The sequence below is a fragment of the Clostridium carboxidivorans P7 genome (assembly GCF_001038625.1).
Classification (GTDB): domain Bacteria; phylum Bacillota; class Clostridia; order Clostridiales; family Clostridiaceae; genus Clostridium_AM; species Clostridium_AM carboxidivorans.
In genome coordinates, this window is the sequence record NZ_CP011803.1 from 3,919,466 (window position 1) to 4,842,211 (window position 922,746).

Annotated in this window: 819 protein-coding genes, 54 tRNA genes, 21 rRNA genes, 1 other RNA gene, 8 pseudogenes, 5 riboswitches and 11 other annotated features (1 of these 919 running past the window's edge); of the genes and pseudogenes, 305 read left to right on the plus strand and 598 right to left on the minus strand. The window is 30.5% G+C overall.

What is annotated here, in order from left to right; genetic code table 11:
- Nucleotides 1-133: 133 nt before the first annotated feature.
- The 8 genes from pheT to ytxC all read right to left on the minus strand — a co-directional run bounded on the left by pheT (nt 134) and on the right by ytxC (nt 9,922).
- The gene (pheT, locus tag Ccar_RS17410; RefSeq protein WP_007061861.1) at nt 134-2,515 is read right to left on the minus strand and encodes a phenylalanine--tRNA ligase subunit beta; all 2,382 of its coding nucleotides are present in this window, start codon (nt 2,513-2,515) and stop codon (nt 134-136) included.
- Between the two features lie 50 nt (nt 2,516-2,565).
- Entirely contained in the window at nt 2,566-3,585 is a 1,020-nt protein-coding gene (gene pheS, locus Ccar_RS17415) for a phenylalanine--tRNA ligase subunit alpha (RefSeq protein WP_007061860.1), read from the minus strand.
- A gap of 121 nt (nt 3,586-3,706) precedes the next feature.
- Nucleotides 3,707-3,936: a binding site (T-box leader), on the minus strand.
- Nucleotides 3,937-4,004: 68 nt separating this feature from the next.
- Nucleotides 4,005-4,787 (minus strand): TrmH family RNA methyltransferase, encoded by a 783-nt coding sequence (locus Ccar_RS17420; RefSeq protein ID WP_007061859.1) that lies wholly within the window; start codon nt 4,785-4,787, stop codon nt 4,005-4,007.
- 131 nt (nt 4,788-4,918) lie between these two features.
- Complete coding sequence (rplT, locus tag Ccar_RS17425) at nt 4,919-5,278, minus strand: 50S ribosomal protein L20 (RefSeq protein WP_007061858.1); 360 nt, start codon at nt 5,276-5,278, stop codon at nt 4,919-4,921.
- Nucleotides 5,279-5,305: 27 nt separating this feature from the next.
- The gene (rpmI, locus tag Ccar_RS17430; protein WP_007061857.1) at nt 5,306-5,503 is read right to left on the minus strand and encodes a 50S ribosomal protein L35; all 198 of its coding nucleotides are present in this window, start codon (nt 5,501-5,503) and stop codon (nt 5,306-5,308) included.
- Between the two features lie 19 nt (nt 5,504-5,522).
- The gene (gene infC, locus Ccar_RS17435; RefSeq protein ID WP_034826338.1) at nt 5,523-6,044 is read right to left on the minus strand and encodes a translation initiation factor IF-3; all 522 of its coding nucleotides are present in this window, start codon (nt 6,042-6,044) and stop codon (nt 5,523-5,525) included.
- 31 nt (nt 6,045-6,075) lie between these two features.
- Nucleotides 6,076-6,187: a sequence feature (ribosomal protein L20 leader region), on the minus strand.
- Between the two features lie 43 nt (nt 6,188-6,230).
- Nucleotides 6,231-8,147 (minus strand): threonine--tRNA ligase, encoded by a 1,917-nt coding sequence (gene thrS / locus Ccar_RS17440; protein WP_048030315.1) that lies wholly within the window; start codon nt 8,145-8,147, stop codon nt 6,231-6,233.
- A gap of 72 nt (nt 8,148-8,219) precedes the next feature.
- Nucleotides 8,220-8,505, minus strand: a binding site (T-box leader).
- Between the two features lie 141 nt (nt 8,506-8,646).
- Nucleotides 8,647-8,917, minus strand: a binding site (T-box leader).
- 105 nt (nt 8,918-9,022) lie between these two features.
- On the minus strand, nt 9,023-9,922 hold the full coding sequence (gene ytxC, locus Ccar_RS17445) for a putative sporulation protein YtxC (RefSeq protein ID WP_034826325.1): 900 nt from the start codon (nt 9,920-9,922) through the stop codon (nt 9,023-9,025).
- A 426-nt stretch (nt 9,923-10,348) separates the two neighbouring features.
- Here ytxC and Ccar_RS17450 point away from each other — a divergent pair, with 426 nt between their 5' ends.
- Both Ccar_RS17450 and Ccar_RS17455 read left to right on the plus strand, forming a co-directional pair.
- Nucleotides 10,349-11,104, plus strand: a complete 756-nt coding sequence (locus Ccar_RS17450) for a DUF6873 family GME fold protein (protein ID WP_007062978.1) — start codon at nt 10,349-10,351, stop codon at nt 11,102-11,104.
- The gene (locus Ccar_RS17455) at nt 11,064-11,534 is read left to right on the plus strand and encodes a hypothetical protein (RefSeq protein ID WP_007062977.1); all 471 of its coding nucleotides are present in this window, start codon (nt 11,064-11,066) and stop codon (nt 11,532-11,534) included. Before Ccar_RS17450 ends, Ccar_RS17455 begins: the two co-directional genes overlap by 41 nt.
- Before the next feature lie 96 nt (nt 11,535-11,630).
- Here Ccar_RS17455 and Ccar_RS17460 read toward each other — a convergent pair whose 3' ends face one another.
- The 11 genes from Ccar_RS17460 to Ccar_RS17510 form a co-directional block, all read right to left on the minus strand.
- Nucleotides 11,631-12,332, minus strand: a complete 702-nt coding sequence (locus Ccar_RS17460) for a B3/B4 domain-containing protein (RefSeq protein ID WP_007062976.1) — start codon at nt 12,330-12,332, stop codon at nt 11,631-11,633.
- A 93-nt stretch (nt 12,333-12,425) separates the two neighbouring features.
- Nucleotides 12,426-13,247 (minus strand): MerR family transcriptional regulator, encoded by an 822-nt coding sequence (locus tag Ccar_RS17465; RefSeq protein WP_007064857.1) that lies wholly within the window; start codon nt 13,245-13,247, stop codon nt 12,426-12,428.
- 140 nt (nt 13,248-13,387) lie between these two features.
- A tRNA-Cys gene (locus tag Ccar_RS17470) sits at nt 13,388-13,461 on the minus strand.
- Nucleotides 13,462-13,465: 4 nt separating this feature from the next.
- Nucleotides 13,466-13,540, minus strand: a tRNA-Gly gene (locus Ccar_RS17475).
- Between the two features lie 15 nt (nt 13,541-13,555).
- Nucleotides 13,556-13,631: transfer RNA gene (locus Ccar_RS17480), tRNA-Phe, on the minus strand.
- 5 nt (nt 13,632-13,636) lie between these two features.
- A tRNA-Asp gene (locus tag Ccar_RS17485) sits at nt 13,637-13,713 on the minus strand.
- Nucleotides 13,714-13,718: 5 nt separating this feature from the next.
- Nucleotides 13,719-13,794 (minus strand) — tRNA-Val (locus tag Ccar_RS17490).
- 95 nt (nt 13,795-13,889) lie between these two features.
- On the minus strand, nt 13,890-14,774 hold the full coding sequence (gene hslO / locus Ccar_RS17495; protein WP_007062973.1) for an Hsp33 family molecular chaperone HslO: 885 nt from the start codon (nt 14,772-14,774) through the stop codon (nt 13,890-13,892).
- A gap of 3 nt (nt 14,775-14,777) precedes the next feature.
- On the minus strand, nt 14,778-15,533 hold the full coding sequence (locus Ccar_RS17500; protein ID WP_007062972.1) for a class I SAM-dependent DNA methyltransferase: 756 nt from the start codon (nt 15,531-15,533) through the stop codon (nt 14,778-14,780).
- 107 nt (nt 15,534-15,640) lie between these two features.
- On the minus strand, nt 15,641-15,892 hold the full coding sequence (locus tag Ccar_RS17505) for an alpha/beta-type small acid-soluble spore protein (RefSeq protein WP_007062971.1): 252 nt from the start codon (nt 15,890-15,892) through the stop codon (nt 15,641-15,643).
- 81 nt (nt 15,893-15,973) lie between these two features.
- Nucleotides 15,974-17,677 carry a peptide ABC transporter substrate-binding protein gene (locus Ccar_RS17510; protein ID WP_007062970.1) on the minus strand — a complete coding sequence of 568 codons (1,704 nt, stop codon included), beginning with the start codon at nt 17,675-17,677 and terminating at the stop codon, nt 15,974-15,976.
- 359 nt (nt 17,678-18,036) lie between these two features.
- Here Ccar_RS17510 and Ccar_RS17515 point away from each other — a divergent pair, with 359 nt between their 5' ends.
- From Ccar_RS17515 to dapB, 3 genes are read left to right on the plus strand one after another with little or no spacing between them, the layout of a single operon-like run.
- Nucleotides 18,037-19,032, plus strand: a complete 996-nt coding sequence (locus tag Ccar_RS17515) for an aspartate-semialdehyde dehydrogenase (protein WP_048030317.1) — start codon at nt 18,037-18,039, stop codon at nt 19,030-19,032.
- Nucleotides 19,033-19,079: 47 nt separating this feature from the next.
- Nucleotides 19,080-19,961 (plus strand): 4-hydroxy-tetrahydrodipicolinate synthase, encoded by an 882-nt coding sequence (gene dapA / locus Ccar_RS17520; RefSeq protein WP_007062967.1) that lies wholly within the window; start codon nt 19,080-19,082, stop codon nt 19,959-19,961.
- Between the two features lie 12 nt (nt 19,962-19,973).
- On the plus strand, nt 19,974-20,720 hold the full coding sequence (gene dapB, locus Ccar_RS17525; RefSeq protein WP_007062966.1) for a 4-hydroxy-tetrahydrodipicolinate reductase: 747 nt from the start codon (nt 19,974-19,976) through the stop codon (nt 20,718-20,720).
- A gap of 40 nt (nt 20,721-20,760) precedes the next feature.
- Here dapB and Ccar_RS17530 read toward each other — a convergent pair whose 3' ends face one another.
- From Ccar_RS17530 to Ccar_RS17610, 17 genes are all read right to left on the minus strand, one after another.
- Nucleotides 20,761-21,543 carry a gamma-glutamyl-gamma-aminobutyrate hydrolase family protein gene (locus Ccar_RS17530; RefSeq protein WP_007062965.1) on the minus strand — a complete coding sequence of 261 codons (783 nt, stop codon included), beginning with the start codon at nt 21,541-21,543 and terminating at the stop codon, nt 20,761-20,763.
- Between the two features lie 320 nt (nt 21,544-21,863).
- A complete protein-coding gene (locus Ccar_RS17535; RefSeq protein ID WP_048030319.1) occupies nt 21,864-23,273 on the minus strand; it encodes an amino acid permease in 1,410 nt (469 codons plus the stop codon).
- An 82-nt stretch (nt 23,274-23,355) separates the two neighbouring features.
- Nucleotides 23,356-24,141 (minus strand): gamma-glutamyl-gamma-aminobutyrate hydrolase family protein, encoded by a 786-nt coding sequence (locus Ccar_RS17540; protein ID WP_007062963.1) that lies wholly within the window; start codon nt 24,139-24,141, stop codon nt 23,356-23,358.
- A gap of 298 nt (nt 24,142-24,439) precedes the next feature.
- Nucleotides 24,440-26,173 (minus strand): sigma-54 interaction domain-containing protein, encoded by a 1,734-nt coding sequence (locus Ccar_RS17545; RefSeq protein ID WP_007064854.1) that lies wholly within the window; start codon nt 26,171-26,173, stop codon nt 24,440-24,442.
- Nucleotides 26,174-26,331: 158 nt separating this feature from the next.
- On the minus strand, nt 26,332-27,573 hold the full coding sequence (locus Ccar_RS17550) for a methylaspartate ammonia-lyase (RefSeq protein WP_007062961.1): 1,242 nt from the start codon (nt 27,571-27,573) through the stop codon (nt 26,332-26,334).
- A gap of 49 nt (nt 27,574-27,622) precedes the next feature.
- Nucleotides 27,623-29,074: a methylaspartate mutase subunit E gene (locus Ccar_RS17555; protein ID WP_007062960.1), complete on the minus strand. Its 1,452-nt coding sequence runs from the start codon at nt 29,072-29,074 to the stop codon at nt 27,623-27,625.
- Nucleotides 29,075-29,140: 66 nt separating this feature from the next.
- Entirely contained in the window at nt 29,141-29,551 is a 411-nt protein-coding gene (gene glmS, locus Ccar_RS17560) for a methylaspartate mutase subunit S (protein ID WP_007062959.1), read from the minus strand.
- Between the two features lie 589 nt (nt 29,552-30,140).
- Nucleotides 30,141-31,292 (minus strand): pyridoxal phosphate-dependent aminotransferase, encoded by a 1,152-nt coding sequence (locus Ccar_RS17565; protein ID WP_007062958.1) that lies wholly within the window; start codon nt 31,290-31,292, stop codon nt 30,141-30,143.
- A gap of 268 nt (nt 31,293-31,560) precedes the next feature.
- Nucleotides 31,561-31,677: ribosomal RNA gene (rrf, locus tag Ccar_RS17570) — 5S ribosomal RNA — on the minus strand.
- Between the two features lie 55 nt (nt 31,678-31,732).
- A 23S ribosomal RNA gene (locus Ccar_RS17575) occupies nt 31,733-34,631 on the minus strand.
- 222 nt (nt 34,632-34,853) lie between these two features.
- Nucleotides 34,854-36,365: ribosomal RNA gene (locus tag Ccar_RS17580) — 16S ribosomal RNA — on the minus strand.
- A gap of 663 nt (nt 36,366-37,028) precedes the next feature.
- Nucleotides 37,029-37,103, minus strand: a tRNA-Asn gene (locus Ccar_RS17585).
- A 7-nt stretch (nt 37,104-37,110) separates the two neighbouring features.
- Nucleotides 37,111-37,227, minus strand: a 5S ribosomal RNA gene (gene rrf / locus Ccar_RS17590).
- A gap of 55 nt (nt 37,228-37,282) precedes the next feature.
- Nucleotides 37,283-40,181, minus strand: a 23S ribosomal RNA gene (locus Ccar_RS17595).
- 222 nt (nt 40,182-40,403) lie between these two features.
- Nucleotides 40,404-41,915: ribosomal RNA gene (locus Ccar_RS17600) — 16S ribosomal RNA — on the minus strand.
- A 672-nt stretch (nt 41,916-42,587) separates the two neighbouring features.
- A complete protein-coding gene (locus Ccar_RS17605; protein WP_007060631.1) occupies nt 42,588-43,868 on the minus strand; it encodes an FAD-dependent oxidoreductase in 1,281 nt (426 codons plus the stop codon).
- A gap of 57 nt (nt 43,869-43,925) precedes the next feature.
- A complete protein-coding gene (locus tag Ccar_RS17610) occupies nt 43,926-44,828 on the minus strand; it encodes a sulfide/dihydroorotate dehydrogenase-like FAD/NAD-binding protein (protein ID WP_007060630.1) in 903 nt (300 codons plus the stop codon).
- Nucleotides 44,829-44,852: 24 nt separating this feature from the next.
- Here Ccar_RS17610 and Ccar_RS17615 point away from each other — a divergent pair, with 24 nt between their 5' ends.
- Nucleotides 44,853-45,329: a helix-turn-helix transcriptional regulator gene (locus Ccar_RS17615; protein ID WP_007060629.1), complete on the plus strand. Its 477-nt coding sequence runs from the start codon at nt 44,853-44,855 to the stop codon at nt 45,327-45,329.
- A 221-nt stretch (nt 45,330-45,550) separates the two neighbouring features.
- On the opposite strand, the gene Ccar_RS17620 is transcribed toward Ccar_RS17615, so the two are convergent.
- The 8 genes from Ccar_RS17620 to Ccar_RS17655 all read right to left on the minus strand — a co-directional run bounded on the left by Ccar_RS17620 (nt 45,551) and on the right by Ccar_RS17655 (nt 53,534).
- Nucleotides 45,551-46,312: a DUF438 domain-containing protein gene (locus tag Ccar_RS17620; protein ID WP_007060628.1), complete on the minus strand. Its 762-nt coding sequence runs from the start codon at nt 46,310-46,312 to the stop codon at nt 45,551-45,553.
- 16 nt (nt 46,313-46,328) lie between these two features.
- Nucleotides 46,329-47,042 (minus strand): iron-sulfur cluster repair di-iron protein, encoded by a 714-nt coding sequence (gene ric, locus Ccar_RS17625; RefSeq protein ID WP_007060627.1) that lies wholly within the window; start codon nt 47,040-47,042, stop codon nt 46,329-46,331.
- Between the two features lie 341 nt (nt 47,043-47,383).
- Nucleotides 47,384-48,097: a Crp/Fnr family transcriptional regulator gene (locus Ccar_RS17630; RefSeq protein WP_007060626.1), complete on the minus strand. Its 714-nt coding sequence runs from the start codon at nt 48,095-48,097 to the stop codon at nt 47,384-47,386.
- Nucleotides 48,098-48,254: 157 nt separating this feature from the next.
- Entirely contained in the window at nt 48,255-49,958 is a 1,704-nt protein-coding gene (hcp, locus tag Ccar_RS17635) for a hydroxylamine reductase (protein ID WP_007060625.1), read from the minus strand.
- Nucleotides 49,959-50,312: 354 nt separating this feature from the next.
- Nucleotides 50,313-51,272, minus strand: coding sequence for a methyl-accepting chemotaxis protein (locus Ccar_RS17640; RefSeq protein ID WP_007060623.1), 960 nt, complete (start codon nt 51,270-51,272; stop codon nt 50,313-50,315).
- Nucleotides 51,273-51,584: 312 nt separating this feature from the next.
- Entirely contained in the window at nt 51,585-52,223 is a 639-nt protein-coding gene (locus Ccar_RS17645; RefSeq protein WP_007060622.1) for an MBL fold metallo-hydrolase, read from the minus strand.
- Nucleotides 52,224-52,277: 54 nt separating this feature from the next.
- Complete coding sequence (locus tag Ccar_RS17650) at nt 52,278-52,511, minus strand: DUF2249 domain-containing protein (protein WP_007060621.1); 234 nt, start codon at nt 52,509-52,511, stop codon at nt 52,278-52,280.
- A 132-nt stretch (nt 52,512-52,643) separates the two neighbouring features.
- Nucleotides 52,644-53,534 carry a LysR family transcriptional regulator gene (locus Ccar_RS17655; RefSeq protein WP_007060620.1) on the minus strand — a complete coding sequence of 297 codons (891 nt, stop codon included), beginning with the start codon at nt 53,532-53,534 and terminating at the stop codon, nt 52,644-52,646.
- A 149-nt stretch (nt 53,535-53,683) separates the two neighbouring features.
- Between Ccar_RS17655 and megL the strand changes: the two genes are divergently transcribed.
- From megL to Ccar_RS17665, 3 genes are all read left to right on the plus strand, one after another.
- A complete protein-coding gene (megL, locus tag Ccar_RS17660) occupies nt 53,684-54,877 on the plus strand; it encodes a methionine gamma-lyase (RefSeq protein WP_416100837.1) in 1,194 nt (397 codons plus the stop codon).
- 95 nt (nt 54,878-54,972) lie between these two features.
- Nucleotides 54,973-55,101, plus strand: a complete 129-nt coding sequence (locus tag Ccar_RS26455) for a hypothetical protein (protein WP_237737299.1) — start codon at nt 54,973-54,975, stop codon at nt 55,099-55,101.
- An 8-nt stretch (nt 55,102-55,109) separates the two neighbouring features.
- Complete coding sequence (locus Ccar_RS17665) at nt 55,110-55,571, plus strand: nitrite reductase (RefSeq protein ID WP_007060618.1); 462 nt, start codon at nt 55,110-55,112, stop codon at nt 55,569-55,571.
- A 155-nt stretch (nt 55,572-55,726) separates the two neighbouring features.
- Here Ccar_RS17665 and Ccar_RS17670 read toward each other — a convergent pair whose 3' ends face one another.
- The 10 genes and pseudogenes from Ccar_RS17670 to Ccar_RS17715 form a co-directional block, all read right to left on the minus strand.
- A complete protein-coding gene (locus tag Ccar_RS17670; protein ID WP_007060617.1) occupies nt 55,727-56,143 on the minus strand; it encodes a flavodoxin in 417 nt (138 codons plus the stop codon).
- Nucleotides 56,144-56,333: 190 nt separating this feature from the next.
- Nucleotides 56,334-56,669 (minus strand): aldehyde dehydrogenase family protein, encoded by a 336-nt coding sequence (locus tag Ccar_RS17675; protein ID WP_007060616.1) that lies wholly within the window; start codon nt 56,667-56,669, stop codon nt 56,334-56,336.
- Nucleotides 56,670-56,928: 259 nt separating this feature from the next.
- Nucleotides 56,929-57,399, minus strand: a pseudogene (locus Ccar_RS26460) (hydroxylamine reductase); the annotation flags it as partial.
- Between the two features lie 114 nt (nt 57,400-57,513).
- A complete protein-coding gene (locus tag Ccar_RS17685; protein WP_007060614.1) occupies nt 57,514-59,100 on the minus strand; it encodes an AAA family ATPase in 1,587 nt (528 codons plus the stop codon).
- 276 nt (nt 59,101-59,376) lie between these two features.
- Nucleotides 59,377-59,652: a hypothetical protein gene (locus tag Ccar_RS17690; RefSeq protein ID WP_007060613.1), complete on the minus strand. Its 276-nt coding sequence runs from the start codon at nt 59,650-59,652 to the stop codon at nt 59,377-59,379.
- Nucleotides 59,653-60,296: 644 nt separating this feature from the next.
- Nucleotides 60,297-61,892, minus strand: a complete 1,596-nt coding sequence (locus tag Ccar_RS17695; RefSeq protein WP_007060612.1) for a YfjI family protein — start codon at nt 61,890-61,892, stop codon at nt 60,297-60,299.
- Nucleotides 61,862-62,473 carry a CHC2 zinc finger domain-containing protein gene (locus Ccar_RS17700; RefSeq protein ID WP_007060611.1) on the minus strand — a complete coding sequence of 204 codons (612 nt, stop codon included), beginning with the start codon at nt 62,471-62,473 and terminating at the stop codon, nt 61,862-61,864. The genes Ccar_RS17695 and Ccar_RS17700 overlap by 31 nt, the downstream gene beginning before the upstream one ends.
- A gap of 813 nt (nt 62,474-63,286) precedes the next feature.
- Complete coding sequence (locus Ccar_RS17705; RefSeq protein ID WP_007060610.1) at nt 63,287-64,231, minus strand: GTPase; 945 nt, start codon at nt 64,229-64,231, stop codon at nt 63,287-63,289.
- A 17-nt stretch (nt 64,232-64,248) separates the two neighbouring features.
- Nucleotides 64,249-64,857: a GTPase family protein gene (locus tag Ccar_RS17710; RefSeq protein WP_198138394.1), complete on the minus strand. Its 609-nt coding sequence runs from the start codon at nt 64,855-64,857 to the stop codon at nt 64,249-64,251.
- Between the two features lie 76 nt (nt 64,858-64,933).
- The gene (locus Ccar_RS17715; protein WP_007060608.1) at nt 64,934-65,950 is read right to left on the minus strand and encodes a GTPase family protein; all 1,017 of its coding nucleotides are present in this window, start codon (nt 65,948-65,950) and stop codon (nt 64,934-64,936) included.
- 154 nt (nt 65,951-66,104) lie between these two features.
- Here Ccar_RS17715 and Ccar_RS17720 point away from each other — a divergent pair, with 154 nt between their 5' ends.
- Nucleotides 66,105-67,097: a radical SAM protein gene (locus Ccar_RS17720; RefSeq protein WP_007064421.1), complete on the plus strand. Its 993-nt coding sequence runs from the start codon at nt 66,105-66,107 to the stop codon at nt 67,095-67,097.
- Nucleotides 67,098-67,295: 198 nt separating this feature from the next.
- Here the strand turns inward: Ccar_RS17720 and Ccar_RS17725 are convergent, their stop codons facing one another.
- Together Ccar_RS17725 and Ccar_RS17730 are read right to left on the minus strand one after the other, a co-directional pair.
- Nucleotides 67,296-67,898 carry a hypothetical protein gene (locus Ccar_RS17725; protein ID WP_035774558.1) on the minus strand — a complete coding sequence of 201 codons (603 nt, stop codon included), beginning with the start codon at nt 67,896-67,898 and terminating at the stop codon, nt 67,296-67,298.
- 46 nt (nt 67,899-67,944) lie between these two features.
- Nucleotides 67,945-68,646 (minus strand): hypothetical protein, encoded by a 702-nt coding sequence (locus tag Ccar_RS17730; RefSeq protein WP_007060605.1) that lies wholly within the window; start codon nt 68,644-68,646, stop codon nt 67,945-67,947.
- A gap of 321 nt (nt 68,647-68,967) precedes the next feature.
- On the opposite strand from Ccar_RS17730, the gene Ccar_RS17735 reads away from it, so the two are divergent.
- A complete protein-coding gene (locus Ccar_RS17735; RefSeq protein ID WP_007060604.1) occupies nt 68,968-69,174 on the plus strand; it encodes a hypothetical protein in 207 nt (68 codons plus the stop codon).
- Between the two features lie 29 nt (nt 69,175-69,203).
- The gene (locus Ccar_RS17740) at nt 69,204-69,797 is read left to right on the plus strand and encodes a hypothetical protein (RefSeq protein ID WP_007060603.1); all 594 of its coding nucleotides are present in this window, start codon (nt 69,204-69,206) and stop codon (nt 69,795-69,797) included.
- A gap of 270 nt (nt 69,798-70,067) precedes the next feature.
- Here Ccar_RS17740 and Ccar_RS17745 read toward each other — a convergent pair whose 3' ends face one another.
- The 12 genes from Ccar_RS17745 to Ccar_RS17805 all read right to left on the minus strand — a co-directional run bounded on the left by Ccar_RS17745 (nt 70,068) and on the right by Ccar_RS17805 (nt 81,537).
- Nucleotides 70,068-71,435 carry an Ig-like domain-containing protein gene (locus Ccar_RS17745; protein ID WP_237737295.1) on the minus strand — a complete coding sequence of 456 codons (1,368 nt, stop codon included), beginning with the start codon at nt 71,433-71,435 and terminating at the stop codon, nt 70,068-70,070.
- Nucleotides 71,436-71,743: 308 nt separating this feature from the next.
- The gene (locus tag Ccar_RS17750; RefSeq protein WP_007060601.1) at nt 71,744-71,974 is read right to left on the minus strand and encodes a hypothetical protein; all 231 of its coding nucleotides are present in this window, start codon (nt 71,972-71,974) and stop codon (nt 71,744-71,746) included.
- A 657-nt stretch (nt 71,975-72,631) separates the two neighbouring features.
- Entirely contained in the window at nt 72,632-73,543 is a 912-nt protein-coding gene (locus Ccar_RS27460) for a hypothetical protein (RefSeq protein WP_007064418.1), read from the minus strand.
- 18 nt (nt 73,544-73,561) lie between these two features.
- The gene (locus Ccar_RS17770) at nt 73,562-73,936 is read right to left on the minus strand and encodes a hypothetical protein (RefSeq protein ID WP_007060598.1); all 375 of its coding nucleotides are present in this window, start codon (nt 73,934-73,936) and stop codon (nt 73,562-73,564) included.
- 12 nt (nt 73,937-73,948) lie between these two features.
- The gene (locus tag Ccar_RS17775) at nt 73,949-74,731 is read right to left on the minus strand and encodes a M48 family metallopeptidase (RefSeq protein ID WP_007060597.1); all 783 of its coding nucleotides are present in this window, start codon (nt 74,729-74,731) and stop codon (nt 73,949-73,951) included.
- A 9-nt stretch (nt 74,732-74,740) separates the two neighbouring features.
- Nucleotides 74,741-74,998, minus strand: a complete 258-nt coding sequence (locus Ccar_RS17780) for a hypothetical protein (protein WP_007060596.1) — start codon at nt 74,996-74,998, stop codon at nt 74,741-74,743.
- Between the two features lie 2 nt (nt 74,999-75,000).
- Complete coding sequence (locus Ccar_RS17785; protein WP_237737294.1) at nt 75,001-75,642, minus strand: hypothetical protein; 642 nt, start codon at nt 75,640-75,642, stop codon at nt 75,001-75,003.
- The gene (locus Ccar_RS17790) at nt 75,626-76,813 is read right to left on the minus strand and encodes an ATP-binding protein (protein ID WP_007060594.1); all 1,188 of its coding nucleotides are present in this window, start codon (nt 76,811-76,813) and stop codon (nt 75,626-75,628) included. Before Ccar_RS17790 ends, Ccar_RS17785 begins: the two co-directional genes overlap by 17 nt.
- Before the next feature lie 596 nt (nt 76,814-77,409).
- Entirely contained in the window at nt 77,410-78,174 is a 765-nt protein-coding gene (locus Ccar_RS17795; protein ID WP_007060593.1) for a tetratricopeptide repeat protein, read from the minus strand.
- A 738-nt stretch (nt 78,175-78,912) separates the two neighbouring features.
- Nucleotides 78,913-80,592: a hypothetical protein gene (locus tag Ccar_RS17800; RefSeq protein ID WP_007064415.1), complete on the minus strand. Its 1,680-nt coding sequence runs from the start codon at nt 80,590-80,592 to the stop codon at nt 78,913-78,915.
- A gap of 221 nt (nt 80,593-80,813) precedes the next feature.
- Nucleotides 80,814-80,939 carry a hypothetical protein gene (locus tag Ccar_RS27645; protein WP_007060591.1) on the minus strand — a complete coding sequence of 42 codons (126 nt, stop codon included), beginning with the start codon at nt 80,937-80,939 and terminating at the stop codon, nt 80,814-80,816.
- Complete coding sequence (locus Ccar_RS17805; protein WP_007060590.1) at nt 80,932-81,537, minus strand: recombinase family protein; 606 nt, start codon at nt 81,535-81,537, stop codon at nt 80,932-80,934. Before Ccar_RS17805 ends, Ccar_RS27645 begins: the two co-directional genes overlap by 8 nt.
- Before the next feature lie 302 nt (nt 81,538-81,839).
- On the opposite strand from Ccar_RS17805, the gene Ccar_RS17810 reads away from it, so the two are divergent.
- Complete coding sequence (locus Ccar_RS17810; protein ID WP_007060589.1) at nt 81,840-82,499, plus strand: Rha family transcriptional regulator; 660 nt, start codon at nt 81,840-81,842, stop codon at nt 82,497-82,499.
- Nucleotides 82,500-82,696: 197 nt separating this feature from the next.
- On the opposite strand, the gene Ccar_RS17815 is transcribed toward Ccar_RS17810, so the two are convergent.
- The 13 genes from Ccar_RS17815 to Ccar_RS17870 form a co-directional block, all read right to left on the minus strand.
- A complete protein-coding gene (locus Ccar_RS17815; protein WP_007064414.1) occupies nt 82,697-83,914 on the minus strand; it encodes a hypothetical protein in 1,218 nt (405 codons plus the stop codon).
- A 67-nt stretch (nt 83,915-83,981) separates the two neighbouring features.
- Nucleotides 83,982-86,924 carry a type III restriction-modification system endonuclease gene (locus tag Ccar_RS17820; protein ID WP_007060587.1) on the minus strand — a complete coding sequence of 981 codons (2,943 nt, stop codon included), beginning with the start codon at nt 86,922-86,924 and terminating at the stop codon, nt 83,982-83,984.
- 13 nt (nt 86,925-86,937) lie between these two features.
- A complete protein-coding gene (locus Ccar_RS17825) occupies nt 86,938-88,890 on the minus strand; it encodes a site-specific DNA-methyltransferase (RefSeq protein WP_007064413.1) in 1,953 nt (650 codons plus the stop codon).
- A gap of 23 nt (nt 88,891-88,913) precedes the next feature.
- Nucleotides 88,914-89,672 (minus strand): DUF4391 domain-containing protein, encoded by a 759-nt coding sequence (locus Ccar_RS17830; protein ID WP_007060584.1) that lies wholly within the window; start codon nt 89,670-89,672, stop codon nt 88,914-88,916.
- An 8-nt stretch (nt 89,673-89,680) separates the two neighbouring features.
- Nucleotides 89,681-92,935, minus strand: a complete 3,255-nt coding sequence (locus Ccar_RS17835; RefSeq protein WP_007060583.1) for a helicase-related protein — start codon at nt 92,933-92,935, stop codon at nt 89,681-89,683.
- A 452-nt stretch (nt 92,936-93,387) separates the two neighbouring features.
- The gene (locus Ccar_RS17840) at nt 93,388-94,149 is read right to left on the minus strand and encodes an HD domain-containing protein (RefSeq protein WP_007060582.1); all 762 of its coding nucleotides are present in this window, start codon (nt 94,147-94,149) and stop codon (nt 93,388-93,390) included.
- A gap of 24 nt (nt 94,150-94,173) precedes the next feature.
- Entirely contained in the window at nt 94,174-94,530 is a 357-nt protein-coding gene (locus Ccar_RS17845) for a cyclic-phosphate processing receiver domain-containing protein (protein WP_007060581.1), read from the minus strand.
- A gap of 268 nt (nt 94,531-94,798) precedes the next feature.
- The gene (locus tag Ccar_RS17850) at nt 94,799-95,275 is read right to left on the minus strand and encodes a hypothetical protein (RefSeq protein WP_007060580.1); all 477 of its coding nucleotides are present in this window, start codon (nt 95,273-95,275) and stop codon (nt 94,799-94,801) included.
- Nucleotides 95,253-95,786: a hypothetical protein gene (locus tag Ccar_RS17855; RefSeq protein ID WP_007060579.1), complete on the minus strand. Its 534-nt coding sequence runs from the start codon at nt 95,784-95,786 to the stop codon at nt 95,253-95,255. Before Ccar_RS17855 ends, Ccar_RS17850 begins: the two co-directional genes overlap by 23 nt.
- A gap of 411 nt (nt 95,787-96,197) precedes the next feature.
- Entirely contained in the window at nt 96,198-96,344 is a 147-nt protein-coding gene (locus Ccar_RS26870; protein ID WP_169823847.1) for a hypothetical protein, read from the minus strand.
- A gap of 64 nt (nt 96,345-96,408) precedes the next feature.
- A complete protein-coding gene (locus Ccar_RS17860; RefSeq protein WP_007060578.1) occupies nt 96,409-96,828 on the minus strand; it encodes a hypothetical protein in 420 nt (139 codons plus the stop codon).
- A gap of 1,024 nt (nt 96,829-97,852) precedes the next feature.
- Complete coding sequence (locus tag Ccar_RS17865; protein WP_007060577.1) at nt 97,853-98,701, minus strand: methyl-accepting chemotaxis protein; 849 nt, start codon at nt 98,699-98,701, stop codon at nt 97,853-97,855.
- 318 nt (nt 98,702-99,019) lie between these two features.
- Entirely contained in the window at nt 99,020-100,822 is a 1,803-nt protein-coding gene (locus tag Ccar_RS17870; protein ID WP_053075350.1) for a GAF domain-containing sensor histidine kinase, read from the minus strand.
- Nucleotides 100,823-101,115: 293 nt separating this feature from the next.
- On the opposite strand from Ccar_RS17870, the gene Ccar_RS17875 reads away from it, so the two are divergent.
- Nucleotides 101,116-101,487 carry a hypothetical protein gene (locus Ccar_RS17875; RefSeq protein ID WP_007064281.1) on the plus strand — a complete coding sequence of 124 codons (372 nt, stop codon included), beginning with the start codon at nt 101,116-101,118 and terminating at the stop codon, nt 101,485-101,487.
- Nucleotides 101,488-102,172: 685 nt separating this feature from the next.
- Nucleotides 102,173-102,406, plus strand: coding sequence for a hypothetical protein (locus Ccar_RS17880; protein WP_007064282.1), 234 nt, complete (start codon nt 102,173-102,175; stop codon nt 102,404-102,406).
- A 288-nt stretch (nt 102,407-102,694) separates the two neighbouring features.
- Here Ccar_RS17880 and hcp (Ccar_RS17885) read toward each other — a convergent pair whose 3' ends face one another.
- A complete protein-coding gene (gene hcp / locus Ccar_RS17885; protein ID WP_007064407.1) occupies nt 102,695-104,323 on the minus strand; it encodes a hydroxylamine reductase in 1,629 nt (542 codons plus the stop codon).
- A gap of 50 nt (nt 104,324-104,373) precedes the next feature.
- A pseudogene (locus Ccar_RS27465) lies at nt 104,374-104,532 on the minus strand (rubredoxin).
- 376 nt (nt 104,533-104,908) lie between these two features.
- On the opposite strand from Ccar_RS27465, the gene Ccar_RS17890 reads away from it, so the two are divergent.
- Nucleotides 104,909-105,286: a desulfoferrodoxin gene (locus tag Ccar_RS17890; RefSeq protein WP_007063178.1), complete on the plus strand. Its 378-nt coding sequence runs from the start codon at nt 104,909-104,911 to the stop codon at nt 105,284-105,286.
- Nucleotides 105,287-105,370: 84 nt separating this feature from the next.
- Entirely contained in the window at nt 105,371-105,904 is a 534-nt protein-coding gene (rbr, locus tag Ccar_RS17895) for a rubrerythrin (protein WP_007063177.1), read from the plus strand.
- A gap of 195 nt (nt 105,905-106,099) precedes the next feature.
- On the opposite strand, the gene Ccar_RS17900 is transcribed toward rbr, so the two are convergent.
- The 3 genes from Ccar_RS17900 to Ccar_RS17905 form a co-directional block, all read right to left on the minus strand.
- Nucleotides 106,100-106,624: a hypothetical protein gene (locus tag Ccar_RS17900; RefSeq protein ID WP_007063176.1), complete on the minus strand. Its 525-nt coding sequence runs from the start codon at nt 106,622-106,624 to the stop codon at nt 106,100-106,102.
- Nucleotides 106,608-106,781 carry a hypothetical protein gene (locus Ccar_RS26875; protein WP_156184591.1) on the minus strand — a complete coding sequence of 58 codons (174 nt, stop codon included), beginning with the start codon at nt 106,779-106,781 and terminating at the stop codon, nt 106,608-106,610. Before Ccar_RS26875 ends, Ccar_RS17900 begins: the two co-directional genes overlap by 17 nt.
- A 222-nt stretch (nt 106,782-107,003) precedes the next feature.
- Nucleotides 107,004-108,050 (minus strand): PocR ligand-binding domain-containing protein, encoded by a 1,047-nt coding sequence (locus Ccar_RS17905; RefSeq protein ID WP_007063174.1) that lies wholly within the window; start codon nt 108,048-108,050, stop codon nt 107,004-107,006.
- A gap of 744 nt (nt 108,051-108,794) precedes the next feature.
- On the opposite strand from Ccar_RS17905, the pseudogene Ccar_RS27735 reads away from it, so the two are divergent.
- Nucleotides 108,795-109,520: pseudogene (locus Ccar_RS27735) on the plus strand (IS701 family transposase); the annotation flags it as partial.
- 256 nt (nt 109,521-109,776) lie between these two features.
- On the opposite strand, the gene Ccar_RS17910 reads toward Ccar_RS27735, so the two are convergent.
- Entirely contained in the window at nt 109,777-110,088 is a 312-nt protein-coding gene (locus Ccar_RS17910; protein ID WP_007063173.1) for a cupin domain-containing protein, read from the minus strand.
- A 209-nt stretch (nt 110,089-110,297) separates the two neighbouring features.
- Between Ccar_RS17910 and Ccar_RS17915 the strand changes: the two genes are divergently transcribed.
- The 7 genes from Ccar_RS17915 (at nt 110,298) to Ccar_RS17945 (ending at nt 116,318) form a co-directional block, all read left to right on the plus strand.
- Entirely contained in the window at nt 110,298-111,512 is a 1,215-nt protein-coding gene (locus tag Ccar_RS17915) for an NAD(P)/FAD-dependent oxidoreductase (RefSeq protein ID WP_007063172.1), read from the plus strand.
- A gap of 13 nt (nt 111,513-111,525) precedes the next feature.
- The gene (locus Ccar_RS17920) at nt 111,526-111,744 is read left to right on the plus strand and encodes a YuzB family protein (protein ID WP_007063171.1); all 219 of its coding nucleotides are present in this window, start codon (nt 111,526-111,528) and stop codon (nt 111,742-111,744) included.
- A gap of 81 nt (nt 111,745-111,825) precedes the next feature.
- The gene (gene hcp, locus Ccar_RS17925; protein ID WP_007063170.1) at nt 111,826-113,478 is read left to right on the plus strand and encodes a hydroxylamine reductase; all 1,653 of its coding nucleotides are present in this window, start codon (nt 111,826-111,828) and stop codon (nt 113,476-113,478) included.
- A gap of 537 nt (nt 113,479-114,015) precedes the next feature.
- Nucleotides 114,016-114,669 carry a (Fe-S)-binding protein gene (locus Ccar_RS17930; protein WP_007063169.1) on the plus strand — a complete coding sequence of 218 codons (654 nt, stop codon included), beginning with the start codon at nt 114,016-114,018 and terminating at the stop codon, nt 114,667-114,669.
- Nucleotides 114,670-114,683: 14 nt separating this feature from the next.
- Entirely contained in the window at nt 114,684-115,253 is a 570-nt protein-coding gene (locus Ccar_RS17935; RefSeq protein ID WP_007063168.1) for a bifunctional transcriptional activator/DNA repair enzyme AdaA, read from the plus strand.
- The gene (locus Ccar_RS17940; protein ID WP_179945253.1) at nt 115,250-115,696 is read left to right on the plus strand and encodes a methylated-DNA--[protein]-cysteine S-methyltransferase; all 447 of its coding nucleotides are present in this window, start codon (nt 115,250-115,252) and stop codon (nt 115,694-115,696) included. Before Ccar_RS17935 ends, Ccar_RS17940 begins: the two co-directional genes overlap by 4 nt.
- A gap of 19 nt (nt 115,697-115,715) precedes the next feature.
- Nucleotides 115,716-116,318 carry a DNA-3-methyladenine glycosylase family protein gene (locus Ccar_RS17945; RefSeq protein ID WP_007063166.1) on the plus strand — a complete coding sequence of 201 codons (603 nt, stop codon included), beginning with the start codon at nt 115,716-115,718 and terminating at the stop codon, nt 116,316-116,318.
- A 352-nt stretch (nt 116,319-116,670) separates the two neighbouring features.
- Here Ccar_RS17945 and Ccar_RS17950 read toward each other — a convergent pair whose 3' ends face one another.
- The 5 genes from Ccar_RS17950 to Ccar_RS17965 form a co-directional block, all read right to left on the minus strand.
- On the minus strand, nt 116,671-117,534 hold the full coding sequence (locus Ccar_RS17950) for an ATP-binding protein (RefSeq protein ID WP_237737293.1): 864 nt from the start codon (nt 117,532-117,534) through the stop codon (nt 116,671-116,673).
- Entirely contained in the window at nt 117,470-118,282 is an 813-nt protein-coding gene (locus Ccar_RS27470) for a helix-turn-helix domain-containing protein (protein ID WP_048030324.1), read from the minus strand. Before Ccar_RS27470 ends, Ccar_RS17950 begins: the two co-directional genes overlap by 65 nt.
- Nucleotides 118,283-118,304: 22 nt before the next feature.
- Entirely contained in the window at nt 118,305-118,835 is a 531-nt protein-coding gene (locus Ccar_RS17960) for a helix-turn-helix domain-containing protein (protein WP_007063161.1), read from the minus strand.
- 144 nt (nt 118,836-118,979) lie between these two features.
- A complete protein-coding gene (locus Ccar_RS27100; protein ID WP_007063160.1) occupies nt 118,980-119,138 on the minus strand; it encodes a hypothetical protein in 159 nt (52 codons plus the stop codon).
- Nucleotides 119,139-119,188: 50 nt separating this feature from the next.
- On the minus strand, nt 119,189-119,425 hold the full coding sequence (locus tag Ccar_RS17965) for a helix-turn-helix transcriptional regulator (RefSeq protein ID WP_007063159.1): 237 nt from the start codon (nt 119,423-119,425) through the stop codon (nt 119,189-119,191).
- A gap of 181 nt (nt 119,426-119,606) precedes the next feature.
- Between Ccar_RS17965 and Ccar_RS26475 the strand changes: the two genes are divergently transcribed.
- The 3 genes from Ccar_RS26475 (at nt 119,607) to dapD (ending at nt 122,756) form a co-directional block, all read left to right on the plus strand.
- Nucleotides 119,607-120,029, plus strand: a complete 423-nt coding sequence (locus Ccar_RS26475; RefSeq protein WP_082141610.1) for a helix-turn-helix domain-containing protein — start codon at nt 119,607-119,609, stop codon at nt 120,027-120,029.
- A 155-nt stretch (nt 120,030-120,184) separates the two neighbouring features.
- Nucleotides 120,185-121,789 carry a recombinase family protein gene (locus Ccar_RS17980; RefSeq protein ID WP_007063156.1) on the plus strand — a complete coding sequence of 535 codons (1,605 nt, stop codon included), beginning with the start codon at nt 120,185-120,187 and terminating at the stop codon, nt 121,787-121,789.
- Nucleotides 121,790-122,045: 256 nt separating this feature from the next.
- Nucleotides 122,046-122,756, plus strand: a complete 711-nt coding sequence (gene dapD, locus Ccar_RS17985; RefSeq protein ID WP_007064400.1) for a 2,3,4,5-tetrahydropyridine-2,6-dicarboxylate N-acetyltransferase — start codon at nt 122,046-122,048, stop codon at nt 122,754-122,756.
- 40 nt (nt 122,757-122,796) lie between these two features.
- On the opposite strand, the gene Ccar_RS17990 is transcribed toward dapD, so the two are convergent.
- Complete coding sequence (locus Ccar_RS17990) at nt 122,797-123,492, minus strand: single-stranded DNA-binding protein (RefSeq protein ID WP_007064292.1); 696 nt, start codon at nt 123,490-123,492, stop codon at nt 122,797-122,799.
- Nucleotides 123,493-123,712: 220 nt separating this feature from the next.
- Complete coding sequence (gene pdaB / locus Ccar_RS17995; protein ID WP_048030327.1) at nt 123,713-124,465, minus strand: polysaccharide deacetylase family sporulation protein PdaB; 753 nt, start codon at nt 124,463-124,465, stop codon at nt 123,713-123,715.
- Between the two features lie 203 nt (nt 124,466-124,668).
- Between pdaB and Ccar_RS18000 the strand changes: the two genes are divergently transcribed.
- Nucleotides 124,669-125,193 (plus strand): DUF4364 family protein, encoded by a 525-nt coding sequence (locus Ccar_RS18000; protein WP_007063103.1) that lies wholly within the window; start codon nt 124,669-124,671, stop codon nt 125,191-125,193.
- 7 nt (nt 125,194-125,200) lie between these two features.
- On the opposite strand, the gene Ccar_RS18005 is transcribed toward Ccar_RS18000, so the two are convergent.
- Complete coding sequence (locus Ccar_RS18005; RefSeq protein ID WP_007063102.1) at nt 125,201-126,088, minus strand: YncE family protein; 888 nt, start codon at nt 126,086-126,088, stop codon at nt 125,201-125,203.
- Nucleotides 126,089-126,218: 130 nt separating this feature from the next.
- Here Ccar_RS18005 and Ccar_RS18010 point away from each other — a divergent pair, with 130 nt between their 5' ends.
- On the plus strand, nt 126,219-126,461 hold the full coding sequence (locus Ccar_RS18010) for a TIGR03905 family TSCPD domain-containing protein (RefSeq protein WP_007063101.1): 243 nt from the start codon (nt 126,219-126,221) through the stop codon (nt 126,459-126,461).
- A 55-nt stretch (nt 126,462-126,516) separates the two neighbouring features.
- Here the strand turns inward: Ccar_RS18010 and Ccar_RS18015 are convergent, their stop codons facing one another.
- The 7 genes and pseudogenes from Ccar_RS18015 to Ccar_RS18035 form a co-directional block, all read right to left on the minus strand.
- Nucleotides 126,517-127,860 carry a bifunctional folylpolyglutamate synthase/dihydrofolate synthase gene (locus Ccar_RS18015; RefSeq protein ID WP_007063100.1) on the minus strand — a complete coding sequence of 448 codons (1,344 nt, stop codon included), beginning with the start codon at nt 127,858-127,860 and terminating at the stop codon, nt 126,517-126,519.
- A 182-nt stretch (nt 127,861-128,042) separates the two neighbouring features.
- Entirely contained in the window at nt 128,043-130,691 is a 2,649-nt protein-coding gene (locus Ccar_RS18020) for a valine--tRNA ligase (RefSeq protein WP_007063099.1), read from the minus strand.
- Between the two features lie 22 nt (nt 130,692-130,713).
- A pseudogene (locus tag Ccar_RS27740) lies at nt 130,714-130,782 on the minus strand (GNAT family N-acetyltransferase); the annotation flags it as partial.
- Nucleotides 130,783-130,902 (minus strand): hypothetical protein, encoded by a 120-nt coding sequence (locus Ccar_RS18025; RefSeq protein ID WP_007063098.1) that lies wholly within the window; start codon nt 130,900-130,902, stop codon nt 130,783-130,785. It lies immediately after the preceding pseudogene.
- Between the two features lie 64 nt (nt 130,903-130,966).
- Nucleotides 130,967-131,184, minus strand: a binding site (T-box leader).
- Nucleotides 131,185-131,249: 65 nt separating this feature from the next.
- The gene (locus Ccar_RS27650; protein WP_007063097.1) at nt 131,250-131,381 is read right to left on the minus strand and encodes a hypothetical protein; all 132 of its coding nucleotides are present in this window, start codon (nt 131,379-131,381) and stop codon (nt 131,250-131,252) included.
- A 126-nt stretch (nt 131,382-131,507) separates the two neighbouring features.
- Nucleotides 131,508-133,475, minus strand: a complete 1,968-nt coding sequence (locus Ccar_RS18030) for a glucose PTS transporter subunit IIA (protein WP_237737298.1) — start codon at nt 133,473-133,475, stop codon at nt 131,508-131,510.
- A gap of 246 nt (nt 133,476-133,721) precedes the next feature.
- Entirely contained in the window at nt 133,722-134,549 is an 828-nt protein-coding gene (locus Ccar_RS18035) for a PRD domain-containing protein (protein WP_007063095.1), read from the minus strand.
- A gap of 210 nt (nt 134,550-134,759) precedes the next feature.
- Between Ccar_RS18035 and Ccar_RS18040 the strand changes: the two genes are divergently transcribed.
- Complete coding sequence (locus tag Ccar_RS18040) at nt 134,760-135,779, plus strand: ABC transporter substrate-binding protein (protein ID WP_007063094.1); 1,020 nt, start codon at nt 134,760-134,762, stop codon at nt 135,777-135,779.
- Between the two features lie 187 nt (nt 135,780-135,966).
- Entirely contained in the window at nt 135,967-136,320 is a 354-nt protein-coding gene (locus tag Ccar_RS18045; protein ID WP_029162839.1) for a tetratricopeptide repeat protein, read from the plus strand.
- Nucleotides 136,321-136,406: 86 nt separating this feature from the next.
- On the opposite strand, the gene Ccar_RS18050 is transcribed toward Ccar_RS18045, so the two are convergent.
- The 4 genes from Ccar_RS18050 to Ccar_RS18065 form a co-directional block, all read right to left on the minus strand.
- Nucleotides 136,407-137,258 (minus strand): polysaccharide deacetylase family protein, encoded by an 852-nt coding sequence (locus Ccar_RS18050; RefSeq protein WP_007063092.1) that lies wholly within the window; start codon nt 137,256-137,258, stop codon nt 136,407-136,409.
- A 71-nt stretch (nt 137,259-137,329) separates the two neighbouring features.
- On the minus strand, nt 137,330-138,517 hold the full coding sequence (locus tag Ccar_RS18055; RefSeq protein WP_007063091.1) for a transglutaminase-like domain-containing protein: 1,188 nt from the start codon (nt 138,515-138,517) through the stop codon (nt 137,330-137,332).
- Between the two features lie 98 nt (nt 138,518-138,615).
- Nucleotides 138,616-139,482 (minus strand): recombination regulator RecX, encoded by an 867-nt coding sequence (recX, locus tag Ccar_RS18060; RefSeq protein WP_007064396.1) that lies wholly within the window; start codon nt 139,480-139,482, stop codon nt 138,616-138,618.
- A 12-nt stretch (nt 139,483-139,494) separates the two neighbouring features.
- A complete protein-coding gene (locus Ccar_RS18065; protein ID WP_007064395.1) occupies nt 139,495-140,727 on the minus strand; it encodes a M16 family metallopeptidase in 1,233 nt (410 codons plus the stop codon).
- A gap of 174 nt (nt 140,728-140,901) precedes the next feature.
- Here Ccar_RS18065 and Ccar_RS18070 point away from each other — a divergent pair, with 174 nt between their 5' ends.
- The 3 genes from Ccar_RS18070 (at nt 140,902) to Ccar_RS18080 (ending at nt 144,017) form a co-directional block, all read left to right on the plus strand.
- Nucleotides 140,902-142,485, plus strand: coding sequence for a DEAD/DEAH box helicase (locus Ccar_RS18070; RefSeq protein WP_007063086.1), 1,584 nt, complete (start codon nt 140,902-140,904; stop codon nt 142,483-142,485).
- A 189-nt stretch (nt 142,486-142,674) separates the two neighbouring features.
- Nucleotides 142,675-143,268, plus strand: a complete 594-nt coding sequence (locus Ccar_RS18075) for a flavin reductase family protein (protein WP_007063085.1) — start codon at nt 142,675-142,677, stop codon at nt 143,266-143,268.
- A gap of 47 nt (nt 143,269-143,315) precedes the next feature.
- Nucleotides 143,316-144,017, plus strand: coding sequence for a L,D-transpeptidase family protein (locus Ccar_RS18080; protein ID WP_007063084.1), 702 nt, complete (start codon nt 143,316-143,318; stop codon nt 144,015-144,017).
- Between the two features lie 87 nt (nt 144,018-144,104).
- Here Ccar_RS18080 and pflB read toward each other — a convergent pair whose 3' ends face one another.
- The 3 genes from pflB to Ccar_RS18095 form a co-directional block, all read right to left on the minus strand.
- Nucleotides 144,105-146,354, minus strand: a complete 2,250-nt coding sequence (gene pflB, locus Ccar_RS18085) for a formate C-acetyltransferase (protein WP_048030331.1) — start codon at nt 146,352-146,354, stop codon at nt 144,105-144,107.
- A gap of 75 nt (nt 146,355-146,429) precedes the next feature.
- Nucleotides 146,430-146,513, minus strand: a riboswitch (ZMP/ZTP riboswitch).
- A gap of 132 nt (nt 146,514-146,645) precedes the next feature.
- Nucleotides 146,646-146,990 carry a cupin domain-containing protein gene (locus tag Ccar_RS18090; protein ID WP_007062722.1) on the minus strand — a complete coding sequence of 115 codons (345 nt, stop codon included), beginning with the start codon at nt 146,988-146,990 and terminating at the stop codon, nt 146,646-146,648.
- Between the two features lie 142 nt (nt 146,991-147,132).
- On the minus strand, nt 147,133-148,665 hold the full coding sequence (locus Ccar_RS18095) for a transglutaminase domain-containing protein (protein WP_007062721.1): 1,533 nt from the start codon (nt 148,663-148,665) through the stop codon (nt 147,133-147,135).
- A 316-nt stretch (nt 148,666-148,981) separates the two neighbouring features.
- Between Ccar_RS18095 and Ccar_RS18100 the strand changes: the two genes are divergently transcribed.
- The 5 genes from Ccar_RS18100 (at nt 148,982) to Ccar_RS18120 (ending at nt 153,228) form a co-directional block, all read left to right on the plus strand.
- A complete protein-coding gene (locus tag Ccar_RS18100; RefSeq protein WP_007062720.1) occupies nt 148,982-149,167 on the plus strand; it encodes a hypothetical protein in 186 nt (61 codons plus the stop codon).
- A 70-nt stretch (nt 149,168-149,237) separates the two neighbouring features.
- Nucleotides 149,238-149,888 (plus strand): hypothetical protein, encoded by a 651-nt coding sequence (locus Ccar_RS18105; RefSeq protein ID WP_007062719.1) that lies wholly within the window; start codon nt 149,238-149,240, stop codon nt 149,886-149,888.
- 5 nt (nt 149,889-149,893) lie between these two features.
- The gene (locus tag Ccar_RS18110; protein WP_007062718.1) at nt 149,894-150,202 is read left to right on the plus strand and encodes a hypothetical protein; all 309 of its coding nucleotides are present in this window, start codon (nt 149,894-149,896) and stop codon (nt 150,200-150,202) included.
- Nucleotides 150,203-150,231: 29 nt separating this feature from the next.
- Nucleotides 150,232-152,679, plus strand: coding sequence for a glutathionylspermidine synthase family protein (locus tag Ccar_RS18115; protein WP_034825567.1), 2,448 nt, complete (start codon nt 150,232-150,234; stop codon nt 152,677-152,679).
- Nucleotides 152,680-152,700: 21 nt separating this feature from the next.
- Complete coding sequence (locus tag Ccar_RS18120) at nt 152,701-153,228, plus strand: hypothetical protein (protein WP_007062715.1); 528 nt, start codon at nt 152,701-152,703, stop codon at nt 153,226-153,228.
- A gap of 35 nt (nt 153,229-153,263) precedes the next feature.
- On the opposite strand, the gene Ccar_RS18125 is transcribed toward Ccar_RS18120, so the two are convergent.
- Nucleotides 153,264-154,112, minus strand: a complete 849-nt coding sequence (locus tag Ccar_RS18125; RefSeq protein WP_007062714.1) for a YitT family protein — start codon at nt 154,110-154,112, stop codon at nt 153,264-153,266.
- 284 nt (nt 154,113-154,396) lie between these two features.
- Between Ccar_RS18125 and Ccar_RS18130 the strand changes: the two genes are divergently transcribed.
- Genes Ccar_RS18130 through Ccar_RS18145 form a run of 4 tightly spaced genes read left to right on the plus strand, consistent with a single transcriptional unit; the run spans nt 154,397 to nt 158,112 of the window.
- Nucleotides 154,397-155,071, plus strand: coding sequence for a TetR/AcrR family transcriptional regulator (locus Ccar_RS18130; RefSeq protein WP_007062713.1), 675 nt, complete (start codon nt 154,397-154,399; stop codon nt 155,069-155,071).
- Between the two features lie 19 nt (nt 155,072-155,090).
- Nucleotides 155,091-156,206 carry an HlyD family secretion protein gene (locus tag Ccar_RS18135; protein WP_007064385.1) on the plus strand — a complete coding sequence of 372 codons (1,116 nt, stop codon included), beginning with the start codon at nt 155,091-155,093 and terminating at the stop codon, nt 156,204-156,206.
- 13 nt (nt 156,207-156,219) lie between these two features.
- Complete coding sequence (locus tag Ccar_RS18140; RefSeq protein WP_007062711.1) at nt 156,220-156,993, plus strand: ABC transporter ATP-binding protein; 774 nt, start codon at nt 156,220-156,222, stop codon at nt 156,991-156,993.
- Nucleotides 156,994-157,008: 15 nt separating this feature from the next.
- Complete coding sequence (locus Ccar_RS18145; protein ID WP_007062710.1) at nt 157,009-158,112, plus strand: ABC transporter permease; 1,104 nt, start codon at nt 157,009-157,011, stop codon at nt 158,110-158,112.
- Nucleotides 158,113-158,153: 41 nt separating this feature from the next.
- Here the strand turns inward: Ccar_RS18145 and greA (Ccar_RS18150) are convergent, their stop codons facing one another.
- From greA (Ccar_RS18150) to Ccar_RS18160, 3 genes are all read right to left on the minus strand, one after another.
- Nucleotides 158,154-158,621, minus strand: a complete 468-nt coding sequence (greA, locus tag Ccar_RS18150) for a transcription elongation factor GreA (protein ID WP_007062709.1) — start codon at nt 158,619-158,621, stop codon at nt 158,154-158,156.
- A gap of 117 nt (nt 158,622-158,738) precedes the next feature.
- Entirely contained in the window at nt 158,739-159,395 is a 657-nt protein-coding gene (locus tag Ccar_RS18155; RefSeq protein ID WP_007062708.1) for a peptidylprolyl isomerase, read from the minus strand.
- 348 nt (nt 159,396-159,743) lie between these two features.
- Complete coding sequence (locus Ccar_RS18160) at nt 159,744-161,582, minus strand: APC family permease (protein WP_007062707.1); 1,839 nt, start codon at nt 161,580-161,582, stop codon at nt 159,744-159,746.
- A gap of 223 nt (nt 161,583-161,805) precedes the next feature.
- Here Ccar_RS18160 and Ccar_RS18165 point away from each other — a divergent pair, with 223 nt between their 5' ends.
- Nucleotides 161,806-162,708, plus strand: a complete 903-nt coding sequence (locus Ccar_RS18165; RefSeq protein ID WP_007062706.1) for a cation diffusion facilitator family transporter — start codon at nt 161,806-161,808, stop codon at nt 162,706-162,708.
- Between the two features lie 76 nt (nt 162,709-162,784).
- Here Ccar_RS18165 and Ccar_RS18170 read toward each other — a convergent pair whose 3' ends face one another.
- From Ccar_RS18170 to Ccar_RS18200, 7 genes are all read right to left on the minus strand, one after another.
- Nucleotides 162,785-162,979, minus strand: a complete 195-nt coding sequence (locus tag Ccar_RS18170) for a DUF1858 domain-containing protein (protein WP_007062705.1) — start codon at nt 162,977-162,979, stop codon at nt 162,785-162,787.
- A gap of 117 nt (nt 162,980-163,096) precedes the next feature.
- Nucleotides 163,097-164,140: an FAD:protein FMN transferase gene (locus Ccar_RS18175; RefSeq protein WP_007062704.1), complete on the minus strand. Its 1,044-nt coding sequence runs from the start codon at nt 164,138-164,140 to the stop codon at nt 163,097-163,099.
- A 340-nt stretch (nt 164,141-164,480) separates the two neighbouring features.
- A complete protein-coding gene (gene cobU / locus Ccar_RS18180; protein WP_007062703.1) occupies nt 164,481-165,029 on the minus strand; it encodes a bifunctional adenosylcobinamide kinase/adenosylcobinamide-phosphate guanylyltransferase in 549 nt (182 codons plus the stop codon).
- A gap of 15 nt (nt 165,030-165,044) precedes the next feature.
- Complete coding sequence (cobS, locus tag Ccar_RS18185; RefSeq protein ID WP_007062702.1) at nt 165,045-165,803, minus strand: adenosylcobinamide-GDP ribazoletransferase; 759 nt, start codon at nt 165,801-165,803, stop codon at nt 165,045-165,047.
- A gap of 81 nt (nt 165,804-165,884) precedes the next feature.
- Nucleotides 165,885-166,472, minus strand: a complete 588-nt coding sequence (cobC, locus tag Ccar_RS18190; protein WP_007064382.1) for an alpha-ribazole phosphatase — start codon at nt 166,470-166,472, stop codon at nt 165,885-165,887.
- A gap of 142 nt (nt 166,473-166,614) precedes the next feature.
- Nucleotides 166,615-167,919, minus strand: a complete 1,305-nt coding sequence (locus tag Ccar_RS18195) for an APC family permease (RefSeq protein ID WP_007062700.1) — start codon at nt 167,917-167,919, stop codon at nt 166,615-166,617.
- Nucleotides 167,920-168,262: 343 nt separating this feature from the next.
- On the minus strand, nt 168,263-169,612 hold the full coding sequence (locus tag Ccar_RS18200) for a DUF2334 domain-containing protein (protein WP_007062699.1): 1,350 nt from the start codon (nt 169,610-169,612) through the stop codon (nt 168,263-168,265).
- Nucleotides 169,613-169,845: 233 nt separating this feature from the next.
- On the opposite strand from Ccar_RS18200, the gene perR reads away from it, so the two are divergent.
- A complete protein-coding gene (gene perR / locus Ccar_RS18205) occupies nt 169,846-170,256 on the plus strand; it encodes a transcriptional regulator PerR (protein WP_007064381.1) in 411 nt (136 codons plus the stop codon).
- A 103-nt stretch (nt 170,257-170,359) separates the two neighbouring features.
- Here the strand turns inward: perR and Ccar_RS18210 are convergent, their stop codons facing one another.
- Nucleotides 170,360-171,598 (minus strand): ABC transporter substrate-binding protein, encoded by a 1,239-nt coding sequence (locus tag Ccar_RS18210; protein WP_048030334.1) that lies wholly within the window; start codon nt 171,596-171,598, stop codon nt 170,360-170,362.
- A gap of 133 nt (nt 171,599-171,731) precedes the next feature.
- Here Ccar_RS18210 and Ccar_RS18215 point away from each other — a divergent pair, with 133 nt between their 5' ends.
- Nucleotides 171,732-172,664, plus strand: a complete 933-nt coding sequence (locus Ccar_RS18215) for a hypothetical protein (RefSeq protein WP_007064094.1) — start codon at nt 171,732-171,734, stop codon at nt 172,662-172,664.
- Between the two features lie 163 nt (nt 172,665-172,827).
- Here Ccar_RS18215 and Ccar_RS18220 read toward each other — a convergent pair whose 3' ends face one another.
- From Ccar_RS18220 to Ccar_RS18430, 43 genes are all read right to left on the minus strand, one after another.
- Nucleotides 172,828-173,781, minus strand: coding sequence for a helix-turn-helix transcriptional regulator (locus Ccar_RS18220; RefSeq protein ID WP_007064095.1), 954 nt, complete (start codon nt 173,779-173,781; stop codon nt 172,828-172,830).
- 189 nt (nt 173,782-173,970) lie between these two features.
- On the minus strand, nt 173,971-174,738 hold the full coding sequence (locus Ccar_RS18225) for a CPBP family intramembrane glutamic endopeptidase (RefSeq protein WP_007064096.1): 768 nt from the start codon (nt 174,736-174,738) through the stop codon (nt 173,971-173,973).
- Between the two features lie 41 nt (nt 174,739-174,779).
- Nucleotides 174,780-175,367 (minus strand): ribosome biogenesis GTP-binding protein YihA/YsxC, encoded by a 588-nt coding sequence (gene yihA, locus Ccar_RS18230; RefSeq protein ID WP_007064097.1) that lies wholly within the window; start codon nt 175,365-175,367, stop codon nt 174,780-174,782.
- A gap of 14 nt (nt 175,368-175,381) precedes the next feature.
- Nucleotides 175,382-177,703, minus strand: coding sequence for an endopeptidase La (lon, locus tag Ccar_RS18235; protein WP_007064098.1), 2,322 nt, complete (start codon nt 177,701-177,703; stop codon nt 175,382-175,384).
- 224 nt (nt 177,704-177,927) lie between these two features.
- A complete protein-coding gene (gene lonB, locus Ccar_RS18240; RefSeq protein WP_034825555.1) occupies nt 177,928-179,607 on the minus strand; it encodes an ATP-dependent protease LonB in 1,680 nt (559 codons plus the stop codon).
- Between the two features lie 215 nt (nt 179,608-179,822).
- Nucleotides 179,823-181,112, minus strand: a complete 1,290-nt coding sequence (gene clpX / locus Ccar_RS18245) for an ATP-dependent Clp protease ATP-binding subunit ClpX (RefSeq protein ID WP_007064378.1) — start codon at nt 181,110-181,112, stop codon at nt 179,823-179,825.
- A 20-nt stretch (nt 181,113-181,132) separates the two neighbouring features.
- Nucleotides 181,133-181,717: an ATP-dependent Clp endopeptidase proteolytic subunit ClpP gene (gene clpP, locus Ccar_RS18250; protein WP_007064191.1), complete on the minus strand. Its 585-nt coding sequence runs from the start codon at nt 181,715-181,717 to the stop codon at nt 181,133-181,135.
- A gap of 108 nt (nt 181,718-181,825) precedes the next feature.
- Nucleotides 181,826-183,118: a trigger factor gene (tig, locus tag Ccar_RS18255; protein ID WP_048030336.1), complete on the minus strand. Its 1,293-nt coding sequence runs from the start codon at nt 183,116-183,118 to the stop codon at nt 181,826-181,828.
- Nucleotides 183,119-183,290: 172 nt separating this feature from the next.
- Nucleotides 183,291-184,073 carry a sugar phosphate isomerase/epimerase family protein gene (locus Ccar_RS18260; protein ID WP_007064315.1) on the minus strand — a complete coding sequence of 261 codons (783 nt, stop codon included), beginning with the start codon at nt 184,071-184,073 and terminating at the stop codon, nt 183,291-183,293.
- A 14-nt stretch (nt 184,074-184,087) separates the two neighbouring features.
- Nucleotides 184,088-184,861 (minus strand): hypothetical protein, encoded by a 774-nt coding sequence (locus Ccar_RS18265; RefSeq protein ID WP_048030337.1) that lies wholly within the window; start codon nt 184,859-184,861, stop codon nt 184,088-184,090.
- Nucleotides 184,862-185,062: 201 nt separating this feature from the next.
- Nucleotides 185,063-188,251 (minus strand): carbamoyl-phosphate synthase (glutamine-hydrolyzing) large subunit, encoded by a 3,189-nt coding sequence (gene carB, locus Ccar_RS18270; RefSeq protein ID WP_007064376.1) that lies wholly within the window; start codon nt 188,249-188,251, stop codon nt 185,063-185,065.
- Between the two features lie 31 nt (nt 188,252-188,282).
- The gene (gene carA, locus Ccar_RS18275; RefSeq protein WP_007063824.1) at nt 188,283-189,344 is read right to left on the minus strand and encodes a glutamine-hydrolyzing carbamoyl-phosphate synthase small subunit; all 1,062 of its coding nucleotides are present in this window, start codon (nt 189,342-189,344) and stop codon (nt 188,283-188,285) included.
- Nucleotides 189,345-189,687: 343 nt separating this feature from the next.
- Nucleotides 189,688-190,269: an orotate phosphoribosyltransferase gene (pyrE, locus tag Ccar_RS18280; protein WP_007063823.1), complete on the minus strand. Its 582-nt coding sequence runs from the start codon at nt 190,267-190,269 to the stop codon at nt 189,688-189,690.
- A 27-nt stretch (nt 190,270-190,296) separates the two neighbouring features.
- Nucleotides 190,297-191,190 (minus strand): dihydroorotate dehydrogenase, encoded by an 894-nt coding sequence (locus Ccar_RS18285; RefSeq protein ID WP_007063822.1) that lies wholly within the window; start codon nt 191,188-191,190, stop codon nt 190,297-190,299.
- 34 nt (nt 191,191-191,224) lie between these two features.
- Complete coding sequence (locus tag Ccar_RS18290) at nt 191,225-191,965, minus strand: dihydroorotate dehydrogenase electron transfer subunit (protein ID WP_007063821.1); 741 nt, start codon at nt 191,963-191,965, stop codon at nt 191,225-191,227.
- Between the two features lie 41 nt (nt 191,966-192,006).
- Nucleotides 192,007-192,879 (minus strand): orotidine-5'-phosphate decarboxylase, encoded by an 873-nt coding sequence (gene pyrF / locus Ccar_RS18295; protein WP_007063820.1) that lies wholly within the window; start codon nt 192,877-192,879, stop codon nt 192,007-192,009.
- A gap of 48 nt (nt 192,880-192,927) precedes the next feature.
- On the minus strand, nt 192,928-194,112 hold the full coding sequence (locus Ccar_RS18300) for a dihydroorotase (RefSeq protein ID WP_007063819.1): 1,185 nt from the start codon (nt 194,110-194,112) through the stop codon (nt 192,928-192,930).
- 232 nt (nt 194,113-194,344) lie between these two features.
- Nucleotides 194,345-194,776, minus strand: coding sequence for an aspartate carbamoyltransferase regulatory subunit (locus Ccar_RS18305; RefSeq protein WP_007063818.1), 432 nt, complete (start codon nt 194,774-194,776; stop codon nt 194,345-194,347).
- Nucleotides 194,777-194,796: 20 nt separating this feature from the next.
- A complete protein-coding gene (gene pyrB, locus Ccar_RS18310) occupies nt 194,797-195,717 on the minus strand; it encodes an aspartate carbamoyltransferase (protein ID WP_007063817.1) in 921 nt (306 codons plus the stop codon).
- Between the two features lie 223 nt (nt 195,718-195,940).
- The gene (locus Ccar_RS18315; RefSeq protein ID WP_007063816.1) at nt 195,941-196,699 is read right to left on the minus strand and encodes an acyl-CoA dehydratase activase; all 759 of its coding nucleotides are present in this window, start codon (nt 196,697-196,699) and stop codon (nt 195,941-195,943) included.
- Between the two features lie 71 nt (nt 196,700-196,770).
- Complete coding sequence (locus Ccar_RS18320; RefSeq protein WP_048030338.1) at nt 196,771-197,022, minus strand: putative Se/S carrier protein; 252 nt, start codon at nt 197,020-197,022, stop codon at nt 196,771-196,773.
- Between the two features lie 16 nt (nt 197,023-197,038).
- Nucleotides 197,039-198,298 carry a double-cubane-cluster-containing anaerobic reductase gene (locus Ccar_RS18325; RefSeq protein WP_007064163.1) on the minus strand — a complete coding sequence of 420 codons (1,260 nt, stop codon included), beginning with the start codon at nt 198,296-198,298 and terminating at the stop codon, nt 197,039-197,041.
- A 115-nt stretch (nt 198,299-198,413) separates the two neighbouring features.
- Complete coding sequence (locus tag Ccar_RS18330; RefSeq protein ID WP_007064162.1) at nt 198,414-199,562, minus strand: double-cubane-cluster-containing anaerobic reductase; 1,149 nt, start codon at nt 199,560-199,562, stop codon at nt 198,414-198,416.
- Between the two features lie 282 nt (nt 199,563-199,844).
- A complete protein-coding gene (gene ilvA / locus Ccar_RS18335; RefSeq protein WP_007064161.1) occupies nt 199,845-201,059 on the minus strand; it encodes a threonine ammonia-lyase in 1,215 nt (404 codons plus the stop codon).
- Between the two features lie 1,390 nt (nt 201,060-202,449).
- Nucleotides 202,450-202,526, minus strand: a tRNA-Arg gene (locus Ccar_RS18340).
- An 82-nt stretch (nt 202,527-202,608) separates the two neighbouring features.
- Nucleotides 202,609-202,682, minus strand: a tRNA-Gly gene (locus Ccar_RS18345).
- Nucleotides 202,683-202,687: 5 nt separating this feature from the next.
- A tRNA-Gly gene (locus Ccar_RS18350) sits at nt 202,688-202,762 on the minus strand.
- 18 nt (nt 202,763-202,780) lie between these two features.
- Nucleotides 202,781-202,864 (minus strand) — tRNA-Leu (locus tag Ccar_RS18355).
- A gap of 80 nt (nt 202,865-202,944) precedes the next feature.
- Nucleotides 202,945-203,020, minus strand: a tRNA-Lys gene (locus tag Ccar_RS18360).
- Nucleotides 203,021-203,035: 15 nt separating this feature from the next.
- Nucleotides 203,036-203,111: transfer RNA gene (locus Ccar_RS18365), tRNA-His, on the minus strand.
- Between the two features lie 10 nt (nt 203,112-203,121).
- Nucleotides 203,122-203,197, minus strand: a tRNA-Lys gene (locus tag Ccar_RS18370).
- Nucleotides 203,198-203,204: 7 nt separating this feature from the next.
- Nucleotides 203,205-203,281: transfer RNA gene (locus Ccar_RS18375), tRNA-Arg, on the minus strand.
- 7 nt (nt 203,282-203,288) lie between these two features.
- Nucleotides 203,289-203,362, minus strand: a tRNA-Gly gene (locus tag Ccar_RS18380).
- A gap of 18 nt (nt 203,363-203,380) precedes the next feature.
- Nucleotides 203,381-203,456 (minus strand) — tRNA-Pro (locus tag Ccar_RS18385).
- 9 nt (nt 203,457-203,465) lie between these two features.
- Nucleotides 203,466-203,541, minus strand: a tRNA-Lys gene (locus Ccar_RS18390).
- Between the two features lie 6 nt (nt 203,542-203,547).
- Nucleotides 203,548-203,624 (minus strand) — tRNA-Arg (locus Ccar_RS18395).
- 5 nt (nt 203,625-203,629) lie between these two features.
- Nucleotides 203,630-203,703, minus strand: a tRNA-Gly gene (locus tag Ccar_RS18400).
- Between the two features lie 50 nt (nt 203,704-203,753).
- Nucleotides 203,754-203,829 (minus strand) — tRNA-Pro (locus Ccar_RS18405).
- Between the two features lie 39 nt (nt 203,830-203,868).
- A tRNA-Pro gene (locus Ccar_RS18410) sits at nt 203,869-203,944 on the minus strand.
- Nucleotides 203,945-204,066: 122 nt separating this feature from the next.
- A complete protein-coding gene (locus Ccar_RS18415) occupies nt 204,067-204,537 on the minus strand; it encodes a metallophosphoesterase (RefSeq protein ID WP_007064105.1) in 471 nt (156 codons plus the stop codon).
- A 3-nt stretch (nt 204,538-204,540) separates the two neighbouring features.
- Nucleotides 204,541-205,146 carry an XTP/dITP diphosphatase gene (locus tag Ccar_RS18420; protein WP_007064104.1) on the minus strand — a complete coding sequence of 202 codons (606 nt, stop codon included), beginning with the start codon at nt 205,144-205,146 and terminating at the stop codon, nt 204,541-204,543.
- Nucleotides 205,143-205,892 (minus strand): ribonuclease PH, encoded by a 750-nt coding sequence (gene rph, locus Ccar_RS18425; RefSeq protein WP_007064103.1) that lies wholly within the window; start codon nt 205,890-205,892, stop codon nt 205,143-205,145. The genes Ccar_RS18420 and rph overlap by 4 nt, the downstream gene beginning before the upstream one ends.
- 46 nt (nt 205,893-205,938) lie before the next feature.
- The gene (locus tag Ccar_RS18430; protein ID WP_007064102.1) at nt 205,939-206,928 is read right to left on the minus strand and encodes an AIR synthase family protein; all 990 of its coding nucleotides are present in this window, start codon (nt 206,926-206,928) and stop codon (nt 205,939-205,941) included.
- Nucleotides 206,929-207,014: 86 nt separating this feature from the next.
- On the opposite strand from Ccar_RS18430, the gene Ccar_RS18435 reads away from it, so the two are divergent.
- Nucleotides 207,015-208,412 carry a hypothetical protein gene (locus Ccar_RS18435; RefSeq protein WP_237737292.1) on the plus strand — a complete coding sequence of 466 codons (1,398 nt, stop codon included), beginning with the start codon at nt 207,015-207,017 and terminating at the stop codon, nt 208,410-208,412.
- 123 nt (nt 208,413-208,535) lie between these two features.
- Here Ccar_RS18435 and Ccar_RS18440 read toward each other — a convergent pair whose 3' ends face one another.
- The 9 genes from Ccar_RS18440 to Ccar_RS18480 all read right to left on the minus strand — a co-directional run bounded on the left by Ccar_RS18440 (nt 208,536) and on the right by Ccar_RS18480 (nt 219,892).
- Entirely contained in the window at nt 208,536-210,137 is a 1,602-nt protein-coding gene (locus tag Ccar_RS18440) for a peptide ABC transporter substrate-binding protein (RefSeq protein ID WP_007064100.1), read from the minus strand.
- Nucleotides 210,138-210,236: 99 nt separating this feature from the next.
- Complete coding sequence (locus tag Ccar_RS18445; protein WP_007062273.1) at nt 210,237-210,662, minus strand: hypothetical protein; 426 nt, start codon at nt 210,660-210,662, stop codon at nt 210,237-210,239.
- A 184-nt stretch (nt 210,663-210,846) separates the two neighbouring features.
- On the minus strand, nt 210,847-211,116 hold the full coding sequence (locus Ccar_RS18450; protein WP_007062272.1) for a hypothetical protein: 270 nt from the start codon (nt 211,114-211,116) through the stop codon (nt 210,847-210,849).
- 105 nt (nt 211,117-211,221) lie between these two features.
- Nucleotides 211,222-213,231 carry an NAD-dependent DNA ligase LigA gene (ligA, locus tag Ccar_RS18455; RefSeq protein ID WP_007062271.1) on the minus strand — a complete coding sequence of 670 codons (2,010 nt, stop codon included), beginning with the start codon at nt 213,229-213,231 and terminating at the stop codon, nt 211,222-211,224.
- A gap of 17 nt (nt 213,232-213,248) precedes the next feature.
- Nucleotides 213,249-215,513, minus strand: coding sequence for a DNA helicase PcrA (pcrA, locus tag Ccar_RS18460; protein ID WP_007062270.1), 2,265 nt, complete (start codon nt 215,511-215,513; stop codon nt 213,249-213,251).
- A gap of 128 nt (nt 215,514-215,641) precedes the next feature.
- Complete coding sequence (locus Ccar_RS18465; protein ID WP_007062269.1) at nt 215,642-215,953, minus strand: YerC/YecD family TrpR-related protein; 312 nt, start codon at nt 215,951-215,953, stop codon at nt 215,642-215,644.
- Nucleotides 215,954-216,330: 377 nt separating this feature from the next.
- The gene (locus Ccar_RS18470; RefSeq protein ID WP_007062268.1) at nt 216,331-217,047 is read right to left on the minus strand and encodes a pseudouridine synthase; all 717 of its coding nucleotides are present in this window, start codon (nt 217,045-217,047) and stop codon (nt 216,331-216,333) included.
- 93 nt (nt 217,048-217,140) lie between these two features.
- A complete protein-coding gene (locus tag Ccar_RS18475; RefSeq protein ID WP_007062267.1) occupies nt 217,141-217,800 on the minus strand; it encodes a lytic transglycosylase domain-containing protein in 660 nt (219 codons plus the stop codon).
- A gap of 88 nt (nt 217,801-217,888) precedes the next feature.
- A complete protein-coding gene (locus Ccar_RS18480) occupies nt 217,889-219,892 on the minus strand; it encodes a triple tyrosine motif-containing protein (RefSeq protein WP_007062266.1) in 2,004 nt (667 codons plus the stop codon).
- A 150-nt stretch (nt 219,893-220,042) separates the two neighbouring features.
- Here Ccar_RS18480 and Ccar_RS27105 point away from each other — a divergent pair, with 150 nt between their 5' ends.
- Nucleotides 220,043-220,213, plus strand: a complete 171-nt coding sequence (locus Ccar_RS27105) for a hypothetical protein (protein ID WP_007062265.1) — start codon at nt 220,043-220,045, stop codon at nt 220,211-220,213.
- A 31-nt stretch (nt 220,214-220,244) separates the two neighbouring features.
- Here Ccar_RS27105 and Ccar_RS18485 read toward each other — a convergent pair whose 3' ends face one another.
- From Ccar_RS18485 to Ccar_RS18555, 16 genes are all read right to left on the minus strand, one after another.
- Nucleotides 220,245-220,697, minus strand: coding sequence for a YaiI/YqxD family protein (locus Ccar_RS18485; RefSeq protein ID WP_007062264.1), 453 nt, complete (start codon nt 220,695-220,697; stop codon nt 220,245-220,247).
- Nucleotides 220,698-221,063: 366 nt separating this feature from the next.
- A complete protein-coding gene (locus Ccar_RS18490) occupies nt 221,064-222,413 on the minus strand; it encodes a glucose-6-phosphate isomerase (RefSeq protein ID WP_007062263.1) in 1,350 nt (449 codons plus the stop codon).
- 217 nt (nt 222,414-222,630) lie between these two features.
- Nucleotides 222,631-223,677, minus strand: coding sequence for a PocR ligand-binding domain-containing protein (locus Ccar_RS18495; protein WP_007062262.1), 1,047 nt, complete (start codon nt 223,675-223,677; stop codon nt 222,631-222,633).
- 308 nt (nt 223,678-223,985) lie between these two features.
- Entirely contained in the window at nt 223,986-224,747 is a 762-nt protein-coding gene (locus Ccar_RS18500; RefSeq protein ID WP_007062261.1) for a prepilin peptidase, read from the minus strand.
- A 308-nt stretch (nt 224,748-225,055) separates the two neighbouring features.
- Complete coding sequence (gene speD, locus Ccar_RS18505) at nt 225,056-225,871, minus strand: adenosylmethionine decarboxylase (protein WP_416100836.1); 816 nt, start codon at nt 225,869-225,871, stop codon at nt 225,056-225,058.
- Between the two features lie 47 nt (nt 225,872-225,918).
- Nucleotides 225,919-226,791, minus strand: coding sequence for a polyamine aminopropyltransferase (speE, locus tag Ccar_RS18510; protein WP_007062259.1), 873 nt, complete (start codon nt 226,789-226,791; stop codon nt 225,919-225,921).
- A 148-nt stretch (nt 226,792-226,939) separates the two neighbouring features.
- Nucleotides 226,940-227,095 (minus strand): hypothetical protein, encoded by a 156-nt coding sequence (locus tag Ccar_RS27110; RefSeq protein WP_007062258.1) that lies wholly within the window; start codon nt 227,093-227,095, stop codon nt 226,940-226,942.
- A 106-nt stretch (nt 227,096-227,201) separates the two neighbouring features.
- Complete coding sequence (locus tag Ccar_RS18515; RefSeq protein WP_007062257.1) at nt 227,202-228,317, minus strand: hypothetical protein; 1,116 nt, start codon at nt 228,315-228,317, stop codon at nt 227,202-227,204.
- A 4-nt stretch (nt 228,318-228,321) separates the two neighbouring features.
- Entirely contained in the window at nt 228,322-229,548 is a 1,227-nt protein-coding gene (locus tag Ccar_RS18520; RefSeq protein ID WP_007062256.1) for an ABC transporter permease, read from the minus strand.
- Between the two features lie 2 nt (nt 229,549-229,550).
- On the minus strand, nt 229,551-230,414 hold the full coding sequence (locus tag Ccar_RS18525) for an ATP-binding cassette domain-containing protein (protein WP_007062255.1): 864 nt from the start codon (nt 230,412-230,414) through the stop codon (nt 229,551-229,553).
- A gap of 386 nt (nt 230,415-230,800) precedes the next feature.
- Nucleotides 230,801-231,910 (minus strand): sensor histidine kinase, encoded by a 1,110-nt coding sequence (locus Ccar_RS18530; protein WP_007062254.1) that lies wholly within the window; start codon nt 231,908-231,910, stop codon nt 230,801-230,803.
- Complete coding sequence (locus tag Ccar_RS18535) at nt 231,900-232,589, minus strand: response regulator transcription factor (RefSeq protein WP_007062253.1); 690 nt, start codon at nt 232,587-232,589, stop codon at nt 231,900-231,902. Before Ccar_RS18535 ends, Ccar_RS18530 begins: the two co-directional genes overlap by 11 nt.
- Nucleotides 232,590-233,113: 524 nt before the next feature.
- Entirely contained in the window at nt 233,114-233,491 is a 378-nt protein-coding gene (locus tag Ccar_RS18540; RefSeq protein WP_007062252.1) for a RidA family protein, read from the minus strand.
- On the minus strand, nt 233,491-234,693 hold the full coding sequence (locus Ccar_RS18545) for a MalY/PatB family protein (protein WP_007064372.1): 1,203 nt from the start codon (nt 234,691-234,693) through the stop codon (nt 233,491-233,493). Before Ccar_RS18545 ends, Ccar_RS18540 begins: the two co-directional genes overlap by 1 nt.
- Nucleotides 234,683-235,987, minus strand: a complete 1,305-nt coding sequence (locus Ccar_RS18550) for an APC family permease (protein ID WP_007062249.1) — start codon at nt 235,985-235,987, stop codon at nt 234,683-234,685. The genes Ccar_RS18545 and Ccar_RS18550 overlap by 11 nt, the downstream gene beginning before the upstream one ends.
- Before the next feature lie 12 nt (nt 235,988-235,999).
- Nucleotides 236,000-237,184, minus strand: a complete 1,185-nt coding sequence (locus tag Ccar_RS18555; RefSeq protein WP_007062248.1) for a M20 metallopeptidase family protein — start codon at nt 237,182-237,184, stop codon at nt 236,000-236,002.
- A 214-nt stretch (nt 237,185-237,398) separates the two neighbouring features.
- Between Ccar_RS18555 and Ccar_RS18560 the strand changes: the two genes are divergently transcribed.
- Nucleotides 237,399-238,121, plus strand: a complete 723-nt coding sequence (locus Ccar_RS18560; protein ID WP_007062247.1) for a helix-turn-helix domain-containing protein — start codon at nt 237,399-237,401, stop codon at nt 238,119-238,121.
- 484 nt (nt 238,122-238,605) lie between these two features.
- On the opposite strand, the gene guaA is transcribed toward Ccar_RS18560, so the two are convergent.
- Both guaA and guaB read right to left on the minus strand, forming a co-directional pair.
- Nucleotides 238,606-240,138 carry a glutamine-hydrolyzing GMP synthase gene (gene guaA / locus Ccar_RS18565; RefSeq protein WP_007062246.1) on the minus strand — a complete coding sequence of 511 codons (1,533 nt, stop codon included), beginning with the start codon at nt 240,136-240,138 and terminating at the stop codon, nt 238,606-238,608.
- Nucleotides 240,139-240,215: 77 nt separating this feature from the next.
- Nucleotides 240,216-241,670 (minus strand): IMP dehydrogenase, encoded by a 1,455-nt coding sequence (gene guaB / locus Ccar_RS18570; RefSeq protein WP_007062245.1) that lies wholly within the window; start codon nt 241,668-241,670, stop codon nt 240,216-240,218.
- 118 nt (nt 241,671-241,788) lie between these two features.
- Nucleotides 241,789-241,886, minus strand: a riboswitch (purine riboswitch).
- Between the two features lie 541 nt (nt 241,887-242,427).
- Here guaB and Ccar_RS18575 point away from each other — a divergent pair.
- Entirely contained in the window at nt 242,428-243,165 is a 738-nt protein-coding gene (locus Ccar_RS18575; protein WP_007061536.1) for a tRNA 2-thiocytidine biosynthesis TtcA family protein, read from the plus strand.
- Between the two features lie 67 nt (nt 243,166-243,232).
- Here the strand turns inward: Ccar_RS18575 and groL are convergent, their stop codons facing one another.
- Nucleotides 243,233-244,864: a chaperonin GroEL gene (gene groL / locus Ccar_RS18580; RefSeq protein WP_007061535.1), complete on the minus strand. Its 1,632-nt coding sequence runs from the start codon at nt 244,862-244,864 to the stop codon at nt 243,233-243,235.
- A 19-nt stretch (nt 244,865-244,883) separates the two neighbouring features.
- The gene (groES, locus tag Ccar_RS18585) at nt 244,884-245,168 is read right to left on the minus strand and encodes a co-chaperone GroES (protein ID WP_007061534.1); all 285 of its coding nucleotides are present in this window, start codon (nt 245,166-245,168) and stop codon (nt 244,884-244,886) included.
- A gap of 365 nt (nt 245,169-245,533) precedes the next feature.
- On the opposite strand from groES, the gene Ccar_RS18590 reads away from it, so the two are divergent.
- A complete protein-coding gene (locus Ccar_RS18590) occupies nt 245,534-246,169 on the plus strand; it encodes a TIGR01906 family membrane protein (RefSeq protein ID WP_007061533.1) in 636 nt (211 codons plus the stop codon).
- Nucleotides 246,170-246,180: 11 nt separating this feature from the next.
- Here Ccar_RS18590 and Ccar_RS18595 read toward each other — a convergent pair whose 3' ends face one another.
- The 11 genes from Ccar_RS18595 to Ccar_RS18645 form a co-directional block, all read right to left on the minus strand.
- Nucleotides 246,181-246,906: a TVP38/TMEM64 family protein gene (locus tag Ccar_RS18595; RefSeq protein ID WP_007061532.1), complete on the minus strand. Its 726-nt coding sequence runs from the start codon at nt 246,904-246,906 to the stop codon at nt 246,181-246,183.
- A 130-nt stretch (nt 246,907-247,036) separates the two neighbouring features.
- Nucleotides 247,037-248,524, minus strand: coding sequence for a 4Fe-4S dicluster domain-containing protein (locus Ccar_RS18600; protein WP_007064371.1), 1,488 nt, complete (start codon nt 248,522-248,524; stop codon nt 247,037-247,039).
- Nucleotides 248,525-248,926: 402 nt separating this feature from the next.
- Nucleotides 248,927-249,844 (minus strand): DNA-3-methyladenine glycosylase family protein, encoded by a 918-nt coding sequence (locus Ccar_RS18605; RefSeq protein WP_007061529.1) that lies wholly within the window; start codon nt 249,842-249,844, stop codon nt 248,927-248,929.
- 496 nt (nt 249,845-250,340) lie between these two features.
- Nucleotides 250,341-250,754 (minus strand): C-GCAxxG-C-C family (seleno)protein, encoded by a 414-nt coding sequence (locus Ccar_RS18610; protein WP_007061528.1) that lies wholly within the window; start codon nt 250,752-250,754, stop codon nt 250,341-250,343.
- A gap of 157 nt (nt 250,755-250,911) precedes the next feature.
- Complete coding sequence (locus Ccar_RS18615; protein ID WP_007061527.1) at nt 250,912-254,505, minus strand: FAD-dependent oxidoreductase; 3,594 nt, start codon at nt 254,503-254,505, stop codon at nt 250,912-250,914.
- 20 nt (nt 254,506-254,525) lie between these two features.
- Nucleotides 254,526-256,280 carry an NADH-quinone oxidoreductase subunit NuoF gene (locus Ccar_RS18620; RefSeq protein WP_007061526.1) on the minus strand — a complete coding sequence of 585 codons (1,755 nt, stop codon included), beginning with the start codon at nt 256,278-256,280 and terminating at the stop codon, nt 254,526-254,528.
- A gap of 1 nt (nt 256,281) precedes the next feature.
- A complete protein-coding gene (locus tag Ccar_RS18625) occupies nt 256,282-256,782 on the minus strand; it encodes an NADH-quinone oxidoreductase subunit NuoE family protein (RefSeq protein ID WP_007061525.1) in 501 nt (166 codons plus the stop codon).
- A 91-nt stretch (nt 256,783-256,873) separates the two neighbouring features.
- Nucleotides 256,874-257,764, minus strand: a complete 891-nt coding sequence (locus tag Ccar_RS18630; protein WP_007064370.1) for a sulfide/dihydroorotate dehydrogenase-like FAD/NAD-binding protein — start codon at nt 257,762-257,764, stop codon at nt 256,874-256,876.
- 253 nt (nt 257,765-258,017) lie between these two features.
- Nucleotides 258,018-259,406, minus strand: a complete 1,389-nt coding sequence (gene gltA / locus Ccar_RS18635) for an NADPH-dependent glutamate synthase (protein WP_007061522.1) — start codon at nt 259,404-259,406, stop codon at nt 258,018-258,020.
- Nucleotides 259,406-260,296: a sulfide/dihydroorotate dehydrogenase-like FAD/NAD-binding protein gene (locus Ccar_RS18640; protein WP_007061521.1), complete on the minus strand. Its 891-nt coding sequence runs from the start codon at nt 260,294-260,296 to the stop codon at nt 259,406-259,408. Before Ccar_RS18640 ends, gltA begins: the two co-directional genes overlap by 1 nt.
- Nucleotides 260,297-260,683: 387 nt before the next feature.
- Nucleotides 260,684-261,328, minus strand: a complete 645-nt coding sequence (locus tag Ccar_RS18645) for a redox-sensing transcriptional repressor Rex (protein ID WP_007061520.1) — start codon at nt 261,326-261,328, stop codon at nt 260,684-260,686.
- 328 nt (nt 261,329-261,656) lie between these two features.
- On the opposite strand from Ccar_RS18645, the gene Ccar_RS18650 reads away from it, so the two are divergent.
- Nucleotides 261,657-263,570, plus strand: a complete 1,914-nt coding sequence (locus Ccar_RS18650) for an ABC-F family ATP-binding cassette domain-containing protein (protein WP_007061519.1) — start codon at nt 261,657-261,659, stop codon at nt 263,568-263,570.
- A 24-nt stretch (nt 263,571-263,594) separates the two neighbouring features.
- On the opposite strand, the gene Ccar_RS18655 is transcribed toward Ccar_RS18650, so the two are convergent.
- From Ccar_RS18655 to Ccar_RS18670, 4 genes are all read right to left on the minus strand, one after another.
- Complete coding sequence (locus Ccar_RS18655) at nt 263,595-264,074, minus strand: response regulator (protein ID WP_007061518.1); 480 nt, start codon at nt 264,072-264,074, stop codon at nt 263,595-263,597.
- Nucleotides 264,075-264,225: 151 nt separating this feature from the next.
- Nucleotides 264,226-264,516, minus strand: coding sequence for a thiamine-binding protein (locus Ccar_RS18660; RefSeq protein ID WP_007061517.1), 291 nt, complete (start codon nt 264,514-264,516; stop codon nt 264,226-264,228).
- Nucleotides 264,517-264,627: 111 nt separating this feature from the next.
- Nucleotides 264,628-265,398, minus strand: coding sequence for a LytR/AlgR family response regulator transcription factor (locus Ccar_RS18665; RefSeq protein WP_007061516.1), 771 nt, complete (start codon nt 265,396-265,398; stop codon nt 264,628-264,630).
- Nucleotides 265,391-267,037, minus strand: a complete 1,647-nt coding sequence (locus tag Ccar_RS18670) for a LytS/YhcK type 5TM receptor domain-containing protein (RefSeq protein ID WP_007061515.1) — start codon at nt 267,035-267,037, stop codon at nt 265,391-265,393. The genes Ccar_RS18665 and Ccar_RS18670 overlap by 8 nt, the downstream gene beginning before the upstream one ends.
- Nucleotides 267,038-267,324: 287 nt before the next feature.
- Here Ccar_RS18670 and Ccar_RS18675 point away from each other — a divergent pair, with 287 nt between their 5' ends.
- On the plus strand, nt 267,325-269,106 hold the full coding sequence (locus Ccar_RS18675) for a carbon starvation CstA family protein (protein ID WP_007061514.1): 1,782 nt from the start codon (nt 267,325-267,327) through the stop codon (nt 269,104-269,106).
- Nucleotides 269,107-269,169: 63 nt separating this feature from the next.
- On the opposite strand, the gene Ccar_RS18680 is transcribed toward Ccar_RS18675, so the two are convergent.
- The 10 genes from Ccar_RS18680 to tsaD all read right to left on the minus strand — a co-directional run bounded on the left by Ccar_RS18680 (nt 269,170) and on the right by tsaD (nt 285,367).
- On the minus strand, nt 269,170-270,102 hold the full coding sequence (locus Ccar_RS18680) for an ABC transporter permease (protein ID WP_007061513.1): 933 nt from the start codon (nt 270,100-270,102) through the stop codon (nt 269,170-269,172).
- Nucleotides 270,095-271,189 (minus strand): ABC transporter permease, encoded by a 1,095-nt coding sequence (locus Ccar_RS18685; protein WP_007064367.1) that lies wholly within the window; start codon nt 271,187-271,189, stop codon nt 270,095-270,097. Before Ccar_RS18685 ends, Ccar_RS18680 begins: the two co-directional genes overlap by 8 nt.
- Complete coding sequence (locus Ccar_RS18690) at nt 271,182-272,720, minus strand: ABC transporter ATP-binding protein (RefSeq protein ID WP_007061510.1); 1,539 nt, start codon at nt 272,718-272,720, stop codon at nt 271,182-271,184. Before Ccar_RS18690 ends, Ccar_RS18685 begins: the two co-directional genes overlap by 8 nt.
- 90 nt (nt 272,721-272,810) lie before the next feature.
- Nucleotides 272,811-273,629 carry a purine-nucleoside phosphorylase gene (locus Ccar_RS18695; protein WP_007061509.1) on the minus strand — a complete coding sequence of 273 codons (819 nt, stop codon included), beginning with the start codon at nt 273,627-273,629 and terminating at the stop codon, nt 272,811-272,813.
- Nucleotides 273,630-273,817: 188 nt separating this feature from the next.
- Entirely contained in the window at nt 273,818-274,840 is a 1,023-nt protein-coding gene (locus Ccar_RS18700; protein WP_007064366.1) for a LacI family DNA-binding transcriptional regulator, read from the minus strand.
- A gap of 309 nt (nt 274,841-275,149) precedes the next feature.
- On the minus strand, nt 275,150-278,077 hold the full coding sequence (locus Ccar_RS18705; protein WP_007061507.1) for an insulinase family protein: 2,928 nt from the start codon (nt 278,075-278,077) through the stop codon (nt 275,150-275,152).
- 22 nt (nt 278,078-278,099) lie between these two features.
- Nucleotides 278,100-278,954: a patatin-like phospholipase family protein gene (locus tag Ccar_RS18710; protein WP_007061506.1), complete on the minus strand. Its 855-nt coding sequence runs from the start codon at nt 278,952-278,954 to the stop codon at nt 278,100-278,102.
- Between the two features lie 150 nt (nt 278,955-279,104).
- Complete coding sequence (locus Ccar_RS18715) at nt 279,105-280,214, minus strand: M20 metallopeptidase family protein (RefSeq protein WP_007061505.1); 1,110 nt, start codon at nt 280,212-280,214, stop codon at nt 279,105-279,107.
- Between the two features lie 61 nt (nt 280,215-280,275).
- A complete protein-coding gene (locus Ccar_RS18720) occupies nt 280,276-283,716 on the minus strand; it encodes a pyruvate carboxylase (protein ID WP_007061504.1) in 3,441 nt (1,146 codons plus the stop codon).
- A gap of 625 nt (nt 283,717-284,341) precedes the next feature.
- Nucleotides 284,342-285,367 (minus strand): tRNA (adenosine(37)-N6)-threonylcarbamoyltransferase complex transferase subunit TsaD, encoded by a 1,026-nt coding sequence (gene tsaD / locus Ccar_RS18725; RefSeq protein WP_007061852.1) that lies wholly within the window; start codon nt 285,365-285,367, stop codon nt 284,342-284,344.
- A gap of 454 nt (nt 285,368-285,821) precedes the next feature.
- Here tsaD and Ccar_RS18730 point away from each other — a divergent pair, with 454 nt between their 5' ends.
- Nucleotides 285,822-286,412 (plus strand): DUF1836 domain-containing protein, encoded by a 591-nt coding sequence (locus Ccar_RS18730; RefSeq protein ID WP_007061851.1) that lies wholly within the window; start codon nt 285,822-285,824, stop codon nt 286,410-286,412.
- A 16-nt stretch (nt 286,413-286,428) separates the two neighbouring features.
- On the opposite strand, the gene Ccar_RS18735 is transcribed toward Ccar_RS18730, so the two are convergent.
- The 25 genes from Ccar_RS18735 to Ccar_RS18855 form a co-directional block, all read right to left on the minus strand.
- Nucleotides 286,429-287,061: a RusA family crossover junction endodeoxyribonuclease gene (locus tag Ccar_RS18735; protein WP_007061850.1), complete on the minus strand. Its 633-nt coding sequence runs from the start codon at nt 287,059-287,061 to the stop codon at nt 286,429-286,431.
- Nucleotides 287,062-287,561: 500 nt separating this feature from the next.
- Nucleotides 287,562-287,930, minus strand: coding sequence for a DUF1667 domain-containing protein (locus Ccar_RS18740; protein WP_007061849.1), 369 nt, complete (start codon nt 287,928-287,930; stop codon nt 287,562-287,564).
- Between the two features lie 4 nt (nt 287,931-287,934).
- Complete coding sequence (locus Ccar_RS18745; RefSeq protein ID WP_007061848.1) at nt 287,935-289,194, minus strand: NAD(P)/FAD-dependent oxidoreductase; 1,260 nt, start codon at nt 289,192-289,194, stop codon at nt 287,935-287,937.
- Between the two features lie 55 nt (nt 289,195-289,249).
- Nucleotides 289,250-290,686, minus strand: coding sequence for an NAD(P)/FAD-dependent oxidoreductase (locus Ccar_RS18750; RefSeq protein WP_007061847.1), 1,437 nt, complete (start codon nt 290,684-290,686; stop codon nt 289,250-289,252).
- A 217-nt stretch (nt 290,687-290,903) separates the two neighbouring features.
- The gene (locus tag Ccar_RS18755) at nt 290,904-291,539 is read right to left on the minus strand and encodes a DUF3786 domain-containing protein (RefSeq protein ID WP_007061846.1); all 636 of its coding nucleotides are present in this window, start codon (nt 291,537-291,539) and stop codon (nt 290,904-290,906) included.
- A gap of 72 nt (nt 291,540-291,611) precedes the next feature.
- Nucleotides 291,612-292,100: a DUF8180 domain-containing protein gene (locus tag Ccar_RS18760; RefSeq protein WP_007061845.1), complete on the minus strand. Its 489-nt coding sequence runs from the start codon at nt 292,098-292,100 to the stop codon at nt 291,612-291,614.
- Nucleotides 292,101-292,130: 30 nt separating this feature from the next.
- Entirely contained in the window at nt 292,131-292,325 is a 195-nt protein-coding gene (locus tag Ccar_RS18765; protein ID WP_007061844.1) for a CooT family nickel-binding protein, read from the minus strand.
- Between the two features lie 58 nt (nt 292,326-292,383).
- A complete protein-coding gene (gene acsV, locus Ccar_RS18770) occupies nt 292,384-294,315 on the minus strand; it encodes a corrinoid activation/regeneration protein AcsV (protein WP_007061843.1) in 1,932 nt (643 codons plus the stop codon).
- A gap of 58 nt (nt 294,316-294,373) precedes the next feature.
- Entirely contained in the window at nt 294,374-294,748 is a 375-nt protein-coding gene (gcvH, locus tag Ccar_RS18775; RefSeq protein ID WP_007061842.1) for a glycine cleavage system protein GcvH, read from the minus strand.
- 111 nt (nt 294,749-294,859) lie between these two features.
- On the minus strand, nt 294,860-296,986 hold the full coding sequence (acsB, locus tag Ccar_RS18780; protein WP_007061841.1) for an acetyl-CoA decarbonylase/synthase complex subunit alpha/beta: 2,127 nt from the start codon (nt 296,984-296,986) through the stop codon (nt 294,860-294,862).
- 37 nt (nt 296,987-297,023) lie between these two features.
- A complete protein-coding gene (gene acsE, locus Ccar_RS18785) occupies nt 297,024-297,809 on the minus strand; it encodes a carbon monoxide dehydrogenase/acetyl-CoA synthase methytransferase subunit (protein WP_007061840.1) in 786 nt (261 codons plus the stop codon).
- Nucleotides 297,810-297,925: 116 nt separating this feature from the next.
- Nucleotides 297,926-299,278: an acetyl-CoA decarbonylase/synthase complex subunit gamma gene (gene acsC, locus Ccar_RS18790; RefSeq protein WP_007061839.1), complete on the minus strand. Its 1,353-nt coding sequence runs from the start codon at nt 299,276-299,278 to the stop codon at nt 297,926-297,928.
- A gap of 46 nt (nt 299,279-299,324) precedes the next feature.
- Complete coding sequence (gene acsD, locus Ccar_RS18795) at nt 299,325-300,254, minus strand: acetyl-CoA decarbonylase/synthase complex subunit delta (RefSeq protein ID WP_007061838.1); 930 nt, start codon at nt 300,252-300,254, stop codon at nt 299,325-299,327.
- Nucleotides 300,255-300,273: 19 nt separating this feature from the next.
- Nucleotides 300,274-301,047 (minus strand): ATP-binding protein, encoded by a 774-nt coding sequence (locus Ccar_RS18800; RefSeq protein ID WP_007061837.1) that lies wholly within the window; start codon nt 301,045-301,047, stop codon nt 300,274-300,276.
- Nucleotides 301,048-301,096: 49 nt separating this feature from the next.
- Nucleotides 301,097-302,476, minus strand: coding sequence for a dihydrolipoyl dehydrogenase (lpdA, locus tag Ccar_RS18805; RefSeq protein ID WP_007061836.1), 1,380 nt, complete (start codon nt 302,474-302,476; stop codon nt 301,097-301,099).
- A gap of 20 nt (nt 302,477-302,496) precedes the next feature.
- Entirely contained in the window at nt 302,497-303,372 is an 876-nt protein-coding gene (locus Ccar_RS18810) for a methylenetetrahydrofolate reductase (RefSeq protein ID WP_007061835.1), read from the minus strand.
- A gap of 18 nt (nt 303,373-303,390) precedes the next feature.
- Nucleotides 303,391-304,044: a methylenetetrahydrofolate reductase C-terminal domain-containing protein gene (locus Ccar_RS18815; RefSeq protein ID WP_007061834.1), complete on the minus strand. Its 654-nt coding sequence runs from the start codon at nt 304,042-304,044 to the stop codon at nt 303,391-303,393.
- Between the two features lie 26 nt (nt 304,045-304,070).
- A complete protein-coding gene (locus Ccar_RS18820; RefSeq protein WP_007061833.1) occupies nt 304,071-304,928 on the minus strand; it encodes a bifunctional 5,10-methylenetetrahydrofolate dehydrogenase/5,10-methenyltetrahydrofolate cyclohydrolase in 858 nt (285 codons plus the stop codon).
- A 119-nt stretch (nt 304,929-305,047) separates the two neighbouring features.
- On the minus strand, nt 305,048-305,680 hold the full coding sequence (locus Ccar_RS18825; RefSeq protein ID WP_007061832.1) for a cyclodeaminase/cyclohydrolase family protein: 633 nt from the start codon (nt 305,678-305,680) through the stop codon (nt 305,048-305,050).
- Between the two features lie 20 nt (nt 305,681-305,700).
- Nucleotides 305,701-307,377 carry a formate--tetrahydrofolate ligase gene (locus Ccar_RS18830; protein WP_007061831.1) on the minus strand — a complete coding sequence of 559 codons (1,677 nt, stop codon included), beginning with the start codon at nt 307,375-307,377 and terminating at the stop codon, nt 305,701-305,703.
- A 106-nt stretch (nt 307,378-307,483) separates the two neighbouring features.
- Entirely contained in the window at nt 307,484-308,266 is a 783-nt protein-coding gene (locus Ccar_RS18835; protein ID WP_048030343.1) for an ATP-binding protein, read from the minus strand.
- 241 nt (nt 308,267-308,507) lie between these two features.
- Complete coding sequence (gene cooS / locus Ccar_RS18840; RefSeq protein ID WP_007061829.1) at nt 308,508-310,400, minus strand: anaerobic carbon-monoxide dehydrogenase catalytic subunit; 1,893 nt, start codon at nt 310,398-310,400, stop codon at nt 308,508-308,510.
- Between the two features lie 1,346 nt (nt 310,401-311,746).
- Nucleotides 311,747-311,821 (minus strand) — tRNA-Trp (locus Ccar_RS18845).
- Nucleotides 311,822-311,930: 109 nt separating this feature from the next.
- Nucleotides 311,931-312,863, minus strand: a complete 933-nt coding sequence (locus tag Ccar_RS18850; protein ID WP_237737291.1) for a metal ABC transporter substrate-binding protein — start codon at nt 312,861-312,863, stop codon at nt 311,931-311,933.
- Nucleotides 312,864-312,997: 134 nt separating this feature from the next.
- Nucleotides 312,998-313,825: a class I SAM-dependent methyltransferase gene (locus Ccar_RS18855; RefSeq protein WP_007061827.1), complete on the minus strand. Its 828-nt coding sequence runs from the start codon at nt 313,823-313,825 to the stop codon at nt 312,998-313,000.
- A gap of 175 nt (nt 313,826-314,000) precedes the next feature.
- Between Ccar_RS18855 and Ccar_RS18860 the strand changes: the two genes are divergently transcribed.
- Genes Ccar_RS18860 through Ccar_RS18880 form a run of 5 tightly spaced genes read left to right on the plus strand, consistent with a single transcriptional unit; the run spans nt 314,001 to nt 317,233 of the window.
- On the plus strand, nt 314,001-315,251 hold the full coding sequence (locus tag Ccar_RS18860; RefSeq protein ID WP_007064364.1) for an HD-GYP domain-containing protein: 1,251 nt from the start codon (nt 314,001-314,003) through the stop codon (nt 315,249-315,251).
- 59 nt (nt 315,252-315,310) lie between these two features.
- Complete coding sequence (gene tsaE, locus Ccar_RS18865) at nt 315,311-315,766, plus strand: tRNA (adenosine(37)-N6)-threonylcarbamoyltransferase complex ATPase subunit type 1 TsaE (RefSeq protein ID WP_007061824.1); 456 nt, start codon at nt 315,311-315,313, stop codon at nt 315,764-315,766.
- Between the two features lie 3 nt (nt 315,767-315,769).
- Entirely contained in the window at nt 315,770-316,483 is a 714-nt protein-coding gene (tsaB, locus tag Ccar_RS18870) for a tRNA (adenosine(37)-N6)-threonylcarbamoyltransferase complex dimerization subunit type 1 TsaB (RefSeq protein ID WP_007061823.1), read from the plus strand.
- Nucleotides 316,476-316,925 carry a ribosomal protein S18-alanine N-acetyltransferase gene (gene rimI, locus Ccar_RS18875; protein WP_007061822.1) on the plus strand — a complete coding sequence of 150 codons (450 nt, stop codon included), beginning with the start codon at nt 316,476-316,478 and terminating at the stop codon, nt 316,923-316,925. Before tsaB ends, rimI begins: the two co-directional genes overlap by 8 nt.
- A 41-nt stretch (nt 316,926-316,966) precedes the next feature.
- Nucleotides 316,967-317,233 carry a metal-sensing transcriptional repressor gene (locus Ccar_RS18880; protein WP_007061821.1) on the plus strand — a complete coding sequence of 89 codons (267 nt, stop codon included), beginning with the start codon at nt 316,967-316,969 and terminating at the stop codon, nt 317,231-317,233.
- Between the two features lie 74 nt (nt 317,234-317,307).
- Here the strand turns inward: Ccar_RS18880 and tyrS are convergent, their stop codons facing one another.
- The 3 genes from tyrS to Ccar_RS18895 all read right to left on the minus strand — a co-directional run bounded on the left by tyrS (nt 317,308) and on the right by Ccar_RS18895 (nt 320,420).
- Nucleotides 317,308-318,528, minus strand: a complete 1,221-nt coding sequence (gene tyrS / locus Ccar_RS18885) for a tyrosine--tRNA ligase (protein ID WP_007061820.1) — start codon at nt 318,526-318,528, stop codon at nt 317,308-317,310.
- A 183-nt stretch (nt 318,529-318,711) separates the two neighbouring features.
- Complete coding sequence (locus Ccar_RS18890) at nt 318,712-319,119, minus strand: hypothetical protein (RefSeq protein ID WP_007061819.1); 408 nt, start codon at nt 319,117-319,119, stop codon at nt 318,712-318,714.
- Between the two features lie 155 nt (nt 319,120-319,274).
- Nucleotides 319,275-320,420 carry an AlbA family DNA-binding domain-containing protein gene (locus Ccar_RS18895; RefSeq protein WP_007061818.1) on the minus strand — a complete coding sequence of 382 codons (1,146 nt, stop codon included), beginning with the start codon at nt 320,418-320,420 and terminating at the stop codon, nt 319,275-319,277.
- A gap of 416 nt (nt 320,421-320,836) precedes the next feature.
- Between Ccar_RS18895 and Ccar_RS18900 the strand changes: the two genes are divergently transcribed.
- Nucleotides 320,837-321,001 carry a zinc-ribbon domain-containing protein gene (locus Ccar_RS18900; RefSeq protein WP_007061817.1) on the plus strand — a complete coding sequence of 55 codons (165 nt, stop codon included), beginning with the start codon at nt 320,837-320,839 and terminating at the stop codon, nt 320,999-321,001.
- A gap of 45 nt (nt 321,002-321,046) precedes the next feature.
- Here the strand turns inward: Ccar_RS18900 and Ccar_RS18905 are convergent, their stop codons facing one another.
- Nucleotides 321,047-321,610, minus strand: a complete 564-nt coding sequence (locus Ccar_RS18905; RefSeq protein WP_007061816.1) for an ECF transporter S component — start codon at nt 321,608-321,610, stop codon at nt 321,047-321,049.
- Nucleotides 321,611-321,846: 236 nt separating this feature from the next.
- Here Ccar_RS18905 and Ccar_RS27115 point away from each other — a divergent pair, with 236 nt between their 5' ends.
- Both Ccar_RS27115 and Ccar_RS18910 read left to right on the plus strand, forming a co-directional pair.
- A complete protein-coding gene (locus Ccar_RS27115; RefSeq protein WP_007061815.1) occupies nt 321,847-322,002 on the plus strand; it encodes a DUF5670 family protein in 156 nt (51 codons plus the stop codon).
- Nucleotides 322,003-322,128: 126 nt separating this feature from the next.
- Nucleotides 322,129-323,109, plus strand: a complete 981-nt coding sequence (locus tag Ccar_RS18910; RefSeq protein ID WP_007064363.1) for a phosphatase PAP2 family protein — start codon at nt 322,129-322,131, stop codon at nt 323,107-323,109.
- Nucleotides 323,110-323,183: 74 nt separating this feature from the next.
- Here Ccar_RS18910 and Ccar_RS18915 read toward each other — a convergent pair whose 3' ends face one another.
- Nucleotides 323,184-324,776, minus strand: coding sequence for a peptide chain release factor 3 (locus Ccar_RS18915; protein WP_007059323.1), 1,593 nt, complete (start codon nt 324,774-324,776; stop codon nt 323,184-323,186).
- Between the two features lie 269 nt (nt 324,777-325,045).
- On the opposite strand from Ccar_RS18915, the gene yidA reads away from it, so the two are divergent.
- Complete coding sequence (gene yidA / locus Ccar_RS18920; RefSeq protein ID WP_007059322.1) at nt 325,046-325,861, plus strand: sugar-phosphatase; 816 nt, start codon at nt 325,046-325,048, stop codon at nt 325,859-325,861.
- Nucleotides 325,862-325,931: 70 nt separating this feature from the next.
- Here yidA and clcA read toward each other — a convergent pair whose 3' ends face one another.
- The 6 genes from clcA to Ccar_RS18950 form a co-directional block, all read right to left on the minus strand.
- Nucleotides 325,932-327,494 carry a H(+)/Cl(-) exchange transporter ClcA gene (gene clcA / locus Ccar_RS18925; protein WP_007059321.1) on the minus strand — a complete coding sequence of 521 codons (1,563 nt, stop codon included), beginning with the start codon at nt 327,492-327,494 and terminating at the stop codon, nt 325,932-325,934.
- Between the two features lie 85 nt (nt 327,495-327,579).
- The gene (trpS, locus tag Ccar_RS18930) at nt 327,580-328,587 is read right to left on the minus strand and encodes a tryptophan--tRNA ligase (protein WP_007059320.1); all 1,008 of its coding nucleotides are present in this window, start codon (nt 328,585-328,587) and stop codon (nt 327,580-327,582) included.
- Nucleotides 328,588-328,639: 52 nt separating this feature from the next.
- Nucleotides 328,640-328,877: a binding site (T-box leader), on the minus strand.
- Nucleotides 328,878-328,943: 66 nt separating this feature from the next.
- Nucleotides 328,944-329,318: a desulfoferrodoxin gene (locus Ccar_RS18935; RefSeq protein WP_007059319.1), complete on the minus strand. Its 375-nt coding sequence runs from the start codon at nt 329,316-329,318 to the stop codon at nt 328,944-328,946.
- A gap of 438 nt (nt 329,319-329,756) precedes the next feature.
- Nucleotides 329,757-338,402, minus strand: coding sequence for a glycoside hydrolase family 94 protein (locus tag Ccar_RS18940; RefSeq protein WP_048030345.1), 8,646 nt, complete (start codon nt 338,400-338,402; stop codon nt 329,757-329,759).
- 126 nt (nt 338,403-338,528) lie between these two features.
- Nucleotides 338,529-339,827, minus strand: coding sequence for a diaminopimelate decarboxylase (lysA, locus tag Ccar_RS18945; protein ID WP_007059316.1), 1,299 nt, complete (start codon nt 339,825-339,827; stop codon nt 338,529-338,531).
- A gap of 381 nt (nt 339,828-340,208) precedes the next feature.
- Entirely contained in the window at nt 340,209-341,510 is a 1,302-nt protein-coding gene (locus Ccar_RS18950; RefSeq protein ID WP_007059315.1) for a M18 family aminopeptidase, read from the minus strand.
- A 208-nt stretch (nt 341,511-341,718) separates the two neighbouring features.
- Between Ccar_RS18950 and Ccar_RS18955 the strand changes: the two genes are divergently transcribed.
- Entirely contained in the window at nt 341,719-342,792 is a 1,074-nt protein-coding gene (locus Ccar_RS18955) for a PRK06851 family protein (protein WP_007059314.1), read from the plus strand.
- Nucleotides 342,793-342,945: 153 nt separating this feature from the next.
- Here the strand turns inward: Ccar_RS18955 and eutM are convergent, their stop codons facing one another.
- The 32 genes from eutM to Ccar_RS19115 form a co-directional block, all read right to left on the minus strand.
- Nucleotides 342,946-343,239 carry an ethanolamine utilization microcompartment protein EutM gene (eutM, locus tag Ccar_RS18960; protein WP_007059313.1) on the minus strand — a complete coding sequence of 98 codons (294 nt, stop codon included), beginning with the start codon at nt 343,237-343,239 and terminating at the stop codon, nt 342,946-342,948.
- Between the two features lie 70 nt (nt 343,240-343,309).
- Nucleotides 343,310-343,960, minus strand: coding sequence for a phosphate propanoyltransferase (locus tag Ccar_RS18965; protein ID WP_048030346.1), 651 nt, complete (start codon nt 343,958-343,960; stop codon nt 343,310-343,312).
- Nucleotides 343,960-345,564, minus strand: coding sequence for an acetaldehyde dehydrogenase (acetylating) (locus Ccar_RS18970; RefSeq protein WP_007059311.1), 1,605 nt, complete (start codon nt 345,562-345,564; stop codon nt 343,960-343,962). The genes Ccar_RS18965 and Ccar_RS18970 overlap by 1 nt, the downstream gene beginning before the upstream one ends.
- Before the next feature lie 34 nt (nt 345,565-345,598).
- Entirely contained in the window at nt 345,599-346,273 is a 675-nt protein-coding gene (locus tag Ccar_RS18975; protein ID WP_007059310.1) for a BMC domain-containing protein, read from the minus strand.
- 69 nt (nt 346,274-346,342) lie between these two features.
- A complete protein-coding gene (locus Ccar_RS18980) occupies nt 346,343-347,035 on the minus strand; it encodes a cupin domain-containing protein (RefSeq protein ID WP_007059309.1) in 693 nt (230 codons plus the stop codon).
- 69 nt (nt 347,036-347,104) lie between these two features.
- On the minus strand, nt 347,105-347,653 hold the full coding sequence (locus Ccar_RS18985; RefSeq protein ID WP_007059308.1) for a BMC domain-containing protein: 549 nt from the start codon (nt 347,651-347,653) through the stop codon (nt 347,105-347,107).
- A 1-nt stretch (nt 347,654) separates the two neighbouring features.
- Nucleotides 347,655-348,983 carry a 4Fe-4S dicluster domain-containing protein gene (locus Ccar_RS18990; protein ID WP_007059307.1) on the minus strand — a complete coding sequence of 443 codons (1,329 nt, stop codon included), beginning with the start codon at nt 348,981-348,983 and terminating at the stop codon, nt 347,655-347,657.
- A gap of 62 nt (nt 348,984-349,045) precedes the next feature.
- Nucleotides 349,046-349,309 (minus strand): EutN/CcmL family microcompartment protein, encoded by a 264-nt coding sequence (locus Ccar_RS18995; RefSeq protein ID WP_007059306.1) that lies wholly within the window; start codon nt 349,307-349,309, stop codon nt 349,046-349,048.
- Nucleotides 349,306-349,608: a BMC domain-containing protein gene (locus Ccar_RS19000; RefSeq protein WP_007059305.1), complete on the minus strand. Its 303-nt coding sequence runs from the start codon at nt 349,606-349,608 to the stop codon at nt 349,306-349,308. Before Ccar_RS19000 ends, Ccar_RS18995 begins: the two co-directional genes overlap by 4 nt.
- A gap of 18 nt (nt 349,609-349,626) precedes the next feature.
- Nucleotides 349,627-350,472: an ethanolamine utilization protein EutJ gene (gene eutJ / locus Ccar_RS19005; protein ID WP_007059304.1), complete on the minus strand. Its 846-nt coding sequence runs from the start codon at nt 350,470-350,472 to the stop codon at nt 349,627-349,629.
- Nucleotides 350,454-351,155: a hypothetical protein gene (locus Ccar_RS19010; protein ID WP_007059303.1), complete on the minus strand. Its 702-nt coding sequence runs from the start codon at nt 351,153-351,155 to the stop codon at nt 350,454-350,456. Before Ccar_RS19010 ends, eutJ begins: the two co-directional genes overlap by 19 nt.
- Before the next feature lie 39 nt (nt 351,156-351,194).
- The gene (locus Ccar_RS19015) at nt 351,195-351,641 is read right to left on the minus strand and encodes a EutP/PduV family microcompartment system protein (protein ID WP_007059302.1); all 447 of its coding nucleotides are present in this window, start codon (nt 351,639-351,641) and stop codon (nt 351,195-351,197) included.
- On the minus strand, nt 351,638-351,991 hold the full coding sequence (locus tag Ccar_RS19020) for a BMC domain-containing protein (RefSeq protein ID WP_007059301.1): 354 nt from the start codon (nt 351,989-351,991) through the stop codon (nt 351,638-351,640). The genes Ccar_RS19015 and Ccar_RS19020 overlap by 4 nt, the downstream gene beginning before the upstream one ends.
- Nucleotides 351,992-352,031: 40 nt before the next feature.
- Nucleotides 352,032-352,985, minus strand: a complete 954-nt coding sequence (gene cutD, locus Ccar_RS19025; RefSeq protein WP_007059300.1) for a choline TMA-lyase-activating enzyme — start codon at nt 352,983-352,985, stop codon at nt 352,032-352,034.
- A 77-nt stretch (nt 352,986-353,062) separates the two neighbouring features.
- Nucleotides 353,063-355,603 (minus strand): choline trimethylamine-lyase, encoded by a 2,541-nt coding sequence (cutC, locus tag Ccar_RS19030; protein ID WP_007064362.1) that lies wholly within the window; start codon nt 355,601-355,603, stop codon nt 353,063-353,065.
- Between the two features lie 49 nt (nt 355,604-355,652).
- Nucleotides 355,653-357,122 carry an aldehyde dehydrogenase family protein gene (locus tag Ccar_RS19035; RefSeq protein WP_007059298.1) on the minus strand — a complete coding sequence of 490 codons (1,470 nt, stop codon included), beginning with the start codon at nt 357,120-357,122 and terminating at the stop codon, nt 355,653-355,655.
- Between the two features lie 27 nt (nt 357,123-357,149).
- Nucleotides 357,150-357,452 carry a BMC domain-containing protein gene (locus Ccar_RS19040; RefSeq protein ID WP_007059297.1) on the minus strand — a complete coding sequence of 101 codons (303 nt, stop codon included), beginning with the start codon at nt 357,450-357,452 and terminating at the stop codon, nt 357,150-357,152.
- Nucleotides 357,453-357,479: 27 nt separating this feature from the next.
- On the minus strand, nt 357,480-357,776 hold the full coding sequence (locus tag Ccar_RS19045; protein ID WP_007059296.1) for a BMC domain-containing protein: 297 nt from the start codon (nt 357,774-357,776) through the stop codon (nt 357,480-357,482).
- Between the two features lie 68 nt (nt 357,777-357,844).
- Nucleotides 357,845-358,111: a hypothetical protein gene (locus Ccar_RS19050; protein ID WP_007059295.1), complete on the minus strand. Its 267-nt coding sequence runs from the start codon at nt 358,109-358,111 to the stop codon at nt 357,845-357,847.
- Entirely contained in the window at nt 358,098-359,204 is a 1,107-nt protein-coding gene (locus tag Ccar_RS19055) for a hypothetical protein (protein ID WP_007059294.1), read from the minus strand. Before Ccar_RS19055 ends, Ccar_RS19050 begins: the two co-directional genes overlap by 14 nt.
- A gap of 39 nt (nt 359,205-359,243) precedes the next feature.
- Nucleotides 359,244-359,507 (minus strand): hypothetical protein, encoded by a 264-nt coding sequence (locus Ccar_RS19060; protein WP_007059293.1) that lies wholly within the window; start codon nt 359,505-359,507, stop codon nt 359,244-359,246.
- A 1-nt stretch (nt 359,508) separates the two neighbouring features.
- Entirely contained in the window at nt 359,509-360,603 is a 1,095-nt protein-coding gene (locus Ccar_RS19065; protein WP_007059292.1) for a hypothetical protein, read from the minus strand.
- Nucleotides 360,604-361,075: 472 nt separating this feature from the next.
- Nucleotides 361,076-361,900: a MerR family transcriptional regulator gene (locus tag Ccar_RS19070; RefSeq protein WP_007059291.1), complete on the minus strand. Its 825-nt coding sequence runs from the start codon at nt 361,898-361,900 to the stop codon at nt 361,076-361,078.
- Nucleotides 361,901-362,036: 136 nt separating this feature from the next.
- Nucleotides 362,037-363,179, minus strand: coding sequence for a 1-propanol dehydrogenase PduQ (locus Ccar_RS19075; protein WP_007059290.1), 1,143 nt, complete (start codon nt 363,177-363,179; stop codon nt 362,037-362,039).
- 243 nt (nt 363,180-363,422) lie between these two features.
- Nucleotides 363,423-364,901 (minus strand): 4-alpha-glucanotransferase, encoded by a 1,479-nt coding sequence (malQ, locus tag Ccar_RS19080; protein WP_007059289.1) that lies wholly within the window; start codon nt 364,899-364,901, stop codon nt 363,423-363,425.
- Nucleotides 364,902-365,001: 100 nt separating this feature from the next.
- On the minus strand, nt 365,002-366,042 hold the full coding sequence (hydE, locus tag Ccar_RS19085) for a [FeFe] hydrogenase H-cluster radical SAM maturase HydE (protein WP_007059288.1): 1,041 nt from the start codon (nt 366,040-366,042) through the stop codon (nt 365,002-365,004).
- A 116-nt stretch (nt 366,043-366,158) separates the two neighbouring features.
- On the minus strand, nt 366,159-368,291 hold the full coding sequence (locus tag Ccar_RS19090) for a HelD family protein (protein ID WP_007059287.1): 2,133 nt from the start codon (nt 368,289-368,291) through the stop codon (nt 366,159-366,161).
- Between the two features lie 17 nt (nt 368,292-368,308).
- Nucleotides 368,309-370,150, minus strand: a complete 1,842-nt coding sequence (ftsH, locus tag Ccar_RS19095) for an ATP-dependent zinc metalloprotease FtsH (protein ID WP_007059286.1) — start codon at nt 370,148-370,150, stop codon at nt 368,309-368,311.
- 95 nt (nt 370,151-370,245) lie between these two features.
- Nucleotides 370,246-371,430, minus strand: a complete 1,185-nt coding sequence (locus Ccar_RS19100; protein ID WP_007059285.1) for a M20 metallopeptidase family protein — start codon at nt 371,428-371,430, stop codon at nt 370,246-370,248.
- A 231-nt stretch (nt 371,431-371,661) separates the two neighbouring features.
- Complete coding sequence (proS, locus tag Ccar_RS19105; RefSeq protein ID WP_007059284.1) at nt 371,662-373,098, minus strand: proline--tRNA ligase; 1,437 nt, start codon at nt 373,096-373,098, stop codon at nt 371,662-371,664.
- Between the two features lie 170 nt (nt 373,099-373,268).
- Nucleotides 373,269-373,489: a binding site (T-box leader), on the minus strand.
- An 83-nt stretch (nt 373,490-373,572) separates the two neighbouring features.
- Entirely contained in the window at nt 373,573-375,969 is a 2,397-nt protein-coding gene (locus tag Ccar_RS19110; protein WP_007059283.1) for a PAS domain-containing sensor histidine kinase, read from the minus strand.
- 301 nt (nt 375,970-376,270) lie between these two features.
- Nucleotides 376,271-378,265 (minus strand): oxidoreductase, encoded by a 1,995-nt coding sequence (locus tag Ccar_RS19115; protein WP_007059282.1) that lies wholly within the window; start codon nt 378,263-378,265, stop codon nt 376,271-376,273.
- Between the two features lie 212 nt (nt 378,266-378,477).
- Here Ccar_RS19115 and Ccar_RS19120 point away from each other — a divergent pair, with 212 nt between their 5' ends.
- Complete coding sequence (locus Ccar_RS19120; protein WP_007059281.1) at nt 378,478-379,041, plus strand: PadR family transcriptional regulator; 564 nt, start codon at nt 378,478-378,480, stop codon at nt 379,039-379,041.
- Nucleotides 379,042-379,343: 302 nt separating this feature from the next.
- Here the strand turns inward: Ccar_RS19120 and Ccar_RS19125 are convergent, their stop codons facing one another.
- The 10 genes from Ccar_RS19125 to rlmD form a co-directional block, all read right to left on the minus strand.
- On the minus strand, nt 379,344-380,351 hold the full coding sequence (locus Ccar_RS19125; protein WP_007059280.1) for an AraC family transcriptional regulator: 1,008 nt from the start codon (nt 380,349-380,351) through the stop codon (nt 379,344-379,346).
- Between the two features lie 475 nt (nt 380,352-380,826).
- On the minus strand, nt 380,827-382,089 hold the full coding sequence (locus tag Ccar_RS19130) for an MFS transporter (RefSeq protein WP_007059279.1): 1,263 nt from the start codon (nt 382,087-382,089) through the stop codon (nt 380,827-380,829).
- Between the two features lie 18 nt (nt 382,090-382,107).
- Nucleotides 382,108-382,422: an L-rhamnose mutarotase gene (rhaM, locus tag Ccar_RS19135; protein WP_007059278.1), complete on the minus strand. Its 315-nt coding sequence runs from the start codon at nt 382,420-382,422 to the stop codon at nt 382,108-382,110.
- A gap of 81 nt (nt 382,423-382,503) precedes the next feature.
- A complete protein-coding gene (gene fucO / locus Ccar_RS19140) occupies nt 382,504-383,664 on the minus strand; it encodes a lactaldehyde reductase (protein WP_007059277.1) in 1,161 nt (386 codons plus the stop codon).
- A gap of 25 nt (nt 383,665-383,689) precedes the next feature.
- A complete protein-coding gene (gene rhaD, locus Ccar_RS19145) occupies nt 383,690-384,511 on the minus strand; it encodes a rhamnulose-1-phosphate aldolase (protein WP_007059276.1) in 822 nt (273 codons plus the stop codon).
- An 8-nt stretch (nt 384,512-384,519) separates the two neighbouring features.
- Entirely contained in the window at nt 384,520-385,776 is a 1,257-nt protein-coding gene (gene rhaA, locus Ccar_RS19150; protein ID WP_007059275.1) for an L-rhamnose isomerase, read from the minus strand.
- A gap of 15 nt (nt 385,777-385,791) precedes the next feature.
- On the minus strand, nt 385,792-387,192 hold the full coding sequence (rhaB, locus tag Ccar_RS19155) for a rhamnulokinase (protein ID WP_007059274.1): 1,401 nt from the start codon (nt 387,190-387,192) through the stop codon (nt 385,792-385,794).
- A gap of 1,030 nt (nt 387,193-388,222) precedes the next feature.
- Nucleotides 388,223-388,522, minus strand: a complete 300-nt coding sequence (locus Ccar_RS19160) for a hypothetical protein (RefSeq protein ID WP_007059273.1) — start codon at nt 388,520-388,522, stop codon at nt 388,223-388,225.
- 158 nt (nt 388,523-388,680) lie between these two features.
- The gene (locus Ccar_RS19165; RefSeq protein ID WP_007059272.1) at nt 388,681-388,872 is read right to left on the minus strand and encodes a YwbE family protein; all 192 of its coding nucleotides are present in this window, start codon (nt 388,870-388,872) and stop codon (nt 388,681-388,683) included.
- Between the two features lie 17 nt (nt 388,873-388,889).
- A complete protein-coding gene (gene rlmD / locus Ccar_RS19170; RefSeq protein WP_007059271.1) occupies nt 388,890-390,266 on the minus strand; it encodes a 23S rRNA (uracil(1939)-C(5))-methyltransferase RlmD in 1,377 nt (458 codons plus the stop codon).
- 210 nt (nt 390,267-390,476) lie between these two features.
- On the opposite strand from rlmD, the gene pdxR reads away from it, so the two are divergent.
- Nucleotides 390,477-391,931 (plus strand): MocR-like pyridoxine biosynthesis transcription factor PdxR, encoded by a 1,455-nt coding sequence (gene pdxR / locus Ccar_RS19175; RefSeq protein WP_007059270.1) that lies wholly within the window; start codon nt 390,477-390,479, stop codon nt 391,929-391,931.
- Between the two features lie 137 nt (nt 391,932-392,068).
- The gene (locus Ccar_RS19180; RefSeq protein ID WP_007059269.1) at nt 392,069-392,695 is read left to right on the plus strand and encodes a LysE/ArgO family amino acid transporter; all 627 of its coding nucleotides are present in this window, start codon (nt 392,069-392,071) and stop codon (nt 392,693-392,695) included.
- 51 nt (nt 392,696-392,746) lie between these two features.
- On the opposite strand, the gene Ccar_RS19185 is transcribed toward Ccar_RS19180, so the two are convergent.
- The 35 genes and pseudogenes from Ccar_RS19185 to Ccar_RS19355 all read right to left on the minus strand — a co-directional run bounded on the left by Ccar_RS19185 (nt 392,747) and on the right by Ccar_RS19355 (nt 434,444).
- Nucleotides 392,747-393,109 (minus strand): DUF1540 domain-containing protein, encoded by a 363-nt coding sequence (locus Ccar_RS19185; RefSeq protein WP_007059268.1) that lies wholly within the window; start codon nt 393,107-393,109, stop codon nt 392,747-392,749.
- A gap of 208 nt (nt 393,110-393,317) precedes the next feature.
- Nucleotides 393,318-394,328, minus strand: a complete 1,011-nt coding sequence (locus Ccar_RS19190; RefSeq protein WP_007059267.1) for an aldo/keto reductase — start codon at nt 394,326-394,328, stop codon at nt 393,318-393,320.
- A 125-nt stretch (nt 394,329-394,453) separates the two neighbouring features.
- Nucleotides 394,454-396,208 (minus strand): pyruvate kinase, encoded by a 1,755-nt coding sequence (pyk, locus tag Ccar_RS19195; protein WP_007059266.1) that lies wholly within the window; start codon nt 396,206-396,208, stop codon nt 394,454-394,456.
- A 42-nt stretch (nt 396,209-396,250) separates the two neighbouring features.
- Entirely contained in the window at nt 396,251-397,210 is a 960-nt protein-coding gene (gene pfkA / locus Ccar_RS19200) for a 6-phosphofructokinase (protein ID WP_007059265.1), read from the minus strand.
- 249 nt (nt 397,211-397,459) lie between these two features.
- On the minus strand, nt 397,460-401,038 hold the full coding sequence (locus tag Ccar_RS19205) for a DNA polymerase III subunit alpha (protein WP_034825513.1): 3,579 nt from the start codon (nt 401,036-401,038) through the stop codon (nt 397,460-397,462).
- Between the two features lie 118 nt (nt 401,039-401,156).
- Entirely contained in the window at nt 401,157-401,447 is a 291-nt protein-coding gene (locus Ccar_RS19210; RefSeq protein ID WP_007059262.1) for a Dabb family protein, read from the minus strand.
- A 41-nt stretch (nt 401,448-401,488) separates the two neighbouring features.
- Nucleotides 401,489-402,791: pseudogene (locus tag Ccar_RS19215) on the minus strand (DRTGG domain-containing protein).
- Between the two features lie 9 nt (nt 402,792-402,800).
- A complete protein-coding gene (gene whiA / locus Ccar_RS19220; RefSeq protein WP_007059260.1) occupies nt 402,801-403,754 on the minus strand; it encodes a DNA-binding protein WhiA in 954 nt (317 codons plus the stop codon).
- Nucleotides 403,755-403,764: 10 nt separating this feature from the next.
- A complete protein-coding gene (locus Ccar_RS19225) occupies nt 403,765-405,099 on the minus strand; it encodes a gluconeogenesis factor YvcK family protein (protein WP_007059259.1) in 1,335 nt (444 codons plus the stop codon).
- Complete coding sequence (gene rapZ, locus Ccar_RS19230) at nt 405,096-405,980, minus strand: RNase adapter RapZ (RefSeq protein ID WP_007059258.1); 885 nt, start codon at nt 405,978-405,980, stop codon at nt 405,096-405,098. The genes Ccar_RS19225 and rapZ overlap by 4 nt, the downstream gene beginning before the upstream one ends.
- 173 nt (nt 405,981-406,153) lie before the next feature.
- Entirely contained in the window at nt 406,154-407,071 is a 918-nt protein-coding gene (murB, locus tag Ccar_RS19235; protein WP_007059257.1) for a UDP-N-acetylmuramate dehydrogenase, read from the minus strand.
- 107 nt (nt 407,072-407,178) lie between these two features.
- Nucleotides 407,179-409,047, minus strand: a complete 1,869-nt coding sequence (gene uvrC, locus Ccar_RS19240; protein ID WP_007059256.1) for an excinuclease ABC subunit UvrC — start codon at nt 409,045-409,047, stop codon at nt 407,179-407,181.
- A gap of 46 nt (nt 409,048-409,093) precedes the next feature.
- Nucleotides 409,094-409,702 carry a metal-dependent hydrolase gene (locus tag Ccar_RS19245; RefSeq protein ID WP_007059255.1) on the minus strand — a complete coding sequence of 203 codons (609 nt, stop codon included), beginning with the start codon at nt 409,700-409,702 and terminating at the stop codon, nt 409,094-409,096.
- A 515-nt stretch (nt 409,703-410,217) separates the two neighbouring features.
- Complete coding sequence (locus Ccar_RS19250) at nt 410,218-411,114, minus strand: OB-fold nucleic acid binding domain-containing protein (protein WP_007064357.1); 897 nt, start codon at nt 411,112-411,114, stop codon at nt 410,218-410,220.
- A gap of 22 nt (nt 411,115-411,136) precedes the next feature.
- Nucleotides 411,137-412,564 carry a peptidoglycan D,D-transpeptidase FtsI family protein gene (locus tag Ccar_RS19255; RefSeq protein WP_007059253.1) on the minus strand — a complete coding sequence of 476 codons (1,428 nt, stop codon included), beginning with the start codon at nt 412,562-412,564 and terminating at the stop codon, nt 411,137-411,139.
- 3 nt (nt 412,565-412,567) lie between these two features.
- Nucleotides 412,568-413,770, minus strand: a complete 1,203-nt coding sequence (locus tag Ccar_RS19260; RefSeq protein ID WP_007059252.1) for an FtsW/RodA/SpoVE family cell cycle protein — start codon at nt 413,768-413,770, stop codon at nt 412,568-412,570.
- 38 nt (nt 413,771-413,808) lie between these two features.
- Nucleotides 413,809-414,246 carry an FHA domain-containing protein gene (locus Ccar_RS19265; protein ID WP_007059251.1) on the minus strand — a complete coding sequence of 146 codons (438 nt, stop codon included), beginning with the start codon at nt 414,244-414,246 and terminating at the stop codon, nt 413,809-413,811.
- 105 nt (nt 414,247-414,351) lie between these two features.
- The gene (gene uvrA, locus Ccar_RS19270) at nt 414,352-417,174 is read right to left on the minus strand and encodes an excinuclease ABC subunit UvrA (protein ID WP_007059250.1); all 2,823 of its coding nucleotides are present in this window, start codon (nt 417,172-417,174) and stop codon (nt 414,352-414,354) included.
- 68 nt (nt 417,175-417,242) lie between these two features.
- The gene (gene uvrB / locus Ccar_RS19275) at nt 417,243-419,228 is read right to left on the minus strand and encodes an excinuclease ABC subunit UvrB (protein WP_007064356.1); all 1,986 of its coding nucleotides are present in this window, start codon (nt 419,226-419,228) and stop codon (nt 417,243-417,245) included.
- Between the two features lie 3 nt (nt 419,229-419,231).
- Nucleotides 419,232-420,524, minus strand: coding sequence for a PDZ domain-containing protein (locus tag Ccar_RS19280; protein WP_007059247.1), 1,293 nt, complete (start codon nt 420,522-420,524; stop codon nt 419,232-419,234).
- A gap of 116 nt (nt 420,525-420,640) precedes the next feature.
- Nucleotides 420,641-421,807 (minus strand): S41 family peptidase, encoded by a 1,167-nt coding sequence (locus Ccar_RS19285; protein ID WP_007059246.1) that lies wholly within the window; start codon nt 421,805-421,807, stop codon nt 420,641-420,643.
- A gap of 135 nt (nt 421,808-421,942) precedes the next feature.
- Complete coding sequence (gene ftsX / locus Ccar_RS19290) at nt 421,943-422,830, minus strand: permease-like cell division protein FtsX (protein ID WP_007059245.1); 888 nt, start codon at nt 422,828-422,830, stop codon at nt 421,943-421,945.
- Nucleotides 422,820-423,506, minus strand: coding sequence for a cell division ATP-binding protein FtsE (gene ftsE, locus Ccar_RS19295; protein ID WP_007059244.1), 687 nt, complete (start codon nt 423,504-423,506; stop codon nt 422,820-422,822). Before ftsE ends, ftsX begins: the two co-directional genes overlap by 11 nt.
- Nucleotides 423,507-423,716: 210 nt before the next feature.
- Nucleotides 423,717-424,658: a transketolase family protein gene (locus tag Ccar_RS19300; RefSeq protein WP_007059243.1), complete on the minus strand. Its 942-nt coding sequence runs from the start codon at nt 424,656-424,658 to the stop codon at nt 423,717-423,719.
- Nucleotides 424,658-425,482 carry a transketolase gene (locus Ccar_RS19305; protein WP_007059242.1) on the minus strand — a complete coding sequence of 275 codons (825 nt, stop codon included), beginning with the start codon at nt 425,480-425,482 and terminating at the stop codon, nt 424,658-424,660. Before Ccar_RS19305 ends, Ccar_RS19300 begins: the two co-directional genes overlap by 1 nt.
- A gap of 112 nt (nt 425,483-425,594) precedes the next feature.
- The gene (locus Ccar_RS19310) at nt 425,595-425,942 is read right to left on the minus strand and encodes a type II toxin-antitoxin system PemK/MazF family toxin (RefSeq protein WP_007059241.1); all 348 of its coding nucleotides are present in this window, start codon (nt 425,940-425,942) and stop codon (nt 425,595-425,597) included.
- Complete coding sequence (locus tag Ccar_RS19315) at nt 425,902-426,219, minus strand: CopG family ribbon-helix-helix protein (RefSeq protein WP_007059240.1); 318 nt, start codon at nt 426,217-426,219, stop codon at nt 425,902-425,904. Before Ccar_RS19315 ends, Ccar_RS19310 begins: the two co-directional genes overlap by 41 nt.
- A 492-nt stretch (nt 426,220-426,711) precedes the next feature.
- Nucleotides 426,712-427,872, minus strand: coding sequence for an alanine racemase (gene alr / locus Ccar_RS19320; protein ID WP_007059239.1), 1,161 nt, complete (start codon nt 427,870-427,872; stop codon nt 426,712-426,714).
- A 165-nt stretch (nt 427,873-428,037) separates the two neighbouring features.
- Nucleotides 428,038-428,646 (minus strand): germination lipoprotein GerS-related protein, encoded by a 609-nt coding sequence (locus Ccar_RS19325; protein ID WP_242852175.1) that lies wholly within the window; start codon nt 428,644-428,646, stop codon nt 428,038-428,040.
- 97 nt (nt 428,647-428,743) lie between these two features.
- A complete protein-coding gene (locus tag Ccar_RS19330; protein WP_007059237.1) occupies nt 428,744-430,243 on the minus strand; it encodes an NAD(P)H-hydrate dehydratase in 1,500 nt (499 codons plus the stop codon).
- On the minus strand, nt 430,203-430,619 hold the full coding sequence (gene acpS / locus Ccar_RS19335; RefSeq protein ID WP_007059236.1) for a holo-ACP synthase: 417 nt from the start codon (nt 430,617-430,619) through the stop codon (nt 430,203-430,205). The genes Ccar_RS19330 and acpS overlap by 41 nt, the downstream gene beginning before the upstream one ends.
- Before the next feature lie 146 nt (nt 430,620-430,765).
- Complete coding sequence (locus Ccar_RS19340) at nt 430,766-431,113, minus strand: DUF6514 family protein (RefSeq protein WP_007059235.1); 348 nt, start codon at nt 431,111-431,113, stop codon at nt 430,766-430,768.
- A 209-nt stretch (nt 431,114-431,322) separates the two neighbouring features.
- Nucleotides 431,323-431,910 (minus strand): hypothetical protein, encoded by a 588-nt coding sequence (locus Ccar_RS19345; protein WP_007064355.1) that lies wholly within the window; start codon nt 431,908-431,910, stop codon nt 431,323-431,325.
- A 161-nt stretch (nt 431,911-432,071) separates the two neighbouring features.
- Nucleotides 432,072-432,920, minus strand: a complete 849-nt coding sequence (locus tag Ccar_RS19350; protein ID WP_007063626.1) for a YihY/virulence factor BrkB family protein — start codon at nt 432,918-432,920, stop codon at nt 432,072-432,074.
- A 600-nt stretch (nt 432,921-433,520) separates the two neighbouring features.
- Nucleotides 433,521-434,444: a ribonuclease Z gene (locus Ccar_RS19355; protein ID WP_007063625.1), complete on the minus strand. Its 924-nt coding sequence runs from the start codon at nt 434,442-434,444 to the stop codon at nt 433,521-433,523.
- 462 nt (nt 434,445-434,906) lie between these two features.
- On the opposite strand from Ccar_RS19355, the gene fucO (Ccar_RS19360) reads away from it, so the two are divergent.
- Entirely contained in the window at nt 434,907-436,055 is a 1,149-nt protein-coding gene (fucO, locus tag Ccar_RS19360; protein ID WP_007063624.1) for a lactaldehyde reductase, read from the plus strand.
- Between the two features lie 177 nt (nt 436,056-436,232).
- Here the strand turns inward: fucO (Ccar_RS19360) and Ccar_RS19365 are convergent, their stop codons facing one another.
- The 3 genes from Ccar_RS19365 to Ccar_RS19375 form a co-directional block, all read right to left on the minus strand.
- Nucleotides 436,233-437,660, minus strand: a complete 1,428-nt coding sequence (locus tag Ccar_RS19365; RefSeq protein WP_007063623.1) for an APC family permease — start codon at nt 437,658-437,660, stop codon at nt 436,233-436,235.
- 281 nt (nt 437,661-437,941) lie between these two features.
- On the minus strand, nt 437,942-438,772 hold the full coding sequence (locus Ccar_RS19370) for a DNA-binding domain-containing protein (protein WP_007063622.1): 831 nt from the start codon (nt 438,770-438,772) through the stop codon (nt 437,942-437,944).
- A 5-nt stretch (nt 438,773-438,777) separates the two neighbouring features.
- The gene (locus Ccar_RS19375; RefSeq protein WP_007063621.1) at nt 438,778-440,034 is read right to left on the minus strand and encodes a sensor histidine kinase; all 1,257 of its coding nucleotides are present in this window, start codon (nt 440,032-440,034) and stop codon (nt 438,778-438,780) included.
- 459 nt (nt 440,035-440,493) lie between these two features.
- On the opposite strand from Ccar_RS19375, the gene Ccar_RS19380 reads away from it, so the two are divergent.
- The 3 genes from Ccar_RS19380 to Ccar_RS19390 all read left to right on the plus strand — a co-directional run bounded on the left by Ccar_RS19380 (nt 440,494) and on the right by Ccar_RS19390 (nt 443,258).
- The gene (locus tag Ccar_RS19380) at nt 440,494-441,846 is read left to right on the plus strand and encodes an APC family permease (RefSeq protein ID WP_048030350.1); all 1,353 of its coding nucleotides are present in this window, start codon (nt 440,494-440,496) and stop codon (nt 441,844-441,846) included.
- A gap of 209 nt (nt 441,847-442,055) precedes the next feature.
- Nucleotides 442,056-442,577 (plus strand): phosphatase PAP2 family protein, encoded by a 522-nt coding sequence (locus Ccar_RS19385; protein WP_007063618.1) that lies wholly within the window; start codon nt 442,056-442,058, stop codon nt 442,575-442,577.
- Between the two features lie 99 nt (nt 442,578-442,676).
- The gene (locus Ccar_RS19390) at nt 442,677-443,258 is read left to right on the plus strand and encodes a 5' nucleotidase, NT5C type (protein WP_007063617.1); all 582 of its coding nucleotides are present in this window, start codon (nt 442,677-442,679) and stop codon (nt 443,256-443,258) included.
- A gap of 19 nt (nt 443,259-443,277) precedes the next feature.
- Here Ccar_RS19390 and Ccar_RS19395 read toward each other — a convergent pair whose 3' ends face one another.
- The 12 genes from Ccar_RS19395 to Ccar_RS19440 form a co-directional block, all read right to left on the minus strand.
- A complete protein-coding gene (locus Ccar_RS19395; protein ID WP_007063616.1) occupies nt 443,278-444,852 on the minus strand; it encodes a BCCT family transporter in 1,575 nt (524 codons plus the stop codon).
- 22 nt (nt 444,853-444,874) lie between these two features.
- Entirely contained in the window at nt 444,875-446,065 is a 1,191-nt protein-coding gene (locus Ccar_RS19400) for a trans-sulfuration enzyme family protein (RefSeq protein WP_007063615.1), read from the minus strand.
- 257 nt (nt 446,066-446,322) lie between these two features.
- The gene (locus tag Ccar_RS19405) at nt 446,323-447,123 is read right to left on the minus strand and encodes a MerR family transcriptional regulator (protein ID WP_007063891.1); all 801 of its coding nucleotides are present in this window, start codon (nt 447,121-447,123) and stop codon (nt 446,323-446,325) included.
- 510 nt (nt 447,124-447,633) lie between these two features.
- The gene (locus tag Ccar_RS19410) at nt 447,634-448,161 is read right to left on the minus strand and encodes an IS110 family transposase (protein ID WP_007063890.1); all 528 of its coding nucleotides are present in this window, start codon (nt 448,159-448,161) and stop codon (nt 447,634-447,636) included.
- Between the two features lie 495 nt (nt 448,162-448,656).
- Nucleotides 448,657-448,809, minus strand: a complete 153-nt coding sequence (locus Ccar_RS27120) for a hypothetical protein (RefSeq protein ID WP_007063888.1) — start codon at nt 448,807-448,809, stop codon at nt 448,657-448,659.
- 365 nt (nt 448,810-449,174) lie between these two features.
- The gene (locus Ccar_RS27125) at nt 449,175-449,324 is read right to left on the minus strand and encodes a hypothetical protein (RefSeq protein WP_007063887.1); all 150 of its coding nucleotides are present in this window, start codon (nt 449,322-449,324) and stop codon (nt 449,175-449,177) included.
- Nucleotides 449,325-449,510: 186 nt separating this feature from the next.
- Nucleotides 449,511-450,275 carry a hypothetical protein gene (locus tag Ccar_RS19420; protein ID WP_007063886.1) on the minus strand — a complete coding sequence of 255 codons (765 nt, stop codon included), beginning with the start codon at nt 450,273-450,275 and terminating at the stop codon, nt 449,511-449,513.
- Nucleotides 450,276-450,468: 193 nt separating this feature from the next.
- Nucleotides 450,469-450,639, minus strand: coding sequence for a hypothetical protein (locus tag Ccar_RS27130; protein ID WP_007063885.1), 171 nt, complete (start codon nt 450,637-450,639; stop codon nt 450,469-450,471).
- A 38-nt stretch (nt 450,640-450,677) separates the two neighbouring features.
- The gene (locus Ccar_RS19425) at nt 450,678-452,084 is read right to left on the minus strand and encodes a radical SAM/SPASM domain-containing protein (protein WP_082141611.1); all 1,407 of its coding nucleotides are present in this window, start codon (nt 452,082-452,084) and stop codon (nt 450,678-450,680) included.
- A 472-nt stretch (nt 452,085-452,556) separates the two neighbouring features.
- Entirely contained in the window at nt 452,557-452,730 is a 174-nt protein-coding gene (locus Ccar_RS27135; protein ID WP_007063881.1) for a hypothetical protein, read from the minus strand.
- Nucleotides 452,731-452,778: 48 nt separating this feature from the next.
- Nucleotides 452,779-452,904, minus strand: a complete 126-nt coding sequence (locus tag Ccar_RS27655) for a hypothetical protein (protein ID WP_007063880.1) — start codon at nt 452,902-452,904, stop codon at nt 452,779-452,781.
- Between the two features lie 99 nt (nt 452,905-453,003).
- Nucleotides 453,004-454,749 (minus strand): ABC transporter ATP-binding protein, encoded by a 1,746-nt coding sequence (locus Ccar_RS19440; RefSeq protein ID WP_007063879.1) that lies wholly within the window; start codon nt 454,747-454,749, stop codon nt 453,004-453,006.
- 420 nt (nt 454,750-455,169) lie between these two features.
- Between Ccar_RS19440 and Ccar_RS19445 the strand changes: the two genes are divergently transcribed.
- From Ccar_RS19445 to Ccar_RS26485, 4 genes are all read left to right on the plus strand, one after another.
- Complete coding sequence (locus tag Ccar_RS19445; protein WP_007063878.1) at nt 455,170-455,892, plus strand: LytR/AlgR family response regulator transcription factor; 723 nt, start codon at nt 455,170-455,172, stop codon at nt 455,890-455,892.
- A gap of 11 nt (nt 455,893-455,903) precedes the next feature.
- Nucleotides 455,904-457,199 (plus strand): sensor histidine kinase, encoded by a 1,296-nt coding sequence (locus Ccar_RS19450; protein ID WP_007063877.1) that lies wholly within the window; start codon nt 455,904-455,906, stop codon nt 457,197-457,199.
- A 177-nt stretch (nt 457,200-457,376) separates the two neighbouring features.
- Nucleotides 457,377-457,973: an accessory gene regulator ArgB-like protein gene (locus Ccar_RS19455; RefSeq protein ID WP_007063908.1), complete on the plus strand. Its 597-nt coding sequence runs from the start codon at nt 457,377-457,379 to the stop codon at nt 457,971-457,973.
- Between the two features lie 65 nt (nt 457,974-458,038).
- Nucleotides 458,039-458,173: a cyclic lactone autoinducer peptide gene (locus Ccar_RS26485; RefSeq protein ID WP_007063907.1), complete on the plus strand. Its 135-nt coding sequence runs from the start codon at nt 458,039-458,041 to the stop codon at nt 458,171-458,173.
- Between the two features lie 362 nt (nt 458,174-458,535).
- Here the strand turns inward: Ccar_RS26485 and Ccar_RS19460 are convergent, their stop codons facing one another.
- The 15 genes from Ccar_RS19460 to cdaA all read right to left on the minus strand — a co-directional run bounded on the left by Ccar_RS19460 (nt 458,536) and on the right by cdaA (nt 477,680).
- Nucleotides 458,536-459,039 (minus strand): hypothetical protein, encoded by a 504-nt coding sequence (locus Ccar_RS19460; RefSeq protein WP_007063906.1) that lies wholly within the window; start codon nt 459,037-459,039, stop codon nt 458,536-458,538.
- Nucleotides 459,040-459,280: 241 nt separating this feature from the next.
- Entirely contained in the window at nt 459,281-461,377 is a 2,097-nt protein-coding gene (locus Ccar_RS19465; protein ID WP_007063905.1) for a toll/interleukin-1 receptor domain-containing protein, read from the minus strand.
- Between the two features lie 454 nt (nt 461,378-461,831).
- Nucleotides 461,832-463,658, minus strand: a complete 1,827-nt coding sequence (glmS, locus tag Ccar_RS19470) for a glutamine--fructose-6-phosphate transaminase (isomerizing) (protein WP_007063904.1) — start codon at nt 463,656-463,658, stop codon at nt 461,832-461,834.
- Nucleotides 463,659-464,502: 844 nt separating this feature from the next.
- Nucleotides 464,503-465,939 (minus strand): DUF4179 domain-containing protein, encoded by a 1,437-nt coding sequence (locus Ccar_RS19475; protein WP_007063903.1) that lies wholly within the window; start codon nt 465,937-465,939, stop codon nt 464,503-464,505.
- The gene (locus Ccar_RS19480; protein ID WP_007063902.1) at nt 465,939-466,502 is read right to left on the minus strand and encodes a sigma-70 family RNA polymerase sigma factor; all 564 of its coding nucleotides are present in this window, start codon (nt 466,500-466,502) and stop codon (nt 465,939-465,941) included. Before Ccar_RS19480 ends, Ccar_RS19475 begins: the two co-directional genes overlap by 1 nt.
- Nucleotides 466,503-466,647: 145 nt before the next feature.
- Nucleotides 466,648-468,000, minus strand: coding sequence for a phosphoglucosamine mutase (gene glmM, locus Ccar_RS19485; RefSeq protein ID WP_007064352.1), 1,353 nt, complete (start codon nt 467,998-468,000; stop codon nt 466,648-466,650).
- Between the two features lie 153 nt (nt 468,001-468,153).
- A complete protein-coding gene (locus Ccar_RS19490) occupies nt 468,154-468,684 on the minus strand; it encodes a 2-oxoacid:acceptor oxidoreductase family protein (RefSeq protein WP_007064332.1) in 531 nt (176 codons plus the stop codon).
- 2 nt (nt 468,685-468,686) lie between these two features.
- A complete protein-coding gene (locus tag Ccar_RS19495; RefSeq protein ID WP_048030010.1) occupies nt 468,687-469,436 on the minus strand; it encodes a thiamine pyrophosphate-dependent enzyme in 750 nt (249 codons plus the stop codon).
- Complete coding sequence (locus Ccar_RS19500) at nt 469,436-470,506, minus strand: 3-methyl-2-oxobutanoate dehydrogenase subunit VorB (RefSeq protein WP_007064350.1); 1,071 nt, start codon at nt 470,504-470,506, stop codon at nt 469,436-469,438. The genes Ccar_RS19495 and Ccar_RS19500 overlap by 1 nt, the downstream gene beginning before the upstream one ends.
- A 13-nt stretch (nt 470,507-470,519) precedes the next feature.
- The gene (locus tag Ccar_RS19505) at nt 470,520-470,732 is read right to left on the minus strand and encodes a 4Fe-4S dicluster domain-containing protein (RefSeq protein ID WP_007064349.1); all 213 of its coding nucleotides are present in this window, start codon (nt 470,730-470,732) and stop codon (nt 470,520-470,522) included.
- Nucleotides 470,733-471,437: 705 nt separating this feature from the next.
- Nucleotides 471,438-472,508: a butyrate kinase gene (buk, locus tag Ccar_RS19510; RefSeq protein ID WP_007063155.1), complete on the minus strand. Its 1,071-nt coding sequence runs from the start codon at nt 472,506-472,508 to the stop codon at nt 471,438-471,440.
- Nucleotides 472,509-472,566: 58 nt separating this feature from the next.
- On the minus strand, nt 472,567-473,481 hold the full coding sequence (gene ptb / locus Ccar_RS19515; protein ID WP_007063154.1) for a phosphate butyryltransferase: 915 nt from the start codon (nt 473,479-473,481) through the stop codon (nt 472,567-472,569).
- Nucleotides 473,482-474,041: 560 nt separating this feature from the next.
- The gene (locus Ccar_RS19520) at nt 474,042-475,643 is read right to left on the minus strand and encodes an NAD(P)/FAD-dependent oxidoreductase (protein WP_007063153.1); all 1,602 of its coding nucleotides are present in this window, start codon (nt 475,641-475,643) and stop codon (nt 474,042-474,044) included.
- Nucleotides 475,633-476,862 (minus strand): CdaR family protein, encoded by a 1,230-nt coding sequence (locus Ccar_RS19525; RefSeq protein WP_007063152.1) that lies wholly within the window; start codon nt 476,860-476,862, stop codon nt 475,633-475,635. Before Ccar_RS19525 ends, Ccar_RS19520 begins: the two co-directional genes overlap by 11 nt.
- The gene (cdaA, locus tag Ccar_RS19530) at nt 476,832-477,680 is read right to left on the minus strand and encodes a diadenylate cyclase CdaA (RefSeq protein WP_007063151.1); all 849 of its coding nucleotides are present in this window, start codon (nt 477,678-477,680) and stop codon (nt 476,832-476,834) included. The genes Ccar_RS19525 and cdaA overlap by 31 nt, the downstream gene beginning before the upstream one ends.
- Before the next feature lie 137 nt (nt 477,681-477,817).
- Nucleotides 477,818-477,947: riboswitch (cyclic di-AMP (ydaO/yuaA leader) on the plus strand.
- Nucleotides 477,948-477,949: 2 nt separating this feature from the next.
- Between cdaA and Ccar_RS19535 the strand changes: the two genes are divergently transcribed.
- Nucleotides 477,950-478,477, plus strand: a complete 528-nt coding sequence (locus tag Ccar_RS19535; RefSeq protein WP_007063150.1) for a cell wall hydrolase — start codon at nt 477,950-477,952, stop codon at nt 478,475-478,477.
- Nucleotides 478,478-478,550: 73 nt separating this feature from the next.
- On the opposite strand, the gene Ccar_RS19540 is transcribed toward Ccar_RS19535, so the two are convergent.
- The 5 genes from Ccar_RS19540 to ptsP all read right to left on the minus strand — a co-directional run bounded on the left by Ccar_RS19540 (nt 478,551) and on the right by ptsP (nt 483,766).
- The gene (locus tag Ccar_RS19540; RefSeq protein ID WP_007063149.1) at nt 478,551-479,411 is read right to left on the minus strand and encodes an NAD(P)/FAD-dependent oxidoreductase; all 861 of its coding nucleotides are present in this window, start codon (nt 479,409-479,411) and stop codon (nt 478,551-478,553) included.
- A 73-nt stretch (nt 479,412-479,484) separates the two neighbouring features.
- Nucleotides 479,485-479,802: a thioredoxin gene (trxA, locus tag Ccar_RS19545; protein ID WP_007063148.1), complete on the minus strand. Its 318-nt coding sequence runs from the start codon at nt 479,800-479,802 to the stop codon at nt 479,485-479,487.
- 113 nt (nt 479,803-479,915) lie between these two features.
- Nucleotides 479,916-481,160, minus strand: coding sequence for a tetratricopeptide repeat protein (locus Ccar_RS19550; RefSeq protein WP_007064347.1), 1,245 nt, complete (start codon nt 481,158-481,160; stop codon nt 479,916-479,918).
- Nucleotides 481,161-481,190: 30 nt separating this feature from the next.
- Nucleotides 481,191-481,961 (minus strand): DUF4652 domain-containing protein, encoded by a 771-nt coding sequence (locus Ccar_RS19555; protein WP_007063145.1) that lies wholly within the window; start codon nt 481,959-481,961, stop codon nt 481,191-481,193.
- A gap of 188 nt (nt 481,962-482,149) precedes the next feature.
- Nucleotides 482,150-483,766: a phosphoenolpyruvate--protein phosphotransferase gene (gene ptsP, locus Ccar_RS19560; protein WP_007063144.1), complete on the minus strand. Its 1,617-nt coding sequence runs from the start codon at nt 483,764-483,766 to the stop codon at nt 482,150-482,152.
- A 411-nt stretch (nt 483,767-484,177) separates the two neighbouring features.
- Here ptsP and Ccar_RS19565 point away from each other — a divergent pair, with 411 nt between their 5' ends.
- Nucleotides 484,178-486,187, plus strand: a complete 2,010-nt coding sequence (locus Ccar_RS19565) for a sigma 54-interacting transcriptional regulator (RefSeq protein ID WP_007063143.1) — start codon at nt 484,178-484,180, stop codon at nt 486,185-486,187.
- A gap of 61 nt (nt 486,188-486,248) precedes the next feature.
- On the opposite strand, the gene Ccar_RS19570 is transcribed toward Ccar_RS19565, so the two are convergent.
- The 79 genes from Ccar_RS19570 to Ccar_RS19960 form a co-directional block, all read right to left on the minus strand.
- Nucleotides 486,249-486,965: a tetratricopeptide repeat protein gene (locus tag Ccar_RS19570; RefSeq protein WP_007063142.1), complete on the minus strand. Its 717-nt coding sequence runs from the start codon at nt 486,963-486,965 to the stop codon at nt 486,249-486,251.
- Between the two features lie 254 nt (nt 486,966-487,219).
- Nucleotides 487,220-487,708, minus strand: coding sequence for a citrate lyase holo-[acyl-carrier protein] synthase (gene citX, locus Ccar_RS19575; protein ID WP_242852176.1), 489 nt, complete (start codon nt 487,706-487,708; stop codon nt 487,220-487,222).
- 111 nt (nt 487,709-487,819) lie between these two features.
- The gene (gene citC / locus Ccar_RS19580) at nt 487,820-488,866 is read right to left on the minus strand and encodes a [citrate (pro-3S)-lyase] ligase (protein ID WP_007063140.1); all 1,047 of its coding nucleotides are present in this window, start codon (nt 488,864-488,866) and stop codon (nt 487,820-487,822) included.
- A gap of 10 nt (nt 488,867-488,876) precedes the next feature.
- On the minus strand, nt 488,877-490,418 hold the full coding sequence (citF, locus tag Ccar_RS19585) for a citrate lyase subunit alpha (protein WP_048030352.1): 1,542 nt from the start codon (nt 490,416-490,418) through the stop codon (nt 488,877-488,879).
- A 43-nt stretch (nt 490,419-490,461) separates the two neighbouring features.
- A complete protein-coding gene (locus tag Ccar_RS19590) occupies nt 490,462-491,334 on the minus strand; it encodes an HpcH/HpaI aldolase/citrate lyase family protein (protein WP_007064317.1) in 873 nt (290 codons plus the stop codon).
- Nucleotides 491,335-491,356: 22 nt separating this feature from the next.
- Complete coding sequence (gene citD, locus Ccar_RS19595; RefSeq protein ID WP_048030354.1) at nt 491,357-491,620, minus strand: citrate lyase acyl carrier protein; 264 nt, start codon at nt 491,618-491,620, stop codon at nt 491,357-491,359.
- A gap of 26 nt (nt 491,621-491,646) precedes the next feature.
- Nucleotides 491,647-492,207 carry a Fe-S-containing hydro-lyase gene (locus Ccar_RS19600; RefSeq protein ID WP_007065246.1) on the minus strand — a complete coding sequence of 187 codons (561 nt, stop codon included), beginning with the start codon at nt 492,205-492,207 and terminating at the stop codon, nt 491,647-491,649.
- 25 nt (nt 492,208-492,232) lie between these two features.
- Complete coding sequence (locus Ccar_RS19605) at nt 492,233-493,075, minus strand: fumarate hydratase (protein WP_007062414.1); 843 nt, start codon at nt 493,073-493,075, stop codon at nt 492,233-492,235.
- A 92-nt stretch (nt 493,076-493,167) separates the two neighbouring features.
- Complete coding sequence (locus Ccar_RS19610; RefSeq protein WP_007062413.1) at nt 493,168-494,409, minus strand: methylaspartate ammonia-lyase; 1,242 nt, start codon at nt 494,407-494,409, stop codon at nt 493,168-493,170.
- A gap of 129 nt (nt 494,410-494,538) precedes the next feature.
- Entirely contained in the window at nt 494,539-495,990 is a 1,452-nt protein-coding gene (locus Ccar_RS19615; RefSeq protein ID WP_007062412.1) for a methylaspartate mutase subunit E, read from the minus strand.
- 12 nt (nt 495,991-496,002) lie between these two features.
- A complete protein-coding gene (glmL, locus tag Ccar_RS19620; protein WP_007062411.1) occupies nt 496,003-497,394 on the minus strand; it encodes a methylaspartate mutase accessory protein GlmL in 1,392 nt (463 codons plus the stop codon).
- A 43-nt stretch (nt 497,395-497,437) separates the two neighbouring features.
- On the minus strand, nt 497,438-497,848 hold the full coding sequence (gene glmS / locus Ccar_RS19625) for a methylaspartate mutase subunit S (RefSeq protein WP_007062410.1): 411 nt from the start codon (nt 497,846-497,848) through the stop codon (nt 497,438-497,440).
- Between the two features lie 18 nt (nt 497,849-497,866).
- Nucleotides 497,867-498,856: a GntR family transcriptional regulator gene (locus tag Ccar_RS19630; protein ID WP_007062409.1), complete on the minus strand. Its 990-nt coding sequence runs from the start codon at nt 498,854-498,856 to the stop codon at nt 497,867-497,869.
- A gap of 324 nt (nt 498,857-499,180) precedes the next feature.
- Nucleotides 499,181-499,897 (minus strand): N-acetylmuramoyl-L-alanine amidase CwlD, encoded by a 717-nt coding sequence (gene cwlD, locus Ccar_RS19635; RefSeq protein WP_007062408.1) that lies wholly within the window; start codon nt 499,895-499,897, stop codon nt 499,181-499,183.
- Between the two features lie 115 nt (nt 499,898-500,012).
- Nucleotides 500,013-500,405, minus strand: a complete 393-nt coding sequence (gene rpsI, locus Ccar_RS19640) for a 30S ribosomal protein S9 (RefSeq protein WP_007062407.1) — start codon at nt 500,403-500,405, stop codon at nt 500,013-500,015.
- Between the two features lie 25 nt (nt 500,406-500,430).
- Nucleotides 500,431-500,865 (minus strand): 50S ribosomal protein L13, encoded by a 435-nt coding sequence (gene rplM, locus Ccar_RS19645; protein ID WP_007062406.1) that lies wholly within the window; start codon nt 500,863-500,865, stop codon nt 500,431-500,433.
- Between the two features lie 154 nt (nt 500,866-501,019).
- On the minus strand, nt 501,020-501,754 hold the full coding sequence (gene truA, locus Ccar_RS19650; protein ID WP_179945258.1) for a tRNA pseudouridine(38-40) synthase TruA: 735 nt from the start codon (nt 501,752-501,754) through the stop codon (nt 501,020-501,022).
- Entirely contained in the window at nt 501,754-502,560 is an 807-nt protein-coding gene (locus Ccar_RS19655) for an energy-coupling factor transporter transmembrane component T family protein (RefSeq protein WP_007062404.1), read from the minus strand. Before Ccar_RS19655 ends, truA begins: the two co-directional genes overlap by 1 nt.
- A gap of 12 nt (nt 502,561-502,572) precedes the next feature.
- The gene (locus Ccar_RS19660; protein WP_007064900.1) at nt 502,573-503,427 is read right to left on the minus strand and encodes an energy-coupling factor transporter ATPase; all 855 of its coding nucleotides are present in this window, start codon (nt 503,425-503,427) and stop codon (nt 502,573-502,575) included.
- Nucleotides 503,412-504,257, minus strand: coding sequence for an energy-coupling factor transporter ATPase (locus tag Ccar_RS19665; RefSeq protein ID WP_007062401.1), 846 nt, complete (start codon nt 504,255-504,257; stop codon nt 503,412-503,414). Before Ccar_RS19665 ends, Ccar_RS19660 begins: the two co-directional genes overlap by 16 nt.
- A gap of 100 nt (nt 504,258-504,357) precedes the next feature.
- Complete coding sequence (gene rplQ, locus Ccar_RS19670; protein WP_007062400.1) at nt 504,358-504,699, minus strand: 50S ribosomal protein L17; 342 nt, start codon at nt 504,697-504,699, stop codon at nt 504,358-504,360.
- A gap of 55 nt (nt 504,700-504,754) precedes the next feature.
- Nucleotides 504,755-505,702, minus strand: a complete 948-nt coding sequence (locus tag Ccar_RS19675) for a DNA-directed RNA polymerase subunit alpha (RefSeq protein WP_007062399.1) — start codon at nt 505,700-505,702, stop codon at nt 504,755-504,757.
- Between the two features lie 70 nt (nt 505,703-505,772).
- Nucleotides 505,773-506,393: a 30S ribosomal protein S4 gene (rpsD, locus tag Ccar_RS19680; protein WP_007062398.1), complete on the minus strand. Its 621-nt coding sequence runs from the start codon at nt 506,391-506,393 to the stop codon at nt 505,773-505,775.
- A gap of 21 nt (nt 506,394-506,414) precedes the next feature.
- Nucleotides 506,415-506,813 (minus strand): 30S ribosomal protein S11, encoded by a 399-nt coding sequence (gene rpsK, locus Ccar_RS19685; protein ID WP_007062397.1) that lies wholly within the window; start codon nt 506,811-506,813, stop codon nt 506,415-506,417.
- A 22-nt stretch (nt 506,814-506,835) separates the two neighbouring features.
- Nucleotides 506,836-507,207, minus strand: a complete 372-nt coding sequence (rpsM, locus tag Ccar_RS19690) for a 30S ribosomal protein S13 (protein WP_007062396.1) — start codon at nt 507,205-507,207, stop codon at nt 506,836-506,838.
- A gap of 143 nt (nt 507,208-507,350) precedes the next feature.
- Complete coding sequence (gene rpmJ / locus Ccar_RS19695) at nt 507,351-507,464, minus strand: 50S ribosomal protein L36 (protein WP_007062395.1); 114 nt, start codon at nt 507,462-507,464, stop codon at nt 507,351-507,353.
- Nucleotides 507,465-507,476: 12 nt separating this feature from the next.
- Nucleotides 507,477-507,695 (minus strand): translation initiation factor IF-1, encoded by a 219-nt coding sequence (infA, locus tag Ccar_RS19700; RefSeq protein ID WP_007062394.1) that lies wholly within the window; start codon nt 507,693-507,695, stop codon nt 507,477-507,479.
- 7 nt (nt 507,696-507,702) lie between these two features.
- On the minus strand, nt 507,703-507,990 hold the full coding sequence (locus Ccar_RS19705) for a KOW domain-containing RNA-binding protein (RefSeq protein ID WP_007062393.1): 288 nt from the start codon (nt 507,988-507,990) through the stop codon (nt 507,703-507,705).
- An 11-nt stretch (nt 507,991-508,001) separates the two neighbouring features.
- Entirely contained in the window at nt 508,002-508,751 is a 750-nt protein-coding gene (map, locus tag Ccar_RS19710) for a type I methionyl aminopeptidase (RefSeq protein ID WP_007062392.1), read from the minus strand.
- Complete coding sequence (locus Ccar_RS19715; RefSeq protein ID WP_007062391.1) at nt 508,748-509,401, minus strand: adenylate kinase; 654 nt, start codon at nt 509,399-509,401, stop codon at nt 508,748-508,750. The genes map and Ccar_RS19715 overlap by 4 nt, the downstream gene beginning before the upstream one ends.
- A gap of 24 nt (nt 509,402-509,425) precedes the next feature.
- Entirely contained in the window at nt 509,426-510,706 is a 1,281-nt protein-coding gene (secY, locus tag Ccar_RS19720; RefSeq protein ID WP_007062390.1) for a preprotein translocase subunit SecY, read from the minus strand.
- A gap of 3 nt (nt 510,707-510,709) precedes the next feature.
- Nucleotides 510,710-511,150, minus strand: coding sequence for a 50S ribosomal protein L15 (gene rplO, locus Ccar_RS19725; protein WP_007062389.1), 441 nt, complete (start codon nt 511,148-511,150; stop codon nt 510,710-510,712).
- Nucleotides 511,151-511,172: 22 nt separating this feature from the next.
- A complete protein-coding gene (gene rpmD / locus Ccar_RS19730; protein ID WP_007062388.1) occupies nt 511,173-511,352 on the minus strand; it encodes a 50S ribosomal protein L30 in 180 nt (59 codons plus the stop codon).
- Nucleotides 511,353-511,365: 13 nt separating this feature from the next.
- Nucleotides 511,366-511,863 (minus strand): 30S ribosomal protein S5, encoded by a 498-nt coding sequence (rpsE, locus tag Ccar_RS19735; RefSeq protein WP_007062387.1) that lies wholly within the window; start codon nt 511,861-511,863, stop codon nt 511,366-511,368.
- A gap of 15 nt (nt 511,864-511,878) precedes the next feature.
- Nucleotides 511,879-512,238 carry a 50S ribosomal protein L18 gene (gene rplR / locus Ccar_RS19740; protein WP_007062386.1) on the minus strand — a complete coding sequence of 120 codons (360 nt, stop codon included), beginning with the start codon at nt 512,236-512,238 and terminating at the stop codon, nt 511,879-511,881.
- An 18-nt stretch (nt 512,239-512,256) separates the two neighbouring features.
- On the minus strand, nt 512,257-512,799 hold the full coding sequence (gene rplF, locus Ccar_RS19745) for a 50S ribosomal protein L6 (RefSeq protein ID WP_007062385.1): 543 nt from the start codon (nt 512,797-512,799) through the stop codon (nt 512,257-512,259).
- A 108-nt stretch (nt 512,800-512,907) separates the two neighbouring features.
- Entirely contained in the window at nt 512,908-513,306 is a 399-nt protein-coding gene (gene rpsH / locus Ccar_RS19750) for a 30S ribosomal protein S8 (RefSeq protein WP_007062384.1), read from the minus strand.
- 31 nt (nt 513,307-513,337) lie between these two features.
- Complete coding sequence (locus tag Ccar_RS19755; RefSeq protein ID WP_007062383.1) at nt 513,338-513,523, minus strand: type Z 30S ribosomal protein S14; 186 nt, start codon at nt 513,521-513,523, stop codon at nt 513,338-513,340.
- A 12-nt stretch (nt 513,524-513,535) separates the two neighbouring features.
- Entirely contained in the window at nt 513,536-514,081 is a 546-nt protein-coding gene (gene rplE, locus Ccar_RS19760; protein ID WP_007062382.1) for a 50S ribosomal protein L5, read from the minus strand.
- Between the two features lie 22 nt (nt 514,082-514,103).
- Entirely contained in the window at nt 514,104-514,427 is a 324-nt protein-coding gene (rplX, locus tag Ccar_RS19765; protein ID WP_007062381.1) for a 50S ribosomal protein L24, read from the minus strand.
- 18 nt (nt 514,428-514,445) lie between these two features.
- A complete protein-coding gene (gene rplN / locus Ccar_RS19770) occupies nt 514,446-514,814 on the minus strand; it encodes a 50S ribosomal protein L14 (RefSeq protein WP_007062380.1) in 369 nt (122 codons plus the stop codon).
- 29 nt (nt 514,815-514,843) lie between these two features.
- Nucleotides 514,844-515,098, minus strand: a complete 255-nt coding sequence (rpsQ, locus tag Ccar_RS19775) for a 30S ribosomal protein S17 (protein WP_007062379.1) — start codon at nt 515,096-515,098, stop codon at nt 514,844-514,846.
- A gap of 20 nt (nt 515,099-515,118) precedes the next feature.
- Nucleotides 515,119-515,322: a 50S ribosomal protein L29 gene (gene rpmC / locus Ccar_RS19780; RefSeq protein ID WP_007062378.1), complete on the minus strand. Its 204-nt coding sequence runs from the start codon at nt 515,320-515,322 to the stop codon at nt 515,119-515,121.
- Nucleotides 515,312-515,755 carry a 50S ribosomal protein L16 gene (gene rplP / locus Ccar_RS19785; protein ID WP_007062377.1) on the minus strand — a complete coding sequence of 148 codons (444 nt, stop codon included), beginning with the start codon at nt 515,753-515,755 and terminating at the stop codon, nt 515,312-515,314. The genes rpmC and rplP overlap by 11 nt, the downstream gene beginning before the upstream one ends.
- A 16-nt stretch (nt 515,756-515,771) precedes the next feature.
- Nucleotides 515,772-516,443 carry a 30S ribosomal protein S3 gene (gene rpsC, locus Ccar_RS19790; protein ID WP_007062376.1) on the minus strand — a complete coding sequence of 224 codons (672 nt, stop codon included), beginning with the start codon at nt 516,441-516,443 and terminating at the stop codon, nt 515,772-515,774.
- Nucleotides 516,444-516,458: 15 nt separating this feature from the next.
- On the minus strand, nt 516,459-516,794 hold the full coding sequence (gene rplV, locus Ccar_RS19795; protein ID WP_007062375.1) for a 50S ribosomal protein L22: 336 nt from the start codon (nt 516,792-516,794) through the stop codon (nt 516,459-516,461).
- A 21-nt stretch (nt 516,795-516,815) separates the two neighbouring features.
- The gene (gene rpsS, locus Ccar_RS19800) at nt 516,816-517,100 is read right to left on the minus strand and encodes a 30S ribosomal protein S19 (RefSeq protein ID WP_007062374.1); all 285 of its coding nucleotides are present in this window, start codon (nt 517,098-517,100) and stop codon (nt 516,816-516,818) included.
- 63 nt (nt 517,101-517,163) lie between these two features.
- A complete protein-coding gene (gene rplB / locus Ccar_RS19805; RefSeq protein WP_007062373.1) occupies nt 517,164-517,991 on the minus strand; it encodes a 50S ribosomal protein L2 in 828 nt (275 codons plus the stop codon).
- Between the two features lie 57 nt (nt 517,992-518,048).
- Nucleotides 518,049-518,342 (minus strand): 50S ribosomal protein L23, encoded by a 294-nt coding sequence (gene rplW, locus Ccar_RS19810; RefSeq protein ID WP_007062372.1) that lies wholly within the window; start codon nt 518,340-518,342, stop codon nt 518,049-518,051.
- Nucleotides 518,342-518,962: a 50S ribosomal protein L4 gene (rplD, locus tag Ccar_RS19815; protein WP_007062371.1), complete on the minus strand. Its 621-nt coding sequence runs from the start codon at nt 518,960-518,962 to the stop codon at nt 518,342-518,344. The genes rplW and rplD overlap by 1 nt, the downstream gene beginning before the upstream one ends.
- 25 nt (nt 518,963-518,987) lie before the next feature.
- On the minus strand, nt 518,988-519,617 hold the full coding sequence (gene rplC / locus Ccar_RS19820) for a 50S ribosomal protein L3 (RefSeq protein ID WP_007062370.1): 630 nt from the start codon (nt 519,615-519,617) through the stop codon (nt 518,988-518,990).
- A 74-nt stretch (nt 519,618-519,691) separates the two neighbouring features.
- A complete protein-coding gene (gene rpsJ / locus Ccar_RS19825) occupies nt 519,692-520,000 on the minus strand; it encodes a 30S ribosomal protein S10 (RefSeq protein ID WP_007062369.1) in 309 nt (102 codons plus the stop codon).
- Between the two features lie 360 nt (nt 520,001-520,360).
- Nucleotides 520,361-521,554 (minus strand): elongation factor Tu, encoded by a 1,194-nt coding sequence (gene tuf, locus Ccar_RS19830; RefSeq protein ID WP_048030358.1) that lies wholly within the window; start codon nt 521,552-521,554, stop codon nt 520,361-520,363.
- A gap of 39 nt (nt 521,555-521,593) precedes the next feature.
- Nucleotides 521,594-523,663 (minus strand): elongation factor G, encoded by a 2,070-nt coding sequence (gene fusA, locus Ccar_RS19835; protein WP_048030360.1) that lies wholly within the window; start codon nt 523,661-523,663, stop codon nt 521,594-521,596.
- 78 nt (nt 523,664-523,741) lie between these two features.
- Nucleotides 523,742-524,212, minus strand: a complete 471-nt coding sequence (gene rpsG, locus Ccar_RS19840) for a 30S ribosomal protein S7 (protein ID WP_007063572.1) — start codon at nt 524,210-524,212, stop codon at nt 523,742-523,744.
- A gap of 165 nt (nt 524,213-524,377) precedes the next feature.
- Entirely contained in the window at nt 524,378-524,755 is a 378-nt protein-coding gene (rpsL, locus tag Ccar_RS19845) for a 30S ribosomal protein S12 (protein ID WP_007063571.1), read from the minus strand.
- Between the two features lie 115 nt (nt 524,756-524,870).
- A complete protein-coding gene (locus Ccar_RS19850; protein WP_007063570.1) occupies nt 524,871-525,113 on the minus strand; it encodes a ribosomal L7Ae/L30e/S12e/Gadd45 family protein in 243 nt (80 codons plus the stop codon).
- A 112-nt stretch (nt 525,114-525,225) separates the two neighbouring features.
- Nucleotides 525,226-528,765, minus strand: coding sequence for a DNA-directed RNA polymerase subunit beta' (rpoC, locus tag Ccar_RS19855; protein ID WP_007063569.1), 3,540 nt, complete (start codon nt 528,763-528,765; stop codon nt 525,226-525,228).
- Nucleotides 528,766-528,782: 17 nt separating this feature from the next.
- Nucleotides 528,783-532,481 carry a DNA-directed RNA polymerase subunit beta gene (gene rpoB / locus Ccar_RS19860; protein WP_007063568.1) on the minus strand — a complete coding sequence of 1,233 codons (3,699 nt, stop codon included), beginning with the start codon at nt 532,479-532,481 and terminating at the stop codon, nt 528,783-528,785.
- Nucleotides 532,482-532,767: 286 nt separating this feature from the next.
- Complete coding sequence (gene rplL / locus Ccar_RS19865; RefSeq protein WP_007063567.1) at nt 532,768-533,133, minus strand: 50S ribosomal protein L7/L12; 366 nt, start codon at nt 533,131-533,133, stop codon at nt 532,768-532,770.
- 33 nt (nt 533,134-533,166) lie between these two features.
- Nucleotides 533,167-533,667, minus strand: coding sequence for a 50S ribosomal protein L10 (rplJ, locus tag Ccar_RS19870; RefSeq protein WP_007063566.1), 501 nt, complete (start codon nt 533,665-533,667; stop codon nt 533,167-533,169).
- Nucleotides 533,668-533,701: 34 nt separating this feature from the next.
- Nucleotides 533,702-533,829 (minus strand) — a sequence feature (ribosomal protein L10 leader region).
- Nucleotides 533,830-533,866: 37 nt separating this feature from the next.
- Nucleotides 533,867-534,556 carry a 50S ribosomal protein L1 gene (gene rplA, locus Ccar_RS19875; RefSeq protein ID WP_007063565.1) on the minus strand — a complete coding sequence of 230 codons (690 nt, stop codon included), beginning with the start codon at nt 534,554-534,556 and terminating at the stop codon, nt 533,867-533,869.
- A gap of 56 nt (nt 534,557-534,612) precedes the next feature.
- Complete coding sequence (gene rplK, locus Ccar_RS19880) at nt 534,613-535,038, minus strand: 50S ribosomal protein L11 (protein ID WP_007063564.1); 426 nt, start codon at nt 535,036-535,038, stop codon at nt 534,613-534,615.
- 72 nt (nt 535,039-535,110) lie between these two features.
- Nucleotides 535,111-535,632 carry a transcription termination/antitermination protein NusG gene (gene nusG / locus Ccar_RS19885; protein WP_007063563.1) on the minus strand — a complete coding sequence of 174 codons (522 nt, stop codon included), beginning with the start codon at nt 535,630-535,632 and terminating at the stop codon, nt 535,111-535,113.
- Nucleotides 535,633-535,681: 49 nt separating this feature from the next.
- Nucleotides 535,682-535,912 carry a preprotein translocase subunit SecE gene (gene secE / locus Ccar_RS19890; RefSeq protein WP_007063562.1) on the minus strand — a complete coding sequence of 77 codons (231 nt, stop codon included), beginning with the start codon at nt 535,910-535,912 and terminating at the stop codon, nt 535,682-535,684.
- 48 nt (nt 535,913-535,960) lie between these two features.
- Nucleotides 535,961-536,110 carry a 50S ribosomal protein L33 gene (rpmG, locus tag Ccar_RS19895; RefSeq protein ID WP_007063561.1) on the minus strand — a complete coding sequence of 50 codons (150 nt, stop codon included), beginning with the start codon at nt 536,108-536,110 and terminating at the stop codon, nt 535,961-535,963.
- A gap of 170 nt (nt 536,111-536,280) precedes the next feature.
- Nucleotides 536,281-537,474 (minus strand): elongation factor Tu, encoded by a 1,194-nt coding sequence (tuf, locus tag Ccar_RS19900; protein ID WP_048030358.1) that lies wholly within the window; start codon nt 537,472-537,474, stop codon nt 536,281-536,283.
- Between the two features lie 75 nt (nt 537,475-537,549).
- Nucleotides 537,550-537,625, minus strand: a tRNA-Thr gene (locus Ccar_RS19905).
- 10 nt (nt 537,626-537,635) lie between these two features.
- A tRNA-Gly gene (locus Ccar_RS19910) sits at nt 537,636-537,710 on the minus strand.
- Between the two features lie 74 nt (nt 537,711-537,784).
- Nucleotides 537,785-538,426 carry an RNA polymerase sporulation sigma factor SigH gene (gene sigH / locus Ccar_RS19915; RefSeq protein ID WP_007063037.1) on the minus strand — a complete coding sequence of 214 codons (642 nt, stop codon included), beginning with the start codon at nt 538,424-538,426 and terminating at the stop codon, nt 537,785-537,787.
- Nucleotides 538,427-538,498: 72 nt separating this feature from the next.
- Nucleotides 538,499-539,011, minus strand: coding sequence for an NYN domain-containing protein (locus Ccar_RS19920; protein WP_007063036.1), 513 nt, complete (start codon nt 539,009-539,011; stop codon nt 538,499-538,501).
- 12 nt (nt 539,012-539,023) lie between these two features.
- On the minus strand, nt 539,024-539,809 hold the full coding sequence (rlmB, locus tag Ccar_RS19925) for a 23S rRNA (guanosine(2251)-2'-O)-methyltransferase RlmB (protein WP_179945259.1): 786 nt from the start codon (nt 539,807-539,809) through the stop codon (nt 539,024-539,026).
- 128 nt (nt 539,810-539,937) lie between these two features.
- Nucleotides 539,938-540,678, minus strand: a complete 741-nt coding sequence (gene thyX / locus Ccar_RS19930; protein ID WP_007063034.1) for an FAD-dependent thymidylate synthase — start codon at nt 540,676-540,678, stop codon at nt 539,938-539,940.
- Nucleotides 540,679-541,104 carry a Mini-ribonuclease 3 gene (locus Ccar_RS19935; protein ID WP_007063033.1) on the minus strand — a complete coding sequence of 142 codons (426 nt, stop codon included), beginning with the start codon at nt 541,102-541,104 and terminating at the stop codon, nt 540,679-540,681.
- Between the two features lie 29 nt (nt 541,105-541,133).
- Nucleotides 541,134-542,531, minus strand: a complete 1,398-nt coding sequence (cysS, locus tag Ccar_RS19940; protein WP_007063032.1) for a cysteine--tRNA ligase — start codon at nt 542,529-542,531, stop codon at nt 541,134-541,136.
- 187 nt (nt 542,532-542,718) lie between these two features.
- On the minus strand, nt 542,719-544,389 hold the full coding sequence (proS, locus tag Ccar_RS19945) for a proline--tRNA ligase (protein ID WP_007063031.1): 1,671 nt from the start codon (nt 544,387-544,389) through the stop codon (nt 542,719-542,721).
- Nucleotides 544,390-544,472: 83 nt separating this feature from the next.
- Nucleotides 544,473-545,159 carry a 2-C-methyl-D-erythritol 4-phosphate cytidylyltransferase gene (ispD, locus tag Ccar_RS19950; protein ID WP_007063030.1) on the minus strand — a complete coding sequence of 229 codons (687 nt, stop codon included), beginning with the start codon at nt 545,157-545,159 and terminating at the stop codon, nt 544,473-544,475.
- Nucleotide 545,160: 1 nt separating this feature from the next.
- Nucleotides 545,161-546,264: a PIN/TRAM domain-containing protein gene (locus Ccar_RS19955; RefSeq protein ID WP_007063029.1), complete on the minus strand. Its 1,104-nt coding sequence runs from the start codon at nt 546,262-546,264 to the stop codon at nt 545,161-545,163.
- A 111-nt stretch (nt 546,265-546,375) separates the two neighbouring features.
- Nucleotides 546,376-546,852, minus strand: coding sequence for a CarD family transcriptional regulator (locus Ccar_RS19960; protein WP_007063028.1), 477 nt, complete (start codon nt 546,850-546,852; stop codon nt 546,376-546,378).
- Nucleotides 546,853-546,999: 147 nt separating this feature from the next.
- On the opposite strand from Ccar_RS19960, the pseudogene Ccar_RS27475 reads away from it, so the two are divergent.
- Nucleotides 547,000-547,404: pseudogene (locus Ccar_RS27475) on the plus strand (DUF1573 domain-containing protein).
- 26 nt (nt 547,405-547,430) lie between these two features.
- On the opposite strand, the gene disA reads toward Ccar_RS27475, so the two are convergent.
- The 46 genes from disA to purR form a co-directional block, all read right to left on the minus strand.
- A complete protein-coding gene (gene disA, locus Ccar_RS19970; RefSeq protein WP_007063025.1) occupies nt 547,431-548,504 on the minus strand; it encodes a DNA integrity scanning diadenylate cyclase DisA in 1,074 nt (357 codons plus the stop codon).
- A gap of 15 nt (nt 548,505-548,519) precedes the next feature.
- Nucleotides 548,520-549,875: a DNA repair protein RadA gene (radA, locus tag Ccar_RS19975; protein WP_048030363.1), complete on the minus strand. Its 1,356-nt coding sequence runs from the start codon at nt 549,873-549,875 to the stop codon at nt 548,520-548,522.
- A gap of 266 nt (nt 549,876-550,141) precedes the next feature.
- A complete protein-coding gene (locus Ccar_RS19980) occupies nt 550,142-552,580 on the minus strand; it encodes an ATP-dependent Clp protease ATP-binding subunit (RefSeq protein WP_007063023.1) in 2,439 nt (812 codons plus the stop codon).
- A gap of 18 nt (nt 552,581-552,598) precedes the next feature.
- Nucleotides 552,599-553,633 carry a protein arginine kinase gene (locus tag Ccar_RS19985; RefSeq protein ID WP_007063022.1) on the minus strand — a complete coding sequence of 345 codons (1,035 nt, stop codon included), beginning with the start codon at nt 553,631-553,633 and terminating at the stop codon, nt 552,599-552,601.
- Nucleotides 553,634-553,635: 2 nt separating this feature from the next.
- The gene (locus Ccar_RS19990; protein WP_007063021.1) at nt 553,636-554,163 is read right to left on the minus strand and encodes a UvrB/UvrC motif-containing protein; all 528 of its coding nucleotides are present in this window, start codon (nt 554,161-554,163) and stop codon (nt 553,636-553,638) included.
- 66 nt (nt 554,164-554,229) lie between these two features.
- Entirely contained in the window at nt 554,230-554,694 is a 465-nt protein-coding gene (locus tag Ccar_RS19995) for a CtsR family transcriptional regulator (RefSeq protein ID WP_007063020.1), read from the minus strand.
- A 262-nt stretch (nt 554,695-554,956) separates the two neighbouring features.
- Entirely contained in the window at nt 554,957-555,190 is a 234-nt protein-coding gene (locus Ccar_RS20000) for a hypothetical protein (protein ID WP_007063019.1), read from the minus strand.
- 126 nt (nt 555,191-555,316) lie between these two features.
- Complete coding sequence (gene fusA, locus Ccar_RS20005; RefSeq protein WP_007063018.1) at nt 555,317-557,407, minus strand: elongation factor G; 2,091 nt, start codon at nt 557,405-557,407, stop codon at nt 555,317-555,319.
- Nucleotides 557,408-557,706: 299 nt separating this feature from the next.
- Nucleotides 557,707-557,781: transfer RNA gene (locus Ccar_RS20010), tRNA-Asn, on the minus strand.
- Between the two features lie 7 nt (nt 557,782-557,788).
- Nucleotides 557,789-557,905 (minus strand): 5S ribosomal RNA (gene rrf / locus Ccar_RS20015).
- Nucleotides 557,906-557,962: 57 nt separating this feature from the next.
- Nucleotides 557,963-560,861 (minus strand): 23S ribosomal RNA (locus Ccar_RS20020).
- A 223-nt stretch (nt 560,862-561,084) separates the two neighbouring features.
- A 16S ribosomal RNA gene (locus tag Ccar_RS20025) occupies nt 561,085-562,596 on the minus strand.
- A 533-nt stretch (nt 562,597-563,129) separates the two neighbouring features.
- The gene (gene murD, locus Ccar_RS20030) at nt 563,130-564,506 is read right to left on the minus strand and encodes a UDP-N-acetylmuramoyl-L-alanine--D-glutamate ligase (protein WP_007063398.1); all 1,377 of its coding nucleotides are present in this window, start codon (nt 564,504-564,506) and stop codon (nt 563,130-563,132) included.
- A gap of 433 nt (nt 564,507-564,939) precedes the next feature.
- Nucleotides 564,940-566,331 carry a glycine--tRNA ligase gene (locus Ccar_RS20035; protein ID WP_007063397.1) on the minus strand — a complete coding sequence of 464 codons (1,392 nt, stop codon included), beginning with the start codon at nt 566,329-566,331 and terminating at the stop codon, nt 564,940-564,942.
- A 542-nt stretch (nt 566,332-566,873) separates the two neighbouring features.
- Nucleotides 566,874-566,948 (minus strand) — tRNA-Asn (locus tag Ccar_RS20040).
- Nucleotides 566,949-567,161: 213 nt separating this feature from the next.
- On the minus strand, nt 567,162-568,670 hold the full coding sequence (lysS, locus tag Ccar_RS20045) for a lysine--tRNA ligase (protein ID WP_007063396.1): 1,509 nt from the start codon (nt 568,668-568,670) through the stop codon (nt 567,162-567,164).
- Nucleotides 568,671-568,686: 16 nt separating this feature from the next.
- Nucleotides 568,687-569,169: a transcription elongation factor GreA gene (greA, locus tag Ccar_RS20050; protein WP_007063395.1), complete on the minus strand. Its 483-nt coding sequence runs from the start codon at nt 569,167-569,169 to the stop codon at nt 568,687-568,689.
- A gap of 304 nt (nt 569,170-569,473) precedes the next feature.
- Nucleotides 569,474-570,454: a tRNA dihydrouridine synthase DusB gene (gene dusB, locus Ccar_RS20055; RefSeq protein ID WP_007063394.1), complete on the minus strand. Its 981-nt coding sequence runs from the start codon at nt 570,452-570,454 to the stop codon at nt 569,474-569,476.
- A gap of 9 nt (nt 570,455-570,463) precedes the next feature.
- Nucleotides 570,464-571,243 (minus strand): type III pantothenate kinase, encoded by a 780-nt coding sequence (locus tag Ccar_RS20060; RefSeq protein ID WP_007063393.1) that lies wholly within the window; start codon nt 571,241-571,243, stop codon nt 570,464-570,466.
- A 151-nt stretch (nt 571,244-571,394) separates the two neighbouring features.
- Nucleotides 571,395-571,781 carry a thioesterase family protein gene (locus Ccar_RS20065; protein WP_007063392.1) on the minus strand — a complete coding sequence of 129 codons (387 nt, stop codon included), beginning with the start codon at nt 571,779-571,781 and terminating at the stop codon, nt 571,395-571,397.
- A gap of 146 nt (nt 571,782-571,927) precedes the next feature.
- A complete protein-coding gene (ftsH, locus tag Ccar_RS20070) occupies nt 571,928-573,730 on the minus strand; it encodes an ATP-dependent zinc metalloprotease FtsH (RefSeq protein WP_007063391.1) in 1,803 nt (600 codons plus the stop codon).
- Nucleotides 573,731-573,808: 78 nt separating this feature from the next.
- On the minus strand, nt 573,809-574,354 hold the full coding sequence (gene hpt / locus Ccar_RS20075; RefSeq protein ID WP_007063390.1) for a hypoxanthine phosphoribosyltransferase: 546 nt from the start codon (nt 574,352-574,354) through the stop codon (nt 573,809-573,811).
- On the minus strand, nt 574,351-575,745 hold the full coding sequence (gene tilS / locus Ccar_RS20080) for a tRNA lysidine(34) synthetase TilS (protein ID WP_007064824.1): 1,395 nt from the start codon (nt 575,743-575,745) through the stop codon (nt 574,351-574,353). Before tilS ends, hpt begins: the two co-directional genes overlap by 4 nt.
- Nucleotides 575,746-575,883: 138 nt before the next feature.
- Nucleotides 575,884-578,271, minus strand: coding sequence for a stage II sporulation protein E (spoIIE, locus tag Ccar_RS20085; protein WP_007063387.1), 2,388 nt, complete (start codon nt 578,269-578,271; stop codon nt 575,884-575,886).
- Nucleotides 578,272-578,501: 230 nt separating this feature from the next.
- A tRNA-Met gene (locus Ccar_RS20090) sits at nt 578,502-578,578 on the minus strand.
- Nucleotides 578,579-578,591: 13 nt separating this feature from the next.
- Nucleotides 578,592-578,667 (minus strand) — tRNA-Met (locus Ccar_RS20095).
- A gap of 4 nt (nt 578,668-578,671) precedes the next feature.
- Nucleotides 578,672-578,760 (minus strand) — tRNA-Leu (locus Ccar_RS20100).
- Nucleotides 578,761-578,921: 161 nt separating this feature from the next.
- Complete coding sequence (locus Ccar_RS20105; protein WP_007059897.1) at nt 578,922-579,329, minus strand: S1 domain-containing RNA-binding protein; 408 nt, start codon at nt 579,327-579,329, stop codon at nt 578,922-578,924.
- A gap of 68 nt (nt 579,330-579,397) precedes the next feature.
- Nucleotides 579,398-579,670 (minus strand): FtsB family cell division protein, encoded by a 273-nt coding sequence (locus Ccar_RS20110; RefSeq protein ID WP_007064821.1) that lies wholly within the window; start codon nt 579,668-579,670, stop codon nt 579,398-579,400.
- A gap of 82 nt (nt 579,671-579,752) precedes the next feature.
- Entirely contained in the window at nt 579,753-580,163 is a 411-nt protein-coding gene (gene yabQ / locus Ccar_RS20115) for a spore cortex biosynthesis protein YabQ (RefSeq protein WP_007059895.1), read from the minus strand.
- Between the two features lie 6 nt (nt 580,164-580,169).
- The gene (gene yabP / locus Ccar_RS20120) at nt 580,170-580,463 is read right to left on the minus strand and encodes a sporulation protein YabP (protein ID WP_007059894.1); all 294 of its coding nucleotides are present in this window, start codon (nt 580,461-580,463) and stop codon (nt 580,170-580,172) included.
- Nucleotides 580,464-580,546: 83 nt separating this feature from the next.
- Nucleotides 580,547-580,807, minus strand: a complete 261-nt coding sequence (locus tag Ccar_RS20125; RefSeq protein WP_007059893.1) for an RNA-binding S4 domain-containing protein — start codon at nt 580,805-580,807, stop codon at nt 580,547-580,549.
- 57 nt (nt 580,808-580,864) lie between these two features.
- The gene (locus tag Ccar_RS20130; protein WP_007059892.1) at nt 580,865-581,140 is read right to left on the minus strand and encodes an HU family DNA-binding protein; all 276 of its coding nucleotides are present in this window, start codon (nt 581,138-581,140) and stop codon (nt 580,865-580,867) included.
- 104 nt (nt 581,141-581,244) lie between these two features.
- The gene (gene yabN / locus Ccar_RS20135) at nt 581,245-582,693 is read right to left on the minus strand and encodes a bifunctional methyltransferase/pyrophosphohydrolase YabN (protein WP_007059891.1); all 1,449 of its coding nucleotides are present in this window, start codon (nt 582,691-582,693) and stop codon (nt 581,245-581,247) included.
- Nucleotides 582,694-582,709: 16 nt separating this feature from the next.
- Nucleotides 582,710-584,245 (minus strand): putative polysaccharide biosynthesis protein, encoded by a 1,536-nt coding sequence (locus tag Ccar_RS20140; protein WP_007064820.1) that lies wholly within the window; start codon nt 584,243-584,245, stop codon nt 582,710-582,712.
- Between the two features lie 192 nt (nt 584,246-584,437).
- Nucleotides 584,438-584,992, minus strand: a complete 555-nt coding sequence (spoVT, locus tag Ccar_RS20145; RefSeq protein ID WP_007059888.1) for a stage V sporulation protein T — start codon at nt 584,990-584,992, stop codon at nt 584,438-584,440.
- 151 nt (nt 584,993-585,143) lie between these two features.
- Nucleotides 585,144-586,169 carry a peptidylprolyl isomerase gene (locus tag Ccar_RS20150; RefSeq protein ID WP_007059887.1) on the minus strand — a complete coding sequence of 342 codons (1,026 nt, stop codon included), beginning with the start codon at nt 586,167-586,169 and terminating at the stop codon, nt 585,144-585,146.
- Nucleotides 586,170-586,246: 77 nt separating this feature from the next.
- Nucleotides 586,247-589,768 (minus strand): transcription-repair coupling factor, encoded by a 3,522-nt coding sequence (mfd, locus tag Ccar_RS20155; protein WP_007059886.1) that lies wholly within the window; start codon nt 589,766-589,768, stop codon nt 586,247-586,249.
- A 54-nt stretch (nt 589,769-589,822) separates the two neighbouring features.
- Entirely contained in the window at nt 589,823-590,386 is a 564-nt protein-coding gene (gene pth / locus Ccar_RS20160; protein ID WP_007059885.1) for an aminoacyl-tRNA hydrolase, read from the minus strand.
- 93 nt (nt 590,387-590,479) lie between these two features.
- Nucleotides 590,480-591,664 (minus strand): S1C family serine protease, encoded by a 1,185-nt coding sequence (locus tag Ccar_RS20165; RefSeq protein WP_007059884.1) that lies wholly within the window; start codon nt 591,662-591,664, stop codon nt 590,480-590,482.
- 91 nt (nt 591,665-591,755) lie between these two features.
- Nucleotides 591,756-593,165: a sensor histidine kinase gene (locus Ccar_RS20170; protein ID WP_007059883.1), complete on the minus strand. Its 1,410-nt coding sequence runs from the start codon at nt 593,163-593,165 to the stop codon at nt 591,756-591,758.
- A gap of 1 nt (nt 593,166) precedes the next feature.
- Nucleotides 593,167-593,853: a response regulator transcription factor gene (locus Ccar_RS20175; protein WP_007059882.1), complete on the minus strand. Its 687-nt coding sequence runs from the start codon at nt 593,851-593,853 to the stop codon at nt 593,167-593,169.
- Between the two features lie 229 nt (nt 593,854-594,082).
- Entirely contained in the window at nt 594,083-595,042 is a 960-nt protein-coding gene (locus Ccar_RS20180) for a ribose-phosphate diphosphokinase (protein WP_007059881.1), read from the minus strand.
- A 19-nt stretch (nt 595,043-595,061) separates the two neighbouring features.
- The gene (gene glmU, locus Ccar_RS20185; protein WP_007059880.1) at nt 595,062-596,432 is read right to left on the minus strand and encodes a bifunctional UDP-N-acetylglucosamine diphosphorylase/glucosamine-1-phosphate N-acetyltransferase GlmU; all 1,371 of its coding nucleotides are present in this window, start codon (nt 596,430-596,432) and stop codon (nt 595,062-595,064) included.
- Between the two features lie 159 nt (nt 596,433-596,591).
- On the minus strand, nt 596,592-596,882 hold the full coding sequence (gene spoVG, locus Ccar_RS20190; RefSeq protein WP_007059879.1) for a septation regulator SpoVG: 291 nt from the start codon (nt 596,880-596,882) through the stop codon (nt 596,592-596,594).
- A 98-nt stretch (nt 596,883-596,980) separates the two neighbouring features.
- Complete coding sequence (purR, locus tag Ccar_RS20195) at nt 596,981-597,796, minus strand: pur operon repressor (protein ID WP_007059878.1); 816 nt, start codon at nt 597,794-597,796, stop codon at nt 596,981-596,983.
- 248 nt (nt 597,797-598,044) lie between these two features.
- On the opposite strand from purR, the gene murC reads away from it, so the two are divergent.
- From murC to Ccar_RS20215, 4 genes are all read left to right on the plus strand, one after another.
- On the plus strand, nt 598,045-599,421 hold the full coding sequence (gene murC, locus Ccar_RS20200; RefSeq protein WP_007059877.1) for a UDP-N-acetylmuramate--L-alanine ligase: 1,377 nt from the start codon (nt 598,045-598,047) through the stop codon (nt 599,419-599,421).
- A gap of 69 nt (nt 599,422-599,490) precedes the next feature.
- Nucleotides 599,491-599,805 carry a hypothetical protein gene (locus Ccar_RS20205; RefSeq protein ID WP_007059876.1) on the plus strand — a complete coding sequence of 105 codons (315 nt, stop codon included), beginning with the start codon at nt 599,491-599,493 and terminating at the stop codon, nt 599,803-599,805.
- A 110-nt stretch (nt 599,806-599,915) separates the two neighbouring features.
- Nucleotides 599,916-601,265: a [Fe-Fe] hydrogenase large subunit C-terminal domain-containing protein gene (locus tag Ccar_RS20210; RefSeq protein WP_007059875.1), complete on the plus strand. Its 1,350-nt coding sequence runs from the start codon at nt 599,916-599,918 to the stop codon at nt 601,263-601,265.
- 125 nt (nt 601,266-601,390) lie between these two features.
- The gene (locus Ccar_RS20215) at nt 601,391-602,044 is read left to right on the plus strand and encodes an HAD family hydrolase (protein WP_007059874.1); all 654 of its coding nucleotides are present in this window, start codon (nt 601,391-601,393) and stop codon (nt 602,042-602,044) included.
- 54 nt (nt 602,045-602,098) lie between these two features.
- On the opposite strand, the gene Ccar_RS20220 is transcribed toward Ccar_RS20215, so the two are convergent.
- From Ccar_RS20220 to Ccar_RS20230, 3 genes are all read right to left on the minus strand, one after another.
- On the minus strand, nt 602,099-603,472 hold the full coding sequence (locus tag Ccar_RS20220) for a sensor histidine kinase (protein WP_007059873.1): 1,374 nt from the start codon (nt 603,470-603,472) through the stop codon (nt 602,099-602,101).
- Between the two features lie 3 nt (nt 603,473-603,475).
- Nucleotides 603,476-604,183, minus strand: a complete 708-nt coding sequence (locus Ccar_RS20225; RefSeq protein WP_007064817.1) for a LytR/AlgR family response regulator transcription factor — start codon at nt 604,181-604,183, stop codon at nt 603,476-603,478.
- Between the two features lie 82 nt (nt 604,184-604,265).
- Entirely contained in the window at nt 604,266-605,126 is an 861-nt protein-coding gene (locus Ccar_RS20230) for a hypothetical protein (RefSeq protein ID WP_007064816.1), read from the minus strand.
- A 207-nt stretch (nt 605,127-605,333) separates the two neighbouring features.
- On the opposite strand from Ccar_RS20230, the gene Ccar_RS20235 reads away from it, so the two are divergent.
- On the plus strand, nt 605,334-605,735 hold the full coding sequence (locus Ccar_RS20235; RefSeq protein ID WP_007059869.1) for a hypothetical protein: 402 nt from the start codon (nt 605,334-605,336) through the stop codon (nt 605,733-605,735).
- 101 nt (nt 605,736-605,836) lie between these two features.
- On the opposite strand, the gene Ccar_RS20240 is transcribed toward Ccar_RS20235, so the two are convergent.
- Nucleotides 605,837-607,393 (minus strand): ABC-F family ATP-binding cassette domain-containing protein, encoded by a 1,557-nt coding sequence (locus Ccar_RS20240; protein WP_007064815.1) that lies wholly within the window; start codon nt 607,391-607,393, stop codon nt 605,837-605,839.
- A gap of 159 nt (nt 607,394-607,552) precedes the next feature.
- On the opposite strand from Ccar_RS20240, the gene Ccar_RS20245 reads away from it, so the two are divergent.
- Nucleotides 607,553-608,728, plus strand: coding sequence for a class I SAM-dependent rRNA methyltransferase (locus tag Ccar_RS20245; protein ID WP_007059867.1), 1,176 nt, complete (start codon nt 607,553-607,555; stop codon nt 608,726-608,728).
- A 64-nt stretch (nt 608,729-608,792) separates the two neighbouring features.
- Here Ccar_RS20245 and Ccar_RS20250 read toward each other — a convergent pair whose 3' ends face one another.
- From Ccar_RS20250 to Ccar_RS20260, 3 genes are all read right to left on the minus strand, one after another.
- Complete coding sequence (locus Ccar_RS20250; protein ID WP_007059866.1) at nt 608,793-609,536, minus strand: 2-phosphosulfolactate phosphatase family protein; 744 nt, start codon at nt 609,534-609,536, stop codon at nt 608,793-608,795.
- A gap of 95 nt (nt 609,537-609,631) precedes the next feature.
- Nucleotides 609,632-610,573: a tRNA modification radical SAM protein MnmL/YtqA gene (gene mnmL, locus Ccar_RS20255; RefSeq protein ID WP_007059865.1), complete on the minus strand. Its 942-nt coding sequence runs from the start codon at nt 610,571-610,573 to the stop codon at nt 609,632-609,634.
- Between the two features lie 34 nt (nt 610,574-610,607).
- Nucleotides 610,608-611,723, minus strand: a complete 1,116-nt coding sequence (locus Ccar_RS20260) for a hypothetical protein (protein WP_007059864.1) — start codon at nt 611,721-611,723, stop codon at nt 610,608-610,610.
- Between the two features lie 185 nt (nt 611,724-611,908).
- Here Ccar_RS20260 and Ccar_RS20265 point away from each other — a divergent pair, with 185 nt between their 5' ends.
- Together Ccar_RS20265 and Ccar_RS20270 are read left to right on the plus strand one after the other, a co-directional pair.
- Nucleotides 611,909-612,964 carry a YkvI family membrane protein gene (locus Ccar_RS20265; protein ID WP_007059863.1) on the plus strand — a complete coding sequence of 352 codons (1,056 nt, stop codon included), beginning with the start codon at nt 611,909-611,911 and terminating at the stop codon, nt 612,962-612,964.
- A 75-nt stretch (nt 612,965-613,039) separates the two neighbouring features.
- Nucleotides 613,040-613,939: a radical SAM protein gene (locus Ccar_RS20270; RefSeq protein WP_007064814.1), complete on the plus strand. Its 900-nt coding sequence runs from the start codon at nt 613,040-613,042 to the stop codon at nt 613,937-613,939.
- A gap of 88 nt (nt 613,940-614,027) precedes the next feature.
- Here the strand turns inward: Ccar_RS20270 and Ccar_RS20275 are convergent, their stop codons facing one another.
- The 4 genes from Ccar_RS20275 to murI form a co-directional block, all read right to left on the minus strand.
- A complete protein-coding gene (locus Ccar_RS20275; protein ID WP_007059860.1) occupies nt 614,028-615,827 on the minus strand; it encodes a heme NO-binding domain-containing protein in 1,800 nt (599 codons plus the stop codon).
- 176 nt (nt 615,828-616,003) lie between these two features.
- Nucleotides 616,004-616,672 (minus strand): XRE family transcriptional regulator, encoded by a 669-nt coding sequence (locus Ccar_RS20280; protein ID WP_007059859.1) that lies wholly within the window; start codon nt 616,670-616,672, stop codon nt 616,004-616,006.
- 74 nt (nt 616,673-616,746) lie between these two features.
- The gene (locus Ccar_RS20285; protein WP_007059858.1) at nt 616,747-617,262 is read right to left on the minus strand and encodes a peptidylprolyl isomerase; all 516 of its coding nucleotides are present in this window, start codon (nt 617,260-617,262) and stop codon (nt 616,747-616,749) included.
- Nucleotides 617,263-617,391: 129 nt separating this feature from the next.
- On the minus strand, nt 617,392-618,171 hold the full coding sequence (gene murI, locus Ccar_RS20290) for a glutamate racemase (protein WP_007064813.1): 780 nt from the start codon (nt 618,169-618,171) through the stop codon (nt 617,392-617,394).
- A 368-nt stretch (nt 618,172-618,539) separates the two neighbouring features.
- On the opposite strand from murI, the gene Ccar_RS20295 reads away from it, so the two are divergent.
- The gene (locus tag Ccar_RS20295) at nt 618,540-620,438 is read left to right on the plus strand and encodes a type I glutamate--ammonia ligase (RefSeq protein WP_007059856.1); all 1,899 of its coding nucleotides are present in this window, start codon (nt 618,540-618,542) and stop codon (nt 620,436-620,438) included.
- A 37-nt stretch (nt 620,439-620,475) separates the two neighbouring features.
- Here the strand turns inward: Ccar_RS20295 and Ccar_RS20300 are convergent, their stop codons facing one another.
- From Ccar_RS20300 to Ccar_RS20330, 7 genes are all read right to left on the minus strand, one after another.
- The gene (locus tag Ccar_RS20300) at nt 620,476-621,474 is read right to left on the minus strand and encodes a LacI family DNA-binding transcriptional regulator (protein ID WP_007059855.1); all 999 of its coding nucleotides are present in this window, start codon (nt 621,472-621,474) and stop codon (nt 620,476-620,478) included.
- Nucleotides 621,475-621,553: 79 nt separating this feature from the next.
- The gene (rbsB, locus tag Ccar_RS20305) at nt 621,554-622,474 is read right to left on the minus strand and encodes a ribose ABC transporter substrate-binding protein RbsB (protein ID WP_007059854.1); all 921 of its coding nucleotides are present in this window, start codon (nt 622,472-622,474) and stop codon (nt 621,554-621,556) included.
- A gap of 37 nt (nt 622,475-622,511) precedes the next feature.
- Nucleotides 622,512-623,441 carry an ABC transporter permease subunit gene (locus Ccar_RS20310; protein ID WP_007059853.1) on the minus strand — a complete coding sequence of 310 codons (930 nt, stop codon included), beginning with the start codon at nt 623,439-623,441 and terminating at the stop codon, nt 622,512-622,514.
- Nucleotides 623,442-623,473: 32 nt separating this feature from the next.
- Entirely contained in the window at nt 623,474-624,973 is a 1,500-nt protein-coding gene (locus tag Ccar_RS20315; RefSeq protein WP_007059852.1) for a sugar ABC transporter ATP-binding protein, read from the minus strand.
- A gap of 22 nt (nt 624,974-624,995) precedes the next feature.
- Nucleotides 624,996-625,391, minus strand: coding sequence for a D-ribose pyranase (rbsD, locus tag Ccar_RS20320; protein ID WP_007059851.1), 396 nt, complete (start codon nt 625,389-625,391; stop codon nt 624,996-624,998).
- Nucleotides 625,392-625,394: 3 nt separating this feature from the next.
- On the minus strand, nt 625,395-626,327 hold the full coding sequence (rbsK, locus tag Ccar_RS20325) for a ribokinase (protein ID WP_007064812.1): 933 nt from the start codon (nt 626,325-626,327) through the stop codon (nt 625,395-625,397).
- Between the two features lie 159 nt (nt 626,328-626,486).
- Nucleotides 626,487-627,035, minus strand: coding sequence for a 2'-5' RNA ligase family protein (locus Ccar_RS20330; RefSeq protein ID WP_007064811.1), 549 nt, complete (start codon nt 627,033-627,035; stop codon nt 626,487-626,489).
- Nucleotides 627,036-627,292: 257 nt separating this feature from the next.
- On the opposite strand from Ccar_RS20330, the gene Ccar_RS20335 reads away from it, so the two are divergent.
- The 5 genes from Ccar_RS20335 (at nt 627,293) to rlmH (ending at nt 631,122) form a co-directional block, all read left to right on the plus strand.
- Nucleotides 627,293-628,555 (plus strand): UDP-N-acetylglucosamine 1-carboxyvinyltransferase, encoded by a 1,263-nt coding sequence (locus Ccar_RS20335; RefSeq protein WP_007059847.1) that lies wholly within the window; start codon nt 627,293-627,295, stop codon nt 628,553-628,555.
- A gap of 26 nt (nt 628,556-628,581) precedes the next feature.
- Entirely contained in the window at nt 628,582-629,367 is a 786-nt protein-coding gene (locus Ccar_RS20340) for an MBL fold metallo-hydrolase (RefSeq protein WP_007059846.1), read from the plus strand.
- Nucleotides 629,368-629,383: 16 nt separating this feature from the next.
- A complete protein-coding gene (locus tag Ccar_RS20345; protein WP_007059845.1) occupies nt 629,384-629,938 on the plus strand; it encodes a GerMN domain-containing protein in 555 nt (184 codons plus the stop codon).
- Between the two features lie 116 nt (nt 629,939-630,054).
- On the plus strand, nt 630,055-630,558 hold the full coding sequence (locus tag Ccar_RS20350) for an SEC-C metal-binding domain-containing protein (protein ID WP_007059844.1): 504 nt from the start codon (nt 630,055-630,057) through the stop codon (nt 630,556-630,558).
- An 84-nt stretch (nt 630,559-630,642) separates the two neighbouring features.
- Nucleotides 630,643-631,122, plus strand: coding sequence for a 23S rRNA (pseudouridine(1915)-N(3))-methyltransferase RlmH (gene rlmH / locus Ccar_RS20355; RefSeq protein WP_007059843.1), 480 nt, complete (start codon nt 630,643-630,645; stop codon nt 631,120-631,122).
- A 25-nt stretch (nt 631,123-631,147) separates the two neighbouring features.
- Here rlmH and Ccar_RS20360 read toward each other — a convergent pair whose 3' ends face one another.
- Nucleotides 631,148-631,507, minus strand: coding sequence for a hypothetical protein (locus Ccar_RS20360; RefSeq protein WP_007059842.1), 360 nt, complete (start codon nt 631,505-631,507; stop codon nt 631,148-631,150).
- A gap of 22 nt (nt 631,508-631,529) precedes the next feature.
- Nucleotides 631,530-632,510, minus strand: a complete 981-nt coding sequence (locus Ccar_RS20365; RefSeq protein WP_007059841.1) for a ParM/StbA family protein — start codon at nt 632,508-632,510, stop codon at nt 631,530-631,532.
- Between the two features lie 787 nt (nt 632,511-633,297).
- Between Ccar_RS20365 and asnS the strand changes: the two genes are divergently transcribed.
- The 6 genes from asnS to Ccar_RS20395 all read left to right on the plus strand — a co-directional run bounded on the left by asnS (nt 633,298) and on the right by Ccar_RS20395 (nt 638,750).
- Entirely contained in the window at nt 633,298-634,689 is a 1,392-nt protein-coding gene (gene asnS / locus Ccar_RS20370) for an asparagine--tRNA ligase (RefSeq protein ID WP_007059840.1), read from the plus strand.
- Between the two features lie 19 nt (nt 634,690-634,708).
- Entirely contained in the window at nt 634,709-634,954 is a 246-nt protein-coding gene (locus tag Ccar_RS20375) for a TM1266 family iron-only hydrogenase system putative regulator (protein WP_007059839.1), read from the plus strand.
- Between the two features lie 400 nt (nt 634,955-635,354).
- The gene (locus Ccar_RS20380; protein WP_007059838.1) at nt 635,355-635,843 is read left to right on the plus strand and encodes a dUTP diphosphatase; all 489 of its coding nucleotides are present in this window, start codon (nt 635,355-635,357) and stop codon (nt 635,841-635,843) included.
- A 105-nt stretch (nt 635,844-635,948) separates the two neighbouring features.
- Nucleotides 635,949-636,380 (plus strand): DMT family transporter, encoded by a 432-nt coding sequence (locus Ccar_RS20385; protein ID WP_007059837.1) that lies wholly within the window; start codon nt 635,949-635,951, stop codon nt 636,378-636,380.
- Nucleotides 636,381-636,562: 182 nt separating this feature from the next.
- A complete protein-coding gene (locus tag Ccar_RS20390; protein ID WP_007059836.1) occupies nt 636,563-637,456 on the plus strand; it encodes a selenium metabolism-associated LysR family transcriptional regulator in 894 nt (297 codons plus the stop codon).
- A 94-nt stretch (nt 637,457-637,550) separates the two neighbouring features.
- The gene (locus Ccar_RS20395) at nt 637,551-638,750 is read left to right on the plus strand and encodes a S8 family serine peptidase (RefSeq protein WP_007064809.1); all 1,200 of its coding nucleotides are present in this window, start codon (nt 637,551-637,553) and stop codon (nt 638,748-638,750) included.
- Between the two features lie 88 nt (nt 638,751-638,838).
- Here the strand turns inward: Ccar_RS20395 and Ccar_RS20400 are convergent, their stop codons facing one another.
- The 15 genes from Ccar_RS20400 to Ccar_RS20470 form a co-directional block, all read right to left on the minus strand.
- Entirely contained in the window at nt 638,839-639,786 is a 948-nt protein-coding gene (locus Ccar_RS20400) for a phosphoglycerate dehydrogenase (RefSeq protein WP_007059833.1), read from the minus strand.
- 93 nt (nt 639,787-639,879) lie between these two features.
- Nucleotides 639,880-640,725 carry an acetyl-CoA carboxylase carboxyltransferase subunit alpha gene (locus Ccar_RS27480; protein WP_007059832.1) on the minus strand — a complete coding sequence of 282 codons (846 nt, stop codon included), beginning with the start codon at nt 640,723-640,725 and terminating at the stop codon, nt 639,880-639,882.
- Between the two features lie 42 nt (nt 640,726-640,767).
- Nucleotides 640,768-641,637 carry an acetyl-CoA carboxylase, carboxyltransferase subunit beta gene (accD, locus tag Ccar_RS27485; protein ID WP_007064808.1) on the minus strand — a complete coding sequence of 290 codons (870 nt, stop codon included), beginning with the start codon at nt 641,635-641,637 and terminating at the stop codon, nt 640,768-640,770.
- A gap of 40 nt (nt 641,638-641,677) precedes the next feature.
- Complete coding sequence (locus Ccar_RS20415; protein WP_007059829.1) at nt 641,678-643,024, minus strand: acetyl-CoA carboxylase biotin carboxylase subunit; 1,347 nt, start codon at nt 643,022-643,024, stop codon at nt 641,678-641,680.
- A complete protein-coding gene (gene fabZ / locus Ccar_RS20420) occupies nt 643,017-643,478 on the minus strand; it encodes a 3-hydroxyacyl-ACP dehydratase FabZ (RefSeq protein ID WP_007059828.1) in 462 nt (153 codons plus the stop codon). Before fabZ ends, Ccar_RS20415 begins: the two co-directional genes overlap by 8 nt.
- 29 nt (nt 643,479-643,507) lie before the next feature.
- Nucleotides 643,508-644,026, minus strand: a complete 519-nt coding sequence (gene accB / locus Ccar_RS20425; protein ID WP_007059827.1) for an acetyl-CoA carboxylase biotin carboxyl carrier protein — start codon at nt 644,024-644,026, stop codon at nt 643,508-643,510.
- A gap of 1 nt (nt 644,027) precedes the next feature.
- Complete coding sequence (gene fabF, locus Ccar_RS20430; RefSeq protein ID WP_007059826.1) at nt 644,028-645,266, minus strand: beta-ketoacyl-ACP synthase II; 1,239 nt, start codon at nt 645,264-645,266, stop codon at nt 644,028-644,030.
- A 27-nt stretch (nt 645,267-645,293) separates the two neighbouring features.
- Nucleotides 645,294-646,040, minus strand: a complete 747-nt coding sequence (gene fabG / locus Ccar_RS20435; RefSeq protein ID WP_007059825.1) for a 3-oxoacyl-[acyl-carrier-protein] reductase — start codon at nt 646,038-646,040, stop codon at nt 645,294-645,296.
- Nucleotides 646,040-646,981: an ACP S-malonyltransferase gene (gene fabD, locus Ccar_RS20440; RefSeq protein WP_007059824.1), complete on the minus strand. Its 942-nt coding sequence runs from the start codon at nt 646,979-646,981 to the stop codon at nt 646,040-646,042. Before fabD ends, fabG begins: the two co-directional genes overlap by 1 nt.
- 14 nt (nt 646,982-646,995) lie before the next feature.
- Nucleotides 646,996-647,943 (minus strand): enoyl-[acyl-carrier-protein] reductase FabK, encoded by a 948-nt coding sequence (gene fabK, locus Ccar_RS20445; RefSeq protein ID WP_007059823.1) that lies wholly within the window; start codon nt 647,941-647,943, stop codon nt 646,996-646,998.
- Between the two features lie 37 nt (nt 647,944-647,980).
- The gene (locus tag Ccar_RS20450) at nt 647,981-648,208 is read right to left on the minus strand and encodes an acyl carrier protein (RefSeq protein ID WP_007059822.1); all 228 of its coding nucleotides are present in this window, start codon (nt 648,206-648,208) and stop codon (nt 647,981-647,983) included.
- A gap of 22 nt (nt 648,209-648,230) precedes the next feature.
- Complete coding sequence (locus tag Ccar_RS20455) at nt 648,231-649,211, minus strand: beta-ketoacyl-ACP synthase III (RefSeq protein ID WP_007059821.1); 981 nt, start codon at nt 649,209-649,211, stop codon at nt 648,231-648,233.
- The gene (locus Ccar_RS20460; RefSeq protein WP_034826232.1) at nt 649,204-649,680 is read right to left on the minus strand and encodes a MarR family winged helix-turn-helix transcriptional regulator; all 477 of its coding nucleotides are present in this window, start codon (nt 649,678-649,680) and stop codon (nt 649,204-649,206) included. Before Ccar_RS20460 ends, Ccar_RS20455 begins: the two co-directional genes overlap by 8 nt.
- 92 nt (nt 649,681-649,772) lie before the next feature.
- The gene (locus Ccar_RS20465; RefSeq protein WP_007059819.1) at nt 649,773-650,852 is read right to left on the minus strand and encodes an NAD(P)H-dependent flavin oxidoreductase; all 1,080 of its coding nucleotides are present in this window, start codon (nt 650,850-650,852) and stop codon (nt 649,773-649,775) included.
- A gap of 183 nt (nt 650,853-651,035) precedes the next feature.
- Nucleotides 651,036-652,061, minus strand: coding sequence for a M23 family metallopeptidase (locus Ccar_RS20470; RefSeq protein WP_007064807.1), 1,026 nt, complete (start codon nt 652,059-652,061; stop codon nt 651,036-651,038).
- A 162-nt stretch (nt 652,062-652,223) separates the two neighbouring features.
- Here Ccar_RS20470 and Ccar_RS20475 point away from each other — a divergent pair, with 162 nt between their 5' ends.
- Both Ccar_RS20475 and Ccar_RS20480 read left to right on the plus strand, forming a co-directional pair.
- Nucleotides 652,224-653,204: a DnaD domain protein gene (locus tag Ccar_RS20475; RefSeq protein WP_048030370.1), complete on the plus strand. Its 981-nt coding sequence runs from the start codon at nt 652,224-652,226 to the stop codon at nt 653,202-653,204.
- A complete protein-coding gene (locus Ccar_RS20480) occupies nt 653,204-654,187 on the plus strand; it encodes an ATP-binding protein (protein ID WP_048030372.1) in 984 nt (327 codons plus the stop codon). The genes Ccar_RS20475 and Ccar_RS20480 overlap by 1 nt, the downstream gene beginning before the upstream one ends.
- Nucleotides 654,188-654,298: 111 nt before the next feature.
- Here Ccar_RS20480 and Ccar_RS20485 read toward each other — a convergent pair.
- The 10 genes from Ccar_RS20485 to Ccar_RS20530 all read right to left on the minus strand — a co-directional run bounded on the left by Ccar_RS20485 (nt 654,299) and on the right by Ccar_RS20530 (nt 656,338).
- Nucleotides 654,299-654,374: transfer RNA gene (locus Ccar_RS20485), tRNA-Thr, on the minus strand.
- 8 nt (nt 654,375-654,382) lie between these two features.
- Nucleotides 654,383-654,459: transfer RNA gene (locus Ccar_RS20490), tRNA-Asp, on the minus strand.
- A gap of 5 nt (nt 654,460-654,464) precedes the next feature.
- Nucleotides 654,465-654,540 (minus strand) — tRNA-Val (locus Ccar_RS20495).
- Nucleotides 654,541-654,545: 5 nt separating this feature from the next.
- Nucleotides 654,546-654,620: transfer RNA gene (locus tag Ccar_RS20500), tRNA-Glu, on the minus strand.
- Between the two features lie 14 nt (nt 654,621-654,634).
- Nucleotides 654,635-654,710: transfer RNA gene (locus tag Ccar_RS20505), tRNA-Thr, on the minus strand.
- A 7-nt stretch (nt 654,711-654,717) separates the two neighbouring features.
- A tRNA-Asp gene (locus tag Ccar_RS20510) sits at nt 654,718-654,794 on the minus strand.
- Nucleotides 654,795-654,799: 5 nt separating this feature from the next.
- Nucleotides 654,800-654,875, minus strand: a tRNA-Val gene (locus tag Ccar_RS20515).
- A 5-nt stretch (nt 654,876-654,880) separates the two neighbouring features.
- Nucleotides 654,881-654,955, minus strand: a tRNA-Glu gene (locus Ccar_RS20520).
- A gap of 171 nt (nt 654,956-655,126) precedes the next feature.
- Nucleotides 655,127-655,942 carry a pyruvate, water dikinase regulatory protein gene (locus Ccar_RS20525; protein ID WP_007064200.1) on the minus strand — a complete coding sequence of 272 codons (816 nt, stop codon included), beginning with the start codon at nt 655,940-655,942 and terminating at the stop codon, nt 655,127-655,129.
- A 24-nt stretch (nt 655,943-655,966) separates the two neighbouring features.
- Entirely contained in the window at nt 655,967-656,338 is a 372-nt protein-coding gene (locus tag Ccar_RS20530) for a CoA-binding protein (protein ID WP_007064199.1), read from the minus strand.
- A gap of 132 nt (nt 656,339-656,470) precedes the next feature.
- Here Ccar_RS20530 and Ccar_RS20535 point away from each other — a divergent pair, with 132 nt between their 5' ends.
- Complete coding sequence (locus Ccar_RS20535) at nt 656,471-657,700, plus strand: BaiN/RdsA family NAD(P)/FAD-dependent oxidoreductase (RefSeq protein WP_007064806.1); 1,230 nt, start codon at nt 656,471-656,473, stop codon at nt 657,698-657,700.
- A gap of 12 nt (nt 657,701-657,712) precedes the next feature.
- Here the strand turns inward: Ccar_RS20535 and Ccar_RS20540 are convergent, their stop codons facing one another.
- The 8 genes from Ccar_RS20540 to Ccar_RS20575 all read right to left on the minus strand — a co-directional run bounded on the left by Ccar_RS20540 (nt 657,713) and on the right by Ccar_RS20575 (nt 667,582).
- Nucleotides 657,713-658,465 (minus strand): acyl-[acyl-carrier-protein] thioesterase, encoded by a 753-nt coding sequence (locus Ccar_RS20540; RefSeq protein ID WP_007063814.1) that lies wholly within the window; start codon nt 658,463-658,465, stop codon nt 657,713-657,715.
- A gap of 116 nt (nt 658,466-658,581) precedes the next feature.
- The gene (locus Ccar_RS20545; protein WP_007063813.1) at nt 658,582-659,868 is read right to left on the minus strand and encodes an adenylosuccinate synthase; all 1,287 of its coding nucleotides are present in this window, start codon (nt 659,866-659,868) and stop codon (nt 658,582-658,584) included.
- A gap of 293 nt (nt 659,869-660,161) precedes the next feature.
- Nucleotides 660,162-660,371, minus strand: coding sequence for a DUF3006 domain-containing protein (locus Ccar_RS20550; protein ID WP_007063812.1), 210 nt, complete (start codon nt 660,369-660,371; stop codon nt 660,162-660,164).
- Nucleotides 660,372-660,412: 41 nt separating this feature from the next.
- Complete coding sequence (locus Ccar_RS20555; RefSeq protein WP_242852177.1) at nt 660,413-662,047, minus strand: ATP-binding protein; 1,635 nt, start codon at nt 662,045-662,047, stop codon at nt 660,413-660,415.
- Nucleotides 662,048-662,341: 294 nt separating this feature from the next.
- On the minus strand, nt 662,342-664,078 hold the full coding sequence (locus Ccar_RS20560; protein WP_048030374.1) for a phosphoenolpyruvate carboxykinase: 1,737 nt from the start codon (nt 664,076-664,078) through the stop codon (nt 662,342-662,344).
- Nucleotides 664,079-664,538: 460 nt separating this feature from the next.
- Nucleotides 664,539-665,177, minus strand: coding sequence for a hypothetical protein (locus tag Ccar_RS20565; protein ID WP_007063807.1), 639 nt, complete (start codon nt 665,175-665,177; stop codon nt 664,539-664,541).
- Entirely contained in the window at nt 665,170-666,267 is a 1,098-nt protein-coding gene (locus Ccar_RS20570; protein ID WP_007063806.1) for a DUF262 domain-containing protein, read from the minus strand. The genes Ccar_RS20565 and Ccar_RS20570 overlap by 8 nt, the downstream gene beginning before the upstream one ends.
- A 64-nt stretch (nt 666,268-666,331) precedes the next feature.
- A complete protein-coding gene (locus Ccar_RS20575; protein WP_007064805.1) occupies nt 666,332-667,582 on the minus strand; it encodes a hypothetical protein in 1,251 nt (416 codons plus the stop codon).
- Nucleotides 667,583-668,041: 459 nt separating this feature from the next.
- Between Ccar_RS20575 and Ccar_RS20580 the strand changes: the two genes are divergently transcribed.
- The gene (locus Ccar_RS20580; RefSeq protein WP_048030377.1) at nt 668,042-668,272 is read left to right on the plus strand and encodes a tyrosine-type recombinase/integrase; all 231 of its coding nucleotides are present in this window, start codon (nt 668,042-668,044) and stop codon (nt 668,270-668,272) included.
- Between the two features lie 140 nt (nt 668,273-668,412).
- Here the strand turns inward: Ccar_RS20580 and Ccar_RS20585 are convergent.
- Nucleotides 668,413-668,488 (minus strand) — tRNA-Thr (locus Ccar_RS20585).
- 405 nt (nt 668,489-668,893) lie between these two features.
- Between Ccar_RS20585 and hsp18 the strand changes: the two genes are divergently transcribed.
- Entirely contained in the window at nt 668,894-669,346 is a 453-nt protein-coding gene (gene hsp18 / locus Ccar_RS20590) for a heat shock protein Hsp18 (protein WP_007063417.1), read from the plus strand.
- A gap of 76 nt (nt 669,347-669,422) precedes the next feature.
- On the opposite strand, the gene Ccar_RS20595 is transcribed toward hsp18, so the two are convergent.
- From Ccar_RS20595 to Ccar_RS20650, 12 genes are all read right to left on the minus strand, one after another.
- On the minus strand, nt 669,423-670,757 hold the full coding sequence (locus tag Ccar_RS20595; protein WP_007063416.1) for a replicative DNA helicase: 1,335 nt from the start codon (nt 670,755-670,757) through the stop codon (nt 669,423-669,425).
- A gap of 3 nt (nt 670,758-670,760) precedes the next feature.
- Nucleotides 670,761-672,677: a Lon family ATP-dependent protease gene (gene lonC, locus Ccar_RS20600; protein ID WP_007063415.1), complete on the minus strand. Its 1,917-nt coding sequence runs from the start codon at nt 672,675-672,677 to the stop codon at nt 670,761-670,763.
- 12 nt (nt 672,678-672,689) lie between these two features.
- Nucleotides 672,690-673,133: a 50S ribosomal protein L9 gene (gene rplI, locus Ccar_RS20605; protein WP_048030379.1), complete on the minus strand. Its 444-nt coding sequence runs from the start codon at nt 673,131-673,133 to the stop codon at nt 672,690-672,692.
- Complete coding sequence (locus tag Ccar_RS20610) at nt 673,133-675,118, minus strand: DHH family phosphoesterase (protein WP_007063413.1); 1,986 nt, start codon at nt 675,116-675,118, stop codon at nt 673,133-673,135. The genes rplI and Ccar_RS20610 overlap by 1 nt, the downstream gene beginning before the upstream one ends.
- Before the next feature lie 15 nt (nt 675,119-675,133).
- Nucleotides 675,134-676,117: a YybS family protein gene (locus Ccar_RS20615; protein ID WP_007063412.1), complete on the minus strand. Its 984-nt coding sequence runs from the start codon at nt 676,115-676,117 to the stop codon at nt 675,134-675,136.
- A gap of 11 nt (nt 676,118-676,128) precedes the next feature.
- Nucleotides 676,129-676,446 carry a MazG-like family protein gene (locus tag Ccar_RS20620; protein ID WP_007063411.1) on the minus strand — a complete coding sequence of 106 codons (318 nt, stop codon included), beginning with the start codon at nt 676,444-676,446 and terminating at the stop codon, nt 676,129-676,131.
- Between the two features lie 329 nt (nt 676,447-676,775).
- The gene (rpsR, locus tag Ccar_RS20625) at nt 676,776-677,033 is read right to left on the minus strand and encodes a 30S ribosomal protein S18 (protein WP_007063410.1); all 258 of its coding nucleotides are present in this window, start codon (nt 677,031-677,033) and stop codon (nt 676,776-676,778) included.
- An 18-nt stretch (nt 677,034-677,051) separates the two neighbouring features.
- Nucleotides 677,052-677,498 (minus strand): single-stranded DNA-binding protein, encoded by a 447-nt coding sequence (locus Ccar_RS20630; RefSeq protein ID WP_007063409.1) that lies wholly within the window; start codon nt 677,496-677,498, stop codon nt 677,052-677,054.
- Nucleotides 677,499-677,509: 11 nt separating this feature from the next.
- A complete protein-coding gene (rpsF, locus tag Ccar_RS20635; RefSeq protein ID WP_007063408.1) occupies nt 677,510-677,797 on the minus strand; it encodes a 30S ribosomal protein S6 in 288 nt (95 codons plus the stop codon).
- 94 nt (nt 677,798-677,891) lie between these two features.
- Complete coding sequence (locus Ccar_RS20640) at nt 677,892-678,095, minus strand: DUF951 domain-containing protein (RefSeq protein ID WP_007063407.1); 204 nt, start codon at nt 678,093-678,095, stop codon at nt 677,892-677,894.
- 4 nt (nt 678,096-678,099) lie between these two features.
- Nucleotides 678,100-678,972 (minus strand): mechanosensitive ion channel family protein, encoded by an 873-nt coding sequence (locus tag Ccar_RS20645; RefSeq protein ID WP_007063406.1) that lies wholly within the window; start codon nt 678,970-678,972, stop codon nt 678,100-678,102.
- A 15-nt stretch (nt 678,973-678,987) separates the two neighbouring features.
- A complete protein-coding gene (locus Ccar_RS20650) occupies nt 678,988-679,239 on the minus strand; it encodes a putative Se/S carrier protein (RefSeq protein WP_007063405.1) in 252 nt (83 codons plus the stop codon).
- Between the two features lie 365 nt (nt 679,240-679,604).
- Between Ccar_RS20650 and ytvI the strand changes: the two genes are divergently transcribed.
- Together ytvI and yyaC (Ccar_RS20660) are read left to right on the plus strand one after the other, a co-directional pair.
- Nucleotides 679,605-680,660 (plus strand): sporulation integral membrane protein YtvI, encoded by a 1,056-nt coding sequence (gene ytvI / locus Ccar_RS20655; RefSeq protein WP_007064801.1) that lies wholly within the window; start codon nt 679,605-679,607, stop codon nt 680,658-680,660.
- A gap of 113 nt (nt 680,661-680,773) precedes the next feature.
- The gene (gene yyaC / locus Ccar_RS20660; RefSeq protein ID WP_007063403.1) at nt 680,774-681,379 is read left to right on the plus strand and encodes a spore protease YyaC; all 606 of its coding nucleotides are present in this window, start codon (nt 680,774-680,776) and stop codon (nt 681,377-681,379) included.
- A 23-nt stretch (nt 681,380-681,402) separates the two neighbouring features.
- On the opposite strand, the gene Ccar_RS20665 is transcribed toward yyaC (Ccar_RS20660), so the two are convergent.
- The 13 genes from Ccar_RS20665 to rpmH all read right to left on the minus strand — a co-directional run bounded on the left by Ccar_RS20665 (nt 681,403) and on the right by rpmH (nt 691,134).
- Nucleotides 681,403-681,657 (minus strand): YkuS family protein, encoded by a 255-nt coding sequence (locus tag Ccar_RS20665; protein WP_007063402.1) that lies wholly within the window; start codon nt 681,655-681,657, stop codon nt 681,403-681,405.
- A gap of 58 nt (nt 681,658-681,715) precedes the next feature.
- Complete coding sequence (locus Ccar_RS20670) at nt 681,716-682,216, minus strand: DUF4446 family protein (RefSeq protein WP_007063401.1); 501 nt, start codon at nt 682,214-682,216, stop codon at nt 681,716-681,718.
- A gap of 57 nt (nt 682,217-682,273) precedes the next feature.
- Nucleotides 682,274-683,140 carry a ParB/RepB/Spo0J family partition protein gene (locus tag Ccar_RS20675; RefSeq protein ID WP_007063400.1) on the minus strand — a complete coding sequence of 289 codons (867 nt, stop codon included), beginning with the start codon at nt 683,138-683,140 and terminating at the stop codon, nt 682,274-682,276.
- A gap of 7 nt (nt 683,141-683,147) precedes the next feature.
- Nucleotides 683,148-683,915: a ParA family protein gene (locus tag Ccar_RS20680; RefSeq protein WP_007063399.1), complete on the minus strand. Its 768-nt coding sequence runs from the start codon at nt 683,913-683,915 to the stop codon at nt 683,148-683,150.
- A gap of 221 nt (nt 683,916-684,136) precedes the next feature.
- Nucleotides 684,137-684,913, minus strand: coding sequence for a nucleoid occlusion protein (gene noc, locus Ccar_RS20685; RefSeq protein ID WP_007063344.1), 777 nt, complete (start codon nt 684,911-684,913; stop codon nt 684,137-684,139).
- A 100-nt stretch (nt 684,914-685,013) separates the two neighbouring features.
- Entirely contained in the window at nt 685,014-685,733 is a 720-nt protein-coding gene (gene rsmG / locus Ccar_RS20690; protein ID WP_007063343.1) for a 16S rRNA (guanine(527)-N(7))-methyltransferase RsmG, read from the minus strand.
- Nucleotides 685,734-685,757: 24 nt separating this feature from the next.
- A complete protein-coding gene (gene mnmG / locus Ccar_RS20695) occupies nt 685,758-687,647 on the minus strand; it encodes a tRNA uridine-5-carboxymethylaminomethyl(34) synthesis enzyme MnmG (protein ID WP_007063342.1) in 1,890 nt (629 codons plus the stop codon).
- 10 nt (nt 687,648-687,657) lie between these two features.
- Nucleotides 687,658-689,037 (minus strand): tRNA uridine-5-carboxymethylaminomethyl(34) synthesis GTPase MnmE, encoded by a 1,380-nt coding sequence (gene mnmE / locus Ccar_RS20700; protein WP_007063341.1) that lies wholly within the window; start codon nt 689,035-689,037, stop codon nt 687,658-687,660.
- A gap of 49 nt (nt 689,038-689,086) precedes the next feature.
- Complete coding sequence (jag, locus tag Ccar_RS20705) at nt 689,087-689,710, minus strand: RNA-binding cell elongation regulator Jag/EloR (RefSeq protein WP_007063340.1); 624 nt, start codon at nt 689,708-689,710, stop codon at nt 689,087-689,089.
- Between the two features lie 14 nt (nt 689,711-689,724).
- Complete coding sequence (locus Ccar_RS20710; RefSeq protein WP_007063339.1) at nt 689,725-690,384, minus strand: membrane protein insertase YidC; 660 nt, start codon at nt 690,382-690,384, stop codon at nt 689,725-689,727.
- 20 nt (nt 690,385-690,404) lie between these two features.
- Nucleotides 690,405-690,614, minus strand: a complete 210-nt coding sequence (yidD, locus tag Ccar_RS20715; RefSeq protein WP_007063338.1) for a membrane protein insertion efficiency factor YidD — start codon at nt 690,612-690,614, stop codon at nt 690,405-690,407.
- Entirely contained in the window at nt 690,614-690,946 is a 333-nt protein-coding gene (gene rnpA, locus Ccar_RS20720) for a ribonuclease P protein component (protein ID WP_007063337.1), read from the minus strand. Before rnpA ends, yidD begins: the two co-directional genes overlap by 1 nt.
- A 53-nt stretch (nt 690,947-690,999) precedes the next feature.
- Complete coding sequence (rpmH, locus tag Ccar_RS20725; RefSeq protein ID WP_007063336.1) at nt 691,000-691,134, minus strand: 50S ribosomal protein L34; 135 nt, start codon at nt 691,132-691,134, stop codon at nt 691,000-691,002.
- Between the two features lie 573 nt (nt 691,135-691,707).
- Here rpmH and dnaA point away from each other — a divergent pair.
- The 26 genes from dnaA (at nt 691,708) to Ccar_RS20855 (ending at nt 721,186) form a co-directional block, all read left to right on the plus strand.
- Entirely contained in the window at nt 691,708-693,060 is a 1,353-nt protein-coding gene (gene dnaA / locus Ccar_RS20730; RefSeq protein ID WP_007063335.1) for a chromosomal replication initiator protein DnaA, read from the plus strand.
- 260 nt (nt 693,061-693,320) lie between these two features.
- Nucleotides 693,321-694,424: a DNA polymerase III subunit beta gene (dnaN, locus tag Ccar_RS20735; RefSeq protein WP_007063334.1), complete on the plus strand. Its 1,104-nt coding sequence runs from the start codon at nt 693,321-693,323 to the stop codon at nt 694,422-694,424.
- 22 nt (nt 694,425-694,446) lie between these two features.
- Nucleotides 694,447-694,653, plus strand: coding sequence for a S4 domain-containing protein YaaA (gene yaaA / locus Ccar_RS20740; protein ID WP_007063333.1), 207 nt, complete (start codon nt 694,447-694,449; stop codon nt 694,651-694,653).
- 104 nt (nt 694,654-694,757) lie between these two features.
- Nucleotides 694,758-695,849, plus strand: coding sequence for a DNA replication/repair protein RecF (recF, locus tag Ccar_RS20745; RefSeq protein WP_007063332.1), 1,092 nt, complete (start codon nt 694,758-694,760; stop codon nt 695,847-695,849).
- 14 nt (nt 695,850-695,863) lie between these two features.
- Nucleotides 695,864-696,127, plus strand: coding sequence for an extracellular matrix regulator RemB (gene remB / locus Ccar_RS20750; RefSeq protein ID WP_007063331.1), 264 nt, complete (start codon nt 695,864-695,866; stop codon nt 696,125-696,127).
- A gap of 15 nt (nt 696,128-696,142) precedes the next feature.
- Nucleotides 696,143-698,056, plus strand: coding sequence for a DNA topoisomerase (ATP-hydrolyzing) subunit B (gene gyrB / locus Ccar_RS20755; RefSeq protein WP_007063330.1), 1,914 nt, complete (start codon nt 696,143-696,145; stop codon nt 698,054-698,056).
- Nucleotides 698,057-698,072: 16 nt separating this feature from the next.
- Complete coding sequence (gyrA, locus tag Ccar_RS20760) at nt 698,073-700,544, plus strand: DNA gyrase subunit A (protein ID WP_007063329.1); 2,472 nt, start codon at nt 698,073-698,075, stop codon at nt 700,542-700,544.
- A 187-nt stretch (nt 700,545-700,731) separates the two neighbouring features.
- Nucleotides 700,732-702,167 (plus strand): IS1182 family transposase gene (locus Ccar_RS20765; RefSeq protein ID WP_416101003.1). Its coding sequence is split into 2 segments (ribosomal slippage): nt 700,732-701,314 and nt 701,314-702,167, totalling 1,437 coding nucleotides; the frame shifts between segments, so codons are not numbered across the junction.
- Nucleotides 702,168-702,697: 530 nt separating this feature from the next.
- Nucleotides 702,698-704,209 (plus strand): 16S ribosomal RNA (locus tag Ccar_RS20770).
- Between the two features lie 223 nt (nt 704,210-704,432).
- Nucleotides 704,433-707,331, plus strand: a 23S ribosomal RNA gene (locus Ccar_RS20775).
- Nucleotides 707,332-707,387: 56 nt separating this feature from the next.
- Nucleotides 707,388-707,504, plus strand: a 5S ribosomal RNA gene (gene rrf / locus Ccar_RS20780).
- A 3-nt stretch (nt 707,505-707,507) separates the two neighbouring features.
- Nucleotides 707,508-707,584 (plus strand) — tRNA-Ile (locus tag Ccar_RS20785).
- Between the two features lie 3 nt (nt 707,585-707,587).
- Nucleotides 707,588-707,663: transfer RNA gene (locus Ccar_RS20790), tRNA-Ala, on the plus strand.
- A 105-nt stretch (nt 707,664-707,768) separates the two neighbouring features.
- Entirely contained in the window at nt 707,769-708,263 is a 495-nt protein-coding gene (locus Ccar_RS20795; protein ID WP_007064210.1) for an HDIG domain-containing metalloprotein, read from the plus strand.
- A 96-nt stretch (nt 708,264-708,359) separates the two neighbouring features.
- Nucleotides 708,360-708,875 (plus strand): transcription repressor NadR, encoded by a 516-nt coding sequence (locus Ccar_RS20800; protein ID WP_007064211.1) that lies wholly within the window; start codon nt 708,360-708,362, stop codon nt 708,873-708,875.
- A 26-nt stretch (nt 708,876-708,901) separates the two neighbouring features.
- Nucleotides 708,902-710,065, plus strand: a complete 1,164-nt coding sequence (locus tag Ccar_RS20805) for a DUF362 domain-containing protein (RefSeq protein WP_007064212.1) — start codon at nt 708,902-708,904, stop codon at nt 710,063-710,065.
- A gap of 6 nt (nt 710,066-710,071) precedes the next feature.
- On the plus strand, nt 710,072-712,786 hold the full coding sequence (locus Ccar_RS20810) for a UPF0182 family protein (RefSeq protein WP_048030383.1): 2,715 nt from the start codon (nt 710,072-710,074) through the stop codon (nt 712,784-712,786).
- 145 nt (nt 712,787-712,931) lie between these two features.
- Entirely contained in the window at nt 712,932-713,762 is an 831-nt protein-coding gene (locus Ccar_RS27250; protein WP_048030385.1) for a L,D-transpeptidase, read from the plus strand.
- Nucleotides 713,763-713,795: 33 nt separating this feature from the next.
- A complete protein-coding gene (locus Ccar_RS20820; protein WP_007062868.1) occupies nt 713,796-715,187 on the plus strand; it encodes an NAD(P)/FAD-dependent oxidoreductase in 1,392 nt (463 codons plus the stop codon).
- Between the two features lie 20 nt (nt 715,188-715,207).
- On the plus strand, nt 715,208-715,573 hold the full coding sequence (locus Ccar_RS20825) for a DUF1667 domain-containing protein (RefSeq protein WP_007062869.1): 366 nt from the start codon (nt 715,208-715,210) through the stop codon (nt 715,571-715,573).
- A gap of 94 nt (nt 715,574-715,667) precedes the next feature.
- Nucleotides 715,668-716,948: a serine--tRNA ligase gene (serS, locus tag Ccar_RS20830; protein ID WP_007062870.1), complete on the plus strand. Its 1,281-nt coding sequence runs from the start codon at nt 715,668-715,670 to the stop codon at nt 716,946-716,948.
- A 62-nt stretch (nt 716,949-717,010) separates the two neighbouring features.
- A tRNA-Ser gene (locus Ccar_RS20835) sits at nt 717,011-717,101 on the plus strand.
- Nucleotides 717,102-717,130: 29 nt separating this feature from the next.
- A tRNA-Ser gene (locus Ccar_RS20840) sits at nt 717,131-717,221 on the plus strand.
- 95 nt (nt 717,222-717,316) lie between these two features.
- Nucleotides 717,317-717,393 (plus strand) — tRNA-Arg (locus Ccar_RS20845).
- Nucleotides 717,394-717,518: 125 nt separating this feature from the next.
- The gene (locus tag Ccar_RS20850; protein ID WP_007062871.1) at nt 717,519-718,151 is read left to right on the plus strand and encodes a DUF6198 family protein; all 633 of its coding nucleotides are present in this window, start codon (nt 717,519-717,521) and stop codon (nt 718,149-718,151) included.
- 260 nt (nt 718,152-718,411) lie between these two features.
- Nucleotides 718,412-721,186, plus strand: a complete 2,775-nt coding sequence (locus tag Ccar_RS20855) for a PAS domain S-box protein (protein WP_007062872.1) — start codon at nt 718,412-718,414, stop codon at nt 721,184-721,186.
- On the opposite strand, the gene Ccar_RS20860 is transcribed toward Ccar_RS20855, so the two are convergent.
- Nucleotides 721,183-722,070, minus strand: coding sequence for a phosphatidylserine decarboxylase (locus Ccar_RS20860; protein ID WP_007062873.1), 888 nt, complete (start codon nt 722,068-722,070; stop codon nt 721,183-721,185). The two genes, Ccar_RS20855 and Ccar_RS20860, sit on opposite strands and share 4 nt — an antisense overlap.
- Before the next feature lie 186 nt (nt 722,071-722,256).
- On the opposite strand from Ccar_RS20860, the gene Ccar_RS20865 reads away from it, so the two are divergent.
- The 25 genes from Ccar_RS20865 to serC all read left to right on the plus strand — a co-directional run bounded on the left by Ccar_RS20865 (nt 722,257) and on the right by serC (nt 741,187).
- Nucleotides 722,257-722,333: transfer RNA gene (locus Ccar_RS20865), tRNA-Arg, on the plus strand.
- A gap of 422 nt (nt 722,334-722,755) precedes the next feature.
- On the plus strand, nt 722,756-723,232 hold the full coding sequence (locus Ccar_RS20870; RefSeq protein WP_007062874.1) for a MarR family winged helix-turn-helix transcriptional regulator: 477 nt from the start codon (nt 722,756-722,758) through the stop codon (nt 723,230-723,232).
- Nucleotides 723,233-723,264: 32 nt separating this feature from the next.
- On the plus strand, nt 723,265-724,317 hold the full coding sequence (locus Ccar_RS20875; protein ID WP_007062875.1) for an HlyD family secretion protein: 1,053 nt from the start codon (nt 723,265-723,267) through the stop codon (nt 724,315-724,317).
- Between the two features lie 8 nt (nt 724,318-724,325).
- Nucleotides 724,326-725,480 carry an ABC transporter permease gene (locus Ccar_RS20880; protein ID WP_157132487.1) on the plus strand — a complete coding sequence of 385 codons (1,155 nt, stop codon included), beginning with the start codon at nt 724,326-724,328 and terminating at the stop codon, nt 725,478-725,480.
- A complete protein-coding gene (locus Ccar_RS20885; RefSeq protein WP_007062877.1) occupies nt 725,480-726,715 on the plus strand; it encodes an ABC transporter permease in 1,236 nt (411 codons plus the stop codon). Before Ccar_RS20880 ends, Ccar_RS20885 begins: the two co-directional genes overlap by 1 nt.
- A 519-nt stretch (nt 726,716-727,234) precedes the next feature.
- Nucleotides 727,235-727,681 carry a MarR family winged helix-turn-helix transcriptional regulator gene (locus Ccar_RS20890; RefSeq protein WP_007062878.1) on the plus strand — a complete coding sequence of 149 codons (447 nt, stop codon included), beginning with the start codon at nt 727,235-727,237 and terminating at the stop codon, nt 727,679-727,681.
- 137 nt (nt 727,682-727,818) lie between these two features.
- Nucleotides 727,819-728,994 (plus strand): SAM-dependent methyltransferase, encoded by a 1,176-nt coding sequence (locus Ccar_RS20895; protein WP_007062879.1) that lies wholly within the window; start codon nt 727,819-727,821, stop codon nt 728,992-728,994.
- Nucleotides 728,995-729,045: 51 nt separating this feature from the next.
- Complete coding sequence (locus Ccar_RS20900) at nt 729,046-729,483, plus strand: nucleoside deaminase (protein ID WP_007062880.1); 438 nt, start codon at nt 729,046-729,048, stop codon at nt 729,481-729,483.
- A 3-nt stretch (nt 729,484-729,486) separates the two neighbouring features.
- Nucleotides 729,487-729,578, plus strand: a tRNA-Ser gene (locus Ccar_RS20905).
- A 219-nt stretch (nt 729,579-729,797) separates the two neighbouring features.
- Nucleotides 729,798-729,887 (plus strand) — tRNA-Ser (locus Ccar_RS20910).
- 11 nt (nt 729,888-729,898) lie between these two features.
- An RNA gene (ffs, locus tag Ccar_RS26495) (signal recognition particle sRNA large type) lies at nt 729,899-730,164 on the plus strand.
- 116 nt (nt 730,165-730,280) lie between these two features.
- Nucleotides 730,281-731,906, plus strand: a complete 1,626-nt coding sequence (gene dnaX / locus Ccar_RS20915) for a DNA polymerase III subunit gamma/tau (protein WP_007062881.1) — start codon at nt 730,281-730,283, stop codon at nt 731,904-731,906.
- 56 nt (nt 731,907-731,962) lie between these two features.
- Complete coding sequence (locus Ccar_RS20920; protein ID WP_007062882.1) at nt 731,963-732,304, plus strand: YbaB/EbfC family nucleoid-associated protein; 342 nt, start codon at nt 731,963-731,965, stop codon at nt 732,302-732,304.
- Between the two features lie 56 nt (nt 732,305-732,360).
- Nucleotides 732,361-732,957, plus strand: coding sequence for a recombination mediator RecR (gene recR / locus Ccar_RS20925; protein WP_007062883.1), 597 nt, complete (start codon nt 732,361-732,363; stop codon nt 732,955-732,957).
- A 60-nt stretch (nt 732,958-733,017) separates the two neighbouring features.
- Entirely contained in the window at nt 733,018-733,290 is a 273-nt protein-coding gene (locus Ccar_RS20930; protein ID WP_007062884.1) for a YaaL family protein, read from the plus strand.
- A gap of 117 nt (nt 733,291-733,407) precedes the next feature.
- On the plus strand, nt 733,408-733,668 hold the full coding sequence (locus tag Ccar_RS20935) for a pro-sigmaK processing inhibitor BofA family protein (RefSeq protein ID WP_007062885.1): 261 nt from the start codon (nt 733,408-733,410) through the stop codon (nt 733,666-733,668).
- Between the two features lie 179 nt (nt 733,669-733,847).
- On the plus strand, nt 733,848-734,540 hold the full coding sequence (sfsA, locus tag Ccar_RS20940) for a DNA/RNA nuclease SfsA (RefSeq protein ID WP_007062886.1): 693 nt from the start codon (nt 733,848-733,850) through the stop codon (nt 734,538-734,540).
- A gap of 115 nt (nt 734,541-734,655) precedes the next feature.
- Complete coding sequence (locus Ccar_RS20945; protein ID WP_007065038.1) at nt 734,656-735,204, plus strand: NAD(+) diphosphatase; 549 nt, start codon at nt 734,656-734,658, stop codon at nt 735,202-735,204.
- 105 nt (nt 735,205-735,309) lie between these two features.
- Complete coding sequence (locus Ccar_RS20950) at nt 735,310-735,996, plus strand: beta/alpha barrel domain-containing protein (protein ID WP_007064327.1); 687 nt, start codon at nt 735,310-735,312, stop codon at nt 735,994-735,996.
- A 59-nt stretch (nt 735,997-736,055) separates the two neighbouring features.
- The gene (locus Ccar_RS20955) at nt 736,056-736,838 is read left to right on the plus strand and encodes an EFR1 family ferrodoxin (protein WP_007065039.1); all 783 of its coding nucleotides are present in this window, start codon (nt 736,056-736,058) and stop codon (nt 736,836-736,838) included.
- Nucleotides 736,829-736,984 (plus strand): hypothetical protein, encoded by a 156-nt coding sequence (locus Ccar_RS27150; protein WP_007064050.1) that lies wholly within the window; start codon nt 736,829-736,831, stop codon nt 736,982-736,984. The genes Ccar_RS20955 and Ccar_RS27150 overlap by 10 nt, the downstream gene beginning before the upstream one ends.
- A gap of 170 nt (nt 736,985-737,154) precedes the next feature.
- Nucleotides 737,155-737,340: a hypothetical protein gene (locus Ccar_RS20965; protein WP_007064051.1), complete on the plus strand. Its 186-nt coding sequence runs from the start codon at nt 737,155-737,157 to the stop codon at nt 737,338-737,340.
- A 130-nt stretch (nt 737,341-737,470) separates the two neighbouring features.
- Nucleotides 737,471-737,675: a binding site (T-box leader), on the plus strand.
- Nucleotides 737,676-737,887: 212 nt separating this feature from the next.
- A complete protein-coding gene (locus Ccar_RS20970; protein WP_007064052.1) occupies nt 737,888-738,817 on the plus strand; it encodes a D-2-hydroxyacid dehydrogenase in 930 nt (309 codons plus the stop codon).
- A gap of 18 nt (nt 738,818-738,835) precedes the next feature.
- A complete protein-coding gene (locus Ccar_RS20975) occupies nt 738,836-740,086 on the plus strand; it encodes a DUF1015 domain-containing protein (RefSeq protein WP_007065041.1) in 1,251 nt (416 codons plus the stop codon).
- A gap of 18 nt (nt 740,087-740,104) precedes the next feature.
- Nucleotides 740,105-741,187 carry a 3-phosphoserine/phosphohydroxythreonine transaminase gene (gene serC / locus Ccar_RS20980; protein ID WP_007064055.1) on the plus strand — a complete coding sequence of 361 codons (1,083 nt, stop codon included), beginning with the start codon at nt 740,105-740,107 and terminating at the stop codon, nt 741,185-741,187.
- 41 nt (nt 741,188-741,228) lie between these two features.
- Here the strand turns inward: serC and Ccar_RS20985 are convergent, their stop codons facing one another.
- A complete protein-coding gene (locus Ccar_RS20985; RefSeq protein ID WP_007065042.1) occupies nt 741,229-742,389 on the minus strand; it encodes a class I SAM-dependent methyltransferase in 1,161 nt (386 codons plus the stop codon).
- A gap of 166 nt (nt 742,390-742,555) precedes the next feature.
- On the opposite strand from Ccar_RS20985, the gene Ccar_RS20990 reads away from it, so the two are divergent.
- From Ccar_RS20990 to Ccar_RS21015, 6 genes are all read left to right on the plus strand, one after another.
- Nucleotides 742,556-743,491: a GNAT family N-acetyltransferase gene (locus Ccar_RS20990; protein ID WP_007064059.1), complete on the plus strand. Its 936-nt coding sequence runs from the start codon at nt 742,556-742,558 to the stop codon at nt 743,489-743,491.
- A 571-nt stretch (nt 743,492-744,062) separates the two neighbouring features.
- Nucleotides 744,063-745,574 (plus strand): 16S ribosomal RNA (locus Ccar_RS20995).
- A 223-nt stretch (nt 745,575-745,797) separates the two neighbouring features.
- A 23S ribosomal RNA gene (locus Ccar_RS21000) occupies nt 745,798-748,696 on the plus strand.
- A 55-nt stretch (nt 748,697-748,751) separates the two neighbouring features.
- A 5S ribosomal RNA gene (gene rrf, locus Ccar_RS21005) occupies nt 748,752-748,868 on the plus strand.
- 5 nt (nt 748,869-748,873) lie between these two features.
- Nucleotides 748,874-748,949 (plus strand) — tRNA-Lys (locus Ccar_RS21010).
- A gap of 112 nt (nt 748,950-749,061) precedes the next feature.
- Complete coding sequence (locus tag Ccar_RS21015) at nt 749,062-750,009, plus strand: zinc-binding metallopeptidase family protein (RefSeq protein ID WP_007064240.1); 948 nt, start codon at nt 749,062-749,064, stop codon at nt 750,007-750,009.
- A gap of 23 nt (nt 750,010-750,032) precedes the next feature.
- Here the strand turns inward: Ccar_RS21015 and Ccar_RS21020 are convergent, their stop codons facing one another.
- Nucleotides 750,033-750,623 (minus strand): uracil-DNA glycosylase, encoded by a 591-nt coding sequence (locus tag Ccar_RS21020; RefSeq protein ID WP_007064241.1) that lies wholly within the window; start codon nt 750,621-750,623, stop codon nt 750,033-750,035.
- Between the two features lie 193 nt (nt 750,624-750,816).
- Here Ccar_RS21020 and Ccar_RS21025 point away from each other — a divergent pair, with 193 nt between their 5' ends.
- Nucleotides 750,817-751,950 (plus strand): pyridoxal-phosphate-dependent aminotransferase family protein, encoded by a 1,134-nt coding sequence (locus tag Ccar_RS21025; protein ID WP_007064242.1) that lies wholly within the window; start codon nt 750,817-750,819, stop codon nt 751,948-751,950.
- Between the two features lie 82 nt (nt 751,951-752,032).
- Here the strand turns inward: Ccar_RS21025 and Ccar_RS21030 are convergent, their stop codons facing one another.
- Nucleotides 752,033-752,359, minus strand: a complete 327-nt coding sequence (locus Ccar_RS21030) for a DUF1904 domain-containing protein (RefSeq protein WP_007064243.1) — start codon at nt 752,357-752,359, stop codon at nt 752,033-752,035.
- Nucleotides 752,360-752,872: 513 nt separating this feature from the next.
- Here Ccar_RS21030 and Ccar_RS21035 point away from each other — a divergent pair.
- The 8 genes from Ccar_RS21035 to rrf (Ccar_RS21070) all read left to right on the plus strand — a co-directional run bounded on the left by Ccar_RS21035 (nt 752,873) and on the right by rrf (Ccar_RS21070) (nt 764,146).
- Nucleotides 752,873-754,384, plus strand: a 16S ribosomal RNA gene (locus tag Ccar_RS21035).
- Nucleotides 754,385-754,607: 223 nt separating this feature from the next.
- Nucleotides 754,608-757,506 (plus strand): 23S ribosomal RNA (locus Ccar_RS21040).
- Nucleotides 757,507-757,561: 55 nt separating this feature from the next.
- A 5S ribosomal RNA gene (gene rrf / locus Ccar_RS21045) occupies nt 757,562-757,678 on the plus strand.
- Nucleotides 757,679-757,685: 7 nt separating this feature from the next.
- Nucleotides 757,686-757,761: transfer RNA gene (locus Ccar_RS21050), tRNA-Phe, on the plus strand.
- Nucleotides 757,762-757,906: 145 nt separating this feature from the next.
- Nucleotides 757,907-758,653 (plus strand): peptidylprolyl isomerase, encoded by a 747-nt coding sequence (locus tag Ccar_RS21055; RefSeq protein WP_007064322.1) that lies wholly within the window; start codon nt 757,907-757,909, stop codon nt 758,651-758,653.
- Nucleotides 758,654-759,287: 634 nt separating this feature from the next.
- Nucleotides 759,288-760,799: ribosomal RNA gene (locus Ccar_RS21060) — 16S ribosomal RNA — on the plus strand.
- 223 nt (nt 760,800-761,022) lie between these two features.
- A 23S ribosomal RNA gene (locus Ccar_RS21065) occupies nt 761,023-763,917 on the plus strand.
- Between the two features lie 112 nt (nt 763,918-764,029).
- Nucleotides 764,030-764,146 (plus strand): 5S ribosomal RNA (gene rrf / locus Ccar_RS21070).
- A 133-nt stretch (nt 764,147-764,279) separates the two neighbouring features.
- Here the strand turns inward: rrf (Ccar_RS21070) and Ccar_RS21075 are convergent.
- Nucleotides 764,280-765,017 carry an NAD-dependent protein deacylase gene (locus Ccar_RS21075; RefSeq protein WP_007063038.1) on the minus strand — a complete coding sequence of 246 codons (738 nt, stop codon included), beginning with the start codon at nt 765,015-765,017 and terminating at the stop codon, nt 764,280-764,282.
- 196 nt (nt 765,018-765,213) lie between these two features.
- Between Ccar_RS21075 and Ccar_RS21080 the strand changes: the two genes are divergently transcribed.
- Nucleotides 765,214-765,287: transfer RNA gene (locus Ccar_RS21080), tRNA-Cys, on the plus strand.
- A 34-nt stretch (nt 765,288-765,321) separates the two neighbouring features.
- On the opposite strand, the gene Ccar_RS21085 is transcribed toward Ccar_RS21080, so the two are convergent.
- The 3 genes from Ccar_RS21085 to Ccar_RS21095 all read right to left on the minus strand — a co-directional run bounded on the left by Ccar_RS21085 (nt 765,322) and on the right by Ccar_RS21095 (nt 768,451).
- Nucleotides 765,322-766,242, minus strand: coding sequence for a S66 peptidase family protein (locus tag Ccar_RS21085; protein ID WP_007063039.1), 921 nt, complete (start codon nt 766,240-766,242; stop codon nt 765,322-765,324).
- A gap of 18 nt (nt 766,243-766,260) precedes the next feature.
- Nucleotides 766,261-767,202 (minus strand): magnesium transporter CorA family protein, encoded by a 942-nt coding sequence (locus Ccar_RS21090; protein WP_007063040.1) that lies wholly within the window; start codon nt 767,200-767,202, stop codon nt 766,261-766,263.
- Nucleotides 767,203-767,278: 76 nt separating this feature from the next.
- The gene (locus Ccar_RS21095; RefSeq protein ID WP_007063041.1) at nt 767,279-768,451 is read right to left on the minus strand and encodes a zinc-binding metallopeptidase family protein; all 1,173 of its coding nucleotides are present in this window, start codon (nt 768,449-768,451) and stop codon (nt 767,279-767,281) included.
- 149 nt (nt 768,452-768,600) lie between these two features.
- Between Ccar_RS21095 and Ccar_RS21100 the strand changes: the two genes are divergently transcribed.
- The 14 genes from Ccar_RS21100 to Ccar_RS21165 all read left to right on the plus strand — a co-directional run bounded on the left by Ccar_RS21100 (nt 768,601) and on the right by Ccar_RS21165 (nt 780,489).
- Complete coding sequence (locus Ccar_RS21100; RefSeq protein WP_242655124.1) at nt 768,601-770,226, plus strand: cell wall-binding repeat-containing protein; 1,626 nt, start codon at nt 768,601-768,603, stop codon at nt 770,224-770,226.
- A 158-nt stretch (nt 770,227-770,384) separates the two neighbouring features.
- Nucleotides 770,385-770,597 carry a sigma factor G inhibitor Gin gene (locus Ccar_RS21105; protein WP_007063043.1) on the plus strand — a complete coding sequence of 71 codons (213 nt, stop codon included), beginning with the start codon at nt 770,385-770,387 and terminating at the stop codon, nt 770,595-770,597.
- Nucleotides 770,576-772,051, plus strand: a complete 1,476-nt coding sequence (locus Ccar_RS21110) for an aminotransferase class I/II-fold pyridoxal phosphate-dependent enzyme (protein ID WP_007063044.1) — start codon at nt 770,576-770,578, stop codon at nt 772,049-772,051. Before Ccar_RS21105 ends, Ccar_RS21110 begins: the two co-directional genes overlap by 22 nt.
- Complete coding sequence (locus Ccar_RS21115) at nt 772,044-772,769, plus strand: dTMP kinase (RefSeq protein ID WP_007063045.1); 726 nt, start codon at nt 772,044-772,046, stop codon at nt 772,767-772,769. The genes Ccar_RS21110 and Ccar_RS21115 overlap by 8 nt, the downstream gene beginning before the upstream one ends.
- A gap of 45 nt (nt 772,770-772,814) precedes the next feature.
- Entirely contained in the window at nt 772,815-773,144 is a 330-nt protein-coding gene (locus Ccar_RS21120; RefSeq protein WP_007063046.1) for a cyclic-di-AMP receptor, read from the plus strand.
- A 14-nt stretch (nt 773,145-773,158) separates the two neighbouring features.
- Entirely contained in the window at nt 773,159-774,103 is a 945-nt protein-coding gene (locus tag Ccar_RS21125) for a DNA polymerase III subunit delta' (protein WP_007065133.1), read from the plus strand.
- A 1-nt stretch (nt 774,104) separates the two neighbouring features.
- Nucleotides 774,105-775,013: a PSP1 domain-containing protein gene (locus Ccar_RS21130; protein ID WP_007063049.1), complete on the plus strand. Its 909-nt coding sequence runs from the start codon at nt 774,105-774,107 to the stop codon at nt 775,011-775,013.
- An 11-nt stretch (nt 775,014-775,024) separates the two neighbouring features.
- The gene (locus Ccar_RS21135; RefSeq protein ID WP_007063050.1) at nt 775,025-775,228 is read left to right on the plus strand and encodes a heavy-metal-associated domain-containing protein; all 204 of its coding nucleotides are present in this window, start codon (nt 775,025-775,027) and stop codon (nt 775,226-775,228) included.
- 82 nt (nt 775,229-775,310) lie between these two features.
- The gene (locus tag Ccar_RS21140; protein WP_007063051.1) at nt 775,311-775,481 is read left to right on the plus strand and encodes a DUF362 domain-containing protein; all 171 of its coding nucleotides are present in this window, start codon (nt 775,311-775,313) and stop codon (nt 775,479-775,481) included.
- A 187-nt stretch (nt 775,482-775,668) separates the two neighbouring features.
- Entirely contained in the window at nt 775,669-776,463 is a 795-nt protein-coding gene (locus Ccar_RS21145) for a flagellar motor protein (RefSeq protein WP_007063052.1), read from the plus strand.
- Nucleotides 776,460-777,293: an OmpA/MotB family protein gene (locus tag Ccar_RS21150; protein WP_007065132.1), complete on the plus strand. Its 834-nt coding sequence runs from the start codon at nt 776,460-776,462 to the stop codon at nt 777,291-777,293. The genes Ccar_RS21145 and Ccar_RS21150 overlap by 4 nt, the downstream gene beginning before the upstream one ends.
- Before the next feature lie 167 nt (nt 777,294-777,460).
- A complete protein-coding gene (locus Ccar_RS21155) occupies nt 777,461-778,201 on the plus strand; it encodes a tRNA1(Val) (adenine(37)-N6)-methyltransferase (RefSeq protein ID WP_007063055.1) in 741 nt (246 codons plus the stop codon).
- A 32-nt stretch (nt 778,202-778,233) separates the two neighbouring features.
- Complete coding sequence (gene rsmI, locus Ccar_RS21160) at nt 778,234-779,079, plus strand: 16S rRNA (cytidine(1402)-2'-O)-methyltransferase (protein ID WP_007065131.1); 846 nt, start codon at nt 778,234-778,236, stop codon at nt 779,077-779,079.
- Nucleotides 779,080-779,445: 366 nt separating this feature from the next.
- On the plus strand, nt 779,446-780,489 hold the full coding sequence (locus tag Ccar_RS21165) for a C40 family peptidase (RefSeq protein ID WP_007063057.1): 1,044 nt from the start codon (nt 779,446-779,448) through the stop codon (nt 780,487-780,489).
- Between the two features lie 164 nt (nt 780,490-780,653).
- Here the strand turns inward: Ccar_RS21165 and Ccar_RS21170 are convergent, their stop codons facing one another.
- Nucleotides 780,654-780,899, minus strand: coding sequence for an AbrB/MazE/SpoVT family DNA-binding domain-containing protein (locus Ccar_RS21170; protein WP_007063058.1), 246 nt, complete (start codon nt 780,897-780,899; stop codon nt 780,654-780,656).
- Nucleotides 780,900-781,462: 563 nt separating this feature from the next.
- On the opposite strand from Ccar_RS21170, the gene Ccar_RS21175 reads away from it, so the two are divergent.
- Nucleotides 781,463-782,680, plus strand: a complete 1,218-nt coding sequence (locus tag Ccar_RS21175; protein WP_007065130.1) for a tRNA nucleotidyltransferase/poly(A) polymerase-related protein — start codon at nt 781,463-781,465, stop codon at nt 782,678-782,680.
- A 73-nt stretch (nt 782,681-782,753) separates the two neighbouring features.
- On the plus strand, nt 782,754-783,398 hold the full coding sequence (fsa, locus tag Ccar_RS21180; protein WP_007063061.1) for a fructose-6-phosphate aldolase: 645 nt from the start codon (nt 782,754-782,756) through the stop codon (nt 783,396-783,398).
- A 286-nt stretch (nt 783,399-783,684) separates the two neighbouring features.
- Here the strand turns inward: fsa and Ccar_RS21185 are convergent, their stop codons facing one another.
- Genes Ccar_RS21185 through Ccar_RS26500 form a run of 3 tightly spaced genes read right to left on the minus strand, consistent with a single transcriptional unit; the run spans nt 783,685 to nt 785,575 of the window.
- The gene (locus Ccar_RS21185; protein WP_007065129.1) at nt 783,685-784,341 is read right to left on the minus strand and encodes a hypothetical protein; all 657 of its coding nucleotides are present in this window, start codon (nt 784,339-784,341) and stop codon (nt 783,685-783,687) included.
- Nucleotides 784,342-784,352: 11 nt separating this feature from the next.
- Nucleotides 784,353-785,003 carry a PspA/IM30 family protein gene (locus Ccar_RS21190; RefSeq protein ID WP_007064296.1) on the minus strand — a complete coding sequence of 217 codons (651 nt, stop codon included), beginning with the start codon at nt 785,001-785,003 and terminating at the stop codon, nt 784,353-784,355.
- Between the two features lie 17 nt (nt 785,004-785,020).
- Entirely contained in the window at nt 785,021-785,575 is a 555-nt protein-coding gene (locus Ccar_RS26500) for a hypothetical protein (protein ID WP_007064295.1), read from the minus strand.
- Nucleotides 785,576-785,993: 418 nt separating this feature from the next.
- On the opposite strand from Ccar_RS26500, the gene Ccar_RS21200 reads away from it, so the two are divergent.
- The 3 genes from Ccar_RS21200 (at nt 785,994) to Ccar_RS21210 (ending at nt 789,103) form a co-directional block, all read left to right on the plus strand.
- Nucleotides 785,994-786,590, plus strand: coding sequence for a DUF1836 domain-containing protein (locus Ccar_RS21200; protein ID WP_007065128.1), 597 nt, complete (start codon nt 785,994-785,996; stop codon nt 786,588-786,590).
- A 284-nt stretch (nt 786,591-786,874) separates the two neighbouring features.
- Nucleotides 786,875-787,873, plus strand: coding sequence for an ornithine carbamoyltransferase (argF, locus tag Ccar_RS21205; RefSeq protein WP_007064030.1), 999 nt, complete (start codon nt 786,875-786,877; stop codon nt 787,871-787,873).
- Between the two features lie 213 nt (nt 787,874-788,086).
- Nucleotides 788,087-789,103, plus strand: coding sequence for an AI-2E family transporter (locus tag Ccar_RS21210; protein ID WP_007064031.1), 1,017 nt, complete (start codon nt 788,087-788,089; stop codon nt 789,101-789,103).
- A gap of 50 nt (nt 789,104-789,153) precedes the next feature.
- On the opposite strand, the gene ispF is transcribed toward Ccar_RS21210, so the two are convergent.
- Nucleotides 789,154-789,627, minus strand: coding sequence for a 2-C-methyl-D-erythritol 2,4-cyclodiphosphate synthase (gene ispF / locus Ccar_RS21215; protein ID WP_007064032.1), 474 nt, complete (start codon nt 789,625-789,627; stop codon nt 789,154-789,156).
- Nucleotides 789,628-789,695: 68 nt separating this feature from the next.
- Nucleotides 789,696-789,863: a hypothetical protein gene (locus tag Ccar_RS26910; protein WP_007064033.1), complete on the minus strand. Its 168-nt coding sequence runs from the start codon at nt 789,861-789,863 to the stop codon at nt 789,696-789,698.
- A gap of 863 nt (nt 789,864-790,726) precedes the next feature.
- On the opposite strand from Ccar_RS26910, the gene Ccar_RS21220 reads away from it, so the two are divergent.
- Nucleotides 790,727-791,668 carry a polysaccharide deacetylase family protein gene (locus tag Ccar_RS21220; RefSeq protein ID WP_007064034.1) on the plus strand — a complete coding sequence of 314 codons (942 nt, stop codon included), beginning with the start codon at nt 790,727-790,729 and terminating at the stop codon, nt 791,666-791,668.
- Nucleotides 791,669-791,692: 24 nt separating this feature from the next.
- On the opposite strand, the gene rluF is transcribed toward Ccar_RS21220, so the two are convergent.
- A complete protein-coding gene (rluF, locus tag Ccar_RS21225; protein ID WP_237737376.1) occupies nt 791,693-792,427 on the minus strand; it encodes a 23S rRNA pseudouridine(2604) synthase RluF in 735 nt (244 codons plus the stop codon).
- Between the two features lie 246 nt (nt 792,428-792,673).
- On the opposite strand from rluF, the gene Ccar_RS21230 reads away from it, so the two are divergent.
- Nucleotides 792,674-794,176, plus strand: a complete 1,503-nt coding sequence (locus Ccar_RS21230; protein WP_007064036.1) for an N-acetylglucosaminidase — start codon at nt 792,674-792,676, stop codon at nt 794,174-794,176.
- Nucleotides 794,177-794,459: 283 nt separating this feature from the next.
- On the opposite strand, the gene Ccar_RS21235 is transcribed toward Ccar_RS21230, so the two are convergent.
- The 3 genes from Ccar_RS21235 to Ccar_RS21245 form a co-directional block, all read right to left on the minus strand.
- Nucleotides 794,460-795,686, minus strand: coding sequence for an IS256 family transposase (locus Ccar_RS21235; RefSeq protein ID WP_007064321.1), 1,227 nt, complete (start codon nt 795,684-795,686; stop codon nt 794,460-794,462).
- Nucleotides 795,687-795,838: 152 nt separating this feature from the next.
- A complete protein-coding gene (locus tag Ccar_RS21240) occupies nt 795,839-796,027 on the minus strand; it encodes a hypothetical protein (protein WP_007063525.1) in 189 nt (62 codons plus the stop codon).
- Between the two features lie 13 nt (nt 796,028-796,040).
- Complete coding sequence (locus Ccar_RS21245; RefSeq protein ID WP_007063526.1) at nt 796,041-796,283, minus strand: hypothetical protein; 243 nt, start codon at nt 796,281-796,283, stop codon at nt 796,041-796,043.
- 206 nt (nt 796,284-796,489) lie between these two features.
- Between Ccar_RS21245 and Ccar_RS21250 the strand changes: the two genes are divergently transcribed.
- Both Ccar_RS21250 and Ccar_RS21255 read left to right on the plus strand, forming a co-directional pair.
- Nucleotides 796,490-797,065: a nucleoside recognition domain-containing protein gene (locus tag Ccar_RS21250; RefSeq protein ID WP_007063527.1), complete on the plus strand. Its 576-nt coding sequence runs from the start codon at nt 796,490-796,492 to the stop codon at nt 797,063-797,065.
- A gap of 40 nt (nt 797,066-797,105) precedes the next feature.
- Entirely contained in the window at nt 797,106-797,624 is a 519-nt protein-coding gene (locus tag Ccar_RS21255) for a spore maturation protein (RefSeq protein ID WP_007063528.1), read from the plus strand.
- Between the two features lie 603 nt (nt 797,625-798,227).
- Here Ccar_RS21255 and Ccar_RS21260 read toward each other — a convergent pair.
- Entirely contained in the window at nt 798,228-799,583 is a 1,356-nt protein-coding gene (locus Ccar_RS21260) for an MATE family efflux transporter (protein WP_007063529.1), read from the minus strand.
- Nucleotides 799,584-799,770: 187 nt separating this feature from the next.
- On the opposite strand from Ccar_RS21260, the gene Ccar_RS21265 reads away from it, so the two are divergent.
- From Ccar_RS21265 to Ccar_RS21310, 10 genes are all read left to right on the plus strand, one after another.
- Nucleotides 799,771-800,343, plus strand: a complete 573-nt coding sequence (locus tag Ccar_RS21265) for a uracil-DNA glycosylase (protein WP_007063530.1) — start codon at nt 799,771-799,773, stop codon at nt 800,341-800,343.
- Nucleotides 800,344-800,396: 53 nt separating this feature from the next.
- Nucleotides 800,397-800,652: a binding site (T-box leader), on the plus strand.
- Nucleotides 800,653-800,719: 67 nt separating this feature from the next.
- Nucleotides 800,720-802,654, plus strand: coding sequence for a methionine--tRNA ligase (gene metG / locus Ccar_RS21270; RefSeq protein WP_048030391.1), 1,935 nt, complete (start codon nt 800,720-800,722; stop codon nt 802,652-802,654).
- Nucleotides 802,655-803,079: 425 nt separating this feature from the next.
- Complete coding sequence (locus Ccar_RS21275; protein WP_007063533.1) at nt 803,080-803,880, plus strand: TatD family hydrolase; 801 nt, start codon at nt 803,080-803,082, stop codon at nt 803,878-803,880.
- 278 nt (nt 803,881-804,158) lie between these two features.
- A complete protein-coding gene (locus Ccar_RS21280) occupies nt 804,159-805,205 on the plus strand; it encodes a 3D domain-containing protein (RefSeq protein ID WP_007063534.1) in 1,047 nt (348 codons plus the stop codon).
- 101 nt (nt 805,206-805,306) lie between these two features.
- A complete protein-coding gene (rnmV, locus tag Ccar_RS21285; protein WP_007063535.1) occupies nt 805,307-805,849 on the plus strand; it encodes a ribonuclease M5 in 543 nt (180 codons plus the stop codon).
- Nucleotides 805,850-805,859: 10 nt separating this feature from the next.
- Nucleotides 805,860-806,687: a 16S rRNA (adenine(1518)-N(6)/adenine(1519)-N(6))-dimethyltransferase RsmA gene (gene rsmA, locus Ccar_RS21290; protein ID WP_278184479.1), complete on the plus strand. Its 828-nt coding sequence runs from the start codon at nt 805,860-805,862 to the stop codon at nt 806,685-806,687.
- A gap of 89 nt (nt 806,688-806,776) precedes the next feature.
- Entirely contained in the window at nt 806,777-808,213 is a 1,437-nt protein-coding gene (locus Ccar_RS21295) for a hypothetical protein (protein WP_048030393.1), read from the plus strand.
- A gap of 98 nt (nt 808,214-808,311) precedes the next feature.
- On the plus strand, nt 808,312-808,899 hold the full coding sequence (locus Ccar_RS21300; protein ID WP_048030396.1) for a PsbP-related protein: 588 nt from the start codon (nt 808,312-808,314) through the stop codon (nt 808,897-808,899).
- A 263-nt stretch (nt 808,900-809,162) separates the two neighbouring features.
- The gene (locus Ccar_RS21305; protein WP_035775255.1) at nt 809,163-810,002 is read left to right on the plus strand and encodes a YhfM domain-containing protein; all 840 of its coding nucleotides are present in this window, start codon (nt 809,163-809,165) and stop codon (nt 810,000-810,002) included.
- A gap of 62 nt (nt 810,003-810,064) precedes the next feature.
- Nucleotides 810,065-810,913 (plus strand): Mrp/NBP35 family ATP-binding protein, encoded by an 849-nt coding sequence (locus Ccar_RS21310; RefSeq protein ID WP_007063542.1) that lies wholly within the window; start codon nt 810,065-810,067, stop codon nt 810,911-810,913.
- A 66-nt stretch (nt 810,914-810,979) separates the two neighbouring features.
- Here the strand turns inward: Ccar_RS21310 and Ccar_RS21315 are convergent.
- The 3 genes from Ccar_RS21315 to Ccar_RS27155 form a co-directional block, all read right to left on the minus strand.
- A protein-coding gene (locus Ccar_RS21315; RefSeq protein WP_423230832.1) for an IS1182 family transposase occupies nt 810,980-812,415 on the minus strand; the annotation gives its coding sequence in 2 pieces (ribosomal slippage) (nt 810,980-811,833 and nt 811,833-812,415; 1,437 coding nt in all).
- A 161-nt stretch (nt 812,416-812,576) separates the two neighbouring features.
- On the minus strand, nt 812,577-813,209 hold the full coding sequence (gene thiT / locus Ccar_RS21320) for an energy-coupled thiamine transporter ThiT (protein ID WP_007064002.1): 633 nt from the start codon (nt 813,207-813,209) through the stop codon (nt 812,577-812,579).
- Between the two features lie 79 nt (nt 813,210-813,288).
- Nucleotides 813,289-813,393: riboswitch (TPP riboswitch) on the minus strand.
- A gap of 43 nt (nt 813,394-813,436) precedes the next feature.
- Nucleotides 813,437-813,613 carry a hypothetical protein gene (locus tag Ccar_RS27155; RefSeq protein WP_007064001.1) on the minus strand — a complete coding sequence of 59 codons (177 nt, stop codon included), beginning with the start codon at nt 813,611-813,613 and terminating at the stop codon, nt 813,437-813,439.
- 244 nt (nt 813,614-813,857) lie between these two features.
- Between Ccar_RS27155 and Ccar_RS21325 the strand changes: the two genes are divergently transcribed.
- Together Ccar_RS21325 and nrdG are read left to right on the plus strand one after the other, a co-directional pair.
- On the plus strand, nt 813,858-815,960 hold the full coding sequence (locus Ccar_RS21325; RefSeq protein ID WP_007064000.1) for an anaerobic ribonucleoside triphosphate reductase: 2,103 nt from the start codon (nt 813,858-813,860) through the stop codon (nt 815,958-815,960).
- 76 nt (nt 815,961-816,036) lie between these two features.
- Nucleotides 816,037-816,552 (plus strand): anaerobic ribonucleoside-triphosphate reductase activating protein, encoded by a 516-nt coding sequence (gene nrdG / locus Ccar_RS21330; RefSeq protein ID WP_007063999.1) that lies wholly within the window; start codon nt 816,037-816,039, stop codon nt 816,550-816,552.
- Nucleotides 816,553-816,571: 19 nt separating this feature from the next.
- On the opposite strand, the gene Ccar_RS21335 is transcribed toward nrdG, so the two are convergent.
- Nucleotides 816,572-817,204 carry an MBL fold metallo-hydrolase gene (locus tag Ccar_RS21335; RefSeq protein WP_007063998.1) on the minus strand — a complete coding sequence of 211 codons (633 nt, stop codon included), beginning with the start codon at nt 817,202-817,204 and terminating at the stop codon, nt 816,572-816,574.
- Between the two features lie 204 nt (nt 817,205-817,408).
- Here Ccar_RS21335 and Ccar_RS21340 point away from each other — a divergent pair, with 204 nt between their 5' ends.
- From Ccar_RS21340 to Ccar_RS21505, 33 genes and pseudogenes are all read left to right on the plus strand, one after another.
- The gene (locus Ccar_RS21340; protein WP_007063997.1) at nt 817,409-819,217 is read left to right on the plus strand and encodes an N-acetylmuramoyl-L-alanine amidase; all 1,809 of its coding nucleotides are present in this window, start codon (nt 817,409-817,411) and stop codon (nt 819,215-819,217) included.
- 85 nt (nt 819,218-819,302) lie between these two features.
- Nucleotides 819,303-819,531: a binding site (T-box leader), on the plus strand.
- 97 nt (nt 819,532-819,628) lie between these two features.
- On the plus strand, nt 819,629-822,733 hold the full coding sequence (gene ileS, locus Ccar_RS21345) for an isoleucine--tRNA ligase (RefSeq protein ID WP_048030399.1): 3,105 nt from the start codon (nt 819,629-819,631) through the stop codon (nt 822,731-822,733).
- A gap of 163 nt (nt 822,734-822,896) precedes the next feature.
- A complete protein-coding gene (locus Ccar_RS21350; RefSeq protein ID WP_007064168.1) occupies nt 822,897-823,895 on the plus strand; it encodes a LacI family DNA-binding transcriptional regulator in 999 nt (332 codons plus the stop codon).
- A gap of 143 nt (nt 823,896-824,038) precedes the next feature.
- Entirely contained in the window at nt 824,039-824,650 is a 612-nt protein-coding gene (locus Ccar_RS21355; RefSeq protein WP_007064167.1) for a DedA family protein, read from the plus strand.
- Nucleotides 824,651-824,930: 280 nt separating this feature from the next.
- The gene (locus Ccar_RS21360) at nt 824,931-826,118 is read left to right on the plus strand and encodes a hypothetical protein (protein WP_048030400.1); all 1,188 of its coding nucleotides are present in this window, start codon (nt 824,931-824,933) and stop codon (nt 826,116-826,118) included.
- A gap of 148 nt (nt 826,119-826,266) precedes the next feature.
- The gene (locus tag Ccar_RS21365) at nt 826,267-827,898 is read left to right on the plus strand and encodes a M20/M25/M40 family metallo-hydrolase (RefSeq protein WP_048030401.1); all 1,632 of its coding nucleotides are present in this window, start codon (nt 826,267-826,269) and stop codon (nt 827,896-827,898) included.
- 161 nt (nt 827,899-828,059) lie between these two features.
- Nucleotides 828,060-832,145, plus strand: coding sequence for an AAA domain-containing protein (locus Ccar_RS21370; RefSeq protein WP_048030403.1), 4,086 nt, complete (start codon nt 828,060-828,062; stop codon nt 832,143-832,145).
- A gap of 142 nt (nt 832,146-832,287) precedes the next feature.
- Complete coding sequence (locus Ccar_RS27490; RefSeq protein WP_007062692.1) at nt 832,288-832,623, plus strand: CBS domain-containing protein; 336 nt, start codon at nt 832,288-832,290, stop codon at nt 832,621-832,623.
- 63 nt (nt 832,624-832,686) lie between these two features.
- On the plus strand, nt 832,687-834,036 hold the full coding sequence (locus tag Ccar_RS21380) for a sigma 54-interacting transcriptional regulator (RefSeq protein ID WP_242852179.1): 1,350 nt from the start codon (nt 832,687-832,689) through the stop codon (nt 834,034-834,036).
- Between the two features lie 277 nt (nt 834,037-834,313).
- The gene (gene prdC / locus Ccar_RS21385) at nt 834,314-835,621 is read left to right on the plus strand and encodes a proline reductase-associated electron transfer protein PrdC (RefSeq protein WP_007062690.1); all 1,308 of its coding nucleotides are present in this window, start codon (nt 834,314-834,316) and stop codon (nt 835,619-835,621) included.
- Between the two features lie 19 nt (nt 835,622-835,640).
- Nucleotides 835,641-836,051, plus strand: a pseudogene (locus Ccar_RS21390) (sugar transporter); the annotation flags it as partial.
- 51 nt (nt 836,052-836,102) lie between these two features.
- Nucleotides 836,103-838,196: a D-proline reductase (dithiol) proprotein PrdA gene (gene prdA / locus Ccar_RS21395; RefSeq protein ID WP_007062688.1), complete on the plus strand. Its 2,094-nt coding sequence runs from the start codon at nt 836,103-836,105 to the stop codon at nt 838,194-838,196.
- Nucleotides 838,197-838,212: 16 nt separating this feature from the next.
- Nucleotides 838,213-838,473: a CBO2463/CBO2479 domain-containing protein gene (locus tag Ccar_RS21400; RefSeq protein ID WP_007062687.1), complete on the plus strand. Its 261-nt coding sequence runs from the start codon at nt 838,213-838,215 to the stop codon at nt 838,471-838,473.
- Nucleotides 838,466-839,191: a D-proline reductase (dithiol) protein PrdB gene (prdB, locus tag Ccar_RS26505; protein ID WP_081457842.1), complete on the plus strand. Its 726-nt coding sequence runs from the start codon at nt 838,466-838,468 to the stop codon at nt 839,189-839,191. Before Ccar_RS21400 ends, prdB (Ccar_RS26505) begins: the two co-directional genes overlap by 8 nt.
- Nucleotides 839,192-839,269: 78 nt before the next feature.
- Nucleotides 839,270-840,505 (plus strand): annotated as a pseudogene (gene prdD / locus Ccar_RS27495) (proline reductase cluster protein PrdD).
- 4 nt (nt 840,506-840,509) lie between these two features.
- Nucleotides 840,510-841,517 carry a proline racemase gene (locus Ccar_RS21425; RefSeq protein ID WP_007062682.1) on the plus strand — a complete coding sequence of 336 codons (1,008 nt, stop codon included), beginning with the start codon at nt 840,510-840,512 and terminating at the stop codon, nt 841,515-841,517.
- Nucleotides 841,518-841,644: 127 nt separating this feature from the next.
- Complete coding sequence (locus Ccar_RS21430; RefSeq protein ID WP_007062681.1) at nt 841,645-842,529, plus strand: TSUP family transporter; 885 nt, start codon at nt 841,645-841,647, stop codon at nt 842,527-842,529.
- Between the two features lie 447 nt (nt 842,530-842,976).
- The gene (gene prdC / locus Ccar_RS21435; protein ID WP_242655115.1) at nt 842,977-844,275 is read left to right on the plus strand and encodes a proline reductase-associated electron transfer protein PrdC; all 1,299 of its coding nucleotides are present in this window, start codon (nt 842,977-842,979) and stop codon (nt 844,273-844,275) included.
- A gap of 14 nt (nt 844,276-844,289) precedes the next feature.
- Nucleotides 844,290-846,398 carry a D-proline reductase (dithiol) proprotein PrdA gene (gene prdA / locus Ccar_RS21440; protein ID WP_007062679.1) on the plus strand — a complete coding sequence of 703 codons (2,109 nt, stop codon included), beginning with the start codon at nt 844,290-844,292 and terminating at the stop codon, nt 846,396-846,398.
- Nucleotides 846,399-846,407: 9 nt separating this feature from the next.
- Nucleotides 846,408-846,668, plus strand: a complete 261-nt coding sequence (locus tag Ccar_RS21445) for a CBO2463/CBO2479 domain-containing protein (RefSeq protein WP_007062678.1) — start codon at nt 846,408-846,410, stop codon at nt 846,666-846,668.
- Nucleotides 846,668-847,393, plus strand: coding sequence for a D-proline reductase (dithiol) protein PrdB (gene prdB, locus Ccar_RS26515; RefSeq protein ID WP_081457841.1), 726 nt, complete (start codon nt 846,668-846,670; stop codon nt 847,391-847,393). Before Ccar_RS21445 ends, prdB (Ccar_RS26515) begins: the two co-directional genes overlap by 1 nt.
- A 106-nt stretch (nt 847,394-847,499) precedes the next feature.
- Nucleotides 847,500-848,261, plus strand: a complete 762-nt coding sequence (gene prdD / locus Ccar_RS21460; RefSeq protein WP_007062675.1) for a proline reductase cluster protein PrdD — start codon at nt 847,500-847,502, stop codon at nt 848,259-848,261.
- A gap of 21 nt (nt 848,262-848,282) precedes the next feature.
- Nucleotides 848,283-848,759 (plus strand): glycine/sarcosine/betaine reductase component B subunit, encoded by a 477-nt coding sequence (locus Ccar_RS21465; protein ID WP_007062674.1) that lies wholly within the window; start codon nt 848,283-848,285, stop codon nt 848,757-848,759.
- On the plus strand, nt 848,756-849,763 hold the full coding sequence (locus Ccar_RS21470; RefSeq protein WP_007062673.1) for a proline racemase: 1,008 nt from the start codon (nt 848,756-848,758) through the stop codon (nt 849,761-849,763). The genes Ccar_RS21465 and Ccar_RS21470 overlap by 4 nt, the downstream gene beginning before the upstream one ends.
- A gap of 115 nt (nt 849,764-849,878) precedes the next feature.
- Nucleotides 849,879-850,760: a sulfite exporter TauE/SafE family protein gene (locus Ccar_RS21475; RefSeq protein WP_007062672.1), complete on the plus strand. Its 882-nt coding sequence runs from the start codon at nt 849,879-849,881 to the stop codon at nt 850,758-850,760.
- 126 nt (nt 850,761-850,886) lie between these two features.
- A complete protein-coding gene (locus tag Ccar_RS27660) occupies nt 850,887-851,012 on the plus strand; it encodes a hypothetical protein (RefSeq protein WP_007062671.1) in 126 nt (41 codons plus the stop codon).
- A complete protein-coding gene (locus Ccar_RS27665; protein WP_007062670.1) occupies nt 851,005-851,139 on the plus strand; it encodes a hypothetical protein in 135 nt (44 codons plus the stop codon). Before Ccar_RS27660 ends, Ccar_RS27665 begins: the two co-directional genes overlap by 8 nt.
- Nucleotides 851,140-851,299: 160 nt before the next feature.
- A complete protein-coding gene (locus Ccar_RS21480) occupies nt 851,300-851,911 on the plus strand; it encodes a DNA-3-methyladenine glycosylase (RefSeq protein WP_048030406.1) in 612 nt (203 codons plus the stop codon).
- Between the two features lie 22 nt (nt 851,912-851,933).
- Complete coding sequence (locus tag Ccar_RS21485; RefSeq protein ID WP_048030408.1) at nt 851,934-852,179, plus strand: GIY-YIG nuclease family protein; 246 nt, start codon at nt 851,934-851,936, stop codon at nt 852,177-852,179.
- A 79-nt stretch (nt 852,180-852,258) separates the two neighbouring features.
- On the plus strand, nt 852,259-853,326 hold the full coding sequence (locus tag Ccar_RS21490) for a mannose-1-phosphate guanylyltransferase (protein ID WP_048030410.1): 1,068 nt from the start codon (nt 852,259-852,261) through the stop codon (nt 853,324-853,326).
- A 272-nt stretch (nt 853,327-853,598) separates the two neighbouring features.
- Entirely contained in the window at nt 853,599-854,345 is a 747-nt protein-coding gene (larB, locus tag Ccar_RS21495; RefSeq protein ID WP_007064238.1) for a nickel pincer cofactor biosynthesis protein LarB, read from the plus strand.
- Nucleotides 854,346-854,485: 140 nt separating this feature from the next.
- On the plus strand, nt 854,486-855,868 hold the full coding sequence (locus tag Ccar_RS21500) for a radical SAM/SPASM domain-containing protein (RefSeq protein ID WP_007064237.1): 1,383 nt from the start codon (nt 854,486-854,488) through the stop codon (nt 855,866-855,868).
- Nucleotides 855,869-856,078: 210 nt separating this feature from the next.
- Nucleotides 856,079-857,347 (plus strand): ABC transporter substrate-binding protein, encoded by a 1,269-nt coding sequence (locus tag Ccar_RS21505; RefSeq protein WP_007063785.1) that lies wholly within the window; start codon nt 856,079-856,081, stop codon nt 857,345-857,347.
- A gap of 141 nt (nt 857,348-857,488) precedes the next feature.
- On the opposite strand, the gene Ccar_RS21510 is transcribed toward Ccar_RS21505, so the two are convergent.
- Nucleotides 857,489-858,607: a glycosyltransferase family 4 protein gene (locus Ccar_RS21510; protein ID WP_007063784.1), complete on the minus strand. Its 1,119-nt coding sequence runs from the start codon at nt 858,605-858,607 to the stop codon at nt 857,489-857,491.
- A 165-nt stretch (nt 858,608-858,772) separates the two neighbouring features.
- Here Ccar_RS21510 and Ccar_RS21515 point away from each other — a divergent pair, with 165 nt between their 5' ends.
- The 5 genes from Ccar_RS21515 to Ccar_RS21535 all read left to right on the plus strand — a co-directional run bounded on the left by Ccar_RS21515 (nt 858,773) and on the right by Ccar_RS21535 (nt 862,609).
- Complete coding sequence (locus Ccar_RS21515; RefSeq protein WP_007063783.1) at nt 858,773-859,780, plus strand: CotS family spore coat protein; 1,008 nt, start codon at nt 858,773-858,775, stop codon at nt 859,778-859,780.
- Nucleotides 859,781-859,806: 26 nt separating this feature from the next.
- Nucleotides 859,807-860,010, plus strand: a complete 204-nt coding sequence (locus tag Ccar_RS21520; RefSeq protein ID WP_007063782.1) for a hypothetical protein — start codon at nt 859,807-859,809, stop codon at nt 860,008-860,010.
- 21 nt (nt 860,011-860,031) lie between these two features.
- Complete coding sequence (locus Ccar_RS21525; protein WP_007063781.1) at nt 860,032-860,793, plus strand: hypothetical protein; 762 nt, start codon at nt 860,032-860,034, stop codon at nt 860,791-860,793.
- Between the two features lie 12 nt (nt 860,794-860,805).
- Nucleotides 860,806-861,822, plus strand: coding sequence for a CotS family spore coat protein (locus Ccar_RS21530; protein ID WP_007063780.1), 1,017 nt, complete (start codon nt 860,806-860,808; stop codon nt 861,820-861,822).
- Between the two features lie 202 nt (nt 861,823-862,024).
- The gene (locus Ccar_RS21535) at nt 862,025-862,609 is read left to right on the plus strand and encodes an ECF transporter S component (protein WP_007063779.1); all 585 of its coding nucleotides are present in this window, start codon (nt 862,025-862,027) and stop codon (nt 862,607-862,609) included.
- An 84-nt stretch (nt 862,610-862,693) separates the two neighbouring features.
- On the opposite strand, the gene Ccar_RS21540 is transcribed toward Ccar_RS21535, so the two are convergent.
- The gene (locus Ccar_RS21540; protein ID WP_007063778.1) at nt 862,694-863,818 is read right to left on the minus strand and encodes a glycosyltransferase family 4 protein; all 1,125 of its coding nucleotides are present in this window, start codon (nt 863,816-863,818) and stop codon (nt 862,694-862,696) included.
- 114 nt (nt 863,819-863,932) lie between these two features.
- Between Ccar_RS21540 and Ccar_RS21545 the strand changes: the two genes are divergently transcribed.
- From Ccar_RS21545 to spoIIR, 12 genes are all read left to right on the plus strand, one after another.
- Entirely contained in the window at nt 863,933-864,949 is a 1,017-nt protein-coding gene (locus Ccar_RS21545; RefSeq protein WP_007063777.1) for a CotS family spore coat protein, read from the plus strand.
- Nucleotides 864,950-865,117: 168 nt separating this feature from the next.
- Nucleotides 865,118-865,984: a sporulation peptidase YabG gene (gene yabG, locus Ccar_RS21550; RefSeq protein ID WP_007063776.1), complete on the plus strand. Its 867-nt coding sequence runs from the start codon at nt 865,118-865,120 to the stop codon at nt 865,982-865,984.
- 182 nt (nt 865,985-866,166) lie between these two features.
- Complete coding sequence (locus Ccar_RS21555; protein WP_035775371.1) at nt 866,167-866,403, plus strand: Veg family protein; 237 nt, start codon at nt 866,167-866,169, stop codon at nt 866,401-866,403.
- A gap of 374 nt (nt 866,404-866,777) precedes the next feature.
- The gene (locus tag Ccar_RS21560) at nt 866,778-868,337 is read left to right on the plus strand and encodes a DUF3794 and LysM peptidoglycan-binding domain-containing protein (RefSeq protein ID WP_048030413.1); all 1,560 of its coding nucleotides are present in this window, start codon (nt 866,778-866,780) and stop codon (nt 868,335-868,337) included.
- A gap of 462 nt (nt 868,338-868,799) precedes the next feature.
- Nucleotides 868,800-869,621: a cyanophycinase gene (locus tag Ccar_RS21565; protein ID WP_007061668.1), complete on the plus strand. Its 822-nt coding sequence runs from the start codon at nt 868,800-868,802 to the stop codon at nt 869,619-869,621.
- Between the two features lie 25 nt (nt 869,622-869,646).
- Nucleotides 869,647-872,262 (plus strand): cyanophycin synthetase, encoded by a 2,616-nt coding sequence (gene cphA / locus Ccar_RS21570; RefSeq protein WP_007061667.1) that lies wholly within the window; start codon nt 869,647-869,649, stop codon nt 872,260-872,262.
- 127 nt (nt 872,263-872,389) lie between these two features.
- Nucleotides 872,390-873,232, plus strand: coding sequence for a 4-(cytidine 5'-diphospho)-2-C-methyl-D-erythritol kinase (gene ispE / locus Ccar_RS21575; RefSeq protein ID WP_007061666.1), 843 nt, complete (start codon nt 872,390-872,392; stop codon nt 873,230-873,232).
- A 304-nt stretch (nt 873,233-873,536) separates the two neighbouring features.
- Nucleotides 873,537-873,731: a CLC_0170 family protein gene (locus Ccar_RS21580; RefSeq protein ID WP_007061665.1), complete on the plus strand. Its 195-nt coding sequence runs from the start codon at nt 873,537-873,539 to the stop codon at nt 873,729-873,731.
- A gap of 48 nt (nt 873,732-873,779) precedes the next feature.
- Entirely contained in the window at nt 873,780-875,240 is a 1,461-nt protein-coding gene (locus Ccar_RS21585; protein ID WP_007061664.1) for a spore germination protein, read from the plus strand.
- 15 nt (nt 875,241-875,255) lie between these two features.
- Nucleotides 875,256-876,368: a GerAB/ArcD/ProY family transporter gene (locus Ccar_RS27500; protein WP_007061663.1), complete on the plus strand. Its 1,113-nt coding sequence runs from the start codon at nt 875,256-875,258 to the stop codon at nt 876,366-876,368.
- On the plus strand, nt 876,358-877,524 hold the full coding sequence (locus tag Ccar_RS27505) for a Ger(x)C family spore germination protein (RefSeq protein WP_007061662.1): 1,167 nt from the start codon (nt 876,358-876,360) through the stop codon (nt 877,522-877,524). The genes Ccar_RS27500 and Ccar_RS27505 overlap by 11 nt, the downstream gene beginning before the upstream one ends.
- A 100-nt stretch (nt 877,525-877,624) precedes the next feature.
- Nucleotides 877,625-878,275 (plus strand): stage II sporulation protein R, encoded by a 651-nt coding sequence (gene spoIIR / locus Ccar_RS21600; RefSeq protein ID WP_007061661.1) that lies wholly within the window; start codon nt 877,625-877,627, stop codon nt 878,273-878,275.
- Between the two features lie 12 nt (nt 878,276-878,287).
- Here spoIIR and Ccar_RS21605 read toward each other — a convergent pair whose 3' ends face one another.
- Nucleotides 878,288-879,529: an MGDG synthase family glycosyltransferase gene (locus Ccar_RS21605; RefSeq protein ID WP_048030415.1), complete on the minus strand. Its 1,242-nt coding sequence runs from the start codon at nt 879,527-879,529 to the stop codon at nt 878,288-878,290.
- Nucleotides 879,530-879,853: 324 nt separating this feature from the next.
- Between Ccar_RS21605 and ypeB the strand changes: the two genes are divergently transcribed.
- The 7 genes from ypeB (at nt 879,854) to rho (ending at nt 887,477) form a co-directional block, all read left to right on the plus strand.
- Nucleotides 879,854-881,218: a germination protein YpeB gene (gene ypeB, locus Ccar_RS21610; RefSeq protein WP_007061659.1), complete on the plus strand. Its 1,365-nt coding sequence runs from the start codon at nt 879,854-879,856 to the stop codon at nt 881,216-881,218.
- A 158-nt stretch (nt 881,219-881,376) separates the two neighbouring features.
- A complete protein-coding gene (locus tag Ccar_RS21615) occupies nt 881,377-882,360 on the plus strand; it encodes a DUF814 domain-containing protein (RefSeq protein ID WP_007061658.1) in 984 nt (327 codons plus the stop codon).
- Between the two features lie 55 nt (nt 882,361-882,415).
- Entirely contained in the window at nt 882,416-882,835 is a 420-nt protein-coding gene (locus Ccar_RS21620; RefSeq protein ID WP_007061657.1) for a YwiB family protein, read from the plus strand.
- Nucleotides 882,836-882,937: 102 nt separating this feature from the next.
- Nucleotides 882,938-883,246, plus strand: a complete 309-nt coding sequence (locus tag Ccar_RS21625) for a hypothetical protein (protein WP_007061656.1) — start codon at nt 882,938-882,940, stop codon at nt 883,244-883,246.
- Nucleotides 883,247-883,547: 301 nt separating this feature from the next.
- Entirely contained in the window at nt 883,548-885,161 is a 1,614-nt protein-coding gene (locus Ccar_RS21630; RefSeq protein WP_007061655.1) for a CTP synthase, read from the plus strand.
- 312 nt (nt 885,162-885,473) lie between these two features.
- The gene (locus Ccar_RS21635) at nt 885,474-885,815 is read left to right on the plus strand and encodes a hypothetical protein (protein ID WP_007061653.1); all 342 of its coding nucleotides are present in this window, start codon (nt 885,474-885,476) and stop codon (nt 885,813-885,815) included.
- 183 nt (nt 885,816-885,998) lie between these two features.
- On the plus strand, nt 885,999-887,477 hold the full coding sequence (rho, locus tag Ccar_RS21640) for a transcription termination factor Rho (RefSeq protein WP_007061652.1): 1,479 nt from the start codon (nt 885,999-886,001) through the stop codon (nt 887,475-887,477).
- Between the two features lie 59 nt (nt 887,478-887,536).
- Here the strand turns inward: rho and rpmE are convergent, their stop codons facing one another.
- Nucleotides 887,537-887,755, minus strand: coding sequence for a 50S ribosomal protein L31 (gene rpmE, locus Ccar_RS21645; protein WP_007061651.1), 219 nt, complete (start codon nt 887,753-887,755; stop codon nt 887,537-887,539).
- A gap of 186 nt (nt 887,756-887,941) precedes the next feature.
- Here rpmE and Ccar_RS21650 point away from each other — a divergent pair, with 186 nt between their 5' ends.
- The 28 genes from Ccar_RS21650 (at nt 887,942) to mreB (ending at nt 912,018) form a co-directional block, all read left to right on the plus strand.
- A complete protein-coding gene (locus Ccar_RS21650) occupies nt 887,942-888,544 on the plus strand; it encodes a thymidine kinase (RefSeq protein WP_007061650.1) in 603 nt (200 codons plus the stop codon).
- Nucleotides 888,544-889,491, plus strand: coding sequence for a DUF1385 domain-containing protein (locus Ccar_RS21655; RefSeq protein ID WP_007061649.1), 948 nt, complete (start codon nt 888,544-888,546; stop codon nt 889,489-889,491). The genes Ccar_RS21650 and Ccar_RS21655 overlap by 1 nt, the downstream gene beginning before the upstream one ends.
- A 52-nt stretch (nt 889,492-889,543) precedes the next feature.
- A complete protein-coding gene (gene prmC / locus Ccar_RS21660; RefSeq protein ID WP_007061648.1) occupies nt 889,544-890,416 on the plus strand; it encodes a peptide chain release factor N(5)-glutamine methyltransferase in 873 nt (290 codons plus the stop codon).
- A 66-nt stretch (nt 890,417-890,482) separates the two neighbouring features.
- Entirely contained in the window at nt 890,483-891,559 is a 1,077-nt protein-coding gene (gene prfA, locus Ccar_RS21665) for a peptide chain release factor 1 (protein WP_007061647.1), read from the plus strand.
- A gap of 38 nt (nt 891,560-891,597) precedes the next feature.
- Nucleotides 891,598-892,212 carry a hypothetical protein gene (locus tag Ccar_RS21670; RefSeq protein WP_007061646.1) on the plus strand — a complete coding sequence of 205 codons (615 nt, stop codon included), beginning with the start codon at nt 891,598-891,600 and terminating at the stop codon, nt 892,210-892,212.
- A gap of 80 nt (nt 892,213-892,292) precedes the next feature.
- Entirely contained in the window at nt 892,293-893,015 is a 723-nt protein-coding gene (locus Ccar_RS21675; protein ID WP_007061645.1) for a ZIP family metal transporter, read from the plus strand.
- Between the two features lie 216 nt (nt 893,016-893,231).
- Nucleotides 893,232-894,284, plus strand: coding sequence for an L-threonylcarbamoyladenylate synthase (locus Ccar_RS21680; RefSeq protein ID WP_007061644.1), 1,053 nt, complete (start codon nt 893,232-893,234; stop codon nt 894,282-894,284).
- 23 nt (nt 894,285-894,307) lie between these two features.
- Nucleotides 894,308-894,766, plus strand: a complete 459-nt coding sequence (locus tag Ccar_RS21685) for a low molecular weight protein arginine phosphatase (RefSeq protein ID WP_007061643.1) — start codon at nt 894,308-894,310, stop codon at nt 894,764-894,766.
- Nucleotides 894,767-894,847: 81 nt separating this feature from the next.
- Nucleotides 894,848-895,297: a ribose 5-phosphate isomerase B gene (gene rpiB, locus Ccar_RS21690; RefSeq protein WP_007061642.1), complete on the plus strand. Its 450-nt coding sequence runs from the start codon at nt 894,848-894,850 to the stop codon at nt 895,295-895,297.
- A gap of 15 nt (nt 895,298-895,312) precedes the next feature.
- Nucleotides 895,313-895,942: a uracil phosphoribosyltransferase gene (gene upp / locus Ccar_RS21695; RefSeq protein WP_007061641.1), complete on the plus strand. Its 630-nt coding sequence runs from the start codon at nt 895,313-895,315 to the stop codon at nt 895,940-895,942.
- 190 nt (nt 895,943-896,132) lie between these two features.
- On the plus strand, nt 896,133-896,621 hold the full coding sequence (locus tag Ccar_RS21700; protein ID WP_007061640.1) for a deoxycytidylate deaminase: 489 nt from the start codon (nt 896,133-896,135) through the stop codon (nt 896,619-896,621).
- A gap of 74 nt (nt 896,622-896,695) precedes the next feature.
- On the plus strand, nt 896,696-897,730 hold the full coding sequence (locus tag Ccar_RS21705; RefSeq protein ID WP_007061639.1) for an MraY family glycosyltransferase: 1,035 nt from the start codon (nt 896,696-896,698) through the stop codon (nt 897,728-897,730).
- Nucleotides 897,731-897,748: 18 nt separating this feature from the next.
- A complete protein-coding gene (wecB, locus tag Ccar_RS21710; protein WP_007061638.1) occupies nt 897,749-898,897 on the plus strand; it encodes a non-hydrolyzing UDP-N-acetylglucosamine 2-epimerase in 1,149 nt (382 codons plus the stop codon).
- A 702-nt stretch (nt 898,898-899,599) separates the two neighbouring features.
- Nucleotides 899,600-899,962, plus strand: coding sequence for an ATP synthase subunit I (locus Ccar_RS21715; protein ID WP_007061637.1), 363 nt, complete (start codon nt 899,600-899,602; stop codon nt 899,960-899,962).
- A 16-nt stretch (nt 899,963-899,978) separates the two neighbouring features.
- The gene (locus Ccar_RS21720) at nt 899,979-900,662 is read left to right on the plus strand and encodes a F0F1 ATP synthase subunit A (RefSeq protein ID WP_007061636.1); all 684 of its coding nucleotides are present in this window, start codon (nt 899,979-899,981) and stop codon (nt 900,660-900,662) included.
- 33 nt (nt 900,663-900,695) lie between these two features.
- On the plus strand, nt 900,696-900,941 hold the full coding sequence (gene atpE / locus Ccar_RS21725) for an ATP synthase F0 subunit C (protein WP_007061635.1): 246 nt from the start codon (nt 900,696-900,698) through the stop codon (nt 900,939-900,941).
- A 58-nt stretch (nt 900,942-900,999) separates the two neighbouring features.
- Complete coding sequence (locus Ccar_RS21730; protein WP_048030420.1) at nt 901,000-901,479, plus strand: F0F1 ATP synthase subunit B; 480 nt, start codon at nt 901,000-901,002, stop codon at nt 901,477-901,479.
- A 2-nt stretch (nt 901,480-901,481) separates the two neighbouring features.
- On the plus strand, nt 901,482-902,021 hold the full coding sequence (locus Ccar_RS21735; RefSeq protein WP_007061632.1) for a F0F1 ATP synthase subunit delta: 540 nt from the start codon (nt 901,482-901,484) through the stop codon (nt 902,019-902,021).
- Between the two features lie 10 nt (nt 902,022-902,031).
- Entirely contained in the window at nt 902,032-903,546 is a 1,515-nt protein-coding gene (gene atpA / locus Ccar_RS21740) for a F0F1 ATP synthase subunit alpha (protein ID WP_007061631.1), read from the plus strand.
- 22 nt (nt 903,547-903,568) lie between these two features.
- Nucleotides 903,569-904,420, plus strand: coding sequence for an ATP synthase F1 subunit gamma (gene atpG, locus Ccar_RS21745; protein WP_007061630.1), 852 nt, complete (start codon nt 903,569-903,571; stop codon nt 904,418-904,420).
- Between the two features lie 13 nt (nt 904,421-904,433).
- On the plus strand, nt 904,434-905,834 hold the full coding sequence (atpD, locus tag Ccar_RS21750; RefSeq protein ID WP_007061629.1) for a F0F1 ATP synthase subunit beta: 1,401 nt from the start codon (nt 904,434-904,436) through the stop codon (nt 905,832-905,834).
- A 71-nt stretch (nt 905,835-905,905) separates the two neighbouring features.
- On the plus strand, nt 905,906-906,304 hold the full coding sequence (locus tag Ccar_RS21755; protein ID WP_007061628.1) for a F0F1 ATP synthase subunit epsilon: 399 nt from the start codon (nt 905,906-905,908) through the stop codon (nt 906,302-906,304).
- A gap of 221 nt (nt 906,305-906,525) precedes the next feature.
- Nucleotides 906,526-907,218 (plus strand): hypothetical protein, encoded by a 693-nt coding sequence (locus tag Ccar_RS21760; protein ID WP_007061627.1) that lies wholly within the window; start codon nt 906,526-906,528, stop codon nt 907,216-907,218.
- Between the two features lie 24 nt (nt 907,219-907,242).
- Entirely contained in the window at nt 907,243-908,502 is a 1,260-nt protein-coding gene (murA, locus tag Ccar_RS21765) for a UDP-N-acetylglucosamine 1-carboxyvinyltransferase (RefSeq protein WP_007061626.1), read from the plus strand.
- Between the two features lie 138 nt (nt 908,503-908,640).
- Nucleotides 908,641-909,684, plus strand: a complete 1,044-nt coding sequence (gene spoIID / locus Ccar_RS21770) for a stage II sporulation protein D (RefSeq protein WP_048030422.1) — start codon at nt 908,641-908,643, stop codon at nt 909,682-909,684.
- Between the two features lie 112 nt (nt 909,685-909,796).
- A complete protein-coding gene (locus Ccar_RS21775) occupies nt 909,797-910,522 on the plus strand; it encodes a M23 family metallopeptidase (protein WP_007063638.1) in 726 nt (241 codons plus the stop codon).
- Nucleotides 910,523-910,630: 108 nt separating this feature from the next.
- Complete coding sequence (gene spoIIID / locus Ccar_RS21780) at nt 910,631-910,885, plus strand: sporulation transcriptional regulator SpoIIID (protein WP_007063637.1); 255 nt, start codon at nt 910,631-910,633, stop codon at nt 910,883-910,885.
- Nucleotides 910,886-910,986: 101 nt separating this feature from the next.
- Nucleotides 910,987-912,018 (plus strand): rod shape-determining protein, encoded by a 1,032-nt coding sequence (gene mreB, locus Ccar_RS21785; protein WP_007063636.1) that lies wholly within the window; start codon nt 910,987-910,989, stop codon nt 912,016-912,018.
- A gap of 62 nt (nt 912,019-912,080) precedes the next feature.
- Here mreB and yyaC (Ccar_RS21790) read toward each other — a convergent pair whose 3' ends face one another.
- Nucleotides 912,081-912,620, minus strand: a complete 540-nt coding sequence (gene yyaC / locus Ccar_RS21790) for a spore protease YyaC (protein WP_007063635.1) — start codon at nt 912,618-912,620, stop codon at nt 912,081-912,083.
- A 132-nt stretch (nt 912,621-912,752) separates the two neighbouring features.
- On the opposite strand from yyaC (Ccar_RS21790), the gene Ccar_RS26180 reads away from it, so the two are divergent.
- The 12 genes from Ccar_RS26180 to secA all read left to right on the plus strand — a co-directional run.
- Nucleotides 912,753-913,403 (plus strand): hypothetical protein, encoded by a 651-nt coding sequence (locus Ccar_RS26180; RefSeq protein ID WP_053075351.1) that lies wholly within the window; start codon nt 912,753-912,755, stop codon nt 913,401-913,403.
- 202 nt (nt 913,404-913,605) lie between these two features.
- A tRNA-Thr gene (locus Ccar_RS21800) sits at nt 913,606-913,681 on the plus strand.
- A 5-nt stretch (nt 913,682-913,686) separates the two neighbouring features.
- A tRNA-Tyr gene (locus Ccar_RS21805) sits at nt 913,687-913,771 on the plus strand.
- A gap of 8 nt (nt 913,772-913,779) precedes the next feature.
- Nucleotides 913,780-913,855 (plus strand) — tRNA-Val (locus Ccar_RS21810).
- A gap of 19 nt (nt 913,856-913,874) precedes the next feature.
- Nucleotides 913,875-913,950: transfer RNA gene (locus Ccar_RS21815), tRNA-Thr, on the plus strand.
- Nucleotides 913,951-913,955: 5 nt separating this feature from the next.
- A tRNA-Tyr gene (locus Ccar_RS21820) sits at nt 913,956-914,040 on the plus strand.
- A 127-nt stretch (nt 914,041-914,167) separates the two neighbouring features.
- A riboswitch (SAM riboswitch) is annotated at nt 914,168-914,272 on the plus strand.
- A 73-nt stretch (nt 914,273-914,345) separates the two neighbouring features.
- Entirely contained in the window at nt 914,346-915,521 is a 1,176-nt protein-coding gene (metK, locus tag Ccar_RS21825; protein WP_048030424.1) for a methionine adenosyltransferase, read from the plus strand.
- Between the two features lie 131 nt (nt 915,522-915,652).
- The gene (recD2, locus tag Ccar_RS21830; protein ID WP_007063631.1) at nt 915,653-917,908 is read left to right on the plus strand and encodes an SF1B family DNA helicase RecD2; all 2,256 of its coding nucleotides are present in this window, start codon (nt 915,653-915,655) and stop codon (nt 917,906-917,908) included.
- Nucleotides 917,877-918,911: a hypothetical protein gene (locus tag Ccar_RS21835; protein WP_007063630.1), complete on the plus strand. Its 1,035-nt coding sequence runs from the start codon at nt 917,877-917,879 to the stop codon at nt 918,909-918,911. Before recD2 ends, Ccar_RS21835 begins: the two co-directional genes overlap by 32 nt.
- Nucleotides 918,908-919,564 (plus strand): ComF family protein, encoded by a 657-nt coding sequence (locus tag Ccar_RS21840; RefSeq protein ID WP_242852180.1) that lies wholly within the window; start codon nt 918,908-918,910, stop codon nt 919,562-919,564. Before Ccar_RS21835 ends, Ccar_RS21840 begins: the two co-directional genes overlap by 4 nt.
- A gap of 486 nt (nt 919,565-920,050) precedes the next feature.
- Nucleotides 920,051-920,578, plus strand: a complete 528-nt coding sequence (gene hpf, locus Ccar_RS21845; protein ID WP_007063628.1) for a ribosome hibernation-promoting factor, HPF/YfiA family — start codon at nt 920,051-920,053, stop codon at nt 920,576-920,578.
- Between the two features lie 208 nt (nt 920,579-920,786).
- On the plus strand, nt 920,787-922,746 hold the 5' portion of the coding sequence (secA, locus tag Ccar_RS21850; protein ID WP_007063627.1) for a preprotein translocase subunit SecA. The gene runs 551 nt beyond the window's last position; only the first 1,960 of its 2,511 coding nucleotides appear in the window; the start codon lies at nt 920,787-920,789; the stop codon falls past the right edge of the window.

Below are 922,746 nucleotides of genomic sequence, written 5' to 3' on the forward strand. Positions count from 1 at the left end.
CTTGTATATATTAAACCTATTATTTGAATAACATTATTACCTAAATTTTACAGCATTTTGAATAAAACTTCAATGTATATATAAAGCTTTGTATAAAATTAAATTTACACAAAGCTTTATGTTTACTTATACACTATCTAAGTTGTGCTCCAAGCCTATTTTCCAATGTTCTAACTATTTTATCATGAACTTTATTTACTTCATTATCTGTTAAAGTTTTATTTTCTTCTCTGTATATAAGTGAGTAAGCTATACTCTTCTTACCTTCTGGTATCTGCTCTCCCTTATATACATCAAATAATTTTATACTTTCTAGTAAATGTCCACCCTGCTTATGCATTATTTCTTCAATATCCTGTACAAGTACACTATCATCTATCAATATAGCCATATCTCTTGTTACTGCAGGGAACTTAGGAATTGCCTTATACTTCTTATCCATATTTGCATATTTGTATAATATATCAATGTTTAATTCAGCAATATAGCATCTTTCATCAACACCATAGTTTTCTGCTACATCAGGATGAATTTCTCCCAAAATACCTACTAAATCTTTCTTTATATAAAGTGCTGCTGTTTTTCCTGGATGGAAACTAGGATTTTCACTTTCTCTTTTAAAAGAAAACTTGTCAATTCCTAAATTTTCAAGTATATTTTCAACTACTCCTTTTACATGGAAATAATCTGCATCCCCATATAATCCTAAAGTAAGAATATTTCTCTCTTCTGGAAGTTTGTTTTCATCTTCATTTGGAATATATACCTTACCCATTTCAAAAATTCTTACATATGAGTTATTTCTTGAATAATTTCTTCCTAGTGCTTCCATCATAGACGGTACAGTTGTTGTTCTCATTATGCTGTAATCTTCACCTAGTGGATTCCTTACAGATACAACTTTTCTTAAATCACTATCTTCAGGTAAAAGAATTTTATCAAAAACCTTAGGACTTACAAAAGAATAACTTATAGATTGATTAAGTCCGCTGCACATTAAAGTTTCTACTAACTTATCATCTAATTTTTGTTTTAAACTCTTTCCACCTCTTGCATTAACACTTTTTATTATAGTGGTTGGCACATTGCTATATCCATATATTCTTGCTACTTCTTCTGCTACATCTTCTCTTATATTTATATCTGATCTAAATGTTGGTACATCTATAACTAAATTATCTTCTTTAACTTCTGTGTTTAGTTCTAATCTATCTAAATACTCTTTCATGTCTTCTTTTGATATATCTGTACCTAAAAATGTATTTATCCAATTAGAATCAACTTCTAAAGTATGTCTTTCTAACTTTTCTGGATAAATGTCTATAGTACCTTCCATAACTTCCCCAGCTTCTAATTCTTGCACTAGATGACAAGCTCTATCTAAAGCAATTTCTGCTAAGTTTGGATCTAAGTCCTTTTCAAATCTTGAAGATGCTTCTGTTCTAAGTGCTAATTTGTTAGCTGAAATTCTTATATTTGTTCCATCAAAAGTTGCACTTTCAAATATTATTGAAGTAGTATCATCTTGGACTTCTGAATTTAATCCACCCATTATTCCAGCAAGTCCTATAGTTCTATCTCCATCTTTTATATTAAGTACATTTGAATCTAAAATTCTTTCTTCATCATCTAAAGTTGTAAACTTTTCTCCATCTAGCGCTCTTTCCACTACTATATTTTTAGATGTTATCTGTCTTGCATCAAAAGCATGCATAGGCTGACCAAGCTCTAACATAACAAAATTAGTAATATCCACCATATTATTTATTGGTCTTACTCCAGCTTCTAGTAATCTATCCTGCATCCAACCTGGTGATGGTTGAATTTTAATATTCTTAACACCTCTTGCCATATATCTTCTGCAAAGCTTATCTTTTATATCTACTTTTAATTCATCCTTTATATTATCTTTGCATACAGCTTCAAATTTTAGTTCTGGCATTTTATACTTTCTGGCACCTAAAGTTGCAGCAGTTTCTCTTGCAATTCCTACAACACTTAAACAATCAGGTCTGTTTGAAGTTATCTCAAAATCTATTACAGAACTTGTCATGTCTAAAACTTCTTTTATATCCTTACCTAGTAGTGTGTCTTGTGGAAGTATCATAAGTCCATGAACCGGCTTATCTCCAGCTATTCCAAGCTCTTCTTCTGAACAGAACATACCATTAGAAACTTCTCCTCTAAGTTTGCCTTTTTTTATCTTGAGTCCGCCGTGTAGTGTAGAACCATGAAGTGCTACTGGAACTACATCATGTTCTTTCATATTAGTTGCTGCTGTAACTATTTGCAATAGCTCTTCTTTATTTATATCTACCTGACATATAGATAATTTATCAGCTTCTGGATGTTTAACTATTTCTACTATCTTTCCTGTAACTACATTTTGAATTTCATCTCCTGTAGTTTCTATTCCTTCAACCTTTGAACCACTTAAAGTAAGTCTATCTCCAAGCTCTTTAGCCGGAATATCTATATCCACATAATCTTTTAACCATTTAACTGGAACTTTCATTTATATTCTCTCCTTTTTAGTGTTTTTGTTATACCTATATATTGTTTTTATTAAAATTGATTTAAGAATCTCATATCACTTTCATATAACTGTCTTATATCATCAAGTCCATATTTAAGCATAACCATTCTATCTACACCAAAACCAAAAGCAAATCCGCTGTACACTTCTGGATCTATACCACAATTTCTTAGAACATCTGGATGAACCATTCCACAACCTAAAAGTTCAATCCAACCTTCTCCTTTACATACTCTACAGCCTTCTCCACCACATACAAAGCAAGTAGCATCCATTTCTGCTGAAGGTTCTGTAAATGGGAAATGATGTGGTCTAAATTTAGTTTTAACTTTATCTCCAAACATCTTTTTTGCAAATAGTTCAAGAGTACCCTTTAAATCTGCGAAAGTAACGCCTTTATCTACTACTAAGCCTTCCATTTGATAAAATATTGGTGAATGGGTAGCATCTACAGCATCTGAACGATATACTTTTCCTGGAGATATCATTTTTATTGGTGGTTTTTCTTTTTCCATAGTTCTAATTTGTATTGGAGAAGTTTGAGTTCTCAAAACTATGTTGTCATTTATATAGAAAGTATCTTGTTCACCTCTTGCTGGATGATTCTTAGGTATATTTAATGCTTCAAAGTTATAATAATCTAGTTCTACCTCTGGACCATCTTCTATAGTGAACCCCATAGTTATAAATATATCTTTCATCTCATTTAGAGTTTGTTCTAATGGATGTCTTCTTCCTAAATTTTGTTTTATTCCTGGCATAGAAATATCTATTACTTCATTTTGAAGTCTTGACTTCTTTTCTTTGTTTTTAATGTTATTGATTCCTTCTTCTATGGCATTTTCTAATACTGCCCTTACTTCATTTGCTATTTTTCCAACTGCAGGTCTTTCTTCTGCTGAAAGAGCTCCCATACCTCTAAGTATTTGTGTTAATTCACCCTTTTTTCCAAGATATTTTACTCTTATGTTTTCAAATTCAGAGCTGCTTGAAATATTTTTTATTTTTTCTAAAGCATTATTTTTTATAAGTTCTAATTTTTCTTTCATGTTTTTTCTCCTTTCACATTTTGTTATACATTCTTATACCAGCTAAACGCTGCTATATAAATTAAACTAAATTTCAAACACATATAGTTTAACTTTATACATATAAAAAATCCGTCCCTAAAAAAGGGACGGACCTTATCCGCGTTACCACCCAAATTGATATCATTATATTTATAAAAACAATACCCTCTTTGTAAATATATCGGTTTTAACCGCTAACTGCTACTTAAAATTTCACAATTAGAACTCTAAAGTGAACTTCAATATATAAACTTTTTAAGAAGGCTTTCAGCCGCCGACCTTCTCTCTCTAAAAAAATTATATATCTACTCTCTTTATCATAGTTTAATATTTCTTAACTTATTTTACTATTTTACATATATAACTTTACATTGTCAATACAAATTTCAAATTTTTTGCTATGTAAGGCTCTGACGTATAACTTCAAACATCATAACTCCAGCAGCTACAGATACATTGAGAGACTCTGCTCCTCCTGGCATTGGTATCTTCACCTTTATATCAGCCATATTATATATCTCATCACTTATTCCACTACCTTCATTGCCAACAGCTATTATTTTTTTTCCTTTTAAATCCACATCATAAAAATTCTTATCTGTATTAAGTGAACTAGCAACTAAATTAAATCCCTTTTCTTTTAGAAAGTTTACTTTATTTAAATCATTATCCTGTATTACAGGTACATGAAATATGGATCCCATAGTTGATCTTAAGGTCTTTTCATTATATATATCTACAGTCCCTTTAGTAATTATTACTCCAAGAGCTTTAGATGCATGAGCGGTTCTTATAATAGTACCCATATTCCCTGGATCCTGAACTTTATCCACAAGTACATAAAATCCTTCTTTGTTTTCCACATTTAATTCTTTATTATCCACTACTGCAGTTATACCTTGTGGAGTTTCTGTATCACTTAAAAGCTTTAATACTTGTTCTGAAACCCAGTAAATCTTAGTGCTCTTTTGAAGTTTACTTTTGATATCAAAACTTTGAAATCTACTTTTATGACTCTCACTTACAAAAATCATTGGCACTTGAAATTCTGATTTTAAAGCTTCCTCAACAAATCTAAAACCTTCAATTAGAAACTGATTATTCTTAGTCCTATGCTTTTTTTCCTTTAGCTTTTTTATTTCCTTTACTAATGAATTATCCTTACTTGTAATTATCTCCATAACACTCAACCTTTACAAAATTATAAATCCAAGCATGTATATTTGCACTTAATTAATTTTTATATCAATATACTTTCTATGTAACTTAAAAAAATACAGCATTTAGCTGTATTTTTTATGTAAATATTAAATTAAGCGTTTATTTGTTTCTTAGCTATCTCAACTAATTCAGCAAATGACTTTGGATCATTTATAGCTATTTCTGAAAGCATCTTTCTGTTGATGTTGATGCCTGCAAGCTTCATTCCATTCATAAATCTTGAATATGAAAGTCCACTTATTCTTGTAGCAGCATTTATTCTAGCTATCCAAAGCTTTCTGAAATCTCTTTTCTTTAACTTTCTTCCTACATAAGCATTTCTTAATGCTCTTATAACTGTTTCATTAGCAGTTTTAAATAACTTGCTTTTACCACCATAGTAGCCTTTTGCAAGCTTTAATATTTTTTTATGATATTTACGAGCATTTACCGCTCTTTTTACTCTTGCCATTTAAAAAACCCTCCTTCGAACCATCTATTATACATAAGGCATTAATTGTTTCATTGTTTTTTCTTGAGTTACTGAAACATATCCTGCTTTTCTAAGATTTCTCTTAGTTTTTGTACTTTTCTTTGTTAATATATGGCTCTTGAAAGCTTTAGCTCTTTTAAGCTTACCTGTTCCTGTAACTTTAAATCTCTTTGCTGCACTTCTTTTAGTTTTCATTTTTGGCATAATAAATTCCTCCTCTCAATTATGCTTTCTTAGGTGCTAAAATCATTATCATGTTTCTTCCTTCTTGCTTAGCATGTTTTTCTATTATACAAACATCTTCAAGCCTAGAATAAAAAGCATCTAATATTTTTCTACCTGTAAAAGAATAATCTGCTTCTCTACCTCTAAATCTAACAGTGACTTTTACTTTATCACCTGCAACTAAGAACTTTCGTCCATTATTTGCTTTGATAGAAACATCATGTTCTTCTATAGTAGGACTAAGTCTAACTTCTTTAAGAGTTACAACTTTTTGTTTTTTCTTAGCATCTTTATCTTTTTTAGCTTGCTCATAAACAAACTTTCCAAAATCCATTATTTTGCAAACTGGTGGATTAGCATTTGGAGATATCATAACTAAATCTAGTTCTTTTTCTTCAGCCATTTTAAGTGCATCTCTTGATGATATAACTCCAAGCTGAGAACCATCATCTCCAATAACCCTTAATTCTTTGTTTTTTATTTCCTCATTCATAAGAAAATCTTTATTAATAATTTTCACCTCCCAGGTGGTTTTATGTTTATGTTTTATAACATATAAAAAAGGACGGCTTAAGCCGTCCTGAAAATACAATTCTAACAAAAACTGTAGTAACCTCACTAGCTTTGCTGTAAGGTGAGAAACGGCTGTTTCTTCTTAACATAGAGTATTTTACTATACTATTTTTAATTTGTCAACATTTTTATATTAATCTACTGAACTTTCTTTTCTGTCAATTTCACCTTTGATTTTTTCTACAAATTGATCTAAAGCCATAGCTCCTAAATCTCCAAGCTTTCTGCTTCTTACAGCTACTGTATTTTCTTTCATATCTTTATCACCTAATACAAGCATGTAAGGAACTTTTTGAAGTTGAGCTTCTCTTATTTTGTATCCAATTTTTTCATTTCTCAAATCTACTTCTACTCTTATTTTATTCTTCTTTAATTCTTTTGCAACTTTATTTGCATAATCAATTTGATCATCTGTAATATTCATTATTTTTACTTGTACTGGTGCAAGCCAAGCTGGGAATGCTCCTGCATAGTGCTCTATTAATATTCCTATAAATCTTTCTACAGAACCAAATACAACTCTATGAACCATAACTGGTCTGTGTTTTTCTCCATCAGCACCTATATAAGTTAAATCAAATCTTTCTGGCATCTGGAAGTCAAGCTGTACAGTTCCACACTGCCAAGTTCTTCCTATGCAATCTCTTAAGTGGAAGCCTATCTTAGGACCATAGAATGCTCCGTCTCCTTCATTAACTTTATATTTAAGACCTATAGTATCTAACGCTTTTCTCAAACCATTAGTAGCAGCTTCCCAATCTTCATCACTTCCCATAGAATCTTCTGGTCTTGTTGAAAGTTCTACAAAATATTCAAATCCAAATACTTTATAGAAGTCATCTATTAATTTTATAACATTTACGATTTCATCTGTAATATTATCCTTTGCTAAGAACATGTGAGCATCATCTTGTGTAAAACATCTAACTCTCATAAGACCATGCAGTGCACCAGACTTTTCGTGTCTATGTGCTAGACCCATCTCAGCATATCTTAAAGGTAATTCTCTGTATGAGTGTATTGTATTTTTGTAAACAAGTATTGATCCTGGACAGTTCATTGGTTTTATAGCATAATCTTCATTATCTATTTTAGTAAAGTACATATTTTCTTTATAATGATCCCAGTGTCCTGATTGTCTCCATAATTTTTCATTTAAAATTACAGGAGTCATTATTTCATCATAGTCAGCTGCTGAATGCATCTCTCTCCAGAAGTTTTGAAGAGTGTTTCTTATTATCATTCCCTTAGGGTGGAAGAATGGGAATCCTGGTCCTTCTTCGTGCATACTGAATAAGTCTAATTCTTTACCTAATTTTCTGTGATCTCTTTTCTTTGCTTCTTCTAACATATTTAAATATGCATCAAGATCAGCTTTTTTCTCAAAAGCAGTTCCGTAAATTCTCTGAAGCATTTTGTTCTTCTCGTCGCCTTTCCAATAAGCACCTGCGATGGAAAGTAATTTTACAGCTTTAACCTTTCCTGTTGATGGTACGTGAGGACCTGCGCATAAGTCTACAAAGTCTCCTTGTTTATAGAAAGATATTACTGCATCTTCTGGTAAGTCTTTTATTAATTCAACTTTGTAACATTCTTTCTTTTCTTGCATAAGTTTTATAGCTTCTTCTCTTGGAAGCTCAAATCTTTCAAGTTTTAAATTTTCTTTAATTATTTTGTTCATTTCTACTTCTATTTTTTCAAGCATTTCTGGAGTAAAAGAAAATTCTGCATCAAAATCATAATAAAATCCTGTATCTATTGCTGGTCCTATAGCTAATTTAACTTCTGGATATACTTTTTTTACAGCTTGAGCAAGTATATGTGAACCTGTATGTCTTAATATCCATTTTCCATCTTCATCATCAAAAGTTAGTATTTCAAGTTTGCAATCATTATTAACTTCTGCCATTAATTCTGCTCTTTCACCATCTATCTTAGCTCCTAGAGCCTTTTTTGCTAGGGATGTGCTCAATTTAGCAGCTACATCAGCTACTTTTGTTCCTTTTTCTACCTCAATTAAACTTCCATCTTTTAAAGTAATCTTTACCATAATAATTTCCTCCTAATCTTTTTATTTAAATTATAATTATTTACAATATAAAAACACTCGTCTCATAAATAAATATGGGACGAGTGTTATTTCGCGGTTCCACCCAACTTCAACAGCATCTAAGCCTTATTTAGGCAATGATTATTAAAGCTATACAATAAAGAAAATAAAATTTTTCTACTGTATATCTACTGTTATCTCTAAACCCCTTAACGCAGGAAACGGATATACTTACTATAATTTCAGTATTCAACTCAAAGGTGGTTTTCAATGTCTCTTACCTAAAGAACCTTTCAACCAATGGGTTCTTCTCTCTTAAAGCAGCTTCACATCTACTCTTCCTTATCACTGTTTTTGTATATTATATTCTTTTAAGTTAATAGTTGTCAATAGTTTTTTATACTTTTTATTGAAATTTAATTTCAAACATGATATAATTAAAATTTTACCCACAGCACCAATTAATGTTAATTTTAAATAAAAAAACACCTATCCCAACACATGGGACGAGTGCTATTCGTGGTTCCACCCAACTTTAACAGTAATCAAATTATCTAAATTATACTTTAATAAAAACTACTAAAGCTATAATATTTTATCTTTACTGATATCTCTACACCTTTAACGCAGGCAGCGGATATACTTACTATAATTTCAGTATTCGACTCAAAGGTGGTTTTCAATAACCCTTACTCAAAAAATCTCTCACCCAATGGATTTTTCTCTCTTAGAGTAGTTTGTCATTTACTCTTCCTTATCAGCGTCTTTAAATTATATACCTCATTATAGTATCTAAAATAATAACTGTCAACACCTTAAATTAAAAATTTTTAAATATTTTTATACTTTCTTTATTAATTTTATATTATTACAATTCATACTTTATTGAGACTGTGTTTAATCTTTTCACATATTTTACAGGTATCACACATCTGAACTCTATTTGTAAAAACCTTTTTTATAGTATCTATCAAATCCAAATTTCTACAATTATCCCCACAATGAATTATTATTTTTCCTGGTGAATTAGTTATCAACATACTTATGATCATATCATCCATATTTGTATTTTCTTTATATTTTAGATCTCCTAAATCAGCAAATAGTTTTTTTTCTATATCATTACCTTCCTTATCCTGTATCAAGTATTTACCATCACTTTTTATAATTATATTTATTTCTTCTATTTTACTTTCTTGAATTTCCACAAAGTACTTTAATAATTTTATAAATTCATTATATTCTTTTTCGGTCATATATCTTTCTACAACTTTATCAACTATTTCTTCTAAATCTTCTCTCAACTCTTTCATTCTAAAAGTTATAAATCCATTTATATTTATTTCTTTATTTTCAACTATGCACTCCACTATTTTGTCAATTATAGTATTCCTCTTATTCATATAATAAATTGAATTTTCATCAATTATTGACTCTTTCCCCTTTAGTACTTTTATGCTATTTTCTCTTATTTCTTTTATTTCATCATGTCTAAGAAAAAAATACGTATCACATAAAAACATTTCCATATCCTTTTTATAAAATTCATCTATAACAATTTCATATAACATATTAGCTATATTTACATTAAACATATTACTCAATCTATCATTTAACTCTTCATTACAAAATATTTTTACGAAGTGAGTATTGGATTCTATACTTTCTGAAATTCCTATTACTATATTTTTATTTTTAAAATATTCTTTTATATTGTTTATTCCATCTATTACTTTCTCTTTATCATTATCGTATACAACAGTAAGCAATAACATCATTTCCACTCCCTTCTTTGAAATAGTATATGTTTAAAACAAATGTATATTCAAAAATTTATTTTCAAATATCGACACAACATAAAAATATTGCGAAGCAATATTTTTAGAGGACAATTGACAGAGGACAGAGGACAATGAAGGTAAGTTTTCCTCCTTACGTCAGAAAACTAATTTATTTTAAAGCTTGTTTTGATAACACAAAACAGGCTTTTAATTTACATAAATCAACAATGTTTCGCTTTAGCGAAACGAGTCATCAAAAATTTAATTAAAGATTTTTCGTAACAAAGCGAAGAAAAATCATCCTTCACTGTCCTCTGTCAATTGTCCTCTGTCCTCTGAAAAAGTTCCGCCGCATTGTGCTTATTTTAAAAATTAAAGTTATAATATATAATATCTAAACCAAAAGAGGTGCACGGAATAATGAAATATGCTATTGTAGATTTTAGAATAAGTGATGAAGAAAAAGGTAATCTTAAAAAATTAGGATATGAAATATTGATATGTCCACCATCAAATTTGCTCTATGAAGCGGTATGTGGACATCCTGATATCCTTTTACATATAATTTCTGAGGATACAATAATGGTTCATAAAGATATGAATAAAGAATTTGTAGATAAGCTGATTTCTATAAATTTTAAAGTGGTTTTTTCTCAAAATAATCTTCAAGAAAAATATCCCTATGATATTTTCTTAAACAGTGTGAATATGCCAAATTTGTTTGTTCATAACATAAAGTATACAGATCCTAATCTTATGCTTTATATAAAAGATAAAAAAACAATAAATGTTAAGCAGGGTTATACTAAATGTTCCACTGCCATTGTAAATGATAAAGCTATTATAACCAGTGATAAATCTATAGCTAAAGCTTTAATTAACGAAAATATAGATGTACTTTTGCTTCCACCTGGAGACATATTACTGCCTGGATTGAACTATGGATTTATAGGTGGCTGCTGTGGTCTTTTAAACAAACATTCTATGGCTTTTTACGGAAATTTAGAAAATTACTTATATGGAGATGAAGTAATAAAGTTTCTAGAAAAATATGATATAAATCCTATTTATTTAAGCAGCGGAAAGCTAATAGATAGGGGAAGTATTTTTATAGTTAATAAGGAGGATCATCAAAATGAACTTGGAGAAAAGCAAAATGATGGACACTATATGTAAATACTGTATAAGCAGATATCAAGTTTTAAATAATGCTCCTATATTATCAAGTTTGATTTATCAACTTGGCAGAAAGCTTCAAATCGATATTCCTGCTATAAGAGGAATTCTTTATGTAGAAGTGAATGGATATAAGCGACAATATGCTCACTGCTTTAATGTTTATAATGGTCAAATAGTAGACTCTACAATATATCAGTATGCTCTAATAAATAAAGGTATAGAACATCTATTTCCACTATATGTAGTTGGTATTGCTCCTTCTCATATAGACTATTCCATAAATAGTGAAATTAAATATGAATGTCAGTTTAAATTTAAAGATGAATATCTATCAAAAATTTTAAAAGATATAAAGGATTCAAATGATATAAAACTAGAAAGGTTTTCCTTATTGGAAGATTCAAAAAAAGAAACTCTAATATTTTAGTTTTAGATATACTAAAAATACGGTCAATAAAGTTCAGCTGGGTAAAATGCCTAAATGGCATTTTACGAGCTTTACTTAGAAGAAAGTAATCCTTATTTACAATTCAAATTCAGTGTTGTTTATATCCACTAATCCTACTTTTACTTCACAATTGAAATTCTTTTTTAATAATTCTGCTAGTTCATCTCTTGCGTTAATTACATTGTCATAATTCTTCCCCTTAAATCCATCTATAGGGAAAAATATATTTTTACTTTCTCCTACAATTTTTCCTTTTTCACTTTGCCTCCATATCCATCTTCTTGTTCTTACTTCATGTCCTGCAAAGTAAATAAGTTCCCCATCTTCTAAACATTCTGCTTCAGTTTCTCCAAAAGGAATAAAAGTATCTCCTTTTTTTGAAAACCTAATAGAAATATCTCCTCCAGCAGTATCCATATCATGAGCACCTAGTGGAACAAGATATTTTAGTGAAATTGCATTTCCTATATCAACAATTGGATTTATATTAGGCAGCCCTTTTTTCTTTGCAACCCTTGCAATCATTGCTTCAATAGAACTTTTAAATTTGTTTGGATTAATACCTAATTCCATAAATGCATCTCTATAATGCATTATTTCTTCTACTTCTTTCACATTTCTACCTTCAAATTTTGTCTCATTTAATTCTATACTATTCTTTAGAAGTTTAGTTACTTCAGCATTTTCCACACTGTTATCAATACCTTTAGCTACTACAATACCAATGCACATATTACCTAACTTCTCAAAAACATCTTTTGACACACTGAATTTCATAATTAATCACCTACTCCAAAATATAATTTACTATTAGTTTATCTTTTTCACTTATCTGTTCAGAAAATTATAAACCATCCAGTAACTGGAGTGTCAATATTTATTTATCAATATTTGAATTTCAGTTACAAACTGTGATTTATCAACAGTTAATCCAAAATCAATCAGTGTTACTTCTATTGAATTCTCTATAATTGTATACCCTTTTTCTTCAATATATCTTAAAAGTTTATCATAGTACATAGGAGAATCCCTATGAGTTCCACAAAAACGAATAGTAACATAAACTCCTTGAGATAGTACTTTTACCAAATTCTTATTATATCTTTCGCCTTCTGTAAATAAAAAAATATAATCATATTCATCAAATATTCTATAATTTAATTTATCTATGCAAATTGACACTCCTACTTTTCCATTAAATATAGAAGCATCTTTGTTAGTCTTATTCTCCAACTGTCTAATTGACAATTCTAAATCATTATCAGATTTTATCCTTTGCTTTAATAAGACAATGGTCCTTTTTTTAAACTCAATTTCCTGAATTACATCTAAATTCTCTTTATAACTAGCATAATTAATTTGGTTTATCCTGTTCTCAATTTTTTGTTTTATAGATTCCAAATCCTTTATTTTTTCTTCCGTAATTTTTTTCTGTTTTTTTAATAAATCCATAATATTATCAATGCTTCGTTCTTTCAAGTGATAATCTATGCTCTTTAACGACATGCCAAGTGCTTTTAAATATTTTATTGTGTTTAATTGTTCAAATTGTTCTGTTGAATAATATCTATAACTATTAGTCTTATCTATAAATATTGGCTTAAACAGATTAATTTCATCATAATACCTTAATGTCTTTATATTAATATTAAATAACTTTGACATTTCACCAACGGTAAATAAATCTTTCATTGAATTCATCTCCAATATTAAAAGTATAGTTTTCATAGTATATAGATAACTTCATACAAAATCTAATATATAAGGTATGGTAATTGCAAAGAATTGAATATAAAAAAAAAGTAGTCTAACTACTGATTAGACTACTTTTATGGAGGCGCCACCCAGATTTGAACTGGGGGTAAAGGTTTTGCAGACCTCTGCCTTACCACTTGGCTATAGCGCCATATTGGAGCGGAAGACGAGATTCGAACTCGCGACGTTCACCTTGGCAAGGTGACGCTCTACCACTGAGCCACTCCCGCGTTTTAATTTAATAATGGTGGCTGGACCAGGAATCGAACCAGGGACACGAGGATTTTCAGTCCTCTGCTCTACCGACTGAGCTATCCAGCCACACATGGCGACCCAGAAGGGGATCGAACCCTCGACCTCTGGCGTGACAGGCCAGCACTCTAACCAGCTGAGCCACTGGGCCATACTTGGTGGGCACAACAGGGCTCGAACCTGTGACCCTCTGCTTGTAAGGCAGATGCTCTCCCAGCTGAGCTATGCGCCCAAGTATTACTAACTGCGACAATTAGTATTATATAACTTACTACAAAAGTTGTCAACTATTTTTATTAAATAAATTGGAGAATTTAAAATTCCCCATTATTTACTTGCTAATTTTATAAGTTCCCCTATTTCGTCATGCTTAAATGTATAGGATTTATTACAAAAATTACAATTAAGTTCTTCATCTTTTCCTTCATCATATATTTCTTTTAGATCTTTTAATCCTATGCTTATTAAAGCTTTTTCAACCTTTTCTTTTGAGCAATCACATTTATAATAAGGTGTAATGCTGTCTAATATCTTTAAATCCATATCTTCAAAAATATAGTTAAGAATTTCTTCTATATTCATTCCTTTAGTCATCATTTCTGTTATAGATGGTATCTCTTGCAATCTATAAGTTACTAAATCTGCAGTAAGATCATTTGCTCCTGGCATCATCTGTACTATAAATCCGCCAGCTGCTTTTATACTCAAATCGGTATCTACAAGCACACCTAATCCAACAGCCGATGGAGTTTGCTCTGAAACAGTAAAATAATAAGCTAAATCATCACCTATTTCACCTGTATAAATAGGCACCTGACCAACATAAGGCTCTCTTAGCCCCATATCCTTTATTACTACAAGACTTCCATTTTTACCTATAGCTCCACCTACATCTAGTTTTCCTTTGCTATTAGCAGGTAAATCAACTAATGGATTACCAATGTACCCCTTTACTCTAGCATCTGAATAAGCTGTAACAACTACTCCTTTTGCTTCTCCACCTCCAGAAATTTTAAGAGTTAATGCATCATTTTTAGATTTTAACGTAGAACCCATAAGACTTCCCGCTGTAAGCATTCTTCCTAATGCCGCAGCTGCTGTAGGAGCACATTTATGCTTTTGTATCCCCTCATTAACAAGTTCTGTAGTTGTAGCTGCTATTATTCTTATATCACCATTATTAGCCACAGCTCTTACTAATTTATCTTTCATATTCTAAACTTCCTCCTCATTTGCCTTTTTCACTATATAAGTTATTCTCTCTGTTTCATGGCTTATAATTTTCTCTTCATAGTTATCCATAACTTTTACAAGTTCTAAGCCGCATAACTTTAGAAGTTCACAAACTCTTTCATGTTTATAAGCTCTTTCACTGTGTTCTTCATCAAATCTTCTATAATATTCTCCTTGCTTCACAAAAAATGTAAGATACATGTCCACAATATCATCTTCTAAAAAGTTTTCCCATATATAGGTTACATTTTCATCATCATAATTGTAAATATTATTTCCAAGTATTTTTGTGAGCTTATAATAAGAATTCATATCAAATATAAATATACCATTATCTTTTAAATGATTATGTATTCCTTTAAAATATGCTATTAACTTTTCTTCTTCCAATATGTAGTTTGTAGAATCAAGACAACAGGTTATAAGATTGAATTTTTTGTTCAAATTTAATTGAGTTATATCCTGACAGACAAACTTAACCTTTATACCTTTGCTCCTCATCTTTGTTTCTGCTTCTGTAAGCATATCATAAGATAAGTCAACAGCCCAAGAAGAAACAAACTTTGCTGCTATAAGTTCAGTTATGTTTCCTGTACCACATCCAAGATCCAAATAATCTTTTCTATCCATATTTAGCTCATCATAATTTTTTAATATAGTTTGTACCCAACTTTTATAATCTATATCTTTATTTATGAGTTCATCATAAATATGTGCAAAATCCTTATAACACTTCATTTTCAATTCCTTTCAAAAGTAAAATTCAATATATCACCAATTAATATTATATACTTTTAAAGTATAAGTCAATAATATAAACTTAATAAAAATCTATATCATTGACCTCATTCTCTTTCTGAAATCATTTTGTTTGTAGGAAGATTATTCTGCTTTTTTCTTTTAGTCATTATTCCACCTATTCTTCCTGTTTCCTCAGCAGTAAGAGCTCCCCACCCATATTTACTAACTTTATCATCTAATCCTAATTCATGAGCTATTTCATATTTCATTTTTTCTCTAAGTTTTTCTTCAATACTTAATTCTCTGTGAGATTTAAGCTTAGCTTTTATAACTTTTTTCAATGGAGTCTTTCCCATAATATTTCCCCCTTTCTTTTTATTATTTTTTACACGAAAGGGATTATTTATGCATATTAAAGTAAAGTTAATCCTCCATAATTATCTTCCTTCAGTATACGCATATTTTATTTCATATGGTGCTCCAAATAATGTAAACATAATATTTTTAACATATTTACATTTATATAATTCTTTACTTCTATACACTGTAGGTGCTATTACTGCATCCTCAGCTAATAATATATTTTCAGCTTGCTTAAATGCGTTAAATCTATCTTCATTTTTATCCTGGCTTAAGTTTGCTGCATTAATAATTAGACTATCATATTTGCTATTTGACCAATTTGTACAAATAATATTTGAACCTGTAACCCATAAATAAAATTCTGACATAGGATCATTATAATCTGCAAACCAAGTCATAGAACCTAAGTCATAGTCACCACTTTCTATTTTCTTTGTAAAGTTATCTCCATCTGCATACTCTATCTTTATATTTATTCCTAAATTCTTTTCATACATTTTTCTAAAGAACTCTGCTATGTCTTTTTGTTTTGCATCAACCCCTGGTTGTATATATCTTATGGTAATTTTTGATGGATCAGTATCCATACCAAGTTCCTTTAATCCTTTCTCTAAAAGCTCTCTTGGATTATTTCCATCTTCTTTTAATTTTTTTACCGGCTCAAAGTTAGCTTTTCCCCTAAAATCTTCTTTTCCTATTTGAAGTGAAGGAGGTACAAAAGCATATGCTGGCATGTATAATCCTTTCCATAGAGTTTTAGAAACTTCCTCTCTATCTATGGATAAAGAAAATGCCTTTCTAACATTAACATTAGAAAATATCTTATTTTTTTGATTAAAAAACTCAAAATCAGTAGTTGGCTCTGACAGCTTTACTACGTCAAATTTTGATTGCTTTTTTATTTTGTCTTTGGCTTCTATATTTGTAATCTGAGCTCCATCTAAAGCTCCATTTAACAACTCATTAGCTATAGTATTACTTTGTTTAAAAATTTTAAAATTTGATTTTTCAAGTTTTACTGTTTTGGCATCCCAATACTTATCATTTTTATAAAGTTCAACTCTATCATTATGAACCCATTGTTTTATAATAAAAGGTCCACAAAATACCATCTTATCTTTTTCGCTTCCATATCTATCTTTGTATTTTTCAACTATATCCTGCCTTTGAGGCTGCATTACTATAGAACTTGTTATATTAATAAAATATGCACAAGGATATTCCAAATCTATTTCTAAAGTTTTAGCATCTAATGCCTTTACCCCTACAATATCAGATGACATATTTTTATTTGCGTTTGTTTTAACATCATTATATTTTTTGCTGCCTTTTATAGAATATAATAAAAATGCATTAGGTGATTGAATTTGAGGATCTAATGTTCTCTTTATGCCATATTCATAATCTTTTGCAGTAACACTTTTCCCATCGGACCACTGATTGTCCCTAATATGAAATGTCCATTTTAACTTATCCTCTGACACATCCCAACTTTTTGCTCCTGCTGGTTTCACTATTTCCTTTCCTGATGAATCTGTTTCTATTCTTGTAAGTGCTTCATTCACTTCTGACAGTATTTGAAGCGAGCTACGATCTTTAGCCTTAGATTGATCTAAAGTTTTTGGTTCACTATCTAAAGTAAGATTTAAATATTGACTCTTATCAATTTCTGTTTTAGTAGCAGTTTCAACTTTTTTTGGTTTACTGCATCCTGTTAGTACTGATGTTGAAGTCAAGGTTAAAATAACAATTACAGATAATAATCTTTTAATATTCAAAGAAAGGTACCTCCTTCGTACTTATCCTTTTTAATTAAACTATGTAACATACTTTCATATCTTAATTTTATACCAAATTCTCTTTAATAAAACATAAACATATGAAATTTGTATATTTTATTTTTGTACATATAAAATATTAACAATTTATTATTCTATAAAATAGTATAAGTCTAATTAATTCTATTGTTATATCACAAAGCATTTTTTGCAAATTTTAAGCACATTTAGCAATAAACATATTAAAAAATTATAATATAATAATTGTATAAGGCTTTATTACTAATAAAAAAGAGTATATTTTTATTAAGATTCATTATATAATATTAAGTAAAATAAATTTTAGGGGGCATTTAGAAATGAATTATAATGTAGCAGTAGTTGGTTGCACAGGAATGGTTGGAAGAAAATTTATAGAAGTATTAGTTGAAAGGAATTTTCCAGTAGCTGAAATTTACTTTTTCGCATCTGCAAAATCCGCTGGAAAGGTATTAAAATTTAAAGACAAAGACGTAACTGTTGAAGAATTAAAAGAAGATAACATAAAAAACAAAAAAATAGACTTTGCCTTATTTTCTGCAGGGGGCAGCGTAAGTAAGGAATTTGCACCTATTTTTGCAAAATACGGTACTACAGTTATAGATAATAGTAGTGCTTGGAGAATGGATCCTGAAGTACCTTTGGTAGTTCCTGAAGTAAATCCTGAAGATATTAAATGGAATAAAGGAATAATAGCTAATCCTAATTGTTCTACAATCCAAGCAGTTGTAGCTTTAAAACCTTTATATGATAAATATGGTATAAAGAGAATAATTTATTCTACTTATCAAGCAGTATCTGGTGCTGGTATGGGTGGCTACAATGATTTAGTAGAAGGTTATAAAGGTACTGCACCTAAAAAATTCCCTTATGCTATAGCAGGTAATGTTTTACCACATATAGATGTATTTTTAGAAAATGGATACACAAAAGAAGAAATGAAAATGATAGATGAAACACAAAAAATATTACATGATAATAATTTAAAAATAACAGCTACAACAGTAAGAGTTCCTGTTGTATATGGTCATAGTGAAAGTATAAATGTAGAATTAAATAAAGAATTTGATATAAAGGATATCTTCTCTCTTTATAAAAATGCTGAAGGCATTATATTAAAAGACGATGTAGATAACCTTGTTTATCCAATGCCTGTAGAAGCTGCTGGTCATGATGAAGTTTATGTTGGAAGATTAAGAAAAGATTTCAGTATAGATAATGGACTAAACCTATGGGTTGTAGCAGATAATATAAGAAAAGGTGCAGCTTCTAACGCAATACAAATTGCTGAGTGCATTGTAAAAGGAAATAAATAATTTAAAACAAAATTATTTATAATATATAAATAAAATGAGGTGTTTGTATGAGTTTATTCAAAGGTTCAGCTGTTGCTATCGTTACTCCTTTTAAGGATGGAGGCGTTGATTTTAAGAAGTTAGAAGAGCTTCTTGAATGGCATATTAAATCTAGTACAGATGCTATAGTAATTTGTGGAACTACTGGCGAAGCTTCTACTATGTCTGAACAAGAAAGAAAAGAGACAATTAAATTTACAGTTGATGTAGTTAAAAAAAGAATACCAGTAATAGCAGGTACAGGATCAAATAATACTGCCGCATCTATTAATATGAGTAAGTGGGCAGAAAGTATAGGAGTAGATGGACTTTTAGTAATAACGCCTTACTACAATAAGACTACACAAAAAGGTCTTGTTGAGCACTTTAAAGCTATTGCAACTAGTGTTAAAAGCCCTATTATTATTTATAATGTACCTGGAAGAACAGGATTAAATATACTTCCAAAAACATTAAAAGTATTATGCGAATTAGATAATATAGTTGCTGTTAAAGAAGCTAGTGGAAATATAAGCCAAATAGCTGAAATTAAAGCTGTTTGTGGTGATAAACTTGACATATATTCTGGAAATGATGATCAAATAATTCCTATAATGGCTTTAGGCGGAATTGGTGTTATATCTGTACTTGCAAATGTAATTCCTAAGGATGTACATGACATGTGCGAATTATTCTTAAATGGTAAAGTAAAAGAAGCATTAAAAATACAATTAGATTCTTTGGCTTTAACAAATGCATTATTCATAGAAACAAACCCAATACCTGTTAAAACAGCTATGAATATCATGGGAATGAATGTTGGAAATTTAAGACTTCCTCTTTGTGACATGGTTCCAAATAATCTAGATGTTTTAAAAAAAGAACTTAAAAATTATGGGCTTTTAAAGTAAGGAGGATTTTCCATGGTTAAAATTATATTAAGCGGATGTAATGGCAAAATGGGCAAAGTTATATCAAAACTAGCAGATAGTTCTTCTGATTTAACTATTGCAGCTGGAATAGATAAAAACACTGAAAAAACTAGTTTCCCAGTATTTGCAGACATATCTAAGTGTACTGTTGATGCTGACGTTATTCTAGACTTTTCAAGACCAGATGCCTTAGAAGGACTACTTAAATATAGCAAAGAAAAAAATATAGGAATCGTTCTTTGCACTACAGGATATACTAAGGAACAAATTGATGAAATAAATAAAGCATCAAAAGAGATACCTGTATTCCGTTCAGCTAATATGTCCATAGGAATTAATGTTATAAACAAAGTATTAAGAAATATAAGCGAATTACTCTATAAGGATTTTGATATTGAAATAATAGAAAAGCACCATAATCAAAAGGTTGATGCTCCAAGTGGCACTGCTATTCTTCTTGGTAATACTATAAAAGATTCTATACCTGAAGAAACTAAATTTGTTTATGGGAGAGAAGGCATATCAAAAAGAACTCATGACGAAATAGGAATACATGCAGTTAGAGGTGGTTCTATAGTTGGCGATCACGAGGTTATATTTGCTGGCAAGGATGAAATTATAGAATTAAAGCATACAGCTATGTCAAGAGATATATTTGCTATTGGCGCTCTCAAAGCTTGTCAATTTATGTTTGGAAAAGATAAAGGATTATATTCCATGGATGATGTAATAAAATAAATATTAGTAGCTTGTATGAAAAAGCTAATTGTGCTAGCGTTTAGCTAGCACAATTAGCTAATTTATATTCTTTACAAGCATTTACTAATGCTTTGAATATCAAAAGCTGTTCATCATTGCGTTCACCTAACATTTCAGGATGCCATTGCACACCTAATACAAATCTATCACCTTTCATTTCTATAGCTTCTACTATCCCATCTGGTGATACAGTAGCAACATTAAATGTATCAGCTACATCTTTTATAGCTTGGTGATGATAAGAATTTACTCCTAATTTTTCTTTATTAAAAATTTTATAAAATTTAGTTTTTTTATTAACATTAACCTCATGTACTGGGTTATATTTTGGTGATCCCTTAGCCGAATGATTTATAAAATTATTATTTCTTAATTCTGATTGAACTTGAGATAAATCTTGATAAAGGGTTCCTCCACAAACTACATTTAAAAGTTGATATCCTCTGCAAACACCTAAAATAGGAACTTTACTATTTTCTATAATGTTTCTTGCTAATTGTAATTCCTGTTCATCTCTTTCTGGAATTATATTTCCTATATTTTCTCCTATATTTTCCCCATAATATTTTGGTTGAATATCAGCTCCACCTGCGAAAACTACACCATCTATAATATCAATAATATTTTCAACATTATTTCTATCACTAAATACAGGTATAATTACAGGAATTCCACCTGCTTTTTCCACTGCTTTAACGTAATCATTTGCAGCAAGCTGATACTCAAATCCACATCCAAATCCTTCATAAACTCCATTTAATTCATAAGAATAATCTGCACATATGCCTATAACTGGTTTCATTTTTTATTCCTCCTATTTTTATTAATAAATTTTTTATTATTTAAAATACCACAATTGATGCTTTAAATATTATGCATTGTAAATCCTCCTTCCGAGCTTTACAATTATATACAATAGCAATAAGTATGCCAATTTCAAATTTATAGACTTTTCTAAGTGTTCACGGTTATTTTTTAATTTATATTTTCAAAACGATTTATCATTTTGAAAATATAAATTAAAAACATTTATTTTCATATGTTTTAACAATAAAAAAGCTTGTTGTCACTTTGACAACAAGCTTTTCATTTTGAATTTACTATATAATTTTATATTTTTAATTAGCAACCTTCTTTAATTTTGCTTTCCTCTTTAGAAGAATTGTTTTTATTAAGACCAAATGCATAATAACAAACAGTTAAACCTATAAGCCAAATTGGTCCTACAATAACTGCTATTAAAGTATCAGGACTTAATGACATTACCAAAAATACAAATACTAAATATGCTAAAGCAAAATAATTTGTATATGGATACATCTTCATTGGAAATTTTAATTTTTTTACTTGTTCAGATGTAAGACCCTTTCTAAACTTTATTTGTACTAAAACTATCATAAACCATGCAAATAATCCTGCAAAAGTTGCAATACTAGCAAGATACACAAATACTTTACCTGGAAGAAAATAGTTAAGCACAACACCAATTAGCATACATGCTGAAGATGCCAAAATTGCATTCATAGGGACATGTCTTTCACTAACTTTTCCAAAAACTTTTGGTGCTGAGCCTTGAAGGGACAAGTTATATACCATACGTCCTGTTGTATAAATACCACTATTGCATCCAGACAACGCTGCTGTTAATACAACAAAGTTTATAATTCCAGCTGCAGATTTAATACCAAGTTTACTAAATGTTAAAACAAACGGACTGCCAATTACCCCTATTTTATTCCATGGATAAAGACACATAATTACTGTTAATGCTCCTACATAGAATATACAAATTCTCCAGAAAACTTTATTAATAGCGGATGGTATAGTTTTTTCTGGATTTTTTGCTTCACCAGCAGTAATACCTATAAGTTCAGTACCAAAGAAAGCAAAAGTAACCAATGCCAAAGCACTTACAGGTCCTTTTACTCCATTAGGGAAAAATCCTCCATTAATCCATAAGTTTGAAAAACCAATAGGCTTTCCTGCATTACCTATTCCAGTTACAATCATGACTACACCTACAACAATCATGAGAATAATGGCAACAACTTTTATAAGAGCAAACCAAAACTCACACTCTCCAAAGGCTTTTACTGCAACTAAGTTTACAAATACCATAATAACAAGAGCTGTAAGAGCTGATCCCCATTTAGGAATTCCCGGAAACCAGAAGTTAATATAAATTCCTATTGCAGTAAGTTCCGCCATACAACATGAAACCCAATTCAACCAATAAGTCCATCCTGTTAAATATCCTGCAAGTGGTCCCATATATTCATTAGCATAAGCACTAAATGAACCTGCAACTGGATGTTCAACTGCCATTTCACCAAGTGCACGCATAATAATAAATAAGATAATTCCTCCAGCTAAATATGATAGCAAAATTGCAGGTCCTGCCATTTTAATAGTTGTTGCTGATCCTAAAAATAAACCAACACCTATTGCGCCACCTAACGCTATCATTTGAATATGTCTTTCTTCTAATCCACGTTCAAGATTTTCATGCGAACCATTATTTTTATCACTCATACTTTTAACCCCCTTAAATCTAAAATATTTCATTCAGTTAATTGTTCATATTATTTGCAATTATAAAGCGGTGCCAATCAGCTTAACTGGCACAATGAAGTATTTTATATTCCTTGCAAGCGTTTATAAGTGCCTTAAATATCAAAAGTTGCTCATCATTGCGTTCGCTTAACATTTCAGGATGCCATTGTACACCTACCACAAATCTATCTTCCCTTTTTAATTCTATAGCTTCAACTATTCCATCTGGTGATATAGTAGAAACATTAAAATCGTCAGCTACATCCTTTATTGCTTGATGATGATAAGAATTCACGCTCATAGTTTTTTTATTAAAAATTCTATAAAATCTACTTTTTTCATTAATCTTAACTTCATGCACCGGGTTATATTTTGGTGACCCCTTCATTGAATGATTTATAATTTTATTATTTCTTAATTCTAATGGAATTTCAGATAAGTCCTGATAAAGAGTTCCTCCACAAACCACATTTAAAAGTTGATATCCTCTGCAAACACCTAAAATAGGAATTTCAGTATTTTCAATAATATTTTTTGCTAATTGCAGTTCCTGTCTATCTCTTTCTGGAATTATTTGTCCTATTTTTGTTCCTATGTATTGTCCATAATGCTTTGGTTCAATATCTGCTCCACCTGCAAAAATTATACCATCTGCAATATCGATAACGTTTTCAATATTATTCAAATCATTAAACACTGGAATAATTACAGGAATTCCCCCTGCCTTTTCAACTGCCTTAACATAATCATTGGCAGTAAGCTGATAATCAAATCCACATCCAAAGCCCTCATAAACTCCATTCAATCCATAAGAATAATCTGCACATATGCCTATAACTGGTTTCATATTTATTCCTCCTATATTATCAATGAAAATTCACATTTTAGTTGAATTATAGTTAATTCAGTACTTTCCCCCTTTTAACTCTTTTTAGAATTTTCACAATATATAATAGCAATAAACATGCCACAATTAAGATTCTGAAATTTTGGACATATGCGACATTATTTTTAATGAATATTGTCAAAATGAATTGTCATTTTAATAATACGTCTCTATAATATCGCATTTTCCTGTCATTTTGCAACAAAAATCTATTGTCATTTTGACAATAGATTTTTCATTTTGAACTTCATATTGAATTTTATAAATTATATTTTTTTATATCTCTATATAATGTAGAAAGACTTATTCCTAATTCTTCTGCAATTTTTTGTTTGCCTGCAAGAGTGCTGCCATGTCTAATTATTAATTCCTCAAGACATTTTTTCCTTATTGATTCTAAATTATTATATTGAATTTCTTTTTTTTCTGCACTTATTTTTTTAGGGATGCACGACAATGTAAGTACATCTTTGTTTTCCATATTGACAGAGTATTCAACAACATTCTCCAGCTCTCTTACGTTTCCTGGCCAATCATATAGCAATAATTGCTTTTTTACTTCTTCCGATATGCCAACTATATTTTTATTTAATTTTTTATTATACTTATCAAGGAAATGCTCTGCAAGTAAAATTATATCCTCTAGTCGTTTTCTAAGAGGAGGTATCATTATCGGTATTACACATAATCTATAAAAAAAGTCCTCTCTAAATTCTCCCTTTTTTACCATAGTTTCAAGATCCTTATTAGTAGCTGAAATTATTCTCACATCCAATTTTATGGATTTTACTCCTCCTACCCTTTCCAATTGTCCCTGCTCTATAACTCTAAGTAATTTAGGCTGCAAATGTAATGATAAATCTCCAACTTCGTCAAGAAAAATAGTTCCTCCATTAGCAAGTTCAAATTTGCCCGGCTTTCCACCTTTATTTGCACCTGTAAAAGCGCCACTTTCATATCCAAAAAGTTCACTTTCAAGAAGATTTTCAGGTATTGCAGCACAATTAATAGCTATAAAAGGTTCATCTTTTCTTTTACTCATTTTATGAATAGCTCGCGCAAATACTTCTTTTCCTGTACCACTTTCCCCCAAAATTAAAATATTAGATTCATATTTTGCCGCTTGTGTAGCCAGATTTTTAGTTTGATTAATTAACTTGCTATTACCCTTTATACTGTCAAGATTTATATTTAAATGCGAAGCATCAGCTAAAAGTTTATATGCTATATTAGTCAATTCTTTTTTATGCTTAAATATAAAAAGAATATCTGTCTTTTCATTACTGTTATTTATGAATTTTACGCTTACAAACATTCTATTATTGGGGATTGGTGCTCTTAAAATAACCTCCAATTCCTTTTCAGCTTCCTCTTTAAAATCACTTATTATATTTTCAAAATTATCTTCCACAAAAATTTCTTTTATATTATTCTTATGTTTTAGTATTTCTTCCATAACACTGTTGAAAACAAGTATTTCGCCTGAGGAGCTTGTAAGCACAACTCCCTCACTTATAGAATTTAAAACTGTTATTAATCTATCCTTTGTTTCTTTTTCCTTTATTTTAGTTAAAATACTTTCTGCTAACCTTTCTAAAAAAGTAATAAGTTGACTTCTTATTTTAACCTGTTTTTCTTTAAGTTTAGAAGTTAATGACATAATCGTAATAGCTCCAATGCATTTTCCATCATTTTTTATAGGATATGCTATAGAATACTCATTAAAGCATTTTCCATAAGTCTTAATGGGACATGTATCACATATTTTATTACCTTTAGGGCTATCTATAATTAAAACCTCGCCATTTTCTATAACGTAATCATTGGCACATCCCTTTGGAAGTGCTTGTCCTATAGATTCCTTAAATAACCCAGTTGCAGCAACCCTTACTAAATGACTATCCATAACATAGATATCAAACTCAATAATGGAACTTGTTGTCTCTATTAAATTCTGTATAAATTCTCTTATTTCATACATTGCACTATACATATAATTTCACCACTTTATTAATATTCATATTTAAAATTGCAATTTTAAAATCATTACTTGTATTTTATCACATGAATAATTTCATGTAAATTTACTGATAATATCAAAATGAATGAAAAAGGCAGTTTAATAAAAAACTGCCTTTTTTCCAAATTCCATTACTTTCTTCTATTTGCAAGCGCAATAACTCTATTCATTTCATTGTTAACTATCATGTATCCTTCATCTACGCCCATTCCTGGTTTAGCAAGTACTTGTTTTGCGCCACAGGCCATACCTATATTTGTAGTTACTTCGGCAGATCTATTTGTTTCGTTGCATGTTCCTCCACAATATGCTCCCATACCATGTTCTTTACAGTAAATTATTGCATCTGCTATATTATTTACTCCACCTAAATCAGGTGTCTTTATTTGTACCATATGTCCTGCTTTATTGTCTGTAAAGAATTTTACATCGTCTACTGTGTTGCACCATTCGTCTGCAACTAATTCTACTTTTATTCCTCTTCCATCTAATTCTGCTGTTAAGTCTCTTAATGCTTCCATTTGTTTTTGTCTCTCTTCTACATCCATTGGTCCTTCTATTCTCAAATGGAATGGTTTTGCTGCTTCTTCTAATGTTTTTATATAATCAGCCATTGCCTTTGTATCATATTTAAATGCAGCTCCTATTGTTCCATATACATCTATGTGGAATATTGGACTGTAATCCTCTTTTGTTCTTAATTTTATTACTCTATCTCTTAACCATTCAACATACTTTAATAATTTTTCACCTTTTAATCCTAGTTTTTCTTCTACATTATTTATAAGTGCATGTGGCATTACATCTGCACCTTTTATTATCATTTTATCTGAATTATCGTATCTGTCATCTCCTGATTGAGTAAATATAGGTACTCTCTTTATTTCATAACCTGGATTGTATTCATTTCTTATTACTTCTGCCATAGTTAATTTTTCAGCTTTTGCTACTGCATCAAGTATTGCTTGAGTTACTCCATATCTTATAGCTGTATGTAATCTTTTTCCATCAACTTGCATTTTATCAAATTCTTCTGCTAATGCTTTGAATTCCTTTAATTCTCTTCCTATAAGCTTAGGTGCTATTTCTTTTTCTATAACTGGAATAAAATCTTTAGCTAAAAATAGAGGATCTCTTCCGCCTGCTCCTGAATATTGTACTGCTGCACAATCTCCATATGCTACCTGACCATCTTCTAATATAATCATAACAGATATAGCTTCTCCAGCCTGTCTAACATTTTTAAATCCTTCTGTTACTGGTTCTCCTACATAAGTGAATCCATCGTGTCCTGCTCCTTTTTTTATAGCTCTCTGATCATCAAAATAAAATCCTGTTTTTGATTCTGAACAAATAACGTCAACTATTTTCATTTTTTACACCCATCTTTCTAAATACTCTTTATATATTTAATTAATTACATTATTCTGGTCTTCCTATTAGAACTCCCTTGCCTACAGCAAATATATCATCTATAGTCATTTGGAATGTTACTTCTCTTCCTTCAAACTTTCCTCTTTCTTCTAACTTTCTTGTATTGAATGCCTTTAATTCTTCAGTTAATGGTAAGTTTCCAAAGTTGAAGTATCTTACTGCTCCATTATTATCCCTAGCAGGCATCATTTTTCCAGCATTAAATTTACTTGGTGCAAATGGTATATCTACTATTCCTGATTCAAAACCTTTTACTGTTCCTACTGCTAAATCTCCATTTCCAAGTTCAAATAACTTATCCATCATACATTTAGTTTCTGCTTTTATTATGCTTATTTCTGTTTCTAATTCCTTTGACATTGGAAGTCTCTGTCCTTGGAACATATTTAATGCCATTTTTGTTGCTTTTATTCCTGCTGCATTTGCTTCTTTTGTTGGTATTCCCAATGCTTCATGTGGTGTTTTTACTATAACCTTTGTTGCTCCTGCTAGTGCTGCTGTTGCTGCTCCTGATGATATTACTCCAAACGCTTTAGCCTCATCCTGTGGGAATCCTCCCATCCATTCGTGGAATACTGTTGTTATATAAACATCGTTATATCCATATTGTTTTAAATATTCATTTACTTGTTCTTCTAAGGCTCTTATTGCCGCAACATCTTGAACTAAATTTCCGCACTGTCCATATCCTACTGTTATGTTCTTAACTCCTTGTTCTGCTGCAAGTAATGCTTCTATTATTGCCACTGTATTTGATGTACTTGGTGGAACTAAAGTTCCTGTTAAAGGTCCAAATGGTTCTCTGTTGATTGATATTCCCTGCTCTTCATAATATCCAACAAGTCTATCGCAGTACTGCCAGTCCAATAAACTTTTTTCTATTGATACACTTTTAGCATATGGAACGTTATAAGATATTCCGCCACCTTCATTTGAAGTCCATCCTGCTGCATGTATTATTTCTGCAAGTAACCTAGAATCTGGTGTGCCGTGTCTTGCTTGAAGTGGTAAATTTACTGCTTCAAATACTTCTCTGCATCCTTTTACTCCATGGTTTACTCCTGGAAATCCGTTTAATAATGATCTTCCTGCTGCTAAACTTTCTTTTATTCCTATTTCGCATTCATCATATCTATTTTGTCTTGTATAACTGTCTATTGTTGATGGTAGTAAGTCTGCATTTCCTTCATTTTGAAGATGTTGTAGAAGTTCTATATGTTCATTTATTAGTGCAACTCCTGCTCTTGGTTGTGCTAATGTTATTCCTGCTTCTTTAGCTTTTCTTAATTTTGCTGGAAAACTCTTATATTCAGGTACCTTTTTTAAATATTCTACTGCTTCCTTTAAGTCTACTTCGCTTCCTGTTGGCCACTGACTTAATACTTCTTTTCTCATTTCAAAAAATTCTTCATCTGTCCACTTTTTATTTTTAAGTTCCACCTCAATTACCTCCTAATAAACTTATCAAGTATTTTTTCATTAATATAGTTTTAATACAATTTTTATTTAATCTTCAACTTTTAAGTCCTTTTTTAAATCTGCAATTGTAATTTCTGGTGATGTTCCTGGTGCGTATACTCTATCAAATCCCATTTCTTTAAACTTCTTATGTACATCTTCCCATTTTTGTTTTCCTACTACTAAATTTCCACCAGCATACAATAGTATTCCATCTAATCCTGATTCATTAAGCTTTTCTCTTAATCCTCTGCAATCAATTTCTCCATGTCCATAAAGTGAAGATACTACTATTGCATCTGCATTAGTTTCTATTGCTGCATTTATAAAGTCTTCTTGTGGAGACAATACACCAATATTAACTACATTGAATCCTGCTTGTGTAAATGAATGATCTAATATTTTGTTTCCAACTGCATGACAATCTGAACCAATTACTCCAATAACTAAAGTTTTCATTATGAAACCCCCCAAAACTTACTTTTAAAAATTTATTTATATTTTTAAAACCTATAACTTATATAATATGGCCTTATTACAAATTTATATTAACTAATGGATTAATGGACTAATCCATTGCTCTTTTTTATAATACCACATGAAAAAACGCATATCAAACGTTTTCAAAAAAAATCTTTTTTCAGAATATTGCGTTATATCTAAAGCACTTTAGCACATTAATTTATCATTCATAATATTTTAAAATCATTTATAAAGTATTATGAATTTACAGTCTATCTAGCTTAATATTAACGAATTTGTGAAGTTACACATATTTTTACAAATCCAAATTATGTCTTAGTACATTAAAATATACTTTGAATATCTTAATCCTAAAAATTGCATAATTTCATTCATATACATATTGTTTTTACTTTATTATCCATACCTGTGGAAATTTTTTGGATTAACCTTCCATTAGATTTAGATATTTAAAAAAAAGAATCTTTATTACATGAAAAAAATGGACTTTTTTCAAAGTCCATTTCATTTGCTATTTATCTTTATTTAAATAAAAATTTCAAACTAACAATTAAATCACTGTAAATTACTTTAAATTTTTCACAAAACTTTCTATTCTATCTGATGCTTCTTTTAATTGTTCCATACTATATGCATAAGAAATTCTCATATGACCTTCTCCACCAACTCCAAAAGCTGAACCTGGAACAACAGCAACACCTGCCTCTTTTAGAAGCCTTTCACAAAATTCATCACTTTTCATATTGAATTTTTTTATAGATGGAAACATATAAAAGGCCCCCATAGGAACATTTGATTCGAATCCCATTTTAATAAATCTATTATATAAATAGTCTCTTCTTTTTATAAATTCTTTTCTCATATATTCTACATCTTCCATGCAGCTTTTAAAACCCTCACAAGCTGCCCATTGAACAATAGATGGTGCGCATGATACATTATATTGGTGAACCTTCATTATGGCATTCATAAAACCTTCTACTGCACACACATATCCTATTCTAAGACCTGTCATAGAAAACATTTTTGAAAAACCACCAACAGCAATTACTTTATCCCTTATATCATCAAATTGAGCTATAGAATAATATTGATCTTCAAAACATAATGAACTATACATTTCATCAGTTATAGCTACAATTTCATTATCTTTAATTATCTCATGAAGCTTGTTATTATCTTCCCTTGATAAAATAGCTCCAGTTGGATTACATGGGTATGATACAACTATAGCCTTAGGTTTTTCTTTGCTTATTAAACTTTTCAATTCCTCAAAGTTAATAGAAAAATCGCTGTTTAAACTATAATTTATAATCTCCCCTCCAATAAGCTTTACACAGCTTTCATAAGCTGGATAAGCTGGCGTTGGTATGAGAATTTTGTCTGAAGGATTCAATAAAGCTGCAAAAACATCCATTAAACCCTCACTACCACCAACGGTAATACATATTTCATCCTTATCATAGTTTATGTTTTGGGTTTTTAAATAGTTTGATATTCCTTCTCTAAGCTCTACAATTCCTGCATTTGATGTATATGTAGTTTTGTTTTCATTTATTGCTTCAATCATAGCTTTTTTAATTTTATCAGGTACATTAAAATCAGGCTGACCTAAAGTTAAGGAAATGGCATTTGGGTAATTAATTACTTTGTTGAAAAACTTCCTGATACCTGAAATCTCTATATTTTGCACATTTCTAGAAATAGTATTATCCATATTGTATTAGCCCCTCTCTATTTATATCATAAATTTTAGCTTTAACACTTTATCAATATATTATCATAAAATTTGTTTTATCCAAACATTATATTTAATTTATATTATATATTGAAAATTATCTATACCAATTATGATACTGAATTTTATAACATTATCAATGAATATATTATACATAATCAAAATAATAAAATTAAAACTTTATTTGTTTATATAATAAAAACAACAATCGCTAAGTAATTAAATTACTTAGCGATCCTTTTTTATTACCTGGCAACGACCTACTCTTCCACAGAGCCTCCCCTGCAGTACCATCGGCACTATAAAGCTTAACCATCGTGTTCGGAATGGGAACGGGTGTTACCTTTATGTCATTATCACCAGATATTCTTATTTAATTTTAGAGATTTTGTTATCTCAAAATTGCACAGTGAATTTATTTGGTCAAGCCCTCGACCTATTAGTATCAGTCAGCTGAACATGTTACCATGCTTACACCTCTGACCTATCAACCTTGTGTTCTTCAAGGGGTCTTACTAGCTTACGCAATGGGAAATCTAATCTTGAGGTGGGTTTCACGCTTAGATGCTTTCAGCGTTTATCCCGTCCCGACATAGCTACCCAGCCATGCTCCTGGCGGAACAACTGGTACACCAGAGGTCAGTCCATCCCGGTCCTCTCGTACTAAGGACAGCTCCTCTCAAATTTCCTACGCCCGCGACGGATAGGGACCGAACTGTCTCACGACGTTCTGAACCCAGCTCGCGTGCCGCTTTAATGGGCGAACAGCCCAACCCTTGGGACCTACTTCAGCCCCAGGATGCGACGAGCCGACATCGAGGTGCCAAACCTCCCCGTCGATGTGGACTCTTGGGGGAGATCAGCCTGTTATCCCCGAGGTAGCTTTTATCCGTTGAGCGATGGCCCTCCCACGAGGAACCACCGGATCACTAAGCCCGACTTTCGTCCCTGCTCCACCTGTATGTGTCGCAGTCAGGCTCCCTTCTGCCTTTGCACTCTTCGAACGATTTCCAACCGTTCTGAGGGAACCTTTGGGCGCCTCCGTTACTTTTTTGGAGGCGACCGCCCCAGTCAAACTGCCCACCTAACAATGTCCCGTGACCAGTTTCATGGCCGCCGGTTAGAATCCCAATACTGTCAGGGTGGTATCCCAAGGATGACTCCACAGAAGCTGACGCCCCTGTTTCGCAGTCTCCCACCTATCCTGTACAGACAATATCGAAACTCAATGCTAAGCTGCAGTAAAGCTCTACGGGGTCTTTCCGTCCAATCGCGGGTAGCAAGCATCTTCACTTGCACTACAATTTCGCCGGATTTGTTGTCGAGACAGTGCCCAAGTCATTACGCCATTCGTGCGGGTCGGAACTTACCCGACAAGGAATTTCGCTACCTTAGGACCGTTATAGTTACGGCCGCCGTTTACTGGGGCTTAAGTTCATACCTTCGCTTGCGCTAAGTATTCCCCTTAACCTTCCAGCACCGGGCAGGCGTCAGCCCCTATACTTCAGCTTTCGCTTTAGCAGAGACCTGTGTTTTTGCTAAACAGTTGCTTGGGCCTATTCTCTGCGACCTACTTTCATAGGCACCCCTTCTCCCGAAGTTACGGGGTCAATTTGCCGAGTTCCTTGACAACAATTCTTCCGATGGTCTTAGGATTCTCTCCTCATCTACCTGTGTCGGTTTGCGGTACGGGCACCAACATCCTCCATAGAGACTTTTCTTGGCAGCGTGGAATCAGATACTTCGCGGCATAAAGCCACTCCCCATCACACCTCAACATTAACCAGACGGATTTGCCTGTCTGATCTGTCTAAGTGCTTAGACACACATCCAATAGTGTGCACATCCTATCCTCCTGCGTCATCCCATTTGTAATAACGTCAGTTGGTGGTATCGGAATATCAACCGATTGTCCATCACCTACGCCTTTCGGCCTCGGCTTAGGTCCCGACTAACCCTGAGCGGACGAGCCTTCCTCAGGAAACCTTAGATTTTCGACCAATAAGATTCTCACTTATTTCTCGCTACTTATGCCAGCATACTCACTCCTGTACAGTCCACCGCTCCTTTCGGTACGACTTCACTCCATACAGGAAGCTCCTCTACCGCTCTTTCGAGCCCATAGCTTCGGTGGTAAGTTTTAGCCCCGGACATCTTCGGCGCAGGATCTCTTGACTAGTGAGCTATTACGCACTCTTTAAATGAGTGGCTGCTTCTAAGCCAACATCCTAGTTGTCTTAGAAATCCCACATCCTTTTCCACTTAACTTACACTTTGGGACCTTAGCTGATGATCTGGGCTGTTTCCCTTTTGACTACGGATCTTATCATTCGCAGTCTGACTGCTGAGATACAAGTATATGGCATTCGGAGTTTGATAGGGTTCAGTAACTGTTGTCAGCCCCTAGCCCATTCAGTGCTCTACCTCCACTACTCAATCTCAACGCTAGCCCTAAAGCTATTTCGAGGAGAACCAGCTATCTCCGAGTTCGATTGGAATTTCTCCGCTATCCACAGCTCATCCCATGGTTTTTCAACACCAACGTGGTTCGGACCTCCACGGAATTTTACTTCCGCTTCATCCTGGCCATGGATAGGTCACCCGGTTTCGGGTCTACGACATGCAACTTTTCGCCCTATTCAGACTCGGTTTCCCTTCGGCTCCGTACCTTAAGTACTTAACCTTGCTACATACCGTAACTCGCTGGCTCGTTCTACAAAAAGCACGTCGTCGCACATAAAAGTGCTTCGACCGGTTGTGGACACACGGTTTCAGGTTCTATTTCACTCCCCTTCCGGGGTTCTTTTCACCTTTCCCTCACGGTACTGCTTCACTATCGGTCACCAGTTAGTATTTAGCCTTGGGAGGTGGTCCTCCCTGCTTCCCACAAGGTTTCACGTGTCTCGTGGTACTCTGGAGTAGATCTGACTGCTATTTCCTTTCACTTACAGGGCTGTTACCTTCTACGGCGGAGCCTTCCAGCTCTCTTCAATTAAGAAATCACAGTATTTATGATCTATCCGCAACCCCAGGAACAAGTTCCTGGTTTGGGCTCTTTCCCTTTCGCTCGCCGCTACTTAGAAAATCGATTTTTCTTTCTCTTCCTCCGGGTACTTAGATGTTTCAGTTCCCCGGGTTTACCTCCATAAACCTATGTATTCAGTTTACAGTACAATGCGTTAGCATTGTGGGTTTCCCCATTCGGAAATCTCTGGATCTCAGGCTATTTGCGCCTACCCAAAGCTTATCGCAGCTTATCACGTCCTTCTTCGGCTTCTGGTGCCAAGGCATTCACCATGCGCCCTTTGTAGCTTGACCATTCATGTGAAAATTGTCTTTCAACAATTTTCTTAGTTAAAATCTACAAAGGTTTTTTTACTTATATAATAAGTAGTTTTACCTTTAGCTTTACTTTTATTTAAAAGTTATATTCACTGTGCAATTTTCAAAGAACAATTTGAAGAATTAGATTCTTCAAAATTAAACAGAGCTATTAAATAAACCTTCAAAGTAGAATTACCTACTTTGTCGACTCCTTAGAAAGGAGGTGATCCAGCCGCAGGTTCTCCTACGGCTACCTTGTTACGACTTCACCCCAATTACTAACCCCACCTTCGGCCGCTGGCTCCTTACGGTTACCTCACGGACTTCGGGTGTTGCCAGCTCTCATGGTGTGACGGGCGGTGTGTACAAGGCCCGGGAACGTATTCACCGCGACATGCTGATTCGCGATTACTAGCAACTCCAGCTTCATGTAGGCGAGTTTCAGCCTACAATCCGAACTGAGATGAGTTTTAAAAGTTTTGCTCCACCTCACGGTCTTGCATCTTTCTGTACTCACCATTGTAGCACGTGTGTAGCCCTAGACATAAGGGGCATGATGATTTGACGTCATCCCCACCTTCCTCCCGGTTAACCCGGGCAGTCTCACTAGAGTGCTCAACTTAATGGTAGCAACTAATGATAAGGGTTGCGCTCGTTGCAGGACTTAACCTAACATCTCACGACACGAGCTGACGACAACCATGCACCACCTGTCTCCCTGCCCCGAAGGGCTTCCCTCATTACAGGTAATTCAGGGGATGTCAAGTCTAGGTAAGGTTCTTCGCGTTGCTTCGAATTAAACCACATGCTCCGCTGCTTGTGCGGGCCCCCGTCAATTCCTTTGAGTTTTAATCTTGCGATCGTACTTCCCAGGCGGAATACTTATTGCGTTAGCTGCGGCACAGAAGGAGTCGATACCTCCTACACCTAGTATTCATCGTTTACGGCGTGGACTACCAGGGTATCTAATCCTGTTTGCTACCCACGCTTTCATGCCTCAGCGTCAGTTACGGTCCAGAGAATCGCCTTCGCCACTGGTGTTCTTCCTAATCTCTACGCATTTCACCGCTACACTAGGAATTCCATTCTCCTCTCCCGCACTCTAGATATCCAGTTTCAAATGCAGTTCCCAAGTTAAGCTCGGGATTTTCACATCTGACTTAAACATCCGCCTACGCATCCTTTACGCCCAGTAAATCCGGACAACGCTCGCCACCTACGTATTACCGCGGCTGCTGGCACGTAGTTAGCCGTGGCTTCCTCCTTGGGTACCGTCATTATCGTCCCCAAAGACAGAGCTTTACAACCCGAAGGCCTTCATCACTCACGCGGCGTTGCTGCATCAGGCTTTCGCCCATTGTGCAATATTCCCCACTGCTGCCTCCCGTAGGAGTCTGGACCGTGTCTCAGTTCCAATGTGGCCGATCACCCTCTCAGGTCGGCTACGCATCGTGGCCTTGGTGAGCCGTTACCTCACCAACTAGCTAATGCGCCGCGGGCCCATCTCAAAGCGGATTACTCCTTTAATTAGTATTTCATGTGAAAAACTAATGTTATGCGGTATTAATCTCCCTTTCGGAAGGCTATCCCCCACTTTGAGGCAGGTTGCCCACGTGTTACTCACCCGTCCGCCGCTAATCCATCCCCGAAGGGATTTCATCGCTCGACTTGCATGTGTTAAGCACGCCGCCAGCGTTCGTCCTGAGCCAGGATCAAACTCTCAATTTAAAAGTTTAATCTGTACTCAAATTATTGACGTTAAACTTGTTAGTTTAACTAATACTGGCTTATTTAAAATAAGATTTATATCTTACTTTCACTCTGTTTAATTTTCAAGGATCTTGTCGCATCTCAGCGACTTTTATATCTTATCATGTTTACTTAACCCTGTCAAGAACTTTTTTCAAATTCTTTTTTGTTAAGCTTGCTGCATCACACAGCTTTAACATAATACCATGTTACTTAAGAAGTTGTCAACATATTTTTTATGTTTTATTTTCTAAGTAACTGTCTGCTCTCTCAAGCGACATGTGTTATTGTATCATATATTTATAATATTATATTAGATAATACTAGTGCATATTCTGTTTATTCTCTTATTGCTCTATTTTACTTACTATTTACATAGTTTTTCACTTATAGATACACAAGGCCGAGTTTATGATTTTTTTAATACAAATTTAAAAATCTACTACATTTAGAACTAAATCTTTAAACAAGACTTTACACATGAATTTTACTATTTACTTGAAAACTTTAAAAGACCTTTTTAGTCATACATTTTTTACATATAAGTTTAGTTAGTTAACTTTCTTATAAAGTGGTGTTAATATTTATTATAAACGTAAAAAAAGACTACATATCTGTAGTCTTTAATAATTCATATAAAATTGGCTCCGCGAAAAGGATTCGAACCTTCAACCTATCGGTTAACAGCCGAGTGCTCCACCATTGAGCTATCGCGGAACGCATTACCTGGCAACGACCTACTCTTCCACAGAGCCTCCCCTGCAGTACCATCGGCACTATAAAGCTTAACCATCGTGTTCGGAATGGGAACGGGTGTTACCTTTATGTCATTATCACCAGATATTCTTATTTAATTTTAGAGATTTTGTTATCTCAAAATTGCACAGTGAATTTATTTGGTCAAGCCCTCGACCTATTAGTATCAGTCAGCTGAACATGTTACCATGCTTACACCTCTGACCTATCAACCTTGTGTTCTTCAAGGGGTCTTACTAGCTTACGCTATGGGAAATCTAATCTTGAGGTGGGTTTCACGCTTAGATGCTTTCAGCGTTTATCCCGTCCCGACATAGCTACCCAGCCATGCTCCTGGCGGAACAACTGGTACACCAGAGGTCAGTCCATCCCGGTCCTCTCGTACTAAGGACAGCTCCTCTCAAATTTCCTACGCCCGCGACGGATAGGGACCGAACTGTCTCACGACGTTCTGAACCCAGCTCGCGTGCCGCTTTAATGGGCGAACAGCCCAACCCTTGGGACCTACTTCAGCCCCAGGATGCGACGAGCCGACATCGAGGTGCCAAACCTCCCCGTCGATGTGGACTCTTGGGGGAGATCAGCCTGTTATCCCCGAGGTAGCTTTTATCCGTTGAGCGATGGCCCTCCCACGAGGAACCACCGGATCACTAAGCCCGACTTTCGTCCCTGCTCCACCTGTATGTGTCGCAGTCAGGCTCCCTTCTGCCTTTGCACTCTTCGAACGATTTCCAACCGTTCTGAGGGAACCTTTGGGCGCCTCCGTTACTTTTTTGGAGGCGACCGCCCCAGTCAAACTGCCCACCTAACAATGTCCCGTGACCAGTTTCATGGCCGCCGGTTAGAATCCCAATACTGTCAGGGTGGTATCCCAAGGATGACTCCACAGAAGCTGACGCCCCTGTTTCGCAGTCTCCCACCTATCCTGTACAGACAATATCGAAACTCAATGCTAAGCTGCAGTAAAGCTCTACGGGGTCTTTCCGTCCAATCGCGGGTAGCAAGCATCTTCACTTGCACTACAATTTCGCCGGATTTGTTGTCGAGACAGTGCCCAAGTCATTACGCCATTCGTGCGGGTCGGAACTTACCCGACAAGGAATTTCGCTACCTTAGGACCGTTATAGTTACGGCCGCCGTTTACTGGGGCTTAAGTTCATACCTTCGCTTGCGCTAAGTATTCCCCTTAACCTTCCAGCACCGGGCAGGCGTCAGCCCCTATACTTCAGCTTTCGCTTTAGCAGAGACCTGTGTTTTTGCTAAACAGTTGCTTGGGCCTATTCTCTGCGACCTACTTTCATAGGCACCCCTTCTCCCGAAGTTACGGGGTCAATTTGCCGAGTTCCTTGACAACAATTCTTCCGATGGTCTTAGGATTCTCTCCTCATCTACCTGTGTCGGTTTGCGGTACGGGCACCAACATCCTCCATAGAGACTTTTCTTGGCAGCGTGGAATCAGATACTTCGCGGCATAAAGCCACTCCCCATCACACCTCAACATTAACCAGACGGATTTGCCTGTCTGATCTGTCTAAGTGCTTAGACACACATCCAATAGTGTGCACATCCTATCCTCCTGCGTCATCCCATTTGTAATAACGTCAGTTGGTGGTATCGGAATATCAACCGATTGTCCATCACCTACGCCTTTCGGCCTCGGCTTAGGTCCCGACTAACCCTGAGCGGACGAGCCTTCCTCAGGAAACCTTAGATTTTCGACCAATAAGATTCTCACTTATTTCTCGCTACTTATGCCAGCATACTCACTCCTGTACAGTCCACCGCTCCTTTCGGTACGACTTCACTCCATACAGGAAGCTCCTCTACCGCTCTTTCGAGCCCATAGCTTCGGTGGTAAGTTTTAGCCCCGGACATCTTCGGCGCAGGATCTCTTGACTAGTGAGCTATTACGCACTCTTTAAATGAGTGGCTGCTTCTAAGCCAACATCCTAGTTGTCTTAGAAATCCCACATCCTTTTCCACTTAACTTACACTTTGGGACCTTAGCTGATGATCTGGGCTGTTTCCCTTTTGACTACGGATCTTATCATTCGCAGTCTGACTGCTGAGATACAAGTATATGGCATTCGGAGTTTGATAGGGTTCAGTAACTGTTGTCAGCCCCTAGCCCATTCAGTGCTCTACCTCCACTACTCAATCTCAACGCTAGCCCTAAAGCTATTTCGAGGAGAACCAGCTATCTCCGAGTTCGATTGGAATTTCTCCGCTATCCACAGCTCATCCCATGGTTTTTCAACACCAACGTGGTTCGGACCTCCACGGAATTTTACTTCCGCTTCATCCTGGCCATGGATAGGTCACCCGGTTTCGGGTCTACGACATGCAACTTTTCGCCCTATTCAGACTCGGTTTCCCTTCGGCTCCGTACCTTAAGTACTTAACCTTGCTACATACCGTAACTCGCTGGCTCGTTCTACAAAAAGCACGTCGTCGCACATAAAAGTGCTTCGACCGGTTGTGGACACACGGTTTCAGGTTCTATTTCACTCCCCTTCCGGGGTTCTTTTCACCTTTCCCTCACGGTACTGCTTCACTATCGGTCACCAGTTAGTATTTAGCCTTGGGAGGTGGTCCTCCCTGCTTCCCACAAGGTTTCACGTGTCTCGTGGTACTCTGGAGTAGATCTGACTGCTATTTCCTTTCACTTACAGGGCTGTTACCTTCTACGGCGGAGCCTTCCAGCTCTCTTCAATTAAGAAATCACAGTATTTATGATCTATCCGCAACCCCAGGAACAAGTTCCTGGTTTGGGCTCTTTCCCTTTCGCTCGCCGCTACTTAGAAAATCGATTTTTCTTTCTCTTCCTCCGGGTACTTAGATGTTTCAGTTCCCCGGGTTTACCTCCATAAACCTATGTATTCAGTTTACAGTACAATGCGTTAGCATTGTGGGTTTCCCCATTCGGAAATCTCTGGATCTCAGGCTATTTGCGCCTACCCAAAGCTTATCGCAGCTTATCACGTCCTTCTTCGGCTTCTGGTGCCAAGGCATTCACCATGCGCCCTTTGTAGCTTGACCATTCATGTGAAAATTGTCTTTCAACAATTTTCTTAGTTAAAATCTACAAAGGTTTTTTTACTTATATAATAAGTAGTTTTACCTTTAGCTTTACTTTTATTTAAAAGTTATATTCACTGTGCAATTTTCAAAGAACAATTTGAAGAATTAGATTCTTCAAAATTAAACAGAGCTATTAAATAAACCTTCAAAGTAGAATTACCTACTTTGTCGACTCCTTAGAAAGGAGGTGATCCAGCCGCAGGTTCTCCTACGGCTACCTTGTTACGACTTCACCCCAATTACTAACCCCACCTTCGGCCGCTGGCTCCTTACGGTTACCTCACGGACTTCGGGTGTTGCCAGCTCTCATGGTGTGACGGGCGGTGTGTACAAGGCCCGGGAACGTATTCACCGCGACATGCTGATTCGCGATTACTAGCAACTCCAGCTTCATGTAGGCGAGTTTCAGCCTACAATCCGAACTGAGATGAGTTTTAAAAGTTTTGCTCCACCTCACGGTCTTGCATCTTTCTGTACTCACCATTGTAGCACGTGTGTAGCCCTAGACATAAGGGGCATGATGATTTGACGTCATCCCCACCTTCCTCCCGGTTAACCCGGGCAGTCTCACTAGAGTGCTCAACTTAATGGTAGCAACTAATGATAAGGGTTGCGCTCGTTGCAGGACTTAACCTAACATCTCACGACACGAGCTGACGACAACCATGCACCACCTGTCTCCCTGCCCCGAAGGGCTTCCCTCATTACAGGTAATTCAGGGGATGTCAAGTCTAGGTAAGGTTCTTCGCGTTGCTTCGAATTAAACCACATGCTCCGCTGCTTGTGCGGGCCCCCGTCAATTCCTTTGAGTTTTAATCTTGCGATCGTACTTCCCAGGCGGAATACTTATTGCGTTAGCTGCGGCACAGAAGGAGTCGATACCTCCTACACCTAGTATTCATCGTTTACGGCGTGGACTACCAGGGTATCTAATCCTGTTTGCTACCCACGCTTTCATGCCTCAGCGTCAGTTACGGTCCAGAGAATCGCCTTCGCCACTGGTGTTCTTCCTAATCTCTACGCATTTCACCGCTACACTAGGAATTCCATTCTCCTCTCCCGCACTCTAGATATCCAGTTTCAAATGCAGTTCCCAAGTTAAGCTCGGGATTTTCACATCTGACTTAAACATCCGCCTACGCATCCTTTACGCCCAGTAAATCCGGACAACGCTCGCCACCTACGTATTACCGCGGCTGCTGGCACGTAGTTAGCCGTGGCTTCCTCCTTGGGTACCGTCATTATCGTCCCCAAAGACAGAGCTTTACAACCCGAAGGCCTTCATCACTCACGCGGCGTTGCTGCATCAGGCTTTCGCCCATTGTGCAATATTCCCCACTGCTGCCTCCCGTAGGAGTCTGGACCGTGTCTCAGTTCCAATGTGGCCGATCACCCTCTCAGGTCGGCTACGCATCGTGGCCTTGGTGAGCCGTTACCTCACCAACTAGCTAATGCGCCGCGGGCCCATCTCAAAGCGGATTACTCCTTTAATTAGTATTTCATGTGAAAAACTAATGTTATGCGGTATTAATCTCCCTTTCGGAAGGCTATCCCCCACTTTGAGGCAGGTTGCCCACGTGTTACTCACCCGTCCGCCGCTAATCCATCCCCGAAGGGATTTCATCGCTCGACTTGCATGTGTTAAGCACGCCGCCAGCGTTCGTCCTGAGCCAGGATCAAACTCTCAATTTAAAAGTTTAATCTGTACTCAAATTATTGACGTTAAACTTGTTAGTTTAACTAATACTGGCTTATTTAAAATAAGATTTATATCTTACTTTCACTCTGTTTAATTTTCAAGGATCTTGTCGCATCTCAGCGACTCTTGTATTTTATCATGCTTACCTTTGCTTGTCAACTAGTAATTTTTACTTATTTGACTTTGCTAAGTTATCACTGATTCGTGACTGGATGTATATCATATCATGCTTACATCAGTTTTGTCAACTAGCAATTTCTCACCAATTCAACTGACGTTTTCTGCGGCTTACTTACCGCCAGATTCGCATCTTATCACTATCACTAAAAGCTGTCAATTGGTAGTTTCAACCAACCTCTCTACAGTGTAACACTACATAAAAAATTAATAATTATTCACAGTGCTTACTGCACTTCCAAGTGACAAGTGATATCTTACCACTTATAAAAACACAAAGAGTTAATACAATTCTCCACAATTTAAAATATACTTGATAATATTCGTTAATTCTCTATTATACTTACTATTTTGTATACGGACACGCCTGAGTTAGTTTATATGATATGATTTTATCAAAGATTTTACAGTGAGATAATTGCTTTTTAATATGAATATCTCACTGTAGTGGTTTTAATAAAGATAAATTTAGATTTTTAAATTTACTTTCAAACTATTTTTTCATTCATAATATTATTTAATTTTAACTTCTGGATTCTAGCTTCTACTTCTTTCCTATCTGTAGAATATAATCCTGATTTTTGCATTCTCTTAAAGTATTCAGCACCTGCAAAAGTATATCTATTTCTCCTACCTTCTTTAGTCATCATTTTATAATTTGCAAAAGCTATAATATCTCCTATGGCTGTGGTCTTTGGAAGAATAAGAGGAGGCATATCTAATACACATCTTACTGCATTATGACCTGCTAATGTTCCAGTACATATAGCTTCTGTATGTCCTACAAAAAGCCCACTTTTTTCACCACCACAGAATAAATTACTTATTCCTTTTACTTTCATATCATCTGTCCTAGGTGCTACAGACAAATACCTAATGGAGTTACCCTTTCCACCTGCATAAGGATCTACATATTTTGAATTTTCTAATCCTTTAATTTTTCTTAACTTTTCTAGTGGATAGTAAGATGTCATAAGTTTTGCATGCCCAGTATCTAATAATACTACGTTTTCGGCAAACTCTTTTAATGCATACTGTTGACATACCTTTGCCTTCAATTTATCCATATTTACATCCTCTTTAGGAACCTTTAAAACAACTACCCCTTTTTTATCTAACTCTTCTACTATATTGTCAGCTAGACTTTCCTTACACAACTTGCAAGAACCACTAAAAGCTCCATATATATCATCTTCTCTTTCTCCTTGAAGATCATCTACACCGGCTCTCATACTTATACTAACTCTTGGTCCAAAAGCAGGACACCTAAGTACACACATTGAACATCCATTTCCATATCTTAAACAGTTTCCCATAGGACCTGTAGATCCTGTAGTTTCAATAAATACATCTCCCTCCACATAACTTCCATCTGATAAATATATTCCCCTTATTTTATTTCCATCTTTGTTTACATCAATTATTCTACATATCATATTTAATTCTATATTCATAGCTTCTAGACATCTTCTTACTGCAGGTTCAATTTTATTTACATCATAAAGCCATGCATGTTTATGGCCAGGAAAATCCACATTTTTATGCCTTGTATTGCTATCAGTTATATTTATTAAGTCTCCTGCTCCTAAGGCTATTAATTCTTCCGCTGCAGTATATCTTCCATTGTTTCTCATTATTCCTCCTACATTACCAAGTCCTAACAACATATCAGTTTTTTCATAAAGAGAAACATTATCTGCACCTGCCTTTTTTGCACTTATAGCCGCTGCACATCCGGCCCATCCACCGCCAATTATAACTACCTTCATTAAAAAACCTCCTATATTAAATTATGAATTTAAAATTTCCCTATCTTTAAAACTCTTCTATATAAGTCTTCTCTCTTTAAATACATGTTTAGGATCTATCTGTACCTTGCATAACTTCTTTACCACATGATTTTTATATCTGGTACTGCAAGTACCGCATACACCTTCTCCACAGCACATTTTGGAATTATTACAGCACGAAAAATTAATATTTTTATCAACAAACTCCATTAGTTTGTAAATAAGTATATCCGGCCCATCACAATGAATTAAATTTACATTTTCTACTTTTAAAATTTGTTTTATCATGGCTTTTAGTTCTTTTGTAAGTTCACCCTGATCCAACATCTTACACTCTAATATTTCTGAATTATATTTTTTAAAATATTCTTTTTCAAAAATATTATTAAAAGGAATTTTATCTATTATTGCTATAATACTATTTTCATTAGAATGTAATTTTTTTAAAACAGGTATTAAAGGTGCTATACCTATTCCTCGTCCTATAACTATGGACACACCGTCTTTTGCTTTATATACATTTTTTAATCCTAATATACCGTTCCAAAATGGCCCTCTAACTAACACTTTTTCATTTTCATTGAGTTTACATATGCTTTTTGTTTTAATACCTTTTGTTTCTATGGCAATTTTCAATGTGTTTTTCTCTGTATCTGCTTCCATAATAGAAATTGGTGCATCATAATAATTTGTACACTGTGGATTTCTTATAAATATAAAGCTTCCTGGGTATACAAGATCATGTACTAAGCTGTGGGATGCATTTATTGTAAAAATATATAGGCTTTCTTCTACTTGCTCTTTCTTCACTATTGTGCACAAGTAATTTTTTCTTTCCTCTTTGGCTTTACTTTTGTTTAAAATAAACTCTTGATATATGCATACACCCTTCCAATTTATGCAGTCACAAAAATTTTTTCCTGAAAGTTGTGAACACAATATGCAATCTCCTGTTTCAGATAAATGACATGGACATGCTTTACAGATGAAAATGCGATAACAAACAAGCTTAACATAGACTACAGAAATGAACTGGTTAAAAAGCTTCATATATCTACAATAGGAGAGAAAATTAAATATCATAGATTGCTAAACGGATGGAGTCAATTTCAACTAGCAAGTAAACTAGGCTTAAGTAAAAAACAAGGTAGATATTTAATAAAAGATTATGAAACTAGAAGATTATGTCCTCCTCCTGAACTTTCTTTAAAACTTGCTAAGATATTTAGAATAGATACAAAATATTTTTATGATAATTATTATGAATTCTTAGATTCTAATTATTCCAGTAAAATTTTAAATTGGAGAAAAAAATATAACTTAACAATTACTGATGCTGCTAAAAAAATTCATGTAAATTATGTTACTTGGAGCTCTTGGGAAAAAAATAAAAAAATAAGCAGAGAAAATTATGAAAAATTAAAAGCACTAGGAATTTAATATTACTATACCCATATGTGAAAGGGGCTGTTACACTTTGCAACAGCCCCTTTATTTAAAAGTAATTTATGAGAGAAGTCTTGGTTAATGCTCTTTTGACTACCCCAGCAGTATTCGCTGCGAACCAGTATCCTATTCGGCTATTTGCCACTTAACAATCTACTATTAGTTTCTTTTTAATTCTTACTGACTTTTCCCTCTACTTTTCAGATGAATACTAGTTAAATTGTATATATAGGTGTAAAACTGCAATATCCTATTTCATCACACCTCTTTTTCATTTCCTCCCATATTTTTTCTTTCTTTATAGATTCTATTGCTGTTGGATATAAAATATAATTTTCTTTAAATATGTGATCTCTTAAATTAAATATAATATATTTTGCTGTATCATTAACTCTTTCTTTAAATTCATTAAATCTTAATTTAGAAACCTCTTCAGCTGTTTTAATTAAAAACTTTTTCTTGGCTCTTAAATCATCATGTTCCATTCTCATAATTCTTGTTGGACCAGTAATACCTCTATCCTCCATCTCAGCAAATAATACCTGTTCTTCTCTTTGGTGATGGCTTTCTGCATCTAATATATTAGATGCAACAGTTTTTAATGCTTCAAATTCTTCTAAACTATTATCATAGCTATTTAGTTTTTGAATTTTGAAATTAATCTCTTCTAGTTCTGTTAAAAACTCAAGAATTTTGTCATGTTCAGCAATAAGTGTATGCACAACATGACCTGGCTCAATTTTTGTTTTAATTTTATCAAGTTCGCCTTTTAAAACATCCATATGAATATCGCATAAGTGTCTTAAATCTTGTGGATTCATTCCTTTTTCTATTAAATTTTGTTCTGCTATTGAAAGCTCAATAGGATTTATATTTGAAACAATATCTAAAGCTTCTTTTCTTAAACTCTCTGTAACTCCTGCCTCATTTAATTTTTGTAAAACTTCAGTTAATTTTTCTATCTTTTTATTATCCATTTTTAATTCTCCTTTATTAATTATTTTTTAATTCGTAAAGTCTTGGAAACAGTATATTGCTTTCCAAATGTATATGTTGAAATATATCCGATTCCATTTCTTGTAATTTAGAATAAGTTAATTTATAAGTAGTACATCCATTAGCTGGAACATCATAATCATTAGTTATTTCTCTTAATTCTTTAAGTATATTTCCAGCTCCGACGTGTTCATCTTGCAATTGATTAATTATATTTATTGCTTTATCTAAATCTTCTTCACTATTACTTTTTAAATATGCATTAATTGCTGGATATTGAATTGTCTCTTCTTCTATTAAATGAGCTTCTAATTCCATCTTAACAGTATGAAATAACTTATGAACTCTTGAAAGCTCTGGATGTTTTTCTCCATGAACCCTTAATATTTTAGTTGTTAGTTCACTTATTTTAGGAAGGTTCTCATAAAGATAAGCATGATGTACATTTACTATCTGATCAACTAATTCATCAAGGGGTGCTTCCACCCAATTTCTATCTTTTGAGTAAAGATCATTTTTTAATTTCTCATAGGTATCATTTATTCTTTCTAATAGTTCTGTTTCATTGACCCCTTGCTCTTTTATAGCTGTAATTAATGGCCTATCTCCACCGCAGCAAAAATCAATTTTACATTCTTTAAATATATCTGCTGCCTTTGGAAACTTCGTTACTATATCACCTATTTTTTGATTACTATTAAATTTATTCATTTATTCCTCCTAAATTGTATATTTAAAACAATCTTTTATTGATTTCATTATTTGCTTTTTCTTTAACTTATGACTTTATTATAGCTTTATTGATTTTAATAATATGTGATTCAAATCAAATGCAAACCAGCTAAATAAAAAATAAAATTCACTATTACTATCAATGTAATAAGGCATATCAAAATAAATAACAAATCAGTGTGCTAATCTATTGCGGGTCTACTTCGTCAGCAAATCTAGTCAATAGCTCACCATTAACTAAATTCACCTCCTTGTTTGACGCACAATATATCTCGTCTTTGACTTGTTATTTTCTTTAATATGCCTAATGGACTCTTGATTTATATATAATTTTTTAAACCTTCTTCATCTAAAATTATAATAATTTTTGTTCCTACTATTTTTATTAATTTTTCATCTTCAAATTTCTTTAGCTTTCTACTTATAGTTTCTCGTGTAACTCCAATAAAATTCGCCATTTCTTCACGTGATAATGGTAATTCTATGGATATATTTTTTTCTATATTCTCTCCATATTTCTCCATTAAGTCTGTTAACAAATAAGCCATTCTCGAATCTACATCATTAGTTGCAAGATTCTGAACAAGACTTTCTACCTTCGACAATCTTTCCCCTACAGTTTCTAATACTTTTATTCCAATCTCCGGATTTTTCATCATTATCTCTTTCATTTCATCTTTAGTTAGTGTGCATATTTTTGAGTCGATTATTGCTTTGGAATTAAATCCATACTTAGATGGTTTTATAAGCTCCAATTCTCCAAAAAAGTCTCCTTCTGAAAGTACATGCAATATCTGTTCTTTACCATCCTTAGTATATTTATATAATTTTATCTTTCCTTCATTTATAAAAAAAAGTGTATTAGCCACATTTCCCTCTGTGAAAACAACATCGCCTTTAGCATATTCTTTATGATTAATAGTCTTTACAATTTTTAGTAATTCTTCATTGTTTAAATTTTCAAATATTGGAACCTTACTTGCACAAAGTTCCCCTCTGCAATTATTACAACAGTTACCGCAATTATTATTCATTGCATCATCCTCCTTTATTAATTTACTAAACGTTGATACTAAAGTTTAAAAATAAATCCTAGCTACAATTTCGCAGCTAGGATTCTATATTGTAAATAATATTGTAGATTATAAATAGGGTGGATATTTGTTGTACATTATTTAATAATACTATTTTTTAAGCTTCCATAAACATCTTCATATCATCTTCAACATTTGTGATTCCACCAATTCCAAAGTTATCAACCAATACTTTCGCAACATTTGGTGAAAGGAATGCTGGAAGTGTTGGTCCTAAGTGAATGTTTTTAACTCCTAAGTGTAATAATGATAATAATACTATTACAGCTTTTTGTTCATACCAAGCTATGTTGTATGATATAGGTAATTCATTTACACTCTTTAAGCCAAATACTTCTTGAAGTTTAAGTGCTATAACAACTAATGAATATGAATCATTACATTGCCCTGCATCTAATACTCTTGGAATTCCTCCAATGTCACCTAAATTCAATTTGTTATATTTATATTTAGCACAACCTGCAGTTAATATTACAGTATCTTTTGGTAATTTTGTTGCAAATTCTGCATAATAATCTCTTGATTTTGCTCTTCCGTCACAACCTGCCATCACAAAGAATCTCTTTATAGCACCAGTTTTAACAGCATCTACAACTTTATCAGCTAATGCTAAAACTTGATTATGAGCAAATCCACCAACTATTTGTCCTTTTTCTATTTCTGTAGGTGCTTTGCATTTCTTAGCCATTTCTATAACCTTTGAAAAATCTTTTGTACCATCAGCCTTGGCTTCTATATGAGCACATCCTGGCATTCCTGTAGCACCTGTTGTAAATAATCTATTCTTGTAAGAATCCTTTGGTATAACTATACAGTTAGTAGTCATAACAATTGGACCATTAAATTTTTCAAATTCTTCTTTTTGCTTCCACCATGCATTTCCGTAGTTTCCTGCAAAGTGCTTATATTTCTTGAACTTTGGATAGTATTGTCCAGCAAGCATTTCCCCATGGGTATATACATCTACTCCAGTTTCCTCTGTTTGTTCAAGTAACATTTCTAAATCTTTCAAATCATGTCCTGAAATTAATATTCCTGGATTAGTTCTAACCCCAATATCTACAGTTGTTATTTCAGGATGTCCATATTTTTCAGTATTGGCCTTATCAAGTAATGCCATACCATCTACACCAAATTTACCTGCTTCTAATGTTAAAGCAACTAATTCATCAACTGTCAAACTGTCATCTAATGTAGCTGCTAATGCTTTAGCCATAAATCCATGAACCTCTTCATTGTTATAGCTTAAGTTCATAGCATGCTTCATGTAAGCAGATAATCCTTTTAATCCATAAGTGATAAGTTCTCTTAAACTTCTTATATCTTCATTTTCTGTTGAAAGTACTCCAACTTTTTCAGCTTTCGCATCAAATTCTATTGTATTATCAGCTGTCCATGTCGTTGCATCTGGCATTATCATTTCTGTAGTTTGCATTCCTAACACCTTTTTGAAGAATCCACCATTTACCTTTACTTCACCAACTTGTCCACCAGCCTTAACAACTTTAGCTTTTAAAGTTTCTCTTAGTTTTAAAGTTTCTCTTACTCTATCTAAAATAGAATCTCTATCAAAATTTGCATTTGTAATTGTTGTAAATAAATTTTCTGTTATATATTTATCTACAGTACCATCTACAACTCCAACTTTTCTTCCTTCGTTACTTACTATAGCTAGTCCTTTAGTTACATATATTAATAAATCTTGAGCTTTTGCTACATATTCATCTTTACCGCAAACTCCCACTTTAGTACATCCAGTACAACCTGCTGTTTCTTGACATTGATAACAAAACATTGACATATTATGTCCTCCTATTTTATCTTTTATTTTTATATAAAGTTTAATAATTCCTTTTTATTATTTCTTAACTTCGACAATTTAAAGTTTACTATATTCTTTTCATCATTTCTGTAACATACGTTACTATTTTAAAGTTAATAAATTTCTTTTTATTTCTATATATGAAAAAATAAAAAAGATACTTGATTCCTAGTATTCTGAATCAAATATCTCTTTCATCAAAGTTAAAGCTTAGTTTCGCAATAACACATAAATTTCAATCGTTCTATTTCAAAATTTGATTTCGCTAATATTTCTTTTTCTTTTATAGATTCTATGGCTGTAGTATATAAAATATAATTTATGAAATACATCTTATATTACCCTCTTACCATAAGATTCTAATTGTGTTTTTGTTTCTTCCAATTTTTTGTCTACAATGCTTGCCTCTTCTATATGATTTATTATAGTTTTTGATGTTATTTTTAATATTTCATCAACACTTATTATTTCTTTACTCATGCTTTCAATATGCTGTTTTTGATTTATTAAAATTTCCATTACTTCTCTTACTTCCTGCTCAACTTTTGCTATAGAAGATAAGCTTTCTTCTATTTTTTCTGCTGCATTTCCTGAAGCATTAACCCCTTTAGCAATAACTTCTTTAGATTTATCAGAATTATTTATAACACTCTTTGTTTCATCTTCTATATTGCCTATTAACTCAGAAATATCCTTAGTACTTTGTTTAGTCATTTCCGCTAGGTTTCTTATTTCACCTGCAACTATAGCAAAACCTTTTCCTTGCTCTCCTGCCCTTGCTGCTTCTATTGCGGCATTTAAAGCCAATAAATTTGTTTGATTTGCTATATTCGTTATTAACTGCACAACTTCATTAACTTTACTAAATCGTCTTGCCAATTCATTTATGTTTTCAGTATTATTTCTATTTTCATTCTCTAAAGACTTTACTATTTCTACAATTTCTTCAATAGCATTTTTCCCTTCATATGATTTTTTAACCGTATCTTTTGTAATTTCTATAAGATTATTCCCTTCTGAATATAATTTATCTGTCAAGCCATTAGTATTTTCTGTTAAACTAGAAATTTCACTCATATGTACCTTTACTTCATCTGCAAGCTTTCCTAAAACATCATGTTGATCATCTACCATGTGGTGCTGTTTTACAGTTTCGTTTAACAATTTGCTCATCTTCTGAAAAAAATTATTAGTTCCATCCTGTAATTGTTTTGTCTTCTTTATCGCTTCTTCACTATCCCTAACTTGCTTATTCTCTAAATCCTTAATTTTTTTATTTCTAAATATGTTCATTTTTTCCTCCTCAATTCCTCTCACTATCAAATATTCCTAAAATTTCCTTAGAATTATTTCCTAAATAGTATTAATATCTCATTTATTGACTTTATGCCTGTATGAATAAAAAATTATTATAATTAAAAACAGGTTTGTTACCATATTTTAAATTAAAATATCCAAAAAGAATGTGATTCAAATCATATTTCACTAAATTTTCACTTATTGTATACCAATGGGTTGACCAATATTATACATTCACTTGTTATATGCGTATAATTTCAAGGTAAAATAAAAAGGACGCCTCAGATTTTTAAGACATCCTTTTATCTATTGTAATTTAAGACAAGGTCCATGACCCGTAGCTATAAAATTAGGTTTTAACTGTCGCAAAGTTTGTTGTAACTGTTCCAGCTTATCAGAATCTGGAACCTGTTCTGGCAGAATACTATTTACTTCCATACTCCATTTTGATTCTTTTACTGTATCTATTTCTTTTCCCATAGCAAACATTAAATCACTACTAAAGAATATTCCACGTCTATTTTCAATTGTTAATAATCCATCCCAAAGATGCATTTCCGAAGGATAATCAATGAATTCTAATTCATAACTATCTGTAGTTAACTTTTCTCCAGCTTTTTTGGTAATAGTTTTTGCCTTAATTCCAAAACCTTTTAATTGACGCGCTGTAACTTCAGAACAAATTGTCTCAGCCTCAGGAAAATGTTCTAATATTACTGACAACCCACCACATTCATCTGCTTCAAAATGTGAAATAAAAATATATTTTAAATCTTTGCCATTAAGTGCTGCTTTAAGTTGTGGCAGCAAAGCTTCTGCCTGCATTACATTACCTGTATGTACTAATAATGGTTCATCACCTAATAACAAATATTGATGAAATGTAAGATTAATCTGCTGAATATAACTACTAAATTGGTGTAAATCATTATTTATAATCGCCATATAACTACCTCTTTTCTTTTTAAATATAATCTAAATCTGAAATCAATGAGCATCTTATTTTTTCGTAATTGCAATTCTCCATATTTCAGGCCCTTGCTCTAAGTATTCCCACTCAAAATGTTCTGGAAAATTCAATATAAACTGCTGATAAAGTGGACGAGGATCATGATCATTTATAAGTTCCATTGTTTCACCTAATATTAATTCCTCAAAAGCTTTAAAAATAATATCCTTCTTATGTCCTTTTTCATAGATTCTAATATCTAAACTTGCAGCGAAATTTGGCATAATTAATTCCTCCTTATACATTCTTTCAAATAGGAATAAATCCCTTACTTAATCAAATTTTATTAGTTGATAATATTATAACCATTGCTCTATATTTTTAGTGTGATTTATATCACTATATCAATATAATTTTCATTTTTTTATATCTAAAGATTTTAATTCTTCTATAAATGCATCCATTGCAGGTGTAACCCATTTATTTCTATGATACAAAATTTGCGTCATCATATTAAAATCACAATCAACTAAATCTAATTTTACTAAATTTCCTTTAGATAATTCATTTTCTACAGTCATAATAGGCAATAAAGTAATTCCTAGATTATTCATAACAAAACTTTTAATAGTTTCTATACTTCCTATCTCTAGAGCTAAATGAGGCTGCAAACATTCTTTATGAAACATTGATTCAAAAACGCTTCTATAGCTACATCCTTTTTCAGTAACAATTAACGATTCATCTGCAATGTCTCTTAGCGTTAGTTTAAATTTATCTTTTAATTTATTTAATGGAGATGCTAAAATTGCCATTTCTTCATCATAACACATACATGAAATTAAATCTGGATCCTTTATTAACTCACCTAATGTAAAAATTAAATCAACAGTATTATTTTTTAGCATGTTTTGTAAATCAGTACAAGTTCCTATTTTTATTATTACTTCTACTTTTGGATACTTAATATGAAAATCTTTAAGTAATTCTGGAAGCTTAACTGTACAAAGCGATTCAACAACACCAATTTTTAGTATTCCTTTTGGAGTGTCTCTATCATCTATTGCTTCTTTAGCTTCATTTGCAAGATTTATTATTTTTTCAGCATATTCAAGAAAAATTAAACCTTTCGAGGTTAGTTCCATATTCCTACCTATTCGTTCAAATAATTTAATTCCAAGTTCTTTTTCTAAAAGTTGAACTTGAGTCGTAATTGTAGATTGGGCATATCCAAGATTTTCTGCGGCTTTTAAGAAACTCTTCATTTCTGTAATTTTAGAAAATGTTATTAGCTGTCTAAGCTCCATTTTGTTTCCTCCATATAAATTCAGTTCAATATAATTGAACTGTATATTCAATTAATTCAATTTTACTAATATATAATGTTATGCTAATATAAAATCATTAAAAATTCAATCAGTTTTTCAAAAACATAAGGAGTGATTTTAAATTGGATATAAATATTGTTAATAATTTAGGTTTTTCAACAAAAGCGATACATGGCGGAAGTAGTAAAAATGATGTAGGTTCTGCTGCTACACCAATTTACCAAACATCTACCTTTATTTTTGATTCTGCAGAGCAAGGCGGAAAAATTTTTTCAGGAGCTGAAGATGGATATAGATATTCTAGATTTGGTAATCCAACAAATAAAGTCTTAGAAGAAAAACTTGCAATTCTCGAAGGTTCAGAAAGCTGTATTTCAGCGGCTTCTGGAATTGGAGCTATATCTACTGCATTATGGACAACTTTAAAATGCGGAGATCATGTAATATCATGTTCTACAATTTATGGGGATACTTCTGCTTTGTTAAATACTGGGTTAAAAAAATACGGTGTAGAAATTGATTTTGTAGATATGGCAGAGCCTGAAAATGTGCGTAAGGCTATGAAAAAAAACACAAGAGTTGTTTACATTGAAACACCAGCTAATCCGACTTTAAAAATCAGTGACATCAAGTCCATCTCAGAGATTGCTCATGAAAATAAAAATTGTATTGTTATGGTTGATAACACTTTTTGCACTCCTTATATACAAAGGCCACTTGAATTAGGTGCCGATGTTGTTTTACACTCTGGAACAAAGTTTTTAAATGGTCATGGAGATGTAGTTGCTGGCTTTATACTTGGTTCTGAAGATTTTATAAAGGAAGCAAGACTTGGAGTTCAAAAACTAACTGGTGCTATTTTAAGTCCTTTTGACTCATATTTAATAATAAGAGGATTAAAAACACTCCCACTAAGAATGGAAAAACATTGCGCCAATGCAATGGCTGTTTCTGAATTTTTAGAAAAACATCCAGCTGTGGAAAAAGTATATTATCCTGGCCTTAAGAGTTTCAATCAATACGATCTTGCTCAAAAACAAATGAGCTTATCTGGAGCAATAATTGCATTTGAGCTTGCTGGCGGAATAGAAAGCGGACGGACTTTAATGAATAATTTAAATATCTGCAGATTAGCCGTAAGCTTAGGTGATACAGAAACATTAATCCAACATCCAGCATCTATGAGTCATTCAGTATGCTCTAAAGAAGAAAGATTATCTGCTGGAATAAGTGACGGTCTTGTAAGGTTAGCTGTAGGTCTTGAAGATGCTAAAGATATAATTGAAGATTTGAGACAAGCTCTGGATTTAATAGCTAAGTGATTTACGCCACGGCACTAAGATCTTTTATATTATAAGATTAAATAGTTAAATAAAATAATTTACCTAGAAAATTTAAAATATCAATATCTGCCAGCATACATAATGCTGCTCATGCACAAATTAATGACCTTGCTTTCACTCCAGCAATAAAAAATATTGATGGAAATGAAGTAGTTGGCTTTCACGTATGGGTTGGAGGAGGACTTTCTGCTAGTCCTCATTAAAAAAATATGTGTTTAAGCACTTATCTCCTACTCCAAAGACTTTTATTGGATACACCATTTCTTGTACTGGAAAAGAATTTTGTAACTTAGCTATTGTTGAAACAAAGAAAAAAGCAAAACAAGTTATTGAATATCTTGATTCTAAAATAAAGTTAGATACACCAATTCGTATCCATTTTACTGGCTGCCCTAACTCTTGTGGTCAAAAACATATAGCTGATATTAGCTTGCAAGGCGCACTCATAAAAACTGACACTAGTTGTGATGAGGCTTTCACTATATGGCTTGGCGGTACTCTAAATAACACTGGAAAGTTTGCTGAAAATCTTAACTTACGTGTAAAATCAGATAGTGTACACTTAGTCATTGAAAAGATAGTGCTTTTCTTTAAAAATAATAAATTAGAAAATGAGGTCTTTAATGAATTTGTAAGCAGAATAGGAATTGATGAAATTAAGAAAAATATATAGATATGAAAGAAAAATTTTCATTCTTAAATAAAGTTCTAGAGATAACAATTAAAGAAATAAAACAAACATTGTAATAAAAAAAACGTGGATTCACCACATTTTTTTATTTGTACTTATAGATACCAAAATCATAATATAGACTTATGAACTATAAATTATTCTGCTATTAATTTTCCAAAATCTCTGCACTTGCCTTCATCATCACCTTCTGGAGATTCTTGAACTGTTAAGCCTTCACTTATTAATATAGCCCCATATGACTCCATTCTCTTTTCCCATTCTGTCATCCATTCACCATTGCCCCATCCCCATGAACCAAAAAGAGCAACTTTCTTTCCTTGAATATTTCCTTCTAATGATTTAACAAAAGGTTCCATTTCACTTTCATCTAATTCTTCTGATCCATAAGCTGAGCATCCTAAAATAAGTATTTCTTCATTATTAACATCATCAAGTGATGCATTAGAAACTTCAACTAATTCAGCTTTCTTCCCCTCTGATTGGATTCCTTCAAGAATTAAGTTGGCCATTTTTTCTGTATTTCCTGTTTGACTAAAATATATTATTTTCATATTTAAACCTCCTGAATTATACTATTTACTTCTTAAATTGTTTTTTTATTTAACTTCTGACATTATTATAACTTTATTTGTTTTTAAAAAATGTGATTGCAATCAAATCTCAATAAAATATTTTTTTCTTATATACTTTTAATTATTTATTGATAAATTTATTATAGTAGCCTTAGGCCTAGACATAGATTCAATTGAATATTTTATTCACCTCTCTGTTTCCACCTACAATTAAGTCAGCTCCTTTACCTTTTGCATCTTCTATTAATCCACTAACAAAATCTGCTGTTCTGGATACTTCTGATCTGCAGCTTTTTCTACCTTTAGCAATTTCCCTCATCATAAGTTCTGATAATTCATCTATATTTTCTAGTAAAATGTCTGATGCTTTATATAATATTTCTGCTCGTGCATTTATTGTTGTATTATTCCACTTTCTTTGAGCTTCTTTAACTGTTTTATATACAAGAAAATCTTCAAATCCCTTCCATTTATTTTTAGAATTTATCTTATTAGTACCTATCATTAAAATCCTCCTTATTTTTCTTTAGCTCTTTATTTTAATGTTTGTTTTTCTTGAACTTTATTTAATTCATGAGCTTATTATATCTTTGCTAAAATAAAAACAATATGATTTCAATCAAGTTTTAAAAAATGTAAATCATAAAATTATAATAATATAAGATACTAAACCCAATTTGTACTACATATTAAATTTATAATTATATACAACAAAAAAACTATCTCGAAAATTGTGAGATAGTTTTTATTTAAATTATTATTATCTACATTTGTACCCCTTGTTGCAAACAAGTTTTTAAATCATCATCTGGTTCACTTATAGGTCTTATGTTAAATGTATCAACTAAATATTGTAATACATTAGGACTTATAAATGCTGGAAGTGATGGTCCAAGGAAGATTCCTTTTACACCTAATGAAAGTAATGCTAAAAGGTCTGCGACTGCTTTTTGTTCATACCACGAAAGAATTATTGATAATGGTAATCCATTGACATCTGTATTAAAAGCATCTGCAAGCGCTGTTGCAATTCTTACTGCTGAATATGCATCATTACATTGACCTACATCTAATAATCTTGGAAGTCCAGCAACTTCTCCAAAGTCTAATTTGTTAAATCTATATTTTCCACATGCTAGTGTAAGGATAATACAATCTTTAGGAACCTTTTGAGCAAATTCAGTATAATAACTTCTTCCTGGCCTTGCACCATCACACCCACCAATTAAAATGTAAATTATGTTACTTGGAGCTCTTGGAAAAAAATAAGCAGAGAAAATTATGAAAAATTAGAAGCACTAGGAGTTTAACTCACTAGTTCTTCCAATTTTTAAAGCCTATCTATAATCCTAAATTTCTTCAATTTTACATCTATGTTCTTTACTTTTTGAATCATAACATATTGCCACTGCTAATACTTTTTTACCCTCATCTTCTCTTCTAAACTTTTCTACATATTCCTTTTTTCTAATTTGATCTATTGCTGCTTCTGGTAATTCATCTTTCTTGAGTTCAACTATGAAAGGAATATCTTTTTTTCTTCTTGGATGAAAAGTAAAATCTGCATAGCCTTTTCCTGTTTTCTCCTCACGTTCTACTCTATAGATATCTCTAGCTGAAATGTATGCTAAAGTTAAAACACATGAAAGGCTATTTTCGTCATTATATTGAAGTATTGGTATTTCTGAGTTATGAATATCATGCAATATTGCTTCAACAGTTTTTGTGTCACCTTTAACTGTTGCTTTTAGCATTTTCTTTGAATTTTCTATTATCTCTGAAACATATCCAAAAGATTTATCTCCTAAAGCCTTTTCAAATTCCTTCATAAGTTCTTTATTAGGAATCTTTAAGTATCCATCATGATACGATAAAAATCCAAGCACTATCATAGCAGAATATATTTCTTCTTTATTTCTCGGTACTCCTTGACCTGCTCTAAAATCTTCATCAATAGTTATATCAATCTCTTCCCCTGTAACCATTTCTATAACATCATCTCTAATTTCTAATATGTTATATTTAAGATATTCTGCAACTTCATCCATGGCTCCAGTATTAGTCCAATAACTTTCGCAGTAATTATTTTGAAGTGCTTTTACTACAGACCTTGGATTATATACTTTAATTCCTTTTGCCGTTAAATATCCATTGTACCAACTTTCTAATTCTTTAAAACTAATATTTTTATTTTTGTTGCAAAGTTTTATAACTTCATCTTCTGTAAATCCAAAATACTCATCAAAAGTTCTATCTTTTAAAAAAGTAAACTCATCAAACATATTAAGTGCTGAACCACTGGAATATTTCTTTATAGGAAGAACACCTGTCATATATGCTAAAGATACATAAGATTGATCCTTTAAAAGATTTCTTAAAAATTCCAAAAAGTCATTCTGATTTTCTTCAAAAAGATTATTAGAGAAAATATAGTCCCACTCATCAAATATAAAAATAAATTTATCTTTAGTATCATATAACATTGAAGATAAATTAAAATATTCATCCGGGATAATATGGGGATACTTTTGGGCTATATCTTTTTTTATAGTGTCTCTTATCATCTTAATATAATCATCATAAGTATTCCCGTTTTCAGATATTGCGTTAAAAGATATGCTAATTACATTATACTTATTTAAATGTTCCATATAAGTAGCAGCATTACTTATGTTAAGATTATCAAATACTTCTTTTGAATCTACTGCTTTAGAATAATAAGCTCCTATCATGTCAACAGCACTGGATTTTCCAAAACGTCTTGGTCTTGTTACACATATATATTTACTTTTTGTAGATATTCTTTGGTTAAGCAATGTTATCATAGAAGATTTATCTACAAAATACTCTTCATTTACAAGTTCCCTATAATTTTCAAATGGTTTATTAGTATTTAAATATATAGACAAAGTATCATCTCCCCTTACATTACTCATTTTCTTTGCTGCACCTAATAACTAAAATAATTATAACACAAGCCAATATATTCTTTAACCATCATTGCCTTTTTATTTCCTATTTAATCAAATTATCCTGTTTTTAATATCTTAATGTAAATTCAAATATGGCGTACTCTAATTATTCCAACAAAATTTCAAGTTGGATAAAAAAATATAGATTAACAATTACTGCTGCTAAAAAAGTTAATGTACATCATGTTACTTGTAGCTCTTGGAAAAAAATAAGCAAAAAAAATTGGAAACACTAGGAGTTTAGCTCACTAGTGTTTCTAATTTTTTAAAGTCTTTTACAGCTTGTCTATATATTATTTCTTCTGCCACCACTAATTGCAAATTTATAATTTCTTCATAATTACAAATCAGATGTTCACTCTCCTTGCCAAGCTTCTTTTTTATTTCATCAAATAAATAGTTTAGCTGCTCTTGGCATTCACAATATTTTTTATCTTTAGTAATAATATTATCGCCAACATCCTGAACTCTACCCTTAACCATACAATTATACACTTCATTAATATCTTTTAACATTTTAATTTTACCCCCTTCAGTAATATTATTTTTTTAACTGCTTCAATGTTATCACGTTTTAGAAAAACTTTTTTCCAATATTCTTCCCGATTTCTTCCTTATTTCTTTCATTACCATAAAGCCTTGATTTTACTAAGGTTAGTTTGAAAAAATTATTATTTCCTACCTTTACCTAAGTAAATTTTTCTAGCACTAGTCCCGTGATGAACCGTCTTTTTAACATACTGATACATTTGTAGTTACCAAATATATAATTTAATTTCTTACATAATTGATCAATAGATAAGAATATAATTTTGTGCTATTTATTGCAATTTACCCTAATTTATATTCAAATAAAATACGACAAAATAAACATTGATTTTACAAGGCTTTTTAAATCTGTTTTGATTTTTGTCTCATTTGTCTAACATATTTAGAGATTTATATTTTATATCTATTTTTCAACATACAATTAACCAATTAGTAAATATATTCAAAATAACTTATTATAGAAAAAAACTAAAAATTTAATTTTGCTGAAAGTGTGAGACAAATAAGACAAAAATCAAAAGTGTCTATATTGTTAATGTTTATTTTGTCTCACTTTGTTTGGGCGCAAGTTAAACAAAGTGAGACAAAATACAATAAAAACATTTTGAAATTTATTTTTTGTCATTTAAGTATGCAGGGTTAACTATATATTTATTTTGTGGCTTTCTCCCTCTACTGCTGTGTATAACAGTTTTTTCCTCTTCAATTATAAAGTTATTTTCTATCAATAATTCTAGTGCTAATTCAACGTCCTTAACAGATCTAAACTTTGTTCGATTTCCTTTCTGAATATCTCTTTTGGTGAATTCACTTAATCCTTTCTTTTTAATAAATTTAAGAATAAGCTTTGCATCTTTTGTTTTTTTATCCATTCCAATCATTCCAAATGCAGCTTTACTGTGCTCAATAAAATACTTTCCTATATCAACTGCTTTATTAAAATTTTTCTCTGAAACCTCTGCATCCCATGAATTATATATACCAACTAGTTCGCAACAATGTAGTATACCTGCAATTCTCAATACTGCTCCATGAAGTTTTCCCGCCCAATCCTTTACTACTTCTAAATCATCAATCAGTCTTGGCTCTAACATTTGGGCAAATTGAACTGACTTTATTTTAGCTGCTTCTGATAAATGTAATATGCGAGTTTCTTGTTGCTGTTCTTCTTCTAATGACTGACCTGATTCCAATAAAAGTTTAATATTTGTAAAATATGTTTCTTTTATATCCTCTGGAATTGGGTTAGAATTTATATTTCTACTTCCAACTTTACTTTGAGGAATACTAAATAGAAATCTCGCTGTTAATCCTTTGCCTCTAAAATTTTCATTGTCCATTACCTTTCTCAATACTTCTGGCTGTATTGCAAGTCCAATAGTTAAAGCTGGTTCTTCAACATGATCTGCTCCTCTTACAACTCTATCAACTCGCAGCATATCTCCACTGTGTCCTTTTAAAAATACTCCTGTATTGCTGGTATTATTTTGTGAATACCTTCCAGCCATTATTTCAAAAATGTCACCTTCTGCTGACATAATGGCCAACTTACCATCATTTTCACTTAATAAATTTGTTATTTTTTCTGGTGAAACATCATCCGCTAGTAGTCTTAATGGTTTCTTGTCCACAAATTCTTCAAGTTCTTTAGCTTTTTGCCTCGCTTGTTCCTCCAGTTCAATCTGATTTGTTTTATCACTTTTCTTAGGCGCCGATGCTGCTTTTTTTAAATTCTGCAACTCATTTTTAAGAATTTCCTTTTCAATCTGATTTGCAGCAATTTCTGGTTTTAATTTTTTGTTCACTTCTGCTTCATGTTTTAGTAAAGGCTTAGTCATGTGTGAAAATACAGCAGATTTTCTTTCAGCTGGATTCATTACTGCAACAGTGTATAAATTCAAAGGCTCCTCCCACCCTAACTTTCCTTCAATTTTAAATTTTTTAGATAAAATTGATGCAACTACTGCTAGTCCAATAACAGCAGCTAAATCTGCTGGTGTCTGTGTATCCTCTGCTACTGCTTTAACATAGTTTTCCATCCATTCTGGAAAGCATCCTGATGGAAAACTTGGAAGTACGCATTCATCTAAATCAATTATTTCCTGTTGTTCAGATTGATATTTTGTTAAAGGGATTAATCCTTTTTGCTTTTGTTTTTCTTCTTTATATTTGTCAATTATATTTCTGTCTTCAACACTAATTGCCATACTTTTACCATCTCCTTAGCTTCTACATAACTTTTTAAATAGTCTTCTCTGCTATAGCAATTTAACAAACAATCTAGTAAATAGCTTGCATATAATTCATCGTCAATAATATTTGAAATTTCTTCCAATTCCTCTATATTATCAGTTTTATCTATTAAATTTTTCATTATGTTTCTTATAGAACATAACTCATTATAAGTTCTGTCTATATCTAACTCTATAAAATTTAAAGCTTCTTTTTCTGTCTTCTTTTTAATAAAATCAATCTTTACTTTCTTAGATAACTTTTTATTCTCCTGCTTTAAACCTAAATCTGATGCTAATAGCTTTATAGAATCTTTATTGCTTATACCATTACTAAAAGCATATAAAGTTATAACATCACCACCAGTTGCACAACTTCCAAAACAATGCCACGTATTATTAATAGTATCTACAAGAAAACTTCCAGTTTTCTCATGGTGAAATGGACATAATATATTGCCTTTTTTACCTCTAAGCTTTGATAAATCGGCTGTTGTGTATTTCTGCAATGCTGTTAAAATGTCTAAGTTATCTTTTATTTGTTCTACTAATTGCAAATACAAATCCTTCTTTCATTTTTAATAGCAGATGTACTTTACATGTAGCTTATCCAACTACTAAATATATTTTTTAATCATTGTTAAAAATAGAAAATATGTTTACCAAATTGTTAACTGTTTCCATTTAAAGCCACACATTATCACCTCTTTTTTGAATAAATTGTTCGTTTAAGTGTATTATAATTTATTTAAACAGCTTATTTTTTCTATATTCTTCCGTAATTCTTCCATGTTTATCAAACTACATATTAGTAGAACCAGAAATACTTCCATGACTGAAAAGCAAAAATCATAATCAAACCTACACCATACAAATCTAAGATATTTCCCCTTATATTTATTAAAATATTGCTTTATAACTTACAAAATAGAGTATACTACTTCCTTTTATAGATTTTTTTCTAAATTATTCCTTATTTATTCCATATTCAAAATCGCACTTAGAAGATATAATAAAATCTCAATAAGAATATTTTTTATATCAAAACTTAACAATTATATACTTATTCAAAAAATTAAAAAAGAGCATTTCTGCTCTTAATTTTGTACAATCTTTTTGTTTTGATTGTTTCTTTTAAACTAGATATATTTTTATCTTTCTACATGGGCAGTATCTTGTAATTTGAAATTAAAATATCTTAATGAAAATTTAAATAACTTATCTTAACCTTTTATTTTCAAGGGTTAAAGGAAATTAATTTTTTTATTATAGTTTCATAAATTATCTTAACTTTTATCACTTGTCTACTCATTGGTAGCAAATTCGTAGTATACTACCAAATTTAAACTTTGCTAAAACTCTTAATCTTATTATATATCGAATAATCCTCCAATGAATCCTAAAACAGCTCCAACCCCAGCACCAACAATTGGTCCAATTACTGGTACTAGTGTTCCAACAGTTGCACCAGCAAGTGCACCTTTAGCCGCAAAATCTAATGCACTAGTCAATGAGCCCTTCATTTGATTTTGTATTTCATAATTATAATTCATAAGATTATCATTGTTTTTCCAAACTTCTGGATTTTTATTAATTTTATCAACGTATATAATTCTTTTTTCATCTGGTGTAGATTTAATTATATAACATAACAACTTTGAAATATTATATTTATATAGTGCAGAGTAATAAATTGGTTTAATTTCAACACCTGTAGACTCATATATTCGTTTTTTAACAGATTCAACTTTTTCATCTAAAAATTGTATCAAATCTTCTTTAGGAATATTTAAATTATTATCCCATCCTCGCCCTTTCATAGCCATATCACATTGATTTATAGCGACTAAAATTCTATTTTTATCCGAAATGTTAGGTATAATAACCTCATTTATAAGTTCAAAGGAAGTCCTCATGTCTTTAGCAGAACCATCAACAACAACTAATACTAAATCTACCAATGCTTTACCACTATCATCTTTTTTATTAAGTAACTCAACAATATTTTTAGCATAGTACTTGTCTTGTTCTGGACTATCTCCTAATCCCGGGGTATCCCATAAGATAATATTGTCTAATTCATACTTTTTAATTGTCATAGTTTCAGGATCTACACCTTGTCCAACTTGTGCTACTTCCTCATTAAATAATGCATTTATAGTTGAACTTTTACCACTTCCTGTTGCTCCTGTGATCATGATATTGAGTTTATTTTTTTCTAATTCATTAATTTTTTGTTCAATAGCTTGTTTAGTTTCTTCATCTAAATTAACTTTGTTCAATTCATTTTTAACTTTATCTAAAATACTTTCCACATTAACCCCCCCCTTTTCTACATTAAGTTTCTACGCCTTGTTGGCATATTTTCAATAATCGTATCAAATAGTTTTGTAATGTTGTAATTATATTCAGCTGAATAGTATATCGGTTTTATTATATCAACATTAGTAGCTTCTTTAACTCTTCTTTGTATGGATTCTGCTTGTTCATCTAAAAACTTTTTTAGTATGGGTTCAGGCTGGTTAGTTTTATTATTCCAATGTCTTCCTTTCATTGCGACATCAGCTTGATTAATCGCAACTAAAATTCTGTCCTTTTGAAAATTTGGCACAATAACATTATTAAGCAAGTTATAGGTTGTTCCCATATCTCTATTGGCTCCTTCAATAATTACTAATACCAAATCAATCCATCCGTATGTAGTATTATCTAACACATAAGTCTTGTACAATAAATTTATTAACTTCTTGGAATGCATTCTATCCATATCAACTCCATCGCCTAAACCAGGTGTATCCCAAAACCTTACTAAATCACTAAGTGCATAACTATCTAACTCCATAGTTTCTGGGTCAACACCAGTCCCAACCTTAGCAACTTCTTTTTCAAATAAAGAATTTAATGTTGTTGATTTTCCTGCACCTGTTACACCTGTTACCATTACATCGAGTGGACGAAAACGAGCTATTTCTAATTTTTTTCTTATATCTTGAATTCTATAATCAACAAACATCATATCACCAACTTGTTATAACATTCCAAACAGCTTTACCTACTCCAGCTACAGTTCCTATGATTCTACCAGCAGCCCTACCAATAGTTTCTCCTGTTTTACCAAAAATCTTTCCAATATCTTCACCCACATCTGCACCATCTGCTGCACACTCTGAAACTGTATCTGCAAAGCTTTGCTTAATTTCAGTTGAATAATCTTTTAAATCATCACTATCCTTCCACATTTCATCTTTATCTGAAATATTATTTACATATGCTAATCGCTTTTCTTTTGGAGTATGTTGAATAATGAAATATAATAACTTAGATAAATTATAAGGACGTTGTTCTTCGCCTTGATCTTTGAAACCTGCTGAATAATAAATTGGAGTAATATCAACCCCTGTTCCTTCTTTTATTCTTTTTCTTACTGATTCAACTTTGTCATCCAAGAATTGAATTAACGTTGGCTCCGGTTTATTCTCTTCAAAATTCCAATATCGTCCTTTCATTGCAACATCACACTGATTAATAGCTACAAGAATTCTATCTCTTTTATTTTTTTTATTTTCTCCAAGATTAGGAATTATAACTTGATTGATAAGTTCATATGATGTACCTAGATCCCTTGTGCTTCCATCTAAAAGAACAAGAACTAAATCAATTAAAGCATTTCCGTGTTCGTCACACTCAGCTAATTTCTTTATAATATTTTTAGAATGTCTATTATCTGCTTCTTTTCCATCTCCTAACCCTGGACTATCCCACAAAACTAAGTTATCAAGATCATATTTAGTAATTTCCATCGTTTCTGGATCCACACCAACTCCAACTTTAGCAACTTGTGTATTAAATAATGCATTTATAGTTGAACTTTTACCACATCCTGTTGCCCCTGTAATCATTATATTAATTTTCTGTTCTTTTAATTTTAATATATTTTTTAGAATTTTTTGTTTTTCAATCTCTGGTAACTTAGATGAATATATATCTTCTTCCATCTCTTTAAAAATACTGTTTTTATTATCTACTGACTCCATATTAAAACACCTTCCTTGTTAGTATATATTTAGATGAAAATTAGTAATTTACTCTATACTAATGTCCATAAAATTATTGCATTAAAATTTATTTTTAAATGTTATAATGACATTAATGATTAAATCATTAGCTAGGAGGAATAACTCAATAATTATGATTGAATTTTTAAAAACACCAACTTTAATAAATATTGAAGTTACTGATAAATGTCCTTTACAATGCCCCCAATGTTACTGTCAATTAAATGCTGGAAAAGAAATAGATAAAACTATAGCAATTAATGTTATTAAGCAAGCTACTAAATTAAATGTTCAATATGTTAATATTAGTGGTGGTGAAACGCTCTTATATCCACACCTATATAAACTAATTTGTACTTGCAACAAATATAATATTTCACCAAATATAGCTATATCCGGATGGGGGTTTACTGAATTAGTTTTAAATAATCTAATTCAAAATGGAATAAACTATATATTTGTTTCTTTGAATGGTTCTACTGAAAAAATAAATTCTTTTTCAAGAAACGGGTATAATTTAGCTATAAATGCTTTAGAAATTCTAGCAAAGTCGAATTTTAATAAAACCATTATTAACTGGGTTATGCAATCAAACAACTCAGATGATTTCATAAATATAATTAAACTTGCTGAAAAATATAATGTTAAAGCAGTAGTTGTAATGGCTATAAAACCTGATAGTAATGGTAACCTTAAAACTTTCCCTTCTAAAGAACAAATTGAAAAAATATCGATTCTTATAAAAAAATATTCTGGCAATGTTCAAATAATAATTGATAAATGTTTTTCTCAATTAAAGGCGTATATGGGAAGAAACATTTTTTCAAATACAAATCAAGGTATTTATAAGGGTTGTACTGCTGGACTAGATTCATTCACTTTAAATGTTGATGGTAAATTTTCACCATGTAGACATCTGTTTATTTCTGAATCATCTGATAGTATACTAGATTATTGGACAAAATCTTTAATTTTAGCACAACTTAGAAAGTCTAATAACTTACAGGTAGAACCCTGCATTAATTGTAAACTAAAAAAATATTGTCGTCCTTGTATAGCAGTAAATAGCACTACAAAATTAAGAAAACCAAAAGATAATAATTATTGCCAATTACATCTAATCTAATAATATGTTTTTTAATATTAATGCTATATAAATTGTTACTAATAAATTTTTTTGGTAATAACATAATTCGTGCTTACTATAAAATACAAAATTTTTATTAACCTTATTGTATAATCAAATATGTATGTACATATTTGATTATACATAAAAATACAGAATTTTACCATATTTTTCACAACAACTTAAGAATGAGAATTCTTAGCTATAATTTTTTAATAATTCTACTATTTTTTGTTTTATAACATCATCTGCTTTTTCTTGCAATTCTCTTTCAAACGTCAAAAAAACATACCCTTCATCTCTACGATTTTCTAATTTACAGTTATTCGTTTCAAGAAAATTATAAGCAAACTTTTTTATAAATTTAGCACCATATCTTTTACCTTTAGCATACTCATTTAAATAATCTAATACATCCTTATTTACCAACTTACTTTGTATTAATTCTGATAAATACTGACTCTTACTACTTTTATTATCTTCATCTTTAACTTCAAAATCTGAATAATCATTAATATTTAGATTACTATCAATCCAAAATATTGATTCTTCATAAAAAATTGAACCATATTCAGATTCAACTAGTGAATCAATAGTATGATGGAAAATTTTATTATTAATCATATTTTTATATAACCATTTTGCAAGATTGGATGTTTTTTCGAATGCATACATACAAAGGGACACATCACACATACTTTCATAATTATCAATAAGCTCCAAAAATAAAGATATATAATTTTCATAAGTATTAAAGTTTTTACCATTGTTTTTATCTATTACATATTCTTTATAATTCATAAGATTTTTGCTGTTTATTGGTCCCATCTCTTTAGTTAATGATGATTTACGACGAGTAAAAATCAAAAAAAAATATAACGGGGTATATCTGTTGTTTTTCAAGAGATCCCATAGCAAAATTGTGTATTTCTTCTATATTTTCATCTATACATTTTCTCTCATACTCAGCTTTAACCTTTTCCTTATTCCTGCTTTTCCCTTGTATATAGCGTTTATATAATTTTATAAGTAACTTTTTGTTTTCTAGTGATGTCTCTTCATTTTTATTCCTATCGGGTTCTTTTATTTTATTTAAAATATTCTTATACTTCCTTGTATTTTTATATATTTCATTAATACATTTTTCAAAAGCATCTATATCTTCTTTTAATAGTATATATTCAGCTAATCTTCCCTCTTTCTTAATTGATGCTTTTTTATTTTTTAAGTTAAATAAGTAATCTGACTTACATATAAAACACGACAGTAGTGGTATAAGTTCCTGTATATGTTGCTTTTTTTCGCAAAGCTTTAGTATAAATGCAGCTTTATTTTTTAAAGAAAGTTCATACTTATATGCTAAAAATATAAGTTTATCCTGGTATGAATTTATCTCTTTTATAAGATTTTCTATAGTCATTCCACTATTTTTAATAATTTCACTATCTGAAGGTTTTTTACTATATTCTTCAAACATATACTCATCAAATTGATCATCATCCATATCCATAATCTCATATAAATTCTTATCATTAATTTTTATACCCACAACGTTAATTTCTCCTTTTTCCCGATATTTTTACCATTATCTTTAATACAAATTATATTCATTTTGTAACTTTTCTGCAATTAAATGAGTTCCGATTTTTTAGATAAATTTCGGAACTGAAATATATTTATCTGCTACTTGGTTAGTTGTAAAATCTACCTAGGATGTTAATCAGCTCTAAAAGCAAAGGATGTGAATTTATGATTTTTTATAGATTTGAAACTGGATAAAAGACTCCTAGATATCAATAATTAACTATCAATTTTAAGAAACATTATATGTCTCTTAAACAAAAATAACTTTATACAAGGTGGGAAAAACATGGGAATATTGCTGATGATGCTCTATTTATGGTTAGGATCTAAATCAATAACTTTTGTTAAAGCAAAAGTACTTGGACTAAATTACGTTCATATAGAATCACCTTCAGACTTTCTATTTAGGAATATATTCTGGGCTTTAATTCTTGGATGGCTTACCATTCCTTTATGGATTATTCTATCTTTATTGGGAATGGGGAGAAAATAAATATTTATCTTAATATATGGGGGTATTTCATGATATTTAATAAATTAAAAAAACATTCACTTAACAGTAAATCAAAATTTGATATATATTATAGTAACGAATTGAGAAATAGAAAAAGGCTTAATTTATCATCTCCCAGCCCTTTTAGAAATGGACTTAAGAAATTTAATATCTTATATGTTATTTTATCAGTTATTTTTGCAATTTCTTTTAATAAAGATGTCAATTTACTTGTTTCAATTTTAATGGCACTATGTGCCTCTTTCTTGATTATAAACATTATTGCAGCTTTTAAAGTTGATAAACTTAGATCTATAGAATTTAATTTATCATCTTCAATATCTAAAGAGCAGCTTATTGCCATAATTACTTTACCTTTAACACAATTAAATATGAAAATTGAAAATTTATCGCATTATATTAGGATTACACATAATAAGCTACAGTATGATATTATAATTTATCCAGACAGAAATACTTTTAAAATATGGCCACAAAAAACATTACTTTCAAGATTACTTGCTAGAACTTATATTAAGCTCTATAAAAATGCTATACTTTGTATGCCAATTATAGCCTATACCATACAAATAGAAATTAATAAATCTATTAATAGATTATAAATTTTAAAAAAGTCAGTTAAAGGTTCTCTTAATCACTTCTAACTGACTTTCTTAAATTTTTCTATTTAATTACAACTTCTATCTCAGCCCTATTAACAAGCTTACAATAATATTTTACCCTTTAAATGTATAAGTTTTTTGAAACAAGGTATCCTCTTTGCATTTTCTATTAATTAACATTTCCCTTATAGCAAGCTCAGCCAAGGTTATGTGTGCATCTGCTACTTATTTTTTGTATTGATTAGTATAGCTACTTCCTTTATTACTTAATTAAAAAACATGATCACTATGCATAGACTCAACGTTATTTTTAACTGCAGCTATAAATATCTCAGAATTTGAAGGTGCTGTAAATTTACATGAGTTTTCATTTCCATCAATTTTAGTTAACGTTCCAAAATCTGTCTCGCCTTTTTTTCTATAGTATATATTATACTGGTCTACACCTTCAACTCTATTCCAACTTAAATTATATTCACATATAGTTTCATTACCATCATAATACGACCAGTTCAACTTCAATCCTGTAGGCTTATACCCCTTAATGTTTTCCATTGTAATAATTTCATAAGAGTTATCTGTTTGTAGTCGTTTTTTATTTTCATATAATTGATTTGTATCTGGTATAACATTCACTAAGATCCTTCGTTCAACCTCTCCAGCCTTGGCAATTATATATGCATTTCCTAATCCTAATGCTCTCATAATTCCAGCATTATCAACTGATACAACATTTGAATTAGTAGATGAGTATTGAATTTTAGGTTTAGTTACTCCATCATAGTTCATTTTTATAGATGAACGTAATTCCTCTGTTTCACCTAAACTAAACTCACTTTTTTCATTAGAAATTTGAAAATCTATTACCTTCGGCTGAACAACCTTAACTTCAATCTCTTTAATTACTTTATTATTAGCTATCGCCAATATTTTTGCCGTTCCTGGCTTTAATCCTTTAACACTTTTTTTACCATCTACTATAGCAATACTATTATCTGAAGATTTAAATGATACATCTATGTTTTTAGAGCATTCAGGCCTTAAACTATGTTCTTCAGTAATTTCAACTTCTTTATTTACTTCAATAACATCTTTAGAAGTATACATATTTATATTAACGATATCTGGTTTTAAAGTTCCTGTACTATAAAGTATGTATCTTGCAAAAATTCCACAACATATGATAAAAATACACGATATGCTACTAATAATCATGTTTTTTAATCTTGCAATTGCTTTATTACGATTTTCATTATATGGAATATTATAATTAGGATTAAGCTCTTTGGCTTTCTTATATGCACTACTAGCTCCTATATAAGCTTCTAATTTATCTAATACAATACCTTTTTTATAATACCACTTAGCATTATTAGGCTCACGTTCAATTAAATTTTCAAAACATGATGCTGCTTTTTCATATTCACCTAAATAAATTAACTCTTCACCTCTATTAGCTATGTATGCTATATTGTTTTCAAAAATATGTATTGCATTTTCAAAATTTTTCAAAGCTTCTAAATGATTTCCTAATCCTGACAATACAACCCCTTTATAATTATAAGCTTCATGATTTCTACTATTAAGTTCTATAGATTTGCTATAACATTTAAGAGCATCACTGTATCTCCTCTGCATACTATAACAATACCCTTTAATAAAATAAATATTAGACCGTGTGTTATCAACCATTATAGCCAGCTCACAATATTGAAGAGCTTTTTCATAAACTTTTGAGTTCTTACATTTTTCTGCCTTACTTTCAAAATTAGAATAGCTCACATCACTAGTGTTGTATTCTTCTGCAAGAACCCATGGTATCCTTTTCTCTATAAGTAAGTTTTTTGTTTTGCTTTCATTACAATTTCCTGTTTTAATTAAAGTAGCTAATACTTCTTTAAATTTATTGAGGCCAAAATCTTTATAAAAATCTTTTATGTATGTTTTTATGATATTACTGCACTCCTAGTTTCTTTTAGCACCATATAAAACCTTTGCCTTTTCATAATAATAATGACTTTTTTGCTTGAATCACAATACTCAATTGCACTATCTACCTCTCTCACTGCTTCATCCACGCGCCCTTCAGACAATGCCTTTTCTGCTCTTTTCACATAAGTATCTGGATTCCTATCTATTACCTCTTCTGTATTTTGAGATACAATATTCCACCCCATTCTATTTCCTCCAAAATGTTAAGTTGTATATTTAAATTCTTGTATAAGTTCACCTTTTTTTCTAATTTCCTCAAGAACTTCTGACTCTATTTCGTATGCTGAACACTCCGCTACTATATCAGTTTTTAGAAAATGCATATCTAATTCGTCTTTTTTAGTATAAATAGTTGTTTTATTCCTAACTATATCTACTGCTCCATCTATCTTTGCTATAGACTTAAATATCTTTTCTCATACTTTATACCATAAGGTTTTCTAATAATAACATCATCAATAATTAAATAACCAAGATTAACCGTGTATGATTGTATTCCTTGGATAAATAAGATTAAAATATTGTTATTATTTGTGGTAATAGATGGAATAAGGCAAATTAAATCTTCATGAAAAACCCAAAGAATCTTATCAGCAGTGTAAGTTGCAGTTAGATTATTAAACAAAATAATACCTATGCAATAGGCAGCTAAAGCTATAACAAAATAGCGACTTGGTAAAAGCCGATCAAATTTACATTTGTATATTAAATCTAAGATTATATCGTTAATACCATGTTTGGAAGCAGTAATCTCATTTATAAAATTTGTGTAAGTACTGTTAAATAAATAACAAATGTATTTTTAAATATTTAAAAATACATTTGCCGAATTGAAGTTTAATTTAAACTTCAACAATAAAAGCATGTCCTCTATTCAATAAACTTATAAAATATTCAATAAAACTTCTTTCATTTATATTACCATAATTTGATTTATAAAAATCCTTTAGTTTATATCTTCTCCCGTTAGGTGTCCCTATTGCTATAATTGATTCCATTGTAAATTTATATTGGATATCATTTTTTTGATGAGTGCTTTTAATCAAATATCTTTCATTACAATTTGATACCGTAGATTTTCTATTACTAGTATGCATTGTATTACTACTAGTATGCATTGTATTAACTATAAAGGCATGCTTTCTATCCAATAGACTTAAAAAATATTCAATAAAACTTCTTTCACTCATATTACTATAATTTGACTTATAGAAATCCCTTAGTTTATATCTTCCCCCATCAATGGTACCTATTGCTATAATTGATTCCATTGTAAATTTATACTGGTTTGTGCTAGAATTTACATCATTATCTAAAATAACTTTATTTTTACTTAATCGGGATGCATTATTACTATGATCTTTATCATTGAATTGATAGTCAATTTCCACTTGGATTTCTTTCCTTTTGAGCAAGTTTTCTATATCATTTTTATCATAATTACCACTCTTACTTAAAATATTTAATACGTCTTTAAACTTTTTAAAATCAAAATCTTTATAAAAATCTTTTATATATGTTTTTATGATATTGCTACACTCCTGATTTCTTTTAGCTCCATATAATACCTTTGCTTTCTCATAACGATAGTGACTTTTTTTGTTTGAATCACAATACTGAATTGCACTATCTACCTCTCTCACCGCTTCATCCATACACCCTTTAGACAAAGCCCTCTCTGCTCTCTTCACATAAGTATCTGGATTTCTATCTATTACCTCTTCTGTATTTTGAGATACAATATTCCACCCCATTCTATTTCCTCCAAAATGTTATGTTGTATATTTAAATTCTTGTATAAGTTCACCTTTCTTCCTAATTTCCTCAAGAACATCTGACTCTATTTCGTATGCTGAACACTCTGCTACTATATCAGTTTTTAGAAAATGTGTATCTAATTCGTCTTTTTTAGTATAAATAGTTGTTTTATTCCTAACTATATCTACTGCTCTATCTATCTTTGCTATAGCCTTAAACATTTTTTCTCGTGCTTTATACCCAAAAGCTTTTTCAACTGCATTAGCAGCTGTATGGGTTAACCATTCTCTAATTTTATCCCAAAATGTTACTAATGCTGTAGTAGCCACTGCCCCAACTACTGCTCCTGCCAATATCCATTTTGCTGCCGCAAATAATAAAAAACTCATTTTTTATCCTCCTTAAGTAGTCTTCAAAGCTTCTACTCCCCTTGTTGAAGAAGCATAGCTTATAAGATTTTTAATTCTAAAAGGCCCATATGGTACCTTTTCATCCATTTTTGTAAAGTTATACACTGCATCGTCCATTCTATTAATACATTCTGCTTGCTTTATATACTCTTGAATGTCTACATTCTCTGCTAAATAGCAATTGTTGAGCACTAACTTTAAAATTGCACTAATACATGGCTTTAGATTCTTACAAATCACATATCCGAAACAATCCTCAGTATAATTCGCAATGCGACTCCACCTATACATAGATACCTTTAAGGTTTTCATTAAGGTATCTGATCCTGGTAGAACATGGTGCTGCACCAAAGCTGATAAACTCTCATCTATGAGAGTGTGGTAATAAAAGTGTTTTAGCCTAATGGAGCACATTTCTCTACTGATTAAAAATAAAAGTTCTTGTTCTTCAAAATCTGCGAGAGTTTTAGCAGAGATTTCAATCCATGGATTCTCTGCCCCCTTTGTCTCTATCCCATAATAGAAATCTTCATAGACATAAATAGATGGTAATTCAATTTTCAAAATACCAGCTACATTCTGTGCAATATGGTAAACTTCTTTAAACTGTCGTTCTGTTACCTGTACCGTCTTGCCAAGTAAATCAGGCTTTCTCAACTTCTCATCAAAGTTTTTATAGTAGTGCATTATCTCTTCATCAAAATATGCACAATTTTTCATATCTTTAAATACTAAATCCTCTATAGGATGTATATATAATATCTCTTCTATCATATTCTGCTCCTATCTGAAGGCAGTAAGACTAGAAACTACTCCACCATTTCTGCCAAAATAAGTAGTATGATTTCCACTTTTAAGGCCCGTTCCTATGCTCTGTCCTTTATTATTTAATCGATTAGTAATATTTGCAGTTTTGAATGTAACGCCCCCATTACCACTTCCAGGATAACTTGTAAGGCTCATGCGAGTTCCTCCAAAATTGAAAGTATTCCTTAAGGAAGATAAATTTCCATTTCCGCTATAAAAATATGTAGTGTGCATAGTTATGCCCCCAATACCTCTAAAATATTTTTCTCTATTTTTTCTTCGTGTTTCATACTTAAGATTAAGTATATCTCCTTTAAAATTCTATGGATTTCTACATCTTCTGGTCTTTTTTCTGCTGATTTTCTAAGTAATGGTAATGCAATTTTATATTGTTTATACTTATATAGCAACAATCCATATATCTTATTAATAAGGTAATGATCTATAACTCCGCTTTTGTTTTTAAAATATTCATAAAAAGATTCAAATGCACTTTTCTCATCTCCAACCTTATAATACTTTAAAGCTGTTATACAAAGTTTAAAATCTGTATTTAAACCTGTAGTAATCTTTTCACAAGTATCTAAGTTATTCAAGTTGTTTGAGGCCAAAAACGCCAAATTCAAACTAATTTCGTTCTTCTTTGTATTTAATTGCCTTAGTTTTTCAGTATAGTAATTATCTTTTTTATCATAATTTATTAACATTTCAATCTCTTGATTTACTGAAGAAAATTTTTCTTTTAACCTTTCAATTCTACAGTATATAGTACCATCATCCAGAAACTCAGTTTCTTGTAAAGTTCCTTCATCAGATTGGGATAGTTTCTGTATAATAGCAATCTTTGTATCATTATAAGCCTTAATGATTTTTTTCATCAATAGTCATCATCTCCTTTTCATATTGTTCCTTTGTAATTACTTCTGATGTTATTGTAAGCTTTTCTGATAAAGCATAACGGTTCATTACAAATTTGTAAGCCTCATCAAAATCCTTTAATTCAATCATTTGACCATTGCGCTGCAAGCATAATACAGCTGCATAAAGTACCATATCTTTAATATCAGCCCCAGAAGTCTTTTCATATTTCACAGCAAGTATCTTAGGTGTTATATTATCTTCTAAAGGAAGTTTTTTAGGAAGATGAGCTTTCCAAATTTCCTCTCTGCCTTCTAAGTTAGGATTTTTGAATTCTACACTGGCCAAAATTCTTCTCTTAAAGGCATCATCATAATTGTTAATTAAATTTGTTGTAAATATGACCACTCCATCGAATTTTTCAAGTTCCAAAAGCATAACACTTCTTGTAATATTAACTCCGTAATCCGCAGATTGACTTACATTAGTAAGCCTCTTTCCTAAGAAGGAATCTGCTTCGTCAAAGATTAATACAGCGTCATTTTCACTTGCTCTCTGAAAAGCTTTTTTAACATTTTTAGGGGTATCTCCCACGTATTTTGATTCTAACTCTGCATAATTTACGGAATAAACCTGTTTTTTGAGGTAATTAGCAATAGCCTCTGCTGCCATACTTTTTCCTGTACCAGGTGGCCCCCAAAAATTCAATACAACAGCTCGCCCATTATTCAAACTATCATTTAATCCCCATTCATTAAACAACTTATCCTTATATCTAGCAATAGTAAGAGCTATTAAAATCTGTTTTTTAGACTGTTCCTCTATATACACATCTTCCATTCCCCATCTTGGTTTATATATATTTAAAAACTCTTCTTTTACGTTATCTTCTTCCTTATCTGTAGCTACTAATGCTTCTCCATCCCTATGGCTAATAGTAATTCTCTTTGGGATTGGATTATACTTGGAACTATTCTTTCCTATAACTCGTACAATTTCATTGAAAGTATTGTTTACTAATACTTCATCGAGTATTACCTCTTTGCCATCCACCTTACCAACCTTTGCATCTTCGATTGAAATTGTACAAATAGTATCCAAAACATTAACTCTTCTAGTAATTGTTTTAGTATTTATTTCTTCTAATTTACCACTATTATTTCCTTGCTCTGAGCCTTTAAATAATTTCATTTCTTGCTCCTCCAGTTATAATAAGTTAAAACTTTCTTTCATGGTTATTATTATCTTACTAGTCATTTCTCCAACCAACATAAGTCCACATTTTCCTCAATTTCAAACTATAAATATTCTTCATCTAGGATAATTTTAGAAATACTGTTACCATTATACATTAATTATATCTCATTTTCTAACAACTTTCCTAAAGACAATTATAAACAAAAATATTATTCACTGTAGCTTCATTTTCCAAATGCTTTTCTTATCACAACTTATACCTAGCAGCTAAATTCAATCTTTAGAAAAATTAATTACTTTAAACTAAAATATATCCATAACTTAATCTATTATGACATTTACTAGATAACCTTTATCTACTACTCAACTATATTTTGTTTCTATACCATCTTAAATTGTCCGGTTTCATTTTTTCAGCCTTATGGTACTAATCAAGAGCTTTTTCATAATTTAATAAATTTACATAAGCTTCAGCATATAAGCTGCATATCCTTCCATCCACGTGATCATTATTAGCTGCCTCATCACAACATTTATGCATCTTTATATCTTTTTAATGCTTAATTATATGTAAGCAATGATATGTCCAGCTAATCTAAATTTTTTAAAGCTTGTGCTTTATAACCTAATAATACTGGTATACTATCATTTTCATCTTCATCACATGACACTTTATTTAGGCTTAATAAATTTAATATTTCATCTGCATTCTGTATTACTTCTTCATACCTTTCCAAATCATACAACATTGATATTAAATTCAAATAATAGAGCACTGTTTTCTCAATATTAATTGCTTTATACATATTTGTTACAGCTTCTTCGAGTTTTCCTGCTTCTTTAAGCATGTTTGCTTTGATCTTATATGCAATGCTTATGTTAGGATTAATTTCTATAATTAAATTTAGATATTCAAATGCCTTTTCTGGATATCCATATTCTTCAGCTTTATATACAGCTCCCAATCCACCTCTAAATTCATTGGAATTTAATGCATATGAAATAACCAAATATTTTAAACAATTAACATAATAACTTGAGTTTTCTTGTCCATTAATATCTCTAACTAAAATTTTAAATTTTTCATAATAAAATAATGCTTCCCTTGGTTCTTTTCTTATTAATAACTCCAATATTTCTAGTGCTTGTTCATACTTATTACTTTTTATAAGTATCAAATATTTTTGAACTATGTATTTTATATCATTATTACTATATTCTATACCTTTATCTATCTCTTTTAGCGCTTGTTCAATATCACCACGTTCAAGAAAATGTTTCGATCGTTCATAGTAAGTAATAGCATTCTCATCTGTAACTTTAGATGTTTGAGAACTGATAATTTCCCACTTCATAACTTAATAGCCTCCTAAAATTCTTTATATGTTGTTTCAATTTCTTTCAAAAAATGCTTTCCTTTATAATCAATATTTGTTTCTGAATGAACTAACTCTGAATATAATATCAAAGTAACTTATTGTTTATGTACTCCTAAAGGCCCCACTTTCTTCATTCAAATAACATAATATTTTAAAAAAGTGGACTAACCTCCCCCCTAAAATAGCTTTAAATGTCACAATATTAGGTATTAATATATAACTTAAAGTACTTTACTTCCCACAATTATTTCATTAACACTTGTAATGTAAAAATATTTTGTTGTAAGTTAATTAAATCAAATTATTACTTTTTCAACATAAAAACACATAGCTCTTAATAAGATACCTTTAGCAATTCAAACTGCTTACAGTTTACATGTGAATTTAATCTTAGAATATACTCTTAGGCCGGAACCATCATAGATATAACTTTTATCGCATTTACTAGAATAGATACTGAATCTACAAAAATATTAATTATTTTCATATTATGCGCCCCCTTAATATTTGCTAGTATTCTGATAAAAAGAAGGATACATAAAAATATTATTACTATGATGTCCATTGAATTTCCGGTAGCCCAGGACTTACTTAATGGTGCCTGCCTAAAAGTATATTTATAAGAGCACTACGTTTTATTTTTTATACAAGTCTATTCTTAAAATAATACCTATTTATACTAACTCCATATTAATTTTAATATCTATTCTATATCTAGTAGGTTAATGTAAATATATTATTTTTTATTACTCTACCATTAAGTTTTATTAATGATATCATGTCTTTTTTACTGTACTCTACCTCAGTGCTTAGTGTATTAATATACGAATTGACTTTATCCAATCTCAAAATACTACCACTGGAATTATCATTTAATACCTTTAATAAATTAAACTCTGATAAAGCATGTTTTCCTTCACAATGTAACTGAATTCGTTTATCTACAAAAACATATAACACTTGTGGAAAATAAGGTCTATTTTTAACCCTTTCATTGTTATTAAATATCAAATCTAAATTTTGTTCATTTAATTCTAAGAAATATTTATGTTTATATAATTGCTTATTATATATTTGACTAACAGCATCACATATTTGATCATATTTTTCACCTTTTAAAAATACATTTTCTTTCCACTTACATTCTATAATTAAAAGGCTATTAGATATTTCATCATATAACGCGACATCAATATCACTTTTCAAATCTCCTCCATTGAATTTATGCAACTTATCAAAATATACCTTATTATTTGATACTATAATATTTTTATAATTTTTGCATTTAGTTACAATATTATCAACAACTGATTGAGAAACAGTACTATCTCTCTTTTTAATTTTAATACTCTTTTCATAATGTCCATTCACTATGGAGAATTGAAAGTCGTTCATAATAAAAGATGATGGTACCCATAGTATATTGTTTTTAATATTGACTAATGGATACTCATTAATACCTCCCATCAATTGACTACCAATGGTAAAATAATCAATGATGTTATTTATTTCATCATAAGTTATATCTAAAAATCTTTTAATAATTTTTATTAAATCCTCTTTATTATAAATTATAGGCACCTTAAATAATGGATTACCTCTCAAATCTAATAATGTATCCTTAAAAATACTTATCTTAGATAAATACATGAATACTGCGAGAATATTAATTAACTGTTGCTTATCTTTAATTATTTCACTTGAAAAATCTATACCAACTTTATCAATATCTACTCTTACATTATCTTTACAAGCATTATACACCTCTAAATCTATTTTCTCTAAAAAGATAAATTTCCTTAAATTTATATGATCATCTCTAGTTGGATTTCTTTTAAAATACTTATCGGTTATTTTTTTTGTAGCTTCATTTTTTAAACATGCTTCTTTTACAGCCTGAGACAAATCACCACTTTTTCCCCAATAATATGTATCTTGACAATCAATTTTATCTTTAATACTAGGCAACTTAAAAATATATTCATTGTTTTCATTTTCTTCAATAAGTATTTTATTAATTCCTCTCATCTTATTTAACTGTTCATTTAATAAATAATTACCACACAACATAAATATTTCAGGAAGATTACTTTCAAATTTATTATATTTATTTTGATCAAACTGAAATTCTTTAATAGCAATTTTTCTGGTCAGTAACCTTTTAAAAAACCATTCTATAATAGTTCTTTTTGAAGCTGCATCTTTATAGGTATTGTCCCCAGTGAACGCGCCATTTCTAAACCCATTTTCAATTGACAAAAGGCTATAACATATTAATTCATATCCAGTAAAACTAATTAACTTATGCTCTATTTTATTAAATTCTTCTTCTATCTTTTTATTATTCAAATTATACATATCTCTTCTAATTTCATATTCAACTTGTCTATCCATCATTTCTCACCTTATATCAATGTTCATAATCTTTATAGCTAAATAAAATCAAATAATTTAGCATATATCATTAACATCTTTTTCATTTACAATATGCACTATTTCTCAATTGTAGACTCATATTTTTAACTTCGTTCTATAGATATAATCTAAGCTATATCTTAGATTATATGGTTCATTGAATTCATACAATATCTCAATTATTTCATATATAATATGTTCTATAATTTGTACCAAATTCCTCTATTTGTAACATAATTAAAACTATTTCTTTGCAAAAAACAAAAGGCAGCAACCTTTGCTACCTTATAACTTATTTTCTCAAATATAGATTGAAAATCATGCATTAATTTCATACTCCTTAACCCGTCTATAAAAAGTATTCCTTTTCATATTTAACATTTCCATAGCTTGTACTGCTGTTATTTTTTCTTCCTTCCAATCTTTATATACCACTTCAAATTCAGCTGGTAATTCTATTTTCCTCCTACCAAACTTAACTCCTTTGTTAAGAGCAATCTTTATCCCTTCTTCTTGACGTTGTTTTATTCTGATTCTCTCATCTTCAGCCATATAACTTAATAATTGCAAAACTAGATCAGTAATTAATGTTTCTAACCCATTCATATTTTTATATTTGGTTGTATCTAGTAGTGGCATATCCAAAACAACAATATCTATTTTTTTAACTTTTATTAATTCCTGCCACTCATCTAATATCATCTGTTTATTTCTCCCTAATCTATCAAGTGATTTTATGTAAAGAACGTCTTCTTCTCTAAACATACGCTTTAGCAGCTGATATTCTGGACGTTTAAAATCTTTACCACTTGCTTTGTCTACAAATATGTATTCCTCACTTATACCGATTTCTTTTGCAGCATCTATTTGTCTCTGTGGGTTCTGATCTTTTGCACTTACTCTACCATAGAAAAACTTTCTCATAAAATATATCACCTAACCCTTAACTTTTATAATAATTTTACAATATGTATTTCAAAAACACAACAATGTAATTGAAATATCCCTTATATAAATTTGTTGTGTTTTTGAAACATAAAAACAAGCAAATTATATGTATTTCACAAAGTATACTTTTTGAAATATAACTTCTTAGTATTTTACAAAAGTACTATAACTCCAAAAAAACTAAATTTTATTCAAAACGTCACATAATAGATTTATAGGAACAACTTTGTATAATGCACTTTAACTAAAGCTACAAAATTAAAGAAAGGATGATTAGAATGAAAAACAAATTATCAAATGTTGTGGAGAAAGACTTAACTATAGACAGCAGAGAAGTAGCTAAAATGTTAGGAAAGGAGCATGGAGATTTGTTAAAAGATATTCATGGAAGTGGCAAAAACCTTGGCATAATACCAGTTTTACTAAAGGAGAATTTCCCCGTAAGTGATTATTTTATAGAATCTAATTACAAAGATTCTAGCGGTAAAGTAAATAAATGCTATAATTGTACTAAAATGGGTTGTGAAATGTTAGGAAACAAATTACAGGGTGCAAAAGGTATACTCTTTACTGCTAAGTATGTTAAAAAATTTAACCAAATGGAAAACTTAGTTAGGGACAAACAAACACAATTATCTATTAAAGAAATACAAGAATTAAAAAATGCTCTATCTGAATTAAAAAAAGCCATAGAAGAGGCTAACCTTCAGTTTATTAGGCCAAGCCATAAGGAAAAATTAAATTACAATAAAATTATAAAATCTCTAACAAATAGTCCGGAAGAGGTCAAAATAGTTAAAAATTTAGTTTTTGGTCTATTAGGTATAGAAAAGTGGGAAAACACATGTATAGGAGACTCAGAAAAAATAATAGAAACAATTACTGCAGTAACAAAATTATTAGAAATTAAGAAGTTTGAGCAATTAAGATTGGTTTAGATAGCACGCTACAGTAAAATATTAAAAAATCCAGATATAGTATGACCTTCACCCTATTAAGTAGTAGTCAGCATACTATAGCTGGATTTTTAATATAGAGTTTTTAAGTAACCATATTAGGTTTTGAATATAGCTACTTTTCATTAATTGTTCAAACCAACTTTATTTATTACTATATACATATGTAATTTTCTCATCTATGAAATATTTTCATATACTCTTAAAACTAGGTTGAATATTTCTTCAAGCTCTTCCTCATTTGTAATTTTAACTTCAATCCAGTCTACTCCACTATGCCTGCCATCCTTAAGTCTCCTAAATTCTAGAATATCTGAATTTAACAATAAATTATTTCTGTGAAGATGTATCTCTAAACAATTATTCAAAAAAGTAATCAAGCAAAAATTTATTTTTTCATTTTTCTCTACTAACCTATAGTCTGGTATTTTTGTAGCTTTGTTAAATATACCTTTTCTATCAACCATATTTATTAATTTCATAAACAGACTCTTTAACTTCAAATCTGCATTTTCATACTTTTTATAAAAACTAGGAGCCTTGACCATTCTTTTGATAATTTCTGATTGATCAAATTCTTCTTTAAGAATATGTTCATCATTATTTAAAAAAGTTTTATTGTTTTTATCAAAATTATTTCCTACTAACTTTTCTTCATAAAAATGTAAATCATTTATCCTTGTTTTAATATTGCTATAGAACAAGTTCTTGGGGTTGTTCATATACCTATCATTCCAAAAAAGATCAAAGTAAATTGCTTTAAAAGGTTTTCCAATTTCATTTTCTATTTTAATTGCCTTCGTTTTGATATATTTTTGTATTTTCTCGTATAAACCTTTTTCCTTTATTTGCCCAAATCCTTTACTTTTTGAGATTCCAAATAACTTTCTCTTTTCTTCCGTAAAAACAAATTCTATTCCAAAAATTATCCTATCTAGTGGCAATAACAGATACTTTGAAAGATTTTCTCTATTATTTATTTCCCTTGCCATAAATGAAATGTGCTGTAAATATAAATTTATAGGCTTTCTAATCCTATTATATGAATTTAGACGCTCTTTATCTGTTTCATTTTCAAGAGATGCATGTATATCTGAGAATATCTTACTTTCTATTTTTTCTATATCATCATCTGAACTGATAGAATTTAATGATTTTATTATACTCTCTTTATTTTTTATAAAGTATGCAATATAACACTCTTGAACCTTGAACATATTTGGAGTAAATCTTCCAAAAGCTTGAAATGTAGACTTATCAACAGCCATCATAGTTTTATTTTCAATCTTTATTCCTTTAATAATATCATCATATTTATATGTTTCTTCTGGATTAATATATATCTTTCCAGCAGCATCACTTATAGCAATATACTTAGAAACAAATTCACTGTTCATTTATTATCATCTCCAAACTTGTAAATAATTTAGTATTGAGTCGTTTTTGCATAAAATATAAATACAATTACACATTCTCAATAAACTTTTCAAAGTTATCCGTTTCCCTAAATTCAACTTCATTCTCTAGTGCTTCAAAATGTTTATGTCCACATTGAATTTTCTTATATTCTCTTTCCCTTAATTCTTCTGCCAAAATATTCCCCTTAGTTTCTACTATAAAATATAATTTTTCTGTATTATCTTTTTCTATTAATACAGCCCAATCTGGGTTATAGTTTCCAAGTGGTGTAAGTATTTTAAACCAATCAGGAAGTTTAATATACATCTTGACACTTTTATTATTTTCAAATTTTCTAGCAAAATCTTCTTCAACTCCAGAATCATATATGATATACTGATAAATTGATTTTTCACTCTCTATCATGTTCTTTGATAAATATCCTGCTAATTCTTCAGTTTCAAACAATTCCTGAGCATAATACTCTTCATCACCTATTTTTTGATACTTAATTCCATCAACAATCATTAATCTCATTTTTCTTTTTATAATGCTAGCTGCTTCATCCATAAATTGTTGTGGGTTGCTTTTAAAAGCTTCTAATCTTTCTGACTTTTTCAGTATTTCTACTAAGGTTCTTCTAGTTAAATTTGTTTCGTTTTGAAGAAAGGTTATTATATCGGGCAAAATAAAATTATTATTCTTTACTTCTTCTGTACGTCTATCATTTTCTTTTGTTACTGTTCCAGATTTATTGATATCTAACTCTGCCTTTGTAAATAAGAATTTAGCTTTATTGACTTTTAAATTATACTTTATTTCTTCGGAACATTTATTAATAAGTTCTTCTGAACTAAATTCAACAGAATATGTGGTTTTATACTTAATCTTATCCCATAACTCTTTAAATTCTGGACTAATATATCTTTGCTTATTTAGAGCTACAGTTTTTCTATCTCCTGCATTTTTAACATTTAAGTTACCAGCTAATTTTTTAAGTGTTGCAATAATTTGTTCTTCACATTCCTTAAATTCTTCTGGAACTTGTACGTTTTTAGCTTTTAAGTCACTTCTTAATTTATCTTCAATTTTTCCTTTATCATCAATGTAGTTGTTATCCTTTAAATGATTATATATCTTTTCTGAACCTTCTTGATCTAAATACCTTGCTGCTCCATCTATAGTTATCTTTATATTTGCAAAAGTATGACTTTCCACAACACCAAACCTTACGCCACCATCTTCTTCGTATTCCTTTTGAAGCTTACTTGCAAATTCTTCATAGCTTTCATTTGCCATTACTGTAAGAGTATTCACATTAAAGCCGTAAACTCTTTCTCCCTCTTGGTTAACTGCTAGTCTAAGTCCTCTTCCTATTTCCTGTCTCTTTTTAGACTCAGATTTGGTTTCATTTAAGGTACATATTTGAAATACATTAGGATTATCCCAACCTTCTCTTAAGGCCGAATGAGAGAATATAAATTTTAATTTAGTGTCAAAACTTAATAGCTTTTCTTTATCCTTCATTATTAAGCTGTAAGCATCTTCATCTGATGCTGTATTACCTTTAGTATCCTTTAATACTCCCTTTTTATCTTGAGCAAAATATCCATTGTGAACTATTCCTGCTTCACTTTCAATATCTACATCATTAAATAAGGTCTTATATCTAGGATTTTTAATAGCTTCCTTATACTCTTCTTCAAACCAAAGAGCATACTTACCTTTTTGATTTTTTCCATCTTTATCTATATATCTATAATTTGCAACCTTATCTATAAAGAACAAACTAAGTACCTTTATACCTTCTTTTTTTAATCTAAGCTCCTTATTAAGATGTTCATCAATAGTTTTTCTAATATGCATTCTTTTAATAAGATCTTCATCTATTTCCCCACGTACTTCTCCTAAATACAAATCTTCATGTCCAACAAAAGAAACATATTCATTTCCTTCTTTAGCACTTATCTCTGTAATTTGATAGCCTTTATAAACCTCTCTATTTCCTGATAACTCATATAAATCATTATCTACCTTAAATTCTTTAGCAATTCTTTTTATAGCACCTTTTTCCAACTTATCAATTTCTATTTTTGCTTTTATAGGAGATTTTTTATTATTAACACTAATAAGCTTTAAGTAAGCATTATTGTTATTATCTTTAGAAACTATACTTGCTACCTCTATCTGTTTTACCAATTGCCTTTCATAAGCATCTACAGCATCCAATCTAAACATAAGATTATGCTTATCCTTATGAGTTGCAGAATATCCTACTGTACTCAATGGATTTAAAGAAGCAATTGCATCTTTAGCTTTATCTGTGCTGACTGTACTTTGAGGTTCATCAATTATTACAAAAGGATTAGTTTCCTTAATAAATTCTAAGGGTTTAACTCCATTGGTTTTCTCGTGATCCATATTTATAACATTAGTATCTTTATTAAAAGATTGAATAGTCATAACCATTATTCTTATATAATCGCTTGTAGCAAATTCTCTTATTAAATCTAGGTTTTTTGATTTATACTCATATGCTTTAAAAATCACATTCTCATATAATTCTTTAAAGTGTTCTGTCATAATATCAATAGACTTCATTACTCCTTCTTTAATTGCTACGGATGGAACAACAATAATAAATTTTGTAAATCCATATTGTTTATTAAGTTCAAATATAGTTCTCAAATATACATAAGTTTTACCTGTACCTGTTTCCATCTCTATAGTAAAATAATAATTATTTTTCTTTATATCTTTTTCTGAAGATGGCTTCAAACCATTTTTAAGCTGAATTTCTTTTACATTCTTTAATATATCCTCTTCATCTAACTCCAGCTTATTACCTACTCCTAAATTGGTAATAAGCTTACCTTCAGTACCTGCTTTATCCATCATAGCAGATACTGTAAAATTAGACTGAGCAGGAGTTTGTCCTTTAAATATGTTCACTATAGAAGAGATACTTTCCTTTTGATAATCTAAATCTGAGTTGAATTTTAATTTCATAAAGTAATCCCTCCTATATACTCATAATATCTTTTATATCATTTCTCTTTAATATCTCTATAGCATTGGTCTTAACTGAATCCGTTTTAAAGCCATTGTCCTTAAATACAAACCTTGAAATTTCAGGCTTTAGTTCATTCTTCAAATCCACCATGCCTTGTACAACATCTAATGTAATTTCACTATCCAAGCATATTATTAGTGCTCCAAAGCCTATGCTAAATACTTTCTTTCCATTAATTTCTCTAGTGTCCACAGGATATGTTAAATCAATTCCATATTTAAGCATTACTTCATAAACCACATCTTCTTCAAATCTTCCTGGAACAAAATTATCAATAGTATCATCTAAGGTCATTAGAAGATTTTCATAATCAGGATTCCAAGGCTTGATATTAGAAGTATCTAATTTGAATACTTTAAAGCCTATATCTAAATTTTCTATTCCTTCTTTATCTTTATTTTGGACTATTTTCTCTCCTGCTCTTCTAATACGTTCTTTTCCTATTTCACAAATATTTTTATAGCCTGCTTTACAGGCTTCTGAATTTTCATCTGTTTGTTCAGGTAATTGAATCATTATAAATCTACGTTTACCTAAATCATCAGCATTAATACTCATTACTGCATTAGCAGTACTTGCTGAACCCGAAAAAAAATCTAGTATTATATCTTCATTATTTGCATTAGGTGAAATACATATAAGTCGTTGAATAAAATCAATTGGCTTTGAATAGTCAAAAACTTTAATTCCATCAAAAAGCAATCTTACATCTCTTGTAGCCTTCTTATTTCCATCTAAATCGTTCCAAAGAGGCGATGGTCGTTTAGTTCTACCTTCCAAATAATATTTTACATATGGCCACCATATTTCCACATCTCCACGTTTAGTCTTTTTCCATAATATAAATCCATCTTTTTTTAATTTATCATATGTTTTTTTTTCAAATCTCCAGCAACTTTCATACCCTGCAGCTGCGATAGGATATATATCATTACCATCAGGATCTTTAATTGAGTAATACATATTAGGACGATCTTCTCTTCTATCATTGCTTCCTGTCTTTCTCATTTGATCATATGCATACTTTCCTCTTTCATCTTCATTATCAAATCTTTTCAAATCATGCTCTGTTAAAGGTAATCCACTTAAATCAACTCCAGAAATCTTAGTGTATGCTAAAACATAATCGAATGAACTTCCTAGCCCTCCACTATCTTGACCTGTTGTTTGGCCAGTTGCTCTTACAATATTTCCCAAAAAATTATCTTCTCCAAAAATATCATCACAAACTTTCTTTAAATTTCCAAATTCATTATCATCAATTGAAATAAATATAACACCGTCATCCTTTAATAAATTTCTAGCTAACCTCAATCTAGGATACATCATATTTAACCAATTCGTATGATACCTTCCACTTGATTCTGAATTAGTGCTTGTCTTATTACCATCATCATCAACTTGGCCAGTCACCTCAAAATAGTTTTGCAGATTATCCTTATAATCATCCTTGTAAACAAAATCATTTCCCGTATTATAAGGAGGATCTATGTATATCATCTTAATTTTATTCTGATAACTCTTTTGAAGTAATTTTAAAACCTCTAAATTATCTCCTTCTATATAAAGATTTTCTGTAGTATCCCAATTCTTACTTTCTTCCCTAAATGGTCTAAGAGTTCCTCTTGATGGTGTTTGAGCCATTCTTATGGCCTGTGATTTACCATACCACTCAAATCTATATCTTTCTTCTTTATCATCTATGTAATTTCCTAAAACATCCTGTAATCTTTCAAAATCTATTTTGTCTTCACAAAATACTTCAGGAAAGATCTCTTTCAGTTTTAAAATATTTTCTTTTACTATATCTAAGCTTTGTCCACTTATTTTTTCTGTAGTTTCTATATTTTTTTCTTTAATACCCTCTAAGTTATTTATTTTGTTTTCAATTAAGTTAGCCATTCACATCTCCCCGTTTCTATTTTTTAAGAATTTAATTTTGCAATTATATCATTTTTCTTAAATTCTAGTTTTTTTATTTTTATATTAATATCCATTCTCTTATTAAAATGCTGCTCCTTATTTATATCAATTTTGAATTTTTCTATTTCACTATTAATCTCTTCAATTTGATTATTTAATTTATTAACTTCTCCAATATCCCTATCTTTTAAAGCTTCAAAATCACCCGTAATAGATGAAGCATTAAGAAGATTTAGTTTTTCCACAAAACTTTGGTAGAACTTGTACATATTTATAAAAGAAAAGTTTCTTATATCTATAGAATTCATAAACGAAACTTCATTATCTTTTAAATTGTGTATATTTATCCATTTACTGTAAGCAAAATTATCAATTGTATTTTTACTATTATCAACTTTGTTTATCCTTTTATAGGCTGCATTTAGTAATATCTTATCTTCATGCATTAACACTATTAGCAAAGGATATGGTATTGTCTTTTGAACAATCTCACATATTTTTTTATATCTTGCTTCTTTAAATAACAAGACTTCTATCAAAGCTATCTCTTCATAATCCAGCTCTTCATTCTTAAATCTTTTAATATTCAAGTTCTCTTCTTTAAAAGAATATTTCCAGGTAATTTTTTCAATGTCATTTGTGAATATGTCCTTATCAGAACTTGTCAAAGTTCCATTTTCATAAAAAAGCTTCTTAAATATTGTGCTACCAACATTACAATTCTCCGGTATATTCATCTTTTCATAAAATTTATTTACCATGACCTCACCTACTTTATTACAATAAATGATATTAATTCAAAATTATCTATACCTTTAAATAAACTTTTTTGAACCGTTGTGCCGCCTTTATTAAATAGAGAAGCTACTCCTTTTTCTTCTTTTTTACCTATGATATTATCAATAGCATCTTCTAAAAGTTTGGAATACTTCTTCATTTCACTGCCATTATTTGTTTCTAAATTAAATTCTTCTACTATATCCTTTAAAATTTCTCCATTTCCAGAACATAATTTTTTATAAAAATCTAATATCTTCTTTGCATGAATATAGTTATACTTAACCGTTCCATCCTCATAAATATAAACCATATAGTATGGATATAAGGAATTACTTTCTTCTGGTTTTGCATTTATATTTACTTGTTTTAATGTAAATATAACTCCAGGCTTTATTTGATTTTTTAGTTCGTCCTCTTCCATTTTTGTTACTGCATACATACCTAAAGGAGCCTTTTCTAACTCTTCTTTGTGAGTTTTCATGTATTCCATTAAATCCATCTTGAAATCATTCATAGTTAAATCAGTTATAGAAATTCCTCCAGCAATATCTTCTAAATCTACTACCTCATCCTGAAGTTGCTTTAATTGCTTCTTTCTATATTCAAGATCATTCATTTTTGATTTTCCAGTAGATTCTATTAGATTCTCTTCACCAGTGGCAGAAACATCTAGAAGCATCATTCTTCCAGTTACTCTAGCTTCTAGATTTATATATTCATCTAATTCCATGTTGGGCCAAAAGTTCACTAGTTGAATAACATCATTTCTTGAACCCAATCTATCTATTCTACCGAACCTTTGAATTATTCTAACTGGATTCCAGTGAATATCATAATTAATTAAATAATCACAGTCCTGTAGATTTTGTCCTTCTGAAATACAATCTGTAGCTATTAATATATCTATTTCTTCTTTTATATCACAGTTTACTTTTTCTCTTTCCTTTGAAATTGGAGAAAAATTTGTTAGTACATCATTTAAATCCTTTTTAGTAACACCTTTTAAGGTAGACTTATTATCTCCTGATCCTGTAACCAAAGCAGTATGTACTTTAAATTTGTCTCTTGCCCAAGCTGCTATACTTTCATATAGATAATTTGCTGTATCTGCAAAAGCTGAAAATATTATTATCTTTTTATTGTTTAGATTTATAGGATTATTTATTTTATTTTCAATTAAAATTTTCAGTCTATTTAATTTAGCATCTCTATGAATTACAACCTTTTGTGCTTCAATTAAAAGTTCTTCCAGCTTTCTTTTATCATCTTCTAAATCTTGTTTCCATTTAATTAAATCCATATCCTGTATTAATATTTTTACTTTATTCCCTATTAGAGAATCTTCCAGCAGAGGATCATCAATTTCAATATTCTCTATGTTTAATGAGCTATCATAATCAAATTGCTTTTTTTCAATCTTATCCAGAGTATAATCTATTTGCTTTAAAAGTTTTGCTATTGTTATTCCAAAGGAATTAATTGAGCTCTCCATTCTTTTTAGTATATTTACCCTCATTAAGCTAACTAAACTTTCTTCTCTATCTACCTGCCTAAATACAGATTGTCCACCTTTTACAAAAGTATCGTATTTTTTGTCATACTCACTTCTTTTCTCTGGAAGCACATATTTAAGTGGCGAGTATGTACTTAAATTTAAATTTCTAATTACCTTATTTACATGATTCAAACTTGGGAATTCATCTGATTCATCGATTTTTGACTTTTCATTTATAGGCTTTAATCTTTGAGGAAATTTACCAATTTCAGCTGTACTATAATACTTCTCAATATGCTTTCTTGATCTAGCTATAGTTACTGTATCAAGTAATTTAAAATAATCTATATTAATCATTTCCATGAAAGTATCCAATGTTCTTTCTTCCTCTTGAAGGTTTGTCCATTTATTAAATATCAATTGAGCTTTTCTTAAAGTATGTTTAATGCTTACTATTCCCTCATCTTCAAAAGCATCATCTATTCCTTCTGTTATAAAATTAATTTGATTCTTTAAATCATTCATTTTATTATTAACTGGAGTAGCAGATAACATTAATATCTTTGTTTCTGCTCCACTTTTTATAACATCATTAAGGAGCTTAGAATATCTGGTAACTTTATCATTTCTAGAATTGTTGTTTCTAAAATTGTGTGATTCATCAATAACCACTAAATCATAATTACTCCAATTTACAGTTTTTAAATTTATCTCACCAGAATACCCTTCCTCCCTAGTTAAATCTGTATGATTTAATACATCATAATTAAATCTATCTTTAAGTAAAATATTTCTCTTATCATTTAAAGTATATATTGTCCAGTTTTCTCTAAGTTTTTTAGGTGATAAAACTAAAACCCTATAGTTTCTAAGCTCATAATATTTGATCACTGCTAAAGCTGAAAATGTCTTACCTAAACCTACTGAATCAGCTAGAATACATCCTCTATGCTTTTCTAATTTGTCAATAGCACCAATAACTCCGTCCTTCTGAAACTTGTATAGCTTATTCCATATTTCCGTGTTCTTAAAGCCTATTCTAGTTTTAACTATATTCTCTTCAGTTATTTCCTCTAAATATTCTCTAAATATGTTATATAAAGTAACAAAGTATATAAATTCTGGAGTGTTTTCTTTATATATAGCTTTCATATGCTCTAAAACTGTAGCTTTAACATCTTCAACTAAGGTTTTATCTTCCCACATATTATTGAACATTGTTAAAAAATGATTAGTAAATTCTCTTCCATACATACAGGTATTCATATCCATTCTTGTAGATGGTGAAAAACCTAAACCATCACTTGTAAAGTCTACTGTTCCATTTATAGAAATATCCTCATCTTTATTTTCTACGTATATAAGTCTTTGTTGTGCTGGATTAGGTTTTCTTAAAGATTTAATTTCTACCTTATCCTTAATCCACTCAGCACATTCCTTTGCAATACTTGATTGGTTCATTTCATTCCTTAACTTTATTTCAAATTCATTGCCAGAAATCCTTTTCTCTGATGTTTTATCTATAAAATATTCCCTTACAATTTCCTTATTTTGTTTAACAAAAGATGGTTCAGTAAATAGGAATCTTAACTTATCAATCTTTTTTAGTTCTTTACTTAATTCTTTGTATGCAAAAATAGTAAAATATGATGATATTATAGATAATTTAGAGCCACTTTTGACCTTTCCCTTTAACTCTTCACCAACTTTACCAAACTGCTTATTATCTAATATTTTAGGCTGTTTCATAAAATCACACTCTCAATCCAATTGTTACTTTTTTCATATATTACCATAATATCATTTTACACGTTTTGTCAAAATATTTAAACCCTACATATTTATCTTGAAATAAATTCATAATTTGCAAAATAAAAAGCACCCAACTCTTTATAGAGATTGAATGCTATTTAATAAATTAGTGCTTTTTCTACATTTCACAAATCATATGAATATCAAAACTCTTTTGTAACACACCACAATATAAAGTTTCGGAAGTAACAAATAGTTACTTCCGAAACTTTATATTAAAATACTATGACAGAGCATTATAATACTCATATCTATGTTCAGTTCAAGTATATTGAAATGCCATTTTCTCTATATATACTTTAAATACAATATAACCAAAATGGTGACTAATACTTCACTTATATAAGATATATCCCTAAAATTTCCAACTCCACCTGCCACTAACGTAACTATAGGAACTTATTGATAAACCTTCTCATTTTAACTACAGCCTTAGAATATTCATCTTTACGTTTATACAATGGAGGCATCTTTGAAACTCTTTGCACACCTATATATGATCCTTTTAATATATTTTCTCTAGCTCTATAAATATCTTCAACTGTAATAATTCTTTTCCTTTTAATTTTATTCTCTCTATTTTCTGAACAATAAATTTCTTCATAAAACTTTTTAGAGGCATTTAATTTTGATACTAATGGTTTGTAATACTTTTCAGAATGAGATAACAAATCAGCTGTCTGCAGCTTAAATAAATAAGGCACAAGCTCATCTCCCACCAAATTAATTGTATTTTTTATACTTTCTGATGTAGGAAATGTTTTATGGTCATGATATTTTATAAGAATGTATAATTTATTAATTAAATCTTGATCGTAACCAAGCCTAGTTAGTACAAGTTTGGCAATTTCCGCACTTGTATCTTCATGTCCCCAAAATCTTTCAGTGTTATCCACTAAAACTTTTTTATAAGGCTTACCTATATCATGCAGCAGTGCTGCTAATTTTAGTGTTAAATCAAACTCAACTCTATTTACGGTTTCTGATATGTGATCAAATACTTTATATATATGAGCTGGATGATTTTGAGTACAATTTACACAAATAATTAGCTCAGGAATAATTTTCAAAATTTCATCTTTATTACTTTTTATATCTTTACTTGTAAGAAGTATATTATCTAATCTTTTCTTATCTTCTAAATATAACATATAAGACACTCCTCTCGATTATTATTAAGAGTATTTGTTTGGTGTTACAGAATAATTATAGATTTTTATATCTTTGTCTATAAAACCTCTCCTCTGAGCTCCCAATAAGGTTTGATACATATTTTCTCTACCAACAGCATTGTCAGTATGGAGGTATATTTTCTCTATTCTTAAACCATATTCACAGATATGTTTAATCAAATCATATCCCGTAGGCAGTAAATTACCTTGGTCATCAGTTCCTAAGTCGTGATCAAGTGAAAGTACATTTATTTGAAAATTTTGAAGATAATATTTTGCATGTTCTACAGTATGTGCTATTACAAACCCCTCTGGACAATCTCTTAAATCATCAACATATAAGTTAATTTTTTCTTGCATATAATTTCATTCCCCTTAAAATTGTAATTTATAATATCTTTTAAGCTCATAATAATCTTATACAATCTATTATACATTTATTGGAGTATAACTACCAACAAAAAGAAAGCCTGTATTTGTTGTAGCTGCCACAGACTTTCTTCATTCATATTATAAAAATCCCATATATCTAAATCACATTAATATTTTATATAGAAGTTCTTGTTCAATACACAATTTAAAGTTTGTAGCAATTTCCACTTTCATAAGTTCATTTATATAGAAATGCTTATTTCCATATAAATTCATCTGGAATAATTGCAATCTCAATTTCAGGAAATTCTTTTTCAAATGTTCTCTTTTGATTTTCCAAGCATATTATTGCTATACTACTTTTTCGAGAATAATTATATTGATTTACCTGCTGATCCTGCCTTATCTTTACTATCTTCTCACCATCATTATTAATAAGAACTATAGCTTGTTTACCATTTTCTATGGTGTAATCTGCATATTTCCAATCAGTTTTCCCATAATCATTCCCATATAAATATTTTATGGCCTCTTCTTTTATATTCCTATTTCCTAATTCCATTAACAGTTCTATTCCCTGTTCCGTGAAAGGCAATACCATTTGTTCTCCTACTCCTAAACTATCTAGTGTTCTTTTATATAACCCCATAGTTAAAGCATCTCCTGGCAAAATAACCACTCTTTCTATTCTTCTATTTCCTTCTTTTATTTTATCTTCTCCAAATAAGTGCATTTTGCACTATTTCTTCTTTTATATGTTTTATATAAGCTGCTTTTATTTTTATATGGCTGCTGATATTCTTTCCTTGTTTTAAAGTTCCTAGATTGTAGATGTAATACTCTTTTTCGGTTATCCTACTCCTTATTTTACCATAAGACTGTAGTTTTCTACCTGCTAGTTTTTCAATATCTTTTAATTTCCAACTCGGATAGCATTCATACACGTTTTGGAGTGGAATTAAGACTTCAGATATTTTTTCCAATCTTTCTCTTGCGTATTTATCTCCTGAGATTTGCTTTAGGTCAGTTTCACCTATAGATTCTAGATATCTCTTTTCTTTTATGCCCATGTAGGCATATTTATTTGTTTTAATGATATACTTTGCATCTGCCAATGTCTTCTTTCTTCGTATATAATATTGACTACTATCATCATAAATTCTACGTATGGATTCATTATTTAAAATTCCATAAGCAGCTATCATTTTTAACAGTTTTATATCCCTTTCCTGTAAATACATCATCTTATTTTTCCATCTCCTGTCTCATATTTTTTCTCATTTTATTCTACTTTTTTTAATGTAAAAGCAGGTTTTTAGGGTTTTTTTCTTTTACTTTTTTCCTTATTTATTCTTCCATTTTTTTATCAGTATTTTTAGTTATTATTATTATTTTCATAAGCAGCAGGTGCCATCTCAGTTATAGAAAAAAAGCAAAACTAGTCAGGAGAGCTTTAATTGGTCAAAAGTGCTTCGTTGCACTCAACTTTTGTAAAAATCATCCCTCTTAACCTCTGATAATATAAGGCTTTTAAGTTTTTTTGTATATACAAAAAAAAATCTCTTGTTTTTTTAACTTTTTGTATACTTTTTTGTTCCAAAAACGTTGAGTTTTCGTGAGCTAAATAATAAGTTTTTTGTATACATTTTTCAAAATTAATCTATTCCATTTAAAATGCTCTCAGGTATTTTTTCGTCTCCAAAAATAAACACTTCTACATGAGGATTTTCGGACGAAATAATTCCCTCAAAACCAAATTTCAATATAGTATTATTATCATCTTTTATAATCCTTGATAACACAATTCCATCTATCAATGGTTTGAAGAATTTATTATCACAATCAAATTTTATAGGGTGAAAAAACTTACATCACACAAAAACTTTTTTTATATTTTTCTATAGAAAATCCTTCCCACTTTCTAATCAAAAGAGCCATATTATTCTCCCATGTATTCGCAAAATAACCGGCGGCTGCATTAGCTGTTTTTATATATATTGTTGGTAATACGTCTGGTATATATATCTTTATTCGATCTCCATTGTATTCAAGTTTCCACTCAGGATATATAAGTTGTTTTAGTTGTTCTAAAAGGATCTCATTAATTTCAAAATCCTTTAAAAGTGTAATAAATTGTGCTATTTCTTTATGTAAAATCATACGCTGCCTTTCCAATTGTTTATATTCTTCCACTTTCTTTTTTATATTTTTATCTTTTGGTAAATAGAGATCTACAAAACATAAATCATCTACCCAAGCCTTATGAGATTTTCCTTTTCTTTTCATATATAGATAACCACCTTTCTAAATTTATATAACATCATGTAATACATGATAATATATGATAGTGCATGATAAAATACTTTAATATATTTGTTTATCTTGCATAATAATATGACACTAAAAACAATATACATTTCTACAAAACCACTGTATCTCAAAGATCCAAGATCATTTTTTTCAACATTGCGACAAATATCATGCATTTTAATGTAAATTATTGTACTACATGATATTGAATTGTAATATATGATTATATATGATAAATTATTATTTTACATGATTTTATGCTGTAAAAAATTAAATTACATTAGAGAATAGTATTTTGCATGATAAAATATTGTTTTGTCATGTATTATATTATAAAATATTACAGTAGAATAACTTGTGTATTTTTTTGATAAAAGTATTATATTTCAATGGCTTAGACATATTTATCAGAATAATGTAAAAACATCATGTGAATTATTACAATATATGATTTTATAATAATTTATCATATAATATAATACATTACATGATATTATAATAGTCTGTCATTTATTATCATATAAAATACTATAGTATAAAAATTCGTGAATTTTTTAATAAAAGCATTACGTCTCAATGGTTTAAGTTTACTTGTAAGAATAATCCAAAAACATCATGCAAATTATTGTAATATATGATTGTATATGATAACTTAATATAATAACTTATAATACATGATTTTATGCTGTAAAATATTAAAATACATTAGAAAATAGTATTTTGCATGATAAACTATTTTTAAATAGCAATTTATAAATATAAAATGTTATTTAAAAAAGCTACCGTACATCTCAAATTAAGATACGATAGCTTTTTAATTTAAATTTGCTATATTATTTCATCATTTCAATTTAACACACAATACTTTTACATCACACATATTTATATCTTATTTATAAAAAATAAGGTTTACTCCTTACAATAATTTCATAAATATTCAAAGATAATTAAAAGCACCTCAAAATTCAATCTGAATAATGGGTGCTTTAATAAATATTATTTAATCATATCGTTGAACAAATTTTTTTAATTGTTCTGTAATACTGTTTATATATTCTAAGTTTGAAGATATTTCCTGTGTGGATGCGGCTTGTTCCTCACTGATACTTCCCGTAGATTCTATTGATTTATTAATTTCAGAAACTGAATTATTCATTTCTTTTAATATAGCTTCAATTTTTTTTGCCGATTCATGAGATTGTTCTGCAAGTTTTCTTATTTCATTAGCAACAACTGAAAATCCCCTACCATGTTCACCTGCCCTTGCAGCCTCAATTGACGCATTTAATCCTAAAAGATTTGTCTGTGCTGCTACACTTTTAATAAATTCCAAAATCATTGAAGTATCTCGATACTTATCTGTTAAATCATGTGCTAAATCTATTGATTGCTGCCCATAGTCTGAAAGCTCTACTGCACTTTTAGCTATTTGTTCAACATTTACTGATACTTGATTTATAGAAGAAGATAATTCTTTAACACTTTGTACCAAATTATGATTGTCATTCAAATCAATGCCTGAACTTAGAGTTCCTATAATTTTTTTATCAACCCCATAAATTGGTGTAAATATTGTCTTTATAGGTCTTCCATATACTTCATCAGGAATATCATCAAAAGTATTCTTACCTGTTCTTATACATTCCTCTATAGTACTTATTCCACTAATTGGCTTACCTGCAGGTAAATCAAGCTCAAACTCTCTTGCTCTATAATATGACAAGTATTCTTTCAAATCTGTCAAGCCAACAGCCATATCTTCACGAACAACTCTATTGATATATGGAAGAACCAATTTGAATGCTTCCAAGATAGATTCATTTGTTTGAAACTCATTTGATTTTAGCATTTTGAAATTCCTCCCTTAAAACACATATTTTTTAACTATCATTTACTTTTTAATTACATTATATCATATCACTTTATGTTATATGTGTAATTTTTTTGTAATATAAACATTTTTTAACGCATCTCAATTTAACTTTTTAAGATCAACAGAATATAAAGTTCAAATATCAAATTATAAAAAAGCAAGCATGGTATTAATATTATTTATCAATTATTATATTACTATATTTATTGCAATGTTCCCTTGCTTTTTATCAATATACTTTAGCTTAGACTCTTATCACACAGCTTGTACTCTTAACTGATTATATTATTAATATTAACTACTAAGCGCATTCAATTTATATATATCTGAAAACTCAATTCTTACTTTTTCATCATAATTGCTAATTGTGTTATTCAGTATTCTATTCTCTTCAATATTACCATTACTTAATACTTTTGCTGGTAATTTTATTGTGAATTTAGTTCCTATTCCATATTTACTTTCTACAAAAATAGATCCCTTATGCATTTCTACTAATGATTTGACTATAGATAACCCAATTCCACTGCCTTCATTTTTCCTTGTAAATGATTTATCTACTTGCCTAAACCTATCAAATATAGTATTTAGTTTATTTTGAGGTATACCTATACCTGTATCTTTAACAGTAATAGTTATATAGTCTTTATCATCTATAATATTTACAAATATACTTCCTCCTGGTTCTGTGAATTTTACTGAATTTGATAAAAGATTAAGTATTATTCTTCCAACTTTATCCAAATCACAAGCAATAATTTTTTCTTCTAGATCAGTATCAAATGTAATACTTATATTATTATTTATATATTTTGCTACTGACTGAGTGATTTCTTCAACTAAATTAACAATATTACAATTTACCATATTAAGTTCAATAAATTTGGAATCTATTTCAGTTGAATCAATTAAATTATTTATTAATCTTAACAATCTAAAGCAATTTTGTTTCTCCATATTTATATTATTTATTAATTTTTCCCTATTGATTGGATTTTCTCCATTTTCAATTATCATTTTATTAAGTTGTATAGTTCCTAAAATAATATTAAGTGGTGTTTTAAGTTCATGGGAAATGTTAGCAAAAAATTCTGTTCTTAGTTTTTCTAATTCACGAGTTTTATAAATTATTTGCTCTTTTTCAGATATGGTTTTTTGTTGTTCTATACTTTTAGATATATCATCATATACAACAACTATTTCTTCTGCTGATAATCTGTATATATAATAATTGTTCCTGTATATATTCATCTTGTAATCTTTATAAAATGTTGGATATAAATGTTTTGGTACACCAGTTCTCCAAACATGTTTCATTATTTTAAATAAATCAGTATTTAAACCTTTAGGGAAAATTTTTTTAAAATTTTTGCCAATAACATCAACCTTATTAATTTTCTCAATTGATTCAGCAGCTTTATTTAAATCTTCAAAAATAAAGTTTTTTCCTCCGTTTTTTACATTATAAATTATTACAGCGCTTCTCATATTATTAAATAATTCCCTATATTTAATTTCACTTTCCCGCAACTTATTTTCTGTTGCTTGTATATATTTAATTTTTGCTTCTAACATTCTCTCATCCAATGCTAATTGTAAATCTTTTTGAATGCTATTTCTTAGAAGTTCTAAAAGTTTAACACATTTATTGTCATAATGATTTTCCTTATTATCCAAAACACATATAGTACCAAATATTTCACCATCTGGCCACATTATTGGTAATCCTAAGTATGATATCATATTTAGCTTAATATCAGGATTTTTCTGCCATAATGGATCTTTTAATGCATTAGGTACAAGAAGACAATTTTTAGTTCCCACAACAGTTTCACAATAAAGGCCAGAATGTAGTTTTACATTTTCACCTATTTTATAAGGATTAAAAGTTGAATTGCTTCTAAGAAATACTGAAAAATAATTTGCTTTAAGACGCATAATTAAAGCTGAAGGGACATTTATAGTTAATGAAATTATATCTACTATATCCTGCCATTTCTTTATTGTTACGTTAGAAATGTTGGGTTTATCACCAGAAGTTATTTTCACTAAAACAGGTTGTTCTTCTGAACAAATTTTTACACTTGAGTACTCCATAATTTTCCCTCCATTTTTTTACATAATTTGAAAAGTATATTATAATTATATATAAACATACAAAAAAAGTCTATATTTTTTCAACAACTTTATAAAATTTCATTTTTTGCTTATTTATATAATTTTTTTTATATTTAGAACTGCAATCTATTTAAATATTAAATAACTTAATAAAAAACATTAAAATTTAATTTCATGCAACACAAAGAATTTTTTAACATATTTAAGGGGAATTTCAATATAAATGGAGAATATTATCATTAATAAAAAATCTATGAGAGGTGAATAATGAAATGAGTATAAAATTTTCATCTGATCAAGGTAAAACAGTTATAAATTATTCTGTAGCAGCTTCTACAAAGATTTTTGACTATCCATTTTTTATTACTGATTCATGCAAGACAATAACTAATAATAAAATAATTATTATCAAAGACACTAATGACCCTAATAAAAATTATTTGCTTAAAGACTTTGAAATTGTAGAAAATGGAGTAATCGGCGATGACATAATTTTCAAACTTCAAGAAAAAAACACAAAAGCTTTAAAATCACTTATATTAAAAAATATAGAAGAAATTGAATTAAACGATGACTTTAGGAAAAAATACTACATAACTTCAGATAACTTTAAAAATAGATCCTTAAAAGTTTTTTTTGAATAAATATAGAAAAAATCAGAAAATTATTAGAGCCTTATGCAGGCTCTTTTTTACATAAAATTGAAAAAGGAGTAATAATCAATGAAAATAGACATTATAGAATTAGCTATAAATAAAGTAAGCTAATCTAAGTAATTGTTAGATCTTCAAAAATTCACTTATCGTGCGTTAAGTTTGTTATACCATTTTTTTAATTAAATTGAATAAAAAATAGTACTTTTAAGAGTGCTTCGGACTAAAAACATCTTAGAATCATTTTAACTTCTACTGGAAATTAGTTCCCGAACTCACTCATATAGACATTGAATGCTATTTAATAACTTATGTTTTTTTCTATATTTCTCTAATCATCTGAATCTCAAAAGTATTTTGTAACATACCAAAATGCATCTTCGGAAGTAACAAACTGTTACTTCCGAAATTTTATACGATAACTATACACTCTAGTCCCCCACGTACTCTGTGAAAGTGGCTGTCACCAAATCGAAGATTAGAACCTCCAACTCCACCTGCCAATAGTATAGGAACTTATTGGTATGATATGCTTGTTTTTCTATATCACAAAGGTGAGATCGGCTCTTTGTTTAGAGATATAACTGATAAAAAACGGATTGAATAAGAACTTTCTATTACGAAAGAAAAATTAGCACAGATAACTGAAAAGAAATATCATAAATTATTTGATTCCATGTATGATTGTTTCTGTATTATAGAAGTAATATTTGATGATTATGGCAAACTAGTTGATTTTAAATTTATTGAAACAAATCCATCTTTCTTAAAGCAGCTTACCTTAAAAAATGTAAAAATAGAAGAAAAAACAGCAAGAGAATTGAAATTTGATTTCAAAGATTACTTGTGTGAAGCCTATTCAAAAATTGTTTTGAATAGTAAATCTATACAATTTATAACCGATTTGTAAATTTAATTGATAAAAGTAGTAATGTAGAGATATCAGTGAGGGACGACAGAATAGAAATGGAGCAAACAGACTAGATAAGATTTTTCAAAGATTCCATCGTATAGGCGAATCTCCTTCCCTTAATACTGAAGGTACTGGTATTGGATTGTCCATTGTAAAATCATTTGTTTATCCGAACAATTAACAAAATCAGTAAATTAAAATAACTAAAGAACTAGCAATGAAATTTTAAGAACCTATAGCTTAAATTGCAATTTAAGCTATAGGTTCTTTTTAATTGGCTTGTATCTATTTCATAAACATTTCTATATCAGAATCAACTGTACCTGTTCCTCCGATTCCAAAGTTCTCCACTAAAATCTTTACTACATTGGGTGATAAAAATCCTGGAAGCGTTGGTCCAAGATGTACATTCTTAACACCTAAGTAAAGTAGGGCTAATAAAACAATAACAGCTTTCTGTTCATACCATGCTATATTGTAAGCTATAGGCAGTTTATTTACATCATCAAGTCCAAACACTTCTTTAAGCTTGAGAGCTATTAATACTAACGAATATGAATCATTACACTGCCCTGCATCAAGTACTCTTGGAATGCCTCCAATATCTCCAAGTGGAAGCTTATTATATCTATATTTTGCACAACCAGCAGTAAGTATTACTGTATCTTTTGGAAGTTTCTCAGCAAACTCAGTGTAGTATTGTCTTGATTTCATCCTGCCATCACAACCTGCCATAACAAAGAATTTCTTTATAGCTCCAGATTTAACGGCATCAATAACTTTATCTGCCAGAGCAAAAACCTGCTCATGAGCAAATCCACCAACAATATTTCCCGTTTCAATTTCTGTCGGTGCCTTACAATTTTTAGCCATTTCAATAATTGGAGAAAAATCTTTTTTTCCATCTTTCTTTGCTTCAATATGAGTACATCCAGGATAACCGGATGCTCCAGAGGTAAATATTCTTCTTCTTACTTCTTCGCTTCTAGGCGGTACAATACAGTTTGTTGTAAAGAGAATAGGTCCGTTAAAGCTTTCAAACTCTTCAACCTGTCTCCACCATGAACTTCCATAATTTCCAACGAAGTTATCATACTTTTTAAAGAAAGGATAATAGTGCGCTGGAAGCATTTCACTGTGTGTATATACATCAACCCCTGTTCCTTTTGTTTGTTCAAGCAGTTGTTCAAGATCAGTCAAATCATGACCAGATATTAGTATAGCAGGGTTGTCCCTAGTTCCAATATTAACCTTTGTGATTTCAGGATTTCCATACTTGGAAGTATTAGCTTCATCAAGAAGTGCCATAGCACTAACTCCAAATTGACCTGTCTTTAAGGTAAGTGTAACTAGTTCGTCCACTGATAAACTAGTATTCAGGATTCCAGCCATTGCTTCATATATAAATCCATAAATATCAAAATTCTCTTTTCCTATATTGAGGGCATGATGTGTGTAAGCTGCCATACCTTTAATACCGTAGGTAATGACTTCTTTTAATGATCTAATATCTTCATTTTCTGCAGCAAGAACTCCAACTTTACTAGCTTTCTCAATCATAGAAGCTCTATCAAATACTTCAAAACTAGCAGCATCATCTAACTGATCAATGTTAATTTGCTTTTTTAGATCATTTCTAATTTCAATTAATTTCATGATTTGCTTCTCTATAGCTGCATCATCAAAATTAGCATTGGTTATTGTAATAAAAAGACTCTTTAATACCTCATGATTTACAGTTCCAAGTGCTTTAACATCAAATTTTCCTTTAACAACAACCTCAGAAACTCCTTTTACTGTGTAAATAAGCAAGTCTTGTAACTTTGCTACTTCTTCATTTTTACCACATACACCTTTAATTGTACATCCTTTACCTCCAGCTGTCTCTTGACATTGATAACAAAACATTCCCATTGTTAAACCTCCTTTTTATTATGCTGTAGTTTTAAAATAATCATAAAAAATCAAACCTTTTCAAACTCTGCTTTTGAAACTCCACAAAGTGGACACACCCAATTCTCAGGGATATCCCCAAACTTTGTACCTGGAGCTATTCCTGAATCTGGGTCTCCAACTGCAGGATCATATTCATAAGCTTATATAGTACAAACACATTTATCCATGTACACCCCTCATCTTTGATGATAAATGTTATTATATCATAATTATTTTCAATACATAAAATTCCATAATATTATATTTCTTGCAATTCAAATTTTAATGAATTGTATTTATTGTCAGATAATAGCTTTCTTTATATTAAAATTATCATACTTTTTCTATTAAATCAACATAATTTTACCAATTAAGATTTTTATATTTTAAGTTCTATATATATTCTCTAAAATTTGAGTTAGCTCTACAGGATTAACAATATTGATTATGTATAGAATTGTAAAACTATTTAAAAATTCTGATATATTTGTAATATTTATATATATTTACTTTATTTTTAGTGTTATAATCTTATTAAATTATTTTGTACTGGGGGTAATATAAATGACTAAATTAAATCAAGTGTATAAGTGTTCTTTATGTGGAAACATTGTAGAGATAACTCATGCTAGTGGAGGACAGTTAGTTTGTTGTGGACAACCAATGACTTTACAATCAGAAAACACAGTTGATGCATCACAAGAAAAGCATATTCCTATAGTAGAAAAGATTGAAAATGGAGTATTAATTAAAGTTGGAAGTGTAGAACACCCAATGGAAGAAAAACATTATATAGAATGGATTGAACTACAAACACCTAAATGTATATATAGAAAATATTTAAAGCCATCAGAAAAACCAGAGGCTGTTTTCAAAACAAATGAAGAACTTATATGTGTTAGGGCATATTGCAATTTACATGGATTGTGGAAAGCAGAATAAGTTAAATAATATAAAGACAAGTCTACAGACTTTACTGATAAATTCAAACAAATTATTGTAAATAATTGAATTGAGGTGTATAAAATGGAGCTAAAAGGAAGTAACACAGAGAAAAATTTATGGTCTGCATTTGCTGGAGAATCTCAAGCAAGAAATAAATATACATATTTCTCTTCTGCCGCTAAAAAAGAAGGATATGAGCAGATAAGTGAAATATTTAGACTAACTGCAGATAACGAAAAGGAACATGCAAAGATCTGGTTCAAACTTTTAAGTGGTATAGGAAATACTGAAGAAAATCTAAAAGCTGCTGCTGGTGGTGAACATTATGAATGGACTGAAATGTACAAAAAATTTGCAGAAGAAGCTAAGCAAGAAGGATTTACAGATATAGCTAGATTATTTGCTATGGTAGCAGAAATTGAGAAACATCATGAAGAAAGATATCTTGAACTCTTGAAAAATCTTCAGGAAAATAAGATTTTCAATAAAGATGAGAAAAAGATCTGGATATGCCGTAACTGCGGATATATTCATATAGGTGATGAGTCCCCAGAAAAATGTCCTGTATGCTCACATCCTAAGGCATACTTTGAGGTTGAGGCAAAAAACTGGTAGATCGATAGAAATCAAATTGTTTTAAGAGAACGCAAATAGATTTGAATTTCACACAAATCTACTTACGTTCTCTACAAAATCTATTTGCGTTCCCTGTTTTAAATGTATAGATACTAGTATAGTGTTATATCTATATTAGTATTTCAAATTCTTATTTATCAATTCCTTTATTTCATATCAACAACTATTTTACAATTATATTCTATTAACCTTAACAATCTTTAACTCATTATTACTTAAATCATTTTTTAACTGAAAATCAAACTTTAAACATTCACTAATACAAGATTTTTTATCACATAAAGTGCAGTGACCACCACTAGCAGTTAAATAAAAAGGTCTATCATTATACTTAGCAGCTGGTGTACATGGGTTTTCCTGATGAAAGCAATGAAGATGGTGAGTTACTATGGCAATTATTCTATTATGGTATTTATCCATAAAGTCATTAAAATTACTTGTAAACATGCAATTTAAAGAATGTGATGTTTTATTATTCAGAACTTTATCCTGTAATTTGCCTATACTTGGTGGAATATGCATACCTATAAAAAAATTTATATGCGGACTTTCTTTATCCATATATTCTCCTGTTTTATTAAGCTCCTTTTTAAAGTACTTGTGTTTATAAAAAAATCCATCAGACTTACAACCTGTAGTTAGCACTATAATATTTAATCTTTGAAGTCTTAAATTTATTATTTCATATTTTTCCTTCACAAATTTTATCTGTATGAGTATCTCCTATAAAAATTATTGAAAACTTTTCTTTAAATCTTTCTTCCATACACCTATAATTTAATATAATATTTCCTAAATCATTCAATCTTATATTAAAACAACTGTCAATTATCATTTTCAAGCACCTATCTCTCAATTTTCACATCCCCTTGTATCATTTGTATTTAGTGTGTTTTTTGTATTATATTAAAAAACAATTTACACCGTTACAACTTCAACAAGTAAAATGTAGTGTTTTACTGAGCTAACTTGTAATATACCCTTGCAGCTATTTTTTTAAATCTATATATAAAAATGACATTCACCCTGATTTAATGTGAATGTCATTTTTATAAAAAATAAACTTAATGCTTTAATTTTACTTATGGGAATTTGCTAATTTATTTAATGCATCAACAAATTCTGTAATCTCTTGTAAACTTGCAGTAACTTCTTCAATTGCAGCAGATTGTTGCTCTGTATTTTCCAATGTAGAATCGGATGATTCCATAGTTTTATCTACGGAATTCTCTATCTTACTTGTAAGCTCTGATATCTTTAAAGCTGTTTCCTTAGAATTTTGAGATAAGTTTCTTATTTCAGTTGCAACAACTCCAAAACCCCTTCCGACTTCTCCTGCTCTAGCTGCTTCTATAGCTGCATTTAAGCCAAGCATTTTTGTTTGGTCAGCTATGCTTTTTATTGAATCAAGTATTGTGTTAATTTCCAAAGATATATTTTTTACATTAACTATTTCTTCACTTAAAACGTGTTGATTGTTAGTAACATTAACTGAAGAAGCTGACAATTCCTCCATAGTAGCTGAAATCTGACTAAAATTCTCTGCAAGCACCTGGGACATATTTTTAATCTTTAATTCTTCATAACCTATTTTTGATAAAGCATTAGCAATTATATACAGTACTTCTGCAGCTGCTCTTACGCTTTTTTCAGTAGTAATCTTTACTTTATTTACTTCTTCCACATATCCATTTTCATTAACTCCTATTTCATTTGCAGTTTTTCTAAACTTAGATTCATCTGGAGCAGAAGTTAATATTTGTCCACCTAAAATCGTTCCAATTTGTCTGCCTTCCACTAATATAGGTGCAGCAAAATCAATTAATCCTGCATGACAAGTATAAACATATGGTCTTCCTGTTCTCGCAGCTTCTTCCCCACCTCTTCTATGTGATTCAGCACACCTTGCGTCACCTATCTTAGTAGATTGAGTAAACTTCAAGCAAAAATCTGTATAAGAACTTGGCTTAGTTACTGGTTTTCCATTAATATCTACGGTTATACTGGCAATATCCATGCTTTCTGCAAAATTGTCTTGAAATCTTTGAAGTAAATCAATATCAATAACATCCTTTACCTCTATTAAATTTAAATCAACATCATTACTACCAACTATTTTTGACATAATAATTCCTCCAAAATATAATGAATTTAAATTTTAAACTTTTGAATCATATCATTAAGACCTTGAGCTGTTACAGCTACTTGATCTATATCCTTTGTATTTTCATCAATACATGTCTTTATTTTTTCTGCATTTTCAGATCGCCTTTGTGCATGCTGCCATGGATGCTTTCAATATAGAATTATAAAATATAGAATAAATAATTAGGGATTATAGCAATAAACGTAAAATACATACCAAAGAAATTACTAATATTATCTTTGACATAATATTTTTCGAAAAAATTTTCCTTGTAAATTTATGATAATCCTAATTTTTTATCGAATACTTTATAAAAAACTTAAATTCTGTACTAAATTAGTGAAAATATCATTTTTTCAGATTATTTATCACAATATCTCTTATTATACTTAATTTTCACAATTAGTGAAATCCATTAGTAAACTTTTTATGCATTTTAATAACTTATATTACAAAAATATAATTTAAACTTTTTCATCAACCATTTATGGGAAACTTTATATAAACGGTAATAAATTATAACTTCATGTATTTAACTTCTATTGAGTATGATGTATGAAATTATTACTTTTTTTATCTTTGACATCTTTTTTTAAAACTATATTATTTGAACACCACTTTATAAGTAATTTAAAACTACTAAAAAATACAACGTACCAAATACCTCTTAATTATCAATACTCATATTGATGAAACCAGAATTTATAGGAGGTATCTGGTACTATGATTAGTATTGACGAAAAATCAATAATTAAAACAATTGAAAATTATTTTTGTTAATATCGCTCCATATTTTATAAGCAGAGCTTTCATATATTTATTTTACTTGTTATTGCTATACTTTCAGTTCGAGAAGTTCGTTCTATAAAATTTTTATATGACAATTTCATCAAAAAGTATTGACATAAGGCCCTTAACAGTTTTTACTATTTTTTATCTTATGAAAACTTCTCGATAGAGAGTTTGATGTTTGCTACAGTAAAAATAGCAATTTCACTTATTCCGCAGTAACTTAAATCTGCTATGATTATTTTCATAATTATTGATGACACTCTACAAGCTAAATCTTGAGATAAGTTTGATTGATACAGGAAATTATTTGACCATACAAAACATGATAGTACTTCTTACTTAAATGGTCATTGTTTTGTTTCCTTAGTTATAAGTATTCCTCTACTTTTTTGTGGTAAACTTAGATATCTTACATTGCCAGTTGGTTATAAACTTTACGATAAGATCAAAACAAAACTTGAAATTACAGGTAAGATGATACAAAACATAATGCCATTACTATTAGGAGTTCAAGTTATAATGTTAAGCGATAGTTAGTACACTAAAAAACCTTTTTTAAACATGTTAAAAGATTATACCAATCTTTCTATCATAGAGGCAGTACGTTCTGATACAAGCATGTATGATTTATGTCAAGAACCTACTGTAAAAAGCGGTATAATTTTTATATGAATTAAATCACAATCGTAATTTGTGACGACTTAATTGCATATCGAAAATATTATAATTAGGTATGGTGAAACATACCATAAGTAACGGAGGTTTTTTATAGAAGTATTGTAGAACTAACACAAAGATTGATATAGATTTATTTTTAGGATGATAAAAAAGTTACTTTAGGAATATGTCTCTAATTATTATTAAAAAAGTACTAAGAGAATCATTTTATAGTACTTTTTTAATATTGATATATTTATTTAGTTAAAGATGCAAAGCAAGAAAGGTTTCCTTCAGATGTATTTTTCATGCTGAAAAGTTCATTACCAGAACAATAAATTGCATCTCCAACAGCTATCTTTTCTGTTTTATTACTTACACTTAGAGTTCCACTCCCTGAAACTACATAAATTATAAGCCCTCTTTCCCCATGAGTATGTGGCGGAATCTCTTGCCCTGGTTTAAGATTTAGCATAAACATAAGAGCTTTTTCTTCATTTATCATATCTTTTTTTACAAATCTATCATCAGAGTATACTTGGTGGTCTGATATTCTAACTAACTGCATAATGGTAACTCCTTTCACATTTAACTTGAATTTATAGCAATATTATTTTACTTAAAATATAAATTATACAATAATATATTAGAGCTTATAAGCAGTTTATAATACCATAGTTTTTTAATATTAGTTTAATTATTAATTATAAGGATAATAGATAGAAAAGGAGCAATAATATAACAGGAGATTAGTATTATAGAAGAGTGGTGATAAGAATGATTAAAAGAATAGTAATAATCGGTAGTGGTATTGCAGGAGTAACAGCTATCAAAGCAATTAGAGAAACAGATTTAGAATCAGAGGTGTATTTGATTGGAGAAGAAGAATATTATCCTTATAACCGTGTAAGATTATCCAAAGGAATATTTAGTCAACTTGAGGAAAATAATATACTTCTTCAAAAGAAAGAGTGGTATGAGCAAAATAATATAAAGATATTAGTTAACACAAAAGTACTAAATGTAAACACTGATTCTCAAGAAGTATTGTTAGATGATGGTAGTAAAATTATGTATGATAGATTGCTTTTTGCAAATGGATCAAGTAATAGAATACCACCAATTAATGGTATAGGTAAGAATGGTGTGTTTACACTACGTAATCTCAATGATGCCTTAGAGATTAAAAACAGGCTAAATGAAAGTAAGGAAATTGTAGTTATTGGTGGGGGAATACAGGGATTAGAAATGGCTTGGATACTACACCAACATGGCAAAGAAGTTACAGTCTGTGAATTATTATCAAGACTCATGCCTACTCAATTAGATGATGATGCATCCTGTATATTGAAAGAAACAATACAAAGCCATGGAATAAAAATATTAACTAGTACAGCTGTAAAAGAAATATTAGGTGCTGATAAAGTAGAAGGAATTTTAATAGACGGAAAAGTTGAACTTAAGTGTGATACAGTTATATATTCGACAGGAATTAAGGCAAATATAGATTTGTTAGAGAAAACCAACATTCAAACAGCACGAGGAATATTAGTAAATAACAAAATGGAAACAAATATTAAAGGCGTATATGCAGCAGGAGATATAGCTGAATACAATAATCAAATTTCCGGCCTATGGAATATAGCTATAGCTCAAGGAAGAGTTGCAGGATACAACATAGCAGGTAGAGAAATGATTTACGAAAACATTATTCCAGTTACCACTTTAAATGCTTTTGGTATTTCATTATTTTCTATGGGATGTATAGATGAGACAAAACCTACAAATATATTAGTTGAAGAAAATAATAATTTGAAAGAGTATAAAAAAATATTCATAAAAAATAATAAAGTAGTTGGTGCAATTGTGATAGGAGATACAAAAAAGTCACCACTACTTAAATCCTCAATAGAAAAAGAAATAAATTTAGATGAAGTTGATTTATCTAATATATCTGTTAATGAGCTATTTGAAAAATTAAAAAATAAATAATTGGGAGGTAAAAATGACTGAAATAAAATTTTGTGAAAATAACTTTACCTTTGGAACAGAGGAAACTATGAAAAAACTAAAAGAAAATTATAGTAATGCTGATGTATCGGTAGAGCCTTGTTTAGGATATTGTGGTGATTGTGCAGTAGGACCATATGCTTTAGTAAATGATGAAATGATTCAAGCTGATACTGCAGATGAATTGTATGAAAAAATTAAAGATATGATTTGAAATTGTAATTAAAAGAAAATATTAGATAAGTCCAATTAAACACTATTTTATGATTATAATTTATTAGAAGGAGAGATTTAAATGGAAAATTCAATGTTTTGTTATCAGTGTGAGCAGACAGCAGGAGGAAAGGGATGTACAAAGAGTGGAGTTTGTGGAAAAACACCAGAAATTGCAAATTTACAAGACTTATTAATATATCAATTAAAGGGAATTTCTTGCTATGCAAAGCCACTTATAGAAAAAGGAAAAGTCATAGATAAAGATATAGTGAAATTTGTTGAAAACGGTTTGTTTACTACATTAACAAATGTAAACTTTGATGCTGAGGTTCATGTAAGATTATTAAAGGAATCACAAAAAATAAAAGAATCTATAAGAGATCAAGCACCGGAGGGGAAATATCCTGATGCAGCTACATATAATCTAAGTGATACAAAAGAAGATATGCTAAAGGATTCAGTAAAAGCAGGCATCATGTATGATCAGGATCTCGATGCTGATATTCGTTCTTTAAGGTCAACTATATTATATGGATTAAAAGGTGTAAGTGCTTATGGACATCAGGCAAGGTTTCTTGGATATAATAATGAACAAGTAGATAATATTTATTTCTTAGGACTTGAGTCTACCACAAATGACAACTTAACTCTTGAAGATATGATACGTATGACTATGAGAGTGGGAGATATGGCTGTACAGGTAATGCAAACACTAGATGAAGCTAATACGACTACGTACAAAAACCCTTCACCTCATAAGGTAAATGTTAATGTTAAAAAAGGTCCATTTATTATAGTATCTGGCCATGATTTAAAAGATTTAGAAATGCTTCTTGAGCAAACAGAAGGTAAAGGTATCAATATTTATACCCATGGAGAAATGCTGCCAGCACATGGATACCCAGAACTAAAAAAATACAAACATTTAGTAGGTAATTATGGATCAGCTTGGCAAAATCAACAAAAGGAATTTGACGAAATACCAGGATGTATTTTAATGACTACTAATTGTTTGATGAGACCAAGAGAAACATATAAAGATAGAATATTTACTACTAGTGTTGTAGGTTGGGATGGATTAAAATATATTGGAGTTTCTGAAGATGGAACTAAGGATTTTAGTGAAATAATAAATAAATCCTTAGAGCTAGGTGGATTTAAAGAAGATGAAGAAGAAAAAGAAATACTAGTAGGCTTTGGGCATAATGCAACATTATCAAATGCTGGAGCTATAGTTAATGCAGTTAAGGAAGGAAAGGTAAGACATTTCTTCTTAATAGGAGGTTGTGATGGAGCAAGACCAGGAAGAAGTTATTATACTGATTTTGCTAAAATGGTCCCAGAAGATTGTATAATTCTTACTTTAGCTTGCGGTAAGTACAGATTCAATAAATTGGACTTTGGAACAGTAGCTGGATTACCAAGACTATTAGATGTAGGACAGTGTAATGATGCCTATTCAGCAGTTAGAATAGCAACAGCACTTGGAGATGCATTTGAAACAGATGTTAATGGTCTACCACTAACCATTATACTTTCTTGGTACGAACAAAAAGCTGTGGCTGATTTATTAGCATTATTATCACTTGGAATAAAAGGAATGTACTTAGGCCCAACTTTGCCAGCTTTCATATCACCTAATGTATTACAATATCTAGTAGACACCTTTGATATAAAACCAATAAGTACACCAGAGGATGATTTAAAAACTTCGCTTAAACAAGCAAAATAAAATATAGGATTCACATGAATTGGATAGATGTAAACACTCTGGCAAGATTCTAAGAATTCCAAATAATACAGTATGACAGATAGTATTAAATTATATTGGCTTATTTGGAATTTATAATTTATGCTTATTAATAGCACTATTTATATTGACTGTAAGATTATAAGAAAGAGTGTGCTATTAAGGTGGGTTCAACATTTCTAACAAAAACTACGCTAAGACAAAAATCTGCTCAATTATTGACATACTATACGTAATAATTAGCGTCGGAATGGTCGGATTATCTATACTTCCTTGAATAGAAGTGGCATTAATAATAGACTCCGACGTTGTTGATATATAAACAACGATGAACCCTAAATATCAAAAAATATTTCCACATATGGTTCTAAATGTTAATATTATAAACTTAATTCGCTTCAATAATTTAATACGACTTTAGTTTTTTATTATAAAATTACTTAATGAAATATAGGAAGATATATAACTTCATTTCCTGTAAAATATGTTTGTAATAGAACTATTATTGGAGGGATAATAATGAAACATGTTTATGCACCAGGATGTGCACTTATGATTTACAAGACAGAGCTTGCTAAAAAAGTATTAAAGTTTTTAAATGAAAATTTAGGCGATATTTCTGAACACTTGGTTTGTTGTAGGCATAACCCTAATCTTGAAAGTGGCACACAGGTAATCAATACCTGTGCAGGATGTGACAGGAGATACAGAGAGCTTTATAATGGTATCTCAACCAAATCACTTTGGGAAATTTTAGCCGAGAGCAATTCATTTCCATTTCCAGACTATAAAGGTATGAAAATGTCCATACATGATGCTTGCCCTACACGTACTGAGGAAAGGGTACATTCTGCTATAAGAGAACTTCTTAAAAAAATGAATATAGAAATTATTGAACCGAAGAATACCCGTACTAAAGCAATATGCTGTGGAGACAGTTTTTATGGTACCTTATCTGTGGAGCTTATAAAGGAGAAGATGAAAAAACGTTCAGATGAAATTCCTTGTGATAATGTTGTGGTTTACTGCGTTTCATGTATCAAAGCAATGCATATTGGGGGTAAAAAGCCTCATTACATAATAGACCTTTTATTTGGAGAGGAAACTGGAATTGGTACTTTTGAACCTGATGCATGGCACAATGAATTACAAAAATTCATAGATGAACATTGATGAGGAGAAAACCTATGAATGAACGTACTAGAATTTCAGATAATGAAAAATGGCAAGCAGTTATTAATTGTGCTAGGAATTATGACAGTCTGTTTTTCTATGGAGTAAAGACAACAGGGATTTTTTGCAGACCATCATGTAAGTCAAAGACTCCCATACGCGGAAATGTAATTTTTTTTAATAACGCAGCAAATGCAATAGCAAGTGGGTTTCGTCCATGCAAAAGATGCTGTCCCGACAAAATAATTTTTAAACCTGAATTAGAAATTATAAAAAAGGCTAAAGATATATTTCATACAACTTATAACAAGCAAGTTAATTTACAGTATGTTTCAAGACAGCTTGGAGTGAGTATAAATCATTTGATAAAACTTTTTAAACAACATACAGACTTTACTCCTATACAGTATATTTCTAAAATAAGAGTAGATAAAGCAAAAGAGTTATTAAAACAAGGAGATATAAGTATTCTTGAGATTGCCTACGCTACAGGTTATAAAAGTTTATCTAACTTTTATAAATGCTTCAAGGACCAAACTGGATATACACCAAGTGAATACAAAAAGAGCCGAGGTGAGTTATAGTGTCCATATATTTCTACGAATTTGACATTGGGAAAATCGGCATTGCTGAAAATGGTGGAAGAATCACTAATTTATATTTTACAAGTGAAGGGATACCTCAAGATACACAAATATATGAAACTCCTATATTAAAAGAAGCAGGTCAGCAGCTTAAAATGTATCTTGAGGGGAGACTTGAAAAATTTACTATACCCATTAAGCTTAACGGGACAACTTTTATGAAACAAGTTTGGTCAAGTCTTTGTGAAATACCATATGGTACGACAGTAAGCTATAAGGACGTTGCTATAAATATCGGTAAACCTAATGCTGCGCGAGCTGTAGGACTTGCAAACAATCGTAATCCAATTCCAATATTTATTCCTTGCCATCGTGTGATTGGTGCAAACGGAACACTTATTGGTTATAGCGGAGGGATTGAATTGAAAAAGAAATTACTTTAGATGGAGAATAGAAAAGATTATGGATATTTTTAAATATGGACACGAAGAAATAGAATATTTAAAAAGAAAAGATAAAAGGCTTGGTGCAGCTATTGATAAGATTGGGATGATAAAACGTGAGATTATTGCAGACCCATTTACTGCACTTGTTTCAAACATTGTTGGTCAGCAAATTTCAAGTAAGGCTGCGGAAACTGTATGGAATAGGTTATGCAATCTTCTTGGGAACATTACACCGGAAAGTATTGCAAAAGCAAGTCTTTCTGAAATTCAAGGTTGCGGTATGACATTAAGAAAAGCTGGATATATAAAAGGAATTGCAGATGTTGATATATCCGGTGAGGTAAATTTTAATACACTTTATACTTTAACTGATATTGAAGTAATAAAAAAGCTCTCTTCACTTAATGGAGTTGGTGTTTGGACTGCTGAAATGGTGCTAATTTTTTCACTCTGCCGTCCTGATGTTGCAAGTTACGGAGATTTAGCTATTCGCAAAGGAATGATGAACTTATATGGGCTTAAAGAGCTAACGAAAGAAAAATTTTATAAATATAAAAAGAGATACTCACCTTATGGTTCTATAGCGTCATTATATCTGTGGGCACTTTCAGTGATATAATCTCTATATATTATTAGAATTATATTTTAATAAAGCTAGTACGCATTTTTCTTATTTGACGAAACAACTAAAAAAACGAACAATTCTCAAAAACACCACATAATTCAAAGTTAAATTATGTGGTGTTTTTGCATCGCATTTCAAAAATTATGTTGATGTATTGTAAGTTTACGATAGATAACTTTCTTCTTAAATTACTTAGTAAAAAAATGAACAAATACTCCTGTTACCACTATTATAATTGCATAAAAAACTATCTGTTTTAAAACTTCTTTTAAATTTATTTTTTTATTCCTATTCATAAAATTACCACCTTCTTCTATTTATTTATAAAATCATATAAATAGTGAGTTTATACTATCCCTAAAATTTTCCCAAGGGTTTTAGTTTTTTCACGACCTTTTATAACCCTTATACTTTGCCAATTATTCTCAATTGGAGTACACATCTCGTTTAATAATCTATCATATGTTCTACCAATAGCATCCTCAGAATCAGTATCATACCTCTTCTTCAATTGTTTTATATTCAAATTACTTGTCACGATTAAAGGTTTCTTTTTTCTATATCTAGAATCTATAATTTGATACATGGTGCTCCTTGACCAATTTGTATTATTCTCAGTTCCGATATCATCAATAATTAACAATTCTGCATTATCTAAACAATTTAAGATATTTTGAACTCCTTCATCACCAAATTTGTTAAAACTATACTTAATCCTTTCTAAAATTAATATAGAACTTACACATACTACAGGTACATATTTTTTTAACAACGCATTAGCTATACACCCTGCAAAATATGTTTTCCCATTGCCTGGTTTTCCATATATCAGAAGGCCTATATTTCTTTCAACCATTTCTTTAAAGTTTTTAACACATTTTATTCCTAATTCATACATTTTTTCATTTCCTAATTCATGGTTCCAAGTCTCAAAATTCATTTCTTTAAATTCCTTAGTCATGAGTCCATTTCTAAACATTTTCTCCAACCTTATTTGTTTTTCCTGAGCTTCTTGCCTTTTCTCAATCTGCATACATTGCTCGCGTTCACATTTACACATTCTAGGCATAGTATGTTCTGTTCGGTTTTTACCTAACAGAACTCTAATTCCTATAGGCTCTCCACATACTGGACACAATGGTATATTAGATGTGGAATCCGATTCCTGTCTCATCTGTTTCAATACCCTTATTTCTTTTAGCTGTTCCATCTTCTACTCCTCCTTCTTTCTTTTCTGTTGACCAAATATTTTTTATAACCTTTGAACAGTAAATAAAAGAATTTATCTTACCTCCTATAAATCTAGGCTTATAATCTTTAAAAGCTTTGTCTATCCCTTTAAAAATTACTTTCAAAGGAATTTCTTTACATATACTTAAAATTTCTTGTCGTTCTTTATCGCTTAGGTTAAATTCAGACTTATTTGCTTTTTTACAGTAATAATCAATAACATCTAAACACTTTTCTTTATGATCATTATTAACAATAATATCTAAGTCTTTGTGTTCATCTAAGTCTTTATCTATTAATGTGGAACTATCTCCGGAAGTATCTGTGGAAACATCTCCGGCACTATCTATGGAAACACCTACGGAATCTATTTCTGTGGAATTACCTTCCTCAGAATCTATTTCTTCTGTTTTTTCCATGGCTCTCTTATCTAAACAGCTTATTCCAACTTCAAAAGATATAATTGTGTATATAGGAGCCTTTCCCCCTGTTCTACTTTTAAAATCAATTCTTCCTTTTTGCTTTAATTCATTTCTTGCATTTCTCACACTTCTTCCTGATAATCCTGTTTTAATGCTTAGAACAGATTCGGCTACTGTAAATGTTTTTACCCATCCAGCCTTATTGTTTATGTGCATAATTGTATGCCATAATGCAATTGCCGACGTAGATAATTGGTTTATTTCGAGCCAATCATAAAAAGCATTAATTTCATTTAAATACTTCAAGTTAACACCTCCTTAATATTAACTATTTAGCCACATTGTCCGATTTCAAATAACCTTTATTTATAAGTTTTTGTTTTTGTATTCTAAACATTCCTCTTATATCCACCCCATATTCCCTGCACATTACAGCAATATATATTGCGGATCCCTTATAAACATCTATAGTGTCCTGTATGCTTTTCAAAATTAATTTTAAATCTTCATTCTTGCAAGTTTTAGGCATGTTATAGACCTTAGCTGAATGTATAGATTCAATTGCTTCTTTAAGCTCTTCCATAACTTTTTCTTTCACACTAGCTCTATGTAAATCTGCTGCATCACCATCCAGCCATTGTAATGAGAATGCATCTCCACACATCTCATTGATAGTTTCCATATAAACTATTGGATTATTAAGTTCATTACATATATTTTTTAAATTTTCTTGTGTTATTGATCTTCTACATGTTTCTATAGCTGATATTGTCTTTTGCGATAAGCAGCTAGCCTCTCCTAAGTATTTCTGCGTAAATCCTTTTTCCTCTCGAGCTTCCTTAATTGCATTTCCTATCATTTCTTATACCTCCTGTAGAATTTAGATTAAAAATTCTTTATTTTGTAGATTAAATATAATGTATATCTACATAAAATTGGGATATAATTAATTTGTAGATATATCTTTTGTTCATTAGTTTTTAGCTAATGTACATATCAAAGCTTAAGACTTATATAATTCTTGGCTTAGCTTTCTTATAAGTTCATCAAATTTTTCAGGAGGTAGTTCATTTTTATACGCTATGGCAAGAGCTTTAGCTGCTCTTATCTGTAGTTGGTCCAATACTTCCGGATCAGTTGGATAGTTTACTTTTACGTGCATAAATAACACCTCCTATAACTATTCTTATGAACTTAATAGATTGTCCTATATTAGATTTTTAAGGTTTGGTTTTCTTGAACTTCATTGATAAAAAAAATTTTTTTAAATTCTTCCTCAGTTAAATCTAAAATACTTTTTATACTCAATGCTAGTTCTACAGTAATTTTGGATTTGCCATTTTCTATTAGGCAGTAACTACCTTTACTTTTATAATTTAATTTTTGGGACATGCCTTCTTGTGTAAATCCCTTCTCTTCTCTTATTTGGGATAAAAGATATAAATTCATTTCACCACCACCTTAGTTTGAGATTCTTGAACTTTATATTTTTATTATAGTTCAAGAAATTTAAACTGTCAATGTTCTATGCGAAAAAGTTTAACTTATTAGAACTTTTGTATATTATTTTAATTTTTATGCTATTATTAAAATAATGTTTAAAAATTTTAAACTATAAGAGGTAAAAGTTATGGATAATATTTTAGGAAAAAGAATAAAATTATTACGAAATGAAAGCGAATTAACTCAGGAAGAATTTGGAAAAAAATACAATTTAAAAAAATCTACGATATCACAATACGAATCAAGTTTTAGTAGACCCGATGATGATTTAAAAATACAAATCTGTAGTGATTTTAATGTAACATTAGATTGGCTAATGGGTCTCACTGACATACGCAATCCATATGAAAATAAAGAAGGAGAAAAATTTGCAGAAACAAATACTAAAGATCTTCCTCAAACTAAAACATTAAAAGATGAACTAATATCTCTAATGATAAGACGAAAAATAATCACAAATGATGATGAGATAAACGAGGATATGTTAAAAATGATAGAAAAATCTATAGAAACTTATGCTGAGCTTAATAATAGTAAAAAAGTAAAATGAGTAAATAAAATCTCTATACTGCTTTGAAAATCCCTTATAAGATAGACTGAACTTTTGGGTTTAGTCTTATTTTTTTAATTCAGTACTTTACAATTCAATAAATATTATACAATATAAAATTTTTTCATATTATGTTCCGAGAAAGGATGAATTTTATGATAGCTGCAATATACAGTAGAAAATCAGTATTTACTGGTAAAGGCGAATCCATTGAAAATCAGGTTCAGATGTGTAAAGAATATGGTGAAAAAAACTTAGGCATAAAAGATTTTATTATCTATGAAGATGAAGGCTTCTCTGGTGGTAATATAAATAGACCAAATTTTCAAGAACTATTACAAGATGTTAAAAATAAAAAATTTGATGTTCTTATATGTTATAGATTAGATCGTATAAGTAGGAATGTTGCAGACTTCTCTACTACGCTAGAATTGCTTCAGAGGCACTCTATAGCCTTTGTATCTATTAAAGAGCAGTTTGATACTACTACACCTATGGGCAAAGCTATGATATACATAGCAAGCGTATTTGCGCAGCTAGAACGTGAAACTATAGCAGAACGTGTTAGAGATAATATGCTCCAACTTGCCAAAACTGGTAGATGGCTTGGAGGCCAAACGCCACTAGGTTATGAGTCAGAACAAATTAACTATTTTGATGAAGAAATGAAAGAAAGAAGTATGTATAAACTTACAGGTGTTAAAGAAGAACTAGACAATGTTAAGGTTGTATATGAAAAGTTTTTAGAAACTAAAAGCTTAAATAGAACTTTTAAGTGGTTATATTCTAACGGAATTAAAACAAAAAAAGGTGGAGAATGGAATGCACAAAAAGTAAAAGATATTTTGAGCAATCCTATTTATGTACAATCTAGTGATGAAGTATTAGCATATTTAAAAAGTAAGAATATAATAATTGCCGGTGAAGCAAATGGTAATGGTATTCTTAGTTATAATAAAACTAAGAATCTATCCATAACAAGAGATATGTCAGAATGGATATGTGCGGTTTCTAAGCATAAAGGTATAATAAAATCTGAAGAGTGGCTTGAAGTACAAAAAATTTTAGATTCTAAGAAAAAAGGACCAGCAAGAATAGGTACATCTCAGGTAGCTTTACTTACTAAAGTTTTAAGATGCAGCAAATGTGGCAGTTTAATGTTTGTAAAACATGGACATAAAAGTACAAAAAACGGTAATAAGAGATATTGCTATTATGTCTGTACAAAAAAAGACAATTCAAATGGTAAGTTATGTAATTGTAAAAATGTTAGAGTTGATATATTAGAAAATTTGGTTATAGACAACCTAAAAGAACTTAATAAAGAAACTATACTTAAAGAATTATTAAAAACTAAAAAAGAATTGTCAAATGTAAATAAAGATTCCGCTTTAGAAAATATAAAAGAAAAAATAAATGATGTTGAGCAATCTATAAAAAATTTACTAAAACAACTTGCTAAAAGCAGAGATAAAGCTTATTCTAAATTTATAGAATCTGATTTAGAAGAATTAAATAATGAACTAGAGAATTTACAGGCCGAGTATAATAATATTTCAAGTCAAAAAGAGGATATAGATAAAAGAGAATATGATATTGATTTAATGGTACAATCTCTTAAATATTTCAATAAAAACATAAATGCCTTTAAAGATATTAATAATAGAAGATTACTAATAGAATCTGTTGTTGATTCTATTATTTGGGATGGAGACACTGAAGAAATCGAAATAAATCTTTGGGGAGTAAAAAAAAACTAACTCCTCAAGCTAATACAATTCTATCGCATTTTCGTATTCCAAGGACAATAAATACTTCCAGCATCAATACAATCTTTCATTTCATAATCCAATTACATTACCTCCCAAAGCACTCTACTATTAAAATATTTTACTCAACACATTTTTGTTACTGAAAAATACTTTACCTCTTTAATTGACAAAATATATTTATTATAATAATATTAATAACTATAATATTAATAACTATAAATATTTAACTTAGGAGGTTATCCCTATGAACTATGATTTAACTAATCCATATGAAATAGCAAGATACATAAAAGAAGCAAAAAAATCTACTCCTGTTAAAGTTTATGTTGACGGTAACATTGAAAATTGCAGCTTAGGAAACATAGAAGATTACGGCAACAGTGGATTTCATGTACTTTTTGGAGAGGCAGAAGAAGTTTCTAAATTTTTAGATGATAACAAAGATAAAATAAAAAAATTTAGAATAGAATATGACAGAAGGAATTCAGCAATTCCTCTTGTTGATGTTACAAAAATAGATGCTAGAATCGAACCTGGCGCTATTATAAGAGACAAGGTTAAAATAGATAAAAATGCTGTTATAATGATGGGCGCTGTTATAAATATAGGCGCTGAAATAGGTGAAGGCACTATGGTAGATATGAATGCTGTTGTTGGTGCTAGAGGTAAACTTGGAAAAGGAGTTCACTTAGGCGCAGGTGCTGTTGTTGCTGGCGTTCTTGAACCACCAAGTAAATCACCTTGTGAAATAGAAGATGATGTTTTAATAGGTGCTAATGCAGTAATCCTTGAAGGTGTAAAAGTAGGAAAAGGTTCTGTTGTAGCTGCTGGTTCAGTTGTTGTAGAAGATGTACCTGCTGGAGTTGTTGTAGCTGGTATTCCTGCAAAAGTAATTAAAACAGTAGATGATAAAACTAAAGATAAAACTAAGATATTGGAAGATCTAAGAAAATAGAAAAACAAAGAGCAAACTGCACTGCAGTTTGCTCTTTTTACTAAGATATTTGTTTATCTACTAAAGCCTCATCAATTCCTTTTTCCTGTTGATTTTCTTTTGCATCATCCTCATCATCTTTCCCAGATTTCTCCATCTTTGATATAGATACTTCATATGCAATCTTTTTAATTGTTTCAGTATCAGATACTTTCTTTTGATACTCTCTACTTTGCAATCTACCCCAAACTTTTATATTGTCACCAACTTTTAATGTTTTGCAAAATCTGGAATTTCTTCCCCATGCAATCGTTGGTATGTAGTCTGACTTATTGTATGCTCTATTAACTGCAAGAAGTATATCTGAAATTTCTCTTCCAAACGGAGTTGTCCTATAAACTGGTTCCTTACAAATAAATCCATCCAAATATATTTGATTAGGATTTTTGCTTTTTTCTTCACAGTAGTATATGTTTCTTGCAAATACTGTTAGTATTAATCTATTAGATCCATCCATAAATTTGTTATAAGATCTTAACTGACCTTCTATCATGAGTTCTGTGCCTACTTTAATATCCATTCCACCTATAAGTCTTTCTGATACTGTTATAAATAACTCATCTTTTGCGTCACTTAACCTGGAAACTTCCATATAAAAAGTATAAAATCCTTCCCCATACATTTCATGACTAAATTGTAATTCTGAAATTACTTTTCCTTCTAAATAAATTTTATTATTTAGCATTGAATTTTCCATCATAACCCCTCTTTCCTTTCGTTTTCAAATTATCTTATCACCCTATAATTATTCACAAAATACCCAATTTATACTTATAAAAGTTAAATTGCATTATATTTAATTATCATATTGGATTTGTTAAGATTTCCTCCTCTTAAGATTCATACCTGTATTTCCATTATAATACAAATATAGCTCTACTTTCAATAAGGTTCTATTTAAACTTTATATATTTATACTAATTTGTCATTTGTTTACCATCATAATCTATATGATAATTATCTTTATAAATCAAATCTCCAACTTTAACAAACTCATAGCCTTGTTTTTTTAAATTTTCTATAACTTTTGGTAAGTTATCTGGTGTGTATTTTGCATTATTATGAAATAGTATAATGGAACCGTTTTTTACTTTTTTTACAACTCTTTCATATTCTAAATTCGCACCTTCTTCTTTCCAGTCTATACTGTCAACATCCCATTGAATACAATAATGATTTGTATCCTTTACCGTTTGTACAACTAGATTGTTATATGAACCTTCTGGACATCTAAAAAGTTTTGTTCCCTCACCTGTTAATTTTCTTATTTTAGAATCATTAATGTCTATTTCTTCTATAATTTTGTCTCTTGAAATTTTAGTCATATCAGGATGTCTATCTGAGTGATTTCCTATTTCGTGCCCTTTTTCGTATATACTTTTTACTTTCTCTGGATATTGATCTATCCATCCTCCCACTAAAAAAAATGTTGCCTTTACATTATATTTGTCCAGTACTTGTAAAATTTTATCTGTGTTATCTGTTCCCCAACTCACATCAAACGTTAATGCAATTTTTTTATCCTTTGTATCAACATAATATATTGGCAAATTTCTATTTACATTAATAAAGGTAGCTATATTTTTATTCTTATAAAAAACTGACCCTATAATTGCAACACATAGTAAAAACATTGCCAAAAAAACTTTTTTAACCATTTTAGCTTTCAATAGTTTCCCCCCTAAAACATTTTATTCCCTTAATTTTATATAGTACTATTTGTATATAAATATTACATATAATTTAAAAAACAATAATATTTATAAATGAAAATAAAGCACTCAACTATTTGAAGTACTTTATTTATTTTCATATATTTTATGTTATAATATATTTTATAATAAGATTATTAATTTTTATTAGGAGGATAAACATGTTTGAAGATACTTTAGAATTAGCGGAAAATAAACTTCTACTACTTTTTATATTTAAAAAAATTAAGTTCCCTGTTTCTAATAATCAGATAACACAAATTATTTTAGAGAATAATTTTATAAATTATTTTACTCTTCAACAATACTTAAACGAATTGCTTTCCTCTAATTTTTTAAAGTACACAGATGAAACAGGCAATCACAGACTTGTAATTACAGAAAAAGGTATTAAAGTTCTCTCTTTATTCGAAAATAGAATATCTGAAGATAAAATAAACGCTGTAGAAGACTACTTAAATAAAGAAATAAAAAACATAAAGAAAGAAGTAACTATAACTGCTGATTATACCCTTGGGAAAAAAGGTAATTTTATTGTAAATCTAAAAGCTATAGAAAATGATTCTATACTTATAGATATTAAACTTAATGTTGGCTCCAATAAGGATGCTAAAGATTTATGTCATAAGTGGAAAAACAATTCTTCTGAATTATATGACAAGATCATTCAGTTACTTATAAATTAATATTACTTTAGATTAAAATCATACCTGTAGGTTCTCCTCCTATAGGTATATAGTCTTTCTTTTCATTTTCTATATTTACCTTTATTAATAAATTATTATAGTTATCTCCTATATAAATGCTGTCATCATACTTTATTATTCCCCTAGGCATTCCTCCTACTATTATATTCTTATCTTCCCTGTAAAAATTTATATCTATAATACTTATAGTTCCATCACCAAAGTTAGATACAAAACAAAATCTTTCATTACAAAACATATCTACAGGAGAATTTCCTGCCGTTATTCTATTTATTATTTTATGATTTTTTAAACACATTACAGCTATGCTTCCCCTAAAGTCTGCGCCTATATTACTTTCACAGATAATAGCATATCTACCATCCACAGTAAAAAGGGCTTTAGTAGGATAAGCGCCTACCCTTATGTTTTTTATGTTTTCATTATTAACACAGTCAATTAAGGTTATACTATCATCTTCCATGTTTGAAATTAGCAGAATTTTTTTTTCTTTATTCAAACATATGCTATGAGGCAAACTCCCACATGGAATTTCTGCTGTTACTTGTTTTTTCTCTAGATCAAAAACTAATAGGCTGTTAAGGTCACCGCATATTATATATGCATTATTTCGAAATACCACCACATCGTTACAATGTACACCTATGTAGTGAGTACTTTCTTCTATACCTTCTTCTAAGTTTACAATAGACATAGTATTGCTGTAATTATTGGCTACTACAATTCTTTTATCACTTAAGCATATACCATGAGGGCCAATTCTATCATCCGTACTATAACGCTTTAAAAATATTCTATTTTCTTCTTTAAATTCATTTAAATTTACTTTAGAAATAAAATCAGAAGAAGTATTACACACATATAGATAATTCAAGTTTATCCCCCCTCACAAATATAATATGAATATTAACGAAAATGGACATATTTTTTTACTCATTATATTGAGTAATTTTTTAATATTATATATAATATCTTTATTGCTTTAAAAAAAGGTGGTGATATTTATGTATAATTATTTAACAAAAGGTGTTTGTTCAAGTCAAATAAACTTTGATATAGTTGACAACAAAGTATGTAATGTATGCTTTACAGGTGGATGTAATGGTAATCTAAAAGGGTTATCAAGTCTTATAGAAGGCATGGATGTAAATGATGCTATAAAAAAATTAAAGGGAATTACTTGTGGTGGAAAAGATACTTCTTGTCCTGATCAACTTGCTACTGCATTGGAACAAGCTGTACGTTAAATTTAAATTTTACATAAAAAATAGAGTGCAATGTAGTTACCTTGCACTCTATGATCTATTCTATATTAATTTTTGTAATAATTTTTCTCATTCCGCCTATCATATATAAAGAACCTGATATTATCAAAATATCTTCTTCTCCTAAATAGGATAGTGCAGTTTTATAAGCTTCTTCATAATTGTCCTTAGATTCACAATTAGCATTACACTTTTTAATTATCTTCTCTAACTCATGTGCATTTTCAGCTCTATAACTATCAGGGGTTACAGCTATAATTTTTTCCGCCATAGGTGCTATAGTGCTTACCATCTTTTCTACTTCTTTATCTGCTAATATACCAAGAATTAAAATCATTTTTCTATAACTAAAATACTTCTCTATATTTTCCTTTAGCTTTGTAATACCATCTATATTGTGTGCCCCGTCTATTACCACTAAAGGTTTATTTTTCATTACTTCAAGTCTTCCAATCCATTTGACATTCTTTAGTGCATTCAATATGTTATTTAATTCTATACGGAAACCTTTTTTTATAATTTCCTCTATGGCAAAAATAGCTGTTGCACAATTTACCATTTGATGCTTTCCTAAAAGAGATAATTCTATATTATAAATATTGCTAGAAGTCCTTACTATCAATTTTTGCACATATTTATTACTGTTATTGCTTATTTTTTCACTTTCAACATACTCTACACAATTAAAAGGAACTTTTATTAAATTTGATCCTTTTTCTTTACATACTTCTTCTATTACCTCTTCTACAGACTTTTCTTGAGGATACATAATTACTGGAACACCATTTTTTATTATTCCTGCCTTCTCATAAGCAATTTTCTCTAAAGTATCTCCTAATATATTCATATGATCTCTACTTATAGATACAATTACATTAGCCAATACCCCGCCACCAAGCTGAGAATTGTATGGCTGTACTACATTTGTAGAATCTAATCTTCCTCCCAATCCTACCTCAATTACACCAAAGTCTACTTTCTCTTTACAAAAATAATAAAACATAGCACAAGTAATTATTTCAAATTCAGTAGGATGATCATAACCTAATTCTATAACTTTATCAACTGCTTTAGAAACTTCTGTAACTACACTACTTAAAGCATCTTTAGATATATTAGTTCCATTTATCTGAATTCTTTCCTCAAAATCTTCAAGATAAGGAGATGTATACATTCCTACCTTGAAACCTGATTCTATTAGTATCTTTGAAATCATAGTTGTAACAGATCCTTTGCCATTAGTACCAGCTACATGTATATATTTTATTTTCTTATGTGGATTTCCTAAAAGTTCTAATATCTTTTCTGTTCTACTTAAGCCTAAGTTACTACCAAATTTGGCCGTGTTAGTTATATACTTCATAGTATCTTCATAATTCATACTGTCACATCCCCATATTTTAATTTTACAAAATAACTAGTATCTCCAAGTTATTTCTTTTTGAAACCTGTCTTTAATTCCATTTTATTTTACTAAATTTTTAATATTTAATCAATTCCAATAAAAAACTGCTGACAATATGTATCGCCAGCAGTTGCACAAAATAATTATATTCTTTTCAACTATTTTAAACTTTCTAGTCTTTCTAAGACTGATTGAAGCATTTCTTTATATTTTTCACCTTTAGCTTTTTCTTCATTAACTACTGCTTCAGGTGCTTTTGACACAAATTTTTCATTAGCAAGTTTCTTTTCTACTCTGTCTATTTCCTTTTCTAACTTTTCTTTTTCCTTATTTAATCTTTCAAGTTCTTTTTCAAGGTCTACTAGATCAAGTAAAGGCATAAACATTTCTGCTCCCCTTGTAACTACTGAAACCACATTTTCTGGAGCTTCTTCCTTAGTATTTAAAAATTCTACTGCACTTGCTGAAGCAAGTTTCTTGAAGTAATCCTCACCATTCTTAAATGCTTCTAATGCAGCACTTTCTGTTATATAAGCCATTATCTTAGCTTTTCTTGATGGTGGTACATTCATCTCTGTTCTTACATTTCTCAATGATTTAATAGCTTCGATGATATATTCCATATCCTTTTCTGCTTTCTCATCATTAAGTGCTTCATTATACTCAGGCCACTTTGATATAACTATTGACTCATAATCAGTATAAAGATGAGTATATATTTCTTCTGTTATAAATGGCATTATTGGATGTAATAATTGTAAGCTTGTAGATAATACATTATTTAAAACATTAAAGGCAACACCCTTAGCTTCCTCATCATCTCCATACATAACAGGCTTAACAAGTTCTATATACCAATCACAGAATTCACCCCAAATAAAATCATAAACCTTTTGTGCTGCTATACCTAATTCGAATTTTTCTATATTGTCTGTTACTTCTTTTATTAAAGTATTCATTCTAGATAAAATCCATTTATCAGCAGAGCTATAATTCTTGCAGTCTTTGTACTTATTCATGATTTCTCCATCTAAATTCATAAGTACAAATCTTGATGCATTCCATATCTTGTTTGCAAAATTTCTAGAAGATTCTACCCTTTCAGGATAATATCTTATATCATTTCCTGGAGCATTTCCTGTAATAAGAGTAAATCTTAAAGCATCTGCTCCATATTGATCTATTACATCTAATGGGTCTACACCATTTCCTAAGGATTTAGACATCTTTCTTCCTTCAGAGTCCCTTACTATTCCATGAATTAATACATTTTCAAATGGAATATCGTCTGCACAATATAATCCTGAGAATACCATTCTTGCTACCCAGAAGAATATTATATCGTATCCCGTAACTAATGTACTATTTGGATAAAAGTATTTGAAATCTGGTGTTTTTTCTGGCCATCCAAGTGTTGAAAAAGGCCATAAAGCTGAACTGAACCATGTATCAAGTACATCTTTATCCTGTTCTAATTTATCTGATCCGCATTTAGTACATTTTGTTACTTCATCTACGCTTACAATAACTTCACCACAATCTTTGCAGTACCAAACAGGAATTCTATGTCCCCACCATAATTGTCTTGAAATACACCAATCCTGAATATTTTCCATCCAGTTAAAATATGTCTTTTCAAATCTTTCAGGTATAAATTTAACTTTTTTAGTTCTAACAACATCTAAAGCTGGTTTTGCTAAAGATTCCATCTTTACAAACCACTGCTTTGAAATCATAGGTTCAATAGTACTGCCGCATCTATCATGGCATCCTACATTATGAGCATGATCTTTAATTTTAACTAAGAAACCTTGATTTTTTAAATCTTCAACTATAACTTTTCTAGCTTCATATCTATCAAGGCCATCATATTTACTTCCTGGGAAATTAATTCTTCCATCTTCATGCATAACAATTATCTCTGGAAGGTTGTGTCTCTTACCAACTGCATAGTCATTAGGATCATGAGCTGGAGTAATTTTAACTGCACCAGTTCCAAATTCCATATCAACATAATCATCTGCTATTATAGGAATTTCTTTATTAACTAGTGGAAGCATTAATGTTTTTCCTACTAAATGAGTATATCTTTCATCTTTAGGATTAACAGCAACCGCTGTATCTCCAAGCATTGTTTCTGGTCTTGTAGTAGCTATCTCTAAGTATTCATCACTACCTACTACTGGATACTTAATGTGCCAAAAATGTCCTTCTTGCTCACTATATTCAATTTCTGCATCAGATATAGCAGTTTGACATTTAGGACACCAATTTATTATTCTGTTTCCTTGATAAATTAGTCCTTCATTATATAGCTTAACAAAGAAAGTTCTAACAGCCTTATTGGCCTTTTCTTCCATGGTAAAACATTCCCTCGTGGAGTCTACAGATGATCCAAGCTGTTTTACTTGATTTCTTATTCTTTCTCTATATTCATTTGCCCAATCCCAAACTTTTTCTAGAAATGCTTCTCTGCCCATTTCTTTTTTCTTAAGACCTTGCTTTAAAAGTTCATTTTCTACTTTAACTTCTGTTGCTATACTTGCATGATCTTGTCCTGGAAGCCATAAAGTACTATATCCCTGCATTCTCTTTGTTCTTATAATTATATCCTGGATAGTATCGTCTAGTGCATGACCTAAATGAAGCTTTCCTGTTATATTTGGTGGTGGTAATACTATAGTATATGGTTTTTTATTTTCATCCACCTTTGGAGTAAAGTATCCTTTTTCTTCCCAATTCTTATAAAGTTTGCCCTCAAATTCTTTTGGATTATAAGTGGTTGCCATTTCCTTATTTTTTGACATAAAATTTCCTCCTTAAGTTTCCTTATATATTTTTGTATCTTGCCATTATATATTCATCTGCATATTTGCCATTTTTGACAGCAGCATATTTTTACCATGAAACCCTCTCACTAATTATTCCCAAAATATTTTCTTTTACCCCATCCATAATTCTAATTTCATTTATGTCTTTAGCATCTTTTAATTCTACTGATCTAATAATAAAATTCATGCTTTCACCCCCATAAATAAAACCATCAATTCCTTAGGAAAAATAAAAAAAGGTCTTTCATCCTTAAAAGGACGAAAAACCTCGCGTTACCACCTTTTTTCCTGCAAAATTACAGGCTCTTAATACAACTAACGGTTAAGAAAACCGTCTTTATCTACTTAATTTCAATAAAGAAGCTCAGAAGCTACCTTCAAAGTAATCCATATAGAAAGCCTTTCAGCCAATAAACTTTCCTCTCTTAATATATTCCTTACCTTTACTCCTCTTCTTCACAGCCAATAAAACTATATTAACTTAAATATTATTATAACCTTAATTATTAAACTGTCAAGTATGTTTTTAAAAGTTTATATAGGCTCTCCTTTAAAGTTTTCATAATCTGGTGGATTTTTAGTATTTTTTTTATTTCCACTTGGCCTATTCATATCATTTTTCTTATTCTCTCTATTACCTGCTTTATGTCTATTTTTTACACTCATAATTAAACCCTCCTTATTTACAATGTTATATTTTCCTCAATAAGAAGCTTTTATTCTAAATAAAATATATAAAAAATAGATTGAAGTTTTTTAATAAAGCATACTAAGTAGCTGTAAAATACCTATTTATTTTGTAGTTATAACAGCCGTACTTTCACCGTGTTTCTTTTTTCCTAAATCTATACTAATACTTTCTACAGAATTCATATTAGTAATAATTACTGGTGTAATTATACTTTTAGCTTTCTTTTTAATTATCTTGGAATCAAAAGTCAAAAGTAAATCTCCTTTTTTAACTTCATCTTCCTTTTTAGTATGTGCTATAAATCCTTCACCATTCAATTTTACAGTATCAATGCCTACATGTACCAATACTTCTAGTCCATCATCCGTCACAATAGCAACTGCATGTTTAGTAGGAAATAATACCTTTATTTTACCATCTACAGGGGAATATACCTTATTTCCTTTTGGTATAACAGCAAATCCATCACCTAACATTTTATCTGAAAAGACATCATCAGGCACTTGTTCTAATTCAACTATTTCTCCATCTACAGGATTAAATAGTGTACACGATTTACTTGCATCTTTTTTATTGCCATCCAATGCAGCTTCATTGTTTGATGAAATTTCATCGTAATCTGAATTCTTTACAACTCCTCCATTGGCAATAATAGCTTTTATATCATCTTTAATTCTTTCTGCTTCTGTACCAAAAATAGCCTGAGCACTATTTCCAATCATTAATACACCAGCTGCTCCAAGTGCATTTAATGTATCTTTATCAACCCTTGAAACATCTTTTAAAATAAATCTTAATCTTGTAATACATGCATCTAAAGCTTTAATATTATCTTTTCCACCAACAGCTTCTAAAATTTTAGCTGCTTTTTCACTACCTTTGGCATTTATGTATACTACTTCTAAACTATCTTCATCTTCTCTACCTGGTGTCTTTATATCCATTTCCTTAATTGTAAAATAAAATACAAAGAAATACATAGAAAAATATCCTATACCTATTGGCCAAATAAGCAATGGATGACCCGCAAATTTAAATCCTAGCAAATAATCAATAAATGATGCTGAAAATGTATATCCCAATCTAATGTGTAATAAGCTAGTAACAATTCCGGATGAAAACGCTGCAAGTACATGGAATACAAATAATATTGGTGCTACAAATATGAAAGAAAACTCAATTGGCTCTGTTATTCCTGTTAGAAATGCAACAAAAGCTGCAGAAATCATCATACCAGCTATTTGCTTTCTCTTTTCTTTCTTAGAAGCCATAATTATAGCAGTTGCAGCTCCTGGAAGACCAAACATTAAAATTGGAAATTCTGATGCCATAAATACTCCCGCAGTAGGGTCACCATGAAAATACCTAGCCGAATCACCAAAGTAAGTTACACCACCAGAAACATATTGTCCAAATTGGTATAAAAATGCTGGATAATATATATGATGTAATCCAACTGGAATTAATAATCTCTTACCAGCTGCATAAAATGCCGGTCCAAGTATAGATGTATCTGCCCATTGTGAGAATACATTAATTGCATTTTGAATTGGAGTCCAAACACTTACACCTATTATTCCAAATATTAAAGCTGCAATAGCTGTAATAATTGGTACAAACCTTTTTCCGCCAAAGAATCCTAAAACTTGTGGCAACCTAATATTATGGAATTTATTATATAGTACTCCAGCAATCAACCCTATACAAATACCTCCAAAAACCCCCATGTTGATTGTACTCTTTGAAACTATATCTGTATAAGATGCAGTTTTCATAAAAGCTGATACTGCCATATGCTGCTCAGAAGCAACCTTTGCTGCTAATACTTCTGCAGCATTAGAACTAGCCACTTTTATTACAGCTTCAAGTATAAGCTGACCCACTACTGCAGCTAGCGCCGCAACTGCCTCTCCTCCTGAAAATCCAATTGCTACTCCAACTGCAAAAATCATTGGTAAGTTAGTAAAAATAGCATCTCCTGCCTTAGCTACATAAGCTAAATTTAATAAATCTGGCTGACCAAATCTTAATAGCAATCCGGCTGCCGGCAGAACTGATACTGGAAGCATCAAAGATTTGCCGACTTTCTGTAGTACTGCAAATAACTTTTCCACATCATTTCCTCCTATTTATATTTTATCCAAAAGGTTTCAATATTAAATGTATGAAACAGGCTATTATATTGTTTTTAATATATCCCAGCACATCAGTTTATATAATTAAATGTAAAAAAAGTAAAAGACATCAGCAAAAATACAATAACTATATAAATAGTTACTTCTTTAAGCTCATGCCTAATTTAATAGTAACACTGCCTATATGTCTTTAATTCGATTTATATGTAAAGTAATATATCCAATTTCATCTTCTGGAACATTCACAGAAAATAAATCTTCAATTTTCATAGCAACTTTGATTGCTATTCCGTACTCATTATAATATTCCTTTTTTATAGCATCAAGCAAACTATTTTTAATGGACTTGTTGTCCAATATTCTTTCTATCATAAAATTTAAATGTGTAATCGTTCTTATATAACTTAAAGATTTTGTATCAATTTTCTTTTTTAATAATTTAAATATAAACTGCATGATTTCGTTTATCTTTTTAGTATGTACTAACGTATCACTTACATTTTTTTCACTGATAGCTGCATTAATATGCATACATATAAAACCTATTTCATCTTCAGGTAAATTTACCTGAAATCTATCATTAATCATTTCAAGTGCTTTTTCTGCCAGCTTATATTCCTTAGGATATAGCACTTCTAATTCATTCAAAAATGGATTTTCAATTTTTATTCCTTCCTTAATTCTTGTAATAGCAAAATTAATGTGGTCTGGAAGAGATATATGTATGGCTTCACTGACTTTTAGTCCTAGTTCTTTTTCGCATAATGAAATTATTTCTTCTGAAATACCTATAATTTCACTATTAATCTTTTTTAATACTTCATTAAATTCTTCATTGGATTTTGCTGACTGCTTTACAAATATTCCTTCAACTCTATCTTCTCCTATTTCAGCTCCCTTGTGACAATTAAATCCAATAGCTTTTCCGACTATAACAAATTCTTCTGCATTCTTTTCAGCAATCACAACATTATTATTTAAAACTTTTTTTACTATATACTGTTCCAAATGTTCCCCTCCCATTCTTATTTATATATCAACTGAAATATATAAAATTTTGCTATAACATTCCGATCACAAACATATCTCTATTATACCACTTTTTATATCAAAGTATATTTTAAAGTATATTTTTATGTGTTTAATAATAAAAACTTTAACACAATCTCCTTAAAAATCATATTATGAATTGATATAAAAAACATCGGAGGATGTATTATGAAAAATAAAAAATTTCATATTTTTTCACTTCTACTAAGTTTTGTATTTGTTGCTGTTATTTTCGCTGGTTGTGGTGGTGATAAGAAATCTACTAATACTGTTACTACTATAAAGTTAAATGAAGTTGCTCGTTCTGTTTTCTATGCTCCAATGTATGCAGCTATAAATCAAGGATTTTTTAAAGAAGAAGGTATAAACATAGATCTTACAACTGGGCAAGGTGCTGACAAAACCATGCAGCAAGTATTAAGCAAAAGCTGTGATATTGGTTTCTGTGGACCAGAGCAAGTAATATATATTAACAATCAGAATAAAGAAGATTATCCTGTTCTTTTTGGGCAACTTACTCAAACTGATGGTTCTTTTCTTGTAGGACGTAATGATGTAAAAGATTTTAAATGGGAAGATGTAAAGGGTAAAAGTATCATAGGCGGAAGACCTGGTGGTGTTCCTGAAATGAGCTTAGAATATGTGTTAAAAAATCATGGTATTCAACCTGGAAAGGATGTAAATCTTATAACAAATGTTGCTTATACTGCTACTGCCGGAGCGTTTAAGGCTGGTACAGGAGATTATGTAGCTCTTTTTGAACCTACAGGAAGCATGCTTCAAAAAGATAAATCCGGATATATTGTGGCTTCCATAGGAAGATCTGCTGGAGTTATACCTTATACCTGTTATTTTTCAACAAAATCCTACATGGATAAAAATCCTCAAATCATAGAAAAATTTACTAAAGCTATTTATAAGGGTCAAATTTGGGTTCAAAATCACAATGATGAAGAGGTAGCAAAATCCATAAAATCTTTCTTCCCTGGAACAGATGAAAGCATAATTGTATCTGTAGTGAAAAATTATAGATCAATAAATGCCTTTGCTTCAACTCCTGTAATGAAAGAAGAAAATCTTAATAGACTTATGGATATAATTCAATCCTATAATCCAAGCCTTATTCCTCAAAGACCAGCTTTCAGCAAAATAGTAAATAATAGTTTTGCTGAAAAAGCTATCAAGTAACTTAACTTTCGCAAATAGAAAGTTGAGTAAGTAGTTTTATATTAAAAATACCAATAAATATTTTTTGTAGCTAATGTGGAATACTTTTCTCAAAACATGGATATAAATTTAATATAATCCATAAAAGATAACAATTATCAAACTGTACACGTAGATAAATTCATATAAAAACTTGAGGAGGATTCACATGAGTTACTTTCACAAAGCCAATGAGTATTATAATGCAAAAGATTACCAGAACGCTATTAATCTTTATCAAAAAGCCGTTCAATATAAAGATAACGAATCTGCTGCTCTTTATAACTCAGCAGTATGTTTCATAAAGCTTAAAGAGTATAAAAAAGCAATTTCTCTACTTAAATCAGCTATTATGATCAAAAAAGAAAGTAAATACTTTTTTAATCTTGCATATTGCTATGTGATGCTTAATGATAACAAAAAGGCCCTAATATACTTTAATATGGCTTGGTGTTTAAACAATGATGATGTCGATTGTGAAAAAGCTATAAATATTATAATAAAAAAACATTTGTCTAAATAAAATAAATGCAGAATAAACTTTTATGTTTTTCTGCATTTATTTTATTTACATAAGAAATATTAAGATTTAATAATGTTGTACTTTGATTATTTTAAAGCTTCAAATGAATATCCCTTTGCTTTAAAATATTCTATTACCTGCGGCAATGCTTGTACCGTTGTAACCTTTGCTGGTGCATCATGCATCAAAATTACTAAATGCTCTTGATTACCATAAGTTTTAACTTTACTGATTAAACTACTTACAGGAACACTATTATGTTCTGCATCTCCTGTTAGATCGTTCCAATCCACATAATGATACCCTACTTTTTTAACTTCCTGCCTAAATGGAGCTAATCTCTGTCCAAAAGATCCTCCTGGAAATCTTATAAGCTTTAAACTATATTTACTTCCTATAATAGATTTCAGTACATTATTACACTTGTCCAAATCATTGATAAAAACTTTAGGATCAGAATATACATAGTGCATATCATGTGTATATGTGTGATTCCCTACTACGTGCCCCTCTGATATTTCTCTTTTTATCAAATCTTTATTTTGTTCAGCATTTTGTCCAATAACAAAGAAAGTAGCCTTTACATTAAATTTTTTAAGTATGTCCAATATTTTAGGCGTATTATTTGTAGATGGTCCATCATCAAAAGTTAAATATACTACTTTCTTACCATCTGATTTATAAGGATCAAAAGCTCCTTCATCTTTTGTATTATTAGGATTAACACTGTTTTCTCTTTTATTCATAGCTTCTTGATCTAATTTTTTCTGCTGTTCTTTTAAATTTGCAGCGTTAACTACAACATTTTTTCTGGCTGATATCTTCCCCCCTATGAAAAAACCAACTGAAAATAGAATTAATAAAGAAATAACTGATAATACAAGATTTCTTCTTTGTCTTACTTTATTCTTTCTAATCCTTTCTTCGTATTTTTCCATTCATATCATCCCCTAAATTCTATCATTCATAATTACACAAGATATTAAATTTTCTAAGGCAAATAAGCATTTTACCATTCACCTGCTATCTGTGCATTTTTATGATCTAACTGAAATCTCTGGCTATTAAAATAATTACCTCCCCTATAGAATGTAGAATCTACATTTATCCACTTTTGTTCTTCCGGTAAATAAACCTGATTCCATGCATGACTTACCCAACTAACTCCATTGAATCCCTCACCTGTTATCAATCTTACCTTTATACCATTTGCTCTACACATAGCCACATACAAACAAGAATAATCAAAACAAATACCCTTTCTAGTATCATAAGTATATATAGCACCAGATTGTACATTAAAATCATTGTTTAAAACCTTATTGGCCTTATCATGATCATAGGCTATATTTTTTCCTATCCAATTATATATTATTTTTGCTTTACCTTTAGTTGTATCTTCTTTTGATACTATACTTTTTGAAAATTTATTTATTTCATCATTAGATTTTACTCCTTGATCTAAAGTAACTCCATTATAATATACTACAGTTCTATCGTTATTATTAACTTTTCCAGGTGCGGTTTCCTTATTTTCCCCTTGCTTGATGACAATTTTAAAAGAGTTATCTATAATACTAGGAAGCTTTTTGGCTATAGTTGAATTTGTAATAGGTATTATTGCTTCCTTACACATAATATTGTAAGGTTTTGATGCTTCTAAATACTTATTTAACTTTGCATTTGTACTAAACATAGACAGTATATTTAATGCAAGTGTTACTAAAAGTAAATAACATATAGCTTTAGGCAATTGAAAAACTAACCCTGTCAATCTCCTAAAAAAGTTTCCTTTAGAACTTAAAGATTTTTCTATTATATCTAACATAGGATAAACAGTTAAACAATTTATAAGTTCTAAACTAAGTTTAATAATTTTATAAATTATAAGTATTATTACAGGTATTATTACAGCATAAATTATAAGAGTATTGCTTTGTATATAATTTAAAAAATCTGCTGGTATTGATATATATATTTTTTTATAAATACCAGAATCATGTTGAATAAATACCTTTCTTCCAAAGTAAATTCCTAAAAACAAAGCTAAAATAAAAGATATACTTCTGTTAATTTCATTAATATCTGATTTTAAATTATAGGATGAAAATTTAAACAAAAATCCTCTTATTAAAGGATAAAGAAATACTAAAATAAGAGCTATGGTTACCATATTAATATTATTCATGCCTAACATTTGTACTCACCTCTTAACTTTATACCTGACGGCACTTTATAATTCTATACTTAACAAAGCTAAAATATATACTTGCACTTGATAATAAGAGGTTTTTGTTAAATATATGAATCTTCATTACTTACAATAGAACGCAATACAGTTTTTATATTTTCCCATGAGTACCCTCTTCTTAAAAGATAATCACTAAGTTTTTTATAAATTTTTTTATAATCCTGCTCAGATTTTGATATTATGTTATATCTTTTTTCCGCAAGCTCATGTAATTTATCTAAATCAGTTTGTTCATCATCATGAGTTTCATCCTTTTTTTCAAAATCATTAAAATCTTTTTTTATAACATTGTTTAATGTTTCTGAAACTATATCTGAATTATATCCCTTTCTAATTAAAAATTCTCCTACTTTTTTATAAATCTTTCTATAATCTCTTTCATTTTTAATCAATAAGTTGTATTTTTTTTCCGCTAACTTAATTGCTGTCTCTTTTTCAACGCCACTCTCTATACAAACAAAGCCTTCACTTATTTTTTTCTCATCTATTCCCTTTTTTATCAAATCGTATTTTATTTTATTTCTCCCATTGCTTTTTAACTTATCCTTTATATACATTTGTACAAACTTTTCATCATTAATAAAGCCATATTTTTTCAGAAATTCTATAGTTCTAATTACAGTTTTTTCATCATATCCCTTTTCAAGAAGCTTTGAAGATATCTGTGATTGTGTCTTGTACACTTTTTCTATAATTTTAAGAGCACTGGATTTACATTTTATATAGTTATCTTCTATTATTATTTCATTTAAGCAATTAAAATCCACACTCTTTCCCTTTTCAATATTATGAATATATACTAATTCTGCACTGCATGCAAAGGCAAATTCATGATTAATATACACATTTACCCTATCCTTGTTTCTTTTCTGAATTTCAACTTTAGTAATAATTTTTTTTAAATCTTCCATTATATACTCACCTTATTTTTCACTTTTAAATATGTGTATAGTTGGCTCATTAAAAATAAGCCTAGCAACATTATATATATGTTCCTTTTTTACCTTTTCTATTTCATCCATATCTGTAACAAACTTATATATATTATCTTCATCAATTGCTTGGTGAAGCACATAATTTCCTATATCTGATGGGTCTTCTAAAGTAAAAGCAATAGCAGTTTTTAAAACCTTTTTCATATGTTTTATAGTATTGTTATCAAATATTATTTCTTCATTCTTTATTTTCTTAATACATTCATCTATTACTTCTAGTGATTCATCTATATTTTCTTCACCTACAGCAGTATATATAGAGAGAGTTTTAACATAGTTTGTTAAATCCAAATCAGTATATACATCGTAAGCAAATCCCTTTTCTTCTCTAAGCTTTCTAAATAATATTGAATTAGCACTTTCCCCAAATTTATGGTTCAATATTCTAAGTGCCAATTCCTCCTCTTTACTTATATGATGAAATGTAAAAAGGTAAATTATTGTGCTTTGTTCTATATTTTTTTTATAGGAAATCTTTTTTATTGGAATATTTTTTTCTGCAATAACTTCCTTCCTTTTAAATTCTTTCCATATCCATTCATTAAAATACTTCCAAACTATATTAAAAACCTCTTCATGGTCAAGAGGTGAAACTATAGATATATAACAGTTGTTAGGAACATAATATTTTTCATAAAAATCCACTATTTTTCTTCTAGTGAGATTTTTAACACTTTTTTCATCCCCTATAGTTTCATATTTTAGAGGACCTTTGTTAAAAGCTATTTCATTTACTTTTTTAAAGCTTAAATCTTCTATATCGTCCCTACTTGTTCTTATTTCTGCTAATATTACCTCTCTTTCTTTTTCAATTTCATCTTGTGGAAAAATACAATTTCTAAGCATATCCGATAAAATTTCAATTCCATTTTCCAATTCTTCATTTAATGTAGTAATAGTATATACCGTACTGTTTTTATCCGTATAGGCATTATATTCTCCACATAAATTTTCTAAATCCATATTCAATTTTTCATTGTCTCTATTCTTAGTTCCTTTAAAAAGCATATGTTCTATAAAGTGGCTTATTCCTTTCTCGTTAATATTTTCATATATGGATCCTATTTTAACTCCCACGTTTATAGAAGTTATTTGGGTATCTTTTTTTATAGTAACTAATCTTATTCCATTAGGCATAACCTTTTGTTTAGCGTCAAACATAAAATATCTCCTTTATTTTTGGTTAAAATATAACTTATAAATATATTATATTTTATATTATAATAAATAAAAAGCTACATATAATAAATATAATAAAAATTTCATTTGCTAATATCTAATTACTATGATATGATAAGATTTGTTTTGTATTATAAAAAAGAAAGAGGAATTTGAATGGAAAATATTAAATTTAGTGATTTAAACCTTCATAAAAAGGTTTTACAAGCTATAGACGCTATGGGTTTTGAAGAACCTTCTCAAATCCAAGCTGAAGCAATACCTGTTATTTTATCAGGTAATGACATGATAGGTCAAGCACAAACTGGTACAGGTAAAACTTTGGCTTTTGGAGCTCCTGTATTAAGTCAGATAGAATCTAGTGATAAAATATCTGCACTAGTACTTACTCCAACAAGAGAACTTGCTATACAAGTAAATGACGAGTTAGCTCGTATTGCAAAGTTTAAAAGGACAAAATTACTTCCTGTATACGGTGGTCAGCCAATTGATAGACAAATAAAATCTTTAAGAAGAGGCGTAGATGTTGTAGTTGGAACTCCTGGTAGAATTTTAGACCACATAAAAAGAAACACTTTAGATTTAAGTGGTGTTAATTTCTTAGTTTTGGATGAATCTGACGAAATGCTTAACATGGGATTTATAGATGATATAGAAGAAATTATAAAATCTTTAAACAAGGATAGACAGACACTTCTTTTCTCTGCAACTATGCCAAAAGAAATAGCAAAACTTGCTTCTAAATACATGAAAAATGAAGTAAAGCATATAAAAATAGTTAAAAATTCTTTAACTGTTGAAAAAATTAAGCAATACTATTATGAAGTAAAGCATAAAGATAGATTTGAATCATTATGCCGAATTTTAGATATAGATGAACCTTCTAGTGCTATAATCTTCTGTAAAACTAAAAGAGGTGTAGATGAACTTGTTGAATCTATGCAAGCAAGAGGATATAACGTTGAAGGTATGCATGGTGACATGGGACAGAATCAAAGATTAAATACACTTAGGAAATTTAAAGAAGGTACTTTAGACTTTTTGGTTGCTACTGATGTAGCTGCTAGAGGTATAGATGTTGATGACGTATCTCATGTAATAAACTATGATTTACCTCAGGACATGGAATCTTATGTACATAGAATTGGTAGAACTGGTAGAGCCAATAAAGAAGGTATTGCATATTCTCTTGTAACTCCTAGAGAATATATTATGATAAAGCAGTTAGAAAAATTTACAAAAAGCAAAATAAAGAGAAAAGAAATACCTACTTTAGATGAAATTTTTGAAGCTAAGTATAACAGCATGCTAAAGGATGTAAAAAATACTCTAGAGCAAAATGACTATAAGGATTTTATCCCTGTAGCAACAGGCTTAGATGATGATTATAATTTAGTAGATGTAGCTGCTGCTCTTATGAAAATGCTTTTTGATAGAGAATTTAATTTTGATTATAATGAAGATTCACCAGTGAAATCAACTAAACCTGTAAGATTGTTTTTATCTGTAGGTAGAATTGATAAAGTTACTCCTGTTAAAATACTTAATTTCTTAGAAGAAACTTCTGATATAGATGTAAATGAAGTTGGAGATATAGATATATTTGATAAATTTACTTTCATAGATCTACCTGAAGATTTATTAGATGCAGTTTTGTCCAGAAGCAGTGGTAAAAGATTAAATGGTAGAAAAGTTAATATAGAAGTAGCTAAAAGCAAAAATAATCATTCCCATAAATAACATGAAAAAGCTCCTTAATTCAAACAAATTATAATTGTGAACTTTTTTCATGTTTAAAATAAATCCACAAATGTAACACATTTGTGGGTTATTTTTTAAATATGGCTTAAATATTTAAAAATAAACTAAATTATATTACCATAAACATAACATGTTAGTTGAAGTAACCAATAAAGAAAGGAAATAGTTATGACTAAAATATCTTTTAAAGGAAGTGCAATGCTAAATCCTGTCCCATCAGTTCTTATAACTTCACAAAATAAAGAAGGAAAAACAAATGTATTTACTGTAGGGTGGATTGGAACTGCTTGTACTAAACCTCCTATGATAACTGCAGCTATACGTCCTGAAAGACTTTCTTATGAATATATAAAAGAAACAGGAGAATTTGTGGTTAATTTACCATCTAAAGATATGGTTAAAGCTGTAGATTTCTGTGGTGTACGTTCTGGTAAAAACATAGATAAAATAGAACACTGTAATTTAACATTAGAACAAAGTGAAAAAGTTAAAGTTCCCAGTATAAAACAGTGTCCCGTCTCTTTAGAGTGTAAGGTTAAAACTATCACTCCTCTTGGAAGTCACGATTTATTTCTAGCTGAAGTGTTAGCTATTCATGTAGAAGAAAATCTTTTAGACGAAAATGGTAAAATTCACTTAGAAAAAGCAAACTTAATATGCTATTCTCACGGAGAATATTTTTCTCTTAATTCAAAAGCTTTAGGCAAATTCGGGTATTCCGTTCAAAAAAAGAAAAAATCTAAAAATAAATTCAAAAAATAATGCTTTAAATCCCCCCTCTTTCATAATATATTACAGGGGGGATTTTTATGTCAAAGTTTAAAAAACTACTAGTAATCTTAATCTCAATATTAATTGTTGAGGCTATAATAATATATTATGTATATAAATCATCATCTAATAGAAATGCTTTCAATATAAATAATCCTAAGAGTAATTATATAATTGTAGTTGATGTTTCTTCTAATAATTTAATAGTTTTTAAAGATGGTATTCAATTTAAAAGTTATCAAGTTGCAAGTGGAAAATATGATACTCCTTCCCCTTTAGGTACATGGAAAATAGTAAGTAAAGACAATTGGGGCGAGGGTTTTGGCGGCTACTGGATGGGTTTTAATGTCCCCTGGGGTAAGTATGGTATACATGGCACATTATTTCCTGGTTCTATAGGATGGAATTCATCTCATGGATGTATAAGAATGAAAAACTCAGAAGTGGCAGAATTATATAAAATTATTCCATATGGTACAACCGTCATTGTTTGGGGAGGACCTTATGGCAATTTCGGAAATTACCTCAGAACTTTAAAACCTGGAATGACAGGATCAGATGTATATCAGCTTCAATTTATGCTTCGAACAAAAGGTTACTATAATTCTAAGCCTAATGGCATTTATAATGATTATTTTAAATCTGTAGTTCATAAATTTCAGAAAGATAATTCTCTTCCTATATCTGATACTATAAGCTACAGTTTCTATTCCAAACTAGGTATAAAATTAGTTGATTAAAATATTTTGTATTCTAATACATATAAATGTTTTAAAAAAAGTAGATTAAAAGTCTCTTACACTTTTAATCTACTTTTTAATTTTAAACTACATTTTTTCATGGAAAGTTCTGCTTATAACTTCTAGCTGCTGTTCTCTAGTTAATCTGTTGAAGTGAACAGCATAACCTGATACTCTTATTGTAAGTGTTGGATACTTTTCTGGATTTTCCATAGCATCTATCAAAGTTTCTCTATTTAACACATTTACATTCAAGTGGAAGGCTCCTTGTGAGAAATATCCATCCATCATGTTTGCAAGATTTACTATTCTGCTTTCCTCATCTTTTCCAAGTGCATCTGGTATTATAGAGAATGTATTTGATACTCCATCCTGACAGTAATTTCTATATGGTATTTTTGCAACTGAGTTAAGTGATGCTAATGCTCCATTTTCATCTCTTCCATGCATTGGATTTGCTCCTGGCGCTAGTGGCTCACCTACTTTTCTTCCATCTGGTGTTGTTCCTGTTTTCTTACCATATACCACATTTGATGTTATTGTTAGCACTGATAATGAATGTTCTGCATCTCTATAAGTTTTATGCTTTTTAAGCTCATTTGAAAATTTCTTAACTAACTGTACTGCTAAATCATCAACTCTATCATCATCATTTCCATACTTAGGGAAGCTTCCTTCTATTTCAAAGTCCACAGTTATTCCATCTTCATTTCTTATTGGTTTAACCTTTGCATATTTTATAGCACTTAATGAATCTGCTGCTACTGATAAGCCTGCTATTCCAAAAGCCATAAATCTTTTAACAGCTGTATCATGAAGAGCCATCTGTCCTGCTTCATAAGCATATTTATCATGCATGTAGTGAATTGTATTCATTGTATCTACATATAATTCAGCTACATATTCCATAACTTTGTTATAACTCTTAATTACTTTATTGAAGTCAAGAACTTCATCTTCCATCTTTTCTATATCTGGTACAACTTTAATCAAACTTCCATCCTTAGCTTTTTTCTTTTCGTCATATCCTCCATTTATCGCATAGAGTAATGATTTTGCAAGGTTTGCTCTTGCTCCAAAGAACTGCATTCTCTTTCCTATTTCCATAGCAGATACACAGCAAGCTATACCATAGTCATCTCCATATATTGGTCTCATTATATCATCATTTTCATACTGCAAAGAGTCTGTTTTTATGGACATTTCAGCACAATAATTCTTAAAGTTTTGTGGTAATTTTTCTGACCATAAAACTGTCATATTTGGTTCTGGTGCTGGCCCTAAATTAGTTAATGTGTGTAAAAATCTATAAGCTGTCTTTGTAACTAATGATTTGCCATTTACTCCAATTCCACCTATGGATTCTGTCACCCAGTTAGGATCCCCTGCAAATAAATCATTATACTCTGGTGTTCTTAAATGTCTTACCATTCTTAATTTTATAACAAGCTGATCTATTATCTCTTGAGCTTCTGCTTCTGTTATAATACCACTTTTTAAATCTCTTTCTATATATATATCAAGGAATGTTGTATTTCTTCCTATAGACATTGCTGCTCCATTATTTTCTTTTACTCCTGCTAAATATCCAAAGTATAAGAATTGAGCTGCTTCTACAGCATTTGATGCTGGCTTTGATATATCTATGCCATAAGATGCCGCCATAGCTTTTATTTCACCTAAAGCTCTAATTTGCATTGATACTTCTTCTCTAAGTCTTATAAGTTCATCTGTAGTTGGTCCTACTAGTTCATTTAGATCTTTTTTCTTCTGTGCTGTTAAAAAGTCTATTCCATAAAGAGCTATTCTTCTGTAATCCCCTATTATTCTTCCTCTACCATAAGCATCTGGAAGTCCTGTAAGAAGTCCAACTGTTCTTGCTTTTCTTGCAGCTTCTGTATAAGCATCAAATACTCCTTGATTATGAGTTTTTCTATACTTACCAAAATAATTTTCTATATTTTCATTCATCTTAAAGCCGTATTCTTCTAAGGACTGTTCTACCATTCTCATTCCACCAAAAGGATTCATTATTCTCTTTAATGGTGCGTCTGTTTGAAATCCTACTATAACTTCATTTTCCTTGTCCAAATAACCAGGCTTAAAATTATTTATACCTGAAATTTCATTAGTTTCAACATCTATAATTCCTCTTTTAATTTCTTCTACAATTAATTCTTCTGCTTCTTTCCAAAGCTTCTTTGTTTTTTCTGTTGGTGCTTCTAAAAAGCTCTTGTCACCTTCATATGCTGTATAGTTTTTTTGTATGAATTCTCTTACGTCTATTTCCTCTGTCCATATACCTGTTTTAAATCCTTGCCATTGTTTCATAACCATAAAAAATGCCTCCCTGCTTAATCAAAATATTTCTTTACATATCCAGGAAGCTTCAAAAAATATAATACCACCTGGACAGTTTGCCCAGGCGGTCGACATTTTTCGTATAAATCACACTCCCTGTGGTAAACTCCACTTCCGCCAGTTATGTGATTCTACTAAAAAATCTTTAATTACATAGTTCTTTCATAGAATTAAATAATGATTTTTTAGTTTTTTTAAATTTAATAATATAATAATAAACAATAATTCGTTGTTTGTCAATTTATAAATACTTACATTAATTTTTAACTATGTTAAACTAAAAACTACTACTAATAGCATTTTAAACTTTTCTACAGCCAAAAGTGCATGTGCTACATGTGCTGGCATTACTATAGTTTCACCCTTTTTAACATTAAACTTCTCATCGCCTATGGTTATTTCAGATTCACCATCAAGAATATAAACCATGGCATCCCCTCCTGCTGAATGAGAGCTAATTTCTTCACCTTTATCAAATGCAAATAAAGTTACACTAAGAGCTTTTCCTTGAGCTAAAGTTCTACTTACAACTCTTCCCTCCTCATAGTCTACAAGTCCTTCAAACTCTAATGGTTTTGCAAAATCGATATTTTTTATAAAATGTTTCTCCATAATCTCTTACCTCCTAACAATATAAGTATTTCCTTATATTTAAATAGTAATACAAATTGTATAATTAATCTGTACCATTAGTTACAGAAGAATAAATTTCATTACAAAAAAATAACAGCTAAAAGTTAGCTGTTATTTTTTACTATTTAATTGTAAATTTCATTATAATAGGTGTAGCTATTTTTTGTCCTGCATCAGAAGCAACATTTGTAGTTACTACTAAATAATATACTTTACCTGATTGATAACTTTGTGCAGGTTTAACTACTAAAGTATCTTTGGTCACATCAAAGCTTATATCAACATCTACTTTGTTATATAATTCATCCAATACATATATATTGTCTTTATTTGCTGTAGAACTAGCTACACTTTTAGTAAACTTTAGTCTCCATGACTTATTTGGATCTATACCTGTCTTTTCTTGCCACTGTCTAGAATTATTAAAGTCTACTTCTGTATCATTAACTACTGTTACAACACAAGTATCTTTAAAGGCTCCATCATTTGATACTGCATTTATATAAACCTTACCAGGTTTTAAAGCCTTTATATTTATTCCATCAAAAGAAATTAATCCTTGTGCATCAAATTTCCAGTTTATTGAGTTATCTGAAGCATTAGCTGGTAATACATTGGCAGTTAATGATGTAGTTTCTCCCACTTTTAAAGTTATCTGATGTTTGTCCAATACCACAGACTTAACTGGTACATTAGTAATACTTAAATCATAATTTGTATTAGCACTTGGATACTTTGATCTATTCCAGTCATGATCTTTAGCCAATTGATCATCTGTTAAATTATAATAATCATAGCTTATTCTTCCTTGAACATCTGGTACCGGATCATCCCATGTACAATCTAATTGATACCACTTTCCATTAAGATTCACCAAATTCCAAGCATGATTTTCTACACTACTTCCATCTACCATACCAACTACAATTTTGGTTGGTACACCTGATTTATTTAACATTTTATATGCTAAAAGTGCATATCCTTGACATACTGTAGTTCCATCATGCAATGCATCATAAGCACTATGTTTTACAAGAGTTTCATCATAAGTAGTATTTGCAACTATGTAATCATGTATAGCTTTTTCCTTTTGATCTTGTGTCATAGAAGCTCTTGTTATATTTTGAAGTATAGAATTCACCTTTTGATCTACCCAATTTTCCTGATCATATGTTAATAAATATTCTACAGTAAAATCTATATCTACATCTTGATTATATCCATGATATCTTACTTCAGAGCTTACAATAGAATTTGCCAAATAATCATCAGATTCATCAATATAATCTAGTACTTCATTTAATATGCCTTTTAAATCCGAAAAATTTCCTGTATAATGTATGGAAAAACTTGTATTTCTATTTAAATAATTATCTTTGGCCACTTGTTTAATTTGATCTATAGTACTGCAAGAATTATTACTATATAAAAGATTGGGTTGTTTTACTTGCTGTTGTACAGATGCATTAAGAAGATTTTTATTTTTTCTGCTTATATTTCCACTATAATATTTTTCATTAATATTATTTATTTTAATATTATAATCAGAATTTTCAGCTGAATCTTTTACTCCATATGCTTGTACAAAAACAGGTGCAAAAGTAACTAAAGATATAACTATCATACTAGTGATTAACTTCCAAATTCTTTTCACATATTTCACTTCCTTTTGCAAAATAAATTTGTATACATTATACCATATATTTTATCTAAATTTCCTTAAGTTCTCAAAAATAACTTCTTTTATAACAAATTATTTTATGTACATATTGATAAGTATATTTACATTTCTTTATTATTTATAAGATAATAAGTCAAAACTCATGTAATAGTTATTAGAACCATATTTTATATTTATAAATCTTCTTTTTTTACAATATTTAACCTAAAATGGTTATTGAATAGATTCCTATAAGATGATAATATTTGTATAAATTCAAAATATATAAATATTAAGGAGGATATATAAAATGTTTACTGAAAGGAAAACTTTAAATCTTTACACTTCTGCGGAATCCTATAATAATTCGAATCCAGATATAGTCATAAATGATGTAAGTATAGAGGTTCAAAGAGAAGGTTTTTTAGTAATAAAGGATCTTAATGGATATACTCATATAATAAATGTAAATAAATTTGTAGCTATAGTTTATTAAAAACTATTAACTTAAAAAAATTAAGAAAGGAGTATGGTTATGTTTTGCCTTAATTTTCATAACCAGTCATATGAGTTTGAATTATCTTGATAATTATAATATATATGATATCTATTTAAAGTGGAAAAATGGTACTGAACCTTTTCAGTGCTTTTTTAAATCCACACCATTTGTTTCTATTAAAAACTATCCAAACTTTATTATAGAAAAGTTTGATATTACATGTAATGAAACAAAAGAATTTAACGAAACTAAACATATAATAAATAAATATAAGAGACATGATACTATTTTTATCTTAGACATACCTGGAAGTGAAAGTATTAAATTTGCCTACATGCTTCAAAATAGTCTAAAGATAAAGCCTATACTTACTTTTAATGCTATACTTCATCCTTATGGTTTAGTTCAAGGAGAAGATTTTATAAGTAATTTAATTACTTACGGAGAAAAAATTTGTGATATAAAAACCGAAGGTTATATCTTCATATTAGATAATGGCAGATATATCTCTGATTCCACAGGTACTGAAGAAAACTACTTTAATAACCAGTATGAAACTACCGAAGAGGATATGCCCTCTTACGAATTGTTAAAAGAATTAAACTTTGCCAATGTAGTTTATATTTATAAAACATCTATTAAAGAAGATATTTCTTGTTATTTTGATTATCTAGAGCATTATAGTATAAAGGTAAACAATTATATGATTGGAGAATAAAATTTATGGATAATAAAAAATCATGGAAATATAAAGCTGCTGCACTAAGTCTTGCAGTATCAATGGTGTTAGTAAATCCATTAGCCTTAACTGGTTGTGGAAATCAAAATAAAGACAAAGATAAGGAAGATGATAATCAAAGCCAGTTTACTTCTTACACAAATTCAACACCTTTTATATTTAACTCTAGTTCAACATACAGCAGTAGCAAATCCAGTATCAATACGGGTACTGCTAGCGGATGGAAGGCATGGACTACTCCATCATCTAATGGTGGATATTCTGGAGTACATGCCGGAAGCGTATCTAGTTAAATATATTACTTTGTGGAGATGATTTTAAAGTGTACAACTCTTTAACTGATAAACTTTTGTTCGACTACTACATGATAGATTGCAGAAGAAAAGAAAGCATATTTTCTCCCTGCCCCTTCTATCTCGATACTAAAACACTAAATAATATGAAAAAATCTGCAGAAACTTTAGATTTTCTAATTAAGAGAATAATAAAAAATATTAATGGAAATTTTTCTGATTTTCAAGAATATATAAAGGACTTTAAATTTAAGCAGGATATTATAAATCTAAAAATTCCATTAAGTCCTATGTTTTGGATAAGATATGATGCATTTATAAGGCAAGACGGCGGAATTTTTTTCTCCGAATTTAATTATGACAAGCCTTGTGCTCAAAGGGAAATCTTAGTTAGTGAATACTTGGAAACCCATAATAATTTAAATAGTGGATTTAAAGATAAATTTATAGCTTCTTTTAAAAATATAATAAATGATTTTTTTAAAGATCATGTGCATGAAACATTTAATATAGCTGTACTTATAGATCCTTGTCATTTAGAGGAATGCCATTTATCATTTTTATATAAAGATATTATGGAAGATTCTAATTTTCATTTTATAGCTGTAGGCCCTAAAAATTTAAAAGTTGTAGATGGAAATTTACTTGCTTTTGGTAAGGAAAAAATACAGGTAATTTTAAGACAATTTCCTACAGAACATATGGATGAAGTTTGCCATATAGAAAAAATTTTAGATTTATATAATCAAGGTAAAGTTCTCATTATAAACGATCCTAGGGTAATCATTGGTCAATGCAAAAGTTTATTTGCTTACCTATGGTCATTAATAGAAAAACAGGATAAAAGATTAAGTGAGCATGAAAGAGAAGTGATAAAAAATACTCTTCCACAAACTCGTATTTTTAAAAAAGATTATGTAGAAAATGTAATAAAAAATAAAAACAAGTATGTTTTGAAACCTATTTATGGAAGGTACAGTGAGAATGTATTTATCGGAATACTACATTCAGAAGATGAGTGGAAAAAATCAGTAGAATATGTTTTGGAAAACCCAGATGATTTCATTCTTCAAAAATTTTGTGCTATTCACAAGAATGCTGTAACTACAGTATCAGAAAATAGATTTATACCTAAAGAGGCTTTTGGAAACTTTGGAGTTTATCTTATAAACGGAAAAGTAGAAGGCTTTTGTACTAGGTGGAATGAAAGCTATTTAACCTGTGACGAAAGCACATGGATAACACCTATCGGATTCTCAGATAAACATATAGATATTCTCCATTTTACAGGAAACAATAGAAAAGAAGTTTGGAATAAAGTAAGTGATAGAGCTATGATGGAATATGATTTTACTGGAAGTTATTTCAGAGATAAAGAATATACATCCCTAGACAGCCTTATTTTAGACAAAAATAAATTTGATGAACTAAAAAATGCTGCAAATAGTATATGCACCATATTTAAAAAAGCTCAAAATCTAGTATTAGAAAATATCAATACATTTTCTGACATTTTAGGTATTAATGGGCTAGAAAATATAGTTAAAGCTAAATATACGGATTCCTTTCTATTTTTAGGAAGAATAGATTGGTGCCTTAACGAGCAAGGTGAATGGAAACTTTTAGAAATTAATTCTGAAACCCCTGCAGGTTTAGTTGAAAGTATTGGTATAAGTAAAATAATACAACAAGAATTAAATATTCCATATAAAAATCCTAATGAAAACATGGTTAGTATGATAAAAGAAGAATTTTCTAAAATATTAAAGGATTATTCTAAAAAACATCCTATTAACAATATAGGTATCTTATCTGGAACTTATTATGAAGATTGGTATAATACACGCATTATATACAATATAGTTAAAGATCTTCCTTATAACATAAATATGGGAAATATCTACGATGTAAAAGTTAATAATAATAATTTATATCTTTATGGTAAACCTTTGGACGCTGTATTTAGATATTATCCCTTAGATTGGTTTATTCATGAAGATAAAACAGATATACTAAAGGCCATGGAACAAAATACCCTTAGTATAAACCCTCCCCATACCATAGTTACCCAAACCAAAGCTTTTTTAGCTTTAATCTTTGAATTAAAACAACAAGGTTTTTTTTCTAAAGATGAAAATCTTATTATCGAAAAATATATATCACAAACTAGTTTTGATGTAGAGAAACTTAATACAACTGATATTTGTATAAAGCCACTTTTAGAAAGGGAGGGCAATGGTGTCTTATTAGGATATGAAGTATCTAAAGAACCTGAATACAGTTTTATTTTTCAGAAACGAGAGCATATAACTCCAATAGATTATGATGTTTACTCAACCTTACATAAGGAAAATAAGCTTTTATATCCTATTATTGGCACCTATATAACTGGTGATAAATTTTGTGGTCTGTATACTAGACTAGGAAATTTGGTAACGACCAGCTCCTGTATATATTCCCCTATATTTATCCGATGACTTGATAAAGGAGGTCATATAATGAGTAAAAAAAATGAAATTACTTCTACAAAATTATACCAACAAAATAATAAAAAACCTATAAATAAACGTAAAGTAATTAAAGTTATTGTATGCATTTTAGCTATTTTGGTAATGATAGGGATATACGACCAAAGAAAAGATAGTCAAAGGAAAGATGATAAAAATTTGGTGGGATATACTGTGCAAAAGGAAGAATTGGTAGATAGTTGTAACCTAGTTAATGTAGATGGTTTCTACCTAGGTAAAGGCACATTAGACGGCCAGACTCATTACATTTTTCAAGCAGAAAAAAACAATCAAAAATCAAACAACATAGATGTAATTGATAAGCAAGTAGACATATATTATGTTGATTATTCTAATACATTGGATAAGCCAGGTACAGTTAAAGCTTACGCCACAGATTATGTAAAAAAGGACAAAAATGGAAATGTAGTAAGGACTCAACAAAGATATTGTTACAAAGTATATATTCCTCAAAATTCAATAAAAAATTGTGGTGAACTTACCACATCAGATGAATAAAATAAGCAAATTGCTGTGCAATTTGCTTATTTTATTTATATAATGTTTTGAAATCCTTCACCAAGAACTTCATTTATTTCATTTACAGTAATAAATGCCTTATCATCAATTAAGCTTATATACTCTTTTAATTTAAAAAATTCTTTTCTACTTATTACTGTAGTTATAACTTCTCTTTCGTTGTTTTTATATGCACCTTTAGCGTAATATACGGTAGCACTTCTATCAAGTTTTTCAACTATATAGCTTTTAATCTTTTCTCCTTCATTACTTATTATAGCCACATGCTTATAGGTGTTGATACTCTTTATTACCTTATCAATTATAGTTGAGTTTATTATAACTCCCAATATAGCATATAAACCTTTATCTATTCCAAATACCCAAGATGCAGCTGCAGTGACTACTATATCTGGAATTAGAACAGATTTACCTATACTAATTTTAAAATACTTATTTATTATTTTACCAATAATATCAGTTCCACCTGTAGAAGCTCCTTGATTAAATACAATTCCCATACCTAAGCCAGAAATTAATATTCCAAATATAAGCTGCACAAGAACATCGTTACTTAATGGATGCAGCTTTGGGAACAGTTCCTCTAAAAGCAGCATCATTCCTGATATAGTAAAACTACAAAATACAGTTTTTCCTCCAAACACAGGACCTATAACTATTATTCCAATTGTAAATAATACAACCTCCATTGCCATCATCAATATGCCAATAGGTATCTTAGGGAAAATGCTATTTATAATTATAGCCGCTCCACTTATTCCTCCTGCTGCAATTTCATTTGGAGCAAGGAAAAAATAAGTTCCAAATGAAACAAGAAATGTACCTAATAAAATTAAGAAAAAACTTTTTAATTTATTTTTCATACTCACTCCTCCTAGTATAATATTCACTAAAAAGAGCATATAAATCCAAGTAAAATATTTCCTCAGATTTATATGCTCTCATATCACACATTACAAAACTTTTGCATGAATGTCTTTTCATAAGCTAAATTATAATTTAATTATATGGTAGCACATAATACTTTTTACTGTCAATATTTAGTTTAATTTTTATGAAATTTTAGTTGACAAAAAAAATGGTAGGTATTAGAATTAAAACAAATGAGTGAGTACTCATTTATTTTAAAAAACGATGAGGTGATATCATGAATTTAAATGATGATCTAATGAAGGATGACATAGAAAAACTTTTAAATGACCAAGAAGGTTTAGAAGAAAGTATAACAAAAAGGCAGTGGCAAATACTCGAAGCAGCTATGAAGGTGTTTTCAGAGAAAGGATTCCAAGGAAGCAGAACCAGTGAAATTGCAAAAGAAGCAGAAGTTGCAGAAGGTACTATATTTAGATATTACAAAACAAAAAAGGACCTACTAATTGGACTTTTAATACCTCTAATTATAAAATTTTTTAAACCTTTGGCTATTAAATCAGCAGAAACGATAATAGAAAACAAAAAAAATAAGCCTATAGATGAATTAATGGAAGATTTGCTTTTGGATAGATTAAATTTAATACATTCAAACTTTCCATTAATTAAAACCATATTTATGGAAGCTGCATACCAACCAGAACTTCTTAAAACTATTCAAAAAAATTTAGGTCCTAAAGTGATACCATTTATAAATAACTTTATGGAGCAAAATATTAAAAACGAAAATTTTAAAGATATAGAACCCACTCTGATGACAAGAACTATGATGAGTTTACTGCTTGGATATATAGTACTTGGTAATGTTTTTCCAGACTATTTTAGCAGTGAAAATGATGAAGAAGAGATAAAACAAATAGTAGATATCTTTTTACATGGAGTTGCAAAGTAATATTTTGGAGGGTTTTAAAATGAATAAAAAAAGAATCTTAAAACTTGCAATTTTATTTATAGTACTTATATTATCATTTTCTGTTTTCTTTACAGTTAAATCATTAAAAGACAAACAATCTGATGAATTTATATATTCTGGTACTGCAGAAGCCGATACTATTAACGTAACCTCTGAAACTTCAGGTAAAATTGGCGATATCAAGATAAAAGAAGGTAGTAAAGTTAAAAGCGGTGATTTAGTAGCAATAATATCATCAGATGAAACTGAAGTTAACCTACAGAATTCTGAAATCAGTATAAAAAATGCAGAAAATGAACTTGAAAAAATTAAAGATGGCAATAGAATAGAAGAAATAAAAGCTCAACAAGCATTAGTTGAACAGGCTCAAGCAGCTGTAAAACAAGGAGATGCAAATGTAAATAATGCAAAAAATAATTTAGATGCTGCTAAAACTAATTATGATTACAAAAAGAAATTATATGATGATGCTGTTACTCTATATAACAGTGGTTCAGAGTCAAAATACAAAGTGGATGCAGCTAAAAATGAGTTAGATAATATATCTAACACTTTAAACAATGCAAAAAGTACAATGGATATGTCTCAAGCGCAATTAAATAATTATAAAGCACAACTAAGTGCTGCCAGTGAAAAATTAAATCTTTTAGTAAATGGTGCTACTGAGAGAGACAAAAACACTGCTCAATATAATTTAGATAAAGCTCAAAATTCCTATGAATTATCTAAAATTCAATTAGATAAAAATAATTTAGTATCCGCAGTAGATGGTACTGTACAAACTATCAACTTTAAAAAAGGTGAATATGTTACTCCAGGTACAGCTGTAGCTACTTTAATTGACACGAAAAATGTTTGGGTTAAAATTTATGTACCTGAAAGTATACTTCCTAACATCAAATTAGATAAAAATGTAACCCTAAAAAGTGATTTTATAAAAAATAAAACTATAAAAGGAAAGATCACATATATATCGCCAGATGCTGAATTTACTCCTATGAATATAGTCACTAAAAAAGATAGAATGAAAATTGTATACGCAGTTAAAATACAAATATTAGATAACTTGGATATTGTAAAATCAGGAATGCTTTTTGATGTAAATTTAAAATAGGAGGTGCATTATTATGGATTATGCCATTTCTATAAAAGGTCTTACAAAAAAATTTGGTAATTTCACAGCAGTAGACAACTTATCTTTTGACATACCTAAGGGTAAAATTTTTGGATTTCTAGGACCAAATGGATCTGGTAAATCTACCACTATAAGGATGATTTGTGGTGTATTAAGTCCAACATTAGGTGAAGGAAAAGTTTTGGGATATGATCTTATAAAAGATACGGAAAAAATCAAACAAAATATAGGATATATGTCTCAAAAATTTAGTCTTTATGAAGATCTAACTGTAGAAGAAAACTTAGACTTCTATGGCAACATATATATGCTCCCTAAAAAACTCCTGGAAGAAAGAAAAAAAGAGCTTATTATCATGGCAAATTTGAAGGGAAAAGAAAAAAGCTTGGCTGGAACTCTATCTGGAGGATGGAAGCAAAGATTAGCACTAGGGTGTTCATTAATCCATAATCCTAAATTGCTTATATTAGATGAACCTACTGCAGGTGTAGATCCTGTTTCAAGAAGAGAATTTTGGCACACAATAACAGAACTTGTTAAGGATGGCATAACAGTTCTTGTAACTACTCACTACATGGATGAAGCCTCTATTTGTGATATTATTGGGTTTATATATAATAGCAAGCTTATTACCATAGATACTCCTGAGAATCTTTATAAAGAACATAATACAGAAAATTTAGAAGAAGTATTTATAAACTATGTTAAAAAGCTTTCTAATAGACAAGTTATATCTTCATTTAATGATTTAAAAACATCAGAATAAAAGAAGGTGATATAGATGCAATATAAAAGATTACTTACCATTACTAAAAAAGAGTTTATCCATATAAGGAGAGATAAAGCAAGTTTAATTATAGCCTTACTAATGCCTGTTATGATGCTTTTGTTATTTGGATTTGCCGTAAATACAGATGTAAACAATGTAAACTTAGCCATTTATGATGGCAGCAACACATTAGAAAGTAGAGAGCTTATAAGCAAATTTACTAATTCATACTACTTTAAACTATATGGCTCTATGGATTCTTCGGAAGAAGTAGAAAAATATATAAGCATGGGTAAGGTAAAAGTGGGTTTAATAATCCCTCCTGATTATACAAAAAATTTAAGGAGAAATTCTCAAACAGAGATTCAAGTTTTAGTAGATGGATCAGACCCAACTATAGCTAGAACTGCAATGTCCTATTCTCAACTTATAGCAAATAATTATTCACTAAAAATAAAATCTGTTAATGTAAAAAAATTAACTTTAAAACCTTTAGTACTTTACAATCCAACGTTAGAAAGCAGTAAGTTTAATATTCCTGGAGTAATTGGACTTATTCTTCAAAATATCACTGTAATACTTACATCTTTTGCCATGGTAAGAGAAAGGGAAAAAGGTACTATAGAGCAGCTTATTATGACTCCTGTTACCCCTTTTGAACTCATAGTTGGTAAACTCATACCTTATACTATAATAGGATTTTTTGATATGATAATTTCCTTATTGCTGGGAAATTTAATATTTGGTGTAGTTGTAAAAGGCAGCATGGCATTACTAATATTTCTTGGAACTTTGTTTTTAATATGCTCTCTGGCAATGGGTATGCTTATATCTACAGTAGCTAGAAACCAACTTCAAGCAATGCAAGCTTCTATAGCCTTATTACTTCCAAGTGTACTTCTTTCTGGGTTTATGTTTCCAAGAGAAGCTATGCCTAAATTTATATACTATTTAAGCAACATACTCCCTATGACTTATTTTTTACAAATACTAAGAGGAATAATTGTTAAGGGTGTAGGAATCTCTTATCTGTTAAGTCCTATTATTTCACTGCTAATTTTAATTTTTATAATTATAGTAGCCACTATGAAAAAGTTTAATAAGACATTAGATTAAAAAAAATAAAGTTCACTTCAATAAAGGAAGTGAACTTTGTTTTAGTTTAATATTTTTAAAACTTCTACTTCATATTCTCCATCTGGTGATTCAACAGCAACTTTTTTACCAACTTCAATTTTGTATAAAGCCGCACCTAAAGGAGACTCTATGCTTATTTTCATATTTTTAACATCAGATTCTACTGAACTTACAAGAGTAACTTCTTCAGTATCATCAATATCATAGAACTTCACAAGAGCTGTTTTATTAATACCAAATACATGATCTTCATCAGAATCTTCAATTATAACAGCATTTTTAAGCTGCTGCTCTAATTCCATTATTCTTGTCTCAGTCATAGATTGATCATCTTTTGCTGCATCATAATCAGCATTTTCACTTAAGTCTCCCTGCGCACGGGCATACTTCAAAGCAGCTTTAATTTCTGCTCTTTTTACAGTCTTTAAATATTCTAATTCTTCTTCTAGCTTTTTCTTACCAACTTCTGTCAACATTATACTACGCATTAAAAAATCACCTACTATCTTAAATTCTGTTAATCTAACATAATTAACCTCATTTTACTATTATAATATTAGTAAATTAATAATACAAGACGCAGGTTAGGAACATTAATTCATAATTTACTTAATTGTCTCAGGCTCACCATATTTTTTGTTAAAAGTCTCCACTGTTATTTTCTTCATAACTTGTGCTACCTTAGGTTTGTCTTTAGAATCCCTATCCACAGAAACTATTTTATCCACTACATCCATTCCTTTAATAACTTTTCCAAAAGCAGCATACTTTCCATCAAGGCTTGCTGCATCTCCATGCATAATAAAAAATTGTGATCCAGCTGAATCATTTTCTTGTGACCTAGCCATAGAAATCACTCCTCTTGTATGCTTTAATCCATTCTCAGAAAATCCGTTTTCAGCAAACTCTCCTTTTATCTTATAACCAGGTCCTCCAGTACCATCACCCTTTGGACATCCACCTTGAATCATAAATTTAGGTATAACCCTATGAAAAGTTAATCCATTATAAAAACCCTTATTGACTAAGTATATAAAATTGTTCACAGTATTTGGCGCTGCTTTAGGATATAATTCAACCTTTATCTCATCGCCATTTTCCATAGTTATTGTAGCTATTGGATTAGCAGCATCATGCAGTGTTTTTTCATCTACAGCTTTAAATTTTTTAGATCCCTGCGCAGAATTTTTCTGGGAGCATCCAAAAATTATAAAAGCAGCTATTACACATAAAAGCAGAATTATAATTTTATTTAATTTCATTATTACACCTTCTTTACATATACTTAGTTTAGTATAACTAAAGTAAGTGTAATTATCAACTAAATATTCTTATTAGAGGACAGGTGACAATTGACAGAGGACAATGAAGGATGTTTTTTCTTCGCTGCGCTGCGAAAAATCTTTAATTAAATTTTTGAGAACTCGTTTCACTAAAGTGAAACATTGCCGACTTATATAAATTCAAAGCTTGTTTTGCATTAGCAAAACAAGCTTAAAATAAATTAGTTTTCTGATGTAAGGAAGAAAACTCACCTTCATTGTCCTCTGTCCTCTGTCAATTGTCCTCTCAAAAAGGTTGATTCTTATTATTTTTACTATGTGATTATATTATCCTCGGCTTTTTATAATATATGGAACTGTAATAACTGCTATATTTTTTTCTCTTAAAAGAGTATTCTTCAAAATTAATGCAGTATGATTGTGAAGTATATTCCCCCACCAAGCACTCACTACAAATTGAGGTATAACTATAGTCACTACATCTCCTGGATTTGAAGGATATTCTTCTGAAAATATATATTTCATTAAAGGCTTTCTAAGTTCTCTATAGGGAGATTGTTTTATTACTAATGGAACTGAAATATTATACTTTTTCCATTTACTTTTGAGTTTTTCACTTTCTTCCTCATCTACGGATACATGAAAAGCCACTATATCATCTGATAAACATTTTGCATAGTTTAAAGTTTTGAGTACAGATTTATTTAAACCACCAACTGGAACAATAAAGTGTTTTAATTTTTCTTCATTAAACTTTGGCAAATCCTGATTTTCCATACTTAATTGCTCTGCAATTTCATCATAATGTTTTCTTACATTCTTCATTAAATATACTACAAAAGGTATGAGAAAAAATACAACCCAAGCTCCATGTAAAAACTTAGTATATCCTATTATTATAGCTGTAATCAAAGTAACAAAGGCACCAACTCCATTTATAAAAGCTTTATGCCTCCATCCTACCTTTTTACTTTTTAACCATTTTCCTACCATGCCTGTTTGAGATAAAGTAAATGAAATAAATACTCCCACAGCATACAATGGTAACAAGAAATGTGTTTCTCCCTTAAAAAGCACAGTCAAAAATATAGCAGCAAGGGACAAAACAATTATTCCATTTGAATAACTTAATCTATCACCTCTAGTTAAAAATTGTCTTGGCACATAACCATCTTTAGCTATAAATGATAAAAGCAAAGGCAAATCAGAAAAGGCTGTATTTGCTGCCATTATTAATATAAAAGTTGTAGCTATCTGCATTATATAGAACATTATTCCTTTTCCAAATACTTGTTCTGCTATTTGAGAAATAACAGTCTTATCAAGGCTAGGTACTGCTTTATATAAAGTAGCCAAATATGATATACCACCAAATATAATCATTATTATTAGTGCTAGAAGAAATAAAACTGTTTTAGCATTTTTCTGAGCTGGCTCTTTAAAATTAGGCACTCCATCGCTAATAGCTTCTACACCTGTTAATGCAGTACAGCCACCTGCAAAAGCCCTTAATATTAATAATATAGTTATATCGCCAGCAGCTTGAGGAGCAGCTTTCATTGGTATTGGAGTGTATCCTAAAATATAAAATTTTATTATTCCATATATTATCATTATTATAGATAATATTATAAAGAAATAAGTAGGCAAACTAAACAATTTAGATGATTCACTTATTCCTCTCAAGTTACCTATACACATTACTATAATTATTAATACAGCTATAATTACTTTATGAGTTAAAGCTTTAGGAAAAGCTGAAGTTATAGCTGCTGTACCAGCACTAGCACTTACAGCAACTGTAAGTACATAATCTATTGTTAATGATGCGCCTGCTATTAACGCCCATTTAGTACCTAAATTTTCTTTGGATACTTTATATGATCCACCACCATTAGGATAGCTATCTATAGTTTGACGATATGAAAATACTAAGATACATAAAAGTATTACAATAGCTAAAGCAACATAAAACATATATGTATATGACATCATTCCTATAACAGGAATCAAAACCCATAAAATTTCTTCTCCTGCATATGCTACAGAGGATATTGCATCACTAGAAAGTATTGGCAAACCCCTAAATATACTATATTTTTCATGATGAATTTCTTCAGACTTTAAAGGTTTTCCTATTAAAAATTGTTTTAAATTCAGTAACATAACACTCACCTCAAAGCTATTTTACCCTATTATTCAAGTTACAATACAATATAAATATAATTAAAATTCTTACAAACACTAGTTAAAAGAGATTAAAATTCTATATCAAATGATAATACATATCATTTTTGAAAAGTGTTGACTTTTAAGGATTATGCATTTATTATATATGTATATTTTATTATCAATTGATAATAAATCATAATTTTTAGGAGGCTTTAAAATGAATTCAAAAGTAAAAATTGCAAGACTTTCTATACTTTCTAACTCAAGTCTTATATTAATGAAAATATTCGTAGGTATATTTACAGGTTCAGTGAGTATTATATCTGAAGCAATACATTCTACTATGGATTTAGTAGCTGCAATCATTGCCTTCTTTTCCGTGAAAATATCTGATAAACCAGCGGATGAGGATCATCCGTATGGACATGGAAAAGTGGAAAATATATCAGGTGTACTAGAAGCACTACTTATTTTTGGAGCTTCTGTATGGATAATAGTAGAAGCTGTAAAGAAAATAATGCATCCTGAAGCTGTAGGTTCAATAGGTATAGGATTTATAGTTATGTTCATCTCTGCTTTGGTAAATTATATAGTATCAAAAAAAATATATAAAATCGCCAAACAAGAAGATTCTATAGCTTTGGAGGCAGATGCTCTTCATTTAAAAGCAGATGTTTATACATCTCTAGGTGTTGGTATGGGGTTATTGTTAATATGGATCACCAAGTTAAATTTTTTAGATCCTGTAGTTGCCATTATAGTTGCTATATTTATTTTAAAAGAAGCTTATGAGCTTTTAAAAACAGCTTTTGAACCTCTTTTGGATGTAAAATTATCTGATGCACAAATAAACTCAATAAAAGCTGCTATTGACAAGCATAGTGCTGTATACTGTGACTTTCATGACCTTAGAACTCGAAAATCTGGACGTACCAAATATATTGATTTGCATCTAGTTTTTCCTGAAAATATGACTATAAAAGATGCTCATGACATTTGCGATATAATAGAAAATGATATTGAAAAATCTCTAAAAAATACCCATGCTATGATACATTTGGAAGCTTGCGACAAAAATTGTTCCTACTGTAAATTTACGAAGAAAGAGAAATGCAAATAAAAAATACCCGTATTTATAAATCATAAATACGGGTATTTTTATTACACTTAATTGCTGCTTCCTAAGACTATTCTATCTATGCTAAAGCATTTAATGCTCTTAGTAAATTTTCTATATCCATACCGTGAACTTGAGCAGCTTCTTCTAATGATTCAGCTTGTGCTGAAGGGCATCCTACACATCCCATTCCAAAAGTCATTAAAGTTTCAGCAGCTTTTGGATTTACTCTTATTATTTCTCCAATTGTCATGTCCTTAGTTATTTTTTCCATAATACGTACCTCACTTTTTCTTATTTATAATACTAAATTTAGTATCACATTGTAATTGTAATACTTAGTCATTTTCTTATCAAGTATTATTATTTCTTTTATAACAAAAATTTATTATTATTTTTTATTTATAAGCTTAAACTCTGAATTAGTAATTTCAAAATTATTCTTTAAACCATCAGTTATATAAACTTCTTTATTCTTGGTTACAAATATAGCATCTACCCCTTTTAATGTTTTCACATACTCAGGACCCTTTTCCATACCCTTATAAAATATGTTTTTAGTCATAGCATCTGCATCAATAGAGACATCTGTAACTAATGTAACACTAGCAAGGGAATTATCCATTGGGTAACCAGTAAAAGGATTTAAAATATGATGATATTTTTTGCCATCTTTTTCAAAAAACCTTTCATATATTCCAGAAGTTACAACTGTTTTATTAGTAACATTTATTGTAGCAAAGTAATCTCCAGTAGTATTAAATGGATTTTGTACACCTATTGTCCATGGTTTGCCTTCTGGATTGTCATTAATAGCAAGTACATTACCTCCAAGGTTTACAATAGCATGTTTAACCCCATTTTCCTTTAGTATTCTTGTAGCTTCATCTGCAGCATAACCTTTTGCAATACCACCTAAATCTAAAGACATTCCAGGTTTAGTCAGCATTACCTGCTTGTTTTTCTCATCTATAATAAGATCTTTATAGTTTATTAAAGCTTTTTTTTGGTCTATTTCCTGTATAGAAGGCACCTTAGCATTATCAGTTCCTATTCCCCAAAGCTTAACTAAAGGTCCTATAGTTATATCAAATGCTCCATTAGACTGTTCTGAGTAGTATTTCCCTTTTTTCAAAACATATAAAGTATCATCTGATACCTTAACATAAGACTTTCCAGCCTTGTCAGCAACAGCATCCAACTCAGTTCCACTTTTATTTACACTCATCTTATTTTCTATATCTTTAATTCTTTTATATGCACTGTCAATAGCTTGCTGCTTATTGCCATCGTATACCTTTATGGAACAAACAGTACCTAACATATACTCTGTTTTATCAAGTGGTTGTAAATTCTTTTTTCCACATCCATAAAATACTGAAATACACGTTATCATAAAAATTACTATGCCTATACTTTTTATCATCTTTTTCATATTTGTGAACCTCATTTTTTCATTTTATTTAAGTTTTATTTTCATACACACAAAATTTTGGCTTAATATAAGCATAATGCGACACAACTTTTTCAGAGGACAGAGGACAATGAAGGATGATTTCACTAAAGTGAAACATTGCTGACTTATATAAATTCAAAGCTTGTTTTGCGTTAGCAACACAAGCTTAAAAACAAATTAGTTTTCTGACGTAAGGAGGAAAACTTACCTTCACTGTCCTCTGTCCTCTGTCAATTGTCCTCTAAAAAATGCTTCACATTTTTTAAACTGTAAATGTTAAATAATCAATAGGTTAAACTCATAATATAGCTTCTCCTAATTATTTAAGCTTAATAGGGAATCCACATGCAACCATATAAGCTTCATCACTTAAACTTCCTATATATTGATTGACATGACCTAGAATATCACTAAAAATTCTTCCAAGCCTATATCCTGGCACTATGCTCCAGCCCACTTCATTTGTTACTATAATTAATTCTTTATCTTTTTCTTTTGCTGTTGTAATTACTTTCTTTACTTCATCTTTTATTTCCTTTTCTAACTTTGCTATTTCTTCTAATGAAATAGTATCAAAATCAATATTTTTGTCAAACATCAAATTTGTAACCATAGTACCTATACATTCTAACATTACATATTTATTATTGTCTTTTTCTAAAATTTTATCTAAATCTTTAAATCCTTCATAAGTTGACCATTTTTGATTTCTGCTCTTTTTATGAATTTCTATTCTTTTTTTCATTTCTTCATCTGTAACTTTAGCTGTAGCAATGTACAACACATTATCCTTGCCTTCTAAAATTTTTTCTGCAAAAGTACTTTTTCCACTTCTACTTCCACCTGTAACTAATACTATTTTTCCCATGCTAATGCTCTCCTATCATATAAAATTCTTAACTAGTATTGTAATAATAGTTAATGCAAGTATTTCATTTAATTCATTACTTGCTCCTAAAGTATCTCCTGTAAGTCCACCTATTTTACTTTTACAAAATGAATTGAATACAAATGTAAAAATTATTCCTGAAATCATTAAAATCACAGTATATTTCCAATGTATCATTAATAATAACACTGCTAAAGTCATTATAAAACTTATAGATAATTGAGTTTTTCCTACATTACTTATAAGAAAATTTCCTGTACCTGTATTCTTGGCAGTATTGCCTATGTAAGATATGAAAACAGTACAAAATCTAGATATTGCCGGAACTACTATAATTGCCATTGAATATTTAGGCGCTATATATGTTAAAAGTGAATATCTAAACAAAAAATTCATTATTGTTGCAATACATGCATATGTACCTATTCTACTATCTTTCATTATTTCAATTATTCTTTCCTCACCCTTAAAAGCAAAAAAACCATCAAAGGTATCCCCTAATCCGTCTATATGAAAGCCACCAGTAATAATAACTCCAACTAAAATTACTATCACTACTACTACATCAACTGGTAATATCTTTATAAATGCTTCATATACTGCCCACTGAATAATACCAATTATTAAACCTACAATAGGCAAAAAAGTTGACCCTCTCTTAAAATCCTCCATTTCACAAGGTAAATTTATATTTACAGGTATTCTAGTAAAAAATTGAATTACTAACAAAAAACTATTGAATATTTTTTTCATAATAACCTCCTTTGATATCATTTTTAAACTGCAAAAATTAAGTAAGTATATATTAAATTTAATTATAATTTTTATGTAAATCTAAACATGACATATGCTATCTATATATATATTTCCATACTCATACTTTATAAGAGTTATATCGCCATTTTTTGAATTAAACTTCCAAAAAAAATCTAAATTGTTGTCTAAAATATAACAATATACAGACTTTATAACACCACTATGAGTTACAATAAGAATATTGTCATCCTTAAGTTGTAAAATGCTATCCATAAAGTCTTTTATTTTCCCATAAAACTGCACATAACTTTCTCCATTTGGTGGTACTGCATTCTTCCAATCTTCACACCAAACCTCCCACTCTTTCGGATAAGTCTCTTTTATCTCAGTATAACTTTTTCCTTCAAATGCACCAAAATTTCTTTCATTTATTCTAAAATCTTCAATTATACTACATTCTTTTTTATCTAATATGATTTTAGCCGTTTGCTTAGCTCTTTTCATCTCACTGACATATGCTCTATTAAAGCTTATATTCTCAAGCATTTTTGAACTTTTCTTTGCCTGTATAAAACCGATTTCACTAATTGATACATCTAAATTACCATAATAAAGCTTACTTTTATTACATTCAGTTTCTCCATGTCTTACAAAATACAAATTCATATAATACCCCCATCTCTATAGTTCACAAATAAATTATATAGCAAATATACAAAATGGACAAATCATTATTCATTTGAATAAACATTTATCTATATAAAAATAAACCTGTAGATAATTTCATCTACAGGTTTTCTCTTAAATTTTAAGCAGTGTGTTCATCATCTGATTTCTTAAACTTATTCTTTCTGGACAAATATACAGGATAACCTATTACTGTTAACACGATACCTATTCCAGCATTCATTGGTTGAGTAAATAAAGTATTTAAGATTATATAAGCTCCACCTAAAATAGCTATTGCTGGCACTATAGGATATAATGGAACTTTATATGGTCTTAGAAGATTTGGCTGATTTTTTCTAAGTACAAACACCGCAATGAATGTCATAACATAGAAAATCCATATTACAAAAATTAAAAGGTCTGTTAATTGGTCAAACTTACCTGAGAATACTAGTAATATTGATATAACAGTTAATAATATACCTGAATTTATTGGTGTTTTAAATGTAGGATGTAATTTTGCAAGCCAAGCACTTCCTGGTAACTTATTTTCTACAGCCATTGCATATGGAATTCTCATTCCTGTTAATATATATCCATTTAATGCTCCAAATATAGAAATTAGTATACCTACAGTTATAATCTTACCACCTGATGGTCCAAAGATTATAGTTGCAACGTCAGCTGCTGGTGTTTTTGTTCCTGCAAGAGCAGTTGCTGGTAATACGAAAAGATACGCTACATTTATTAATAAATAAACTGCCATAACTAATGATAATCCACCAACAATCGCTTTAGGTAAATCTTTACCTGGATTTTTCATTTCTCCTGATATAGCTCCAACATTTATCCAACCATCATAAGCAAACATTGCAGCTACCAAAGCTGAACCAAGACTTGTACCTATAGGATGATTAACAGCTGTCATTGGAAATAATCTTGCTGCTCCTCCATCACCTTTCATAAGTCCAAATACTATAATCGCAAACAATGGTACTAATTTACAAACTGTAGCTACAGTTTGAATAGCTCCACCTGTTTTTGATCCTAATGAATTCATACACATTAAAAATACTATAACTATAATTGCTATTATGTTTAACATGGAATCGTTTAAATTTAATAATGATAAAACCTGTGTTGAAAATATTATGGCAAGTGCAGCTATATTAGCTGGAAAATATATAACTGTTTGAGCCCAACCTAAAAGATATCCCCAAAGATCTCCATAAGTTTCCTCTAAGTATGCTACCATACCACCTGTCTTAGGTATTGCTGCAGACACTTCAGCAGCTGTAAGTCCGCCTGCTATAGATATAATTCCACCTAAAACCCAAGCCATCATACCCAATCCAGGTGCTCCTGTTGATGTAAATATAGCTGTAGGCTTAAAGAATACACCTGAACCGATAACCATACCGATAACGATTGCAAGAGCAGGCACAAGACCTATTTCTTTTTTTAATTCACTTTTGCCAATTTTGAGATTACCTCCCTACAAATTTTAAAGTTTGATAAATTCTTATTACGATAAAATATTAACATCAATTTCACTTTAAATCAAGATAAATTTCATAATAGTTTTTGAATTTTATACAAAATACTGAAAATGGCAGGATCTCGCGAACATATTTTGTGATTTTAAAACTTAACTTACTTAGTTCTGTTTTTTATATTGTTATATTTTTAACTATCTTGATACAATAAATTAAAACAACTGAATAATTTCTTTCATTTATAATAATACTCCATTAACTAAATAATGCCTAATAGTATCAATATTATTTTTATTTGATATCATTTATTTTATAAAACTTATAGTTTTGCCTTTGTAATTGATTAATTATGTTATGCAAAACAGATTGCTCTGAATAGTTATAATATGGATAACCATCTTCCCCTCTATCTATTTTTATATCTTCAAATTCAATGTAAGGATGATAGAAAAAACTACCTAATAAATTTTGGTTAAGCTTTCTTATTTTTTTTAACATATTAGAACAATCTTTCTTTCCATCTACATAATCCAATGGTGTAGGAATATAAATTACTTTTTTCCCATTACTATTAGTTTTGAAAATATGTTCGCAGCATGTTGCTCCTCCATCTTCTGAATAAGGTTCATATATATAGCTAAATTTTTCTTCTACACTACTAAGTTGATTCTTTAAGATTCCATAATGAGGTGTTTCAAAAAAGTCACATTTTATGCCTAACTTTTCCGCACAATTTAAAGCTTTATTTATTCTTTCCGTTGAATAGCTTTTATCTTCTGGAATGTTATCACTTTTGCTCCGATGAAATTCTAAGCCGTCAACACTTGTAGTATTTCCATATTGATGTGTATATCCATGTAATCCAATAACCCCATTTTTATCCACAAAATAGTCTAATGTAAATAAAAAATCTGCATTATACATACTATAACTTTCCGAAATATCATTATCAATATTATCACAAGGCTTTACATACCTAGGAACCCAGGCTACATGAAATGGTATATTCTGTTTATATAAGTAATCTGCTATTACCCTTAACTTTTCTAAAGCTTCATTTGATGAATATATTCCACCTGCAGTAATATCTTCCAATCTTATAAGAGCTGCTTTGTTTCCATGCTTCTCCTCACTTAGACCTACTTTATCCCTATTTTTATAAAAAAATATAGTTTTATTTTGTATATCCCAATAAGTCTTCAAATTGAATATCTTAGTAAAATCAATCATAGATACATATAATACATTATCTTGTATTATAGCCTTTCTCTTTAAGTCATATTGCTCCTTATTTACTGTAAATTTCTTGTTTATACTATCAATTTTAATGTTATCATTTTTAAGATTAATATTTGCTAAACCATTTTCTATAACTACCTTTCCACCTACTTTTTCAGTTATCTCACTTAAAGGCAAATAATATCTATTATTCTCCACATATATAGGCAACCCTAAATTCAATGCTTTATTTTCAAAATTAATTAGTATAGAATCTTTTTTCATATCTAGTCCTTTAAAATTGGAAATATTTTCTTTATTTCTATTTAAAATTTCACTGCTCACAAATTTAATACTAAATATAAATAGTAGAAAAAATATTGTTATAACCATTACTAATTTATTTTTAAATATTTTTTTCATCAAATCCTATCCCTTCAAAACTTTTTATTGATTTAACATTTATAATTTTTCAATATTTATATTTTTTACACTTTTTTATTAAATATGTCATTGAAATAAATATAAAAAAACACAATAAGAACTTTACTATTTTGTTGCTTTAATGTAGTATTAATTATTGGTGTAAAATTACTTTTGACAACAAATAATTTTTATTATATAATATTATTAATTATATAATAAGGATGGTGTTTATGGATACTTTATCTAGCATTTTTAGAGAAAAAAAATTAAAACTTACTCCTCAAAGAATTGCAGTATATAAGTTTTTACAATCAACTAAAGAACATCCATCTGCTGAGACAATATATACAGCACTTCAACCAGAATACCCTACTATGAGCCTTGCAACTGTCTATAAGGCTTTAAAAACTCTAGTTGAAGTGAACCTTGTTCAAGAAATCAACGTTGGTGAGGGAAACTTTAGATATGACGGAAATGTACTACCACATCATCACATACAATGTCTTAGCTGTGGAAAAGTAGAAGATATAGACGGAATTTGTTTTTCTAATTTAAATGACAAAGTTAAAAGTTATACTGAATATGATGTAGTAGGAAATCAAGTATACTTTTACGGAATATGCAAAAATTGCAAAAACTAAATTTAACTTAATTAACTTTTTACACTTCAGATACTGAACTTAAAATCTGAAGTGTAAATTTTTTTGTTTAAATATATGCTCTAAAATCACATTAATTATGCTTTTACTTATAGGCATCATTTACAATTTCTTCCCAAATTTTAGTACTTGGCTTACCTGATAACAGTTCATCTATTTTAGAAGATATTCCACTTTTTAATTTTTCAGGAACATTTTCCACAAAAATTATGTTATTTTCAGTACTTTCTTTTAAGTGCTTAACTACTACAGATTTAACCCCAGATTTTATAGAACTGTTTGCTTTTTTATTTCCAGTTACAAAACCTTCCTGTACAAGCTTTTTCTGAAAATCATCGCTTATGATAAATTTTGTAAAACTATTTATTTCTTCACTATTTTTACTGTTTACAGGTGTGCAAAGTATAGAATTACAAATTACAGGTACCACCATTTTGGAGGAATTGCCACCAGTAAAATTTTCTATAATTTTCACATCTTTATTTTCATCTTTAAAATCCTTAACATAATAGGATGAACTTATAATCAAAGGTAAATCACCTTTGATAAATTTATTTACACTGCTTTCATTTCCAATTTCAAAAGTGTTTTTGCTTATGTTATTTTGTTTTATAAAAGCTGCCATATCATCAAAAGCTTGCTGCATTTCATTTAGAGACTTATAAAATTCAGCTCCACTATCATACTTGCTTTCTAATTTTCTCATACTAACTTTGTTATTTATTATCATAGAAGCTAATCCATTATTTATATCTAAATCTTCTGTCAAAATTACAGGGATTTTTATTGACTTTTCATTTAAACTTTTTAATGTGTTCTTTAATTCATCAATACTAGATGGAACTTTTAAATTTTCTTTCTTAAAATAACTTTCATTATAAAAAATTTCTATAGTATATGGAATTAAACCAATTCCATAATATTTATCATTAAATCTTCCATAAGAATTTACTATAGTATAGTATTTATCGTTAAGTTTACTCTCATCATAAAAATTTCCCATATCACTTAATAAGCCTTTTCTACTTAACTTAATCATATTATTTCTAGAAGTAAATACTATATCAGTATTACTGTTCTTACCTATATCTTCTTCTATTTTACCTCCTATAGCATTATTAATGCTGACTTTTACTTTAGGATTATCTTTTTTATATCCTTCTATTGCTGATTTTAATATACTTGAAGACTCTTTATCTTTTAAATCCACATATATATTTAGTTGTTTTTCTTTTTCTGAATCCTTTGCCTTATTACAAGCCACAATATTGATAACAAATAGCAATATTAAAAATAATGCTACACTTTTTTTCTTGTAAGTCATAAAGTTTAGTTACCTCCTTTCTAGCTAAAAAATTAAACATTAAATTTTTTATATGCAAAGTACTTCTAATTTTATTTTGTACATAATAATTAAATATATAATAATTTCATATAATTAAATGGAGGTGAAACATATGAAATTTAGAGTGATATTTCTAAAAAAGAAATATATTTACTTTATAATACTTACATTGATAATTTTTATATTGATAGTTATACTATTTTTATCAAAACATTATTCTCCAACCTTTAATAGTATTTCTGAAAGCAAAGTATTAAAGGCTGACTTTGATGGTGATGGAAAAAAGGACATACTATCCGTAAAAAGATTTGACGATAAGTATTCTATGGATGTTAAAATTAAAGATAAAAGTTATCCTATTACTCCATATAAAAACTCTTCTGCTTTATTTAATTATTCACCTTACTGGCCTATGCGAGTAACTCTTATGGATGTATCAAGGGATAAAATTCCTGAAATATTTATTCAAGCTTCAAATAGAGACAACCCTGTTCAATATGTTTTTGTTTGGAATGGTAGTAAATTTGATAATGTACTTTCAAATTCAAATAATATTTTAGGATTTATTGATTGCAAAAATAATAAAACTCCAAAGGTAATATCAGGTAAGCTTCAAGGCAACACTGTTACTCTTTCAAATTATATATTTTTAAATTATAAATTTAAAAATTATAATTATGATAGCAATACTACTTTTATGGGTACAGACACCATAGCTACTTTTATTCAATTTATACAAAGTCTTCCTCAAGGAGAATCTTATAAACCTAAAGATATATTTACCCCCAACTTATCTGATAAAAATTTGCCACTTATAAAACAACTATCTTCAGATAATAACACTTATGTATTTCAAGATGGTATATTTAAAGAAAATAAGTGTAATGAGGATGGAGAAGTTTCTGAAGTATATTGGACTTTAAATTTCAGAGGAATATCAAATTCAGATAAAAAACTAATAAAAAACTATACCATAAATCTTTTATTAACTCCTAGCGAAGTTAACAAAGGAAATTACTACTTTAAAATTTCTTATTTATTTTAAAAAAACAAAAGGGACCGTTTTACGGTCCCAAGGGGGATGGGGGGTTATAGTATCAAACAAACTAAAATGTAATTTGCTTGACACTTTAGGAGATTATATCTCCTAATTACATTTATTATAATATCCTACTTTGAAAAATTTTATTCACTTTTTATTAAAATTTTTAGTATTTTTTATACATATCTTCTATTTCTTTTTTTATTTCTTCCCTAAGTTTTACAGGTTCAATAATTTCTGCATTTTTGCCAAATCCCAATATCCAATTTTTTACTTCTTGCCATTCATCCAAATACATAATTAACAATAAAGATCCATCATCTAATTTTTGTAATTGTTCATCAGGATGCCATTTTCCACTTTCTATAAAATCCGAAACTTTTTTATCAAACTTTATTATAACTTTATTTTTATCACCTTTAAAAACAGCCCAGTTTTCTTCTAAATATGTTTTTAAAGAAAAAGTATGAGGTATCATATATATTTCATCTGTTATCTTTAAGCTCTGTATTCTCGATATTTTAAAACTTTCAACACGATCGCTATTGTAATAGTAACCTATTATATACCATGCACCTTCTCTAAAAATCAAGTTATATGGATCCACTTTTTTTATAGTTAAATTATTTTTATTTGCAGAAAAGTAGTTTATGCTTAAAGTTCTTCCTCTACTCATAGCATAATTTATTTGAGATATTTTATCTTGTAAGTTTTGTAATCCCCCAGCTTCATTAATTTTAAAATTTCCATTTTCATTTAAATATTTTAGTTCATCGTCTGAATTCACATATAAACTTTTTATTTTTGTTACAGCTGTTTGCAAATCTTTCTCATACATAAAACCATTTTCTTTTGTAAGTATTTGCGTAGACATAAGTAAAGATTGTAATTCTTCTTTGTTAAGTTTTGACGGTTTCATATAAAATTCTTGATCTATATAAAATCCTCCATACCTGCCTTTCTTAGTATGCACTGGTATGTTAGCCTTATTCAAACTATTAATATATCTATATATAGTTTTTTTATCAACTTCTAAAGTTTCTGCTAATTCCGTTGCCGTAGTAAGTCCTTTGTATTGTAGTGTAATTATCATTTCTATTAAATGAGAAATTTTAGACATACTTTTTACCCCCAGTATAATTTTATCCTAATCTTTAATTATATCGGTATTTTTAACAAATTTTTTAGCATTTTCATACAAAATATTAAAATAAATTTTTATCTTTTTAAATTATTCATTAAACTTAAAGATAAAAAAACAGGCATACATAGTTTAAAAAACCATATATACCTGTTTTTACATGTTTAGTTAAGATAATTTACTTATTAATAACGCCATAGTAGTTACAAAATTAAATGTAAAATGATTGAACACAGAATACCAATATCCCTTTTTTTCTATTAAATAGCAATTGTAAATTCCTATCCAAATTAATAAAGGAAAAGCTCTTAAATTAAAATGAATAACGCCAAAAATTATACTACTCAACAAAGCTGCTAAATAGATACCTATTCTAGGTGCAAATGTCTTTTCAAATAGCAGCCATCTAAAAACAAATTCTTCAAGTATTGGTGCAAAAATTATAACTATTGGAATTATTATCAGAAATCTATTTAACGGCATATTAGACATCCAAGTAACTACTTCCTGTTCTTTAACCTGCACATTGAACTTAGAAACAATCATTGTTTCTATATTAGCAATTATAATTATTACAACATAAGAAAAAGTCGTTAGCCTTATAGCTGAAACAATATTAAACTTTTTTAAGCTAAATCCAAATTTTTTAAAATCATCACTTAATCTTTGGCTTAACGTTTGTTTTAAACTTTGGCTTGATGAATATAAACTATATACTCTATTAGCATCTTTTAAATACTTAATATTGATAATGGTAAAAATAAATGGAAAGATATTATTTGTAAATAAAGATGCTATTAAATATACTAAAGCTACTATAGCTAATACTATTTTACTTCTATTTCTTTCTGCAGAAAACCTTATAAAAATTACAATTGGAGGAACATAAACAAATAAAAATACAAGCAGGTCTTTAATAATATCATATTTTACCATTATATATTCTCCTTATTCCGTATCCTCAACTCTTATAGCAGCTAGTTATTTATACACTGCTCAATTGCATCTAAAAGTTCCTCTTTACCCAACTTTTTTAATGAAGAAAAAGTCAGAATTTCTTCATCATCACTTAATTCAAATGTTTCTCTAATAACCTTTAAATTCTTTCTCAATTCAGCTTTTTTCAATTTATCAATTTTAGTTGCCACTATAATAGCATCATAATTATAATGCTTTATCCATTTATACATAATTATGTCGTCCTCAGTGGGTTTATGCCTGCAATCAACAAGTAACATAACTTTTTTTAATTGTTCTCTTCCTGTTAAATACCTTTCAATTACTTTGCCCCAGCTTTCCTTTTCTGACTTTGAAACCTTTGCGTATCCATAGCCAGGTAAGTCAACAAAATAAAATTCATTATTTATCAGAAAAAAGTTTACTAATCTAGTCTTTCCAGGAGTACCACTTACTTTAACCAGCTTTCTCCTATTAACTAAAGTATTTATTAAAGATGATTTTCCTACATTAGACCTTCCTACAAAAGCTATTTCAACTCTATTATCTTGAGGATACTGATTTGGTACAACTGCAGAAATTACAAATTCCGATTGTTTTATTTCCATAAATTCACTTTCACCTACTCATTTTTAACTAAGGCATTTTCTAAAACAATATCTATTTTATCCGCCAATATATAATTTATCTTGCCTCTAACGGTTTTTGGTATTTTTATCAAATCTTTTTCATTGTCCTTTGGTATTATTACTGTAGTAATACCTGCTCTATAAGCAGCTAAACTTTTTTCCTTAAGTCCGCCTATTGGAAGAACTCTACCTGTTAAGGTTATTTCACCAGTCATAGCCACATTATGCTTAACCTTTATGCCGCTTAATGCAGATATAATTGCAGTTATCATTGTAACACCTGCTGATGGACCATCTTTAGGTACAGCACCTTCTGGAGCGTGTATGTGCAAATCCTTCTCTTTATAGAAATTATCTTCTATTCCATATTTATGAGCATTAGCTCTAACATAACTATATCCAGCTTTAGCAGATTCCTTCATGACATCACCTAATTGACCAGTTAGTTCTAATTTTCCTGTTCCAGGCATAACAGTTACTTCCACAGGTAAAGTATCTCCACCATATCCTGTCCATGCCATTCCCATTACTACTCCAACTTTATCTTCTTCATCAGCTTTATCATAAGTGAATATTTCAGGTCCAAGATAAGTTTTTACTTTAGTTGAATTAAGTATTATTCTCTTTTTATCTTTTTCCATAATTTCTGCTATAGCTTTTCTTATTACAGAAGATATTTTTCTTTCTAAGCTTCTAACTCCTGATTCCCTTGTATAGCTATCTATTATAAGTTGTATAGCTGAATCAGATATTTTTACTTTATCATCGTCTATTTCATGTGCTTTTAACTCTTTAGCTACTAAATGTTCTTTTGCTATATGAAACTTTTCTTCACTGGTATATCCTGAAACCTCTATTATTTCCATTCTATCTAATAATGGTCTAGGTATATTTTCCAAGCTGTTAGCTGTAGTTATAAACAATACATTTGATAAATCAAATTCTAATTCAAGATAGTGATCTCTAAATGTACTATTTTGTTCACTGTCCAATACTTCTAAAAGTGCATCTGCTGGATCACCTTTAAAATCATTACTCATTTTGTCTATTTCATCTAATAAGAACAAAGGATTTTTTGACTTAGCTTGCTTCATTCCATATATTATTCTTCCTGGAATAGCTCCTACATAAGTTTTTCTATGTCCTCTTATTTCAGCTTCATCTCTAACGCCACCTAAGGACATTCTAACAAAATTTCTGTTTAAAGCATGTGCTATAGATTTACCTATAGAAGTCTTTCCTACTCCTGGAGGTCCAACAAGACAAAGTATTGGTCCTTTTAATGAATTGCTCATCTTTTTAACAGCTAAATATTCAATTATTCTATCCTTTACATCTTCAAGTCCATAATGTTCTTTTTCTAATACTTCTCTAGCTGATTTTATATCTAAGTTATCTTCCGTTTGTTTATTCCAAGGAAGATCTAATATCCAGTCAAGATATGTTCTTATTACTCCACTTTCTGCTGAATATCCTCCATTACTTTTTAATCTTTCTAATTCATATAAAGCTTTTTCTTTAACATTCTTAGGAAGTTTAGCTTTACTTATTTTATTTTTATATTTAGCTAATTCCTTTTTGTCTTCGTCCTCTTCTCCAAGTTCTTCTTGTATAGCTTTTAGTTGTTCCTTTAGATAATATTCCTTCTGTACTTTATCAATTTTATTTTTTACTTTTACGCCTATTTTTCTCTCTATTTTTAATATGTCAACTTCATTAATTAATATATCTAAAAGCTTTTGAAGCCTTTCTTCTACTTCATAGGTGTTTAAAAGTTCCTGCTTTTTTTCTTGTTTAAGCGTAAGATATGAACTTATAACATCTGCAAGCCTTCCTGGATTATTTAGCTCCTCAAGTGTAACTATTGTATCTATTGGTATACTTCCTGATAATTTTATGTACTCATCAAAATTTTTTCTAATTGAACGAACTAATGCTTCACATTTATTATTTTTAATACCATCTTCATCTACTAAACTCTCAACTTCAACTTTTAAAAATGGTTCTTTTTCAATATATTTTGTTAGCTTTCCTCTACTTTCTCCTTCTACTAATACTCTTATAGTATCGCCAGGAAGCTTAAGAATCTGTTTTATATTACAAATAGTTCCTGTTTCAAATATATCTTCTTCTTCAGGTTCTTCAATCTTGGCTTCTTTCTGAGCTGCTAAGAATATCTTTTGCTCATTAAGCATTGCTTCTTCAATGGCAACTATAGACTTTTCTCTGCCAACATCAAAATGTAAAACCATATATGGAAACACAGTAATGCCTCTTAACGGAATCAGAGGAAGAACTTCTAAATTTTTCTCCATTATTTCTCCCCTCACTTTTCAAGTTTATTTCAACTTAATAATAATTTAATATATAATTAGACTAATATATTATACCCATAAAATAGTTTTTTTTCAATTACTCTATTCAACTTGTTATGTTTTTTAGATTATAAATAAGTAACTTATTCCTTTTAAATTAAAAATCATATAAAAAAGTACTTTAACACAAAAATAAATTTAGTATTAAAATACTTTTTTTGATTTTAAGCTTTTAGAGATTCTGCCGCTAATACATCAATATTAGTATTTATGCAATTGGATTTATCTTCTACATTTTCTTTTTCTAATGCTATTTTTATAACTTCTTTTATATTTTTAACTGTTATAACCTTTATTCCATCTAATTTAGAAAAACTTTGCTGCCAATTTTCATCTGGTATTATGACAACTTTGGCGCCTGCTTTTTTTGCTGCCTGGACTTTAGCATTTACTCCACCAACAGCTCTTACATCTCCATGTATAGACAGCTCTCCTGTCATTGCAACTTCATTACTTACAGGAATATTGTTTATAGCACTGTATACTGCTGTAGCAATGCTTATACCTGCAGAAGGTCCATCTACTGGTGCTCCTCCTGAAAAGTTTATATGTATATCATATTCGTCACAATTTAGCCCAAAATTTCTCTCAATAACAGTAATCACATTTTCTACAGAACATCTAGCCGTACTAGTTCTTATCATTTTTCTATTTTGATTACTTATTTCCTCTTCTTCTACAATACCTGTTATTTTCAATACTCCTTTTCTAGTATTGGATTTTTTAGCAGTAGCCTCTATTTCCATTACAGCTCCAATATTTGATCCATAAACAGCCAAACCATTAACATAACCCACAGCAGGATTATCGTTTATTGTTTTTTCAAATCTTGGCGAATATTGCCCATTTTCAATTACCCATTCAACGTCTTCTATTGTAATATTATTTCTATCCTCATTTAAAGCTATACCTGAAGCTAATTGAATTAAGTTTACAGCATCTCTACCATTTTCACAATACTTACCCACCATACTACAAGCTTTATCATCTATGTTAAAACCTATTTTGTTTACAGCGTTAAGAGCTATTGTTTTAATTTCTTCTGGATTAAGTGCTCTAAAAAACACTTCAACGCACCTAGATCTTAAAGCTGGAGTAATTTCTTCTGGATTTCTTGTTGTTGCACCAACAAGCCTAAAATCAGCTGGAAGACCATTTTCAAAGATATCCTTAATATATGTTGGCATATTTGTATCTGATGAATTGTAATATGAGCTATCTAAAAAAACTTTTCTATCTTCTAATACCTTTAAAAGCTTATTCATTTCTATATGATGAAGTTCACCTATTTCATCAATAAACAATATACCTCCATGAGCTTTTGTAACTGCTCCTGGCTTAGGCTGAGGTATACCTGCAACTCCTAAAGGCCCTGCTCCTTGGTAAATGGGATCATGAACAGAACCTATAAGAGGATCAGCTATTCCTCTGTCATCAAACCTTATAGTTGTGGCATCTATTTCAATAAACTTTGAAACTTCAGTAAAAGGAGAATAACTTTTTTTCTTAGCGTACTTAAGCACTAACCTAGCTGCAGCTGTTTTACCAACTCCAGGAGGTCCATATATTATTACATGTTGTGGATTTGGACCACAAAGTGCTGCTTGAAGTGCTTTTATCCCCTTTTCCTGACCTATAATTTCATTAAAATCTGATGGTCTGCTCTTTTCCGTAAGAGGTTCTGTGAGCTTTATATTTCTGAGCCTTTTTAAGTTCTCCATTTCTTTCTTACTTTCTTTATCAATAACTATTCTATTTGATTTTTGACCTTTAAGTGCATTAAAAAAATAAAGCCCCATAATTATAGTAAATACCATTTCAATAATCATTAAAGTGTACATCATCGTTTAAAACCTCTCTCCAATAGTTTTATTTCATGACTATATGTTATAATATCATTATTTTTCATGGATACTGTCATTTTCATATTATGCACATTTTTCATTTTGTATATTCTATAAAAATCTTATATTATAAAATTTTTACTAATTGTTATATCAACTTTACTTTAAAATAAAAAAAGAGTACTGAATAAAAACAGTACTCTTTTATTATCATATTATGCGCTTTCTGAACCTTTTCTTGTTCTAGACTTTTTTACTTTTATAGGAGTTCTCTTATCTCCTTCTGCATTAATAAGCTCTGGCTTCTTGGTTTCTATAGTATCTTTGTTTATGACTACTTTAGCAATTTCTTCTTTTGAAGGAATTTCAAACATTATATCCTTCATTGTTTCCTCAATTATAGCTCTTAACCCTCTAGCACCTGTGTCTCTTTTTACAGCTTCATTAGCTATAGCTTCCAAAGCTTCCTCTTCAAAATCGAGTTCAACATTATCAATTTCGAAAAGTCTCTTATACTGCTTAACAAGTGCATTTTTAGGCTCTTTTAATATACTAATTAAGGCATTTTTATCTAATGCATCAAGAGTCACTACTATAGGAAGTCTTCCTACGAATTCAGGAATAAGGCCAAATTTCAAAAGATCTCCTGGCATTATCTCTTGTAAAAGTTTTCCTATATCTTTTTCATTTTTAGACTGTATTTCAGCTCCAAATCCCAAGGTGCTTACTCTAGTTCTACTTTCAATAATTCTGTCAACTCCATCAAAGGCACCACCACAAATAAATAATATGTTAGTAGTATTTATTTGTATAAATTCTTGATGTGGGTGCTTTCTTCCTCCTTGAGGTGGCACTGAAGCTACTGTACCTTCAAGTATTTTTAACAATGCCTGTTGTACTCCTTCTCCAGATACATCTCTTGTTATAGATGGATTCTCTGACTTTCTAGCTATTTTATCTATTTCGTCTATATATACAATTCCTCTTTCTGCTCTTTCTATGTCATAATCGGAATTTTGAATAAGCTTTAAAAGTATATTCTCAACATCCTCACCTACATAACCAGCTTCAGTCAAAGTTGTAGCATCTGCAATTGCAAATGGAACATTTAAAAACTTAGCTAATGTTTGTGCTAAAAGAGTTTTTCCTGAACCTGTAGGTCCTAGTAATAAAATATTACTTTTTTGTAATTCTACATCATCATTATTGGCATTTGAATTTATTCTCTTATAATGATTATAAACTGCTACTGCCAAAGACTTTTTTGCTTCATTTTGACCTATTACATATTGATCAAGATAGTTTTTTATTTCTATTGGTTTTGGAAGAGATGTCATATCTACTTGAGCATCTTCTTCAAAATCATCAGTTATTATTTCAGAACAAAGTTCTATACATTCATCACAAATGTATACGCCTGGTCCTGCTATTAATCTTCTAACTTGATCTTGAGTTTTACCACAAAAAGAACATTTTAATTGCTTTTTATCATCAATTTTGGCCATCTCTACACCTCTCTATAAGGTTATTTCTTCTTTACCATAATTTCGTCTATAAGTCCATATTCTTTAGCTTCTTCTGCTGACATAAAGTTGTCTCTCTCTGTATCTTTTTCAATCGTTTCTAGTGGTTGACCTGTTCTTTCACTAAATATAGTATTCAACTTTTTCTTTATTTTTAGTATTCTTTCAGCATGAATGCCTATATCTGTTGCCTGACCTTGGAATCCTCCCAATGGTTGATGTATCATAATTTCTGCATTTGGAAGTGCAACTCTCTTTCCTTTTGCACCTGCATTCAGTAAAAAGGCTCCCATTGAAGCAGCCATTCCTATGCATATTGTAGACACATCTGGTTTTATATATTGCATTGTATCATAAATTGCCATTCCAGCTGTTATAGAACCTCCTGGGCTATTTATGTATAAATATATATCCTTATCAGGATCTTCAGCCTCTAAGAAAAGTAATTGTGCAACCACAAGACTAGCAGTTACATCATTAACTTCTTCAGTTAACATTACTACTCTGTCTTTCAGTAGCCTAGAATAGATATCATAAGATCTTTCTCCTCTATTAGTTTGTTCAACAACTACTGGTACTAAACTCATAATTCTCTCCTCCTTTTTAAATCATGTGAATGATTTTAACCCATTTAAAATTTATAAGTTTAAAATTAATTGCCAGAAAAATTCCTGGCAATTAATCTTTTTAACATATTATGCTATTTCTTTACTATTGTCTACTAACATCTTTATAACTTTTTCATTAATTACACCAAGTTTTAAATAACTTTTCTGTGAATCTAAGATTAATTTTGATGTTTTTTCGATGTCTTTGCCGCCATATTGTTTTGCCATTTCTGCTGCTTTAGCTAAAAGTTCTTCTTCTGTTGCTTCAACTTTTTCAACTTTTGATATTTCTTCAATAGTTAAATCAGTTTTTACTCTCTTTTCTGCAGTTTCTTTCATATATTCTCTAACTTTTTCTTCTGTATTATTTGTATATTGATAATATGTTTGAAGGTCTAATCCTTGATATTTTAATCTCATTTCTAGATCTTTTAACATATTGTCAATTTCTTTATCTATCATAGCTTTAGGAATATCTATTGTTGCATTTTCACAAACTGCATCAATAACTGCTTCTTCATATTCTCTCTTAGTTCTTAATTCATTTGCTTCTTCCATTTTTTTCTTTAGATCTGCTTTTAAGTCATCTATTGTATCAAATTCTGAAACTTCTTTAGCAAATTCATCATCTAAAGCTGGTAGCTCTTTTAATTTTATATCTTTAACAGTAACTTTAAAAGTTGCTTCCTTGCCATTTAATTCTTCTTTGCCATATTCTTCTGGGAATGTTACTACAACATCTTTTGAATCCCCTTTGTTTAGACCTACTAACTGATCTTCAAAGTTATCTATAAATGTACCTGAACCAATTTCTAGTTCATAATCTTTTCCTTCTCCGCCTTCAAAAGCTTTATTATCAACAAAGCCTTTAAAGTCTACAACTGCTATATTTCCTTTTTCAATTGAACCTTCTTCTTTTGTTTCAACTCTTGCATTTTTCTGTTGCATTGCTTTTAATTCATTATCAATTTCTTCATCTTTTACTTCATATACATTTTTCTTAACTTCTAATCCCTTGTAATCTCCAAGTTTTACTTCTGGAACAACAGTTACTTTTGCTGTATATATGAAATCTTTTCCTTCTTCTATTTGAACTATGTCTATTTGTGGATAATCAACTGGCTTTACATCATTTTCTTGTAAAGCTTGTGGATATGTATCATCACAACAGAAGTTTATTGCATCTTCATAAAATACATTATTTCCATAATACTTTTCTATTATATTCTTTGGAGCTTTACCTTTTCTAAATCCTGGTATATTAAACTTTTTAGCATTTTTGTTAAATGCCTTTTTCATTGCTCCCTTAAATTCTTGTGCATCAACTGTTATTTCTAATTTTACAACATTATTTTCTATTTTTTCTACTTTAGCATTCATTATACTATTCCTCCTAATCACCATACGTGCTTATGTTAACCACAACATTATAACATATATTTAAAAGTATTAACATACATTGAATTAATGTTATGAGTTATTTAACATTTAGATTAAATTCTGTATTATAATTATATACCAAAAAATATAAATTTTACAATTAATTTTTAATTTATATTTCATTAGTCAAAAATTGTTTCGAAGCTTTAATTTCATCATAACTAGAATAGTTATTACTGTATACTTCAATAATTCCTATTTCATTATAACCTATTTCCTTTAATTTACAAGATATTTTTTTAAAATTTACATCACCTTTCCCTGGCAATAAACAAACATTGTTATCATCTCTATCGTTTATATGAAAATTAACCATAGAACTTCCCATTATATCCATATACTTTTCTGGAAGTGTATGTGCTTTATATGCTTGCTTTATATCAAGCGTAAAATATATTGGATATTTTACATTTTCTTTTATCGTATTTAAAAATCCTAAATCTGAAGATATGCACCAAGATACATTTTCTTGAGCAAGCTTTATACCTTCTTCCATAGCTAAATACGTTAATTTATTATATACCTCTAATACAAATTTATAATTTAAATCATTTATATTCTTATATCGCATTCCATGAAAAGTGTAACATTTAGCACCTAAAATCTTAGCTGCCCTGCATACCTTCTTAAAACATAAAAACATGTCATCTCTTCTTCTCTTGTAATCATCAAAAAGATAAGGTTCAAAAGCTGAAGATAAGCAATGAACTGAATGAATTTTAAAATCATATTTAAGCTTTTCTTCCAAAACCTTTTCTGCAAAATTCTCTTCATATTCACTAGGGCTATTTAAAAATATTTCTCCACTTTTAAATCCTAAATTACTCATGAAGCTTATACTATTTTCAGTATCAATATTAGGATAAAAGCTAGCTGATGATATACCTATTTCCATCGTGTCCTCCAAACTTATTCACTAACATTTCCATCTGATGTTAAAAATAAAGTTTTACCACCTGAAATTACTGTTAATCCTTTATCTGTTAATTTATCAAATTTTATATCTTCACTTTCTGGAACATTTTGAACTAACATTTGATTTTTATTTGCAATAGTCTCAATCCAAACATACTTTGTAGTCTTTCCCAACCATGGAAGTTGGCTTATATATGCAACATTGTTTTCATCTATGAATCTTGGTGAAGAACACCACACATAGTTAGGTTGTGCTGAAAGTTGTGCATTTTTTGTTATTACTGTTCCATCACTTGCAGTATACTGCATATTGCTTATATCTTGTTTGTTTCCATTTATATCCATAAGTATAATACCTTGAACTTTATCATCATAAACTATCATATTCTTACCTGATGGGCTTATACTATAAACTACATTACTTTCTGTTGGCGATACCCCTTTAAAAACTTTATCACCATTTTTAGTTTCATATATTGCATTTATACTTTTTCCATTACTTAAACTAATTGCATAACCTGCTGGTTTTTCTGTTTTTTGTTCCTTTTTAGGAGTTATTTCTGGTTGTTTTTTTGCCTCTTTAGTATTATCAGTAGTAACATTTTTAGCCTGATTTATGCTCTTACCTATATTCTTAAATATTCCTTGGGCAGATATTGCTGTAAATATAACTAAAACAACACCTATGACAACAGCGAAGGTGATTGTTTTCCTTCTTCTTCTCATCTTCTTTTCATAGTCTTTACTAAATATACTTGGTTTTGCCACCTTCAATTCCTCCTACATAAAATATTAAAAATTATACTATTGTTCTTTTATTATACCATAATAACTCATTATTTATTATAACTCAAAAGCATAAATAATAATAATTTTTTGTTACTATTACAAATATGTGATTTATAATATTCAAATTAATTTAAGCGAAAAAAATCTTATGAAAAACAATTTTCATAAGATTTTTTAATACTAATTTAAATATTCTAACATGCTCATATACTCTACTTTTTCATTACTCTTTTTAAAATTTATAGCTGTTAAAAATATTTTTGCAGTATCTATGCATGTAAATACTGGAACCCTATATTCGGCAGCTTTACGCCTTAGCTTAAATCCTTCACTCTCAGGATTGTTTCCTCTAGTTGGTGTATTTATAAGCATTTTTATTTTTCCATCCACTATAAATTCTGAAACCTGATCCCCATCTATTATTGTACAATCTATTGCATTTCCCTTTAAATAGTTACCAGTTCCTTCTGAAGCATAAAATTTAAATCCAAGTTTTTGATAATCTTTTATTATGTCTATTCCTTCTTTTTTATCTACATCTTTTAATGATACATAAATACTTCCTTCTGTAACTATATTCACACCAGAAGCACTAAATCCCTTATATATAGCCTTATCTAAAGTATGATCTACTCCTAATACTTCCCCTGTAGATTTCATTTCTGGTCCTAAGTACATATCTGCATCAGCTAGCTTTTCTCCTGAAAAAACAGGTACCTTTACAGCAAATAAATCTTTATTCTTTAAAAGACCTGTACCATACTTAAACTCACTTAACTTTTTTCCTAACATAACTTCTACAGCTATTTTGACCATTGGTACACCAGTAACTTTGCTGAGTATAGGCACTGTTCTTGATGCTCTAGGATTAACTTCTATTACATAAACATTATTTCCATCAAATACATATTGTATATTGACAAGTCCTATTATATTCATATTCTTTGTTATCTTCTTTGTATATTCAATTAAAGTATTTATTGTTTCTTCTTTTAAAGTCATATAAGGATATACTGTTATACTATCTCCTGAATGTACTCCTGTTCTTTCAACATGTTCCATTATTCCTGGCATTAATATATCTTCGCCATCACATATAGCATCAACTTCTATTTCTGTTCCTTTAATGTATCTATCTATAAGAATAGTATGATCTGTTGAAACTTGAACTGCCTCATTCATATATTTTGTAAGACCCTTTTTATCATATACTACTTCCATAGCACGGCCTCCAATTACATAGGAAGGTCTTACTACCACTGGATATTGAAGTTCCTCTACTGCCATATAAGCTTCCTCAATACTTATAACTGCTGTTCCCGTTGGTGATGGAATATTCAGTTTTTGTAAAAATTTTCTAAACTTATCTCTATCTTCTGCAAGATCTATAGCTTCAAAAGAACTTCCTAATATCTTCACACCTTTTTCATAAAGTTTTTGTGCTAAATTTATAGATGTCTGCCCACCAAGTTGAACTATAACACCTTCTACTTTTTCCCTATTTACAATATTCATTACATCATCAATATGGAGTGGTTCAAAATAAAGCTTATCTGCTGTATCAAAATCGGTACTTACTGTTTCAGGGTTATTATTTATTATTATTGCTTTATGTCCAGTTTCCTTTATAGCCCATACACCATGTACACAGCAGTAATCAAATTCTATCCCCTGTCCTATTCTTATAGGACCTGAACCTATTACCAATACTTTTTTATCATCAGTTATTATATTTTCATCCTCATCCTCATAGCAAGAATAGTAATAAGGTGTTTGTGCTTCAAACTCTCCGCTGCAGGTATCAACCATTTTGTACACTGGATATATATTGTTCTTAACTCTAAAATCATCTATTTCTTCTTTAGATGCTCCTGAAATTCTATATATTTCTTCTTCTATAAATCCCATTGCTTCTGCATCATATAAAAGGCCCGCATTCATTTTTTCTGTTTTTAGCCTATTTTCCATAACTACAATATTATTTATGCCATTTAAAAACCATTTATCTATTTTAGTTATATTATGCAATTCATCTACAGTGATCCCTTTTCTTAAAGCCTCTGTTACAGCAAATATTCTTTGATCGTCCTGCATTTTTATCTTTTCTATAAGTTCGTCCACAGTCATTTCTTCCATCTTGTGTATCTTTAAAGTAGAGAACTTTCCGTCTAAAGATGTTACAGCTTTTAATAAGGAACTTTCAAAAGTTCTGCTTATTGCCATTACTTCTCCTGTAGCCTTCATTTGAGTACCTAACATTCTTTCTGCTCTACTAAATTTGTCAAATGGCCACTTTGGTATTTTTGTTACCACATAATCTAAAGTTGGTTCAAAACAAGCACTGGAATTTCCTGTAACATAATTTTTTAATTCATCTAAACTATAACCAATAGCTATTTTTGATGCTATTTTTGCTATAGGATATCCTGTAGCTTTTGAAGCCAGGGCACTAGAACGACTAACCCTAGGGTTAACTTCTATTACCACATAATTACTACTTTCTGTATCCAGTGCAAATTGTATATTACATCCACCTTCTATTTTAAGACTTCTTATTATATCTATAGCTGCTTTTCTAAGCATATGATATTCCTTATCTCTTAAAGTTTGCGAAGGTGCTACTACTATACTGTCACCTGTGTGTATACCTACAGGATCTATATTTTCCATGTTACATATAATAATACAGTTATCTTTTCCATCCCTTATAACCTCATATTCAAGCTCTTTCCATCCTGCTACACTTTGTTCCAAAAGTATTTGACCTATAGGACTCATTTTTATTCCCAAATCACATATTTCTAGAAGCTGATCCATGTTTTCAGCTATTCCGCCACCAGTTCCTCCAAGTGTATATGCAGGTCTTATTATTACAGGAAAGCCATACTTATCTACAAAATCAACACATTCATCTACATTAGTAGCTATAATACTCATAGGTATAGGTTGATTGTTTTCTATCATTAGCTTTTTAAATTCTTCTCTATCCTCTGCTTTTTTTATAGCTTCACTATTTATTCCTAAAAGTTTCACTTTAAATTCATCTAGCACACCATGTTTTTTCAATTCCATAGCAAGATTTAAGGCAGTCTGACCTCCAAAGCCTGCTAAGATTCCATCCGGTCTTTCTTTTTCTATTATCTCTTTTACACATTCTAAAGTTAAAGGTTCTATATAAACCTTATCTGCCATGTTACTATCTGTCATTATAGTGGCTGGATTACTATTTATAAGAATAGTTTCTATCCCTTCTTCTTTTATAGCTTTACATGCCTGGGTTCCTGAATAATCAAATTCAGCTGCTTGACCTATTATTATTGGACCTGATCCTAATATTAAAACCTTTTTTAAACTTTTATCTAAAGCCATTATTGCTACCTCCTGATTTCCAAACCTTTAATTATGCCTTCATTGATTTTATAAATTTATCAAACAAGTATGCTGAGTCTTGTGGTCCTGGTGCACCTTCTGGATGAAACTGCACAGAAAATACAGGAAGCTCTTTATGTCTCATGCCCTCCACTGTATTGTCATTTAAGTTTACATGAGTTATAATCATTTTTTCTTTTACACTTTCAGCATCTACTGCGTATCCATGATTTTGGGATGTTATATATGCTCTATCCTTTTCTATATCATATACCCCATGATTTCCACCTCTATGTCCATATTTCATCTTATAAGTATCTCCGCCAACTGCTAGAGCCAACATCTGATGTCCTAAACATATTCCAAAGATCGGATATTTATCAATTATACTTTTTATTAATTTTATTCCTTCTTTTACTGTTTTAGGATCTCCAGGTCCATTACTCAAAAGAATTCCTTGTGGATTAAGCTTTACTATTTCTTCATAAGCTGTATCATAAGGCAATATTGTTATATCGCACTCTCTATGCTTTAAATTTTCTATTATATTTGATTTTACTCCAAAATCTATAACAGCAACCTTTGCACCTTGGCCCTCTATGTGAATAGCTTTCTTAGTACTAACCTCTTCCATAAAGTTTCCTTGTAATTCAGTTTTGCCTAAGTATTCCTCAAGCTGTTTTTTACTTAATTCTTCTGTTGATATTACACACTTCATGGCTCCTTTATTTCTTACCTTCTTAGTTATACTTCTTGTATCTAAATCATAAACCCCAACTACATTCATCTTTTTAAGCATCTGATCTACAGTATGTTCGCTTAAGTAGTTAGAAGGATTATCTGATATATTTTTAACTACAAAACCTTTTGCATGTACTTTAGTAGATTCATCTTCAAAACTGTTTACACCATAGTTACCTATTAATGGGTACGTCATTGTTATTACCTGTCCAGCATAAGATGGATCTGTAAGTATTTCCTGATATCCTGTTATTGAAGTATTAAAAACAAGTTCCCCAACAGAAGTTCCATTTTTACCAAAACCTTTTCCCTCATATATGCTTCCATCTTCTAAATATAATAATCCGTTCATACTATTCACCTCTATAATTTTTTATAAATAAAGCCCCCTGTATGGCACAGAAGGTTCAAGCCTATTTCACTTTAAACTTAAATTTATACAATATTTATGTATAAAATGAAACTTGTAATTTGCTTTTTAATTGATTTTACATTAATTTTGAAATTTATATTGCTTATTTTTATTCATTGCTATTAATATTTATACATAGAATATCACAAAGATATCCTGTTGTCAATAACCCTTCAATTGAAGTATTTTATAAAAAAACAGACCCCAAACTTAAAAAGTTTGAGGTCTAAAATGAAATTCAAAAATATATAAAATATATATATTAAGGAAAATACTTAGCTAATTATTTAATATTCCTGCTGCCAGGTTTTACATATGGGGTACCTTCTTTGCACATAGGGCACTGTTCCTTTTCATAACTTTTAATATCTAACTTTACAGCACTGTATAAAGGATATTCTACTTCTACCCCTTCTGCCCTTCTATCTACTATACAGATTATTCCTACTACTTCTCCACCTAACTCTTTAATGATATTTGCTACTTCTAGAAAAGACTTACCTGTAGTTATAACATCTTCTGATATTATAGCCTTCTGTCCTTTCTTTATTTCAAATCCTCTTCTTATAGTCATATTTCCATCTTGTCTTTCAGCAAATATTCCAGGCTTTCCTGTTTGTCTTGCTAATTCATAGGATACAACTACGCCTCCCATAGCTGGTCCTACTATAATATCAAAATCTACATCTTTAAGCTTATCTGCTACTACTTTTAAAACTTTTGCAGCTTTATCAGGATATTGAAGTAATTTTGCACACTGGCAATATCTATTACTATGTTTTCCTGAAGATAGAAGGAAATGTCCTTCTAAAAGTGCACCTACTTCTTTTAATGTATCTATAACCATTTTATCTGTGTTTTCCATCTTAAATTCCTCCATATGCATGAAATTTTATACGATTCCTCTTATTTCACATAAATCTTTTATATTTTCTTTTTCCATATAACTCTTTATTCCATTTATAATATCTAAACATATATCTGGCTTTATAAAATTTGCTGTTCCAACTTGAATTGCAGTAGCACCTGCCATAATAAATTCTATAGCATCCTTCCAACTACTTATTCCTCCAAGTCCTATTACAGGAACATTTACTGCTTTACTAACTTCATAAACCATTCTAAGTGCTATGGGTTTTATTGCAGGACCTGAAAGACCTGCTGAAATATTATTAAATACAGGTTCTCTTTTATTAATATCTATAGCCATACCTTTAAAAGTATTTACAAGAGATATAGAATCTGCTCCTGCCTCACAACATCTATAAGCCATATCTATGATATCCTCTGCATTAGGTGAAAGCTTCACCATCAAAGGTTTTTTGCAAATTTTTTTAACTTCAGATACTACTTCAAAAGCAACTTTTGATTTAATTCCAAAAGCCATTCCTCCTGATTTAACATTTGGACAGGATATATTAAGTTCTAGTATGTCTATATCCGTACTATTAAGCTTTTCTACGCCTTTTATATAATCCTCAATAGCTGCTCCACCTAAATTGGCTATTATAGCTGTATCAAACTTTTTCATATTTTCAAGTTCATACTGTATAAAATGATCAACCCCTGGATTTTGAAGTCCTACACTATTTAACATTCCACCTCTTGTTTCAAATACTCTTATACCATCATTTCCTTCTTTAGGATTCAATGTAAGACCTTTAGTACATATTCCTCCTAATTTTGATACATCATAAAAATTAGCATATTCCTCACCAAAACCAAAAGTACCTGACGCAGCAATAACTGGATTTTTCAAATCTACTCCGCATATATTCACATTCATCTTAATTCTCCATTCTCAGTTATTAATTAATAACTCATATGATATCTTCCCCTGAAAACACTGGACCATCTTTGCAGGTTCTTTTGTTTCCATTCTTTGTTTTACAAGTACATACTAAACATGCGCCTACACCACAAGCCATATGTTTTTCCATAGAAACATAAACTTTTACATTCTTATCTTTGCAAAGCTTAATTACTTTATTCATCATAATTTCTGGTCCACAGCATAAGACTACATCATAAAGCTCAGGTTTAAATATATCCGTTATATATCCCTTATGTCCTTCTCTTCCAGTTTCAGTTGATATATTTACATTTTCAACAATTCCCTTAAATTCATCAATAATGTAGCTTTTATCTCTAAACCCTGCGTACAAATCTACCTTGCACTCCTTAAGGGATTCTGCCACATACTCCATAGGTGCTGTTCCTATACCTCCTGAAACTATGGCTACTTTTCCTTTTATGTTATCTATGTCAAATCCATTTCCAAGTGGTCCCATAATTTCTACAGTTTCAGCTTTCTTCAACTTACTTAAAATTTCAGTTCCTTCACCAACTACTTGATATAAAAAAACTATTTTTTCTTCATCTATATGATTTATACTTATAGGTCTTGATAAAATAGGTTCTTTGTTCCAACATTTCAACATATAAAACTGACCTGGCTTACCATTAAACTTGCCTTTAATAGTTAATTTATATACTGGATTTTCTATTTCAATATTTTCATAAACTTTTTCAGTTGAATAATTCATCTTTACTTTTTCCATAAATCATTCTCTCTTCCTTAAATAACTAATCATATATAGATTTAGCTATTAATTTTCAATTTACTAAGTATGTCATCTCTCATTCTTACAGCTTCTTTTCTTGCACATTCTGCGTAATTTTTTTCTCCATCTTCAACCTTTTTGTATGCAAGTAGTATTCCTCTAGAAGAATTAACTACTCCACCATTTCCCTGATGCAAGTAAAGTGCTACATCCTCAGCTTTTCCTCCTTGTGCTCCATATCCAGGTATAAGGAAAAACATCTTATTTAAATCAGCTCTAAGCTTTATTCCTTCTTCTACGTGAGTGCATCCAACAACTCCACCTATGGAACTATATCCACAGCTTCCCATGCACTGCTCTCCAATTTGCTGTATTTTTTCTCCTACAACGTTATAAACTTTTTCTTTTTCCTTGGTATCTACATACTGTATATCTTCAGCACCTTTATTAGATGTTCTAACCAGCAAAAACAAACCTTTTTCTTTATTTTTCACATAAGGTAAATAAGGTTCTACTCCATCCAATCCCATATATGGATTTAAGGTTACAAAGTCACTTTCAAAGTCTCCTTCAAAATGTGCCCTTGCATACATCTCTGCTGTCTTAGCTATATCTCCTCTTTTTATATCTGCAATTACTATAGCCTTTTTGCTTCTTATATATTCAAGAGTTTTCTTATAAACCATTAGTCCTGATATACCTAAGGCTTCATAATATGCTATTTGGACTTTATAACAGCTGGCTACATCTAAAGTTGCATCTATTATATTTTTATTGTATTCAAAAATAGCATCTTCTATTGAAGTATTCTTATTAATTACCCATTTAGGAATATATTCTACATCAGTATCTAAACCAACACATACATGACCATTCTTTTCTACACTTTCAAACAATTTATCTATTATCATAATTGATTACAGCTCCATTCACACTTTATTGGATTTTTATGCTCACTTTTACATTTCGCTAAATACTGTATTTCCAGACTTTAATGTTCTTACCACAGCTCCATATACCTTCGTGCCATTAAAAGGAGTATTTTTACCCTTTGATTTAAAAGTATCTGAACATATTTCATATTTTCTCTCTGTATCTACTAAAACTAAATCTGCATCATAGCCTATTTTTATTTGTCCTTTTTTAACACCCATTATATAAGCTGGATTTCTAGACATTATCTCTGAAAGCTTACTAAAACTTATTTTTTCTTCCTTTACAAGCTTTGTATAGCATACTGAAAAAGCAGTTTCGATTCCTGATATTCCTGGTGAACCATTCTTTTTATCCTCTGCCGTATGTGGTGCATGGTCTGTACCTATAGCATCTACCCATCCATCTTTTATAGACTTTATTAAAAACTCAACATCCTCTTTTTCTCTAATAGGAGGATTTACTCTATAATCATTATCTACAAGTGCTATATGGTGTGGTGCAACTTCACAAGTTACATTAATTCCTTTTTTCTTAGCTTCTATAATATATTCCATGGATTCTTTTGTACTTACATGTGCTATATGAACTGCACATCCTGTAAATTCAGCTAATGCTATATTTCTCCATGTCATAGTGTTTTCTGACAACCTTGTATCTATATTACTAAGTAAATGTTCCTCACAATGACACATAACAATTCTGCCGCTCTCTTTTGCTTTAACCATTGCCTCAAGCATAACTTTACTATCCATTACGTCATTTCCATCTTCTGATATTATTTTTACAGAAGGATCTAATCTATCTAAGTGACTTATATCTTTTCCATCAAAGTTATTTGTTATGCTTGATACTTGATGAACATCTATAATTCCTACTTCTTTTGCTCTATTTAAAACATAATTTATAGTATCCATACTGCTGCATACAGGCTTAGTATTTGCCATAAGGTTTACCATAGTATATCCTCCCTTAGCTGCAGCATAACTTCCACTTTCAATATCTTCTTTATTTGTAAAACCAGGTTCCCTAAAATGTACATGTAAATCTATAAATGATGGCAGTAAGGTTAATCCTTCAGCATCTATAATTTTACAATCCTTTTTTAAGTTCTTTCCCATTTCACAAATTATACCTTCATTTATATAAACATCTCCAATAAAGTTCTGCGACCAATCTACTATTTTTGCATTTTTTATTAATAGTTCCATATAGGCATCCCCTTTCTTTCGATCAAGAGGACAACGGACAATTGACAGAGGACAGTGAAGGAGGATTTTTCTCCGTTACACTATGAAAAATCTTTAATTATATAAATCAGCTATGTTTTGCATTAGCAAAACAAGCTTAAAAAATAAATTAGTTTTCTGACGTAAGGAAGAAAACTCACCTTCACTGTCCTCTGTCCTCTGTCAACTGTCCTCTTAAAAATTATATTTGGTTCTACATATCTGAAACTCTGTAGGTTTCGTCACAGTATAAACATCTGTACTCTCCATGTTCCTCATCTGTAAGATAAAATACATGTGCTAAATCTCTTTCTACAGAAGTTATACATCTTGGATTTTTGCATTTTATTATATTTTCAACTTTCTCAGGTAACTTTAATTTTATCTTTTCCTTTATTTGTTCGTCTTCTATTATATCTATTGTTATATTAGGATCTATAAAACCTAGTACTTTAAGATCCAATTCTAAATTATTCTCTATTTTAATTATGTCTTTTTTTCCACACTTCTTACTTTCTGCATTCATTATTAATGCAACTGAATACTCAGCATTATCTAATCCTAAGTAATTAAATATCTTTATTCCGTGTCCAGCCTTTATATGATCAATTACTATACCATTTCTCACACTATTTATTGTTAACATATTATAATCCCCCTTCAAAATTATCTAACACCTAAAAGCTTAGCAATCAATGCCATTCTCACATACATTCCGTATTTAGCTTGTTTAAAATAGCAAGCTCTAGGGTCATCATCTACTTCATAAGCTATTTCGTTAACTCTTGGAAGAGGGTGAAGAACTATCATATCCTCTGATGCTATAGACATTTTTGCTTCATCCAATATATAGCTATCCTTAAGTCTTATATAATCTTCCTCATTGAAAAATCTTTCTTTTTGAACTCTTGTCATATAAAGTATATCTAAATCTCCTATAACATCTTCTAACTTTTCTACTTCTTTATACTCTATATTATTTTTATTTAATTCTTTAATTATATACTCTGGGACTTTAAGTTCTTTAGGGGCTATCAAAACAAATTTATTATTTTGATATCTAGATATAGCCTTTATTAGGGAGTGAACAGTTCTTCCAAACTTTAAATCTCCACAAAGACCTATTTTTAAATTTGACAATCTTCCTTTTATAGATTTAATTGTTAAAAGATCTGTAAGTGTTTGTGTTGGATGCTGATGTCCGCCATCTCCAGCATTTATAACTGGTATTGGTGAATTGATAGCTGCAACTTTAGGCGCTCCTTCTTTAGGATGTCTCATAGCAACTATATCTGCATAACATCCTACTGTTCTTATAGTATCTGCTACGCTTTCTCCCTTTGAAACTGAGCTTGAATTTGGTTCTGAAAATCCTATAACCTGACCACCAAGTCTTATCATTGCTGCTTCAAAGCTAAATCTAGTTCTTGTACTTGGTTCATAGAATAGTGTGGCTAGTAACTTACCCTGACAAATATGGGTAAAATCTTCTGGATTTGAAATAATCTGATCTGCTAATTTAAAAATTTCTTCTAATTCTTCTAATGTAAAATCCATAGGGTCTATTAAATTTCTACCTTTTAACATAGTATCTCCTCCTTCTTAGCCTCTCTGTGCTAAATTTAAAGGTATAAAAAAATGCCTTTCCTTTAAAGATAAGGAAGGCATGGTTTCTGCATACATTTTGATTATACTTTTTTCTTCAATTTGCCTTTCTAATCTCTCTGGATTAGTTTTAAAGGTTATAAAAATTTTAATATTCAACTTTTATCTTGTTTACTATATCATGATTTATATACAAAGTCAATATCTACTTCAAGGACTTTGCTACTAATGCAGCGCCTATAGCTCCTGCATATCTGCCTAATTCATCAGCTTTAACCTTTGATTGAAGCTTTTCCGATAATTTTTTTATTATGTACTTATTGGTACTTAATCCGCCTGTTAAAAAGTAGTTGAAACTATCTGAATGTTTTTGGCATAAAGACTTTACCTTACTTGCGATGGAATCTACTACTCCACAAGCAATATCCTCTCTTCTTTTTCCACTACCAATTAAACTTATAACTTCTGATTCTGCAAAAACTGTACACATAGAACTTATAGTAATTTCTTCCCCTTGCTCTGACATTTCACACATTTCTGTTATACTGAGTCCTAAAGTGTTTGCCATAAGTTCTAAAAATCTTCCTGTACCTGCTGCACATTTATCATTCATGGTGAAATTAGTTACCTTTCCATCCTGTACAGTTATTACTTTAGTATCTTGTCCTCCTATGTCTACAACAGTACAGTCTTCACCTAAAATATAGTATGCTCCTTTTCCATGACAAGTTATTTCAGTAACAGTTTTATCTGCATAAGGCACAGAAACTCTGCCGTAACCTGTAGCAACAATCCTAGAGTTATCTTTGTTTAAATTTAATTCTTCCAATCTTTCTTTTATGTCCTCTGCTGTTTTTACACTGCTCCATCCTGTGGGCAAAACAAAGGTATTTTCCATTTCATCACCATTAAAAATACAAACCTTTGAAGCAGTTGATCCTATATCTATTCCTACGTAAAACATTAAAAACCTCCAGTTTAACAGAATAGAGAATGGAAAATATACTTTCCCATTCCCCATTTAAATTTTTCTACTTACAAATATGGATTTTTTACTTTTCTATCCACAGAATGAAACCCTAAAGTTTTCACATTGTGCATATCTATTAAAGTTTTTATCTTATCTTCATCCTCTTTATTATACATTATAGAAATACCGCAGCAAGTTGAAAGTTGCCTAGGTGTTGGTACTATTGTATACTTTATTTTTTGTTCTTTCAACACTTTCTCCAATTTCATACCCTCTGTATGAGATGGAAATAGTATATAATGTCTTATTTGCTGCATTTTGCTTACCCTCTTTTTAAATCATTTCAAGGAAAGCTTCTACTCTTGTTTTTATCTGTCCAGCATCTTCTGTTGAATAATCTGTCTCTATATGCATAACAGGTATATCTTTTTCTTTTAAAGCTTTCTCAACTGCTTTATGTTCAACTGCGTAAGTATGGCAGAAGGATAAATTAAAATCTATTACACCATCTACATCATATTCCTTTGAATATTTTATTATATCATCTATTCTGCCTGTGTTAGGAGTGAAACAAGCACAGTTTATATTTAAATATCTATCTGCTAAATTTTTAATTAAATCATCTATAGTTTCGCCTTCTTCTGATACTTCATTTTCAAAATATCTTGTACCTGTACAAGTTTCTTCCACTACTACTTGTGCATTTAATCCCTCGATTATAGAATGAAGTTTCCAGTTTGGCAATGCCATAGGAGTTCCTGTTATCATTAATCTTTTCTTTCCTTGATCTTTTAGATTCTTAACTCTTTCATCTAATTCATCACAAAGTTCATTTAGTTTTTCAACAAATCTATGAGGATCATCATAAAAAGCAATTTGAGATATTAAAAGACAATCCAATCCACTAATTGGTGATGGCTTGTACTTTCTTAAATCATATAATCTCTTTAGTGCTCTTCTTTTAGCATTAGCTGTTCTTATAGCTTCTTTAAGACTATCAACTGTAACTTTATTGCCTGTAAGTTCTTCAACTTTTGCAATAACATCTTTTATCTCACTACTCCATGCTGTATAGTCCTTAGCTCTTTTCATCTGTGGTAAATCCATAACATGTACTGGAACATAATCTTCCAATACTTCCCACGCTTTTTTCTTACCATCACAGGTAGTTTCTCCTATTATCATGTCACAAGATTGGAAGTATGGGCATGTACCACCAACTTTAGCTCCCATAAATGCTTTTATTAGAGGACACATATTTCTTGGTAAAACTTTTTCTCCATCTTCTATCCAAAATTGTGAACCTGCACAGAGTCCAACTCCAATAGCATTAGCTGCAAGTATTACTTCATCTGGTACAAATACGCAAAAAGTACCTATAACCTTTCCACCTTTTCTTCTATGTTCATCTAATTCTTGTATTCTAAGTCCGTGTACTTCGGCAACAACAAAATTGAAATAATTCATACCTTCTGGTCGATTTTCTTGAGTTAAATATGTATCACCATAAAGTTCTGGTAATACAGCACATAATTTATCGTGCTTTTCCAAATCTACTCCTAAGTCTGTCCATAATTGTCTATAATCTCCCATTATAATTACCTCCAACTACATTTTTATAAATACATAGTAACACAACATATATTGAAAACGTTATTTTAATATTTAATAGTAACTGCTTCATCTATAAGTTATTCTTTTTCAAAAATTAAATCATTTCTATAAAAGCACCAATTCTAGTTTTAAGTTGTCCTATATCTGTTTGAGAGTAATCAGTTTCTATACTTAAATAAGGTATATTTTTTTCTTTTGTTACAAATTCTTTTATTGTATAAGTTTCTACATTATAAGTATGGCATGCTTGAAGTATTACATCTACAACTCCATCAACCTTATATTCATCTATTAACTTAGACAATAATTCTATTCTATTATTATTCGGTGTCATACAAGAACAAGCTATATTTAAATACTTGCTTGTAAGTGCATCTATAGGATCAATGGTTTCATCTACTAAAAATCCTATATCTTTAACACCTCCACAATTTTCGAAGCAAACAACCACTCCTCCATTTTGTTCTATGGTGTTGATTATTTTATCAGTAGACTCACCTAAAGGACATCCCGTTACTAGTATTCTTTTTGCTGAACTAGATACTTTCTTTTCTCCTTTTCCATAAGTCTCTTTAATGCTTTTTGTCATATCACTTATAGTTTTTATTTCCTCTTCCTTATCATAGCTAAAAGCTGCACCTCTAAGAACCTTTAATATATCTATACCTTCAATAGGAGGAGGAGTCATTTTTCCTAGTTCATAAAATTCCCTTAAAGTTTCCCTCTCTCTATTTTTCAATTTAATTGCATCCTTTAAATTTTGTTCAGTTATCTCTACATCAAATTTCTTTTCTAACTTTTCTTTTAGTTTAATAATTTCATTTTTCCAAAGCTTATAAGAATCTTCACCTTTTGTAGTCTGAGGTAACTGCATTACATGTACATCTTTTATCTTTCCAAGCATTTCATACATTTTTTTCTTTCCATCACAAGTAGTTTCTCCTACTATTAAATCTGAAAAATATGTGTAAGGACACTTTTCAGTTATAGCAAAACCATAACTGGATTTTATAAGAGGACATAAGTTTCTTGGCAAATGCTTTTCCGCATCAGGTATTGGCTCTTCACTAGTTCCACATATTCCTATTGGTATAGCTCCAGCTGCAGAAATTACTTCTTTTGGAGTAAAGGCACAAAACACGCCTACAACTTTTTTTCCTTCATCCTTAAGATTTTTTATAGTTACAAAACCTTTTCTTCTCTTTTCCCCAAATTCATTTATTTTTTCTGGCAATTCATTCATTTTAAATCCTCCAATTTATACATTAAAATTATTGAAAGTAATATCTTCCAATACATTGTGAAAACATACCATTATCAATTTTATAATAGCATATATGCACTACTGCTAGTCATTGGATTTACTTATAAATATCCATATGTCTATAACGAATTCATATAGTTGATTAATACTACAACTTAAAAATTATTATTATATGCTAATAAATTTACAAAAATAAATATCAGCCAAAAGGCTGATATTTATTCAACAAATCTAACTTTATAAATTTAAGAGGATATTACTTTATTTTTTTATATTTATAACATATCCTTTATCTCTTAAGCTTTTTATTATACTTTCACCATGTTCTTGAGATTGAACTGTAATTTCAAATGATACATCAGCAGATTCAAGTCCTCTTTCATTCCAGTTGCTGTTTTGTCTTACTGTAACAACATTTCCTCCCATTGCTCCTACTTCAGATATTAAAGCTCCTAATGTTCCTGCTTTATCTTGAAGTTCTGCTTCAAATCTTATTCTTCTCTTTTCAAAAACTAATTCTCTTTCTATTATTTTAGCTGTAGTTGCTATGTCAGCATTTCCTCCACTAACTAGAGCAATAACATTTTTGCCTTCTATTCCATCTATTTTTTTAGCTAATAAAGCTGCTAAAGGTGCTGCTCCTGATCCTTCAACTATTAGCTTATTTCTTTCCATTATTTGGAACATAGCATGAGCTATTTCATCTTCACTTATTGTAACTACTTCATCTACATATTTTTGAATGTATTTAAAGCATTCGTCTCCTAATGTACTAACTGATATACCATCAGCTAAAGATTTTGCTCCTGGTACAGTAGTAACTTTTCCTTTCTCTAGTGCAGCTTTTGCAGATGGTACTATTTCTGGTTCAACTCCTACTATTCTTATTGAAGGTTTTATTGATTTAGCTGCTACGGCAATACCAGATATTAATCCACCACCACCAATTGGAACTACTATAACATCAGCTTCAGGTAAATCTTCTAACATTTCAAGAGCTATGGTTCCTTGGCCTGCCATTACATCTATATCATTGAATGGCTCTAAAAATGTTGCTCCTGTTTCTTTTTGTACTTCTACAGCTTTATCATGACATTCATCATATACTTGACCTGCTTGAATAACTTCAGCACCATATCCTTTTGTTGCTGCTACTTTTGCTTGTGGTGCAGTTAATGGCATTACTATAGTAGATTTAACATTAAATGATGTTGCAGCGAAAGCAACTCCTTGAGCATGATTTCCTGCTGAAGAAGCTATAACTCCTCTTTTCTTTTCTTCTTCTGTTAAATTAACTAGTTTGTTATATGCTCCTCTTAATTTGAAAGCACCAGTTTTTTGTTTATTTTCACACTTTAAGTATACATTACAATTACATTTTTTTGAGAAAGTACTTGTATGAAACATAGGTGTCTTTCTTACTACTTCCTTAATGTTTTCTTGAGCTTTTTTAATTCTTTCTAAATTTAATTCCATAACTTATTCCCCCTGCTTGTATAAATATTTTATATAATTCATCCATGTATGGATAATTTCTAGCATTTTTTATGATTGTTGAATTAAATATTGCATATATTTTTTACTGAAGCTTTTAAATTACACATTTTTACCTTGTTGAAATATTTTACATTTTGTCTTTCTATCAAACGTTTACACTTGTTCGTTGTACGCAGATATACGTCTTTTTTAATAATTTCAATAGAATATGTGTAAAATTAATTTTATATTTCCTTAACTTCTAATTATATTCTATCACACTTAAACGTTTTCTACAATTATATTTTACTCCAAATTACATTTTTTTGCGAGATATTTTTATAAATTTTGAATCTTTTATTTCATATATAGAAAAAAATATTTCATTTTCCTTTAAAAAATGCATTATTGTCCTGAAAATCGGATTTTAATTATTTTTGTCTATCATAAATAAAAATCCAAATTATCACGTTACTGAAACTAGATATGATATCATGTGGAAATTACTACATTAATAAATACATTTAAGGTACCAAATGTATCAAGTATTTATATTGTGCCCACTAATGATAAACTTTAAAACCTTTTAAAGTTAAAAAAATAAGCAAATTTCAATAACTTGAAATTTACTTATTTAAATTTAGGAAAATTTATATATCTTTAATCACTGTAATTTGTGTACATAAGAATATAAACTTAGTCCAAGCTCATATTCTTTCTATGTTTCATATTGTCCACAATATAGAATTATGCTAAACTATCTATGTACAATTCAATAACACGTTGCATGTGGGCAACTGGTATCGCTATCCCTTTGAGAAGGGAGGTGATACATATGTACGAAATGTTTATAGTGGTTTTTGCTGCTCTATCATTTTTGGTAGCTTTGATAAATTTAATTATCGTACTTATAGATAAAATAAAAAAGTAGCCCACCGGTGCAAATGGTAATGGCTACTTTTTTATAATACTAGCTTTGCCAGTTGCCTAAGCAACTAGAATTGTATACTGCAGGGTGTTGGTAGCACCCTGTTTTTATTATGCTCATTTATTGATTTTATTATAATACCTAACAATACAAAGTATTGATAAGTAAATACTTTATAATATCATTATAATATTTTTATAGTACTTTTACAACAGTTACCTAACAGTTAAATAACTGTTGTACTTAATTTTTATTATTTTCTATTCTTAATATGCTTATTTTATAGTAATTTTTACTTCTTCATTATTATTTCAATACATTGTTCTATTCCTTCAATTCTATCATCAAAATAAATCACCTTTTTAATTTGGAATAAATCTTCATCAAAAACTTTGGAGATAAAATGGAGGAAAAATACAAAAAATTAAAAAAGCACTAACCATAGTGCTTTCAATTTCTTTCTGGTGCGCCCAGCAGGATTTGAACCCGCGGCCTCTGGATTCGAAGTCCATCACTCTATCCAACTGAGCTATGGGCGCTCATTAGGATATTTGTGCGTTTTACTTACTTCCAGGTTTCTGAATTAAAACTTAAAATTTAAAACATAAAAACGCATATATTTGGAGCGGGTGAAGGGAATCGAACCCTCGTAACTAGCTTGGAAGGCTAGCACTCTACCATTGAGTTACACCCGCATGTTTGGAGCGGAAGACGAGATTCGAACTCGCGACGTTCACCTTGGCAAGGTGACGCTCTACCACTGAGCCACTCCCGCATAACTTATTTAAATACTTGGTGCAGGTGAAGGGAGTCGAACCCCCACGCCGTTGGCGCTAGATCCTAAGTCTAGTGCGTCTGCCAATTCCGCCACACCTGCATGTATTTTTAAATTGTATCTTATAAGTAATAGGTACTATTCAAAAGTTTATTCCTTTTGAACTATACTTTATTATTTATTGGTGGCTTACCGGGGAATCGAACCCCGGACAACATGATTAAAAGTCATGTGCTCTACCAACTGAGCTAGTAAACCATATTTATGTTAAAGTGGGGTGGACGAAGGGACTCGAACCCTCGACAACCAGAACCACAATCTGGCGCTCTACCAACTGAACTACGTCCACCATAAAAAAATGGTGCGCCATCAGGGACTCGAACCCTGGGCACCCTGATTAAGAGTCAGGTGCTCTACCAACTGAGCTAATGGCACAAATATGTGGTGCGTCTTAAGGGATTCGAACCCCTGGCACACGGCTTAGAAGGCCGTTGCTCTATCCAACTGAGCTAAAAACGCGTATATATGGAGCGGGTGAAGGGAATCGGACCCTCATAACTAGCTTGGAAGGCTAGCACTCTACCACTGAGTTACACCCGCAAATATGTCTTTTTTTAATGGTCGGGGTGACAGGGATTGAACCTGCGACCTCATGGTCCCAAACCACGCGCGCTCCCATCTGCGCCACACCCCGGTGTGTTTATGGTGCGCCATCAGGGACTCGAACCCTGGGCACCCTGATTAAGAGTCAGGTGCTCTACCAACTGAGCTAATGGCACAAATTATGGTGCGTCTTAAGGGATTCGAACCCCTGGCACACGGCTTAGAAGGCCGTTGCTCTATCCAACTGAGCTAAAAACGCATATTTGGAGCGGGTGAAGGGAATCGAACCCTCGTAACTAGCTTGGAAGGCTAGCACTCTACCATTGAGTTACACCCGCAAATTATCAAACATAATAGAAACTTATTAACTTTTTAATGCTAAGCTTCTTGGTCGGGGTGACAGGGATTGAACCTGCGACCTCATGGTCCCAAACCACGCGCGCTCCCATCTGCGCCACACCCCGGTATTTCAGTAACTTAATCATTTAAATATATCTTTTCAATGGTCGGGGTGACAGGGATTGAACCTGCGACCTCATGGTCCCAAACCACGCGCGCTCCCATCTGCGCCACACCCCGACATTCAAGATTTATCTTGAACGTTCTTAGAAGTTCTTATCAACTCCCGACAACATAGATTATTCTACACGATATATTCGAATTCGTCAATACATATTTTAAAATTTTTTTAGTTTTTTTATTTAAACGCCCTTTATACCTGGATTAATCTTGCCATCTTTTATCTCTATTATAGCTACACTATAAAATTCATCTCTTGGTACTGCAGGGCTTCCTGGGTTTACAAACCATATACCATCCTCATAAGCAATTTGCGATACATGTGTATGTCCAAAAAGAACTATATCAGCTTTAACTTCTAAAGCTTTATATCTTATTCTAGACAAATCATATTTTACATCATACCTGTGACCATGAGTTATAAACACTCTTTTATCTGCGATAACTTCCGTTTTTTCGCTAGGTACATCCACTGCAAAATCACAATTTCCCTTAACATTTATAATCTTGCCCTTATAATACTTTTTTATTTCTTTAACATCTTGTACATTGTCTCCTAAATGTATTAATACATCTACATCTCCTATCTTTTTTATGGCATTTTCAATAACCCATATATACCTATGAGTGTCACTTATTACACCTATCTTCAACTTCTACTCATCCCCCATAAGATTTATAATTTCACGCTCCAATTCTTTTAGAGCATTGGCTCTATGACTTATGGAGTTTTTTAAATCAGACTTCATTTGTGCAAAAGTCATTTTATATTCTGGTATATAAAATACTGGATCATATCCAAATCCATTTGATCCTCTTTCTTCGTTTATTATTATTCCCTCTATTTCTCCTTGAACCTTTATAACTTTACCTGTATCCGATATTAACACCATAGCACATACAAACTTTGCTTTTTTATCTTTATCATCTTTTTCTTTCAATAACTCTAACAGCTTTTTATTATTTTTCTTATTATTTCCATGTTCACCTGCAAATCTTGCTGAATATACTCCTGGTGCCCCATCTAAGCAATCAACCACAAGCCCTGAATCATCTGCTAATACCATTTCGTTTTTTAAAATTTTATGTATCTCATTAGCCTTTTTATAGGCATTTTCCATAAAAGTAGTTCCATCTTCTTCAACATCAATATTTATATTTGCTTCTTTAAGAGACAAAACTTCTATGGAATATTTCGAAAGTATTTCTTTAATCTCTATTATTTTATTTTTATTGTTGCTTGCAACTATTAATTTTTTCATTTTCTCTCACCTGTTCCAATCCATAATGAATCCATCTTTAAACTTTCTTTTTCTATTTGAATTACATGATTTATTCCTTGTTCAGCTAACGAAAGAAGTTCACTTAAATCCTGTTTGGAAAATGGTTTTTCCTCTCCTGTGCCTTGTATTTCTATAAATTCTCCTGAATCTGTCATTACCACATTCATATCAACATTAGCTTTGGAATCTTCTTCATAACATAAATCTAACATCTTCACATTTCCTACAATTCCTACACTTATAGCACCTACAAAATCTCTAACTGGATATACATTAAAAGGAGTTTGTTTATGTAACTTATTTACTGCATCTACTAAAGCTATAAAAGCTCCTGAAATTGAAGCTGTCCTTGTTCCTCCATCTGCCTGTATAACATCACAATCTATCCATATTGTTTTTTCCCCTATTGATTTTAGATCTACTACAGACCTAAGCGCTCTTCCAATTATCCTCTGAATTTCCATAGTTCTTCCATCAATTTTTCCTCTATTGATATCCCTGACTTTTCTGACTTTAGTTGATCTAGGTATCATATTATATTCGCAAGTAATCCATCCTTCACCTTTGCCTTTCAAAAATGGAGGTACTTTATCCTCTATTGAAGCTGTACAAATTACTTTTGTATCTCCTGCTTCTATCAATACAGATCCTTCAGCATATTTAGTATAGTTTCTTGTAATTTTTGTATGTCTAATTTGATCATTTTTTCTACCATCTATTCTCAAACTTATCCCTCCAATGACACTTAATATAAATTACCCAACAATCAAACTACATTATTCTTTCTTCTAATACAAACAATTCATCCCTTTCTGGAGGAAGTACTTCCTTCTCAATATTTCCTTCTATCAAAACGCCCTTCTGTTTAACAATTTTACCTATTATAGATGCTTCTATACCTTCTTCTTTTAATACCCCTATCAGTTTATCTCCATTTTTAGTTGTTATAAGCATACTTCCAGAAGATATAAGTCTTAGAGGATCTATTGAATATTTTTTGCATATCTTTTCAGTTACATGGCTTATAGGCATTTTTTCTTTATATACCCTAAATCCTAAATTGCTAGCTTTAGCAACCTCCCATAGTGCACCCAAAACTCCACCTTCAGTTATATCATGCATTGAATTAACTCCAAATTTTCCTGCTATGGCTCCCTCTCTTACTACACTTAAACTGTTTAGATATGTCTTCGCCTCTGCTATTTCTTCATGTGTCAAAATGCCTTTAATTTTATCCTCATGATCATTTACAACTATACCTGTTCCTTCAAGGCATAATAATTTAGTTACTATTATATCATCATTTTCTTTAGCTCCAGAAGTAGCAATAGACTTATTCTTTAGACCCTTTCCTATAACAGTACAGGATATCACCATTTTATTTACAGCTCTAGTTATTTCTGTGTGTCCTCCTAAAATTTCAACATTTAACTTTTTAGTTTCTTCTCCTATTTCCTTCATAACACTTTTTATATCTTCTAAAGAAGACCCCTCTGGCGCCAATATTGTCACTAATATGCCTAGTGGTTCTACTCCAGCAGATGCTATATCATTGCAATTTATATTTACTGCTAATTTCCCAGAATTTTTTTCTGCTCCAGTAATAGGATCTGTTGATACTACACACTCATATTCCCCAAAATCTATTACGCTGCAATCCTCTCCTATTCCGCTTCTAATTCTAACATCATTTCTAATTGCTCCTCTAGAATCATCTATTATGTTTTTTAAATCATCCCAATTTAATTTTCCCACTTTCATTAAAATTTCTTCCTTTCTATAAAAATAAATAAGCACTATTTCACACTCTACTTCATATTATTTATATAAGGATTAATTTATGGTAGGTGTATGTTTTGAAATATATTGGCCCATTTTTAAGAATTAATAAATTAAAAAAAGAAAACATAGAACATCAACTCTTTTTCTTAGCAAAAGAATCTTTAAATCAAATTGTACTACATTCTAAGTGTGGAGTATATACCTCCATTAAAGAACTTAAAATAAAAAGTTTATCTAGTTCTGATATTAACACATTTGGTAATGTTTCTCCACTTCTATGCCTATATAAGAAGGGGAATCCTAAAATTACAAATATTGATGATAACCTATGCTGGAACGCTGAAAGCTTTAAAAGAGAAATCAATGTTGATAGTAATGCATTTATGACTCTTTCTCTTCTTGAATTATGTAATTATTATAAACAATTTGAAGGTATTAATAACAAAAAATTTAACTTGACTAAGCTTTATATGTGCATTTGTAAAAATCAACTTGATTTTTATGCCACTCATTTTAGAAATGCAGATGGCGTTTTTGTCGACAAAAAAGAAAGTAAAGATTCTTATAATGAAGAAGTAAGTTTTGAAGAAAAAAACAAAAAATTTAAGTTTTCATCACAAGCTTTATTTATGGATGCATATTATAGATATGCTTCTCTAAGTGATGATGATGAAAAAGTTTCTTATGAAAATTTTGCATTGGATATTCTTAATATGTTTATTGAATTTAAAGAAGACATATATACACTTTCTCTTGATGAAATATTAAAATTAACTTTAAGCTTAAATATTTTTTATGGTTATTCAAAAAATAAACAATGCAAATTACTTTTACTAGATTTATGCGAATTGATATATGACAGGTTTAATAATACTAATACTCCTCTTATATCTTACGATGATAAACTAGAATATGACTGTCTAAAATATATAAACTTCTTCCTTTTCTATAAAAATACAGGAATTATAAAGTTCAAGGAAGATGCTGAAAAGATTCATAACAAGCTTTTAAATCTTTATGATCCTGAAAAAGGCATTTTTATAAAACATACCGAAAAGAAGGATATAACATTTTCTTGTATTGAAATATCATTATATTTGCTTATATGCCTAATTCACGAAAACATAAGCAAAGAACAAAGCGACAACAATTTGATTATATTAGATGTATTTAAACGCCAGCTTATTGATTCAGGTATTATATTAAGCTGGCCAGATATTCCTGATTTAAATGATATAGAAAGATATAAAAACTATACTCTAAAATCTGAAGATTTAATAGATGAACAGTACTTTAGATCATCTTCATTACCTACTCCAGAAAGCTGTGAAATTACTTCAGTATTTGTAAAGCATGTTGTTTACAGTAGAAAGAAAGAAACCTTTGAGCCATCTAAAACTTCTTTTGATAGTTACAAAAACATGGTTATATTCTTTCTTATTATATATCTCCTAAAATCCTAAAATATATAATTTGGGTACTATTTAAAAATTTGTAAAAGTCCTATTCAAAAAAAACAAAGGCCATGTAAATAAGAAAGGAAACTTTCTTATTTACATGGGTTTTTTATGAAAAATATTAAATTTTTATGCTTCAGTTACTATTTCTAAATTATGAAAATCCAGATTACCCCTTTGATTTATAGAAACACCTTTTATATTATATTTTTTACAAACTAATATCTTATTAAAATACATCGGTATAACAGGCAACTCTTCCATTAATATGTCTTCAGCTGTCCTCAATTCAGCTATTTTTTTACTTTCATCACTTTCTATCCTTGCCTTTGCCACCATATTATCAAATACTATATTGCCATATCCATAAACATTATTTTTAGAAGATGATTGCCATTGTTCTAAGAATGATAATGGATAATTATATACAGCTTCATATTGTATTTTTGCCATATCATAATCGCCTTTTTTTATCTCATCCTTTAATTCCTCTGTACCATAGCTCTCACATTCCACCTTTATTTGCAAGTTATCTCTTAGATTTTTAGCTACATTTTCACATATTTTTTTGTTTTCTACTGTATCTAAATAAATTATTTTCAATGGATCTGAATCTTTATTATATTTACTATTTTTAATGAAATTTAGAGCCTTATCCTTTTGTATACTGGCTGAGAAAAATTCCTTGTTTATGTAAACTCCGTTAACACCATTGCTTACTCCTTGCGGTATAAATGATAATCCTGGTTTTGCTGAGTCATTCAGTATATTTTTTGATATAGCATTTCTATCTATACATTCAGATACTGCTTTTCTAAAATTCACATCTTTCACTATAGTATCCCTTTTTAAGTTGAAAACTAAAGCTCCTACAGAAAGTGATTGTTGTTCTATAATACTGCCCTTATTCATAAGATTTTTAACTTCACTTATTGGCGGATTTGTAAATAAATTAATTTTAGAATTTTGAAAAGCTGCTAATGACGCTTCACTGCCATCATTAAAGGTTATACATATCTTATCACTTTTAACACCATCTTTATTCCAATAATTCTTGTTCTTTATTAACATCATTTCATTATTATTTTTAAAATCACTTATTGTAAAATATCCAGAATACAATATGTTTTTATAATTTTTACTCCAATCCTTTAAGTTAGCATCTATTTTCCTTATTCCATATATGGGTTGTGCCAATAAATTTAAAAAATAGCAGCATGGATAATTCAATCGTATTTCTAAACTTTTTTTATCTAATGCTCTAATTGCTACATTATTGAAATCAGTTTTTCCACTTCTATAATTTTCCGATCCAAATATACAATAAAGCTGTTCTGCATATATATTTTCAACATCCTTGCTTAAAATCTCTTTAAAAAAATTTACAAAGTCTTCTGCTGTAATATAAGTACCATCACTCCATTTCGCATTATCCTTTATCTTAAAGGTATAACAAGTTTCATCCTTACTTAAAGTCCAACTTTGTGCTATTGCTGGAGTTATCTTTCCAGTATCATCAACTCTTACAAGTCCTTCAAATAAATTATTTAGTAAATCCTGTTGTCTTATATTAGAATCATTAAGCATGAATAAATCTTTCGGCATTTTTCCAATATTATATACTATATAATTTCTTATCTGTTCGCTTTTACTGGTTTGTACATCCTTTTCAACACACCCATTAAAAAACATAAAACTTATAATTAGCAAACAACAAATAATTTTCTTCATATAGCATCTCCCTTACATAACAATATATCTAAATTATTAGCAGTTATACAAAAAAATAAACAAAACTCACATAATAAGTTTTGTTTATTTTTTTAATTTTTATGGTAGGTATTGTAAAAAGCTTAATTTATCAATATTAGGTTGATTTTTTATAAATTTTTTTACATCTATCTTTTTAACTTTCTTATGTAAATTATCATATATATGTTTTTCAAAAAAGCCTGTAGTAATATAAATACCTCTTTCTATTTCATAGTTTTCCAAATAATTTATAAATCCTTCATAATCATTTTTCGTTATAATATCTTTTTTGTGGTACTTTAGCAAAATCTCTTTTTCTTTTCCAATAAGGTCTATAAGTAATGTATGTGAATCTTTTAAAATCATTTCATACTGTATATTATAATTCCAACAACTTTTAGTAATATTATCTGATATTTCATTAATACTTACCTTTTTCAATTTCATCTTATAAAATTCTGTCTTTTGTCCGATGAAACATGATTTGTGAAACAAGTTATTCACACTTCCCCCTCCGAAAATAACTAAGTATTAATTCATTATATGATTGTATAAACATTTTTGACACAAATCACATTTAACTTTCATACCATAGTATTGTGAATAAAGAATTTTTAAAAATTATGAAATATAAAAAAGGCAACCTTATAAAAAGATTGCCTAATGAATTATTGAATTTAAATTAATTTTAGTAAACTTTCATAAATATAAAAAAGATAGTTCCAATTGCAATTAGTACACAAGTTACAGGACATACAATATCATTTCGATTCGCTTTAAAATCAAACATTTTTGCAGCCCAAATGAGCATAGTGAAAAATATGCACCATTGCATAGTGTAATAACTGTTAAAGTACTTTACATATGTAAATTGATATGTAGTAAGGAGTGTTAATACTAATGTAAGAATAGTTAAACAAACCCCTATCCACCCTAGTAGATTTATAGTTTTTTTCATTTTCTCTCCTCCACATATAGTACAATTATGTACAAGCTAAACCATTTTTATCATAAACCTTTTTCAGTATTTTGTAAATAGCCCAGGAAAACGTTCACCATTATTTTACAATTTGCTTAACATTTTCTCAAATTCTTCTTCATTTATAATTTTCACACCAAGTTCTAAGGCCTTATCATATTTGGAACCAGCTTCTTTTCCTGCTAAAACATAATCTGTCTTTTTACTTACACTTCCTGATACTTTTGCTCCAACTGATTGCAATTTTTCTTTTATAGTAGTTCTTGTATAATTTTCTAAACTTCCAGTTACAACTACAGTTTTATCACTAAATAAACTTTTTGATACTTCCTCTTCCTCAAAAATTGGTTTTACTCCTAATTCTAAAAGTTCATTTATACTATTTATTATTTTGTCTTCATTAAAAAATTCTATTATACTTTTCGCAACAATTTCTCCTACATCCTGAATTGATACAAGCTCTTCCTCACTACTTTGTATTATATTATCTAAGGACTTAAAATTCTTAACCAAATCTGTAGCAGTTTTCTTCCCTATATTAGGTATTCCTAATGCATATATGAAAGATGCCAAACTGCAATTTTTACTCTTTTCTATAGCATTTACAAGATTTTGAGCCTTTTTTTCAGCAAACTTATCCAGCTGCATTAAATCCTCTTTTTTTATTCTATATAAATCAGGTATAGATTTTATTTCAAGTTTTTCAAAAAGCTGCTCAGCAGTTTTTTCACTAAAACCTTCTATGTTCATTGCTTCCCTGCTTCCAAAATGCACTATACTTTTTACCATCTGTGGTTTACAGGATAAAGTATTATCGCAAAAATAATGAACACCATCTTGTACTAATTCACTGTCACAGTAAGGACACTTTTCTGGTGCTTGTATTTCTATACTTCCTTCTAATGTATCCTGAACAACTCCCATTATCTCTGGAATTACATCATTAGATCTTCTTACAAAAACACTGCATCCAATTCTAACTTCTTTTCTTTTTATGTCATCCATGTTATTAAGTGTAGCTCTCTTTACTGTGACCCCAGCTAACTCTACTGGTTCTAATATTGCTGTAGGTGTAACTCTTCCACTTCTTCCTACATTCCATTCTACATCCAGAAGCTTTGTAGTAGCTTCCTCTGCTTCAAATTTATATGCAATTGCCCACTTAGGAAACTTTATGGTATATCCGAGAATCTCCCTTGTTTTCATATCGTTAATAGCAATTACTACTCCATCTATATCATAATTTAATTCAGATCTTATTTCCTCTACATACTTTAGTTCATTCTCTATTTCTTCTATACTGCTGCAAATTTTAATATAATTATCTAAAGGAAATCCCATATTCTTTATAAAATTCATCATCTCAAAATATGTCTTAAAAGGAGCACCTTCATTATAACCAACATCATAAAAGAAAGCTGAAAGTTTTCTTCTAGCTGTTTCCTTTATATTTAAATTTCTTAAAGCACCTGCTGCTCCATTTCTCAAATTTTTAAGAGGTACAGCTGCAGACTTATTATATTCTTCAAAAGCTTCACGAGTCATTATAGCCTCACCATGAACTTCTATAACATTACTATTATTTATTTTTAAAGGCAGTGACATTATAGTTCTTGCTTGTGCAGTTATGTCTTCACCCACTTCACCTGTTCCTCTTGTAGCTGCTTTTATAAGAATTCCATTTTCATCATAAGTACAGTTTATAGTAAGCCCATCAAACTTTTTAGTAATAACATATTCAAGTTGTGGCAATTTTTCCTCATGAGTGGAATTATAATCATCTACAGCCTTCTTATTTCTTACATGCCAATCTATAATTCCTTGAACAGTTTGTGACTTGTCTAAACTCCACAACTTACCTTTATGAGTATACTTCTGAAACTCTTTTAATATATTGTCTCCAACCCTTTGTGTAGGTGAATAGGGCAATATTATTCCTGTTTCTTTTTCAAGTTTTAACAATTCATCATATCTTAAATCATACTCTTTATCTGAAACACTTGGATTATCTAAAAGATAATATTCCTGTGCATATTTATTTAATTCCTCAACTAATTTTTCAATTTGTTCCTTTTTAGTATCAATTGTACTCATACTTTCTAACTGCCCCCTTATACAAATTCTAGTGATGCTACTCCATACATTAAATTTTTAATTCCAGCCTTGTCAAAAACTATGGTAAGCTTTGTGTATTCTCCGCTTTTTGAAACACCTACAATAGTTCCTATTCCGAACTTATCGTGCTTAACCTTTAATCCTGCCTTAATATCTTCAATTTTTAATGAGTTAGCATTCTCTTTATTTTTATTTAAACTAGATTCACCAAAGGAAGACGGCATACTATTATTTACACTTCTATTCATATGACTAGTTACACTATTAGTTATAGTAGTACTTCTATTGCTGTATGTACTAAAACTTTTTGACTTAATAGTATTTCTTGCTGTCATATTGTCATTCTCTCTTAAATCCTTAGATATTTCTCCTATAAAATCGGACTCAGAATAAGATACAGTTCTTCCAAAAACTCTTCTTTGCTCTGCTGATGTCATATATAATTGCTCTTTTGCCCTAGTTATACCAACATAACAAAGTCTTCTTGATTCTTCCATTTCACTAAAATCATTTAATGATTGGCTTCCTGGAAATATACCATTTTCCATACCAACCATAAATACTACTGGAAACTCCAAACCTTTAGCACTATGTACAGTCATCATAACTACAGTATCTGCATCTTCATTAAAATTATCTATATCAGAAACTAAAGTAACTTTTTCTAAAAATGCTGATAATGATTTATCTTCTGAAGTACTTTCAAATTCCACTGCAGCGGATACCAATTCTTTCAAATTTTCAATTCTACTTAATGCGTCTATATCCTGAGAGTCTTTTAATTCTTCTAAGTAGCCTGTAGTATCCAATATTTCTTTTATAAGACTTGAAACAGCTATTTCATCTTTACTTCTTATAAAGCTATTTATAAGACTTACAAATTTTTTTATGGATGCAGTTCCTCTTGTAGGTATACTTGGCACCTGCTCTATATCAAGAAGTACACTGTACATACATTCTTCCATAGAATTTGCAAATTCTTGAACCTTTTTCACAGTAGCATCACCTATGCTTCTTTTAGGTACATTTATTATTCTTCTTAAGCTCACATCATCAAGAGGATTATTTACAAATTTTAAGTAGGCTAATATATCCTTTATTTCTTTTCTATCATAAAACTTTAGTCCTCCAATTATCCTATATGGTATATTGGATTTCATAAAAATATCTTCAAAAGTACGGGACTGCGCATTTGTTCTATAGAGTACGGCAAAATCTTTATATTTTTTGTTATTATCCTTAGTAATTTTTCTTATTTGTGAAGCTACATAATTTGCTTCTTCCATGTCAGAATAAGCTCTATATATCTTTATTCTTTCTCCATCCTCATTTTCTGTTCTAAGAACTTTACGTTTTCTTTCTGCATTATTTTTTATAACATCATTAGCAGCTTTTAATATATTTCCTTTGGATCTATAATTTTGCTCTAATTTTATAACCTTTGCTTCAGGATAGTCCTTTTCAAACCCTAATATATTTTTTATATCTGCACCTCTCCAAGCATAAATGCACTGATCATCATCTCCAACTACACATATATTTCTATGTTTAGTTGCTAGAAGTTTTACCAATTCATATTGTGATTTATTTGTATCTTGGTACTCATCTACCATAACATATTGGAATTTTCTTTGATAAAAATCTAAAACTTCTTCATTTTTCTTGAATAATTCTACAGTTTTATAGATTAAATCATCAAAATCCAAAGCATTATTACTCTTTAATTTCTTCTGGTATAACATATATGCATCTGCAATTTTGTTTAATCTATAATTACCTTCATTTTCTTTTTTATATCTATCTGGTGATATTAAATTGTCTTTTTGTTCTCCTATTTTGTTTATTATTTCTCTATCTGTTATGTCCTTATCATTTATGTTTAACTCGTCCATACATTGCTTTATCAATATTTTTTGATCATAAGTATCATATATAGCAAAATTCTTATTATAACCTAATTTATCTATTTCTCTTCTTAATATTCTTACGCAGCTTGAATGGAAAGTGGAAACCCACATATTGTCTGCTTCATTTCCTACCAAGCTTCTGACTCTATCCTTCATTTCACCAGCAGCTTTATTTGTAAAAGTTATGGCTAAAATTTTTGAAGGATATATGTTTAAATCATTTATCATATGAGCTATTCTATAAGTTAATACCCTTGTCTTTCCTGAACCCGCTCCTGCCAAAATTAATAGCGGTCCGTTTACCTGTACAGCCGCCTCATATTGTTCTTTATTTAAAAGCATTTTTAAATCCATACCATCCACTCCCTGGTTTTTTACTATGTTTAATATTATATCATTTTTAGCACTGATTTAATCATCAGCAACATAAAAAATGTGTTGATTTAAATCAACACATTTATTCTTAAAATACTTAACCTAAACTATCTATTGTTACTATCTTCACTTAACCTATCTAAAACTACCTTATACCCTTCACTTCCATAATTTAAGCATCTATTCACTCTACTTATGGTGGCAGTGCTTGCCCCTGTAGTTGCTGCAATATCCAAATATGTTCTTTTATTTTTTAGCATCTTAGCTACTTGAAGTCTTTGCTCTAAAGCCTTTATTTCATTTATAGTACATATATCATCAAAAAACCTATAACATTCTTCTTTTGTTTTTAAACTTAATACAGCCTCACATAAAAAATCCATTTCCTCACTTGCTAATTTGGATTTATATTCTTCCATGAGTTCCACACTCCTTATTTATCTACATTTTAATCGTTATATGTTTCATATAATTCTATCACGATTTAACGTATTAATCTATAAAATTAAAATAATTTTACAAAAATAAATTTTTTTATTTATTTTGGTAGGTACATATGAATTTTATATAACATAATACAAAAAACACTGAAAATAAAAGCAGCCCATTGGGGCATGGGCTGCCTGCTCATAAATAAAAAGGGGGCTATTTATCCTAATTATTTATCCTTGCATCCTATATTATATTAAAATTCTTTACAAATTTCAAGTTATTTTTGAAAATTTCATTGGTAAAAATTGATTTTTTTGGTTTATATCATTGCATATAGCGCCAATATGTGCAAGTTTTATTTCATTTAAATGGTTTTTAAGCTTTTTATCTCATCCTCAGACAATTCCCTATATTCTCCTTCTTCTAAATCCAAGTCTAACTCCATTGGTCCAAATTTTATTCTTTTTAAATAAACTACATTCTTATCCAAAGCATTAAACATTCTTTTAACCTGGTGAAACTTTCCCTCCTGTATAGTAACTTCAACCTTTGACCCATTTTCATCAGACTCTAAAATTTTAAGTTTCCCTGGAAGACATTTGTATCCATCATCTAAAGTTATACCTATTTTAAATTTTTCTACATCATTTTGGTCTACAGGTTTATCTATCTCAGCATAATAAATCTTATCTACATGCCATTTTGGAGATATTAACCTATGATTTAGTTCTCCATCATTTGTAAGCAATAAAAGTCCTACTGTATCTTTATCTAATCTGCCTACAGGAAATGGTTTAAATGCTTGGTGTTCTGGATCAAGTAAATCTACTACTGTTTCATCGTAATTATCAAAAGTAGCTGAAACTACACCATTTGGCTTATTCATTATTAAATATATATTTTGTCTATAATTTACCATTTCACCTGAAACTCTTATTTCTTTGTCGTCAGGATCTATTTTCATTCCACTGTCTTTTACAACTTCATTATCAATCTCTACTAAACCTTGTTTTACTAAGGCTTTAATTTCTTTTCTTGTTCCATATCCTAAATTTGATAAAATCTTATCCAATCTTTCCATAAAAAATCCTCCTATATTTGAGTGGTTTATATGAGTATTATATCCTGTTATACCCAAAATAAAAACAGCCTATATATAAGACTGTTTTTAAGTTTACTTTCCTGAATAATATTTCATAACTTTATTTACATAATCTCTTGTTTCATAAGGAAGTCTAGATATTCCTGAAACATCTGATACTCCTCTGTTTTGTAATGTACCCGGACCTGCATTATAAGCCGCTAAAGCTAACTGCTTATTATTAGCATACATATTAAGTAAAGACTTTAAATACTTTGTACCACCCTCTACATTCTCTTCTATGTTATAAGGATTCGAAACTCCAAGTTCACTAGCTGTACCAGGCATTAACTGCATAAGACCTTCTGCTCCAGCTTCTGAAACAGAATTAGGATTAAAATCTGATTCCTGTTTTATTACTGCCATTATTAAATTACTATCAACACCATATTTTTGTGAGGCTTTTCTTACAGCTTCATCTATAGTTAAATTACTGCTTTTTATGTCACTTTTTAAATCTTTGTATATAGAATTAAGCCTTTCACCTGCTCCATAGCCAAGCTTGCTTAAATCAGTTTGTCCCAAGGCCAACTTACTAAAATCCATGTTTCCGTCGCCATCACTAAATGCTTTAGTTAAACTTTCTAAAATAAGTCCAAAGGAATCTGAATCCCCAAAAGAACTTTTAAAAATTTGAGTCATAAGTTGAGCTTGTAAAAGTTGTTCTACCTTTTTATTGTTATCAACATTCATTTTCTCACCAACCCTTAATATATACCTTAATTAATTTTATCGTAATACTTTAATAAAACTTTAGAATTCTAATACTACTAAAAATACACTACTCTGCAAAGAAATCTATCATATCATAGTCTTCATAAGACCCCTTATGATATTGACTTTTAGCCAAAACTAGTATTTTATACTTACCTTTACTAAATGGTATAAACGTATAATAATTCTTTTTACTATAATTTTGAACTAAAGTCCAATCTCCTTTTTCCATTATGAAAAATTCATATAGAACATCTTTTCCACCTTCACTTTTAACAGTGAAAGTTGCTGAATCATTGCATAAAAATTTTGTTCTATCACAACTTATTTTTGTATTAGTTACTGGAAGTGCTTCATGAATTTTTACTGAAATACACTTTTTACAATCAAATATCCTATCACTTTCTTTATTTTTAGCATACATTTCTACAGTATATAAGCCACTACATTTTGGCACAAATGAATATCTCTTATCTTCTGTATATCCTGTTTCTTCAACTTTATGATCATTTATTCTTAAAACATAATTAACTAAAATACTACTAGTATTTTGAGTTATTACATTTAGCATAACCTTATCTCCAACTACATAATAATCTTTTAAAGGAAACAAAACATACTCTATTTCTCCAGGTATAAATTTAAATACCTCTAAATTAAACACGTAATGACAATCAAATTTCCTATCAGAATATTTGTCTTTTACCCTAGCTTCAAATTGATAACTTCCTTCTTCCTTAGGTATAAAAGTTATAGTATTATTTTTATCATAATTAATTGTTTCTAAAACTCTATTTTCTCTTCTTATTATAAAGCCATATTCTAAATCTGTTCCTCCAGATGCATTGATTTTTACCTTTATAGGCTCATCTATCAACACCTTATGTTTTTTATCCATAATAACATCATTAATTTTTACAGGTTCTTTACTTTTTTCGTCTACTGTAAATTCAATACATTCACAAGCTTCATACTTTTCTTCTGAGCTCTTATCCTTAACCCATAAGTATATTTTGTAATCTCCTGGTTTCCTAGATTTCCAATCATAACTATTGGTTCTTATATATCCTGAATCCTCATTATAATTTCCTTCTATAATATACTTATATAATAACTCTTTTCCTCCAATAACATCTGCCTTTAAATTTATAACTGTTTCACATAACTGCGGAGAATTCAAGTCTGTGGTAAAGCTTTTTATGCAAATATCCTTGTACTTCTTTACCAAAAAATTTATTATAGCCCTATCATCAAAACTTTTATTTGAATACATGTCCTTTACTAAACATAAAAGTCTATATTCTCCACTTTTACTTTCTACATAACTTACAATTCTTTTTGTTGAATAATCTTGAATACATTCCGTCTCACCATTGCTATTTATTTTAATAAATTTATAAAGAATATTTCTTCCTTCTTCATGAGATGTTTCTACCTTAAAGGTAAGTTCATTACCTTCAATCAAGTCTAAATTAACAGCGTTAAAATCCTGTATCTCTACTTTCTTCAAATCCATTACATCAAATTCTACAGTTTGAAAGTCATCATAATTATTTTGAGAATCAATATTTTTGCATTCCACTAACATTTCGCCTTTTCCTTCAGACTTTACTGTCCATGAAAGTGTATTATCTGGTGAATAATCCTTTATAATTTCCCACTTATCATCTATTTTGAGCCAATACCTAAACATAAGTGGAAGTTTATTTGTATTTACAAATAAATTAACTTTCTCACCCAAATTAAATTTATATTTATCTAAACCTATATTATTTATTAATTTTTCTTCAACTTTTCCTATTATATAATTTTCTCTTGATACATAATCAAAGCTTTTTTGACTATCTTCTCTACGAGCTTGTACCATTATTATGTATTTGCCATCTTCTTCTGGTACCCATTCAACACTAGTCGCCTCACTAAAATCTTTTAAAGTACTCCAAATTCCATTTAAGCCTACCATGTATTTAAACATTAATTTTTCTTCTAATACATTGTTTATACTAATGAGAATTTTCGAGTTTTTTTCTTGTGGACTTTCCAAATTATATTTTATTTCTAACTCATTCATCTTCTCACCTACCCTTGATAGATAACATATTTAATTTATATTATACTATAATTCCATATTTTGTAATAGTGTTTTATTGATTTTATATCTCAATAATTTAGTTATATTTAATGATATTTGGGTAAATATATTTTAAAGGAGAGTGATACTATGGATAAAATAAGTAAATATGATCCAAATTACGCTTACAAAAAAGACACTATAGATACTGGTGTGTCTGAAGAAGGCTATCCTATTATTGAAAGAACTACTAATGGTCTTATTTTTCCTGAAGGGCCCCAAAATAATGTAGATATGAATGATGTTAAACCTTTTGATTAAAATTCAAGAAGGAACTTAATAAATAACATGTTTACCAAGTTCCTTCTTCTAAATTATCCTTTATTAACCTAATTAAGTTTTTATAAAGCCTTTCATCATCTTCTCTTGTCCTTTTTTTAGGACTTGAAGTTTTTCCTCCACTACGTCTTACTTTAGCTGATATATGCCTTTCAAACAAAAGCTTATCTATATTGCTATCATCATAAATATAACCTTTAGGACTTATTGCATAGGCTTTCTTTCCAAGAGCCATAGCTGCCACACCATAATCCTGCGTAACTATAATATCATACTTTTTAGCAGCATTTGTTAATGCTACATCCACACTTTGAAATCCCTTATCTACATATTTTACAGTGCTATAGTCACTAGTTATTACATGGGATATATCACAATACATAATCACATCTATGCTATTTTCTTTAGCTGCTTTCTCAATAATATGTCTTCCTGGACATGCATCTGCATCTACTATTATTCTCATATAATGCTCCTTTTTAATCAACTACAAACTTACAATCTAAGCATATTGCAAAGCAACTTTTTCAGAGGACATTTGACAGAGGACAGAGGACAATGAAGGTGAGTTTTCCTCCTTACGTCAGAAAACTAATTTATTTTTATGCTTGTTTTGCTAAAGCAAAATATCGCTTAAGCAGACAGCTAAAATCTATGATTTTCAGATAATTGTTTACTGAAAAAGTACTTATTATAAACAAAAACGTGAACTTCTTTTAAAATTAAAGATTTTTCGTAGTGTAACGGAGAAAAATCCTCCTTCATTGTCCTCTGTCAATTGTCCTCTGTCCTCTAAAAAATATTGCTTCTCAATATTTTTTTACTATGTAAATTAAAGTCTTTGCTCTAATTCAGCCTTCATGTCCTCATATCCTGGTTTTCCAAGAAGGGCAAACATATTTTTCTTATATGCTTCAACACCAGGTTGATTAAATGGATTTACTCCTAATAAATATCCACTAATACCACAAGCTTTTTCAAAGAAATATACCATATTTCCAAAATAATATGGTGTTAATTCTGGAACATTTACAACCATAGCTGGAACATTTCCGTCACTATGAGCTAAAATAGTTCCCCTAAATGCTTGTTGATTTACAAAGTCCATGGATTTCTTTGCTAGAAAGTTTAATCCATCTAAATTATCCTTATTCTCTTCTATAATTACATTTTTTCTTGGCTTTTCAACGTTTATAAATGTTTCTGTTAAAACTCTCAAACCTTCTTGAATGTATTGTCCCATAGAATGCAAATCTGTTGAAAAATCTGCTGCTGCTGGGAATATTCCTTTATTGTCTTTGCCTTCGCTTTCTCCAAATAATTGTTTCCACCATTCTCCAAAGTAATGTAAACAAGGCTCAAAGTTTACCAACATCTCTGTAGTTTTACCCTTTGCATATAGAGCATTTCTAGCAGCTGCATACTTATATGCAGTATTTTTATTTAAATCTGATGAGCTATATTGTTCTCTTGCATCAGCAGCACCTTGCATCATTTCATCTATATTTATTCCTGCTGCAGCTATTGGAAGTAATCCTACTGGAGTTAAAACAGAAAATCTGCCGCCTACATTATCAGGAATTACAAATGTCTCATATCCCTCTGCATCAGCTAAAGTTTTTAATGCTCCCTTTGCTTTATCAGTAGTAGCAAATATTCTTTCTCTAGCTCCCTCCTTGCCATATTTCTTCTCCAATAAATCTTTAAATATTCTAAAAGCTATAGCTGGTTCAGTAGTTGTTCCTGATTTTGATATAACATTAACAGATATATCCATACCTTCTATAGCTTCTAATAAATCAGCCATATAAGTTGAACTTATATTATTTCCTACATAAAATATAGCAGGACTTTTTCTCTTATCCTTTGATATGCTAGCACTAAAAGTATGTGAAAGCATTTCTATTGCAGCTCTAGCACCTAAATATGATCCACCAATTCCTATAACTATAAGAGCATCAGAATCTTTTCTAATTTTTTCAGCTGCTTTTTTTATTCTTTCAAATTCTTCTTTATCATAATTTACAGGAAGATCTACCCACCCTAAAAAATCACTACCAGCACCAGTTCCTTCATGAAGCATTTTATGTGCTGAGTTTACAAGAGGTTGTAAACTTTGTATTTCATGTTCTTGTAAATAAGGCATAGTTTTACTTAAATCTAAAGTTAAATTTTTTGACATTTTCTTCCCTCCAAATCCTTATTAATTAGTTCTATTGAAATTCTATTCTATTTATTTATATAAATCAAGTTAGTAAATACATATTTTTCATAAAAATGAAAATGTAAACATTTACTTATAATTTTTATTTTCATTTGATATTATTTGTTATAAAAAAAATTTCTAACCAAAATAAAATGATTGGTATGATCATTTTTTACATACCAATCGCTTACTTTTACTTATTAGAATTTGCTAATCTATTTAATTTATCTATAAGCTCTGTGACCTGCTGTAAATTTGCAGTAACTTCTTGAATTGCAGCAGATTGTTGTTCTGTGGTTTCCAATGTAGCACCAGATGATTCTATAGTTTTATCTACGGAATTCTCTATCTTGTTTGTAAGTTCTGATATTTTTAAAGCTGTTTCTTTAGAATTTTGAGATAAACTTCTTATTTCTGTTGCAACAACATTAAAACCCCTTCCAACTTCACCAGCTCTAGCTGCTTCTATAGCAGCATTTAAACCAAGCATTTTTGTTTGGTCTGCTATACTTTTTATTGAATCAAGTATTGTATTAATTTCCATAGATATATTTTTTACATTAACTATTTCTTCACTTAAGGTATGCTGGTTATTAGTAACATTAATTGAGGATGCTGATAACTCTTCCATGGTTGCTGAAATTTGATTAAAATTATCTGAAAGCACTTGAGACATGTCTTTAATTTTTAATTCTTCATAACCTATTTTAGAAAGTGCATTAGCAATTATGTATAGTACTTCTGCAGCTGCTCTTACACTTTTTTCAGTAGTAATCTTTACCTTATTTACTGCTTCCACATATCCATTTTCGCTAACCCCTATTTCATTTGCAGTTTTTCTAAACTTAGATTCATCTGGGGAAGAGTTTAATATTTGTCCACCTAAAATTGTTCCTATTTGCTTACCATCTATTAATATAGGTGCAGCAAAATCAATTAATCCTGCATGACAAGTATAAATATATGGTCTTCCTGTTCTTGTAGCTTCCTCTCCACCTCTTCTATGAGATTCAGCACACCTGTCATCGCCTACTTTAGTAGAATGTGTAAATTTCATACAAAAATCTGTATAGGAGCTTGGCCTAGTCACTGGTTTTCCATTGATATCTACAGTTACACTGGCAATATCCATGCTTTCTGCAAAATTATCTTGAAATTTTTGAAGTAAATCAATATCAATAACATCTTTTATCTCTAGAGCATCTAAATCTATATCTGTGCCGTTAGTAATTTTTATCATAAATAACTCCCCCAATTTAATATTTTTTTACTTTGAATTATACTACAAATTTAATTTACATTTTTTTATTATTATATCACATAAATGGCCTAAATCAATGCAGTTTTAGTGCTTAAAAATTCAAATATATTAATAATCTTTTTTAATGGAATTAGGCATTAGTAATATAACTAATGCCTATTAAAAAAAGCTAGCTTTTATTTCTCTAAGCTGTTTAACTTAGGACATTAATTATTTTATAACTCAATTGTGTACTAAATATTTATTTTTTAAAAACTATTTGTAAATATTTTCCTATTATGCACTTTTTAATATATCATATTTTGAAAATACCACATTAGTACTTTGTTTCCCAAAAACATAGTAAAGATTGAAGCTAATGCAATAAATGGACCAAATGCAATGTAATCCTTTTTTTCCTTTTTCTTTAAAATAATTAATAGTAAAGTTATAATGGAGCCAAATATGAATGAAAAATAAATGCTTATAACTGTTAGCTTGATCCCAAGAAACAGTCCTGAGTAAAAACATATTTCAGCATCACCTAATCCCATGGCTTTAGTAAAAAGTGCTATAGAAGCTATTACTCCACCACCAAATAATGCACCAAAAATATATTGTTTAAAATCATCATGACAATAAGCACCTACTAATATAAATATAATTCCAAATACTATTCCTATAATACTAGTGCTAAAATACACATCTGTAGTATTTAGATCAATCATTCCAACTACAATCAAAATAGCTATAAGAACTACATACTTTACAAATTGAATACTAGGACCATATTCTAAGTAAGTTAACAAAAATAAAATTCCTGTTACAAATTCTATAATAGGGTATCTAATGGATATCTTTTCACAACAGTATCTACACTTTCCCTTTAATAATATATAGCTAAAAATAGGAATTAAATCATACCACTTTATTTTCCTCCCGCAATCAGTACAATGAGATGGAGGATACGCTATTGATTCTCCTCTAGGTATTCTATAAATACATACATTAAGAAAACTTCCTATCATAAGACCAATAATCATTACAAAAATCAAATCTAGTATAAACATATTTTCTCCTTTTCTATGGACTAAATTAAAAGTTTCTTTATAATTCTGGTCTATATAATCAATTTATAATCATGCTTTTATAAAATGTAACCTAGTAATCTAAATTTTATAAAAGCATTTAATCACATTTTCTCTTTACCATTTTCTGCTTCCCATGTTTAAAAAGATTCAGATTTTATTTACACTGATATAAATCACTATTTTCAACACTAATTTGTAGTATATTAAAAACCTAGAGATAAGTCTCTAGGTTTGAAAACTCAGGTATACAAAATGTAATACTAATAAAAAATTAAGTAATACAATTATTAATTTTCAATATTAATTCCATAAAAAATTTCATTTATTTCATTTTCTAATTTCTCTCTGATTTTTTTCTTTTCTTTCATTGATTTACATTCACTACTTGAATCAAATAGATAATTTTGAAGATCCAAATTACTAATTCTCATTTTTGTATGAAAAATATTAGATTGATAAATATTCATATCTATAAGATGATAATTATCAATAATATCCTTACTAATAAAATTTTGAATAGAATCAATATTGTGATCAATAAAGTGCTTTCTCCCATTAACATCCCGTGTAAATCCTCTAACTCTATAGTCTATTGTAATCACATCCGAGTCAAAGCTGCTAATTAAAAAATTTAATGCTTTTAAAGGAGAAATTTGTCCACATGTAGCAACATCTATATCAACACGAAAAGTAGATACCTCATTTCTCGGATGACTCTCTGGATATGTATGCACGGTCACATGACTTTTATCAAGATGAGCAACAATATTTTTTCGAATAGGTGTCAGTACCCCTTGATTGCAGGATTCATCCAAAATGTATAATGGTACTTCTTCTTCTGAAATTAGTAAAGTTACACTGGCTCCCTGTGGATCATAATCTTGTTTAGCTACATTCAAAACATTAGCTCCAATAATTTCTGTTACTTTCTTCAAAATCTCTGTAAGTCTATCTGAATTATATTGTTCATCTATATACTCAATATATTTTTTTTGTTCTTCTTCATTTCGAGTATAACAAACATCGTAAATATTAAAACTAAGAACTTTTGTTAGATTATTAAATCCATAAAGACGCAACTTGTTATTTGTATTTCCCATTATACTTCCTCCCTTAAATCGTAAAAAACTATTTTAAATACAAAAACATTCTATTTTAAATCACTTATGAAATTTGGAAGTTCAAAACAAGATTTTACAATCTCCTTTGTTAAATAACGTGTGTTATTAGGCAATCTATCTGCATTAATATCACTAGGATCATAAACATCTGAGGCCATTGTAAAACTCCACAATCCTCCCGGATAAGTTGGAACAAAAGCTATGTATGTTTTTACAATTTTAAAATTATCTTTTAACATTCTTCTAGTATTCTCAATTATATTACGATGCAGCATTGGAGATTCACTTTGACATACCATTACACCATCAGAGTTTAATGATTTTTTTACATTTTTATAAAATTCTTCTCCAAATAAATCCTTAGCAGGCCCTTCTGGATCTGGCGAATCAACCATAATAACATCATATTTATTATTAGTGTTTTTTACATATTCAACTCCATCTCCAAATTTAAAGTTTATTCTTTTATCAAAATCAGAACCTCCACTTATTTCTGGAAGAAATTTTATACATTCTTTTGATACTACTTCATCTAATTCCACCATATCAATAGTTTTAAGTTCTTTATATCTTGACAATTCTCTTACTGCTCCACAGTCTCCCCCACCAATTACCAAAACATTTTCTGGATTTTTATGTGTAAGTACTGGTATATGAGTAATCATTTCATTATATATAAAACCATCTGCAGAAGTAGATTGCATTGTCCCATCAATTACAAGACATGGACCAAATGCTGCAGTATCAATTAACGCTACTTCTTGATATGGAGATTTATTGTAAGAAAAAATTTCTTTAACTTTATAAGTAATTTTTAGGTTTTTTTTCTCAACTTCAAATTCCTCAAACCATAATTCATTATCAACTTCTTTAAAGTATTTAGGTAATTTATTTGTTTTCATAATATCATCTCCTTAAATAATAAAAAAATGTGTTTGCAATTCCTTAAGCTTCCATTTATATTGATCCTGATAAATTGATAATACCCAGTGAAATTATTAAAATAATAATTTCACTGGGATATTTATATTAACTAATGTAAGGTTTTACTTATAAATCTATTACTATTCTACTTTCACCCTTCATAGCTAATGGTGACTTTTCTAAAGATGCAATAACAGCCGGAACACCTTCATCATTTATAATAACAGGAATTCCACCTCCACTGCAAGTAATAACTATATATTCGTTATCTAAAAGATCCAAAATAACTTTTATAAATATTTATAAGTATTGCAAATGCTTGAAAAAGTTAATCAATATAATTTTAATAATGATTAATTTATAATCACGCTTTTATAAAATTATTTAATCACATTTTGTCTTTGCAAATTGCGTAATTAAGCAACATACCAAATACAATAAACACTACAACCATACTCATCATAACTGCATATGGTCTCCAAATCAACATATCGAAACGAAATCCATAAACCTCTCGTATCACCTGTGAGGATGCCATTGGAAGTGCATTTAAGATAAATTGAGAGAATCTCCATGGTACATTGATAAATAAAGCCATAATTATGTAGAAAATATTTATTGCAGTTCCTATTGCTATAGCCAAATTTGTATTTGCTGTTTTGTAAGATACCCATCCCATAATAGTCGTTAAAGCCAATACTCCTAAAAATTCACTTATAAACATCAAAATTATTGTATCTGCTAATGTAAAATTCCCTATAGAAAATAGTGCCATTACTTTGAAACTACTCTCCAAAGTCTGAAATCCTGTAACCGAACCTAGAATTAACACTGTACTAAGTGTTGCTACTAATGTTAACAATAGACCATATATTATAATTGGCAAAAGACGAAGAGCCATCATTTTTTTTCCTAGTTTTGTTGCATAAATAATTTCCATACTACCATCTTCCATACTGTCAGAATAAGTGGATGCTGCAAAAAATGTGACCATAAAGATAATTATTAGATAAGGAAACTTAAGATTATCAATCCCTAAATTCCAAAGATAACATCCAGGATACTTAACAAATGGTGTTTTTACTTTGTTCAGTTCTTTAAGTGCCTTTTCCTGATCCTTTTGAGGGATTTTTTCTATAAGTGCAATTGACTTTTTTCTCCAGCATCCATAAAAATTCTTGGCATAAGCATCAGGGTAATCTTGAATTCTTTTTTCACAGTACAGCATTCCAGGATAAACCTCCACTAAACCCTGTATAAAAGTTACAAGTGGTTGATATTTTATTTCCTCTGATTTTTGATCTCTCACATTTTTTAGTCCCAACCATAATTTATCTTCAGTCATTTCACCGGAATATATAGCCTCTTCTTTCATCACTTCATGTAGATTTTTTTCTCCTCCTATTAGTGCTGAACTTAATCCAGCGGTCAAAAGAAACATTCCTATTATTGAGAAAAGTACATACCTTGTAAGAAGTCGGCGCTTTAATTCTTGATATATCACCTCTTTACCTCCTTCTATAGTTTAATGCTGTGAATACTGTACTAAGTAAGAATGTAATTCCGCTCACCATAAGTAAAATTGATGGCATCAAAAAAACTTTTCCCAAAATTGTTGTCATAGGAAATTTCCCTAATTCTACAAATTCTAAATATGAAAATGCTACGCCTCCTGGTAACAATATCTTAATCCCATCAATAACAGGAGCGTTTATATTGATAAATATACCGAAAAGAAAGGCCCCTAATATTGTCAATACACAAAGCTCAATGGCTCTTGATGATTTTTTAACTATAGACGAAATCCATGTAGCAAAGCTTGCTATAGTTAAAATTCCCACTGCTCCAAAACCAAATAAATTTTTAAGTAATTCTCCTTCATTGTAGGGAAAAAAACTTTTACCTGAAACCTGTATTGATGTATTTAAAGCATCCTGAGGCAATGAATTTCTAAGAAGTATTACATAAACACCAACTCCACAAAGATAGATAATAGACGCCATAATCCAGGGGATAACAATCTTTGCTGCAGTAAGACTTTTTCTACCTTTCATTGTAGCTTTTATAATTTCATCCATTCCATTTTCTTTATCCTTGGCTATAATGGACCCTGCAAAAATCCCTACCATAACCATAAGCACAAATGAAAAAATCATCATGTGTCCAATTCCTTCATCCCATTGTTTAAATCCACTGTAATAAATATAAGGTTTTTTCACCTTATCCCAAGTTGACAGAGCTAATGTCTTTTCACTTTGGCTATGTGAATTTTTATCAATATAATTACGATAATATAAGTCTTCATTTTCATAAAAATGCTTTCCCGCATCCTTAGAAATATGTAAAAGATCCTTTGTAGATTCTCCTCTCATATTTCTAAGTCTTAACTCCTGCATAACCAAGATATCAGCATAAACAGCATGTTTCAGTAAATCTTTACTCATCACAATATCACTATCTTTCTCACCCTTTAATGAGTGAAGTAACGCATCACAGCCTCTTTGAAATTTATCTTCAGTCATTTCTCCCGCAGTAACGTTTCTATCCTTAGCTACTGCTTCTATTGCCGATTTACCTTTATAGCCTTTGTAACATCCTGTCTGCATAAAATCTTCAGTGGCTCCCCCTACAATAAACCACGCCCATAATCCTGCCAGCATAATTGAAATTAAAATATATGTCAGCTGTCTTTTAAAGCTAAGCTGTCTTTTTAACTCTTGAAAAAACACATCCATTTTTATACCTCCTTCACTTTTGAAAGATAAAAATCATTAAGAGAAGGTGAAACTAATTTACTATTTGGCAAAGGAACATCTGCAATATAACGAATTGCAACCTGTCCCCTATCTTCATTTCGAAAATTCATAATCCTATATTCTTTTTCCACCTCTGCCATATCTCTTTCTGGAACAACTGTTTCAAATACATTACCATCAAGTGTTTCAATTAAAGAACGACTTTCTCCCTCTGCAATTACTTTACCTTTTTCCATGAGTACAAGGTAATTAGCAATAAATTCAATGTCTGAAACAATATGTGTAGACAAAATAACAATTTTTTCTTTACTTATTGTGGTTAAATATTGACGAAATTTTCTTCTCTCTTCTATATCTAAACCAGCAGTAGGTTCATCTACTATTAAAATATCAGGATTATTTAACATAGCTTGACATATTCCAACTCTACGCTTCATACCTCCTGAGAGCTTATCCACCTTTTTCTTTCTAACTTCCAATAAATTAAATTGACTTAATAATTCACTGATTCTCTCATTTCTTAGCTTTCTATTAATACCTTTTAAAACTCCAATGTAATGAAGAAAATCTTCCACTGACTGATTTTTATCATATCCAAATTGCTGAGGCAAATATCCTATTTTCTCTAGATATGTACCTTTAAGTTCATTAATATTTACATCATTAAGCATTATTTTTCCACTACTTGGCTTTATATTACCAACCAACATTCTCATTAATGTAGTTTTCCCTGCACCATTTGGTCCTAAAAGTCCCCAAATCCCTGGAGTAAATTCAAGATTTATATTACAAGCAGCTTTTAAATCTTTAAATTCCTTAGAAAGATTGTAAATTGTTAACTTCATGTTTCTTCCTCCTCAAAATTTATCCGATGACTACCTGCTCTAATACTCCCACGCACTCTGTGAAAGCGACTATCACCAAATCAAAGATTTGGGATATCTGCTTTTCTCCAAGTGGGAGTAAAGAGCAGCTACGTCCCTGGATAAGTTCTTCTAAGACTCAGATGTAGAGAGGTATTCCTCATAAGAAAACTCCACCTGAGTCTAAGAATTACTTGATAAATATGCATTATAAAACAACCTCTTAGTCCATCTCTAAGAAGGTTATATAATAAAAAACCTTTCTTTTATCCTAAGTATAACTAAGATAAAAGAAAGGTTTATTCATAAATTATTTAGCAATTATAAAGATTTTATTAAGGAAAATATATATAAATTTATCATATTTATTATGCATTAAGTAGAGTTATAGTAAATATAGTATGTCCATTCTTACTTTCTGCCTCTATTGATCCTTGATGTCTTTCTATAATTTCTCTTGCAATAGCAAGCCCCAGTCCCGCTCCAGCTGATTGACTTCTTGACTGATCTCTTCTATAAAACTTTTCAAATATAAGTTTTAATTCCTGCTCACTTATTACATCACCATCATTTTCTACAAATAACTGTGTACTGCATTTTCCAACTTTGACCTTTATTTTTATGATAGAATCCTTATGGCTATATGCTATAGCATTCTTTAATAAGTTGTTAAGTACCCTGGCAAATAGTGATCCATCAACATAAAGTTTCGTATTAGGAGGCTGATTTATATCAAATTTTAAGTTTTTATCACGAAGCATAGGATATAGTTCTTCTGTCAACTGTTCTAAAAAAAAATCTGCATCTAATAAACTTTTATTCAAAGGAATTTCCTGAAGATTAAAGCGAGTAATATCAAAAAACTGATTCGTTAAATCTTCCAATCTATAGGCTTTTTTTAAAAGTTTTTTAATATAATCCCTGCGCACATTCTCTGGCACCTCAGATTCATCTAAAATTGTTAGATACCCAATGATGCTTGTAAGCGGAGTCTTTAAGTCATGTGCTAAATAGGTTACAAGGTCATTTTTTTTGCTCATCTCTAGTGATATTTCCTGCTTTACAAGGTCATTCTCATGCATAAGATTACTTATTTCTGAATCAATGATTTTTAATTCCTGAGCTTTTTGGGGAACTTCTCCTTTTATTAATAAAGATATACGTTGTTCTAACTCATCTATTGTCATTTTTCTTTCTTTATTTTGTGAGTATTTTGTTGTAAAATAAATAACTATTTCTAAAAGAATAAAACCCAAAACAGCTATAAATGTTAATATATCTTTAAGCCTTGGCCAGTAGAAAATACCCCTAGAACGATCTACTCCTAAAAACAATACTTTTTCCCTATCAAATAATATTTGATTTTCAAAATATTCTGCTACTAATCCTTCAAATTTTAAATCAATGAGGAACATTAATATTATAAATATTAAAAAAGCTAAAATATAATAATTCCATTCCCATTTTTTACGCTTCAATGATATAGCCTACCCCCCATACAGTTTTTATATATTCAGGATGTTCAAAAGATTCCTCCATTTTTTCTCTTAAATTTCTAATATGAACTGTTACTGTATTTGTGGATTTTGAATAGTATTCATCCTCTCTAAGCAAATGAAACAACTTTTCTCCACTTAAAACCTGCCCTCTATTTAATAGCAATATTTCAAGAAGATTAAATTCTGTAGGTGTCAACTTTAGCTCCTTGCCATTTAAATTAGCCTGTCTACTTTTTCTGTCTAAGATTAAACCTTTATAATATATGGTGCTATCTTCTTTGGTGTTTTCTCCATACTCCTTGTATCGTCTAAGCTGAGCTTTAACTCTTGCCATAACTTCTAGAGGATTAAAAGGTTTAGTAATATAATCATCTGCACCATAAGTAAGACCTATTATTTTATCTTGATCTGCTGTCTTTGCAGTGATCATTATTATAGGATACTTATATTTGGTGCGTATACTTTTACAAATGTTTAACCCATTTATATCCGGCAGCATTAAATCCAAAATAACTAAATCCGGCTTTTTATCTTCAAGAATTTCAAAAGCTTGCTTACCATTTTCAGCTTCCCATATTTCAAAGGATTCAGCTTTTAAATATATTTTTAATATATCTCGAATGTCTTCATCATCTTCCACAATCAAAATTTTCTCCATTTAACTCCTCCATATGTTTATATAAAAAAACTTATAATATCCTTAGTTCTATTTAAGTATAATTATACCAAATAGAATTAGTACATTCATGATTATTTAATTTTTTAAAATAATTAATATTATACCTACAATAAAACTAAATATAAATAAAAAGAAAGTACTAATAATTGTTAGCTTAATCCTAGGAAATAGCTATGAATAAAAACATATTTCAGCATCGCTCCATCCGATTTCTTTAGTAAAAAATGCTATAGTAGCTAATAATCCTCCGCCAAATAATGCACTCAAGATATATTGTTTAAAATCATAATGATAATACTGAAATAACCATCTGTAGTATTTAGATCAATCATTCAAGCCACAATCAAAATAGCTATAAGCGCTATATACTTTATAAATTTAAGACTAGGACCATATTCTACTAAATAAGTTAGTAATAAAAAGACTGTCACATTTTGTAACAGTCTCTTATAGTAAACAAATCTCTAAAATCGCTAATATTTAATAGTCCTATATTACACAAACTATTTTTTTAGTGCAATACATTCAATTTCAACAAGACCATTTAAAGGTAATTTTGCAACTTGTATACAACTTCTAGCAGGATATTGACCTTGAAAATACTTGCTGTAAGTTTCATTAACAACAGCAAAATCTGATAAATCTTGCACAAAAATTGTTGTTTTAATAATGTTGTTATAGCTTAATCCTGCTTCTTTAAGAATTTCTCCCACATTTTTCATTGATGCCTTTGTTTGAGCCTCAATTCCTTCTGCTAACTTTCCTGTTTTAATATTGATTCCTAATTGTCCAGAAGTAATAACTAAATCTTCAGTCTCGTATCCTTGTACATATGGACCAATTGCTGCTGGTGCGTTTTTAGTATTAATTATCTTTTTCATTATTCATTCTCCTTTTTTAATGCTGCTGTAATTCTATCTAAACCAATCTGTAAAATTGAACGAGGGCATGCTAAATTTAATCTTATAAATCCATTTGAATTTTGTACAAACATATTACCGCCTTCTAATAAGACTCCAGCATTGTTTGCAAAAAACAATGGAATATTTTGATCTGTATCTATATAAGCACTAATATCTACCCAAGCAAGATAAGTTGCCTCTGGAATACGGAATTTTGCAAGTGATAAATGCTTAGCTAAATATTGTTTTAAAAATTCAAAGTTTGAATCAAGATATAATTTCATTTCATCTAACCATCCTTCGCCATATGCATATGCAGCTTGTACTGCTGTAACACTCAATGGATTTTCGAAATCATAGTGGCGATCTTTCCATTTAGCAAATAATTCTTTATTAGGAATTATTACATTAGCCAACATTAGTCCTGCCATATTAAATGTTTTACTCGGAGACATGCATGTAATAACTTTATCATAGTCAGTAACTACTTTTGCTAATGGTATATGCTTCATATCGGTGCGAATTAGATCACAATGAATCTCATCTGAAATAATCCATACATTATTTCTTTTACAAATCTCCCCAACTTGTTTTAATTCTTCCTCTGTCCAAATACGTCCTGTTGGATTATGTGGATTGCAGAAAATAAGTAATGTAGTTTTTGGGTCTTTAGCTTTTTTTTCAAGATCATCGAAATCAATTTTGTAATATCCATCTTCATTAATTAGATCTGAACATACAAGCTTTCTATGATGGTAATCAACAGCATGTTTAAAAAATGCATATGAAGGTGTCATTATTAATACATTTTCGTCCTCTTTAGTAATATAACTAACTAATTCATAAAGTGCAGGTATAATTCCAGGAGAAGTTACCAAATCTTTTTTTTCACAATGCCAATCATATCTTTTTTGAGTCCATTTTGCAAAAGCCTTATAATATTCAGGATCAAATATTTTTGTGTAGCCAAAAATTCTTTTATCTAATCTTTCTTTAATAGCATTAATGATTACATCTGGAGTAGCAAATTCCATGTCTGCTATCCACATTCTAACAAACTCTTCATCCTTATATGGAAATTTCATAGTATTATCAGCATGAAAGATATATTCTCTGAATCCATCAGTATTCATAGAATTTGTGCCTCGACGTTCAATTATTTCATCAAAATTATATTTCATTTTCTATCAACCTTTCTTGTTTTTTATTATAATTTTTCATTATAAAGTATATCGGTATTAGAATAATCATTGCTCCAAGTCCAAAAACTAATTTCATTTTATCAGCATTAAATATCAACCATGCACTAGCACTTACCGCAAAGATAGGAATAACAGGGCCGAAAGGAACTCTAAAATTAGCCTTTAAATCCTTTCTTTTCTTTCGTAAAATAATTACCGATAAGCATGTAGGAATGTATTGACTAAAACGTGCAATTACACTTATAGCTGCTAATTGAGTAAAACTGCCATTCATAGCTAATACAAGTGAAAAAGCAACTGTCAGTATTACTGCTATATAAGGAGCATTTTTCTTATTTGTTTTAGCAAGTGATTTTGGAAGCAAATTATCTTCTGCTAATGCAACTGCACATCTTGGAGTAATAAATGAAGCTGCTATATTTATTCCTGCAATAGAAATTAATGTCCCCATTGTTACTAAAATTCCACCAGTTCCTCCTAAAAAAGATGCCATAGCATCAGCTACCGGTGTAGTCGAATTGTGAAGTTTTACTCCTAATGTTCCAATACTAATTAATTGAACTAAAAAGTAAATAATAGATATTAAAGTCATAGATATAATAATTGCTTTAGGAATGTTCTTTTCAGGATTTTTCATATCTCCTGCCGTAACACCAATATTTTCAAATCCAGTAAAAGCGTAGAACACCAAAATTACTGCTTCTGAAATATTGAAAGATGAATGTCCATATGGGAACAAAGGAGTAAAATTCCCTTTATTTAAAAAGAACAAACCAACTGCAATAAACAATACAAGTGGAACAAGTTTTCCAATAGTAGCAATATTATTTAAGAATTTCATCAAGTTCACTCCTAATAAATTTAGCAAACCAAGTCCTAAAATGATACAGGCTACTAATGTTTTGGAAACCATTGTATTTTGAACAGCAGGTACTATTTTAGCAAGTGCGGTAACAAATCCAACTGCCATTGTAGCCCATGCAATAATACTTACAACCCATTTCATTGTACCTACTTCAAAACCTATAAATTCCCCAAAAGCTGCTCTAGCATATAAATAAGGTCCACCTGAACGTTGAAACATACTACTAGCCTCCGCAAAACAAAGCGCCATAGACATTACTAATAGCAACACCAATAAATATGCAAGTAAACTCCCTGGTCCTAATATTTTATAAACGTTTCCTGGAAGTAAAAAGATACCCGTTCCAATAACAGAATTTATACCTAATAAAATAATGCTAAATAGCCCTAATTTCTTATTTTCATCCATTTGTTTTTCTCCTTATGTTATTTTTAGTGTGTTTAATACATATTGAGTCAAAACCTTTACACCTGTAAAAATTCCATTTTCATCAAATATAGAACTAGCATTATGCAGTCCTTGTGTACTTCTCTTATCCTCATTGGCTGTTCCTATCATAAAATAGCATCCAGGACAATAATCTAAATAGCATGAGAAATCATCTGATCCAGGTGATGGCAATTCAAGCGACACTATATTTTCTTCACCAATAGTCATTTCTGCTGCTTTTATAATCTGTTCAACAATTTCATAATCGTTGAATATAGGAGGCATTTTGTTATCTAAAACCTCTACTTCTGCTGTTGCATTCATACTTTCGCAGCAATATTTAGAAATTCTATGAATTGCTTTTAGGTTATGCTCACGGCATTCAGTATAAAAAGAACGTAAATTGCCAGTCATTACTACTTCATCTGGAATAATATTGGTTGCATTACCACCATGAATTGTTCCTATGGTAAAAACAGCAGGCTTGACAGCAGGATTTTCCCTTGAAATAATAGTTTGAAGCTGTGTTATTAAATACCCAGATACAACAATCGGATCTACGCATTTATAAGGATGTGCCCCATGCCCACCTTTACCTTTTACAGTAATTTTTACAATATCAAATCCAGCATTGATAGGTCCCTTTTTTATTCCTATACAACCGGCAGGAACATCCGGACTAGTATGAACACTTAAAATTAAATCAGCCTTGGGTTCTCTTGACATACATCCACACTTTATCATTTCAAGTGCACCAGTTCCATTTTCCTCTGCTGGTTGAAACAGTAATCGTACATTTCCTGAAAGTTCTGATTTGTATTCGTTTAACAGCTTAGCGCAATATAGCAATACTGTAATATGCAAATCATGACCACAAGCATGACTTACACCATCAACAATAGAAGAAAATGAAAGGTTGGTGTTTTCTTTAATTGGTAGTGCATCAATGTCTTCTCTTATTGCTATGGTTTTACCTGGTTTGCTTCCTCTAATAATCGCGCTAATACCTGTCCTTAATCCACAGTCTTCAATCTCTATGCCATACTCTTCAAGACGGCTGCGAATAAATGATGTAGTCTGAATTTCCTGATTACTTAGCTCTGGGTTTAAATGCAACATTTGCCTTATTGTAATCATTTCTTCTTGGTCTTTCATTACTTGTTCATTAACATTCATTTTAAGAACTCCTTTCTTTATTATTTACATACACATAATATTAAATTTGAAAATAAAATTCAAAAGCAGTACAATTTCGTTTTAAGAAACAAAATTAAAAAATATTTTCTTTAAAATTGATTAATATCATTAAAATTGTTATAATTTGATATAATATAATTATCTTATATCAAATTAACAAAAAATATATTTTAATGAAACAAAAGAGGGAAATATGATAAACGAATTAACATGTGAAATTGGGAAAAAAATAAGAAATTGTAGAAAGAGTAAAAATATAACAATGCAGCAACTAGCTGATATTATTCACAAGAGTAAAGCATCTGTATCTAAATATGAGAAAGGTGACATTGTTGTAGACATAGTTACTTTATATGATATTGCTGCTGCTCTAAACATACATATAGAACAGTTATTATATAGTCAGCCAGTACCTAATATTACTTTGGAAAACAAAGTATTTTGCTCTCAGTTTTTTAGTAATGCTACACACTTTTATTCTTATTACTTTGATGGTCGAAATAACAAAATTGTTCGTTCTGCAATGGACATCTTATCTGAAGTAGAGCCTAATATCTACAAAGTTATGTTGTATATGAATTTTAAGGAATATGAAAACTATCAAATATGCGAAAATACATATTATGGTTTTATAGAGCATCATAATGTTCTTACTAATATTTTGCTGAAAAATCAAGCAACAGCAATTGAACAAATTACTATTAGCATTTTAGCTGATTTTTTAGACTCTCCAACGAAATGGGGATTAATGTTTGGCATTTCTTCAAGACCAATTATGCCAATAGCATTAAAAATACTTTTTTCGCAAAAACCATTAAAAGAAAATAATGAACTAAAGAAGCTCTTACAAGTTTCAAAAGAAGATATCAGAAACTTGAAGATGTATAATATGTTTATTGCAACTCCTGATTGGTAATGATACACTGGTTTTAAAATTATCATTAGACTTATTTCTATTCGTGAAATTATATTCTCTCTATTTCTGATTTATGAAATTATATAAATAGTGTTCTGTAATACTCATTTTTTATAATTATTTACAAAATAGTGTCATTAAATGTACAATTTATTTTAATTTCTCTATTTATTACATAATTATAAACATTTCTTTCTAAAAAATAAAAGTTAGCACTTCTTGTTGCTACTTTACAACTTTTTTTACTAGTGAGCAAATCGCAATATAGGATAATGAAAGATTAATAAAATAATGCACTTCCTACTTTGTTTTTATTACTATCATAGTACCTTTGACCTCTCCTCTGTGCACGTCTAAGACGCCTCTTAAAATCAATAAAAAAACACAAAAAGTGTTTTTGATTATTCCAATTAAGAATTAATATCAAAAACACTTTTTATGTTATTTAAATTGCCTATTTATAATAGTTTCCAATTCTTAGAGCTTATTCCCACTCAATAGTAGCAGGTGGTTTTGAAGTTACGTCATAAACAATTCTGTTTACTCCATGAACTTCATTAACAATTCTTCTTGAAACTATATCTAAAACTTCATAAGGTATTCTAGCCCATTCAGAAGTCATTGCATCAGATGATGTTACTGCTCTTAAAGCTATGGTATGGCAATAAGTTCTTTCATCTCCCATAACTCCTACAGATTGAATATTTGGTAGGCATGCAAAGTACTGCCATATCTTTTCATCCAATCCTGCATTAGCTATTTCTTCTCTGAAGATAGCATCTGCTTCTCTTGTTATTTCCAATTTTTCTTCTGTTATTTCTCCAAGAACTCTTATTGCAAGTCCAGGTCCTGGGAAAGGCTGTCTCCAAACTAATTTATGAGGAATTCCAAGTTCTTCCCCAACAGCTCTTACTTCATCCTTAAATAGTTCTCTTAAAGGCTCTATTAGTTTAAATTGCATGTCTTCTGGAAGTCCACCAACATTATGATGGCTTTTTATTGTAGCAGAAGTATTAGTTCCACTTTCAACTACATCTGGATATATAGTTCCTTGAACAAGGAAACTTATCTCTCCAAGTTTATTTGCTTCTTCTTCAAAGACTCTTATAAACTCTTCGCCTATAATCTTTCTCTTTCTTTCAGGGTCACTTACACCTGCAAGCTTTCCTAAAAATCTATCTTTAGCATTTACTCTTATTAAATTCATATCAAATTGTTTCTTAAATATTGTTTCAACTTGATCTCCTTCATCCTTTCTAAGAAGACCATGATCTACAAATATACATGTAAGTTGTTTTCCAATAGCTCTATGTACAAGTACTGCTGCAACTGATGAATCTACTCCACCAGATAAAGCACATATAACTTTCTTGTCTCCAACCTTCTCTTTTATAGCCTTAATTTGATCTTCTGCAAAAGAAGTCATTGACCAATCTCCCTTTAAGTTACAAACTTTAAATAGGAAATTTGAAAACATCTTTTTACCAAAAGGAGTATGTTCTACTTCTGGGTGAAATTGAACTCCATATATTTTCTTCTCAGTGTTTTCCATAGCAGCTACAGGACACTGGCTTGTAGTAGCTATTACATTAAATCCTTCTGGAGCATGAGACACATAATCTGTATGACTCATCCAGCAGCTTTGCTCTTCATCCATTCCATCAAATAATGCAGATTTGCTATTTAATTTTACATTTGCTTTTCCATATTCTCTTACATCTGGACTTTCAACTTTTCCGCCTAAAGTATATGCTATAAGCTGTTCTCCATAACATATTCCAAGTACAGGAACTCCTAAGTTAAATATTTCTTTATCTATTCTTGGAGCACCTTCGCCATAAACACTGTTAGGTCCACCTGTAAAAATTATACCCTTAGGATTTTTTTCTTTTATTTTATCTATTGTATATGTATAAGGTATTATCTCACAATAAACATTATTTTCTCTTACTCTTCTAGCTATTGTTTGATTGTATTGACCACCAAAGTCAACTACAAGAACTAATTCTCTTTGCATAATTACCTCCAAATATTTTAATTAAAATTAAGAATTGTAAGCTACAATTCTTAACTTTAACTCTAAACTATTAAATTTTATTGATTAACACTATAGTTTGGTGCTTCTTTAGTTATTGATATATCATGTGGATGACTTTCTCTAAGTCCTGCTGATGTCTGTACTACAAATGTAGCATTTTCATCTAACTCAGTTAAAGTTCTAGCTCCTAAATATCCCATACCTGAACGTATTCCACCTAAAAGTTGGAATATAGTGTCTGCTACATATCCCTTATAAGGAACTCTTCCTTCAACACCTTCTGGAACTAATTTCTTATTTCCTTCTTGGAAATATCTATCTTTGCTTCCACAAGCCATGGCAGCTAATGATCCCATTCCTCTGTATACTTTATAGCTTCTTCCTTGATATATTTCAGTTTCTCCTGGTGCTTCGTCACATCCAGCAAGCATTGATCCCATCATGGCAACTTTTGCTCCAGCTGATAATGCTTTTACTACATCTCCTGAATATTTTATACCACCATCTGCAATAATTGGAACTCCATATTTCTTTGCTTCCTCTGCACAATCCATTACTGCAGTAAGCTGAGGTACTCCAACACCAGATACAACTCTTGTAGTACATATAGAACCAGGTCCTATACCAACTTTTACGCAATCTGCTCCTGCAAGAATAAGATCTCTTGTTGCTTCCGCTGTTGCAACATTTCCTGCAATAACTTGAAGATCAGGATAGTTTTCCTTTATTAATTTAACAGAATCCATAACTCCCTTAGAATGTCCATGAGCTGTATCTAAATTTACAACATCTACTCCAACCTTAACTAAAGCTGCCACACGTTCTAACATATCAGCAGTAACTCCTACTGATGCTCCACATAAAAGTCTTCCTCTTTCATCCTTTGCACTGTTAGGGAATTTTTTAACTTTTTCAATATCTTTTATAGTTATAAGTCCTATTAAATTATTGTCCTTATCTACCAATGGAAGTTTTTCTATCCTATGATTTTTTAATAGTTCCTTTGCTTGTTCTATAGTAGTATCTTCTGGGGCAGTTATTAAATTTTCTTTAGTCATTACTTCACTTATTTTTCTAGAATAATCTGTTTCAAACACGATATCCCTATTTGTTATTATTCCAACAAGTTTTCCAGCTACAGTAATCGGAACACCTGATATTCTATACTTACTCATAAGTGATAATGCATCCTCTATGCTGTTATCTGGTGAAAGAGAAAACGGATCAGTTATTACTCCGTTTTCCTGTCTTTTTACTCTATCTACTTCCATGGCCTGCTCTTCTATACTCATATTCTTATGTATAATACCTATTCCGCCTTCTCTTGCCATAGCTATAGCCATTTTAGAGTTAGTAACAGTATCCATTCCAGCACTCATAAGTGGTATATTTAATTTTATTTTCTTAGTCAAATTAGTAGTCAAAGAAACCTCTCTTGGCAACACCTCTGATTTATTTGGAACTAAAAGTACATCATCAAAAGTATATGCTTGTTTTAAAATTTTTCCCATTCTAAATCAACTCCCTTTTATATTATAAACAATAATTAATAAACAAATCATTAAATATTTTTAGATTTTTTGTAAAAAAAAACACATTAAATCACCAAAGAGTGAAATTAATATGTTTATACACAATAACCTCACTCATAGTCGGAAATTTACGGCTTCCGGTAGATACTCCCTGCCATATCCAGGGGATATATGAGTCGAATGAAACTTTTGTTTCATATATTAATAAAATTGCAACTTATTAATCTATATTATTTGAACTATTTACATTATTTTATTCAATTTTTATACCTTTGTCAATTATTTTATTTTAAAATCAAGATGTTTTGAGGCATATATATACGTTTTCATAATGAAATTCTACAAAATTGAAGCTTAATATTAGCATAATGTGACACAACTTTCTCAAGAGGACAATTGACAAAGGACAGAGGACAATGAAGGTGAGTTTTCTTCCTTATGTCAGAAAACTAATTTATTTTTAAAGCTTGTTTTGCTAACGCAAAAGAAACTTCAAATTTATATAAGTCAGCAATGTTTCACTTTAGTGAAACGAGTAGTTGAAAATTTAATTAAAGATTTTTCGTAGTGCAACGAAGAAAAATCCTCCTTCACTGTCCTCTGTCAATTGTCCTCTGTCCTCTCAAAATTAAAAAGCTTCCTATTATAATTAGTATTATGTATAATATAACTGCATTTTAATAACAACAATATACTTAATAACATGAATTAGTATGAAAAGGAGCTTTATTTACATATGATAAATTTCGAAAGAAAATACAATAGAATGTTTTTAAAAAAAATTATACAATCTATATCTAAATTCAATATGATTGAAAGCGGCGATAGAGTAGCTGTAGGGCTCTCTGGAGGTAAAGACAGTGTATTCCTACTTTTCTGCCTTAAACTCATTCAGCAGACCCATATAAAAGACTTTAGCCTTATGGGCGTTAATATAGACATGGGGCTTGGAATGGACATGTCACCTTTAATAAACTTTTGTAATGAAAATGAAATACCTATAATTATAGAAAAGACTAATATAGCTGAAGTAATTTTTGAAGAGAGAAAAGAAAAAAGTCCTTGTTCTCTATGCTCTAAATTAAGGAAAGGAGCTTTAGTAAGAGTTGCAAAAGCTAATAATATTAATAAGATAGCTTTAGGACACAACACAGATGATGTAATAGAAACTCTCTTTATGAATGTGCTAAAGGTTGGTAAGTTGGGTGCCTTTCATCCTAATATATATCATGAAGACAACAAGATGAGTATAATAAGACCTATGATATATTTAAGAGAACCTTTAATAGAAAAGCTTGTTAAAGATTTAAATTTGCCTGTAATAAAAAGTCTTTGCCCTGAAGATAAAAAAACTACAAGGGAAGAAATGAAAAATTTGTTATTTTCTCTTGAAAACATTTATGAAGATGCTGCTGATAAAATTATAAAATCTTTAGATAATGTTGATTATAAAAGTTTATGGAATAAAAAGTAAAAGTTAAACCCAGCACTTTAAATGTGCTGGGTTTATAAACAATCTGAGCATTATTTTTGACTTAATTTTAGTACATTCCGTCCATTCCCATTCCTGGTGCTCCACCTGGCATTGGGGCATTGTTCTTTTCTGGAATATCAGCTACTGCAGCTTCTGTAGTTAAGAATGTAGAAGCTACTGATGCAGCATTTTGAAGTGCTGATCTTGTAACCTTAGTTGGGTCAACTATGCCTACTTTTAACATGTTTACATAAGTATCATGTAAAGCATCATATCCTACTCCAGCTTCATTAGCTTTAACTTTTTCAATTATAACTGAACCTTCAACTCCAGCATTTGTAGCTATTTGTCTTACTGGTTCCTCAAGAGCTTTTGTTATTATATCAATACCTACTTTTATATCATAAACATCTGAAGTAAGTTTTGCTACTTCTGGAATTGCATTAATATATGCTGTTCCACCACCAGCAACGATTCCTTCTTCAACAGCTGCTTTTGTTGCTGCTAGTGCATCTTCTATTCTTAATTTTCTTTCCTTTAATTCTGTTTCAGTTGCAGCACCAACTTTGATTACAGCTACTCCACCAGCAAGTTTTGCAAGTCTTTCCTGTAATTTTTCTCTATCAAAGTCTGATGTAGTTTCTTCTATTTGTTTCTTTATTTGAGATACTCTATCATGAATAGCAGTCTTATCACCTTTTCCATTTACTATTGTAGTATTTTCTTTAGTGATTTTAACTGATTCAGCTCTTCCAAGCATCTCTATTGTAGTATCTTTTAATTCTCTTCCTAATTCTTCAGATATTACTTCTCCACCAGTAAGTATAGCTATATCTTGAAGCATTTCTTTTCTTCTGTCACCAAAACCTGGAGCTTTAACAGCTACACAAGTAAAAGTTCCTCTTAGCTTATTAACAACTAAAGTTGCTAATGCTTCTCCTTCTACATCTTCACCTAAGATTAATAATTTTTTACCCTGTTGAACTATTTGTTCAAGTACTGGTAATATATCCTGAATATTTGATATTTTCTTATCAGTAATTAATATATATGCATCTTCTATGTTAGCTTCCATCTTTTCTGTATCTGTAACCATATATGGGCTTACATATCCTCTGTCAAACTGCATACCTTCAACAACGTCTAATTCAGTTCCCATAGTTTTTGATTCTTCAACAGTTATAACACCTTCGTTGCCTACTTTTTCCATAGCATCGGCTATAAGCTTACCTATTTCTTCATCAGCAGCTGATATTGCAGCAACTCTTGCTATATCTTCTTTTCCGTTAACTGTTTTTGAACTTTTCTTTATTTCTTCAACAGCTTTATTAACAGCCATTCTTATACCTTGTCTTATAAGTATTGGATTAGTACCAGCTGTAACATTCTTTAATCCTTCTCTTATAATTGCTTGTGCAAGTAATGTTGCTGTAGTAGTTCCATCTCCTGCTACATCATTTGTCTTTGTAGCAACTTCTTTAACTAATTGTGCTCCCATATTTTCATATGCATCTTCTAATTCTATTTCTTTAGCTATAGTAACACCATCATTAGTTATAAGTGGTGAACCAAATTTTTTATCTAATATAACGTTTCTTCCTTTTGGTCCAAGTGTAACTTTTACAGTATTAGCAAGCTTATCTACCCCTGCCTGCATTGCTCTTCTTGCTTCTTCACTAAATAAAATACTTTTTGCCATATTAAAACCTCCTATACAATTATTCTATTACTGCTAATATGTCATCTTGTTTTAAAATAGTGTATTCAACACCATCCATTTTAATTTCATTTCCTGCATATTTGGAGAATAAAACTTTCTCTCCAACTTTAACTTCCATTTTAACTTCTTTTCCATTAACTACTCCACCAGGTCCTACAGCCACAATTTCAGCTTCTTGTGGTTTTTCCTTTGCTGCTCCTGGTAAAACAATTCCGCTTTTTGTAGTTTCTTCTGCCTCTAATCTTTTAATAACGACTCTGTCTCCAAGTGGTCTAATGTTCATTTAAACCCCTCCTTAAATTACTTTTAATTTATTTTATATAATTAATTAGCTTTTATTGTTAGCACTCACTTCATTTGAGTGCTAACACAATTATTATAATAATGAATAATGTCTATATTTTCAAATTTCAATTTCATACTTATTAAATTATTTACTGTAAAATAATCAAATAGTCACATCATAGATAAGTATTTCGCCTTTTTTCTAAAGATTTCATCAATATACTAATTATTCAAAATAATTTTTAAATTATACACCTGCTTATTATTGTTATTTTTTACTTATCAGGTTATAATACACAATATAAATCAATAATTTTAGTTATACTTGAAAACTAAATAAAAACCCCCAGGAGGATTTTTATTATGAAGCTAAGCACATACTTTAAAATTATATTTTCTATTTCCATCTCCATATTCATATTATTGTTTTCTATAAAAACTACTTTAAACTTTAAATATCTTTATTATTTCGATATAAATCATTTAAATATAGAAAATAGTACTTCATTATCAAAAAAGGAAATACAAATTACTTATGATTATTTAATAGATTATATAAATGGTCCAAAAAACCAAACATTTAATATACCAACCCTTAACTCTTCTAATGAAGGTAAAATTCATTTTTTAGAAGTTAAAAATCTGTTTAGAAAATTAAACTCAACGTTCCTTATTTTTAGTATAATGAGCATTTTAGGTATTTTATATACTTATAAATATAAACTTTTTTCTATTTTCAACTGGGCATTCAACTTACTTTTATTTGTATGCTTATTTACCTGGATACCGTTTTATGTAAATTTCAACAAAAGCTTCAACTTTTTTCATGAAACAGTCTTCAAAAATAATTATTGGTTATTCGATCCTAATAAGGACCCAGTAATTAACATTTTACCTGAAAAATATTTTTTTCATTGTGCTATTTTAATAATTTTAATTACACTTATAGGAAGCTTGCTTTTAAAAATAATATATATTAAAAATAAAAATGGGAAATAGATAAATATAATCTATTTCCCATTTCTAAAGGAACTACGTTTAATAATTTTCTTTACTAATATCTCACCTTTAAATACTCCTATAGCAAATAATAAAGTCATAACAACGGCTATAAGTATCAATATGGTTTTATTACCAGAACCAATTTTAGCACCAAAATATGCAGATATAAATATTCCTGGAATCCTTCCTAATGTAGAATATATCATAAAATCTTTAAAAGTCACATTTGAAACGCCGCATATATATGCTAATACATCTTTAGGTATACCTGGTATCAAATACAACAAAAAAACCACAAAATTCATATGACCCAAATTTAAAATTCTTTTAAAAAAATTTGTATCCTTATTAGATATTATTTTATCTATTAGAGGCTTACCACAAAAATGAGAAATCCAAAATACAATCATACTTCCAGCAGTTATTCCTAATAAAGATATAATACCTCCACCTATTGTTCCATATATATATCCTCCTGCAATTTGCACAATTTCTCCAGGAATAAAAAATGCTACAACCTGTATAACCTGAAGCATAAAAAACACCATAATACTGTACTTTCCATAAGACATTATTATGTGTTTTATTTTATTAGGGTCCTTAAACAAGACAAAATACTTACTATAATATTCATATGCTGAGCAAATTAGAAATATAAATATTATACTTAAAACAATATATGACTTATATTGTTTAATTTTATTAAAAATTTTCCTAGGGAAACCTTCAAACATACTTTCACCTTAATTCTATATATAATAAACATTTATTATATATTATCAATTAACTTAAAAAAAGTAAACGAAATAAGCAGCCCTAAATGCTATTTGCATTTAAAGCTGCTTTTATAACACTAATTGAATATTATCTTTCTAAATTTACATTTTTAAACTTATTTAATTCTTCATTTGAAAGTACTGACTTTTTAGAAGATTGTCCACTAAATTTTGAAAGTTGTGGTTTGGACCTCATAATTGAAACCATAGTAGCTGGTCCACCTATACATCCACCTTCACACATCATTCCTTCTATAAAGTTTCCTGGAAGCTTTCCAACCTTAGCCATAGTCATAGATCTCTTTATTTCATCCATACCACTAGCTTTTACTGGTTTAAATTCTTCCTTAATACCCTTATCCCCTACATAATTTTGTATTGCTGCTGTAAGGCCACCACCTTGAGCAAAACCTCTTCCAAAACATGAAGCATCTTCTACTAAAGTATCTTCACAATTCTCAGGATCTATTTCAAAAGCTCCCATTAAAGCAGCTATTTCTTCAAAAGTCAAAACATAATCCACTGCATCTTTTATGCTTTCTCTTTGAATTTCTGTCTTTTTAGCTGTACATGGTCCTACAAATACTACTAATGCCTCTTTATCAATGCTTTTTATCATTCTTGCTGCTGCAACCATAGGTGAAACTGTACCAGAAATTTTTTCAACCTGATCTGGGAATTTCTTTTCAATATAATTCATAAACCCTGGACAACATGAATTTGTCATATATTTTTGTCCTTCTTCCATTCTTTCAACAAATTCATTAGCTTCATGTACAGTTACAGCATCTGCTCCACATGCTGCTTCTACCATATCTTCAAATCCTATTTTCTTAAAGGCATTTTTGATCTGTCCCACTGTTACTTTTGGTCCAAATTGTCCACTTATAGCTGGAGCTACTACTGCATAAACCTTCTTGTTGTTAACCAATACATTAGTCACATCTTTAATGTAGCTTTTATCTGATATTGCTCCAAAAGGACATGCTGCCATACAAGCTCCACAATTTATACACTCTTCTTTTTCAATCATTGCCATTTTGTTATCTGAATTAATCTCCAATGCACCTGTAGGGCATACTCTTTTACATGGTCTCATAACCTCAGCTATAGCACCATATGGACATGATTTCCTACACATTCCACATTCTTTACAAAGTTCTTGATTTATATATGCACTTCCTGCTACCCTTGTTATAGCATTTGCTGGACATACTTCCATACATTTATGTTGGATACATCCTCTACATGCATCTGTAACTGTATATTTATCTATAGGACATTTATCACAAGCTGCTGGTAACACATACATTATCTGCTTATCATCTTCAGGTATAGATAAATTATTTATAGTATCACCATTAGGTAAAAAACCTGCAGCTAATTGAGCTCTTTCAAAAACTACTGCTCTTTCTTTATATACACAACATCTATATTGAGCTTTATCACCCTGTATTACTTTCATAGGAACTTTTTCTAATTCTCTTTTTGTAAGTCTGTTTTCTTTTGTCAGAGCTGCTACTTCTTTTAATACTAAATACTTAAGTTTTTTTAATTGGGTTTCAAAAGTTATCATCTTATTCTTTATCCTCCTATTATATACTAGTAAATTAAGATTTTTTTAATATGTTTTAACTCATCGCTATTTAAACAATAGGAAATACATTTGCTAATGTTTAAATAAAATATGAAAGTTAAAAACTATATTATAATTTTTAACTTTGTAATTCTTAATTTGCTAGTTAAATTGTTAACTTTGATAAAATTACTTTAATTTTGAATTTAAATCATTTTTTAATAACACAGTAGATACTTTTTGCTTATTAACACTCTTCAAACATTATAACAGATTTTTTTAATTAATGTAACAGATTTTAAAACAAAATTTATTGGAATATTTTAATCCATAATCAGGTTATTTTTTGTGTAAATGTTACCAATTTAACAATGTTAGGAGGGCAATTATTTTAGTGTTTAATTAATCCTCTTCAAACTTAATTTCATTCTCTCTTGCATAATAAAACAAATATTGTTGCGCAAATCCAGCTAAATTTGCAAATTTATTTATACCAAACTCCCTTATTTTTTTAAGAGAAACATCTGGTGCTAAGTAAAAATGCTGCATAGCTCTTTTCACCCAAACATCTACAGGAAAAGCAGAATACTTTTCCATAGAAAAAAGCATTATACAATCCGCAACTTTAGGTCCTATTCCCATAAACTTTTGAAGTTCCTTGTGGCATTTTTCTGCCTCCTGACTCTTTATCCACTTGATGTCATACTGCTCATCATATTCTTTGTTTTCAATATTTCCTTTAGTATATATATTACTAACTGTATCCTTAATATATTTTGCTCTGAATCCAACCCCACAACTTTCCAATTCCTCTAATGAAACAGAACTTAGCTTATCAATAGTTGGAAATGTATAATATGTATTATTCTTATATTCTAATTTTTCTCCCCATTTAGAACTTATATTTTCAATTGCTCTTTTTATCATAGGTATTCTATTATTCGCAGATGTTATAAAGGACACTATTATTTCAAAAGGTTCCTGTTTTAATAGTCTTATACCATAACCAAAATTTACTGAAGTACTTAATATAGGATCTTTACCCAACAAGTTTTTTATTTCAGAGTAATCCCTATCTAAATCAAAATAATCCATCCATATTTTATCAAAGTCTTCCTTACAAGTATTATAAATTATAACATCATTTTCTTTCTTTTCTATTTCTATTACCTTCCCATAAGCTACCCCTATGTAATTACCATTCTTTTGTCTATGCCATCTAAAACACTGTCCACAATCAAATATATGGGTAATTTCAAAATTTTTAACGTCCTTTACTATTACCCCATTTTCAAATGATTCTACAGAACTAAAGTCCATTTTAACACCCCTATTCTTAGTTTATATATATATAATTTTATCTATTTTTAATAATCTAGATTATTAATTTATCTCAAAATATTGCCATAAAGTAAAAAACTTATTTCCTAAATTTAACATCTCAGGATATCAGCAGGCTTCGCTTTAATTTTTAAGCGTTAAACATTTGAATTTAGTAGAATTACTTATAGCAATATAAATAAATGTGTACACATAAAGTTACTAGTTTGAATTTTAACTTTTATGTAGTGATATATGTTAAGCGTGTCATCACATTAGCTAAATTGTTTTAGTATTATTCTTAGCTCAAAGATTTGGAAAGCCTTAGAACTTTAGTCCTGTTTGAGGGAACCGAGTTTGACAAAGTTCTTAGGTTTTCCAAATCTTTGAGCTTTAGAATAATTAAAACATTTAGCCGTGATGACACGCTTAACATATATCACGTAGTAAAAGTTAAAATTCAAACTTCCACTGCACTCTTGTGCCGCATTTTACTTTATCCTTGAATCTTCATTTCTCTTTCCACAATTTCTTCTAATATCTCTGCTGCTGTGTCAACCATAATAATGCATCTGATTTCATCATTTCTATACTTTTCTTTCAACTCTGCACATTCACTAGTACCTAGTTTTTCCTGAAATTTTTGAAAAAATTCTTGAGATAATTGTTTTATTTTTTCACTTTCGTGAGCTCTTACTTTGGTAAATAATATTCCAAGTACAGCTAAAGAACCAGTTATCACCCCACATGTACTTTCAATACCCATACCGCCTCCAAAAGCAGCCATAGTTTTTAATGTTTTTTTATCAAGCTGCATGTTGTATTCTTCATTTGCACCATATATCATAGTTTCTGCACAATTTAAATTATATTCTTCGGCATAATACTTTCTAACTGTATCCTTTAACATTTTTTTAACACTCCTTTTAATCTTTTCTTAAATTATAACTTAATATTTAGTTTTTTTAAATAACTATTATTGTATATATCGTAAAAAGCCGCATTAATTAAAATTAATGCAGCTCTTTTATATAAACAAATTATTTTATTAAATTTTTATTCTGTAACTATAATACTTTTTTTAAATAAGCATCAAATTTCATTTTAATAGAATCATAAACTTTTTTATTTTTAAACATTACATTACTTTCTGGTAAACTCAAAACAGCTTTTTTATCTTCCTTATTAAATCCATCTGTATAAAGGACTTGAATACCATAAGTATTTGATATTGTATTTAGAGTATAAACATCGTCCACTTCAACATTAACAGCATTTAACCCATTATATTCTGGTATTTCCCAAGAAATCATTTCTACCGCTTGTTTTAAATTTTTAATATTTATATCCAAATACTGTGCTAATTTTGACATGTTATCAAATACAGTTTTTCTATAATCAACATGTACAGCTGGAACAATTTTTTGTATTTTTCTATCTGATCTAGTAAATGTACCTTGTGATTCAGCAAAGCTTGCTATTGGAACAACTACATTTGACATCAACGCTGTATCAGTCATAAACATATCAAAGGTTGCTATAAATTTTAGCTTTTTCAAAATCTGAGTAGTATTTTCATCAGCTCCAACTGGGTCTTCACCAATGATAACTACAGCCTTTATTTTTCCCTCTTCTATTTGTTCAAGTATTGACTTTCCACTAGCTTTTATATCCATGTCTATAAATCCTTGATAATTACTGTTAGAGCGTACAGTAATTATTCCGCTATGTGCTTTTCCTATCTTACCTGTTATTACTGCAGCATCTGCTAATAATTTATAACCATCAGCAGTAACCATATCATCATCAGCAACTATTATTGCCTTTTTAGCTTCCCCGTACATCTTAGCAAGTTTATTTGCTTCTTGATTATCAGCACAATCTTTTACAAAACCCCATAATTTCTGAAGATTAACAGCTTTCTTTTCAACTTCAGCCTCTTTTACATATCCTCCTTTAAATAAAGCTTTAATAAAGGATTTTAAAAACTCTACACTATTATTAGGCTTTATTGAAACATCTGCATACTCTTTCATTCTAGTTTCATCACTGCTTATGGATACAAGTTTAGCTTTTTTCTGTGCTGCATATTTCATTTTTACAGCCATTATAGGATGATTTTCATCTACATTTCCTACAGAAACTATCAAATCAGTGCTGTATAATTCTCCATAACTATTTGATGACGCATCATACCCAAGTACACTTTCCATTCCTGAAACTTCATCCATAGCCAATGAACCAACAAATTCAGTATCAAGCTTATCTGCAATTTTCTTAATCACAAAGGCTTCTTCATTAGTAAACCTAGGCGATGTAAGAATTGCTATACTATTACTTCCGTATTGTCCTCTAATTAATTGAAGATTTTTTGAAATAAGTGTTAATGCCTCTTTTAAAGTAACCTCAGTACTGCTATTTTCTCTCCTTACAACAGGTGCTTTTATAGCATTTTCATCATTAATAAAGTTTATTCCAAATCTACCATTAACGCATAATAGTCCTTCTTCCTTACTTCTATCAGGTAAAGATTTGAACACAAGATTTCCCTTAGTTTGAAGTACTAGATTACATCCCACTCCACAGTAATTACATACAGATTTTACATTGTCCAAATCTACTGGAACCTGTTTTTTTACAGCTTGTTTTTCCATACATGCTCCTGTTGGGCATACATCTACACACTGACCACAAGATATGCATGAACTTTCTTCAAGAGGTAAATTAAATTCTGGAATTACCTTAGAGTCAAATCCTCTTTTCTCTAGTCCTATAGCTGTTATTCCTATAAACTCTTCACAAGCTCTTACACATTGGCCACATAATATACACTTATCAGGATTCCTTTCTATAAATGGGTGATTTTGTTCTTCTTTCCTCTTATGTTTTTCTCCAGATATTTTTTTAGTATCTACATTATAATCTTCTATATAATTTACAAGCTTACATTCAAAGTAATCATGACATCCACATTCAAGACATCTTGAAGCTTCTCTTAGTGCAGCTTCTTCTGTAAATGTTTCAGATATTGGAGCAAAACTAAGTTTTCTCTTATCTGCCTTCACCATTACCTGATGTTCCCTGATTTGCTTTTCATGTCCCTCAAAATCTTTTTCACACAGATCATCTTGAACTATATAATTTGGATAAACAACTGGTGTTATTTTTCCATTTAAATAACTATGAATTACTTTTGCTGCATTTTTTCCTTGTGCTATAGCTTCAATAGCTATCTTTGGACCAGTGGATGCTTCTCCTCCAGCAAATACCCCTTCAATATTTGTTTCAAAAGTATTTTCATCAACTAAAATATTTCCTTTTTTAGTGGTTGTTAGTTCCTTTACAGATTCTGCATTTACCCTTTGTCCAATAGCTGATATAACAAGATCTGATTCAAATGAAATCTCTTCTCCAAAAATAGGTTCTGGTTTTCTTCTTCCTGATGCATCTGGCTCTCCAAGTTTCATTCTCTGACACCTTACATTGTTTGCTCTATTTCCGTCACCCGTAATTTCTATAGGTGCTACAAGATAATTAAACTTAACACCTTCTTCTTCTGCTTCAACAATTTCAACCTCTTCCGCAGGCATTTCATTTCTTGTCCTTCTATATAAAACTTGTACATCATCTGCTCCAAGTCTCACTGCAGTTCTAGCTACATCCATAGCGGTATTTCCTCCGCCTATAACTATAACTTTGCTGCCCATATATATTTTTTCCGATTGTGTAGCCTTTCTCAGAAAATCTATACCACCAAGAACACCTTCCATGTCTTGACCCTTACATCCAATACTGGAGCTTGACCAAGCACCAATTGCTACAAACACAGCATTATATGACTTTTTAAGATATTTTATACTTATATCTTCTCCAAGTTTAACATTGCACTTAATTTCCACGCCCATTTTTACTAATGTATTTATTTCAGCATCCAATATATCTTTTGGCAAACGATATTCTGGTATGCCATACCTTAGCATTCCACCTGGATGAGGCATACTTTCATAAATACAAACCTGATGACCTGACCTTACAAGAAAATATGCACAAGATATTCCTGCAGGCCCACTTCCTACAACAGCAACTTTTTTACCTGTTTTTTCTTTAACTTCTGGTGCAAATGTACCATTCTTTATATCTATATCTCCAAGAAATCTTTTAAGATCAGCAATTGCGATTGATTCATCAACATTTTGACGTCTACATGCTGTTTCACAAGGATGTGGGCATACTCTACCTATACTTGCTGGTAAAGCAACAACATCTTTAACAAGTTTAATTGCTTCTTCATACTGACCATTAGCAATTAACCCAACATATCCTTGACAATCTGTATGTGCTGGACATGCATTTACACATGGTGGTCTACAATCACCCCTATGATCTGATGCTATTAATTCAAAAGCTACCTTTCTAGCTGCTAATGTTCTTGCTGTATTAGTTTTTATTATCATTCCATCTACTGCTTTTGTTGAACATGCTCTCTGGAGTTTTGGTATTCCTTCTATTTCAACAACACATAACCCGCAAGCTCCATAAGGTTTCATTCTTCCATCATAACAAAGGTTTGGAATTTTTATTCCATTATCTGTAGCTATTTTTAATATGTTTGTCCCTTCCTCAGCAGTCAATTCTCTATTATTTATATTTATTCTAATCATATTCCTATGACGCCCCCTTTTTACTCCACCATAACAGCATTAGATTTACATACTGTCATACAATTGCCACACTTTATACACTTTTGTTGATCTATTTTATGTGCTTTTTTAGTTTCACCTTCAATAGCTTGTGCTGGACATTTTCTTGCACACAAGGTACATCCTTTACAAACATCAGGATCAATACTATAAGTTAAAAGTTTCTTACATTGCTTAGCTGGACACTTATGATCCTTTATATGTGCTATATATTCATCCTTAAAATATCTTAATGTTGTAAGAATAGGATTAGGTGTAGTTTGTCCCAGTCCACATAGTGATCCATCTTTAACACTTATACACAATTCTTGAAGTATATCAATATCTTCAGTACTTCCCTCTCCTGAACATATTTTTTTAAGTATCTCAAGCATTCTCTTTGTACCTATTCTACAATATACACATTTTCCACAGGATTCTTTACAAGTAAAGTCAAGGAAGAATCTGGCCATATCTACCATACATGTATTTTCATCCATTACAACCATACCACCTGAACCCATAATGGCACCGGTTTTGTTTATTGATTCATAATCAACAGGTGTATCAAGTAATTTTCGTGGTATACACCCTCCAGAAGGTCCTCCCATCTGTACTGCCTTGAATTCCTTGTCACCTTTTATTCCTCCGCCTATACCATATATAACTTCTCTCAAAGTCATTCCCATTGGCACTTCAACTAATCCACCATTCTTAATTTTTCCTGCTAAAGCAAATACCTTAGTTCCTTTGCTTTTTTCCGTGCCATATGCTGCAAATGCCTTACCCCCATGTACTAATATCCAAGGAACATTAGCATAGGTTTCAACATTGTTTATATTTGTTGGCTTTCCAAAATATCCTGATTGAGCTGGGAAAGGTGGTTTTAATCTTGGCATGCCTCTTTCACCCTCTAGAGATGCAATTAATGCTGTTTCTTCTCCGCATACAAAAGCTCCTGCTCCTGTTTTAATCAATATATCAAAATCAAAACTTGAACCCATTATACTTTTTCCTAGATAATTTTTTTCTCTAGCCTGTTTGATTGCTATTTTAAGTCTTTCTATTGCCAGTGGATATTCCGCACGAACATATATATATCCTTTTTTTGCTCCTATTGCATAACCTGCAATGGCCATACCTTCAAGAACTGCATGTGGATCTCCTTCCAAAACACTTCTATCCATAAATGCTCCTGGATCTCCCTCATCAGCATTACACACTACATATTTGTCTTCTCCCTTAGACTTTCTAGCTGCATCCCATTTAAACCAGGTAGGAAAACCCGCTCCTCCTCTACCTCTTAATCCAGCTATCTTTACTTCTTCTATAACCTCATTAGGAGTCATTTCTTTTACTACTCTATTAAGAGCTTTATAACCATCCTTATCAATATATTGTTCTATCTTTTCAGGATTGATTATTCCACAATTTTTTAAAACAATCCTGACTTGATTTTTTAACTGGGTATATGGTTCTTTATCAGTAGATACTATATAATCATAAACTGGTTCTCCCTTGATGATATGCTTTTCAACTATTTCCTGTACTAATTCTGGTGTAACATTTCCATAACTAAACACACCATTATCATCAATAACATCCACTATAGGTTCATAAAAACACATACCTATACATCCTGTAATTGAAACATCAACATTTAATTTATTTTCATCAATTATAGCTTCAAGTTTATCTTTAACTTTTTTGGCTCCTGCAGCAATACCACAGCTGCCAAATCCTATCCTAATCTTCATTTTAAATAGCCTCCTCTTTTTCTCTAGCATATATATCACGAATTATCTTCCTTACTTTATCTGGAGTTAAATTTCCATACGCCTCTCCATTAATCATTATTACTGGTGCAAGACTACAACATCCAAGACATGCAACATGCTCAAAAGAAAACATTCCATCACTACTTGTCTCCCCTGGATTAATACCTAATTCATCACAAATAGCATTTCCTATTACCTCAGAATTGTTTACATGACAAGCTGTTCCTTGACATTGGAGAATCATATACTTTCCTCTTGGATTTAATCTAAATTGTGAGTAAAAAGTGGCAACTCCATATACCTTTGTTCTCTTATTACCAGTCTTATCTGCAATAGCTTTTAAAACATCAAGAGGCAAGTAACCATATATATCTTGAGCATCCTGCAGCATACTTACAATGTTTCCATTTCCTTTATAATACTTGTCAAATACCTTGTCCATCAACGATAAATCAATTTTCTTATTACATTCACTAGTCATATGTTATCACTCCTTTAACATATTAAATAAACTCAGAAACAGCTGTTATTTTAGCTGTTTCTTAAAACTTCAATATCTCTGATTTTTACTACTAATTATGATGTTCTAATCCTACATGGCATACATGTCCCTCTTCCTTTTCTTGTTGATCCATATATGCTTTTCCTTCTTCTGTTTTGTACATGGTTTGTCTTCTAATAGCCTCCTCAAAATTAACTAAATGACCATCAAATTCAGGTCCATCCATACATGCAAATTTGGTTTCTCCACCAACAGTAACCCTACAAGATCCACACATTCCCATACCATCTACCATTATGGATTTTAAACTTACTATAGTTTTAATACCTAGATTCTGTGTAACTCTGCATATATTTCTCATCATATCCATAGACGCCATAGCTATAACATAATCATATTTTTTTCTTTCTTTTTCAACCAATTCCTTTAGTAAATCTATGCTACAACCTTTATACTCATAGCTTCCATCATCTGTTGATATATATAAACTAGTTGATATTGTTCTAAATTCTTTTTCCATTATCAAATCTTTTTTTGATTTGCATGAAACTATTACATCCGCATCAATTCCACATTCATGCAGCCATTTAACTTCAGGATATACTGATGCCACCCCTATTCCTTCCGCTATAAATAGCATTCTATTATTTTTTAAATTTTCTAAATTTTCACTAACCAATTTTGATGGTTGTCCCAAAGGTCCTGCAAAATCGGCAAAGGCTTGGCCTTTTTCATACTCAGCTATTTTTTTTGTTGAAGTACCATTTACCTGAAATACTATATTTACACTTCCTCTTTCAGTATCATAGTCACAAATTGCAAGAGGTATTCTTTCAGCTCTTTCATCTGCTCTTAGTATCACAAATTGTCCTGGCTTGGCTGATTTTGCAACTCTTGGTGCCCTTATATCCATTGAAAAAACATTTGCTGCTAGCTCCTTTTTCTCTAGAATTTCATACATTTTACTTACCCCCTATATAAACATTTGTTTTTTATAACCAGTTGCTAGTATAAATATATATATCAAATTGTGAAAATATACTTCTTATTTTTAATTTACTAATAATATAAAATTTATTATTTTGTTTTAAAGGCATGTATAGCCACGTTAATAAAAGTTAAACTTCTTCAAAAAGAGTATAAAAAAAATAGTAGAAATGAGTTCATTCACTCAATTTCTACTATTTAAATCATGTATATTTAATTGTGTATATTTATTTACTCAAATACTCATGTATAGCATTAGCTGCTTTCTTTCCAGCTCCCATAGCAAGTATTACTGTTGCAGCGCCTGTTACAGCATCTCCACCAGCATATACTCCTTTTCTTGAAGTTAAGCCAGTTTCCTCTTCTGCTACTATGCATTTTCTCTTATTAATTTCTAATCCTTTAGTAGTTGAAGATATCAATGGATTTGGTGATGTTCCAAGAGACATTATCATGGTATCTATCTCCATTTCGAACTCTGAACCTGGAATTTCTACAGGTCTTCTTCTACCTGATGCATCTGGCTCTCCAAGCTCCATTTTTACACATTTCATGCCTTTAACCCAGCCATTTTCATCTCCCACTACTTCTACTGGATTTGTAAGAAGGTCAAAAATTATACCTTCTTCTTTTGCATGATGTACTTCTTCTACTCTAGCTGGAAGTTCTGATTCTGATCTTCTGTAAACTATGTGTACTTCTGCTCCTAATCTTAATGCTGTTCTTGCAGCATCCATAGCAACATTTCCTCCACCTACTACAGCAACCTTTTTGCCTGCCTTTATAGGTGTGTCATATTCTTCTCTAAAGGCTTTCATTAAGTTATTTCTTGTTAAGAATTCATTTGCTGAGAATACTCCATTTAAGTTTTCACCTGGTATTCCCATAAACTTTGGCAATCCTGCACCTGAACCTATGAATACGGCATCAAAGCCTTCTTCATCTATAAGTTCATCTATAGTTACAGTTCTTCCTATAATTACATTAGTTTCTATCTTAACACCTAACTTTTTAACATTTTCTACTTCATGTTTAACTACAGTTTCCTTTGGAAGTCTAAATTCTGGTATTCCATAAACTAAAACTCCACCTGCTTCATGTAAAGCTTCAAATATAGTTACATCATAACCTAGTTTAGCTAAATCTCCTGCACAAGTGAGTCCTGAAGGACCACTGCCTATTACTGCAACCTTTTTGCCATTACTAGTTTCTTTTTCTGATAGATCTACATTGTTTTCTCTTGAATAATCTGCTACAAATCTTTCAAGCTTTCCTATAGCTACTGCCTCTCCTTTTATTCCAAGTACACATTTACCTTCACATTGGCTTTCTTGAGGACATACTCTTCCACATACAGCTGGAAGTGCACTAGATTTAGCTATAGTCTTAGCAGCTTCTTCAAATTCTTCATTTTTAACATGCTCTATAAATTCTGGTATATTTATAGATACTGGACATTTAGATACACACATAGGTTTTTTACAATGCAAACATCTTGAAGCTTCTTTTACAGCTTCTTCTTTATCATATCCTAAACAAACTTCCTGAAAATTATGAGCTCTAACCTTTGGATCTTGCTCTCTTACTGGTACTCTTTTCATTTTCTCGTTGTCCATTATTTGTCACCATCCAATCCTACATGACATACATGTCCTTCTTTTCTTTCCTGCTCTTCCATTAATGACTTTCCTTCTTCTGTTTTATACAATCTCTGTCTTCTCATAGCTTCTTCAAAATCAACTAGATGACCATCAAATTCTGGTCCATCTACACAAGCAAATTTAGTTTCTCCTCCAACAGTAACTCTACAAGCTCCACACATACCTGTACCATCTACCATTATTGGATTTAAGCTTACTATAGTTTTAATACCAAAGCCTTTTGTAACCTTACATATAAATTTCATCATGATCATAGGACCTATTGCCACTACATGATCATATTTTTTTCCTTCTTTTTCAATAAGCTCTGTTAATAAATCTGTAACAAAGCCTTTATATCCATAAGTTCCGTTATCAGTTGCTATATATAAGTTTCCTGATACCGATTTCATTTCTTCTTCCAATAGCAAATATTCTTTTGACTTACATCCAACTATTACATCTGCATCAATTCCATGCTGATGAAGCCATTTAACTTGAGGATATACTGGTGCTGCTCCTACTCCTCCAGCTACAAATATTATATTTTTCTTTTTTAATTCTCCTATGCTTTCGTTTGCTAAATCCGTAGGTTGTCCTAAAGGTCCTACAAAATCTCTAAATGTTTGTCCAATTTCATAATCAGCCATTTTTTGTGTTGATCCACCAAGTGTCTGGAATACTATAGTTACAGTACCCTTCTGAGCATCATAGTCACAAATAGTAAGAGGTATTCTTTCACCTTTTTCGTCCATTTTAATTATTACAAATTGTCCTGGTTTAGCGGACTTTGCAACTCTTGGCGCTTCTATGTCCATTAGAAATATATTAGGCGCTAATTCCCTTTTGTCAACAATTTTATACATTTTATTCCCCCCATTGGTAAATGTTTTTTAATTATACGAATTTATACATATTATTATATCACATTCATTATACAAATTGCATAACTAAATAACAAATAATGCATATTATATTAATTTATACCTTATATTCTATAGGATTCATAAAAATACAACCTGCTTTTATTTATTTATACATTTTTTGGTTTTATTTTGAAAACCTAAGTACATGCAATAGGCTATTTAACTAGCTATAAATAATATTTATTATATAAAACTTAAACATTTAAATTTTATAACGACTATATGTGACATAAATCAACCCTAACTTTGTTAATAATTAAACTTAAAAAAGATAATAATTGAAATAAAAATTTCAATTATTATCTTTTTTTTAACTGTAAACCCTGCTTATTCATTATCGCTATCGCCATCATTTAAAAGACAAGTTAATGTCAATAGGCTATCACTTAAATGTACATTTTCTACTTTAACATCATCTGGTATAACTAAATCTACAGGTGCAAAATTCCATATTCCTTTAACACCATTCTTTACTAAAGTATCACATACATTTTGAGCACTATTAGCTGGCACACATATTATTCCAATTTCTGTAGGATTCTCTTTCAAATAACTTGGTAAATAATCTATATCTTTTATTTCTATATCACGTATTCTTATACCAATTAATTTAGGATTTATATCAAATATAGCATCTAAGTTAAACCCAGTTTTTTCAAATCTAGTATAATTTGATATAGCCTGCCCTATGTTTCCTGCACCTACTACTACAGTTTTATATGGCTTAGTAAGTCCAAGTATATTACCTATTTGGCCATGCAGTTCTGTTACATTATATCCATATCCCTGTTGACCAAAATCTCCAAAACAATTTAAATCTTGTCTTATTTGTGAAGCAGTAAACCCTATCTTCTCACTTAACTCTTTTGATGATATTCTATCAACATCATTCTTCATTAACTGTCCTAAATATCTATAGTATTTAGGCAACCTTTTTATTACAGCCATTGATATATTTTTTTTCTTATCCATACAGCACCTCTTATTATATATATATTTTCTATTATACTTGTTTCTATAATTGCATTTAAAAATTTATAATACAACGTGAAAACAATTTTTCATGAATATTTTGTTATACAATTAACATACTAATTCTTTTTCTTCTCCTACTCTTTATAGTATTATTTAAGTATGCAATATGTCAATAGTTTATTTTTCTAATTTATGATTTTTTATAATTTTATCACTTTTTTATTAGTTGTTTAACAAAACACTAGTTATATAATAATTTATGAAATTAGACTACAAAAAATTCATTTAACATAGTAAAATATTAATGATTAAGGAAGGTGAGATTATGGTTGTTTTAAGTTGTAAAGATATTCATAAAAGTTATGGAATAGATGTTATACTTGAAAATGTAACTTTTAATATAAATGAAAGCGACAAAGTTGGACTTATAGGACCAAATGGTGCTGGAAAATCCACACTTTTTAAAATTATAACAAATCAACTAGAACAGGATTCTGGAGAACTATTTATAGATAAAAATAAAACTATAGGCTATTTAGCACAGCATTTATCTTTAGATTCAAATAACACTATTCAAGAAGAAATGTTTACAGTTTTTAAAGATCTATTAGCTCTAGAAAATAAATTACAAAAATTGGAAAATTTAATGAATGAACCCTATGATCCCGAAAAAGAAGAATATCATAATAAAATAATTAAAGATTACACTATGTGTTCTGAATTATACACCAATAGAGGTGGATATACTTATAAGGGAGAAGTATCTAGGGTTTTAAAAGGACTAGGCTTTTTAGAAGATGATTTTAGTAAGCCAATAAATATTTTAAGTGGTGGTCAAAAGACTAGAGTTGCTCTTTGTAAACTGTTATTAATTAATCCTGAAATTTTGCTTCTAGATGAACCTACAAACCATCTTGATTTGGATGCTATAGAATGGCTTGAGGAATACTTGAAAAGTTATAAAGGTACAGTAATAGTTATTTCCCATGACAGATATTTTTTAGATGCTATAACTTCAAAAACTATAGAACTTATAAATGGTCATATAAATTGTTACAATGGAAATTATACTACTTTTTTAGATCTAAAAGAAAAAAATTATGAGATACAATTAAAAGCATATAACTTACAACAAGCTGAAATTAAAAGACAAGAGGCTATAATAGAAAAATATAGATCTTTTAATAGGGAAAAAAGCATAAAAGCTGCTGAAAGTAGACAAAAATCATTAGATAAAATAGAAAGAGTAAAAGCGCCAGATAAAGAAGAACAACTTGGTCATGTTGAGTTTGAAACTAGTATAAAAAGTGGTAATGACGTTCTTCACATAGAAAATTTAAGCAAAAGTTTTGGCGAAAAATCTTTATTCAACAATCTTTTCTTAGATATTAAAAAAGGTGAGAAGACAGCTCTTATAGGAGAGAACGGAAGAGGAAAAACTACATTATTTAAGATAATAATGAATACCATTAAAGCTGATTTAGGATTTTCAGTATTGGGCAAAAATGTTTTCATTGGTTATTATGATCAAGAGCAATCTAATCTTGATGATGATAAGACTGTAATAGATGAAGTGTGGGATGATTTTCCTGAACTAACCACAACCCAAGTTAGAAATTCATTAGCTGCTTTTCTTTTTACAGGGGATGATGTATTTAAAAAAATAGGTTCTTTAAGTGGTGGTGAGAAATGTAGAATTAATTTATTAAAATTAATGCTTTCTAAATCCAACTTTTTATTATTAGATGAACCTACAAACCATTTAGATATAATGTCTCGTGAAGCTTTAGAAAAGGCTATACTAAGCTATGATGGTACTGTTCTTGTTATATCCCATGATAGATATTTCTTAAATAAAGTTATAAATAAAATATATGAGTTAGTAGAAGATGGGGCAAAAGAATATTTAGGTAATTATACTTATTATATTGAAAAGAAAAAAAATCCATTGAGATTTCAAGAGGAAGAAGAAAATTCAGGCAAAACAAAAACTCAAGTACAACATGAAAAAAAGAAAAAAAGAGATCTTGAAAAAATACAAAAAGAAAAAAACTTAAAAATAAAAAACATCGAAAATGAAATTGCTAATATGGAAGATTTAATAGAACAGCTCCAACAACAACTTTGTCTAGAAGAGGTTTATTCGGACTTTGACAAAAGCGAATCTATAAACAAACAATTAGTAGATTCCCAAAAGCAACTAGACAATTTATATGAAGAATGGGGAAACTTATCATAGTAAAAATGACGGATCTTTATTCCGTCATTTTAATTTTTGTCCACAAAAAGGACAGAACGAAAAATCTTTCTTTGAACCTTCCAAATTTTGTCCACAATATGGACAAAAAGAAAACCCAACATTATTCGAAAGTTGCAAATTGTTAGAGTCCTCAGGTTTACTTGAAATTTTTTCTAAAATAATTTCTAATTTTTCTTTTTCTATAGGCACGTGAATAACTTCATTAACATACTCTTTAGAATAATCTTCTAGCTTTATTTCATTAGCTGAAGACAGTATAAATATTACATTCTTATTTATATCTTTTATATTTTTTATAAGCTTTTCTCCAGTTATGTTTTTCATAATTAAATTACATATAACTATATCTGGATTGATTTTTTTTATTTTAGCCAAAGCTCCATATTCATTTGTAAGATTAACTTCATAACCAAGGTCATTTAGCATATCTTTCATAATAATGCTTTGGAACTTGCAATCATTAATAAGAATTACCTTCTTCATGGTTTCACCACCATACACTAAATATATTTACTATGATTTTAACTTATAATTCTCTGTTTTTCAATGCATTTTATTCATATTTATTAAATGTATGTATAAAAAAATTAATGACTTCCATAAATAATTAAGAAAGCCATCTAAAATTAAATACTTATTTTCTATATTTATGCACTTTTTCATCTATAGTAACGCCTTCACTTTTATAATCTATCTTTACTACAGACATAACTCTTTCAGCACCATTTTGTACACATATTTCCTGCGCTTTTTTCACTATTTCTAAAAGTTCATCCATTTCACCTTCCATAGTAGTCTCCATAGGACCAACTTCATACTTTACACCGCAAGAATCTATATATTCTATAACTTTATCTACTACTCCATACAAATCCTTTTCCTTTACAACTGGAAGCACTTGTAAGCTAACATTAACACTTGACATATTATATCCCCCTTAATAATTTAATATACCTTTATACTATACATTCTTCCATTTGATGTCAATAAAAGCTTCTTAAGTCCAAAACCCAATTAATCTAAACTTTCATTTGTTCTAAATTCCAATTATCTCTTTTAACCTCTTCACATTATTACGACTTATAGGTATTTCTGATCTATTATTATCATCCATTACTAACTTATAAGTACCATTAAACCAAGAGTATAATTCCTTAATATTGTCCATATTCACCAAATAACTTCTATGAGCTCTAAAAAAATCAGTTTTTCCTTCTATTTGCTGAAGTGTAAAACCAACTAAATAGGTACCATATTTAGCTTTAACATAAGTTTTTTCATCTTTTATATAACAATAGTATATGTCTTTTATATTTACTAATACAATTTTTCCGTTTTTTTCACAAGGTATCTTTTTTACAATTCTTTCTTCTTTATCAATTTTATTTATTATATCGTTTATGATATCAGGAAGTTTTTCTTCATCTATAGTTTTATTTTTAAATTTACTTGCTAGTCTTTTTATAGTAATCTCTATTCTTTTCTCATCAAATGGTTTTAGAATATAATCAAGTGCATTTACCTCAAAAGCTTGTACAGCATGTTCCTCATAAGCTGTAACAAAAATTATATCTATGTTTTCATCAAACTCTCTAACCTTTTTTGCAAGTTCCATTCCATTTTGAAGGGGCATGTTTATATCCATAAAAGCAGCTTCAGGCTTTTTATTTTTAATGAGTTCTAGTCCACTCATGCCATCATACCCAATTCCTACTACATCTATTAATTCATGTTGGGATAATATATATTTAAGTTCTTCCGCGGCTGGAATTTCATCTTCTAAAATAACACATTTTATTTTATCCATCTACAGACTTTACCTCCTTTGGTATTAAAAATTGTACTTTAGTACCTTTATCTATGTTTGTATCTATTTTTAAGCCATAATCTTCCCCATATAGTAACTTTAATCTTTCATTTACATTTTTAATTCCTATTCCTGGCGATTTATTTACAACCTGGTTTAATGTATCCCCATCCATACCAACTCCTGTATCTTCAATTAAAAATAGAACTTCTTCATCGGAGCAATTAGCTTTAACAAAAACAGAGCCTCCTAAAGGCTTCGGCAATATTCCATGTTTAATAGAATTCTCTATTATAGGCTGAAGCATAAATACAGGCATTTTAATATTCATTAAGTTTTCTGGTATATCTATAATGATTTTAAGCCTTTCTCCAAACCTGGCTTTTTCTATAGATAAATAAGATTGTATAAATTCAAGCTCATCTTTTAAAGAAACAAAGTCTTCTTCTCTTTTAAGGGTTTGTCTAAAATAATTAGACAAATCTATAATCAGTTCTTTAGCCTTTAAAGGATTAGTTCTGCAAAAAGAGGATATTGTATTTAAAGCATTAAATAAAAAATGTGGCTGTATCTGTGATCTTAAAGCTCTAAATTCAGCAGTAGAGGCTTCTTCTGCTAGCTTATTTACTTTATATAACTCTATTTGAGTAGAAAGTAATTCACTTAATTCCTTAACAAATTCCCAAACATATTTGTCATTTTCCTTTCCTAAATCAACTTCTAATCCTAAAACTCCTTCAAAGCTAGTATTAGATATTAAAAATGGAGCACATACGAAAAATGTAGGCTTATCATTACTTATAAATTTAATTAAACTATAATCTGGAGTTCCATAATATACTTTCAATTTCATTTTTAACTTTTCTTCATCAATACCTCTACCACAATAGGTAAGAAACCCTTTCTTATCTCCTATAAATACTCCTTTAGCATTTGTTGTTTCATATATAATTTTTGATATACTTTCTGCAGTATTTTCGTTTAATCCCTGCCGCATATAATCTGTAGTCTTTTTTACAATTTTCAGTACTTTTTGAGTTTGAATAGCTCCAATTCTATTATATTGCTCCCTTGCATTCTGTATTATATTCAAGAAAATAATTACTCCCATGGAGTTTATTGTTATCATGGGCAAAGCTATAAACTTTACTAAACTTGCTGCATCTGGAAGAGGTCTTGCAAAAATCAACAGCACCACCATCTGTAACATTTCAGCTATAACTGCACCTATAAATCCACTTTTTACACTAATATCACCATTTTTAGAATACTTTCTTGCCACAGCTCCTGTAATCCCCTCTATTACTGTTGCAATTGCGCAAGCTAAAGCTGTATATCCACCCATAAGATATCTATGTGTACCTGCTATTATGCCTACTATTATTCCAATAGCTGGTCCACCAATATATCCTGCTACTATTGCTCCTATAGGTCTAGTATTTGCTATAGCATAAGGTTCCAGACTTACTCCTGTATATGTCCCTATTATTGATAATGAGCAGAAAAATATAACCATAATTATTTTATCTGCAATTTTCAGCTCATCTTTAATCAAATTCTTAAATATATGCGATTGATTATATATATATGCTGCTAGGGCAATCAATGCCATACGTTCTAATAATTGCACATATATCAATTTTCTTTACCTCCTTTAAAGTAGTATATTATTATACTACTTTAAAGGAAGGTATAAATGCAATCTCTAAAATTAATCCAACAAAAAATATATTTTAATTTTCAGATTATTCTTTTTTTATTATGTCAAACACCCATTATATTTTACCATACACCCCCCTTTTTTTATCTTTCAACCGTATTCATTTTTTTTTTTCTTCAGAATATTATATCATTTTAGTGTAAACTTTTGTTCATCTGTAAAGGTTTGCAAGGAATAATTTTATTAATTAAGGGGGGTTTTATACTATGAACTCGATTGTACTTGTTATTATCGGTGCACTTGTATTAATTTTAGCTTACAGATTTTATGGATCATGGATAGCTGCTAAAGTATTAGTTTTAGATGAAACTAGAGAAGTCCCATCTAAAACACATGAGGATGGACGTGATTATGTTCCTACCAATAAGCTAGTGCTTTTTGGTCACCACTTTGCAGCAATTGCTGGAGCTGGACCACTTATCGGACCTGTTCTGGCCGCACAGTTTGGTTATCTTCCTGGAACACTATGGATTCTAATTGGGGGCGCACTTGCTGGTGCCGTACATGATATGGTACTACTATTTGCATCAGTTAGACACGATGGAGAATCCATTGCTGAAATTGCTAGAACAAATCTTGGAAATCGAATGGGATTTGTTACTTCTATCGCTGTATTATTTATATTGATAATTGCTATGGCTGGTCTTGGATTACCAGTTGTTAACTCACTTTACAACAGCCCATGGGGCACTTTTACCGTTGGTTTTACTATTCCAGTTGCCTTCTTAGTTGGTTTATATTTGAAATTTTTAAGACCTGGTAAAATTCTTGAAGCTACAATTATTGGTATGGTTCTTATAATGGTTGGAGTTATTGCAGGTCCATATATCCAACATACTGCTTTAGCACCATATTTAACTTTTAATGCTAAGCAAATGTCTTTAATTCTTGCAATATATGGTTTCCTTGCAGCAGCACTTCCTGTATGGTTGCTATTACTTCCAAGAGATTATCTAAGCACATACATGAAAATCGGTGTTATTGGCTTCTTGGTAATAGGTATAATATTTGTTAGACCAACTATCCAAATGCCAGCTGTTACTAACTTTGTAAGTGGTGGTGGTCCTGTAGTTCCAGGTAAAGTATTCCCATTCTTGTTTATTACAATAGCCTGTGGTGCTCTATCTGGATTCCATGCATTAATAAGTACAGGTACAACACCTAAGCTTATAGCTAATGAGCGAGACATTCTTCCTATAGGTTTTGGTGCTATGCTTTTTGAATCCTTTATAGCTTTAATGGCATTAATTGCAGCAACTTGTCTACCAACAGCTGATTATTTTGCTATAAACTCAGCACCAGCAGCATTTGCTAAACTTCATATGATCCCTAAAGAACTTCCAATGCTTTCACAAATGGTTGGTGAAAACTTAGCTGGAAGAACAGGTGGATCTGTATCTTTAGCAGTTGGTATGTCTTACGTATTCTACAAACTTCCAGGACTTGAGCACTTAATGTCTTACTGGTATCATTTCTGTATAATGTTCGAAGCATTATTTATATTAACTACTATAGATTCTGGTACAAGAATAGGAAGATATCTACTTCAAGACTTATGTGCTAAGTTCTATAAACCTTTTGGAAACAAAGAGTCTTGGTTTAACCTTATATTCTTTAGTGCTTTAATATCGTTTAGCTGGGGATATCTATTATTCACAGGTAATGTAAATACAATATGGCCTTTGTTCGGTATTGCTAATCAATTGTTATCTGCTATAGCTTTCGCTATAGGTACTACAATAATTATAAAGAAAGGCAAACCAAAATATGCCTTAATTACATTCATACCAATGGTATGTATAACTGTAATAACAATAACTGCTTGTATAGAAAATGTATTAATTAATTATCTACCTCAGGGGAAGGTATTGTTAGTTGGTATGTCTCTTGTACTTATAGTACTTGTATTAATTATATTATTTGAAAGTGCTAAAGTATGGATTAAAGATTTGAAGAAAATGAAATCATCTGAAAGCACTACAGCTTAATAAAACTTAATAAAATTAAATCCACATTGTGAGTAATTAATTATTCACAATGTGGATTATTTTTTATCTTTGTCCCTTTTCGTATGGTACACCATCTGCAGCTGGTGCTGTAGTTTTTCCTACAAAACCTGCAAGTGCAAGCATTGTTAATATATAAGGTATCATTGAGTAAATTTCTGTTGGTATATTTAGTGAAAGGCTTTGAGCATTTATTTCTAAAGCATTACCAAAAGCAAATAGTAAACATGCCCACATAGTTCCCTTTGGTTTCCAGTTACCAAATATCATAGCTGCTAGTGCTATAAATCCACGTCCTGCTACCATTCCTTCTTTGTAAACTGGAGTCATACCTATTGACAAAGCAGCTCCTCCTATACCTGCAAGTATTCCTGAAAGTATTACACAAGAATATCTAACTTTATAAACATTTATACCTAGTGTATCTGCTGCGCTTGGATGTTCTCCTACTGCTCTTATTCTAAGTCCTATAGGAGTCTTAAACAATACAAAGTTTGCTACAAATACAAGCACTATTGCAAGTACCACAAACCAGTTTAATCCTGCCAAAAATGGTCCTATTACAGGAATACCCTTTACAGCTGCGGGTATTGCATAAGGAAGTCCTGTTACTATATCTGTTTGACCACCCTTTTTAAATATTTTAAATATAAGGAAACTAGCAAAGGCTGTTGAAAACAAATTTATAGCAGTACCTGATATTATCTGATCTGCTTTTAAAGTTATACTTAAAAAAGCATGTATCAAAGCTAAAAGACCACCTGCTATTGCTGCAAATAAAATTCCCATTAAAGGACTTCCTGTAGCATAAGAACCAAAAACTGCGAAGAAAGCACCTATTGTCATCATACCGTCAAGTCCTATATTTACAACTCCTGATTTTTCTGAAAATACACCTCCAAGGCCTGCAAATATTAAAGGTGTTGCCATTCTTAGGGTAGATGCTAGTATTATTATAATAAGTGTTACCTTATCCATTTGCAATTACCCCCTTTCTTCTCTTTCTATTCTCCAAGTATTTAACTATGTAGTCTGTGGCTACAAATATGATTACAATTGATTGAATTAAATAAACTATTTCCTTTGGTATTGAATTCAATTGAAGTATTCTTGAACTGCTGTTTAATGCTCCAAATAATATAGCTGCTGGTATACATCCTATTGGATTACTTTTTGCTAAAAGAGCAACTGCCATACCATCAAATCCATATCCGATGTTAGCCATTAAATCTGTTGCATTATACATAACTCCTGCCAAGTGACATGCTCCACCAATACCTGCAATAGCTCCTGATAAAACCATTGCTAATACTGCATTCTTTGCTACATTTATTCCGCCATATTCTGCTCCTAATGGGTTTAAACCTACTGCTCTTATTTCATACCCTATAGTCGTTTTCCAAAGTAACCAATATATAAAGACAGCACATATAAGTGCAAATATAAGTCCTATATTTGCTCTACTAGAACCAGTAAATCTTAATAGTTGAGCACTTTGCTGTATAATTGGTGTAGCTGATTTTGATGCAACACCAATAGGGGTTCTAAGGACTATAATATTAACTACATTTAAAGCTATATAATTCATCATTATTGTATTTATAACTTCACTAGTTCCATACTTCGCTCTTAGGTAACCTGGTATTGCTCCCCAGATTCCTCCTCCTATAATACCTGAAAGTAATATCAGAGGAACATGTACCCATGGGCTTAATCCAGGTATCAAACCTACTATAGCAGCAGCTATAAGTCCCATTGTAAACTGTCCTTCAACTCCTATGTTAAATAGTCCACATTTAAAAGCAATTGCATTTGCTACTCCTGTAAATATTAAAGGTGTTACAAACACCATTGTTTCTAAACTTTTAGCAGTATCTCCAAAACTTCCACTTATTATAGTACCAATTAAATCTGTTAGTGCAGTAAAGTAATCTCCTATTCCATATCCTTTTGACCACATTACAAAAAATACTGCTACAAAAAACGAAACAATTATTGAAAATAAAGGGAATGCTAAACTTTTTACAGCATTTATCACTGACTGTTTTATTTTATTATTATTCAACGGTTTTTACCTCCTTTTCCTTATCTAAGGTTCCTCCAGCCATAAGAATTCCTAGTTTCTTCTCATCTGCATCCTTTCTGTCTAGTATATCAACTATATTTCCATCATACATAACAGCTATTCTATCTGATAAAGCTAATATTTCATCTAATTCAAGTGATATCAAAAGTACAGCTTTTCCCTTATCTCTTTCCTGTACCAATCTTTTGTGTATATATTCTATAGCTCCTACATCTATACCTCTTGTTGGTTGAGATGCAATTAAAAGTTCTGGATCCTTTGCTATTTCTCTTGCTGCTATAAGCTTTTGTTGATTTCCTCCTGAAAGTGATGCTGCTGTAACTTCTTCATTTGGAGTTCTTACATCAAATTCTTCTATAATATTTTTACAATACGTACGTATTTCATTGTAATTCATTACTATACCTTTACTAAACGGTTTTTTATGATAAGTACCAAGTACGGCATTTTCAAATAAAGAGTATTGTAATATAAGTCCTCTTTTTTGTCTATCTTCTGGAATATGACCTACACCAGAATCTGCAATTTTTCTTGGAGATTTACCGGATATATCTATTTCATTTAATGTTATCTTTCCTGACTCCGGTTTTCTAAGTCCAGTTAAAACTTCCACAAGTTCCGTTTGGCCATTTCCATCTACTCCTGCTATACCAACTATTTCTCCTGCTCTAACCGCTAAGCTTACGCCCTTTACTGCCATTATACCTCTATGGTCCTTTGCTTCTATATTTTCTATATTTAGAATTTCTTTTCCTACTTTTGCTTCCTTCTTATTAACTACCAAGGTTACTTTTCTACCTACCATAAGTTCTGCTAATTGATCTATATTAGTTTCTTTAGTATTAACTGTTCCTGTAACTTTTCCTCTTCTTATTATAGTTACTCTATCACTCATTTTCATAACTTCTTTTAATTTGTGAGTTATAAGTATTACCGATTTTCCTTCTGCTTTAAGATTATTTATAATAACGCCTAATTCTTCTATTTCTTGTGGAGTAAGTACTGCAGTAGGTTCATCCAATATTAAGACATCAGCTCCTCTGTATAAAGCTTTTAATATTTCCACCTTTTGCTGTTGACCTACAGAGATATCTTCTATAACATCCTTTGGATTTATATTGAAACCATATTTATCAGCAATTTCTTTTACATCTTTGCAAGCTTTAGCTATATCTATTTTTAAGCCTTTTTTAGGTTCTATACCTAAAACAATATTTTCAGCTATTGTAAAATTGCTAACCAACATAAAATGTTGATGCACCATACCTATACCAAGCTTTATAGCATCATTTGGGTTTGTAATTTTTGCTTCTTTACCATTTACACGTATTTCACCCTTTTCTGGTTGATATAAACCATAAAGTATGTTCATAAGTGTGGTTTTTCCTGCTCCATTTTCTCCTAATAATACATGTGTTTCTCCCTGCAGCAATTCAAAATTTACATTATCATTTGCAATAGTTCCTGGAAAAACTTTGGTTATCCCAACCATTTCAATTACTTTTTCCATTAATTTTTCTGGTTACCAACCCTAATAACATTGTAACCAGTGCCCTCCCTTCAATTAAAAGATATTTTTACTTTTCATAAATTACATTTTTTAAATTGATTCTACAATACCTTTCATAAGTTTTACAAACTTTTCTCTTGCAATTTCTGAGGTTTCCATTACTTCTTTATGATTCAATGGCTGTTTTAATATTCCTGCAGCCATATTGGTAATACAAGAAACCCCTATGACTTTTATTCCACTATGATTAGCTATTATTACTTCAGGTACTGTAGACATTCCCACAGCATCTCCACCTAAAACTCGTATCATATTAATTTCAGCTGGTGTTTCATAAGTTGGTCCACTCATGCAAGCATATACACCTTCTTGAAGTGGTACATTAAGTTGTTCAGATATCTTCTTTACTTTTTCTCTTAATTCTTTATTATATGCTTCTGACATGTCAGGAAATCTAGTTCCAAAGCTATCCAAATTCTTTCCAATTAAAGGATTATTTCCTGATAGATTAATATGATCCTTTATAAGCATTAAGTCTCCAGGCTTATAATTCACATTCACGGCTCCTGCAGCATTAGTAACTATTAATGTTTTAATTCCTAAAAGCTTCATAACACGAATGGGAAATGTAACCTCTTGCATTGCATATCCTTCATAGTAATGAAATCTTCCTTGCATTGCTATAACTGTCTTTCCTTTTAAATTTCCCACAACTAATCGACCAGCATGTCCTTGTACAGTTGAAATAGGAAAATTAGGAATTTCACTATAAGGATAATATTCTGCATTTTCTATTTCATCTGCTAAAGCACCAAGACCTGAACCTAAAATAAGCGCTATTTCTGGTTTATGTGTTGTTTTTTCCAGTATATACTTTGATGCTTCTTTTATGTTTTCTTCCAAAGTCATATTGTACTATACCTCCTAAACTCTATTTGATTTAAAAATTATTTTAAAAAAATTATATCTTTATCTATTATATTAAAAATATAAATTTTAAAATTTACACAACAAAGAGTAACCGCTTCCACATAAAAATTCTCCAAAATTTATTATATCAAATTTTTTTAATTACTTGTAAGATACTTTTTAATAATTTACTTTTTTACAAACCTTTCTGAACCTTTTAAGACTAACTTAGGTGCAATTGTAATCTTTTTCACTTTAAAATTCTCTATATTTTTTATATTCTCCATAAGAATTTTCATTGCTATATTACCTAACTCCGTTGTAGGTCCATCAACAAAACTGATATCCATTCCCAAGGAATTTAAAATATCAATTCTATCAAATCCAATTAAAGCTATATCTTTTGGTATTTTTAGGCCTTCTTCAGTAAGTGCTTTTATACATCCAATAGTCATCTTGTTGCTGCTAGTAAACACTGCTGTTGGTCTATCTTCCATTAATAACATTTTTTTTGTAAGTTCATAAGCTAATCTTTCCCCATAATCACCTTTAAATACATACCTTTCATTAAAAGGTATATTATTTAGAGCTAAAGCTTTTTTATATCCTGTTAGCCTATTTTGTGCTGCATCAGAATTCATTCTTCCTGTAATTATTGCAATTTTTTTATGTCCAGCCTTTATTAAAGCTTCCGTAGATTCATATGCACCTTTAATATTATCCACAAATGCTCCACTAAAATCAGCATATTTTACATGTCCATCTGCTAACACTATAGGGATACCTAGCTGCTCAATAGTGATTAAATATTCACTATTAAAATCATCCTCAACAGAAGTTGGTGCAATTATTATACCTTGTATTCTTTGTTCTTTAAGTACTTTTAATGCCCTTACTTCTTTCTCTATATCATTATCAGTATTGCAGAGTATTATATTTTGATTATACTCAACTGCAACTTCACTAATACCTTTTATAACTTCACCATAAAACTGGTTATTTATTTCAGGTATCACTACCCCTATGGTATTAGTTTTATTCTTAGATAGACTCCTAGCTATTGCACTAGGAGTATAATTTAATTCCTTTATTGCACTTAAAACTTTTCTCTTAGTTTCTTCCTTAACATATCCTGAGTTATTTAAAACTCTTGATACTGTTGTTAGCGAAACACCTGACTTTTGCGCAATATCTTTTATTGTTGCTGGCACTTTAATTTCTCCTCATTTCTATAGGATAATTACAAATTTTCACAATTACCACGAAGTAATTAGTAAATTTAAGTTAAATACACAAATAAAATATGTTACCGGTTTCATATATAATATACTACATTTTCCAATATACCTCAATGAAATTTTTAACATTGTCTTACTATTCTGTATATTGATTTTCGTAAAATAACTTAATTTCATTTTTTATAAAACAAAGGAACTGTCACACTAAGAATAAATCTCATACTATATTGTATGTAAATTTCCTAATGTAACAGCTCCTTCTAAATTAACAGTATAAAATACTTATTCAAACAAATTTACTAAATTATTAAATAGTGATTTATTCTGTTTTATTTTTTCTTCGTTACCTATAACACATACATAATTCTTTTTCATTGCACTGGATATCATTTCTCCAAATCCTTTTATATCATCTATTTTAACATTTAGTACTTCTTCTCTTTCCTTTTGTATATCTTCGTATTTAATATGTTTAATATAGTGTTCAGCTGCACGTTCTCCCTTCATAGAAGGAGTCAATGGAAAATCTAAATCTGATATTGTTCCTATAATATATTTTGTCATCTGCCTATCATCTGCATTAAATTCTTTGAAAAACTCTCCTGCATTATCATAAACATTAATAGTCTCTTCTAGGTTCGGATCCCTATAAGATGTAAAGAACATATTACCATTTTTTTGGAATGATGCAAAGCTTCCATAAGCACCACCTTGAACACGTACTTTATTCCATAGATAATCATAATTTGCTATAGTTTTTAATACCAGTAAGCCTCCTGTATACGAATATCCAAGCTTTATAAAATTATAAGCCTTAGCTACGTACTGAACTTTTCCAGAAGTCATCAACCCTTCATTTTCAGGTCCAAATTCAAATTTGTATTCAACTTTTGTTATTCTATTGTCTCCAATTTCCTGACAAATTAAAGGAAGCTCCTTTGCGAAAGTTTCATAGTCTTTTTCATCTGAAGTAACATTAACTATTAAATTATTTTTATTAAAAATAGTTTCAGCAACTTCTTTTAAGCTATTACTGATTTCTTCAGCTTTTTCATCAAAATTTTTCTCCAAGTCAGCTATAAATTTATAAAATGATAGACCACTTATTATATCATCATATTTACCCATAGGTGAAAAATAGGAAAATAAATGACTTGCTGATACAATATGACCTTTTTCAAACATTATCATCTCTAAACGTGATTTAGTTTCTTGGATTATCTCTTTGACACGTTTATAATCATCATACTTAGTATGGCCTATTATTTCTCCAAGCAAAGTTGCTAGTTTAGATATATTTCCTGTAAGCACCTTAGATTTTACAACAAACTTAGGATAAAATTTCTCCGAGTCTCCTTTTTCAGAATAAGTTTCTGCTGCATATCTTATACCACCAGTATAAATATTAATTTCTTTTACTAAATCTTCATACTGATATTTTTCAGTGTTTAATTTTCCTATTACAGTACTTAGTATTGATATATAAGGCAGCATTTCTTCTTTAACACCTTCTGTGTCAAAATACATATTCATATATATTATGCCATTAGTAAACTCAGGATGATAAAGTACTTTAACTCCATTTTCTTCTTTTTCAACTAAACTAATTTTTTTAGCTTTCAAATCAATATCTTTTATTGAAAGAAGTGGTATTTTCTTTAAATTTTCTGGAGAATCTTGAGTTACCTGTCTTTTCTTTAATTCATTAGTATTATTAATAAGTTCTTCTATTTCTTTATCTGAAAGGCTTTCCTTATACTCCTTTAACCTTTTTTTGATTGCTGCTTCCTTCTCTTCTTCTAATCCTTTAGCCGGTTTTACAATTAAAACAGAACCGTGATTATTTTTCAATATATACTTTTCTATAATATCTTCAAAATATCTTGTTTGTAAGGATGTTTTTATTTTACTCAAAGTATCTTCGTATGCCAAGTGAATCCATGGTTTTTCATCATATAGCCAGCTATCCATAGCTTTCATACTGTATATAAGTCCTTTAGGATATCCTTGATAGTCAGCCTCTCTTAGTTGAAATTCTTTTATATTTATAGATGCTTCTATAAGCTTTTTATCTATTCCATCCTTTACAAGCTTAGATAAAGTATCTCTAACTATATTTATAAACTTTTCTTTTTGATCTTCATTAGAATTTTTAACAATTATACTAAACATAGGTTGAAGAATACCACCTTCAAAAGAACCAAAAACATCTTTTCCTATTTTAGCATCAATCAATGCCTTTTTTAATGGTGCAGAAGGTGTTTCTAAAAGTAAATGTTCTAGTATATCAAAAGCAAGATATATTTCAGTATTTGTGGCATTTCCAACAGAAAAATTCATACTCAAAAATGTTTTATCTTCTTCTTTTTCAGTACTGGATATAGGATATTTTATAGTATTTTCATGAATTTTTTCAAAAGGCTTTTGAAATAATAACTCTGAATCTACATTTTCCTTTGTAAAATCCTTAAGATATTCTTCATTTAAAAACTTTAACTTTTCAATAATGTCCATGTCACCATATAAATAAATATAACTATTGGATGGATGATAATACTTCTTATGAAAAGCTAAAAATTGTTCCTGTGTTAAGTTAGGTATAAAATCTGGGTCTCCTCCTGATTCTACTCCGTACTGTGTGTCAGGAAATAGGTACTCAGAAATTTTTCTAAATAATATAGATTCAGGTGATGAAAATGCACCTTTCATTTCATTATATACAACACCCTTATATGAAATTTCTGAATCCTTGTTCTCTAGTTCATAATGCCATCCTTCTTGCATCATAATTTCCTTATATTTATATATGTTAGGATAAAAAACTGCATCTAAATAAACATTCATTAAATTCAAAAAATCTTTATTGTTTCTACTAGCTACGGGATACATAGTTTTATCTGGAAATGTAAATGCATTTAAAAAGGTATTCATAGAACCTTTTATTAATTCTACAAAAGGCTCCTTTAAAGGAAACTTTCTTGAACCACACAATACAGAATGCTCTAGTATATGCGGAACTCCTGTGCTATCCTTTGGAGGAGTTCTAAAACTTATAGAAAAAACTTTGTTATCATCCTCATTTTTCAAGTAAAATAATCTAGCTCCACTTTTTTCATGCTCAAATAAAATTCCTGTAGAGTTAATTTCATTAATATCTTTCTTCTCTACTAATTTAAACCCTTCATAAACTTTACCTATTTCTAATTCCATATTTTCTGTTCTCCTTTCAAGTTTACTTTATTTCAATCCATTTTTTTAATTTGTCATAGCTCCTTTTTCCTTCCTCATATCCTTGCTCATATAAGTAATTCAATTTATTCTTATCTCTCTCTACTCTTCTTACTTCTAATTTTTCAGTTGGTCTAATTATAAAAACCTTTCCTTCCTTTTCAAGCTTCTCTATATATTTTATCGTTTCATTATATATTTTATAACGATTTATCAAGGCTTTTATCAATCCTGTGTACTTTGGATATGCAATTTTTAATAAGTGCTTAAATTTAAAAGGTTTTTTTTCATATCCTTTGTTTCTAGTTAAAATTATTACATTTTTAGAATTGCCATCCTGCATAGACTTTTTTATCGGTATTGGATCTGATATGCCTCCATCCAGTAATTGCAAATCCTCATAATTAACTATAGAATTTAGCAAAGGTAAGCTGCTGGATGCTCTTATTACTTCTAGCACCTGATCTTTACACTGGTTTTTTTCAAAATACAAAGGTTTGCCTGAATTACAATCTGTAACACCTATAACAAATTTTTCTTTAGCATTATAAAAAGTATCAAAATCAAAGATTTCTAAATTATTAGGAATGTCTTTAAAGATAAAGTCCATACCAAATAATTCCTTTTTTAATAATAATCTTCTATAACTTAAGTATCTTTTATCATTAACATAGTTTATGTTTATTATTTTATTTCTTCCCTTTTGTTTAGAAATATATGAGGCTGCATTGCAAGCTCCCATTGAAACCCCTATAACATATGGAAAATATAGATTTTTATCCATAAAAAAATCTAATATACCAGAGGTGTAAACTCCCCTCATTCCACCACCTTCAAGAACTAAACCTAGGTTTTCCACGGCATTTCACATCCTTAATTTCACAATTAAAATTTATACTACTTAATGTAATTTATTATATCATATAATTTATACGTAGTTCACAATTATATCCAAAAAGCTGATTACATTAAGCAATCAGCTTTTTTAATAAAACATAGTTAATACTTTTTACAAGGATAATATAAATTTCACTATTGAATATACTCCATAATATAAAGCCTTATCATCTGCATCAAAATTACTAGAATGTAATGCTTTATCTCCTTGTTTTCCATTACATATACCTAACCTAAAGTGTATGGAAGGAACTTTCTCTGCAAAATATGAAAAATCTTCTGCTGCAAAACTTTTCTCAAGTGGAAGCACATTATCTTCCCCTAAAGTAATCTTGGCACTTTCTATGAATTTATCTGTAAAATCTTTATCGTTTATTAAAGGAGGATATCCATCTTGATATTTTATGGATACATTGCAATTATATTTTTCTCCGCAAAGCTTAGATAAATCCTGTATATCCTTCTTAATACTTTCTCTAATATTTTTGTTAAAGGTTCTTGCTGTACCTGATATTTCCGCATTATCAGCAATTACATTAGGTGCGTCACCTGCATTAATTGAAGCAAATGTAATTACAAATGGATCTAATGGGTTATTTTCTAAGCGCGTTTTAGTATTCATAGTTTGTATAAGGTCTAATGCTGGATATATTGGATTATTGCATAAATGAGGCATTGCAGCATGACCTCCTTTTCCATGAAAGGTTATGAAAAAGTCATCCACTGAAGCCATGGAAGGTCCCGATATAACCTCTATTTTTCCAACCTCCAAATTAGGCCATACATGAAGTCCTATTATGTATTTAACCTTTGGATTTTCAAGTACGCCTTCTTCAATCATAGGCGCTGCTCCTCCTGTTCCTTCTTCACCAGGTTGAAATATGAATTTCACACATTTATCATAGCCTAATTTCTTTAGAACTAAAGCACATCCTAAAACTACAGCCATATGGTAATCATGACCACATGCATGTGATACCCCATTTACAGGAAGAGCATCCATATCAGCTCTTATAGCAATAGCTTCTTCACCTTCATTTAAGTTTCCCACTATTCCTGTATTAAATAAAACTTTTGTATCTATATCTAGCTTCTCCAAAAAATTCTTTACTATGTTACTAGTTTTATATTCCTCAAAGGATAATTCAGCATTTGCATTAAGTTGTTTTCTTATGTCTATTATTTCCTTCATATTCTCTTCTACTAATTTTTTCAAATCCATAATATTCATCTCCTTCATATAAAAAATAACTCTGCCCTTTTAAGGCAGAGTTATTTTTACACTATTTAAGCTTAATTAACAATTGTCCTGATTCAACCTGTTTGCCTTGGCTAACAAATATAGTTTCAACTGTTCCTGAAGTTGCAGCTACAATATTAGTTTCCATCTTCATAGCTTCAATTACAACTAAACTTTCACCTTCTTTTACTGCATCTCCTTCTTTTACAAGTACTTTTACTATATTTCCTGGAATACTTGCTCCTATTTCTTTTTCATTATCAGGATCTGCCATAGCTATTGATTCACCAGCACTTTCAATTCTGCTGCTGCTAACCTTATCTTTAATTTTTACTTCTCTTCTATTTCCGTTTATTTCAAATACTACTATTCTATTTCCACGTGAATCAATTTTTCCTATTTCAAGAAGTTGAACAATTAATACTTTTCCTTCAGCTATTTCAACTTCACAAGTCTCTCCTTCTCTTAATCCATGGAAGAATATGTCACTTCCCATACGGCTTAAATCGCCATGTTCTTTTACATATTTTAAATAGCTTTCAAATACATCAGGATACATTGCATAACTTATTGTATCTCTGTCTGTTGGTTCCATCTTGAACTTTTCTTTTAAATGAACTTTTATTTTTGCAAAATCTTCTGGAGGCAACATTTCTCCTGGTCTGCATACTATAGGTTCTTCTCCTTTTAATACTACCTTTTGTAGATCTTTAGGGAACCCTCCCATAGGCTGACCCATCATTCCTTTAAAGAATGCTACTGAAGAATCAGGGAAAGTCATATTTTTTGCCTTATCTAATATAGTTTCAGGTGTTATATCATTTCTAACCATAAATATAGCTAAATCACCAACCATTTTAGATGATGGAGTAACCTTTACTATATCTCCTACCATGTGGTTTACTTGTCTGTACATTTCTTTTACTTCCTCAAATCTATGACCAAGTCCAAAACTTTCAACTTGTGGTTTTAAGTTAGAATATTGACCTCCTGGTATTTCATATTTGTATATTTCTGCTGTTCCAGTCTTTAAGCCTGATTCAAATTGTTGATATACAGGTCTTACTGCAGCCCAATAATCTGATAACTTTTGTAAGCCATCCAGATCTATACCTGTATCTCTTTCAGTATTCTTAAGTGCTGCTACTACTGAGTTTAATGCTGGCTGACTTGTAAGTCCTGACATACTATTAAGTGCAGTATCTACGATATCAACTCCTGCATGTGCTGCCATAAGAACTGTTGCTACACCATTACCTGTAGTATCATGAGTATGAAGATGTATAGGTATAGATATCTCATCTTTTAACGCTCTTATAAGTTTAAGTGCTGCATATGGTTTTAAAAGCGCTGACATATCCTTTATTCCAAGAATATGAGCTCCTGTTTTCTCTATTTCTTTTGCCAAGTTAATATAGTATTGTAAAGTATATTTATCTCTATCTGTATCTAAAATATCTCCTGTATAGCACATACAAGCTTCTGCAACTTTTCCTTGCTTTAATGTTTCATCTATAGCTACTTCCATTCCCTTTAGCCAGTTAAGAGAATCAAATATTCTAAATACATCTATACCTGATTGTGCTGATTGTTTTATAAATTCTCTTATAACATTGTCCGGGTAATTTTTATATCCTACAGCATTAGCACCTCTAATAAGCATTTGGAATAATACATTAGGCATTTTTTTTCTTAACTGCTCTAGTCTATCCCATGGTGATTCTTTTAAGAATCTGTAGGCAACATCAAATGTAGCCCCTCCCCACATTTCTACTGAAAACAGATCTTTTCCAATTACAGATTCAGCTTTTGCTATCTTCACCATATCTTTTGTTCTCATTCTTGTAGCCATAAGTGATTGATGAGCATCTCTCATTGTAGTATCTGTTAAAAGCAATTTATTTTGATTTTTAATCCAGTCAACTAATCCTTCTGCTCCTTTTTCATCTAATATTTGCTTTGTACCTACTAAAGGCTCTTCTATTTTAACTTTTGGAACTACAGGAACGTCAAACTCTGTTTTCTGACCACGAGTTTCATTGACAACCTTATCTCCAATAAATTTCAATATTCTCAATTCCTCATCTGGACTTGATGCTGATATATCAAATAATTCTGGATGATTAGCTATAAAATTAGTATCACATTTTCCTTGTGCAAATTGTTCATGATTAAGAACATTTATTAAGAAATCTACATTAGTTTTTACTCCTGAAATAGTAGTTTCTTTTACTGCACGTATGGATTTTCTTATTGCATCTTTAAAAGTTCTTGACCATGATGTATTTTTAACCAAAAGGCTGTCGTAATAAGGACTGATAACAGCACCAGTGAATCCATTACCACCATCAAGTCTTATTCCAAAACCAGACCCTGTTCTATATACATCAATTTTTCCTGTATCTGGCGCAAAATTGTTAGAAGGATCTTCTGTTGTTATTCTACATTGAATAGCACATCCTCTTGGTTTTATATCATCTTGAGAATCAATTCCTACTTCTTTACTTCCTAATTCATAACCTTCTGCTATTAATATTTGACTTTGTACAATATCTATTCCTGTAACCATTTCAGTTACAGTATGCTCAACTTGTATTCTAGGATTCATTTCTATAAAATAATGATTTCCATTCTTGTCTACTAAGAATTCTAATGTTCCTGCACTTCTATATCCTACAGACTTAGCAATTTTCAATGCATCTTGACATATAACATTTCTTTTTTCTTCTGAAAGTGCTATTGCTGGAGTAAATTCTATAACTTTTTGATGTCTTCTTTGTATGGAACAATCTCTTTCATATAAATGTACTATATTACCATGCTTATCTCCAAGTACCTGTACTTCTATATGTTTTGGATTTTGAACATACTTTTCAATAAATATATCATCTATACCAAAGGCTTTTTTAGCTTCATTTTTACAACTCTTATACGATTCTATAAGATCTTTTTCATCCAGTACTATTCTCATACCTCTTCCGCCGCCGCCAGCAGCTGCTTTTAACATAACTGGATATCCACATACTCTTGCAAATTCTACAGCATCTTCTTCAGATTCAATGGGTTTTTGAACTCCAGGAATAGTTGCTACTCCTGCATTTTTAGCTGCTATTTTGGATTTAATCTTATCTCCAAGACTATCCATCATTTCTGCTGTTGGTCCTATAAATTCCATTCCAGCTTCTTCACATTTTCTTGCAAATTCAGCATTTTCAGATAAGAAACCATATCCCGGATGTATAGCATCAACACCTTTTTTAAGTGCAAGATTTATTATTTCATCAATATTTAAGTATGCTTCTACAGGTCCCTTATTTTTTCCGATTAAGTAAGCTTCATCTGCTTTTGTTCTAAATAAAGAACGCTTGTCTTCATCAGAATATATTGCTACTGTTCTTATACCAAGTTCTTGACACGCTCTAAAGATTCTTATTGCAATTTCACCTCTATTTGCTACAAGAACTCTTTTAAATTTCTTAACCAAATCATTCAGCCCCTTTTTAATAAAAATCGTACTTACTTGAATATTTATTAATAATTTCTTATAAATTTTAACAACATAATATTATTATATATAAGTATTAAAATTATTTCAATTGCATTGCAAAAAAAAATTACTTGCATTTTCTAGTAAAAACTTTTGGTATGAAACTATATATGAATAAAGTGCTTATTTTGACATTCAAATTTCAAATTATTTTATCATTCTTTTATAAGAATAATTATTATAATTTTTTATTTATATAAAAGTATTGTAATTTATTATATAATCATACAATATATACTTTATTTTATATGTAGTATATCACATATATTTAATAAAGTATAGTATATATATCATTTTCCCGTCATTAATACTACTCAATATAGAAAATTCGTGTAAATATTTAAACGATTACACGTCAATAACTGATACACTACTTGGTACACATTACGTTCCATCCTACACAAAAAAAATAATAAATATGTCTTAACTACAGCTACTCAATGCATAAATATACATCATCATTGTTAAATTTACATTTTTAAGTATACAAAAAAGATTTACTTAAGTTTAATTAACTTGAGTAAATCTCCCTGTTTTCATCCATTATTCTTATAATTTAACACTATCTCTCGCCAAGTTTTAAATTAGGTACGGCATTTAAATTTAATGGAGCTACATTTCCTTTAATATATTCAAAATAAGCAGCACTTCCTATCATAGCTGCATTATCAGTACACAATATAAATTCAGGAAATAAAACTTTTATATTCTTACTATTACCTTCCTTTATTAAAGTGTCTCTAAGACAGGTATTAGCTGCAACTCCTCCTGCCACCGCAATTTTATCTACATCTTTCAACTTACAAGCCTTCATTGCATTGTCCACCAAAAAACTTACCACTGCCTTTTGAAAAGAAGCCGCTACATCTGCTCTATTTATTTCTTGTTTTTTCATTTCCATTTGATTTAAGTAATTAAGTACTGCTGACTTAAGCCCACTAAATGAAAAGTCTAAAGATTCACCATCTTGAAATCTAGCTCTTGGAAATTTTATAGCATCTGGATTTCCTTCCTTTGATATTTTATCTATTTTAGGTCCTCCTGGATATCCAAGTCCTATAGCTCTAGCAACCTTATCATATGCTTCACCTGCTGCATCATCCCTTGTCTGTCCCATAACTTCAAAATCTCCATAATCCTTCATATACACTACAAATGTATGTCCTCCTGATACAACTAAACATACAAATGGAGGTTTTAAATCCTCATATTGTATAAAATTAGCACTTATATGTCCTTCAATATGATTTACACCTATTAATGGTTTTCCTATAGCATATGCTAATCCTTTAGCATACTGTAGTCCTACCAGCAATGCTCCTACTAATCCCGGTCCATAGGTAACCCCTACAGCGTCTATATCCTGTAAAGTAACACCAGCCTTATCTAACGCCTCCTGAACTACTACAGCTATTGCCTCCACATGTTTTCTTGAAGCTACCTCTGGTACAACTCCACCAAACTTAGTATGTATATCTATTTGAGATGCTATAATGTTTGATAAAACTTTTCTACCATTAACCACTACCGCTGCCGAAGTTTCATCACAACTACTTTCTATAGCAAGTATCTTTATATCTTTATCCATAACCTTACCTCTCTTGTTTTTCCTTACTTTCTTTTATTAGGCACTAACAATAATTATACTTTATTGAAAAATTATAATCAATAATAAGCAAAATTATCGGTACATATTAATTGAATAGCACCCCATTTACTCATTATGATATAATGTTAGTATTATTTTTAAGAGGACAGAGGACAATTGACAGAGGACAGTGAAGGATGATTTTTCTCCGCTTTGCTACGAAAAATCTTCAATTAAATATTTGATGACTCGTTTCACTAAAGTGAAACATTGCTAATATATATAAATTTCAAGCTTATTTTGCGTTATGAAAATAAACTTTAAAATAAATTAGTTTTCCACGAAAGGAAGAAAACTTACCTTCATTGTCCTCTGTCCTCTGTCAATTGTCCTCTCAAAAAAATATTGTGTCACAATATTTTTAAATTGTTATAGAATTAGGAGGATAATGAAATTGAATATAGATAATGAATCCTTAAAAAAGCTATTAGAAGAAGTTTGTTCTTTTGAACAGTTAGAATTTTCGGGCATACCTGATATAGATTTATATATGGATCAAGTAACTACTTTTATTGATGATAAGTTTTCTCATTTAAAAAGAAATGAGAAAGACACAGCTATTACTAAAACAATGATAAATAATTATACCAAGGCTGGAATTTTAATGCCTCCCAAAAAGAAAAAATACTCTAGGCAACATATGGTATTAATCATACTAACATATTACTTAAAGCAGATTTTATCTATAAATGACATACAAGAACTATTTGCTCCTATAGTTGAAGATATAAATAAATCAGAAGATAGCAAAGTAGATTTAAACGATATTTATAATAATTTTTTAGATATAGAAAAAAAAGAGACAGAGGATTTTAAGTTAGCTTTTGAAAAAAGCTTAGATTGTCAGCATAATGATAAAAATAAAGAGGATACAAGCAAGTTAATTATAATTGTAATTAAACTTATACTTAAATCTAGTATTGAAAAAAGAATGGCTGAGAAAATAATTGATGAATTTTTTAAAGATGAAAAGCTAAAGGGCTAGTTAATATTCCTTTAGCTTAAAATAGCTTTGTCAAACAATCTTTACAAATGATTGTTTTTCCGTTGTTTGCAGAAATTGAATTCTCCTTCTTTATTTTTTTCCCGCATATTTCACAATGTAATTTATCATTTTGGGATAAGTTTGTACAAGGCTCAGAATTATGTACTTTGGGTGACTTTGATTTGTTTGGAGGAGGAGAATACTGTATTGGTTCCTCAACAATTTCTCTTTTTAAAATTTTATAATCCATAAAATAAGTGCTTTCTCCAAAAAGTTCTAATTCAAATCTAGGATTTATTTGGTCATAGAATTCCTCTATTATAAGTCTCCTTACTTGAGCATCATTAATTATGAGCCCGCTCTTTTCAATACCATCAAATATGCTTTTAGTAATATTATTGGTATCCGGATGCCTTTTTTTACTTTTATAATATACTTTAAGTACAGCTATTAAAGCTTCACTTAGTACTACTCCAGGATTTTGACACCTGGCCTCATAAGCTATTTCCTCTTCGTAAAGAGCATACCTATCGTGATATTTTCCTGAATTATAAGGTAAAATAGCCCTACCATTGACATTAAATAATTTAAAATTGGATTTAGATAAAGGCGAACCTTTTACTATGACTTTGGCATAAGTTTTTATCATTAATTTCTGCTCCTTCTGTTCATATCATACCTTATCATGCTACATCTTAATTTAAAAATAATGCGATGCAACCTTTTCAGAGGACAGAGGACAATTGACAGAGGACAGTGAAGGATGATTTTTCTCCGTTTCACTACAAAAAATCTTTAATTTTAAAAAGCTCACGTTTTTTTGTTTTTAACAAATTCTTTCTAAGCAAAATTATCTGAAAACCATAGATTTTAGCTTCCTGCTTAAAAGAAATTTTGCTTTAGCAAAACAAGTGCAAAAATAAATTAGTTTTCTGACGTAAGAAGGAAACCTCACCTTCATTGTCCTCTGTCCTCTGTCAAATGTCCTCTGAAAAAGTTGTGTTACTATGTACTCATTATATAAAATTACACTAACACATATTATCATTATAATAGTAACAATTATTACTTTCAATAAATAAAGATAACCAACTAGCTTATACTAAATTGGTTATCTTCATAATGGTGGTATTTTTATTTTATTAGTTACTAAACAGCTTTATCTATTTTTTTAGTAGCTATGATGTTAACACCTGTACCTGCTATATTTTTCACTACTACATCTCCAATATTGATAGGTGCTTTTACTACTATTCCTTTTAGCTCTTTCACACAATCAAATATTTTACCCTTAGGTACATCACTTTCAGTTTTAACTGGAACTACATCAATAGTTCCATACTCTACATATACAGAAGAAGTTACTATTCTAGTTGGATTTGTGCATTCCTTTTCTCCATATTCTGCACCTTTTTTACAAGTATTACCAGTAACTTCTAAGACTTTGTCACCTTCTAATTTAACTTGAAGCTGGCATCCCATAGGACATCCAATACATACTAAATCTCTTATACTCATTTTACTACTCCCTCTCTACCTTAATAGTGATTTTTTCGCAATTTGAATACTTTTCAAACATTGCTTTAGTAAGTTTCACTGTTTCCATTTCTCCTGGAGTAAGAATCCTCTTCTTTATATGCATTTCTCTTTGGTCATCGAAATACACAGCTATGAAACTATTCTTAAATACATCGCCTACTCTAAATCTAACATCTATATGGTCTTCTACATTTTCAGGATTTACATACTTAGGAACTGTATATCTAACCCCTTCTGTAGCAACAATTTCTACCTTTTTGCCATCTGATTTCTTTCCCTTTATATATTCAACTGCATTTTTACCTGCATTAACACTTTCAAGAGTAACATTGTCAACTAAGTCGTGAACATGAAGTACATTTCCACAAGCGAATATTCCTTCTTGATTTGTTTCAAGTCTTTCATCTACTTCTGGTCCTCCAGTTATATTTGAAAGCTTAACATTAGCTTTTCTTGAAAGTTCATTTTCTGGAAGTAATCCAACAGAAAGAAGTAATGTATCACAAGGAATATATTCTTCTGTTCCCTTTACTGGCTTTCTATCCTTACCTACTTCTGCTATAGTAACACCTTCAACTCTATCTTTACCTTTTATATTAGTTACTGTATAACTTAACTTTAAAGGTATATCAAAATCATCAAGGCATTGTACTATGTTTCTCTTTAATCCACCTGAATATGGCATAAGCTCAACTACTGCCTTAACTTTTGCTCCTTCAAGAGTCATTCTTCTTGCCATTATAAGTCCAATATCTCCTGAACCCAATATAACAACTTCTTTTCCAGGCATATATCCTTCTACATTAACAAATTTTTGAGCTGTACCTGCAGTATATATACCAGCACATCTGCTTCCAGGTATATTTATAGCTCCTCTTGGTCTTTCTCTACATCCCATAGCTAAGATTACAGACTTAGCTTTTATCTCAATTATTCCATCATCTTCATTAACTGCTGTAATAACCTTATCATCGCTTAAATCAAGTACCATTGTATTTAATTTATATGGTATTTTCATATCTAAAACTTTATCTATAAATCTTTGAGCATATTCAGGACCTGTTAATTCTTCTTTAAAAGTATGAAGTCCAAATCCATTATGAATACACTGATTTAATATTCCACCTAATTGATTATCTCTTTCTAATATTATAATGTTATCTATTCCTTGCTCTTTAGCTGAAACTGCAGCTGCAAGTCCTGCTGGGCCACCGCCGATTATAACTATATCATATTCTTGCATTTTTTAACCCTCCAAATATTATAAAATATATATATTTTACGTTATTGCCTAATTATTATATGCTTTCTTTATCTTTACCCACTAATAAATTTGATTCTCCACCAAATTTAGTTACATCAGTACGTGCTATTCCAAGTTCTCTTGATAAAATTTCAACTATTTTTGTTGAACAAAAACCAGATTGGCATCTTCCCATTCCTGCTCTAGTTCTCTTTTTAACACCATCAAGTGTAGTTGCTCCAAGTGGTCTCTTTATAGCATTTACGATTTCACCTTCAGTAACTGTTTCACATCTACAAACCATTTTTCCGTATCTAGCATCTTTAGCTATAAGCTGTTTTCTTTCCTCATTGTTCATTTCTCTGAATTTAGGTATTCCTTTTCTTATTGGATTAAAATCTGCATTTTTATCTGGATTTAATTTTGCAACTACCATATCTCTTATCATTTCAGCCACAGCTGGAGCACTTGAAAGACCTGGTGATTCTATTCCAGTAGCATTTATAAAGTTTTTAGCATCTTTTGGTTCACCAATTATAAAGTCATTTTCTGTACAATGTGCTCTAAGTCCTGAAAAAGATGTAATTACTTGTCTCATTGGTATTTGTTTAACACTTAGTGCAGCCCTAGATACTATATCATCAATACCTTCTCTTGTTGTAGTTAAATCTGTTTTATCTTCTAAATCAACTGCATTAGGTCCAACAAGTAAATTTCCATCAACTGTTGGTGTAACTAAAACACCTTTACCTAATTTAGTTGGAAGCTGGAATATAGTTTTGGAAACCATATCTCCTACAACTTTATCAAATAAGCAATATTCACCTTTTCTTGGTGCTATATGAATTTTTCTTTCACTAACCATATTGTTTATTTCATCTGAGAACAATCCAGCTGCATTTATAACTAATTTTGTTTCTATATCACCTTTGTTTGTTTTTAAAATGTATTTTTCTCCACTTTTCTCTATACCTTTTACTTCTGTTTCAAATCTAAATTCTACTCCATTAGTTGAAGCATTTTCAGCTAAAGCTATAGTCATTTCATAAGGACAAACAATTCCACCAGTTGGTGCATATAAAGCTGCTACCACTTCATCTGATAAATTAGGCTCCATTTTTCTAGCTTCATTTCCATCAAGTATCTGAAGATCTGGAACTCCATTTTCTTCTCCTTTTTTCTTTAATTCACGAAGTCCATCCATATCCTTTTCGTCAAAGCACAATACAAAAGATCCGTTTCTCTTAAATGGAAAATCTAATTCCTCTGATAGTTTGTCAAACATTGTGTTTCCTTTTGCATTTAGTTTTCCCTTTAAAGTTTCAGGTTTTGCATCGAAACCAGCATGAACTATAGCACTATTAGCTTTAGTAGTTCCATTTGCTAAATCCACATTTTTTTCAACCACACAAGTATTCAATTTATATCTTGATAATTCTCTAGCCACTGCACACCCAATTACACCAGTTCCTATAATTGTTACATCAAACATTATAATTTACCTCCTCCAAAATATAAAAAAAGAGAGCTCAAAATTAAGATATTTTTATATATCTTAAAATTTGGCTCTCTTAAACTCCGCCTTAATAATTAACTTTTAAAGTTCATCTTTTTTATATTTTAGCATATTTATATGCAATATGCAACCATCTAAACGTTTTAATTTTAGACAAATGCCATTATTATGCTTAACGGAGCTAGTCCCCAATCTATTTAGAATAGGCCAGCTTAGTAATTGTTCCTATAGAAACATCTCCAACTACAGCTAAATCTTCTGCCGTAAAATAAAAAGGTACATTGGCATCAAACAATATTTGTGATGATGCACTAAACTCTTCGTCGCCTTCCCATAGGGCAAAAGTTACATATATATTGTTTAAAAATTGAAACTTATAAGCTATGTCACCCATGCTTACCTTTTCTGCTCCAATTTTTTCAAAAACCTCTTTAAATTTATCAAGTTTATTACCAAAAGTTTTAGATAGTCTTAAAAGACATCTTCCATAAAAATTATTATAGTAAACATTCCCACCATCTACATCTCTATAGGTTATATTTTTATTGATTGGTGCAATACCTTTTGAATTCATAAGATATCTTAACAGTAAAGTTTTCGGTGGATATTTATCTATTTCTGACCCATCTTCTTTTAAAACATCTCCACTAGGATATTTTACTATTATATTTTCTCCCATAAGCTTTACTATAAATTCACATTTTTCTTCATCGTAAATACATCCACTATTTTGAGCCATCTCTCTAGGATCAAAGTTTTTTAATATACTTTTATTATAATCATATGGTATTTTATCTTTTCTTTTTTCTTCTATAGCAACATTATCCATAAATACTTTCATCCTTTCAGTTCTTATACTATAATAACTCACAAAATAGACACTTTGTGAGTTATTATTAAATTACATATTTTCCTTAGCTTTTATAAGCATTTCATTGGCATTTTCCATAGCTTCTACAGCTTTTTGTATAAACTCTGCAGTTTTTACTTTTCCCATTGATTTTGACTTTTCAATCCAATCTTTAAATCCATCTTCATGGGATTTATTATGATCTACCCAATGATCTAGCAAAATTTTCAAAGTCTTTTCTTCTTTGCTTAAGTTTAATTCACCATCTGCTGACACTTCATGTGAATGATTATGACCATGTATATGATCATGCTCATGTTGGTGTTCACAAATATTATCTATATGAGCTTCATGGATGTGTTCATGAGATTCATTTTCACCATGACTATGAGGATGAATATGTTCATGCTCATGCGCATGTGTATGTTCATGGCTGTGTTCATGTGTATGCTCGCATCCATTATGCTCATGTTTGTGTTCATGAATATGCTCGTGTTGGTGTTCATGTTCATGATGATGTTCATGTTCGTGATTATCCATAAATATCTCTCCTTTTGTATATAAAATTTTTTAGTTTATTTTTTCTATCATGATTTTGTGATCTAATAATTTAACCTCTTTTAACATTCCTTCTATTATTTTTTCTTCTCCTAGTATATCTGATAAAAATAATTTACCATCTGCTTGTGGAATTATCTCTACTACATAGTCCATTATTTTTCTTTCACCTTCTGGTGTAATTAAGTAAGCTGTTGATTCACACATTTTAATTACCTCCTTCTTAATTTAAATATACTCTTTTTGTAAAATATATCAAGGTTATTTATTTAGAAAGTAACTCTTTCACTGTTGGGAACTTTTCTATATCAGTATGAGGTAAGAAGCATGCTGATACAAACTCATCCATATACCCAGGTTCTACACTTAATTCTACATAAGTCATACTATTTGATACTTCCTCCAACTTATGTCTAGCATCTTCACTCATTAAAGTTAAATAACATCCCATTAAAGAACTATTTCCTATATATTCAATCTTAGACCTCTCTACATCAGGTAACATACCTATCTTTACTGAATTTTCAATGTCTAAGCTATTTCCTATACCACCTGCTATATAAATCTTATCTATCATTGAAAAATCCATTCCAAGATTGTTCAAAAGCATGGTAATACCTGAATAAATAGCAGCTTTAGCTCTTATAAAATTATCTATATCAACCTCTGTGATTGTTATATTCTTCTCCAAATTATATTCTTCTTTAAATACAAGTATATATTCGCCAATTCCATGTTCATCAAATCTAGTTCTATTTGTATTTAAATTTTTCACTATTTTACCTTTTCTATCTATTATTCCAGAAAGCATCATCTCACATATTAAATCGATGATTCCAGATCCACAAATTCCTGAAGGCTTATCGTTACCTATTACGGTAACTTTAGGTTCATAACTTTTTTTGTCTATAGTAACTTTTTCTATAGCACCACTTGCAGCTCTCATTCCACAGCTAATTTCCCCACCTTCAAAAGCAGGTCCTGCAGAACAAGCACAAGTCATTAAAAATTCCTTGTTTCCAAAAACAATTTCTCCATTTGTACCTAAATCAATAAAAAGTACATTCTCATCAACATCCCACATTCCTGATGATAACACCCCTGCTGTTATATCTCCTCCAACATAACTTGCTACACAAGGTGCTAAATATACAAAGGTTTCAGGGTTAACCTCTATCCCTAATTCTGAGGCTTTTATAAAAGGTGGTTTAACAAAAGCAGGTATATATGGCTCCATTCTCAAAAAATCCGGGTAAATTCCCAAAAACAAGTGAGACATGGTTGTATTTCCTGCTACTATAAGAGATACTATTTCATCCCTATCTATGCCTGAATCTCCACACATTTTGCTTAAAATTGGATTTATGGTTTCTTGTATTACCGCATGATTTAATTCATGAAGTCCATTCTTTTTAGTAGAATACATTATTCTATTAATAACATCTGCACCATACTTTATTTGTGCATTTCCTGAAGATGCTTTTGCTACAAGTTTTCCACCATACAAATCTACTAAACATGCAGCTACAGATGTAGTTCCAATGTCTAAAGCCACACCATATAGTCTATTTGTTGTATCTCCTTTTTCTATATTGATTATTGTAGTTTTTCCTTGACCTCTTGGTATATGAGTTATAGTTATATTAAAATTAGCTTCTCTTAAAATCGGAGGTATTTTTCTAAGCATAGGAAGTCTGCAAAACACTTGATTATAACCTAATTTGTTTCTTAAATGCCTCTTTATTCTCTCAAAATCTGATATATTATCATTCAAAGTTGGAATATCTAACTCTACATAATCTTTCTTTACATAAGTTTCAAATTCCATACCCTTATCTAAAATTTGTTTCTTTGCTTTTTCAAATATTTTGTTTTCTCTTTCTCCTGATAAAGCTTCTATTTTCATATTATGCATAGAAGCTGAAGCATTTGATGGTATTTCTACTGTAACATCTCCAATAACACTTGAAGAACATGCTAAAACATAGCCTTCATTCCACTCATCATCACTTATATGCCTATCTTTTTCCGAACTTACTTTTCCTTCAACTATTTTAACCTTACATTTCCCACAGACACTATTTCCATTACAAGGTGCATCTATAAATATTTCTGCTTTTCTAGCTACTTCTAATAAATTTTCCCCTTGCTGTACTTCTATTTCTTTATTATATGGAACAAATTTAACCTTTGCCATATCTTGTAAATACCTCCTTAAAAAAAACTTTCTCGGCTAAAAAACCGAGAAGTTCTTTCTACTTTAAGCCTGCCTCGTATTTTGAAGCACTTAATAAATTATCAATTTCACCTTTATCGCTTATCTTAATTTTTGCTATCCATGCATCGTAAGCATTTTCATTTACATATTCTGGCTCATCGTCCAACTTTTCATTGACTTCTAATACTTCACCAGATAAAGGTGCTATTAAATCAGATGCTTTCTTTGAAGATTCAACTACTCCAAATGCTTTATCCTGAGTTATTTCATCTCCTACTTCTGGCATTTCAACAAATAGTATTTCACCAAGTTGATCTTGTGCAAAATCACTTATTCCTATTAAAGCCGTATCTCCATCTACTTTAACCCATGTGTGTTCTTTACTATAATATAAATTTTCTGGAAAATCCATTTACCACACCTCTTTTATAATTTTATTTAGGTTATAATTAGAAATTAGGATGCCAGAGTGCCAGCATTTTGGTATTCTGACATCCTAATTAATGTCGTATTATAAGTTTTATTACATTATTGGATCCATAGTTAATGCTGGATGTCCTTTTTCCTCCAAGAATGCTACTACTGCATCTGATTCTACAGCTATGCTTTCATCACAAATCATATCTGCAAAATTATCTATTCCATATAGTTCTTTAGCAGTCTTATTTAATTTTTCTGCTACGAAATCTTTTAATTCTTTTGGCATCCATACTATTCTGCCTATTCCACCTTCAGCTTTCATAAATTTCTTTGATGGAATAAATGATCTACCATGTCCCATAAATCCTGGAGTCTGTACTCCACCACCTGTCATTGATGCAAGTTCAACAAATGTCATTCCAAGAGGAGTTGTTGCTCCATGTTCTCTATTTACTATTACAACACCATTAGCTTCTGGCATTATACCTGTTATACATTCAAAGCATCCACAAGATGTCATAGGATCTTGTAATATACTATATAATGTAACATTATTTACAGCACCTTGAGATATTTTTGAAACAGTTTCATTTACCTTATCCCAAATACCTGCATTTTCATCTACTAAACCATCTTTTGGTACTGCTTGACATGGTCCTGTTGGATTTAATTCAAGTGTTGCTTTTGCATCAAGCCATGAAACTGCACCACAAAGTCCTAGTCTTTCTGGAGTTACTATACATACATGTGCTGGAGCGAAAGATTGACAAAGATTACATGAGTAGAAAGTATCAACATTTTCATCTATCAATGATTCAAGTCTTTCATCTCTTTCTGCAAATCTTGGCATAGCAAGCTTATCTTTTAATTCATGAACTTTATCTAGCTCTGTAATTAATGTAACTTCACATTTATCAACAACTGAACCAAATTCATCTAACATTTTAGCATATATTACTTCACCAAAGTCTTTTAATCTAAAGCCTTTATCAAAAGCTTCTTTACTTATTCTTACTTGAGTCATATTTCTTTGTCCAACATGCATTACACCTTCAATATAGTTCAAGAAGTAATGAAGTCTTCTTTCTAGAACTGGTTCAAAATCTTTTTGCATGTTAGCACCAGATACTTTAACTAACATTCCCATTGGCAATCTTCCTGGAACATCTTTTAAAGAGTCAATGTCTGGTCCTATTATTTCTATCTTATGATCTTCAACTTCACTTGAATCTCCACTCATTACTAATTCCCAAGCTTCAGTCTTTCCAGCACCAAATTCAATATGCATATCGCCTTTTCTTATTCTCTCACCTTCGAATGCTGCTGCAAATGCAACTGGAATTGGAATTTCAGTAATCTTTATCTTTATCTTTCTTGCTTCAAGAGAAGTCTTAACTACTTTATCATAATCCTTTTGAGTTAATAATAATGTAGGAACTTCTGGTACAACCTGATCAGTTATTACAGGGAATCCTAATGCGATAGCACCTGCGCCTGCTGATACTACAAGTTCACTTAATGGTCCAAAAGCATTTACAAATGCTGGAACTCTTTCAGCTGTATATTTTAAGAATTCTGGTAAATTACCTGGCTTAACTCCTCCGAATATCAATGCTGCTCTTATAGCAACTGTTACAACATGAATTACTGAAGTAACATCATATCCTAGAGGTATAACTCTTAAGTCAAGACCCATTTTAACTTTAGCTTCTACAGCCTGGTCTATTACTTTACCAACTAAGAAAGTAAGTAATCCTTTTGATTGATAATCTTTTATTACTTTTGCTGCAGTTTCAGCATCTGGACATTCTCCAAGTACAACTGCTACACCAGGGATATCACCAGTAACTAGTGGTACACCTAATGAACAGATTATTGGATCTGATACAAAACCTACACAAGGTTCAGAATATGGAGCATCTGAAAGAACATACTTACAAGCTTCAATTATTTCTGCTGCTACTGCTGTAGCAAGACCAGAGTTCAATAATTTATCTAACATTTCCTCTTCAACTATTAAACTTCTAACTACGTCTAGAGAAGCTTCCAATTCTCCTACATTTGTAACTTTTTTGCCTGTAGCAGAATATAATACTGACAATGAATATGCAGTATCAGGGAATGCAACCTTACAATCCTTACCTTTTTCATCTACGACCTTTTTAACCAAATCTTCAGCAGCTTTTAATGCTTGCTTTGAGCCAGTGAATACAGTTTGATATAAATTCATTTTTTTGCCCCTCCCTAAAATTAAAATTTATATAAAATTATAGTTCTAAATAAGAATCAGCATATAAAACAGCTCCATTTACAACATCGCATGTTTTAATTGTCTCCATTAATCTTAAATCACATGGATTCATTATAGCTGAAGTCAATCCACATTGTATAGCCATTGCTGCATAAGTAGCATCCATTATTGGTCTTATAGTCTTTGGTGCACCATTAGAAACATTACTTAATCCACAGCAAGTTCTAAGTCCCATTTCGCTTATAAGTCTAATAGCTTCTAGAACTTCTTTTTGTTTATCTTGCATTCCTTTTATTACTAGGAACAATGGATCAAATAATAAATCTGTTGGTTCCATTCCAAGACCCATTCCTCTTTCAAGCATTTCTGTACAGTAAGCCATTCTTTCATCATTGTCTTTAGTTATACCTTCTTTTGCACATAATGCAATACACATAGCTTCATATTCTGCAGCTAAATCTATATTTTCAATTCTACCACCAGCATCAGCTGAATTTACAATTGGTTTTCCTTTTTCTCTATTATAAACTTTAAGTCCAGCTTCTATTGCTTTCTTATTTGTTGTATCCAATGCAAGAGGAACATTGTCAAATTCTTTTTGAAGTAATTGAACTCCCCATTTCATTATTTCTTCTCCATCTTTTTCAGCTGGTCCTATGTTGAAATCCAAATAATTAGCGCCTGCGTCTAATTGTTCTTTTGCTCTTTTTAAAATTTGTTCTGGGTTTCTTTCTTCTATAGCCTTTCTGATAGCTGGAGATATGCAGTGTATTCTTTCACCAATAACAATAAATTTATCCATTTTCAAATGACCCCCCTGTTTTATATCATTAATTTTTTAAAAATAAAATTTTATATTATTTATAATTGAGAATCAAGACAAAACCTGATTCTCAATTGCAAACTTGAATACTTTTATTATTTAATATTTAACTCTTTTAAGAATTTAGGAATAAACATAGCTTCTGTTGTTCCAACTGTAATATCCCAACCTGGTAATTTCTCTTCCAAATCGCCTTTCAAAACAGCAACTTTTCCTGGAAGTATAAGTTTTCTACACTTAGTTTTGCTTTCTATTCCTGATTCTTTTACAAATTCTGAAATAACAGTTGATGTAAACTTACCAGCAGCCCAAGAAGTAAGAACTGAGTATCCACCTGCATCTGGAATTAACATCCAAACTGGCATCTTAGATCTTTCAACTTCTCCAGTTACTATAAAGTAAGTTAATGCAAAGTCAACAGTACATATTACTGGTGAATTTTCATCTGCACCATTAAATCCATATATACCTGGTTCAACTCTCATTGGTTTCTGAGGATCTGTGAATATGTTTTGTCTTACTCCATATAGAGGTAATGCTCTAACATAATCCATATCACTTAAAACTATTAATGAACCATATTTCATTGTAAATAATGTAGATAATGCAACTTCCATGAACTTATCGCCTTTTGAAAGTTCATCTACAAATAGTATTGAAGGATAGCCAAATACTCTGTCTTGATCTTGAATGTTTATTCTTCTTATTTGAACTGTATTTTCAAAAGCTTCTTTTATTGAAGCTGAACCTGGATCAAGAACTAAATTCTTATATCCTAATTTGTGTATTTCTTCAACTAAAGCATATAATGCTTCTAAGCTTTCAGCTTTTACTCCTAATGCTAAGTTGTCAGCTTTTACTAATTCAACAAAAGCAGCATAATTGTCTTTATTAGCACCATATACTAATGGATTTTCATCTTTAACTAAATCTAAAGCTTCTTTAGCAACACTTGCATCTTCACAAATTAATGCATAAGCAACCTTTAAACCACTTGCTTTTACTTTATTAATTAAAGCAATATATTTATCTTTATTTCCAGCATATTTTAATGCTGCAAATTCAACTTTCATGTCTTCGCCGATTCTTACATAGTCAACTTCTTTCATATGTGCAATTTTAGCATCTACTTCAGCATCATCCATAGAATCACTTAATAAAACTGCAAATCTATTTCTATTTACTAATGTTTTTTCATGACGGAACATAACAGTTTCTCCGCCTAATTTATATTCAGTATCACCTTTACCTATTGTTATAGTTTTCATTATTGGTGCTGTAGCTTCTGATAATTTTTCTAAAGCTTCAGAACTCATATGTGGACATTTTCCTATTTCTACAGCTCCTGCTGCAACCTTCATTGAAAATGCCAAACAAGTTGGAAATCCGCAATCTTTACAATTCTTTTTTGGTGTTAATTTAAATATATCTAATCCTTTTAAAGCCATTTTGAATCCTCCCTTATTTAAATCCCAGTATAAATTTAAATTTACATTAAGCTAATAATTCGCTTACAAATTTTTTAATAGTTTCTAGTGATTTTGGATGACGTAAAATTACTGCATTTGATCCTGATGCTAAAACACCTGCTGCTGTTGAAACTTCCATAGAAATTCCTCTTTCTTCTAGGTTATCCCATGTTTCTTCATCAACTGATTCCTTTACCTTCCAAGTTTCAAATGCAACTGGTGTAATTATAGGTACCTGTAAAGTTTTATCATCTTGTCCTAATGCTGCAAGTCTAACTCTGTCTAAAGTTGAAATAACATATTCATATCCATACCCTGCTGCTGAACATCCTACATTATCAACTATCTTTTCATTACCAACACCTAATTGATTTACTAATATGTTTATTTGTTTTGCAAGGTTTATGTCAACGGATGATTCTGCACCAATCTTGTGATTATAAGCCATAGCACCTGCTGCTGCTATAGTTTTATAGTTATCTTCTACTGCTGATAAAAGAAGAACATTGTGTCCATCTAATTCTTGAGCAATTTTTTCAAATAACTTAGCATCCTTATCATGATTTCCTGTTCCAGCTACAACAAGAGGAGTTTTTATAGCTTCTACTACAGCTTTTGCTGTTTTAGCACACTCTTCAACTGAATTATCTTTTCCATTTGGATCTGCTGAATCTAATTTTAAACAGATAAAATCAGGAGCATATTTTTCTTCAATACACTTTGCCCAAGCAACTGGATCATTACATACATCTTTATAAAGTTCTAATATTGCCTTTGGCCAACCTTCTAAATCGTCTGTAATATCCATACCTAATTTAGGAGCGTTTCCTGTATTTCCATCAAAGGAATAAAAAGGAAGAACACTTTCTCCACCTAATTTTATAGCTTTTTCACCTGTTCCAATTTCTACTTCACAAATCTTTCCTGAAAATTTCTGTACTGACTTTTTGAACATAACTTAATGCCTCCTTAAATTATTTATTAAATTGGATTTTTGATAAAATATCATATAGTGTTTTTTTAGAAGGGGAATCCTCTGGCATATCTACTAGAGGTTTCCCACTTGTATCATACTCATAAATGGTAGAATCCATAGGTACAACACCTAATAAATCTAGATCTTGTTTTTTTATTTCTTCCATAGTTCCATCATTTATTTTGCCTTCTGGAGCTCTATTAACTATAAGAAAAATTTGGCCTACTTTTAATTTCAATTCATCAACTAACCTTCTTATTCTTCCTACAGCTTGAATACCTCTTCTAGAGCAGTCACTGATTAAAAATAATGTATCAATATTCTCAACTAGCTTCCTGCTCAAATGCTCCATTCCAGCTTCATTATCTATAATTATATATTGATAATTTGCAGCTAAAGAATCTATCTGAGCCTTTAACACCCCATTTACATAACAATAGCATCCAGGCCCTTGGGATCTTCCCATTACAATCATGTCATAGCCATCGCCTTCCGTTATGGATGTATTTAACTTGTATTTTAAGTAATCAGCTTTTAACATGCCTCCCGGAAATTTATTACCTTCAAGTGATTTTTGGTTTACATCTTCTTTTATGTCTCCTATAGTTTCTTCTACTTCTTCACCTAAAACTTCATTTAAATTAGCATTTGCATCAGCATCTACAGCTAGTATTGGTTTTTCTCCTTTTTTTACAAGATAATCTATTAATAATCCTGTTAATGTAGTTTTACCAGTTCCACCTTTTCCTGCTACAGCTATTTTATATGCCATTGTATAACCTCCTCCTATTGTCATGCATAGGGTTTTTAAGTCCTATTCTTTACTCTACTGAATGAACACATTGTTTATGAACATCATGAAGTGCTTCCATAATTCCTTCACATAAAGTTGGATGTGGATGAATTACTTCTCCTACTTGTTCTGCTGTTAATCCAAACTCACAAGCTACTGTTAATTCACCAAGCATATCTGCTGCACGTTCTCCAATTATAGCAGCTCCAATAATTACATCTTTTTCATCTGTAATTACTTTTACAAAACCTTGTAATTTACCCATAGCTTGAGCTTTTCCTAATCCTCTGAAATCGAATTTTCCTACTTTGTAATTTATTCCAGCATCTTTAGCTTGTTTTTCTTTCATACCAACAGAAGCAACTTCTGGTTCTGTGAACACACAACCTGGTACAGCTTTATAGCTCATCTTCTTCTTTTTATCTAATATAGCATTTTCTACAGCTACAATACCTTGTCTTGAAGCTACATGAGCTAAATCAGGGCTTATAGTTAAATCACCTATAGCATAAATTCCTTCTATATTAGTTTCTAAATACTCATTGACTATTACTTTACCTCTATCAGCTTGTATTCCTAATTCTTCTAATCCAAGACCATCAGTATATGGTCTTCTACCAATGGCTACAAGCATCTTTTCTGCTTCTACTTTTTTGCCACTTTGTAGAGTTGCAACTACATTACCCTCTCCAACTTCTACAGTTGAGATACCATCACCTACAAAGAACTTTATCTTTCCCTGTTTAAAGCTTCTTTGTAGTATTTTTGCTGTATCTTCATCTTCAAGAGGTAATAATTGTGGTAACATTTCTACTATTTTAACTTCAGTTCCAAGTCTACTTAAGAACTGTCCTATTTCACAACCTATTACACCTCCACCAACAACAATCATTGATTTTGGCTGCTCTTTAAGATTCAAAACTTCATCAGAAGTCATTACATTTTTTCCATCATAAGGAAGAAATCTTGGAACTACTGGTATAGAACCTGTAGCAAGAATTATCTTGTCTGCTGGTATACTTTCTTTTGTTCCATCTTCCTTTGTAACTTCAACTTCTTTATTGCTTACTAATCTTCCTGCTCCCCTTACAAGTTTTACTCCCTTGCTTTCAAATAAGTACTCAATTCCCTTTACAAGGTTAGTAACAACTTTTTCTTTTCTTTCCATTATAGCTGCAAAATCAGCTTTTACATCAGCTTCAAAATTAATGCCAAATTTCTTAGCTTCTTTTACTGTATTTAATACATCTGAGCAAGCAAGTAGAGCTTTTGTAGGTATGCAGCCTACATTTAAGCAAGTTCCTCCTACTTTACCTTTTTCAACTACAGTAACATCTGCGCCTAACATCGCAGCTTTAAGTGCAGCTACATATCCGCCTGGTCCCCCACCAATAACAACTATTTTCATCTATAATCGCCCCTTCGATTTTATAATCCTGCTTGATCTAATATTAATGGCACATTTTCTTCCGCACCAATTGCCATTATGTGAACTCCGTCACAAAGACCTTCTTCTTTTACCTTCTTTATAAACTCACCAGATATTTTTATTCCTTCTTGAACTTTATTTTCCGCACCCTTCATTCTTTCAATTAATTCATCTGGAACAAATATTCCTGGAACATTTTTATTCATATATTTAGCCATACCTGCTGACTTTAATGGAATTATACCCACCATAAGTTTTGCATCTAAATGCTTAGTTTTTTCTCTAAATAATTTTAAAGTATCTATATCATATACAGCTTGTGTTTGAAAAAATTTAGCACCAGCTTTTATTTTCTTTTCCATTTTCAAAATTTGTAATTCTAAAGGATCATATCTTGGAGTTACACAAGCTCCTAAATAAAATTTAGGTGTACCAGTTAAATCATTGCCTGACATATCTTTTCCTTGTGCTATAGTGCTTGCAACACTAAGTATTCCTACACTATCCAAATCATAAACTGGTTTAGCTCCTGGATGATCTCCTGTCATTGTATAATCTCCTGTAAGAGCTAATACATTTTCGATTCCAAATACCCCTGCAGATAAAAGTTCCCCTTGAATTGCTATTCTATTTCTATCTCTCCCTGTTATTTGAAGAACAGGCTCTAATCCTGCATCCTTTAACACTTTACATGTTGCTAAAGAAGTGGCCTTTAAAGTTGCAGATTGAAAATCTGTAACATTAACTCCATGTGCTCTCCCTTTTATTGCTTTAGCACATTCTATCAAATGAGAAAGATCTATACCTTTTGGAGGAGCCATTTCTGCTGTTATTCCAAATTCTCCTCTTTCGAAAGCTTCTTTCAATAGGCTCATTTTTAATCCCCCTTAGAATTATTCCTTATCTCTTAAATCTACTTTTCTTGGATGAGCATTAACCTGATAATCTCTTGGTTCTCTGATTTCTAATAAATTATCAAGCTTGTTTAGTTCTTTTAACTTGTTATATATTAGAATCCAAGCACAGTCATTTTCTGGATCCACTTCACATTTTCCATCTCTTGCACCACCACAAGGTCCATTTAAAAGACCTTTAGCACACATTGTTATTGGACAGATTCCACCACTCCATCCAAGTTGGCAATTTCCACAAGCTTTGCAAGCTTCTTTATATTGTCCAACTCTTTCTACTTCTCCTATAAATGATGTATTGTTAGCTGGATAAACAGGAATCTTCAAAAGTTTTGCAACTGTTTGAGTTCCGTCGCCGCAAGCCATGGATAAAACTGCATCGGCCTCTTTTAATTCTTCCTTTAAGGCTTTTAAATCTTTTCTAGTTTTCAATAAATTACAGGAAGGATCTAGTATTTTATATCCTAAAACTACCTTACCATTTTCCTCTAATTTAGTTTTCATTTCCAATACTTCTTCTTCTCCGCCTACTTTACAAGTGGAAGCACATAAAGAACAACCTGTTAATATTACTTTTTTACTATCTTTAAGATATCCAAGTACCTCTTCAAAAGGCTTTTTCTCTGAAATAATCATTCTTATTCCCCCATCTTAATAAATGCTTATACTAGATTATTTTGCAATTTACATGCTTTTACCACATGCTTAGCAAGTATTGAAGTTGTAACTGAACCTACTCCTGCTGGAACTGGTGTTATCATTGAAGCCTTTTCTATACAACTGTCAGTATCTGCATCTCCGCATAGATTTCCTTTTTCATCAACATTGATACCAACATCTATAACTACAGCTTCATCACCAATATATTTAGAATCTATCATTTTAGCTTTACCAATTCCAACTATTACTATATCAGCTTTGGAAGTTACTGAAGGCATGTCTTGAGTTCTTGAGTGGCATATAGTAACTGTTGCATTTTCATTTAACAGCAACATTGATACTGGTTTTCCTACTACCATAGATCTTCCTATTACTACTGCATTTTTTCCTTTCATAGGCACATTGTAATGTTTTAATATTTCAATTACTGCAGATGGAGTACAAGGCGCAAAACCAGTTTCATCCTTTTCCATCAATTTAGCAACATTTACAGGACTAAAACAATCAACATCCTTTTCTGGCGCGATTATATATTTAATAACACTTTCATCTAGTTGTTTTGGGAATGGTCTAAAGATTAATATACCATTAGTAGCTTTATCTTCATTTACTTTCTTAAGTTCTGCTATGAAATCGTCTTGTTCTATGTTTTCTGGAAGCTCTTTTACTTCTGTGTCTATTCCTATAGAAGCACATCTTTTAAGAGCCCCTCTCTCATAAGCAAGGTCACTTCCGTTTGCTCCAACTCTTACTATAGTAAGTTTTGGAGTAATACCCTTAGCCTTTAATTCTTCTACTTCCTTAGTTAAAACCGTACTTATCGCATCTGCAACTGGCTTTCCCTTAATTATTTGACCCATACTTACAATCTCCTTCATAAACAAAATTATTAATTAATAGAATTTAATTATTTTAACATCCCTGGGAAGAAGTTGAACTTCTTCCCCTGGATATCATTTTATCTAATTAATTAAAGCTGTTATTTACTAAGTGCTTTTACTACTTTTCCATAAACTTCATCCGCTATTTTTATTCCATCTTGTATTAAAGGTTCCGTTTCCTTCTTTACTTTTTCAACATAAGCTTCATCTTTGATTGAATTTATGTTGATTATTACATTTAATTGAGCACCAATTATAGCAGCTCTTAAAGCCTGTACCCCAACTCCAACATCGCTTATAGCAAGCATAGAGCAGTTGTCTACTAGTGCTTCATGAAGTTTTATAGATTCATAACACTGTTTAACTATAGCTACTGGAACTTCACAAGCAGACTTTAAACATTTCTGCAAAGTTTCTTCTTTTAACTTTTTCTCCTCTTCAGTTTCCTTAGGCATACCATATGCTTTTGAAAGAGGAAGGAAGCATTCTGCATCAGCATCTATAAGTTTTAGAAGTTCTTCCTGAAGCTGACCTGCTTTACCAAGTATACCTTGAACTTTTTCTTCATACTGAGCATATTTTTTCTTTCCTATAGTAAGGTTACAAACCATACTTCCTAATGCCATTCCTATAGCTCCTACTAAAGCTGCAGCTCCACCTCCACCAGGTACTGCTGCCTTTGATGCAAGAACTTCTATAAAATCTGTACAAGTTTTGTCTGCTAGTTTCATCGTAATTTCCTCCTCTGAAATTAGAATAATCCGCTTATTACTCCATTTTCATCAACATCAATTCTTTCAGCTGCTGGAACCTTAGGAAGTCCTGGCATTTTCATTATTGATCCAGTTACAGCAACAACAAAACCTGCACCTGCTGAAATTGTTACTTGTCTTACTGTAATATTAAATCCTGTTGGTCTACCAAGTTTAGTCTGATCATCAGTTAAAGAATACTGAGTTTTTGCTATACATACTGGTGTTTGTCCAAAACCATTCTTTTCTAACTCTGCTATTTCTTTTTCAGCTTGTGGTGTAAATACTGCATCATCAGCACCATAAATCTTCTTAGATATAGCTGCTATTTTTTCTTTAATTGATAATTTTTCATCATATGCAAATTGGAAATCATTCTTTCCTTCATCTATTAATCTCATTACTTCTTTAGCAACTTCTATGCCGCCTTCTCCGCCTTTTGCCCAAACTTGTGATAACTTAACATTTACGCCAAGTTCCTTACACTTATTTTCAACTAGCTTTAACTCAGCTTGTGTATCAGTTGGGAATTCATTTATTGCAACTACTGCTGGTAATTTATATACCTTAGTTATATTTTCAACATGTTTTAATAAGTTTGGAAGTCCTTTTTCAAGAGCTTCTAAGTTTTCATTATTTAAATCAGCCTTTGGAACTCCGCCGTTGTATTTTAATGCTCTTACTGTAGCAACTATTACAACTGCATCTGGTTTTAATCCAGCCATTCTACACTTAATATCTAAGAATTTTTCTGCTCCAAGGTCAGCACCGAAACCTGCCTCTGTAACTACGTAATCAGCAAAATGAGTAGCCATTCTTGTAGCTATTACTGAGTTACATCCATGAGCTATGTTAGCAAATGGTCCACCATGAACAAATGCTGGTGTTCCTTCAAGAGTTTGAACTAGATTTGGTTTTAATGCATCTTTAAGTAATGCAGCCATTGGTCCTTGTGCTTTTATTTGTCCAGCTGTTACAGGTTCTCCAGCTCTTGTATATGCTACAACTATTCTAGCAAGTCTTTCTTTTAAATCAGTTATGTTACTAGCTAAGCAGAATATAGCCATTATTTCTGAAGCAACAGTTATATCAAAACCATCTTCTCTTGGCATTCCATTAGCTTTTCCGCCTAAACCATCTGTTATAAATCTTAATTGTCTGTCGTTCATGTCAACACATCTTCTCCAAACAATTCTTCTTGGATCAATATCTAAAGAATTTCCTTGATATATATGGTTGTCTACCATTGCAGCTAATAAATTGTTAGCTGCTCCTATTGCATGGAAATCTCCAGTGAAATGTAAGTTAATGTCTTCCATTGGAACAACTTGTGCATATCCACCACCTGCTGCTCCACCTTTAACTCCAAATACTGGTCCTAATGATGGTTCTCTTAATGCAACTATTGTATTTTTGCCTAATTTTGATAAAGCGTCAGCTACACCTATTGACGTAGTAGTTTTTCCTTCTCCTGCTGGTGTTGGGTTAATTGCTGTACATAGTATTAATTTACCATTCTTACTAGGAGTTGTTTTTAAAAGGTTATAATTTACTTTTGCTTTGTACTTTCCATAAAGCTCGATGTCATCTTCAGGTATGCCTGCTTTTTCAGCTATTTTTCTAATGTCCTCCATTTTACACTCTTGTGCTATTTCGATGTCTGATTTAAAATCCATTTAAAATACCCCCATCTCTAATTTTTCTTTTATTTTTAACCTCTTCTATAATTCCCCCTATGGAATTATATGGAGACTGGTCAAACTTATTAAAAAATCACATGTTTTAAACTAACTGACCTTCTAACTTTTCTTTTATTTTTTTTACCTCTTCTACGGTTTCCTTACTGGAATCGTATGGAGATTGATTAACCCTGTCAGAAGTTCCTACATTTTCACGATAGTGCATAAATCCAAGACAAGCATCTTCACCTACATTTTCAAGTACATATCTTTCATCTTCTTCATTTTTAATTTTATTTGCAACTACAAAAACCTTGTCTATGCCTATATCTTTTGCTAATTTTTTTACATGATGGTATGTTTGAATACTTCTAATTCCTGGTTCTACTACTACAACAAACACATCTACGCCTTGAGCTGTTCCTCTTCCTAAATGTTCAATACCTGCTTCCATATCCATAATTACTATATCTTTATTTTGAAGTATCAAATGAGAAGTAAGCTTCTTTAGAAGTACATTTTCTGGACAGATACAACCAGTTCCACCAGTATCAACTGTTCCCATCGTTAACACTCTGACACCATTGTATTCTTTACAATATCTTTCAGGTATATCATCAACCTTTGGATTTATTTTAAACATTTTTCCAAAAGCACCTGGTGTGGAATTGGTTCTCTCTGCCACTAATTTTTTCATTTCTGATATTGGTACTATTTCATTAATTATTTCTTGTGGGAACCCTAATGCTAAAGCTAAATTAGGATCTGGATCTGCATCTACAGCCAATACCTTATATCCTTCCTCTGCATATATTCTACTTATTATGGCAGAAAAAGTACTTTTACCTACGCCACCTTTTCCCGTTATAGCCATTTTCATTTTCATATTATAGTTCCCCCTTCTCACTAGTTATTTAAAGTCCTTATAATGAGTTTCAAGTAAATTCTTTCTCGAAATGATAATTAGTATGCACTTTTTATCATTTCGAGAAAGTTTTTTGTATCATTTTGATTCTAGAAATTATTATTTAAGATAGTACCTTGTATTGGTAGTTTGGCATAACATTTGCTTATTTAACAAAGCAATTAATATTACACTACTTTTATACTATTTTAATTATACTACTTTATATTCCTAATTTTTTACGTTTTTCATTGATTCTAGCTACTATTTCATCTACTGCCTTATGTGGATCTGGTTGGATAAAGAATTTAGCTCCTACCCAATCTTCCATTTTATTAGTTAAGATATCCACAACTTCTGGACTACCTGTTACTGGAGGAACAACTCCAAGCCAAGTATCAATACCAGAAGCTACTACATAACATCCTATTGAAACTGCTTTCTCTGACATCCATTCTGGAGCTACACCAGCTACTGGTAAATCACTAAAATCTACACCTAAGCGATTAGCTACAGAGCCTACTAACTCTAAAATACGGCTTATATCGACACAAGAACCCATATGAAGTACTGGTGGTATATCTACTAATTCGCATACCTTTTTAAGTCCTGGACCTGCAAGTTCTCTTGCTTCCTTCTTAAGTAATCCTGCTTTAGCTGCTGCTTGAGCTGCACAACCTGTAACAACAACAATAATATCATTTTTGATTAAGCCTTTTATAGTTTCTATGTGACCAAAGTCATGTTGAACCTTTGGATTATTACATCCAACTACAGCTGCTGCTCCTCTTAAAACACCTGCAACTATAACATCTCCTAAAGGTTTTGTAGTCTGCATTGGTCCTATTTGAGAGTTTACAACTCCATCTAATTTATTTAATATTTCTTCTGTACTATATCCAACTACTGCTTCTGATTTAAGTTCTGGTATCATAACCTTGCTCTTATCTCTATTTTTAAAGTTCATTATTGCTGCTTTTACAATTTCCCTAGCTGTTTGAAGTGGATGTTCTTCATCCATTTCCATACGAGTTGATCCCTTAATATTAGCTTTTGGTGAAGTTGTTATGAATTTAGTATGATATGATTCAGATAATTTTGCGAGTGCTGGGAATATACATTGTACATCAACTACTAAAGCTTCAACAGCACCTGTTACTACTGCTAATTCTTGCTGCATAAAGTTTCCTGCTAATTTAATACCACGTCTCATAGTAGCTTCATTTGCAGTACAGCACATACCACAAAGATTTATTCCATCTGCTCCCTGTTCTTTAGCTAAAGCTATCATTTCTGGTTCTTCAGCTGCTTGTACAATCATTTCTGAAAGTACTGGTTCATGGCCATGTAAAACAATATTTACTGAATTGTCTCCTAAAACTCCTAAATTTGCTTCAGTACCTATTGAATGAGGAGTTCCAAACATTATATCACTAAACTCTGTAGCCATATATGATCCCATCCAACCATCTGCTAATCCACATCTCAAAGCCATTTTGATCATAGGTTCAGCATCTGCCATACAGCCTATATGTGTTGAATGCATGATTGAAACTACTTCTCTATCAAATCCTCTAGGAGTTATTCCTAAATTGTCCCAAATTTCTTTTCTCTTTTTAGGTAGGGTTGGTGGAAAATTAACTTCTCCCATTTGTCTACCGAAATCATTTAATCCTGCTTGTGCAACATCATGAGCTATATCGTATATATCTCTACCTTCTGTTGGAACGTTAAATCTTTCTGCTACTTTCATCAATTTCTTTTCATCTTTAACCTTTATATCACCATTTGGAGATGTATGATATAGTTCAAGAGCTATACTTCTACCATGATCTGAGTGAGCAGCTGCTCCACCTGCAACCATTCTAGCAAAATTTCTGGAAACGATAACACCTGCGTCAGCACCACAAATACCTCTTTGTACACCTTTTCCTGGAACTGGGCTTACTCTACAAGGTCCTAAATTACAGTTTCTACAGCAAACACCTGCTGAACCAAATCCACAAGGTGTTTTTAAAGCATCTCTTCTGTCCCAAGCTGTTTCCACACCATCTTTTTTAGCCTTGTCCAACATTTCAAGTGTAGTCTTGTCAATTGAAAGTACTTTTTCATCCATTTTAATAAATTCCCTCCTTGCTGAATTACCCCTTTAAATAATATCGGAGTTAATTCCTCTTAATTACCTAAAACCCTATTGTTTTTTTATTTAGAAAATAATTGTATATAAAAATTACAATTATAATCTTTTTCATTTAATTTAATAAAGAAATTATACTTATGTACCCTAAAAACGTTAAAAATTAAACATCTATTTTCATAAAAATCTCAATATTGCAATAATTACTAAGCAAATTTAACCTTCATTTCTCTATTTTTTAAATTTTTCAAAATCCAATTTGGTAAATTATTGAATGAGATTAAACATGATTTTTAGCATTTGTAAAAATACTTAATAGAATTAAAAGTGGAAAATACATACACTTTTTAAAGATTTTTAAGAAAATATTTGAACGACTTCGTAAATGTCTTTCTAATCATTATAATATCACAACCCATATGTAAAATGCAAAATATTTTTTATTATTTTTCCATTAAAATTTCCAAAATTTAAGTTTACATATATTAACTATAATTATCTATTTTTGAAACATCCCAATATTATGGCATAAAAACATATTATTTGATTTATCATTATAAAATTCTATTTTTCATACACAAGATTGTTAATTTTTTAATTATCATTTATTTAAACTTAAACATTTTAAAAATTTCTGAAAAATAGTTTATATAGATTCTACTTTTCAACTTATTCCAAGCTTTTTACCATTAATATATGTTCGACCCATTTCGACATGAATATTTCGTTTCTACAAGAAAAACATATTTTTTAAAATGTCGATAACATAAAAAATAATATTTTTCATACAAATTTTATATGGTATTCCCATTATTTACATGGAAATTATAATAAAAAAATTTTTATTTATTTAAAATAAATTTTTATAATAAAATAAAAACTTACTTTCTACACAATAAAAATAAAATAATGTACATTAAATAATAATTATTCTACTTTTCTATAATGTTTTAGCATTACTAAATAAAAATTTATTTTTGTAAAAAGGATAAAATTTGCACAAGAGCTATAATTTTATCCTTTAGAGATGGGCGTTAATAATGTTTTGCCTTAATTCTTACTATATATAAATTGTTTTTTATAAATTTCTAGATACAGCAAAATTCAAAATTATAAATTATTTTGTAAAAATAGGATATCATATATTCTTTTTAAAATCATCTTACATACTGATTATTTTTTTTTCATAATTTTCACACAGTGTATAATTAATGAAATAATTTTCAAACTTCAAAGTATTCAGTTTAAATTGATTTCTTCATAAATTTATACATAAAAAAATAAGTAGATTTGCATTTTTTGCAAATCTACTTATTTTAACGCTTTGGCAGGGGCAGTAGGATTTGAACCCACAACCAATGGTTTTGGAGACCACTACTCTACCGTTGAGCCATACCCCTAAGACATTGTCTATTATACAGCATACTATTTTAAATTGCAAGCTTTTTTTAATTATTAGTTTATTATATGTTATGAAACTAAAATTTTAACTAAGTTGAATGATTAATATTACTTTTTTGCAGCTTCACTTTCATAGAATTTTTTTAAAGTTTCTATATTATACTTTAGAATATCCTCATAATTAATTTCACCATTATATATTTTTATATTTACAGTTTTAATATTATACTTTTTTATTATATCTGCATTTTCTTGCAAAACAGCTGGGTCATTATACAAAAATACAAGGTTTTTTAAATCCTTAACTTTGGCTTCTAGATCCCATTTTCCATTAGAATCTTTTACTGTATATATTGACTTAAAACCATTATATTTTATAAAATAATTCATTTCATCTTCTGCAAATACAAAATTACAATCTGTTAATTTACTTACAACAGTTTTTAAATCTTTTTCATGTATTTCGATATTTTTTACTGCTTCCGAAAAATTTTTTTGGTACAAATCTCTATTCTTAGGATCCTTATCTTGTATTGAATTTTTGATATTTAGCAAAGCTATCTTATAATTATCAATATTCATTAAGTAGTAACCATTATCTTTCAAGGTAGTATTTTTATATTTTACTTCTTTGTTATATGATAAAAGTTTTACACCTCTAGAAACATTTATTACTCCAACTTTACTTTTATTTAATTTATCTATAAAATCATCAATCCAAGGCTCAAATCCTGCTCCCATATAAATAAATAAATCCTTTTTAGCTATATTGTTTAAACTATCTGAAGTAAATTGAAAATTTTCTTCATCTATTCTACTTTTAAAAATATAGTCCACAGAATGCATATTTTTAGATATACTTTTAACCATATTGCACAATAATTTATCTGTAGTAACAATGTTTAACTCTATATCTTTTCTTGTTTCCATTTTAACTTCATTGCTATCTGATTTCACTGATTCATTTTGCATTTTATAGCTGCAACCGCTTAATAATATCATACATAAAAATAATAATATTGCGTTTTTCAAATTATTCACCTCATAATTAAGCATATGAAGAAATATTATTGAATACCCTCCACATGAATCTTAAAATAACTCTATAAAATTAGAAATACATTTCTATTTTACATAATGCTTTTTAACAATGCAAATAATTATATTTTTTTACTTCACTCATCTTTTTTCCAAAGCATCCATGCAACCTTTGCATTAACACTATCCTTGATCTTTCCATTATCACTTATGCTCTCTAAATAGCTCTTTATAATATCTTTAGAATTTTCAATTCCTAAATCTTCAAACTGTAATGTATACACCTCTATTGCTTTACTTAAATCCCATTCTTTATTCCACTGAACACTTTTATATTGAATTTCCGCATGTATACCCATGTTCCACAGAATGTTAAAAGCATAATAGATATTATTTTCAAATTTCTTATTATAGCTTTTATCTTTTCCTAATATTTTTTCCCTAAGTTGATTTTTAATATTATCATTTCTATATACAAATCCACTCATAAAACAATATCTTTTTGATGCTTCAATCATTTTTAATAAAGTATCTTTACTATTTATTGCTGGAGTCATAGATGCAAATACAAGATCAAACTTTTTTCTCCAATTATAGTCATCCAAGTTCAAACTTTGCCATGTTTCAACCTTATATTCAATATTATCAATACTCATATCCTTCATATTTTGTATGGCATATTCAATCATTTTAGAGGATATGTCAATGCCAATAATATTCTTTGCATACTTAGAAAATTGTAAAGAATGCTTACCAACACCACAGCCAACATCTAATATAGAAGAATCCTTATTAAGAATATGTTTTGAAGTAAGAAATTTTACTAACTCCATATTTTCTTCTTTATCATTATTATTTATAATTTTATTAAACTCCTCAGCTCTTAGATCCCAAAACTTTTTCGATATTGATAGGTTTTTTCGTTCACATTCATTCCACATTTTCTCAAATACTAAACTATCCATGTTAAACCAACTCCATACATTTTTTTATGATAACCTAAAATATTTGTTACTGTTATTGAATGATTCTATATTTGTAATAAATTTTCCTTTATATAAAACATATTTAATATGTTTTATATAAAATATCTATGTTAAAATTAAATAAGATTATTATTATTATTTAGTGAGGTTCTATATGAAAATAAGCATGGATAGGGTAATAAGAGCTATGTCCATAGCTCTAGATTTATCTCAAATTAGTTCAGAATATGATTCACCAGTTATAGAAAATGTTTCAAACGTTGATTATACAAGTCATAAATTTAAGCACCATTCTATTAGAACTACATATTTGGCTTTAGAAATAGCAAATTTTATAAAACTAAATGAGGAGCAAAAAAAGCAATTATATATTGCTTCTCTTTTACATGATATTGGTGCTGCTAACTATTTAACAAAAAGTCATTCATCAAATTCCTTTATAAAAAAGCATTGCGAAATTGGTGCAGAAATAACTAAATCTTTTCCTATTTTTAACAATATTTCTAGCATAATATTAAATCATCATGAAAACTTTGATGGCAGTGGTGCTATGGGGTTAAGCGGAAATAGTATTCAAATAGAAAGTCAAATTATAAGAATCTGTGATTTAATAGAGATTTTATATAATGAAACTATACCAGCTTTTAAACAAAGAAATAGTATTATATCATGGATCAAAAAAAATGAGAATATAATTTTTTCTAAGAATTTAGTAGATGCCTTCTTACAAGTTTCATCTAAGGACTTTTTTTGGTTCAATATAGAAAACATATCATTTATGGAATTTATATTAAATACTGTATCTCCAAATATAGATGAATGTTTAAATTTAGAACAATTTCAAGATATCGCGTACATATTTTCAAATATAATAGATAATAAAAGTAAATTTACTGCAACTCATTCCAGAGGAATTTCAGAACTTGCTTATACAGTTTCAAAATTCATCGGATACCCTGAAGATAAGTGTATAAAGATGAAAATTTCAGGTTTACTTCATGATATAGGGAAGCTTGCCATTCCATCAAGTATACTTGATAAAAATACTTCATTATCTGCAGAAGAATTTGCTATTATTAAATCACATGTGTATTATACAAAGGTAATATTGGATAGAATTGTTGATATAAGTGATATAAGTGATTGGGCTTCTAACCATCACGAAAAACTTAATGGAAATGGTTACCCTAGATCACTAGTTGGCGAACAATTATCAGAAGAATGTCGTATTATAGGTGTTTGTGATATTTATCAAGCTCTGACAGAAGACAGACCTTACAGGAAGGGATTTGATAAAGAAAAAGCTTTCTTCATAATGAATAATATGGTTAATGAAAATTTTATTTGTGGAAAAGCACTACAATATCTTAAGGAAGCATTAACGTGTGCTAATATTCCTAAATAAGCAGCGTCGCTTTTCTTTTCGCACTGTTTTGGTTAAAATATTTTATGAGGTGAATTTTAATGAATTTTATTGTAGATAATGTAGAGTCAACTATAAATCTAGGAAACAAATTGGGAAACATGTTAAAACCTGGCGATATAATATGTCTTAATGGAGAAATGGGAACTGGTAAAACCCATTTTACTAAAGGCATAGCAAAAGCCCTTGGAATAACCGACCCTATAACTAGCCCAACTTTTACTATTGTTAATGAATATGAAGGGCGTTTAAAGTTATATCATTTTGATGTTTATAGAGTTAATGACCCTGATGAAATTGAAGCTATTGGCTTCGATGAATATATATTTAGTGATGCTGTTAGTATCGTAGAATGGTCAAATTACATAGAAGAATTAATCCCCACAGAACATATATCTGTAAAAATTGAAAAAATACCTGAAAAAGGTATAGATTTCAGAAAAATTTCAATAGAATATTATGGAGAAAGATACGATTATATAAAGGAGTTAAAATAGAATATGAAAATTTTAAGTTTAGATTCAGCTACAGAAGCTGCTACTTGTGCAGTAATAGAAGACAATAGATTACTTGGTGAAATAACCTTTAATTATAAAAAACAGCATTCCATTTTAATGATGCCTATGATAGATAAGCTATTAAAAAATTTAAAAATTGATATAAATTCTTTAGACGGATTTGTAGTTTCAAAAGGTCCTGGTTCCTTTACAGGTCTTAGAATAGGTGCTTCAACAATAAAAGGATTAAGCCAAGGTACCGGCAAACCTTTTGTAAGTGTTTCTTCATTAGACGCACTTGCTTATAATTTAGCTTATACAGATGGAACTATATGTCCTATTATAGATGCATTGCGCAATAATGTTTACACTGCATTATACAACTTTGTTGATAGCAAACTACAACGAGTTAGTGATTACATGATTATTTCCATTGATGATTTAATTAGTACTATAAATGAACAGAACCTTAAAGTTTGTTTTATAGGAGATGCTATTTATAAATTTAAGGAAAAGCTAACAAACAATATAAAAAATATTAATTTTGCTCCTGCACACCTTAATGTAGTAAAAGCCTCTTCATTAGGCGAAATAGGTTTAAACCTTTTAAATTCAGGCATAAAAGATGACTTATATACATTTTCACCTTTGTATATTAGAAAGTCTCAGGCTGAAAGAGAATATGAGAAAAAAATGGAGTCTTTGGCAAGTGAATAATATTGAAATACTGTCTTTAAAGCAGGAACATATTGATAGTGTACTTGCAATAGATGCTTTGAGTTTTCCAACACCTTGGAGCAGAACTTCTTTTGAAAATGAAATCTCAAATAATAAATTTGCAAGATATGTAGTTGCTAAAAAAGAGAATGTTATAATAGGATATGCTGGTATGTGGTTAATTCTTGATGAAGGACATATAACTAATATAGCAGTTCATCCTGAATATAGAGGTATAGGTGCAGGAAACCTTTTACTAGAGGCACTAATGGAACTATGTAAAATTGAATTTGCACATAACATGACTTTAGAAGTAAGAAAATCCAACATAGTAGCTCAAAACCTTTATAAAAAGTATGGCTTTGTAGAAGAAGGTTTAAGAAAAGGATATTATGCTGACAATAAAGAAGATGCCTTAATAATGTGGAACCATAATGTATAAATGTGTGATGTAACTCAAAATAGAGAGGAGTTATAAAGTAAGTGAATGAAGAAAAGAAAAAAGCTCTACAATGTTTAAAAACCTCAAAAGGACAAATAGAAGGAATAATTAAAATGATTGAGGAAGGAAGATATTGCATTGATGTATCTAACCAAATAGTTGCTGCTCAATCACTTCTAAAGAAATCCAATTTATTAATCCTAAAACAACATCTTAATCATTGCGTGAAAGATGCTTTTCTAAATAATACTGGAGATAAAAAAGTAGATGAAATAATAGACTTGCTTTCCAAATTATTAAAAGACTAACATATTATTTTCCATAAATAAAAAAACACTGTTTTTAAAGCCATTTACTTTAAAAACAGTATTTTGTTTTATTTTTATTTAATTACTATTCTATTATAATTTTTCTTTCCTCTTCTAATAAGCATAGACTTATCATTAAAGTTGGCTTTTGTTATTACCATATTGGCATCTGTTATCTTTTCATCATTTATTGTTAGCCCACCTTGCTGTACAAGTCTTCTTGCTTCACTTTTGGATGGAAGTATTTTTGTGTTTACAATTAAGTCTATTACAGTACATCCAAGTTCATCTTCTGTTATTTCTACTGTTGGGACATTTTCCATACTAGCTCCACCAGCAAATAATGCTTCTGCTGCAGCTTTTGCTTTTTCTGCTTCTTCCTTACCATGAACAATCTTGGTAACTTCATAAGCAAGAACTTTCTTAGCTTCATTTATTTCAGCATCTTGAAGTAAACCTAATCTTCTAACTTCATCCATAGGTAGGAAAGTTAAAAGCGCTAAGCATTTTTCTACATCTGAATCTGCTACATTTCTCCAGTACTGATAAAACTCATATGGTGAAGTTTTTTCTTTATTTAACCATAATGCACCCTTCTCTGTTTTACCCATTTTTTTGCCTTCACTATTAGTTAAAAGTGCAAAAGTCATTCCATACGCAGGCTTACTTTCTTTTCTTCTTATTAAATCTGCTCCTGCTATTATATTTGACCATTGATCATCTCCACCTAATTGTAATACACAACCATATCTTCTGTTAAGTTCAAGGAAGTCATATCCTTGCATTAACATATAGTTAAATTCAAGGAAAGACAATCCTTTCTCTAATCTTTGTTTAAAACATTCTGCTGTAAGCATTCTATTTACAGAAAAATGCACTCCTACTTCTCTCAAAAAATCTACATAATTAAGATTTAATAACCAATCAGCATTATTGGCCATTATAGCCTTATCATTATCAAAATCTACAAGAACTGAAAATTGATTTTTAAAACACTCAGCATTATGCTGTATTTGTTCCTTTGTTAACATTTTTCTCATATCTGTCTTACCTGAAGGATCACCAACCATAGCGGTACCCCCTCCAAGCAATGCTATAGGTCTATGTCCTGCTCTCTGCATGTGAGCCATAACCATCATTTGTAAAAAATGGCCAACATGAAGACTATCTGCAGTTGGATCAAATCCTATGTAAAATGTAACTTTCTCCTTACCTAATAAATCTCTTACTTCTTCTTCATGAGTAACTTGTTTTATGTATCCACGTTCCATTAAGGTATCATAAACATTAGCCACTTCAATCACTACCTTTCTATATATTCTTATATTTGCCTTTTTCTATAGTTTCTAGTATATATTTAAAATATTTTTTTATCAACATTTTAATACTTATTACTTTTTTAAGGATAAAATTTAAGACTGGATTTTACATCCAGTCTCTTATTTTAATATTAATTTATTTTCTATTTTAAATTCTAGTTAAGCCACATATTTTTTTATAAAATCTGGCATCTCCTTATCCCCATTTATATTAATATAAATGTCAACATTGCTATTCTCCATTAATTTCTCTAATAAACAAAATAAATGTGCTGCATCATGAAGATTTCCTTCTACAATATTAAACAATCCATCAATAAAAATTGTATCAATATCATAATCTTCTGAAAGTATGCCGCACAAAAAACCGTAAAAACTTTCCTGATTTTTTAAGTAAAATTCGTTAGTAGCAATAAATCTTATTCTTCTATCCAACTCTAGTAGTGGTCTTCTATCATCATCGATATACACAATGTGTCCCTTATTTGTTAAAACCTTTTCATTGGCAAGATTAATTAATGCTTTCGTTTTGCCTGAACCTCTCTTGTTGCAAAATACATGAATCATGTTTACCACCCCTTCTTTAATATTTTATGCCACTCTTATAAGTAAATTATATAATATTCAGAATATTTTTTCAACGTTATTTGGAATAACTTTGAAAAAATTCTGAAATACTTAAACTTTTTATAGAATATATTAAATCTATTTTTTAATATATTCTATTTAAACTTTTTTATACCAGGATATATAACTTTAAATTCACCATCTTTAATAACATTGATAAAACTTACTCTGCCCTTATTTTTAAAAGCTTTCTGCATTCTATTAAAACCTGTTCCATTTTTTATAAACCTTCCTTTTTTGTCTAATGCAATTATTTTTTCATATATCCACATATTTCTTCTCATATAATTAATAGAATTTTTATTTGTTTCCTTTACTAATATTCCAGGACTAGTTATAACAATACTATTAAAATCCACTATTACTTCTATTTCTTTATAATACATTGTATAATCCCTATACAAAACAGCATTTCTTATTCCTTCATATATTGACTCTATAGGATATGTTTTAGGCAATATTTTCTGTAAAAATTCTTCACTTTCATCCAACATAGAAAGGAGATCCCCTTGAATTATTATAGTTTTACCTAAATTTTTGCTAGCTCTATTAATTATTTTTATCATATTATGTGATATATATACATTATTTTTCTTAGAAAAAATTAGAATTCCTCCTAGGGTGGCCATGTGCTTTCCTGAATCCTTATCCATATGTATAATAGATGCATTCTCCATAAGTTCTACTCTATTTTCATCATTTACTTTTATTCCTTGGGAAAAAAAATATCTATCCACTATTTCAGTATCTATACACTTTAAATCACTATGAGGTATTGGAAATAATTCAATATTCAAACTTAAGTTTTCCTGAAGTGATGAAATTATTTCTTGTTTTCTCATAGTATCATTGGTAGAACCCCTTCTTATATAAAAGGCTCCATTATCCTTAATTTGATAAGGCTTTTGAGGTCCATCATATATATTTATAATGGCTACTTTCTTACCTTCGTACTCTATAAATTCCAATGATACAGGTATAGGTGGTTCAATTCTTGAACTCACAATTTGCTGTATTTTTTCTTCACTAAAATTAACATCATCAATTCCTAACACTTTTTTAGTCTTATCTTCTATTCCTATTATTAAATAACCTCTTCCACCTCTGGAATTAGCTATAGCACATATATCCTTTGCTAACTCTTTTCTACCACTATCAGTTTCTATCTCTATAGACTGTTTGAAGTCTAATTTAGTACCTTCTGACTTTTTAAGCAAGTTTAAAAATTTCTTTCTATCCATATTAAAACCCTCAAATTCATTATATAAATATTTATATTCAAAAATTCAGTAAATATTTTAATAGATTTATTATACATCACTTATATAATGATTGTTTAGCTATATTAATAAAAATTTACAATACATTTTACTACATAAATCAATTTTTATAACGAAATCTTACCTTAAAATGAAAACATCATCTGGTAACGAAAAACCAAGTTATACATAGCCTGACAAAGATAATGCAGAGTAATGGTAAAAATAAAATTTAAATATTGTTTTTTTTTTACAATATGCTATAATACATGTATAGAGTATAAATTCTATCATTTTTATAAATAGGTTAATTTTTCCAGGTATTCTATTCTCCTTTTCTTCATAGGAGGTAAGTTATCCAAGAAAATTAGTCCTATGATTTTAAGGAGGTTTTTTTAATGGCAGATAAGACTATCGTATGTAAAGACTGCGGAAACGAATTTGTATTTACTGAAGGAGAACAAGAATTTTACAAAGAAAAAGGATTTGAAAATGATCCTGTAAGATGTCCTGATTGTAGAAGAAAAAGAAAAGCAGAAAAAAATAGAATGAGAAATAGCTAGTTAAAAACTATTTAAAAAAAAAGAGGTTTTAAAACCTCTTTTTTATTATTTCTTTACAACATTAGCCTTTTTTAATACTTTTCCTAAAGGTAGTGCTAAAGCCATCCCCGCTACAACTTGAGCTATATTTCCAGGAATTTCAGCTGCTGATAAAACAAAAGCTTGTGCAAATGCTATTTTAGTTACAAAATGCATTATCATAGCTCCAGCTAAATAATATGCACCTATCATCCATATTCCACCTAAAATAAATGCAAATACATTATTAAAAATGTTATTACCATCGTAATCTTTTCTATAAGCTATTGTAGCTGCTATATATGCCATAACTCCTTTTATTACAAAAGTGAAAGGAGCCCATATAGCATAAGGTGAAAATAAGTCAAATATACACATTCCTATTGCTGCTGATAGAAAGCCTTTTTTCTTTCCTAAAAGTATAGCAGCTAAAAATACCATGCTATCACCAAGATGAACTACTCCTTTAATAATTACACCACTAGGTATATTAATTACAGCTGTAGCAATATATGTGATAGCTGCCATTAATGATATTTGAACTATATCATTGATTTTTAGTTGACTACTAGCCAGATTTTTATTTTCCATTTCTAACTACACTCCTTACTCAAAAATTATTTATAATCATTATATTAACATTTTTCCTAATTGCAAAATGTATGGGTACACTCGTTGAAAATTACAGAAAATTCAAACTAAATTTACCATAATAATTTTTTATGATAATGCTAACACTAATACTATTGTGTATATTAATCTAAGTTTATTTGAAATTTTTTTTATTTTCTATAATACTAAATTGTTTTTTACAGGAGGTAACATATATGATATTTTTACGCTGGCTAGGTGGTTTTATTATATTATTCTGGATAATAGGCTTAATCTTTAAAATAGGTGGAGGATTTATAAATCTTCTTTTACTATTTACCGCTTTAGTCTTTGTTATTGATGCTCTATTAGGTAAAAAGAAGGGAATATGATATTTTTTTTACTCTGGTTCCAAATTAGACTGTTGGAATCAGAGCTTTTTTGTTTATTTTGATATGTACTTAATAATACAGTCATGTTATAATTTATTTTGTGTGAGAAGGGGGTAAAAAAAAGTTATGTTAAACTTCAATATTAAAAGTACTTCAGGGACAGCACGCAATCTGATTTCTAAAGCACTTGACTTGTTAAATAGATATTACTTTATACTTATAGGTTTGTACCTTTTAAAAAGAGCTGTAGGTGTTGCACTACATTCTAATTCTGGCGTAGATTATAAAACGTATCTTTTTCTACTAGCTTTTGCCAGCTTTACAGCATATTCTGATATGAGAAAAGATGTTAAATGGATTCCATTCCTAATACTATGCATACCTTTTCTGATGTTTATATCCTACATAAATGTTCACGGATATGAATTCTGGGGAAAAATGTTAAGTTGGCAAATAAGTAGAAATATTGTTGTTGATTTAAACCCTATATTCAGTAAAATACCTTTTAATGATGCTGGTTTTGCAAGAGTATACATGCCTGAAACTCTTACTTGGATTTTAAGAATGGTTTATAATAATGGTTTTGTTCTACCTGTTTTACTTCCTCTTTACAGAGCTGCCATATCTAAAGATTTTAAGAAAATGATTAGATATGCTTTAGGTGGACATGTTTTACAAGTATTTTTAATTACTCCATTTTATTTAACCTTCCATCTTCAAGAAGTTTGGTATGTACTTGGACATCCTGATGGATTAAATAGACATTTAAGTCCTCAGGCGGCTGCAGGTGTTGCTCTTAATTGTTTTCCATCCATGCATACATCTATAGCCTTTGCTATGTTTTTACTAGTTATAAGGGAAAAGAATAAACTATTCAAGTATTTGTGGGGATTCTTTTGTTTAAGCGTAATATTCTCTACAATGTACCTTGAAATACATTGGGTTATTGATGTTTTAGGTGGATTACTTCTTGCATATTGCAATGTCAAATTAGTAGATTTTATATTAGACAAAGGTAAAGCAATAATATCAACACCTCTTACTTCTATATATTATAAAACTATTCGTTCAACATACTTAACTGACTACAATTTTCGTTCATTATAATACTAAAATTTAAAGGCTTAAACTTTAATTGTTAAAATACAATTAAAGTTTAAGCCTTTTATAATTTGTACTAATTATTCAGATTTACCTATATCAGATAAAGTGAGTCCCTTATTGTGCTCTAAAGCCCAATTTATAGCCCATTCACTTTGGAATATAAGTATGTTTCTATCCTTCAAATCTTTTACTAACTTTGTATCACTAGTTAGAACAAGCTTTTCAGGGTTTACTTCTGAACTTTCTATCCATCTTATATTTCTATAAGCAAGCATATCCATTTTAATATCTACATTATATTCGTTTTTCATTCTATATTCTAGAACTTCAAACTGTAATACACCAACTACTCCTACTATAATTTCCTCTATACCTATATGCAATTCTTTAAAAACTTGAATAGCACCTTCTTGGGAAATTTCTGTTATTCCCTTTATAAATTGCTTTCTCTTCATAGTATCTATAGTTTTTACTCTTGCAAAATGTTCTGGAGCAAATATTGGTATTCCTTCAAACTTAAACTTTTTAGGACTTGAACATAGAGTATCTCCTATTCTAAAAATACCTGGATCAAACACTCCAATTATATCTCCAGCATAAGCTTCCTCTACTATTTCTCTATCTTGCGCTAAAAATTGCTGTGGCTGCGCTAGCTTTATCTTATTTTTTCCTTGAACATGGAAAACTTCCATTCCCTTTTTAAATTTTCCTGAACATATTCTCATAAATGCAATTCTATCTCTATGAGCAGGGTTCATATTGGCTTGTATTTTAAATATAAAGGATGAAAATTTTTCCTCAAATACATCCACTTCCCCTTGATCAGATTCTCTGGATAATGGTGCAGTTGTAAGCTGTAAAAATTCTTTTAAAAATGGCTCTACTCCAAAGTTTGTAAGAGCACTTCCAAAAAACACAGGTGTTAGATTTCCTTCTCTCACCTTGTTTAAATCAAATTCATCACCAGCAATGTCCAATAGCTCTATATCCTCTTTTAGTTTTTCATGAAGAGCATCTCCAAGTAAATCTTTAAATACATTGTCATCTACATTGCCTTCCATTGCCTCTACCTGAGTCTGACCATGATTTCCTCCACCAAAAACCTCTATAAGTTTTTTATTTCTGTCATAAACTCCCCTAAAATCTGCACCTGATCCAATTGGCCAATTCATAGGATAAGACTTAATTCCTAATACTTGTTCTATGTCCTCCATTAGTTCAAAAGGATCTTTGCTTTCTCTATCCATTTTATTTACAAATGTAAATATAGGTATTCCTCTAAGGCTGCATACATGAAATAACTTTTTAGTTTGTTCCTCAACTCCTTTTGCAGAGTCAATTACCATTACCGCGCTGTCTGCTGCCATTAATGTTCTATATGTATCTTCACTGAAGTCTTGATGTCCTGGTGTATCCAATATATTTATACAGTAATCATCATAGTTAAATTGCATAACCGAAGATGTAACTGAAATACCTCTTTGCTTTTCTATTTCCATCCAGTCAGATACTGCATGTTTTGAAGCTTTTCTTGCTTTAACCGAACCTGCTAATCTGATTGCTCCTCCATACAACAATAATTTTTCAGTAAGTGTTGTTTTTCCGGCATCCGGGTGGGATATTATGGCAAAGGTTCTTCTTCTTTCGATCTCTTTTGTTAAATCTGCCACACTTCTCTCTCCTCTTTATTTTTTTGCTTTCAACAATGATTTTAACTTTATTATGAACCAATGTCAACTTAACTTATTATAGATTTAATTAACTACATACAATATAAAATATTTAAAAATTACTAAATGAAGTTGCTATATATGGTAAACGTTTAATTTTTGTATAAACCTTTCTTCACAGCTAAATATTCTGTTTACTCTGAATTTCTTTTAACTATACAAATGTTATAATAATCATGTTAATAAAACTATAATTTTGGAGGTTAGAAATGTACAAGTTATTAGCTCTTGATATGGATGGTACTTTATTAAATGAAAATAAAACTATATCTAAAGAAAACTTTCAAGCTATTCAAAATGCTAAAGAAAGAGGAGTTAAAGTAGTCTTAGCCACTGGAAGACCTTTAAAGGGTATAGAAAAATATTTAAATCAATTGAATTTAATCACTGAAAATGACTACGCTGTTGCTTTTAATGGTGCTGTAATTCAAAATACTAAAACTGGTAAAATTTTATCAAAAACTTTAATGACAATGGATGATGTTAAATATCTATACAGTTTAAGCAAAAAGTTAAATGTTAATATTCATATATCTACTCCTACGTCTTGCATAACACCTAAACTCAATAAATATACTGAGCATGAAGCTGCTATAAATGGACTTGATATTGAATTATTAAACTTTGACGATGTGAATCCAAATACAACTGTAATAAAAGTAATGTTTATAGATGATGAAACTTTATTGGACAATGCTATTAAACAGCTTCCTGATGAAGTTTATAGCAAATATACTGTAGTAAGAAGTGCTCCTTTTTTCCTTGAATTTATAAATAACTCTGCAAATAAAGGTGTTGGCGTTGACATATTGGCCAAAAATCTAGGCATAAAAAGAGAAGAAGTAATATGTATGGGTGATGCTGGCAATGATATTCATATGATAAAATATGCTGGTCTTGGAGTAGCTATGGGTAATGCTTTTCCTGAAATTAAGGAAATTGCAGACTATGTGACAAAAACTAATGAAGAAAATGGAGTAGCCCATGTAATAAACAAGTTTATATTAGAGGATAAAGTGTGCTAAATATAATAAAACAAAAATATGATTGATAGGAAAACATATCCATATAAATCATATTTTTTTATGAATTATTTCATTTCTCTGCTAATAGACACAAATGCTCTTTTACATAATCAATGTCTTTTTCGTTTGCTAATACGACTAAATAATCTCCTACACAGATCGATGTATTTCCTTTTGGTATAATTTCTTCTGCGCCTCTTTTAACTGATACTAATAAACATTGATCCGGCCATTTAACTTCCTTTATCTTTTTACCATCCAGCGTTGATCCCATACAAACAGCTATTTCTATAATTTCTTTATTTCCCTCTTCACATTGAAATTCACTAACATTTTTATTTAAAAATTTTTTAAGCAATACCTCATATATTGGCTTTGATTTCATTATATCTGCAGTAACGTATGCTGTTAAACATACTAAACTAAGTGAAAGCAAATGGGAAAATGACCCTGTCATTTCAGTAATTAAAACGCATCCTGTTATAGGTGATTTAACAGTTGCAGCAAAGTAGCCTGCCATACCTAGTATTATTAGATTATTTATATAGCTTTGGTTAAATCCAAATAAACCCTTTATCAAATCACCATAGCTTATTCCTATTAACCCACCAATAACTAAAAGGGGAAGGAATATTCCGCCTGGTGCTCCACATCCAAAACTTACCATAGTAAAGAAAAATTTCACTATTAGCAATATTAATAATACCTTTAATGGAAAAGAATAATTTACAAGAGAACCTATTATCTCATGTCCTCCTCCTAAAACTTGTGGTAAAGTCAATCCAACTACTCCTGATATGATAAATGCTATTATAGGTCTTGCTTCTGGAGATAACCATTTCTGTTTAGCATATAGTTCCTGACTTTTAAATATACACTTATTAAAAGCTACACCGAATATTCCTAAAACAATACCCAATATGATTATATAGAAATAATTATTTAGTGGTATTGGTCTTAAATTTTTAAAATCAAATACTGGTTTTAATCCAAAAAAGTTTTTACAAACAAAATCTGAAGTTATAGATGCTGCTAATGCTGTTGTCATAACTATAGGTGAAAAATTTTTATGTACTTCTTCTAAGGCGAAAATCACACCTGCTAAAGGCGCATTAAATGCTGCAGCAAGACCTGCACTAGCTCCACTGGTTATAAGAAATTTTTCTTCCACTTTAATTCTTTTAAAAATTCTTCCAACACCTTGTCCAACAGCTGCTCCCATTTGAACAGAAGGACCTTCTCTTCCTAAAGATAGTCCAGCACCTATACAGATAACACCTCCTAAAAATTTAGCCAGTATTACTTTCCACCAATTCATAGTAAGCTTCCCGGCCACTATTCCTTCAACTTGTGGTATACCACTTCCTGAGGCCATAGGTTCCTTTTTCATAATTATTCCTACAATCCATCCACCTATAACAAGAATTATTACCCAAATTGGAATTAAGAAAATGTTTTTTAATTGTAATGCATAAATATACTTGGCGAAACTAAGTGCTTTCTCCAATGCATATCTATAGCTTACAATTAATAATCCTGAAAAAAATCCTACTATTATTCCTTCTAAAATAATTTTTAATTTAAAATTATTCCACTTATATAAAATATTTTTAGTATTATTTATATTAGTCAATTTCAACCTCCCAACCATGAAATTAAAAAGATGCATATTAAAACGCATCTTTTTTAGGTTATAAAATTATTTTACCACTTATTATCTACTTAGATACAGGAATAAAGCCAATTTTTTTCTGCATCTTTCTAAGCATTTTATTAGAAACATAATAAGCTTTTTCTGCACCTTTTTTATATATGCTTTGAAGATATTCCTTATCCTCTGTAAATTCTTTCACCTTTTTCTGTATAGGTTCTAATTCATTTACTATAGCTTCTGCTACATCATTTTTAAATTGAGCATAACCCTGACCTTCATATTTCTTTTCTATGTCTTCAATACTCATACCTGTAATAGCATTTAATATTGTAATTAAATTTTTGATACCTGGTTGATCATCTGTATATTTAACTACTCCTATACTGTCTGTAACACATCTGTTTATCTTTTTTCTTATAACCTCTGGTGGGTCCATAATTAATATATAGCTATTAGGGTTATCTGAGGATTTTGACATCTTCTTAGTAGGTTCCTGTAAATCCATTATTTTTGCACCTAGCTTTGGTATATATCCCTCTGGTAATTTAAAGGTTGGGCTATATAAATTATTAAACCTTTGTGCAATATCTCTTGTAAGCTCAATGTGCTGAGTTTGATCCTTACCTACAGGAACTAAATCTGCATTATATAATAATATATCTGCTGCCATTAATACTGGATAGTTTAAAAGTCCTGCACCTATTGAATCTCCATATTTCTTTGATTTGTCTTTATATTGGGTCATTCTTCCTAATTCGCCAACGTATGTCGCACAACAAGTCAATAACCAGCTTGCTTCACTGTGTGTAGGTACATGTGACTGTATAAATATAGTATTTTTTTCAGGATCAATACCTGCTGCTAAATATATTGCTAACACTTCTAGTGTTCTTCTTCTCAAATCTTTTGGTTCCTGTCTTACAGTTATAGCATGAAGATCAACTACACAAAAGTAGCAATCATATTCATCTTGGAGTTTAACCCAATTTTTTAAAGCTCCTAAATAATTTCCTATAGTTAAATTTCCTGATGGTTGAATTCCACTAAATATTACTTTTTTATTTTCTTCCATTTTGATTACCTCCTAGTATGTTTATATAAAAAAGCCCTATGATTTTCATTAATCATAGGGCGTGTTAACACTGTGCCACCTAAATTCAAAAAGATAATAAATCTTTTCCTTGCTTAAGATACATACATATCCTGCCATTATAACGTATGGCTTACGTCAAAAGAGTACTTTAAATTCATCCCGATCCTCCAAGATCCATTCTGTTTAAGCATAATTACTGTAATCCCAGCCACCTACAGCTCTCTTTAAATTTGTTTTTAAACATACTTGCCTCTTATCAAAGGATTTTTACATATATAATTCTTTTAACTTATATTATTCCTTAAACATTAAATTGTCAATATATTATTTAAATTTTATTTTTTCCACAAACCGTGAACATTACAGTATTCTCTAGCAAATAAAATTTCTTCATCTACTTTAAATATAGCTTCTGGCTTTTCTCCTGGTTTTAAATACTTTCTATATACTTTATTTGCAGTATGAACCTCTATCCATTCAATATAATGATTTTCCAACATAGGATGTTCAACTTCCCCAACTTTTACAACTATACCATCTTGTAATTTTTCTATGACAGGTACATGTTTTTCAACTGCAGCATCCATAGTATTTTCTGAAAGAAGAGTCATAGGCTTTCCACAACACACTAAAGTTCCTCCGGCTTTATGGATAACCTCTACCATATTACCACAAATTTCACACTTATAAACTTGTCTAACATCTGTCATTGTTATTCCTCCTTAACATTCTATATTTACTAATAATAATTCAACATAATTTATTAAATTCCTTCTTATTTTTTAAATTTTCTTACTTTTCATTCTAACTTTTCATTAATATAACATATCATAAATTTCACTGAGTGTTTATAGTTTGAAAAATAAGGATTTTTAAACACTCAACTTTTTCAGAGGACAGAGGACAATTGACATAGGACAGTGAAGGATGATTTTTCTCCGCTTTGCTACGAAAAATCTTTAATTAAGTTTTTAATGACTCATTTCACTAAAGTGAAACATTGCTGACTTGTATAAATTCCAAGCTTCTTTTGCGTTAGCAAAACAAGCTTTAAAAATAAATTAGTTTTCCGACGTAGGGAGGAAAACTCACCTTCACTGTCCTCTGTCCTCTGTCAATTGTCCTCTAAAAAATGCTTCGCATTTTTTTTAAATTACAACCCTTACCTTATGATTTCCATCTTTAAAAAATGGAATTATTTTATTATCTATTTTATTCTCATCTACCCATACTCCTTTTTCCTGACCTCTTTTTACTTCTATGGAGTATTTACACTCTTCTAAATTATAATAAATATCATAGTTATCCCATTCATCAGGTATACATGGTTCTACAGTAAATCCATCACCTTTTCTAAACTTTAATCCAAGTATCCCTTCTATCCCTGCTCTATACATCCATCCAGCAGCACCAGTATACCAACTCCATCCACCTCTTCCTACATGAGGATCCACAGCATAAACATCCGCTGTCATAACATAAGGCTCTACCTTATAAGTTTGACATTCTAAATATGATTCTGAATGATTTATTGGATTTATCATATTAAATAGTTTCCATGCCTTATTGTTATACCCCATTTTGGTTAAGGCTAATATTATCCATATAGCTCCATGAGTATATTGGCCTCCATTTTCCCTCACTCCTGGCACATATCCTTTAATGTATCCAGGTTCTAAAGAAGACCTATCAAAAGCTGGTGTAAGTAATAACGCTATACCTTTATCCTCTTTTATAAGATTTTTCTCTAAAGCATTCATGGCCTCTTTTATTCTAGATTCTTTTCCAGCACCAGATATAACCGCCCAGGATTGTGATAATGAGTCTATTTGACATTCATCATTTTTTATAGATCCCAAAGGAGTTCCATCATCAAAATATGCTCTTCTATACCAGCTTCCATCCCAAGCATTTTTTTCAAGGTTTTCTTTTATAAATTCCTTTAATTCATTATATCTGCTCACTTTTTCAAAATCAGATTTATATTCACATAAAGGAATAAACTTATCCAATATGCTATATAAAAACCATCCAAGCCATACACTTTCTCCTTTTCCCTTATTACCTACAGTACTCATACCATCATTCCAATCTCCAGATCCCATTAGAGGTATATTGTGTGGTCCAAAGTTTAATCCTTTTTCTATAGCTTTTATGCAATGCTCATAAATACTACCTTTTTTATGAGATATTTTAGCTATATTATATCTTTCATCCTCACCCTCCTTTAATGGTTCATCCTCTAAGTAACCAGCTTCTTCATCCAAAATGCTGTAATCTCCTGTATTCTGGATATAATCTGTAGTTACATAAGGGAGCCATAGCAAATCATCTGAGAATCTAGTTCTTATTCCACTATCCACTACAGGGTGCCACCAATGCTGTACATCACCTTCTAAGTATTGTTTAGAAGCACTATAAATTATATGTTCTCTAGGTATACTATTATCCACATAATTTACAGCCATTACATCCTGCAGCTGATCTCTAAATCCATAAGCTCCTCCTGATTGATAAAAAGCAGTTCTTGCCCAAAATCTACAAGATATAATCTGATACATAAGCCATCCATTTAACATTATATCCATAGACTTATCTGGAGTTCTAACCTGTATGGTATTAAGTAACTTATTCCAGTATTCCTTAGCCTTATTTAATTCTTCTTCTGCTTTAAATTCACTGTTATATTTGTTTACAACCTTTTCTACTTCTTCAAAACTTTCTCCTTGCCCCAATAAAATTAGAACTGTTTTTTCTTCTTGGCTTTCCAAATCTATTTTTATATTTTCAGCTAGGCAAGGATCAAAACCTGCACCTACAGTATCTGATAATTTCTTTAATTTCATGGCTCTAGGTTCACTTATACTTTCCCCTCTTCCAAGAAACTCTGTTCTATTACCTGTAAAGGAAATTTCCTTTCCTCCAAAAGTTTTTAGATAACAAATAAGTGTTCCAAAGTGTTCACTATATGGATTTAAGCTATAAATATATTCCTTTTCATTATTAAATTCCGTAAAAATATATTGGGAACTTTGTTCATGAGTTACGCCTAAAACTAATTTTGCATAATAGCTTATAGATAACTTTCTTTTTTCATTTGTGTTATTTTTAAGCCTTATACTGCACAACTTAACACTTTCATCCATATCTACAAACATAGTCATTTGTCCTATAATACCATGAGCTTCATGTTTGAAATTTGAATAACCAAAACCATGCTCTATAATGTATTCGCCGTTATCTCTTATAGGCTTAGGTGATATACTCCAAAAGTCACCTGTATTTTCATCTCTTACATATATTTGCTCAGCTTCTCCATCTATTACTGGATCATTTGACCAGGTAGTTAGCTTATTTTCCCTACTATTTTTGTTCCAGGTATAAGATATTCCACTTTCAGAAACATGAAAACCAAATTTTCCATTTGAAATTACATTTATCCATGGAGCAGGAGTGTTTTCCCAATTCTTAAGTACTATGATATAAGAATTATTTTCGTGATGAAATCCTCCTATGCCGTTAAAGTAATATAATTTAGGTATATCATACTCGTAATGGGTAAATGCATATTCTTTAGGTTTAGTTAAAAGCACTTCTTCATCTTTTACAGTTTCCTCCTCATGGATTACCTGAGATATTAAAGATCCTTTATCTCCATCTATAACTAACCTAGATATAGCCATAAGTAAATTTATATCTTCTTCATTTATAGTAGCTTTGCTATGCAAGAAAACTCCACCTGCTTTATTTTGCTTATCCCTTACATGACTTGAACATATTAAGTCTCTTATGGAATCCTGCAATGGTTGTATATAGGAACTATTCTGCAAATTCAATATAACCAAATCTACTTTTAATCCCTTTATACTCCAGTATTCATGAGCGTTTAATAATCTTCTAACCATATCTATATTTTTATCGTCTCTCACTATCAACAATACTATAGGCAAATCACCTGATATTCCATAAGGCCATAAAGCTGACTGACCTTTACTTATATTCTTTATATACTCCTCTCTTCCCTTAAAAAGTGTATTTAAAAATAAAATTCTGGATGCCATAAGCTGATAAATATTTGCTTGCGAAGATTTTATTCCTAGATACTTCATTTCAACCTGTATTCCAGTCCAGGATAGTTCAAATATTCTATTTACATTATGCATATCTTTATACTTTTTAGAAAGTTCAATAGCTTCTTCTCTAGATTCCGTAGTTGCTGTGGTAAATGCTATTTTACAAGTTTCACCTTTTTCTATTCTTACTTTTATTCTCATACTTATTATAGGATCTAATACTGCACCACAAGTCATCTTCAGCTGCACATCATTTTCCATAGCTTCAGGATTTGATAAATCTCTTCCTCTCCCTATAAAGTTAGCTCTACTAGTTTCATATTGAATTGAACCTATTGATTGACCTTCCAATGCAATAGTTTGCATAATCCAAGGTTGTTTTGAGCCTTGAGCTCTAGGTCTCCTATTGGCAATTATACATCCAGCCTCATCAACATATTCTGTTTTTATAAATAAGTTTCCAAAGGATGGATGAACCAAATCTGCATTATATGGAGCTAAGGTTACTTCACAATAACTAGTAATTTCAATTTCCCTACTATGTTCACTTTGATTAGTTATAAAAATTTTTCTTACCTCAGCATTATCCTCATTAGAAACGGTAATATCCGTATGTGTTTTTATATTCCCATCCTTTCTTTCAAATTCAGCCTTATCCAGAGAAAATATAACATTATATTCTTCTCCTTCAAATTTACAAGGCTCATATGCAGCACTCCAATATTCATTGGAATTTAGATTTTTTATATAGAAAAACATACCTGTGTTATCTGTTGTTACATCTTCTCTCCATCTATAAACAGTCATATCATCTTTTTTAGCATATCCAGAACCACTGTTAGTTATCATTAAAGAATAACTTCCATTAGACATAATATGTGTTTCTGGCATTTCAGTTTTTGCTGTAGTATATCTTCTAGTAACTAAATTTTGTTTTTCTGTTATTGCATCTGCACTCTCATACTGCTGTTCTCTATCATACACAACAGTCTTAGATTTTTTCTCCTGAAGAAGTAACTCTGTAGCCTTTACCCTTGGTATTTTATGAAACCTCTCTTGAAGTACATTATTGTTTAATACATTGTCTAGTGACATTAAACTCATACCTTCATGATGTACCATAAAACATTTAACTATAGCTTCTCCCTTTCCTTTAGGCAGCCTTTCTCTAGTATAATCTATGGATTCATAAAAGCCATATAAACCTTCCATGCCTATATCAATAAGGTTCTTTATGTTATTAAAGGCATCTTTTAAATCAATCTGCAATGCCATGACTGTAGAATATGGTGATATTACTAAGTCACTCATAAGTCCTCTTTTAAGGCCTATACCAGGTACTCCAAAAGCTTTATATTGATAATTTAAAGCTGCATCAAAATTATAAAAGGCAGATTCAGATATTCCCCAAGGCACTCTTCTCTCCTTACCATACCTCTCCTGACCTTCCACTACAGCTCTATAAGTTTCATATAATAGAGTATCAGGATAAGGTTTCATAATTATAAGCGGCATCAAGTATTCAAACATAGTTCCTGTCCATGATACAAGTCCTTTGTCTTTACCAATTATAGTCAAGGCTCTCCCTAATTTAAACCAATGTCCTTGTTCTATATCTCCTTTAGCTATGGATATAAAACTAGCCTGCCTTGCCTCTGATGCTAATAAGTCATAATAGCAATTACTTATATTATCTTTTTCAATATCATAACCTATAGAAAAAAGCTGTCTTTTTTCATCATATAACATTCTAAAATCTGTATTCTCGGAAATGCTATTCAATCTTTCCTTTAACCCTTTTAGCTTTTTTATAACATTCTTTATTTCATTACTGCCAGCTCCCAACATAGAATTAATTTGTTTTATCCACTGCTGATCATTTTGTAATTTTGGTAAAAGTTTATTAAGTTTATATTGAATAAACTCTATTTCTTTAGGTAAATTTTGAATTGGAGTTTTTTCAACCAAATCTATTAATTTCTGTTCTAAAAACTCCACTTTTTCTGGCACTCTTACTAACATATCAACCCAAGGAAAAAAAGTTTCTATTTCTTTTAAACTTTTACTTATACTGTGCTTTAATTTATTATTCCAATATAAATTAGCACAACCATCAATTTTTTCTATTTCTATAGACTTATCTCTAATTTTACATAATGTATTTTTCCATGATAATATATTAAAATCTTTATTATTAAATTCATGTATTAAATCCATATAAAAATTTTCTATATTTACAGAATGCTTTATCTCCTGATTAGCAAGTTTTAAATTATCATTAAATGCTGATATTACATGCTTTCTTATTGAAAAATTTGACATATACTCATTTATAGATTCATCAGTAAGCCATATATATCCTATCAGATTACCGCTATCTACAGTTGATATATACTTAGGATGAAGAGGATTTTTAGTTTTAGTATCATACCAATTATAAAAATGTCCTTTAAACTTTTCCAAGGACTCCATATTAGATACTATCTTATCCATCCTCTGTTGAAATTCAAGTATGCCAATGTAACCTAAATCATATGCTACTATATTTGATGTCAGTCCCATTCCTATATTAGTAGGTGAAGTTCTATGAGCTACACCATTACTAGGGTCCTCTTGATAATTATCCGGTGCTAACCAATTGTTTTCGTCATTAACAAAATCTTCAAAGTATGACCAAGTTTCCCTAGTAAGTCTTCTTAATACTCCCTCCTGTTCATCTGTTAATTGTCTTTTTTCTTTTCTTATTTCTTTGCTTACACTGTAAGCTATCCATGGACTAGTGAACCAAATAACAGCTGAAGGCATTATTAACATTCCTGAATCCAAAGAATTTTGAAAAGCTATAAATAATGTAATAGCACTTATAGCACTTCCTATCCACATAGACTTTATAAAATCTGTAAGTCCCCTACCTGAATTTACTTCTGCATCCTCAGCAGTCTGCCATTGAAGAAGGTGTTTCTTGCTTATAGCAAGCCTATATAGAGTTCTAATTATAGCATCTAGCATTAAATATGCTTGATATGGCAAAAAACAGAATATAAGAAATACTTGTTCCAAAACATTTTTTCCATTAATAAGCTTTCCAGAAAGTCCTATGCCTTTAATAGGCGAAATTACAGTTTCAGATACATCAAAAAATATCGGACATAAAAGAGAAATAAATGCTACAGCAAGCCATTTATCTGGATTTCTAAATATTAAAAGCGCTGCAATAACAAGTGTCATTATGGATGGCGCCAAAAGGCTTCTTCTTAAATTATCAAATATCTTCCACCTGGATAGTGTATTTAAGGGACTTTTCTTAAATAACCATGGTATAAGCTGCCAATCTCCTCTCGTCCACCTATGTACCCTTTTACAACTGGCATTATAATATGCAGGATATCCATCTATAAGTTCTATGTCTGTAACTAATGCTGCTCTTATATATGATCCTTCTAACAAATCATGACTTAATACTAAATTTTCAGGAATTTCATCGCTAAGTACACTATTAAAAGTATCAACATCATATATACCTTTTCCAGTAAATATTCCTTCATCAAATAAATCTTCATATACATCAGAAACAGCAGTAGTATACATATCTATACCTGCTTCTCCTGAAAATATCTTTGAAAATATAGTTTTATTTGCGCTTTCAGTACCCACTCCTACTCTAGGCTGCATAAGTCCATGACCTCTTAATACCACTTTATTTTTTAAATCTATATAAGGTCTATTTAAAATATGGTACATAGATCCTATTAGCCTTTTTGCACTATCTCTAGGCAATTGAGTATCAGCATCTAATGTTATTACATATTTAATATTATACAAATCTTCTATGTTTCCACTTATAACATCATAACTTGTATTTTTATCTCCTCTTATTAATTTATTAAATTCTACTAATTTACCACGTTTTCTTTCCCAACCTAGCCAAATTCCTTCCTTTTCATTGTGCTGTCTATACCTATTAAAAAAATAAAATATATCTTTTTCATCTTTTCTATACTTCCTGTTTAAATCTTTTATTAAATTTAAAGCAGTATTAATTATATCTTTATCTGCATTTTCTTCTTTCTGTAGGCCATCTTTAAAATCACCCAACAATCCAAAATACACATTTTGTTCCTTATTCGCCAAATAATATACTTCCATATCACCTATTAATTCTTTTACTCTTGTTTCACTATTTAGCAATGTAGGAATAACTACTATTGAACTAGCTTCTATAGGTATACCCTTTCTAAACTCAATTTTAGGAATAAATCTAGGCTGTACTAACTTACATATACTCCAATTAAGTGTCGATACAACAATTTCGCTGCAAGGAATTAAAATTAAAACTGCTGCCAAAATGTATTGCCATAGAACAGGCTTAGGAGCATTATAATAACCTAAAATCAATATTAAACTCATAACTATAACTGTACTAATTACTATACTTCCTATATATGAAATAACATTGTTTCTTATAAATTTGCCTTTTACACTATGTAAACCTCTTTCATTAAATGACATCTTATTTTTTAAAGTTTTAATTCCATTATCAATTATGTAATACCCTACATGTTTTTCATATTCTTTTGAATCATTATTATCATTTGCAGCTAAAGAACATTCTATTGCTCTTTTAGCTATAAGGGACTCAGGTACATTCATATGTTTTGCTAGCTTTTCCACGCTATGCCTGTAATAATCTCTAGATTCAAAATCCATATTCTCATAAATTTTAGAAGGATCTTTTCTTAAGATATTTTCAACATAACTTAATTTTTCAAAGCTTTCTTTCCAATTTAAGGCTCCTACTTCTCTTATACCTGTTATAGAATTTCCTATAGAAATTTGATAACCAGATTGTTTTTGATGTTCCACATTTACTACTTTTTCCATGTCAGTTTCTTCATTGTCTAATTTTTCATCAATCCAATTATATATAATTCTGTTTTCTATTTCATTATCTCTTAATATCTTCAAAATTCTTTCTACTATGTGTGATGTAAATGATATATCTTCTAAATAAAGCTTTTTAATTTCTTCTTCTAATCTATCATTATTAACTGCATCTATAAGTCTTTCTGCTATTAACTCTCCTTTTCTTCTTTCCTTCTGTGCAAAAACAATTCTTTCAATTATTTTACTTATGTTTTGAATAAGAGCTATCCTAATCATTATAGGTAATGCCCAAAGTTCTCCACTGGTGAGTATAGAATTTTTTTGATATGAATTAATAAAGGTTTCTATAGTTTCTTCATCAACTGACCCATCAGTATGAGAAACTAATTCTATAGCTACATAATAAATTCTAGGATAATCCTTCATTATTCCTTTAGTCATGATTGGCAGGTTTTTATAGTATGCTTCAGGCATATTCATTTTTATGTCAGCATACTCTCTTTGTATTAAATAAAGATTATCCAAAAGCCACTCTGCTGCCTGTATTACTTCTCTATTGTTTTTAACTTCCTTATCTATGTAGTCATACCCCTTTAATATTTTCTTATAACTAATATCTAAACTTTTTATAAGCCTCTTTCTATAATTATTTTTCTTTATAACTGATGAATAGTTTGATATTTCTACTGCATGCTTTTGTAGTTCTTCTTTATTGGCATTTATGGTAGGAACATCATCCATTATGTTATTTTCATCTTTTCTATTTTTATTAAATAATGCATAAGTACCAATAATTAATAAAATGGCTGCTAACGCAGCTATTGTGTAATAAAGCATAAAAATCATCCTTTCGTCTAAAAAGAATTGGTGCAATGCTTATTATCCCCATGAATTTATAAATTATGAATTTCAGTAAAAAAACATGCTGTGAAAAATTAAATTTTTCACAGCATGTTTTTATTTTTATAACAATACTTCATTTTCTAATATTTGATCAAAGTTTTGCCTTCTACATATTACCTTTACTTCTTCATCTTTGACTAAAACCACTGCTGGTTTTGGTATCTTATTATAATTATTAGACATAGAATATCCATAGGCTCCTGTATTTAATACCACCATGATATCTCCAACTTTAGCTTCAGGAATCTCTATACCATTTAATAAAATATCCCCGGATTCACAACATTTACCGGCTACACTTACTCTTTCTGTAAATTCACTTTCCACTTTATCAGCTACCACACACTCATACTCCGCATTATAAAGTGCTGGCCTTATATTATCTGTCATTCCTCCATCTACTGATATATACTTTCTTATGCCTGGTATTTCCTTTATTGAACCTACTGTATAAAGAGTACTGCCTGCATTACCTATAATAGATCTTCCTGGTTCTATAACAAGCTTTGGAAGCTTTATTCCAAGCTCCTTTCCCACACTTTCCGCTTTGCTTAATATAATTTCACAAAAATCTTCTATTTTTTGAGGAGTATCACCTTCCTTATAATAGATGCCAAATCCTCCTCCCAGATCCAACTCCTTTAGTTCATAGCCCATTTCATCTTTAATACTTTTTACAATGGAAAGCATTATTTCAACTTCATCTTCATAAGGTTTGATATCAAATATTTGAGATCCTATATGACAATGCAGCCCCTTTAATTCTATATTAGTAAGTTCTATTGATTTTTTTACTGCATTCATAGTATTATGTTCCAGCATTGTAAAACCAAATTTTGAATCTATTTGTCCTGTTTTTATATAATCATGAGTGTGTGCTTCTATACCTGGAGTTATTCTTAAAAGTATAGATTGAACCTTGTTTTTTTCTTTAGCTACTGCATTTATTTTATCTATTTCATCAAAATTATCAACTACAAACCTTCCAACACCTAAACTTATTCCCATTTCTATTTCTTCTAAAGTTTTATTATTTCCATGAAAATATACTTTTTCCATAGGGAAATCGCTTTTAAGCGCAGTATAAAGTTCTCCTCCCGAAACTACATCAAGATACAAACCTTCACTATTTATCATTTGACACATTGCTAAAGTCAAAAAAGCTTTTCCTGCATAAGCTACTCTATTTTCACCCTGTTCCACATTAAAAGCTTTATAATATCTTTTACATTGTTCTCTCACTAAGGCTTCATCAATAACATAAAGAGGAGTTCCAAATTTTCTTGCTAAATCTATTGTACTAATTTTTCCTATATAAAGAGTATTATTTTTGATTTCCATACTTCCGAATAGTTTCATAAGCATTTTCCTCCATAAAATATTTTTATAAATACATCAAAAACAACTCAGCTTTTACACATGCAAAATTTTAACTTAATATAAGAACAATGCGACACAACTTTTTTGAGAGGACAGATAACAATTGACAGAGGACAGTGAAGGATGATTTTTAATGACTCATTTCGCTAAAGCGAAATATTGCTGACTTATATAAATTCGAAACTTGTTTTGCATTACCAAAACAAGCTTAAAAATAAATTAGTTTTCTGACATAATGAGGAAAACTCACATTCATTGTCCTCTGTCCTCTGTCAATTGTCCTCTAAAAAATGCTTCACATTTTTTTAAGTTTCCCTATGAACAACATAAATATTCATGTTTTTAAGCTATTTATACACCTTAAAGTGTATAAAATTCTTCAAAGGATTTAGTTGCATATATATAATCCTTCACGCCTGCTAATTCTCTTACTGAATGCATAGAAAGAATAGCAAGGCCCATATCTACAGAATTTATATTTACATGACTTGAAGATATAGGTCCAATAGTGGAACCACCCTTTTCATCTGAACGATTTACAAAGACTTGAACTGGTACTTCTGCTTTTGAACATATATTTTTATATACAGCAGAAGATACAGCATCAGATGTATAGCTTTGACTAGCACTTGATTTTATTATTGGTCCCTTATTAATTATAGGTCTATTTGCAGGATCACTTTTCTCAGCATAATTTGGATGTAGTGCATGCCCTAAGTCACAAGATATTATAAAGGATTTTGCCAAAGCTCTATAATAGTCCTCTTTACTTTTTAGAAGACTTAAAGCTATTCTCTCCAATATAATGGAAAGCATAGGTGAATCTGCTCCCTGCTTTGTAGTGCTGCCAACTTCTTCATTATCAAAACATACCATAATGTTAGTACTATCTCCAACCTCTGTGTTTACTAAAGCTTTTATTCCTGAATGCACCATAATTAAATCATCTAATCTTGCACTAGATATAAATTCATCATTAAGTCCCATTACACAGCCTTTTTCAGTATCATATAAAAATAAATCAAAATCCAATATATCTTCTTCTTTAACTCCAAGTTCTTGAGATATAACCCTTATGAGATATTTTTCTTTTTCAAATTTTTCATTTACCATAGAAAGTAGTGGAAGTATATCCTTCTGTCTATTTAGTTCTATACCGGAATTTATATTTCTGTTCATATGTATGGCAAGATTCGGTATTATCAATATAGGCTTTTTTATATTTAAAAGTCTTTCTTCAGGATAAAATGGATTTTTGCTTTTAATCGTTACTCTTCCAGCTAAAGATAAAGGTCTATCAAGCCAAGTATTAATAATAGGTCCTCCATAAACCTCTGTATTTAATTTTACATATTCACCCTCTACCTCTATATCAGCATTAGGTTTTATCTTAAATCCAGGAGAATCTGTATGGGCACCTATTATTTTAAATCCATCCTTCTCTAATTCACCTTTACCTACTACAAATGCAGTTAATGCAGAGTTATTTTTCTGTACAAAATACTTTCCACCTTTTTTTAAATTCCAGCTGTCTTCTTCTTTTAGTTCAATAAATCCATAATTTGAAAGCAATTTTTTTAGATTATGAACTACATGAAAAGCCGTTGGACTTTCATATATAAAATCTATAAGTTCCTGTGATTTTTTTAATTCTTCATTCATGTTTATTCCTCCAATTTATATCTGCATACTAAAGTTTTTGTATTCATTTATAAGTATAACTGAATTTAGTACTTATATATCAAAAATTTAATATATAACCAATTTTTATTTTTTAATATATAATCAAATATAATTTTTAGCAAATATATACACAAAGATACGCTTTTGCATATTATATAATGATTGAAGTAAACGGGAGTGTGTGTTTATGAAAGGTAGTATAAGAAATTTTTTCCCTGGCGGTAATACGTCTTACGGTTTCTATTCCTTTTACCAATACATTATAGACGAAAACATTGCTAAAAGGAAAATATGTATTAAAGGAGGCCCCGGTACTGGTAAATCCTCTCTCATGAAGAACATTGGAAATTTCTTTGTAAACAAAGGATATAATATTGAATATCATCATTGTTCATCTGATAACAACTCTCTAGATGGAGTAGTCATTAAAGGGTTAGAAGTAGCTTTAATTGATGGTACCTCACCTCATATAGTTGATCCAGCAAATCCTGGTGCAGTAGATGAAATACTAAATATGGGTCAGCATTGGAATGAAGAAGGCTTTAAACAGTATAAAAAATCAATAATTGAAACTAACAAAGAAATTAAAAATACTTTTGAAAGAGCCTATAGCTTTTTTAAAGCTTCAAAGCTTATACATGACGATTGGAGTAATTTCCATAGAAGTGCTCTTAGTTCTTCTAAACTATTATTATTAGAAGAAGACTTAAAGAACAAAGTTTTTTCAAATTCACTATGCAAAACTCTAGGTAGTGATAGACATATCTTTGCTACAGCTTTTACTCCTAATGGCATTGTAACTTATATAGAAAATCTAACTGAAAGCTGTAATAAAATTTACGTATTAAATGGAGGTCCAGGAACAGGTAAAACTCAAGTTCTTACTTTTTTATATAAGGAAGCTTTACGTAGAGGCTTTTTTATTGAAGTTTACCATGATCCTCTAATTCCTGATAGAATAGAACACATAATAATACCTGAATTAAAAACTGCTATTATAACCTCTAATGAAATAAATAATCAAAAATTCACAGGAACTCAAATATTTATGGAAAACTTAATAGATTACAGTAAAATCAATAAAGATGAACTAGTAAAATCTAAAGAAACCTTCTACAATCTTCTAAATAAAGGCCTGTCGGTTATATCCTCAGCCAAAAATCTTCACGACCAACTCGAAAAATACTATGTTTGCAATATGAATTTTAAGGAAATTGATGAAACTTATAAATTATTGCTAGATAGACTCTTAAAATACTAATTATATAAATTTTTCATATGCTCCCTTTGTTGTAAACAATTATCAAATGAAATTGTTTATTTCATAAGGAGGCATATTTTCTTATATAAAAAGAAGCTGTCCCTTACTATTATGAGACAGCTCCTTTTTATATTATATTCTTTAATTAAAATCTTATTTTGTAATTTCTTTATTTGATGGAAGAATCACTTCAACTTCTGAATGTGGACGTGGAATAACGTGAACTGATATTAATTCTCCTACACGTTGTGCAGCAGCAGCACCAGCATCTGTAGCAGCTTTAACAGCTCCAACATCTCCTCTAACCATAACAGTTACAAGTCCGCCTCCAACATATTCTTTACCTATTAAATATACGTTTGCTGCCTTAACCATAGCGTCAGCCGCTTCTACTGCTCCTACTAATCCTTTAGTTTCTATCATTCCTAATGCATCATATTTTACCATTTTAAAATCCTCCTAAAATATCTTTTATTTTTATATTTTAATTTTTAATTATAACTTTTTATTAATTTTCTTATTTTACTATTGTTATTTTTGAGTTTGAGTTAATGCCCATTGCATTAGCCTCTTCAATATCAAGATGACATTCAAGACTTGAAGCATCATTAGCTCTAATAGCTACATTGCTGTATACTCCACCTCTTAAGTCATCAACTTTTATTGATACTACATCTCCATCGCAAACCCCTAAATTTTTAGCATCTTCAGGTGTCATGTGAATGTGTCTTTGTGCAACTACTAATCCCTCTTCAATTTGAACAGAACCTTTTGGCCCAACTAGCGTGACTCCTGGTGTTCTGCTTAAATCTCCGGATAATCTTATATGTGACACTGCTCCAAGCTTAACACAGTCTCCAGCTAATACTTCAACTTGTGTCTTGCTTCTTAAAGGTCCAAGAATTCTAACTTTCTCAATAGCACCTTTTGGTCCACAAAGCGTTACAACTTCCTTGCAAGCATATTGTCCAGGTTGAGATAGATCTTTAAGCTTCACAAGTTGATAGTCTTTGCCAAATAAACACTCTAAATCTTTTTGTGAAAGATGTAAATGTCTATTGGAAATACCTACTGGAATTTCAGATAAATTTCCTTGAACCACAGCTTTTTTTTCATTAGCTTTAACTGCTTCTAATAAAAGCTTTAATACTGATTCAAAATCATCCATTAGTTTGCCTCCTTAATAGCAGCAACTATTTGGTTAACTAAATCTAAAAGTCCTTCATTTTTTGTACTTTCATCGTTAGTGCAAGTGTTATTAGTGCTAGCAGTTTCAGCACATTCATTAACTTTATTTAAAGCTGCTGCAGCCGCTGCAATTTGAGCTGGACTCATGTTCATAAATGCGTTTTCAATTTCATTACAGCTTTCAGTAGTTTTTGTACAACAGCTGAAAGTTTTATTTTCAACTGCTAATGTTGTACAATCTTTTATACCATAAGCAACTCTCTTAATGTTTACAAGGTGCTCTGGAGTAACGTTCTCAGATACTGAGCTTCCACCCCAAGTACCACAGCCTAAAGTGAAGGAAGGTTTAAGACCTGTGCTTGCACCTGTTCCACCTTGAGTTCCGCCAGTATTAACAAGAATACGTGACGCTGGTTTTCTAGCAAACTTCATAACTATGTCTCTATCTTCAGTATGAAGACTCATTGTATGACCAATTCCATTTTGAAGCAATTCAATACTTAATTCACATGCTTCATGCCAATCTTTTACTGTATAGAAGCCAAGAACTGTTGTAAGTTTTTCGAAGGATAATGGGTTACCTTCTCCTACTCCATTTTGTTTTCCTATAAGTACTCTTGTTCCTTCTGGAATTACAATTCCTGCAGCATCAGCAATAACTTGTGGGCTTCTTCCAACGAACTTAGCATTCATAGCATGTCCATTCTTGAATAACAGTTGACAAACTTTATCAGTTTCATCTTTTGTCATGAAGTATCCACCTTGTTTCTTGAACTCTTCAACAACTTTGTCGTGATTACATTCTTCACAGATTATTGATTGTTCTGAAGCACAAATTGTACCATTATCAAAAGTTTTACTTGCCATAATGTTTTTAACAGCTTTTTCTACATCAGCAGTTCTTTCAATATATGCTGGAGAATTTCCTGCACCAACGCCAAGAGCTGGCTTTCCTGAGCTATAAGCAGCTTTAACCATTCCTGGACCACCTGTAGCTATTATTATAGAAACTTCGCTGCACTTCATTAATTCATTTGTAGCTCCAATTGTTGGAATACTTACTGCACTTATAATATTCTCTGGAGCGCCAGCTGCAACAGCTGCATCATGCATTAATTGAACTGCTTTAGTTGTACATTTTGCAGCAGATGGATGTGGTGAGAATACTATAGCATTACGAGATTTAATTGAGATCATAGCTTTGAAAATAGCTGTAGATGTTGGATTTGTTGAAGGTACTATACCCATAACTAAACCAACTGGCTCAGCAATCTCTATAAGTTTGTTTATTGTATCTTCTTTAACTATACCTATAGTCTTCATATCTTTTATTGAATTATATAGTATAGTAGATGCTAAATGATTTTTGAAAGTTTTATCTTCAGCTTTACCAAAACCAGTTTCTTCAACCGCCATCTGTGCTAAACAAACAGCATGTTCTTCTGCAACTTTAACCATATTGCGTAAAATTTTATCGATTTGCTCTTCAGTATAGTCAGCAATTTTATTAGCTGCTACTTTTCCAAGTCTAGCAAGATTTCTAGCTTCTTGAATTGAGCGTAAATCTTTATCAAAGTTTTCCATTATTTCATACTTCCTCTCTTAGCTTTAACAATAGCTATTTTTTCTCATAATATAGCTTAAATTTGCTAATTAATAGATTTTTATTAGCCTTTGAAATTGCTCTGCCTGCGATTACAAAATCTTTGTATTCACGAGCTAGATTCCTGAGTTTAACAACCGTTAATTTAGATAGTATAGAAATGGCTTTTTCTATACCATTTTGGCTTACTGACTTATCTATATCATCTTTGTGCAAATTCTCCAGGTTTACCTTATGCATTTTACCTAAGTCTAAAGCATCTTCATTTTTCTCAGCATTATCTTCAGTTTTTTCTAAATCATTTATTTCTTCCACAATTTTTGCTTCTTCTGCAACTTTTAATTTCTCTATAGATTCTGCTTCTATAACTTCTGCCTTGTCTGTACCCTCTACATTAGTTAACTCCTCTTCAGAATCATTAGGTCCAATTATATTTTTCAATTCCTCATGAGGACGTGGAATTACATGTTCTGAAACTAAAGCTTGTTCATGGAGTTTTTTAACTGCTGCTGCTCCAGCTTCTATAGCTGCTTTTACTGCACCTACATCACCTGTAATTGAAATCGTAACAAGACCGCCACCTACATAAGTTTTTTCAATAATACTTACATCTGCTGATTTCACCATAGTATCAGCTGCTTCAATAGCCGCAAGTAATCCTTTTGTTTCTATTAAACCAAGCGATTGCATAGGTTTATCCTCCTAGTCTTCTATGAAGTTAAGACTTGAATCAGGTGGGGTTTCAACCTCATCTAATTCTTAGCCATCGGATAAAAGATCCACCCAATTTGCTGGATATGTTGTATAGAATACCCTAGCTTTATCTGGTGAACCCCAAACTACTTTGGTATTTGATGGTACAAATAATACATCACCAGCATGAGCTGTATATGTCTTTCCATTGATTTCTACTGTTAAAGTTCCTTCAATAACATAGTCAATTTCTTCATAAGTCAATTCCCAATCAAATTTTGAGTTTTCAATGATTAAGAATCCAGCACTCATTTTTGATTCGTCTTTGCTTACTAACTCTTGGAAATAAACTTTGTTATCTGGATTTCCAGTATCAAATACATCCATTTTTACTGAACTCCCTCTAACTACCTTAAGCCCACTAGCATCAGTATCTGCCTCGAATGGAAGACTTTTGCCTTTTAAACATTCAAGCATTTGTTGAAGAAGTCCCTTATCCATCATTACTTTAAAGAAATTAAGCATTTGTTCGCAGTCCATATCCTCTACATTTAGTGGCTTTTTAACTTCTTGTTGTTGTATTTTAACTTCTGGCTGCTGCACTTTAACTTCAGGAGCTTCTGTTGAAAATATTATTCCATTGTTTTTTGCAAGATCTTGAGCTGATGGTGTGATTATTTCACTGCCATCTATACAAAATACCTTTTCTCCCTTTAGTATTAATGCTTCAATATCTTTTACAGATATTAATTTTTTCACTTTATCACATCCTTTTATTTATTACGAAGTCATTATAATATACCTTCATATGTGTAAGTTCTTAACCTACTAGAATAAAGATTCCACTAATCTGTTAGAAACTGAAGGTATAACTTCAGCATTTACCAACATACCTTTTTGTCCTGCAATAGCTTTTCCAGCTTCAATACCAGTTTGAACTGCAGCTACATCTCCAGTAAAAGTGAAGAATGACTTACCACCGAGTCCTGTTCCTAGTCTAAGTTCTAAAGGCTGTAATTCAGCAGCTTTCAAAATTGCATCAGCAGCAATGACCATTGTTGCTAAGGAAAAAAATTCTATAATTCCAAGAGCCTGAATTCTATCTGGCATTGTTGTACCTGTTATTGCTGGAAATACCTCAGGGCTAACATTTGGTATAACAATAGAATCAACTAAAAATTCTTCTGCAACACTTTCACCAACACCGACTGAATCCTGAACCGCTGCAACATCACCTTGAACAATAGCTATATATTTACCTGGGCAAACAGAGCTAGCTGTTACTATTTCCACATCAGCGGTTTTTACCATTTGATCTGCTGCATATATGCCACGTGCAATACTTGTAAATTCAATCATACCTATTGCTTTTGACATATTAATCCCTCCTTATCGCGATAAAATCATTTCCACTTTCTACAACTGTTCCTGAAATACTTGCATGAATTGCAGCGCCCAAACTATCTTCAGGAATTTTTCCAATAAGCTGCCCTAATTCCACATGATCTCCAACAGAAACAACTGCTGATGCTGGTGCTCCTACATGCTGTCTTGTTGCAATATGTATGAGTTTAGGTTCTATTGCAACCTCTGTCATAGGAGCAGACTTGTCGAAATCATGCAGCCCCAATCTAGCTATAAGACGTTTACTTGGAACTAATCTATACTCTCGATTCTTGCTTGCAGTGAACTCTGACTTTATCGGTTTGTACCTTACATTCTTTTCTGCTAATTTGCCTTTAAAGTAGAGATTTGCAGCTTTAGGATAAAGTCCCGCTGGACATGAAAACAATTCACATAAATTACATTGGCAACATAGTTGTGCAATTTTCTGTCCTTCAATATCTTCTAATTTATAGCTTAAAGCTCTCATCATTTTGTGTGGCTGTGTATTATGTCCTATGAGATAACGAGGACACATATCTGTACACATACGGCACTGTTCACAAGAAGCTCTATTTACTCTTTTTGCTTGTTCTATATTCATAGATTTTCTACGAATAAGAAAGTGATCTTTTTTAAGGATTACAAAACCCTTATTTTTCTTTGTAATGTAGCCATCTATACTGCTCATTACAGGGCCCATCATAGGACCTCCATCAATAACTGCATAGTTATCAAAATTTTCTATTCCACTAAGCTTTAATACATCTATAATAGGTGTTCCTATTGGTACTTTTACAGTCAACCTGTTAGGAATATCGCCTGCAACTGTAATGTACTTTTCTGTAACTGCTTCACCTTGAGAAGCATTGTAAATATTTAATGCTGTCTCTGAATTTACTACTACACATCCAACCTGAATTGGAATGCCAGCTTCAGGAACAACCCTTCCTGTAAGTTCATAAACTAAAACCTGCTCATCACCTACTGGGTAGATATCTGGAAGCTCTTTTACTTCAACAAAATCGCCTACCTTCAGTGCTTCAATTCTTTCTCTTAGAATTGAGATAACTTTTTTGTGCTTTCCTTTAATACCTATAATAGCTTTTCTAGCTTCAACAAACTTTCCTGCTGCTTCGAATCCTTTAATTATTTCATCTGGAAACAACTCCATGAGCTGCTGATCTACTCGCAGCAAAGGTTCACACTCAGCTCCATTAAGCAATATATATTCTGATTTTGATGTTAACTTTGCATGTGTAGGAAAACCTGCACCACCTGCACCAATAACGCCGGCATCTTTAACCATTTCAAGAAGATTCATTTATACCTCCCTTGCAGCTTTCCATACTCCATAGAAACTGCTAACTCTTATGGATTCTGAAATTATCCAAAATTACAATCTTCATCAATCATTCCAATAACAACTGCATCTACAGGAATATCCTCATTTCCTAACATCCTCCGTGCAGATGAGCCAGTACTAACTATAACCCTATCTCCAATACCTGCACCAATATTATCTACAACAATAAATCTTCTTCCTGAATCTGTTCCTCCGATTTCCTCTGCAAGCATAAACTTAAGTCCATTAAGCGAGTCTGCCTTCCTAGTTGCCCATATATTATCAATAAGTCTTGCTGCTATCATATTGCTTTTACCTCTTTCATTTTAAATTTAATTTCATCCAATGCAGATTGTACAGATGCTGTGTCACCGAAAATTCCAATTAAAACCATATGTTGAGGACATGTTCCTCTTATATCTTCAACGGTAACTCCAACAGCCTTTTCAGCAATATCTGCAGCATAAATCATATCAATAAGCTTCCCCTGAACAAGTCCTATTGCATCACTGCTATCTAAATCTGTCTTACAGTTTCCACCCATTCGTCTTCTTAGAATATCTTTAGTGCTTTCAGAAGGCGATTTTATTATTCTAAAATCCACTTTTAAACACTCTCCTCATTACTCAATGATATCTTGAGTGCAGCTTAAGGCTATACCAAGTGGTGTGACAAACATAGGATTCTTAGGCTTATGTGTATAAACTCCTGTTTGTTTTGCAATTATTTCCTCAATTCCTGTTAAACAACAAGTACCACCTACTAAAGAAATTTCCTTAACATCATAATTCTTAATATTATAATTAATAATTGATGCTACTTTCTCAACTACCGGTTTTAATACTGGTAAAATTTCTTTATGGTTCTTATTATCTCTTTTGAATTTATCTGCCTCTTTAAAAGGCATTCCATATGCACCTGAAACAACTAGTGAAAAATGAGTACCGCCTGTAGCCTCATCAACAACATAAACAACTTTTCCATCCTTTAGGACTGATATACCAGTTGTTCCGCCACCAACATCTACAACTGCACCATTCTCAATTTTAAGTAAAGCATTTGCAGCAGTAGGCTCATCTAAAAGGTTTGTTAGTTCAAAGCCTGCAGCTTGAACTACATTTTTAATTGCTCCACCATCTAAGGAGTCTGTTCCTGGTGGTATTGCAGCAGCAGCATAAAGAAGTTCTGTATTAAGTTTTTCTTCAATTTCCTGTTTAAGCTCTCTAACAAGCTTTACTGCTCCAATATAATCAACAACCATACCATCTCTAACTACATCTGCATATCTATACGCGCCTGCAACAGGCTCATAGTTTTCATCTAAAACTGCTAGTACTACACATGCAGTTCCTAAATCCACACCTGTATAATAAACAGAAGAGTTATTACGTATTGGCTTTTTCACAACTTCTTCAAACTTTTGAACCATTTGATCACAATATTCAAAAATTAGATTTTTCTCTGACATTGCTTTCCTCCTACTGCTGAACAAATCAATTGTGACAGCGAATTAATTATTGAATTAACATTATTTATAATTCTATTTTTTAAATCGTCATCATCATTTTCGTAAGCATTAATTATTTCAAAGTGTATTTCCCTTAAAGCACAACGAAGTACATGGGTTTTTAATATTACATTACTTTTTTCAAGCTGCATATGAAATTCTGTTATTTCAAAACAATCCTCAAGCTCAATTGTGAAATTTAATGAATTCATGCCAGTACACTCTTTAAAGAAAACAGGTTCAAGTGTACCTTTTCCTTCCACAACATTTCTTATATTTGATATTTTTCTACCTAAATTTATAACATTTTGTGCTAAAATAATATCTTCCTTTAATATTTCACTGCTAGTAACAAGAAATGTTGCCTCTATAGATTTCAATTTACAACAAAGCTTCTTTTTTAAACTTAAATTTAAATTGGAATTAGTTTTTTCCTCTTGCTCTACCGCTTCTACCTGTTTCTCATCCTTTACTTGATTATGCTCCTTGTCCTTTGAATCATCATTAATCAATTTTATTCTTTTATCAGATAGGTATTGAGATGCACCAGGTGTAAGCCGTTGTCCCTGTTGTAACTTATAGGTATCAAAAGGTTCTTTTCTGTATAAATCTCTTAAATACTCTTCGGTAATAAATTTGATCATCACCCTTTACTCCTTACCTTTTTCAAATAAACAGAATTCTTAGAGCGGGTATTCATCGGATAAATACTCCTTTAAGGCATCAATTCCTGTTCCCACTTTGAAACTAATATGAAAATGTGGCTCCAATATTCCTATATTCTTTAGCTGCCTTACACACTTTTCTTCATTTTCAGGCATAACATCGCATTTTGTTATAACTCCAATTACTGGACATCTAAATAATTTTGCAAATCCAGGGGAGTATATTTCAGTACAATTAGATTGATCAACCAATATAAGCACATAAGCTGCATCCTGAGCTGCTGCAATTATATGTTTATACATCCATGCATTCTCTATATAGGCACCTGGAACATCAATAGTATTTTTACCATAAATCAAATCTGGTGTTCTCCTTAATGGACCATCATAATCATTTAATGCGTTAACTAAAGTAGTTTTGCCACATCTTGAGGGACCAATTACCATTATCCGTTTTTTTCTCATGTTCTTGTGATGGGAGCAGGAGTAAATCCAAGCATATCTTTAAGCGTATCATTTACTGCATTAAGTGCTGTTTCAACACTTTGAACATCACCATTTATTACCACAGACCCTGTAAAACGATCTAGAAATCCAATTTCCACATCAGCAGTCTTTGTGGCAATGTCTGCTGCAATAATAGCAGTTTCATAAGGTGAAAGAGTTAAAATACCTATTGCTCCTTTTTCATCAATTCCAAGACGTTCATATATATCATGCATAGGTGATGCGATAACGTGTGCTATAGTAATCTGTTTTCCTGGAACAGATTCCTGTATAATACGCTGTATATTCCTATCAGAAAAATCTCCCATAAATCTTACCTTCCATCTTAATTATCTATTTGAAAATTATTTAGTGACGAATTACTTTTGCGCATAAATCGTACTGTTTAATCCATTCTTCTATTCTATTTAAATCTTCATTATCCAAACTTGGATCATCTTTTATGGGATATTCCATTCCCAATTGTTTGTATTTATTTACACCCATTTTGTGATATGGAAGTAAATCAATTCCTTTAAAATTTCTGTAATCTTTATAAGGCTTCAAAAGCTCCATTGTTTTTTCTATGTCTTCTTTTTGATCATTTACGCCTTTAAGTAACGGCATACGGATTTTTACATTATATTTACGGCGAAGTAACTCTTTAAGGTTTTCTAAAATCTGTTCATTTCTAACCCCTGTAAAGTGAAAATGTTTATCAGAATCAATATGCTTAATGTCAAATAGGAATAAATCTGTGAATTCTGCGACTTTAAGTACTGATTCTAGTTTTGCGTAACCACAAGTTTCAATTGCAGTGTTTATACCTGCCTGCTTACATGCCATTAATAAACTACTTGCAGCTTCAGGCTGCATTAAAACTTCACCACCGCCTAATGTAACTCCGCCGCCAGAAACTTCATAAAAAGTTCTATCTTCTTCTATGATTTCTAAAAGTTCAGAGATGGTTTTTACTTCTCCAACTATTGATATAGCAGATTTAAGGCAGGCATCCTTACACTTACCGCATCCAATACAATCAATATCACGATTAACTTCATGTTTTAAAGTTTTGCTATTTATAGAGTGTATGCCTACAGGGCATACAGAAACGCAAGCCCCGCAGTCAACACATAAATCACTTTTAAACATAACTTTATTCTTTCTAACCAAGCCTTCAGGATTTGCACACCACTTACATCTGAGAGGACATCCCTGAAAGAATATTAGAGTTCTTACTCCATCTCCATCATACATATTGTATTTTTGTATATTAAAAATCGTCGCTTTTCGTTCAATTATTCCTAAATTTCCATTACTCATATTTTTCATTCTCCAATTTTATTCACATTGATTTTTAATATATTTAAATCAAAGATTTGAGTTCTCTGCTTATATGCTTAAAAATGTGTAAGTACAGTTCTGCTTATGATTTCATCTTGAACATCTTTGCATAACTCAACAAAGAATGCACTATATCCAGCAACACGAACTATTAAATCACGATACTCTTCTGGGTGTTTTTGTGCGTCAAGTAAAGTTTTGTTATCTAGATAGTTAAATTGCATTTCTCCAAGTTGAAGAGCACATGCACTACGTAATAGTGTAATGATTCCTTGCTCACCTTCTGGTGTATCAAGAAGACCAGCTATTAACTTAAAGTTATGAACCATACCTATATTCATGTCTTCACAGCTCATCTTAGAAACAGATTTAATTATAGAAGTAGGTCCTTTATAATCTGCTCCTTGAGTTGGACTTATACCATCTGATAATGGAGTCCATGCTCTACGTCCATTTGCAGTAGCTCCAGTAAGTTGTCCAAATGGAGTGTTGTTTGAGATTGATAAAGTACCATGGCTAAGCACTGAATATAATGTCTTATATTTACGATGCTCTTGCTCAGTAAAGTTGATTAAATCAGCAGCAATTAAATCTGCGTAATCATCATCGTTACCATACTTAGGTGCTTCTAAACAATCTTTTCTTAATTGTTCATATCCAGCAAAATCTGCTTTTAAAGCTTCATTCATTTGTTGTAATGTATATTTTTTATCATCGAATACTAATTTCTTTATAGCTGCCATAGAATCTGTATAAGTAGCAAGACCACTCCATACTACTCCAGGTCCGAAGTTATACATAGCTCCGCCTGCTTCTACTCCTCTACCCTTTTCCATACAGCCTTCATACATCATAGACATAAGTGGTTTTGGTGCAAGATCTTTGTGAACACGTTGAGAAATTACTGTAGCAACACTTGTCCATTTAGTGATGTATTTAATTTGCTCTTTAACAGCAGCTTCAAACTGTTCATAAGTTTTAAAGTTGCTTAAGTCTCCTAAATTTGGGCACACTTGCTTACCATACCATAGCGGTACACCATGGTTAAGAACAAGTTCTATACATATAGGCCATTGAGTATATCCTGTAGAAGTCCATTGATATAATCTTCCTGCCTTCTGAGGTTCAACGCATCCCATTAAGCAGTAATCTCTTGCATCTTCTATAGAAACACCTTTAGCTAACATTATTTTTATATGAACATCATCAAAGTGACATGCTGGGAATCCCATACCTGCACGGATAACATCCACTATTTTCTTAAGGTATTTCTGTGGTGATGCTTTGTGTATACGACATGCTAAAGATGGTTGATATATTTTAACATGACGAACTGCATCCATTAAAAGATAAGTTAAGTCGTTTGTAGCATCACGTCCTTCTCTAGTAACACCACCTAAACACATGTTAACAAATGGCTGATAACCTGCAAAGAATTTAGAGCCACCTTCACTTGTTATCCACATCATTTCAGACATTTTTATAAGCATACAACCTGATAGTTCAAATGCTTCAAAATCAGTCATACGTCCAGCTTCAATATCAGCTTTATAGAATGGATACATGTATTGGTCAACACGTCCTATAGACATACCTGTTTGATTTTCTTCAACTACAAGTAATGATTCTATAGTCCAAACTGATTGAATTGCTTCCCAGTAAGTACTTGGTTTATGTGCCGGAACTCTAGCATTTACTTCAGAAATCTTTTGAAGTTCTGCTTTACGCTTAGGGTTGGTTTCCTTTGCAGCAAGTTCAGCTGCATAGTCTGACATACGTTTAGCATATATCATAACACCTTCAGCAGTATCAATTAATGATTTATAAAAATAGATTTTGTCTATGTCTTCTGGATTTTCATAATTAAGCTCAGCTAATTTATCCTCTGCTTCTCTCTTTATGTCAAGCATACCTTTTTTCATTAAGATAACGTCATATCCTGGGTTAGAGTCTCCTCCACCATTTACTGCGTGGTATGAACAATCTGAAACAAAGGATTCTCCTGAAAGTTCCCATACTCCAGCTTCACGATACTGATCTTCACAGTATTCATCAACTGATTTTCCTTGCCAATATGGGAATAACTCTTCACGCATAATCTTCTTATCTTCTTCAGATATATAGAATGGATCTTGTGGACGAGTTCCTATTGTATCAATTTCATCCACCATCCATCTCCATGCTATATCAGGAGAAAATGCACCTGCACGAGGCTGTCCATTTGGTGCTCCAACGATAAGTTCGTTATCTTGAATTACTAGCGGTGCAGTTTCACAGCAGTGTTTAAAACATTTACCACGTAAAACTGATTTAGGAATACCAGGGTTTTCTTTAGCTATTTTAGTAATAGCTCTTGCACGGTGAGTTGTTATACTTGGAACGTGTTTTAAGTAAGTTTCCTTTAACTTAACTAAACGCTCTGTTATTCCATCTGGAATTTGCCCATTGTTATCACCTGTAACACATATATGAGCTGGTTCTTCTTTTGTTATTTCTTTAGAAACACTTGAAAACATCTTCATTAAACTTGCACGTTCTTCTTCAGTCATGTTTTTAGTAGCTTCCATAAATTTGCTTGAAAATTCACGAATATCCAAATTTATTACCTCACATTCTTTAAGATATTTCATATTTTAAATATGATTTTTATTTTAAGTCCTTCATAACTTTCTTCAAAATACTCTCTAATAGCTTAATGTTATCTATTTCTTTTGAATTTACTTTTTCTTCTTCAATGTCTACTGTTTTAATAATTTCATCCACTCTGCGAACTCCATATCCAACTTTACGTACATATATTAAGTTCATAGGTGAAACATTATCTGAAGTCATTCCATCCCCTGCAGAACCACTACCTAATGTCATTGATGGAAATAGATTTGTAGTTGCTCCCATGCTTCCAAAAGTACCTGGAGTGTTAACAAGCACCCTACCAACAGGTTTTTTTAGTGCAAATTGTCGAATAACTTCTTCATCCTTGGAATGTATAATAAGAGTATGTCCCTGTCTTTCACTAAGCAATAGTTCTATACATTTTTCACAAGCATGCATCCAGTCGTCTTCTATATAAAAGGCCAACACAGGACATAGCTTTTGCTTTGAATAAGAATTTTTTGGCGAAACAAACTTTTGCTTAGAGATAAGAAGCTTTGTATCCTCTGGAACAGTAAACCCAGCATTTTTTGCAAGATATTGTGGTGGTTTGCCTATTATATCCACATTTATGCTTCCATTCGTCTCTAAGAAGGTAGCTGCCAATTTTTCGCCTTCCTCTTCTGTCATAAAGTATGCACCATTTCTTTGAAGTTCTTCTTTTACTTCAGCTGCAACACAACTATCAACGACAATTGATTGCTCTGCACTGGATACAACTCCATAATCAAAATTTTTGCTGTCAATAATATCTTTAACGGCTCTCTCTATATCTGCTGTACGCTCTATAAAGGCTGGACCATTTCCATTACCACCATAAATTACTGGCTTGCCGGATTTATAAGCTGCATCAAGCATTTCTGGAACTCCCGTATTCATTATAAGAGAAGTATCTTTATGATTCATAAGCTCTAATGAACCACTTGGAGTTACTGTATGTAAATATGCAAGAGCGCCTTCTGGAAGTCCTACTCCCTCTGCAGCCCTAATTAAAATTTCAATTGTTTTACCAATTGTATTTTTAGCTCTATGATGAGGTGAAAATATAATTGCGTTTCCTGATTTAATTGCAATTAACGCCTTATATATAGTTGTAGAAACAGGACTAGTGGATGGACAAAAGGCTATAATAACACCCATTGGCACTCCAACTTCTGTTGTCTTTCCTACCTTATCTTCACTAATTATACCTACACACTTCATGCCTCTAAGTCTATTTTTCAGATATCTGCATACAAAGCGGTTTTTGATATATTTATCTTCCCACTTTCCATATTCAGTTTCTTCATTAGACACCTTAGCAAGTTCCTTTGAATGTTTTTCAATCTCTTCAGCCATACGTTCAACTATCTCATCAAGCTTTTCCTGTGAGAAAGTTGCTAACTTTTTTTGTGCTTCACGAGCATTTTCAACAAGAATTCTCGCTTCTTGCATGGAGAGCAAATCATTATCAATAATTCTCATTTTTCTCTCTCCCTTTTCAGTTTTATATTAAGGATTCAAAGTTTCAAGTGAATAGCGTTTTATTATTTTGTCAAGATCCTCATGAGGACTTGCAATAACAACTGAGCTGTAAACTTCAGAGCCCATATCTTCAACGGCTTTTACACCAGTTTCTACAGCTGCTTTGCATGCTCCTACGTCTCCACGAACTAACACTGAAATATAGCCAGAAGCTACATTTTCAAAACCAATTAATTCAACATCTGCAGCTTTGCACATTGCATCTGCTGCCTCCAAAACATATACTATACCAAATGTTTCTATTAAACCTAAAGCTTTGTATCTGCTCATATATAGTTCCTCTCTCCCAATTTATTTTTATAAATCAATATCATATATTGAAACAATGTCTCCAATATCCTTAATTGGTCTTGGCATAACATTTTGTGCTGTGAGCTTTCCTATTACTGACGCTGCAGCAGCTCCTGCTTCTACAGCAGCTTTAACAGCAGCAACATCACCCTTTACCATAATTGTAACAAGCGTAGAACCAACGTTTTCATATGATATTAGTTCAACATTAGCTGCCTTTAACATTTTGTCTGCAGCCTCAATTGCAGGAACCATCCCTAATGTTTCAATAAGACCTAATGCTTCTTCTCCGTAATATCTCATTACATTTTCTCCTCCCTATTTTGCGATACATATGTTTTAAATTATTTAAACAACTACACTAAATTTTATTAATCTTTAATATATTTATTTATTGTTGCAGCCCCATCTTCATGAGCATGATAATAAACAACTAATTCTCCAGCTTCGTCTAATTCAAATCTTGTTTCTTCAATAAGACCATTTGCTTCGGCTGTCATTAGCGCGTTGGTTACAGCCTTCTTTTTTAGAGCTCTAAAGCTTCCATATTGTCCTTTCAATGCTTCTATAACATTATCAGCAGAAGCTTCCTCAACCTTAGTAAAGTGTTTCAAAATAGCATAATTAAGCGGCTTCATCTGTTAAACCTCCCATATCATTTTTTCTTCTAAATAAGTCAAGTGGATTCATGGATATTGTAAGGATACCAAACATCATTATTACAGCTCCTATCCAAGCAACTGAAGGTAATGCCCATCCATCCTTGCCTCCATAAACTCCTAACAATAGTAGGCAGAATAATGGTCCAAAGAAGGAATATGTACCATTACATGCAGTACCAAGTCCTGCTCCACACATACTGTTTCCGGCATACCATGTCATGAAAGTAATAACTGATAAAAGACCACTTAATATAAACCATCCCATTGCTGGACCACTTGTAAATGCTTGTGCTGCAAGATTAAAAGAAATACCAGCTTTACCAGTCATTATTCCTAGAACTGGAACTACAATAAATAAATTTGCTATACCTGATGTTACTTGACGAATAGCAATACCAATTTCATAATCAATCATTGCTGTACCATATCCAGCTACACAGCCTTCAAAACCCCATGCAAGAGCTGCTATAATAGCGATACCGAATCCAATGAAAGTTTTTGTTGAAGCAGCACCATTAGCAAAGCTCGTACTACCAATCAAGAAACTAGCAAATACACATATTAAAATACCAAAAGCCATACGTTTATCTAATCTCTGTTTGAATAATATTTTACCAAGTATTGCTGCAATAGCAGGACATAGTGCTGATATTGGAACAACTATTGAGCCAGCCATTTGAAGTGCTATAACATAAGCTGTACCAGCTACTGGTCCTCCAATAAGGGCTGCTAATATCATTACACGTCCTGGTTTTGTGTTAATACATCTTATAAAGTCTCCAAATTTACCTTTAATTACTGAATATAAAATTGCCCATACAGCACTAATTGAGTCATTTATTGCATTAGCAAGTGCTGCAACTAAGTATGCTAATACAAATGCTGATAATCCTGCTGTATTAGCCCCATACCAGTCACCCCATACTCCTTTTGTCATTCCCATGGTTAAAAATGCTGTATACATTCCATAGGTAAGTCCTGAAAATAAAGCCAATGATATACCTTTCTTGAAGAAATTACTCGTTAATTTCTTCTTTGCAATTATTGCTGTTTTTGAAACTTCCTTCATAAAATTAAAACTCCTTTCAATTAATCTTTTTCTTATATATTAGTTACTTTTATATATTAAATTTGCAGCATCACCTTCTTGTGCACGATAATAAACATTTATTTCACCGTTTTCATCTAACTGAAATTTTGTTTTCTCAATAGCACCAAATGCCTCTGCTGTAATTAAAGTCATCATTACTGATCCCTTATTTAATTCCTTAAAACTGTCATACTCATCTTTTAAAGCATTTGTGATATCCTGGGCACAAGCCTCTTTAACTTTTGTAAAGTGTTTTAATACCGCAAAATCAAGAGATATCATTTTATGCTGCCTCCTTCTTCCTAAATAAATCCATTGGATTCATAGCTATTATGAGGATACCAAACATCATTATTACAGCTCCAATCCAGACTATTGGAGGTAAAGTCCATCCTTGCATACCGCCCATTACTCCAAGAACTATCCAGCAGCAAAATGGTCCCCAGAAGGAATATGTACCATTACATGCCATACCAAGAGCAGCACCACACATACTGTTGCCGTTGTACCAGCTCATGTAGGAAACAAAAGCACAAAGACCACTTAATGCAAACCATATCATTGCAGGCCCACTTGTAAAAGCCTGAATAGTTAAATCTGTTGAGAATTTAATTCCATTACCAAATACCAAACCAAAGAAAGGTACTAATATTAATAAATTTGAAAGTCCAGATATTGCTTGACGAATTGTAATACCAATTTCTGAATCAATCATTGATGTACCATATCCAGCTACACAGCCTTCAAATCCCCATCCAAGAGCTGCTATGAAAGCAATACAAAGTCCTAGGAACATTCCTTTTGGAGCATCGCCACCAATACTAGTACTACCAATCATAAAGCTAGATAAAACACAAATACCAATACCAGCAAGCATACGTTTGGTTAACTTTTGCTTAAATAATATTCTTCCTAGAATAGCACCAATTGCTGGGCAAAGTGCTGTAATCGGAATAACAATGGAGCCTGCCATTTGCAAAGCTACTACATAAGCTGTACTTGAGATAGGTCCGCCTATAAGAGCCGCCAATATCATCACAGCACCTGGCTTAGTCTTAAGACATCTAAAGAAGTCTCCAAGTTTGCCCTTTAAAGTTGCATATCCTACTGCCCAAATGGCACTGCAGGTATCGTTTACTGCACTACCAAGTGCAGCTAATACATATGTTATAACGATTGCGGATAAACCTGCTCTATTGTCACCATACCAATCAGCCCATATTCCTTTCTTCATTCCCATGGTTAAAAACGCTGAATAAAATCCGTACATAAGACCTGAAAAAAGAGCTATTGAAATACCTTTTTTAAGAAAATTAGCTTTTAACTTATTTTTTGCAATAATCGTTTCTGAGGTCATAGCCTTTGAAACTTTGTCCATAAATAGAACCCCTTTCATCTATTCAATTGATATTTTTTATACTGTGTTCTTTAAAATAGAACCTTGTAATGGGAATGTTTTATGATTGTCATAATTGGGGATATTTCAAGTTTTTAAATTATTAAATAACTCTTCATTCATGTCTTTTGATTGTTTTTCTTTAATGTAAATAAATTATATTCCTTTCCCTATAGGGTAAAGTCAATACATATTTCACAAGAATATTCTAGCAAAATCTAAAATTCTACATTTACCGCTATATTCAGCGTTATTTTTCAATTTTTTAATCGATTTCAATTCCTTTATTAGGTAACCCATGAAATTTAAAGGATGTAATATTGGCACATTTTTCACAATGATAATCATATTTCATAAATATACTTTCCCCTACGGTTAATGTTTTTAACATACTCCATAAAAAAACATAAGCGGTAAGCAATCATTTAAAATGATTATTTACCGCTTATGCCATCTATCTTTTAATTTTAATCATAATCTCTGTTACATATTTACCAGTATTTTTAGTAGTCCAATAATCTGTTACATATCTTTCATAACATTCCTCGGAACATTTATAACCATGTTCTTCAGTCCACTTTTCTATCTTTTTATATGTTTCATCAATGTTCTCATGAGATCCTATATGATAGCAACAAGCTGCCATCCAACCACCATACTCAATGGTTTCTTCCTCTTTACATTTTAAAATATTCTGCTGCATTATTCTCATCTTATTGCATTTTCCATTCATTTTGTCCTTATATGATGGAAAACTTATGATCACAGGCCCTGTTATTGCATTATTTATACTATCTATATAATTATTAAACTCTATATTAATTATAGAATCCATATAATCATATTGAAAATCTTGATTCAAAAATACTAATTTTTTGTTATCTATATACTTTATAGCCACATCGCAAACATTATTTTCAATTACCATCTGTGCCTCAACTATAAGATCACGCCAATCTTTCACTGATCTTATTTTTAAGTTTATCTCTCTATCAAGTTCTTCTAATTCGTCAATCTTTTTCCTGAAGCTTTTGTCGACGAAATCATAGGTTGTTCCCTCTAAAAAAGCCTTCATTTCCTCCAATTTAAACCCGCTCTGCTTATAGTATCTTATAACAGGTACAGTCAATAAATTTTCCTTGCTGTAATATCTATAGCCATTTTCATTACTTACCTTATCTGGTGATAATATATTCATTGTATCGTAATATCTTAGTGCCTTTTTGGTTATTCTACAAATTTCTCCAACTTTACCTATAGAATATAGTTCAGCAGCCATAATTGCTCTCCTTTTTTTAATTTTTTTCGTTATAATTTAAATTATAATTTAAATCATATTTTATTTCAAACGTTTTCTTAAATTTTTTTGTACCACAAAAAACCACTCATAAAAGAGTGGTTTAAAATACAATATTTTAACCAAAAAACTTATCTAAAATATTTAACAAGTCTTCACTTGTTGCTTCTCTAGGGTTTGCCGTTGTACATATATCCTTAAAAGCTGCACTAACAATTTCTTCTCTACACGACTTAGCTAATTCCATATCAACGCCCTGTTCCTTTAAAGTTGTTGGAACCATTAATGTCTTTTGAAGCTCTATAACACTTTTAATTAGATTGTTAACTCCAATACTTACATTCGGTGCATGCAACTTTAATAATTTAGCAAGCCTTTGATATTTCTTAGCTGCTATACCATATTCAACATTGAAAGTACCATTATTTAAATTAGCATTATATTTAATAACATGAGGAAGTATAATAGCATTGCTTCTACCATGAGAAACATGTAATTTTCCTCCCACAGCATGAGCTAAGCTGTGAGTAATTCCAAGTCCAGCAGCATTAAAAGCTATTCCAGCAAGACATGATGCATTATGAAGCTTTTCTCTTGCCATTAAATCATTTCCATCAGCATAAGCCTGTGGTAAAAATCTAAAAGCTAAAGTAAAAGCTTTCTCTGCAAGAGCATCAGAAAAATCAGTAGCATTCTTTGAAACGTAAGCCTCTATGGCATGTGTTATTACATCCATTCCTGTATCAGCAGTTATAGCCTTAGGAACAGACTTCACCAATTCCGGATCAAGAATAGCAACTGTCGGAAGAAGAGACTTATCCGCAAGTGCATATTTTAATTGTTCTTGTTTATTTGTAATTACTGCATATTCTGTTACTTCCGAACCTGTACCACTTGTAGTAGGTATAGCATAAAATTCTTCTATAGAAGAAGCTCCTCCAGTAACTTTTTTTGCATATTCTCTTATTGCCTTAGCTCCATCAATTGATGAACCTCCGCCAAGAGCTATAATAATTTCAGCATTACAACCTTGCAGCTTTTGAATACCACTTGCAATGATTTCTACAGATGGATCAGGTACTATATCACTATATACTGCTACTTCACAATCAACAAGTTTTCCTTGCACTTTTGCAGTCATACCTGAAGTTTCCATAAATTTATCACATACAATCAGTACTCTTTTATTTTTAATTTCGTTTAATCTGTCTAAAGAGCCTTCTCCAAAATAAACTTCTGTATTAATACTAAATTCTTTCATATACTTAATCTCCTATCAAAAAGTTTAAGATACGAATGAATTAGTTGTCCTTTAATTTAAAAATAAAATTATCCCATAATTATAACAATCAAAACAAGTTTATAACAAACTTTGTTAAATATTATACCAATATTATATTAATAATACAATTCTTTTTTAAATATAAATAATTGAAATTTTAACATTAATAAGGCACTATTTTTTAACTATTTAATAGTTTTTGTTGCTAATTGTTTTTACAAGCTACCTTCCATACAATCTTGTTATATTATTTATCTTTTCAGCTAACTTATCAGTTAACATTTCTTTTTCCACTCTCCACTGCCAATTCCCGCCTATAGTTGATGGAATATTCATTCTAGCTTCATTTCCAAGCCCCAAATAATCCTGGAACTGAGCTATGGCTAAATTAGCCACAGAGCTTAATGAACCTCTTATAAATCCCCAATTGTATCCTTCTTCATCATCTAATTTAAAATATTTTTTAGCAAAATCCACATCTTCCTTTTTGGTATTTTCCATCCATCCCATTACAGTTTCATTGTCATGAGTTCCAGTATAAACTATACAGTTTTTATCATAATTATGGGGCAAATAGTTACTTTGTTCTCTAGTATCAAAAGCAAACTCCAATACTTTCATACCAGGAAATCCTGAAGCATTTCTAAAATCTATAACCTCCTGTGTTATATATCCTAAATCTTCAGCTATAATATCTACTTCTCCTAAAGCTTTCTTCACTGTATCAAACAGTTTTATTCCAGCTCCCTTCACCCATTTACCATTTACTGCTGTCTTTTCTCCATAAGGTACTTCCCAGAAGGATTCAAATCCTCTAAAATGATCCACCCTTGTTACATCATATAGAATGCTATTCAATTTAATTCTTTCCACCCACCATTTATAATTAACCTTCTCCAGATGAAGCCAGTTATATATAGGATTTCCCCACAACTGCCCCGTAGTAGAAAAGGCATCAGGAGGACATCCAGAAACCACTATCGGTCTTTTATCTTCATCAAGCACAAAAATCTCACTATTTGCCCATGTATCTGCACTATCTTCTGCCACATAAATAGGTATATCTCCAATGATTTTAATTCCTTTGTCATTGGCATACTTTTTCAAATTGAACCACTGGGTAAAGAATAAGTATTGTAAAAATATCCAATAGTCTATTTCATCTTTTAATTCTTCTTTGTAATTATCTATTGTTTCTTTATTCCTTAACTTTATAGATCTATCCCAATTCTGCCAGGATCTTAATCCAAATTTGCACTTGATAGCCATATATAGTGAGTAATCTTCTATCCAAAACTTATTATCCTGTCTAAACCTACTTATTTCACTTTCATACATTCCTTTACTTCTTTCAAAAGCAAGTCTTAAAATAGGCATTTTATTACTAAATATCTTTTCATAATCCACTTTTGTATAATTGCTGCCAAAGTCAACATTTTCATAATCTTCTCTTCTAAGTAATCCTTGTTCGGTAAGAAAATCCAAGTCTATAAAATAAGGATTACCTGCAAATGCTGAAAATGATTGATAAGGCGAATCACCAGCTCCAGTAATGCCTAAAGGCAAAACCTGCCAATAACTTTGTGATGACTTTTCTAAAAAATCAACAAATTTGTAGGCTTCTTTTCCAAAGGTTCCAATTCCATATGATCCTGGCAAAGATGTAATATGCATTAAAACACCACTACTTCTTTTAATCATTCTTTTACTCCTTTACTTTTTATCAACAAATTTTCTTTCCTAATGTACAAGATTACTATTCCATATTCAATTTTCTCAAATCATTTTATTATTCATTTTGCTAAAATGTTCTTTTAGCTCTAAAGCCTTTTGACTGTGAAATAGTCCTTCCTATTGCTTCTATTCTTCCAGTAATACATCCTCTACAATGAGCTGGAGTATCACCTACACATATTTTCCCAGGATATAGAGCATACAATCTCCTGTATTCACCTTCTGTCACATTTGGCATAACTACATTTGCTCCACTCTGAAGCGCTATAATTCTTCCATTTTTATTTACTGTCTCCATAGCAGTAGTTGCAGGTATATTAGTATCTGGCATAAGAAGCCTGATGATTGCCATAACTTTTAATGTAAGCTCTAACTCTCCACCCTTCTCTTTAGCTAAAGGTGTATCTTTATTAGGAATAAAGGGACCTATCCCCAGCATGTCTGCTCCTATTTCTTTAAAAAACAAAATATCATCTGCTAAAGATTCTATAGTTTGACCTGGAAGACCTATAAGGCATCCTGTTCCTACTTCATACCCTAAACTTTTCAGATCCTTTAAACACCTTTTTCTTTCTTCATGGCTCATACCAGGGTCCATATCCTCATATAATTTTTTATCAGTAGTTTCTATTCTTATTAAATATCTATCTGCTCCAGCTTCTTTATAGGCTTTATATTCTTCCATAGTTTTCTCGCCTATACTTAAAGTAATAGCTACATCTAATTTTTTTATATTGGATATTATATACTTTAATCTTTCCACTGTATAATATTCATCTTCACCTGACTGCATCACTATAGTTTTATAACCATAGTCTTTAGCCTTCTTAGCTAAACCTATTATTTCATCTTCATTCAATCTGTATCTTTTTATATTTTTATTAGAACTTCTGAGACCGCAATATAAACAGTTTCTTTTGCATATATTAGAGAATTCTACAAGACCTCTTAAATGAACTTCATCTCCAACATATTTTTTTCTAACTCTATCTGCTGCACTAAAAAGTTGTTCGTTACAATCATTATCCTTAAGCAAGCTTACTATTTCACTTTTGCTTAAATTGTGCTCTTCTTCAGCTTTTGTTATCAATTCCAAACTTTTATTCATTAGATGATCATTTCCTTTCTTATAACTTTTTATATTGTTAACTACACTTTAAACACATAGGCTATAATATTTAATGAATATTGTAAAAAAGCTTTCAATAAATATTGAAAGCTTTTTTATTTTATCGAGGAAGTTCTATATACATATAATTCATGTAAGGCTCTTGTGGCCATTACATATTTTAATTTGTCCTCTTTATTATTAAGTTTTTCATCATCTATTAATATAACAGCATCAAATTCCAAACCTTTAGCAAAATAAGATGGCAGTATTACTTCTCCTCCAGAATAAATCCTACTTTCTTCATTTAATATGGAAATATGGATTTTTTCTTTTATGAGTCTACCCAAAGTTTCTACCGTATCCGAATCTTTGCAAACAACTGCTATACTTTCATATTCTTTCTCCTTTAATTTTACAACATTTTCTACTATTTTGTCTACTAAATTATCTATGTTATTTACCTGTTTTTCCAGAACTTTCTCACCATTCCTCACTAAAGGAATAGTTTTATTGCTTTTTAAATACTTATTTGCAAAATTCATAATTTCTCTTGTGGACCTATAGCTTTTATTTAAATTGAAATTATAAATATCCAAATCACTAAATACTTTATCCAATTGAAGCATAGCAATATCCCCTTCTACAGGAACTATTCTTTGATTGCTATCACCAACTATAGTAAATGATTTACACCCTGTAAGGTGCTTTAATACTTCAAATTGCAGCATTGAATAATCCTGTGCTTCATCTATAACAATATGCTTTACTTCTTTTTTATATTTTAAACCTTCAAGCTTGATTTTTAAATACAATATAGGTGCTAAATCATCATAAATAAGCTGTTCACCGTTGTTAAATTCGTTATAGATTTCAATAGTATCTGGAGCGTTCATCCACTTCATTTCATTTTTTATTTCTATTACATGTCTTATAATATCTCTTATTTTACTTTTTCTTATGAAGTTTAAGTTATTCTGCTGAATTTCCAATTCATCTTTAGATAATTTTTCAATTGATTCCTTATATTCTTTTTCTACTTTTCTAACTAAATCGTTTCTTTCATCCTTAATTTTAGATATCAATATTCTTTTTATTTTTTTGTTTCTTCTAAATAGAGGCATATCTTTAAAATAGACACTAAACATTTCTTCAATTTCTTCTTTAGTTGCTATAGCCTTGTCATAAAATTTAACTTCCTTTATTTTAAAATATTGATAATCTAACTTTTTAATCAAGTTATCAAGCTCTTCAATGTATTTTACAGACCCTTTATATTTTACATCTTCAATAAAACTTTTATCTTCTTGCAATATTCTTTCCATATATTCTTTAAAATCCATTATGGAATTTAAATCCAAAATCTCCATTGCAAATTCTTTAAAGGTAAACTGTTTTACTCCAACTTCACCCAAACTTGGCAAAACTGTAGAAATATAGTCCATAAATATGCTATTTGGACCAAGTATCAAAACTTTATCTTCTAATGCACTTCTATAATTATATAAAAGATATGCAACTCTATGAAGTGCTATAGTGGTTTTACCACTACCAGCTACTCCATCAACTATTACAGCGCCTTTTCTAGACTGTCTTATTATTTCATCTTGTTCCTTCTGTATAGTCATTACTATGTCTTTTAACTTTTCACCAGCATTTTTACTTAATACCATTTGAAGTACTTCATCTTTAACATCAATACTAGAATCAAATAATCCTAGTAGTTTAGCCTTTTTTATTATAAACTGTCTCTTAGATAAAATATTAGTTTTTATTTCACCCATTGGTGCTTTGTAAACTGCTTCCCCTAAAGTTCCTGCATAAAACAAAGCACTTACAGGAGATCTCCAATCCACAATAATTGGTTCATAATCTTCATCTTTATCCATACCAAATCTTCCAATATATACAGTCTCTGTTCCATATTCATCTTCAAAAATTATCTTTCCAAAATAAGGTGAAACACTAAGAATACTAAGCTCTCTGAGTTTTCTATCTATAAATTTAAATGCTTCTTCTTTTACAAATATTTCATGATCAAAATACTTTACTATTTCATCTTCATCATCTTTATATTCTTCAAGTTTCTTTTTTCTAAAGTTAACTATATAGTCTGAAATATCTTTTCTCTTTTGTATAAAATTTAAAGTCTGATTTTTTATTTCTTCAAGAGTCTCTTCTAACTTTTCTTTTTCTAAATTTAATTCTATTTCTCTTTTTAATTCTTTTTCAAGTTCATTGTTTTCCATAATATTCTCCACCAATTCTAATCTAATGATGATTCATTTAAACTTTTTTCTTCTTCCACCATAGCCATAAACTCATCACCCATAAGAGTTTCTTTTTCCATAAGTCTATTTGATATTTTAGTAAGCAATGTTCTATTATCTGCAAGTATCTTTTTAGATTTCTCATGACCTGCTCTTATTATTTTTAAAGTCTCTTCATCAATTATTGATGCTGTTTCAGCACTGCAATTTTGTACAGGCCTTCCATCTAAGTATCTATTTTGAATAGATTCAAGTCCCATCATGTCAAATCTTTCACTCATTCCATACATAGTTACCATGCTTCTTGCAGATGAAGTTGCTCTTTCAATATCATTAGCTGCACCTGTAGATATAGTATTAAACTCTATTTCCTCTGCAGCTCTTCCACCTAACATTACACATATTTGATCCATCATTTCTTCCTTAGTTGTAAGATACTTTTCACCTTCCGGCAGCTGCATAGTATATCCCAAAGCTCCCATAGTTCTTGGTACAATAGTTATTTTGTGTACCGGATCAGTATTTTTTAATAAAGCAGCTACAAGTGCATGACCAACTTCATGAAAAGCGACTGATCTCTTTTCCTTATCTGATAATATTCTATCTTTCTTTTCTTTACCTGCAATGATTACTTCTATTGCCTCTTCTAAATCTTCTTGAATTACTTCTTTTCTATTATTTTTAACTGCTCTAAGCGCTGCTTCATTTATTATATTAGCTAAATCTGCTCCTACTGCACCTGGAGTACCCTTTGCAACAGAATTCAAATCAGATTCATTAGCTATTTTAACCCCTTTAGCATGTACTTTTAATATTTCTTCTCTTCCTTTTAGATCCGGTCTATCTACTATGACCCTTCTATCAAATCTTCCTGGTCTTAAAAGAGCCTTATCTAATATTTCAGGTCTATTAGTTGCTGCTAAAATTACTACTCCTTTAGAAGAATCAAAGCCATCCATTTCTGCTAATAATTGATTTAATGTTTGCTCTCTTTCATCATTTCCACTAACATTATTATCTCTGCTCTTACCTATAGCATCAATTTCATCTATAAACACTATACATGGTGCCTTTTGTTGTGCTTGTTCAAACAAATCCCTTACTCTTGAAGCACCCATACCTACAAACATTTCTACAAAAGCTGAACCTGATATGGAGAAGAAGGGTACCTTTGCTTCTCCTGCTACAGCTTTAGCTAATAGTGTTTTACCTGTTCCTGGAGGCCCTACTAAAAGAGCTCCTTTAGGCAACTTTGCTCCTATATCCGTATACTTTTTGGGATTATGCAAGAAATCAACTATTTCTATTAAAGATTCTTTAGCTTCTTCCTGACCAGCCACATCACTAAAATTTACACCTGTTTCACTTTCTGCATATATTTTAGCCGTGTTCTTTCCAAATGACATAACACCGCTTCCCATTTTCTTATCTAGTTTTCCAAATAAAAGTCTTCCTAAAAATATAAAAATTGCAATTGGCAGTATCCAATTTATAAAGAAACTCCTTATAGGACTATTTTCTTGAGGTAATCCACCATATGTAATTTTTGCATTATCTAGTCTTTTTACTAAATCATTATCATCTAATCTTTCTGTATATAATGTTTTTTTGCTTTCTCCACTTTTAACCTTAGGTATAATTATTAATTTATCTTTTGAAATTTGCACTTCTTCAATTTTGTTTGAATTTACATAATTTATAAATTCGCTATATTGAATATGCTGTGTTTTCAAATTCACTACGTAATCATTTAGAATAAAGATCACAATAGCTACAACAATGGCATAATAAATACCATACTTTAATTTATTGCCATCGAACTTTTTATTATTAAACATATCTAGCCTCCACTATACAATCATTTTAACTTTACACTATATATTATATCAATAAATACATTTTATCTATAGTATTTATAAACAATTATTTAATTTTACTCATTTAAATATATAAGTGCAAATTGCGCAAATATGGCAGCAGCTTTGTATATTATATCCTCATCTACATTAAATTCTGGACTATGAAGCGGCTCTGTAATTCCTTTTTCTTTATTAAGATTTCCAACCCAAAAAAATGTTCCAGGAACCTTTTCTTCAAAGCTAGAAAAATCTTCACCTATCATAGTTGGTTTATCTACTATGATTACATTTTTGCTTTCTATTACTCTACTAGCAGCTTTTCCTAACATAGTAGTAATCTCATAATCATTTACAACAGGAGCATGATAAGGAGTAAACTTAAATTCATATTCTGCTCCATTAGCTTCACTTATACCCTTTATAATAGATTCTATCATCGCTGGCATTTTTTCTCTCACTTCATAAGTTAATGTTCTTATTGTTCCTTCTAATTCTGCCTTATCTGGTATTATATTATGAGCCGAACCAGCACTAAATTTTCCAATACTTATAACTGCTGGCTCTAATGGATCTACTTTTCTACTTACTACAGTTTGCAGTGCCATATATATTTCACAGGCTACAGCTATAGGGTCTATGCATTTCTGCGGCTGACCTCCATGGCCACCTTTTCCATGTATTACTATCTTAAAATTATCTGAAGCTGCCATAAGAGGTCCTGGTTTTACACCTATTTTTCCTGCTGCTATTCCTGGCCATACATGAGCACCTACTACCACATCTACCTTTGGATTTTCTAAAACTCCACTATGTATAGTTTTTTCCGCTCCACCAGCACCTTCTTCTGCTGGTTGAAATAAGAACTTAACATTTCCACTAAATTCATCTGTAAGCTCTGATAAAATCGAAGCTGCCCCAATAAGCCAGGATATATGTGCATCATGCCCACAAGCATGCATAAATTCAGGGTACTGTGACTTATACTTTATATCATTTTCCTCTCTTAATCTAAGGCAATCCATGTCTGCCCTTAAAAGTACAGTCTTTCCTGGCTCCTTTCCTCTCAATATTCCAACCACTCCTGTACCACCTACATGTTCCTGAACTTCTATTCCATATTCTTTTAACTTATCTACTATTACCTTTGCTGTTCTATTTTCGTGCATACCTATTTCAGGATGAGCATGTATGTCTCTTCTAATCGTTATAAGTTTATCTTTTAACTTTTCAGCCTTTTCCAATATTACACTTTTAAACATAAAATTCTCCCCTTGACTTTTATTAGGTATTCAAAATACATTTTTCACATACCCTATATTTAAATTATAATAATACTTTACATTATATAAAAGTTTTTTAAACATTCAAAGGTTCAAATTGAAAAATAATTACTTGATTAACTTTAAATTCTGCATTTAAAAAGCCTACTGTTTAATATTTTGCAGTAGACTTTTTAATATACATTTTATTTTATAATACTTAAATTATTTTTAGTATGCTCTTCCCCAGTAAACCATTTTATCAGTCTTTTTGCCACAGCATACACAAGTATCTGATATCTTTTCTTGCTTAAATGGAATACATCTAGATGTTGCACCAGTTTCTTCCTTAATCTTATCTTCACAAGCTCTATCTCCACACCACATAGCTTTAACAAAACCTGTTTTATTTTCAACTATATCTTTAAATTCTTCCATGTTTACTGCTGAACTAGTTTTTTGTTCTCTAACCCTTTTAGCAGCTTCAAACATAGCATTGTGTATGTCATCTAAAAGTGATGGTATTTTTGTTTCTATTTCATCCATTGAAACTGATATCTTTTCTCCATTATCTCTTCTTACAAGTACAACTTGATTCTTTTCAATATCCTTAGGTCCTACTTCTAAACGGATTGGAACACCTTTCATTTCATATTCAGCAAATTTCCAACCTGGCATTTTGTCACTATCATCTACTTTTACTCTAGCTATCTTAGATATTCTTGCCTTCAACTCAGCTGCCTTTTCTAAAACGCCTTCTTTATGTTGAGCTATAGGAACTATAACAACCTGAATTGGTGCTATTCTTGGTGGAAGTTTAAGACCACTGTCATCTCCGTGAACCATTATTATTGCACCTATTAAACGTGTAGTTATTCCCCATGATGTCTGATGAACATATTGTAATTTACCATTTTTATCTGTATATTGCATATTAAAAGCTTCAGCAAAGTTAGTTCCAAAATTATGAGAAGTAGCTGCTTGAAGTGCTTTTCCATCATGCATTAAAGCTTCTATAGTATAAGTTCCAATTGCACCTGCAAATCTTTCTTTTTCAGTTTTTTCACCTCTTATAACAGGAATTGCAAGCATTTGTTCAACATGATCTGCATATACATTTAACATTCTAATTGTTTCTTCTTCTGACTCTTCTTGAGTTGCATGTACAGTATGACCTTCATTCCATAAGAATTCTGTAGTTCTAAGGAAAGGACGTGTAGTTTTTTCCCATCTTACAACTGAACACCACTGGTTGTATAGTTTTGGTAAATCATTATATGATTGAACTGTTTTAGCATAATGCTCACAGAATAATGTTTCTGATGTAGGACGTACGCATAATCTTTCAGTTAATTCTTCATTTCCTCCTTGAGTTACCCATGCAACTTCTGGTGCAAAACCTTCAACATGATCTTTTTCCTTTTGAAGTAAACCTTCTGGTATAAACATAGGCATATATACATTTTCATGTCCTGTTTCTTTAAATCTTCTATCTAAATCACCTTGAATATTTTCCCACATTGCGTAAGCATAAGGACGTATAATCATACAACCTCTAACACTTGAGTAATCAGCAAGTTCTGCCTTTTTTATTATATCTGTATACCATTGTGCAAAATCTTCATCCATTGGTGTAATTTGTTCTACTAATTTCTTATCTTTTTCCATTTTAATACCCTCCTATAATTGTAATGAGTTTATTCAATAACTATTAATTTCTTACTTTAACATCCTTGACAACTAAAATAAAAATAATGCATTATATATTATTTTTTTACTTACTAAAAATATGAAGAACGTTTATAGATTTTTTTAAACTAAAAAAAGCCTTAATCCCAATAAGGGACCAAGACTATATCGGCGGTACCACCCTGTTTAATACATTTCTATAAAACATATTCACTCTTAATTATTAACGGTTATTACCCGCTGTATCCTACTATTATTTCAGTACAGAACTCCAAGGTAGGTTCAAAATAATCTTCTAGGAACTTTTCACCAACCATTCCCTCTCTTCAAAAAGATTGACATTTTTACTAGTCCTTTTCTTTGTATTTATAATATTTTTACTTTTTAAACTTATTTTATATGATAAAATATAAAAACCTAATTGTCAATAGAATAATGATAATATTTTTAAAATCACATTGAATATATATCAGAAAATTCAATATTTATCATTTCAATTTTATTATTACATTTATTTTCTGCAGCACTTTTTTCATTTTCTATTACCCTTAAAGGAAGTTCTATTTTAAATGTACTTCCCTCACCTAGTTTACTTTCAGCACTTATTTTTCCACCATGTAATTCAACTATTGATTTTACTAAACATAATCCAATTCCGCTTCCCTCTGCATTACGAGTGAAAGACTTGTCTACTTGATTGAACCTTTCAAAAATAGCATTTAAATGATTTTTGTCAATTCCTATACCATTATCTTTTACCGATATTTCAACGGTTTCATTTTTATCAGCAATGTTTACATAGATTTCATCTCCTGGATCAGAAAATTTAATTGCATTAGAGATAAGATTAAGTACAACTCTCTCAATTTTATCAGGATCACAAGCAATAATTTTTTCTTCCACATCTGTATCAAAAATAATACTTAAATCTTTACTCTCAACATATTCTGATACTGATTGAACGATATCTTCAACTACACTTACTATATTTTCATTAGACAAATTTAGTTTAAAAAAACCAGATTCAATCTTTGACAAATCTATTATATTTCCTATAAGCTTTATAAGTCTATAGCAGTTCTGTCTTATAAAATAAGTATCTTTAATGATTTTTTCTTTATTCTCTTCTACAGACTTGTTTTTCAAATATAACTCTAGTAGTTGGGCAGAACTAAATATTACATTCAAAGGTGTTTTTAGTTCGTGAGATATGTTAGTTAAAAATTGTTCATGCATTTTGAGGGTTTTTTCCATTTTAAGCTTAGCCTCTATCTCTTGAGTCACATCCATAAAAATTACAACTACTTGTGCTAGTTCACCATTAAGTCCCAAAACCGGTTGATATAGTTTTTTTACAAATACTTCTTCTCCATCTACTATCAACCTTATATATTTTAAATAAGAAGTTTCTTTCTTATTCACTATATCTTTAATATGCTTAAGCAGCATATACTTATTAAAATTAGTTATAATGTCAGAATAATTTTTTCCTTTAAGTGAGGATATCGACTTTATCCCAGGCTTTAAACCACTAATAAATTTATAAGCTTTTTGATTAATATGCGTAATTTTTAAATCTGGATAAGACAAAGTTATAACAGGCAAATCTAAATTTTCCACCATTCTATTTAACAATCCATATTGAGTTTTTATTAATAAATCTTCTTCACTTTTTACCTTTTCAGTAACGTCACGAAAACATATTATACCTGCAACAAATTCACCTTGTTTATTGTATACCGGAGTGCCATTTAATTCTATATTGACTCTTTTATTATTAATTTTCATAAAAATTTTACATGGTGATAACTTTTCACCCTTTAATACCCTTTCAGCAGGTAAGTTTTCACTTGAAATCAAGTTTCCGTCTATATCAGTACATTCAACTTGTTCACAAACTTCTTTTACATTATTCAGCACCTTATTATAAAACAAATAATTTCTAGCTGCTTTATTAACTATTGTAAAGTCCCCGTTTCCATCAAAAATTACTAAAGCATCAGATATATTTTCAATAATAGCTTCTAGTTTTTCTTTCTGATACCTTATCAATTCATCTTTTTTTACCTGTTCCGTTATATCATGTGAACAAAAAATAGCTTTTATAATATTACCATCTTTATCATAAATAGGACTTGAATTTATATCGTAATAATAAACTCCATCTGGTTTTTTGCACATTAATCTGTACCCTTTAAGTCGTTCTCCCTTTATAGCTTTCCTGCTAGGTAAGTCTTCCTCTTCAATTAAGTTACCTTCACAATCATAATAATTTGTGCACTTTAGTACATTCTCACTGTTTTTCATTAAATCTTCATTATAGAATATTTTCTTTCCACTATTATTTAATATAGAACATTTATAGTTTCTATCAAAAATATGCACCCCATCAAACATATTTTCAACAATACTTTCTAATTCTTGTTTTTGTTCTTTAATAACCCTTTCTTGTTTCTCTATAATATTCCTGTTCAAAACTCTCTCTGTTACATCCACATAAGTTTGAATTATATACTCTATTTTTTCATCAGTATATACTGGAACTATAGATAAATCCCAATAAATTTCTTCTTTAAAATTGAATTCATTAACATAATATGGTTTACCATTTTTAATAACATTTTTAAAAGCCTTTTCTAAAGTGCTTTCCTTATAACACCCTGCTATACTTTCAAGCTTTCTGCCTATAATATTATCTATTTTATTATGTGAATTATTTAAAAAATTTAGGTAGTTCTGATTTGCTTCTAAAACAATTAAATCTGGAAAACTGCATATAGCAACTGCAGTTTTGTTGCTTGGATCAAGCTGCTCAATTAAGTTAATTCTATCCTTCAAAGTACATTTCATAGAATAGTCCCCCATGGTTTATTAATAAATAATCATTTTCATACTTATTTATCATATATTGTTTAACTATATTTTACCATAATGCATTTTATTTTAAAACTTTTACTATAATTGTATAACTACAGAATTATGAAAGCTTATATAACATATCAAGTTTATCTATTGTATCGGTTATAAAAATACACTAATTAACAGATATTTTACTAAAAAAAATAGTCCCCATCTATTATTAAGATTGGGGACTTTATTATTTAATTGAACTTGATTTTAATATATGTTAACTACTTTTTTATGTGTTTTGTTATATATGATTGGCAACTTCATAAGCATCCCAAATAGCATACATGATATTTGCAACCTTACGAGCATCACCTAAAAGATGAATTTCTGGAACTTCAAATTCTAATTCCTTGTATAAAGAATTTTCTTCTTTATATCCAACAGAAAGTATTACTGAATCACATTGTATTTTATCTATTCCCTTTTCTGTTTCAACTTCTAAAATTCCATCTTTATATGATTTAACTTTTGAATTTGTTCTTACCTCAATACCATTGAATGGAATAAGTCTTTCAAGCATTTCACTATTTGCAGAACATAAAGGTCCATTTAGTGCAAGTATTTTATTTAATGCTTCTACTATAACTACCTTCTTACCCTTCTTAGCAAGATCAAGTGCAGTCTCACATCCAACTAAACCGCCACCTACTACAACAGTAGTATTTCCGCAGTCTTTCTTTCCTATTAGCACATCTGCTGCTGTAAATACTTTATCATCATCTCCAAGTGAAAATACCTTTGGTGTAGAACCTGTAGCAATTATTATGCTATCTGCACCAGAATTTAAAACTTGTTCTTTAGTAACTTCACTATTTAAATTTACTTCTACATTTAATTCTTTCAATGTATGTGCATACCAGTTAGCTAAAGCAATATCATCCTCTTTGAACTCTGGAGCTCCACCTGGAATAAGGTTGCCTCCTAATCTATCACTCTTTTCATAAACTACTGGTTCATGTCCTCTAAGTGCTAAAACCCTTGCTGCTTCACAACCTGCTACACCACCACCAATTATTAAAACTTTTCTCTTCTTTAATATAGGTAGAAGTGCATTGTCTTTTTCTTTACATGCCTGAGGATTTACAGCACAGTTAAGCATAGAATAATGCTGAATTCTTCCCATACATCCTTCTTGACATGATATGCAAGGTCTAATTGATTTACAATTATTACTTCTTAGCTTATTTACATAATCAGGATCTGCAAGTAATGGTCTTCCAAGACTTATCATATCGCAAGTTCCATTTTCAACAGCTTCAAGTGCCATATCTGGATCATCCATTCTTCCTGCACATATAATAGGAACATCTACAGTGTCCTTCATCAATTTAGCATAAGGTCTGTATAATCCCTTTTCTTGATACATTGGTGGGTGACTCCACCACCATGAATCATATGATCCAACATCTGTATCCAATGAATCATATCCATAGGATACAAGTAATTTAGCAGCCTCAATTCCTTCTTCTAAATCTCTTCCCTTTTCAACAAATTCTTCACCAGGAAGCGCTCCATCTCTTAAATCTTTAATAAAACTCTTTGGTGAATATCTAAGAGCTACTGGAAAATCTTCTCCACATCTATTTTTAATTTCTTCAACTATTTCACGTGCAAAACGAAGTCTATTTTCCAAACTGCCACCATATTCATCTGTTCTATGGTTGAACAATGAAATAGCAAATTGGTCTATAAGATATCCTTCATGAACAGCATGGATTTGCACTCCGTCAAAACCAGCTCTTTTTGCATTATAAGCTCCATCTCCAAATTTTTTAACTATGGACTTTATTTCATCTATTGTAAGTTCACGACAAGTTTTGTCAAGCCATCTATGTTGAATTGGGGATGGTGCAACTGGTGGAAATTCTCCAAGGTTAGTTGGTATAGTAACTCTACCAAATCCACCTGACATTTGTAAAAATACTTTAGCATTATAAGCATGTATTCTCTCAGTCATTTCTCTTGCAGTTCTAACAAATTGAACAGGATTATGAGTAGGACATGGACAATTTGGCATACCGTGTTCTTCAACTTCATTATCTACAAAAGTAACTCCTGTAATAATTAATCCAGTACCACCTTTTGCTCTTTCAGTATAGTAATCAATTCCTCTTTGATTAAATCCACCCTCGCTGTCAGCTAATCCTAACGGTCCCATTGGTGCTAATGCAAAACGATTTTTTATTTCGCACTTTCCAATTTTGATTGGTTCAAATAATTTTTTATACTTATTCATAAAACCACTCCTAATGATAAATAGTATAGGTATTTTGCACTTAATTTATTTACATATCTAAAGACAACCGCGCAGTATTCTTTATATAGATAATTATATATTTAACAAATAAACATGTCAAGGTTTACATGTTTATTTTTTCATATTCTATTTAATTTTATATAAAGTAATGATAAAATATCTATATAGAAAGAATGAGGTGTTAACACAATATGAGGACTTTAAAGTATGCAATTTTAGGACTTATTAATAGAAGTCCACTAACCGGATATGATATAACCAAAAAATTTAATGATACATTAGTAGAATTTTGGTATGCAAAACATAGCCAAATATACCCAGAACTAAAAAAACTCACAGATGAAGGTCTCATTTCCTATGAAACAGTAATACAAGGAGAAAAATTAGAAAAAAAATTGTACACCATTACTGAAAAAGGAAAAAAAGCTTTGCAAAAATGGCTGGCAAAAGATGAACCTTTACAGCAAACACCTAAAGATATTTTTAGACTCAAGGCTTACTTTTGTGATGAAATGGATATTAATACTTTATTAAAGCAATTTAAAAGTGAATTAAATAAACATAACGAAAGATTGGAGTATCTAGAAAATTCTATGGAAGAGCTTTTAAAGAAAAAAGATGTATCTAAAGTATCTTCTTCTGATTTTGGTGACTATATTGTTTTAACTGGTGCTATTATGAGAGAAAAAAATTATATAGATTGGCTTGAGGACTGCATAAAAAAAATTACAAATGGAGCAGAAGATAAACAGTAATTCAACATTTGTATAGAAATAAAAGTGGCTATCGCCATAAATAATTTCACATTCTTCACTATCTAGTTCTTCCACAGCTTTTTGTAAAATAAAAAGCGTTGCTTTATCATAAATATTGTATTCCAGAATGTTGTAACCGTGCATCTCAAAGCAAGCATAGAGAGAAGAAAAAGAAAATTTATAAAAAAGACCTTTGTACAACAGATTTTCTCTGTAATGCAAAGGTCTTACTTCATATCATATTATGCTATATCACAAATTAGTTAGTGTAAAGTTTTTATATTATTTTTTTAAAATCTTCTTTATATATTAAGGGTTATAGAATTTTTTCTATATTTATCAGGGGTCATGCCCACATCTTCTTTAAATTGTTTATAAAAATAACTTAAGTTGGAATATCCTACCTTTCTGATTATTTCTTCTATTGAAAAATCAGAATTTTTCAATAAATATTTTACCTTATCCAATTTTATTTTTTTCTGTAATTCTGTTAACGTATTGCCAGTAACTTTTTTAATTAATTTTCCCATGTAATCCGTACTATAACTAAAATAATTAGCCAAATCTTTAAGATTTAAATCATTATAATTTTTGTCTATATACTTAACTATTTCTACATATATATTAGACTCTACTTTATTAATAACACTTGATGGTAAATATTCATTATAACATCTTAAAAGTTCATTAAAAATTAGTACTATATAAGATCTTATAGCTGTTTCCATACCATTTTTATTTTCATAATACTCAATTAATATATTTATCATAAAATCCCATACTCTTTTATTTTTAGAAGTTTCAAAACATAGAAATTGTCTAAATTTGTTTTTATTATACAACGCTTTTACAATAAAATTTGATATTAAATCATTATCTGCAATTTGATTCATAAATATCCAATTGAAAAATTCTTCTTTTATTAAAACATTTATTGCTATATCATTTTCTTGTGCTTCTTTTATGCTATGTTCCACATTCATATCCATAAGAAGTATTTCACCTTTTTTTATTTCCACATCAGTATCTTCGATAATTTGCTTTATGCTTCCTGAATAAACAAACATCATTTCAAGATAATCATGGCTGTGTTTCTTAAATTCAATAAACCTATCATGTTTATGTATCGATATATCCTCTGAATTTTTCATAAGTTTAGAGTTATTAATAACCCAATAGTCTTTTAATATTTCATTTGAAAAACACTCTTCAATTTTTGCCTTATCTTTCTTATTTTTTAATAACTTTTTAAGTTTTATTTCGCTTGGACTCAATTCTCTAAGACTTTTATCAAGATCCTTAATATTCAAAATATCACCCCACTAATATAAATTATTAGCCTTTATCTTACTTCTGAAACACTCATTTGCTTAACTTTATTAAAACTATTTTTTTCTATCACTAAAATTTAAATTTGCGTCATAGTGTCTCTTGAATTTTTTTGAATTTTAAAACTCTAAATAATAAAAAATTTTAGGTATTCTTAAAGTCCTTGCTTTATTATCGATATTATATAATACTACATCTAAACATTAACATTTTTCAAGATACACCCTTTTTCAAGCTTCTATAGTCATAAAAAATAAGAAATCATATAAAATACCACTTTTAAAATTTTCTAAAAAATAATTGTATAATTTTGATTATAGTTCTATATTCTTGTATATAAAACTATAATCAAAGTTAACCTTTAATTAAACTCTAGTACTTTATATTAATCTATTCTCTTAATAAGATTAACATAAAGCACTAGAGTTTTATACTTAGTTACTAAAATATAAATTATTAATAACCGCTTGCATATCTTTGTCTTTCTATTTCTTCAACGCTCATTCCTCTAGTTTCAGGAGTATAAACTAGTCCAATAATTAATTGGATAGCTAAAACCGAAATCAAAAACAATCCAGTTTTTTGAAATCCAAATGCAGTCAACATAGTTGGAAAAACTAATGAAACTATACCAACTCCAGCACGTACTAAGAAAAATATAATACCTTGAGCTTTTCCTCTATATTGAGTCTTAAACAGTTCAACGCTCCATAATGCAAAGAAACATTGTGCACTAAATCCTGCTGAAATTCCCCATAAAATATCAAAAATTATTAGTGAAACCCAACCCATAGGTGCAAACACAAGAACAACCCATGCTAAAACTTCCATAACACATGCAACTGAAAACACTACTTTACGATTCCATTTATCGCCTTTTCTTATGAATACCAAATAAGTAAATAAAATTGTTAAAAACCATATAAGTATATTTAATGCATTTGATTGCAAATTATTTAAGTTGCCTATTTTACTGAAAATGAATGGTAGAAAGTATCCCTGTAGTCCAGCAACTAAATTCCATAAAGTATAAGTACCTGCAGCAAGAATAAATGCTTGCCTGTTTGCCTTTATTGTAAATATTTCACTAGTAGGAGCTTTTACGAAATCTGAGGACTTCTCCTTTTCTTTTTGTTCTGTCCAAATTTTTGATTCCTCAATCTGCTGTTGTAGAATCCATGTAATAAGTGCAATTACAAATAATATTCCAAACATAATTCTGTTTCCTAAAAGTCCATGTTTGTTTAAAAAGATGGATAAAATAAATATAGTCATAGGTGCAAATCCCCATGAAAATTGACCCCATCCAATGTTTGCACAACGTTTTCCTGATGGAGCCTGTTCTCCTAAATAACTCCATGATGCAGGAACTACTGCACCTACTGCTATACCTGTAATAATATATCCAATCAAAAGCATAGGAAAATTCATTGATAAAGTTATAAGTAAAACTCCAATCATATATACAATTAAATCATATCTATATATAAATTTTCGCCCATATTTATCTGATAAAGGACCACCTATTAATGCTCCAAGTGCTGCGCCAAATCCATTTGCACTAACTGCTCCTAAAAGCCCAAGTGCCATATCATTTAAATGTAAGTAATTCATCCATAACGTTAATCCACTTGCACCTGCTACAATTGCACCCGCATCTAAAAAATTTGACATGGAAACAGTTATTGTTTCCTTAAATTTAGATTTTTCATTAGCCACTTAAATCCCCCCCAATTATTAATCCATATGAAATACTTCTTTTAAATCAACTGATACAGGACTGTTATCTGCATTCGTTTTCATTATGTCCTTCATATAAGCCCACCATTTTTGGCATATTTCTGTTTCTGAGCTTTTATTCCATTTTTCCTCATCTTCTATTTCAAGATAACCAAATAAAGTGTTAGTTTCTTTATCAAGAAAAATGGAATAGTTCTTTGCACCATATTCATGTATCATGTTAACCATTTCAGGCCAAATTTGACTATGCCTTCTCTGATATTCTTCATGAAAACCTTCATATACCTTCATTACAATTCCTTTTCTAACCAATTTTATCCCTCCAATTTTTTAATTTCATAATTATTGAATAGTATTCTGCATCACACTACATGATGCAGAATATAAAACTATTTATTTAAAAGCTTTTTTATATATATTAAGAATTTCAGTTTCAGAAGTATCCCTTGGATTTCCAGGGGTACATACATCCTTGAAGGCAATTTCTGAAAGTTTTGGAAGATCTTCTTCCTTTGCTCCAATTTCAGATAAGGTCTGTGGAATTCCTATTTTTTTAGATAAATTTCTCACTACATCCACAGCTGCTTTTCTATACTCATCAACAGTTAATTCATCTACACCTAAAACTCCCATTTGACGTGCTATTTCCCTATATTTCTCTCCAGTTGATGGTGCATTATACTCCATTACATACGGCAAAAGAAGAGCGTTGGCAACTCCATGAGGCGTATCATAAAATGCACCTAGTGAATGTGCCATGGAATGAACTATTCCAAGTCCTACATTTGAAAATCCCATACCTGCAATGTATTGAGCAACTCCCATTGCTTCTCTTGCTTCAATATTTTTAGGTTCAAAAACTGCAGTTTCAAGATTTTTTGATATAAGTTCTATTGCTTTCAGCTCAAACATATTAGTAAGTTCCCATGCACCTTTTGTAATATATCCTTCTATAGCATGAGTAAGAGCATCCATACCTGTTGAAGCAGTGAGTCCCTTAGGCATTGAAGCCATCATCTCAGGATCAATAACTGCCATTATAGGAATATCTTTAGGATCAACACATACCATTTTCTTAACAGCTTCTGTATCAGTAATGACATAGTTAATTGTAACTTCTGCAGCCGTACCTGCTGTTGTTGGGACTGCTATTATAGGAACAGCTTTATTTTTTGTTTCTGCTACTCCTTCAAGAGATTTCACATCTGAAAATTCCGGGTTATTTGTTATGATGCCTATTGCCTTTGAAGTGTCCATTGAAGATCCTCCACCAATTGCAATAATGAAATCAGCTTTTGAATCTGCATAACTTTTAACTCCAGTAAGAACATTCTCTATTGTAGGATTTGGCTTCACATTATCATAAATTTCATAGGGAATTCCTGAATCTTCAAGTTTTTTGGTTACATTTTGTGCTACATTAAATTTGAGTAAATCCTTATCTGTAACAACAAAAGCTTTTTTGAATTCTCTTTTTTTAACTTCTTCTGGAATTACACTTATAGCGCCCTTTCCAAAATAAGAAGTTTCATTAAGAACTATACGGTTTATCATCTACAATCTCTCCTTATTAAATTAGTTATTCATATAAAAATTTTTCCGGTAAAGTAACATGAAATTCTTTTGCAAGATCTCTAAAATTATCTGCAGTTATAGTCTGTTTTTTTCCACCCATTGACAATACTTTTACAAGGATTTCAGCTGATTTTTCTGCTGTATCCATAAGGCCAAAAGCAAGGTCCATAGTCTCACCTGCAACAAAAGTTCCATGATGAGCCCATATTACTACATCAAATTCTTCCATCAATTTGCTAGTTTCTCTTGCAATTGCTGCTCCACCAGGAACCATCCATGGCACTACCCCAACTCCTGAAGGAAATACTACAGGACATTCTGTTGCCATTTCCCAAAGTTCTCTTGTAAACACCTTGCTATCAAGCGGCAAAACAAAAGTAAGTGCAATCAAATTAGTAGTATGAGAATGATATATGACTTTGTTTTTTCCGCCTGTAGCTTCTTTCTTTACTGAATGACTCATAAGATGAGAAGGAAATTCACTTGTAGGTTTTGCACCATTTAAAAGGCCCCAAACTATCTTGTAGTTTTCACCTTTATCATCTATCTTTGCTATACCTATATTAGCTTCAGGATCAAGTATTACATTTCTCATATATTTTCCGCTTCCAGTTACAAGAAAATATTCATTAGCCAAATTAGAAACAGATACTCCTATTGGAACAAACTCAGAGTTTTCGCTAAGTTGATCCTTCACATCTTTTATTTCATCTTCTCCTATCCTATAACTCAAGTTTCCTCCATTTCGTTCATGCCATCCCTTAAGCCATGCATCATAAGTTATCTTTATATAATCCTTTACAAATTTTGCATTTTCAACTTTCATTCTTATCCCTACTTTCTCTTTGATAATTCCTCTTTTTCATACTTTTTAACTTCATCCAGCCATGATTCTTTAACAGGTACATTATTTATCTCACAATAATAATCCCATACAGCACCCATTGGATATGTCTTGAATTCTTCCATTAAGGCAAGTCTGTCAGTATAATTTTCTTCATCTTGAAGTTCTTTTAATTTTTTATTTGGAAGAAGCATTGCATTTAAAAGTGCTTTTATCATATTTCTTGTTCCCATAGTCCATGCAGCTACTCTATTTATGCTTGCATCAAAGAAATCAAGACCTATTATTACTTTATCAAGAGCATCATTTCTTACTATTTCCTTTGCAAGTTCTTTAAGCTCATCACTCAAAATTATAGTGTGGTCGCTGTCCCAACGAACTGGTCTACTTACATGAAGAGCAATTTTATCAGAGAATAAAAGCATTGCTGAAATTTTATCTGAAACTACTTCTGTAGGATGATAATGCCCTGTATCCATTAAGCACAATACATCATTTTTAGCTGCAAAGTTCATATAAAATTCACTTGAACCAACTGTATAGGATTCAGCTCCTATTCCAAAAACCTTTGATTCTACAGAATCAAGATTGTATTTTTTATCTATTTTTTCCTTGAATATTTGTTCCAAAGAATCTTTAAGACGCTGTCTTGGACCAAGTCTGTCACTTGGAATATCTTTATATCCATCTGGTATCCATAGATTTGTCAAACAGGGTTGTCCAAGTTCTTTTCCAAGGTATTCTCCAATTTTTCTTGAAGCAATACAGTGTCTTATCCAAAAATCACGAATTTCTTTGTTTGGATGAGAAAGTGTAAGACCATCGTCTGCCTTTTCATGAGAAAATATTGTAGGATTAAAATCAAGTCCCAATCCATTTTTCTTGGCCCATGAAACCCAGTTTCCAAAATGCTCAGGTTTTATCTCATCTCGATCTACAAACTTCCCATCAGTTTCAGCATATATTGCATGAAGATTGACTTTATGTTTTCCAGGAATAAGACTAAGAGCCTTATCGAGGTCTTTTCTAAGTTCTTCTGCATTTCTTGCTTTACCTGGGTAATTTCCAGTAGCTGCAATTCCTCCTGACAATTCTTTTTGGTTTACTTCGAATCCTGCAATATCATCTCCTTGCCAACAGTGTATTGATATTTTTACTTTTTTGAGATCTTCTAAAGCTTTGTCAACATCTATCCCCCATTTTTCATATTCCTTTTTTGCCAATTCATATTTTTCCTTAATGCTCATTTAATCTACCTCCAATTATTTATTGAATTTTTTTATATCAAAAGACTTTTTCATTAATTCTCTTACTTCACTTAAATTTTTACATATCCCAAGGCTTAATATCTGGGCTGAAATATTTCCTACTGCAGTTGCTTCTGATGGTCCCGCAAAGACTTCTTTTCCAGTAACCTCTGCAACTAATTCATTTAACAGATCATTTTTACAACCTCCACCAAAAATATTTATCCTTTTAAATTTTTTTTCAAATATTTCCTCTAGAGATTCTACTGAAGATTTATAACTGTAAGCCAAACTATTGAAAACACAAAATGCAATTTCACCTATATCCTCTGGAATATCTTGATTTGTCTCAGAACAATAATTCTTTATTTCTTGGATCATATTTTTAGGTTTCAGAAATCTATCATCATCTACATTGATTATTGATTTAAAATTTCTATATTTCCTAGCTATCTCTGCTATTTCTACAAAACTGTATTTATTATCAATATTTCGCCTAACTTCTTGAATAATCCAAAGACCCATTATATTTTTCAAAAATCTATATCTATAATCGATTCCACCTTCATTTGTAAAATTGTAATCCATAGCTTGGGGAACACATATAGGGAAATGGTTTTCAACACCGATGAGTGACCATGTTCCAGAGCTTAAAAATATACTGTCATCATCATTGCATACTGAAGCTATAAAAGCTGATCCTGTATCATGTGATGCTGCCAATATAACTTCTGAATCAAAGCCAAACTCTTCAACAAATTTTTTTCTTAGCCCTCCCAATTTTGTTTTAGGAAGCCTTATTTCAGGAAACATATTTTTATTTATTCCAAAGGTATCCAAAATATTGTAATCCCAAGTTTTATCAAAAGAACTCAAAAGCTGAGTTGTAGAGGCATTAGTATACTCTGCGGTTTTTTTACCTGTAAGTAAAAAATTTAAATAATCAGGAATCATTAAAAAGGTCTTTGCTCTCTTAAGATAATCACTATGTTTTTCCTTTATAGAAAGCAATTGATACAATGTATTAAATCTCTGAAATTGAATTCCAGTATATAAATAGAGCATATCTTTCGGTATTTTTTCAAAAGCTTTTTCCATAAAGCCTTCAGTCCTGTCGTCCCTGTATGATACTGCATTTCCTATTAAGTTATCCTTTTCATCCAACAGCACAAAATCAACACCCCAAGTATCTATTCCTATAGTCTTTGGAATTTTACCAATAGTCCTGCACTTTTTTATTCCATTTTTAACTTCACTGAATAATCTCTCAACGTCCCAGCAATATTCACCATTTATTTTTTTTATTCCGTTTTCAAACCTATATATTTCTTCAATTTTCAATTTTCCATTTTCTATATGAGATAAAATGTGTCTTCCACTGGAGGCACCAATATCTATACCCAAATAATATTCCATAACTTATAACTCCTTATTGAAAATACATAATAAATTTCATTCTCTGAATTCAATTATATCTTCAATTAATCGTTATCACAGTATCATAAAAAGGTTTACTCATTATCAAAATCCGTTCAATATTTTTCGTTATATCTACATAAACTGATATTTCAGACAATACTCATGTTGCAGAAAAATCTATCTGTTTCAAAAGTAAAAGCTACATCTATAAATTCACAAGTATTCTCTAATTATTTCTAAAAAAAATAGTTGAGAAAGATAAAACCTACTCCTTAGAACCTGTCAGTTACTACTGTCATAGCAAGCCAAGTATGAACATGATAATTAAGATGCATTGATCTATACGATTAATGCATTTTTTATTATTAAAAAGATAAGCAAACTTAATATAGAGCAGCACGTAACTTTTATGTGAATCTAATAAAGCATAAAAAAAATTACACCACCGTGGGTGTATTTACTTTTTATGCTTTTCTTTATATATAAATAAAAATGAGGAGAATAAAAAAATAAACGTAAGTATAGCAATTCAAGTATTAGGAAAGGTGGATGGAGAAAAAACTATTCATATTGTTAGCAAGTATATCATATATGTTAAGCACCTTTGTATCTTTGCCAAGAATGACCTCATTCCAGCATTTTATTAATGCTGTAGCTACATCTCATTTATTTTCCAGCTCTTTTAGCAACACACAGTACCTACACGGGCAGTTTGTTTAATATGACTAATTTTTACACTCTTGTATTTTAATATATTTTTATATACTCTGAAAGTATTGATATATAAGGGCTCTAAAGATTTTCCCATAACTTTCTATATCATATTAAATTTTATTATAATTTCTACCTTGGCGGAAAGTTTCGTTCTTTCCGTCATTTATATTTTAATAGTTTGATTGATTATATAATTGTAATTGTGTAGCTTTTCATCTTGCTTTTCCATTCGCTAATCACTCAATCGACCGTTTAATCGACCGCTCAATCAATTGATTAAGCGGTCGATTATTTTTGATCGATTAACACATATCTAGTAGCTACTCCTTTTCATGGCGTGTATTAACGCATTAGCCAATGCCTCACGAAGCGCCTTATGTACTGATGTATCATCCTCTCTTACAATTCCTTTAAGTTTAAATGGAATATTGATATCTGACGTTAATTTGTTTATAACTTTAAAATAAAAATCGAATATATTTCCACTCCAGGTTCCATCTTGAGACGTTACTCTATCTTCCCATCTAACTTCAGCTGCATTATCACTTTTTTCTCTATAATCAAGAAAATACTCCGGCACTTCTTTAGTTATATCCCATTCATTTCCGAACATCAATAAACCTGCAATTGTTAATGCTTTAATATTTAGGAATTTCAAATTTAAAACAACGCGTTAATTATATTATTTTTTAGCTTAAAGGTGATTTCTATTTTTACTCATAATAAAAAGCACCCAACCATAACGCCGAGCACCTTTTACTATGCCAAAATTCACTTTATTTCTTTAACTCTTCCTACAATTCCACCCTCAAGCATAACTTTGATACCACGAGGATGAACTGCAGAGTTTGTAAGGAGTCTTTGTACTACACCCTCAGTTAACTTTCCTGAACGCTGATCTTGTTTTTGTACTACTAATACTTTTGTTCCTATTTTTATATCTTTTCGTATCGTTCCATCCATAGTATCACTCTTCTTTCTTATTTTCTATATAGCTTAACCACAGTTTCCACATGAGCGGTCTGCGGGAACATGTCTACAGGTTGAATCTCAGTAGCCGTATATCCTAATTCATCTAATATGCTCAAATCCCTAGCCAAAGTTCCTGGATCGCAAGAAACATATACTATCCTTTCAGGAGCCATTTGCGCTATAGCCTCTAAAAGACTCTTTTCACATCCCTTTCTTGGTGGGTCCACTACTACTACATCTGCTTTTATACCTTTTTTTATAAGTTCGGGTATAATCTTTTCAGATTCCCCTACTATAAATTCAGCATTATTAATATTGTTTTGCTTTGCATTTATCTTGGCATTTTCTATAGCCTGTGGGATTATTTCAATTCCATATACCTTTTTAGACTTTTGAGATAAAAATAATGATATAGTACCTGTACCGCAGTATGCGTCAAACACAGTTTCATTTCCGGTCAATGAAGCATATTCCAATGCCTTGTTATATAAAACTTCTGTCTGTACTGGATTAACTTGAAAGAAGGATAATGGAGATATATTAAATTTAAAATCGCCTATATAATCACTTATATTATCTTTTCCCCACAAAGTTATACATTCTATTCCTAAAATCACATTAGTTTTTTTACTATTTACATTTTGTATAATACTAACAATGTTCTCCTTGCTTTCTAGCAGCATTTCTACAAGCTCTTCTTTATGAGGCAACTCATTACTTCTAGTAACAACAACAACCATAACCTCATTTGTTTTAAATGCCTTCCTAACCATTATGTGTCTTATACTTCCAGTATGTAATTGTTCATTATAAGATTTTATATTATATTTTTTCATCCAACTTTTTATCAATTTTAATACCTTGTCTGCTGCTTCATGCTGTATATTACAGGTGTCCATATTTATTATTTCATGAGTTCTCTGAGCATAAAATCCTATATTGACTTCTCCATTTTTTTCTCCTACAGGCAGCTGAACTTTGTTTCTATATCTATAAGGATCATTCATGCCAATAGTATCATGTAAATTTACTTCTGATATTTTTAGCTTTCCTATTCTTTCTATACAATCTTTAACTCTCTGCTTTTTAAAATCTAACTGTGCCTGATAAGAGTAATGTTGAAGCTGACATCCTCCGCACCTTTTGTATATACTGCAAACTGGCTCAGTTCTGTGTTCAGAAGCTTCTATAACATCTACAAGTTTTGCAAAAGCAAAATTCTTGTTTACTTTAACTATTTTTACTTTAACCTTCTCATTCAATAAAGCGCCAAGCACAAAGACTGTAAAATCGTTTATTTTACCTACTCCTTCGCCTTCATACCCCATTCCTGTTATCTTCATATCATATTCTTCATTTTTATTTATAGAAATGTTTTTATTCATTCTTCCACCTACCATATTAAATCTTCTTTCACTATTCTACAGTTTAGTATTAAATTTGTCTATTAAGTTTTTTATTTTGTTTTTATTAACATTAACTATTAAAATATAATTTAAAGGATATTTTATTTTTATATAAAATTAGCTAAAGTATATTATATTTTTTATTGATAAGCAAAAACTTTATATATTATACAGGAGGTGTATTAGTTTTTGATAAACATTAACTGGGAACCCAAAAAAAATAATTCTAAACCTTTATACAAACAAATTGTAGATTATATAATAAACGAAATATCTACTGGCAATTGGGTTGTGGGTACTAAACTCCCTTCACAAAGGCAGTTGGCTCAAGACTTTAAAGTAAATAGAAGCACTATAGTAGAAGCCTTTGATGAATTAAAAAGTAAAGGTTTCATTGAAGGAAACAGCGGTGGCGGTACTAGAATAGTAAATAGCACCTGGTCCCTGCTTTCATCAAAGTCTAAGTTAAATTGGCAAAATTATATTGAAGGAAGTATACACAAACCTAATCTTCACACAATTCAAATGGTTAATAAGCTGGAATATAAAAAAGATATTATACGATTGGGCACTGGTGAACCCGGACCTCAATTGTTTCCTAAAAATATGATGGATAAAATATTAAATAAATGCTCAAACAAAATTATGTCCTTAGGCTATCTTGAAGGTAAAGGTCTTTTAGAACTAAGAACTATTTTAAGTGAATATCTTAAAATTTATGGGATAAACGTTAAACCCTCTTCCATCCTTATTGTTTCTGGAGCACTTCAAGCCCTACAATTAATAGCTTTATCAATTTTGCCTTTAGGTTCTAAAATTTTAATAGAAAAACCATCTTATTTAAAGTCCCTTCACATATTCCAATCAATGGGTATGAATATGATTGGGACAAAAATGGATAACAGAGGCATTATTCCTGCTGAAATATCAAAAGAAATTAATAATAAAGTCAATACTTTATTATATACAATTCCTACTTTTCACAATCCTACAGGAATTGTAATGACTAAAAATAGACGTATGGAAATATTAGATTTATGCGAAAAACATAGAATTCCTATTATTGAAGATGATGTATATAGAGAATTATGGTTAGATGAAATACCTCCCCTGCCATTAAAATCCTGGGACAAAAACGGAAATGTGCTTTACCTTGGAAGCGTGTCAAAATCCCTTGCACCAGGTTTTAGAATTGGATGGCTTATTGGTCCTGAACCAGTAGTTGAAAGATTAGCTGATATAAAAATGCAAACAGACTATGGCTCTAGTTCCTTATCTCAACTAATATTAGCAGAATGGATAAAAAGTGGACTTTATAGTGAACATCTTAATAATGTAAGGTCTAAATTAAAAATTCAAAGAGATAATGCCTTAAAAACTTTAAATGAAAATTTTGCTGATATAGCTACTTGGAATATTCCTAAAGGAGGTTTCTATATATGGCTAAAATTAAATTCGCCTATATCAATGAATAAGTTATTCTCCCAAGCAGCAAAGGAAAATATACTTATTAATCCAGGAAGTATATACGATTCTCTTAATAATCAAAATTTAAGAATATCTTATTCTTATGCTTCCTTAGAAGAAATGAAAATAGGTTTAGAAAAATTATCACATATAGTTAGAAGTTTTCTCAAAATATAAATAAAAATCTGCTGTATTCTATATATACAGCTTGCTTTTCTTTGGTTGGTAAAACTTTTATCCTTTTGGTTGGAGATATTATCCTTAACTAACACTATAATTTACATTAGAAACCTTAATTCAGGAGGATAATATCTATGATAAAATATTTAATTCAAGGATTTATTTTAGGTCTTAGCTATGTTGCACCAATTGGAATGCAAAACCTATATGTAATAAACTCATCTATATCTATGAGTAAAAAAAGAGCTTATGAAGTGGCCTTTATAACTATATTTTTTGATATAAGTTTATCTCTTTCAAGTTTTTTTGGCATAGGATTACTTATTAATAAGTTTAATTTTCTCAAACTGACAATACTGTTATTAGGAAGTATTATTGTTTTATATATAGGAATGTCGCTTATAAAATCTAAGCCTACCTTATCAACAGAAACTTCAACAAATTTAAATATACCCTTATCAAAAGTAGCATTAGCATGCTTTACTGTGACTTGGCTTAACCCTCAAGCCATATTAGATGGTACTTTATTGTTAGGCAGTTTCAGAGCATCTCTACCATTAAACTCCTATGATTTTTTTATTGGTGGAGTATGTACTGCTTCCCTAGTATGGTTTACTTTTTTAGCTACAATTTTTTCTATTTTTAAAAATATCTTTAACGAAAAAATTCTAAGAAAAATAAACATACTTTGTGGCTGCGTGGTTATATTTTACGGACTTAAATTATTATATTCCTTTATAAAAATTATATATGCTGTATAATTTCTATAAAAAATTAAAAAATCAAAAAGCAAGCGGATAAATCCGCTTACTTTAATGTTCTTTAAAAGTTTCACATTCAGTTTCCCTAGTAGTTCTTGCGTCAGGACCATATACTTGAACATTACTTGCTGTGCATAATTCATTTACGTTATAAATACAGTTTTCAGCTTCACATTTTATTTCTGGACTCATCTCTATAGAATCCGCGCTAAATAATTGTTTAAACTGCCCTACTAAATTCATATTTGTAAAATTAGACATAGCATTTACAAGACCTTTTGGCGAAAAAGTTTCACATCCAGTTTCTCTACTGCTGTGAGATTCATCTCCTGTTATATGTATATTATTAGCAGAACAAAGACCATTTATATTGTTTACACACTTTTCTGCATTGCAGCTTAATTTCCCACTCATAAAATATCCCTCCAAATTATTAATAAATTTATTATACTTTTTGTTAATTGAAGGAATTTTATACCTAAAAAAAGTGCACCTTTTAAAAAAGGTGCTAGAAATAGAATCAGTTGTCTCTTATTTCCCTATCATGTTATTTTAACCATAAACCATCTTATTATACATAATTTTATATAAATTTTCAAGAAAAACTTTCATAAAAATTATTTTATTTTCCAAAAGTTTTCTTTACATCCTTTAACATTCTTGTAATTGGCAAATTATATGGGCATCTAGACTCACACTTTCCACATTCTATACAATCTTTTGCAGTAACCTCTAAAGCCTCATATCTATCTTCTGCCCACTTTTTTAAGTTATATCTTTCTTTATAACCTTGTAATAAAAATATTCCTGGTATGTCTATTCCCTTTGTACATGGTGCACAATATCCACATCGTCTACAAAATTCAGTACCTAACTCATCTGATATTTTCTTAATTTCCAGTTTTTCATCTTCTGTTAATTTGATATCGTTTGAAGCAACTGCAGCATTTTCTTCTACCTCTTCTACTTTTCCCATTCCTGGTATAGCACAGGTTACATTTTCATTCTTTAATATATATTTTAATGCTAATGTTCCATTATTTATAGCTCCACCTGCCATTGGCTTCATAGCTATTATTCCTATATTTAATTCTTTTGCTCTTTTAAAAAGCTTTTCTGCTTGATCCTCTACTATATTATATGGATACATTATTGTTTCAAACTTTCCACTTTCAATGGCAAGTTCTAAAATTTCAAGGCTGTGAGAAGTTATTCCTATATGCTTTATTTTCCCTTCTTGTTTAAATTTTAATAAAGCTTCATAAGCTCCATCTTCACTTAAAACTTTATTATAGTCTTCCATAGTTTTTACATTATGTAATTGATAAAGGTCTATGTAATCAGTTTTTAAATTGCTTAAACTTTTATTTACATCATTGGTCATAGATTGCTTGTCTCTAGACATAGATTTAGTAGCAATAATCCATTTATCTCTTCTTCCCAATAATGCTTCACCTATGTACTCTTCAGATACAGAATAACCTCTAGCTGTATCTATAAAGTTTATTCCTTTTTCTTCTGCAGCTATTATAACATCCTTGGCACTTTCGTTATCAATTCTTTGTATAGGAATTCCTCCAAAACCTATTACTGAAACCTTTAATCCTGAACTAACTAAATTTCTATAATTCATATGCTTCACTCCTTATCAATTTAATAATTTACTTAATGGGCATTTTACTATTACATATACAAAATGTCAATAAAAGTGATATTGAATTTAAAATAAAAGACTGCCATAAAAGACAGTCTTTGGATTTACATTATATTAGTTCTTCCATTATAAACAATTCCTCTTACAACATCCATTGTAATAAAGGCTCCTGTTTTTAATACTTCGGTTGCACCACCTGCATTGCATATAATAGGTATCTCACTTGATATACATTCTATAGCTAGATGTGAAGTTAATCCACCTTCTTCTCCTATTACGCCAGCAACTCTATCAAGTACAGATATATATTCTCTATCTAAACTCTTTACAACAAGGATATCTCCTTTTTCAACAATTTCATTTGCTTCTTTAGCTGATTTAACTATTTTTACATTACCATAACCTGGTTTAGTACCTGCACCTCTACCTTGAACTAGTATATCTCCAACTATATGAACCTTAAGCATATTTGTAGTTCCTGAATAACTTACAGGTATACCTGCTGCTATAACAACTAAGTCTCCCTTTTTAACATATCCAGTCTTTAGAGACATTTCTACAGATTTCTCTATTAATTCATCTGTAGAATTCATTTTTTGTGCACATATTGGGAATACTCCCCAATTTAAAGCCAATCCTCTAGCAACTTTATCACTTGGAGTTACAGCTATGACAGGACTTGCTGTTCTATATTTAGAAACCATTCTTGCTGTATATCCGCTTTGTGTAGCTGTTATTATAGCTGATGCATTCAATTCTGCTGCAGTTGTACATGTAGCTAAGCTGATAGCATTTGCCACAGTATAAATATGAGAATCTTTCATTTTATTTAATGTTTCTTTATATTTTATTGTGGACTCAGCTTCTCTAGCTATTCTACCCATTGTTTGAGCTGCTTCTACAGGCCACTTTCCATTTGCTGACTCTCCACTTAACATTACAGAATCAGTACCATCTAATATAGCATTAGCTACATCTGAAGCTTCTGCTCTAGTTGGTCTAGGATTTCTTTCCATTGAATCTAACATTTGTGTAGCTGTTACAACAAACTTACCAGCTTTATTACACTTTTCAATTATCATTTTTTGAGTTGATGGAACTCTTTCTATTGGAATTTCTGATCCCATATCTCCTCTGGCAACCATTATTCCATCTGAAAACTTGATTATCTCATCGATGTTATCAACACCTTCTTGATTTTCTATCTTAGAGATTATTTGTATATCATGTCCACCAAATTGTTCCAACAATTTTCTTACAGCTAAAACATCTGCTGCTTTTCTTATGAAAGATGCTGCTACATAATCAACACCTATTTCACAACCAAATTTTAAATCCTCAACATCCTTTTCTGTAAAAGCAGGAAGGTTAGTTTTTACATTTGGTACATTGGCATTTTTTTTAGTAGTTATCATTCCACTATTTCTTATAATACAATGTATATCAGTTCCTTTAACTTCTTGAACTTCCATACCAATTAAACCATCAGCCATTAATATCATGTCTCCTGGTTTAACATCTTTATATAGTTCACGATAGCTTAAATTACATCTTGTAGCATCTCCATCTACATCTTCACCACAAACTATTGTATAATTTGTACCTTCAACTAATTCTACTTTTTCTGGAAAATATCCTGTTCTTATTTCAGGTCCTTTAGTATCAAGTATTATTCCTATTTGCTTATTATATTTTTTTCTCAACTTTTTTACTAGTTCTATTCTTTCTCCATGTTCTTGATGATCACCATGAGAAAAATTATGTCTTGAAGCACTCATTCCAGCTTCAATTAACTTTGACAAAACCTCTTCTGTGTCACTTGCTGGTCCAATTGTAAAAATCATTTTAGTCTTTTGCATAGCTTTACTCTCCTTAATATATATTTAGAATTTACTTATATCTTAATATGATAATATTTTTGCAATGTCATAAAGCTTCTCATCAAAATTTCTTGGAATCGCTAATGCTTCATCTATATCCATATCTTCTATCTTGCCATCAATTACTCCAACCACTCTTGAAGACTTTCCTTCTGATAATAATTCAACAGCTTTAAATCCCATTCTAGAAGCCAATACTCTATCTGCACAAGTAGGACTTCCACCTCTTTGAATATGTCCAAGTTTAGTAGCTCTTGCTTCTATGCCTGTAATTTCTTCTACTTTTTCAGCTAACTGATCTGCTCCACCAATACCTTCTGCAAGTATTACTAGATTATGCATTTTTCCTCTTAGCTTACCTTCTAAAATAGTTCTGCATAGTTCATCTTGATTGTAGCCTTTCTCAGGAACAATTATACTCTCAGCTCCACCTGCAAGACCTGCATAAAGGGCTATGTCGCCACAGTTCCTTCCCATAACTTCAACAATACTTACTCTTTCATGAGATGTTGAGGTATCTCTTAATTTATTTATAGCATCTAAAACTGTGTTCACAGCAGTATCAAAGCCTATAGTATAATCTGTGTATGGTAAATCATTGTCTATAGTTCCTGGTAAGCCTACTGTTGCTATTCCTAACTTTGATAACAATTGAGCTCCATGGAAAGATCCATCTCCTCCTATTACTACCAATCCATCTATACCAAAAGTCTTTAATATATTTGCACCTTTTTTTCTTCCTGCTTCTGTTTTAAATTCTTCACAACGTGCAGTCCTTAGCATGGTTCCACCACGTTGTATAATATCAGCTACACTATGTCTATCCATTGGAAAAATTTCACCACTTAGTAATCCACTATAACCTCTTTGTATTCCCATTACTTTTAAGCCCTTATCTAGACCTGCTCTTACTACTGCTCTTATGGCAGCATTCATTCCAGGTGCATCTCCACCACTTGTTAACACAGCTATTGTTTTCATACTTATACCTCCTACGACCGCCGGGACATTTTGTGTCCCACGAACATTATACAATATTTATTCCTTTTTTACATTATAACACATAATCTTGTTAACTTTAGTATCCTATATTAATAATTTTAATCGAAATCCATTAAATATTCAATAATTTCTATAAAATATAATATTTTTTTTTAAAATATATAGAGAGGTATATTTCTCTTCCTCTCTATATATTTTGTTTATTATAAAAAAATATACTTAATAATTTTAAATTACTTTAACATTTTTATCTCCAAACATTTTCCTAAGATTAGATAACAGTTCTATATCATTATTTATCCATAAATCCCTATCCAATCTAAATTTCTTTCTTTCCTTTTTAGTACAAAAATATACAGGTACATTTCCTTTAAAATCTAAAAACAAAGATTTAGTTTCATGAAGCACATTTTTTAAACTACTTTCATCTTCTATTTGTATATATAACTTTTCACCATTTTCCTTTATTACAGGTTCTAGGCTTTCACATAATATTTTAGGCTGTTCCTCTTCTCTTATACTCACTCTTCCCTTTACTATTACTATACTATCTTCATCTACTAAAGTTCTATATTTTTGAAATACTTTTGGGAATATTATAATTTCTATTACTCCATATAAATCTTCTAATTTTATAAAAGCCATCATATCATTATTTCTAGTTACTTTTTTTGTTACTGAATTTATAATACCACCTATAATTACTTTATCTCCATCCTTTAATTTAGACTGCTGCCCAACTGTTCCATCTTCTAAAGATTCATCACCTATTATGTCTGATATTTTAGCACTAGTTTGCAGTGATAAACTTTTTTCATATTCTTCTAAAGGATGTCCTGATAAATAAAGTCCTGTCATTTCTTTTTCCATAGCTAAAATATGCCTTTTTTCAAATTCCTTTATTTCAGGATATTCTATCTTAACTTCTATCTTTTTAAAATCTGTAAAAAGACTCAATTGTCCATCTATATTTTTTTTTCTAGAATTACTTACTCCATCCAATACCTTTTCATAGACTGCAAGTAATTTTGATCTATATACCTTAAAACAATCAAAGGCTCCTGCTTTTATAAGACTTTCTACTACTCTTTTATTTATGCATGAAACATCTATCTTATTGCAGAAATCAACTAAGTTTGAAAATACACCTTTACGTTCTCTTGATTTTACTATACTATCTATTACATTTTCTCCTACATTTTTAATAGCAGAAAGTCCAAATCTTATTTTATCTTCCTTAACTGTAAACTTAGCATAGCTTTCATTTATATTTGGAGTTAAAACTTGAATTCCTATTTCATCCGCAAATCTAGTATAGTATGCAACCTTTTCGTTATCACCCTTTACACTGTTTAACATAGCGGCAATATATTCAGTTGGATAATAATGTATCATGTAAGCTGTTTGAAATGCCACTACTGCATAAGACGCAGCATGACTTTTATTAAATGCATAACTTGCAAAATCCATCATGGAATCAAATATCTTATCAGCAGCATCTTCGGATATTCCATTCTTTATGCATCCTGGAACTTTTTCTACTCCTTCTTCATCTACTATACCATATATGAAATTATGTCTTTCCTCTTCCATTACATGATGTTTCTTTTTAGACATAGCACGTCTTACTAAGTCACTTCTACCCATAGAGTATCCCGCAAGCTTTCTAACTATCTCCATAACCTGCTCCTGATATACCATACATCCATAGGTTACGCCCAATATGGATTCTAATTCAGGTGTTAAATATTCAATACCTTCAGGATTATTTTTATTGCTAATATATTTAGGTATTTCTGCCATAGGCCCTGGTCTATAAAGACTGATTCCTGCTATGATATCCTCCAAAGAATCCGGTCTTAATTCTTTCATGAAAGATGTCATTCCTGCAGATTCTAACTGAAATATGCCTACAGTTTTACCTTCTCCTATCATCTTATATACATTTTTATCATCATAATCTATTTTATCTAAGTCTATGTTTATCCCTTTATTGTCCTTAACCATGCTCACTGCATCTCTAAGCACTGTTAGAGTTCTTAATCCTAAAAAGTCCATCTTTAAGAGTCCCAACTCTTCTAATGTTCCCATGGTAAATTGAGTTACTATATTGTCTTCGTTTTTTTGCATAGGCACATAGTTAACTAAAGGCTGTGATGCTATAACTACACCTGCTGCATGAGTAGAAGTATGTCTTGGAAGTCCTTCCAAAGCCCTAGCTATATCTATTAACGCTTTTGTTCTCTCTTCATTTTCATAGGCTTCTTCCAATTCAGAATTTAACTCTAATGCTTTATCAATAGTTATGGCTTTACCTGGTGCTGCAGGTATCATCTTTGCTATTCTATCCACTTCAGCATAAGGATAATTCATAGCTCTTCCAACATCTCTTATACATGCTCTAGCAGCCATAGTTCCAAAGGTTATAATTTGAGATACACTATTCTCTCCATATTTTCTTACAACATAGTCTATTACCTCTCCACGTCTTTCATAGCAAAAATCTGAATCTATATCTGGCATAGATACACGTTCAGGATTTAAAAACCTTTCAAACAATAAGCTGTATTTAATAGGATCTATTTTAGTTATTCCCAATGTATATGCAATTATAGATCCTGCTGCAGACCCTCTTCCTGGACCTGTCATTATCCCATTTTCTACAGAAAAATTAATAAAATCCCATACTATTAGGAAATAATCTACATATCCCATCTGCTTTATGATAGAAAGCTCATATTCTAGTCTTTCTACAAGTTTTTTAGCTTCATCATTGCTATCTGCTAATTCATTTACGCTTTCTATGCTAAATGAGACTTCCTTTAACTGTTCAAATTCTTTATATCTTTGTATTAATCCTTTGTAACATAGATCTCTTAAATATTCATAAGGTTCTACATGTTCTGGCAATGGAAATTTAGGAAGCTTAGATTTATGAAATTCATAATCAAAATTACACTGCTCAGCTATTTTTACTGTATTTTCTAAAGCTTCAGGCACCCTAGAAAATATCTTGTACATTTCTTCTGGTGATTTTAAATAAAATTCATCTGATGGATATCTCATTCTATTTTCTTCATTTACAACTTTTCCTGTCTGGATGCACAACAAAACATCATGAGCTTTATAATCTTCTTTTTTTATATAATGTACATCATTTGTAGCAACCAATGGTATATCCAATTCTTTGGACATTTTTATTAGTTCCTCATTAACCTTTTCTTGTTCTTCCATGCCATGATATTGAAGTTCAAGATAAAAACCATCTTTAAATATATCTTTATATAAAAGAGCTATTTCCTTTGCTTTGCTCAAATTGCCTTTTAAAATATAAGATTGAATTTCTCCTCCTAAGCAAGCGCTTAGTGATATCAATCCTTCACTGTGCTTCTTTAAATAATCATGATCCGTTCTAGGCTTATAATAAAATCCTTCTACAGAAGCCTTGGAAACTATTTTCATAAGATTTTTATAGCCTGTTTCATTTTTTACAAGCAGCACAAGATGATAATTTTCATTTTCTTTATCATTCTGCTTTATGTGCATAGACTTTCCTGCAACATATACTTCACAACCTATTATAGGCTTTATGCCTTGTTCTTTAGCCTCTTTATAAAAGTCAACACACCCATACATTACTCCATGATCTGTTATAGCTATACTCTTCATTCCAAGTTCTTTAGCCTTACTTATAAGTTCTGGAATTTTAGCTGAAGAATCTAGCAGAGAATATCCTGTATGCTGATGCAAGCTTACCCAATCATATGTCTTCTCTTCCACTACCCTCACCTTCTTTCTTTTTATCATCTTAATTATCGTCAACTAATAAGTAATTTATATCATTGTGCACAAAAAATAGTAGCTGCCCCATACTGCGGCAGTCACTATCATAATAGGTCTATTTTTGCTTAATATAATTAGTTTCTTACTCTTCAAAATCTATAGCTGCTGATGATTCTAACATTGGCTTTAACTTTGCCAATACTTGATTTACATGGAATGAACACACTTGATATTCATCCATTTCTTCATGAGAATTAAACTTTGTAATAATTGCAACATCAAATGATCTAGCTGAATGTACTACATCTTTCCCAACAGTTAATTCTTTTAACTGAGGTATTTGTCCTTCCATGGCTCTTAAAATATTTGCAGCCTTTTCTACATTCTCTGGGCTTTTGTCCTTTAATTTAAAAAATACTATGTGCGTAAACATTAATACATTCCCCCTCGTTTATTTAGTGATTATTTTTTTATTTATCTTCTTAATATCTTTGCAGATAAAAATGTTTTAGCTATAAGTTCTCTTTTATTATCAAACATATCTATTTGTACCTTACAAAAATTTCTTCCTGTATCTATTATATCCGTATATATATGTATTTTGCTGTCCATTTGCACAGGTTTCATAAAATAAGTATTTATGCTATCAACTAAAACATTAACATTATTTTTTTGTCTTAGTGTCATAATACCCATAGTTGATACTAACATATTTAATGAACTCCAAGAAGCAGTTCCTATAGGATCTAACATTTCAGGAGTTATTTTCCCTGAAAAATATGCTTTGTCACTGTCAAATTTAAACTCAAAATTCTTAAGTACTAAATCTTCCAATGTTTCTGCCGCCTGTGGCTGTCTATCCATAAATTGAAGAGCCTTAATAACATCCCTTCTTGTTATTACACCAATTAAAGTTTTTCCTTTGACTACTGGAAACATTTCTATGCCTTCCCAAGCCATTATATGTGCCGCATATGCTACTGTAGTCTTTGGAGTAACTGTTATAGGTTCCCTATGCATTATTTTACCTACAAGCTCGCAATCATCATTATTAGACAACTCCTTAAGCGTAACTACACCTGTAAGTTTTCCTTCTTCATCCACTACAGGATATCTTTGATGTTTAGTTTCCATCATAATTTTTTTCCATTCTCCTACAGTGTTACTACACTTAAGAAAGTATGGACTAGTTTCCATAATGTCTTCAACTAAAACTATATCCTTTTTTATAAGATTTTCAGATATAGCCTTGTTAATCATACTAGCAACAGTAAATGTATCATAAGTAGTAGATATTATAGGAAGACACCTTTCATTAGCTAATTTTTTAATTTCATCACTACATGTAAATCCTCCTGTTATAAGGACTCCACATTGATTCATTAAAGCTAATTTTTGAGCTTCTTCTCTATTTCCAACTATAAGAAGACAATCTGCTATTAAATATTTTTCCATAGCATCAATAGTCATGGCACCTATAACAAACCTATGAAGAGTCTTATATACACCGTCTTTTCCTCCAAGCAGCGTTCCATCAACGATATTTATTACTTCACCATATGTTAACATTTCAATATTTTTTTTTCTCTACTTTTTCTATCCTTACAGTTCCAACTCTAGGTATAGTAGTAACTATACCTAGAGCATCAGAATCTTTTATTGCTCTATATGCAGTTCCATCACTAACACCTAAATCATTAGCTATACTTCTAACAGAAATTTTTGTTCCAACTTCAAGTGAAAGTATATACTTTATTATATCTTCATGCTTTGACACGGTCCCAGCCTACCTTCCTTCTCTTCTAACTTCCTCTGCTATTTTTTCTATTCTTCTAAGTCTATGGTTAACTCCTGATTTTCCTACTGGTGGATTTAACATTTCTCCTAATTCTTTTAAAGATTCATCAGGGTAATTTAATCTAAGTTCTGCAATTTCCCGTAAATTTTTAGGAAGCCTAGTAAGACCAATCTCTTTTTGAATAATCTTTATACTTTCAACCTGCCTTACAGCCGCATTAACTGTTTTACTCAAATTAGCGGTTTCACAATTTACTAGCCTGTTTACATTATTCCTCATTTCCTTCATTATTCTTACATTCTCTAACTCCAGAAGGGAGGAATGAGCACTTATTATATTTAGTAAATCTACTATTTGTTCCCCTTCTTTAATGTAAACTATAAAACTGCTTTTTCTCTGTATTACTTTTGAATTTAATCCATATTGATTTATAAGGGAACTTAAATCATCAGCATATTCATTATCGTGAGTAACAAATTCCAAATGATATGTTTTTTCAGGATTACTCACGCTTCCTCCTCCTAGAAAAGCTCCCCTTATATATGCTCTTTTGCAATTTTCATCTTCTAATATATCTTCAGGTATACTATAATCTAATGCAAATATATTTTCTCTTTCTTTTAGTAATCCTACTTCTTTTAAAAGGTCTTTTACACCCATTTCTTCTGTAATTAAAATCATATACACATTATTTTTTTTAAGCGAATTACTTTTCTTAACCATTATTTTTGTATGAATACCAAAATGATCTTTTAATAGTTTAAATACAAACCTTGCAATAGCAGGATTCTCTGTAGTAACTTTGAAACTAAATTGTTTATTTCCACCAAGTAAGAGCGTACCACTAACCTTCATTATTGCAGATAATTCAGCTATTGCTTGTGATTTACTCATTTCTACATATCTACAAACTTCATTTTTTACTTTCAATGAAAATGACATTTTTATTCTCCTATTTATTCTTATTTTGCTTTAATCTTTCTGATAAATAGAAATACTCAATAATTTTTCTTCTATCATATAGAAGTTTTTTCTCCATAATAGTTTCTATCAATATTGAAGCAAGTTTTTCAGAGTTGTGTCTTATAAGTCCATTTTTAATCCTTATAAAATCACCCTCTATAACATTTACATTAAGTCTTTTTAATTCCTCAATGTTATCTATTTTAACTAGATGTGAAGTTTCTTCTTTGTACTTATCTTCCAATTCATCGTCTATCCTGCCTATATTTATAACAACATAATCTACTATTTCCCCGCCTGCATGCTTAAATATAGCTTTTATATGATCTTCAACACCAAAGCCATCTGTTTCTCCTCGCTGCGTCATTATATTTGATACATACAACTTTATAGCATTAGTTTTTTTAACAGCTTCAGCTATATCTTTAACTAGAAGATTGGGAATAACACTAGTATAAAGACTTCCTGGCCCAAGTATTATTGCATCCGCTTCCATTATAGCATCTATAGCTTCTTTAAGTGGTTTTGCATTTTTAGGTTCTATAAATATTTTATCAATAGATGTATTTTGCTTTATAGCTTCATTAGGAATATTAGACTCACCTGCTACAATAGTCCCATTTTTCAATTTTGCTTTTAATATTACGTTATCTAAAGTAACTGGCATAACCTTTCCCGTTACAGCAAGAACAGAGCTCATCTTATGAACAGCTTCTTCAAAATTGCTGGATATCCCATCCATAGCTGCTAAAAATAAGTTACCAAAGCTCTGATTTTTTAATCTTCCATCTTTGAATCTATACTGAAGCAAATCTTCCATTAATGGCTCAGTATCTGCCAATGCAAGAATACAGTTTCTTATGTCACCTGGAGGAAGCATTCCAAGATCTTCTCTTAAATCTCCAGATCCTCCTCCATCATCTGCTACTGTAACTATAGCCGTTATGTTAGAAGTATAATATTTTAAACCCCTAAGCATAGTAGATAAACCTGTTCCTCCACCTATAACTACAATTTTAGGTCCTTTTACTAATAATCTTTTTTCATATATAAGATTTTCAAGTTTTCTAGAATCTATGGATACATTCAAATACCCCTTATTTATTAATGCAATTACTGAGCGCATTCCCTGCATTATAGATACATATAAAACAAATACACCTGATGCAATTAAAAATAAATAAAAGGATATATAATACATACTGTAAAGTCTTCTATTTACAAATTCCAGTACGCCAAATACAATAAATAATATTCCCATACTTCCAAGCATAACCCATCTTTTAACCTTTATGCCTGGCCTAAGCCAATCTACTATTTTCATAGCTTTTTACCACCTTTGTTAACATCTTCTTCTATATCTCTATGATCTATGTTAACTTTGTGTCCATCCTTTTTTAATTTTTCATAAATAGAATTAGCGATAGTCACAGATCTATGTCGTCCACCCGTACATCCAATAGATACTATTAGTTGTCTTTTACCTTCTTTTAAATAATTTGGAATTAAGAACTCAAGCATATCTTCTAATTTATCTATGAAATTTCGAGTTTCTTTAAAATTCATAACATAATCACTAACCGGCTTATCATTACCAGAGTATTTCTTTAACTCTGGTATATAATATGGGTTTGGCAGAAATCTTACATCAAATACCAAATCAGAATCTACAGGTATACCATATTTAAAGCCAAATGAAAGCACTGTTATCATAAGCTGAGTTTCCAATTGACCTTCTTCCGCATATATCTCTGTAATTTTTTCTCTAAGTTCTCTTGTAGCGAGATTTGAAGTATCTATAATGTTATCAGCTCTATCCTTTACTTCTCTTAATCTGTTTCTTTCCATTGATATTCCATTTAATATTCTTCCATCAGGAGCTAAAGGATGTTTTCTTCTTGATTCTTTAAACCTTTTTATGAGTACTTCATCGGAAGCATCTAAAAATAAAATCTCATATTTATATCCTTGCTCTTTTAGACATTTTAAACTTTGAAATAAATCATCAAAAAACTTTCCGCCTCTTATATCTATAACTAAAGCTATTCTATCTATTTTACCATCAGTCTGGTAGCAAGCTTCTGCAAATTTAGGTATCAATGTAGGTGGAAGATTATCTACACAAAAATATCCTAAGTCTTCTAAATTCCTTATAGCTTGAGTTTTACCTGCACCTGACAGTCCTGTTACTATAACAAATCTCATAGCTAAACCTCCAATAAGTAGTAAATTATATAAGTTAAATTTAACCATTACATAAGTGAATTTTTTCTTTATAATTATAACACAACAATTTTAAAGAAGGAATAGAATATAAAATGGAGAATTTAACATAGATTTTACTGTTAAATTCCCCATTTTTAAAATTAAATTAGCTTTTATTGTTCCTCGCCTAATATTCTAACTTCAGTTAAAAGTTCCACATCAAATTTTTCTTTAACTTTTTCTTGAACAATAGATATCAAATCCAAAATGTCTTTTGCTGTAGCATTTCCCTTGTTTATTATAAATCCAGAATGCTTTTTAGATACTTCTGCATCACCAACACTTACACCCTTTAATCCACTATCCTCTATAAGTTTTGCAGCGAAATAACCTTCTGGTCTTTTAAATGTACTACCTGCTGAAGCATATTCTAATGGTTGCTTTTCACTTCTTCTTCTATTTAAATCATCTATTCTATCCTTTATTTTACTGCAATCCCCTTTATCTAGCTTAAGAGTTACTTCAAGTACTGTATATCCATACTTTAATATAGAACTCCTTCTATATCCAAGTTCTAAAGCTTCTTTATCTAACTCTTTTATGTTTCCGTCTTTGTCTATAATTTTAGCACTTTCTATTACATTTACAATTTCACCATTATATGCACCAGCATTCATAGCAGCTGCTCCACCAATACTTCCTGGGATGCCACATGCAAATTCAAAACCTGTTAAACAATTTTCCATTGCAGTGTCTGATAATTCTTTTAAAGTTACACCACTTTCAGCAATTATCCTGTCGCCTTCTACTCTTACTGCATCTAACTTGCAAAGCTTAATAACTACGCCTCTTATTCCACCATCTTTTACTAATAAATTTGATCCATTACCTACTATATAATATGGTATTTTTTCTTCCTTACAAAAGCCTATAACATCTACAACCTGTTTGAAATTTTCAGGAGTAACAAGTATATCTACTGGTCCTCCTACTTTAAACGATGTATGATTTTTCATAGGTTCATCTATTTCTATATCTCTTGGATCTAATATTTTAGCTAAATTTGTACTAAAGTTTTTAAATTTATTCATTACATATTCTCCTTGAAAATTAAAATTATGTATCATATTTAGTATAATGTATGTATTAAGCTTAATCAAGATTTATCTGATTAAGCTTATAATTTTCTTTAAACATCTTACTTGTCATTACCTCTAAAGTACTCTATTATACTTTCTGCTGCCTTTCTATCAATAGAAGGTACCTTTATAAGTTCTTCATATTTTGCAACCTTTATATTTTCTATACTTCCAAAACTTTTTAAAAGTTCCTTTCTTCTTTTTTCACCCACATTGGGTATATCCTCCAATATTGAATGCAAAATTCTTTTATTTCTTAAGCTCCTATGATATGTTATTGCAAACCTATGAACTTCATCTTGTATTCTAGTAACAAGCTTCATAACATTGGAATGTGAATCTATCAAAATTTCTTCATTATTGTATATAATTCCTCTTGTATTATGCTTATCATCTTTAACCATTCCACACACAGGTATATTTATATCAAATTTTTTTAATACTTCAAGTGCTATATTAACTTGACCTTTTCCTCCATCCATAAGGATTAAATCAGGGAATACACAAAACTTTCCTGCACTTAATTCTAATTTTGTTTTTTGTATTTTTTCTATTTCATCCAAGCCATGCTGAAATCTTCTGGTTAAAATTTCACGCATGCTTTCATAATCATTAGCACCCTTTACTGTATTTATCTTAAACCTTCTATAATCACTATTTTTAGGTCTTCCTTCTTCAAAAACTACCATAGTGCCTACCGAATCTACACCTTGAATGTTTGATATATCATAAGCTTCTATTCTATGAGCAATATCCTCTAATCTTAGTATACTAGACAAATCTTTTAATGATTCATCATATAGCTTTCTATCCTGAATAAATTTCAATTTAAAATTCTCTAAAGTCATTTTTGCATTCTTTTGTACTAAATTTAAGGTATCCTTCTTACTTCCTTTTTGAGGTATTTTCACATTTACCTTAGATCCTCTTTTTATTGCTAACCACTGTTCCAATAATATTTGATCTTCTACTTCAGGAACATACATTGTTTTAGGTATATATGCAGTTCCTCCATAAAATCCTTTTATAAAATCAGCAATTATCTCTTCATTATTGGTACCTTCTGTATTTTCTATTATAAAATGCTCTCTTCCTGTTATTTTTCCATTCCTTAGAAAAAACACTTGAATACAGCTGTCCTTTTCATCACTATAAACATTAATAAAATCTTCATCTTCAAAATTTCCTGTTATTATTTTTTGTTTCTCTGTAATTTTTCTAACAGCCATAATTTTATCCCTTAATGCTGCTGCCTTTTCAAATTCTAAGTTTTCTGAAGCTTCTTCCATATCACTTGTTAATGAATTTATTATAACTTTATCTTTACCAGATAATAATTCTATAATATTCCCCACCATTTTATTATATTCATTTTTAGTTATATGTCCACCACAAGGTGCTTTGCATAATCCAATATGATAATTTAAACAAGGCCTTATCTTTTCACTACTCTCTTTTATCAATTTTCTACAAGTTCTAATAGGAAATATCTTCTTTAAAAATTCTATGGTTTCATAGACTGCAGAAGAATCTGTATATGGTCCAAAGTACTTTCCACCATCTTTAGCTAAAATTCTAGTTACAAATATTCTTGGAAAGTCTTCATTAGTCGTAATTTTTATAAAAGGATAATGCTTGTCATCTTTTAATAATATATTATACCTTGGTGTATACTTTTTTATTAGGTTGCACTCTAAAATTAAAGCTTCCATTTCAGAATCTGTAACTATATATTCAAATTCAGCAATATTCTTTACCATTGCCTTTACTTTTTCAGAATGGTTTCGTGAATTTTGAAAATACTGTTTTACTCTATTCTTTAAAACTTTTGCTTTACCAACATATATTATTTCACCTAAGCTATTTTTCATTAAATACACACCTGGTTTATCTGGTAAAACCTTTAAATGGTATTCAAAATCAAACACATAATCACTCCTAAAATAGTTAAATATTACTTAACTTTTACAAAGGTCACTTCATAAAAATTTGTGGAAGTTTATATATTATAAATATAAGTCCAAATATCATAAGTAATTCTTCTATAGAATTACCCATTTTAGAATTGGTTTTATAAGTAATGGGTAACTTTACTTTTTTGTTTCTAAAAGGATATAAAAGTGGTACTCCTCTATTAGTTGCCATGTCACATAACAAATGCATACCATAACCTATCATAAAATAGTAAACAAGATAATGTATATTGTACATATTTCCTATATAACCTGCTATAAAAGAAAATATAATCATACCTGATAAACTATGGGTTAATCCATTCCTGTGAGATGACATAGCTATTACCATAAAGGAAACTCCTAATGCCTTGAATGCAGGTTGCTTTGTATATAAATAATCATACCATAAAATTATTATACCCAAACACATATACAAAGTAACTTTTGTTGCTTTATTTTTAAATGGTAATATATATTTATTTATTATACTTTTAGGATGGTCTATATCCGGCAAAACTGATGCCAAAATAACTACCATCATACCAATATAGTTAAATTTTCCCGGTAAACTATTATAAACTGATAAAAAAGTAACTACCCCAAGACCAGCATGAGTTTTCCCCTTCATATTTTCTCCCTTTATACCATAAAAGCAAATTTTTATATATTTTTATGGTATTTAAATAACCCCATTATTGACTATATTATATCATTAAAACAGTGATAATTTTACTTTTTACAACAAAATTTCCCGGGAAAATATGAAATTGAAGATTCATGTAGAACTCCGCTATTTGCACACAAAAAACTTACCTTTAAGTTAAATTTTTACACAATATTTTTTTGAGAGGACATTTGACAATTGACAGAGGACAGTGAAGGATGATTTTTCTCCGCTGCGCTGCTAAAAATCTTTAATCAAATTTCTGAAGACTCGTTTCGCTAAAGCGAAACATTGCTAGTTTATATAAATTTAAAGCTTATTTTGCTTTAGCAAAATAAGCTTTAAAAATAAATTAGTTTTCTGACGTAAGAAGGAAAACTCACCTTCATTGTCCTCTGTCAATTGTCCTTTGAAAAATTTGTGTCACATCATGCTTATATTATTCAGTTAACTTCACATATACTTAAGTGTTAATTAGTCTATATCTTATTTTCTATAGCATTTACAATTTGGCTATCTACTATGTCAGCTATATTTAAAAGTATATCTTCTACCCCTTTAGGTTCAAACTTTCCAAACTCACCATGATGTGAAAGTATAGAATAGCATATATCATCTAGTTCTTCTTCCGAAAGAACATTTCCTACTTCATTATTTATTTCTGATACATATGCTGCACCCATTACTATATGGTCTAATTTTATAGGCTTCCTTTTTATTACACCATCATATTGATATTCCTTTATTTTCATAATATCGTGTATTACAGCTTTTAATATAAGCCTATCCTTATTCATTACTTTACTTGCATCCATATAAAAAGGATTATCTATATAATTATTAAGCACACTTTCCATAGTTTTCATCACACCTACAGTGTGTATAAAAAGTCCGCCTCTTTTGTTACCATGAAATTTCTCTGCTGCAACACAATTCAAAAATGCATTCCATCTTTCCTCATTGTAGCCCATGGCTCCAGTAGCAGCTACAGCTATTTTCTTATACTTATCTTCTAATTTATTTATAGTTTTAATAAAGTATTCAATAAGTTCCTTAGGTACATCATAAAATGGCACAAAATCTGAATAATTTACATCTTCTTGAAGCACCTGTATTACAGGATTTTTTATTTGCATATTGCCATTAAAACTTCCTGCAAATCCTTTTACATGTACAATGCTTCCTTCTTCCATTGAATTGTTTAACCTATCATAATGGTCCCATACTGGAAATGATATTGATCCTGTATTATCTTGCATTATCATGATTATATAAGGGCTTCCGTCCTTCTTATATCCTGTTCTTTTGTCATTTACCATGCCTAAAACTTCAATGGCATCTCCATTGTTTGCTTTAGCAATATCTTCAATTTTCAACACTAGGCACCACCTTTATATTCTACTTTTTTAAGGCTGTTCTAATTACTTCTGATGCTATTCCAGCTGCAGCCTTACCACCTTGTCCTCCATCCTCTACAATTACTGCTACTGCTACCTGTGGATTATCATAAGGAGCAAACCCTATAAACCAAGAATGTGGCGTAGCATCTTTTCCATCAACTTGATGATCAGCCGTTCCAGTTTTACCACATACATCCACCCCTTCAACGGATGCATTCCCACCAGTTCCTTCTTGTACAACAGATTTCATAAAATCTCTCATAGTGTTTGCAGTACTTGTAGATATAATTTGCCCTAACGATTCTGGTTGTATTGACTTAACAAGTACCCCTTTACTTGTTTGTACTTCCTTTACCAATTGAGGTTTCATCATTATTCCGCCATTTGCTATAGTAGATGAAACTAATGCCATTTGGAGCGGACTTGCTAAATCGCTGCTCTGTCCAATAGCAGTTTGAGCAATGCTTCCTTTTTCATAATTTTTAAAAGTAGGGAACTTACTCTGCTCTACTGGTATTCCATCTGCTGGTATGTCTTTGTTAAAGTAAAACTTTTCTGCTGTTTCCTTTAACTTATCATTTCCAAGCTCTAATCCCAATGTACCAAATACCACATTACTTGAGTGAACATAACCATTTTTAAAATCTATATTACCGAATGTTTCACCTTCAAAATTATGAAGAGAATATTTATCACTTATTCTCAACTCTCCATTGTCTTGAAATGTTCTATTTCTGACACCTGGCATATTCTCCAAGGCACTTACAGCTGTAACTGTTTTAAAAGTTGAACCTGGAGGATATAGTCCAGCTGTAGCCCTATTTAAAAGAGGTCTATTTTTATCAGTATTTATAGATTGCCATATTTCTTGTAAATTATTAGGATTAAACGATGGTTTTGAAACTATTGCCAAAACTTCTCCAGTTTTAGGATTTAGAGCTACTACAGCTCCTTTATTATCTCCTAAAAGGTCATAAGCTTTACTCTGAACATCATAATCTAGGGTAGTTTTTAAGTTATCACCTATTTTTTCTTGTTCTTTACCTTTATTTTTTATCAAACTTTTAATATTGTCTTCAATATCAGTATCCATTAGCTCTTTATCATATTTTTTTTCCAAACCCGTAATACCATATTTTATATCTACATATCCTAATGCATGAGCAAAAATTTCTCCACCTGTGTACTCTCTCTTTTGGGTTTCCTGATTAACTCTAGAGCTTTTTGTTAAAGGTTTGCCGTTTCTATCATAAATAGTTCCTCTTAAAACTTCATTTCTCTTAACCCACAACCTTCTATTATATGTGTTATTTACTATTTTAGGTCCTTCAACCATTTCAAAATAAGTTATATATGAAATTAATCCTATAAAACATATCAAGAAAATCATAAGAACTTTTTTTATGTTATTTGATATATCATTCATAATTTACCTACCCTCTTCTGATATCTTTTGAATTATACCCAAAGAAAAAAACGTAATAAGCATAGAACTTCCTCCATAACTTACTAAAGGTAATGTTATGCCTGTAAGAGGAATAGCATTCATAACTCCCCCTACTATAACCAAAACTTGAGATGCAATCATGGCAGCATATCCTACTGCTAAAAGTCTTGAAAAATTATCTTCTTCATACACTGCTGCCCTCATACACCTGTAAAAAAGTAAGAAATATAGTATTATTATTGCAAATCCTATAAGTATACCTAATTCCTCACACAAGGCTGCAAATATAAAATCTGTAGTGTTAACAGGAACATATTCTGGATGTCCAAGCCCAAGTCCTGACCCTGTAAGTCCTCCTGAGGCAATAGAAAACATAGATTGTACTACCTGATAACTTTTGTTTGTGGCATATGGCCAAGGATTTTGCCATATTAACACCCTTGTTCTTACATGATCAAAAAGTCTATAACTTGCCACAGCTCCTATGCTCGATAAAGCAAAACAAGCAGCTACATATCTAAATTTAGATGTAGCTATATACAGCATAGTTACAGATATTCCAAAGAATATAAGTGCAGATCCTAAATCTTTTTGCATCACCATAAACCCTAAGCATACCATTACTACTATACCTGGCTCTATAAGATTTTTAAAATCTTTATAGTCTTTCAAACTAGAGGCCAAATATCCAACTAAAAATAGCTTACCAAATTCCGAGGGTTGAAAGCCATAACTTCCTATAAAAATCCAGTTCTTAGAACCATTAACTTCTCTGCCGAACAGTGTAGCAATACCCATAAATATTATAGTAATTACTAAAAATATGTACTTATATTTACTAAACCTTCTTAGGTCTGGAAGTACTACTACTATCAATATAAAACCTGTTACGCCTATAGCAAACCATATAATTTGCTTTATGGAACTAGCCATATTCAACCTATATATCATAACAATGCCTATAACAGATAATATACTGGAAAAGATAAATATATATTTATCTCCATCGGAAAAAAACTTTCTTATTATAAAATAAGAATATCCTATAAGCAAACATGTAACTACAGCCATAACCATAGCATTCTTATCTAATGGCTGCTTAAGTATGGCCAGATTAGCAAAACACACTAGGCATAAAAGATATGTGTATCTTAAGAGCTTTTTTTCATCTCTACTAGTATCCAAATTCACTCACCACCAATTTTTAATTGAAAATCTGATTTTTATCCTATTACTTTAAATGATGTATTTCCTATTACAATTTCATCACCAGAATTTAAATACTTTCTGCCATTTACTCTATTTCCATTTAATAGCGTACCATTTGTACTATTTAAATCTTCTAATATACAATCATTATTTTTTAAAAATATTCTTGCATGATATCCTGATGCATATGGGTCGTCCAATACAATAAAATTTCCACTCTTTCTTCCTATGTTTACTTCTCCATGAATAGGTATAACAGCACCCTTTCTTAAATTGGAATTGTTACCAGCATTAATAATTTCTAACCCCAAAGACTTTCTGTGTCTTCTTCTATTTTTCTTATCTCCACCCTTTATATCTTTATACATTATTCTAAGAGCTAAAGAAATTATGATATAGACTATAGCTATTATTATAATTTTAAAAACTAAGCTTAACTTATTCAGATCCATATAATCACCTTCTTGTACTCATACTTTTTGATAACCTTATTCCATAACACCTTTTACACATTAAAAGACTAGCATTAGGGTAGATTAGCTGCTAGTCTTATTAAATTATAACATCTTTTTCAAATATTGTCCTGTATAAGACCTTTGGTTTTCTACTATTTGTTCCGGTTTTCCAGTAAAAATAACTTCTCCACCCTTTTCTCCACCTTCTGGACCAAGATCTATAATATAATCTGCACATTTTATAACATCCAAGTTGTGCTCTATAACAATTACTGTATTTCCTGTATCCACAATTCTCTGAAGTATACTTATTAGTTTACTTACGTCATCTATGTGCAGTCCAGTAGTCGGCTCATCTAAAATGTACAATGTTTTTCCAGTGCTTCTTTTAGATAACTCATATGCTAGTTTTATTCTTTGAGCTTCTCCTCCTGATAGCTGAGTAGATGGTTGACCTAATCTTACATAGCCAAGTCCTACATCCATAAGGGTTTGTAGTTTATTTTTTATTCTAGGTATATTTTCAAAGAACTGCAATGCTTCCTCTACTGTCATATTTAAAACATCATCAATATTTTTCCCTTTATATTTTACTTGTAAAGTTTCCCTATTATACCTCTTTCCTTTACAAACATCACAGGGTACATAAACATCAGATAAAAACTGCATTTCTATCTTTATTATTCCATCCCCGCTGCAGGCTTCGCATCTTCCACCTTTAACATTAAAGCTAAATCTACCTGGTTTATACCCACGCATTTTAGATTCTGAAGTACTAGCAAAAACCTCTCTTATAATGTCAAATACTCCAGTATATGTGGCAGGATTAGATCTTGGCGTCCTTCCTATAGGACTTTGATCTATATTTATAATTTTATCTATATTTTCTACTCCACTTATATCCTTATGAATTCCAGGGTTATCTTTAGCGTTATTTATTTTCTTATGAAGTCCTTTATATAATATTTCATTAACTAACGTACTTTTTCCTGATCCTGAAACTCCTGTAACACAAGTAAAAATTCCTAATGGAAATTTTACATCTATATTTTTTAAATTATTTTGTTTAGCACCTTTTACTATTATACATTTTTCATTACCAGAACGCCTACTTTCAGGAACAACTATTTTCTTTTTTCCACTTAAGTACTGTCCAGTTATAGACTTTTCATTATTAATTATTTTATCAATAGTTCCTGCTTCTATTATTTCTCCCCCATGTTCTCCTGCTCCTGGACCTATATCCACAATAAAATCTGCTTCCTTCATTGTATCTTCATCATGTTCTACTACTACTAATGTATTGCCTAAATCCCTTAAATGTTTTAGCGTACCAATTAGTCTATCGTTATCTCTTTGATGGAGTCCTATACTTGGTTCATCAAGAATATACAATACTCCAACTAAACCTGACCCAACTTGAGTTGCAAGCCTTATTCTTTGAGATTCTCCTCCTGATAAGGTTCCCGCCATTCTGGCCAAATTTAAGTAATCAAGGCCTACATCTATTAAAAATTTTAGTCTTCCCTTTATTTCCTTTAATATTTGTTCACTAATTATTTCGTTTTTTTCAGATAGCTTAAGTTCATCTAAAAATTTTAGTTCATCCTTGATTGACATTTCACAAAATTGAGCTATATTCTTTTCTCCAACAGTAACAGCTAAAGCTTCACTTTTAAGCCTAGTTCCGCCGCATTTAGAACAAGGTGCATCACTCATATATGCTTCAATCTGGCCTTTTATATAGTCAGAATTAGTTTCTAAATACCTTCTCTTTAAATTATTAATAAAACCTTCAAAAGCATGGTCAAATTCCATTAATCCATTTTCACTTCTATATTTTCCCTTTATTTTTCTTCCTTTGGTACCATAAAATATAACGTTCATTATTTCTGGATCTAGCTTTTCTACCGGTGTATTTAATGAAAATTTATATTCTTTAGCAAGTGCCTTTAATATACTAAATGTCCATGAATCTTCCTTTAAACTTCCACTGCCCATGGTTTCAATGGCTCCATCTGCAATACTTTTACTCTTGTCAGGTACTACTAAATCTTCATCTATTTCCATAAGAGTACCCAATCCATCACAACATTCACATTTTCCAAAAGGTGAATTAAAAGAAAATGTTCTAGGTGCTATTTCTCCTATGCTTATACCGCAATCCACACAAGCAAATTTTTCGCTAAACAGAATATCTTTTTCTCCAATAACATTTATAATAACAACACCTTCTGATAATTTTAGTGCAGTTTCAATGGAATCAGCTAATCTACTTCTTATATCCTCTTTAATAATTAACCTATCTATTACTACTTCAATAGTATGTTTTATGTTTTTCTGAAGTTTAACATCATCTTCTTCTAATTCTACAATATTACCATCTATTCTTGCTCTTACGAAACCATTTTTCCTTATATTTTCTAATACTTTTACATGTTCACCTTTTCTTCCCTTTATTACAGGCGCTAATACCTGGATTTTTGTTCTTTCCTCCATAGACATTATTCTGTCTACCATTTGATCTACTGTTTGCTGCTTTATTTCTTTTCCACACTTAGGACAATGAGGTATTCCTACCTTTGCATATAAAAGTCTTAAATAATCATATATTTCAGTAACAGTTCCTACAGTAGAACGTGGATTTCTGCTTGTTGTCTTTTGATCTATAGATATTGCTGGGGATAATCCTTCTATATATTCCACATCTGGTTTATTCATCTGTCCTAAAAATTGTCTTGCATAAGCGGATAATGATTCAACATATCGTCTTTGTCCTTCTGCATACAAAGTATCAAAAGCTAGAGATGATTTTCCTGAACCAGATAATCCTGTAAATACAATTAACTTATCTCTTGGAATTTCCAAATCCACATTCTTTAAATTATGAACCTTTGCACCCTTTATTACTATTCTATCCTTCATTACTTTTGTTTACACTCCTCATTTTCTTGTAGTACAATATATCCCAAGATGCTTTTTTCTATCGGTCATTAGTTTTTCTTTTTTTGTTTTTTTAATTTTAGTATTTTATCTCTTAAATCAGCTGCCAATTCAAACTGCAGCTCCTTGGCCGCTTGTTTCATTTCTTTTTCATATTTTGAAATTAATAAATCTATATTTTCATTATTAGCTTCCATAGCTTCTTCTAAACTATCATATTGCGCATTTTCTTCTAAAACCTTAGTAGCTTCAATTACTTCTCTAATTTCTTTCTTAATGGTTTTAGGTACTATATTGTGTTTTTCATTATACTCCATTTGTATTTTTCTTCTTCTATTAGTTTCTGATATTGCTTTACCCATAGAATCAGTTATTCTGTCTGCATACATAATAACCTTACTTTCTGAGTTTCTTGCAGCCCTTCCTATTGTTTGAATTAAAGAACGTTCAGACCTTAAAAAACCTTCTTTATCAGCATCAAGTATAGCTACTAAAGCAACTTCAGGTATATCAAGACCTTCCCTTAAAAGATTTATTCCAATTAAGACATCAAATTCACCCTTTCTCAAATCTCTTATTATTTCCATTCTCTGTATAGTATCTATACCAGAGTGCAAATAATTAGCTTTAATATCCATTTCTTTAAAGTAATCCGATAAATCCTCTGCCATTTTTTTTGTAAGAGTTGTTACAAGAATTCTATATCCCCTTTTTATAGTTTCTACTATATTTTTATATAAATCATCTATCTGTCCTTTAATAGGCTTAACTTCAATTTCAGGGTCCAATAGGCCTGTAGGCCTTATTATTTGTTCTGCCACATTTGTAGAATGTTCTAATTCATAATTTGCAGGTGTTGCACTTACAAAAAGTACTTGATTTAACTTCCCTTCAAATTCATTAAATGTAAGTGGTCTATTATCAAATGCTGAAGGTAATCTGAATCCATATTCAACTAAAGATTCTTTTCTCGACCTATCTCCAGCGTACATAGCCTTTACTTGTGGAATGGTAACATGACTTTCATCTATAAAAAGTAAATAATCTTCAGGGAAGTAATCTATAAGTGTTTGAGGAGGAGTTCCTTTTGCTCTTCCATCCAATATCCTTGAATAATTTTCAATACCGCTGCAATATCCTACTTCTCTCATCATCTCTATATCAAAATTTGTTCTCTGCTTTAATCTTTGAGCTTCCAAAAGCTTATCTTGAGATGTGAGTTCTCTTACTCTTTCTTCTAATTCTGATTCTATACTTTTTATAGCTATCTCCAGTCTTTCCCTAGAAGTGGCAAAATGGGATGCAGGGAATATAGACACATGCTTTCTAGTTCCTATAGTTTCACCCGTTAATGCATCAAATTCTTTTATTCTATCTATTTCATCACCAAAAAACTCTATTCTTATAGCTTTTCCACTGGATGACGCTGGAAATATGTCAAGTACATCTCCTTTTACCCTAAATGTACCTCTTACAAAATTTATTTCATTTCTTTCATACTGTATTTCTACAAGTTTTTTTAGAACTTCATCTCTATCTTTAGTCATTCCTTCTCTTAAAGATAAAGTAAGTTTTTTATATTCTTCCGGATTTCCTAAGCCATATATGCATGATACCGATGCTACTACAACTACATCTGTCCTCTCTAACAAAGCAGAAGTAGCTGAATGTCTTAGCTTATCTATCTCATCATTTATAGATGCATCTTTTTCTATATAAGTATCCGTTTGAGCAACATAGGCTTCAGGTTGATAATAATCATAGTAAGATACAAAATACTCTACGCAATTCTCCGGAAAAAATTCTCTAAACTCTGAACATAACTGAGCTGCCAAGGTTTTATTATGGGCTAAAACTAAAGTTGGTTTTTTAACACGCTCAATTATATTTGCCATAGTAAAAGTTTTACCTGATCCTGTAACTCCTAAAAGGGTTTGAAATTTCTCTTTATCATTTATACTTTTTACTATACTATCTATAGCTTGTGGTTGATCTCCTGTAGGCTTAAATTTTGAATGTATTTTAAATTCTTTCATTCTCTATTCATCCCTATCCTTATTTTTGATTTTCTGTAATATCTCCGCAAACTTGTTCTCATCAAACTTTACTACCATACTATCCTTTGGAACTCCTTTTGGTACAAATACTATTCCCAATCTTTTTGAAGTATTCATTTTGTTATAGCTTACTTCTTCAAATTTGCCAGTAACCTTTTTTACTTTAAACCAAATAAAATTTGAAGTTTCTCTAATAATTTCACTTATTTTTTCTTCATTCTCCACTTTCTCGCTGTTAATTTCCACCAGCAAGTCTCCTGTAGAAATTCCCATTTCATTAGCAGGAGAATTAGGTGCAACTTCCAAAACCATAATTCCCTCTTCGTCACTTGTATATTTTGGAGTGCCTTTTAATTCTAATCGTCTTTGAAAAATTATCATTCCTTCATGAGCAACTGGTGCAAATACAAGTACTAAAATTTTAAAAAATATATTTAAAGCAGCCAATTGTGCTAATGCAAATAAAGCTAAGCTATATATTATAGTTAATCCTCCAGACATTAAAGTTTTTTCCTTCTTACCTCTTGTAAAAGTTATGCTGTTATAACCTATCACTCCATAAAAAGGAATCAAAGCTACTAATGCATTTTTCAATACATTTGAAGGCATAGAATTGTTTACTAGAGGCCACCAATTTGGTGTAGGTATCTGCCATGATAATCCTGGATTAGACACACTGTGCAAAATAAAAAACATTGCTACTGGAAGTGTCCAATATCTCTGAAGTGCAAAACCTCCTATTATCCTACCACTCCTATTTGTAAATACAGGTATATATCCTGTATCACCATCTAAAATTATTAAAAATCCTTCTATAAAATGCAATACTGCAACCATACTCATAAGAGCCACTATATCTATTTTTAAAATATCTAAATTAGGCATTTTTAGACTAACTGAAAGGAAACCTAGTACTATACTCATAATTCCAAGAACTGATCCCGAATAAGAAAAGCATATGAATCTCTGATTAAAAAACATGAAAACTATGGATAGTAAAAATACTAAATCTACAGCTGAATTTTCATCGAACACAATACCTAAATAAGACATCATAATGCTAGCAATAGTACCTGCAAAAATACCTATAACAATTTGAGATATAGTTAACTCAAAAGGAGAATTTATTCTTTCCCCTATTATCATTTTTTGCATAATGGAAGTTTTCTTATTTCTTCTATAAAGTACAAAAGCTAAAATAATCAAAAACGCAACTAAGTATGGTTCCGTTAATGCAAAAGCTACCGATTTTAAAGTATATAACAAAATACTCATTAATCCACTTTCCCCTCTCCATAAATGAAGTTAGACAGAAATTTCTCTGCCTAACTTAAAATCCATAAATATATTATATCTTTATATTTATTTTTAATCAAAATAACAAATATCCACTATTTAACTTTAGTTTTTGCTAGTTCAAGTGCTTTATTAAACTGAGGATCTGAACTTCTATCATAGGCTTTCTTTCTAAGTTCTTCTGGATAAGTTACTGGTACATCTGGCTTTATGCCAACATGATGTATATTCTCTCCATTTGGAGTATAATATTTTGAAACTGTAACCTTCAGTGCAGTTCCATCCCCTGTATCCAGCATAGTTTGAACAACACCTTTTCCAAAAGTCTTTTCACCAACCAAGGTTCCAATTTTATAATCTCTTATAGCACCTGAGAATATCTCGGAAGCACTAGCTGAACCACCATTTGTAAGTACTGTAAGAGGTAATCCTACAAAATTTCCTCCACTTGATTTATATTCTTTTTTATTCTTATATTTATCTATGGTAGAAACAATCACTTTATCCTTTGGTAAAAAGTTAGAAACCATATCTACACATTCATTTAAAAGTCCACCAGGATTTCCTCTTAAATCTATTATAAGTGATTTCATTCCTTTTCCTTGAAGTTCACTTAGTTTACTTTGTAGATTTTTGGCTGTATTTTCATCAAACATAGAAATTTGTATGTAACCTACATTTTTATCTACCATTTCTCCCTTTACTGTAACTAAGTTTATTTTTGCTCTCTTTAGTTTTACATCAAAAACACCTTTACCTGCCCTATTCATAGTTAAGGTAACTTCCGTTCCTTCTTTACCCTTCATTAAGGTAACTGCTCTATCAAGATCTTTTCCTGATACATCAGTATTATTTACTTTCTCAATTTCATCCTTAGGAAGCAATCCTGCTTTTTTAGCTGGCGAATCTTCAAATATATCAGCTATAATAATTTTATCGTCCTTAGCTTGAACTTGTAATCCTACACCACTATAGTTTCCCTCTGTTTGAGTATTAAATTCATCAAATTCCTTCTTATTCATAAATACTGTATAAGGATCATTTAGTGCACTTGTCATGCCCTTAATAGCTCCTTCTACCAAATCTGATTCATTTATATTACCATCATAATACTTATACAACGCACTCTCCACTTGAAATAGTTTATAAAACTTACCTATGTTACTATTATTTTGAATATATGATTTTGTTCCAAATAAAGTAATTGTATTTGTTACAAGTACAGCTACTATAGTTAGTGATATCCACTTCTTCTTATTCAATTCTTCCACCTCTTTGATTTAAAGCTTATATACCTATATTATTTATATAAATCTTAAATAATTATAACATTAAAAAAAATAAATTTGCACAAGTATTTATAAAAAATTAGCATGCAGTATTAAACTGCATGCTTACTAAACATCTAAAAACTTTCTTATAGAAGAAATACTGCCTGCTGCTCCTATAATCATACCTACTAATATAAATAAGCCAAGAATGTTAATTAAAACATATTGAGGTTCAACTAATTGAATCATAACTAATCCTGATGAAACTTTTGCATAAGCCATCCTATAAGCATAATATAAAATTATATCTGCTACTATACCGCCTACAACTCCAATCATCATACCTTCAATTATAAATGGCCATCTTATAAACCAATCTGTAGCTCCTATATATTTCATTATACCTATTTCTCTTCTTCTTGAATATACTGTAAGCTTTATAGTATTTCCTATTAGGAATAATGAAACTCCCATTAGTATTACAAACATTACGCTTCCAACCCATTTTATAGTTTTTGTTATTGTTATAATCTTGTTTACAATATCTCTGCCATCTTTTATTTCATCTATGCCTGGCATACCTTTTATTCCACTTACAACATTAGATACTACTTCCGGCTTTTGAACCTTTATTATGTATGAATTAGGCATAGGATTGTCCTTATCTAATCCGTCCAATAATCCTTTATTTTGTTCTCCTAGTTGCTTTCTGAATTTTTCTATAGCTTGAGCCTTACTTTCATAGCTAACATCTTCTACTCCGTCTACATCTTTTATCTTCTTTTCTATATCCCTTTGCTGTAACATAGTTATATTATCTTTCAATATAACTTTTACTTCTACTCTTGACTCTACTTCAAGTATTCCTTGATTAACATTTTGTATAGTAAGCCAGAAAACTCCCAATATAAAAAGAGTTGCTGCGACAGTTGCTGCTGCACTACTTATGGTTTTGTTTCTCTTTAAGCTTTTTAAAGCATCTACTATAGAAAACTTAATTGTACTAATCCTCATATCCGTATGCACCCCTTTTCTCGTCTCTTACTATAACTCCTTTTTCTATGGCTATAACCCTTTTTCTCATACTGTCTACTATATCTTTGGCATGAGTCGCCATAACAACAGTAGTTCCTGCACGACTTATATCATTTAAAGTTTGCATAATATCCATTGAAGTTTCGGGATCCAAGTTTCCTGTAGGTTCATCAGCAATTAATATTGATGGGCTATTTACTATAGCTCTTGCTAATGATATTCTTTGCTGTTCTCCTCCTGATAACTCATGTGGAAAAGCCTTGTATTTATTAGCTAGTCCCACAAGAGATAAAACTACTGGTACCTTTTTTCTTATCTCTTTTAAAGGTGCTTCTACTACTCTCATTGCAAATGCTACATTTTCATAAACATTTAATGTAGGAATTAACCTAAAATCCTGAAAAACCACTCCTATTTTTCTTCTATAATATGGTATTGATTTTCTCTTTAGATTTGTTATATCTGTATTATTTACTATTATGTTTCCACTAGTTACGTCAACTTCTTTTAGCAAAATTTTTATAAAGGTAGATTTTCCTGCTCCACTTGGTCCTACTAAAAATACGAATTCCCCTTTTTCTATATTTACATTCACATTGGACAGGGCAAATATATTATTATTATAAACTTTGCTTACATTATTAAACTGTATCATTTAAACATCTCCTTACATGCATATTAAGTTTACATAGCTTTTCTGCATTGCTAAAAATATTATAACATAATACGACATTAAATAAAAAACTATTATGCTAATTTTTTGTTAATAAAATGATACATTTATGGCAACCTAGTCCTGAAATTTTAATTTATTTAAATTAAAAATGGTGGTATTTCTAATAAATACCACCACTTACATAATGTTTTATTTCAAGCTTAATCCTTTTTTAACTGCTTTTACTATATCGTCTGAAGTTAATCCATAAGCTTTTAAAAGTTCTGCAGGCTTTCCGCTTTCTCCAAAAGTATCCTTTATTCCTACTCTTACTACTGGTGTAGGAAGATTTTCACTTAACACTTCACATACAGCAGAGCCTAATCCACCTATTATACTGTGTTCTTCAGCAGTTATTACAACTCCTGTTTCTCTTGCTGAATTTATTATAGCATCTTTATCTATAGGTTTTATTGTATGTATGTTTACAATTTTAACCTTTATTCCCTCTTCTGAAAGAGTATTATATGCTTCTAATGCCGCATCTACCATTATACCTGTAGCAATTATAGTTGCTTCTTTTCCTTCTCTCAATGTTACGGCTTTTCCTAGCTCAAATTTATAATCAGGTCTATCATTTATAACTGGAACACCTGATCTGCCAAGTCTAACATAGCAAGGTCCTTTAAGTTCACTTACAGCTTTAATTACAGCTTCTGTTTCTACTGCATCACTTGGGCATATTACTGTCATATTAGGTACACTTCTCATTAATGAAATATCCTCTACAGATTGGTGAGATGCTCCATCTTCTCCAACTGTTATTCCTGCATGAGTTGCACATATTTTTACATTTAACTTTGGATAGCATATAGAATTTCTTATCTGTTCAAAAGCTCTTCCTGCAGCAAACATAGCAAAACTGCTTACAAAAGGTATTTTTCCACAAGTTGACATTCCAGCTGCTACTGCCATCATATTACCTTCTGCAATTCCCATGTTTATAAATCTTTCGGGACAAACCTTTTTAAATTCTGCAGTTTTAGTTGATTTTGATAAATCCGCATCAAGTACAACTATATTTTCATTTTCCTGGCCTATTTTTGCTAAAGCTTTTCCGTAAGCTTCCCTTGTTGCTATTTTATTAGACATTATTCTTCACCTCCAATTTCCTTTAAAGCCTGCTCGCATTGTTCCATGCTTGGAGCATTTCCATGCCAGCCTACTTGATTTTCCATAAAGGATACACCTTTACCTTTTATAGTTTTACATACTATCATTGTTGGCTTTCCTTTTACAGTTTTAGCCTTTTCTATAGCATCAATTAATTCTTCAAAACTATGTCCATCTACTTCTAATACATTCCATCTAAAAGCTGCAAATTTATCAGCAATAGGTTCTGCTGACATTACATCTTTACATGGTCCATCTATCTGAAGTCCATTATAATCAACAAAAGCAGTAAGATTATCTAGCTTATATTGAGCTGCTGCCATTGATGCTTCCCAAACTTCTCCTTCTTCTAGTTCTCCATCTCCAAGTAATGTATATACTCTGTAATCCTTTTTATCCAATTTTCCAGCTATAGCCATACCAACTGCTGCAGATATTCCCTGTCCTAATGATCCTGTAGACATATCTACCCCTGGTACTTCATTCATGTTAGGATGACCTTGAAGAATTGATCCAAGCTTTCTAAGCTTTTTTAATTCTGCTACATCAAAATATCCTTTTCTTGCAAGCGTACTGTATAATACAGGTGCAGCATGACCTTTAGAAAGGACAAATCTATCCCTATTTGAATTTCTTGCATCTTCGGGATTTACATTCATTTCATTGAAGTATAATGTAGTTAAAACTTCTACTGCAGATAAAGATCCGCCTGGATGTCCTGAACCTGATTCAGTTAGCATCATTACAATATCTTTTCTAACTTGCTGAGCTACTTTTTTAAGTTCTTCTATATTTTTTTTCACAATCTCAACCTCCTAATAAGCAAACAATTGCAATCTACCTATTATTTTATCACAAAACCTAATTTTTATATACACAAAAAAATAGGGATTTAAAATCCCTATCTTAAGCTTATCACAAGCCCACACTTACTAAAAGTGCATCATCTACTTTTTTCATATCTATATCTGTCATATGACCTATTTTTTCTTTCAATCTTCTTTTATCTAGAGTTCTTATCTGTTCAAGCAATACTACCGAATCTTTATTAAGTCCATAGGCTTCCGATGAAATTTCCACATGAGTTGGAAGTTTTGCCTTATTTATCTGGGAAGTAATTGCTGCTACTATTACCGTAGGACTGTATTTATTACCAACATCATTTTGAATAATGATTACTGGTCTTATTCCTCCTTGTTCAGACCCCACTACAGGGCTTAAATCAGCATAAAATATATCTCCTCTTTTTACTATTGTTGTCATCAGCTAAATCACTCTCCGAAAGCTTTGCTTCATATTCTTTAAAATCTTTCATGTCATTTGCAAAGCCCATTTCTGCAAATTCTAGATTAAGTTGTGCCATCTCCTTATAACCTTTTTCCATTGCTGATATATTTGATCTCTTTTTCTCTTTAATATATAATATGATAGCTTCTCGAATAAATTCACTGCTTTTTTTGCAATCTTCTTGAAGTACTTTATTCAATTCATTATAGAGTGTTTCTGAGAGGTTTACCACTAATCTCTTTGAATTTGACATATAAAAATTAATACCTCCTATTAACTTAAGCGAAATATATACATATAAATTATAGTCCTAAAGCCATTAATGTGTCAAAGAAATTATCTGTATTTTCCCCATTTTTCTACTTGTATTTTTTACAAATAATCTCTTATTATTGCAAATATATTGTACTATTATGTATTATAAACATACAATTTTAATTTAATATGTACTACGTATAAATTAATAAAAAGCGATTTAATATATATCTCTATAAAGTATTATATCCAAATATACCTATATTTAATATATTATAAAAAATAAATTTATTTATCCGCACGGCTATTAATTATTTAACTTACATAAAATAATAAATAAATAGTTACTGGATATTTTACCAAGCATAATTAAAATTTTCATAGAGACTGCACACTTAATTTAAATATATGTAATTTTTGTGGAATTTATAATTATTATTAGACAGTAAAGGAAACTTTCCTTTACTGTCTTGCAAAAAACTATTTGAAATTATATATAGTTTCTAACCTTGATGATTTTTCCATCTTTAATATAAACTCTAGGAACTCTTTTACTTATCATGCACAATAATTCATAATTAATGGTTCCCAACATTGGAGCCATATCATCAACATCAAATTTAAGTGTTCCATCACTTCCCATAAGTATTACTTCGTCTCCTACTTTTACATCTTCTATTTCAGTAATATCTATCATGCATTGATCCATACATATGTTTCCTACTACTGGTGCAAACTTTCCATTAATTATAACTTTTGCTTTTCCAGATAGCATTCTAGTATATCCATCTGCATATCCTACTGGTAATGTAGCAATAACACTCTTTCTTTCAGTTCTAAATTTTCTTCCATACCCTATATATTCACCCTTTTCAAGAGTTTTTATGTGCATTATATCTGCTTTCCAAGTCATAACCGGTTTTATATCTAACATTTTCTTATCAACTTCTGTTGATGGATAATATCCATAAAGTATTATTCCAGGCCTTGCTCCTTCATAATGTGTTTCTGGCAATTCCATTATTGCCGCACTATTAGCTATATCTCTCATATTTATTTTTACGCCTTTTTCTTGCAGCTTTTCACAGAAGTAATTATACTTTTCAAACTGTTTATGAGAATAATCCTTGTCCAATTCATCAGCAGTGCAAAAATGTGAGAATAAACTTTCTATTTCAATATTAGGAAGTTTGCTTATTTTGTATACCTCTTCTATGCTATCTTCATTAGGCAAGAAACCAATTCTACCCATACCGGTATCTACTGCCACATGTATCTTAGCAACTTTATCTTTAGCTTGTGCTGCTTTAGATAACTCACTAGCATACTCATAAGAAGTTACTGCAGGCTCTATATCATATTCTAATAAATCATCCATTAGTGTATTTGGTGTAAGTCCCAATATCATTATATGACAGGAGATCCCACTCTTTCTCAACTCAATGCCTTCACTTAATACAGCTACAGCTAGCCTTGTAGCACCATTTTCTAAAAGTACTGGGGCTACCTCTAAAGCACCATGACCATAAGCATCAGCTTTTACGACACCTATTAGCTCCTTACTTTTTGATTTTTTTCTAATACTTTTCATGTTATATGTAAGGTTATCCAAGTCAACCTCCACCCATGTAGATCTAAAATTTCTAAACATAAATATCCCACCCTTCCAAAATAAAGTAAAAATTTTAATATGTTTTCCATACATATTAATTATACAATATTTTTAATACATATATCATTCAAATTGTTTAAAAAATTAAATTTATTTCAATTTTAATAACTCAACCTTGCAAAATTCACACAAAATTTAGCTTTTCTAATCTATAACAAATAAATTCTTATTCAATTCCGTATTAAAATTGAAATTAGAATATTCTACTTTAATTTTTTCACTATCTTTCCAATCATATATGCTCAAGTGTTCCGGTTTTTCATTATCTACATTTATATACAGATTAGCCTTACTAATATTTTTATTATTACCTGGAATATCCAAACCTATAACTTCATATTTTTTATTATTTATAGTTTTTAAAGATACTTTTATTTTTTCATTAGTATAAATAAGACCTATATATTCACCTATAAAGCTCAATTTAAATACACTATCAAAACTTTTATCCGTACTATACTTAAATCCACTTTTTAAATCTTTTACAAATATATTATTATCCTTGTACACCATTATTCTATTATTTTCAAGTTCAAATCTATATCCATATCTTTTATCATAAAATTGTTTTCCTTTATAACTTACAGTTTGTTTATCATTCTGTATTTTCATATCCACATCGCAGCTATAACTATCTAGATTTTTAAAATTCTGAATAATTTTTTCTGATTTATCCTCATTATTCTTGCATCCTGATAATAACAAAAAAAATAAAAAGAACATAGTAGTTACTATTAATAATTTTCTTCTCATCTTATTCCCCCTAAAAAACATTTATAATAGAGAGTATTAATTCATCATTAATAATATTCCTATATGTTCTTTTATAATAAGCTTTAAATGTTATTCTCTATTCTTGTAATTCTTTAATTATAAATGGTATGTTATTTAATACATGTGTAGCATTTACACAAAACATTTCTTTTGACAGTACCTCACCACAATATCCATGAATAAAAGCTGATATACAAGCTGAATCCATACTATTATATCCTTGACCTATGAACGAAGCTATCATGCCCGTAAGACAATCCCCCATTCCTCCTGAAGCCATAGAACTATTCCCTGTAGGATTAATTATTGTACTATTCCCATCTGTAATTATAGTGTTATATCCTTTCAAAAGTATTACAACTTTATTCTCCTTAGCAAAAGCTTGAGATACCTCTAATCTATGTTCCTTTATATAATCTATAGACAAACCTGTTATCCTTGACATTTCTCCTAAATGAGGAGTTAAAATAATTTGGCAGTTTCTATGTGCTAAAATATCTAAATTATCTTTCAGTACATTTATAGCATCTGCATCTATAACTACTGGATTTTTAGCCCTATTTAAAACATTTTTCAATATATTAAGGGTACCTTCGTTATTTCCCATGCCTGGTCCTATAGCTATAGCATCACTTTTATCTACAAGCTCTTTAATTCTATTTTCTTCTTCAAAAGAAACAGTCATAGCTTCTACTAACTTGGAACTTAGTATAGGTTGAATTTCTTTATGACAACATAGTGTTACGAGGCCTGCTCCACTTCTCACAGCACCTTCTGAACAAATATATGCTGCTCCAGTAAATCCTTGCGATCCTGCAAATATAGTAACCTTTCCATAATCACCCTTGTAACAATACTTATCCCTTTTTATCAAATTATTTTTTATCATATTTCTATCCATAATAAATTCATTATTATGAAACTTATTTATGGCACTCTTTGGTATTCCTATTTTCTCTATAATTATTTTTCCTGTCACTTTGTCTGTTCCATAGTTTAAAAATCCTCTTTTATACAGTTCAAAAGATACAGTTTTATTAGCCCTTATACATTTACCTAATATCTTTCCTGTATTGCTATCAAAACCTGATGGAGCATCTACCGAAATAATGTACTTGCTATTTTCATTAATTATAGATATAACCGACTCAAATATACCTTCTACATTTCTTGATAATCCTGTTCCAAAAATGGCATCTATGGTTACTTGATTTCTTTCTATACAATCTCTTAATTCATTAATATCTTCTAAATTATCTACTTTATTAATATTGATTCCCATATTCTTTAATATATCATAATTAATTTTACAGTCAGGCTTCATATTTTCTTTTCCGCCTACTAAAAATACTTCCACATTTTTGTTCAAAATATGTAAATGCCTTGCTATAGCAAATCCATCTCCACCGTTATTTCCTTTAGTACACACTATACAAAAACTATCATACTTGTCTAGATCTATATTCTTTACAACTTTTAAAGCTGCATTTTCCATTAAAACAATTCCAGGTATATGTAATTCATTTATGCAATAACTATCTATCAGCCTCATTATTTCTGATGTTGCAATCTTCAAATTTATCTACCTCCATTGTAGCATAAGCTATGGCATTATCTAAGCTATGGGATATACTTACATGAATTTTATAATTACCACACTTTTGTGCTATCATTTTTGCTTTTCCTCTCAATACAACTATAGGCTTCCCAGAAGCTGTTCTATCTATTTCAATGTCTTTAATTTCAAATCCACTGAAACCAGTACCCATAGCTTTAACTACAGCTTCTTTTGCTGCAAACCTTCCAGCAACAAATTCAGGTCTTAGATTTCTCACCTTAAAGTACTCTATCTCATTCTTACTAAATAATCTATCTATAAAATTTGTATGTTTCTCCATAGCTTCCTTAATTCTTCTTATCTCAACTATGTCTACCCCAACACCTAAAATCAAAACATCACCCCCATGTGTTTTATTAAATATTAGTCTTACTTAATATAATAAAATAAAATTATCCATTTTAAAAGTACAAACTACTATCTTTAATTAGTACTACAAAGAAAAAAAGAGGATTTTTTCCTCTTTATTTTGTAAATATTTTAATAAGCAATATATTTTATTTCTTTATCAAAATCAACTATATAATCATCAATATTTTCACCTAACACATCAACTAGATGTACAGGTGATACACAATTGTCATATAACAATTTTAATAAATTATGAACCTTATACCTTTGAGTACTTATGCTTTTAACACAGTCTCTTTCTATATTTACTAACTTATCCTCTACAAAATCCTGTCTTTCAACTTCAATGCCATATGACTGTACCTCTGTGGTATCTATTCCATATGTTATTGAAAGTTTACCTTTTAGTAGTCTGTAAAAATAATTATACCTCATTTTTTCTGTCTTTTGAGTTCTAACCAGATTTTCTACTATCATGATTTTGCCCCCCCATAATCAACTTCAACACTATCTTAGCACATACTTTAAAAAAAATATGTCATTTCATGATAATGTTACTTATAACTTATCCCTCTTATATGACATCAAAAAACTTGTAACACCAAATCTAACAACTTTGAAATTCCTTAAATGTAATATTTTTCATATTTTAACGTGTAGTATTGTCGAAACTACAAATACTTTGACTACATTTTATCTAAATGACAATTAATAGCTTCTACTAAAACTTCTTCCTCAATTCTTGTAAATTTGCATATATCCTCCAATATCAGTATTGCTGCAACTAATAATAAACATTGATTGTCTTCACACTTTTCCAAATTATAAAGCCGCCTATACTTATCTACTGTTTCTTTTTTACATTTTATGTCACTATACATACTTTTTAATGCGTTATTTAGTTCATTAAAAGATAATATTAAAAAGTCTTTTTTAGATTTTTTATTACCATTTACTATGTATTTAACTATTTTATTCAAAGAATCTTGTTTATAATGTCGTTCCATGTAAATTTTGTAACTGTTGGCCAAATACCTTCCTATTATGTAACTGTCTATTAAAGCTATTTCACCTTTGGTACTAAATATTATTGTTGCTTCTATATTGGATTTTCCTTCATTTCCTATTTCTTTAATCATTTCATCTATTTTGGTATTAAAAAAAGTAGTAAATTTAGAATCTAAAATAAAATACTCTAATTCTTTACTAGAACACTCCGTTATAAAATCATAAAAATTCTTATAAATTTTTTTCATATAGTCTTTACGATTCAATCTATCACCCTCTAGAATAAGTTTTTAGTTCAGACATACATTTTATATTATTACTAATTTTTTTTTTAATATACTATAAAATTAATTATAAATCCTCATTAAAAAAAGCTATGAAACCCAGGTTTAACCCCTTAGTTTCATAGCTTTTTTCATATATTGTACTAAGAAATATTTTTATGAAATTTTTCCTTTCCTTCTCTATCGAAAGCTAAGGTTGCATTTAGCTCCCCTCCCATAACCACAGTAATTGATACAAGAAACAACCAAGTTAATAATATTATTACAGCGCCAATACTTCCATATATTTTAGAATAATTGCCAAAGTTATTTACATAAAAGGCAAAACCAATGGATACTAATATCAATCCAATAGTAGCAAATATTGCACCAGAACTCACTTCTCTCCACGTAAGTCTTCTACAGGGGGTATAATGGTATAATGCTGCCAAAATGAAAATAGTTAGTACAATAATAATAATATATCTTACTATGTGCCACATAATTTTAAATTCCTCTGAAAACCCTAAATTCAATGCCAGAGAATTTCCAATTATTTGACCAAAAACTAATAAAAAGATCATAGTAAATATGGCAATTACCAATCCTATAGTACACAATACAGCTATAAATTGGACTTTTAAGAAACTTCTATGTTCCAACTCGTCATAAGCTTTATTCAATCCTTTAATAACACCGTTAAAACCACTTGAAGCTGACCATATTGTAAAAATTAAGCTAAAAGACATCAGATGAGGATTTTTATAATCTACCACCTCTATTATAGTATTCTTAATTAACTCCAAAGCACTTCGTGGAATAATCCTATTTAATCCTGCTAGCACATCTTGGCTATTAATAGAACTATATCCTAGAACAGTCATGAGAAATATTAAAAATGGAAAAAAGGCAAATATCAAACTGTACGCAAGTTGAGAAGATAATGACAATACATCATCTTCATTAAATCTAAACATTAAATTTTTAATATCTTTAACCACTTGTTGCCCCATAACGTGCTCGCTCCTTTAACTCCTATATTATTCATCAAAAATTTTAAATAATTATTTTATTCAGAATATTGACTTTTCTTAATAGATATAGTATTATTTAATTAATCAATAGACAACCTCTAGACACAAAAACATATCTATTGATAATAAATAGAATCGAGGTGATACCGCCAGAAACTTAAGGTTTTATTCAATATTTTAATCTGTAGAAAGAAGAGGAATATACCAATGGGCATTTAATATTTTTTATATTATGTCTAGTAGGTTCTAATTCAAATAATATATTCCCTTAAATTTAATCTTTCTATTCTAATTTTCTATAAGTATATTTTTTTAAATATATTAAATTAAAGTATTGAATGTATTGTTAAGTTAAATCGAAGTTAATAAAAGTAAATTTTTCTATATACCTGTTAATGGTTGTTCAGGATTTTAGATGATTACTATAGAAAGGATGGTTGTTAGAATTCAAATAGTTGAAAATGAGTTTATTGAATTAGAATCTACTTAGCAGCTGGTCTGTATATGATAAGGGCATATATAAACCAGCTGCTATATATTTTTTGATATTATTTTGCAACATAATACTTTTTCTTAATGTTACTCAAAATTTAAAGTCGATATTTTTCTATCTTCTCCTAAGAAAGTGTTTTCAAATATATTTTTTGCATTTAAAATATATTCTTCAGGATTTGCAAGTGATGGACTAAAATGAGTAAGCCACAATTCTTTTACTTCAGCTTCCCTTGCCATTAAAGCAGCTTCCGAAAAAAGCATATGCCTATTTTCTAAAGCTTTTGGAAGTTTTTCATCATCTCCATACATCCCCTCACATACAAACAAATCTGATTTTTTTACAAATGAAATAAGTTCTTCTGTAGGTCTTGTATCTGTGCAATAGCTTAACTTTAATCCTCTTCGTTCCTCACCTAATACCATGTCTGGTGTATATACTTTTCCACCTTCTTTTATATTCTCTCCCTTTTGAAGTAAATTCCATAAATTTAGAGGTACATTATTAAGCCTTGCTTTTTCAACATTAAATTTTTTGCTTCTATTTACATTTACACTATACGCAAGACAAGGCATAGTATGATATGCAGGTTGTGCCCATAATTCCATATCACCAATTTGAATTATCTTATCTTCAAAATAGTTTTCATCGTCAGTTGGAAGCTCTATTAAATCTACATAATAAGGAAGTACCGGAGATACTACTGTAAGCCCTTTCACTATTGTACTTAATCCTTCTGGTCCAACTATATACAGAGGTTCCTTACGTCCAGAATTTGCTATAGTAAGCAAAAGCCCGGGAAGCCCAATTACATGATCAGCATGATAATGAGTGAAACAAATTACACTTATATCTTTAAATCCCCAACCTAAAATTTTCATAGACACTTGAGTTCCTTCTCCACAATCTATCAAAATTTTTTTCCCCTTATAAGATATTAAGAGCGAAGTAAGATTTCTATTAGGTGTAGGTACATTTCCACCACACCCAAGCAAACAAATATCAACCATAACATACCTCTTTTCTTAAAAACTACTTATTTTTTCATATAGTTTTTGCATAATTTAATTGTATCATGCGCTACTTTTATATGTAAAACTTTTATATGTACTGTATGGTTATGTGATTTACAAATAACTTAACTTGCAAGTCTTTGCATTGCGATATGCTTATATTAAACGAAAATTTTCTATTTGGAAAAGTTATGTAATAATAAAGTAACTTTTCTAAAAATTCATATTTATAGCAAAATTACTTTCTTTTTACTCCATATTATTCTATAATTAATAATTAATAGTACTTTTAAAAAACATGGTATTTAGGATACCAATCATGAATTAAATAGAAAACGATAACATTAAATTTATCATTAAGTTCTTTTAAAATTAATCAAATTTTATTTAATCCATAAATAAACATTTCCAAAATCCAATAAATGACAATTTGTCAATATTAATTAGGGGGTAAAACTTATGGTAAACAGATTTATTTTAAATGAAACATCCTATCATGGATCAGGAGCCATTAATAGTATTGCCGATGAAGCAAAAATAAGGGGTTTTAAAAAAGCCTTTGTATGCTCAGGACCTGACTTAATTAAATTTGGTGTAACTAAAAATGTACTTGATGTACTGGACAAAAATGGGTTGACATATGAAGTATTTTCGGACATCAAACCAAACCCAACTATCCAAAATGTCCAAAATGGCGTAGAAGCTTTTAAATTATCTGGTGCTGATTATATCATTGCTATTGGTGGTGGTTCTCCAATGGATACTGCAAAAGCAATTGGCATAATTATAAAAAATCCTGAATTTGCTGATGTAAGAAGCTTAGAAGGTGTTGCTGATACTAAAAATAAAGCTGTTCCTATTATTGCAATCCCAACTACAGCTGGTACTGCAGCAGAAACAACAATTAATTATGTTATCACTGATTCAGAAAAAAATCGCAAGATGGTATGTGTAGATCCTCATGATATACCAATAATTGCAATAATCGATCCCGATATGATGTCATCTATGCCAAAGGGTTTAACAGCAGCAACAGGCATGGATGCACTAACACATGCTATTGAAGGATATATAACAGCAGGTGCATGGGAACTATCTGATATGTTCCACTTAAAAGCAATTGAAATTATTTCACGTTCTTTAAGAAGTGCAGTTGATAATACACAAGAAGGTAGAGCAGGAATGGCACTTGGTCAATATGTAGCTGGTATGGGATTTTCCAATGTAGGTCTTGGTATTGTTCATTCTATGGCACATCCTCTTGGAGCACTTTATGATACACCCCACGGAATTGCCAATGCAATTATATTACCGACCGTTATGGAATATAATGCAGAAGCAACTGGTGATAAATATAAATACATAGCACAAGCTATGGGAGTCAAAGGAACTGAAAATATGACTGTAGAAGAATATAGAAAAGCTGCTATAGATGCAGTTAAGAAACTATCAGAAGATATTAAAATTCCTAAAGACTTAAAAGAGATTGTAAAAAAAGAAGATATTCCTTTCCTAGCACAATCTGCTTATGATGATGCATGTAGACCTGGTAATCCAAAAGAGACAAGCGTTGCAGATATTACAAAATTGTATGAATCTCTTATTTAAAAAAAGTAATAAAAATGACTCTAGCACAATATTTTATTGAGCTAGAGTCATTTTTTTAATAATTTATTGATTTGTAAAAGTCTGTCTTTTCTATCTTTTAAATTGTAATTTCTATTTTAGTCAAATTAAGTTCAAAACCTAATTCCAAGAAAACTTTTTGTATGAGCATTCAAGCAATTAAGCACCTTTTCTTTCTGCTTCACCTATGTTATTAAAATTGTCCTCTCCTTGTTGCAATAAACTATGCTTATGTGAATACGCTGCATAAACAATTATGCCTAATGCAACTGATACACCAAAGTACAACCATGTTGTTTTTGATAAACTAAGCATAAGAAATACACAACATACTACTGCTATTAAAGGTAATACCGGAACTAAAGGTACTGTGAACTTTCTTTCTAATTTTGGATGAGTTTTTCTAAGTACAATTATTGATATAGCTACAAGTGAAAATGCTGCTAGAAGAATCATGTTTGTCAAATCTGCTAATTGTTTTATATCTGCAACACCAGCTAATACAGCGCCTAAACATCCTACTACCCAAGTTGAAAATACAGGAACATTTGTTTCCTTATTTACACTACAGAACTTTCCTGGAAGCAATCTATCACGACTCATTGAAAATAATATACGTGATGCTCCGTAAACGTATGCAAGTACTACGGCTAAAATACCAATAACTGCACCTACTGAAAGTAAAGAAGCTGCCCAACTTTGACCTGTAGAACTTAACGCATAGGCCATAGCATCACCAACATTTAATTTTCTGTAATCAACCATTCCAGTTAAAACTAAACTAACTATAACATATATAAGTGCACATCCTAGCATTGAACCAATAATACCTCTTGGTAGGTTCTTCTGAGGATCTTTTACCTCTTCAGCAGAAGTTGAAACTGCATCAAAGCCTGCGAAAGCAAGGAATACAGATGCTGCACCAGCAAATACGCCCTTAAAACCAAATGGCATAAATGGCTGCCATCTTATTGGTTTTATAAAAAATGCGCCTACAATTATGAATAACGCTATAACCGCAAGTTTTGTAAATACCATAAAATTATTTATCTTCTTGCTTTCTTTTGTTCCTCTAGATAATAAGAAAGTAATAATTAATACTACAACAACTGCTGGAATATTCATTATTCCACCTTGACTTGGAATACTTGAAAGAGCTGCTGGCAGCTTAATTCCAAATTCTTTTAGTAAACTAATAAAGTATGATGACCAACCACTAGCTACAGTTGCTGCGAGCACTGTATATCCAATAAAAAGCGTCCAACCAACTAAATGAGCAATGAATTCACCTAAAGATACATAAATGTAAGCATATGCACTTCCTGATGTCGGAATTGATGATGCAAATTCAGAGTAACATAAAGCTACAAGTGTACAAGCAATTGCAGATGCAATAAATGATAAAACTACAGCAGGACCTGCATCTCTTGCAGCTACAACACCTGCTAGTACCATTACTCCAGTTCCAATTGTTGCTCCAATACTCATTATTGTTACATCAAATGCACTTAAAGTTCGTTCTACAGAACTACTTTTATTATTGTCTAAAATGGAATTTACGTCTTTTTTTCTAGCAAATAATTTCATATGATGACCTCCTTATAAAATATAAATAAAATTTTTTAAGTAATTTATTTGAGTAATTAGTTTTTCAATTAGATAAATTGCAATTAACTTTATTGGTTATTGCATAATTGATTATAATAGGCCAACTACAAAATACTTCAAATTGCTTCAAATGACTTCAAAATACTTAACAAAAAAATAAAATGTTTTTAAAAATTTAGAATTTTTAAAAACATTTTATTGAATGTTATGAAATTATAACCAATACATGTAGGTATTGACATGTAACATTTGATAATTTTTTAATATTCTTCACACTGAAGTAATAGTCCTTCAAAGAACTTATTTATTATTACTTTTCCACCAGTTTTATTTTTTCCCTTTATATAATCCATTTCAGCTTTAACACTTGCAAAATCAAACATACCCTTGGAGTAATCCTGAAAGCTTTCATTATAATAATCTTCTATTCCTATGTATGCAAGATTAGTTAACCCAGTTTTAATTGCTCTTCTTATTCTTTGTTGTATTGTTTTAGGATTGTCTCCAAGCATAGAACTTAATTCATTGAAATTACATTCATCAAAGGATTTTTTTGTTTCCAATAGATAAATGCAAATTTTTATAATATCGTTTGTTCCTTTTTCCCCCAACATACCAAATCTACTTAAAACATGTTTGATTATTTTAATATTATTGTCCTGTGGCTTTTTTTGAGGATTAACGTCTTTAAATACTTTCTTTATATTATTAAGCATATTTTCAATTTCAATTCTTTCTGCTACCTTGCTTGTAACCTTTTCCACCTCAATTTTATTAATAGGCTTGCTAATAAAAAACTCAATACCAGAATTATAAGAATCTGCCACCAACTTTACATCTGATACCTGAGAAATCATTATAAACTTAATCTTTGGTTTTAATAGCTTTACTTCTCTTACTAAACTATTACCATCTAATTTAGGCAAAAGCAAGTCAACTAGTACAATATCCGGGTTGCAAACTAGTATTTCTCTAAGAGCTGTTTCTCCATCATTAGAGCTGCCTATTACTTCACCTGACCCATTTTCTTTAAGCAAATTAGTCAATATCTTAACAATGCTCACATCATCATCAATAATATAATATTGCACAATATTTACCTCCTAAATGAACTTATTGGTATTTTTACTGTAAAGGTTGTACCTTCGTTTTGTACAGACTCCACAGATATGCTTCCTTTAAAAATATTCTGAGTCAAGTCCTTTACTAATGTAAGACCTATTCCTCTACATATGCTGCCACTTTTATCATACTTTGTAGAAAAACCAGGATTAAATATAAAATCCAAATTACCTTCATTTATGCCTGTCCCATTATCAGATACAATAAAAACATATTCATCTCCCTGATCCACAATTTGCAATTTAATTAATCCTTTTTCATTGCTATCTATAGCTTCTATGCCGTTAAAAATAAGATTTCTTATAATTGATACTAAATAAAAATGTTGAGAAACATAAAAATTACATTCCACCTTAAAATCAAGCTCAATATTTAAGCTTTTTGCTATTATGTAATCCTTTGTATATATTTCTAAAATACTTATAATATCTTTTATCTTCATATGTTCAACATCTATTTTCTCATTAGACATTTCTTCAAGCCCTCTCATAACTCTGATATAGTCCTTTTTAATCTCATGGATATCTTTAGCAATATCAAGTGTAAGATTTTTTAGTTCTTCAGAATAATGATTTTTAGAAACTATCTCATATACTGAAAAAGACTTTTTCATTACATCTTCTATTTCAGATGCATTCTTATTCATAAAATATATTTCACTTTTAAAACTTGAAGTTAACAATATCAATTTTCTGTAACGTTCCTCATGTTCTTCTTTTACAAGAAATGAGTTATAATATTTCATTAATATTAGTATAATCAAAACTACTAAAGTTCTTACAATCGCTACTAGTAAAAGAGCTTTGATCATATTGCTGTTTTCTCCACTTATTCTAGTTCGAATACTTATTTCAACAACATTTGAAATAAAATCACAACAAAACACTGAAAGTATAAATCTTGTTAAATCCTTTTTTCCATTTTTATAATATAAAAAATAAAACAGAATTCCAAAAGTGGTAAAAAACATTATTTCAGGTGTAGTTATTCTAATGGTTTTCATAAAGTCCATATTACTGCAATAAACCCACACTGATCTACAAAATGTTGTAGATATACCCGTAAGTATTGCTGTTTGTATTGGATTCAATTCAGTATAATTGTAAAGAAATACAGAAAATATAATTACTGAAAGGGCTATAGTAAAATCTTGAATTAAAAAGCCAAAATAAATCTGAGATGCTATAGCTACACCAATTACAACTGTTAAAGTACGCTTTAATTTTTTCATATTATGAATTTTCCTTTCATTTTTTTAAAGAAATTTAATAGTTCAAAGTTTATCAACAGGTGCAGCAAATATTGCAACTCCATATATAAAAATCCCAAAATACTTTTATAAAGTACTTTAATATAACAAAAAGAATACATCATAAACTTATGCATGTCAAGGCATGGAAATAGTTGTGTTAATGCCTGTTATAAAACTATCATTACTTTTTTATTGCATACTTATTTAAACATATTAAATAAGTTAGTAGCATCTAAATTCTAACCTATTTATTGCAGTTAATGTTTTTAATGCTGTGTAAAAATTCTTTTACAAATTTCTAAATATGTACACTTTTGATGTTTAGTAATATTATTACAACTATGGAATATTTTTTGTCAATCTAAGAGTATTGATTTTATAACTATAAAGGGTTAAAGTATAATAAAATACAAAATGGGGGAAAGAGGTGGTTTATTTATGGAAACAAAATTAGAAAAAAGATATGGTCTAATCACAGCTATAGCTATGGTAATTGGTATAGTTATAGGCAGTGGTGTCTTTTTTAAAGCTGAAAAGGTTTTAAACGCAACTGGTGGAAGCCTTACCCTAGGTATCCTGGCTTGGATTATAGGCGGTATTATTATGATTTCTTGTGCTTATACTTTTGCTGTAATGGCAACTAAATATCAATACGTAAATGGGGTAGTAGACTATGCCCAAGCTACTTTAGGGAAAAAATATGCATATTATGTTGGATGGTTTATGGCATTAATTTACTATCCAACATTAACATCAGTATTAGCATGGGTTTCTGCTAGATATACTTGTGTATTATTTGGATTTCCAATTACAGGTGGAGAATGTATGACTATTGCATGTTTATATTTAATAGCAAGCTTTGCATTAAATGCATTATCTCCTGTTTTAGCAGGTAAATTTCAGGTTAGTACAACCGTCATAAAACTTATTCCATTAATTTTAATGGCTATAATTGGTACAATAGCAGGTGTAGGCAATGGTATGATTAAATATAACTTTACAACTGTAGTAAAACAAGTTAATCCTTCCACTGGACTTTTTACAGCTGTTGTTGCTACAGCATTTGCTTATGAGGGATGGATCATTGCCACAAGCATCAATGCCGAACTAAAAGATGCAAAGAGGAATCTTCCAATAGCTCTTGTTGGAGGAACTTTTATAACTATGGCAATTTATATACTTTACTATATCGGATTATCCGGAGCAGTAGCAAATAAAGTTATGATGGCAGGCGGCGAATCAGGAGCTAAATTAGCCTTCCAGACAATTTTTTCATCGCTAGGTGGTTCTTTGCTATTTGTATTTGTTATCATTTCTTGTCTTGGAACTTTAAATGGATTAATGCTTGGATGTACTCGTGGTATTTATTCATTAGCAGCAAGAGGTCTTGGTCCAAAGCCAAATATATTTAAACAAGTTGACAGTATTACAAACATGCCAACAAATTCATCTATATTTGGATTGCTTCTTTGCGGTATATGGCTATTGTATTTCTATGGTGCTAACTTAACAAAGCCTTGGTTTGGATTTTTTTCTTTTGATTCTTCAGAATTGCCTATAGTAACTATTTACGCGATGTATATTCCTATTTTCTTTATGATGATGAAAAAAGAAAAAGATTTAAGTTCTTTCAAAAGATTTGTAGCACCTACTGTTTCTTTAATAGGATGTATTTTTATGATAATTGCTGCATGTTTTTCTCATAAAATTGCAGTTGTTGCATATCTAATTATCTTTGGAATTATAATGATTTTTGGTAGCATATTTTCTAATAAAAAAACTGTTGAATAGCATTAATAAGTACTATAGTATCCACATCTAGAAACATTATGAAGTGCACCCCCAATTTAAGCATTTGGAGGTGCACTTTTTTATACATAAGTATTTTATATATAGATACTCTCTAAATTTATATTATTATTTTAAAGTTTACTTAACAGTATTTTAAAGTGTTCTTAAAGATAAATATATATAATGTATTTAAAGGGGGAGGAGGTCCTATGAAGATACTGAACCATATACAGCATGGCGATACATTTCTACTCAAAACAATTAATATATCACTCAAATGCAAATGTTTGGATATTATTATGCCGTTAGTCACTCGTTTAGCCTCTAAGTTTTCATTAGTTACATTTTGTTTGTTTACAGAGTTAAATCCAAATCCTTTTATCCATATGATTGGATTAAAATGTACAATTTCTCTAATAATAAGTACTATTATTTCTCAAGTATTTAAACAAAGCGTAAGTAGAATTAGGCCCTTTTTAATAGTAAATAACCTAAATATACAAAAGATTGGAATAGATGAATATTCTTTTCCTTCAGGACATACAACCGCAGCTTTTAGTGTCTGTGTTATGATTTCATTATTTTGTCCATCTATAACCTTTTTACTTATGCTATTGGCTTCTCTTGTTGGTATATCCAGAATTTATTTAGGAGTACATTATCCTTCCGATGTATTTGCCGGCGCAATTTTAGGAACTCTATCTTCCTTCTTAGTTTTTTATCTAATATAAATTGCAGTAAAACTTATGATATTGGTTATAAAATGCCTTATTACCTACAATTTTAAAAAGGAAATTAATAAAAAATAAAATTAAAGGTTGGTGTTAAATATGAAAAATCTTAATATATGTATTGATATTGACGGAACAATTACTGACCCTTACTTTTGGCTAGATATTGCCAATAAATACTTTAATAAAAATGTAACTATTGATAAAGTAACAGAGTATAAAGTTGATATAGTTATGGGAGTAACTAGAGATGATTATTATGATTTTTATGATAAAAACAAGTTCAAAATGCATAATGATAATGTGAGTTTAAGAGAAAATGCTAAAGAAGTAATAGAAGAATTGATAAAGCTAAATAATATATATTTTGTTACAGCCAGGGATAAAGATTTAAAACTTCTCACTTACTCTTATTTAAACAACAATGGAATTCCTTATGATGATATTTTTGTTCTAGGTACTCATTACAAAGTAGATATGGCTCGAAAACTTAAATGTGATATATTTATAGAAGATTCTTATGAAAATGCTTTGCAGTTATCGGAAAATGGTTTTAAGGTATTGCTTATAGATACCAATTATAATAGGAAACCCTTAAACAAAAATATAGTTAGAGTTCTAAACTGGAATGAAATATATGAACTAATAAAAGAAACGCTATTATGTAGCAAGGCTATATAATAGCATTTCTTTTACTTAGTTATTCATTCCATTTAAACAATTTATTCTTGTCTACAGGAATATCTTTACTTTCAATATCTTTCTTTAGTATCTTGTAGAATGATACAAGAAGTAGCGCTATAACAAATAACATTGGAATAGCAAAAACTGATGTAACAGATTGTATTGTTGTTAAAACATTTAATCCAGGCACCATATGTTCAAGGAATAAAATACTAACTGGAAGCAGTAACACAAGAAATGCCCAGAATACTTTATACCATTTATTAGGCTCTTCATCATTTTTAAGATTTTTAGAAGTAAGAATTGATACAACTGTAGATGCTGCAGTTGCACCACATGCTAATGTGATGAATACTACTGCCATATATACAGCAATAGCTGCACCTGATAAAGGTAATGTCTTTAAGACAGCTAATACGGCTGCATTATTACCACTATCAATAACCATTTGGGATAAATTAAGCTTTCCTGATAACTCTAAACTCATTCCATAGTTTCCAAGCACAGCAAACGCAACCCAACAAGATAATGATGTCCAAATACATCTTACAATAGCAATTTCACGGAATGTACGTCCATAAGAAACACGTGCTAACCACAATCCATCGGAAATAGTACATCCAACATACCAAGCCCAATAAAAAATTGTCCACTGCTGAACAAATCCAGTTTTCGCAATAGAATCTGTATTAAAACTCATATGAACAAACTCTCGAATGTTTGTTCCAATAGCCATAGTAAAATTATTTAAGATAAATGATTTAGGTCCTACTAAGAAAACAAAAACAAAGAATGCAATGGCTAATTTAACATTAAACCCACTTATGATTCCAACTCCCTTAGCAATACTTTTAGATGTAGATAGGATAAAAAACACGCAAAATACTAAAATAATACTTATACGTAATCCAAAAGTAACTGGCATATTTAACAAATATCCCGCTAATTCAGCTAATATAGAAGTTCCCAAACCTATTGTACAAACCAAACCTCCAATGTAACCAAATGCAACAACACCATCTATACAAATACGTATAATTTTGACTAACAGGCTGTCACCTTTCAAAACATTTTTACAAAGATCGGATAAATTCAAAGAATCCATTTTTTTATTCCAATAAATGTAACCTAGTGCTAGTGAAACAGGCAAATAAATAGCCCAAGCGGAAAATCCCCAATGGAACATTCCATAAGCAGATGCATATTCATAAGCTTGTACCGACATAGGCTTAACACCAAATGGTGGAGTTTTAACATAGTACATCCACTCTACCATTCCAAAAATCAAAATTCCGGCTCCTGCTGCAGAACACATATTCATGGATATCCATGTAAAAAGTTTATAATGTGGCTTTGCTTCAGGACCTCCTAAACGAATATCTCCATACTTTGAAAACATAATAAATACTGCAAATACTGCACTTAAAAATGCAATTATCAAGAATAACCAAGGAAAATTCAATGTCATAGCTGAATAAAAATTGCTAATTACAGCAGCACTTCCATCCGGAAACAATACCATAGGAATAACCATGGCAATTAATAATCCTACAGCAAGTAATGCTATTGGTAAATTAATCTTTTTAAGCATAATAATAGGCCCCCCTTACAAATTAAACATTCTCAAAGACTGTTAGTGCTTGTTTAAAATCAGCAATCAAATCTTCAATAGCTTCTGCGCCAGTAGAAATACGAATAAGTCCTTCTTCCATTCCCATATCTTTAAGCTGTTGAGGAGTAAACTCATTACGGAATGCAGTGGCTGGATGTGCTATAGATGTACGATATCCGCCTAATGTTCCAAGGTATTTTACTAATTTCAACTTGTGCATAAATGTATTCACTTTATCTCTATCATCTTCTACACGAAAGCTAAGCATAGCTCCACAACCATTTGGCATAATCCTTGCTGCTAATTCATGCTGAGGATGGTTAGATAAAGTTGGGTAATTTACATAACGTACATGAGGATCTGCCTGCAAAGCTTCAGCAATCTTTCTAGCATTCTCAAATTGCTTAGTGACACGCATTTCCATAGTTCTTATACTACGAAGCATTAACCATGAACTATTTGGATCTAAACATCCTCCAAAAAGCAAGTAGTCTGAATATATTTTCTTCATTAATTCATTTGAAGCAGTAATAGAACCAGCTGTAATATCACTATGTCCTCCAAAATATTTTGTTAAACTGTGAATAACAATATCTGCTCCATGCTCTAGTGGGCGAATTGCAAATGGTGTAGTAAAGGTGCTATCAACAACCACTAATGCTCCTACGCTGTGAGCCGCTTCGGATAAAACTTCGATATCTACTACTTCGATAAGTGGATTAGCAATAATTTCTGTATATACCATCTTTGTATTAGATTTCAAAGATGCACGAATACTATCTATATTTGTAAAATCACTATATGTAACCTCAACACCAAATTTCTTTAATATGTTTTCAAATAATTCAATTGTTTCTCCATAAATAGAACGACTAGCAACTATATGATCGCCTGATTTAACAAGAGATAAGATTGTAGTAGAAATAGCTGCCATTCCTGAAGAGCAAACAAGTGATTGTTCTCCATTTTCTAAATAGGATACAGCTTCAGCAACACCATCTCTATTTGGATTGGCAGTTCGGCAATAATAATATTTACCACCAGTGCTAGCAAAGTCATAATCATCCATATCAGAAATAATATTTGCTGTTGAATGATAAATAGGTGGTGTTTCTGGACGTTCAATTGGAAGTTTAGACTCACTTCCTGTATACAAAATATTAGTCTCTCTAGTTAACTCCTTAGAATTCATAAATATTTCCTCCTTATTTTCTGCACAATAAATTTAGTGATTTATTTTTCACAAATGTAAACCTTATCACTAAGGTACATGTGTAAGTTTAAACCTTATCCTAAGATACATGTCAACAATAATTTTCATGCATGACAAAAAATAATCAATCATAATCGTAAAAAATAACAGAAGATGTGTATTCCATATTACATAGAATACACATCTTCTGTTATTTTTAGTAGCATCATAATCTTACTAGACTTTTATGAAACAGACTACTCTATCAAAATTTGAACTTCATAATCCGTATTCATATATTCAACTAAATTATCCTCAAACTCTAGAGCAACAATGGTAGATGGCTTAGGAAGAGAATTAAAGTACTTTTTTAAAATTGTTGTATCCCACTTTTCATGCAGCAATTTAGTACGAAAACACAGATACTCTCCCGCTGGAAGCTCTTTATAAAATGGTGTAAAAAATTGAGGTCTATTCTTAATATAAATAAAATATGTTTTAGGTTCAAATTTACTCTGAAACAGTCCTGATGTAGTTAATTCATAACCATATTGACGTCTATAAGACAATTGATGTAATTCTTCTCGACTGCGCACCTCAGCCATTCGAATTTCCATGTCTGCTAACTCATCAGAATCGTAACAAGGAACATAAATTAAGTGCCTCGTTTCCATATGCATACGATACAGTACCTTAGATACATCCATCTTACTCAAATAAGTAAAATAATCAATATACCATTCTATATCCTTAATTCTTGCACGAATAGCTTCTAATTCTTGATTAGCAGTCTGCCACTGTCCTTCCAATGCTGGAAGAAGACCTTCAACTGTTCCTTTTTTTATTATGCTATCAATTTCAGATAATGATAAGCCCAAATATTGCAGATATTTTATACGATCGATGATGTGAAATTGATTAAATTCATAATATCTGTATCCGTTTTCACCTGATATGTAACTAGGCTCAAGAATTCCTATTTTTTCATAATGGCGTAACGTTTGTGTAGTAACGCCGAGTAATTTCGCTGTTTCTCCAATGGTATAATACTTTTTCATTATAATAACCCCTTGTATAAATCATAACATCAAATATTAGTTTATCTCAAAACAGTATTTACTTCAACTTAAAAATTTTAAACCTTATTGTCGCAATAAGGTTTTTTAATAATTTAAATTTATCAAATAAACTAACATTTCCTTTACAAAATAAAAATCATGAATGGACCTGAATTTAACCTTCATTCCACTCATGATTCTTAATCATATCTGTAATAAACAATAAAATTTGTTCAAAATGTCTTATCGAATTATTGGTATTAGGTTAACTATTTTATATCTTATTTCAATAAAGTTTGTTCAAAATATAATCATAATTGTATCATTAGTTTAAATCTGTGACAAAAAAGTACGTTCGTTTTATCTTAAGTTTAAATAGTTGTACTAATTTTTCATGTATACACAAACTTGCTAATATTTTGTCAACACTTATTTTTAAATTTTATATTGAAAAAAAGGCGACATTAAAAAAGCTACTGCTAAGTAGCTTTTTTTGCTACTTTTCAATTGTTATGTGGTTTTATACACATTCATAATACGGGCATAATAAACTCTTAAGAACTTATTAAGAGCAGACATTTTAGCTACGTTTTTTGGTTTTCCAGTAGTTGTACGGAGAATAGTTTGAATTCCTGGCATAATCTCATCAAGAAGGTTGGTAAGTTGAACCTTAGCGTTTACACGTATAGAAACTGTTTGATTATATTGTCTAGATAAAAATCTTAAATCTCTATATTTTTCATCGTTACCTTCATATCTTGTAAGATTATACCTTTTTTCTATCGCATATTTAGCTATTCTGATAGCATCCTTTTCATCGGTTTTTACCTTTCTGATCTCTGTATCACCGTACTTTTTCATAAGATAAGCGTTAACTACACTAACATATACTCCGGCCTCATACAACTCCTTTAGTACAGGGTAATGATAGTGACCAGTAGACTCCATAACCACAAGTACCATGTCCTTCTGATTTCGAATCCACTTGATAAGCCTATCACCTTCAACGTGGTTATGCTTGATTTCATATGGCTTCATAATTATTGCTCCAGTATCTTCCTATAGCTGCTATTGTACTTTTACCCTTAGAAACATCAATTCCAACGCCTATCATTTTTCATCACCTCCATATTTTTTACGATTGGTTCCAACACAATCCTATTCGTTCAAATTTGTTATTTACACGGGTGTTTCTCCCAACTTGCTTAATCGAATATTGAATAGGAGTGCTGGTCAACACTTTGTGTAACGGGAGTTTCATCCCAAATCTATTTACGTTGACCAATCAAACCTATCATAAAAAAAGTAAGCATAGATGTCTACCACTAATGTGATATCTATCTATGCTTATATTGTACAAAATCTACTTGCGTTCCCTGGCAATAAAGTTATTAGTTTTCAGCCATACTATGTTACTCAAAATTTATCTGGAGCATATTCACTTATTTTAAATACATTTCTTTGCGAGGCTGATGGGGTACTAACTGAAGCAACAGATGAAATACAAAATATTATGAATTAAACTATTAATATTTAGTTACAACCCATACCCACACAAACCACACCTGAATCACAACCCATACCTGGAATACATCCTAAACCTGGTACAGAACAAGTGCCTAATGAAATACCAACACTATCCTGTGGTATTATTACAATTTTTTTAGGTAATTCAATCTTTTCCATAAATATTCACTCCTTAAATTTAATTTATATACAATAAATGTATTTAAATCTAAACTTTGTTTTTTCCAAGTATCTGTTTTATATACAGTACCAATACAATTTTTTTCATAAGCAATCCTTTTTTTGTATATAATGATCCATTCCTTTGGGATATATTAGCTTTTTATCATGAATTTTAAGAAGATTTATTTTTTCAATTTCTGAAAAAATACTTTTTTATAACCTACTGATTCTAACTTAGGTTCTTCAAGTGATACGTGATCCCTTCCCATTAAAATTAACACTTTTTTATGTCCAATAACATTTTTTAATATATTTTCATTCCTTATACTAATATAAAATATTATGCATTAAACTATCAACATTTAGTTACAATTGAAACCCATACAACCAGCACCTGGATCTGGATCTGGAGCACACCAAGTACCTGGTTCTACAGAACAAGTGCCTAATGAAATACCGGCACTCTCCTGTGGTATTATTACAATCTTTTTAGTTAATTCAATCTTTTCCATAAATATTCACTCCTTAAATTTAATTTATATACAATAAATGTATTTAAATCTAAAATTGATATCAGCAACTAACCAAATCACTAATTGAAGTTTTATATAAGTAGGCATATATTTTATTTGAATTATAATTTAATATAGATTAGTGACATGGGAGCTGCACCACGTTTTTCAAGAGAATCACTTTATTTATTGTGATTCTCCTGTTTGTTGAATAATTTTACTAATTCTATTAAGATTCTCAATTAAATCTAAACCTTGTTTTTTCCAAGTATCTGTTTTATATACAGTACCAATACAATTTTTTTCATAAGCAATTCTTTTTTGTATATAATAATTCATTCCTTTGGGATATATTAGCTTTTTATCATGAATTTTAAGAAGATTTATTTTTTCAATTTCTGAAAAAAATACTTTTTTATAACCTGCTGATTCTAACTTAGGTTCTTCAAGTGATACGTGATCCCTTCCCATTAAAATTAACACTTTTTTATGTCCAATAACATTTTTTAATATATTTTCATTTATACTATTATCTCTTATACGATTAGTTGAACTGGGAGTATTTGCATCATTAGGAACCCACCAATCAACACCTTTTACTGGAATGTGAAGATTATCTGCTATCAAATGACAATAAAGCATCTCCGTTGGACCATCTGCAAAATTCCCTTCAGCTAACTGGTCAGGTCTACTTTCAATTAAAAGAACATCAGGCTTTAAATTTTCAATGGCAGATTTTAAATTCAAATAAGAATAGGGTTCTGAATCTAACAACATAGTATGGTCTGTTCCCAAAAAATAAATTTGTTGATTATCCTTTAAATATTTTCTAAAATTATAATCTCTTGTGAGTATATTAATGATATACTGAGATTCATACATAACCACCAAAAGTATTATACAAATGATAAATGCAATAATGTTTCTTAGTATTTTTTTTATATTATTCAATATAAAACCTTCCTCTAAATAATTCTTAGTACATAAAAATCATACCACTATATTTTACTCTGGTAATACTTTCTGTTTTAGTGTAACATTTTAATTTCATACTAGTGCAAAGCTGTCTTATGTCAAATGTGCATCTATGATGATGAATAATTTAACATTTTCTATTTATAGTTGTTTTAGTAATGATTACCTGTTATACTGAATAATCTAATTCAGTATTGAAATCTACGCAGGAGAAACCTAGATTACAATAACTGCCTGAACCACAATAATCACCTGGTACAGAACATGTTCCTATTGTGATACCAACACTCTCTTGAGCTGTTATCATTATAGAATTTTTAGAAAATTTAATTTTTTCCATGAATGTTCCCTCCTTAAATTTATCCTAAATAAATATTATTAACAATAATGACATGTACTATATTTATTAAGAACTTCATTAAGTGTATTCCAATTTTCTTTATTTGATTTTATTTCAGATAACCTTAGTAATATACTTGAAATCATTGTTTTCATTATAGTGCACATAGAATCTGCACCATGATAAAAATCAGGTTCATCTAAATTATCTCCATAGCTAGTCAAGCATGAAGAACAAACATTTCTTGCATAGCATTCCTTACATTTCTCATATAAATGTTTTTCATTATACTTTAAAGTAAAATCCTTTAAGTTATCTTTTAGCTCATCCATGGTTGATTGTAAATTTCCAATTGATATATCTGATCCAGAAAAAACAAAACAAGGACGAATTATACCATCTTTAGCTACGGATACAGAATTTAAACCTGCAGGGCAAATATATGGAACTTGTGTATTTGATATAAGTCTATCAAGTATTCCTAAAACAAAAGAAGATGACTTTATTGATTTTTCATTTAATATAGTATCAAATGAATAATCAACTAATTCTTTTGTATAATTGATAATAATATCTTGATAATTTGATAAAGATAGTTTGTTATTTGAATCAATACATACAGGTGCTATATGTACTATATCGATTCCAAAATTAGTATGGAAATAATTAAGTAAGTCAACAAAACTTATTTTCTTATCTATATGAGCTTTAGTATACGTACATTCAAGCCCTATAGAATTTTTTGGAAATCCTTTTTCTATTAATTGTTTATATTTTTCATTTATTTTATTGAATGTTCCATGCCCTAGTTTATCTATTCTTAAATAATTTTGAATAAATTCATCACCATCAATACTAATAGTTATTGTAAAGTTATATTTTATCAACATATCTATAATTTGATCTGTAATTGTAGTTCCATTTGTTATAACTGCAAATCTAGGAATATAATCAATTTTATTTTCATTTTTTAATTGATTAAAATAGTTACAAATATATTCTATAACTTGAAAATTCATCAATGGTTCTCCACCAAAAAAGAAAACTGTTCTAATAAAGTCAAATTTATCTACAAAATAATCTATTATATTTTTTGCTTCTTCATACGATAAAGCTTCTACCTTTTTACCATAATTACCACCATTAGCATAACAATATTTGCACTGTAAATTACAATTATTTGTTGTAATAATTGTAAGTTTTTCTAATACACGTTTATTTAAGTTACTTATTTTTGATTCACATCTCTTTTTGTAATCAAGTTCATTTTCCGAATATGTGCTATTCAATATATCAGTTACTTCCTTAGAATCTATACCATCATTAAAATACTCTCTTAAATGATTTTTTAAGTTAGGATCAAATATTCGATAAAAGTCTAGTGTTTTATTATTAAAAAGTACTGAACTTGAACTACCTTCTAAATAATTAAAAAAAGATTTCATATTTTTTCCTCCTTTAATATAATAAATGATTTTTATATTAGGAATTTTATATTTGTAAATTATGTTATCAATTTATAAATATAAAATTCATTTATTAACTACATATTTATGATACAAGTAGATCCTTTCAAGTATATAAACTAATATAAAAAATATAAAAATATTATATGCAAATTGCACAGTAACAACATTAAATATTATTAAAATTGCCATAAATACAAATAAAATGCCACTCAAAATAGAAAATATTTTAATAGATTTTATAAGCATTTTTTCATTTAATATTTTAGTATTAGTTTTTTTATATTTTTTAACTAATTTGTCATTAGGATATACAAATCCAACTAAAAATTCTATTACACCACCTAAGAACCAAATAATTGCAATTCCAATATTTAAATTTATTATGATCACCTTCTTTTTAATATAAGAGTACTCTTTAAAAAGAATACTCTCATATTAATTTTAGCTGTTATACACAAGCGAATCCAAGACAACCGCCTCCACACCAAGAACCACCGGTTGCACAGCCAGATCCACATCTATTTCCAACACCACTTGGTGGAGACTCACACGTTCCCAATGTAATTCCAGCACTTTCAGCAGGGTGAAGAATTATACCTTTTCCAAATTCTAACTTTTCCATATAACTTTTCCCTCCTTAATTTTTACAGACAATAATTAATTTTAGCTGTTAAATACAAGCAAAGCCTCCACTTCCAATGCAAACTCCCCCACATGCAGATCCAATACAAATTACTCCAAGTCCTTGTGGAGTAACATCGTTATCAGAATCAAAATTAAATGTTATTTTATCCATTATGTTCACCTCCTTTTTTGTATTTAAGTAAATTTAAATAAAAGTACATAATTATTGTTTATGTGTAATTATGTAAAATTATTTCAAATAATTAAATGGTTAACTAGCTTCTATATTATACAAATTTTTATATGTTATATTTTCATTTATTAGTTTGTCATGGGGTCCTTGTCCAACAACTTTTCCTTTATTAATAATAATAATTTTATCTGCAAACATTAAACTAGATAGTCTATGAGCTACTATAACAATCGTACAATGTGAACTTATAAATTTTATTGATTTATTTACATATTCTTGAGATTGATTATCAAGTGATGCTGTAGCCTCATCAAACAATATAATTTTTGATCTTTTTAAAAGGGCTCTTGCAATAGCTAGTCTTTGTTTTTGTCCTCCTGATAAATTAACTCCATTTTCTCCAATTAATGTATCATATTTTTCTGGTAAACTTTCTATAAAATCATATATATAAGCTTTTGAACAAGCATCTTCAATTTCTTTATTTGTAGCTGTAGGATTGGCAATTAGTAAATTTTCTTTAATTGAAGAATTAAATAAATATGGTTCTTGATGTACAATTGATATATTTGATCTTAAAGTTTGTTCGTCTAAATCGTTTATATTAACATCGTCGAGTTCAATACAACCTTTGCTGGGACTATAGAATTTTAATATTAAACTTAAAATAGTGCTTTTTCCAGCACCACTAGTACCAACAATAGCAGTTACCTTATGAACAGGAATATTAAAAGAAACATCATTTAATATTGGAGAATTTTTTTTGTATTCAAAATAAACATTTTTAAAACATATTGTGCCATTAATATTATTTAAATGTTTTGTACCAAATTTCTGTTTTGAGTAAGATAAATTGTCTATTAAATCAAATACTCTTTCAAGAGATTTTAATATTTGCTGAAAATTCGAATTTATTTTAGTAATATTTAATAATGAGGATGAAAATTGAGTAGAATATGAGGTAAATGTAATAAAATATACCATTGAAAGATTGCTATTAATTACCATAAATGCACCTATTAAGGTTACTAAAATTTGAGATAACACATTTGCACTTTGTGCTAATATTTGAGACAAGGTATTTATAAAACCTAAACTAATAGTTTTATTTCTTACATCTTCTGATAGAATTGAAAATAATCTAATTTTTTTAGGTTTTACATTTAAGCTATTTATTTCTCTAATTCCTACAAGTGATTGATGTAATTCGTTAAAGTACTTATCATTAGATTCAACTAATTGACTATTTTTTTCTTTTAAACTTTCTCCATAGTGAACAAAAATTAAATATGATATAGGAAAGCATAAAATAACTACTAATGACAAAAGCGGACTAATAAATAATAATGCAATACCAATAGTAATTACTTTTAAAATGTCCACAATTGATGTTAGAATTTGATTTGTAAGTACGTTAGCAATAGTTGCTGAATCATTATGTATTCTTGAAATAAAATCTCCAACATTCATTTCATCAAAAGCTTTCATTGATAAATTCAAAGCACTTGCATACATATCTTTTTTTATATCATAAATTATATTATTATTAATAAAAGCAATTAAGTAATTTTGTACTAAAGTTGTAGTTGCTGAAACAATAAATATTATAGATATATATATAACTAATGATACTATTTGACTAAAATCTTTACTAAATAAACTTTTTAATAATTTAGCCCAAATAATTGGTTGTATTAATCCAAATACAATTCCTATAATCATACAAATAAAAGTTATAACAAATTTTAATTTATAAAATGTGAGATATCTAAATGAGTGTATTATTAATTTAATATCATTTTTATTGAATGGATTAATAATCATTAAAATTTGTACCTCCGATTAATATAGTCATAAATTTAAAGTAATTATTTATATTAAATTTAACTACCATAGTTAGCTGCTGTTAATTTAGACTATTCAATTAACATATGGCCTATTTATATCATCTGGACTTTATATACTAAGCTTGTCTACTATCGAATAGCAAGTAAAATATTTATATTGAATCATTGAATTTAATAAGTTTAGATAACTGTATAAGTCATTTATCAGAGTTGGATATCTATAAATTTAATTATATATACTTTTTATGAAATAAAAATACATATTTCATAATTTGATGTTATGATGTATTAATTAAACAGCTATTTGGAAATTAATGGTAAATAGGTAGAGTTTTACATGTTAAGGGTTTATAATAATAATTATTAAATTAGTTTAATAATTATTAAGGAGGGTTTTATGAATTATACGATAGCAATATGTGATGATGAGCCAGTCCAGGTAAAAATTATTGAAAAGTATATAGAAAAATTTAACAAAGATGAAAGTTTAAATTTGATTTTTTCTAACAGTGGAGAAGAACTTTTATCTAAAATAAAATATAAGCAAATACACATTTGTTTTTTAGATATAGAAATGAAAGGTTTGAATGGAATTGAAATAGGGAAAAAGCTCAGGGAAATTGATAAAAATGTAATTATTATATTTGTTACGGGTTTTAAAGAATATGCATTAAATGCTTTTGAAATAAAAGCTTTTGATTATATAATGAAACCTATTTCTGAAGAAAAATTCAAAAAATTATTTCAAGAAACATTGGACAGGCTACATCTAATTCATTATAAGTTAGAAAAGGATAAAGTTTTTAATGTTGTGAATAAAGAAATTACATATAAAATTAAATATGATGATATTTATTATTTTGAAAAAGAATTGAGAAAGATTAAAGTTATTCATAGAGGTGGCAGCTCAGAATTTTATGATAGCTTAAAAAACTTAAAAGAAAGAATTGATATGAATTATTTTACACAATGTCATCAAGGTTATATTGTGAGTAATAATAAAATTTTAATTTATAAAGAATTGTGTATCACTATTGAAGAACTTGGTATAATTATTCCAGTAAGCAGACAATATGTTAATGATGTTAAAAAGGTATTTTTAAAAAATCTATTTAAATAGGAGAAGCGTATATGGGGGTTGGAGAATATTATGAATTGACTTTTAATATTATAGATAATTATTTACTGTATTTCTTCTTAAAGCATTTTTTTAAAAATAGGATAAATGAAAAATTTATAATCGCGATAGCAATATTAATGCAGAGCTTTATACTTCAATTATTAAATATGTATTTTGGCACTGGAGATTTTTTAAGTTTTATTATAATGTTATGCATTGTTAATATGGTGTATTTTACAATTTTTGAATGTAAATTTAGAAACTTAATTTTTTTAACGTTACTGTTTTTTGTACTAATGTCAGTTTTTGATATTATAAGCACAACCAGTACAAGTATAATATTTAAGGTTTCTATAAATAAACTTTCTGGAGAAAATATTTATAGAATATTTAGTGCAGTGGTATGTAGAGTTTTAATGTATGTTTGTATGATATTTTTTAGAAAACTCAAGGTAAATCCTTTTTATATAAAGAAGATGTACATTTATCAAATTTCAGTGATTTTTATGATAAATATATTATTTGTTTTTATACTTTTTAATACATATCAAGAAAAAACTTTTTTAAAAAGTAATGTTTTTATAGCATTTATTGCTTTAGTCATGATAATATTTAGTTTTATTATTATAAAAATTATACAGCAGGTTGCTATTTATTCAAAAGAGGAATATGAATGGTTAATGAAAGAAAAAGAATATAAAAGACAAATCTTTTATATAAATAATATACAAGATTTAGTTTATAGATTAAGAGCACAAAGGCATGATTTTAACAATCACATAGGATGTATTTGTGGACTTGTAAGCGTTGGAGAATTTAAGGAAGCCGAGGAATACTGTAAAAAAATATTAAACCAAGTATCAAATTTAAATACTATTACAAATATAGATAATTATGTTATAGCATCTATATTGAATTTTAAGTTATCATTGGCGTCAGAAAAGCAAATCAAATTAGATATAGATATAAATTTGCCAAAGGATATCAAAATAGATTCTATAGATATATCAATTATTCTTGGTAACGCATTAGATAATGCATTAGAAGCCTGTGAGAAATGTCCTAGTACAGATAGGTTCATTAATATTCGAATGTATATAGATAAATCATATTTAGTAATTAAAATAAGTAATAGTAAGGTAAATAAAGTACCTTCAAATTATGGTACAACGAAACAAGATAAAAAAAATCATGGTTTTGGAATTCAAAATATAAATTATATTGTAATGAAATATAATGGTTTAATACAAATAGATGAAAATGAAAATTTATTTACACTTAATATTGGTATTTTAATAGAAGAGTGAATCAATTCAGCAAAACCCATTAATTTACAAAAAAGTATCTAGTTAATACATTTCAACAGCTAATTAAGCAATGCATCTTTTAAAATTATTTAATAATATATATGATTATAATAAAATAAAAGAATTATCGTATTTTATATATTAATTACAAAATTTAAAGAAAAAGGTGTTCAATGAATGATATATAAGCTTTCAAGAAAAATAGCAAAGGATATGGTTAATAATAATATAGTTAAATTTGGTGATTATGAAATATATCTTTATGGTATTCAATCAATAATATCTAGTATTGTAGATATTTTAGTAATACTTATTATTTCTGCTTTTTGGGGACAAGCATTATACTCTGTTATTTTTATAATATTTTTCTGTACTCTAAGGATTAATGCTGGAGGATATCATGCTAGTTCATATTTCAAATGTCTTATATTTATTACATCAATAAATTTTTTAGCTATTGCATTAGTTAATAATGTGAAAGTTATAAAATCACCTTATTTTATAATAGCATCATTATTGTTTTCAATATTTTTAATTCTAAAATATTGTCCAGTAGATACTCCTAATAAACCGTTAAATAGCGAAGAAAAACAGTTATGTAGAAGAAGATCTATAATTACATTCATTATTCAAAGCATTATTATCTTGAGTATTTATTTTATAAAAAGTAGTTTTGGTAAATACTGTAGTATTGCAGCTTTAGCACTCTTATCTGAAACAATGTTATTACTGCCAATTAGTAATATGTTTAAGAAGAAAGTTTGTATAAAATAAAAATTTTAAAGCAGTGACTGAATTAAAATATTAAAATATATAATTTGATAAAGGAGTGATTTAGTATGAAAAAATACAAAAAAATTTTAACTATATTCGCATCCATGGCTTTAGCAGCTGTAAAATTAGGAGCTAGTACAAATTGTTTTATTTTTACATATCAGCCTAAATTTCCGGAAAGGTTCCCCAAAAGAGAGTAGATAAATATAAATGAGCAACTTTTATAACAAGTTTTGGGATTAGAGAAAAACCAACAAAAAATAGACATTCTATTCATTCTAAGGTATTATATTACTTCAAAACAATATAATTAAAGGATTTGCAAAAACGTTTACAAAAAAGTATCTAAAAAAATTATTAGCACTTGATCATAAGGATCATGATAATATATAAAATTAAATTCAAAGTAAAAGTTTGAAATTTTTTTGGTACGGCAAGGATTCGGGTAAAAAACAGCCGCAAGATAGTATTTACCATTTTAAAAAGTTATAAATCAAAAATGGAACTACTATTTTGTGGCTGTTATGACGTGAAATAAGAACATTGCGTCTTAACTACAGTATCATTTTGCTTGTGCTAATACACTATCTAACATATCAAATTTTTTCAAGCAAGTAATATATTCTGCAACTAAATAAAAGTTGTTCAAATCACCCTCATCTAAACCTCTGAAAGCAAACAATTCATCCCACAACATACTACTCCCTTCAACCATAAAAAACGCTGTTTCAAGTTCTACTCCGACAATAATTTTATTTTCTTTGAACACATCATCCTGTTTCTCATAAAGACGCTTTCCTAAGCCCATGTTTTCAACATAAAATACCTTTGCAACAGGCATTTTACTGTTGGGCAACTTATTTGAATAACACTTATTTATTATAACATTGTCAACAACAACCCGTTTTAGTTCTTCTTTTGCTTGTTCTGTTAAAGTATACTTTTGTTTAAGATATTCAATTATTTCTAAAGCTGTTTTTTTATTTGGATACAGTTTTGCTTTGTATTTAACATAGATAGCTTTCCATTCTTCAACCATTTCTGATGTTGGCTCTTTCATCAACATAAACTTACCTCCTGACAAAAGATTAAATAACTTTTACTACACATAAATTTACTATTATGATACTTTCTAAATCATAATAAATAAGATATTATGCTTTCCATTATTAGCCTAATGGGTATATGCATAATTCGAAGGAAAATTAAAGTTAGGTTCAATACAAACACCATTCGATTTACCAAAAGAGATTTCATAATCTACTGTAATAGGATTATGAAATTTCTTTTGATAATATTTTTTAATGTTAAGCATTAAAAGGTGGTTGCCCAAAACTTTTATCTAAAGATATAGCTATTTCATTATTTTTATCTGCTTCTTCTTTTTCACCCAACATATACTGAGTTGTAGCTAAACTGTAGTAACCTAAAGCGAAATTAGGATTGTTTTTTATTGCTATTTGATAACACCCTTTAGCTTTTTTATAATCTTTTAAAGCACAAAACATAGTACCTAAATTATTATATGCCTCAATATACAATGGATCTATAGAGATAACTTTTTCATAATATTTAATTGCTTCATTTATATTATTAGTTGTATAAAAAGTATTTGCAAGGTTAAAGTTTGAATGAGTATAGTTAGAATTAATCTCTATAGACTTTAAATACATATCTATAGCCTTTTTAAATTCTTTCAATTCATATAAAGCATTTCCCAACTTAAAGTATACTTCAAAATTACTGTTATCTAATTTTATGTATTTTTTATATGCTTGAACACTCTCACTATATCTTCCTAAGCTAAAAAGAACATTGCCCAAATTAAAAAAAGCTTGTGCTAAATTTTTATCTATTTTGATAGCCTTTTTTATGTAATTTGTAGCTTTTTTGTAGTCTTCTAATTCAATATAGATAGATCCAAGATTGTTGTATGCCTCAGCCAACTTAGGGTTTAATTCTATAGACTTTTCATAATTTTTAATAGCGTCCTCTATGTTGTTGGACTTTTGTAATGCCGTTGCTAAATTGCAGTATAGCTCTGAATTGTTTGGATTAAATCTTATTGCAGTTTCATAAACTTGCATAGCTTCTCCTAATAATCCCAACTCATTAAGTGAATTAGCTAAATTATTATAATATATACATTCATATGGATTTAAATCTATTGCTTTTTTACAGAGCTCTTTTGATTCTTCATATCTTTTCAATTTATAAAGTAAAACACCATAGTCATTATATGCATCACCATAATTAGGATTTATATTAATTGCATTTTTATATTGTTTTTCAGCAATATCATAATTTCTCATGTTAACCTGAATATTAGCGATCATTTTATATGCATTATAATCATTAGGATCTATAACAATGATTTTTTCAATAATATCTAAAGCCTCTTTAAACTCTTCCAACTCCTCATATAATAAAGCTAATCCATAGTAAGCATTTACTGATTCAGGATATAATTCAATCTCTTTGTTATACATTTTCTTTGCATCATCGTATAATTTCAGATCAGAATATATATTTCCTAGATTGCTATGCACATCTTTATGATCTGAATCCAATTTTAACACTTTTTCATAACTTTTTTTTGCATCTTCATATTCATTCAAGATTACTTGCGTATTTCCTAGATTATAATATGCTAATATATTATTAGAGTCTAATTCTATAGCTTTTAAATAGTTTATTTTCGCAGATTTAAACTTTTTTTCTTCATATAAAAAGATACCTTTATATAAGTATCCTTCAGAATAAGTGTTATACTTCTCAATAAATAGATCTAATAATACCTGTTTTTCTTCTTTATCTTTAATAAATGATATATTTATTAACTCCTCTATTAATTCGGAGTTATCAAATTTCATAAAATCTAAAATCTGTTTATATTTATCTTCTATTAATTTACTTAATGATATAGCTTTCATGTCTGCTAATTGATCCATAAATAGGGCAATTAATCGAGATATTTGTTCTATTATTTTAATCTCTTCATATATTGGAATACTGTTCAAAACATCTAATCCACTTACTTCATTTTTTAATTCATTTAATTGCTCTTCCCAGTATTTCATGTACTTAAGCCTATTACTAATTTGATAAATTTCAGCATCATCTAAAATTATAGGTAATATCCTACCTTTATAGTTTTCATCTTTAGTAAACTCTAAAACCTCATACATACAATTTTTTGATTTTAAATAACTATTACTTATTATCATAACGACATAATCAGCATTTCTAATACTTTTCATAAATTGCTTAATGCTATCTTTAAAGTTTAAATTTCTTTCATCTCTAATAAGCTTTATACCTAACATTTGAAAGTCTTTATCAATTTTATCTGCAATAACTTTATCATTCCATGAATAGGATATAAAAATCTTTGGCATATTCATTCTTAAATCACTCCACTCTTAACCAAATATTTTAATAATTAGTTTTTCATTTTTATATTTAATAAGTTACTTTTTCTTAAATTCCATATTCAGAACAATTTGTCAATCTAAAAGAACGTACTTCCCATTATAGACATTAGTAGAAGTTTATCTATCCAACTTCTTACTTTAGGTATTCTTTATATAAATTAATTTTCCTTCTAAAAATAAAAAAACATGGAGTTGATGCAGAAAAATTTACTGCATTAACTCCATATTTAGTGTGACTACTTTATTACTACGAAGTAAGTTTTTATTTAAATACATTATCCTGTAACATTTATTGCTTATAATTAGTTACAATATTAATTATAACTTATAATTTTGACCAAACCTTTTTATTCATGGTCAAACTATTTTGTATATGACCAAACTTTATTGTTTATCACAATATCTTTGTATTCTCAACTAAATATTATTCAACTGTTACACTTTTCGCCAAATTACGTGGTTTATCGACATCGCATCCTTTTTGTATTGCCATGTAATAAGATAGTAATTGTAATGGAATTACAGATATTACTGGTGATAATACATCATTTACTTCTGGTATATATAATACTGAATCTACAGTTTTTTCTATTTCAGTATGACCTTCAAATGCTATACCTAAAACATTAGCTCCTCTAGTTTTAACTTCTTTAATGTTACTTACCATCTTATCATATAATTTTTCTTGAGTAGCTCCTGCTATTACTATAGTTCCTTTTTCAATTAAAGCTATAGGACCATGTTTTAATTCTCCACCTGCATAAGCTTCAGAGTGAATATATGATATTTCTTTAAGCTTTAATGAACCTTCCATAGCTACTGCATAATCAAGACCTCTTCCTAAGAAGAACATATCTTTATGCATATAAGTTTTTGAAGCAAATTTTTGTATAGTTTCTTTATTTTCTAATACTTCCTTTGCCTTTTCTGGTAGTATTAACATTGCTTCCTTTATTTCTTCTATTTCTGATTCACTTAATGTTTTCTTATTTTCAGCAAAGAATAAAGCTATAATATACATTGCTATAAGTTGAGTTACATATGCTTTTGTTGAAGCAACTGCAATTTCTGGTCCTGCCCATGTATATAATACATCATCTGCTTCTCTTGATACTGAGCTTCCAACAACATTAGTTACAGCTATTACTCGAGCTCCATTAGCTTTAGCTTCTCTAAGTGCTGCTAAAGTATCTGCTGTTTCTCCTGATTGACTTACGACGATCATTAAAGTTCTTTCATTTATTATAGGATCTCTATATCTAAATTCAGAAGCAACTTCTACTTCTACAGGTATTCTTGCTAATTTTTCTATTACATATTTACCTACAATTCCTGCATGGTAAGCAGTTCCACAAGCTACTATATATACTTTGTCTATATTTTCTATTTGCTCTTTTGTTATTGTTATTTTATCAAGGGTTATTGGTTTTCCTGGCATAACTCTTGATGTCATAGTGTCTTTTATAGCTTTTGGCTGTTCGTGAATTTCTTTTATCATAAAGTGTTCAAATCCACCTTTTTCAGCAGCGTCAGCATTCCAAGTTACATGATATATATCTCTCTTTATTTCTTCTCCTTCTTGTGATAAAAGTTTTACTCCATCTTTAGTCATAACTACAAACTCTTTATCATTTAAAAGGTATATATCTCTAGTATGATTTAATATTGCTGGTATATCTGATGCTATAAAGAATTCTCCCTTGCCAAGTCCAACTATTAATGGGCTATCTTTTCTTACTGCTACAAGTTTATCTGGTTCTTTTGAACATATTACACCTATAGCATAGCTTCCTTCCATTTTAGCTACAGCCTTCATAACCGCATCTACTAAATCACCATTGTAAAAATAATCTATTAAATTAGGTATAACTTCTGTATCTGTTTCTGATACAAACTTATATCCTTTTGAAATTAACCATTCTCTTAAGTGTATATAGTTCTCTATTATTCCATTGTGAACAACACTTATTGTTTCATCTTCATTACTATGAGGATGTGCATTTAAATCTGATGGTTCACCATGAGTAGCCCATCTTGTATGTCCTATTCCTAATGTTCCCTTTAAAGGTTCTTCTTGTAGCTTGTTTTCAAGATTTACAAGTCTTCCTTTACATTTTGTAACATTTATTCTTTCTCCATCAAATATAGCAACTCCTGCTGAGTCATATCCTCTATATTCTAATTTACTTAATCCCTCAATTAAAATTGATGATGCATCCTTTTTTCCTATAAAACCAACTATTCCGCACATAAAAATCTTCCTTTCTTAAATCAAATAATTTTTTTTACAACCTCAAAGCCTATTAAAGCTTATTATTTTAAAATAAACAAAACTTAATAGACCTATGACAAATTTAAAATTTGCCCTAGCTTGTATTACAATAAAGGTTTTAACACCAGATTAATATTGTGTCAGAAATCACTTTCTGATTTTATTAACCGTTAACGGTAGTGCGTTACCGTGGGGCACCCGCCGAAGATTCGATACTCCCCATCCTCGTCAACTTAAGTGACACCCCAAATCTACGATTTGGTCGGTGGAACTTACTCAGCCGTAAAGGCTGAGTTTCCTTTAAAAGGAAATTTCCTATAACCTCATAAAGTTTTTGTTAAATTCCCTCCTCATAATCTACAACAAAAGCAGATTTGGTTGGTAAAAACTAAACTTATCCTAAGGTCTATTCTTTCACTCAAGTCCTGGCGCTTTAAATTAACTTGTCTTTTTATTTTATATTGTATTCCCATCCCCTCTCCATTGTTACTTTAATATAAAGCATAATCAAGCTGTCAATTTATTATATTTATAACCACATTTTTTGTCAACTTAAATGATTCACTTAAAATCCTCATTTATTAGCTTATTATGTACATGAAAAGCCTTTACAAGTATGTTTTATGTATTTTTAAACTGTAATTATTGCTATACTTTTTATGCTAAAGTTATATATTAAACAACAAATAGAATATGCACATAACTTTTATTATTATATATTTAATAAATTAGACAAACATCTAAATTTTTTGTTAACTCTAAGTTAAACCAACAAAAATCCTTAGGGTTTTGCTAACCTCTAAGGACTTTCATTATGGTGTTTTTATTTATTAAAATCAATTGTAAACTTTAAATTCTCCCCAAAATCAACATTACTAAAATCATTAGTATATATGGTATATTTCTTATTAGGATCTAATGCTTCAAATGTCTTTGTAAATTCATTAGGATTATTTTCATCTTTTCTCAAGTTATAATCTCTAATTTTAATATTTTTTCCTTTCTCATCTTTTATAAGAACATCTTTTGCTTGAAAATATGGTGCTTTACCTTGTGCTGTATACTTAACTATAGTTTTATTATTTTCTGTTTTTATTTCTTTTATTATAACCTTACCCATGTTACCTTGAGGAAGTTCTATTGGATATATTCCATCTATAACTTTACTTATTTCTTTAGGCTTCTTTGTTTCCATTTTAATAGGTGTTTCCTTGCCATTCTTATCTACACTTACTCCACCACCGCCAGAAGGAGTAATTTTACAAGGAACTATAGTTAAATATTTAGGAATGCTTTTCATGCGTACATAATCCATTTCAGAAGTAAATGTTCCTTCTTTTAAATTTCCTTCTCCACCGCCAATACCTTTTGGAGTAAGTTCTATTCCTTTATCATCAAAAGCAATCCAATAATCATAATCAAACAGTCCTTGTCCTCCGCTTCTTTTAGTTTTCGACTTTCCACTTAAGAAAATTGATGTATCTATTGGTGAAAATACCACCTTATTAATTGTTGTACTACTATCTGGAAAATCTATTTTCTTATTTGGCTTAAACACAGTGCTATTCTTTAATAATTCTTCTTTTGATATACTAAATGCAAATTTCCATTTACCCTTTACGTTTCCTATTTCTTCAACATTCAGATTCACATTAAATTTATTAGAATCTTGAGGTATTTTAGTATGGACTTCTTCAGTACCTACATAAGTATAATCATCTATATAATTTCCAGTTGAACTACCATGTGATCCTCTAGGCATTTTGCCATTTATCTTTACTGAACTCAATACAGACATTGCTTCTTCATCACTTATCTTTTTATCACTTTTTACTGTATATCCTATAATCAATTTTGAATCATCTGCTAGAACTTCATTTAATGTAAAAGTTATACCTTTATCTGTAACACTTTTATTTACTATTTGAGAATACTTTTCATATTCTCCATGGAATCCAAATTTGTCGTTAAGTGTTTGTGTTATAGAACTCAATACTGGAATATTTTCAGCAAAAGCAGGTGAAGCTGTACCTATACCTATAATACTTATTAAACCTATAGCTGCTGCTATAGAACCATATTTCAGCTTCTTGAACCCCTTTTGTCCCTTAATCTTTTTATTCAAATTTTTCTTTATTCTTTCTTTTTGAATAGTAGGTATTTCTTCTTCCATTTCGTTAAATTCACTTTCTTCCATCTTTATTTCATTAAATAATTTATATATATCTTTTTCCTCTAAATTAAAATTCTTATTATTCATTACAATATCTCTCCTTTCAAAGGTATAAGCTTTTCCTTTAAAAATTTACGTCCTCTTGAAAGCCTTTTATCTACTAAATTCCTATCTACTCCAAAGATTTTTGCTATATTTTCTATTCCTTCATATAAAAAATACCTTCTTATAAATATTTCTTTATCCTCAGGCCTCATTCCATTTATAGCGGTTAAAATTTCTTCTCTATTTTCTTTTGATATTAGTGCATTTTCTACATTAAGCTCATCTTTTAAATTATAGTCATCTATACATTCATCTGTACTATGCTTAAAAATTTTTCTTTTATAATCTATAGCTTTATACTTTGCTATAGCAGTAATCCAATATTTAAAATTTCCTTTTTCTGAGTCAAAGCTTTCAATATTATTCCATACTGCCCAAAATACATCATTTACACATTCTTCTGCAGGTTGAGCATGAAAACTTGAATTAAGCACAGTTCGCACTACCTTGAAAACCAAATTGCTGTATTCATCTACAACAAATTCTAATGCTTTTGCATTTTTCTTTCTTATCTGTTCTATAAAATTATTTTCATCTATATTCACTTTTTTTCCTCCTTAAGAAGCTTCTCACAAATTAATACGAAGGTTCTATGGATTTTCTGACAATAAAATTATATTATGTGTACAACTTTAATCCAAGCTAATAAAAAAGGCACGAGATAAACTCATGCCTTTTTATATACTTATTCTAATTATTTGCTTTTTTTTCAATAAGTGCTGCTAATCCATGTGCCATTTGATCTAATTCGCTCTGTACTTCACCTTCAAGCATTACTCTAACTAGTGGTTCTGTTCCCGAAGGTCTTATTAAAACTCTTCCGCAGCCATCTAATTTAGCTTCTATTTTCTTTATTTCTCCAACTATTTCAGCATCTTCTAAATATATATTTTTCTTACTGTTTGGAACTGTGGCATTAGCTAAAACTTGTGGTAATTCCTTCATCATAGATGCTAGTTGTGATAGAGTCTTTCCACTTTCCTTAACTACAGCAGCCATTTGGATACCTGTAACTAGTCCATCTCCAGTAGTATTATAATCTGTCATAATTATGTGTCCTGATTGTTCTCCACCTAATTTATAGCCTTCTTTAACCATTTCTTCTAGTACATATCTGTCTCCAACTTTTGTTTTAACTGTACGTATATTTTCTTTCTTTAAAGCTATATCCAATCCAAGATTACTCATAACAGTAACAACAACTACATCTTTATCAAGCTTTCCTTTATTCTTTAAATGCTTACCTAGTATAGCCATTGTAAAATCACCACTAATTAGGTTTCCTTTTTCATCTACAGCTAAACATCTATCAGCATCTCCATCAAAAGCTAATCCTAAATCACAGCCTTTTTTTACAACGTAGTCCATTAATTCCTCTGGATGAGTTGAACCACAATTTTTATTTATATTTATTCCATCTGGATCATTGTTTATAACATAAACCTGTGCACCAAGATCTTTAAAAGCTTTTACTGAAGTTATATATGATGCTCCATTTGCACAATCCAATGCAACTTTAAGTCCTTTTAAATCTATATCTATAGTTGATTTTGCAAATTCTATATAATCTCCAATAGCTTCTCCAGCTTCCTCCACTTTTCTTCCTATATCTTCACCAGTTGGTAATGGTACTCCTTCAAAATTATTTTCTATAACACTTTGAATTTTATCTTCTAATTCATCTGATAATTTGTATCCTTGTGAATTAAAGAATTTTATACCATTATACTCTACAGGATTGTGGGATGCTGATATAACAACTCCTGCATCAGCTCCATATTTTCTTGTTAAATGCGCTACTGCTGGAGTTGGAATAACACCTACACATACAGCCTCTGCACCTACAGAAAGTATTCCTGAAACTAAAGCACTTTCAAGCATATCTCCTGATATTCTTGTATCCATTCCTACAAGTATTTTTGGTTTATGAGCTCCTTCTGTTAGTACAACTGCTCCTGCTTTTCCTAATTTATATGCTAATTCTGCTGTTAATTCTTTATTAGCTATTCCTCTAACTCCATCAGTTCCAAACATTCTATGCATAAACAATACCTCTCTTTTTATTATTAACTTTTAATATAGTATTTTAAATATTTTAAATTTGTTCATTAACCAAGTTATATTATATTACAATTCATAATTAGTAACAATACTAAAAAAACACCCGGAATAAATCCGGGTGATAAGCTAACCTTTCTATTTTACAAAATCTATTCCCTTTTGAATAGCATTTTTATTTGATTCGAAGAATTTTTCTTTTCCATGTGCTTTTAGTGAATCTAGTAAAGCTTCTATGGAAACTATTCCTGTTTCCTTTACTAGTGCTCCTAAAAGTATCATGTTTGCTATTTTTTTACTTCCTATTTCTTCTGCTATTGTTTGTGCTGGTATTGATATTACCTTTACATCTTTTCTCTTTGGAACTATATCTACCAAATCCGAATCCATTATTATGACGCCATTTGGCTCTATAATATCTTCAAATTTTTCTAGAGAAGGTCTGTTCATTACAACTATTGTATCAGCTTTTGTTACTATTGGTGAGCCTATTGCTTCATCTGTTAGTATTACTGAACAGTTAGCTGTTCCTCCTCTCATTTCTGGTCCATATGATGGTAACCATGAAACATTTAAATTAGCATCCATTCCTGCATATGCTAGGAATTTACCCATTGATAATATACCCTGTCCGCCGAATCCAGCGAAGATTATTTGTTGTGATGCCATTTTTATTTCGCCTCCTCAGTATTATCCTTCTTAACTCCTAGTGGATAATATGGAATCATATTTTCCTTTAACCATTTCATTGCTTCTGAAGGTGATAATCCCCAGTTAGTTGGACAGATTGATAATACTTCTATTAGTGAGAAGCCTTTTCCTTCTAACTGATTTTGGAATGCCTTTTTTATGGCTTTTTTTGCTTTTATTATATTTGGAACTGAGTCTACAGATACTCTTTCTACATAACATGCTCCTGTTAATGTTGAAATCATTTCTGAAACTCTTATTGGATATCCTGCTATTTTAGGATCTCTTCCATATGGTGTTGTTTCTGTTACTTGTCCTGGCAGTGTTGTTGGTGCCATCTGTCCGCCTGTCATACCATATATACAGTTGTTTACAAATATTCCTGTTATATTTTCTCCTCTTGTTGCTGCATGGACAATTTCTGCTGTTCCTATTGCTGCAAGATCTCCATCTCCCTGATATGTAAATACTACTTTATCAGGATTTGTTCTCTTTATTCCTGTTGCACAGGCTGGCGCCCTTCCATGTGCAGCTTCAAACATATCACATGCAAAATAGTTATATGCTAAAACTGAACATCCTACTGGAGCTACCCCTATTGTTTTATCTAATATGCCAAGTTCATCTATAACTTCAGCAACTAATTTGTGAATTATACCATGTGTACATCCTGGACAATAATGTGTAGGCACATCTAATAATGCCTTTGGATTTTCATATACTATTGCCATTATTTTGCACCCCCTACTATGGTTTTTACTTTCTCAAGAATGTCTGTAGGATCTGGAACCATTCCTCCTGATCTTCCATAGAAATCTACAGGTTTTCTTCCATTAGATGCTAGTCTTACATCTTCAACCATCTGTCCACAGCTCATTTCTACTGATAGATATCCATGTTTAGTATTACCTACAGTCTTTTCAAATGCTTCAAATGGGAAAGGCCATAAAGTTATTGGTCTTATTAATCCTACTTTTATTCCTTCCTTTGCAGCCATCTTTATTACATTTTTGCATATTCTTGAAGTTGTTCCATATGCAACTAGTACTAAATCTGTTTCTCCTTCACAGTTAAACATTTCATATCTAACTTCATTTTCTTCTATTGTTTTATATTTAGCTTGAAGCTTTTCATTGTGCTTTTCTAATGTTTCTGGCTCCAAAAATAATGAATTTATTATATTATGCTCTTTTCTTCCATTCAATCCATTGGCAGCCCAGTCTTTTTCTGGAAGCTTCTTTGCTGGTCTTTCCTTGAATTCTACTGGTTCCATCATTTGACCAAGCATTCCATCTCCCATTACCATACAAGGTGTTCTGTACATATCTGCTGTATCAAAGGCATCTTGAATTAAGTCAACCATTTCCTGTATTGATGCTGGTGCAAATATTGGCATTCTATAATCTCCATGTCCGCCGCCTTTTGTTGCTTGAAAATAATCTGACTGAGCTGGCTGGATACTTCCAAGTCCAGGACCTCCTCTAACTATATCTACTATAACGCAAGGTAGTTCTGCACCTGCTATATATGATATGCCTTCTGCTTTTAAGCTTATTCCAGGTGAACTTGATGATGTCATAGACCTAACTCCACTACCTGCTGCCCCATAAACCATATTTATAGCAGCAATTTCACTTTCAGCTTGTATAAATACTCTTCCTATTTTAGGCATTTTTCTTGACATATAAGCTGCAACTTCTGTTTGAGGAGTAATTGGGTAACCAAAGAAGGCTTGACAATTTGCTCTTATGGCAGCTTCACCAATGGCTTCATTACCTTTTATTAATACTTTTTCTCCCACAAAGAATCCCTCCTTATTCCTTTTCAACTGTTATTACGCAGTCAGGACATATTTTTCCACAGGATGCGCAAGCAACACATTCCTTCATTTTTTCTTCTGTAACAGTAGCTGGATGATATCCTTTTGCATTCAGTCTATCTGCAAAGCTTATTATTTTTTTAGGACATGCTTCTATGCAGTGTCCACAACCCTTACATCTTTCTTCTCTAAAAGTTACCTTTGCCATAAGAAAGTTCCCTCCTTAATTTTGGTAATTAAAAGTTTTAGCAATGTTAAATTTGTAAACATCGCTGCAAAACAAATTGTTTAAAACTCATTCTATTTATGTAAATTTTATTTCTAGCATATACTTAAAAAATTTCATTATATTTATTTTCAAGATAATACTTTAATTTCTTTGTCATTTCTTGTATTATTTTGCAAGTTTTAATGCATACTTTATTGTTATCTTTATTTTTCTGTTTCCAAAATAGCATATAAAAATTCTAATTTTAATTATTTACATCACTCAACATTATCCGTTGTATCAAGTTTTTTACATTTTGTAATCGTATTCAAAATAGTGTAAAATAAAACTTTGCTCTTGCTTTCTTGATAATTTATGAATAAAACACATTAAATAAGACTGCATTTACTTTTGCAAAACACATTGTTAAAATTTCATAAAAATATTTAAATATGAAACTTTTTCATTAAAATAGATATGATAATGATTTTTTTCACCCATATGCATATTATATCACAAAATTTTCAAATATTCTAACATAGTTTTTAGTCCATATTATCTTTATTTTGTTCACTTTAATAATTAAATATATTTCATTCTTCAATTTACTTAATTTAACTCAATTAATTTACTTATTTTAGGATTTTACTTTTAAAAATAAAGAGTGTAAAATAAAAGCCTTATTTTACACTCTTCTTATATATTTTACTTATATTCTTTTGCTTGTTCTTCTCCACCTAGTACTCTAAGTCCGCCTTGTGCTAATGCTAATAATTCATCTTCTCCTGGATAAACTACAACTGGTGCAATAAATTCTACCATGTCTTTTATTGCAGCTGTAACAGTTTTACTATAAGCTATTCCTCCAGTTAAAATTAAAGCATCTACTTTTCCATGTAAAACTGCAGCACATTTACCAATTTCTTTACCTACTTGTAATATGAAAGCATCAAATACTAACTTTGCCTTTTTATCTCCACTTTCTGCTTTTTGTTCTACTTCCCTAAAATCATTTGTATTTAGATAAGCTACAATTCCACCTTTTCCACTTATCTTTTTCTTCATTTCTTCTAAAGTATATTTTCCACTATAGCAAAGCTTTATTAAACCTCCTACAGGAAGTCCTCCTGTTCTTTCTGGTGAAAATGGTCCATCTCCATCTAAACCATTGGCTACATCTACAACTCTTCCTTTTTTGTGAGCTCCAACAGTTACTCCGCCACCCATGTGTGTCACTACTAAATTTAATTCATCATACTTCTTATTGTTTTCTTTTGCATATCTCTTTGCTACTGCTTTTTGATTTAAAGCATGGAATATACTTATTCTTTCTATTTCAGGCATTCCGGATATTCTAGCTGCTTCATCTAATTCATCAACAACAACTGGGTCTACTATAAATGCTGGTTTATTTATAGATTTTCCTATTTCATTAGCTATTATTCCACCTAAATTTGAAGCATGCTGTCCTTGCACTCCAACTTTTAGGTCTTCTAACATAGCATCATTGACTTTATAAGTTCCACTTTCAATTGGTTTTAATAATCCACCTCTGCCTACTACTCCGTCTAATGTATTAATATCAAAATTCTTTTCTTTTAAAACCTTCAATATAACTTCTTTTCTAAATTCAAATTGATCATAAATAGTAGCATATTTCTCAATTTCTTCTGAAGAATGTCTTAAAGTTTCTTCTAAAATTTCATTTTCTCCATCATATACTCCTATTTTGGTAGATGTAGATCCTGGATTTAATATTAATAATTTATATGACATTTTACCCCTCCTACAAAATCAATACTTTTACTGTATATGTAAATTTAATAAAGTTCTATTATTTTCTCTTTAATTGATGTGCAACTAACGCTGCTAATGCTATTGCATTCATTTTTGTTTCATGACTATCGTTTCTTGATGTCAATACTACTGGTGCTGATGTTCCTACTAGTAAAGCTCCACTCTTAGATTCTGTTGTATAAGCTAAAGTTTTGTACATTATATTTCCTGCTTCTATATTTGGCATTAATAATATATCTGCTCTTCCTGCTACTTCTCCTTTTACTCCCTTATGTGCAGCAGCTTCTACAGATAATGCATTATCTAATGCTAATGGTCCATCAATTAAGCATCCTTTTATTTGTCCTCTGTCATTCATTTTTGAAATTATTGATGCATCTATAGTTGCCTGCATACTAGGATTTACTACTTCTACAGCACATACTGGTGCTACTTTTGGTGTTTCTATTCCTACTGCATGCGCAACTGTTACAGCATTTTTAACTATATCTATTTTATCTTTAAGTTCTGGATACATATTAAAAGCTGCATCTGTTAAAAATATTAATCTATCAATCTTAGGTATTTCAAAAACTGCTACATGAGACATTAATTTTCCTGTTCTTAAACCAACTTCTTTGTTTAAAACTGCTCTTAAAAAGTTAGCTGTATCAATAAGACCTTTCATTAACATATCAGCTTTACCTGAAGAAACTAATTCTACAGCCTTTAATGCAGCTTTAACAGGATTTTCTTCATTAACAATTTCAAATTTTGTTAAATCCATTTCTATTTCTGCTGCTATAGCTTCCATCTTTGCTTTGTCACCAACTAATATTGCTTCCGATATTCCTTGTTCTTTAGCATCCCTAATAGCTTCAAGTACTGGTCTATCTTGAGCTACCGCTACTGCTATCTTCTTTGTTTCTTGATTTTTAGCCTTTTCTAAAACTTCTTGTAAATTTTTAATCATTTAATTTACACCTCTTCTTTATAAAATTTAGGCTCTTCCTCATCAACTTTTGTTGTTCTTAAATTAAAGCCTTAAAAACTATATTTCACAATCTAGCCATAATTATTTTAGTTTAAAGCATTAACAATAGAACATCTTTAAATTTCAGGCAGTCATTATATTATAGCCATACCAATCATCTTATACATTTTCACTAAATCCAGTGTAAATGATAAATAACGTATTATTTTTAGAGCTATATTCTATATAATATCCTGTAATACTTTAGTGCTATTAAACCTAATATTCTGCAAATATTTTTTCTTTAATTCTATAATTATATGCTGTAATAGCGTTCAAAGTCTATGTTTACTAGTATAGTCGTTAAATTTTTAACACCTAAACGCGGTACTTACACCATATCAATTGTAATCTTTTTACTGATTCTTGTTTATACATACATTCTTGGAGTTAATTTCAAGTATAAGATTATAATTTTCCACATGCATACTTCCTGAAATCATTATGCCTTCTCTTATATTTTACCAGATATATTCAAAAAACACTGTTTTTCAGAATATTCAATATAATGGTTGATATTTCCTTATAATATTTTCTGCCACTTTTATCCCATCTACTGCTGCAGACATTATTCCACCTGCAAATCCTGCACCCTCACCACAAGGATAAAGCCCTTGGGCTGATATACTTTCTAGATTTTCATTTCTCAATATTCTAACAGGAGCTGAAGTTCTTGTTTCAATTCCAGTTAAAACGCCATCATTACTGGCAAATCCTTTAATCTTTTTATCAAAATTTATAAATCCCTCTTTTAAAGCTTCTATTACATAACTTGGCAAACACTTTCTTAAATCACAAAACTCATAACCTGGTTTATATGTTGGTTCTACATTGCCTAATTTAGTAGAAACTTCATCCTTCAAAAAATCTCCTATTAATTGTACAGGTGCAGTATACTTGCCCCCGCCCAAAATATAAGCTAAACTTTCATAATGTCTTTGAAATTCCATACCTTTTAATGGAGTATCCCCTTGAAAATCAGATTCATTTATAGAAACTACTATTGCTGAATTAGCATTGTCCTTATCTCTTTTAAAAAAGCTCATTCCGTTAGTTACTAATCTTCCTTCCTCTGATGCTGCTGCTACTACTTCTCCTCCAGGACACATACAAAAACTATATACCCCTCTTCCTGTAGATTTAGTATTATATGTAAGTCTATAATCTGCAGCCTTAAGTTTAGGATGATTTGCATACTTGCCATATTGATTTTCACTTATAATTTGTTGAGAATGTTCTGCTCTTACACCTATAGCAAATGCCTTAGGCTCCATAAATATTCCCTTCCTGTATAACATCTCATAAGTATCTCTTGAACTATGACCTATAGCTAATATTAAACTTTCACTTGGAATTTCAGCTCCATTTACCACTATTGATTTTAAACCCCCATTACTTACCACTACATCTTGAAGTTTACTATTAAATCTTACTTCTCCACCTAATTCTATTATCTTTTCTCTTATATTTTTTACTACTTTTTTTAATATATCTGTTCCTATATGAGGCTTTCCATTATACAGAATTTCTTCTGGAGCTCCAGCCTTAACAAACTTATCTAAAACAAAGTCACATCTAGCATCTTTTATTCTAGTTGTAAGCTTTCCATCAGAAAAAGTTCCCGCTCCACCTTCTCCAAATTGGACATTAGATTCTAAATTTAACTCCCCTGTAGTCCAAAACTTATTTATAGTATTGGTTCTATCTTCAACCTTTTCTCCTCTTTCTATAATTATTGGTCTATATCCTTTTTCCGCTAGTAAAAGACCTGCAAACATGCCTGCAGGTCCCATACCAACTATAACTGGTCTATGGTTCATTTTCTTATTACCAAAAGGAAATTCCTCATTATAAATCTCTTTTTCAATTTTAACATCTTTATCATTAGCTCTAGCTACAATTTTTTCTTCTTTATCGCATTTTATTTCTACAACATAATTAAATCTTATATTATCCTTTCTCCTGGCATCTATAGATTCTCTTAAAATTTTAAATTGTTCAATATTTGTATGCGATATTTTTAACTTTTTACATACTTTATTTTTTAAATCCTCTATATTTTCATCTATACTTATATTCAAGTTATTTATCTTAATTGACATTTTTGCCCTCCAAAACTTTTTTCTTTGCTGTAATCTTAACTGATGATATACTTTGAGACACCTTCGTTACTCCATCTGGTAAGCTTATATTTAAAGGAATTGAATTTTCCCCTTCTGCTATCGAACTTAAATCCACAGAGCACTTTATATCTTCTGCTTTTAAATTATTGATAACATTTTCTTCACCAGACACTACTACATCAACCTTATTTGTATCCAAATTAACACTATATTTACTGTTATCATTTATAGTTTGTATATTTAAACTCAATTGTTTCTGAATATTTTTATTATTTAAGTTCACCTTTAGTTTTACAGTATCCGAACTGTTTACGAGAATAACTCCCTTAGGAACTGCTAATTTAACCTCTATTGTATCTTTTCCATATATTTTATTTAAATCTACATATTCTGTATCCAAAGAATTTATATTAGATATTAAATCTTCTTCTCCCGCTATATCTATTTTATCTTCAATTGGTACTAAATCTTTTATATTTCCTTGATTATTTTGCTGTATTCCAGATTTAACATTTACAGATACAGTTTTAATTTTTTTAACGGGAATAGTTACCTTTAAAGAACTTGGATTAACTGTTATATTTTTTACAATTACACCTGAAGAATCTGATGGTTGAAGTTGTATATTTGCATTTATATCCTTTGAAGCATCTTTAATATTATATCTTGCTGCTACATATTTTACTCTTTCTACTGCTTCCTTAGGTCCACTAATTTCTTTTTCTTTTATAGTAGGCTTAAAAGCATAAAATCCACTTTTAGTATTCCCATCAAAAATTACTTTAACCGGAACAGTTTTCCGCTTCAAATCATCCAAAGTAATTTTAACCCATAGGTTGTCATTATTTGTTATTCTAATATTAGATGGACTACTTTTAATCTCAACAGGTATTTTATTCTCACCTTTTTTAACTGCATAAGAGTTTAAATCAGACACAAGTTTAAAATCACTTGGTTTTATAGAATAAGTATCTGAAGCGCTCCCTCTTATAGTTAATGTTACTGTCAAATTATCTTCTTGTATAGGAACCAGATCAGATTTTGCAACCAAATCTTTATTTAAAATCTGTACAGGTACAACAATGTGTATCTCTCTCATAGGATTTTCCACATTAAAAATGTACAACCACAAAACTAAAGAAGCTATTACACAACATATCTTAATAATTACTTGGTGATCTTTGACCTTTTGATCCATTTATTCACCTGCTCCCTAAAGGTTAATTTTGTACTCTGTCTTTTTTTCATTATTCTAATCAGAATATCTTTAAGTCTTTCTTTATTGTAACCCCTTGTTAAATTACCATTTACAGCAAGGGAAACAGTACCTGTTTCTTCGGATACAACTATAATTAACGCATCTGAGTTTTCAGATATACCTAATGCAGCTCTATGTCTTGTACCAAGCTTTTTATTTATATTCTGATTATTAGTTAAAGGTAAAAAGCATCCTGAAGATACTATTCTATCATTCCTTATTATCGTTGCACCATCATGCAGCGGAGTATTAACTACAAAAATATTTTCCAAAAGTGCTGCTGAAACTATTGCATCTATTTTAGTTCCTGTCTTTACTATATCTTCAAGACCTGTAACCTGCTCTATTATTATCAAGGCTCCTGTCCTACTATTAGATAAATTTTCTATAGAATTAGCAATTTCCGTTATAATCTTTTCCATCTCCTGGTCGCTTTCCAATATATGCTTATCATTAAAAGCTGTTCTGCCTAAACGTTCAAGTGCTCGACGAATTTCTGGTTGAAATATTATTATAAAGGAAAGTAAGCCTATGGTGATTGTTTTAGTCAAAATCCAATTCAGCATAGTTAAATGAAAAAAACTACTGATAGGTATAAGAAGAACTATAAGTATTATTCCTTTTAAAAGTTGCTCAGCTCTGGTTTCTTTTATTAATGTATAAATTTTATAAAAAATATAAGAAACTACTAATATATCCATCACTGATGCTATACTAATATTTCTAATAGAATTGACTACGATATCCAATAGCTCCAACCACATCACCACCCTAACAAAAATCTATATTTACAATTATACACTATTTAATATTGTTTATATCAAAACCTTAATGGATTTTATAAAATATTAATAAAATTTTTTTATACCCTGTATTTTTTTTTAATTCCTGGCTATACTACCATTAGCCTAAGTTTTTTATTAAACACGGGGAAACCGGAATTTTTTGGGGTGAATCGTATTTTACGTAGGTTATGCCTTTACCGAACCCGACAGCTAACCCCGTAGGTAACAAGGAGAGGATTTTATTGAGAAAATTTATTTTTTGTATACTATTTTTATTAGTACCAAGTGTTTCACCACTGTTCAATGTAAAAGCTGCTGGTTCTGATAATATAGACTCTACTTTATTTAAAGAACAAGATCAAATTGTTGAAGTTTTTAATTACTCTGGTAGAAAGTTATATGTAACTCAAAAGGATATACATTTAATGGCTCAAGTAGTTTATGCTGAAAGTAATTGTGAACCTTTTGAAGGAAAAGTTGCTGTAGCTTCTGTTATATTAAACCGTTTAAAATATCCTGAATTCCCTAAAACGGTAGAAGAAGTAATAACGCAAAAAAGCGCTTTTTCTTGTGTTAGAAATGGGTCCATTGATGTTGTTCCTGATGAAGATAGTTATAAGGCAGTACTTCAAGCTCTAAAAGGAAATGATCCTACAGGTCAAGCAGTATTCTTTTATAATCCTAAAATAGCTACTTGTAAATGGATGAAAGGTATAAACAAAAAGAACGTTAAAACCATAGGAAACCATGTATTCTTTGTAGTAAATTAGACATATTTTTATTTAGCTAGTAATTTAGCTAAGCACATATATATCCCCACAAATTAAAATTTGTGGGGATAGTCTATTTTAAAGAATCCAAATATGCAACAGCATTTAAAGCTGCTATTTGACCTTGGCCTGCCGCTTTTATATATTGATAAGGCTTACCTACACAATCTCCTGCAGCAAAGCACCCTGCAATATTAGTCTTCATATCTATATCTACTTTAATGTGACCATTTTGCATTTCTATACCAGGAACAAGTTGATTTGGTGACACACTATCCTTTAGTACAAAAACTCCATCTGTAATAATGTCTTTGTTCTTCATCATTACATTTTTAACCCTGTCTTCTCCCTTAATCTCTATTGGTTTATCTTTTACTATTTCGATACTATCATTTAAATTGTATTTTCCTTCATACATAGGCACATAGTAAAGTTTACTTGTCAATTCTGCTACATAATTAGCTTCTTCTTCTGCTTCCTTATTGTATCCTATAATGGTAACAGTTTTACCTCGATACAACGGTGCATCACAAGTAGCACAATATCCTACACCTCTCCCTAAAAATTCTTCTTCACCCTTTAATGGCTTTGTATATTCCATACCTGTAGCTAAAATAACAGATTTTGCTTCATACATCTTTTCATTTACCATTAAGGTAAAGTGTGATCCCATTGCATATACAGCATTTATCTTTTCATTTACTATATCTATATTCATAGCTTCAATGTGCTTTTGGAATTGACCTTTTAACTGTTCACCTGTAACATCATAAAATCCCAAATAATTATTTACTTTTGGTGCTTTTAGCAGTTTATTACTTAATTCTTTAATCCCAAATAATATAACATTTTTATTTCGGATTTTTGCATTTATAGCAGCTGATAATCCTGCTGGTCCTGTACCTATTATTGCTATATCATATCTATTAGTCATATAATCGACCTCCCTTTGAAAAAAATGACAAATTAACTTTTGCTAATTTGTCATTGCTGTTTCATTCATAATATTAAATATGTTTTTCTATAACACTTTTTATTGCTTCCTTTGGTCTAAATCCTACTAGTGTATCTACTACTTTTCCATCCTTGAATATCATAACAGTTGGTATACTTGCTACTCTATACTGATTTGATGTTACAGGATTTTCATCTACATTCAATTTCAAAAATTCTACTTTATCATTAAGTTCTTCGGAAATTTCATCTATTACAGGAGCTAACATTTTGCAAGGTCCACACCAAGAAGCCCAAAAGTCTATAACTACAGGTTTTGAAGATTCCTGAACAGCCTTTGAAAAATCCATATCCTTTATTTCTTGTACCATAACTTATCCCTCCATTTATACCTTATTAAGGTATGATTTATATTTTAATTTTATGTTATATTTCTCATTTAGTCAATAGTTGTTAATAATGATTATTAATTTGTGTGAATTTCTTATTTATTAATTATACTTTTTATTACAGAATTATTATATATTGACTTAGGATATTTATCTACTAATTTTTGAGCATAACTTAATGCTTTATCTTTATCTAAGTCCTTATACATAGTAGCTAATGCATAAAGTACTGGTTCTTCATAGCCATCCTTTGCATCCTTTGCATATTTCTCATCATATTCAGTATAATATTTTATAGCATTTTGTGAGTCACTTGATAAATAAAAGCTAGTTCCTAACATATAAATTATGTGAGGATATAAATAATAATCTGCTCCCATTTCATAGGCTTTTGTAAGATTATTTTTAGCATTAGGAAGATCTTGACTATCCATATAGCCATACCCTTTTCCATAAAAGTATTCTACACCTTCACTTTTGAGTATATTAATGACACTTGAAATAACTTCCTTATCATCATTAGACACATTTTTATCTTTCCATTTTGTATAATCGTCATATAGATTGTCAAAATTTTTACTTTGAATATCACTTCTAATTTTATCTGCTGGAAAAGTTTCCTGCTGAACTTTTTTTGGAGCCTCTTTAGTTGCTTTATTTCCATTATTACTAGATGTTTTTGCTGTATTTACTTTTGATGTTTTTGTATTATGAGATTTAGCCATATTACTTTTTACTTTTTTAAACACAGCTGTAGCTCCAAATGTTACTGCAATTATTAGCAATACACCTATTAAACAATAAATGGCATTTTTCGTATCAATTTTGTTTTTTATAACTCCGCATTTTATTAATACTTTTTTGTTTTCTTTAGCCATACTATTATTTTTATCTATTTTCATTACATTTTCTATACTATTCATAGCTTTATCATATTGACCCTTTTTTATATAGCAGAAAGCTTTGTAATTATTTACATTAATGTAATTGTAATCACTTTCTGAACATTGTTCCAAAAGGTCTAATGCTTCATTTATATGCAGTCCTTTTATAAGTGATATTGCTTTTTCATAAGTATATAATCTGCTCTCGTCACTTTTAGTACTAGCTAAATATTTTTCAGAAACTCCATCATTATTTATTTGATGATTCATCTTCCAAAGCTTTCGAGCACTATCTATATCTCCCTTTAAATAATGTAACAATCCCTTAAGATTTATAGATGCTGCATTTTTTATATCTAATGATATGCTTTCTTCGCATAAATCCATGGCCTTATCTATATAACCACTGTTATATTTATTTGATGCTTTAATATATATTTTCTTAGATTTATCCATATGCTTAAGTTCCCCTTAATGCTATTTTCCTTAGTTAATTGTATATAAAACCTTTCCTTCAGAATTTTTTACTTCCATTGATTTATTTAAGCTTGAATCAAAAGAATGAATAGTCCAGTTTTCTATATGAGATTTATTATAGTTATCATCTTCATATACATTAACCTTTAAGCTTATGTTATTATTAGCTTTTTTTGCTGACATTATTTGTTGTTTTTTATCTGATGTTTCTATAATTGTTGAGACATTTCCTGTACTCACATTTAACATATACAAATTGCCACCCTTAGAAACAGTTCCTTGTGATGAACCTATTACTACCAATAAATTTTCATCATCAACCCATTCTATATCTCTAGGTGAAATCTTATTATTTCCTATAATTTCGTAGGTAAAATTATTTCCATTAGTATTCTTTACAAATACTTTGCCTATACCTTCTTCTGATGCTTCTTCTCCCTTACCTTCTATACATGCCCTATATGTGCCATTAGTTGAATCTTCCCAAGGAGTACTAAACTTTGGCTTTGTACTTTTATCTAATTGTTCTTTTGCAAACTTAATAGTGCTGGAACTTTTAGTATTTGTGCTTTTAGTTTGAGGCTTTGCTTCCTGCTTTTTTGGGTTAACTTGTTCTGAAGAAGTATTCTTTTTTGAATCACTTTTTTGAGCAGATGTTGTTTCATTATTTGTTGATGCACTTTTTTCCTTATTTCCTGAGCATCCTGTAAAAGCTAATGTTAAAAGCACTGATATTGAACAAGCAATTGTAATTAATCTTTTTTTCTTTAAGTTTTTCATATTGATTTCCTCCTTATTATTGCACAAATGTTTTCAATGAATCTTTTTAAAAATAATGCTTAATCTACCTATATTATATACTAAAATACAGTTTAAAGATAATGTTTTAAATATAAAATAAAACCTGATTGGAATAAAATTCTCAATCAGGTTTTACTTTATATATTAAGTTAAGTAAGCTATCTAAATTAGTTTTCCATTATTAATTGTTTTGCTTTTAATATAGAAGATGCACTCATTGAAAATTCATCTAAACCATACTCTACTAGTGTAGGAATAGCTTTTTCATCTCCAGCCATTTCTCCACACATACCACACCATTTCCCTTCTTTATGAGCAGCTTCTATAGTCATTTTTATAAGCTTTAACACTGCTGGATGCATTGGATTATAAAGGTATGATATTTTTTCATTCATTCTATCTGCAGCCAAAGTATACTGTATCAAATCGTTAGTTCCTATACTAAAAAAGTCAACATGTTTTGCAAGTTCATCTGCACATACTGCTGCTGCAGGTATTTCTACCATTATTCCTGTTTCTAATTCTGCATTAAATGCTTTTCCTTCTTTCTTCAATTCTTCCATACATTCACTTAAAGTTTCTTTTGCTTGTAAGAATTCTTCTAAAGAAGATATCATTGGAAACATTATTTTCAAATTACCAAAAGCTGAAGCTCTAAGTAAAGCTCTTAATTGAACTTTAAATATATCTTTTCTATCAAGACAAAGTCTTATAGCTCTATATCCTAAGAAAGGATTCATTTCTTCTGGAAGTGGTAAGTATGGTAACTTTTTGTCTCCACCTATATCTAGTGTTCTGATTACCACTGATTTTCCTTCCATCTTTTCTACTGCGTATTTGTATGATTCAAATTGTTCTTCTTCAGTTGGCATATCATCTCTATCCATGTATAAAAACTCTGTTCTGAAAAGTCCTATAGCATCTCCACCATTTTCTAAAACCTGATGAACATCCTGTGGCTTTCCTATATTTCCTGCTACTTCTACTCTCTTTCCAGCTTTAGTAACAGTTTTTACACTTATAAGTTTTTTAAGTTCTTCTTTTTCTTTTTCATAAGCTTCTTTTTTAGCTTCATATTCTTTAACAGTATTTTCATCTGGGTTTATTATAACTATACCTTCATTACCATCTACAACTACTGTATCACCATTTTTTACTGAAGTTGTTATATCATTTAAACCTACAACAGCTGGAATTTCTAGGGTTCTTGCCATTATAGCACTATGTGAAGTTCTTCCACCTATATTAGTTAAAAAAGCTATAACTTTGCTTTTATCAAGTTGTGCAGTATCTGAAGGTGTTAAGTCATGAGCAACTACTATTGTATTAGCTGCCATTTCTTCTGAATCTGCTGATATTTTTCCAGCAAGATTAGTAAGAATTCTCTTACTAACATCCTTTACATCAGCACCTCTTTCTCTCATGTATTCATCTTCCATAGCTTCAAATATACCTGCATACATAGTTGAAACATTGTCAAGAGCCTTTTCAGCATTAACTTTATCATTTTCTATTGCCATATCAACTGCACCTGCAAACTCAGGATCATCTAACAACATCATATGGCTTTCAAATACAGCAGCCTTATCAGCACCCATTTCCTTTTCTGCTTTTTCCTTTATTCTAGTCAACTGTTCTCTTGAAGCATCTAATGCCTTTTTAAATCTTTCTTTTTCTGATTTTACATCTTCTATTTTTCTCTCTTCAATTTTAACTTCATTAGCCTCTTTTATTAAAACTTTGCCTATAGCATATCCTTTTGAAGCTGCAATTCCTTTTTTCATCTTTTATTTATCCTCCTCAAAATAATTACAATTTATCAAATCTATATTTTAAAACTTAATTTCTATTTTAATGTAATTGTTTAAAGCTAAAATATTTTTAAAGCAATTATCATGCCAATCCTAATAAAAATTTAAAATCAATCTAAAAACATTCCTCAAAAACTCTTATTTATTAATGAAAATCACAATTTTAAAATATAGTTTTTTTAATTTCTTTCGTATTTTATAATATTACAGTTAAAAAAATATTGATAAAATTTATCAACTAAAACCATTATATTGTTATAAAGTAATTTAAAAACTGGCCTTAACCTCTGGACTTACAACGGATTTTAGGTTAATATTATACTTGATAAATTTTATCAGATTTTGTACATATATATGATATTTTTTATCAAGAGGAGATGAATTATGTATAAAAACAGTATAACCATAACAATACATAATGGAATACACACACGAATTGCAGCTATGATAGTTCATAAAGCTACAGAATTAAAAAGCAAATATGGAATAAACCTATATATGAGCAATTCATCTGCAAAAGAACCTATAGCTATAAGTATGTTAGCCTTGTTATCTTTAAAAATAAGAGAAGGTGAAATGGTTGAGATTTCCTGCAAGGAAAACTCTATGAATGGCCAACATGCAGTATTAGAACTATGCAATTTTATAACTATGTATATAGTAAATAATAATAATTCAGTTTTATCTAAAATAGATGACATAATTGAAGAAAATACTATTGCTTATGCTCAAATAGTAAAAAATATTCCTGTTGGGATATTAGTTATTGATGTAAATGGATATATTACAGCCATGAATGACTATGCACTTAAAATAGTTGATAAAAATTTAGAGGATGTAATAGGACACTTTGTAAAAGACATTATTCCAACTTCTGATTTGCCAAACATAGTAACTTCAAAAGAGCGTAAGGTTGGAGAAACTCAATATATAAACAATCATCTTGTTTTAACTAATAGATCTCCTATATTCTCTAATGATAAAGTTATTGGAGCTTTAGGAGTATTCCAAGATATATCTGAATTAATAGGTATTAAAGAATTAAATGAAAAATTCAAAAAAATATTAGAAGCATCTCATGACTTAATTTGCTTTGTAGATGATAGACGAATTATAAGTTATGTAAATCCATCTTATGAAAAACATTTTGGTATAGAAAGTAAAGATATTGTAGGTAAAGATTTAGCCACTGTGTCTCCAAATGGACTCCGAATTAAAGTATTTAATACAAAAACACCAATTGAAAATAAAGTTTACCACAAAGATAGCATAAATATAATTTCCACAATAGAACCTATTTTTATAGACGGTATATTTAAAGGTGTTATTTCAATATCAAAAACTGTAGACGAAATCAAAGACTTAGTAAAAAAACTGGAGAAATCCGAAGAAGAACTTAATTATTATAAAGATGAATTAAACAGACATAATTTTAGCAGTTCTTTTAGTTCTATAATAGGCTGCAGCAGTTCTCTTAAGGATTGTCTATTTATGGCACAAAAAGCTTCTAATTCACCCTCTACCGTATTAATTCGTGGTGAAAGCGGAACAGGTAAAGAGCTTATTGCTAAAGCTATTCATAATAATAGTAATAGAAAAAATAAACCTTTTGTTAGAGTTAATTGTGCTGCTATTCCAGAAAATTTACTAGAAAGTGAGTTATTTGGATATGAGAAGGGCGCCTTTACAGGTGCAATTAAAAGTAAACCTGGAAAATTTAATATAGCAAATGGTGGTACTTTATTTTTAGATGAAATTGGAGACATGCCTGTATCTATGCAGGTTAAATTATTAAGAGTACTTCAGGAAAGAGAATTTGAAAGTGTTGGTGGCCTTACTACCCAAACAGTAGATATAAGAATAATTGCCGCTACTAATAGAAATCTTGAAAAAATGATAAAGGAAGATAAGTTTAGGGAAGATTTATACTATAGATTAAATGTTATAAGCATTATTCTTCCTCCTTTAAGAAATAGAAAAGAAGATATAAATCTTTTGGTAGAACACTTTATTCAGAAAATGAATATTAAACTCAATAAAAATGTTACAGGCATAGATAAAAAATCCCTTATGCATTTGCAGGAATACCATTGGCCTGGAAACATAAGAGAATTAGAAAATATTATAGAGAGAGCTATAAATATGTGTGAAAACAGCTTAATAGCAGAAAAAGACTTACCTTTTTACATTAAAAATGGTGAATTGGAAACTGGTTCTTTGATAAACCTTAAAAACGGTAAACTTCAGCCTTTAGAACAATATGAAAAAGAATTGATAACTTTAGCTATGAAAACCTATAAAAGCTATAATAAAGCTGGAAAAGCCTTAGGAATTACTCATAGAACTGTATCTTTAAAATGCAAAAAATATGGAATAGATTTAGCTTCTCTTTAAAAGTTATCCACATTTTCAAAGCAAAATAATCCCCATTGTTTAAAAAACTTTGGGGATTATTTTACTTGATTACATCTTGAAACTCCTTGGAGTCCTTTACTGGATTAAAGTCTTCTTCTTTAGAAGCAATACCTTTTATATCTGGTGACATGTTTACAGCTGTTTTTAAATACTTTACTGTATTCTCCACATCTCCTCGTCTTCCATATATACTAGCTTTGCCATAATAACTCCATATATAATTTTCAACCTCTAAATCTTTATCATACCAGGTTAATGCTGCATCATAATCGCCATGCAGCTCATACCCTAAAGCTTTGTTAAATCTAGCATACCCAAAATCAGGCTTTAATTGAAGTGCTTTGTCTATATTTTTCATTCCTTCGTCAAAGCTACCTTTATAACATAATGCTATTCCTTTAATATTATAAGCCTTATAAAAATTTGGATCTGCCTTTATAATTTCATCAGCTAATGCTATTGTATTATCATAGTTCTTTTCTCCAAAAGCCTTATAGCTTTCACTATATTTTTGTTCCTCAGCCTTTTGGGCTTCTGTCTGCTTTGAAACATTATCATCTTTTTTTTCTTTTATAACTGTATTATTATTAGAACTTTCTTTATTTACGTTTTCTATTATACTATTATTTTTTCTATTATTTATTGCTTCCTTATAAGCTATGCCAATTACTACACATACTGATATACATGCAATTATTACTTTAACCTTCATGGGTATTTTTCCATATAAGCCATCATCGCTATTTCTAAAAAACATAAAGTACCTCCACATTTCTGTTATATACCTTATTATAACCATTTGCTAAAAATATTTCATTCATTTTTCATCCGATCGCTACCATTGCTAATACCCCCACCTTCTTCAAGTTGGGGATAAGCAATGATACGCGCCTGGATAAGTTCTTCTAAGACTCAGATGGGTAAAATGCCTAAATGGCATTTTACGAGCTTGCTCAGGTAAGAGGTATTCCTCATAGGCAAACTCCACCTGAGTCTAAGAATCACTTGATACTAAAGTACTTTACACCATTTACAATAATCTTCATACTTATTTTTAATAAACTCTTTTATTTCTTCTTCACTATGTTTTCTTGACCTTACGCAATACTGAGCAATATCGCTGCATATATAACATGTTCTTGGTTTGAAGCCAAGCATTCCTCTACTTAAACTATTATTGTTTTCATCATAAACATCGATATCTACGTATCTGCCTAGAAAATGTTTATTTTCTATGTTAACTGTTATTTTTTTTATGTCTTTAGCATTTTTATTCACAATAAGTGTTAATGATGGACCTTCTGCTGTTATAGCAAAATTCTTATACTCTATATATTGCTTAAGCTGTTCTATTAAAAACTTGTTCATAAATTTCATTATGCCAAGTGTTATAGTATTATTTTTAACTACACCAGGATAATTAACTCTCATAAAAACTAATGTTTTTTTATACAATTTAATTAACTTTTCTTGTTCACAAACTCTTTCTTCTCTGCACATTAATATATCTTCTGGCGTATATTCTTTTATACCTTTTATATTACAATTTTTTTGTTTATCTTTAACATAATCTTCGTAAGTGTAATTTGTTAACCAACATCTATTCATAAACTAATGTGGAGAGTTACTTTTTTGTATTTTCTCTCTTATCTCCTTTCCTTTATTAGAATTTAAAAACTTCCATGTTACTTCAGGTATTATATTTTTTACTTGATCCATTTGATTATTTTTTATAAATTCTCTAACTTTAGAAGCACTTATATAATTGCCTTCATAACATTTTCTCTCTATTTCAATCAGCTCTACACCATACTTTGGCATAACTTTTTTTAACGTATTATTATATGTATTAGTAACATTACAGTAGGGTTCTTCACCTACAAATCTCTTTATTATATTTAATTTTTTACAAAAATATTCCCCAAATATGTTACAATCAATATTTTCATAGGATTTTAATCTTTCATCCTCTTTTCTAATAAAATAGGATGGAAAAGTAGCTGACGATATAATATATTCACTACCTGGAATAACTTTTACATTTTTAAAATCTGATAAACCTTCTTCTACCATTGAATATCTATCCTTGAAAGGAAATAAGGATTTGTCTTCTTCCACCACAAACACTATAACTTCACTGCACTTTTTTGAAGCTTCTTCTACTAAATACCTATGTCCATTAGTAAATGGATTGCAATTCATTACTAATGCACCTTTTTCAGTAGTTACATCTATTTCATATTTAGCTATCATTTTATCTAAAGCTTTATTTATATTATAAATTCCATATTCTAATAAAGCAGCATTTTCTTCTTTATATATAAGATTAAAATTTAAAGAGGTAAATATTTTTACTTTGTCTGGTTTAGTAAATAAAAAACTATGGTAAATTCCTTCTTCAAAAAGCTTATCTACTAAATTAGATATAAGGGAAGAAGTTATGTTTTCTCCCCTTATATCCTCTGATATGGCAAAGCACTTAAATATATTCTTAGCTTTAGAACAAGTGGCTTTAATTGCATTATTTCCATCTCTAAAAACCACTGTATAATCCACATCTTTATCCAGTATTAATCCAAAGCTTTCTAAAAACTTATATACTTCATTTTTTTCTTCTTCATTTTTCAAATTTATTTTCTGAAGCTTTAAATCATACATTTTTATCTCCTTAACTTAATGGTTTTCTAACTACATCTATTATAGTACCATCTCTATATTCTACTACTGCTACAACCTTATCTGTAAATTCTATAGGCGCTGGCTTTCCTGTCATATTTTCAGCTAAATCTTTTAGTTCTTCTATTGTCATAACAGGTAAATTTTTAGCTTTTAATTTTTCTATTAAATCCTTTCTTATTGGATTTACAGCTATACCTCTTTCTGTAACTACTACATCTATACTTTCTCCTGGAGTTGTAACTGTAGTAACCTTATCCTTTATAATTGGAAGTCTTCCTTTTATAAGGTTTGTAACTACTATAGCAAGCTTTGCTCCTGCTGCAGTATCACTGTGTCCACCTGAACCTCCCATTATTATTCCATCAGAACCTGTTGTTACATTTACATTGAAATTTGTATCTATTTCTGTAGCTCCAAGTATCATTACATCCAAGTTATTTACTACGGCTCCTTTATTATGAGGGTTCCCATACATTGATCCACTCATACCTTGATGTTTAGGATTATTTCTATAGGATTCTACAGCTTTTAAATCAAAGCACTGTACATCAAATATATGTGTGAATAATCCTTCTTCAAACATATCTACAATATAACCTGTTATTCCACCTGCTGCAAAACTTCCTGTTACTTTCTTATCTCTCATTATTTCTTTTAAGTTTTCTGCCACTGCAAGAGAGGTTCCTCCTGCTCCTGTTTGAAATGACATTCCATCCTTTACAAGTCCTGAAGCTTCCATAACCTTTGATGCCATTTTAGCTATTTTAAGTCCTACAGGGTCCTTTGTAATTTTTGTAGTACCTGATACAATACCTGCTGGATTTCCTATAGAATCAACTTTAACTACATAATCTACATAAGTTTGATTGATCTCAATAGGACATGCTGGGTAAGGAACAAGGTTATCAGTAATTGCTATTACCTTATCTGCATATTCAGCATCGGATACGGCATATCCTAATGAACCACAAGCAGCATTTCCATAAACTCCATTTATGTTTCCATAAGTATCCGCAGTTGGTGCTCCTATGAATGCTACATCTATATGTAAATCTCCACTTTCTATAGCTCTTGGTCTTCCACCATGAGTCATCATTACTGCTGGTTTTTTTAAGTATCCCTTTGATATAGCTTCTGCCACAGGTCCTGACATATAGTTTGCAACTATTCCTGTTACAACACCCCTCTTCATATATTCTACTAAGGGCTCATGTATTGGGAATATAGAACTTGCTGCTACAGTAATGTCTTTTATTCCTCTTTTTGAAATAGCATACATTACATTATTAAGTATGAAATCTCCATTTCTTAAATGATGGTGAAAAGATATAGTCATTCCATCCTTTATTTCTACTTTATCTAAAGCTTCTTCTATGCTGTTTAATACTTTATCTTCTCCCGGTTTTACTGAACTTACATTTACACCTACTTTTTCTTTAACACCACAATTTGAAAAAGCTCCTTGAAAAGGCTTTACTTCCCTATAGCCTTCTATATTATCAGGAATTTCTCTTCCTAGTACATTTTTCATAGTAATACCTCACTTTTTCCAGATTTAATCTAACACATATTAATTAAATAAGACCTAATAATTTAGCCAATTCTACAGTAGTTACTGCTCTGTTTATTACAGGTGCATCTACCATTTTTCCATCTAAAGAAAATACTCCTAATCCCTTAGCTTTAGCTTCATCTCTAGCTTCTAATACTCTTACTGCATGCTTTATTTCAGCTTCTGTTGGTTCAAATACTGAATGTATAGTGTCTATTTGTCTTGGATTTATGGATGATTTTCCAGTGAAACCTATACTCTTGGCTTTAAATGTATCTTTTCTTAATCCTTCATAATCATTAGTATCTGTAAAAGGAGTATCTATAGCATCTACTCTAGAAGCTCTACAAGCTGTAGACACTCTGTTTCTTGCATAAAATATTTCTTCTCCTTCTTTTGTTCTCTTAATTCCAAAGTCTGAAGTTAAATCCTCTGCTCCCAAAAGTACACCTACTACTCTTTTTGATGCTTTTATTATGCTGTACACATTTTCCAAGCCATAAGCTGTTTCTACAATTGGAATAAGTTTTATATGATTGTCTTCAAATTTTTCTTCACTTTCAATTTTAGAAAGCATTTTATCTATAGTTTCAAGCTGTTCTTCTGTAGCTTTCGGAATCATTAATGCATCTGGCTTAACTCTAGCTATAGTATCTATATCCTTTGGTCCATATTCAGTATCTAGTGGATTTACTCTTACTACTAGTTCTACTGCTGAATAATCTATAAATTTTATAGCTTCACTAACAAGTCTTCTTGCACTATCCTTTTCTGTAAGACTTACTGCATCTTCTAAATCAAGTATTACTGAATCAGCTCCAAGTATTGGTGCACTTTGAAGCATTCCAGGGTTGTTGCCAGGCATAAAAAGCATTGTTCTTCTTAGTCTTTTCATATATCTCACCTCAATTTTAAATTTACATTGCTCTTTCTATAGCTGTTTGAACTCTCGCTTTTATTGTATAATCTAATGCTCCTTTATCCTGAGCCTTTATAGTTATACTTTCTATTCCTAATTCTTTTACTTTTTTTAGTATAGTTTTTTCTATTTGTTTTCCAAACTGCTTCATTACTATACTTTCAAGTTCTAAGTCTACTTTTCCATCTTCATTTGGTGCAACCATAATCATTATGTCATTTGACTCTAGTGTACCTGCTTTGGCTACCTTCTTTATTTCCATTAGCTTTCTCTCCTCATATTTTTAATTTAATCATTTACAGATTCTAAATATTCTTTTTGTCCCATTTCGTACAAATTATTTCCTTCAGAATCTATTACTACAACTAAAGGTAAATCTTCTACTTCTAATCTTCTTACTGCTTCAGATCCTAAATCTTCGTAAGCTATAACCTCTGCCTTTTTTATAGCTTTTCCCATAAGTGCAGCAGCTCCACCTATAGCTGCAAAATAAACAGCTTTATTCTTTTTCATAGACTCTATTACTTCTTTTGATCTTAAGCCTTTTCCTATCATTCCCTTTAAGCCTATATCCAATAATCTTGGTGCATAAGGGTCCATTCTATAACTTGTAGTAGGTCCTGCTGAACCTATTACTTTTCCTGGCTTTGCTGGACTTGGTCCTACATAATATATGATTGAATCTTTTACATCCATAGGTAATTCTTCACCTTTATCTAAAAGTTCTACAAATCTTTTATGAGCTGCATCTCTTGCAGTATATATAACTCCTGATACTAATACACTATCTCCAGCCTTTAAATTTTTAACCTTTTCCTCTGTGAAAGGAGTTGTAATTCTTTTTTCCATACCTATACCTCCAAATTATCAATAATTATAATTCTATCTCTGCATGTCTTGTAACATGGCAATTTATATTAACAGCAACTGGAAGTCCTGCTATATGAGTTGGATATGTTTCTATATTTACTGCAAGTGCAGTAGTCTTTCCACCAAATCCTTGTGGTCCAATTCCTAAAGCATTTACTTTATCTAAGAGCTCTTTTTCCAAGTTTTCATAAAATGGATTTGAATTTCTTTCTGCTAAAGGTCTAATTAGTGCTTTTTTAGCTAAATTTGCTGCTTTATCAAAGGTTCCACCTATACCTACACCTACTACAATTGGAGGACATGGATTAGGTCCTGCCTCTTTTACTGCTTTAAGTATAAATTCTTTAACTCCATCTAATCCATCTGCAGGTTTTAACATTTTAATTTGACTCATATTTTCTGAACCAAATCCCTTAGGAGCCACAGTAATCTTTAATTTATCACCTGGAACTAAATTGTAATATATAACTGCTGGAGTATTATCTTTTGTATTTACTCTATCCAATGGATCTTTTACTACAGATTTTCTTAAATAACCTTCTGTATATCCTTGTCTTACACCTTCATTTATAGCATCTTCTAAGCTTCCTCCTACTATATGAACCTCCTGACCTAATTCTACAAATACACAAGCCATACCAGTATCCTGACACATAGGCATTTTTTCATTTTTAGCTATATCTACATTTTCAAGTATTTTTTCTAAAATACCCTTTGCCATATCCCATGTCTCTTCTTCTTTAGCCTTTTTTATTCTACTTTTAACATCATCTGAAAGAAAGTAATTAGCATCTATGCATAATTTTTTTATAGAACTTGTTATTTCTGATACATTTATATCTCTCATATTTATCTTTCTCCTCTTTGTAAATATTTTGGTACTTTTTTGTAGATGAAAAGGCAGTTTAATCAAACCGCCTTTTGCAAATTAAAGTACAATTATTTTCTTCTATTTATTAACGCAATAACTCTATTCATTTCATTGTTAACTATCATGTATCCTTCATCTACGCCCATTCCTGGTTTAGCAAGTACTTGTTTTGCGCCACAGGCCATACCTATATTTGTAGTTACTTCAGCAGATCTATTTGTTTCATTGCATGTTCCTCCACAATATGCTCCCATATCATGTTCTTTGCAATACATTATTGCATCTGCTATATTATTTACTCCACCTAAATCAGGTGTCTTTATTTGTACCATATGTCCTGCTTTATTGTCTGTAAAGAATTTTACATCATCCACTGTGTTGCACCATTCATCTGCAACTAATTCTACTTTTATTCCTCTTCCATCTAATTCTGCTGTTAGGTCTCTTAATGCTTCCATTTGTTTTTGTCTTTCTTCTACATCCATTGGTCCTTCTATTCTTAAATGGAATGGTTTTGCTGCTTCTTCTAATGTTTTTATATAATCAGCCATTGCTTTTGTATCATAATTAAATGCAGCACCTATTGTTCCATATACATCTATATGGAATATTGGACTATAATCTTCTTTTGTTCTTAATTTTATTACTCTATCTCTTAACCATTCAACATACTTTAATAGTTTTTCACCTTTTAATCCTAATTTTTCTTCTACATTATTTATAAGTGCATGTGGCATTACATCTGCACCCTTTATTATCATTTTATCTGAGTTGTCGTATCTGTCATCTCCTGATTGAGTAAATATTGGCACTCTCTTCATTTCATAACCTGGATTGTATTCATTTCTTATTACTTCTGCCATAGTTATTTTTTGAGCTTTTGCTACTGCATCAAGTATTGCTTGAGTTACTCCATATCTTATAGCTGTATGCAGTCTTTTTCCATTAACTTGCATTTTATCAAATTCTTCTGCTAGTGCTTTAAATTCCTTTAATTCTCTTCCTATAAGCTTAGGTGCTATTTCCTTTTCTATAACTGGAATAAAATCTTTAGCTAAAAATAAAGGATCTCTTCCACCTGCTCCTGAATACTGCACTGCTGCACAATCTCCATATGCTACCTGACCATCTTCTAATATAAGCATTACAGATATAGCTTCTCCAGCCTGTCTTACATTTTTAAATCCTTCTGTTACTGGTTCTCCTACATAAGTGAATCCATCATGTCCTGCTCCCTTTTTTATAGCTCTCTGATCATCGAAATAAAATCCTGTTTTTGATTCTGAACAAATAACGTCAACTATTTTCATTTTTTACACCGTCTTTCTAAATAGTTTTTGCATACTTATGTAATTTACCCATTGACTCCCGCTCTAATACTCCATCTTTTTCAAGTTGGAGCAAAGAACGAATGTGTCTCTAGATATGTTAAACTAAAATTACTCAGGTCTTCCTATCAAAACACCTTTTCCTACAGCAAATATATCATCTATAGTCATCTGGAATGTTACTTCTCTTCCTTCAAACTTTCCTCTTTCTTCTAACTTTCTTGTATTGAATGCCTTTAATTCTTCAGTTAATGGCAAGTTTCCAAAATTCAAGTATCTTACTGCCCCATTATTATCTCTTGCTGGCATCATTTTTCCTACATTATACTTGCTTGGTGCAAATGGTATATCAACTATTCCTGCTGCAAAGCCTTTTACTGTTCCTACTGCTAAATCTCCATTTCCAAGCTCAAATAATTTATCCATCATACATTTAGTTTCTGCTTTTATTATACTTATTTCTGTTTCTAATTCCTTTGACATTGGAAGTCTCTGTCCCTGGAACATATTTAATGCCATTTTTGTTGCTTTTATTCCTGCTGCATTTGCTTCTTTTGTTGGTATTCCCAATGCTTCATGTGGTGTTTTTACTATAACCTTTGTTGCTCCTGCTAGTGCTGCTGTTGCTGCTCCTGATCCTATTACTCCAAATGCTTTTGCTTCATCCTGTGGGAATCCTCCCATCCACTGATGAAATACTGTTGTTACATAAACATCATCGTATCCATACTTTTTTAAATATTCATTAACTTGTTCTTCTAAGGCTCTTATTGCTGCAACATCTTGAACTAAATTTCCACACTGTCCATATCCTACTGTTATATTCTTAACTCCTTGTTCTGCTGCAAGCAATGCTTCTGTTATTGCTACTGTATTGGATGTACTTGGTGGAACTAAAGTTCCTGTTAAAGGTCCAAATGGTTCTCTGTTGATTGATATTCCCTGTTCCTCATAATATCCAACAAGTCTATCACAGTACTGCCAGTCCAATAAGCTTTTTTCTATTGATACATTTTTAGCATATGGAACATTATAAGATATTCCGCCGCCTTCATTTGAAGTCCATCCTGCTGCATGTATTATTTCTGCAAGCAATCTTGAATCTGGTGTACCATGTCTTGCTTGAAGTGGAAGATTTACTGCTTCAAATACTTCTCTGCATCCTTTTACTCCATGGTTTACTCCTGGAAATCCGTTTAATAGGGATCTTCCTGCTGCTAAACTTTCTTTTATTCCTATTTCACATTCATCATATCTATTTTGTCTTGTATAACTATCTATTGTTGATGGTAATAAATCTGCATCTCCTTCATTTTGAAGGTGTTGTAGAAGTTCTATATGTTCACTTATTAGTGCAACTCCTGCTCTTGGCTGTGCTAATGTTATTCCCGCTTCTTTAGCTTTTCTTAATTTTGCTGGAAAACTCTTATTTTCTGGTACCTTTTTTAAATATTCTACTGCTTCCTTTAAATCTACTTCACTTCCTGTTGGCCATTGGCTTAATACTTCTTTTCTCATTTCGAAAAATTCTTCATCTGTCCACTTTTTATTTTTAAGTTCCACCTCAATTACCTCCTAATCAACTTTAACCAAGTATTTTTTCATTATTCTAACTGCCATATCAGGATATTCCTCTGCTAGAAGACCCATCGCAGACATTATATAAGTTTTATCAAGTAAATACTGTGGATTTTTAGGTTTCAAATGTGTAGGATCAGTTTCGTCAAAAGTACCTGCCTTTAATATTCCTGCAGGATTTTTACTATGAACTAAAACCCCACCTGTTCCTATAAGATATTTTACCTCTAAAAGATCTTTACCTTCTTGCGAATATATTACTCCACAAGGGGTATACAGTGTTTCAAGAACTCCTACATGCCTTTCTAAAGATATTTCAGTTGCTGCTTTAGCCATAGCCTCATCAAACTTTATTTCATCTTCAGTTTTTGGCACCATTTTTATATTTTCCGCTCTAAATTTACAATTTCCCTCTACATCTACAGTTTTATCATTTAAATATTTGTATATTCTTTTTGTAGTTGCTGCTTCTAACAATGCTTCTGCAGAATATCTCATACCTAAGTCACCTTCTACAGTTCTCTTGGCAAAAGGTTCTTGGAGACCTCTTAATGTTACACCTGCTTTAGAAGGTTCTCCATCTGCCAATGAATGTACATCTGTAGTAGCTCCTCCTATATCTACAACTACTAAATCTCCAACTCCTTCTTCTTTATCTGTTCCTTCGCTTAAAATTCTTGCAGCTTTAAGTACTGCTGCTGGAGTTGGCATTAATATTCCGCTTATATAGTTTTCCGCTTTTTTCATTCCTTTTGCTTCAACTATTTTTTCCATAAATATTTTTCTTATTTCTTCTCTGGCTGGTTCAACATTTAAAACATTAAGCTTAGGCATTACGTTATCTGTTACTTTATAGAACATATTAGCCTCGCTTAGTATTTCTTCAACTGTATCTACTGCAACTTTATTTCCAGCTACAACTATTGGTTTATCTATTCCACTTTTAGCAAGCATTTTTGCATTATGAATTATACATTGCTTGTTTCCTCCATCTGTTCCTCCTGCTAAAAGTATAATATCCAAATTTGAATTTTTTATTTCATTTATTTCTTTTGATGTAAGATCATAACTATATACATTTAAAACTCTAGCTCCAGCACCAAGTGCCGCCCTTTTAGCAGCTTCAGCTGTAAGTTCTGGTACCAGTCCAATAGCTACCATTTTCAATCCACCTGCAGCAGATGAGCATGCCAATTTTTTTAAGAAATTAACTTCTTTTCCTTTTAAATTTTCTTGAAGTTTTTCATAGGCATTATTAAAGCCTATCATTATATCATCTTCTATAGTAGTAATATCCTTAGCCGTAGCAAGAATTTCTTCCTTTTCTACATCTACAGCAGTAAGCTTTGTATATGTGCTACCAAAATCTATCAGTAAGTAACTATTCAACCCAATCACTCCTGTTATACTCACATAGAGCTTTTATTTTTAATTAATCTTCAATTTTTAAATCTTTCCTTAAATCTGCAATGTCAACTTCTGGTGATGTACCTGGTGCATAAACTCTATCAAATCCCATTTGTTTAAACTTCTTTTCTACATTCTCCCACTTTTGCTTTCCTACTACTAGATTTCCTCCAGCATATAGTACTATACTATCTAATCCTGATTCATTAAGCTTTTCACGTAAACCTCTACAATCGATTTCACCATGTCCATAAAGCGATGAAACTATAATTGCATCTGCATTAGTTTCTATGGCAGCATTAATAAAATCTTCCTGTGGACAAAGTACTCCTATATTAACTACATTAAATCCTGCTTGTGTAAATGAATGTTCAAGTATTTTATTACCAACTGCATGACAATCTGAACCAATTACACCTATAACTAAAGTCTTCATTATGAAACCTCCCAAACTTTACTTTTGATATTTTAATTCTATTATTTGTGATTTTAAAGCTTTTACAGAATTATCATCTAAGCTATATAAAAACTTAACTATTTCCTTATCCTCTGTACAACTTTCCTTAACATCTTTATATCTACCTGGAGATACTATTAACACCTCTGAATTATTTACAATCTTTAATAATTCATCTTTATCTGTGGTATTTGTATATTGAATGTCTATATTGGAAAGTCCTGCTTTCTCCAATGCACCTCTTGCTTTAAACATGAATTCTTGTGACATGCAAACAAATCCAAACCTAGTTTCTTCAGGGTATCTTGCAATTTTAACTATAGTTTGTAAGTTAACATTTATAGCTACTCCTATTACTTCCTTTTTAAATTGTTTTGTCATTCTCACTACTTCATTAACATGATTAAATGTTGCTATTATTACCTGGCACTTTTCTATCATGCTTTTAGTTTCTTTTGTTGGCATTTTTATATCATCTAAAGTAAAGGGAATAACATTCATATTAGTACTATCCATTAACTGCTTACTAAACATTCTTGATTGTTCAATATTGCATTCAACATATAATGCTGTTATTTTGCTCATAAGTTCTTTTTTCTCTCTTACTCGCTGCATAACAATTTCTAAAAATTCATCTGCATCCATACCAGTTTCTAGAGCTTCTTCAAATCCTAAATCGACAAATTTTATTATCTTTTCTTTTATATTTTGTACTTTCCAAGGATTAGCTTCTTCAGCTACAAAAGTTCCTCTTCCTTGATAAGATTTTAAAACGCCTTCTTGTTCTAGCTCATTATATGCTGTACTTATAGTATTTCTACTTACTTTTAACTTTTCAGACAATTCTCTCTCTGTGGGCATCTTATTGCCTACAGTTAATATATCAGTCTTTATTAAATCCATAATTTGTTTTTTAACTTGTAAGTATAGTGGCACTCCACTTTCTTTGTTTATCTTGATTTCTATAGTAATCACCCCAAAATTCATTGGATTAATGGACTAGTCCATTTCTTGATTTAATAATATCACACCTGCAAATGCACTTCAATTACTTTTTATAATTATTCAAATTTTAGAAAATTCCATTATTTATTATGTTTTAGTCCACTTTAAACCTTGTTTTAATTGCAAACATATATTTACTTATTACCTCATTGGCATCACTTACCTTAAGGCATATTTACATATATTCATATTAAAAAAATTAATAACTTTATATTTTTAATTACCAAAAATTTACTTAGCAAATGAAAAGACCTGTATATTTTCCTTCACAGCATACAGGTCTAATTTAGGCTTAACTTGGATTTTCTATTGATTATAATAATCATTAACTGATTTTACTAATGAAGTTACTATTTTAGATTGATATTCATCTGTGTTTAACTTTTCAGCTTCACGTGGATTAGACAAAAAACCACACTCTACAAGTATGGAAGGCATACTATCATTAGATCTTAATACCTTATAAGAATCTAGTGCTGGTTTTTCCTTTCTATTATTATTAGGATCTAAATCTCTTTTTAAATTTTCCTGAGTTATTTTTGCTAACTTCTCACTTTCCACATTTTTAGAATACCAAACTTGCGCTCCATAATATTGTGGTTCAGGAAACATATTAAGATGTATACTTATAAACATATTGCACTTACTGTCCTTTTTAATTTTGCATCTATTATTTAAATCTTCAATTTTTTTCTTTCTTATTCTTCCACTATTCTCATATAACCCTTTATCTTCTTTCCTGGTCATTATTGCCTTATACTTTTGTTTTTCAAGTTCAGACTTAAGTTTTAACCCTATTTTCAAATTTATGTCTTTCTCCAAAATTCCACTTTTAGATGTGGCTCCACCATCAATTCCACCATGACCAGGATCTATGAGTATGATTATATTTTCCTTATCATTGGTACTTGTATTTAAATGAAACATAGGCATAGAATATTTTCCATTAGCATAGAATATAGAAGTCAGTGATAACAGTATGATAAAGCTAACTAATATTAACTTCTTATTTTTAAATTTCAATATTATCCCTCCCAAAATAAAATTTCATATATATTCTATGCCTTAATATTGATTTTTAATTAGCACAATTTTTTACAATAAAAAAAAGAGAGGAAATTTCCTCTCTCCATGCTTTCTATCTCTTTGAGAATTGTGAAGCTTTTCTAGCCTTTTTAAGACCATATTTCTTTCTTTCTTTCATTCTTGGATCTCTTGTTAAGAAACCAGCTTTCTTAAGTTCTGGTCTTAAATTTTCATCAGCCTTTAAAAGTGCTCTTGAAATTCCGTGTCTTATAGCTCCAGCCTGACCAGTAAATCCACCACCGTGTACATTTACTAATACGTCAAACTTTTCTTTAGTTCCAGTTAAAGTTAATGGCTGATTAACTATAACCATTAAAGTTTCTAATCCGAAATAGTTTTCCATTTCTCTTTTATTTATTACTACTTTACCTTCACCAGGTACAAGTCTTACTCTTGCGATTGATTTTTTTCTTCTTCCTGTTCCAAAATACTGAACTTTAGCCATTTTTTCTCCTCCTTCCAGTTTCCAATTAATATCTTAATTCTAATACTTCTGGTTTTTGAGCTTGATTATCGTGCTCAGCACCTCTGTATACTTTTAATTTTTTAAGCATTTGTCTTCCTAATACTCCCTTTGGAAGCATTCTTCTAACTGCTTCTTGGAATACAAATTCAGGTTTCTTTGCTATAGCCTCTCTATATGGAGTCTCTTTTAATCCACCTGGGTAAAGTGAATGATGTCTTAACATTTTCTGATCTAATTTCTTACCAGTTAAAACTACTTTTTCTGCATTTATTATTATAACAAAATCTCCTGTATCAACGTGTGGTGTAAATGTTGGTTTATTTTTTCCTCTTAATATTGAAGCAACCTGGCTTGCTACTCTTCCTAGTGGCTTTCCAGCAGCATCAACAACATACCATTTTCTTTCAACTTCTTGTGGTTTTGCTATGTATGATTTCATGGTTTTACCTCCCTAAATTCTTTTATAAAATACGTGCTTCTATATAAAGATCCGGGGCTAGTGGATCTTTTATACTTGTAATACAAACATACATTATTATAATACAATCTGCCTGGCGTGTCAATAAGTTAAACACTGAAATTACTTAGTTTATCTAATAAAATACTTTTTCTAAAGTTAATCCACATGCTGGCGCAGATTTTCCTGCATTTGATCTATTTTTAGAACTAATTATTTTATCAATATCTTCAGGATTAAACCTATTAGTTCCTACATCTAAAAGAGTTCCTACTATAATTCTAACCATATTATATAAAAATCCATCTCCTATAATAGAAAATTTTATATAATTTCCATCTATATCTATATTGAGTTCTTTTATTGTTCTAATAGATGTTTTTACAGAACTTCCACTTTTCTTAAAAGCAGAAAAGTCATGAGTTCCTAAAAAATACTTTGCTGCTTCCTTCATTTGTCCAATATTTAAGTTTTTATTAAAGTAATATACATAATTTCTTCTTATTGCTGGTCTATGAGATCCAGTCAACACTGTATAAACATACTTTTTTCCTATACTATTAAATCTAGAATGAAATTCTTTGTCTACTTCCTTAGACTCAATAATCACTATATCCTCTGGTAAAAAAACATTTAGCGCCTCTTTAAAATTTTCAGGTGGTATTGAACTCTCTGTAAAAAAGTTACAAACAAACCCTTCGGCATGAACTCCTGCATCCGTTCTACTAGATCCTGTAACCTTTGAAAAAACTTTAGTAGCCCTTTCAATAGCTTCCTCAACCTTTTGTTGAATTGACTCAGCATTATCTTGTCTCTGCCATCCACAATAATTAGTACCATCATATTCAATTACTAGTTTAATATTCTTAATTAATGCCATGTGTTACTCCATACTGAAACAACTACTAACACCATCATACTTATACTTGCAGTAAAGTCTCTACTGGTCATTTTTAATTGTTTCATTCTAGTTCTTCCTTCTCCACCTCTATAGCATCTAGCTTCCATAGCCATTGCTAGTTCATCAGCTCTTCTAAAGGAACTTATAAAAAGAGGAACCAGTATAGGAATAAGATTTCTTGCTCTTTTAATTAAACTTCCTGATTCAAAATCAGCTCCTCTAGCCATTTGAGCTTTCATTATTTTATCTGTTTCATCCATTAAGGTTGGAATAAATCTTAATGCAATAGTCATCATCATTGCTAATTCATGAGCAGGTACACCTATTTTCTTTAGTGGATTTAAAAGTTTTTCTATACCATCTGTTAATTCTATTGGTGATGTAGTTAATGTTAATAATGATGTTCCAATTATTAAAAATACAAGTCTCAAAACCATAAAGGCAGCAAGTATTAACCCTTCCTTATATACTTTTAAAAACTTCCATGCAAATAGTGGCGGGGTTTTACCATCTGTCATAAAAATGTTCAATAACGCTGTTATTAATACCAATATAAGTACTGGTTTAAGTCCCTTGTATATATATCTAAAATTTACCTTAGATATAATTATTGAAAGTAAAGTAAATGCTATTATAAATATGTACCCTTTAAAAGTATTTACTAAAAATAGATCTATTATATATACTAAAGATATTATTATCTTTACTCGTGGATCTAACTTGTGTACAAAAGAATCTCCAGGCACATATTGTCCTATTGTAATATCTTTAATCATTTACTAACTCCCCTAACGTTTTTTTAGTATTCTTAATATTTCCTCTTTGGCTTGCTGTATAGTAAACACATCACTAGATATATCTATTCCCTTTTCCTTCAGTGCCCTTACGAGGTAAGTAACTTGTGGTACTGCAAGCCCAACACTTTCTAATGTATCTATTTCTTTAAACACTTGTGATGGAACTCCATCAAGTATGGCTTTTCCTTTATGCATAACCAATATCCTATCAGCAAGCTTTGCTACATCTTCCATGCTATGTGATACGAGTATAATGGTCATTTTATATTCTAGATGTAAATCTTTTATCTTACCTAAAATATCGTCTCTTCCCTTGGGGTCAAGACCTGCAGTTGGTTCATCTAGTATTAAAATCTTAGGTTCCATAGCCACTACACCTGCTATGGCAACTCTCCTTTTTTGACCACCACTTAATTCAAAAGGGGACTTGTCTTTATACTTTTCATAATCTAAACCAACCATGCTCATAGCCCTTTTTACTCTGCTATTTATCTGATCATCACTTAAGCCTAAATTTTTAGGACCAAAAGCAATGTCTTTTTCTATAGTTTCTTCAAAAAGTTGATATTCAGGATACTGAAATACAAGACCTACTTTTTTTCTTATGAAATTTAAATTAACTTTCTTTTCAGTAATATCAACATCGTCTATTACTATTTTACCTGAACTTGGTTTTAACAAACCATTAATATGCTGAATAAGTGTAGACTTTCCTGAACCAGTATGACCAATTAAAGCAACAAATTCTCCCTCATTAATAGTAATATTAACATTGTCTAGTGCTTTTTTTTCGAAAGGAGATCCTTTCATATATATATGGGTTAAATTTTCTATTTTAATTGACATAATTCATCCACCATCTCATCTATAGTTAATATATCTTTTCTTATATTTATGCCACTTCGCTGCAGTTCATAGCTTAATTCTGTCATTTGAGGTACATCAAGTCCTATATTTTTCATTTTTTCAACCTGACTAAAAATATTTTTTGGAGTGCCTTCCATAATAATTTTGCCTTCATCCATAACTATTATTCTATCAGCTTCTACTGCTTCTTCCATATAGTGAGTAATTAGTATTATAGTTATACCATATTTACTATTTATCTCTTTTATAGTTTTCATTACTTCTTTTCTTCCTGATGGGTCTAGCATAGCTGTGGATTCATCAAATATTATACACTCAGGCATCATTGCTAATACTCCGGCTATAGCTACTCTCTGCTTTTGACCTCCTGACAACAAATGAGGTGCATGTTTTCTGTAATCATACATGTTTACTTTTTTTAAACATTCATCTACTCTTTTTCTTATTTCTGCTGGATCAACACCTAAATTTTCTGGACCAAAGGCAACATCTTCTTCTACGATAGTTGCAACTATTTGATTATCCGGATTTTGAAAAACCATACCAGCTTTATTTCTTATATTCCAAACATTCTTTTCATCACATGTGTCCAATCCACTTACATATACTTTTCCGTCAGTAGGAATTAACAACGCATTCATATGCTTTGCTATAGTTGATTTTCCAGAACCATTTCTCCCCAGAACAACTAGAAATTCTCCCTTTTTTACCTCGAGACTAGCATTATTAATAGCCAATTTTGTTCCATTTTTATCAGCATTTTCATATTTATAAATAACATTTTTGCATTCTATCATTTTACTTTCCATGGAAGCACCTCGCTAAATTAATGCAGTAAGTTATCGCTTATCTACTTTTTTTATATATAAGAAAATGGGGATTAAGTTAGTTTACTTAATCCCCTAAATCTTATACTAACTCTAGTATAACTACTTCAGCTCCGTCGCCTCTTCTTGGACCTACTTTATATATTCTAGTATATCCACCATTTCTTTCAGCATATTTAGGAGCTACTTTATCAAATAAATCCTTAACTACTTCCTCTTCTGTTACAAATGAAAGTACTTGTCTTCTAGCGTGAAGATCCCCTCTTTTTGCAAGAGTGATCATTTTTTCTGCCAAATTTTTTGTTTCTTTTGCTCTAGTTTCTGTTGTTTCTATTTTTCCATGCTTTAAAAAACTAGTAACAAGATTTCTAAGCATTGCTCTTCTTTGGTCAGTTGGACGACCCAATTTACGTTGTAATGCCATATCTATACCTCCTTACCTTCGCTTTTCTTTGAGCAAACAATGTTAATATTATTTTTTATTCTTCACTCTGTTTTAAAGATAATCCTAAGGCTTCAAGTTTTTGCTCTACTTCTTCTAAGGATTTCTTACCTAGGTTTCTAACCTTCATCATATCATCCATTGTTCTTTCTGTTAGCTCTTGAACAGTATTTATTCCTGCTCTCTTTAAACAATTATAACTTCTAACTGAAAGATCTAGTTCCTCTATAGTCATTTCTAGAACTTTTTCTTTCTTATCTTCTTCTTTTTCAACCATTATTTCAACGTTGTTAGCATGATCAGTTAATGTCATGAATAACTTAAAGTGCTCTATAAGAATTTTAGCTGATAAACTTATAGCTTCTTCTGGCATTATAGTACCATTAGTCCATACTTCAAGAGATAACTTATCGTAATCAGTAATCTGACCAACTCTTGTGTTTTCTACCACAAAGTTAACTCTTTTAATAGGAGTATAAATTGAATCTATAGCAATAGTTCCTATAGGCATATCTTCGGATTTATTTTTTGTTTGAGAAACATATCCTCTGCCTGTATTAACTTGAATTTCCATATATAACTTACCATCATCATCAAGTGTTGCTATATGTAAATCCTTATTAATTATTTCTATATCGCCATCGGTTTTTATGTCTCCTGCAACAACTTCTCCTGGTCCCTGAGCATCTATGTATATAGTCTTAGGACCCTCACCATTCATCTTTAAAGCTAGACACTTTATGTTTAAAACTAATTCAGCAACATCTTCTTTTACTCCACGAACAGTTGAAAATTCATGAAGCACACCATCTATTTTTATATGGTTTGCAGCAACTCCTGGTAAAGAAGAAAGAAGAATTCTTCTTAATGCATTACCAAGAGTGATACCATAACCTCTTTCTAATGGTTCTACAACAAATTTGCCATAGGAACCATCTTCATTAACTTCAACACATTCTATTTTAGGCTTTTCTATTTCTAACATGAATATAACCCTCCTTCTATTTATATTTCAATTTATTTTGAGGGCAACTGATTCTAATATTAATCAATTATTACTTACTATATAACTCTACTATTAATGTTTCGTTAACAGGAACATCGATATCTTCTCTTGAAGGTTCTCTAACTATTTTTCCTTCAAAGTTTTCTGGATTTCCCTCTAACCAAGCTGGTAAAGCCTTTGGATTTTCAGCAAAAGTCTTGAACCTTTCAGTTGATCTGCTCTTTTCGCTTACAGTTATAACATCTCCAGCTGAAACTTGATAAGAAGCAATATCTACTTTCTTACCATTTATTAAGAAATGTCCGTGTGTTACTAATTGTCTAGCTTCAGCTCTTGAATTTCCATAGCCAAATTTATAAGCTACGTTATCAAGTCTCATTTCAAGAAGTTTTAACAAGTTTTCACCTGATATACCTCTTTTTCTTTCAGCCTTTTCATAGTATGTTCTGAACTGTCCTTCTAGTACTCCGTATATTCTTCTAGCTTTTTGTTTTTCTCTTAATTGTAATCCGTAGTTAGAAACTTTCTTTCTACTTTGTCCGTGCTGTCCAGGTGCATAACCTCTTCTTGAAACTGCACATTTATCTGTAAAGCATCTATCACCTTTAAGGAATAATTTTAATCCTTCTCTTCTACATAATCTGCATACTGCTCCAGTATATCTTGCCATTAAATTTACACCTCCTATTACCTAAACTCTTCTTCTTTTTGGTGGTCTGCATCCGTTATGTGGTATTGGAGTAACATCTTTAATCAATGTAACTTCTAATCCAGCAGCTTGTAGTGATCTTATTGCAGCTTCTCTACCTGCTCCTGGTCCCTTAACGTATACTTCAACACTCTTTAATCCATGTTCCATAGCTGCCTTTGCTGATGTTTCAGCGGCCATCTGAGCAGCAAATGGAGTGCTTTTTCTTGATCCTCTAAATCCTAATCCACCTGCACTAGCCCATGATAATGCATTTCCTACAGCATCAGTTATAGTTACTATTGAATTATTGAAAGTTGATTTTATATGTGCACAGCCATGTTCAACATTTTTTCTTTCTTTTCTTCTTCTTGTCTTTTTATTCTTTGATCCAGCTGCCATCTTTTTCCCTCCTTACACTAAGTTATTTCTTTTTCTTAGCTCCTATCATTTTCTTAGGACCTTTTCTTGTTCTTGCATTTGTCTTTGTCTTTTGTCCTCTTACTGGAAGACCTCTTCTATGTCTTATTCCTCTATAACATCCAATTTCAATTAATCTCTTTATGTTAAGAGCAATCTCTCTTCTTAAGTCACCTTCAACTTTTACGTTCTTGTTAACATAGTCTCTTAATGCATTAACTTCTTCTTCACTTAAATCCTTAACTCTAATATCTGGATTTACTCCTGTTTCACTAAGGATTTTGTGAGAAGTTGGTAATCCTATGCCATATATATAAGTTAGACCTATTTCTACTCTTTTTTCCTTTGGTAGGTCAACACCTGCTATTCTTGCCATTAAAATTTACACCTCCTGAATATCTAGTTGGTATGGATTATTTTTTATATAAAGTTCTAGGTCAATAGAATAATTTTAATTCTATATGCAGCCGCATCCTAAAACATTAATAACTTAAAATTCTACTTCTAATTTATGATTTATTAGCCTTGTTTTTGCTTATGCTTAGGATTTTCACAGATAACCATTACTCTTCCTTTTCTTTTTATAATTTTACATTTTTCACACATAGGCTTAACTGATGGTCTTACTTTCATAGCTAACCCTCCTTATTTTGCTCTCCAGGTTATTCTTCCACGACTTAAATCATATGGAGAAAGCTCTACTGTAACTTTATCACCTGGAAGAATTCTTATAAAATTCATTCTTAATTTACCTGATATATGTGCCAATATTTTATGTCCGCTTTCCAATTCTACTTCAAACATTGCATTAGGTAACGCTTCTAAAACAGTACCCTGCATTTCTATAACATCATCTTTTGACATAAGGTAATCAAACCTCCTTATTATTGTCGTAAGACTGCAAAAATTTTCTTATTGTCGCACTATTAATTCTTTCATTTGATATTAATAGATTTCTTATTTCTTCAGCTACAGAATTAGTAAAGTTTAAATGCTTCACTTTTTTCTTTTTTGGTCTTTCTACAGTTCTAAGGTCTCCATCACAAATATAAACATATTTATCATCCAGCACACTTAGTATTATAAAGAATTTACCTTTATCCCTTCCTGCTTTTGAACAAACTATCTTTCCTATACAGCTATTACTGTCTAACAACATATTCACCTCTATTAAATTAAGGTCAGTATCTCAGGACCGTTATCTAAAATAGCAACGGTATTTTCATAATGAGCTGATAGGCTTCCATCCATTGTCACAACAGTCCAATTATTAGGTTGTGTTTCTACACGGTATTCACCTGCATTTACCATAGGTTCTATGGCGAGCACAATACCCCGAGTTAATTTCGGACCTCTTCCAGGCCTTCCATAGTTAGGTACTTCAGGATCTTCATGCATATCTTTGCCTATACCATGACCTACATATTCTCTTACTATAGAATACCCAAAGCTTTCAGCATAAGTTTGAATAGATGCGGAAATATCAGTTAATCTATTACCAACAATGGCTTTTTCAACACCTTTAAAGAAACTTTCTTTTGTTACTTCAATTAACTTTTTAGCTTCTTCAGAGATTTTACCTACAGCAAAAGTTCTTGCTGCATCTCCTTGATATCCATTTAATATAGCTCCACAATCAACACTTATTATATCGCCTTCTTGTAAAACTACACTCTTATTAGGAATACCATGAACTACTTCTTTATTAACTGAAGTACATATTGAACCTGGAAAACCACAATATCCTTTGAAGGATGGTTTTCCACCTTGTTGTGTAATATAGTCTTCTGCAATTCTATCCAATTCTGCAGTCGTTATACCAGGTTTTACTACCTCTTCAAGCTTTAACAGGGTATTTGCAACAACTTTACCTGCCTGCCTCATATACTCAATTTCTGTGTCTGTCTTAATTATTATCATTTACCAACAGCTCCTAGAACATTACAAATTTTATCAAAAACTTTTGTTATTTCTCCTGTTCCTTCCACTGCAGAGAGTATATCCTGATCTTTATAGTATTGAATAAGTGGCTGAGTCTGCCTATCATATACATCTAGTCTTTCTTTAACTGTTGCTTCAGTGTCATCTTTTCTTTGTATTAAAGCGCCATCACAAGCATCACATTTTCCTTCAATTTTAGAAGGATTAAACTTTATATGATAACTAGCTCCACACTTTGAACAAACTCTTCTTCCTGTCATTCTTTCTAAGATAAATTCCTTTGGAACATCTATAAGTAATGCAGTATCAATTTTTTGTTCATTATCATTTAAAAATGAATCTAAAGCTTCAGCCTGTTTAACTGTTCTTGGAAATCCATCTAATAAAAAGCCGTTTTTACAGTCATCTTCCATTAATCTATCTTTTACTATACCTATAGTAACTTCATCTGGAACTAGCTTTCCATTATCCATATATGTCTTAGCCTCAATTCCAAGAGGAGTTTTTTCTGAAATATTTTTTCTGAAAATATCCCCTGTAGATATATGAGGTATTGAAAACTTTTCACTAATTAATTTGGCCTGAGTTCCCTTTCCAGCTCCTGGAGGACCTAATAAAATTATTTTCACTTGAATCATCTCCAAATATTTTTATTACCTTAAGAACCCTTGGTAATGACGCATTACTAACTGCGACTCTATTTGTTTTATAGTTTCTATAGCAACATTTACGATTATTAGTAAACCAGTAGCACCAAAGTATATACCTTTAAAGTTAGTATGAGATTGGGCTATCATTGGTATTACCGCTATCAATCCAGCAAAAGCTCCACCAAGTATTGAAACTTTAGCAAGAACTCTTTCTATGTGCTCTGTTGTAGGTTCTCCCGGTCTTATTCCTGGTATAAATCCTGATGATTTATGCATGTTTTCCGACATTTCTTCAGGTTTTAAAGTAACTTCTGTATAAAACCAAGTAAAGAATATTGTCAATAAGAAATAAGTCAATGCATATTGCCAGCTTCCATCTACAAATATACTAAACTTGCCTGTAGTTACAAACTTATAGAAAGGTGAATTTGGCCAAAATTGACCTATAGTCATTGGAAACTGCATAACAGATATTGCAAAGATTATTCCAATAACTGCTGATCCATTTACATTAATCGGAATGTGAGTGGATTGACCCTTATAGAGTTTTCCACCTGACGTCTTTCCTGCATATTGTATAGGAATTCTTCTTTCTGATAAAGTCATAATTACTACTGATACAAACATTGCAAATGCCACTATAACAAGTGCTACAAGCTCAATAAAATTAATAGTCTCCATTTTTTGTAGTCCAACAATTTGATTTAATGTAGTTGGAAATCTCGAAACAATATTTACAAATATTAAAAGAGAAATACCATTTCCAATTCCACTGTCAGTAATCCTATCACCAAGCCAAATTAAAAACGTTGAAGCTGTAGTTAATGTGAGCATTATCAAAAATGCATTAAGCTTATTACTTGGATCATGAAGCGCATTAGCTCTAGCTATTATAACATATGTACTAATAGCTTGAATAGCTGCTAAAGGTACTGCAGCATATCTTGTATATTGCTGTAACTTCTTTCTACCATCGTCTCCTTCTTTAGAAAGTTGTTCTAATGCAGGAACTGCAATTTGTAATAACTGCATTATGATAGAAGAGTTAATGAATGGTACAACACCAAGAGCAAATATACTAAATCTACTGAATGCACCACCTGCTATCAAATCATAAAATCCGAATAGCGATCCACCTTTAGTTAAATCAGCAAGCTTTGTAGTATCAATTCCAGGAACAGGAATAAAATTTCCCATCCTGAAAATTGCTATCATTAGTATTGTAAACAATAATCTTTTTCTTAACTCCGGAACTTTCCAGGCATTACGCAAGGTTGATAACATCTACTATATCACCTCAACTTTTCCTCCAAGTGCCTCTATTTTTTCTATAGCTACTTGTGAGAATTTCGCAGCTTTTACAGTTAACTTTTTCTGTAAATCGCCGTTTCCAAGTATCTTAACACCATTTTTTGCTTTTCTTACCATTCCTTTTGATAATAGTAATTCTGGTGTAACTTCAGTGCCATCTTCAAATATGTTTAATCTATCAACATTTATAGTTGAAAATTCTTTTGCAAATATATTTGTAAATCCTCTTTTTGGGAGTCTTCTGAATAAAGGCATTTGTCCGCCTTCAAAACCTAATCTAACTCCGCCGCCGGATCTAGCTTTTTGTCCTTTTTCACCTTTACCAGCATTTCTTCCTAAACCTGAACCAGTACCTCTTCCTACTCTTTTAGGAGCTTTTCTTGATCCTGCTGCTGGTTTTAATTCATGAAGTTTCATTTCAACTTACACCTCCTCTGTTTTATGCCTCTTCTACATTTAGAAGATAGCTAACTTTATTTATCATGCCTTTAATTTGAGGAGTATCCTCATGTTCTACAATTTTTCCTATTTTCTTTAATCCAAGAGCATTAACAGTAGCTATATGATCTTTTTTTCTTCCTATTAAGCTCTTAGTTAAAGTTATTTTAAGTTTAGCCAAGGTTCGTTCCCCCCTAACCTAAAATTTCTTCAACGGATTTACCTCTAAGATTAGCAACATGTTCTACTGTTCTTAATCTTGATAAACCGTTTATAGTAGCATTAACCATATTTCTTGGATTGTTAGATCCTAAAGATTTTGCTCTAACATCCTTTAATCCAGCAAGTTCAAGTACTGCTCTAGCAGGACCTCCTGCTATAACTCCTGTACCTTCTGATGCTGTCATTATAAGTACTCTTCCAGTACCAAATTCACCTTGTATATCATGTGGTACTGTTGTACCAACCATTGCAACTTCTACTAGATTCTTTTTAGCATCTTCGATGCCTTTTCTGATTGCTTCAGGTATTTCTATAGATTTACCAGTTCCCACACCTACGTGTCCGTTCTCGTCACCAACAACTACAAGGGCACTAAATCTAAAGTTTCTACCACCTTTAACAACCTTAGCAACTCTGTTTATAAATACAACTTTTTCTTTAAGATTTAAAGTGCTAGGATCGATTCTCATTTATTTCCCTCCTTCTTAGAATTGTAAACCAGCCTCTCTTGCGCCTTCTGCAAGATTCTGTACTCTTCCGTGATATACGTATCCGCCTCTATCAAAAACTACTTCTTTTATTCCATGTTCAATAGCTCTCTTAGCTATTATTTCACCAACTTTTTTAGCTGATTCTTTATTACTGCCTATGCCTTCGAAATCTTTATCCAAAGTTGAAGCAGAAACTAAAGTTTTTCCATTTATATCATCTATTATTTGAGCATATATATTTTTTTCACTTCTATATACTGCAAATCTAGGTCTTTCAGTTGTTCCAAAAATTTTCTTACGAACTCTAAGATGACGTCTTACTCTAGCTTTTTTTCTGTCGTCTTTATTGAACATAAAAGTCACTCCTTTCTATTATTTCTTACCAGTCTTACCTTCTTTACGTCTTATAACTTCATTTTCGTATTTGATACCTTTTCCCTTATAAGGTTCAGGCTTTCTCCAAGTTCTTATATCTGCTGCAACGGCACCAACTAATTCTTTATCAATACCTCTAACAATAACTTTAGTAGCAGCAGGTGTTTCAAATACTACGCCTTCAGCTGGTTCTATTTCAACTGGATGTGAATATCCAAGATTCATAACTAATTTTTTACCTTGTAACTGAGCTCTGTAACCAACACCTACTAATTCTAGTGTTTTTGCATATCCTTCAGTTACTCCGATAACCATGTTATTTATTAGTGCTCTTGTTAATCCGTGAAGAGCTCTTACATTTTTTACATCACTGTCTCTTGTAACAACTACATGGTTGTCTTCAAGAGCTATATTTACATCTTTGCTCATAGCTCTAACAAGTTGGCCTTTTGGTCCTTTTACAGTAACAACGTTGTCTGGTGTTACTGTAACAGTTGCGCCGTTTGGTATAGCTACTGGGAGCTTTCCTATTCTTGACATGATTACACCTCCTGTATTCCTATAGGCACATAACAAGCTTAGTTTGCTATATATCCTAATTACTTTGACTTAAGTAATAATACTTTACATTTCTTTTATATCTTCAAATTACCATATGTAGCAAAGAACTTCTCCGCCTACTCCAAGTTTTGTTGCTTCTCTATCTGTAACAATCCCCTTTGAAGTTGATATTACAGCTATTCCTAAGCCATTTAAAACTTTTGGTATTTCTTCTTTTCTGCAATAAACTCTTAGTCCTGGTTTAGATATTCTCTTAAGACCAGTTATAACTCTTTCTTTGCTTTGACCATACTTCATTGCAAGTCTTAGCATATTAACAGAACCATCTGTATATTCCTCTACGTCTTTTATATATCCTTCTTGAAGCATTATATTTAAAATATCCTTCTTTATGTTAGAAGAAGGTACTTCTACTATTTCATGTCTAACTATATTTGCGTTTCTTATACGTGTAAGTAAGTCTGCGATAGGATCAGTCATTACCATTTATTGTGCCTCCTTTCATTAACAATCATCATTACCAACTTGCTTTTCTACATCCTGGTATTTCACCTTTGTAAGCAAGTTCTCTGAAACAAATACGGCATATACCAAACTTTCTTAATACAGAATGAGGTCTTCCACAAATTCTGCATCTAGTGTAAGCTCTAGTTGAATATTTCGGTTCCTTATTCCATTTTTCTATTAAAGCTTTACGTGCCACGTTTTTCCCTCCTTATTTCTGAGCGAATGGCATTCCAAGGAATCTTAACAATTCTCTTGCTTCTTCGTCAGTGTTTGCAGTTGTAACGAAGATTATATCCATACCTCTTACTTTGTCTATTTTATCATATTCTATTTCTGGGAACATTAACTGCTCTTTAACTCCTAATGAATAATTTCCTCTTCCATCAAAAGCTTTATCTGAAACTCCTGAGAAGTCTCTAACTCTTGGTAAAGCAACATTCATTAATTTATCTGCAAATTCATACATTTTATCTTTTCTTAATGTAACTTTGCATCCTATTGCCATGTCTTCTCTTATTTTAAAGTTAGCAATAGATTTCTTTGCTCTTGTCAAAATTGGTTTTTGACCTGTAATGATTGTTAAATCACTTACTGCTGCTTCTAAAACCTTTGGATTATCCTTTGCTTCACCAACACCCATATTGATAACTATTTTCTCTAGCTTTGGTATTTCCATTACATTTTTGTATCCGAATTTATCCATTAAAGCCGAACTTACTTCCTTTTGGTATTTTTCTTGTAATCTTGTGATCATTATTTCGCCCTCCTTTCAAAGATTAGAATGTTTCTCCGCACTTTTTGCAAACTCTAACTTTAGTTCCATCTTCTAATAATTTATGGCTTATTCTTGTTACTGATTTACATTTGTCACAGTACAACATTACTTTTGAACTATATATAGGAGCTTCTTTTTTAATTATTCCGCCCTGCATATTTGCTTTATTTGGTTTCTGATGTTTTGTTACTTCATTAATACCTTTAACAAGTACTTTTCCTGTCTTAGGCATTACAGCTAAAACTTCTCCAGTTTTACCCTTATCTTTTCCGGATATAACCATAACCGTGTCTTTTTTTCTAACATGTATTTTATTTAATGCCATTATAGCCACCTCCTTATCTTATAGAACTTCAGGCGCTAATGATAATATTTTTGTAAAATCCTTATCTCTTAGCTCTCTTGCAACTGGTCCGAAGATACGAGTTCCCTTTGGGTTTTTATCTTCTTTTATTATAACAGCAGCATTTTCATCAAATCTAATATAAGAACCATCAGCTCTTCTTAAACCTTTAACTGATCTTACTACAACTGCCTTTACAACTTCACCTTTTTTAACAACACCGCCTGGTGTTGCACTTTTAACGCTAGCAACTATTATATCACCAATGTTTCCCCATTTTCTTTTGGAACCACCTAATACTCTTATACACATAATTTCCTTAGCACCGGAATTATCTGCAACTTTCAACAATGTTTGTTGCTGAATCATTGAAAATACCCTCCTTTCAGCTTTATCTACTATTTAGCCTTTTCAACTATTTCTACAAGTCTCCATCTCTTATCTCTTGATAATGGTCGTGTTTCCATTATTAAAACTCTGTCATTAATTTTTGCTTCATTATTTTCATCATGAGCTTTAAATTTAGTTGTTCTATTAACTGTTTTTCCATATAATGGATGACGGACTTTTGTTTCTATTGCAACTACTATTGTCTTATCCATTTTATCAGAAACAACTCTACCTATTTTTGTTTTTCTATTTCCTCTTTCCACAGAACAAACCTCCTTTCAGTCTATGCCCTTAGCTCTTCTTCTCTAAGGATGGTCTTAATTTGGGCTATAGATTTCTTTACTTCCTTGATTCTCATTGGGTTCTCCAATTGACCTGTGGCTAACTGAAATCTTAAATTGAATAATTCGGCTTTAAGATCTCCTAGTTTACCTTGCAAGTCTAGGGGGTTGCTTTGTCTTAATTCTTGCAATTCTTTAGCCTTCATTATTTTCACCACCCACTTCTTCAAAATCTCTCCTAGTCACAAATTTAGTTTTTAAAGGTAACTTATGTGATGCAAGTCTCATAGCTTCTCTTGCAGTAGTTTCGTCAACACCTGATAACTCGAATAATACTCTACCTGGTTTAACAACGGATACCCAATATTCTGGTGATCCTTTACCAGAACCCATACGAGTTTCAGCAGGTTTTTCTGTAACTGGCTTATCTGGGAAAATCTTTATCCAAAGTTTTCCTCCTCTTTTAATGTATCTATTAATAGCTATTCTGGCAGATTCTATTTGATTGCTTGTAATCCATCCACACTCAGTAGCCTGTATAGCAAAATCTCCATATGCTATAAAGTTTCCTCTTGTAGCTTTGCCCTTCATTCTACCACGTTGTACTTTACGACGTTTAACTCTTTTAGGCATTAACATATGATATTCCTCCTTCCTATGCGTTAACTTCTTCCTGATTTTGAGCTACTTTCTTAACTGGAAGAATTTCTCCTCTATATACCCATACTTTAACTCCGATTTTTCCGTATGTTGTATCTGCTTCTGCAAATCCGTAGTCTATATCAGCTCTCAATGTTTGTAGTGGAATTGTACCTTCATGATATTGCTCAGTTCTTGCTATTTCAGCTCCGCCAAGTCTTCCTGAACATGAAGTTTTAACTCCTTTAACGCCTGTTTTCATTGCTCTTTGAATAGTTTGTTTCATTGCTCTTCTGAAAGAAATTCTCTTTTCAAGTTGTTGAGCTACACTTTCAGCCATAAGCTGTGCATCACCTTCTGCTGATTTAACTTCAACTATATTTATTAAAATATTCTTATCAGTAATTATTTTTTGAAGGCTAGCTTTTAAAGCGTTTATTCCTGAACCGCCTTTTCCTATTACCATACCAGGTTTAGCAGTAAATATGTTTAACTTAACTCTCTTAGCTGCTCTTTCAATCTGAATTTTTGAAACTCCAGCTGCAGCAGTTTTAGCCTTTACAAATTCTCTGATTTTATTATCTTCCACTAGGTTATCTGCAAAATTTTTCTTATTGGCATACCATTTAGCATCCCAATCCTTAATTACGCCAACACGTAAACCATGTGGATGTACTTTCTGTCCCATCTATTTCCCTCCTTCTTAAGCTCTTTCTTTAACAACTAGTGTTACGTGACTAGTTCTTTTCTTTATTCTGAAAGCTCTTCCTTGAGCATGTGGTCTAAATCTCTTTAATGTTGGTCCTTGGCATGCATATGCCTCTGCAACATATAAATCATTTATATCCAAACTTAAATTATTTTCTGCATTTGCAACAGCTGATTTTAAAACTTTATTAACCACTTCAGCTGCATCCTTTGGAGTATATTTTAATATAGCAAAAGCTTCATTTACATTCTTTCCTCTTATTAAGTCAAGAACAACTCCTATTTTCATTGATGACATTCTTACATACTTAACTATAGCTTTAGCTTCCATAGATATTACCTCCTTTCTAGACTATTTTAACTTACTTGATTTCTCAGTTCTATCTATATGTCCTTTAAATGTTCTAGTTAATGAAAACTCTCCTAATTTATGTCCTACCATATCCTCTGATATGTACACTGGAACATGTTTTCTTCCATCATGTACTGCAATTGTATGACCTATCATTTGTGGAAATATAGTTGAACTTCTTGACCAAGTTTTTATAACTTTCTTTTCACCTTTTTTATTCATTTCATTTATTCTATTTAAAAGCACTTCTTGAACATAAGGTCCTTTTTTAACTGATCTGCTCACGATTTGGCCTCCCTTCATACAACAGTTAATAGATAGTGAAGAGAATTTACTATTCTCTTCCTACTATTTTCTTCTCTTAATAATAAATCTATCTGAATATTTCTTATGCTTTCTAGTTTTGTATCCAAGAGCTGGTTTGCCCCATGGAGTCATTGGACTTGCGTGTCCGACTGGTGATTTACCTTCACCACCACCGTGTGGATGGTCATTAGGATTCATTACAGAACCTCTAACTGTAGGTCTAACACCCATATGTCTCTTTCTACCTGCTTTACCAATGTTTGTGATTTCATGAGTTAAGTTTGAAACTGTTCCTATAGTTGCTCTACATTCTATTTTTACATATCTCATTTCACCACTTGGAAGTCTTAAAGTAGCATATCCGCCTTCTTTAGCCATAAGTTGAGCTGATGTTCCAGCTGATCTAACAAGCTGAGCTCCTTTTCCAACAGATAATTCTACATTATGAACAACTGTACCAACAGGTATATTTTGTAGTGGAAGACAGTTACCAGTTTTTATATCAGAATCTGCTCCTGATACTATAGTATCTCCAACTTTTAATCCAACTGGAGCTATTATGTATCTCTTCTCACCATCAGTATAAACTACAAGAGCTATATATGCAGATCTGTTTGGATCATATTCTACTGTAGCTACTTTAGCTGGAATTGAATCCTTGTTTCTCTTAAAGTCTATCACTCTGTACTTTTGTTTTGCTCCGCCACCAATATGACGAACTGTTATTTTACCGTTTGCATTTCTACCACCACTTTTCTTTAATGCAACAAGAAGTGATTTTTCTGGAACATTTGTAGTTATTTCTTCAAATGTACTAACAGTCATGTTTCTTCTTGAAGGCGTGGTAGGGTTAAATCCTTTAACTGCCATCGGTATTCCCTCCTTTTTAAGCTTATCTGGTTTCTAACCAATATCGCTATATTTTAATTACATTCCTTCAAAGAACTCTATTGTCTTACTATCTTCTGTTAGCTTAACAACAGCTTTTTTATAGTCCGCTCTTTTTCCTATGTGTACGCCAACTCTTTTTGTTTTTCCCATGTATCTTGCTGTTTTAACATCTTCAACTTTAACTCCAAATACATCTTCTACTGCTCTTTTTATCATTGATTTGTTAGCGTGTATATCAACTACAAAGGTGTATTTTTTATCACTCATTGAAGACATACTCTTTTCTGTTACAATAGGTCTTCTTATGATATCATAATTAGTTAATTTCATTATGCATACACCTCCTCAATTTTTGATACAGCATCCTTAGTTATTACAAGTTTTTCATACTTTAACAAGTCATATACATTAAGATTGTTAACTGGTAGTATTTCTACACCTTGTATGTTTCTTGCTGATTTATATGCATTTTCGTTTGATTCAGATGTAACAATTAATGTTTTCTTTGCATTTAATGCATCTAACATTTTTACTACTTCTTTTGTTTTTGGAGCTTCTAATTCTAAGCTTTCCAAAACTACTATCTGTTCATCATTAACTTTACTTGTAAGAGCTGATTTCATAGCAACTCTTCTCATTGACTTTGGAACTGAAGTTCTATAATCTCTTGGTTTTACTGCAAAAACCATACCACCATGAATCCATTGTGGTGCTCTTATTGAACCCTGTCTTGCTCTACCAGTTCCTTTTTGTCTCCAAGGTTTGATTCCGCCTCCAGAAACTTCAGATCTAGTCTTAGCTGATTGAGTTCCTTGTCTTTTATTTGCAAGTAATGCAACGACTACTTGATGTAATGCGTATTGATTTACTTCAACTCCAAATACGTTATCTGAAAGTTGAACATCTCCAACTTTTTTACCTTCTTTATTAAATAATCCTACTGTAGGCATTCTGTATCCTCCTTTCTACCAAAACTTAAGCTTTAACTGTATTTCTTATTACTACAAAGCCTTTATTAGGTCCTGGTACTCCACCTTTTATTAATATAATGTTTTTCTCAGGCATAACTTTTGCAACTTCTAGGTTTAATACTGTTGTATTTACATTTCCCATATGTCCTGGTAACTTCTTATTTTTAAATGTTCTTGATGGATCTGATGAAGCTCCCATAGAACCTGGTGCTCTATGGAACTTAGAACCGTGGGACATAGGTCCTCTTTGTGCATTCCATCTCTTAATTGTACCTTGGAATCCCTTACCTTTAGAAACTCCAGATACATCTATTTTTTCTCCTGCTGCAAACACATCTGCTTTTATTTCCTGTCCTACTTCATATGCACTTATGTCTTCAACTCTTATTTCTTTTACAAACCTCTTTAAAGCAGCACCAGCTTTTGCAAAGTGTCCTTTCATTGGTTTGTTTACAAGTTTTTCTCTAATATCATCAAATCCTAATTGTATAGCCTCATAGCCATCTTTTTCTGTAGTTTTCTTCTGAAAAACTACGCATGGACCTGCTTCAATTACTGTAACAGGAACTATTTTCCCGTTTTCATCAAATATTTGAGTCATACCAAGTTTTTTACCTAGTATAGCCTTTTTCATACTCTGCACCTCCTCAACGTATTAGCGGATCGTCTTAAACGGTCATAATCGTTAGTAATAGTTATCTATTACAATTATAATTTTATTTCGATATCAACACCTGCTGGTAAGTCTAATCTCATTAGAGCATCAACAGTCTTTGGTGATGGACTTATTATATCTATAAGTCTTTTGTGTGTTCTTATTTCGAACTGTTCTCTAGAATCCTTATACTTGTGCACAGCTCTTAATACAGTTACAACATCTTTTTCTGTTGGTAGTGGTACTGGTCCTGCTACCTTTGCACCTGTTGTTTTTGCTGTTTCTACAATTTTTTCAGCTGATTGATCTAATATGTTGTGATCAAAAGCCTTTAATCTAATTCTTATTTTTTGTTTTGCCATTTCTATTTCCCTCCTTTTCATGCACGCTTTACTTCTTACGTACAACAGCGGATTGGTTATGTAAACTGTTCCGGGTGTTTCTTTATTTTACGCAAAAATATAATTACGCACGGAAAACACCCTCGCAAAACCACCGTCGCCTGGTTCAAGACCTCGGCATACTCAGTCAAGAATTACCCGGAAGCCCGGCAACCTCTTGCCTCATCGCTGTTATCACAATACAACTTCTTAATTATACAATATATTTTTATATTTGACAAGTATTTTTATTTATAAAATAATTTAAATTATTTTATAAAAAAGGAAAGAGCGTCCTCTTTCCTTTTTCTACTGAATGCATTCAAATTTTAAAATCAAAAATTACTCAACTATTTTAGTAACAACACCTGAACCTACTGTTCTTCCGCCTTCTCTTATTGCAAATCTTAATCCTTCATCCATTGCTACTGGTGTTATTAATTCAACATTCATATCTATGTGATCTCCTGGCATAACCATTTCTACTCCTTCTGGTAATGCGATTGATCCTGTAACGTCTGTTGTTCTGAAATAAAACTGTGGTCTATATCCATTGAAGAATGGTGTATGTCTTCCGCCTTCTTCTTTCTTTAATACGTACACTTGACCTACAAATTTCTTGTGTGGGTGTACTGAACCTGGTTTTGCTAATACTTGACCTCTTTCGATGTCATCTCTTTGTATTCCTCTTAGTAATGCTCCTATGTTATCTCCTGCCATTGCTTGATCAAGAAGCTTTCTGAACATTTCTACTCCTGTTACTGTTGTCTTGCCTTTTTCTTCTTTTAATCCTACGATTTCTACTTCGTCTCCAACTTTTAGTATTCCACTTTCAACTCTTCCTGTTGCAACTGTTCCTCTTCCTGTGATTGTGAATACATCTTCTATTGGCATTAAGAATGCTTTATCTGTTGCTCTTTCTGGTGTTGGAATATAGCTATCTACTGCATCCATTAATTCATGTATGCATTTTGTTGCTTCTGCATCATCTGGATTTTCTATTACTTTTAATGCACTTCCTACTATTATTGGAATATCATCTCCTGGGAAGTCATACTCACTTAATAATTCTCTTACTTCCATTTCTACTAATTCTAATAATTCTGGATCGTCTACTTGGTCTGCTTTATTTAAGAATACTACTATGTAACTTACTCCTACTCTTGATGCTAGTAGTATATGTTCTCTTGTTTGTGGCATTGGACCATCTGCTGCACTTACTACTAAGATTGCTCCATCCATTTGTGCTGCTCCTGTTATCATGTTCTTTACATAGTCAGCATGTCCTGGACAGTCTACGTGTGCATAATGTCTGTTTTCTGTTTCATATTCTACGTGTGCTGTGTTGATTGTGATTCCTCTTTCTTTTTCTTCTGGTGCTTTATCTATTTCGTCATACTTAAATGCTTCTGCTTTTCCTTCTTTTGCTAACACCATTGTTATTGCTGCTGTTAATGTTGTCTTACCATGATCTACGTGTCCTATTGTTCCTATGTTTACATGTGGTTTTGTTCTTTCATATTTTGCTTTTGACATTTTTTATTCCTCCCTAAAATCAATCTGCTTTTTATTAAATTAATTAGTTTTCTTACCAGCTATTTGTTCTTGAATGCTCTTTGGAACTTCTTCATAATGATCAAATACCATTGAGTAAACTCCTCTACCTTGAGTTCTTGATCTCAATGTAGTTGCATATCCAAACATTTCTGAAAGTGGAACAAATGCTCTTATTACTTCAGCACCTGCTCTTGGATCCATTCCTTCAATTCTACCTCTTCTTGAATTAACGTCTCCTATTACATCTCCCATGTATTCTTCTGGAATTACTATTTCAACTTTCATCATAGGTTCAAGTAATGCTGGATCTGCTTTTCCCATAGCATTTTTAAACGCCATAGATCCTGCAATCTTAAATGCCATTTCTGATGAATCGACATCATGGTATGATCCATCAACTAATTTAACTTTGAAGTTTATAACTGGATATCCAGCTACTATACCACTTTCGGCAGCTTCTTGTATACCATTATCAATTGGTCCTACATATTCCTTTGGAATAGCTCCACCAACAATAGCATTTTCAAATGTATATTCGCCTTCTGTTGGTTCCATTTCTATCCAACAGTGACCGTATTGACCACGTCCACCAGACTGTCTAACAAATTTACCTTCAGCTTTAACAGCTTTTCTAATAGTTTCTTTATAAGCAACTTGAGGCTTACCAACATTACATTCTACTTTAAACTCTCTTTGAAGTCTATCAGCAATTATTTCAAGATGAAGTTCTCCCATTCCTGCTATAATTGTCTGTCCTGTTTCTTGATTAGTAAATGTTTTAAATGTAGGATCTTCTTCTGCAAGTTTAGCTAAAGCTATACCCATTTTTTCTTGACCAGCTTTTGTTTTTGGCTCTATAGCTACTTCTATAACTGGTTCTGGGAATTCCATACTTTCAAGTACAATTGGATTTGTTTCATCACAAAGAGTATTACCTGTAGTAGTTTCTTTTAATCCAACTATTGCACCTAAATCTCCTGAACGAAGTTCTTCAACTTCTTCTCTATGATTTGCATGCATCTTAACAAGTCTTCCGATTCTTTCTTTTTTGCCCTTAGTTGAGTTATATACGTAAGAACCACTCTTCATTATTCCTGAGTAAACTCTAGTAAATGCTAATCTTCCTACAAATGGGTCTGTAGCAATCTTAAATGCTAATGCTGACATTGGAGCATTATCATCTGCTGGTCTTTCCATATCTTCTCCAGTTTCAGGATTTGTTCCTTTAATTGCTGGTATATCTAATGGTGATGGCATATAATCAACTACAGCATCTATCATTGGTTGAACACCCTTGTTCTTATATGATGATCCACATGTAACAGGTACTATAGCATTTGCTATAACGCCTTTTCTAATGCCCATCTTTATTTCATCTATAGTTAATTCTTCTCCATCAAGATATTTCATCATCAATTCTTCATCTTGTTCAGCAACTGCTTCAATTAAAGCTGTTCTATATTCTGTTGCTTTATCTTGTAACTCTGCTGGTATTGCAACTTCGTCCATAACTTTTCCTAAATCATCTTCATATATTATAGCTTCATTGTTAACAAGATCTATGATTCCTTGGAACTTATCTTCAGCTCCTATTGGTAACTGTATTGGAATAGCATTACAATGTAATCTATCTCTTAACATATTTACGCACATATAAAAATCAGCGCCTGTAGAATCCATCTTATTTACATATACCATTCTTGGTACTTTATAATTATCCGCCTGTCTCCATACAGTTTCTGTCTGAGGCTCAACTCCGCCTTTTGCATCTAATACAGTAACCGCTCCATCAAGAACTCTTAGTGATCTTTCAACTTCTACTGTAAAATCCACGTGTCCTGGTGTGTCTATTATGTTTATAGCGTGATCTTTCCACATACAGAAAGTTGCTGCTGAAGTAATTGTTATACCTCTTTCTTGTTCTTGAACCATCCAGTCCATTGTAGCCTGACCTTCATGAACTTCTCCTATTTTATGAGTTCTTCCGGTATAAAAAAGTATACGTTCTGTTGTAGTTGTTTTTCCTGCATCAATGTGAGCCATTATTCCAATATTACGGTATTTGTCTAACGGATGTTGTCTTCCCACTTAATTTTCCTCCTCTAAAGTATAAATTTAAATTTGACAAAACTGTTTTGGTAAAAGCCAAAACAGTTTTGTTCATTATTAATATCTATAATGTGCAAAAGCTTTATTAGCTTCAGCCATTTTATGAGTATCTTCTCTCTTTTTAACAGCTGCACCAGTATTATTAGCGGCATCCATTAATTCTGCTGAAAGTCTTTCTCTCATGCATTTTTCGCCTCTTTTTGATGCTGCAGCAAGCAACCATCTAATTCCTAATGTCTGTCTTCTTTCTGGTCTAACTTCTATAGGAACTTGATATGTAGCACCACCTATTCTTCTTGCTTTAACTTCAAGTAATGGCATTACATTGTTCATTGCTTCTTCAAAAACCTCAATTGGTTCTTTACCTGTTTTTTCACGAATTATATCAAAAGCTTCGTAGCATATTTTTTGTGCTACCCCTTTTTTACCATCTTCCATTACGTTGTTTATAAATTTAGTAACAACCTTACTATTGTATACTGGATCTGGTAATACATCTCTTTTTGCAATATGTCCTTTTCTTGGCACTTTTCTTCCCTCCTTAACAATGTTAAATTTAAGTTCATCGGTACTCGATATCACACTATTTAATGTAATATCGTAAAGTGCTTTGTACTTCTGCAAGTTATTTATTAAATCTATATATAAATGCTGAAGACATAGCACTATTTTTCAAATCAATTTAGCTAAGCATTATTTTTGCTTTGGCTTTTTAGCACCGTATTTTGATCTACTCTGTAATCTGTTAGCAACTCCTGCTGAATCTAAGGCACCTCTGATGATGTGATATCTAACACCAGGAAGATCCTTAACTCTTCCTCCTCTTATAAGAACAACACTATGTTCTTGTAAGTTGTGGCCTACACCTGGAATGTAAGCAGTAACTTCAAACCCATTTGTTAATCTAACCCTAGCAATTTTTCTTAATGCTGAGTTTGGTTTCTTAGGTGTTGTAGTTTTTACTACTGTACAAACTCCTCTCTTTTGAGGACATTCCTTTAGTGCTGGTGCTGTTGATTTAGCACTTATTGTCTTTCTGCCTTTTCTTACTAATTGGCTTATAGTTGGCATATTTACACCTCCTTTAAAAAATATCAACTAACTTAGAAATTTATCTAAGAAGCTAACTAAGTAACAAATTAAAATTTATGTTAAATTATATCTGTAAGCTATTTAAATTGAGAATTTAATTTTTTAACACTGCTGCTGTTGCTGCTCCGACGTCTATTCCACAAAGCTTTCCTAATTCTTTCATACTATCTACATATACTAGCTCTAGAGACATTTCCTCGACTAATAATTTTACAGGTTGTATAAACTTATCATCGGCATCTTTTGCTATATAAACAGTTTTTACAGTTCCTGCCTTCATAGCTTTAATTGTTTGCTTTACACCAACAACCTTATTGCCTTCAAGTCTAAGAATCATTATTACTTTTCCTCCCTTACAGTGCTATGGAGACAAAGTTATAAAAACTTTGTCTCTTTCAAAAACATACAGATGTATTTTATCATTTTAAACCTACTATGTCAACAAATTATTAAACTTCTATTTCATTATTACTAATTTGTTTTTCCTCTGATTCTTTTTCAGTATTGATTTTGATAGATCTGTACCTTGTCATACCTGTTCCAGCAGGTATCAACTTACCAATAATTACATTTTCTTTTAATCCTAGTAAAGGATCAACTTTTCCTTTAATAGCTGCATCAGTAAGTACTCTTGTTGTTTCTTGGAATGAAGCAGCTGAAAGGAATGAATCTGTAGCCAAAGCAGCCTTAGTTATACCAAGTAACGCAACTCTACCTTGTGCTGGTCTTTCACCTCTAGCTTCTGCTTTTGCATTTTGTTCATCAAAATCAAACATATCTATCATTGTACCTGGTAATAATTCTGTATCACCAGAATCTTCTATTTTTATTTTTCTTGTCATCTGTCTTACTACTACTTCAAGATGTTTGTCATTTATATCAACACCTTGTAATCTATAAACTTTTTGAACTTCAGATAGAAGATAATTTTTAACTCCTAAAACACCTTTAATTCTTATTATATCATGCGGATTAACAGAACCTTCTGTTATTTCATCTCCAGCACTTATTGCATCTCCATTAGATACCTTAATTCTTGAACCAAATGGTATATCATAAGTTACTTCTTCACCTGCATCTGTAATTACAGAAATAGTTCTCTTCTTCTTAGTTTCTTCCATTTTTACAGTACCAGAAACTTCACTTACTATAGCAAGACCCTTAGGTTTTCTAGCCTCAAATAATTCCTCAACTCTTGGAAGACCTTGAGTTATATCAGACCCAGCAACTCCACCAGTATGGAAAGTTCTCATAGTAAGCTGAGTACCTGGTTCTCCTATACTTTGTGCTGCTATTATACCAACAGATTCTCCCATACTTATTTTTTGAGCAGTAGCCATATTCATTCCATAACATTTTGCACATACTCCGTGTTTAGATTTACATGTAAATACAGATCTAATTGTTACTTTTTTGATCCCTAACTTATCAACTTTCTCTGCAATCTTACTATCCATGTAATCATTTTTATGGACTAATATTTCACCAGTATTTGGATCCATTATATCTTCTGCTGAATATCTTCCTGTAAGTCTTTCAGCTAAGCTCTCTATTACTTCGTTTCCTTCCTTTATTTCAGAAACATCATATCCTGCTTGTGTTCCACAATCTTCTTCTCTTACTATAACATCCTGGCTTACATCAACTAACCTTCTTGTCAAATATCCTGAGTCTGCAGTCTTTAAAGCAGTATCTGCATTACCTTTTCTAGCTCCGTGAGTTGATATAAAGTATTCCATTACGTTTAGACCTTCTCTGAATGAAGCTCTTATAGGTAATTCTATAATCTTACCAGATGGATTAGCCATAAGACCTCTCATACCAGCAAGTTGCTTAATCTGGCTCTTAGAACCTCTGGCTCCTGAATCTGCCATCATAAATATTGGGTTGAATCTATCCAAGTTATCCATAAGTGCATCTGCAACATCTTCTGTTGTTTTAGTCCATCTTTCTATAACTCTTTCATATCTTTCATCTTCAGATATAAAACCTCTTCTATACATTTTCTGAATTTTATCAACTGCTGCGTCAGTTTCTGCAAGTAATGTTTTCTTAGCTTCAGGAACCTCCATATCTGAAGTAGAAACTGTAATAGCTCCTATACTTGAGTAGTGATATCCTTTTGCTTTTATCTTATCAAGCATTATAGATGTTTTAGTAGCTCCATGCTTCATATAGCATTTGTCTATAATTGTACCAAGGTTTTTCTTTGTTACAAGGAAATCTACTTCTAATTTAAACTCATTTTCTGGAAGACTTCTATCAATAAATCCTAAATCTTGTGGTATTGATTCGTTAAATATTATTTTTCCTGGTGTTGTATCTATTATTCCAGTAATAAGTTTTCCATCTTCAATTTTGCTCATTTTTACTTTTATCTTAGCATGAATACTAATTTGCTTTAATTGGTAAACCATAATTACTTCATCTGGTGATGAGAAATATCTTCCTTCTCCTAATTCTTCATCCTTATCTATTGTTAGATAATATGAACCTAGAACCATATCCTGAGTAGGAATAACAACTGGCTTACCATCTGATGGTTTCATTATGTTATGTGCAGCAAGCATTAAAAATCTAGCTTCTGATTGTGCTTCAACAGATAGTGGAACATGGACTGCCATTTGGTCTCCATCAAAATCTGCATTATACGCTGTACATGCTAAAGGATGAAGTTTTATAGCTCTACCTTCTACAAGTACAGGTTGGAATGCTTGAATTCCCAATCTATGAAGAGTCGGAGCACGGTTTAGAAGTACTGGATGATCAGATATTACTTCTTCAAGTACATCCCATACTTGAGATTGAACTCTTTCAACCATTCTCTTAGCACTCTTTATATTATGTGCCACTCCACTTTCAACAAGCTTTTTCATTACAAAAGGCTTAAATAATTCAAGTGCCATTTCTTTTGGAAGTCCGCACTGATACATCTTAAGTTCAGGTCCAACAACTATAACTGAACGTCCTGAGTAGTCAACACGTTTTCCAAGCAAGTTTTGTCTAAATCTTCCTTGCTTACCCTTTAACATATCAGATAATGATTTTAGAGGTCTGTTTCCAGGACCAGTTACTGGTCTTCCCCTTCTTCCATTATCTATAAGTGCATCTACTGCTTCTTGAAGCATTCTTTTCTCGTTTCTAACTATTATGTCTGGTGCACCTAAATCTAAAAGTTTTTTAAGTCTATTATTTCTATTAATAACTCTTCTGTAAAGATCATTTAAATCTGATGTTGCAAATCTTCCACCATCAAGTTGAACCATAGGTCTCAAATCTGGAGGAATTACAGGAATTACATCTATAATCATCCATTCAGGTCTATTTCTAGATTTTCTAAATGACTCTACTACTTCAAGTCTTCTTATTATTCTTACTTTCTTCTGTCCTGTGCTAGTTTTTAAATCCTCTTTTAACTCAATAGATGATTGTTCCAAATCTATTTCTTCTAAAAGTCTTTTAATAGACTCAGCACCCATTCCAGCAACAAAACTTTCATCACCATATTTATCAACAGCTTCTCTATATTCTTTTTCATTTAGCAGTTGTTTTTTTAGTAATGGAGTTTCTTTAGGATCTAATACAACATAAGATGCAAAATATAGTATTTTTTCTAGCGCTCTTGGTGACATATCTAATATAAGTCCCATACGTGATGGTATTCCCTTAAAGTACCAAATATGAGATACAGGTGCTGCCAATTCTATATGGCCCATTCTCTCACGTCTTACTTTAGCTTTAGTAACTTCTACACCACATCTATCACATACTATGCCTTTGTATCTTATTCTTTTATATTTACCGCAGTGACATTCCCAGTCTTTTATAGGTCCAAAAATTCTTTCACAAAATAGCCCGTCTCTTTCAGGTTTCAAAGTTCTGTAATTTATTGTTTCAGGCTTTTTTACTTCACCTCTTGACCATTCTCTTATTTTTTCTGGTGAAGCCAACCCTATTTGTAATGCATCAAAATTATTTAATTCAAACAAGGGTACATCCTCCCTTCCTAATGTTCGTCATTAAAATCATCTATTTCTAAATTACCTTGAATTTCATCTAAAGATAAGTCATCATAGTCAAGTTCTAAATCTTCATCACTATCTTCAGATTCAACATAATCATCAGTTGGAGTTGGTGGAACGAACTCTTCGCTTCCTTCCATATTTACACCTAAATCTTGTATTTCTTCATCTACAGATTCTTTTAATTTAATTTCTTGATTGTCATCATTAAGCACTTTTACATCTAAGCATAAAGCCTGCAATTCTTTTATAAGAACCTTAAATGATTCAGGAACTCCAGGTTCTGGTATATTCTCACCCTTAACAATAGCTTCATAAGTCTTAACTCTTCCTACAACGTCATCAGATTTAACTGTTAATATTTCTTGAAGTGTATGAGCAGCACCATATGCTTCTAAAGCCCAAACTTCCATTTCTCCAAATCTTTGTCCTCCGAACTGTGCTTTACCACCTAATGGCTGTTGAGTAACTAATGAATATGGTCCAGTAGATCTAGCATGTATTTTATCATCAACCAAATGTGCAAGTTTTAATATATACATGTATCCAACTGTTACTGGATTGTCAAATGCGTCTCCAGTTCTTCCATCATATAGTACTGTTTTTCCACTCTCATCATATCCTGCATCCTTTAAACATTGTACTATATCTTCTTCCGTTGCTCCATCAAATACAGGAGTTGCTATATGCCATCCCATTTCACTAGCTGCCCATCCTAAGTGAACTTCAAGTACCTGACCTATGTTCATACGAGAAGGAACGCCTAGAGGATTCAAACATATTTGAAGTGGTCTTCCATCTGGTAAGAAAGGCATATCTTCTTCTGGTAACACTCTTGATATAACACCTTTGTTACCATGTCTTCCTGCCATTTTATCTCCTACAGATATTTTTCTTTTTTGAACTATATAGCATCTAACTAACTTGTTAACTCCTGGTGGAAGTTCATCTCCATTTTCTCTTGTAAATATTTTCACATCTACAATTATACCAGCTTCACCATGAGGTACTCTAAGTGAAGTATCTCTTACTTCCCTAGCTTTTTCTCCGAATATTGCTCTAAGTAATCTTTCTTCTGCTGTAAGTTCTGTTTCTCCCTTTGGAGTAACTTTACCTACTAATATATCTCCAGACCTTACCTCGGCACCTATTCTTATTATTCCTCTTTCATCTATATCCTTTAAAGCATCTTCACCAACATTTGGTATATCTCTTGTTATTTCTTCTGGTCCTAATTTTGTATCTCTTGCTTCTGCTTCATATTCTTCTATATGAATTGATGTAAACACATCTTTTTTAACTAGTTCTTCTGATATAAGCATAGCATCTTCATAGTTATAACCTTCCCATGTTATAAATCCCATTCTTATGTTTTTACCTAATGCAATTTCTCCAAGGTCTGTAGATGGTCCATCTGATAATACTGTTCCCTTATCTACTTTTTCACCTTTACTTACTATAGGTCTTTGATTTATACACGAACTTTGGTTAGATCTTTTAAATTTTAAAAGTCTATAGGTATCTATGCCACCATCTGAATCCCTTTTTACTCTTACTTCATTAGCACTAACATAAACAACTGTTCCAGCATTTTTAGCCTTAGGAAGAACCCCTGAATCTACAGCTGCTTTAAACTCTATACCTGTTCCTACAATAGGAGCTTGAGGTTTTAATAGAGGTACTGCTTGACGCTGCATGTTAGATCCCATAAGCGCACGGCTGGCATCATCATTCTCAAGGAATGGTATCATAGCTGTAGCTACAGAAACTATCTGTCTAGCAGATATATCCATAAGATCAACATCTTGAGCTGGAACTACAAGTACATCTTCTTGATCTCTTACTGTTACTTTACTGTCTATAAAATGTCCCTCTTCATCAAGCGGTTCATTTGCCTGCGCAATGACATATTCATCTTCTTCGTCTGCTGTCATATATACTATTTTCTTTTGAACTGTACCAGTCTTTTTATCTACTATTCTATAAGGTGTTTCTATAAATCCATACTCATTTACCTTTGCATAAGCAGCCAATGAGTTAATAAGTCCTATATTTGGACCTTCTGGTGTTTCTATAGGACACATTCTACCATAATGTGAATGGTGAACGTCTCTAACTTCAAAACCAGCCCTTTCTCTTGAAAGTCCACCTGGTCCTAATGCTGATAGTCTTCTCTTATGAGTAAGTTCTGATAACGGATTTGTTTGATCCATAAACTGTGAAAGCTGTGAACTACCAAAGAATTCTTTTATAGCAGCTGCCACAGGTCTAATATTTATCAAAGCTTGTGGAGTTATAACTTCTTGATCTTGAATAGTCATTCTTTCTTTAACTACTCTTTCCATTCTAGATAGACCTATTCTAAATTGATTCTGAAGTAATTCACCAACAGATCTAAGTCTTCTATTACCAAGATGATCAATATCATCTGTATGACCAATATCGTATGGTAATCCTAGCTCATAATTTATAGTAGTATATATATCATCTCTTATTATATGTTTTGGTATCAATGCATGTATATTCTTCTTAATTTGTTCTTTTATACTATCTTCATCACTATAATTATCCAATATTTGTTTTAAAGCAGGATAATGTACAAGCTCTTTTATATTTAAGTCATCTATATTAAAGTCCACAAAATTATGTATGTTTACAAAGTTATTACCTATAATTTTTATAACTCTATCCTCAAGTTGAACATTTACCATATTAACGCCACAATTTTGAATTTCTAGAGCTTTTTCTCTACTTATTTTTTCACCCTTTTCAACAAGTATTTCACCTGTTTGTGGGTTAACAATATCTTGTGCAGATATCTGATTGGCAATTCTAAGATTTAAAGCCAACTTTTTATTAAACTTATATCTTCCAACCCTTGAAAGATCATATCTCTTAGGATCAAAAAATAATGATTCAATAAGTGATTGAGCACTATCAACTGTAGGTGGTTCACCTGGTCTTAATCTCTTATATATTTCAAGTAGTGCCTCTTCACGTGTTTTTGTATTATCTTTTTCTATTGTTGCTTTTAATCTTTCATCTTCGCCAAAAAACTCAGTAATTTCGGCATCTGTTCCATAACCCATTGCTCTTGCAAGAATAGTTATAGGTAATTTTCTTGTTTTGTCTATTCTTACATATATTATGTCATTGGAATCTGTTTCATATTCTAGCCAAGCACCTCTGTTTGGTATTACTGTTGCAGAAAAAAGTTTTTTACCTGTTTTATCAACTGACATATCATAATAAACACCTGGTGATCTTACCAATTGACTAACTATTACTCTTTCAGCTCCATTAATAATAAACGTTCCTTGCTCTGTCATAAGAGGAAAATCTCCCATGAAAACTTCCTGTTCTTTTACTTCACCAGTCTCTTTGTTTAATAGTCTAACTTTTACTTTTAAAGGCGCTGCATACGTAGAATCTCTTTCTTTGCATTCTTCAACAGTGTATTTAATATTATCCATATCTAGTTTGTATCCAACAAATTCTAGATTTAGATTACCTGTATAATCCTGAATAGGATTAATATCATCAAATACTTCCTGTAAACCTTCCTTTAAAAACCAATTATAGGAATTTAGCTGTACCTCAATTAAATTAGGCATTTCACCTACTTCTTTAAGTTTGGAAAAGCTCATTCTTGTTCTCTTACCAACCTGGACAGGATGTACCATTGACTCTCACCCCTTGCATAAACTAAAAATAACCAAAAACACAACTTTCTTATATAGTAGGTGCTTCTGGATTGATTACATTACCATCAAATTATTATAACCTATTTTTCATAATTAATTCAAATCATTTAAATTAAAAATTAAATATATGTTTAATTTTTAATTAATCAATGCAATTTATTATTTTATCATAACATGTTTAAATTGTCAATTGCTTTCTACAATTATATAAAATGTTTTAAAAAAGAGGCACTTTTTATAAAGTGCCTCTTTAATTTGTGAATTACTATTTTATTTCAACAGTAGCTCCAACTTCTGAAAGTTTAGCTTTTATAGCTTCAGCATCTTCTTTACTTACGCCTTCTTTTAATGTCTTAGGAGCTCCATCAACTACTTCTTTAGCTTCTTTCAATCCTAATCCTGTTATCTCTCTAACAGCTTTTATAACTTTAATTTTTTCTGAACCTGCTTCTGCTAATACTACATCAAATTCAGTTTTTTCTTCTGCAGCAGCGCCTGCAACAGCACCACCTGCAACAGCAACTGGAGCAGCAGCACTTACACCAAATTCTTCTTCACATGCTTTAACTAATTCGTTTAATTCTAAAACGCTCATTTCTTTTATAGCTTGAATTATTTCTTCTCTTGTCATTATTAGACACCTCCAAAATTTCTCTTTTTTAAATTAAGCTTCTTCTGATTCTTTGTTTTCTTTAATAGCATTTAATAAGTATGCAAGATTTGATAATGGAGCCTTGAAGCTTCCAAGTAATTTTGCAATAAGAACTTCTTTTGGTGGTATTGTTGCAAGTTGTTTAACTTTATCAACATCAAAGATTTCTCCTTGAACTATTCCGCCTTTAAGTTCTAATTTTTTATGATCCTTTGCAAAATCATTAAGTATTCTTGCTGGAGCAGTTGGATCTTCATATCCAAATGCTACTGATAAAGGACCTTGAAGTACACTCTCTATTTCGCCAAGTCCTAATTCTTTTGCTGCTAATGTAGTTAAAGTATTCTTATAAACTTTATATTCAACACCAGCTTCTCTTAACTTTGATCTAAGCACTGTATCTTCTTCAACTGTTAATCCTTGATATTGAGCAAAGATTATACCTTGTGCTTTTTCCATTTTTTCTTTTATTTCTGAAACTTTAGCTTCTTTTAATTGTCTATTCTTTCCCACTGTGTGTCCACCTCCTCACAGTTTATACTGCAATTATACAAAATTTAAAGGTCCCTCCGAAGACGCAGAGAGACCAACCATAATCTTTATATTGGAACCCTCGGTAGGTTGTTAACGTTACGCTTTCGCACCCACTGTCTACGGAATATTTACTTGTTAACCCTTAGAATTATACATAAATTTAAAATCTATGTCAATACTACTCTAAAACTTTTGTTGGATTTATTTTAACTCCTGGTCCCATAGTACTTGAAACTACTACTGACTTCAAGTATTGTCCTTTTGCTGCTGCTGGTTTAGCTTTAACTACAGCTTCCATTAATACATGGAAGTTTTCAGATAACTTTTGTTCACCAAAAGATTTCTTTCCAATTGCAACATGGACTATAGCAGTTTTATCAACTCTGTATTCAACTTTACCAGCTTTGATATCAGCTATTGCTTTTGAAACATCAAAAGTAACTGTTCCTGATTTTGGGTTTGGCATTAATCCCTTAGGTCCTAATACTCTACCTAATCTACCAACAACACCCATCATATCTGGAGTTGCAACTACTACATCAAAATCAAACCAATTTTCTTTTTGAATCTTTTGAACAAGTTCTTCTGCTCCAACGAATTCAGCACCTGCTGCTTCAGCTTCTTTTGCTTTTTCGCCTTTAGCAAAAACTAAAACTCTAACTTTTTTTCCTGTTCCATGAGGAAGTACTACTGCTCCTCTAACTTGTTGATCTGCATGTCTTGGATCAACACCAAGTCTTAAAGCTAATTCTATAGTTTCATCAAATTTAGCCTTTGATGTTTTTACTGCAAGTTCCATAGCTTCTGCAGGTGTATATAATACATTTTTATCAACTAGCTTAGCACTTTCTCTATAATTTTTTCCCATTATTAATCCTCCTTCGTGGTTTTAACGGTTTTTACCTCCCACCATATTAGACCAGATTATTCTTCTACAGTTATTCCCATGCTTCTAGCTGTTCCTGCTATCATACTCATAGCAGCTTCAACTGATCCTGCATTTAGGTCTGGCATTTTTGTTTCAGCTATTTGTCTTAACTGATCCTTTGTAACTTTAGCAACCTTAGTTTTATTTGGTACACCAGAACCACTTTCTATTCCTACTGCTTTTTTAAGTAATACTGCTGCTGGTGGAGTCTTTAGTATAAAACTAAATGATCTATCCTGATATACAGTAATTACTACTGGAATTATTAATCCTGCTTGACTAGCAGTTTTAGCATTAAATTCTTTACAGAATCCCATTATGTTTACACCATGCTGTCCAAGTGCTGGTCCAACTGGTGGTGCTGGAGTTGCTTTTCCTGCAGCAAGCTGAAGTTTAATCATTCCTACTACTTTTTTAGCCATGAATTTACACCTCCTAAAATGTGGTTAATACGGACTTTGTCCTCCCACTTATTAAGGCTCTCGCCTTATAGACTAATCTAGTTTTTCTATTTGATTAAAATCAAGTTCAACAGGTGTTTCCCTGCCAAACATGTTAACTAGCGCTTTAATTTTTTTCTTTTCAGTATTAATTTCTTGGATAACAGCTGGGAAGTTTTCAAGAGGACCGGATTTAACTTTAATACTTTCTCCTACTTCCACATCTACATTAACAGCTTTTTCTGCTATTCCCATAGATACAACTTCTTCATCTGTGAGTGCAACCGGCTTAGATCCTGGACCTACAAATCCTGTTACTCCTCTAGTATTTCTAACTACATACCAAGAATCATCTGTCATTACCATGTGTATTAAAACATATCCTGGAAATACTTTTTTTAATGTTACTTTTCTTTTTCCATCTTTTACTTCAACTTGTTCTTCCATGGGAACTTGAACATCATCTATCCAATCATAAAGATTTCTATTTTCAATAGTTTTCTCTAAATTGGCTTTAACTTTGTTCTCGTAACCAGAATATGTATGAACTACATACCATCTAGCTCTCTCTGCCATAGCTCAAGGGACGGGAATCTTTTCTCGACCCCTACCTCCTTCTTTACCTTTATTTAAAAATTACACTAAACAAATTTTTAAATCCTACATCTAGTAATCCAACAATTACTATATAAATAAGACAAAATATTAAAACTGTTGCTGTTGCCTTTTTTACTTTTTCCTTAGAGGCCCAAGTTATTCTTTTAGTTTCTGCTTTTAAGTCTATAAAAAAGTTAATAAAACTATTTCCGGACGCTGCTGATTTTTTTGTTTTCTTTGCACTATTTTGTACAGCCATTTTTCTTCACATCCTTGAAAAATATTTATCGCATGCCTCTATAAATTATTATTTTGTTTCTTTATGAGATGTATGTTTATGGCAAAATGGGCAATATTTTCTCATTTCTAATCTATCTGGATCGTTCTTTTTGTTCTTCATTGTGTTGTAATTTCTTTGTTTGCAATCTGTACATGCTAATGTTACTTTTACTCTCATTACTTACACCTCCTGATATAGTCGTATATGTAAACTATTAATATATCTTTATTAGCCTTAAATTACGCATTACTTTAATAATTTATCACAACTTAGTTTATATGTCAATGAAATTTAAAAATACTTTTTAAAAGGACCAGGTCTAGAAACCCAGTCCTAAAAATCAAAAATTACTCAACTATTTTAGTAACAACACCTGAGCCTACTGTTCTTCCGCCTTCTCTTATTGCAAATCTTAATCCTTCATCCATTGCTACTGGTGTTATTAATTCAACATTCATATCTATGTGATCTCCTGGCATAACCATTTCTACTCCTTCTGGTAATGCGATTGATCCTGTAACGTCTGTTGTTCTGAAATAAAACTGTGGTCTATATCCATTGAAGAATGGTGTATGTCTTCCGCCTTCTTCTTTCTTTAATACGTACACTTGACCTACAAATTTCTTGTGTGGGTGTACTGAACCTGGTTTTGCTAATACTTGACCTCTTTCGATGTCATCTCTTTGTATTCCTCTTAGTAATGCTCCTATGTTATCTCCTGCCATTGCTTGATCAAGAAGCTTTCTGAACATTTCTACTCCTGTTACTGTTGTCTTGCCTTTTTCTTCTTTTAATCCTACGATTTCTACTTCGTCTCCAACTTTTAGTATTCCACTTTCAACTCTTCCTGTTGCAACTGTTCCTCTTCCTGTGATTGTGAATACATCTTCTATTGGCATTAAGAATGCTTTATCTGTTGCTCTTTCTGGTGTTGGAATATAGCTATCTACTGCATCCATTAATTCATGTATGCATTTTGTTGCTTCTGCATCATCTGGATTTTCTATTACTTTTAATGCACTTCCTACTATTATTGGAATATCATCTCCTGGGAAGTCATACTCACTTAATAATTCTCTTACTTCCATTTCTACTAATTCTAATAATTCTGGATCGTCTACTTGGTCTGCTTTATTTAAGAATACTACTATGTAACTTACTCCTACTCTTGATGCTAGTAGTATATGTTCTCTTGTTTGTGGCATTGGACCATCTGCTGCACTTACTACTAAGATTGCTCCATCCATTTGTGCTGCTCCTGTTATCATGTTCTTTACATAGTCAGCATGTCCTGGACAGTCTACGTGTGCATAATGTCTGTTTTCTGTTTCATATTCTACGTGTGCTGTGTTGATTGTGATTCCTCTTTCTTTTTCTTCTGGTGCTTTATCTATTTCGTCATACTTAAATGCTTCTGCTTTTCCTTCTTTTGCTAACACCATTGTTATTGCTGCTGTTAATGTTGTCTTACCATGGTCTACGTGTCCTATTGTTCCTATGTTTACATGTGGTTTTGTTCTTTCATATTTTGCTTTTGACATTTTTATTCCTCCTCATTTGGTTGACTTTTAGTTTAAGTAAACTCACCCTGGTGTGTTGTAAGGTTTATATATTATTGGAGCCCATGACCGGGATTGAACCGGTGACCTCCACCTTACCAAGGTGACGCTCTGCCGACTGAGCTACATGGGCAATTTTTCTCTGGAGCAGGAAACGGGGATCGAACCCGCGACAGCCAGCTTGGGAAGCTGGTGTTCTACCGCTGAACTACTCCTGCTCATAATTAATAAAAAGTTATATACCGATTATCAATTTTAATACAAGTATATTTTTTTGTCAATATGCAATTTTTTATTTATCGTTTAAACATTTTTCTAATTTTCTTTTTACCCTTTGTAGTGCATTATCTATGGATTTTGCATGTCTATCTAGATCACAAGCAATTTCCTGATAAGACTTGCCATCGAGATAAGACATTAATACTTCCATTTCTAAACTTGATAAAACCTCGCCTATTTCAGCATGTATATGATTTAATTCTTCCCTACTTATAATTAATTCTTCGGGATCTGCCACCTTAGCTTCAGACAAAACATCTAACAAAGTTCTATCTGACTCTTCATCATATATAGGCTTATTTAAGGAAATATATGTATTTAAAGGAATATGTTTCTGTCTTGTGGCAGTCTTAATAGCAGTGATTATCTGTCGTGTAACACACAACTCAGCAAAAGCTTTAAAAGATGATAACTTATCAGGTTTAAAATCTCTTATAGCTTTATATAACCCTATCATTCCTTCTTGGTATATATCTTCTTTGTCTGCTCCTATCAAAAAATAAGACTTCGCTTTTGCTTTCACAAAATTTTCATATTTATTAATCAAGTATTCCTGAGCTCTAGTCTCTCCTTTTTTTGCTTGAATAACGATTTCCTCGTCTAATTTTTTTTCAAAGGAGGAAATTTTCTTACTAATACAACCCCTTCTATCCAAGATATCCCCTCCAAAATAAAAATACACCACATATTGATTATACATTAGAACTAAATTTATAGTCAATGTTTTTTAATTACTTCTTCGAATTTTTTCAAGCTCTTCCAGTATTTCCTTTTGAATTGTATCTTCCAAAGTAAATCTTTTTTCTGAATATTTTTTCTCTATTTTGCTTTTAATTTTATTTTCTACACTTTTAACTTCATGATAAAACTCTACCGAAGACATTCTCGTAGCACCTCTTTGAAAAACAACCTGTTGTTCCAAAGAATCCGAGGTTACGACGCATACTTCTATTTTTCGTCCTATTTTATTTACTGTTTTTTCTATAAAAGCATCTGCTGTTTCCCCTTCTTTTGTAAATACTACCACTATGTTATCACTAATTTTCTCTTTTTTCTCTATACTTTTGATTACCATATGAGCATCAAAAACTATAAAAACTTTATAATTTTTATAAGTTGCATAATTACTTAATTTTTCTATAAGTTCAGTTCTTGCAGCTTCATAGCTATATTCTTTTATTTTCTTTAGTTCAGACCAACTATTTATTACATTATATCCATCTACAAAAATATTTTTCACTTTGTATCACTATTACTTTTTAAATCTTTGTTTTAATATTTCATACATAAGTATTCCACCTGCAACTGAAGCATTTAAAGATGATATATTTCCAACCATAGGTATCTTTACAAGTACATCACACTTATTTTTAGTAAGCTTTAATATACCTTTTCCTTCACTTCCTATTATTAAAGCTACTGCACCTCTAAAATCTACATCATAACAATAATTTTCCCCATTCATATCTGCACCATACACCCAAATGCCTTGTTCTTTTAACTTATCTATTGCATTGTTTATATTTGTGATTTTAGCAATTTTCATATGTTCTATAGCTCCAACAGAAGCCTTATATACAGCAGGAGTTAACCCAACATTTCTCCTTTTAGGTATTATAATACCATGTACTCCACAAGTTTCAGCAGTTCTAATTATGGAGCCAAAATTATGAGGATCTTCTATTTCGTCTAGTATAACAATAAACGGTTTTTCTCCTTTTTCCTCTGCATAACTAATTATATCATCTACATCACAGTACTTATACGGTGTAATTTGTGCAATTACTCCCTGATGTGCACCAGTTTGAGAAAGTTGGTCTAATTTCTTTCTATCCACCTGCTTTATAACTACCTTTTTTTCTTTAGCTAAAGCTAGTATCAGGTTTATAGATCCTGATACATCTCCATTGGCAACTAATATCTGTTCCACAGTTCTTTCAGATTTCAATACTTCAATTACTGCATTTCTTCCTTCTATTAAGTCTTCTCTAAAAGATTTTTCACTAGTATTTCTTGAAAAATTATTATCTTTCTCTATTCTTCTATTTGAATTATCTTTAAAGTTCTTTTTAGTATCCTTCACATCAATACCTCTTTCACTTTTTATTCATCCCTCGATAATATCTTAAAGCTTTCCATTTCCAATATGTATCACATTTAAATTATTTATACTCCTAAATACATTTTTCTAACTTCATCTTTTTTACCGCAAGTCATTTTTCCTTCAGGACACACTCCATCCAAACAAGAAGGTCCACTGTATTTAAATAGCACTGGAGCTACTTCCTTTACTTGTTTTAACATTTCATTTGCCAGTGCTCTTATTTCCCATTGAGCTCTATTACAACATCTATGTTTGAAAAAATTCACCAAGCTTCTTGCGTTCATAGTTAACATTATCTTAGTTTCACAAGCATTTGGGAAAACATACCTAGCATCTTCAATGGCTTTCTTTTCTGCAGCTGGTGAATTCATTCCATTCTTTATATGTTTATTTTTTAAAATATCTGCTAACTTATTATAAGCCTCTTGACTATTTTCCATGGCTTCAATATATATTTTTTTAGCTTCTTCATCTTTTTTTATTTCAGGAGGAACTATATATTGAAACTGGCTTAGCTTAACATATCTTTGACTTTGTTGAGAATAGGATGCTAACCTATGTCTTACTAACTGATGTGTCAAACTTCTTGATACTCCTTCAACAGCAAAGGTGAATGATACATGTTCTATAGGAGATTCATGACCATAGGACATCAACATATTTAAAAATTTTGTAGCCTTTTCACCTTGTAAATTTTCTTCAATTTCATCTATACCTACAGCGCTATAACACAGTTTGGCAGCTGAGGCTATAACCTTTTCTGGATTAGGTGTATGTTCTATTAATTTAACTTTTAAATCCATTTATATTCCTCCAGTTATTTGTAATTCTATTATCGTATTTAATAATAAATTTAATCTTTCTTCTTGTTCCGTCAAATATAAATATCCAATTAAAGTTTCAAAACCTGTGGCAAATCTATATTCTTGTACATCTGCATTTTTAGGAACTGTACCTGACTTGGAATTTCTTCCTCTCTTAAAGAAATACATTTCTTCTTCACTTAATTCTTTTTCTATTTTTTTTATAAACTCACTTTGCGCATGTGCTTTTACAAATTTTATAGCTTTTACATGTAAATTATGCACAGACATATCTCTATTCTTATCCACTAAATAAGTTCTCACAAAAACTTCATATACAGCATCGCCAACAAAGGCAAGCACCAATGGATTTATCTGCCTTACTGCATCTTTAGTAAATTTACCTTTTAGTAAACTGAAATCCATTCTAATTCTCCATTCTATAATTCATTTGATTAAGCTCTTTTCCATCTGACTCCTTGAGGAGTATCCTCAAGTAATATCCCCTGCTCTTTTAAATCATCTCTTATCTTGTCTGATAATGCCCAGTTTTTATCTTTTCTTGCTTGCTGTCTTTCCTCTATAAGCGCTTCTATTTTTTCCTCTAAATTGCCTTTTTTAGATTTTTGTAATATGCCTAATGGTTTTCCTAATTCTTTTATCAAATTTAAGCAATGCTTTATTAGTTTTTTTGAAGAATCAATTTTAACATTAGTATTAATGTCTCTTATAAGATCAAAAATAACGGATACAGCATCTGCTGTATTAAAGTCGTCATCCATCTTTTCTATATACTTTTCTTTATATCCATCCAAAATTTTTATGTATTCAACTTCTTGATCCATCAATTCTTCTTGTTTTGTTTCTTCTAATAAGCTTTCCAAATTAGAAATTGAGTTATATAGTCTATCCATAGCAGCTTTCATGGATTCTAATGATTCCATACTAAAATTTATTTGAGTTCTATAATGTCCTGAAAGCATAAATAATCTAATAACATCTGAATCATATTTTTCTAGTATTTCTCTTGCAGTAAAAAAGTTATTAAGCGATTTAGACATTTTCTCATTGTTTACATTTACAAAAGCTGAATGCATCCAGTACTTTGCAAAAGTTTTACCTGTTCTAGCTTCACTTTGTGCTACTTCATTTTCATGGTGTGGAAATGCTAAATCTGATCCACCTGCATGTATGTCTATAGTTTCACCTAATAAATTATATGCCATACATGAGCACTCTATATGCCAACCAGGTCTTCCCATACCCCATGGGCTTTTCCATGCTGGTTCTCCAGGCTTTTGACTCTTCCAAACTGCAAAATCCATAGGATCTTTTTTTCTTTCATCTACACTAATTCTAGCTCCAGCTTGAAGATCTTCTAAATTCTGTCCTGAAAGCTTTCCATAATCCTTAAACTTTTTTGTATGAAAATAAACATCACCATCTACTTCATAAGCATATCCTCTATCTATTAATTCTTTTACAAAATCAACAATTTCATTTATGTATTCAGTTGCTCTAGGATTTACTGTAGCTCTTTCTATATTTAAGGAATCTGCATCCTTATAATATTCTTCTATAAATTTATCTCCTAGTTCTTTTACTGTTATATTATCTTCTTTAGCTCTTTTAATCATTTTATCATCTATATCAGTAAAGTTTTGTATAAATTTAACTTTATATCCCCTATACTCCAAATATCTTCTTATTGTATCGAAAACAACAAAAGTTCTAGCATTACCTATATGAAAAAAATTATATACTGTTGGCCCACATACATACATTTTGACTTCTTTTTCCGATAAAGGAATAAACTCTTCCTTTTTTCTTGCAATTGTATTAAAAACCTTCATAGTTAAATTTTACCTCCTGCTTTTAAGTATATAATTAGATTTACTTACATACTTAAACTAAAATTCTCTTAAATATTTTAACACATTATTATAACTTATTTAAGTCTTATTAACATTTTTTATACACAAGTATAGTTTACAAAACAATGAAAGCGACAGCGCCGCTTTCATTATAAAACATGTTTAATTAATTTCTATGTAATTCGCTTAAAACTTTTTCTTCTATATCATCTATATCTATATCTTCTACATTATCATTATTTCTTAATTTAAATTCAACTTTACCATCAGATATTCTTTTACCTACAGTTATTCTTATAGGCGCTCCTATTAAATCTGCATCTTTAAACTTGACTCCTGCTCTCTCATCTCTATCATCCAATAAAACATCTATTCCCAGTGATTTTAATTTATTATATATATTTTCAGCTGTCTTCATTTGTTCTTCATTTTTAAATACTGCAGCTATTACAATAACTTCATAAGGTGCTACACTTTTTGGCCATACTATTCCATTTTTATCATGATTCTGTTCAACTATTAACGCTAAAAGTCTATCTATGTTAATTGATGCGTTAATAATACTCATAGGTTTACTTTTTCCCAATTTATCTAAAAATACAGCATTCATATTCTCTGAATAAGTTGTTTTCAAATTCATAATTTGGCCTAAACCCATTGCATTTTCAATATTTATGGAATTTCCACAAACAGGGCACTTATCCTTTTCTGTAATCTTCTTAAAATCACCAACAGTACCTGTAAAATCTCTTTCATAATTTACACATTCATAATGATATCCGGTGTCATTAGCTCCTACCATAAAATTACGCATTCTAGTTATTTCTTCATCTACTAACAATGTATCACATTTCAAATTTATTGGACCTGCAAAACCTATTTCAGCTGATGTAGCATATCTTACTGTCTCTTCGTCTGCTAGTTCAAAACTTACAACATGACCTATCCTATTTTTAACTTTTGTCTCATTTACTTCCCTATCGCCTCTAACCATTACAGCTACAATCTTATTATTTATTTTATATATAATGGTCTTTACAAAATATTCTGGTGTTGTATTGAACAAAGAAGCCAGTTCATCTATAGTTCTAGTATCTGGTGTAGAAATCTTATTCATAGGCTTCATGTCATCCTCTTCTTCTGTTTGTAAAGTACATGTAGCTATTTCCAAGTCCTCTTTATATCCACAAGACTCGCAGCATACCACATGTTCTTCCCCTAAAGGATGTTTTATGAAAAACCTTAAAGAATTAGTTTTTATAGAATCTATCCTACATTTATGATAAATACTATTAAAAACTTCACATAAACTATTAATGTATTGGCTTGATTCTGTTAAATCATCATGAAAAACATAACATTGAAGTTCATTAAATTCCTTAGATTTTATAATTCCAAACTTAGGTTTTGGCTCATCCTTAATTTGTTTTTGTATGGAATATATACTTACAGGTAATTGTTTATATGATTTTATTTCATTTTTTACAATTTCTATGTAAGGTTCTTTAAAATCTGCTCCAACATAAAACTTTTTTTCACTTTTATCAACTGTTTCAAAAGTATCCGTCAAACTACTTTCTTTATTATTGCACTGGTTTAATAGTTCAAATGGAACAAACTGTGAAACCTCTATTTCTTGAGAATCTATTTTCTCCATCTCATTTTTTATTAAATTATTTACATTCCCTATAACTTTTTTTCCTGTAGGCATAAAGTTGTATATTCCTGATGCCACTTTTCTTATAATGCCAGCTCTTACCATAAGTTTATAGCTTTCTAATTCAGTTTCCCCTGGAGCCTCTCTTAGAGTCCCTAATATCATTTTTGATAACTTCATAAAATTATCCCTCCCCATATTTTTCTTTATATAAGTATAAATCCCTTACTTTTTAATTAGTAAGAGATTTATATTCGTTCATTTTAATTTTTTTCCAACATTCTTTCAGCAACAACTAAGTCTTCTTGAGTTGTTATTTTTATATTATTATAGCTTCCTTCATATAAATAAACTTTATTTCCATAACGTTCAACTACGGCAGTATCATCTGTAACTGAAACCTTATCTTGTATCAATTTTTCATGACACTTGATGATTAAATCATATTTAAAACATTGAGGTGTTTGAACACAAAATAATTTGCTTCTATCTAAGGTATCTAAAGAAAATCCATCACTACCTTTAACTTTTATTGTATCCTTTGAATTTATTCCGCAAGTACATGCACCATAAGTTTCAGCATATTTTATTCCGTTTTCAATAATACTAGAATTTACAAAAGGTCTAGCTCCATCATGGATAAGTACTATATTACAATCAGTAATTGACCTTAACCCATTTAGTACGGAATCTTGCCTTTCCTTTCCTCCGGATACAATCCTAAGCACTTTTCTTATGCCATACTTCCCCACTACTTGTTCTTTACAGTAGTCTATCTCACTGCTTGAACATACCAAAATAATTTCATCTATAAATGGACTATCAGAAAATGTCTTTAAAGAATAATAAAGAATTGGCTTATCTTTTATGTTTAAAAATTGTTTATTAATTCCTGCACCCATTCTTTTTCCTTTTCCTGCAGCTAGAATAATTGCATAATTTTTGCCCATGTTAAGCCTCTCCCTTTTGTTTTGCAAAAATCATCCTTCCAGCTGCTGTTTGTAATACAGATGTAACTAATACATCTTTAGTTTCACCTATATACTTTCTACCACCTTCTACAACTATCATAGTTCCATCATCTAGGTACGCTACCCCTTGACCTGATTCTTTTCCATCCTTAACTATTTGTATCCTCATTTCTTCACCTGGAAGAACTACTGGCTTCACTGAATTAGCAAGTTCATTTATATTCAAGACTGGAACCCCCTGAAATTCCGCAACCTTATTTAAGTTATAATCATTAGTTATTACCTTTCCATTTAAAACTTGAGCAAGCTTTAACAACTTAATGTCCACTTCCGGTATTTCTGGAAAATCCTTTTCGTAAATTTGTACATCTATATTCAATTCTTTTTGGATCTTATTTAATATATCCAAACCTCTTCTTCCTCTGTTTCTTTTTAATCCATCTGAAGAATCTGCTATGTGTCTTAACTCTCCTAATACAAAGTTAGGTATTACTAAAGTACCTTCTACGAAACCCGTTTGACATATGTCAAATATTCTTCCATCTATTATTACAGAAGTATCTAAAACTTTAGCATTACCTTTAGAGTCTCCCTTGCTTTTTTTATCTTTATTAGCTGTAGATCTTCTAATACTTATACTAGAAAATAAGTTAATTAGCTCATCTCTTTTTTTAACAGCTATTCTACCACCTAAAACCGCCATTACTACTGCAACAAATACTGCTAAAACTGCACCTATTACAGGAATACTAGCTAAAAGATTTACAAATAAGGCTGCTATTAGAAGTCCAACTATAGCTCCTGCAGTTCCAAATAACATTTCAGTAGCAGGAAGTTTTTGAGCACTTTTTTCAATGTAATCCATAATTCTTATTATTATTGTATTAATCAAGGGTGATAATAAAAATAATATAATTCCAAAGAATAAAGAACATAAAATTAAAAATAAAACTGTTTTTATAGGGCTGTTGCTAGCATAACCAATTTTTACAAAGTAATTTGTATGGACTATTGCGTTGCCAATTAAATACCCCAGCATAAGTCCTATAATTGTAAAAATAACTCTTAATATTTTTTTAAGCAAAAGCCTCACCTCCCTTATTAATTATTAACAATCTTTTCATTTTTAAATCCTTAATATCTAATATATCTTAATAAAATATTTTTTTCAATAATACTAAATTTATTTAATAAATTATTTACCTAATTTTCTTATTTCACCCAATGCAGCTTCAATTTTAATACCCAATAATAATGCTATTTCACTTCCTACCATATTTTCAACTTTATCTAGTATCCTCCTTTCACCTGGTGGAATTGTTCCCTTGGATTTTAAATAATATAAATCACGTATTACTTCACACATTTGAAAGAAATCCCCTTCTTTTATTTTATCGTTGTTTTTCTTATATCTTTTACTCCACTTTTTTTCAATAGTTTGCGGCTTACTTTTAATTATATCAAAAGCCTTATCTAGATTTTCTTTACTTGTAATATTTCTTATTCTATAGTCTAATAATCTATCTTCAGGTATATATAAGTTTATATTATCTATTAAAATAAAAATATTTACATATTTTTTATTTACATCATAGCTTTTACTATCTTCAACTTTTGTCATAATTCCAGCTCCATAATTTGGAACAAATACTTTTTGTTCATTAATTACCATAGTAATCCCCCTATTAATAAAAGTATTCTTGATTTATTATATAAAAGTAGAGGAAATTTCGTACTATACTTTATTGACAAAATTATCTGAAAAAAACTATAATTAATTTATAAATCCAACTTAAATCTTTATAAGGAGTTGAACCTGATGAAAGATGTAATTTTTGACGATTTTCAAAACGCAGTAGACGAATCTTTACTTAGACATAAAAGTATTTTGGATATAATGACTAAACTTCAAGAATCTAATGCTAGAATAAACCGTGCTATTGCTAAATCTATTACTAACTGCGGTTGTATAAAGCTAACAGCAGAAAAATAACACTTGCCAGAACATGATGAAAACATAAACATTGAATCACTAAAGGATTGTTTAAAATCCCACATAAGCGGAGAACTTTGTGATAGCTGTAGAGAAGTAATTGAACATGAAATAGGGAATAATTTATTTTACTTAACATCTCTTTGTAATTCCCTTGATTTAAATCTATTTGATGTTCTTCTTAAGGAAAATGATAAAATTAATACTTTAGGAAAATATACTTTTAGATAAAAATTAGCACAAAATAATGCTAGTCATTATTTTGTGCTAAAATTGTTGTCTAACATAATCTGCTCTCTAAGTCTTCTAAGTCCATTTTTTATAGCTCTAGCTCTAGCTTCTCCTATACCTTCAACCTTATCTAACTGTTCATAAGAAGCTTCCATTGCTCCTTTTAACTCTTTGAAATTTTTGACCAAATTTTCTATTACATTTGTAGGTATTCTCGGTATTTTGTTCAACATTCTATATCCTCTTGGTGATATGAGGGTATCCACCAAAGGGACTCCTATATATCCTAATGATTTTGATATATTATCTAGATTTATCAATTCTTCTGATGTCATAGTTTGAATTTGTTTATATATTTCATTATAGTCCATATCATTCTGACAATAATCTCGTATTAATAATATTCCATCTTGTTCTACACTTTTTACTAACTCATTTAACTGCATTGAAATTAATCTTCCCTCGTTTCCAAGTTCACATATATACATTTCAATTTCAGCAACCACTCTCATAACCATTTCTGTTCTTTGAATAGCTGTCATTACATCAAATAATGTTACCAAATCCTGAAATTCTAAAATATTAAGATTACTTACAACCCTATCCAACACTGACACATACTTCTCTAAAGTCTGCAGTGCTTGATTTGCTTTTCCAAGTATTATACTACTATCTCTTAAAACATATTTTATATTACCTTTATACACTGTTATTATGTTTCTTCTTTGTGAAATAGCAATAACAATTGCTCCCATTTGCTTAGCAACTCTATCTGCAGTTCTATGTCTAGTTCCTGTTTCAAAGGTTGCAACATTAGATTCCGGTATAAGCTGCGCATTAGCATATAATATTTTTTTTAAATCATTACTAAGAATTATAGCACCATCCATTTTTGCAAGCTCATAAACATAAGATGGACTGTAATCAGAATTTATAGTGAACCCTCCATCAACTATTTTTAATATCTGTTCACTATCACCTAAAACAAGTAAGCCACCTGTTTTAGCCCTTAATATATTTTCCAATCCTTCTCTAAGCTGTGTTCCTGGTGCTAAAAGTTTAAGTATGCTCATAAGTTCTCTATCTTTTTCTAATCTCAATTTAATCACCCTACACTAAAAAACTTTATTTGTAGCCTCTTTAAGAGAAGAGACTCCTATAATATTTATACTTTTATTTTTTACTTTTTCCTTATTTCTTGCTGGTATGACAATATTTTTAAATCCCATTTTCTCTGCTTCATTTACAATTCTGTCTCCAAATGCTACAGGTCTTACTTCTCCTGTAAGTCCTATTTCTCCAAATACTATTAATTTCTCTAAGTTTATTTCCTTAGATTTAACGCTAGATATAAGTGCTAAAGCCAATCCTAAATCTGCAAAGGTTCCTTCAATATTAAGTCCTCCTACTACATTAACATAAACATCACAATTATAAAAAGGTATTTTTAATTTTTTTTCTAAAACTGCTAAAATAAGATTCAGTCTAGAAACATCTACACCAACTGCAGTTCTCCTAGGCATTACTGCCTTAGTTTCGCTAACTAGTGCTTGTATTTCTATTAATATAGGCCTAGTTCCCTCCATTATTCCTATAACTATTGAACCTTCCTTTTGAAAATCAGTTTCTTCCAAAAATACTGCTGACGGATTTGATACTTCTTCAAGACCACTTTCTCTCATTTCGAATACTCCAATCTCACTAGTAGTTCCAAAACGATTTTTCATAGTTCTAAGTATTCTAAATTCTTCAGTCCTCTCTCCTTCAAAGGATAGTACAGCATCCACCATATGTTCTAATACTCTAGGTCCTGCTAATTCACCTTGTTTGGTAACATGAGCTACTATAAAAAATGGTATGCCTTTTGTTTTCCCTATACGCATAATATCGTTAGAGCTTTCCCGAACTTGAGATACACTTCCTGGTGCAGAAGTAATAGATTGTTTAAAAAGCGTTTGTATGGAATCTACAATAACAAAAACAGGTTTAGTATTCTCTATATGTTCCTCTATTTTTTCAATACTAGTCTCAGAAACTATATATAAATCACTAGACATAGCTTCCAGCCTATCACCTCTCATTTTTATTTGCTCTTCAGATTCCTCTCCTGAAACGTAAAGAACTTTTCCATATTTTCGAGAAATACTATTTGCTGCTTGTAATAGTAATGTAGATTTACCTATACCCGGTGCACCAGATATTAAAGTTAGTGAACCTTTTACTATTCCCCCGCCTAATACTCTATTTAATTCTGTTATGCCAGTATCAAATCTTTCATATTCACTAGATTTTATATTTAGTATACTCTTAGGCAAACTATTAGAACTTATATTAACACTAGATGAGTTGCTTTGTACTTTAGTTTCCTCAACCATACTATTCCAACTATTACAATTAGGACATTTCCCAAGCCATTTTAATGATTCATATGCACATTCTTGGCATACAAAAATAGTCTTATTTTTTGCCATAAGAAACACCTCTTTCTATACAAAATATAATTATACAGTATTATTCCCGTATGTTGTCAATAATAATTAAAATTTTAAAAATAATTAAGAAAATGGTTATGTAAAAGTATAGCTTTTATACAAAATATTCCTTTCTCTATTAGAAAATAAAAGCTATGAAATTAAGGTATTATTCCTATGTTTCATAGCTTTTATGCTTAAAATAAAATCTATCTTTTATTAAGTTTTATAAACTAGATTTTTAATTATCACCTTTTAAAATTATATTATTCTGCCTTAACAAACTCTAGTTCATTATTTTTTACTTCTACTTTGATCTTATCTCCCTTTTTTATATTTCCTCTTAACATTTCTTCTGAAAGCTTATCTTCCACAATTTTAGTTATAGCCCTTCTAAGAGGTCTTGCTCCATAAGTTAAATCAAATCCTTCTTTAGCAAGATTTTTTTGAGCTTCTTCAGTAAATTCTATATATATATCTTGTTCTTTTAATCTTGCATCTACTGTCTTTAACATCAATTTTACTATATGATTTAAATCTTCTTCTTGTAATTGATGGAATACTATAATGTCATCAATTCTATTTAAAAATTCAGGTCTAAAGGAACGTTTTAATTCTTCCATAACATTTTCTTTCATTTTCTCATATTCATTTTCTTTTTCATTTTTACCACCTAATGCAAATCCCATAGACTTTTGTTTTTTAATAGTAGATGCACCTACGTTAGATGTCATAATTATTATGGTATTTTTGAAATTTATAGTTTTACCTTTTCCATCTGTAAGTCTCCCATCTTCAAGTATTTGCAACAAAATATTAAATACTTCTGGGTGAGCTTTTTCTATTTCATCAAATAACACTACTGAATAAGGATTTCTCCTAACTTTTTCTGTTAATTGGCCTCCTTCATCAAAACCTACATATCCTGGAGGAGATCCTATAAGTCTTGAGACAGTATGTTTTTCCATGTACTCTGACATATCTACTCTTATCATGTTATTTTCGTCACCAAACATAGCTTCTGCTAATGCCTTTGAAAGCTCAGTTTTTCCTACTCCTGTAGGTCCTAAAAATATAAATGAACCTATTGGTCTTTTAGGGTCTTTTAAACCTACTCTTGCTCTCCTAACAGCTCTTGATATAGACTTAACAGCTTCATTTTGCCCTACTACTCTATTATGCAGTATTTCTTCTAGCTTTAGTAATCTTTGTGATTCTTTTTCTGTCAGCTTTTCTACTGGTATATTGGTCCATTTAGAAACTACTGATGCAATTTCTTTCTCTGATACAACAAGGTTAGAAACTTCTTTCTTAGTTTTCCAATTGTTTTTCAATCCTTCTAACTCATCTTTTAATTCCTTTTCCTTATCCCTTAATCGTGCTGCCTTTTCAAAATCTTGAACTCTTATAGAATCTTCCTTTTCCTTAGTTATCTTTTCAAGTTGCTCTTCTGAATTTTTTAAATCTGGTGGAGCAACTAAGCTTTCAATTCTAATCTTTGATGCTGCTTCATCCATTAAGTCTATTGCTTTATCGGGTAAGAATCTATCAGTTATATATCTATCTGATAAATTAACTGCAGCTTCTATAGCATCATCTGTAATTTTTACCCTATGATGAGCTTCATATTTATCTCTTAATCCCTTGAGTATTAACACAGCTTCTTCTTTATTAGGCTCTCCAACAGTAATAGGTTGGAATCTTCTCTCTAAAGCTGAATCCTTCTCAATATATTTTCTATATTCATCGATAGTAGTAGCACCTATACACTGAATTTCTCCTCTTGCTAGTGCTGGTTTCAATATATTAGATGCATCAATAGCACCTTCTGCTGCTCCAGCTCCTACTATAGTGTGTATTTCGTCAATAAATAGTATTACATTACCTGACTTTCTTATTTCCTCCATGACCTTTTTTAGTCTTTCTTCAAACTCTCCTCTATATTTAGAGCCAGCTACCATAGAAGATAACTCTAAAGTTACAACTCTCTTATCTTTAAGCAATTCAGGAATATTTCCTACTACTATTTTTTGTGCTAATCCTTCTGCTACAGCTGTTTTACCTACTCCAGGATCACCTATCAAACAAGGATTATTTTTTGTTCTTCTGCAAAGTATTTCTAGTACTCTCTGAGTTTCTTTATCCCTTCCTACCACTGGATCTAACTTGCCTTCCTTAGCCATTTCAGTTAAATCCCTACCAAACTGATCTAAAGTAGGAGTTGGTTCTACATTTGATTTATTAAAATCACTATTATTACCAGTTTGTTCTCCTGATAAAGCTTCTGTTAATTCTTTTCTTAGTTTATCAAAATCTGCACCTAAATTATTCAATATTGTAAATGCTACGCCTTCTGCTTCTCTAATAAGTGCCAATAGTATATGCTCTGGACTTATATAATTGTGATTTAAGTTTCTAGCCTCAAATAAGCTTAATTCCAATAGTCTTTTAGTCCTTGGAGTAAGCGGAATCTCATTTTTATATAAATCAATATCTCCCTTACCTTCATATTCTTCTACTAAATCTCTAACATCATCTACAGTAATATTTATGTCATTTAAAAGTTGTTTAGCTATTCCTTGTTCTTTTAGAATGCCCAACAATATATGCTCTGTTCCTACATAACCATGTTGAAGAACTTGAGCTTCTTCTTGTGCATAAAAGAGAACCTTCTGTGCTCGTTCAGTAAATCTTCCAAACATCATTTATACTCACCATCCTTTTTATAATGTTTCATTTTTTAAAATTTCCCTTACAATTTTAGCCCTGTTAAAATTTGTCTCTTTATCTGACAGTTTACCATTATACATTTCATATATACTAGCTGTCTGTGTATTTACTAAAATATTATTTAAAGATATTTTATCTACATCTTTAATTATTCCCATTTCAACACCTAATCTTACATCTGATAAAAATTTTAAACATTCATTAGAATTTAAAATTATTGCTGATTTTAGTACACCTAATGCTCTATAAATTCTATCTTCTATTTCATATCTATACTTATCTATCAAGGTATTTCTGCATAAATTTTCTTCATTAACAATTTGAATTACTACAGCCTTTAAATTATTTATTATTTCCTCTTCACTTAATCCTAATGTAGTTTGATTGGATACTTGATATATATTGCTTTTACCCTTTGATCCTTCTCCATATAGCCCCCTTATAGTCATACCAAGTTGTGTTACTGCACTTAACATATTATTTAACTTATTGCTTAAAGAAAGTGTTGGAAGATGAATCATAACAGAAGCTCTCATACCTGTTCCTATATTTGTTGGACATGCAGTTAAATATCCAAGTTTTTCATCAAAAGCATAATCAAGCTTTTCTTCTAGAAGATTATCTATTTTATCAGCAAAATCATATGCTTCTTCCAAATTTAAAGATGATGTTATACATTGAATCCTTACATGATCTTCTTCATTTATCATAATACTTACAGTTTCATCTTTATCCAATATAAATGCAGATTTATTACTATTGTCTATAAGGTTTTTACTTATTAAATGCTTCTCCAAAGAAACTTCATTTGAAATAGTGCTTCTTTCCCACAAATAGTTTGTTTTATAACTTTCAGAATTAAATGAAGATGAATAAAATGCATCTTCCACTGACTTTACAATTTCTCTTCCTTCATCTTCTTTAAGCATATGAGGGAATGGTCGTTTGTTTATATTTCTTGCAAGCCTTATTCTGCTGCTTAATACTAAATCATTATTACTCTTGCAGCATTTAATCCAATTTTCCATAACTATCCCTCCTGTTCTCGTGTCTTTTCCAGTTCTTTTATCATATCCCTAATTTGTGCTGCCTTTTCATATTCTTCAGTTGATATAGCTTCCTTTAAACTTTCTTTTAATTTCAATAACTTCTTCTTTCCAATAATATTTTTACCTGCCCTTTTAGGAATTTTTCCTGTATGATCTAAGTTTCCCTGTACTCTTTTTATAACAGGTATTAGTGCAGATGTAAAATCAGTATAACAGTCGCTGCAACCAACTAACCCTCTTTTCTTAAAATCTGAAAAACTGATACCACAATTTTTACAAGAACAATCAAAATTATGCTGAGATTCATTAGGACTACTTATATAATCCATTATTCCGGTCAAAATGTTTTGAAAAGTAAATGGCGAAGATAAATCTAATTGACCCGGGAAATTAAACTCTCCCCTTTCTTTTGCACATTTTTCACATATATTAAATTCTTGCTGCATTCCATTAGTTATTTTTGTTATATGAACTGTAGCCTCATTTTTCTTGCATATATCGCACAACATAATATCACTCCTTTATTTAATACTATTTAACTGGAAAATAAATCAACTTCTCTTTTAAGTGTTTGTTTAAATTTCATTAAGTATAACCATAATAACTGATTTCAATATATCTGATCTTAACTTATTCTTTTTATCCGTTGAACTATTTAGTGTTCTGTCATTTATAACTATTTTTAAAATACTTCCTTCTCTCTCTGTAATTATTCCAGATTCCAACAATCCATGAATTATCTGAACCGCTGAATCATATGTTATGCTATTTCCCAATTTTTCATTTATAATTTCTGCAAGGGATTTGTTTTCATCAAATTGCACACGTCTTATTATTATGCATCCCCCACCACCCCTCTTACTTTCAATATAATAACCTTTATCAGTTGTAAACCTAGTTGTTAATACATAATTTATCTGTGAGGGTGCACAACTAAAATAACTTGCTAATTCATTTCTCCCAATTTGTAATTGGCTTTCCTTACTGTTATCTAACATATCCTTTATAAATACTTCTATAATATCCGATAGTCTTGCCAAAATAACGCCTCCCTGACTTTGCCTTTCTTTGACCTTAATTAAATATTAATATTTTTTTCTTTTCTATTCAATATTCATATCCCCCAAAATTTGTTTGTTTTATACTTAAAATCTTAATTACATTAAGATTTTTTTTATTTTCTAATTTATTCTTCATATATTAGCGACTATCAATACCATATACTGTACTTAGGACTATTTATAGCTTGTACTATATAATATTTTTGTTATAGTAGATACTTTACTATAACAAGCTTAATTCTCAATACTTTCTAGCATTAATATGATACTCTCCTTTATTATAATATTTATCGCGATTAACCATAAAGTGATTATTCTCTAAAATATTACACAATATATCTATATCATTAATTTGCCCTTCATTGAAATTTATTGTAAGACTATCACACTTATCTACTATAGCCATATAATCATATATACTACTATAATCCATTAATTGAATATTTCCATTTATGTTCATTTGGTATTGTGCCATAAAACCTCTCCTTAAATTGATTCTCTATTTACATTAACATAATTATTTTCTCTTATAGTCTATTAAAATATTCAATATATTATTATAAAAAACCAATAGCTTTTGCTATTGGTTTTAAATTATTTACTATTCAACTTTACTTTTAATTTTTTTAGCTTCTTCTATTATCTTATCTACCTCAGTAGATGGAACTTCTTCATATCGTTCAAATTTCATAACAAAACTTCCTCTTGCCTGAGTCATAGACCTTAAATCTGTAGCATACTTGAACATTTCACCCTGTGGAACCTCTGCTATTATTCTCTGCTTATCTTCATCAGGTTCCATTCCTAAAACCCTGCCCCTCTTTTTATTTATATCACCTATTATATCTCCCATATAGTATTCAGGAACTACTATTTCTACGTGCATAATAGGTTCTAATAGTATAGGTTGAGCTTCCATGAGACCCTTTTTATATGCTAAAGATGATGCAACTTTAAATGCCATTTCTGATGAATCTACAGGATGATATGAACCATCATGCAAAGTAGCTTTTAATCTTATTACAGGATATCCTGCAAGTACACCATGTTGTATACATTCTTTCAATCCCTTTTCTACTGCTGGAATGTATTGCCTTGGTACAACACCACCAACTACCTTATCAACAAAAAGTAAATCGTCTTCTCCATCATTTCTAGGCTCAAATTTTATCTTTACATCTCCATATTGTCCGTGACCACCTGACTGCTTTTTATGCTTACCTTGAACATCAGCAATTTTCTTTACAGTTTCTCTATAAGGTACTTTTGGTTTTTGAAGTATTACTTCTGCTCCAAATTTAGCCTTTAACTTACATGCTATTACATCAAGATGGGTTTCTCCTAATCCAGAAATTATAGTTTCAGCATTTTCTACGTCTCTTGAAAGCTTAAAAGTTGGATCTTCATCCAGTAATTTATTTAAACCAGTAGATATTTTATCCTCATCATTTTTTGATTTAGGCAAAACAGCCATTGACATTGTTGCTTCCGGAAACTTAATACCATTAAAAACTATAGGATTTTCTACTGCACTTAAAGTATCTCCCGTAGATGTAAATTGTAATTTTGAAACAGCACCTATATCTCCTGCTACTATTTCATTTGTTGGAATTTGCTGCTTACCCATTAAGAAGTACATAGTTCCTATTTTTTCATTTTTACCTTTGCTTGCATTGTAAACAGTAAAATCTGACTTAATTTTTCCTGTTATTACTCTAAATAATGATAGCTTACCAACAAAAGGATCTGCTATAGTTTTAAATACAAAAGCTGATAATGGTGCATTTTCATCTATCTTAACTTCTAAGTTAGAATTAGTATTCAAGTTTGTAGCCTCTAATGGCTCTGAATTTTCAGGTGAAGGAAAACATTCAACTACATCTTCAAGCAATGTTTCAATTCCTATGATATTCAATGCTGACCCACACATTACTGGAGCTATGTCTCCCTTAGCACAACCATTAATGAGTCCATTATAAATTTCTTCATCACTTAAAGTTCCTTCATTGAAGTATTTATCTAATAAAACTTCATCTGTTTCAGCTACAGCTTCAATTATCATATTTTTGCATTCATCAACTTTATCTACGAGTTCTTCTGGTATTTCATCTTCTTTCATATTATGAGTTTTAGGATCAAAAATTCTAGCTTTTCTAGATATAATATTTATAACTCCTCTAAAATTTTCTTCAGTTCCTATAGGGTACTGAACTGGAACTATAGACATACCGAATTTTTCTTTTAATCCAGATAATACTTTATCAAAATCAGAATTTTCCCTATCTAATTTGTTTATATAGAATGATCTTGGTAACTTATTTTTATTTACATATTCCCAAACTTTTTCTGTGCCTACTTGTATACCTGATGTACCTGATACAACTACCATAGCTACATCAACCGCTCTTAATCCTTCATATGTTTCACCAATAAAATCAAAATATCCTGGAACATCTACCAAATTTATTTTAGTGTTTTCCCATTCACATGGCGCTATAGATGTTGATATTGATATTTTTCTTTTCTTTTCTTCAGAATCATAATCACTTACAGTGTTTCCCTCTTCAATTTTTCCAAATCTATCTGTAGCTTTCGTGTAGTAAAGTATTGCTTCTGTCAAAGTAGTTTTTCCTGAACCACTGTGTCCAACAATTCCTACGTTTCTTAAATTTTTGGTTGTATAATTTTTCATAAGCAATTCCCCCTCTTACTTTTAAGCTTAATTTATATATTCTATTTTAAATTGAAAATTCCTCTTTGAATTAATGAAATTTTCAAAATAATTCGATTATATATATACCCATATATTTCATTTTATATACTATATATTTAAAAATTTGTTTTTAGAATACATGTTTGAAATCTTCTACCACTAAAAATTAATTATTTTTCCAGATGTTAAGAGGAGTACTAAACTTTTTAACTATTAAACAAAAATTGATATAAAAAAAAGACTGTATATTTTACAGTCTTTGATCATTCATATAAAATTGGCTCCGCGAAAAGGATTCGAACCTTCAACCTATCGGTTAACAGCCGAGTGCTCCACCATTGAGCTATCGCGGAACGCATTACCTGGCAACGACCTACTCTTCCACAGAGCCTCCCCTGCAGTACCATCGGCACTATAAAGCTTAACCATCGTGTTCGGAATGGGAACGGGTGTTACCTTTATGTCATTATCACCAGATATTTTTATTTAGTTTTTGAAAGATTTTGTTCTTTCAAAATTGCACAGTGAATTTATTTGGTCAAGCCCTCGACCTATTAGTATCAGTCAGCTGAACATGTTACCATGCTTACACCTCTGACCTATCAACCTTGTGTTCTTCAAGGGGTCTTACTAGCTTACGCTATGGGAAATCTAATCTTGAGGTGGGTTTCACGCTTAGATGCTTTCAGCGTTTATCCCGTCCCGACATAGCTACCCAGCCATGCTCCTGGCGGAACAACTGGTACACCAGAGGTCAGTCCATCCCGGTCCTCTCGTACTAAGGACAGCTCCTCTCAAATTTCCTACGCCCGCGACGGATAGGGACCGAACTGTCTCACGACGTTCTGAACCCAGCTCGCGTGCCGCTTTAATGGGCGAACAGCCCAACCCTTGGGACCTACTTCAGCCCCAGGATGCGACGAGCCGACATCGAGGTGCCAAACCTCCCCGTCGATGTGGACTCTTGGGGGAGATCAGCCTGTTATCCCCGAGGTAGCTTTTATCCGTTGAGCGATGGCCCTCCCACGAGGAACCACCGGATCACTAAGCCCGACTTTCGTCCCTGCTCCACCTGTATGTGTCGCAGTCAGGCTCCCTTCTGCCTTTGCACTCTTCGAACGATTTCCAACCGTTCTGAGGGAACCTTTGGGCGCCTCCGTTACTTTTTTGGAGGCGACCGCCCCAGTCAAACTGCCCACCTAACAATGTCCCGTGACCAGTTTCATGGCCGCCGGTTAGAATCCCAATACTGTCAGGGTGGTATCCCAAGGATGACTCCACAGAAGCTGACGCCCCTGTTTCGCAGTCTCCCACCTATCCTGTACAGACAATATCGAAACTCAATGCTAAGCTGCAGTAAAGCTCTACGGGGTCTTTCCGTCCAATCGCGGGTAGCAAGCATCTTCACTTGCACTACAATTTCGCCGGATTTGTTGTCGAGACAGTGCCCAAGTCATTACGCCATTCGTGCGGGTCGGAACTTACCCGACAAGGAATTTCGCTACCTTAGGACCGTTATAGTTACGGCCGCCGTTTACTGGGGCTTAAGTTCATACCTTCGCTTGCGCTAAGTATTCCCCTTAACCTTCCAGCACCGGGCAGGCGTCAGCCCCTATACTTCAGCTTTCGCTTTAGCAGAGACCTGTGTTTTTGCTAAACAGTTGCTTGGGCCTATTCTCTGCGACCTACTTTCATAGGCACCCCTTCTCCCGAAGTTACGGGGTCAATTTGCCGAGTTCCTTGACAACAATTCTTCCGATGGTCTTAGGATTCTCTCCTCATCTACCTGTGTCGGTTTGCGGTACGGGCACCAACATCCTCCATAGAGACTTTTCTTGGCAGCGTGGAATCAGATACTTCGCGGCATAAAGCCACTCCCCATCACACCTCAACATTAACCAGACGGATTTGCCTGTCTGATCTGTCTAAGTGCTTAGACACACATCCAATAGTGTGCACATCCTATCCTCCTGCGTCATCCCATTTGTAATAACGTCAGTTGGTGGTATCGGAATATCAACCGATTGTCCATCACCTACGCCTTTCGGCCTCGGCTTAGGTCCCGACTAACCCTGAGCGGACGAGCCTTCCTCAGGAAACCTTAGATTTTCGACCAATAAGATTCTCACTTATTTCTCGCTACTTATGCCAGCATACTCACTCCTGTACAGTCCACCGCTCCTTTCGGTACGACTTCACTCCATACAGGAAGCTCCTCTACCGCTCTTTCGAGCCCATAGCTTCGGTGGTAAGTTTTAGCCCCGGACATCTTCGGCGCAGGATCTCTTGACTAGTGAGCTATTACGCACTCTTTAAATGAGTGGCTGCTTCTAAGCCAACATCCTAGTTGTCTTAGAAATCCCACATCCTTTTCCACTTAACTTACACTTTGGGACCTTAGCTGATGATCTGGGCTGTTTCCCTTTTGACTACGGATCTTATCATTCGCAGTCTGACTGCTGAGATACAAGTATATGGCATTCGGAGTTTGATAGGGTTCAGTAACTGTTGTCAGCCCCTAGCCCATTCAGTGCTCTACCTCCACTACTCAATCTCAACGCTAGCCCTAAAGCTATTTCGAGGAGAACCAGCTATCTCCGAGTTCGATTGGAATTTCTCCGCTATCCACAGCTCATCCCATGGTTTTTCAACACCAACGTGGTTCGGACCTCCACGGAATTTTACTTCCGCTTCATCCTGGCCATGGATAGGTCACCCGGTTTCGGGTCTACGACATGCAACTTTTCGCCCTATTCAGACTCGGTTTCCCTTCGGCTCCGTACCTTAAGTACTTAACCTTGCTACATACCGTAACTCGCTGGCTCGTTCTACAAAAAGCACGTCGTCGCACATAAAAGTGCTTCGACCGGTTGTGGACACACGGTTTCAGGTTCTATTTCACTCCCCTTCCGGGGTTCTTTTCACCTTTCCCTCACGGTACTGCTTCACTATCGGTCACCAGTTAGTATTTAGCCTTGGGAGGTGGTCCTCCCTGCTTCCCACAAGGTTTCACGTGTCTCGTGGTACTCTGGAGTAGATCTGACTGCTATTTCCTTTCACTTACAGGGCTGTTACCTTCTACGGCGGAGCCTTCCAGCTCTCTTCAATTAAGAAATCACAGTATTTATGATCTATCCGCAACCCCAGGAACAAGTTCCTGGTTTGGGCTCTTTCCCTTTCGCTCGCCGCTACTTAGAAAATCGATTTTTCTTTCTCTTCCTCCGGGTACTTAGATGTTTCAGTTCCCCGGGTTTACCTCCATAAACCTATGTATTCAGTTTACAGTACAATGCGTTAGCATTGTGGGTTTCCCCATTCGGAAATCTCTGGATCTCAGGCTATTTGCGCCTACCCAAAGCTTATCGCAGCTTATCACGTCCTTCTTCGGCTTCTGGTGCCAAGGCATTCACCATGCGCCCTTTGTAGCTTGACCATTCATGTGAAAATTATCTTTCAACAATTTTCTTAGTTAAAATCTACAAAGGTTTTTTTACTTATATAATAAGTAGTTTTACCTTTAGCTTTACTTTTAATTTAAAAGTTATATTCACTGTGCAATTTTCAAAGAACAATTTGAAGAATTAGATTCTTCAAAATTAAACAGAGCTATTAAATAAACCTTCAAAGTAGAATTACCTACTTTGTCGACTCCTTAGAAAGGAGGTGATCCAGCCGCAGGTTCTCCTACGGCTACCTTGTTACGACTTCACCCCAATTACTAACCCCACCTTCGGCCGCTGGCTCCTTACGGTTACCTCACGGACTTCGGGTGTTGCCAGCTCTCATGGTGTGACGGGCGGTGTGTACAAGGCCCGGGAACGTATTCACCGCGACATGCTGATTCGCGATTACTAGCAACTCCAGCTTCATGTAGGCGAGTTTCAGCCTACAATCCGAACTGAGATGAGTTTTAAAAGTTTTGCTCCACCTCACGGTCTTGCATCTTTCTGTACTCACCATTGTAGCACGTGTGTAGCCCTAGACATAAGGGGCATGATGATTTGACGTCATCCCCACCTTCCTCCCGGTTAACCCGGGCAGTCTCACTAGAGTGCTCAACTTAATGGTAGCAACTAATGATAAGGGTTGCGCTCGTTGCAGGACTTAACCTAACATCTCACGACACGAGCTGACGACAACCATGCACCACCTGTCTCCCTGCCCCGAAGGGCTTCCCTCATTACAGGTAATTCAGGGGATGTCAAGTCTAGGTAAGGTTCTTCGCGTTGCTTCGAATTAAACCACATGCTCCGCTGCTTGTGCGGGCCCCCGTCAATTCCTTTGAGTTTTAATCTTGCGATCGTACTTCCCAGGCGGAATACTTATTGCGTTAGCTGCGGCACAGAAGGAGTCGATACCTCCTACACCTAGTATTCATCGTTTACGGCGTGGACTACCAGGGTATCTAATCCTGTTTGCTACCCACGCTTTCATGCCTCAGCGTCAGTTACGGTCCAGAGAATCGCCTTCGCCACTGGTGTTCTTCCTAATCTCTACGCATTTCACCGCTACACTAGGAATTCCATTCTCCTCTCCCGCACTCTAGATATCCAGTTTCAAATGCAGTTCCCAAGTTAAGCTCGGGATTTTCACATCTGACTTAAACATCCGCCTACGCATCCTTTACGCCCAGTAAATCCGGACAACGCTCGCCACCTACGTATTACCGCGGCTGCTGGCACGTAGTTAGCCGTGGCTTCCTCCTTGGGTACCGTCATTATCGTCCCCAAAGACAGAGCTTTACAACCCGAAGGCCTTCATCACTCACGCGGCGTTGCTGCATCAGGCTTTCGCCCATTGTGCAATATTCCCCACTGCTGCCTCCCGTAGGAGTCTGGACCGTGTCTCAGTTCCAATGTGGCCGATCACCCTCTCAGGTCGGCTACGCATCGTGGCCTTGGTGAGCCGTTACCTCACCAACTAGCTAATGCGCCGCGGGCCCATCTCAAAGCGGATTACTCCTTTAATTAGTATTTCATGTGAAAAACTAATGTTATGCGGTATTAATCTCCCTTTCGGAAGGCTATCCCCCACTTTGAGGCAGGTTGCCCACGTGTTACTCACCCGTCCGCCGCTAATCCATCCCCGAAGGGATTTCATCGCTCGACTTGCATGTGTTAAGCACGCCGCCAGCGTTCGTCCTGAGCCAGGATCAAACTCTCAATTTAAAAGTTTAATCTGTACTCAAATTATTGACGTTAAACTTATTAGTTTAACTAATACTGGCTTATTTAAAATAAGATTTATATCTTACTTTCACTCTGTTTAATTTTCAAAGACCTTGCCGTACCTCGACGGCTTTTATATCTTATCATGTTCGCTTAACCTTGTCAAGAACTTTTTTAAATTCCTTTTTGTTAAGCTTGCTGCATCACACAGCTTTAACATAATACCATGCTACTTAAGAAGTTGTCAACATATTTTTTATGTTTCATTTTCTAAGTAACTGTCTGCTCTCTCAAGCGACATGTGTTATTATATCATGATTTTTCACATCATCAAATATTATTCTCATAATTAGATTAAATTATTCCTAGTTTACTCCTAAATACTAGTTCTAATTAAGTTATTTACATATAGATACACCAGGACATGTTATTTTTAAAAATAAACAAATAAGTTTCAACTGTAGATAATAAACTAAACTTCAGTTGAAACTTATTTTAAATACTAATACTAAGCAAACATCATTATATACTTTTTATAATTCTTTAACTAATTCCTTAAACTTATTGCCTCTAGCTTCAAAATTAGGGAACATATCAAAACTAGCACAAGCAGGCGAAAGAGTTATTATATCTCCTTCCTTAGCAAAACCCCTAGCACTTGAAAGCGCCTTTTCTAAGCTTTCCTCAATTACCATAGGTATTTCTATATTTTTCTTCTTCATAACTTTCGAAAATGCATCTTTTATTTTATCTTTAGTTGCTCCAACTAATATTAACGCTTTTATATTCTCATATCCTTCTTCTGCTAATACATCTAAAGGAATTTTTTTATCATATCCACCTGCTATTAAAATTACTGGTTTCTCAAATGCCTTAAGTCCTGCTAAAGTTCTACTTGGACTTGTAGCTATTGAATCATTATAATACTTTACTCCATCTATTTCCCTTATAAATTCACACCTATGTTCTACTCCTGTAAAACTTATAGCTGTTTTTCTCATATTTTCTATATTAACGTCATCACTAACTGCACAAAAAGCAGCAAGTAAATTTTCTACATTATGCATTCCTTTTATTTGAATTTCATTTAACTTACAAACTTCTTTTTCTTTTATGTATAATTTGTTTTCTTCAAAATAAGCTCCATCTTTAACCTTCTCTTTTATACTAAATTCCAATACTCTTCCTTTAGCTTCATTAAACATAGAGTTAGTTAAATTATTATCCCTATTTAGTATCAATAAACTTTCTGATTGTTGATATTTGAAAATATTCTTTTTTGAATCTATATACTCTTGCATATCTTTATGTATATCTAAATGATTTGGGCTTAAATTTGTAACAACTGCAACCTCTGGAGAAACATTCATAGTCATAAGTTGAAAACTTGATAATTCCAATACTACTTTATCATCACTCTTCATTTTTTCTATTTCAGTAAATAAAGGTGTTCCTATGTTACCACCTACCCAAGTTTTATATCCCTGCTGCTTTAGTATATTATATATTAATGTAGTAGTTGTTGTCTTACCATCACTACCAGTAACGCCATATACTTTAGCAGGACAATACTTTATAAATTCCTCCATTTCAGAAGTTATATAAGCTCCTTGTTTTTTTGCATTTATAAGTGCTGGAGTATCTATCCTCATAGATGGAGTTTTAAATATTACATCAAACCCATTTAAACTGTCCATGTAATTTTCTCCTAATACAAGGTTAACTCCTTTTTCCCTAAGCTCTTTAGCTGTATCCCCTAACTGTTCTTCACTTTTTTTATCAAAAGCACTAACTTTTGCCCCTAACTTTAGCAAAAAATTTATCAAAGGCTTATTGCTTATACCTATGCCAACCACAGCAGTATTTTTATCCTTTATAAATTTTTTAAAATCTGCAAAATTCTTTTTCATTATTAAAGCCCTCCACAATCAACTATCTTTAAGTAATCTTTTTACAATTTACTATTCAATTATACCACTTCATTATAAAATTAAAATCATTTTGTTTTAATATTAAATAACTAAATATGATATTTTACAAACATATTACAAAATAGCAAACAGGCTATTTGTTGAATATAGTCGAAATTGTAAGAAAATATTTAATTTAAAAACTTTTTTGTTAGGTATTGAAACTTTATATTTTATTGTGATATACTTAACAAGTGCCGTAAGGAATATTGATATAATTCCCCAAGTTTTAATTAAACATATAACATATCCCCATGATTAAACCCTACTTTACCGGATTTTTATCCGGTATTTTTTTTATCCATAAAAAGTAACTTAAAAATTAAAAGAGTGTGTATTTCATTTATTTATGAAATACACACTCTTTTATAAACTAAAACTCCATCTTTTCCTTTATAAACTTTTTAAGCTCATCTACTTTCATTCTAAATTGATCCATAGTATCTCTGTCTCTTACTGTTACTGTATTATCTTCTAATGTATCAAAGTCTATAGTTATACAATAAGGAGTTCCTGCTTCATCCTGTCTTCTGTATCTTTTTCCTATGCTTCCAGCTTCATCATATTCTACATTAAAATCTTTTCTTAATTCATCATAAACTTCTTCAGCTTTTTCTGATAATTTTTTAGTTAATGGAAGTATAGCAGCTTTTACTGGTGCAATAGCTGGGTGAAAATGCATCACTGTTCTTGAATCTCCACCTTCAAGTTCTTCTTCATCATATGCATCAACCAAAAATGCTAGTACTGCTCTATCTGCTCCTACAGAAGGTTCTATACAATAAGGTATATATTTTTCATGTGTAACTGGATCAAGATATGACATATCCTTACCAGAGTGATTTTGATGTTGTGTTAAATCATAATCAGTTCTATCAGCTACTCCCCATAGCTCTCCCCATCCAAATGGGAATAAATATTCTATATCTGAAGTTGCATTACTGTAATGTGAAAGTTCTTCTTTATCATGATCTCTAAATCTTATATTTTTTTCTTCAATACCAAGATTCAACAAGAAGTTCCAGCACTGTTCTTTCCAATAACTATGCCATTCTAAATCTGTACCTGGTTTACAGAAAAACTCAAGCTCCATTTGTTCGAATTCTCTAGTTCTAAATGTAAAGTTACCTGGAGTTATTTCATTTCTAAAAGATTTTCCTATCTGGCCTATTCCAAATGGTACCTTCTTTCTTGAAGTTCTTTGAACATTTTTGAAGTTAACAAATATTCCTTGAGCTGTCTCTGGTCTCAAATGTATTTCAGACTTAGAATCTTCTGTTACTCCCTGGTATGTCTTGAACATAAGATTAAACTGTCTTATATCAGTAAAATTCTTTTTACCACAATTAGGACATTCTATTTCATTATCTACTATATATTGCTTTAACTTTTCATTACTCCAACCATCTGCGCTAGCTTTTTCTACTCCATTTTTAGTCATATGCTCTTCAACTATTTTATCTGCTCTAAATCTTGACTTACATTCTTTACAATCCATAAGTGGATCTGTAAAATTACCAACATGACCTGACGCAACCCAAACTTCACTGTTCATAAGAATAGCTGAATCTATTCCAACATTATGTTTGCTTTCATGAATAAATTTCTGCCACCAAGCTTTTTTTACATTGTTTTTTAATTCTACGCCTAAAGGACCATAGTCCCATGTATTTGCAAGACCTCCGTATATTTCTGAACCTGGATATACAAAACCTCTACTTTTGGCTAAAGCTACTACTTTATCCATAGTCTTTTCTACTGCCATTATAATTACCTCCTAAAATTTCTTATTTATTTTTATAATACTATTAACTAAATAAACCCTATTAATACTTGCATAATCACACTTATGTATTATTTTCTAATCGAAAATTAAAGTATAAAAAAAGACTCTACCTTTGAAGAGACGAAAATTTATTTCCGCGGTTCCACTCTTCTTGGCATAAGCCCTGCTCTAAAAAATTTCACTCAAAAGTTCCCTTCATAAATAAAACTTTAATTGTTTCCACCTATCCACAATCTCTCTTAAATAAGTTTTTATTCATTACTTTTTCTTTATCATTGTGAAAGTATTAATATAATAAAAAAAGACCCTACACCTTAAAGGGACGAAAACTTATTTCCGCGGTTCCACCCTTCTTGGCACAAGCCCTGCTTTATCAATTCTTGCTCAGAAGCTCCTTCATAATTAAACCTTAATTGTTTTCACCTATCACAATCTCTCTTAAAAGATTTTCATTATTACTGTTCTTCGTCATTACAAAATATTCAATTCTTAAAAACGTAAAATACATTTAAATAAAAAAATGGCTCCGCGAAAAGGATTCGAACCTTCAACCTATCGGTTAACAGCCGAGTGCTCCACCATTGAGCTATCGCGGAATGTCTTAACTACATTTATTATTATACCAAGTTTTTTCTAAAATGCAATAGTTTTTTTAATTTTATTTGCACTTTTTTAAATTTTGTTTAGATTTCATGTTCATTTATCAATTTTATTAAGGATTTATTATTAATCCTTAGTATAATTATTTAACTTAATACATAGAAAAAATTAATCCTAAGTATACATACTTAGGATTAATAGTTCATTATTTATTGTTGTTCTGGTTTCATTGTTGGGAACAATATAACATCTCTTATAGAAGAAGTATTAGTTAGGAACATTATCAATCTGTCTATACCTATACCAAGTCCCCCTGTTGGAGGCATTCCTATTTCTAATGCATTTATAAAGTCATTATCCATCATGTAAGCTTCATCATCACCAAGTTCTCTTTCCCTTAATTGTTGAAGGAATCTATCTTTTTGAACTATTGGATCATTAAGTTCTGAATATGCATTACATACCTCTCTACCATATACAAAGCCTTCAAATCTTTCAGTAAATGCTGCATTTCCTCTCTTTTTCTTTGTAAGAGGTGAGTTTTCTACTGGGTAGTCGCAAACAAATGTAGGCTGCATTAATTTATCTTCACAAAATTCTTCAAACAATGCAATAAGTATATCTCCTTTTGTGCAGTCCTTTAATTGTTTTTTCATATTTATATGTTTTTCTTTTGCAATCCCTCTTGCTTCTTCATCATCACTTATAACATTAAAGTCTACTCCTGTATATTCTTTAACTGCATCTACCATAGTTATTCTTCTCCATGGTGGTGTAAAATCTATTTCTGTATCTTCATAAGTTACTTTTGTAGTTCCTAATACTTTTTCACATACAAAAGCTACCATGTTTTCAGTTAGCTCCATCATGTCATTATAATCTGCAAAAGCTTGATATAATTCCATGCAGGTAAATTCTGGGTTATGTCTTACATCCATACCCTCATTTCTGAAGTTTCTACCTATTTCATATACTCTTTCAAATCCACCAACTATAAGTCTTTTTAAATATAATTCTGTAGCTATTCTTAAATACATATCTAAACTTAATGCATTATGGTGTGTAATAAAAGGTTTTGCAGCAGCACCACCTGCAATAGTTGAAAGAATAGGTGTTTCTACTTCGAGATATTCTTTATCATCTAAAAAAGTTCTTATAGCTTTTATTATTTTAGTTCTTTTTATAAATGTATCCTTAACATCTTGATTCACTATTAAATCTACATACCTTTGTCTATATCTTAAATCAGGATCTTTTAAGCCATGCCACTTTTCTGGTAATGGTCTTAAGGACTTAGCTAAAAGTTCAAACTCTGTAATATGAAGAGTAACCTCTCCTGTTTTAGTTTTAAATACATTTCCTGTTATAGATAAAATATCTCCTATATCAAAGGACTTATATTCTTTAAGTCTCTCTTCTCCAACATCATTTATCTTTATGTATAACTGTATTTTCCCATATCTATCATGAAGATCTGAAAATCCAGCTTTTCCATGAACTCTTTTGGACATAAGTCTTCCTGCAACAGTAACACTTTTACCTTCAAGTTCTTCATAGTTATCCTTTATTTGGCTAGAAACATGTGTTCTTTCTACTTTATATACATCAAAAGGATCTTTTCCTTGTTCTTGAAGTTTAAAGAACTTCTCTCTTCTCTCCTTTATAAGTTGATTAAAATCTTCTTCTAACTGGTTTAAATTCTTTTCATCATTTGCCATTTATACGCCCTCCAATTTATCTTCTTATGCCAAGTATTTCGTACTTACTTACTCCATCTGGCACTTGCACCTCAATTATATCCCCTATTTTTTTGCCTACAAGACCTCTTCCAACTGGTGATTCATTAGATATTTTATTGTTCATAGGATCTGCTTCTGCTGAACCAACTATATTATATTCTACTTCTTCATCAAAATCATAATCCTTAACTTTAACAATAGAACCCACACTTACCACATCCAATGGAATTTCACTCTCATCTACTATAGTAGCATTTTTTAGCATATTTTCAAGCTGAATTATTCTTCCTTCAACAAATGCTTGTTCATTTTTAGCCTCATCATACTCTGAATTTTCGCTTAAATCACCAAACGAAAGTGCAACTTTTATTTTTTCTGTTATTTCTTTTCTTTTAACTGTTTTTAAATATTCAAGTTCACTTTCTAATTTCTTTACACCTTCATAAGTCATTATATACTTCTTTTTTGCTTCACTCATCTTACTATCCCCTTTTAATAATTTACTAAGAAACCTTCTATAATAGCATTTTTGAACATTTATGCATTTATATTAAAAATCACCTTAATAATCATTTAAGTAATTATAAAACAGGCTTATTCCAATGTCAACATTTACACTTCCATTACTTTATGCATGTTATCAAATAACAATTAAATATTAAAATATCATTGTTAAATTTTATTATTCTCATAAAATTTTTTTATATTAGAGTTAACATGTACCACTTACTTAATAATTTTCCTCAAAAATTGTTTACATTATAGCTTATTCTGCTTTTCTATCAAAAATTACTTCTACTTTTAATATAGCTTTTGTATTCTTTTAAAATTGAGATTACTTTTTCACTGGATTTTTCATAATTTACGGCATCTTTTATTTCTTTATTGTTACTTAAGCCCTTTAAGTACCATCCTACATGTTTCCTCATCTCTCTTACAGCCTTTGCCTCTCCTTCATAAGAAATAGCTCTTCTATAATGTTCCATGCACATATCTATTCTATCCTCTTCAGAAGGATAAGTTACATTTATATTTTTGATTTTTTCATCAATCTGATTAAATATCCAGGGATTACCCATAGCTCCTCTACCAATCATTATTGCATCGCAATTGGTAGTTTTAAAAATACTTACTGCATCCTCTGGAGTTACAACATCTCCATTTCCTATAACAGGAATAGAAACTGCTTGCTTTACCTTCTCTATCATATTCCAATCTGCCTTACCTTCATACATTTGCTCTCTAGTTCTTCCATGAACAGTAACAGCATCCACACCTGCTTGCTCTAATTCTTTCGCAAACTCTACAGCATTAATGTTGTCAGAATCAAATCCTTTTCTAAATTTAGCAGTTACAGGTTTTGATGATGCTTTTTTTACTTCCTTTACTATTTGTGCTGCTAATTTAGGATCTTTCATTAAAGCAGATCCTTCTCCATTTTTAACTATTTTAGGAGCAGGACATCCCATATTTATATCCACCAAACAAATATCTTCATTATCATTAAAAAAATCACAAGCTTTAGCCATTACAAGTGGATCATTACCAAAAATCTGAACTGCTGCAGGAGCTTCTTGCTTAGATATCACTAACATATCTTTTGTGTTTTTACTACCATAAAACAATGCTTTAGCACTTATCATCTCTGTATAAACAAGCTCGCAGCCCATCTCTTTACATAGCTCTCTAAAGGCTATATCTGTCACACCAGCCATCGGAGCTAAAAATACATTTTTTTTAAACTCCAAATTTTTTATTCTCATTAATTACACCTATTCTTTATTTTTTTCATAAATTATTCTTAGACCTTTAAGAGTTAAAGTTGGATCTATTAAATCCATAAACTTTGATTCTTGATTAATAAGCTTTGCCAATCCTCCTGTTGCAACTACAAGTGGTTCATTTTCTCCAAGATCCATCATTTCTTTTTTCATTTTACTAATTATATAATCAACTTGACCTATATATCCATAAACTATACCTGCTTGCATACTAGCAACTGTGTTTTTACATATGACACAAGCAGGCTTTATTAATTCTATTCTTGGAAGTTTAGCTGCTCGTTCAAATAGTGCTTCAGAAGATATTTTTATTCCAGGACAGATAGTTCCTCCTAAATAATCTCCCTTTTCAGTCAAAGCACAAAAAGTAGTAGCTGTACCAAAATCTATAATTATAGCAGACCTTTTGTATATTTCCCTCGTAGCAACAGCATTAACAATTCTATCTGCCCCTACCTCCTTAGGATTATCATATTTAATGTTTATACCTGTTTTTACTCCTGGCCCAACTATTATTGGCCTAATTTCAAAATATTTCAATATCATGTGTTCTAATGAATACATAATATTAGGAACAACTGAAGATATTATAACTCCTTCAACATCTGATGGATCTAATTTATTATGTAAAAACAAATCAACAACCTGAATACCATATTCATCAGCTGTCCTCTCTGAGTCTGTGGACAATCTCCAACATGCAATAAGCTCCTTATCTTTGTACACTCCTAAAACTATATTTGTGTTTCCAACATCTAAAACTAAAATCACTTCACACACCGCTCCTTTCTATATAAAAAGTGCATATACATAATTAAAGAGCAGCTTTAAAGCTGCCCCTTAGTATAATCTATTTTGTCAATTTAACAACTTAATTTTATCAGTTAAATTTTATTTGTCAAGATACGTTTGATTTTTGAAACTATTCTTGTACTTTTTTCATAAATTCTTCACTATTTACTATGTATCTTATATGATTTCCTTCTCCTATCTTTCCTTTTTCGTCCCATGCTTCTACATTAAATACTAGTTTCTTTTTATCTACTTTTACTAAAGATGCTTCACATCTTATTTTCATTCCAATAGGTGACGCTTTGATATGCTTTACATTAACTTCTATTCCAACTGTAGTATATCCAAATGGAAGATGCAAATCTACACAGCTTTTAGATGTATTTTCCATAAGTGCTATCATAGAAGGTGTTGAAAATACATCTATATTTCCCGAGCCTAATTTACTTGCTACATCATTTTCTGTTACATATATTTCTCTTGTAGATGCCATTCCTTCTCTTACATTAAACTCCATAAAACCATCTCATTTCATCGTAATTTTTATTTTGAAAGCTTAAAAACATATAATTATTATATCATTCTTAATAAACTTTTAATATATATTTACAATAAAATAGAGGCTATTAACCTCTATTCTATTGACTTCATTAAATTGTAATTTTATGCTTGCTCAAATATTTCTTCAAATTCATTTGCTTCAAGTTTTTCTTTTTCTAAAAGAGCCTTAGCAACAGCATGAAGTTTATTTATATTTTCATTAAGAAGATTTTCTGCCTTATTATATCCTTCTTCTATAAGTTTTCTTATTTCTTTGTCTATTTCAAAAGCCACTTCTTCACTAAAGCTTCTTCCTTTTCCTAAGTCCCTACCTAAAAATACTTCATCATGTCCTGAACCAAAAGCTATTGGTCCTAAGCCACTCATACCATAATCCATAACCATCTTCTTAGCTATAGTAGTTGCTCTATCTATATCATTTTTAGCACCGGTACTTATGTCTCCTATTATAAGTTTTTCTGCTACTCTACCTCCAAGCAATCCTACTATTTCATCTTCAAGTTTAGTTTTGGACATATAAGAACTATCTTTTTCTGGAAGGTGCATAGTATATCCTCCAGCCATTCCTCTTGGTATTATACTAATCTGATGAACTGGGTCTGCTGTAGGCAATAACTTCATAACCACAGCATGCCCTGCTTCATGGTATGCTGTAAGTCTCCTATCTTCTTCATCAATTACTCTACTCTTCTTTTCAGGTCCAGCTATAACTCTAGTTACTGCTTCTTCTAGTTCTTCCATATCTATTTCTTTTTTATCTTTTCTAACTGCTAAAAGAGCAGATTCATTCATTAAGTTTTCTAAGTCAGCTCCAGTAAATCCTGGAGTTCTTTTTGCAAGTACATCAAGCTTAACTTCTGGAGCCAAATGCTTATTTTTACAATGAACCTTTAAAATCTCTTCTCTTCCTTTAACATCTGGAGCTCCAACTAATATTTGTCTATCAAATCTACCTGGTCTTAAAAGTGCAGGATCTAAAATGTCAGGTCTATTTGTTGCAGCAATCATTATTATACCTTCATTTGCACCAAAACCATCCATTTCAACTAATAACTGATTTAAAGTTTGTTCTCTTTCATCATGTCCTCCACCAAGACCTGCTCCTCTTTGTCTTCCAACTGCATCTATTTCATCTATAAATATAATGCATGGTGAATTTTTCTTAGCTTGCTCAAATAAATCTCTAACTCTCGATGCACCAACTCCAACAAACATTTCAACAAAGTCTGACCCTGATATACTAAAAAACGGTACTCCAGCTTCCCCTGCTATAGCCTTAGCAAGAAGGGTTTTTCCTGTTCCTGGAGGTCCTACAAGTAATACTCCTTTAGGAATTCTAGCTCCCATTTCTATATATCTCTTAGGTAACTTTAAAAAATCTACAATTTCAGCAAGTTCTGCTTTTTCTTCATCAGCTCCTGCTACATCCTCAAAAGTTACCTTCTTTTTGTCAGGCGTGGCCATTTTGGCTCTACTCTTACCGAAATTCATTACATTTCGATTTCCACCACCACCTTGAGATTGCTGCATAAACATAAACCAAAAAGCTACAAGCATTAATATTAAAAGTATTGTTGGTAAGTACTGTACCCACATGGGAATTGACGCAGGTTTAACATAAACTTCCTTAACATCTCCATTTTTAGGATGTTCAGCAATGAACTGAAATAGTCTTTCAGATGGAACTATTGTTTCATATGCACTACCATCTTTCAAAGTACCATCTACAGTCATCTTGTCTTCCTTTACTTGAAAGCTCTTTACATTGTTATCTATCCAATATTTTTGAAAATCATTAAAATTAATAGTTGTTGAACTTTCATTTGTCCTAGCAAGCATTAACGCTGCAAGAATAACTAATACAAACACTATAACCCAGGCCGTTGCACTTGAAAATTTTTTCATTACAGGCCCCCCTCTCTTTTAAGTTTATACTGTAAAATTGTATCACAAGGAAAATTCCTTTACAATAAATTTAGTTAATTATTTATAAACTTCCTCTTTTAGTATACCTACATAAGGTAAGTTTCTATACTTTTCTGCATAATCAAGTCCATAACCCACTAGGAAATAATCTGGAACTACATATCCTGTATATTTAACATCGATTTCAACTTTTCTCCTTTCTGGCTTACTTAAAAGGCAAGCTATTTCTATACTTTCAGCTCCTCTACCTTTCAGATACTCAATTAGATATGATAAAGTTGTACCCGAATCTATTATATCTTCTACTATAAGAACATGTTTACCTTCTATTTCAAAATCTAAATCTTTTAAAATTCTTACTACTCCTGAACTTTTTGTAGAATTAGCATAGCTTGAAACTGCCATAAAGTCCATAGTACATGGAATTGTAACTTCCTTTAATAAATCTGCCATAAATGGCACAGATCCTTTTAATATTCCTACTAGCATTAGTTCTTTGCCTTCATAATCTTTACTTATCTGTGTTCCAATTTCTTTTATTTTTTTCCTCAATTCTTCCTCTGAAAATAAGATTTCTTTTATGTCCTCTTTCATACTGCTCATATTCTTGTTTCCTCTCTTTCAATTTTTATCTCTAATATATTTTTTGTATTTTCATCAACTTTAAAAAGTTCACTCACTCTATATCCTACTATCCATGCAATTTTATCATCAAAGCATATAATAGGAATATAGTCTCTTTGATCCTTAGCTACCTTTTCATCCATAAAGAAATCTTTTAACTTCTTACTTCCACCCATCCCTAAAGGTATAAATTTGTCGCCTTCTTTTCTATGCCTTATAGTTATTTTTTTTTCAAACTTATCATAATCAAAATATTTTATTAAATTGTTGCTTTTAAAATTTACCTTTTCCTTTGGATCAATAATTCTGGTTATTACTCGTAAGTCATATTCCTTTACGTAATTATTACCACTATGTATAATATATTCTTCCTTCCTAACCTCTTTATTTTCTTTTACCTTCTTTAATATGTATATATCTCCATATTTATTTGATACTACAACGTGATTAGGAAGATCAATGTTTTTTCCTGTGGATCTTGATTGAATATTAATTATGTCATAAATGTGAATTTTTTCAAAGTTATTTAAATTTCCAGTTACTTCATACAAAGCTTTTCTTATAATCCTAGTAATTATAGCTTCGTTTTCTAAAAATGCCTCCTTTGATATTATAACCTTTTCTCCCTGTATATCACAATATTTTTTAAATTTTTCTTTAGCAACTGTTTCTAAGTACTCATTATCTATTTTTATAGTATCTGATAATCTATTGAGAACTTTTATAATATCCTTATTAAAATTCTCTTGTATATACGGTATAAGTTCTAATCTTACTTTATTTCTAGAATATATGGTTTCTAAATTTGTTTTATCTATTCTTGGATTAATATTTTCTTTGCAGCAATATTCTTCAATTTCATGCCTTGTAACATCTATTAAAGGCCTTACAAATATGTTATCTCTCACCGCCTTTATTCCTACTAATCCTTCCAAACCTGTTCCTCTCATAATCCTCATTAGTATAGTTTCCGCCTGATCATTGGCATTATGAGCTATAGCTATTTTCTGCGCATTTAATTCTTTTTTTAAATCATTAAAAAAGTCATACCTAGCATTTCTTCCTGCACTTTCGCATGAAATATTTTGCATTTTCATAATTTTATTTATATCTACTGATTTACTCCTGAATTCTATATTTAATTTTTCACAAAATTCCTTTACATATTCTTCATCTTTATCTGATTCATTCCCTCTTAAACAATGATTTACATGTGCTGCACATAATTCTATATTGAGTTGCTTTCTTAAAGAGTATAGTATATGCAGCAAACTCATAGAATCCGGTCCACCAGATACCGCAACTATTACCTTGTCTCCTTTATTAAACATTCTATACCTATTTATAGTTTTTAAAACAGTCTCTATCAATTTTAACACTTCCTAAAGAAAATTTTGTTTTATAAATAATATATTACTTAACTTTTAAGTTTAAAGCAAACTTCAATTCAAATTTTCAATGGCTTAAATTCAGAATATATAACACTCTAAACTTAAGCCATTATAATTTTAATACAAACTATATACCTTCTCTACAATTACTGTCATATCATCTTTTATTTTTCCTTTACTTAATTTTCTTGCATTACTCATAATTTCTTCACTTAATTGTCTTGGATCATTGCAATTATTATTTTTTAAAAAATCTACTATCCATTCATATTTACCAGCTTGTTCATTTTCATAATCTAATACTCCATCACTTAACATAACAATAACATCACCATTTTCAACTTTTTTCCTCACTATATCTATATCCGGTTTGTCCAATACACCAATTGGCAAGGTTTTCGACTTTATTACATCAATATCTTCTCCTTTTTTTATAAAGCTAGCCACAGCCCCTACTTTCATAAAATCAACTTCTCCTTTATATAAGTCTATACTATTTAAATCTAGAGTTGAGAACTTTTCTTCTTCAGAAAACTTCATAGTCATTATAGAATTTATTATATTTATGGCAGTTAATTTATTAAAACCTGATTTAGAAAATCTTTCTATCAATTTTACCGCTGCACTGCTTTCTTGACCAGCCTGCGGACCTGAACCCATGCCATCACTTATAATAGTTAAATAAGTTCCATCTGGCAATTTTCCAAAGCTCTGGCTATCACCACTATATTTTTCTCCATCTTTACAGCATTTAGTTGTATAGGCTGCTACATGATATTTAGGTGTTTCTTCAAAGGTAATAGTACATACCTCAAATTCAGAATTTAAATTACATCCATCTTCACTAACACACATACACTTTCCTGTTACCCCATTCACCAATGGAAGTACGTCTTTTATACAAATTTGCTTTCCTCCACATGCCTCCATAGATAAGTTAACTATCAATCTGTTATTTTTGTTATTATAACAGAATACATCCCTATAATGTATAGCATTCTTATTTAAAACTCTTCTTATAGTGTTTTCGGTTTCAGTATTAAATTTTATATTATAATTAAATTCATCAATAATTTCTGATACAGAGTTTCCTACGTTCTCCACTTGACTAGATAGCAGCTGTCGGCACTCACTTAATCTATTCCTCCACATTTCATTAATTATATAGTTATTAACAATTTCTTCGGTATTTTTTATAATAGCGGACCTTTTCACACACTTTCTTTCTATCTCATGAGGAACTTGTTTTCTATTATCCTGGTAATTCTGTATTAATTCACTAAAAGCATTATAAGTATAATAATTTTCCCTTTTCCAGCACATAGATTGCATAGAGCATGTACTACAAACCCTATCTGCAAGATTTTCTACTAATGCACTACTTTTATTTTTCATAAGTAACTTATCGTTATATACCAAATTCCCCAAAATTCCTGACATATCAAATAATACTTGTGAAAAGTTTTCTAACTTATTTACTAATAATTCTTTAATCTTTTCTGCATAGTTTTCTTTAAAATGTTCCTGCTTTCTCTGCCAATCTAATTCTATTTCAATTTTTTTCAAAATTTTTCCAGGTATCATCAAAAAAAATATTGCACTTATAATTACCTCTATTAATTTAAACTGAGTCCCTATATCAGAGTACATTTTTAATACAGCAAATGCTAAAAGATAAGCTAGTCCACTCATCCACTTACCTGTTTCTCTGAATATACCAGATATAAGTCCGCATACACCATATACTCCTACAAAAGCTATCATATTATTGGACGTTATCCCTATTATAGTTCCCATTGCCACTCCTGATGCTGCTCCCGAGGAACTTCCCTTTGTATATCCTACTATAAGTATAAATGCTAAAGCTATAATATTTCTTAAAGATACTCCTCTTATATTACTTCCCCAGGTTCCTGCTACTACTAAAGATATAGTAACTGCCATACTTATTATTTCCTCACTACTATATAAATGCCTTGTTTTGTATTGTTTAAAGCATATTATAGAATAGTTAATAATAAAATATACTGGGAATATAGCGCTTACTTCAAAAAAAGAAAGTAAAAATGACATACCTAAAGTTACTTTAAGTATTAATAACTTATAAAAAGAAATTTCTATAAACAAAGTAAAAAATATCATCATTATTTTCTTGTTTTGTTCAACTGTTCTTAGTATGTAGTTAATAATTATAAGAGTTCCTGCAGTTATAATGTATACAGGCAAACTTTTTACACTATTATAAAGAGAAATATACCCTAGTATGCTTCCAATTGCTGATATCAATATAACTTTATTTTCTTCACAAGTCATAACTGCAACCAAAAAAGCTATACCGAATGGAGCCATCAAATTTATCATAAGCACTCTACTAATTAAAAATGCAGCTATAAAATAAGTAATAAATTTAATTAATCGAGGCAAACTCTTAATCTTTTGTTTTTTTAATTCATCTTTTGAATCCTTAACTCTCTTATACGGAAAAAGTTCAACTCCGTACTGCATTCATACCACCCACCTTATAAATTACTGCTTTTATTATAACAAAGTCTATTGGAAATAAATGTCATAAGGTGATATGTCTATTTATTTTTTTTAGGACATTTAATCCTAAGTTTCTTTTAAAAGATTTTCTTTAGACAGTTATAGAGAAATTTTGAAGAAATAAGTTGAAAATTACTTGTAAAATAAGTTTTTCAAAAAACTAAAAAACCTGTGGTATAAACCACAGGTACTGGTAGCGGAAATAGGACTTGAACCTACGACACTTCGGGTATGAACCGAATGCTCTAGCCAGCTGAGCTATTCCGCCTTATTATTTAATTTGGTTGCGGAGGTAGGACTTGAACCTACGACCTTCGGGTTATGAGCCCGACGAGCTACCAACTGCTCCACCCCGCGATATTGGTGCTGAAGACCGGAATCGAACCGGTACGGGTTTTAAAGCCCGCAGGATTTTAAGTCCTGTGCGTCTGCCAGTTCCGCCACTCCAGCATTTTTTATCAGCTACCTAAATACCTGACAACCTGACAACATAACTTATTATATATGATATATATATTGTTGTCAACTATTTTATAAATTTTTATGTTAAATAAATTATTTAACATAAAAGAGGCTATTTATAGCCTCTCCATATTCAAAATAAATTATTATTAACTGGATTGTTTTCTGTATCCTCTACCTTTTGAATCCTGATGTTTTTTTAGATCTTGAAATTTTTCTTCACTATCTTTTAAAAACTTAGATATCCTATCCTCAAATCCTCCTTGTGAATTCCTAGTTTTCTCTTTGTTCCAATCAATTTCTACTGGTTTTACACTTTTTCTCTCTGGTGTAGCCTGCTTTATTGATAAACTTATCTTTCCATTTTCATCAACTGAAATTACTTTAACCTTTACTTTGTCTTTTTCTTTCAAGTAATCCCTTATATTTTTCACATAAGTATCTGATACCTCAGATATGTGAACTAAGCCGGTTTTCCCATCGATTTCTACAAAAGCTCCAAAACTAGTAATATTAACCACTGTACCCTCTAGTATGCTTCCTGCCTTTAAGGTCATATTAAAAAGACTCCTCCTTAATAAAAATAATGTTATATAGTAAATTTTAAATTTGAAACTAAATAATTTTAGCGTTTTGTATTTATTACAGGGGTTTCGCCTGGTTTAATAAGACCTAATCTTTCTCTTGCCAGTTTTTCTATATACATATCTGATTTAGACATCTTAACCTCATCCTGTAATTTCTTATTTTGATCTTTAACCTTCAGTTCTTCTAAATTTTTTTGCGATATTTGTTGTTTTATTTTATACATAGTTATTTGTTGATTTATAAAAATATAACATGCATAAAAAATTATAAACAATAAAATCACATTTTTAAATTTTATCTTTTTTTTCATAATCATCACCATTTCCATTTTAGAAATGTATTTTTAAAAACACCTTACTTATATTCTAATTTGATTTTCAATTTTCTTCAAGTTATTTTTTATAATTTCTTTTATTTTTTGTTTTAATAATATAAATTATTAGCATAAAAGGGTAAAATACTATATTTTTTAACACTCTAAATGTCCTTCTTACATTTTCAATTAACTTATATTGAAATTTTATGAAAGTACTGCTAAAAATTTTTATATATAAATATGCTCCTAAAGTTATCCACGCATATATATATACACCTACATATAAACAATCTATTAAAAGTAAAAATATGAATATAATTATAGAGGCTAAGATCCAAAATAAAATATCCTCTACAAAAGTTAATACTTTATTTATGTTATTTAATCCTCTTATTATTCTATATAGGTCGAATAATATTCCTGTTATAATTCCTGCAATAAGACTAAATATAATACATCTTAATTGTTGGGTTATTGATAAAATCATTTATTCCTACTTAAATAATCTTGATATTAGTTTTTCTTTTTGTTTTTTTTCTTGATTATTTGTATATATGCAGGAACTTATCATTCCGATTATGGTAACATCTCCATTTTGTACATCTAGTTTGTTCATCTTAAGACCTTGCCCTTTTATATTAAGTGTACCTAGGTTGGTATTTAATACTATTTGTTCTTCATTAAAACTTATAACTTCTACAACTCCATTTAATACTAACCTTTTTCTATTTTCAATATGCAATATACTTTTTTTATCTTCCACTACCTTTACTTCTTTTTTTTCCATAACATCCCCTCCACTTATATTTAAATATATGTTTATATTTAATGGGATATTACTAAATTGAAGTACTACTTTTAATCCTTAATCTATTCTTCATCCTCTTGTCCTGATATAATTTCGTACATTGCCTGTGCATTTTCTTTTGTAACATGTTGTGCAATATTTACAATTCTAGCTTTAAGGGATTTACTAGCATATCTAATCTCTATAATATCGCCTTCCTTAACCTCTGTGCTAGGCTTTGCTATTTTATCATTTATACTTACTCTTCCACCTTCACAAGCCTCTTTTGCCACTGTTCTTCTCTTTATTATTCTCGAAACTTTAAGATACTTATCTAACCTCATTTTAATTCCCCTCTTTTAAAGCAAAAAACCCAGATTTACACCCAGGTTTTTTTAATATTACTTGTTTACTTTATCTTTAAATTCTTTACCAGCTTTAAATACTGGAACTGTTGATTCTGGTATTTCTATTTCTTCTTTAGTTCTTGGATTTCTGCCTACTCTTGCAGCTCTCTTTCTTGTTTCAAATGTTCCAAATCCAACTAGTTGAACTTTATCACCTTTTTCAAGTGTTTCTTCAACACTTTCTATAAAACCCTTTAAAACTACTTCTACATCCTTCTTTGTTAGTTTTGACTTTTCTGCTATACTTGCGATTAATTCTGATTTGTTCACCTTTTTTACCTCCTTAATATTGAGTATGCTTTAGTTTGCATACTAGCTTATTCTTCATTAATTTGAAAAATCCTTTTTTTTCATCGTTTTTGCATAAAAAAACTTTAATTTTTTACTTTTGCTTCTTCCCAAAGGTCATCCATTTGTTCTAATGTCATATTTATCATATCGACACCTTTAGACTTTGCTTTTTCTTCTATATATGCAAAACGCTTAATAAATTTCTCTATAGTATAATTTAATGCAAATTCAGGGTTAATGTCAAGGAATCTAGCAATATTTACTGAAGCAAATATTAAATCCCCTATTTCTTCTACTATTTTTACCCTTTCTTTCCCTTTATATACATTCTTTACTTCATAATATTCTTCTAAAACCTTATCCATTGCATCTTCCACTTTATCCCAATCGAATCCAACCTTAGCTGCCTTTTTTTGAATTTTCTCTGCTCTCATTAATGCTGGTAGATTTTTAGGCACATGTTTTAACTCTTCTGTATAACTAGTAAGACCCTGTTCTTTTTTCTTTATCTTATCCCAATTTACCAAAACCTGTTCAGATGTATTCAAATCTATATTACCAAATACATGTGGATGCCTGTCAATCATCTTTTTACAAATACATTCCACTACATCATTGATATTAAAAAATCCTTCTTCCTTACCAATTTGTGAGTGGAAAACTATTTGAAGTAATACATCTCCTAGTTCCTCAATAAGTTTATCATCATCTTTTTCATCTATAGCCTCTAATACTTCATAGCACTCTTCTATAAGACATTTCTTTATACTTTCATGAGTTTGTTCCTTATCCCAGGGACACCCATCTTCTGACCTTAATACGCTTATTATATCTAATAGATCATTAAAATCTTTTCTTACCTCCAAATTTTTAGGAATATATATTGAAGTTAAATAATCTATATCTTCCTGCCTATCTATTTCATATAATGGCATCTTTCTAATGCTCTCTAATCCTTTAACTCCTGCTGCCCTTACAAAATAAACCTCACTATCATCAGGATAGTATTGCATTAAAGCTAATTTAACCTCAGAAGCTATAAATTTATCATACACCTGAGTTATTATGGTTCCTACTCTTTTGTCTAAAACTTGACCCTTCATATCAAAAGCATCTATTACTTTTATTCCCTCTATAGGGTCTATTTTTAAACTTTCCATAAGAACATCTATAAAACTTACAGCTGTAAATATTTCAGTTTCTATTCCTTTTTTCTTACATAAATGTATTAATAAATTAACAGACTTTTCAGCTACTAATGGATGACCTGGTACTGCATATACAATATTTCCATATTGTAATTCCTTATTGATTAAATCATCAGCTATAGATTCATATACTTGGTCAAAATTTTCACCTTGTTCATATTTATGGTCATAAGTTTCAAATTTTATACCATATTCTCTTAAAAACTGTACTGTAGGATGTTTTTCTGTTCTTAAATAAATTTTATCGCTATTTTTTAAAACTTCTAAAGTACCTATAGTTATAGCTTCTTTAGCTCCAGGTCCTAGACCAACTATCTTTATCATTTATATTTTCCCACCTCTATCTTTTAAAAATCCTATTTTTAACATGATCATATTTAAATATTCTAAATATAAATATAAATATACTATATACAATAATACCTGAAAATATAGCCGCAATACAGGCTATTCTACTGCTTATGGTATAATTATAGACATTCATATAAATAATTACAACAATTATTATCATTAAAGTAGAGGCAAATGCAGGTTTTATAACTGTTTGAAAATAGTTTATATTAACCTGCAACTTTCTTCTAAGCAATATCATATTTAACATAGAAGCTATTATATATCCGCATATGCTCCCTATCACAGCACCATAGATATTAATACCAGGTATAGAAACCATTTGTATTGTAATTGCTGTTTTTATGGCACATCCAATGGCTAAATTAACTATTGGCATAACATATTCGCCTACTCCTTGAAGAATAGCCGTTGAAGTTTGTGCCAAAATTATGAATGGAATGGATATTGCTGAATACTGTAATATTTTAAATCCATCAGATTGTCCTGGAAATATTAAATTTAAAATTGGATAAGCAAGGTTATATAGTCCTAAACAGGATGGCAATGCTATAACCATTGAAAGTTTTATAGCTAAATCCACTTTATTTATGACTTCAAATCTTCTGTTTAATATATATGCCTCTGCAATTATAGGCATTAAAGAAGCACACAGTGCTGCTGAAAGTGTTAATGGAACATTGATCATGATAAAAGCCTTTCCTGTAAGTTGTCCATATAATATAGTTGCTTGTTTATAATTAAATCCTGCTTGTAATAACTTTTGAGGAACTATTGCAGAATCTATAAGACTCATTATACTGCTTGCTGCTGCACCCAATGAAACTGGTATAGCTATATATAACAACTTATTCATAATATCTATATCATCATGAATTATATTAACTTTAAATTCTTTTCTTATTTTTATATACTTTGCTAATAAGTAAATTCCTGCAAATAGTCCTCCTGCAGCAGCTCCAAGTGCTGCTCCTCCAGCTGAATATTCTATCCCCTTTGGTAGAAGTATGTAAGCAAGTCCAACTCCAACTATAACTCTTCCTATCTGCTCTATTATCTGCGAAATTGCAGTACAATTCATATTCTGTAATCCCTGAAAAAAGCCCCTAAATGCACTCATTACAGATATAAATATAGGTGCAAAGGCAATGGAAACTAGTGAATAATAAGATTTTTCATCCCATTTCAAAAATGCTATAATTGGCCTAGAAAAGATAAGTAATATTGCCGTAAACCCAACACCTAAAATAAACATAAGGAGCATTGCCTTTCTTAAAACTTGAATTACCCCTTCGTGATCATTTATAGCATTTCTTTCTGATACCATTTTGGATATAGCTACAGGTATCCCTGATGCTGCAGCAATAAAAAACATATATAATGGAAAAGACATTTGATAATATCCTACTCCCTCGTCTCCTATAAGCATTTGTAATGGCCATCTAAAAAATAATCCTAAAAATTTTGATATTATTCCCGCAAGTCCTAAGATAAATGTTGCTTTAATTAGTGATTGCTTTTTCATAAAAATACCCCCGATTGTTCTTTTTTAAGAGCAAACTTTTCTAAATAATACTTTACATTTTTATAATTATTTAATTTTAAATGGTATTATTACTTTAATTGCTTTAATTACATGAATATTTTTTATATTTATGTCAATAATCACCTATGGAGCAAAAAGCAAATAAATAATGGCAGCATACGCTGCCATTATTTATTGTTCCATTTGCTTTCCTATGAAAGATGATGCAGTTTCAGCCAATTTAGTTTCAACATCCCCAAATTTTTTTCCTTCATCTTTTGATACTATAATTACGGCGCCAATTGCATCACCTTCTGCTATTATTGGTGAAACTACTTGTGCTGAATACTTTCCTTCAACTTCTTCATCATCATATAAAGCCACTGGCTTTTCCTTATCAGTTGCAAAATTTATAGTCTTCCTATCTTCTATGATTTTTTCAAGATCATCACTTATTTTTTTCTCCAAGTATTCCTTCTTAGTTGCACCACTTATAGATATTATACTATCCTTATCACATATCATAACTATATTTCCTATAGTCTGCTGTAATGATTCTGCATATCCTTTAGAAAAGTCACTTAATTCTCCAATAGGAGAATATTTTTTAAGTATAACTCCTCCTTCCCTATCTGTAAAAATTTCTAATGGATCACCTTCTCTTATTCTAAGGGTCCTTCTTATTTCCTTTGGTATAACTACTCTACCTAAATCGTCTATACGTCTAACAATACCTGTTGCTTTCATTATTTATTACCTCCTAAAATCTAATTTAAATGTAACTTGTGTTAATATTATTTTTCTAAATATGAAATTTTATACACAATTGTTATTTAAATTAGAATTTACTTGTGTAAAAAAAAACACAGTATACAAAATACTGTGTTTTTTTCATTTTTTATATAAGATTTTTTTCGTTTTTAGTTATTTTAGCACTCTTTTTCCACTCAGCTACTTTATCCTGATATTTCTTTTGTTTTTGTTCAGTTTCAAGTTGTGTTTTTATTTGAGCCTTCACTGCATCAATCTTTTTAACAGGATATTCTTCTTTTTCTATACATTTTATTATATGATATCCAAATTGGCTTTTAACTGGAGCTGATACAGCTCCTTTTTTTAACGCTATAGCACCAGCCATAAACGCAGCATCAAAACCTGAATCCACATAATTTACAAATCCTAAATCTCCACCCTTATCCTTAGTAGCTGTATCTGTTGAAACTTCTTTTGCAACTTTAGCAAAATCTTCACCTTTATCTAATCTAGCTTTTACTTTTTTAGCTTCATCTTCAGTTTTTACTAATATGTGAGCTGTATGTATTCTATCAGGTTTTTCTGTAAACTTGTATGGATTATTTTTGTAGTAATCTTGAATACTTTTATCATCAACCTTAACATCTTTGCCTACATTGTTTGTAACATTTGTGACTGTTTCTTGATTTTTCATTTGAGTATAATACATATTCTTTAAAGTTTCTTCTGTAAGATTTTGTTGTTTTAAAGCTGCTTGAAATTTAGTTGCATCATTTCCAAATTGTTGTTGTTTTATATTACTAATCTGCTTATCAACTTCAGCTTTTAATTTTGCATCATCTGGAAGCACTTTTAATTCCTTAGCCTTTTGTTCAATAACCTTTGCCTCTATCATAGTATCAAGTACTTGTGCTTTTTGCTCTTTTAAAATGCTTTTCGCATCATCATTCTTCTCATAGTCTTCACCATATTGCTGCTTAATTTGAGCTACAACTCCCATTAAATTAGGATTACTATCTAATTCACCTCTAGTGATTTTTTCTCCATTTACTGTTGCCACAACACTATTTTTTATAGCTTCTGGCGTTTTAGCTATCATATTACAACCAACTGTCGAAAACGCAAATGCAGATATTAAAACTGCGCTTACTAATTTTTTTACACTTTTCACAACTTATTCCTCCATTCATCTTAATGCTTTTTAGCAATACAAATTAATTTTAACACAAAAACTATCCTACTACAAAATTATTTTTTATGACATATATTAGCCATATACTCCATAATTTCTTTTATATTATAAACTAAATCTTCTTTCTTTACCTCCTTAACCTTATATCCAAATCCTGGATTATCTGACAACTTTATGCTTATTTTTTTGTTATAATCTTTTATAAGCCCTTTAAGCATATTTTCGTCTATTCTTTCTTTACTGTCGAACTTGAATACAACTTCATCCTTCTTTTCCTTGATTTCCTGAATTCCTAGTTTCTTACCTATGCTTCTTATATAGGCTATATTCATAAGATTGTATATAGAAGGTGGAATATCTGAAAATCTATCCTTCAATTCTTCTTCAATATCTTCCATATCTTCATAACAATCAATAGCTGCAATCCTTTTGTATACCTCTATTTTTTGTACTTCATCTTTTACATAGTTTGTTGGAATATATGCATCTACCTTTAATTCTACAGTTGTTTCTACTGGTTCTTTATCTATATCTCCTCTTACAAGCTTTATAGTATCCTCTAGCATTCTACAATACAAGTCATATCCTACAGATGCCATATGGCCATGCTGAGAGGATCCCATCATATTTCCTGCTCCCCTTATTTCAAGATCCTTTAATGCTATTTTAAATCCTGAGCCTAATTCTGTAAAATCCTTTATAGCCTTAAGCCTTTTTTCAGCTACTTCTGTTAAGATTTTATCTTTTCTGTATGTGAGATAACAATAAGCCATTCTATTGGTTCTTCCAACTCTTCCTCTTAGCTGATACAATTGAGATAGTCCCATTTTATCTGAGTCATATATTATCATAGTATTTACATTTTGGATATCCATTCCTGTCTCTATTATTGTAGTAGCCACTAAAATATCATACTCATTCTTCATGAAATCCACTATAATATTTTCTAATTCTCTTTCTTGCATCTGACCATGTGCAACAGCTACTCTTGCTTCTGGAACTAGTTTAGCCATATAGGAAGCCATTTCTTTAATATTTTCAACCCTATTATATACGAAGTAAACCTGTCCCCCCCTATTTAGCTCTCTTAATATAGCATCTCTTATTAACTGCTCATTATATTCTACTACATAAGTTTGTACTGGATATCTTTCTTCTGGAGGCGTTTCAATTACACTTATATCTCTTACACCTACTAGTGACATGTGTAATGTTCTAGGTATAGGCGTAGCACTTAAAGTTAATACATCTATATTCTTTTTCATCTTTTTTATTTTTTCTTTATGCGTAACTCCAAATCTTTGCTCTTCATCTACTATTAAAAGTCCTAAATCCTTAAATTGGACATCTTTTTGAATAATTCTATGTGTTCCTATAAGTATATCTATTTCTCCTGCTTTTAAAGCCTTCATAGTAGCTTTTTGCTGTGATGTTGTTCTAAATCTGCTTATCATATCTATCTTTACAGGAAAATCAGAAAATCTTTGTACAAAATTATTATAGTGCTGCTGTGCAAGTATTGTGGTTGGAACTAAAAGAGCTACTTGCTTTCCGTCCATTACTGCCTTAAAAGCTGCCCTTACAGCAACTTCTGTTTTTCCATATCCTACATCACCACATAACAGTCTGTCCATAGGTTTATCTGATTCCATATCTGATTTTATGTCTTCTATTGACGTAACCTGATCTGGAGTTTCTTCATAAGGAAATTCTTCTTCAAATTGCTTCTGCCAAACAGTATCTTTTGAATATTTATATCCCTTTAATGTTGATCTGACAGCATAAAGCTTTACTAAATCTTCAGCTATTTCTTCTATAGACTTTTTAACTTTCTTTTTTGCTTTTGCCCATTCTGCACTTCCTAGTTTATTTATCTTAGGTATTTTTCCTTCAGTTCCTATGTACTTTTGAACCATGTCCAGTTGTTCTACAGGAACATACAATTTATCATCAGATTCATAAATTAACTCAAGATAATCCTTTTTATGTCCTTGAAGTTCCAGTTGTTTTATTCCTTTATATACTCCTATTCCATGATTTGCATGAACCACATAGTCACCAGGCTTAAGCTCTGCAAAGCTTTTAATCTTATTTATTCCTTTTTTAGATGACTTACTAGCAGATTTTCTTTTTGCCTCTCCAAAAACCTCCTTATCTGAAATAACACATACTTTTAACTCTGGATATTCAAAACCATTCAATTGACTTCCAAAGGTTATTACTACCTCTCCTGGTTGAATATCATGTATTACATCTTTATAAGAACTTTCTATATCATTGTCTCGCAAAGTATTTACTAATCTTTCTCCTCTTGGCCTAGTTCCTGAAAGAATAACTATTTTAACTCCCTTACTTTTCTTATCCTTTATATCCTGTATAAGTAAGTCCATTTGTCCATGGTAATTATGCAATGTTATTTGAGAAAAATTAATTATAGATCTTGGTGCTAGGATTTTTGTAGATTTAGGTATAGCATCCATGGTCATAACTTCTTTTTCTTCTAAAGATTCAAGCACATGAGATTTATTTAGTAATAACTCACTTTGCTTTGATAAAATATTCCCTCTTTCTAAAAAGCTTTTATAATTTTCTTCAAATTCAAAGTAAACGCTATCTAATTTTCCCTTACACCTTTGTAAATCATCTAAAATTATAAAATATCCTTCTGTATATTCTAAGAAAGAAGAAGTCTTATCGTAAAAATATGGCAAAAAGCTATCTATAGTTTCAAAAGTCCAGTTTTCCCTTAAAGACTCTAAATTTTTTTTAACTTCTTGCTGAACATTTTCTAATGCATCATTGTCTTTTCTCTTTTTTAGCTTATCACATACAAGTTTCAAGTCACTTTCCATGCCTTGAAGTCCTTTTTCTATACTTTCATTATCTAAAATCATTTCTTTGGCTGGAAAAATCTCTATACTTTTTACTTTGTCAATACTTCTTTGTGATTGCAAATTAAAACTTCTGATAGAATCCACTTCATTACCAAAAAGTTCTATTCTATATGGCTCTGCAGCTATAGGAGAATATATATCTATTATCCCTCCTCTTATAGAAAACTGTCCTTTACCATCTATAATCTCTACTTTCTCATATCCACATTGTATTAACTTTTGCTTTAAATTCTCTATATCTAAAATATCCTTTATAGAAATATTAAAGGTATAATTTCTATAAAGGTTTACAGGTATATAGCTAGAAGCTAACGTCTCTATGCATGTAACTATAATCTTTTTACCACTCTTAAGCATTTCCCTAATAACTTTCAGTCTTTCCCATCTAAGATCTCCCGATATGGCATAAATATTATAAAAAACCACTTCTTTTGTAGGAAAATAATAAACATTAGTAAGATATAAAGATAAATCTTCATATAACCTCTTTGCCTCTACATCACTATGAGTAAGTACTAGAAAAGGCTTGTCTAGTTCCTCATACACTCCATCTATTAAATATCCCCTAGCGGACTCAGAAAGTCCAAATATACCTACAGGAAATTTACTTTTTTCTATACTACTAATTATACTTTTAAATTCCCTACTACTTTTAAGAGGTTTTAAAAGCCCTTCTAATCTCATTTTAACAACCACCCTATAAACTTTAAAAATTTTGGTCAAATTTAGGTATATTTTCTACACCTTAAAACTATTAAATTTATTCATAGCCTCATCTACTCCATATTTTATTATATGTTCTACAGCATCTACACTAACATCGAAAGCCTTAATAACTTTTTCTCTGTCTTCCACATTAAATCTTCCTAAAACATGAGATACTAATTCTGACTTAGGCTGTCCTACTCCTACTTTAATTCTCGGGAAAACATCAGTACCTAAGTTAGCTATAATGCTTTTTATTCCATTATGGCCACCAGCACTTCCTTTTTCTCTTATTCGAAGCCTACCTACTTCCAAACTTATATCATCGTATAATACTATTACTTGTTCATTGCTGATTTTATAAAAATTTACTACTTCCCTTATGCTTTCTCCACTTAAATTCATATATGTACTTGGTTTTAATAATATAACTTTTTCAGAAGCTATGCTTCCCTCTCCATACATTCCTTTAAATTTTTCCCTGTTTATAGATATATTATACTTGTCACTTACTAAATCTATAATATCAAATCCTACATTATGTCTGGTATGTTCGTACTGTTTTCCTATATTGCCTAAGCCAACTATTAAAAACATTTTTTCACTCCTAACTACCTTTCCTACACTAATTATTCACTAAAGTATATATTATACTAAAAGACATAAATAATAAAGAGACTAAATGTCTCTTTACTTATTTTTTTCTTTCACATCGGAAAGAACTATATTTACTTCTATAGTCTTGCCATTTCTCCAAACTTTACACTTTATAGAATCTCCAATTTTATGTTTATCTAAAACATCAGATAAATCTTCAAATCGTAAGATTTTTTTATTGTCTAATTCTACTATAATATCTGTTGGTTTTATTCCTGCTGAAGCTGCACCGCTTTCTGGTACTACCTCACTAACATATACACCTTCAACTTTATTTTCCTTAGAAACTACACTTTGACCATATATTCCTAAAAAGGGCCTAGAAACTTTACCATAGCTCATAAGTGAGTTTATTATGCTCTTAGCTTCATTTATAGATATTGCGAACCCCATACCCTCTGCATTTTGATCTGCACCTAACTTTAAGCTGTTTATACCTATAACTTCACCTGCACTATTGCAAAGTGGACCGCCACTATTTCCTGGACTTATAGCTGCATCAGTTTGTAAAACTTTGTATATAGCGCCACCATATTGTATCTTCCTATTTAAAGCACTTATTATTCCCGCCGTAACAGAACCAGAAAATTCTTGACCTAATGGATTTCCTATAGCAATAGCCGTGTCACCCACTTTTACTTTAGATGAATCTCCAAATTTAGCTGTAGGTAAATTTTGTGCTTCAACTTTTATAATGGCTAAATCCGATCTGCTATCTGCTTTAACTAGCTTTGCAGGTAAAACTTTTCCACTTGAAAACTTAACAGTAATTTTAGAAGCACCTTCTACTACATGATTATTAGTTACTATATATCCATTAGGATCAAATATAATTCCTGAACCACTTCCTGCATCCTGTAGGCCAAAATATCCTTCAGCTTTATTGCTTATACCTACTACTGTAGGTCCTACCATTTCAGCCACTTTAGTTATAGAATTCTTAGAGGTATCTGCAATTTTAGTTTGATTATCTTGGTTTTTAGGTTCAATTAAAGATTGATTTATTTGTGTATAAGATTTATCAGAATATTTCTTACCCGATATATATGCTCCTGATATTCCTCCTGAAACTGCTGCTATTAATATAAAAGTAACTCCCTTTGCTAAACTTTTTAATCTAGCTTTTTTTCTATTATTAGTAAATTTTATTCCACCTGTAGCATTATCTACACTTTGCCATTTCACATCTTTAATTCTATTCTCTCTATTATCGTCCATAAAATTGCACCTCATAAAAATATATTTAATCCATTATATATATACTAATAAATTTTTTTTACATAACTATGAACAAAATGTTATTATTTTTTTAAATCCTTTTTAGAGTAAATGTAAACGTAACTCCTTGAGGTTGTTGGTTTTCTGCCCATATATCTTCTCCTAATTGTGTAAGTATACATCTTACTATAGGAAGACCAAGTCCTGTACTAACTTTTGAAGTTCTAGATTTATCTTCTTTGTAAAATCTATCCCATATATGCTTTAGTCCTTCTTCTGATATTCCTGGTCCATCATTGAATATTGATACTATTACTTTCTCTCCTTTTGCTTTGGTACTAATTTTTACATTTCCGCCTTCATTTACATACTTTATTGCATTATCTGTAAGATTTGTTACTACTTGAGTTATTCTATCTCTATCTCCAACTACTAAAAGTTTATCATCTTGCATTAATACATCTACTGTAAGCTTTTTTTCTTTTATTTTGGTTTCAAATTTTATTACACACAATCTTATAATTTCATTTATATCAATTTCTTCAATTCTTAATTTAAATTGACCTGCTTCAATTGACGACAAATCCAATAAATCATTTACAAGTCTTGTAAGTCTTTGAATTTCTTCATAAGTCATAGATAGATAATAATTTTCCTTTTCCTTGGGAATAACTCCATCCAAAATCCCCCCTATAAACCCTTTAATAGATGTTATAGGAGATCTTATTTCATGAGATACATTTGAAATAAATTCTCTTCTGTTTTTTTCTACCTTTTCCAAAGAATCTGCCATAGAATTAAACGATTTTGCCAAAACACCTATTTCATCCTTAGAATTTATTTTAACCCTTCTATCCACTTCTCCTTTAGATATTTTATCTGCCACATAATTAATCTGCGCAAGAGGATTTATTATTATTTTTCGTGAAATATAATATATTACAATACAAGAAACCATTATGGCAAATATAGCAGAAATCCATATTATTTCATAAACTCTCTTTAAAGCTCCACTTATTTCACTTAAAGATGAATGCATTATTATTACACCTTTAAACATTTCATTATGGAAAATAGGAATTTCAATAGTATGGACTGGAGCTGTAATTAGTTTGCCATACTTTCCTCTACTTTCCACAACATGATTTTCTCTTAATTGTTCTAAATCATTAGTTAAGACTTGCTTACCAAGTATATTTTTATGTTCATTATCAGAAACAGCATAAACAATTCCATAATTATCCGTTAACCATATATTGGCAGATAGGTACTTGCCAACATAAACTAAGGCATCATTAAATTTATCAGCAGTTATTTTTTCATCTATATATTGAACAGCTGCAGTAGCTATAAGCTGAGAATCTGACATAAGCTGCGTTTTTCGCTGTTCAAAATAGTATCCTTCAAACCAATATGATAGAAATGCAGCTGTCATGATAAAGCTAACTGAAATTATTACTATAAATGTAGCTGCAAGTTTAGAGACTAACCCTTTCTTCATGCTATTTCACCTCAAACTTATAGCCTACACCCCATACTGTTTCTATTTGCCAATTAGGTCCCCCTTGTAATTTTTCTCTAAGTCTTTTCACATGTACGTCTACTGTTCTTGAATCTCCTGGATAATCATATCCCCAAACCTCACATAAAAGTTGCTCCCTTGTAAATACCCTGTTTTTATTATTTGCTAAGTAATATACCAGTTCAAATTCTTTAGGAGGCATTTTTATTTCCTGTCCTTTATAAACTACAGTATAAGAATTTATGTCTATTGCTAGGTCTTCAAAACTTAATACTTCTTTATTTTCATTATCTACATTGTATCTTCTCAAGACAGCCTTAACTCTAGCTAATAATTCTTTAGGTTCAAAAGGTTTAACTATATAGTCATCTGCTCCAAGCTCTAATCCAAGTACCTTATCAAAAGTTTCTCCTTTAGCAGTTAGCATAATAACTGGTGTTTCATATTCTTTTCTTATCCACTTTAATACATCTATACCATCAACATGAGGCAGCATAATGTCTAGTAAAACCAAATCAGGTTTATATTCTAAAAAAACTTCCTGTGCTTCTCTTCCGTCATGACAAACTTGAGTATTATAACCTGAGTTTTCAACATACATTTTTATTACTTCACATATGTTTTCATCATCATCTACAATTAATATCTTTCCTATAGAACCTTCCATCGTACTATCTCCTTCATTTAATCAAATTTCGCACTTTAAATTTATTATATAGAAACTTTCTAATGTTCAATATTAAGTATACTACTAAAATTCTATGTCAGTATACTTACTATTAAATTTACCACACATACTATAAATAGTAACAGTACATACATAAAAAAGTTACAAATAATTTACTATATTAAAAAAGTATGTAGAATTTAATTCTACATACTTCTCCAATTAATTATTAGTCTTCAAATAACTTACTTACTGATATATCTTCATATATTCTCTTTATAGCTTCTGCAAATACAGGTGCTACTGATAAAATCTTAAATTTATCTAACATTTTATCTTGTGGTAAGTTTATAGTATTTAACATTATTAACTCTTTTATAGCAGATTCTTTTATTCTGTCTATAGCAGGTCCTGATAAAACAGCATGTGTACAACAAGCATATACTTCTTTTGCTCCTAATTTTACTAAAGCATTTGCTCCATTAGTTATAGTTCCTGCAGTATCTATCATGTCATCAATTAATATTACAGTTTTATCCTTTATATCACCAATAACGTTCATTATTTCTGATACATTAGCCTTTGGTCTTCTTTTATCTATTATAGCTATTGGTGCATGTAATTTATCTGCAAATTTTCTAGCTCTAGTTACACTTCCAAGGTCTGGAGAAACCACAACTATGTCTTCTCTATCTGCAAATCCTTTTTGTATAAAGTATTTTGCAAGAATAGGTGCTCCTAACAAATGATCTAGTGGTATATTAAAATATCCTTGGATTTGAGCTGCATGTAAATCCATGGTTAATACTCTATCAGCTCCTGCAGCAGTTAAAATATCTGCTACTAATTTTGCTGTAATTGGATCTCTTGCCTTTGCTTTTCTATCCTGTCTTGCATAACCATAATAAGGCACTACTGCAGTTATTCTTCCTGCAGACGCTCTTTTAAATGCATCAATCATTATTAAAAGTTCCATTAAGTTGCTGTTTACTGGATTATTAGTTGATTGTACTACGAATACGTCTGTTCCTCTTACTGTCTCGTTAATATCTACTGATATTTCACCATCACTAAAAGTTGAAACCTTTGCGCTTCCAACGGATAGTCCTAATATATTAGCAATATCTTTAGCTAATTCAGGATGAGAAGTACCTGTAAAAATTTTAATGTTCTTACCATGGGTTATCATTGTATAATCCTCCTAAAATTTATTTCTTTAGTCCTTTTTTCTCTACCCAACCTTCTATGTTCTTTTGTCTAGCTCTTGCAACCGCCAAAGCACCCTCAGGAACTTCTTTTGTTATGGTAGATCCTGCTGCTATATATGAGTTATCTTTTACTATAACTGGAGAAACTAAATTTGTGTTACAACCTATAAATGCATTGTCTCCAATTATAGTTTTATACTTAGCTGTTCCGTCATAGTTAACTACAACAGTTCCACATCCGAAATTACATCCGCTTCCAACCTCTGCATCTCCAATATAAGTTAAATGTGAAACCTTCGTATTATCTCCTATAGTAGATTTTTTAATTTCAACAAAATCTCCTATTCTTGCTGATTTTCCTATAACGGTTAATGGTCTTATATAAGCAAATGGTCCAACTGTAGTATTTTCACCAATTTTACTATCTAATATTACAGAGCTTTGAATAGTAACTCCTTTTTCTACAGTACTGTTGTCTATTCTTGAATTTGGATATAATATACATTCTTCCTTTATGATTGTTTTTCCTTGTAAAACATTTCCAGGATATATCACTGTATCATTTCCAATCTCTACATCCTTACCTATGTATGTATTATCAGGGTCAATTAAAGTAACTCCATTCTCCATATGTTTCCTATTTATTCGTCTTCTCATAACTTTTTCTGCATCTGCAAGTTGTATTCTAGAGTTAACTCCCATAGTTTCTTCAAATGGTACAGGAAGTGCACCTATTTTTTCTCCCTGATTCTTTAAAATTCCAATAACATCTGTTAAATAGTATTCTCCTTGTGCATTATTATTATTTAACTTCTTAATGCTTTCAAGTAACGCTTGTATATCAAAACAATACATAGCTGAATTTATTTCATTAATTTTAATTTCTTCTTCATTACAATCTTTATGTTCTACTATCTTAGAAACATTATTATCTTTTTCTCTTACTATTCTTCCATATCCAGTAGGATTATCTACTATAGATGTTAAAATAGTAGCTTTATAATTCCCACCTTCATGAAAATTAATTAGTTTCTTAACAGTATCTTCTGTAATTAAAGGAGCATCCCCAGTAAATATAGCTACTGTTCCTTTCTTTTCTTGCAAAAACTCCTCAGCACACATTACTGCATGGCCAGTACCTAATTGCTTGTCTTGAAAAGAATATATAACATTTCTTGACGAAGTAGCTTCCTTTACCTTATCCGCACCTTTTCCAACTACTACATTTACTTCATCTATTCCTGAATTTCTCATAACGTCTATTACTATATTTACCATTTCTGTTTCACATATCTTATGAATAACTTTGGGAAGGGAAGATTTCATCCTTTTTCCTTCTCCAGCTGCTAATATTATAGCACATTTATACATTTTAACACCTCTTTATGGTCATAAAATTACATTTTTCTACTTTATAATTATAAAACATCCTCTAATATTATATTTTATATAAAATTTATTTTCAACCTTATACAGAATTTTTATGTAAAATTTACAATAATAAAAAGGAGTATTAACTACTCCTTTTTACTATTCTTCTACTTTTTCAGCAGAAACAGTTTCTTCACTTTTTACTTTCTCGTATTCGTCTAGAATTGATTTTTGAATTTTTTCTCTTGTTTGAGTGTTGATTGGATGCGCAATGTCTTTGAATTCTCCATCAGGAGTTTTTCTGCTTGGCATTGCTATAAAAAGCCCGTTTTGACCTTCTATAACCTTTATATCGTGAACAACGAATTCATTATCAAAGGTTACTGAAACAATAGCTTTCATTTTACCCTCAGCAGCAATTTTTCTTACTCTAACGTCTGTAATTTGCATATAAAATCCACCTCCAAGATGCTTATTTATATAGTATTCTCTATAACTTATAATTTTCCTTCTTATTTTTTGAAAAATCAATAAATTTTTTCAAATTTCTATTTAAACATTTTAGAAGGAAACAATAATGCCTCTCCTTTTTCATCACTTCCCTCAAAATCTACTATGGATACATAATCATGAATTAATTTTTTAGGAGTTTCTACATTATCTATTAATACTCCAATTCCTAAAAGCTCACTATCAAATTCCTTAAGTAAATCAACTATACCCATAGCAGTGCCTCCAGCCTTCATAAAATCATCTATAAATACACATTTGCTTCCTTTCTTAATTGCTTTTTTGGATAACGACATATTCTGTATTCTACCACTTGAACCTGAAACAAAATTTATACTTAAAGTAGATCCTTCTGTGAGCTTTGTTTCTCTTCTCACCACAACTAACTGCACTCCAAGCATTTTTGCTACCTGGTAAGCTAACGGTATTCCTTTAGTTTCAACTGTAACAACATAGTCTACACACTTATCATTAAAGGCTGATGCAAGTATTATGGCTGCCGTATGTATTATTTGTGGATTAAACATTATATCTGTTACATACAAGAAATTCCCTGGTATTATTCTTTCTCTATTTTTCAAAATAATACATAGTTTTTCAGCAAATTCCTTACTTTTTTCATAAGATAACCCGCATACATATTTTACTCCGCCTGCTGCACCAGATATAGTCTCTATTCTTCCCATAGAAAGCTTATTTAAGGTATCCTTTACAACCACCAAATCTTCACTTATTGTAGACTTAGCCGCATTAAACATTTCTGTAAAATGGTTTAAGTTTATTATCTTGTTTGGATTTTCTATTAATACTTTAGTTATAGCCGCGACCCTTTGATTTCTAGTAAATTTCTCCATTATATCACCTATTATCTATATAAATTTTACGAATATTTTTTTAAAAATATATTCTAATATTCATATTCTATTCTAAAAGCCATACTTAATCAATACTATGTCATCATATTTAGTGATATACAACAGGAAATTTTATTTTATGCAGATTATTTATTAATTATATAAAATAAAATTTAGTAACTGTGTTTTTTCTTATTATTTTTGTATATAATTAATAAATAAGGTTAATTATTAAGGAGATGATTACATTGTCATTTGATTTCATAAAAGACAAAGATAAAAAAATATACTTTATAGGTATAGGCGGAATAAGCATGAGTGGCTTAGCCGAAATACTTTTAGAAAAAAACTTTAAAGTAGCTGGTTCTGATATAAAAACTTCCCCAGTAACAAACAAATTAGTAAGTAATGGAGCTTTAATTAATATAGGACAGGTTGAAGAAAATATATCTGAAGATATAGATCTAGTAGTTTATACTGCTGCTGTTTCTAAAGATAACCCTGAATTACTAAAAGCTAAAGAATTAAATATACCAATAATGAGCCGTGCTGAATTTTTAGGTCATTTAATGAAAGGCCATAAATTTAATGTAGCTATAGCTGGTACTCATGGTAAAACTACTACAACCTCTATGGTATCCCATATATTTTTAAACGCAAATCTTGATCCTACTATACTTGTAGGTGGTCAATTAGATGCCATAAATGGTAATGTTCGCACTGGTAACAGCGAGTATTTTTTAACTGAAGCTTGTGAATATAAAGGATCTTTTCTTAAATTTTTCCCTTATATAGGGGTAATTTTAAATATAGATGCAGATCACTTAGATTTTTATAAAGATATAGATGATATACAAAATGCATTTATAAAATTTGCAAAACTAATTCCTAAAAACGGCTATCTAATATGTTATGGAGAAGATCCAAGGATGGGTAAGGTAATTTCTGAGTGTAACTGCAATGTGTTGACTTATGGATTAACTAATGGAAATGTAGTAGCTAAAAATATGAAATTTGACGAAAAAGGTTGCGCTTCTTTTGATGTTTACGCTGCAAATGAAATGATAACATCCGTTAAATTAAATGTTCCTGGTAAGCATAACATTCTAAATGCACTTGCAAGTATATGTGTATCATTAAGCTTGGATATTCCAACAAACCTTATATCTAAAGGATTGGAAAGCTTTAAAGGAACCCATAGAAGATTTGAAATCAAAGGAGTTAAAAATGGAATTACAGTTGTAGATGACTATGCACACCATCCAACTGAGATAAAAGCCACTTTAAGTGCTGCAAAAAATTACCCACACAATAAAATTTTTTGTGTATTCCAACCACATACTTATTCAAGAACGTTAAATTTATTTAAAGAATTTACTGAAGCTTTTGGTGATGCTGATGAATTAATTTTAGCAGACATATATGCTGCTAGAGAAAAAGATACAGGTGTGGTAAGTTCTTCTATGCTTGCAAATAAAATTAAAGAAACAAAATCAGCATGTTTTAATTTTCACAGTTTTGAAGAAATCGTTTCTTATTTAAATAAAAATGCAAAAAACGGAGATGTTATTTTAACTGTTGGTGCTGGAGATGTATTTAAAGTAGGCGAAATGTACCTTAAATAATTTTTATTATGTGTAAAATCCTTCAACATGGTAATAATACACTTATAACCTGTTGGAGGTGTTTTTTATATGAAAAATTTTTTAATATCAGCTTCAGTAGATATTATTTTGATTTTTGCTTCTTATTTCTTGTTTAGAAAAGTAATAAGTGGTCCTGTAAGACATAGATTATATGAAAAAATTTTTAGTTCTTTTGCTAAATTTGTTATATATATCTTTGTCGCAACAGTAATTTTGACTTCAATTGTTGCTTATATATCCTATAGAACTCGTTTCATATCTTATCTAAATATAATAGCTCCTGCCGCAGTATCAATACTAGTGGGTTTCTTTATGTCCACTGTTCCAACAAGAGGTAAAGGAGATAATAAAAATAATTTTTAATTTGATATTCGTTATTAGTCATATAATGTAAGTAATTGTAATATTGCTTACATTATATGTTATAATATTGCTTAGAATATTATTTATTGAATCTATAAGGAGATGGTAATATGAAAGCAAAATATAGCAACTTATTTAAAAGCATAGTAAGCGCTTACTATGCTGATAATTTTGAGGAAAAGGTAAAAGAGATTTTATCACAAGAAGACATAAATAAAGAGGAACTTTGTAAAGTTATTTCTTCACTTTGTGGAACAAGTGTGTCCTATAGTCCTAATTTTATTAGCAATTTAAAGACCGCCATTGCATCTTATGAAATCTCTCATAAAGTAGTTAATAAAATTAAACATTGTTCTATGGACTGTGTGAACACATCTGAAAAACCTCTCTGTCAGGCCTCATGTCCTTTCAATGCTATTTTTGTTGATAAAGAAAGTAAAAGCACTTACATAGATAATGATAGGTGCACAGATTGTGGTTTTTGTGTAGAAGCCTGTCCTACAGGTGGAATCCTTGACAAAGTAGAATTTATTCCTTTGGTAAATCTATTAAAAAGTAATTCACCTGTTATAGCTGCAGTGGCTCCTGCTATTTCTGGACAATTCGGAGAAAATATCACCATAAATCAATTACGAGCTGCCTTTAAAAAAATCGGTTTTACAGATATGATAGAAGTTGCTTTTTTCGCTGACATGCTTACATTAAAAGAAGCTGTAGAATTCGATCATCATGTAAAAAACGAAAAAGACTTAATGATAACTTCTTGTTGTTGCCCTATGTGGGTAGGTATGCTTAAACGAGTTTATAATAACTTGGTAAAGCACGTTTCCCCTTCTGTTTCACCTATGATCGCTTCTGGTAGGGTCCTAAAGAAAATAAATTCAAACTGCAAAGTTGTATTTATAGGTCCTTGTATAGCTAAAAAAGCTGAAGCTAAGGAAAAAGACTTATTAGGAGATATAGATTTTGTACTTACTTTTGCTGAAGTAAAAGATATCTTTGAAGCATTAGATATAGATCCTTCAGTCATGGAAGAAGATTTATCCTCAGAGTATGCATCAAAAGGTGGTAGGCTTTATGCACGCACAGGTGGTGTTTCAATTGCTGTATCAGATGCTACTGAACGATTGTTTCCTGAAAAGCACAAATTATTTAAAGCTGTTCAGTCCAATGGTGTAAGAGAATGTAAAGATATGCTTCAAAAAGCTCAATCTGGAGAAGTAAATGCTAATTTTATAGAAGGCATGGGCTGCATAGGCGGCTGTGTTGGTGGCCCTAAGGCTATTATTTCTAAAGACAAAGGCACAGAATATGTAAACTCTTTTGCTGAAAGTTCTTCAATAAAAGTAGCTGTAGATAGTTCTTGTATGAAAGATATACTAAGAAAAATAGGAATTGATTCAGCTGAAGATTTTAAATCTAAAAACAAAATTGAAATATTTGAAAGAAGCTTTGATTAATTTAATATTCCACTAAAATATTTAGATCAAAAGGTTAAACTTGTAATAAAATATAAGTTTAATCTTTTTTTATTTCATAGTACTTTTATTATGCTGTATGCTATACTGAAATACGAGGTGATTGTATGCTAAAAAACATTAAAGGTGCCATTTTTGATATGGATGGTACACTTATTGATTCTATGTGGGTTTGGAGTAAAATTGATGAAGAATATTTATCTAAAAGAAATTTAACTGTACCTAAAAATTTAAAGCAAGATATTGAACATATGGGTTTTTCAGAGGTTGCTTGCTATTTTCAAAAAAAATTTAATATTTCAGACTCTATAGAGGAAATACAAAAAGAATGGAATGACATGGCATTATATCATTATTCTCATGATGTTGCTCTAAAACCTGGCGCAAGAGAATTTTTATCATTATTAAAATCAAAAAATGTAAAAATGGCTTTGGCTACAAGTAATTGTAATCTTCTTATAGAAGCTGCTCTTAAAAAAAATAATATCTATAACTTTTTTGATTCTATAACAACTACAGATGAAGTTCAGCGCGGTAAAGATTTTCCTGATATATACTTATTAGCTGCACAAAAATTAGACCTACAACCTGAGCAATGTGTAGTGTTTGAAGATATATTACCTGCCGTAAAAGGTGCTAAAAGTGCAGGAATGAAAGTAGTAGGTGTCCATGACCTTTATTCAGAATATCAGAAAAAAGATATAATTAACTCTGCAGATATTTATATTTCTAGATATGATGAATTAAATAAAGTTGTCTAAAATTAAGTGGCTGTCACACTAAAATAATTAGTGTGACAATTTATTTATATATGCTCATTTTATCTTTAGCATAAGATTAACAACAAACTTATTCTTTTCTTGTAGTATATCGATTATGCCATTATACTTTTTTACAGTAGCCTCTATATTAGAAATTCCTATGCCATGATTAAGTTTATCTAATTTTTGGGTAATAATTTTATCTTCAACATACTGAATTTTATCTATACATGTATTAGAAATTTCAATTATCAAATATATTTCCCTAACATAGGACTTTATGAATATTTTTCTATCAATACTAGTATCCTTAATCCTCTTGCAAGCTTCAATTGAATTATCTAAAGCATTGCTTAAAATAACACATAAATCCATAGGTTCTACTAAAGTTTTCTTAGGCATAATAAAATCACAAGTAAACTTTATTCCTTCAACTTTAGCTATATTATATTTTTCATTCATGACTGCATCTGATACAGGATTTCCTGTTTTTATTTTAAAATCAAGCTTACTCATAGTTTGTCCAATATTATCAATATACCCTTTCATTTCTTCTATATTATTATTTATAGCTAAACTTTTTAAGCAGTTAAGATGATTATTCATATCATGCATTACTCCTCTTATTTCCTTATAAAGTCCTTCAACATTTTTACTATAGTTACACTGTAAATTAAACTGCTGGTGCATAAGCATATTCTTTTGCATTTCTTCTTTCCCCTGAAGCATTTTTTGAAATATATATGCTGTAATCAATATTGATACCATAAGTGCAAAACTTGTACAAGGTAAAATATAATAAATTCTAGGAAACAAATAAGCCAAATAATATTCTTTATTATTAACTTTAATTATTTGAATAAAATAGAAAATAGCTACTAAACTATAAATGGACAAGCATGGAATTAATAAACATAAACTTTCATACAAATCTATTCTTTTTCCCCTTAAGCTTAATAAATTGCAAATAATCTTTAAAAATATAAATAATAAAATAATTCTCGTAAAATCACCAAGTATAATATTAAATGAACTAATAACCATATGTTCATTAAAAGACATATTTGTATTATGAGTCATAGGAAGTACTTTAAAATCAACTATTAAAAAAGCCATACTAATAAGCAATCGTATTGTATTCTCAACAGCAACTGCATAAAGTTTAATGATAAAATTTCCTTTACATAAAAAACATATTATAAATATCCAAACTAAGTCACTTATCGTTTTACCTAATATTTCACATTGAAATTTCGAAACATAAAGACTAATAATTGAAAAAAGCAACATGTATATAATGAATTTTTCAACCTTTACTTTAAATCCTAAAAATCTTTTATAAAAGTAATATTGCACTGTATATAAAAAAGGCATCGATAAGCATTGTGATAAAAATTCTATACTTTTAACAATTTGTTGTTTATCCATATTTTATTGTCCCTCATTTTTTAAATAATACATAAATGCTTTAGAGAAATCATTTAATTTATATTTAGAAACATATATTTTCTCTAAATTTTTTAAAGTTATAAAAGTATTATCATAACTATAAACATAATTGAGATTCACAATATAGCTTTTATGACATCTAAAAAAATCATCTCCAGAAAGTTCCTGTTCTATGTCATAAAGTTTATAATAATATTCAATAATATCATAGGTTGTATGTATCTTTAACTTTCTTTTTTCTGATTCTATATACATTATATCTTTTAAAAAAATCTTCGTTTTTTGACTAATAGTTTTAGCAATTATAAACTTATCACTTTTATCAACTGATTCTAAAGCTGAATACAAAACTTTTTTAAACTTTTCTTCATTAACAGGTTTTAAAATGTAATTAAAAGCTCTTACATCAAAAGCTTCAAAAACATAGTCTTTAATTCCTGATATAAATATAATAATAGCCTTCTCATTTATACACCTAATTTTTTTTGCAGCATCTATACCTGTAATTTTATTCATGAGTATATCTAAAAAATATATATCAAAATCTAAAGCTGATATCATTAACTCTTCACCGTTAGAAAATTCAACTATCTCATGCTGTTTTCGTGCTAAACTTAGATATTTTTTTGTTATACTAACTATTCCTTGCCTTTGATTAATTTCATCCTCACAAATAGCTATTTTTAGCATTAAACCACCCCATATATAATTATAACATGTATTAAACCTGTGGTTAAACTTTCCACAGGTTTAATACGCATAGAGACAATTTTTAAGCTATGTTATTAATATTTATACCACTACTTTCAAATTTATCTTCAATATTCACTATATAATGTTTAATATTTTGTTGGACTTTACACTGTTCTATAGATATTTCATTTTCATCTTTTAAATTAGAACCACTATTTATCTGTCCTATTTTTTTAGTTATATGCATATTGGCCTTTGGCTTTTGCTCTTTTATACTTTCTTTACTTTTATTGTTTATATCTTTAAGAGATTCATTAAGTTTTTCTTCTAGATTTTTAATACCATCTTCCATTTTATTTAATTGTTTTTTGCTAAAAACAGGATCAATATGCCTAAACTTTATATCATAATCTATATCAGCTTTTAGTTCTTTTATATTACCTTTTATGTTATTTCTTATATTGGATAAATTCCGGAAATTATTTAAGCCAGTAGAAAGATTTAAAACACCATCTAAAGAAGCCGATTTATTTGAATCAGCTTCATAATTATTATTTAACGCTTGCTCTTTAGAACTTCTATTTTTATCTTTATTCTTATCTTTACCAAGAGCTTTTTGTTTGTCTTCTAACTGAAGCTTGCTGATTTGGTTATCAATTTCCTGAATTTGTTTATCAACATCTGCAGTTTTTTGTTTTATAGATAATGGATCTTCACCATTTTTTAGTCCTTCTTCCATAATAGTATTTTTACTATCCTCTAATTTCGATTTTTGATCCATTAGCATTTCCAAAGGACTTTTCTTTTTTGACTTTCCAATATTAGTGCCACTTCCATGTATAGACTTCTTTTCATTAAAATTACGATCTATACTTCTATCACTAGTATTATATGAATTTGTCACTGGTGCACTTCTTTGTGATGAAAAACCTATTTGCATAATATCACTCCCTTACTATAAATTTAAATAACTATAATATTATGTTTCACTTGTTTATATCGTAATGTATTCTATAAATTTTACCAAATTGTATTAACAAGTCATAAAAATGTAATGAATAGATTGTTATAATAAATATTAATGTGCAGATTTATTAAACCTGTGAATATAATATTAATGTATAAATTTTGAAGGGAGTATTTTTTCATGTTACTTTTGCTATTTGTGCTTCTTGTAGGCGGAGCTTTATTTATGGCATACTATTTTACTAATCAAATATACAATCAGAAAAAACAAATACTATTACTAAAGCAACAGAATAATAATTTAACAAAGAAAGTAAAATGGAATAAAGATTCAAACTTAATTCTGCAATATATCACCCCTAATTTTACTGAAGCATTCGTTAACGACAATTGTGAATTATACATTTGCCCAATGGATAATTCAATAACACTTAACTCATTATCTAAAAATACTAGTGTAAAAATACTATGTAGTGTAAAAATCAAAAATGAATTATGGTATGAAATTTCTATTACAAGTAATAGAAATATTAATAATAGGGGCTGGATAAAAGACAAATTTATTAGCAGTTCTGTGAACTAAACTGGAAACAAAAAACTATTATAAATAAAAAGTAAGTGAGGAGTATTTCACACACTCCCCACTGCATTTATAAAATTATATAAATTGAACCTATTTACTAATTAATATATCTTGGTTGTCCACTCTTCACAATTCCAAATATCAGTAACTACATCACTATAAAATTCTGGTTCATGACATACTAATAAAATGCTTCCTCTATATTCTTTTAGAGCTTTTTTTAATTCTTCCTTTGCATCTACATCTAAATGGTTTGTAGGCTCATCTAATATTAATATATTAGTTTCTCTGTTTATAATTTTACACAATCTTACCTTTGCTTGCTCTCCACCACTTAAAACCATTATCTTACTTTCTATATGTTTAGTTGTGAGACCACATTTAGCTAAAGCTGCTCTAACTTCATATTGACTAAATGAAGGAAAATCCTGCCACAACTCTTCTATACAAGTATTATAATTTGCTTCCTTGCTCTCTTGTTCAAAATATCCTATATACTGATAATCTCCTAACTCAGCTTTTCCTGATACAGGCTTTATCTGCCCTAATAAACTTTTTAGTAAAGTACTTTTACCTAATCCATTAGCCCCAACTAAAGCTATCTTATCTCCTCTTTCCATTCTTAAATTTAAAGGTTTTGAAAGAGGTTCGTCATAACCTATTACTAAATCTGTAGTTTCAAATATAACCTTTCCTGATGCCCTAGCTGCTTTAAAATTAAACTCAGGTTTTACTTTTTCTTTAGCAATTTCTATTCTATCTATTTTATCTAACTTTTTCTGCCTTGCTCTAGCCATTCCAGTTGTAGCCACTCTTGCTTTATTCCTAGCCACAAAATCTTCAAGTTTAGCTATTTCCTTCTGCTGTCTCTCATAAGCTGCCTCTAACTGCTTTTTATTAGCTTCATGCACTCTCATGAAATTATCATAGTCACCTACGTACCTTGTAAGCTGTTTGTTTTCCATGTGGTATATTAAATTTATTACACTATTTAAAAAAGGAATATCATGAGATATGAGAATAAAAGCATTCTCGTAATTTTGTAAATACATTTTCAGCCATTCTATATGTTGTTCATCCAAGTAATTTGTAGGCTCGTCTAAAAGTAATATGTCTGGATTTTCAAGTAGTAACTTTGCAAGTAATACTTTTGTCCTTTGTCCTCCACTTAAATCTGCTACATCTTTATCAAGACCCACATCTTTAAGTCCAAGTCCCCCTGCTACTTCTTCAACCTTTACATCTATAACATAAAATCCATTGTTATCAAGTAAATCTTGAATGGTACCCATTTGATCTAAAAGCTTTTCTAATTCTTCTGGTGATGCATTTCCCATCTTATCTGTTATTTCTATCATTTCTTTTTCAAGATCGAAAAGATAATCAAATGCTTGCTTTAATACATCTCTTATGGTTTGTCCTTTTTGTAATTGTACATGCTGATCCATATATCCAACCCTAACTCTATTGGACCATTCTATACTTCCTTCATCAGGCATAAGCTTTCCTGTAATTATATTCATAAATGTTGACTTACCTTCTCCATTAGCCCCTATAAGTCCTACATGTTCTCCCTTTAATAATCTAAATGATACATCTTCAAATATGGCTCTATCTCCAAAACCATGACTTAAATTTTTAACAGTTAATATACTCATTTTTCATCTCCTCAAATCTTTCGAATTTAAACATATAGAAATAGTTTAATTTATTCTTGTGTATTATGTCAAAAGATTTTTAGTTACATTTTTGTATATTATTAATTTTTCAGTTGTGGTATACTACATAAGGAACAAAATCAGGGAGGTAAAAAGTTAATGGCTTGTAAGTTTTATTTATATAAAGGTATGGGTAGAAAAGCTGAAAATGGTCACCCATGGATATATACTACAGAAATAGAAGGTTACGAAGGAACCTATGAAAATGGTGACATTGTAGAAGTATACAACTTTAAGGGAAACTTTATAGGTAAAGGTTATATAAATGATGTATCAAAAATCACAATAAGAATTATGACTAAAGACATAAATGAGGAAATAGATAAAGACTTTTTTAGGAAAAGACTACACAATGCTTGGAATTATAGGAAAAAGATTATAGACACTTCAAGCTGCAGATTTCTATTTGGAGAAGCTGACTTTGTACCTGGTCTTATAATTGATAAATATGAAGATTATTATGTTATTCAATCTTTGGCTCTTGGAATCGATAAATATAAATCTATTATAGTTGAATTGTTAACGGAAGACTTTGGTGCAAAAGGTGTTTACGAAAGAAGTGACGTAAAAGTTCGTGAACTTGAAGGCATGGAACAAACAAAAGGCTTCCTAACAGAACCTTTTGATACTACATTCGAAATTATTGAAAATGGCGTTAAATATTATGTTGATATAGAAAATGGTCAGAAAACAGGCTTCTTTTTAGATCAAAAAGAAAATCGACATGCTATACATAAAATTTGTAAAGATGCTGATGTTTTAGATTGCTTTACTCATACTGGTTCTTTTGCTCTAAATGCAGGCGTTGCTGGTGCTAAAAGTGTTTTAGGAATTGATATATCACAGCTTGCTATAGACGATGCATCTAAAAATGCTGCACTTAATAAATTATCTGACACAGTTAGATTCGAATGTCACAATGCTTTTGATGTTCTTCATGAATGGGCAAAGGAAGGAAGACAATATGATGTAGTTATACTTGATCCCCCTGCTTTCACAAAATCAAGATCAACTATAAAAAGTGCTGTTAGAGGATATAAAGAAATTAATTTAAGAGGTATCAAAATGGTAAAACCAGGTGGCTTCTTAGTTACTTGTTCATGTTCTCATTTTATGGCCCCTGAACTTTTTAAAGATACTATTGCAGATGCTGCAAAAGATGCAAGAAGAATGTTAAGACAAGTGGAATTCAGAACACAAGCCTCAGACCATCCAATACTTTGGAATTCTGATGAATCTTATTACTTAAAGTTTTATATATTCCAAGTTGTATAAAATAACTTCATACAATAAGCAAATTGCTTTGCAATTTGCTTATCATGTGAGACAATAGCTTCTCTTAAACCACAGTTTTTTCCTTATACATTTCATCGAAAACTTTTATAACGCCATTTCTATATTCAGGTACAACGTCAATTATATCTTTAGTGCAACAATATTTTAAGTCATCTTCTAAATTTAATTCCTTAATTCTTTTATAATGACTTGCATAATGTATAAAACTAGTTATATCCTTATTTTCAGTATAAATATAGTGAGAAGTTTTCGCTATATCTGTAAGTTCTATATCTGTTGACATTTTTAATAAGCAATCAATAATATATCCTGAACATATAAAATCATCTATGGAAAACTGACCATAAGTTCCTGCATTTACTATCTGCACATCAGCATCCAGCTCAAGAAGCTTATTTGCTACAGCTTTAGCATTTATTAACGCACCTATTAAGATATTTTTAGCACCTATGCTTCCTTTAATTGCTCTTGTCCCATTACTAGTAGTCATAACTAAAATTTTATCTTTAACTAAGTCTTCTTTATATTCTAAAGGCGAATTAGCACAATCAAAACCCTCTATTTTAAGTGCTTTTCTTTCTCCTCCAAGTATATATTTATCTCTATCCTCATTGCTTATTTTTAGAGCCTCTTCTATTGTGAGCACAGGTATCACACTGTTGCAACCATTATTTATCGCTGTTGTTATTACTGATGTAGCTCTTAGCATATCTATAACTACTACAGCCTTACCCTGCACTTTATCTTTTTTTATATCATCTGCAGAGATTATTAAATCAATTTTCATTTTAAATTCCCCCATCAAACTTTTGTTTTCTTTAATTAATAAAAAGCATTAAACCTTTCACAAAAATTTAATACTCTTTATTGCATTTGAATCATTTATAAAGTTTTATTATCCTCAATTTGATATTTGCACCCCTGATATATTTCTCTTTCCTGTAACGTTTTATCTATAGCATTTAAAACTTCCCATTTTTTTAAACTCCACATAGGTCCTATAAGTAGATTTCTTGGAGAATCACCTGTAAGCCTATGAATAACTATATCAGGTCGCGTAATTGATATAGCAGAACATATTATAGCTATATACTCTTCATATTCTAAAAATCTAAGTTCTCCTCTATTATAAAGGTCTTCAAGAGGTGTATTTTTCATAAGATGTAAAAGGTGATATTTAACACCTTGTATATCTTGTGCACAAACATATTTTACTGTATTTAGCATATCCTTGCTTGTTTCTCCTGGTAATCCAAATATAACATGGGTTACTACATCAATATTTCTTTTTCTCAAATTTCTAATAGCTTCTTCAAATACATTAAGTTTATATCCTCTGTTTATTTTTGACGCAGTATTTTCATTAGAAGTCTGAAGTCCCAATTCCACCCAAGTATAAATTTTTTTATTAAACTCTTCCAAAAGGTCTAAAACTTCTTCACTAAGACAGTCAGGTCTTGTAGCTATAGCCAATCCTACTACATCTTCTTCATTTATTGCTTCATTATATTTTTCTTTTAATACTTCTACAGGTGCATATGTATTAGTATAAGCCTGAAAATAAGCTATATATTTTCCGTTTTTCCACTTTTTACTCATGATTTGCTTTATATCTTGAAATTGATGTTTTATAGAAAAACGTCTATTTCCAGCAAAATCTCCAGAACCTCTTTCGCTGCAAAATACACATCCACCAGTACTTACTTTCCCATCTCTATTTGGACAGGAAAAGCCTGCGTCTATTGATATTTTAAAAACCTTGCAATCAAATTTATTCCTTAAAAAATAATTTAAACTATAATATCTTTTATCTGCCCACTGCATATTTTTCTCCATAACTGTTTTTTATTTAATTATATCACATTTTCTTTGCTTTAAAATCTTTCAAACTTAATTGCCATTTACCTATTACATCTGAAGCTGATTTATCCCCTTCTACTTTAGGTACAACATCAAAATTTAAACTTTCCTTATCATAGGAAGAAAATACTACATCTACTTTATCTAATGGATATTTTTCTTCAAATTTAAAAGGTATAATATCTCCTCCATCTATTTTATAAACTCTTATACATCTACCTGAAGGTGATTTTGCATACTGCACTGTTATAAATTTTTCTTCTGGTGAAAAGTTTATAACTTCTACTTTACAATTCTTTAATATATCTATTGCTGTAATTTCCTTTCCTATAGGTTTTTCCTTACCCATAGCACCACCTTGATTTTGTTTATCCTTCCCACCTCCCTTTTGTTCTTCATCTTTGCTATCTCCACCTTGCACTGCCAAGCTTTCATCCATTTTTATTACACCCACAAAAACATCTTTATCATAACTAGATATGGCTAAATTTTCTCCACTATATCCCAAGTTCATAATTCCAAATTTGGTTTTAGGTACCTTTATCTTATCTACATTTCTTTTATCATCTTTAGAAAATACATAATTAGGAAGTCCCTCCATATCTACAACTAAATTTGTATTGGCATTATTTTTATTTTTTACTCTTACTTGTTCCCCCTCACCAAACACTTCCTTTTGAACCACATTATTTGTTTCTTTTATTTTATAATCATTATCTTCCTTGGCTATTCTTATAGAATATTCATCTAAAGAAGCATAACTACTAGTTAAATCTGACCTTGATACTTTTACTTTAAATAGACCAGCTTTACCTACTTCATTAGTTTCTGATACATTATAACCTAATATTTTCAAATTTTTATTTTCCTGTGATGAAGGACTTTTTGAAAGTTCTTTAGAATAAAGCTTTTTGCTATTTTCTAAATCATCCTTCATTAAGTACTTCATATATGTATCTGCCACATTTCCTGCTGCTTTTATGTCAAAATTACTACTGCTTTCTGTTTTCTCATTTTTTTTACTCTTTGAGCATCCAATCAATGTATTTGAAACAACTGTAACCATAATTACTATTAAAATTTTACTAATAATTTTGAAATTCTTTCTTTTCATCTTTTCTCCTCCTTATCTTTTATAAGATACTGATTTATCTTTAGTTTTTCCTCAAAACAAAAATTTAATTTATAAATCATTATTTTAAAAATTTAATTATATACTATTATATCTAGACTCTTTAGTTTGCTTAAATGATATTTACTTTTTATACATTAATTATATAGGGGGGATTTAAATAATTTATGAAAAACTTATTTTTAGTATTACAAATAAGTGCTGTTTTTATAGGTACTATTGTTGGCGCTGGTTTAGCTTCTGGACAAGAAATAAGCCAGTTTTTCACAGTTTATGGTTACAAAAGCTTCCTAGGTATACTTATATGCTGTATCATTTACATAATAATGGGTTATATCGTTATACAACTAAGTTTAAGGTATAAATTAACCTCTTATGATGGACTTATATCCTTGGTTAGTCCAGGATTTCTAGGACAAGTTACTAATCTGTTTACAACTATATTTCTTATAAGTACCTCTGCTGTAATCTTAGCCGGAAGTGGCTCTCTTTTAAACCAATACTTTCATGTATCAAAATGGGTGGGAATAATTATAATGATATTTATATCAGTAATTGTGCTTTTAAGAGGAACCAAAGGACTAATTGAAATAAATTCTTTTATAGTGCCTTCTCTAATTATTGTTATAGTGACTATATTTATTTTATATGTATCATTTTACAAAGACATTAATGTATCTTATTTAAAAAATATTTCTGCTTACAAACATAATTGGCTATTATCTTCTCTTATATATGGAGGTTTCAACATTCTATGCTGTTGTGGAGTACTTGTACCTCTAAGTACTGAAATAAGAAACAAAAAAACTTTAATATTGGGTGTTGCTCTAGGCTCTATAGGTCTAACAGTACTATCATTTTTAATTAATGCCTTACTAATTTTAAACATACCCTATATTTTTAAATATGAAATACCGTTATTATATATTGCTAATCGTTTTGGAAATGTAATTCAAATCATGCTCCTAAGCATAATTTGGATGGAGATGTTCTCTACAGAAGTTTCTAATATATATAGCGTAAGCAAAAATCTTGAAGAGTTATTCAATATTTCTTATAAAAAAGCTATAATTTTAATAATTATTATATCCATACCTATATCGCAAATTGGATTCGTAAAACTTATATCCATCTTATATCCTGCTTTTGCAGTAGTAAGTTTTATATTTACAATTCAATGTTTAGCCTTTTACCTGGGAAATAAAAATAAATCTGTACATTAGACATACACATAAAACAAAATATAAAGTATAATAATTTTTATAGTAATTACTTTAATTATATAGAGGTGTTATAAAATGTTAGAAGTTCTTGAAAGTTGTAAATTATGTCCCAGGAACTGTGGTGTAAATAGATTAAAAGGTGAATTAGGATATTGTAATTCAGGAAAAAATGTAAAAATTGCAAGAGTATCATTACATAATTGGGAAGAGCCCTGCATATCAGGGAAAAATGGTTCTGGAACTATATTTTTCTCCAACTGTAACTTAAAATGTGTCTTTTGTCAGAATCACGAAATAAGTTCTGAAAGTATAGGTAAAGAAGTATCTATAGAAAGGCTAAGTGAAATCTTTTTAGAACAACAAAAAAAAGGAGCTCATAATATAAACTTAGTTACTCCAACACATTATGTTCCTCAAATAATAGAAGCTTTAAAAATATCAAAAGCATCCGGTCTTAATATTCCTATTTTATTTAATACCAGTGGATATGAAAATATAGAAACAATAAAATTGCTAAAGGGATATATTGATGTGTACCTTCCTGATATTAAATACTTTAACAACAAATATTCAAAAAAATATTCCAATGCTGAAAACTATTTTGCACATGCTTCAAATGCAGTAAAAGAAATGTTCTCCCAAGTTGGAAAAATAGAACTCAACAAGGAAGGCTTAATTGAAAAAGGAGTTATCATAAGACACTTAATGTTACCTGGACTTTTATTTGATTCTAAAAAAATTATAGATTACATATATAGTACTTTTGGTGATTCTATTTATTTAAGCCTAATGAATCAATATGTTCCTATGTATAACGCTTGTAAATTTCCCGAAATTAATAAGCCTTTAAACTCTAAGCACTATGATAGTATGATAGACTATTGCCTAAGTTTAGGTATAAAAAATGCATTTATTCAAGAGGAAGGAACTGCTTCTAAAAGTTTTATTCCAGATTTTGATTTAAACGGCGTGTAAATTTAATGGACAGCTTTATAAAATCTAAAAGCTGTCCATTTTATCAATTATATACTAAAACAATTACCTTTTAATATGTTTAGAACTTTTAAATTTTATATTTACTTAATTCTACTTTAAAATGCTCTGTAATTGTTCTAAATTGGTTAATATTATATATAAGTTTTTTAATTTCATTAGTATAATTTGCCACATTGGCACTTACTTCCTCAGAAGAAGCTGAATTTTCTTCAGCAATAGCGGCCAAAGATTCTATTGTATCATAGATAGTTGCTATGGAATCAGTTTCCTTATTAAGTCGCTCTATAGTTTCTATCATAGATGATGATACTGTTTGCACTGAAGTAGTAGCTTCATAACTTATATCTCTTACATTTTGTAAGTTTTTAGTTTCTACTTGTAGTACATTGTACTGTGATCCTATTTTTTCTGCTAAAGCTTTTATTTCTTCTGAAAAACTAACCAGGTTGGAGTTTATTTCTTCAACGGCATTTTTAGATTGTTCTGCCAAATCACCAACTTCTTCTGCTACAACAGCAAAGCCTTTTCCCAATTCTCCAGCACGTGCAGCCTCAATAGAAGCATTTAATGCTAGCAAATTAGTTTGTTCAGAAATATCAGATACTATTGAAACTATATTTGTAATATCTTTTGCCCTTCCCTCAAGTTCAAAGCCTTTATCCTTGACTTGCTGAAACTTTTCAAGAGTACTCATTATATTCTTACTTGTTCCATCGATATTTTCATAACTATTATTAATTTTATTCAAAGCTTTTTCCAATTCTAATTTATTACCATTTTCACTACTTACTATATTTTTCAATCCTTGTATATTATCATTTAATATAGAAACAGCTTTTTCTGTATTAGTTGCTTGATCCACTGAAGAACTAGCTACCTGTTCTACCACATCTGATATTTCATTAGATGCTTGATTCATAGAATCTGATATAACACTTATATTGTTCATAAAAGTATTCATCTCATCAGTAACACCTTTAAATCCCACAAAATCTGCACTTATATCCTTTTTATTCTCTTTTAAAAGTTTATAAATGTCTTCAAATAGATCATTAGTTTCTATATCTCCTTCTTCTATATAATTATTACTTATGACATTTTTAATATCTTGTTCTATAATTAAAGCTGGCTTCATAAGAAGTGATACAGCTATATGTGCTGCTATGGAAGATATAATTGAAATAATAATAGCCTTAAAGGCTTGATCAAGTCCCATCAATGGTATAGATGTTATTAAAGAAACTATTAATGTAAATAATGCTGTTTTTGATCCTAAACTTTTCATGAATCCTAAAGAAAGTATTTTATTAAACTTATATACCTTCTTATAGTATATATCTTTCTCAAAGGTAAACTTGAATTTTACATAGTTATTACTCTTTTCAAGCTCATCTACTTTAACTTTTTCATTAAAAAACTTAGCACTACCTTCTATCATTCCTTTAAGATAGTCAAACATGCCTCTTTCTGATTTATATTCAAATATAGCTTCTCTTTGTGATATTGGTTTGATGGATACTAGAGGAGGTTTTGCACCTGGCAATTTTTTTGTCATAACCACATGTACATCAAACATAGATTTTAAAAATGAATATAAATTTTCATGCTGAAAAAATGCTGGAAAGTCCTTATAGAAAGCATTTATATTATCTAATCCTATTTCCCGCCATAAATGCTTAATATCTATATTATTACTTTTAGCTATAGCAGCAATAACTTCTTTAACCTTTGTATCCTCTACATTTTCTGCTGGCAAAAAAATTTTTGACGCTCTCCACCCTACATGTTCCATGGCTTTATTTACACTATCATCACCATATAATTTTCTGCAAGTTTTCATCCACGTAGCTATTACTGTTCCTTTCATTTTTAATCCTCCTTATTATATTCACTAAAGTTCTATATTTCATTATTAATGAAGAGTCAATCTTTAAGTAAATCCAGTAACTTCACAAGATTATAAATATTATACAACATCAGTATTGTTTTTACAAAGGCTATTAATTAAAAATTGCACTGCATTTTTTAATGCAGTGCAATTTTCTAAAGCTTTATTTCAACTCTATTTAATTTGGCTATTATGTTAATTTCTTTTATTTCTGCAGTTTCAGTTCTAAAGCTGCCTTTATTACTAATAAGTAGAACTTTATTGTTATCTAACCTTTTTATTTGTCTTATTACTCTTTTGCTTCCATGTTCTATTAAACATATACTATTGTTTTCAATTTCATGTGTACTATATGCAAAAGCTAAGTCTCCTTTTGCTATTCTAAATCCTAACATATCATCATCTTCTATTTGCAAATAGAACACTTTATCTTGAGAATGTCCTTCTACTTTATTATTTATTAAAGGTAATTGTTTGAAGGATACAGCTTTTTGTAAGTCGTACCCATAAATAGGTATATTTTTCAACACTGATCCAAATGCTTCATTCCAAACATCTTTTACAGCTTCTTTCTTAGGTGCTGCAGAATACTTTTTATCTTTTTCTTCTTCAAATACCTGTTCCTCAAAAGACATAGTAATATCATTTATATCTTTTCCTAATACTTTGGAAATTCTATCTATCAAATTTTGATTTATAATTTTTCTACCATTCTCAACTTCATTAACAAAGCTCTCATTTACCCCTAACTTTTTGCCTAGTTGTTTTTGGGTCATTCCAATACTATTTCTTATATTCTTTATTTTTTCGCCTACTCTACTCATACTATAACCCCGCTTTTATGCATTATGTTTTTCATGATTTTACATACTTATTATATTAAACGTTATAATACTGCTTAAAGTTTTTCTGGTTCTGGATATTCTTCTCCATAAATTTCTACAGTCATTTCCTCAATGACCTGATCCTCATAAGGTTTATCCCTAAAATCTCTTTTAGTATTTACTATTTCTTGAGCTATATCCATACCCTCTGTAACCTTTCCAAATGCAGCATATTGACCATCTAAATGAGGTGCATTTTCTGTCATTAGGAAAAATTGGCTTCCTGCTGAATCAGGCTGCATAGTCCTAGCCATAGATAGTACTCCAGTGGTATGTTTTAAATCATTTTTAAAGCCATTACTTGTAAATTCACCTTTTATAGAATATCCTGGACCTCCTGTTCCATTTCCTAAAGGACATCCTCCTTGTATCATAAATCCTGGAATAACCCTATGAAATACTATTCCATTGTAAAAGCCTTTCTTTATAAGACTTATAAAATTATTCACAGTATTAGGTGCAATTTCGGGATATAATTCAGCTTTAATTACTCCCCTATCTTTGATTTTAATCGTAACTAATGGATTCATATTTAGTAATCTCCCTTCGTCTTTCATATATATCATCTATTTGAATTATATCATAATACATAAATATTATTCACATAAAAAACTTTATTTAAAAACTATTAATATTAACTATAGTTAATGTTACATTATCTACTCACATTCCAATAGCTTATAACTTAACTTTATAATTTCATCACTATCTAATGAATTATATACAGTTACCTTTCCACCTTCTCTTTTTTTACTTGCCAAATTACTTTTTATAAGTTCTCTTTTCAATTGTTTTACAGTTCCTAAACTTCCATCTATAATTGGAACTTCATTATTAAGTAACTTAGATAAAGTCTTTTTTATAAAAGGATAATGGGTACATCCAAGAACTATAGCTGCTATTCCTTCTTCTTTTAATGGTTCTATTTTATCTCTTAGATATTTCTCTACCTCTTCTCCTTCCACCATGCCTTGTTCTATTAATTCTACAAGACCAGGACATGGCATAGGATACATTTGTGCCTGATTTTTATATCTGTTCATTAAATTATTAAATTTCCTCTCAGCCAAAGTCATAGGTGTGGCCATTACAACTATTTGTCCTTTTCTTTTCAATTCCACAGCAGGCTTTAATGCTGGCTCTATACCTATTACAGGCATTACACTACTATATTTCTTTCTTAAATCTATTATAGCGGCGCTGGTTGCTGTATTACAAGCAATTACTACTGCCTTAATATTTTTACTTATTAAAAATTCTACAGCTTCAAAGGTTAATCTACTAGCTTCCTCTACAGTTTTTATACCATATGGTGCATTATTAGAATCTCCAAAATAAACAAAATCTTCTCCTGGTAAAAGTTTTACCGCTTCTTTTAATACACTAATTCCTCCAACTCCAGAATCAAAAAAACCTATTGGTCTACATTCCACTTTCACTCTACCACCTTCATTATAGTTAGTTAATATATATGCTTAATATTATATAATATAGAATTAAACTATACAAATTATGAAAGTTCATTGCATAAATATACATTGCATTTAATATTTTCGCAATAATTAAGTATAAAATTGAATTTTTTTAAAAAATACTGCAATATTTTTTGCAGAATAAAAAATTTTAATTGCTAATTGAAGTTTTTTTTTAATAAACTTTCATTTTTCCTATTGACATATTAGCATATTAATTATAAAATTTTGAATATGAAAAAATTCACAAAAACATATTATTAATATCATTTTCTTAAATCGCAAAGTAAAAGAGTAAAAAAAAACTCTTTTTTTATTTTTTAGGAGGAAATTATATGATAAAAGATTTAATCTACACCATTTCAAAAGAAAATCATTCAGAAAAAGAATTAAAGGCAATCTTGACTTCTCATTCTGAAATAAAATTTGTGTCTCTTATAGGCATAGACTTATCAGGAAATGATACTGACGAAAAAATCCCTATGAAGGTCTTCTTAGACGATATAGACACATTCTTAAAGGGAGCAATTCAAACTGATGGTTCATCTGTTGTTCTCCCTGGAATAGCAAGCTTAAATAATGCTAAAGTTGATATGCTAGCTGATGTCGATGTAAACTGGTACGTAGAATACAACTATGAGCATATAGATGGTGAAACTGGAAAACCTATCGGAACTTTAAGAATTCCTTGTTTCTTATATCATGAAAATGTTGCTGTAGACTCCAGACACATTTTGAAACATGCTATAGAACACTTCAAATCAACTCTTTTAGACTTATTTAAAGCACATCCAAGTTCACTAGCAGCTTTTGACATAAAATATGATGACATAGAAGATGTAGTTGCTACTTGTGCTACAGAATTAGAATTTTGGGTTAAAACTCCTAACGATAAAGCTGAAGTTGAAGAACTTTCTACTTCTCAAGTATTGCAAGAGCAATATTGGACTAGAACAAAAGGTGTTGTAAGAACATGTCTTGAAGAATCTTTACTTATTATGGATGCATATGGTTTAGAACCTGAAATGGGCCATAAAGAAGTTGGTGGAGTAAAAGCAAAAATAGATGAATCAGGAAAACTTACTCACATAATGGAACAACTTGAAATAGATTGGAAATATTCTACTGCGGTACAGGCTGCTGATAATGAACTTTTAGTTAAGAGCTTAGTTAAAGAAACTTTCAGAAAAAATGGATTGGATGTTACATTCCTTGCTAAACCTATAGATGGTGTTGCAGGTAGTGGTGAACATACTCATATTGGAATAGCTTTAAAACTTAAAAATGGAAAGAGAATTAACTTATTCTCATCACCAAAGAAACATTTCTTAAGCATTTTTGGATATGCTTCTATAATGGGAATACTTAAAAATTATGAAGTAGTAAATCCATTTGTATCTTCTACTAATGACTCTTTAAGAAGATTAAAACCTGGATTTGAAGCTCCGATTTGTATCGTAACTTCCATAGGTAATTCTGTAGAAGTTCCTTCTAGAAACAGAACAGTACTTGTAGGCGTTATAAGAGACTTACAAAACTCATTAGCAACAAGATTTGAGCTTAGAGCTCCAAACCCACATACAAACACTTACTTAGCTGTAACTGCACTTTACATGACTATGTTAGATGGTATCAAGTATGCAGTAACTGGTGAAAAAACTGAAGATGAGCTTTTAGCTGAACTTTCAAAGAAACCAGAAGATAATGCTGATTATCTAGAATTAGGAAGATCTTATAGAAGTGAAGAAGATGTATTTGAAGACTTCTCTGATGAAGAAAGAGAAAAATTCTTTGGTAAAGCTCCTGCTACTGTTTATGAAAACCTTACTGCGTTTGACAAATATGCAGATAAAAAAGCAGTCCTTATGCAAGGTGATGTTTTAACCGAAAAACTTATAAACAGCTTTGTACTTGGTACTACTAAAAGATGGATTATTGAAATAAACAACAGAATCATAGCAAATTACTCAGATGAAATAAGAGCTTGTAAGCCTCTTCATTCTATAGACAAAGCTTTAGACCTTGATGTAGCTAATTGGATGAAGATAAATGAATTAAGACATTACTTAATGAAAGATTCATACTCAAAGCAAAGCTTATTTACAAGAATAAAAGTTGCTACTGATATAAAGAAATATGATGAAGTTTCAAATCTTCAAATAGAACTTGATGAAAAGATAAAAGAATTAAGAGAATTATATTCTAATTATAAGAAAAATTTATTAGATATCTAAAAAAGTAAAACCCTACATAAATTTATGTAGGGTTTTATTAAGTTGTACCTCTTATTATTAAATGTGTTTCAAAATAAATTTGTTTATTTGGTATAACTTTACTATTTATTATATCTATTAGCAAATTGCAAGACTCTCTTCCCATTTCATAAATAGGCTGAGCTATCGTAGTTAATTCTGGCTCAATTACCTGTGATATATGTATATTATCAAAACCAATGATACTTATATCCCGAGGTATACTAATACCTCTTCTTTTCAATACCTTTATTCCACCTAAAGCCATTATGTCATTACTATAAAATACAGCATCTATTTTCTCATTACTTTCCAACATCAGTTTTGTAGATTTCATTCCACCTTCTATGTTAAAAGCTCCTTTAAAAATAATATTTTCATTATATATGCCATATTTATTCATAGCATTTTTATAGCCTTCCAATCTCTGATTTGAAATTTCTAATGTATCAGGTCCTTTTACAAACGCTATATTTCTTTTTCCCTTATTATATAAATAATCTATTCCTTGAATAACTCCATTCTTATTTAAGCAATATACTCCATAAGCTTCTTTATAACTATCTATATATCTATCTACAAGCACAAAAGGTACATTGTTGTTTTTTAACATTTCTATACTAACACTGCTTTCTCCTCCAGCTATAAAAATAACTCCATCAACTAATTTGCTTATGAGAACCTTTATATACTTTTGTTCTTTATTAATTTCATTGTCTGTATTGCAAAAAATAACATTATAGCCCAAATAACTTGCTCTATCTTCAATAGCTCTTGCAATAGATGCAAAGAAGGGATTTGTTATATCCGGTAAAACTATTCCTATAGTATCTGTTTTTTTAGTACTTAAACTTCTCGCTAAATGGTTGGGAATATAGTTCATCTCTTTAGCTAAGGTTAATATTCTGCTTTTAGTTTCTTCACTTATATTTCCATCTCTTTTATTCAAAACCATAGAAACAGTTGCCTTAGATACTCCTGCCACTTTAGCAATGTCCATCATTGTTACCTTTTTCATAATTACCCCTTGTAAAACTAATTTGTATTTTATTTAATAAAATCCAGGATTTACATCCTGGATTTTCAATTTTAATTTATTATTTTTTTATAAGTTTTAAATCTACAGGTATTTGTTTTGGAACGCTTTCACCCTTTATAACTTTTACAGCATTCTCAATAGCTAAACTTCCCATTAAATCTGGTTGTTGAGCAACTGTAGCTGTCATTTCACCATTTGCAACTGCCTTTTTAGCATCATCAGTACCATCAAAACCTACTATTATAATCTTTTTGCCTTGTAATGCTTTAACTGCACCTAATGCCATTTCATCATTATGAGCAAAAACAGCATCAAACTGTGGTGTAGATTGCATTATGTTTTGCATTACATTTAATCCCTTTTGTCTATCAAAATCTGCTGACTGACTTGCAACTACCTTAACATTAGCTTTACCATCAACACCTTCATGGAATCCTTTACCTCTATCTCTTGTAGCTGATGCTCCTGGTTGTCCTTGAAGTTCAACTATATTTGCTTTTCCTCCCAATTGTTGTAGTATAAACTCTGCTGCCATTTTTCCACCCTTAACATTGTCTGAAGCTATATGAGTAACAACTGTTCCACTATTTGCTTGCCTATCTACAGTTATAACTGGTATTTTCTTATCATTTGCTACTTTAATTGAATTTCCAACAGCATCACTGTCTGTAGCATTTATAATTAATGCTGAAACACCTTGTTGTACAAGATCATCTACATTTGATCTTTCTTTTGTTGCATCATTTTGTGAATCAACAACTACTAAATCATAACCTAATTCTTTTGCCTTTTTAGTTGCTCCATCTTTCATTGTAACAAAGAATGGGTTGTTTAAAGTTGATATTACCATTCCTATTTTCTTTTTACCACCTTGGTTAGATGATTGTTGTTGATTGCTGTTACCACATCCTGTAAGCCCTGCAATTGCAAGTGCACCTGTTAACATAAGTGACATCATTTTTAAACGTGTTCTTTTCATAATAATATTCCTCCCTTATTTTATATAAATAAATTTTTTATTTATTTTTCTTATCAAGCATAACTGCTAACAATATAACAAGTCCTTTTACTATTGATTGATAAAAAGGAGATACATTCATTAAGTTCAAACCATTATTCAATACTCCTATTATCATTGCACCTATTATTGTTCCAGTAAGAGAACCTTCTCCACCTGAAAGACTAGTTCCTCCAAGTACAACTGCTGCGATAGCATCTAATTCAAAACCACTTCCTGCATTAGGTGATGCAGAACCAATTCTGCTGGTTACTACAATAGCACTTAATGCTGCTGCTGCTCCAGATAAAACATAAACTAAAGCTTTAATTTTATCTGTATTTATACCTGATAATCTTGATGAATCTTCGTTTCCTCCAACAGCATATACATATCTACCATATCTAGTTTGAGTTAATACATACCAAGCTATTAAAGCTACAATGGCTATTATAATAACCGGTAAAGGTATTCCAATTATGGTTCCATTTCCAATGAAAGTAAAGTTAGTTCCAAGTCCAGATATTGGAGTTCCATTAGTATAGACATAAGTTACTCCTCTAAACACCGTCATAGTAGCTAATGTTACTATAAAAGCTTGAATTTTTCCCTTTGCAACTATTATTCCATTAACTAATCCAATTAATCCTCCAATTATTACAGTTAAAATTAAAATTAAAACTATATTGACATTTTTTTGCGCTAAAGATGCGGCAATTGCACCTGCTATTGCAAGAGTAGATCCAACTGATAAATCTATTCCACCTGTTAGTATTACAAAACACATACCTACGGCAATAATTGCATTAACTGAAACCTGAGTAAATACATTTAATATGTTTGGAACAGTTAAAAATCTAGGTGTTACAAGCGATATAACTATACATAATATTAATAATCCTATTAAAGACTTGTATTTAAACAGCAAACTTTTAATATCTTTTTCCATTTTTCCCTCTCCTCCTGTATCTAATTGATACTTTAAACTCCAATAGCATACTTCATTATGCTTTCCTGAGTTGCTTCCTCTCTCTTTAATTCTCCTGTTACTTTTCCTTCATGCATTACCATTACTCTATCACTAACTCCTAATATTTCTGCCATATCAGAAGAAATCATTATAACAGCTTTTCCCATACTTTTTAGCTTGTTTAATACTTCATAAATTTCTTTTTTTGCACCTACATCTATACCCTTTGTAGGTTCATCAACTATTAGTACTTTAGGTGAACGCATTAGCCATTTAGCTAAAATTACTTTTTGTTGATTTCCTCCACTAAGGTTTTTAACTAATTGTTCCTGATTAGGTGTCTTTATAGATAGCCTTTTAATATACTCTTCTACTTCCTTTTTTTCTGACTTTTTATCTATTCTCTTCATTTTGTTTTCATAACTAATCAGATTAGGAAGTGTGATATTCTGAGCTACAGACATATTTAAAATAAGACCTTCTTGTTTTCTATCCTCTGATAAGTAACATATACCATATTTAATAGCATCTTTAGGTGAATTAATGTTTACTTTTTCGCCATCTACGTATATTTCTCCAGAATCCTTCTTATAATCTCCAAATATAGTTTTGGCAAGTTCAGTTCTTCCTGCTCCCATAAGACCTGAAACACCTAATATTTCTCCTGATCTAATCTCAAAGCTTACATTCTTTACTTTATCCTTCATGGATAGGTTTTCAACTTTAAGTAAAACATTTTCTTTTTCTACTTCTTTATAAGGAAACTGTTCTTCAAGTTTTCTTCCTACCATCATGGTAATTAAATCGTCTTTAGTTACATCTTTAGTTTCAACAGAACCTATATACTTACCATCTCTTAAAACAGTTATGGAATCACAAATTTGGAATATTTCATCCATTCTATGAGATATATATATAATTGCTATTCCCTTTTCTTTTAGTTTCCTAATTACTTGAAACAACTTTTGAGTTTCCACATCTGTTAGTGCTGTAGTAGGTTCATCCATAATAATAACACTAGAATTCTTAGTTAATGCCTTTGCAATTTCAATCATTTGCATATCTCCAAGATTTATATCCTTGACTAATGTATTGGGATTTATGTTGCATCCAATTTGATCTAAGAAATATTTACTTCTTTCTTTCATCCAAACTTTATTTATTTTTCTAGTACCTTTGCTAAATTTTTCATTACCTAAAAATATATTTTGAGCTACTGTTAAATTAGGAAGAACACTAAGTTCTTGATGTATGATTGTTATTCCTAAACTTTCAGCATGTTTTATTCCATGGATTTCTATTTCATCACCATCTACAATAATTTTTCCTTCATCTTTTTTATATACACCACTTACTATCTTCATTAATGTGGACTTTCCAGCTCCATTTTCTCCAAGTAAGGCCAGTACTTTTCCACCGTAAGCTTTTATATGCACATCTTGTAATGCCTTTACCCCTGGAAATGATTTAGATATACCCACCATTTCCAAAATAGGCTTTTTACTTTCCATACTTTATCCTCCTAATACTTTATTAGAATATAACCCCTGATTTTAAAATTATATTTGCATAAGGAGTCTGTTCTCCTGTTCTTATAACTGCCTTGCACTCCTTTAGCTTAACTTTAAGCTCTTCATGAGTAATAAACGTTATTTTTACATCTCCAATTTCATTTTTTATTTCTTCATATAACTTAGGACTAACATCTACTGTTTCCTTAGCTATTTCAACCTCTTCAATTTGTAGTTCTTGTAATACTACTTTTAGTGTTTGTATAAAAGTAGGTACATCCTTTATAAGTGCTATATCTATTCTTTCTGTTTCCTTTGGAATAGGTAATCCACAATCTCCAATAGCTAGAGTCTCTGTATGACCCATTTGTGATATAATACTTGAAATATTAGAATTTAACATACCAATCTTTTTCATTGCTTATTCCTCCCCGTATATTTCCTTTACTTCTTCTAAATAAGGAAGTGAAGGCTGTGCACCTGATTTTTGTACTACTATAGATGAAACTTTGTTTGCAAATTTTATAGAATTCTCAATAGAGTTAAAATCAATTACATCGCTATTTACTAACTTACTTGTAAGTGCTCCTATAAAGCTATCTCCTGCAGCCGTGGTATCTATCGCCTTTACCTTATAAGCAGGAACAATGCTCAATCTATCCTTATCTAGTATAGCAGCACCTTTTTCTCCTAAAGTTATTATTACAAACTTTACACCTTTTTCTAAGAATTTATTTGAAGCTTTTCTTATACTTTCTTCATCTTTAACTTCTATATTAGTAAGTTCAAATGCCTCAGTTTCATTTGGTGCTATAATATCTGTAATCTTTAATAATTCTTCTGGTATATCCTTCGCTGGTGCAGGATTTAAAACTGTAAGCACTCCATTTTCTTTTGCTATTCTAAAAGCTTGTATAGTAGCTTCTATTGGTGTTTCAAATTGAGCTACTAATATTTTTGAATTTTTTATAACCTTTTCTAATCCTTCAATATATTTTGTATCTATCTCCATATTAGCTCCTGGAACTACTATGATAGAGTTATTTCCAAGATCATCTACAGTTATAATAGCCATTCCTGTAGGATTAATGTCACTATAACTTATATTGCTTACATCTATATTATCTTTTTTTAAAGCTTCCACTAACGAGAAACCGTTTTCATCTTTTCCTACACTAGCTAGCATACATACATTAGCACCTAACCTTTTTGCTGCTACAGCTTGATTAGCTCCTTTGCCGCCTGGTATTTTTTGAAAACCCTTTGATAAAATAGTTTCTCCTGATTTTACCATCCTATCTACTCTTAAAACTAAATCCATATTTATGCTTCCTAAAATACAAATATTTTGCATCTAAATATCACCTCTTTTTTAGTTAACCGGTTTAGTTAACCGGTTAATCTCATTTTATATTATCTTTTTATATATGTCAATAATTTTCTGTAAACCTTTTTATGCGAAAAAAATAAGAACCTTACATTGACTAATAAAGTTCATATAAGGTTCTTGTTTTTAAAATTCTCTTAATTGAAAAGTTTTTATTACCATATCTTTTTTATTATTTATAGGCTTCCAAAGTTCTATTCTATCTATCATTCCCATCCTTTGGAAGTTCAAGTTTTTAGTACTTTCACACGCTGTAACATATTCCTTGCTACTCCATTGTCTTGATGCAAAATTGGTATTAGCTAGTGCTACATGTAAGTCCCAGTTATCTATATTTTCTCTAACATCAAATCCATGCAGCTTTAAACTTTCATTTACCTGTCTTGCAATTCTAATAATATAACCCTTATTTTCTATTTTTAAATTAACAGACTTATATGGAGGGTCAAAACATATAGCTCCATTTATCTTTACTTTAAACTTTTTATAAGGTTTTAATATATCTCCGACTATTTTATTTAACTTTTCAATATCCGGATCCCCTATAACTTCTAATGTTATATGTAAAACAGGCATATTCTTGTATAATTTGTACTTTCTACATATATTTTTTTGTATTTCTTCAATAGAAGAATAAGAATCCTTGTTGAATAGCGCCACTAAGTAATATTTCATATTTGTTCAATCCCCCAAATTAATCTTAATAAAATAGTATAAAATGTGATTTTTTGATATAAATATAATCTATATTTTTAATAATATAATGTTTTCTCAACTTTTTCAATTAAATTACATAAAACATCCTCTTCACATTTTTAAAATTAATGTTAAAATATTATAGAATTATGTTATAATAAACTTTGTGTAGTAATATGAATTTAAGATTTTTAATTTAATATAAATTTTATTAATATGATAAGGATGGATCGGGAATGGATAAATTGGTAATTAACGGAGGAAAACCTCTTTTTGGTTCTATAGAAATAAATGGTGCTAAGAACGCTGCTGTGGCAATACTTCCTGCTGCTATACTAGCAAGTAAAAATGTTTGTAATATAGATAATATACCTAACATTGAAGATGTTCACTGTTTAGAAAGAATAATTGAAAGCTTAGGTTGTAAAATAGAAGTAGGAAAAAATTCAGTTGTTATAGATAGCACTACTATAAATAATGTAAATGCTAATACTGAAGACGTAAGAAAAATGAGAGCTTCTTATTATCTTATAGGTGCTCTTTTAGGTAGATTTAAAAAAGCCAGAGTAGAACTTCCTGGAGGATGTCCTATTGGAGTTAGACCTATTGATCAACATATAAAGGGTTTTGAAGCTTTAGGTGCTAAAGTAGATATAACACATGGCTGTGTTGTAGTAGAAGCTGATCGATTAATAGGAACTAATATTTTCTTTGATGTAGTTAGCGTAGGAGCTACTATAAATGTCATGCTTGCAGCAACTCTTGCTGAAGGTGTAACTACTTTAGAAAATGTAGCAAAAGAACCTCACATTGTAGATGTAGCAAACTTTTTAAATAGTATGGGTGCTAATATAAAAGGTGCAGGTACTGATGTAATAAGAGTTGTAGGTGTAAAAGAACTTCAAGGATGCTCCTACAGTGTAATACCTGATCAAATAGAAGCTGGAACTTATATGATTGCTGCTGCTTCATGTGGTGGTGAAGTTCGCTTAGAAAATATTATACCAAAACATTTAGAATCTATTTCAGCAAAGCTCATAGAATCAGGTACTGAAATAATTGAAGATGGTGACTGTATTACTGTAAAATCTAACGGAAAGCTTAAGGGAGTAAACATAAAAACTCAACCTTACCCAGGATTTCCAACAGATGTACAACAACCTATGAGTACTCTATTAACAGTGGCTAAAGGTAGAAGCATTATATCTGAAAGCATATGGGAAAGTAGATTCAAGCATGTTGATGAACTAAAAAAAATGGGTGCCAATATAAAAGTAGAAGGTAGAACTGCCATAATAGATGGTGTTGATAAACTTACAGGAGCAGTAGTTAAAGCAACTGATTTAAGGGCAGGTGCTGCCATGGTTATTGCTGGTCTTATTGCTGATGGAGTTACCGAAGTTTTAAGTATTGAACATATTGATAGAGGTTACCCAAATATTGAAGATAAATTCAAGGCTCTAGGTGCAGATATAAAAAGAGTTAGTTGCTCAGAATAGTATTAATTTAAGATAGGAGAATTATTATGATTTTCTGTCCTTTGTATAGTGGCAGTAGTGGAAATAGTATATTTGTATCTTCTAATAACGCTAAAGTTTTAGTAGATGCAGGACTTCCAGGAAAAAGCATAGAAAAAGCACTTGAGCGTATTGGAGAAAATCCTACTGACATTGATGGCATATTTGTTACTCATGAACATATAGATCATACAAAGGGAGTAGGTGTATTATCTAGAAAATATGATATACCTATATACACAAATGCTCCTACATGGGATTCTATGTCGAAAACCATTGGTAAGATAAAAGATAAAAATATTAAAGTATTACAAAGCAATTGCATAAGCATCAAAGATATGGATATAACTAGTTATAAAATATCTCATGATGCAGCAGCTCCTTCTGGATATTCTCTGAGTTGTGAAGATAAAAAAGCTTGTATAGCAACTGATTTAGGATTTTTTTCTACAGAAATTCGCAAAACTTTAGAGGATGCAGATGTAGTTCTATTAGAAAGTAATCATGATGTTGAAATGTTAAAATTCGGTCCTTATCCTTATAATTTAAAGAAGCGAATTTTAAGCAATATAGGCCATTTATCTAATGATGATTGTGGCAAAGCTATTGTTAATATAGTAAATAGTAAATTTAAGAAAATTATTTTAGGACACTTAAGTAAAACAAATAATTACCCTGAACTTGCATATCAAACAGTATTAAATATACTAAATGAAGCTAAAATTGATTTGGATAAAGATTTAACTGTTTCTGTAGCTAAAAGGGATATGCCTAGTAATTATATAGAATTTTAATAAAAAGGTGAGGGATATGAAAAAAACTCTTTCGATAGTCATATGTTCCATAACTATATTTTCTATGGTAGGCTTAACAGGGTGTAAAAACAAGGACACTATAAGTTCTGGTGATAAAGAAAAGCAAATTGCTCTATCAAAGGAAAAGGAAAATGCTTTGGATTTAAATATATATTTTGGATCTTCTAATAATTCTACTGATTTATCTAAAGAACAACGCGTTATAAAAAAAGATGAATTATTAGGCGAAACCATTATTAATGAGATTATAAAAGGTCCAGGTGTAAAAAGTAATTTAAACCCGGTTTTACCTAAAGATACAAAGCTTTTAAGTTTTTCCATTAAAGACAATACTGCTTATGTAAATTTTAGTAAAGAGGCAAATATATCTATGAATGCATATAAAGAAGAAACTTGCTTAAAAAGCATCATTTTTTCTTTAACTGAATTGCCTTCAATACAAAAAGTTAAAATTTTTATAGACAACAAGGATACTAATATATGGGGAAATAATTTTAACTTAACATCCCCACTTGGAAAAGATACTATATCAAATACTAAGAAAAAGTAAATTATAATAAAAAGTGGTATAAAAAGATTATTGAAAAATATTAGGTTTTTTATTATAATATTTGAAGTAGTATGCATTTTTAAGTTAGTAATATATTTTCAAAAGGAGATAAAACTATGAGTTTGTATAAAAGTTGGACAGATATGGTTGTAGATTTTGTTAAAACTAGAGGAGAAGCTGCATTCTGGAAAGAATATGGTTCTATTGAACAAAGCATTTATACAAAAGTTTTGGCAGAACATAATCATACTATAAACGGAAGCATTAAAGATTTGGCAGATAAATTTGAAACTTCAACAATATTTTTTATGGGTTTTCTAGATGGAATTAATGACAGCCTTGTTGAGTCTTTTGATCTTGATACTCTAGAAGAGGATTCTAACATTGACGTAAAAATAGATTTTGAAAAATTATATTTTAATATGTTAGATGCTAAAGCTGATTATCTTTACACTCTTCCTCAATGGGAATCTATATTCTCTAAAGAAAAGAGAAAAGAAATACATAAAGATTGGGCTAACTCTAAAACTGTAGTAAACAAAAACAAAGTAGGAAGAAATGACCCATGTCCATGTGGCAGTGGAAAGAAATATAAACACTGCTGTGGAAAAAATGCTTAGTTTGAAATTAAATCCCTACACTTCAGTGTAAGGATTTTTTTCTTTGTTAAAATATACTATATATAATGATTAGGAGATTTTATAATGAATATATCCATAATATGCGTTGGTAAGCTTAAAGAAAAGTACTTAAAGGAAGCTATAAATGAATACTCTAAACGTTTAAGCAGATATTGTAAATTAGATATAATAGAAGTTCCTGATGAAAAGACACCTGATAATGCTTCTGAAAAAGAAGAACTTCAAATAAAAGACAAAGAAGGCTTAAGTATTCTAAAACACATAAAAAGTAATATGTTTGTTACTGCTTTAGACCTAAAAGGTTCCATGCTTTCCTCTGAACAATTAGCGTCTTTTATAAAAGATGCTGGTATTAATGGAAATAGTAACTTAGCTTTTATAATTGGTGGTTCCCTTGGCCTTTCAAGTCAAGTATTATCACGAGCTGATTTTAAGCTTTGTTTTTCTAAAATGACATTTCCTCATCAACTCATGAGGGTAATTTTATTAGAACAAATATACAGAGGGTATAGAATCATTAGTGGTGAACCATACCATAAGTAGTATTTAACTTTTTATTTGAATTCTTCTAATCCTCCTCAATAGGTATATCATCTAAATCACTTTCTAAAGTACTTATGTTTGTTTTTATTTCGTTTATAATTGTTTTCTTATTTTCTACATCGTTTTGAGTTTCTGCTAATCCAAGTGTCACAGTACTATTAGCTTGAATGAACTTTTTCAGTCTGTCATCTATTAACTTTTTTATAGATTCTAAATTATTGTTCCCAATAGAATCCTTATATTTTTCATAAAATCTTATAGACTCACAAATATAATCAGTTGCTACAAAGCTTTCATTATTAAGCTTTTTATTTTCTAGTAACCTCCTTATATCCATGTTTTTCTTAGAAAATGTGAGTACCAATGATCCAGGTCGTTTTGCCATAATATATCCCCCCTATTATTCCCTAGGTAATATATTTCTTATATGCCACTTTATATAAACCCTCTACAGTTGACCATTGTGGATCAGCTGTTATGAATGAATTAGGAATTTTCTTTGTTATAGCTTCAACTAACTTTTGGGTAGTACCACCTATAAATACTAAGCCATCTAATTCTTCAATACGAAACCCATGCCTGCTAATCTGATCACAAGCTTCATCAAAAAACCGATTCTTGCTCTCCTCAATAACCTCCTGACTTTCCTTATCTATCTGTCCAAAGTTAGACATATAACCAACATTAAGTGCTCTTTCTGCCACCTCGAATTTAACTATATTGCCTCTCTTATAACCTGTTAAATCATCAGCTACATAATTGATTAATTTTATTGCACCAAACTCCTCCACAAAACGATCAGATGAAGGCGACATACAAATACCATCAGTATAAAGAGAAAATGTAAAATTTAATCCTCCAAAATCAACTACTCCTATTTTTTTGTTTTTAAATAAATGAGGAGATAAATAAACTATTCCAGACCCCTCAGCCTTTATCATTACATTTGAAATTTCAAAGCTATAATCCTTATCATCTACATTTATTTCTATAATTCCGTTACCTTTTATGAAATCTTTATATTCTTGTTTAGCCTTTTCAACCTTTAACACACTTATAGGACACGCAAGAACCATACTTATTTTGTTATCCTTAGTATCAGGTTCTAAAAATTGAGTAATGGCTGTATAAGTGCATACTTTATGTATGAACAACGTTTTTGATGTTTCATAGCTTTTAGTTTCACCTTGTTCACCTACAATCAGTTCTTCACCATTAAACACTACCTTATATGATTTTCCCTCTGCATCTATATATCCATTTTTTAGCTCGTATATCTTAGTTCTAATGTTCACCTTCTTTATATCAGAAGTTAACCCCTTAGAATTTCTGCCAATAGCCTTAACAGCATATTTTCCAGCATCTAATGCCATTATATATTCAGCCATTTTGATCACTCCTCTAAATTATTTTCGTATCTACATTGTACTCTAAATGTAGGTGCAAATCAATTACTTTTTATACAAATATTGTAAAAATATATTTTCATAATCTTATTTTGTAGATACACTATATCTACACTATAGATACAATTACGTAAATCCATGTAATTTAACTACTTATATTTATACCTTAATCCACTTAATAGCCAATTCCTCTGTTCTATGATATACTAACCTTGAAAAAGAAAATTAATATTTACAAGGCAATAATACTACATATATTTTTGAAACTATGTATTTTAATAAAAAAGTAAAAATCACTTTATTTAAAGCATATTATAATACCCACTGGCAATAATAGAAATTAAAGGAATATACTATAGCCTTTAGACCTATATATTGGTTTAAGTATCTATAATATAAACGTTGACATATAATTGTATAGATATTATAATTTTAGAATAAAGTGTATAATAAAAAGTAATGACGAGACTAGCAAATGTAACCTTTATTTTTAGCCGTTTATTAAGTTAAATCATAAATATTTAGTTTACATTTAATAACAACCTTAAGTTTCTGATCTAACTCCTCATTGGATAGTAGGCTTAGAAGTAGTCAATGCCTTACTACTGGTAAGTAAAGAAATTTTCTTTACTGTTTAAGTTAGTCATTTTTGACAAATTAGGTGTTACTGCTAAATTAAAGCCTTTCGTCCCTTTATGGATGGAAGGTTTTTTACATGTATTTATTTAAATAATAATTAAATTTTATATTTTTAGGAGGAATTTAATTTATGAAAATAACATTAGTAAAATCCTTATATAGGGAAACTGAAAATTTTTCCAATAAACCTGTAAAAATATCTGGTTGGGTACGAACCGTAAGAGATTCTAAATCATTTGGTTTTATAGAGATAAATGATGGATCATTTTTTAAGAACATCCAAGTAGTTTTTGACGACAGTCTTGAAAACTTTAAAGATGTAACAAAACTTGCTATTAGTTCTTCTTTGTCAGTTGAAGGCACTATAGTGCTTACACCTGGATCAAAACAACCTTTTGAAATGAAAGCTACTAAAATAACTGTAGAAGGAAAATCTTCTTCAGATTACCCATTACAAAAGAAAAGACATTCACTTGAATATTTAAGAACTATAGCTCATTTAAGACCTAGAAGTAATACTTTTTCAGCAGTATTTAGAGTTCGTTCTGTAGCTGCATTTGCTGTTCATAAGTTCTTTCAAGAAAAAGGTTTCGTATACGCTAATACACCATTAATAACTGGAAGCGACTGCGAAGGTGCTGGAGAAATGTTCAGATTAACCACTTTAGATTTAGAAAACGTGCCAAAAGACGAAAATGGCAAAGTAGATTATTCAAAGGATTTCTTTGGAAAAGAGACAAATCTTACAGTAAGCGGCCAATTATCTGCAGAAACTTTTGCTCTTGCATTTAGAAATGTTTACACTTTCGGACCAACATTTAGAGCTGAAAATTCAAATACGGCAAGACATGCTGCTGAATTCTGGATGATAGAACCTGAAATGGCCTTTGCAGAATTAAAGGATTATATGGACATAGCTGAAGACTTAGTTAAGTACATAATAAAATATGTGCTTGCAAATGCACCTGAGGAAATGGAGTTCTTCAACTCATTTATTGATAAGGGATTGTTTGATAGATTAGATAATGTTGCAAATTCAGACTTTGGTAGAATTTCATATACAGAAGCTGTAGACATATTGAAAAAATCTGGCCATGAATTCCAATACCCAGTAGAATGGGGAATTGACCTTCAAACTGAACATGAAAGATATTTAACTGAAAAAGTATTTAAGAAGCCTATATTTGTAACAGATTATCCAAAGGATATAAAGGCATTTTATATGAGAGCAAATGAGGATGGAAAAACAGTTGCTGCTGCTGACTTACTTGTACCTGGTGTTGGTGAAATAGTAGGTGGAAGTCAAAGGGAAGAAAGATTAGATATATTAGAAAAGAGAATTGATGAAATGGGACTTAGCAAGGAAGACTACTGGTGGTACCTTGAATTAAGAAAATATGGTGAAACAAAACACTCAGGCTTTGGTTTAGGATTTGAAAGAATTTTAATGTATATAACTGGAATGTCTAACATAAGAGATGTAATTCCATTCCCAAGAACAACAGGTTCTGCTGAGTTCTAATAAACTCGGAGGTAATAACATGGAAAAAAGGATTGGTGTTGTAGGCATAGTTATAGAAGATCTTGAAAATGCATCAAAAGTTAATAGCATACTTCATTCTTTTGCAAACATAATTGTTGGAAGAATGGGAATTCCTTATAAGGAAAAGAACATATCAGTTATATCATTAATTGTTGATGGTACATCAGACAACATAAGTGCCATGACTGGGAAATTAGGTAAAATTGAAGGCGTTAATGTAAAATCTGCTATAACAAGGAAGTAACACTTCATTTTGGAGAAAAGCAAGATAATTCATTATTACTAAAATAACTAAGATACGATTTATTAAAGAACTAAAAGTTGAAATTTCCTTATGGAATTTATATCACTATCATGAAAGTATTGCTTAAATAAAATGAAATTTAATATACAATTAAGTTTAAAGAGAGAGTTTTCTGTATAAATTAGACAGCTCTCTCTTTCATTTTATTTGAATATTAAGTCTAATTATCCTAAAAAATCAAATTTTTTTAACAATTAAAAAAAAATTTCATGTAACCGTTTGCTGGTCATTTCAATATTTATTAATTTTCGATAGAATATATAAGTAGGAAGTATTTATCTAAAGGTAACTTAATGTTATTATACTTAATTATAAGGATATGGAAAGGCGGCCTTATTATATGAATCTGGAAAAATTATTTCACTTACAACAAAATTTAAATGAACGTATAGAAAAAGAACATGAACTTGATCAAACTTCTTTGTTGTCCAAAAAAGTATTAGCACTTCAAGTAGAACTTGCAGAACTTGCTAATGAAACTAAATGTTTTAAATATTGGAGCTCTAAATCAGCCTCAAATCGAAACATTGTTTTAGAAGAATTTGTTGATTGTCTTCATTTTATACTAAGTCTAGGGTTGGAAAAAAGCTTTGAAAACATAAACAATATAGCTATTAAAGACTCTCAATATGATATAGTTGCTCAATTTTTAAATCTGTATGTAGACATAAATGATTTTTTTATTTGTTCTTCTAAAGATAATTACATAACTTTATTTGAAGACTTTCTTGCTCTAGGAAAAAGCCTTGATTTTAACATAGAAGACATAGAAAATGCTTACCTTATTAAAAATTCTATTAATCACAAAAGACAGGATGAGGGATATTAATATATCTCTACTAAGACCTATAAGTATTATAGGTCTTTTATTTTAACCATAATTAATAATACTAATTAATTATGGTTAAAATAATCTTAGGATGGTGATTTTAAAATGTTGGGTATAATATTTTCAATAATAGCAGGTATATCTATGAGTCTTCAAGGAGTTTTCAATACAAGACTCGGAGAAAAAATAGGATTATGGGAAACTAATGCCATAGTTCAAGGTACAGGTTTTGCTTTAACTTTAATTACCTTATTTCTTTTGGGTAATGGAAGCCTTAGCAACATAAAGCATTGCAATAAAATATATTTATTAGGTGGTTTTCTTGGAGTTATTATTACTTTCACCGTAATGGAGGGTATTGCAAGCTTAGGTGCTACTTACTCCATTGCAACAATACTAGTAGCTCAATTAACTGCTGCCGCCTTAATAGATGCCTTTGGATTTTTTGGTGCACCTCAAGTTAAATTTCACATTACTAAAATAATTGGAATTTGTATAATGATTTTAGGTATTGTAATATTTAAATGGAAAGGTTAAATATATTAGACTTAAACGAAATATAAGGATATAATGTATAATGTAATATTTATGTTCTATGAATTGGTATTATAATGATTTTCCCACTTCTAAAAATAGTGGTGATACATTTTATACCAATTAATAAATTTTACTCAATATTATTATATTAAGACAACATCTATTACGGGGGGATAATCTATATGGATTTTAAACAAATAGAAGCTTTTATAAATGTGGCAAAATTTAAAAGCTTCTCTAAAGCTGCAAATGCTTGTTTTTTATCACAACCTGCTATTAGCTCACATATATCTAGTTTAGAAAAGCAACTTAAAATACAGCTTTTTGATAGAACTTCAAAAGAAGTGCTTTTAACACCAGCTGGAAGTTCATTTCTAAATTATGCTATAGACATTTTAAATGCACGTGATAAAGCTATTTCTAATCTAGCCAAATTCAATGAAACAGTTAGTGGAAAACTTAAATTAGCTTCTAGTACTACTCCTTGTAATACAATAGTACCTATTTTAATAAAAAATTTTCACACTTTGTATCCTGAGGTCTCTTTTGATGTAATGGAAAGAAGCTCTAGAGAAATAATTGAAAACATTATTAAATTTGACTGTGAATTAGGCATTATTGGTGAATTAGTTAATGATGAAAAAATTAAAAGCTATAAACTAATTGAGGATGATTTAATCGTAATATCAGCACCAGAATTTAACCTACCAAGTTCTATAAAAATAGAGGAGCTGTTAAAGTATCCATTTGTTTTAAGAGAAGAAGGTTCTGCTACAAGAAAAACCTTCGAAGATGCTCTGCAAAAACAAGGATTTGATACATCTAACATGGAAATATGCTTTGAAGTTAATAATTTAGATAGCTTGCTTCAATTTGTCAGACAAGGTTTAGGTATATCTGTAGTCTCTAGCCAAGTATTTAGAGATTATATATCCTATGGCCTTATAAAAGAAACCGCTATAGAAAATTTATATTTAAAAAGATATATTTATTTAATATTAAGTTCTAAAAGAACACTTACTCCAACATCTAAAGCTTTCTTTAATTTATGTAAAAATCACTTTAAATTTGATTAGCACATATGCTCCTAAAAATTAATTATTCTTAAGCACACATATTTAATGTTAACATTATAATATATATATGGAATTAATTTTTAAGGAGCTTTAGATGTTTTCTATAAAAAATAAATTAGATAAAAACCTAAAAATTGCCATAGCCAATAAACATTATAAAAGTTATAGAATTATAATACATTGCAAATCTCTACCGGAAGTTATTGAAAAGAAAATAAGAACATATAAAGGAAATCTAATTCACTTTATTCCTTACATCAATTGTATTTCTACTATTCTCTCATCTAATGCTATAGAGAGAATTATAGAATATCCTGAAGTAGATTATGTAACTTTTGATGACTATGCACTATTGTGTGGTAATGACATAGCTTCTTCTAATAAAATATCATTTCAAAAAAAGTATAAATTAACTGGTAAGAATATAGGTATAGGATTAGTTGATAGTGGTGTTTATCCTCATGCTGATCTATTGACACCTAACAATAAAATCAAAAAATTCACAGATCTTTTAAATAATTATAATTATCCGTATGATGATAATGGACATGGAACCTTCATGAGCGGTATAATATCTGGCAGTGGTTATTTATCAAAAGGTGTTTATAGAGGAATAGCTGAAAATAGCCATTTATATTGTATCAAGGCTTTTAATAGTCTAGGTAAAGGTTATATATCTGATATATTATTTTCTATAGCAACTATTATTTCTGAATGTGGAGAATATAACATAAAAGTAATATGCCTTCCATTTGAACTAATCTCAAATGATTATTTTAAGCTTTCCTTATTTGAACAACTTTTTAAGATAGCATCTAATAATTACAATTTAACAATTGTAGTTCCATCAGGTAATAACGGTAATTCAGAATGCAGTATTTCAGGTATTGCTACTTTAGATAACTGTATCACAGTAGGTGGTATAGATACCACTAAACATGACTTTAAACCATATAAATATTCATCTAGCGGACCATTTTCTAAATTAGAAAAACCTGATACATGTGCAGCAGCTGTAAATATATGTTCATTAAATACAAATAAAAATTATATATCAGAAAGAAATGGATCAAAAATATATCCTCAATCTTTAGAAACTCCTTATACTTGCTATACTGGCACATCCTGTGCGGCTGCTTATATAAGTGGCATTTGCGCTCTACTATACGAAAGCAATCCTAACTTAACTTTTAAAGATTTAATTTCTCTTATAAAAACATGCTGTAATCTTTTAGAAATACCTAAATGGCTTCAAGGAGCTGGAATATTAGATCTAGATAGACTGTTCTCTTAAAACTTTTGCAATATTAGTTTATAAATTAAAATAAGCATATTTAGACTGATTTTGAAATTACAATCTAAGTATGCTTATTTAACCACTACTAATATCCCTTATTTAAATCAACTAAATTTATTAGCTTTTCATTACTTTTATATCTTTTTAAATTTTCGTATATTAAATTAAATCTTCTAGCATTTCTCATTTCTGATATCCATGAATTATGTGGAGTTATTATAACATTATCAAAATTCCATAAAGGATTATTTATATCTAAAGGCTCTTTTTCTACTACATCTAATGCAGCTCCACCTATCTTGCCTTTCTCAATATTCTTTATTAGTGCATTTTCATCTATTATAGACCCTCTTGCTACATTTATTAAATATACTCCATTTTTCATTTTATTAAACTTATCTTCATTAATAAGGTGATGAGTTTCATCAGTATATGGTATTGTAATAACCACTACATCACATAATCCTAACATTTCATCAATATTCTTGTTTGAAAAGCATTTGTCAAAATTATCAACAGGTCTGCCATTAGTATTTAATCCTAATATTTTTACACCAAATCCTGAGAATCTTTTTGCTGCTTCCCGGGCAATACTACCTGTACCTATAAATCCAATTGTTTTATTAAATAATTCCAATACTGTAGTATCTATTTTCCATACTTTATTTTTCTGATTTTCATAGAATTTGCTACTGCGTTTTAACAATTCCAATGCCTTTAATACAATCCACTCACCCATAGGAATACTATATCCACCTCTATTGTTACTTATGCTAATGGAACTATTTATTATATAGTCAATTGGCAGCTGATCTATTCCTGCACTAGAAAGTTGAATCCACTTTAATTTCTTCATTTTACTTATATCCAATGTTTTAAATGGGTTATAACAGACTAAAATTTCAATATCTTCTAAATCGTTACTATACTTTGCATCTTTTTCATTAATTATTTTTACATCATAACCTAAGCCCCTGATTTCTTCCATTTTATCTGCACCATAATCATAAGTAAATAGAACCTTATTTTTCATAATTACACCCCAATTTTAAAAATAAAGTAGCCTTTTCTACCAAAAGCCACTCTAAACAAATAAATTATTTTAAATAGTTTAATTAGTTAATTACTATTCCACGTATTTTCCCATATTTCTAAATTTGCTGTACCTTTTATCCAATAGTTCTTCTATAGATTGTTTTTTTAGCACACCAATTTTTTCTACCAACTCTTCTTTTATAGATGCAGCCATTTTTTCTACATCTTTATGTGCTCCTCCTGAAGGCTCTTTTATTACTTTATCTATAATACCATATTCTTTTAAATCCTTAGCTGTTATTTTCATAACTTCTGCTGCTTCCTTAGCACGTGAAGCATCTTTCCATAATATACTTGCAAATCCTTCTGGAGATAGTACAGAGTACACTGAATTTTCTAGCATCCATACATCATCTGCTACTGCAAATGCTAATGCACCACCACTTCCACCTTCTCCAATTACAATTGAAATTACTGGAGTTTTTAATTTTGACATTTCCAAAAGATTTTTAGCTATAGCTTCTCCCTGACCTCTTTCTTCTGCTCCTTTTCCACAATAAGCCCCTTGAGTATCCACCATACATATTACTGGTCTTCCAAACTTTTCAGCTTGTTTCATGAGCCTTAAACCTTTCCTATACCCTTCAGGCTGTGGAGATCCAAAATTTCGTTTTATATTTTCTGCTGTATTTCTTCCTTTTTGGTGTGCAACTATAGTTACAGGCATTCCATCTAATAATGCTATACCTCCAACTACTGATGCATCATCTGAAAAACATCTATCTCCATGAAATTCTATAAAGGAATCAAATATTCTTTCTATATAGTCTAGCGCTGTAGGTCTTTCTATCATCCTAGCTAAAGATAGTTTTTCCCAAGCAGTTTTATTATCAAGTTTTTTACTTAAAATACGCTGTACTTTCTCTAATTTCTCCATAAAGCAAACTTCCTTTCCTTAGAAAATATAACTTTTCTAAAACTACCTATTCTTATCATGAATCATAAGTATTTTTTTAAGAGTTCCCTTTAAATCATTTCTATGAACTATACTATCTATAAATCCATGTTCCAATAAAAATTCTGCTCTTTGGAAACCCTCTGGCAATTTTTGACCTATAGTTTGCTCTATAACTCTTTTGCCAGCAAAACCAATTAAAGCTCCTGGTTCAGAAAGTATAATATCTCCAAGCATAGCAAAACTAGCTGTTACACCTCCTGTAGTTGGATCTGTAAGTACAGTTATATATAAAAGTCCTGCTTCACTTAATTTTCCTAGTGCTGCACTTACTTTAGCCATTTGCATAAGTGAAAACATACCTTCTTGCATTCTAGCGCCACCAGAAGTAGTAAAAATTATTATAGGTCGTTTAAGTTCTATTGCCATTTCTACAGCTCTTGCAATTTTCTCACCAACTACAGAACCCATACTTCCCATCATAAAATGACTATCCATAACACAAATAACTACTTCTTCACCAAAAATAGTTCCTTTACCTGTAACCACAGCTTCATTTAATTCTGTAGCATTTTGCATTTTTTTTATTTTCTCTTCATATCCTTTAAAATTTAATGGGTTTGCTGAAGTTATATTCTTATCAAATTCTTCAAATGTATTTCTATCTATTATAAATTTTATTCTTTCTATTGCATCCATCCTAAAATGGTGCCCACATTGCTTACATACTTGGTTGCTATCTTCAAGATCATTTTTGTACAAAACTTTTCCACAACCATCACACTTTACCCACATACCATTAGGAATACTAGGCTTAGTTTCTTCATCTGCTTTTCTTAATGACTGTTGACTTACAGTAATATATTTTGTCTTCTTAAATAGATTATTTAACAAGTTAGTCACCTCCAGTTAGAAGTTCATAGCAAAAAATTTGCTATGAACTCTTAACTTTATTCTCAATAAATCTTGTATCATAAGTTCCTTTTATAAAATTTTCATCATTTATAAGTTCAAACTGAAAATCAATATTTGTTTTAACGCCCTCTATAATAAATTCTCCTAAAGCTCTTCTCATTTTCCATATAGCTTCTTCTCTATCTTTACCATATACAATGAGTTTTGCTATCATAGAATCATAGTATGGAGGTATTTTATATCCTGAATATACCGCACTATCAATCCTCACATTAAAACCACCTGGTAAATATAAACCCTCAATTTTTCCTGGAGATGGCATAAAGTTCCTAGAAGCATCTTCAGCATTTATTCTACACTCTATAGCATGGCCTTTTATCTCTATATCTTCTTGAGAAAAGCTTAATGGTTCACCTGCTGCAATTTTAATCTGTTCTTTTATTAAATCCACTCCAGTTACCATTTCTGTTATAGGATGTTCTACTTGTATTCTAGTGTTCATTTCCATAAAGTAAAAATCCATATTTTTATCAAGCAAAAATTCTATAGTACCTGCACTATTATATTTTACTGTTTTTGCTGCTCTGACTGCTGTTTCTCCCATTTTTGCTCTAAGTTCTTTTGTCATTATAGGACATGGTGCTTCTTCTAGTACCTTTTGATTTCTTCTTTGCATAGAGCAATCTCTTTCTCCAAGATATACTACATTACCATGATTATCTCCAAGTATTTGAATCTCTACATGTCTTGGTTTTTCTATAAACTTTTCAACATATATAGTTCCATCACCAAATGAAGCTTCTGCTTCAGCCTTAGCATTTTCATAATCTTTTATAAGATCTTTTTCTTCATAGACTACTCTTATGCCTCTTCCTCCACCTCCAGCAGATGCTTTTACCATTACTGGATATCCTATTTCTTTTGCAACCTTTAACAATTGCTTTTCATCTTTTATTGCACCTTTAGATCCTGGAACTATAGGTACCTTTGCCTTTATCATAATATCTCTCGCATTAGACTTATTTCCCATATCATCTATGCAATCAGCATTTGGTCCTATAAATGTAATATTACACTCTTCACACATTTTTGCAAACTTACTGTTTTCAGATAGAAACCCGAAGCCTGGATGAATAGCTTCTGCTCCTGTAAGTACTGTAGCACTTATAATATTCTGTATGTTTAGGTAGCTATCCTTTGCTGCAGCAGGACCTATACATACAGCTTCATCTGCTAGTTGAGTATGTAGTGCATCTCTATCTGCCTCAGAATAAACCGCTACAGTTTCTATACCCATCTCTCTGCAAGCTCTTATAATCCTAACTGCTATTTCGCCTCTATTTGCAATTAATATCTTACTAAACACTTGCATCACCTATCATAAACATTACTTCAGCTTCACAAGCCTTCTTATCATCCACATATGCTATGCCTTTAGCTATGCCTGCAGGTCCTTTAATTTTTATCATTTCTACTTCTAATCTTAGTATATCTCCTGGCACTACCTTTTTTCTAAACTTAGCCTTATTTATTCCTCCAAAGTAAGCAATTTTACCTTTAAAATTTTCTTGGCTCAATATAGCAACTGCTCCTGCTTGAGCCAATGATTCCACAATAAGTACCCCAGGCATTACAGGTTCCTGTGGAAAGTGTCCCTGAAAAAAGTATTCATTCATAGTCACATTCTTATAAGCTACTACCTTTTTACCTGGCTCCATATACGTTACCTTATCTATTAATAAAAAAGGATATCTATGTGGAATAATTTCTTTTATTTCTTTTATTCCTAGATTAACATTAAACTCTATGTTATTGTCCATTATTTTTCCTCCTAGCGATTTTTTAGGAACTAATTAGCCTTTATTTTAAACATAGGCTGACCATATTCAACCATTTGATTATTTTCTACTAAAATTTCAACAACTTCGCCATCTACTTCACTTTGAATTTCATTCATAAGTTTCATAGCTTCTACAATGCAAAGAGTATCTCCCTTTTTAACTTTAGTTCCTACTTCTACAAAAGCTGGTTTATCTGGACTTGATGATCTGTAAAAAGTTCCTACTATAGGTGATACAACTTCTTTTACATTTAAGTCTTCCTTTATTACAGTTTCATCCTCTTTGTTTTCTTCTAACTTTTCAGTTTCATTTTTAACTTTTTCTTCTGATTTTTTTTCTTCTACAACTTCATCTATAGCTAACTTTTTTTCTTCCACTAATGTATTACTATTTTCTGTGTGTCTTGTACAATCAGGTTCTCCCTGCTTTCTCATAACTATAGAAATTCCATGCCAGTTAACTTCTAAATAACCTAATTTAGAATTATCCATAGTTTTAACCATTTCTTCAATTGCTTTAAAGTCCATCTTACTCACTCCACTTTTTTAATAAAATTACTGCATTATGTCCACCAAAACCTAAAGAATTGGACATAACATATTTAAGATCCGCTTTTCTTGCTTTATTTGGAACATAATCTAAATCACATTCCTCATCTTGAACTTCATATCCTACTGTAGGCGGTATGATTCCTTCTTCTAAAGCTTTAACACTTATTACAGCTTCTATTGCTCCAGCTGCTCCTAATAAATGTCCAGTCATTGATTTTGTAGAACTTATAGGTACATTCTTAGCATAATCTCCAAAAGCTTTTTTAATTGCCTCTGTTTCAACTTTATCATTTATTTTTGTACTTGTTCCATGAGCATTTATATAAGATATTTCTTCTTTTTCAATTCCAGCTTCTTCTATAGCAAGGCTCATAGCTCTTGCTGCACCTTCACCACCTGGTGCTGGTGATGTCATATGATATGCATCACATGTAAAACCATATCCAACTAATTCTGCATATATTTTAGCTCCTCTTTTTTGAGCATGTTCTAAAGACTCCAATATTAATATACCAGAACCTTCTCCCATTACAAATCCATCCCTTTCCTTATCAAAAGGAACAGATGCTCTTTTAGGATCTGTACTCTTAGTTAAAGTAGTTGCTGCAGCAAATCCAGCCATAGACAATGGTGTAATACATGCTTCGGTTCCACCTGCTATCATTACATCTGCAAGATTATTTTTAATCATTCTAAAAGCTTCACCCACACAATTTGTACCTGTAGCACAGGCTGTAACTATATTACTGCATGGTCCCATAGCTCCAAATTTTATAGCTATATTTCCAGCAGCCATATTACTTATAATCATTGGTATAAATAAAGGAGTTATTCTGTTAGGTCCTTTTTCCTCTAACACAGAATGTTGTTTTTCTATAGTTCCTATTCCACCTATACCTGAACCAATAACTACCCCAAATCTTTCTTTCTCTACACTTTCAATATCAAGTTTAGAATCTTCTACAGCTTCCATTGCTGAAACCATAGCAAACTGACAAAATCTATCAAATCTTTTTGATTCTTTTCTGTCTAAATGTTCACTTGGGTCAAAATCTTTAACTTCTGCTGCAACTTTTGCTTTATAATTTTCTGCATCAAAACATTTTATAAAATCTATACCTGAAACACCATTTTTTATATTATCCCAGAATGTATTTGCGTCATTTCCAACTGGAGTTATCGCTCCAAGTCCTGTAACTACTACTCTTCTTTTCATAATTAATTCACCAACCTCTAATTTAATTTACATAACCATTCCGCCATCTACATTTATCACATGACCAGTAATATAATCTGAATATGGCAGTGATAAAAATGCTACTACATTTGCTACATCTTCAGCTGTTCCAAATCGTTTTAGTGGTATACCTTTTAATGTTGTTTCCTTTGCTTTGTCAGATAAAACTTCTGTCATATTAGTTTTAATAAACCCTGGTGCTACAGCATTCACAGTTATATTTCTTGAAGCAAGCTCTCTTGCTACAGATTTAGTCATTCCTATTATTCCTGCCTTTGCAGCAGAATAATTTACTTGACCAGCATTACCTGCTATTCCTACTACAGAAGATATATTTATTATTTTACCACATTTTTGTTTCAACATTACAGAACTCACATGCCTTATACAATTAAATGCGCCTTTTAAATTTACTTCTATTACTTTATCAAAGTCTTCTTCTTTCATTCTAAGAAGTAATCCATCTTTAGTTATTCCTGCATTATTTACAAGAATATCTATTCTTCCAAAAACTTCAACAGCCTTTTCTATAAGATTTTTAGCTCCTTCAAAGGAACTAACATCTGCCTGGACTGCTTCAGCTTTAACACCTAGAGCTTTTATTTCTTCAACTAAATCTTCTGCTGATTTTGATTCACTTCTATAATTAATTACTATGTTAGCTCCAAGTCCAGCTAATTTAAGTGCTATAGCTTTACCAATGCCTCGGCTTGCACCTGTAACTACTACCGTTTTACCCTTTAAATCTTCCATTAGCTATTCTCCTTTAACTTTTCAATAGTACTTTCTAGTGATTTTACATCCTGAACGTTTAAAATTGTAGCTTTTCTATCTATTTTCTTAACAAAGCCACTTAATACTTTTCCAGGTCCAATTTCTATAAAAGTATCTACACCCATATCTATCATTCTTCTTATACTTTTTTCAAAAAACACTGTACTCATAACTTGTTTCTTTAAATAGCCTTTTACTTCATCCTTATTATCTACAACTTCTCCTGTAACATTAGTTATAACAGGAATAGAAAAGTTTCCTATAGATACATCTTGTAATTCCTTTTCCAATTTTTCTGCTGCTGGCTTTAACATAGATGTATGGAAAGGTCCACTTACAGAAAGCATTATAGCTTTTCTAGCTCCTGCTTCTTTTAACTTTTCACAGGCAATTTCTAATGGCTTTGCTTCTCCTGCAATTACTACCTGACCCGGACAATTTAAATTAGCTATTTCAACTATACCTATACTTTTACAATCATCACATACTTTTCTTATGTTATCTTCATCTAGTCCTATAATAGCAGCCATGGCACCTACACCTTCTGGTACTGCTTCCTGCATATACTTGCCTCTTTTTTTTACTAAGCTTACTGCTTCTGTAAATTCTAGTACACCACTAGCAACAAGTGCTGAATACTCTCCCAAACTTAGTCCTGCAGTAACATCTGCTTTTATTCCATTGCTTTGTAATATTCTCAAAGCAGCTATGCTTGTAGTTAAAATTGCTGGCTGTGTATTTTCTGTTTTATTTAATTCTTCTTCTGGTCCTTCAAAACACATACTACTTATAGAAAATCCTAGTGCTTCGTCTGCATTGTTAAATATATTCTTGCAAACATCAAAGTTATCATATAACTCTTTACCCATTCCTACATATTGTGCTCCTTGTCCAGAGAATAAAAAAGCTACTTTACTCATTTTTTCCACCTCTTTTATTCAATTCCAAACATCTTTTCTACTCTTGATATATGTTTTTCTGCTTCGCTAAACATTTCCTGTATTATTTCTTCACAACTTTGTTCTTTGCATACTAGTCCTGATATTTGCCCTGCCATTACAGAACCATTATCTACATCCCCATCTACTACCGCTCTTGAAAGTGCTCCTCTTCCTAATTCTTCATACTTTTCAATTGGAGCTCCCTCTTTTTCAAGTAACTGAAATTGTCTTGTAAGTTTGTTTCTTAAAACACGAACAGGATGTCCAGTAGGCCTTCCTGTAACTTGAGTATCTATATCTTTTGCATGTAATACTTTTTGCTTATAAGCCTCTGGAACTATACATTCATGAGCAACTAAAAATCTTGTTCCCACTTGTATTCCATCAACTCCAAGCATAAATGCTGCTGCTACTCCTCTTCCATCTCCTATTCCTCCTGCTGCAATTACTGGTATGCTTACAGCATCTACAACTTGTGGAACTAACGCCATAGTTGTAAGTTCACCTACATGGCCTCCTGACTCACATCCTTCTGCTATAACAGCATCTACACCAGCTCTCTCCATTCTTTTAGCTAATGCTACAGATGCAACTACAGGTATAACCTTTATATCATATTCTTTCCACATGTCTATGTATTTTCCAGGGTTTCCAGCTCCAGTAGTTACTACTTTAACACCTTCTTCACAAACCATTTTAGCTACTGCCTCTGCAGTTTCTCCAAGTAACATTATATTTACTCCAAATGGTTTATCTGTAAGCTTCTTTGCTTTACGTATCTCTTCTCTCACCCATTCTACTGGTGCATTGCCTGTAATAATTCCTAGACCTCCAGCATTAGACACTGCTGCTGCTAAAGAACTATCAGCAATTCGAGCCATCCCACCTTGAATAATAGGATATTTTATCTTCACCATTTGCGCAAATTTGGAATTAATCATAGTTTTTCCTCCTAAACATCAATAATTTTTTATTACGTTACATACCTTTTGTTTTTTCTTCAACAAACCTTACAGCTTCACTTACAGTTGTTATAGCTTCTGCATCTTCTATCTGTACTCCAAATTGTTCTTCTATCTCTATTACTATTTGAAAAAATCCCAATGAATCTACTCCTAATTCCTCAAAAGATGTATTCATTGTAATTTTATCTTGCTGCATTCCCAGTTGTTCCTCTATTATCCTTTTTATTTTGTCAAATACCATTTAATTCTCTCCCAATTTTATGCTACCATTCAATTGCTATTCCTCCATAGGTGAGTCCACCGCCAAAGCCTATAAGTAAAATTTTATCTCCTGTTTTTAATAAGTTTTTCTGATTCATTTCATCTAAAGCAATTCCAATAGTAGCTGCAGAAGTATTTCCAAATTTGTCTAAATTAACATAAAACTTATCTTCACTTACTCCTAATTTTTTAGCTGCAAATTCTATTATTCTATAATTTGCTTGATGAAGAACTATATACTTTATTTCATCCATTGAACAATTTATCTTTTCTAAAAGTTCTTCTGTTGATTGTAATATGGTTTTAACTGCAAATTTAAATATTTCTCTTCCGTTCATTTCCACATAGCTATTTACATTAACATCTATATCCTTTTTATCAGTGTATGGATTTACCACTGGTACAGCTTTTGAGACTAGGTACTGACCTTTGCTGCCATCAGATCCATTACATATAGCCAGTATACTTTCTCTATCTGATTCACTTAATACAGCAGCTGCTGCTCCATCCCCAAATAGCACACAAGTGCTCCTATCTTCCCAATTTAATACTTTGGAAAGTGTTTCTGCTCCTATAACTAAAACCTTCTTTACACTTCCTGTTCTTATAAATTGAGTAGCTATATTAATTCCATAAACAAATCCAGAACAAGCTGCTGATATATCAAAACAAGTAGCATTTACTGCTAATATATTTTTCTGAACCAAACATGCTGTAGAAGGAATAAAATTATCTGGAGTGGATGTAGCCACAATAATTAGATCAATTTCTTCTGGCTTTACTTTTGATTGTTCTAGCGCTTTTAAAGCAGCTTTAGATGCCATATCTGAAGTATCCTCACCTTCAGATATTCTTCTCTCTTTTATACCTGTTCTACTACTTATCCATTCATCACTTGTATCTACAATACAAGATAAATCATCATTAGTTACAATCCTTGGTGGTACATAACTTCCTGTACCCATAATTTGTACCTTATTCATTAATTTTCTCCTTATAGCTAGTTTTTAAATTATACTTAGATTTAAAAAAAACATTAAGCTTTTCTAAGGATTTAATCAAAATTTCTTCTTCTTCTTCATTAAGTCCTTCTATTGCTTCTTTTACCATGTCATGATGAAATTTTCCATGAATTCTATAAGCTAATTTTCCTCTTTTATTTAATCTAATAAATACTATTCTTCTATCCTGTTCACTTCTTCTTCTTTCAACATAACCCTTTCTAACTAAATGACTTATAGCTGTCGTTAGCGTGCCTAACGTTATATTTAATTCAACTGCTACTTCTGTCATAGTTCTAGGCTTATACATTCCTATGGCCTCAATAGTATGAATTTCTGTAACAGATAGATCCTTGAAAACACCAGACTGAAGAGCTTTTTGTTCTATTTCTAGTATATCATTAAAAGTATCTACTAAAAGTTCATTCAAAACATCTATTCTCCTATTCAATTAAATCACCACTTTAAATTTATATTTATAAAAAGCTCTTAAATAACTTGGGCCATTTTAATGATTTTATCACCCTATAAATCTAATTTTAATTAGCCTTTATAATTTTTTTCAGCTTCTGTTACCAATTCATCTATTAATTCTTTTACAGTAACAATTTTATCTATTCTATAAGCATTACTACCTGTAAAAATAAGTCCTTCATCAAGGTTTCCTCTTACTGCTTGAACTAATGCCTTTGATATACAATAAGGAGTACTCTTAGGATTACACTTTTTTAAGCAATTAAAGCAACTTGTAGGTGCTATTCTACCTTTTTCAACTCGCTTTATTAGTTCATTTCTTATAGCTCTTCCTGGAAGACCTACAGGACTTTGTATAACTTTAATATCATCTTTTTTTGAATCCACATAGGCTTTTTTAAACTTTTCATCAGCATCACATTCTTCTGTTGCTACAAAACGTGTACCCATCTGAACTCCTGCAGCTCCTAATTCTAAAAATTTAGCAATATCGGCTCCAGTGTATACTCCGCCTGCTGCTATTACAGGTATATGTTTTCCATATTCCTCTTCAAAAGGTTTTATTGCTTCTATTACCTCAGTTACAATCTCCTCAAGAGATCTTTTATTTTCTTCTAGCAATTGTTCTGGATGGAATCCTAAATGTCCTCCAGCTTCAGGTCCTTCAACTACAACCATGTCAGGAATTCTATTATATTTTTTACTCCAATGCTTTATAATAACTGAAGCTGATTTTCCTGAAGAAGCAATAGGCGCTATTTTTACATTACTTCCTTCAACAAGCTTAGGCAATAATAAAGGGAGTCCTGCACCAGATATAATTACATCTACTTTCTCATCCACACAAGCTTTTACCATTTGATCATAATTGTTAATGGCAACCATTATGTTGACTCCTATAATGCCCTTTGGGCTTATTTCTTTTGCCTTTTTTATTTCCTGCCTTAAAGCTCTGATATTAGCTTCTTTTGTATTTGTTTGAAAATCTGGTTCTCTATATCCTATCTGAACTGAAGATATTACACCGATACCACCTTCATTTGCTACTGCTGATGAAAGTTTGTAACCGGAAACACCTACTCCCATACCGCCTTGAATAATAGGTACTTCAGCTTTTAGTTCTCCTATGACTAATGGTGGTAATTTCATCTAATCGTCTCCTTTAAAATGATTTTTCACTATCAAATATTTTGATAGTCAAAGTATATATTAAAACAATTTAACTGTCAACGTTTTTTACATAAAATTCATTTTATGAAATTTATTTCAACATGCAAAATTAAAATAAGCATATCATCCATAATATGCTTATTTTGTTTAAAAATTAACTCTTTACTGTAAGTATTTTAATGGATTCTCAGGTTTTCCATTTACCCTAACTTCAAAATGTACATGAGGTCCTGTACTCCTTCCCGTACTTCCAACTTCTCCTATCTTTTGTCCACGCTTTACATACTCCCCCACATTAGAACATATTTTACTGCAATGAGCATAAACAGTTTGCATGCCATTACCATGATCTATTTTTATTACATTACCATATCCATCTTCCCATTCTGTACAAAAAACTTTACCGTCCATAGCGGCACAAATAGGTGCTCCCATAGATGCTCCTATATCTATCCCCTGATGCACAGTTCCCCATCTTGCACCAAAAGGTGATGTTATAGTACCTTGAGAAGGTATACCCATACGACTAGCTTTACTAGAAACACCTCTTGAAAGAGTTGAATTACTCTCATCACTTCTTAATGAATTTTGTTCTATATTCTTTGAAAATTTTATAATTGGATTTTTAGAATTAGTCTCTATTTTTTTAATAGTTTGCTCTACAGTATTTACTCTTCCTATTTCTATACTTTCATTTATATATGTTATATGATTTACAAGTTTTAGGTCATCCTTTTCTTCTTTATATAAATTCTTTATTTCATCTAATGTCTTCCTAATCTCTGCTTCATTAGCAAGTACAGCAACTTCTTTTCCATCAGATTTCATTAAAACTGCATTTACCTTTGTATTACTATTTTCCAAAATAAGCTTCTTTATATCTACAGAATTCTGTAGGCTATTAATATTATCAAAATGTTTTTTTATAAATTTTATATCATCTTTAAAATTCACCTTTCCAAATCTCTTTTCTAGGTCTTTTTTTACATTACCCTCCATATTGTAAAACTGTTCTTTATCTGTAACATAACCTACCACTTTACCATTAATATGTATTTCATAACAATTAGGCTTATTATTATATAAATATCTGAGTAACACTGCTGAAGTAATAATAATTATTAGTAAACTTAAATATATTTTACTTCTATTATTTGAATGCAAAGTTATCATTCCTTTCTTAGACATTATATTTTTACCCTTACCTATTTATTGTTCCTAAAATTGTAAAAAATATTACCTAATTTAAAAAAGTTTTTTCATTGTTATACAAATTTTATTTTGTTATAATTATTTATTAGAAGAACTTTTTTTAAAATTAAACCATATTAAAGGTAGGTTATAGAAAATATGAGTACTTTTGTATTTAAAAGTAAGAACTCTAATTACACTCCTGTAAGTAATATTTTTATAGATAAATTTATGCCAAAGGCCCGGGGAGAATTTGTAAAAGTATATCTTCTAGGGCTAAAATATTGCGTATCTGGTGAATTAGGGGTTAGTTCGCAAATAATGGCAAGTGCTTTACATCTCCTTGAAACAGATGTATTAAATGCATGGAACTATTGGAATGATGAAAATGTAATTAGGATGGTCCCTATAGACAATATGGGCAATTACAATATTGAGTTTCTTAATTTAACTGATTCTCCTGAGGAGAATCCCAAAAACATAAACTTACTGGAGGAATTAAACAAAAATTCCACAAAGGATATGCTTCAAGATATAGAAAAACTCCTCGGAAGACCTCTATCCTCAAAGGAAATGACCATGTACATAGGATGGCTAAAAGATTTTAATTTTTCTCCTGAAATTATTCTTTTACTTATTCAATATTGTGCATCAAAGGGAAAAACAGATTGTAGATATATTGAAAAAATTGCTCTAGCTTGGTTTGATGCAAAAATTAAAAATATAGATGACGCCCAAGCCTTTATAAAAAAGCATGAAGACAAGTGGATTAATATAAGAAAAATATTGAACTACTTAGGTATAAAAGATGCAGAAATTATGAAGCCACAAGAAGATATGTTAAACAAGTGGATTACCACTTATAAGTTTCCTATTGATGTTATATATAAAGCCTGTGAAATATGCTTTCAGCGTATAAATAAGACAGACTTTAAATATATTGATGGTATACTTACAAGTTGGAACAAAGATAATATTAAAACTGTAGATGATGTAAACAAAAAAAATACTAAAAAAGTTTACCATAAAAATAATTCAACTTATAAAAATAATTCTTCTAATAGTACATTTAATAATTTCGAACAAAGAAACTATGATTTTGAGGATTTAGAAAAAAAACTGCTAGGATGGGATAAATAATGGTTAAGGGATATCAAAGCAACATAATTAAGGTATATGAAAATATACGTAAATTTGAAGAAAAATCTCTCAATAAAAGAAGAGAAGAAATTCAAAATAAATTTCCTCAAATTATAGATATAGAGCGTGAAATTGGGAAACTATGTGTTAGGCTTTCAATAACTATACTTAACAATTCAGAAAATAAAGAGAATGAATTAAAGAAACTAAAAGAAAAAATTACTGATCTTAGGATAAAAAAATCTGAAATGTTAGTAAGTAATAACTACCCTTTAGACTACTTAGACATGCATTACATGTGCAATAAATGTAAGGATACTGGATTTATTGGAACTCAAAAATGCAGCTGCTATAAGCAAAAACTTGTAGCGCTGTACTATGAAAACTCTGAATTAAAAACTATACTTGAAAAAAATAATTTTAGCAATTTTAATTTTGAACTTTATTCACCTCATAAAAGTGATGATGTACGTAAAAGCCCTAGAAAAAACCTTGAAGATATAGTTTCAAAATCATGGAATTTCATAGAAAGCTTTTCTTCTTCCGATGAAAACATGTTATTTTTGGGTAATTCAGGTACTGGAAAGAGTTTCTTATCCTATTGCATTGCTAAAGAACTTTTAGATAGGGGCCATTTAGTAGTATATAGAACTGCTGAAACATTAATTCATGACTTAAAACAGATTAGGTTTAACAATTCTGATGAACTTGAAGACTTGCTTATAAATTGTGATCTTCTTATAATTGATGATTTAGGTTCTGAACAAATTACTGATTTTTCTAAAACAGAATTATTTAATCTTCTAAATATAAAATTACTTAAAAATCGCAAAATGCTAATTTCCACAAACTGTGGTTTAGAAGAACTATTAAAAAATTATTCTGAAAGAATTTCGTCAAGACTTTTAGGAGAATTCACACTATGCAAATTTTATGGTGATGATATAAGAATAGGTCAAAACATTAAAAATAGAAAATATTAATTTTAAAATATCTTTTGCTTTAATGGCAAAAGATATTTTTTATCATTGCTTTATTATATTAAAATTATTATAATAAAAAAAACATTGAATGTCATACGACATTCAATGTTTTGGTGCTGGCAGAAGGCTTCGAACCCTCGACCTACTGATTACAAGTCAGTTGCTCTACCAACTGAGCTATGCCAGCAAACTATATGGCGACCTAGAAGGGACTCGAACCCTCGACCTTCGGCGTGACAGGCCGACACTCTAACCAACTGAGCCACTAGGCCATATATGGTGGGCACAACAGGGCTCGAACCTGTGACCCTCTGCTTGTAAGGCAGATGCTCTCCCAGCTGAGCTATGCGCCCATATATGGTGACCCCTACGGGATTCGAACCCATGTTACCACCGTGAAAGGGTGGTGTCTTAACCGCTTGACCAAGGGGCCTTATTAAATTTTTTTGGTGCTGGCAGAAGGCTTCGAACCCTCGACCTACTGATTACAAGTCAGTTGCTCTACCAACTGAGCTATGCCAGCGAATATATGGCGACCTAGAAGGGACTCGAACCCTCGACCTTCGGCGTGACAGGCCGACACTCTAACCAACTGAGCCACTAGGCCATATATGGTGGGCACAACAGGGCTCGAACCTGTGACCCTCTGCTTGTAAGGCAGATGCTCTCCCAGCTGAGCTATGCGCCCATATATGGTGACCCCTACGGGATTCGAACCCATGTTACCACCGTGAAAGGGTGGTGTCTTAACCGCTTGACCAAGGGGCCTTATTCATATTTTTATCAGTCATTCGCTATTACTTAGCGACCCGACATAGACTATAATACAAGATTTTCACGAAAGTGTCAACATATTTTTTAAAACTTTTTTTATTTTTTTTATTTTTTTGTTAAAATCCCTTATATATCAACACTTTAAGTCATTTTAATTTTTTAATATTAATAATCCTTTGAACCAATGTGGCCTATATGTTCCATAATTATAAGTGCAGTATCTTCTATTGCTCTCTTTGTAACATCTATTATTTTACAATTAAATCTTCTCATAAGTTTATCTGCAAATTCTAATTCTTGAAGCACTCTTTCCGCATTAGCATACTGTATTTCCCTTGAAGATGAAGAAAATTTATCTAATCTATGTTTTCGAATTTCAATAAGCTGCATAGGATCTATAGTAAGACCTATTATCTTCCTTCTATCTACTTCGAATAATTCTTCTGGTATAGGTACCTCTGGCATTAATGGAACATTTAAAGCCTTTATTCCTTTATTAGCTAAATACATACATAAAGGAGTTTTTGAAGTTCTAGAAAGCCCTATTAAAATTACATCAGCATGTTTTATACCTGCATTATCCTTACTATCGTCATATTGCATAGCAAATTCCATAGCTCTTATTTTTTTATAATACTCAGAATCCATTTCCCAAATAGCTCCTGGTCTATAATTAGGTATTTTGTTTAATATCATTGATGCCATACTTATACAAGGACCCAATACATTGGTTATATGTATACCCTCTTCTATACACCTTTGTACAAGAAATTCTCTAACATCTACTAAGACTATAGTAGATATTATCATAATATTTTTTTTATCTTCTAAATTGTTTATAAACTCATTTACATGTTCAAAACTTTTTATATAAGGCACCCTTTTAACTTTTACATCTTCAGAAAATAAACTTGAAGTTGCTTTTGCAACTTGCTCAGCTGTCTCTCCTATAGAATCAGACACCGCATATATTGTCAACATAAATTAATTTCCCCCCTTTAAGACTTATAAATTTCCAAGTTCCACAAGTGCACATCCCTCTATAGCTATAATACCTTTATTTTTGCATAAACTCAATATGTCAGTACTGCCAGCTCCAGGTTGTATTAATATTTTTTTAATGTTTAAACTTTCTGCATCTTGTACTATTTTTAATCCAATTACAGGATTTATACATAAATCTATTACATCTATGTCAAAGGGTACTTCATCAAGAGACTTGTAAACCTTACCTGTAGTATCCCTAGGATTAACACCTTCCACATTAAATCCCGCATTCTTTAATTGATTCAATATTTTAAAGGCATACTTCTCCTCTTTTAACACATCACCTACTACCACCCAGTTTTTATAATTTAATAATTCATGAGCTATCATAATCTTTTTCTCCTTTCATCAATTTATAATAGTATTATATACAAAATAATCTTAAATATAAAAAATTCTATTTTAAAATATTATATTTAAGGTAAAATAGTATATAGTATCTTTTAAGGGGAGTTGTTAAAATTGTTTCATGAAATACTAGTAATTGGCGGTGGGGCTTCTGGGATTATGGCTTCTATTGCCTTAAAAGACATGGGAAAAGACATAGGACTAATAGAAGGTTCTAATAGAATAGGTTCTAAAATATTAACTACAGGAAATGGTAGATGTAATATAACTAACAAAAACATTAATTATTCAAGGTACCATAGTAAAAATCCAGAATTTTATAATCATGTTTTAGATAAATTCACAGTAGATGATACCATAAATTTCTTTTACTCCTTAGGTCTTCCACTTACTGAATTAGATGATGGTAAACTTTATCCATTGTCTCTTCAAGCATCTTCAGTGCTTGATATATTGCGAATGGCATTAGACGATCGTAGTGTTCCTATTTATCAAAATCAAAAAGTAAAGACCATAAAAAAGTCATCTTCAGATTTTAAAGTACTTTTACAATCTGGGGAGACTTACGAATGTAAAAAACTTATTTTATGTTGTGGTGGAAAATCTGCCCCTAATACGGGTTCTGATGGCTCTGGCTTTGAATTAGTCCAAAGATTACACCATAGCATAATAACCCCTGTTCCGTCGCTTGTACAGCTTAAATTAAAGTATAATCACCTAAAGGCTTTATCAGGAGTAAAATTTAATGGTTTTGCGGAAATATATGTAGATGACGCTCCTAAAAGAAAAGAATTTGGAGAAATATTATTTACGGACTACGGAATATCTGGTCCCCCTATTCTTCAAATAAGTGGTATTGCTTCACGTGCACTAGCTAAAGGCAAAGAAGTAAGACTTACTATAGATATGATGCCAAACTTCAATAAAGAAGCTCTAATAGAATTTTTAGAAAACCATTGGGCATTGTTTAGCTACAGAAGTATATTTGATTCGTTTATAGGACTAATAAACAAAAAAATTATTCCTACTCTTTTGAAAGAAGCATCCATAACTAATATACATAAACCTTGCTGCGAACTTACATGGAAAGAGAAAGATAAAATATTTTTTCTTCTGAAAAATTGGGACTTTACAGTATATGATACCAATTCATTTAAAAACTCTCAGGTAACCTCTGGAGGCATAAATACAGAAGAAGTGAATTCAAAAACTTTAGAATCTAAAATAGTTAGCAACTTATTTTTTGCTGGTGAAATACTAGATGTTGATGGAGATTGCGGCGGTTTTAATCTTCAATGGTGTTGGAGTTCAGGTTTTATAGCTGCTAAAAGTGCTGCTGAGTAAAAAATCAGCAGCTTATTTTTCATTTTTCCAAAGTGTTTCTATTAAAGCTAATTCTTTATCTTCTTCATCTACTATTTTATGCAAACATACAAAACCTTCTTCTTTTTTATCTATTTGGGTTAATACTTTTATCATAGCACCATAAGTTGTTTCTTTTTCATAAGCTATAATTATATCTACAATTTTACAATTAGTAACTATATCTAAAGGTACTGTTTCAACTGCCCAATCTACATACTTTACATTGTTTACATGCCTATTTGTATCTATATCACTATATCTTACACTAAATACTTTTTCACTATCTACCCTTTCTTGTTTTCGAATTTTCTTTACACTTAAAGGTTTATTATCCTCTTTACTAAGTCCAAAAGCCTCATACATATCCTCTGTTACTGTCATAGCTTTTCTTCTTTCTGTATTTATTAGAAACCATATAGAACTAGCATCAGCTATAATATTCCCCCTTGAATCAAATACTTGAAAACTTCTATAGGCATAAAACTTTCTAAAGGATTCAGGAATAGTTTTAACTTTTACTTTTTCCCTGTATAAAGGATACCTATAAATATGTATATTCCATTTATACAGCACCCAAGCAACCTTTTTACTCTTCATGTAATCTAAACCTATACCAATATCTTCAGATTGCATAGTACAAGCATCTTCTAAATAGTTCATAAGACTTGTTAATAATAATTTCTTATTACAATCTATTTCATAATATTGAATTTCGTATTGCTTCTCTGTCTCTACTTTTTTCATTTCACATTCCTCCTTTGGGTTTTAATCTAATAACATTATATCGTAAATTATAAAAAAAACCCTATGCAAAGCATAAGGTTTTTCATAATGTTCATTATTTACTTAATTTTTACTAATTATATATCTGTTACGTTTATAGTCTGATCTCTTCTTGGTCCTACTGAAACTATAGATATTTTTGTTCCTGTAAATTCCTCTATTTTTTTGAGGTATTTTTTTGCATTTTCAGGAATCTCATTGTAAGTTCTTGCATTTTCTATACCTTTATCCCAACCATCAAATTCCTCATATACAGGTTCACATCTAGCTAAATCCTCTAAACTTGCTGGGAAATAATCTATAACTTTTCCATCAAGCTTGTAGCCTACACACATTTTAACTTTTTCAAGACCAGCTATAGTGTCTATTTTAGTTACAGCAAAGCTTGTAAGACCTGAAACTCTAGCACTAGTTTTAAGTATTACAAGATCAAGCCATCCACATCTTCTAGCTCTTCCTGTAGTTACACCATATTCATGACCATTCTCTCTTATCCAATCTCCAGTTTCATCAAATAACTCTGTTGGGAATGGACCTTTACCAACTCTTGTTGTATAAGCTTTAGCTATACCTACTGCACTATTTATTAAAGTAGGTCCAATACCAGCTCCAATACATACTCCTCCAGCAATTGTATTTGATGATGTAACATATGGATATGTTCCATAGTCTATATCAAGTAATGTACCTTGAGCTCCTTCAAATAATACCTTTTTTCCAGCTTTAATATTATCATATACTATAACTGATGTGTCCTTTACAAAAGCTCTCATTTTTTCAGCATATGCTAAGTATTCAGCACATATATCATCAAAACTTAATGCTTCTCCATTAAAAACTTTTGTTATTATATCATTTTTCATTTCAACATTTTCTTTTAATTTTTCTATAAAGACTTCCTTATGCATAAGGTCACTTACCCTTACTCCACTTCTCTCCATTTTATCTGTGTAACAAGGACCTATTCCTTTTCCTGTAGTTCCAATATCCTTTTTACCTCTGCATTTTTCCTTTATTCCATCTAAAACTCTATGATATGGCATTATAAGTTGTGTTCTGTCACTTATTATTAAGTTTTCTGGAGTGACATTAACCCCAACGCCTTTCAAATAATCTATTTCTTCAAATAATGCTTTAGGATCAAGTACAACACCATTTCCTATTACATTTAATTTATCGTTATAAAGTATACCTGAAGGTATTAAATGAAGTTTATATTGTTTATCACCAACCTCTACAGTATGACCTGCATTGTTTCCTCCTTGAAATCTTACTACTACATTTGCATCTTCAGCAAGGTAATCTGTCATCTTACCTTTTCCTTCGTCTCCCCATTGAGCTCCTAAAACAATAAATGCTGACATAAAAGTTTCCTCCTCTTTTAATTAAGCTAAACATTATTTAACTAATACTCAGCTTTACTATATAAATGTATTTATGACAATTAAAAATAAGATTACTGATTTTTTAAGGCTAATCCTACTATCTTATGGTATCAAAAGTATAAGTTTCAGTCAACAACAAATACGAATATTTTAACTTTAAAACTTAATAAAATTCGTTTTAACTTTTCTGATTTATCAATTATATTCTTCCAAAACATATTTAACTTTACATTATAAAAAAATTAGAAGGGAATGAAATCCCTTCTAATTTTCTACTTCCATAAATCTTCTGTCAAGCTTTCTATGTTATTTTTTCTTTTTTCTGTTTCAACATAATTTACTGTTATTACATCTCCTATATTTATTACATATCCTTCTTCAGCTTCTTTAGGAATTTTGTTTTTCTCTATATTTATCATTTTCATATTTTCTAGCTCTACTACTGCAAATTCCCCTTCAAATCTGTCAATAATTCCTGTCATATAAAACACCTCATTTTTAATAATATTGTTATATTTAAGCACTATAATAGATATAAAAATAATGCTTCCCTATCTATATTATTTTGCCTATTTACAATATTTAAATCACTTTCATCTTTTTTAACTATTTTATACACAGTTTGCAGCAATTCTTCTACATTGAAAGGTTTTGATATATATTCATCCATACCTAACCCTAAAAAATGTTCTTTATCTCCTTTTAGTGCATAAGCTGTAAGAGCTATAATTGGTATATGTTTATCATTGCCTTCTTCAGATTTTCTTATAAATTTAGTTGCTTGAACACCATCCATTATAGGCATCTGTATATCCATAAGAATTAAATCATATTGTTTTGTTTTTAACACATTTAATGCTTCTTGTCCATTATTTGCAATATCACATATATGTCCATATTTTTTAAATAAATTATACATTACAATTTGACTAGCCTTATCATCCTCTACAATTAAAATATTTAACTTTTTATTTATCCTTTTAACTTTATCTTTTCTATCATCTATATTTATAATTGTAGACTTTCCACACTTTTGCAAAAACAAATTAAATGAAAATAAAGTTCCAACATCTTTTCTACTTTTTACTTCTATTTTTCCATTCATTAATTCTACTAGTCCTTTGCATATACAAAGTCCCAATCCTGTACCAGTAGGTTTTTTAGTATAAGTTTTATTTTCTATTTGGCTAAAGTTTGTAAACAATTTACCAATATCTTTTTTGTCTATACCTATACCTGTGTCTTTTACATAAAACTTAAGGTTTACTTTTTTATCAATAGTTTCTCCCTTTTCAATTATAAGGGACACTGTTCCATACTTCGTAAACTTTATTGCATTATCTATGAGATTATCTAGTATTTGTTTTAATTTTATAGGATCACCTATTAATATTTCTGGAATTGCATCATCCATTTTAGATTTGAATTCTAATTTGTTATCTAAAGCCTTCATAGTGCTTATTCTTACAATTTCATTGTATAATTCCTTAAAATTAAATTCTACGCTTTCAACTTTCATCTTTCCTGAATTTATCTTAGAAAAATCCAATATACTATTTACTATATCTAAAAGCTTTAATGCACTAGATTTTACTAACTTTAAATTTTCCTTTTGTTCTAATGTTAAATCTGTCATTATAGTTAAATCCGTCATACCTATTATTCCATTAATAGAAGTTCTGATTTCATGACTTATATTTGCCAAAAATATTCCTTCGTTTATGCTATTACTTTCTATAACCTTTTTTTCATCTTTCAGCTTATTTATACTTAATTTGTAATTGCTAACATCCTGTATAAATATAATCTTTTTAGCTATTTCAATATCTTTTATATAATTAACTGTAACCTCTAAATATTTAGTATAATCTTCTGTTATAATCTCATATTCACACTTTTTTTCTATATCGTTTTCATCTGATTTTAATAAGTTTTGGCTGACTTTATCCATTATCCTTTGTAAATGATATCCTAAATCTAGATCATGAAATATATTTAGTGCTTTACTATTTAGTTCGATAATCTTATCATTTTCATCTAATAATATTGCACCACATGGAAGACTTTCATATATTTTCATATACATACTCTCGCTAAAATTGTAATTTGTCTTTGAATCCAAAACTATTACATCCCCCTTTTTTGGTTCATTTAACAATTTAATTACCCCCTTATAATTTATCCAATATAAAGTACTTCCTCAATTTTTGAAGCTTAACCTGAATGACTTTATTTATAATATTGCTTCAAAATATATGTATTTAATATTTTGAAATTAAAATAATGTGATAACAAACTAAAAATGATTTACTTTTAACTAGTTTTTACAATATTGATTTGTTTTTTTGAACTGATAAGCTATTAACCCTATTGTTTTTAATTATAATACAGTTAGAAAAAAATTCAACACATTTTCATATATTAATGTGTTGAATTTACATATGTTTAAACTTTATAAACTTTTAATTTGCTCTAATAATTTAACGGCAGCCTTTTTAGGTCCTTCTTTTTCCTTACCATTTACACCCAAACACGTTCTCAATTGACCAACTTTTATTCCTGTTTCAAAAAATTTATTAAAGTATTCGTAAATAAGTTTATCTGTATCTTCTACTTTTTGTGCTGGTCCAAATGGATTTGCAAAATAGGTCTCTACAAGCCCTCTCTCTGTGGTAGTTCCCTTTGCCATTCTTCTTCCTGATCTAAATACATCTATGGCTGTATCAATATTTGTAAAAAACTCCAACTCTTCGCCTTCTTCATAATTATTAGCATAAAGTAGTAAGTCTATAGGGTATCCTTTTGTAATTTCCTTGTAGCTTGCCACAGGAATAACAAGTCTTGCATTTATCTTATCTGGATTCATAAATATACTTCTATCAATTTCTTTAAATGCATATCCTGCATCTAAATCATCTAACCTTACAAATGCACCTATCTCCGTACCAAATCCTAAAGGTTTCTCATTTTCATTTAATTTAATAACACCCATATCATCAAAAATTATGGTCATATCACTTATATAGTTATCACTTAGTTCTCTAAACGCCTCTAAACTTTCTGATTTTCCAGCTCCGCTATCTCCCATTATAACAACATTAGCTTCTTTATTGTTTTTAGTTATTATATTAACCATAGCCCCATGTATTGGCAAATACCCTCTTTTTATCATTATTAAATTATGAAGAGTTAGTGTCATTTTTTTCATGTAACCGAAATAATCTATGCTTTCCATGTAATTTATATATCCAAGCATTATGTCATTTTCTTTATCATCATAAAATATTGTTTGCATATCTTCATTATTATCTCTAACACCAAATACATACACTATATCAGGTTTTTTTCCTCTATACTCATCTTCTTTAGCTAATTCAAAAAGGTTACAAAGTGTTACTCCATGAGCCATAAAGTCTCTATGAAAATATATATATGCTAACAACTCTCCTACTTTTGCAGGATAACAAAACCAATGATCTACATTTATAGAGCAATTTTTTAATGGATTTTCATGACACTCTGTAAACATACCATCTCTCTTATTCTTTTTAGGATATGTTATAAATGGAGGATCAACTATTATAGATTCTATAAACGGTATTTTATTTAAGCATTCATAACCACTTGGATAAGGCCATTTTATATCATTTAAAATAAGTCCTGCATTTCCACCAGCCGGAAGTTGTCTATACACCTTAGGCTTTTCTCCTATAACATTTTCTTCTACTTTTCTATAAGTATTTAAAATAAGCTTTGAAAATTCATTATTTGCATCTATAAAACTTACACTTTGAAGACCTTCACCTACTTTGTTATTTTGAACTATAGTATATCTTTCTATTTTTCTCCAGAAACCATATAGTCCTTCTATAAAAGATATAAACTTATCTTTATCCCCTAAAAATTTATCATACTTCTCACTGAACTTTTTTATCTCATCAGCATCCAAAACCATAAGTAATTTTAGTATATTTGTAATCTCTTTGGATATTTCTTTTACATCATTACTATTTATAGAACCTTTAATATATTTATATATATTGCTTTCCTTATTTTTTATTTTGGACATATAAGCTTCTAAAACAGTTTTAAACCCTTTGCTTCCCAATAATTTTTCTGGAGTATTACAATATTTTGCCGTAAAATTAACCATAGCTTTACCATTACTTAAAGAAAATTCTTTTTGCATAAAAACACATCCCCTTATTTTGAAATTTACATTTGCATTTTCCTTCACTATTAAGTGATATTTATAATTATATCACATATTTATGAAATTTTTATACACATAGGCTTTCATTTTGCATCAAGTAATCCTTTTTACATGATTAAATATAAAAGCCCCTAACTTATATTATTCAAAGCTAGAGACTTTAATTGTTATAAAAAATATTAACTTATATATAATTATAAATACATTATCTAATTAATATAATGGTGCTCCTAACAGGATTCGAACCTGCGGCCTACTGATTACGAATCCGTTAGGGTAGATTTTACTATATTATTTACAGTTATATTTTGTTAAATTCTATAAGTAATTAAACTCACATATGTTATATCTAATATCATAGAATTATATTATTATAAAGCATAATAGGTGTATTTTTATATAAATATATATATGTTTTTAATTAAATTTAAATACCTTATAAGTTATCATCAAGCGTAGCTGCAACATGTTGAACTGTATTATTCTCTAGTGAAGTTCCAAAATACGAAGTAGGATCTAATAAAGTTTCTGTCATATCCCTAATAATACTTATATAAACTGAGTAATTAGTTTTACTATGTTTTTTATCTATCTTTGATAAAAAAACATATGGTTCTATAAATGAATTTGTCTCCATAATAACGCTTTTATGATATTTTTTTTTAGATTCATTACTTTCATGTGCAATATAATTCCTAATATATTTCATCTTATTATAATAAGTACTAAAATTTGAATCTGAAAATACTAATGAGAATGGATCATTGCCATCTCTAAAAATATACTTTGATAATTGTGGAATCTTCTCTGAATAATCAATAAATGAACTCCTTTTATTAATTAAAATTCCTTCAAGATGTTTTTCATCAATAAACTCTAATTTTCTTTGAGGTATATATCCTTTAGAACTACCTTTTCCAACAGAATAGTTTACAAATAATTGCGTTAAGAATAGATCAAACTTTACAAATACCTTAAAAAATGCCAATTCGTATAGTTTATTATTACTGCTACCTAATTTACTTAATTCACTGTCCCAAAAATTGATTTCATCAATAACAATTGAGTTATCCATTGATATCACTTCCAATAAAATTACACAATATACTAACCCTTATAATTCTTTCTGCTTGAGATGTAGTTCTAGTTCTATGCATTTGTTCAAATTTAACCATTTTCTGCAACATATTTTTATCATATAATTCTTCGTGAGTAAATCTTTCATAATATGATTCAAATTCCGTTAATTTTAAAATGAGTGAACCTATATTATTATCGATATTTCCTACGGAATATTTTTCTATCCTGTTGATTTCTAAGTTAGGTATACCAAACATCATGTGAGTTATTACTGCAAATAATGTATAAAAGTAGTTTTTTCTATGAAAATAGCTTGTACTATATTTATCATCATCAAAAATTTTTTTTATTGTATATAAAACACGTTCTAATTTAGATTCTACATCTTGTTGTTCTTTAAATTCTTCATCATTATCTTCATAATAACTATCTATTTTTGTTTGGTTTTCGGTAATTATTCCATCAATTATTAGTGCAATTAATCCTGATAAATATTCAATATCTAACATTCTAGATAGTTGTTTATCGCTAAACATATTAATATCTATAAAAAACTTACGCCATTTAGCAGCCATTCTATAAACAAAAACTTTAAACTCTCCCCAATACTTTGCATTTCTTAATTCCTGTCTATTTAAAGCCATATTGTTTGTATTCAACCTTGCAAACATATCATAAATAATTGAATCTTCTTTGATTTTTATGATTTCAACAGGTAATTCATACATTAGAAAATCTTCTTTTAATTCATCATCAAGATCATCATAAGTCATATTTCCTAACTCCTCGTTATGAGAGCTAAGTATAGAAAAATCATCATTTATAAATTCAAGTATAGTCCTAAGACGTTGCTGGCCATCTATGACTTCTCTTATAGTTTTTCTAGTTTTTGTATCAATAACCTGTCTTATGGCGACTTGAGGAACTGGTAATCCTCTTAAAATAGTATCAATTAAATATGATTTAGCTTTAAGATTCCATACCGAATTTCTTTGATATTTGGGCGATATTTCCAACTCTCCTGCTTCATACCAATTTATAAAGTCATTTAAATTATAAATTTTTGTTTCCTTGAGCTTTGACATAATCTACCTCCTAATTATTATTTAAAATAGTAATTTTAATTATAGCATATGTAAATTAACACTACTATTTATACGTATCAACATGTATATGCTCTATGTCTTCATCAATTAAATCAAATTTGGTTTTATTTAATAACTGTCGTAGGTTATTTCCTATACTACTATCAATATTTAATAATTGTGATTTAAGATATGTATTATTAACTTGTTTAATATTGTTAGGTATATTAGATTTATTTATATTATCTAACTTTTCTAAAATGGTTAATCTCTTTTCCAAACGATTTAATTTTTCACTTTTTTGTTTTTCTTCTTCTGTTTTTTGCTTTAACTTTTCAGTATTTATTTGTTGTTTTAATAGTTCCTTTTTTAAGGCTCTTTCTTCACTTGAAAGAATATATTCAGATGCCTTAGTTATAAACTGGCCAGCTAAAAATTCCATAAATGGAGGACTATTATGTGAAAATTTTTTTAAATCTAATGATGTAATATTTGATTGATCTTTGTTTATATGAGATTTGCATAATATCTTTATAACATTTTCATCTTTATAGTATATACCAACAACAGGTCTAGGTAATCGTGATAATACTTCAAAAAACTTATGAAAATAAGTATTAAATAATTTTTTTTCCTGAGCTGATAAATTATACATACTTCTATCTTCTAAGAATGATATTTGTTTATAATTTATATTTAAATCAAATAGTGATTTTATTTTAATTTTTGATTGTCCGTATTCAAAATATTCCTTTTTAATATTTTTAAAAACTTCTTTTACTTTTTCCTTTAAATTTTTATCTTCTAAATCAGATATAAAAACGTTACATTCGGTTTCTAAATTTTTAATTTCTTTGCCCACGGGCAAATGCTTTATATTATTAAAACACTTAATTATATAAGAACTATCAACTGTTTTATATATTTTTGCATTTTTAAGTATTTCATTTATTTCGTTATATGCTTTTAAAATAAAGTTTATATTTATTAGTTTGTCATTAGGAAACATACTTATCATATTTCCTAATGATAATATATATGGAATTTCACTATTGCTTAAATCTATAATATCAAGTTCTGAATAAACATTATTTAACAAAAATGATTTACTAAAAATAAAAATATTTCTGGGATCTATAGATTCATTTAATGCGATAGCTATAGTTTCAATTATTTCAAATTTATAATAGTATGTAGAAAAGTTATTTATAAAATTAGCTACTTCCCACACACTTAAAGGCTTTTCATCTTTCCTTTTAAATTTCACTTTAATTCCAGTTGTTAAATCTCTATAGTCATAATCGTTAAAAATCATTAATTTCACTCCCATGCTTTTGATATTTCTATTTTTTAATATAGAATAACAAGCTTTATATTAAAAAATTTATATTCCAATTATACCAACACAACCACCTTATGACCAATACTTCATGGTAATTCAAGTTAATCTATAATCAAATATAATTGTGATAAAATTCAAATGATCTTTAATTATAAACTTTTAATTGCTTGTCAAGATATACAGAAGAATTAAACTTTGTCAGTTTTCCCCAAACAATACTTCCATCACTAAAACAAAATTCTGTAATAAATTCTCCTGTAAATCTATTTATAGCTGCATCCTAAGCTTTCTTATATTCTGTAGCATGTTCTTGTGGTTTGTTTTTCATTAGTCGAATTATTTTTAAATAAAAATCAAAATCGCTAGTTATCTCTTCCACAAAACCTAGTTTTCTTTACTGAATTAGGAAACCCAATTGACATTAGTAATCTTATGCGAGTTTATAAAACAATATTAAAGAGATCAGGCATTAATACTAAAGGATTTACATTTCATACTTTAAGACATGTTTATGGCAGTAGATTAAATGATTTAAATGTAGATCCAAAAACTATTCAATCACTTATGGAACACAGTTCTATAAAAACAACTATGGATATATATGAAAAACATAAAGAAGCTACTGAAAAAATGAATTCTTTATTAGGTAAGCAATTAAAATAAATAATAAAATATATAAATTAAGGTATATATAATCTAGTATTATATATACCTTAATTTTTTTATATACCTATTCATCTTATCACAATAGGTGTATTTATAATTGCTTTAAATTATAAAATTTGTAAATCCATTGGCATTACTGGTGCTCCTAACAGGATTCGAACCTGCGGCCTACTGATTACGAATCAGTTGCTCTACCAGCTGAGCCATAGGAGCATCTTTAGTTCTTACACATTTATAATTTTAATACACTTTGTAAATATAATCAACTATTCTCATAATTAATTTAATTTTACAATATATCCCGGATGGTAAAGATGCTATAACCTTTTTATAAATCAATCCTATTTAATTTATTAGTATTTAAATATAATATTAAAGGTCAAAAATCATAAAAATTTTTTGACCTTTAATAAAATTTCATCATATTTTTTAATATCATGTTATTTTTAACTTATAATTACTATTTAAACAATTTAAATTAATATTAATTTAAATATCTATTAAAACCATTTAAATACTAATCTTTCTTACTTTGACTTTCTTTGACCTTTGTATTATTATATAAGCATAAACACAATATACAAATAAAAATAATAACAAATTAAGGAGGTTTTTATTATGTTTGATATGATTCCTTTTAGAAGAAACAATTCCATAAATAAAAGAGGTGACGATATTTTCGATAGCTTTTTGAACAATTTCTTTGGCGATGATATGTTCTATCCATCAAATATTTCTACATTCGGAAATGGCTTCAAAGTAGATTTAAAAGAAGATGAAAATAACTACATGATAGAAGCTGACTTACCTGGTATAAAAAAAGAAAATATAGATATTAATCTTAACAATAACTATTTAACTATATCAGCAAAACGTCAGGACGATGTAGAAGATAAAAATGGAAATTATGTAAGACGAGAAAGAAGATATGGAGAATTTAAGAGAAGTTTTTATATAGACAATGTAGATGAAAACACTATTGATGCATCTTTTAGTGATGGTGTATTAAAAGTTATTCTTCCCAAAAAAGAAAAAACTAAAGAATCTCAGAGAAGAATAGATATTCATTAATATTTTTACAGCATAAAAATTCAATGTTGTATTTAAATTTAAAAATGAGGCTCGCTGTAAAAAGCTAGCCTCATTTTTATTGTTGGTGTATAACATCCAAATTACCAAACTTACTGAATTGTCCAAGCCAAGCAAGTTTAACAGTACCTGTAGGACCATTTCTTTGCTTTGCAATGATACATTCACCCACATTTTTCTCTTCTGTTTCTTTATTGTAATATTCATCCCTATATAAAAACATAACCACGTCAGCATCTTGTTCTATAGAACCTGACTCTCTAAGGTCTGATAACATAGGTCTATGATCTGTTCTTGCTTCTGGTGCACGAGATAACTGCGATAGTGCAACAACTGGACATTGCATTTCTTTTGCCAGTGCTTTAATAGATCTAGATATTTCTGATACTTCCTGCTGCCTGCTTTCTGATCCTTTACTTCCTGACATTAACTGAAGATAGTCCACCATTATTATATCTATTCCATGCTCTATCTTCAATCTTCTGCACTTAGATCGCATTTCCATAACTGAAATACCTGCTGTATCATCTATGTATATTTTAGCGCCGCCAAGTGGACCTGATGCTTTAGCAATGTTTTCCCAATCTTTATCATCTAGATTACCTGTTCTTAATCTAAGCATATCTACATGAGCCTCAGAACACAAAAGCTTATATGCTAACTGTTCCTTAGACATTTCTAAAGAAAAAATAGCTACACTTTTTCCTTCTCTTAAAGCCGCATTTTCTGCTATATTTAAAGCAAATGTAGTTTTTCCCATAGATGGTCTTGCTGCAATTAGCACCATATCACCTTTTTGAAATCCTGATGTTTTAGCATCAAGTTCTCTAAATCCTGAAGGTACTCCTGTGGTTTGACCTTTATTATTAAAAAGCCTTTCTATTTCTATAAATCCTCTTTCCAAAACAGTACTCATTGGTTCAAAATCAGCAGTATTAGTATTGTTAGAAATATCAAATATTTGTTTTTCTGCTAAATCAATAACCCCTAATACATCATCTTGGCTATTATAGCTTTCTTCTATTACTTTTGTAGAGGATCTAATAAGTTTTCTTAATACTGATTTATCTTTTACTATTTTTATATAGGATTGTATATTTGCTGTAGAAACTACTGAACCGCTTAATTCACTTATATAAGTTATTCCTCCTGCAGCATCTAGTTTATCATTAGATTTTAAATTTTCTGTAAGAGTTATTATATCAACAGCTACATCTTTTTGATTCAAATCTAATATAGCATTAAATATAACTTTATGTGCATCCTTATAAAAGTCCTCAGTTTTTAAAACTTCCATAGCCTCAGCTATGGAAGTTTTATCTACAAGCATTGAACCTATTACACTTTGCTCTGCCTCTATATTATGAGGCATACTTCTAAGAGGTGCATCCATTCGTTATCTCTCCTTAGAATTACTTTCAAAAACTATTTTCATTAATTCTTCTATATTTTTTACTGCTTTTATTTCTATATCTTCAAGCTCTGTTGGCGCTTCTTTTATATTATCTTCAGGCATAATTACAAGCTTTATACCTTTTCTTCTTGCACCATAAATTTTTTCGAATATACCTCCAACAGGCTTTACTTTACCTCTTAAAGATATTTCTCCAGTTATAGCTACATCTTGCCTTAATGGCTTATTTAAAAGTGCACTTATAATACATATTGTAATAGCTGCTCCAGCAGAAGGTCCATCTATTTTACCTCCTCCTATAACATTTACATGTATATCATAGTCACTTAAATCCTTATCTGCTATTTTTCTTATTACAGAAGCTGCATTAAATACAGAATCTTTTGCCATACTTCCAGCAGTATCATTAAATCTTACTGAACCTTTGCCTTTTTCTTTTGCTTCAAAAACAGCTGTTTCTATCTCTAATGTAGATCCAATATATCCACTAACACCTAACCCGTATATATGTCCAATTTCATATTTTACTTCATTTTTAACATCTTCAAAAGGTACCAATCTACTTATGCTTATAACCTCATTTAAATCCTCATTTGTTATTAAAACTTTTGAATTCAAATCAGTTCCTTTTTGATTATATAAAACATATCCGTATGCATCTGCAAGTATATTAACAGCTTTTCTACCTTCTATTGTATATCTACTTATAGTTTCTGCTACGCCTTCTTCTAAATTAATATCAATTTTGTTTGCTGCGTTTTCAACTATTTTCTTTATATCACTTGAGCTTAAAGGTTCAAAATAAACTTCTGTACATCTTGATCTGAGCGCTGGATTTATTTCATTAGGCTCCCTAGTTGTTGCTCCTATTAATATAAAATCTGCTGGTGCTCCATTTTCAAAAAGATATTTTATATATTTAGGAGTACTTTCATCATCTGGATCATAATATGAAGATGAAAATTCTACTCTTTTATCCTCTAATACCTTTAATAATTTATTTTGGAGCATTTCATCTAATTCTCCAATTTCATCAATAAAAAGTATTCCTCCATGAGCTTCTGTTACAAGTCCAGGTTTTGGTTCCGGAGTACCAGTTTCTGCTAAATCCCTTTTTGTACCTTGGTATATAGGATCGTGCACTGAACCTAATAATGGATTTGTTATTTCCCTTGGGTCCCATCTTAAAGTAGTACCATCAACTTCCACAAACTTAGCACTTTCTTCAAAAGGAGTATACTGCAATTTTTTAACTTCCTCTAATGCTAATCTTGCAGCTGTAGTTTTTCCAACCCCTGGTGGACCATATAGTATAATATGTTGTGGATATGGTGATGCTAACTTTGATAATATAGATTTTATAGCTCTTTCCTGTCCTACAATTTCAGAAAAACATCCTGGTCTTAAAATGCTCTGAATATTTTTACTTAACTTATTAGAATCTAAAACTTCAAGTTGAGCATATTTTTTAAGTGTCTTTGCATTTTCTGGTCCTTTTTGCTTTTTTATAATTCCTAATCTTACTTCATCTAAATACTTATCTTGCTTTTCTATAAGATTTTTTTCTACTTCTTGCTCTATTTTGCTTTTTACATACTTTGTTGCCAAAGCTTCTGAAATCCAAACATTTGTATCTTCTAAAACCTTACATGCATTTGATTCAGTAGGCATAGTTTGTAATCCCTTACCATCACTTACTATCATGTTCAAAGCATACAACCTCTTTAGCATGTCTTTACTTTTCACATAGCTTTGTAATTTATATTTTACTGTCCTAGATCTTATAGTACCTTCATCCAATACCTTATTTAATATCTCATACAATACATTTATTTGGGTCTCAATTGATATATTGTCAATAAATTCATCTTCTATATCATTCACAAATTGTGATTTCACAGGTTCTCCCCCTTATTTTTCTGCTATAATAACTTTTATTTTAGTTGAAATTTCAGGATATAGTTTTACTTCTACATCATAAGTTCCAACTTGTTTTATGTTATCTACTACGATTTTTTTCTTATCAACTTTTAAATTATATTTTTTATTTAATTCATCAGCTATATCCTTTCCTGTTATTGATCCAAATAATTTTCCATTTTCACCTGTTTTAACTGAAAGGTTTATTTCCTTTCCCTTTAAGCTTTCAGCAATCTTTTGAGCTGCTTCTATTTCTGCAAGTTTTTGTCTTCTTTCAGCTTCCTTTTTGTTATTTAATATATGAACATTAGTACCTGTTGCTTCTTGTGCAAGTCCTCTTGGTAATAAATAATTTCTTGCATATCCATCAGAAGCATTTATTATATCTCCTTTCTTTCCTACTGATTTTACGTCTTTTAAAAGTATAACCTTCATTATTCTTCACCTTCCATAATGTATTTGCCAATGGCATCTTTAAGTTTTTTTAAAGCTTCATCTAATGTGACTTTTTTAATTGTTGCCCCTGCCATAGTCATATGTCCTCCTCCACCCAAAGATTCAAGTATAACTTGCACATTGACTTCTCCTAAAGATCTTCCGCTAATACATACATTATCTTTTATTTTAACAAAAACAAAAGATGCTTTGATACCTGTAATATTTAGCAATTCATCAGCAGCCTGTGCAGCTAATACAATATCTTCTATTTCATTGGGGCATACAGCTATTGCTATATTATTAAATATTTCAGCTGACTTTATAATTTCAGCTCTTTTTAAATAGGTGTCTAAATCATCTGCAAAAAATTTTTTTACATCCACAGTATCTGCTCCCAATCTTCTTAAAAAAGAGGCAGCTTCAAAAGTTCTTACACCAGTTTTAAAACAAAAATTCTTAGTATCAACACAAATTCCTGCCAAAAGAGCTTCTGCTTCTATTATTTTTATTTTTGGTTTTTCAACCATATACTGAAGCATTTCTGTAACTAATTCAGATGTAGATGATGCATATGGTTCTATATAGCTTAAAAGTGCTCCTTCTACAAAATCTGTAGACTTTCTATGATGATCTATTATAACTATTTTTTCAAAAGCATCTACTACTTTTATGTCTTGAACATACCCTCTGCTATGAACATCTACAAGTATAAGTAAACTATTATATTTCATATTGTCTATACATTCTTTGCTACTTATAAATACCTTTTCATAATCTTCTTCATTTTTAATTTTTTCTAAAATTAAGTTTATACTGCTATTAGTTTCTTCTAATACTATGTGACAATCCTTTTTTAAAAATTTTATTGTACTATATATTCCAACAGCAGCTCCAAGACAATCTATATCTGGATTTATATGTCCCATTATAAAAACATCACTACTAGCATTTATTAATTCTACCAGAGCATGTGCTATGACTCTTGCTCTTACCTTAGTTCTTTTCTCTACTTCTTTTGTTTTTCCTCCATAAAAGGATAACTTTTCTCCATTTTTAACTACAGTTTGATCTCCACCTCTTCCAAGTGCTAGTTCCTTAGCAGATGCTGCAAAATTTTCATTTTGCAGCGGAGTCTCTCCACCACGTCCTACTCCTATACTTAAAGTAACAGCTAGTTTATTGCCCATATTTATCTCTCTTATATTATCTAATATTTCAAACTTTTTTTCCATCTCTTTTTCAACATAATTATCTTGAACACATAATACATATTTATTATCATCATATTTTCTCATCATTGCATTTAAACTTTGAGCATAACAATTTATTGTTCTTTCTATTTCTGCAACTATTAATGGTCTTTGGCCTTCCTCAATGGTTTTAATTACATCATGAAAATTATCTACTTCCATAAGCATTATAGTATATTTATTCAACTCTAAGTTCTTAACAATTTTCAACATCTGTGTAACATCATAAAGGTACAGAAGTATTATTCTATCTTCTAAGTTATCAGATATATCAACTACATTACTATATATATCATAATAATTTTCCTTTAGTTTAACATTCTTCATCATATTTTTTTTACCATCTAAAATTTGTCTTAAATTAATTTCTTTAATTACACCATTAATATTTTTACCTAATATATCTTCATTTTTAATTATATAAGAATATTTCTGATTATACCAAAGAATTTCTCCTTTTTTATCTATCATAATTAATGGAAAAGGCATCTTTACTAAAGTATTTCTAGTTGCGTTATCCAACTGAGATGAAAAATTCTCTATAAATTTCTTCCATTCTGTTTGCCTAACTTTTGTATTTTTCATATTATATACTACAAGAATTATATATAAACTTATAAATACTATTCCTATATAAAAATGCCTATAAACTATAATTACTGAAATAAGAATAGCTATTATGATCATATATACTTTGTTACCGGTTATAAAATAATTATATTTTTTATCCATTTAATAAGCCCCCATTTATTTTTCTTTAGGCCTTCTTCTATTTGGGTCAAGTTTTCTAAAATCCAATAATATATCTATAAGTCCTAAATAAATGAAAACTACAAGGAGCGGAGAAAAAATAGTAAATATTAATATTAAATTTGAAATTAATTTTGACATATTAAATTTATTTCTTAAATAATATAAAACAAAGGCTGCTCCATTTAGTAAAAGGATAATTTGAAGAATACCATAGCCAGCTGTTGTTATAGAACTACCTATAGACATGTTATTTTTAGTAAGCAATACTCCTATTAAAATGAAAATAGCTACTATTGCTGCCATTTTACTATTAATATAAAAATTAGTAAAAGGTTTTACTTCTACTGTATCATATTTTAATTTTTTTAGTATCACTCTAGTTACATAATAATTTAAACATGCTGACATGAATCCAGACAAAATTATAATTAATAGAAAGTTTTTTGTTAAATTATCTGGCTTAGCAAATTCATATATACTATCTAATACAGCTGATTGTTCTTTAGTTAATCCCATACCAGCATACATTTGCTTTGTCATACTTACAGATTGTTGTAATTGATTTGACAGAAAATCTATAATTCCCTGTTGTCCTGCTAAGTGTACTAATATAACAAAACTTATTGTAATTCCTATAGCAGACATCATAGTTAACATAATTAAGGTTAAACTGTTACTTTTTTTATGTTTTATACAATATCCTAAAGTCACTCCAACAGTACCAAGTATAATTAAGCATTGAAATGCTTGTATCGGATCACTTAACATAGCTACTATAATTGAACTAACTACTACTGCAGCTAATGTAACTTTCAAATTATGTCTTATATAAAGTATTATTACAGGAATTGGTAAGATTAATTTACCAACAACCGCCAACACAGGTACATATAAGTTAGCAAGCATAATTACTACAATTAGAGTTGATATTAACCCTGCTTCAACTACTGACTTTGTGCTATAACTTCTATTTTGCATCTTTTCCTCCATTATTCTCTTTCCTTTAAATGATTATACAGCTTAGTTAAATCCTTACCTTCTTTCTCTATTTTATCCTCTTCTATTATTCCTACTTTTAACTTTTTTCTCATGTTTTCATCTACAGCTGTATGTGAATATCCAAGTCGTTCAGATAGTAAGTATAATACTATTATTGCCCCTGAAATACAATCTAATATTGCATTTTGAGCTATATTACTACCTTTAGTAAGTATTTTAAACAAATCACCAATTGTACATAAAAGATCTGCTTTCAATTCTTCTATTACTTTCACATTATACATTATATTAAAATCTTCTTTTCTCATTTACCCCCATCCCCCTCAAAGCTATACTTCTATTTTAGTTATTTTTATGCATTTATGCAATAAATCTATGCTTATTAAAGTTTTAGCTAATACATAATAGCATTATACATAAATTGAAACATGATTTTTATATTTTAAATTCTATTAATTACACTTGTCAACATTATCTACTGAACAAACGTTTTCATAAAAATATTTCTATTGTATACTTTTACCACAATCATATTCTAAAGTATAAGTTTTATAAATAGCATTGTCAATTTATAATATTATATAAATAAACAAAAAATAAAAAGTGAAGAATAAAAAATCCTTCACCTTAAATTCCACTATTCTGTTGTGAATGGTAGTAATGCTATATTTCTTGCTCTCTTTATAGCATCTGTAAGTTGTCTTTGATGTTTTGCACAGTTTCCGGAAATTCTTCTTGGAAGAATTTTACCTCTTTCTGTAACATACTTTCTCAACTTATTTATATCTTTGTAATCTATTGATTCAGCTTTATCCATACAAAAACTGCAAATTTTTCTTTTAGCTCTTCTCATTTTGCCAGAATTTCTTCTGCCGCCATCTCTATTATTTTGCATCCTTATCCCTCCTTACCTTTAAAATGGGATATCTCCATCATCTACTGGCGTGATATCCTCTCCATAGGCTTTTTCATTAAAGCCTTGAGTATTTCCAAATTCTTCAGATGAAGCTTCGTTAAATGATGGTGCTGCTGATCTATTTCCACTTCCCCATTCAAGGAATTGTACTTCATCTGCAACAACTTCAGTAACATATCTTCTAGTACCGTCTTTAGCATCATATGTTCTAGTTTGAATTCTACCACAAACTCCCATGAGCTTACCTTTGCTCATATAATTTGCTGTAGATTCAGCTTGTTTTCCCCATACTACTATAGGGATAAAATCAGCTTCTTTTTGACCATCTCTAGAAAATTTTCTATCAACGGCTAAAGTAAAGGTGGCAACAGCTGTACCATTTCCTGGAGTAAATTTTAACTCAGGATCTTTGGTTAATCTTCCAATTAAAACAACCTTGTTCATAAAAACACCACCTATTTTTCATCTTTAACTATTATGTGTCTTATAACAGTATCTGTAATTCTGAATACTCTGTCTAACTCTTTTGGTAATTCAGGACCAGCGCTGAAATTTATTAGAGTATAAGTACCTTCGCCAATCTTGTTTATTTCATAAGCAAGTTTTCTCTTGCCCCAAGCATCAACGTTATCTACTACGCCTCCACCATTTTCTATTACGCCCTTAAACTTTTCAACGTTAGCTTTAACAGCTTCTTCGTCTAATGATGGGTGTAATATGAATATAGTTTCATATTTTCTCATTAGATTTCACCTCCTCCCCTTGGACTAACGGCTGTGCTTTACACAGCAGGGATTACAATTAAACATTTTATCACTTATTGTTATAAAAATCAAGCTATTTCTCTTCTGGAACATTCTGTTTTATTATCTTTTTTACATCTTTTTCAAATTTACTTCTAGGTATCATAACTATTCTGCTGCAGTTACAGCATTTTACCTTTATATCAGCTCCAAGTCTTATTATTTCCCAAGCGTTTCCTCCACATGGATGTCCTTTTTTCATTTCTACTATATCACCGAGATAAAAGTTTTTTACCATATTATCACTCCTTAACTACCTTTACTTTTGCATAAGGTATTTTTATATTAGCACTATTTAGAACATCTCTTATTTCCTTTCGAAGTTTCATTTCTGCATCCCATTGAGTCATAGGTTTGGATTTGCCAGCAACTCTTATAGTAATTCTATCTTCTTTTAATGCAGATATACCCAATACTTTTGGTCCTTCCGTAACACATTCATTTTCTTCTTTAAACCTATCACATAAATCCGATATTATCTTTATTGCTCTATCTAAATCTTCATCATGAGATACATCTACATCTACCATAATCCTTATGTTACCTCTTGAATGATTTGTTACTTTAGTTATAAGTCCATTTGGTATTATATGTAGATCTCCATTGAAATCTCTTATTTTTGTAACTCTGAGCTCCATGCTTTCTACTATTCCGCCCTTATCATCTACATTAATATAATCACCAACAGTAAATTGATCCTCAAATAATATGAAAAAGCCATTAATAACGTCCTTTATAAGACTTTGAGCACCAAAACCTAAGGCTACTCCTCCTATTCCTGCAAAGGTTAATCCAATCTTATTAAATAAAACTTCTATTATGCCAAAAACGCCAAAAAAATATACTGAATATCTAAGTATACTTTTTAAAACAGCACCTACTGTTTTAGCTTTTTTATCATCTAAAGAAAATTTAAAATTTTTTTGTTTGGAAACATATCTATTTATAATTCCATTTCCTATTTTAATAATTAAATACATAAATACTAAAATGACTATTACTTTAACCACATTTAATCCAAAGTTATAAATACTCTGCTTATTTAAATCTCCAAACTTTATTCCGTATTTATCCAAGTTGAAATTTAAAGTAAAATAACAAACTAAATTTTTCATTATTATCACCTGTACTTATATAGTGTAAGTCTTATATCCAGTTCCACTTTTTTCATAAATATTCTTTATGACTAGTTCACCTTTTTCTACTAAGCTTTTTACTTGTTCTATAAATTCAGTTTCAATCTTTATGCTTATTCCACAACTTTTGGTGATTACTGTTGGTGTTGGCATTATTTCTACCTTAATATTATTATTTTTTAAAATACTTTCACCACTTATAGCACCATGTGTATTTTGAAAAGTTATAACGTAATAAATATCCATAAATTCCAATTCATTATTAAAATGAATTTTCCTCCTCTCAAATTAAAGTTTTTATTCTATATACAATTAATTTGGTTTATAATTGTATATAGTGGAATATTATACATTAATATCCTAATTTTCTAATCTTATATCAATAGGATATGGTCTATATAACATTATATTCTATTATAACAGAAATAATATTTCATAGCGTTACTTATATATGTTAGTTTATAAAAATTTCATTTACAGCAATCTATATTAGGTATTGTTTGTAAATATTGTTTAAATAATGCTTCTAAGATTTATCATTGAATATTTAGAATCACATTAAAAAACATATATCACCATATATTTATTTTTAAAAAGGTGGAGTGAATTAAATGGAAGATTTACTAAACAAAATTGATAAAATTGTAATTTTTTTTATAATATATACTATAGTTTTTTTAACATTCTTTAGCACTATAAATTATACTCTACCATTCGTACTAGCTTTACTATTTGCATTAATTTTAAAAAAACCAACTAAATATATTATGCGAACATTTAAAATTAGAAGCTCAATAGCATCTTTAATAACTACAATTACCTTTTTTACTATTTTAGTTTTAATTTTATCTTTTGGAATAGGTATGTTTACATCAGAAGCTATTCAATTAGGCAAAAATATCCAATTATATATTTCAAAGAATTCATCTAATGTATATGATTCTTTTGAAGAGCTTCAAAAATACTATAAAAATCTTGATCCTAATATAATTAATGCTGTAGATAAAAACTTTTCTAGTCTTGTTACTAAACTTTCTAATATAACTGTATTTATCACTGGTAAAATTGTATCTACTTTACTAGGATTTTTAGCATCAATTCCATATATAATTATGGTTATACTTTTTACTTTACTTGCTACATACTTTTTCACTAAAGATATCGTAGATGTTAAAGATAAGTTCTTAAACATTATTCCAGAAAATAAAACAGATAAAATATTTTATATTTATTTAGAAACAAAAAAAATGCTTGTTAACTATATAATGTCCTATATGCTTATTATAGGAATAACTTTTTTAGAAACTATTATAGTATTTTTATTCTTCAAAGTAAAATATGCAATTGTTCTAAGTGTATTATGCGCTTTTGTAGACATTTTACCTATTCTAGGTATAGGAACTATATATATTCCTCTTGCTATAATATATATTTTTTTATTCAAAAACTATATAACTGCATTTGGAATTATTATTTCTTATATTTTAGTATCAATAATAAGACAAATAATTGAGCCAAAAATTGTATCATCTTCATTGGGGATCAACCCGGTAGCAGTTTTAGCAGCTTTATTTATAGGTCTTAAATTAAATGGAATTTCTGGTATAATTTTTTGTATATTCCTTGTAGTTTTTTACAATATATTTAAAAAAATTAATATAGTTTAAAATGAGAATTCCTAATATTCATTTATTAGGAACTTTTTATGTGTAAAAAATAAAAATTTACGTATAAATAACCTTCATATGGTTAAAATTCATAATAACAGGAGGTTTTTTATATGATAAATAAATTAGTATTAGATTCCTCATCACCAAATTCTGTTTTTCAATTAAGAGATGTTTTAAGTAAAGAAATTTATCCTATAGCCAAATTAGGTAGACCTATAATTATCCTATGTATAGGTACTGATAGATCTACTGGTGATAGCCTAGGACCTTTAGTAGGAGACAAATTAAAGTTTTTAATTCGAGATAAGGTATTTTTATATGGAAATCTTGAAAATCCTGTTCATGCAAAAAACCTTTCTAATATTATAGAAGAAGTTAATAACAAATTTGAAAATCCTTTTATAATAGCTATTGATGCATGTTTAGGTAGTATTCAGAACGTTGGAAATATAGTATTAGAATCGAAGCCATTAAAGCCTGGCTCTGCTATGAATAAAGATTTGCCTCAAGTTGGAGATTTAAGTATAACAGGAATAGTAAATATATCTGGTGCTATGGAATTTATGGTTTTACAAAATACAAGGTTATTTACAGTAATGCAAATTGTAGAAGTTATATATAAAGGATTATACCATTCAATATTAAAAACTATTGGTGGCAAAAAATCCACTAAGATTTTTGCTAATAAGTTTACGGAAAATGCTAATGCACAATAAAGAATATAAATTTTGAAGGCATCTTAAAACAATCTGTTATATGACCTATTATTTAGTATGCACTCTATTTCTTCTATACTTTTACTGCCAGAATCTATTATTAACATGCCTTCTTCTTTTACACTATTATATATATTAGAATTTATTAATCCACCATTTTTTAAATTACATATTATAACATCACATTCTTTATTTCTTATTTCATCTATAACATTATATCCTCTTTTTCTTAACTGCTGCTTTATATATGTAAATTCTTCTGAAATAAAAATTTTCATAAAAAAAACCTCCTTTATAGGTTAATATTTCCCTTAAGGAGGTTTCTTATTCATTACTTTAAATTTTATTTAAACAATTTTGCAATACTTGTTTTTCTTCTTCTGATAAATCATATCTTGATATTCCTCTATCCACTGGTTTAGCATATGTAGTACTTTCATTTCTACCATATATTCCAGTAATAATAACACCATCATTATTTTCATCTAATAATGATATTGAAAAGCTTAAATCACTTCCCACATCTTCAAATGCTCTATATCTTACTACAGATACTTTTTGAACACATCCTTTTACTCTTGAATCTAATGTTTTATATAGTTCTTTTATATCATCTGAATTTTTTTCTACCTTATCTATTTTATCTAGATAACCTGTTACTAATTCTTCTAAATTTTTATTATCTACACCTCTCATAAACTTCCTATATCTGCTTTCCATCCTACTTAATGATTTAAAAGCACAAATTACCATAATAAATAGTATTATTACTATTATAAAAAGTGCACCAATAATATAAATTTGAAAATTGTTTATTATTCCTATGATGTTTTGCATTTTGTTTCTCCTTCCGTAAATGTTTCACGTGAAACATTAGAGCTGAAAATTTATAGTTTAATTTGTAATTTTTAATATCTCAAGTATTCTTTGAAGATCTTCATTAGAATAATATTCGATTTCTATTTTACCTTTATTCTTCTTATCACTTAATTGAACTTTAGTTCTAAATAAATTTTCTAATTTGTTTTTTATATCAACATAATATGGATTTAAATCATTTACTTGTTTTGTAGGCAATGCTTTTTTACTACTTAAATTTTTAATAAGTTTTTCTGTTTGTCTTACACTTAAGCCTTCATCTATTATTTCTTGAGCTAATTCATATTGAACATCTTTATTTTCCAAACTCAACAAAGCTCTTGCATGTCCCTCTGATATAACGCCATCAATTAAATAATCCTTTACTCTATCATCAATATTTAACAATCTCAACAAATTTGTTACGGAAGTTCTTGACTTACCAATCCTATTACTTAATTCTTCTTGAGTTAATTTAAAATCTTCAATTAACCTTTTATAAGCTAACGCTTCTTCTATAGGATTTAAATCTTGTCTCTGTATATTTTCTATTAAAGAAACTTCCAAAATCTCCTTATCAGATAAATCCATTATTATTGCAGGCACTTCCTTAATACCTGCAATTTTAGCTGCTCTCCACCTTCTTTCCCCAGCTATTATGCTATATGTATCTCCGTCAGCCTTTAACACTATAGGTTGAATAATTCCATGTTCCTTTATTGACTCTGAAAGTTGGATAATTTTATGTTCATCAAAGTTTTTTCTTGGTTGATTTCCATTAGCTTTTATTAAATTTATATTTATTAAACTTACGCTATCATTAGTTTTAGATTCATTTTCACTAATTGGTTGATCTGGTATCAACGCTCCAAGTCCTTTTCCTAATCCAAACTTTTTATTCAATACAACCTCACTCCTTTTGTCTCTTTAGGAATTCTTTAGTTAAATTTTCATATGCTTCTGCTCCTCTACATTTATCATCATAAAGCATTATTGGTAAACCAAAACTTGGTGCTTCAGCCAACCTTATATTTCTTGGAATAGTTACATCATAAACCTTATCTTTAAAATATTTTCTCACTTCATTTACAACTTCATTTGACAGCTTAGTTCTACCATCATACATACTCATAATTACTCCTTCAACCTCAATATTTTTATTGAGGGACTTCTTTACAAGTTGTATAGTGTTTACAAGTTGTCCTACGCCTTCTAACGCATAAAATTCACATTGTATTGGAATAAGTACACTATTAGATAATGTAAGAGCATTAATAGTAAGTAATCCTAAAGATGGAGGACAGTCTATAAATATAAAGTCAAACTTTTCATTTAATTGTTTAATCTTCTCCTTTAAGATATTTTCTCTATTAGGCTTATCTATAAGTTCAACTTCTGCTCCTGCCAGTTCCATTGTAGATGGTATAATATAAAAATTATCCACTAACTCACACTTTTTCATGACTTCATCTAAACTTACATCAGAAGTTAAAACATCATATATGGATTCATTAATAGTTCTCTTATCAAATCCTAATCCACTAGTAGTATTACCTTGAGGATCAATATCTATGTTTAGTATTTTATAACCTTGCATAGCTAGATAAGCACTTAAATTTATAGCTGTAGTAGTTTTCCCAACTCCACCTTTTTGATTAAATATTGATATTATTTTCATGATCGCCACCAACCTTATAATAAAAGCATTAGTAAATTATTATTCGTGATATAAACGCCTTATTTTTAATTATATATTTTTAAATGAAACATTTAAAGTACTTTAACAAAAATTTCACTTTAAGTTTCATAAAAAAAATTGAGCTATTAAAATAGCTCAAGGAAAAATTAAGTAAAATTTAAATGATTATGGGATTTAACAAATGTTTCACGTGAAACATTTTATTTTTTAGGTATTTTTATAGTAATTTGTATTTCATCTTCTAAATCTTCAGATGAATACTTTGCATTAAGTCCATATCTATCAAATACTTGTTTAACAGTGTTTATATATACTCTAGGTGAAAATATTCCTTTTATTTTTTTCTTACTATCTTTTCCTTTATTAGGTTCTAGTTTACTTAGTTGCTTTTCTACTAATATTTCTGTACTTTTAACATTTAATGATTTTTTTATTACTACATTTAAAACACTTTTTTGAAGTTTTTCTGTGGGCAATTTAAGCAATGCCCTAGCATGTCTTTCTGTCAAATTATTTTCTAAAACAATATTTCTTATTTCAGGTGTTAACCTTAATAATCTAATTTTATTTGCAATAGTAGATTGTTTCTTTCCTATAGCCTCTGCTAATTTTTCTTGTGTATATGAATGATCTTTTATTAAATTATAATAAGCTTCTGCTTCTTCTAAAAAATTTAAGTTATCTCTTTGCAAGTTTTCTAAAAGTGCAATAGCTGCAGATTCCCTGTCACTTATATCTACTATTATAACAGGAACTTTTTCTAATCCAGCTTTTTTTGCTGCTCTCAGTCTTCTTTCACCTGCTACTAATTCATATTTATCTTCACCTATTTTTCTAACTGATAAAGGCTGAATTATACCATATGTATTAATAGACTGTGCTAACTCTTCTAAACTTTCTTCATCAAAATGTTTTCTGGGTTGATATACATTAGGTGAAATTAAATCAACTGGTATATAATTAATATTTTCTTGCATATTTAACCATCCCTCTTGAGTTTTCCTATTATTAACATTTCTTTATCTTTTTATAAAATCCTTCTATTTTTTCTAATTTTTTTCCTACAAATTATTACAATTATTTTAAAGGTTTCTTGCTAGCCGTTCCAGCTTTTCTAGGATACGCCTTTGGTGTTTCTTTTACCTTTTTTATTATAACAAGATTATGATCTAAATCACTATCTTCAATATTTATTTTTATAATGTCATCAATTTTTCCACCTAGAATGGATATTGCTCTTTTACCATCTTTAATTTCATCATCCACAGAAGGACCTTTCATAGCAACAAAATATCCTCCTACTTTAACATATGGAATACACAATTCACTTAACACCGCAAGATTTGCAACAGCTCTTGATACTGCAACATCAACTTGTTCTCTATACTTAGGTTGTCTGGAAAAATCTTCTGCTCTACCATGAATAGTTTCTACATTATTTAAGTTAATTTTACTTACTACTTCATTTAGAAAATTTATTCTTTTATTCAAAGAATCTAAAAGTATTAAATTTAATTCTTGTTTCATAATTTTTATGGGTATTCCTGGAAATCCGGCTCCAGTACCTATATCAATAACATTTTTAGCTTGCTTCAAAGGAGAAAATTTAAAAATTTTTATGCAATCTATAAAATGTTTCTTAAATATTTGTTCATCATCAACTATAGCTGTTAAATTAATTTTTTCATTCCAAACTTTAATCATATCCTTATACTGACTAAACTTATTATAAGTATCTTCATTAAAAGGTAATGCTACATCCTTACAAGCCTGACTCATTATATCAAAATATTCCATAAATTATTCTCCATTCTAAAACATTTAATTACTTTGACTTTTACTTCTATATTCCCTTTCAAGATATATTAAAAGCACTGATATATCTGCAGGAGAAACACCTGAAATTCTTGAAGCTTGCCCTATATTCATAGGTTTCACCTTACTCAGTTTTTGTACAGCTTCTAATCTTAAACCATTTATATCATTGTAATCAATGTTATCTGGTATAGTCTTATTTTCAAATTTTTTAAATTGTACTACCTGTTCTAACTGTTTATTAATGTATCCTTCATATTTTGAAATAGTATTAACTTCTTCTTTTATATCGTCTGGTAATTCAATTCTATCATTATCTAAAGGCTCTACTTTGAAGTAGTCAAGTTCAGGTCTTTTTATAAGCTCATATAAACTGATAGATTTTTTAAGCTCTGTAGAATTCAATGATACTAAGAATTCAATAACTTCTTTTTTAGGATTAACTTGAATATTTTTCATTCTAGCTACTTCTTCTTCTATGGTTTTTTTCCTTTTTAAGAATTTATTATATCTTTCTTCATTAACTAAACCTATATTATGGCCTATCTCTGTTAATCTTAAATCTGCATTATCCTGTCTCAAAATCAATCTATATTCTGAACGTGATGTCATCATTCTATATGGTTCTTCTGTACCTTTAGTTACTAAATCATCTATAAGCACACCTATATATGCATCTGATCTTTTCAAAATCAAAGGTTCTTTTTCTTTAATTTTAAGAGAAGCATTTATTCCAGCAATAATTCCTTGTGCTGCAGCTTCCTCATATCCTGAACTTCCGTTTACCTGACCAGCTCCAAAAAGCCCTTCTATACTTTTGAATTCTAATGACAACTTAAGTTGCTGTGGATTTATACAATCATATTCTATTGCATAAGCTGTTCTTAAAATTTCCACATTTTCAAGTCCTTCTATCGTTTTGTACATAGCAAGCTGTACTTCCTCTGGCAATGAACTAGAAGCACCTCCTACATATAATTCTTCTGTATTCTCTCCTTCTGGTTCTATAAATATTTGATGTTTTTCCTTATCAGGAAATCGCATAACTTTATCTTCTATAGAAGGACAATATCTAGGTCCTACTGATTTTATAGTTCCATTATATAATGGTGATCTATGTATATTATCTCTTATAACCTTAAGTGTATCATCTGTAGTATACGTTAAATAACAAGATACCTGATCTCTATCAATGTTATCACTCATAAAGGAAAAAGGAACTATTTTTTCATCACCTTTTTGTTCTATCATTTTTGAAAGATCAACACTTCTTCTATTTACTCTTGCAGGTGTACCAGTTTTAAATCTTCTAAGTTCTATACCTAAATCTATAAGTTTTTGTGATAATTCATTAGCCGGAAAAAGTCCACTTGGTCCTCCGCTATAACTAACTTCTCCTATTATAATTTTTCCTCTTAAATAAGTTCCTGTAGTAAGTACAACAGCTTTTGTTTTAAAATAAGCTCCATTTTTAGTTAGTACACCACAAACTTTATTGTTTTCTACTTTTATGTCTACAACTTCAATTTGTCTTAAATAAAGATTTTTTTCCTTTTCTATAACATGTTTCATTCTCTCAGAGTATCTCTTTTTATCAGCTTGAGCTCTTAAAGAATGGACAGCAGGTCCTTTGGATGTATTAAGCATTCTTGATTGAATAAATGTGTGATCTATATTTACACCCATTTCTCCACCTAATGCATCTATTTCTCTTACCAAATGTCCTTTAGCTGTACCTCCTACATTAGGATTACATGGCATAAATCCAACACTATCTAAATTCATAGTACACATTAAAGTTTTACAACCCATCCTAGCTGAAGCTAGGCCTGCCTCACAACCTGCATGACCTGCTCCAATTACAACTACATCGTACTCTCCAGCAAAATATTCCATACAATTTTTCCTACTTTCCTAAACAAAATTCTGAAAATATTTTATTTATTATATCCTCTTCTAATGTATCTCCAGTTATTTCTCCTAAGTTCATCCAAGCATTCCTTATATCTATAGAAGCTAAATCTATAGCTGCCGTATTTTTTAATGCATCTAAAGCTTGAGCACAACTTTCGTTTGCTCTTATTAAAGCTTCTTTATGTCTTGTATTGGTTATAAGTATATCCTTTGATGTAACTTCACCTTTAAAAAATAATTCTCTTATACATTCTCTAAGTTTATCCAATCCCTCACCTGTTTTAGCAGAAGTTTCTACTATATAATTGGAATTAAGATTTTTTATATCCTCTTTATTTATTTTACCACCTAAATCACTTTTATTTAACAAAATTATATATTTTTTATCTTTTATATAATCTATAATTTCCCTGTCTTCATTATCTAATTCTCTACTTAAGTCTAACATTAATATAATTAAATCAGCCTCATTTATCTTTTCTTTAGATTTTTCAACTCCTATTTTCTCTACAAAATCATTTGTCTCTCTAATTCCTGCAGTATCTACAATCTTTACAGGAACACCATCTATATTTATATATTCTTCTATTACATCTCTTGTAGTCCCAGGTATTTCTGTAACTATAGCTCTCTTTTCTCTTAAAAGAGAATTCAAAAGTGAGGACTTTCCTACATTAGGCTTTCCTACAATAACAGTATTAAGACCTTCTCTAATTATCTTTCCTTCCTCTGCAGTTTTTAGTATGTTATTCACATCCCCAACTACATCTTTTAATTGCATTGTAACTTTATCAGCAGTTACCTCTTCTAGATCATCTTCCGGATAATCTACTGTAGCCTCTATATGAGCAACAATTTCCAAAAGCTTATTTCTTATTAAATTTATTTCTTCTGAAACTTTTCCTTTAGATTGAGCCACAGCTGATTTCATTGAAAGTTCAGTTTTAGCTCTAATTATATCTATAACAGCTTCTGCCTGACTTAAATCAATTCTTCCATTCAAAAATGCTCTTTTTGTAAATTCACCTGGTTCTGCTATCCTAGCTCCATTTTTAACTACTTCTTCTAGTATTCTTTGGGTTGCTACTACACCACCATGACAATTTATTTCAACTGTATCCTCAGCAGTAAAACTTCTAGGTGCTTTCATATAACTTACCAAAACCTCATCTAAAGTATCCCCAGTATCCTTTTCTATAATAAACCCATATCTAATAGTATAAGGTTTTATATCATCTAGCTTTTTTTCATTTACTCCTCTAAACAAACCACTTACTATTTTTAATGCTTTATCTCCAGAAACTCTTATGATGGATATACCACCTTCTCCTAAAACAGTACTTATTGCTGCTATAGTATCAAATTCTTTCATTCCCTCACTCCTTATTAAAACTTACTATTATAAAGCAAAAAGAAAGCCATTAGGCTTTCTTTAAATCCACTACAACTCTTCTATGAGGCTCTTCCCCTTCACTATACGTATCTACTGAAACATCATCTTGAAGCGCAGAATGAATTATTCTTCTTTCGTAAGGATTCATTGGCTCCAATTTTACAGCCCTTCCAGTTTTTCTAACTTTATCTGCTATTCTTCTTGCAAGTCTTTTTAAAGTTTCTTCTCTTTTTAATCTATAATTTTCAGTATCTAAAATTACTCTCTTGTATTCACCGTCATGCCCTTTATTAACAACAAGGCTTATAAGATATTGTAATGAATCTAAAGTTTCACCCCTATACCCTATAAGTATACCCATATCTGGACCAGTTAAAGATACTTTTATTAAATTACCTTCTTCTTTTGTTCTTATTTCAGCTTTAACTTTCATACAGTTTAATATGTCTCTTAAAAAAGCCTTAGCTTCATAAATATAATCTCTCTTAACCGTTACTTTTATTTTTGCAGGTCTAAAACCTATATTAAAAAATCCTTTTTTCCCTGAATCCAAAATCTCTACTTCAACTTTATCCTCTGTAACATTTAAATCATTTAAAGCAACTTTCAAAGCTTCTTCAACAGTTCTTCCTGTCATTTCTATAACCTTCATATACAGGTCACCCCCTAGGCTTTAATATTGCCTTTGTTTTTATCAACTTTCTTCATTACTAGTGTTTGTGCTATTTGAATTGAATTATTTACTACCCAATATAATACTAAAGCTGATTTTAAACTCCAGCTAATAAACACCATAAATATAGACATACCTACATTCATTGTAGTTGACTGTTTTGCTTGAGCACTATCTCCTGACATCATCATTAAAGATCCAGAAAAATATGTAGTTAAACCAGATAAAATAGCAAGAAAAATATCTCTTTTTCCTAAATCACTTATCCATAAGAAATGAACTCCATCTATACCATGCAAATTATTAAATACATAATAAAGTGCTATAAATATAGGCCATTGAATAAGCATTGGTAAACAGCCACTAAGTGGACTAGCTCCTTTTTCTTTATAGAGCTTCATCATTTCCTGCTGTGCCCTTTGTGGGTCATTTTTATATTTTTCCTGTATTTTTTTTGTTTCAGGTTGCAATTCACTCATAACTAACGAAGATTTAGTTTGTTTTATATTTAGAGGAAGTAATATAATTCTAATTATAAGTGTAACTAAAATAATCGCTATACCGTAAGAAATATTCTTATTAGGTATCACTCCTGCGACTCCATGATGTACTAATTCAAAAAATTGAACAAATGCATTATTTAAATATTGCAAAATATAAACCTCCTGACGATTTATTTAACTGGATCATATCCACCTTTATTGAAAGGGTTACACCTCAATATTCTTTTTATAGCCAAAAATCCACCTTTTAATACACCATACTTTTCTAAAGCATCTAAAGCATACTGTGAACATGTAGGATAAAACCTACAACAAGGCCTCTTTAAAGGAGATATATACTTTCTATATGATTTAATAAAAAAAATTAAAAATTCTTTCATTAATTATACAGTCCTGCCCTTTTTAAAAGATTTTTAATAGCATCACTTATTTCATTATAACTCTTTTCACTAGCAGCACTTCTTGCTATAAAAACTAAGTCATATCCTGTTAATAATTCACTATTATTCAATCTGTAGCTTTCCTTAATTAATCGTTTAACTCTATTTCTGGTAACGCTTTTGCCTACTTTTTTACTTACTGATATGCCTATTCTATTTACATCTTTTTTATTTTTATAAAAATACAATACTAATAAATGATTAGAAAAAGATTTTCCCCTTCTATATATAAACCTAAACTCTGAATTTTTTCTTACTTTTTGGTTTTTCATTTATCTTGCTCCTTTTTTTCTGCAATTGCAGAAAAAGGCCACAAAAGCGGCCCTTATGCTGTTAATCTTTTTCTACCTTTTAATCTTCTTCTCTTAAGAACGTTTCTTCCTGATGAAGTACTCATTCTTTTTCTGAAGCCATGCTCTCTTTTTCTTTGTTTCTTTTTTGGTTGATAAGTCATGAACATTCTAACTACACCCCCTTTTAAGTAAGTTATATGACCCTCTAAAACTCACTTTAAGCCTATGAGGATTACTTGCTTAAGTTAATATCAACTCATTACCATGTTTAAAGTTTCACTATTAAATTATATATTCATGAAGTTACAATGTCAACATAAATTCTATAAGTAAAAAAAGAAATAAAAACTAGCCTGTGACATTTTTTATTTCTTTTTTGTGGATAACTTCTTGAATAGGTTGTCAGGTTTTGATATTATTAATAGAGAGTTGTGTATAACTTATTTTTTTTAAAAGTTATGCACAGCTGTGTATAAAATTGTGCATAACTTGTTTCTAATCATATGAAAAGTACTTATACTTTTCATATTTTTGACTAACTACTTAATATTATTCACTGTTTATAATCTTAACATTTATTTTTTAACTCATGTTGATAACTTTTCAGCATGCAACAATATAAACAATTTTGTTAACATGTGAATATTTTTATAAACATTTGTCAAAAAACTATAATAGTGTTTATAATTATGTTCGTAAATTGTTAATTTTATTTTTTATTTAAGACTGGAGGATACAAAATGAATGCCCATCTAAAAGAAATATGGGAAAAAACATTAAACATAATAAAAGGTGAACTTACTGAAGTAAGTTTTAATACTTGGATAAAAAGTATTATCCCTTTATCTATGGACGATAATATCTTACATTTAAGTGTTCCTAATGATTTTACTCGAGGAATACTTAATACTAGATATAAAGACTTGATAATAAATGCATTAAAGCTTATTACATCCAAAAAGTATAATGTTGAATTTTCAATAGCTTCTGAAGAAGTTCAAACTTCGGAGGAGCCTAAAACAAAATTAAAAGATAATAGATCACATATAAATGTCAATGATGAGATGTCAACTATGCTAAATCCAAAATATACTTTTGATTCATTTGTAATAGGCAATAGTAACAGGTTTGCTCATGCTGCATCTTTAGCTGTAGCAGAAGCACCAGCTAAAGCTTACAACCCTCTTTTTATTTATGGGGGCGTTGGTCTTGGAAAAACTCATTTAATGCATGCTATAGGTCATTATATATTAGAAAATAATCCAAGTTCCAAAGTTGTTTATGTATCATCAGAAAAATTTACAAATGAACTTATAAATTCAATTAAAGATGATAAGAATGTAGATTTTAGAAACAAATATAGAAATATAGATGTTCTTTTAATAGATGATATTCAATTTATAGCAGGTAAGGAAAGGACTCAAGAAGAATTTTTCCATACATTTAACGCTCTGCATGATGCCACTAAACAAATAATTCTTTCAAGTGACCGACCTCCAAAAGAAATTCCTACACTTGAAGATAGGCTTCGTTCTAGATTTGAATGGGGACTTATTGCAGATATACAAGCTCCTGATTTTGAAACTAGAATGGCTATACTTAAGAAAAAGGCTGATGTAGAAAATCTAAATATACCAAATGAAGTTATGGTATATATAGCTACAAAAATAAAATCCAACATAAGGGAATTAGAAGGAGCTCTTATTCGAATAGTAGCTTTTTCTTCTCTAACTAATAAAGAAATTAGTGTAGATTTAGCTGCTGAAGCTCTAAAGGACATTATATCTAGTAAACAATCTAAGCAAGTTACTATAGATTTGATACAAGATGTGGTTGCTAATTATTATAATCTCAAAGTAGATGATTTTAAATCAGCAAGAAGAACTCGAAATGTTGCTTTTCCTCGACAAATTGCCATGTACTTATCTCGAAAACTTACAGATATGTCTCTACCTAAAATTGGCGAAGAATTTGGTGGAAGAGATCATACTACAGTAATACATGCTTATGAAAAAATATCCGGAAATTTAAAAGTTGATGAAAGTCTTCAAAATGCAGTTAACGACCTTACTAAGAGAATAAATCAAAAATAAATATAAACAATTGTTTATACTTATTTAATAATATCTTGTGGATAACAAAGAAATATTATTTATGTTCTAATTATGTGGATAAAGTCAAATGTTATGTGTTTACTTATCCACAATTATTTTTTCTTAATTTTTCAGCTATACCAACGATTATATGAGTTATCCACATAATCACAGCCCCTACTACTATTACTACTATAAATATATAATTATCTAATCTATAATATATTAAAAATATATTGTGAATAAGGAGGACCTATATTATGAAATTTACATGTGAAAAATCAATATTACAAGAAGGAATATCTACAGTACAAAAAGCTATAACAGGAAAGTCTACTCTACCTATCTTAAATGGAATACATATAAAAACCCATGAAAATGAATTGATTTTAACAGGATCAGATATAGATTTAAGTATAGAAAGTAAAATAAAATCAGACATAATTGAAGAAGGAAGTATAGTTATAGATGCAAAAATATTTGGAGAAATAATAAGAAAACTGGATAATGACACTATACATATATCTACTATAGACAATAATTCTATAGAAATTGTATGTAAAAAATCTAGATTCACTCTTATACACATGAATTCAGAAGATTTTCCTGAACTTCCTAACATAAATGAAAATATGATATTTAGCATACCTCAAAGCATATTAAAAAATATGATAAGAGGAACTATATTTGCTACTGCACAAGATGAAACAAGACCTATACTTACAGGTATACTATTTGAAATAAAAGATAAAAAGTTAAACTTAGTAGCACTGGATGGATATAGGCTTGCGCTAAAATCTGAAACTCTAGATACGGATAACATAATAAGTGCAGTAATACCAGGAAAAACTTTAAGTGAAGTATCCAAAATATTAGAGGAAAATGATGAAAGTGTGAACATAACATTCACACCAAACCATATTTTATTTAGTGTTGGAGAAACTAAAATTATATCAAGGCTTTTAGAAGGTGAATTTATAAAATATAATTCAATAATTCCAGAGGAATATAATTTAAAAATTATTGCCAAAAGAATAGTATTACTTAATTCTATAGAAAGAGCATCACTTATGGGTAAGGATGGCAATACAAATCTTATAAAGTTTGATATAGAAGATGAGAATATGGTAATAACCTCAAATTCTCAATTGGGAATGGTCAGGGAAGAGCTTAATATAATTTTGCAAGGTGAGCCTCTTCAAATTGCATTTAATTCTAAATATCTTATTGATGTTCTAAAAATAATGGAAGAAGATGAGGTAGTAATAGAATTATCAAGTAGTGTGAGTCCTTGTATAATAAAAAACAAGAACACCAATAATTGCACATACCTTGTATTACCTGTTAGATTAGTTAATAATTAAATTTAAAGCGAGGAAATTAATTATGAAGGAAATAGAAATAAATACTGATATTATAAAATTAGACTCTTTTTTAAAATGGTGTGGAGCTGTATCTTTAGGTTCTGAAGCTAAAATGTTTATACAAGATGGTTTAGTTAAAGTAAATAATGAAATTGAAGTAAGAAGAGGAAAGAAGCTTACAAAGGGAGATATTATAGAGTTTGATGGAGAAACTTATAAAATAATATAATTTACATTAAAGCATAAATTGATTTATAATTATTATTTGGCAATGTTCTAATGTTAATTGTGCATTAACCATAGTATGGTATAATTATGTTAGGTGTTTTTTGTATGTATATAAAATATTTGCAACTCATTAATTTTAGAAACTATAAAGAATTAAATATAGAACTAAATAAAAATATAAATGTTTTTATTGGTAATAATGCTCAAGGAAAAACCAATATTTTAGAGAGCATATATTATTGCAGTATTGGAAAATCTCCAAGAACAAATAAGGATAAAGAACTTATAAATTGGAATGGTAAAGAAGCGTACATAAAGTTGTACGTTTCAAAGGATAGAATAGATAAAAAAATAGAAATAAAAATTTTTAAAGAAGGCAAGAAGGGTGTAAATGTAAATTCTATTAAAGTAAATAAGATATCTGACCTTATGGGAGTTTTTAATGTAGTTATGTTTTCACCTGAAGATTTAAAAATAGTTAAAGAATCTCCATCACATAGACGAAAGTTTTTAGATATAGAATTATGCAAATTGAGTAAAAAGTATTATTTCAACCTGGTTCAATACAATAAAGTTTTAAATGAAAGAAACGTAGTTTTAAGGAAATGGGATAAGAAAAATTTAGATATGTTACAAGTGTATGATGAGCAACTTGCTAAGTATGGAGCATATATAGTTAAAACTAGGGATCATTATGTAAAAAAACTTACAGAAAAGGGCATAATAATACATAAAAATATAACCTCAGGTTCTGAAAATATAGAATTCAACTATATAACAGGTGTAAAAAGTATTGATAACTCAGAAGAAGAAATTCTAAATTTATTAGAAAATAATAGATTAAAAGATTTTGAAAAGAGAATTACATCTTTTGGACCTCATAGAGATGATTTTAGTATAAAAATAAATGGAGTAGATACTAGAAGTTATGGTTCACAAGGACAGCAAAGAACTTCAGTTTTAACTATTAAATTTGCTTCTTTAGAAATAATAAAAGAAACTATTGGTGAATATCCAGTTCTTTTATTAGATGACGTTTTATCTGAACTCGATTCTAATAGACAAAAATATATATTAAATTCTATTAGTGATATACAAACATTTATAACCTGTACTGGGATTGAAGATATAAAAAATAATTTAAAAAAAGATTCTCAATTATTTGTAGTTGAAAAAGGTTTTGTTAATAGAATTTGAAAGGAGATTGTTTTATGTTTTTACACTTAGGTGAAAATATAGTGGTTCCAATAAAAGATATAATTGGTATATTTGATGTGGAAAATTCAATGTATAGTTCTGATACTATTCAGTTTTTGAGAATGGCTGAGGAAGATGGCTTTGTTCAAAGGATTACTAAGGATAAACCAAAGTCCTTTATTATAGCTGAAGTTGATAAAAAAAGTAAAATTTATTTATCACCTATTTCTTCATCTACTTTAACTAAAAGATCAGAAACTTTATATTATGAGCCTTAGAATAGGAGGATAGGTATGTCAGAACAAAAAAAACAAGTTTATGATGAAAATCAAATACAGGTATTAGAAGGACTGGAAGCAGTAAGAAAAAGACCAGGAATGTATATAGGAAGTACAAGTGCTAGAGGGCTTCATCATTTAGTTTACGAAATAGTTGATAATAGTATAGATGAGGCTTTAGCTGGTTTTTGCAAAAATATAGAAGTTTTTATACATAAAGATAATTCGATTACTGTTACTGATGATGGTAGAGGAATGCCAGTCGGCATGCATCCAAAAATGAAAAAACCTACTGTAGAGGTTATAATGACAGTTCTACATGCAGGTGGAAAATTTGGCGGCGGTGGATACAAGGTTTCAGGAGGACTTCATGGTGTAGGAGCTTCTGTTGTAAATGCACTTTCAGAATTATGTGAAGTTGAAGTTAAAAGAGAAGGACATATATGGAAGCAAGCATTTGAAAGAGGTAAGGTTAAAACGGGTCTTGAAATAGTAGGTGACAGTGAAGGACATGGGACTAAGATTCACTTTAAGCCAGATGCCGAAATTTTTGAAGAAGTAGATTATGATTATGATACATTAGCTCAAAGATTAAGAGAATTAGCATTTCTAAATAGAAATATAAGGATTAATCTAAGTGATGAAAGAATTGATAAATTAGAAGTTTTCCATTATGAAGGTGGAATAAAATCTTTTGTATCTTATCTAAATAGAAATAAGCAGGTAATTAATAAAGAGCCAATATATGTTGAAGGGAATAAACAAGATTGTTCTGTTGAAATTTCCATTCAATATAATGATGGATACACAGAAAATATATTTTCTTTTGCAAACAACATAGATACAGTAGAAGGTGGAACACATTTAGCTGGATTTAAGTCTGCATTAACAAGAGCTTTTAATGATTATGCAAAAAAATTTGGAATTTTAAAAGAAAATGATAAAAATTTATCTGGAGAAGATATAAGAGAAGGCCTTACAGCAGTTATATCAGTAAAACTTATTGATCCTCAATTTGAAGGTCAAACAAAAACAAAACTTGGTAATAGTGAAGTTAGGGGAATAGTTGATGGTATAGTAGGTGAAGGAGTAAGTTCTTTTCTTCAAGAAAATCCACAAGTAGCAAAGTCTATACTTGATAAGTCATTAATGGCATCACGTGCTAGAGAAGCAGCTAGAAAGGCTAGAGAATTAACTAGACGTAAATCAATACTTGAAAATACATCTTTACCAGGTAAACTTGCAGATTGTTCGTCTAAGGACCCCAAAGAATGTGAAATATATTTAGTTGAGGGTGATTCTGCAGGAGGTTCTGCAAAACAAGGAAGAAACAGAAGATTTCAGGCTATATTACCTCTTCGTGGTAAAATAATGAATGTTGAAAAGCAAAGACTAGATAAAATTTTAGGATATGAAGAAATAAGAGCAATGATAACAGCTTTTGGTGGAGGAATAGGCAAGGATTTTGATGTTGAAAAAATAAGATATGATAGGATAATTATAATGACCGATGCTGATGTAGATGGTGCACATATAAGAACATTGTTACTTACATTTTTCTATAGATACATGAAGGAACTAGTAGATCAAGGACATGTATATATAGCTCAACCACCACTTTACAAGGTTGCTAAAGGTAAAAAAGAACACTATGCTTATAGTGATAAAGAATTAGAAAAATTACTTGAGGATGTGGGCGGAAAAGACAATAATACAAATATCCAAAGGTATAAAGGTCTTGGAGAAATGGATGCCACACAACTTTGGGATACTACTATGAATCCAGACGAAAGAGTCTTACTTCAAGTAACAGTAGAAGATGCTATGGCAGCTGATGAAATTTTTACTATACTTATGGGTGATAAGGTAGAGCCTCGTAGAGAGTTCATACAAGAAAATGCCAAAAAGGTTATAAACCTAGACATATAATAAAGAGGTGTAATTAATGTTTAATGAAGGAAAGATTTTACCAGTAGACATAAGCCATGAAATGAAAAAATGTTATATAGATTATGCTATGAGTGTTATTGTAGGCCGTGCTTTACCAGATGTACGTGATGGTTTAAAACCTGTACATAGAAGAATTCTTTATTCTATGCATGAATTAGGGTTAACACCTGATAAGGGATATAGAAAGTGTGCAAGAATAGTTGGAGATGTTTTAGGTAAGTATCATCCACATGGTGATACAGCCGTTTATGATGCTTTAGTTAGATTAGCCCAAGATTTTTCTATAAGATATACATTAGTAAATGGACATGGAAACTTCGGTTCTGTAGATGGAGATAGCGCAGCAGCTATGAGATATACAGAAGCTAAAATGAATAAAATAACTCTTGAAATGTTGAGAGATATAAATAAAAATACAGTAGATTTTGTTCCAAACTTTGATGGAGAAGAACAAGAACCATCAGTAATACCAGCAAGATTTCCTAACTTACTTGTTAATGGATCTGCAGGGATAGCTGTAGGTATGGCAACTAATATTCCTCCACACAATTTAACAGAAGTTATAAATGGTATATCAATGCTTATAGATAATCCTGAAGTAACAATAACAGAATTAATGACAGAAATAAAAGGACCTGATTTTCCTACTGCAGGTATAATACTTGGAAAGTTGGGAATAAGGGATGCATACGAAACAGGAAGAGGAAAAGTTATTGTAAGAGCTAAAACTGATATTGAAGAGGAAAAAGGACGACATAGAATAATCGTAACTGAAATACCTTATCAAGTAAATAAAGCTAAGCTTATAGAAAGTATAGCTGACTTAGTTAAGGATAAAAAAATAGAGGGAATTTCAGACATTAGAGATGAATCAGACAGGGAAGGTATGAGAATTGTAATAGAATTAAAAAGAGATGCCAACCCTAATGTAATTTTAAATCAACTTTATAAACATACCAAAATGCAAGATACTTTTGGTATTATAATGCTTGCACTTGTAAATAATAAACCAGAAGTATTAAACTTGAAACAAATTCTTGTACATTACTTAGAATTCCAAAAAGAAGTAATAAGAAGAAGAACTAAGTTTGATTTAGATAAAGCTTTAGCTAGAGCACATATCTTAGAAGGATTGAGAATAGCACTTGACCACATAGATGAAGTTATAAATCTTATAAGATCTTCAAAAAATGGTGAAGAAGCTAAAAATGGTCTTATGAATAGTTTTAATCTTTCTGAAAAACAGGCTCAGGCTATATTGGATATGAGACTTCAAAGGCTTACAGGCTTAGAAAGAGAAAAAATAGAAAATGAATATAAAGAATTAGAAAATACTATAGCATATTTAAAAGATGTATTAGCAAAAGAAGAATTAGTTTTAAAAATAATAAAAGAAGAGCTTACAGAAATAAAAAATAAATATGGTGATGACAGAAGAACTGAAATACAAAAAAATGATAATGAGATAAGTATAGAAGACTTAATACAAGAGCAGGAAGTAGTTGTAACACTAACACATGCCGGATATATAAAGAGAATAGCAGCGGATACATATTCTGCTCAAAAGAGAGGCGGAAAAGGAATACAAGCAATGACTACAAAGGAAGATGATTTTGTAGAGCATATGTTTGTTACATCAACACACAATAATATATTGTTCTTTACAAATAGAGGTAGGGTTTATAAGTTAAAAGGATATGAATTACCAGATGCAGGTAGAACAGCTAAAGGGGTAAATTTAATAAACTTATTACCTATTGAAACTAATGAAAAAATACAGGCCGTTATAACTTTTAAAGAGTTTGATAAAACTAACTATTTTATAATGGGAACAAGACAAGGATTAATTAAGAAGACTCAAGTTAGTCAATATTCATCTATAAGAAAAAATGGATTAAATGCAATAAACTTAAGAGAAGATGATGAACTTATAGGTGTTAGAATGACTACAGGAGAAAGTGAAATACTTGTATTTACCAAGAATGGTTATGCTATCAGATTCAATGAGAGAGATGTAAGGCCTATGGGAAGAACTGCCACAGGTGTTAAAGCTATAACCTTAAGAAAAGAAGATATAGCAGTTGCTATGGATATAGTATGTGAAGGACAGGATGTTTTGGTCATAAGTGAAAATGGCTTTGGAAAGAGGACTCCTGTATCTGAGTACACTCCTCATAGAAGAGGTGGAAAAGGTATGATAACATATAAAATAACAGAAAAAACAGGGGCTATAGTTGGAGCTAGAGTAGTAAAAGATGAAGATGAAATGATGCTTGTAAATAGCAGTAATGTAGCTATAAGATTAAATGTATCAGGTATATCAACAACTAGTAGAAATGCAATGGGTGTTACTTTAATGAGAACAGATGAAGAACAAAAGGTAGTTGCTATTGCTAAAATTAATTATGATGAAAACGTAGAAAAAATTGCTGAAGAAAAAGATGATGAAATATCAGAAAATGAATAAAATCTTAAAACAAATGAGAGGTATTAGTACCTCTCATTTGTTTTAAGATTGCAGGCTGTTGATAAACATATTTTGTCAGCAGCCTTTTAAATTTTTAGCCCGATAGGGCTTTTTTTTAATTCAAAAAGGATTTTAAGATTTTGTGTAGAATTAATATAATATCAGATTTTTTAAGGAGTTAACTATTATGATTAAAGAAAATAATTCTGCACAGCAACAATTAGAGTTAGTATATATAGAAAATTTAGTTCCCAAAGATCATATCTTAAGGAAAATTGATAAATATATAGATTTTTCATTTATAAGAGATTTAACTAAGGACTTCTATTGTCCTGATAATGGACGACCAGCAATTCAGCCAGTAGTTTTATTCAAAATGTTATTTATAGGTTACTTATTTGCAATAAGATCAGAGCGACAGCTCGTGAAAGAAATTGAAGTAAATGTAGCTTATCGCTGGTTTTTAGGATTTTCATTAACAGATAAAATCCCAAGTCATTCTACTATAAGCCAAAATAGAATAACAAGATTTAAGGATACAAATATATACCAAGAAATCTTCGATAATATTGTATTTCAAGCAATAAATAAAAAATTGGTAGATGGTAAAATTCTATATACAGATTCTACACATTTGAAAGCTAACGCTAATAAAAACAAGTTTACAAAAGAACAAATTACACAATCAACCAAAGACTATTTTAATGAGTTAGAAGAAGACATTAATAAGGATAGAGTAGCTCATGGAAAACAACCTCTAAAAAAAAAGATAAAATAGAAAAAACTAAAGAAATTAAGACCAGTACTACAGACCCTGATAGTGGCTATATGCATAGGGATGGAAAACCAAAAGGATTTTTTTATTTAGATCATAGAACTGTAGATGGAAAGTATAACATAATAACAGATGTTTATGTAACGCCTGGTAACATAAATGATGTAGATCCTTATATAGAAAGACTAGATGTTCAAATTAAAAAGTTTAATTTGCAAACTAAATATGTTGGAGCCGATGCTGGTTATTCTACTAATAATATTTGTAAACAAATATTTGAACGAGAACTAAAAGCAGTTATGGGCTATAGACGTAGTCCTCATGTAAAAGGTAAATTTACTAAATTTAGATTCCAATATGTTAAAGAACAAGATGTATATTATTGTCCAGATTTAAGAGCATTAGAATATAGAACTACTAACCGTGATGGTTATAGAGAATATGTATGTAAAATCGAGTACTGCAGCCAATGCAATAAAAAAGAAAATTGCTTATCAGATAAAAGCAAAAGAAAAGTTGTTTATCGCCATGTCTGGGAAGATTACAAGGATGAAGTAATCAAATTTACTAAGACTGATAAAGGAAAATGGCTATATAAAAGAAGAAAAGAAACTATCGAGCGTAGCTTTGCAGATTCAAAAAATCTCCATGGTCTGCGCTATTGTCGCATGCGTGGAATTAAAAAAGTTTCTGAACAATGTTTGTTAACAGCAGCAGTTCAGAATATGAAAAAGATAGCCAGGGTGCTATCGCACCTATTTTTGCAATTTTTAAAGAATTCACTAACCAATTTATGGATAACATTCTCTTTTTATATGCTACCGCATAAATATTTAAGACAAAATTAAACCCAGCACTTTAAAAATGCTGGGTTTATGAACAATCTGAAATCTTAAAACAAATGAGAGGTATTAGTACCTCTCATTTGTTTTAAGATTGAAATTAATGATATTCTTCGTTATATTACTAAGCAAACTAAACCAGGTGTATCCTTATAAGAAAAAGCTCAAAAATTCGAGATATAAGCAGGAAATTTATTATATTTAAGTGTAATGGATATAGTTTAACAATAAAAAGAAATTAAATTTGATAAAATAACACATGTCGCTGATAAGTACAGCAACTTAAACTAATTAATGTTTGACAGACTTCAGCTCACATGATATACTACAAAAGTCGTGTGATTGTTGAAAAAGGATTTAAAAAAAGTTCTTGACAAGATTAATCAAACATGATAAGATATAAAAGTCGTCAGGGTACGACAAGATCCTTGAAAATTAAACAGAGTGAAAGTAAGATAAAAATCTTATTTTAAATAAGCCAGTATTAGTTAAACTAATAAGTTTAACGTCAATAATTTGAGTACAGATTAAACTTTTAAATTGAGAGTTTGATCCTGGCTCAGGACGAACGCTGGCGGCGTGCTTAACACATGCAAGTCGAGCGATGAAATCCCTTCGGGGATGGATTAGCGGCGGACGGGTGAGTAACACGTGGGCAACCTGCCTCAAAGTGGGGGATAGCCTTCCGAAAGGGAGATTAATACCGCATAACATTAGTTTTTCACATGAATTACTAATTAAAGGAGTAATCCGCTTTGAGATGGGCCCGCGGCGCATTAGCTAGTTGGTGAGGTAACGGCTCACCAAGGCCACGATGCGTAGCCGACCTGAGAGGGTGATCGGCCACATTGGAACTGAGACACGGTCCAGACTCCTACGGGAGGCAGCAGTGGGGAATATTGCACAATGGGCGAAAGCCTGATGCAGCAACGCCGCGTGAGTGATGAAGGCCTTCGGGTTGTAAAGCTCTGTCTTTGGGGACGATAATGACGGTACCCAAGGAGGAAGCCACGGCTAACTACGTGCCAGCAGCCGCGGTAATACGTAGGTGGCGAGCGTTGTCCGGATTTACTGGGCGTAAAGGATGCGTAGGCGGATGTTTAAGTCAGATGTGAAAATCCCGAGCTTAACTTGGGAACTGCATTTGAAACTGGATATCTAGAGTGCGGGAGAGGAGAATGGAATTCCTAGTGTAGCGGTGAAATGCGTAGAGATTAGGAAGAACACCAGTGGCGAAGGCGATTCTCTGGACCGTAACTGACGCTGAGGCATGAAAGCGTGGGTAGCAAACAGGATTAGATACCCTGGTAGTCCACGCCGTAAACGATGAATACTAGGTGTAGGAGGTATCGACTCCTTCTGTGCCGCAGCTAACGCAATAAGTATTCCGCCTGGGAAGTACGATCGCAAGATTAAAACTCAAAGGAATTGACGGGGGCCCGCACAAGCAGCGGAGCATGTGGTTTAATTCGAAGCAACGCGAAGAACCTTACCTAGACTTGACATCCCCTGAATTACCTGTAATGAGGGAAGCCCTTCGGGGCAGGGAGACAGGTGGTGCATGGTTGTCGTCAGCTCGTGTCGTGAGATGTTAGGTTAAGTCCTGCAACGAGCGCAACCCTTATCATTAGTTGCTACCATTAAGTTGAGCACTCTAGTGAGACTGCCCGGGTTAACCGGGAGGAAGGTGGGGATGACGTCAAATCATCATGCCCCTTATGTCTAGGGCTACACACGTGCTACAATGGTGAGTACAGAAAGATGCAAGACCGTGAGGTGGAGCAAAACTTTTAAAACTCATCTCAGTTCGGATTGTAGGCTGAAACTCGCCTACATGAAGCTGGAGTTGCTAGTAATCGCGAATCAGCATGTCGCGGTGAATACGTTCCCGGGCCTTGTACACACCGCCCGTCACACCATGAGAGCTGGCAACACCCGAAGTCCGTGAGGTAACCGTAAGGAGCCAGCGGCCGAAGGTGGGGTTAGTAATTGGGGTGAAGTCGTAACAAGGTAGCCGTAGGAGAACCTGCGGCTGGATCACCTCCTTTCTAAGGAGTCGACAAAGTAGGTAATTCTACTTTGAAGGTTTATTTAATAGCTCTGTTTAATTTTGAAGAATCTAATTCTTCAAATTGTTCTTTGAAAATTGCACAGTGAATATAACTTTTAAATTAAAAGTAAAGCTAAAGGTAAAACTACTTATTATATAAGTAAAAAAACCTTTGTAGATTTTAACTAAGAAAATTGTTGAAAGACAATTTTCACATGAATGGTCAAGCTACAAAGGGCGCATGGTGAATGCCTTGGCACCAGAAGCCGAAGAAGGACGTGATAAGCTGCGATAAGCTTTGGGTAGGCGCAAATAGCCTGAGATCCAGAGATTTCCGAATGGGGAAACCCACAATGCTAACGCATTGTACTGTAAACTGAATACATAGGTTTATGGAGGTAAACCCGGGGAACTGAAACATCTAAGTACCCGGAGGAAGAGAAAGAAAAATCGATTTTCTAAGTAGCGGCGAGCGAAAGGGAAAGAGCCCAAACCAGGAACTTGTTCCTGGGGTTGCGGATAGATCATAAATACTGTGATTTCTTAATTGAAGAGAGCTGGAAGGCTCCGCCGTAGAAGGTAACAGCCCTGTAAGTGAAAGGAAATAGCAGTCAGATCTACTCCAGAGTACCACGAGACACGTGAAACCTTGTGGGAAGCAGGGAGGACCACCTCCCAAGGCTAAATACTAACTGGTGACCGATAGTGAAGCAGTACCGTGAGGGAAAGGTGAAAAGAACCCCGGAAGGGGAGTGAAATAGAACCTGAAACCGTGTGTCCACAACCGGTCGAAGCACTTTTATGTGCGACGACGTGCTTTTTGTAGAACGAGCCAGCGAGTTACGGTATGTAGCAAGGTTAAGTACTTAAGGTACGGAGCCGAAGGGAAACCGAGTCTGAATAGGGCGAAAAGTTGCATGTCGTAGACCCGAAACCGGGTGACCTATCCATGGCCAGGATGAAGCGGAAGTAAAATTCCGTGGAGGTCCGAACCACGTTGGTGTTGAAAAACCATGGGATGAGCTGTGGATAGCGGAGAAATTCCAATCGAACTCGGAGATAGCTGGTTCTCCTCGAAATAGCTTTAGGGCTAGCGTTGAGATTGAGTAGTGGAGGTAGAGCACTGAATGGGCTAGGGGCTGACAACAGTTACTGAACCCTATCAAACTCCGAATGCCATATACTTGTATCTCAGCAGTCAGACTGCGAATGATAAGATCCGTAGTCAAAAGGGAAACAGCCCAGATCATCAGCTAAGGTCCCAAAGTGTAAGTTAAGTGGAAAAGGATGTGGGATTTCTAAGACAACTAGGATGTTGGCTTAGAAGCAGCCACTCATTTAAAGAGTGCGTAATAGCTCACTAGTCAAGAGATCCTGCGCCGAAGATGTCCGGGGCTAAAACTTACCACCGAAGCTATGGGCTCGAAAGAGCGGTAGAGGAGCTTCCTGTATGGAGTGAAGTCGTACCGAAAGGAGCGGTGGACTGTACAGGAGTGAGTATGCTGGCATAAGTAGCGAGAAATAAGTGAGAATCTTATTGGTCGAAAATCTAAGGTTTCCTGAGGAAGGCTCGTCCGCTCAGGGTTAGTCGGGACCTAAGCCGAGGCCGAAAGGCGTAGGTGATGGACAATCGGTTGATATTCCGATACCACCAACTGACGTTATTACAAATGGGATGACGCAGGAGGATAGGATGTGCACACTATTGGATGTGTGTCTAAGCACTTAGACAGATCAGACAGGCAAATCCGTCTGGTTAATGTTGAGGTGTGATGGGGAGTGGCTTTATGCCGCGAAGTATCTGATTCCACGCTGCCAAGAAAAGTCTCTATGGAGGATGTTGGTGCCCGTACCGCAAACCGACACAGGTAGATGAGGAGAGAATCCTAAGACCATCGGAAGAATTGTTGTCAAGGAACTCGGCAAATTGACCCCGTAACTTCGGGAGAAGGGGTGCCTATGAAAGTAGGTCGCAGAGAATAGGCCCAAGCAACTGTTTAGCAAAAACACAGGTCTCTGCTAAAGCGAAAGCTGAAGTATAGGGGCTGACGCCTGCCCGGTGCTGGAAGGTTAAGGGGAATACTTAGCGCAAGCGAAGGTATGAACTTAAGCCCCAGTAAACGGCGGCCGTAACTATAACGGTCCTAAGGTAGCGAAATTCCTTGTCGGGTAAGTTCCGACCCGCACGAATGGCGTAATGACTTGGGCACTGTCTCGACAACAAATCCGGCGAAATTGTAGTGCAAGTGAAGATGCTTGCTACCCGCGATTGGACGGAAAGACCCCGTAGAGCTTTACTGCAGCTTAGCATTGAGTTTCGATATTGTCTGTACAGGATAGGTGGGAGACTGCGAAACAGGGGCGTCAGCTTCTGTGGAGTCATCCTTGGGATACCACCCTGACAGTATTGGGATTCTAACCGGCGGCCATGAAACTGGTCACGGGACATTGTTAGGTGGGCAGTTTGACTGGGGCGGTCGCCTCCAAAAAAGTAACGGAGGCGCCCAAAGGTTCCCTCAGAACGGTTGGAAATCGTTCGAAGAGTGCAAAGGCAGAAGGGAGCCTGACTGCGACACATACAGGTGGAGCAGGGACGAAAGTCGGGCTTAGTGATCCGGTGGTTCCTCGTGGGAGGGCCATCGCTCAACGGATAAAAGCTACCTCGGGGATAACAGGCTGATCTCCCCCAAGAGTCCACATCGACGGGGAGGTTTGGCACCTCGATGTCGGCTCGTCGCATCCTGGGGCTGAAGTAGGTCCCAAGGGTTGGGCTGTTCGCCCATTAAAGCGGCACGCGAGCTGGGTTCAGAACGTCGTGAGACAGTTCGGTCCCTATCCGTCGCGGGCGTAGGAAATTTGAGAGGAGCTGTCCTTAGTACGAGAGGACCGGGATGGACTGACCTCTGGTGTACCAGTTGTTCCGCCAGGAGCATGGCTGGGTAGCTATGTCGGGACGGGATAAACGCTGAAAGCATCTAAGCGTGAAACCCACCTCAAGATTAGATTTCCCATAGCGTAAGCTAGTAAGACCCCTTGAAGAACACAAGGTTGATAGGTCAGAGGTGTAAGCATGGTAACATGTTCAGCTGACTGATACTAATAGGTCGAGGGCTTGACCAAAATAAATTCACTGTGCAATTTTGAGATAACAAAATCTCTAAAATTAAATAAGAATATCTGGTGATAATGACATAAAGGTAACACCCGTTCCCATTCCGAACACGATGGTTAAGCTTTATAGTGCCGATGGTACTGCAGGGGAGGCTCTGTGGAAGAGTAGGTCGTTGCCAGGTTAAGGATCTTTAGCTCAGTTGGTTAGAGCAACCGGCTCATAACCGGTAGGTCCGGGGTTCGAGTCCCTGAAGGTCCACCATATGGGGGTATAGCTCAGTTGGGAGAGCATCTGCCTTGCACGCAGAGGGTCAAGAGTTCGAGTCTCTTTATCTCCACCATAAAATATCTGTAATTTAAATTACAGATATTTTTTTTTATAAATAATTAGTGTACTTTATAACTATATGAATTAAAATATAATTATAAAGAAGGAGTTGTATTTTATGATTTTTTATAGAATAAAGCAATTCTATTGGGCTATAAATTCAAAGTTAAATGATAAAGATATAAAGTTTTTAAAAAGTAATTTAAATTCTCAGGAATTAAATTTATTTTTTAGATTATCTGTGAATGAACAAAAGCACTCTATTAATGTAGCTTATGATGTAGAAAAAATTTGTAAAGTCCAGGATGTAGATTCTAAAGTTATTTTAAAAGCTTCACTATTACATGATATAGGAAAATGTGTCAAAAAATTAACAATAATAGATAAAGGTCTTATTGTTATAGGAGATAAAATATCTAAAGGACGTTTGAGAAAATTTTGTAACTTAAAAAAAATATATGTTTACTATAATCATGGAATAATAGGTTATGAAATATTAAAAAAATATAATTATAATGATAGAATATTATATTTAATTAAAAATCATCATAACAATGAAGTAAAAGAAGATAGTGAATTAAATATATTGAAAATGTGTGATAGCAGAAATTAATAATGAACATTTTACTTAATAAAAATTAATGGTAAAATATAGTTATAAATTTGTTTATTACTATTAATTTAATTGCTATATTTATTGGAGGTAGAAATGAATTCAAAAGAAAGAAGAACATATATAGAAGAAATACTAAAAAAAAGTAATAATCCTGAAAAAGGGCATGAATTGGCTGAACAATTAGGAGTAACAAGACAAATAATAGTAAAGGATATAGCTATATTGAGAGCAGAGGGTAAAAAAATTATAGCTACACCAGAAGGGTATTTAATGCCTAAGGAACAAAAAAGTATAGTAAAAAGGGTTATGGCTTTTTCACATAAAACTGAAAATATAGAAGACGAACTTAAAGTTATAATTAAATTTGGTGGCATAATAGAAGATGTTATCGTAGAGCATCCTTTATATGGAGAAATAAGAGGAATGCTTATGATAAAAACGTTTTATGATGTAGAGAATTTTATAAAGAAGATAAATAAATATAAGGCAGAACCTCTCCTAATTTTAACAGGAGGAGTCCATTTACATACTGTAGTAGCAGAGAATGAAGAAATAATAAAGAATATGATTAAAGAACTAAAAGAAAAGGGATATTTAATATCAGATTAAAAATTTGTTAAGAATGGAGATAGGTTATGGAAAAAGTAGCATTATTAAAATGTGAAACTTATGATGTAGACATTATAGAAAAAAAATTAAGAGAAGGTTTTGATTTATTGGGTGGTGACAGTTTTTTAAGGGAGCTTATACCTTATAATAGTAAAGTTTTATTAAAGCCTAATATGTTATCTATAGAGCAAGCAGGTTCACCTGTAATTACAAATGTCAATGTATTTGAAGCTGTAATAAGGATTGTAAAGGATTATTCATCTAATATATCCTTTGGTGATTCACCTGGATTTGGAGATTCTAATAAGGCTGCTGAAAGATCAGGACTTTTACAAGTAGCACAAAAATATAATGTAAAGTTTGAAGATTTTAAAGAATCTGTACATGCAAAATTAGATAAATCTATATTATGTAAATCGTGGACCATAGCTAAAGCTCCTTATGAATCTGATGTACTTATAACTTTACCAAAATTGAAGACCCATGCAATGGCTTATTATACTGGAGCTGTAAAAAATCAATTTGGATGTATACCAGGTACTTTAAAAGCTACATGGCATACTAGAATGCCAAATGCCAATAATTTTTGCAAAATGCTTTTAGATTTGAATACATTAGTTAGTACAAATTTTGCCATATTAGATGGTATTATTGCCATGGAGGGAAATGGTCCTAAAAGTGGAAAACCTAAAAAGATGAATACACTAATTATGGGCAAAAGTTTAACTGCAGTTGATTCTATTGCAACAAAGTTGATAGGATATGATAATCCATTGGATATACCAGTGTTAAAAGAAGCATATGATAACAATTGGGGAGAGGTTTTTGAAAAAAATATAGAGGTTTTAGGTGAAAAAGTTAGTGATATGGTAGTAAAAGATTTTGAACTTTGCAGGGAAGGAGGAAATTTTTATTTTATAAGCCCGCAGGTTACTAATTTTTTAAGAGATCTAATTGCACCAGATCCTGTTGTTATAAAAGAAAAGTGTATTGGATGTGCTAGATGTTCACAAGTATGTCCAGAAAAGCCAAAAGTAATAAAAATAATTGAAAAAGAAGGAAAAAAGTATCCTGTGTGGAATATGAAACAGTGTATAAGATGTTTTTGTTGCCAAGAATTATGTCCTTGTGGTGCAATAGAAACTAAATATTCAACTCTTGGAAAAATATTAAGGATGAATAAGAGGTGATTAAAAATGAAAAGAAAACCAATTTTTATTACAACTATATTTATAGTATTTTTAGGTCTTTTTTCTATAGGAAAGATTATGAATTTTATAGTAAATATAGAATGGTTTAAGGAAGTAGGATATTTATCTATTTATTTTACTAAAATAGTAGCAGTTTTTAAACTTATGATACCTATGTTTTTAATTAGTTTTATAGGTATATGGATATATTATAAAAGTTTAAGACTTAGCATTATTAAATTTAAGAAGGTTGTAGAGGTAAATGCTAGAAAAACCGTTATTGAAAGAAAAGTATTTTTTATAATTAACACAATAGTATCCTTTATAATATCTTATGTATTTTCTTCAACCTATTGGTATAGGATATTGCAATTTACTAATTCAGTAAGATTCAATGTAAAGGATCCTATTTTTAATTTAGATGTATCTTTTTATGTATTTAAACTACCTTTAATAGAATCTATTTATGCGGAAGTAGTGACTTTACTGATATTTTTGGTAATTATTACTTTAGTGACTTATTTTATGTTAAGTGCTAAGGATAGAATTTATTCAAGAAAAAACTTTAGAAGTAAGTTTAGTAATGTAAGTTTTTTTAATAATGGACTTACTAGATTTGCAGGTAAACAATTAGCAGTTGTTTCATTTCTTATAATGATATGTGTTTCTTTAGGGTATATATTGAAAGCTATTAATTTAGTATATAGTAATAGAGGTGTTGCATTTGGTGCTAGTTATACAGATACTCATATAACGTTATTATTTTATAAGGTTATTGTAGTCGTAGCACTTATTGCAGCTATAATTATTTTTTGGAGTGTGATTACTTCAAAGGCAAAACCTATAATAATGTCTATTGCTGCAATAGTTAGTTTAGTTGTAATAGAAGGATTTGTATCTACTGGGGTGCAGAACTTTATTGTAAAATCAAATGAAAAAACTTTAGAGCAACCTTATATAAAGTATGACATAGATTATACAAGAAAAGCTTTTAACATCAATAATATTGATGCAAAACCTTTTGAAGTAAAAGAAAACTTAACTCAAGAAAATATAAAAGATAATAAAGATACTATAGATAATATAAGAATAAATTCTGTTAAACCTGCATTAGAATTTTATAATCAAGTTCAAAATATAAGATACTATTATGGATTTAAAGATATAAATGTAGATAGGTATAATATCAATGGTAAGATTAATCAGGTGTTTATAGCAGCAAGGGAAGTTAATAGTAAATCCTTAGAGCCTAATACATGGCAAAATCGTCATTTAGTATATACACATGGATATGGAGTGGTAATGAGCAAAGTAAATACAGTAACATCAGAAGGACAACCTGATTTTCTAATAAAGAATATACCTCCTGAAAATAGCACTAATATCAAACTTCAAAATCCAAGAATATACTTTGGAGAAAAAACAGATGATTATGCTATAGTAAATACTAAGATAAGTGAATTTGATTATCCTAAGGGTGGAAGTAATCAAACTAATAATTATGATGGTCCTTCAGGTATAAAAATGACATTGCTAAATAAGATATTTTTTGCAGCTAATAAAAAAGACTTGAACTTTATTCTATCTAGGGACATAACAAGTGAAAGTAAAATTCTCATAAATAGAGATATAATTGACAGAGCAAAAAAAATAGCACCATTTTTAAAGTATGATTCAGACCCTTATATTACTATAAGTAATGGAAAACTTTATTGGATTTTGGATGCGTATACAACGTCTGATAGATATCCTTTTTCCCAACCACAAGATAACATTAATTATATAAGGAATTCTGTTAAAGTAGTAATAGATGCATCAGATGGAACTACGAATTTTTACATGATGGACAAGAATGATCCTATTATTTTAAGTTATGCTAAGATATTTCCTGGGCTATTTAAAGATTTAGGAACTTTATCTGATGATATAAAGCAGCATTTTAGATATCCACAAGATTTATTTAAGACTCAATGTAGTGTTTTAGGAAAATATCATATGACTGATCCAGGAGTTTTTTATAATGGAGAAGATTTATGGGAAGTAGCAAAGAATCAAAAACAAATAGATGGAGAAAAAGATACAATGGAGTCACCATATGTAGTTATGAAGCTTCCAAATGAGAAAAGTGAAGAGATGATTCTTTTACAATATTTCAATATGAAAAACAAAGATAACATGGTAGCCTTGTTTGGTGCAAGAATGGATAATGATAATTACGGTAAAATGGTATTGTACAAGTTTCCTCCTCAAAAAACTATATACAGTCCATATTTGTTTAAACAAAAGATAAATCAGGATACTACAATATCTCAAGAATTAGCTTTATGGAATAAGAATGGATCTCAAGTACAGTTTGGAGATACAATGATAGTTCCAATAAATGATTCATTATTATATATAGAACCTATGTATTTAAGAGCTAGCGGTAAAAATAGTATACCAGAAATGAAAAGAGTTATAGTTTCTTATGGTGATAAAATAGTGCTATCAGAAAATGTAGAAACTGCTCTTCAACAAGTATTTAATTATAAGAATGAAAATAAGAATGATGAATCAAGTAATAATAAAGCTCCTGAAGATACTACTAAAAAAGTGCAAAATATAAAAACAGCTAAAGATTTATATGATAAAGCCATAGAAGCACAAAAAAGTGGAGATTGGGCTAAATATGGTGAATATATAAAGCAACTTGGAGAAACAATAAATCAATTAGGAAAGTAAATGAAAATAAGAAAATTATTAGATAAAAATAATGTGACGTCATTAAATTGCAGTGATGTTTTATATTGAAATTTGGAAATACAGGTTTAAATTATAGATTATGTGCAAATAATACAAATACAGTATCTAATTGGAGGTATTTGCATTGAAAAAAACTATAATTTTAAGTTTTATACTTACCTGTATTTTTATTTTTGCTCCAGCATTTATGGTACAGTTTGATGATAATTCACAAGGTAAGGTAAATACAGAAACTTTAAATAAAAATAATGATAAAAGTAATTTAGATAAAAAAACTTTAAATAATAGCAATGATAAAAATAATTTAGATAAAAAAAAGGTTATAGAGGATGTAGCTATATTTTCTTCAAATACATGTTTTAAGAAAACTTATTATATAGCAGCTAATAAGGTAGATGTTTACACTGATAATTCAGGAAAGGGTAAAGTACTATTTCAATTAGCTAAAAATGATGTAGTAGTAGCTTATAAAAGTGAAAATGGTTATATTTATTGTGAAGAAAATAAGTGTGGAAAAAGAGGATGGATAAAAAATAATAAGGATAACTTAAAAGGAATAGTATATAAAAAAACAGATTATATATTAGATGTTGATCTAATCAAGCAAAATATAAATGTTATAAAAAACGATAATACAATAAGAACTATTTCATGTTCTACAGGAATGATGGGGAATCAGGATACTGAAACACCTTTAGGGATATTTTATGTTCAAAACAAAGGAGAGTATTTTTATAGTAATAAATATAAAGAAGGAGCAAGATATTATATTAAATTTTTTTCAAATTATCTAATACATTCTATACCAGTTGATGAAAAAGGTAATATAATAGAAGATGAAAGGAAAAAGATAGGTTTTCCATGTTCTCATGGATGTATAAGAATATCTGTAAAAGATGCTGAATGGATATATAAAAACATTCCTGAGAATTCAACAGTAATTATACATTACTAGAATTACTGTAAATCTTTGAGAGGAAGGTTAACTATGGATTATGACGTATTGATATTAGGCGGGGGTATAGTAGGCTGTGCAGCTGCATATGAGCTTTCAAAGTATAATTTAAATATAGCCCTTATTGAGAAAGATTATGATATAGCAGATGATGTTGCACTTATTAATTGTTCTGTAGTATATGATGGATGTGAAGGTGAAGATACTTTAATATCAAAATTACAAGTTATGGGCAATGATATTGTTGGAAAAGTCTCGGATAAGTTTAATGTTGATTTTGAAAAGTGTGGATATTTAATTGTTGCTGAGGATGAAAAGGGCGAAGAAAAACTTAAGAATATGTATAACACATCAATAAGAAGAGGAATAAAAGAGATATATTTATTAGATAAAGAGCAGGTATATGAAATGGAGCCAAATTTAAATATAGATGTAAGAAAGGCTCTTTATTCTAAAAATACGGGAGTAATTTCTCCTTATGATCTTGCAATAGCTTATGGAGAAATTGCATTTGATAATGGAGTAAACTTTAAATTACAAGAAGAAGTTTTGGACATACAAAAAATATCAAAAGGATTTAGCGTAATTACAAATAAAAATAAATTTACGTGTACTACGGTGCTAAATACTACTCCAGGAGAAAACTATAGTGTAGATAGTTCTAATAAAGTAAATAAAAATAGAAGTAATTTAAAATATTTTTTATTGGAAAAAGAATTTAAGGCAAATTTTAAAAATATAATATCAACTTTAAATGAGAGTGAAAATAAATTATATACAATTCCTACAGTTGATGGAGGATATGTAGTAGCAATAAAAACAGATGAAAATATAACCTATGAAGAAAGTATAGAAAAGATATCTAGTTTTATGGGTAATATAGATGAAGAATGTATTGGTGCTTTTTATGAGTCATCATTTTTTAATGATACTTTAATAATAGATGATAGTTCAATTGATAAAGGATATGTCAAGGTTACAGGAAAAAATTACAGTCAGGTTACAATAACACCTGCTATTGCTAAAATCGTTTGTGAGACTATAGTGAGTAATTTAAATTGTGTTTTAAAAAAGGACTTTGTAGATAAAAGAAGAGATTTTTATAGATTTAGATATTTATCAAATGATGAGAGAAAAGAAATTATAAAGTTAAATAAAAAGTATGGTAAAATAATATGTAACTGCCAAAAGGTAAGTGAGGGAGAAATAATAGATTCCATTAGAAGGCCTTTAGGAGCACGTACAATAGAAGGTATAAAGAGAAGAACAGGAGTAACATTTGGAAGCTGTATGGGAGCTCAATGTTTAAATAAAATATCATCAATATTAGCGAGAGAAACTGATAAAAAAATTACTGATATAGTTAAAGATTCCAAAAACTCAAAAATTATGATAAGTAGAATTAAAGAGTTTGATGATATATAATAATTTGGAGGAAGCTTAAATTGATAAAAGAGATTATTTGTGATAAATGCAATAAAAAGTGCATATTAGGAATAGATAAATATGATGATTCAATAGAAGTTTCAGGTAATTTGTGTAATATAGGTGAAGAATATGCAAATTTTAAAATTAATAATAATAAAGATATTTTTACTACTTTAGTAAGGATAAAGGGTGCAAATAGTAATGTAATTTCAGTAAAAAGTACAAAGCCATTAGACAAAAAATTATGGGTAGAATGTTCTAAAGCATTAAGTAGACTTTATGTAGGTGCACCAATGAGACAGGGAGATATAGTTTGTAAAAATATCTTAAATACTGGGGTGGACATAGTTTCTACTAAAACTATGGTTAGAATTAATAAGTAAAATGAAAAGTTTTAGTTAATTATTGTAAAGAGCCTTTCATCCTCTTTTTGGGAATGAGAGGTTTTTTGGTTAAAACTTTAAGGGGGAAAAATTTATGTTAGATTTAAAGAGGATAAGAAAAAATAAGGAAGAAATTAAAAAAGCATTAAAAAATAGAGGGGAACATTTTGAAGAAACAATTATAGATGAGGTATTAGATTTAGATGAAAAAAGAAGAAGGATACTAATTGAAGTTGAAGTATTAAAAAATAAAAAAAATCAGGATTCAATTCAAATAGGAAAATTAAAAAAAGAAGGTAAAAGCTCAGATTTTATTGTTAGTGAAATAAAGAATTTGACAGATAAAATAAAGCAATTTGATATTGAACTTTCAGAAGTAGATAATAAAATCCAATACATAATGCTTAGGATACCTAATATACCTCATATATCAGTTCCAGAAGGCGAAACAGATTCAGATAACGTAGAAATAAGAAGATGGTCAAAACCTACTAAATTTGAATTTACTCCAAAGGCTCATTGGGATATAGGAGCAGATCTTAATATACTCGATTTTGAAAGAGGAGGAAAAGTTGCAGGATCAAGGTTTACATTTTATAGAGGATTAGGAGCTAGACTTGAAAGAGCAGTTATAACATATTTTTTAGATGTGCATACAGAAAAACATGGTTATGAAGAATTGTTTCCACCATATATGGTGAATAGCAGTAGTATGGTAGGAACAGGTCAGCTTCCTAAGTTTGAAGAAGATACATTTAGAATTTCAAATAGTGATTTATTTTTAATACCTACAGCTGAAGTTCCAGTAACTAATTTTTATAGGGATGAAGTTCTAAAAGGTGAAGATTTACCTATAAAACATGTTGCATATAGTGCATGTTTTAGATCAGAATCAAGTTCAGCTGGAAGAGATACAAGAGGTTTAGTAAGACAGCGTCAATTTAATAAAGTTGAACTTGTTAAGTTTACAAAACCTGAGCAATCTTATGATGAACTTGAAAAGTTAACTAATGATGCAGAAGAAATATTACAAGGCTTATGTCTTCCTTATAGAGTAGTTAAGATATGTAAAGGAGATTTAGGATTTACAGCAGCTTTAAAGTACGATATAGAAGTATGGATGCCAAGTTACAATAGATTTGTAGAAATATCAAGCTGTAGTAATTTTGAGGATTTTCAAGCAAGGCGTGCTAATATAAAATATAAGGAAACTTCAAAGGATAAGCCACAGTACGTTCATACATTAAATGGATCAGGATTAGCTGCAGGGAGGACAGTAGCTGCAATACTTGAGAATTATCAACAACCAGATGGAAGTGTAATAATCCCAGAAGTATTAAGACAATATATGGGAGATAAAGAGAAAATAAGATAATATAAAAAAAAGTGTTGACATGTATATGGTATGTTGATATAATAATACATGTCAACAGACGTGGAAAGATGGTCGAGTTGGTTTAAGGCACCGGTCTTGAAAACCGGCGTACGGGTGACCGTACCTAGGGTTCGAATCCCTATCTTTCCGCCAAATTATAATAATTTATAAATGTAGGGCATGGAGAAATACTCAAGTGGCCGAAGAGGCGCCCCTGCTAAGGGCGTAGGTCGGGTAACCGGCGCGAGGGTTCAAATCCCTCTTTCTCCGCCATAGAGCACCTAATATTAGGTGCTTTTGCTTTGTAAACTAAACAATATAAAATTGATTTTTTTTTATATTTGTGTTAATATAATTATGTTAAATATGCGTTAGTAGCTCAGTTGGATAGAGTAGCTGGCTACGAACCAGTTGGCCGGGGGTTCGAATCCTCTCTGACGCACCATTATTAAGACTTTTCAAGTTATTGGAAAGTCTTTTTTATATACATTAATGTAATTTAGTATAAATTCTAAAGTATATAAGATAATTAAATTATTTATAAGAAAAATTAAGAATGGGGGAATACATATGAAGAATTTTTATCGTGGATTTATGTATTGTATTGGACTTATAATACTTGCATTGGGAATTATATTAAATACAAAAACAGGTTTGGGAGTATCGCCAATTATCTCAATACCTTATTCCATATCAAAGATTTGGAAAATAAATTTAGGAAATGCTACACTATGTATTTATATACTATGTGTAGCTGGACAAGCATTGCTTCGTGGAAAGAAATTTCGTATATTTGATTTACTACAAATTCCTATGAGTATTGCATTCAGTTGGATTATCAATATTTTTAATAATATGATAAATATAAACTGTGATAGTATAATAAAAAATATGATTTTACTTTTGATAGCAATTATACTTACTGGAATTGGAGCAGCACTTTCAATTGAAATGAGAATTGTTCCTAATGCTGCAGATGGACTTACACAAGCGCTAGGGGAGAAAATAGGAAAAGGACTTGGATTTGCAAAGAATATTATAGATATATCTAGTGTTCTTATTACTGTAATTATTGCAATGATATTTACGGGAAATGTTATTGGAATTGGTATAGGAACTTTAGCAGCAGTACTTGGTGTAGGACGTGTTATTGCATTAGTTAATTTGCTTTTTAAAAATCAGATGCTTGCACTTGTAAATTAAAATGTAACATAATCACTGTAATGTAATTTGATTACTAAAATACAGAATGCAATAAAGATATTAATATGAGCTATTAATTGCTTATAGAATTAAAAGTCTGTAAAACATTAGTTTTATGGATTTTTTATTTTGACATGTACTTAGAATGTATATGTTGACATTATTGGCTATAAATCATAAAATTAATATAAAAGTTAAGAAAATTTTAATTTTTTATTAATTTAATGTGATAAATTTTTTGTTAGATTTAGGAGATAACTATGAAGAAATTTATTGGAACAGCAAAGGTTAAGAAGTGGAATTTAAAGTTTATCGATGAAAAGAATAAATACTTGTCTATATTTCAAAGTATCCCTAATCCAGTTATTATTTTAGATGATCAAAATGTGATAAGTAATATAAATGATACAGCTACTGAATTATTCAAAGTTATGGATTTTAATGTGAAGGTTGATAATTTAAATGAAAAGAAAAAGTTTTCATGGATAGAGGATGAATTAAAATATTTTTGTTCTGGCAATTATTCTGAAATTAGTTTTATAAAAGAATATAAGTCGTATAATGACAATTTATCTTTTAAAGTAAAGCTTAAAAAGATAAGAGTAAACGATAATTTCATAGGTACTATAGTTATATTAGATGATATTACTAATTCAAAAAAAGTATCAGAAGAACTTGAACATAGTGAAAAAAGTTTAAGAGAAATTACGGAAAGTATGAAGGATTTAATATGTAAAATAGATATTAATGGTAAAATACAATATATAGGTCCTTCAGTTAAGCAAATACTAGGATATAATTTAAAAGACCTAATAGGAAAGTATATATTTAGCAATATTCATCCTGAAGATTTGGATAAAACTATGAGTTCTTTTAATAGAGGATTTATAGATAAAAGCAGCACTGGACAAGAGCTAAGAGTTAGAAAGCAAGATGGTCATTATATCTGGGTTAAATTCACATATAACCCGTTGTATGATGAAAATGGCAATGTTTCTGGTGCCATAATTGTAGCAAAAGATATTACAAAAATAAAAGAATTAGAAGAAGAGTTGAAAAAATTCAAGCTAGAAGTAGAGTCCGCAAAGTTAGCTAAAAGTGAATTTTTAGCTAATGTGAGTAATGAGATAAAGAATCCACTAAATTCTATAATAGATATGACAGATGTAATGTTGTTTAATACTAGTTTAAATGAAGAACAAAATGAATATATGAGTATCATTAAAAAATCATCAGAGTCACTTCTTAAGACAGTAGATAATATGTTAGGCTTTTCTAAGATAGAATCTGGTAAGGTAAGGCTTGAAGAGTTTGAATTTAATATTAAAGATATAATATATGAAACTTTGGATGCTTTGGCTATACGTGCTCATGAAAAGAATTTAGAACTTATGATATATATACATCCAGATTTAGATGAAAACTTAATAGGAGATTATTTCAAGCTTAAACAAATCATTATAAATATAGTTGGGAATGCAATAAAGTTTACCGAAAAGGGAGAGGTTGCAGTATATGTAGAAAAAGTAACAGATAAATTAGATAAAATTAGTTTAAAAATTTCTGTTATTGATACAGGTATTGGTATGACCGAAGAGAATATAAATAAATTAAATAAGTATTTTAATGGAGTAGGTAATTGTAAATTAAAGAAATATGCAGGGAATGGATTAGGATTAATTCTATCAAAGCAGTTGATAGAATTAATGGATGGAGAAATATGGTTTGAAAGTAAATATAAAAAAGGAACTAGCTTCTATTTAACTTTAGATTTTAAATTGCAGCAGTATAAACAAGAAATAATTAATTATAATTATTTAAAAGATTTAAATGTGCTCTTAGTCGATGATAATAAGACTAATAGGACCATCGTTTATAATATGCTTAATGATTTAGAAATGGGAGTAAGATTTGTAGCTAATGCAGAAGAAGGGCTTAGTGTTGTTAGGGAATATGCAAAGCTTAACAAGTATTTTGATGTTATTATAATAGACGAAATTATGCCAGGCATGAATGGTTTTACATTAGCAAGTAAGCTAAAGAAGGAAATGAATGTTACTAATCCAATAATTATGATGCTTTCAAGTATGGAATTAAATAAAAGTAAAAGTAAGTGCAAACAAATGGGTTTGTTTAATTATTTAGTTAAACCTATAAAGCAATCAGAATTATGTGATGTGATTAAAAATGCACTGAACATAGAAGATAGAAATGAATCAGTAAATAACCATTGTGATTATAAGTTTTTTGATAATGTAAAAAATAATATAAACAAAAATTATAAAAATAAGATAAATGTACTTATATCATCAAAGAGAAATATGAACAATAACGAATTCATTAGTAATTTAGTTGAAAAAAGAAATTGTAATGTTTTTTATGGGTCTAATAAAAAAGAAATTTTTAGTATATTAGAAAATAATAAAATTAATATGTTTATTACTAATGTTGAAAATAATGAAACGGATGTAGTTGAATTAATTAAAGAAATTCGAAATAAAGAAAATGAAGAAAACATAAAAGTTCATTTACCTATAATAGTCATAAACAAAGATTCAGGGAAAGATATCAAGAAAAGATTTTTAGAGATTGGTGCTAATGAATGTATATGTAATTTGGAAGATATAACTGGGGTGTATTCGAAAGCTGAACGAATGATAAAAAGCAATAAAATTAATTATGGTGAACAAGCAATTTTAGATTTAGATCAAGTTATTGATATTACAGGAGGAGAGGAAAAGCTTTTTAAAGAATTAATTGAGGTATTTTTTCAAGCTTATCCTGAACAAGTAAGGGATATAAAAGAAGCTATAGAAAAAAGCGATTCTAGTGAACTTCAAGTAAAATCTAATAATTTAAAGCAAGCATTACGAAGCTTAGGAGCTAAGTCTGTATTTGATTTAGTTGATGAGCTTGAGAATATGGCTAAAAATAATGATTTAGATAATGCAAAAAAGACTTTTGAAAGAATTCAGTTAGAAATTATAAGATTAAAAAGTGTATTAAATAAGATTCAAAAAATAGGAAAGAATTAAATTTTCTTTCCTATTTTTTCACCCATAAATACTTGTGTTTCATATCCTTTATTGGTCTGTTCAATTAATTCATCATCAATTGTAATTTTACCTTTTTCAATAAATAATATTGTTGTAGAACCACCAAACTTAAAATATCCTTTTTCATCACCTTTTTTTACACTTTTGTTAGGAATATATGTTTGTAATATTGATCCAACACAAGTTGCACCAACCTCTATGTGTAAGATTTCACCAAAATTTTCTGAATGAAAAATGCACCATTCTCTTTTATTTCGAAAAAATAAATCAGGTATTTTTTTTAAAGCTATAGGATTTACAGAATAATAATCACCTTTAATTTTATTAGTAGAAGAGCAAATACCATTATCTACAAAATGAAATCTGTGATAGTCTGTAGGACATAGCCTTAAAATTATACAAGTACCTCCTTTAAAAATATCAGCAGTCTCTTTATTTTTTATAAGATCATATAAACTATAAGAATATCCTTTTATATTTAATACATTATTTAAATCAATGTTTTCATAAACTAAAAGTTTACCGTCACCAGGAGAGACTATAGAATTAATATCGGAATATATAGGTCTTGCTGATGGTGTTAATTTCCTTGTAAAGAAGTCATTAAAGGATTCAAAATCATTTAACTTTTTTTCACAGCAAGACATATCTATATTAAGTTCTTTAACAAAAGGAATAATCTTTTTTTTACTAGCTTTTCTATCACAAAAGTTGCCATATAATTTAGAAAATATTTTTTTCTTAAACAGCAATTCTAAAAGTGTCATTCCTACAGGAGATGAATAAATCCAGTTAAGATAAGTATCTCCAGCAACTTGTTCAATTTCATATTTTTTTGATTGTCTATTATAGTACTTGATCATAAAACTTGTACTCCTTCTATTTGTAAAATTCTTAATTTAAATTATCATTTATTATTTGTAAAATGTCAAATTTAACACAAAATATTAAAAACTAATTAGGCTATATAAGAAAATTAACTTTTGTACTTTCAGAAAATTGACTTTTATAATAGATTGTAATAAAATAATAAGGTAATATGTTTATATGCGCTCGTAGCTCAGTAGGATAGAGCAGCGGTTTCCTAAACCGCGTGCCGGGGGTTCGATTCCTCTCGGGCGCACCAAATATAAAGTCTTGTAATCATAGTGGTTACAAGACTTTTTGTCGTCTTGAAATATTTATGCTTTAATTAAAATTTGCATGGATTGTCGTTAATTTTTAAATACTTATCTTACCTTCTACACTTAAGTTATAGCAGTATGCCAACCTTCCTAGTTTAACTACTTTCAGCACAAATACTGAATTATATCTTTGAACTATATATTTTTTATTTTGCACAATTAAAATTGAAAGTTACAAATTATTAATATTAATTTCCAATTATTGATATTGCAACTAATATAATAATGTGTATAATAGTTAGTATAACTAACAGTTAGTTATACTAACTATTAGTTATGGTAACCAATGTTTATATGACTATCAGTATATTAAATTAATAATGTTAGAAAAATAATATGAAAAAACATTTTAGGAGTGTTGTTTATGAAGAAGAAAGATACCGATTTAATTAAGATTGATCCAATGGAGTTAACGTTTGAGGTAATTGACGAGATTGTTAAAATATCAGAATTAATAAATAAAATTGGCGAAGAAGGCTATAAAAGGTTTGAATTAACACAGGCACAATTCAAGGTTCTATATTATTTATATTTATGTGGTGATGAAGGAAGTACTTCATCTACTCTTAGTAAGAAATTGGGAGTAAAGAAACCTAGTGTAACAACTTTAATTGATAGAATGACATTAAAAGGAATTGTTATACGACAGGAAAATGAAAATGATAGAAGGTATACAAAGATTAGTATAACAGAAGAGGGAAAGAAAATTTTAGCTGAGATAATACCAGATAAAGAAAATATTATAGCGTCTTTAGTAGGTGTTTTACCAGAAGAAGAGATGCAAATTCTACATGAATCACTTATAAAAATTAGACAACGTTTGAATAACAGGTTCTTATAAGTAAATATATTAGTTGGTTTAGGAGGATTTATATGAAAAGAAAAAAAATTGCATTAGCATTAGCTCTAACAATTACAACAGGTTTATTTTCAGGATGTAGTAAGAATGTTGTTTTAACGGGAGATAAAATAGTAAAACAGCAAGGCGACCACTTAATTGTTCAAGGAAATGTAGAAACTAAAGAAGTAAATATAAATTCAAAAGTTGCAGGAAAAATAACAGCTATAAAGATAGCTGAAGGTGACAGCATAAAAAATGGACAGGTTTTAATAACTATAGATAATAGTACGTTAGTTGCAAAGGAAGCTCAATCAAAAGCTCAAATTGATGCAGCTACTGGACAAATGAAAGCAGCAGAAGCAGCAAAATCAGCAGCACAAGCACAACTTCAGAAGGCTCAAAATGGAGCAAGACCAGAGGAAATTGCTCAAGCTAAGTCTCAATATGATTTATCGAAATCTACGTATGATAGAGTAAATGGATTATACAGTAAAGGTTACGCAGCTAAAGAAGATTTAGATAAAGCTAAAACAGCTATGGATGTGTATGAAAAGCAATATGATGTTGCTAAAGATGGAGCAAGATCCGAAGATATAGCAGCATTACAAGCACAAGTAAGTCAAGCAGATGCAACAATACAAGGATATCAAGCCCAGATTAAACAAGCTGAAGGTGGACAAAGTGAAGTACAAACTTATATTGCTGATACAACAATCACAGCACCAGCAGATGGAATTGTAAATCAGTTAAATGTAGAGGTTGGTGAATTAGTATCTACAGGAATGCCTCTTCTAGTAATGACAAATACAACTGCACCTTGGATTGAGTGTAATGTAAAAGAAACAGATCTTTCAAAAGTTAAGTTAAATGGAGAAGTGTCTGTAAAACTTTCTAGTTATCCTAATCAACAATTTAAAGGTAAAATAGTTAGAATAAATAAGGATGCTGATTTTGCAGTTAAAAGGGCAACAAATGATAATGGGGAATTTGATGTACTATCCTATGGAGTTAAAGTTGAATTAATTGATATGAATAAACCACTTCATGCAGGAATGACAGCCTTTGTTGATTTTGGAAAGAAGTGATGATTATCATGAAAGAAAAAATATTAAGATTTAAGTACATGATAATTCCTATTTTAATGTTTCTTATACTTGGTATTGGAGGAGCTATTGTTTTAGCACTTGAATTTAGTGCTCATTCACTTAGCAAAATTCCAACTGTTATTGTAGATCATGATAACTCTTTATCAACTCAAGCTTTCATTAGGCAAATAAAGACAAATTCAAAATTTAATGTAGTTGCATATAGTCAGACTGATAATGATGTTAAAGATTTAATAGACAAAGGAAAAGTAGCTATAGGATTTATTATTCCTGAGCACTTTTCAAAAGATCTAACTGATGGGAAGAATCCCCAAATTATGGTTATTTATGATGGGGCGCAAATGGCTATGACTTCTTCTAGCAGAACAAGAGTTGCACAGATTCTTGGTACCATTAAATCAGCATATTTAATAGGTGTAGCAGAGGGAAAACTTGGATTAATGCCAGAAGTAGCTGCAAATTATATCAATCCAATACGTTATAATTCCAGAATTATAGGAAATCCTACTGAAAATATGTTTAATTTTTTCATTCCAGGATTTGCAATTAACACTATGCAAGTTGGGATGATTATAGTTGTAATTTTATTAATAAACAAAGGTAATAGCTATAAAAACATATGGATTAAAGGTATTATGGTTGGACTTTTGGCATCAATTTCAGTTTTTATTATTCTAGCAATTTATTGCAAATATTTTGGTCTGCCTTATAGGGGTTCTGTTGAAGCAGGAATTATGCTCACTATTCTCTTTTGTATCGGAATGACATTTGTGGGAATACTTTTAAGTATCTTGTTTAATAGAAACCAGATAGATGCAGTAGGTTTAGCAGGTCCAATAGCTATAAGTTTATTTTTGGTTGGATATACATTTCCGTCTGTAGCTATGCCTGATATTATTCCTATGATAGCTAAATATATTCCATTTTACTACTATGCTATACCTCTAAGGGATTTATCACTTATAGGTGGAAGTTTTCAAGATAACTTATCTAATATATTCTGGCTCACTAAATTTATGATTTTTATGTGGGTTACTACATTCCTTTTATATAAAATGAAAGAGGCTAAAAGACTTAGAAATATTAAAATAGACGAGAAAAATAGTATCATTAATGGTCAAGATGCAGAGGTGATAATATAATGAAAAGTTTTTTTAAAATATTAAAAGAAGAAAGAAGTCCCTTACTTAAGACTATTATACTTACTATTGTAGCAACACTTATTTTTGGTTATGCCATGTCTAACCCTTATATAGATAATATTCCATTTGGTATAGTTGATAAAGATAACTCAAATTTGTCAAGAACTGTTATACAACAGCTTAAAATTAATCCAGGTTTAAATGTTAATTATTATGCAGACTCAGATACTGAACTTGAAAAAGCAATAAAAGATCGTAGAGTAAATGGAGGTATAATAATACCTAAGCATTTTGAAAAAGATGTAAGTTTGGCAAAGTCACCTAGTGCTCTAATAGTAATAGATGGAACTAGTCTTCCTAAAGAAGCCAGTATTTTAGGATACGCTAGTCAGGTTTTAGGTACCATAAATGCTGGTGCTCAAATAAGCGTTCTTCAGGGAAATGGTATGGTTCCATACCAATCCAAACAAGCTGTTTTGAACTTTTCTTATGGTGAACGTATACTTTATGAGCCGCAAAGTAGTTATCTTAGATATTTAATTTATACTTTAATACCTTTAGTTAATCAAGGTTTTTTTGTACCAGTACTTTTAGTACCTGCTTTAATGAAAAAGAAAGAGCAATTTGCACATATTAAGATGTGTTCAAAAGAAGGTGTAAAAGCTGTAATTGGTCTTATAGGAAGAGTATTACTATATTCTACTATATGTATTATATTAATTTTCACTTGCTTATGTATTGTTGATAAATTATTCGGTGTACCTCTTCGTGGCGATATATTAATATATATTGTTTTAATGAGTTTATTCTTCATTAATCTTACAGCTATGGGATTAGTTTTTACATCATTTATGGATAACCTTGGACATTTTATACTATTGTTTAATTTGATAAATATACCTATATTTCTAACTTGTGGTATCATATTTCCAGATTATCTGCTGCCAACTGGAATGCCTGAGGCTCTCAATAGTTTATGGCCATTCAGGCATATGACTATGGGATTAAAAATGTTAAATTTAAAAGGATTAAGCTGGGATCTTATGCTTCCTTATTTAAAAAATGAGCTTAAGTTTGGTGCATTTTGGTTACCAATAGGACTTGCGATGTATTCAGCTAGAATTGCTTTTATGAAATATAAAAATAGCAAAATACCAAAGGAATATATTTCACAAGAAGATATAGTGGAAGAAAATATAATAAGAGAAGGTGCAGTACAAGAAGATGTAATATAGGTGTAAAGTTGTAAAAAAGTTTAAATTAATCTTCTAATATTATTAATATTTTAATAAATGCTATTAATGTTGTCTTTTTAAATATTAATTTACAAAGCGTAATTTAAAAAAATATGCTGTAGTTTTATGATTGAACTATAGCATATTTTTTTATATCTATTTATAGTATTTTTATTTACCTTGTACCTCGTTAAATAGAAATTCTATAAATAGAGAAAAGAATATAAAAAGTGTCAAATGAACAAAAAAGTATCTTAAGTGATAAGGAATATATTAAAATAATCAGAAAATAAAGCAGTTAATGTATTAAAATAACCAGTATAGTAGTGAATTTGCATAAAACTAGTATGGTTGATAAATAAGTACAAAGTACTATAATGAAATTAGTAAATATAAAAAAATGATTACCAGGGTGTAGGATTGTATTGTGGTACTGTTGTTTCAAAATACTTGCATAAACAAGTATTTTGAAATATACTTAAATGGTGATATATTACATATTTTAAAAGAGGTGGTTACTTGGAAATAAAAAACAATCCTGATATACAAAAGCTTGGTCAGGTTTTAAATATGAGTTTTAGGTTAATATCTAATCGTATAAGTTCAAAGTTTAAATCTTGTGGATATGATATAACTCCAGAACAATACACAATACTTACATACTTATATGAGCATGGTGAATTACAGCAAAATCAGATTTCTAAACTTACAACTAAGGATGAACCAAGTGTTTCTCGTATAATTAATAATATGATTAAGAATGATATTGTTAAAAAAGTACAACATCCAAATGATAGAAGGACGAACTTGATTTGTTTAACGGAAAAATCAAAGCAAATGAGACAAGCACTTCATAATGAGGCATTTACATTATTAGAAGAAGCATTGAAGGATATTCCTAAATCTGATATTGAAAATCTTTATGATGTATTGAATCGTATTATAAATAATTTGAATAGAGTTTGATATTATGCTTATAACAATTTTCTTATTAGACAGTTGCATAATAATATTTTATATAAATTTAATGATATAACTAATATATTTATCATATTAATTTAAATAGCGATGTTATATAAATAATTGAATTAGGAGGCAGTAGTATGAGTATTGACAAGATATTTTACAAAAATTTATTTAAAAACCTATTTTCAGATACTTGTGAAGTAAGGTTTTGGGATGGAGAAGTAGAAAAGTATGGGGAAGGTGAAAGTAAGTTTACCATAGTTTTTAATGAACACATTTCTAAAGCAGATATAATTAGAGATCCCTTTATTACATTTGGAGAAGGGTACATGACTAAAAAGTTAGATATAGAAGGAGATGTTCAAAAGGTTATCGAATCTTTGTATAATAATAAAGAAAGTTTTTTAAGTAATGGCAATAAATATATGGATTTAATTAAGAGAATGTCAAATACTATTAAAAATAGTAAGGAATATATTCAACATCATTATGATATTGGAAATGATTTTTACAAATTGTGGCTAGATAGTACAATGACTTATTCTTGTGGTTATTTTAAAGCTAATGATGATTCCTTAGAAACAGCTCAAAAAAATAAAGTTAGACATATTCTTAAAAAATTATGTTTAGAAGAAGGACAAACTTTACTTGATATAGGCTGTGGATGGGGAGAATTAATTATTACTGCAGCAAAACAGTATAAAGTAAAAGCTATGGGAATAACTTTGAGTTCAGAACAATTTGCTAAAGTTAATGAAAGAATAAAAGATGAAGGATTAGAAGATTTAGTTCAAGTTAAACTTACAGACTATAGGGAATTAGAAAATGTAAAATTTGATAGAATAGTCAGTGTGGGAATGGTAGAACATGTAGGAAAAGAACATATTGGAGAGTATTTTAATGCAGTAAATAATCTATTAAACGAAAAAGGTGTTTCTATGCTTCATTGTATTACAGCTATAGGTGAAGGTGGAACTAATACGTGGATAGACAAGCACATTTTCCCTGGTGGATATATACCTTCAGTTAAAGAATTGATTGATAATATGACAGATTATAAATTTTATTTAAATGACGTAGAAAGTCTTCGAAGACATTATGGAAGAACTTTGGAGTATTGGGCAAGAAACTTTGAAAATGCATTGCCTGAAATAAGAAAAACAAAGGATGAAACTTTTATAAGAATGTGGAGATTATACTTAGATGCTTGTGCAGCATCCTTTAATTGTGGTAATATTGATATTCATCAATTTTTATTTGTAAAAGGTGTGAATAATGAATTACCATGGACTAGAGAGTACATGTATGCGTAATCTTACATTATATTTAAATTGATAATTGAATTATTATTAGGGGTATGTTATATGAAAAATTTTATGAGAGAAGCTATAAAAGAAGCAGAAAAATCATTAGTTTTAGGAGAAGTACCTGTAGGAGTTGTTATAGTTAAAGACAATATTATAATAGCTAGAGCTCATAATTTAAGAGAAACTTTGCAGGATACATTAGCTCATGCAGAAATACTTGCTATAAAGGAAGCTTCACAGTATACTAATAATTGGAGATTAAGTGGATGTAGTATGTATGTTACTTTAGAGCCATGTCCAATGTGTGCAGGAGCTATACTTCAGTCTAGAATAAGCAATGTATATATAGGAACGTTTGAACCTAATACAGGAGCTTGTGGTTCTGTAATAAACATACTTCAAAATGATAATTTGAATCGGTGGACAAATGTTTACTGGAATTATGATGAAAAATGCAGTAATATACTAGAAGAGTTTTTTAGTAAAAAGAGGTAATATGGAGAGATGTCCGAGTGGTCGAAGGTGATTGACTCGAAATCAATTGTACGGTTAATACCGTACCGGGGGTTCAAATCCCCCTCTCTCCGCCAAAATAATAAAAATTGCCCAAAAGTCTTGAATTACTAGACTTTGGGCTTTTTCTTTACATATTATAATAAGTTTTGATAAAATACGAAATATAGGATATTAAAACTTTTAGCAAAAGTATTGAATTATACAAAAATTAATAGTATAATAATGCTTGTTCTGATAATGGTTTAAGTGTCTGAACATTGTAATTTAATATTTTTTATGAGTAAATCAATTATGGAGAGGTGTCCGAGTGGTTTAAGGAGCACGCCTGGAAAGCGTGTGTAGGGGAAACTCTACCGGGGGTTCGAATCCCCCTTTCTCCGCCATTTAATCTTTGTCGTGCTAGATGGGGAGATAGCGGTGCCCTGTAACCTGCAATCCGCTATAGCAGGATTGAATTCCTTGCTTAGGCTATAAAATGTGGGGTCTGGCCCATAAAAGTGGCGTTGAGAACTGGGTCCCACGCAACGAAAACTCATGAACCCCGTCAGGTCCGGAAGGAAGCAGCGGTAAGTGATCATTTTCGTGTGCCGTGGATAAACCTGGTTTGAGTTAACTGTATGGGTAACGCTCATATTTTATCAGACGAAGCAAGGTGCACGACTTTAATAATGACTTGAATAAAAGATACCATATGGTGTCTTTTTTTATTATATTAACTATTAAGTGTTTATTAATGTATAATATAGGTAGTTAGAAAGTTAGAAGAAGGTGATTTAATGGCTTATACTGCATTATATAGAGAATGGAGACCTAGAATTTTTGATGATGTAGTGGGACAGAAGCATATAACTGTTACATTAAAAAATCAAATAAGGAATAATAGAATAGCACATGCATATCTTTTTTCAGGCACAAGAGGTACAGGAAAAACCTCTACAGCTAAAATTTTAGCCAAAGCAGTGAATTGCACAGATTTGAGAGATGGAGAACCTTGTAATGAATGTGATATGTGTAAAAAGATAAATTCAGGAATTTCTATTGATGTTATAGAAATGGATGCAGCGTCTAAAAGACGTTTGGAGGATATCAAGGATGTTATAGAAAATGTAAAGTATCCGCCTCAAGAGGGTAAATATAAAGTATATATAATGGATGAAGTCCATATGTTAACTGCTGAAGCAGTAAATGCTTTTTTAAAAACATTAGAAGAACCACCTTCAAATGTTATATTTATACTTGCTACAACAGATCCACAAAAGCTTCCAGTTACTATACTTTCACGATGTCAGAAATTTGATTTTAGGAGAATAAAAAGTTCAGATATTTTTGGCAGGATGAGAGATATAGTTAAAGAACAAGGCATTTTTGCAGATGATAGAAGTTTAAATTTAATAGCTAGAATGAGTGATGGTGCTATGAGAGATGCCTTAAGTATATTAGATCAAGCAATATCCATGGGTGGTGGAAAGGTAGAATATGAATCAGTTGTAAGTATGCTTGGACTTGTTACTAATGAAAATATGATAAAACTTGCAGATAGTATAATAGATAAAAATGTAGAAGAGTCCATGAAAGTAATTGATGATATAGTTCTTAGTGGTAAGGATATTTATAACTTTATTAGAGATATGATTACCCATTTAAGAAATCTTTTAATGGTAAAGGTTTCTAAAGAACCTGAAGAAATTTTAGATATGTCTGAGGAAAATATAGAACTTTTGAAGGAACAATCTAAAAAAACGAAATCAGAAGAAATTATGAGAAATATAAGAATACTCCAAGATGCAGAAGAACAATCAAAATGGACAAAACAAAGTAGGATATATTTAGAACTGGCAGTAATAAAGATGTGTAAAATAGAGTATGATACTTCAAAAGAAGTTATACTTGCAAGGTTGAATAGACTAGAAGAAGCTATAAGAGAAGGAGAAATAAAGGTTTCTTATGAAAGGAATACTTCTAAAACAACAAAACATGAAGTGAAGAAAAACATAACTAAAAAGGATGTAGTTAAAGAAGCAGCACAACCTGTAATGGAACAAAATGTTTATTCAAAACTTACTGTGGATATAGTAAAAAGAAGTTGGAAGGACATATTAGAAGCTTTTAAAAGTAAACGACATATGGTTTTATTTGCAGCATTAACTACAGGTCAAGTTGATGCATGCGATAAAGGAATAATAACTATTGGATATGACAAAGATTATTCTTTCAATAAGGAACGATTAGAAAAAGATGAAAATAGAAAAATTGTAGAAGCTATATTTTCTGAAGTATTAAAAGAAAAAGTAAGAGTACAGTATCATATAGATTTTCAAAATATGAATGGTGTAAATGATTCACCAGAGCAAGTAATTAAGGATGCTTTTGGAGAAGATATAGTAGAAATAATTGATGAATAAACAAAAAAATATGGTATAATTGAAATTATGTAAAGTGAATTAAGGAGGAATTAATTATGGCAAAAGGTGGATTTCCTAATTTCGGTGGAGGAAACATGAATAACTTAATGAAGCAAGCACAAAAGCTTCAAAAGCAAATGGAAGATATGCAAAGTGATTTAAAAAACAAGGAGTTTGAAGCAACAGTTGGCGGTGGCGCAGTAGTTGCAGTAGCAAATGGTAAAAAAGAAATAATTGATATAAAAATAAAGCCTGAAGTTGTTGATCCTGATGATGTAGAAATGCTTCAAGATTTAGTTTTAAGTGCATGTAATGAAGCACTTAAAAAGGCAGAAGACGAAACTGCTTCAGAAATGAAAAAATTAACAGGTGGAATGAATATGCCAGGAATGTTCTAAAAAATATGGAAAACCCCATCTTTTAAAGATGGGGTTTTAAGTTGAGGTGAAAAAAGGTGGATTTTTATCCAATTGCAATAGAAAAGCTGATAGAAGAGTTTGCTAAACTACCAGGGATAGGGTATAAAACAGCACAAAGATTAACAATTCATGTTTTAAATTTACCTGGAGAAGAGGTTAAAGAATTTGCTGAAGCTTTAATTAAAGCTAGAGGAACAATAAAATATTGTTCTATATGTGGTAATTTTACAGACAGTGATCCTTGTGCAGTATGCTCTAATCCAAATAGAGACAAAAGTACTATATGTGTTGTAGAACAACCTAAAGATATTATAGCAATAGAAAAGGTTAAGGAGTTTAATGGAGTTTATCATGTGCTTCATGGAAACATATCTCCTATGGCTGGAAGAGGTCCTGAAGATATAAAGTTAAAAGAACTTATTAGAAGAATAAATGGAGAAGTAAAAGAAGTAATAGTAGCTACAAATCCAAATATTGAAGGAGAAGCTACTGCTATGTATATATCAAAAGTATTAAAGCCGTTAGAAGTTAAAGTAACTAGAATAGCACATGGTATTCCTGTAGGTGGAGATCTTGAATATGCAGATGAAGTAACTTTAGCTAAGGCTATAGAAGGAAGAAAAGAGATATAATGAATATTAAGTCTATTTTGTGTCAATTATTATAAGTACTACACAAAATAGGAGGTTTTTATGAATAGAAAAGAAATACTTGCACATATAACTGGAAAGAATATGTATACTGAAGAGCAAGAGAGATTATTGGATGCAATAGATAAAGCAAGAGAAGATTTAAAAAATGCAGTAGGATATTTTGAATTAGTTAATGATCCTAGACTTGTAGATTATGCTATATATATGGAAGAAGCGGCAAAAGCTAAATATGCTTATTTATTAAATGAAGCAAAAAAGAGTAATTTAAAAGTTATTTCCAGTGATATATTGCAAGAAGTAAAGGTAGGATAGTTAAAATAACAGAAATAAAAGTAAAGACTTTTTTAGTTTTTACTTTTCATTTTTGTTAATACTTTTATAATATAAGAATATAAATTTAGTAATAACAAAATTTTGGGGGAGGAAGTTATGGATTTTCAATATATAGGATATTTTTTAATTGCCATTTTAGGACTATACATATTAGTAAAAATATTTTCTTGGCCTTTAAAGATATTATTCAAATTAGTAATTAATGCAGTGCTGGGAGCTGTATTACTTATAATAGTTAATATAGTAGGGAGTTATTTTAATTTTTACATAGGAATTAATGCTATAACAGCACTTATTGCAGGATTTTTAGGAATACCAGGCGTTATATTTCTTATTATTTTTAAATTATTTTTATAAAGTTATTTAGCAGCTAAATTAGTAGAACACTATTAGTTTTAGTTGCTATTTTTATATGGACATGCATCTGAATAAAAAGTAATAAAATAAATTAATTCACAAAAAATAATAAAAAACAAAAGATTTGTGGATAAGTTTTAACAACGTGTGAATAAAATTTTAAAATTGGAGATGGTACATTGATTATAAAGAAAAATATTATAAAATCAGAGTTTATCAATAGACCTAATAGATTTCAAGCTTATGTAAAAATAAACGGGGTAGAGACTATGGTTCATGTTCCTAACACAGGAAGATGCAAAGAAATCCTGATACCAGGATGTACTGTAATACTTAGGCAAGAAGACAATCCTAATAGAAAAACGGCCTATGATTTAATAGCAGCATATAAAGGTGATGTATTAATAAACATAGATTCGCAAATACCAAATAAAGTAGTTGAAGAAGCATTAAATGATAAAAGAATAGAATTACTCAGTAAATATAATAAAGTGCAAAGAGAAAAAACTTTTGGTAATAGTAGATTTGATTTTAAACTTACAGATGAATTGGAAAATGAATGTTATGTTGAAGTTAAAGGAGTAACCTTAGAGGAGGATGGAAAGGTAATGTTTCCTGATGCACCTACAGAAAGAGGAAAGAAACATTTGTTAGAATTAGTAGAAGTAAAAAAGTGTAACAAAGATGCAGCAGTAATATTTCTAATTCAAATGGAAAATGTAAATTATTTTTCACCAAATGATACAATGGATAAAGCTTTTTCAGATGCCTTAAGATTTGCAGAAAAGAATGGAGTTCATGTAATGGCTTATAATTGTAAGGTTGGTGAAGACTTCATAACCTTATATAAATCCATACCAGTTAAACTTTAATTGGTATATTTTAATTGAATAGGTAACTATATAATTCTATAATATAATTATAAATAAAAGCGTAAATGGATGTTAAGTAAAGGAGGTGAAACTGCTCTTATAGGAGTGGTGTTGTATGAAATTTAAGTATTGCCCAATTTGTGGACGAGAGTTAGAAGAAAAATATAGTTGGGATGAGGGGGGAGTGCCTTATTGCCCAGTAGATAAAATTATGTATTTTGATACTCCTAAGCCTTGTATTATAGTTGCCATAATAAAAGAAGACAAAATATTATTATTAAAACAAAGCTATATATTTAAAAATTCTAAAGTGTTATTATCTGGATATGTTACTAATGGTGAAAATGTAGAAGAAACAGTTCATAGAGAAGTGTTTGAAGAAGCTGGACTTAAAATAAAAAATTTAAAATATTTAGGCAGCGAATGTGTAGAATCAAAAGAGATAATAATGCTTACGTTTATGGCGGAATATGACAGTGGGGAAATAAATAAATCTTCCGAAGTAGAATGGGTAGATTGGCATCATATTGAAGATGCTTTATGTGAAATGAGTGAAGATAAAATAGGTAGAGGTATAGTAAAAAAAGTATTAAAGGAAATAGGCTATAATGGAGAAAAAGCATATAGATGTGAAAATGATGACTGCAATAATGAAACGTTTTGATTAAAGTAATTATATAATTTGCATATGTAAATAATTATATGTTAATATAAGGTAATATAATATGATATAAATAGTAAGTTAATGGTGTGAAAAGGGGGGAATAGTATGACAAAACATATACCTGAAATTAAAGGTATATTAAGAAGACATATGATTGAAGTGCCTAATGTTATTAGAGAAGCAAGTGGGATAAGGATCTTTGGTAAAAGGCTGAAATCATTTTTATTTAGTACAGATGTTGCAGTTATAAAAAATACCAATGCAGATGCTGTTATTGCAGTATATCCATTTACACCTCAACCGTTAATAACTGAAGCGATTGTGTTGTCAACTGATATTCCTGTTTTTTGTGGTGTAGGTGGAGGAATTACTACAGGTAAAAGAGTGGTAAATTTAGCATTAGATGCTGAATTTAAAGGAGCCATGGGAATTGTAGTTAACAGTCCTACACCTAATGAAGTAATAATGCAAATGAGAGATACTATAGATATACCAATAGTGGTTTCTGTAGTATCAGAATATGAAGATATTTCAGCAAGAATAGAAGCAGGAGCTACTATTTTAAATGTATCGGGAGCTAAAAGGACTGCTTATATTGTAAAAAAGATACGTCAACGATACCCTGAGTTCCCTATAATAGCAACAGGTGGTCCAACAGAAGAAAGTATAAAACAAACCATTGAAGCTGGTGCTAATGCTATTACATTTACACCTCCTACTGCAGCGGAAATATTGAGTAAGATAATGGTTAGCTATAGGGAAAAGTATGCTAGAGAACAAAATGGTGAATAGAAAAATTATGATTTAAACATATAAATTATTTATAAAAAGTAAACATGTGGAGTTTTAATATGAAAGGTTTATTATATTATTTTAGTGGTACAGGTAACACCAAGTGGGTAGCAGATACATTAAAAAAACATTTTAGGAATAATAAAATAGATTTAGAGTTATTAAATATTGAAAAGGTTGATGAAGTTAAGCGTAATCAATTTGATTTTTTAATAATAGGTTCTCCTGTTTATGCTGAGATAGAGCCGAAAATAGTAGATGATTTTTTAAACAAGCTTCCTAAGTGTATAAGAAATTTTAAAACAATTATATACGCTACCCAAGGTGGAAAATCATCATCAGCACCAGCTATAATGGCAAAAAAATTAAAAAACAAAGGATATAACATTTTTATTGAAGAATGTATAAAGATGCCTAACAATTATTATTTTTTATTAAACAAACAACCCAATGTTAATGAATATGATAAAATTTTATATAATGCGGAATGTAAGGTGAAAACTATAGTTGAAAGTTTTATGGAAAATAATAAATTAAAAAAAGAAAACTCTTTGATAAGAATAAAGCTTGGAAAAACATGTGGAAGTTTTTTTAGAAGGATGATTCCTAAAATTTCAAAAAATATTACGGCTACATCAGAATGTACTAAATGTGGTATTTGTCTTACAAATTGCCCAAAAGGTAATATAACGTTTGAAGATGGAAAAGCAGTTTTTCATAGTAAATGTATGTTATGCTTAAGATGCATTTATGTATGTCCGGTAAATGCTATAACATACAAAGGAAAAAAAATAAAGCAAATACAAAAAGATAGGATCAAGGGGGTAATTAAATGCCAGTAGTTGATAAAAATTGTAATGTATGTCCTGAGTATGGCAAGGAGTGTCAGGGAAAGGCTGAAGATTGTATATGTAGAAGATGTCCAAGAAGCTTAGGAAAATGTTTAATTACCAGGTATTGTACTGAAACAGAATCAATTTTAAATTAAGAAGAGAGCTTTTATAAAATTATTTTTATAGAAGCTTTTTTTAATTAAGGAATTTTAAATTTTTTATAATTATTTTTTATTTTTAGTAATTTTATTTTTTATTAGGGTAATAATATTGTTATGGTAACTTTGATTTACAAAATGATATTACTATTTTGGAGAGTGAATTTATGATTTCTTTAGAAGATAAAATGTTAGTAGCACAAAATTGTGAAGAATATAGACCTAAAGATTATATAAATATTACAAATATGAGTTATATGTCTGGAAATTGTAACTACTGTGTTAATTATAATAATGGCACTTGTAATAAAAAGTTATTTGAGAAAATTGATAAAATGATAAAAGTTAATTAGGTCAAATAATAAGATTAATAATAAATTAAATAAAAAAATTCTAAAATGTAAATAAAAAAAATTAAAATATATGTTGACAAAATGTAATAATGTAATTATAATAAAAAACAAGCAGTAAGAAAAAAATAAAATTTATCCTATGAAGAGAATAGTAGCATAAAGTAAATTTAAGAGAGTCAGTGGATGGTGAGAACTGATAATTGTACTTTTGTGAATCCGCCTTGGAGGATTATTACGATGAGTAATACGGTTAAAATCGTTATTTTTAAGTAAGTGAGTCATATATTTAATTATGTGGCTAATAAGGGTGGCAACGCGAGTCAATCGTCCCTATGTGGATGGATTGGCTTTTTTATTTACTATATGTGCTACAGCAGTGTACAACTTTGTATATGTAACGCTTTACTGCTGTACAGCTGTAAAATAAAATTGTACTTGGAGGTATCAAACATGTATAAATAATTATTCACATTAGGATATGTAGGAATAAAGCAAGATGCAGATAAAATATTAAAATTTTGGAATGAATAGAAGGGGGCTCTTAATAATGATAAGAATATTAGTTTGTGATGGAATGGAAAAGGATGCTATAGAAAAATTAAAGAATGATGGTTTTGAAGTTGTGGATAAACATTATGAAGAAGATGAACTTAAAGAAAAAATAAAGGATTTTGATGTAATGGTGGTAAGATCAGCAACTAAGGCTAGAAAGCCATTAATAGATGAAGCTAAAAATGGGGAACTAAAATTAATAATTCGTGGTGGAGTTGGAGTAGATAATATTGATGTAGAATATGCTAGGGAAAATGGCATTGAAGTTAGAAATACACCTAATGCAAGTAGTGCATCAGTAGCAGAGCTAGCTATTGGACATATGTTTGCTTTAACAAGATATATAAATATATCTAACATTACAATGAGAGATGGAAAGTGGGAGAAGAAAAAATATAAAGGTGTTGAATTATTTGGTAAAACATTAGGTCTTATAGGATTTGGAAGAATAGCTAAAGAAGTTGCTAAAAGAGCAGAAGCTTTAGGAATGAAAGTAATTTATACAGATAAATTAGGCAAAGCAAAAGGATATGATAAATATCAATTCTGTACTTTAGAAAATTTATTGAAAAAAGCAAACTTTATATCAATTCATGTTCCATTTAATAAAGAAGACGGTGCTGTTATAGGCGAAAAAGAATTTAAGCTAATGAAGGATGGAGTATATTTGATAAACTGTGCTAGAGGTGGAGTTGTTAATGAAAATGCTTTAGTTGAAGCTTTAAATTGTGGAAAAGTAGCAGGAGCTGGAATTGATGTATTTGAAAATGAACCAAATCCAAATCCAGAATTAATTAATAATCCTAGAGTTTGTGCAACTCCTCATATAGGTGGATCAACAGAAGAAGCTCAGGAAAGAATAGGAAATGAAATAGTAAATATAATTGAAGAAACTTTTGAATATGCGAATGCTGTTAATGCATAAAGAGAGGAGAGAAGTAAAATGGCAGTTTTAAACCCTTTTAAATCAGTAAGACCTACGAAAGAATTGGCAGCTAGGGTTGCTGCCCTTCCTTATGATGTTATGAATAGGGAAGAGGCAAAAAAAATGGTGGAAGGTAATGAATATTCTTTTTTACACATAGATAGGGCAGAAATTGACTTACCAGATAGTACAAATGCTTATGATGAAAAGGTATATGAAAAAGCAAAAGAAAATTTGAATGGTATGATCGATAAAGGAATATTTGTACAAGATGAACAAGCATGTTTTTACATTTATAGACTTATAATGAATGGAAAGGCACAAACTGGTATAGTAGGATGTGTTTCTATAGATGATTATATAAATAATGTAGTAAAAAAACATGAACATACTAGACAAGATAAAGAAAATGATAGAATTAACCACGTAAATACTTGTGATTCAAATACAGGTCCGATTTTTTTAACTTATAGATATAACGATGAAGTTAATAACATAATAAATACATGGACTCAAAAAGAACCTTTATATAAATTTGTAGCAGAAGATGGAGTAGAACATATAGTATGGACTGTAAATGATAATAATGCTATTAACAGTATATCTGGTCTTTTTAAGAACATAGATAATTTATATATAGCAGATGGTCATCATAGAGCAGCATCCGCTATAAAGGTTGGAATAAAAAGAAGAGAACAAAATCCAAATTATAAAGGTGACGAAGAATTTAATTTCTTCTTATCAGTACTTTTCCCAGATTCTGATTTAAATATAATGGATTATAACAGAGTTGTTAAGGAACTTAATGGTTTTTCTAATGAAGAATTCATGGATAAAGTTTCAGAAAAATTTAATATAAGTATGTATGAAAAAGAAGAACCATATAAACCAGATTGTAAGCATACTTATGGGATGTATCTTGATGGAAAATGGTACAAACTTGAAGCTAAAGAAGGAACTTATAATGATCAAGATATTGTTAAAAGATTAGATGTTTCTATTCTTCAAGAAAATTTGTTAAAACCAATTTTAGGAATTAAGGATCCTAGAACAGATGATAGAATAGATTTCGTAGGTGGTATTAGAGGACTTAAAGAGTTGGAGCGAAGAGTAGCAGAACAACAAGATGAAGGAGTAGCTTTTTCTATGTATCCACCTTCAATGGAAGAATTACTAGATGTTGCAGATGCAGGGGAGGTTATGCCTCCAAAATCAACTTGGTTTGAACCTAAATTAAGAAGTGGAATATTTATTCATAAGTTAAAATAAACAAGGGGGCTTTTTAAAATGTCAAGAGTATATAATTTCGCAGCAGGACCAGCTACATTACCAGAGGAAGTGCTTAGAGAAGCAGCAGCAGAAATGTTGGATTATAAAGGAACTGGTATGTCAGTTATGGAGATGAGCCATCGTTCTAAGGCTTTTGAGGAAATAATTGGGGATGCAGAAAAAACATTAAGAGAAATAATGAACATTCCAGATAATTATAAGGTATTATTTTTGCAAGGTGGGGGATCTCAGCAATTTGCAATGATTCCTATGAACTTAATGAAAAATAAGGTTGCTGACTATATTAAAACAGGTCAATGGTCTAAAAAAGCAATAGCAGAAGCAAAAATATATGGAAAAGTTAATGTTATAGCTTCTTCAGAAGATAAGAATTTTACGTATGTACCAGATTTAAAAAATTTAAAGATTTCTGATGATGCAGATTATGTTTATATATGCCATAATGAAACAGTACATGGACTTAAATATAATGATATACCAGAAACAGGTGATAAAATATTAGTGGCTGACATGTCTTCAGATATACTATCAGAGCCTGTAGATGTAACTAAGTACGGACTTATTTTTGCTGGAGTTCAAAAAAATATAGGACCAGCAGGAGTTGTTGTAGTAATAATTCGTGAAGATTTACTTACAGATGATGTATTACCAGGTACTCCAACTGTTCTTAGATATAAAATTCATGCAGATAATAAGTCATTGTATAATACACCACCAGCATATGGAATATACATATGTGGTAAGGTATTTAAGCTTGTTCAAAAATTAGGTGGCTTAGAAGCAATGAAGAAGAGAAATGAAGAAAAAGCTACTATATTATATAATTATCTTGATTCAAGCAATATGTTCAAGGGAACAGTTGAAAAGAAAGACCGTTCATTGATGAATGTACCTTTCGTAACTGATTCAGCTGAATTAGATGCTAAATTTGTAAAAGAAGCTAAAGCAGCTGGATTTGATAACTTAAAGGGACACAGAACTGTTGGTGGTATGAGAGCAAGCATATATAATGCTATGCCAATAGAAGGTGTTAAGGCTTTAGTAGAATTTATGAAGAAATTTGAGGCAGAAAATAAATAGTTCAGTTTTATAAAAGGGGTAAATTATACCCCTTTTTATTTTTACCATTCATTTAAAAAGCCATATAATGCAGGATACACATTTAAGCTTGACATAAGATTAAAATATTCACTCATTAAGTCTTCATCTTCTTCTTTAGTCTTCAATGCTCTTATCATAATATTTTTAGGTGTTTCCAGCGGAGAAATATATTCTACTACAGAAACGTCATAACCCTTAGCTTCAAGCATTAAAGCTCTCATGCCATCAGTTAGAATGTCAGCCATTCGAGATTTTAATACGCCATATTTTAATATATTTTTAAAAGGTTCGTATTTATATTGACCTAGAAGTTCTTTTTGACAGCAGGGAACTGCAATTATGGCATCGGAATTCAATTTTATTCCAGTAGCTAAAGCCATATCTGTAGCAGTATCACATGCATGAAGAGACATAACTATATTTATTTTATTTTTTGGTACATAATCCTTAATGTCTATTGCATAAAAGTCCATATTTCTATAACCTAAATTATTAGCCATTTTTTTAGAGGTTTCTATTACGCTTTCTTTATAGTCAAGCCCTATAAAGTGGCATTTTACTTTTTTTACTTCTGTTAAATAATAGTTTAGTACAAAGCTTAAATAAGATTTGCCACATCCACAGTCAAGTATGTTTATAACTTTGTTTCTAGGTAATTTAGTTAGCATTTCATCAAATAATTCTACATAATGATCTATTTGATTATATTTTCTTATTTTATCGTTTTTTATTTTACCTTGGCTGGACATAATACCAATCTCTTTTAACAGAGCATCAGCACTTCCAACTTTTATGTAGTAATTCCTGTTTAATAAAGTTGAAGTTTCATTAAATTCGTTAGAAGATTCATCCTTTACATCTATGTTTTTCATTTTTACATTTGTATTATCAGCTTCTATTAATATGTCGGTGCCTCTTTCACTATAGGTTAAAGTTAAACTATCATAATTTAAAGCTTCAGTACAAACAATTTCTATTAATTTATTTATCGATATTGAATTAGTAGTACCATTAAAATTGAATTTAATATTTCCATTATCATATTCTCCTATACCGTTGAAGTTTTTTAAACCTGCTTTATAGGTCACTTTTATACCTTTAAATATATCTTTATTTTCACTGAATCTGCTACTTAATCCTATTAAAAATAAGTTTAATTTAGCTACATTTTGCTTATTCATAAAAAAACACATCCTTAACTTATCTATTTAAATCATATAAATAATATAAACATATAAATGCTAATTATCAATATTTTTAACTTAATATTATATGTTATAATATTATTTGTAATTTATATAAATATAAAATATGAAAAAGTGCAGGCTTAAATTAGGAGAGGTTAATATGTTAAAGGAACAGTATGTTACTGTAGACTTAGTAAAAGGAAGTACAAATGAATATATAATAAGAGATAAAGATGGAATAACTATAGGAAGGGTATTCATTATTGAACTTTCAGATAAGAATAAATATTGTAGTTTTAGAATTAAATTTTATAAATCAGGCAGCTCAAGCTATGAGTTATTAAAGGAGTCTTTGGAAACATTCTTAAGATCTTTATTTAGAAATATGAATGTATATAAAGTTAATGTCATAGCTGATGAAGAAATAAATATAATGTGCTTTACAGATTTAGGGTTTAAGCTAGAAGGTGTAATCTCTAACAGTATAATTAGTAATAATTTTTATAAAGATGAAATTTTGTTTGGAATAGATTTTGATATTTTTAAAAATGGGCACAGATGTAGAGAGTTAGATATAAAAGGTATTAATATAGGTGTTTCAGTACTGACCCCTAATGATGCAGAGGATGTGCTTAAATACTATATAAAAAATAAAGAATATTTGAGACCTTTTGAACCTGATAGAGAGGAAAATTTTTATACATTGCCTGTACAAAAAAGAAACTTGATTGAATCATATAAGCAGTTTTTAAATGGAGATAGCGTTAATTTTGGTGTTTATAAAAGTAAAAAACTTATAGGAAAAATACAAATATCTAATATAGTTATGGGTGTATTCAAAAGTGCATTTGTAGGTTATTCAATAGATGAAGATGAACAGGGTAAAGGATATATGAAGGAAGCTTTGAGATTAGTATGTGAGTATGCATTTAGCGAAATGGGGCTACATAGATTAGAAGCATCTACATTATTAGATAATGAAAAATCACAAAGAGTACTTAAAGCTTGTGGCTTTAAAGAACTTGGTGTAAGTGAAAAATATTTGTTCATTAATGGGAAGTGGAGAGATCATAAAATTTTTTATAATGTGAAATAAAATATGTAAATACTATTTAGCATAATTAAAGATCTTTTTAGTTAAACTATTACTAGAAAGGTCTTTTAGAGTTTTTAGGTAAATAGCAAAACTCATAGATAAAGTTGTAAAGTTGTAAATTTGTATTGAAAAAATCATAAACTTAGCCTTGTGTATCTATAAGCGAAAAACTATGTAAATAGTAAGTAAAATAGAGCAATCAAAGAATAAACAGGATATGTACTAGTATTATCAAATATAACATTATAAATATATGATACAATAACACATGTCGCTTGAGAGAGCAGACAGTTACTTAGAAAATGAAACATAAAAAATATGTTGACAACTTCTTAAGTAACATGGTATTATGTTAAAGCTGTGTGATGCAGCAAGCTTAACAAAAAAGAATTTGAAAAAAAGTTCTTGACAAGGTTAAGAAAACATGATAAGATATAAAAGTCGCTGAGATGCGGCAAGATCCTTGAAAATTAAACAGAGTGAAAGTAAGATATAAATCTTATTTTAAATAAGCCAGTATTAGTTAAACTAATAAGTTTAACGTCAATAATTTGAGTACAGATTAAACTTTTAAATTGAGAGTTTGATCCTGGCTCAGGACGAACGCTGGCGGCGTGCTTAACACATGCAAGTCGAGCGATGAAATCCCTTCGGGGATGGATTAGCGGCGGACGGGTGAGTAACACGTGGGCAACCTGCCTCAAAGTGGGGGATAGCCTTCCGAAAGGGAGATTAATACCGCATAACATTAGTTTTTCACATGAAATACTAATTAAAGGAGTAATCCGCTTTGAGATGGGCCCGCGGCGCATTAGCTAGTTGGTGAGGTAACGGCTCACCAAGGCCACGATGCGTAGCCGACCTGAGAGGGTGATCGGCCACATTGGAACTGAGACACGGTCCAGACTCCTACGGGAGGCAGCAGTGGGGAATATTGCACAATGGGCGAAAGCCTGATGCAGCAACGCCGCGTGAGTGATGAAGGCCTTCGGGTTGTAAAGCTCTGTCTTTGGGGACGATAATGACGGTACCCAAGGAGGAAGCCACGGCTAACTACGTGCCAGCAGCCGCGGTAATACGTAGGTGGCGAGCGTTGTCCGGATTTACTGGGCGTAAAGGATGCGTAGGCGGATGTTTAAGTCAGATGTGAAAATCCCGAGCTTAACTTGGGAACTGCATTTGAAACTGGATATCTAGAGTGCGGGAGAGGAGAATGGAATTCCTAGTGTAGCGGTGAAATGCGTAGAGATTAGGAAGAACACCAGTGGCGAAGGCGATTCTCTGGACCGTAACTGACGCTGAGGCATGAAAGCGTGGGTAGCAAACAGGATTAGATACCCTGGTAGTCCACGCCGTAAACGATGAATACTAGGTGTAGGAGGTATCGACTCCTTCTGTGCCGCAGCTAACGCAATAAGTATTCCGCCTGGGAAGTACGATCGCAAGATTAAAACTCAAAGGAATTGACGGGGGCCCGCACAAGCAGCGGAGCATGTGGTTTAATTCGAAGCAACGCGAAGAACCTTACCTAGACTTGACATCCCCTGAATTACCTGTAATGAGGGAAGCCCTTCGGGGCAGGGAGACAGGTGGTGCATGGTTGTCGTCAGCTCGTGTCGTGAGATGTTAGGTTAAGTCCTGCAACGAGCGCAACCCTTATCATTAGTTGCTACCATTAAGTTGAGCACTCTAGTGAGACTGCCCGGGTTAACCGGGAGGAAGGTGGGGATGACGTCAAATCATCATGCCCCTTATGTCTAGGGCTACACACGTGCTACAATGGTGAGTACAGAAAGATGCAAGACCGTGAGGTGGAGCAAAACTTTTAAAACTCATCTCAGTTCGGATTGTAGGCTGAAACTCGCCTACATGAAGCTGGAGTTGCTAGTAATCGCGAATCAGCATGTCGCGGTGAATACGTTCCCGGGCCTTGTACACACCGCCCGTCACACCATGAGAGCTGGCAACACCCGAAGTCCGTGAGGTAACCGTAAGGAGCCAGCGGCCGAAGGTGGGGTTAGTAATTGGGGTGAAGTCGTAACAAGGTAGCCGTAGGAGAACCTGCGGCTGGATCACCTCCTTTCTAAGGAGTCGACAAAGTAGGTAATTCTACTTTGAAGGTTTATTTAATAGCTCTGTTTAATTTTGAAGAATCTAATTCTTCAAATTGTTCTTTGAAAATTGCACAGTGAATATAACTTTTAAATTAAAAGTAAAGCTAAAGGTAAAACTACTTATTATATAAGTAAAAAAACCTTTGTAGATTTTAACTAAGAAAATTGTTGAAAGACAATTTTCACATGAATGGTCAAGCTACAAAGGGCGCATGGTGAATGCCTTGGCACCAGAAGCCGAAGAAGGACGTGATAAGCTGCGATAAGCTTTGGGTAGGCGCAAATAGCCTGAGATCCAGAGATTTCCGAATGGGGAAACCCACAATGCTAACGCATTGTACTGTAAACTGAATACATAGGTTTATGGAGGTAAACCCGGGGAACTGAAACATCTAAGTACCCGGAGGAAGAGAAAGAAAAATCGATTTTCTAAGTAGCGGCGAGCGAAAGGGAAAGAGCCCAAACCAGGAACTTGTTCCTGGGGTTGCGGATAGATCATAAATACTGTGATTTCTTAATTGAAGAGAGCTGGAAGGCTCCGCCGTAGAAGGTAACAGCCCTGTAAGTGAAAGGAAATAGCAGTCAGATCTACTCCAGAGTACCACGAGACACGTGAAACCTTGTGGGAAGCAGGGAGGACCACCTCCCAAGGCTAAATACTAACTGGTGACCGATAGTGAAGCAGTACCGTGAGGGAAAGGTGAAAAGAACCCCGGAAGGGGAGTGAAATAGAACCTGAAACCGTGTGTCCACAACCGGTCGAAGCACTTTTATGTGCGACGACGTGCTTTTTGTAGAACGAGCCAGCGAGTTACGGTATGTAGCAAGGTTAAGTACTTAAGGTACGGAGCCGAAGGGAAACCGAGTCTGAATAGGGCGAAAAGTTGCATGTCGTAGACCCGAAACCGGGTGACCTATCCATGGCCAGGATGAAGCGGAAGTAAAATTCCGTGGAGGTCCGAACCACGTTGGTGTTGAAAAACCATGGGATGAGCTGTGGATAGCGGAGAAATTCCAATCGAACTCGGAGATAGCTGGTTCTCCTCGAAATAGCTTTAGGGCTAGCGTTGAGATTGAGTAGTGGAGGTAGAGCACTGAATGGGCTAGGGGCTGACAACAGTTACTGAACCCTATCAAACTCCGAATGCCATATACTTGTATCTCAGCAGTCAGACTGCGAATGATAAGATCCGTAGTCAAAAGGGAAACAGCCCAGATCATCAGCTAAGGTCCCAAAGTGTAAGTTAAGTGGAAAAGGATGTGGGATTTCTAAGACAACTAGGATGTTGGCTTAGAAGCAGCCACTCATTTAAAGAGTGCGTAATAGCTCACTAGTCAAGAGATCCTGCGCCGAAGATGTCCGGGGCTAAAACTTACCACCGAAGCTATGGGCTCGAAAGAGCGGTAGAGGAGCTTCCTGTATGGAGTGAAGTCGTACCGAAAGGAGCGGTGGACTGTACAGGAGTGAGTATGCTGGCATAAGTAGCGAGAAATAAGTGAGAATCTTATTGGTCGAAAATCTAAGGTTTCCTGAGGAAGGCTCGTCCGCTCAGGGTTAGTCGGGACCTAAGCCGAGGCCGAAAGGCGTAGGTGATGGACAATCGGTTGATATTCCGATACCACCAACTGACGTTATTACAAATGGGATGACGCAGGAGGATAGGATGTGCACACTATTGGATGTGTGTCTAAGCACTTAGACAGATCAGACAGGCAAATCCGTCTGGTTAATGTTGAGGTGTGATGGGGAGTGGCTTTATGCCGCGAAGTATCTGATTCCACGCTGCCAAGAAAAGTCTCTATGGAGGATGTTGGTGCCCGTACCGCAAACCGACACAGGTAGATGAGGAGAGAATCCTAAGACCATCGGAAGAATTGTTGTCAAGGAACTCGGCAAATTGACCCCGTAACTTCGGGAGAAGGGGTGCCTATGAAAGTAGGTCGCAGAGAATAGGCCCAAGCAACTGTTTAGCAAAAACACAGGTCTCTGCTAAAGCGAAAGCTGAAGTATAGGGGCTGACGCCTGCCCGGTGCTGGAAGGTTAAGGGGAATACTTAGCGCAAGCGAAGGTATGAACTTAAGCCCCAGTAAACGGCGGCCGTAACTATAACGGTCCTAAGGTAGCGAAATTCCTTGTCGGGTAAGTTCCGACCCGCACGAATGGCGTAATGACTTGGGCACTGTCTCGACAACAAATCCGGCGAAATTGTAGTGCAAGTGAAGATGCTTGCTACCCGCGATTGGACGGAAAGACCCCGTAGAGCTTTACTGCAGCTTAGCATTGAGTTTCGATATTGTCTGTACAGGATAGGTGGGAGACTGCGAAACAGGGGCGTCAGCTTCTGTGGAGTCATCCTTGGGATACCACCCTGACAGTATTGGGATTCTAACCGGCGGCCATGAAACTGGTCACGGGACATTGTTAGGTGGGCAGTTTGACTGGGGCGGTCGCCTCCAAAAAAGTAACGGAGGCGCCCAAAGGTTCCCTCAGAACGGTTGGAAATCGTTCGAAGAGTGCAAAGGCAGAAGGGAGCCTGACTGCGACACATACAGGTGGAGCAGGGACGAAAGTCGGGCTTAGTGATCCGGTGGTTCCTCGTGGGAGGGCCATCGCTCAACGGATAAAAGCTACCTCGGGGATAACAGGCTGATCTCCCCCAAGAGTCCACATCGACGGGGAGGTTTGGCACCTCGATGTCGGCTCGTCGCATCCTGGGGCTGAAGTAGGTCCCAAGGGTTGGGCTGTTCGCCCATTAAAGCGGCACGCGAGCTGGGTTCAGAACGTCGTGAGACAGTTCGGTCCCTATCCGTCGCGGGCGTAGGAAATTTGAGAGGAGCTGTCCTTAGTACGAGAGGACCGGGATGGACTGACCTCTGGTGTACCAGTTGTTCCGCCAGGAGCATGGCTGGGTAGCTATGTCGGGACGGGATAAACGCTGAAAGCATCTAAGCGTGAAACCCACCTCAAGATTAGATTTCCCATAGCGTAAGCTAGTAAGACCCCTTGAAGAACACAAGGTTGATAGGTCAGAGGTGTAAGCATGGTAACATGTTCAGCTGACTGATACTAATAGGTCGAGGGCTTGACCAAATAAATTCACTGTGCAATTTTGAGATAACAAAATCTCTAAAATTAAATAAGAATATCTGGTGATAATGACATAAAGGTAACACCCGTTCCCATTCCGAACACGATGGTTAAGCTTTATAGTGCCGATGGTACTGCAGGGGAGGCTCTGTGGAAGAGTAGGTCGTTGCCAGGTTGTATGGTTTACTAGCTCAGTTGGTAGAGCACATGACTTTTAATCATGTTGTCCGGGGTTCGATTCCCCGGTAAGCCACCAAAAGAAACACTCATTAACGAGTGTTTCTTTTTTTATGTTGTAGTATAATAAAAATGATATTGCCGCGGAAATTATAAAAACTGAATTTGTAATAATTTAAGGAGGGTAATTGATGGATAAATGTTTAATAAAGCTTATGAACACATTTAGTATTAGCGGAAATGAAGATGAAATAAAAGATATTATAAAAAATGAATTGAGAGATATTAAGTGCGACATTAAAGAAGATAAAATAGGGAATATGATTGTAAAATTAGGACATGGTGAAGAAAAACTTATGATTTGTTCACATATGGATAGTATAGGTTTTATGGTTTCCTATATAGAAGAAAATGGACTTATAAGAGCAGAAAAAATAGGTAATTTCGATTGCAATAATGTATCTCATAGTTTTGTAAGATTTAAAAATGAAACTATAGGAAAACTTTTATTAAATAAGGATGAAATATTTATAGATATAGGAACAAAGAATAAGGAAACTACACTAAATAAAGTTAAAGAAGGGGATACGGCATGTTTAGTAGGACCTTACTTGGAGTTTCCTAGCAATGATTTAGTAAGTCCTTCATTAGATAATAAAATAGGATGTTACATATTACTAAGATTAATAAAAGAATTAAAGAATACAAATAGAGAAGTATATTTTGTTTTTTCATGTGAACAAAAATTAGGTGGAAGAGGTATAAGATCTGCTGCTTATTCCATAGATCCTGATTTTTGTATTATTATAGATTTAGTAAGTGCAAAAGATGCTATAGATTGCTTAAATAAGATTGAGTTGGATAAAGGTCCTGTACTAAAACTAATGGGTAATTCAATTATAATGCATAAGTACATAAAAAGTATGCTTGAAGAAGCAGCTAATAAAGTAAATATAAATGTACAATATAGTGTGAGTCCCGGAAGTTCTCAATGTGACTTAATACATAATGAAAGACTAGATATAAGGATAGGAGAAATAGCAGTACCTTGCAAATATAAAAATTCAGTTTCAGAAATGGTTTCTATAAATGACATTGAAAATACTATTAGTATTATAAAAGAAGCAATATCAAATTAAGTATAGTGAAAGAAGCTCTAAATTTAAATTTTATTTAGAGCTTCCTTTAGTTTATTCCAATCTTCTTGATACATAGAGTAAAATTCTTCATTTCTATTATAAGTTAGTGCAGAAGGGTGATACATCGGAAATACATATCTTTTTAATTCGTTATTAAAGTAAAGATCACCATGACATTCACCTATAGATTTAAAATTAGTTAGCCTCTTTAATGGAACATTACCTAAAGTTACAATGATTTTAGGATTAACTAAATTTATTTCCTCATTTAGCACTTCACGAAATAAATTTACTTCAGAAGTTTTAGGAGGTCTATTGCTTATGGTTGTTCTTCCAGAGGAACTTTCTTTTATCTTTATAGGTCTAAAAAAGCAAGTGTTTGTTATATGAACATCTTTCCTAGATAGTCCTATGGAGTTTAGATGCTTTTCAAAGTTTTTTCCTGCAACTCCTACAAATGGTTTTCCTTCCTCCACTTCTGTTTTTCCAGGAGCTTCTCCTACAAATAATATATTACAAGGAATAGGACCATCACCATAAATAAAACCTCCAATTTTCTCTTCTGTGTAATTTTCACTTATTTGCTTTATTTTTTGTTTTAAAATTTCATCCATAGTTATAAAGACTCCCTTCATTAATTTACTTTAGCATATTTTATTATAAACTATATATCCTATTATACATAACTATTATATCTTAAAACAAAACATTTAAAACAAAATTGTATTCATACATTTGTCTTAAATGGTGAAAATGATATAATTATACAAAAATCTTTAAAATATGTTTGCTAGGAGTGATACGAATATGAATGTTCCACACATAATGACGCCAGGTCCAACTGAAGTAAGAGAAAATGTAAGGTTAGCAAGAAGCATTAGATGTACTAACCCAGATTTAGATTATAATTTTTATGATTTCTATAAAGAAACTTGTGGAAAAATAGGAGCACTATTAAAGACTAAAAATCATGTGAGAATACTAAGTGGGGAAGGCATATTAGGGTTAGAAGCAGCTTGTGCATCACTAACAGAAAAAGGTGATAGAGTTTTAGTAATAGATAATGGAATATTTGGAGAAGGTTTTGGTGACTTTGTAAAAATATATGGTGGTGAAGTTGTATTTTTTAAGGGTGATAGAAAAAGAGAAATAGATATAGAGGAATTAAAAAGTTTTTTAGAAAGTGATAGTAATTTTAAATATGCTACTGTTGTACATTGTGATACACCTTCAGGAGTACTAAATAACATATCATTAATATGTCCATTATTAAAAGAGAAAGGTATTCTTACTGTAGTAGATAGTGTAGCTGCTATGGGAGGAGAAGAAGTAAAAACAGATGATTGGAAAATAGATATACTGATTGGTGGCTCACAAAAGTGCATTTCTGCGCCACCAGGGCTTACTATATTAAGTATAAGTGATGATGCTTTTAATTGTATGAAGAATAGAAAAAGTGATATAGCTTCTTTTTATTGTAATTTATTGAATTGGGAAAAGTATTATGAAAATAAGTGGTTTCCATATACACCACCTATAAGTGATATAGTTGGATTAAGAAGAGCTATAGATAACATGTTAGAAGATGAAGACATATTATCTAGACATGAAAAAATAGCCACAGCTACTAGAAATGCAATTAGGGAAGCAGGATTAGAATTATATACTGAAGAAGGGTATTCCAGCACGGTTACTGTAATTAAAGTTCCAGATGGAATAGATGACAAGAAACTAAGGAACTACATGGTAGATAGATATGATGTGATGATAGCTGGTTCTTTTGGGTATTTAGAGGGGAAGGTAATAAGAATAGGTCATATGGGTGAGAATGCAAGAATAGATAATGTAAGTCATGTATTATTTGCTCTTCAAAAATCCTTAGAGCATTTTGGATTTAAGTGTAAATGTGATATGTTCAGTTGTTTTTTAAGAGAATTTTAAAATTATAAAAGTTTGACTCCACAACTTAATATATTTTGGAGTCAAACCTTCTATTAAAATATATTACTAATTTCGGAAAGTACTAAAAATGCTTCCCATTTTCGTAATAGTTATTTTCTTTAAATACAGTGAAGAATATATCTACATCGTTATAACCTATATTATGTATAAAAGTAGTTATGCATTGAGCTACTTTATCTTGAATTTGTTGGCCTCTATCAAACCAAGCTACTTCAACAAAAGGGTATCCATTATCTATTAAGCCATTCTTTATAAATACAGAAGGAATATGTTCTATTGTAAAATAATTTTCTGGACAACCTATAATATCTTTTAATTCATTAATCAATTCAGTACTTATAGGTAAGATTTTTTCTCTATCAATACCTCTTATTTTTATTTGTGGCATTTGAATCACCTCCCATAATATTTTAACTTATTTAGTGAAAAAAACAAATATTAAACTTGTAAATACGTAATAAATTAAGGCAACACTTCCTTGTGTATCAATATGAGTATAAGTAAGTAAATTATATTTAAATTAAAGTAATAGGTATATAAATAGGTTTTAATGATAAAATAGTATATATATAATATAAAAAGTGTGATACAATAACACATGTCGCTTGAGAGAGCAGACAGTTACTTAGAAAATAAAACATGAAAAATATGTTGACAACTTCTTAAGTAACATGGTATTATGTTAAAGCTGTGTGATGCAGCAATCTTAACAAAAAAGAATTTGAAAAAAAGTTCTTGACAAGGTTAAGCAAACATGATAAGATATAAAAGTCGCTGAGATGCGGCAAGATCCTTGAAAATTAAACAGAGTGAAAGTAAGATATAAATCTTATTTTAAATAAGCCAGTATTAGTTAAACTAACAAGTTTAACGTCAATAATTTGAGTACAGATTAAACTTTAAAATTGAGAGTTTGATCCTGGCTCAGGACGAACGCTGGCGGCGTGCTTAACACATGCAAGTCGAGCGATGAAATCCCTTCGGGGATGGATTAGCGGCGGACGGGTGAGTAACACGTGGGCAACCTGCCTCAAAGTGGGGGATAGCCTTCCGAAAGGGAGATTAATACCGCATAACATTAGTTTTTCACATGAATTACTAATTAAAGGAGTAATCCGCTTTGAGATGGGCCCGCGGCGCATTAGCTAGTTGGTGAGGTAACGGCTCACCAAGGCCACGATGCGTAGCCGACCTGAGAGGGTGATCGGCCACATTGGAACTGAGACACGGTCCAGACTCCTACGGGAGGCAGCAGTGGGGAATATTGCACAATGGGCGAAAGCCTGATGCAGCAACGCCGCGTGAGTGATGAAGGCCTTCGGGTTGTAAAGCTCTGTCTTTGGGGACGATAATGACGGTACCCAAGGAGGAAGCCACGGCTAACTACGTGCCAGCAGCCGCGGTAATACGTAGGTGGCGAGCGTTGTCCGGATTTACTGGGCGTAAAGGATGCGTAGGCGGATGTTTAAGTCAGATGTGAAAATCCCGAGCTTAACTTGGGAACTGCATTTGAAACTGGATATCTAGAGTGCGGGAGAGGAGAATGGAATTCCTAGTGTAGCGGTGAAATGCGTAGAGATTAGGAAGAACACCAGTGGCGAAGGCGATTCTCTGGACCGTAACTGACGCTGAGGCATGAAAGCGTGGGTAGCAAACAGGATTAGATACCCTGGTAGTCCACGCCGTAAACGATGAATACTAGGTGTAGGAGGTATCGACTCCTTCTGTGCCGCAGCTAACGCAATAAGTATTCCGCCTGGGAAGTACGATCGCAAGATTAAAACTCAAAGGAATTGACGGGGGCCCGCACAAGCAGCGGAGCATGTGGTTTAATTCGAAGCAACGCGAAGAACCTTACCTAGACTTGACATCCCCTGAATTACCTGTAATGAGGGAAGCCCTTCGGGGCAGGGAGACAGGTGGTGCATGGTTGTCGTCAGCTCGTGTCGTGAGATGTTAGGTTAAGTCCTGCAACGAGCGCAACCCTTATCATTAGTTGCTACCATTAAGTTGAGCACTCTAGTGAGACTGCCCGGGTTAACCGGGAGGAAGGTGGGGATGACGTCAAATCATCATGCCCCTTATGTCTAGGGCTACACACGTGCTACAATGGTGAGTACAGAAAGATGCAAGACCGTGAGGTGGAGCAAAACTTTTAAAACTCATCTCAGTTCGGATTGTAGGCTGAAACTCGCCTACATGAAGCTGGAGTTGCTAGTAATCGCGAATCAGCATGTCGCGGTGAATACGTTCCCGGGCCTTGTACACACCGCCCGTCACACCATGAGAGCTGGCAACACCCGAAGTCCGTGAGGTAACCGTAAGGAGCCAGCGGCCGAAGGTGGGGTTAGTAATTGGGGTGAAGTCGTAACAAGGTAGCCGTAGGAGAACCTGCGGCTGGATCACCTCCTTTCTAAGGAGTCGACAAAGTAGGTAATTCTACTTTGAAGGTTTATTTAATAGCTCTGTTTAATTTTGAAGAATCTAATTCTTCAAATTGTTCTTTGAAAATTGCACAGTGAATATAACTTTTAAATTAAAAGTAAAGCTAAAGGTAAAACTACTTATTATATAAGTAAAAAAACCTTTGTAGATTTTAACTAAGAAAATTGTTGAAAGATAATTTTCACATGAATGGTCAAGCTACAAAGGGCGCATGGTGAATGCCTTGGCACCAGAAGCCGAAGAAGGACGTGATAAGCTGCGATAAGCTTTGGGTAGGCGCAAATAGCCTGAGATCCAGAGATTTCCGAATGGGGAAACCCACAATGCTAACGCATTGTACTGTAAACTGAATACATAGGTTTATGGAGGTAAACCCGGGGAACTGAAACATCTAAGTACCCGGAGGAAGAGAAAGAAAAATCGATTTTCTAAGTAGCGGCGAGCGAAAGGGAAAGAGCCCAAACCAGGAACTTGTTCCTGGGGTTGCGGATAGATCATAAATACTGTGATTTCTTAATTGAAGAGAGCTGGAAGGCTCCGCCGTAGAAGGTAACAGCCCTGTAAGTGAAAGGAAATAGCAGTCAGATCTACTCCAGAGTACCACGAGACACGTGAAACCTTGTGGGAAGCAGGGAGGACCACCTCCCAAGGCTAAATACTAACTGGTGACCGATAGTGAAGCAGTACCGTGAGGGAAAGGTGAAAAGAACCCCGGAAGGGGAGTGAAATAGAACCTGAAACCGTGTGTCCACAACCGGTCGAAGCACTTTTATGTGCGACGACGTGCTTTTTGTAGAACGAGCCAGCGAGTTACGGTATGTAGCAAGGTTAAGTACTTAAGGTACGGAGCCGAAGGGAAACCGAGTCTGAATAGGGCGAAAAGTTGCATGTCGTAGACCCGAAACCGGGTGACCTATCCATGGCCAGGATGAAGCGGAAGTAAAATTCCGTGGAGGTCCGAACCACGTTGGTGTTGAAAAACCATGGGATGAGCTGTGGATAGCGGAGAAATTCCAATCGAACTCGGAGATAGCTGGTTCTCCTCGAAATAGCTTTAGGGCTAGCGTTGAGATTGAGTAGTGGAGGTAGAGCACTGAATGGGCTAGGGGCTGACAACAGTTACTGAACCCTATCAAACTCCGAATGCCATATACTTGTATCTCAGCAGTCAGACTGCGAATGATAAGATCCGTAGTCAAAAGGGAAACAGCCCAGATCATCAGCTAAGGTCCCAAAGTGTAAGTTAAGTGGAAAAGGATGTGGGATTTCTAAGACAACTAGGATGTTGGCTTAGAAGCAGCCACTCATTTAAAGAGTGCGTAATAGCTCACTAGTCAAGAGATCCTGCGCCGAAGATGTCCGGGGCTAAAACTTACCACCGAAGCTATGGGCTCGAAAGAGCGGTAGAGGAGCTTCCTGTATGGAGTGAAGTCGTACCGAAAGGAGCGGTGGACTGTACAGGAGTGAGTATGCTGGCATAAGTAGCGAGAAATAAGTGAGAATCTTATTGGTCGAAAATCTAAGGTTTCCTGAGGAAGGCTCGTCCGCTCAGGGTTAGTCGGGACCTAAGCCGAGGCCGAAAGGCGTAGGTGATGGACAATCGGTTGATATTCCGATACCACCAACTGACGTTATTACAAATGGGATGACGCAGGAGGATAGGATGTGCACACTATTGGATGTGTGTCTAAGCACTTAGACAGATCAGACAGGCAAATCCGTCTGGTTAATGTTGAGGTGTGATGGGGAGTGGCTTTATGCCGCGAAGTATCTGATTCCACGCTGCCAAGAAAAGTCTCTATGGAGGATGTTGGTGCCCGTACCGCAAACCGACACAGGTAGATGAGGAGAGAATCCTAAGACCATCGGAAGAATTGTTGTCAAGGAACTCGGCAAATTGACCCCGTAACTTCGGGAGAAGGGGTGCCTATGAAAGTAGGTCGCAGAGAATAGGCCCAAGCAACTGTTTAGCAAAAACACAGGTCTCTGCTAAAGCGAAAGCTGAAGTATAGGGGCTGACGCCTGCCCGGTGCTGGAAGGTTAAGGGGAATACTTAGCGCAAGCGAAGGTATGAACTTAAGCCCCAGTAAACGGCGGCCGTAACTATAACGGTCCTAAGGTAGCGAAATTCCTTGTCGGGTAAGTTCCGACCCGCACGAATGGCGTAATGACTTGGGCACTGTCTCGACAACAAATCCGGCGAAATTGTAGTGCAAGTGAAGATGCTTGCTACCCGCGATTGGACGGAAAGACCCCGTAGAGCTTTACTGCAGCTTAGCATTGAGTTTCGATATTGTCTGTACAGGATAGGTGGGAGACTGCGAAACAGGGGCGTCAGCTTCTGTGGAGTCATCCTTGGGATACCACCCTGACAGTATTGGGATTCTAACCGGCGGCCATGAAACTGGTCACGGGACATTGTTAGGTGGGCAGTTTGACTGGGGCGGTCGCCTCCAAAAAAGTAACGGAGGCGCCCAAAGGTTCCCTCAGAACGGTTGGAAATCGTTCGAAGAGTGCAAAGGCAGAAGGGAGCCTGACTGCGACACATACAGGTGGAGCAGGGACGAAAGTCGGGCTTAGTGATCCGGTGGTTCCTCGTGGGAGGGCCATCGCTCAACGGATAAAAGCTACCTCGGGGATAACAGGCTGATCTCCCCCAAGAGTCCACATCGACGGGGAGGTTTGGCACCTCGATGTCGGCTCGTCGCATCCTGGGGCTGAAGTAGGTCCCAAGGGTTGGGCTGTTCGCCCATTAAAGCGGCACGCGAGCTGGGTTCAGAACGTCGTGAGACAGTTCGGTCCCTATCCGTCGCGGGCGTAGGAAATTTGAGAGGAGCTGTCCTTAGTACGAGAGGACCGGGATGGACTGACCTCTGGTGTACCAGTTGTTCCGCCAGGAGCATGGCTGGGTAGCTATGTCGGGACGGGATAAACGCTGAAAGCATCTAAGCGTGAAACCCACCTCAAGATTAGATTTCCCATAGCGTAAGCTAGTAAGACCCCTTGAAGAACACAAGGTTGATAGGTCAGAGGTGTAAGCATGGTAACATGTTCAGCTGACTGATACTAATAGGTCGAGGGCTTGACCAAATAAATTCACTGTGCAATTTTGAGATAACAAAATCTCTAAAATTAAATAAGAATATCTGGTGATAATGACATAAAGGTAACACCCGTTCCCATTCCGAACACGATGGTTAAGCTTTATAGTGCCGATGGTACTGCAGGGGAGGCTCTGTGGAAGAGTAGGTCGTTGCCAGGTAAGATTTGGCTGGATAGCTCAGTCGGTAGAGCAGAGGACTGAAAATCCTCGTGTCCCTGGTTCGATTCCTGGTCCAGCCACCAAAAACCTTAGGTGTTTCCTAAGGTTTTTTTACATATATAAATATACTTATTAATAAATTAAAGGGTATAAATATATAGAAAAAAATTTAAAAATATGTCATAATTGTTTATGGCAAACAAAATAATATTTTTAAGGAGAAAAAATATGGATAACAAGGTATTAGCAGTTGTAAATGGAAAAGAAATAACACAAGTTGATTTAGATTCAACAATTAAGAGATTTCCTAATGAAAGACAAGGATATTTACAAACTGAAGCAGGTAAAAAACAGTTATTGGAAGAAATAATATCTTTTGAGCTTATTTACAATTATGCAAAAGATAATAATATGGAAAATGACAGTGATTATATTGCTCAGCTTGAAATGGCTAAAAAAGAAATTTTAACTCAAACAGCTATAGCTAAAGTTATGCAGCAGGTTTCTGTAGAAGATAAAGAAGTAGAAGATTATTATAATGCAAATAAAGAAAATTTTAAAGAGCCTGAAACTGTAAGTGCAAAACACATTCTTGTAGAATCTGAAGAAAAAGCAAAAGAAGTAGCAGAAGAAATAAATGCTGGTACTACTTTTGAAGATGCTGCAAAAAAATATTCTTCATGTCCATCAAAAGAACAAGGTGGAAATCTTGGAAAATTTGGTAGAGGACAAATGGTACCTGAATTTGAAGAAGCAGCTTTTGCTTTAGAGATAGGAACATTAAGTGCACCTGTTAAAACTCAATTTGGATATCATTTAATAAAGGTTGAAGATAAATCTAAGGGAGCAGTAAAATCCTTCGAAGAAGTAAAAAATTCTATTAAGAATAAATTATTGCAAGAAAGACAATCTTTTAAATATACACAGTTAAATAAAGAGCTTAGACAGAAGTATGATGTACAAATTAATAATTAGAACATATTAAAAAATTTAGGGGATGCTAGCAAAGTTAGCATCCTATTGTTTTGTAGTAGTAATTTAATTTAGTGAAAATATTACTTTGATAGTTAATAATTTTAGAATATATCTATTTAATAAATTACATAAACTTGTCCTAGAGTATCATTAGGTAATATACGTAGTTATTACAAAGAAAATAGTGTATAGTGTATTTAATTTAAAATAAATACAAATAATATTAAAGCAAGAAATATTGTAGGATGTTAATATAATAAACGTTGTCAGATAAGACAGCAATTGTTTAGGAAAAATGTAAATAGGTATAGAGATTTTTTATTTTCACGTATTGATTGATAGTTTTTTAGTTAGTTTTGTGAAAATAAAAAAGTTTAAAAATCTGTTGACAAGAACTTAAATAATGTGGTATTATGTTAAAGCTGTGTGATGCAGCAAGCTTAACAAAAAAGAATTTGAAAAAAGTTCTTGACAAGGTTAAGCAGACATGATAAGATATAAAAGTCGCTGAGATGCGGCAAGATCCTTGAAAATTAAACAGAGTGAAAGTAAGATATAAATCTTATTTTAAATAAGCCAGTATTAGTTAAACTAATAAGTTTAACGTCAATAATTTGAGTACAGATTAAACTTTTAAATTGAGAGTTTGATCCTGGCTCAGGACGAACGCTGGCGGCGTGCTTAACACATGCAAGTCGAGCGATGAAATCCCTTCGGGGATGGATTAGCGGCGGACGGGTGAGTAACACGTGGGCAACCTGCCTCAAAGTGGGGGATAGCCTTCCGAAAGGGAGATTAATACCGCATAACATTAGTTTTTCACATGAATTGCTAATTAAAGGAGTAATCCGCTTTGAGATGGGCCCGCGGCGCATTAGCTAGTTGGTGAGGTAACGGCTCACCAAGGCCACGATGCGTAGCCGACCTGAGAGGGTGATCGGCCACATTGGAACTGAGACACGGTCCAGACTCCTACGGGAGGCAGCAGTGGGGAATATTGCACAATGGGCGAAAGCCTGATGCAGCAACGCCGCGTGAGTGATGAAGGCCTTCGGGTTGTAAAGCTCTGTCTTTGGGGACGATAATGACGGTACCCAAGGAGGAAGCCACGGCTAACTACGTGCCAGCAGCCGCGGTAATACGTAGGTGGCGAGCGTTGTCCGGATTTACTGGGCGTAAAGGATGCGTAGGCGGATGTTTAAGTCAGATGTGAAAATCCCGAGCTTAACTTGGGAACTGCATTTGAAACTGGATATCTAGAGTGCGGGAGAGGAGAATGGAATTCCTAGTGTAGCGGTGAAATGCGTAGAGATTAGGAAGAACACCAGTGGCGAAGGCGATTCTCTGGACCGTAACTGACGCTGAGGCATGAAAGCGTGGGTAGCAAACAGGATTAGATACCCTGGTAGTCCACGCCGTAAACGATGAATACTAGGTGTAGGAGGTATCGACTCCTTCTGTGCCGCAGCTAACGCAATAAGTATTCCGCCTGGGAAGTACGATCGCAAGATTAAAACTCAAAGGAATTGACGGGGGCCCGCACAAGCAGCGGAGCATGTGGTTTAATTCGAAGCAACGCGAAGAACCTTACCTAGACTTGACATCCCCTGAATTACCTGTAATGAGGGAAGCCCTTCGGGGCAGGGAGACAGGTGGTGCATGGTTGTCGTCAGCTCGTGTCGTGAGATGTTAGGTTAAGTCCTGCAACGAGCGCAACCCTTATCATTAGTTGCTACCATTAAGTTGAGCACTCTAGTGAGACTGCCCGGGTTAACCGGGAGGAAGGTGGGGATGACGTCAAATCATCATGCCCCTTATGTCTAGGGCTACACACGTGCTACAATGGTGAGTACAGAAAGATGCAAGACCGTGAGGTGGAGCAAAACTTTTAAAACTCATCTCAGTTCGGATTGTAGGCTGAAACTCGCCTACATGAAGCTGGAGTTGCTAGTAATCGCGAATCAGCATGTCGCGGTGAATACGTTCCCGGGCCTTGTACACACCGCCCGTCACACCATGAGAGCTGGCAACACCCGAAGTCCGTGAGGTAACCGTAAGGAGCCAGCGGCCGAAGGTGGGGTTAGTAATTGGGGTGAAGTCGTAACAAGGTAGCCGTAGGAGAACCTGCGGCTGGATCACCTCCTTTCTAAGGAGTCGACAAAGTAGGTAATTCTACTTTGAAGGTTTATTTAATAGCTCTGTTTAATTTTGAAGAATCTAATTCTTCAAATTGTTCTTTGAAAATTGCACAGTGAATATAACTTTTAAATTAAAAGTAAAGCTAAAGGTAAAACTACTTATTATATAAGTAAAAAAACCTTTGTAGATTTTAACTAAGAAAATTGTTGAGAGATAATTTTCACATGAATGGTCAAGCTACAAAGGGCGCATGGTGAATGCCTTGGCACCAGAAGCCGAAGAAGGACGTGATAAGCTGCGATAAGCTTTGGGTAGGCGCAAATAGCCTGAGATCCAGAGATTTCCGAATGGGGAAACCCACAATGCTAACGCATTGTACTGTAAACTGAATACATAGGTTTATGGAGGTAAACCCGGGGAACTGAAACATCTAAGTACCCGGAGGAAGAGAAAGAAAAATCGATTTTCTAAGTAGCGGCGAGCGAAAGGGAAAGAGCCCAAACCAGGAACTTGTTCCTGGGGTTGCGGATAGATCATAACTACAGGAATTAATTGAAGAGAGCTGGAAGGCTCCGCCGTAGAAGGTAACAGCCCTGTAAGTGAAAGGAAATAGCAGTCAGATCTACTCCAGAGTACCACGAGACACGTGAAACCTTGTGGGAAGCAGGGAGGACCACCTCCCAAGGCTAAATACTAACTGGTGACCGATAGTGAAGCAGTACCGTGAGGGAAAGGTGAAAAGAACCCCGGAAGGGGAGTGAAATAGAACCTGAAACCGTGTGTCCACAACCGGTCGAAGCACTTTTATGTGCGACGACGTGCTTTTTGTAGAACGAGCCAGCGAGTTACGGTATGTAGCAAGGTTAAGTACTTAAGGTACGGAGCCGAAGGGAAACCGAGTCTGAATAGGGCGAAAAGTTGCATGTCGTAGACCCGAAACCGGGTGACCTATCCATGGCCAGGATGAAGCGGAAGTAAAATTCCGTGGAGGTCCGAACCACGTTGGTGTTGAAAAACCATGGGATGAGCTGTGGATAGCGGAGAAATTCCAATCGAACTCGGAGATAGCTGGTTCTCCTCGAAATAGCTTTAGGGCTAGCGTTGAGATTGAGTAGTGGAGGTAGAGCACTGAATGGGCTAGGGGCTGACAACAGTTACTGAACCCTATCAAACTCCGAATGCCATATACTTGTATCTCAGCAGTCAGACTGCGAATGATAAGATCCGTAGTCAAAAGGGAAACAGCCCAGATCATCAGCTAAGGTCCCAAAGTGTAAGTTAAGTGGAAAAGGATGTGGGATTTCTAAGACAACTAGGATGTTGGCTTAGAAGCAGCCACTCATTTAAAGAGTGCGTAATAGCTCACTAGTCAAGAGATCCTGCGCCGAAGATGTCCGGGGCTAAAACTTACCACCGAAGCTATGGGCTCGAAAGAGCGGTAGAGGAGCTTCCTGTATGGAGTGAAGTCGTACCGAAAGGAGCGGTGGACTGTACAGGAGTGAGTATGCTGGCATAAGTAGCGAGAAATAAGTGAGAATCTTATTGGTCGAAAATCTAAGGTTTCCTGAGGAAGGCTCGTCCGCTCAGGGTTAGTCGGGACCTAAGCCGAGGCCGAAAGGCGTAGGTGATGGACAATCGGTTGATATTCCGATACCACCAACTGACGTTATTACAAATGGGATGACGCAGGAGGATAGGATGTGCACACTATTGGATGTGTGTCTAAGCACTTAGACAGATCAGACAGGCAAATCCGTCTGGTTAATGTTGAGGTGTGATGGGGAGTGGCTTTATGCCGCGAAGTATCTGATTCCACGCTGCCAAGAAAAGTCTCTATGGAGGATGTTGGTGCCCGTACCGCAAACCGACACAGGTAGATGAGGAGAGAATCCTAAGACCATCGGAAGAATTGTTGTCAAGGAACTCGGCAAATTGACCCCGTAACTTCGGGAGAAGGGGTGCCTATGAAAGTAGGTCGCAGAGAATAGGCCCAAGCAACTGTTTAGCAAAAACACAGGTCTCTGCTAAAGCGAAAGCTGAAGTATAGGGGCTGACGCCTGCCCGGTGCTGGAAGGTTAAGGGGAATACTTAGCGCAAGCGAAGGTATGAACTTAAGCCCCAGTAAACGGCGGCCGTAACTATAACGGTCCTAAGGTAGCGAAATTCCTTGTCGGGTAAGTTCCGACCCGCACGAATGGCGTAATGACTTGGGCACTGTCTCGACAACAAATCCGGCGAAATTGTAGTGCAAGTGAAGATGCTTGCTACCCGCGATTGGACGGAAAGACCCCGTAGAGCTTTACTGCAGCTTAGCATTGAGTTTCGATATTGTCTGTACAGGATAGGTGGGAGACTGCGAAACAGGGGCGTCAGCTTCTGTGGAGTCATCCTTGGGATACCACCCTGACAGTATTGGGATTCTAACCGGCGGCCATGAAACTGGTCACGGGACATTGTTAGGTGGGCAGTTTGACTGGGGCGGTCGCCTCCAAAAAAGTAACGGAGGCGCCCAAAGGTTCCCTCAGAACGGTTGGAAATCGTTCGAAGAGTGCAAAGGCAGAAGGGAGCCTGACTGCGACACATACAGGTGGAGCAGGGACGAAAGTCGGGCTTAGTGATCCGGTGGTTCCTCGTGGGAGGGCCATCGCTCAACGGATAAAAGCTACCTCGGGGATAACAGGCTGATCTCCCCCAAGAGTCCACATCGACGGGGAGGTTTGGCACCTCGATGTCGGCTCGTCGCATCCTGGGGCTGAAGTAGGTCCCAAGGGTTGGGCTGTTCGCCCATTAAAGCGGCACGCGAGCTGGGTTCAGAACGTCGTGAGACAGTTCGGTCCCTATCCGTCGCGGGCGTAGGAAATTTGAGAGGAGCTGTCCTTAGTACGAGAGGACCGGGATGGACTGACCTCTGGTGTACCAGTTGTTCCGCCAGGAGCATGGCTGGGTAGCTATGTCGGGACGGGATAAACGCTGAAAGCATCTAAGCGTGAAACCCACCTCAAGATTAGATTTCCCATAGCGTAAGCTAGTAAGACCCCTTGAAGAACACAAGGTTGATAGGTCAGAGGTGTAAGCATGGTAACATGTTCAGCTGACTGATACTAATAGGTCGAGGGCTTGACCAAAATAAATTCACTGTGCAATTTTGAGATAACAAAATCTCTAATAATGAAACTCCACAGCATAGCTGAGGAGTAACCGACTATCACAAAATAGAATATTTTGGATATCTGGTCATCTGGTGATAATGACATAAAGGTAACACCCGTTCCCATTCCGAACACGATGGTTAAGCTTTATAGTGCCGATGGTACTGCAGGGGAGGCTCTGTGGAAGAGTAGGTCGTTGCCAGGTTATAAACAAAGTACTAAGTATAAACTTAGTACTTTTTATTTTGAAAAAATTTAATTATAGAGAAATGAAAAGAAAAAATGGACTAATAAAAATATAGGTAGTTCATATTATAAAAAACTATCTACATTATTTATTAAAGTTTATTAACAGCTTCACTTAAAACCTTAGCAATATCGTCATTAATAATTAAGTCAGCTTTATTATCAGCAGAAGTTGTACTCTTATTTATAAGTACAAGATTTTTTCCTCTAAAATAATCAATAAGCCCTGCAGCAGGATAAACAACTAAAGATGTTCCTCCAATAATTAAAGTATCAGCTTCTGATATTGCTTTTACAGCACCAGTAATAATGCTATTATCTAATCCTTCTTCATAAAGAACTACATCAGGTTTAACTTTTCCTCCACATTTAGGACAAGTAGGTATACCGTTAGATTCCAAAATGAATTTTTCATCATAAAAAGCATTACACTTCATACAGTAATTTCTAAGAACTGATCCATGTAATTCATAAACTACTTTTGAACCAGCAGCTTGGTGTAATCCATCTATATTTTGAGTAACTACAGCCTTTAATTTTCCCATTTCTTCTAGTTTAGCTAAAGCTATATGGCAACCATTAGGCTTTGCATTAGGATAAATTAATTTATCTTTATAGAATTTAAAAAATTCTTCTGGATATCTCATAAAAAAGGTATGAGATACTAATTGTTCAGGAGTGAAGTTTATTTTAAGCTTTTCATTCCATAGTCCATTTGAGCTTCTAAAGTCCGGGATTCCTGAAGCGGTACTTACACCTGCTCCACCGAAGAAAACTATATCATTACTATTTTTAAGTATTTGAGTTAATTTTTCAATTTCAGTATTCATAAAATCATCTCCGTAAATTAATATAGTTTTATTATACCATAGGTATTATAATTTACAGAAACTTTAACACCTAAAAAATTTTTGAGATCATATTTCTTTGAATTATAAGAGTTTATGAGTATTTAATGAAAAATCTATTGACAAATATTATTTTAAGTGATATTATAAAAAAGCATTAAATATTAAAAGTATTTATGGCGCTATAGCCAAGTGGTAAGGCAGAGGTCTGCAAAACCTTTATCCCCAGTTCAAATCTGGGTGGCGCCTCCAAATAAAAAAACTCACAATAATTTGTGAGTTTTTTTTATTTTATGACACCTTCTAATACATGGATTACTCCATTTTTACAATCTAATTTGATTTGTGCACCAATAGGAAGAGTAAGCTTAGGGTAAGAATGGCCTGATTGAAAATTGAGTATAGTAGGCTTATTTAATGTGAGAATCCTGTCTTCAATTACTTGCCTTAAAGTAAGACTTCTTTCATAATGTGGAAGAGAGCAGTCTTTAAATTGACCTAAAATAAATCCCTTACATTGTTGAAGTTTTCCAGATAGAGATAATTGGGTTAGCATTCTATCTATCCTATAAGGTTCTTCAGATACATCTTCTATAAATAAAATTTTGTCCTTAGTATCTATTTCATAAGGAGTACCTAGAGTACTAGATATTAAAGCAAGATTACCACCTATAAGTTGTCCTTCTATAAAAGGTTCACTTGAAAAGCACTCAGTAGTAAAGTCTTCAGGATTCTCTATAGTATATGCTTTATGAGCTTCCATGATAGTATACAAAAAACTCTCTAGTGTAATTTTATCTAAAAGATTAGAATTACACATAGGAGAATGAAAAGTTATTAAGTTACACTTTAAGGATATAGAATTTAATAAGGTAGTTATATCACTAAAGCCTGCAAATATTTTAGGGTTTTCTTTTATAACATTAAAATCTATAAGAGGAAGAATTCTCATGGTACCATATCCACCTCTTACACAAAGAACCATATCAACACTTTTATCAAGAAACATACTCATAAGGTCAGAAGCTCTATCCTCATCTTTACCTGCAAGGTAACCATATCTATCATATATATGCTTGCCTTCTTTTACATTGAATCCTAAGCTTTTAAGAAAGCTAATACTTTTTTTTATATTATCAGGGTTATCAGCTCCAGCTGGAGATATAAGTCCTATTGTATCTCCATAATTTAATCTTTTAGCTATCAATTTATAGCACCTCCATAATTAGAATAATCCTTTTCTTCTTAAAATAACTATAGCAACTAAACATAGTACTGCAGCTATACCGTAAGTAATCCAAAATGCATGTATATTTGCATTAAAAGGTATTCCAGCTACGTTCATACCAAAAGAGCTAAAAATTATGTTGGGGATAGCCATAACTATAGTTATAGAAGCTAATAATTTCATTACCATGTTTAGGTTATTGGATATTACAGATGCAAAGGCATCCATGGTTCCACTTAATATGTTACTATAAATATTAGCCATTTCTATAGCTTGTTTATTTTCTATAATAACATCTTCAAGTATATCTTGATCTTCAGGGTATTTTTGAAGAATTTCAAGTTTTAACATTTTTTCAAGTGTAATTTCATTAGATTTTAAAGAAGTAGAGAAATAAACTAGAGACTTCTCTAAGGATAGTAGTTGAATTAATTCTTTATTTTTCATAGATTTATGAAGTTTCTGTTCAATCATTAAGCTTTTTTTGTCTATTTGTCTTAAGTAGATTAAATAGTAACTTGCTATTCTGTAAAGTATTTGAAGGATAAATCTTGAACGTTTAAAAGTAAAAAATGATTTAACTTTATTATCAATAAAGTCAGTAAGAATTTTACTGTTTTTTAAACATACGGTTATTATAGAGTGTTCTGTATGAATAATTGCTAGTGGGTATGAATCGTAAGTTAAGGAGTTATCCTCCATTTCAGTGAATGGTATATCTACAATAACAAGAAGATTATTATCTTCAATATCAATACGGGAAGTTTCTTCTTCATCTAGTGCAGATTTTAAAAAATCTAATGGTACACCTACTTTTTTAGATACAAGCAGCAAGTCTTCTTCAGAAGGTGCTACTATATTAACCCAGCATCCAGGTTCTATGGTATCTGTAGAATGTAATGTTCCTGATTCATCTAAAGTTTTATAAATTGAAATCATACGTTCCTCCCAAGTAAAAATAATTTTAAACTTATGTTTATATTATATATTATAAATATATAAAAATAAAAGAGACTTATGAAGTAGTCTCTTTTGTTTTTTCGTGAAAAAATTCCTTTTTTACCTGATTAAGTAGTGAAGCATTTTCTATTAAATCTAAACCAGTTAGAGCTAAAGCTTGAGCAACTTTTAGAATTCTACTTTGTGCGTAATAAGATATAGTAGCCTCAGAAAATTCTTTGGAAGAGTACTCTAAGTTTTTGTCTTCTGATATAGATATATATGGGTGTATACAAGGTACAACATGACTTACAGTACCTAAACTTAAACCAGAATTGGTGTTTTTAGGTGGTTCTATGTCTATTATACCGCTTTCCTTTAGATTGTGGCTAAAAATTCTAGATAGGTTTCTATTAGGTATTAGTTCATCATAAGGTAATTCATATAAACATATAGTACAGTCTATATTCATTAAGTAACCTGTAGTTTTAACTAATTCTCTTACTTTTTTTTCAATATCACAAGCCATAGACATTTTAGGACATCTAATATAAAACTTTGATTCTGTTTCAGAAGGCAGAAGGTATGGTGAGTCACCACCTTTTAATATTATTCCGTCAATGGTGCAGTTATCTTCAAAACCTTTAGAAAGTAAACTTAAAGTGTTAAAAACAAAAAGGCACGCATCCAATGCTGTATAATTTTTCGACTTCCTATAAGTAAATCCTGATTTACTTTTATAGTTTATTTTAATAGGTATTATAGCCATGGAAGAACCACTTTCAGCAGTGATTAAATCAGGATGGGCCATTAGTACTACATCTATGTCGTTAAAAGTTCCTTGTCTAGTCATAGTGACTTTAGAGCTACCTAAAAATTCACCAGGACATCCAATAACTATAACACTACCACCTACTTTAGATATTATTTTAGATAGAGATAACGAAGCAGCTATGGACATAGCAGATATTAAATTATGTCCAACTACATGACCTAGATTATCAACAGCATCATATTCGCATATATAACATACCTTAGGATGACCTGTTCCATATTGTGCATAAAAAGCAGTTGGTATATCAAGATAATGTTCTATAACATTAAAATCATTGTTTTTTAACATGTTTACTATATAATTATATGCTTTATATTCATGAAAGCTACTTTCAGGATTTTCATAAATATATTTTGATAAATTTAATATATCCTCTTTTATAGTAGTTAAATAAGTTGATATCTCTTGCCTCATAAAATTACCTCCTAAGTGTTGGATAAACATGTGGTAAAAAATAATTATGTAGTTGTAAATTGGTTAAAAATTATTTAAAATTAGATATATGTCTTAAATATGTATATCGTAAGTTAAGACTTTATTACATCAAATAAATTTAAGGGGGAGTGGTCTTGGTAAATCACAAGTCAATGTTAAAAAACTTCTGCAAAGTTCTGTTCGTGGCTTTAATTAGTATTAGCATAACACCTAAAGTTTATGCTCAAGGAAATTATCAAAGATACGGTGGAACTGATAGGTATGAAACTTCTATGAAAATTTCACAAAAGTTTGACACAAAATCAGGTTATGCAATAATTGCTTCAGGGCAAAACTTTCCAGATGCTCTTTGTGCATGTCCTCTTTCTAAAAAGTATGATGCTCCAGTAATACTTACTACGGAAAATAAGTTGGATAGTAAGGCTGAAGCAGAACTTAAAAGAAGTGAAATAAAAAAGGTTTTCATAATAGGTAATTCTATATCAAAGGATGTAGAAAATAGTATTAGTAATATGGGAATAGCTTGTGAAAGGCTGGGAGGAGCAGACAGATATGAAACATCTATGATAGTTGCAAACTATGTAGGTATAAAGGAAAGAGTAATAGTAGTATCTGGAGATAACTATCCAGATGCATTAACAATTGCACCTATTGCAGCTAATATTGATACACCTATAATACTTGTAGGTAAAGATTCAATACCAGATGTGGTAAAAAACTCTTTAAAAGATAAACAAATCACGAATACTTATGTTATAGGGTCAGAAGGAGCTATAAGTAATTCAGTGAAGGATCAATTTAATAATGCAGAGAGAGTAAGCGGTACAGATAGATATAGTACTAATTTGGCTATAATCAATAGATTTAGAGATAATATAGATTTTAGCAGTGTATATTTGGCTTCTGGTTCAAATTTTCCAGATTCACTTTCAGGATGTGCATTAGCACAAAAAACTAAGTCGCCTTTAGTATTAGTAAACGAAGATATAAATACAGAAGAGCAAAATGGTATTAAACAAATATTGTCATCAGCTAAAAATATTTCTGTACTAGGATTAGAAGGAGCAGTTTCATTAAAAACATTATATTTAATAGGATTAGAAAAAGAACCACCAAAACCAGTACAGAATCAAGGTGTTCAACCACCTGCGTGGACAAGTTCCTTTAATATTATGAATGCAGGAGAAACTGAAAGGGTTTATATAAAAAGTAGTCCAAGCTCTTCAGCATCAAATGTAGGCTCAACTTATGGAAGTCTCCCAGAAGTTAAAATTTTGGGCAGCGATAGTGGATATTATTATGTAGAAGTATTGGACTATGATACTTTAAATTACATAAAGGGTTATGTACCTATGAGTATGGTTAATACGGTAACACCTTCAGGGCCTTATAATATACTTGTAGATAAGTCAAGACAAAGAGTATATGTATTTAATAATGAAAATATAGTTAAGGAGTTTATATGTTCTACAGGGAAAGATGAAAGTCCAACACCATCAGGTAGATTTTTAGTTGGATCTAAGGGACCTAGTTTTGCAGCATCTGAGAGTACAGAATGTTATTATTGGACAAGACTTGACAATAATTATTTATTTCATAGTGCCATATATACATTAAGTGGATATGCAGTACAGTCTGAATATGATAAATTAGGTTCTAAGGCTTCACATGGATGTATAAGACTTAAAATAGAGGATGCAAAGTGGATTCAAGATAATGTTCCATATAGAACGCTAGTAACAATAAAAGATTAAAATTACAAATAATAAAAATAAACTCAATACAATTGAAAAAAATTATATTGAGTTTATTTTATTTATGTGGACAAAATAAATTTCTAAGTGTAGATGAATATTATATATAAGAGTAGGTAATAATTGTAAATATGAAAAATAGATAGGGGGTATGTAGAATGAAAAAGCGAATTTGTATTATATGTGGAAAACTTCTAAATGATGGTATAATTATATATGGTAGGGGTATTTGCTCTTGTTGTGAGAAGCGACTAATGAATATAGAAATGGATACAGATTTTTATGATTATTATAAACAATGTATAAGAAGAAATATAGCTGAATTAGTTATAAGAGGAGAGGAATTAAAGTGCCAGAATTACCGATTTTAGAAGGAATTTTAGAATATGTGAAAAACAATAATATACAATTATGCATGCCAGGTCATAAAGGAGGAAGAGGTTTTTTAGAAACTACTATTGGCAAGGATTTTTTAAAAAATCTTTTAAAATGCGATATTACTGAGGTAGAAGGAGTAGACAATCTTCATAACCCTCAAGGAATAATAAAAGAGTCAATGGAACTTTTAGCAAAATTTTATGGAAGTAAAAAATCATATTTTCTAGTTAACGGCAGTACGTCAGGAAACTTAGCTATGATATTTAGTAGCTTTAATGAGGGAGATAAGGTATTAATAGAAAGGAATTGTCATAGGTCCATCTTTAATGCTATAATAATGAGAAAACTTAAGCCTGTATATATAAATAATTTAATGAGTCATACACTAAATGCTCCAGTTTGCATAGATTTGGAGCATTTTTTACAGGTTTTGAATAAAAATAAGGATGCTAAAGGTATAATTGTTACTTATCCAAATTATTATGGCATATGCTCTAATTTAGAATATATAATAAAACAAGCAAAGAAACATAATATGAAAGTACTTGTAGATTCAGCTCATGGAGCTCATTTTGGAATACATAATGATTTACCTCAAAGTGCAGTAAAATTGAATGCAGATATGGTAGTTACTAGTACTCATAAAACTCTTTCTAGCTTAACACAAACCTCCTATCTTCATGTTAATAATATGGAAGATATAGGAAAGGTGGATTTTTATGTGAGTGCATTTTTAAGTACAAGCCCTTCTTATTTATTCCTATGTTCTATGGATTATGCTAGATACTATTTACAAACTTATGGAAGACAGAAATATGAAAAAATGTTAAATATGTTGGGATATTATAAAGATAAGATAAATTCCATAAAAGGTATGAAGGTAATCAGTAAAAAAGATATAAATATCAAACAAAAAATTGATTTATATCAACTAGATAGTGTATATGATATTGATAATACTAGATATGTTATAAATTTAAAAGAAGGATATAGCGGATATTTACTGGGAAATTATTTAAGAAAAAATAATATTCAAGTGGAAATGAGCGATCATTCAAATGTGGTTTTGATTTTTTCACCATTTAATGAAGAATGGGAACTTGAAAAACTATATAATGTACTTAAGAGATGTGATTTAAATAAAATAAAAGTTGAAAAATTGGATTTGTTGGAATATAACATACCTATAATGGCTTATATGCCTTTTGAAATTATGGACAAAAAAAAGAAATATATAGATATAAAAGATTCACTGGGAAAGGTTAGTGCTGCTAATGTGGTACCATATCCGCCAGGAGTACCCTTAATAAACATGGGAGAAATAATAGATGATGTAACCTTAAACTCTATTTGTTATTATATTAATAAGGGAGTAGATATTTTAGGTTTAGAAGATAATAAAATAAGAGTAATTGATGAATTTAATGGAGGACAAAAATATGAATAGGGGCATTGTAATAGTAGTAGAAGGTTGCGATGGCAGCGGAAAAGCCACACAAACTCAAATATTATATGAAAAACTTTTAAGTGAAAATTATAAAGTAAAAAAAATAGAGTATCCAAATTATAAGAGTGATTCTTCAGCGTTAGTTAAAATGTATTTGAATGGAGATTTTGGAAGCAATCCAGAAGATGTTAATCCATATGTATCATCTACTTTTTATGCAGTTGATAGATTTGCATCTTATAAAACTGAATGGAAGGACTTTTACGAAAGCGGGGGTATAGTATTGGCTGATAGGTATACAACTGCAAATATGGTACATCAAGCATCAAAGATTAAAAATGTGCAAGAGAAAAGCAAGTTTTTAGATTGGCTTTGGGATTTTGAATTTAGAATTTTTGGCTTGCCAGTTCCAGATTGTGTTATGTTTCTTGATATGCCTCCAGAGTATAGCAGAAAACTTATGAAAGAAAGAGCCAATAAGATTACAGGAGATAGTCATAAAGATATACATGAAAAGGACTATGAATACTTAGAACATTCATATAACAATTCCTGTGAAATAGCAGAAAAGTATAAGTGGAATAGAGTAAAGTGTGTAAAGGAAGGAAATATAAAAAGTATTGAATTAATTAGTGAAGAGGTATTTAATATAGTAAAAAAACAATTAGTAAATTGTACATACAATAATATAACAAGGTCATTTGAATTAAATATATAATATTTCAATGTTTATATAATTTAAAATAAAAGGGAGATGAGTTATATGAAATTAATAATAGCTATTGTTCAGGATGATGATTCTGGAGATTTAGTTGAAACACTAATGGAGTCAGGCTTTAGGGTAACAAAGCTTGCTACAACTGGTGGATTTTTAAAGGCAGGTAATACTACTCTTATGATTGGAGTGGAAGAAGAAAAAGTAGATCAAGTAATATCACAAATAGAAGAAATATGTAAAACTAGACAGCAGATTGTATCAACACCTTCACCAGTAGCAGGATCTACAGGTGTATATGTGCCCTATCCTGTAGAAGTTGAAGTTGGAGGGGCAACAATATTTGTTGTAGATGTTGATAAGTTTGTAAAAATTTAAATGGAGGGATTTTATTGAGTTTTAGTATGATAATAGGGCATGAAAATATAAAATTTCAGATTGTAAGTTCTATAAAGCAGCAAAGATTTTCTCATGCTCATATTATTGTCGGAGAAGATGGGATAGGAAAAAGTTTTATTGCCAGGGAAACTGCTATTGAAATTTTAGGAAAGTCTGAAAATAAACAATATGCTGATATAGTAGAGTTTAAATTAGGAAAAGGTAAGAAATCAATAGGTATAGATGAAGTAAAAAATATAATAGAAGAAACTACTAAAAAACCTTATGAAGGTAATAAAAAGGTAATTATAGTTTATAATGCAGATAAGATTACAGAAACAGCACAAAATGCATTCTTAAAAACTATAGAAGAACCACCTAAGGGTGTATTTATAATATTATTGTGTGAAAAATTAGAATTGATACTAGATACCATAAAATCAAGATGTCAAACATATAAGCTTAACAGATTAAGTGAAGAAGAAATGATGAATTTTATAAGTAACAAATTTCCTGGATTATCAGAAATAGAATTAAAATCTGTTGTTGCGTTTAGTGATGGTATACCAGGAAGAGCTGAGAAGTTTATTGATGATAGTTCATTAAGAGAAATTAGAGATACTATTATAAATGTATTAAGAACAGTTAGCACTAGTAATTTAGAAGAAATTTTATCTAATGAGAATTTTTTTGTGAAATATAAAAATGAATGGCAAGAAGTTCTAACTTGTATGTTGTCATATATAAGGGATGTACTTATATATAAGGAAACATCAAATAGGGATTTAATAATAAATATAGATAAAGTTAACGACATAAAAGATATAGCTGAAATGTTTTCATTTAATAAGTTAAATGGTATTATTAATATTATAAAAGAAACTAGAATAAAAATGGAGAAAAACGTTAACTCAACATTAGTTTTTGATTCAATGTTGCTTAAAATGCAGGAGGTATAATATGGTAAAGGTTATAGGGGTGCGTTTTAAAAAGGCTGGTAAAATATACTATTTTTCACCAGGCGATTTATATATAGAAAAAGATAGTAAAGTAATAGTAGAAACAGCTAGAGGTATAGAATTTGGTGAATGCGTAATAGGATGTAAAGAAGTAGAAGAATCCGAAATAGTTGCACCACTAAAAAGTGTCATAAGAGTAGCTACTGAAGAAGATACAAGAAAACATAATGAAAATAAGGAAAAAGAAACGGAAGCTTTTCAAATATGTTTAGAAAAAATTGAGAAGCATCAATTAAAAATGAAACTTATAGATGTAGAATATACTTTTGATAATAATAAAGTTATATTTTATTTCACCGCAGATGGAAGGGTAGATTTTAGAGAACTTGTAAAAGATTTGGCTGCTATTTTTAGAACCAGAATAGAATTGAGACAGATAGGTGTAAGGGATGAAGCTAAAATGATAGGAGGACTTGGACCTTGTGGAAGGACTATGTGCTGTTCTACATTTTTAGGGGATTTTGCTCCAGTATCAATAAAAATGGCAAAGGAACAAAATTTATCTTTGAATCCTACGAAGATATCAGGAATATGCGGAAGGCTTATGTGCTGCTTAAATTATGAACAAGAAACTTATGAAAAAATTAGAAAGAGACTGCCTAAACAAGACTCTGTTGTAAATACTCCTTATGGCAGAGGAGTGGTATTTTCAAATTCAGTGGTAAAGGAAAGTGTAAAAGTAAAAGTAAAGTCTGAAGATGGAGAAGAAACATTAGTGGAAGTTCCAATAGAAGAAGTAGAACTAGTAACTGGTGGATTTGAAGGAAGTATTAATGAAGATGAAATAAAAATAGATGTAGATGAAGTTGAAGATCCGAATATAATTAAAGAATTATTTAAAGACAATTAAGGAGGAAAACTATGAAGTCTGTATTAAAAATTTATAATATGAATACAGCTGAAGACGTTAATAAGATTAGAGTAGCAGTTGCAAGCAACGAAGGTGTAGTGGCTTGTCAAATAAATAAGGATAAAGGCGAAGTAAATGTTGTGTATGATGATTATTTTGTCAATAACGATAAGCTGGTTCAGTCTATAGAAGATTTGGGTTATATAGTATTTTAAAATTGTCTTTAAAAACTTGTCCAAACGTGGTAAAATAAAAAATAGATGTGAAACATCGAATTTTAAAAGGAGGTGTTACATAATGGCTTACAAAATAGAGGATTCATGTGTAAGTTGTGGAACATGTGCTTCAGAATGTCCAGTTAACGCTATAAGTCAAGGAGATTCTATATTTGTTATAGATGAAAGTACTTGTATCGATTGTGGAAATTGTGCTAATGTTTGCCCAGTAGGAGCACCAGTTCAAGAATAGTGTTATTAACAAAAAGACTGCAATTAAGCAGTCTTTTTATTTTGATAAATATAAATAAAAATATATCAAACCAGTTTTAGGGTAAATTCTCTTATATACCTAATATAAATATAAAATTATATAAAGATTGGTTTTTTTTGTTCGAATATCTATTATATAAAGCAAAATTGTTGAATGGAGGATAAAAATGGACATATCTGTTATCATTTTCGTTTTGGTTGGATTTGGATCTATAATAGCAGGATTTGTAATAGAAAAAGGAGTAATAGGTTCACTTTTCCTACTTGCACCGGCTGTAATAGTATTTGGTGGAACAGCAGGAGCAGTCGGCTTAACGTTTCCAGGAGAAATTTTAAAAAGGTTACCAAAAATAATAAAGGTTGCAATAACTCCAAAAAAAATAGATTTATCGGCTCTTGTAGCATATTTTAAAGATGTATCTTATAAGACTAGAAAAAATGGATTATTAAGCCTTGAAGGAGAAATATCTGCGGATCCTAATTTAGATCCATTTATTAAGAAAGGACTTCAATTAGTAGTAGATGGAGTTGATCCACAAGCTGTTAGAAGTATTTTAGAGTTAGAATTGGAATCTACATCCGAAAGGCATAAAAAGGGAGCGGCTATTTTTGCACAAGCAGGTGGATATGCGCCTACACTTGGTATTATAGGTACAGTAATGGGACTAGTTCACATTTTGGCTGATTTGTCTGACCCAAACACCTTAGGTCCTAAAATAGCATCAGGATTCTTAGCTACATTGTACGGTCTTTCATCTGCAAATTTATTGTTTTTACCATTAGCAACTAGATTAAAAGCACTAGATGAAAAAGAATTTGGAGAAAAGTCCCTTATAATCGAAGGTATATTATATATACAAGAAGGAATAAATCCTAATACTATAGCAGAAAAATTAAAAGGATTTTTAAGTAAAGAAGAACTTAAAAAATTTGAAGGAATGGATGGTAAGCCAGAAGTATGAAGAAGAAAAAACAAGAAGAACATGAAAATAGTGAAAGATGGCTTCTTAGTTACTCAGACTTTATGACCTTACTTATGATACTTTTTGTTGTTTTATATGCTATGAGTAATGTTGACAAAGCAAAGTTTTCTCAGCTTTCTCAATCAATGAGTATAGCTATGGGTGGCGGAAAAATAATGCAAGGTAATGAAAATTCTCCAAACATATCAAATTCAAGTCCTAGTGGAAACAGTTCAGATGGAAAGACAGAAGAGTCTAAAATGGAGGACTTAAAGAAAAAGGTTGATAGTTATTTACAAAAAAATGGAATGCAAAATAGTGTTACTACTGAAGTAGATGAAAGAGGACTTGTAGTAAGCTTAAGAGATACTTTATTTTTTGAAACAGGAAAAGCAGAAGTTATAGCGGCTTCACAAGGGAAACTTGTGGAAATAGGAAAAATATTAAATCAGTTAGATAATACAATGAGAATAGAAGGTCATACGGATAATGTTCCTATACATAATGAGCAATTTTCTGATAACTGGCAGTTATCTTCGGCTAGAGCACTTAATGTTACTGAACTACTCATAGCTAATGGAGTACCTCCTAAAAAGCTTTCATCAGTTGCATATGGAGAGTATAGACCAGTATTAGATAATTCTACAGAAGATGGTAGAGCAAGAAATAGAAGAGTTGATATAATTGTTGTAAGCAATAAGTATAATAAAATAGAGAACAATTCTATAGGAACAAATCCCTTGGGTAATCCAAGTTTAGGTGATAAGCCTATGGGGGACAAACCTATGGGAGACAATCCAGCAAATGTTCCAGATATAAGTACTAAGTAAGCCTTAAGATACACTTTAATCTTAAGGCTTAATTTTATGTAAAATTAAGGAAATTTGACAATTTAATTTATATAAATGATAATTGTTAATAAATATAATTCATTATAATATTTAAGAATAATTAACCTACTAAGTGGTTATTTATTATAGAAATGAGGATAAAGCTTATGGTTGATAACTTTTTGAAAGAGGATGAAACATTAGATGACTTGCAGTTAAAAGGAATTTGTGTAATACAAAAAAAAGATGCATTTAGATTTGGAGTAGATGCGGTATTGCTTGCTAACTTTGCAGTTGTAAAAAGAAATGCAGAAGTTATAGATTTATGTACTGGTACAGGAATAGTTCCATTTATATTAGCAGGAAAAACGGAAGCTTCTAAAATAGTTGGAATAGAAATACAAGAAGAAATGGTGGAAATGGCGGATAGGTCTTGTATGTTTAATAAACTAGAGGATAAAATAAAGTTTATTAATACGGATTTAAAGGATTTAAAATTTCTCAAGAACTTATCCAAGGTAGATGTAGTTACAGTAAATCCACCTTATAAGTTAAAAAATTCTGGAATTGTAAATCCTAACGATAAAGATGCTATTGCAAGACATGAAATATGCTGTACCTTAGAAGATGTTATAAAAGCATGTAAAGCAGTTTTAAAGGACAATGGCAGGATGTATATGATTCATAGACCAGATAGGCTTGCAGATATTATATGCCTTATGAGAAAATATAAAATTGAACCCAAGTTAATAAAGATGGTTCAACCTAATTTTAAAAAAGCTCCAAATATGTTATTAATAGAAGGTCAAAATAATGGAGGAACTTTTTTAAAATGGGAAGCACCTCTTTGTGTACATAATTTAGATGGAAGCTATACTGATGAAATTAATAAGATATACGGCAAATAAGTAAAAAATCATGCTTAAATGGAGGAACATATATGAGTATTGGAAAATTATATTTAGTACCTACACCAATAGGTAATTTAAAGGATATAACTTTAAGAGCACTAGAGGTATTAAACCAGGTAGACTTAATAGCAGCAGAAGATACAAGGCAAAGCCTGAAACTTTTAAACCATTTTAATATAAAAAAGCCTTTAATAAGTTATCATAAGCACAATGAGCAAGGTAAAAGTGAAAATTTGATAGATAAGCTTAAAGAAGGAAAGAACATAGCGTTAGTAAGCGATGCTGGAACTCCAGGAATATCAGATCCAGGAGCAGTAATAGTTTCTAAGTGCATAGAAGAAAATATAGATTTTGAGGTTTTAACTGGAGCTACTGCTGTAACTACAGCATTAGTATATTCAGGTATGGATACGACAAAATTTATATTTAGAGGTTTTATTTCAAGGGACAACAAGGAAAGAAAAAATATGATGGAAGAATTGAAAAATAGAAAAGAAACTTTGATATTTTATGAAGCACCTCATAGACTTAAAAATACTTTAGAGTTTTTAAAAAGCAATTTGGGTAATAGGAAAATATCCATATGCAGAGAACTTACAAAAATGCATGAAGAAATACTTAGATTGAATTTAAGCGAAGCTATAGATTATTATGAAGACAAAACAGTAAAAGGGGAACTTGTACTTGTAGTTGAAGGAAAAGATGAAAAGGAAATAATGGATGAGGAAATGTCAGAGTGGAAAGATTTAGGTATTGATGAGCATATAAAAATGTATATTGAAGAGGGGCTAAATAAAAAAGAGGCTATAAAGAAAGTGGCCAAAGATAGAAATTTGCCTAAATCTGAAATATATAAGTATTCAATTAATTTGTAAAAAATTTAGTAAATTAAGAATATTTTATGTTAATATATATGCATATTAAAATCAAAGCTTTGGATTTATTAATAAATTAAAGATTTTCATAGGATAATATTAACGATTTTAAAAAAATACCGCTATAACATTGAGATTTGATATAAATTAATGATATAATATAAACATGCAGTTTTTGGCTGCAAGTTTATTAAAAAAATAATTTAATTATATGACAAAAAATAATTAAGAGTAATAAATGTTTTTTTATAAACATAGATGTTTTAAGCACTTATATTAAGGAGTATTTTAGCGAATATTCTATATATATTTGAAATTAAAGCAAAAAATTAATAAGAAATCTTTTTAACTAAGGAGGTTAAAGTATTGAATAAAAAAACTTTATCTGTTGTTATTGCTTTAACATTAGCAGTAACAATGAATGGAACCGTTTTAGCTGCACCATCAAGTAGTAATCCACAGATAGCTCAAGTTCAACAACAAAAACAGGATTTAGAAACAAAAGTAGAAAAACTGGACAACCAGATAACAGAAATAATGAAACAAATAGATGGTAATAAAAAGAGCATTGAAAAAACTACAGCAGACATAAAAGCAACTCAGCAAGAATTAACTAATGCAGAAAGCAGCATAAAGGGACAACAGGATGTATTTAATAAAAGAGTTAGGGCTATGTACATAAATGGAGCAGATAGCTACCTAGGTGTTATATTGCAGTCCGATAACTTAAGTGATTTCATATCAAGAGTTGATACTGTTAAAAAAATAGTAGGTTTTGATGAAAAAGTAATAAACGATTTAAAACAAAAAAAGGACACAATAGCAAAGAAAAAGGAAGCTTTAAATGCTGAGAACAATAAACTTTTAGCTTTAAAAGCAGATAATGAAAAGAAATTGGCAAGCTTTAATAATACTAGAAGTGAACAAAAAAACTTAATTGCCAGCTTAGATACTAAGGAAAAAGCTCTTAAGGCAGCAGATGCTGAAACAAATAATTTAGTTGCTTCAGCTCAAAGTCAAGTTGAAAAATATAGCGCATCGTCACCAGCATTGTCAAGAGGTTCATCATCAGCTAGTGCAATAGTTGCATATGCGTCAACTTTCCAAGGTGTACCTTATGCTTGGGGAGGAAATGGGCCAAGCTCTTTTGATTGTTCTGGCTTTACTTGCTACGTTTTTGCACATTTTGGAATAGATTTACCAAGAGTAGCTTCAGATCAACAAGGTGTAGGACAGGCTGTATCAAGAGATCAGCTTCAACCAGGAGATTTAGTTTTCTTTGGCTCACCAGCTCATCATGTTGGAATATATGTAGGTGATGGATGTATGATTCATGCACCACATACTGGAGATGTAGTTAGAATATCACCATTACATTCTGATTTCAGTGGAGGAAGAAGAGTAAGGTAGAAAATATTATCATTAGTGTTAATGATATTTATAATACGTATAAAAGTCTTACAAGCCGTTGAGTTTGTAAGACTTTTTATTTATATTAATAACTTAACCTTTACACACATAAAATCTTTACTTAAATAAAAAGCCCACATGAGTTATCATGTGGACTTAAATTACTATTTACCTTCTTTTAATTCATTTAAACAATTTTTGCAAATATTTTTGCCTTTGTAGTTTACAACATCTCTTGCATCACCACAGAATATACATGCAGGCTCATATTTCTTTAATATAATTTGCTCACCATCAACATACATTTCTAAAGCATCTTTTTCTGCAATATCCAAAGTTCTTCTTAGTTCTATAGGAATAACTATTCTTCCTAATTCATCTACTCTTCTTACAACTCCAGTTGATTTCATTTGAAAATCCTCCTTTAACTCCATAATTCGACATATGTTTAATTAAATAATAGCAAATATGACATTAAAAGTCAATATGCTTTAAGAAATAAATTTACAAATTTCTTATTCACTTCCATCTATAGTTAATATACTACCAAAATATACAAATGTCAATATGTTTTTATTACAAAATACATTTTTTTACTATATTATAGAATGCTGATAAATCAATGTATGTAAAGAAAAACTGTGAAAACCATGTTCCTAATTATAGAAAAACAGGAATGAATAACAAGAAAAAATAAAATAGTAATTATATGGATAATAAAAATTTAAATGTCGAAAGTTATTTTAATTAACCAATACCATGCAATTAATGGTTACATTTAGCAGTAGGTTTAGATTAGATTTTAAAGTTAATAATTTGTAAATATTAAATAAATTAAAAGAGTTCGCATTTTTAGCATATTTACAGGGTAAGTTTTTATACTAAATTTTCATTATTGTAAAAAACAAGGAAAATTTTAATTGCAATATGTTTATTTATATGTGGTAAAATAATGATAAGTAGGTGATAACAAATGAATAGTACAAATGAATTTTTAAAAGTGTTAAAAGAGTCTTTAAATGAAGTAGGAGGTGAAGCATATTTAGTAGGGACATTTGTTAGGGAAAGACTTATAGATTTTAAAAGTCAACCATCAAAATTAGATATTATATATAATGGAGATATAAACAAGTTATTAATGTCTTTAGATAATAAACAATTCAGCTTTTATTCTCTAAAAGAAAACAAAGATAGTTATAGATATAATGATAGAAATATAGTTTTTAATATAACCAAAATGAAAGGAAAAAGTATTGAAGAAGATTTAAGTAAAAGGGATTTTTCTATAAATGCAATTTCTCTTAAACTTATAGAAAATAAAATAATAGATCCTTTCAATGGAAGAAAAGCCATAGAGTGCAGAATTATTCAAAATGTAAGTGATACAAGTATAGAAGAAGATCCAATTAGAATATTAAGAGGTATTAGGTTTTGTATAAGATATGGTATGCATTTTAATTTAGAAACAGAGAAGAAAATAGTTGATTTATCTTGTAAACTTAAAAGTTGTAACAAGGAACGATTATTTACTGAACTTATGAAGTTAATGGAAGTAGATAATAATGGTAGAGCTTTTGAGGTTTTGGATAATTATGGTGTTTTAAAAAATATATTCCCTTATATGGAGGAATTAAAAACTGTAGGAAAGTGCAAATATCACACAGAAGATGCATTTACTCATATGAAGTTAACTTATGAAATGTTTAAGGATGTAACTAAAGGAAGAATAAAAATAGAAGGACTTAACTTGCAAAGTTTAGAAGAACATATAGACAATTTTAAAGTAAGAGAATGTGTAAGTCTTGCATGTTTTTTACATGACATAGGAAAATTTAACTGTTATAAAGAGAAAGAAGATAGTGTAAGTTTTTTTGGTCATGAAAAAGAAGGAGCTAAGATAGTTAATGATATATGTAAAGATATGAAAGTGCCTGAAAAGTCAGCTCAGCTTGTGGAAAAACTTGTAGAAGTACATATGTGTCCATTGGAAATTTTTAAAATGGATAAAAATAAAAGAATGGAAGCAGCCTATAAGTTCTTTGAAAAGTATAATAGGTATTGTGAATTTATATTAATTATTTCACTATGTGACAACTATGCAACTTATGATTCTTTGTATGAAGACACTAGAAAGCATGAATATAAGAAGTTTATTGAAGATATGATTTGTAAATATAAGTTCCAAAAATAGTTGGAATACCGGTTAAATTTTTGGAAAATATGATATAATTAGAACTATAGTTTATATTTTAGGAGGTTATTTTATGAAAATATTCATTGATACAGCTAATGTAGAAGAAATAAAGAGAGTAGCAAAATGGGGGGTACTTGATGGTGTAACAACTAATCCTTCATTAATTGCTAAAGAAGGCAGGAAATTAAAGGATGTTATTGAAGAGATTTGTGCCATTGTAGATGGTCCTATTAGTGCAGAAGTTATAAGCTTAGAAGCTGATAAGATGGTTGAAGAAGGCAGAGAGCTTTCAAAATTACATAAAAATATAGTAATAAAAATACCTATGTGTGAAGAAGGATTAAAAGCAGTTTCAATTTTAGCTAAAGAAGGTATAAGAACAAATGTTACTTTAATATTTTCAGCACAACAAGCTTTATTAGCTGCTAAAGCAGGAGCAAGTTTTGTAAGTCCATTTATGGGTAGATTAGATGATATAGGTAATGCAGGGATTATGGTTATAGAAGATATAGCTGAAATATTTGAGATATATGGTATAGAAACAGAAATAATAGCAGCAAGCATAAGAACACCTATGCATGTTTTAGATTGTGCAAAAGCAGGAGCAAATATATCAACAATACCATACAAAGTATTAATGCAAATGCTTAAACATCCATTAACAGATGCAGGTATACAGAAATTCTTAGATGACTATAATAAATCACAAAAGTAGATTAAATTAAGAAATCCTAATGATAAAATCATTAGGATTATTTTTGTTAATAAAAAACATAATGTAATAATATGTGACATATAGTACACACAATTAGACAAAAAACAAAGTTATCAACAAACAAAGTTATCCACATTGTGAATAAAAACGCATAATTTTAGGTTAAAATGAACTATATCAAAGCATACAACTTATCCACAAAATCTGTGCACAACTTTTTGAAATCTGTGGATAAGTTGCAATTATGTGAATAAATCCACAATACATAACAATGAAATTAATTAGATTAATATTCTTCTATACTTTGAAAAGTTGAAACAATAAAATCAAATTCTTCAGGATCTGTAATTTCACCATAAGTATCTTCAGATATTCCTGGGTAATAATGAAGTATGAATTTTTCTTTGGTTACAACATTTTGAATTATTATATATTTATTATCTACTTCTACATCTTGAAGAGTTGATAAAACAATATATCTGTCATCATCACCTGTTCTATTATTAGTTAAATTCAAAGTGAAATTATCATGTTTTGTAACGTTTATTTTTTTGTGATCACAGGAGATTATTTTTGAGTTATCTTTGCAGCCTAAGCAACTATCAAATTTACAATTGGCAGTACAATTTAAGCATTGACATTTGCTGCATTTTTCTAGTTGCTCTAAAGAATCTATATTTTCATCTCTGTAATCTTTAATTAAATCCACAGACTTATCATTTTTAAATATACCTAAAAATCCACTTTTATTAATTTCAGACATTGCTGCATCAATAAGTTCCATGTATTTTTTTAAAATGTGAATTTTAGATACATACTTTCTGCTTTTTAATGTACTTTGATCTAAGAACGGTGATATGTTATCAATAGCGTAAGTTATGTCTACATATATTTTACTATATTTATCTTTTTCTATTTTCAGAAATTCTTCAGCTTTATTCATAATAAATCACCTTAGTTCTGTTTATATTTTTTTAATTCTTCATCAAGATCGGTTTCTTTTAATTTTTCAAATTCCTTTTCTAAAGAATTATCTTCTCTTAGATCTCCTAGGCCTTCTGCTAAGGCTTCTTTTCTTTGAACTTTTCTTTCTATATCATCTAAGTTTATTTTATTGCTTCCAGCATCTACATTTGATAAAATTTCGTTGACCTTTTTACTAGCTTCAGCATTATTAAATCTAGCTGAGGCTTCATCTCTATAAGCTCTAGTTTTTTCTATTTCATTTTCTAGTTCCCTAAGCTTTGCTTTTAATGTTTCAGCTTTTTTACTAGCATCTTCATAGCTAGTTTTTAAAGAATTATAAGTTTTATCACATTCTAGTTTTTTTGCAAGAGCTTTTTTAGCTAAATCTTCATTGCCCTTACTCATAGCAAGTTTAACTTTTTCATCAAAATCTTCTGAATCCCTTTTTGCAGTAGCCATTTTCTTCTCAATTTCATGAACATTACCTAAGATTTGAGCGGAAGATAATTTAGCTTTATTTAAACTTTCCTCCATATCCCTAATCTTTTGGTCTAAAAGTTCAATTGGATTTTCAACCTCATCCAAAGCATTATTAACCTTAGCTTTAAACATGTTAGACATTCTTGAAAATATTCCCATAATAAAATCCTCCTTAATTATCTTCTTCTATTTTTTATTAATCTAATAATAAATAATATTATTATTACAAAGATTATAAACTTGAATATGGTTCCTAAAAAGCTTCCGGTGCTGTAACCATAACCGGAACTATATCCATGTCCCCAAGGGATTGGTATAGGTATTGGAATAGGTAAAAATGATCGTCTACTTCCACTATCGTAACTTCGAGATGTTCCACTATTTGAACTACTGTTTGATGTTTGTGAATTAGAGTTTCCCGAAGAGGACTTAGGTGAATTTGAAAAATTTCCGGATTTAAAATCCCCATTTGAGGATTTAGAGCTTCCCGATGAAGACTTAGATGACGAAGAACTTCCAGAACTACTAGAAGATTTAGGGGAAGAGAAGCTTCCGGATTTAAAACTACCACCTGAACTTTTGGAACTTCCTGATCCTTTAGCATAGGCTATAGTATAATTATTATTTACACCTAAGGTACTTGCTAATTGAGGATTAAAAATATCTGTTGATAAGAATAAAAAAGCAAGTAATAAGCATATAAAAAATCTTTTCTTATTTATTTTGTTCACCCCCCAAGAAAATAGGATTGCTTTTTATTATATGTTAGCATATTATACTGTATTATTGGATAGAAATAATAATAAATTTTATTAATTTGAGTATAAAATTATTATATAGTATAATATACTTTATAACAATATTTAAAATAGCTCATTTAAGTGAAATTATAACTTTTTAAACTGATTATTAAGTGTAAGGATAAGAATAGCATCATATAGCTTAAGATTTTAATGTAATATGCAATGTAATGCATAATTTTTTAAGTTGTAAAGAGTTTATATATACCTTATAATATAAATGTACGGAAGTATATATAGAATATAAGTTAATATAAAATGTGTTAATAATAATAATTATAAAGGAAAGGCGGTGAAAATTTGGTTCTTATTTTACAATTAAAAATAAATTAAGAATCAAAGTTATTATATGGAAAAAGATAAATTTACTATAGATTGCATAGATGAGATTGCTAAGGATATATCTAAAAATACTATAGTTTCTTATGAAGATTTGCCAAGATATGATTTATTTTTATCACAGGTCATAGATTATCTTAATGATAAATTTTTAGATGAAAAATATACTAATAATATAGTTCAAAATTATATTAAAAATGAAATCATATCAAAACCAGAGGATGGAAAGAAGAGGGGATATACTAAGTTGCATTTAGCACAGCTAGTACTCCTTAGTTATATGAGACCAATACTTACTACTCAGGAAATAAAAAAAGTTTTTTGCTTAGCTTTTAATGATATAAATGACAGGGACGATGATATTATATCCTGGGAAAAAGCTTATAAAAATTTTTCAGATATACAACAAGATAGTTTCGAAGAATTTATATCAAAGCAGCATTTTGATGGAGATAAGATTGATAAGATTGTAGAGAATATGAATTTAAAAAAAGAGGAGCAAGAACGAATAAAGGTCTTTTTTATAGTAATGACTTTAATTTGTCAGGCTAGTGCTATAAAAAAATTAGTACAAAATATAGTAGATAATTATGAAAATAATATTTAAGTTTATAGAAATATAGTATAGGTGCTGTATAACTTCAGATTTATTGTATAAATATTTATTAAAAATTAACTAGGTGAATTTGAACTACACTCAATTAAATTAGTAGAGTGCAGTTTAAATTTACCTAGTTTTTTTGTTTATGAAATAAAAAATAAGATATTTAAGTAAAATATACTAGAAATTTTTTAAAATATAATATATAATATATGTATAAATATACAAAAGAAAGAATAATTATAATCTCAAATAGATTAGAAATATATAAATATAAAGGGGGTATTTAAGTGTTTAATTTAAAGAATAGAAGTTTTTTAACTTTAATGGATTTTACACCTAAAGAAATAAATTTTTTAATAAACTTAGCAAAGGAACTAAAGAATGCAAAATATGCAGGAACTGAAAAACAGATGCTTAAGGGAAAAAATGTAGTATTGTTATTTCAAAAGGATTCTACAAGGACTAGATGTGCTTTTGAAGTTGGGGCAATGGATCAAGGTGCAAATGTTACATACATTGGACCTACAGGCAGCCAAATGGGAAAAAAGGAATCTATAGCAGATACTGCAAGGGTTTTAGGAAGAATGTATGATGGTATAGAATATAGAGGGTACAGTCAAAAAGTTGTAGAAACTTTGGCAAAATATTCAGGAGTACCTGTATGGAATGGGTTAACTGACGAGGATCATCCAACCCAAGTTTTAGCAGATTTCTTAACTATAAAAGAAAATATTCACAAACCATTAAATCAAGTAAAATTTGCATATATTGGTGATGGTAGAAACAATATGGCCAATGCTCTTATGATAGGTGCGTCAAAGATGGGGATGGACTTTAGAATAGTAGCTCCAAAAGAATTATTTCCACATTCAGATATATTAGAAAAATGTAGTATAGTTGCTGAACAAAATGGAGGAAGTATAACCATTACAGATGATATAGTAAAAGGTGTAGAGCATGCAGACGTGATATATACGGATGTTTGGTTATCAATGGGTGAACCAGAAGAAGAATGGGAAGAACGTATAGAGCTTTTAAAGCCATATCAGGTAAATATGGATATGATAAAAAATACTCTTAACGAAAATGTAAAGTTTCTTCATTGCTTGCCAGCATTTCATGATACAAGTACTAAAGTAGGACAACAAATATACGACAAATATGGACTAGAGTGTATGGAAGTTACTAATGAAGTATTTGAAAGTAAACATTCATTGGTATTTGATGAAGCTGAAAATAGAATGCATACAATAAAAGCAGTCATGGTAGCGACTTTAGGAAAGTAAAATAGTATTAATGTTAAATTAACGAATTTATTAAAAACCCTATGTAAAAGGTAATAGTTACATAGGGTTTTACTATGTAAGTTAGTGGAAAATCAATGCATAAAATTACTTGAATTTTGAAGATTAGGAGGTAATATTGACGTATGTTATTATTAAAAGTAAAATTAAATAAAGGGATTTGATAATTATGTATATACATGGAGATGATAATAGATGAATTTTCTTAGAGAAATATTGAGAAAAGAAACAACTAAGGAAATATCAGTTTTTATAATTGTAGCAATACTTATTTATGCATTAAAAAATATTATTGATTTATTTTTGTTAACATTTTTATTTACATACTTAATTTATAGTTTAGAAAAGATTATTATAGTTAATTTGAGAAAGTACATAAAGTTAAAAGAAGTGTTTATAACTATAACTTTATATATTATAATTTTTACGCTTTTAATATATTTTGTATATAAGTATATTCCTTTAATAGTAAACCAGAGCGTAATATTAGCTAATGGATTTATTGGAGGAAAGTCTCAATATAGCATAAATAAAGTACAGGAATATTTGTATCCTTTAATAGGGCAGGTTGATATAAAAGGTTATTTAAAAAATGAGGTAAGTACTATAGTTCAGTTTATTACAAGTTTAGGGAAATGGGGAATAAATATAATTTTAGCGTTGGTGTTAAGCTTATTTTTTATGCTTGAAAGGACTAACGTCAGGAGATTTCTAATTAAGTTTAAAACCAGTAGGATTTCAATAATGTACAAGTACGTAGTATTGTTTTGGAAGGACTTTTTAGTTTTCTTTGGTAAGGTTGTGCAGCTTCAAATGTTAATTGCAGTTACTAACTCTATTCTTTCGTTAATAATGTTAAGTGTAATGAATTTCCCTGAATCTATTGCACTTGCATTTATGATATTTATATTTAGTTTAATTCCAATTGTAGGTATTATTATGGCTTTAATTCCTCTTTCTATAATTGCTTTTAATATTGGAGGTATGATTAAAGTTATATATGTAATATCAATGATAGTACTTTTATATGCAGTAGAAAATTATGTACTAACACCTCAATTTATGTCTTCAAAAACTAAAATACCTGTTTTCTTTGTTTTTATAGTGTTAATAATATCTCAGCATTTTATGGGTATGTGGGGACTTTTGGTTGGAATACCGTTATTCATGTTTATTTTGCATATGGTTGGTATAAATCTTAATAAAAAATAAGAAATACAAGAACTACGGGTTGGATTCTGTATTTCTTATTTTTATTCAACTTAGATTTTTTCAACTAAACATACACTTTGAGAAGATATTCCTTCCTTTTTGCCTGTAAAACCTAATCCTTCTTCAGTAGTTGCCTTTACACTTACTTTATAAGTATCTATTTTTAAAGATTCAGCTATGTTTTTTTTCATATCGTCAATGAAAGGTGATAATTTAGGAGATTGGGCAATTATAATTGAATCTATATTTTCAATCATGTATCCTTTTGAATTTATTAGTTCACCTACCTTTTTTAATAATACTAAGCTAGAAATATTCTTGTAACAAGGATCTGTATCTGGAAAGTGTTTGCCTATATCTCCTAAAGATAGAGATCCAAGTAAGCTGTCCATTATGGCATGTAAGAGTACATCTGCATCAGAATGGCCTAATAATCCTTTGTCATAAGGTATATTTACTCCACCAAGAATGAGAAGCCTATTTTCAACAAGTTTATGTACATCATAACCTATTCCTATTCTCATAATAAAACCTCCAAAGTTTTTATTTATATTTTATCATAGAAAAAAAAAGGTGCATAATCATTGCACCTTTAGGAGATGTCTCGGTTATAATGTATCACTTTTTTAGTATCATTTGGATCAGATGGAGTATTTGTAGAGTTAAATATTTTTCTAAAGAAGTTTTTTAACATGGATAACATGGATTGTTTTTTATTTTTATTTTTAGTAAAATCTACGAAAATAACTTTATCTCTCATAATATTCCCACCCTTCATGAAAATACATACTATAATAAAATAATAACATAAAATCTTAAAAATGTTAAGAAAATTCAAAAAATATTATCAAAAACATATTGCAAAATTATAAGCTATATTATAGGATAAACTTAACTATAGGAAAATATTCATTAAAATTATGAAAATACATAATAAGATTATTAGATGCTATTAGTATAAGTTTATGTAGTTGCTAAGTTTCAATTAATTTTAAATTTTTCATAATTATAATTTAGTGAAACTTAGCATTAAAAAAGAAAAAGAAATCAATTGTACTGGTAGGCCTTGCATAGTACATTATATGATTTTTACATCATATATGTTAAAGTAAATATGAAAAATTAATAAAAAATGCTGAGTTATGCACAAGTTGTCCACAGAACTGTGGATAATGTGTATAAATGTTAATATATTTTGCAAGGAATTGACCTATTTATTAATTTTTTGCGTGAATATTTAGTAATCCACCATAAGTTTCACAAGTTATGAACAAGCTATCTGTGGATAATGTTGATAACATTTAGAATATATAGTAAGTTAAAGTTTATTATAGGGATTAGTTTTAAGTGATTATTTTTAATAAACATAGTGCTAAAATGTAAAAGTTAGTAAAGATTATAACACATTGCTCAATTATATCAATAAAACAATAAAAGAAAAATAACTTTTATTTGTACTAACAAGTTATCAACATATAAAATGTTAATAATGTGGACAACTTTCTAATTAAAATTTACATATTTCCAGTATAAATTAAACATAATTTATATTATAATAAAATTTGTCTATAAGAATATAATAGTGTTTTGTATATAAATGAAAATTAGGAAAGAAGTGAAAGTATGAATAGAAAATATAAAAAGTTAACATTATTAATGGTTATTGTTCTTATGATGGGAGTTTTGAGCTACAATTTTATTAATGGAAGAAAAGCAAAATCTCATAGTGAAAAAACTACAAAGCAGCAAGTTAGTAATACTAAAGAAAGTAGTACAGTAAAGAACAAAAATGAAACTGCAGAAAATAATGAAAAAGACAGAGAATTTAAAGATGGAATTCTTAAATATAATGATAAATCTGTACCTGTAATTATGTATCATTCCATTGATTATGAAGCAGGAAATGAACTTAGAGTTCCTAAAGAAAAATTTAGAGAGCAAATGAAATACTTAAAAGATAATGGTTATACAACATTAACTTTAGGAGAATTGTATAATTTTATGTTTAACAATAAACCTGTTCCTGAAAAGTCAGTAGTTTTAACTTTTGATGATGGCTACAAGGATAATTATGAAAATGCTTATCCTGTGTTAAAGGAATTTGGATTTAAGGCTACCGTATTTATTATTACTAATTGTATAGATAAGGATAAAGGTTTTTTAACGTCAGCTCAATTAAAGGAAATGCAGCATAATGGTATAGATATAGAAAGTCATACTTTGAATCATGACAAATTAAATGAATTGCCATATGATAAACAACTTGAAACATTAAAGGGGTCAAAGGAGTTTTTAGAGAAGCTTCTTAATAAAAAGGTAAAATATATAGGCTATCCTTATGGAAAATGCAACAATGATACTGTAAAGGCAGCTAAGGATGCAGGCTATGTTATGGCTTTTACTACCGAAAGCGGTTGGTCTAACAAAAATCAAGGTATATACACATTAAATAGAGTATATGTTTCAGCAAACCATGATATGAAAGAATTTGAAAGAAGAATAAGTAATTTAAATTATAATGTTAGTACTACTACTAGTAGTAAAAAGAAAGTTAAAGGGCAATAAACATAAGCTTCTTTATCCGAAAAACTAATTATCGGATAAAGAAGCTTCTTCAGTTTTTATAGAAGTAGAAGTTAATTTGTTTATAGTTTTTAGTTCGCTTGGACTTAAGTATCTCCATTTACCTACAGGAATATCTTTCAACGTTACATTCATTATTCTAATTCTTTTTAGTTTTAATACATTGTAACCTAATGCCTCACACATTCTTCTAATTTGCCTGTTTAGACCTTGAGTTAATATTATTCTAAATATGTGGGAACCTTCTTTATACACTTTACAAGGTTTAGTTACAGTATTTAATATGCTAACACCAGAGGCCATTTCCTTTAAAAACGAATTTGTAATACATTTATCCACAGTAACAATATATTCTTTTTCATGATTGTTGCCAGCCCTTAAAATTTTGTTTACAATATCACCATCATTGGTTAAAAATATTAATCCTTCTGAATCTTTATCTAGCCTTCCAATGTGAAATATTCTTTTAGGATAGTTCACAAAATCCACTATATTATTTTTGATCTTTTTTTCAGTAGTGCATATTATACCTACAGGTTTGTTTAGGGCAATATACACCTTATCATCTTTTTCTTTTTCAGTAAGAAGTTTACCATCCAATTTTACTTCATCCGTAGACTTTACTCTAGAGCCTAATTCTGCTGTGATACCATTTATAGTAACTCTTTTTTCTTGTATTAGCGTATCAGCTTCTCTTCTAGAACAAATACCTTTTTCGCTTATAAATTTGTTTATTCTCATAGAATCTGAGTTTTCATTATGGTTTATTTTGTTTGTATGCAACTCAATAAAATCTCCTTCCTTTTGTTAGTGATTTAGTTATATGTAAATTTTAAAGTATTATTTATAAATGATATCAAATTTTTTAGCTAGTTAGCAAGTTTTATATAAAATAGACGAATATTCATAATATGGGGTTAAAATTATTTAAATAAATATAGAACTTTTTTAATATATTATTACATAGAAAAAAATGGAGGGTAGATTATGAATAAAAGAATAAAAATGATTATCTTGGCTTTGATATGTTCTTTAACTATAGTTACTACTAAGGTTTCCGCAGAAGGTTTATCATTAAGCAGTCCAAAGGTTAACATTACTACTAGTAAGGAATGGACTGTAAAATTTAATGCATCTTTAAAGACAGATACTGTTAATGACAAAAGCATAACGGTGAAGGACGAAAATAACAAAATTGTACCTGTAAGCGTAACCATGGGTAAGAGTTCTGATACGGTAGTAATAAGTCCTGAAGTTTCAGGATATGAACCAAATAAAAAATATAATTTGATAATAGGTACAGACGTTCAATCAACAGATGGTAAGAAACTTAGCTCTCCAATGGAAATGCAGTTTACTACTAACAATAAATATGAGGATGGCAGTAATTATGAAAATTTACAACAAATAGTTTCATGTAAGTTTCAGTATTCTCCACTTTTATCTACCCAAAAACAGGTCTTTGCTTTAAATACTAATAATGGACAAGATGTTGAATATAGAATTTTTGTACATAACTACTCTTTAGAGAAAGATAGTTATACAGAAGTTACTAATGGGTATACTAAACCTTCTGATGGAAAAATAACATCAACAAAAACTTTAGATGCAGGAGCAGATGGTCAAAAATATAAAGTTTTAATATATGTTAAAAGGTCAGGAAACGTTGGAACACATAAGGATGTGAATACAGATTATGATAACTATTATGTTGACTATTTTAGATGTATAAATAGTGCAGATACAAATAACAATGAATATAAAAATTATGATATTTCGGTGGATCAAATGGTAGATATTCAAACAAAGTTAAGTGACAAGTCAGTTTTTGTGGAAACTAATGATTTTAATAATGCTGCAAGTAAAAATCAGATTAAATATTATTTAGATCCTAATAATTTTATGGATTCAAATGGGAAATATCAGTTTTTAAAATTAAGTTATACAGATGGTATGAATGTAGATCAAGTTAATAATATCTTAAAAGGTAAAGGAATTTTAGATGGAAAAGGACAAGCATTTTTAGATGCTGCTAAAAATAATAATATAAGTATTGTATATTTAATTTCACATTCCTTATTAGAAACTGGAAATGGAGCATCATTATTGGCTAATGGTGGACAAAAAGATAGCAGTGGTAAATATATTTTTGGTGCACCTGTGTATAATTTCTTTGGAATAGGTGCATATGATAAAGATCCTAATTATTATGGAACTAAAGCAGCTTATGATAACAAATGGTTTACTCCAGAGGATGCAATTAATGGTGGAGCTCAGTGGATTGCATCACAATATATAAATAATCCTAATGGAAAACAAGATACTTTATATAAAATGAGATGGAATCCTTCTAATCCAGGGGAACATCAATATGCTACAGATGTAGCTTGGTCATATAAACAAGTTCCTAATATGATAAAGGGAATAACAAATATCTTAGAGCAGGTTAAGGATATAAAATTAAATTTTGAAATACCTAAATTTAAATAGAAACTCATATTGTAATTAACCATAATAAAAATCACTATAGAACTTATTAAAGTTCAATAGTGATTTTTTATGTAAATGAAGGAGAACGTCCGTAGGTTTGTGTAAAATAAAATAGACAAGTAGAAAATTAATTGGAAATTACTATAGGAATTGAGTCCTGTAGTAATTTTTATTTTTTGGGGAATAACTAGATAATAAGATAGTATAGCTTATTTATGTTATTATTATTTGTAATATCTTCATTATTATTCATCTTTATTCAAAATAGTACAGGCTTTATTGCTTAAATATATTGTTCAATTCTTTCTCCAAACATTATACTAAGTTGTGCTAAGGTACTAGGCCAATTTTGTTTAGGCGATGTCCATTTAACCATTATCTGTTCTGTAGCCAAGTATAAAGCCTTTGTAAGAGAGTCATCTGTAGGAAATACGGTCCTTATTTTAGTGAATTTTCTAAGTTGTCTGTTGAAACCTTCTAAGGCATTAGTGGTATATATTATTTTTCTTATATCTTGAGGAAAATCAAAATATGTTGACAGGTTATCCCAATTGCTATTCCATGATTGTATTACTATTGGATATTTATCTCCCCACTTAGCTTCCAAAGCTTGCAGTGATTGACTTGCCATTGTTTCATTTACCGCCTGATATATGCACTTTAGATCCTTTAAAAAGGCTTTTATATCTTTTGAAGGTATATATTTTATAGAATTTCTTATCTGATGTACTATGCAGCTTTGTATATTTACTTCAGGAAAAACAGCTTTAACAGCATCAGAAAGACCTTTAAGACCATCCATACATGCTAGGAGTATATCTTTAACCCCTCTATTTTTAAGATCGTTGCATACAGATAACCAAAATTTAGCTCCTTCCTGCTCACCAACCCATATTCCTAATATATCTTTATAACCTTTAACATCTAAAGCCATACAAATATATGCTGCCTTGCTAACAATTCTATGTTGATCTCTAACCTTAAAATGAACTGCATCCATATATACTATAGGATACATAGGGTCTAAAGCTCTATTTTGCCAGGCATTGGCTGTATCCATTACTTTATCAGTGATTTTGGATATCATTGAAGGGGATATATCTACTCCATATAGTTCATCTATTTCTGACTTAATATCATCCACAGACATTCCTCTTGCATATAGTCCTATAACCTTTTTATCAAGTTCATTACACACAGTTTCGTATTTCTTAACAATCTTAGGCTCAAAATTTGCCTTTCTATCCCTTGGTACATTTACACCTACTTCTCCAAAGCTGGTTCTAATATTTTTTGAACTGTATCCATTTCTATAATTTCTATCTTCTCCATTCTGCCTCTCATATTTTTCGCGTCCAAGATGTTCCTCCATTTCTGCTTCTAAAAACTGTTGAATTATACCACCAAATAGTCGCTGCATTAAGCCATTCTTACCAACTAAATCCTCCATACTTTTGCATTTGTTTAGCTCCTTTTTTAAATCAATATCAGGTATCTCTAATGAATTCATAACTTTCTCCTCCTAAAAAATCTTTTGTAGTTATTCTTTCCACAAATACCAGCTATACATACATAAAAAGAACATCCTTAGATTTGATTTACACAAATCTAAGGATGTTCCCAAATGAAGTTTTTTATGAAGGTGATTTTGAAAAAATCTTATTATTCTAGTATTCCTTCTTCTTTTAAAATTAATTCTAATTTACTAACTTTTTCTGTAAGAACTTTGAAATTTTCTAATATTACTTCTTTAGGTAGGTTTTCTTTACTTAAATTTTCTTCCATGTTTTGAATTGTTTCTAAAGCTTCATCAATATCCTTTTGAGCTAGTTCTAAATTTCCTTCTTTCATTTATGATTCTCCTTTAGTTTAATATATTTTTGACTTTTTTTAATCCATCATCATCTATAAATGGTGCGCAAAACTCAAAGTTTTTTTCATGTCCACAATTGGAGCATACACAGGCACATACATCATATGGTATATCATCTATTATATCAATATTTAAGTCTTCCGCTAAATATTGGCCACCACATATTTCACAAGGAGTATCATTTATAACAGAATACTCACTTTCTATGTATTTCATTATTTCTTTAATGGTCATTTCAAACCTCCGATTTTCAAAAAATTATATACAACATAAATGGTAGCACTCTTAAATTTTAATTTCAATAGTAATAATAACTTATAGTAACTTAACTGTAAAGTTAAATTTTCATTTAAAGGTTATGTTAGGCAATTTGAATATAATTTGAACATATATATAAATAACTAATATAACAAAGTTATTTATGAAAAGGAGATAGGTAAGTGATAAATTATATATGGTTTTTTATTTTAGGTTTTGGAATAATACTAGGTGTTTTTACTGGGAGAGGTGCAGATATATCTAAGGTTATAGTGTCTTCTACAGAATCCACAGTAAAATTAACTATAAGTTTATTAGGAATAATGTGTCTATGGTGCGGAGTAATGAAAATTGCTGAAAAAAGTGGTCTTACTGATAAATTAGCAAAAATTTTAAAACCTATACTAAAGTTAATTTTCAAGGAAGCTTCTAAAGATGAAAAGGCTATGGGAGCAATAGTTATGAATTTAACTGCAAATATGATGGGACTTTCAAATGCAGCTACTCCCTTTGGAATTAAAGCTATGAAGGAATTAGATAGGTTAAATAAAAAAAACAGTTCAGCTAGTGATGATATGGCATTGTTTTTGGTAATAAATGCAGCTTGTATACAGTTTTTGCCTACTACTGTTATATCAATGCGTGCAGCAGTAGGATCTCAGAATCCTGGAGAAACTATATTGCCAGGTATAATAGCTACTGGTACAGCAGCTTTATTTGGAATAGTATTTTGTAAGATACTGCAAAGGTATTTTTGAATCAAATGATGGTTAAGAAAGAATCAATGGAGGTGACATTTTGGATTATATAATAAAGTCAATAGTTCCTATAATTATAATATCTATAACTGCATATGGAATATTTAAAGGAGTTAAAGTATATGAATGTTTTGTAGAAGGTGCAAAAGAGGGAATTAATATATGTGTTACCATATTTCCATACTTATTGGCCATGCTAGTGGCAGTAGGGGTTTTCAGAGAGTCTAGAGCTTTAGATTGTTTTATATCTATTGTAAAACCTTTTGCAAAACTTATAGGACTTCCACCAGAAGTTGTACCACTAGTATTAATAAAACCTTTATCAGGCAGTGGTGCTTTAGGTATTTTCGCGGAAACTATAAATAAGTTTGGAGTGGATAGCTACATAGGGAGAGTTTCTTCTATAATTATGGGGTCTACAGAAACAATATTTTATACACTTACGGTGTATTTTGGTGCTGTAGGAATAAAAAAAATAAGACATACTCTTTGGGCAGCAGTTTTAGCAGATTGTGTTTCAATTGTAATGGCAGTAACTTTAGCGAGAATTATGTTTTAAGATTACAATCTAAAAATATCACGACGTAAGCGAAGTAACTTTCAACTGTATTCCGGCTAATATATGCTGTGAAGGAAAACTCACTTCTTAGTGCATTACGTTCATATATAAATACTTTCTGATATGACTCTAAATAAGAAGCGTAGCTTTCATAATACTTATTACTTAGTTTATACATTCATACTTTATCTATTTTCAATAATAACTTATGGCACATCCTGTAACAAAGTACTAAATTCAATATACTATACCTCAGCAGGCTGCGCCTTAATTTTTAAGCATTAAACAATATAACTAAATGTGTACACATAAAGTTACTAGTTTGAATTTTAACTTTTATGTAGTGATATATGGTAAGTGTGTAATCACATTAGCTAAATTGTTTTAGTATTATTCTTAGATGGAAGTTTTGGAAAGCCTTAGAACTTTAGTCCTGTTTGAGGGAACCGAGTTTGACAAAGTTCTTAGGCTTTCCAAAACTTCCATCTGTAGAATAATTAAAACATTTAGCCGTGATTACACACTTATCATATATCACGTAGTAAAAGTTAAAACTCAAACTTCCACTGCACCCTGTGTCGCATTATGCTCAGATTATGAAATTTAAGCTTCTGCTTGTTTTGAAAGTGACCTAAATTTCTTTTTAAATAGGATAAACATAGTTATACCTTCAAATATCCATTGAATAGCGGTAATCCACCATACATATACTACAGAAACCTTTAATACAAATATGAAATAAAACATTAAAGGTAATCGTATTATCCAACTAGAAACTAGTGAGATTAGAAAAGGTGTTTTAGTATCTCCTATTCCTTTAAGAGCACCTCCAAGTATCATGGAAACTGCCATAGGAACTTGCTCTGCAGCGGCTACCATAAGGCATAGACTTCCTAGTCTAATAACTTCTTGTTCTTTTGAATTTATAAAAAGTTTTATTAGAAATCTAGGAAAGGTTAAATATAAAATGGCGCAAAAACCCATTAATATAACACCTAGTACCATACAAGTATGGGCATATTCCTTAGATTTCTTAAAGTTTTTTTCTCCAAATTTGTGACCTGATAAAGTAGTTGCAGCTATGGCAAATCCCCATCCAGGCATATATGAAACTGATTCTATAGTGGTTACTATTTGATTAGCAGCAAAAGCTATGTTTCCAAGATGCATTATTATGAATACGCATAATAATCTGCTTGTAGAAAAAGCTGCTTCTTGAAAAGACGCTGGAATACTTAATTTTAATAATTCCTTTAGATTTTTGGAATTAAGCTTTAATATATATTTTAGTCTAGGTCTAATTTTAGATTTTTTCATTATATAGAAAAGTATAAATATAAATCCTGATATTTGAGCTGAAGCAGTAGCTATTGCAGCTCCCTTTATACCTAGTTCTGGAAAACCATAGTGACCAAAAATTAATAGCCAGTCCAAACTTAGCGTTATTACATTAACTAGTATAGAAGCTATTAAAGGAGTTTTTGTATTTCCGCAGCCCCTTAAAATTGCATTTAATACATTCATAAGCATATAAAAAATAATTCCTATGGAAACTATTTTCATGAATATTTTGCCACTATATATTACTTCTTTTGTTGCACCTGCCATTTTTAGCATGTTACCACAAAAGAAGAATATTAATAAAAATATGATAAAAGCTATAATAAAAGCTACTAAAAATCCTATGGATGAGTATTCTTCTGCTAGTTGAAATTTCTTAGAGCCTATTTGTCTGGCAACTAATGAAGTAATACCTACAGATAAACCCATAGCTATGAATATATTCGAAAATGTATATATTATTTCAGAGCTTAATCCAACAGAACTAACAGCTATGTTACCTCCATATTGGCCTACCATCATAGTATCAAATACCCATATCATCATATAGAGAATCATTTCACCTACTGCAGGAAGTGCAAGATTTAATACATCTTTTATAGTATTGCGATATAACATTTAGTACCTCCATGAGACATATTAAAAAATAATAGATTTTTAGTAATGAAAATTAATGTAGTATAATATAAATGGTACTTCATTTTATAAAATAAAACAATACTAAGAAAAATGTACTTAAAACACGAAATGTTATATTAAATTTAAGCACATTCTAAGCGGTGATTATGAGTAAGAGGTGGTTAGGTTGTTAAAATGGCGAGAGTTATATGAAGAATGTTTACAATGTAATAAATGTGATTTGGGGAATAAGAGAACTAATATGGTGTTTGGAGATGGAAATTCTAGAGGAAAAATCGTTTTTGTAGGAGAAGCTCCAGGGGCTGATGAGGATAGAATTGGTTTGCCTTTTGTTGGTAGAGCAGGACAACTTTTAACTAAAGGACTTACAGCATTGGATTTAATAAGAGAAAATGATTATTATATATGCAATGTATGTAAATGTAGACCAGATAATAATAGAGTGCCATATGAAAATGAGGCTGAAGCATGTTTACCTTATTTGAGAAATCAAGTAGCTTTAATTAAACCGAAAATTATAGTTTGCTTAGGAGCAACTGCCATGAAATACATTTTAGGAAATGATTTTAGAATAACAAGAGATAGAGGAAAGTGGATTGAAAGAAAAGGATGTTATATTATTGCTACTTTTCATCCAGCAGCTTTATTTAGAGATGAGAATAAAAAAGTATTGTTTTGGGAAGACTTAAAATCTGTAAAGAAAAAATATGATGAAATTAAAGATGATAAAATTATTTAAAAATTAGATAAAATGCTATTGACAGAACTAAAAATATGGAATATTATAAAAATTGAAATGCTGTGAAGGAAAGAGTAATAAATGAAAGTATTTAAAGAGAGTCGGATTAGGTGAAAGCCGATAATAAAATAGTTTATGAACATGGCTCCAGAGCAGGTTATTTGAAATTGTATTAGGATAACACGGAGGCAACCGTTATGATGCAGAGTAATAAAAGGTCTTCTTATGATGACTTGAGTTACTTACTGAGATCTTTATTGTGAAATAAAGATAAAATAGAGTGGTAAAGTGTTTATATGCACCTCTATATGAAGAACTTACTTCATATAGAGGTTTTTTTATTAGAAATTTATAAGTTTTTAGGGAGGAATAAAAAATGTGTAAAAAACCATATTACATTACAACGCCAATTTATTATCCATCAGCAAAGCTTCATATAGGTAATACATATACTACAATTGCTGCTGATGCATTAGCAAGATTTAAAAGACTTACAGGATATGATGTAATGTTTTTAACAGGTACAGATGAACATGGACAAAAAATTCAAAGATTAGCAGAAGCAAAAGGTGTAACTCCTAAAGCTTATGTTGATGAAATAGTTGCTGGTATAAAAGATCTTTGGGAAATTATGAATGTAAGCTATGATAAGTTTATAAGAACTACAGATGATTATCATGTAAAAGCAGTTCAAGATATGTTTAAAAAGCTATATGATCAAGGAGATATATATAAAGGTTCTTATGAAGGCTGGTATTGTACACCTTGTGAATCTTTCTGGACAGAAACTCAGGCTGTAGATGGAAAGTGTCCTGATTGTGGAAGACCTGTTGAAAAAGCTAAAGAAGAAGCATATTTTTTCAAAATGTCGAAATATGCTCCTAAGCTTATAGAGTATATAGAAAGTCATCCAGAGTTTATTCAACCAGAATCAAGAAAGAATGAAATGATAAATAATTTCTTAAAACCAGGTCTACAGGATCTCTGTGTTTCAAGGACTTCTTTTGACTGGGGAATACCAGTAACTTTTGATGAGAAGCATGTTATATATGTATGGGTAGATGCTCTATCAAACTATATAACAGCTCTTGGATATGGAAGCAGTAATTCAGATTTGTATAATAAGTATTGGCCAGCAGATGTTCACTTAGTAGGTAAAGATATATTAAGATTCCATACAATTTATTGGCCAATTATGCTTATGGCATTAGGTCTTCCACTACCAAAGCAGGTATTTGGCCATGGTTGGCTTCTAGTAGATGGAGGAAAAATGTCAAAATCTAAAGGAAATGTGGTAGATCCTGTACTTTTGGTAAATCATTTTGGCGCAGATCCTGTAAGATATTATCTATTAAGAGAAATACCATTTGGAGCAGATGGATTATTTAATAATGAAATATTTATAAAGAAGATAAATTCGGATTTAGCTAATGATTTAGGAAATCTATTATCAAGAACTTGTGCAATGGTAGAAAAGTATTTTGGAGGGACAATTCCAGCTCCAACAGCTAAGGAAGCAATAGATGATGAGCTTATAAAAGTTGCGCTAAATACTCCTAAAGCTGCAGAACAGTGTATAGATAATTTGAGAATTCCAGAAGCATTAGATTGCATATGGGAGCTTATTGGAAGAGCGAATAAATATATAGATGAGACTACTCCTTGGATACTTGCAAAAGATGAAAGTAAAAAGGAAAGATTAGGAACTGTGCTTTATAATTTATTGGAATCATTAAGAATAGTTTCAGTATGTCTATCAGCATTCTTACCTGATACTAGTGAGAAGATAAACAAACAATTAAATGCTGAAGTTATAACTTGGGATAGCTTAACATCTTTTGATGGAACTAAAGCAGGATCAAAAGTAAATAAGGGAGAACTTTTATTCCCAAGAATAGATGTAGATGAAAAAATTGAGGAATTAAATAAACTTAAGGAACAACAAGCTGCAGCTAATAGACCTAAAATGCAGCCATTGAAAGAAGAAATAACAATTGATGATTTTGAAAAGATAGATTTAAGAATAGCTAAGGTATTAGCATGTGAACCAGTAAAAGGTGCTAAAAAACTTCTTAAGCTGAAGGTAGATTTAGGTGGCGAGGAGAGACAAGTGGTTTCAGGAATAGCTAAATTCTATAAACCAGAAGAATTAGTAGGTAAAAATGTAATATTAGTTGCAAATTTGAAACCTGTAAAATTAAGAGGAGAACTTTCTCAGGGAATGATATTAGCAGCATCTACAGATGATGATAGTAAGTTAATTACAGCTACTATTGAATCAGAACTTCCTACAGGCAGTATTGTAAGATAGGTATAAATACAGTTCAGTAAAAAGTTTAAACTTAGTACTAAAAATGATTATTTATTTTGAAGAAATTTCGGATAAATAGTCATTTTTAGTTTTTTTTATAATAATTCATCATCAATGGTATAAAACTAATTATAATTGAGAAAAGATTAGATTTTGTTAAAAAAATCGCTTATATTATAATAAAAAAAAGTTGACTATAAAAATAAATGTAATAAAATGGAAATATGCAATTGCAAAATTTTAGTCATCTAGTATTTAATAATACAATTAATCAAGTGAAGCTTGACTTAGGAGGAGTTTAAACTCCAGATAAATCCGGATAAGACTTTTTTAATATCATGATTAAAATTGATTTACTTATGAATGGGAGGTTAAAATATATCCATAAGAAAAAATATGCTTAAGTTTATGAATGGAGAGATACAATGGATGATAATATAAAATTAACTGATGGTAAAATAAACATATTTGATGCTCATGCACATTATGATGATGAACAATTTGATGAGGATAGACAATCCATAATAAATGAATTAAGACAAAATGGAATAAAAGGAGTACTAAATTGTGGAGCATCTATAGAAGGAACTAGAGCTTCAGTAGAGCTGGCAAATAAGCATGACTTTTTTTATGCAGCAGTTGGAATTCATCCCGAGCATGCTGATCAATTAACAGCGGAAGTGATTATTGAATTAAAGGAGTTAGCTAAAAATACTAAAGTTAAGGCAATAGGGGAAATAGGACTTGATTACTATTATGAGGAAAATCCTGCAAGAGAGATTCAAAAAAATGCTTTTATAAAACAGATGGAACTTGCAAGAGAATTAAATTTACCTGTAATTATACATGATAGAGATGCTCATGGAGATACGTTAGATATTATAAAAATGTTTCCAGAGGTTAGAGGTGAAATACACTGCTTTTCTGGTAGTGTAGAATTTGCAAGAGAATGTTTAAAGCTTGGATATTACATAGGATTTACCGGAGTAGTAACATTTAAAAATGCCAAAAAGGTTTTAGATGTAGTAAAAGAAGTTCCACTTGATAAAATATTAGTGGAGACTGATTGTCCTTACATGGCACCTGTTCCTTTTAGAGGTAAAAGAAATAGATCAGAATATATAGCTCACATAATAAATAAAATAGCCGAAATTAAAGGTATAAGTAGTGAGGAAGTGAGCTGTAAAACTATCTTAAACATCAAGAGGTTGCTAAATATAGGATAATAGTGTAAAATTAAGTTGCAATTTTTTAATTTTTTATTAATTTTACATTTAGGTATTATATGTTAATTTGTCTCATATAATATAATAAGTTTTATAAAAATTCCACCAAAAATATTTAATATAGACCATTAATAAAAAGTGCTATCATAAATATTTTATTATTAAGTTTTATGCAAAAATTTGCATTACATGGTCTAAAATGTTAAGGCGATATTTGACAGAATTCGTCATTGCACTTATAATTAGGAATGTCGTTCTTACCAGAAGGAGGTATTTTTATGGTGGAAAAATTAAAAGGCTATTTTAAAAAGTATTTTTCCAATGGTCCTAATGCTAAGTATATCTACTTGACTTTAATAGTTTTAATAGTTTTTGTAGTATTGATTAGCAGCGCAAGAAAGACAATCACAGTTTCTATAGACGGTAAAGATAAAAAAATAACGACTTTAAGTAGTACTTATAAAAGTGCTTTGAGTAATAATGGTATAACTGTAGGACCAAAGGATAAGACCACGATTAGTCTTGACAGTAAGGTTGAAGATGGCTCAAAAATATCCATAAAGAAAGCAGTAAATGTTCAAATTGCTGTAGATGGAAAGAAGTTGGATATAAAATCTGCAGAAGACAATATTGAAAAAATGTTGCAAGCAGAAAAAATAACAATTCATCAATCTGATAAAATATATCCAAGTAAAAGTTCAACTGTAAATGAAGGACTAAAGGTAGTGGTAACAAGAGTTGAGACAAAAGATGTTAAGGAAGTTAAACCACTAGATTATGCCACAGTTGTAAAAAAAGATGAAGATATGGAGCAAGGTAATAATAAAGTAGTGCAAGAAGGAAAAGCTGGAGAAAAAGAAACATTAACTAGAGTTGTTTATGAAAATGGTAAAGAGATTTCAAGAAAAGTAATAAGTGAGACTGTTAAAAAGCAACCAGTTCAAAAGATTGTAGCCATGGGAGCTTTAAATGTTTACACACCTTCACGTGGTGCCAGTATTCCTTATACAACAGTTATGAGGATGAGAGCTACTGGCTATACCTCAGATTATGAGAGCACAGGCAAAAGTCCTGGGGATCCTTATTTTGGAATCACAGCTACAGGTACTGTAGCTAAGAGAAATGTAGGCAGCTATAGCTCCGTAGCAGTTGATCCAAGAGTTATACCCCTTGGTACTAAACTTTATATTGAGGGATATGGATATGCTGTTGCTGAAGATACAGGTGGAGCTATAAAGGGTGACAGAGTAGATTTATTCTTTGATTCCAGTTCAGAGGCAGATAATTGGGGTGTAAGATGGGTTAATGTGTATTTAGTTAAATAGGAGCAAAAGCTCCTATTTTTTTCTGTATATTAAATGAATATAATAAAATAGAAAAGGAGGATGTTGACTTAGTATTTTTATTTTTAGGTCAATAAGAGTATATGATTAAAGAAGTTATTGTTGTTGAAGGAAGAGATGATATTACTGCAGTAAAAAGAGCCGTAGATGCAGAAATTATAGCAGTGGGTGGATTTGGTATTAACGCTAAAGTTATAGCAAGAATAAAAGAAGCACAAAGACGACAAGGCGTAATAGTTTTTACTGATCCTGATTTTGCAGGAGAAAAAATAAGAAGAATTATATCTAAAAGAGTTAAAGGAATAAAACACGCTTATATAGCTCAAAAGGATGGAATGAAAAATGGGGATATAGGTGTAGAAAATGCTGAACCAGAAGTAATAATAAGAGCTCTAGAGAATGCTAAATGTGAAGTAAAAGAAAAAGTATCTAACTTTGATATAAATGATATGATTTTTTTTGAACTTACAGGAAACAATAAATCAAAAGAAAAGAGAGAACTTCTTGGAAAAGAACTTGGAATAGGTTATTGCAACTCAGCTCAGTTTTTAACAAGGCTTAATAATTATGGAATTAGCAGGGAAGAATTTATACAGGCCATAAAAAAGATAAATAAGGAGAAATAATATGGAAAGTTTGTCTACAAAGGATATAGTAAAAAAGTATGGATTTAAGTTTTCAAAAAGTTTAGGACAGAATTTTTTAATAGATAATTCTGTTTTGCAAGATATAGTTGATAATTCTAATGTTAGTAAAGATGATTTAGTAATAGAAATAGGTCCTGGAGTTGGAACTTTAACAAAAGAACTTTTAAAAAAAGCAAAAAAAGTTTATGCTATTGAATTAGATTCTGATTTAATACCTATTTTAAATGAAGAACTTAAGGAATTTAATAATTTTGAACTAGTACATAAAGATGCATTAAAGGTAGACTTTAATGAGCTTATAGGAGAAGAAAAAAGCACTAAGGTAGTAGCTAATTTGCCTTATTATGTTACTACGCCAATAATATCAAAATTGTTGAAGGAAAATTATAAATTTGAATCTTTAACTATAATGATTCAAAAAGAAGTAGGTGAAAGAATTGCTGCAAAACCTAGTACAAAAGAATATGGGGCACTCTCCATACTTGTACAATATTATTGTGATGTAGAAATAGTTAGAAAAGTAAGCTGCGATTCCTTTGTACCTAGACCTAAAGTAGATTCTATAGTTATAAAATTAACTAAACTTTTAGAACCTAAAGTAAAAGTTAAAAGTAAAGAATTATTCTTTAAAGTAGTAAGAAGTTCTTTTAACATGAGAAGAAAAACTCTTTGGAATGGACTTAAAAGTTTAGGAATGAAAAAGGAAAGCTTAGAAAAGGCATTTATTGATGCAAACATTGATCTTAAAAGAAGAGGAGAGACTTTATCTCTAGAAGAATTTGCAAAATTATCAGATTGTATATATGAATTACAATAATCTTTTTACAATATTATACAACTAGTTGTTCACTTTTTTAATTTTACTTCATATATTATAATGAATAAAATATATGGAGGTATAGGAAGTTGGCTCAAAAAAAGAGTTATAGTAGGTATTTTATAATATTACAAGAAGATGAAAAAGGGTATTCAATATCTTCCGACAAAGTAGCTTCTGGGTACGCAAAATTGGAGCTGAAAAATGATAAGTGCAAAGTATCGTATTATGTACAAAACTTAAAAAAAGAAAGTGCTCCTTATTATATGCTTTTAATTTGTAATAAGAAGGATATAAGGAAGGTAATAAAAATATCACAAATAAACATAGATGATTATGGCAGAGCAGATATTTGTCATGAATATTTAGCAGATAATATAGCTGGTACGGGTATATCCATGGATAAGATTTCTGGTGCAGCTATAGTTAAATTTTTAGATTCAAATATAATACCTGTTATGAGTGGATTCGCAAGCACTGAAATACCTGATTGGAAGACATTTGCTATGGTTGACTTAAAGGTTGAGAAGGAAAAGGAAGAAAAAGTAGTTGATACTCCTAACAGTATGTTTGACAAATATGAAGAAAACATAGAATCATTAAAAGAAGAAAATAAAACTAAAGAAATAGAAAATGTTAAAATTGTACCTAAAGAAGATAATTCTAAAAAAGAACAATATATAAATAAAGAAAATAATGTGAAGAAGGATATTATAAAAAAGGATATTATAAAAGAAGAGGCAAATGCAGCAAAAAAGGATAATGTAAAAGAAGAAATAAAGGTAACAAAAAAAGATAATAAAAAGGAAGAAGTCATAAATAAACAAGATAACATAAAAGAAAAAGTGGACATAATTAAAAAGGATAATGTAAAAGAAGGACCAATTGTAAATAAAAAAGACAATGCAAAAGTAGAAGAGAATATAAATAAAAAGGTTAATATAAGTGAGAAAAACAATATTAATAATCAAGAGAATGAGAATAAAAAATATGGTATGGAAAAAGGTAACTATGGAATAGAAAAACGTGAATACACAGCAAGAAAACAAAGTAAAAAAGATGTGAACATAAATCCAAAAAGAAATGAAGATTATCCTCAAATGGATGAAAACAGCTTTTTTAGAAATTTAGTACAAGGATTTGAATCCATGGGAGAAATTTGTTCTGAAATAAAAAGATGTAAGTGGTATAAGGTACCTGTGAATTCACCAAAATCTATGTACGATATGGCCGATTATAACAGGTACTCAATGATATATTATCCTATGATGAATTATTACCAGTATATAATAAAACATAAGCATTATATAATAGGATATAAGCTTAATAAAGATGGAGGAATGAAATATCTTGTATATGGTATAGCAGGAACTAAATCTAAGATGGACCAACCATATGGTGGTAGATCTGGATTTGTTACATGGATGCCTTTAAATGTTGATGATGAGAGAGAAGAGGCTCTAGGCTACTGGCTTATGTTCTATGATTTTAAAACATCTACTATCATGATACCAGTAAAGAAATAATATGGAGAAAGTATAGTACTGGGGATATTTAATATTTCTAGTACTATTTTCATATAATTAAATAAAAACTCTTATTTGAAATATAAGGTGGTATTAAGATGAAGGTAATAATAATAAATAGGAAAAGGTTAGGGGTAACTATAATTATAATTGGTCTAATGCTTGTTTTATTTAGTTTAGAGAAGCATTTTGATGCAAGGCTTAAGTTTACTGCATTAATACAGAATAATATAAATTCTTTAGTACAATATGAAGCATTAGATAAAAAGTTTACTTATAAATTGCCTGCAGAATGGGCTGCTAAAGAACAAAAATTTCCCGGCAATGAAATTATATATCATAATGATTTTAATACTAAAGATTTAAAGATTCATGGGTTTGTAGAAGTATGGAATTTAAATACGGATTTAAAAGCTTTTTTAGAGGAAAGCAAGAAAATATCTAGTGAGCAAAATTTATATAAGAGTTACGAAATAAAACCAATTAAAATAAACAATAAAGATGGATATTTAGTTGAGTATACTATAATTACATCTAATAATAAGGCTTATAAAGGATATGAATACTTTATAAAAAATAAAGATAAGTTTATCAGATTTTCTTTTTTTGTATCAGAAGATAACTTTAAAGAAAGCATGCCAACAATATTTAAAACTATAGTACAGACTTTTGATTATAAAGAATAATGAATAAACTGCGAATTAAAAAAACTGCATCGCAGTTTTTTTATGTGCTATAATATTGTTGATATTTTTTAAATTTTTGGGATATGTTTTGCACTTGCATTTTTTTTATTGTATTATGGTAGAGAGGAAATGTAAGCATGTTTTCTACATCACAATTTATAAGTATATTTGCCTTGGTATTTGAAATAGTTCTTTATAATATAAGTAGATTAAAAATAAAGGTATATAGAAGTTCTTAAGGTTCAGGAGGGAATTGTGTGAAAATGGGAATTAGAAAAATAAAAAATAGTAAAATCATGATTATATTTATGGTTTTATTATTTTGTTTTACTGCATCTGGATGTAGCAAAATTAACGATCTTAAGGTTAAGGTTGGACTTAAAAATAATGATTTTGAGTACATAAAACAAGGTAAGATAGAGAAAATAGTAATACAAAACACAAGGGATCAAGGATTTAGATTTACAGTTACAGATAAGAATGTTATCAATGAAATATATGATGTTTTATCTACTGCAAAAGGGGCAAGCCAAAAATCCTCATTGGAACCTGATTATACATTTGAAATGGATGAGGGAAATAATAAGGTACATAAATTTAATTATATTATAGGCTTGGATAAAAAGGATTCAGGTAATTTTTATGGTGATGGAAAAACATATATTATATCTAAAAGAATAGATAGTAATATAATAAACAATTATTGGAATATAAGAAAACCAAAGAATTTTAAAGAGGTTTATTATAAATCTATAACTAATGTTTTAGATCAATATTTAAAAGGTGATAATAAAGATAAAAGTGTTGGTATAAACTTAAAAAGTGATATAAATTCCGCTAAATTTATATTATCTACAGATTTGCAAGATTTTAATAGTGATTTAAGCAGTAAATTTAAAAATGTATCAGTAGCAGATAAAGATAAGGAAAATTATGATATATGGTTAACAATAAGTACTGAAGGTTATAAAACTACAATGTATAAAGGCATTGTGAATTTATGGGATAAAAAATCAAAAACTGAAAAAAAATATTATATAGTTGATGAATATAAGAATGGTTGGAATTTCAATATTACAGATACTAAACCTGATAAATTTTAATTTGTTTAAGCATGTTTATAAAGTTTATAAATAAATTTTTATATCACAGGGAGGAAGCAGCAATGAGTAATTGTGATAGTTGTTCAAGCAAAGGAAACTGCAATAGTGCAGGAGTAGGGTGTAATAATAAATTAGAGCCTAAATATGGTAAGATAAAGCATATAATAGGTGTTATAAGTGGAAAAGGTGGCGTTGGTAAGTCAACTGTTACAGGTATATTGGCAGCCAAGTTAAGTAAGGAAGGACATAAAGTTGGAGTGCTAGATGGTGATATAACAGGTCCTTCAATGCCTAGATTTTTTGGTATAAATAATGAGAGAGCAGACATGCTTCAGGTAGGAGACAGTGAAGAAATAAAGTTTAGACCTGTAGAAACTTCAACTGGAATTAAGGTTATATCCTTAAATCTTTTAACAGAGGAAGAAGAACAACCAGTTATATGGAGAGGACCAGTCATTACAGGAGTATTAAAACAAATGTATACAGATACTGAATGGGATGAATTAGACTATCTTCTTATAGATATGCCACCAGGAACAGGAGATATTGCATTAACTATAATGCAAGAGTTACCACTAGAAGGAATGGTTGTAGTTTCTACACCTCAAGATATGGTATCAATGATAGTTAAAAAAGTAATTATTATGGCTCAAAAAATGGGAGTAAGTGTAATTGGCGTAGTAGAAAATATGTCCTATATTAAATGTGAAAAGTGTGGAGAAAAAATAAATGTATTTAGTAAAAAGTCTGCTCAAGAGCATGCTGAACATTTAGGAGTACCACTTCTTGCAGAAATGCCTATAAATTTAGATTTAGTTGAAAGTATGGAGAATGGTACAGTAGAGGAATTTTTATCAAAATCAGATGAATATGAAGAATTAATAAATAACTTAAAAAATAGGATAATGTAAAAAAATAAGAAAGCTTAAGGCTTTCTTCAGATTGTTCATAAACCCAGCATTTTTAAAGTGCTGGGTTTAATTTTGTCTTAAATATTTATGCGGTAGCATATAAAAAGAGAATGTTATCCATAAATTGGTTAGTGAATTCTTTAAAAATTGCAAAAATAGGTGCGATAGCACCCTGGCTATCTTTTTCATATTCTGAACTGCTGCTGTTAACAAACATTGTTCAGAAACTTTTTTAATTCCACGCATGCGACAATAGCGCAGACCATGGAGATTTTTTGAATCTGCAAAGCTACGCTCGATAGTTTCTTTTCTTCTTTTATATAGCCATTTTCCTTTATCAGTCTTAGTAAATTTGATTACTTCATCCTTGTAATCTTCCCAGACATGGCGATAAACAACTTTTCTTTTGCTTTTATCTGATAAGCAAATTTCTTTTTTATTGCATTGGCTGCAGTACTCGATTTTACATACATATTCTCTATAACCATCACGGTTAGTAGTTCTATATTCTAATGCTCTTAAATCTGGACAATAATATACATCTTGTTCTTTAACATATTGGAATCTAAATTTAGTAAATTTACCTTTTACATGAGGACTACGTCTATAGCCCATAACTGCTTTTAGTTCTCGTTCAAATATTTGTTTACAAATATTATTAGTAGAATAACCAGCATCGGCTCCAACATATTTAGTTTGCAAATTAAACTTTTTAATTTGAACATCTAGTCTTTCTATATAAGGATCTACATCATTTATGTTACCAGGCGTTACATAAACATCTGTTATTATGTTATACTTTCCATCTACAGTTCTATGATCTAAATAAAAAAATCCTTTTGGTTTTCCATCCCTATGCATATAGCCACTATCAGGGTCTGTAGTACTGGTCTTAATTTCTTTAGTTTTTTCTATTTTATCTTTTTTTTTAGAGGTTGTTTTCCATGAGCTACTCTATCCTTATTAATGTCTTCTTCTAACTCATTAAAATAGTCTTTGGTTGATTGTGTAATTTGTTCTTTTGTAAACTTGTTTTTATTAGCGTTAGCTTTCAAATGTGTAGAATCTGTATATAGAATTTTACCATCTACCAATTTTTTATTTATTGCTTGAAATACAATATTATCGAAGATTTCTTGGTATATATTTGTATCCTTAAATCTTGTTATTCTATTTTGGCTTATAGTAGAATGACTTGGGATTTTATCTGTTAATGAAAATCCTAAAAACCAGCGATAAGCTACATTTACTTCAATTTCTTTCACGAGCTGTCGCTCTGATCTTATTGCAAATAAGTAACCTATAAATAACATTTTGAATAAAACTACTGGCTGAATTGCTGGTCGTCCATTATCAGGACAATAGAAGTCCTTAGTTAAATCTCTTATAAATGAAAAATCTATATATTTATCAATTTTCCTTAAGATATGATCTTTGGGAACTAAATTTTCTATATATACTAACTCTAATTGTTGCTGTGCAGAATTATTTTCTTTAATCATAATAGTTAACTCCTTAAAAAATCTGATATTATATTAATTCTACACAAAATCTTAAAATCCTTTTTGAATTAAAAAAAAGCCCTATCGGGCTAAAAATTTAAAAGGCTGCTGACAAAATATGTTTATCAACAGCCTGAAGAAAGCTTAAGGCTTTCTTATTTTTAATTTTGAGGGATTTTTTTAGTTGCCATTGCAGATAGCTGTTTTATCGGTAATGCTGCAATGATTACTAAACATATAGCACCTTCTATACTTAAGAAAATACCATTTGACATAAGTGAGTACACTGCAGGAGACATACCTTTTGGAGCAAAACTTCCAAAGAACACTAACCCAGATATAAAGTGACATATGAAACGCCCAAACACCGCGACAAAGGTAGCCAGTAGTTTATTATTCTTAAAGTATCCAGCTAGTCCTAAAGCCATAAATGGCAAAGGATAATCGAATAAAACTTGAACTGGCTGAAGAATATATGGATCTAGAATAAGTGTTATTATGCCATATAGAAAACCTGTAATAAAGCCTACTTCAGGACCATAAAGCAAAGCCATTAAAATAATAGGAATCATACTGCCTAATGTTACACTTCCACCTTGAGGAAGGTGATAAATTCTAAAAATCTTAAGTATTGTTGCTAAAGCTAAAGCAATTCCTATTTGAGTAATAAGATGAGTATTAAATTTTACATTTTTTACTTTTGCAATGAAAAGTATAAATAATATTAGAGCTAAAAGAGCAAATAAGGATGTTGGGTGTGAAACAATTTCTAAAAGATTTTTACTAAGTGACATGAAATACCTCCTTTGTGCTAAGAGGTACCTGAATACTGAAAATAAGAAGAATGTATAAAATTGATTATACATTAGAAAGTTACATGTATTATCGCTTTCCTACGCTGGTATTATCCAGATCAGGTACAAGGGTTAATAAAATATTTTATCTCTCAGCCTCAAAGAGGCACCCCTAGCACTACCTTAATAAAATTATTATAATACATATTTCCAAATATTTCAATGAATTAAAATAAATCTATGAGTTTATCATTTTTCATTTTAATAGAATTAGGATTAACATTTACAGAATCGCCTATTTTGGAATTAGGTGGTAAATGTGAAATTCCAATGTCTAGTGTTGTTCCATCTTCGAAATTTACAAAGGCATCTGTAAAATTTATATCAATAATTTTTCCAATCATAGAAGTCACCTCTATGATATTTTTTGCATTTACTAGTTAATTATTCAATAAAATAAAAAAATATCTGATAAAATTTAAATATCAAATCATAATGTTTAGTAAAAAACAAAAGAATTTAGAGGTAAGTAAAACTAAATTGTTTTAATATAGCCTTAACCCTAATTAAAAAATTGCCTAAAAAATTTTCCCATAGTATAATATCAACGTGCTTGACACAATATATTGTAGTTTGGAGGAATGTTGTATGCTACATGTTGTGAAGAGAGATGGCAGAGAAGTAGAGTTTGACTCTATAAAAATAACTAATGCCATAAAGGGCTCTTCAGAAGAAATAGGTTATGATTTAAAGGAAAGTGAATTTATAGAACTAACGCAAAAAGTTATAAAACAATTAGAAGAACTTGATGCTAATGAAATAAATGTGGAACAAATACAAAACTTTGTTGAAAAAACACTTTTAGAAAATGACTACAGAGAAATTGGAACAGCTTATTGTAATTATAGAAAAGAAAGAAATAAAATCAGAGAAATAAAATCTGATTTGATGAAAGCTATTGAAAAAATAGGAGTAGAAACCGATAGGGATAATGCAAATGTAGGTAATAATTTTAGCTCAAAGCTGCTTAGGATAGCCAGTGAATCAAATAAGTGGCACAACTTATCTATTATGCCTAAATATTTAGCTAAGGCACATGAAAATGGCGACATATACTATCACGATTTAGATAGTTATAATTTAACTACCAACTGTTTACATATACCTACAAGAGAAATACTAACAAGAGGTTTTAATACAGGTTATGGAAATATAAGACCTCCTAGAAGAATAGAGTCAGCAGCAGAACTTTCATGTATACTTTTGCAGTCAACTCAAAATGATATGTTTGGAGGACAGTCTCATCCAGATTTTGATAATGATATGGGAGTGTTTATAGAACCTACAAGAAAAGAAATAAGGAATGAACTTACAGGGTTAGGTATAGATGAGGAAAAAGTAAATAACCTTGTGGAAAAAAAGCTTAGAAGAGCTGTAGAGCAATCAATGCAGGGAATTGTTTATAATTTAAATACCATGCATTCAAGAGCTGGTTCACAAGTGCCTTTTAGTTCTATAAATATTGGCATACCTAATTCTGATGATTCAGCATTAGTTTGCGAAGTATTTTTAACAGAATATGAAAAAGGTTTAGGAATGGGAGAACAGCCTATTTTCCCTAATATAATATTTAGGGTAAAGAAAGGTGTAAATAAGGAACAAGGAGATCCTTATTACTACTTGTTTAAGTTAGCTTGTAGAGTAGCTGCAAAAAGAATGAATCCTACTTTTATGAATTTAGATGCAGATTTTAATAAATTTTATTATGACCAAGGTGTAGTTCCTGCTACCATGGGATGTAGAACTTATGTATGTGCTAATGTAAATGGAGAACCGGGAACAAAAGGTAGAGGAAATATAGCGCCAACTACTATAAATTTACCTAGGCTTGGAATTGTAGCAAAAAAAGATATAAGTAAGTTTTTTAAACTTTTGGACGGCAAATTAGAACTTGCAAAAGAAGCTCTAATGCATAGATACAGCATACTTAAGAGATTAAGAGTTAAAGATTTACCTTTTGTAGCTGGTCAAGGACTTATGAAAGGATCTGAAAACTTAGAACCTGATGACTCTATAGAGCCAATATTAAAGCAAGGAACATGGTCTGTGGGATTTATAGGATTAGCTGAAACTTTAATAGCCTTAACAGGTAAACATCATGGTGAAGATGAAAATTCTAGAAAATTAGGGGTAGAGATAGTCTCCCATATTAGAAGTTACATGGATAAATTAATAGAAGAAACTCACTTAAATTGGAGCTGCTATGCTACTCCAGCAGAAGGTTTAAGTGGTAAGTTTATAGTTCAAGACCAAAAAATATTCGGAAATATAAAAGGAGTAACTGATAAAGATTATTATACTAATTCTTATCATATACCAGTAGGGTTTCCTATATCCATAAAAGATAAAATTGATATAGAGGCACCTTATCATAAGTTATGTAATGCTGGACATATAAGCTATATAGAATTAGATGACTATCCTACAGCAGAAACTATAATGGATATATTAAATTATGCTTATGATAATACAAATATAAGTTATATGGGTATTAACTTTCATATAAGATATTGCAGATGTTGTGGAACATACCTTCATGATGAAGAGAGTTGTCCTAAATGTGGAAGTGATAACATACAGGGGATATCAAGAGTAACAGGATATCTTTCCTTAGATGAAAGGTTTGGATCAGGAAAAGTAGCAGAAAGAGCAGACAGACTATCGCAAGGTAGTAATAAGCATGCTTATTAAATGATATTATTTATGTAAAGACAGAGAAGTTATATCTCTGTCTTTTAAACTAAAAGTCAGACTTGGAGGGATTGAAATGAGTTTAGATAAAAGTATAAGACTATCAGGAATAATTTATGAAAGCTTAGTGAATGGTCCTGGTCTAAGACGTGTATTATTTTCACAAGGATGTAAACATAATTGCAAAGGCTGTTTTAATCCAAGCACTCATTGTTATGATGGTGGTGAACTTAGAGATATGGATGAACTGCTGGATGATATAAGAAAGAATCCTATGTTGAAAGGTGTAACCTTTTCAGGAGGAGATCCTTTTGAACAAGCAAGTGAATTTTCATATCTGGCTGAAAAAATAAAAGAAACTAATTTAAATATATGGTGTTATACAGGATATACTTTTGAATATATATTTGAACATAGGAATGAACATGAAGGCTGGGAACAACTATTAAATAATATAGATGTGTTAGTTGATGGAAAGTTTGAAGAAGATAAGAAAAGTAATAACTTGAAGTACAGGGGTTCTAGTAATCAGAGGATTATAGATGTTAAAAAAACTTTAAATATGAAACAAATAATAACCTTAGAATTTTAATTAGAGATATGTATAATCTCTAATTAAAATTTAAAATCTTAACAATACTTTTATTTTCCAATGGACCTTCTATGACTAGTTTGTTGCCACCTACTTTTTCGCCGTTTTTCATATAAGTTAAGAAGTTTTCTAAACCTTCTAGTTCAAAAGAAAGTAAAGGAGTTTTATAGTGCATAGGAATGATAATAGGACTATTTATAGCTTTTGCTACTTCAGATGCTTCTTTACCGTTTATAGTGTAATTACCACCTATAGGTATAAGTAGTACATCTATGTGTCCTAAGTTTTCAATCTCCTCTTGAGATAAAACATATCCTAAGTCTCCGAGATGACAAACTTTATAACCATCTATATCTAAAATAAAAATTACGTTTTCACCTCTTTTGGCCCCCTTAACTTTATCATGATAAGAAGGAATACCCGTTACTGGAATATCAGATAAATTAAAAAAACCTGATTTATCTACTAAATTGTCATATTTTATTTTTTCAGTGTAATCATGATCAAAGTGATGATGACTTACTGTAACCAAGTCCACATCTCCTTCAAATAATTTGTATCCAACACTTTTATCAAAAGGATCTGTTAAAACCTTTCTTCCATGAGAATCTTCTATTAAGAAAGATGAGTGACCAAGCCAAGTTATTATCATAAAAATAACACCCCTTTTAAAAAATATTATTGTATATATATATTTATATTATAGCTTTTTTTATCTATATATATTTATACACCAAAATTAACTATAAAAAAAGTTTTTAAGTGTACAACTGACTTTTTTATATTATAATAATGGTAATGTATGATAGAAAAAGTACGAATAATATAATATTAATATAAATTTGGAGGTGGTTTTTTGAAATTCAAAAGATCAAGCATACTTGTAGTTTTTGGCCTCTTTCTAGTTCTATGTATGTTTGGTACATTTACAAATGTAAAGGCAGATGATTCTGTTAGTAGTGGAGTAAGAAATGGGGTAGATATAAATAAATCATGGACAGTGAAGTTTAATAAGGAGATAGATAAAAGTACTATAAGTGAATCTAATTTTATAGTAAAAGATGAAAGTGGACAAACAGTTCCAGTAAGTCTAACTATAGGTAGTGACAATAAGTCAGTGATAGTTTCACCAAAGGTACAATATCAGTATGGAAAAAAATATAGTTTAGCTATAAATAATATAAAATCTTCATCAGGTAAGAAACTAACACAAGCTGAGAAAATGGAATTTTCAACTAAGAGTGTCAATAATACAAATAATGCATATACTGTTTGCATTGATGCAGCACATGGTGGAAATGATGCAGGACATGTTTCGGCTTCAGGTGTAAAAGAAAAGGATATAGATTTAGCAGTTGCTTTAAAATTAGGGAAAGCGTTGGAAAATAGTGGGGTAAAGGTAGTATATACAAGAACTAGTGATAATGTATCTTGGAATAGTGACAATGACTTAAAATCACGTTTTACTATAGCTAATAATGCAAAAGCTGACTATTTTATAAGCATACGCTGCAATACATATCCAGAAAATCCATCAACTAAAGGTATAGAAACTTATTATAGGGATTCAGATAATGTGGCAAAACAGTTAGCACAATCAGTTCAAGGTGAACTTGTTAGTAATACTGGATTTAATAATAGAGGAATAAAAGTAGGTTTGCCACAGCATGAAATATTAAGAGGAACTAATGGAAGTGCTATAATGGTTGAACTAGGATTTATGAGTAATGCAGAAGAAAGTTCAGCTTTAGCTACAAGCGACTTTCAAAATAAAAGTGCTAATGATATAGCAAATGCAATTTTAAAATCTTTAAGTTTAGTCAGTAAAAATGTTACTGTAAAATCAGTTTCTGACATTACTGCATCTGTTAATCAGGGTGGTGCATATGATCTTCCTTTAAATATGACAGCATCCATGAGTGATGGAAACAGCAAAAAGGTTCCTGTAATTTGGAATAGTAAAAAAGTAGATACATCTACTGCAGGAAGTCATACTTATGAAGGAACAGTGGCAGGATATAGTAAAACTGTGAAACTTGTTTTAACAGTAGTAGCGCCAACTCCAGTTCCAATACCAACTCCAGTACCAACGCCAGATTCAGGTACAATAATATGTATTGATCCAGGACATGGTAGGGGAAAGGATACAGGAGCTAGTGGTATAAATGGATTGCAGGAAGATGATGTCACACTATCAGTGGGGTTAAGATTAGGAAAGATACTTGAGAATCATGGAATAAAGGTAGTATATACAAGAACGCAGGATGAAAGATCAATTCCTATGGAGGTTACAACTAGTTTACAACAGCGTTGTGATGTATCAAATAATGCAAATGCCAAGTATTTTGTGGCCATTCACTGTAATTCTTTTGATTCATCATCAGCATATGGCACAGAGACTTTGGTAAACCAAGATAATCCAGAAGCAACTAAGTTAGCACAAGCTATACAAAATAGTATTGTAAATGAAATAGGTACATATGATAGAGGTTTAAAGGATGGTAATTGGCTGTATGTCGTAAAGCATACAAATGCATCAGCAGTATTAACGGAATTAGGATTCCTAACAAATCCTTCAGATGCTGCGAAATTGAGTAGTGATGAATATAGACAAAAATTTGCGCAAGCTATTGCTGATGGAATATTGAAATGTGTTGGAAAATAGCAAAATTTTTATTAAATAATTGACAACTAAAAAGCCTTATAATATAATAAAAAGAAATTGTAATAAAAATTTAAAATATATTAAATTAAAGATGTTGAACAGGAAAAGTATTTAAACCAAGTTACTTACAGAGAGTGAAGAATGGTGAAAATTCACAGAAAAAGTTTAAAGAAAATCCCCTGGGAGTTAAAAAGCAGAATAAGTTTTAGTGCTTTAGTAAGTTTTTTCGTTATCCTGCGTTAAAGGATAGAGTATGATTGTGCTTAAAATTTTTACCCATAGGTGGTATAACGAATATAAACTTCGTCCTATTTTGGATGAAGTTTTTTTATATTGTAAATATTTATAAACAAGTATAAAAAAATTAGAATAGTAAAAAATTACATAATAAAGTAGAAAGGGGCTAAAAATATGTACAAAAAAATTGATAATTCTAGAAGTTTTGTGGACATGGAAAAAGATGTAATGAAGTTCTGGGATACTAGGAATATAATTAAGAAAAACTTTGATTTAAATGAGGACGGAGAATATTTTACTTTTTATGATGGACCACCAACAGCTAATGGAAAACCCCATGTAGGGCATGTATTAACAAGAGTAATGAAGGATTTAATTCCTAGATATAAGGTTATGAAAGGTTACAAAGTACTTAGAAAAGCTGGTTGGGATACTCATGGACTTCCAGTTGAACTTGAGGTTGAAAAAACTCTTGGTATTTCAGGAAAACCTCAGATTGAAGAATATGGAGTAGAAGACTTCATAAAAAAATGTAAAGGCAGCGTTTTTACATATGTGAGCCAATGGGAAGAAATGACTAAAAGTGTGGGTTACTGGGTTGACATGGAAAAACCTTATATAACTTATGATAATAATTATATAGAATCAGTTTGGTGGGCATTAAAGAGCATATGGGATAAAGATCTTTTATATAAAGGCCATAAAATAGTACCATACTGCCCAAGATGTGGAACAGCCCTTTCTTCACATGAAGTTTCACAAGGATATAAAGATGTAAAAGAAACATCAGTTTTTGTTAAGTTTAAAGTTAAAAATGAAGATAAATATATTTTAGCTTGGACAACTACACCTTGGACACTTCCAAGTAATATGGCATTAGCAATAAATAAAAAATACGAATATGTAGAAGTTATAAATAATGATGAGCATTTAATTTTAGCAGAAGCACTTTTAGGAAAACTTGAAGGTGAATATGAAGTTTTAAGAAAGTTTAATGGAGAAGAATTATTAGGCGTAGAATATGAACCTATGTTTAATTTTGCAACTTTTGAAGGAAAAGCACATTATGTAATTCATGGAGATTATGTAACATTAACAGATGGTACAGGAATAGTTCATATTGCACCTGCATTTGGTGAAGATGATAACTTAGTATGTAAGCAAAATGATATACCATTAGTTAACCTTGTGGATACAGAAGGAAAATTTGTGGATGCAGTTACACCATGGAAGGGCATGTTTGTAAAAGATGCAGATCCTAAGGTTATAGAATACTTAAAGGAAAAAAATATATTATATAAAGCAGAAAAATTTACTCACTCATACCCATTTTGCTGGAGATGTGATACACCATTATTATATTATCCAAGACAAACTTGGTTTATAAAAATGTCATCTTTAAGAGATAAATTAGTTAAGAATACAAATAATACAAATTGGTATCCTGATAATATTAGAACAGGAAGATTTGGAAACTTTGTTGAAAATGTTATAGACTGGGGTTTAAGTAGAGAAAGATATTGGGGTACTCCACTTCCAATATGGGAATGTGACTGTGGTCATAAAGAATGTATAGGAAGTATAGAAGAACTTAAGCAAAAAGGAATAGATGTACCAGAAAATATAGAACTTCATAAGCCATATATAGATAATGTAAAATTAAGATGCCCACATTGTGGAAAAGAAATGACAAGAGTTACAGAAGTAATTGATTGTTGGTTTGATTCAGGATCAATGCCTTTTGCTCAGCATCACTACCCATTTGAAAATAAGGAACTATTTGAACAAAACTTCCCAGCACAATTTATTTCAGAAGCTGTAGATCAAACTAGAGGATGGTTTTATACATTAATGGCTATATCTACAGTAATATTTGATAAGAGCCCATTTGAAAATTGTGTAGTGTTAGGGCATGTACTTGACAAGCATGGTTTAAAAATGTCAAAGCATAAGGGAAATGTATTAAGTCCTACTACAGTGATTGAAAATGAAGGCGCTGATGCAACCAGATGGTATTTCTATACTGCAAGTGCACCATGGCTTCCATCAAGATTCTACGAAGAAGCTGTACAAGAAAGTCAGAGAAAGTTCTTAGGAACCTTATGGAATGTATATTCATTCTATGTGTTATATGCAGATATAGATAAATTTAATCCTTTAGATTATAAAGACTTTGTAAGCGATAATGTAATGGATAAATGGGTTATATCAAGATTAAATTCATTGATTAAGGAAACAGAAGATCATTTAGATAACTATAGAATTACTCAAGCAGCTACTAATATTGGAGACTTTGTAGATGAACTTTCTAATTGGTATGTTAGAAGAAATAGAGCAAGATTTTGGAGTGAAAATTTAGGTGATGATAAAATAGGAGCATATGTAACTTTATATAAAGTTATTACTACATTGATAAAGATAGCAGCTCCATTTGTACCATTTATGACAGAAGAAATATATCAAAATCTTGTAGTTAATATTGATAAAGATGCAGTAGAGAGTTTACATTTATGCAAGTGGCCTGAGTATAATGAAAACTTTGTAGATAAAAAGCTAGAAGAAGATATGGAAGAAGCGTATAAGGTAGTTAGATTAGGAAGAAGTGCTAGAAACTCAGCTAATATTAAGAACAGACAGCCTCTTTCAGAAATGCTTATAAGTTCAAAATCTCTTCCAGAATACTATGGAGATATTATAAAGGATGAGCTAAATGTAAATGAAGTAATATTTGGTGCTGATTTATCTAAATATGTTAACTTTGATATAAAACCAAACTTACCTGTAATAGGAAAGAAGTATGGAAAATTAATACCTCAAATAAGAAAAGAAATTTCAGCAATTAACCAAATGGAACTTGCACAGAAAATGAGAGAAGGAAAAACTGTAATAATCTATATTGATGACAATGAGATAGAATTAAATGAAGAAAACTTACTTGTTACAATGCAAGGACTTGAAGGTTTTGCATTTGCTGGAGAAGGAACTATAGGAGTAGTGTTAGATACAAATATTACTGAAGAATTAAGAGAAGCTGGAAATCTTAGAGAAATTTTAAGTAAAGTACAGAATATGAGAAAAGAAAGTGGATTTGAAGTAGCTGATAAAATAAAACTTTATGTTTCATCAAATTCAATGCTTGAAGCAATAGTTAAGAAATTTGAGGAAGAAATAAAGAAAGAAACATTATCAGTTGAAGTTGTATATAATGCAAATAAAGAATACAACAGATGCAAAATAAATGGTGAAGATTTCGATATGTTTGTAGAAGTTGTAAAATAAGTATCTGCATGATTTGAATTTAAATGTGTATAAGATAACTTAAAAGTCTTATACACATTTTTACTTTTAACAATGTAAATTAAAGAAATATTACAAAGGAACTTGTAATAAAAGGGTTTTATAAGTATAATTATTAAAAGAAAATATAACGGGAGTTGATAAAATGGCAGCATCAATAAAAGATGTAGCAAAGGAAGCAGGAGTTTCTATAGCTACAGTTTCTAGGGTATTAAATGATGTAGACGTTGTAAATGAAGAAACAAAAAAGAAAGTTTTAGAAGCAATAGATAAGTTAGGATATAGACCTAATATAGTAGCAAGAAGCTTAAAAACACAAAGAACAAGTACAATAGGAATAATAATACCGGATATATCCAGTCAGTTCTATCCAGAAATAGTAAGAGGAGCTGAAGATGTAGCTAATATATATAACTATAACATAATGTTATGTAATACAGATTTAGATACTGAAAAAGAAATGGAATATCTAAAAGTATTAAAAGAAAAAATGGTAGATGGAGTTCTTTATATGAGTAATTCTTTAGAAGATAGCATAGTAAATCTTATAAAGCAATTACAGATTCCTATGGTTTTAGTAGAAACTACTAGTAAAGAAGGAAATATACCAAGCGTAACCATAGACAATGAAAAAGCAGCGTTGGATGCTGTGAATTATTTAATTAAGAAGGGCGATAAAAAAATAGCTTATATTGGAACCCATGAGGATGCAGCTAATGCTAGTGCATTAAGGTATACAGGGTATAAAACTGCACTAAAACAAAATAGCATAAAATTAGATGAAAACATTGTACATTTTGGAGGACTAAAAGTATCAGATGGCTATGATGGAATAAATGCTATTTTAGAGAAAGAAAGTATTGACTCAGTATTTTGCTCTAGTGATGAAATTGCTATGGGTGCTATAAATGCATTGAGAGACAAGAATATAAAAGTTCCTGAACAGGTAGATGTAATAGGATTTGATAATATTTATTCTGCATCTGTATTTTATCCAAAACTTACAACTATAGGATTGCCTATGTATGATATGGGATCTGTAGGGATGAGAATGCTTATAAAAATCATAAATAAAAAAGAAGTAGATAAAGACAGTTATGTTCTTGAGCATGAGTTAATAGAAAGAGATTCTTGTAAAAGATAAAAAGTGACAAGGTATACACAAATTATGCACATTTTTTTAATATAAAGTTAACAAAAGTTTTTGTTAAATATCTTATAATTAAGGAGAGGTTTCAAAACTTATTATTAAGTATAGGATGCTGTAATTAAAGAAAGGAAAATTTTATGGTAGAAAGTTTAATAAATGCAGTTATTTTTGTCCTGGATAAACTCGGATATGTAGGGATTTTTGCTGGAATGGCATTAGAAAGTGCATGTATACCTATTCCTAGTGAGGCAATACTGCCTTTTGGAGGTTATTTAAGTTTTACAGGAAGATTAAATTTAATAGCTATGATACTAATTGGAACTATTGGCGGAACTGCAGGTTCAATAGGAGCTTACTATTTAGGTAAGCTTGGAGGAAGACCTTTAGTGGAAAAATATGCGGACAAACTAAGAATATCTAAAAGTAAAATAGAAAAAAGTGATGAATATTTTAATAAGTATGGGGAAAAAATAGTTTTTTTCTCAAGGCTTTTGCCTATAATAAGGACATTCATATCGCTTCCAGCTGGTATAAGCAAAATGGAATTTAAAAAGTTCACCATATATACTTTTTTAGGATCATTAATATGGAGTATTTTGTTAGGTTATGTTGGATATAAAATGGGTGAAAATTGGATTATGATTCGTTCTTGGTTTCATATGGCTGATATAGCTGTAGTGGTTTGCATAATTGGGTTTATAATATATAAATTAGTAGCAAAACGTAAAAATATAAATGTAGAAAACTAGTAAATAACTTACCTGAAAATAAATGCTTTATATGAAAAGCAGTTCTATTTTCAGGTAAGTTTTTTTTATTTAGAAACTTAATCATATATTCTGTATGTGGGAAATAGAATCTTATATAGATAAATTTAGAAAAATAGAGATAACAGTAGCAAAGTGCAATCAAATTATAGTAAAGGGGTATTGGTAAAAGAAACACCGTTAAAAGGTATAAAAAAACTTATTGACTGGTATTTATCACCATGCTATAATTAGCACATAATTTAGATGGGGGGACTCAATAATGAAAAGTTTAAAAAAATTGGTTGTATTAGCAATTTCTATGACAATGGTTTCTTCTATTTTTACAGGATGCAGTTATGAGGGTAAGTCAATTTCTGATGCATATACAAAAACACAAAAAGCTTCTAGTTCAGAATTTAAAACACAAATTGGACTACGATTTAGTGGAGAAAATCTTTCAACTCAGGAACAACAAGAAATGGGAAAAGTTATTCCTATGATAAATGGTTCAAAGTTAACTGTGAATGGAAAGATGAATCAAAGCAATAATGGCAAAAGTGGAAAAATGCAAGCAGACATGTTATTACAAGTAGGAAATGTGCCAATGAATATGGGACTTTGGGTGGATGCAAATACAGAAAATGATAAAGTTAATTTTAAGGAAATTTTAAAAGTTCCAGATATGCAATCATCAAAAATGAATGGAAAACAGTATATTGTATTAGATAGCTCAAATATGAATAAGAATGGTACAATGAGTACTGATATTGCTAAAGTTAGTCAGGACATGCAAAAAAAGTTTTCGGAAATGATAGTAAAAGATATGGTAAGTTTTGATCCAAAGTTTAAACTTATTACAGATGAAGGAAATCAATACTGGGATCTTGTAGATGGAGCAAGAAATGTTCATGTTTATGAAGTTAAATTAAATGATAAAAACTTCAAGGATTTAATAAAATATACTTCCAACAGTTTAGTAAGCAGTAAAGATGCTAGAGATTTCTTAAAAGATTATTTAACTACAGTTGTAAAAGTTTCTTCAGACAAACAACAGGCATCAGTTAGTCAGGCAGAAATAGATAAGGCATTTTCGGATTTTGAAAAAGGATTACCACAATTTACAGCTAGTATGAATAAAGTATTGAATGCTTTTGATGGAGTACCTATTGTTGGAGATAAAGGAATTGTAATTGATTTTGCAGTAGATAGTAATGGATATGTTGTTGGTCAAAAGGGAAATATAGATTTAGTATTTGATGCACCAAAATTCATATCAACAGTTGAAAGTTTAAGTAATGTTAAAAATAGCAATACAGCAAATAAACTTACAGGTGTATATAAATTAGGTATTGATTTTAATACAAATACTTTTAATATAAATAAAAATGTAGAGATAAAATTCCCAGAAATAAATAGCCAAAATTCTATTCAATATGAAGAATTGCTTAGTCAAAAAAAAATTAAATAATATTTCGAGGAGCATAGATAAATGCTCCTTTATTTTTTTATATAAAGTTCTTGATTTAAAAATTTTTTATTAATTATAATGTATATATAAACTATTAAACTATGATAACATATTTAAAAGTAATATATGAGAAAAGAGGAAATTTAAAATGAATTTGAGTGATAAGATTTATGAAACATTAAAAGAATTAATCTCCCTTCCAAGTGTATCAGGTACAAAAAATGAAAGTATTGCATCAGAAAAAATATATGATATGCTATCAAACATGACTTATTTTAAAAAAAATAAAAATAACTTTGGTATGGAAGCAGTAGAAGGAGATAATTTAGAAAGAAAATTTGTATGGGCAGTAGTAAATGGAAAAGAAAAATCAAATGATACTTTGATTTTAACAGGACACTTTGATGTAGTAGGAGTAGAAGAATTTGGACATTTAAAACCTATTGCTTTTGATATGGAAGAATGTACAAAACGGATTAGTGAGTTGAATTTAGATGAAGATGCCTTAAAAGACCTTAAATCAGGTAAGTGGATTTTTGGAAGAGGAACAGCAGATATGAAATGTGGTATTGCAATAGATATAGAATTAATTAGAAAGTTTAGCGAAGACCAAAATTTTAAGGGAAATTTGTTATTTTTAGCAGTGCCAGGTGAAGAAAGTAATTCAGAAGGTATGGTGGCTGCAGCTCCGTTTCTTTTAAAGCTTCAAGATAAAATGAAATATAATTATTGCGGGGCAATAATATCAGAATGCAGCATACCGCAAAGTGCAGGTGAAGAATTTAAAAGATTATATATGGGCAGTGTAGGAAAAATAATGCCACTGTTTTTATGTGTAGGTAAAGAAACTCATGTAGGAGAACCATTAAAAGGGCTAAATCCCAATGCGTTAGTTTCAGAAATAAATAGAATTTTAGAAAATAATCCTGACTTTTCTGATCAATTTAATAATGTCATAACTCCACCTCCTATGTGTTTGAAACAAATGGATTTAAAAGAATTATATTCTGTACAAAGTCCTTTATATGCAGCAGCATATTATAATTTACTTACTCTTAGTATGTCTGAGGAAAAGCTTATGAGTAATTTAAAAGACTTAGCATTTAAGGCATTTAATAATGTTCTAGAAGATATTAAAATCAAAAGAGAAAAATTTATAAAAAAGAGCGGTAAGAGATTTGAATATATTAAAGTACAGCCATGTGTTATGACTTATGAAGAATTACTTTTGCAGGTTAAAAGTAAGAATAAAAATTTTGAAAGTTATATGAAAGAAAAAGTTGAACTTTGGAAAAAAGAAAATAAAGATAACCAAACTATAGCCATAAATATAGTTAAAGAAACTTATGAAAAATATGATGATAAGAAAACTATGATAATAGTTTCTTTTATTCCTCCATATTATCCTCATAAATACTTGAGAGAAGAAGACGCTAAGGACAAAAAATTTATAAATTCTATAGATAAAACAATAGAGTATGCGCATGAAAAGTTTAACGAAAAAATTATTAAAGAAGACTTTTTTATGGGGATTTCTGATTTAAGTTATACTGGAATAGAGAATAATAAGAATATATCTGGTTTATCTTCGAATATTGTTGGATATGGTATAAGTTATGATTTGCCATTAGAAGCTTTAAGCAAGCTTAGCATTCCTGCAATAGTCTTTGGCGGCGAAGGAAAGGATTTTCACAAATACAGCGAAAGATTAAATGTTCCTTATACTTTAAATGTAGTGCCAGAATTATATGAACATATTATTTATTCATTGTTACAATAGGCTATTTTAAATAACCATTTTTACCACAACCAAAATAAGTCTAAAAAGGGTGTCATTTTATTATGAAATATGTTTAACGAAACAAATGGACAATAAAAAATAAAATGGTATAATTTAACATAAAAGTAAATATATTTATAAGTGCGTTGTGGGGTGAAAAAATGGATTATAGGAATAAGGTCAAAAAAATATTTTCATATTTACTAAGCGTAAAAAATTTAAATGAAAAAATAATAAGAAATGTTTCAGAATATGAAAAACTATATTGGGAAAATGACCTGATGTCTATGGATGGGTGCAGTGTGAATAAGGTTTCGGAAACTGAATGGTGGTTAGAGGTAACAAAAAAGTGTAAATGTATATATGATCAATTGTTTAAGTTATTTTTGGAGATACAGAAAAGATCAGAAGGAATAGAAATAGTATGGGGACATGGTCTTCTTGTTTGGAAAGTTGGTAATGAAAAAATAATTCATCCTGTTGTTACAACCAGAATGAAACTAAATTTTGATGTTAAAAAGGGTATATTTCATTTAATACCAATAAGTCCTACATGTTTAGAACTGGGAATATTTGAAGACTTAGATATAGCAAATTTACATAGCATAGTTCAAATAGAAAATGAAATAAATAGCGTCGATATAGATCCTAGAACAATAGATAATATTGAGAATATACTAAAAGATATAGTTTCCTACTTAGGTTGTAATGGTCAAATAATAAATTGTAGAGTAAGCATGGATAAAATAAAGTTAACAAAAAATCCTTTTATTTGCGATAATCCTGTAATTTTAATAAGAAAAAATAATATGAGATTATGGCAAAAAGAAATTATAAACATAAATAATCAAATAGATAATGGCTATGTTATACCAGAAACAATAAAGGCTTTGGTACAAGATAAAAAATTAGAGCAAAGTGAGGAAGATATAAAGGAATGGGAAAAAGTTGGAGAGGACATACTATTTCCATTAGATACAAACTTTGAGCAAAAACAAGTTGTTAAAAGGTTATGTGAAAATTATGGAGTTGTAGTACAAGGCCCCCCAGGAACAGGTAAGAGTCATACAATAGTTAATTTAATATGTCATCTTCTTGCACATGGTAAAAGTGTGCTTGTGACAAGTCAAACAGATAAAGCTTTAAAAGTGTTGGTGGACATGATACCAGAACATATTAGACCATTGTGTATGAGTGTTATTGGAAATGATTCTAATTCTCTAAAAGAACTTAATGAAGCTGTAAGAAAAATAACAGATAATCTGTCTGTAGAGCCTGAAGCATTAAGTAAAGAGATTAAATTATTAAGGGAAGAATTAAAAAATTGCAGAAAAAAGCAAGAGCATTTATATAATAGACTGGGGGAAATTCAAAATACTGAAAATAAGAGTATAGAATATGGGGGACAGTATTATAAAGTTGCAGATATTGCAAAATGGGTAAGAGAAAATAGAAAACAACATTCATGGATAGAAGATAACATTAAATATGAACAATCTATGCCTTTAAATAAAGAGGAATATTTGCAATTATTAAAATTATTAAAGGCTATAGATAAAAAAGAAAAGCAGAATTTTGATAGTATAAAAAGTTTGATAGATAAAATACCTATGGATATTGAAATCTGTGATAAAATGTCTAGGTTTAAAAAATTAAAAGAAGATATTGAAATTAATACAAAATTACTAAGTAACTGGCGAATACCAGATAATAATAGATGTGATTATGAAGCTCTTTTAAGTATGTTGAATAAGTGTAAAAGTGAAATGGAATCTATAGAAAATAGTAGCTTTAAAAATATACTAGGACTTTATTATAGTAGCAAAATAGCACATGATTTATTTATGGATGCAGCGTTTAAATGTAATAATTATTTTTTGATGCTAGATAGGCTAAAAAGCAAACTAAAAAATTACAACATAGAAATTCCGAATAATATAAATATAGATAAATTAAGTAGAGATTTTGATATTGTATATAGCAAGTTTAATTCGAGAGGAAAAGTGAGCAAAACCTTTAAAATTATTCATTCAGAATATAATTATATTTTTAAAGAATGCAAAGTTGATTTTCTTGAAGTAGAAAATTTTGAACAAGCATCAGCATTAAAACTTTACATTCAACAGGAAAAAATAATTAAAGACTTAAAGTCTTTATGGAATAGCATGGCAAAAAAGTATGGAGATTTATCAGATATTTGTAATAGAGAAGATGAAATAGACATAATAGAAATAGAACAAAATATAAAAAAGTTAAATACTATAATTGATTGGAATGTAAAGTATAAAAGCAAAATAACATCATTATTAGGTAGAATTTGGATACCACAAAATATAGAGTGGCATAAATCTCAAACTTATAGCTATCTAATAAAGTGTGTACAAGCTATCAAAAAAGTAAATGAGTATAATGAGCTAAAAGCTTATATTGAAGTTATGAAAAAATTAGTTTTATCTACAGATAAGTTAGATGAATTGTATAATGCAATGGAATTTCTTGATGTAGAAAAAACAAAAGAACAGTTGAAGATGATAGAACATTTTAAAGTAATAAAGAACGATTTAGTTAGGATAGATGAACTTATAAATAAAATAACAAAAGTATGTCCGACTACAGGAGAAAAGCTAATTGAAAGTTGGAGAAATAACACAAGAAACTTTGAAGATTTTTGTAGTGCGTGGAAATGGTGTCAGTGGAATAGTTTGCTTAAGGATATTTATAAGCTAAACTTAGAATTTATAGAAGAAGCAATAGAGCAGAATAGTAAGAAAGAAAAAATGATTATAAAAGATATAGTATCTAAAAAAACCTGGTATAATCAAATACTTAAAACTACTGAATCTGAAAAAAGAAGTCTTTTTGCCTGGATGCAGGCTGTTAAAAGAATAGGAAAAGGTACAGGAAAGATGGTATCAGAGTATAGAAAAATAGCTCAGGATGAGATGGAGAAATGTAAAGATACTATACCTGTTTGGATTATGCCATTGAATAGAGTAATTGAAAATATAAAATTATCAAGAAAGTTGTTTGATGTTATTATTTATGATGAAAGCAGCCAAAGTGATATATTTTCTATATGTGCTTTAATGAGAGCTAAAAAGGCGGTTATAGTTGGTGATGACAAACAGATAAGTCCAGAAGTTGTAGGGGTTGATCAAGGAGTTATACAAGGCTTGATAAATAAATATTTGAAGGATATTCCTCAAAATGAATGGTTTGATTTACACACTAGCCTTTATGATACTGCACTTAGAGTTTTTCCAAATAGATTAATTCTTAAAGAACATTTTAGGTGTGTACCAGAGATTATTGGGTTTAGCAATATGCTTTGTTATTCAAATGAGATAAAGCCATTGAGATATCCTAAGCCTTCAGAGGCATTATACCCACCTATTGTGGCTGTAAAAGCGGAAGATGGATATAGGGAACAGAATAAAGCTGTAAATATTCCAGAAGCAGAGGTTTTAGTAAGCAAATTAGTTAGTTGCTGTAAAGATAAAAAATATAAAGATATGACTATGGGGGTTATTTCTTTACTGGGTGATGTTCAAAGTGAAATAATTGAAAATATGATAAGGGAAAGAATAGGGGAAGAGGAGATGATAAGAAGGAAAATTATATGTGGAGATGCTTATTCCTTCCAGGGAGATGAAAGAGATGTAATGTTCTTGTCAATGGTTATTGCAAACAATGTTAAGTTTGCACCATTAACTAGGGAATCAGATATAAGAAGGTTTAATGTGGCAGCAAGTAGAGCAAGAAATCAAATGTGGCTATTTTATTCTGTAGAATTAAAAGATTTAAATAAATCATGTGTAAGGCATTCTATTCTTAATTATTGTTTGAATTATGAAAAATACAATAAGAGATATATAAATTTAGAATACGTTTTTCAATCTAAATTTCAAAAGGATGTATATAACATGATAAAGGATAAAGGGTATGATATAATTCCTCAAATCAAAGTGGGAGGATATAAAGTAGATTTTATAATAGAAGGGAATAGAAATAGAGCTGCTATTGTTTGTGATGAAGGAATAATAGATAATGGAGATGATATAAAAAAGAATATGGAAGCACGATTAAACTTAGAAAGAATAGGTTGGTACTTTCTGAGAATCAGGGGAAGTGAATTTTATTATAATCCAGAGAAAACCATGGAAAGGTTATGGAGTAGGTTGAAGAGAATAGGTGTAGAAAGTTATAACAGAGAAAAAACATCTAAGGAAACGCTTAGGGTAGTATAACAAATTTTAAAAATAACACTTACTAAATTTATAATTAAGGTAAGTGTTATTTTTGTATAAAGAATTACAATAAAAGTTTTCATTGTAATGAGCGGCATATGTTTCTATAATTAAAGTAGAGTATAAATGGTAGGTGAAATTAATGAGTATATCTGAGATTATATATAAAGTAAGAGACATAATGCTAAAGGATTTTATAAAAGTAAGAGAAGATGAGAGTATAAGAAATGCCCTCAATAGAATGATAGAGTCATATAGAGATGAAGTTTTAATTGAAGATAAAAATGGAAAATTAAAAGCAATATTTACCATGAATGATGTTGCAAAAATAAAAAAGAAGGGTGTATCCTTTGATGCACCTATTATAGAGTTTGGAAACACTAATTTATATACTATAAGATCTAATGATTCAGCAAGATTGGCTAGAGACATAATGATTGATAATCGTATAGGAAGGCTACCTGTATTAGAAAATTGAAAAGTTATAGGTATAGTTACTAGTAATAATATAAGAGATACTTTTTATTTAAAAATGGATGAAATGTTCAATCTTTTAAATAATGTATTTGACAATTTACATGAAGGTGTATGTATATGTGACGAAAAGGGAATAGTAAAGTATTGGAATAGGAGTTCCGAAAAGTTATATAATGTGCCTGCAGAAAAAATAATGAATAAACACCTAGGAGAATTTTTTCCTAAAGCTTTAAATTTAAAAGTATTAAATACCGGAAAGAGAATAGATAATGTATTTCATGAACCTGTAGAAGGAAAGCTGGTAATATTAAGTGCTGTTCCCATCTATAATTCCAAAGGACGTATAATTGCATCTGTGTCAACAGATAGAGATATTACTGATGCTATGAATTTAACAAAACAGCTGGAATATGAGAAAAAGAAGGTTGAATTTTTAGAGAAAGCATATAAAAATGAGATAGCTTCAAAATATAATTTTTCATCCATAATAGGAAAAAATAAGAAAATAATAGATGCTATAGCTATAGCGCAAAAAGTAGCACATACATCTACTAGTGTTCTTATAACAGGAAAAAGTGGAACAGGTAAAGAGGTTTTTGCTAAATCAATACATGAAGCTAGCGGGAGAACTGGAAATTTTGTAGCTATAAATTGTAGTGCTATACCAGGTAATTTACTAGAAAGTGAATTGTTTGGATATGTAGAAGGTGCATTTACAGGAGCTATAAAAAAGGGGAAGATAGGTAAATTTGAATTTGCCAATGGAGGTACATTATTTTTAGATGAAATAGGAGATATGCCTGTAGAGATGCAGGTTAAAATGTTAAGGGTACTGCAAGATGGAGTGATATATAGGCTTGGCAGTGAGAAGGCTATAAATACTGATGCTAGAATCATTGCAGCTACCAATAAAGATTTGAAAAAATTAATACTTGAAGATAAATTCAGGGAAGATTTGTTTTATAGATTAGCAGTAGTGCAGATACAGCTGCCGCCGCTTAAAGATAGAAAAGAGGATGTAAAAGATTTAGCAAACCTCTTTTTTGAACAGGTTTCAGCTCAGGAAGGTATAAAAATAACTAATATTGATGATAAAGTATATAAGATATTAACTAATTATAAGTGGGATGGTAATATAAGAGAACTAAAAAACGTAGTTCAAAGGATGGTTGTTTTATCTAATAATGGGAAAATAAATACAGAGTCTATTCCTGAATACATTATAGAAAGTGTATCTCCAGAGGAAGATTTAGGTGAAGATGAATTCGATTTAGAAAGAATAGTTGAGAATGTTGAAAAAAGAACTATAAAAGAAGTTATGAAAATGGTAAAAGGAAATAAGCAGCATGCGGCCAAAGTGTTAAATATAAAAAGGAGCACATTATATTACAAATTAGGAAAGTATAATATATAGGTTCAAATTACTGACATCTATGTCTAATTATTGACATAGGTGTTTTTTACGTGTAAACCTAACCATACAGGCATTTTACATAATTTTCAAAATATGGTGTGTCAAAAAAATGAACTTATTAATAAAAATTATAGTTGTTATAAAAAAAAGTTATACGCCCACATAGTAGTATTTGCAACAATTATAGGTAAAAAGTAATAAATATATTAAATAAACAAATATTTGGCATAATAAATGCTGAAATATATTCATGACTATAAAACTTAGGAGGGATGATATGAAAGAATTATATAGTTTTCCTCTAAAAATGCATGTAGGAGCACCAGATGTTCCTGCCGTTAAAGAAGGTCAGAAGGTAAAAAGAGGAGAATGTATAGCAGAACCAAAAGGCCTTGGAGCAAAAATCCATACTAGTGTGTCAGGAGAAGTATCTAAAATTACTGATAATAATATAGTTATATTAGCAGATGAGATACAAACAGAGGATTATGTAAAAATTAAAGAGTGCGAAAGCATAATTGACACTGTATATGAAGCAGGTATAGTTGGTGCCGGCGGTGCAGGATTTCCAACACACATCAAATTAAAAGCAGAAATTCCAGATGGATACATAATTGCAAATTGCGTTGAATGTGAACCTGTTCTTCATCATAATATAAAAATGATAGAAGAGAAGCCTGAATTAGTTGTAAATGGCATAAGATATGCTATGAAAGCAACAGGCTCAAAGAAAGCTTATATAGCTATAAAAGCAAAACATCCAGAAGCAATACAATCATTAGAAAAATGTCTAAACGGATCTGATGATATAGAAATAAAGAAGCTTAGAGATATGTATCCAATGGGTGAAGAAAGAGCTGTAATTCATGAGATATTTGGAAAATGGCTTGAGCCTACACAACTTCCATTAGAAGCTAAATGTGTGGTTTTAAATGGAGAAACTTTAGCTAATATAACAAGAGCCGTAGAAGATAAGAAGCCAGTAATTGATAAGGATATAACTGTCATAGGTAAACTTAAATCAGGAAAAGAACCTAATGTATTTTCACAAGTACCTGTAGGCACTTCAATGAAGAGTCTTATAGAAAAATGTGGTGGTATAGATGGAGAATATGGCGAAATTGTTATAGGAGGACCTTATACAGGAAAAGCTGAAGATTTAGAGAAGGCTTCTGTTACAAAGATTTCAGGAGGTGCTATAGTAACAATTCCACTTCCGGAATACAAAGGACCAATAGGACTTCTTGTTTGTGCTTGCGGAGCAAATGAGGAAAGACTTAGAGATGTAGCTTCTAAAATGAAATCAGAAGTTGTAGCAGTTACTAAATGTAAAAATGTAGAAGAAATTAAAGGATCTAATAAGTGCAAAACTCCAGGAGATTGCCCAGGGCAAGCTGCTGGCATTATGTATTTGAAAAAACAAGGTGCTAAGAGAATTTTAATATCAAACTGTAGTGATTGTTCTAATACTGTAATGTGTTGTGCGCCTAAGGTAGGATTACCTGTATATCATCATACAGATCATGTGTTTAGAACAGTGGATTATCCATTAACTAGAAGACTTCCTATGGAAGAACAAAAGTAGTAAGAGGAGGGGTTAAATAATGTCAATGAGTGTTGAACATGCAGAAGCACTTAAAAATGAAGTTGCTGTTGTATGTTGTAGAACTGAAGAAGGAACAATTATACAAGCATCAAATCTTGAAGACCCAGATATATTCCCAGATATGGTTGATTCAGGATTGCTTACTATACCAAAAGATTGTTTAAAAGTAGGTCAAGTTATAGGAGCAAAATTACTTAAAACTATCGATTCATTAACTCCATTAACTCCAGATATTTTAGAGGGTGTTAAGGAAGTAGAAGATAAAGTAGAAAATGATTCAAAAGTTGAAGAACAAGTAGAAGAAGTTGTAGAAGAACAAGTAGTATCAGAAGAAATAGTTGATGATGTTGAAGGTAGAGTTTTAAAAATTAGAATAGAAGAAGGAAAAGGAATCGATATAGAGTTACCATTTTAATATATAAAATTTGTGATGAAATAACGAAAAGGAGGGATTAATGTTATGTCAATGAGTGTAGAACATGCAGAAGAAGTTAAAAATGAACTTGGGATTGTATGTTGTAGAACAGAAGCAGGAACAATAATTCAAGCTTCCAATTTAGAAGATCCAGCAATATTCCCTGACATGGTAGATGCTGGTTTGTTGACTATTCCAGACAATTGCTTGAAAGTAGCACAAGTAATTGGAGCAAAATTGATTAAAACTGTTGATTCACTTACTCCGTTAACTCCAGAACTTTTAGAAGGCGTTAAAGAAATGGCTTCTGAAGAAAAAGTTCAAGAGGAGCTAACTGAAGGAAATGAAAAGGCAGTCTTAAAATATAACAAAAAAACAGGTGATGTAATAGGGGCTGAAGATTTGGAGAATCCTATGCATTTTGAAAAGCTTGAGGACTCATTACTATTCAAATTAGATGAAAGGGTTCTTACAAGAGAAAAAGTTGTTGGACAGAAATTAGTGTCCGATGTACCAGCTTTAACTCCTATAACACCTGAAATGTTAGAAGGATTTAAGGAGGAAGTTGATATGGGAGAATCACCAAAAGTAACATCAAATGTATCAGGTGGAGTCCTAAGAATTAAAATTGCCGAAGGCAAAGGTGTTGACATCGAAGTACCATTGAATGGTATAAGTACTAGTTCGGTAAAATCCGGAAATGTGCCAGTAGTAAAGGCTGAAAAAGCAGTTGTAGCAACAAAAGCTGAAGACAAAAAGGAAGTAGTACTTGAAGAAAAAGTACTAAGAACTCTTACAAGAAAACATTACAAAATAAATGAAGTAAAATTAGGCAAAGAAACTAAAATCGAAGGTACAACTTTATATATTAGAAAAGACGTATGTAAAGATGCAGAAGCAACTGGAGATCTTGTTAAAGCTGTAAAATTTGATATTATTACACCAGATAAGTATCACACATACAGTGAAACAATAATGGATGTTCAGCCAATAGCTACAAAAGAAGGAGATTCAAAACTTGGTTCTGGCGTAACTAGAGTACTTGATGGTGTTATAATGATGCTTACTGGTACAGACGAAAATGGTGTTCAAATAGGTGAATTTGGTTCATCAGAAGGTTATCTTGATGAAAATATTCAATGGGGTAGACCAAGTTGTCCTGATAAGGGAGAAATATTCATAAAAGCACAAATTACAATTCAAGCTAAGACAAACATGGAAAGAAGAGGACCTATAGCAGCTCATAAGGCAGCAGATGTAATTACTCAAGAAATAAGAGAAGCTATAAAGAAAATTGATGATGATTCTTTAGTAGTTAATATAGAAGAATTTAAACATGTAAGAAGACCTGGAAAGAAAAAAGTTATAATAGTTAAAGAAATAATGGGACAAGGAGCAATGCATGATAACTTAATTCTACCAGTTGAACCAGTTGGATTCCTTGGTGGAAAACCAAACGTTGATCTTGGTAATGTTCCTGTAATGTTATCACCACTTGAAGTTGCTGACGGTGGAATACATGCATTAACTTGTATAGGACCAGCATCAAAAGAATGTTCAAGACATTACTGGAGAGAACCATTAGTTCATCAGGTATTAGCTGATCCAGAATTAGATTTATGTGGTGTATTATTTGTAGGAAGTCCTCAGATTAACACCGAAAAATTCTATGTATCTGAAAGAATGGGTATGATAGTAGAAGCATTAGATGTTGATGGTGCTTTTGTTACTACAGAAGGATTTGGAAACAATCATATAGATTTTGCTAGCCATGTTGAACAAATAGGTATGAGAGGAATACCTTGTGTAGCATTTTCATTCTGTGCAGTTCAAGGTCAATTAGTTGTTGGAAATAAATATATGAAATATATTATAGACAATAATAAATCAGAAGCTGGAATAGAAAATGAAATTCTTGGATGCAACACATTATGTCCAGAAGATGCAATTAGAGGAGCTGAAATGCTTAAAGCTGCTATGGATGGAGAAGAAGTAAAAGCTGCAGAAAGAAAGTATAATAGAAATGTTCTTGAAAGCAATCTAGAATTAGTTGAAAAGGAAAAAGGAATAAAAATAGAAAGAGCTCTTAATGAACAAGCATTACCAATGAGTGAAAAAAGAAAAGAAAAATATTCATAAAAGTAGGTAGAGATGTATGGACTTAAAGTACGGTGATCAAGTAAGAGAAATGCAGGGAGTCATTGTAGAAGTAACTGATGGTTCTGTTGCAATAGACTTCAAAGGCAGACTTGGTTATTTAAAAATACCTAATAGAATGATAATATCAGACTATCCTATGAAAGTAGGACAAGAAGTGGGATTATACATGACTTATGTAGAAGTTCTTTCTGATAAAGTTAATGAGAAATATATAAGTAATATAGAAAAGAGAAAGGAAGGTAATAGCAATGAGTAAATCTGTTGTTAAAGGCTTACAATCAGAAGTATTTGTTCCTATAACACCAAAACCAGTTTGGGCACCTGTAGAAAAACCATTAAAAGATATGGTTATTGCACTTGCAACAGCAGCTGGAGTTCATGTTAAAACCGATAAAAGATTTAATTTAGCAGGAGATACAGGATTTAGAAGAATACCAGGAGATGTTAATTCCGATGATTTAATGGTATCACATGGTGGATATGACAACTCTGATGTTAATAAAGATATAAACTGTATGTTCCCTATTGATAGATTAAGGGAATTAGCTAAGGAAGGTTACATTAAGGGAGTTGCACCAACTCATATTGGATTCATGGGTGGTGGTGGAAACGTAAAAGTTTTCACAGAAGAAACAGGTCCAGAAATTGCTAAAATCTTAAAAGATGAAGGCGTGGATGCAGTTCTAATGACTGCTGGATGAGGAACTTGTCACCGCTCTGCAGTTTTGGTGCAGAGAGCAATCGAAGAGGCTGGAATTCCTACTATAATTATAGCAGCATTGCCTCCAGTAGTTAAACAGACAGGAACTCCAAGAGCAGTTGCTCCTAGAGTTCCAATGGGAGCTAATGCAGGTCAACCACATAATGTTGAAATGCAGACAGGTATCGTTAAGGATACATTAGCTCAGCTTGAAGTTCTTCAATCAGCTGGTAAGATAGTACCATTACCTTATGAATATACAGCAAAAGTTTAATTAGCAATAATAAACCAGAAACTAGTTCTTAGTTTCTGGTTTATAATAACCTGTTAATTAAGATAAGGGTGTGTTAATTTGGAGAGAGAAATCAGAAGGCTTGTTATAAAAACTTTTCATATACAAAAGGTAGAATTTGCAGAAAAAACATATATAAAAGATGGAGTTTTATATATAAGAAATAATATAGAAGCTGACGTAATAGATAATGAAGAGTTAGTGCGCAGTCTAAAGTTAAAAATTATACAAAGTAATGAACATGATATTTTTGTAAATTCTATAATGGATTTTTCTCCTATAGCAACTAAGGTTTTAGGCAAGCTAGGAGAAGGAATAACTCATGTTTTAACAGGAGTAACTGTTATGCTTACGGGAGTAGATGAAAAAGGAATACAAGTTGCAGAATTTGGTTCTTCAGAGGGTATATTAAAAGAACAAGTTAAGTTTGGTAGAAGAGGCACTCCTTCAGAGGACGATATAATAATAAATATAGATATAACATTGAAAGATGGGCAAGGTACAAATAGGCCAGGGCCTATGGCAGCTCACAGAGTATGTGATAAGATAATTACGGAGATAAGAGAGTATCTAAAAAAGATGAATGGAAGATTCTGCGATGAAAAATACGAATATTTTGATAAAATAAAACCTAATAAGAAAAAAGTAGTTATCATAAAACAAGTTGCAGGTCAGGGTTGTATGTATGATACAGGTATTTTAGGTAAAGAACCTGGAGGATTTATTGGATGCAGATCTATTATAGATATGGGAAATATGCCAATAGTCTTAAGTCCTAATGAATATAGAGATGGTGCTTTAAGAGCCATGAATTGAGGTGATACTATGGGAATTGGACCATCTACTAAAGAAACTACATTACATCATTTTAGAGATCCATTAGTAGAAATTGTAGATAATGATGGAGATGTAGACCTTCTTGGAATTATAGTAGCAGGAACGCCTCAGGAAAATGAAGATAAGGTATTTGTTGCTCAGAGAGCGGCAGCTTGGGTCGAAGCCATGAGAGCAGATGGTGCTATTGTGTCTATAGATGGATGGGGAAATAGTAATATTGATTTTGCTACTGCTATAGAAGAAATAGGCAAGAGAGGAATTCCTGTTGTAGGAATGAGCTTTGTGGGTACTCAAGCACAATTTGTAGTTACTAATAAGTATATGGACACCATAGTTGATTTTAATAAATCAACGGAAGGAATAGAGACAGAAGTTGTAGGCGAAAACAATGTAATAGAATTAGATGCTAAAAAAGCTTTAGCATTTTTAAAATTAAAAATGAAAAATAAGGGGGAATAGTGAAATGAAAGCAACAAAAGTTATCAATACAGTAGAATCTCATACTATGGGTGAACCGACTAGAATTGTAACAGGTGGAGTGCCTAAGATTCCAGGAAAAACTATGGCTGAGAAAATGGAATACATGGAAAAAAACATGGATTATTTAAGAACTATGTTAATGCTTGAACCAAGAGGACATAATGATATGTTTGGTGCTATTTTTACTGAGCCTTGTGTAGACGAAGCAGATATTGGTGTTATATTCATGGATGGCGGCGGATATTTAAATATGTGTGGTCACGGATCTATTGGAGCAGCAACTTGTGCTGTTGAAATGGGAATGGTACCAGTTACAGAGCCATATACAAATATAGTTTTAGAAGCTCCAGCTGGAATTATTAAAGCTAGAGTAAAAGTTGAAAATGGTAAAGCAAAAGAAGTTTCAATAGTTAATGTAGCAGCATTTCTTTATAAGAAAGATATAGAAGTAAGTGTACCTGACTTTGGAAAGTTAACTTTAGATATTTCTTTTGGAGGAAGTTTTTTTGCAATGGTAAAAGCTTCAGATGTAGCAATTGATTTAATTCCTAAAAATGCACAACAACTTAATGATCTTGGAATGAAGATTATTCATGCAGTTAATGAGCAGGTAGAGATTCAACACCCTATATTAAAGCATATTAAAACAGTTGATCTTTGTGAGTTTTATGCACCTGCAAAAAGTAAAGATGCAGATGTTCAAAATGTAGTAGTATTTGGTCAAGGACAGGTTGATAGATCTCCATGTGGAACTGGAACAAGTGCCAAATTAGCTGATTTATACGCTAGAGGAGAAATCGAAGTTGGTGGACAAATAGTAAATGAAAGCATAATTTGTACTAAATTCATAGGAAAAGTTTTAAGTAAAGCTAAAGTAGGAGAATTTGATGGCATAATCCCAGAAATAACAGGAAGTGCATATGTTACTGGATTTAGTCAATACTTAATAGATCCAGATGATCCAGTTAAACATGGTTTTATATTAAAGTAAATTTATGCAAAAAATTCAAAAATAAAAATATAAAAAATATTAAGAAAATTATTGCGGTAAGGCCATAATATATATTACAATATATATGTAATATTAAAAATTATAATAGAAAGAGGGGGATGTTATTATGTTAGTTAAAGTAGTGTCCGGTTTACTTATACTCTTGACAGGTTATTTTACAATAGTATTTTTAAGAGATTATTTTAAAGCATCTAAAGAGGGTAATCTAGAAAGTGCAAACTTTTTAGCATTAGGCGGTGTTGGATTTATAACAAACTTTTTTGATACATTAGGTATAGGAAGTTTTGCTCCTCTTACAGCATTATTAAAATTCTTTAAACTTTCTCAAGATAGAACAATACCAGGAACACTTAATGCATCTTGTACAATTCCCGTAACAGTAGAAGCTCTAATATTTATAACAGTAATAAAAGTTGAACCTGTAACTTTATTTGCAATGCTTGTTTCTGCTACTATAGGTGCTTTTATAGGTGCAGGTATAGTTTCAAAGCTTGATGAGAAAAAAGTTCAACTTGGAATGGGAGTAGCATTACTTATAGTTGCATTAGTAATGTTAGCATCACAATTAAAATTAATGCCTGTAGGTGGAGACGCTATAGGACTTACAGGAATAAAGCTTATTATAGCTGTAATTGCTAACTTTATATTAGGAGCACTTATGACACTTGGAATAGGGTTATATGCACCTTGTATGGCATTAGTATTTGCACTTGGAATGAGTCCAAAGGTAGCATTCCCTATAATGATGGGATCTTGTGCATTTTTGATGCCAGTAGCATCAGCTAAATTTGTTAAAGAAGGAGCTTATGATAGAAAAGCTTCTATGGCAATAACTCTATTTGGATCAGTTGGAGTTTTAGTAGCAGCATATATAGTTAAGAGTCTTCCTTTGAATATTTTAACTTGGTTAGTAATATGTGTTATCATATACACATCTATAGCTATGTTTAGATCTGCTAGTAAGTCAAAGGATATCGGAGCACAAGCGTAATTATTTAACAAATAGCCATATACAAGAAAAAATATCTTGTATATGGCTATTTTTATTTTAATTTTTAGTGTCAAATTATTGACACCAAATTTATATATATTTCTATACAGTGTATGACTTTAACTAAAAATTAACGAATAGTGTCAAAAAATACTACACTATTTGTCAGAAAAAAGTACATTTTGCTATTAAGTAAACCTTTAATATAAAAAAAACTAATACGAAAAAACCAGTGTATTTGCATATTTTATAACAAAGCAGCGCAAAATAAATTATTGGCACGGAACTTGCTAGAATATAATTGCGTATAAGAAAAATTTATTTAGTATAATACATACTATTAATTTATGTAATAATAAACATTATATTAAGTTAATGAAATTTTGAAAGGAGGGAATGTTGCATTCTACTAAACTGAGGTTAGTAGATTTAAGACAACAGTATTTTATGGTAAAATTATTTAGTTTTCCGCTTAAAATGCATGTTGGTGCACCTGACGTTCCAGTAGTAAAGGAAGGTAAGGAAGTAAAAAGAGGCGAATGTATTGCAGAGCCAAATGGATTGGGAGCAAAAATACATACAAGTGTTTCAGGAAAAGTAGTTAAGATTACAGATACTGAAATAATTGTTGAAGCAAATGATGTTCAAACAGAAGAGTATGTAAAAATTAAAGAAACTGACAATATACTTGATGCAATATACGAAGCAGGAATAGTTGGAGCTGGTGGAGCTGGTTTTCCAACTCATATAAAGCTAAAAGCGCAAATTCCAGATGGATACATCATTGCCAATTGTGTTGAATGTGAACCTGTTCTTAGACACAATATAAAGTTAATAGAAGAGAATCCAGGAATAGTAATTAGGGGTATAGAATGTGCTATGAAGGTAACAGGAGCTCCTAAAGCTTATATAGGAATAAAGGCTAAAAATAAAAAGGCTGTACAATCTCTTAAAAATGCATTAAAAGGTAGAAATGATATAGAAGTTAGTGAAGTAAAAAACCTTTATCCAATGGGAGAAGAGAGAGCGTTAATAAATGCCATATTTGGAAAGTGGCTTGAGCCAACTCAACTTCCATTAGAAGCAAAATGTGTTGTAATAAATGGGGAAACTCTTGTAAATATTACAAGAGCAGTTGAGGATAGAAAACCAGTTATTGATAAAGATATAACTATAGCAGGAAAACTTAATAGTGGAAAAGAATCACATGTATTTTTCCAGATTCCAGTGGGAACACCTATAAAGGAATTAATAGAAAAATGCGGTGGTATTAAAGGACAATATGGTGAACTTGTAGTAGGTGGACCATATACTGGAAGTGCACAAGATCTAGAAAAAGCTGTAGTTACAAAGACTTCAGGTGGAGCAATTGTTACTATACCATTACCAGAGTACAAAGGAAAAATGGGACTTCTAGTATGCGCTTGTGGAGCAAATGAAGGAAGATTAAGAGATATAGCTGGAAAGATGGGCTCAAATGTAGTTTCAGTTGTAAATTGCAAAAACATAGTAGAAAGCAAGGGAGCCGCTAAATGTAAGACTCCGGGAGAATGACCAGGCCAAACAGCTGCAGTTTTGCAGTTAAAGAAAGAAGGAGCAGAAAGAATATTAATATCTAATTGTAGTGACTGCTCAAATACAGTTATGAACTGTGCACCAAAAGCTGGTCTGCCTGTGTACCATCACACAGACCATATATTTAGGACAGTTGATCATACATTAACAAGACGATTAGATGAAGTATAAGGAGGTAAACCAATATGTCAATGAGTGCTGAACATGCAATGGAGTTAAAAAATGAATTAGCTGTTGTATGTTGTAGAACAGAAGAAGGAACAATAATATCAGCAGACAATTTAGAGGATCCAGGTATATTCCCAGATATGGTGGATTCAGGACTTTTAACAATACCAGATAACTGCTTAAAGATAGGTGAGGTTTTAGGAGCAAAGCTACTAAAAACTATAGATTCACTTACACCATTAACTCCAGATGTTTTAGAAGGAGTTAGTACTATGGCTTCCGAAGGAAATTCAGATGCACAAGCTGAAGAATTAACTGAAGGAAGTGAAAAAGCAGTTTTAAAATATAATAAAAAAGCAGGAGAAACTATTAGTGTTGAAGATTTAGAAAATCCAATGAACTTTGAAAAATTAGAAGACTCATTACTATTAAAATTAGATGATGCAGTTTTAACAAGAGAAGAAGTAATTGGAGCAACATTAAAGGTAGATGCACCAGCATTAACTCCTGTAACACCTGATCTATTAGAAGGATATGAGGAGGAAGTAATAATGTCAGAAGCACCAAAATCAACAACAAGTGTATCCGGCGGCGTTCTTAGAATTAAGATAGCTGAAGGAAAAGGTATTGATATTGAAGTACCTTTAAATGTTCAAGGAACATCTCAGGCAGCAGCTACTGCACCACAAGCACCATTAGCAGTAAAAGCACAAAAAATTGTTAATGCTGAAGCTCCAGCAGCAGCAGTTAAGCTTGAAGAAAAGGTTGTAAGAACTCTTACAAGAAAATATTTCAAAATCAATAAAGTAGAGTTTGGACCAGAAACAAAAATTGAAGGAACAACTCTTTACATCAGAGAAAATGTTTGTGATGATGCTGTAAAAATAAACAAATTAGTTAAAGAAATAAAGGTTGATATAATAACTCCAGATAAGTATAACACTTATAGTGAAACAATAATGGATGTTCAACCAATAGCTACTAAAGAAGGAGACAACAAGTTAGGTTCAGGCGTAACTAGAGTAATTGATGGTGTTATAGTAATGGTTACTGGAACAGATGAAAATGGAGTTCAAATAGGAGAATTCGGTTCATCAGAAGGTATACTTGAAGAAAACATTCAATTTGGAAGACCAGGAGCACCTGATAAGGGAGAAATCTTCATAAAAACTCAAGTAACAATAGCTGCAGGAACTAACATGGAAAGACCAGGTCCTCTAGCTGCTCATACAGCTACAGATATTATAACTCAAGAAATCAGAGAAGCTTTAAAGAATGCTGATGAATCTTTAGTAACAAGTACAGAAGTATTTGAACAAAAGAGAAGACCAGGAAAGAAAAAAGTTATCATTGTTAAAGAAATAATGGGTCAAGGTGCTATGCACGATAACTTAATATTACCAGTTGAGCCAGTAGGAGTACTTGGAGCAAAACCAAACGTTGATTTAGGAAATGTTCCTGTAATGTTATCACCACTTGAAGTTGCTGATGGAGGAATTCATGCATTAACTTGTATAGGACCTGCATCAAAAGAATGTTCAAGACATTACTGGAGAGAACCACTTGTTCATGAAGCTTTAAATGATCCAGAATTAGATCTTTGTGGAGTATTATTTGTAGGAAGTCCACAAATCAACAGTGAAAAATTCTATGTATCAGAAAGAATGGGAATGATAGTAGAAGCTTTAGATGTTGATGGAGCTTTTGTTACAACAGAAGGATTTGGAAACAACCACATTGACTTTGCAAGTCACATTGAACAAATTGGTATGAGAGATATTCCATGTGTAGGATTCTCATTCTGCGCAGTACAAGGAGCTTTAGTTGTTGGTAACAAGTACATGAAGTACATGGTTGATAACAACAAGTCAGAAGCTGGAATTGAAAATGAAGTTTTAAGCTGTAATACATTATGTCCAGAAGATGCAATAAGAGGAATATCAATGCTTAAAGCAGCTATGGGTGGAGAAGAAGTTAAAGCTTCAGAAAGAAAATGGAATGCAAATGTTAAAGAAAACAATCTAGAGTTAGTTGAAAAGACTACAGCAACTTCAATAGAAAGAGTTGAAAATGAAACTGCTGTTCCAGTAAGCCAAAAGAGACTTGAAAAATATTCAACAAAGTAGGCGCTTAATATGGATTTAAAATATGGTGATAAAATCATTGAAATGCAAGGCGTAATTGTAGAAGTTCATGACGGATGCGTTGCAGTAGACCTTAAAGGAAGATTAGGATATTTAAAAGTACCTATGAGAATGCTTATAACAGATTACCCTTTAAAGGTAGGTCAAGAAGTTGGCTTTAAGATGAGTTTTATAGAAGTTTTGTCAGAAGAAGCTAATGAAAAATATGTTAGCAATATAGATATAAGAAATAGAAAGGAAGGAAAATTATAATGGATTTAACAATTGTTAAAGGATTACAATCAGAAATATTTGTTCCTATAACTCCTCCACCAGTTTGGGCTCCTGTAACAAAAGAGCTTAAAGATATGAAAGTAGCTATAGCTACAGCGGCTGGTGTACATTTAAAATCTGATAAGAGATTTAATTTAGCAGGAGACTTTACATTTAGAAAAATACCAGGAGATGCACCATCAAGCGAACTTATGGTATCACATGGTGGATATGATAATGGAGATGTTAATAAAGACATCAACTGCATGTTCCCAATTGATAGATTAAAAGAACTTGTACAAGAAGGATTTATAAAAGAAATCGCACCAACTCATATAGGATTCATGGGCGGCGGCGGAAACCAGGAAAAATTCAAGAATGAAACTGGTCCAGAAATCGCTAGAATTCTTAAAGAAGAAGGCGTAGATGCAGTCCTAATGACAGCTGGATGAGGAACTTGCCACCGCTCTGCAGTTTTGGTGCAGAGAGCAATCGAAGAAGCAGGAATACCTACAATATGTATAGCTGCTTTACCACCAGTAGTTAAACAAACAGGAACTCCAAGAGCAGTTGCTCCAAGAGTACCAATGGGAGCTAATGCAGGAGCACCACATGATGTTGCTATGCAAACAGCTATAGTTAAAGACTCATTAGTAGAGTTAACTAAGATAACTACTGCAGGAACAATAGTTCCACTTCCATATGAATATATAGCAAAAGTTTAATCAGAAGTTAGAAAATAGTAACTATAATATAGGAACTAGGAACTAAAAACTAGTTTCTAGTTCCTATATATTAATATTTTTTATTAAAATAAACGTGGTGATATATATGGAAAAGCAAATAGAAATCAGAAGATTAGTTGTAAAGACTTTTCATATAACAAAAGTTAAGTTTGCTGAAAGAACCTATATAGAAAACGGTGTATTGTATTTAAAAAATGATATACAAAATGGAATATCAGTAGACGAAAAACTTATAAAACATATAGAAGTTAAAATCATAAATCCTGATAATCACAATACATTTGTAAATTCAATAATGGATTTTTCTCCAATAGCTGTAAAGGTATTAGGGAAAATAGGAGAAGGTATAACTCATGTACTTACAGGAGTAAATGTGATGCTTACAGGAGTAGATGAAGAGGGAATACAAGTTGCAGAATTTGGTTCTTCTGAAGGTATACTAAATGAACAAGTTGTATTTGGAAGAGCTGGTACTCCGGCTAAGAATGACATATTAATTCATATAAATGTTACTCTAAAAGCTGGTAAAGGAACAAGTAGGCCAGGTCCCATGTCAGCACATGAAGTTTCTGATAAGATAATTAGTGAAATAAGAAGCTGCTTAAAGCAATTAAGTGGAAGAGTGTGCGACGAAAAGTATGAATATTTTGATAAGATAAAGCCTGGAAAGAAGAAAGTAGTTATTATAAAACAAGTTGCTGGCCAAGGCGCTATGTATGATACAGGACTTTTAAGTAAAGAACCAGGTGGTTTTGTAGGATGTAGATCTATTATAGATATGGGTAATATGCCTATAGTATTAAGTCCTAATGAATACAGAGATGGTGCATTAAGAGCCATGAACTAAATTATATAGGAGGGTATTACTATGGGAATAGGACCATCTACAAAAGAAACAACATTACATCATTTTAGAGATCCGCTGCTTAATGTAGTCTCTAATGATGATGATGTGGATCTTTTAGGGATTATAGTAGCAGGAACACCACAAGAAAATGAAGATAAGGTATTTGTTGCACAGAGAGCAGCATCTTGGGTTGAAGCTATGAGAGCAGATGGAGTCATAGTATCTATTGACGGTTGGGGAAACAGTAATATTGATTTTGCTACTGCTTTGGAAGAAGTAGGAAAAAGGGGTATTCCAGTAGTTGGAATGAGCTTTGTAGGAACTCAAGCACAGTTTGTAGTTACTAATCAATATATGGATACTATAGTAGACTTTAATAAATCAAAAGATGGAATTGAAACAGAAGTTGTGGGAGAAAACAACGTAGTAGAACTTGATGCTAAAAAGGCTTTAGCATTTTTAAAATTGAAAATGAAAAACAAGGAGGCACAAAAATGAAAACAACAAAAACAATATTTGCAATAGACTCACATACTATGGGAGAGCCAACAAGAATAGTGGTAGGTGGAGTGCCTAATATCCCTGGAAAAACAATGCCAGAAAAGAAAGCTTATCTTGAAGAGAATTTAGATTATGTAAGAACAGCTATAATGCTTGAACCAAGAGGACATAATGATATGTTTGGTTCAATAATAACACAGCCAACAAGTGAAGAAGCAGATCTTGGAATAATATTCATGGATGGCGGTGGATATTTAAATATGTGTGGACATGGTTCCATAGGAGCTGCAACTGTAGCTGTAGAAGAAGGTATGGTTGAAGTAACTGAGCCAGTAACAAAAATTACTTTAGAAGCTCCAGCAGGATTAGTTAAAGCAAATGTTAAAGTAGAAAATGGAAAAGCAAAAGAAGTTTCTATAGTTAATGTACCAGCATTCCTTTATAAAAGAAATGTAGAAGTAGATGTGCCTGGAATAGGCAAAGTATCAATGGATATATCTTTTGGAGGAAGTTTCTTTGCTATAGTTAAAGCTGAAAACCTAGGAATAGAAATATGTCCATCAAATGCACAGAAGATAATAGAAATAGGAATGAAAGTTATAAAAGCTGTTAATGAACAAGTTGAAATACAGCATCCAACACTTCCACATATAAAGACTGTAGATTTATGTGAAATATATGGACCTGCTAAAAGTGCTGATGCAACTTTACAAAATGCAGTTGTATTTGGACAGGGACAGCTTGATAGATCACCATGTGGAACTGGAACTAGTGCTAAATTAGCAACACTTTATGCAAAAGGTGAACTAAAAATAAATGAAGATTTCATATATGAAAGTATTTTAGAGACAAAATTTAGAGGAAGAGTATTAGAAGAAACTAAGGTTGGAGATTTTGATGCTATAATTCCTGAAATTACAGGAAGTGCGTTCATAACAGGACACAATCAATTCTTCATAGATCCAGAAGATCCAGTTAAACATGGATTTATTTTAAAATAAAGTCTCAAAAGTACAAAGTTGTATTGAAAGAATTGCAATACACTGGTATATTAGTTAGGTATGGTACACTGCAATTCAACTATAAAATATTAAATAGAAACGAGGAGGCTGTGAAATGGTAAAAATAGTATTCGGTATATTAATACTTTTAGTATTATACTTTGCATTCGTATTTTTTACAGACTATGCTAAGGCTGCAAAAGAAGGAAAAATTGAAAAGACAAATTTCTTTGCCCTTGGATTAGTAGGATTTATTACAAACTTTTTTGATACATTAGGAATAGGAAGTTTTTCACCAACAACTGCATTATTAAAGGCATTTCACCTTTCAAAGGATAGAACTATACCAGGAACGCTTAATGTAGCATGTACTATACCTGTAGGCATAGAAGCACTTATTTTTATAACGGTTATAAAAGTAGAACCGATAACACTTTTCTCAATGCTTGCTGCAGCAACTATAGGCGCAATAGTAGGCGCTGGAATTGTAGCAAAACTTGATGAAAAGAAAATACAGCTTGGCATGGGAGTAGCATTAATTGTAGTTGTAATAATAATGCTTGCACAACAATTAAATCTGATGCCTTCAGGTGGAGAAGCTATTGGACTTACAGGTATAAAGCTTGTAATAGCAGTAGTTGCTAATTTTATATTAGGAGCGCTTATGACATTAGGAATAGGACTTTATGCTCCATGTATGGCACTAGTATTTGCGCTTGGAATGAGCCCTAAAATAGCATTCCCAATAATGATGGGATCTTGTGCATTCTTGATGCCAGCTGCAGCAGCTAAATTTATTAAAGAAGATGCATATGATAGAAAAGCATCTATGGCTATAACTATATTTGGATCTGTAGGAGTTTTTATAGCAGCATATATAGTTAAGACACTTCCATTAAATATTTTGAAGTGGTTAGTAATAGTAGTTATTCTTTATACATCAGTTCTAATGTTTAGATCTGCAAGTAAATCAAAACCTGTTGCAGAACAAGGTTAAAATATTAACAAAATAAGTAAGAGAGTCCATAATGTTGAAATTATGGACTCTTTTTTTAGAATAAAACATTATTAAATGAAAAGACTAATTATGAAAAAAGCTTATATATAAAAGGAGTGCTGAAACATGAATAAATCTAAGAAAGGCAATGTAAATGCTAAAGAAGTTAATATAGGCACTAAAAGAACACAAGATAGTAAAGTACTAGAAAAACAACATAGAAAAGAAAGAAAGGCTGATAATAATGAATAAAGTAGAGAAAAGAGATTTACAGCGAGACTTTAAAAAATCACATAATAAACCTGGTAGTTACCCTACACCTGAAGAGGAAGGAAGAGCAATAAAAAAAGATAGAAATAGTGTAAGAACAACAGATTAAGTTTTGGATTGGATAATAAGAAGTTTTTAAATCTAGAAAGTTAATTCATATGTTAAAAATATTGCGAAGCTTTGCTTCGCAATATTTTTAAACTAATATAATTTAATATATAATATAATTATCAAATAAAATTTTAATTTGAATTTTAGGGTGATATAAAATGAAAAAGTTAAATAGAGATTTTTATAATAGAGATACTTTGTTAGTTGCAAAGGAACTTTTAGGAAAAGTTTTAGTACATGAAATTGGTGGAAAGAAAGTATCAGGTAAAATAGTAGAGGTGGAAGCTTATAGAGGTACTTTGGATAAAGCGGCTCATTCTTATAGTGGAAAGGTAACTCCAAGAACTGAAGTTATGTATGGAAAAGCAGGCGTTGCTTATGTTTATTTTATATATGGTATGTATTATTGTTTTAATATAGTTACTCGAGAAGAAGGAATGCCAGAGGCCATTTTAGTTAGAGCTTTGGAGCCGGTAGAAGGTCTCGAGTATATGGTTTATAATAGATATAAAAAATCTTATGAAGATTTAACTAAATATCAAATAAAAAATTTATCAAATGGACCAGGAAAGTTGTGCAATGCTATGGGTATAGATAAAACGTTAAATAAAGAGGATTTATGTGGAGATAAACTATATATAGAAGATGGACTAGATGATAATTTTAATATAAAAACCGCTAAAAGAGTAGGAATAGATTATGCAGAGGAAGCAAGGGATTATTTATGGAGATTTTACATAGATGCTAATCCTAATGTATCTGTAAAATAATTTTAAAGAGGAAACTTTAATTATGAATTATGTTTATATATTACAATGTATAGATGGAACACTTTATACGGGATATACTAATGATTTAAATAAAAGAATACAGGTACACAATAGCGGAAAGGGAGCTAAATATACAAGGGGAAGATTACCAGTTAAATTAGTATATTCTGAGGAATTTAATACAAAAAATGAAGCATTAAAAAGAGAATATGCTATAAAGCTAATGAAAAGAAAAAGAAAATTAGAGCTTATTAATAGTATAAAATAAATATATAAATATATTTTCACCATTATGCAAAGTAATACATATTATAACAATATAGCAAGCATAATTTGGAGTGAATATATTGATATATGCATTAATTCTTGCAGGTGGTAAGGGCACTAGGCTTTTTCCACTTTCTAGGTCAAAAAATCCAAAGCAATTTTTGAAAGTTATAGATAATAAAAGTTTTTTAAGAAATACTGTGGATAGAATAATACCTTTAGTAACCAAAGAGAATATATATGTGGTTACTAATAAGGAATATATAGATAAGGTATATGAGGAATTAGAGGATATAGATAAAAATAATATTTTCATAGAACCTGAAAATAGAGAAACTGCAACTTGTATAGGGCTTTCAGCAGCAAAGTTATTTAAAAAAGATCAAAATGCTACAATGATAATTTTGCCGTCTGATCACTATATTGAAAGTGAAAAACTATTTAAAAGTACACTTTCACATGCAATAGGAATTGCCGAAAAAAAGAGGGGATTGGTGACAATAGGTGTAAAACCTACAAGAGCTGAAACAGGATACGGTTATATTGAAATGGGTGAAGAAGTAAACTCTAGTATTAAGAGTTTTAAAGTAGAAAGGTTTTTAGAAAAACCTAATTCTGAAGTGGCAAAAGATTTAGTTATGAAAGGTACCTACTTGTGGAATAGTGGAATATTTGTATGGAGAGCAGATGTGTTTTTAAGGGAAATGCAGAAGTATCTTCCTAAAATGCACAAGAGTATTATAGCTATATATGATCAATTAGATACTAGTAATGAAGAAAAAACTATAAGGGAACAATATAAAATTATAGATGGAATATCTGTAGATTTTGGTATAATGCAAAAAACTAGAAAAGCTTATGTTATAAAATGTGAGTTTGCCTGGGATGATATGGGCACCTTTGCTGCATTATCACGATTTTTAAAGAAATCTAAAGGCAATAGTTTTATGGGTAATGTGTTTATGGAAAATAGTGAGAATTGCAGCGTATTTGGAAATGACAGACTTATAATAACTTTTGGAACTAAGGATCTAGTAATAGTAGATGATGGCGATGTAGTATTAATTATGGACAAAAATAAAGATCAAGAAATAAAATATCTTGTGAATTTATTAAAAAATGAAAAAAATATGGATAAATATTTATAGTAAATTAGAAGGCCAGTAAATAACTATGTTGTTTACTGGTATTTTAATTTAAAAATATAATTATTCTATTATTAATAATTCTTTATCATGTTTATTAAGAATTTTAAATTCTAAATTTTCATAAATATTTAAGCTTTTATTTAAATATTAAAGTTATATATGATAGAATAGCAAGTGAAACTTGCTCTAATAAAGTATGGGAAACTTATAGAAAAGGAAGTATTTTCGAGAATTAAATAGAAGAGTATATATAGAGCACAGAGGAGGATATTATGGATCTGAATGAAGTAAAAGAACTTTTACAAAATGTAAAAAGTGGTTCGATGGATATAGAAAAAGCATTAGAAAAGCTTCAAGACTTACCTTTTAAAGATTTAGGTTATGCTAAGATTGATAATCATAGAGAAATTAGGGTTGGATATCCAGAAGTTATATATTGTGCTGGAAAAACTGTTGAACAAATTAAGGGAATAATTGAATTTATGATTACAAAGAAAAATAATATATTAGGAACGAGAGCTTCCAAAGAGGCATATGAAGCTGTAAAATCTATATGTCCTAAAGCAGAATATAATAAGGAAGCGAGAACTATAACTATAAAAAATAAGGAAGTGAAAACTACCAGTACATATATATCCATAGTTACAGCAGGTACTTCTGATATACCTGTAGCGGAAGAGGCAGCAGTAACTGCAGAAATATTTGGAAACAAGGTGGAGAGAATATATGATGTAGGGGTAGCAGGCATACATAGGTTGTTTGATAAATTAGAGATAATAAGACAGTCTAAAATAATTATTGTAGTAGCTGGTATGGAAGGGGCTTTAGCTAGCGTACTTGGAGGACTTGTAGATAAGCCTGTTGTTGCTGTACCTACTAGTGTAGGATATGGTGCTAATTTTGGAGGGCTTTCAGCCTTACTATGCATGTTAAATAGTTGTGCAAGTGGTATAAGTGTAGTAAATATAGATAATGGATTTGGAGCAGGTTATTTAGCAAGCATGATAAATAAACTATAAAATTCAAACTACCATTGTATTTTAATAGTTTCTATAGAAGTACCCTGATATTATATAGACATAAATAAAATAAATATGTATATAATTTTATAAAGGAAACTTTATATTTATATATCACTATTTATCAGGGGGAATAGTAAATGAAGGTAACTGAAAAGTTGAAGAAGGCCGCTAGAGATACCTTAGTGAAAACTGGATTGGAGTTGCTAGAGAAAAATCCTGAAAAAAATATTGATAAGTTATTTGATTTAGTAAAAAAAACTATTAATAAGGACAAAGAAAATTTAGAAAGAATACAACAAGTTGAAGAGTACTATAATAATAATCCTGCTACTCATGAATTCATAATAAATATTTTAAAAAATACAGATAAAAGATGTATCCAAAAATTCTTTTCCAATTTTTTATCAAATGCAATATGGTATGGAATGCCTAAAAGGGAAAAGCTCTTAAAGGAAAAGAATATAAAGATACCATTAGTAATACTTATTAGTCCATCAATGAGATGCAATTTGAAGTGTATGGGATGCTATGCTGCAAATTATAGCAGAGAAGATGATATACCATATGGAGAAGTAGATAGGATTATAAAGGAAGCTAGAGAATTAGGAATTTATTATTTTGTAGTATTAGGTGGAGAACCATTTTTCAATGAATATATGTTAAAAATATATGAAAAGTATAATGACTGTATGTTTACACCTTTTACAAATGGAACTCTCTTTGATGAAAAATTAGCTAATAAAATAAAAGAACTTGGGAATGTAATACCTATGTTTTCTTTAGAAGGCTTTGAAGCAGACACTGATATGAGAAGAGGAAAAGGGGTATTTAAAAAGGTTATGAGCTCCATGGAATTACTTAAAAAAAAGGGAATGTTGTTTGGAGTATCCACAACTGTTAGTAGAAGTAATGTAAAAACAGTTGTATCTGATGAATTTATAAACATGCTTATAGAAAAGGGTGCTAAAATGAGTTGGTACTTCATATTTATGCCAGTAGGAAGCAGCCAAGATGTTAATCTAATGCTTACTCCTGAACAAAGGATTTATTTAGGAAAGAGGGTTAGGCAGTTAAGAAATTCAAAACCTTATTTTATGATAGATTTCTTTAATGACGCTCCTTATGTAGGAGGTTGTATAGCAGGTAAGTTTTATTGTCATATAAACTCTCATGAAGATATGGAACCATGTGTTTTTGCTCACTTTTCAGTAGATAATGTGAAAAATAAAAAACTTGTTGATGTATTTAAATCAGACTTTTTTAAGGAACTAAGAAGAAGGCAGCCTTATAATGAAAATTTATTATTGCCTTGCATGATGATAGATAACACAAATGTGATAAGGGAAGTTGTAAAAAAAACAGGAGCTAAGCCTACGGATAAAGTTGCTAAAATGATGATAGAAAATGAAGAATTTCAAAAGTCATTGGATAAGGTAGCAGAAGAATTTAAACCTTTAGCAGATAAATCTTGGAAAGAAGATTTTAATTCTAAAGGGAATTATGATATGGCAAAAGGATAGAAATAAGTCCTAAAGATTTAAATGACATGTTAAAATCTTTAGGACTTATTTTTTTATTCTAAGGGAAATTATAAAATTTAAAAACTGCGGATAATTTCAAAATTAGTAAACCAATTGAAAAAACTAAGTAAATTTGATAATATATACTGGAAATATAATAAATTAAGTAAACAATAGAAACAGGACACTGTTTAATGCAGGAGAGATATTATGAAGAAAAATATAAAAGTTTTGGCCATGATCATTTTAATTGTTATAGGTGCTACTACTGTTTCTTGCAAGAAAAATAATAGTGTATCAAACAATAGTGATGATTTACAAGGGAAAATTACAGTATTAACAGATAAAAAACATGAGCAACCATTAAGAGCGGCTATAGAAGATTTTCAAAAAGTACATAAAAAAGTAAGTGTAAATTTAAAGGTTGATAATAATTCATATGGAAAGTTTTCAGAAAGTGTTAAAAATAAAGATAAATCAATAGATATAGTAACAATAGATGATTGTTATGCTCAATATTATTTAGATAAATTACCAGGTGGATTTTTAAATGTATCAGAAGATATAGACAGTTATAAAAACAAATTACCAAAAAGTAAGATGGATAACTTAACTAAAGAAAATAAAGTATATGGTTTTCCTTGGAGTACTTCTCCTAAGATAATTTTATATAGGAAGGATATAGTGTCTTCAGAGGGAATTAATATTGATGATATTAAAACTTGGAGCGACTATATTGAAATGGGAAAAAAGGTTGCTAAAGATAAAGGCAAAAAAGTTCTTGGAAATGTAGAAAATGAAAATAGTGATATATACTTATTACTAGCAAATCAACTAGGGATTTCCTATTTTAATAAAGATAATAAAGTCAATTTCAGTGATAAAGAATGGATTAGAGTTGTAGATGCAGTAAAAAACTTATATTCTCAGGGAATAATTTGTGATTACAATTCTAAAGAAGAGCTTATTAACTCCGCTAAAAATGAAGAGGTAATGTCATTTGTAGCAGATCCTAGCTATGTAAGTTATTTTATTCAAAATATACCCAATGAAAAAGGAAAGTGGGGAGCAATTCAGTTGCCTTCTTTTGAATCAGGAGGTAATAGAGATGTATCCTTAGGAGGATGTAATTTAATGATAAATAGCTTATCTAGCAATGCAAAATTATCAAAGGAATTTATAAAATTTATTATAAGTGATGATAAACTTGATTTAGAATCTATGATGAAGTATGGAGTTTTACCTGTATTTAGTGATATATATAACTTAGAAAAATTTAATAAGTTCGAAGACTACTTTAATTCTAGAGTATGGGAATTACTTGGAAATACAGAAAAAGGATGCTACCAAATAAATTATACTCCTTACTTTTTTAACATAAGAGATGATGTAAAAAATTCATTAGCTCAATCTAACTTGGTAAATAAAGATACAAAAATAGTATTGGATTCTCTTCAAAAATATTTAGAGAAAAAGTAATGATGAAGTAATATGTATAAAACGTTTACAATAATTCTGTTAAGGTGTATAATATGTTCATGTAAGGGTTTAATCATAGGGAATTTTAAAATATAAAATAAAATCTCTTGGCTGGGAACGGGGCAGTCAAGAGATTTTATTTTATATTTTTAAAATGTTTTTATAAACTTTTAGAGTTTCTTCTGAGGTTTTTTCCCAAGAAAATTTAGAAGATTGATTTAGTCCCTTGCTAATTAATTTTTCAACTAAACTTTTACTATTTAGTAAATGTTCCAAGGAATCTTCAAGACTTTTTATATTAAATGGATCTATTAAAATTCCAGCATCTCCAACTACCTCTGGTATAGATGAAATGTTAGATGTTATTACAGGAGTACCACAGCTCATAGCTTCTAAAGGTGGTAAACCAAAACCTTCATACGTAGAAGGATATACAAAAACACTGGATGCATTATAAAATGTTGGTAATAGCTCTTCTTCAACAAATCCTGTAAATTTTACATGTGAACGTATATTTAAATCATGGCTCAAATCTTTGAGAAGGTGTATATCATCTTTACTAGCACCAACAATAACTAAATCATAATCTTCAGGAAGTTTCCTGTAAACCTTGGAAAAAGCCATTAAAAGAGACTTAACATTTTTTCTAGGACTAAAACCGCCTATATAGAGTATAAATGGATTATCTATATCATAATTTTTGCGTATGAGTCTTCTGCATTTGGATTTATCTAAAGGTTTATATTTTTTATCAGCAGCTAAAGGTGTTACAAAAACTTTAGATTCATTCATAGGAAAAAATTTTAGTATATCCCTTTTTGAACATTCTGATACAGTTATAATGCCATCACAAGTTTCCATTATTCTAGGCATTTCTTTTAGAAATTTAATTAAATATCCTTTTCCTACGGTTTCAGGGAGGATATAAGGTATTAAATCATGTATGGTAACTACTTTTTTACATTCAATGTTTTGAGAGAGACCTATACCGTTTTGAGGAATATGATATATATCTATATTTTCATCTTTTAAGTTATTAGGAAAATAACATTGTTCAAAAAATTTATGATATTTTTTTGAAGTCATTAATATTTTTGAATTATCACTTTTAAAGCATTCATAATTGTTGCCAGACCAATACATATGATATAGATTTTCTTTATGAGTTTGGATCATATATTTTAAAATTTTATCAGTGTAGGTTCCTATACCAGTACCTTTATACCAGTTAACCCCCCTTGCATCAATTCCTATTTTCATATAGTTATCAACCTCCATTTAACACAGATAATTTCGAGGCTTTTAAAAAATTTTAAATTTATCGTATTATATATTATTAATATTACGCTCTAAATGTGTCACTTAGCACATACATATACAATAATTCATATACTACATATATAGAATTATTTTGGAGGAAAGAGTTTGGATATAGATAGAGTAAAAAAGATAGTAGAACAAAGCTATAGTCTTAATGTGAAGCATATAGAAAAGATAAAAAGTATATATAAGATTCAAACCCAAAATGGTGACTATTGCCTTAAATTTGTAAAATATGATTTTAGACATTTTTTGTTTATTATATCTGCTATAAAACATCTACAAAATAATAATTTTGAATATACTCCAGAAATAATAAAAACAGAAAATGGAATGGATTATGTAAAACTTGAAGGCAACTATGCCTATTTGAATCCATGGGTTGATTCAATAAGATTAAACTACAATGATAATAAAGATATATTACTAGCTTCATGTAAGCTGGCAGAGCTTCATAAAAAAAGTAGTGGATTTGAAGTTATAGCTGGAATGAATCCTAGAATAGGATGGTTTAAATGGATAGAAGTATTTAGGACTAGAAAAAAGGAAATACGTTCTTTTAAAGATATAATAGATAAAAAAGAAAATAATACAGAGTTTGATTCTATTTATTTAAGTATTATGAGAGAAGAACTTCAAAGAGCAGAAAGATCTATACAAAATCTAATAGAAACTAGATATATAGAAACTATGAATGAAGAAATAGGCAACAGAGGATTTTGTCATCATGATTTTGCTGATCATAATATATTAAAATCCGAAAAGAATTTAGTAAATATTATAGATTTTGACTATTGTATATTGGATTCACATCTTCATGATCTTAGCAGCATTCTTTTAAGATGTATGAAAAATGGAAAATGGAACATAAGTAGTGCATTAGATATAATTGATTCTTATAACTCAATCAATCAAGTCAAAAAAGACGATATACCTATAATGGCAGCGTTTATGGAATTCCCACAAGATTATTGGCAAATTGGAATACAGTATTATTGGGAAAAACAGCCTTGGAAAGAAGAGTTTTTCTTAAATAAATTAAAAAGGACAATTGAAGATAGAGCTCAAAAGCAAGAATTCATAGATGAATTTAGATTTAAAAAATATCATTAATTATTATAAAGGGAGGGAAAGTGTTTATGGCAGATAAAAAAGAATCTCATAAATTCAACAATGAAGATTTAGATAATGTAGATTTAGAAGAATATAAAAATAAACTAGATGATTTAAAGAGATCTGTTAAATCTTTAGAAAAAATTAAAAGAAAGAATAAAAAAATTAAAAAGATGGAAAGAAAAAAGAGAAAGATCTTAAAGGATATGAAAAGTAAGAAGCATAAATAATAATTCCAGGGAGGTTTGTTTGTGTATTGTAATAATGTTAATGACACATTTATAAAGTATTTGCAGTCAAAAGGAATTTATCGTGTGGAAAACTTTTCGGAGAAAATTAAATATAAAGATATAAATATGGAAGTTATAAAAAAACAAGTTTATATAATAAATGAATTTCACGCTAAAACTTTAGGTTATACAGGATATATGAATAAAAGACTTAGTAACAATATTGGAAGAGTAGTGGAACAATATAAGGTTCATATAAAAAAATTTAATAGGGATTTAAAAAAAATACAGCAAAATGGTGCAGATAACGAACTTGATAAAATACTTTTGAAAAATGGAGAACTTTACTTAGAAAGAGCACAAAAGTGTATTGAAAATATATATAAAAATGATTATATAGATTTAATAATGAGAAGTACAAAAAGAGTAGAAATGTGTGTTGGAAATACTTATTTTAACAACTTAAGGAAGTTGAAAAATATAGAAGTTAAAAATATTGAAGGTTGCTGCTATAACATGGTTGAAATGGATTTGGCTTGTTTTTTAAATAAAGTTAAAAGAAAAGGATTAGAAGTTGATTTTCATAGCTTAATAAGTGAATTTTGCAGTTTAGAAGATTTAAATACAAGTAGTGCTAAGTTTATTTTGGCTATTATATCATATCCTTATGCATTTATGAAATGGTGCAGTAAATATAGAGATAAAAATGAAAATTTTAATGAAAAAGAATTCTATTTAAAATTACAAAAAGCCATAAAGGAAGATGGAAATAGCCTAATTTAAAGAGGTGTTAAAATGGTAGAAAAATATAATGAAAAAAGATATTTAGCTAGATATGATTTGTGTGTAGATTTATTTAATGAATTTAATTTAGCTGTTTATGATGTTGCACCATTAAGAAGTGTTTATATGGTATCTACAGATAAAGGGCAGAAGATATTAAAAAGAGCAGAGTATACAGAAGAAGAGTTAAAGTTCATATATAATTTATCTCAATATATAAAAAATAAATTTTCAAGAGTTATGGATTTTGTTAAAAATAAAAATGGTGAGATTTATACCATATGGAATGGCAATATGTATTACATTATGGATATGGTTGATGGAACAGAATGTGATTTTAGTAGTCCTGTAGACTTAAATATTGCAGCGCAAGGACTTGGAGAACTTCACTTAGCTTCAGAAGGATTTAAAACTAATTTATCTAATAGATATAATACTGGTAAACTTATAGATCGTTTTAAAAGAAGAATTCAAGAAATGAACTTTTTTAATAGTATAGCTAGTGCTCATGAAAATAAAAGTGAATTTGATGAAATATTTATAAAAAATGTAGAATATTATATTAATGAAATAGAGAAAAGTGTTAATATGCTAGAAAAATCTTATTATTATAAACTTTGTGGAGAAGAAGATAAGATAGTGGTATGCCATCATGATTTAGCACATCATAACATATTAATAAATGGTGGTAATGCTTATTTCATAGATTTTGATTACGCTTTAATAGATTTGAAGGTACATGATTTATGTAATTTTATAAATAAAGTAATAAAAAATTTTGCATTTGATATAGAAAAAGCTAAAGAAGTAATAAAAAATTATTCTATGAAAAATGTTTTAAATAATAGAGAAATAGAAGTACTTAATGCTATGTTAACTTTCCCGGATGATTTTTATAATATATCTAAAGCTTACTATACAAAGTGTAAGGACTGGGATGAAAATACATTCCTTGAAAGGTTGAAGAGAAAGAATGGATATAAAGAAGATAGACAGGAATTTTTAAATGAATTTAAAAAGTTAATTTAAAAAGTTAAAGAAGTAAATTATACATCAATTTACTTCTTTAACTTTTTAATGTACGTTTGTAAATAACTTATTGAATTTCTAATAATCATGTGATAAAATTTTAACCGTCAGTATTTATTATGAAACTGAACATTTATGTTTAAAGTTCTATTGAATTTTCGACTTATATCCAAATAATGGAATGAGAGCGAGGTAATAAGAAATGACTGAGAGAATTTCAACAAGAGGAAAATTTAAAACTAGACAAATGACAATAATAGGAATGTTGTCTGCAGTAACTATAATTCTAGGTGCTACGGGTCTTGGATTTATTCCTATTCCGCCATTTAAGACCACAATCATGCATATTCCAGTAATAATAGGAGGTATAGTTGAAGGACCAGTAGTTGGTGCTTTCATTGGATTGATGTTTGGAATTTTTAGTATTGTACAAGCTATTAACACTCCAACTCCAGTGACATTTATATTTTTAAATCCTATTATTGCTATATTGCCAAGAATGTTAATAGGAGTCACATCTTATTATGTTTATAAGCTAATATGCAAAAAATCTCAAGGTTTTGGGGTAATAGCAGGTACTATAGTAGGATCTTTTACAAATACATTAGGTGTATTGGGGTTGATTTATATTATATATATAAACGCCTATGCTAATGCTTTACACATAAGTTATAAAGCCGCAGTAAATACGCTTTTAGCCTTAGTTTTAAATGGATTTATATCAGCAGGTACAGCTGTTATAATTTGTTTGCCAATAATAGTCTCATTAAAAAAGTTAAGAAAATAACTTTATTTAATTTAAGATTTTCATAAATAATACTGATATAAACGGCAAGGTATAATACTTGTCGTTTTTTATTATAATATACTTTTAACAGTTTAAAGTTTTATTATATGCTGATAGGGTTTGTTTTGCGGTTTTTTCCCAAGATAATTCTGATGATCTCATAAGTCCTGAAACTATGAGATTCTCTTTTAAATTTTTATCATTTAGTATTTTGAGTATGGAATTGCTTAATTCGTCAATATTATTAGGATCAACTAATAAACCACTATTACCTAATACTTCAGGAACAGATGTGCAATTAGAGCCTATTACAGGTACTCCACAGGACATAGCTTCAATAGGAGGAAGACCAAAACCTTCATAAAAAGAAGGATAAACAAACAATTCAGATGCATTGTATAAGTAAGGCAAATGATCTATTGAAATAAAGCCAGGAAAAATTACTTTATCAGATATATTTAATTGTTCCACTCTTTTTTTATAAGTATCATAAGATTTCCCCTTTTTGCCTGCTATGACAAGCAGCAGGTTCTTTTTATAAGAATGTAATACTTTACTGAAGCTTTCTATAAGGCCAATAATGTTTTTCCTAGGACTAAAGCCTCCTACATATAGAATAAAATCATTGTCTATGAAATAATGTTTTTTAATAATATCTTTGCTTAAATTTTTATTTAATGGCTTATATATATCTTCTGCAGCAAGATGAGTTACATATATTTTATCTTCAGGGAAGTTAAAGGCTTCAATTATATCTTTTTTAGAGTGGTTAGACACAGTAATTATTCCATCACATTGAGAAACAGTCATAGGAATTTGCTCTGAAAAAATTTTTAAATATCTATCACTTACTGTTTCTGGCATTTTGTATGGAATTACATCATGAAGAGTGATAATAAAATTGCATTTTTTATCATAAGGAAGCCCAACCCCATTTTGAGGTATATGATAAAGTTCTATATCTTTATGCTCTAAAATATTTGGAATGTTTATTTCATTCCAAAAATTTTCGCCCATTTTTTTGCTAATGCTATTTATTTTAAAATTATTTTTAAGTGGTATGGTATATTTTGAGTTGTCAGGGGTAAAAAGTAAGTAATTATTTATATTATCAATTCTGTTTAAACAATTAATTAATTGGTAAGTATAAGTACCTATTCCAGTTCCTCTATACCATTTTGCTGCCCGGGCATCAATTCCTATTTTCATAAGATTGTTCCTTTCAAATTTGTTATAATCTATTATATTAAAATCCCCCTAAAAATGTTAATAATCTTCTAAATTACATTTTTACTTCATATAAATTTAATAGGGGTGATTAACATGATGAGAGAGTTTGAAATAGAAAGACAATTCAACATCAAAATTGAAAATATAAAGCCAAATAGAGGAGTATATTTATTAAAAACGGATCAAGGTACAAAGTGTTTAAAAAAAATAAACTATGGAACACAAAAACTTTTATTTGTTTATGGGGCTAAGGAACATTTAATACAAAATGGTTTTCCTAATGTAGACAAATATTGCTTAAATGTAGATGGAAGCCCATATGCGATTATAAATGAAGATATATATACTCTTTCACAGTGGATTGATGGAAAAGAATGTGATTTTAAAAATAAAGAACATTTAGTTAAGGCTGCTAAAAGTTTAGCATGTATGCACATAGCTTCAAAAGGATACGAACCACCTGAGAATAGCAAGCTAAAAACAGATTTGGGAAGATGGCCTAATCTAATAGAAAAAAGAGTGAGATCAATGGATAAAATGCGTGATATGGGAAGAAAAAAAAGTGTTAAAAGTAAGTTCGATTTAAATTATATGAAAACAGTGGAATTTTACAAGGATCTTGGCAAAAGAGCTTTGAATGTAATTTTAGAATCAAATTATATGGAATTGTGCAAAAGTGCTGAAGAAGAAAAATCATTTTGTCATCATGACTTTACTTATCATAATATAATAATTGATGAGAAAGATGAAATAAATGTAATAGATTTTGATTATTGCAAAAGGGAAATAAGAACCTATGATATATCAGCTTTTATTATTAAGGTGTTAAAAAGATTGGATTGGAATATTGATTTTGCTAAACTTATAATTGATTCTTACAATGAAATCAGTCCGCTAAAGGTTGAGGAATATAGGGTTTTATTTGGCTTTTTACTATTTCCTCAAAGATTTTGGAGATTAGCAAATAGGTACTACTATAGTGAGGTAAATTGGCCTCTAAATACGTTTAATAATAAAATGGAGGAATTGATTTCTGAACAGGAAAAGTATATTAATTTTATTAACAAATTCAATGAGATATATATTGAAGATCAAAATAAAAGCATATAAAATCTTTAATAGACATATGGAGCATTGAAAATTAACAATGATGCTAATATGTCTATTTTTGTTTTAGTATTATTTAAAGTTTTTATTTTTGCCATGCATAGTTAAAATTCACCATTTTACAAGAAAAACATATTATATATCATAGTCTTATATTATGAGGGGTTGTATATGAAAATAGATGATATAGTTGTTAGAAAATCATATGGAAAGGATATTACTTTTAAGATTATAGATATAAGGGAGAATCATGGCAATACGATTTATACATTAAAAGGAATAAATTTAAGAATAATTGCAGACTCCCCAGAAGAAGATTTAGAAATTGTGCCTGATAATTCACAAACAGAATCAGAAGAAGTATTTAGCAGAAAAGTAAATGTATCAATTAAAAATGTTTTATCAAACAGGCATGAAATTGATAGAGCATATAGAAGTGTGAGAGCAGTTGATATTTCTAACAAGGAACTTACATTTGGAAGGCCAGGAAGGATATTGCATATAGATGGAGATCCAGAATATTTGGATGTATGCCTTAAGGTATATAAGCAACTTAAGTTAGATGTAGTAGGTAAAAATATTGCTGAGAGTGAGCAGCCTAAGTTTATAGTTGATTTGGTAAAAAAAGTAAAGCCTGATATAGTTGTCATTACAGGACATGATTCTGTAAGTAAGGATGTTAAGGATTATATGAATTTGGATAATTATAAAAATTCAAAATACTTTGTTAAATGTGTGTCAGAGCTTAGAAATTATGAAGCTAGTTATGATGATTTAATTATATTTGCAGGGGCATGTCAATCATGTTATGAAGCTATATTAGACGCAGGTGCTAATTTTGCAAGTTCTCCAAGAAGAGTATTAATACATTGTTTAGATCCTGTATTTTTATGTGAAAAAGTAGCTTACGCTAATATAGAAAAGGTAGTGTCTATACAAGAAGCATTGCAAAATACTATAACTGGTACTAAAGGAATAGGAGGATTACAAACGAGAGGTAAGTATAGAGAAGGATTTCCTAAGTCATCTTATGCATAAATTTTATGATTTTTAAAAATAGTTGTATATATGAGGAACTGTAAGGGAATAATACCTAAAGTATTAAAAAATTAAATATTTTAGACAGTTAACAAAAAATTAATATTGACAAAACAAATTGTTAACTGATAAAATAAAATGTTTAGTTGACATTATATATGTTAGGATATATAATATAAAATGTGGAAAGAGGAAATGTATTGGCTTCAATAAAGAAAGATATTGAAGGTCATGTTGGCGATAAAGTGACTCTAAAAGCAAATGGTGGTAGAAGAAAAGTTTTTGTAAACAGTGGAATAATTGAAAAAGCCTATCCTAGCATATTTGTAATTAGATTAGAAAGTGACACCCAGAGGAAAGTGACTTATAGTTATTCGGATGTTTTGACAAAGACAGTGCAACTTGTTTTTGCAGTATAATATTGGTACTAAGTTTTAGTACCAATTTTTTTTATTTTTACGGTTAATAAAAATTTAAATATAGCTTGTATAATTAAAAGAAAGATGGTGGGTTTCCATCTTTCAACTATGGTATAAAAGGGTATTGAGAATTTATGAGAGGTTATATGGTCAACAACCATTTTAAATATTACCCCAAAATTTTGCAAATGTCAATATAGATAAACATTATGCGACAGTGTTAATAAAATAAAGTAATAAAAATGATGAATATTGTAATAGATTGGCTCTATATCTTTATTTATTTGTTTAAAAACAGTATAAGTTTTTATCATATTTTTCACTTACTGTTTATATAAATAAATAGTAGGTTTTTATGGGAGGGAGATACAATTATGGATATGGAGCTGATTAGAGAAAATATAGAATGTGAACAGCTGTTAACAGAAAATTTTTGTGATACAGTAGTTAAATCTGAATATGTTATACCGGATACGCATCCTGATGTTAGTCAGGTATTAATGCTTGATGCTAAATCATGTATTGTAAGTAAAGAAATAATGCAAGACAAAATTTTGGTAGAAGGAGAAGTAAAATATACAGTAATTTATTTGGCAAATGAGGAGGAAGGTACAGGGATTTATAGTACAAATTATACAGGCAGATTTTCTAATTATGTAGACGTACCTGGAGCTGAACATAAGATGATGTGTGATTGTGATTCTTATATTGAACATATAGAATGTAGTATAGTTAATGAAAGAAAGGTAGCTATTGAAGGAATTATAAAATTAAAAGCGGAAGTATTTAAGAATTATGATTTTAAAGTTATAAAAGACATTACAGGTTCTCAGGACATACAAATGTTAAAAAACCCTACAACTATGGATAAAATAGTTGGAACAGTTTCCGGGGATTTAGTAGCAAAAAGCCACATTCAAATTCCTATGGATAATCCTCAGATAGGCAATGTATTGAAATGTGATGTTAAGGTTCATAAAAAGGGAACTAAGATTATGGAGGAAAAAGTTTCAGTTTCTGCTGGGGTATTAGTATCGCTGCTTTATAGAGCAAAAGATTCTAAAGATATAATATATATTGAGGATGATGTTGATGTAAATAAGGAACTAGAATTAAAAGATGTAAATCCTATGATGGACAGCTATAGTAGTTTTAAAGTAGATGCAATGGAGTTTAATGTAAAGGAAGATGATTTAGGAGAAAATAGGATAGTTGATGTAGAGGCTATAGTAAAATCAAATACAAAAGTTATGTATAAAGAAGAGATGGATATAATAGAAGATGCATACTCACCTTATGAACTTATGAATATGGATAGAAAAGACTATCAAGTTAATGTTATGCATGGACATTCTAATTGCAAGAGCATGGTAAAGGGTACTGTTGAACTAAGTAATAAACCTAAAGTATCAAAAATAATTATGTGCTGTGGAGAAGCTTGCATTACAGATAAAAAAATAGTAGAAGATAAAGTAATTGTAGAAGGAGTTTTAAATGTAGAAGTATTATATAGAACTTTTGATGAGGAAAAGTATGTATACACAGTTAATGAAGAGGTACCATTTAATTATGGGGTAGATATACCAGGATGTAAGATTGATATGCAGTGTATAGCAAAAATGGGTCTTGAAAATTTGGAGGCCTCCATTGAATTGGATAATATAGAAATAAAAGCTTTAGTAGATATATATGCTAGAGTTAATTATTCAACACATAAAGAACTTTTAGTGGATATAGTTCCTGTAGAAGGAGAGATTCCTAAGAAAAGTGCAAGTCTTACCATTTATGTTGTGCAGCATGGGGATACTATTTGGAAAATAGCGAAAAAGTATCGTACAACAATAGAATCATTAGTAGAACTTAATGAAATAGAAGATGCAGACGTGGTAAAGGTTGGAGATAAACTTATAATACCAGGAAGAGCAATAATATAAAAAATGCGAAGCATTTTTTATAGGACAATTGACAGAGGACAGAGGACAATGAAGGTGAGTTTTCCTCCTTATGTCAGAAAACTAATTTGTTTTTAAGCTTGTTTTGCTAACGCAAAATAAACTTCGAATTCATATAAGTCAGCAATGTTTCACTTTAGTGAAACGAGTAATTTAAAATTTAATTAAAGATTTTTCGTAGCGCAGCGGAGAAAAATCCTCCTTCATTGTCAATTGTCCTCTGTCATATGTCCTCTCAAAAAAGTTGCTTTGCATTATGCCTAAAATCGTGGATTTCCACGATTTTTTTGTGTGTATAATAATTAAAAATGTGGTAAATATATAAAATATCTATGAAATAATTTTTAATAGTTTGTTCAAACATTTAGAAGAATTTATCTCTCTGCTTAGTACAAAATATGAGTATTGAAGTAATAACTGTTGGATGAAGAGGAGGCATATGATTTGAATTTAGAAGAAAAATTAGAAGGAAATTTGATAATAATAGGTGGCGCAGAGGATAAAAAGGGTCCTAAAATAATATTAAAGGAAGTATGTAATAGATTAGATAAAGAGGAAAGTACATTAGTAATAGCTACTATTGCTTCAGAACTACCAGAGGAACTTGGAAATGAATATACAAAAATTTTTCAACAATTGGGAGTAAGAAACATAAAAGTTTTAAATATAAGAGATAGAAAAAGTGCTTTTGATAAAAATAATATAGAAGTTATAGATAATGCTTCTTTAATTTTTTTTACAGGAGGAGATCAATTAAGAATAACTAGTTTAATAGGAGGAACGCCTTTATATGCAAAGATGAAAGAAGTTTATGAGAAAAAGTGTATATTTGTAGGAACTTCAGCTGGAGCTTCAGTTATGAGTGATACTATGATAGTAACAGGACCTAACGAAGAATCACCAAGAAAATGCACATTAAAAATGGCGCCTGGATTAGGTTTAATCAAAGGAGTAATAATAGATCAACATTTTGCACAAAGAGGAAGAATAGGTAGGTTACTTGTTGGAATAGCAGAAAATCCTCAAAGTTTAGGAATAGGTATAGATGAAGATACTGCAATTGAAGTTTATGATGATGGAAAATTTAAGGTTATAGGCTCTGGAGCTGTATATATAATAGATGGAAGTTGTATAAGTTATAGTAATGTTTCAGAACAGCATCCAGATGATATATTATCTATCTTTGATGTGAAGTTGCATATACTTAAGTGTGGAGATATCTTTGATTTAACAAATAAAAAACCCATTAGTAAATTTGATATTTAAATATAGGAGGAAAATATATTCAAAAATGAAAATAGACGAGATTAAAGTTTTTAGTGGTAGAAATATATATTCTCATAGAAAATGCATAAAAATTAATGTGGATTTAGAAGGATATAGGGATATTCAAACTAAGGAAATAAAAAATTTTAATGAAAGATTAATTGAAATGATTCCTCAGTTAAAAGAGCATAGATGTGGTATAGATGAAGATGGAGGGTTTGTAAAAAGAATCAAAGAAGGGACATATCTTGCACATGTTTGTGAACATATTATAATAGGGTTACAAAACACTTTAGGTATGGAGGTTTCTTATGGAAAGGCTAGAGAAATATCTGGAGATAAATACTATATAATATATGAATATATGTATAAAAATGTGGCTATAGAAATAGGTAAAATGTCTGTAGCATTAATAAATTCATTAATAAATGGAACAACATTTAATTTAGAAAATGACTTAAAGTTGTTAAAAAGTATGTTAAGGGAAGAAGAGATTGGACCAAGTACATTAAGTATAATAACAGAGGCTAAAAAGAGGGGTATACCTGCTATAAAATTAGGGGAAGGTAGTATGTTTCAATTAGGTTATGGAAAGTACAGTAAAATCATAGAAGCAACTATTGATGGCGATACTAAAGCTATAGGAGTGGATATAGCTTGTGATAAATTATTGTGTAAAGAACTGTTATACAATCAATGTTTACCTGTAGCAGAAGGTGGTGCAGTAAGGAATGCCTTAGAACTGCTATTTAAAGCCAATAGGATAGGGTATCCAGTGGTTTTGAAACCAAGATATGGAAACCAGGGAAAAGGTGTATTCGTTAATATAAAAAATGAAGAAGAACTTGTTAAAACCTATAGAATGTTATCTGAAAATTTTAAGGACATAATTATTGAAAAAAATATATTTGGAAAAGATTATAGAGTATGTGTTGTAGATTATAAAGTAGTGGCAGTATCTGAAAGAATGCCTCCTTATGTCATAGGAGATGGAATAAAAAGTATAAAACAGCTTATATATGAATTAAATAAAGATTCAAAAAGAGGGGAAGGTCATGAAAAACCGCTAACTAAAATAAAAATAGATGAAGAATTAAAGTTAAGTATTTTAAAAAAAGGCTATAATTTAGATAGTGTTATAGAAAAGGGGGAAAAATTAGAGTTAAGAGAAAAGGCTAATTTATCTACTGGTGGAGAGGCAATAGATTGTACTGATGATATGTGTGAAGAAAATATAGAAGTATGTGAAAGAACAGCCAAAACTATAGGGCTTGATATATGTGGTATAGATATATGCTGTAGCAATATAAGTGAACCTATAGGAGATGGAGCTATAATGGAAGTAAATGCAGCACCAGGGATAAGGATGCATCATTATCCAAGTAAAGGTTTAAGTAGAAATGTGGCAGGTACTATAGTGGATATGATGTTTAAGGATATTCCAACAAGCATACCTGTTATATCTGTAACAGGTACAAATGGAAAAACTACAACAACGAGGCTTATAGGACATGTGATGACCTTAGCAGGATATAATGTTGGAATGACCACCACAGGAGGTATATATGTAGACAATAAATGTATAGAGAAAGGTGATACTACAGGATACAATAGTGCCAGAGTTATTCTTGGTAATAAAGAAATAGATGCTGCAGTATTAGAAACAGCTAGAGGTGGTATAATAAGAAAAGGACTTGCCTATGATTTAGCAGATGTAGGGGTTATTACAAATATTACTGAAGATCATTTAGGTATAGATGGAATAGAAACTATAGAAGATTTAGCATATGTAAAATCATTAGTTGCAGAAGCAGTAAAGGATGATGGGTATGTAGTTATAAACGCAGATAATCCTGTTAGTCTTAAAATTTTAGATAGAACTAAAAGCAACATAATTATGTTTTCAAAAAATAAATATAATCCTGCGCTTGTAAAAAATATAAAGCAGGGTGGATGTGGTATATATACAAATGAAGGTACTATATATGTTGAAAAACAAGAAAAAGTAGTACCTATGGTAAAAATTCAGGATGTTATGATTACACTAAATGGTAAATTAACATATAACATAGAAAATGCTATGGCTGCTTGTGCGGCACTTATAGGACTGAATATTAAATATTCTGTTATAAGGAAAGGATTAACTAGTTTTTATGGAGATGAAAATTATAATCCAGGAAGATTTAATATGTATGAAATAAATGGAGTGAAAGTTGTATTAGACTATGGTCATAACATAGAGGGGTATAAGGCTGTAATTAATGGAGCTAAAGAGATAAAGCATAAAAGGTTAATAGGGGTAATAGGTGTCCCGGGAGATAGAACTAATAGCAGTACAGAGTATATAGGTGAGATTTCTGGAAAAAGCTTTGATTACATTTATATTAAAGAGGATAAAGATAGGAGAGGAAGAAAAGTAGGTGAAATTGCAGATATAATAAAGAAGGGTGTTGTAAACTCCGGTTTTAATGAAAGAAAAATTAATGTTATATTAGATGAGAAAGAGGCTTTAAAAAAGGCTATAGAGGATTCAGTAGAAGGAGATTTAATTATAATATTTTTTGAAAATTTAGATCCTTTAGTAAAGTTGGTAAAAGAAAAAATAAATATGGATAAAAAGCAGCTTGCAGCAACATTTTAGATAGAGGTTAAATCTAATAAATTAAAGCTATACCTTTAAAAATAAATTTTTAAAGGTATAGCTTTAATTTTAATCTTGTATTATACTATTTTTTAGTATTATATTTATGTGCTTCTGGAGGATAGAAATGTTAATAAAGGCTTATGCAAAAGTTAATTTATCATTGGACGTAGTGGGAAAAAGGGAAGATGGTTACCACATTTTGGAAATGATAATGCAGACTATAGATTTATATGATTTAATAAACATTAAGAAAACTAATAAAGGTATTAATATAAGTTGTAATAAGCAGTATGTACCTACGGATGAGAGAAATTTAGCGTATAAAGCAGCAGAGCTGTTCATGAAAACTTATAATATATGTGAGGGCGTAGATATTTACATAAAGAAATATATACCTGTTGCAGCTGGATTGGCAGGAGGAAGTACAGATGCAGCAGCAGTGTTAAGGGCTATGAGAAATATGTATAGACCTGATATAAGTGATGAAAAGATTATGAAATTAGGATTAAACATAGGAGCAGATGTACCTTATTGTGTTGTTGGAGGAACAGCACTTTGTGAAGGTATAGGAGAAAAGGTTACAAAACTTAATAGTTTTAAAAACCACATTTTAGTTGTAGTAAAGCCAGCTTTTGGAGTATCTACGAAAGAAGTATACAAAAGTTTGGATATAAATAAAATAAAGAGGCATCCTGATACAAATTTATTAATATCAAGTATAGAAGCTAATAATTTAAATACATTAGCAAGGAATATGAAAAATGTGTTAGAAAATGTTACTTTATATAAACATGTAGTATTAAAAGATATAAAGAAAGAAATGATTAATATGGGAGCACAAGGTGCACTAATGAGTGGCAGCGGACCTACGATATTTGCATTTTTTAGTGATATGTTAAAAGCTCAATTGTGCTATGATAAAATGAAGAAAAAGTATAGGGAAACTTTTATAACAAGAACAATTTAGGCATCTGAAAGAAAATAATTAGTCCAGATGCGACGTATATTTTGCGTCAGACAAGGAGGCAGGTTCCTTAGATAGTGAACCCTATCTAAAGGTTCTGCCGACGCCGCATGACACAAAATATACTAGCAGGTGGACTTATTATTTTTTTGAAGATGCCTTAATGTTAATACTCAATAAGGAGATATATAAAATTAGAAATTAATTTCTAGTTTTATATATCTCTTTTATTTTTTGTATTATGAATAAATAGTTTTATAAAAGTTAAAAATAAGCTAAGATTACCTAAAAAATTAGAGGTGATACAGTGAGAATAATAAAAATATTTAATGGCTATTTTTTGATTTTGATGATTATACAAGGATTAGTACTAGCTTTTTTTGATTCAAGAAGTTTTAGCAGAAGAAATTTAAGAGATGTAAGTAAAATGGCAAAATTTTTAGGTATAAGTTTTATTATAATGTCTGTTTGTCTTTATTTAGTTAGCACATTTACAGTGTAAAGTTATACTCAAATTTCTGTATTAATTAATTTAAGGAAGTGATGACCGTTGAAAGAAGAAATAAGAGATGAAATAGTTAAAAAAGTTAGTGATAACATTTCTTATATAAAAGATTTGTTAAAAGGAAGTTCTGATATAGTTTATAGGGAATTTTACATAGGAGAATTTAAGTCTGCATTAGTATATGTAGATGGCATGGGAGATAAGGTACTTCTAGATGATTTTGTGCTAGAAACACTTATGATTAGAGGAAGTAGGGTAGCAAAAGTAGAGGAAATAAAAAATAGAATACTAACAGTTTCTGACTTGAGAGAAGTAAAAAAACTTAGTGAAGGTATTAATGCAGTACTTTCTGGAGATACATTAATGTTCATTGAAGGGCTTGAAATTTGTTATATTATATCTACTCGTGCTTGGCCTGCTAGAGGTGTATCAGAACCATCTGGGGAAACAGCAATAAGGGGAGGCAGAGATGGATTCACAGAAATTGTAAGATTTAACACTGCATTGATTAGAAGAAGAATAAGAGATACTAGATTAAAAATATCACCTAAAAGCATAGGAACAAGATCTAAAACTGATGTAGCAATAATGTACATTGATGATATTGTAAATAAAGATGCACTAGAGGAGCTTTTAAAGAGGATAGATAAAATAAATATAGATGCTGTATTAGATAGCGGATATATAGAACAACTCATAGAAGACAGTACATTTTCTGTATTTCCACAAATACAGAGTACAGAAAGACCAGATGTGGTGGCGGCAGCACTATATGAAGGGAGAATAGCTATATTAGTAGATAATTCTCCATTTGCAATTATAGTGCCTACAACTCTGCCTAATTTGTTTCAAGCACCAGATGATTATTATCAAAGATGGATTCATGGATCAGTAGTAAGACTTATAAGATTTTTTTCAATAATTATATCGCTAATACTTCCATCATTATATGTTGCAGTTACATCATTTCATACATCTATAATTCCTACAAAATTGGCTTATTTTATTGCAGCATCTAGAGAAGGTGTGCCTTTCCCAGCTTTTGTAGAAGCATTAATTATGGAGGTAAGCCTTGCTTTTTTACTTGAGGCTATAGCAAGATTACCTAAACCTATAGGAGCAACTATTGGTATAGTAGGTGGTCTTATAATAGGTCAGGCAGCTGTAACAGCGGGAATAGTAAGCCCAATAATGATAATTATAGTATCTATTACTGCAATAACAAGTTTTACAACTCCTAATTATCAAATTACATCGGCTTTTAGAATATTGAGATTTCTACTTATAATAGCAGCATCAATATTAGGTCTTTATGGAATGATGATAGGATTAATATGTATACTTATACACTTAGTAAGGCTTAGAAGTTTTGGAGTGCCTTATTTGGCCCCACTAGTTAATCCTCAAATAAGTGATTTCAAAGATATGTATATAAGATTTCCACTGAAATGTTTTAAGAAAAGACCAGAATATATGGATACAGGAGATAAAGTACGACAAAAATAGAGGTGAATACATTTTATGATTAATAAAAATTTTATTACGTCTTATGGATTATTTTCTACGGTTGTTGTAACCGTTGTAGGAATAGGAATATTCGCTTATCCTAGTGAATTAGCTGCTATTGTTGGTAATGATGGATGGATTGTAACTTTATTGGCTGGATTTATAGCTTATGTATTAGCATATCTTATATATAAAGTGGTTAAGATCAATAACTTTAATAAATTTCTTAACTTAATGGAAAATAATTTTGGAAAGATATTTGGGGGGATTTTATCAATAATTTTTGTAGCTTATACTACATTTTCAATGTCAATAGGAATGAGGTCTTTTGTAGAAGTAATAAAAATGTATCTTTTAGAAAAAACACCTACTGAATTTTTGATTGTAGTAACTATAATTACAGGAAGTTATCTTATAAGAGGTGAAATTGATAATTTAGTAAAATTTAATGAAATTGCCTTTGGAATAATGTTTTTACCTATAATTTTGATACTTTTATTGACTTTAAATCATTTGGATTTTACAAATATTTTTCCCATATTCAACAATGCTCCAATAAATTACTTAAAAGGGATGAATGCTGCAGTATTTACATTTACGGGGTTTGAATTGATGTATTTATTCTTACCATTTGTAAAAAACAAAGCTGGAATAAAAAAATGTATATTAAAAAGTATTGGTTTTGTAACAGCATTTTATACAATTATAGTAATATTTTGCATAGCAATTTTTTCAAAGGCTCAAACAGAAACTTTGTTATGGCCAACTATAACCATGGTAAAATCTATAAGTATACCTGGAGCTTTTATAGAGAGATGGGAAGGTATAGTAATGGCTATGTGGATAATATTTTATTTTACAACATTCATTAATTATTATTATTTTTCTGCGGATATAGTTAAGGATGTATTTAGGTTGAAAGATGTAAAATTATCAATGTTGATTATAGTTCCTTTTATATATGCTATAGCAATGTACCCACAAAATATAGCTGAGCTTTATGAAATGGGGAGAACAGGAACGCATGCATTTGCAGTATATGTTTTGATTGTACTTCCTTTATTATTACTTTTAATAAATAAAGTTAGAGGTAACCAAGAAAGGGGGGGTGAGCAAAATGAAACTTAAAAAATTTATACCGTTAATATTGATTTGCTGTATTTTTACTGGATGTTGGGACAAAGTTGAAATAGATAGAAAAAGTTTTATATCTATTATAGGCGTAGATGCTGGGGAACAAATAGATAAAAAACCTAAAGAAGTAAAGTCGGATGATCCTTATAATGGTGCCAATGTTAAAAGGCTGCATGTTATTTTAGGATCTCCAGATATAAGTAAATTAGGACCAGATAAGGGTGGAACAGCTGAAGATATATATGTAGACACAGATGCTTATTCAATGGAAGATGCCATAAGCAAGGCTAGTGCTAAAACTAGCAGGATTATAAAATTTAGTCATATGAAGCTTTTGGTATTAAGCAGTGAAATTTTACAACATCCAGATACTTTAAAAGAGGTAGTAGACTATTTGCAAAGGCAAGCTTCATTGGATAGGATGATGAATGTAGTTATAGCAAAAGGAAAAACAGAAGATTACATAAAATATAAATCCAAAACAGAAAAGAATGTTGAAAGTTATATAGCTGGTTTAATGGAAAATGACGCAGGAAATGCTGTATTACCTGTAACATTAAATAAATTTCTTGTTTCATTAAATGAAAATGGTAATATAGTACTACCAGCTATGGAGATAGATAAAGATAAAAAAGAACTCAAAATAAGTGGAGCTGGTATAATAAAAGACTATAAATTAAAGGGATATTTATCACCTATACAAACTGTTAATTTACAAATATTAAAGGGGAAACTTCATGAGGGTAAGAAGGCAATATATAAGGATGGGCATCCTATAGATGTTTCTTTTAATAGTGCAGGTAGAAAAATAAGAGTAAAGGATGTTGATGGAAAACTTATATTTGATGTGTATCTTAATTTGGAAGGAGAACTAAAAGAGTATCATATAGATAGTAATTTAGCTTCCAAAAATGAATTAAGTCTTATAGAAAATGATTTTAATAAATCACTAAAGGAAGAATGTGAACAATTAATTAGAATTACTCAAAATGAATTTCAAGTAGATCCATCAGAATTCAAAGAATATGTAAGAAAGTATCATCCTAAAATTTGGAGTCAAAAGAAGAAGAATTGGCCTGAAGCATATAAAAATTCAGTAATAAATGTTGATATAACCACAAAGATAAGAAGAATAGGAGTATCAAAATAGATACAGTTCTTGGAATTAGGATAAATATAGTTAAGGTGAATATAACTAAAATATATGTCAATAATACTAATAACAAATTATAAATGGGGGATAAAAAATTATGAAAAAGGTTTTAGTTATTTTTATTTGTATTTTAGGCATATTTTCCTTAACTGCTAATAAGACAAAAGTAAGTGGTGATTCTGTTCAAAAGGACATAGCTTCTAAAATTATAAGATTTCATGTAATAGCAAATAGTGATTCAAAAAGTGACCAAGCTCTTAAATTAAAGGTTAGAGATAAAGTTTTGGAATATATGCAGCCCAAATTAAAAAGTTCCAAAAGTATAGATGAATCCAGAGAAATAATTAGAAAAAGTAACAATGAAATAATAACAATAGCAGAAGATGTAATAAAGAAAAATGGATACAATTATGCGGTTAAAACCACATTATCCAATGAAAATTTTCCTATAAAAACCTATGGCAATATAACATTGCCACAGGGAAAATATGAGGCTTATAGAATAATCATAGGAAATGGTGAAGGCCAAAATTGGTGGTGTGTAATGTTTCCACCTTTATGTTTTATTGATATTACAAAAGGAGAAGTTTCTTATAAGGAAACAGAGAAAGATATGAAAAAGGTGTTATCTCCTGAGGAGTACAAGATGATAGATAATCAAATAAGCAATTCTGGTGATAAAAATAGTATAAAAGTTAAGTTTAAGATTTTAGAACTATTAAAAAATAAGAAAAGTCCAGTACAGTAAATACTGGATTTTTTAGTTATTTGCAAAAATTTTAATGGCTGTTTTCATAAAGTATTCTTCAACAGATTTAAAAAATGTTTTAATATTGTTATCTTTTTCATAATCTTTATTAAAGTTTTTTAAACCTGAAACGCTTTTATTTCTTATTAAGTATTTTATGAGTTCCACTATTTTGTCGCCACTATCAGGCTTTGAAAATTTACTGCAGTTTGTTTTCATAGCTGTCAATTTATCTTCAAACTGTAATAAGTTTTCTATGATTTCTTGACATTTACTAGTATCAGATAAATTAATAGCTAAATTGTGCTCTAAAAGAAACCCTGCATTTTTTTCTTCTTGCCCTGGAATTGGAGAAAAAATTCCTAAAGGGATTCCGCATATAAGAGCTTCTGTTATTGTAAGCCCACCGGGTTTAGTTAAAAGTAAATCACAAGCTTGCATATATTTATTGACTTTGTCAGTAAATCCTATTATTTTAGTAGGCTTAATTGAAGATTGTTCTAATGTTGATAGTTCATTATAAAGTTTTTCGTTTTTACCTGTTATTACAATTATTTGGATATCTTTATTTACTTTATTAAGTTCATGGTATACATCTGTAATTTTACCCATACCTAAACTACCACCCATAACTAGGATAGTAAATTTGGAAGGACTCAAGTTTAGTTCCTTTAGAGTGTCATCTCTTTTATATTTGTCCATAAAGCTAGGGTTTACAGGTATACCTAAATCGTGAATTGTGTTTCTTGGTATTCCTTTGGATACCATGTCTTCAACCATGTCTTTGTTTGAGACTACATAAGCATCTATGTAAGAATGTAACCAAGATCCATGGGGATAATAGTCCGTAATTATGGACATAACAGGTATATTTAAATTATATTTAGCTTTCATTATAGATACCATTTCTGTTGTAAATGGATGAGTGCATATCAAAATGTTAGGAGAAAATTCATCAATTAATGGTATTAGTTTGTAAGTCATTATTTCATTAAACTTAGCACTAATAGTATTAGTAATTCCATAATCTCCTTCTGAATAATTATATAATTTTCCATAAAGAGAAGGAGTAACTTTTAAAGTTTTTAAATAACTTCCAATTACTACCTTATCAATTATCGGATTTATATATTTTAATGTATCTATAATTTTTATTTCTGAATCAGGAATTTTTAAATTTATATAATCTTTTAGTGCCTCTGCAGCATGACCGTGTCCTCCACCTGCAGAAACTGAAAGAATCAAAAATTTCATTTAATCACCTTCTGGTTAAGTATGTAATAACATTATATAAAATATAAGCGCAATAATAAACAAGTTTAGATAACATTTAAGAAAAAATTAATATTAAGTAAGAAAAATTTAATGTTAAGATAATATGTTTATATACTATATATTGTAATTCAAAAGTTTATTTATAGTTATAATTTTTTACTATTATTTAATTTATTTTTGACTCTAAAATATGGTTTTATTCATAATGTTTAAGAAAATAACTACATAATGAATAACAATTAATTAAATATGGATAATATAAAATAAGTTGTATTTAAAATAAGTATTTTAGGAGGAGTTTTTATGAAATTTACTAGAAAGAGAATAATATATACATCTGTAGTTGCATTAATAGTAGTTTTTTCAAGCACTTTTGCAATTCTTATGACTCTTGAAAGAACGGATTATAGGAATTATCTTCAAGGGGAATATAGTAAAAATATGTATGACCTTATAAATTCAGTGCAAAACATAAGGGTAGATTTAGGAAAAGCAAATGTAGTTGGATCTAGGGAGCAAAGTATAGTTGTATTTGAAGATATATTCAGATACTCAGCTATAGCAAATGATAAACTTCATTCTTTACCAATATCCCAGCAGGTTATAGGTGATACAAGTAAATTTATATCTCAAGTAGGAGACTTTTGTTATACTTTAGCTAAAGTATCTTCTGAAGGAAGAGAACTAAACGAACAAGATTATAATACGATAGACAGGTTGAAAAACGAATCTTTTTCATTGGAGAAGCAATTAAAAACAGCATCTGATGAAATAAATAATGGTAAGGTTAAGTGGGGAGATATAAGAAAGAAAACTAGCAGTGTTCTTGCTAGTAATAAAGAACCATTAATAAGTGAACAGTTCCAAGGTATACAAAAACAAGTAACTCAATATCCTGCATTAATTTATGATGGACCATTTTCAGATAATGCTTTAAAAATAAATCCTAAAATAAATTCCGAAAAGCAAATTTCACAAAAAGAAGCAGAACAAGTAGTTACTAAAATTATAGGCAAAGACAAAATTCAAGCTGTACAATTAAAAGCTAGTACAGGAAAACAAAATATAGACACATATAGATTCCAGGTAACTATTAAGGGGAGAAAGAATAGTGATATAATTTGTGAAATAAGTAAGCATGGTGGAAAGGTAGTATATTTGCTTGATAATAGAACTATAAATAAAACCAATATAGACTTTAATAAATCTGTTGATATTGGAACTAAGTACTTACAAAACATAGGATATAAAAATATGATTCCTACATATACGCTAAATTATGGAGACACTGCTCTAATAAATTATGTATACAAACAGCAGAATGTTATAATGTATCCAGATCAAATAAAATTAAAAATAGCTTTAGATGACGGCAGCATAGTAGGAATAGAGTCTGAAAAGTACCTTACATCCCATGAAGAAAATAGAAATATACCTACGATTAAAGTAAGTCAAGATCAAGCAAGAGGAAGAGTCGGTAAAAGGCTTAATATAACCAATGTAAGACTTGCCATGGTTCCAACAGAAACAAATAAGGAAGCATTATGCTATGAATTTTCAGGAAATTATAAAGAGGATAATTTTATAGTATATATAAATGCAGAAACTGGATATGAGCAAAAAATAGTTCAAATTATAAATACTCCAAATGGTAAACTTACAATGTAAGCAGTGATATAATTTAAAATTCTTTATAGTTTTGCAAAAAATATATGATTAACAAAATTAAGCTATTGATAAAGTGCTGAAAATTAACTAAACTATTACTTAGAAGTTTTAAAAATAAAAGCAGGACTAATTTTATAGTCCACAGGAAAGGTGATAGTATGACAAAAGCACTTGCAATGATGTCTGGAGGATTAGATAGTACATTAGCAGCAAAACTTATGAAGGATCAAGGAATAGAAGTAATAGGAATATGTTTTAAATCTCATTTTTTTGGAGCTGATAATGCCATAAGAATGGCTAAACAGATAAATATGCCTTTGGAAGTTGTTGACTTTTCAGAAGAACATTTTGAAATGGTTAAAAACCCAAAACATGGGTATGGAAAAAATATGAACCCTTGCATTGACTGTCATGCAATGATGATGAATTATTCAGGTAAAATGCTAGAAAAGTATGAAGCTGATTTTATAATAACAGGTGAAGTTTTAAATCAAAGGCCTATGTCTCAAAATAAAAGCTCATTAGATGTAGTAAAAAAGGAATCTGGATTTAGTGATAAAATATTGAGGCCATTATGTGCTAAAAATCTTGCTCCAACAAAGATGGAATTAGAGGGATTAGTCGATAGGGAAAAACTTATGGACATATCAGGAAGAAGCAGAAAGGTTCAAATGGCATTGGCAGAAAAGTGGGGTATAAAGGATTATCCATCGCCAGCTGGAGGCTGTAAACTTACTGAACCTAACTATGCAAAAAGATTAAGAGATCTTTTAGATAAAAAAGAAGATATAATTGCTAGCGATTTAGGAGTTTTAAAATATGGAAGACATTTCAGGGTGTCAGAAAAAGCTAAAATTATTTCTACAAGAACTGCAGAAGAAGCACAAGAAATAAAGCAATACTTAACTAAAAAAGATATGATATTTTTGGCAAAGGATTTTAATGGCTCTATGGTTATAATAATAGGAGAAGCAACTGAAGAAGATATAGAATTTGCAGCAAAGATCACTGGAAGGTATTGCAAAGGAAAAAATGAAGAAAGAATAGAAATTAAATATGGATATTATAAGCAACCTTTGGATAAATTTATGGAAGTTAAAGCTGCTACTGAAGAAGAAATAAGTAAATATATATTGCCATAAATGATGAAGTTAAAGGTTATGTTTTAAAGGTTAGTACTATGGAGGGGGGGATTTTATGAAAAAGAAAGCTATTATATCTGTATTAAGTAAGCAAACGGAAGATACAGATGATGTTATTGAAGTAGTAACGCCAGGAAACTTTTATAAAAAGGATGACACCTATTATGCTATTTATAAAGAAACTAAAATTTCGGGAATGGAAGGTACTACAACTACCTTGAAAATAAGTGAAGATAAATTTTCACTTATAAGATCAGGAAGTACTACTAGTAAAATGGAATTCTATAAAGGAAAAGAAGATATATCTATGTATGATACTCCTTATGGAACATTAGAATTGAAAACTCAAACAAACAAATTAATTGTTAATTTAGATGATGATGGTGGAGAAATACTTATAGATTATATTATGAGTATATCTGGACATAAACCTCAAAATACATTATTAGAAATAAATATAAAGACGCAGCAATGATAATATGCTGCGTTTTTTACTTTAGGCATATTAAGGTTTATAAATTGAAGATTGTGGCAATATTATTACTAATTATATAAACTAAATGGGAAGGTGAGTATTATGTCTAATTATTTTAATGATAAAAGGGGACAATATGAAAAGATAATAAATATTTTATGTGAATACAAAGGCATAAATAGAGAAAAATTATTGGAAATATTAAAAGATAAAGAATGTAAATATCTTTTTTTTCTATTGATAAAAAAGTATGGATGTGATGACATGAAGATGATACAACAAGACTTTCCAAGTATAAATACAAAAAACATAAATAGTAATTTTAGAAAAGCAAGAGAAAAGATATTATTAAATACAAAGATAAGAAATATGTATTTTGAAGCAGAGAATGTATTAGAAAAAATAGAATAAAATATTTTTTAAAAGAAAGATAAAAAAAGTGTGGCATAACAAATAAAAGTGTGGTAGTATATTAAGTATGTTTTAAAACATAAAAATACCATTATATAATGTATAGGGTATTTTTTATTATAAAACTAATAAAAAAGTTTGTCAACAAATATTTTAGCATAATTGAATAAAAGTTTAACATAAGCAGCAGACTTATATTTATAGTTTGCTGAGAAGTGTTTTTCTCTCAAAGGAAGAAGAGAAAACTAAAAATATTATAAAACATAGGGGGTGAAGACTGCTTTTTTAAGCAGGAAGTTTTATGAGCACAAAATACGTATTTGTAACTGGAGGAGTAGTATCCTCATTAGGAAAAGGAATAACAGCAGCTTCGTTAGGAAGACTTTTAAAGAATAGAGGATTTAAAGTTTCAATTCAAAAGTTCGATCCATATATAAATATAGACCCAGGAACAATGAGCCCATATCAACATGGTGAAGTTTTTGTAACGGATGATGGTGCAGAAACGGATTTAGATTTAGGACATTATGAAAGATTCATTGATGAAAGTTTAAGCAAGAATAGTAATGTTACTACAGGAAAGATTTATTGGTCTGTAATTTCGAAAGAAAGAAAAGGAGATTACTTAGGTGGTACTGTTCAAGTAATTCCCCATATAACTAATGAAATAAAATCAAGAGTGTATAGAGTTGGAAAAGAAAGAGATGTAGATGTAGTTATAACTGAAATTGGTGGAACTATAGGAGATATAGAGTCATTACCGTTTTTAGAAGCTATAAGACAGATAAAATATGATGTAGGAAGAGAAAATGTTTGCTTCATACATGTTACTCTTGTACCATACCTTGGAAAATCAGGCGAGCTTAAAACAAAGCCTACTCAACATTCAGTAAAAGAATTAAGAAGTATAGGAATACAGCCAGATATAATAGTTTGTCGTTCAGAAAAACCTCTTTCTGATGATTTGAAAGAAAAGATAGGTTTATTCTGTAATGTAGATAGGGATGCTGTAATTCAAAATTTAGATGCAGAAAATTTATATGAAGTTCCTTTAATGCTTAGTAAAGAAGGATTAGATAATTTAGTTTGTCGTAAGCTAAATTTGCAGAGTAAACCAATAGACAATACAGAATGGATTAGCATGGTAGACAGAATTAAGAACCTTTCAAAAAATGTTACAATAGGTTTAGTTGGAAAGTATGTTGAATTACATGATGCATATATATCAGTAGTTGAAGCCTTAAGTCATGGTGGATATGCTAATGATGCTAATGTAAATATAAAATGGATAAATGCAGTAGATGTTACTTCTGAAAATGTATCAGAGTATCTAAAAGATGTGGATGGAATTTTAGTTCCTGGTGGATTTGGAGATAGAGGAGTAGAAGGAAAAATAGAAACAGTAAGATGGGCTAGACAAAATAATGTACCTTTCCTTGGAATATGTCTTGGAATGCAATGTGCTGTAATAGAATTTGCTAGAAATGTAGTAGGATATAAAGAAGCTCATAGCTCAGAGTTTAATGAAGATACAAATTATCCTGTAATTGATTTAATGCCAGATCAAAAGGATATAGACGAAAAAGGCGGTACTATGAGGCTTGGAGTTTATCCATGTAAGCTTTCAAAAAATACTAATTCCTTTGATGCTTATGGCGAAGAAGTTATATATGAAAGACATAGACATAGATATGAATTCAATAATGAATACAGAAAAGCGTTAACAGATGCAGGCCTTATTTTATCAGGAACAAGTCCGGATTCTAGACTTGTTGAAATTGTTGAAATAAAGGATCATCCTTGGTTTGTAGCAGTTCAATTTCACCCTGAATTAAAATCAAGACCTAATAGACCACATCCTTTATTTAGAGAATTTATAAAGGCGTCTTTAGGCAATATTGATGTTGAACTTTAATTAAAAATATTACATTGTTTTTTAAATTGTATATAATTACGTTAATATAAAACCTGTTTGGTTAAAATTTATTATTACTATTTGCACAAATATAAGTGTAACATATAGTAATGCTAAAATAAGTTTTGGCTAAATAGGTTTTTTATTTTCTTTATTTCAATTTTAAAAAGTATTTTTAGCAGGCTATTTTTGTGTTTCTTTAAGAAAAATGTTGCATGAAAATAATAATTGTAGAATTTTCATGAAGGATTTTAATGATATGTATAGAAATAATATATATAAAACTTTGTGAAAAGGGAAGGGGTGACTTTTATGTTATTAGATATGGATATAAGTATTGCATTGAAAAATTTTAGTGGGTCTTATGATGTTAAAAATTTTTCTCTATTTGAAGCAAGCAAAATTAGTGAAAGATTCCCTTCTTTAAAATTAAAAACTGTTAATAAAGGAATCAGTATTGAAATAAAGTGTCCTATCTGTGAAGGCTTTCATTATTATAGATATAGTTTTAACGAGCTTATAAAAAGGGAATTAATAGTTGGAGGATGTGAAGCATTGGGGATTCCTCTGTTTTATATAGGAAATTACGATAAAGTTAAACAAAGAGTAGATAGATGCAATAATGTTAATAGAAGTTTATATGCTATGATGTAGATAAATATCCAAGTAAATTAAAAATTTACTTGGATATAATATTTAATGTGAAAAATGTGGATTAAAATAAAAAAAAGGGGTATAATGTATTGTACGGTATATTCTTTTAAATTGGAATTCTCTTAAACGTTTCCCTAAGATTATAATAAATTGTGAAAACTTAATATTGTGAGGTGTTATTTTTTGGTGACTAAGGATATAGAGGGCATGACTGTTGCTGAATTGAAAGTATTGGCAAAAAGTCTTGGAATTAAGAATATATCTAAGTATAAAAAATCTGAATTGATAGAAGAAATTAAAAAAGTTTCTCCTGCATCTATTGAAAAGGATGGAAAAATACTTAGAGAAAAAATAAGCCCTAAAAGTGAATCAATAGTTAATGACAATGAAGTTCAGTCAGAAAAAGAAACAAAAAATCAGGAAACAAGAGTATTAACTGATAAAAAAACATTAACTGATAAAGTTGAAGAGCATAAAAATAATGAAGAAGAAAAAAGAGAAAAACTCAAAGAGATGATAAACGAATCTGATACAGCAAGAGGAGTACTAGAAATAATAGAAAATAATAATTACGGATTCTTAAGGGGTAGAAATTATTTAACAGGACCAGATGATATATATGTATCACCATCTCAAATAAGAAGATTTAATTTAAAAACTGGTGATGAAGTTCAAGGAAAAGTTAGAATTCCTAAAGAAGGAGAAAAGTTCAAGGCGCTGCTCTATGTAGAAAAGGTAAATGGTGAAAATCCAGAAAGAGCAGTTGGAAGAAAACCATTTGAAACTCTTATTCCTATCTATCCAAATCAAAGATTGAATCTAGAGACTAATCGGGAAAATTTATCAACAAGACTTATGGATATAATATCTCCTATAGGTAAAGGACAAAGGGGAATTATAGTTGCTCCACCTAAAGCAGGTAAAACCACTCTTCTAAAAAGGATAGCTCAAAGTATATCTGCAAATCATCCATTAGTTAAACTCATTGTTGTTTTAATAGATGAAAGACCTGAAGAAGTTACAGACATGCAAAGAAATATTAAAGGTGAAGTTATTTATTCAACATTTGATGAAGAACCTGAACACCATACAAAAGTTGCATATATGGTGCTTGAAAGAGCAAAAAGAATGGTAGAACAGGGGCAAGATGTAGTAATTTTACTAGATAGTATAACAAGACTTTCTAGAGCCTATAATTTAACTATAACTCCTACAGGGAGAACTCTTTCAGGTGGATTAGATCCAGGAGCATTAATAATGCCTAAAAAGTTTTTTGGCGCAGCAAGAAATATAGAAGAAGGCGGCAGTCTTACTATACTTGCTACAGCACTTGTAGAAACAGGAAGCAGAATGGATGACATGATATTTGAAGAATTTAAGGGTACAGGAAATATGGAAGTACATCTTAATAGAAGACTTCAAGAGAGAAGAATATTCCCTGCTATAGATGTATATAAATCAGGAACAAGAAGAGATGATTTATTATTTGAAAATCAAGCAGAGAAAGATGCTGCATTTAATATAAGAAAAGTTTTATATGATGAAAACAATACTCAAAATGTTACAGAGCAGTTGATAAATCTTCTGTCAAAGACAAGAAATAATGAAGAATTTATAAATTTGGCTAGCAAAATGGATATGACTAAGAATGCGGATAAATAATAAAACCTGTCCTTTCGATGTAAAGGACAGGTTTTTCAATAAGTTTTAAGAAAATTAAATTACTTATTATCTTCCATAGTTAAGTTAAATTTCTTCATAAACTTATCAACTCTTCCACCAACGTCAACTAACTTCTGTTTACCAGTGAAGAATGGATGGCATTTAGAGCATATTTCAACTTTTAGTTCTTTTTGAGTTGAACCAGTTGTAAAAGAGTTTCCACATGCACACTTAACTACCGCATCGTGATGGTATTCTGGATGTATGCCGTTTTTCATATTTTTCACCTCTCTCAGTTTGAGGATGTACCTCTATTTTAACTATTGTATTATAACACAATGGCTGAGATTAAGTCAATGAATAAATTGTTTAAAACAACTCTTTAATATATATATCGGGTCTGTTAAAATATATTTGTTTAATAAAACAGTTTAAAAAAGTTAAAATGTAGAGGGGTTAATAGCATGAGTAAATTATATTTTAGATATGGAGCTATGAATTGTGGTAAATCTACTAATTTACTTCAAGTGGCTCATAATTATGAAGAAAGGGGAATGAAGGTTATAATTATAAAACCTTATACTGATACCAAAGGAGGAGATAAAGTTATCTCTAGGTTGGGAATAAAAAGAAAAGTGGATATGTTACTTGATGAAAATGAGAATGTTTACGAAAGAGTAGACAAATATGTTGAGGAAAATGGAAAAATAGATTGTATTTTAGTGGATGAAGTACAATTTTTTAAAAAAAATCAGATAGATGAACTATTCAAAATAGCAGTAATTAAGGACATTCCAACTATATGCTATGGACTTAGAACTGACTTTCAAATGAATGGTTTTGAAGGAAGTGAAAGATTACTTTTATTAGCACACAGCTTAGAAGAGCTAAAGACTATATGCAATTGTGGTAAAAAAGCACTTGTAAACGGAAGAAAAATAAATGGTGAATTTGTATTTGAAGGTAAACAAATAGCTATTGATAAAGAAGATAATGTTGAATATGAGCCATTATGTCCAAAATGCTATTTTGAATATAAAATGAAATGTAAAAATGGGGTGAGATAATGTCGGTTAAGACTTCGGTTGGAGGACAGGCTGTAATTGAAGGCGTAATGATGAGAGGAATGAAGGGTATAGCTACAGCTGTAAGAAAACCCAATGGAGAAATTGTTGTAGACAGGAAAGAATCTATACCTTATACAAAGAGAAATAAACTAATGGGATTGCCTATTTTAAGAGGATTTATATCCTTAATAGAATCCTTAGTAATAGGTATAAATACATTAAATTATTCTGCATCCTTTTTTGAAGAACCTGAAGAGGAGGAAAAGCCTAGTAAATTAGACAAATGGTTTCAAAGCGTATTTAAGGATAAAAGTGATGATGTGCTTATGGGAATAACATTGATTATATCCATAGGAATAGCCACATTATTATTTTTTATATTGCCTACCTTTGCAGCTAATATTTTTAAAAGGATAGGAATTTATAGCACTATAGGTTTAAATATAATTGAGGGTATTATAAGGGTGCTAATCTTTTTAACATATATATACCTTATAGGTAAGATGGATGATATAAACAGGGTTTTTCAATATCATGGAGCAGAACACAAAACTATATTTTGTTATGAAAATGATATGGAGCTTATACCTGAAAATGCTAAAAAATTTCAAAGATTTCATCCAAGATGCGGAACTAATTTTTTATTTTTGGTTATGATAGTAAGTATAATATTATTTTCGTTTACTGGATGGAATAGTTTGTGGCAAAGGATACTATATAGAATTATACTTTTACCTATAGTTTCAGGGATTACTTATGAAATTATTAAATGGATGGGAAAGAGTGATAGTATTTTATCAAAAATAACCTCTTATCCAGGACTTATGCTTCAAAAGCTTACCACAAGGGAACCTGATTTGGAGCAGCTAGAAGTGGCTATAAAGGCTCTTAAGTGGGCAGAAGGTATAGAAACGGAAGAAAATCAAGAATTAAAAAATGAAAATTAGTATTGTTTACTAAGATTAAATAAAGTAATATAATGAGGAATGGAGAAAATGTATGGAGAAGGAACAATTTAATATTGGGAAACTCTTAAAGTTTGGATATGAAGCACTAAGGTCAGTAGGAATAGATAGTTATCAAATAGATTGTGAACTTCTTCTTGGAAAAGTAATAAAAAAGGATAGACTTTTTATACTTTTAAATAGAGATTATAAAGTAACTGTTAATGAAGAGCAAGAATATTGTAATTTTATTAACCTTAGAAAGCAGAAGATGCCTATAAAGTATATATTAGGTGAATGCGAATTTATGGGACTTGATTTCTATATAAAAGAAGGAGTACTAATTCCGAGACCTGATACAGAAGTTTTAGTAGAACTAGCTATAAAGTGCATAAAAGAACAAAAATTAAAAAATGCATGTGATGTATGCTGTGGAAGCGGTGCAATAGGTATATCCATTGCAAAATTTGTAGAAGATATAAAAGTTAAGTGCAGTGATATTTCCAATATTGCCTATGAAGTTACTTTAGAAAATATTAAAAGGTTTGAACTTGAACATAAGGTGGAAGTTATAAAAAGTGATTTGTTAAATTATTTTATAAATAATAAAGAAAAGTTTGATATAATAATTTCAAACCCACCATATATAAGAGAGGATGTTATTCCAACATTAATGGAGGATGTAAAGAACTATGAACCTTATGAGGCATTAAGTGGGGGGCAAGACGGTTTGGATTTTTACAGAAAAATCACATTGCAAAGTTTAAAATTGTTGAATAACAATGGATTCTTATTATTTGAAATAGGATATGATCAAAAAGATTCTGTAAGCAGCATATTGGAACAGAACGGTTTTACTGATATAAGTTGCATAAAGGATTTAGCAGGTAAGGATAGAGTTATAAAAGGAAAAAGGGAAATCAGTTGATAGTTATAAAAGTATTGTGATATAATTATTAATTGTGAAAATATTTATACGGAGTGATAAAAAAGTATGTTAGAAAGACTTGAGTTTATAGAAAATAAATATGAGGAATTATCAGCAAAAATAAGTGATCCGTCAATTATGGCAGATCAAAAAGAATGGCAGAAGTTATGTAAAGAACATGCAGAATTAGAAACGTTAGTAATAAAGTATAGACAATATAGAAAAGCTGAAGAAGAATTGGAAAGCAACAAAGAAATGCTAAAAGATGAAACAGATAAAGATATGAGGGATATGATCCAAGAGGACATAAAAGAACTTGAAGCTTCTATGGATGAGGCACGCCAAGAATTGAGAATACTGCTTTTACCTAAAGATCCTAATGACGATAAAAATGTATTTGTGGAAATAAGAGGTGGAGCAGGTGGAGAGGAAGCAGCATTGTTTGCTGCAAATCTTACAAGAATGTATACTAGATATGCAGAGCGAAAAGGCTGGAAAGTTGAAACTATAAGTTTGAATGCTACAGATATAGGTGGATTTAAAGAAATTGTATTTATGATAAAGGGTGCAGGAGCTTATAGTAGATTAAAGTATGAAAGTGGAGTTCACAGAGTTCAAAGGGTTCCAGATACAGAATCTAGCGGAAGAATACATACATCAACAGCTACAGTAGCAGTTTTGCCTGAAGTTGATGATGTTGACTTAGTTATAAATGCTAATGATATAAGGATAGATGTGTTTAGAGCATCAGGACATGGTGGACAGTGCGTTAATACTACTGATTCAGCAGTAAGAATTACTCACTTGCCAACAGGACTCGTAGTTTCTTGTCAAGATGAAAAGTCTCAACTTAAGAATAAAGAAAAAGCTATGAAGGTACTTAAATCTAGATTGTTTGAAAGAGCAGAGGCAGAAAGAAGTGCAGGTATAGCTGAGGATAGAAAGAGTCAAGTTGGTACTGGTGATAGAAGTGAAAGAATAAGAACTTATAACTACCCACAGGGAAGAGTTACAGATCACAGAATAGGACTTACTTTATATAAATTAGATTCCTACTTAGATGGAGATATAGATGAAGTTATAGATGCACTTATAACTACAGATCAAGCAGAAAAAATGAAGGCTATGGGAAATAATGAATAATTAATTTTGTTTATTAATTTTATGAAAAGAGGGAAACTATGAATATAGATAAAGCCATTAGAAAGCGTAAAAAGTCTTACAAAAGATTCATGCTGTCTATGTGCTTTATTTTTTTTATGTTACCGGCACTACTTATTTTTTTGAAAAAATTTTATATATTCTATATAGTTTATTTGGTAGTTATAGAGTTGCTTATACTACTGGCAATTTGTATAAAAATTAATAAAGAATCTCTTACATTTCAATATGATGAATATAAGTTAAAAATAAGTTTGGGATTAGCCGGTAAAAAAATCAATATAGCTGGTGACAAGATTGTTCTGGTTCATGTGGAAAATGTTGTGTTAAAGGATACTAGGGAAAAAGATTTTAAAATTATATTGCTTTCTAAATCCAAGTTTAGGAGTGATAGAATGCTGTCTGTTAGTATTAATTTTTTAAAAAATCATCCATATGTAGCTTGCGAATATAATAGAATTAAAATCATGCATCCAGAAAATGAATATTACTATACTATAATAAAAAGAGGAGGCATAAATAAATATCCTCTTTTAGATCTTATATATAAAAATTGTGTTTATGCTGAATTTACAGAAGAAGCAGTGGAAAAAATAAAGTTCTACCGTGAAAACTCTGAGAATTATAAAATTTAAATGTAGATAAAATTAATAGCATATATGATAGATAAGATAAATAAAATAGTTTATATAGTAATAAGTAAAAGAGTGATTTTTTGGGGGATAATATAATTTATATTGTAGTTGTGGGAAGTATTGTATCATTAATAGGAACTATGATAGGTGCTTCGCTGGGGGTTATAGTAAAAAAACCATCTGATAAAATGCTAGGAGCAATGATTGGATTTGCTGGAGGTCTTATGCTATCTGTAGTTGTATTTGACTTAATTCCAGAAGCTCTTACAAAATGGAGTTTTGGATGGACTTTGATATTTTGTATAGTTGGAATTATAGTGATAGCATTTATTGATACTAAAGTAAACATAGATAGCATAAATGGACATTTAAAAGTTGCATTTATGGCTGCATTAGGACTTATGATTCATAATTTTCCTGAAGGAATAATTATGGGGTGCGGATTTGCAGCAGGAACTACGCTTGGGATTAAGATGAGTTTAATAATTGCAGTTCATGATATACCAGAAGGTATCGCTGTTGCAGCTCCACTTATGGCATCTAGGGTAAAAGTGCCTAAAATATTATTGTATGCTTTTATAACGGCTTTTCCTACAGCTATAGGTACTTGGGTGGGTGCGTACATAGCTAATATATCTGTAAATGTGTTAGCTGCTTGTTTATCCTTTGCATCTGGTATAATGTTATATGTAGTTTGTGGAGAGATGATACCAGAGTCCTCTAAGTTATGGGAAGGATTAACCAGTACTATTGGAATATTAGCAGGATTAATAGTAGGATTTACAATGGTAAATATATTATAAATTGCTTGTAGACTGTTGAAATTTAGAATTAAGTTTCCGGTCTTTTTTTTATTATAAAAAATAGTAAGTCAAGTTGTAAAGGGTTTGAAATTTAAGTATTATTAAGGTATAATTATCAATTAAGCCTGTGTTTGGAATTAGTATTTATATAAAAAACACATTTTAACTTTTGTTTACTAGTAAAATAACTTTATAAAAAAGGTGGTAAATATAGGGATGAATACGAAAATAAAAATGATAGATGAAAAAAATTTGGATAGAGATATTATAATAGAAGCAGCAAATGTTATAAAAGAAGGTGGACTTGTAGCTTTTCCAACAGAAACTGTTTATGGGCTTGGAGGTAATGCGTTAAACCCTTCTGCTGTAAAAAAGATTTTTGAAGCTAAAGGAAGGCCTCAGGACAATCCTGTAATAGCGCATATAGCAGATTTTAAAGAAATAAATGCATTGGTAAAGGAAATACCGGAAGTGGCAAAAAAGCTTATGGAAAAGTTTTGGCCAGGTCCTATGACATTAATACTACAAAAGTCAGAAATTGTACCAGATGTGACAACTGCAGGATTAAAATGTGTTGGCATTAGAATGCCGTCGAACATTATAGCTAGGGAGTTTATAAGAGCTTGCGGTGTTCCTATAGCAGCTCCATCAGCTAATATTTCAGGAAGGCCAAGTCCTACAGATGTAGAGAGATGCATAGAGGATATGGATGGCAAAATTGACTATATTATTGGTGGAGAAATGTGTGATATTGGAGTGGAGTCAACAGTAATAGATTGTACTGTACAGCCAGTGTGCATTTTAAGACCTGGTGGAATAACTCTTGAAATGTTGAAAGAGGTAGATAAGGATGCATATATAGATCCTGCTATAATGAAAAAACCTGATAAGGATTTTAAACCTAAAGCACCTGGAATGAAGTACAAACACTATGCACCAAAAGCGCATGTAAAAATTGTTGCAGGAGATTTGCAAAAAACTATTGCAAAAATCAATGAAATAGTGCAAAATTATATAGGTGAAAATAAATCTGTGGGTATAATGGCTACGGATGAAACAAAAAAATACTACAAAAATGGAATAGTGGTATCATTGGGTAGTAGAGAAGATATGATAAGTATATCAAAGAATTTATTTGAAACACTTAGAAGTTTTGATGATAAGGGTGTAGACGTAATAGTGTCTGAAGCTTTTGAAGAAATTGGTGTTGGAGTAGCAATAATGAATAGGCTGCAGAAGTCTGCTGGATTTGATATTACTACAGTTTAAGTTTTATTTTTAGGAGGTTAAACATGAAAAACATACTATTTGTTTGTACGGGTAATACTTGTAGAAGTTGTATGGCAGAATCCATATTCAATTATTTATGTGATATTGAAGATGTAAAAGCTATTTCCGCAGGAATATCTATAGTAAACAATAGTAAAACCTCTAAAAATTCTGCTGAAGTTGTTAAAGAGAATATAGGAATTGATATAAGTGATAGAAAGGCTGTTAGAATTACTTATGATATGGTAGAAAATTCTGAAACTATTTTAACTATGACTGAGAGTATTAGAAATGTTTTATATGAGGTTTTTCCTGAGTTTAAATATAAAATGTTTACTTTAAATGAATATGTTTCAGTGAATAGTGATATACTTGACCCTTTTGGCAGTGATATACAAGTTTATAAAAAAACTTATACTCAATTAAGGAGTAGTATTATTTTACTGTTGAGAAAATTAAAGGAAGATATGGGCATTAATTAAATGTTATTATCTTCTTTTTTTGCGGCTTGATGACAGTTAAATATTTAAATTAGTTATATAAATTTAGTTGGAGGTATTTATATGAAAATTGCTTTAGGAAGTGATCATGCTGGATTGCCTTTAAAAAAGGAAATTATAACCCATTTAGAAGGTAAAGGTATTCAAATTGAAGATTTTGGTACTTATACAGAATCATCATGTGATTATCCTGAATTTGCACTAAAGGTTGCAGAAGAAGTAGCTGCTAAAAATTTTGATTTTGGTATATTGGTTTGTGGCACAGGTATAGGAATAAGTATAGCTGCTAATAAAGTACCTGGAATAAGAGCTGCAGTATGTGGTGATACATTTAGTGCTCATGCCTGCAGAGAACATAATGATGCCAATATATTAACATTAGGTCAAAGAGTAGTTGGTTTAGGATTAGCATTAGATATAGTAGACATTTTCCTAGATACAAAATTTGAAGGTGGTAGACACCAGAAAAGAATAGATAAAATTTCAGATATTGAAAAAAAGTATTCTAAATAATTAGGGGGAATAAAAATGAGTAAAGTAACACAAATAGCACATCCATTAATATTACACAAATTATCCTTTATAAGAGATAAAAATACTGGTTCTAAAGATTTTAGAGAATTAGTAGAAGAAGTAGCAATGCTTATGGCTTATGAAGTAACTCGTGATTTACAGTTAGAGGAAGTAGAAATAGAGACTCCTATATGCAAAACTAAATGTAAGATGCTTGCAGGTAAAAAAGTAGCTATAGTGCCTATATTAAGAGCAGGACTTGGAATGGTTGATGGCATGTTAAAACTTATACCAGCTGCAAAGGTAGGACATATAGGTCTTTATAGGGATGAAAAAACATTAAAACCAGTAGAATATTTTTGTAAACTTCCACAAGATATAGAAGATAGAGAAGTTATAGTTACTGACCCTATGCTTGCTACAGGTGGATCATCTGTAGATGCTATAACTTTATTAAAGAAAAAGGGTGCTAAAAATATAAGATTAATGTGTCTTATAGCAGCACCAGAGGGTATAAAAGTAGTTATGAATGCACATCCAGATGTAGATATATATGTTGCATCAGTAGATGAAAAGTTAAATGAAAGTGGTTATATAGTACCTGGACTTGGAGATGCAGGAGACAGATTATTTGGTACAAAATAAAATAACAAGCGGTGATATTTTCACTGCTTTTTATTTTTTGTGTAAAATAAATTGAAATTATAATAGGTAATGAGACTTTTAATTACATCCTTTTTAGTATAAAATAAGAGGGGAGTCTATGTGCTTCATAAAATCACACTTTATTTGTAAAAGTTTGATATGAAAATTTATTAAAGTTATGGAGGACAACATGATAAGAATTGATAAGGATAATTATTACTTAGATATATGTGAGACTGTTTTGGAAAGAGGCACTTGTATAAGGAGAAATTTTGCAGCTATAATTGTTAAAAATGATGAAATAATAGCTACAGGGTATACAGGAGCACCAAGAGGAAGAAAAAATTGCTGTGATTTAGGATATTGTAAAAGAGAACATTTAAATGTACCAAGAGGAACAAGATATGAGCTATGCAGATCAGTTCACGCTGAGCAAAATGCAATTATATCATCTAGACGACAAGATATGATAGGAACTACTATGTATTTGGTTGGTAAAGAACATAAAACAGGAGAATATGTGAATAACGCATCACCTTGTGCACTTTGCAAAAGGTTTATAATTAATTCAGGTATTGAAAAAGTTATTATACGAGATACTAAAACTCTCTATAGAGAGATAAATGTTACTGAATGGATTGAGAATGATGATTCCTTAGATGGAGAAGCTGCATATTGATAATTATATATATGTAAAGTAGGAACTTTCTAATACAAATGGCGAAGTTTTAATCAATAAAGGAAGGTTAATATATGAATAACTTATATATTTTGGCGATAATTTCAATAATAATTTCAGCAGCACTTACTCCATTAGTGAAGAGATTTGCTGTAAAAATAAAAGCTATAGATATTCCAAAAGATAATAGAAGGGTACATAAAAAGCCTATACCTCTCCTTGGAGGGCTTGCTATATATTTTTCGTTTATTATTACAGTAATTGCAAAAGCAGGGGATTTAACTAGATCAGAGATGGGAATAATAATAGGAGCCACAATAATAGTTATAGGTGGATTTTTGGATGATAAATTTGACATAAGACCATGGCAAAAACTATTGTTTCAAATAGCAGCAGCCTTATCTTTAGTTATTTTTGGGGTAAGCATAGAAAGAATAACTAATCCTTTTGCTGCACCTGGAATAGATACATATGTAAGCATAGGCATGTTATATATACCTTTAACTATAATATGGGTAGTTGGTATTACTAATGCACTTAATTTAATAGATGGCTTAGATGGTTTGGCAGCAGGAGTTGCATTTATATCAGCGGTAACTATTCTTATAATAGCTTTAATGAATACTAGGCATGATGCAGCAGTACTAACTTGTATACTGGCTGGTTCGATATTAGGTTTTTTACCCTACAATTTTAATCCGGCTTCTATATTTATGGGAGATACAGGCGCCCAACTTTTGGGGTTTTTACTTGCAGCTATATCCATAGAAGGAGCTATAAAGTCTGCAGCAGCTTTTGCTATAGCAGTACCTATATTAGCACTAGGTATACCAATATATGATATTCTTTTTGCAATGATTAGAAGAAAAATAAATGGTAAACCAATTATGCAAGCAGATAAGGGACATTTGCATCATAGATTATTAGATATGGGACTTACTCAGAGGCAGGCAGTTATAATAATGTATTTGATAAGTGCAGTTCTTGGCAGCTTTGCAATAATTGCTATGCAAATAAGTACCCAAAAGTCATATTTCCTATTGGCTATGGTTATGGTAGTGTTGGTAGTAATAGCATGGAAATTTGGATTTTTTGAACATAGAGAATAAGATGATGGAGGGATACTCATGGATAAACTTAAAGTTATAACAATATTTGGTACAAGACCTGAAGCTATAAAAATGGCTCCTCTTGTTAAAGAACTTGAAAAAAAAGAACAAATTGATACCAAGGTTTGTGTAACTGCACAACATAGGGAAATGTTAGATCAGGTTTTAGAGCTTTTTGACATAAAGCCAGATTTTGATTTGAACATAATGAAAACAAAGCAGAGTCTTACAGGTATAACCACAAGAGTTTTAGAAGGATTAGAAGAAATATTTGAGCAAGAGAAGCCGGATTTAATTTTGGTACATGGAGATACGACAACAACTTTTGCAGGAGCATTAGCTGCTTTTTATCAGAAAATAAAGGTTGGTCACGTAGAAGCAGGACTTAGAACTTATGATAAGTATTTTCCATTTCCAGAAGAGATGAATAGAAAGCTTACAGGTGCTGTAGCTGACATGCATTTTGCACCAACACCAGGATCAAAAATGAATTTATTAAGAGAAGGTGTAGACCCAAATTCCATATTTGTAACAGGAAATACAGTAATAGATGCTATGGAGTTTACTGTAGACGATAAATATGTATTTAAAAATAGTGAACTCAATAATATAGATTACAATGGAAAAAAGGTAATAATGGTAACAGCTCATAGAAGAGAAAATTGGGGTAAGGGAATAGAAAATATATGCTATGCATTAAGAGATATTGTAAATGAGAATAAAGATGTAGAAATAGTATATCTTGTTCATTTAAATCCTGTAGTTAAAAATGTTGTATACAAAATTTTAGGTGATGTAGATAGAGTTCACCTATTAGCACCATTGGATACAAAGGAAACTCATAATTTAATGAATAGATGCTATATGGTTATGACAGATTCAGGTGGACTTCAAGAGGAAGCTCCTCATCTTGGAAAACCTGTACTTGTGCTTAGGAATGTTACAGAGAGACCGGAAGCTGTAAAGGCTGGTACTGTAAAACTTGTAGGAACAGATATAAGCACTATAAAAAAAGAGGCTAATGATTTAATTACAAATTGTAAGGAATACGATAGTATGAGCAAAGCTATAAATCCTTATGGAGATGGTAAGGCATCTCAAAGAATATCAGCATCAATATTGAAGTATTTTGGAATAGAAAAAAGTGAATATGAGGAATTTAGCTAGAAAATGTGAATTTTCTAGCTATTTTATGAAATAAGGAAAGTGAAATATGTAATTGAATGTATAAATAGCAACAATTTACGTTGATGTTATTATAAAATTTGACTATTGTCTTACAATTGATTTCATAATTCAGAAAAAAATTAAAGTTTGTCTTTTATAATTTGAAAAGTAGAGTATAATTATAAGTGTAAATTAATTGAATTATAGTGAAATTAATTTAATGTAAATATATATTTTAAAAATATTTTAAGAATATTTTAAGAAAAATTAAATTTTCGACAGTGAAAATCTTCAAAATTGACTTGAAGTTTAAAATTTTCCCACTAGTCTGAAAACGATAAAGTAAGCATAAACAAGAGGATTATAGCAGCATGATAAATATTCAGACAATTCAAAAAAGTGAGAGGAAAAAATGTAGTTTTCTAAAAACGTAGCAAATTTAAAAAAATAGGAGAAATGAAAATAAAATTCAATTATATTGTTAAAAAATCGACTATTAAAGCTAAATATTAATTATATAAGCAAAATGTAGCGTTTTATTTATATTTCTTTAGATTATATAATAAGTTATCATGTGAAAATAGAGAGTAAAATGAAAGCCTAAGGTTGTTTTTAAGGCATGTTCAGAAAATTTTCAATTCAGTATTAGTATGATTCAAGAACAGTTTATCTAGAATGTTTATCTTAGTGGAGGAATTTCAGTTGAATGAAGAAATTTTAGATATGATAAAAAAAGTATCTATTATTAATTTTATACTTGGTTGTATAATTGCTATTGGTGTTCAAATTATAATAAAAAATTATGGAGTAATTATACTTCTTGGAACTATAATTGCAATAATTAATTTTAGTGTTAATGGGATAGTAGGTGGATTAATATTTGAAAGATTTAAAAATTCATCGACATCTTTGTATATAATAAGTTTTATTTTTAGAGTGGTACTTGCTGTAGGAATAGGATATGTGGTTTTTAAGCATAATAATTACAGTGTAGTTCCGTATTTATTTGGATATACATCTCATTTAGTGGGAGTATATATATATTCAGTTATTAAAAGTAATTAAGAAAGGATGTGAGAAAGTGGAAGAGTTGCAACCATTGTTTTCAATAAATCTAGGGTCATTTAACATAGGAATAACCTCTAGCATTATTACACAATGGATTCTTATTATTCTTATAGCTATTTTAGCTAAAGTTTTTACACAAAACCTAAAAAAAGTGCCTGACAAGAAGCAAAGTGTTGTTGAAATGTTATTTGAAACAATAAGAAATGTAGTTAGCGAAAATATGGGGCAAGAGTATGTTGGATTTGTACCATACATAGGAACCCTTGCAATTTTTATTTTGGTTATGAATATTGCTCCATTAATTGTTGGAGCTAAAGCACCAACAGAAGACTTAAGCGTGGCAGCTGGTTTAGCATTAATAACATTTGTTATAGTGCAAGTTAATGCTATAAAGAAGGTTGGATTTGGAAAATATTTAACAGCTTATGCCCAACCAGTAGTGCCTCTATTACCACTTAATATTGTGGAAAGATTAGTACTTCCAGTTTCATTAAGTCTCCGACTATTTGGTAATATGACTGCAGGTGCTGTAATAATTTCGATGATGTATCAAGGATTGGGTAGTTTAGCGTGGTTTTCTCAATTACTAATACCTATACCTTTCCATGCTTTCTTCGACTTGTTTGATGCATCAATACAAATGGTAGTGTTTGTTATGTTAACAATGATGAATATAAAAATTATAGCTGAACACTAACGATAATTTATTATTTAAGGAGGATTTTTTATTATGAATTTAGATGCGCACTCATTTATATCAGGTATGGCAGCAATCGGTGCAGGTTTAGCTGCTATAGGATGTTTAGGTGGAGGTATTGGAGTTGGTACTGCTGCTGGAAAAGCAGTTGAAGGAGTTTCAAGACAGCCTGAAGCAAGTGGTAAAATACTAAGTACATTCTTTGTAACTGCTGCATTATCAGAAGTAACAGCTATCTACAGCTTATTGATAGCTATTATGTTAGTATTTAAAGTTTGATTTAAGCTAGTGACCTCACCAGTTTACATATACTTAGAGGGGAGGATTGAGATTCAATATGGAAATTAATATTGGAAGAGTTGTAATAACTATAATAAACTTTATAATACTATATTTAATTTTAAAACACTTCTTCTTTAAAACTGTGGATGATACAATCACAAACAGACAGAATGAAATTGATTTTAAAATTAAAAGTACTAATGAAAATGAGCAAAAATCTAAGCAACTAGTTCTTCAACACGAAGAATTATTAAAGAGCTCTAGACAAGAAGGAAAAGGTATTGTTGAAGAATATAAAAATAAAGCTGAAAAAGTTTCCTCAGACATATTGAAAGAAGCTCATGAAGAAGCTGAAACTATAGTAAAAAGAGCTAAGCTTGAGGCTGAAAGAGAAAAAGAAAAAGCAACTGATGAAATAAAGAATCAAGTTGTAGATTTAGCTGTTTTAGTATCTTCAAAAGCTTTAGAAGAATCTATAGATGAAGATCAGCATAGGAGACTTATTAAAGACTTTATAGCTAAGGTAGGTATCTAACTATGCATGAATATTTAGATAGAAGGTACGCTCTTGCACTTTATGAAATTGCAGAGGAAAAAGGAAAAGTAGAGCAGTATTTACAAGAATTAAGAGAAATAGTAGCTCTAATAAATGAAGATAAAGACTTTGTGGGATTAATAGAGCACCCACAAGTTAGTACTTCAAGTAAAAAAGAACTTTTCATTAAGGTGTTTAAGGGTAAAGTAGATGAAGATTTGTTAGCTTTTCTATTAGTTCTTATAGAAAAGGGAAGAATACTTCAGCTTGAAGGTAAGCTTAAACAAATGGAAAACATTTATCTTGAAAAGAATAATACGGCTGTAGCTAAAGTAAAAACAGTTGTTGCTTTAAAAGATGATGAAAAGAAAAGTTTAGTGTTACAATTAGAAAAAAAATATAATAAGAAGATTTTATTGGAAGAAGAAATAGATGAAAGCATAATTGGCGGAGTTTATGTTCAAGTAGGAAATGAAGTAATAGATGGAACAGTAAAATCTAAAATCGATGAAATGAAAAAAATAATGCTTAAGAGAGATTAGAGGTGAGCCTATGAATATAAAACCTGAAGAAATAACTTCAATTATAAAACAGGAAATACAAAAGTATGAAAAGAAAATAGAAACAGTTGATTCAGGTACAATAATTCAGATTGGTGATGGTATAGCCAGAGTTTATGGTCTTAACGATTGTATCGCTGGAGAGCTTCTAGAATTTCCAAATGATGTCTATGGCATGTCTCTAAACCTAGAACAAGACAACGTAGGTTGTGTTCTTCTAGGTTCTGAAAAAGGTATAAAAGAAGGAGACATAGTTAAAAGGACTGGAAAGGTTGTTGAAGTACCAGTTGGAGATGCAATAGTAGGAAGAGTTGTAAATTCTCTTGGACAGCCCATAGATGGTAAAGGTCCTATAAAAACTGCAGAAACAAGAGCAGTTGAAATTAAGGCACCTGGTGTTATTCAAAGACAATCTGTTAAACAGCCATTGCAGACAGGTATAAAAGCTATAGATTCATTTATACCAATAGGAAAAGGTCAAAGAGAACTTATTATAGGAGACAGACAGACAGGTAAAACTGCAATAGCAACAGATACAATAATTAACCAAAAAGGTAAAGATGTAATTTGTATATATGTTGCTATAGGACAGAAACAATCTACTGTCGCTCATATAGTTAATAATCTTACTGAAGCAGGGGCTATGGATTATACAATAATTGTATCATCATCAGCATCAGAAACAGCACCATTACAGTACATTGCACCATATGCAGGATGTACTATGGGTGAATATTTTATGCATCAAGGAAAAGATGTACTTATAATATATGATGACTTATCTAAGCATGCAGTTGCTTATAGAACAATGTCATTATTGCTTCGTAGAGCACCAGGAAGAGAAGCGTTCCCTGGAGATGTTTTCTATTTACATTCAAGATTGCTTGAAAGAGCTGCAAAGCTTTCAGATAAGCTTGGTGGAGGATCACTTACAGCTCTTCCTATAATAGAGACACAAGCAGGAGATGTTACAGCGTACATACCAACTAACGTTATTTCAATAACAGATGGTCAGATATTCCTTGAGTCAGAATTATTCAATGCAGGACAAAGACCAGCAGTTAATGCTGGTATATCAGTATCCAGAGTTGGTGGTAATGCCCAAATTAAAGCAATGAAGCAAGTTTCAGGAACACTAAAACTTGATCTTGCACAATATAGAGAACTTGCTGCTTTTGCACAGTTTGGTTCAGATCTTGATGGAGAATCAAAGAGAAGACTTGAAAAAGGTAAGAGATTAATAGAAATACTAAAACAACCTCAATATAAGCCAGTACCAGTAGAAGATCAGATAATGATTATGTATGCGGCAGTTAACAATAAGTTAATGGATATTGAAGTAGAAAGTATAAAGAAATTTGAAAAAGAATTCTTAGAATATATGAATACTCATCATAAAGAAATTGGTGAAGAAATAGTAACTAAAAAAGTATTATCAGATGAGTTAAAAGAAAAGCTTGGCAGTGCTATAGAAGAATTCAAAAAAATATTTTTAGCAGAGGTATAATTCCCTTTGCGGGAGGTGAATTATGGCAGGGGCAGGACTTGTTGAAATTAAAAGAAGAATTAAGTCAGTAACTAGTACCCAGAAAATAACAAATGCCATGTGTGTTGTTGCCACCTCTAAACTTAGGAAAGTCAGGACTAAATTGGAGGTAAATCAAAAATACTTTGATGCTTTCACAGAAATTGCTAATGATATTGTAAGAGGTGTTGAAGGAAGAAGTATTTATGTACATGGTAATAAAAGTGATAAAAAACTTTATATTACACTTAGCTCTGATTCGGGACTTTGTGGAGGATTCAATGCTAATGTAGTAAACCAAACTGCAGAATTAGTATCAAAAGATAAAGAAAACTCTGTGTTAATGTCAGTAGGTCAAAAAGGAAGAATGTATTTTAATAGATTAAAATATGAAACTGCGGCAGAATACGTAGATATACCTGATATACCTACTTTAAAAGAAGCAGAGGCTATAACTTATAAAGCACTTGATATGTATCGAAATTCTGAAGTTGGAGAAGTGTATGTAGTATATACCAAATTCTTTACAACTGTAAAGCAATCGGTTAATATACAGAAAATACTTCCTTTGGAAAACAAAAGTGGCGAATCAACAGCACGTTTTGTTAAGTTTGAACCACCAATTGATCAAATAATAGATGATATGGTGGTTATGCAGTTAAAACAACAAATATTAAATTATATGCTTCATTCTAAGGCCAGTGAACAAGGTTCAAGAATGGCAGCTATGGATGGAGCAACTAAGAATGCTAATGATTTAATAGAGGATCTAAATCTTAAATATAATAGAGAAAGACAAGGCGCTATAACTCAGGAAATAACCGAGATAATCGGAGGCGCAGAAGTTCAAAAATAAGGGAGGGACACTAATGCCAAATATAGGCAAAGTTGTTCAGGTTATAGGACCTGTAGTAGATATAAAGTTTAATACAGAACACCTTCCTAATATATATAATGCCATAGAAATAGATATGGGAGATGCTGGTAAACTTGTTACTGAAGTAGAACAGCATGTTGGAGACGATATAGTTAGAACTGTATCTATGGAAGGAACAGATGGCTTAAGAAGAGGTGTAGATGCAGTAGATACAGGTGCACCAATATCTGTACCAGTTGGAGAGGAAGTTTTAGGAAGACTTTTCAATATGTTAGGACAGCCAATAGATGAATGTGGAGATTGTAATGCTACTATGACATATCCTATTCATAGACCAGCACCAAGTTTTGAAGATCAATCTGTTTCACCAGAAATGTTTGAAACAGGAATTAAAGTTATAGATCTTATAGCACCATACCAAAGAGGTGGAAAAATAGGACTATTTGGTGGTGCCGGTGTTGGTAAAACAGTTCTTATTCAAGAACTTATAAACAATATAGCAAAGGAACACGGTGGATTATCAGTATTCACAGGTGTTGGAGAAAGAACAAGAGAAGGTAACGATCTTTATTATGAAATGAAGGAATCTGGCGTTATAGACAAAACTGCTCTAGTATTCGGACAAATGAACGAACCGCCTGGAGCTAGAATGAGAGTTGCTTTAACAGGACTTACTATGGCTGAGTACTTTAGAGATAAAGGTCAGGATGTGCTTCTATTTATAGATAACATATTCAGATTTACTCAGGCTGGTTCCGAAGTTTCAGCGTTACTTGGTAGAATACCTAGTGCGGTTGGATATCAACCAACACTTGCAACTGAAATGGGTGCTCTTCAAGAAAGAATAACATCCACAAAACAGGGATCTATTACATCTGTTCAGGCCGTATATGTACCTGCAGATGACTTGACAGATCCAGCACCAGCAACTACGTTTGCGCATCTTGATGCTACAACAGTTCTTTCAAGATCTATATCAGAGCTTGGAATATATCCAGCAGTTGATCCTCTTGAATCAAGTTCAAGAATATTGGATCCAAGAATTGTAGGAGAAGAACATTATGAAATAGCTTCAAGTGTAAAACATATACTTGAAAGATATAGAGAACTTCAAGATATAATAGCAATACTTGGTGTAGATGAACTTCCAGAAACAGATAGATTGGTAGTTGTAAGAGCTAGAAGAATTCAAAGATTCTTATCACAACCATTTAGCGTTGCAGAACAGTTTACAGGCATGAAAGGTGCTTATGTTCCAATAAAAGAAACTATAAGAGGTTTTAAAGAAATACTTGATGGTAAATATGATAATTTACCAGAAGCAGCATTCCTTTTTGCTGGAACTATAGAAGAAGTTGTTCAAAAAGCTAAATCTATGATGGAAGAAAGCTAATCCTTTTAGTTTTAAGTTAGACAGATTATTACTGTCTAACTTAATAATTTATTTGTGAGAAGGAGATTAATATGGCAAATGCTTTTAAGTTAACTATCCTTACTCCCGAAAAAGAATTTTACATTGGAGAAGTGGTAGAATTAATAACAGATACTACCCAAGGTCGTATAGGAATTCTTGCAAATCATATGCCTTTAGTGACTCCTTTAAGACCTACTGTCACAGAGTTTACTACAAGTGATGGTAAAGAACTTAAAGCATTTACATCCAGTGGCATACTTGATGTAAAGGATAATTTAGTAGAATTCTTATGTGATTCTTGTGAATGGCCAGAAGATATAGACTTAGAGAGAGCAAAATCTGCTAAAGAAAGAGCTGAGAATAGATTAGCTGAACCAAAAGATAATGTTGATATAAAAAGGGCAGAATTAGCTTTAGCTAGAGCTATGGCTAGACTTGATTTAAAATAAAATTTATACTAAAATAGCGTGAAACTTATGTTTCATGCTATTTTTTTTATGAGAAATTTTGCACATTTTTATGTGTAAATTTATATATTGATAGTATCTTAAGACAACCCCCTATATTATAAGTAAAAAGATGAATATTTTAACTAATACTAGTTCATAATGTAAATGGAAGAAAAAGGGGGGTGGCAAGCTCTTTAAAATAATTTTTTAGAGCGTAGTTTATGAAAAAGAAAAAAGTTATTTTCTTAACCGTTTTTTTTATAATTGGAATTATACTTTTAATTTCAGACTTTTCACTAGCTAGTAAGGATTTGGATCTATTTAATGATATTTTACAAATAACAAATAGTAAAACAGTTGAATATGGTATAACAGCATCATTTATAACAGATAAAAATGGAGAAAAGGTTTGTAATGATATATTGAAAAAAATGAGTTTTATTGATGCAAAAAATAAGTCTGTGTTGAAAAATGAAAAAAAGTATTGTATAGAATTTGGTAAAAATAATACAAATGGTTACATAGAAACCATGAAATATGAAAACCATAATATTATAACAATAAACTTAGTGGAAAAGAGTAATAAGAATCTATTAAATGATATGAAGCGTGATTTAGAAAAATGCATAGATGATGGAAGTGTAACCGTTAAATATTATCAATACTTAAAATCACAAGTTTATGATGATGTTGATATAACAAATGATAAAATTTTAAAAACGTTAAAAAATCATGGAGCATCCAACATTACTACTGTAGCATTAAAAAATGGATATAGTTCTACATTATATACAGGACTATACGATGCAATGCAAAGTAATGGCAAGTTAATGGATTTTAATTATGCTGTTTGTAAGTATAATTCAGGTAATTATATAATTATGGGTACGCCTGAAATACTCACGGCATATTAGCAATTATAGAATGGAGGATAAAACATGAATAAAATATCAGTAATGGGAGGAAGAAAATTAGAGGGAGAGGTAAATATAAGTACTGCTAAAAATTCTGTTTTACCAATAATAGCAGCTAGTATATTAAGTGGAGAAAAATGTGTAATTGATGAAGCACCTATGTTAGAAGATGTATTTGTTATAAGTGATGTACTTAGAACTATTTCCACAGATATAAATATTAATGAGGAAGCTAATAGAATAGTAATAGATAGTTCAAATATAAAGGATTGTGAGCCTTGCAGTAGTTTAGTAAAAAAGATGCGAGCATCTTTTTTAATTATGGGGCCTATGATATCAAGATTTGGAAAGTTTAAGCTATCCTTACCAGGTGGATGTAATATAGGAACTAGACCAATAGATTTGCATTTAAAGGGATTTAGCGCATTAGGAGCAGAAGTAAATGTAGGCCATGGATATGTGGAAGCTCAAGCTAAAAAGCTTGTAGGAAATAAAATATATTTAGATTTCCCTTCTGTAGGAGCAACAGAAAATATAATGATGGCTGCAGTTATGGCTGAAGGGGAGACTATTATAGAAAACGCAGCTGAAGAACCTGAGATTGAAGATTTAGGCAAGTATTTAAATAATATGGGTGCTAACATTATAGGAGCTGGCACAGACACTGTTCGTATAATTGGAGTTAAAAATATGAAAGGAACTACACATAAACCTATATGTGATAGAATAGAAGCTGGCACATTTATGGTAGCAGCAGCTATAACTAGAAGTAAAATTAAAATAAATGGAGTTAATGAAGAGTATTTAAAACCTATCATAGCAAAGTTAACTGAAGCAGGAGTAAAAATAACCTCAGATGGAAATAGCATTTACGTAGATGCAGATAGAGATCTTAAACCTATTGATATTAAAACTATGCCATATCCAGGTTTTCCTACTGATATGCAGTCTCAAATGGCAGGACTTTTGTGTACAATAAAAGGTACCAGTGTAATAACGGAAACAATTTTTGAAAATAGGTTTATGCATGCGGCTGAAATGAAGAGAATGGGAGCAAATATAAAAATTGATGGTAGAAGTTCTATTATAGAAGGTGTGGATAAATTAACAGGCGCAGAGGTTAGAGCTACTGACTTGAGAGCAGGAGCTGCACTTATACTTTGTGGTTTAGTAGCAGAGGGTGAAACAGAAATTACAGATGTATATCATATAGATAGAGGATATGTTTCTATAGAAAAGAAGTTACAAGGGTTAGGAGCAGATATTCGGAGGATAATGGTATAAGGTCCTACAATATTAATATATTAAGTTAAAGAGAAGATTAGAACAAAATCTTCTCTTTTTTTATTGCAGTAATAATTTTTAATAGCCATTAATAATATTATATTGATATACTTGGCAAAAGTAAGGAGAGATACTTATATGAAAAATATTAATGGATCAATACATTTAAAAAAACTTTTATTACTGATATTTACTGGCATAGTGTTGGCTATAGTGTTATCTATATTTGTATTAGAAATAGGTGAAATTAGTAATAAGTTTGGAAAGTCAATACCTAAATTTTTCATTAAATCCAGCGATGTAGTGTTTAATAAGGAAAACGTAAAAATAAAGGTGTATATAACAAAAGAAAATAAAGTACAGGAAATTCCTTTAGAGGAATATATAAAGGGTGTTGTGGCATCTGAGGTGCCAGCAGAGTTTTCTTTAGAAGCCTTAAAAGCACAAGCTGTAGCGGCAAGAACTTTTGCATTAGCTCATATGGAATCTTTCGGAGGGCATAAGTATAAAAGTAATACTGGTGCTGATGTATCCGATACAACTCAGTGTCAAGTCTTTATGAATAAAGAAGATAGATTTAAAACTTGGGAGGTTAATAAAAGAGAGGAATATTGGAGCAAAATAAGTAAAGCGGTTGAAGAAACTTCTGGAGAATATTTGACATGTGATAATAAGTTGGTAATGGAACCATACTATTTTTCTGTAAGCAGTGGTAAAACCGAAGATTGTTTAGATGTGTTTTCTGATAATATTCCTTATCTAAAAAGTGTAAATAGTTCTGGAGAAGAGGGTGCATATAAACGAGAAAGTTCAGTTAAAGTATCATATAGTGAATTTATTAATAAAATAAGTTCTAAATATACCAATTGTGGTCTGTCCATGGCTAATATAAAAAATCAAGTTCAAATAAAATCCAAAACTAAGGGTGGTTCAATAAAGGAAATAGCAATAGGACAAGTTACTTTATCTGGTACTGAATTTAGAAGCATTATGGGTTTGAATTCTGCTAATTTTAGTATTAAATTTAATGATAATAATATAGAAATGGATTGTAGTGGCTATGGTCATGGAGTTGGAATGAGTCAGTGGGGAGCAAATGCTATGGCTAAGTCTGGAAGCAGTTATAAAGAAATATTAAAACATTATTATACTGGAGTTGAAATTAGCAAAATTTCACGTTAAAGAGGCATTGCCTCTTTTTTTATTTTAAATATAAGAAAATAATAGAAAATTTTTTTATAAAATATGTATTTTTTACTATACTCTGGACAAACTACAAAAAGGAGGTGTTCATATGGACAAAAAATTTTTGAACAAAGTAACTAACTTTTTTAAGAAGGAGGGCTTTTATGTAATACTCTTTGTTTGTTTATGTATTGTAGCTACAGTGGCAGTTTTGACTGCTAAGTCTAGCAAAAATGCTAACAATGCACTAATACAACAACAAAATACTCAAGCACAAGATAAAGCAAAAAAAGAGACAGCTAAGGGAAATAATGAGTCATCTTTAAATTATGACAATGCCCTTCAAGTAAAAAAGGAGTCTAAACCACAAGTAGTTGTACCTAAGAGCGGAACAAAATCACAGAGTGTATCTAATTCAGTTAGTACTTCTTTAAGTAAGCCGGTAGAAGGCAGTTTGGCAAGAGCTTATTCTGAAGATCCAGTATATTGGGATTCTACATCAAGCTATAGACCTAATCTTGGATTAGATATAAAAGCAGATATAGGTAAACCAGTAATGGCTGCTATGGATGGAAAAGTAGAAGAAATTGATACTGCCACTCAAGATGGTATGAAAATTGTTATAAATCATCAAAATGGATTAAAAACAGTTTATTCTAATTTAGATCAAAAGGTAAAAGTTTCAAAGGGTCAAAGTGTAACTAAAGGTACAATCATAGGAATTGTTGGGAAAACTACATTGAGATCAGCTTATGAAAAATATGGGGATCACTTACATTTTGAAGTTTTAAAAGGAAATGATTTTGTTGATCCAGCAAAGTATGTAAAATATTAATTTTTAAGCCGTTTTCTGATATGTTTATCGGAAAATGGCTAACCTGATGAATTTAAAAATTGTAAACAGCATATTTATAAATATAGAAGGATTAGGGAGGTAGCATCCTTGAAAGATTACATTGAAGAAAGAGTTTTAGAAGTAGCAAATTATATTATAGGTTCAAAGGCTACAATAAGAAAAACAGCCAAAGTTTTTGGAGTAAGTAAAAGTACTATACACAAAGATATGACAGAAAGGTTACCTAAAATAAATCCTCAAATTGCTAGAGAGGCTAAGACTATTCTGGACTATAATAAGGCAGAAAGACATATAAGAGGTGGAAAAGCAACAAAAATGAAATATAAAGCTATTGAAGGTTAAAAACATTCCTATTATAATTAAGTAAGTAGATATAATAAAAAGAGGAAAAATTAGCATTTTTATTATAAAAAAGCATGGAAAGATTAGGAGTGAGCATAGGAATGTTTTTTAGTATAGGAACTGATATGGGAATTGATTTAGGGACAGCCACAGTACTTGTTTATATTAAAGGCAGGGGGGTAATTTTAAAGGAACCTTCTGTAGTTGCTGTAGATAGAAGTAGAAATAAGGTATTAGCTGTAGGTGAAGAAGCATGGCAAATGATAGGTAGAACGCCTGGAAATATTGTGGCAATTCGTCCTTTGAGAGATGGGGTTATATCTAATTATGATATAACAGAAAAAATGCTTAAGTATTTTATAACTAAGGCTTGTGGCAAAAAGAGAATGTCCGCACCAAGAGTAGTAGTGTGTGTTCCATGCGAGGCTACAGAAGTTGAAAAAAGAGCTGTGATTGATGCTGCCAAAAATGCTGGTGCAAAAAAAGTATTTTTAATTGAAGAACCGCTAGCAGCAGCTATTGGAGCAGGTCTTGACATAACAAAAGCAAGTGGGAATATGGTAATAGATATTGGAGGAGGTACTACTGATGTTGCAGTTATTTCTTTAGGGGGAATAGTTGTAAGAGCTTCCATAAAAGTTGCGGGAGACAAGTTTGATGAGTGTATCATGAAATATATAAAAAAAGAGCATAAACTAATGATTGGAGAAAGAACATCAGAGGACTTAAAAATAAATATAGGTTCTGCATTTAAGAGAGAAGAAAAAATGATTATGGAAATAAGAGGACGAGACTTAATTACAGGTCTTCCCAAAAATATAACTGTATCCTCAGATGAAATGAGGGAAGCATTGAAGGAGGCAGTAAATTCTATAGCAGAAACAACTCATGCAGTGCTTGAAAGAACACCACCTGAACTAGCAGCAGATATAGCAAATAAGGGTATAATTATGACCGGTGGAGGAGCATTACTTAGTGGTCTTAGCGATTTAATACAAGAGGTAACCAAGGTTCCGGTATGTGTAGCAGAAGATGCTGTGTCTTGTGTAGCGCTAGGAACAGGAAAGGTGTTAGAGTATTTAGATAAAATGGAAGTTACTTTTACTGGTGACGATATAACCTTAATAGATTAAAATGAAAAGTAAAACCCCACAAAGTTTGGGGTTTTACTTTTATTAAATTTTAAACTACATAATTATAATGTAAGTTTTGTATTATCATACATATAATAGGTGTGTATAAGAGAGTGAGTTATAACTTTAGCCATGTTCAATACTAAATTTAATCGTATATTATTACTAGTGAATATTTCATCATTATCATTAGAATCTACTATGCCTATCACAGAACATTCACCTACATTAGGTAGGAACTTACCAACACCTTTTCCAGGGTGTACAGGATAATCTCTTGCTTGAATTTCTCCTATACTAGATTCATCTCCAAGACAGGCGTCTATACCTATTATATTACTATATGGATATAGAACTTTTATTTCTTTTAATTTCTTATCAATGTTTAGTGCATGTATTGGTTCTGCAATAGTTCCGTGTACAGGCAATGGAAAACCTTTAGTTTTTAATAGCGTACCTACTAATGGACCAAGGCAATCCCCTATGCATCTATCAGTTCCAATGCATACTACAATGGTATTTTTATTAATATAGTCCTTTAAAAAACATGCAATCTTATAATATGATAATGGATCTTTATAATTGGATTTTACCCTATTCAAAAACTCACCTCCTACATCAATAATTAATTTATATGAAAACAATTTTCGAAATATTAATATATGCAGAATAAAAAAAGCTTTATGGGGCATACTAAAAGAAAAGTGTTTGCATAATACAAGGAGGCTAATGATATGAGCAAAAAGATTCTATCATTCATTGTAATTTTATGTACAACTATTTGTGTCGGTATGATGATTTATTCAAGCAAAGAAAACATTAATGAAAATTCAGTAAAAGGAAAAGTAGAAGTAATAAACGAAGATAAAAAAAACAATAATGAAAATAGCAAAAAACAGAATATTAAAAGTGAAGATAAAAGTAATGTAAATGAGGAAGCTAGTAAAAAATCAATAGAGATAACAGATAGTTATAAAAAAAATAAGATGGAGGCTATAGAAGATAAAATAAATCAAGATAAAAATGAAGTTTTTTCGAAGGATAATAGTACCAATAGTAAAGAAAGCCAAATAGCTCAATCCAAGTGTGATGATAATAAAAATAATACTAATTCAAATAATGAAAAGGATGTATCTGTATTTAAAGTTTCAAAATCAAAAATAAAAGACGATTTAACTATTGCTGATAAGGAAAAACTTTTATCTATAGGAAGTAAACTATCTGCTGTTGATTATGAAAAAATAAACGAATACTTAAAAAATGGCAATGAAGAGGATATAAAAAATACTATTAAGTTGCTTAAAGAAAGATTATCCGATAAAGATTATAAGAAGGTGCAGCAGGTAGCAGAAAAGTTTATAAATATGGAGTTAGTTGATAAATAATGAGTTTTTTATAAAAATATATGATAATTAAATAGATTATTAGAAAAATACTTCGGTGCGATTTTAAGAGAAAAACGTAGAAATTTTAAATAATTTAAAGAAGGATTGATTAAACAACAAATTTTGGATTTGAAAATAGAACTGTAACAATGTATACTAATCCATGTTGAAGCCGTTAACGGCGTAAATTTAATAAACATGTGCTGGCATAGCTCAGTTGGTAGAGCAACTGACTTGTAATCAGTAGGTCGAGGGTTCGAAGCCTTCTGCCAGCACCAAATACGGAGGAATTCCCGAGCGGCCAAAGGGGGCAGACTGTAAATCTGTTGTCATCGACTTCGATGGTTCGAATCCATCTTCCTCCACCATATTTAATGGGCGCATAGCTCAGCTGGGAGAGCATCTGCCTTACAAGCAGAGGGTCACAGGTTCGAGCCCTGTTGTGCCCACCATTAAAAATAAATAATATGTGCTGGCATAGCTCAGTTGGTAGAGCAACTGACTTGTAATCAGTAGGTCGAGGGTTCGAAGCCTTCTGCCAGCACCAAATGCGGAGGAATTCCCGAGCGGCCAAAGGGGGCAGACTGTAAATCTGTTGTCATCGACTTCGATGGTTCGAATCCATCTTCCTCCACCAAATAAAGCACTAATAAGTGCTTTTATTTTTGTGGATAATAATTTTACTAAGTTTTAAATCATATAAATATTGACACTAAAACTTAGTTGTGTTAACATGATGTAGAATGAATTACAAGTGAATAAAACTCTTATCAAGAGAGGTGGAGGGAAAAGGGCCCTATGAAACCCGGCAACCGGCAACAGAATTGCTAAGGTGCCAATTCCTGCAGTGATAATCTGCAAGATAAGAGAGTTGTTAAGCTTATTTAACCTCTTCTTATTAGAAGAGGTTTTATTTTTTTATAAAGAGAAGGGAGAGTACTTATGAGAAGATTATTTACGTCAGAATCGGTTACTGAAGGACATCCAGATAAAATGTGTGACCAGATTTCAGATGCTATTCTTGATGCTATATTAGAACAAGATCCAAATGGAAGGGTAGCTTGTGAGACAGCTACTACTACAGGAATGGTTTTGGTTATGGGAGAAATATCAACTAAATGTTATGTAGATATTCCTAAAATAGTAAGAAAGACTGTAGAAGAAATAGGATATACTAGAGCTAAATTTGGTTTTGATTATGCTACATGTTCTGTAATTACTTCTATAGATGAGCAATCTGCAGATATAGCTATGGGAGTAGATGAAGCATTAGAATCTAAAAGTGGTAAAATGGATAAAATAGAAGCTATAGGTGCAGGTGACCAAGGAATGATGTTTGGTTTTGCTACAAACGAAACAGCTGAATATATGCCTATGCCAATAAGCTTAGCACATAAGCTTTCAAGAAGACTAACTGAAGTTAGAAAAAATGAAACTTTAGGATATTTAAGACCAGATGGAAAAACTCAAGTTACAGTAGAATATGAAGATAACAGACCCGTTAGGATAGATACTATTGTAATATCAACACAGCATGATCCAGAAGCAACACATGATCAAATAGAAAAAGATATGATAGAACAAGTAATAAAACCAATTATCCCATCTGAACTTTTAGATGAAGATACTAAATATTTTATAAATCCAACAGGAAGATTCGTTGTTGGTGGACCTCAAGGAGACTCTGGATTAACAGGAAGAAAGATTATAGTTGATACTTATGGTGGATATGGAAGACATGGCGGTGGAGCTTTCTCAGGAAAGGATCCAACGAAAGTGGATAGATCTGCTGCATATGCTGCAAGATGGGTTGCTAAAAATCTTGTTGCAGCTGGAGTTGCAGACAAACTTGAAATACAGCTTGCATATGCTATTGGTGTAGCAAAGCCTGTATCTATAACAGTAGATACATTTGGAACAGGAAAAATATCTGAGGATAAAATAGTTGAAATAGTTAATAAGGTTTTTGATTTGAGACCAGCAGCTATTATAAGAGATTTAGATTTAAGAAGACCTATATATAAACAAGTTGCTGCTTATGGACATTTTGGAAGAACTGATATAAATGTACCATGGGAACAATTAAACAAAGTTGAAGAAATAAAAAAATATTTATAAAAGTAAGGGGCTGTTGCACTAAGTGCAACAGCTTTTTTTAAAGATTTAAATTGTTTATGAACTTTGTATATTTACAAAGTTCATATGATATAATTAAAAATAAAACACTAGTAAAAATTAGGAGAGATTTTATGCAGCAAATACAAGGTGTAGTTGAAAATATAGTTTTTCAAAATGAAGAAAATGGATATGCTGTGGCCAAAATTAAAGATAAAAGTGAAAATATAACTATAGTAGGATGTATACCTTTTATTACGGAAGGTCAAAATTTAAAACTTATAGGTGAATGGGTTCTTCATCCACAATTTGGACAGCAATTTAAAGTTTCTGGATGCGAAGAAATAGTACCAAATTCTATAGTTGGTATAGAAAGATATTTATCATCAGGGATAATATCTGGTATTGGGCCTGTCACAGCTAAAAAAATAGTAGAAAAGTTTGGTGAACAAACTTTAGATATATTGGATAATCACATAGAAAGACTTAAAGAGATAGAAGGTATAGGTGCAAAAAAAATAGCTTTAATAGATGATTCATATTCTAAGCAAAATGAAATAAGAAATATAATGGTTTTTTTGCAAACTTATGGAGTTACTCCAAACCAATGTGTTAAGATACATAAAAGATTTGGAACAGAATCTATAAAAGTTGTAAAAGAAAATCCATATATTTTGACAGAAGAAATATCGGGTATAGGATTTAAAACATCAGATAAGATTGCAAGAAGTCTTGGTATAGATGCAGAATCTCCTTTTAGAATACAAAGTGGAATAAGGTACATTATAAATCAATTTTGTGGCCTTGGAAACACATATATGCCGTTAGAAAAGTTACTTAAAGAGGGAATTAGTATATTAGGAGTAACTAAAGAAAAAATTGAAGAGAATATATATGATAGTTCTATAAATGGAAAACTAAAGTTGGAAAAGTTTGAAGATAAATTATGTGTCTTTACAATTCCATACTATTATTGTGAACTTGGAGTTACAAAAAAGATACTTACTTTAGCTGTAAATGATTATGGAGATATGAAGATAAATGTAGATGAAGAAATAGAGAGTTTTGAAAATGATAATTGTATAAAGTTTGCGGATTCACAAAAAGAAGCTATAAGAGGTGCCATAGAGAATGGAGTTGAAATAATAACTGGAGGACCAGGTACAGGAAAAACTACTATTATAAATTGTATAACAGAAATATTTGAAAAACTTAAGCTTAGGGTCTTTATGGCAGCACCAACAGGCAGAGCTGCTAAAAGGATGACAGAAGCTACAGGACGTGAAGCTAAAACAATTCATAGACTTTTGGAAATGGGAGTAGGTGATGAAGAAGAACCAGGTATGCTATTTTCTAAAGGTGAAAATTCTCCTTTAGAGTGTGATGTCATTATAATAGATGAAGCTTCCATGATAGATATTATGCTTATGAATAACCTTTTGAAGGCAGTTGACATAAGTACAAGAATTATAATTGTAGGAGATGTGGATCAGCTTCCCTCTGTAGGCCCTGGAAATGTATTGCGGGATTTAATTGAAAGCAGATGTATTAAGGTTGTTAGGCTGAAGGAAATTTTTAGACAATCAACAGAAAGCATGATAGTAGTTAATGCGCATAAAATTAATAATGGGGAAATGCCTTTAATGAATCAAAAAAACAAGGACTTTTACTTTATAAAATGTGAAGATGTAAATAAAATAACAGATACATTGATATCTCTTGTAGATAAAAGGCTGCCTAACTTTAATAAAAAATGGAATAAAATCAATGATATACAAATACTTTCACCTATGAGAAAAGGGATTTTGGGTGTTTCTAACCTAAACAAAAAACTTCAGGATATTTTAAATCCTAAAGCCCAAAATAAAAAAGAAAAAGAATTTAGGGATATTGTATTTAGGGTCGGAGATAAAATAATGCAAACCAAAAACAATTATTCCTTGAAATGGACTAGGGTTTCAGGAGAAGGTGAATATGAAGGAGTAGGTATTTTTAATGGAGATGTTGGATTTATACAGGATATAGATGAAGATAAAGATACTGTAGCCGTAATATTTGATGATGAGAGAAAAGTTATATATGACAATATGTATTTGGACGAAATTGATTTAGCTTATGCTGTAACTATCCATAAGAGTCAGGGAAGTGAATTTCCTGTAGTTATTATACCTATGTATATGGGCGCGCCATTATTAATGAATAGAAATTTATTGTATACGGCTATTACTAGAGCCAAACAATTAGTTGTTTTAGTAGGAGAATTAAAAGCTATAAAATTTATGATAGATAATGATAGAAGTTTTGAAAGATATTCGTTATTAAAACATAGAATAATGGATATAATGGAGAGTGAAGTAAATGTTGTTGTTTCAGAAGATGAGGTTGAATAATGAAAAAGAAAAGTTAAGTGAAGCTATATTAACTTGGAGCATGGGCAGAGATAAATTCCTAAATGTAAGATCATTACCTTATAATTCTTCAGAAATATTTATAAAAGTTATACTACATTATGTGTTTAATCATAAGAAAGTAATGTATATTACAAATGAAAGTTCAGAAAAAGTTGATATCATAGAAAAAATGAAGAAATATACAGGATTTAGAAGTTATGCCTATTTAAGAAACAATGAAGTAGAATCAAGTGCTCTACTCAAAATAAGTAATTTTTATAATGCATCTAAAATAGTGGAAAAATTTGATTTGATAATTTATGATGATATAAATAGTTTTCCTATGCAGAATATTTATGAAATATTAGGTTTGATAACGAAAATTTCTAAAAGCAATACTAAGGTTTTAATGTATGCTGTAGAAAATATAATGAGAAATAAAAAAGAATTTTTACTTCCTGTAAGAGATAATAAAAGTCCTATAATAGAGCCAAGGACTATACTTACAAGAATAGATGTAAATAAGGATATACCTTTTATGGTATATGACTATATAAAATGGTCTATAAGTTGTGGTAGAAAAGTTATTATATGTGTACCTAGTAAGGATAAAGTTCCCAAAGTACATTTTTATATAAGAAATTATTGCTCAGGATTTACTAAAAGTATAATGGATTTATATAAAGAAGGTGACTCTAACGGTAATAAAAAGATAATCAATAATTTTGAAAAAGTCAAAAGATCCATATTGATTACAAATAATTTTTATGAAACTTTTTCAAATATAAAAAATATTGATATAATGGTCTATTTTGCAGATGATGCTGAATTTGATTATAAAAAGCTTATCTATTTTTGTGCTAGTGCAGGAAGGAGCGAAAGAGACTTAAAAGGAGAAGTTATATTTTTAGCTAATGAAGAAACGGAAGATATGGAAAAAGCAAAAAGTATAGCCAGAAGTTTCAACAAAGAAGCATGGGAAATGGGATTATTAAGAATTTGATATTTTTAAAAGATTGTGTGCTAGAAACAATATATTCAAATGATGAGAAGTGTATATGCTGTGGAGAAGAAACTTATGATGGAAGATATATATGCAGTAAATGTGAAGCATTAATTAAATTTTGCAGCTATGGATTTGATATACAGAAAGAAGAAATTAATTTTAAGTGTTATAGTGTATCGTATTATTCAGGAGCTATAATGAATTTAATACTGCAATTAAAGTATAAAAGTAATTTCCAAGCTGGCCAAATATTATCACAATATATGGTAAGTCTTATAAAAAATAAAAAAATCAAATGTGATTATATAACTTATGTTCCTATGACTAAAGAAAGACTAAAAAATAGAGGATATAATCAAGGTGCTTATTTGTCTAAAATGATATCTAAATCTTTAGATATTCCTGTTATTAATTGTCTAAGCAAAGTGAAAAATACTAAGGATCAAATTGGATTAGGCAAAGAGGAAAGATGGAGAAATATTGAAGGAAGTTTTCAATTTTTGAAAAAATATTGTATTGAAAGTAAAAATATATTAATAGTTGATGATGTTATAACTACTGGTGCAACTGCGATATCCTGTGCTTTAGAGTTAAAAAAACATGGAGCGGAAGAAATTACTGTATTGACTGCGGCGAAAAGTAGAGTATAATCTTATTATATGGAAGTCAGGTTTGTGGTTGAAAGTCGATGCCAGTCGCAGGCAAAGCGATCCACGTAAGTTAAATAAAATATTTAATGAGCATGGTGCGGTTTAGAAGTAAGTCCTGCCGTTATGTAAAATGGCGAGAGGATTAGTAGTGAGAGGTTAATTCCCGGTAGCGAGGATTCCAGCAGGCGAGTGTGGGGTCAAAGACCAGGTCAACTGACTTCGTATAAAAGTTCTTAATCATTTAGATTAAGAACTTTTAATTTTTTTTTGATTTTTGAATATACTATTAAGTGAACAAAGAAATCAAGAATAAAGAAAGGATTTTAAGCAATATTAACATAAGTTTGAATAATATTTCGTTAATTCCTTTTTATGGTCTTGTAATTTATTATAAACAGTATTAAAATAGAATTAACAAAAATCAAAACATTCTTAATATTGCAATACAATAAAATTTGCAATGTTAACAAGGAAGGGGCTGAAAGTATGAGAATAACAGTAAGTGGAAAGAATATCGAGGTAACTAGTGCATTAAGAAATACAGTGGAGAGGAAGTTATCAAAACTTGAAAAGTATTTCAACCCTGATGTAGAAGTATATGCTACATTAAGTGTACAGAAGAACAGACAAATAGTTGAGGTCACTATACCTTTTAATGGTATTATATTAAGAGGTGAGGAAGAAAATGATGATATGTATGCATCTATTGATTTAGTTGTAGATAAATTAGAAGGACAGATAAGAAAACAAAAAACAAAACTTCAGAGAAGAACTCATTCTGATTCGCTTAAATTTCAGTTTATACCTGACCTAGAACCAAAGGATAAAGAAGAATCTAAAATAGTTAAAACAAAAAGATTTGCAATAAAGCCAATGTCTTCTGAAGAAGCAGTTCTTCAAATGGAGCTTTTAGGACATAACTTCTTTGTATATAAAGATGCAGAAAATGGAGAAGTAAATGTAGTTTATAAGAGAAAAGATGGTAATTATGGTTTAATAGAACCTGAATTTTAAATTTAAATAAAAATGTGTGAGGAGGCTTAATAGCTTCCTCTTTTTAATTAAAACTTATGTTTTTTTATTAATATTAAATGTATATTAAATGTAACAAAATTTTAAACTATGATAAGTAAGTTGTATATAAAGTTGAATAGCTAAGAATTAGATGTTATAATCTATAAGGTATAACTTTATAAAAATTTGATATGTGAGGATGAAAATAATGAATATTTTTCAGAAGATGTTTGGTACATATAGTGACCGAGAAGTTAAAAGGATAATACCTATTGTTAATAAAATAGATGCTTTAGATTCTCAAATTCAAAAACTAACTGATGATGAATTGAAAGCTAAAACAGTTGAATTTAAAGAAAGAGTAGAAAAAGGAGAAAGCTTAGATGCTATATTACCAGAAGCTTTTGCTGTAGTTAGAGAAGCTGGATTTCGTACTATAGGGTTAAAGCATTTTAGAGAACAGCTTATAGGTGGAATAGTTCTTCATCAAGGAAGAATATCAGAAATGAAAACAGGTGAAGGTAAAACTTTAGTAGCCACTTTACCTGCATATTTGAATGCACTTACTGGAAAAGGTGTTCACATAGTTACAGTAAATGATTATCTTGCCAAAAGAGATAGAGATACTATGGCGCCAGTATATGAGTTCTTAGGACTTACAGTAGGCGTAATTCTTCATGACTTAGATCAAAGTCAAAGACAAGAGGCTTATAATTGTGATATAACTTATGGTACTAACAGTGAATATGGTTTTGACTATTTGAGAGATAACATGGTTATATATAAAGAAGAAAGAGTACAAAGAGGCTTAAATTATGCCATAGTAGATGAAGTTGACTCTATATTGATAGATGAAGCTAGAACGCCTCTTATAATTTCTGGTGAAGGTGAAAAATCTACTGATTTTTATAAGGTAGCAGATTATTTTGCTAAATCTTTGGATAAAGAAGCAGATGTTAATATTGATGAAAAAGCTAATGCAGTAATGCTTACAGATGAAGGTATTGCAAAAGCAGAAAATTTCTTTAAATTAGAAAACTTTGCAGATCCTGAACATATGGAAATACAGCACCATGTAGTTCAAGCTTTAAAAGCTAACTACATGATGAAAAGAGATAAAGACTACATGGTAAGAGACGGTGAAGTATTAATTGTAGACGAATTTACAGGAAGAATGATGGAAGGTAGAAGATATAGTGATGGCCTTCATCAAGCTATAGAAGCAAAAGAGGGAGTTAAAGTAGAAAGAGAATCTAAAACTCTTGCAACTATAACATATCAGAACTATTTTAGAATGTTTAAAAAGCTTGCTGGTATGACAGGTACTGCTTTAACAGAAGAAAATGAATTTAGGGAAATATATGGATTAGACGTAATAGTAGTGCCTACTCATAAGCCAATAGCTAGACAGGACTTACCTGATGTGGTTTATAAAACAGCTAAAGGAAAGTTTAAGGCAATAGTAGAGGACATAGTGGAAACTCATAAAAAAGGTCAGCCAGTACTTGTAGGTACAGTAAGCATAGAAAAATCAGAATTACTTTCTGATATGTTAAAGAAAAAGGGAGTACCTCATCAAGTACTTAATGCTAAATTTCATGAAAAAGAAGCAGATATAATATCTCATGCAGGAGAAACTGGAACAGTTACCATAGCTACTAACATGGCAGGCCGTGGTACGGACATAAAGCTTGAAGAAGGAGTAGTAGAAGTTGGCGGCTTAAAGATCATAGGTACTGAAAGACATGAATCAAGAAGAATTGATAACCAGCTTAGAGGACGTTCTGGTCGTCAAGGTGACCCAGGAATGTCAAGATTCTATGTTTCGTTAGAAGATGATCTTATGAGAATATTTGGTTCTGATAAGCTTCAAGGATTAGTTGGAAAATTAGGACTTGGTGATGATGAAGCTATAGAAAGTAAAATGGTTTCAGGTGCTATAGAAAATGCGCAGAAGAAAGTTGAAGGAAATAACTTTGACATAAGAAAAACAGTAGTTCAATACGATGATGTTGTAAATAAACAAAGAGAAATCATATACAAACAAAGATCTGAAGTTCTTGAAGGAGAAGACTTAAAGGAACAAGTTCAAAATATGCTTAAAGATTTAGTTTCTACAGTAGTGGATTCTCATATGTCAGGTATAGATGAAGAATTTGAAAATGATT

Coding starts and splice junctions, on each gene's coding strand:
- Ccar_RS18155 (WP_007062708.1), bottom strand. CDS start 159,395: ATGAAATTAAATAAAATTATAATTCTGCTTTTATGTGTAATAGCTGCT.
- rpsH (WP_007062384.1), bottom strand. CDS start 513,306: ATGGTAATGACTGATCCTATCGCAGACTTACTTACACGTATAAGAAAC.
- Ccar_RS18615 (WP_007061527.1), bottom strand. CDS start 254,505: ATGATTAGAATAAATATAAATAATAGAGAATTGACTGCTGAGGAAGGG.
- Ccar_RS21530 (WP_007063780.1), top strand. CDS start 860,806: ATGGTAGAAAAATATAATGAAAAAAGATATTTAGCTAGATATGATTTG.
- Ccar_RS18450 (WP_007062272.1), bottom strand. CDS start 211,116: ATGAAAAAAACTATAAATCTACTAGGGTGGATAGGGGTTTGTTTAACT.
- Ccar_RS21655 (WP_007061649.1), top strand. CDS start 888,544: ATGTCGGTTAAGACTTCGGTTGGAGGACAGGCTGTAATTGAAGGCGTA.
- ispE (WP_007061666.1), top strand. CDS start 872,390: ATGTTAATAAAGGCTTATGCAAAAGTTAATTTATCATTGGACGTAGTG.
- cooS (WP_007061829.1), bottom strand. CDS start 310,400: ATGGATGAAAAAGTACTTTCAATTGACAAGACTACACTTGAAATGTTG.
- Ccar_RS17855 (WP_007060579.1), bottom strand. CDS start 95,786: ATGATGTATTTACAGGAAAGGGATATAAAACTGTTAAAAATGATAGCT.
- Ccar_RS17990 (WP_007064292.1), bottom strand. CDS start 123,492: ATGGAAAATTCAATGCTAAATAATAAAATTTATTTAGAAGGAAAAGTA.
- Ccar_RS18995 (WP_007059306.1), bottom strand. CDS start 349,309: ATGATAGCAGCAAGACTTATTGATAATATATGGGCAACTAGGAAGGCA.
- Ccar_RS21730 (WP_048030420.1), top strand. CDS start 901,000: ATGGAAATTAATATTGGAAGAGTTGTAATAACTATAATAAACTTTATA.
- spoIIR (WP_007061661.1), top strand. CDS start 877,625: ATGAAAAAGGTTTTAGTTATTTTTATTTGTATTTTAGGCATATTTTCC.
- Ccar_RS27135 (WP_007063881.1), bottom strand. CDS start 452,730: ATGGAAAAGTTAGAATTTGGAAAAGGTATAATTCTTCACCCTGCTGAA.
- Ccar_RS18550 (WP_007062249.1), bottom strand. CDS start 235,987: ATGGATGAAAATAAGAAATTAGGGCTATTTAGCATTATTTTATTAGGT.
- Ccar_RS21500 (WP_007064237.1), top strand. CDS start 854,486: ATGAAGGTAACTGAAAAGTTGAAGAAGGCCGCTAGAGATACCTTAGTG.
- Ccar_RS20480 (WP_048030372.1), top strand. CDS start 653,204: ATGGTTAAGGGATATCAAAGCAACATAATTAAGGTATATGAAAATATA.
- prfA (WP_007061647.1), top strand. CDS start 890,483: ATGTTAGAAAGACTTGAGTTTATAGAAAATAAATATGAGGAATTATCA.
- Ccar_RS18545 (WP_007064372.1), bottom strand. CDS start 234,693: ATGAAATATAATTTTGATGAAATAATTGAACGTCGAGGCACAAATTCT.
- Ccar_RS19180 (WP_007059269.1), top strand. CDS start 392,069: ATGATAAAATATTTAATTCAAGGATTTATTTTAGGTCTTAGCTATGTT.
- Ccar_RS20930 (WP_007062884.1), top strand. CDS start 733,018: ATGAATAGAAAAGAAATACTTGCACATATAACTGGAAAGAATATGTAT.
- Ccar_RS18800 (WP_007061837.1), bottom strand. CDS start 301,047: ATGGCATATAAAATAGCTGTAGCAGGAAAAGGTGGAACTGGTAAAACT.
- glmM (WP_007064352.1), bottom strand. CDS start 468,000: ATGCATAGAATGTTTGGAACTGATGGAGTTAGAGGAATAGCTAATAAA.
- uvrA (WP_007059250.1), bottom strand. CDS start 417,174: ATGAAGGATAGAATAGTAATAAAGGGTGCAAAGGTTCATAATTTAAAG.
- Ccar_RS18605 (WP_007061529.1), bottom strand. CDS start 249,844: ATGGACTTTAGTTCTGTAGAATCATTTGAAAATGGGGTAATAGTAAAG.
- accB (WP_007059827.1), bottom strand. CDS start 644,026: ATGGACTTTAAAGCAATTGAAGAAATGGTTAAAACTATGGATAATTCT.
- Ccar_RS18210 (WP_048030334.1), bottom strand. CDS start 171,598: ATGACTTACAAGAAAAAAAGTGTAGCATTATTTTTAATATTGCTATTT.
- Ccar_RS20000 (WP_007063019.1), bottom strand. CDS start 555,190: ATGGCACAATACCAAATGAACATAAATGGAAATATTCAATTAATGGAT.
- Ccar_RS19540 (WP_007063149.1), bottom strand. CDS start 479,411: ATGACTAATAGATATGATATAGCAATAATAGGTACAGGACCAGCAGGA.
- Ccar_RS20385 (WP_007059837.1), top strand. CDS start 635,949: ATGTTGGGTATAATATTTTCAATAATAGCAGGTATATCTATGAGTCTT.
- Ccar_RS18055 (WP_007063091.1), bottom strand. CDS start 138,517: ATGTTAGGCATGAATAATATTAATATGGTAACCATAGCTCTTATTTTA.
- Ccar_RS17920 (WP_007063171.1), top strand. CDS start 111,526: ATGACTGAAATAAAATTTTGTGAAAATAACTTTACCTTTGGAACAGAG.
- asnS (WP_007059840.1), top strand. CDS start 633,298: ATGAAAATAACATTAGTAAAATCCTTATATAGGGAAACTGAAAATTTT.
- Ccar_RS18145 (WP_007062710.1), top strand. CDS start 157,009: ATGCAATATAAAAGATTACTTACCATTACTAAAAAAGAGTTTATCCAT.
- dnaA (WP_007063335.1), top strand. CDS start 691,708: ATGAATGCCCATCTAAAAGAAATATGGGAAAAAACATTAAACATAATA.
- Ccar_RS18630 (WP_007064370.1), bottom strand. CDS start 257,764: ATGTATGAAATTCTAGAGAAAAAGGAGCTAGCAGCAAATGTTTTTTCA.
- Ccar_RS18835 (WP_048030343.1), bottom strand. CDS start 308,266: ATGAAAATGAAAATGGCTATAACGGGAAAAGGTGGCGTAGGTAAAAGT.
- spoIIE (WP_007063387.1), bottom strand. CDS start 578,271: ATGCAGTACGGAGTTGAACTTTTTCCGTATAAGAGAGTTAAGGATTCA.
- Ccar_RS20805 (WP_007064212.1), top strand. CDS start 708,902: ATGGAAAAAGTAGCATTATTAAAATGTGAAACTTATGATGTAGACATT.
- Ccar_RS21240 (WP_007063525.1), bottom strand. CDS start 796,027: ATGAAAGAAGGAAATTTAGAACTAGCTCAAAAGGATATTGATGAAGCT.
- hcp (WP_007063170.1), top strand. CDS start 111,826: ATGGAAAATTCAATGTTTTGTTATCAGTGTGAGCAGACAGCAGGAGGA.
- rpmG (WP_007063561.1), bottom strand. CDS start 536,110: ATGAGAGTAAAAGTAACATTAGCATGTACAGATTGCAAACAAAGAAAT.
- Ccar_RS20330 (WP_007064811.1), bottom strand. CDS start 627,035: ATGAAATATTACTTAGTGGCGCTATTCAACAAGGATTCTTATTCTTCT.
- Ccar_RS18000 (WP_007063103.1), top strand. CDS start 124,669: ATGTTTGAAGATACTTTAGAATTAGCGGAAAATAAACTTCTACTACTT.
- Ccar_RS19660 (WP_007064900.1), bottom strand. CDS start 503,427: ATGTCAATTAAAATAGAAAATTTAACCCATATATATATGAAAGGATCT.
- Ccar_RS21445 (WP_007062678.1), top strand. CDS start 846,408: ATGGATTTAAAATATGGTGATAAAATCATTGAAATGCAAGGCGTAATT.
- Ccar_RS18090 (WP_007062722.1), bottom strand. CDS start 146,990: ATGGAGAAACATTTTATAAAAAATATCGATTTTGCAAAACCATTAGAG.
- Ccar_RS20035 (WP_007063397.1), bottom strand. CDS start 566,331: ATGGCAGTAGAAAAGACTATGGATAAAGTAGTAGCTTTAGCCAAAAGT.
- Ccar_RS20235 (WP_007059869.1), top strand. CDS start 605,334: ATGTTACTTTTGCTATTTGTGCTTCTTGTAGGCGGAGCTTTATTTATG.
- fabG (WP_007059825.1), bottom strand. CDS start 646,040: ATGGAAGATTTAAAGGGTAAAACGGTAGTAGTTACAGGTGCAAGCCGA.
- Ccar_RS21520 (WP_007063782.1), top strand. CDS start 859,807: ATGGCAGATAAAAAAGAATCTCATAAATTCAACAATGAAGATTTAGAT.
- fabZ (WP_007059828.1), bottom strand. CDS start 643,478: ATGGACAATAACATAGAGTTTAATGTTAATCTAGGAATAAAAGAAATA.
- Ccar_RS20810 (WP_048030383.1), top strand. CDS start 710,072: ATGAAAAGAAAACCAATTTTTATTACAACTATATTTATAGTATTTTTA.
- Ccar_RS18810 (WP_007061835.1), bottom strand. CDS start 303,372: ATGAGCCTATTGAAAGAAGCTTTCGAAAGAGGAGAATTTGGAATAACA.
- cobU (WP_007062703.1), bottom strand. CDS start 165,029: ATGGGAAAAATAGTATTAGTTACAGGTGGAAGTAGAAGTGGAAAAAGT.
- Ccar_RS20525 (WP_007064200.1), bottom strand. CDS start 655,942: ATGTTGACAATATATGCGGTGTCTGATTCTATAGGAGAGACAGCTGAG.
- Ccar_RS17830 (WP_007060584.1), bottom strand. CDS start 89,672: ATGGTAAATAAATTTTATGAAAAGATGAATATACCGGAGAATTGTAAT.
- Ccar_RS18860 (WP_007064364.1), top strand. CDS start 314,001: ATGAAAATAAGCATGGATAGGGTAATAAGAGCTATGTCCATAGCTCTA.
- acsV (WP_007061843.1), bottom strand. CDS start 294,315: ATGGCAAAGGTTAAATTTGTTCCATATAATAAAGAAATAGAAGTACAG.
- Ccar_RS20670 (WP_007063401.1), bottom strand. CDS start 682,216: ATGCAAAACATCATAGGAATAATAAACAATTTTCAAATTTATATTATT.
- dnaN (WP_007063334.1), top strand. CDS start 693,321: ATGAAATTTACATGTGAAAAATCAATATTACAAGAAGGAATATCTACA.
- Ccar_RS20955 (WP_007065039.1), top strand. CDS start 736,056: ATGAAAGGTTTATTATATTATTTTAGTGGTACAGGTAACACCAAGTGG.
- nrdG (WP_007063999.1), top strand. CDS start 816,037: ATGAGTTTAGATAAAAGTATAAGACTATCAGGAATAATTTATGAAAGC.
- Ccar_RS26910 (WP_007064033.1), bottom strand. CDS start 789,863: ATGAGAGATAAAGTTATTTTCGTAGATTTTACTAAAAATAAAAATAAA.
- Ccar_RS18965 (WP_048030346.1), bottom strand. CDS start 343,960: ATGGATGATTTTGAATCAGTATTAAAGCTTTTATTAGAAGCAGTTAAA.
- rplX (WP_007062381.1), bottom strand. CDS start 514,427: ATGGCATTAAATAAAATACATGTTAGAAAAAAAGACACGGTTATGGTT.
- Ccar_RS21260 (WP_007063529.1), bottom strand. CDS start 799,583: ATGTTATATCGCAATACTATAAAAGATGTATTAAATCTTGCACTTCCT.
- Ccar_RS17745 (WP_237737295.1), bottom strand. CDS start 71,435: ATGCAGAGGAGATACAGTGATGCTCTTAAATGTTATAGCAAATCTATA.
- Ccar_RS19605 (WP_007062414.1), bottom strand. CDS start 493,075: ATGAGAGATATAAATGTATCAGAAATAACAAGTTCTATAAAAAAATTA.
- Ccar_RS19570 (WP_007063142.1), bottom strand. CDS start 486,965: ATGTTTTTTAGAAATAGCGATGATGGCTTATATGGAAAAATACCCATG.
- rplA (WP_007063565.1), bottom strand. CDS start 534,556: ATGGGAAAAAATTATAGAGAAAGTGCTAAGCTAGTTGATAAAAATGTA.
- Ccar_RS18740 (WP_007061849.1), bottom strand. CDS start 287,930: ATGAGTATAAGAGATTTAGTATGTATTGGATGTCCTATGGGATGCCAG.
- Ccar_RS21055 (WP_007064322.1), top strand. CDS start 757,907: ATGGATAACAAGGTATTAGCAGTTGTAAATGGAAAAGAAATAACACAA.
- hslO (WP_007062973.1), bottom strand. CDS start 14,774: ATGAAAGATAAATTAGTAAGAGCTGTGGCTAATAATGGTGATATAAGA.
- Ccar_RS17780 (WP_007060596.1), bottom strand. CDS start 74,998: ATGCACACTACATATTTTTATAGCGGAAATGGAAATTTATCTTCCTTA.
- Ccar_RS17605 (WP_007060631.1), bottom strand. CDS start 43,868: ATGAAGGTAGTTATAATTGGCGGTGGATGGGCCGGATGTGCAGCGGCT.
- prdC (WP_007062690.1), top strand. CDS start 834,314: ATGAAAGAATTATATAGTTTTCCTCTAAAAATGCATGTAGGAGCACCA.
- rplL (WP_007063567.1), bottom strand. CDS start 533,133: ATGACAAGAGAAGAAATAATTCAAGCTATAAAAGAAATGAGCGTTTTA.
- Ccar_RS20285 (WP_007059858.1), bottom strand. CDS start 617,262: ATGAATCCATTAGTTACGATTAAAATCAAAGATAGGGGAGTAATTAAA.
- Ccar_RS20380 (WP_007059838.1), top strand. CDS start 635,355: ATGAATCTGGAAAAATTATTTCACTTACAACAAAATTTAAATGAACGT.
- Ccar_RS17535 (WP_048030319.1), bottom strand. CDS start 23,273: ATGAGTGATAAAAATAATGGTTCGCATGAAAATCTTGAACGTGGATTA.
- Ccar_RS18575 (WP_007061536.1), top strand. CDS start 242,428: ATGATAAATTTCGAAAGAAAATACAATAGAATGTTTTTAAAAAAAATT.
- Ccar_RS21335 (WP_007063998.1), bottom strand. CDS start 817,204: ATGATAATAACTTGGCTTGGTCACTCATCTTTCTTAATAGAAGATTCT.
- Ccar_RS20870 (WP_007062874.1), top strand. CDS start 722,756: ATGAAGAAGAAAGATACCGATTTAATTAAGATTGATCCAATGGAGTTA.
- rplV (WP_007062375.1), bottom strand. CDS start 516,794: ATGGAAGCTAAAGCTATAGTTAAGTATGTAAGAATGTCATCAATGAAA.
- rpsD (WP_007062398.1), bottom strand. CDS start 506,393: ATGGCAAGATATACTGGAGCAGTATGCAGATTATGTAGAAGAGAAGGA.
- Ccar_RS18520 (WP_007062256.1), bottom strand. CDS start 229,548: ATGGATGTGTTTTTTCAAGAGTTAAAAAGACAGCTTAGCTTTAAAAGA.
- Ccar_RS21560 (WP_048030413.1), top strand. CDS start 866,778: ATGGATATGGAGCTGATTAGAGAAAATATAGAATGTGAACAGCTGTTA.
- pyrF (WP_007063820.1), bottom strand. CDS start 192,879: ATGATAATAGATAAATTGTTTGAAAGTGTAGAAAAGAATGGTCATGTA.
- Ccar_RS20950 (WP_007064327.1), top strand. CDS start 735,310: ATGACAAAACATATACCTGAAATTAAAGGTATATTAAGAAGACATATG.
- Ccar_RS18620 (WP_007061526.1), bottom strand. CDS start 256,280: ATGAAGATTAGGATAGGATTTGGCAGCTGTGGTATTGCTGCAGGAGCC.
- Ccar_RS26485 (WP_007063907.1), top strand. CDS start 458,039: ATGAAAAAATACAAAAAAATTTTAACTATATTCGCATCCATGGCTTTA.
- Ccar_RS21015 (WP_007064240.1), top strand. CDS start 749,062: ATGGATAAATGTTTAATAAAGCTTATGAACACATTTAGTATTAGCGGA.
- Ccar_RS27115 (WP_007061815.1), top strand. CDS start 321,847: ATGATATTTTTACGCTGGCTAGGTGGTTTTATTATATTATTCTGGATA.
- Ccar_RS17460 (WP_007062976.1), bottom strand. CDS start 12,332: ATGAAATTCAGTGTGTCAAAAGATGTTTTTGAGAAGTTAGGTAATATG.
- dapD (WP_007064400.1), top strand. CDS start 122,046: ATGAACTATGATTTAACTAATCCATATGAAATAGCAAGATACATAAAA.
- rplW (WP_007062372.1), bottom strand. CDS start 518,342: ATGAAATTAACTAATTATGATATCATAAGAAGACCTATTGTAACAGAA.
- Ccar_RS19255 (WP_007059253.1), bottom strand. CDS start 412,564: ATGAATGATATATCAAATAACATAAAAAAAGTTCTTATGATTTTCTTG.
- Ccar_RS20640 (WP_007063407.1), bottom strand. CDS start 678,095: ATGGTAAAAAACTTTTATCTCGGTGATATAGTAGAAATGAAAAAAGGA.
- dusB (WP_007063394.1), bottom strand. CDS start 570,454: ATGAGAATAAAAAATTTGGAGTTTAAAAAAAATGTATTTTTAGCTCCG.
- Ccar_RS18215 (WP_007064094.1), top strand. CDS start 171,732: ATGAAATTTAGAGTGATATTTCTAAAAAAGAAATATATTTACTTTATA.
- Ccar_RS19550 (WP_007064347.1), bottom strand. CDS start 481,160: ATGGATAAATCTAAGAAAATATATATTAAAGCATCAAATAAATATAAC.
- Ccar_RS20245 (WP_007059867.1), top strand. CDS start 607,553: ATGGCTTGTAAGTTTTATTTATATAAAGGTATGGGTAGAAAAGCTGAA.
- Ccar_RS27130 (WP_007063885.1), bottom strand. CDS start 450,639: ATGGAAAAAATTAAATTTTCTAAAAATTCTATAATGATAACAGCTCAA.
- rpiB (WP_007061642.1), top strand. CDS start 894,848: ATGAAAATTGCTTTAGGAAGTGATCATGCTGGATTGCCTTTAAAAAAG.
- Ccar_RS20550 (WP_007063812.1), bottom strand. CDS start 660,371: ATGACAGGAATTATTGACAGATTTGAAGGGGAATTTGCAGTAGTAGAG.
- Ccar_RS19610 (WP_007062413.1), bottom strand. CDS start 494,409: ATGAAAATAGTTGACGTTATTTGTTCAGAATCAAAAACAGGATTTTAT.
- Ccar_RS18475 (WP_007062267.1), bottom strand. CDS start 217,800: ATGAATGTTGATAACAATAAAAAGGTAGAACAACTTTTACAAGCTCAA.
- Ccar_RS18045 (WP_029162839.1), top strand. CDS start 135,967: ATGAGTTACTTTCACAAAGCCAATGAGTATTATAATGCAAAAGATTAC.
- rpsL (WP_007063571.1), bottom strand. CDS start 524,755: ATGCCAACTATAAGCCAATTAGTAAGAAAAGGCAGAAAGACAATAAGT.
- groL (WP_007061535.1), bottom strand. CDS start 244,864: ATGGCAAAAAGTATTTTATTTAGTGAAGAAGCAAGAAGAGCAATGCAG.
- Ccar_RS27500 (WP_007061663.1), top strand. CDS start 875,256: ATGATTAATAAAAATTTTATTACGTCTTATGGATTATTTTCTACGGTT.
- Ccar_RS20800 (WP_007064211.1), top strand. CDS start 708,360: ATGAATTCAAAAGAAAGAAGAACATATATAGAAGAAATACTAAAAAAA.
- rbsK (WP_007064812.1), bottom strand. CDS start 626,327: ATGCAAAATATTTGTATTTTAGGAAGCATAAATATGGATTTAGTTTTA.
- Ccar_RS17670 (WP_007060617.1), bottom strand. CDS start 56,143: ATGAAAATAATATATTTTAGTCAAACAGGAAATACAGAAAAAATGGCC.
- cysS (WP_007063032.1), bottom strand. CDS start 542,531: ATGAAGGTTTTTAATACAATTGCAAGAAAAAAGGAAGAGTTTATTCCT.
- Ccar_RS18990 (WP_007059307.1), bottom strand. CDS start 348,983: ATGAATCTTCTTGAAATGGTTAAAGATGCCGGCGTTATTGGTGCAGGT.
- Ccar_RS19110 (WP_007059283.1), bottom strand. CDS start 375,969: ATGAAATGTACTTTGAAGGATAGAATTAACTTAATTGAGCAGCTTGAT.
- serS (WP_007062870.1), top strand. CDS start 715,668: ATGTTAGATTTAAAGAGGATAAGAAAAAATAAGGAAGAAATTAAAAAA.
- ligA (WP_007062271.1), bottom strand. CDS start 213,231: ATGAGTACAATTGATACTAAAAAGGAACAAATTGAAAAATTAGTTGAG.
- rplT (WP_007061858.1), bottom strand. CDS start 5,278: ATGGCAAGAGTAAAAAGAGCGGTAAATGCTCGTAAATATCATAAAAAA.
- citF (WP_048030352.1), bottom strand. CDS start 490,418: ATGAAAAATGTACTAGGAAGAGAAATTCCTGATAATATAGAAGGCTAT.
- radA (WP_048030363.1), bottom strand. CDS start 549,875: ATGGCAAAAAATAAGACTATTTTTGTATGCCAAGAATGTGCATATGAA.
- Ccar_RS21470 (WP_007062673.1), top strand. CDS start 848,756: ATGAAAACAACAAAAACAATATTTGCAATAGACTCACATACTATGGGA.
- Ccar_RS21685 (WP_007061643.1), top strand. CDS start 894,308: ATGAAAAACATACTATTTGTTTGTACGGGTAATACTTGTAGAAGTTGT.
- tsaD (WP_007061852.1), bottom strand. CDS start 285,367: ATGGATAAAGATATAAAGATACTTGCTATAGAAAGTAGTTGTGATGAA.
- Ccar_RS21605 (WP_048030415.1), bottom strand. CDS start 879,529: ATGAAATTTTTGATTCTTTCAGTTTCTGCAGGTGGAGGACACGGTCAT.
- fusA (WP_007063018.1), bottom strand. CDS start 557,407: ATGAAAAATTATACAACCAAAAATTTAAGAAACGTAGGAATTGTTGGA.
- pyrE (WP_007063823.1), bottom strand. CDS start 190,269: ATGGAAAACACAGATAAAATGGTTATAGATACATTAAAAGAAGTAGGT.
- Ccar_RS18640 (WP_007061521.1), bottom strand. CDS start 260,296: ATGTATAAAATTGTTGACAAAAGGGAATTAGCGCCTAATATATTTCTA.
- Ccar_RS19075 (WP_007059290.1), bottom strand. CDS start 363,179: ATGAAAGAATTTAGTATTAATACAGAAGTTTATTTTGGAGAAGGCTCT.
- thyX (WP_007063034.1), bottom strand. CDS start 540,678: ATGGATTTAAAAGTTAAATTAATAGAACATACACCTAATCCAGAAAAG.
- Ccar_RS18560 (WP_007062247.1), top strand. CDS start 237,399: ATGATAAACGAATTAACATGTGAAATTGGGAAAAAAATAAGAAATTGT.
- Ccar_RS18760 (WP_007061845.1), bottom strand. CDS start 292,100: ATGGATAATCACGAACATGAACATCATCATGAACATGAACACCAACAC.
- Ccar_RS17840 (WP_007060582.1), bottom strand. CDS start 94,149: ATGTTATATTTAGAAGATAAGAAAAGATTAGATAATATACTTCTTACA.
- dapB (WP_007062966.1), top strand. CDS start 19,974: ATGGTTAAAATTATATTAAGCGGATGTAATGGCAAAATGGGCAAAGTT.
- Ccar_RS27120 (WP_007063888.1), bottom strand. CDS start 448,809: ATGGAAAAGATTGAATTACCTAAAAAAATTGTAATAATACCACAGGAT.
- Ccar_RS20450 (WP_007059822.1), bottom strand. CDS start 648,208: ATGGTATTTGACAAAATAAAAAGGATAATAGAGGAACAACTGGGAATG.
- clpX (WP_007064378.1), bottom strand. CDS start 181,112: ATGGCCAAAATTGATGATAAAAAGCAATTAAAATGTTCTTTTTGTGGT.
- tig (WP_048030336.1), bottom strand. CDS start 183,118: ATGAATGCTAAAGTAGAAAAAATAGAAAATAATGTTGTAAAATTAGAA.
- Ccar_RS21090 (WP_007063040.1), bottom strand. CDS start 767,202: ATGATTTCAATTTATAAAACTTTAGATGAATCAGGAACATTACATTCT.
- Ccar_RS21475 (WP_007062672.1), top strand. CDS start 849,879: ATGGTAAAAATAGTATTCGGTATATTAATACTTTTAGTATTATACTTT.
- Ccar_RS20855 (WP_007062872.1), top strand. CDS start 718,412: ATGAAGAAATTTATTGGAACAGCAAAGGTTAAGAAGTGGAATTTAAAG.
- Ccar_RS21155 (WP_007063055.1), top strand. CDS start 777,461: ATGGTTGATAACTTTTTGAAAGAGGATGAAACATTAGATGACTTGCAG.
- Ccar_RS20860 (WP_007062873.1), bottom strand. CDS start 722,070: ATGATCAAGTACTATAATAGACAATCAAAAAAATATGAAATTGAACAA.
- serC (WP_007064055.1), top strand. CDS start 740,105: ATGTCAAGAGTATATAATTTCGCAGCAGGACCAGCTACATTACCAGAG.
- Ccar_RS20560 (WP_048030374.1), bottom strand. CDS start 664,078: ATGCAAAAAGAATTTTCTTTAAGTAATGGTAAAGCTATGGTTAATTTT.
- Ccar_RS18535 (WP_007062253.1), bottom strand. CDS start 232,589: ATGGAGAAAATTTTGATTGTGGAAGATGATGAAGACATTCGAGATATA.
- Ccar_RS17875 (WP_007064281.1), top strand. CDS start 101,116: ATGAGTATAAAATTTTCATCTGATCAAGGTAAAACAGTTATAAATTAT.
- Ccar_RS20465 (WP_007059819.1), bottom strand. CDS start 650,852: ATGAAATTACCACCATTAGTCATAGGAGAACTAAAAGCTGAAGTACCT.
- hsp18 (WP_007063417.1), top strand. CDS start 668,894: ATGTTTGATATGATTCCTTTTAGAAGAAACAATTCCATAAATAAAAGA.
- rbsD (WP_007059851.1), bottom strand. CDS start 625,391: ATGAAAAAGATTGGTATGTTAAATTCTAATATTTCAAGTATTATATCA.
- Ccar_RS19225 (WP_007059259.1), bottom strand. CDS start 405,099: ATGAAAATAGTAGATTGGCTTAGGCCAGGCATAAAGGTTAAAAGATGG.
- Ccar_RS21130 (WP_007063049.1), top strand. CDS start 774,105: ATGGTAAAGGTTATAGGGGTGCGTTTTAAAAAGGCTGGTAAAATATAC.
- Ccar_RS18555 (WP_007062248.1), bottom strand. CDS start 237,184: ATGAATGTTAATGAACAAGTAATGAAAGACCAAGAAGAAATGATTACA.
- Ccar_RS18050 (WP_007063092.1), bottom strand. CDS start 137,258: ATGGAAAAATACGAAGAAAGGATTAGAAAGAATAAAGTAAGACAAAGA.
- Ccar_RS20210 (WP_007059875.1), top strand. CDS start 599,916: ATGAAAGCAAAATATAGCAACTTATTTAAAAGCATAGTAAGCGCTTAC.
- Ccar_RS17505 (WP_007062971.1), bottom strand. CDS start 15,892: ATGGGAAAGACTCCATTGAAAAAAGTTATAAAAGCTAAGCTTAAATCT.
- hydE (WP_007059288.1), bottom strand. CDS start 366,042: ATGAATAAAAGTTTGGAATTGATAACAAAAGCTGAAGAAGAGCACAAT.
- Ccar_RS19035 (WP_007059298.1), bottom strand. CDS start 357,122: ATGAGAATTATTGATAATGATTTGCTCTCCATGCAAGAAGCGAGAATT.
- Ccar_RS18320 (WP_048030338.1), bottom strand. CDS start 197,022: ATGCAGCAAATAAGACATTATATACTATTTCCATCTCATACAGAGGGT.
- pheT (WP_007061861.1), bottom strand. CDS start 2,515: ATGAAAGTTCCAGTTAAATGGTTAAAAGATTATGTGGATATAGATATT.
- Ccar_RS17945 (WP_007063166.1), top strand. CDS start 115,716: ATGGATATTTTTAAATATGGACACGAAGAAATAGAATATTTAAAAAGA.
- gcvH (WP_007061842.1), bottom strand. CDS start 294,748: ATGGATTTTCCAGAAAATTTATATTATAGTAAAGAACACACATGGGTT.
- Ccar_RS20615 (WP_007063412.1), bottom strand. CDS start 676,117: ATGCAAAATAGAAGTTATAGCACAAAGTCAGTAGTTGAAGCAGGGTTA.
- Ccar_RS18015 (WP_007063100.1), bottom strand. CDS start 127,860: ATGAATTATGAAGATACTATGAAGTATATAACTAACACGGCCAAATTT.
- secE (WP_007063562.1), bottom strand. CDS start 535,912: ATGGCTGTACAAAATAGTGCAAAGAAAACAAAAAAATCAGCAGCGTCC.
- rbr (WP_007063177.1), top strand. CDS start 105,371: ATGGAGCTAAAAGGAAGTAACACAGAGAAAAATTTATGGTCTGCATTT.
- Ccar_RS21075 (WP_007063038.1), bottom strand. CDS start 765,017: ATGAATACTGAAATTGAAAAATTAACTCAAATACTTAAAAATAGTAAT.
- alr (WP_007059239.1), bottom strand. CDS start 427,872: ATGTTTAGAAATTTTAGATCTACATGGGTGGAGGTTGACTTGGATAAC.
- Ccar_RS17565 (WP_007062958.1), bottom strand. CDS start 31,292: ATGGATAATACTATTTCTAGAAATGTGCAAAATATAGAGATTTCAGGT.
- perR (WP_007064381.1), top strand. CDS start 169,846: ATGGATACTTTATCTAGCATTTTTAGAGAAAAAAAATTAAAACTTACT.
- rpsC (WP_007062376.1), bottom strand. CDS start 516,443: ATGGGACAGAAAGTACATCCACATGGTTTACGTGTTGGCGTAATTAAG.
- Ccar_RS17695 (WP_007060612.1), bottom strand. CDS start 61,892: ATGGCAATTAGTGTTGAAGACAGAAATATAATTGACAAATATAAAGAA.
- Ccar_RS17965 (WP_007063159.1), bottom strand. CDS start 119,425: ATGAATTTATATCTTTTATCCCAAATAAGAGAAGAGAAGGGATTTACA.
- rplP (WP_007062377.1), bottom strand. CDS start 515,755: ATGTTAATGCCTAAAAGAGTTAAACGTCGTAAAGTACAACGTGGTAGA.
- yabQ (WP_007059895.1), bottom strand. CDS start 580,163: ATGATTTTATCAATAACCCAACAATTAAGATGTATTATATTTAGTCTT.
- pth (WP_007059885.1), bottom strand. CDS start 590,386: ATGTTTTTAATAGTTGGCTTAGGCAATATAGGAAAACAGTACGAACAT.
- Ccar_RS20340 (WP_007059846.1), top strand. CDS start 628,582: ATGATTTTCTGTCCTTTGTATAGTGGCAGTAGTGGAAATAGTATATTT.
- Ccar_RS19385 (WP_007063618.1), top strand. CDS start 442,056: ATGAAGATACTGAACCATATACAGCATGGCGATACATTTCTACTCAAA.
- Ccar_RS20570 (WP_007063806.1), bottom strand. CDS start 666,267: ATGTCAAAGCTCAAGGAAACAAAAATTTATAATTTAAATGACTTTATA.
- Ccar_RS20390 (WP_007059836.1), top strand. CDS start 636,563: ATGGATTTTAAACAAATAGAAGCTTTTATAAATGTGGCAAAATTTAAA.
- ispD (WP_007063030.1), bottom strand. CDS start 545,159: ATGGGCAAAAATTATGCAATTATTCTAGCTGCAGGAAAAGGAAAAAGA.
- Ccar_RS18125 (WP_007062714.1), bottom strand. CDS start 154,112: ATGAAAAATAAATTAAAAAGTTTTTTCTTAATTTTATTAGGTACATTT.
- speE (WP_007062259.1), bottom strand. CDS start 226,791: ATGAAAACAAATAAATTACCTAAATACTTTAAAGAAGTTGATAATGAA.
- Ccar_RS17825 (WP_007064413.1), bottom strand. CDS start 88,890: ATGGCTAACTTAATTGAAAACAAAATAAATAACTTAGAGGGTATTAAA.
- Ccar_RS18485 (WP_007062264.1), bottom strand. CDS start 220,697: ATGAGAATAATAGTAGATGCAGATGCATGTCCAGGAAGACATATTATT.
- lon (WP_007064098.1), bottom strand. CDS start 177,703: ATGGAGAAAAATTTAGAAGTTCTTCCTCTGATTCCGTTAAGAGGCATT.
- greA (WP_007063395.1), bottom strand. CDS start 569,169: ATGAGTGAAGCAAAAAAGAAGTATATAATGACTTATGAAGGTGTAAAG.
- Ccar_RS20360 (WP_007059842.1), bottom strand. CDS start 631,507: ATGGCAAAACGACCTGGATCATTGGTACTCACATTTTCTAAGAAAAAC.
- Ccar_RS21680 (WP_007061644.1), top strand. CDS start 893,232: ATGAATACGAAAATAAAAATGATAGATGAAAAAAATTTGGATAGAGAT.
- Ccar_RS19445 (WP_007063878.1), top strand. CDS start 455,170: ATGAATTATACGATAGCAATATGTGATGATGAGCCAGTCCAGGTAAAA.
- Ccar_RS21220 (WP_007064034.1), top strand. CDS start 790,727: ATGAATAGAAAATATAAAAAGTTAACATTATTAATGGTTATTGTTCTT.
- Ccar_RS19960 (WP_007063028.1), bottom strand. CDS start 546,852: ATGGTAATTAATGAACAAAAAGTATTTGTTCCAAATTATGGAGCTGGA.
- rpmJ (WP_007062395.1), bottom strand. CDS start 507,464: ATGAAAGTAAGACCATCAGTTAAGCCTATGTGTGAAAAATGTAAAATT.
- dapA (WP_007062967.1), top strand. CDS start 19,080: ATGAGTTTATTCAAAGGTTCAGCTGTTGCTATCGTTACTCCTTTTAAG.
- metK (WP_048030424.1), top strand. CDS start 914,346: ATGAGAAGATTATTTACGTCAGAATCGGTTACTGAAGGACATCCAGAT.
- Ccar_RS18030 (WP_237737298.1), bottom strand. CDS start 133,475: ATGCTTCCAGTATCAGTTCTGCCGGCAGCCGGATTGCTATTAAGATTT.
- rplF (WP_007062385.1), bottom strand. CDS start 512,799: ATGTCAAGAATAGGAAAGCTCCCAGTAGCTATACCAAACGGCGCAACT.
- pyk (WP_007059266.1), bottom strand. CDS start 396,208: ATGCAAAAGACTAAAATGATTTTTACAATTGGACCAGCAAGTGACACA.
- Ccar_RS17785 (WP_237737294.1), bottom strand. CDS start 75,642: ATGAAAAAAATCATTAAGGCTTATAATGATACAAAGATTGCTATTATA.
- spoVT (WP_007059888.1), bottom strand. CDS start 584,992: ATGAAAGCAACAGGTATTGTTAGACGTATAGACGATTTAGGTAGAGTA.
- Ccar_RS18325 (WP_007064163.1), bottom strand. CDS start 198,298: ATGGGAGATTATAGACAATTATGGACAGACTTAGGAGTAGATTTGGAA.
- Ccar_RS18665 (WP_007061516.1), bottom strand. CDS start 265,398: ATGGATAAAATAAAATGTGTTATTTTAGAAGATGAAATTCCAGCCGCG.
- Ccar_RS19265 (WP_007059251.1), bottom strand. CDS start 414,246: ATGGATCTGAATAAGTTAAGCTTAGTTTTTAAAATTATAATAATAGCT.
- Ccar_RS19525 (WP_007063152.1), bottom strand. CDS start 476,862: ATGGATCAAAAGGTCAAAGATCACCAAGTAATTATTAAGATATGTTGT.
- Ccar_RS19980 (WP_007063023.1), bottom strand. CDS start 552,580: ATGATGTTTGGAAGATTTACTGAACGAGCACAGAAGGTTCTCTTTTAT.
- Ccar_RS17800 (WP_007064415.1), bottom strand. CDS start 80,592: ATGGATAGACAAGTTGAATATGAAATTAGAAGAGATATGTATAATTTG.
- rplE (WP_007062382.1), bottom strand. CDS start 514,081: ATGATCACAAGATTACAAGAAAAATACCAAAAGGAAGTAAGTTCGGCT.
- wecB (WP_007061638.1), top strand. CDS start 897,749: ATGGATAAACTTAAAGTTATAACAATATTTGGTACAAGACCTGAAGCT.
- Ccar_RS27655 (WP_007063880.1), bottom strand. CDS start 452,904: ATGGATAAAATAACATTTAATTTTGATTCTGATAACGATGTTACTCCA.
- Ccar_RS19310 (WP_007059241.1), bottom strand. CDS start 425,942: ATGACAACAATAGTAAAAAGAGGAGATATATTTTATGCTGATTTAAGC.
- trxA (WP_007063148.1), bottom strand. CDS start 479,802: ATGGTACAAGAAATAAAGGATATGGATTTTTCAAAGGCTGTTCAGGAA.
- map (WP_007062392.1), bottom strand. CDS start 508,751: ATGATAATAATTAAGACAGACACAGAAATTGAGTATATGAGGCAGGCA.
- Ccar_RS20665 (WP_007063402.1), bottom strand. CDS start 681,657: ATGAAAATTTTTATTTCAGAAGAATTTACATATATAAAGCAGCAGTTA.
- Ccar_RS20240 (WP_007064815.1), bottom strand. CDS start 607,393: ATGAGTATATTAACTGTTAAAAATTTAAGTCATGGTTTTGGAGATAGA.
- Ccar_RS20350 (WP_007059844.1), top strand. CDS start 630,055: ATGAGTTTGTATAAAAGTTGGACAGATATGGTTGTAGATTTTGTTAAA.
- Ccar_RS18285 (WP_007063822.1), bottom strand. CDS start 191,190: ATGAATGTGAATATATGCGGAGTAGATTTGAAAAATCCAGTTATTGCT.
- Ccar_RS19590 (WP_007064317.1), bottom strand. CDS start 491,334: ATGAAAAGACTAAGAAGAACAATGCTTTTTATGCCTGGCAACAACCCT.
- hpf (WP_007063628.1), top strand. CDS start 920,051: ATGAGAATAACAGTAAGTGGAAAGAATATCGAGGTAACTAGTGCATTA.
- Ccar_RS18655 (WP_007061518.1), bottom strand. CDS start 264,074: ATGAAGAAGGTAATTCTTATTAATGATTGCAAGTTCCAAAGCATTATT.
- Ccar_RS20820 (WP_007062868.1), top strand. CDS start 713,796: ATGGATTATGACGTATTGATATTAGGCGGGGGTATAGTAGGCTGTGCA.
- Ccar_RS21305 (WP_035775255.1), top strand. CDS start 809,163: ATGGGAATTAGAAAAATAAAAAATAGTAAAATCATGATTATATTTATG.
- Ccar_RS19655 (WP_007062404.1), bottom strand. CDS start 502,560: ATGATTAAAGATATTACAATAGGACAATATGTGCCTGGAGATTCTTTT.
- cobC (WP_007064382.1), bottom strand. CDS start 166,472: ATGAATTTGTATTTTGTAAGACATGGAGAAACTGAATGTAATAAAAGT.
- Ccar_RS20620 (WP_007063411.1), bottom strand. CDS start 676,446: ATGAGAAAAGAAGATTTTAATATAATGTATAATGTGAAAGTAATAGAA.
- Ccar_RS21360 (WP_048030400.1), top strand. CDS start 824,931: ATGAAAAGTTTAAAAAAATTGGTTGTATTAGCAATTTCTATGACAATG.
- Ccar_RS17450 (WP_007062978.1), top strand. CDS start 10,349: ATGAAATATGCTATTGTAGATTTTAGAATAAGTGATGAAGAAAAAGGT.
- Ccar_RS21150 (WP_007065132.1), top strand. CDS start 776,460: ATGAAGAAGAAAAAACAAGAAGAACATGAAAATAGTGAAAGATGGCTT.
- glmU (WP_007059880.1), bottom strand. CDS start 596,432: ATGTATAAATGTGCTATAATATTAGCAGCTGGAGAAGGAAAAAGGATG.
- Ccar_RS17845 (WP_007060581.1), bottom strand. CDS start 94,530: ATGCAAGAAAAAATTAACTTATATGTTGATGATTTAAGAGATTGTCCA.
- rplB (WP_007062373.1), bottom strand. CDS start 517,991: ATGGCAGTTAAAGGATTTAACCCTACCACGCCTTCAAGAAGAAACATG.
- Ccar_RS21245 (WP_007063526.1), bottom strand. CDS start 796,283: ATGACCATTAAAGAAATAATGAAATACATAGAAAGTGAGTATTCTGTT.
- Ccar_RS21115 (WP_007063045.1), top strand. CDS start 772,044: ATGAATAGGGGCATTGTAATAGTAGTAGAAGGTTGCGATGGCAGCGGA.
- Ccar_RS27155 (WP_007064001.1), bottom strand. CDS start 813,613: ATGATTGGAAAAATTATTGATATAAATTTTACAGATGCCTTTGTAAAT.
- spoIID (WP_048030422.1), top strand. CDS start 908,641: ATGAAAAATATTAATGGATCAATACATTTAAAAAAACTTTTATTACTG.
- clpP (WP_007064191.1), bottom strand. CDS start 181,717: ATGAGTTTAGTACCAGTAGTTGTTGAACAAACTAATAGAGGAGAAAGA.
- Ccar_RS20455 (WP_007059821.1), bottom strand. CDS start 649,211: ATGAATAAGGTACAAATTATGGGTACAGGAAGTTATGTACCACCAAGG.
- rhaD (WP_007059276.1), bottom strand. CDS start 384,511: ATGAAAGTTGAAAATGCAAAATTTGTAAAGGATTATATAAAGATAACT.
- Ccar_RS20530 (WP_007064199.1), bottom strand. CDS start 656,338: ATGATAGCTCATGAATTATTAAATTATAAAAACTGGGTGGTAGTAGGT.
- ispF (WP_007064032.1), bottom strand. CDS start 789,627: ATGAGAATAGGAATAGGTTATGATGTACATAAACTTGTTGAAAATAGG.
- noc (WP_007063344.1), bottom strand. CDS start 684,913: ATGCAAGAAAATATTAATTATATACCAGTTGATTTAATTTCACCTAAT.
- citX (WP_242852176.1), bottom strand. CDS start 487,708: ATGTGCAGAGAAGAAAGAGTTTGTGAACAAGAAAAGTTAATTAAATTG.
- Ccar_RS20920 (WP_007062882.1), top strand. CDS start 731,963: ATGGCAAAAGGTGGATTTCCTAATTTCGGTGGAGGAAACATGAATAAC.
- rpmI (WP_007061857.1), bottom strand. CDS start 5,503: ATGCCAAAAATGAAAACTAAAAGAAGTGCAGCAAAGAGATTTAAAGTT.
- ftsX (WP_007059245.1), bottom strand. CDS start 422,830: ATGAGGATTAGTACAATTAAGTTTTCTATAGTAGATGCTTTAAAAAGC.
- Ccar_RS17740 (WP_007060603.1), top strand. CDS start 69,204: ATGATATTTAATAAATTAAAAAAACATTCACTTAACAGTAAATCAAAA.
- Ccar_RS18105 (WP_007062719.1), top strand. CDS start 149,238: ATGAGTTTGAATTATCTTGATAATTATAATATATATGATATCTATTTA.
- Ccar_RS20975 (WP_007065041.1), top strand. CDS start 738,836: ATGGCAGTTTTAAACCCTTTTAAATCAGTAAGACCTACGAAAGAATTG.
- Ccar_RS21705 (WP_007061639.1), top strand. CDS start 896,696: ATGAATAACTTATATATTTTGGCGATAATTTCAATAATAATTTCAGCA.
- rplM (WP_007062406.1), bottom strand. CDS start 500,865: ATGAAATCATACATAGCAAAACCACAAGAAGTTGAAAGAAAATGGTAT.
- Ccar_RS21310 (WP_007063542.1), top strand. CDS start 810,065: ATGAGTAATTGTGATAGTTGTTCAAGCAAAGGAAACTGCAATAGTGCA.
- acsB (WP_007061841.1), bottom strand. CDS start 296,986: ATGAATTTATATCAAACTGTATTCACTGGCTCAAAGCAAGCATTAAAA.
- atpG (WP_007061630.1), top strand. CDS start 903,569: ATGGCAGGGGCAGGACTTGTTGAAATTAAAAGAAGAATTAAGTCAGTA.
- ilvA (WP_007064161.1), bottom strand. CDS start 201,059: ATGGAATTAAATTTAGAAAGAATTAAAAAAGCTCAAGAAAACATTAAG.
- Ccar_RS19425 (WP_082141611.1), bottom strand. CDS start 452,084: ATGAAATCTTTTTTTAATTATTTAGAAGGTAGTTCAAGTTCAGTACTT.
- Ccar_RS27460 (WP_007064418.1), bottom strand. CDS start 73,543: ATGGGGTGGAATATTGTATCTCAAAATACAGAAGAGGTAATAGATAGA.
- eutM (WP_007059313.1), bottom strand. CDS start 343,239: ATGGTAAAATATGATGCATTAGGAATGATAGAAACTAAAGGATTAGTA.
- Ccar_RS18755 (WP_007061846.1), bottom strand. CDS start 291,539: ATGGATAATGTTGCTATAGAAGAAAAAAGAAAAGATAAAATACCATAT.
- Ccar_RS18750 (WP_007061847.1), bottom strand. CDS start 290,686: ATGTTTGATGTAACAATTATAGGAACTGGTGTAATTGGGTGTGCAGTG.
- Ccar_RS17750 (WP_007060601.1), bottom strand. CDS start 71,974: ATGGGGTGGAATATTGTATCTCAAAATACAGAAGAGGTAATAGATAGG.
- Ccar_RS17805 (WP_007060590.1), bottom strand. CDS start 81,537: ATGAGAAAGTTTTTCTATGGTAGAGTAAGTGCAAAAGATCAGAACCCA.
- ypeB (WP_007061659.1), top strand. CDS start 879,854: ATGAAATTTACTAGAAAGAGAATAATATATACATCTGTAGTTGCATTA.
- rplI (WP_048030379.1), bottom strand. CDS start 673,133: ATGAAGGTTATACTTTTAAAAGACGTAAAATCAGTAGGAAAGAAAGGA.
- Ccar_RS19190 (WP_007059267.1), bottom strand. CDS start 394,328: ATGAATTATAGAAATTTAGTTAGTTCAGGATTAAAGGTTTCAGTAATA.
- Ccar_RS19300 (WP_007059243.1), bottom strand. CDS start 424,658: ATGTCTAATAAAATAGCAACAAGGGAAGCTTACGGAAAAGCTTTAGCA.
- Ccar_RS19210 (WP_007059262.1), bottom strand. CDS start 401,447: ATGTTTACGCACATAGTATTTTTTAAATTAAAGGACAAAAGCCCAGAG.
- rplD (WP_007062371.1), bottom strand. CDS start 518,962: ATGCCTACAGTAGGATTATTTAATAAAGAAGGTAAAAAAGTTGGAGAT.
- Ccar_RS18480 (WP_007062266.1), bottom strand. CDS start 219,892: ATGAATGAGTTAGAAATAAAATATAATTTGGAAAGTCCACAAGAAAAA.
- Ccar_RS19350 (WP_007063626.1), bottom strand. CDS start 432,920: ATGGGGCAACAAGTGGTTAAAGATATTAAAAATTTAATGTTTAGATTT.
- Ccar_RS18940 (WP_048030345.1), bottom strand. CDS start 338,402: ATGCTTTATTACACAATAGCTGCGTTAGCAGCCATTTTATTAATTATT.
- rhaB (WP_007059274.1), bottom strand. CDS start 387,192: ATGGAATATTATTTGGGTATAGATATTGGTGCCTCCAGTGGAAGACAC.
- rhaA (WP_007059275.1), bottom strand. CDS start 385,776: ATGAGCATTAAGGAAAAATATGAATTGGCAAAAAAGGAATATGAAAAA.
- Ccar_RS17775 (WP_007060597.1), bottom strand. CDS start 74,731: ATGATAGAAGAGATATTATATATACATCCTATAGAGGATTTAGTATTT.
- Ccar_RS19325 (WP_242852175.1), bottom strand. CDS start 428,646: ATGAGAAGAAAATTATTAATAGTAACTACTATGTTCTTTTTATTTTTT.
- glmS (WP_007062410.1), bottom strand. CDS start 497,848: ATGAAGACTTTAGTTATAGGTGTAATTGGTTCAGATTGTCATGCAGTT.
- Ccar_RS20985 (WP_007065042.1), bottom strand. CDS start 742,389: ATGAATAAGCAAAATGTAGCTAAATTAAACTTATTTTTAATAGGATTA.
- Ccar_RS17950 (WP_237737293.1), bottom strand. CDS start 117,534: ATGGAACAGCTAAAAGAAATAAGGGTATTGAAACAGATGAGACAGGAA.
- Ccar_RS20365 (WP_007059841.1), bottom strand. CDS start 632,510: ATGGCTGAATATATAATGGCATTAGATGCTGGAAAATATGCTGTTAAG.
- recF (WP_007063332.1), top strand. CDS start 694,758: ATGTATATAAAATATTTGCAACTCATTAATTTTAGAAACTATAAAGAA.
- Ccar_RS20140 (WP_007064820.1), bottom strand. CDS start 584,245: ATGAAAAAGCAATCACTAATTAAAGCAACATTTATCTTAGGACTTGCG.
- Ccar_RS19205 (WP_034825513.1), bottom strand. CDS start 401,038: ATGATAAAAAGAAAGAAGGTGAGGGTAGTGGAAGAGAAGACATATGAT.
- Ccar_RS18970 (WP_007059311.1), bottom strand. CDS start 345,564: ATGGAAAACTTTGATAAAGATTTACGCTCAATTCAAGAAGCTAGAAAT.
- Ccar_RS17550 (WP_007062961.1), bottom strand. CDS start 27,573: ATGAAAATAGTTGACGTTATTTGTTCAGAATCAAAAACAGGATTTTAT.
- Ccar_RS20270 (WP_007064814.1), top strand. CDS start 613,040: ATGTTAGAAGTTCTTGAAAGTTGTAAATTATGTCCCAGGAACTGTGGT.
- recX (WP_007064396.1), bottom strand. CDS start 139,482: ATGGAAGATTTAAAAAAAATTATTACTAAAGTTGAAATTCAGAAAAGA.
- Ccar_RS21170 (WP_007063058.1), bottom strand. CDS start 780,899: ATGAAATCAACTGGAGTTGTAAGAAGAGTAGATGAATTAGGAAGAATA.
- thrS (WP_048030315.1), bottom strand. CDS start 8,147: ATGGTAAAGATTACTTTAAAAGATGGAAGTTTAATTGAGGTAGAAAAA.
- Ccar_RS17640 (WP_007060623.1), bottom strand. CDS start 51,272: ATGAACATATTTAGAAATAAAAAAATTAAGGATTTAGAGAATAAGCAA.
- Ccar_RS19015 (WP_007059302.1), bottom strand. CDS start 351,641: ATGAGAAAAAAACGGATAATGGTAATTGGTCCCTCAAGATGTGGCAAA.
- Ccar_RS19395 (WP_007063616.1), bottom strand. CDS start 444,852: ATGCTTAAAAAGATTAATTTACCAATAGCATTACTTGCTGTAGGATTA.
- Ccar_RS20645 (WP_007063406.1), bottom strand. CDS start 678,972: ATGAAAAATTTAGTTTGTTATTTTACTTTAAATTTCAACTTGGATAAA.
- Ccar_RS27100 (WP_007063160.1), bottom strand. CDS start 119,138: ATGCACGTAAAAGTAAACTATCCAACTGATCCGGAAGTATTGGACCAA.
- Ccar_RS21185 (WP_007065129.1), bottom strand. CDS start 784,341: ATGAATAAAGCTGAAGAATTTCTGAAAATAGAAAAAGATAAATATAGT.
- Ccar_RS27125 (WP_007063887.1), bottom strand. CDS start 449,324: ATGGAAAAGATTGAATTAACTAAAAAGATTGTAATAATACCACAGGAG.
- Ccar_RS17935 (WP_007063168.1), top strand. CDS start 114,684: ATGAATGAACGTACTAGAATTTCAGATAATGAAAAATGGCAAGCAGTT.
- Ccar_RS20250 (WP_007059866.1), bottom strand. CDS start 609,536: ATGAAAATTGATTTAATAATCTCTGCAGATGATATAAAAAAAGATAAA.
- Ccar_RS20315 (WP_007059852.1), bottom strand. CDS start 624,973: ATGGAAAGTAAAAAGCCTATTTTGGAAATGGTGGGTATATCTAAATCA.
- Ccar_RS18645 (WP_007061520.1), bottom strand. CDS start 261,328: ATGGATAAGAAAAAAAATATATCAATGGCTGTAATAAAAAGGTTGCCT.
- Ccar_RS17735 (WP_007060604.1), top strand. CDS start 68,968: ATGGGAATATTGCTGATGATGCTCTATTTATGGTTAGGATCTAAATCA.
- Ccar_RS17675 (WP_007060616.1), bottom strand. CDS start 56,669: ATGATAGGTACTAATAAGATAAATTCTAAAAATAAATGGAAGGGATTT.
- Ccar_RS17465 (WP_007064857.1), bottom strand. CDS start 13,247: ATGAAAGATTTATTTACCGTTGGTGAAATGTCAAAGTTATTTAATATT.
- mnmL (WP_007059865.1), bottom strand. CDS start 610,573: ATGCAGTGGGCAGATAAAAGATATTATAGTTTAAATTATTTTTTAAGG.
- fabK (WP_007059823.1), bottom strand. CDS start 647,943: ATGATTAATTCCAAATTTGCGCAAATGGTGAAGATAAAATATCCTATT.
- Ccar_RS21200 (WP_007065128.1), top strand. CDS start 785,994: ATGGAAAAAGATAAATTTACTATAGATTGCATAGATGAGATTGCTAAG.
- Ccar_RS17710 (WP_198138394.1), bottom strand. CDS start 64,857: ATGGTAACAGGTGTAACAGGTGCAGGAAAATCAACAACATTAAATTCT.
- rpsE (WP_007062387.1), bottom strand. CDS start 511,863: ATGAGAATCGATCCTAGCACTTTAAATCTTAAAGAAAAAGTTGTATTT.
- carA (WP_007063824.1), bottom strand. CDS start 189,344: ATGAACGGATTATTATATTTAGAAGATGGAAGCATATATGAGGGAAAA.
- yidA (WP_007059322.1), top strand. CDS start 325,046: ATGTACAAGTTATTAGCTCTTGATATGGATGGTACTTTATTAAATGAA.
- Ccar_RS18075 (WP_007063085.1), top strand. CDS start 142,675: ATGACTAAAATATCTTTTAAAGGAAGTGCAATGCTAAATCCTGTCCCA.
- lysS (WP_007063396.1), bottom strand. CDS start 568,670: ATGGCAAATGATGAAAAGAATTTAAACCAGTTAGAAGAAGATTTTAAT.
- mnmG (WP_007063342.1), bottom strand. CDS start 687,647: ATGGAATATTTTGCTGGAGAGTACGATGTAGTTGTAATTGGAGCAGGT.
- Ccar_RS18305 (WP_007063818.1), bottom strand. CDS start 194,776: ATGTTAACAATAAATAGTGTGAGAAATGGTATAGTAATTGATCATATA.
- rpmE (WP_007061651.1), bottom strand. CDS start 887,755: ATGAAAAACGGCATACATCCAGAATACCATCACGATGCGGTAGTTAAG.
- Ccar_RS17770 (WP_007060598.1), bottom strand. CDS start 73,936: ATGAGTTTTTTATTATTTGCGGCAGCAAAATGGATATTGGCAGGAGCA.
- Ccar_RS21135 (WP_007063050.1), top strand. CDS start 775,025: ATGAAGTCTGTATTAAAAATTTATAATATGAATACAGCTGAAGACGTT.
- Ccar_RS19565 (WP_007063143.1), top strand. CDS start 484,178: ATGTATAAAAACAGTATAACCATAACAATACATAATGGAATACACACA.
- murD (WP_007063398.1), bottom strand. CDS start 564,506: ATGAAAAAGAATTTTGCAGATTTTAAAAAATTTATAAAGGATAAAAAT.
- Ccar_RS18910 (WP_007064363.1), top strand. CDS start 322,129: ATGTTAAACTTCAATATTAAAAGTACTTCAGGGACAGCACGCAATCTG.
- Ccar_RS20180 (WP_007059881.1), bottom strand. CDS start 595,042: ATGATAACCCATGGTAAGAACATTAAAATTTTTACAGGTACTTCTCAT.
- Ccar_RS18905 (WP_007061816.1), bottom strand. CDS start 321,610: ATGGAAAATAAAAATCTGGCTAGTAGTCAACTAAAAATCAATGATATA.
- Ccar_RS19460 (WP_007063906.1), bottom strand. CDS start 459,039: ATGTTGATGAAAGAGCCAACATCAGAAATGGTTGAAGAATGGAAAGCT.
- Ccar_RS20345 (WP_007059845.1), top strand. CDS start 629,384: ATGAAAAAAACTCTTTCGATAGTCATATGTTCCATAACTATATTTTCT.
- Ccar_RS20885 (WP_007062877.1), top strand. CDS start 725,480: ATGAAAAGTTTTTTTAAAATATTAAAAGAAGAAAGAAGTCCCTTACTT.
- carB (WP_007064376.1), bottom strand. CDS start 188,251: ATGGCTTTAGATAAAAGTTTAAAAAAGGTTTTAATATTAGGATCAGGT.
- Ccar_RS18895 (WP_007061818.1), bottom strand. CDS start 320,420: ATGGATAGAAAGAAATTTTTAAACTTGCTTAAAAAGTCAGAAGGTACT.
- Ccar_RS17790 (WP_007060594.1), bottom strand. CDS start 76,813: ATGAAATTATTTAAAGGCTCAGAGCAAGGAAATAATAGTGGTAAATTA.
- Ccar_RS17630 (WP_007060626.1), bottom strand. CDS start 48,097: ATGAATAATAATTGCGGTAACTGTTGTAATAATTGCAGAGGGGAACTT.
- Ccar_RS21625 (WP_007061656.1), top strand. CDS start 882,938: ATGTCTAATTATTTTAATGATAAAAGGGGACAATATGAAAAGATAATA.
- Ccar_RS17860 (WP_007060578.1), bottom strand. CDS start 96,828: ATGAAAAGAAAAGGAAAATCTCATAAGGCTTGGGTAGATGATTTATGT.
- rbsB (WP_007059854.1), bottom strand. CDS start 622,474: ATGAAAAGAACACGTTTAAAAATGATGTCACTTATGTTAACAGGTGCA.
- Ccar_RS20220 (WP_007059873.1), bottom strand. CDS start 603,472: ATGGATAAACAACAAATTGTTAAAAGTATAGAATTTTTATCACAATGC.
- rpsF (WP_007063408.1), bottom strand. CDS start 677,797: ATGAGAAAATATGAAACTATATTCATATTACACCCATCATTAGACGAA.
- Ccar_RS18065 (WP_007064395.1), bottom strand. CDS start 140,727: ATGTTTGACGCTAAACAAAAGGTTATGCCTAATGGAATAAGATTAGTT.
- Ccar_RS21755 (WP_007061628.1), top strand. CDS start 905,906: ATGGCAAATGCTTTTAAGTTAACTATCCTTACTCCCGAAAAAGAATTT.
- jag (WP_007063340.1), bottom strand. CDS start 689,710: ATGAAGGTTATAGAAATGACAGGAAGAACTGTTGAAGAAGCTTTGAAA.
- Ccar_RS17865 (WP_007060577.1), bottom strand. CDS start 98,701: ATGCTAAAATCAAATGAGTTTCAAACAAATGAATCTATCTTGGAAGCA.
- Ccar_RS18675 (WP_007061514.1), top strand. CDS start 267,325: ATGAACTCGATTGTACTTGTTATTATCGGTGCACTTGTATTAATTTTA.
- cutD (WP_007059300.1), bottom strand. CDS start 352,985: ATGAGTAATGGAAATTTAGGAATAATTGAACGAAAAGCGACGATTTTT.
- fucO (WP_007059277.1), bottom strand. CDS start 383,664: ATGATAAACCGTATAGTTCTTAATGAAACTTCTTATTTTGGAAAGGGC.
- Ccar_RS17850 (WP_007060580.1), bottom strand. CDS start 95,275: ATGCACTTATTTGGAGAAGATAAAATAAAAGAAGGAAATAGAAGAATA.
- Ccar_RS18430 (WP_007064102.1), bottom strand. CDS start 206,928: ATGAAAGTGGGAAAATTAAATTGGGATGATTTAAAAAACATAATAGAT.
- Ccar_RS18160 (WP_007062707.1), bottom strand. CDS start 161,582: ATGTTACTGAATTTAAAACAATTTTTAATAGGAAAACCTTTAAAGTCT.
- Ccar_RS19315 (WP_007059240.1), bottom strand. CDS start 426,219: ATGTCAAATTCAAAGAGATTAGTGGTAAACCTCTCAGAAACACTCTAT.
- Ccar_RS19160 (WP_007059273.1), bottom strand. CDS start 388,522: ATGTTCGGAAATGAATGGGATATAACTAAAGAAGTGCCGGAGTATTTT.
- infA (WP_007062394.1), bottom strand. CDS start 507,695: ATGTCAAAAGATGATGTTATAGAAATGCAGGGTACTGTTTTAGAAGCG.
- Ccar_RS17810 (WP_007060589.1), top strand. CDS start 81,840: ATGAAAAACAAATTATCAAATGTTGTGGAGAAAGACTTAACTATAGAC.
- Ccar_RS18625 (WP_007061525.1), bottom strand. CDS start 256,782: ATGACTAGTGAATGTAATAAGAAAATTGATTTATCGTTGATGGACAAG.
- Ccar_RS18165 (WP_007062706.1), top strand. CDS start 161,806: ATGAATTCAAAAGTAAAAATTGCAAGACTTTCTATACTTTCTAACTCA.
- Ccar_RS20110 (WP_007064821.1), bottom strand. CDS start 579,670: ATGAAAAAAAAGATAAAATTTAAAAATGTGATTTTATTGTTTATAATT.
- Ccar_RS19400 (WP_007063615.1), bottom strand. CDS start 446,065: ATGAATTCTAAGGAGTTAACTAGAGAGACTAATATTTTGTATACAGGA.
- Ccar_RS18745 (WP_007061848.1), bottom strand. CDS start 289,194: ATGCAAGAATATGATATAGTTATAATCGGCGGTGGCCCAGCAGGACTT.
- Ccar_RS20395 (WP_007064809.1), top strand. CDS start 637,551: ATGTTTTCTATAAAAAATAAATTAGATAAAAACCTAAAAATTGCCATA.
- atpD (WP_007061629.1), top strand. CDS start 904,434: ATGCCAAATATAGGCAAAGTTGTTCAGGTTATAGGACCTGTAGTAGAT.
- ptb (WP_007063154.1), bottom strand. CDS start 473,481: ATGATTAAAAATTTACAAGAAGTTTTAGAAAAGGCTAAAAATCAAGAA.
- Ccar_RS19185 (WP_007059268.1), bottom strand. CDS start 393,109: ATGAGTGGGAAATTAAGCTGCAATGCAGAAAAGTGTGTAAACAATATA.
- rplN (WP_007062380.1), bottom strand. CDS start 514,814: ATGATTCAGCAACAAACATTGTTGAAAGTTGCAGATAATTCCGGTGCT.
- yidD (WP_007063338.1), bottom strand. CDS start 690,614: ATGAAAGAATTTTTAATTTTTTTTATTAAATCATATAGAAAGTATATA.
- trpS (WP_007059320.1), bottom strand. CDS start 328,587: ATGGAAGAAAATAAAAAAGTAATATTTAGTGGAATTCAACCATCAGGA.
- pfkA (WP_007059265.1), bottom strand. CDS start 397,210: ATGAAAACAATAGCTGTGTTAACAAGTGGTGGAGATGCACCTGGAATG.
- Ccar_RS18765 (WP_007061844.1), bottom strand. CDS start 292,325: ATGTGTGAATCAACAGCTTACTTAATTACACCAGAAGGTGAAAGAAAA.
- Ccar_RS18025 (WP_007063098.1), bottom strand. CDS start 130,902: ATGAATTTTATTATTAGATCAGTAGAATTAAAAGATGCTAAAGACATA.
- murB (WP_007059257.1), bottom strand. CDS start 407,071: ATGAATAAATTTAAAAACTTTAGTACAAATTTAGCTAAAATATTAGAT.
- Ccar_RS19455 (WP_007063908.1), top strand. CDS start 457,377: ATGATATATAAGCTTTCAAGAAAAATAGCAAAGGATATGGTTAATAAT.
- Ccar_RS18855 (WP_007061827.1), bottom strand. CDS start 313,825: ATGGATAGTTTAGTATTTGAGAAAATGTGGAATGAATGTGAACGAAAA.
- Ccar_RS21425 (WP_007062682.1), top strand. CDS start 840,510: ATGAAAGCAACAAAAGTTATCAATACAGTAGAATCTCATACTATGGGT.
- rapZ (WP_007059258.1), bottom strand. CDS start 405,980: ATGAGATTTGTTATAGTAACAGGACTGTCAGGTGCAGGTAAAACTCAA.
- Ccar_RS20165 (WP_007059884.1), bottom strand. CDS start 591,664: ATGGACGATAATAGAGAGAATAGAATTAAAGATGTGAAATGGCAAAGT.
- Ccar_RS21670 (WP_007061646.1), top strand. CDS start 891,598: ATGAATATAGATAAAGCCATTAGAAAGCGTAAAAAGTCTTACAAAAGA.
- pheS (WP_007061860.1), bottom strand. CDS start 3,585: ATGAAAGAAAAATTAGAACTTATAAAAAATAATGCTTTAGAAAAAATA.
- murA (WP_007061626.1), top strand. CDS start 907,243: ATGAATAAAATATCAGTAATGGGAGGAAGAAAATTAGAGGGAGAGGTA.
- Ccar_RS20630 (WP_007063409.1), bottom strand. CDS start 677,498: ATGAACAAGGTTGTTTTAATTGGAAGATTAACCAAAGATCCTGAGTTA.
- pyrB (WP_007063817.1), bottom strand. CDS start 195,717: ATGTTAAAAGGTAGAAATTTAATAGACCCTATGGATTTTACATTAGAA.
- tuf (WP_048030358.1), bottom strand. CDS start 521,554: ATGTCAAAAGCAAAATATGAAAGAACAAAACCACATGTAAACATAGGA.
- Ccar_RS27665 (WP_007062670.1), top strand. CDS start 851,005: ATGAATAAAGTAGAGAAAAGAGATTTACAGCGAGACTTTAAAAAATCA.
- Ccar_RS20215 (WP_007059874.1), top strand. CDS start 601,391: ATGCTAAAAAACATTAAAGGTGCCATTTTTGATATGGATGGTACACTT.
- Ccar_RS21485 (WP_048030408.1), top strand. CDS start 851,934: ATGAATTATGTTTATATATTACAATGTATAGATGGAACACTTTATACG.
- Ccar_RS21545 (WP_007063777.1), top strand. CDS start 863,933: ATGATGAGAGAGTTTGAAATAGAAAGACAATTCAACATCAAAATTGAA.
- Ccar_RS26475 (WP_082141610.1), top strand. CDS start 119,607: ATGGATAATATTTTAGGAAAAAGAATAAAATTATTACGAAATGAAAGC.
- Ccar_RS18135 (WP_007064385.1), top strand. CDS start 155,091: ATGAATAAAAAAAGAATCTTAAAACTTGCAATTTTATTTATAGTACTT.
- Ccar_RS20900 (WP_007062880.1), top strand. CDS start 729,046: ATGAAAAATTTTATGAGAGAAGCTATAAAAGAAGCAGAAAAATCATTA.
- Ccar_RS21650 (WP_007061650.1), top strand. CDS start 887,942: ATGAGTAAATTATATTTTAGATATGGAGCTATGAATTGTGGTAAATCT.
- Ccar_RS18495 (WP_007062262.1), bottom strand. CDS start 223,677: ATGATAAAAATTACTAACGGCACAGATATAGATTTAGATGCTCTAGAG.
- dnaX (WP_007062881.1), top strand. CDS start 730,281: ATGGCTTATACTGCATTATATAGAGAATGGAGACCTAGAATTTTTGAT.
- Ccar_RS21735 (WP_007061632.1), top strand. CDS start 901,482: ATGCATGAATATTTAGATAGAAGGTACGCTCTTGCACTTTATGAAATT.
- Ccar_RS20265 (WP_007059863.1), top strand. CDS start 611,909: ATGAAAAACTTATTTTTAGTATTACAAATAAGTGCTGTTTTTATAGGT.
- Ccar_RS17500 (WP_007062972.1), bottom strand. CDS start 15,533: ATGAAGTGTTATAAGGATTTTGCACATATTTATGATGAACTCATAAAT.
- ptsP (WP_007063144.1), bottom strand. CDS start 483,766: ATGAAAAAAGGAATTGCAGCTTCAAAAGGATATGCTATAGGCAAAGTT.
- Ccar_RS18705 (WP_007061507.1), bottom strand. CDS start 278,077: ATGGAATTAGAAATAGGTAAAGTTTATGAAGGGTTTAAATTAGTAGAG.
- Ccar_RS19380 (WP_048030350.1), top strand. CDS start 440,494: ATGGAAACAAAATTAGAAAAAAGATATGGTCTAATCACAGCTATAGCT.
- Ccar_RS18935 (WP_007059319.1), bottom strand. CDS start 329,318: ATGACAGATGTTAGACAAGTTTATAAGTGTGAAATTTGTGGTAATATG.
- Ccar_RS18680 (WP_007061513.1), bottom strand. CDS start 270,102: ATGGATAAGGTAACACTTATTATAATAATACTAGCATCTACCCTAAGA.
- rpsI (WP_007062407.1), bottom strand. CDS start 500,405: ATGGCTAAAGTTCAGTATTTTGGAACAGGAAGAAGAAAAAAATCAATC.
- ytvI (WP_007064801.1), top strand. CDS start 679,605: ATGGAAGATTTACTAAACAAAATTGATAAAATTGTAATTTTTTTTATA.
- Ccar_RS21700 (WP_007061640.1), top strand. CDS start 896,133: ATGATAAGAATTGATAAGGATAATTATTACTTAGATATATGTGAGACT.
- metG (WP_048030391.1), top strand. CDS start 800,720: ATGTGTAAAAAACCATATTACATTACAACGCCAATTTATTATCCATCA.
- rplO (WP_007062389.1), bottom strand. CDS start 511,150: ATGAAACTTCATGAATTAAAACCAGCAGCAGGATCAAGAAAAGCTCCT.
- rpsR (WP_007063410.1), bottom strand. CDS start 677,033: ATGCAAAATAATAGAGATGGCGGCAGAAGAAATTCTGGCAAAATGAGA.
- Ccar_RS20125 (WP_007059893.1), bottom strand. CDS start 580,807: ATGAGGTTAGATAAGTATCTTAAAGTTTCGAGAATAATAAAGAGAAGA.
- secY (WP_007062390.1), bottom strand. CDS start 510,706: ATGTTATCAACCTTGCGTAATGCCTGGAAAGTTCCGGAGTTAAGAAAA.
- pcrA (WP_007062270.1), bottom strand. CDS start 215,513: ATGGATTTAAAAATGCTTTTAAATAAAGAACAATATGAGGCGGCTGTA.
- Ccar_RS19010 (WP_007059303.1), bottom strand. CDS start 351,155: ATGATCAAATTTATTACCGAAGAGTATTTAAGAGATTTATACAGAAAA.
- yyaC (WP_007063403.1), top strand. CDS start 680,774: ATGATAAATAAATTAGTATTAGATTCCTCATCACCAAATTCTGTTTTT.
- Ccar_RS21275 (WP_007063533.1), top strand. CDS start 803,080: ATGGATGATAATATAAAATTAACTGATGGTAAAATAAACATATTTGAT.
- Ccar_RS21365 (WP_048030401.1), top strand. CDS start 826,267: ATGAATTTGAGTGATAAGATTTATGAAACATTAAAAGAATTAATCTCC.
- Ccar_RS18825 (WP_007061832.1), bottom strand. CDS start 305,680: ATGAAACTAGCAGACAAAACTTGTACAGATTTTATAGAAGTTCTTGCA.
- mfd (WP_007059886.1), bottom strand. CDS start 589,768: ATGAGATTAGAAGGGCTTTTAAAACCTCTTAAAAGTAGTAGGGAATTT.
- Ccar_RS17455 (WP_007062977.1), top strand. CDS start 11,064: ATGAACTTGGAGAAAAGCAAAATGATGGACACTATATGTAAATACTGT.
- yabN (WP_007059891.1), bottom strand. CDS start 582,693: ATGATAAAGATAGTTGGTCTAGGACCTGGAGCTAAAGAAGCTATAACT.
- Ccar_RS20965 (WP_007064051.1), top strand. CDS start 737,155: ATGATTTCTTTAGAAGATAAAATGTTAGTAGCACAAAATTGTGAAGAA.
- Ccar_RS21635 (WP_007061653.1), top strand. CDS start 885,474: ATGTTATTAGATATGGATATAAGTATTGCATTGAAAAATTTTAGTGGG.
- Ccar_RS18330 (WP_007064162.1), bottom strand. CDS start 199,562: ATGAATGAATTGCCAGAAAAAATAAATGAATTTGGGGAAAAGAGAAGA.
- Ccar_RS17905 (WP_007063174.1), bottom strand. CDS start 108,050: ATGTCAAAAATAGTTGGTAGTAATGATGTTGATTTAAATTTAATAGAG.
- Ccar_RS21465 (WP_007062674.1), top strand. CDS start 848,283: ATGGGAATAGGACCATCTACAAAAGAAACAACATTACATCATTTTAGA.
- Ccar_RS20280 (WP_007059859.1), bottom strand. CDS start 616,672: ATGAGTAGAGTAGGCGAAAAAATAAAGAATATAAGAAATAGTATTGGA.
- rpsJ (WP_007062369.1), bottom strand. CDS start 520,000: ATGGCAAAACAAAAAATAAGAATTAGATTAAAGGCTTTTGATCACAAC.
- rplK (WP_007063564.1), bottom strand. CDS start 535,038: ATGGCTAAAAAAGTAGTAGGAATGATTAAACTTCAGCTTGCTGCAGGA.
- Ccar_RS18440 (WP_007064100.1), bottom strand. CDS start 210,137: ATGAAGAAAATTATTTGTTGTTTGCTAATTATAAGTTTTATGTTTTTT.
- Ccar_RS21190 (WP_007064296.1), bottom strand. CDS start 785,003: ATGGGAATATTTTCAAGAATGTCTAACATGTTTAAAGCTAAGGTTAAT.
- Ccar_RS19040 (WP_007059297.1), bottom strand. CDS start 357,452: ATGAGCAGATACAAAGCTTTAGGTTTAATAGAAACATTTGGTATAGTA.
- Ccar_RS20400 (WP_007059833.1), bottom strand. CDS start 639,786: ATGAAAAATAAGGTTCTATTTACTTATGATTATGGTGCAGATAAAATG.
- tsaB (WP_007061823.1), top strand. CDS start 315,770: ATGAAAATTTTAAGTTTAGATTCAGCTACAGAAGCTGCTACTTGTGCA.
- rluF (WP_237737376.1), bottom strand. CDS start 792,427: ATGAGAATAAACAAATTTATAAGCGAAAAAGGTATTTGTTCTAGAAGA.
- Ccar_RS18020 (WP_007063099.1), bottom strand. CDS start 130,691: ATGTCAAAAAATAAGGAAATGGCAACCACTTATAATCCAAAAGAATTT.
- Ccar_RS18590 (WP_007061533.1), top strand. CDS start 245,534: ATGAAGCTAAGCACATACTTTAAAATTATATTTTCTATTTCCATCTCC.
- Ccar_RS21620 (WP_007061657.1), top strand. CDS start 882,416: ATGAAAAAGAAAGCTATTATATCTGTATTAAGTAAGCAAACGGAAGAT.
- Ccar_RS17655 (WP_007060620.1), bottom strand. CDS start 53,534: ATGGAGCTTAGACAGCTAATAACATTTTCTAAAATTACAGAAATGAAG.
- Ccar_RS21350 (WP_007064168.1), top strand. CDS start 822,897: ATGGCAGCATCAATAAAAGATGTAGCAAAGGAAGCAGGAGTTTCTATA.
- Ccar_RS18830 (WP_007061831.1), bottom strand. CDS start 307,377: ATGGATTTTAAATCAGACATCGAAATAGCACAAGAGTGTAAAATGGAG.
- Ccar_RS21120 (WP_007063046.1), top strand. CDS start 772,815: ATGAAATTAATAATAGCTATTGTTCAGGATGATGATTCTGGAGATTTA.
- glmS (WP_007063904.1), bottom strand. CDS start 463,658: ATGTGCGGAATAGTTGGTTTTATAGGAAAAAAGGATGCATCATCAATT.
- Ccar_RS18140 (WP_007062711.1), top strand. CDS start 156,220: ATGGATTATGCCATTTCTATAAAAGGTCTTACAAAAAAATTTGGTAAT.
- atpA (WP_007061631.1), top strand. CDS start 902,032: ATGAATATAAAACCTGAAGAAATAACTTCAATTATAAAACAGGAAATA.
- Ccar_RS17820 (WP_007060587.1), bottom strand. CDS start 86,924: ATGAAATTAAAATTCAACTCAGATTTAGATTATCAAAAGGAAAGTATC.
- Ccar_RS20610 (WP_007063413.1), bottom strand. CDS start 675,118: ATGGATAAAAAATATAATTATTTTATAACCGGTAACAAAGTATATATG.
- Ccar_RS18900 (WP_007061817.1), top strand. CDS start 320,837: ATGGCAGATAAGACTATCGTATGTAAAGACTGCGGAAACGAATTTGTA.
- prdA (WP_007062688.1), top strand. CDS start 836,103: ATGTCAATGAGTGTAGAACATGCAGAAGAAGTTAAAAATGAACTTGGG.
- Ccar_RS27660 (WP_007062671.1), top strand. CDS start 850,887: ATGAATAAATCTAAGAAAGGCAATGTAAATGCTAAAGAAGTTAATATA.
- Ccar_RS21775 (WP_007063638.1), top strand. CDS start 909,797: ATGGACAAAAAATTTTTGAACAAAGTAACTAACTTTTTTAAGAAGGAG.
- Ccar_RS21370 (WP_048030403.1), top strand. CDS start 828,060: ATGGATTATAGGAATAAGGTCAAAAAAATATTTTCATATTTACTAAGC.
- Ccar_RS21105 (WP_007063043.1), top strand. CDS start 770,385: ATGAAAAAGCGAATTTGTATTATATGTGGAAAACTTCTAAATGATGGT.
- Ccar_RS20650 (WP_007063405.1), bottom strand. CDS start 679,239: ATGGATATTTATTACGTTATAACTTTTCAAAATACACATGGTGCTATA.
- Ccar_RS18080 (WP_007063084.1), top strand. CDS start 143,316: ATGTCAAAGTTTAAAAAACTACTAGTAATCTTAATCTCAATATTAATT.
- yabG (WP_007063776.1), top strand. CDS start 865,118: ATGAAAATAGATGATATAGTTGTTAGAAAATCATATGGAAAGGATATT.
- Ccar_RS19850 (WP_007063570.1), bottom strand. CDS start 525,113: ATGATTCTTAGACTTGAAGGCAATAAGGTTGTTGGTGTAAAGCAAACA.
- Ccar_RS21230 (WP_007064036.1), top strand. CDS start 792,674: ATGAATAAAAGAATAAAAATGATTATCTTGGCTTTGATATGTTCTTTA.
- fsa (WP_007063061.1), top strand. CDS start 782,754: ATGAAAATATTCATTGATACAGCTAATGTAGAAGAAATAAAGAGAGTA.
- rpsM (WP_007062396.1), bottom strand. CDS start 507,207: ATGGCAAGAATAGCAGGTGTTGACCTACCAAAGGAAAAAAGAGTAGAA.
- Ccar_RS21030 (WP_007064243.1), bottom strand. CDS start 752,359: ATGCCACAAATAAAAATAAGAGGTATTGATAGAGAAAAAATCTTACCT.
- Ccar_RS18470 (WP_007062268.1), bottom strand. CDS start 217,047: ATGGAAAGATTGGATAAGATTTTATCAAATTTAGGATATGGAACAAGA.
- Ccar_RS19405 (WP_007063891.1), bottom strand. CDS start 447,123: ATGAAAAAGTATTATACCATTGGAGAAACAGCGAAATTACTCGGCGTT.
- remB (WP_007063331.1), top strand. CDS start 695,864: ATGTTTTTACACTTAGGTGAAAATATAGTGGTTCCAATAAAAGATATA.
- Ccar_RS19450 (WP_007063877.1), top strand. CDS start 455,904: ATGGGGGTTGGAGAATATTATGAATTGACTTTTAATATTATAGATAAT.
- Ccar_RS17645 (WP_007060622.1), bottom strand. CDS start 52,223: ATGGCGATTATAAATAATGATTTACACCAATTTAGTAGTTATATTCAG.
- citC (WP_007063140.1), bottom strand. CDS start 488,866: ATGTATGATTTAAAGCTTCAGAAAATAAATTTGAAAAATGAAGAAGAA.
- Ccar_RS19475 (WP_007063903.1), bottom strand. CDS start 465,939: ATGAATAATAAGAATTTTAATTTAGAGGAAAAAGATATATATAAATTA.
- Ccar_RS21025 (WP_007064242.1), top strand. CDS start 750,817: ATGAATGTTCCACACATAATGACGCCAGGTCCAACTGAAGTAAGAGAA.
- rpmC (WP_007062378.1), bottom strand. CDS start 515,322: ATGAAGGCTAAAGAATTGCAAGAATTAAGACAAAGCAACCCCCTAGAC.
- Ccar_RS27105 (WP_007062265.1), top strand. CDS start 220,043: ATGGATAAAATAAGTAAATATGATCCAAATTACGCTTACAAAAAAGAC.
- Ccar_RS20935 (WP_007062885.1), top strand. CDS start 733,408: ATGGATTTTCAATATATAGGATATTTTTTAATTGCCATTTTAGGACTA.
- Ccar_RS18260 (WP_007064315.1), bottom strand. CDS start 184,073: ATGGAAATAGGTATATCATCAGCTAGCTTTTATCCTAATATTGATACT.
- Ccar_RS27645 (WP_007060591.1), bottom strand. CDS start 80,939: ATGCATGATTTTCAATCTATATTTGAGAAAATAAGTTATAAGGTAGCA.
- Ccar_RS18600 (WP_007064371.1), bottom strand. CDS start 248,524: ATGATAACTTTTGAAACCCAATTAAAAAAACTTAAGTATTTAGTATTA.
- Ccar_RS20375 (WP_007059839.1), top strand. CDS start 634,709: ATGGAAAAAAGGATTGGTGTTGTAGGCATAGTTATAGAAGATCTTGAA.
- Ccar_RS21835 (WP_007063630.1), top strand. CDS start 917,877: ATGTTGTTGTTTCAGAAGATGAGGTTGAATAATGAAAAAGAAAAGTTA.
- Ccar_RS21630 (WP_007061655.1), top strand. CDS start 883,548: ATGAGCACAAAATACGTATTTGTAACTGGAGGAGTAGTATCCTCATTA.
- Ccar_RS21145 (WP_007063052.1), top strand. CDS start 775,669: ATGGACATATCTGTTATCATTTTCGTTTTGGTTGGATTTGGATCTATA.
- Ccar_RS20105 (WP_007059897.1), bottom strand. CDS start 579,329: ATGACCTTAAAGGCAGGAAGCATACTAGAGGGTACAGTGGTTAATATT.
- Ccar_RS20295 (WP_007059856.1), top strand. CDS start 618,540: ATGATAAAAGATTTAATCTACACCATTTCAAAAGAAAATCATTCAGAA.
- Ccar_RS21400 (WP_007062687.1), top strand. CDS start 838,213: ATGGACTTAAAGTACGGTGATCAAGTAAGAGAAATGCAGGGAGTCATT.
- Ccar_RS19505 (WP_007064349.1), bottom strand. CDS start 470,732: ATGGCAAAGGTAACTTTTAGAGAAGAAAGATGTAAGGGTTGTGGACAC.
- Ccar_RS17650 (WP_007060621.1), bottom strand. CDS start 52,511: ATGCCAAATTTCGCTGCAAGTTTAGATATTAGAATCTATGAAAAAGGA.
- Ccar_RS21480 (WP_048030406.1), top strand. CDS start 851,300: ATGAAAAAGTTAAATAGAGATTTTTATAATAGAGATACTTTGTTAGTT.
- malQ (WP_007059289.1), bottom strand. CDS start 364,901: ATGATTAAAAGAAGTAGTGGTGTTTTAATGCATATTACATCTTTGCCA.
- Ccar_RS17540 (WP_007062963.1), bottom strand. CDS start 24,141: ATGAAACCAGTTATAGGCATATGTGCAGATTATTCTTATGGATTGAAT.
- Ccar_RS21760 (WP_007061627.1), top strand. CDS start 906,526: ATGAAAAAGAAAAAAGTTATTTTCTTAACCGTTTTTTTTATAATTGGA.
- Ccar_RS20880 (WP_157132487.1), top strand. CDS start 724,326: ATGAAAGAAAAAATATTAAGATTTAAGTACATGATAATTCCTATTTTA.
- Ccar_RS19600 (WP_007065246.1), bottom strand. CDS start 492,207: ATGGAAAAAAGAATTACAACTCCTTTCACAGAGGAAAAGGTTAAAAAT.
- rpmH (WP_007063336.1), bottom strand. CDS start 691,134: ATGTTCATGACTTATCAACCAAAAAAGAAACAAAGAAAAAGAGAGCAT.
- mnmE (WP_007063341.1), bottom strand. CDS start 689,037: ATGAAAGAATTTGATACTATAGCAGCAATAAGTACTGTTTTAGGAGAA.
- Ccar_RS18170 (WP_007062705.1), bottom strand. CDS start 162,979: ATGGAAAAAATAACTAAGGACATGACAATTGGAGAAATAATAAGAGTA.
- Ccar_RS17720 (WP_007064421.1), top strand. CDS start 66,105: ATGATTGAATTTTTAAAAACACCAACTTTAATAAATATTGAAGTTACT.
- Ccar_RS18815 (WP_007061834.1), bottom strand. CDS start 304,044: ATGATTATTTCAGAGAAAAAGCCTTTTGAAGAGGTACTTGGATATCTT.
- Ccar_RS20895 (WP_007062879.1), top strand. CDS start 727,819: ATGAGTATTGACAAGATATTTTACAAAAATTTATTTAAAAACCTATTT.
- glmS (WP_007062959.1), bottom strand. CDS start 29,551: ATGAAAACTTTAGTTATTGGAGTAATTGGTTCAGATTGTCATGCAGTT.
- Ccar_RS18540 (WP_007062252.1), bottom strand. CDS start 233,491: ATGAAAAAGATAATTAATACTAAAAACGCACCAGCAGCAATTGGTCCA.
- Ccar_RS20300 (WP_007059855.1), bottom strand. CDS start 621,474: ATGAAAAAGGTAACAATGATGGACATTGCTAAAGTGGCAGGAGTATCT.
- Ccar_RS19440 (WP_007063879.1), bottom strand. CDS start 454,749: ATGATTATTAATCCATTCAATAAAAATGATATTAAATTAATAATACAC.
- Ccar_RS21615 (WP_007061658.1), top strand. CDS start 881,377: ATGACAAAAGCACTTGCAATGATGTCTGGAGGATTAGATAGTACATTA.
- Ccar_RS18225 (WP_007064096.1), bottom strand. CDS start 174,738: ATGGTAAAATATGATATTATTAAAGACCTGCTTGTATTTTTATTTGTT.
- yihA (WP_007064097.1), bottom strand. CDS start 175,367: ATGGAAATAAAACAATCGGAATTTGTAATTTCTGCAGTTGTACCAAAT.
- Ccar_RS18595 (WP_007061532.1), bottom strand. CDS start 246,906: ATGTTTGAAGGTTTCCCTAGGAAAATTTTTAATAAAATTAAACAATAT.
- Ccar_RS20595 (WP_007063416.1), bottom strand. CDS start 670,757: ATGGATGCACCTCTTAGAAGTATGCCTCATAATATAGAGGCAGAGCAA.
- Ccar_RS20475 (WP_048030370.1), top strand. CDS start 652,224: ATGAGTACTTTTGTATTTAAAAGTAAGAACTCTAATTACACTCCTGTA.
- rsmG (WP_007063343.1), bottom strand. CDS start 685,733: ATGGAATATTTTGATATAATGAGTCAGGCTTGTAAGGATGTAGCATTA.
- Ccar_RS17870 (WP_053075350.1), bottom strand. CDS start 100,822: ATGGAGTACTCAAGTGTAAAAATTTGTTCAGAAGAACAACCTGTTTTA.
- Ccar_RS20225 (WP_007064817.1), bottom strand. CDS start 604,183: ATGCTAAAAATAGCTATTTGTGAGGATGAAATTAATCAAAGGCAAGGA.
- Ccar_RS18975 (WP_007059310.1), bottom strand. CDS start 346,273: ATGCAATCGCTTGGTTTAATAGAAACAAAAGGATTACTTGCGGCTATT.
- Ccar_RS21535 (WP_007063779.1), top strand. CDS start 862,025: ATGACTGAGAGAATTTCAACAAGAGGAAAATTTAAAACTAGACAAATG.
- Ccar_RS20335 (WP_007059847.1), top strand. CDS start 627,293: ATGGATAAATTGGTAATTAACGGAGGAAAACCTCTTTTTGGTTCTATA.
- Ccar_RS27150 (WP_007064050.1), top strand. CDS start 736,829: ATGCCAGTAGTTGATAAAAATTGTAATGTATGTCCTGAGTATGGCAAG.
- Ccar_RS19165 (WP_007059272.1), bottom strand. CDS start 388,872: ATGGATGGAACGATACGAAAAGATATAAAAATAGGAACAAAAGTATTA.
- proS (WP_007063031.1), bottom strand. CDS start 544,389: ATGAAGTTATCAAAAATGATATTAGGGACTCTAAGAGAGGCTCCAGGG.
- Ccar_RS18220 (WP_007064095.1), bottom strand. CDS start 173,781: ATGTCTAAAATTTCTCATTTAATAGAAATGATAATTACACTACAATAC.
- Ccar_RS20065 (WP_007063392.1), bottom strand. CDS start 571,781: ATGGAGTTTAATGTAAGAGAAGGAATGGCATCTACAAGAGAAATATAT.
- Ccar_RS20470 (WP_007064807.1), bottom strand. CDS start 652,061: ATGTCTAAGAAAGGAATGATAACTTTGCATTCAAATAATAGAAGTAAA.
- Ccar_RS20205 (WP_007059876.1), top strand. CDS start 599,491: ATGAAAAATTTTTTAATATCAGCTTCAGTAGATATTATTTTGATTTTT.
- nusG (WP_007063563.1), bottom strand. CDS start 535,632: ATGGCAGAGAGAGCTAGATGGTATGTAGTTCATACATATTCTGGTTAC.
- rnmV (WP_007063535.1), top strand. CDS start 805,307: ATGATTAAAGAAGTTATTGTTGTTGAAGGAAGAGATGATATTACTGCA.
- Ccar_RS18690 (WP_007061510.1), bottom strand. CDS start 272,720: ATGGAAAAAGTAATTGAAATGGTTGGGATAACCAAAGTTTTTCCAGGA.
- Ccar_RS20990 (WP_007064059.1), top strand. CDS start 742,556: ATGTTAAAGGAACAGTATGTTACTGTAGACTTAGTAAAAGGAAGTACA.
- Ccar_RS20875 (WP_007062875.1), top strand. CDS start 723,265: ATGAAAAGAAAAAAAATTGCATTAGCATTAGCTCTAACAATTACAACA.
- Ccar_RS17930 (WP_007063169.1), top strand. CDS start 114,016: ATGAAACATGTTTATGCACCAGGATGTGCACTTATGATTTACAAGACA.
- Ccar_RS19630 (WP_007062409.1), bottom strand. CDS start 498,856: ATGAATTTTGGGGTGATTACTATAGAAATCAAGATAAACAAAGAAAGT.
- Ccar_RS19495 (WP_048030010.1), bottom strand. CDS start 469,436: ATGGCAATAGTATATGAAAATCCAAAGGCATTATTAGATGTGCCTACA.
- Ccar_RS19055 (WP_007059294.1), bottom strand. CDS start 359,204: ATGAAGGAAGTTTCAAAAACAGCAATAATTGCAAAGAAGAAATTAACG.
- hcp (WP_007064407.1), bottom strand. CDS start 104,323: ATGGGAATGTTTTGTTATCAATGTCAAGAGACAGCTGGAGGTAAAGGA.
- Ccar_RS18100 (WP_007062720.1), top strand. CDS start 148,982: ATGTTTACTGAAAGGAAAACTTTAAATCTTTACACTTCTGCGGAATCC.
- ftsH (WP_007063391.1), bottom strand. CDS start 573,730: ATGAAAAAATTTTCAAGTGCAACGGCCTGGGTTATAGTGTTTGTATTA.
- Ccar_RS18200 (WP_007062699.1), bottom strand. CDS start 169,612: ATGAAAAAAATATTTAAAAATAAATTAGTAATGGTTATAACAATATTT.
- purR (WP_007059878.1), bottom strand. CDS start 597,796: ATGGAGAAATTTACTAGAAATCAAAGGGTCGCGGCTATAACTAAAGTA.
- ftsH (WP_007059286.1), bottom strand. CDS start 370,150: ATGTTTAATAATAAAAAGTTCGATGGCAATAAATTAAAGTATGGTATT.
- Ccar_RS19490 (WP_007064332.1), bottom strand. CDS start 468,684: ATGGCATCACAACAAATAATCTTCGCTGGATTCGGCGGACAGGGTATA.
- rplC (WP_007062370.1), bottom strand. CDS start 519,617: ATGAAAAAGGCTATACTAGGTAAAAAACTTGGTATGACTCAAATATTT.
- larB (WP_007064238.1), top strand. CDS start 853,599: ATGGATCTGAATGAAGTAAAAGAACTTTTACAAAATGTAAAAAGTGGT.
- Ccar_RS18715 (WP_007061505.1), bottom strand. CDS start 280,214: ATGGATTTGAAAAAATTAGTAGAAGAGAATATGAAGGAAATAATAGAC.
- buk (WP_007063155.1), bottom strand. CDS start 472,508: ATGTCATATAAATTATTAATATTAAATCCAGGATCTACATCTACCAAA.
- Ccar_RS19280 (WP_007059247.1), bottom strand. CDS start 420,524: ATGAGTATTTTGTTATATACTTTAAAATCGGTAGCTTTTGCATTAACG.
- recD2 (WP_007063631.1), top strand. CDS start 915,653: ATGCAGCAAATACAAGGTGTAGTTGAAAATATAGTTTTTCAAAATGAA.
- prmC (WP_007061648.1), top strand. CDS start 889,544: ATGGAGAAGGAACAATTTAATATTGGGAAACTCTTAAAGTTTGGATAT.
- Ccar_RS18660 (WP_007061517.1), bottom strand. CDS start 264,516: ATGTCAAGTGTTAATGTTAGCTTACAAGTGCTTCCAGTTGTAAAGGAA.
- Ccar_RS20850 (WP_007062871.1), top strand. CDS start 717,519: ATGAAGAATTTTTATCGTGGATTTATGTATTGTATTGGACTTATAATA.
- groES (WP_007061534.1), bottom strand. CDS start 245,168: ATGAACATTAGACCACTTGGAGACAGAGTCGTTATTAAAAGATTAGAG.
- fabD (WP_007059824.1), bottom strand. CDS start 646,981: ATGAGTAAAGTAGCTTTTTTATTCTCTGGACAAGGAGCACAATATGTA.
- Ccar_RS18175 (WP_007062704.1), bottom strand. CDS start 164,140: ATGAAAAAGATGATAAAAAGTATAGGCATAGTAATTTTTATGATAACG.
- hpt (WP_007063390.1), bottom strand. CDS start 574,354: ATGAGCAGTATGAAAGAGGACATAAAAGAAATCTTATTTTCAGAGGAA.
- Ccar_RS21505 (WP_007063785.1), top strand. CDS start 856,079: ATGAAGAAAAATATAAAAGTTTTGGCCATGATCATTTTAATTGTTATA.
- Ccar_RS20545 (WP_007063813.1), bottom strand. CDS start 659,868: ATGTCAGCATTTATTGTTTTAGGAGCTCAATGGGGAGACGAAGGAAAA.
- gltA (WP_007061522.1), bottom strand. CDS start 259,406: ATGGACAACGAGAAAATGAAAAGAGTACCAGTAAGAGAGCAAGATCCA.
- cobS (WP_007062702.1), bottom strand. CDS start 165,803: ATGAAAAAAATATTCAATAGTTTTTTGTTAGTAATTCAATTTTTTACT.
- Ccar_RS17795 (WP_007060593.1), bottom strand. CDS start 78,174: ATGAAGTGGGAAATTATCAGTTCTCAAACATCTAAAGTTACAGATGAG.
- Ccar_RS20565 (WP_007063807.1), bottom strand. CDS start 665,177: ATGGATAACTCAATTGTTATTGATGAAATCAATTTTTGGGACAGTGAA.
- prdD (WP_007062675.1), top strand. CDS start 847,500: ATGGAAAAGCAAATAGAAATCAGAAGATTAGTTGTAAAGACTTTTCAT.
- Ccar_RS19060 (WP_007059293.1), bottom strand. CDS start 359,507: ATGATATCTCTTGATTTTGCGGTATTAAAACACTTTACAAAAGTTAAA.
- mreB (WP_007063636.1), top strand. CDS start 910,987: ATGTTTTTTAGTATAGGAACTGATATGGGAATTGATTTAGGGACAGCC.
- greA (WP_007062709.1), bottom strand. CDS start 158,621: ATGCGTAGTATAATGTTGACAGAAGTTGGTAAGAAAAAGCTAGAAGAA.
- Ccar_RS27505 (WP_007061662.1), top strand. CDS start 876,358: ATGAAACTTAAAAAATTTATACCGTTAATATTGATTTGCTGTATTTTT.
- Ccar_RS19050 (WP_007059295.1), bottom strand. CDS start 358,111: ATGAAGCCGCTTAATTATGCTATTTTGAAACACTTTACTAAGGTTGAG.
- lysA (WP_007059316.1), bottom strand. CDS start 339,827: ATGAAACTATTCGGAAGTATGGAAATCAAAAATAATACTCTTTATATA.
- Ccar_RS21235 (WP_007064321.1), bottom strand. CDS start 795,686: ATGAATTCATTAGAGATACCTGATATTGATTTAAAAAAGGAGCTAAAC.
- lonB (WP_034825555.1), bottom strand. CDS start 179,607: ATGATGTACACTTTAATGATTATTGAAATGGTATTTACTATAATTATG.
- lpdA (WP_007061836.1), bottom strand. CDS start 302,476: ATGAAAATAGTTGTTATTGGTGGGGGACCAGGCGGATATGTAGCTGCA.
- Ccar_RS18300 (WP_007063819.1), bottom strand. CDS start 194,112: ATGGAACTATTAATAAAAAATGCAAAAATAGTAGATTGGTCGCAGAAC.
- acsE (WP_007061840.1), bottom strand. CDS start 297,809: ATGGATAAATTTATTGTTATTGGTGAAAGAATACACTGCATATCTCCA.
- Ccar_RS18465 (WP_007062269.1), bottom strand. CDS start 215,953: ATGGAAGAATATAAATCCAAATTAGCAAGTGAGGAAATGGATTTTTTA.
- tuf (WP_048030358.1), bottom strand. CDS start 537,474: ATGTCAAAAGCAAAATATGAAAGAACAAAACCACATGTAAACATAGGA.
- Ccar_RS18290 (WP_007063821.1), bottom strand. CDS start 191,965: ATGGAAAAAGTAAAGATGAATTATTCAACTGAAAAAGTTTATGAAAAT.
- Ccar_RS21095 (WP_007063041.1), bottom strand. CDS start 768,451: ATGAGGCAAGAGATATCAACTTATTTAACTACTATAAAAGAGGATATA.
- rlmH (WP_007059843.1), top strand. CDS start 630,643: ATGAATATATCCATAATATGCGTTGGTAAGCTTAAAGAAAAGTACTTA.
- eutJ (WP_007059304.1), bottom strand. CDS start 350,472: ATGTCAGAGAAAAATCTAATTTTTGAATATTGTGATCAAATGGTTCAA.
- Ccar_RS19375 (WP_007063621.1), bottom strand. CDS start 440,034: ATGAAAAAATTAAAGCGTACTTTAACAGTTGTAATTGGTGTAGCTATA.
- Ccar_RS18735 (WP_007061850.1), bottom strand. CDS start 287,061: ATGATAAAAACTTATGCCAAAGTCATAGTAAAAGGTTCGCCTTTATCT.
- tsaE (WP_007061824.1), top strand. CDS start 315,311: ATGAATTTTATTGTAGATAATGTAGAGTCAACTATAAATCTAGGAAAC.
- cphA (WP_007061667.1), top strand. CDS start 869,647: ATGAAAATAGACGAGATTAAAGTTTTTAGTGGTAGAAATATATATTCT.
- Ccar_RS18315 (WP_007063816.1), bottom strand. CDS start 196,699: ATGTTTTACGTAGGAATAGATATAGGATCAACTGCTTCAAAGGTTTGT.
- rpsK (WP_007062397.1), bottom strand. CDS start 506,813: ATGGCAGCTGGATCAAAGAATAAAAAGACAAGAAGAAGAAAAGAAAGA.
- Ccar_RS17685 (WP_007060614.1), bottom strand. CDS start 59,100: ATGAGTAATGTAAGGGGAGATGATACTTTGTCTATATATTTAAATACT.
- Ccar_RS19065 (WP_007059292.1), bottom strand. CDS start 360,603: ATGGACAAAGTTTCAAAGGCTATGACCTCAGAAACGATTATTGCAAAA.
- Ccar_RS20575 (WP_007064805.1), bottom strand. CDS start 667,582: ATGATTTTTAACGATTATGACTATAGAGATTTAACAACTGGAATTAAA.
- Ccar_RS19390 (WP_007063617.1), top strand. CDS start 442,677: ATGAAAAATCTTAATATATGTATTGATATTGACGGAACAATTACTGAC.
- guaB (WP_007062245.1), bottom strand. CDS start 241,670: ATGGGAAAAATTTTAAAACAAGCATATACTTTTGATGATGTACTTTTA.
- Ccar_RS19355 (WP_007063625.1), bottom strand. CDS start 434,444: ATGGTTGATATTTGTTTGCTTGGGTGTGGTGGAAATGTACCTACACCT.
- Ccar_RS18955 (WP_007059314.1), top strand. CDS start 341,719: ATGAAAGGTAGTATAAGAAATTTTTTCCCTGGCGGTAATACGTCTTAC.
- Ccar_RS21020 (WP_007064241.1), bottom strand. CDS start 750,623: ATGGATGAAATTTTAAAACAAAAAATAAAGCAAATAAGTGAAAATTAC.
- Ccar_RS17620 (WP_007060628.1), bottom strand. CDS start 46,312: ATGGATAATAAAAAGATAGAAAAATTAACTGAAGTTTTACAAAAATTA.
- ftsE (WP_007059244.1), bottom strand. CDS start 423,506: ATGATACAGTTTAATAATGTAAGCAAAGTTTATAATAATAATATATTT.
- rsmI (WP_007065131.1), top strand. CDS start 778,234: ATGAGTATTGGAAAATTATATTTAGTACCTACACCAATAGGTAATTTA.
- Ccar_RS18120 (WP_007062715.1), top strand. CDS start 152,701: ATGAGTAAAAAAAATGAAATTACTTCTACAAAATTATACCAACAAAAT.
- pflB (WP_048030331.1), bottom strand. CDS start 146,354: ATGGTTATGAAACAATGGCAAGGATTTAAAACAGGTATATGGACAGAG.
- Ccar_RS19365 (WP_007063623.1), bottom strand. CDS start 437,660: ATGAAATTATTTGCTAGAAAAAAAGACGTAAATTCCATTTTAGACAAT.
- Ccar_RS21540 (WP_007063778.1), bottom strand. CDS start 863,818: ATGAAAATAGGAATTGATGCCCGGGCAGCAAAATGGTATAGAGGAACT.
- ileS (WP_048030399.1), top strand. CDS start 819,629: ATGTACAAAAAAATTGATAATTCTAGAAGTTTTGTGGACATGGAAAAA.
- Ccar_RS27490 (WP_007062692.1), top strand. CDS start 832,288: ATGAGTATATCTGAGATTATATATAAAGTAAGAGACATAATGCTAAAG.
- Ccar_RS17960 (WP_007063161.1), bottom strand. CDS start 118,835: ATGATAGGAAATGCAATTAAGGAAGCTCGAGAGGAAAAAGGATTTACG.
- Ccar_RS19705 (WP_007062393.1), bottom strand. CDS start 507,990: ATGTTGTTAGACAGTAATAGCTGTATAGGAAAGATAGTTTGTTCAAAA.
- Ccar_RS18070 (WP_007063086.1), top strand. CDS start 140,902: ATGGAAAATATTAAATTTAGTGATTTAAACCTTCATAAAAAGGTTTTA.
- Ccar_RS18890 (WP_007061819.1), bottom strand. CDS start 319,119: ATGATTCATGTATTTTGCAACAAGAGAGGTTCAGGCAAAACGAAAGCA.
- Ccar_RS17815 (WP_007064414.1), bottom strand. CDS start 83,914: ATGAACAGTGAATTTGTTTCTAAGTATATTGCTATAAGTGATGCTGCT.
- Ccar_RS18950 (WP_007059315.1), bottom strand. CDS start 341,510: ATGAATGAAGAATTAAAAAAATCACAGGAACTTATAGATTTTATATAT.
- Ccar_RS19245 (WP_007059255.1), bottom strand. CDS start 409,702: ATGAAGGGGAAAACTCATGCTGGTCTTGGGGTAGTTACTTTTTTATCA.
- Ccar_RS20540 (WP_007063814.1), bottom strand. CDS start 658,465: ATGAAAAAAGTAGAGACAGAGAAGCAATACGAAATTCAATATTATGAA.
- Ccar_RS20680 (WP_007063399.1), bottom strand. CDS start 683,915: ATGAAAATAATATCAATATTTAATCAAAAAGGTGGAGTTGGGAAAACT.
- fucO (WP_007063624.1), top strand. CDS start 434,907: ATGGTAAACAGATTTATTTTAAATGAAACATCCTATCATGGATCAGGA.
- Ccar_RS17715 (WP_007060608.1), bottom strand. CDS start 65,950: ATGGAGTCAGTAGATAATAAAAACAGTATTTTTAAAGAGATGGAAGAA.
- Ccar_RS21510 (WP_007063784.1), bottom strand. CDS start 858,607: ATGAAAATAGGAATTGATGCAAGGGGGGTTAACTGGTATAAAGGTACT.
- Ccar_RS19100 (WP_007059285.1), bottom strand. CDS start 371,430: ATGTTTAAAAGTGTAATATTGGAAAAGGCTGAAAAGTTAAAAGATAAA.
- Ccar_RS19070 (WP_007059291.1), bottom strand. CDS start 361,900: ATGGCTGCTGAACTATATTCTATAGGTAAAGTTGGAGAAATTTGTAGA.
- Ccar_RS19045 (WP_007059296.1), bottom strand. CDS start 357,776: ATGAGATATTACGGAGAAGAAGCATTAGGTCTTATTGAAACATTAGGG.
- hcp (WP_007060625.1), bottom strand. CDS start 49,958: ATGTCAATGTTTTGTTATCAATGTCAAGAAACAGCAGGTTGTACTGGA.
- Ccar_RS17910 (WP_007063173.1), bottom strand. CDS start 110,088: ATGCAGTTAGTTAGAATATCAGACCACCAAGTATACTCTGATGATAGA.
- Ccar_RS17530 (WP_007062965.1), bottom strand. CDS start 21,543: ATGAAACCAGTTATAGGCATATGTGCAGATTATTCTTATGAATTAAAT.
- Ccar_RS17980 (WP_007063156.1), top strand. CDS start 120,185: ATGATAGCTGCAATATACAGTAGAAAATCAGTATTTACTGGTAAAGGC.
- Ccar_RS21325 (WP_007064000.1), top strand. CDS start 813,858: ATGCTACATGTTGTGAAGAGAGATGGCAGAGAAGTAGAGTTTGACTCT.
- whiA (WP_007059260.1), bottom strand. CDS start 403,754: ATGTCATTTTCATTGAAAGTAAAAAATGAAGTTTGTAGATATGTAGAA.
- Ccar_RS19115 (WP_007059282.1), bottom strand. CDS start 378,265: ATGAATAAGTATAAAAAATTATTTGAACCAATCAAAATTGGAAAGTGC.
- Ccar_RS19985 (WP_007063022.1), bottom strand. CDS start 553,633: ATGGAAAATTGGATTAAATGCTGCAAGAGTAATAATGATTTAGTATTA.
- ytxC (WP_034826325.1), bottom strand. CDS start 9,922: ATGTTATTGCTTACTGTTGTATACGATAATGATAAAGAGAAAGTAATA.
- Ccar_RS21280 (WP_007063534.1), top strand. CDS start 804,159: ATGGTGGAAAAATTAAAAGGCTATTTTAAAAAGTATTTTTCCAATGGT.
- Ccar_RS19090 (WP_007059287.1), bottom strand. CDS start 368,291: ATGGAAAACAATGAACTTGAAAAAGAATTAAAAAGAGAAATAGAATTA.
- rplR (WP_007062386.1), bottom strand. CDS start 512,238: ATGTTCAATAAAGACGACAGAAAAAAAGCTAGAGTAAGACGTCATCTT.
- Ccar_RS21430 (WP_007062681.1), top strand. CDS start 841,645: ATGTTAGTTAAAGTAGTGTCCGGTTTACTTATACTCTTGACAGGTTAT.
- Ccar_RS20945 (WP_007065038.1), top strand. CDS start 734,656: ATGAAATTTAAGTATTGCCCAATTTGTGGACGAGAGTTAGAAGAAAAA.
- uvrB (WP_007064356.1), bottom strand. CDS start 419,228: ATGAAAGAATTTAAAATACATTCAAAATTTAAGCCTACAGGAGATCAA.
- Ccar_RS18040 (WP_007063094.1), top strand. CDS start 134,760: ATGAAAAATAAAAAATTTCATATTTTTTCACTTCTACTAAGTTTTGTA.
- Ccar_RS19340 (WP_007059235.1), bottom strand. CDS start 431,113: ATGATAGTAGAAAATCTGGTTAGAACTCAAAAGACAGAAAAAATGAGG.
- rpoB (WP_007063568.1), bottom strand. CDS start 532,481: ATGGTACATCCTGTCCAGGTTGGTAAGAGAACAAGAATGAGCTTTTCC.
- Ccar_RS17515 (WP_048030317.1), top strand. CDS start 18,037: ATGAATTATAATGTAGCAGTAGTTGGTTGCACAGGAATGGTTGGAAGA.
- prdA (WP_007062679.1), top strand. CDS start 844,290: ATGTCAATGAGTGCTGAACATGCAATGGAGTTAAAAAATGAATTAGCT.
- Ccar_RS19120 (WP_007059281.1), top strand. CDS start 378,478: ATGAGGACTTTAAAGTATGCAATTTTAGGACTTATTAATAGAAGTCCA.
- Ccar_RS20260 (WP_007059864.1), bottom strand. CDS start 611,723: ATGAAAAGAAAGAATTTCAAAATTATTAGTAAAATTTTAATAGTAATT.
- rlmD (WP_007059271.1), bottom strand. CDS start 390,266: ATGAATAAAAACATTTCTATAAATAAAAATGAAGAATATGATATGAAG.
- Ccar_RS17725 (WP_035774558.1), bottom strand. CDS start 67,898: ATGAATTATAAAGAATATGTAATAGATAAAAACAATGGTAAAAACTTT.
- Ccar_RS17420 (WP_007061859.1), bottom strand. CDS start 4,787: ATGGAGATAATTACAAGTAAGGATAATTCATTAGTAAAGGAAATAAAA.
- Ccar_RS19935 (WP_007063033.1), bottom strand. CDS start 541,104: ATGGATTTCAGTTTACTAAAAGGTAAATTTACTAAAGATGCAGTAAGG.
- rnpA (WP_007063337.1), bottom strand. CDS start 690,946: ATGAAAAACCAAAAAGTAAGAAAAAATTCAGAGTTTAGGTTTATATAT.
- Ccar_RS17890 (WP_007063178.1), top strand. CDS start 104,909: ATGACTAAATTAAATCAAGTGTATAAGTGTTCTTTATGTGGAAACATT.
- Ccar_RS17545 (WP_007064854.1), bottom strand. CDS start 26,173: ATGTATAGTGCAATGTATGAAATAAGAGAATTTATACAGAATTTAATA.
- upp (WP_007061641.1), top strand. CDS start 895,313: ATGAGTAAAGTAACACAAATAGCACATCCATTAATATTACACAAATTA.
- gyrA (WP_007063329.1), top strand. CDS start 698,073: ATGTTTAATGAAGGAAAGATTTTACCAGTAGACATAAGCCATGAAATG.
- Ccar_RS27480 (WP_007059832.1), bottom strand. CDS start 640,725: ATGGAGAAATTAGAGAAAGTACAGCGTATTTTAAGTAAAAAACTTGAT.
- Ccar_RS19555 (WP_007063145.1), bottom strand. CDS start 481,961: ATGAAAAACTTAAAGAAAAAAAGATTAATTACAATTGCTTGTTCAATA.
- citD (WP_048030354.1), bottom strand. CDS start 491,620: ATGGAAATAAAGAAGGTAGCCAAAGCAGGTACACTAGAGTCAAATGAC.
- Ccar_RS21300 (WP_048030396.1), top strand. CDS start 808,312: ATGAAGGTAATAATAATAAATAGGAAAAGGTTAGGGGTAACTATAATT.
- Ccar_RS20275 (WP_007059860.1), bottom strand. CDS start 615,827: ATGAAAGGAACAGTAATAGCTACGTGGATGAAAACTTGCAGAAAATTA.
- Ccar_RS18500 (WP_007062261.1), bottom strand. CDS start 224,747: ATGTTTATACTAGATTTGATTTTTGTAATGATTATTGGTCTTATGATA.
- Ccar_RS21175 (WP_007065130.1), top strand. CDS start 781,463: ATGAATAGTACAAATGAATTTTTAAAAGTGTTAAAAGAGTCTTTAAAT.
- Ccar_RS19665 (WP_007062401.1), bottom strand. CDS start 504,257: ATGGAAAGTAAAATGATAGAATGCAAAAATGTTATTTATAAATATGAA.
- yabP (WP_007059894.1), bottom strand. CDS start 580,463: ATGGAAAAAAAAGAAGTAAAGGTAGTGGAAGATAAAAAAAGTATATTG.
- Ccar_RS17690 (WP_007060613.1), bottom strand. CDS start 59,652: ATGTTAAAAGATATTAATGAAGTGTATAATTGTATGGTTAAGGGTAGA.
- acsC (WP_007061839.1), bottom strand. CDS start 299,278: ATGGCTTTAAAAGGATTAGATATATTTAAATTAACACCAAAAAAGAAT.
- Ccar_RS21355 (WP_007064167.1), top strand. CDS start 824,039: ATGGTAGAAAGTTTAATAAATGCAGTTATTTTTGTCCTGGATAAACTC.
- Ccar_RS26180 (WP_053075351.1), top strand. CDS start 912,753: ATGAGCAAAAAGATTCTATCATTCATTGTAATTTTATGTACAACTATT.
- spoVG (WP_007059879.1), bottom strand. CDS start 596,882: ATGCAAATTACAGACGTTAGAGTAAGAAAAATTGCTGCTGAGGGTAAA.
- Ccar_RS21210 (WP_007064031.1), top strand. CDS start 788,087: ATGAATTTTCTTAGAGAAATATTGAGAAAAGAAACAACTAAGGAAATA.
- atpE (WP_007061635.1), top strand. CDS start 900,696: ATGAATTTAGATGCGCACTCATTTATATCAGGTATGGCAGCAATCGGT.
- Ccar_RS18695 (WP_007061509.1), bottom strand. CDS start 273,629: ATGACTTTGGAAGAAAACATAAAAGAAGCATCAAAGTATATACTGGAA.
- Ccar_RS20970 (WP_007064052.1), top strand. CDS start 737,888: ATGATAAGAATATTAGTTTGTGATGGAATGGAAAAGGATGCTATAGAA.
- Ccar_RS18110 (WP_007062718.1), top strand. CDS start 149,894: ATGGATAATAAAAAATCATGGAAATATAAAGCTGCTGCACTAAGTCTT.
- gyrB (WP_007063330.1), top strand. CDS start 696,143: ATGTCAGAACAAAAAAAACAAGTTTATGATGAAAATCAAATACAGGTA.
- Ccar_RS21140 (WP_007063051.1), top strand. CDS start 775,311: ATGGCTTACAAAATAGAGGATTCATGTGTAAGTTGTGGAACATGTGCT.
- Ccar_RS20230 (WP_007064816.1), bottom strand. CDS start 605,126: ATGCAAATAGGTTTTTCATCACAAAGAAGTGCACCAGTGACAAATTCA.
- Ccar_RS19990 (WP_007063021.1), bottom strand. CDS start 554,163: ATGTTGTGCGATATATGCAAGAAAAATGAGGCTACAGTTCATATAACA.
- Ccar_RS17915 (WP_007063172.1), top strand. CDS start 110,298: ATGATTAAAAGAATAGTAATAATCGGTAGTGGTATTGCAGGAGTAACA.
- Ccar_RS20310 (WP_007059853.1), bottom strand. CDS start 623,441: ATGGAAAAAGATATTAAAAGTTTGCTGTTTAAATACAAGTCTTTAATA.
- Ccar_RS20170 (WP_007059883.1), bottom strand. CDS start 593,165: ATGAAGAAAGGGTTAGTCTCTAAACTTGCAGCTACATTTATAGTAATA.
- thiT (WP_007064002.1), bottom strand. CDS start 813,209: ATGTCACTTAGTAAAAATCTTTTAGAAATTGTTTCACACCCAACATCC.
- Ccar_RS17835 (WP_007060583.1), bottom strand. CDS start 92,935: ATGAAACAGCCTAAAATATTAGATAATAAGCAGTTTGGTAAAGTTGGT.
- Ccar_RS19020 (WP_007059301.1), bottom strand. CDS start 351,991: ATGGGAGATTTTTCTGATAGGAATATACAGCGTATTATACAGGAATCT.
- fabF (WP_007059826.1), bottom strand. CDS start 645,266: ATGAAAAGAAGAGTAGTAGTTACAGGACTTGGAGCGATAACTCCAGTT.
- Ccar_RS17615 (WP_007060629.1), top strand. CDS start 44,853: ATGACATGGACATGCTTTACAGATGAAAATGCGATAACAAACAAGCTT.
- Ccar_RS19410 (WP_007063890.1), bottom strand. CDS start 448,161: ATGAAGCCATATGAAATCAAGCATAACCACGTTGAAGGTGATAGGCTT.
- Ccar_RS18525 (WP_007062255.1), bottom strand. CDS start 230,414: ATGAAGTTAACAATTTACAATCTTTCTAAGGAATTTAAAGATTTAAAA.
- Ccar_RS18650 (WP_007061519.1), top strand. CDS start 261,657: ATGGTTGTTTTAAGTTGTAAAGATATTCATAAAAGTTATGGAATAGAT.
- Ccar_RS20580 (WP_048030377.1), top strand. CDS start 668,042: ATGCGAGTTTATAAAACAATATTAAAGAGATCAGGCATTAATACTAAA.
- Ccar_RS19465 (WP_007063905.1), bottom strand. CDS start 461,377: ATGAATATGCCAAAGATTTTTATATCCTATTCATGGAATGATAAAGTT.
- Ccar_RS21380 (WP_242852179.1), top strand. CDS start 832,687: ATGTTCAATCTTTTAAATAATGTATTTGACAATTTACATGAAGGTGTA.
- Ccar_RS27650 (WP_007063097.1), bottom strand. CDS start 131,381: ATGAGTGTAAAAAATAGACATAAAGCAGGTAATAGAGAGAATAAGAAA.
- rplQ (WP_007062400.1), bottom strand. CDS start 504,699: ATGGCATTACAACGTAAATTGGGTCGTCCAACTGACCAAAGAAGAGCA.
- Ccar_RS18010 (WP_007063101.1), top strand. CDS start 126,219: ATGTATAATTATTTAACAAAAGGTGTTTGTTCAAGTCAAATAAACTTT.
- Ccar_RS17880 (WP_007064282.1), top strand. CDS start 102,173: ATGTATGATTGTTTCTGTATTATAGAAGTAATATTTGATGATTATGGC.
- Ccar_RS18820 (WP_007061833.1), bottom strand. CDS start 304,928: ATGGGTCAAATAATTAAGGGAAAGCCAGTTGCAGATGCGATAAGTACG.
- guaA (WP_007062246.1), bottom strand. CDS start 240,138: ATGCAAAGAGAATTAGTTCTTGTAGTTGACTTTGGTGGTCAATACAAT.
- Ccar_RS18610 (WP_007061528.1), bottom strand. CDS start 250,754: ATGTTAAAGGATACAGTTAGAAAGTATTATGCCGAAGAATATAATTTA.
- acsD (WP_007061838.1), bottom strand. CDS start 300,254: ATGTTCAAAAAGTCAGTACAGAAATTTTCAGGAAAGATTTGTGAAGTA.
- proS (WP_007059284.1), bottom strand. CDS start 373,098: ATGGAAAAAGATAAGAAATTAGTAGAACAAATTACACCAATGGATGAA.
- ric (WP_007060627.1), bottom strand. CDS start 47,042: ATGAATAAATTTAATAGTAATCAAAAAATAGGTGATATAGTAACGAAG.
- yaaA (WP_007063333.1), top strand. CDS start 694,447: ATGAAGGAAATAGAAATAAATACTGATATTATAAAATTAGACTCTTTT.
- Ccar_RS18130 (WP_007062713.1), top strand. CDS start 154,397: ATGAATTTAAATGATGATCTAATGAAGGATGACATAGAAAAACTTTTA.
- Ccar_RS20795 (WP_007064210.1), top strand. CDS start 707,769: ATGATTTTTTATAGAATAAAGCAATTCTATTGGGCTATAAATTCAAAG.
- Ccar_RS18420 (WP_007064104.1), bottom strand. CDS start 205,146: ATGAAAAAATTAATAGTTGCAAGCAACAATAAAAATAAAATAATAGAG.
- Ccar_RS20175 (WP_007059882.1), bottom strand. CDS start 593,853: ATGGAAGGTTCTATAGGAAAGATATTAATTGTAGATGATGATGAAAAC.
- Ccar_RS18985 (WP_007059308.1), bottom strand. CDS start 347,653: ATGTCAAAAGCAATAGGTATGATTGAATTTACAAGTATTGCACGTGGC.
- Ccar_RS19520 (WP_007063153.1), bottom strand. CDS start 475,643: ATGTCAATTAAGATAAATAACTTGAATATAAGTATAGATGAAAATATA.
- Ccar_RS19675 (WP_007062399.1), bottom strand. CDS start 505,702: ATGTTAGAAATAGAAAAGCCTAAAATAGAATGTGTTGAAGTTAATGAA.
- Ccar_RS18490 (WP_007062263.1), bottom strand. CDS start 222,413: ATGTCAAAAAATTTAACTTTAGATTTAAGTAAAACTATGCCTTATTTA.